This is a genomic window from Amycolatopsis sp. CA-211722 (assembly GCF_056828465.1).
This window is the reverse complement of the sequence record NZ_CP184752.1, coordinates 3,878,136-4,782,102: the sequence shown is the minus strand read 5'-3', so window position 1 is coordinate 4,782,102 and position 903,967 is coordinate 3,878,136. Positions and strand designations below refer to the sequence as shown.

Annotated in this window: 819 protein-coding genes, 8 tRNA genes, 3 rRNA genes, 3 pseudogenes and 2 riboswitches (2 of these 835 only partly in view); of the genes and pseudogenes, 365 read left to right on the top strand and 468 right to left on the bottom strand. The window is 69.4% G+C overall.

The annotated features are described in order from the left end of the window. The 5 genes from ACOCEP_RS23125 to ACOCEP_RS23105 form a co-directional block, all read right to left on the bottom strand. Window positions 1-482: the 5' portion of an MlaE family ABC transporter permease gene (locus ACOCEP_RS23125; protein WP_034322613.1), read on the bottom strand. Its footprint begins 367 nt before the window's first position; only the first 482 of its 849 coding nucleotides appear in the window; the start codon lies at window positions 480-482; its stop codon lies beyond the left edge, outside the window. Window position 483: 1 nt separating this feature from the next. After that, a complete protein-coding gene (locus tag ACOCEP_RS23120) occupies window positions 484-1,269 on the bottom strand; it encodes an MlaE family ABC transporter permease (RefSeq protein WP_125675589.1) in 786 nt (261 codons plus the stop codon). A 90-nt stretch (window positions 1,270-1,359) separates the two neighbouring features. After that, window positions 1,360-2,121 (bottom strand): glucose 1-dehydrogenase, encoded by a 762-nt coding sequence (locus ACOCEP_RS23115; protein WP_482331078.1) that lies wholly within the window; start codon window positions 2,119-2,121, stop codon window positions 1,360-1,362. A 17-nt stretch (window positions 2,122-2,138) separates the two neighbouring features. Further along, window positions 2,139-3,023: a 3-oxoacyl-ACP reductase gene (locus ACOCEP_RS23110; RefSeq protein ID WP_482331077.1), complete on the bottom strand. Its 885-nt coding sequence runs from the start codon at window positions 3,021-3,023 to the stop codon at window positions 2,139-2,141. Between the two features lie 71 nt (window positions 3,024-3,094). Next, window positions 3,095-3,286 (bottom strand): ferredoxin, encoded by a 192-nt coding sequence (locus ACOCEP_RS23105; RefSeq protein WP_482331076.1) that lies wholly within the window; start codon window positions 3,284-3,286, stop codon window positions 3,095-3,097. 103 nt (window positions 3,287-3,389) lie between these two features. Here ACOCEP_RS23105 and ACOCEP_RS23100 point away from each other — a divergent pair, with 103 nt between their 5' ends. The 4 genes from ACOCEP_RS23100 (at window position 3,390) to ACOCEP_RS23085 (ending at window position 8,400) form a co-directional block, all read left to right on the top strand. Beyond that, window positions 3,390-4,571, top strand: a complete 1,182-nt coding sequence (locus ACOCEP_RS23100) for an acyl-CoA dehydrogenase family protein (RefSeq protein WP_482331075.1) — start codon at window positions 3,390-3,392, stop codon at window positions 4,569-4,571. Window positions 4,572-4,580: 9 nt separating this feature from the next. Further along, window positions 4,581-5,654 carry an acyl-CoA dehydrogenase family protein gene (locus ACOCEP_RS23095; protein WP_482331074.1) on the top strand — a complete coding sequence of 358 codons (1,074 nt, stop codon included), beginning with the start codon at window positions 4,581-4,583 and terminating at the stop codon, window positions 5,652-5,654. After that, window positions 5,651-7,162 carry a long-chain-fatty-acid--CoA ligase gene (locus ACOCEP_RS23090; protein WP_482331072.1) on the top strand — a complete coding sequence of 504 codons (1,512 nt, stop codon included), beginning with the start codon at window positions 5,651-5,653 and terminating at the stop codon, window positions 7,160-7,162. Before ACOCEP_RS23095 ends, ACOCEP_RS23090 begins: the two co-directional genes overlap by 4 nt. Window positions 7,163-7,302: 140 nt before the next feature. Then, a complete protein-coding gene (locus ACOCEP_RS23085) occupies window positions 7,303-8,400 on the top strand; it encodes an alpha/beta hydrolase family protein (protein WP_482331071.1) in 1,098 nt (365 codons plus the stop codon). On the opposite strand, the gene ACOCEP_RS23080 is transcribed toward ACOCEP_RS23085, so the two are convergent. After that, window positions 8,352-8,957, bottom strand: coding sequence for a TetR/AcrR family transcriptional regulator (locus ACOCEP_RS23080; protein ID WP_482331070.1), 606 nt, complete (start codon window positions 8,955-8,957; stop codon window positions 8,352-8,354). The genes ACOCEP_RS23085 and ACOCEP_RS23080 overlap by 49 nt on opposite strands. A gap of 64 nt (window positions 8,958-9,021) precedes the next feature. Here ACOCEP_RS23080 and ACOCEP_RS23075 point away from each other — a divergent pair, with 64 nt between their 5' ends. Further along, the gene (locus ACOCEP_RS23075; protein WP_482331069.1) at window positions 9,022-9,456 is read left to right on the top strand and encodes an SgcJ/EcaC family oxidoreductase; all 435 of its coding nucleotides are present in this window, start codon (window positions 9,022-9,024) and stop codon (window positions 9,454-9,456) included. Here the strand turns inward: ACOCEP_RS23075 and ACOCEP_RS23070 are convergent. The 3 genes from ACOCEP_RS23070 to ACOCEP_RS23060 are packed head-to-tail and all read right to left on the bottom strand — an operon-like array spanning window position 9,440 to window position 14,211. Then, on the bottom strand, window positions 9,440-12,133 hold the full coding sequence (locus tag ACOCEP_RS23070; protein ID WP_482331067.1) for a bifunctional acetate--CoA ligase family protein/GNAT family N-acetyltransferase: 2,694 nt from the start codon (window positions 12,131-12,133) through the stop codon (window positions 9,440-9,442). The two genes, ACOCEP_RS23075 and ACOCEP_RS23070, sit on opposite strands and share 17 nt — an antisense overlap. Window position 12,134: 1 nt before the next feature. Further along, window positions 12,135-13,307 (bottom strand): acetoin utilization protein AcuC, encoded by a 1,173-nt coding sequence (locus ACOCEP_RS23065; RefSeq protein ID WP_482331066.1) that lies wholly within the window; start codon window positions 13,305-13,307, stop codon window positions 12,135-12,137. Window positions 13,308-13,362: 55 nt separating this feature from the next. After that, the gene (locus tag ACOCEP_RS23060; RefSeq protein ID WP_482331065.1) at window positions 13,363-14,211 is read right to left on the bottom strand and encodes a sulfurtransferase; all 849 of its coding nucleotides are present in this window, start codon (window positions 14,209-14,211) and stop codon (window positions 13,363-13,365) included. A 108-nt stretch (window positions 14,212-14,319) separates the two neighbouring features. Here ACOCEP_RS23060 and ACOCEP_RS23055 point away from each other — a divergent pair, with 108 nt between their 5' ends. The 3 genes from ACOCEP_RS23055 to galE all read left to right on the top strand — a co-directional run bounded on the left by ACOCEP_RS23055 (window position 14,320) and on the right by galE (window position 17,375). Beyond that, window positions 14,320-15,039, top strand: a complete 720-nt coding sequence (locus ACOCEP_RS23055) for an iron-dependent transcriptional repressor DtxR (RefSeq protein ID WP_016332755.1) — start codon at window positions 14,320-14,322, stop codon at window positions 15,037-15,039. Beyond that, complete coding sequence (galK, locus tag ACOCEP_RS23050) at window positions 15,036-16,217, top strand: galactokinase (protein WP_482331064.1); 1,182 nt, start codon at window positions 15,036-15,038, stop codon at window positions 16,215-16,217. Before ACOCEP_RS23055 ends, galK begins: the two co-directional genes overlap by 4 nt. 204 nt (window positions 16,218-16,421) lie before the next feature. Continuing rightward, window positions 16,422-17,375 (top strand): UDP-glucose 4-epimerase GalE, encoded by a 954-nt coding sequence (galE, locus tag ACOCEP_RS23045; protein ID WP_482339797.1) that lies wholly within the window; start codon window positions 16,422-16,424, stop codon window positions 17,373-17,375. On the opposite strand, the gene ACOCEP_RS23040 is transcribed toward galE, so the two are convergent. The 3 genes from ACOCEP_RS23040 to ACOCEP_RS23030 form a co-directional block, all read right to left on the bottom strand. Continuing rightward, window positions 17,350-18,414 carry a DUF4192 domain-containing protein gene (locus tag ACOCEP_RS23040; RefSeq protein ID WP_482331063.1) on the bottom strand — a complete coding sequence of 355 codons (1,065 nt, stop codon included), beginning with the start codon at window positions 18,412-18,414 and terminating at the stop codon, window positions 17,350-17,352. The two genes, galE and ACOCEP_RS23040, sit on opposite strands and share 26 nt — an antisense overlap. Before the next feature lie 148 nt (window positions 18,415-18,562). Next, window positions 18,563-19,417, bottom strand: a complete 855-nt coding sequence (locus tag ACOCEP_RS23035) for a M23 family metallopeptidase (protein ID WP_482331062.1) — start codon at window positions 19,415-19,417, stop codon at window positions 18,563-18,565. A gap of 304 nt (window positions 19,418-19,721) precedes the next feature. Further along, complete coding sequence (locus ACOCEP_RS23030) at window positions 19,722-21,533, bottom strand: Xaa-Pro dipeptidyl-peptidase (RefSeq protein ID WP_482331061.1); 1,812 nt, start codon at window positions 21,531-21,533, stop codon at window positions 19,722-19,724. 82 nt (window positions 21,534-21,615) lie between these two features. Between ACOCEP_RS23030 and ACOCEP_RS23025 the strand changes: the two genes are divergently transcribed. Continuing rightward, a complete protein-coding gene (locus tag ACOCEP_RS23025; protein WP_482331060.1) occupies window positions 21,616-23,181 on the top strand; it encodes a DUF4139 domain-containing protein in 1,566 nt (521 codons plus the stop codon). Window positions 23,182-23,260: 79 nt separating this feature from the next. Here the strand turns inward: ACOCEP_RS23025 and ACOCEP_RS23020 are convergent, their stop codons facing one another. The 3 genes from ACOCEP_RS23020 to ACOCEP_RS23010 are packed head-to-tail and all read right to left on the bottom strand — an operon-like array spanning window position 23,261 to window position 25,139. Further along, window positions 23,261-23,692, bottom strand: coding sequence for a CBS domain-containing protein (locus ACOCEP_RS23020; protein ID WP_126734901.1), 432 nt, complete (start codon window positions 23,690-23,692; stop codon window positions 23,261-23,263). A gap of 47 nt (window positions 23,693-23,739) precedes the next feature. Continuing rightward, complete coding sequence (locus ACOCEP_RS23015) at window positions 23,740-24,222, bottom strand: hypothetical protein (protein WP_482331059.1); 483 nt, start codon at window positions 24,220-24,222, stop codon at window positions 23,740-23,742. Next, a complete protein-coding gene (locus ACOCEP_RS23010; RefSeq protein ID WP_482331058.1) occupies window positions 24,219-25,139 on the bottom strand; it encodes a neutral zinc metallopeptidase in 921 nt (306 codons plus the stop codon). The genes ACOCEP_RS23015 and ACOCEP_RS23010 overlap by 4 nt, the downstream gene beginning before the upstream one ends. Before the next feature lie 85 nt (window positions 25,140-25,224). On the opposite strand from ACOCEP_RS23010, the gene ACOCEP_RS23005 reads away from it, so the two are divergent. Further along, window positions 25,225-27,231 carry a prolyl oligopeptidase family serine peptidase gene (locus ACOCEP_RS23005; RefSeq protein ID WP_482331057.1) on the top strand — a complete coding sequence of 669 codons (2,007 nt, stop codon included), beginning with the start codon at window positions 25,225-25,227 and terminating at the stop codon, window positions 27,229-27,231. 65 nt (window positions 27,232-27,296) lie between these two features. Here the strand turns inward: ACOCEP_RS23005 and ACOCEP_RS23000 are convergent, their stop codons facing one another. Together ACOCEP_RS23000 and ACOCEP_RS22995 are read right to left on the bottom strand one after the other, a co-directional pair. Then, complete coding sequence (locus tag ACOCEP_RS23000) at window positions 27,297-27,611, bottom strand: DMT family transporter (RefSeq protein WP_482331055.1); 315 nt, start codon at window positions 27,609-27,611, stop codon at window positions 27,297-27,299. Beyond that, window positions 27,611-28,258, bottom strand: a complete 648-nt coding sequence (locus tag ACOCEP_RS22995) for an FMN-dependent NADH-azoreductase (protein ID WP_482331054.1) — start codon at window positions 28,256-28,258, stop codon at window positions 27,611-27,613. Before ACOCEP_RS22995 ends, ACOCEP_RS23000 begins: the two co-directional genes overlap by 1 nt. A 92-nt stretch (window positions 28,259-28,350) precedes the next feature. On the opposite strand from ACOCEP_RS22995, the gene ACOCEP_RS22990 reads away from it, so the two are divergent. Continuing rightward, window positions 28,351-28,938, top strand: coding sequence for a TetR/AcrR family transcriptional regulator (locus ACOCEP_RS22990; RefSeq protein WP_482331053.1), 588 nt, complete (start codon window positions 28,351-28,353; stop codon window positions 28,936-28,938). On the opposite strand, the gene ACOCEP_RS22985 is transcribed toward ACOCEP_RS22990, so the two are convergent. Continuing rightward, on the bottom strand, window positions 28,939-29,337 hold the full coding sequence (locus ACOCEP_RS22985; protein ID WP_482331052.1) for an SRPBCC family protein: 399 nt from the start codon (window positions 29,335-29,337) through the stop codon (window positions 28,939-28,941). 55 nt (window positions 29,338-29,392) lie between these two features. Here ACOCEP_RS22985 and ACOCEP_RS22980 point away from each other — a divergent pair, with 55 nt between their 5' ends. Genes ACOCEP_RS22980 through ACOCEP_RS22970 form a run of 3 tightly spaced genes read left to right on the top strand, consistent with a single transcriptional unit; the run spans window position 29,393 to window position 31,456 of the window. After that, complete coding sequence (locus ACOCEP_RS22980; protein ID WP_482331051.1) at window positions 29,393-29,992, top strand: CGNR zinc finger domain-containing protein; 600 nt, start codon at window positions 29,393-29,395, stop codon at window positions 29,990-29,992. An 18-nt stretch (window positions 29,993-30,010) separates the two neighbouring features. Beyond that, the gene (locus tag ACOCEP_RS22975; protein WP_482331050.1) at window positions 30,011-31,060 is read left to right on the top strand and encodes a DUF2293 domain-containing protein; all 1,050 of its coding nucleotides are present in this window, start codon (window positions 30,011-30,013) and stop codon (window positions 31,058-31,060) included. A 39-nt stretch (window positions 31,061-31,099) separates the two neighbouring features. After that, the gene (locus tag ACOCEP_RS22970) at window positions 31,100-31,456 is read left to right on the top strand and encodes a DoxX family protein (RefSeq protein ID WP_482331049.1); all 357 of its coding nucleotides are present in this window, start codon (window positions 31,100-31,102) and stop codon (window positions 31,454-31,456) included. Here the strand turns inward: ACOCEP_RS22970 and ACOCEP_RS22965 are convergent. From ACOCEP_RS22965 to ACOCEP_RS22950, 4 genes are all read right to left on the bottom strand, one after another. Then, window positions 31,444-32,094: a hypothetical protein gene (locus ACOCEP_RS22965; protein ID WP_482331048.1), complete on the bottom strand. Its 651-nt coding sequence runs from the start codon at window positions 32,092-32,094 to the stop codon at window positions 31,444-31,446. The genes ACOCEP_RS22970 and ACOCEP_RS22965 overlap by 13 nt on opposite strands. Before the next feature lie 80 nt (window positions 32,095-32,174). Next, entirely contained in the window at window positions 32,175-34,991 is a 2,817-nt protein-coding gene (locus ACOCEP_RS22960; RefSeq protein ID WP_482331047.1) for a vitamin B12-dependent ribonucleotide reductase, read from the bottom strand. A gap of 34 nt (window positions 34,992-35,025) precedes the next feature. Continuing rightward, window positions 35,026-35,514: a transcriptional regulator NrdR gene (nrdR, locus tag ACOCEP_RS22955; protein ID WP_482331046.1), complete on the bottom strand. Its 489-nt coding sequence runs from the start codon at window positions 35,512-35,514 to the stop codon at window positions 35,026-35,028. A gap of 298 nt (window positions 35,515-35,812) precedes the next feature. Next, the gene (locus tag ACOCEP_RS22950) at window positions 35,813-36,307 is read right to left on the bottom strand and encodes a LysM peptidoglycan-binding domain-containing protein (RefSeq protein ID WP_482331045.1); all 495 of its coding nucleotides are present in this window, start codon (window positions 36,305-36,307) and stop codon (window positions 35,813-35,815) included. Window positions 36,308-36,624: 317 nt separating this feature from the next. Here ACOCEP_RS22950 and lexA point away from each other — a divergent pair, with 317 nt between their 5' ends. Next, complete coding sequence (lexA, locus tag ACOCEP_RS22945; RefSeq protein WP_037343289.1) at window positions 36,625-37,341, top strand: transcriptional repressor LexA; 717 nt, start codon at window positions 36,625-36,627, stop codon at window positions 37,339-37,341. Window positions 37,342-37,417: 76 nt separating this feature from the next. Here lexA and ACOCEP_RS22940 read toward each other — a convergent pair whose 3' ends face one another. The 3 genes from ACOCEP_RS22940 to ACOCEP_RS22930 all read right to left on the bottom strand — a co-directional run bounded on the left by ACOCEP_RS22940 (window position 37,418) and on the right by ACOCEP_RS22930 (window position 40,618). Continuing rightward, window positions 37,418-38,431 (bottom strand): hypothetical protein, encoded by a 1,014-nt coding sequence (locus ACOCEP_RS22940; RefSeq protein ID WP_482331043.1) that lies wholly within the window; start codon window positions 38,429-38,431, stop codon window positions 37,418-37,420. A 209-nt stretch (window positions 38,432-38,640) separates the two neighbouring features. Beyond that, window positions 38,641-40,077, bottom strand: a complete 1,437-nt coding sequence (gene hflX, locus ACOCEP_RS22935) for a GTPase HflX (RefSeq protein ID WP_482331042.1) — start codon at window positions 40,075-40,077, stop codon at window positions 38,641-38,643. 43 nt (window positions 40,078-40,120) lie between these two features. Next, the gene (locus ACOCEP_RS22930) at window positions 40,121-40,618 is read right to left on the bottom strand and encodes an ArsR/SmtB family transcription factor (RefSeq protein ID WP_482331041.1); all 498 of its coding nucleotides are present in this window, start codon (window positions 40,616-40,618) and stop codon (window positions 40,121-40,123) included. A gap of 61 nt (window positions 40,619-40,679) precedes the next feature. On the opposite strand from ACOCEP_RS22930, the gene ACOCEP_RS22925 reads away from it, so the two are divergent. Then, the gene (locus ACOCEP_RS22925; RefSeq protein ID WP_482331040.1) at window positions 40,680-41,924 is read left to right on the top strand and encodes an MFS transporter; all 1,245 of its coding nucleotides are present in this window, start codon (window positions 40,680-40,682) and stop codon (window positions 41,922-41,924) included. Here the strand turns inward: ACOCEP_RS22925 and dapF are convergent. The 3 genes from dapF to ACOCEP_RS22910 are packed head-to-tail and all read right to left on the bottom strand — an operon-like array spanning window position 41,921 to window position 44,341. After that, window positions 41,921-42,745: a diaminopimelate epimerase gene (gene dapF / locus ACOCEP_RS22920; protein ID WP_482331039.1), complete on the bottom strand. Its 825-nt coding sequence runs from the start codon at window positions 42,743-42,745 to the stop codon at window positions 41,921-41,923. The two genes, ACOCEP_RS22925 and dapF, sit on opposite strands and share 4 nt — an antisense overlap. Window positions 42,746-42,755: 10 nt before the next feature. Continuing rightward, window positions 42,756-43,658: a tRNA (adenosine(37)-N6)-dimethylallyltransferase MiaA gene (gene miaA / locus ACOCEP_RS22915; RefSeq protein WP_482331038.1), complete on the bottom strand. Its 903-nt coding sequence runs from the start codon at window positions 43,656-43,658 to the stop codon at window positions 42,756-42,758. After that, a complete protein-coding gene (locus ACOCEP_RS22910; protein ID WP_482331037.1) occupies window positions 43,655-44,341 on the bottom strand; it encodes a class III extradiol dioxygenase subunit B-like domain-containing protein in 687 nt (228 codons plus the stop codon). The genes miaA and ACOCEP_RS22910 overlap by 4 nt, the downstream gene beginning before the upstream one ends. A 235-nt stretch (window positions 44,342-44,576) precedes the next feature. Between ACOCEP_RS22910 and ACOCEP_RS22905 the strand changes: the two genes are divergently transcribed. Together ACOCEP_RS22905 and ACOCEP_RS22900 are read left to right on the top strand one after the other, a co-directional pair. Next, window positions 44,577-45,890: a DUF349 domain-containing protein gene (locus ACOCEP_RS22905; RefSeq protein ID WP_482331036.1), complete on the top strand. Its 1,314-nt coding sequence runs from the start codon at window positions 44,577-44,579 to the stop codon at window positions 45,888-45,890. 256 nt (window positions 45,891-46,146) lie between these two features. Beyond that, window positions 46,147-46,599, top strand: coding sequence for a hypothetical protein (locus ACOCEP_RS22900; protein ID WP_482331035.1), 453 nt, complete (start codon window positions 46,147-46,149; stop codon window positions 46,597-46,599). Here ACOCEP_RS22900 and ACOCEP_RS22895 read toward each other — a convergent pair. Together ACOCEP_RS22895 and miaB are read right to left on the bottom strand one after the other, a co-directional pair. Next, complete coding sequence (locus ACOCEP_RS22895; protein ID WP_192745566.1) at window positions 46,596-47,057, bottom strand: Rv2732c family membrane protein; 462 nt, start codon at window positions 47,055-47,057, stop codon at window positions 46,596-46,598. The genes ACOCEP_RS22900 and ACOCEP_RS22895 overlap by 4 nt on opposite strands. After that, the gene (gene miaB, locus ACOCEP_RS22890) at window positions 47,054-48,568 is read right to left on the bottom strand and encodes a tRNA (N6-isopentenyl adenosine(37)-C2)-methylthiotransferase MiaB (protein WP_016332724.1); all 1,515 of its coding nucleotides are present in this window, start codon (window positions 48,566-48,568) and stop codon (window positions 47,054-47,056) included. The genes ACOCEP_RS22895 and miaB overlap by 4 nt, the downstream gene beginning before the upstream one ends. A gap of 16 nt (window positions 48,569-48,584) precedes the next feature. Here miaB and ACOCEP_RS22885 point away from each other — a divergent pair, with 16 nt between their 5' ends. Next, the gene (locus ACOCEP_RS22885) at window positions 48,585-49,496 is read left to right on the top strand and encodes a TAXI family TRAP transporter solute-binding subunit (RefSeq protein WP_482331034.1); all 912 of its coding nucleotides are present in this window, start codon (window positions 48,585-48,587) and stop codon (window positions 49,494-49,496) included. Here the strand turns inward: ACOCEP_RS22885 and ACOCEP_RS22880 are convergent. Both ACOCEP_RS22880 and ACOCEP_RS22875 read right to left on the bottom strand, forming a co-directional pair. Continuing rightward, window positions 49,486-50,889: a sensor histidine kinase gene (locus ACOCEP_RS22880; protein WP_482331033.1), complete on the bottom strand. Its 1,404-nt coding sequence runs from the start codon at window positions 50,887-50,889 to the stop codon at window positions 49,486-49,488. The genes ACOCEP_RS22885 and ACOCEP_RS22880 overlap by 11 nt on opposite strands. A 4-nt stretch (window positions 50,890-50,893) precedes the next feature. Continuing rightward, on the bottom strand, window positions 50,894-51,583 hold the full coding sequence (locus ACOCEP_RS22875) for a response regulator transcription factor (RefSeq protein WP_482339796.1): 690 nt from the start codon (window positions 51,581-51,583) through the stop codon (window positions 50,894-50,896). A gap of 396 nt (window positions 51,584-51,979) precedes the next feature. On the opposite strand from ACOCEP_RS22875, the gene ACOCEP_RS22870 reads away from it, so the two are divergent. The 5 genes from ACOCEP_RS22870 to ACOCEP_RS22850 all read left to right on the top strand — a co-directional run bounded on the left by ACOCEP_RS22870 (window position 51,980) and on the right by ACOCEP_RS22850 (window position 55,861). Beyond that, complete coding sequence (locus tag ACOCEP_RS22870; RefSeq protein ID WP_007029281.1) at window positions 51,980-52,708, top strand: amino acid ABC transporter ATP-binding protein; 729 nt, start codon at window positions 51,980-51,982, stop codon at window positions 52,706-52,708. Window positions 52,709-52,764: 56 nt separating this feature from the next. Then, window positions 52,765-53,682, top strand: coding sequence for a glutamate ABC transporter substrate-binding protein (locus tag ACOCEP_RS22865; protein ID WP_482331031.1), 918 nt, complete (start codon window positions 52,765-52,767; stop codon window positions 53,680-53,682). Window positions 53,683-53,766: 84 nt separating this feature from the next. Then, window positions 53,767-54,414, top strand: coding sequence for an amino acid ABC transporter permease (locus ACOCEP_RS22860; RefSeq protein ID WP_072028053.1), 648 nt, complete (start codon window positions 53,767-53,769; stop codon window positions 54,412-54,414). Next, complete coding sequence (locus ACOCEP_RS22855) at window positions 54,411-55,280, top strand: amino acid ABC transporter permease (protein ID WP_482331030.1); 870 nt, start codon at window positions 54,411-54,413, stop codon at window positions 55,278-55,280. The genes ACOCEP_RS22860 and ACOCEP_RS22855 overlap by 4 nt, the downstream gene beginning before the upstream one ends. A 137-nt stretch (window positions 55,281-55,417) precedes the next feature. Next, complete coding sequence (locus ACOCEP_RS22850; RefSeq protein ID WP_482331029.1) at window positions 55,418-55,861, top strand: class I SAM-dependent methyltransferase; 444 nt, start codon at window positions 55,418-55,420, stop codon at window positions 55,859-55,861. 147 nt (window positions 55,862-56,008) lie between these two features. Here ACOCEP_RS22850 and ACOCEP_RS22845 read toward each other — a convergent pair. The 5 genes from ACOCEP_RS22845 to ACOCEP_RS22825 form a co-directional block, all read right to left on the bottom strand. Continuing rightward, a tRNA-Glu gene (locus tag ACOCEP_RS22845) sits at window positions 56,009-56,080 on the bottom strand. A gap of 315 nt (window positions 56,081-56,395) precedes the next feature. After that, a complete protein-coding gene (locus ACOCEP_RS22840) occupies window positions 56,396-57,148 on the bottom strand; it encodes a succinate dehydrogenase/fumarate reductase iron-sulfur subunit (RefSeq protein WP_005164720.1) in 753 nt (250 codons plus the stop codon). Then, entirely contained in the window at window positions 57,145-59,061 is a 1,917-nt protein-coding gene (locus tag ACOCEP_RS22835; RefSeq protein ID WP_482331028.1) for a fumarate reductase/succinate dehydrogenase flavoprotein subunit, read from the bottom strand. Before ACOCEP_RS22835 ends, ACOCEP_RS22840 begins: the two co-directional genes overlap by 4 nt. Before the next feature lie 51 nt (window positions 59,062-59,112). Further along, on the bottom strand, window positions 59,113-59,943 hold the full coding sequence (locus ACOCEP_RS22830) for a hypothetical protein (protein WP_482331027.1): 831 nt from the start codon (window positions 59,941-59,943) through the stop codon (window positions 59,113-59,115). After that, entirely contained in the window at window positions 59,940-60,227 is a 288-nt protein-coding gene (locus ACOCEP_RS22825) for a hypothetical protein (protein WP_016332714.1), read from the bottom strand. The genes ACOCEP_RS22830 and ACOCEP_RS22825 overlap by 4 nt, the downstream gene beginning before the upstream one ends. A gap of 264 nt (window positions 60,228-60,491) precedes the next feature. On the opposite strand from ACOCEP_RS22825, the gene edd reads away from it, so the two are divergent. Continuing rightward, window positions 60,492-62,381: a phosphogluconate dehydratase gene (gene edd, locus ACOCEP_RS22820; protein ID WP_482331025.1), complete on the top strand. Its 1,890-nt coding sequence runs from the start codon at window positions 60,492-60,494 to the stop codon at window positions 62,379-62,381. Further along, on the top strand, window positions 62,378-62,998 hold the full coding sequence (eda, locus tag ACOCEP_RS22815; RefSeq protein ID WP_482331024.1) for a bifunctional 4-hydroxy-2-oxoglutarate aldolase/2-dehydro-3-deoxy-phosphogluconate aldolase: 621 nt from the start codon (window positions 62,378-62,380) through the stop codon (window positions 62,996-62,998). Before edd ends, eda begins: the two co-directional genes overlap by 4 nt. 43 nt (window positions 62,999-63,041) lie before the next feature. Here the strand turns inward: eda and ACOCEP_RS22810 are convergent, their stop codons facing one another. The 4 genes from ACOCEP_RS22810 to ACOCEP_RS22795 all read right to left on the bottom strand — a co-directional run bounded on the left by ACOCEP_RS22810 (window position 63,042) and on the right by ACOCEP_RS22795 (window position 65,517). Beyond that, window positions 63,042-63,479: a GNAT family N-acetyltransferase gene (locus ACOCEP_RS22810; protein ID WP_482331023.1), complete on the bottom strand. Its 438-nt coding sequence runs from the start codon at window positions 63,477-63,479 to the stop codon at window positions 63,042-63,044. An 89-nt stretch (window positions 63,480-63,568) separates the two neighbouring features. Continuing rightward, entirely contained in the window at window positions 63,569-64,009 is a 441-nt protein-coding gene (locus tag ACOCEP_RS22805; RefSeq protein WP_360969880.1) for an iron chaperone, read from the bottom strand. Window positions 64,010-64,059: 50 nt separating this feature from the next. Further along, window positions 64,060-64,683, bottom strand: a complete 624-nt coding sequence (locus ACOCEP_RS22800) for a glyoxalase (protein WP_482331022.1) — start codon at window positions 64,681-64,683, stop codon at window positions 64,060-64,062. 282 nt (window positions 64,684-64,965) lie between these two features. After that, window positions 64,966-65,517: a hypothetical protein gene (locus tag ACOCEP_RS22795; protein ID WP_482331021.1), complete on the bottom strand. Its 552-nt coding sequence runs from the start codon at window positions 65,515-65,517 to the stop codon at window positions 64,966-64,968. Window positions 65,518-65,631: 114 nt separating this feature from the next. On the opposite strand from ACOCEP_RS22795, the gene ACOCEP_RS22790 reads away from it, so the two are divergent. Further along, a complete protein-coding gene (locus ACOCEP_RS22790) occupies window positions 65,632-66,306 on the top strand; it encodes a TetR/AcrR family transcriptional regulator (protein WP_350585182.1) in 675 nt (224 codons plus the stop codon). 598 nt (window positions 66,307-66,904) lie between these two features. Here the strand turns inward: ACOCEP_RS22790 and ACOCEP_RS22785 are convergent. The 4 genes from ACOCEP_RS22785 to ACOCEP_RS22770 all read right to left on the bottom strand — a co-directional run bounded on the left by ACOCEP_RS22785 (window position 66,905) and on the right by ACOCEP_RS22770 (window position 70,961). After that, complete coding sequence (locus ACOCEP_RS22785) at window positions 66,905-67,432, bottom strand: regulatory protein RecX (protein WP_350585188.1); 528 nt, start codon at window positions 67,430-67,432, stop codon at window positions 66,905-66,907. Window positions 67,433-67,511: 79 nt separating this feature from the next. Next, window positions 67,512-68,552, bottom strand: coding sequence for a recombinase RecA (gene recA / locus ACOCEP_RS22780; protein ID WP_016332707.1), 1,041 nt, complete (start codon window positions 68,550-68,552; stop codon window positions 67,512-67,514). 206 nt (window positions 68,553-68,758) lie between these two features. After that, on the bottom strand, window positions 68,759-68,953 hold the full coding sequence (locus ACOCEP_RS22775; RefSeq protein WP_038516362.1) for a DUF3046 domain-containing protein: 195 nt from the start codon (window positions 68,951-68,953) through the stop codon (window positions 68,759-68,761). 97 nt (window positions 68,954-69,050) lie between these two features. Next, window positions 69,051-70,961 (bottom strand): Hsp70 family protein, encoded by a 1,911-nt coding sequence (locus ACOCEP_RS22770; RefSeq protein WP_482331019.1) that lies wholly within the window; start codon window positions 70,959-70,961, stop codon window positions 69,051-69,053. A 172-nt stretch (window positions 70,962-71,133) separates the two neighbouring features. On the opposite strand from ACOCEP_RS22770, the gene ACOCEP_RS22765 reads away from it, so the two are divergent. Next, window positions 71,134-75,756 carry an ATP-dependent helicase gene (locus tag ACOCEP_RS22765; protein ID WP_482339795.1) on the top strand — a complete coding sequence of 1,541 codons (4,623 nt, stop codon included), beginning with the start codon at window positions 71,134-71,136 and terminating at the stop codon, window positions 75,754-75,756. A 37-nt stretch (window positions 75,757-75,793) separates the two neighbouring features. Further along, a complete protein-coding gene (gene def, locus ACOCEP_RS22760; protein WP_482331018.1) occupies window positions 75,794-76,294 on the top strand; it encodes a peptide deformylase in 501 nt (166 codons plus the stop codon). A 64-nt stretch (window positions 76,295-76,358) separates the two neighbouring features. Here the strand turns inward: def and ACOCEP_RS22755 are convergent, their stop codons facing one another. From ACOCEP_RS22755 to ACOCEP_RS22740, 4 genes are all read right to left on the bottom strand, one after another. Continuing rightward, on the bottom strand, window positions 76,359-77,444 hold the full coding sequence (locus ACOCEP_RS22755) for a GNAT family N-acetyltransferase (protein ID WP_482331017.1): 1,086 nt from the start codon (window positions 77,442-77,444) through the stop codon (window positions 76,359-76,361). 94 nt (window positions 77,445-77,538) lie between these two features. After that, the gene (locus ACOCEP_RS22750) at window positions 77,539-78,207 is read right to left on the bottom strand and encodes a VOC family protein (RefSeq protein ID WP_482339794.1); all 669 of its coding nucleotides are present in this window, start codon (window positions 78,205-78,207) and stop codon (window positions 77,539-77,541) included. A gap of 124 nt (window positions 78,208-78,331) precedes the next feature. Next, the gene (locus tag ACOCEP_RS22745; protein ID WP_482331015.1) at window positions 78,332-79,096 is read right to left on the bottom strand and encodes a maleylpyruvate isomerase family mycothiol-dependent enzyme; all 765 of its coding nucleotides are present in this window, start codon (window positions 79,094-79,096) and stop codon (window positions 78,332-78,334) included. 24 nt (window positions 79,097-79,120) lie between these two features. Beyond that, window positions 79,121-79,603, bottom strand: coding sequence for an SAV_6107 family HEPN domain-containing protein (locus ACOCEP_RS22740; protein WP_482331014.1), 483 nt, complete (start codon window positions 79,601-79,603; stop codon window positions 79,121-79,123). Window positions 79,604-79,824: 221 nt separating this feature from the next. Between ACOCEP_RS22740 and ACOCEP_RS22735 the strand changes: the two genes are divergently transcribed. Further along, entirely contained in the window at window positions 79,825-80,346 is a 522-nt protein-coding gene (locus ACOCEP_RS22735; RefSeq protein ID WP_482331013.1) for a YbaK/EbsC family protein, read from the top strand. Then, the gene (locus tag ACOCEP_RS22730) at window positions 80,343-80,906 is read left to right on the top strand and encodes a GNAT family N-acetyltransferase (protein WP_016332697.1); all 564 of its coding nucleotides are present in this window, start codon (window positions 80,343-80,345) and stop codon (window positions 80,904-80,906) included. Before ACOCEP_RS22735 ends, ACOCEP_RS22730 begins: the two co-directional genes overlap by 4 nt. On the opposite strand, the gene ACOCEP_RS22725 is transcribed toward ACOCEP_RS22730, so the two are convergent. The 3 genes from ACOCEP_RS22725 to ACOCEP_RS22715 form a co-directional block, all read right to left on the bottom strand. Further along, window positions 80,903-81,784, bottom strand: coding sequence for a DMT family transporter (locus ACOCEP_RS22725; protein ID WP_482331012.1), 882 nt, complete (start codon window positions 81,782-81,784; stop codon window positions 80,903-80,905). The genes ACOCEP_RS22730 and ACOCEP_RS22725 overlap by 4 nt on opposite strands. Before the next feature lie 298 nt (window positions 81,785-82,082). Further along, a complete protein-coding gene (locus tag ACOCEP_RS22720) occupies window positions 82,083-83,768 on the bottom strand; it encodes a DUF885 domain-containing protein (protein ID WP_482331011.1) in 1,686 nt (561 codons plus the stop codon). A 42-nt stretch (window positions 83,769-83,810) separates the two neighbouring features. Then, window positions 83,811-84,695: a methylenetetrahydrofolate reductase gene (locus ACOCEP_RS22715; protein ID WP_482331009.1), complete on the bottom strand. Its 885-nt coding sequence runs from the start codon at window positions 84,693-84,695 to the stop codon at window positions 83,811-83,813. A gap of 136 nt (window positions 84,696-84,831) precedes the next feature. Between ACOCEP_RS22715 and merB the strand changes: the two genes are divergently transcribed. Then, window positions 84,832-85,509 carry an organomercurial lyase gene (merB, locus tag ACOCEP_RS22710; RefSeq protein WP_482331008.1) on the top strand — a complete coding sequence of 226 codons (678 nt, stop codon included), beginning with the start codon at window positions 84,832-84,834 and terminating at the stop codon, window positions 85,507-85,509. A 137-nt stretch (window positions 85,510-85,646) separates the two neighbouring features. On the opposite strand, the gene ACOCEP_RS22705 is transcribed toward merB, so the two are convergent. Both ACOCEP_RS22705 and ACOCEP_RS22700 read right to left on the bottom strand, forming a co-directional pair. Continuing rightward, a complete protein-coding gene (locus ACOCEP_RS22705) occupies window positions 85,647-85,952 on the bottom strand; it encodes an AzlD domain-containing protein (RefSeq protein ID WP_482331007.1) in 306 nt (101 codons plus the stop codon). Then, complete coding sequence (locus ACOCEP_RS22700; protein ID WP_482331005.1) at window positions 85,949-86,617, bottom strand: AzlC family ABC transporter permease; 669 nt, start codon at window positions 86,615-86,617, stop codon at window positions 85,949-85,951. The genes ACOCEP_RS22705 and ACOCEP_RS22700 overlap by 4 nt, the downstream gene beginning before the upstream one ends. 47 nt (window positions 86,618-86,664) lie before the next feature. Between ACOCEP_RS22700 and ACOCEP_RS22695 the strand changes: the two genes are divergently transcribed. The 5 genes from ACOCEP_RS22695 (at window position 86,665) to ACOCEP_RS22675 (ending at window position 91,613) form a co-directional block, all read left to right on the top strand. Continuing rightward, a complete protein-coding gene (locus tag ACOCEP_RS22695; protein WP_482331004.1) occupies window positions 86,665-87,213 on the top strand; it encodes a CGNR zinc finger domain-containing protein in 549 nt (182 codons plus the stop codon). Between the two features lie 122 nt (window positions 87,214-87,335). Continuing rightward, the gene (locus ACOCEP_RS22690; RefSeq protein WP_482331003.1) at window positions 87,336-88,427 is read left to right on the top strand and encodes a polyprenyl synthetase family protein; all 1,092 of its coding nucleotides are present in this window, start codon (window positions 87,336-87,338) and stop codon (window positions 88,425-88,427) included. After that, complete coding sequence (crtI, locus tag ACOCEP_RS22685) at window positions 88,427-89,902, top strand: phytoene desaturase family protein (RefSeq protein WP_482331002.1); 1,476 nt, start codon at window positions 88,427-88,429, stop codon at window positions 89,900-89,902. Before ACOCEP_RS22690 ends, crtI begins: the two co-directional genes overlap by 1 nt. Next, window positions 89,899-90,828, top strand: coding sequence for a phytoene/squalene synthase family protein (locus tag ACOCEP_RS22680; protein WP_482331001.1), 930 nt, complete (start codon window positions 89,899-89,901; stop codon window positions 90,826-90,828). Before crtI ends, ACOCEP_RS22680 begins: the two co-directional genes overlap by 4 nt. Continuing rightward, entirely contained in the window at window positions 90,825-91,613 is a 789-nt protein-coding gene (locus ACOCEP_RS22675) for an LLM class F420-dependent oxidoreductase (RefSeq protein ID WP_410652679.1), read from the top strand. Before ACOCEP_RS22680 ends, ACOCEP_RS22675 begins: the two co-directional genes overlap by 4 nt. Window positions 91,614-91,664: 51 nt before the next feature. On the opposite strand, the gene ACOCEP_RS22670 is transcribed toward ACOCEP_RS22675, so the two are convergent. Then, window positions 91,665-92,216, bottom strand: a complete 552-nt coding sequence (locus tag ACOCEP_RS22670; RefSeq protein ID WP_482331000.1) for a CGNR zinc finger domain-containing protein — start codon at window positions 92,214-92,216, stop codon at window positions 91,665-91,667. A 22-nt stretch (window positions 92,217-92,238) separates the two neighbouring features. Between ACOCEP_RS22670 and ACOCEP_RS22665 the strand changes: the two genes are divergently transcribed. Beyond that, window positions 92,239-93,405, top strand: coding sequence for an MFS transporter (locus ACOCEP_RS22665; RefSeq protein ID WP_482330999.1), 1,167 nt, complete (start codon window positions 92,239-92,241; stop codon window positions 93,403-93,405). Here the strand turns inward: ACOCEP_RS22665 and ACOCEP_RS22660 are convergent. Beyond that, on the bottom strand, window positions 93,374-93,742 hold the full coding sequence (locus ACOCEP_RS22660) for an Rv2175c family DNA-binding protein (RefSeq protein ID WP_240598024.1): 369 nt from the start codon (window positions 93,740-93,742) through the stop codon (window positions 93,374-93,376). The genes ACOCEP_RS22665 and ACOCEP_RS22660 overlap by 32 nt on opposite strands. Window positions 93,743-93,926: 184 nt before the next feature. On the opposite strand from ACOCEP_RS22660, the gene ACOCEP_RS22655 reads away from it, so the two are divergent. After that, on the top strand, window positions 93,927-95,969 hold the full coding sequence (locus ACOCEP_RS22655) for a PASTA domain-containing protein (protein WP_482330998.1): 2,043 nt from the start codon (window positions 93,927-93,929) through the stop codon (window positions 95,967-95,969). A 123-nt stretch (window positions 95,970-96,092) separates the two neighbouring features. Then, on the top strand, window positions 96,093-96,890 hold the full coding sequence (locus ACOCEP_RS22650; protein WP_482330997.1) for a hypothetical protein: 798 nt from the start codon (window positions 96,093-96,095) through the stop codon (window positions 96,888-96,890). 96 nt (window positions 96,891-96,986) lie between these two features. Here ACOCEP_RS22650 and ACOCEP_RS22645 read toward each other — a convergent pair whose 3' ends face one another. Beyond that, on the bottom strand, window positions 96,987-97,820 hold the full coding sequence (locus tag ACOCEP_RS22645) for an NAD(P)H-binding protein (RefSeq protein WP_482330996.1): 834 nt from the start codon (window positions 97,818-97,820) through the stop codon (window positions 96,987-96,989). A gap of 95 nt (window positions 97,821-97,915) precedes the next feature. Here ACOCEP_RS22645 and ACOCEP_RS22640 point away from each other — a divergent pair, with 95 nt between their 5' ends. After that, window positions 97,916-98,665, top strand: a complete 750-nt coding sequence (locus ACOCEP_RS22640; RefSeq protein ID WP_482330995.1) for a TetR/AcrR family transcriptional regulator — start codon at window positions 97,916-97,918, stop codon at window positions 98,663-98,665. Between the two features lie 71 nt (window positions 98,666-98,736). On the opposite strand, the gene ACOCEP_RS22635 is transcribed toward ACOCEP_RS22640, so the two are convergent. The 20 genes from ACOCEP_RS22635 to ACOCEP_RS22540 all read right to left on the bottom strand — a co-directional run bounded on the left by ACOCEP_RS22635 (window position 98,737) and on the right by ACOCEP_RS22540 (window position 119,246). Continuing rightward, a complete protein-coding gene (locus ACOCEP_RS22635) occupies window positions 98,737-99,573 on the bottom strand; it encodes a cell division protein FtsQ/DivIB (protein WP_482330994.1) in 837 nt (278 codons plus the stop codon). Between the two features lie 25 nt (window positions 99,574-99,598). Next, window positions 99,599-101,008 (bottom strand): UDP-N-acetylmuramate--L-alanine ligase, encoded by a 1,410-nt coding sequence (gene murC / locus ACOCEP_RS22630; RefSeq protein ID WP_482330993.1) that lies wholly within the window; start codon window positions 101,006-101,008, stop codon window positions 99,599-99,601. After that, window positions 101,001-102,128 carry an undecaprenyldiphospho-muramoylpentapeptide beta-N-acetylglucosaminyltransferase gene (gene murG / locus ACOCEP_RS22625; protein ID WP_482330992.1) on the bottom strand — a complete coding sequence of 376 codons (1,128 nt, stop codon included), beginning with the start codon at window positions 102,126-102,128 and terminating at the stop codon, window positions 101,001-101,003. Before murG ends, murC begins: the two co-directional genes overlap by 8 nt. Next, window positions 102,125-103,603: a putative lipid II flippase FtsW gene (gene ftsW / locus ACOCEP_RS22620; RefSeq protein ID WP_482330991.1), complete on the bottom strand. Its 1,479-nt coding sequence runs from the start codon at window positions 103,601-103,603 to the stop codon at window positions 102,125-102,127. The genes murG and ftsW overlap by 4 nt, the downstream gene beginning before the upstream one ends. Continuing rightward, complete coding sequence (murD, locus tag ACOCEP_RS22615; protein WP_482330990.1) at window positions 103,590-104,993, bottom strand: UDP-N-acetylmuramoyl-L-alanine--D-glutamate ligase; 1,404 nt, start codon at window positions 104,991-104,993, stop codon at window positions 103,590-103,592. Before murD ends, ftsW begins: the two co-directional genes overlap by 14 nt. A gap of 3 nt (window positions 104,994-104,996) precedes the next feature. Then, the gene (mraY, locus tag ACOCEP_RS22610) at window positions 104,997-106,082 is read right to left on the bottom strand and encodes a phospho-N-acetylmuramoyl-pentapeptide-transferase (RefSeq protein WP_016332673.1); all 1,086 of its coding nucleotides are present in this window, start codon (window positions 106,080-106,082) and stop codon (window positions 104,997-104,999) included. Next, window positions 106,079-107,611 (bottom strand): UDP-N-acetylmuramoyl-tripeptide--D-alanyl-D-alanine ligase, encoded by a 1,533-nt coding sequence (locus ACOCEP_RS22605; RefSeq protein ID WP_482330989.1) that lies wholly within the window; start codon window positions 107,609-107,611, stop codon window positions 106,079-106,081. The genes mraY and ACOCEP_RS22605 overlap by 4 nt, the downstream gene beginning before the upstream one ends. Continuing rightward, complete coding sequence (locus ACOCEP_RS22600; RefSeq protein WP_482339793.1) at window positions 107,608-109,113, bottom strand: UDP-N-acetylmuramoyl-L-alanyl-D-glutamate--2,6-diaminopimelate ligase; 1,506 nt, start codon at window positions 109,111-109,113, stop codon at window positions 107,608-107,610. Before ACOCEP_RS22600 ends, ACOCEP_RS22605 begins: the two co-directional genes overlap by 4 nt. A gap of 571 nt (window positions 109,114-109,684) precedes the next feature. Then, window positions 109,685-111,613: a peptidoglycan D,D-transpeptidase FtsI family protein gene (locus ACOCEP_RS22595; protein ID WP_482330988.1), complete on the bottom strand. Its 1,929-nt coding sequence runs from the start codon at window positions 111,611-111,613 to the stop codon at window positions 109,685-109,687. Beyond that, window positions 111,613-112,323 carry a cell division protein FtsL gene (gene ftsL, locus ACOCEP_RS22590; protein WP_482330986.1) on the bottom strand — a complete coding sequence of 237 codons (711 nt, stop codon included), beginning with the start codon at window positions 112,321-112,323 and terminating at the stop codon, window positions 111,613-111,615. The genes ACOCEP_RS22595 and ftsL overlap by 1 nt, the downstream gene beginning before the upstream one ends. Beyond that, window positions 112,320-113,279 carry a 16S rRNA (cytosine(1402)-N(4))-methyltransferase RsmH gene (rsmH, locus tag ACOCEP_RS22585; protein WP_034312074.1) on the bottom strand — a complete coding sequence of 320 codons (960 nt, stop codon included), beginning with the start codon at window positions 113,277-113,279 and terminating at the stop codon, window positions 112,320-112,322. The genes ftsL and rsmH overlap by 4 nt, the downstream gene beginning before the upstream one ends. Before the next feature lie 204 nt (window positions 113,280-113,483). Continuing rightward, window positions 113,484-113,915 (bottom strand): division/cell wall cluster transcriptional repressor MraZ, encoded by a 432-nt coding sequence (mraZ, locus tag ACOCEP_RS22580; protein ID WP_005156436.1) that lies wholly within the window; start codon window positions 113,913-113,915, stop codon window positions 113,484-113,486. A gap of 572 nt (window positions 113,916-114,487) precedes the next feature. Next, entirely contained in the window at window positions 114,488-115,012 is a 525-nt protein-coding gene (locus ACOCEP_RS22575; protein WP_482330985.1) for a hypothetical protein, read from the bottom strand. 46 nt (window positions 115,013-115,058) lie between these two features. Then, a complete protein-coding gene (locus ACOCEP_RS22570; protein WP_482330984.1) occupies window positions 115,059-116,117 on the bottom strand; it encodes a WXG100 family type VII secretion target in 1,059 nt (352 codons plus the stop codon). Further along, the gene (locus ACOCEP_RS22565; RefSeq protein ID WP_126734973.1) at window positions 116,114-116,437 is read right to left on the bottom strand and encodes a type VII secretion target; all 324 of its coding nucleotides are present in this window, start codon (window positions 116,435-116,437) and stop codon (window positions 116,114-116,116) included. The genes ACOCEP_RS22570 and ACOCEP_RS22565 overlap by 4 nt, the downstream gene beginning before the upstream one ends. Further along, window positions 116,434-116,961 (bottom strand): YbaB/EbfC family nucleoid-associated protein, encoded by a 528-nt coding sequence (locus tag ACOCEP_RS22560; protein WP_465484620.1) that lies wholly within the window; start codon window positions 116,959-116,961, stop codon window positions 116,434-116,436. Before ACOCEP_RS22560 ends, ACOCEP_RS22565 begins: the two co-directional genes overlap by 4 nt. A gap of 51 nt (window positions 116,962-117,012) precedes the next feature. Further along, entirely contained in the window at window positions 117,013-117,765 is a 753-nt protein-coding gene (locus tag ACOCEP_RS22555) for an ESX secretion-associated protein EspG (protein ID WP_482330982.1), read from the bottom strand. After that, on the bottom strand, window positions 117,762-118,340 hold the full coding sequence (locus ACOCEP_RS22550) for a PPE domain-containing protein (protein WP_482330981.1): 579 nt from the start codon (window positions 118,338-118,340) through the stop codon (window positions 117,762-117,764). The genes ACOCEP_RS22555 and ACOCEP_RS22550 overlap by 4 nt, the downstream gene beginning before the upstream one ends. Before the next feature lie 11 nt (window positions 118,341-118,351). Further along, window positions 118,352-118,933: a DUF3558 domain-containing protein gene (locus ACOCEP_RS22545; RefSeq protein ID WP_482330980.1), complete on the bottom strand. Its 582-nt coding sequence runs from the start codon at window positions 118,931-118,933 to the stop codon at window positions 118,352-118,354. Continuing rightward, window positions 118,893-119,246 carry a hypothetical protein gene (locus tag ACOCEP_RS22540; protein ID WP_482330979.1) on the bottom strand — a complete coding sequence of 118 codons (354 nt, stop codon included), beginning with the start codon at window positions 119,244-119,246 and terminating at the stop codon, window positions 118,893-118,895. Before ACOCEP_RS22540 ends, ACOCEP_RS22545 begins: the two co-directional genes overlap by 41 nt. Before the next feature lie 271 nt (window positions 119,247-119,517). Here ACOCEP_RS22540 and ACOCEP_RS22535 point away from each other — a divergent pair, with 271 nt between their 5' ends. The 3 genes from ACOCEP_RS22535 to ACOCEP_RS22525 are packed head-to-tail and all read left to right on the top strand — an operon-like array spanning window position 119,518 to window position 124,413. Beyond that, window positions 119,518-120,594 carry an AAA family ATPase gene (locus tag ACOCEP_RS22535; RefSeq protein WP_482330978.1) on the top strand — a complete coding sequence of 359 codons (1,077 nt, stop codon included), beginning with the start codon at window positions 119,518-119,520 and terminating at the stop codon, window positions 120,592-120,594. 19 nt (window positions 120,595-120,613) lie between these two features. Next, window positions 120,614-121,888 carry a DUF58 domain-containing protein gene (locus ACOCEP_RS22530; RefSeq protein ID WP_482330977.1) on the top strand — a complete coding sequence of 425 codons (1,275 nt, stop codon included), beginning with the start codon at window positions 120,614-120,616 and terminating at the stop codon, window positions 121,886-121,888. Further along, the gene (locus tag ACOCEP_RS22525) at window positions 121,885-124,413 is read left to right on the top strand and encodes a transglutaminase TgpA family protein (RefSeq protein ID WP_482330975.1); all 2,529 of its coding nucleotides are present in this window, start codon (window positions 121,885-121,887) and stop codon (window positions 124,411-124,413) included. The genes ACOCEP_RS22530 and ACOCEP_RS22525 overlap by 4 nt, the downstream gene beginning before the upstream one ends. Window positions 124,414-124,589: 176 nt before the next feature. Here ACOCEP_RS22525 and ACOCEP_RS22520 read toward each other — a convergent pair whose 3' ends face one another. From ACOCEP_RS22520 to ACOCEP_RS22510, 3 genes are all read right to left on the bottom strand, one after another. Next, window positions 124,590-125,003 (bottom strand): DUF3040 domain-containing protein, encoded by a 414-nt coding sequence (locus tag ACOCEP_RS22520; RefSeq protein ID WP_482330974.1) that lies wholly within the window; start codon window positions 125,001-125,003, stop codon window positions 124,590-124,592. Window positions 125,004-125,200: 197 nt separating this feature from the next. Then, window positions 125,201-126,418: a DNA polymerase IV gene (gene dinB / locus ACOCEP_RS22515; RefSeq protein WP_482339792.1), complete on the bottom strand. Its 1,218-nt coding sequence runs from the start codon at window positions 126,416-126,418 to the stop codon at window positions 125,201-125,203. A gap of 156 nt (window positions 126,419-126,574) precedes the next feature. Continuing rightward, window positions 126,575-127,309: a methyltransferase domain-containing protein gene (locus ACOCEP_RS22510; protein ID WP_482330973.1), complete on the bottom strand. Its 735-nt coding sequence runs from the start codon at window positions 127,307-127,309 to the stop codon at window positions 126,575-126,577. A 109-nt stretch (window positions 127,310-127,418) separates the two neighbouring features. On the opposite strand from ACOCEP_RS22510, the gene ACOCEP_RS22505 reads away from it, so the two are divergent. From ACOCEP_RS22505 to ACOCEP_RS22485, 5 genes are all read left to right on the top strand, one after another. Further along, on the top strand, window positions 127,419-128,276 hold the full coding sequence (locus tag ACOCEP_RS22505; protein ID WP_482330972.1) for a ParA family protein: 858 nt from the start codon (window positions 127,419-127,421) through the stop codon (window positions 128,274-128,276). 6 nt (window positions 128,277-128,282) lie between these two features. Next, complete coding sequence (locus ACOCEP_RS22500; protein ID WP_482330970.1) at window positions 128,283-129,086, top strand: DNA-formamidopyrimidine glycosylase family protein; 804 nt, start codon at window positions 128,283-128,285, stop codon at window positions 129,084-129,086. 126 nt (window positions 129,087-129,212) lie between these two features. Further along, window positions 129,213-130,262, top strand: coding sequence for an adenosine deaminase (gene add, locus ACOCEP_RS22495; protein WP_482330969.1), 1,050 nt, complete (start codon window positions 129,213-129,215; stop codon window positions 130,260-130,262). 356 nt (window positions 130,263-130,618) lie between these two features. Then, entirely contained in the window at window positions 130,619-131,182 is a 564-nt protein-coding gene (locus tag ACOCEP_RS22490) for a GNAT family N-acetyltransferase (RefSeq protein ID WP_482330968.1), read from the top strand. A gap of 200 nt (window positions 131,183-131,382) precedes the next feature. Next, the gene (locus ACOCEP_RS22485) at window positions 131,383-132,432 is read left to right on the top strand and encodes a quinone-dependent dihydroorotate dehydrogenase (protein WP_482330967.1); all 1,050 of its coding nucleotides are present in this window, start codon (window positions 131,383-131,385) and stop codon (window positions 132,430-132,432) included. On the opposite strand, the gene ACOCEP_RS22480 is transcribed toward ACOCEP_RS22485, so the two are convergent. From ACOCEP_RS22480 to ACOCEP_RS22465, 4 genes are all read right to left on the bottom strand, one after another. Then, a complete protein-coding gene (locus tag ACOCEP_RS22480) occupies window positions 132,392-133,990 on the bottom strand; it encodes an amidase family protein (protein WP_482330965.1) in 1,599 nt (532 codons plus the stop codon). The two genes, ACOCEP_RS22485 and ACOCEP_RS22480, sit on opposite strands and share 41 nt — an antisense overlap. Window positions 133,991-134,377: 387 nt before the next feature. Next, window positions 134,378-135,352 (bottom strand): phage shock envelope stress response protein PspM, encoded by a 975-nt coding sequence (gene pspM, locus ACOCEP_RS22475; protein WP_482330964.1) that lies wholly within the window; start codon window positions 135,350-135,352, stop codon window positions 134,378-134,380. 74 nt (window positions 135,353-135,426) lie between these two features. Further along, window positions 135,427-136,272, bottom strand: a complete 846-nt coding sequence (locus ACOCEP_RS22470) for a PspA/IM30 family protein (protein WP_126737591.1) — start codon at window positions 136,270-136,272, stop codon at window positions 135,427-135,429. 194 nt (window positions 136,273-136,466) lie between these two features. Next, window positions 136,467-137,348 carry an RNA polymerase sigma-70 factor gene (locus tag ACOCEP_RS22465; RefSeq protein WP_482330963.1) on the bottom strand — a complete coding sequence of 294 codons (882 nt, stop codon included), beginning with the start codon at window positions 137,346-137,348 and terminating at the stop codon, window positions 136,467-136,469. Between the two features lie 167 nt (window positions 137,349-137,515). On the opposite strand from ACOCEP_RS22465, the gene ACOCEP_RS22460 reads away from it, so the two are divergent. Then, window positions 137,516-137,992 carry a carboxymuconolactone decarboxylase family protein gene (locus tag ACOCEP_RS22460; protein WP_482330961.1) on the top strand — a complete coding sequence of 159 codons (477 nt, stop codon included), beginning with the start codon at window positions 137,516-137,518 and terminating at the stop codon, window positions 137,990-137,992. Between the two features lie 51 nt (window positions 137,993-138,043). Here the strand turns inward: ACOCEP_RS22460 and ACOCEP_RS22455 are convergent, their stop codons facing one another. The 4 genes from ACOCEP_RS22455 to rimO form a co-directional block, all read right to left on the bottom strand. Further along, window positions 138,044-138,493 (bottom strand): helix-turn-helix domain-containing protein, encoded by a 450-nt coding sequence (locus ACOCEP_RS22455; protein ID WP_185927427.1) that lies wholly within the window; start codon window positions 138,491-138,493, stop codon window positions 138,044-138,046. Between the two features lie 101 nt (window positions 138,494-138,594). After that, window positions 138,595-139,056: a CinA family protein gene (locus ACOCEP_RS22450; RefSeq protein ID WP_482330960.1), complete on the bottom strand. Its 462-nt coding sequence runs from the start codon at window positions 139,054-139,056 to the stop codon at window positions 138,595-138,597. Further along, window positions 139,053-139,694, bottom strand: coding sequence for a CDP-diacylglycerol--glycerol-3-phosphate 3-phosphatidyltransferase (pgsA, locus tag ACOCEP_RS22445; RefSeq protein WP_482330958.1), 642 nt, complete (start codon window positions 139,692-139,694; stop codon window positions 139,053-139,055). Before pgsA ends, ACOCEP_RS22450 begins: the two co-directional genes overlap by 4 nt. Next, the gene (gene rimO / locus ACOCEP_RS22440) at window positions 139,691-141,139 is read right to left on the bottom strand and encodes a 30S ribosomal protein S12 methylthiotransferase RimO (protein WP_482330956.1); all 1,449 of its coding nucleotides are present in this window, start codon (window positions 141,137-141,139) and stop codon (window positions 139,691-139,693) included. Before rimO ends, pgsA begins: the two co-directional genes overlap by 4 nt. Window positions 141,140-141,227: 88 nt before the next feature. Here rimO and ACOCEP_RS22435 point away from each other — a divergent pair, with 88 nt between their 5' ends. Then, window positions 141,228-141,755 (top strand): amino-acid N-acetyltransferase, encoded by a 528-nt coding sequence (locus tag ACOCEP_RS22435; RefSeq protein ID WP_482330955.1) that lies wholly within the window; start codon window positions 141,228-141,230, stop codon window positions 141,753-141,755. 175 nt (window positions 141,756-141,930) lie between these two features. Here the strand turns inward: ACOCEP_RS22435 and ACOCEP_RS22430 are convergent, their stop codons facing one another. Further along, the gene (locus ACOCEP_RS22430) at window positions 141,931-142,458 is read right to left on the bottom strand and encodes a CGNR zinc finger domain-containing protein (RefSeq protein ID WP_482330953.1); all 528 of its coding nucleotides are present in this window, start codon (window positions 142,456-142,458) and stop codon (window positions 141,931-141,933) included. 59 nt (window positions 142,459-142,517) lie between these two features. On the opposite strand from ACOCEP_RS22430, the gene ACOCEP_RS22425 reads away from it, so the two are divergent. Beyond that, window positions 142,518-143,363, top strand: coding sequence for an alpha/beta fold hydrolase (locus ACOCEP_RS22425; RefSeq protein ID WP_482330952.1), 846 nt, complete (start codon window positions 142,518-142,520; stop codon window positions 143,361-143,363). Window positions 143,364-143,374: 11 nt separating this feature from the next. Beyond that, window positions 143,375-144,016 (top strand): nitroreductase family protein, encoded by a 642-nt coding sequence (locus tag ACOCEP_RS22420; RefSeq protein WP_482330950.1) that lies wholly within the window; start codon window positions 143,375-143,377, stop codon window positions 144,014-144,016. On the opposite strand, the gene ACOCEP_RS22415 is transcribed toward ACOCEP_RS22420, so the two are convergent. Next, window positions 144,013-144,471, bottom strand: a complete 459-nt coding sequence (locus ACOCEP_RS22415; protein WP_482330948.1) for a hypothetical protein — start codon at window positions 144,469-144,471, stop codon at window positions 144,013-144,015. The two genes, ACOCEP_RS22420 and ACOCEP_RS22415, sit on opposite strands and share 4 nt — an antisense overlap. Window positions 144,472-144,621: 150 nt before the next feature. Beyond that, complete coding sequence (locus ACOCEP_RS22410; protein ID WP_482330947.1) at window positions 144,622-147,120, bottom strand: DNA translocase FtsK; 2,499 nt, start codon at window positions 147,118-147,120, stop codon at window positions 144,622-144,624. Window positions 147,121-147,247: 127 nt separating this feature from the next. Here ACOCEP_RS22410 and ACOCEP_RS22405 point away from each other — a divergent pair, with 127 nt between their 5' ends. The 6 genes from ACOCEP_RS22405 (at window position 147,248) to ACOCEP_RS22380 (ending at window position 152,464) form a co-directional block, all read left to right on the top strand. Beyond that, window positions 147,248-148,057 carry a lysophospholipid acyltransferase family protein gene (locus tag ACOCEP_RS22405; protein WP_482330946.1) on the top strand — a complete coding sequence of 270 codons (810 nt, stop codon included), beginning with the start codon at window positions 147,248-147,250 and terminating at the stop codon, window positions 148,055-148,057. 48 nt (window positions 148,058-148,105) lie between these two features. Then, on the top strand, window positions 148,106-148,720 hold the full coding sequence (wrbA, locus tag ACOCEP_RS22400) for an NAD(P)H:quinone oxidoreductase (RefSeq protein WP_482330945.1): 615 nt from the start codon (window positions 148,106-148,108) through the stop codon (window positions 148,718-148,720). Window positions 148,721-148,790: 70 nt separating this feature from the next. Next, window positions 148,791-149,081, top strand: a complete 291-nt coding sequence (locus ACOCEP_RS22395; protein WP_482330944.1) for a hypothetical protein — start codon at window positions 148,791-148,793, stop codon at window positions 149,079-149,081. Then, a complete protein-coding gene (locus ACOCEP_RS22390; RefSeq protein ID WP_482330943.1) occupies window positions 149,081-150,613 on the top strand; it encodes an alpha/beta hydrolase in 1,533 nt (510 codons plus the stop codon). The genes ACOCEP_RS22395 and ACOCEP_RS22390 overlap by 1 nt, the downstream gene beginning before the upstream one ends. A 65-nt stretch (window positions 150,614-150,678) precedes the next feature. After that, complete coding sequence (locus ACOCEP_RS22385) at window positions 150,679-151,236, top strand: hypothetical protein (protein WP_482330942.1); 558 nt, start codon at window positions 150,679-150,681, stop codon at window positions 151,234-151,236. Window positions 151,237-151,492: 256 nt separating this feature from the next. Then, entirely contained in the window at window positions 151,493-152,464 is a 972-nt protein-coding gene (locus ACOCEP_RS22380) for an EamA family transporter (protein ID WP_482330940.1), read from the top strand. Here ACOCEP_RS22380 and ACOCEP_RS22375 read toward each other — a convergent pair. Then, window positions 152,441-153,031, bottom strand: coding sequence for a DUF305 domain-containing protein (locus ACOCEP_RS22375; RefSeq protein ID WP_482330939.1), 591 nt, complete (start codon window positions 153,029-153,031; stop codon window positions 152,441-152,443). The genes ACOCEP_RS22380 and ACOCEP_RS22375 overlap by 24 nt on opposite strands. A 153-nt stretch (window positions 153,032-153,184) precedes the next feature. Between ACOCEP_RS22375 and ACOCEP_RS22370 the strand changes: the two genes are divergently transcribed. After that, window positions 153,185-154,594 (top strand): amino acid permease, encoded by a 1,410-nt coding sequence (locus ACOCEP_RS22370; protein WP_482330938.1) that lies wholly within the window; start codon window positions 153,185-153,187, stop codon window positions 154,592-154,594. Here ACOCEP_RS22370 and ACOCEP_RS22365 read toward each other — a convergent pair. The 6 genes from ACOCEP_RS22365 to thyX form a co-directional block, all read right to left on the bottom strand. Then, window positions 154,524-156,083, bottom strand: a complete 1,560-nt coding sequence (locus ACOCEP_RS22365; RefSeq protein ID WP_482330937.1) for a VWA domain-containing protein — start codon at window positions 156,081-156,083, stop codon at window positions 154,524-154,526. The two genes, ACOCEP_RS22370 and ACOCEP_RS22365, sit on opposite strands and share 71 nt — an antisense overlap. Window positions 156,084-156,418: 335 nt before the next feature. Next, window positions 156,419-158,116 (bottom strand): ribonuclease J, encoded by a 1,698-nt coding sequence (locus ACOCEP_RS22360; protein WP_482330936.1) that lies wholly within the window; start codon window positions 158,114-158,116, stop codon window positions 156,419-156,421. Further along, entirely contained in the window at window positions 158,113-159,126 is a 1,014-nt protein-coding gene (gene dapA / locus ACOCEP_RS22355) for a 4-hydroxy-tetrahydrodipicolinate synthase (protein ID WP_482330935.1), read from the bottom strand. The genes ACOCEP_RS22360 and dapA overlap by 4 nt, the downstream gene beginning before the upstream one ends. Before the next feature lie 111 nt (window positions 159,127-159,237). Next, window positions 159,238-160,743 (bottom strand): serine/threonine-protein kinase, encoded by a 1,506-nt coding sequence (locus tag ACOCEP_RS22350; protein WP_482330934.1) that lies wholly within the window; start codon window positions 160,741-160,743, stop codon window positions 159,238-159,240. Between the two features lie 82 nt (window positions 160,744-160,825). Further along, window positions 160,826-161,218 (bottom strand): ACT domain-containing protein, encoded by a 393-nt coding sequence (locus tag ACOCEP_RS22345; protein ID WP_482330933.1) that lies wholly within the window; start codon window positions 161,216-161,218, stop codon window positions 160,826-160,828. Further along, on the bottom strand, window positions 161,218-161,970 hold the full coding sequence (gene thyX, locus ACOCEP_RS22340) for an FAD-dependent thymidylate synthase (protein WP_007029376.1): 753 nt from the start codon (window positions 161,968-161,970) through the stop codon (window positions 161,218-161,220). Before thyX ends, ACOCEP_RS22345 begins: the two co-directional genes overlap by 1 nt. A 133-nt stretch (window positions 161,971-162,103) precedes the next feature. On the opposite strand from thyX, the gene ACOCEP_RS22335 reads away from it, so the two are divergent. Next, window positions 162,104-162,622, top strand: a complete 519-nt coding sequence (locus ACOCEP_RS22335) for a toxin-antitoxin system HicB family antitoxin (protein WP_482330932.1) — start codon at window positions 162,104-162,106, stop codon at window positions 162,620-162,622. 11 nt (window positions 162,623-162,633) lie between these two features. Beyond that, window positions 162,634-163,551 (top strand): DUF4097 family beta strand repeat-containing protein, encoded by a 918-nt coding sequence (locus ACOCEP_RS22330; RefSeq protein ID WP_482330931.1) that lies wholly within the window; start codon window positions 162,634-162,636, stop codon window positions 163,549-163,551. Between the two features lie 260 nt (window positions 163,552-163,811). On the opposite strand, the gene ACOCEP_RS22325 is transcribed toward ACOCEP_RS22330, so the two are convergent. Beyond that, window positions 163,812-165,032, bottom strand: coding sequence for a winged helix-turn-helix domain-containing protein (locus ACOCEP_RS22325; RefSeq protein ID WP_482330930.1), 1,221 nt, complete (start codon window positions 165,030-165,032; stop codon window positions 163,812-163,814). A gap of 58 nt (window positions 165,033-165,090) precedes the next feature. On the opposite strand from ACOCEP_RS22325, the gene ACOCEP_RS22320 reads away from it, so the two are divergent. Continuing rightward, complete coding sequence (locus tag ACOCEP_RS22320) at window positions 165,091-165,651, top strand: GNAT family N-acetyltransferase (protein WP_482330928.1); 561 nt, start codon at window positions 165,091-165,093, stop codon at window positions 165,649-165,651. A 66-nt stretch (window positions 165,652-165,717) separates the two neighbouring features. Here the strand turns inward: ACOCEP_RS22320 and ACOCEP_RS22315 are convergent. Continuing rightward, window positions 165,718-166,020 (bottom strand): annotated as a pseudogene (locus ACOCEP_RS22315) (GtrA family protein); the annotation flags it as partial. Between the two features lie 254 nt (window positions 166,021-166,274). On the opposite strand from ACOCEP_RS22315, the gene ACOCEP_RS22310 reads away from it, so the two are divergent. Continuing rightward, the gene (locus ACOCEP_RS22310) at window positions 166,275-166,796 is read left to right on the top strand and encodes a YqaA family protein (protein ID WP_482330927.1); all 522 of its coding nucleotides are present in this window, start codon (window positions 166,275-166,277) and stop codon (window positions 166,794-166,796) included. On the opposite strand, the gene ACOCEP_RS22305 is transcribed toward ACOCEP_RS22310, so the two are convergent. The 16 genes from ACOCEP_RS22305 to ACOCEP_RS22230 all read right to left on the bottom strand — a co-directional run bounded on the left by ACOCEP_RS22305 (window position 166,790) and on the right by ACOCEP_RS22230 (window position 184,896). Next, window positions 166,790-167,659 carry a hypothetical protein gene (locus tag ACOCEP_RS22305; RefSeq protein ID WP_482330926.1) on the bottom strand — a complete coding sequence of 290 codons (870 nt, stop codon included), beginning with the start codon at window positions 167,657-167,659 and terminating at the stop codon, window positions 166,790-166,792. The two genes, ACOCEP_RS22310 and ACOCEP_RS22305, sit on opposite strands and share 7 nt — an antisense overlap. A 475-nt stretch (window positions 167,660-168,134) precedes the next feature. Continuing rightward, entirely contained in the window at window positions 168,135-168,584 is a 450-nt protein-coding gene (locus tag ACOCEP_RS22300; RefSeq protein ID WP_482330925.1) for a tetratricopeptide repeat protein, read from the bottom strand. Further along, window positions 168,581-169,327, bottom strand: coding sequence for a 4-hydroxy-tetrahydrodipicolinate reductase (dapB, locus tag ACOCEP_RS22295; protein WP_125675885.1), 747 nt, complete (start codon window positions 169,325-169,327; stop codon window positions 168,581-168,583). The genes ACOCEP_RS22300 and dapB overlap by 4 nt, the downstream gene beginning before the upstream one ends. Continuing rightward, complete coding sequence (locus ACOCEP_RS22290) at window positions 169,324-170,688, bottom strand: M16 family metallopeptidase (RefSeq protein ID WP_126737738.1); 1,365 nt, start codon at window positions 170,686-170,688, stop codon at window positions 169,324-169,326. Before ACOCEP_RS22290 ends, dapB begins: the two co-directional genes overlap by 4 nt. A 97-nt stretch (window positions 170,689-170,785) precedes the next feature. After that, entirely contained in the window at window positions 170,786-173,044 is a 2,259-nt protein-coding gene (locus ACOCEP_RS22285) for a polyribonucleotide nucleotidyltransferase (RefSeq protein WP_482330924.1), read from the bottom strand. 235 nt (window positions 173,045-173,279) lie between these two features. Further along, a complete protein-coding gene (gene rpsO / locus ACOCEP_RS22280) occupies window positions 173,280-173,549 on the bottom strand; it encodes a 30S ribosomal protein S15 (RefSeq protein ID WP_003084034.1) in 270 nt (89 codons plus the stop codon). Between the two features lie 128 nt (window positions 173,550-173,677). Further along, a complete protein-coding gene (gene thpR / locus ACOCEP_RS22275) occupies window positions 173,678-174,187 on the bottom strand; it encodes an RNA 2',3'-cyclic phosphodiesterase (protein WP_482330923.1) in 510 nt (169 codons plus the stop codon). An 11-nt stretch (window positions 174,188-174,198) separates the two neighbouring features. Next, complete coding sequence (locus tag ACOCEP_RS22270; RefSeq protein WP_465435175.1) at window positions 174,199-174,681, bottom strand: XRE family transcriptional regulator; 483 nt, start codon at window positions 174,679-174,681, stop codon at window positions 174,199-174,201. 115 nt (window positions 174,682-174,796) lie between these two features. Then, a complete protein-coding gene (locus ACOCEP_RS22265) occupies window positions 174,797-175,759 on the bottom strand; it encodes a bifunctional riboflavin kinase/FAD synthetase (RefSeq protein WP_482330921.1) in 963 nt (320 codons plus the stop codon). A gap of 203 nt (window positions 175,760-175,962) precedes the next feature. Continuing rightward, on the bottom strand, window positions 175,963-176,886 hold the full coding sequence (truB, locus tag ACOCEP_RS22260) for a tRNA pseudouridine(55) synthase TruB (RefSeq protein WP_482330920.1): 924 nt from the start codon (window positions 176,884-176,886) through the stop codon (window positions 175,963-175,965). Between the two features lie 121 nt (window positions 176,887-177,007). Then, the gene (locus tag ACOCEP_RS22255) at window positions 177,008-178,318 is read right to left on the bottom strand and encodes an MFS transporter (protein ID WP_482330919.1); all 1,311 of its coding nucleotides are present in this window, start codon (window positions 178,316-178,318) and stop codon (window positions 177,008-177,010) included. A 183-nt stretch (window positions 178,319-178,501) separates the two neighbouring features. After that, a complete protein-coding gene (locus ACOCEP_RS22250; RefSeq protein ID WP_482330918.1) occupies window positions 178,502-179,824 on the bottom strand; it encodes an MATE family efflux transporter in 1,323 nt (440 codons plus the stop codon). Between the two features lie 60 nt (window positions 179,825-179,884). Continuing rightward, window positions 179,885-180,325 carry a GbsR/MarR family transcriptional regulator gene (locus tag ACOCEP_RS22245; protein WP_482330916.1) on the bottom strand — a complete coding sequence of 147 codons (441 nt, stop codon included), beginning with the start codon at window positions 180,323-180,325 and terminating at the stop codon, window positions 179,885-179,887. Continuing rightward, the gene (locus ACOCEP_RS22240) at window positions 180,322-181,128 is read right to left on the bottom strand and encodes an alpha/beta fold hydrolase (protein ID WP_482330915.1); all 807 of its coding nucleotides are present in this window, start codon (window positions 181,126-181,128) and stop codon (window positions 180,322-180,324) included. Before ACOCEP_RS22240 ends, ACOCEP_RS22245 begins: the two co-directional genes overlap by 4 nt. 65 nt (window positions 181,129-181,193) lie before the next feature. Further along, window positions 181,194-181,850, bottom strand: coding sequence for a M15 family metallopeptidase (locus ACOCEP_RS22235; RefSeq protein WP_482330914.1), 657 nt, complete (start codon window positions 181,848-181,850; stop codon window positions 181,194-181,196). Window positions 181,851-181,875: 25 nt separating this feature from the next. Next, window positions 181,876-184,896: an AfsR/SARP family transcriptional regulator gene (locus ACOCEP_RS22230; RefSeq protein WP_482330912.1), complete on the bottom strand. Its 3,021-nt coding sequence runs from the start codon at window positions 184,894-184,896 to the stop codon at window positions 181,876-181,878. A 127-nt stretch (window positions 184,897-185,023) separates the two neighbouring features. Here ACOCEP_RS22230 and ACOCEP_RS22225 point away from each other — a divergent pair, with 127 nt between their 5' ends. Then, entirely contained in the window at window positions 185,024-186,325 is a 1,302-nt protein-coding gene (locus ACOCEP_RS22225) for an FG-GAP repeat domain-containing protein (RefSeq protein ID WP_482330911.1), read from the top strand. 40 nt (window positions 186,326-186,365) lie between these two features. Continuing rightward, window positions 186,366-187,703 carry an FG-GAP repeat domain-containing protein gene (locus ACOCEP_RS22220; RefSeq protein WP_482330910.1) on the top strand — a complete coding sequence of 446 codons (1,338 nt, stop codon included), beginning with the start codon at window positions 186,366-186,368 and terminating at the stop codon, window positions 187,701-187,703. A 44-nt stretch (window positions 187,704-187,747) separates the two neighbouring features. On the opposite strand, the gene ACOCEP_RS22215 is transcribed toward ACOCEP_RS22220, so the two are convergent. Next, complete coding sequence (locus ACOCEP_RS22215) at window positions 187,748-188,911, bottom strand: preprotein translocase subunit SecY (RefSeq protein ID WP_482330908.1); 1,164 nt, start codon at window positions 188,909-188,911, stop codon at window positions 187,748-187,750. 48 nt (window positions 188,912-188,959) lie between these two features. Further along, entirely contained in the window at window positions 188,960-189,955 is a 996-nt protein-coding gene (locus ACOCEP_RS22210) for a DHH family phosphoesterase (RefSeq protein ID WP_482339791.1), read from the bottom strand. A 40-nt stretch (window positions 189,956-189,995) separates the two neighbouring features. Between ACOCEP_RS22210 and ACOCEP_RS22205 the strand changes: the two genes are divergently transcribed. Next, the gene (locus ACOCEP_RS22205; protein WP_482330907.1) at window positions 189,996-191,039 is read left to right on the top strand and encodes a TRM11 family SAM-dependent methyltransferase; all 1,044 of its coding nucleotides are present in this window, start codon (window positions 189,996-189,998) and stop codon (window positions 191,037-191,039) included. A gap of 76 nt (window positions 191,040-191,115) precedes the next feature. On the opposite strand, the gene ACOCEP_RS22200 is transcribed toward ACOCEP_RS22205, so the two are convergent. From ACOCEP_RS22200 to rimP, 7 genes are all read right to left on the bottom strand, one after another. Beyond that, window positions 191,116-191,961: an alpha/beta hydrolase gene (locus ACOCEP_RS22200; protein WP_482330906.1), complete on the bottom strand. Its 846-nt coding sequence runs from the start codon at window positions 191,959-191,961 to the stop codon at window positions 191,116-191,118. Between the two features lies 1 nt (window position 191,962). After that, complete coding sequence (rbfA, locus tag ACOCEP_RS22195; RefSeq protein WP_395862627.1) at window positions 191,963-192,439, bottom strand: 30S ribosome-binding factor RbfA; 477 nt, start codon at window positions 192,437-192,439, stop codon at window positions 191,963-191,965. Window positions 192,440-192,467: 28 nt separating this feature from the next. Beyond that, window positions 192,468-192,761, bottom strand: a complete 294-nt coding sequence (locus ACOCEP_RS22190) for a DUF503 domain-containing protein (RefSeq protein ID WP_016332602.1) — start codon at window positions 192,759-192,761, stop codon at window positions 192,468-192,470. Between the two features lie 72 nt (window positions 192,762-192,833). Beyond that, window positions 192,834-195,833 (bottom strand): translation initiation factor IF-2, encoded by a 3,000-nt coding sequence (gene infB, locus ACOCEP_RS22185; RefSeq protein ID WP_482330904.1) that lies wholly within the window; start codon window positions 195,831-195,833, stop codon window positions 192,834-192,836. Between the two features lie 145 nt (window positions 195,834-195,978). Continuing rightward, a complete protein-coding gene (locus ACOCEP_RS22180) occupies window positions 195,979-196,194 on the bottom strand; it encodes a YlxR family protein (RefSeq protein ID WP_378280144.1) in 216 nt (71 codons plus the stop codon). 110 nt (window positions 196,195-196,304) lie between these two features. Continuing rightward, window positions 196,305-197,345, bottom strand: a complete 1,041-nt coding sequence (gene nusA, locus ACOCEP_RS22175) for a transcription termination factor NusA (RefSeq protein ID WP_126729275.1) — start codon at window positions 197,343-197,345, stop codon at window positions 196,305-196,307. After that, the gene (rimP, locus tag ACOCEP_RS22170) at window positions 197,342-197,881 is read right to left on the bottom strand and encodes a ribosome maturation factor RimP (RefSeq protein WP_482330903.1); all 540 of its coding nucleotides are present in this window, start codon (window positions 197,879-197,881) and stop codon (window positions 197,342-197,344) included. The genes nusA and rimP overlap by 4 nt, the downstream gene beginning before the upstream one ends. Before the next feature lie 135 nt (window positions 197,882-198,016). On the opposite strand from rimP, the gene ACOCEP_RS22165 reads away from it, so the two are divergent. Next, complete coding sequence (locus ACOCEP_RS22165; protein WP_482330902.1) at window positions 198,017-198,946, top strand: ferritin-like domain-containing protein; 930 nt, start codon at window positions 198,017-198,019, stop codon at window positions 198,944-198,946. An 87-nt stretch (window positions 198,947-199,033) separates the two neighbouring features. Here the strand turns inward: ACOCEP_RS22165 and ACOCEP_RS22160 are convergent, their stop codons facing one another. From ACOCEP_RS22160 to ACOCEP_RS22140, 5 genes are all read right to left on the bottom strand, one after another. Beyond that, on the bottom strand, window positions 199,034-199,654 hold the full coding sequence (locus ACOCEP_RS22160) for a hypothetical protein (protein WP_482330901.1): 621 nt from the start codon (window positions 199,652-199,654) through the stop codon (window positions 199,034-199,036). Window positions 199,655-199,742: 88 nt separating this feature from the next. Further along, window positions 199,743-200,762, bottom strand: a complete 1,020-nt coding sequence (locus ACOCEP_RS22155) for an aminotransferase class V-fold PLP-dependent enzyme (protein ID WP_482330899.1) — start codon at window positions 200,760-200,762, stop codon at window positions 199,743-199,745. Window positions 200,763-200,772: 10 nt separating this feature from the next. Then, window positions 200,773-201,534, bottom strand: coding sequence for an isocitrate lyase/PEP mutase family protein (locus ACOCEP_RS22150; RefSeq protein WP_482330898.1), 762 nt, complete (start codon window positions 201,532-201,534; stop codon window positions 200,773-200,775). Window positions 201,535-201,757: 223 nt separating this feature from the next. Beyond that, on the bottom strand, window positions 201,758-203,263 hold the full coding sequence (locus ACOCEP_RS22145; RefSeq protein ID WP_482330897.1) for a PH domain-containing protein: 1,506 nt from the start codon (window positions 203,261-203,263) through the stop codon (window positions 201,758-201,760). Next, the gene (locus ACOCEP_RS22140) at window positions 203,260-203,802 is read right to left on the bottom strand and encodes a PH domain-containing protein (protein ID WP_482330896.1); all 543 of its coding nucleotides are present in this window, start codon (window positions 203,800-203,802) and stop codon (window positions 203,260-203,262) included. Before ACOCEP_RS22140 ends, ACOCEP_RS22145 begins: the two co-directional genes overlap by 4 nt. Window positions 203,803-203,857: 55 nt before the next feature. Between ACOCEP_RS22140 and ACOCEP_RS22135 the strand changes: the two genes are divergently transcribed. Next, window positions 203,858-204,475 carry a TetR/AcrR family transcriptional regulator gene (locus tag ACOCEP_RS22135; protein WP_482330895.1) on the top strand — a complete coding sequence of 206 codons (618 nt, stop codon included), beginning with the start codon at window positions 203,858-203,860 and terminating at the stop codon, window positions 204,473-204,475. Here ACOCEP_RS22135 and ACOCEP_RS22130 read toward each other — a convergent pair. The 4 genes from ACOCEP_RS22130 to ACOCEP_RS22115 are packed head-to-tail and all read right to left on the bottom strand — an operon-like array spanning window position 204,460 to window position 207,747. Then, complete coding sequence (locus tag ACOCEP_RS22130; RefSeq protein WP_016332590.1) at window positions 204,460-204,822, bottom strand: winged helix-turn-helix transcriptional regulator; 363 nt, start codon at window positions 204,820-204,822, stop codon at window positions 204,460-204,462. The genes ACOCEP_RS22135 and ACOCEP_RS22130 overlap by 16 nt on opposite strands. Before the next feature lie 35 nt (window positions 204,823-204,857). Continuing rightward, window positions 204,858-205,439 carry a TetR/AcrR family transcriptional regulator gene (locus tag ACOCEP_RS22125; protein WP_482339790.1) on the bottom strand — a complete coding sequence of 194 codons (582 nt, stop codon included), beginning with the start codon at window positions 205,437-205,439 and terminating at the stop codon, window positions 204,858-204,860. 51 nt (window positions 205,440-205,490) lie between these two features. Next, on the bottom strand, window positions 205,491-205,928 hold the full coding sequence (locus tag ACOCEP_RS22120; protein ID WP_482330893.1) for an SRPBCC family protein: 438 nt from the start codon (window positions 205,926-205,928) through the stop codon (window positions 205,491-205,493). 28 nt (window positions 205,929-205,956) lie between these two features. Further along, entirely contained in the window at window positions 205,957-207,747 is a 1,791-nt protein-coding gene (locus tag ACOCEP_RS22115) for a CocE/NonD family hydrolase (protein ID WP_482330892.1), read from the bottom strand. A 73-nt stretch (window positions 207,748-207,820) separates the two neighbouring features. Here ACOCEP_RS22115 and ACOCEP_RS22110 point away from each other — a divergent pair, with 73 nt between their 5' ends. The 10 genes from ACOCEP_RS22110 (at window position 207,821) to ACOCEP_RS22065 (ending at window position 216,459) form a co-directional block, all read left to right on the top strand. Further along, window positions 207,821-208,189 carry a hypothetical protein gene (locus ACOCEP_RS22110; RefSeq protein WP_482330891.1) on the top strand — a complete coding sequence of 123 codons (369 nt, stop codon included), beginning with the start codon at window positions 207,821-207,823 and terminating at the stop codon, window positions 208,187-208,189. Beyond that, window positions 208,186-208,350 (top strand): hypothetical protein, encoded by a 165-nt coding sequence (locus ACOCEP_RS22105; protein WP_482330890.1) that lies wholly within the window; start codon window positions 208,186-208,188, stop codon window positions 208,348-208,350. The genes ACOCEP_RS22110 and ACOCEP_RS22105 overlap by 4 nt, the downstream gene beginning before the upstream one ends. Before the next feature lie 12 nt (window positions 208,351-208,362). After that, window positions 208,363-209,052 carry a winged helix-turn-helix domain-containing protein gene (locus ACOCEP_RS22100; protein WP_482330889.1) on the top strand — a complete coding sequence of 230 codons (690 nt, stop codon included), beginning with the start codon at window positions 208,363-208,365 and terminating at the stop codon, window positions 209,050-209,052. Continuing rightward, window positions 209,049-210,398 carry a HAMP domain-containing sensor histidine kinase gene (locus tag ACOCEP_RS22095; RefSeq protein WP_482330888.1) on the top strand — a complete coding sequence of 450 codons (1,350 nt, stop codon included), beginning with the start codon at window positions 209,049-209,051 and terminating at the stop codon, window positions 210,396-210,398. The genes ACOCEP_RS22100 and ACOCEP_RS22095 overlap by 4 nt, the downstream gene beginning before the upstream one ends. Before the next feature lie 4 nt (window positions 210,399-210,402). Next, window positions 210,403-211,311 carry a LysR family transcriptional regulator gene (locus tag ACOCEP_RS22090; protein WP_482330887.1) on the top strand — a complete coding sequence of 303 codons (909 nt, stop codon included), beginning with the start codon at window positions 210,403-210,405 and terminating at the stop codon, window positions 211,309-211,311. A gap of 373 nt (window positions 211,312-211,684) precedes the next feature. Next, the gene (locus ACOCEP_RS22085) at window positions 211,685-212,842 is read left to right on the top strand and encodes a CaiB/BaiF CoA transferase family protein (RefSeq protein ID WP_482330885.1); all 1,158 of its coding nucleotides are present in this window, start codon (window positions 211,685-211,687) and stop codon (window positions 212,840-212,842) included. A 10-nt stretch (window positions 212,843-212,852) separates the two neighbouring features. After that, entirely contained in the window at window positions 212,853-213,617 is a 765-nt protein-coding gene (locus ACOCEP_RS22080) for a crotonase/enoyl-CoA hydratase family protein (protein ID WP_482330884.1), read from the top strand. Window position 213,618: 1 nt separating this feature from the next. Next, entirely contained in the window at window positions 213,619-214,365 is a 747-nt protein-coding gene (locus ACOCEP_RS22075) for an acetoacetate decarboxylase (protein ID WP_482330883.1), read from the top strand. Continuing rightward, window positions 214,362-215,288, top strand: a complete 927-nt coding sequence (locus ACOCEP_RS22070) for a 3-hydroxyacyl-CoA dehydrogenase NAD-binding domain-containing protein (RefSeq protein WP_482330882.1) — start codon at window positions 214,362-214,364, stop codon at window positions 215,286-215,288. The genes ACOCEP_RS22075 and ACOCEP_RS22070 overlap by 4 nt, the downstream gene beginning before the upstream one ends. 1 nt (window position 215,289) lies before the next feature. Continuing rightward, the gene (locus tag ACOCEP_RS22065) at window positions 215,290-216,459 is read left to right on the top strand and encodes an acyl-CoA dehydrogenase family protein (protein ID WP_482330880.1); all 1,170 of its coding nucleotides are present in this window, start codon (window positions 215,290-215,292) and stop codon (window positions 216,457-216,459) included. Window positions 216,460-216,515: 56 nt separating this feature from the next. Here the strand turns inward: ACOCEP_RS22065 and ACOCEP_RS22060 are convergent, their stop codons facing one another. Continuing rightward, window positions 216,516-217,814 carry a neutral zinc metallopeptidase gene (locus ACOCEP_RS22060; RefSeq protein WP_482330879.1) on the bottom strand — a complete coding sequence of 433 codons (1,299 nt, stop codon included), beginning with the start codon at window positions 217,812-217,814 and terminating at the stop codon, window positions 216,516-216,518. 334 nt (window positions 217,815-218,148) lie between these two features. Between ACOCEP_RS22060 and ACOCEP_RS22055 the strand changes: the two genes are divergently transcribed. Then, complete coding sequence (locus ACOCEP_RS22055) at window positions 218,149-219,402, top strand: HNH endonuclease signature motif containing protein (protein ID WP_482330878.1); 1,254 nt, start codon at window positions 218,149-218,151, stop codon at window positions 219,400-219,402. Window positions 219,403-219,706: 304 nt separating this feature from the next. Continuing rightward, window positions 219,707-219,895, top strand: coding sequence for a hypothetical protein (locus ACOCEP_RS22050; RefSeq protein ID WP_482330877.1), 189 nt, complete (start codon window positions 219,707-219,709; stop codon window positions 219,893-219,895). A 385-nt stretch (window positions 219,896-220,280) separates the two neighbouring features. Here ACOCEP_RS22050 and ACOCEP_RS22045 read toward each other — a convergent pair whose 3' ends face one another. Together ACOCEP_RS22045 and dprE2 are read right to left on the bottom strand one after the other, a co-directional pair. Continuing rightward, window positions 220,281-221,480, bottom strand: coding sequence for an LCP family protein (locus tag ACOCEP_RS22045; protein ID WP_482330876.1), 1,200 nt, complete (start codon window positions 221,478-221,480; stop codon window positions 220,281-220,283). A gap of 174 nt (window positions 221,481-221,654) precedes the next feature. Continuing rightward, window positions 221,655-222,398, bottom strand: coding sequence for a decaprenylphospho-beta-D-erythro-pentofuranosid-2-ulose 2-reductase (gene dprE2, locus ACOCEP_RS22040; RefSeq protein WP_482330874.1), 744 nt, complete (start codon window positions 222,396-222,398; stop codon window positions 221,655-221,657). 100 nt (window positions 222,399-222,498) lie between these two features. Here dprE2 and ACOCEP_RS22035 point away from each other — a divergent pair, with 100 nt between their 5' ends. Beyond that, window positions 222,499-223,125 carry a TetR/AcrR family transcriptional regulator gene (locus ACOCEP_RS22035; RefSeq protein ID WP_482330873.1) on the top strand — a complete coding sequence of 209 codons (627 nt, stop codon included), beginning with the start codon at window positions 222,499-222,501 and terminating at the stop codon, window positions 223,123-223,125. An 87-nt stretch (window positions 223,126-223,212) separates the two neighbouring features. Continuing rightward, a complete protein-coding gene (locus ACOCEP_RS22030; protein WP_482339789.1) occupies window positions 223,213-224,727 on the top strand; it encodes an MDR family MFS transporter in 1,515 nt (504 codons plus the stop codon). A gap of 95 nt (window positions 224,728-224,822) precedes the next feature. Here the strand turns inward: ACOCEP_RS22030 and ACOCEP_RS22025 are convergent, their stop codons facing one another. Continuing rightward, window positions 224,823-225,074 (bottom strand): WhiB family transcriptional regulator, encoded by a 252-nt coding sequence (locus ACOCEP_RS22025; protein WP_126729318.1) that lies wholly within the window; start codon window positions 225,072-225,074, stop codon window positions 224,823-224,825. A 178-nt stretch (window positions 225,075-225,252) separates the two neighbouring features. On the opposite strand from ACOCEP_RS22025, the gene shbA reads away from it, so the two are divergent. Together shbA and ACOCEP_RS22015 are read left to right on the top strand one after the other, a co-directional pair. Then, window positions 225,253-226,428 carry an RNA polymerase sigma factor ShbA gene (gene shbA, locus ACOCEP_RS22020; RefSeq protein ID WP_482339788.1) on the top strand — a complete coding sequence of 392 codons (1,176 nt, stop codon included), beginning with the start codon at window positions 225,253-225,255 and terminating at the stop codon, window positions 226,426-226,428. A gap of 119 nt (window positions 226,429-226,547) precedes the next feature. Beyond that, window positions 226,548-227,258 carry a DUF4190 domain-containing protein gene (locus tag ACOCEP_RS22015; RefSeq protein WP_482330872.1) on the top strand — a complete coding sequence of 237 codons (711 nt, stop codon included), beginning with the start codon at window positions 226,548-226,550 and terminating at the stop codon, window positions 227,256-227,258. Between the two features lie 5 nt (window positions 227,259-227,263). Here the strand turns inward: ACOCEP_RS22015 and ACOCEP_RS22010 are convergent, their stop codons facing one another. Then, a complete protein-coding gene (locus ACOCEP_RS22010; protein WP_482330871.1) occupies window positions 227,264-228,637 on the bottom strand; it encodes an MFS transporter in 1,374 nt (457 codons plus the stop codon). Window positions 228,638-228,695: 58 nt separating this feature from the next. On the opposite strand from ACOCEP_RS22010, the gene ACOCEP_RS22005 reads away from it, so the two are divergent. Then, on the top strand, window positions 228,696-229,088 hold the full coding sequence (locus ACOCEP_RS22005; protein ID WP_482330870.1) for a MerR family transcriptional regulator: 393 nt from the start codon (window positions 228,696-228,698) through the stop codon (window positions 229,086-229,088). A gap of 7 nt (window positions 229,089-229,095) precedes the next feature. Here ACOCEP_RS22005 and ACOCEP_RS22000 read toward each other — a convergent pair whose 3' ends face one another. Beyond that, complete coding sequence (locus ACOCEP_RS22000; protein ID WP_482330869.1) at window positions 229,096-229,671, bottom strand: hypothetical protein; 576 nt, start codon at window positions 229,669-229,671, stop codon at window positions 229,096-229,098. Window positions 229,672-229,812: 141 nt separating this feature from the next. Here ACOCEP_RS22000 and ACOCEP_RS21995 point away from each other — a divergent pair. From ACOCEP_RS21995 to ACOCEP_RS21985, 3 genes are all read left to right on the top strand, one after another. Next, a tRNA-OTHER gene (locus ACOCEP_RS21995) sits at window positions 229,813-229,875 on the top strand. Window positions 229,876-230,135: 260 nt separating this feature from the next. Next, window positions 230,136-231,755, top strand: coding sequence for a TROVE domain-containing protein (locus tag ACOCEP_RS21990; RefSeq protein ID WP_482330868.1), 1,620 nt, complete (start codon window positions 230,136-230,138; stop codon window positions 231,753-231,755). A 47-nt stretch (window positions 231,756-231,802) separates the two neighbouring features. Next, window positions 231,803-232,132, top strand: a complete 330-nt coding sequence (locus ACOCEP_RS21985) for a hypothetical protein (RefSeq protein WP_482330867.1) — start codon at window positions 231,803-231,805, stop codon at window positions 232,130-232,132. An 83-nt stretch (window positions 232,133-232,215) separates the two neighbouring features. On the opposite strand, the gene ACOCEP_RS21980 is transcribed toward ACOCEP_RS21985, so the two are convergent. Next, window positions 232,216-233,136 (bottom strand): NAD-dependent epimerase/dehydratase family protein, encoded by a 921-nt coding sequence (locus ACOCEP_RS21980; protein ID WP_482330866.1) that lies wholly within the window; start codon window positions 233,134-233,136, stop codon window positions 232,216-232,218. Window positions 233,137-233,378: 242 nt separating this feature from the next. Between ACOCEP_RS21980 and ACOCEP_RS21975 the strand changes: the two genes are divergently transcribed. From ACOCEP_RS21975 to ACOCEP_RS21965, 3 genes are all read left to right on the top strand, one after another. Beyond that, window positions 233,379-233,888 carry a TetR/AcrR family transcriptional regulator gene (locus ACOCEP_RS21975; RefSeq protein WP_482330865.1) on the top strand — a complete coding sequence of 170 codons (510 nt, stop codon included), beginning with the start codon at window positions 233,379-233,381 and terminating at the stop codon, window positions 233,886-233,888. A 102-nt stretch (window positions 233,889-233,990) separates the two neighbouring features. Continuing rightward, the gene (locus ACOCEP_RS21970) at window positions 233,991-234,947 is read left to right on the top strand and encodes an acetoacetate decarboxylase family protein (RefSeq protein ID WP_482339787.1); all 957 of its coding nucleotides are present in this window, start codon (window positions 233,991-233,993) and stop codon (window positions 234,945-234,947) included. Between the two features lie 79 nt (window positions 234,948-235,026). Further along, the gene (locus ACOCEP_RS21965; RefSeq protein WP_482330864.1) at window positions 235,027-235,737 is read left to right on the top strand and encodes a type 1 glutamine amidotransferase domain-containing protein; all 711 of its coding nucleotides are present in this window, start codon (window positions 235,027-235,029) and stop codon (window positions 235,735-235,737) included. A gap of 49 nt (window positions 235,738-235,786) precedes the next feature. Here the strand turns inward: ACOCEP_RS21965 and ACOCEP_RS21960 are convergent, their stop codons facing one another. The 4 genes from ACOCEP_RS21960 to ACOCEP_RS21945 are packed head-to-tail and all read right to left on the bottom strand — an operon-like array spanning window position 235,787 to window position 239,868. Next, window positions 235,787-236,416, bottom strand: coding sequence for a TetR/AcrR family transcriptional regulator (locus ACOCEP_RS21960; RefSeq protein ID WP_482330863.1), 630 nt, complete (start codon window positions 236,414-236,416; stop codon window positions 235,787-235,789). A 31-nt stretch (window positions 236,417-236,447) separates the two neighbouring features. Beyond that, on the bottom strand, window positions 236,448-237,443 hold the full coding sequence (locus ACOCEP_RS21955) for a VOC family protein (protein ID WP_482330862.1): 996 nt from the start codon (window positions 237,441-237,443) through the stop codon (window positions 236,448-236,450). Further along, window positions 237,440-238,282 (bottom strand): alpha/beta fold hydrolase, encoded by an 843-nt coding sequence (locus ACOCEP_RS21950; RefSeq protein WP_482330861.1) that lies wholly within the window; start codon window positions 238,280-238,282, stop codon window positions 237,440-237,442. Before ACOCEP_RS21950 ends, ACOCEP_RS21955 begins: the two co-directional genes overlap by 4 nt. Then, window positions 238,279-239,868, bottom strand: a complete 1,590-nt coding sequence (locus tag ACOCEP_RS21945) for a bifunctional 3-(3-hydroxy-phenyl)propionate/3-hydroxycinnamic acid hydroxylase (RefSeq protein ID WP_482330860.1) — start codon at window positions 239,866-239,868, stop codon at window positions 238,279-238,281. Before ACOCEP_RS21945 ends, ACOCEP_RS21950 begins: the two co-directional genes overlap by 4 nt. A 180-nt stretch (window positions 239,869-240,048) precedes the next feature. Between ACOCEP_RS21945 and ACOCEP_RS21940 the strand changes: the two genes are divergently transcribed. The 4 genes from ACOCEP_RS21940 (at window position 240,049) to ACOCEP_RS21925 (ending at window position 244,699) form a co-directional block, all read left to right on the top strand. Continuing rightward, a complete protein-coding gene (locus ACOCEP_RS21940) occupies window positions 240,049-241,098 on the top strand; it encodes an amidohydrolase family protein (RefSeq protein WP_482330859.1) in 1,050 nt (349 codons plus the stop codon). Between the two features lie 106 nt (window positions 241,099-241,204). Further along, complete coding sequence (locus ACOCEP_RS21935; protein WP_482330858.1) at window positions 241,205-241,918, top strand: hypothetical protein; 714 nt, start codon at window positions 241,205-241,207, stop codon at window positions 241,916-241,918. A gap of 2 nt (window positions 241,919-241,920) precedes the next feature. Beyond that, complete coding sequence (locus ACOCEP_RS21930; RefSeq protein ID WP_482330857.1) at window positions 241,921-242,304, top strand: GntR family transcriptional regulator; 384 nt, start codon at window positions 241,921-241,923, stop codon at window positions 242,302-242,304. Window positions 242,305-242,446: 142 nt separating this feature from the next. After that, window positions 242,447-244,699 carry a P-loop NTPase fold protein gene (locus ACOCEP_RS21925; protein ID WP_482330856.1) on the top strand — a complete coding sequence of 751 codons (2,253 nt, stop codon included), beginning with the start codon at window positions 242,447-242,449 and terminating at the stop codon, window positions 244,697-244,699. A 46-nt stretch (window positions 244,700-244,745) separates the two neighbouring features. On the opposite strand, the gene ACOCEP_RS21920 is transcribed toward ACOCEP_RS21925, so the two are convergent. Beyond that, window positions 244,746-250,802, bottom strand: a complete 6,057-nt coding sequence (locus ACOCEP_RS21920) for an RHS repeat domain-containing protein (RefSeq protein WP_482330855.1) — start codon at window positions 250,800-250,802, stop codon at window positions 244,746-244,748. Between the two features lie 22 nt (window positions 250,803-250,824). Continuing rightward, window positions 250,825-253,911, bottom strand: coding sequence for a LamG-like jellyroll fold domain-containing protein (locus ACOCEP_RS21915; RefSeq protein ID WP_482339786.1), 3,087 nt, complete (start codon window positions 253,909-253,911; stop codon window positions 250,825-250,827). 326 nt (window positions 253,912-254,237) lie between these two features. Here ACOCEP_RS21915 and ACOCEP_RS21910 point away from each other — a divergent pair, with 326 nt between their 5' ends. Beyond that, window positions 254,238-254,570: a hypothetical protein gene (locus ACOCEP_RS21910; RefSeq protein WP_482330853.1), complete on the top strand. Its 333-nt coding sequence runs from the start codon at window positions 254,238-254,240 to the stop codon at window positions 254,568-254,570. 243 nt (window positions 254,571-254,813) lie between these two features. Here ACOCEP_RS21910 and ACOCEP_RS21905 read toward each other — a convergent pair. Next, a tRNA-Ile gene (locus ACOCEP_RS21905) sits at window positions 254,814-254,887 on the bottom strand. Between the two features lie 223 nt (window positions 254,888-255,110). Between ACOCEP_RS21905 and ACOCEP_RS21900 the strand changes: the two genes are divergently transcribed. Next, on the top strand, window positions 255,111-255,260 hold the full coding sequence (locus ACOCEP_RS21900; RefSeq protein ID WP_482330851.1) for a hypothetical protein: 150 nt from the start codon (window positions 255,111-255,113) through the stop codon (window positions 255,258-255,260). A gap of 25 nt (window positions 255,261-255,285) precedes the next feature. Here the strand turns inward: ACOCEP_RS21900 and ACOCEP_RS21895 are convergent, their stop codons facing one another. The 7 genes from ACOCEP_RS21895 to ACOCEP_RS21865 form a co-directional block, all read right to left on the bottom strand. After that, complete coding sequence (locus ACOCEP_RS21895) at window positions 255,286-255,801, bottom strand: hypothetical protein (protein ID WP_482330850.1); 516 nt, start codon at window positions 255,799-255,801, stop codon at window positions 255,286-255,288. Between the two features lie 55 nt (window positions 255,802-255,856). Beyond that, complete coding sequence (locus ACOCEP_RS21890) at window positions 255,857-256,621, bottom strand: polyphosphate polymerase domain-containing protein (RefSeq protein ID WP_482330849.1); 765 nt, start codon at window positions 256,619-256,621, stop codon at window positions 255,857-255,859. Next, window positions 256,618-257,202, bottom strand: a complete 585-nt coding sequence (locus tag ACOCEP_RS21885; protein ID WP_482330848.1) for a DUF4956 domain-containing protein — start codon at window positions 257,200-257,202, stop codon at window positions 256,618-256,620. Before ACOCEP_RS21885 ends, ACOCEP_RS21890 begins: the two co-directional genes overlap by 4 nt. A gap of 60 nt (window positions 257,203-257,262) precedes the next feature. After that, on the bottom strand, window positions 257,263-257,925 hold the full coding sequence (locus ACOCEP_RS21880; RefSeq protein ID WP_257488182.1) for a response regulator transcription factor: 663 nt from the start codon (window positions 257,923-257,925) through the stop codon (window positions 257,263-257,265). Beyond that, a complete protein-coding gene (locus ACOCEP_RS21875) occupies window positions 257,922-259,313 on the bottom strand; it encodes a sensor histidine kinase (protein ID WP_482330846.1) in 1,392 nt (463 codons plus the stop codon). Before ACOCEP_RS21875 ends, ACOCEP_RS21880 begins: the two co-directional genes overlap by 4 nt. Before the next feature lie 9 nt (window positions 259,314-259,322). Next, the gene (locus ACOCEP_RS21870; RefSeq protein ID WP_482330845.1) at window positions 259,323-259,583 is read right to left on the bottom strand and encodes a hypothetical protein; all 261 of its coding nucleotides are present in this window, start codon (window positions 259,581-259,583) and stop codon (window positions 259,323-259,325) included. A 72-nt stretch (window positions 259,584-259,655) separates the two neighbouring features. Further along, a complete protein-coding gene (locus ACOCEP_RS21865; RefSeq protein WP_482330844.1) occupies window positions 259,656-260,474 on the bottom strand; it encodes an NAD(P)H-binding protein in 819 nt (272 codons plus the stop codon). A 139-nt stretch (window positions 260,475-260,613) separates the two neighbouring features. Here ACOCEP_RS21865 and ACOCEP_RS21860 point away from each other — a divergent pair, with 139 nt between their 5' ends. From ACOCEP_RS21860 to ACOCEP_RS21835, 6 genes are all read left to right on the top strand, one after another. After that, window positions 260,614-261,759 (top strand): CaiB/BaiF CoA transferase family protein, encoded by a 1,146-nt coding sequence (locus ACOCEP_RS21860; protein WP_482330843.1) that lies wholly within the window; start codon window positions 260,614-260,616, stop codon window positions 261,757-261,759. Window positions 261,760-261,817: 58 nt separating this feature from the next. Then, the gene (locus tag ACOCEP_RS21855; RefSeq protein WP_482330842.1) at window positions 261,818-262,981 is read left to right on the top strand and encodes an FAD-dependent monooxygenase; all 1,164 of its coding nucleotides are present in this window, start codon (window positions 261,818-261,820) and stop codon (window positions 262,979-262,981) included. Between the two features lie 156 nt (window positions 262,982-263,137). After that, window positions 263,138-263,719 (top strand): RNA polymerase sigma factor, encoded by a 582-nt coding sequence (locus tag ACOCEP_RS21850; RefSeq protein ID WP_482330841.1) that lies wholly within the window; start codon window positions 263,138-263,140, stop codon window positions 263,717-263,719. Then, window positions 263,710-264,276: an Asp23/Gls24 family envelope stress response protein gene (locus tag ACOCEP_RS21845; RefSeq protein ID WP_482330839.1), complete on the top strand. Its 567-nt coding sequence runs from the start codon at window positions 263,710-263,712 to the stop codon at window positions 264,274-264,276. Before ACOCEP_RS21850 ends, ACOCEP_RS21845 begins: the two co-directional genes overlap by 10 nt. Then, on the top strand, window positions 264,266-264,667 hold the full coding sequence (locus ACOCEP_RS21840; RefSeq protein ID WP_482330838.1) for an Asp23/Gls24 family envelope stress response protein: 402 nt from the start codon (window positions 264,266-264,268) through the stop codon (window positions 264,665-264,667). The genes ACOCEP_RS21845 and ACOCEP_RS21840 overlap by 11 nt, the downstream gene beginning before the upstream one ends. Beyond that, complete coding sequence (locus ACOCEP_RS21835) at window positions 264,664-264,969, top strand: hypothetical protein (RefSeq protein WP_482330837.1); 306 nt, start codon at window positions 264,664-264,666, stop codon at window positions 264,967-264,969. Before ACOCEP_RS21840 ends, ACOCEP_RS21835 begins: the two co-directional genes overlap by 4 nt. A gap of 59 nt (window positions 264,970-265,028) precedes the next feature. Here ACOCEP_RS21835 and ACOCEP_RS21830 read toward each other — a convergent pair whose 3' ends face one another. Both ACOCEP_RS21830 and ACOCEP_RS21825 read right to left on the bottom strand, forming a co-directional pair. After that, entirely contained in the window at window positions 265,029-265,706 is a 678-nt protein-coding gene (locus ACOCEP_RS21830; RefSeq protein WP_482330836.1) for a fasciclin domain-containing protein, read from the bottom strand. An 88-nt stretch (window positions 265,707-265,794) separates the two neighbouring features. Further along, the gene (locus ACOCEP_RS21825; protein ID WP_482330834.1) at window positions 265,795-267,351 is read right to left on the bottom strand and encodes a molybdopterin-dependent oxidoreductase; all 1,557 of its coding nucleotides are present in this window, start codon (window positions 267,349-267,351) and stop codon (window positions 265,795-265,797) included. Between the two features lie 426 nt (window positions 267,352-267,777). Here ACOCEP_RS21825 and argG point away from each other — a divergent pair, with 426 nt between their 5' ends. Further along, a complete protein-coding gene (gene argG / locus ACOCEP_RS21820; protein ID WP_192745727.1) occupies window positions 267,778-269,226 on the top strand; it encodes an argininosuccinate synthase in 1,449 nt (482 codons plus the stop codon). A gap of 78 nt (window positions 269,227-269,304) precedes the next feature. Here the strand turns inward: argG and ACOCEP_RS21815 are convergent, their stop codons facing one another. Next, window positions 269,305-270,582 (bottom strand): SON protein, encoded by a 1,278-nt coding sequence (locus ACOCEP_RS21815; protein ID WP_482330833.1) that lies wholly within the window; start codon window positions 270,580-270,582, stop codon window positions 269,305-269,307. Between the two features lie 117 nt (window positions 270,583-270,699). After that, on the bottom strand, window positions 270,700-271,884 hold the full coding sequence (locus tag ACOCEP_RS21810) for a PQQ-dependent sugar dehydrogenase (RefSeq protein ID WP_482330832.1): 1,185 nt from the start codon (window positions 271,882-271,884) through the stop codon (window positions 270,700-270,702). Between the two features lie 326 nt (window positions 271,885-272,210). On the opposite strand from ACOCEP_RS21810, the gene ACOCEP_RS21805 reads away from it, so the two are divergent. Beyond that, window positions 272,211-273,371, top strand: coding sequence for a thioester domain-containing protein (locus ACOCEP_RS21805; RefSeq protein ID WP_482330830.1), 1,161 nt, complete (start codon window positions 272,211-272,213; stop codon window positions 273,369-273,371). A 53-nt stretch (window positions 273,372-273,424) separates the two neighbouring features. On the opposite strand, the gene ACOCEP_RS21800 is transcribed toward ACOCEP_RS21805, so the two are convergent. Next, entirely contained in the window at window positions 273,425-274,168 is a 744-nt protein-coding gene (locus tag ACOCEP_RS21800) for an AraC family transcriptional regulator (RefSeq protein WP_482330829.1), read from the bottom strand. 54 nt (window positions 274,169-274,222) lie between these two features. On the opposite strand from ACOCEP_RS21800, the gene ACOCEP_RS21795 reads away from it, so the two are divergent. From ACOCEP_RS21795 to ACOCEP_RS21785, 3 genes are all read left to right on the top strand, one after another. Continuing rightward, window positions 274,223-275,398 (top strand): MFS transporter, encoded by a 1,176-nt coding sequence (locus ACOCEP_RS21795; protein WP_482330828.1) that lies wholly within the window; start codon window positions 274,223-274,225, stop codon window positions 275,396-275,398. Between the two features lie 87 nt (window positions 275,399-275,485). Continuing rightward, window positions 275,486-276,796 (top strand): lipase family protein, encoded by a 1,311-nt coding sequence (locus tag ACOCEP_RS21790; protein ID WP_482330827.1) that lies wholly within the window; start codon window positions 275,486-275,488, stop codon window positions 276,794-276,796. Between the two features lie 87 nt (window positions 276,797-276,883). Then, entirely contained in the window at window positions 276,884-277,528 is a 645-nt protein-coding gene (locus tag ACOCEP_RS21785) for a TetR/AcrR family transcriptional regulator (RefSeq protein ID WP_482330825.1), read from the top strand. 371 nt (window positions 277,529-277,899) lie between these two features. On the opposite strand, the gene ACOCEP_RS21780 is transcribed toward ACOCEP_RS21785, so the two are convergent. Together ACOCEP_RS21780 and ACOCEP_RS21775 are read right to left on the bottom strand one after the other, a co-directional pair. Further along, window positions 277,900-278,784: an alpha/beta fold hydrolase gene (locus ACOCEP_RS21780; RefSeq protein ID WP_482330824.1), complete on the bottom strand. Its 885-nt coding sequence runs from the start codon at window positions 278,782-278,784 to the stop codon at window positions 277,900-277,902. After that, window positions 278,781-280,274: a flavin-containing monooxygenase gene (locus ACOCEP_RS21775; protein WP_482330823.1), complete on the bottom strand. Its 1,494-nt coding sequence runs from the start codon at window positions 280,272-280,274 to the stop codon at window positions 278,781-278,783. Before ACOCEP_RS21775 ends, ACOCEP_RS21780 begins: the two co-directional genes overlap by 4 nt. Window positions 280,275-280,363: 89 nt before the next feature. Here ACOCEP_RS21775 and ACOCEP_RS21770 point away from each other — a divergent pair, with 89 nt between their 5' ends. Further along, a complete protein-coding gene (locus ACOCEP_RS21770) occupies window positions 280,364-281,608 on the top strand; it encodes a PucR family transcriptional regulator (RefSeq protein ID WP_482330822.1) in 1,245 nt (414 codons plus the stop codon). 3 nt (window positions 281,609-281,611) lie between these two features. On the opposite strand, the gene ACOCEP_RS21765 is transcribed toward ACOCEP_RS21770, so the two are convergent. Further along, window positions 281,612-281,926: an effector-associated constant component EACC1 gene (locus ACOCEP_RS21765; RefSeq protein WP_482330821.1), complete on the bottom strand. Its 315-nt coding sequence runs from the start codon at window positions 281,924-281,926 to the stop codon at window positions 281,612-281,614. A 98-nt stretch (window positions 281,927-282,024) separates the two neighbouring features. On the opposite strand from ACOCEP_RS21765, the gene ACOCEP_RS21760 reads away from it, so the two are divergent. The 4 genes from ACOCEP_RS21760 (at window position 282,025) to ACOCEP_RS21745 (ending at window position 285,945) form a co-directional block, all read left to right on the top strand. Next, window positions 282,025-282,804 (top strand): isocitrate lyase/PEP mutase family protein, encoded by a 780-nt coding sequence (locus ACOCEP_RS21760; RefSeq protein ID WP_482330820.1) that lies wholly within the window; start codon window positions 282,025-282,027, stop codon window positions 282,802-282,804. Between the two features lie 34 nt (window positions 282,805-282,838). Continuing rightward, the gene (locus tag ACOCEP_RS21755; RefSeq protein ID WP_482330819.1) at window positions 282,839-283,453 is read left to right on the top strand and encodes a DUF2238 domain-containing protein; all 615 of its coding nucleotides are present in this window, start codon (window positions 282,839-282,841) and stop codon (window positions 283,451-283,453) included. A 42-nt stretch (window positions 283,454-283,495) separates the two neighbouring features. Then, window positions 283,496-284,917 carry an amino acid permease gene (locus ACOCEP_RS21750; RefSeq protein WP_482330818.1) on the top strand — a complete coding sequence of 474 codons (1,422 nt, stop codon included), beginning with the start codon at window positions 283,496-283,498 and terminating at the stop codon, window positions 284,915-284,917. 293 nt (window positions 284,918-285,210) lie between these two features. Then, window positions 285,211-285,945, top strand: coding sequence for a hypothetical protein (locus tag ACOCEP_RS21745; protein ID WP_482330817.1), 735 nt, complete (start codon window positions 285,211-285,213; stop codon window positions 285,943-285,945). 54 nt (window positions 285,946-285,999) lie between these two features. Here ACOCEP_RS21745 and ACOCEP_RS21740 read toward each other — a convergent pair whose 3' ends face one another. Beyond that, on the bottom strand, window positions 286,000-286,338 hold the full coding sequence (locus tag ACOCEP_RS21740) for a YybH family protein (RefSeq protein ID WP_482339785.1): 339 nt from the start codon (window positions 286,336-286,338) through the stop codon (window positions 286,000-286,002). A gap of 77 nt (window positions 286,339-286,415) precedes the next feature. On the opposite strand from ACOCEP_RS21740, the gene ACOCEP_RS21735 reads away from it, so the two are divergent. Then, on the top strand, window positions 286,416-287,387 hold the full coding sequence (locus ACOCEP_RS21735; RefSeq protein WP_482330815.1) for a helix-turn-helix transcriptional regulator: 972 nt from the start codon (window positions 286,416-286,418) through the stop codon (window positions 287,385-287,387). A 30-nt stretch (window positions 287,388-287,417) separates the two neighbouring features. Then, entirely contained in the window at window positions 287,418-289,805 is a 2,388-nt protein-coding gene (locus tag ACOCEP_RS21730) for an ATP-binding protein (protein WP_482330814.1), read from the top strand. Window positions 289,806-290,060: 255 nt separating this feature from the next. Here ACOCEP_RS21730 and ACOCEP_RS21725 read toward each other — a convergent pair whose 3' ends face one another. The 4 genes from ACOCEP_RS21725 to ACOCEP_RS21710 all read right to left on the bottom strand — a co-directional run bounded on the left by ACOCEP_RS21725 (window position 290,061) and on the right by ACOCEP_RS21710 (window position 294,475). Next, entirely contained in the window at window positions 290,061-291,314 is a 1,254-nt protein-coding gene (locus ACOCEP_RS21725; protein WP_482330813.1) for an HNH endonuclease signature motif containing protein, read from the bottom strand. Between the two features lie 496 nt (window positions 291,315-291,810). Next, complete coding sequence (locus ACOCEP_RS21720) at window positions 291,811-292,248, bottom strand: Dabb family protein (RefSeq protein WP_482330812.1); 438 nt, start codon at window positions 292,246-292,248, stop codon at window positions 291,811-291,813. Continuing rightward, the gene (locus ACOCEP_RS21715) at window positions 292,245-293,084 is read right to left on the bottom strand and encodes an SDR family oxidoreductase (protein ID WP_482330811.1); all 840 of its coding nucleotides are present in this window, start codon (window positions 293,082-293,084) and stop codon (window positions 292,245-292,247) included. The genes ACOCEP_RS21720 and ACOCEP_RS21715 overlap by 4 nt, the downstream gene beginning before the upstream one ends. Window positions 293,085-293,110: 26 nt before the next feature. Further along, window positions 293,111-294,475 (bottom strand): MFS transporter, encoded by a 1,365-nt coding sequence (locus ACOCEP_RS21710; RefSeq protein WP_482330810.1) that lies wholly within the window; start codon window positions 294,473-294,475, stop codon window positions 293,111-293,113. Between the two features lie 76 nt (window positions 294,476-294,551). Here ACOCEP_RS21710 and ACOCEP_RS21705 point away from each other — a divergent pair, with 76 nt between their 5' ends. Genes ACOCEP_RS21705 through ACOCEP_RS21695 form a run of 3 tightly spaced genes read left to right on the top strand, consistent with a single transcriptional unit; the run spans window position 294,552 to window position 298,604 of the window. Further along, entirely contained in the window at window positions 294,552-297,269 is a 2,718-nt protein-coding gene (locus ACOCEP_RS21705) for an AAA family ATPase (RefSeq protein ID WP_482330809.1), read from the top strand. Then, window positions 297,266-297,673: a hypothetical protein gene (locus ACOCEP_RS21700; RefSeq protein ID WP_482330808.1), complete on the top strand. Its 408-nt coding sequence runs from the start codon at window positions 297,266-297,268 to the stop codon at window positions 297,671-297,673. Before ACOCEP_RS21705 ends, ACOCEP_RS21700 begins: the two co-directional genes overlap by 4 nt. A 10-nt stretch (window positions 297,674-297,683) precedes the next feature. Continuing rightward, on the top strand, window positions 297,684-298,604 hold the full coding sequence (locus ACOCEP_RS21695; protein WP_482330806.1) for a phosphotransferase: 921 nt from the start codon (window positions 297,684-297,686) through the stop codon (window positions 298,602-298,604). A gap of 7 nt (window positions 298,605-298,611) precedes the next feature. Here ACOCEP_RS21695 and ACOCEP_RS21690 read toward each other — a convergent pair whose 3' ends face one another. Beyond that, on the bottom strand, window positions 298,612-299,205 hold the full coding sequence (locus ACOCEP_RS21690) for a hypothetical protein (protein WP_482330804.1): 594 nt from the start codon (window positions 299,203-299,205) through the stop codon (window positions 298,612-298,614). A gap of 242 nt (window positions 299,206-299,447) precedes the next feature. Between ACOCEP_RS21690 and ACOCEP_RS21685 the strand changes: the two genes are divergently transcribed. Further along, a complete protein-coding gene (locus ACOCEP_RS21685; protein WP_482330803.1) occupies window positions 299,448-299,876 on the top strand; it encodes a hypothetical protein in 429 nt (142 codons plus the stop codon). Between the two features lie 114 nt (window positions 299,877-299,990). Here the strand turns inward: ACOCEP_RS21685 and ACOCEP_RS21680 are convergent. After that, a tRNA-Asn gene (locus tag ACOCEP_RS21680) sits at window positions 299,991-300,063 on the bottom strand. Between the two features lie 163 nt (window positions 300,064-300,226). Here ACOCEP_RS21680 and ACOCEP_RS21675 point away from each other — a divergent pair. Continuing rightward, window positions 300,227-300,406 (top strand): hypothetical protein, encoded by a 180-nt coding sequence (locus ACOCEP_RS21675; RefSeq protein ID WP_007031230.1) that lies wholly within the window; start codon window positions 300,227-300,229, stop codon window positions 300,404-300,406. A gap of 79 nt (window positions 300,407-300,485) precedes the next feature. Here the strand turns inward: ACOCEP_RS21675 and ACOCEP_RS21670 are convergent, their stop codons facing one another. From ACOCEP_RS21670 to dnaG, 3 genes are read right to left on the bottom strand one after another with little or no spacing between them, the layout of a single operon-like run. Beyond that, the gene (locus ACOCEP_RS21670) at window positions 300,486-301,250 is read right to left on the bottom strand and encodes a trans-aconitate 2-methyltransferase (RefSeq protein WP_482330801.1); all 765 of its coding nucleotides are present in this window, start codon (window positions 301,248-301,250) and stop codon (window positions 300,486-300,488) included. 33 nt (window positions 301,251-301,283) lie between these two features. Further along, window positions 301,284-301,784: a hypothetical protein gene (locus ACOCEP_RS21665; RefSeq protein WP_482330800.1), complete on the bottom strand. Its 501-nt coding sequence runs from the start codon at window positions 301,782-301,784 to the stop codon at window positions 301,284-301,286. 2 nt (window positions 301,785-301,786) lie between these two features. After that, window positions 301,787-303,688, bottom strand: coding sequence for a DNA primase (gene dnaG, locus ACOCEP_RS21660; RefSeq protein ID WP_482330799.1), 1,902 nt, complete (start codon window positions 303,686-303,688; stop codon window positions 301,787-301,789). Window positions 303,689-303,733: 45 nt separating this feature from the next. Here dnaG and ACOCEP_RS21655 point away from each other — a divergent pair, with 45 nt between their 5' ends. Then, window positions 303,734-304,672: a sigma-70 family RNA polymerase sigma factor gene (locus ACOCEP_RS21655; protein WP_482330798.1), complete on the top strand. Its 939-nt coding sequence runs from the start codon at window positions 303,734-303,736 to the stop codon at window positions 304,670-304,672. Window positions 304,673-304,730: 58 nt separating this feature from the next. On the opposite strand, the gene ACOCEP_RS21650 is transcribed toward ACOCEP_RS21655, so the two are convergent. Next, window positions 304,731-305,297, bottom strand: coding sequence for a carboxymuconolactone decarboxylase family protein (locus ACOCEP_RS21650; protein WP_482330797.1), 567 nt, complete (start codon window positions 305,295-305,297; stop codon window positions 304,731-304,733). A 184-nt stretch (window positions 305,298-305,481) separates the two neighbouring features. On the opposite strand from ACOCEP_RS21650, the gene ACOCEP_RS21645 reads away from it, so the two are divergent. Further along, window positions 305,482-306,732, top strand: a complete 1,251-nt coding sequence (locus ACOCEP_RS21645) for an aldehyde dehydrogenase family protein (protein ID WP_482330796.1) — start codon at window positions 305,482-305,484, stop codon at window positions 306,730-306,732. Here ACOCEP_RS21645 and ACOCEP_RS21640 read toward each other — a convergent pair. From ACOCEP_RS21640 to ACOCEP_RS21585, 12 genes are all read right to left on the bottom strand, one after another. Further along, the gene (locus ACOCEP_RS21640; RefSeq protein ID WP_482330795.1) at window positions 306,722-308,524 is read right to left on the bottom strand and encodes a glycosyl transferase; all 1,803 of its coding nucleotides are present in this window, start codon (window positions 308,522-308,524) and stop codon (window positions 306,722-306,724) included. The two genes, ACOCEP_RS21645 and ACOCEP_RS21640, sit on opposite strands and share 11 nt — an antisense overlap. 9 nt (window positions 308,525-308,533) lie before the next feature. Continuing rightward, the gene (locus tag ACOCEP_RS21635) at window positions 308,534-309,610 is read right to left on the bottom strand and encodes a serpin family protein (protein WP_482330793.1); all 1,077 of its coding nucleotides are present in this window, start codon (window positions 309,608-309,610) and stop codon (window positions 308,534-308,536) included. A 168-nt stretch (window positions 309,611-309,778) separates the two neighbouring features. Continuing rightward, on the bottom strand, window positions 309,779-311,047 hold the full coding sequence (locus tag ACOCEP_RS21630; protein ID WP_482330791.1) for a deoxyguanosinetriphosphate triphosphohydrolase: 1,269 nt from the start codon (window positions 311,045-311,047) through the stop codon (window positions 309,779-309,781). Window positions 311,048-311,086: 39 nt separating this feature from the next. Then, on the bottom strand, window positions 311,087-311,740 hold the full coding sequence (locus ACOCEP_RS21625; RefSeq protein WP_482330790.1) for a YdcF family protein: 654 nt from the start codon (window positions 311,738-311,740) through the stop codon (window positions 311,087-311,089). Between the two features lie 32 nt (window positions 311,741-311,772). Next, complete coding sequence (locus tag ACOCEP_RS21620) at window positions 311,773-312,378, bottom strand: response regulator (RefSeq protein ID WP_482330788.1); 606 nt, start codon at window positions 312,376-312,378, stop codon at window positions 311,773-311,775. Continuing rightward, window positions 312,375-313,571 (bottom strand): sensor histidine kinase, encoded by a 1,197-nt coding sequence (locus ACOCEP_RS21615; RefSeq protein ID WP_482339784.1) that lies wholly within the window; start codon window positions 313,569-313,571, stop codon window positions 312,375-312,377. The genes ACOCEP_RS21620 and ACOCEP_RS21615 overlap by 4 nt, the downstream gene beginning before the upstream one ends. Before the next feature lie 13 nt (window positions 313,572-313,584). Further along, entirely contained in the window at window positions 313,585-314,313 is a 729-nt protein-coding gene (locus ACOCEP_RS21610; protein WP_482330787.1) for an ABC transporter permease, read from the bottom strand. After that, complete coding sequence (locus ACOCEP_RS21605) at window positions 314,310-315,227, bottom strand: ABC transporter ATP-binding protein (RefSeq protein ID WP_482330786.1); 918 nt, start codon at window positions 315,225-315,227, stop codon at window positions 314,310-314,312. The genes ACOCEP_RS21610 and ACOCEP_RS21605 overlap by 4 nt, the downstream gene beginning before the upstream one ends. Before the next feature lie 378 nt (window positions 315,228-315,605). Then, window positions 315,606-316,994, bottom strand: coding sequence for a glycine--tRNA ligase (locus ACOCEP_RS21600; protein ID WP_034316415.1), 1,389 nt, complete (start codon window positions 316,992-316,994; stop codon window positions 315,606-315,608). Between the two features lie 91 nt (window positions 316,995-317,085). Beyond that, complete coding sequence (locus ACOCEP_RS21595; protein ID WP_482330785.1) at window positions 317,086-317,748, bottom strand: class F sortase; 663 nt, start codon at window positions 317,746-317,748, stop codon at window positions 317,086-317,088. A 159-nt stretch (window positions 317,749-317,907) separates the two neighbouring features. Then, window positions 317,908-318,540 carry a class F sortase gene (locus tag ACOCEP_RS21590; RefSeq protein ID WP_482330784.1) on the bottom strand — a complete coding sequence of 211 codons (633 nt, stop codon included), beginning with the start codon at window positions 318,538-318,540 and terminating at the stop codon, window positions 317,908-317,910. Between the two features lie 6 nt (window positions 318,541-318,546). Next, on the bottom strand, window positions 318,547-319,617 hold the full coding sequence (locus tag ACOCEP_RS21585; RefSeq protein WP_482330783.1) for a hypothetical protein: 1,071 nt from the start codon (window positions 319,615-319,617) through the stop codon (window positions 318,547-318,549). 262 nt (window positions 319,618-319,879) lie between these two features. Between ACOCEP_RS21585 and ACOCEP_RS21580 the strand changes: the two genes are divergently transcribed. Both ACOCEP_RS21580 and ACOCEP_RS21575 read left to right on the top strand, forming a co-directional pair. Continuing rightward, window positions 319,880-320,263 carry an ArsR/SmtB family transcription factor gene (locus ACOCEP_RS21580; RefSeq protein ID WP_482339783.1) on the top strand — a complete coding sequence of 128 codons (384 nt, stop codon included), beginning with the start codon at window positions 319,880-319,882 and terminating at the stop codon, window positions 320,261-320,263. Between the two features lie 2 nt (window positions 320,264-320,265). Then, window positions 320,266-320,679, top strand: coding sequence for a Fur family transcriptional regulator (locus tag ACOCEP_RS21575; RefSeq protein ID WP_034316411.1), 414 nt, complete (start codon window positions 320,266-320,268; stop codon window positions 320,677-320,679). A gap of 65 nt (window positions 320,680-320,744) precedes the next feature. Here ACOCEP_RS21575 and ACOCEP_RS21570 read toward each other — a convergent pair whose 3' ends face one another. Genes ACOCEP_RS21570 through ACOCEP_RS21535 form a run of 8 tightly spaced genes read right to left on the bottom strand, consistent with a single transcriptional unit; the run spans window position 320,745 to window position 326,352 of the window. Beyond that, window positions 320,745-321,464, bottom strand: coding sequence for a TIGR03943 family putative permease subunit (locus ACOCEP_RS21570; protein WP_482330782.1), 720 nt, complete (start codon window positions 321,462-321,464; stop codon window positions 320,745-320,747). Then, window positions 321,461-322,477 carry a permease gene (locus ACOCEP_RS21565; protein WP_482330781.1) on the bottom strand — a complete coding sequence of 339 codons (1,017 nt, stop codon included), beginning with the start codon at window positions 322,475-322,477 and terminating at the stop codon, window positions 321,461-321,463. Before ACOCEP_RS21565 ends, ACOCEP_RS21570 begins: the two co-directional genes overlap by 4 nt. A gap of 37 nt (window positions 322,478-322,514) precedes the next feature. Further along, window positions 322,515-322,937 carry a hypothetical protein gene (locus ACOCEP_RS21560; RefSeq protein WP_005158775.1) on the bottom strand — a complete coding sequence of 141 codons (423 nt, stop codon included), beginning with the start codon at window positions 322,935-322,937 and terminating at the stop codon, window positions 322,515-322,517. Beyond that, window positions 322,934-323,755 carry an isoprenyl transferase gene (locus ACOCEP_RS21555; RefSeq protein WP_465528314.1) on the bottom strand — a complete coding sequence of 274 codons (822 nt, stop codon included), beginning with the start codon at window positions 323,753-323,755 and terminating at the stop codon, window positions 322,934-322,936. The genes ACOCEP_RS21560 and ACOCEP_RS21555 overlap by 4 nt, the downstream gene beginning before the upstream one ends. A gap of 39 nt (window positions 323,756-323,794) precedes the next feature. Further along, window positions 323,795-324,556: a DNA repair protein RecO gene (gene recO / locus ACOCEP_RS21550; protein WP_063274618.1), complete on the bottom strand. Its 762-nt coding sequence runs from the start codon at window positions 324,554-324,556 to the stop codon at window positions 323,795-323,797. A 55-nt stretch (window positions 324,557-324,611) separates the two neighbouring features. Then, a complete protein-coding gene (locus tag ACOCEP_RS21545) occupies window positions 324,612-325,052 on the bottom strand; it encodes a CD225/dispanin family protein (protein WP_482330780.1) in 441 nt (146 codons plus the stop codon). Between the two features lie 39 nt (window positions 325,053-325,091). Beyond that, the gene (locus ACOCEP_RS21540; protein WP_482330779.1) at window positions 325,092-325,565 is read right to left on the bottom strand and encodes a CD225/dispanin family protein; all 474 of its coding nucleotides are present in this window, start codon (window positions 325,563-325,565) and stop codon (window positions 325,092-325,094) included. 55 nt (window positions 325,566-325,620) lie between these two features. Next, complete coding sequence (locus tag ACOCEP_RS21535; protein WP_482330778.1) at window positions 325,621-326,352, bottom strand: RDD family protein; 732 nt, start codon at window positions 326,350-326,352, stop codon at window positions 325,621-325,623. A 48-nt stretch (window positions 326,353-326,400) separates the two neighbouring features. Here ACOCEP_RS21535 and ACOCEP_RS21530 point away from each other — a divergent pair, with 48 nt between their 5' ends. Continuing rightward, complete coding sequence (locus tag ACOCEP_RS21530; RefSeq protein ID WP_482330777.1) at window positions 326,401-326,856, top strand: hypothetical protein; 456 nt, start codon at window positions 326,401-326,403, stop codon at window positions 326,854-326,856. 192 nt (window positions 326,857-327,048) lie between these two features. Here ACOCEP_RS21530 and ACOCEP_RS21525 read toward each other — a convergent pair whose 3' ends face one another. The 13 genes from ACOCEP_RS21525 to ACOCEP_RS21465 form a co-directional block, all read right to left on the bottom strand. Further along, the gene (locus tag ACOCEP_RS21525; RefSeq protein WP_410648984.1) at window positions 327,049-327,501 is read right to left on the bottom strand and encodes a DUF2752 domain-containing protein; all 453 of its coding nucleotides are present in this window, start codon (window positions 327,499-327,501) and stop codon (window positions 327,049-327,051) included. Next, window positions 327,498-327,848, bottom strand: a complete 351-nt coding sequence (locus ACOCEP_RS21520; RefSeq protein ID WP_482330776.1) for a CD225/dispanin family protein — start codon at window positions 327,846-327,848, stop codon at window positions 327,498-327,500. The genes ACOCEP_RS21525 and ACOCEP_RS21520 overlap by 4 nt, the downstream gene beginning before the upstream one ends. 25 nt (window positions 327,849-327,873) lie before the next feature. Beyond that, entirely contained in the window at window positions 327,874-328,215 is a 342-nt protein-coding gene (locus tag ACOCEP_RS21515; RefSeq protein ID WP_482330775.1) for a CD225/dispanin family protein, read from the bottom strand. Window positions 328,216-328,371: 156 nt separating this feature from the next. Beyond that, a complete protein-coding gene (gene era, locus ACOCEP_RS21510; protein ID WP_016332464.1) occupies window positions 328,372-329,271 on the bottom strand; it encodes a GTPase Era in 900 nt (299 codons plus the stop codon). Beyond that, window positions 329,271-329,597, bottom strand: coding sequence for a cytidine deaminase (locus ACOCEP_RS21505; protein WP_482330774.1), 327 nt, complete (start codon window positions 329,595-329,597; stop codon window positions 329,271-329,273). Before ACOCEP_RS21505 ends, era begins: the two co-directional genes overlap by 1 nt. After that, on the bottom strand, window positions 329,590-330,942 hold the full coding sequence (locus ACOCEP_RS21500) for a hemolysin family protein (protein WP_482330773.1): 1,353 nt from the start codon (window positions 330,940-330,942) through the stop codon (window positions 329,590-329,592). The genes ACOCEP_RS21505 and ACOCEP_RS21500 overlap by 8 nt, the downstream gene beginning before the upstream one ends. A gap of 11 nt (window positions 330,943-330,953) precedes the next feature. Continuing rightward, a complete protein-coding gene (gene ybeY / locus ACOCEP_RS21495; RefSeq protein ID WP_126729494.1) occupies window positions 330,954-331,508 on the bottom strand; it encodes an rRNA maturation RNase YbeY in 555 nt (184 codons plus the stop codon). Further along, on the bottom strand, window positions 331,505-332,590 hold the full coding sequence (locus tag ACOCEP_RS21490) for a PhoH family protein (RefSeq protein WP_482330772.1): 1,086 nt from the start codon (window positions 332,588-332,590) through the stop codon (window positions 331,505-331,507). The genes ybeY and ACOCEP_RS21490 overlap by 4 nt, the downstream gene beginning before the upstream one ends. 114 nt (window positions 332,591-332,704) lie before the next feature. Then, complete coding sequence (locus ACOCEP_RS21485; protein ID WP_192745785.1) at window positions 332,705-333,055, bottom strand: histidine triad nucleotide-binding protein; 351 nt, start codon at window positions 333,053-333,055, stop codon at window positions 332,705-332,707. A gap of 837 nt (window positions 333,056-333,892) precedes the next feature. Beyond that, the gene (locus ACOCEP_RS21480; RefSeq protein ID WP_219153593.1) at window positions 333,893-334,645 is read right to left on the bottom strand and encodes a 16S rRNA (uracil(1498)-N(3))-methyltransferase; all 753 of its coding nucleotides are present in this window, start codon (window positions 334,643-334,645) and stop codon (window positions 333,893-333,895) included. A 3-nt stretch (window positions 334,646-334,648) separates the two neighbouring features. Next, window positions 334,649-335,812 (bottom strand): molecular chaperone DnaJ, encoded by a 1,164-nt coding sequence (dnaJ, locus tag ACOCEP_RS21475; RefSeq protein ID WP_465416264.1) that lies wholly within the window; start codon window positions 335,810-335,812, stop codon window positions 334,649-334,651. A 42-nt stretch (window positions 335,813-335,854) separates the two neighbouring features. Further along, window positions 335,855-336,880, bottom strand: a complete 1,026-nt coding sequence (gene hrcA, locus ACOCEP_RS21470) for a heat-inducible transcriptional repressor HrcA (RefSeq protein ID WP_482330770.1) — start codon at window positions 336,878-336,880, stop codon at window positions 335,855-335,857. 81 nt (window positions 336,881-336,961) lie between these two features. Continuing rightward, window positions 336,962-337,570, bottom strand: a complete 609-nt coding sequence (locus ACOCEP_RS21465) for a DUF1707 SHOCT-like domain-containing protein (protein WP_482330769.1) — start codon at window positions 337,568-337,570, stop codon at window positions 336,962-336,964. Between the two features lie 244 nt (window positions 337,571-337,814). Between ACOCEP_RS21465 and ACOCEP_RS21460 the strand changes: the two genes are divergently transcribed. Further along, window positions 337,815-339,005 carry a lipase family protein gene (locus ACOCEP_RS21460; RefSeq protein WP_482330768.1) on the top strand — a complete coding sequence of 397 codons (1,191 nt, stop codon included), beginning with the start codon at window positions 337,815-337,817 and terminating at the stop codon, window positions 339,003-339,005. A 227-nt stretch (window positions 339,006-339,232) separates the two neighbouring features. Here ACOCEP_RS21460 and ACOCEP_RS21455 read toward each other — a convergent pair whose 3' ends face one another. Continuing rightward, entirely contained in the window at window positions 339,233-340,729 is a 1,497-nt protein-coding gene (locus ACOCEP_RS21455; protein ID WP_482330767.1) for a CoA-acylating methylmalonate-semialdehyde dehydrogenase, read from the bottom strand. A gap of 144 nt (window positions 340,730-340,873) precedes the next feature. On the opposite strand from ACOCEP_RS21455, the gene ACOCEP_RS21450 reads away from it, so the two are divergent. Beyond that, on the top strand, window positions 340,874-342,496 hold the full coding sequence (locus ACOCEP_RS21450; RefSeq protein WP_482330765.1) for a PucR family transcriptional regulator: 1,623 nt from the start codon (window positions 340,874-340,876) through the stop codon (window positions 342,494-342,496). 59 nt (window positions 342,497-342,555) lie between these two features. Beyond that, a complete protein-coding gene (locus tag ACOCEP_RS21445) occupies window positions 342,556-342,921 on the top strand; it encodes an SSI family serine proteinase inhibitor (RefSeq protein ID WP_482330764.1) in 366 nt (121 codons plus the stop codon). A gap of 265 nt (window positions 342,922-343,186) precedes the next feature. Here the strand turns inward: ACOCEP_RS21445 and ACOCEP_RS21440 are convergent, their stop codons facing one another. The 3 genes from ACOCEP_RS21440 to ACOCEP_RS21430 form a co-directional block, all read right to left on the bottom strand. Then, window positions 343,187-344,746, bottom strand: a complete 1,560-nt coding sequence (locus ACOCEP_RS21440; protein WP_482330763.1) for a DUF4153 domain-containing protein — start codon at window positions 344,744-344,746, stop codon at window positions 343,187-343,189. 126 nt (window positions 344,747-344,872) lie between these two features. Then, on the bottom strand, window positions 344,873-345,898 hold the full coding sequence (locus ACOCEP_RS21435) for a HAMP domain-containing sensor histidine kinase (RefSeq protein WP_482330762.1): 1,026 nt from the start codon (window positions 345,896-345,898) through the stop codon (window positions 344,873-344,875). Then, window positions 345,895-346,578 carry a response regulator transcription factor gene (locus ACOCEP_RS21430; protein WP_482339782.1) on the bottom strand — a complete coding sequence of 228 codons (684 nt, stop codon included), beginning with the start codon at window positions 346,576-346,578 and terminating at the stop codon, window positions 345,895-345,897. Before ACOCEP_RS21430 ends, ACOCEP_RS21435 begins: the two co-directional genes overlap by 4 nt. A 241-nt stretch (window positions 346,579-346,819) precedes the next feature. Between ACOCEP_RS21430 and ACOCEP_RS21425 the strand changes: the two genes are divergently transcribed. Genes ACOCEP_RS21425 through ACOCEP_RS21410 form a run of 4 tightly spaced genes read left to right on the top strand, consistent with a single transcriptional unit; the run spans window position 346,820 to window position 351,569 of the window. Continuing rightward, complete coding sequence (locus ACOCEP_RS21425) at window positions 346,820-348,391, top strand: NCS1 family nucleobase:cation symporter-1 (protein WP_482330761.1); 1,572 nt, start codon at window positions 346,820-346,822, stop codon at window positions 348,389-348,391. Further along, the gene (locus tag ACOCEP_RS21420) at window positions 348,342-349,184 is read left to right on the top strand and encodes a nitrilase-related carbon-nitrogen hydrolase (protein ID WP_034316377.1); all 843 of its coding nucleotides are present in this window, start codon (window positions 348,342-348,344) and stop codon (window positions 349,182-349,184) included. Before ACOCEP_RS21425 ends, ACOCEP_RS21420 begins: the two co-directional genes overlap by 50 nt. Then, window positions 349,184-350,569 (top strand): dihydropyrimidinase, encoded by a 1,386-nt coding sequence (gene hydA / locus ACOCEP_RS21415; protein ID WP_482330760.1) that lies wholly within the window; start codon window positions 349,184-349,186, stop codon window positions 350,567-350,569. Before ACOCEP_RS21420 ends, hydA begins: the two co-directional genes overlap by 1 nt. 10 nt (window positions 350,570-350,579) lie before the next feature. Further along, entirely contained in the window at window positions 350,580-351,569 is a 990-nt protein-coding gene (locus ACOCEP_RS21410; RefSeq protein WP_038517097.1) for a TIGR03842 family LLM class F420-dependent oxidoreductase, read from the top strand. 219 nt (window positions 351,570-351,788) lie between these two features. Here the strand turns inward: ACOCEP_RS21410 and ACOCEP_RS21405 are convergent, their stop codons facing one another. After that, window positions 351,789-353,276: an FAD-dependent monooxygenase gene (locus tag ACOCEP_RS21405; protein WP_482330759.1), complete on the bottom strand. Its 1,488-nt coding sequence runs from the start codon at window positions 353,274-353,276 to the stop codon at window positions 351,789-351,791. A gap of 174 nt (window positions 353,277-353,450) precedes the next feature. Here ACOCEP_RS21405 and ACOCEP_RS21400 point away from each other — a divergent pair, with 174 nt between their 5' ends. Then, window positions 353,451-354,914 carry an alpha/beta hydrolase gene (locus ACOCEP_RS21400; RefSeq protein ID WP_482330758.1) on the top strand — a complete coding sequence of 488 codons (1,464 nt, stop codon included), beginning with the start codon at window positions 353,451-353,453 and terminating at the stop codon, window positions 354,912-354,914. Here the strand turns inward: ACOCEP_RS21400 and ACOCEP_RS21395 are convergent. From ACOCEP_RS21395 to ACOCEP_RS21380, 4 genes are all read right to left on the bottom strand, one after another. Next, complete coding sequence (locus tag ACOCEP_RS21395; RefSeq protein ID WP_482330756.1) at window positions 354,890-356,119, bottom strand: styrene monooxygenase/indole monooxygenase family protein; 1,230 nt, start codon at window positions 356,117-356,119, stop codon at window positions 354,890-354,892. The two genes, ACOCEP_RS21400 and ACOCEP_RS21395, sit on opposite strands and share 25 nt — an antisense overlap. Before the next feature lie 10 nt (window positions 356,120-356,129). Beyond that, complete coding sequence (locus tag ACOCEP_RS21390) at window positions 356,130-357,365, bottom strand: serine hydrolase domain-containing protein (protein ID WP_482330755.1); 1,236 nt, start codon at window positions 357,363-357,365, stop codon at window positions 356,130-356,132. Between the two features lie 10 nt (window positions 357,366-357,375). Beyond that, entirely contained in the window at window positions 357,376-358,176 is an 801-nt protein-coding gene (locus ACOCEP_RS21385) for a siderophore-interacting protein (RefSeq protein WP_482330754.1), read from the bottom strand. Window positions 358,177-358,465: 289 nt separating this feature from the next. Next, complete coding sequence (locus ACOCEP_RS21380) at window positions 358,466-358,864, bottom strand: SgcJ/EcaC family oxidoreductase (RefSeq protein WP_482330753.1); 399 nt, start codon at window positions 358,862-358,864, stop codon at window positions 358,466-358,468. Window positions 358,865-358,976: 112 nt separating this feature from the next. Between ACOCEP_RS21380 and ACOCEP_RS21375 the strand changes: the two genes are divergently transcribed. Next, complete coding sequence (locus ACOCEP_RS21375) at window positions 358,977-359,651, top strand: TetR/AcrR family transcriptional regulator (RefSeq protein ID WP_482330752.1); 675 nt, start codon at window positions 358,977-358,979, stop codon at window positions 359,649-359,651. A 236-nt stretch (window positions 359,652-359,887) separates the two neighbouring features. On the opposite strand, the gene ACOCEP_RS21370 is transcribed toward ACOCEP_RS21375, so the two are convergent. Genes ACOCEP_RS21370 through ACOCEP_RS21355 form a run of 4 tightly spaced genes read right to left on the bottom strand, consistent with a single transcriptional unit; the run spans window position 359,888 to window position 363,772 of the window. Continuing rightward, window positions 359,888-360,910, bottom strand: a complete 1,023-nt coding sequence (locus ACOCEP_RS21370) for a GNAT family N-acetyltransferase (protein ID WP_482330751.1) — start codon at window positions 360,908-360,910, stop codon at window positions 359,888-359,890. Continuing rightward, window positions 360,904-361,947 carry a GNAT family N-acetyltransferase gene (locus ACOCEP_RS21365; RefSeq protein WP_482330749.1) on the bottom strand — a complete coding sequence of 348 codons (1,044 nt, stop codon included), beginning with the start codon at window positions 361,945-361,947 and terminating at the stop codon, window positions 360,904-360,906. The genes ACOCEP_RS21370 and ACOCEP_RS21365 overlap by 7 nt, the downstream gene beginning before the upstream one ends. After that, window positions 361,944-363,032 (bottom strand): hypothetical protein, encoded by a 1,089-nt coding sequence (locus ACOCEP_RS21360; RefSeq protein WP_482330748.1) that lies wholly within the window; start codon window positions 363,030-363,032, stop codon window positions 361,944-361,946. Before ACOCEP_RS21360 ends, ACOCEP_RS21365 begins: the two co-directional genes overlap by 4 nt. Before the next feature lie 14 nt (window positions 363,033-363,046). Then, window positions 363,047-363,772 carry a hypothetical protein gene (locus tag ACOCEP_RS21355; protein ID WP_482339781.1) on the bottom strand — a complete coding sequence of 242 codons (726 nt, stop codon included), beginning with the start codon at window positions 363,770-363,772 and terminating at the stop codon, window positions 363,047-363,049. A gap of 320 nt (window positions 363,773-364,092) precedes the next feature. Here ACOCEP_RS21355 and ACOCEP_RS21350 point away from each other — a divergent pair. From ACOCEP_RS21350 to ACOCEP_RS21330, 5 genes and pseudogenes are all read left to right on the top strand, one after another. Beyond that, window positions 364,093-365,046: pseudogene (locus ACOCEP_RS21350) on the top strand (glycosyltransferase family 2 protein); the annotation flags it as partial. Further along, window positions 365,047-366,327, top strand: coding sequence for an ATP-grasp domain-containing protein (locus tag ACOCEP_RS21345; RefSeq protein WP_482339780.1), 1,281 nt, complete (start codon window positions 365,047-365,049; stop codon window positions 366,325-366,327). After that, the gene (locus ACOCEP_RS21340; RefSeq protein WP_482330746.1) at window positions 366,324-367,601 is read left to right on the top strand and encodes a hypothetical protein; all 1,278 of its coding nucleotides are present in this window, start codon (window positions 366,324-366,326) and stop codon (window positions 367,599-367,601) included. The genes ACOCEP_RS21345 and ACOCEP_RS21340 overlap by 4 nt, the downstream gene beginning before the upstream one ends. Window positions 367,602-367,621: 20 nt before the next feature. After that, entirely contained in the window at window positions 367,622-369,424 is a 1,803-nt protein-coding gene (locus ACOCEP_RS21335; RefSeq protein WP_482330744.1) for a carbamoyltransferase family protein, read from the top strand. After that, a complete protein-coding gene (locus ACOCEP_RS21330; RefSeq protein WP_482330743.1) occupies window positions 369,421-370,131 on the top strand; it encodes a hypothetical protein in 711 nt (236 codons plus the stop codon). Before ACOCEP_RS21335 ends, ACOCEP_RS21330 begins: the two co-directional genes overlap by 4 nt. Window positions 370,132-370,222: 91 nt before the next feature. On the opposite strand, the gene ACOCEP_RS21325 is transcribed toward ACOCEP_RS21330, so the two are convergent. From ACOCEP_RS21325 to ACOCEP_RS21310, 4 genes are all read right to left on the bottom strand, one after another. Then, complete coding sequence (locus tag ACOCEP_RS21325; protein WP_482330742.1) at window positions 370,223-371,380, bottom strand: IS30 family transposase; 1,158 nt, start codon at window positions 371,378-371,380, stop codon at window positions 370,223-370,225. A 226-nt stretch (window positions 371,381-371,606) separates the two neighbouring features. Further along, the gene (gene hemW, locus ACOCEP_RS21320) at window positions 371,607-372,821 is read right to left on the bottom strand and encodes a radical SAM family heme chaperone HemW (protein WP_482330740.1); all 1,215 of its coding nucleotides are present in this window, start codon (window positions 372,819-372,821) and stop codon (window positions 371,607-371,609) included. Window positions 372,822-372,886: 65 nt separating this feature from the next. After that, entirely contained in the window at window positions 372,887-373,243 is a 357-nt protein-coding gene (locus ACOCEP_RS21315) for a hypothetical protein (protein WP_482330739.1), read from the bottom strand. A gap of 85 nt (window positions 373,244-373,328) precedes the next feature. Continuing rightward, the gene (locus tag ACOCEP_RS21310) at window positions 373,329-373,742 is read right to left on the bottom strand and encodes a VOC family protein (RefSeq protein ID WP_482330738.1); all 414 of its coding nucleotides are present in this window, start codon (window positions 373,740-373,742) and stop codon (window positions 373,329-373,331) included. Window positions 373,743-373,824: 82 nt separating this feature from the next. Between ACOCEP_RS21310 and ACOCEP_RS21305 the strand changes: the two genes are divergently transcribed. From ACOCEP_RS21305 to ACOCEP_RS21260, 10 genes are all read left to right on the top strand, one after another. Then, window positions 373,825-374,397, top strand: coding sequence for a TetR/AcrR family transcriptional regulator (locus ACOCEP_RS21305; protein WP_192745814.1), 573 nt, complete (start codon window positions 373,825-373,827; stop codon window positions 374,395-374,397). 153 nt (window positions 374,398-374,550) lie between these two features. Further along, the gene (locus ACOCEP_RS21300; RefSeq protein WP_360907593.1) at window positions 374,551-374,637 is read left to right on the top strand and encodes a putative leader peptide; all 87 of its coding nucleotides are present in this window, start codon (window positions 374,551-374,553) and stop codon (window positions 374,635-374,637) included. A gap of 36 nt (window positions 374,638-374,673) precedes the next feature. After that, on the top strand, window positions 374,674-376,368 hold the full coding sequence (locus ACOCEP_RS21295; RefSeq protein ID WP_482330737.1) for a nitrite/sulfite reductase: 1,695 nt from the start codon (window positions 374,674-374,676) through the stop codon (window positions 376,366-376,368). Further along, window positions 376,365-376,517: an eL43 family ribosomal protein gene (locus tag ACOCEP_RS21290; protein ID WP_034316341.1), complete on the top strand. Its 153-nt coding sequence runs from the start codon at window positions 376,365-376,367 to the stop codon at window positions 376,515-376,517. The genes ACOCEP_RS21295 and ACOCEP_RS21290 overlap by 4 nt, the downstream gene beginning before the upstream one ends. Then, window positions 376,514-377,209 carry a phosphoadenylyl-sulfate reductase gene (locus tag ACOCEP_RS21285; protein WP_482330736.1) on the top strand — a complete coding sequence of 232 codons (696 nt, stop codon included), beginning with the start codon at window positions 376,514-376,516 and terminating at the stop codon, window positions 377,207-377,209. Before ACOCEP_RS21290 ends, ACOCEP_RS21285 begins: the two co-directional genes overlap by 4 nt. A gap of 11 nt (window positions 377,210-377,220) precedes the next feature. Further along, window positions 377,221-378,141 carry a sulfate adenylyltransferase subunit CysD gene (gene cysD, locus ACOCEP_RS21280; protein ID WP_400944952.1) on the top strand — a complete coding sequence of 307 codons (921 nt, stop codon included), beginning with the start codon at window positions 377,221-377,223 and terminating at the stop codon, window positions 378,139-378,141. Continuing rightward, window positions 378,141-379,403, top strand: a complete 1,263-nt coding sequence (locus tag ACOCEP_RS21275) for a sulfate adenylyltransferase subunit 1 (RefSeq protein ID WP_482330735.1) — start codon at window positions 378,141-378,143, stop codon at window positions 379,401-379,403. Before cysD ends, ACOCEP_RS21275 begins: the two co-directional genes overlap by 1 nt. Further along, the gene (locus ACOCEP_RS21270) at window positions 379,400-380,137 is read left to right on the top strand and encodes a sirohydrochlorin chelatase (protein ID WP_482330734.1); all 738 of its coding nucleotides are present in this window, start codon (window positions 379,400-379,402) and stop codon (window positions 380,135-380,137) included. Before ACOCEP_RS21275 ends, ACOCEP_RS21270 begins: the two co-directional genes overlap by 4 nt. 194 nt (window positions 380,138-380,331) lie before the next feature. Continuing rightward, entirely contained in the window at window positions 380,332-380,955 is a 624-nt protein-coding gene (locus ACOCEP_RS21265) for a cyclase (RefSeq protein WP_482330733.1), read from the top strand. Window positions 380,956-381,033: 78 nt separating this feature from the next. Continuing rightward, a complete protein-coding gene (locus tag ACOCEP_RS21260; RefSeq protein WP_482330732.1) occupies window positions 381,034-381,807 on the top strand; it encodes an enoyl-CoA hydratase-related protein in 774 nt (257 codons plus the stop codon). Here ACOCEP_RS21260 and ACOCEP_RS21255 read toward each other — a convergent pair. Genes ACOCEP_RS21255 through ACOCEP_RS21245 form a run of 3 tightly spaced genes read right to left on the bottom strand, consistent with a single transcriptional unit; the run spans window position 381,804 to window position 382,851 of the window. Then, on the bottom strand, window positions 381,804-382,160 hold the full coding sequence (locus ACOCEP_RS21255) for a barstar family protein (RefSeq protein WP_482330731.1): 357 nt from the start codon (window positions 382,158-382,160) through the stop codon (window positions 381,804-381,806). The genes ACOCEP_RS21260 and ACOCEP_RS21255 overlap by 4 nt on opposite strands. After that, complete coding sequence (locus tag ACOCEP_RS21250) at window positions 382,157-382,636, bottom strand: guanyl-specific ribonuclease (RefSeq protein WP_482330730.1); 480 nt, start codon at window positions 382,634-382,636, stop codon at window positions 382,157-382,159. Before ACOCEP_RS21250 ends, ACOCEP_RS21255 begins: the two co-directional genes overlap by 4 nt. 11 nt (window positions 382,637-382,647) lie before the next feature. Further along, window positions 382,648-382,851: a CDP-alcohol phosphatidyltransferase family protein gene (locus ACOCEP_RS21245; RefSeq protein ID WP_038517165.1), complete on the bottom strand. Its 204-nt coding sequence runs from the start codon at window positions 382,849-382,851 to the stop codon at window positions 382,648-382,650. Window positions 382,852-382,910: 59 nt separating this feature from the next. Here ACOCEP_RS21245 and ACOCEP_RS21240 point away from each other — a divergent pair, with 59 nt between their 5' ends. From ACOCEP_RS21240 to ACOCEP_RS21230, 3 genes are all read left to right on the top strand, one after another. Continuing rightward, window positions 382,911-383,888 (top strand): zinc-binding dehydrogenase, encoded by a 978-nt coding sequence (locus tag ACOCEP_RS21240; RefSeq protein WP_482330729.1) that lies wholly within the window; start codon window positions 382,911-382,913, stop codon window positions 383,886-383,888. 171 nt (window positions 383,889-384,059) lie between these two features. Further along, the gene (locus ACOCEP_RS21235; protein WP_482330728.1) at window positions 384,060-385,103 is read left to right on the top strand and encodes an alpha/beta hydrolase; all 1,044 of its coding nucleotides are present in this window, start codon (window positions 384,060-384,062) and stop codon (window positions 385,101-385,103) included. A gap of 79 nt (window positions 385,104-385,182) precedes the next feature. After that, window positions 385,183-386,658 carry an amino acid permease gene (locus tag ACOCEP_RS21230; RefSeq protein WP_482330727.1) on the top strand — a complete coding sequence of 492 codons (1,476 nt, stop codon included), beginning with the start codon at window positions 385,183-385,185 and terminating at the stop codon, window positions 386,656-386,658. On the opposite strand, the gene ACOCEP_RS21225 is transcribed toward ACOCEP_RS21230, so the two are convergent. After that, window positions 386,633-387,682 carry a nitronate monooxygenase gene (locus ACOCEP_RS21225; protein WP_482330726.1) on the bottom strand — a complete coding sequence of 350 codons (1,050 nt, stop codon included), beginning with the start codon at window positions 387,680-387,682 and terminating at the stop codon, window positions 386,633-386,635. The two genes, ACOCEP_RS21230 and ACOCEP_RS21225, sit on opposite strands and share 26 nt — an antisense overlap. Before the next feature lie 153 nt (window positions 387,683-387,835). Between ACOCEP_RS21225 and ACOCEP_RS21220 the strand changes: the two genes are divergently transcribed. Together ACOCEP_RS21220 and ACOCEP_RS21215 are read left to right on the top strand one after the other, a co-directional pair. Beyond that, the gene (locus ACOCEP_RS21220; protein WP_482330725.1) at window positions 387,836-389,599 is read left to right on the top strand and encodes a family 20 glycosylhydrolase; all 1,764 of its coding nucleotides are present in this window, start codon (window positions 387,836-387,838) and stop codon (window positions 389,597-389,599) included. A gap of 56 nt (window positions 389,600-389,655) precedes the next feature. Beyond that, the gene (locus tag ACOCEP_RS21215; RefSeq protein WP_482330724.1) at window positions 389,656-390,102 is read left to right on the top strand and encodes a pyridoxamine 5'-phosphate oxidase family protein; all 447 of its coding nucleotides are present in this window, start codon (window positions 389,656-389,658) and stop codon (window positions 390,100-390,102) included. A 52-nt stretch (window positions 390,103-390,154) separates the two neighbouring features. On the opposite strand, the gene lepA is transcribed toward ACOCEP_RS21215, so the two are convergent. Then, the gene (lepA, locus tag ACOCEP_RS21210) at window positions 390,155-391,996 is read right to left on the bottom strand and encodes a translation elongation factor 4 (RefSeq protein ID WP_126729564.1); all 1,842 of its coding nucleotides are present in this window, start codon (window positions 391,994-391,996) and stop codon (window positions 390,155-390,157) included. A gap of 113 nt (window positions 391,997-392,109) precedes the next feature. Here lepA and ACOCEP_RS21205 point away from each other — a divergent pair, with 113 nt between their 5' ends. Then, window positions 392,110-392,697, top strand: coding sequence for a class I SAM-dependent methyltransferase (locus ACOCEP_RS21205; protein WP_482330723.1), 588 nt, complete (start codon window positions 392,110-392,112; stop codon window positions 392,695-392,697). On the opposite strand, the gene ACOCEP_RS21200 is transcribed toward ACOCEP_RS21205, so the two are convergent. After that, a complete protein-coding gene (locus ACOCEP_RS21200) occupies window positions 392,694-393,068 on the bottom strand; it encodes a VOC family protein (RefSeq protein WP_016332406.1) in 375 nt (124 codons plus the stop codon). The two genes, ACOCEP_RS21205 and ACOCEP_RS21200, sit on opposite strands and share 4 nt — an antisense overlap. Window positions 393,069-393,091: 23 nt before the next feature. Further along, entirely contained in the window at window positions 393,092-393,970 is an 879-nt protein-coding gene (locus tag ACOCEP_RS21195; protein ID WP_482330722.1) for an EamA family transporter, read from the bottom strand. Between the two features lie 358 nt (window positions 393,971-394,328). On the opposite strand from ACOCEP_RS21195, the gene rpsT reads away from it, so the two are divergent. Beyond that, window positions 394,329-394,589, top strand: coding sequence for a 30S ribosomal protein S20 (rpsT, locus tag ACOCEP_RS21190; protein WP_005158599.1), 261 nt, complete (start codon window positions 394,329-394,331; stop codon window positions 394,587-394,589). 53 nt (window positions 394,590-394,642) lie between these two features. On the opposite strand, the gene holA is transcribed toward rpsT, so the two are convergent. After that, on the bottom strand, window positions 394,643-395,626 hold the full coding sequence (holA, locus tag ACOCEP_RS21185) for a DNA polymerase III subunit delta (RefSeq protein ID WP_482330721.1): 984 nt from the start codon (window positions 395,624-395,626) through the stop codon (window positions 394,643-394,645). A gap of 135 nt (window positions 395,627-395,761) precedes the next feature. Further along, a riboswitch (SAM riboswitch) is annotated at window positions 395,762-395,894 on the top strand. A gap of 13 nt (window positions 395,895-395,907) precedes the next feature. Here holA and thrC point away from each other — a divergent pair. Further along, complete coding sequence (thrC, locus tag ACOCEP_RS21180; RefSeq protein WP_005158594.1) at window positions 395,908-397,173, top strand: threonine synthase; 1,266 nt, start codon at window positions 395,908-395,910, stop codon at window positions 397,171-397,173. A gap of 18 nt (window positions 397,174-397,191) precedes the next feature. Here the strand turns inward: thrC and ACOCEP_RS21175 are convergent, their stop codons facing one another. The 7 genes from ACOCEP_RS21175 to nadD all read right to left on the bottom strand — a co-directional run bounded on the left by ACOCEP_RS21175 (window position 397,192) and on the right by nadD (window position 403,716). Continuing rightward, window positions 397,192-399,597: a ComEC/Rec2 family competence protein gene (locus ACOCEP_RS21175; RefSeq protein WP_482330720.1), complete on the bottom strand. Its 2,406-nt coding sequence runs from the start codon at window positions 399,595-399,597 to the stop codon at window positions 397,192-397,194. Next, window positions 399,594-400,316 carry a ComEA family DNA-binding protein gene (locus ACOCEP_RS21170; protein WP_482330719.1) on the bottom strand — a complete coding sequence of 241 codons (723 nt, stop codon included), beginning with the start codon at window positions 400,314-400,316 and terminating at the stop codon, window positions 399,594-399,596. Before ACOCEP_RS21170 ends, ACOCEP_RS21175 begins: the two co-directional genes overlap by 4 nt. 144 nt (window positions 400,317-400,460) lie before the next feature. Beyond that, complete coding sequence (locus ACOCEP_RS21165; protein ID WP_482330718.1) at window positions 400,461-401,306, bottom strand: DegV family protein; 846 nt, start codon at window positions 401,304-401,306, stop codon at window positions 400,461-400,463. 10 nt (window positions 401,307-401,316) lie between these two features. Continuing rightward, the gene (octT, locus tag ACOCEP_RS21160) at window positions 401,317-402,042 is read right to left on the bottom strand and encodes a diglucosylglycerate octanoyltransferase (protein ID WP_482330717.1); all 726 of its coding nucleotides are present in this window, start codon (window positions 402,040-402,042) and stop codon (window positions 401,317-401,319) included. 3 nt (window positions 402,043-402,045) lie between these two features. Continuing rightward, entirely contained in the window at window positions 402,046-402,660 is a 615-nt protein-coding gene (locus ACOCEP_RS21155) for a histidine phosphatase family protein (protein WP_482330716.1), read from the bottom strand. Beyond that, window positions 402,657-403,061, bottom strand: a complete 405-nt coding sequence (gene rsfS / locus ACOCEP_RS21150; protein WP_016332398.1) for a ribosome silencing factor — start codon at window positions 403,059-403,061, stop codon at window positions 402,657-402,659. The genes ACOCEP_RS21155 and rsfS overlap by 4 nt, the downstream gene beginning before the upstream one ends. 55 nt (window positions 403,062-403,116) lie before the next feature. Next, complete coding sequence (gene nadD, locus ACOCEP_RS21145; protein WP_465416378.1) at window positions 403,117-403,716, bottom strand: nicotinate-nucleotide adenylyltransferase; 600 nt, start codon at window positions 403,714-403,716, stop codon at window positions 403,117-403,119. A 161-nt stretch (window positions 403,717-403,877) separates the two neighbouring features. Here nadD and ACOCEP_RS21140 point away from each other — a divergent pair, with 161 nt between their 5' ends. From ACOCEP_RS21140 to argS, 3 genes are all read left to right on the top strand, one after another. After that, window positions 403,878-405,983: a RecQ family ATP-dependent DNA helicase gene (locus ACOCEP_RS21140; RefSeq protein WP_482330714.1), complete on the top strand. Its 2,106-nt coding sequence runs from the start codon at window positions 403,878-403,880 to the stop codon at window positions 405,981-405,983. Between the two features lie 91 nt (window positions 405,984-406,074). Continuing rightward, entirely contained in the window at window positions 406,075-407,361 is a 1,287-nt protein-coding gene (locus tag ACOCEP_RS21135) for an MFS transporter (protein WP_482330713.1), read from the top strand. A 71-nt stretch (window positions 407,362-407,432) separates the two neighbouring features. Beyond that, window positions 407,433-409,157 (top strand): arginine--tRNA ligase, encoded by a 1,725-nt coding sequence (argS, locus tag ACOCEP_RS21130; protein ID WP_482339518.1) that lies wholly within the window; start codon window positions 407,433-407,435, stop codon window positions 409,155-409,157. Here argS and ACOCEP_RS21125 read toward each other — a convergent pair. Continuing rightward, window positions 409,152-410,426, bottom strand: coding sequence for an FAD-dependent oxidoreductase (locus ACOCEP_RS21125; protein ID WP_482339516.1), 1,275 nt, complete (start codon window positions 410,424-410,426; stop codon window positions 409,152-409,154). The genes argS and ACOCEP_RS21125 overlap by 6 nt on opposite strands. A gap of 91 nt (window positions 410,427-410,517) precedes the next feature. On the opposite strand from ACOCEP_RS21125, the gene ACOCEP_RS21120 reads away from it, so the two are divergent. From ACOCEP_RS21120 to ACOCEP_RS21110, 3 genes are all read left to right on the top strand, one after another. Continuing rightward, on the top strand, window positions 410,518-411,153 hold the full coding sequence (locus ACOCEP_RS21120) for a TetR/AcrR family transcriptional regulator (RefSeq protein ID WP_482339514.1): 636 nt from the start codon (window positions 410,518-410,520) through the stop codon (window positions 411,151-411,153). A 76-nt stretch (window positions 411,154-411,229) separates the two neighbouring features. Then, window positions 411,230-411,721, top strand: coding sequence for a SigE family RNA polymerase sigma factor (locus ACOCEP_RS21115; protein WP_482339512.1), 492 nt, complete (start codon window positions 411,230-411,232; stop codon window positions 411,719-411,721). A gap of 2 nt (window positions 411,722-411,723) precedes the next feature. Then, a complete protein-coding gene (locus tag ACOCEP_RS21110) occupies window positions 411,724-412,455 on the top strand; it encodes a hypothetical protein (RefSeq protein WP_482339510.1) in 732 nt (243 codons plus the stop codon). Here ACOCEP_RS21110 and proB read toward each other — a convergent pair. The 5 genes from proB to ACOCEP_RS21085 all read right to left on the bottom strand — a co-directional run bounded on the left by proB (window position 412,452) and on the right by ACOCEP_RS21085 (window position 418,985). After that, entirely contained in the window at window positions 412,452-413,561 is a 1,110-nt protein-coding gene (gene proB / locus ACOCEP_RS21105; protein WP_482339508.1) for a glutamate 5-kinase, read from the bottom strand. The two genes, ACOCEP_RS21110 and proB, sit on opposite strands and share 4 nt — an antisense overlap. Further along, on the bottom strand, window positions 413,558-415,021 hold the full coding sequence (gene obgE / locus ACOCEP_RS21100) for a GTPase ObgE (RefSeq protein WP_482339506.1): 1,464 nt from the start codon (window positions 415,019-415,021) through the stop codon (window positions 413,558-413,560). The genes proB and obgE overlap by 4 nt, the downstream gene beginning before the upstream one ends. Window positions 415,022-415,130: 109 nt before the next feature. Then, window positions 415,131-415,388, bottom strand: coding sequence for a 50S ribosomal protein L27 (gene rpmA / locus ACOCEP_RS21095; protein ID WP_007034782.1), 258 nt, complete (start codon window positions 415,386-415,388; stop codon window positions 415,131-415,133). Between the two features lie 38 nt (window positions 415,389-415,426). Then, window positions 415,427-415,741, bottom strand: coding sequence for a 50S ribosomal protein L21 (gene rplU / locus ACOCEP_RS21090; RefSeq protein WP_005158538.1), 315 nt, complete (start codon window positions 415,739-415,741; stop codon window positions 415,427-415,429). 166 nt (window positions 415,742-415,907) lie between these two features. Then, complete coding sequence (locus ACOCEP_RS21085) at window positions 415,908-418,985, bottom strand: translation initiation factor IF-2 N-terminal domain-containing protein (RefSeq protein ID WP_482339503.1); 3,078 nt, start codon at window positions 418,983-418,985, stop codon at window positions 415,908-415,910. A 668-nt stretch (window positions 418,986-419,653) separates the two neighbouring features. On the opposite strand from ACOCEP_RS21085, the gene ACOCEP_RS21080 reads away from it, so the two are divergent. Next, on the top strand, window positions 419,654-421,084 hold the full coding sequence (locus ACOCEP_RS21080) for a S8 family peptidase (protein WP_482339501.1): 1,431 nt from the start codon (window positions 419,654-419,656) through the stop codon (window positions 421,082-421,084). 4 nt (window positions 421,085-421,088) lie between these two features. Here ACOCEP_RS21080 and ACOCEP_RS21075 read toward each other — a convergent pair whose 3' ends face one another. The 3 genes from ACOCEP_RS21075 to ACOCEP_RS21065 are packed head-to-tail and all read right to left on the bottom strand — an operon-like array spanning window position 421,089 to window position 423,647. Continuing rightward, entirely contained in the window at window positions 421,089-421,916 is an 828-nt protein-coding gene (locus tag ACOCEP_RS21075) for an ABC transporter permease (RefSeq protein WP_016332384.1), read from the bottom strand. Between the two features lies 1 nt (window position 421,917). Continuing rightward, a complete protein-coding gene (locus tag ACOCEP_RS21070; protein WP_016332383.1) occupies window positions 421,918-422,733 on the bottom strand; it encodes an ABC transporter permease in 816 nt (271 codons plus the stop codon). Further along, window positions 422,733-423,647, bottom strand: a complete 915-nt coding sequence (locus ACOCEP_RS21065; protein ID WP_046199923.1) for an ABC transporter ATP-binding protein — start codon at window positions 423,645-423,647, stop codon at window positions 422,733-422,735. The genes ACOCEP_RS21070 and ACOCEP_RS21065 overlap by 1 nt, the downstream gene beginning before the upstream one ends. A 118-nt stretch (window positions 423,648-423,765) precedes the next feature. Between ACOCEP_RS21065 and ACOCEP_RS21060 the strand changes: the two genes are divergently transcribed. Then, the gene (locus tag ACOCEP_RS21060) at window positions 423,766-424,776 is read left to right on the top strand and encodes a M14 family zinc carboxypeptidase (RefSeq protein WP_482339499.1); all 1,011 of its coding nucleotides are present in this window, start codon (window positions 423,766-423,768) and stop codon (window positions 424,774-424,776) included. Between the two features lie 59 nt (window positions 424,777-424,835). Here the strand turns inward: ACOCEP_RS21060 and ACOCEP_RS21055 are convergent, their stop codons facing one another. From ACOCEP_RS21055 to ACOCEP_RS21040, 4 genes are all read right to left on the bottom strand, one after another. Next, window positions 424,836-428,180 carry a phosphodiester glycosidase family protein gene (locus ACOCEP_RS21055; RefSeq protein WP_482339779.1) on the bottom strand — a complete coding sequence of 1,115 codons (3,345 nt, stop codon included), beginning with the start codon at window positions 428,178-428,180 and terminating at the stop codon, window positions 424,836-424,838. 127 nt (window positions 428,181-428,307) lie between these two features. Beyond that, window positions 428,308-429,051 carry a maleylpyruvate isomerase family mycothiol-dependent enzyme gene (locus ACOCEP_RS21050; protein WP_482339497.1) on the bottom strand — a complete coding sequence of 248 codons (744 nt, stop codon included), beginning with the start codon at window positions 429,049-429,051 and terminating at the stop codon, window positions 428,308-428,310. 55 nt (window positions 429,052-429,106) lie between these two features. Continuing rightward, a complete protein-coding gene (gene ndk / locus ACOCEP_RS21045; protein WP_005158515.1) occupies window positions 429,107-429,517 on the bottom strand; it encodes a nucleoside-diphosphate kinase in 411 nt (136 codons plus the stop codon). A gap of 64 nt (window positions 429,518-429,581) precedes the next feature. After that, entirely contained in the window at window positions 429,582-429,929 is a 348-nt protein-coding gene (locus ACOCEP_RS21040) for a winged helix-turn-helix transcriptional regulator (RefSeq protein ID WP_482339495.1), read from the bottom strand. A gap of 112 nt (window positions 429,930-430,041) precedes the next feature. Here ACOCEP_RS21040 and ACOCEP_RS21035 point away from each other — a divergent pair, with 112 nt between their 5' ends. Continuing rightward, window positions 430,042-430,935, top strand: coding sequence for an NAD(P)-dependent oxidoreductase (locus ACOCEP_RS21035; protein WP_482339493.1), 894 nt, complete (start codon window positions 430,042-430,044; stop codon window positions 430,933-430,935). On the opposite strand, the gene ACOCEP_RS21030 is transcribed toward ACOCEP_RS21035, so the two are convergent. Next, a complete protein-coding gene (locus ACOCEP_RS21030; protein WP_482339491.1) occupies window positions 430,889-432,439 on the bottom strand; it encodes an alkaline phosphatase D family protein in 1,551 nt (516 codons plus the stop codon). The two genes, ACOCEP_RS21035 and ACOCEP_RS21030, sit on opposite strands and share 47 nt — an antisense overlap. 158 nt (window positions 432,440-432,597) lie before the next feature. On the opposite strand from ACOCEP_RS21030, the gene ACOCEP_RS21025 reads away from it, so the two are divergent. Continuing rightward, entirely contained in the window at window positions 432,598-434,979 is a 2,382-nt protein-coding gene (locus ACOCEP_RS21025; RefSeq protein WP_482339489.1) for a penicillin acylase family protein, read from the top strand. 55 nt (window positions 434,980-435,034) lie between these two features. Here ACOCEP_RS21025 and ACOCEP_RS21020 read toward each other — a convergent pair whose 3' ends face one another. Together ACOCEP_RS21020 and folC are read right to left on the bottom strand one after the other, a co-directional pair. Next, window positions 435,035-435,433, bottom strand: a complete 399-nt coding sequence (locus ACOCEP_RS21020; protein WP_125694671.1) for a DUF4233 domain-containing protein — start codon at window positions 435,431-435,433, stop codon at window positions 435,035-435,037. Next, window positions 435,430-437,106, bottom strand: coding sequence for a bifunctional tetrahydrofolate synthase/dihydrofolate synthase (gene folC / locus ACOCEP_RS21015; protein WP_482339487.1), 1,677 nt, complete (start codon window positions 437,104-437,106; stop codon window positions 435,430-435,432). The genes ACOCEP_RS21020 and folC overlap by 4 nt, the downstream gene beginning before the upstream one ends. Before the next feature lie 70 nt (window positions 437,107-437,176). Here folC and ACOCEP_RS21010 point away from each other — a divergent pair, with 70 nt between their 5' ends. Together ACOCEP_RS21010 and ACOCEP_RS21005 are read left to right on the top strand one after the other, a co-directional pair. Then, entirely contained in the window at window positions 437,177-437,806 is a 630-nt protein-coding gene (locus tag ACOCEP_RS21010; protein WP_482339485.1) for a class I SAM-dependent methyltransferase, read from the top strand. 107 nt (window positions 437,807-437,913) lie between these two features. Further along, window positions 437,914-438,789: an SGNH/GDSL hydrolase family protein gene (locus ACOCEP_RS21005; protein WP_482339483.1), complete on the top strand. Its 876-nt coding sequence runs from the start codon at window positions 437,914-437,916 to the stop codon at window positions 438,787-438,789. 60 nt (window positions 438,790-438,849) lie between these two features. Here ACOCEP_RS21005 and ACOCEP_RS21000 read toward each other — a convergent pair whose 3' ends face one another. Beyond that, window positions 438,850-441,483: a valine--tRNA ligase gene (locus ACOCEP_RS21000; RefSeq protein WP_482339481.1), complete on the bottom strand. Its 2,634-nt coding sequence runs from the start codon at window positions 441,481-441,483 to the stop codon at window positions 438,850-438,852. Between the two features lie 107 nt (window positions 441,484-441,590). On the opposite strand from ACOCEP_RS21000, the gene ACOCEP_RS20995 reads away from it, so the two are divergent. Together ACOCEP_RS20995 and ACOCEP_RS20990 are read left to right on the top strand one after the other, a co-directional pair. Beyond that, the gene (locus tag ACOCEP_RS20995; RefSeq protein WP_482339479.1) at window positions 441,591-442,568 is read left to right on the top strand and encodes a hypothetical protein; all 978 of its coding nucleotides are present in this window, start codon (window positions 441,591-441,593) and stop codon (window positions 442,566-442,568) included. Window positions 442,569-442,598: 30 nt separating this feature from the next. Further along, window positions 442,599-442,916, top strand: a complete 318-nt coding sequence (locus tag ACOCEP_RS20990) for a hypothetical protein (protein WP_482339477.1) — start codon at window positions 442,599-442,601, stop codon at window positions 442,914-442,916. Between the two features lie 25 nt (window positions 442,917-442,941). Here ACOCEP_RS20990 and ACOCEP_RS20985 read toward each other — a convergent pair whose 3' ends face one another. Both ACOCEP_RS20985 and ACOCEP_RS20980 read right to left on the bottom strand, forming a co-directional pair. Continuing rightward, a complete protein-coding gene (locus ACOCEP_RS20985; RefSeq protein WP_482339475.1) occupies window positions 442,942-443,322 on the bottom strand; it encodes a PIN domain-containing protein in 381 nt (126 codons plus the stop codon). Next, a complete protein-coding gene (locus ACOCEP_RS20980; protein WP_378439050.1) occupies window positions 443,319-443,567 on the bottom strand; it encodes a type II toxin-antitoxin system Phd/YefM family antitoxin in 249 nt (82 codons plus the stop codon). Before ACOCEP_RS20980 ends, ACOCEP_RS20985 begins: the two co-directional genes overlap by 4 nt. Window positions 443,568-443,657: 90 nt before the next feature. Between ACOCEP_RS20980 and ACOCEP_RS20975 the strand changes: the two genes are divergently transcribed. Together ACOCEP_RS20975 and ACOCEP_RS20970 are read left to right on the top strand one after the other, a co-directional pair. Beyond that, a complete protein-coding gene (locus ACOCEP_RS20975; protein WP_482339473.1) occupies window positions 443,658-445,970 on the top strand; it encodes an FdhF/YdeP family oxidoreductase in 2,313 nt (770 codons plus the stop codon). A gap of 81 nt (window positions 445,971-446,051) precedes the next feature. Beyond that, window positions 446,052-446,939, top strand: coding sequence for a hypothetical protein (locus ACOCEP_RS20970; RefSeq protein WP_482339471.1), 888 nt, complete (start codon window positions 446,052-446,054; stop codon window positions 446,937-446,939). A gap of 6 nt (window positions 446,940-446,945) precedes the next feature. Here ACOCEP_RS20970 and ACOCEP_RS20965 read toward each other — a convergent pair whose 3' ends face one another. From ACOCEP_RS20965 to ACOCEP_RS20950, 4 genes are read right to left on the bottom strand one after another with little or no spacing between them, the layout of a single operon-like run. Then, window positions 446,946-448,349, bottom strand: a complete 1,404-nt coding sequence (locus ACOCEP_RS20965) for an LCP family protein (protein WP_482339469.1) — start codon at window positions 448,347-448,349, stop codon at window positions 446,946-446,948. A gap of 48 nt (window positions 448,350-448,397) precedes the next feature. Then, entirely contained in the window at window positions 448,398-449,141 is a 744-nt protein-coding gene (locus tag ACOCEP_RS20960) for an SDR family NAD(P)-dependent oxidoreductase (RefSeq protein ID WP_482339467.1), read from the bottom strand. A gap of 13 nt (window positions 449,142-449,154) precedes the next feature. Then, the gene (locus ACOCEP_RS20955; protein ID WP_255355414.1) at window positions 449,155-449,283 is read right to left on the bottom strand and encodes an MFS transporter small subunit; all 129 of its coding nucleotides are present in this window, start codon (window positions 449,281-449,283) and stop codon (window positions 449,155-449,157) included. Continuing rightward, window positions 449,280-450,641 (bottom strand): L-lactate MFS transporter, encoded by a 1,362-nt coding sequence (locus ACOCEP_RS20950; protein ID WP_482339465.1) that lies wholly within the window; start codon window positions 450,639-450,641, stop codon window positions 449,280-449,282. Before ACOCEP_RS20950 ends, ACOCEP_RS20955 begins: the two co-directional genes overlap by 4 nt. 102 nt (window positions 450,642-450,743) lie before the next feature. Here ACOCEP_RS20950 and fdhD point away from each other — a divergent pair, with 102 nt between their 5' ends. Then, window positions 450,744-451,574, top strand: coding sequence for a formate dehydrogenase accessory sulfurtransferase FdhD (gene fdhD / locus ACOCEP_RS20945; RefSeq protein WP_482339463.1), 831 nt, complete (start codon window positions 450,744-450,746; stop codon window positions 451,572-451,574). A gap of 223 nt (window positions 451,575-451,797) precedes the next feature. Here fdhD and ACOCEP_RS20940 read toward each other — a convergent pair whose 3' ends face one another. Then, the gene (locus ACOCEP_RS20940; protein ID WP_482339461.1) at window positions 451,798-453,231 is read right to left on the bottom strand and encodes a carotenoid oxygenase family protein; all 1,434 of its coding nucleotides are present in this window, start codon (window positions 453,229-453,231) and stop codon (window positions 451,798-451,800) included. A gap of 72 nt (window positions 453,232-453,303) precedes the next feature. On the opposite strand from ACOCEP_RS20940, the gene ACOCEP_RS20935 reads away from it, so the two are divergent. Together ACOCEP_RS20935 and ACOCEP_RS20930 are read left to right on the top strand one after the other, a co-directional pair. Beyond that, window positions 453,304-454,002 (top strand): TetR/AcrR family transcriptional regulator, encoded by a 699-nt coding sequence (locus ACOCEP_RS20935; RefSeq protein ID WP_482339459.1) that lies wholly within the window; start codon window positions 453,304-453,306, stop codon window positions 454,000-454,002. A gap of 97 nt (window positions 454,003-454,099) precedes the next feature. Next, window positions 454,100-455,041 (top strand): alpha/beta hydrolase-fold protein, encoded by a 942-nt coding sequence (locus ACOCEP_RS20930; protein WP_482339457.1) that lies wholly within the window; start codon window positions 454,100-454,102, stop codon window positions 455,039-455,041. A 2-nt stretch (window positions 455,042-455,043) separates the two neighbouring features. Here ACOCEP_RS20930 and ACOCEP_RS20925 read toward each other — a convergent pair whose 3' ends face one another. The 6 genes from ACOCEP_RS20925 to tig all read right to left on the bottom strand — a co-directional run bounded on the left by ACOCEP_RS20925 (window position 455,044) and on the right by tig (window position 460,898). After that, complete coding sequence (locus ACOCEP_RS20925) at window positions 455,044-455,964, bottom strand: anti-sigma factor RsbA family regulatory protein (RefSeq protein ID WP_482339455.1); 921 nt, start codon at window positions 455,962-455,964, stop codon at window positions 455,044-455,046. Between the two features lie 75 nt (window positions 455,965-456,039). Beyond that, on the bottom strand, window positions 456,040-456,420 hold the full coding sequence (locus ACOCEP_RS20920) for a hypothetical protein (RefSeq protein ID WP_482339453.1): 381 nt from the start codon (window positions 456,418-456,420) through the stop codon (window positions 456,040-456,042). A 107-nt stretch (window positions 456,421-456,527) separates the two neighbouring features. Next, window positions 456,528-457,823, bottom strand: a complete 1,296-nt coding sequence (gene clpX, locus ACOCEP_RS20915; RefSeq protein WP_034313997.1) for an ATP-dependent Clp protease ATP-binding subunit ClpX — start codon at window positions 457,821-457,823, stop codon at window positions 456,528-456,530. Between the two features lie 218 nt (window positions 457,824-458,041). Further along, a complete protein-coding gene (locus ACOCEP_RS20910) occupies window positions 458,042-458,713 on the bottom strand; it encodes an ATP-dependent Clp protease proteolytic subunit (RefSeq protein ID WP_005158392.1) in 672 nt (223 codons plus the stop codon). A 27-nt stretch (window positions 458,714-458,740) separates the two neighbouring features. Beyond that, window positions 458,741-459,343 carry a ClpP family protease gene (locus ACOCEP_RS20905; RefSeq protein ID WP_007034748.1) on the bottom strand — a complete coding sequence of 201 codons (603 nt, stop codon included), beginning with the start codon at window positions 459,341-459,343 and terminating at the stop codon, window positions 458,741-458,743. 184 nt (window positions 459,344-459,527) lie between these two features. Beyond that, window positions 459,528-460,898 carry a trigger factor gene (gene tig / locus ACOCEP_RS20900; RefSeq protein WP_125676316.1) on the bottom strand — a complete coding sequence of 457 codons (1,371 nt, stop codon included), beginning with the start codon at window positions 460,896-460,898 and terminating at the stop codon, window positions 459,528-459,530. Window positions 460,899-461,512: 614 nt separating this feature from the next. Here tig and ACOCEP_RS20895 point away from each other — a divergent pair. The 7 genes from ACOCEP_RS20895 (at window position 461,513) to ACOCEP_RS20865 (ending at window position 472,158) form a co-directional block, all read left to right on the top strand. Beyond that, a complete protein-coding gene (locus tag ACOCEP_RS20895) occupies window positions 461,513-463,525 on the top strand; it encodes a fatty acid desaturase (protein WP_482339778.1) in 2,013 nt (670 codons plus the stop codon). Between the two features lie 249 nt (window positions 463,526-463,774). Continuing rightward, entirely contained in the window at window positions 463,775-465,307 is a 1,533-nt protein-coding gene (locus tag ACOCEP_RS20890) for a sensor histidine kinase (RefSeq protein ID WP_482339450.1), read from the top strand. 4 nt (window positions 465,308-465,311) lie between these two features. Next, complete coding sequence (locus ACOCEP_RS20885; protein ID WP_482339448.1) at window positions 465,312-467,150, top strand: glycosyltransferase family 39 protein; 1,839 nt, start codon at window positions 465,312-465,314, stop codon at window positions 467,148-467,150. 73 nt (window positions 467,151-467,223) lie between these two features. After that, complete coding sequence (locus ACOCEP_RS20880) at window positions 467,224-468,477, top strand: bifunctional glycosyltransferase family 2/GtrA family protein (protein WP_482339447.1); 1,254 nt, start codon at window positions 467,224-467,226, stop codon at window positions 468,475-468,477. A 5-nt stretch (window positions 468,478-468,482) separates the two neighbouring features. Then, the gene (locus ACOCEP_RS20875; RefSeq protein ID WP_482339445.1) at window positions 468,483-470,330 is read left to right on the top strand and encodes a glycosyltransferase family 39 protein; all 1,848 of its coding nucleotides are present in this window, start codon (window positions 468,483-468,485) and stop codon (window positions 470,328-470,330) included. A gap of 43 nt (window positions 470,331-470,373) precedes the next feature. After that, the gene (locus ACOCEP_RS20870) at window positions 470,374-471,195 is read left to right on the top strand and encodes a hypothetical protein (RefSeq protein ID WP_482339443.1); all 822 of its coding nucleotides are present in this window, start codon (window positions 470,374-470,376) and stop codon (window positions 471,193-471,195) included. 264 nt (window positions 471,196-471,459) lie between these two features. Further along, window positions 471,460-472,158: a PP2C family protein-serine/threonine phosphatase gene (locus tag ACOCEP_RS20865; protein WP_482339441.1), complete on the top strand. Its 699-nt coding sequence runs from the start codon at window positions 471,460-471,462 to the stop codon at window positions 472,156-472,158. 9 nt (window positions 472,159-472,167) lie between these two features. On the opposite strand, the gene ACOCEP_RS20860 is transcribed toward ACOCEP_RS20865, so the two are convergent. The 4 genes from ACOCEP_RS20860 to ACOCEP_RS20845 form a co-directional block, all read right to left on the bottom strand. Then, complete coding sequence (locus tag ACOCEP_RS20860) at window positions 472,168-472,632, bottom strand: DUF2127 domain-containing protein (RefSeq protein ID WP_482339439.1); 465 nt, start codon at window positions 472,630-472,632, stop codon at window positions 472,168-472,170. A 43-nt stretch (window positions 472,633-472,675) separates the two neighbouring features. Continuing rightward, a complete protein-coding gene (locus tag ACOCEP_RS20855; RefSeq protein WP_482339437.1) occupies window positions 472,676-473,080 on the bottom strand; it encodes a hypothetical protein in 405 nt (134 codons plus the stop codon). Between the two features lie 39 nt (window positions 473,081-473,119). Next, on the bottom strand, window positions 473,120-474,577 hold the full coding sequence (locus ACOCEP_RS20850; protein WP_482339435.1) for an amidohydrolase: 1,458 nt from the start codon (window positions 474,575-474,577) through the stop codon (window positions 473,120-473,122). Between the two features lie 137 nt (window positions 474,578-474,714). After that, on the bottom strand, window positions 474,715-475,167 hold the full coding sequence (locus ACOCEP_RS20845; RefSeq protein ID WP_482339433.1) for a MarR family winged helix-turn-helix transcriptional regulator: 453 nt from the start codon (window positions 475,165-475,167) through the stop codon (window positions 474,715-474,717). 143 nt (window positions 475,168-475,310) lie between these two features. Between ACOCEP_RS20845 and ACOCEP_RS20840 the strand changes: the two genes are divergently transcribed. The 3 genes from ACOCEP_RS20840 to ACOCEP_RS20830 all read left to right on the top strand — a co-directional run bounded on the left by ACOCEP_RS20840 (window position 475,311) and on the right by ACOCEP_RS20830 (window position 479,404). Continuing rightward, complete coding sequence (locus ACOCEP_RS20840; protein ID WP_482339431.1) at window positions 475,311-476,492, top strand: MFS transporter; 1,182 nt, start codon at window positions 475,311-475,313, stop codon at window positions 476,490-476,492. A 28-nt stretch (window positions 476,493-476,520) separates the two neighbouring features. After that, window positions 476,521-477,354 carry an aldo/keto reductase gene (locus ACOCEP_RS20835; RefSeq protein ID WP_482339429.1) on the top strand — a complete coding sequence of 278 codons (834 nt, stop codon included), beginning with the start codon at window positions 476,521-476,523 and terminating at the stop codon, window positions 477,352-477,354. Window positions 477,355-477,520: 166 nt separating this feature from the next. Then, window positions 477,521-479,404, top strand: a complete 1,884-nt coding sequence (locus ACOCEP_RS20830; RefSeq protein WP_482339427.1) for a M48 family metalloprotease — start codon at window positions 477,521-477,523, stop codon at window positions 479,402-479,404. A gap of 143 nt (window positions 479,405-479,547) precedes the next feature. Here ACOCEP_RS20830 and ACOCEP_RS20825 read toward each other — a convergent pair whose 3' ends face one another. Further along, a complete protein-coding gene (locus ACOCEP_RS20825) occupies window positions 479,548-480,378 on the bottom strand; it encodes an SAM-dependent methyltransferase (protein ID WP_482339425.1) in 831 nt (276 codons plus the stop codon). Between the two features lie 139 nt (window positions 480,379-480,517). Continuing rightward, window positions 480,518-481,615, bottom strand: a complete 1,098-nt coding sequence (locus tag ACOCEP_RS20820; RefSeq protein ID WP_482339423.1) for a sialidase family protein — start codon at window positions 481,613-481,615, stop codon at window positions 480,518-480,520. Window positions 481,616-481,759: 144 nt separating this feature from the next. On the opposite strand from ACOCEP_RS20820, the gene ACOCEP_RS20815 reads away from it, so the two are divergent. Both ACOCEP_RS20815 and ACOCEP_RS20810 read left to right on the top strand, forming a co-directional pair. Beyond that, a complete protein-coding gene (locus ACOCEP_RS20815) occupies window positions 481,760-483,097 on the top strand; it encodes a protein kinase domain-containing protein (protein ID WP_482339421.1) in 1,338 nt (445 codons plus the stop codon). 49 nt (window positions 483,098-483,146) lie between these two features. Further along, window positions 483,147-483,533, top strand: coding sequence for a hypothetical protein (locus tag ACOCEP_RS20810; protein WP_482339419.1), 387 nt, complete (start codon window positions 483,147-483,149; stop codon window positions 483,531-483,533). Here the strand turns inward: ACOCEP_RS20810 and ACOCEP_RS20805 are convergent. Continuing rightward, window positions 483,526-483,702: a hypothetical protein gene (locus ACOCEP_RS20805; protein ID WP_482339418.1), complete on the bottom strand. Its 177-nt coding sequence runs from the start codon at window positions 483,700-483,702 to the stop codon at window positions 483,526-483,528. The two genes, ACOCEP_RS20810 and ACOCEP_RS20805, sit on opposite strands and share 8 nt — an antisense overlap. A 59-nt stretch (window positions 483,703-483,761) precedes the next feature. Continuing rightward, a complete protein-coding gene (locus ACOCEP_RS20800) occupies window positions 483,762-484,304 on the bottom strand; it encodes a type 1 glutamine amidotransferase domain-containing protein (protein WP_482339416.1) in 543 nt (180 codons plus the stop codon). A gap of 98 nt (window positions 484,305-484,402) precedes the next feature. On the opposite strand from ACOCEP_RS20800, the gene ACOCEP_RS20795 reads away from it, so the two are divergent. Then, on the top strand, window positions 484,403-485,410 hold the full coding sequence (locus ACOCEP_RS20795) for a DNA topoisomerase IB (protein ID WP_482339414.1): 1,008 nt from the start codon (window positions 484,403-484,405) through the stop codon (window positions 485,408-485,410). On the opposite strand, the gene ACOCEP_RS20790 is transcribed toward ACOCEP_RS20795, so the two are convergent. After that, window positions 485,393-486,970, bottom strand: coding sequence for a SpoIIE family protein phosphatase (locus tag ACOCEP_RS20790; RefSeq protein WP_482339412.1), 1,578 nt, complete (start codon window positions 486,968-486,970; stop codon window positions 485,393-485,395). The two genes, ACOCEP_RS20795 and ACOCEP_RS20790, sit on opposite strands and share 18 nt — an antisense overlap. A gap of 184 nt (window positions 486,971-487,154) precedes the next feature. On the opposite strand from ACOCEP_RS20790, the gene ACOCEP_RS20785 reads away from it, so the two are divergent. Next, complete coding sequence (locus ACOCEP_RS20785) at window positions 487,155-491,780, top strand: HAMP domain-containing protein (protein ID WP_482339410.1); 4,626 nt, start codon at window positions 487,155-487,157, stop codon at window positions 491,778-491,780. Window positions 491,781-491,926: 146 nt separating this feature from the next. On the opposite strand, the gene ACOCEP_RS20780 is transcribed toward ACOCEP_RS20785, so the two are convergent. Continuing rightward, a tRNA-Gly gene (locus ACOCEP_RS20780) sits at window positions 491,927-492,000 on the bottom strand. Between the two features lie 84 nt (window positions 492,001-492,084). Between ACOCEP_RS20780 and ACOCEP_RS20775 the strand changes: the two genes are divergently transcribed. The 10 genes from ACOCEP_RS20775 to ACOCEP_RS20730 all read left to right on the top strand — a co-directional run bounded on the left by ACOCEP_RS20775 (window position 492,085) and on the right by ACOCEP_RS20730 (window position 500,648). Further along, a tRNA-Pro gene (locus ACOCEP_RS20775) sits at window positions 492,085-492,158 on the top strand. Between the two features lie 134 nt (window positions 492,159-492,292). Beyond that, window positions 492,293-492,586, top strand: coding sequence for a DUF2695 domain-containing protein (locus tag ACOCEP_RS20770; RefSeq protein WP_482339409.1), 294 nt, complete (start codon window positions 492,293-492,295; stop codon window positions 492,584-492,586). A gap of 235 nt (window positions 492,587-492,821) precedes the next feature. Beyond that, on the top strand, window positions 492,822-493,262 hold the full coding sequence (locus tag ACOCEP_RS20765; RefSeq protein WP_482339407.1) for a GNAT family N-acetyltransferase: 441 nt from the start codon (window positions 492,822-492,824) through the stop codon (window positions 493,260-493,262). A gap of 60 nt (window positions 493,263-493,322) precedes the next feature. Continuing rightward, window positions 493,323-494,489 (top strand): ROK family protein, encoded by a 1,167-nt coding sequence (locus tag ACOCEP_RS20760; RefSeq protein WP_482339405.1) that lies wholly within the window; start codon window positions 493,323-493,325, stop codon window positions 494,487-494,489. A 90-nt stretch (window positions 494,490-494,579) separates the two neighbouring features. After that, a complete protein-coding gene (locus ACOCEP_RS20755) occupies window positions 494,580-495,599 on the top strand; it encodes an ABC transporter substrate-binding protein (RefSeq protein WP_482339403.1) in 1,020 nt (339 codons plus the stop codon). Then, the gene (locus ACOCEP_RS20750) at window positions 495,596-496,357 is read left to right on the top strand and encodes an ABC transporter ATP-binding protein (protein ID WP_482339401.1); all 762 of its coding nucleotides are present in this window, start codon (window positions 495,596-495,598) and stop codon (window positions 496,355-496,357) included. Before ACOCEP_RS20755 ends, ACOCEP_RS20750 begins: the two co-directional genes overlap by 4 nt. Then, window positions 496,354-497,190, top strand: a complete 837-nt coding sequence (locus ACOCEP_RS20745) for an ABC transporter permease (RefSeq protein WP_482339400.1) — start codon at window positions 496,354-496,356, stop codon at window positions 497,188-497,190. Before ACOCEP_RS20750 ends, ACOCEP_RS20745 begins: the two co-directional genes overlap by 4 nt. After that, complete coding sequence (locus ACOCEP_RS20740; RefSeq protein WP_482339398.1) at window positions 497,187-498,509, top strand: LLM class flavin-dependent oxidoreductase; 1,323 nt, start codon at window positions 497,187-497,189, stop codon at window positions 498,507-498,509. Before ACOCEP_RS20745 ends, ACOCEP_RS20740 begins: the two co-directional genes overlap by 4 nt. After that, complete coding sequence (locus ACOCEP_RS20735) at window positions 498,506-499,408, top strand: TauD/TfdA dioxygenase family protein (RefSeq protein ID WP_482339397.1); 903 nt, start codon at window positions 498,506-498,508, stop codon at window positions 499,406-499,408. The genes ACOCEP_RS20740 and ACOCEP_RS20735 overlap by 4 nt, the downstream gene beginning before the upstream one ends. A 25-nt stretch (window positions 499,409-499,433) precedes the next feature. Continuing rightward, window positions 499,434-500,648 (top strand): RNA polymerase sigma factor, encoded by a 1,215-nt coding sequence (locus tag ACOCEP_RS20730; protein WP_482339395.1) that lies wholly within the window; start codon window positions 499,434-499,436, stop codon window positions 500,646-500,648. On the opposite strand, the gene ACOCEP_RS20725 is transcribed toward ACOCEP_RS20730, so the two are convergent. Then, window positions 500,645-501,091, bottom strand: a complete 447-nt coding sequence (locus ACOCEP_RS20725) for a nuclear transport factor 2 family protein (RefSeq protein WP_038517344.1) — start codon at window positions 501,089-501,091, stop codon at window positions 500,645-500,647. The two genes, ACOCEP_RS20730 and ACOCEP_RS20725, sit on opposite strands and share 4 nt — an antisense overlap. 3 nt (window positions 501,092-501,094) lie before the next feature. Beyond that, complete coding sequence (locus ACOCEP_RS20720; protein ID WP_073846419.1) at window positions 501,095-501,970, bottom strand: TIGR03619 family F420-dependent LLM class oxidoreductase; 876 nt, start codon at window positions 501,968-501,970, stop codon at window positions 501,095-501,097. A 111-nt stretch (window positions 501,971-502,081) separates the two neighbouring features. On the opposite strand from ACOCEP_RS20720, the gene ACOCEP_RS20715 reads away from it, so the two are divergent. Further along, on the top strand, window positions 502,082-502,861 hold the full coding sequence (locus ACOCEP_RS20715) for a hypothetical protein (RefSeq protein ID WP_482339392.1): 780 nt from the start codon (window positions 502,082-502,084) through the stop codon (window positions 502,859-502,861). A 207-nt stretch (window positions 502,862-503,068) separates the two neighbouring features. Here ACOCEP_RS20715 and ACOCEP_RS20710 read toward each other — a convergent pair whose 3' ends face one another. Both ACOCEP_RS20710 and ACOCEP_RS20705 read right to left on the bottom strand, forming a co-directional pair. After that, entirely contained in the window at window positions 503,069-503,878 is an 810-nt protein-coding gene (locus tag ACOCEP_RS20710; protein WP_482339390.1) for an Fpg/Nei family DNA glycosylase, read from the bottom strand. Window position 503,879: 1 nt separating this feature from the next. Further along, window positions 503,880-504,353, bottom strand: coding sequence for a ribose-5-phosphate isomerase (locus tag ACOCEP_RS20705; protein ID WP_007034718.1), 474 nt, complete (start codon window positions 504,351-504,353; stop codon window positions 503,880-503,882). 45 nt (window positions 504,354-504,398) lie between these two features. Here ACOCEP_RS20705 and ACOCEP_RS20700 point away from each other — a divergent pair, with 45 nt between their 5' ends. Next, on the top strand, window positions 504,399-505,118 hold the full coding sequence (locus ACOCEP_RS20700) for a 2-phosphosulfolactate phosphatase (RefSeq protein ID WP_482339388.1): 720 nt from the start codon (window positions 504,399-504,401) through the stop codon (window positions 505,116-505,118). Continuing rightward, on the top strand, window positions 505,115-505,918 hold the full coding sequence (locus tag ACOCEP_RS20695) for an MBL fold metallo-hydrolase (protein WP_482339386.1): 804 nt from the start codon (window positions 505,115-505,117) through the stop codon (window positions 505,916-505,918). The genes ACOCEP_RS20700 and ACOCEP_RS20695 overlap by 4 nt, the downstream gene beginning before the upstream one ends. Here the strand turns inward: ACOCEP_RS20695 and ACOCEP_RS20690 are convergent. Continuing rightward, entirely contained in the window at window positions 505,915-506,535 is a 621-nt protein-coding gene (locus ACOCEP_RS20690) for a mycothiol-dependent nitroreductase Rv2466c family protein (protein ID WP_016332313.1), read from the bottom strand. The genes ACOCEP_RS20695 and ACOCEP_RS20690 overlap by 4 nt on opposite strands. 167 nt (window positions 506,536-506,702) lie before the next feature. On the opposite strand from ACOCEP_RS20690, the gene pepN reads away from it, so the two are divergent. After that, a complete protein-coding gene (pepN, locus tag ACOCEP_RS20685; protein ID WP_482339384.1) occupies window positions 506,703-509,276 on the top strand; it encodes an aminopeptidase N in 2,574 nt (857 codons plus the stop codon). A gap of 84 nt (window positions 509,277-509,360) precedes the next feature. Here the strand turns inward: pepN and ACOCEP_RS20680 are convergent, their stop codons facing one another. Together ACOCEP_RS20680 and ctaJ are read right to left on the bottom strand one after the other, a co-directional pair. Beyond that, a complete protein-coding gene (locus ACOCEP_RS20680; RefSeq protein ID WP_482339382.1) occupies window positions 509,361-509,843 on the bottom strand; it encodes a DUF5130 family protein in 483 nt (160 codons plus the stop codon). After that, complete coding sequence (gene ctaJ, locus ACOCEP_RS20675) at window positions 509,830-510,087, bottom strand: aa3-type cytochrome oxidase subunit CtaJ (protein WP_034313897.1); 258 nt, start codon at window positions 510,085-510,087, stop codon at window positions 509,830-509,832. The genes ACOCEP_RS20680 and ctaJ overlap by 14 nt, the downstream gene beginning before the upstream one ends. 278 nt (window positions 510,088-510,365) lie before the next feature. Here ctaJ and ACOCEP_RS20670 point away from each other — a divergent pair, with 278 nt between their 5' ends. Next, window positions 510,366-510,719, top strand: a complete 354-nt coding sequence (locus ACOCEP_RS20670; RefSeq protein WP_016332309.1) for a hypothetical protein — start codon at window positions 510,366-510,368, stop codon at window positions 510,717-510,719. A 117-nt stretch (window positions 510,720-510,836) separates the two neighbouring features. Here ACOCEP_RS20670 and ACOCEP_RS20665 read toward each other — a convergent pair whose 3' ends face one another. Next, window positions 510,837-511,331 (bottom strand): HNH endonuclease, encoded by a 495-nt coding sequence (locus ACOCEP_RS20665; protein WP_007034711.1) that lies wholly within the window; start codon window positions 511,329-511,331, stop codon window positions 510,837-510,839. Window positions 511,332-511,749: 418 nt separating this feature from the next. Between ACOCEP_RS20665 and ACOCEP_RS20660 the strand changes: the two genes are divergently transcribed. Genes ACOCEP_RS20660 through ACOCEP_RS20650 form a run of 3 tightly spaced genes read left to right on the top strand, consistent with a single transcriptional unit; the run spans window position 511,750 to window position 514,699 of the window. Next, window positions 511,750-512,730: a mechanosensitive ion channel family protein gene (locus tag ACOCEP_RS20660; RefSeq protein WP_482339380.1), complete on the top strand. Its 981-nt coding sequence runs from the start codon at window positions 511,750-511,752 to the stop codon at window positions 512,728-512,730. A 20-nt stretch (window positions 512,731-512,750) separates the two neighbouring features. Continuing rightward, window positions 512,751-513,146 carry a globin gene (locus tag ACOCEP_RS20655; protein WP_038517366.1) on the top strand — a complete coding sequence of 132 codons (396 nt, stop codon included), beginning with the start codon at window positions 512,751-512,753 and terminating at the stop codon, window positions 513,144-513,146. Beyond that, window positions 513,146-514,699, top strand: coding sequence for a glycoside hydrolase family 13 protein (locus tag ACOCEP_RS20650; RefSeq protein ID WP_482339378.1), 1,554 nt, complete (start codon window positions 513,146-513,148; stop codon window positions 514,697-514,699). Before ACOCEP_RS20655 ends, ACOCEP_RS20650 begins: the two co-directional genes overlap by 1 nt. Window positions 514,700-514,778: 79 nt before the next feature. Here ACOCEP_RS20650 and ACOCEP_RS20645 read toward each other — a convergent pair whose 3' ends face one another. Continuing rightward, on the bottom strand, window positions 514,779-516,233 hold the full coding sequence (locus tag ACOCEP_RS20645; RefSeq protein ID WP_482339376.1) for an LVIVD repeat-containing protein: 1,455 nt from the start codon (window positions 516,231-516,233) through the stop codon (window positions 514,779-514,781). 87 nt (window positions 516,234-516,320) lie between these two features. On the opposite strand from ACOCEP_RS20645, the gene ACOCEP_RS20640 reads away from it, so the two are divergent. Further along, window positions 516,321-516,962: a DUF305 domain-containing protein gene (locus tag ACOCEP_RS20640; RefSeq protein ID WP_482339374.1), complete on the top strand. Its 642-nt coding sequence runs from the start codon at window positions 516,321-516,323 to the stop codon at window positions 516,960-516,962. Between the two features lie 77 nt (window positions 516,963-517,039). On the opposite strand, the gene ACOCEP_RS20635 is transcribed toward ACOCEP_RS20640, so the two are convergent. The 8 genes from ACOCEP_RS20635 to ACOCEP_RS20600 all read right to left on the bottom strand — a co-directional run bounded on the left by ACOCEP_RS20635 (window position 517,040) and on the right by ACOCEP_RS20600 (window position 530,809). After that, complete coding sequence (locus ACOCEP_RS20635) at window positions 517,040-517,330, bottom strand: hypothetical protein (RefSeq protein WP_482339372.1); 291 nt, start codon at window positions 517,328-517,330, stop codon at window positions 517,040-517,042. 63 nt (window positions 517,331-517,393) lie between these two features. Next, complete coding sequence (locus tag ACOCEP_RS20630; RefSeq protein ID WP_037347649.1) at window positions 517,394-518,029, bottom strand: DUF8010 domain-containing protein; 636 nt, start codon at window positions 518,027-518,029, stop codon at window positions 517,394-517,396. Then, the gene (locus ACOCEP_RS20625; protein WP_038517375.1) at window positions 518,022-518,441 is read right to left on the bottom strand and encodes an acyl-CoA thioesterase; all 420 of its coding nucleotides are present in this window, start codon (window positions 518,439-518,441) and stop codon (window positions 518,022-518,024) included. Before ACOCEP_RS20625 ends, ACOCEP_RS20630 begins: the two co-directional genes overlap by 8 nt. Next, the gene (locus ACOCEP_RS20620; RefSeq protein WP_482339370.1) at window positions 518,441-523,414 is read right to left on the bottom strand and encodes an NAD-glutamate dehydrogenase; all 4,974 of its coding nucleotides are present in this window, start codon (window positions 523,412-523,414) and stop codon (window positions 518,441-518,443) included. Before ACOCEP_RS20620 ends, ACOCEP_RS20625 begins: the two co-directional genes overlap by 1 nt. Window positions 523,415-523,760: 346 nt before the next feature. Beyond that, the gene (locus tag ACOCEP_RS20615) at window positions 523,761-526,343 is read right to left on the bottom strand and encodes a hypothetical protein (RefSeq protein WP_482339369.1); all 2,583 of its coding nucleotides are present in this window, start codon (window positions 526,341-526,343) and stop codon (window positions 523,761-523,763) included. Between the two features lie 16 nt (window positions 526,344-526,359). Next, complete coding sequence (ettA, locus tag ACOCEP_RS20610) at window positions 526,360-528,036, bottom strand: energy-dependent translational throttle protein EttA (protein ID WP_125676410.1); 1,677 nt, start codon at window positions 528,034-528,036, stop codon at window positions 526,360-526,362. A gap of 96 nt (window positions 528,037-528,132) precedes the next feature. Further along, window positions 528,133-528,582 (bottom strand): single-stranded DNA-binding protein, encoded by a 450-nt coding sequence (locus ACOCEP_RS20605; protein WP_482339367.1) that lies wholly within the window; start codon window positions 528,580-528,582, stop codon window positions 528,133-528,135. 199 nt (window positions 528,583-528,781) lie between these two features. Then, the gene (locus ACOCEP_RS20600; RefSeq protein ID WP_482339365.1) at window positions 528,782-530,809 is read right to left on the bottom strand and encodes a bifunctional copper resistance protein CopD/cytochrome c oxidase assembly protein; all 2,028 of its coding nucleotides are present in this window, start codon (window positions 530,807-530,809) and stop codon (window positions 528,782-528,784) included. A 42-nt stretch (window positions 530,810-530,851) separates the two neighbouring features. Between ACOCEP_RS20600 and ACOCEP_RS20595 the strand changes: the two genes are divergently transcribed. After that, a complete protein-coding gene (locus ACOCEP_RS20595; protein WP_482339363.1) occupies window positions 530,852-531,490 on the top strand; it encodes a histidine phosphatase family protein in 639 nt (212 codons plus the stop codon). Here the strand turns inward: ACOCEP_RS20595 and ACOCEP_RS20590 are convergent. Both ACOCEP_RS20590 and ACOCEP_RS20585 read right to left on the bottom strand, forming a co-directional pair. Next, window positions 531,464-532,597 carry a sensor histidine kinase gene (locus ACOCEP_RS20590; RefSeq protein ID WP_482339361.1) on the bottom strand — a complete coding sequence of 378 codons (1,134 nt, stop codon included), beginning with the start codon at window positions 532,595-532,597 and terminating at the stop codon, window positions 531,464-531,466. The genes ACOCEP_RS20595 and ACOCEP_RS20590 overlap by 27 nt on opposite strands. A gap of 62 nt (window positions 532,598-532,659) precedes the next feature. Further along, on the bottom strand, window positions 532,660-533,838 hold the full coding sequence (locus tag ACOCEP_RS20585) for an MFS transporter (RefSeq protein ID WP_482339359.1): 1,179 nt from the start codon (window positions 533,836-533,838) through the stop codon (window positions 532,660-532,662). A gap of 91 nt (window positions 533,839-533,929) precedes the next feature. On the opposite strand from ACOCEP_RS20585, the gene ACOCEP_RS20580 reads away from it, so the two are divergent. From ACOCEP_RS20580 to ACOCEP_RS20565, 4 genes are all read left to right on the top strand, one after another. Then, on the top strand, window positions 533,930-535,009 hold the full coding sequence (locus ACOCEP_RS20580) for a LacI family DNA-binding transcriptional regulator (protein ID WP_482339357.1): 1,080 nt from the start codon (window positions 533,930-533,932) through the stop codon (window positions 535,007-535,009). 187 nt (window positions 535,010-535,196) lie between these two features. Then, window positions 535,197-535,586 (top strand): peptidase inhibitor family I36 protein, encoded by a 390-nt coding sequence (locus tag ACOCEP_RS20575; RefSeq protein WP_482339355.1) that lies wholly within the window; start codon window positions 535,197-535,199, stop codon window positions 535,584-535,586. Window positions 535,587-535,828: 242 nt separating this feature from the next. Next, a tRNA-Arg gene (locus tag ACOCEP_RS20570) sits at window positions 535,829-535,902 on the top strand. Between the two features lie 237 nt (window positions 535,903-536,139). Then, a complete protein-coding gene (locus tag ACOCEP_RS20565; protein ID WP_482339353.1) occupies window positions 536,140-536,760 on the top strand; it encodes an MFS transporter in 621 nt (206 codons plus the stop codon). A gap of 3 nt (window positions 536,761-536,763) precedes the next feature. Here the strand turns inward: ACOCEP_RS20565 and ACOCEP_RS20560 are convergent, their stop codons facing one another. Then, window positions 536,764-537,174 (bottom strand): MarR family transcriptional regulator, encoded by a 411-nt coding sequence (locus ACOCEP_RS20560; RefSeq protein WP_482339351.1) that lies wholly within the window; start codon window positions 537,172-537,174, stop codon window positions 536,764-536,766. A gap of 87 nt (window positions 537,175-537,261) precedes the next feature. Between ACOCEP_RS20560 and ACOCEP_RS20555 the strand changes: the two genes are divergently transcribed. The 4 genes from ACOCEP_RS20555 to ACOCEP_RS20540 all read left to right on the top strand — a co-directional run bounded on the left by ACOCEP_RS20555 (window position 537,262) and on the right by ACOCEP_RS20540 (window position 540,515). Beyond that, entirely contained in the window at window positions 537,262-538,338 is a 1,077-nt protein-coding gene (locus ACOCEP_RS20555; RefSeq protein WP_482339349.1) for a substrate-binding domain-containing protein, read from the top strand. Between the two features lie 84 nt (window positions 538,339-538,422). Further along, entirely contained in the window at window positions 538,423-539,046 is a 624-nt protein-coding gene (locus ACOCEP_RS20550) for an AmiS/UreI family transporter (protein WP_482339347.1), read from the top strand. Further along, window positions 539,033-540,022, top strand: coding sequence for an aliphatic amidase (locus ACOCEP_RS20545; RefSeq protein WP_482339345.1), 990 nt, complete (start codon window positions 539,033-539,035; stop codon window positions 540,020-540,022). The genes ACOCEP_RS20550 and ACOCEP_RS20545 overlap by 14 nt, the downstream gene beginning before the upstream one ends. 28 nt (window positions 540,023-540,050) lie before the next feature. Beyond that, on the top strand, window positions 540,051-540,515 hold the full coding sequence (locus tag ACOCEP_RS20540) for an SRPBCC family protein (RefSeq protein ID WP_482339343.1): 465 nt from the start codon (window positions 540,051-540,053) through the stop codon (window positions 540,513-540,515). Here the strand turns inward: ACOCEP_RS20540 and ACOCEP_RS20535 are convergent. Beyond that, window positions 540,455-541,945: an MFS transporter gene (locus ACOCEP_RS20535; RefSeq protein ID WP_482339341.1), complete on the bottom strand. Its 1,491-nt coding sequence runs from the start codon at window positions 541,943-541,945 to the stop codon at window positions 540,455-540,457. The genes ACOCEP_RS20540 and ACOCEP_RS20535 overlap by 61 nt on opposite strands. A 49-nt stretch (window positions 541,946-541,994) precedes the next feature. Between ACOCEP_RS20535 and ACOCEP_RS20530 the strand changes: the two genes are divergently transcribed. Then, complete coding sequence (locus ACOCEP_RS20530; protein WP_482339340.1) at window positions 541,995-542,423, top strand: winged helix-turn-helix transcriptional regulator; 429 nt, start codon at window positions 541,995-541,997, stop codon at window positions 542,421-542,423. Between the two features lie 8 nt (window positions 542,424-542,431). Further along, the gene (locus tag ACOCEP_RS20525; RefSeq protein ID WP_482339338.1) at window positions 542,432-543,400 is read left to right on the top strand and encodes an ROK family transcriptional regulator; all 969 of its coding nucleotides are present in this window, start codon (window positions 542,432-542,434) and stop codon (window positions 543,398-543,400) included. Here the strand turns inward: ACOCEP_RS20525 and ACOCEP_RS20520 are convergent. From ACOCEP_RS20520 to ligD (ACOCEP_RS20500), 5 genes are all read right to left on the bottom strand, one after another. After that, window positions 543,378-544,766 (bottom strand): amino acid permease, encoded by a 1,389-nt coding sequence (locus ACOCEP_RS20520; RefSeq protein ID WP_482339336.1) that lies wholly within the window; start codon window positions 544,764-544,766, stop codon window positions 543,378-543,380. The genes ACOCEP_RS20525 and ACOCEP_RS20520 overlap by 23 nt on opposite strands. A 32-nt stretch (window positions 544,767-544,798) precedes the next feature. After that, entirely contained in the window at window positions 544,799-546,163 is a 1,365-nt protein-coding gene (locus tag ACOCEP_RS20515) for a pyridoxal phosphate-dependent decarboxylase family protein (protein ID WP_482339334.1), read from the bottom strand. A gap of 79 nt (window positions 546,164-546,242) precedes the next feature. After that, window positions 546,243-546,776 (bottom strand): MarR family winged helix-turn-helix transcriptional regulator, encoded by a 534-nt coding sequence (locus ACOCEP_RS20510; RefSeq protein WP_482339777.1) that lies wholly within the window; start codon window positions 546,774-546,776, stop codon window positions 546,243-546,245. A 105-nt stretch (window positions 546,777-546,881) separates the two neighbouring features. Next, window positions 546,882-547,145 (bottom strand): hypothetical protein, encoded by a 264-nt coding sequence (locus tag ACOCEP_RS20505; RefSeq protein ID WP_482339333.1) that lies wholly within the window; start codon window positions 547,143-547,145, stop codon window positions 546,882-546,884. Window positions 547,146-547,205: 60 nt separating this feature from the next. Continuing rightward, window positions 547,206-548,123 carry a non-homologous end-joining DNA ligase gene (ligD, locus tag ACOCEP_RS20500; protein ID WP_482339331.1) on the bottom strand — a complete coding sequence of 306 codons (918 nt, stop codon included), beginning with the start codon at window positions 548,121-548,123 and terminating at the stop codon, window positions 547,206-547,208. A 46-nt stretch (window positions 548,124-548,169) separates the two neighbouring features. Here ligD (ACOCEP_RS20500) and ligD (ACOCEP_RS20495) point away from each other — a divergent pair, with 46 nt between their 5' ends. The 3 genes from ligD (ACOCEP_RS20495) to ACOCEP_RS20485 all read left to right on the top strand — a co-directional run bounded on the left by ligD (ACOCEP_RS20495) (window position 548,170) and on the right by ACOCEP_RS20485 (window position 552,033). After that, the gene (gene ligD / locus ACOCEP_RS20495; protein ID WP_482339329.1) at window positions 548,170-549,135 is read left to right on the top strand and encodes a non-homologous end-joining DNA ligase; all 966 of its coding nucleotides are present in this window, start codon (window positions 548,170-548,172) and stop codon (window positions 549,133-549,135) included. 506 nt (window positions 549,136-549,641) lie between these two features. After that, window positions 549,642-550,451 carry a DUF4097 family beta strand repeat-containing protein gene (locus ACOCEP_RS20490; protein WP_482339327.1) on the top strand — a complete coding sequence of 270 codons (810 nt, stop codon included), beginning with the start codon at window positions 549,642-549,644 and terminating at the stop codon, window positions 550,449-550,451. A gap of 325 nt (window positions 550,452-550,776) precedes the next feature. Continuing rightward, window positions 550,777-552,033 (top strand): HNH endonuclease signature motif containing protein, encoded by a 1,257-nt coding sequence (locus ACOCEP_RS20485; protein WP_482339325.1) that lies wholly within the window; start codon window positions 550,777-550,779, stop codon window positions 552,031-552,033. A 365-nt stretch (window positions 552,034-552,398) separates the two neighbouring features. Here ACOCEP_RS20485 and pip (ACOCEP_RS20480) read toward each other — a convergent pair whose 3' ends face one another. Beyond that, window positions 552,399-553,334, bottom strand: a complete 936-nt coding sequence (gene pip / locus ACOCEP_RS20480; RefSeq protein ID WP_482339324.1) for a prolyl aminopeptidase — start codon at window positions 553,332-553,334, stop codon at window positions 552,399-552,401. Window positions 553,335-553,434: 100 nt separating this feature from the next. Here pip (ACOCEP_RS20480) and ACOCEP_RS20475 point away from each other — a divergent pair, with 100 nt between their 5' ends. Next, window positions 553,435-554,547: a carboxylate-amine ligase gene (locus tag ACOCEP_RS20475; RefSeq protein ID WP_482339322.1), complete on the top strand. Its 1,113-nt coding sequence runs from the start codon at window positions 553,435-553,437 to the stop codon at window positions 554,545-554,547. 12 nt (window positions 554,548-554,559) lie between these two features. Here the strand turns inward: ACOCEP_RS20475 and ACOCEP_RS20470 are convergent, their stop codons facing one another. After that, a complete protein-coding gene (locus ACOCEP_RS20470) occupies window positions 554,560-555,165 on the bottom strand; it encodes a response regulator transcription factor (protein ID WP_126730009.1) in 606 nt (201 codons plus the stop codon). Window positions 555,166-555,632: 467 nt separating this feature from the next. On the opposite strand from ACOCEP_RS20470, the gene ACOCEP_RS20465 reads away from it, so the two are divergent. Then, window positions 555,633-556,331 (top strand): helix-turn-helix domain-containing protein, encoded by a 699-nt coding sequence (locus ACOCEP_RS20465; protein WP_482339776.1) that lies wholly within the window; start codon window positions 555,633-555,635, stop codon window positions 556,329-556,331. 77 nt (window positions 556,332-556,408) lie between these two features. On the opposite strand, the gene ACOCEP_RS20460 is transcribed toward ACOCEP_RS20465, so the two are convergent. Then, on the bottom strand, window positions 556,409-557,404 hold the full coding sequence (locus ACOCEP_RS20460; protein ID WP_482339321.1) for a DUF1702 family protein: 996 nt from the start codon (window positions 557,402-557,404) through the stop codon (window positions 556,409-556,411). A gap of 436 nt (window positions 557,405-557,840) precedes the next feature. On the opposite strand from ACOCEP_RS20460, the gene ACOCEP_RS20455 reads away from it, so the two are divergent. The 3 genes from ACOCEP_RS20455 to ACOCEP_RS20445 all read left to right on the top strand — a co-directional run bounded on the left by ACOCEP_RS20455 (window position 557,841) and on the right by ACOCEP_RS20445 (window position 560,154). Beyond that, window positions 557,841-558,446: a response regulator transcription factor gene (locus tag ACOCEP_RS20455; protein WP_482339319.1), complete on the top strand. Its 606-nt coding sequence runs from the start codon at window positions 557,841-557,843 to the stop codon at window positions 558,444-558,446. A gap of 164 nt (window positions 558,447-558,610) precedes the next feature. Next, window positions 558,611-559,423, top strand: a complete 813-nt coding sequence (locus ACOCEP_RS20450) for an AfsR/SARP family transcriptional regulator (RefSeq protein ID WP_482339317.1) — start codon at window positions 558,611-558,613, stop codon at window positions 559,421-559,423. 44 nt (window positions 559,424-559,467) lie between these two features. After that, window positions 559,468-560,154 carry a winged helix-turn-helix transcriptional regulator gene (locus ACOCEP_RS20445; RefSeq protein WP_482339315.1) on the top strand — a complete coding sequence of 229 codons (687 nt, stop codon included), beginning with the start codon at window positions 559,468-559,470 and terminating at the stop codon, window positions 560,152-560,154. Between the two features lie 46 nt (window positions 560,155-560,200). On the opposite strand, the gene ACOCEP_RS20440 is transcribed toward ACOCEP_RS20445, so the two are convergent. Continuing rightward, window positions 560,201-560,821: an L-threonylcarbamoyladenylate synthase gene (locus ACOCEP_RS20440; RefSeq protein ID WP_005154159.1), complete on the bottom strand. Its 621-nt coding sequence runs from the start codon at window positions 560,819-560,821 to the stop codon at window positions 560,201-560,203. A 350-nt stretch (window positions 560,822-561,171) separates the two neighbouring features. Here ACOCEP_RS20440 and ACOCEP_RS20435 point away from each other — a divergent pair, with 350 nt between their 5' ends. Beyond that, a complete protein-coding gene (locus tag ACOCEP_RS20435; RefSeq protein WP_482339775.1) occupies window positions 561,172-563,493 on the top strand; it encodes a sensor histidine kinase in 2,322 nt (773 codons plus the stop codon). Window positions 563,494-563,653: 160 nt separating this feature from the next. Here ACOCEP_RS20435 and ACOCEP_RS20430 read toward each other — a convergent pair whose 3' ends face one another. From ACOCEP_RS20430 to ACOCEP_RS20395, 8 genes are all read right to left on the bottom strand, one after another. Further along, on the bottom strand, window positions 563,654-564,259 hold the full coding sequence (locus ACOCEP_RS20430; RefSeq protein ID WP_482339774.1) for a response regulator transcription factor: 606 nt from the start codon (window positions 564,257-564,259) through the stop codon (window positions 563,654-563,656). Between the two features lie 247 nt (window positions 564,260-564,506). Further along, on the bottom strand, window positions 564,507-564,695 hold the full coding sequence (locus ACOCEP_RS20425) for a hypothetical protein (RefSeq protein WP_482339313.1): 189 nt from the start codon (window positions 564,693-564,695) through the stop codon (window positions 564,507-564,509). A 284-nt stretch (window positions 564,696-564,979) separates the two neighbouring features. Beyond that, the gene (locus ACOCEP_RS20420; protein WP_482339311.1) at window positions 564,980-565,525 is read right to left on the bottom strand and encodes a carboxymuconolactone decarboxylase family protein; all 546 of its coding nucleotides are present in this window, start codon (window positions 565,523-565,525) and stop codon (window positions 564,980-564,982) included. After that, window positions 565,497-565,976: a DUF6187 family protein gene (locus tag ACOCEP_RS20415; protein ID WP_482339309.1), complete on the bottom strand. Its 480-nt coding sequence runs from the start codon at window positions 565,974-565,976 to the stop codon at window positions 565,497-565,499. Before ACOCEP_RS20415 ends, ACOCEP_RS20420 begins: the two co-directional genes overlap by 29 nt. Continuing rightward, on the bottom strand, window positions 565,969-567,288 hold the full coding sequence (locus ACOCEP_RS20410) for an FAD-dependent oxidoreductase (RefSeq protein ID WP_482339307.1): 1,320 nt from the start codon (window positions 567,286-567,288) through the stop codon (window positions 565,969-565,971). The genes ACOCEP_RS20415 and ACOCEP_RS20410 overlap by 8 nt, the downstream gene beginning before the upstream one ends. An 8-nt stretch (window positions 567,289-567,296) precedes the next feature. Next, complete coding sequence (locus tag ACOCEP_RS20405; RefSeq protein ID WP_465422195.1) at window positions 567,297-567,782, bottom strand: DUF6423 family protein; 486 nt, start codon at window positions 567,780-567,782, stop codon at window positions 567,297-567,299. A 218-nt stretch (window positions 567,783-568,000) separates the two neighbouring features. Next, complete coding sequence (locus ACOCEP_RS20400) at window positions 568,001-568,309, bottom strand: DUF6235 family protein (protein WP_340687578.1); 309 nt, start codon at window positions 568,307-568,309, stop codon at window positions 568,001-568,003. A gap of 92 nt (window positions 568,310-568,401) precedes the next feature. Further along, entirely contained in the window at window positions 568,402-568,551 is a 150-nt protein-coding gene (locus ACOCEP_RS20395) for a hypothetical protein (RefSeq protein ID WP_482339305.1), read from the bottom strand. A 279-nt stretch (window positions 568,552-568,830) separates the two neighbouring features. Here ACOCEP_RS20395 and ACOCEP_RS20390 point away from each other — a divergent pair, with 279 nt between their 5' ends. After that, the gene (locus ACOCEP_RS20390; RefSeq protein WP_482339303.1) at window positions 568,831-569,007 is read left to right on the top strand and encodes a hypothetical protein; all 177 of its coding nucleotides are present in this window, start codon (window positions 568,831-568,833) and stop codon (window positions 569,005-569,007) included. A gap of 220 nt (window positions 569,008-569,227) precedes the next feature. On the opposite strand, the gene ACOCEP_RS20385 is transcribed toward ACOCEP_RS20390, so the two are convergent. The 16 genes from ACOCEP_RS20385 to ACOCEP_RS20310 all read right to left on the bottom strand — a co-directional run bounded on the left by ACOCEP_RS20385 (window position 569,228) and on the right by ACOCEP_RS20310 (window position 591,977). Next, a complete protein-coding gene (locus ACOCEP_RS20385; protein WP_482339301.1) occupies window positions 569,228-569,422 on the bottom strand; it encodes an acyl-CoA carboxylase subunit epsilon in 195 nt (64 codons plus the stop codon). Between the two features lie 11 nt (window positions 569,423-569,433). Beyond that, complete coding sequence (locus tag ACOCEP_RS20380; RefSeq protein WP_482339299.1) at window positions 569,434-571,137, bottom strand: acyl-CoA carboxylase subunit beta; 1,704 nt, start codon at window positions 571,135-571,137, stop codon at window positions 569,434-569,436. Further along, window positions 571,134-571,301 carry a DUF6222 family protein gene (locus ACOCEP_RS20375; RefSeq protein ID WP_482339298.1) on the bottom strand — a complete coding sequence of 56 codons (168 nt, stop codon included), beginning with the start codon at window positions 571,299-571,301 and terminating at the stop codon, window positions 571,134-571,136. The genes ACOCEP_RS20380 and ACOCEP_RS20375 overlap by 4 nt, the downstream gene beginning before the upstream one ends. A 17-nt stretch (window positions 571,302-571,318) precedes the next feature. After that, on the bottom strand, window positions 571,319-571,891 hold the full coding sequence (locus ACOCEP_RS20370; RefSeq protein ID WP_482339296.1) for a flavin reductase family protein: 573 nt from the start codon (window positions 571,889-571,891) through the stop codon (window positions 571,319-571,321). 1 nt (window position 571,892) lies between these two features. Further along, on the bottom strand, window positions 571,893-572,333 hold the full coding sequence (locus ACOCEP_RS20365) for an acyl-CoA thioesterase (protein WP_126729920.1): 441 nt from the start codon (window positions 572,331-572,333) through the stop codon (window positions 571,893-571,895). 1 nt (window position 572,334) lies between these two features. After that, window positions 572,335-578,163 carry a type I polyketide synthase gene (locus tag ACOCEP_RS20360; RefSeq protein WP_482339294.1) on the bottom strand — a complete coding sequence of 1,943 codons (5,829 nt, stop codon included), beginning with the start codon at window positions 578,161-578,163 and terminating at the stop codon, window positions 572,335-572,337. A 454-nt stretch (window positions 578,164-578,617) separates the two neighbouring features. Continuing rightward, window positions 578,618-579,547 (bottom strand): carboxymuconolactone decarboxylase family protein, encoded by a 930-nt coding sequence (locus tag ACOCEP_RS20355; RefSeq protein ID WP_482339292.1) that lies wholly within the window; start codon window positions 579,545-579,547, stop codon window positions 578,618-578,620. A 2-nt stretch (window positions 579,548-579,549) separates the two neighbouring features. Continuing rightward, window positions 579,550-581,202 (bottom strand): GMC family oxidoreductase N-terminal domain-containing protein, encoded by a 1,653-nt coding sequence (locus tag ACOCEP_RS20350; protein WP_482339290.1) that lies wholly within the window; start codon window positions 581,200-581,202, stop codon window positions 579,550-579,552. Then, a complete protein-coding gene (locus ACOCEP_RS20345; RefSeq protein ID WP_482339289.1) occupies window positions 581,199-581,756 on the bottom strand; it encodes a DUF5987 family protein in 558 nt (185 codons plus the stop codon). The genes ACOCEP_RS20350 and ACOCEP_RS20345 overlap by 4 nt, the downstream gene beginning before the upstream one ends. A 5-nt stretch (window positions 581,757-581,761) precedes the next feature. Next, the gene (locus ACOCEP_RS20340; protein WP_482339287.1) at window positions 581,762-583,114 is read right to left on the bottom strand and encodes a cytochrome P450; all 1,353 of its coding nucleotides are present in this window, start codon (window positions 583,112-583,114) and stop codon (window positions 581,762-581,764) included. Beyond that, complete coding sequence (locus ACOCEP_RS20335) at window positions 583,111-584,106, bottom strand: enediyne biosynthesis protein (RefSeq protein WP_482339285.1); 996 nt, start codon at window positions 584,104-584,106, stop codon at window positions 583,111-583,113. Before ACOCEP_RS20335 ends, ACOCEP_RS20340 begins: the two co-directional genes overlap by 4 nt. Continuing rightward, window positions 584,103-586,067 carry a CRTAC1 family protein gene (locus ACOCEP_RS20330; protein WP_482339283.1) on the bottom strand — a complete coding sequence of 655 codons (1,965 nt, stop codon included), beginning with the start codon at window positions 586,065-586,067 and terminating at the stop codon, window positions 584,103-584,105. The genes ACOCEP_RS20335 and ACOCEP_RS20330 overlap by 4 nt, the downstream gene beginning before the upstream one ends. Further along, entirely contained in the window at window positions 586,064-587,020 is a 957-nt protein-coding gene (locus ACOCEP_RS20325) for a DUF1702 family protein (RefSeq protein ID WP_482339773.1), read from the bottom strand. Before ACOCEP_RS20325 ends, ACOCEP_RS20330 begins: the two co-directional genes overlap by 4 nt. A gap of 160 nt (window positions 587,021-587,180) precedes the next feature. After that, window positions 587,181-588,083, bottom strand: coding sequence for a helix-turn-helix transcriptional regulator (locus tag ACOCEP_RS20320; protein ID WP_482339281.1), 903 nt, complete (start codon window positions 588,081-588,083; stop codon window positions 587,181-587,183). Window positions 588,084-588,214: 131 nt separating this feature from the next. Continuing rightward, complete coding sequence (locus ACOCEP_RS20315; RefSeq protein ID WP_482339772.1) at window positions 588,215-589,660, bottom strand: SagB/ThcOx family dehydrogenase; 1,446 nt, start codon at window positions 589,658-589,660, stop codon at window positions 588,215-588,217. 43 nt (window positions 589,661-589,703) lie between these two features. Continuing rightward, window positions 589,704-591,977, bottom strand: a complete 2,274-nt coding sequence (locus tag ACOCEP_RS20310) for a TOMM precursor leader peptide-binding protein (protein ID WP_482339279.1) — start codon at window positions 591,975-591,977, stop codon at window positions 589,704-589,706. 221 nt (window positions 591,978-592,198) lie between these two features. On the opposite strand from ACOCEP_RS20310, the gene ACOCEP_RS20305 reads away from it, so the two are divergent. The 4 genes from ACOCEP_RS20305 (at window position 592,199) to ACOCEP_RS20290 (ending at window position 595,787) form a co-directional block, all read left to right on the top strand. Beyond that, a complete protein-coding gene (locus ACOCEP_RS20305) occupies window positions 592,199-593,038 on the top strand; it encodes an AfsR/SARP family transcriptional regulator (RefSeq protein WP_482339277.1) in 840 nt (279 codons plus the stop codon). Window positions 593,039-593,078: 40 nt separating this feature from the next. Continuing rightward, entirely contained in the window at window positions 593,079-593,765 is a 687-nt protein-coding gene (locus ACOCEP_RS20300; protein ID WP_465422210.1) for a winged helix-turn-helix transcriptional regulator, read from the top strand. A gap of 115 nt (window positions 593,766-593,880) precedes the next feature. Next, the gene (locus ACOCEP_RS20295) at window positions 593,881-594,456 is read left to right on the top strand and encodes a hypothetical protein (protein WP_482339275.1); all 576 of its coding nucleotides are present in this window, start codon (window positions 593,881-593,883) and stop codon (window positions 594,454-594,456) included. Further along, window positions 594,453-595,787, top strand: a complete 1,335-nt coding sequence (locus tag ACOCEP_RS20290; protein WP_482339273.1) for a copper resistance CopC/CopD family protein — start codon at window positions 594,453-594,455, stop codon at window positions 595,785-595,787. The genes ACOCEP_RS20295 and ACOCEP_RS20290 overlap by 4 nt, the downstream gene beginning before the upstream one ends. Here the strand turns inward: ACOCEP_RS20290 and ACOCEP_RS20285 are convergent, their stop codons facing one another. Further along, entirely contained in the window at window positions 595,788-596,483 is a 696-nt protein-coding gene (locus tag ACOCEP_RS20285) for a maleylpyruvate isomerase family mycothiol-dependent enzyme (RefSeq protein ID WP_482339271.1), read from the bottom strand. Between the two features lie 213 nt (window positions 596,484-596,696). Here ACOCEP_RS20285 and ACOCEP_RS20280 point away from each other — a divergent pair, with 213 nt between their 5' ends. Beyond that, complete coding sequence (locus ACOCEP_RS20280) at window positions 596,697-597,365, top strand: M protein (protein ID WP_482339269.1); 669 nt, start codon at window positions 596,697-596,699, stop codon at window positions 597,363-597,365. On the opposite strand, the gene ACOCEP_RS20275 is transcribed toward ACOCEP_RS20280, so the two are convergent. After that, entirely contained in the window at window positions 597,362-597,724 is a 363-nt protein-coding gene (locus ACOCEP_RS20275) for a YciI family protein (protein WP_482339267.1), read from the bottom strand. The two genes, ACOCEP_RS20280 and ACOCEP_RS20275, sit on opposite strands and share 4 nt — an antisense overlap. A 166-nt stretch (window positions 597,725-597,890) precedes the next feature. On the opposite strand from ACOCEP_RS20275, the gene ACOCEP_RS20270 reads away from it, so the two are divergent. After that, window positions 597,891-598,172, top strand: coding sequence for a metal-sensitive transcriptional regulator (locus ACOCEP_RS20270; RefSeq protein WP_007034631.1), 282 nt, complete (start codon window positions 597,891-597,893; stop codon window positions 598,170-598,172). Here ACOCEP_RS20270 and ACOCEP_RS20265 read toward each other — a convergent pair whose 3' ends face one another. Genes ACOCEP_RS20265 through ACOCEP_RS20255 form a run of 3 tightly spaced genes read right to left on the bottom strand, consistent with a single transcriptional unit; the run spans window position 598,173 to window position 600,729 of the window. Next, window positions 598,173-600,332, bottom strand: a complete 2,160-nt coding sequence (locus tag ACOCEP_RS20265) for a heavy metal translocating P-type ATPase (protein WP_482339771.1) — start codon at window positions 600,330-600,332, stop codon at window positions 598,173-598,175. Between the two features lie 41 nt (window positions 600,333-600,373). After that, entirely contained in the window at window positions 600,374-600,526 is a 153-nt protein-coding gene (locus tag ACOCEP_RS20260; RefSeq protein WP_482339265.1) for a hypothetical protein, read from the bottom strand. After that, window positions 600,523-600,729, bottom strand: a complete 207-nt coding sequence (locus ACOCEP_RS20255; protein WP_482339263.1) for a heavy-metal-associated domain-containing protein — start codon at window positions 600,727-600,729, stop codon at window positions 600,523-600,525. Before ACOCEP_RS20255 ends, ACOCEP_RS20260 begins: the two co-directional genes overlap by 4 nt. A 96-nt stretch (window positions 600,730-600,825) precedes the next feature. Between ACOCEP_RS20255 and cobF the strand changes: the two genes are divergently transcribed. After that, entirely contained in the window at window positions 600,826-601,590 is a 765-nt protein-coding gene (cobF, locus tag ACOCEP_RS20250; protein ID WP_482339261.1) for a precorrin-6A synthase (deacetylating), read from the top strand. 587 nt (window positions 601,591-602,177) lie between these two features. Here the strand turns inward: cobF and rrf are convergent. From rrf to ACOCEP_RS20235, 3 genes are all read right to left on the bottom strand, one after another. Continuing rightward, window positions 602,178-602,294, bottom strand: a 5S ribosomal RNA gene (gene rrf, locus ACOCEP_RS20245). A gap of 80 nt (window positions 602,295-602,374) precedes the next feature. Next, window positions 602,375-605,510 (bottom strand): 23S ribosomal RNA (locus ACOCEP_RS20240). Between the two features lie 321 nt (window positions 605,511-605,831). Continuing rightward, window positions 605,832-607,348 (bottom strand): 16S ribosomal RNA (locus ACOCEP_RS20235). The 16S, 23S and 5S rRNA genes sit together here, the layout of an rRNA operon. A gap of 450 nt (window positions 607,349-607,798) precedes the next feature. On the opposite strand from ACOCEP_RS20235, the gene ACOCEP_RS20230 reads away from it, so the two are divergent. Together ACOCEP_RS20230 and ACOCEP_RS20225 are read left to right on the top strand one after the other, a co-directional pair. Next, a complete protein-coding gene (locus ACOCEP_RS20230) occupies window positions 607,799-608,617 on the top strand; it encodes an alpha/beta fold hydrolase (RefSeq protein ID WP_482339260.1) in 819 nt (272 codons plus the stop codon). Then, entirely contained in the window at window positions 608,617-609,375 is a 759-nt protein-coding gene (locus ACOCEP_RS20225; protein ID WP_482339258.1) for an SDR family oxidoreductase, read from the top strand. Before ACOCEP_RS20230 ends, ACOCEP_RS20225 begins: the two co-directional genes overlap by 1 nt. Here ACOCEP_RS20225 and ACOCEP_RS20220 read toward each other — a convergent pair. Further along, a complete protein-coding gene (locus ACOCEP_RS20220; RefSeq protein ID WP_482339256.1) occupies window positions 609,314-610,912 on the bottom strand; it encodes an IS1634 family transposase in 1,599 nt (532 codons plus the stop codon). The genes ACOCEP_RS20225 and ACOCEP_RS20220 overlap by 62 nt on opposite strands. Before the next feature lie 185 nt (window positions 610,913-611,097). Between ACOCEP_RS20220 and ACOCEP_RS20215 the strand changes: the two genes are divergently transcribed. From ACOCEP_RS20215 to ACOCEP_RS20185, 7 genes are all read left to right on the top strand, one after another. Next, a complete protein-coding gene (locus ACOCEP_RS20215) occupies window positions 611,098-613,653 on the top strand; it encodes a bifunctional FO biosynthesis protein CofGH (RefSeq protein WP_482339770.1) in 2,556 nt (851 codons plus the stop codon). 138 nt (window positions 613,654-613,791) lie between these two features. Continuing rightward, on the top strand, window positions 613,792-614,643 hold the full coding sequence (locus ACOCEP_RS20210) for a HalD/BesD family halogenase (protein ID WP_482339254.1): 852 nt from the start codon (window positions 613,792-613,794) through the stop codon (window positions 614,641-614,643). A 126-nt stretch (window positions 614,644-614,769) separates the two neighbouring features. After that, entirely contained in the window at window positions 614,770-615,600 is an 831-nt protein-coding gene (locus ACOCEP_RS20205; protein ID WP_482339769.1) for a class I SAM-dependent methyltransferase, read from the top strand. Then, window positions 615,597-617,378, top strand: a complete 1,782-nt coding sequence (locus ACOCEP_RS20200) for a choline/carnitine O-acyltransferase (protein ID WP_482339252.1) — start codon at window positions 615,597-615,599, stop codon at window positions 617,376-617,378. Before ACOCEP_RS20205 ends, ACOCEP_RS20200 begins: the two co-directional genes overlap by 4 nt. 221 nt (window positions 617,379-617,599) lie before the next feature. Continuing rightward, complete coding sequence (locus ACOCEP_RS20195) at window positions 617,600-618,142, top strand: DUF4232 domain-containing protein (protein ID WP_482339251.1); 543 nt, start codon at window positions 617,600-617,602, stop codon at window positions 618,140-618,142. 106 nt (window positions 618,143-618,248) lie between these two features. Further along, the gene (locus tag ACOCEP_RS20190; protein ID WP_482339249.1) at window positions 618,249-618,938 is read left to right on the top strand and encodes a response regulator; all 690 of its coding nucleotides are present in this window, start codon (window positions 618,249-618,251) and stop codon (window positions 618,936-618,938) included. After that, window positions 618,935-620,404, top strand: coding sequence for a sensor histidine kinase (locus ACOCEP_RS20185; RefSeq protein WP_482339247.1), 1,470 nt, complete (start codon window positions 618,935-618,937; stop codon window positions 620,402-620,404). The genes ACOCEP_RS20190 and ACOCEP_RS20185 overlap by 4 nt, the downstream gene beginning before the upstream one ends. Here the strand turns inward: ACOCEP_RS20185 and ACOCEP_RS20180 are convergent. The 3 genes from ACOCEP_RS20180 to ACOCEP_RS20170 form a co-directional block, all read right to left on the bottom strand. Then, entirely contained in the window at window positions 620,370-621,443 is a 1,074-nt protein-coding gene (locus ACOCEP_RS20180; RefSeq protein ID WP_482339246.1) for a hypothetical protein, read from the bottom strand. The genes ACOCEP_RS20185 and ACOCEP_RS20180 overlap by 35 nt on opposite strands. A gap of 67 nt (window positions 621,444-621,510) precedes the next feature. Then, window positions 621,511-621,948 (bottom strand): hypothetical protein, encoded by a 438-nt coding sequence (locus tag ACOCEP_RS20175; RefSeq protein WP_482339244.1) that lies wholly within the window; start codon window positions 621,946-621,948, stop codon window positions 621,511-621,513. A 15-nt stretch (window positions 621,949-621,963) separates the two neighbouring features. Then, window positions 621,964-623,301, bottom strand: coding sequence for an LVIVD repeat-containing protein (locus ACOCEP_RS20170; RefSeq protein ID WP_482339768.1), 1,338 nt, complete (start codon window positions 623,299-623,301; stop codon window positions 621,964-621,966). Window positions 623,302-623,401: 100 nt separating this feature from the next. Here ACOCEP_RS20170 and ACOCEP_RS20165 point away from each other — a divergent pair, with 100 nt between their 5' ends. Next, the gene (locus ACOCEP_RS20165) at window positions 623,402-624,844 is read left to right on the top strand and encodes a peptide ABC transporter substrate-binding protein (RefSeq protein WP_482339242.1); all 1,443 of its coding nucleotides are present in this window, start codon (window positions 623,402-623,404) and stop codon (window positions 624,842-624,844) included. Here ACOCEP_RS20165 and ACOCEP_RS20160 read toward each other — a convergent pair. Continuing rightward, the gene (locus tag ACOCEP_RS20160) at window positions 624,824-625,723 is read right to left on the bottom strand and encodes a LysR family transcriptional regulator (RefSeq protein ID WP_482339240.1); all 900 of its coding nucleotides are present in this window, start codon (window positions 625,721-625,723) and stop codon (window positions 624,824-624,826) included. The genes ACOCEP_RS20165 and ACOCEP_RS20160 overlap by 21 nt on opposite strands. Window positions 625,724-625,794: 71 nt before the next feature. Between ACOCEP_RS20160 and ACOCEP_RS20155 the strand changes: the two genes are divergently transcribed. Further along, complete coding sequence (locus tag ACOCEP_RS20155) at window positions 625,795-626,829, top strand: SDR family oxidoreductase (protein ID WP_482339238.1); 1,035 nt, start codon at window positions 625,795-625,797, stop codon at window positions 626,827-626,829. A gap of 238 nt (window positions 626,830-627,067) precedes the next feature. On the opposite strand, the gene ACOCEP_RS20150 is transcribed toward ACOCEP_RS20155, so the two are convergent. After that, entirely contained in the window at window positions 627,068-627,808 is a 741-nt protein-coding gene (locus ACOCEP_RS20150) for an SDR family oxidoreductase (protein ID WP_482339236.1), read from the bottom strand. Window positions 627,809-628,029: 221 nt separating this feature from the next. On the opposite strand from ACOCEP_RS20150, the gene ACOCEP_RS20145 reads away from it, so the two are divergent. Both ACOCEP_RS20145 and ACOCEP_RS20140 read left to right on the top strand, forming a co-directional pair. Then, entirely contained in the window at window positions 628,030-628,437 is a 408-nt protein-coding gene (locus tag ACOCEP_RS20145; protein ID WP_482339234.1) for a YegP family protein, read from the top strand. 156 nt (window positions 628,438-628,593) lie between these two features. Next, window positions 628,594-629,685 carry a substrate-binding domain-containing protein gene (locus ACOCEP_RS20140; protein WP_482339233.1) on the top strand — a complete coding sequence of 364 codons (1,092 nt, stop codon included), beginning with the start codon at window positions 628,594-628,596 and terminating at the stop codon, window positions 629,683-629,685. A 129-nt stretch (window positions 629,686-629,814) separates the two neighbouring features. On the opposite strand, the gene ACOCEP_RS20135 is transcribed toward ACOCEP_RS20140, so the two are convergent. The 3 genes from ACOCEP_RS20135 to ACOCEP_RS20125 all read right to left on the bottom strand — a co-directional run bounded on the left by ACOCEP_RS20135 (window position 629,815) and on the right by ACOCEP_RS20125 (window position 635,153). Next, a complete protein-coding gene (locus ACOCEP_RS20135) occupies window positions 629,815-631,707 on the bottom strand; it encodes a S8 family peptidase (protein WP_482339231.1) in 1,893 nt (630 codons plus the stop codon). A gap of 192 nt (window positions 631,708-631,899) precedes the next feature. Next, window positions 631,900-632,802: a sortase gene (locus ACOCEP_RS20130; RefSeq protein ID WP_482339230.1), complete on the bottom strand. Its 903-nt coding sequence runs from the start codon at window positions 632,800-632,802 to the stop codon at window positions 631,900-631,902. Then, on the bottom strand, window positions 632,799-635,153 hold the full coding sequence (locus tag ACOCEP_RS20125) for a hypothetical protein (RefSeq protein WP_482339228.1): 2,355 nt from the start codon (window positions 635,151-635,153) through the stop codon (window positions 632,799-632,801). Before ACOCEP_RS20125 ends, ACOCEP_RS20130 begins: the two co-directional genes overlap by 4 nt. A 258-nt stretch (window positions 635,154-635,411) precedes the next feature. Here ACOCEP_RS20125 and pstC point away from each other — a divergent pair, with 258 nt between their 5' ends. The 4 genes from pstC to ACOCEP_RS20105 all read left to right on the top strand — a co-directional run bounded on the left by pstC (window position 635,412) and on the right by ACOCEP_RS20105 (window position 639,965). Next, a complete protein-coding gene (gene pstC, locus ACOCEP_RS20120) occupies window positions 635,412-636,401 on the top strand; it encodes a phosphate ABC transporter permease subunit PstC (RefSeq protein WP_482339227.1) in 990 nt (329 codons plus the stop codon). Then, window positions 636,401-637,525, top strand: a complete 1,125-nt coding sequence (gene pstA / locus ACOCEP_RS20115) for a phosphate ABC transporter permease PstA (RefSeq protein WP_482339225.1) — start codon at window positions 636,401-636,403, stop codon at window positions 637,523-637,525. The genes pstC and pstA overlap by 1 nt, the downstream gene beginning before the upstream one ends. Before the next feature lie 101 nt (window positions 637,526-637,626). Further along, entirely contained in the window at window positions 637,627-638,418 is a 792-nt protein-coding gene (locus ACOCEP_RS20110; RefSeq protein WP_200870993.1) for a phosphate ABC transporter ATP-binding protein, read from the top strand. Beyond that, window positions 638,415-639,965: a substrate-binding domain-containing protein gene (locus tag ACOCEP_RS20105; RefSeq protein ID WP_482339224.1), complete on the top strand. Its 1,551-nt coding sequence runs from the start codon at window positions 638,415-638,417 to the stop codon at window positions 639,963-639,965. Before ACOCEP_RS20110 ends, ACOCEP_RS20105 begins: the two co-directional genes overlap by 4 nt. Window positions 639,966-640,023: 58 nt before the next feature. Here ACOCEP_RS20105 and ACOCEP_RS20100 read toward each other — a convergent pair whose 3' ends face one another. Further along, window positions 640,024-640,935 (bottom strand): NADP-dependent oxidoreductase, encoded by a 912-nt coding sequence (locus ACOCEP_RS20100; protein WP_482339222.1) that lies wholly within the window; start codon window positions 640,933-640,935, stop codon window positions 640,024-640,026. A gap of 100 nt (window positions 640,936-641,035) precedes the next feature. Between ACOCEP_RS20100 and ACOCEP_RS20095 the strand changes: the two genes are divergently transcribed. Continuing rightward, entirely contained in the window at window positions 641,036-641,497 is a 462-nt protein-coding gene (locus ACOCEP_RS20095; protein ID WP_482339220.1) for a GNAT family N-acetyltransferase, read from the top strand. Here ACOCEP_RS20095 and ACOCEP_RS20090 read toward each other — a convergent pair. Beyond that, entirely contained in the window at window positions 641,475-642,428 is a 954-nt protein-coding gene (locus tag ACOCEP_RS20090; protein WP_482339218.1) for a helix-turn-helix transcriptional regulator, read from the bottom strand. The two genes, ACOCEP_RS20095 and ACOCEP_RS20090, sit on opposite strands and share 23 nt — an antisense overlap. 62 nt (window positions 642,429-642,490) lie before the next feature. On the opposite strand from ACOCEP_RS20090, the gene ACOCEP_RS20085 reads away from it, so the two are divergent. The 3 genes from ACOCEP_RS20085 (at window position 642,491) to ACOCEP_RS20075 (ending at window position 645,073) form a co-directional block, all read left to right on the top strand. Then, window positions 642,491-643,618, top strand: a complete 1,128-nt coding sequence (locus ACOCEP_RS20085; protein ID WP_482339216.1) for an epoxide hydrolase family protein — start codon at window positions 642,491-642,493, stop codon at window positions 643,616-643,618. 2 nt (window positions 643,619-643,620) lie between these two features. After that, window positions 643,621-644,700 (top strand): winged helix DNA-binding domain-containing protein, encoded by a 1,080-nt coding sequence (locus tag ACOCEP_RS20080; protein WP_482339214.1) that lies wholly within the window; start codon window positions 643,621-643,623, stop codon window positions 644,698-644,700. Between the two features lie 76 nt (window positions 644,701-644,776). Continuing rightward, window positions 644,777-645,073, top strand: a complete 297-nt coding sequence (locus ACOCEP_RS20075; protein WP_016332181.1) for a hypothetical protein — start codon at window positions 644,777-644,779, stop codon at window positions 645,071-645,073. Between the two features lie 17 nt (window positions 645,074-645,090). Here ACOCEP_RS20075 and ACOCEP_RS20070 read toward each other — a convergent pair whose 3' ends face one another. Beyond that, entirely contained in the window at window positions 645,091-645,861 is a 771-nt protein-coding gene (locus tag ACOCEP_RS20070) for an FHA domain-containing protein (protein WP_482339212.1), read from the bottom strand. 98 nt (window positions 645,862-645,959) lie between these two features. On the opposite strand from ACOCEP_RS20070, the gene ACOCEP_RS20065 reads away from it, so the two are divergent. Continuing rightward, window positions 645,960-646,331: a PH domain-containing protein gene (locus ACOCEP_RS20065; protein ID WP_043848634.1), complete on the top strand. Its 372-nt coding sequence runs from the start codon at window positions 645,960-645,962 to the stop codon at window positions 646,329-646,331. 925 nt (window positions 646,332-647,256) lie between these two features. Here the strand turns inward: ACOCEP_RS20065 and ACOCEP_RS20060 are convergent. From ACOCEP_RS20060 to ACOCEP_RS20050, 3 genes are all read right to left on the bottom strand, one after another. Then, on the bottom strand, window positions 647,257-649,155 hold the full coding sequence (locus ACOCEP_RS20060) for a hypothetical protein (RefSeq protein WP_482339210.1): 1,899 nt from the start codon (window positions 649,153-649,155) through the stop codon (window positions 647,257-647,259). A gap of 91 nt (window positions 649,156-649,246) precedes the next feature. Continuing rightward, the gene (locus ACOCEP_RS20055) at window positions 649,247-649,717 is read right to left on the bottom strand and encodes an NUDIX hydrolase (protein WP_482339208.1); all 471 of its coding nucleotides are present in this window, start codon (window positions 649,715-649,717) and stop codon (window positions 649,247-649,249) included. A gap of 10 nt (window positions 649,718-649,727) precedes the next feature. Further along, window positions 649,728-650,471, bottom strand: a complete 744-nt coding sequence (locus ACOCEP_RS20050; RefSeq protein ID WP_482339206.1) for a DUF5919 domain-containing protein — start codon at window positions 650,469-650,471, stop codon at window positions 649,728-649,730. A gap of 115 nt (window positions 650,472-650,586) precedes the next feature. Between ACOCEP_RS20050 and ACOCEP_RS20045 the strand changes: the two genes are divergently transcribed. Continuing rightward, on the top strand, window positions 650,587-650,826 hold the full coding sequence (locus ACOCEP_RS20045) for an AMED_5909 family protein (protein ID WP_482339205.1): 240 nt from the start codon (window positions 650,587-650,589) through the stop codon (window positions 650,824-650,826). Window positions 650,827-650,868: 42 nt separating this feature from the next. Here ACOCEP_RS20045 and lpdA read toward each other — a convergent pair whose 3' ends face one another. From lpdA to pip (ACOCEP_RS20025), 4 genes and pseudogenes are all read right to left on the bottom strand, one after another. Further along, window positions 650,869-652,254, bottom strand: coding sequence for a dihydrolipoyl dehydrogenase (gene lpdA, locus ACOCEP_RS20040; protein ID WP_482339203.1), 1,386 nt, complete (start codon window positions 652,252-652,254; stop codon window positions 650,869-650,871). Between the two features lie 47 nt (window positions 652,255-652,301). Beyond that, on the bottom strand, window positions 652,302-653,072 hold the full coding sequence (locus ACOCEP_RS20035) for a lysophospholipid acyltransferase family protein (protein WP_482339201.1): 771 nt from the start codon (window positions 653,070-653,072) through the stop codon (window positions 652,302-652,304). Between the two features lie 63 nt (window positions 653,073-653,135). Then, window positions 653,136-653,543, bottom strand: coding sequence for a nitroreductase family deazaflavin-dependent oxidoreductase (locus ACOCEP_RS20030; RefSeq protein ID WP_482339767.1), 408 nt, complete (start codon window positions 653,541-653,543; stop codon window positions 653,136-653,138). Between the two features lie 63 nt (window positions 653,544-653,606). Continuing rightward, a pseudogene (gene pip, locus ACOCEP_RS20025) lies at window positions 653,607-654,545 on the bottom strand (prolyl aminopeptidase); the annotation flags it as partial. Between the two features lie 38 nt (window positions 654,546-654,583). On the opposite strand from pip (ACOCEP_RS20025), the gene ACOCEP_RS20020 reads away from it, so the two are divergent. From ACOCEP_RS20020 to ACOCEP_RS20000, 5 genes are all read left to right on the top strand, one after another. Then, window positions 654,584-655,624, top strand: a complete 1,041-nt coding sequence (locus tag ACOCEP_RS20020) for a LacI family DNA-binding transcriptional regulator (RefSeq protein WP_482339199.1) — start codon at window positions 654,584-654,586, stop codon at window positions 655,622-655,624. A gap of 250 nt (window positions 655,625-655,874) precedes the next feature. Continuing rightward, a complete protein-coding gene (locus tag ACOCEP_RS20015; RefSeq protein WP_482339197.1) occupies window positions 655,875-657,026 on the top strand; it encodes a dihydrodipicolinate synthase family protein in 1,152 nt (383 codons plus the stop codon). After that, window positions 657,026-657,832: a sugar phosphate isomerase/epimerase family protein gene (locus ACOCEP_RS20010; RefSeq protein ID WP_482339195.1), complete on the top strand. Its 807-nt coding sequence runs from the start codon at window positions 657,026-657,028 to the stop codon at window positions 657,830-657,832. Before ACOCEP_RS20015 ends, ACOCEP_RS20010 begins: the two co-directional genes overlap by 1 nt. Before the next feature lie 69 nt (window positions 657,833-657,901). Further along, window positions 657,902-659,374: a nitrilase-related carbon-nitrogen hydrolase gene (locus tag ACOCEP_RS20005; RefSeq protein WP_482339193.1), complete on the top strand. Its 1,473-nt coding sequence runs from the start codon at window positions 657,902-657,904 to the stop codon at window positions 659,372-659,374. 76 nt (window positions 659,375-659,450) lie between these two features. Beyond that, window positions 659,451-660,155 carry a response regulator transcription factor gene (locus ACOCEP_RS20000; protein WP_482339192.1) on the top strand — a complete coding sequence of 235 codons (705 nt, stop codon included), beginning with the start codon at window positions 659,451-659,453 and terminating at the stop codon, window positions 660,153-660,155. On the opposite strand, the gene ACOCEP_RS19995 is transcribed toward ACOCEP_RS20000, so the two are convergent. From ACOCEP_RS19995 to ACOCEP_RS19985, 3 genes are read right to left on the bottom strand one after another with little or no spacing between them, the layout of a single operon-like run. After that, window positions 660,149-661,264, bottom strand: a complete 1,116-nt coding sequence (locus ACOCEP_RS19995) for an FtsX-like permease family protein (RefSeq protein ID WP_482339190.1) — start codon at window positions 661,262-661,264, stop codon at window positions 660,149-660,151. The two genes, ACOCEP_RS20000 and ACOCEP_RS19995, sit on opposite strands and share 7 nt — an antisense overlap. After that, the gene (locus tag ACOCEP_RS19990) at window positions 661,261-661,920 is read right to left on the bottom strand and encodes an ATP-binding cassette domain-containing protein (RefSeq protein ID WP_482339188.1); all 660 of its coding nucleotides are present in this window, start codon (window positions 661,918-661,920) and stop codon (window positions 661,261-661,263) included. The genes ACOCEP_RS19995 and ACOCEP_RS19990 overlap by 4 nt, the downstream gene beginning before the upstream one ends. Further along, window positions 661,917-662,429, bottom strand: a complete 513-nt coding sequence (locus ACOCEP_RS19985) for a P-loop NTPase family protein (RefSeq protein ID WP_482339187.1) — start codon at window positions 662,427-662,429, stop codon at window positions 661,917-661,919. Before ACOCEP_RS19985 ends, ACOCEP_RS19990 begins: the two co-directional genes overlap by 4 nt. A gap of 78 nt (window positions 662,430-662,507) precedes the next feature. Between ACOCEP_RS19985 and ACOCEP_RS19980 the strand changes: the two genes are divergently transcribed. Together ACOCEP_RS19980 and ACOCEP_RS19975 are read left to right on the top strand one after the other, a co-directional pair. After that, window positions 662,508-663,872: a sensor histidine kinase gene (locus ACOCEP_RS19980; RefSeq protein WP_482339185.1), complete on the top strand. Its 1,365-nt coding sequence runs from the start codon at window positions 662,508-662,510 to the stop codon at window positions 663,870-663,872. Window positions 663,873-664,073: 201 nt separating this feature from the next. Continuing rightward, window positions 664,074-664,694, top strand: a complete 621-nt coding sequence (locus tag ACOCEP_RS19975; protein ID WP_037346818.1) for a TetR/AcrR family transcriptional regulator — start codon at window positions 664,074-664,076, stop codon at window positions 664,692-664,694. Between the two features lie 328 nt (window positions 664,695-665,022). On the opposite strand, the gene ACOCEP_RS19970 is transcribed toward ACOCEP_RS19975, so the two are convergent. Then, window positions 665,023-665,760 (bottom strand): TetR/AcrR family transcriptional regulator, encoded by a 738-nt coding sequence (locus ACOCEP_RS19970; protein ID WP_482339183.1) that lies wholly within the window; start codon window positions 665,758-665,760, stop codon window positions 665,023-665,025. 60 nt (window positions 665,761-665,820) lie between these two features. Between ACOCEP_RS19970 and ACOCEP_RS19965 the strand changes: the two genes are divergently transcribed. Both ACOCEP_RS19965 and ACOCEP_RS19960 read left to right on the top strand, forming a co-directional pair. Then, window positions 665,821-666,690 (top strand): alpha/beta fold hydrolase, encoded by an 870-nt coding sequence (locus tag ACOCEP_RS19965; protein ID WP_482339181.1) that lies wholly within the window; start codon window positions 665,821-665,823, stop codon window positions 666,688-666,690. 90 nt (window positions 666,691-666,780) lie between these two features. Next, the gene (locus ACOCEP_RS19960) at window positions 666,781-667,260 is read left to right on the top strand and encodes a hypothetical protein (RefSeq protein ID WP_482339179.1); all 480 of its coding nucleotides are present in this window, start codon (window positions 666,781-666,783) and stop codon (window positions 667,258-667,260) included. Here ACOCEP_RS19960 and ACOCEP_RS19955 read toward each other — a convergent pair. Continuing rightward, on the bottom strand, window positions 667,209-668,684 hold the full coding sequence (locus ACOCEP_RS19955; protein ID WP_482339177.1) for a carotenoid oxygenase family protein: 1,476 nt from the start codon (window positions 668,682-668,684) through the stop codon (window positions 667,209-667,211). The two genes, ACOCEP_RS19960 and ACOCEP_RS19955, sit on opposite strands and share 52 nt — an antisense overlap. Window positions 668,685-668,780: 96 nt before the next feature. Here ACOCEP_RS19955 and ACOCEP_RS19950 point away from each other — a divergent pair, with 96 nt between their 5' ends. Together ACOCEP_RS19950 and ACOCEP_RS19945 are read left to right on the top strand one after the other, a co-directional pair. After that, entirely contained in the window at window positions 668,781-669,746 is a 966-nt protein-coding gene (locus ACOCEP_RS19950; RefSeq protein WP_482339176.1) for a winged helix-turn-helix transcriptional regulator, read from the top strand. A 74-nt stretch (window positions 669,747-669,820) separates the two neighbouring features. After that, complete coding sequence (locus ACOCEP_RS19945) at window positions 669,821-670,009, top strand: DUF5302 domain-containing protein (RefSeq protein ID WP_016332157.1); 189 nt, start codon at window positions 669,821-669,823, stop codon at window positions 670,007-670,009. 222 nt (window positions 670,010-670,231) lie between these two features. On the opposite strand, the gene ACOCEP_RS19940 is transcribed toward ACOCEP_RS19945, so the two are convergent. From ACOCEP_RS19940 to ACOCEP_RS19925, 4 genes are all read right to left on the bottom strand, one after another. Beyond that, the gene (locus tag ACOCEP_RS19940) at window positions 670,232-671,302 is read right to left on the bottom strand and encodes a Glu/Leu/Phe/Val family dehydrogenase (protein ID WP_482339175.1); all 1,071 of its coding nucleotides are present in this window, start codon (window positions 671,300-671,302) and stop codon (window positions 670,232-670,234) included. 159 nt (window positions 671,303-671,461) lie between these two features. Beyond that, on the bottom strand, window positions 671,462-672,655 hold the full coding sequence (locus ACOCEP_RS19935) for a kynureninase (RefSeq protein WP_482339174.1): 1,194 nt from the start codon (window positions 672,653-672,655) through the stop codon (window positions 671,462-671,464). Beyond that, the gene (locus tag ACOCEP_RS19930) at window positions 672,652-673,434 is read right to left on the bottom strand and encodes a tryptophan 2,3-dioxygenase (RefSeq protein ID WP_482339173.1); all 783 of its coding nucleotides are present in this window, start codon (window positions 673,432-673,434) and stop codon (window positions 672,652-672,654) included. Before ACOCEP_RS19930 ends, ACOCEP_RS19935 begins: the two co-directional genes overlap by 4 nt. Beyond that, window positions 673,431-674,252 carry a PaaX family transcriptional regulator gene (locus ACOCEP_RS19925; RefSeq protein WP_482339172.1) on the bottom strand — a complete coding sequence of 274 codons (822 nt, stop codon included), beginning with the start codon at window positions 674,250-674,252 and terminating at the stop codon, window positions 673,431-673,433. The genes ACOCEP_RS19930 and ACOCEP_RS19925 overlap by 4 nt, the downstream gene beginning before the upstream one ends. 48 nt (window positions 674,253-674,300) lie before the next feature. On the opposite strand from ACOCEP_RS19925, the gene ACOCEP_RS19920 reads away from it, so the two are divergent. Genes ACOCEP_RS19920 through ACOCEP_RS19905 form a run of 4 tightly spaced genes read left to right on the top strand, consistent with a single transcriptional unit; the run spans window position 674,301 to window position 678,038 of the window. Beyond that, window positions 674,301-675,026, top strand: a complete 726-nt coding sequence (locus ACOCEP_RS19920; protein ID WP_482339171.1) for a creatininase family protein — start codon at window positions 674,301-674,303, stop codon at window positions 675,024-675,026. Next, the gene (locus tag ACOCEP_RS19915) at window positions 675,023-676,525 is read left to right on the top strand and encodes a benzoate-CoA ligase family protein (protein ID WP_482339170.1); all 1,503 of its coding nucleotides are present in this window, start codon (window positions 675,023-675,025) and stop codon (window positions 676,523-676,525) included. Before ACOCEP_RS19920 ends, ACOCEP_RS19915 begins: the two co-directional genes overlap by 4 nt. Beyond that, window positions 676,522-677,214 (top strand): SDR family NAD(P)-dependent oxidoreductase, encoded by a 693-nt coding sequence (locus tag ACOCEP_RS19910; RefSeq protein WP_482339169.1) that lies wholly within the window; start codon window positions 676,522-676,524, stop codon window positions 677,212-677,214. The genes ACOCEP_RS19915 and ACOCEP_RS19910 overlap by 4 nt, the downstream gene beginning before the upstream one ends. Then, a complete protein-coding gene (locus ACOCEP_RS19905) occupies window positions 677,211-678,038 on the top strand; it encodes an enoyl-CoA hydratase family protein (RefSeq protein WP_482339168.1) in 828 nt (275 codons plus the stop codon). The genes ACOCEP_RS19910 and ACOCEP_RS19905 overlap by 4 nt, the downstream gene beginning before the upstream one ends. Window positions 678,039-678,498: 460 nt before the next feature. On the opposite strand, the gene ACOCEP_RS19900 is transcribed toward ACOCEP_RS19905, so the two are convergent. Continuing rightward, entirely contained in the window at window positions 678,499-679,455 is a 957-nt protein-coding gene (locus tag ACOCEP_RS19900; protein WP_482339167.1) for a helix-turn-helix transcriptional regulator, read from the bottom strand. A 62-nt stretch (window positions 679,456-679,517) separates the two neighbouring features. Between ACOCEP_RS19900 and ACOCEP_RS19895 the strand changes: the two genes are divergently transcribed. Continuing rightward, window positions 679,518-679,988, top strand: a complete 471-nt coding sequence (locus tag ACOCEP_RS19895; protein ID WP_482339166.1) for a VOC family protein — start codon at window positions 679,518-679,520, stop codon at window positions 679,986-679,988. Here ACOCEP_RS19895 and ACOCEP_RS19890 read toward each other — a convergent pair. The 5 genes from ACOCEP_RS19890 to ACOCEP_RS19870 form a co-directional block, all read right to left on the bottom strand. Continuing rightward, window positions 679,980-680,897 (bottom strand): SMP-30/gluconolactonase/LRE family protein, encoded by a 918-nt coding sequence (locus ACOCEP_RS19890; RefSeq protein ID WP_038517668.1) that lies wholly within the window; start codon window positions 680,895-680,897, stop codon window positions 679,980-679,982. The genes ACOCEP_RS19895 and ACOCEP_RS19890 overlap by 9 nt on opposite strands. Window positions 680,898-680,907: 10 nt before the next feature. Beyond that, entirely contained in the window at window positions 680,908-681,564 is a 657-nt protein-coding gene (locus tag ACOCEP_RS19885; protein WP_482339165.1) for a histidine phosphatase family protein, read from the bottom strand. Then, window positions 681,564-682,628: a phosphotransferase family protein gene (locus ACOCEP_RS19880; RefSeq protein WP_482339164.1), complete on the bottom strand. Its 1,065-nt coding sequence runs from the start codon at window positions 682,626-682,628 to the stop codon at window positions 681,564-681,566. Before ACOCEP_RS19880 ends, ACOCEP_RS19885 begins: the two co-directional genes overlap by 1 nt. Then, on the bottom strand, window positions 682,625-683,377 hold the full coding sequence (locus ACOCEP_RS19875) for an SDR family oxidoreductase (protein ID WP_482339163.1): 753 nt from the start codon (window positions 683,375-683,377) through the stop codon (window positions 682,625-682,627). Before ACOCEP_RS19875 ends, ACOCEP_RS19880 begins: the two co-directional genes overlap by 4 nt. A gap of 101 nt (window positions 683,378-683,478) precedes the next feature. Then, window positions 683,479-684,729 (bottom strand): S8 family peptidase, encoded by a 1,251-nt coding sequence (locus ACOCEP_RS19870; RefSeq protein WP_482339161.1) that lies wholly within the window; start codon window positions 684,727-684,729, stop codon window positions 683,479-683,481. A 261-nt stretch (window positions 684,730-684,990) separates the two neighbouring features. On the opposite strand from ACOCEP_RS19870, the gene ACOCEP_RS19865 reads away from it, so the two are divergent. Further along, window positions 684,991-685,947: a hypothetical protein gene (locus ACOCEP_RS19865; protein WP_126735509.1), complete on the top strand. Its 957-nt coding sequence runs from the start codon at window positions 684,991-684,993 to the stop codon at window positions 685,945-685,947. 59 nt (window positions 685,948-686,006) lie between these two features. Here the strand turns inward: ACOCEP_RS19865 and ACOCEP_RS19860 are convergent, their stop codons facing one another. After that, on the bottom strand, window positions 686,007-687,641 hold the full coding sequence (locus ACOCEP_RS19860; RefSeq protein WP_482339160.1) for an acyl-CoA synthetase: 1,635 nt from the start codon (window positions 687,639-687,641) through the stop codon (window positions 686,007-686,009). 144 nt (window positions 687,642-687,785) lie between these two features. Between ACOCEP_RS19860 and ACOCEP_RS19855 the strand changes: the two genes are divergently transcribed. After that, on the top strand, window positions 687,786-689,492 hold the full coding sequence (locus tag ACOCEP_RS19855; RefSeq protein ID WP_482339159.1) for a bifunctional 3'-5' exonuclease/DNA polymerase: 1,707 nt from the start codon (window positions 687,786-687,788) through the stop codon (window positions 689,490-689,492). Between the two features lie 283 nt (window positions 689,493-689,775). On the opposite strand, the gene hrpA is transcribed toward ACOCEP_RS19855, so the two are convergent. The 6 genes from hrpA to ACOCEP_RS19825 form a co-directional block, all read right to left on the bottom strand. Next, window positions 689,776-693,657, bottom strand: coding sequence for an ATP-dependent RNA helicase HrpA (hrpA, locus tag ACOCEP_RS19850; protein WP_482339157.1), 3,882 nt, complete (start codon window positions 693,655-693,657; stop codon window positions 689,776-689,778). A gap of 125 nt (window positions 693,658-693,782) precedes the next feature. Beyond that, complete coding sequence (locus ACOCEP_RS19845) at window positions 693,783-694,946, bottom strand: lactate 2-monooxygenase (RefSeq protein ID WP_482339156.1); 1,164 nt, start codon at window positions 694,944-694,946, stop codon at window positions 693,783-693,785. A 13-nt stretch (window positions 694,947-694,959) separates the two neighbouring features. Next, window positions 694,960-696,168: a cation:proton antiporter gene (locus tag ACOCEP_RS19840; protein WP_482339154.1), complete on the bottom strand. Its 1,209-nt coding sequence runs from the start codon at window positions 696,166-696,168 to the stop codon at window positions 694,960-694,962. A 43-nt stretch (window positions 696,169-696,211) separates the two neighbouring features. Next, window positions 696,212-696,523 (bottom strand): hypothetical protein, encoded by a 312-nt coding sequence (locus ACOCEP_RS19835; protein ID WP_482339152.1) that lies wholly within the window; start codon window positions 696,521-696,523, stop codon window positions 696,212-696,214. Between the two features lie 49 nt (window positions 696,524-696,572). Then, window positions 696,573-697,133, bottom strand: coding sequence for a GNAT family N-acetyltransferase (locus ACOCEP_RS19830; RefSeq protein WP_482339150.1), 561 nt, complete (start codon window positions 697,131-697,133; stop codon window positions 696,573-696,575). After that, on the bottom strand, window positions 697,130-698,599 hold the full coding sequence (locus tag ACOCEP_RS19825) for an APC family permease (RefSeq protein WP_482339148.1): 1,470 nt from the start codon (window positions 698,597-698,599) through the stop codon (window positions 697,130-697,132). Before ACOCEP_RS19825 ends, ACOCEP_RS19830 begins: the two co-directional genes overlap by 4 nt. 189 nt (window positions 698,600-698,788) lie before the next feature. Between ACOCEP_RS19825 and ACOCEP_RS19820 the strand changes: the two genes are divergently transcribed. Together ACOCEP_RS19820 and ACOCEP_RS19815 are read left to right on the top strand one after the other, a co-directional pair. Then, window positions 698,789-699,430 carry a GOLPH3/VPS74 family protein gene (locus ACOCEP_RS19820; RefSeq protein ID WP_482339147.1) on the top strand — a complete coding sequence of 214 codons (642 nt, stop codon included), beginning with the start codon at window positions 698,789-698,791 and terminating at the stop codon, window positions 699,428-699,430. A gap of 119 nt (window positions 699,431-699,549) precedes the next feature. Beyond that, window positions 699,550-700,401, top strand: coding sequence for a chitosanase (locus ACOCEP_RS19815; protein ID WP_482339146.1), 852 nt, complete (start codon window positions 699,550-699,552; stop codon window positions 700,399-700,401). A gap of 85 nt (window positions 700,402-700,486) precedes the next feature. Here the strand turns inward: ACOCEP_RS19815 and ACOCEP_RS19810 are convergent, their stop codons facing one another. The 3 genes from ACOCEP_RS19810 to ACOCEP_RS19800 are packed head-to-tail and all read right to left on the bottom strand — an operon-like array spanning window position 700,487 to window position 702,660. Continuing rightward, the gene (locus ACOCEP_RS19810) at window positions 700,487-701,479 is read right to left on the bottom strand and encodes a PHP domain-containing protein (protein WP_482339144.1); all 993 of its coding nucleotides are present in this window, start codon (window positions 701,477-701,479) and stop codon (window positions 700,487-700,489) included. An 18-nt stretch (window positions 701,480-701,497) separates the two neighbouring features. Next, window positions 701,498-702,001 carry a metallophosphoesterase family protein gene (locus ACOCEP_RS19805; RefSeq protein ID WP_482339143.1) on the bottom strand — a complete coding sequence of 168 codons (504 nt, stop codon included), beginning with the start codon at window positions 701,999-702,001 and terminating at the stop codon, window positions 701,498-701,500. Beyond that, window positions 702,001-702,660 (bottom strand): GntR family transcriptional regulator, encoded by a 660-nt coding sequence (locus ACOCEP_RS19800; protein ID WP_482339141.1) that lies wholly within the window; start codon window positions 702,658-702,660, stop codon window positions 702,001-702,003. The genes ACOCEP_RS19805 and ACOCEP_RS19800 overlap by 1 nt, the downstream gene beginning before the upstream one ends. 34 nt (window positions 702,661-702,694) lie before the next feature. Here ACOCEP_RS19800 and araD point away from each other — a divergent pair, with 34 nt between their 5' ends. The 4 genes from araD to ACOCEP_RS19780 all read left to right on the top strand — a co-directional run bounded on the left by araD (window position 702,695) and on the right by ACOCEP_RS19780 (window position 709,092). Next, window positions 702,695-704,413, top strand: coding sequence for an L-arabinonate dehydratase (gene araD, locus ACOCEP_RS19795; protein WP_482339139.1), 1,719 nt, complete (start codon window positions 702,695-702,697; stop codon window positions 704,411-704,413). A gap of 150 nt (window positions 704,414-704,563) precedes the next feature. After that, entirely contained in the window at window positions 704,564-706,366 is a 1,803-nt protein-coding gene (locus ACOCEP_RS19790; protein ID WP_482339138.1) for a VanW family protein, read from the top strand. Between the two features lie 160 nt (window positions 706,367-706,526). Next, window positions 706,527-707,738 (top strand): MFS transporter, encoded by a 1,212-nt coding sequence (locus tag ACOCEP_RS19785; RefSeq protein ID WP_482339136.1) that lies wholly within the window; start codon window positions 706,527-706,529, stop codon window positions 707,736-707,738. 139 nt (window positions 707,739-707,877) lie between these two features. After that, window positions 707,878-709,092 (top strand): GGDEF domain-containing protein, encoded by a 1,215-nt coding sequence (locus ACOCEP_RS19780; protein ID WP_482339135.1) that lies wholly within the window; start codon window positions 707,878-707,880, stop codon window positions 709,090-709,092. Between the two features lie 81 nt (window positions 709,093-709,173). On the opposite strand, the gene ACOCEP_RS19775 is transcribed toward ACOCEP_RS19780, so the two are convergent. Next, window positions 709,174-710,526 carry a TrpB-like pyridoxal phosphate-dependent enzyme gene (locus ACOCEP_RS19775; RefSeq protein WP_482339133.1) on the bottom strand — a complete coding sequence of 451 codons (1,353 nt, stop codon included), beginning with the start codon at window positions 710,524-710,526 and terminating at the stop codon, window positions 709,174-709,176. 76 nt (window positions 710,527-710,602) lie between these two features. Here ACOCEP_RS19775 and ACOCEP_RS19770 point away from each other — a divergent pair, with 76 nt between their 5' ends. Genes ACOCEP_RS19770 through ACOCEP_RS19760 form a run of 3 tightly spaced genes read left to right on the top strand, consistent with a single transcriptional unit; the run spans window position 710,603 to window position 713,016 of the window. Then, window positions 710,603-711,487, top strand: coding sequence for an arginase family protein (locus tag ACOCEP_RS19770; RefSeq protein ID WP_482339132.1), 885 nt, complete (start codon window positions 710,603-710,605; stop codon window positions 711,485-711,487). Further along, a complete protein-coding gene (locus ACOCEP_RS19765; protein ID WP_482339130.1) occupies window positions 711,484-712,173 on the top strand; it encodes a dienelactone hydrolase family protein in 690 nt (229 codons plus the stop codon). Before ACOCEP_RS19770 ends, ACOCEP_RS19765 begins: the two co-directional genes overlap by 4 nt. 48 nt (window positions 712,174-712,221) lie before the next feature. Then, window positions 712,222-713,016 (top strand): PIG-L family deacetylase, encoded by a 795-nt coding sequence (locus ACOCEP_RS19760; protein ID WP_482339128.1) that lies wholly within the window; start codon window positions 712,222-712,224, stop codon window positions 713,014-713,016. A gap of 130 nt (window positions 713,017-713,146) precedes the next feature. Here ACOCEP_RS19760 and ACOCEP_RS19755 read toward each other — a convergent pair whose 3' ends face one another. Continuing rightward, window positions 713,147-713,554: a RidA family protein gene (locus tag ACOCEP_RS19755; RefSeq protein WP_482339766.1), complete on the bottom strand. Its 408-nt coding sequence runs from the start codon at window positions 713,552-713,554 to the stop codon at window positions 713,147-713,149. Window positions 713,555-713,602: 48 nt separating this feature from the next. Between ACOCEP_RS19755 and mtnA the strand changes: the two genes are divergently transcribed. Further along, entirely contained in the window at window positions 713,603-714,568 is a 966-nt protein-coding gene (gene mtnA / locus ACOCEP_RS19750) for an S-methyl-5-thioribose-1-phosphate isomerase (protein WP_482339126.1), read from the top strand. Here mtnA and ACOCEP_RS19745 read toward each other — a convergent pair. From ACOCEP_RS19745 to ACOCEP_RS19730, 4 genes are all read right to left on the bottom strand, one after another. Then, entirely contained in the window at window positions 714,540-715,415 is an 876-nt protein-coding gene (locus ACOCEP_RS19745; RefSeq protein ID WP_482339124.1) for a nuclear transport factor 2 family protein, read from the bottom strand. The two genes, mtnA and ACOCEP_RS19745, sit on opposite strands and share 29 nt — an antisense overlap. An 85-nt stretch (window positions 715,416-715,500) precedes the next feature. Next, complete coding sequence (locus ACOCEP_RS19740) at window positions 715,501-716,721, bottom strand: GNAT family N-acetyltransferase (protein ID WP_482339122.1); 1,221 nt, start codon at window positions 716,719-716,721, stop codon at window positions 715,501-715,503. 53 nt (window positions 716,722-716,774) lie between these two features. Continuing rightward, window positions 716,775-716,990, bottom strand: a complete 216-nt coding sequence (locus ACOCEP_RS19735) for a ferredoxin (protein WP_219145373.1) — start codon at window positions 716,988-716,990, stop codon at window positions 716,775-716,777. A gap of 2 nt (window positions 716,991-716,992) precedes the next feature. After that, window positions 716,993-718,183 (bottom strand): cytochrome P450, encoded by a 1,191-nt coding sequence (locus tag ACOCEP_RS19730; protein WP_482339120.1) that lies wholly within the window; start codon window positions 718,181-718,183, stop codon window positions 716,993-716,995. Between the two features lie 112 nt (window positions 718,184-718,295). Here ACOCEP_RS19730 and ACOCEP_RS19725 point away from each other — a divergent pair, with 112 nt between their 5' ends. Together ACOCEP_RS19725 and ACOCEP_RS19720 are read left to right on the top strand one after the other, a co-directional pair. Next, a complete protein-coding gene (locus ACOCEP_RS19725; RefSeq protein ID WP_482339119.1) occupies window positions 718,296-718,862 on the top strand; it encodes a TetR/AcrR family transcriptional regulator in 567 nt (188 codons plus the stop codon). A 41-nt stretch (window positions 718,863-718,903) separates the two neighbouring features. Then, window positions 718,904-719,806: a phosphotransferase gene (locus ACOCEP_RS19720; RefSeq protein WP_482339118.1), complete on the top strand. Its 903-nt coding sequence runs from the start codon at window positions 718,904-718,906 to the stop codon at window positions 719,804-719,806. Here ACOCEP_RS19720 and ACOCEP_RS19715 read toward each other — a convergent pair. Continuing rightward, window positions 719,787-720,989 carry a cytochrome P450 gene (locus ACOCEP_RS19715; RefSeq protein ID WP_482339117.1) on the bottom strand — a complete coding sequence of 401 codons (1,203 nt, stop codon included), beginning with the start codon at window positions 720,987-720,989 and terminating at the stop codon, window positions 719,787-719,789. The two genes, ACOCEP_RS19720 and ACOCEP_RS19715, sit on opposite strands and share 20 nt — an antisense overlap. Window positions 720,990-721,067: 78 nt before the next feature. Further along, on the bottom strand, window positions 721,068-721,622 hold the full coding sequence (locus ACOCEP_RS19710; RefSeq protein WP_482339115.1) for a TetR/AcrR family transcriptional regulator: 555 nt from the start codon (window positions 721,620-721,622) through the stop codon (window positions 721,068-721,070). Between the two features lie 51 nt (window positions 721,623-721,673). Between ACOCEP_RS19710 and ACOCEP_RS19705 the strand changes: the two genes are divergently transcribed. Further along, the gene (locus tag ACOCEP_RS19705) at window positions 721,674-722,219 is read left to right on the top strand and encodes an SRPBCC family protein (RefSeq protein WP_482339114.1); all 546 of its coding nucleotides are present in this window, start codon (window positions 721,674-721,676) and stop codon (window positions 722,217-722,219) included. A 538-nt stretch (window positions 722,220-722,757) separates the two neighbouring features. Here the strand turns inward: ACOCEP_RS19705 and ACOCEP_RS19700 are convergent. After that, entirely contained in the window at window positions 722,758-725,523 is a 2,766-nt protein-coding gene (locus ACOCEP_RS19700) for an FAD-binding and (Fe-S)-binding domain-containing protein (protein WP_482339112.1), read from the bottom strand. A 94-nt stretch (window positions 725,524-725,617) separates the two neighbouring features. Here ACOCEP_RS19700 and ACOCEP_RS19695 point away from each other — a divergent pair, with 94 nt between their 5' ends. The 7 genes from ACOCEP_RS19695 to ACOCEP_RS19665 all read left to right on the top strand — a co-directional run bounded on the left by ACOCEP_RS19695 (window position 725,618) and on the right by ACOCEP_RS19665 (window position 732,480). After that, window positions 725,618-726,793, top strand: a complete 1,176-nt coding sequence (locus ACOCEP_RS19695; protein ID WP_482339110.1) for a GAF domain-containing sensor histidine kinase — start codon at window positions 725,618-725,620, stop codon at window positions 726,791-726,793. Beyond that, window positions 726,763-727,404: a response regulator gene (locus tag ACOCEP_RS19690; RefSeq protein ID WP_482339109.1), complete on the top strand. Its 642-nt coding sequence runs from the start codon at window positions 726,763-726,765 to the stop codon at window positions 727,402-727,404. The genes ACOCEP_RS19695 and ACOCEP_RS19690 overlap by 31 nt, the downstream gene beginning before the upstream one ends. A 221-nt stretch (window positions 727,405-727,625) precedes the next feature. Beyond that, the gene (locus tag ACOCEP_RS19685; RefSeq protein ID WP_482339107.1) at window positions 727,626-728,435 is read left to right on the top strand and encodes an ABC transporter ATP-binding protein; all 810 of its coding nucleotides are present in this window, start codon (window positions 727,626-727,628) and stop codon (window positions 728,433-728,435) included. Then, window positions 728,432-729,208, top strand: a complete 777-nt coding sequence (locus ACOCEP_RS19680) for an ABC transporter ATP-binding protein (protein ID WP_482339106.1) — start codon at window positions 728,432-728,434, stop codon at window positions 729,206-729,208. Before ACOCEP_RS19685 ends, ACOCEP_RS19680 begins: the two co-directional genes overlap by 4 nt. Further along, window positions 729,205-730,083, top strand: a complete 879-nt coding sequence (locus tag ACOCEP_RS19675) for a branched-chain amino acid ABC transporter permease (RefSeq protein WP_482339104.1) — start codon at window positions 729,205-729,207, stop codon at window positions 730,081-730,083. Before ACOCEP_RS19680 ends, ACOCEP_RS19675 begins: the two co-directional genes overlap by 4 nt. Beyond that, window positions 730,076-731,233 carry a branched-chain amino acid ABC transporter permease gene (locus ACOCEP_RS19670; protein ID WP_482339103.1) on the top strand — a complete coding sequence of 386 codons (1,158 nt, stop codon included), beginning with the start codon at window positions 730,076-730,078 and terminating at the stop codon, window positions 731,231-731,233. Before ACOCEP_RS19675 ends, ACOCEP_RS19670 begins: the two co-directional genes overlap by 8 nt. Then, a complete protein-coding gene (locus ACOCEP_RS19665) occupies window positions 731,230-732,480 on the top strand; it encodes an ABC transporter substrate-binding protein (protein ID WP_192746071.1) in 1,251 nt (416 codons plus the stop codon). Before ACOCEP_RS19670 ends, ACOCEP_RS19665 begins: the two co-directional genes overlap by 4 nt. Here the strand turns inward: ACOCEP_RS19665 and ACOCEP_RS19660 are convergent. Continuing rightward, window positions 732,422-733,480, bottom strand: a complete 1,059-nt coding sequence (locus tag ACOCEP_RS19660) for a Glu/Leu/Phe/Val dehydrogenase dimerization domain-containing protein (protein ID WP_482339100.1) — start codon at window positions 733,478-733,480, stop codon at window positions 732,422-732,424. The genes ACOCEP_RS19665 and ACOCEP_RS19660 overlap by 59 nt on opposite strands. 111 nt (window positions 733,481-733,591) lie before the next feature. Between ACOCEP_RS19660 and ACOCEP_RS19655 the strand changes: the two genes are divergently transcribed. The 3 genes from ACOCEP_RS19655 to ACOCEP_RS19645 all read left to right on the top strand — a co-directional run bounded on the left by ACOCEP_RS19655 (window position 733,592) and on the right by ACOCEP_RS19645 (window position 735,088). Next, complete coding sequence (locus ACOCEP_RS19655) at window positions 733,592-734,071, top strand: Lrp/AsnC family transcriptional regulator (protein WP_410650873.1); 480 nt, start codon at window positions 733,592-733,594, stop codon at window positions 734,069-734,071. A 116-nt stretch (window positions 734,072-734,187) separates the two neighbouring features. Next, entirely contained in the window at window positions 734,188-734,457 is a 270-nt protein-coding gene (locus tag ACOCEP_RS19650; RefSeq protein ID WP_482339098.1) for a hypothetical protein, read from the top strand. A gap of 40 nt (window positions 734,458-734,497) precedes the next feature. Beyond that, on the top strand, window positions 734,498-735,088 hold the full coding sequence (locus ACOCEP_RS19645; RefSeq protein WP_482339096.1) for a GNAT family N-acetyltransferase: 591 nt from the start codon (window positions 734,498-734,500) through the stop codon (window positions 735,086-735,088). An 80-nt stretch (window positions 735,089-735,168) separates the two neighbouring features. Here the strand turns inward: ACOCEP_RS19645 and ACOCEP_RS19640 are convergent, their stop codons facing one another. Then, window positions 735,169-735,798 (bottom strand): YigZ family protein, encoded by a 630-nt coding sequence (locus ACOCEP_RS19640; RefSeq protein WP_457956986.1) that lies wholly within the window; start codon window positions 735,796-735,798, stop codon window positions 735,169-735,171. Between the two features lie 551 nt (window positions 735,799-736,349). Between ACOCEP_RS19640 and gltB the strand changes: the two genes are divergently transcribed. The 4 genes from gltB (at window position 736,350) to ACOCEP_RS19620 (ending at window position 745,161) form a co-directional block, all read left to right on the top strand. After that, window positions 736,350-740,888, top strand: a complete 4,539-nt coding sequence (gltB, locus tag ACOCEP_RS19635; RefSeq protein ID WP_482339094.1) for a glutamate synthase large subunit — start codon at window positions 736,350-736,352, stop codon at window positions 740,886-740,888. 65 nt (window positions 740,889-740,953) lie between these two features. After that, window positions 740,954-742,405 carry a glutamate synthase subunit beta gene (locus tag ACOCEP_RS19630; protein WP_482339093.1) on the top strand — a complete coding sequence of 484 codons (1,452 nt, stop codon included), beginning with the start codon at window positions 740,954-740,956 and terminating at the stop codon, window positions 742,403-742,405. Between the two features lie 303 nt (window positions 742,406-742,708). Further along, window positions 742,709-744,121, top strand: coding sequence for a Dyp-type peroxidase (locus ACOCEP_RS19625; protein ID WP_482339091.1), 1,413 nt, complete (start codon window positions 742,709-742,711; stop codon window positions 744,119-744,121). Between the two features lie 254 nt (window positions 744,122-744,375). Further along, window positions 744,376-745,161, top strand: a complete 786-nt coding sequence (locus ACOCEP_RS19620) for a DeoR/GlpR family DNA-binding transcription regulator (RefSeq protein ID WP_482339089.1) — start codon at window positions 744,376-744,378, stop codon at window positions 745,159-745,161. On the opposite strand, the gene ACOCEP_RS19615 is transcribed toward ACOCEP_RS19620, so the two are convergent. From ACOCEP_RS19615 to ACOCEP_RS19595, 5 genes are all read right to left on the bottom strand, one after another. Further along, window positions 745,151-746,044, bottom strand: a complete 894-nt coding sequence (locus ACOCEP_RS19615) for an ROK family protein (protein WP_482339765.1) — start codon at window positions 746,042-746,044, stop codon at window positions 745,151-745,153. The genes ACOCEP_RS19620 and ACOCEP_RS19615 overlap by 11 nt on opposite strands. Window positions 746,045-746,113: 69 nt before the next feature. Then, a complete protein-coding gene (locus ACOCEP_RS19610; protein WP_482339088.1) occupies window positions 746,114-746,743 on the bottom strand; it encodes a response regulator in 630 nt (209 codons plus the stop codon). Continuing rightward, window positions 746,740-748,023: a sensor histidine kinase gene (locus tag ACOCEP_RS19605; protein ID WP_482339086.1), complete on the bottom strand. Its 1,284-nt coding sequence runs from the start codon at window positions 748,021-748,023 to the stop codon at window positions 746,740-746,742. The genes ACOCEP_RS19610 and ACOCEP_RS19605 overlap by 4 nt, the downstream gene beginning before the upstream one ends. A gap of 3 nt (window positions 748,024-748,026) precedes the next feature. Then, a complete protein-coding gene (locus ACOCEP_RS19600) occupies window positions 748,027-748,767 on the bottom strand; it encodes an ABC transporter permease (RefSeq protein ID WP_482339085.1) in 741 nt (246 codons plus the stop codon). A 10-nt stretch (window positions 748,768-748,777) separates the two neighbouring features. After that, entirely contained in the window at window positions 748,778-749,686 is a 909-nt protein-coding gene (locus ACOCEP_RS19595; protein WP_482339083.1) for an ABC transporter ATP-binding protein, read from the bottom strand. A gap of 314 nt (window positions 749,687-750,000) precedes the next feature. Here ACOCEP_RS19595 and ACOCEP_RS19590 point away from each other — a divergent pair, with 314 nt between their 5' ends. Continuing rightward, window positions 750,001-750,207, top strand: coding sequence for a CbtB domain-containing protein (locus ACOCEP_RS19590; RefSeq protein WP_034312940.1), 207 nt, complete (start codon window positions 750,001-750,003; stop codon window positions 750,205-750,207). Between the two features lie 14 nt (window positions 750,208-750,221). Further along, the gene (locus ACOCEP_RS19585) at window positions 750,222-750,977 is read left to right on the top strand and encodes a CbtA family protein (protein WP_482339080.1); all 756 of its coding nucleotides are present in this window, start codon (window positions 750,222-750,224) and stop codon (window positions 750,975-750,977) included. 63 nt (window positions 750,978-751,040) lie between these two features. Here ACOCEP_RS19585 and ACOCEP_RS19580 read toward each other — a convergent pair whose 3' ends face one another. Further along, the gene (locus tag ACOCEP_RS19580; protein ID WP_482339078.1) at window positions 751,041-752,501 is read right to left on the bottom strand and encodes a cobyric acid synthase; all 1,461 of its coding nucleotides are present in this window, start codon (window positions 752,499-752,501) and stop codon (window positions 751,041-751,043) included. Continuing rightward, window positions 752,498-753,430: a cobalamin biosynthesis protein gene (locus ACOCEP_RS19575; RefSeq protein WP_482339077.1), complete on the bottom strand. Its 933-nt coding sequence runs from the start codon at window positions 753,428-753,430 to the stop codon at window positions 752,498-752,500. The genes ACOCEP_RS19580 and ACOCEP_RS19575 overlap by 4 nt, the downstream gene beginning before the upstream one ends. Before the next feature lie 36 nt (window positions 753,431-753,466). On the opposite strand from ACOCEP_RS19575, the gene ACOCEP_RS19570 reads away from it, so the two are divergent. The 3 genes from ACOCEP_RS19570 to ACOCEP_RS19560 are packed head-to-tail and all read left to right on the top strand — an operon-like array spanning window position 753,467 to window position 755,838. After that, complete coding sequence (locus tag ACOCEP_RS19570) at window positions 753,467-754,072, top strand: bifunctional adenosylcobinamide kinase/adenosylcobinamide-phosphate guanylyltransferase (RefSeq protein ID WP_482339075.1); 606 nt, start codon at window positions 753,467-753,469, stop codon at window positions 754,070-754,072. A 9-nt stretch (window positions 754,073-754,081) separates the two neighbouring features. Further along, window positions 754,082-755,095, top strand: a complete 1,014-nt coding sequence (cobT, locus tag ACOCEP_RS19565; protein ID WP_482339073.1) for a nicotinate-nucleotide--dimethylbenzimidazole phosphoribosyltransferase — start codon at window positions 754,082-754,084, stop codon at window positions 755,093-755,095. Beyond that, window positions 755,092-755,838 carry an adenosylcobinamide-GDP ribazoletransferase gene (locus tag ACOCEP_RS19560; RefSeq protein WP_482339071.1) on the top strand — a complete coding sequence of 249 codons (747 nt, stop codon included), beginning with the start codon at window positions 755,092-755,094 and terminating at the stop codon, window positions 755,836-755,838. Before cobT ends, ACOCEP_RS19560 begins: the two co-directional genes overlap by 4 nt. Here the strand turns inward: ACOCEP_RS19560 and ACOCEP_RS19555 are convergent. Together ACOCEP_RS19555 and ACOCEP_RS19550 are read right to left on the bottom strand one after the other, a co-directional pair. After that, on the bottom strand, window positions 755,751-756,446 hold the full coding sequence (locus ACOCEP_RS19555; protein ID WP_482339069.1) for a hypothetical protein: 696 nt from the start codon (window positions 756,444-756,446) through the stop codon (window positions 755,751-755,753). The two genes, ACOCEP_RS19560 and ACOCEP_RS19555, sit on opposite strands and share 88 nt — an antisense overlap. Window positions 756,447-756,510: 64 nt before the next feature. Next, window positions 756,511-756,903 carry a MerR family transcriptional regulator gene (locus ACOCEP_RS19550; protein ID WP_482339067.1) on the bottom strand — a complete coding sequence of 131 codons (393 nt, stop codon included), beginning with the start codon at window positions 756,901-756,903 and terminating at the stop codon, window positions 756,511-756,513. A gap of 64 nt (window positions 756,904-756,967) precedes the next feature. Between ACOCEP_RS19550 and ACOCEP_RS19545 the strand changes: the two genes are divergently transcribed. Further along, on the top strand, window positions 756,968-757,840 hold the full coding sequence (locus ACOCEP_RS19545; protein WP_482339066.1) for an NAD(P)-dependent oxidoreductase: 873 nt from the start codon (window positions 756,968-756,970) through the stop codon (window positions 757,838-757,840). Here ACOCEP_RS19545 and cobC read toward each other — a convergent pair. The 4 genes from cobC to ACOCEP_RS19525 are packed head-to-tail and all read right to left on the bottom strand — an operon-like array spanning window position 757,810 to window position 762,716. Further along, entirely contained in the window at window positions 757,810-758,826 is a 1,017-nt protein-coding gene (gene cobC / locus ACOCEP_RS19540; RefSeq protein WP_482339064.1) for an Rv2231c family histidinol phosphate aminotransferase CobC, read from the bottom strand. The genes ACOCEP_RS19545 and cobC overlap by 31 nt on opposite strands. Next, window positions 758,819-760,153, bottom strand: a complete 1,335-nt coding sequence (locus tag ACOCEP_RS19535) for a cobyrinic acid a,c-diamide synthase CobB (RefSeq protein WP_482339063.1) — start codon at window positions 760,151-760,153, stop codon at window positions 758,819-758,821. The genes cobC and ACOCEP_RS19535 overlap by 8 nt, the downstream gene beginning before the upstream one ends. Beyond that, window positions 760,147-760,761 carry a cob(I)yrinic acid a,c-diamide adenosyltransferase gene (gene cobO, locus ACOCEP_RS19530; RefSeq protein ID WP_482339061.1) on the bottom strand — a complete coding sequence of 205 codons (615 nt, stop codon included), beginning with the start codon at window positions 760,759-760,761 and terminating at the stop codon, window positions 760,147-760,149. Before cobO ends, ACOCEP_RS19535 begins: the two co-directional genes overlap by 7 nt. Continuing rightward, window positions 760,761-762,716 carry a putative cobaltochelatase gene (locus tag ACOCEP_RS19525; RefSeq protein WP_482339059.1) on the bottom strand — a complete coding sequence of 652 codons (1,956 nt, stop codon included), beginning with the start codon at window positions 762,714-762,716 and terminating at the stop codon, window positions 760,761-760,763. Before ACOCEP_RS19525 ends, cobO begins: the two co-directional genes overlap by 1 nt. 59 nt (window positions 762,717-762,775) lie before the next feature. Between ACOCEP_RS19525 and cbiE the strand changes: the two genes are divergently transcribed. Genes cbiE through ACOCEP_RS19500 form a run of 5 tightly spaced genes read left to right on the top strand, consistent with a single transcriptional unit; the run spans window position 762,776 to window position 769,543 of the window. Then, the gene (gene cbiE / locus ACOCEP_RS19520; protein ID WP_482339057.1) at window positions 762,776-763,915 is read left to right on the top strand and encodes a precorrin-6y C5,15-methyltransferase (decarboxylating) subunit CbiE; all 1,140 of its coding nucleotides are present in this window, start codon (window positions 762,776-762,778) and stop codon (window positions 763,913-763,915) included. Continuing rightward, window positions 763,912-764,673, top strand: coding sequence for a precorrin-4 C(11)-methyltransferase (gene cobM, locus ACOCEP_RS19515; RefSeq protein ID WP_482339056.1), 762 nt, complete (start codon window positions 763,912-763,914; stop codon window positions 764,671-764,673). The genes cbiE and cobM overlap by 4 nt, the downstream gene beginning before the upstream one ends. Next, entirely contained in the window at window positions 764,670-765,665 is a 996-nt protein-coding gene (locus ACOCEP_RS19510; RefSeq protein WP_482339054.1) for a Gfo/Idh/MocA family protein, read from the top strand. Before cobM ends, ACOCEP_RS19510 begins: the two co-directional genes overlap by 4 nt. Further along, window positions 765,662-766,405 carry a cobalt-precorrin-6A reductase gene (locus tag ACOCEP_RS19505; RefSeq protein WP_482339052.1) on the top strand — a complete coding sequence of 248 codons (744 nt, stop codon included), beginning with the start codon at window positions 765,662-765,664 and terminating at the stop codon, window positions 766,403-766,405. The genes ACOCEP_RS19510 and ACOCEP_RS19505 overlap by 4 nt, the downstream gene beginning before the upstream one ends. 33 nt (window positions 766,406-766,438) lie before the next feature. Further along, window positions 766,439-769,543, top strand: coding sequence for an arabinosyltransferase domain-containing protein (locus ACOCEP_RS19500; RefSeq protein WP_482339050.1), 3,105 nt, complete (start codon window positions 766,439-766,441; stop codon window positions 769,541-769,543). A 98-nt stretch (window positions 769,544-769,641) separates the two neighbouring features. Here ACOCEP_RS19500 and helR read toward each other — a convergent pair whose 3' ends face one another. Both helR and ACOCEP_RS19490 read right to left on the bottom strand, forming a co-directional pair. Next, window positions 769,642-771,816 (bottom strand): RNA polymerase recycling motor ATPase HelR, encoded by a 2,175-nt coding sequence (gene helR / locus ACOCEP_RS19495; protein ID WP_482339048.1) that lies wholly within the window; start codon window positions 771,814-771,816, stop codon window positions 769,642-769,644. 267 nt (window positions 771,817-772,083) lie between these two features. After that, on the bottom strand, window positions 772,084-775,743 hold the full coding sequence (locus ACOCEP_RS19490) for an nSTAND1 domain-containing NTPase (protein WP_482339046.1): 3,660 nt from the start codon (window positions 775,741-775,743) through the stop codon (window positions 772,084-772,086). Window positions 775,744-775,837: 94 nt separating this feature from the next. Between ACOCEP_RS19490 and ACOCEP_RS19485 the strand changes: the two genes are divergently transcribed. Further along, on the top strand, window positions 775,838-776,467 hold the full coding sequence (locus ACOCEP_RS19485; RefSeq protein WP_482339044.1) for a response regulator: 630 nt from the start codon (window positions 775,838-775,840) through the stop codon (window positions 776,465-776,467). A 122-nt stretch (window positions 776,468-776,589) separates the two neighbouring features. Here the strand turns inward: ACOCEP_RS19485 and ACOCEP_RS19480 are convergent, their stop codons facing one another. Genes ACOCEP_RS19480 through ACOCEP_RS19470 form a run of 3 tightly spaced genes read right to left on the bottom strand, consistent with a single transcriptional unit; the run spans window position 776,590 to window position 779,800 of the window. Next, entirely contained in the window at window positions 776,590-778,095 is a 1,506-nt protein-coding gene (locus ACOCEP_RS19480; RefSeq protein ID WP_482339043.1) for a precorrin-2 C(20)-methyltransferase, read from the bottom strand. Beyond that, window positions 778,092-778,715 carry a precorrin-8X methylmutase gene (locus ACOCEP_RS19475; RefSeq protein ID WP_478226544.1) on the bottom strand — a complete coding sequence of 208 codons (624 nt, stop codon included), beginning with the start codon at window positions 778,713-778,715 and terminating at the stop codon, window positions 778,092-778,094. The genes ACOCEP_RS19480 and ACOCEP_RS19475 overlap by 4 nt, the downstream gene beginning before the upstream one ends. Beyond that, a complete protein-coding gene (locus tag ACOCEP_RS19470; RefSeq protein WP_482339041.1) occupies window positions 778,712-779,800 on the bottom strand; it encodes a precorrin-3B synthase in 1,089 nt (362 codons plus the stop codon). Before ACOCEP_RS19470 ends, ACOCEP_RS19475 begins: the two co-directional genes overlap by 4 nt. A gap of 98 nt (window positions 779,801-779,898) precedes the next feature. Here ACOCEP_RS19470 and ACOCEP_RS19465 point away from each other — a divergent pair, with 98 nt between their 5' ends. The 12 genes from ACOCEP_RS19465 (at window position 779,899) to cobN (ending at window position 793,358) form a co-directional block, all read left to right on the top strand. Continuing rightward, the gene (locus ACOCEP_RS19465; RefSeq protein WP_482339039.1) at window positions 779,899-780,804 is read left to right on the top strand and encodes an ABC transporter ATP-binding protein; all 906 of its coding nucleotides are present in this window, start codon (window positions 779,899-779,901) and stop codon (window positions 780,802-780,804) included. Then, on the top strand, window positions 780,801-781,652 hold the full coding sequence (locus ACOCEP_RS19460) for an ABC transporter permease (RefSeq protein ID WP_482339037.1): 852 nt from the start codon (window positions 780,801-780,803) through the stop codon (window positions 781,650-781,652). The genes ACOCEP_RS19465 and ACOCEP_RS19460 overlap by 4 nt, the downstream gene beginning before the upstream one ends. A gap of 3 nt (window positions 781,653-781,655) precedes the next feature. Then, the gene (locus ACOCEP_RS19455; protein WP_005162705.1) at window positions 781,656-781,901 is read left to right on the top strand and encodes a helix-turn-helix transcriptional regulator; all 246 of its coding nucleotides are present in this window, start codon (window positions 781,656-781,658) and stop codon (window positions 781,899-781,901) included. Next, entirely contained in the window at window positions 781,898-782,323 is a 426-nt protein-coding gene (locus tag ACOCEP_RS19450; RefSeq protein ID WP_482339035.1) for a hypothetical protein, read from the top strand. The genes ACOCEP_RS19455 and ACOCEP_RS19450 overlap by 4 nt, the downstream gene beginning before the upstream one ends. Next, window positions 782,293-782,535 (top strand): UvrB/UvrC motif-containing protein, encoded by a 243-nt coding sequence (locus tag ACOCEP_RS19445; RefSeq protein WP_482339033.1) that lies wholly within the window; start codon window positions 782,293-782,295, stop codon window positions 782,533-782,535. The genes ACOCEP_RS19450 and ACOCEP_RS19445 overlap by 31 nt, the downstream gene beginning before the upstream one ends. Window positions 782,536-782,700: 165 nt before the next feature. After that, window positions 782,701-783,954: an HNH endonuclease signature motif containing protein gene (locus tag ACOCEP_RS19440; RefSeq protein ID WP_482339764.1), complete on the top strand. Its 1,254-nt coding sequence runs from the start codon at window positions 782,701-782,703 to the stop codon at window positions 783,952-783,954. A gap of 744 nt (window positions 783,955-784,698) precedes the next feature. After that, entirely contained in the window at window positions 784,699-786,030 is a 1,332-nt protein-coding gene (locus ACOCEP_RS19435; protein ID WP_482339031.1) for an SLC13 family permease, read from the top strand. Window positions 786,031-786,047: 17 nt separating this feature from the next. Beyond that, window positions 786,048-787,202, top strand: a complete 1,155-nt coding sequence (locus ACOCEP_RS19430; protein WP_482339029.1) for a glycerate kinase family protein — start codon at window positions 786,048-786,050, stop codon at window positions 787,200-787,202. Window positions 787,203-787,258: 56 nt separating this feature from the next. Continuing rightward, window positions 787,259-787,507 carry a hypothetical protein gene (locus ACOCEP_RS19425; protein WP_482339027.1) on the top strand — a complete coding sequence of 83 codons (249 nt, stop codon included), beginning with the start codon at window positions 787,259-787,261 and terminating at the stop codon, window positions 787,505-787,507. Then, window positions 787,491-788,933 (top strand): sensor histidine kinase, encoded by a 1,443-nt coding sequence (locus tag ACOCEP_RS19420; protein ID WP_482339025.1) that lies wholly within the window; start codon window positions 787,491-787,493, stop codon window positions 788,931-788,933. Before ACOCEP_RS19425 ends, ACOCEP_RS19420 begins: the two co-directional genes overlap by 17 nt. Further along, on the top strand, window positions 788,918-789,595 hold the full coding sequence (locus tag ACOCEP_RS19415) for a response regulator transcription factor (protein ID WP_482339023.1): 678 nt from the start codon (window positions 788,918-788,920) through the stop codon (window positions 789,593-789,595). The genes ACOCEP_RS19420 and ACOCEP_RS19415 overlap by 16 nt, the downstream gene beginning before the upstream one ends. Window positions 789,596-789,627: 32 nt before the next feature. Continuing rightward, a riboswitch (cobalamin riboswitch) is annotated at window positions 789,628-789,741 on the top strand. A 35-nt stretch (window positions 789,742-789,776) separates the two neighbouring features. Continuing rightward, entirely contained in the window at window positions 789,777-793,358 is a 3,582-nt protein-coding gene (gene cobN / locus ACOCEP_RS19410; protein WP_482339021.1) for a cobaltochelatase subunit CobN, read from the top strand. A gap of 378 nt (window positions 793,359-793,736) precedes the next feature. Here cobN and ACOCEP_RS19405 read toward each other — a convergent pair whose 3' ends face one another. After that, window positions 793,737-794,825, bottom strand: coding sequence for a dihydrofolate reductase family protein (locus ACOCEP_RS19405; RefSeq protein WP_482339019.1), 1,089 nt, complete (start codon window positions 794,823-794,825; stop codon window positions 793,737-793,739). 1,060 nt (window positions 794,826-795,885) lie between these two features. On the opposite strand from ACOCEP_RS19405, the gene ACOCEP_RS19400 reads away from it, so the two are divergent. Continuing rightward, entirely contained in the window at window positions 795,886-797,457 is a 1,572-nt protein-coding gene (locus ACOCEP_RS19400; protein WP_482339018.1) for an ABC-F family ATP-binding cassette domain-containing protein, read from the top strand. A 63-nt stretch (window positions 797,458-797,520) separates the two neighbouring features. Here the strand turns inward: ACOCEP_RS19400 and paaE are convergent, their stop codons facing one another. The 6 genes from paaE to paaZ are packed head-to-tail and all read right to left on the bottom strand — an operon-like array spanning window position 797,521 to window position 803,183. Beyond that, entirely contained in the window at window positions 797,521-798,591 is a 1,071-nt protein-coding gene (gene paaE / locus ACOCEP_RS19395; protein ID WP_360122100.1) for a 1,2-phenylacetyl-CoA epoxidase subunit PaaE, read from the bottom strand. A gap of 1 nt (window position 798,592) precedes the next feature. Beyond that, complete coding sequence (gene paaD, locus ACOCEP_RS19390; RefSeq protein WP_482339016.1) at window positions 798,593-799,081, bottom strand: 1,2-phenylacetyl-CoA epoxidase subunit PaaD; 489 nt, start codon at window positions 799,079-799,081, stop codon at window positions 798,593-798,595. Beyond that, complete coding sequence (gene paaC, locus ACOCEP_RS19385) at window positions 799,075-799,932, bottom strand: 1,2-phenylacetyl-CoA epoxidase subunit PaaC (protein ID WP_482339015.1); 858 nt, start codon at window positions 799,930-799,932, stop codon at window positions 799,075-799,077. The genes paaD and paaC overlap by 7 nt, the downstream gene beginning before the upstream one ends. Before the next feature lies 1 nt (window position 799,933). Continuing rightward, the gene (paaB, locus tag ACOCEP_RS19380) at window positions 799,934-800,218 is read right to left on the bottom strand and encodes a 1,2-phenylacetyl-CoA epoxidase subunit PaaB (protein WP_037346994.1); all 285 of its coding nucleotides are present in this window, start codon (window positions 800,216-800,218) and stop codon (window positions 799,934-799,936) included. Next, window positions 800,218-801,156: a 1,2-phenylacetyl-CoA epoxidase subunit PaaA gene (gene paaA / locus ACOCEP_RS19375; RefSeq protein ID WP_482339014.1), complete on the bottom strand. Its 939-nt coding sequence runs from the start codon at window positions 801,154-801,156 to the stop codon at window positions 800,218-800,220. The genes paaB and paaA overlap by 1 nt, the downstream gene beginning before the upstream one ends. Then, window positions 801,153-803,183: a phenylacetic acid degradation bifunctional protein PaaZ gene (gene paaZ / locus ACOCEP_RS19370; RefSeq protein WP_482339012.1), complete on the bottom strand. Its 2,031-nt coding sequence runs from the start codon at window positions 803,181-803,183 to the stop codon at window positions 801,153-801,155. The genes paaA and paaZ overlap by 4 nt, the downstream gene beginning before the upstream one ends. Window positions 803,184-803,388: 205 nt before the next feature. Between paaZ and paaI the strand changes: the two genes are divergently transcribed. Genes paaI through ACOCEP_RS19355 form a run of 3 tightly spaced genes read left to right on the top strand, consistent with a single transcriptional unit; the run spans window position 803,389 to window position 805,648 of the window. Next, entirely contained in the window at window positions 803,389-803,772 is a 384-nt protein-coding gene (paaI, locus tag ACOCEP_RS19365; RefSeq protein WP_038517894.1) for a hydroxyphenylacetyl-CoA thioesterase PaaI, read from the top strand. A 2-nt stretch (window positions 803,773-803,774) separates the two neighbouring features. Then, window positions 803,775-805,058 carry a phenylacetate--CoA ligase PaaK gene (gene paaK / locus ACOCEP_RS19360; protein WP_350594893.1) on the top strand — a complete coding sequence of 428 codons (1,284 nt, stop codon included), beginning with the start codon at window positions 803,775-803,777 and terminating at the stop codon, window positions 805,056-805,058. Then, window positions 805,055-805,648, top strand: coding sequence for a TetR/AcrR family transcriptional regulator (locus ACOCEP_RS19355; RefSeq protein ID WP_126737382.1), 594 nt, complete (start codon window positions 805,055-805,057; stop codon window positions 805,646-805,648). The genes paaK and ACOCEP_RS19355 overlap by 4 nt, the downstream gene beginning before the upstream one ends. A gap of 93 nt (window positions 805,649-805,741) precedes the next feature. On the opposite strand, the gene ACOCEP_RS19350 is transcribed toward ACOCEP_RS19355, so the two are convergent. Beyond that, the gene (locus ACOCEP_RS19350; protein WP_482339010.1) at window positions 805,742-806,008 is read right to left on the bottom strand and encodes a hypothetical protein; all 267 of its coding nucleotides are present in this window, start codon (window positions 806,006-806,008) and stop codon (window positions 805,742-805,744) included. 125 nt (window positions 806,009-806,133) lie between these two features. On the opposite strand from ACOCEP_RS19350, the gene ACOCEP_RS19345 reads away from it, so the two are divergent. Further along, window positions 806,134-806,799 carry a TetR/AcrR family transcriptional regulator gene (locus ACOCEP_RS19345; protein WP_482339008.1) on the top strand — a complete coding sequence of 222 codons (666 nt, stop codon included), beginning with the start codon at window positions 806,134-806,136 and terminating at the stop codon, window positions 806,797-806,799. On the opposite strand, the gene ACOCEP_RS19340 is transcribed toward ACOCEP_RS19345, so the two are convergent. Then, the gene (locus tag ACOCEP_RS19340) at window positions 806,726-807,754 is read right to left on the bottom strand and encodes an AraC family transcriptional regulator (RefSeq protein ID WP_482339006.1); all 1,029 of its coding nucleotides are present in this window, start codon (window positions 807,752-807,754) and stop codon (window positions 806,726-806,728) included. The two genes, ACOCEP_RS19345 and ACOCEP_RS19340, sit on opposite strands and share 74 nt — an antisense overlap. Window positions 807,755-807,832: 78 nt before the next feature. Here ACOCEP_RS19340 and ACOCEP_RS19335 point away from each other — a divergent pair, with 78 nt between their 5' ends. The 3 genes from ACOCEP_RS19335 (at window position 807,833) to ACOCEP_RS19325 (ending at window position 812,189) form a co-directional block, all read left to right on the top strand. Next, window positions 807,833-808,936, top strand: a complete 1,104-nt coding sequence (locus ACOCEP_RS19335; protein ID WP_482339005.1) for a winged helix DNA-binding domain-containing protein — start codon at window positions 807,833-807,835, stop codon at window positions 808,934-808,936. Window positions 808,937-809,067: 131 nt separating this feature from the next. Continuing rightward, window positions 809,068-810,525, top strand: a complete 1,458-nt coding sequence (locus tag ACOCEP_RS19330; RefSeq protein WP_482339003.1) for a flavin-containing monooxygenase — start codon at window positions 809,068-809,070, stop codon at window positions 810,523-810,525. Beyond that, window positions 810,522-812,189 (top strand): GMC oxidoreductase, encoded by a 1,668-nt coding sequence (locus tag ACOCEP_RS19325; RefSeq protein ID WP_482339001.1) that lies wholly within the window; start codon window positions 810,522-810,524, stop codon window positions 812,187-812,189. The genes ACOCEP_RS19330 and ACOCEP_RS19325 overlap by 4 nt, the downstream gene beginning before the upstream one ends. Before the next feature lie 136 nt (window positions 812,190-812,325). Here the strand turns inward: ACOCEP_RS19325 and ACOCEP_RS19320 are convergent, their stop codons facing one another. After that, window positions 812,326-813,816 carry a chitinase gene (locus ACOCEP_RS19320; RefSeq protein ID WP_482338999.1) on the bottom strand — a complete coding sequence of 497 codons (1,491 nt, stop codon included), beginning with the start codon at window positions 813,814-813,816 and terminating at the stop codon, window positions 812,326-812,328. Window positions 813,817-813,977: 161 nt separating this feature from the next. Here ACOCEP_RS19320 and ACOCEP_RS19315 point away from each other — a divergent pair, with 161 nt between their 5' ends. Further along, the gene (locus ACOCEP_RS19315) at window positions 813,978-816,341 is read left to right on the top strand and encodes a Tex family protein (protein ID WP_482338997.1); all 2,364 of its coding nucleotides are present in this window, start codon (window positions 813,978-813,980) and stop codon (window positions 816,339-816,341) included. 83 nt (window positions 816,342-816,424) lie between these two features. Here the strand turns inward: ACOCEP_RS19315 and ACOCEP_RS19310 are convergent, their stop codons facing one another. Together ACOCEP_RS19310 and ACOCEP_RS19305 are read right to left on the bottom strand one after the other, a co-directional pair. After that, window positions 816,425-818,155 carry an acyl-CoA dehydrogenase family protein gene (locus ACOCEP_RS19310; protein WP_482338995.1) on the bottom strand — a complete coding sequence of 577 codons (1,731 nt, stop codon included), beginning with the start codon at window positions 818,153-818,155 and terminating at the stop codon, window positions 816,425-816,427. 26 nt (window positions 818,156-818,181) lie between these two features. Next, window positions 818,182-819,510, bottom strand: coding sequence for a serine hydrolase domain-containing protein (locus ACOCEP_RS19305; RefSeq protein ID WP_482338993.1), 1,329 nt, complete (start codon window positions 819,508-819,510; stop codon window positions 818,182-818,184). Window positions 819,511-819,784: 274 nt separating this feature from the next. Between ACOCEP_RS19305 and ACOCEP_RS19300 the strand changes: the two genes are divergently transcribed. Continuing rightward, complete coding sequence (locus ACOCEP_RS19300) at window positions 819,785-821,554, top strand: DEAD/DEAH box helicase (protein WP_482338991.1); 1,770 nt, start codon at window positions 819,785-819,787, stop codon at window positions 821,552-821,554. A 287-nt stretch (window positions 821,555-821,841) separates the two neighbouring features. Here ACOCEP_RS19300 and ACOCEP_RS19295 read toward each other — a convergent pair whose 3' ends face one another. From ACOCEP_RS19295 to ACOCEP_RS19275, 5 genes are all read right to left on the bottom strand, one after another. Next, complete coding sequence (locus tag ACOCEP_RS19295) at window positions 821,842-822,774, bottom strand: acyl-ACP desaturase (protein WP_192746129.1); 933 nt, start codon at window positions 822,772-822,774, stop codon at window positions 821,842-821,844. 88 nt (window positions 822,775-822,862) lie between these two features. Beyond that, window positions 822,863-823,870, bottom strand: coding sequence for an iron-siderophore ABC transporter substrate-binding protein (locus ACOCEP_RS19290; protein WP_482338989.1), 1,008 nt, complete (start codon window positions 823,868-823,870; stop codon window positions 822,863-822,865). A 27-nt stretch (window positions 823,871-823,897) separates the two neighbouring features. Beyond that, window positions 823,898-824,791, bottom strand: coding sequence for an ABC transporter permease (locus ACOCEP_RS19285; protein WP_482338987.1), 894 nt, complete (start codon window positions 824,789-824,791; stop codon window positions 823,898-823,900). Next, entirely contained in the window at window positions 824,778-825,560 is a 783-nt protein-coding gene (locus ACOCEP_RS19280; RefSeq protein WP_340685061.1) for an ABC transporter ATP-binding protein, read from the bottom strand. Before ACOCEP_RS19280 ends, ACOCEP_RS19285 begins: the two co-directional genes overlap by 14 nt. A 16-nt stretch (window positions 825,561-825,576) precedes the next feature. Continuing rightward, a complete protein-coding gene (locus ACOCEP_RS19275) occupies window positions 825,577-826,638 on the bottom strand; it encodes an ABC transporter substrate-binding protein (protein ID WP_482338985.1) in 1,062 nt (353 codons plus the stop codon). Between the two features lie 216 nt (window positions 826,639-826,854). Here ACOCEP_RS19275 and ACOCEP_RS19270 point away from each other — a divergent pair, with 216 nt between their 5' ends. Continuing rightward, a complete protein-coding gene (locus ACOCEP_RS19270; RefSeq protein WP_482339763.1) occupies window positions 826,855-828,375 on the top strand; it encodes a sensor histidine kinase in 1,521 nt (506 codons plus the stop codon). Between the two features lie 125 nt (window positions 828,376-828,500). Here ACOCEP_RS19270 and folP read toward each other — a convergent pair whose 3' ends face one another. Beyond that, window positions 828,501-829,367 (bottom strand): dihydropteroate synthase, encoded by an 867-nt coding sequence (gene folP / locus ACOCEP_RS19265; RefSeq protein WP_482338983.1) that lies wholly within the window; start codon window positions 829,365-829,367, stop codon window positions 828,501-828,503. Window positions 829,368-829,509: 142 nt separating this feature from the next. On the opposite strand from folP, the gene ACOCEP_RS19260 reads away from it, so the two are divergent. Both ACOCEP_RS19260 and ACOCEP_RS19255 read left to right on the top strand, forming a co-directional pair. Then, complete coding sequence (locus ACOCEP_RS19260) at window positions 829,510-830,670, top strand: glycoside hydrolase family 88/105 protein (protein ID WP_482338982.1); 1,161 nt, start codon at window positions 829,510-829,512, stop codon at window positions 830,668-830,670. Between the two features lie 143 nt (window positions 830,671-830,813). Then, window positions 830,814-831,818, top strand: a complete 1,005-nt coding sequence (locus ACOCEP_RS19255; RefSeq protein ID WP_482338980.1) for a winged helix-turn-helix domain-containing protein — start codon at window positions 830,814-830,816, stop codon at window positions 831,816-831,818. A 98-nt stretch (window positions 831,819-831,916) separates the two neighbouring features. Here the strand turns inward: ACOCEP_RS19255 and ACOCEP_RS19250 are convergent, their stop codons facing one another. Together ACOCEP_RS19250 and ACOCEP_RS19245 are read right to left on the bottom strand one after the other, a co-directional pair. Further along, window positions 831,917-833,488, bottom strand: coding sequence for an alkaline phosphatase D family protein (locus tag ACOCEP_RS19250; protein ID WP_482338978.1), 1,572 nt, complete (start codon window positions 833,486-833,488; stop codon window positions 831,917-831,919). Window positions 833,489-833,531: 43 nt separating this feature from the next. Beyond that, entirely contained in the window at window positions 833,532-834,188 is a 657-nt protein-coding gene (locus ACOCEP_RS19245; protein ID WP_482338976.1) for a hypothetical protein, read from the bottom strand. A gap of 143 nt (window positions 834,189-834,331) precedes the next feature. On the opposite strand from ACOCEP_RS19245, the gene ACOCEP_RS19240 reads away from it, so the two are divergent. The 4 genes from ACOCEP_RS19240 to ACOCEP_RS19225 all read left to right on the top strand — a co-directional run bounded on the left by ACOCEP_RS19240 (window position 834,332) and on the right by ACOCEP_RS19225 (window position 841,471). Then, window positions 834,332-837,283: an AfsR/SARP family transcriptional regulator gene (locus tag ACOCEP_RS19240; protein ID WP_482338974.1), complete on the top strand. Its 2,952-nt coding sequence runs from the start codon at window positions 834,332-834,334 to the stop codon at window positions 837,281-837,283. Window positions 837,284-837,395: 112 nt separating this feature from the next. Further along, window positions 837,396-838,628: a hypothetical protein gene (locus tag ACOCEP_RS19235; RefSeq protein WP_482338972.1), complete on the top strand. Its 1,233-nt coding sequence runs from the start codon at window positions 837,396-837,398 to the stop codon at window positions 838,626-838,628. 142 nt (window positions 838,629-838,770) lie between these two features. Further along, a complete protein-coding gene (locus tag ACOCEP_RS19230) occupies window positions 838,771-840,156 on the top strand; it encodes an FAD-binding oxidoreductase (protein WP_482338971.1) in 1,386 nt (461 codons plus the stop codon). Between the two features lie 94 nt (window positions 840,157-840,250). Continuing rightward, complete coding sequence (locus ACOCEP_RS19225) at window positions 840,251-841,471, top strand: glycoside hydrolase family 88 protein (RefSeq protein ID WP_482339762.1); 1,221 nt, start codon at window positions 840,251-840,253, stop codon at window positions 841,469-841,471. Window positions 841,472-841,759: 288 nt separating this feature from the next. On the opposite strand, the gene ACOCEP_RS19220 is transcribed toward ACOCEP_RS19225, so the two are convergent. Continuing rightward, window positions 841,760-842,257, bottom strand: coding sequence for a DUF4396 domain-containing protein (locus ACOCEP_RS19220; protein WP_482338969.1), 498 nt, complete (start codon window positions 842,255-842,257; stop codon window positions 841,760-841,762). 236 nt (window positions 842,258-842,493) lie between these two features. Here ACOCEP_RS19220 and ACOCEP_RS19215 point away from each other — a divergent pair, with 236 nt between their 5' ends. Beyond that, window positions 842,494-843,510: an autoinducer 2 ABC transporter substrate-binding protein gene (locus ACOCEP_RS19215; protein ID WP_482338967.1), complete on the top strand. Its 1,017-nt coding sequence runs from the start codon at window positions 842,494-842,496 to the stop codon at window positions 843,508-843,510. Between the two features lies 1 nt (window position 843,511). On the opposite strand, the gene ACOCEP_RS19210 is transcribed toward ACOCEP_RS19215, so the two are convergent. Continuing rightward, the gene (locus tag ACOCEP_RS19210; protein WP_482338965.1) at window positions 843,512-844,735 is read right to left on the bottom strand and encodes a DUF6923 family protein; all 1,224 of its coding nucleotides are present in this window, start codon (window positions 844,733-844,735) and stop codon (window positions 843,512-843,514) included. A gap of 4 nt (window positions 844,736-844,739) precedes the next feature. Continuing rightward, window positions 844,740-845,504 carry a bestrophin-like domain gene (locus ACOCEP_RS19205; protein ID WP_482338964.1) on the bottom strand — a complete coding sequence of 255 codons (765 nt, stop codon included), beginning with the start codon at window positions 845,502-845,504 and terminating at the stop codon, window positions 844,740-844,742. A 454-nt stretch (window positions 845,505-845,958) separates the two neighbouring features. On the opposite strand from ACOCEP_RS19205, the gene ACOCEP_RS19200 reads away from it, so the two are divergent. Further along, on the top strand, window positions 845,959-846,984 hold the full coding sequence (locus tag ACOCEP_RS19200; protein WP_482338963.1) for a family 2 encapsulin nanocompartment cargo protein polyprenyl transferase: 1,026 nt from the start codon (window positions 845,959-845,961) through the stop codon (window positions 846,982-846,984). A 57-nt stretch (window positions 846,985-847,041) separates the two neighbouring features. Here ACOCEP_RS19200 and ACOCEP_RS19195 read toward each other — a convergent pair whose 3' ends face one another. Further along, window positions 847,042-848,169, bottom strand: a complete 1,128-nt coding sequence (locus ACOCEP_RS19195; RefSeq protein WP_482338961.1) for a CapA family protein — start codon at window positions 848,167-848,169, stop codon at window positions 847,042-847,044. Between the two features lie 89 nt (window positions 848,170-848,258). Here ACOCEP_RS19195 and ACOCEP_RS19190 point away from each other — a divergent pair, with 89 nt between their 5' ends. Continuing rightward, a complete protein-coding gene (locus tag ACOCEP_RS19190) occupies window positions 848,259-848,678 on the top strand; it encodes a hypothetical protein (RefSeq protein ID WP_482338959.1) in 420 nt (139 codons plus the stop codon). 104 nt (window positions 848,679-848,782) lie between these two features. Here ACOCEP_RS19190 and ACOCEP_RS19185 read toward each other — a convergent pair whose 3' ends face one another. The 6 genes from ACOCEP_RS19185 to ACOCEP_RS19160 all read right to left on the bottom strand — a co-directional run bounded on the left by ACOCEP_RS19185 (window position 848,783) and on the right by ACOCEP_RS19160 (window position 854,385). Beyond that, entirely contained in the window at window positions 848,783-850,099 is a 1,317-nt protein-coding gene (locus ACOCEP_RS19185; RefSeq protein WP_482338957.1) for a DNA polymerase IV, read from the bottom strand. Then, on the bottom strand, window positions 850,086-850,409 hold the full coding sequence (locus ACOCEP_RS19180) for a transcriptional regulator (protein WP_016332004.1): 324 nt from the start codon (window positions 850,407-850,409) through the stop codon (window positions 850,086-850,088). Before ACOCEP_RS19180 ends, ACOCEP_RS19185 begins: the two co-directional genes overlap by 14 nt. Next, on the bottom strand, window positions 850,406-851,035 hold the full coding sequence (locus ACOCEP_RS19175) for a hypothetical protein (protein ID WP_482338955.1): 630 nt from the start codon (window positions 851,033-851,035) through the stop codon (window positions 850,406-850,408). Before ACOCEP_RS19175 ends, ACOCEP_RS19180 begins: the two co-directional genes overlap by 4 nt. Before the next feature lie 20 nt (window positions 851,036-851,055). Next, complete coding sequence (locus tag ACOCEP_RS19170) at window positions 851,056-851,787, bottom strand: ABC transporter permease (protein ID WP_482338953.1); 732 nt, start codon at window positions 851,785-851,787, stop codon at window positions 851,056-851,058. Beyond that, a complete protein-coding gene (locus ACOCEP_RS19165; protein ID WP_482338951.1) occupies window positions 851,784-852,686 on the bottom strand; it encodes an ABC transporter ATP-binding protein in 903 nt (300 codons plus the stop codon). The genes ACOCEP_RS19170 and ACOCEP_RS19165 overlap by 4 nt, the downstream gene beginning before the upstream one ends. A gap of 142 nt (window positions 852,687-852,828) precedes the next feature. Continuing rightward, the gene (locus ACOCEP_RS19160; protein WP_482338949.1) at window positions 852,829-854,385 is read right to left on the bottom strand and encodes an alpha/beta hydrolase; all 1,557 of its coding nucleotides are present in this window, start codon (window positions 854,383-854,385) and stop codon (window positions 852,829-852,831) included. A 290-nt stretch (window positions 854,386-854,675) separates the two neighbouring features. On the opposite strand from ACOCEP_RS19160, the gene ACOCEP_RS19155 reads away from it, so the two are divergent. Beyond that, on the top strand, window positions 854,676-855,848 hold the full coding sequence (locus ACOCEP_RS19155) for a macrolide family glycosyltransferase (protein ID WP_482338948.1): 1,173 nt from the start codon (window positions 854,676-854,678) through the stop codon (window positions 855,846-855,848). A gap of 69 nt (window positions 855,849-855,917) precedes the next feature. Here the strand turns inward: ACOCEP_RS19155 and ACOCEP_RS19150 are convergent, their stop codons facing one another. The 5 genes from ACOCEP_RS19150 to ACOCEP_RS19130 all read right to left on the bottom strand — a co-directional run bounded on the left by ACOCEP_RS19150 (window position 855,918) and on the right by ACOCEP_RS19130 (window position 861,813). Beyond that, window positions 855,918-857,645, bottom strand: coding sequence for an aminotransferase class V-fold PLP-dependent enzyme (locus ACOCEP_RS19150; protein WP_482338946.1), 1,728 nt, complete (start codon window positions 857,643-857,645; stop codon window positions 855,918-855,920). Then, window positions 857,642-858,409 carry an amino acid ABC transporter ATP-binding protein gene (locus ACOCEP_RS19145; protein ID WP_482338944.1) on the bottom strand — a complete coding sequence of 256 codons (768 nt, stop codon included), beginning with the start codon at window positions 858,407-858,409 and terminating at the stop codon, window positions 857,642-857,644. Before ACOCEP_RS19145 ends, ACOCEP_RS19150 begins: the two co-directional genes overlap by 4 nt. Further along, window positions 858,402-859,301: an amino acid ABC transporter permease gene (locus tag ACOCEP_RS19140; RefSeq protein ID WP_482338942.1), complete on the bottom strand. Its 900-nt coding sequence runs from the start codon at window positions 859,299-859,301 to the stop codon at window positions 858,402-858,404. Before ACOCEP_RS19140 ends, ACOCEP_RS19145 begins: the two co-directional genes overlap by 8 nt. Continuing rightward, a complete protein-coding gene (locus ACOCEP_RS19135; RefSeq protein WP_482338940.1) occupies window positions 859,288-860,256 on the bottom strand; it encodes an ABC transporter substrate-binding protein in 969 nt (322 codons plus the stop codon). The genes ACOCEP_RS19140 and ACOCEP_RS19135 overlap by 14 nt, the downstream gene beginning before the upstream one ends. A gap of 339 nt (window positions 860,257-860,595) precedes the next feature. Continuing rightward, window positions 860,596-861,813 (bottom strand): family 8 glycosyl hydrolase, encoded by a 1,218-nt coding sequence (locus ACOCEP_RS19130; protein ID WP_482338938.1) that lies wholly within the window; start codon window positions 861,811-861,813, stop codon window positions 860,596-860,598. A gap of 142 nt (window positions 861,814-861,955) precedes the next feature. Between ACOCEP_RS19130 and ACOCEP_RS19125 the strand changes: the two genes are divergently transcribed. Beyond that, window positions 861,956-862,357 (top strand): PPOX class F420-dependent oxidoreductase, encoded by a 402-nt coding sequence (locus tag ACOCEP_RS19125; RefSeq protein WP_482338937.1) that lies wholly within the window; start codon window positions 861,956-861,958, stop codon window positions 862,355-862,357. Between the two features lie 80 nt (window positions 862,358-862,437). Here the strand turns inward: ACOCEP_RS19125 and ACOCEP_RS19120 are convergent, their stop codons facing one another. The 5 genes from ACOCEP_RS19120 to ACOCEP_RS19100 form a co-directional block, all read right to left on the bottom strand. Next, on the bottom strand, window positions 862,438-862,977 hold the full coding sequence (locus ACOCEP_RS19120) for a TetR/AcrR family transcriptional regulator (protein WP_482338935.1): 540 nt from the start codon (window positions 862,975-862,977) through the stop codon (window positions 862,438-862,440). After that, window positions 862,977-864,542 carry a long-chain-fatty-acid--CoA ligase gene (locus tag ACOCEP_RS19115; RefSeq protein ID WP_482338933.1) on the bottom strand — a complete coding sequence of 522 codons (1,566 nt, stop codon included), beginning with the start codon at window positions 864,540-864,542 and terminating at the stop codon, window positions 862,977-862,979. The genes ACOCEP_RS19120 and ACOCEP_RS19115 overlap by 1 nt, the downstream gene beginning before the upstream one ends. 68 nt (window positions 864,543-864,610) lie before the next feature. Next, a complete protein-coding gene (locus tag ACOCEP_RS19110; protein WP_482338932.1) occupies window positions 864,611-865,813 on the bottom strand; it encodes a GTPase in 1,203 nt (400 codons plus the stop codon). Next, window positions 865,810-867,576 (bottom strand): dynamin family protein, encoded by a 1,767-nt coding sequence (locus ACOCEP_RS19105; protein WP_482338930.1) that lies wholly within the window; start codon window positions 867,574-867,576, stop codon window positions 865,810-865,812. The genes ACOCEP_RS19110 and ACOCEP_RS19105 overlap by 4 nt, the downstream gene beginning before the upstream one ends. Before the next feature lie 121 nt (window positions 867,577-867,697). Continuing rightward, entirely contained in the window at window positions 867,698-868,765 is a 1,068-nt protein-coding gene (locus tag ACOCEP_RS19100; protein ID WP_482338928.1) for an IniB N-terminal domain-containing protein, read from the bottom strand. 294 nt (window positions 868,766-869,059) lie between these two features. On the opposite strand from ACOCEP_RS19100, the gene ACOCEP_RS19095 reads away from it, so the two are divergent. The 3 genes from ACOCEP_RS19095 to ACOCEP_RS19085 are packed head-to-tail and all read left to right on the top strand — an operon-like array spanning window position 869,060 to window position 873,023. Beyond that, window positions 869,060-870,205 (top strand): molecular chaperone DnaK, encoded by a 1,146-nt coding sequence (locus ACOCEP_RS19095; RefSeq protein ID WP_482338926.1) that lies wholly within the window; start codon window positions 869,060-869,062, stop codon window positions 870,203-870,205. Continuing rightward, window positions 870,202-872,562 (top strand): helix-turn-helix transcriptional regulator, encoded by a 2,361-nt coding sequence (locus ACOCEP_RS19090; protein WP_482338924.1) that lies wholly within the window; start codon window positions 870,202-870,204, stop codon window positions 872,560-872,562. Before ACOCEP_RS19095 ends, ACOCEP_RS19090 begins: the two co-directional genes overlap by 4 nt. Continuing rightward, on the top strand, window positions 872,559-873,023 hold the full coding sequence (locus ACOCEP_RS19085; protein ID WP_482338922.1) for a VOC family protein: 465 nt from the start codon (window positions 872,559-872,561) through the stop codon (window positions 873,021-873,023). Before ACOCEP_RS19090 ends, ACOCEP_RS19085 begins: the two co-directional genes overlap by 4 nt. 993 nt (window positions 873,024-874,016) lie before the next feature. On the opposite strand, the gene ACOCEP_RS19080 is transcribed toward ACOCEP_RS19085, so the two are convergent. Further along, the gene (locus tag ACOCEP_RS19080) at window positions 874,017-874,211 is read right to left on the bottom strand and encodes an RNA polymerase sigma factor (RefSeq protein ID WP_482338921.1); all 195 of its coding nucleotides are present in this window, start codon (window positions 874,209-874,211) and stop codon (window positions 874,017-874,019) included. Window positions 874,212-875,003: 792 nt separating this feature from the next. On the opposite strand from ACOCEP_RS19080, the gene ACOCEP_RS19075 reads away from it, so the two are divergent. From ACOCEP_RS19075 to ACOCEP_RS19055, 5 genes are all read left to right on the top strand, one after another. Further along, window positions 875,004-879,887, top strand: coding sequence for a wHTH domain-containing protein (locus ACOCEP_RS19075; RefSeq protein WP_482338919.1), 4,884 nt, complete (start codon window positions 875,004-875,006; stop codon window positions 879,885-879,887). Further along, complete coding sequence (locus ACOCEP_RS19070) at window positions 879,880-880,212, top strand: hypothetical protein (protein ID WP_482338917.1); 333 nt, start codon at window positions 879,880-879,882, stop codon at window positions 880,210-880,212. Before ACOCEP_RS19075 ends, ACOCEP_RS19070 begins: the two co-directional genes overlap by 8 nt. Beyond that, a complete protein-coding gene (locus ACOCEP_RS19065) occupies window positions 880,209-880,802 on the top strand; it encodes a hypothetical protein (RefSeq protein ID WP_482338915.1) in 594 nt (197 codons plus the stop codon). Before ACOCEP_RS19070 ends, ACOCEP_RS19065 begins: the two co-directional genes overlap by 4 nt. Before the next feature lie 65 nt (window positions 880,803-880,867). After that, window positions 880,868-881,506, top strand: a complete 639-nt coding sequence (locus ACOCEP_RS19060; protein WP_482338914.1) for a zinc-binding metallopeptidase family protein — start codon at window positions 880,868-880,870, stop codon at window positions 881,504-881,506. Between the two features lie 7 nt (window positions 881,507-881,513). Then, window positions 881,514-882,107: a maleylpyruvate isomerase mycothiol-dependent enzyme family protein gene (locus tag ACOCEP_RS19055; protein ID WP_482338912.1), complete on the top strand. Its 594-nt coding sequence runs from the start codon at window positions 881,514-881,516 to the stop codon at window positions 882,105-882,107. Here ACOCEP_RS19055 and ACOCEP_RS19050 read toward each other — a convergent pair. Continuing rightward, window positions 882,094-882,798: a class I SAM-dependent methyltransferase gene (locus ACOCEP_RS19050; RefSeq protein WP_482338910.1), complete on the bottom strand. Its 705-nt coding sequence runs from the start codon at window positions 882,796-882,798 to the stop codon at window positions 882,094-882,096. The genes ACOCEP_RS19055 and ACOCEP_RS19050 overlap by 14 nt on opposite strands. A 175-nt stretch (window positions 882,799-882,973) precedes the next feature. Here ACOCEP_RS19050 and ACOCEP_RS19045 point away from each other — a divergent pair, with 175 nt between their 5' ends. After that, entirely contained in the window at window positions 882,974-883,228 is a 255-nt protein-coding gene (locus ACOCEP_RS19045) for a hypothetical protein (RefSeq protein ID WP_482339761.1), read from the top strand. A gap of 45 nt (window positions 883,229-883,273) precedes the next feature. Beyond that, entirely contained in the window at window positions 883,274-884,068 is a 795-nt protein-coding gene (locus ACOCEP_RS19040) for an LmeA family phospholipid-binding protein (RefSeq protein WP_482338908.1), read from the top strand. Window positions 884,069-884,117: 49 nt separating this feature from the next. Here ACOCEP_RS19040 and ACOCEP_RS19035 read toward each other — a convergent pair whose 3' ends face one another. From ACOCEP_RS19035 to ACOCEP_RS19005, 7 genes are all read right to left on the bottom strand, one after another. Beyond that, complete coding sequence (locus tag ACOCEP_RS19035) at window positions 884,118-885,323, bottom strand: peptidase inhibitor family I36 protein (protein WP_482338906.1); 1,206 nt, start codon at window positions 885,321-885,323, stop codon at window positions 884,118-884,120. 130 nt (window positions 885,324-885,453) lie between these two features. Further along, window positions 885,454-886,050, bottom strand: a complete 597-nt coding sequence (locus ACOCEP_RS19030) for a hypothetical protein (protein ID WP_482338905.1) — start codon at window positions 886,048-886,050, stop codon at window positions 885,454-885,456. Next, complete coding sequence (locus tag ACOCEP_RS19025) at window positions 886,047-887,669, bottom strand: substrate-binding domain-containing protein (RefSeq protein ID WP_482338903.1); 1,623 nt, start codon at window positions 887,667-887,669, stop codon at window positions 886,047-886,049. Before ACOCEP_RS19025 ends, ACOCEP_RS19030 begins: the two co-directional genes overlap by 4 nt. Next, window positions 887,666-888,820 carry a toxic anion resistance protein gene (locus ACOCEP_RS19020; protein WP_482338901.1) on the bottom strand — a complete coding sequence of 385 codons (1,155 nt, stop codon included), beginning with the start codon at window positions 888,818-888,820 and terminating at the stop codon, window positions 887,666-887,668. Before ACOCEP_RS19020 ends, ACOCEP_RS19025 begins: the two co-directional genes overlap by 4 nt. After that, window positions 888,820-889,908 (bottom strand): hypothetical protein, encoded by a 1,089-nt coding sequence (locus tag ACOCEP_RS19015; RefSeq protein WP_482338899.1) that lies wholly within the window; start codon window positions 889,906-889,908, stop codon window positions 888,820-888,822. The genes ACOCEP_RS19020 and ACOCEP_RS19015 overlap by 1 nt, the downstream gene beginning before the upstream one ends. A gap of 139 nt (window positions 889,909-890,047) precedes the next feature. Continuing rightward, a complete protein-coding gene (locus ACOCEP_RS19010) occupies window positions 890,048-891,469 on the bottom strand; it encodes an ATP-binding protein (protein WP_482338898.1) in 1,422 nt (473 codons plus the stop codon). Then, window positions 891,466-893,121: an NAD(P)/FAD-dependent oxidoreductase gene (locus ACOCEP_RS19005; RefSeq protein ID WP_482338896.1), complete on the bottom strand. Its 1,656-nt coding sequence runs from the start codon at window positions 893,119-893,121 to the stop codon at window positions 891,466-891,468. The genes ACOCEP_RS19010 and ACOCEP_RS19005 overlap by 4 nt, the downstream gene beginning before the upstream one ends. A gap of 25 nt (window positions 893,122-893,146) precedes the next feature. On the opposite strand from ACOCEP_RS19005, the gene ACOCEP_RS19000 reads away from it, so the two are divergent. Next, a complete protein-coding gene (locus ACOCEP_RS19000) occupies window positions 893,147-893,863 on the top strand; it encodes a hypothetical protein (RefSeq protein ID WP_482338894.1) in 717 nt (238 codons plus the stop codon). On the opposite strand, the gene ACOCEP_RS18995 is transcribed toward ACOCEP_RS19000, so the two are convergent. Together ACOCEP_RS18995 and ACOCEP_RS18990 are read right to left on the bottom strand one after the other, a co-directional pair. After that, window positions 893,850-894,404 carry an HdeD family acid-resistance protein gene (locus ACOCEP_RS18995; protein ID WP_038518076.1) on the bottom strand — a complete coding sequence of 185 codons (555 nt, stop codon included), beginning with the start codon at window positions 894,402-894,404 and terminating at the stop codon, window positions 893,850-893,852. The genes ACOCEP_RS19000 and ACOCEP_RS18995 overlap by 14 nt on opposite strands. Window positions 894,405-894,605: 201 nt before the next feature. After that, window positions 894,606-896,759, bottom strand: coding sequence for an RICIN domain-containing protein (locus tag ACOCEP_RS18990; RefSeq protein WP_482338892.1), 2,154 nt, complete (start codon window positions 896,757-896,759; stop codon window positions 894,606-894,608). 269 nt (window positions 896,760-897,028) lie between these two features. Between ACOCEP_RS18990 and ACOCEP_RS18985 the strand changes: the two genes are divergently transcribed. Then, window positions 897,029-897,101 (top strand) — tRNA-Ala (locus tag ACOCEP_RS18985). Between the two features lie 503 nt (window positions 897,102-897,604). Here the strand turns inward: ACOCEP_RS18985 and ACOCEP_RS18980 are convergent. Beyond that, a complete protein-coding gene (locus ACOCEP_RS18980; RefSeq protein WP_482338890.1) occupies window positions 897,605-899,122 on the bottom strand; it encodes a NaeI family type II restriction endonuclease in 1,518 nt (505 codons plus the stop codon). 132 nt (window positions 899,123-899,254) lie between these two features. On the opposite strand from ACOCEP_RS18980, the gene ACOCEP_RS18975 reads away from it, so the two are divergent. Next, entirely contained in the window at window positions 899,255-899,446 is a 192-nt protein-coding gene (locus ACOCEP_RS18975; protein ID WP_436459078.1) for a hypothetical protein, read from the top strand. A 9-nt stretch (window positions 899,447-899,455) separates the two neighbouring features. Here the strand turns inward: ACOCEP_RS18975 and ACOCEP_RS18970 are convergent, their stop codons facing one another. Then, a complete protein-coding gene (locus tag ACOCEP_RS18970; RefSeq protein WP_482338889.1) occupies window positions 899,456-900,505 on the bottom strand; it encodes a Wadjet anti-phage system protein JetD domain-containing protein in 1,050 nt (349 codons plus the stop codon). Further along, window positions 900,495-903,967: the 3' portion of a coiled-coil domain-containing protein gene (locus ACOCEP_RS18965; protein ID WP_482338887.1), read on the bottom strand. 883 nt of this gene lie beyond the right edge of the window; only the last 3,473 of its 4,356 coding nucleotides appear in the window; its start codon lies beyond the right edge, outside the window — the gene reads right to left on this strand; the stop codon is at window positions 900,495-900,497. The genes ACOCEP_RS18970 and ACOCEP_RS18965 overlap by 11 nt, the downstream gene beginning before the upstream one ends.

Genomic DNA, 903,967 nt, shown 5'->3' with positions numbered 1-903,967 from the left:
GTCGTCACGAGATACGGCAGGCTCGGCACGCCCATCACTTCGAGCGCGTCGATCTCCTCGGAGATCTTCATCGCGCCCAGTTGCGCGGTGAACCCACAGCCGACAGTGGCCGAAAGCGCGAGCCCGGCCGAAAGCGGCGCGACCTCGCGGGTGTTGAAGTAGGCCGAGATGAACCCGGTCAGCGCGGCGGTGCCGAGCTGGTTCAGCGCCGAATAGCCCTGCAGGCCGACGATGAGACCGGTGAACAGCGTCATCCCGATCATCACGCCGAGCGTCCCGCCGATCACCGCGAGCGCGCCGGTGCCGAAGCTGACCTCGGTCAGCAGGCGGAAGATCTCGCGGCCGTAGCGCCGGATCGTGCGCGGGGTCCAAGCCAGCGCGCGGAAGTAGAACGACAGCTGGCCGCCGAAGCCTTCCAGCATCGCGCCGGGACGCGCGATGATTTCGAGCGTCCGGTCGGAGACAGCGGGTTCGCCTGCCATGTCACATCGCCTTCGGCGGGACGATCCGCAGGTAGATCGCGGTCAGCACGACGTTGATCAGGAACAGCAGCAGGAACGTGATGACCACGGCCTGGTTCACCGCGTCGCCGACGCCCTTCGGCCCGCCCGCCGGGTTCAGCCCGCGGAACGCCGCGACCACCCCGGCGACGAAACCGTAGAGAAGCGCCTTGATCTCGCTGATCCACAGATCCGGCACCTGCGCGAGGGCGTTGAAGCTGGCGAGGTACGCGCCCGGTGTGCCGCCCTGCATGACGACGTTGAAGAAGTAGCCGCCGAGCACGCCGACGACGCTGACCAAACCGTTCAGCAGCACCGAAACCACGATCGCGGCGAGCACGCGGGGCACGATCAGGCGCTGGATCGGATTGACCCCGAGGACTTCCATCGCGTCGATCTCTTCGCGGATCTTGCGGGCGCCGATGTCGGCGCAGACCGCGCTGCCGCCCGCGCCCGCCACCAGCAGCGCGGTGATCAGCGGGCTCGCCTGCTGCACGATCGCGAGCGCGCTCGCCGCGCCGGTGAACGACTGCGCGCCGATCTGCTGCGTCAGCGAACCCAGCTGCAAGGCGATGACGGCACCGAACGGGATCGCGACCAGCGCCGTGGGCAGGATGGTGACACTGGCGAAGAACCAGCATTGCTGGATCCATTCGCGGAACTGGAACGGTCGCTTGAAGATCGCGCGCAGGACCTCCCACGACAGCGTCGCGAGCCTGCCGACCTGTGTGAGCGCACCCGTACCGGGGACGGACACCGTCGCTCCCACAGAACCTCCCAGTCGCTGCCCCGAGTCTTACTCCACCTGTCAACGCCCCATTGCGTTAGCGGTGTTCACTTTGCTCTCGGCACCTCCGCCTTAAATCTTGAGGGCGTGCGTCGCGGTCGCGCCGCCGTCGGCGACGAACTCCGCGCCCGTGCAGTACGAACTTTCGTCACTGGCCAGGAACAGCACGAGTTTCGCGATGTCCTCCGGCTGCCCGACCCGGCCCAGGGCGACCTTCTTGCCCACCCACGACATGTCGACTTTCTGCCCGCCCGCGGCGGCCGCGACCATCGGGGTGTCGATCGCACCTGGATGGACCGAGTTGACCCGGATGTTCTTCGCGCCGAGTTCGAGCGCGGCGACCTTGGTCATGCCGCGGATCGCGAACTTGCTCGCGGTGTAGGCGACGAGGAACGGCATCCCGGCGAGCCCTTCGACTGAGGACACGTTGACGATGGAGCCGCCTCCGGCCCCGGTCATCGGTTCAACGACCGAGCGCATCCCGAGAAACCCCCCGATCTGATTGACCCGGACGACGCGCTCGTAGTCGGCGAGCGTGGTCTTGCCCAATTCCGAGAAGTGCAGGATGCCCGCGTTGTTGACCAGCACGGTCGGCGGGCCGAACTCCGCGTGGGTGCGCTCGATCGCCGCGTCCCATTCGGCTTCGTCGCCGACGTCGAGATGCTGGTAGACGGCCGCTTCGCCGAGGTCGGCGGCGAGTTTCTTGCCGTCGAGGTCGTTGATGTCGGCGATCACCACGCGCGCGCCCTCGGCGACGAACAGCCGCGCGGCCGCCTCGCCCTGCCCGCGGGCGCCGCCGGTGATCAGCGCTACCTTGCCGTCGAGCCTGCCCATTCGTCATCTCCTCCGGTTCACGGCAGCGACATGATCTCGGACGCGGAGAACATCCGTTCCGGGTCGCGGTCGGCGAAGTAGCCGCCCACGCTGGTGGTGAGTTCTTCAGCGGTCCAGGTGCCGTTGACGGTGTCGAACCGCTGTTCCACCGACGGCGGCCGCATCAGCGCGACCATCCCGCCGTAGACGAGGAACACCTGGCCGTTGACGCGATCGGCGTCCGGCGAGCAGAGGAAGGACACGAACGGCGCGACATGGTCGACCGACAGCGGGTCGATCCCTTCCGGCGCGTCCGCGCCGAAGACCCCTTCGGTCATCGCCGTGCGGGCGCGCGGGCAGATCGCGTTGGCGCGGACGCCATAGCGGGACAGGCCGCGCGCGGTGGAGACGGTGAGCGCGGCGATGCCCGCCTTGGCCGCGCCGTAGTTCGGCTGGCCGGGGGCGCCGAGCAGGAACGACTCCGACGCGGTGTTGACCACGCGGCCGTACACCGGCGCGCCGTCCACTTTGGACTTGTCACGCCAGTACGCCCCGGCGTTGCGCGAAAGCAGGAAATGACCGCGCAGATGGACGCGGAGCACGGTGTCCCATTCGTCGTCGGTCATCGAGAACAGCATCCGGTCTCGCAGCACGCCCGCGTTGTTGACCAGCACGTGCAGCCCGCCGAAGTGGTCGACGGCGGCGGTGAGCAGCGCGTCCGCCGTCGCGGACTCCGACACGTCGCCGGTGACCGCGATGGCCTTGCCGCCCTCGGCCTCGATCTCGTCGGCCACCGCCTGCGCGGCGACGGACACGTCGTTGACCACCACAGACGCTCCCGCGGCGGCCAGCGCCAGCGCCTCGGCCCGGCCGAGTCCCGCGCCGGCCCCGGTCACGATGGCCGTCTTGCCGTCCAAACTCACTCCGGGCCTCCTTGCCTCTCCGCACACACTAGAATCTGTTCTTGCTCGACGCAAGCAGCAAATAAACGGTGCTAACTACGGATGAGCAGGGCGTTCTTGGGACAGCTCGCCACAGCGTGAGTAACACGTTCTACTTGATTCTGCGGAACTTCCGCCGAGGCGAGGACAAGCTCCTCGTCGTCGTCGAGATCGAAGACCTCGGGCGCGAAGCCGACACAGATCGCGTTCGCCTCGCAGAGCGAGCGATCGACGTCGATCTCCATATTCCCTCCTCGCCGCCACACCTGGTACAACTAGAACAGGTTCTACCTTACCGCCGCGAGCGGCCATGGCACCAGTAACGAGCACCGACGGCAGAGGTGACGGATGCGGATCGACTACACGCCGGAGCAGCGGGCGCTGGCGGCGGAACTCCGGGAGTACTTCGCCGGGCTGATGACCCCCGAACGCCGCGAAGCCCTGGCCGGTGACGGTGGCGAATACGGCGACGGCCTGGTGTACAAGGAAATCGTCCGGGACCTCGGCAGTGCGGGCTGGCTCGCGATCGGCTGGCCCCGCGAGTACGGCGGGCAGGACCGGCCGATGCTCGACCAGCTCGTCTTCACCGACGAGGCGGCCGCGGCGGGGGTGCCCGTCCCGTTCCTCACGGTGAACACCGTCGGGCCGACCATCATGCGCTACGGCACCGAAGAACAGAAGGCGTTCTACCTGCCGAAGATCGCCGCCGGCGAGCTGCATTTCGCGATCGGCTACTCCGAACCGGGCGCGGGCACCGACCTGGCGTCTTTGCGCACCCGCGCGGTCCGCGACGGCGACGACTACGTCATCAACGGCCAGAAGATGTGGACGAGCCTGATCGAGTACGCCGACTACGTCTGGCTGGCCGCCCGCACCGACCCCGACGCCCGCAAGCACAAGGGCCTGAGCATGCTGATCGTGCCGACCTCGGCCCCCGGCTTCTCCTGGACGAAGGTGCACACGGTCGCCGGGCCGGGCACGAGCGCGACCTACTACGACGACGTGCGCGTGCCGGTGACCTCACGCGTCGCCGGGGAGAACGAGGGCTGGCCGCTCATCACGAACCAGCTCAACCACGAACGCGTCGCGCTGACGTCGGCCGCGCCGATCCAGACGTCGCTGCGCGAGGTGCGGAGCTGGGCACAGACCACGAAGCTGCCCGACGGCTCCCGCGTCGTCGACCAGCCGTGGGTGCGGCTGCACCTGGCCCGGATCCACACCCACGCCGAGTACCTCAAACTGCGGAACTGGCGCATCGCCTGGGCGGCCGCGAGCGGCGACCTCGGCCCCGCGGAGGCGTCGGCGACGAAGGTGTTCGGCACGGAGTTCGCGACCGAGGCGTACCGGCTGATGATGGAGATCCTCGGCGCGGGCGCCGTGGTCCGCGAGGGCTCCCCCGGCGCCCGGTTGCGCGGCCGGATCGAACGGCTGCACCGGTCTTCGCTGATCCTCACCTTCGGCGGCGGGACCAACGAGATCCAGCGGGACATGATCGCCGCGACCGCCCTCGGCCTGCCCGTCACGCGCTAGGAGACATCCATGGACTTCACGCTCACCGAAGCGCAGCAGGATCTCGCTTCGCTCACGCGCCGGATCCTGACGGACAAGGTCACCCCCGACGTACTGGGGCCACACGGTTCCGGTGGCTTCGACGCTCCACTGTGGACCGCGCTGGCGCAGGCCGGGGTCCTCGACGCCGCGCTGCCGCAGTCGGTCGGCGGGGGCGGGTTCGGGCTGCTGGAGCAGTGTTCCGTGCTGGCCGAGATCGGCCGCGCGGTCGCGCCCGTGCCCTATCTGACGTCGGTGGTCATGGGCGCGGCCGCGGTGGCCTCCTTCGGGGACGGGCGGCTCGCCGAACGCTGGATCGTCCCGGTGCTGCGCGGCGACCACGTCCTCGCGGTGACCCTGCCGGACTACGGCGTGCCGTGCGGGTTCACCGCCGAGGCCGACGGGAACGGCTGGCGGCTGACGGGTGCGCAGACCGCGGTCGCGTCGGGCGCGTTCGCGCACGGGTTCCTCGTCGAAGCCGCCGTCGACGGCGGTCGTCAGGTGTTCCTGCTCGACCGGGACGCCGTGACGGTCTCGCCGCAGCGGACCGTCGACCACGCCGACGCGGCCTTGGTCGAGCTGTCCGGCGCGAAGACCACGGCCTCGCTCGGCGACGTCGGCGAATGGCTGCGGCTCCGAGGGACGATCGGTGTCTGCGCGCAGCAGCTCGGCGTCGTCGAACGGGCGCTGGAGCTGACCGCGGCGTACGCGCGGGAACGCAAGCAGTTCGGCAACCTCATCGGGAGTTTCCAGGCGGTGCGGCAGCGGCTCGCCGACGCCTACGTCGACGTCGAAGCCGTCCGGCTGACGTTGTGGCAGGCGGCCTGGCGGCTCGGCGAAGGGCTTCCGGCGGCCGAAGAGGTGGCGACGGCCAAGTTCTGGGCGGCCGAGGCCGGGCACCGGGTCGCGCACACCGCCGTGCACGTCCACGGCGGGGTGGGCATCGACGTCGACCACACGCTACACCGTTACTTCGTCGCGGCGAAACGGCTCGAGTTCACCCTGGGCGGGGCGACCGCGCAGCTGCGGGGACTCGGCGACCTGCTGGCCGCGGACCCGGCATGACCCCCACGGTCACGGAACTCCTGCTCGCGCGGGCGGAGGACCGCTCGACCGGCCTGCTGTTCGAAGACCGGCGCTGGACCTGGGCCGAGCACGTCCGGGCCTGCGCCGGGCACGCCGCCGCGCTCGCCGGGATCCTGCGGCCCGGTGGGCACTTCGGGCTGCTGGCGGACAACGTTCCCGAGTTCTCGTTCCTGCTCGGCGGGGCGGCACTCTCGGGCCACGTGCTGGTCGGCCTGAACCCGACGCGCCGGGGCGCGGCGCTGGCCCGCGACATCGCACTGGCCGACTGCGAGCTGGTGCTCGCCGAGGAGAAGTACGTTTCTTTGCTGTCCGATGCCGGTGTGCCGGTGCTGCCGCTGAGCGAACTCGAACCGGCCGGTGAGGACGTCGATCCGGTGGCCGCGAAGCCGGAAGACCTGCTCATGCTCATCTTCACCTCCGGCACCAGCGGTGACCCGAAGGCGGTCCGGTGCACGCACGGCAAGATCGCCTATCCCGGCGAGATGCTGGCCACGCGGTTCGGTCTGTCCACACAGGACACCGTGTACGTGTCGATGCCGATGTTCCACTCCAACGCCATCATGGCGGGCTGGTCGGTCGGGCTCGCCGCGGGCGCGGGGATCGCGTTGCGGCGGCGCTTCTCGGCATCCGGTTTCCTGCCGGACGTCCGGAAGTTCGGGGCGACGTACGCCAATTACGTGGGCAGGCCCTTGTCCTATGTGCTCACCACTCCCGAACGGGACGACGACGCCGACAATCCGCTGAAACTGGTCTACGGCAACGAAGGCGCGGAAGCCGATCTCGCCGCGTTCGGCCGGCGCTTCGGCTGCCACGTGGCCGACGCCTTCGGCTCGACCGAGGGCGGCGTGAACTTCGGCAGGGACGCCACCACCCCGCCCGGATCGCTCGGCCGGCTGCTCGACGACGTCGCCGTCCTCCATCCGGAGACCGGGAATCCTTGTCCGCCTGCCGAATTCGGCGAAGGCGGGGAGCTGCTCAACCCGGCCGTGGCGGTCGGCGAACTGGTCAACACCGGCGGGCCGGGCTTCTTCGCAGGGTACTACGGCGATCCCGAGGCCGAGGCCGAGCGGATGCGCGACGGGATGTACCACACCGGCGATCTGGCGTACCTCGACTCGGACGGGTACTGCTATTTCGCGGGCAGGCTCGGCGATTGGCTGCGGGTCGACGGCGAGAACCTCGGCACCGCCCCGATCGAACGCGCGCTCCTGCGGCATCCCGCCGTCAGCGAGGCCGCCGTGTACGGCGTGCCGGATCCGCGCGTGGGCGACCAGGTGATGGCCGCCCTGGTCTGCCGGTCTCCGATCGACGCCGCCGAGCTCGCCGTTTTCGTTGCCGCGCAAAGCGACCTGGGGCCGAAGCAGTGGCCTCGGTTCGTGCGGATTCTCGACTCCCTACCACGTACGGCCACCCACAAGGTGCTCAAGCGAAACCTGGCCGCGGACGGCACCCGCGACGCCCAAGAGCTCCCCTACCCCCGCGTTTAGTCCTCTAGATGCGGTAGTTCGCGTCGCCAACTACCGCATCTAGAGGACTAAACGCGGGGGTGGACACAGGGGGATCCCAGGGGCGGGACCGGTGATCTTCCCGATGCCGGCGGCCGGGCACCGTCCCTACTTTCGGTGCCATGAAACGAACAACGCGCCGGATCGGCGTACTCGCCACCGCACTCGCCCTCCCCGCCGTCCTCCTCGCACCGTCCGCATCGGCGGCGCCCGTCCGCTTGAGCCTGCCCGCGCCGACAGGTCCGTACGCCGTCGGCAGCACCGACCTCCATCTCGTCGATCACTCGCGGCAGGACCCGTGGGTTCCCGGCACCACAAGGGAACTGATGGTCACCGTGCGGTACCCGGCGTTGCCGAGCGGGCAGCCGAAAGCGCCGTACATGGCGCCAGGTGTCGCGAAGGTGGTGGCCGAGGGCGACGCCGTCAAGCTGGGCATGACGGCGGATCAGCTCGACTACCGCTTCCCCACCCATTCCCGGATCGGTGCGCCCGCGATCGGCGGCAAGCGGCCTGTCGTGCTGTATTCACCCGGCGGTACGTTGTCGCGTTCGCACGGCACCACCCACCAGGAACAGCTCGCGAGTGAGGGCTACGTCGTCGTGGCCATCGACCACACCCACGAAGCGGAAGCGGTGGAGTTCCCCGGCGGCCGCGTCGCGAAGAAGTCCTTGCCACCGTCGAGCATCGAGGTTTCGAAGCGGGTGCTCGACACTCGCGTTCGGGACACGCGCTTCGTCCTCGACTCGCTCGGGCTGACCCAGGCCGGCATGTTCGGCCACTCAGCCGGCGGGTTCACCGCAGGCGAGACGATGGTGAGCGACCGGCGCGTCGTCGCCGGGGCGAATCTGGACGGCAGCATGGCCCATTCGCAGTCGCAGCGGATCTTCGGCCGCGTCGCCGACGAAGGGCTGGACCGGCCGTTCCTGCTGATGAGCGCCGGTGACCACAGTGCCGCGTCGGACGCGTCCTGGCAGGAGTTCCTCCGCAACCAGCGTGGCTGGACGCGCGAAGTGCGGTTGCCGGACGGAGAGCACTTCAGTTTCACCGACTACCAGACGCTGTTGCCGCAAGTGGGCAATGCCCCGGCCGCGTTCGTCGGCACCATCGATCCAGCGCGGAGCGTCGCCACGCAGCGTGCTCGGCTCTCGGAGTTCTTCGGCAAGACATTGCGTCACCGAAGCAGCGACGTGACCAAGGTGTCCTTGAGCCAGGCTTCGTAGTCGTCGTGACTCCACCCGGCCTCGGCGACGAGGCTGGTGTGGACGTCGGCGCTCATCAGCGCCACGGCGATGTCCGTGGCCCTGGGCACCAGGGTGCGGCCGCTCTTCCGGACACGGTCCATCACCATCTCGACGCCGAGCCGGTTGCGCCGCGCGCCCTCCGCCTGGGTCGCGGCGATGTCCGGATCGACGGCGGCACCGGAGCTCAGCATCGCGACGATGTCGCCGCAGCGTTCCCGGACCTGACGGGCGACCGCGGCCAGCAGGCCGAGCAACGCGACCGGGTCCTCGGTCCGGTGCGCCTCGGCGACGAGGTCGGGGATCCCGGCCTCGTCGTCGAGGAGGTCGACGAGCCCACCGAGGACACCGGCCTTCGAACCGAAGTGCGCGTAGATGGTCTGCGGGGACACCCCCGCTTCCTGGGCGATGAGGCGGATCGGTGTCCGCGCGTACCCGCGGTCGGCGAAGAGGCCGCGGGCCGCCGTCAGGATCGTGCGCAGCGTCAACGCCTCACGGCGGTCGCGCAACCGGACGATGCCGGGAAGGTCCGCGGGCATGTATGCTCCTCGAAAGTTGGAACGTTGTTCTAACTTGCGGATCGATGTTCTAGGAAGGATAGCGATGACCACCGAGGAGATCATCACCGCGCTGGAACGCGCCTGGAACGACGGCGACGGCGAGGCGTGGGCCGCGAATTTCGCCGAGGACGCGGATTTCGTCGACGTCGTCGGCCGCATCCAGCGCGGCCGCGCGACGATCGCGCGCGAAAGCCAGAACATCTTCGACACCATCTACCGGGGCAGCACGCTGCGGATCCGCCAGGTGTCGAGCCGTCCGCTCGGTGGCGGATTCGATCTCGTGCACACCGCCACCACGCTGACCATTCCCGCCGGTCCCCTGGCCGGGGAAGCTCAGGCGGTGCAGACGAAACTCGTCCACGACGGGCTGATCGTCTCGTTCCACAACACGATCCGGGGCGATATCGCGGCGTTCACGAGCCACGACGCGGACCTCGCGGCCCGCTCGCCCCAGGAATGGCTCAAGCAGGAGCGTTGATCGGCCTCAGCCGTCGCGGCCCCGTGTCGGGCCGGGACGGTGGCGGGCCCAGCACGATCCGCGCGTTGGCGACGAACGCGCCGTCCGGTGACGCCAGGATCGGGTCGAGCGTCATCGAGCGGACCTCGGGATTGTCCTCGGCGAGCGCCGCGACGCACAGCACGATGTCCTGGAGCGCGGCCAGATCCGCCGGTTCGTCGCCGCGATACCCGGTCAGCAGCGGCGAAGTCCGTGGTTCACGCAGCAGCGTGGCGGCGTCGACGTCGGTGAGCGGGACCGCGCGGTAGGCCCGGTCCCCCAGCAGCGTGCTGACCAAACCGGACAGACCGAACGACACGAGCGTGCCGAACGACGGATCGTCCTGCAGCCCGACCACGCACGAAATGCCCTTGGGCGCCATCCGCTGGACGTAGACCTCGTCGTCACCGGAGATCTCCCGCAGGTCGAGATACGCCCGGCGCACTCCGTCCACAGAGGACAGATCGAGCCGCACACCGGCGAGGTCCGGCCTGCCGCGCAGCCGTTCGTCGACGGCCTTGAGGGTGACCGGGAAGCCCAGGTCCTCGGCCGCCTTCACCGCCTCGTCCGCGGACGTCACGACCCGGAACGGGACGACGTCGATGCCGTAGCAGCCCAGGAGCCGGACCACGTCGTCGTCGGACAGCAACGTCGTCTTGCCGTCCTCGCCCGCCAGCAGTTCGGCGACGATCACCTGTGCCTGCTCGGCGTGCAGGCCCGCGGGGCGCACCAGATTCCCCTGCGGCCGCTGCCGCCAGGCGGCATAACGCACGACCCGCGCCAGCGCGTTCACCGCGCGTTCGGGGCTCGGGTACGACGGCACCGAACCCCGCGTCGGCACGCCGTCCTCGGACAGCACGGCGAGTTCGTCCGGCACCCCCTCGACGGCGAGGAAGGTCGACACGATCGGCTTGTTCTTGTCCATCTCCACGACGGCCTCCCGCAGCGCGCGGGCGTACGCGGCGCCCGGGATCGCGAGCGGCGGCACGAAGACCACGACGAGCGCGTCGGTCTCCGGCGAGTTGAGCGCCTCGCGCACGGCCGCGGCGAATTCCTCCGGGCTCGCCTGCGGCCCGACGTCGACCGGGTCCGAGGTCAGCCGGAGGCCGTGCGCCCGCGCGGTGTCCGCGGCGAGCAGCCCGATGGCGCTGGAATTGCCCACGATGGCGATCCGGGGCCCGGCGGGCAGTGGCTGGTGGGCGAAGACCAGCGCGGTGTCGAAGAGCTGCGCGAGCGTGTCGACGCGGACGACACCCGCCTGCTCGAACAGGGCCTGGACGCTGGACTCGTCGACCTCCGCCGACGTCGCGGCGAGCTGCGGGCGGACCGCGTGTCTGCCGGATTTCACCGCGACCACCGGCTTCGTCCGCGCCAGCCGCCGCGCGAGCCGCGCGAACTTGCGCGGATTGCCGAACGATTCCAGGTAGAGCAGGACGAGGTCGGTCGCCGGATCGGTCTCCCAGTACTGGAGCAGGTCGTTACCGGAGACGTCGGCCCGGTTACCCGCCGAGACGAACGTCGACAGCCCGAGGCCGCGCGCCTCGGCGTCGGCGAGGATCGCGGTGCCCAGCGCGCCGGACTGGCAGAAGAACCCGGTGCGGCCCCGGGCGGGCAGGCGGGGCGCGAGGGTGGCGTTGAGGCGGACCGAGGCGTCGGTGTTGAGCACGCCCAGCGCGTTCGGGCCGACGACCCGCATCCCGTGCGCCCTCGCCTCCCCGACCAGCCTCAGCTCCGCGTGCAGCCCGTGCGGCCCGGCCTCGGCGAATCCGCCCGAGACGATCAGGAGGGTCTTGACCCCCTTGGCCAGCGCACCGTCCAAAACGGACTCGACGGCCTCGGCGGGCACGGCGACCAGTGCGAGGTCGACGTCCTCGGGGATGTCCACGACGGACGGATAGGCGCGGACACCCCGGACGGACTTGTGCTCGGGGTTGACCGGGTAGACGGTGCCGGCGAAGTCCGCGCTGAGCAGGTTCGTCAGGGCGACGTAGCCGATCTTCGTCGGATCGGTGGACGCGCCGATCACCGCGACCGACTTCGGATGCAGCAGATTGTGCACGCTGCGCGCCTCGGCGGCCTGCTCCCTGGACCGGGCGACCGCGAGCGACTCCTCGGTCGGGTCGATGTCGAACTCCAGATGCAGCACGCCTTCCTCGATCTCGCGGCTGACCTGGTAACCCGCGTCGCGGAACACGCGGACCATCGCCGCGTTCTCGGCGAGCACTTCGGCGACGAAGCGGCGAAGCCCGCATTCCGACGCGGCGGCGGCCAGATGTTCCAGGAGGATCGACCCGAGGCCGCGTCCCTGGTGGGCGTCGTCGACGACGAACGCGACCTCGGCCGACGGCCCGTGTTCGAGCCGTTCGTACCGGCCGACGGCGACGATGTCGTCGCCCAGCAGCGCGACGAAGGCGACCCTGTCGTGGTGGTCGACGACGGAGAACCGTTCGAGGTCGCGCTGCGGGATCCGCGGATAGGCGCCGAAGTACCGGAAGTACCGGGTGCGTTCGGACAGCCTGCCGTGGAAGGCGACGAGCCCGTCGGCGTCACTGGGGATCACCGGGCGGAGGTGCACCGTGCCGCCGTCGGAGAGCAGGACGTCTGCTTCCCACTCGCGCGGGAAGTCGTACGGGTCGCGTTTGGTGTCCTCACTGGCCATGTCAGTCCCTCGGATCGTCCGGATCGAGGCCGTGCAGGGGGAAGATCGCGCGGCGGGTGTCACGGATGGCGATGTCGACCGGCTCGTCCGCTCCGTCTCCCCACGGGACGAACGCGGTCTCGCGGCCGTCGGACATGCCGGCCGGGAGCTCGGCTCGCGGAGCCGCCCTGGAGATCGACGCGACCCAGTTCGGCGGGAGCGCCGTCGCCGGGTCGACGTCGCGGCCGAGCACGGTGGCGAGCAGATGGGTCCAGGAGCGTGGCACCACCCGGATCAGCTGGTAGCCACCGCCGCCGACGGCGAGCCAGCGGCCACCGGCGTGCGCTTCGGACAGTTCACGCAGCCGCCGGTAGATGGCGCGATGGCCGTCCACCGACAGCGAGAGATCCGCCAGCGGGTCTTCCTCGTGCGAGTCGACGCCGCATTGGGTGACGAGGATCTGCGGCCGGAACTGTTCCAGCAGTGACGGCACCACCGCCTCGAACGCCCGCAGCCAGCCGCCGTCGCGGGTGCCGGGCGGCAGCGGGAGGTTGACCGCGGTGCCCTCGGCCCCGCCTTTGCCGGTCTCCGCGGAGTAGCCCGTTCCCGGCCACAACGTGAAGGGATGCTGATGCAGGGAAACGGTCAGCACGCGGGGGTCGTCGTAGAACGCCGTCTGCACGCCGTCACCGTGGTGCACGTCGGTGTCGACGTAGGCGACGCGGTCGAAACCGTGGTCGAGCAGCCACGAGATGGCCACCGAACAGTCGTTGTAGACGCAGAAACCCGACGCCTTGCCCGGCATCGCGTGGTGCAGCCCGCCGGCGATGTTCACCGCCCGCGTCGCCTCGCCCTCGGCGATCTTCCGCGCGGCCAGCAGCGTCGAGCCCACCACCAGCGCCGAAGCCTCGTGCATCCCGGTGAACACCGGGTTGTCCTCGGTGCCGAGCCCGTGCGCGAAGTCGGCACCGGTCATCGGCGCCTGCCGCACGGCCTCGATGTACTCGGCGAGGTGCACGCGGCGCAGCTCGTCTTCCCCCGCCGGGCCGGGGACGAGCAGCTCGACCCCGTCGAGCACACCGAGCTCGGTGGCGAGCCGGATGGTCAGTTCGAGCCGCACCGGGTTGAACGGATGTTCGCCGCCGAGGTCGTAACCCAGCAGCGAGGAGTCCCATACGACGGCCGGTGCTCGCATGGTCCGAACTCTAGTGCCCGGACGCGGCCCGTGCGGCGTTCCGGACGCCCGCGGGTCAGCCGGGCAGATCCCCGGTGGCCACCGGGCGCTCCGGATCGCGCGACCAGTGCGACCACGAACCCGCGTACAACGCCGCGGGCTCCGGGTGCCCGGCGACCTCGAGCGCGAGCACGACGGACGAGGCGGTGACGCCCGATCCACAGTAGACACCGACCGGGATCTCCGGGGCCACGCCGAGACCTTCGAACCGCTCGGCCAGTTCCGAGGCGTCGCGCCAGCGGCCGTCCTCCCCGACGTGCCCGGAGAAGGGCGCGTTGACCGCACCGGGGATGTGCCCGGCGCGGGGGTCGATCGGCTCGGTCTCCCCCGCGTACCTCGGCCTGGCCCGCGCGTCGAAGAGCAAGCCGTCCCTGGCGAGCGTGGCCGCCCCGGCCGCGTCCAGCACCGGCATGCCGCCCGGCTTGACGACGATGTCCCCTTCCTCGGGCGAGGGGACCTCACCGGTGACCGGTCGCTCCTCCTCGGCCCAGGCCGCGAACCCGCCGTCCAGCACGGCGACCTCGGCGTGGCCGGCCCAGCGCAGCAGCCACCACGCCCTGGCCGCGACCGAACCGTCGGCGTCGTCGTAGACCACGACCGGGTGACCGGCGCGGACCCCGGCCGCCCGCAGATGCCGCTGCAGCGTCTCCGGATCGGGAAGCGGGTGACGGCCGCCGTCCCCCGGCTCCCCGGCCAGCGCCGTGTCGAGGTCGACGTAGACAGCGCCCGGGAGATGCGCCTCGCGGTAGGAATCGGCGCCGGGCGGGCCGGCGAGCCGCCAGCGGACGTCGAGCACTACGGAGCGTGCCGGTTCCGGCCCGGACAGCCGCGCGGCGAGTTCGCTGGTGGTGATCATGGGGCGCATGGGCCCATCTTCCCGTGCCCCACGCCTCCCTGCCCAGCTTGGGGGACTTTTCCCGCCTCGGTGCTTGTTCTCCCCACGCCTGCGTCGCTGTCAGTGCCAGCGACTACGATGAGCAACGCGGACGAAGGGGACAGCGTGAACGATCTCATCGACACCACAGAGATGTACTTGCGTACCATCTACGAGCTCGAAGAAGAAGGTGTCGTCCCGCTGCGGGCCCGGATCGCGGAGCGGCTGCAGCAGAGCGGCCCGACCGTGAGCCAGACCGTCGCCAGGATGGAGCGCGACGGGCTGGTCGTGGTCGCGGACGACAGGCACCTGCAGCTGACCGAGCACGGTCGCGAACTCGCCATCGCGGTCATGCGCAAGCACCGGCTGGCCGAGCGCCTCCTGGTCGACGTCATCGGCCTGGAGTGGGAGCACGTCCACAACGAGGCCTGCCGCTGGGAACACGTGATGAGCGAGGCCGTCGAGCGCAAGCTGGTCAAGCTGCTCGACCACCCGACCACCTCGCCCTACGGCAACCCGATCCCGGGGCTCGACAAGCTCGGGGACGGCGATCCCGCCCCGCCCGCCGAAGCCGACCTCGTGCGGCTCGACGAGTTCGCCCGCATGGGCGGCGGCGAGGTCGAGATCCGCCGCATCGCCGAGCACGTGCAGCTGGACGAGACGCTGATGACGGAGCTCAAGTCGGTCGGCATCGTGCCCGGCAGCCGGGTCAAGGTCGGCAAGACGGCGCCCGGCGGCACCATCGAGGTGACCGGAGGGAGCAGCACCGCTCAGGTGCCCGTGTCGGCGCTGCACGCCGTGCTGGCGCAGGCCAGGTGAGCGCCGCGTCCGACGCCGCGGAGACCTTCCAGGCCCTCCACGGCCGGGCTCCCGCCGGGGTCTGGTCCGCGCCGGGCCGGGTGAACCTGATCGGTGAGCACACCGACTACAACGACGGTTTCGTGCTGCCGTTCGCCCTCCCGCACCGGCTCGCCGCCGCGGCGACGCCGCGCGAGGACGGTGTGCTGACCGTCGCCACCCTCGGCTCGGACGGCAGGGTCCAGGAATCCGGCCCGCTCACGATCGCCGGCCTGCGGCCCGGCTCGGTCGAGGGGTGGGCCGCGTACCCGGCCGGGGTCGCGTGGGTCCTGCGGGACCAGGGCCTCGGCGGTGGCGCGGACGTGGCGATCGCGGGGAACGTGCCCTCGGGGGCGGGTTTGTCCTCCTCCCACGCGCTCGAATGCGCCGTCGCGCTCGCCCTGCTGGGGCTGGCGGGTACCACTCCGGGCACCGGCGGGGGTTCGCCGAGCCTGCACGAGGTGGCCCGCTGGGTGCAGCGTTCGGAGAACGACTTCGTCGGGGCGCCGACCGGTCTGCTCGACCAGACCGCTTCCCTGTGCTGCACGGAATCGAACGTGCTGTTCCTCGACGTCCGCTCCGGCGAGCTGGAACAGGTGCCGTTCCCGCTGGAGGAATCCGGCGTCCGGATCCTGATCATGGACACCCGCACGAAGCATTCGCACGCCGAGGGCGGCTACGGCGAACGCCGCCGGGGCTGTGAACGCGCCGCGGAACTGCTCGAAGTGAAGGCGCTGAGGGACATCGACGTCGACGGGCTGGACGCCGCGCTCGGCAGGCTGCCGGAGGAACTCGTTCCGCTGGTACGCCACGTGGTGACGGAGAACCAGCGCGTCCTCGACACGGTGGAGCTGCTGCGCGCGGGCCGGATCACCGAGATCGGTCCTCACCTGGACGCCTCGCACGTGAGCATGCGCGACGACTACCGGATCTCCACCCGTGAACTCGACCTCGCCGTCGATTCGGCCCGCGAAGCCGGGGCGCTCGGCGCGCGGATGACCGGCGGCGGCTTCGGCGGTTCGGCGATCGCGCTGGTCCGCGAGTCCGATGTGGACGCCGTCGGGCGGGCGGTGAAGGCCGCGTACGAAGCGGCGGATCTGCGCCACCCCAGGCTGTTCACCGCCGTGCCGTCGCGCGGCGCGGGCCGCGACGAGCTCTAGCCGCCGCACCGGGCCCGGGCGCGCTCCGTGCCGCCTGGGCGTGATTCGCGTGCTGCGGGCCGGGACACGCGTGATCGGGGGCGGAACCCGCGTCCGTACCCCGGAGCGAGTAGGCCGCCCGGGGGCGAGGACACTGGTCCACGACCGCATCCGCAGCAGAAAGGCGCGAACGTGACCGACGAACCGACCAAGACCCTGAAGCTGATGGTGACGGGCGGAGCCGGTTATGTGGGCAGCGTCTGCGCGGCCCGCCTCGTCGAGGCCGGGCACGACGTCACCGTGGTCGACGACCTCTCCACCGGGCACGCCGACGCGGTGCACCCGGACGCCACCTTCGTCGAAGGCGACGCGGCCGACGTCGCCCGGCGGCTGCTCGGCGACGGTTTCGACGGTGTGCTCCACTTCGCCGCCAAGTCGCTGGTCGGCGAGTCGATGACCGATCCGGCGAAGTACTGGGAAGGCAACGTCCTGACCTCGCTCCGCCTGCTCGAAGCGATGCGCGACCACGGCACGAAGCGGCTGGTGTTCTCCTCCACCGCGGCCACCTACGGCGAGCCCGAGTCCTCCCCCATCCCGGAGACGGCGCCGACCCAGCCGACCAACACCTACGGCGCGACGAAGCTGGCCATCGACCACGCGATCACCTCGTTCTCGCGCGCCCACGGCATCGCCGCCGTCAGCCTGCGCTACTTCAACGTCGCCGGCGCCTACGGCTCCATCGGCGAGCGGCACACCACCGAAACCCACCTGATCCCCCTCGTGCTCCAGGTCGCCACCGGGGATCGCGAGCGGATCCAGATCTTCGGTGACGACTACCCGACCGCGGACGGCACCGCCATCCGCGACTACATCCACGTGGTCGACCTCGCCGACGCGCATCTGCTGGCCCTGCGCCACGCGGTCGACGGCGAACACCGCATCTACAACCTCGGCAGCGGCACCGGGTTCTCGGTGCTCGAGGTGATCGAGGCGTGCCGCCGCACCACCGGCCACGAGATCCCCGCCGCGGTCGCGCCGCGCCGGGCGGGCGACCCCTCGGTGCTGGTGGCCTCCAGCGAGCTGGCCGGAAACGAACTCGGCTGGAAGCCCGAGCGCACCGACCTCGACGGCATCGTCGCCGACGCCTGGGCGTTCACCCGCTCCCGCCGGAACGCCTGAGGCGGATCTCGGGCGTTCCTCCGGCTCGCTGCCGCAGGACCTCCCCGGACAGCTCGGACGGCGCCACCATCGCGTGCAGGGCAGCGGTCAGCAGTTTCGCCAGCCCGTGATCGGGGTCGGCTTCGGTGGCCCTGGTCAAGGCGATCCCGGCGGTCGCCAGGTCACCCCGGACGTAGGCGGCGTGCGCCTTCAGGGCGAGCGCCTCGGCCCTCTCGGGTGCCGGGAGCTCCCGGGCCAAGGTGAGCCAGAGGTCCTCCGCGGTGCGGGCGAGCGGCGAGTCCGCCGGCGCGGCGGTGAGCACACAGGCGTCCCGGACCTCCACCAGGGAAAGCGCCCAGGCCAGCCGCACGGCCTGGTCGTCGGTGATCGCCGGGTCGCCGCCGTCCGCCCGGGCGAGTGCGGCGTTCACCTCGGCGACTCCCGCCAGGACGGGATCTCGGCCCCGCCACGGCGGGTCGGCCATCCCGGTGAGGAGATCGGCGCGTCTGGCGAGCGTCTCCGGCGCGACGGGGTCGAAGAGGCGTTCCAGCTCGTCCCGGCTCGCATGGGTGATGTGCCCGGCACCGGTGACGACGGCGGCTGCCACCGAATCGCGTGGGTCCGGCAGGCGACCACCGCAGGTCTTGTCCCGGTAGCAGCCCCAGCGCACGTCGGCGGCGATACGTGGTGCCCACACCGAATGCTTCAGCGAGACCTCGTACTCGGCCAGGGACGCTTCCAGGCGCCGGACGAACCGGCGGCGGGGTGGCCGCCCGGCCTTGTTCGCGGCGCCGCCGCCGATCACCGCGACGGTGGCACCGGTGTGGCCGGTCATGGCGAGCCTGACCGCGAGTTCACGCGCCTGGTCCTGTTCCAGGCCAGGCGGCTGCAGGTCCGCTCGCATGACGATGCCCTGCTGCATGCGTCCCGGGCCACGCAGGCCTAAGACGACGACGGAGTCCTCGGGGTGGAAGCCGAGGAGGTACGGGATCGCGGCGAGCAGGTCCGCCGGATCCGTGAGATCGACCTTGGTCCTGCCGGTCGGTGTGGATGTGGTCATGCCCCCACCTTGCGGCGGGAATGGGGCCGCGGGTGGGGGCACGACACATCTGTGGACAGCCGGGACCGTTGTGGACAACCGCCGCGGGCCGGGCGCGGGGACGCCGGTCCTGTCGGTGGGGTGGTCTACAGTGCCCGGCCCCGCGGGATCAGTCGCAGTGTTCGAACGGGCTCTCGTAGGTGTTCGACCCGACCGAGCCGCCCCACTTGACGCACGTCGAGGCGGCCGTCTTCTTCACCGGCCCGGCGTAGTAGGTGAAGCTGCCGGAGTCGGTCACGCGAGCCGAACCCTGGACTTCGAGGAACGCCGAAACCGGCGAAGCGGTGCCGAGCGAGACAGCCTTCAGCGTGGTGACGCAGTTGGCCTTGGTCGACGCGTTGTAGAGCAGGTACGCGGTACCCGACCCGTTCGCGAGCGCCTGCGAGTCGACGACCGAGAACCCGCTGCCGCACACCTCGGTGGCCGAGTACGGGTTACCGCCGCACGAGTTCTTGCTGGTGAAGTTGGTGTGGCCGTAGTACGGCACCGCCACCCCGTGCAGCACCGCCCGCTGCGCGACCCCGTTGAGCCGCTGTTCGAAGTGCAGGTGGGGGCCGGTCACGCCGCCGGTCGCCCCGGCCGTGCCGATCTGCTTGCCGAGGCTGACCGCCTGGCCGACCGAGACCGACTGGGTCGACAGATGCGCGTACCGGGTACGCCAGCCGCCGCCGTGGTCGATCTCGACCCAGCGCCCGTAGCTCGTGCTGCCCTCGTTGGCGACCCGGGTGACGGTGCCGCCCGCCGACGCCAGCACCGGCATCCCGGTGATACCCGACTTCTGGAAGTCGACCGAGTTGGCCGGGCTGTGCCCGCTGAACGTCGCCGCCGTGACCGTGACGCCGCATTTGAACGGGACCTGGAAGTTCGGGGCCGCCGACGCCTGCGTCGTACCGGCGAGGGTCAGGCCGAGCGCGGGGATGACGGCGGCCGCGGCGAGCACTGCGAAACGGCGCAACCTGGACATGGAGACCTCCATCAGGTGGGGAAGCCGGACGGCCCGAAGCCAAGCCGGAGGAAATACATTTTCCGTACAAGCCCGAGGTCGGGTCGGCGTTTTCCGGCCGACACACCGGTCGCCGCCGCGTGCCCCCGCCGGATGTCGCGAAAGCCACTTTCGAGACATCCGGTGTCCCGAAAGTGGCTTTCGCGACACTCGCGAGGCCGTCGCTCAGGCAGATCCCGCGGCTACGGGTCTCTGTGGTCGGTGACGTGGCGAAGGCCTCCTTCCCTACCCTCAAGGTAAGGAAGGAGGCCTTCACGGACATCACTCAGCCGAAGGCGGCGCGCAGCGCGGGCTTGCCGCCCGCCACCGGCAGCACCAGCGACGTCCGGTTCAGCTCGACCGAGACGCCGGCGCCCGGCTTCGGCCGGAGCGTGTAGTCGTGGTCGCTGGAGGCCACCAGGAACTCGATCTTGTGCCCGGCCGCGAGCAGGTAGTCCTTCGCGACCAGTTCCACCTCGACCTTGTAGTTCTCACCGGGGGTGATCGGGTCGGTGCGGGCGGGGTCGCGCCGGTTCTGCGGGTCGGTCCAGCCGCGGGTGATCACCTTCGCCGTCCCGTCCGGGGCGCGGTCGAGGAGCACCGCGGTCACGTTCGCGGCAGGCTTGCCGAAGGACAGCGACAGGTCGGTCTTCACCGTTCCGGAAAGCCGCACGGGCTGCTTCGCGGCGGTGGTCGAGTACAGCAGCCGGTTGCCCGACGAGGCCGCGGCCGCCAGCTGTTCGATCGTCTTGCTCGCGTCGTCCGCCAGCGTCTCGACGGCGGCCTTCCCCGGAACGGGGTTGCGCGTGTCGAGCTTCCCCTTCGAGGAGCCGCCGGGCCACGGGTAGAGCTTCACGTCCTGGGTGCCGGGCAGCGGCCACTCCGGCTCGTCCACCCACGACTTGTCTTCGCGCTGGATGGTGGCCTTCGGCTCCCGCTCGATGCCGTTGTCCACGTCGTAGAGGTAGTGCGACATCCACTTGTTGAGCGTCGCGAGCCAGACGTCGCGGCGGAGGCTGTACGGATCGGAGTGCCCGGACTGGTGCAGCCAGATCTTGTGCTCGACGCCGCGCGCCTTGAGCATCTCGTACCAGCGGGTGCCCTGGTCGGTCTTCACGTTCCAGTCGCCGAGGCCGTGCACCACGAGCACCGAGGCCCGCACCTTGTGCACGTCGTTGCGGTAGTTGCGCGCGTCCCAGAAGGGGCTGTAGTCACCGGTCACCCGGTCCTGGTCGACGGTGATGGCGTCGATCAGCGGACGGCAGACGGCGCGATCCTGGCGTGTGTGGACGTAGTCCGCGAGCACGTCCGCGTCCTCGCCCTGGAATCCGCCGGCCGCGACGACGGCACCGTCGTTGCGGTAGTAGTCGTACCAGCTGGAGATCGCCGCGATCGGGACGATCGTCTCCAGCCCTTCGACGCCCGTGCTGGCCACCGCGTTGGGCAGTGTCCCGTTGTAGGACACGCCCATCATGCCGGTCTTGCCGGTGCTCCAGTCCGCGACCGCGGCCTTGCCCGCCGCGTCCCGTGCCGTCGCGCGGCCGTTCAGCCAGTCCACAATGGACTTCGCGCCGATGGTCTCGTTGACGTCACCGCTGCTCGGGCAGCCGGTGGACTGGCCGCTGCCGAGCGACTCCCCGTACACCACGGCGAACCCGCGGGCGGTGAAGTAGTCCTGGTAGCGCCAGCTGATCGGCGCCGCGTTCGGGCCGACGGTCCTGGTCGCGATCCGCGGGCCCGCCTGGGGACGCTTCGCGCCGGGCACGTACAGCTCGACGTCGACGTTGTGGTTCGCGACGTCGTTGCCGCCCGCGTAGTACGGGCTGGCCTGGTAGACGACCGGGACCTTCATGCCCTGCTGCGTCGCGCGGGGCCGCACGACCTCGGCGTGCACGAGGTCGTCCTTGCCGTCACGGTCGCTGTCGACCGGCGCGGTGACCCAGACGTTCTCCCGGATGACGTCCGCCGGGTCGAACACCGGCTGGGCTTGGCCGCCGGAGAAGACCGGCGCCGGTGGCGCGTCGGCTTGAGCGGGCAACGCCGTCGCCGGAAGGACCAGGACGGCGGTGAACAGGGCAGCGAGCCTGGCGACTCTCACAGGACCCCCAATGGCGGGCGGGCAAGACCCAGCTGAGGTTTCCGGCCACCTGAACGGGTGTCAAGAGACTAACGTCGGAGGCATGCCGAGCACCCTGGAAGCACCGATCGTCGCCGTCACCGTCTACCCGCACCACGCCCGGATCACCAGGCGGGCTTCGGCCGCCCTCGACGGCGAAACGCGCTTCGCCTTCGCGGGCCTGCCGTGGAACCTGGACACCGACTCGGTCCGTGTCACCGGTTCCGGCCCGGCGGTGATCGCCGGGGTCGACGTCGCCGTCGAGCGCCATCCCGCGCCCGCGGACGCCTCCCTGCGCGCGCTGACCGAACAGCGCAAGGCCGATCAGGCGGTGGTCGACGAGGTCGCGGACGCCGTCGCCGCGGAAACCGCGAAAGTCGATCTGCTGACCGGATTGGCGGCACGCAGCGGCAAAAGTTTCGCGAAGGCGCTCGCGGCGGGTACGGCCGAGCCGCCCCGGGTCGCCGAAGTCACCGACGCGCTCGGCACGCAATTGGCCGAGGCACTCGGAAAGCGGCGTGAACTCGGCATCCGCCTCGGCCGGCTCCGCGACGACCTCAAGGCGCTCGACCGCGAGATCGAGGCGAAACAAGGGACGTCCGAAGTGGACAGCGCGACGGTCACGGTCGAGCTGGAGCCCCAGGAGGACGGCGCGGAGATCGGCCTCGAACTGTCCTATGTGGTCGCGAACGCGAGCTGGGAGCCGGGTTACGACGTGCGCGTTCGCGGTGAGGACGTCTCGCTGACCTGGTACGGGCGGATCACCCAGCACACCGGCGAGGACTGGCCCGAATGCGAGCTGGCCCTCTCCACCGCGCGACCGGCGAACACCGTGGAAGTACCGGAACTCGACCCCTGGTTCCTCGACCGCGTGCGCGAGTACAAGCCGTCGATGACGCGCGCGGCGTACGGCAGCGCGGCGCCCGCGGGCGGCGGGATCCCGGAGTCGGTGGGCATGGCGGCCCCCGCCGCGCCCGCGATGGCGGCGCGGACGGCGTCCGTCGAACAGGGCACCACCGCGGTCACCTACCGGCCCGGCCGTCCGGTGGCGGTCCCCTCGGGGGCGCAGGGTCACCGCACGACGCTCGCGCACCTGGAGCTGACGGCGAAACTGGGCTACGTCACCGCTCCGGCGGTGTCCCCGGAGGCGTTCCTGAGGGCGACCGTGGTCAACACTTCGGAGCACACGCTGCGGCCGGGGAAGGCTTCGGTGTTCCACGAGACGGAGTTCGTCGGCACCACACGGCTGGACGTCTGGGCGCCGGGCGAGGAGCTCGAACTCGCCCTCGGCGTGGACGACCGGATCCGGATCGAGCGCGAGCTCACGCACCGCACGGCGAGCAAGGCGACGCTGTCCGGCGTCCGCAAACGGGAAGCCGCCTACACCACGACGATCGTCAACCACAGCCCCCGCGAAGCGGTGGTGACCGTGCTGGACCAGGCGCCGGTCTCGCGGGACGACGCGATCACCGTCCGGGACGTGCGCACCACGCCGGAGCCGGTGGAGCGGACCGAGCTGGGCGAGTTCACCTGGCGGCTGACGCTCGCTCCGGGCGGGAAGGGTGTCGTGACGCTCGGGTACCGGGTGGACGTCGCGAAGGGTGTCGAGTTGTCGGGGTGGCGGGAGTAGCCGTCCCGGATGTCATGAAAGGGTCGTTCAGGACGTTTTTCGTCCTGAACGACCCTTTCATGACACTTGGGAGCGTGGATCAGCCCTGCGAGATGTACGCCTCCAGCTGTTCCTGGCTTTTCTCCAGTTGCTCCATCCGGGTCTTCACGACGTCGCCGATGCTCACGATCCCGGCGAGCCTGCCGTCCACGACGACCGGGACGTGCCGGATACGGCGTTCGGTCATCAGGACCGACAGCTGATCGACCGAGTCCTCGGGGGTGCAGCTCGCGACCATCTTCGTCATGATCGCGGACACCGATCCGTCGAGCAGCTGGGGCCCGCGCTCGTTGAGCCGGCGCACCACGTCCCGTTCGGAGACGATCCCGACGATCGCGCCATCGGCGTCGACGACCACCAGCGCGCCCACGTTGTGCTCCGCCAGTCTTTCGAGCAGCTCGGTGACGTTCGTCTCCGGCGAGACGGTCGCGACGGCCGCCCCCTTGGTCCGCAACAGATCGGAAATCCGCATACGCGCTCCTCCCGGATGGGTGACCTGAGTCACTCCAGGTTATGGCCTCACCGCCCTGCGCGAAAGTCCGGAGAGTCCGGTTCGAGACCGAGGCGGGTCGCGAGCGCGTCGTACGCCTGGATGATCCCGGTGCCGTACGGGTCGTCGCCGAGCGCGCCGAGGGTGCGCCGCCCGAGCTCCCACTGGGCCTTCGCGGACTCGTGATCACCGAGTTTGCGGTGATCCTCGGCGAGGTTCAGGTGCAGCGACGGGTAGAAGCCGCGCACGGCCAGCGTCGCGTGGTACTCCTTGGCGCGTTCGTCGGTGAGCGAATCGGCCGCGGCGAGCGCGCGGAGGTCCCAGGCGAGTTCGTCGGCCGGATCGTCCTGGACATCGGCCATGTAGTGCGCGAGCGCGCACCGGTGCAGCGGGTCGCCGTCCTCACCGATCCGTTCCCACAACGCCGCGAACTTTGCGCGCGCGCCGGCGCGGTCACCGGAGATGTGCAGCTGGAGGCCGGTGTTGATCTCGGCCATCACTTCGTCGCTCATTTGACGTCCGAAGCCGGGGCCGCCCACGTGTTGCACGCTGACGTCGTCTTCCCGGAATACCCGGCCTTCGCCCATTTCAGCTGGTTACGACGGCTGCCGTGGGTGTCGCTGTCGTCGGCGCGGCCGTAGTCGTCGAGGGCGGCGTTGGCCAGCGCCCTGCTGATCGACCCGCGCCCCGCCGCGGCGGCCAGGGCGAGCGCGCCGAAGCAGTTCGCCTGCAGTTCGATGCGGCGCACGAGTTCCTTGTCGGCCGGGCTGTCCTCGTTCGGCGACGACATCTTCTCGGCGGCGGCCGACAGGATCCCGCTGGACCGCTGGACGTGATGCCCGTACTCGTGGGCCATCGTCGCGAGATGGCGGGACCGTTCGAGGCCCGCGTCGCCCAGCATCCACTGGGTCGGCGCGTAGATCGTGGTGTCGCCACCGCAGTAGTAGGCGACGGCCTCGTTCTCGCCCGGCGCCTTCCCGCAGGCGCTGGTCTCGGGCAGCGTCACCTGCACGGTCACCGGCAGCGCGGGCTCGTTCGCCTGGTCCAGGGCGGGTTTCCAGGCTTCGGCGAGACACGACACGAGCGTCTTGTAGTAGGTCTCCAGTTTCGCGGGCTCGCGGCTGATCGCGGGCAGCCGGCAGGTGACCGCGCCGAGCGCGACCCCCTCCGCCAGCAGCGGGTTCGTCTCGAGCTCCCGCACCTCCTTGGGCGCGGGCTTCGCGTTCCCGGCCGGCGCCTTCGCCCCTTCCGAGGTGGCCGCGCCGGGCACCGGGAGGGCCCGGCCGTCGACCGTCCGCGGTCCCCCCGCCATCGCCATCCCGGTGCCGGTCAGTGCCGCGACGATGAGCAGGCCGACCACGGCGGCCCCCGGGTTCCGGCGAGGTGGTGAAGGCGCGAAAGGTCTGGGTACCTCGTCGGCGCCGGTCATGGTGTCCCCCCAACATGCGAGTCCACAGCATACGGAATCCCACACCTGGTGGCGCCGGGATACAGCGCCCGGCGAGACTGTGGGTATGAGCGACGAGGACCCGTACCTGTGGTTGGAAGACGTGACCGGCGAGAAAGCGCTGGACTGGGTGCGAGCCCGCAACGCCGAGGCTCTGACGGAACTGGCGAGTGGCGACCGGTTCGGCGCGATCCGTGACGAGGTCCGCGAGGTCCTCGACGCCGACGACCGCATCCCCTACATCCGGCGGCGCGGCGAGTACCTGTACAACTTCTGGCAGGACTCGGCCCATCCCCGGGGCCTGTGGCGCCGCACCACCCTCGAGCAGTACCGGCTCGACACGCCGGAGTGGGAACTCCTCCTCGATGTCGACGCGCTCGCCGAGGCCGAGGGCGAGAACTGGGTGTGGCAGGGCGCGGCCGTCCTCCGCCCGGGTTACGACCGGGCGCTGGTCGAACTGTCGCGAGGCGGTGCCGACGCGACGGTCGTCCGCGAGTTCGATCTCGGCGAGCGCCGGTTCGTCGAAGACGGCTTCTTCGTGCCCGAGGCCAAGACCAGGATCGGCTGGATCGACCGCGACCGTGTCTACGTCGGCACCGATTTCGGCCCGGGGACGCTGACCGATTCGGGCTATCCGAGGCTGGCGAAGGAATGGCGGCGCGGCACCCCGCTCGAAGCGGCGACGGTGGTCTTCGAGGGCAAGGCGGACGACGTCTCGGTGTCCGCCCACCACGACCCGACCGAAGGCTGGGAGCGCGACTTCGTCTACCGGTCGGTCGACTTCTACCGCACGGAACGGTACGTCCGGACGGCCGCCGGGCTCGACCGCATCGAGGTCCCCGAAGACGCGCAGACGTCCTCGCACCGCGAGTGGCTGCTGATCCGGCTCCGCTCGGACTGGACCGTCGAAGGCACGACGTATCCCTCCGGCGCTCTGCTCGCCGCCGGGTTCGACGCGTTCATGGCGGGCGAGCGTGCTTTCACGACCCTGTTCACCCCGGACGCGCACACGTCCCTGGAGTACTGGGTGTGGACGCACAACCACCTGCTGCTCTCGACCCTGTCCGACGTCCGGACCGAACTGCGTGTGCTCACGCCGTCCGACGGCTGGACCTCCCGGCCGCTCGCCGGCGCCCCGGAACTGGGCACCGCGCAGATCACCGGCACCGACCCCGACGTCAGCGACGAGTACCTGCTCGACTCCAGCGGCTACACCCAGCCGTCGACGTTGAGCTACGGGCACGTCGGCGGCGACGTAGAGGTCCTCAAGCGCGCTCCGGCGTTCTTCGACAGCGAGGGAATGACGGTCTCGCAGTACTTCGCGACGTCCGAAGACGGCACGAAGATCCCGTACTTCGTCGTACGGCCCTCCGGTGCCGAAGGCGGGCCGACGCTGCTGACCGGCTACGGAGGCTTCGAGGTCTCCTTGACCCCCGGCTACAGCGGCGTCATCGGCCGCGGCTGGCTCTCGCGCGGCGGCACCTACGTCGTGGCGAACATCCGCGGCGGCGGCGAGTACGGGCCGGACTGGCACACCTCGGTGACGAAAGCCAAGCGGTACAAGGTGTACGAGGATTTCTCGGCGGTCGCCGCCGACCTCGTCGAGCGCGGCATCAGCGAACCCTCGCGCCTCGGCATCCAGGGCGGCAGCAACGGCGGGCTGCTGATGGGGGTCATGCTGACGCGCTATCCGCAGCTGTTCGGCGCGATCGTGAGCCAGGTGCCGCTGCTGGACATGAAGCGGTACCACAAGCTCCTCGCGGGCGCGTCGTGGATGGCCGAGTACGGCGACCCCGACGACCCGGCGGAATGGGACTTTATCGGGAAGTACTCGCCGTACCAGAACGTCCGCGGTGACGCCGAGTACCCGCCGGTCCTGTTCGTCACGTCCACGCGGGACGACCGCGTGCATCCCGCCCACGCGCGCAAGATGGTCGCGCGGATGCTGGAGCAGGGCCACGACGTGCGGTACCACGAGAACATCGAGGGCGGGCACGGCGCGGCGGCCGACAACGAGCAGCTGGCGCACAAATGGGCGCTGATGCTCGAATTCCTGTGGGGGAAGCTCGCCTGACGTGTCAGGAAAGGGCCGTTCAGGACATTTTTCGTCCTGAACGGCCCTTTCCCGACATCCGGGGCTCACTCGGTCACCTTGGCGAGCACCACCCCTCCCACGATCAGCGCCATCGCGGCGAACCGGCCGAAGCTGAGCGGATCCTTGTGGATCACGACGCCGAACACGATGGCGCCCACCGCGCCGATGCCGGTGAAGACGGCGTACGCGGTGCCGACCGGGATCGAGTCCATCGCCTTCGACAGCAGGTAGACCGCGGCGACACCGAGCACGAAGCACAGCACGGTCGGCCAGAACCGGGTGAAGTTCTCCGTCGGTTTGATGCTCTGCGACCAGGCGACCTCGACGACTCCCGCCAGCAGCAGGATTCCCCAGCCCATCAGACCTCCCTTCCGGCCTTTTCGGCACCCAGGAGCGCCTGTTCACGCGACGCGATCCGCTCGGGGTCACGCCGGCTCAGCCCCGGGTCGACCAGCGCGTTCGTCAGTTCGGAGTTCAGGAACGTGACGGCCCGTACGTCGTAGTGCCCGGCGAAGAAGTCGCGCAGGTAGCGCTCGTGGTGGTCGACCGGCTCGCGCGGCGTACCGGGCAGGTAGGTCCCGCCACGCGCTCCCGCGACCACGAAAGCCTTGCCCGCCAAGGACATCTTCGGGAACGTCACCTGGTCGATCCACAGCTTGAGCGTCGCGGGAACCGAGAAGTTGTACATCGGCGCGCCGATCAGCACGACGTCGGCGGCCAGCAGCTCGGCCAGCAACGGCTCGATGATCGCCCAGGCCTCGCGCTGCTCCGGCGTCTTCACCACCGAGGCGTACCCGGCCGGATCGGTGATCCTCGCCTGGAGGAGGGCGTCGCAGATCTCCGTCCAGGCCTGACCGATCGGCGGCACCGGATCGGCGGCCACGTCGCGGTAGGTGTAGCCCGCGCCCGGGTTCGCGGCGCGCCAGACCTCGGCGAAGCGAGCGCTCAGCTCGCGGGAGAACGACGCGCTGCGGGCGCTGGAGTCGAGGTGGAGAAGGTGGCTCATCGGGCCTCCCGGACCAGGAAGCGGACACGGCGTCCACTTGCTTCGCCGGGTACAAGTGGACGCCGCGTCCGGATATTCCCTAGGCTGCGAACATGCCGACGGAAGATCTGCTCGCGACCGGCCCGGGACGGGAACGTTCGGACGCCGCCCGTAACCGAGCGAAGATCCTGAAGGCCGCCGAAGAGCTCTTCGCGGCACGCCCGGCCGCGGACGTCACCATGGAGGACATCGCCAAAGCGGCCGGGGTCGGCCGGGCGACGCTGTACCGCCGCTACCCGGACCGCTCGGCGATCGCCGTCGCCCTGCTGGACGAGCACGAGCGCGAACTCCAGGAGCGGCTGCTCACCGGCCCTCCCCCGCTGGGCCCCGGCGCGCCGCCCGCCGAGCGGCTGGCCGCGTTCTACGCGGCGATGATCGAGCTGCTCGCGCGGCACGCGCATCTCGTTCTCGGCACCGAGGTCGGGCATTCGCGCTTCACCAGCGGGCCGTACCGGCTGTGGCGCACCCACGTCCGCCACCTCGCCGAGCAGGCGGAAGCGAAGGATCCGGACGTGCTCACCGACGTCCTGTTGGCGCCGCTGGCCGTCGAGGTGTTCCTGCATCAAACAGGCGAGCTCGGCCTGAGCGTCGAACGGATCACCGACACCCTGGCCGAGCTGGCCCGGCGAACACTCTCCTGATCAGGCGGCGAGCCCGTCGACGACGAGCTTCATCACGCCCTGCCAGTGCTCACGCTGCGCGGCGCGCTCTTCCGGGCCGGTGAGCCGCTCCTGATGGAAGACCACGACCGTCTTGCCCGGCCCGGCCGGACGAAGCCCGACCTGGACCGTGCTCTCGTGATCCCAGCCCTTCGGACGCCAGGTGAGGCGGATCTTCTCCTGTTCGCGATAGCCGCGAACCTCGCCGACGGTGCCCTCGGCCGTCTCGTACGGCGCGCCCTTCTCCGGCTCCAGCCGCACATCACCCAGCCAGGTCGCCAGGCCGGGACCCGAGAGGTACTCCCAAACCCGCTCCAGCGGATACGCCACCGTCTTGGAGACGCCGATCTCCCAGCCCGCGTCCTTCGTCTTGCCGATCATCACGCCTCCGCTGTAACCGTCTTACCTGGTTTCTGAAACCGACTATAGTGGTTACATGACTCCGGGAACAAGACTGCTCGTCAACGCCCAGGGTGAGCGGTACCGGTTCGATCCGGGCAGCCTCAGCCTCGAGCTCATGCTGACCGGCGGCCCGGGCCCGTACGAACGCTACGAAATCGCCCACACGCCGGCCGCCCTCGCCGAGTGGTTCACCGGCTCCCGGCTGGCGATGACCGCTCCCCTGACCGACGTCCGGATCCGGCCCGCCGAACTCGCCGCGCTCAAGGACCTGAGGGACACGCTCTACCGCGTCGCACCCGCCCTCGCCCGCGGCGAAGCGCCGTCGGAGGACGACCTCGCCCTACTGAACAGCGGGACCGCGGAAACCCCGCGGCCGCTCGTCGACCCGGAGACACGGCGGCTGGCCTGGGCGCCACCCGTCACCGGGAAACAACTCCTCGGCGCCGTCGCCCGCGACGCCATCGGTCTCGTCGCGGGTGAGCGGTCCGGCCGCGTCCGCGAATGTTCCGCCGACGACTGCTACTTGCTGTTCTTCGACACCTCCCGCTCGGGCAACCGCCGCTGGTGCTCGATGGAGCGCTGCGGCAACCGCGCCAAGATCCGGGCGTACCGCGCGCGGACCGAGACCCCCTGATCGCTACGATTCCCGGCGATGCAGGGTGAAGCGAAACTGGAGCAACGCGTCGTCGAGACGGCGGAAAAGCTGCTGTCCAAACGGAAATCGGTGACCGCGCTCGACGTGCTGGCCGGCATCGGCTGGCTGCCGGAGAACATGCTCAAGAGCTGGCAGCAGGGCCGGATCCCCGACCTGTCCACCGCGTTGCCGGTGAGCGCGGAGAAACTGGAATTCGCCGTCGGCGCGCTTCACCGGTGGACGCGGGAGAAGGCCCTCGAAAGCTCGGAGATCGAGCATGTCGGCGCGACCCGCGACCGGGCGGCGCTCCGGGTGACCTCGGGCGAACTGGCCGGCCTCGAACCGCTGTTCCGGACACAATGGCTCATGCCGGGCCTGTCCGAAGCCAAGCGCGCGCAAGTCGTCGCCCGGCAACGGAAAGCGCCGGATCTCGTCGTCTCCGTGGCGCTGAAGGACTGGACGTGCGCCGACTGCGGCGGCACCGGCGATCTGCTGTTCATGGAGAACGAAAAGCCGCATTGCCTCGACTGCGCCGACCTCGGTCACCTGGTCTTCCTGCCCGCCGGCGACACCGCCCTGACCCGCCGGGCGAAGAAGGCGAGCCGGCTCTCCGCCGTGGTCGTCCGCTTCAACCGGTCACGGAAGCGCAGCGAGCGGCAAGGACTCCTGGTCGAAGAAGCGGCATTGCGCGTCGCCGAGGAACAATGCCTCGCCGACGAGGACGTCCGGGAACGGCGCCGCGGCCGGGACCGCGAACGCCGCGCCCACGAGGACGTCGAGTTCACCGCCCGGTTCCACACCGCGATCACGGAGGCGTTCCCCGGCTGCCCGCCGGAGCGGGCCCGCGCCATCGCCGAACACGCGGGCCAACGCGGCAGTGGCCGGGTGGGCCGGTCCGCCGCCGGACGGGAACTGGCCGAACGAGCGGTGTTCCTCGCCGTCGTCGCCTCGATCCGGCATCTGGACACCGAGTACGACGACCTCCTCATGGCGGGCGTGGAACGGCAGACCGCCCGCGACCGCATCCGCCCCGCCATCGACGCGGTGCTCGAACGCTGGCGTTCCTGACCGCTGTCACGTTCCGGGCGCGGGCCTCGTCCACGGGGCATGTTCACCGCATACCTCATCGTGGCCATCGTGGCGATCGTCCTCAACGCCGGGGCGGCGATCGCCGATTTCGTCCATGCCCCGTTCGTCTTCGAGAATTCCGCCGCCGTCGACGTACCCCGTTCCTGGATCGTGCCCCTGGGCCTGGTGAAAGCCGCGGGCGCGGCGGGGCTGGTCCTCGGCCTGTTCGGCGTGCCGTACCTCGGGGCCGCGGCGGCCGCGGGGCTCGTGCTGTTCTACATCGGCGCGGTCGTCGCGCATGTCCGCGCCCGCGTTTTCGGCAACATGGTCGTCCCGGGCGGACTCCTAGCGCTGTCCGCGGTCGTCCTGGTCCTGGATCTCGCTCAGGCCAGGTAGGGACCGAAGTGCTCGGCGACGACGTCCGCGATCGCTTCGGCGTCTTTCGAGCCGTCGACCCGCAGCACCCGGATACCGAGCCCGGTCGCGCTCCGCGCAGCGTCCTCGGCGACAAGCCGGTCTCGCGCGATCCGGTTGCGCTGCGCCCGCTCGGGGTCACTGACCCGCTGTGTCACCGCCCCGGCACGGGGCAGGACACGAAGCTGGTGCTCACGGAACTCGTCCGTGGGCACCAGCACGATCATCCGCCGGGGTGAATCCAGGAGTGGCGCGACCAGTTCCGGGCGCAGCCCCCAGCCCTCGGCGAGGATCGGGCGCCCGGAGACCAGCGCGCGCAGGTCGTCCAGCGCCCATCCGAACCGCAGCGGGAAACCGGCGAGCGTGTCGGCGGCCATCCGTTCGGGTGCCGTCTCGACCCAGACGGTCTCGGGGTCGGGATCCTCGACGGGCGAACCGTTCCGGACGCGATGGGCGACGCGGCGATCTTGATGGGCGCGGGCATCGTGGAAGTCGTAGTGGTAGACGGTGATGCCGTGGCGGCGGGCGAGCAGGCGGGAGACGGTCGACTTCCCCGCCCATTGGCCGCCGCAGATCCAGAGCGCCTGCTTGAGGGTGCCGAAGGGATCAACGATGGTCACGCACGCGCCTCCGGTGTCATGAAAGGGTCGTTCAGGACACATATTGTCCTGAACGACCCTTTCATGACATTCGCTGTGCCCTAACTGCAGCCGGAGGTGGCGCCGCACCCTTCACAGGCGTAGCACGAGCCGGCGGGCCGCATCTTGGTGCCGCAGGTCATGCAGAGCGGCGCGTCGGAGGCGGTGCCGAGGTTCAATTCGACCAGTTCCGCCGTCGAGTGCGCGACCTTGGCCGGCTCCGCGGCCGAAGAGTCCACAGTGGACCGGAGGGCGTCGAGGTCGACGTTCTCCGGCTCGGCGGCGGGTGCCGTGCCGTAGTTCGCCTCGACCTGTGCCGAACGTTCGTCGGCGGTGAAGATGCCGAGCTGCGAACGCTTTTCGAACGGCAGGTAGTCCAGCGCCAGCCTGCGGAACAGGTAGTCCATGACGCTGGTGGCGATGCGGATGTCCGGGTCGTCGGTCATCCCGGCGGGCTCGAAGCGCAGGTTCGAGAACTTCGAAACGTAGAACTCCAGCGGGATCCCGTGCTGCAGCCCGACGGAGATCGACATCGAGAACGCGTCCATCACGCCCGAGAGGGTCGACCCCTGCTTGCCGAGCTTCACGAAGATCTCGCCGAGGCCGTCGTCCGGGTACGAACCGGCGTGCAGGTAGCCCTCGGCGCCGCCGACGGTGAACGACACCGTCTGGCTCGGGCGCTTCTTCGGCAGGCGCTTGCGGACCGGCCGGTACTCGACGACCTTTTCGGCCTCGGGCTCGGCCTTCTCCTTCTTGCCGGTGGACAGCGGCTGGCCGACCTTGCAGTTGTCGCGGTAGATCGCGAGCGCCTTGAGGCCGTACTTCCAGCCCTGGAAGTAGATCTCCTCGACCTCTTCGACGGTCGCCGACTCCGGCATGTTGACCGTCTTGGAGATCGCGCCCGACAGGAACGGCTGCACCGCGGCCATCATCCGGACGTGCCCCATCGGGGCGATGGACCGCTCCCCCACCGCGCAGTCGAACACCTCGTAGTGTTCCTGGCGCAGGCCGGGAGCGTCGACGACATGGCCGTGCTGGGCGATGTACTCGACGATCGCCTCGATCTGCTCGCCCTGGTAGCCGAGCGCGGCCAAGGCGCGCGGGACGGTCTGGTTGACGATCTGCATCGAACCGCCGCCGACCAGCTTCTTGAACTTGACCAGCGAGAAGTCCGGCTCGATACCGGTCGTGTCGCAGTCCATCATGAAGCCGATGGTGCCGGTGGGAGCGAGCACCGACGCCTGCGCGTTGCGCCAGCCGCTCTTCTCGCCCAGTTCGATGCCGCGCTTCCATTCCTGGGTCGCGAGCGCGCGGACCGCGGCGTCGTTCGAGTGGTAGGTCCGCACCAGTTCGTTGGCGGCGGCGTGCTTGCGCATGACCCGCTGGTGCGCCTCGGCGTTGCGCGCGTACCCCTCGTACGGCCCGACGACCGCGGCGAGCTCGGCGGAACGCCGGTACGAAACACCGGTCATCAGCGACGTGATCGCGGCGGCGAGCGCGCGGCCGCCGTCGGAGTCGTACGCGTGCCCGAGCGCCATCAGCAAGGCGCCGAGGTTCGCGTAGCCGATGCCCAGCTGACGGAACTTGCGGGTGGTGTCGCCGATCGCCTCGGTCGGGAAGTCGGCGAAGCAGATCGAGATGTCCATCGCGGTGATGACCAGCTCGACGGCCTTCGCGAACAGCGGCGCGTCGAAACCGCCGTCCTCGGTGGCGAACTTGAGCAGGTTGAGCGAGGCGAGGTTGCAGCTGGAGTTGTCCAGGTGCATGTATTCCGAGCACGGGTTGGACGCGGTGATCCGGCCCGACTCGGGGCAGGTGTGCCAGTCGTTGATCGTGCCGTCGTACTGCAGGCCGGGGTCGGCGCATTCCCAGGCGGCCTGCGCGATCGTGCGGAACAGCTTCTTGGCGTCGACCCGGTCGATGACCTCGCCGGTCGTCCGGGACCGCAGGCCGAAGTCGGCCTCGGTCTCGACGGCCTGCATGAACTCGTCGGAGACGCGGACCGAGTTGTTCGCGTTCTGGTACTGGACGGAGGCGATGTCCGAGCCGGAAAGGTCCATGTCGAACCCGGCGTCACGGAGGACCTTGATCTTCTCCTCTTCGCGGGCCTTGGTCTGCACGAACTCCTCGACGTCCGGGTGGTCGACGTCGAGCACGACCATCTTCGCCGCGCGCCGGGTGGCGCCCCCGGACTTGATGGTGCCCGCGGAGGCGTCGGCGCCGCGCATGAAGGAGACCGGACCGGACGCGGTGCCGCCGGAGGACAGCAGCTCGCGCGAGGAACGGATACGGGAGAGGTTCAGGCCGGCACCGGAGCCGCCCTTGAAGATCAGGCCCTCTTCGCGGTACCAGTTGAGGATCGACTCCATGGTGTCGTCGACCGCGAGGATGAAGCACGCGCTGACCTGCTGCTTCGACGTCGTGCCGACGTTGAACCACACCGGCGAGTTGAAGCTGAACACCTGGTGCAGCAGCATCCAGGTCAGCTCGTGCTCGAAGACCTCGGCGTCGGCGGGGCTCGCGAAGTAGCCGTGTTCGCGACCGGCGTTCACGTAGGAGTGGACGACGCGGTCGATCAGCTGCTTCAGGCTCTGCTCGCGCTGCGGTGTGCCGACGGCGCCGCGGAAGTACTTGCTGGTGACGATGTTCGTCGCGTTGACCGACCAGAAGCCGGGGAACTCGACACCTCGTTGCTCGAAGTTGACCGTCCCGTCGCGCCAGTTCGTCATCACGACGTCCCGGTGCTCCCAGGTGACCTGGTCGTACGGGTGGACGCCCTCGGTGGTGAAGACACGCCGGACGGTCAGCCCGCCGGCCTGCTTCTTCTTCCCACTCGTCCGCGTTGTGGCCGGGTTGCCTGTTCCCACGGTCTCGGTCATGGGTCTTTCCCTCACTCCCACGCGGGAGGCGGCATCAGCCGTCTTTCGCGTCTTGATCGCTCTCGTCCGGTGTGGCAGCCATGGCCTCACGAAGGTCCGAGATCTCCTTCTCGAAGTCCTCGACCGAGGAGAAGGAGCGGTAGACACTGGCGAACCGGAGATAGGCGACGCCGTCGAGTTCGCGCAGGGGGCCCAGGATCGCCAGGCCGACCTCGTGACTCGGGATCTCCGCCAGCCCCGCCGACCGGATCGACTCCTCGACCCGCTGCGCGAGCTGCTGCAGCGCGTCGTCGTCGACCGGCCTGCCCTGGCAGGCGCGGCGCACCCCCCGGACCACCTTGTCCCGGTTGAACTGCTCGGTGACCCCGGATCGTTTGACGACGGCGAGCACCATCGTCTCCGAAGTGGTGAAGCGCCGGCCGCAAGCGGCGCACGAGCGCCTCCGCCGGATCGCCTGACCCTCATCCACCTCTCGGGAGTCGACGACCCGAGAGTCCGCATGCCGGCAGAACGGGCACCTCATCCGCCGATCACCTTCCCCTCCGCGCCGGCCGGCCCCGAATGGACGCCCGTTCCGCCGCCACGCAACGACGAAAAGATCGACATGTGGATCGATCTGTGGACATCCGGTGGGTGAACACCGGCCAGCTGTGGACAACTGGTACCGAGTCTACCCCAAGCTATGGACCAACTACAGCCATGTAACTACTACATATAGCGGTGGAGACTAGGGCGAGGTCCGGGCACGCGCAAGCGCAACGACCGGGTCGGTCAGAGACGGATGAGGAGCTCACCCACGAGGGGTGAGATCGGCATCAGGATCACCTCCCACCCTCCGCGATCTCGGCCGCGACCGGCACCGTGAGCGGCAAACCGGGGACGAGAACGGCATCTTCCAGGGAGTTGAGCTCCTTGATCTTGGCGACGACCGCGCCAGTGTCACTTCCTGGCGCGAAACGCGCCGCGAGATCGGACAGGGTGTCCCCCGCGGAAACGGATACCGTCGTGGTCCGTTCGGGCACCGCGGCACCCGGGACACCGGCCAAGAACAGACCCAATCCGGTGACGACTCCGGCGATGAGCAGAGCCATCCCGACGAGCGACGGCCACCTGAGCGGGAGCCGCCGGGGCGCCGGGCAGGCCGGGGAGGCGGTGGCGACACCGGGACGACGGCCCGCCACGACCCGCGCCCTGGTCGGCGGGCGCAAGGGCTCGGCACGGCCGCCCCGCACCACCCGCACGGGCCGTGCCACCCCTGCCGGAACGGACCTGGGGGAACTGGGCCGCACCAGTCCTCGATCGGCCAGAATCGACATCGGAACCTCCTCGCAACTCCTGCTGCGCTCGCGCCGGGCCGGGACCCGGCGATCAAGATCGAACAAGCGTTCTATCGAACGCCCGTGCGAATGTGTACCACCTCCCACCGACAAAAATCGAGCGACACGGCGTGTCCATCGAACAGATGTTTGAAATCGTCGTCCCGGCGGGCTAACGTCGTTGACCAGGGCGTCTGCTGCGCGGACGCCGCCGGTGCCGTGGGCGGGGAAGATCGTCCGCCACCGGCGAAGACAGCGAAGTCGGTCCGGGCGACCGGGCGAACTGGGAGGCGACGCAGAGATGAAGGAGCGATACGGTGGCTAAGGAGAGCAAGGCGGGGAACGCGCCTAGGGGCTCGGGCAAGGTGCGCGCCTTGCCCGAGGTCTACGAGGTGGACGAGACCCTGACCGTGCGGCAGCAGCAGGTGCTCGACGTGATCAAACTGTGGGTGAGCCGGTTCGGCTACCCGCCGAGTGTGCGTGAGATCGGCGAGGCGGTCGGACTGACCTCCACCTCGTCGGTGTCGCACCAGTTGCAGGCCCTGCAGCGCAAGGGTTATCTGCGACGCGACCCGAACCGCCCGCGTGCGGTGGGAGTGCTCGCCACGACGGACGACAACCCGATGGGCATCGACGTCGAGCAGCCGCAGTCGGCCGCGAAGGCCGCGTACGTGCCGCTCGTCGGCCGGATCGCCGCCGGTGGGCCGGTGCTGGCCGAGCAGGCGATCGAAGACGTCTTCCCGCTGCCGAGGGAGATCGTCGGCGAGGGTGAGCTCTTCCTGCTGAGCGTCACCGGTGACTCGATGGTCGACGCCGCCATCACCGATGGCGACTGGGTGGTCGTGCGCCAGCAGCCCACGGCGGATCCGGGCGAGATCGTGGCGGCGATGATCGACGGCGAGGCGACGGTCAAGACGTTCAAGCGCAAGGACGGCCACATCTGGCTGATGCCGCACAACGAGGCGTACGAGCCCATCCCGGGTGACGACGCCACCATCCTCGGCAAGGTCGTCGCCGTTCTTCGCAGGCTGTAGCCCGGAGCCGGAGCACGCCGGGATCCCGGGTCACCCGACCCGGGTCAGGCTCGGCAGCTTCGGCAGGCCCGCTCGGTCAGGCGCGCCGCTTGCGCAGCCTGCCGACCAGGAGAAGGCCGCCGATCACGACGACCGCGGCGATCCCGACCTGCGCGTACGGGAAGTCGGACCCCTGGCCAGAGCCACCGGTCGCGGAGGTCCCACCCGACGTGCTGCCCTCGGCCTTCGCCGCGTCGACAGCGAGCGCGGCCGCGCCCTTCACCGCACGGATCTGCTCCCCGACGCCCTCCCCGCCGGACAGCAGCGTCCCGTCCGGTTCGAAGGCGATCGCCTCGCCCTGCTTCTCGTTCGGCAGGGGCACGCGCACGGGTTCGCGCTGCAGCGCGCTCTTCAGGTCTCCGTCGGTGACGGCGTAGAGGTAGGCGTCGGTGTAGGTACGCAACGCGACCACCGATCCGTCGGCCATCGAGGCCGCGCCGGTCACCGTCATCGAGCCGATCGACCCGACGGGCCCGCCCGGCGTCGAAGTCTCCTTGATCTGCAGCGACCCCACGCTCTCCAGCGGGGTGGGGCCGGGGCTGGCGAGCGGCCCCGTCGGGCGGTACACCTTCGCGTCACCGAAGACGTCCTTCGTGATCAGGTACGGCGTGCCCGAGCGGTCCATGATCAGCGCTTCGACGTCGTGCTGCCCGTCGGGATAGGTGAGCCGGTGCAGCGTGGCCTTGCCCTGGGGGGTCAGCGAGATCAGCGCGACCGTGTCCCGCTTCTTGCGGTTGTCGCCGGTGTCGGAGAGCCAGAAGGTGCCGTCGGCGGTGCGGGCGAGGTCTTCGGGGTCGTACGGGTCCGTCGCGGCCGAGATGACCTTCTGGACCTTGCAGTCGCGGCCCAGGACGAAGACCTGCGTCTTGGTGCCGCCGTCGTTGAGGGCGTACAGGTGCTCGCCGTCGGAGACCAGGCCGGAAAGCTCGCTGAGCCGGGAGTCGCTGTTCTTGCACACCGGCTGCGGAGCCGGGACCTCCTGCGCCGAGGCGGGAGCCGTCCCGCCGACGAACGCCACCAGCACGACCGCGGCCGCGACAATCCCCCGCACATCCACCTCCGTACCGTGGAACCCCTGAAGCCCCACACTACGGAGACGTCCGGGACGGCGCGCCGTTCGGTACGGATGCCGAGATGGGGCGGAATGTCGCGAAGGCCACTTTCAGCGGCGAGCCAGGCCCGAAGTACGTGAAGGCCCCCTTCACTGCGTCTAGCGCAATGAAGGGGGCCTTCACGTACTTGTTCTCTGCAGTCTTGCCTCTACAGTGCAGAACCGTCCGTCTGGAAATCGCTCAGCGCCGCGGCCAGTTCGGGCCTGCCGCGGACGACCAGGCGCGTCCCGGTCTCGACGTGCTCTTCCTCCAGCACCTCGCCGTCGGCGTGGGCGCGGGAGACGAGTTCGCCTCGCGAGTACGGGATCAGCACCTCGACCACGACCTCCGGCCTCGGCAGTCGCTCCGCGATCACCTCGGCCAGCTCCGTGATCCCGGTGCCGGTCCGTGCCGACACCTGCACCGAGCCGGCCATCTGGTGCCGCAACCGGGCCAGCGACACCTCGTCGGCGGCGTCGGCCTTGTTGATCACCAGCAGCTCCGGTGGGAGCGGCTCGGAACGGCGCTTCGTGATCTCGGCGAGCACTTCGCGCACCGCGTTGACCTGCTCTTCCGGCGTCGGGTCGGAACCGTCGACGACGTGCACGAGCAGGTCGGCGCTCGCCGCCTCCTCCAGCGTCGACCGGAACGCGTCCACCAGCTGGTGCGGCAGGTGCCGGACGAAACCGACGGTGTCGGTCAGCGTGTAGGTGCGGCCGTCGGGGGTCTGCGCCCGCCGGGTCGTCGGATCCAGCGTGGCGAACAGCGCGTCCTCGACCAGCACGCCCGCGCCGGTCAGCGCGTTGAGCAGGCTCGACTTTCCGGCGTTGGTGTAGCCGACGATCGCGACGCTCGGCACCTCGTTGGCCACCCGGCGACCACGTTTGGTCTCGCGGATGGTGTCCATCGCGGCGATCTCGCGGCGCAGCTTCGACACGCGTTTGTTGATCCGGCGGCGGTCGGTTTCGAGCTTCGTCTCACCGGGGCCACGCAGACCCACACCACCGTTGGCGCCGCCCGCCCGGCCACCGGCCTGCCGGGACAGCGCCGCACCCCACCCGCGAAGCCGCGGGATCAGGTACTGCAGCTGGGCCAGCTCGACCTGCGCCTTGCCCTCCTTGGAGCGGGCGTGCTGCGCGAAGATGTCGAGGATCAGGGCGGTGCGGTCGATGACCTTCACCTTGACCTTCTCCTCCAGCTGCCGCAGCTGGCCGGGCGAGAGCTCACCGTCGCAGATCACCGTGTCGGCACCGGTGGCCGCCACGATGTCGCGCAGTTCCTTGACCTTGCCCGAGCCGATGTAGGTGGCGGGATCCGGGCGGATCCGCCGCTGCACCAGGCCTTCGAGCACCTCGGAGCCGGCCGTTTCGGCCAGCCGCGCGAGTTCGGCGAGCGAGGCCTCGGACTGGAGGGCGCTGCCCTCGGTCCACACACCGACCAGAACGACGCGCTCCAGGCGCAACTGCCGGTATTCGACCTCGGTGACATCCGCGAGTTCGGTGGACAGGCCCGCTACCCGGCGGAGCGAGGCGCGGTCCTCGAGCTCCAGTTCGCCGGTCGAAGGGTCCATGTCGTCGTTCAGATCGTTGTGTGTCAATTCCGTCATCGTGCCTCCATGGTCCCACGTTTCGGCGGTGGGACCGAATTCATTACCTGCTGGGATACTTCGACAGGTAGATGGCCGTGCGTTTCGCCTCCGGGTCGACCGGCCGTGCCATGAAGTCGTCGACGAGCTCCATCAGCCGGGTTTCGAACTCGGCGATCTGCTCGTCCGGCACCTGGACGACCAGGCGCGTCTGCTGCACCTCGTCGAATCCCACGTCGGCGATCTCGGCCAGGTAGGCCTCGAAGATCGCCTGATCGATCCCCCTGTCGCGGGAATCAAGATGCCAGGACAACCCGGTCGAGCGATACGGAATTTCTTTCGCGCCGCGGGTGCCGCGTCTCGGCGGGAGCGCTTCGAGGAACCCTGTGTCGACGAGTTTGCGCACGTGGTGCAGCGTCGTCGCGGGGTCGCGATCGAGTCGTTCGGCGAGTTCCTTGTTGGTCAGCGCCTCGGAGAAGGTCAACCGGATGATGCGCAGCCTTATTCCGGAGGCCATGGCGGCGATCTCGGCCTCGGTGGCGGCGCGTCGTGGAGTGGGCACCGGGACAGCCTAGAGCGATAAGTGATTGACAGTTTCCAATCACTCGCGCCAAGGTGGCCTCGTGCGCAGAGACTCCCTCTTCTTCCACGCGGACTTCCGCCGGCTCTGGGCGGGTGACACGGCCAGTCAGATGGGCGCCTTCGCCGGTCACACGGTGATTCCCCTGCTCGCGGCCACCGTGCTGGCCGCCACGCCGTTCCAGATGGGGCTGCTGACCGCGGCCGAGACCATCGCGTTCCTGATCATCGGACTGCCCGCCGGGGTGTGGGTCGACCGGATGCGGCGGCGGATGCTGATGCTGCGGGCCGACTTCGTCCGCGCGGCGCTGCTGCTCACCATTCCGCTCGCCTGGTGGGCGGGGGTCCTGTCGCTGGCGCAGCTGATCATCGTCGCGACCCTCGTCGGCGTCGCGACGGTGTTCTTCGACGTCGCCTATCAGTCGTACCTGCCGTCGCTGGTCGGCCGGGAGCACCTCCTCGAAGGCAACGCGAAACTGCAGGCGAGCCAGTCGGTCGCGTTCCTGACCGGGCCGGGTGTCGGCGGCGGGCTCGTGCAGCTGGCGGGCGCGGCCAACGCCGTGCTGATGACCGGCGTGGGCTTCCTGACCTCGGCGCTGTGCCTGCTGCGGATCCGCACCGTCGAAGCGGTTCCCGAGCAGCACGAAGAGGCGAAGCTGCTCCCCCAGATCGCCGAGGGCCTGCGGTTCGTCTTCACCGATGCCGCCCTGCGCTCGATCGTCGCCTGCACCGCGACGGCCAACCTGGCCAACGGCGCCTTCACCACCGTGCAGATCCTGTTCCTGAACCGGGAACTGGGCCTGTCACCGGCGATCGTCGGCGTCGTGCTGGCGACCGGTGGTGTGGGCGGGATCATCGGGGCGATCCTGGCCGGGCGGATCACCCGGCGGATCGGACAGGCGCGGTCGATCTGGTTCGTCCCGCTGCTGACGTGGCCGTTCCAGCTGCTGTTGCCGCTCGCCGCACCGGGCTGGCGGATCGTGCTGTTCCCCGCGGCGCTGGCGATCGCGGGATTCGGGATCATCGTCTACAACGTCGCGCAGGTCTCCTACCGGCAGGCCGTCTGCCCGGACCGGCTGCTCGGCCGCATGAACGCCAGCGTGCGCTTCGTGGTCTGGGGCATGCTGCCGCTGGGCGGCCTGGTCGGCGGCGTACTGGGTGAGGCGATCGGGGTCCGGGGAACGCTGTGGTTCGCCGCGGCCGGCGAGGCGGCCGCGGTGTTGTGGGTGGTCTTCTCGCCGATCCGGAAGCTTCGCGACCTTCCCCAAGAGCCGATCGCGGTCGGCTAACCGAGCCCGGCCCACCAGGTTTCGTCGAGTTCGCCGCGGGCGACGATCTCCGCCGGGCCGGTCAGCGTGGACCCGCCGCGGCGGACCTCGACCACCACGCGGCCGCCGGGGATGTCGACGGTCGCCGCACCGGTGTCGGTGCCCGCGAGGTGCAGCGCGGCGGCGACCGCGGCGACCGTGCCGGTGCCGCAGGACCGCGTCTCGCCGACGCCGCGTTCATGGACGCGCATCTTCAGCGCGTCGTCCCCCAGCAGGTTGATGAACTCGAGGTTCACCCCGTCGGGGAACACGTCGGAGTCGAAATCGGGCTGGTCGCGCAGGTCGAGCACGTCGACGTCGTCCTCGACGACCGACACCAGATGCGGGTTGCCGACGTTCACCGCGACCCCGGAGAACGGCTTCCCGGCGACCACGGTGACCGAGGTACCGGTGATCGTGGCCGGCCCCATCTGCACGGTCACCGATCCGTCCGTGTGCATCCGCACCGGCCGGTCTCCGGCGCGGGTGCCGATGACGAACTCGCGCTCGGTCACGAGCCCGGAATCGACCAGATGGCGGACGAAGACCCGGACACCGTTGCCGCACATCTCCGCGATGGACCCGTCGGCGTTGCGGTAGTCCATGAACCATTCGCCGCCGGACTCGATGCCCAGTGCGGCCGAGCGCACGATCCGGAGCACACCGTCGGCGCCGAGACCACGCTGGCGGTCGCACAGCGCCGCCACGCGCGCTTCGGTCAGCTCGAGGCGGCCGTCGGGGTCGGGAAGCAGCACGAAATCGTTCTGTGTGCCGTGTCCCTTAAGGAATTCGATGCCGCCCATGGCCGCAAGATTACTGGGCCGCCGCTTCGAGGACGCGCTCGGCCAGCCGCTCCGAACCGCCGTCGAACCACTGGACGCGCTTGTCCCGCCGGAACCAGGAACGTTGCCTCCGCACGAACCTCCGGGTGGCCTGCGCGGTGGCCTCGGACGCGGCCTGGAAGTCGCCGTCGCCGTCGATGGCGGCGATCACCTGCTGGTAGCCCAGCGCCCTCGACGCGGTGAGCCCGTCGCGGAGTCCCCGGCCCAGCAACGTCCGGACCTCGTCGACGAGTCCCGCTTCGAACATGAGCTCCACGCGGCGGTCGACGCGGGCATCGAGCTCGGCCGGTTCGCGGTCGACGCCGATCAGGACCGTGCCGTAGCGCGCGGGCCCCGGTTTCGGCAGGTTCGCCGAGAACGGTTCGCCGGTGATCTCGATGACCTCCAGCGCGCGCACGATCCGGCGGCTGTTGGTCGGCAGGATGGCCGTGGCGGCGACGGGGTCGAGTTCCGTGAGCCGGGCGTGCATCGCGGCGACGCCGATCTCGTCGGCTTCGGCGGTCAGCCTGGCGCGCACGTCCGGATCGGTTCCCGGGAACTTGAGGTCGTCGAGGACGGCTTGGACGTAGAGACCCGACCCGCCGGTGAGGATCGGCACACGTCCGGCGTCGAGCAGTTCTTCGACGCGGGCGCGCGCGTCGCGCTGGTACGCGGCGACGGACGCCGTCTCGGTGACGTCGAGAACGTCGAGCAGGTGATGCGGCACGCCGCGCCGCTCCTCGACGGTCGCCTTGGCCGTCCCGATGTCCATCCCGCGGTACAGCTGCAACGCGTCCGCGTTGACCACCTCACCCCCGAGGGTGAGGGCCAGTTCGACCGCCAGCGCGGTCTTCCCGGTCGCCGTGGGCCCGACGACCGCGACCGGCCGGATCACGCGTGGTCCCAGACCGCGACGTGGTAACCGACGCCGAACGGCGCGGCGGAGTAGAGGACCTCGGCGGTCCAGTCCCCGTCGGCCAGACCGGCGAGGACCTGCCAGGGCGCGCGGCCACCGGCCCCGAGTTCGGCCGCCAAGGCCGGGTCGAGCGCGGTCAGCGCGCCGGTGTCGGCCTTGGCCAGCGCGTCGCGGACCCCGGCGTCGAAATCCTCCGCGCGCTCGTCCTCCCCACCCGGGGACCGCGGGCCGTGCCGGCTCGAACCGTCGCCGAGGACGAGCACCGCGGCGGGCTCTCCCAGCCCACGGGCGAACTGTTCGCACTGGTGGGCGGGCGTCGCCGGGTCGACGAGATGGATTCGGACGGACGACGCGCCGCCCTGCTCACGCAGCCAGCCGGCCACGAGCGCGGGCAGCGGCAGCTCGGTCTCGGGCGCCGTCACCCGGCTGAGTGAGACTCCGAGGTCGACGCCGAATCCCCGGAAAGACCCGCTCGCGTGCTCGGGCACCTCGGGCGCGCCTGCGGCCGCGCCGATGACGACCCAATCCGGCGAAGCACTGGTCAGGCGCCTCGCCGCGGCGAGACAGGCTTCGCGCAGCTCGGCGCACTCGTCCGCCGCTCCGGCGGCGAGTTCGGGGATGAGCAGCGGGGGTTGCGGGAGCACGGCGACACGGCGGATCACGGCCGCCGACGTTACCTTCCCAGCCCACGAAGACCGGCAACCGACCGACACCGGGGGTCCACCGGAAGTAGGATCACTGCCCTCTGGTGGTTCATCCGGTTCCACGGTGGACGCTGAGCTGCTTGAATGCCGCAAGGGGCCGACGCCCCCGAAGCAAGACGGCAACGCATTACCCGGCCCCGCCGCTAGGCGGGGCGCCCGCGCCAGCGGGCGTACAGGCGATAAGGAGCCTGCGATGGCCCAGGAGAACACGTCCACCGGTACCCCGGCACCGCACCCGGTACCGCACGCGCTCGGTGGCGGGCACCCCGCACCCCCCGTGCCGCCCGCCGAGCCCAGCCCCTCCGCTTGGGGCAGGGTCGACGACGAAGGAACGGTCTACGTCACCACTCCCGACGGCGAGCGCGCGGTCGGTGTCTGGCAGGCCGGGAGCCCGGACGAGGGTCTGCTCCACTACGCGCGGCGCTTCGACGACCTGCGCACCGAGGTCGAGCTGCTGGAGACGCGGCTGGAGTCCGGCGCGGGCGATCCGAAGCACGCGCTGGCGACGGCCACGCAGCTGCGCGACGGCCTCGCCGAAGCCGCCGTCGTCGGCGACATCGCCGCGCTGAGCGGCCGTATCGAGCAGGTCATCTCCCACGCCGAGAAGGCACTGGCCTCGGCCAAGCAGGAGCGTGAGGAAGCCCGCGCGGCGGCCGTCGTCCGCAAGCAGGCCCTCGCCGACGAGGCCGAGAAGCTCGCCGCCGAGTCGACCCAGTGGAAGGCCGCCGGCGACCGGCTGCGCGCCATCCTGGACGAGTGGAAGACCGTCAAGGGTGTCGACCGCAAGACCGACGACGAGCTGTGGAAGCGGTTCTCCAAGGCCCGTGAGGCGTTCAACCGGCGCCGCGGCTCGCATTTCGCCGAGCTCGACAAGCAGCGCGCGGGCGCCAAGCACCGCAAGGAAGAGCTGATCGCCGAAGCCGAAGCGCTCTCGGAGTCCTCGGACTGGGGCGAGACGGCGGGCCGCTACAAGGACCTGATGACCGAGTGGAAGGCCGCCGGTCGCGCTCCCAAGGACAGCGACGAGGCGCTCTGGCAGCGTTTCCGCGCCGCGCAGGACAAGTTCTTCGCCCGGCGGTCCGCCGTGTTCTCCGAGCGGGACGCCGAATTCGCGACGAACGCGCAGCAGAAGGAAGAGCTGCTCGTCGAGGCCGAGAAGATCGATCCCGCGGCCAACCTCGACGCGGCGAAGCAGCACATGCGGCGCATCCAGGACCAGTGGGACGAGATCGGCAAGGTCCCGCGCGAGCGCATCCGCGAGCTGGACGGGCGGCTGAAGGCCGTGCAGGACGCGATCAAGTCGGCCGAGGACAGCAAGTGGCGCCGGACCGACCCGGAGGCGCAGGCCAGGGCGGCGCAGTTCCGCGAGCGGGTCGAGCAGTTCGAGTCGCAGGCGGCGAAGGCCCGTGCGGCGGGGGACGAGCGGCGCGCGAAGAAGGCGGACGAGCAGGCGGCGCAGTGGCGTGAGTGGCTCGAAGCGGCGGAAGCGGCCATCGCGGACCGGTAGGTCTCAAAGCGCGTGAAGGCCCCCTTCCCTCGGCTGAGCCGAGGGAAGGGGGCCTTCACGCGCTTGCCGAGCAGTCCAGTGGTCGCGGGTGCCGGACTGGTCGGCGGCGTGTTGCGAAAGCCACTTTCGCAACGTTGAAGGTTGCGAAAGTGGCTTTCGCAACACTGGCGCGCGCGTCACTCCACTGTGGAGGGACGCCTGGCACCTTCGTGCGTATTCGAGCGCTCTCCGCGCGCAACCGTGGTCGACTTCGATCATGAACCAGACACTGATTCCCCCAGTACGCCGGGCGTTCGCCGCCGTGGCGATCAGTTGTGCTCTGGTGGCCGGGCTCGCCCCGGCCGCGTCGGCGACGGCCGCCCCGGCGCCGGCCCCGGTCTCCGCCGAAGCGGGTAAGAAGAAGGTCAAACTCGACGCTTCGCTCAGCAAGAAGCAGGTCAAGGTCAACGAAAAGGTCACGCTCAAAGGGACGCTGCAAGCACAAGAAGGCGCCGACGGCACGGACAGCCTCGAAGCGATCATCGTGCAGCAGCTTCAGGGCAGTGTGTGGGTGAACATCGCCGACACGACCTGCCGGCCCAACTCGACGTTCTCCCTGAAGCTGAGCTTCTCCCTCAGCGCGGTGATCACGCTGCGGGCCTACCACCCCGAAACCACGCTCTACGCGAGCGCGTACACGTCCGGCAACCTCACCCTGCGGGTCGGTTAGCTCCGCGAGAACGCGGCTCGCATCCAGTAGATGGCCAGCGCGACGGTGGCGATCCAGGCGACGATCAGCCCGAAGCCCGGACCGCCACCGACCGCGCCGGTCGCGTTGGAGGACTGCTGGGACCAGATCGCGAGCATTCCGTCGACGGAGGCGAACCACCCGCCCGCGGCGCAGACCCAGGCCAGCCACCAGCGCCGGGTCACCAGCGTGACGGCGGAGACGAACACCCCGACCCCGGTGGAGGTCGCGGCGAACAGCTGCGGGATCCCGCCGCCCCTGCCGAGCAGCACCTCCCAGCCGGCGTGCTCGCCGACCCAGGGCAGCAGCTGGGCGACCAGCAGCACGAACACCAGCACGGCGATGGTGAACCCGCGCCTGCCCAGTTCGATCGTCTTGGCCGCGCGTTCGCCGACTTCGTCGATCTCGGCGGCGAGTTCGTCGATCTTCGGTTCGGTCACAGCGCACACCCGCTCACCGGTTCCGGCGTGACTGCCGGGGCACCGAAGCCCGGCAGGCCCAGCGTCACGCCGTTGGTCTTCGGCCGCAGCCCGGCCTCGGAGTTGTCGCCCGCCTTGGTGCGGCGGTGCGAAAGCAGGTCGCCGTCGGCGACGAGATGGTGCGGCGCGCCGTAGGTCACCACGGTCTCGACGACGTCGCCGGGCCGCACCGAACGGTCCACGAGCGGTCCCGTCGGCGTGAAGTGGACGAGCCTGCCGTCCCGCGCGCGTCCGCTCATGCGCTGGGTCTCGGTGTCCTTGCGGCCTTCGCCGGAAGCCACCAGCAGCTCGACCCGCCGCCCGACGATCTTCTTGTTCTCGTCCCAGGAGATGTCGTTCTGCAGCTTCACGAGCCGCTCGTAGCGCTCCTGCACGACCTCCTTCGGCAGCTGCCCGTCCATCTCGGCGGCGGGCGTGCCCGGCCGGATCGAGTACTGGAAGGTGAACGCGCTGGAGAACCGTGCCTGCGCGACGACGTCGAGCGTCGCCTGGAAGTCTTCCTCGGTCTCGCCGGGGAAACCGACGATGATGTCGGTGGTGATCGCGGCGTCGGGCATCGACTCGCGCACGCGGTCGAGGAGCTTGAGGTAGCGCGCCGAACGGTAGGACCGCTTCATCTCGCGCAGCACCCGGTCCGAACCGGACTGCAGCGGCATGTGCAGCTGGTGGCACACGTTCGGCGTCTCGGCCATCGCGTCGATGACGTCCTCGGTGAACGCCGCCGGATGCGGCGAGGTGAACCGGACGCGCTCCAGCCCGTCCACCGAACCGCAGGCGCGCAGCAGCTTCCCGAACGCCAGCCGGTCGCCGAATTCGACGCCGTAGGAGTTCACGTTCTGGCCCAGCAAAGTCACTTCCAGCACGCCTTCGGCGACGAGCGCCTCGACTTCGGCCAGGATCTCGCCGGGCCGGCGGTCGCGTTCCTTGCCGCGCAGCGCCGGGACGATGCAGAAGGTGCAGGTGTTGTTGCAGCCGACCGAAATCGACACCCAGCCCGCGTACGCCGAATCGCGCTTCGCCGGGAGCGTCGAGGGGAAGGTCTCGAGCGATTCGAGGATCTCGACCTCGGCCTCGGCGTTGTGCCGCGCGCGCTCCAGCAGCGTCGGCAGCGAGCCGATGTTGTGCGTGCCGAAGACGACGTCGACCCAGGGCGCGCGCTTGACGATCTCGCCGCGGTCCTTCTGGGCGAGACAGCCGCCGACGGCGATCTGCATGTCCGGCTTCGCCGTCTTCTGCGGCCGCAGATGGCCGAGGGTGCCGTACAGCTTGTTGTCCGCGTTCTCCCGCACCGCGCAGGTGTTGAACACGATCAGGTCGGGTGTGGCCTCGCCGTCACCCGGTACGTAGCCGGCGTCCTCGAGCTGCCCGGCAAGACGTTCGGAGTCATGCACGTTCATCTGGCAGCCGAAGGTGCGGATCTGGTAAGTGCGCGCGCTCATCTCGCCTTCGAGGGTACGCGGGCGGGGTTCCATGGCACGATCGACCCTCATGAGGAGACCAGGGGTGCTCGCGGTGGTGATCGCCGTGGTCTGTGCCCTGGTCACCGGGTGCGGGCCCGATCTCTCCGGGACGAAGGTGCGGATCGCGGCGGGGCTCGACGGCGGCGTGTACGACAAACTGGCCGAGGCGCTGGCCGACGCGTGGGCCGCGCAGCTGGACATCGAGCGGCCCGTGATCCAGGAGACCCAGGGCTCGCCCGACAACGTCGGACGGGTGCGGGCGGGGAAGGCCGACGTCGCGTTCGTGGCGGCCGACGTGGCCGCCGACGACACCGCCGGGCTGGCCGCGCTGGCCCGGGTGCACGACGACTACCTGCACGTCATCGTCCGCGCCGACTCGTCGATCAAGTCGTTCGCGCAGTTACGCGGGCACAAGGTCGCGATCGGCTCGCCGGACTCGGGCGTCGAATTCCTGTCGAAGCAGCTGCTGAAGGCGTCGGGGCTGACCGGCGCGATCGACCGGCGCAATCTCGGCCTCCCCGAGGCGCTGCCCGCGCTGGAGAACCGGCAGATCGACGCCGTCATCTGGTCGGGTGGCCTGCCGACGCCGTCGATCACCGCGAAGGTGCACGCGGTCGGCCTGCGGCTGCTCGACATCACCGACCTCGCCGACGCGCTGCGGGCCACCAGCCCGGTGTACCGGACGGCGACCATCCCGGTGACGGCCTACAACCTGCCGTCGCCGGTGACCACGCTCGTGCTGCCGAACTTCCTGGTGGTGCCCACGTCGATGCGCGACGACGTCGCCGAGGCGCTCGTGCGCGGGCTGTTCGACGCGCGGGGCCAGCTGGTCAAGGCGGCCGGGGCGGCGCTGTCGATCGACATCCATCCCGCCATCGAGACCTCTCCGCTGCCGCTGCACCCTGGCGCGCTGCGCTATTTCCGATCACTCAAGGACTAGCACTGTTTAGAGGCAGGGTCACGGTCACCTGAAGGCCGCCGCCTTCGGGTGAGCCGAGCCGCAGCGAACCGTCCGAGCGGGCCAGGATCTCGGTGACGATCGCCAGGCCGAGGCCGGATCCGGGCACGTTCTGATGCGCGGTGCTGCGCCAGAACCGGTCCGCCGCGCGGTCCAGCTCGTCTTCGCGCAGGCCGGGGCCGTGGTCGCGGACGGCGATGCCGACCTCGCCGTCCGTGCTGGTGACGTCGACTCGCACCTCGGTCCCCGGCTCGGTGAACTTGAGCGCGTTGTCCAGCAGCGCGTCGAGGACCACTTCGAGGCCGCGCGCCGGGGTGAGGACCCGCAGCCCACCGCCCAGCCCGGTCGCCACCAGCGTGATGTCGCGCGCCGCGCCGACCACGGTCCAGTCGGCCACCCGGGCGCCCACCACCTCGTCGAGGCCGACCGGCACCAGTTCGCCGCCCGAGGCCTCGGCGCGGGCCAGCGAGAGGAGTTCGTCGAGGATCTGGTTGAGCCGTCGCGCGTCGACGACGGCGGCTTCGAGGTCGGCCGCGGCGAGGTCGTCGTCGACGTGGCCGTCGAGGTTGCCGAGCCGGATCTTCAACGCGGTCAACGGGTTCCGCAGCTGGTGGGAGGCGTCGGCGACGAACGCGCGCTGCGCCGAGAGCGCCTCGTCGACGCTGGCGGCCATCCGGTCGAAGGACCGTTCGAGCTGCCGCAGTTCCGGCGGCCCGCCGGTCTCCCCCACCCGTTTGACCTCGCGGCCGCTGACCACGGAGGCGACCAGTTCGCCGGTGGCGTCGTCGAGCCGCCGGACCGGCCGCAGGATCCAGCGCACCACCGGCACCGCGACCAGCAGCGCGAGCCCGAACGCCAGCACCGCGCCCGCCGCGATGAGCAGCCACCACCACAGCAGTTCGGTGCGGGCCTTGGCGGTCGAGGAGACGGTGATGACCGCGCCCCGCACCTCGCCGTCGATGAGGATCGGCTCGGCCAGGATCAGCGGCTCGGTGGTCCAGGGCATCAGCAGCGGTCCGGGCTCCGAACGCCGTCCGGCCAGCGCCTCCTGCAGATGGGAGGCGATGACGGGATCCTTGAGCTCGATCCCCACCTCGCCGGGCCCGCGGGCCACGGCCTCGCCGTCCTGGTCGACGATCGCCACCGGCACGTCGTAGACCTCGGTGTAGCGGTGGAGCTCGTCCACGATCAGGTCCGGCCGGTTCTCAACCAGCGGGCGCTGGGCCAGCGACGCGAACCGCGAGGTGTCGGTGAGACGGTCGAGGAAGAGGTCGAGCTGCACACTGGCCGCCACGCTGAGCGCGAGCGGGATGCCGAGGCCGAACACGAGCGCCGCGACCAGCGTCAGCACGATCGCCTGGAGCCGGACGCGCACCGGCTCAGCCCTCTTCCGCCGGACCGTAGGCGCCGCCGAGGCGGTACCCGACGCCGCGGACGGTCTCGATCAGCGCGGGCCTGCCCAGTTTGGTCCGCAGGGTGGCGACGTGGACGTCGAGCGACCGGCTCTCCGCCGGGCCGCGGTGCCCCCAGACCTCGTTCAGCACGTGATCACGGGCGCAGACCGCGCCGCGGGCGGTGACCACCAGTGCGAGCACCTGGAACTCCTTGCGGGACAACGAAACCGGCTGCCCGTCGACCTGCACCTCGTGGCGCCCGATATCGACCGCGACATCACCCGCCCGGATGACGCCCGGCGGTTCGGGCGCGGCGGGCCGTTCCCCGCGGCGACGGCGCACCGCCTCGACGCGGGCGACCAGCTCGTCGACGTCGTAGGGCTTGACCAGGTAGTCGTCGGCGCCGGACCGCAGCCCCTGGATCCGGTCGTCGACCTCGCCCCGAGCCGAAACGACGATCACCGCGACGTCGCTGACCGCGCGGATGCGACGGCACAGGACGATCCCGTCGATGTCGGGGAGCCCCAGGTCGAGCAGCACGACGTCGACCTCGTGCACCAGATCGAGCACGCCGGCCCCGGAGGCCAGGCGTTTGATCGTCAGGCCGCGCCGGGTCAGCGCGGGCGTCAAGGCGCCCGCGACCCGGTCGTCGTCCTCCACCAGCAGTACCCGCACCCGTGTCTTCCCTTTCACGCCGTCCCCGCACCGCGACGACTTGAAGAACGACTCTATGGGGTGAGTCACCTCTCGCGCTGCCCGTACCGGTGGGCCGGATGGCCCTGTGAGGGATCCACTGCACCCCGTAATGGTCACGATGCGTCACAGATCTGCTGTGACCCCGGTTACGGGACACCTCCGGCTTGTCTAGGCTGATCAGGGCCGGACGGAGGTGGACCGGGGCCGTCCGGTGGCTTGAGAACGATACGGACTTGAAACCCTAAGTATTGGTCAAGCCGTCTTTACAAGCGGTCCGACGGGAGTAGGTTTCCGCCATCGCGTGGTGCCTGACCCCGCAGTCCCCTGCAAACGAACGCTCCTGGAGGCCAGATGACCGCGGAGGTGGCGGCGCCGATGATCAAGGCGGCCGCCGTGAACAAGTACTTCGGCGACCTGCACGTGCTCAAGGAGATCAACCTCGAGGTGCCGCGTGGGCAGGTCGTGGTCGTGCTCGGGCCGTCCGGGTCTGGCAAGTCGACGCTGTGCCGGGCGATCAACCGGCTGGAACCCATCAACTCCGGCGAGATCGCGGTGGACGGCGTTCCGCTGCCCGCCGAAGGCAAGGCGCTGGCCGCGCTGCGCGCCGACGTCGGCATGGTGTTCCAGTCGTTCAACCTGTTCGCGCACAAGACGATCGTCGAGAACGTCATGCTCGCGCCGATGAAGGTCCGCAAGGTCAACTCGGCCGAGGCCCGCAAGACCGCGATGGACCTGCTCGAACGTGTCGGCATCGCCAACCAGGCCGACAAGTACCCCGCCCAGCTCTCCGGCGGGCAGCAGCAGCGGGTGGCGATCGCCCGCGCGCTGGCCATGCGCCCCAAGGTGATGCTGTTCGACGAGCCGACCTCGGCGCTGGACCCGGAGATGGTCCAGGAGGTCCTCGACGTGATGACCACGCTCGCCAAGGACGGGATGACGATGCTCGTCGTCACCCACGAGATGGGCTTCGCGCGGCGCGCGGCGAACCGGGTGGTGTTCATGTCCGACGGCGAGATCGTCGAGGACTCCACCCCGGACGACTTCTTCACCAAGCCGAAGACGGATCGCGCCAAGGACTTCCTCGGCAAGATCCTGACCCACTAAGCGTTTCCGCGGCGCGGGCTCGTGCCGCATCGACGGAAGAAACAGGAGAGGTTCACATGAGGATCCGCACCCTTGCGGTGGGTCTGCTCGTCGGCAGTCTCGCACTGACCGCTTGTGGCAAGGAAGGCACGCCCAGCTCGCCGGGCGGCAGCTCCGAAGGCGCGAACGCGGGCGCACAGCTGCCCCAGTACACGGTGGCGTCGAACGTCGACCTCGCGGGCTCCCCGGTCTTCGCCAAGATCAAGGCCGACGGCAAGCTGACCCTGGGCGTCAAGGACGACCAGCCCGGTCTCGGCAAGAAGGACCCGACGAGCGGCAAGTTCACCGGTTTCGACATCGAGATCGCGAAGCTGGTCGCCGCGAGCCTCGGTTTCGGCGAGGACAAGATCACCTTCAAGACGGTCGACTCCGGAGCCCGTGAGCAGGCCATCGTGAACGGTGACGTCAGCTACTACGTCGGCACCTACACCATCACCGACAAGCGCAAGGCCCAGATCTCCTTCGCCGGCCCGTACTTCGAGGCCGGCCAGGACCTGCTGGTGCGCAAGGACGAGTCGACGATCACCGGCCCGGAGACCTTGAAGGGCAAGAAGGTCTGTTCGGTCACCGGTTCGACCCCTATCCAGCGCGTCCGCGACCAGGGCCTGACCGAGCCCGGCAACATCGTCGAGTTCCAGAAGTACTCGCAGTGCGTCGAGAAGCTCAGCACCAAGGAGGTCGACGCGGTCACCACCGACGACGCGATCCTGAAGGGCTTCGCTTCGGAGGACTCCGAGAGCTTCAAGGTCGTCGGCAAGACCTTCTCGAAGGAGCCGTACGGCATCGGCCTGAACAAGGACGACAAGGTCCTTCGCGACAAGATCAACGACACCCTGCAGAAGGCGCTGGACGACGGCACCTGGCAGAAGATCTACGACGCCACCCTCGGCAAGTCGGGTTCGGCGGCGCAGAAGCCCACCCTGCAGAAGTACTGATGTAACCAGCGGCCGGTGGACCCGTGACGGGTTCACCGGCCGCTCCACACCCACCTCCAGTCGACGGCAGCGGGGAAAGGCTCCATGAACGTCCTGCTCGACAACCTGGATCTCTACGGTCCGTTCTTCCTCACCACGATCGAACTGTTCCTCTGGTCGGCGGTCGGCAGCCTGATCCTCGGCACGATCCTGGCGATGCTGCGGGTGAGTCCGGTCCTGGCGTTCCGCGCAGCGGGAACGACCTATGTGACGCTCATCCGCAACACCCCGCTGACGCTGGTGTTCGCGTTCTTCGTGTTCGCGTACCCGTTGCTGGACATCGTCAAGCTCAGCTTCTTCACCGCCGCGGTCGTCGCGCTGATCGTGTACACCTCGGCGTTCATCTGCGAGGTCGTCCGGTCGGGCATCAACACGGTCCCGGTCGGCCAGGCCGAAGCCGGACGCGCGCTCGGACTGACATTCGGTCAGATCCTCGGCCAGATCGTCCTGCCTCAGGCACTGCGCTCCGTGGCGCCGCCGATGATCAGCACCCTGATCGCGTTGCTGAAGAACACCACGATCGCCGCGGGCTTCTCGGTCGCCGAGGCCGGCGCGATCCGGTCCTACCTCTCGGAGCGGGGTGACAACCAGTTGATCGGCCTGCTGTGGGTCGCCCTGGGCTTCATCATCCTCGTCGCCGTACTTTCTCTCATCCAGCGGAGCCTGGAGAAGCGCTGGAGCGTGGCCCGATGAGCAGTGTCCTGTTCGACGTCCCCGGCCCCAAGGCGCGGTTGCGCCACCGCATCTACGCGGTCGTCGGTGTCCTCGCCATCGCCGCGTTCATCGCCTTCGTCGTTTACCGGTTCTACGACACCGGCCAATTCGACGCGCGTAAGTGGGAGTGGCTGCAGTACCAGCAGGTCCAGATCGACCTGTTGAACGCGGTGCTGGAAACGCTCCGCGCGTTCGCGACGGCAGCGGTTCTCGCGTTGATCTTCGGCGCGGTCTTCGCGGCCGGACGACTCTCCGACCACGTTTGGATCCGGCGCATCTCCGGGGCGATCGTGGAGTTCTTCCGCGCGATCCCCGCGCTGATCCTGATGTTCCTGTTCTACTTCGGGCTTCCTGCCGTCGGCGTTCCGATGACACCGTTCCTCGGCGTGGTCTTCGGTCTCACCCTGTACAACGGCTCGGTGCTCGCGGAGGTCTTCCGCGCGGGCATCCAGGCCCTGCCGAAGGGTCAGGCGGAGGCGGCGTACGCCCTGGGCATGCGCAAGACCCAGGTGATGTTCACCGTCCTGTTGCCGCAGGCGATCCGGGCGATGCTGCCGACCATCATCAGTCAGCTGGTGGTGCTCCTGAAGGACACCGCGCTGGGCTTCATCATCACGTTCCAGGAACTGCTGTACTACGCGCGTTACATCGGCACGCAGGGCGAGTTCGGGCGGCCGATCGTGCCCTCGACGCTGGTCGCGACCGGTATCTACATCTGCCTGTGCCTGCTGTTGACCGCACTGGCGACGTATCTGGAGAAGCGCAACCGGCGCAGCAAGAAGCACATCGACCTCGACGAGAAGAAGGCCGAGGAGACCGGGCTCGGAGCCGCGGCCTCCGCCTGATTCCTGTCAGATCTCTGGGTGTACGTAAAGGCCCCCTTTCTTGCGATAGATAGGCGCAAGAAAGGGGGCCTTCATGTATGTCGGGATAGGCCTCTTGGTCCTGTCGGGACAGCGGGCGCTCGGCTAGCGTCGGCCGTATGGCGGACCAGGCCGCGACGCTGCTCGAAGCGCTGCCGGGCCTGGCGGGCAGGGCGGTCCTGGTCGTCGGGTGCGGCGATGGCCGCTATCCGCGCCTGTTCCGGCGAGAGGGCGCGCGCCGCGTGGTCGGTGTCGACGCGGATCAGGCCTCGATCGCGGCCGCGCAACGCGAAGAGGAACGCGACCCCGTCGGGATCTCGTACGAGGTCCACCAGATCGCTCGGCTGCCGGTGATGGGGGCCTTCGACGTCGTCGTCGCCCTCCTGGAGTCGCCGGCCCATCTCGGCCGCGTCGCCGCGAGCCTGGTGACGGGCGGGCTGCTGGTGGTCGTCGCCACGAACGGGCTCAACCTGGAAGAAGGCCTGCGGGACAACGGTTTCCAGGATCTCGTCCTGCGCCGCCACGAGAGCGGCGACGTGCACAGCGCCCGCAAGACGGGCTGAGTCGCGCACCCTGGTGTCGAGCCAGGCTGGCCGGGGCTATGAATCCCGGCCGGTCGCCGGACCGTGCGCGTCTGGCGGTATGGGACACACGGACCCCACACCGCCGCACCGGTACGACGGAACAGGTTTCCCCGCCGTGCCGGGGCGTAGCGCGTGTGGGAGTCGAACCCACGTCACCGGGGTGAAAACCCGGTATCCCTTCCGCTGGACCAACGCGCCTTGGCCTGGAACACAGTCCGGCACGCATGCGCACCGGACTGCTTCGTTCCAGAAATCAGGGTCACCGCAAAGAAAAAGCCGCCCGGTTCGGTTTCCCGAAGGGCGGCTCCGCGTACGCGACGTCCGGCTAGGACGGCGGCGTGAAGCCACGTTTCTCTTCCATGCCAAGGAACATGGCGTAACAACGTCGCGTCATGCGTCCTCCTTGGTCGGTGTGAGGTAAGTGTGCGACAGGGAAGGAAGCGGCGGCAACCGATTAAAGGCTCGTGAGTGGTAAGGACGGTTAGAACCGTCCTTACCACTCACGAGAGGCGACTACTTGTCCCGCCGGAAAAGCTTGTTGCCCAGCCACACGATGGGGTCGTACTTCCGGTCCGCGACGCGTTCCTTCATCGGGATCAGCGCGTTGTCGGTGATGTGGATGCCCTCCGGGCACACGTCCGAGCAGCACTTGGTGATGTTGCAGTACCCGAGCCCGTGCTCCTCCTGCGCCTCGTCACGCCGGTCGGCGACGTCGAGGGGGTGCATTTCGAGTTCGGCGATCCGCATCAGGTACCGGGGCCCGGCGAAGGCTTCCTTGTTCTCCTCGTGGTCGCGCACCACGTGGCAGGTGTTCTGGCACAGGAAGCACTCGATGCACTTGCGGAACTCCTGCGAGCGCTCGACGTCCACCTGCTGCATCCGGTACTCCCCCGGCTTCAGCTCCGGGGGCGGGGTGAACGACGGGATCTCGCGGGCCTTGGTGTAGTTGAACGACACGTCGGTCACCAGGTCGCGGATCACCGGGAACGTCCGCATCGGCGTCACGGTGATGACCTCGTCCTCGGTGAAGGTCGACATCCGCGTCATGCACAGCAACCGCGGCTTGCCGTTGATCTCCGCCGAGCACGAACCGCATTTGCCCGCCTTGCAGTTCCACCGCACCGCCAGATCCGAGGCCTGCGTGGCCTGCAACCGGTGGATGATGTCGAGGACGACCTCGCCTTCGTTGACCTCGACGCTGTAGTCCTGCAGCTCACCGGAATCGGCGTCGCCGCGCCAGACCCGGAAACTCGCCTTGTAGCTCATGCCGGACTCCCGGGGTGCGAAGCCAGTTCTTCGTCGGTGTAGTACTTCCCCAGCTCGGACAGTTCGAACAGCTCCAGCAGATCCTGCCGCAGCGGGGTCTGCGCCTTGACCTCGATGCCGATCTCCGGCACCACCGGGTTGTCGCCCGGCGTGGCCGAGCAGACCAGGAGTTTGTTGCGCCACTGGGAGTCCATACCCGGGTGATCGTCGCGGGTGTGCCCGCCCCGGCTCTCGGTCCGCATCAGCGCGGCCCGTGCCACACATTCACTGACCATCAGCATGTTCCGCAGATCGACGGCGAGATGCCAGCCGGGGTTGAACTGCCGGTGCCCTTCGACGGTGACCCGCTTGATCCGCTCGCGCAGTTCCCCGAGCTTCTCCAGTGCCCGCTCGATCTCCTCCGCCTTGCGGATGATGCCGACCAGGTCGTTCATCGACTGCTGCAGTTCGGTGTGCAGGCTGTACGGGTTCTCCTCGACGCCGTCACCCGGCGGGTCGAACGGCGCGAGCGCCATCGCCGCGGCGGCGTCCACATCGGACTGACTGACCTTCGGGCGATCCTTCAGGTCCGCGACATAGGACGCGGCGCCGAGGCCCGCGCGGCGGCCGAAGACCAGGAGATCCGACAGCGAGTTGCCGCCGAGCCGGTTCGAGCCGTGCATCCCGCCCGAGCACTCACCGGCGGCGAACAGCCCCGGCACGCTCGACGACGCGGTGTCCGGGTCGACCTCGATCCCGCCCATCACGTAGTGACAGGTGGGGCCGACCTCCATCGGTTCCTTCGTGATATCGACGTCGGCGAGTTCCTTGAACTGGTGGTACATCGACGGCAGCCGTTTGCGGATCTCCTCCGCGGGCAGCCTGCTGGCGATATCGAGGAAGACCCCGCCGTGCGGCGATCCCCGGCCCGCCTTGACCTCCGAGTTGATCGCGCGCGCCACCTCGTCACGCGGCAGCAGATCCGGCGTGCGGCGGTTCTTCTCCTGGTCGGTGTACCAGCGGTCGGCTTCCTCTTCGCTGTCCGCGTACTGCCCCTTGAACACGTCGGGGACGTACTCGAACATGAACCGCTTGTCCTCGGTGTTCTTGAGGACCCCGCCGTCACCTCGGACGCCTTCGGTGACCAGGATTCCCTTCACACTCGGCGGCCAGACCATGCCGGTCGGGTGGAACTGGACGAACTCCATGTTGATGAGCGTCGCCCCGGCCCGCAGCGCCAGCGCGTGCCCGTCACCGGTGTACTCCCATGAGTTCGAGGTGACCTTGAACGACTTCCCGATGCCGCCGGTCGCCAGCACCACCGCCGGCGCCTCGAACAGGATGAACCGGCCGCTCTCGCGCCAATACCCGAAGGCGCCGGAGATCCGGCCGTCCTCAGTCAGCAGTTCGGTGATCGTGCACTCGGCGAAGACCTTGATCCTCGCCTCGTAGTCACCGGTCTCCTTGAAGTCCTCTTGTTGCAGCGAAACGATTTTCTGCTGCATCGTGCGGATCAGTTCGAGCCCGGTGCGGTCGCCGACGTGCGCCAGGCGCGGGTACGTGTGCCCGCCGAAGTTGCGCTGGCTGATCCGGCCGTCGGCGGTGCGGTCGAACAGGGCGCCGTAGGTCTCCAGTTCCCAGACCCGGTCCGGCGCCTCCCTGGCGTGGAGTTCGGCCATCCGCCAGTTGTTGAGGAACTTCCCGCCACGCATGGTGTCGCGGAAGTGCACCTGCCAGTTGTCGTTCGAGTTCGCGTTGCCCATCGACGCCGCGCAGCCGCCTTCGGCCATCACGGTATGCGCCTTGCCGAAGAGCGATTTGCACACCACCGCGACGCTGAAGCCGCGTTCACGGGCTTCGATGACCGCGCGGAGACCGGCACCGCCGGCACCGATCACCACCACGTCGTAGTTGAGCCGTTCGACCTCGGTCATGAAAAGAGCCACCTCGAAGCTTGTCGCCGGGGACGGGAGATTCCCGCGCCGCTAGTTGATGAACCGCAGATCCGAAATCGCGCCGCTCGCCACGAGCATCACGTAGAGGTCGGTCAGCACGAGCGTGCCGAGCGTCGTCCACGCCAGCGCCATGTGGCGGGTGTTGAGTTTCGTCACCTGGGTCCAGATCCAGTAGCGGACCGGATGTTTGGAGAAGTGCCTGAGCCTGCCGCCGGTCACGTGACGGCACGAGTGGCACGACAACGTGTACGCCCACAACAGGATCACGTTGCCGAGCAACACGATGTTGCCGAGCCCGAAACCGAATCCGCCGGTCTTGCCGTGGAAGGCGGTGATCGCGTCGTAGGTGTTGACCAGCGAGACGACCACGGCCACGTAGAAGAAGTAGCGGTGGGCGTTCTGGATGATCAGCGGCAGCCGGGTCTCCCCGGTGTACTTCGCGTGCGGTTCGGCGACCGCGCAGGCGGGCGGCGAGAACCAGACGGCCCGGTAGTAGGCCTTGCGGTAGTAGTAGCAGGTCAGCCGGAAGCCCAGCAGGAACGGCAGGACCAGGAAACCGAGCGGGATGAACCCCGGCAGTTCCCCGAACCAGGCGCCGAAATGCCGGGAGCCCTCGACGCAGGATTCCGAGACACAGGGCGAATAGAACGGCGTCAGGTAGTGGTACTCGGGCACCCAGTACGCGGTGCGCACGAAGGACCTGATCGTCGCGTAGATGATGAAGGTGGAAAGGCCGAGGACGGTCAGCAGCGGGGACAGCCACCATCGGTCGGTGCGCAGCGTTCTTTCGGCGATCCGGGCCCGCGACGGCGCGCGGACCCCCGTACCCCGTCCGGCCTCATTGCCGGCGGGGGCGCTCACCGCTGGTCGCGCTTGTAGCCGCCGACGCCTTCGTCATCGGCGCCTTGCCACAGCGCCGGGTCGTAGGGCGTATCCGGAACTTGGACCCGGTCGGCGGCCTTCGCCTGCGCGGGCACCGCGTTCGGGGTCGTGTCGAGGTCCGTCGCGTCGATGTCGAGCCGCTCGACGTCGTTCGCCAGGCGCCGTACCGCCGAGGCGTCGCCGTATCGGGACCGCAGCGCGCCGACGCACTGCCTCAGCTGACCGATGGCTCGCCGAAGCTCGGCGATCTCTGTGGTGGACATCGGTACCTCCCGATGGTCGGTTCGGTTGGCCGCTTGAGCCTTCGAAGGCCGGCGATTCCTCGCCGTCTCGACTCTGCCGCGCGTTGTGCAATGTGACAAGTAGCACAGTGGAACCTAGTGACGTGACGGAGGTCACGCGAGTCGATCTTCTGTATCGATTTTGATTCGGGCTTTCCCCTGGGCTACTGTGGCCACTGTCACGACCCAGCGACGTCAGCGTTGCCGTCCCGCGGACCACCACGACCAGTGATCCGGAGCCGGACAATGAGCACCGCCCCGAACGTCCACCCCATCATCGCCGAAGTCACCGAGCGCATCGCCGCCCGCAGCGCCGAAACCCGCGCCGCGTACCTCGAGCGCGTCGCCGCCGCCCACGAGGAAGGGCCGGTGCGGCGCGGCCTCGACTGCAGCAACCTCGCCCACGGTTTCGCCGCGATGGAAGGTGTCGACAAAGCGGCACTGCGCGCCGCGCGGGCGCCGGGCGTCGCGATCGTCTCGTCCTACAACGACATGCTCTCGGCGCACCAGCCGATGCAGGAGTACCCGGCGATGCTGAAAAGCTCGGTCCGCCAGGCGGGCGGCGTCGCCCAGTTCGCCGGTGGCGTGCCCGCGATGTGCGACGGCGTCACCCAGGGCCGCCCGGGGATGGAACTGTCGCTGTTCAGCCGCGAGGTGATCGCGATGTCGACCGCGATCGCCCTGTCCCACGACATGTTCGACGCGGCGCTGCTGCTCGGCGTCTGCGACAAGATCGTGCCCGGTCTGCTGATCGGGGCGCTGTCCTTCGGGCATCTCCCGTCGATCCTGGTGCCCGCCGGGCCGATGAACTCGGGCCTGCCGAACAAGGAGAAGGCGCGCGTGCGCCAGCTCTACGCCGAGGGCAAGGCGACGCGCGAAGACCTGCTGGACGCCGAAGCGGCTTCGTACCACTCGGCGGGCACGTGCACCTTCTACGGCACCGCCAACTCGAACCAGATGGTCGTCGAGGTGATGGGCCTGCACCTGCCGGGCGCCAGCTTCGTGCAGCCGAACTCGCCGCTGCGGAAGGCGCTCACCGAAGAGGCCGGACGCCGCGTCGTGAAGCTGTCGCGGGGCGAGGAGTACACGCCGATCTCGCGCGTGATCGACGAGAAGGCCGTCGTCAACGGTGTCATCGCGCTGCTCGCCACGGGCGGCTCGACCAACCACACGATGCACCTCGTCGCGATCGCCGCCGCCGCGGGCATCCAGCTGACCTGGGATGACTTCTCCGACCTGTCGTCGGTGATCCCGCTACTGGCCCGCGTGTACCCGAACGGCAGCGCGGACATCAACCACTTCCACGCTGCCGGGGGCATCCAGTTCCTGGTCGGCACGCTGCTCGACGCGGGTCTGCTGCACGAGGACGTCCAGACCGTCGCCGGACCAGGGCTGCACCGCTACCGGCAGGAGCCGATCCTTTCCGAGGGCGAACTGGTCTGGCGCGACGTCCCGACGCGCAGCCTCGACGAGGACGTGCTGCGTCCCGTGTGGCGGCCGTTCGCCGCCGACGGCGGGCTGCGGATGGTCGCGGGCAACCTCGGCCGCGCGGTGATCAAGGTGTCGGCGGTGGCGCCGGAACACCGGATCGTGCAGGCGCCGGCGCGGGTGTTCACCGACCAGAAGTCCTTCAAGGACGCCTTCGAGGCAGGCGAACTGGACCGCGACGTCGTCGTGGTCATCCGGCAGCAGGGTCCCCAGGCCAACGGGATGCCGGAGCTGCACGGGCTCACTCCGGCGCTCGGGGTGCTGATGGACCGCGGGCACCAGGTGGCGTTGCTCACCGACGGCCGGATGTCGGGCGCTTCCGGCAAGATCCCGGCGGCGATCCAGGTGACGCCGGAAGCCGCTGCGGGAGGCCCGATCGCGCGGATCGCCGACGGCGACGTCGTCCGCCTCGACGCCAAGGCCGGGACGCTCGACGTCCTCGTGGGTGACGAAGAACTCGCCCGCCGCGAACTGGTGGACTCCCCGCCTTCGGAGGCATCCTGGACCGGCACCGGCCGGGAGCTGTTCGCGGCGCTGCGCCGCGCGGTCGGCCCCGCCGATCAGGGCGCGAGCGTGTTCGGACCGCTCACGCCGGAACACTTCGGCGCTCCGGCGCACACGTTGACCCCTGTGGAGGTAACCCAGTGACCACCGGCGCCGACCTGCTCGGCCTGTCCCCCGTGATGCCCGTCGTCGTGCTCGACGACGCCGCCGACGCCGTGCCCACCGCGCGGGCCCTGCTCGCGGGCGGGATCGGCGTGATCGAGCTGACCCTGCGCACCCCGGCGGCACTCGCCTCGATCGAGCGGATCGCCGCGGAGGTCCCGGAGATCGTCATCGGCGCCGGGACGGTCACCGCGCCCGAGCACGCCAAGCAGGCCGCCGACGCCGGCGCGAAGTTCCTGGTGACCCCGGGCTGCACCGACGCCGTGCTGGACGCCGCGTTCGACACCGGCCTGCCGTTCCTGCCGGGCGCGAGCACGGTTTCGGAGGCGATGCAGCTCGCCGAACGCGGGCTGACCGCGCTGAAGTTCTTCCCCGCCGAGGCCAGCGGCGGCGTGGCGTACCTGAAGTCGATCGGCGGGCCGCTGCCCGGGCTGAAGTTCTGCCCGACCGGCGGGATCACCGTGAAGACCGCGCCGGACTATCTCGCACTGTCCACTGTGGGCTGCATCGGTGGTTCGTGGCTGACGCCCAAGGATGCCTTGGCGGCCAAGGACTTCGGGAAGATCGAAGCCTTCGCGGCGGAGGCTTCGAAGCTCTGATCTCGGTGAGGGCCACTGGCGTGTCGAGTGGCCCTCACTGGTTTCACAGTGGCAACTGGTACTGGATGAAGCCCCGGTTGACCGCGACCTGGTCGTACAGGCGGCGCGCCGTCGCGTTGGATTCCTTGGTGTGCCAGTAAACCCTGCCGCAGCCGCGGGCGCGTGCCCAGTCCGCGACGGCCTCGATCAGCGACCGCGCGACCCCCTTGCCCCGGGCTTCCGGCGCGGTGAACAGATCTTGCAGGTAACAGACGTCGGTGAGTGCTGAAGTACTGGGATGCAGCAGGAAATGCGTGATCCCGACGAGCTCGCCGCCCACGTGCGCACCGAGCGCGTGCATCCGCTCCCCTGTTCGGAATTCACGCCAGGCTCGGTCGTAGACCTCTTGCGGCGCGACACGTTCGTAGAAGGCGATGTATGCGCGAAACAGGTGTTCCCAGGCTTCGCGGTCTTCGGGCTTCAACGGCTCGATGGTGATCATGTTCGTCCTCCCAGTGATCACCCGAGCCTAGGGTTTCCCCGCCGCCCCGCGTGTGGCCACTCACGCGGTAAAGCGGGTTACCACTCCGGTCAGCTGACCGCTTGCTTCACCAGAGCGGCGACGCGCTTCTTCACCGCAGGGGTGGCGCCGGTCAGCGCGAAGGCGGTCGCCCACATCGCACCGTCGTCCAGCTGAGCGGCCTCGTTGAAGCCGAGCGTCGCGTACCGCGTCTTGAACTTGGCCGCCGCCTGGAAGAAACAGACGATCTTGCCGTCCAGCGCGTAGGCGGGCTGTCCATACCAGAGCTTCGGCGCGAGCATCGGCGCGTTGGTCTTCACGACGTCGTGGACCAGCTCGGCCAGCGCGCGGTCCTCATCGGACATCTCGGCGATCTTCGCGACCACGTCCTGCTCGGCCGCCGCCGCTTTGTCGGCGGCCGAGCCACGACGCGCGGCCTTCTTCATGTCCTGGGCGTGTTCCTTCATCGCGGCCTTCTCTTCGGCCGTGAATCCTTCGTAGGTGGTGCTCATGACGGTTTCTCCTTGGTAGGCGGCGAGCGGGGGCATCCGGAAGTGGCACATCAGGACTGGGCGGCGAGAGCCGAGGTCTCCCAGACGAACCCGTCGAGGTCGGTGAACGGGGCGGCACCGCAGATCGCGATGCGGTGCGAGCCGGTGCCCTCCGGGGACACGCCGGCGTCCTTGGCCAGCGCCTTGCGCTTGTACAACGCCAGCTTCACGGGGCTCGACCCGGCTTCGAACTCGACGTACACGCGGCCGAAGCTCTTCCCCACGCTGAGGCCGTGCTCGACGTAGAACTTCTTGCTCGTGGCCACGTCGGCGACGCCCAGCAGCAACACGATGGCGTCGAACTCGCGGGCGGCCGGCGCGGTGTTCTTCTTCGCCGAGGTGGCGATCTTCCAGATCGCGCCGTCCGGCGCCTGAACGGTTCCGCCGTAACCCCACATCGACTTCGCGGCGGGCTTGATCACGGTCGCCCCCGCGGCGACGGCGGCCTCGATGAGCGCGTCGGCGTTGGCGGGCTGGGAAACGGTGAGGGAGAGGGTGTAGCCGCGGAAGCCGGTGGACGGCTCCTGCGACGCCCGGAAGCGCAGCTCCGAGCCGAGCCCGAAGGCGGTGGTGTAGAAGCGTTCGGCGGCCTCGGTGTCGGCCACTTCGAGGGTGATGGCGTCGATGAAGTTCATGCCGGTAACGCTATTTCCGGGCGGGCTTCCGGCGCTTCTCGATTCCTGATCGGTCGCATCGGCGCTGTTCAGAGGCTTGGCGGAGGGTAGAGGTCTGGCTTGCGCGGTAATCTGGGTTGAAGTTCGACTTCTGTACATGATTTGGACTGTTGGGTCGGCGAGCGGCGCAACGCGTTGCCACGGACTCTGCCACCAGGATTCGAGTCAGGGTCAGCAGCGGCGCGATGCCAGCGCCATCGCTGCGTTAGTCAGCCATTCTGCAGACATCGTCACAAGCTGGCATTAACCGAAGTGGACGTTCGCGGAAGGAATCGCCAGCAAGATGATGACCAGCAGTGAGCCCACTGTTGCCAGCACCAGGCGTAGTGCGATCACGTAGCGGTACCAGGCGGGGACGGTGGTCACCGCGGCGTTGACGAACGCTGCGGCTTCCAGGTTTCGCAGTGTCGGGTCACCGGACTTGGCGAAGGCCGATGTGACGAAGCGCGTAACGAACACTTCGCCCGGCATGATGACGCATCCGAGGATGAGAACGATCGGCTGGAAGATCCACGACAGGAGCTGACCGGCCCCGTTTCCGGCGAGGTTGAGTGAGGCCAGCGTCGCGAGGCCCAGGCCGATCGCGACCGCGACCGCGATGCTGGCGCGGCTGGTCCCGAAGTTGATCCCGCGCTCGGCCAGGAGTGTGGCCGGGAAGCCTTGCCGCACTACCTCGGTCTCGGCGGCCCGCTGGGCGCGGGGACCATGGAAAGCCCCGGCGACCGGGATGAGCACGAAGGTCGCTGCCAGCGCGAGCTGCAGTATCGATGCGACAACGACGACGAACGGCGCCATTGGAGTTCCCTTTCGTTGGACTTGCACACTGTTCGAGTTCAACCGTAGGGAGCACTCGAACAGTGTGCAAGTGTGTTCTCGAACACCGTGCAAGTCGTGGCCTATCCTGAGCGGATGCCGCGCGAAACCTTGACCCGGGAACAGATCGTCCGAGCCGCAGTCGAACTGCTGGACAGCAAGGGAGTCGAAGGTCTGAGCATGCGTCAGCTGGGTAGCCGGCTCGGCTCAGCCGCGACCTCGGTCTACTGGCACGTCCAGAGCAAGGAGAATCTCGTCGTGCTCGCCGCCGACACGGCGTGGGGTGAGCTCGAACTGCCTGACCTGGACGAGGTCGACTGGCGGACGGCGGCCACCGCGATGGCCAACGGCATGTACGCGATGATCCTGCGGCACCCTTGGCTGGTGCCTGCCATGAGCACCCACTTTGTTTACGGCCCAGGCAAAGCGCGCCATGACGACCACCTGCTTGCGATCTACGAAGCCGCCGGGTTCACCGGGCGGGATGTGGAACAGGCGATGAAGGTCGTATTCACCTTCGTGCTGGGCACCGCTCTCGGCGCGGCGTCCGAGATCGCGTGGAAAGCACGGCTGGGCCGCGCCGCCGGTGACGAGGACGACCAGGCCAGGGTCGCACGGATGACCGAGATCGCGATGCGGTTCCCGAGGCTGCGCGCCCTCAGCGAGGGATGGACCGACGACGACCCCGCCACCACCTCCGGCCGGGAACTCGAATTCGGCCTCCAGACGATCCTGGATGGCCTGCAGGCCCGACTCCCTGCCCGGCCATAGACATGCCGCCGAGCGTCAGAGAGGTCGCCACCCCGTGCGGCCGCTCCAATTCAGTCTTACGGAGAGGTTTAGCTTGTCGTTAGCCCTAATCCGGTCGCCCCTGCTGGTCGGGGTCGCTGACCGACTCGGCCCGCCGGACCGCTGAGGGTAGCGGCGGCGCCACGAGCAGGCCGCTGGCCAAGCCGGTTCGTGCGTCGTCGCGCGAGCACTCGGTTCTCGGTTTGGAGCTGGTTGTTCTCTAGTTTGTGTACAGAGTGGGACGGTAGTGCTTCGGGAACATTGGTGACGCGGCGCCGCACTCGCGTGATCGAAGCCGGAACTCGCGTGATCAGAGGCGGAACTCCGAGTGCGGCATCCAGGCGGCACTTTCGCGTGACCGAACGGACGGCGCGTGTGATCAGGTGGACGACACACGTGACTGGACGGACGCCACGCGCGTAGCCGGGATCTGCCCCGCGCCGTCCACCTGGACACGCGTGTCGTCCACCTGGACACGCGTGTCGTCCGTCTGGTCACGCGAAACCGCCCGGGAACGCAAAACACCGGCCGCGTGGGCAAGTGTGCCCGCACGGCCGGTGAGCGGCTGTGGTGCGAAAGCTCAGTCGAGGGTGGCGTCGTCCAGCAGTGCCGACTCGGCGCCGAACTCGCGGAGTTCGTCGCGAATCACGGTGTAGGCCAGCCCTTGGGGATAGCCCTTGCGGGCGAGGAAGCCCAGCAGGCGGCGGATCGCCGTCTGCTCGTCGACGTTGCCCAAGGAGCGCATGCGCTTCCGTACCAGCTCTCGGGCGCGCTGCTCCTCTGCCTCTCGGTCCACCTCTTCGGCGGCCTGGACGGCGATATCCCCATCGATTCCTTTGCGTTTGAGTTCGGCTACGAGGGCGTTCCGTGCCAGGCCCATGTTGGCATGGCGGGAACGCACCCACATCTCGGCGAACTCAGCGTCGTTGATGAGCCCTGCCTGGTCCAGCTTACCGAGCAGGGTCTCCGCCGTCTCCTCGTCGAAGCCCTTGCGTTTGAGGGCCTGACGCAGTTCCTCCGTGGAACGCGGGCGCGCGGCCAGGAGATCGAAGCAGATCTCCTTGGCCTTCTTCCTCCGCTCGTCCGGCGGCAGCTCCGCCGGATCCACTTTGGGCGCACGCATTCAGCTCTCACTCCAGTCGAAACGGTCGATCGGCGACTTCACCCCGTTCGCGGGGCTCCGGAACTCAGAAGTCGACCGGCGCGGGGGCGGCTTCGGCGTCGACGGCGGCACCGATGCCGAGCTTCTCCTTGATGCGCTTCTCGATCTCGTTGGCGATGTCCGGGTTGTCCAGCAGGAACTTGCGGGCGTTCTCCTTGCCCTGGCCCAGCTGGTCGCCCTCGTAGGTGTACCAGGCGCCGGACTTGCGCAGGATGCCCTGGTCGACACCCATGTCGATCAACGAACCCTCGCGGGAGACACCCTTTCCGTAGAGGATGTCGAACTCGGCCTGCTTGAAGGGCGGCGCGACCTTGTTCTTCACGACCTTGACGCGGGTGCGGTTGCCGACGGGCTCGCCGCCGTCCTTCAGCGTCTCGATGCGGCGGACGTCCAGACGGACCGACGCGTAGAACTTCAGCGCCTTACCACCGGTCGTGGTCTCCGGGGAGCCGAACATGACGCCGATCTTCTCGCGCAGCTGGTTGATGAAGATCGCGGTGGTGCCGGAGTTGTTCATCGCACCGGTCATCTTCCGCAGCGCCTGGCTCATCAGCCGGGCCTGCAGACCGACGTGGTTGTCGCCCATCTCGCCCTCGATCTCGGCGCGCGGCACGAGCGCGGCGACCGAGTCGATGACCAGGATGTCGAGCGCGCCGGAGCGGATCAGCATGTCCGCGATCTCGAGCGCCTGCTCACCGGTGTCCGGCTGGGAGACCAGCAGCGCGTCGGTGTCGACGCCGAGCTTCTTGGCGTACTCCGGGTCCAGCGCGTGCTCCGCGTCGATGAACGCGGCGATGCCGCCGTTCTTCTGCGCGTTGGCGACCGCGTGGAGCGCCACGGTGGTCTTACCGGAGGACTCCGGGCCGTAGACCTCGATGACCCGGCCGCGGGGCAGGCCACCGATCCCGAGCGCGACGTCGAGTGCGATGGCGCCGGTGGGGATGACCTCGATCGGCGCGCGGCCCTCTTCGCCGAGGCGCATGACCGAGCCCTTGCCGTACTGCTTGTCGATCTGGGCGAGGGCCAGTTCGAGCGCCTTGTCCTTGTCGGGTGCTGCTGGTGCCATGGAGTCCACCTCGTTGGTTGAGCCGGGTAGGGCTTGTTCAGTTCTGAGCTGTCGGGTCCGACGCTACGGGCGACCACCGACAATTCCAGGCCTCGCGCCCAAGCTGTGGATCGCTGACCCCGTTGTGGACAACACCCTAGACGAACGTGTGTTCGAGGCCGTGACCGACACGCCGTCGCGCTAGGGTTCTTGCCCGTTCTTCGAGGTCAGCGCCGCTCGGGCGGGACCTCGAAGGCGTCGCAGACCGCCCGCCAGACGTCCTTGGCCGAGGTTCCCGCGTCGAGGGCCTGTTCGACGGTCCGGCCCCCGAGTTCGCCGAAGACGTGATCCCTGGAGAGGGTTTCCGCACGTCCGGGACCGAATTCGTCGGCCATCAGCCGCCGGAAGACCGTGATACGCATCGAGCGGAGTCTAGCCCCGCCTCGAGCACGAAACGCGTGAAGGCCCCCTTCCCTCGGCTGAGCCGAGGGAAGGGGGCCTTCACGCGCGAACAGGGGCTTATTCGCCCGGCTGGACGCTCTTTTCGAAGTAGTCGGCCAGTTCGCCCGGCGTCGGGTTCTGGCCTTCGGCCGGGACCTGGTAGATGAAGCCGACCAGCGGCCGGTCGGTCACGGTGAACACCAGCACGGCGGCGTTCCGACCGGCGGCGGAGGAGTACTGGCCTTCCAGCGCGTTGCCCGCCCACTTGGCCTCGGTGCGGTCCCCACCGGCCGATTTGAGCAGTCCGTCGGTGTAGGCCTTGAGCTTGTCCGCGGAGTCGCTCTGCAGGTAGGTCACCTGGGTCCCCGCCCGGCCAGGGGCGGAGCAGGTCGACGTCACGCCGAGATCCTCCACAGGTTTCGCCGGCCCGTTGCCCATGCCGGGTTTGCAGTCGCCGGTGTCGGCGATCTTCCCGGCGAGCTGGCGCAGGCATCCGGTGAGGCCCTTGTCGTCGGCCGCGCCGGGCGCCTTGCACTCTTCGGCCGTGTAGGTGGCCACCGAAGAGGACGTCAGGAAGTACGTGAGCCCGGCGGCGAGCAGCACGACGACGGCCACGATGGCGCCGATGACGAGCGGCTTCTTCTTGCTCGCGGGCGCCTTGTCACCGGAGGCCTGGCCGGCCAGCGAGTACGTCGGGAAGTTCGTCGGCGCGGGCTGCTGCACCTGCTGCGGGCCGCTGTTCGGGTAACCCGACTGGGGGAAACCGCCGGACTGGCCGGGGCTGCCGCCCGAATACCCCGGGATCGACGCGACCTGCTGCGGCGGCGCGTACGGGCCCGAAGCACCGGGGCCGACCTGATGCGCGCCGGTCCCCGCGGCGACCTGCCCTTCGACGCCCTGCGTGCGCGAGCTGATGCCGTCGGAGGCGACGTGCTGGGCGCCGAGCGCGACCGCGGTCTCGGGCTGGTCCAGGCTGCCGGGGACGACGCCGAGCTTCTCCGCGATCAGGCTGCCGACCAGCGGGAGACGGCTCGAACCGCCGACGAGGTAGATACCGGCGAGCCGGTCCGGGGTCATCCCGGCCGAGCGGACCACCCGCGACATCAGCTCGACACTGCGCAGCATCGACGGCCGCACCAGCGCTTCGAGTTCCCCTCGGGTGACGAGGACGTCTTCGAACGGCTCCGGCATCGGGACCTCGGTCTGCGGGTGCCGCGAGAGGGCTTCCTTCGCCGCCTTCACGTCCTCCTGCAGCGCGCGCCGCGTACGGCGGTCCGGAGTGGACTCGGGCCGCAGGACCCGCTGCCAGCGCTGGGGATCCTTGTGCGAGACCTCGCGGCCGACGTGCACCAGCAGCGCCTGGTCGACGTCGAGACCGCCGAGGTCGGGAAGGCCGTCTTCGGCGACGACGGTGAACCCGCCGTTCGGGGTCGCGCCGACGATCGCGACGTCGAAGGTGCCGGCCCCGAGGTCGTACACCGCGAGCGCCTGACCGGGCGCGAGCGTCTTGCCGGGGAACGACGCGAAGTGCGCGGCCGCGGCGACCGGCTCGGGGACGAGCACCAGATTTCCGCCCATCCCGGCGAGCCGGGCGGCGGACAGCAGCACGTTGCGGCGGGTCGGGCCCCACTGCGCGGGATGGGTGAGCCGGACCTCGTCGGGCAGGTCCCCGCCGAGCTGGCGGGTCGTCTCGTCGAGGACGCGGCGCAGGATCGCGGCCAGCACCTCACTGACCGGGATGACGTCGGTGCCCAGCAGGAGCGTCTGCTCGTCGATGCGGCGTTTGGGGTTGGGCTCGAAGCGGGTGGGATCGAGACGGGCGCGGCGTTCGGCGTCGCGGCCGACCATGATCGTGCCGTCCTCGGTGGCGAACACCGCGGACGGCATGTTGGCCGAACCGTCGACTTCGACCACCCGCGGCGGCCTCCCGTGCGCCGAAAGGACGGCCACGGTGTTGGACGTCCCGAGGTCCACCGACAGGATCCGCACAGCTCATACCCCTTCACAGACGAACGGCGACCGCCCCAGCACTGATCCGGTCGCGCTGGCGGTGATGCTCCCATGAGCGAGGTCACCGCACGTGCGGAACCCGCCGAACTCGTCCCCGACCGGGTGCCTCGTCACAGCCCTCGGAGCGAAACTGTCGGTGGTCCGGCGCAGTATGGAGGGCGTGGCACACGTACTCGACCTCTTCTCCCCCGCGACCAGGGACTGGTTCACCGGGGCCTTCGCCGCGCCCACCCGCGCGCAGGAGGGGGCTTGGCGCGCCGCGCACGCGAAGGAACACGCGCTGGTCGTGGCCCCGACAGGCTCCGGCAAGACGCTCTCGGCGTTCCTCTGGGCTCTGGACAGGCTCTCGGTCGAGCCGCCGCCGTCCGAGCCGCGGAAACGCTGCCGCGTCCTCTATGTCTCTCCACTGAAGGCGCTGGCGGTCGACGTCCAGCGCAACCTGCGGGCACCGCTGGCGGGTATCTCGCAGGCGTCGCGGCGGCTCGGGCTGCCGGTGCCGGACATCGGCGTCGGCATGCGCACGGGTGACACCACCGCGGCCGAGCGGCGCTCGTTCGGCAAGACCCCGCCGGACGTGCTGGTCACCACGCCGGAGTCGCTGTTCCTCATCCTCACCTCCTCCGCCCGCGATTCGCTGCGCGGCGTGGAGACGGTGATCATCGACGAGGTCCACGCGGTCGCGGGCGGTAAACGCGGCGCGCATCTGGCCCTGTCGCTGGAGCGGCTCGACGCCTTGCTGGAGAAGCCCGCTCAGCGGATCGGGCTGTCGGCGACGGTCCGGCCGATCGACGAGGTGGCCTCGTTCCTGGCGGGCGGCAGGCCGGTCACCATCGTCCAGCCGAAGCTCGCTAAGACGATCGAGGTCCGCGTCGAGGTCCCGGTCGAGGACATGGCCGATCTCGACGGTCCACAAGGGCCGAAGCAGAACGAAGACCTCGACGCCGGCCTCGCGCGGCTGCCCGGGTCGCTGGAGGACATCGACGGCGCGCCGCGGCGGCCGTCGATCTGGCCCGCGGTGGAAGAACGGGTCCTCGAACTGATCCAGGCGCACCGGTCGACGATCGTGTTCGCCAACTCACGGCGGCTCACCGAGCGGATGACGGCCCGGCTCAACGAACTCGTCGCGGAACAGAGCGAGCTGGAGCCGGATCAGCGGTATCCGGCCGAGGCGATCGGCCAGTCCGGGCTCACCACCGGTGCGGCGCCGGTGATCGCGCGGGCGCACCACGGCTCGATGTCGCGCGAGCAGCGCACCCATGTGGAAGAGGAGCTCAAGTCCGGGCGGCTGGCGTGCGTCGTGGCGACGTCCTCTTTGGAGCTGGGCATCGACATGGGCGCCGTCGATCTCGTCGTGCAGATCGAGGCACCGCCGACGGTCGCTTCGGGGCTGCAGCGGGTCGGCCGGGCCGGGCACCAGGTCGGCGCGGTGTCGAGCGGGGTGATGTTCCCGAAGTTCCGTGGCGACCTCGTCTCCTGCGCGGTGGTCGCGGAACGGATGGCGTCCGGGGCGATCGAGGCGGTGCGGTATCCGCGGAACCCGCTGGACGTGCTCGCGCAGCAGGTCGTGGCGATGGTGGCGCTCGAATCGTGGACGGTCGACGAACTCGCCGCGCTGGCCCGCCGGGCGGCGCCGTTCGCGTCCCTCCCGGACGACGCGTTGCTGGCCGTGCTCGACATGCTCGCCGGCCGGTACCCGAGCGAGGAGTTCGGCGAGCTGCGCGCCCGGATCACCTGGGACAGGGTCACCGGCGAGCTGCACGGCCGTCCGGGATCACAGCGGCTGGCGGTGACCTCCGGCGGCACGATCCCCGACCGCGGCCTGTTCACCGTGATGACGCCGGGCGCCGAGGGCAAACCCGGGTCGCGGGTGGGCGAGCTCGACGAGGAGATGGTCTACGAGTCCCGCGTCGGGGACACGATCCTGCTCGGCACCTCCTCCTGGCGGGTCACCGACATCACCCACGACCGGGTGATCGTGGTCCCCGCGCCGGGTGAGCCCGCCCGGATGCCGTTCTGGAAGGGCGACGCCCCCGGCCGCCCGCTGGAACTGGGGCGGGCGCTGGGCGCCTTCGTCCGCGAACTGTCCACTTCGGAGCCGTCGGCGGCCAGGGAACGCGCCGCCGTCGCCGGGCTGGACGAGTACGCCTGCGACAACCTGCTGGCGTATCTGGCAGAGCAGAAGTCGGCCACGCGGCATGTGCCGAACGACAAAACCGTGCTGCTGGAACGGTTCCGCGACGAGCTGGGCGACTGGCGGGTCATCCTGCACTCGCCGTTCGGCGCGCAGGTCAACGCGCCGTGGGCGCTCGCGATCGCCGCGCGGCTGCGGGAGAACCGCGGGGTCGACGCCCAGGTGGCGCATTCCGACGACGGCATCGTGCTGCGGCTGCCCGAGGCGCTCGACATGGACGGCGCCGAGGTCACCATCGGGGTCGAAGACGTGTTGCTCGATCCGGAAGAGGTCGAGCAGCTGATCGTCGCCGAGGTCGGCGGTTCCGCGCTGTTCGCCGCACGGTTCCGGGAATGCGCGGCCCGTTCGCTGCTGCTCCCCCGCCGGGATCCGCGCCGTCGCACCCCGCTGTGGCAGCAGCGGCAGCGCGCGTCCCAGCTGCTTTCGGTCGCGGCCAAGTACGAGCGGTTCCCCGTGGTGCTGGAAGCGATGCGGGAAGTCCTGCAGGACGTGTACGACGTCGGCGGGCTGCGCGAGCTGATGACCGACGTCCGGTCCCGCAAGGTCAAGCTGGTCGAGGTCGAGACACCGTCGGCGTCGCCGTTCGCGCGCAGCCTGCTCTTCGGCTACGTCGGGATGTTCCTGTACGAGACGGACGCCCCGCTCGCGGAGCGGCGCGCGGCGGCGCTGGCGCTGGATTCGACGCTGCTGGCCGAATTGCTCGGCACCGAGGCCATCCGGGAGCTGCTGGACGCCGAGGTCGTCGCCGAAGTCGAGCGCTCCCTGCAACGCCTCGACCCGGACAGGCACGCCCGCAACGCCGAAGACGCCGCGGATCTGTTGCGGTTCCTCGGGGATCTCTCGATCGAGGAGGCCGCCGCGCGCGGCATCCAACGGGAATGGCTGGAGGAACTGGAAGCCGCGCGGCGGGTGATCCGGGTGCGCATCGGCGGTGGAGAACGCTTCATCGCCATCGAGGACGCGGGCCGGGTGCGGGACGCGCTGGGCACCGCGCTGCCGGTCGGCGTGCCGGAGGCGTTCACCGAGCCGGTCGAGGATCCCGTCGGCGACCTGCTGTCGCGCTATTCGCGCAGCCGCGGGCCGTTCAGCGCCCGGCAGGCCGCCGAGCGGTTCGGCCTCGGAACGGCCGTGGTCACCGGCGTCCTGGACAGGCTGACCGCGCAGGGCAGGCTGGTCCGCGGCGAGCTGAGCCCGGTCGGGCATCCGGAGACCCACGGTGTCGGCATCGAGTTCTGCGACGCGTCGGTGCTGCGCAGGCTCCGGCGGGCGTCGCTGGCCCGGCTGCGGGCCGAGGTCGAGCCGGTCGAACCAGCGGCACTGGGCCGGTTCCTGCCCTCCTGGCACGGTATCGGCGCGCGAGTGCGGTCGGCGCCGACGGCGGACGACGTGCTGTCCGTGGTCGAGCAGCTGGCCGGTGCCCCGCTCCCGGCGAGCGCGGTCGAGTCCCTGATCCTGCCGAGCAGGCTGCCCGGCTACACCCCTTCGCTACTGGACGAGCTCACCACCGCGGGCGAGGTCACCTGGTGCGGCTGCGGTTCCCTGTCCGGCGGGGACGGCTGGCTGGCGCTGGCGCCCACGGACGTCGCCGATCTGCTGCTGCCCGATCTCGACGACGATCTGCCCTCGGGTCCGCTCCATCAGGCCATTCTGTCCACTTTGGAGGGTGGCGCGCAGTTCTTCCGCCAGCTGGTGGACCGGGCGTCGCCGTTGGTCGAAACCCCGCCCAACGACGGCGAAGTCGTGGCGACGTTATGGGATCTCGTATGGGCGGGCCTGGTCACTGGGGACACGCTGGGCCCGCTGCGGGCGCAGGTCTCCGGCTCCGGCGCGGCGCACAAGCCGCGGCGGCAGGCTCCTCGCGGCCGGTACGCGCGGCTTCGCGCCGGGCGTCCGGCGATGCCTTCGCGGACCGGTCCGCCGACGGTGGCCGGGCGCTGGGCTTTGACCCCGGGCCGCGAAGCGGACCCGACCAGGCGCGCGCTGGCGCGGACGGAGGCCTTCCTGGAACGGCACGGCGTCCTCACCCGTGGCGCTCTCGACACCGAGCGCGTGACGGGCGGTTTTTCGGGGATTTACAAGGTTTTGCGTGGCATGGAGGATTCGGGACAGGTCGTCCGGGGCTACGTGGTCGAGGGGCTCGGCGCGGCGCAGTTCGCGGCGAAGGGCGCCGTCGACAGGCTGCGCGCGCAATCCGGGAACCAGCGCACGGCCCCGGAAGGCGCGGTCGTGCTCGCCGCCGCCGATCCGGCCCAGCCCTACGGCGCCGCGCTGCCGTGGCCCGCCGCGACGGGCGACACGAAACACCGTCCGGCAAGGAAAGCGGGTGCGCTGGCGGTGCTCGTGGACGGCGTCCCGGCGATGTACGTCGAACGCGGCGGCCGGTCGCTGCTGAGCTTCACCGAGGATCAGGACAGGCTGCGCTCGGCCGCGCGGGCGCTGTCCACGGCCGTGCGGGAAGGCTGGCTGGGGCAGCTCGCGGTGCAGAAGGCCGACGGCGAGGTGGCGCTCACCTCGGAGCTTTCGGCCGTCCTCCAGGAGGCGGGTTTCCGGGCGACTCCCAAGGGTCTGCGCCTGCGGGCCTAGAATCACCGCTCAGGCCTGCGGAAAAGGACGTTCGAACATGGTGATGCGCGACCTGCGCTATTTCGGGGATCCCGTGCTCAAGACCGTATGCGACCCGGTCACGACATTCGACAAGAAGATCGAGTCGCTGGTGACCGATCTGATGGACGGGGTGAAACCGGCCGGGCGGGCAGGTCTCGCGGCGCCGCAGATCGGGGTCGGGCTGCGGGTGTTCAGCTACGACGTCGGCGGGCTGAGCGGGTACGTGATCAACCCCGAGATCGTCGAACTGTCCGAGGAGACACACGAGATCGGCGAGGGCTGTCTCTCGGTGCCGGAGCTGTGGTTCCCGGTCGTCCGCGCGAAGCACGCCGTGGTGCGCGGTGTCGACCTGCGCAACGAGCCGGTCGAGGTCGAGGGGGTCGACGTGCTCGCCCAGTGCCTGCAGCACGAGACCGACCACCTCGACGGCAAGCTGTACCTGGAGCGCCTCACCCCCGACCGCAAGAAGCGCGCGCTGGGCGAAGCCCGCGGCAAAGACTGGTTCTGGAACCGCTGACCCACTCCCGCGTTTCGTCCTCTAAATGCGGTGGTTGGTAACGCGAACTACCGCATTTAGAGGACTAAATGCGGGGGTCGGGGAGCTGGAAGCGAAGGGTGCCGGGGTCGCTGGGGGCGCGTTCGGGGCGGAGCCCCACGCGGGAGGCGGTGCGATAGAGGGAGTCGTCTCCGGGCAGGCAGACGGCGGTGAGTTCGCGCTCCCCCTTGGCCAGGGCGAGGGTGGCGAGCCTGGCCAGCAGAGCCGTGCCGATGCCCTGGCGCTGCCAGGAATCCTCGACCAGGAGCGAGACTTCGGCCGCGCCACCGTCGGCGGACGGGATCAGCTGGCCGAGACCGATCACGTCACGGCCGCAGACCGCGAGCAGGCTGATCCCGCGCGGCGGCATGAGGAGCCGGTGCAGCCAGCGCCGCGGCACGGCACGCATTCCGGTGTGATAGCGGTGGAAGAGCGTCGTCATCGAGCATCTCTGATGCAGCGCGGACACCGCTTCCGCGTCGCCGGGGACCCCCTTGCGCAGGACGATCGCGGCGCCGTCGGCCCGGTCGAGCACGATCGGACCGGTCACGTTGTCGCGGACCGCGGTGGTCAGCCCGATCAGCGCGACGGCACGGCTCAGTTCCAGCTCGACGAACGGCGACCACCGGCGGCGCGCGACGAACGCCGCACCGTCCCCCGCCGGGAACACCGCCCGGTGCCCGCCTTCCGTGCGGGCCGGGTTCGCCTCGATCGAGGGGACCTTGGTGACGACGTCGGCCGCGAGGACGCCGCGGAGCACGTCCGCGAGGCCGCCGGGCTCATCGACGGCCCGCTTGGCCGCGGTGAGTGTCGCGGTGGCGGGATCGACCAGTTCCGCCAGATCCGCGTCGATGACGGCGGAGCATTCGCATCCTTCGTCGCGGATCGCGTCGACGAGCAGCCGGCGCGGCAGACCGGTGGCCGGCCGGAGGACGATCTCGTCGAGCACGCCGCCGGGGACCGGGAGCACCGACAGCCCGAGGATGTTGCATTCGAGGTCGGCGAGCCGGATCGCGATCCTGGCCAGCGTGCCGGGCCGGTCGTCCACGCGGATCCGGACACGCCAGGCCGAAGCGGCGGACGTCTCTTCGCGGGGCTGGACCAGGGTGGGCCGGGCTCGATAGGTCTCCATGACTCCACGGTCCCGGCCGGTTGTTGCCTGCCCACGGCGCGGGTGTTTCGCTCAGGTCAGCGTTCGACGCCGCCACGCAACTCCGGCGAAACACTCAGCGGGGCGGGAGCACGCTGAATTCGTTGCCCTCCGGATCCACCATGGTTTCGCCACGCTGCCCGGCCGCGCCCAGCTCCCGCAGGCGCCGGACCTCGGCGGCCCGGCTCTTGCCCCGCCGTGGCGCGATCTCGAACCGCAGCCTGTTCCGCTGCCGCTTCTCCTCTCGCGTGGCGAGGAACTCGATCCACGGGCCGCGGCCGTCCGGTGGCCGCAGGCCGACGATCGCTTCTTCCCGGACGCCGATCTCCCAGCCGAGGGCGGCCGCCCAGAACCGCGCGAGCCGCTCCGGATCGAGGGCGTCGGTGACGACCGAAGCGATCGCGCCGGTGCCCTCGTACTGTTCGCGTGGCTCGAGGACGCAGAACTCGTTGCCCTCGGGGTCCGCGAGCACCACCCACGGCACCCGGTTCTCCTCCGGCGGGCCCTGGCCGACGTCGATGTGCCGTGCGCCGAGGGACAGCGCGCGGTCCACCAGCCCGGCCTGGTGCTCGGGCGACCGGCTCGCCAGATCCAGGTGCAGCCGGTTCTTGCCCCGTTTGGGGCCCGCCTCGGAGCGGAACGCCGGTTGGAACGGGGCGTCCCAGCTGAACAGCCCTTCCCAGAAACCCGCCAGATCTCTGGGAAGGGCCGAGTCGAAGACCAGGTTCACCAGCTGTGCCACCACACCGGTGAACCTAGACGGCACCACCGACACTTTCCTTGTCGTAGGTGACCGTGTTCGGTCGCGCTAGAGGCATATCTTCAGCTCCGTCGACACTTTTGACCGGTTTGGCTTCCCCACCGACCGGTCATCGGGTCGCGAGCCGCAGAAGGGCCCAGAGTTGTCCCGCCATGTCCTGGTCTCCGCTGACCGTCACCGCCGTCGGACCCGCCCGGCCCCAGAGCCAGCGGTAGATCTTGTCCGGCTTCCCGGTGATCAGATCGTCCGCGCGCTGGGCTTCGTCGGCCGAGCACCGCCAGGCGACCGTCTCCGTGGGGCCGGCCCTGGCGATCCAGGTGTGGCCCGCGGTGCGCACGCCGACCGAGCCGGTCCTGGTCCCGGACAGCCCCAGCAACGGCAGGCGCTGGCCGAACCAGAGCACCAGCGCTTCGTCGATCCCGTCGAGTGCCACGTCTTCGGGGATCTCCGACACGTCCCGGCCGGCCGCGCTCTCCGCGTCGATCCGGTGGATGGTCGTCTCGTGCGCCATCCGCCGCCGCCAGAACCCGTAGCTGCGGTCCGCCGGCCACCAGGTCGGCGCCAGCTCGTCCGGGTCGTGCGCGGACAGCTCGGCGACGAGCTCGTCCCGGCCCTCGCGGAAGTACTCCTCCAGGGTCTGCCCCGGCCCCGGTTTGCGCTGCCAGTGCTCGGGACGCCGCCCGTCGATGATCCAGCGGCGGGTGACCCGGTACACGCTGCCCACGTGCCTGAGGACCTCCCCGAGCGTCCAGCCCGGGCAGGTCGGGACCGGCGCGTCGGCGGACGCGGTGTGCGCCACCTGGGCCATCAACTCGGTTTCCGCGCCGATCACCTCCAGGAACCTGCCCTGGTCGATCATGGCCTGCCCGGCCATCGGGCACCCCCTCTCCCCGGCCGCTCAGGCCACATACGCCGAGTCACCCATCGGCAGCCCGTGCACCACCCGTCGCACCAGTTCCAGGAAGACCGTCGCGGCCCGCGTCAGCTCGTCCGCCAGCTCGACGGTGACCTTGCCGGTGATCCCCGCCTGAGCGGCGGCCCGAGTCGCCGAATTGGCCGCGAAGAACGCCGCCCATTCCTTCAGCTCGGGCGCGACGGAATCGAGCAGCACCCAGCCGCTCGCCGGCCGGGCACGGCCCCGGTGCGGACGGCCTCGGGCCTCCAGCACCGCCGCGGCGCCCCGCAGCGCGGCCAGATAGGCCCCGATGAACCGCTCCGCGGGATCGCCTTCCCGCTCTGCCTCGGCGAGCCCCCGCCTCGCCTGTGCGTACAAGGAGACCGCCGCGGGTGGTGCCGGCGGGCGCAACGACATGGGCAGGGCGGGCTGTGCGGTGCCCCCCGGCCTCTCGGCTTCGTCGGGGGACACGACCGAAACGGACATGACGACCCTCCTCCTGTACGTGAGCGCCGGCCGGTGCCCGGCGCCGAGGCGCTTCCCCCGCCCCCGCGCCGGGCACCTACCGGTGCGCGCTCACCGAATGTCGAACGTCTGTTCGAACAAGTCCAATGTAACCCCGAAGTGCCCCATTCCTCAACCCCGTACCGGGGTGATCGCCGCATGTGGTGCGGGACACGGCATCGGCCACGTGATCTCATAGGCGTATGAGCACCATCGACCATCCCTCGGTGGCCAAGGTCGCGGCCGCGCTCGCCGAGGCGGGCCAGCAGGCCGCCGCGGACGGGATCCGGATCCTCCCCGCCGAAGTCCGCACGGCAGCCCAGGCCGCCGAAGCGCTCGGTGTCGAGGTCGGCGCGATCGCGAACAGCCTCGTCTTCCGCAGCCGCACGGGCGACACCGAAACGGCCCTGCTCGCCCTGACCTCCGGCGCGCACCGCGCCGACCCGGACCTCCTCGCTTCGCTGACCGGCGCCGACGAGGCCGGCAAGGCGGACGCGGATTTCGTGCGCGCGCACACCGGGCAGCCGATCGGCGGCGTCGCCCCCGTCGGTCACCCGAAGGCGTTGACCACCCTCGTCGACACCGCGTTACGCGCCCACGAAGTCGTCTGGGCGGCCGCCGGGCATCCGAAGTCGGTGTACCCCACGACGTTCGACGGCCTGGTCGCGCTGACCGGGGGCACTCCCGCGGACGTCGCGGGCGACGGGCAGGATGGGCGCCCGTGACCGCGATGTCCTCGGAATGCACCCGCTACGTCCAGCTGTCCGCGGACGAGTTCCGCGCCCGGCTCCCCGAGGCGCTGACCATCTACGTCAACGCCATGCGCTACCCCGAAGGCACGGCCGAGCAACGCGCGCCGATGTGGCTCACGCACGCGCTGCGCGAAGGCTGGCGCTGCATGGCCGCGCTCGACGCGGACGGCGTCCTGCTCGGGCTCGCCTACGGCTACAAGGGCCGCGGCGGCCAGTGGTGGCACGAACAGGTCCGCCACGGCCTGACCCGGCGTGAGGGCCAGGCAGCCGCCGAGCACTGGATGTCCGACTACTTCGAGCTCACCGAGATCCACGTCAGCCCCGAAAGCCAGGGGAAACGGATCGGCGAAGACCTCCTGCGACGGCTGCTCGACGGCGTGCCCAGCGCCCACGTCCTCCTTTCCACGCCGGAAGGCACCAGCCGGGCCTGGAACCTGTACCGGCGCGTCGGATTCGTCGATGTGCTGCGGGACTACCACTTCGCCGGGGATCCGCGGCCCTTCGCGATCCTCGGCCGGACGCTGCCGCTCTAGGGTTTCGAGTAGGCGACCGTGAGCGCGGCGATGAGCACCACCGCGCCGCACCAGCCCACGGCGCCGAGCCGCTCCCCGAGCACGGCCATCGACAGCAGCGCGGCGGTCAACGGTTCGAGCAGAGCGGACAGCGCGGCCAGGACGGGATGCGCGCTTTCGAGGCCTCGGAAGTACGCGGCGTACGCCAGCGCCGTCGGCACGACGCCGAAGTAGACGACGAGCGCGAGCACGTCGGCCTGAAGCGGCACGGCCATCCCGAACCACACCGCGGCGGGAGTGAGCGCGGCGCCGCCGATCAGACAGCCGAAAGCCGTGGTGGGCAAGGGATCGAGACCGTCGACCCGGGTCGCGGTCACCAGGGTCAGCGCGGCGAACCCGGCCGCGGCGAGCAGGGCGAACAGCACTCCGGCGACGTCGACCTCCTGGCCGGGTGTCCACTGCAGCAGCGCGAGCCCGACGAGGGACCCGGCCACCGACACCGCCGTCCACGCGCCGGGCAGGCGGCGGGTCTTGACGGCCGTCGCGACGGCGAGCAGGACGGGCGCGCTGCCGATGGTGGTCATTGTCGCGACGCTCACCGAACTCAGCGAGACCGAGGCGAAATAGCTGGTCTGGAAGAGGGCGAACAAGCCGCCGACCGCCAGGAGGCGACGGCGGACCTGGGGTGTGCGGGGAAAGCCTCGAAGGCCTCCGGTGAGCCAGAGGTAGCCGGTGGCGATCACGCCGCCGATGAGCAGCCGGTACGCGGCGACGCTCAGCGGATGCAGTCCCGCGCGGGACGCGAGCAGGGATCCGGCGAGACCGCCGGTCCCCCAGAGGACCCCGGCGAGGACGAGCGCGGCCGACGATCGGGCGCGCGTGGGTACGGCAACGGACATGGGGAAACGCTCCTGCGTCTGTGTCGGTCGGAAGGGACGTCGACGACGCGGGGTGCTTCAGTGCAGCACGGATCGGCCGGGCGGCTGGAACGCCGCGCGGCCGGAGACACCCCGCTCAGGAGGCGGGGGGTGGGGTGACGAGAAAGATCCGGTGCACGGGAGGGAACGTATCAAGGCCGCGGTACCGGGGGCACGTGAATTGCGGCACGCGGAGGCCCCCTCCGGATGCAATGAACGGTCCTTTCCTTGCAAATTTCGCAAGGAAAGGACCGTTCCTGGCACGGGCGGGGGCGGTGGGTCAGTCGAGAGCGGCCAGCATCTCCCGCAGCGTGTCCAGCCCCATCCCGCCGAGCGCCAGCGCCCGCGTGTGGAACTGCTTGATGTCGAACGCGTCGCCCTGCCGCGCGCGGGCCTCCTCGCGGGCGGTGAGCCAGAGCCGTTCGCCGAGCTTGTAGGACGGCGCCTGCCCGGGCCAGCCCAGGTAGCGGTCGATCTCGTCGTGCACGTGGGCCGGGTCGGTGACGGTCCGGGTGAGCATGAACTCCAGGCCCAGTTCGGGCGTCCACCGCTCGCCTTCGTGGAAGCCGGTGCCCGCCGGGATCTCCAGTTCCAGGTGCATGCCGATGTCGACGATCACGCGCGCGGCGCGGAACAGCTGCTCGGACAGCATGCCGAGCAGTTCGCCGTCGTCGGCGAGGAAGCCGAGGTCCTCCATCAGCCGCTCGGAGTACAGCGCCCAGCCCTCGGCGTGCCCGGAGGTGAACGCCAGCAGCCGCTGGTACTTGTTGAGCGACTCGGACTGGTCGACCGCGGTCGCGATCTGCAGGTGGTGACCCGGCGCGCCCTCGTGATAGACGGTGCTGACCTCGCGCCAGGTGGTGAACTCGTCCCGGCCCTGCGGCAGCGACCACCACATGCGGCCGGGGCGGGAGAAGTCCTCGCTCGGGCCGGTGTAGTACGCGCCGACGGTGCCGCCGGGCGGGGCGATCTTGCACTCCAGCGCCATCACCCGGTCGGAGATGTCGAAGTGCTTGCCGCGCAACGACTTCAGCGCGTTGTCGGACAGGTTCTGCATCCAGGCCTGGAATTCGGCCCGGCCACGCACGGTGTACTTGGGGTCGGCGTCGAGGACGGCGGCCGCCTCGGCGAGGGTGGCACCGGGCTTGATCCGGCCGGCGACCTCGCGCATCTCGGTTTCGAGGCGGGTGAATTCGGCCCAGCCCCAGGCGTAGGCCTCGTCCAAGTCCAAGGTGGCGCCGGTGAACACCCGGGACCACAGCTTGTACACCTCGGCGCCGACGGCGTCCTTGACCGGCGCCAGCGGGGCGAGTTCGGCGCGCAGGAACCCGGCGAACTCCGCGTACGCCTCCTGGGCGGCGTGCGCGGCCTGGTCGAGTTCGGCGCGGAGCTTGTCGTCGACGTTCTTCGCGCCCGCGACGAGGGTCTCGAAGAATCCGGTTTCGTCCTTCAGCCCCGCCCAGGTTTCGGCCTGGGTGGCGACCTTGCCGACCTGCCGCAACGCCGCCACCCGGCCCGCGTCCGCGGCCGCGAGCAGCGAGGTGCGGAGACCGTCGAGCGCTTCCGGCACCCGCGCCATCCGGGCGGCGATCGTCGCCCAGTCCTCCGCGGTGCCGGTGGGCATGTAGTCGAAGACCATGCGCACTTCCTGCACGGGGCTTTCGATCACGTTCAGCACCGCGAGGTCGAGACCCGCCTCGTGGATCTCCAGCTGCAACCCGATCCGCTCGGTGAACACCGCCTTGGCCGCGCGCTCGCCGTCGTCGACGGGTTCGGCCGCTTCGATGTCGGTCAGCGCGCGGGCGGCGATGGCGGCCCGCGCCGCGTGCCCGGCGGGCGAGTAGTCGGTCAGCTGGTCGTCGTATCCGGAGATGCCGAACGTCGTCGCGGCGACGGGGTCGGCCGCCGCGTAGTCGTCGACGTACCGGTCACAGATCTGGTGCACACTTCGCGCGGTTGAAGCCATGACCGGCACGCTACCGGGACGGCGGGCGACTTCGGTACGGAGTTACGCGCGGGCCGGGACCAGCCCGAGCCTGCTGACCACCTCGCGCGTGGCCTTGGACCGGTTGAACGTGTAGAAGTGCAGGTCGGGGACGCCCTCGGCGATGAGCCGCTCGCCCAGTTCGGTCACCGCGTCGATCCCCGCTGCGCGGAAGGCCTTCGGGTCGCCTGCCAGCGGTTCGAGCCGGTCCAGCAGCCGCCGCGGCGCGGGCGCGCCGGACAGCTTGATCGACGTGTGCAGGGTCCGCGGCGTGGTCAGCGGCATGATCCCGGGGATCACCAGCGCCTCGCAGCCCGTGGCCGCCACCCGGTCGCGCAGGCGGAGGAAGTCCTCCGGCTCGAAGAACAGCTGCGCGATCGCGAAATCCGCGCCGGCGCGGAGCTTGCGCACCAGGTACTCGGTGTCGGCTTCGAGGTTCGCCGAACGCGGGTGACCGTACGGGAACGCCGAGACGCCGACGCAGAAGTCGCCGAGCGACCGCACCAGCTCGACGAGTTCCTCCGCGTAGTTGAGCCCCTCCGGATGCGGGACCCAGTCGCCGTACACGTCACCCGGCGGGTCGCCCCGCAGCGCGAGGATGTTCCGCACGCCGACGGCGGCGTACCAGCCGATGACGTTGCGCAGTTCGGCGACCGAGTGGTTCACGGCGGTGAGGTGCGCCATCGGCACCAGGGTGGTTTCGGTGGCGACGCGGGCGATACTGCGGATCGTGCCGTCCCGGCTGGAGCCGCCGGCGCCGTAGGTGATCGACATGTACGCCGGGTCCAGCGGTTCGAGTTCCCGGATCGATTTCCACAGAACGGCCTCGTCGGCCGCGTCGCGGGGAGGGAAGAACTCGATGGAGAACACGGGTCCATCACCCTGCAACCGCTCGACCACCGAAGTCATTCCGTCATTTTAGGGGGGAAAGTTCGCTGGCTGGGAGCCCCCTCTCAGGCTTCGGGCGTGCGACTTCAGCCACGTACGAGCGGTTGCCGAGCGGCGCGGGCCTGGGGAGACTCGAAGGCGAGCACAGGGAGCCGCCATGAGCGCCGAAACCGACACCAGCTGGGACGAGGACGTCCGCGTCGCGGTCTACCGCGCGTTCGCCGAGCACGGGAGGCCACCGACGGCCCCGGAACTGGCCGACGCCGCCCACGGATCACTCGCGGTGGCGAAACAGGCACTGCACCGGCTCGCGGAGCGGCGGCATCTCGTGCTCGACGACTGCGAGCACGTCGTGCTGGCGCATCCGTTCGCGGCGATCCCGCTCGGGTTCTCCGTGATGGGCGAGCGCACGTTGTGGTGGGGTGGCTGCGCGTGGGACGCGTTCGCGATCCCGCATCTGGTCAAGGCCGAACCCGAGGTGCTGGTGTCCACGCGCTGCCGGGGCTGCGGCGAACCCCAGGCGCTGATGGTGAACGACCGGACCCCGCCGAAGAGGGAGCTGGTCGCGCACTTCCTGGTGCCGGTGGCGCGGATGTGGGACGACGTCGTGCGCACCTGCGCCGGCCAGCGCCTGTTCTGCGGCGAGTCCTGTGTGGACGGATGGCTGGCGGAAACGGGGCAGGACAAGGGTTACGTCCTGGATCTGGCGACGCTGTGGCGGCTCGCGGCCGGCTGGTACGAAGGCAGGCTCGAGCACGGGTACACCCGCCGGGATCCGGCCGCCGCGGCCGCGTACTTCGCGCGGGCCGGGCTGAGCGGGCCGTTCTGGAGCTAGCCGAGGACTCGCGGCGGAAGGTGGCTTTCGCTTCGTCGGAGGAGGCAGCGGACGGGCGTCCCCAGGCATGTCGCGAAAGCCACTTTCGGGACGTCGGATGTCCCGAAAGTGGCTTTCGCGACACGTGCGCCCGCTCGCTAGCCGAGGAATCGCAGCACCGCCGTGACGACCACCCCGCAGAGGATCGCGGCGAGCGCGGGCACGCGCAGCGCGTAGGTCACCGCGATCGCCGCGAGCCCGGCGCAGAGCGTCCAGTCGACATCGGACCAGGCCGGACCGGTCACGTCCGTGAGCACGAGACCGGCCAGCAACGCGGGCGCCAGCAACGCGATCACGGCCGCGACCCGCGGCGGCAGTGTCCGGTCGCCGAGCAGGACCGGCCCCGCCGCCTTGAACCCGATGCTGACCAGCGCCACGAGGACGATGGCGAGCCAGAGTGTCATCGCCGCACCCCCAGGCCGACCAGTGCGGCGGCCGCGGCGCCGATCAGGGCGAGCCCGACCGGGACGACCAGCACCAGGATCCCGGCCAGGCAGGCGGCGAGCGCCGCGGTGAGGACGGCCTGGCGCGAACGGCGCAACTCGTCGACGAGCAGGACCAGGAAGAAGCCGGGGAACACGACGTCGAGCCCGAACCGCGAGACGACGTCCGGTGGCGGCGCGGCCAGCACACCGAGCACCGTCCCCAGCACCCACGCGGGCAGCTGGACGAGCGTGCAGCCGATGAGCTTTTCGCGATCGAAACGCCCTTCGCCGAGATGGGCGGCCACCCACGAACCGTCGACGACGGCCTGGCCTTCCCACGCGCGGCGCAGGCGCCCACCGCGGAGATCCGAGGCGACGGCGGCGCCCATCGGCAGGAACCGGGCGTTGATCAGGGCCGCCGCGCCGACCGCGACGGCGAGGTTCCCGCCGCCCGCGAGCGCGGTGGCCATCGCGAACTGGGCGGAGCCGGAGAACACCACGATCGAAGCGACGATCGGGGCCGCGATCCCCCAGCCCAGCGTCTGGCTGTACGCGCCGAAGGTGACGCCGAGGACGAAGGTCGCGACACCCAGTCCGAGCCCGACACGGGCGCCGGCCAGGTAGCTGCGCCGGAGCGTTGTCATGCTTCGACCCTAACAAGCTAAACTCGTTTTGACCATTAGGAGGATTCGTGGACGGCCACTGGGACGGGTACGACAGCATCGGCGGGAGTGTGCCGTTGGACCTGGTCAACACCGTTTCCTGGCGGCGCGATCCGGCCCGGCGGGTTGATCGGCTTTCCACCCCGGAACGGCTGTCCGAGTGGGTGGTCCTGGTCGGCGCGGGCACCGAGCGGCTGGAGATCTCCGAAGCCGTCCTGGATGCGGTCAAGGACTTCCGCGAGACGCTGTATCGCGTGCTCGCGACACAGCCGCAGGACGTCACGCCGCTGCGGAAGCCCTTGCAGGCGGCGTACCGGCACGCCGGACTGGCGCCGACCCTGCCCTTGCGGTGGACCGTTCCGTTGACGGACGGCGCCGTGCTGCCGCACTTCCTCGCCCTCGCGGCCGAAGATCTGCTCAGGTCCGCGGAGTGGGACCGGATCCGCGAATGCGAGGGTCCGGGGTGCGGCTGGATCTTCACCGACCACACGCGCAACCGGTCGCGGCGCTGGTGCAGTTCGTCCGACTGCGGGAACCGGGCACGCGCGAAGCGGCACTACGACAGGACCCGCGTTTAGTCCTCTAGATGCGGTAGTTGCACGCGCAAGGACCGCATCTAGAGGACTGAACGCGGCGAGTTCCGCCACATTCGGAGGCACCCGACTGGGTCACGGGGACGTCCTTCCCGGAAGATGTGCTCATGGACACGTCCGCCTACGACGCCGATCTGCCCGCCCATGTCGAGCGGGCGCTGGCCGGATTCCTCGAGCGCGCCGGTGCCGAGATCCGCCGCACCGAACCGGTCGTCGGGGCCGGGATCGACGCGCTGGCCGGGTTCGTCCTCGGCGGCGGCAAACGCCTGCGTCCGACGTTCGCCTGGTGGGGCTGGCGCGGCGCCGGCGGCGATCCGGCGGGGCCGGACGTCGAAGGCGTGCTGCAGGCGGTGGCGAGCCTGGAGCTGATCCAGGCGTGCGCGCTGATCCACGACGACCTCATCGACTCCTCCGATTCGCGCCGCGGCTCCCCCACGGTGCACATCGCGGGCGCCAAACTGCACGCCGACAGCGGTTGGCTGGGTTCGCCGAGCACGTTCGGGCTCGCGACCGCCGTCCTGGTCGGCGACCTCGCGCTGGCCTGGGCCGACGACATGTTCGGCGAGGCCCCGCTCCCGCCCGCGGCCCTCGCGGCGGCGCGGCCGGCGTGGCGCGCGATGCGCACCGAAGTGCTCGCCGGCCAGTATCTCGACGTCCGCACCCAGGCCACCGGCGACGCCTCCCCCGAGGCGGCGCTGCACATCTGCAAGCTCAAGACGGCCGCGTACACCGTCCAGCGGCCGCTGCACCTCGGTGCCGCGCTCGGCGGCGCCGACGACGCCCTGATCGCGACGCTGCGCGAATTCGGCGACGAGGTCGGCGTGGCGTTCCAGCTGCGGGACGACCTGCTCGGGGTGTTCGGCGACCCGTCCGTCACCGGCAAGCCCGCGGGCGACGACCTGCGTGAGGGCAAGCGGACGCTGCTGGTGGCGCTGGGTCTCCAGCGTGCGGCCGAGCAGGGCAGAACCGCGGCGGCGAAGGTCATTTCCGACGCCATCGGCGACGCCCACCTGTCCGAGGACGCCGTCGAGACCGTGCGCGAGGCGCTGCAGGACGTCGGCGCCGTCGACGCGGTGGAACGCCGCATCGACGAGCTCACCGACTCCGCGATGGCGGCGCTGGACCGCGCCCACCTGGCCGAACCCGCCCCGGCCGCGCTGACCGGACTGGTCGTCAAGGCGACCCAGCGGACGTACTGATGCGCACTGTCACCGGTCCGAGTGACCACGTGGTGGTGATCGGTGGCGGGCTCGCCGGGCTGTCGGCGACGCTGCACCTGCTCGGCGCCGGCCGCCGGGTGACCTTGCTGGAGCAGGACAAGAGCCCGGGAGGCCGGGCCGGACAGGCGTATTTCGGCGGCAACACCGTCGACACCGGCGCCAGTGTGCTGACCATGCCGGAGCTGCTCGACGAAGCCTTTTCCGCGGTCGGCGAGTCCCTGGCGGGCAACCTGACGCTGACCCGGCTCGACCCGGCCTATCGCGCGCGGTTCGCCGACGGCAGCACGATCGCCGTCCACACCGAGGCGGCGGCCATGGAGGCCGAGATCCGCGCGGCCGCGGGCCCGGCCGAGGCCGACGGCTACCGCAGGCTCCGCCGCTGGCTGACCGAGCTGTACGCGGTGCAGAAGGACCACTTCATCGGCGCGAACTTCGATTCCCCGCTCGATCTCGTACGGCCGGAACTGGCGAAATTGGCCGCGCTGGGCGGTTTCGGCCGGCTCGGCCCGAAGATCGGCGGGTTCCTGCGCGACGACCGGGTGCGCCGCCTGTTCTCCTTCCAGGCGCTCTACGCGGGCCTCGATCCGGCGCGCGCGATCGGCGCGTACGGCGTCATCTCCTACATGGACACCGTCGGCGGGGTCTACTACCCGTCGGGCGGGATGGGCGAGATCGCGCGGGCCATGGCGAGCGCGGCCGAACGCGCCGGCGCGGAACTGCGGTTCGGCACCGAAGCCGCTTGGCTGGAAAGGGTTTCCTCGCGGGTGCGCGCGGTGCGGACCCGCACGGGTGAGCGGATCCCTTGCGACACGGTGGTTCTGGCGACCGAACTCGGCACCGCGTACCGGCTGCTCGGCGCGCGCCCCCGGCGGCCGCTGCCGCTGCGGTACTCGCCGTCGGCCGTCGTCCTGCACGGGCACGCGCCGAAATCCTGGCCGGATCTGGGCCACCACACGATTTTCTTCGGTCACGCCTGGGAGAAGACGTTCTCGGAGATCATCCGCGAGGGCAAGCTGATGAGCGACCCTTCGCTGCTGGTGACCCGGCCGACCGCGAGTGAACCGGGCCTCTCCCCCGGCGGTGATCAGGTGATCTCGGTGCTGGCCCCGGCGCCGAACCTGCGCCGCGGCGAGATCGACTGGCACCGGGTCGGGCCCGCCTATCGCGCGGAACTGGTGCGCACACTGGAAAAGCGCGGCCTCGCCGGGTTCACGGACGACTTCTCGGTCGACGAGACGATCAACCCGGCGGGCTGGGCGGAACGCGGGCTCACCGCGGGCACGCCGTTCTCGCTCGCGCACACCTTCACCCAGACCGGTCCGTTCCGGCCGGGCAACCTCATGCGCGCGGCGGAGAACGTCGTACTCGCGGGCTGCGGGACCACGCCGGGCGTCGGCATCCCGCCGGTGGTGATCTCCGGCAGGCTCGCCGCGGGACGGGTCACCGGCCGATGAACGAACTCGACGCCGCGGGGATCACCGAGCCGTCGTTGCGGGCCGCGTACACCGAATGCCGCCGCGTCAACGCGCACTACGGCCGCACGTTCTTCCTGGCGACCAGGCTGCTGCCGGCGCGGACCCGTCCGTTCGCGCACGCGCTGTACGGCTTCGCGCGGATGGCGGACGAAGTGGTCGACAATCCCGCGCCCGGCACCGATCCCGCCGTCGCGCTCGACGAGGTCTCCGTCAAGGTCGCCCAGGTCTTCGACGGCGGCACGCCCGCCGACCCGGTGCTGACCGCGCTCGCCGACACCGTGCGGCGCCACGACCTCGACCGCGAGCTCTTCGACGCGTTCCTGCGGTCCATGGCGATGGACCTCAAGATCACCGAGTACGCGACCTACGCCGAACTCCAGGAGTACATCCACGGTTCGGCCGAGGTGATCGGCCTGCAGATGCTGCCGGTCTTCGGCACCGTCGTCCCGGTCGCCGAAGCCGTGCCGGGCGCCGCCGCGCTGGGCGAGGCGTTCCAGCTGACCAACTTCCTGCGCGACGTCGGCGAAGACCTCGACCGGGGAAGGCTGTACCTGCCGGCCGAGGAGCTGGCCGCGTTCGGCGTCGACCGCGAACTGCTCGAATGGTCCCGTGCCCGCGGCCTGCCCGACCGGCGGGTGCGGCGCGCGCTCGCCGTCGCGGTGGCGCGCAACCGGGCCGTGTACCGCCGCGCCGAAGCGGGCATCCCGTTGCTGCGCGCGGAATCCCGCGACTGTGTGCGGACCGCGCTCGTGCTCTACGAAGGCATTCTCGACGAAATCGCGGCCCTGGGTTACGACGTGCTGAACACCCGGGCGGTCGTCCCGCGCCGTCGGCGACTGGGCGTCGCGCTGCCGAGGATGCTGGCGAGCGCGTGGAGCAACTCCAGGCTTAGGCTGCGAACATGACCACTGCTGCGAACAGGAAGATCCGGATCGGTGTCCAGCTGCAGCCGCAGCACGCCGAATACAAGGCCATCCGCCGGGCGGCTTCGGAGGCCGAAGACCTCGGCGTGGACATCGTCTTCAACTGGGACCATTTCTACCCGCTCTACGGTGAGCCCGAGGGCCTGCACTACGAGTGCTGGACCATGCTGGGCGCCTGGGCGGAGTCCACGTCGCGGGTCGAGATCGGCGCGCTGGTGACGTGCAACAGCTACCGCAACCCCGAGCTGCTGGCCGACATGGCCCGCACGGTCGACAACATCTCCGACGGGCGGCTGATCCTCGGCATCGGCTCCGGCTGGTTCGAGAAGGACTACGACGAGTACGGCTACGAGTTCGGCACCGCGGGCGGGCGGCTCGACAACCTCGCGGAGGCGCTCCCGCGGATCGAGAGCAGGCTGGGCAAGCTGAATCCGCAGCCGGTCCGGGACATCCCGGTGCTGATCGGCGGCGGCGGCGAGAAGAAGACCCTGCGCCTGGTGGCGAAGCACGCCGACATCTGGCACGGCTTCGGCGACCCGGAGGTCGTGGAGCGCAAGGTCAAGATCCTCGACCAGCACTGCGCCGACGTCGGCCGGGACCCGAAGGAGATCGAGCGTTCGGTCGCCGTCGAGGGCGAGCCCGAGGAGCTGGGCCCGAAGCTGCTGGAGCTCGGTGTCTCGCTGTTCACCGTGGCGACCGGCGGACCGGACTACAACCTGGACAAGCTGCGGTCCTGGATCGCTTGGCGGGACAAGCAGGAGTCCTGACCCGCTTCAGGTCTCGTGAGTGGTAAGGACGGTTAGAACCGTCCTTACCACTCACGAGCGGTCGCGACGGTGAGCCGCGACCCGCTCCCGGGTGGCGCACCGCGTCGAGCAGTACCGCCGCGGGCTCCCCCCACCCCAGTGCGCGAACGGCTTCCCGCAGCCCTCGGCCGCGCAGAGCCCGCCCGGCGGCGCCTGGCGGTCCGCCAGCAACACCGCCAGCGCCAGCGCGGACGACGTCACCAGCCACGCGCCCCACGGCCCGTCGTCGTCGGCGTCCACGTGGAGATGCCAGCCGAACCCGTCGGCGTGATCGGTCAGCCGCGGCGGATGCGCGTGACGCGCCAGCAGCCGGTTGAGCACTCCGGCCGCCTCCGCGACATCCTGCGCCGCGAACACCTCCCGCAGCTCGAAGGCCGCTTCACGCAACGAAACCACGTCCGACGGCTTCAGCTCGACAGAGGTCTCGCCGTGCGCTTCGAGCACGGCGCGAACGGACGCGACCGAGGGTTCCGGCGCGAGCAGCACCGTCAGCAGATCCACCGCCCGCTGCGCCGCCGCCCGCGCCGAACGGCCCGGCAGGAAATCCCGCTGCGCTGAAGTCATGCTTCACTGTAACGTCTCGTTCATGAGAGGCCGTTACAGGCTCGCCGCCTACCTGACCGGCGCGACGATCGCCAGGACCGGCGACGAGCTGTCCGGACCGGCGTTGCTCCTCCTCGGCCTGAGCGTCGACGGCTCGGCCGCCACGGGATCCGCGCTGCTCGCGGGCTTGACGATTTCCGCCGCGGCGGGCGGGCCACTGCTCGGCGCCCTGCTCGACCGCAGTCCCCGGCCTGGACGGCTGCTGGCTTGGGCGTTGCTCGCCTACGCGGGCGGGCTCGGCGCGGTGCTGGCGCTGGTCGAAGTCCCCGCGGCGATCGCGGTGGCCGTCGCGGCCGGGCTGCTCAACCCCGCCTTGGCGGGCGGATGGACGGCGCAGCTGCCGAACGTCCGCGGCACGACACCACTGGCGAGGGCGAGCACGCTCGACGCGATGACGTTCACCGCCGCGAGCCTCGCCGGGCCGGGGCTCGCCGGCCTCGTGGCCGCGTACGCCGGGGCCCCGGCGGCGGTGGCGCTCGCGATCACGCTGGTCGTGGCCGCTTTTCCGGCCGCGTGGTCACTTCCGGCCGCCGAAGCGAAGCCCGCGAAACCGATCCGCCGTCAGCTCGCCGACGGGTTCGCGGTCCTCTTCCGCAACCGCGCCCTGCTACGGGCCACCGCGACGTCCACGGTGTCCTTCGTCGGCATCGGGGTCGCCATCGTCTGCTATCCGCTGCTCGGCGCTCAACGCCTGGGGAACCCGGGTTCCGGCGCGTTGCTGCTCACCGTGCTGGCCGCCGCGTCCCTGGTCGCGAACGCTGTGCTGGCCCGCAGGCCACTCCCACCGGATCGCACCGTGCTCGCCAGCACCGTCTTGCTGGGCGCGAGCTTCCTGCTCGCGGCGTCAGGGCACGACATGGCGACCCTGCTGGCCGCCGCCGTGCTCGCCGGATTCGCCGAAGGACCCCAGCTTTCGGCGCTGTTCGCCATCCGGCATCGGGAAGCGCCCGCGGCGGTACGGGCGCAGGTGTTCACGACGGCGGCGAGCGTGAAGATCACCGGGCTCGCGGCGGGTGCCGCGCTCGCGGGACCACTGAGCGCACTCTCCGTAACCGCCGCGCTGAGCGCCGCGGCGGGCTGCCAGCTCCTGGCGGCCGCGACGTATGCGCTGGTCTGCGCTAGAACGCCATCGCCTGCGCGCGCCGCTTGACCTCGGTGCCGTGGCTGGTGCGGAGCGCGTTGACCGGGGTGGTCCCCGGCAGCGTCTCGTCCTCGGCGAAGAGCCAGCGCAGCATCTCCGTCCGGCTGAAACCGGAGTCCGCGAGCACCGTGATGGTGCCCGCCAGGCCCTTGACCACGCCGTCCTTGACCAGGAACGCGACCGGGACGTACAGCTCGCCCTTGCGCCGGACGGCGATCAGGTGGCCGTCGCGCAGCATCTGGCGGACCTTGTTGGCCGAGACGTTCAGCGCGGTCGCGACCTCCGGAAGCGGGAGAACGGCCACATCTGCGTCGAGAACGTCGTCGGCGACGGGAATACCACTCACAGGTGACACTGTGCCACATTCCGTCTCCCGCTCCGTTAGTACGCATGGGTGACGACCAGGGCGTGACGGTACGTGCCCACCCGGTCACGGATACCGCCGATTCGACGAAATGCCGGGAATCGTGATCCCCGGCGTGCCAGGTCCCGTACACCAGAACATGGGTACTTCCGTACGATCCATAGCCGTGACACGCACGGACCCCACGCTGGTGGGCACTCTGCTCGAGGGCCGCTACCGGGTGGACAAGCTGCTCGCACGCGGTGGGATGTCGTCGGTGTACCGCGGCGTCGACACCCGCCTCGACCGCCAGGTCGCCATCAAGATCATGGACCCGCGGTTCGCCGACGACCGGTCGTTCGTCGAGCGGTTCGAACGGGAGGCCAGGTCGGCGGCCCGGCTGCACCATCCCCACGTGGTGGCGGTGCACGACCAGGGTTTCGACACCCCCGGCGGCGAGGAGTCCGGCCGCGCGTTCCTGGTCATGGAACTCGTCGACGGCGGGACCCTGCGCGAACTGCTCGCCGAACGCGGTCAGCTCGACGTCGCCCTCGCGCTGAGCATCACCGAACCCGTCCTCTCCGCGCTGGCCGCGGCGCACGCCGCCGGCCTGGTGCACCGCGACGTCAAACCGGAGAACGTCCTGATCGGCCGCGGCGGCACGGCGCTTTCGGGCGGCGTGGTCAAGGTGGGCGACTTCGGCCTGGTCCGCGCGGTCGCGAGCGCGGGCACCACGAGTTCGAGCGTCATCCTCGGCACCGTCGCCTACGTCTCGCCCGAACAGGTCGCGACCGGCGCGACCACCTCGCGCGGCGACGTCTACTCGGCCGGGATCCTGCTGTACGAAATGCTCACCGGGCGCCCGCCGTACACCGGCGACACCGCGCTCTCGGTGGCGTACCGGCACGTCAACGACGACGTCCCGCGCCCGAGCGAGCTGCGGCCGGGTATCCCGCCGCAGCTGGACGAGCTGATCCTGCGCGCCACGCGCCGCGACCCCGAGCAGCGTCCGGCCGACGCCGCGGCGTTCCTCGCCGAACTGCACCATCTGCGCACCGTCCTGGGTGTCCCGGCCGTCCCGGTGCCCGTGCCGCTGCCCGCGGACGCCGACCGGGAGACCGACGCCGAACGCACCACCCCGGGCATCCCCGCCGTCCCGGTGGCCGCCACGACAGTGCTGCCCCCGGTCGCCGAAGCGACCCTGCCGGTCACCGGACCGCGGGGAACGCAGGCGCTGCACCGCGAGCCGCACATCCCCGCCGCCCAGCCGCCCCGCACCCCTCCCCCGCGGCCCAAACCGGCCGCCGACGACGAGGAGCCGGGTTCGCGCAAGCGGCTCTACGTCATGATCGCCGCCGCGGTGCTGGTTCTCGGCGGCCTGATCGGCGCGTTCGCCTTCATCCTCAACGACACCGGGCCGACGTCGTCGTCCGTGCCGAAGCTGGCGGGGATGAACCAGGCCGCCGCCGGGGACGCGCTCCGCTCGGCGAAGCTGACCCCGGCCTACACCGAGGAGTACAGCGACACCGCCCCCCAGCACACGGTGATCCGGACCGACCCGGCCGAGGGCGCGTCGCTCGCGCCGGGCTCCACGGTCAACGTCGTGCTGTCGAAGGGCCGTCCGATCGTGCCGGACATCCAGGCCGGGACGAGCCCGCAGGACGCGGAGACGGCGATCAAGGCCGCGCAGCTGACACCGGTCCAGGGTGAGCAGGAGTACAGCGACGTCGCCAAGAACAAGGTGGTCCGCGTCGACCCGGGTCCCGGTTCACAGCTGAACATCGGCGGACAGGTCACGATCATCCTGTCGAAGGGTCCCGAACCGCTGCCGCCGGTCCCGGACGTCACCGGGCAGAGCAAGGACGCCGCGTTCCAGATCCTGCAGCAGGCGGGCTTCCAGCCGTTCCAGGCCGGTGAGGAGTTCTCCGACCAGTACGCCGCCGGTCAGGTCGTCCGCACCGACCCGAAGGGCGGCGGCAAGGCGAGCAACCGCCGCATCGGGGTGTTCGTTTCGAACGCCGTCGAAGTACCGAACGTGACGTTCAAGCGGATGGAGGAGGCGTTCCAGATCCTGCGGCAGGCGGGCCTGGAGCCCGACCGTCAGGGACGCGGAAACGGCCACGGCAACGGCGGCGGAAACGGTGGTTTCGACTTCGTCCTGGAGCAGGATCCGCAGCCGGGCACCAAGGTGCCGAAGGGCACGAAAGTGAAGCTCAAGGGCTTCGGGTGACGCGAAAGGTGCGGTGAAACCGTTCAGTACCGGCCTGGTCATCGGCTACCGTGAGCGCATGGTGGTCGTTGACGGCGTGAACGGCAGGTCGGACAGCTTCACCCCGCGTTCCGCCGCGCCGCGATGAGCTTCTTCGCGGACGGTCCGCGCAACCGCCCCCTGTTCCCGGTGCCGGAACAGGAACTCTTCGGCTACAACGGCCGCCCCTGGGTGGAGACTCCGCACGAGTACATCGTCCCGGCGATCCTGCCCTGGTCCATGCCGCTGGGACGCGCCGAGCGGACCATCGTCGCGCTGCGCGGTATCGAGGTGTGGCCGGAGTCCGTGTCGTTCCAGCTGTCGGTGTACTCGCGTGATCTGCTGCTGGACGAACCCGGCGAGGGCCTGATCGACCATCGCCGCGTCCCGGACTACAACGCGCTGCTGGTCGGGGTGCTCTTCCCCGATGGCAGGCGCGCCAGTTCGGAGACCATCTCCGTGCCGTCGGCCACCAAACCGGATCAGCCGGTACTGCGCGCGCAGGGACTGGGCGGTTCGGCGTTCCACGTCGACCACGAGATCTTCCTGTGGCCGCTGCCGCCCGACGGGCCGCTGGAACTCGTCGTCCAGTGGCTCGACCGCGACATCGAGGAGACGCGCACCGCGCTCGACGGCACCGCGATCCGCGACGCCGCCAAGGAGGCCGGCGAGATCTGGCCCGGCCTGCCCGCGCGGGAGGCGCACGGGCTGCCGGTCCGCCGGGTCGGGGCGCAGGCGATGATCACCCCGGCCTGGCCTCGCGAATCGCAGGCCCCGCCGCCCCTGCCTCAGCCGTCGCCCCAGCCGTCCCTGCCCCAGCCGCAGCGATCGTCCCCGCCGCCCACTTCGGACCAGCCGCGGGGCGCTCCCCTGCCGACCCGCCTCCCCCGCCGGGCCCGCTGAGGGCCGGCAACTCGTATCTCGTGTGATTGAAGGCGTAACTCGCGAGTTACGCCTTCAATCACGTGAGTTACGGCTTCAATCACGCGAGTTACGAGTTCAGCGGAAGGCGTCGACGTTCGCCACCGCCCACTCCGCGTAGGTGACCCCGGGCCGTCCGGTGAGCTCCTGGACGACGCCGGTCGGCTTGTCGGGGTTTTCGGTGAAGTACGCGAAGCCGTCGAGGAGCCATTCGGCGATCTCCGCCGGGATCCCGGCGGCGGCCCACTGCTTGTTCGCCTCCTCCCGGGTCAGCTCCTGGAAGGTGACCTCTTCGCCGAGCGCGGCCGAGATGGCGGCGACCTGTTCGCGCTGGCTGACCGCCGTCGGCCCGCTCAGCGTGTGCTTCTTGCCGACGTGCCCCTCGGTCAGGATGACGTGCGCCGCGACGGCGGCGATGTCCGCGAGGTCGATCGGCGTCATCCGCGATTCCGGGTAGGCCTCGCGGACCACACGCTCGGCCTTGATCGTCTCGGCCCAGCCGAGGGTGTTGTTCATGAACGCCCCCGGCCGCAGGAACGTCCAGTCGAACTCCGCCTCCCGGACGGCCTTCTCGATGATCGCGTAGTCGACGCCGCTCGAGTTGTCCGCCGGGTCGTCGGCGTTACTGCCGGACAGCGCCACCACACGGCGCACTCCGGCCTCCTTCGCCAGCTTCACGAAGTCGTCCACCTTGGCCGCGAGCGGTGCCAGGTACACGGTCTCGATGCCTTCGAGGGCTTCTGGCAACGTCTCCGGTTTGCCCAGGTAGCCCTTGGCGACCTCCACCTGCTCGGGCAGCGCCGCCTTCGCCGGGTTGACGGTCAGCGCCCGCACCGGCGCCCCGGCCTCCACCAGTTCGTCGACGAGCAGCCTGCCGACGCTTCCGGTCGCACCGGTCACCAGGATCGTCACGATTCCCCACTCCTTTTCGTACGCCCTACGGGATACGCTTAACCGTACAGCATACGAGAATGTAGAATCCAGCTTCACGGCCGAGTGGAGTGTGGATGGACTTCGAGCGCAGCCTCGAACTGTTGTGGCGTGACCGCGGCGAAGCCCGGCAGCCGACCAGGGGGCGGAAGCCGAAACTGACGCTCGACCAGGTGATCGCCACCGCCGTCGCGCTGGCCGACAGCGCGGGCGAGGCGACGGTGTCGATGAGCCAGATCGCCAAGAAGCTCGGCGCCGGCACGATGACGCTCTACACCTACGTCCCCGGCAAGACGGAACTGCTCGACCTCATGGTCGACTCGGTACTCGCCGAACGGAACCTCCCCGGCCCCGGCGATCCGCGGCCGGACGGCTGGCGCGAACAGGTGCGGCTCTACGCCGACCGCACGCTGGCCGTGTTCCGGGCGCATCCGTGGCTGCGCTCGACGTCGATGGTGCGGCCGGTGCTCGGGCCCGGGCTGATGGCGGGCCAGGAGTACGTGATCGCGGCGGTGTCGGACATCGGGCTGGCGCCGCGCGAGGCGGCCGCGGCCGCGAACAGCATCGAGATCTACGTGCAGGCCAACGCGACGCTGTTCGCCGAGACCGCCCAGGTCGAACAGGAGACCGGGCAGTCGACCGACGCCTGGTGGGGGCAGCGGTCGGTGTTCTGGGAGAAGTACTTCGACGTCCAACGCCATCCGGCGATGACCCGGATCTGGGAAAGCGGCGGCTACGACGCGGACACCTGTGAGGCCGCCGACGAGACCTTCGCGTTCGGCCTGGAACGGCTGCTGGACGGCATCGAAGCCCTCGTCACCCGCTGAGCGCCCCGCGTTTCGTCCTCTAGTTGCGGTAGTTGGCGATACGAACTACCGCAACTAGAGGACGAAACGCGTCAGGAGACGGTCGGCAGATCGGGGGCCGAGACGTCGAAGACCTTGCCCTCGCGGGTGAGCAGCGCGGCCAGGACCTTCGCCTTGCGTTCGGTGTCGGCCGAGGTCCCCCATCGCACGGTCTTCCCGTCGGCCAGCGCGAATTCGACACTTCCGGGGGTCTTCGCCGTCGCGGTGGTGACCTGCGTGAGCAACTGCTGCGGGATCACGCCGAGGACGCCGGTCACCGCGCGGGTCACCGGGTCGTCGGCCGAAACCGACGGCAGCTTCAGCTCGGGCAGCCCGGCGGGCCGCTCCTTGACGGTCTTGAACACCACTCCCCCGCCGTCGACGAGGTGCACGCCGTCGCCGCCGGGCCCGCTGTCGAAGAACGCGATCGCGTTCCGTTCGGTCACGGTGATCTCGAGGGTGCTCGGCCACGACCGGGAGACGTCGACGGTGGCGATGCCGGGCATCTGCGCCACCTTGTCCCGGATCTCGTCGGTGTCCAGGCGCAGCATCGGCTTCTGGTCCGGCACCGCCGCCGCGGCGCGGATCTGGTCCGCGGGCACGGAGCTCGCGCCGACGACGTCCACCTGCCGCACGCCCAGCATCGAGCTGAACCACAGCAGGTAGACGAGCGCGACGGCGGTCAGCAGGGAAAGCAGCGCGACCCAGCGCCGCCGCATCTCCTTGTGCCGGGCTGGCCGGGCGGTGCGGCGGCGGTCGTCCACCGACCGCCTGCCGCGCCGCTGCTTCAGCCGTTGAGTCCGTTCGGCCCGCGGGGTCCGCTTGACCCGTTCGGAGCGCGGACGCCGACCGGGTTCGGCCGGGCGGCGGCGTTCCCCGGTCTGTGTCATGGCTGGCCGCCGGGCGTTGTCATGGCTAACCCGCCCGCCGGTCCAGTTCGGCCAGGATCTCCGGGCCGAGCTGCGTGACGTCGCCGGCGCCCATGGTCACCAGCAGGTCGCCGGGTTCGACCAGATCCGCCGCCAGCTTGGCCGCGACGTCGAACGCGGGCTGATAGTGCACGGGGACACCGGAGATCTGGTCGGCGATCAGCGCGCCGCTGACCCCGGGCTCCGGTTTTTCGCGCGCCCCGAAGACGTCCAGCACGACGACCTCGTCGGCCAGCGACAGCGCGGCCGCGAACTCCTTCGAGAACGTCTTCGTGCGCGAGTACAGATGCGGCTGGAACACCACGAGGACCCGCCCCGAGCCCGCGGCGGTCCGCACCGCGCGCAGCTGCGCGTCGACCTCGGTCGGGTGGTGCGCGTAGTCGTCGTACACCCGGACGTCGCCCGAACGGCCCTTGAACTCGAACCGCCGCCGGACGCCGCCGAACGCGGCGAGCCCTTCGGCCAGTCCTTCGACCGGCGCGCCGAGCTCGATCCCCGCCAGCAGCGCGGCGATCGCGTTCAGCGCCATGTGCTCACCCGGCACCGCGACCCGCAGGACGATTTCCTCGCCCAGCAACGAGATCCGGACGACGCCGCCGTCCGGCGCGGGCGCGAAGTCCAGGATCTTGGCGTCGTCGGCGCCGGTGACCGAGCGCCCGTAGCGACGGACATGGATGCCCTGCTCCGCGGCCCGCGCGCCCAGCTCCGCGGCGCCCTCGTCGTCACCGCAGACGATCAGCAGCCCGCCCGGCACGATCCGGCCGAGGAAGTCGCCGAACACCGAGACGTACGCCTCGGCCGTGCCGTGGTGGTCCAGGTGGTCCGGCTCGACGTTGGTCACGACGGCGACCGACGGCGAGTACGCCAGGAACGACCCGTCGCTCTCGTCGGCCTCGGCGACGAAGATCCCGCCCTCGCCGTGGTGCGCGTTGGCGCCCGACTCGTTGAGGTCGCCGCCGATGGCGAACGACGGGTCGAGACGGCACTGCTGCAGCGCGACGGTCAGCATCGACGTCGTCGACGTCTTGCCGTGCGTCCCGGCGATGCAGGCGACGCGATGCCCCTCCATCAGCCCGGCCAGCGCCTGCGCGCGGTGCAGCACGGTGATCCCGCGTTCCCGCGCGGCCACCAGCTCCGGGTTGTCGTCCTTGATCGCGGTCGACACGATCACCGAGGACGGGCCTTCGGGGAACGCGTCGAGGTTCTCGGCGCGCTGGCCGACGGCGATCTCGGCACCCTGGGCTCGCAGCGAAAGGAACGCGCGCGACTCCTTGGCGTCGGAACCGGACACCTGGGCGCCGCGGGCCAGCAGGATACGGGCGATGCCGCTCATCCCGGCGCCGCCGATGCCGATCAGGTGGGCACGCGTGAGCGTGTCGGGGAGTTGGTCAGGCACCTGCGGCCTCCAGCACGATCTTGGCAAGGGTCTCGTCGGCCTCGCGGTGACCGAGGCCGACCGCGGCCGCGCTCATCTTCGCGACCCGGTCGGCGTCGGACACCAGCGGGATCACCAGCTCCGCGACCTTGGCGGGGGTGAGGTCGGCGTCGTCGACCATCAGCCCGGCACCCGCGTCGACCGCGGGCCGGGCGTTGACCGCCTGTTCGCCGTTGCCGTAGGGCAGCGGGACGAACACCGCGGGCAGGCCGACCGCGGACACCTCGGCGACGGTCATCGCGCCGGAGCGGCACAGCACCGCGTCGGCGGCGGCGTACGCGAGGTCCATGCGTTCCAGGTACGGCACCGGGACGTACGCGGGCCGTCCGGGGAATTCCTGGACGACCAGCGTGTTCTTCGGTCCGTGGGCGTGCAGGACGCCGACACCGGCGTCCGCGAACTCCTTGGCCGCGCCGGAGACGGCGCCGTTGATCGACACCGCGCCCTGCGAACCGCCGAAGACCAGCAACGTCGGGGCGTCGGGGTCGAGCCCGAAGTGCTCGCGGGCTTCGGCGCGCAGCGCGGCCCTGTCGAGCGAAGTGATGGAGCGGCGCAGCGGGATGCCGATGACCTCGGCCTTCGCCAGCGGCGTCCCCGGGACCGCGACGGCGACGCGGACGGCGAACCGAGCGCCGACCTTGTTCGCCAGGCCCGGCTTCTCGTTGGCCTCGTGCACCACGATCGGCGTGCGGCCGCGTGCGGCGAGATACGCCGGAAGCGCGACATAGCCGCCGAAGCCGACGACGACGTCCGCGCCGACCCGGTCCAGGACCTCACGGGTGCGCTTGACCGAGTCGCGGACCTTCAGCGGCATCTTGAGCAGCTCGGGCGTCGGTTTGCGCGGCATCGGCACCGGCGGGATCAGCTCCAGCGGATAGCCCCGCGCCGGGACGAGCTTGTTCTCCAGTCCGCGCTGGGTCCCCAGCGCGACCACCTTCGCGTCGGGACGCAGGCGCATCACCGCGTCGGCGAGGGCGAGGGCCGGTTCGATGTGCCCGGCGGTCCCACCGCCGGCGACCACGACCACCGGCGCTTTGCCGGCGACCTCACCTGAAGCGCCACCTCTGACGGGGTTGTTCACCTATGACCTCTCCGGTTTGCGGTACCCCGTTTCGCGGTACCGCGGTTCGCCGCCGTTCGCGCGGCCGTCCTCCTGCCGGGTTCCCGTACCGATCGGCGCCGCTCCTGTGCGGGCGAAGGCCTCGCCGTCCTCGGCGCCGGCCTCGCCGCCTTGGCGGCGCCTCCCCTGGCCGCGGTGCCCTTGCGCTTGGCGGGCGGGCGGTACGGCTCGGGCGCGGGAAGCCTCAGCAGGCGTCCGAATTTACCCGGCCCCTGCGAACGCAGTGCGGCCACCGCCTCCGGTTCGTGCCGAGCGGCGTTGGCGAGGATCCCCATGATGAGCATGGTGATCACCAGTGACGTCCCGCCGTAGGAGATCAACGGCAGCGTGACCCCGGTGACCGGCAGCAGGCCGACCACGTAGCCGATGTTGATACCGGCCTGCGCGACCAGGAAGACGGTCAGCGTGCCGGACACGATGCGGATCCACGGGTCGAGATTGCGGGTGGCGATCCGCAGGCCGACGACGGCGACCCCGGCGAACAGCCCGAGCACCACCGCGCAGCCGATGAAGCCGAGTTCCTCGCCGATCAGGGCGAAGATGAAGTCGTTCTGCACGTTGGGCAGGTAGCCCCAGTTGGACTGGCCCTGGCCGAGGCCCTTGCCGAACAGCCCGCCGTCGGCGAGCGCGAGTTTCGCCTGGTTGGCCTGGAAGCCGTCGGCGCTGGTGTCCGGGTCGCCCGACACGAACGACATGACCCGCGCCAGCCGGTACGGGGCGATGATCGCCAGCACCAGGACCCCGACGAGACCACCCGCGAGGATGACGCCGAACAGCCGTTTCGGCGCGCCCGCGAACCACAGCAGGGCCATCAGCACCACCGCGAGGGTGATCGTGCCGCCGAGGTCGGGCTGCATCATGACCAGCGCGAACATCAGCAGCGCGATCGGCACGACCGGGACGAGCAGATGACGCCACTGGTTGATGATGTTGTACTTGATCACCAGGATGTGCGCGCCCCAGAAGGCCAGCGCGACCTTGGCCGCCTCGACCGGCTGGAAGGCGAATCCGCCGAGCCGGAACCAGCCCTGCGAGCCGTTGATCTCGGAGCCGAGCGGGGTCAGCACCAGCACGAGCAGCCCGAGGCACACCACCGTCGCCGTCGCCGACAACCGCCGGACGCGTTCCAGCGGGACCCGCAGCCCGACCCAGAACACCACCGCGCCGATCGCGACGAACATGAGGTGCTTGCTGAACTGGGCGTACACGCCGGTGCCGGTCTTGGGGTTGTACGAAGCGACCGACGAGGCGGACAGCACCATCACGATGCCGATCACGGTCAGCACGCCGGTGAGCGCCAGGACCAGGTGGAACGAAGCGAGCGGCCGCGAAAGCCAGGCCGTCAGCGCGGTGCGGAAGGCGACGAACGGGCTTTCCTTGCGCTCACGCCGCTTGCGTGGCGCCGTCTCGCGCTTTCTTTCCTCAACCGCCGTCACTGGTCTCCCCCGCACCGTCGCGCAGGACACGGACCGCGCTCGCGAACGCGTCGCCGCGTGCGCCATAGCTCGAGTACATGTCCAACGACGCCGCGGCGGGGGCCAGCAGCACCACATCTCCAGGGCGCGCCAGGGCGCGGGCCGCCTTCACCGCCGCAGTCATGGTGTCATCGTCACCCGAAGGGAGGCTGTTCACCGGGACATCCGGCGCGTGTCGCGCGACAGCGGCGGCGATCACGGGTGAATCGACGCCGAACAGCACGACTCCGCGCAGCCTTCCGGCGATCGAGCCGACGAGTTCGTCCACGGAAGCGCCCTTGAGCTGGCCACCGGCGATCCAGACGACGTTCAGATGCGCGCGCAGCGAACCGCTCGCCGCGTGCGGGTTGGTCGCCTTGGAATCGTTGATGTAGCGGACGCCGTCGATCTCGCCGATCTCCTCGGCCCGGTGCGGGGCGGGCCGGTATTCGCGCAGGCCCTTCGCGACGTCCTCGCCGGTGACGCCGTACGCCCGGGCCAGCGCCGCCGCGGCGAGCGCGTTGGAGACGTTGTGCGGGCCGGCGGGGCGCACGTCGGCCAGCGTGCCGAGCTCGTCGGCGCTGGTCGCCGGGTCGGCCACGAAGGCGCGGTCGACCAGCAGGTCTTCCACGATCCCGAGCTCGCCGGGGCGCGGGGTGTCCATACCGAAGGCGACACGGCGCGCGTCGGCGGGCGCGTGTTCGTCGGCGAGGCGGATGGACCACTCCTCGTGGAGGTTGTGCACCACGTTCCGGGAGTGGGTGTGGACCCGCCCCTTCGCCGCCGCGTACTCCTCCATCGAGCCGTGCCAGTCGAGGTGGTCCTCGGCCAGGTTCAGCACCACCGAGGCGAGCGGCGCCAGCGTCGACGACCAGTGCAGCTGGAAGCTCGACAGCTCCACGGCCAGCACCTCGTGCCCGGCCCGCACCGCGTCGAGTACCGCGAAACCGACGTTCCCGCAGGCCACGGCGTCGACTCCGGCGGTACGCAGGATCGACTCCAGCATCCCGACCGTGGTGGTCTTGCCGTTGGTGCCGGTGATCGCGAGCCACACCGGCGGCTTGTCGCGCAGCTGTCCGACGCGCCACGCCAGCTCGACGTCGCCGATCACCTCGACACCGGCTTCGGCCGCCGCCACCAGCAACGGCGACGTCGGCTTCCAGCCGGGGCTGGTGACGACCAGCTCGACACCTTCGGGCGGTTCGGTCAGGCCCGGCACCAGGTCGGCGCCGAGCCCTTCGAGCTCCGCCAGCCGTTCGGCGTTGCCGTCGGTGACGGTGATCCGCGCGCCCAGGTCCGCCAGGACGGGGACGATCGACTTGCCGGTGACCCCGGCTCCGGCGACGAGGACGTGACGCCCGGCCAGCTCCACCGCTTAACCCCCGAGACCGAGCTGTTCGCTGTAGAACAGGCCGAGACCGAACATGCAGCAGATGGCCGAAAGCAGCCAGAACCGGATGATGACGGTGGTTTCGGCCCAGCCCGCGAGCTCGAAGTGGTGATGGAACGGCGCCATCCGGAACAGGCGCCGCCTGGTCGTGCGGAACACGGCGATCTGTGCGACCACCGAGATCATCTCGACCATGAACAGACCGCCGATGACGATGGCGAGCAGTTCGGTGCGGGTGGTCATCGACAGGCCGGCGACGAGGCCGCCGAGGGCCAGCGAACCGGTGTCACCCATGAAGATCTTCGCCGGTGCCGCGTTCCACCACAGGAAGCCGACACAGGCGCCGGTGGCCGCGGCGGCCACCACCGCCAGGTCCAGCGGGTCACGAACGTCGTAGCAGGCGGCCTGCGGGGTGACCGCGCACGAGAGGCGGGTCTGCCAGAAGGCGATGACGACGTAGGTCGCCAGCACCATCGCCGCGGTGCCGCCGGCGAGACCGTCGAGGCCGTCGGTGAAGTTCACCGCGTTCGACCAGCCCGAGATGACGATGTAGCAGAAGATCACGAAGAACACCGACGGGAAGGTGATCAGCGCGAGGTCCCGCACGTAGGACAGGCTTTCCGACGCCGGGGTGAGCCCGCGTTCGTCGGCGAACTGCAGCGCCAGGATCGCGAAGGCGATCGTGACCACGAGCTGGCCGACCAGTTTCGCGGTCTTGTTCAGCCCGAGGTTGCGCTGCTTGCGGATCTTGATGAAGTCGTCGAGGAACCCGACCAGCCCGAGGCCGACGGCCAGCAGGAGGACCAGCAGCCCCGAGGCGGACGGGCCGCCGGTGCCGTTGCCGCCACTGAGCGCGCTGATCAGATGCGCCACGAAATACCCGACGACCATCGCGACGATGATCGCGACACCACCCATCGTCGGGGTACCGCGTTTGGATTTGTGTCCCTGCGGTCCTTCCTCCCGGATCTCCTGGCCGAAGCCCTGCCGGGAGAACACCCGGATCAGATAGGGAGTGAGGAGGATGGAGACCAGCAGGCCCGCCGCGGCCGCGATCAGGATGCTGATCACGCGTCACCACCGTTCGAGCGTTCGTGAGAGGGGGAAGGGGCTACTTCAGGGGATTCAGCGTCGGTCACGGGAGCGGCGAGCACGGCGTCGGCGACTCGCCACAGAGCGGCGGCCTTGGACGCCTTCACCAGCACCACGTCTCCCGCGCGGAGCTGATCATGCAGCAGGGCGATGGCGGCGTCGACGTCGGGTACCAGTACCGACTCCTCGCCCCAGGAACCCTCGTGCTGGGCGCCCTGATGGGCGGCCGCGGCGGCCTGGCCGATGACCACGAGCTTGTCGATGTTGAGCCGGACGACGAGCCTGCCGATGCCGTCGTGCGCCTCGACCGAGTTCTCGCCGAGGTCGCCCATCACGCCGAGCACGGCCCAGGAGCGGCGGTTCGCGCTCATCGACGCGAGCGCCTTGAGCGCGGCCCGCATCGATTCGGGGCTGGCGTTGAAGGAGTCGTTGAGGACCGTGACGCCGTCGGCGCGGGTGGTGACCTCCATGCGGCGTTCGGAGCGCCGCTCCAGGCTCGACAGGCGGGCGGCGACCTCCTCGACCGTCGAGCCCATCTCCAGGGCCACGGCGGCCGCGCTGAGCGCGTTCCCGACGTGGTGCTCGCCGTAGAGCGGCAGCTTGACCCGTGCCTCACCGTTCGGAGTGACCAGGCGGAACGACGCGCGCGCTTCGCCGTCGAGGGTGATGTCGACGGCGCGGACGTGCGCGGACTCGCTCTCGCCGACGAACACCACGCGGGCCTTCGTCCGGCTCGCCATGGCCGCGACGTACGGGTCGTCGAGGTTCAGGACCGCGACACCGCCGTCCTCGGCGCTCGGCAGCGCCTCCACGAGCTCGCCCTTGCCCTTGGCGATGCCCTCGCGCGAGCCGAACTCGCCGACGTGCGCGGTGCCGACGTTGAGCACGACCCCGATCCGCGGCGGCGCGATGGCCGCCAGCTCGGCGATGTGGCCGGGCCCGCGGGCGGAGAGCTCCAGCACGAGCTGCCGCGTCGAGTCGTCGGCCCGCAGCGCCGTCCAGGGGTGGCCCAGCTCGTTGTTGAACGAGCCCGGCGGCGCCACCGTCGGGCCGAGCGGCTCCAGCAGCTGGGCGATGATGTCCTTGGTGGAGGTCTTGCCCGCCGAACCGGTGACCCCGACGACGGTCAGGTGGTCTCCCGCGAGCTTCCGGATCACGTGCCGGGCGAGCTTGGCCAGCGCGGCCAGCACCGCGGCGCCCGCCCCGTCCTTGTCCGAGACCAGCGCGAACGCCCGCTCGTGCCCCTCGCCGGCCGCCAGCGGCGGCACGATCACGGCCGGGGCGTCGACCTCGCGGGCCGCGAGCACCGCGACGGCGCCCGACTCGACCGCCCGCGCGGCGAAGTCGTGGCCGTCGACCTTCGCGCCGGGCAGCGCGATGAACAGACCTCCGGGGGTGACCTCACGGGTGTCGAATTCGACGCTTCCGGTGACCTCGGCGGTCCCGTCGGTCCGATGCAGCCGCCCGCCGACGATGGCGGCGATCTCGGCCAGGCTGAGCACGATCACTCTGTCTCCAGACGTCTGCGGATGGCGGAGGCCAGCTCTTCGCGGTCGGAGAACGGGTGCACGACACCCTGGATCTCCTGGCCGGTCTCGTGGCCCTTGCCCGCGATGAGCACGATGTCGCCGGGCTGAGCCAGCTCGACCGCGTGGACGATGGCTTCCCGGCGGTCGGCGATCTCGAGGATCTCGCCGCCCAGGGCCGGGCCGGCGTTGCGGGCCCCGGCCAGCATCGCCGCCCGGATCGCGGCCGGATCCTCCGACCGCGGGTTGTCGTCGGTCACGATCAGCACCTCGCTGCGCCGGACCGCCGCCTCGCCCATCACCGGGCGTTTGGCGGTGTCGCGGTCCCCGCCGCAGCCGAGGACGGTGATGATCCGGCCCTCGGTGCGGGCACGCAGCGCGTCGAGCCCCTGCGCGACCGCGGCGGGCTTGTGCGCGTAGTCGACGACGGCGGTGAACGGCTGGCCGAGGTAGACCCGCTCCATCCGGCCCGGCACCTCGACCGAGGCGAGCCCGGCGACGATGGCGTCGAGCGGGACACCGGCGGTGTTCAGGATCGCGGCCGCGAGCACGGCGTTGGCCACGTTGAACTCACCCGGCAGCGGGATCTTGGCCGCGGCGGTGAGGCCTTCGGGACCGTGGAGGGTGAAGGTCTGCTCCCCCGCCGGGGTGGGGTTGAGGTCGGTGGCGCGCCACAGCGCGTCCGTCCCCGGCTCGGTGGACACGGTCACCGTGTGCGGGGTGAGGAGGGCGTGGCCCCACGCGCTGTCGACGACGACCACCTCGGCGGTGGACCGGCCGTCGAACAGCAGGGACTTGGCGGCGAAGTACTCCTCCATGTCCTTGTGGAAGTCCAGGTGGTCCTGGGACAGGTTGGTGAAGGCGCCGACCGCGAAGCGCGTGCCGTTGACCCGGCCCAGCGACAGCGCGTGGCTGGAGACCTCCATCGGGACGTGCGTGACGCCGCGCTCCACCATCACCGCGAGCAGGGCCTGCAGATCCGGCGCCTCGGGGGTGGTGAACCCGCTGGCGAGGCGCTCCCCCGCGATCCGGGTCTCGACCGTGCCGATCAGCCCGGTGGTGAGCCCGGCCGCCTTGAGCCCGGCGTCGACCAGGTACGACGTCGTGGTCTTGCCGGACGTCCCGGTGATGCCGAGGACGGACAGCTCCAGCGACGGCTCGCCGTAGATCCAGGCGGCGATCTCGCCGAGGGCGGCTCGCGGGTCCGGGTGAACCAGGATCGGCACGCCGGCGTCGCGGAGCACGGGGCGCTCGGCGCCGGCCTCGTCGGTGAGCACGGCGGCCGCGCCGGCCGCGATGGCCTGGTCGCTGAAGTCCGCGCCGTGGGCACGAGCGCCGGGAAGGGCGGCGAAGAGGTCACCGGGGAGGACGTGCTGGGCGCGGAGCGTGCTGCCCGTGACCGTCAGCTCGGCCGCGGCCGGGTAGTCGTCGCCACCCACCACGAGCCGGGCGCCCGCCCTGGCGAGCAGCGTGCCCAGCGGCATCGGCTCGATCCTGGCCGGACGAGGGGGTGCGGCGACGGCCTTGACCGGGCTGTCCGGGACCTGGGCAGCCGTCGCGCCGGACCCGCTTTCGACGGCGGGACCGCTGCGGGGATCTGAAGTAGGCACCGACACAGCCAAGGAGGTTACCGGCGCGGCATTCGGGTGACTGAAGCGGTGCGGGGTGTGAGCGCGTCGATCATGCTCGTGGTATTGGGTTTCGCGGGCTCTCCTTGGCACGCAAGGGCTTCCGACTGTCGCTTGAGGACTTCGGACGCGCCGGGACCGGTGATTCCGGACGGCGCCCGGCGCGGAGGCCCGTTCACGCACAGCGACGATCACGTTCCGACGCGGTGCCCGATGACGCGAAAGCCACTTTCGCAACGTTCAAGGTTGCGAAAGTGGCTTTCGCAACGCGGGTCCTGAGGCCGCTCAGCCGGCGTTCCCAGAGCCGGAACTCACGTGCCCGGAGCCGGATCTCCTGTGTCTGAAGCCGGATCTCGCGTGTCTCGGGACGGATGATCGAGTTCCGCCTTCAAGCACGCGAGTTCCGGCCCCAAACACGCGTGTTACGTCAGGAAAGCACCAACGGCACCTGGGGCGAAGGACCGTCCGACAGCGGGATCTGGAACCGCTGCGCCAGGTACGCGGCCACCGAGTGGAACAGCGGCGCGGCCGAGAGCCCTTGCTGCAGCGTGGCGTCCGGGGCGTCGAGCCGGATGCCGACCACGAAGCGGGGGTTGTCCGCGGGCAGGATCCCGGCGAAGGTGATGTTGTACAGATGGTCGCTGTAGGTCTTCGTCTTCGGGTCGACCTGCTGGCCGGTGCCCGTCTTGCCCGAGATCTGGTAGCCCTCCAGCGCCGCCTTCGGCCCGGTGCCGCTCTGCTGCCCGCGGCCCTTCTGCGTCACGGCGCGCATCATCTCGCGGACGGTCTTCGCCGCCTGCGGGCTGATGACCTGGACGGTCTTCGGCGCCGGTTCGGGGACGACGGTCCCGTCCGGATTGACCTTCGACTTGACCACCCGTGGTTCCACGCGCAGCCCGTCGTTCGCGATGGCCTGGTACATCCCCGCCATCTGCACCACCGTCATCGAAAGGCCCTGCCCGATCGGCAGGTTCCCGAAGGTCGTGGCCGACCACTGATTGCGCGGCGGCACGACACCCGGGCTCTCGCCGGGAAGGCCGAGACCCGTGCGCTGGCCGAGACCGAACTTCTTCAGCAGATCCGCGTACCGGTCCTCGCCGAGCTTCTGCGCCAGCAGCAGGGTGCCGACGTTCGACGACTTCGCGAAGATGCCGGTGGTGGTGAACTGCTGCGTGCCGTGGTGCCAGGCGTCCTTGACGATCTTGTCGGCGACCTGCAGCGAGCCCGGGACCGGCTGCGACGCCTCCGGCGTGGTGATCCCCGCGTCGATCGCGCCCGCGGCGGTGACGATCTTGTTCACCGAACCGGGTTCGAACGGCGTGGTCACCGCTCGGTTGTTCAGGTTCTCCGTCTCGCTGCGCGAAGCCGGGTCGTTGAGGTTGACGGTCTTGTCGTTGGCCAGCGCGTAGACTTCGCCGGTCTTGGAGTCCAGGATGACCGCCTGGCCGCCCTTGGCCTTCGATTTGACGACGTACTCGCTCAGCTGCCGCTGCAGTTCGTACTGCAGGTCGGTGTCGATCGTGAGCTGCAGATCCGAACCGGGGACGGCGTTCTGGATGTCCCGCTCGGTGCCCGGGATGACGAGGTTGTCGTTGCCGTTCCGGGTGTTGACGATCTTGCGGCCCGGCGTTCCGGCGAGGTCGTTGTCCCGCGAGGCTTCGAGGCCGTACCCGCCGTGCAGGTTGTGCTTGGAGACGTCCTTGTCGTCGGTGCGCCAGTTCGCGTAGCCGACGATGTTCGCGCCGACCGAGTCACCGGGGTATTCCCGCTTCGAGCGCTTCTCGACGCTGATCCACGGGTATTCCTTGACGATCGCCTCGGCGACCGAAGGTTCGATGTCGTGGACCAGGTAGGTGAACCCGTCCGGCTTGTGGAACTTGTCCAGCAGTTCCTTCTCGGTGATCACGCCGGGCAGCTTGGCCGCGATGAGCTTCGCCGCGCCCGCCACCTCGGTCTCGAAGTTCTTGCCCTTGGTGGGGTTCTTCGCGGCGAAGTCGTCCATCGTCTTGTGGAGCCAGTTCAGGCTCACCGCGAGTGTCCGCACCTCGACGCTGAACGCGATCTTCGTACCGTTGCGGTCCAGGATGGAGCCGCGCTGCGCGGGACTTTCGATCACCGACGTCCGCTGCCGCTCCGCCGCCTCGGAGAGCGCGCCGGCCTCGAACCACTGCACCTGCACCAGTTTGAGACCGGCGAGCACCATCACGACGATCAGCAGGATCCGGACGCCGGTGAACCGGCTCCGGTTTCCCCCGTTGCCCCGGCGGGCGGTGGCACGGCGGGTCCCGGCGGCGTAGGTCCGCCGCGCGCTCCCCACCGACCGGGCCCTGGCCTGCGCCGGGCGGCCGGGTGACATCACTGACCTCCCTGCGCCGGGGCCGCGTTCTCCTGCGGTACCGCGGGCTGGTCGCCCTCGTACGGCGTGCCCTGCTGCGTTCCCTCGGCGGGCGGCGGCGCCGTCGACTCGGCCGGGGCGGCGGGCGCCTCGGCTTCGGCCTTCTTCGGCTCACCGACCACAGTGGACTTTCCATCCGGGCCGACCACGATATGCGCGGGGTCGCCGCCGGGCACCATGCCCAGTTCCCTGGCCTTGGGCGCCAGCGAAGCGGGCGACTCGGCCTTCGCGACCTCGCGCTGCAGCCGCTCCTTCGCTTCGGCGAGCCCGGCGTTGGTCGTGCGGAGCTGTTCGAGCCGGTACGAATCGGCGATGGCCTGCGTGGTCAGCCACAGCGTGCACGCCACGCCGACGGCCAGCATGCCCATCATCATCAGCACGAACGACGCGCGCGAACGCGGCCAGCGCAGCGTGAGCTTCTTCTTCGGCTCGTCCTTGCCCGCGCCGCCTTCCGCGTCGGGCCGGTTGCGCTGCTGGTCTCGCTGCAACAGGTCCGCGCGCTGCGCGCGGCGGGCGTAGGCGCGTTCCGCCGCCGAAGTGCGGCCGCGGGAGGCGCGAGTGGACTTCGTGGTCTCGGTGGTTTCGGGCGCCTGCTCGACCGTGCTGGTCGCGCGGGAACGCCTTCCGGGCGCCGGTGTCCGGCGGCCGCGGGACTTCGCGGGAGCGGTCATCGTGCTCGGTCTCCGATCCGTTCGGCGGCGCGCAGCCGCACGGAGGCGGCCCGCGTGTTCAGTTCGGTTTCCGCCTCGCCGGCCTTCTCGGCCCCTCTGGTGAGCAGTTTCAGTTCCGGGCCGTGGCCCGGAAGTTCCACCGGAAGCCCTTCCGGCGTCCGGGATTTCGCCAGTTCCGCGAAGGCCTGTTTGACCAGCCTGTCTTCGAGGGACTGATAGGACTCCACGACGATGCGGCCGCCGACGGCGAGCGAGGACAACGCCCGCGGCATCGCCCGCCGCAGCACCTCCAGCTCGCCGTTGACCTCGATCCGCAACGCCTGGAAGGTGCGCTTCGCCGGATGCCCGCCGGTGCGCCTGCTCGCCGCGGGGACCGCGTCGTACAGCAGTTCCACCAGGCGTCCGCTGCGCGTGAAGGGTTCCTTCTCCCGTTCCGCCACAACGGCTTTGACGATCCGCTGGGCGAACCGTTCCTCGCCGTAGTCGCGCAGGATCCGGATCAGCTCGCCGGGGGCGTAGGTGTTGAGCACGTCGGCCGCGGTGAACCCGGTGGTCGGGTCCATGCGCATGTCGAGCGGGGAATCCTTGGAATAGGCGAAACCGCGCTCGGCCCGGTCGAGCTGCATCGAGGAGACCCCGAGGTCGAAGAGGATCCCGTCCACTCTGGACAGTCCGAGTCCCTGCAGCGCGGACGGCATCTCGTCGTAGACGGCGTGCACGAAGTCGACCCGGTCACCGTGCCGCGCGAGCCGTTTCGCGGAGAGTTCCAGCGCGTTGGGGTCACGGTCGAGGGCGACCAGGCGCAGCAGGGGGAACGCGGTGAGCAGCGCGTCGGAATGACCGCCGAGCCCGACGGTCGCGTCGACCAGCACGGCCTCGCGGTCGGAGAAGACCGGCGCGAACAGCTCGACGATGCGATCCAGCAGCACCGGTACGTGCTCGTGTTCGTCTGCCATGTCTTCCCCCCTTTCCTGTAGTGCCGGGGAAGATGCCGGATGCCGTCAGGTCCCTGTCCGCCCGCCTGCTGACCTGGTACCGGGGAAGGTGTACCAGGGCCACTGAGCGGACAGAGGCCTCACGGCATCCGTGTGGACGGCTTCCGATGTGTCCGAAGCGTGAACCCGCGCCCCCCGACGGCGTGGGTGCTTCCTCGGTCACGTCTAGAAGACGCCCGGCAGAACTTCCTCTCGAGCCTTCGCGTAGCTGTCCTCGTGTTCGTCCAGGTAGCCCTGCCACGCTTGGGCGTCCCAGATCTCCAGCCTGGTGATCGCCCCGATCACCACGCACTCCTTGTTCAGCCCGGCATAGCGTCGGAGCTCGGACGCGATCGCGATACGTCCTTGCCCGTCCGGGCGTTGCTCGTCCGTCCCGGCGAAGAGATAACGCTGGTAGGCCCGGACCGCCTCGTTCGTGAACGGGGCGTCGGCGACCTTCCTGGCCATCTGCTCGAACTCGGCCCGGGGAAAGACGAAGAGACAGTGGTCCTGTCCCTTGGTGACCATCAGCCCACCGGCGAGCGCGTCGCGGAACTTCGCGGGCAGCGTGAGCCGCCCTTTGTCGTCCAGTTTCGGGGTGTGGGTGCCGAGGAACACCGGCTCCACCTCCCTACCGATCTTGGCTGCGAACAACCAAGCCCGGCCACGGGGCTCCCTTCTGCCCCACTGCGCACCACCGTACCCCACTTTTCACCACAGTCAACGCGGCAAAAGCCGCGACCACTCCGTCGTGTCAGACGTTTTCGCTGGTCAGCCAGGTGGGGCCAGGTGGGGGCTCGGTGGGGGACGGTGGCCAAGATCCCCCTGGGCGGGTATCGAAGCAACCTCATCCATGCCTGACACGTCCGGATATCGGCCGCCGGAACCCTGCTGTGGGGCGAAGTGGGGGTGAAAGTGGGGAATCCGGTGGGGCGCGGCGGGGACGGCCGAGGACACAGTGGAGGGTGAGGTCGGGTCATCCCATGACCCGGGTCGACAAAGGACTCCCGTTCTCGTGAGTGGCTAGGACGGTTCTAACCGTCCTAGCCACTCACGAGGCTCACCATCGGCGATGTCACGTGATCGACCGGACGACACGCGCGGCCGGGGGTGCGTCGAGAGCCGTCCGCCTGATCACGCGCGTCGTCCATCCGATCACGCGCGTCGTCCGCGCACCGGCAGAACGTACGTCAGCGGCGGCCACGCTTGCGGCGGCGTCCGTTCATCCCCGACGTGGCCCGACGGCGGACACCGCGCCAATCCTTGGGTTTCTCCTTCGGTTCGGGCAGGAGCCGGCCGAGACGGCCACCTACCCAGAACCCCGCGGCCCAGCCGGGGATCACGCTGACGAAGACGAGAAGGATCCACCAGCCGTCGGCCACCGGCCACATCGGCCGGTCGACCGGGACCACGGAAGCCCCGCCTCGCGAGCTGTTCTTCTTCCGGTACTTGTACTCCTCCACCGGCACGCTGCCCGAAAGCGCCGAAACGGAGGTGATCACCGTGGCGGAGACCTGTTCTCCACCCTCGGGAACGTCGTGCCACCGGACTTCCGCCTCGCACGAGTACGTCATCCACAGGTGGATCGCGTTCCGCTCGCATTGCTCGACCTGAGCGGTACCGGCCCGGGTAAGCGTGCCCCACGGCTCGAACCCGGCCACCCACTGCAGGGAGAACATCAGCCACAAGGTGAGGAGCACGCCGACGGCGCCCATCACGCCTGGAGGCCACCACCGAGTCCGGCGGCTAGCCGTCGAGCGATCAGCCATCGTCGTCGAGCGAGCCGCTGATCCGGCCGCTGTTGGGCGGCGTGACCCGGCCGCGTTCAGAAGAGCCGCCGCTGTACTGGTTGTAGTCCGCGGCAGCCGCCTTTCCCGCCTCCTTGGCGGCCTTGAGTCCGGTGTTGTCGGCGATCTTGCCCAAGGTCGTGTTCTCCATGCGGTCTTTCGCGCCACGAAGGTACTTGAGGTTGTCGCCTTGGAGGCCGTCCAGCGTCTTGTCGCTCGCCTTGATCGCCTTGTTCGCCTCCCGCCCCAGTTCGGATGACTTCCGTCCCAGCGCCCGCGCCGCCTCGCGAGCACGCTCACTCGATCCTTCGAACCGCTTCACGAACTTCTGGATCGCGCTGAGCAGTTTGCCGAGCTTCTTCTGGATCTTCGCCATCACCTTCACGGCATCGGCGAAGATGCTCGCGGTGAAAGCCGCCACCGAGCCGCCCAAGGTGAACCACGACGACGCGAGCGCGAGAAGCGCACGAGTGATCACATCGCTGATGAAAGTCGCGATGATGTCGAAGATCAGTGCCCGCGCGGTGGCCACCACCATGCCGCCGGTGGTGATCCATTGCGCCGAGTCCTTCGCTTCGGCCGCGACGTCACGCAAAGACTGCGTGTATTGCAGCGCGACCCTTCGGTAGGCGATGGCCGCGTCGCCATCCCAGCCGGACGTCGTGGACAGTGCCCCTTCGTAGTCCCCTGCCACGGCTTCGAGTTCGGCGGCGATGTTGTTCCAGGTCTGCGCCGCCTGCTGGACCAGATCGGGATCACCGGTCAGGATCTCCAGCGGTTCGCGGATGAAGTCGAGATTCTCCATCAGCCAGCCGACGCCGGCCTTCACCAGCTCACCGAGTGGGTTCAGGACCATCGACAGGACGTCCAGTCCGAAGGAGACGCCGTCCATCGCGACCGCGAACGCGTCGAGGTCTTCGCCCTTCGTCCCTTTGTAGATGTCCCCGACGACACTCGAGCCACTGTCGAAAATGCCTCCACCTTTGAAGGGCTCGGACTTGACCTCCTTCTTCGCGATCAGGTCTTCGCTCACAGCTTCTTCCCCAGGTCCCGGCTGAGCTGCGCCGCGTCGTCGTCGATCTTCGTGTAGTCCGTGGCGGCCTTGTGCAGCGCTTCCGACAACGCGCTCCCGAGGTTCGCCGCGCTGGTCATCAGCTCGTCCGCGTCGCCTTGGGCCAGCTGCAGGACGCCGCCGACGGGCACCGCGCACAACAGGCCATAGCCCTGGAAGCCGCCCATCCCGACCTGGTTCGCCGCCGAGGCCGCGCCGCGGATGCGGTCCGCGAGGTCGGAGACCTGGTCCGCGTGCGCCTTGAGCCGTTCCGGCGAGACGCCGTATCCTGGCCCGCTCACGAGCGGCCGGTCCAGTCGACGTGCTGGAAGTCTTCACCGTCGTCGTCATCCGAAACGGGACGAGACGGCCGTGGCTTCGCGGGAGGAGCGGGAGGTGGCTCGGACGGCACACCGAAGCGCGCGGAGTCGTCCGGTTCCGGCGCGGGCTGCTGCTCCTCGCGCGGCGGCAGGGTGCTCTTGATGAAGTCGACCGCGTCGGAGTCTTCGCCGGTCAGGCCGGCCATGATCTCCAGGGTCCGGTCCGCGGCCCTGGTGGTCGCCTTGCGGTAGGTGCTCATGATCAGCGAGGCGAGCTGAGCGGGCGGCCGTTCCTGCGCTTGCGGGGACAGTGAGAGCGAGGTGAGGCCACCACCGGGGTTGACGGTCACGGTGACCAGCCGATCCGGGCTGCTCAGGGTGACGACGTTGTTCTCCAGATCGGCTTTCGCCTGTTCCGCCTTGGCGAGTAGGGCGGCGCTGCGCCGCTCCTGGTCGCGCATCCACTCCTGCGGATCGCGTACGTGGCCACCGAATGGCACGGTCATTCCGAACCCCCTGTTCCCGAAGGCCCCCTCAGGCTTTCGACTCGTCACAACCTAGCGGTCCTCGTCCAGCAATGAAGCCAGCCGCGCGGCCAGCCGGGGACCGTCCACAGGGGACACGTTCACCCAAGCCTGCCCGCCACGGCCTTCGGTCCGCGCGGCGCAGTACGCGCCGACGTCGGTGTCGAACCAGGTCAACCCGCCGGCCCGGTGCGCCCGGCCGTCGCGGTCGCGGGTCCGCACGGTGAACTGGCCCGCGCTGTAGACGGGCCGTGCCTGGATCGCGAGCACCTCGCGCAGCTGACTGTCCGAAGCCGACGACCGCCCGCCGTCGCCGAACACCGGATCCTCCAGGTCGCCGCCGAACCGCGCCGCGGGGAGGCTTACCCCGTAGCCGGGGCCGGGCCGGAGTTCGGGCAGGACGTCGACGATCGCGGCGAACACTTCGCCGTCGGTGATCCCGGACAGCGCGATGGTCTGTTCCGGCTGGGTGGCCAGCACGCCGTGCCGTCCACGCGCGGCCGCGACCGCCCGGAACGGCGTCTGGGCCGTCATGTCGGCCAGCGCCTCGCATTCGACGTAGACCTCGGCGCGCGCGAGCAGGTCCAGGCGCGCTTCGAGGGCGGCGTCGAGCCGGTCCCCGTCGTAAAGGCCCCGTTCGGCGAGGTTGTCGTAGACCGCGCCGCGGATCTCGGCGCGTTCCGCTTCCGTGACGCCGACACTGCGGACGGACAGCGGCCAAGGCGGGGCCGCGTGCCCCAGATCGGACCAGAGGACGTCGAACGCCGACGCGGAAACGCGGATCAAGACCGCCCCAGCTCGGGCGGCTTCCCGAAGGAGACCTGCGGGGTCAGCGAACGCAGGGAGGCATCCCGGGTGTTCATGACGTCGACGGCCTTGCGTCGCGCCTCCTCGGCCTCGGCGTGCCTGGCCTCCATCTCGTCGGCGAGCGCGGCGAGGAGCGCGAGGTTCCCGCCGGCCGCGGCGCCGCGGATCATCGAGCCGGGGTCGTAGTCCACCGGCGGGGGCATGTCGGCACGGGCCCGCGCGGCCGCTTCGGCCTGCCCGGAGACGGCCTGTCCGAGCGCGGAAGAGATGTCCGCCGACCAGGTCAGCCAGCCGGACGCGGTGGCCAGCACGCCGCGGAGCGCGTCGCCCGCTTCGCCACGCCAGTTCTCTTCGCTGCTGCCGACCAGCCCGGCCAGCTCGGACGTCGCGTCGTGCATGCGCCGCGCGAGCGCGTCCCAGGCGGCGCCGATCCCGCCGGCGGCCTCGGGATCGTTGCCCGCTTCGACCTCGGCGGCCAGCGCTTCGTGGCTGTACGCCTCGTACCGCGTGGCCGCGACCGGCACCTCGCGGCGCGGCGTCTCTCCTTCAGGCACGGCACCTTCTCCTAAGGCAGTTGGGGTTCGGCCAGTCCCGCCACCTTCACCGCGCGCTCGCAGGCGAGCGGGGTGTCGGTGAAGTTCGTGTTGCTCACGTCGATCTGGACGCTCGCCTTCTCCCCCATGCCGAGCAGGATCGCGCAGGTCCCGTCCGCGGCCTTCTTGTCCGCGACCTTGAGCGCGTCCCGGGCGCCGACCTTCGTCTTGGTGGCGGTCTTGCGCGCGACCTCGAGATCGGCCAGGCCGTTCTTCTCGTCGATGGTGATCGTGACGCCGAAGGTCGCGGGCACCGTCCAGTCGCAGGCGCGGGCGCCGTTGATCTCCTTCGCGACGCCGAGCACGGTGATCCCGGCCGACGACCGGTCCTGCGGGCCGAGCAGCGCGCACGGATCCACGCCGCGATCCCGCACGGGCGCCGAAGACGAAGGCGCTGGAGCCGGGCCATCGCCGGCTGCCGGAACCCGCGCCTGACCCGCGGCCCCTTGCCCGCAAGCGGACACCGCCAGCAGGACGAAGACGCCGAGCGCGACCAGGCGTGAGCTCAGGGGTTCAGCCGCCGACACAGTCCACGTCCGCCGCCGCTTGTTCATCCTGTCGGGTGTACTTCGCCAGCGCCTTCTCGATCCGGTTCTTGAGCGCTTCGAGCTCCTTGCCGAACGCGGTGAGCGCCTCGACCGCGGAGCCTTCGGCGCCGATCCCGTACTGCGCCATGAACCTGCCGACCTCGTCCGCGTATCCCCCGCCGAGGGGAACCGTGCGGCCGAGCACCTTCGCTTCGCGGACCATCTGGCCGACCACGTCTTGCAGGGCGGAGATCTTCACGTGGGCGTCGGCGGCCAGCTCCGGCGCGACCGCGAACCCGCTCAGGTCGAACCGGGGCTTGGCGGTGCTCACCTCGCTCATAAGCGATTACGCCTCTCCGTAGTCGAGCGACCTCGCACCGGAGCATACGACAAAACAAGGTGTCAGCGGGAGCACCCGAAAACGCGCTTACCTCACTCGATCGAGGTAAGGTCTCTGGTTGCACAGAGTCATCGACTGGGGTTGGCGGGGTTCCCCCCACGAGTTCGCCCGAGTTTGACACACTTCGTGGGAGGCTGACCGCTGCCCGGGGGACTGAACGGTCCGGCAGAGGACCCAGCGGAAATCCAGCCACGCGGCATCAGGAGGTCGAGTGACGTCGAGAATCCAGTCTGCGACGCCCGGCGAACACCAGGGCGAGCAGGCAACCGGGCAAGCGCCGTACCCCACGGACGCCGGCTCGGTCAGCGGTCGGCAGAACGGCCGTGACGCCCGAGCGTCGCTGGACGAACTGCACGAGACCGCGCGGCGGATCGCCGCCAACGTGGAGCGGGTACTGGTCGGCAAACCCGACGTCATCCGCATCGCGCTCGTGACCCTGCTCGCCGAAGGCCACCTCCTCGTCGAAGACGTCCCCGGGGTCGGCAAGACCTCGCTGGCGAAGGCGCTGGCCCGCTCGATCGACTGCACCGTCAGCCGGATCCAGTTCACCCCCGACCTGCTGCCCAGCGACGTCACCGGGGTGTCCATCTACAACCGGCAGAGCGGCGAGTTCGAGTTCCGGCCCGGCCCGGTGTTCGCGAACATCGTGGTCGGCGACGAGATCAACCGCGCTTCGCCGAAGACGCAGTCGGCCCTGCTCGAATGCATGGAAGAGCACCAGGTCACCGTCGACACCTCGACCTACCACCTCGAAGAGCCGTTTATGGTGATCGCCACCCAGAACCCCATCGAGATGGAGGGCACCTACGCGCTGCCCGAGGCCCAGCGGGACCGGTTCACCGCGCGGGTGTCCATCGGCTACCCCGACCAGCAGGCCGAACTGGCCATGGTCGACGAGCACGCCGGGCACAACCCGCTGGCCGATCTCGAGCCGGTCTCCGACCGTGAGTCGGTCCAGCGGCTGATCGAGACGGTGCGCTCGGTGCACATGTCGCCGGAGATCCGCCGGTACGCCGTCGACCTGGTGGCCGCGACCCGCCAGGTGCCGGAGATCCGTCTCGGCGCCTCGCCGCGGGCGACCCTGCAGCTGGTCCGCGCGGCCCGCGCGCAGGCCGCGCTCTCGGGCCGTGAGTTCGTCGTCCCGGACGACCTGCACACGGTCGCGGTCCCGGTGCTGGCCCACCGCATGGTGCTCACCACCGAGGCGCACGCCGCCCGCCGTTCGGCCACCGACGTGGTCCGCGCGATCCTGCACCGCGTCCCCGTTCCGCAGGGCTCGAACCGCTGAGTAGAAGGAAAACGGAGCCATGCTGCGTGCTCTGTCCGGCCTGACCACACGCGGCCGCTGCCTCCTCGCCGCCGGCGTGGCCGCGGCGGCCTGCTCGTTCGTGCTCAACGAACGGGATCTGCTGCGGGTCGCGGTGTTCGTGATCGCGCTGCCGCTGCTGGTCGCCTTCTTCATCTCGGCGACCCGGCTGCGGCTGGGCGCCGCCCGCTCGCTGCGCCCGGAGCGGGTCGCGGTCGGTTCGCCGGGCGAGGTCCAGCTCGAACTCTGGCGCGACGGCAGGCTCCCGGCGGGCGAGGTGCTGCTCGAAGACGGCGTGCCGTACGCGCTGGGCTCGCGGCCGCGGTTCGTCGTCGAACGCCTTCCCCACGACCGCCGGGTCGCGCTGCGCTACCCGCTGCAGCCGGTGCTGCGCGGGGTTCAGCAGGTCGGCCCGCTGCGGGCGACGATCACCGACCCGTTCGGGCTGTGCGAGTTCGAACGTGAGCTGATCGGGCATTCGCGGCTGGTCGTCGTGCCGAAGGTGGTCGGCCTGTGGGGGCTGCCCAGCGGCGCCGGGATCGGTGCCGGCGACGACGGCAGCATCCGCCTGCACGCCGGGCAGGGTGAATCGGACGTGATCGTCCGGCAGTACCGGCAGGGCGACGACCTGCGGAAGGTCCATTGGCGTTCGACCGCCCGCCGCGACGAGATCATGGTCCGCGTCGAGGAACGTCCGTGGCGCGGCGGCACCACGGTGCTGCTGGACCACCGCGCGGCGGCGCACCACGGCACCGGCCCCGCGGCGAGCCTCGAATGGGCCGTCTCGTTCGCCGCTTCGGTGTCCCTGCACCTGCGCCGTTCCGGGCACCGGGTCCGGCTGATCACCGAACACGGCCAGACCCTGGCCGACACCCCCGGCGAGGGTGGTGAGCACTACGACAACGTCGTGCTCGACGTCCTCGCCGCGCTCCAGCCCGCGCACCAGCGCGACATCACCCTCGGCCACGACCCGGCCGAGGGACAGGAACTCATCGCGGTGCTCGGCACCGTCAGCAACGAATCCGTGCACGAGCTGTCCCGGTACCGCCCGCGCGGGATCCGGAGCCTCGCCGTGCTGCTCGACACCCCCGGCTGGTCGTCCGGCGTCAACCGCCCCGAAAACCGGGCCGCCGCCACCGAGGAATCGGTGGCACTGCTGCGAGCCGCGGGCTGGGGTGTCGTCGTCGCCGGTCCCGGATCGCCCATGCCGCAGGTCTGGGCCGAGCTCTGCCAGACGGCCACCCGCCGGGGCACGCTGATCGGAGGCGGCCTGTGACCGCGACCGCGCCGCCCCGGCCGCACACCCCCCAACCGCGTCCGGCGGCCCCGCCCCCGGTCTGGACGAGCAGTGTGCTCGCGCCGGTCGCCGCCGGGCTCGCCACGCTGTTCGCGTCCACCTCGCTCACCGGTGTCGTCTCCGGCTGGGCGTGGTTCGGCTACCTGCTGGTCGCCGTCGTGCTGATCGCCTCGACCGGGCTCGCCCTGCGCTCGCTGCGCGCGCCGACCATCGTCGTCGGCCTCGCCCAGCTGCTGGTGCTGCTGCTCCTGATCACCGGAGCGTTCACCACCAGCGGGATCCTGAAGATCTTCCCCGGCCCGGACGCGTTCGGGGAGCTGCGCGGGGTCCTCGCCGCGGCGGCCGAGCAGATCCGCGTCGGCCTGCCGCCGGTCGAGGGCACCCCGCCGATCCTCTGCCTGATCACCATCGCGATCGGCCTGGTCGCGGTCCTGGTCGACACGCTGGCCGTGGCCGCCGCCGCGCCCGCCGCGACCGGCCTGGTCCTGCTGTGCGTGTACGCCGTCCCGGCCGCGCTGGCCGAGGACATGCTGCCGTGGTGGACGTTCCTGCTCGGCGCGGCCGCGTTCGCCGCCCTGCTCGCCGTCGACGGCAACCACCGGCATCGCCGCTGGCGCAACCGGGACGCGCCCGGGCTGGGCAACTCGGCGAGCACGTTGTCGGCCCCCGTCGGCGTGGTCGCCGCCGCCATCGCGATGGGGCTGGTGATCGGCACCGCCGTGACCGGGGTCGGCACGGTCGGCAGCCTCCCCGGCGGCACCGGCTCGGGCCGGGGTGGCGCGGGCGGATTCGGCGTCGAGCCGTTCACGCAGCTGCGGGGCCTGCTGGACCAGGGCGAGAACGTCGAACTGTTCAAGGTCTACGGAATGGGTGCGGACAAACGCCTGATGCGCGCCTTCACCCTCGACACGTACACGCCGAACAAGGGCTGGGGGCTCGCCCAGAACGGCCGCGCCCAGCAGGGCGTGCAGGCCAACAAGGGCCTCCCGCCCGCCCCGGGCGACGACGGTTCCGGTCCCGGGCGGGAGATCCGGATCGAGCCGACGAACTGGGTCGACAACTGGCTGCCCGTCTACGGCGCGCCGAGGGCGCTCAGCGGACTGGCCGACAACTGGCTGTACGACCCGGTCGGCGGCGCCGTGTTCACCACGACCAAGCAGAACGCGCCCGCCTACACCGAGACCGCGTCCCTCCAGATCCCGACGAAGGACCAACTCCGGCGTGACGACGCCCGCCTGCCCGAAGTGCCGCCGCAGTTCACCCAGATCGACCGCGTCGATCCCCGCGTGGTCGCGAAGGCCAAGCAGCTGACGGACAACGAGACCAACAACTTCGACAAGGCGCAGGCGCTCTGGTCGTTCTTCACCGCGCAGAACGGCTTCGTCTACGACACCAAGACCGCGGACGCCACCGACTCCGACGCGCTCGCCGACTTCATCCTCAACGGCAAACGCGGGTTCTGCGAGCAGTACGCGTCGGCGATGGCCGTGATGCTGCGAGCGGTCGGCATCCCGTCGCGGGTCGCCATCGGCTTCGCCTCCGGGGTCCCGAAGGGCGACTACGTCTCGATCACCTCCGAGGACGCGCACGCGTGGGTCGAGGTCTACTTCCAGACGCAGGGCTGGGTCACCTTCGACCCGACCCCGCGGCTCGACGGCCGCGCGGTCGTCCCGCCGTACCTGCAGAACGACACCGGCAGCTCCACGGCCAACGACACCCAGGAAGTGCCGAGCGCGCCCGCGTCGAGCGCCCCCGCCACCGGCACGCCCCGCGAACCCGGCGCCGACCTCGGCGCGGACGGCGGCACGGGCCAGCTGGAGGAAGAGCCGCTGTGGCCCGCGATCCTCGCCGGGATCCTCGGTGGGCTGGCGGCCGCGCTGACCGTGGTGACGATCGTGCGGTCGCAGTTGAGATACCGGGCGCTGCTGCGCTCGTCACCCGCCCGGGCTCCCGCCCCGGACGTGCCTGCCCCGACACGGGAGGACGGCGGGTTCCTGGACAACCAGAACGTGACGAACTGGCTGCCGCTGATCGTGATCGGGCTGTGGGTGGCGGCGTTCGCGTTCCTGGCGGCGTGGGTGTCGTGGTGGTTCGCGCTGGCGCTGGTGCTCGTCCTCGGCGGGCTCGGCACGCCGACGGCGATCCGGGAGATCAAGCGGCGGCTGCGGCTGCAGAAGATCGCTTCCCGCTCCCCCGCCGCGGCCGACGCGGCGTGGCGGGAACTGATGGACGAATGCGCGGACCGCGGCCTGCCGCTTTCCGATGGCGACACGGTGCGCGTGGCGGGCCGGAAGGTCGTCGAGAAGCACCGGCTGGACGAGGAGGGCCGCACCGGCCTGCGGACGGTCATCGGTGTGGTGGAGCGGTCCTGGTACTCGGACCAGCCCGCGGACGATCAGACGCTGGGGCCGGCCTTCGACGAGGTTCGCAAGAGCCTGAAGCGCAACGCGCCGATGTCGTGGAAGGGCCGCCTGTTCCCGCGCTCACTGCGGCGGGGCAAGTAGGCGTCGCGGGTCGCGGCGGGGCGTTCGGTCCCGCCGCCCAAGTACGTGAAGGCCCCTTCACTGCGCTAGACGCAGTGAAGGGGGCCTTCACGTACTTACTGCGGGTTCCCCCACGCACGACAACGCGAACATGCCGGCAAGGCGTCGCCCTGCCGGCATGTTCGCGTGTGTGGGAGCTATTGCTCCTCGAAGCGCTGGCGGAAGCGCTCTTCCATGCGCTGGGTGAACGAGCTCCGGCGCGGGGACGCCTTGCCGCCACCTCCGCCGGCCCCCTGGCCGCCGCTGTCCTTGCCGCCTTCCGTTTCGGCTCCTTGCCGAATCGATGTGACGGCCATCATGACTCCGAAGAACATCACGAGGAACCCGAGCACGCTGATCACGGGGATCTCGGCGACCCGGATGTTGACCACCACGCCGAGCACCAACAGTGCGACGCCCACTACGAACAGGGCGATGCCCTGCAAACGCCGTCGGCGGGCGGGGCGGCGCAACCGGGTGCCTCGCACCGTGGATGCGAACTTGGGGTCCTCGGCATAGAGCTCGCGCTCGATCTGATCGAGCAGCCGCTGCTCATGCTCGGAGAGTGGCATCTTTCCTCCTCCGGCACAGCTGTCGCGGGCGCCGGGCCGCGCAACGTCATGGACCCAACAGACAACCCCAGGCGGGGTGTCTCTGTCCAGGATACGAGCCCCGCGCTCGTCCGACTACCCGATCCCGTATCCAGAAGGGATCGAATTGCCCGAAACCACCCGGCTCGGCTCTCTCGAAGACGGCCGAGCGGGCGAAGTCACTGGTCACGAGGGGTCAGCAGTGACGCGGGCCGCACCGCGGCGGCACCGAACTTCGACCTCGCGACGTCGGCGGCGACTTCCGCGTCCCGCCACCGGGGTTCGGGTGACGCGAAAAGCAGCTGCTCCCCGTCACTCTCCGTGTCCAATCCTTCGACTCTTACACCGATCAGGCGGATCGCGCCCGTCGGCGCGTGCTCGGTGAGGAGCTCGACGGCGGTGCGGTGGATGTCGCGGGCCACATCCACCGGAACGGCGGTCGTCCTGGCCCGGGTGATGGTCTTGAAGTCCGCGAACCGGACCTTGATCGACACCGTCCGCCCCCGCACCCCCCGGCGGCGCAGAGTGGCGGCGACACGTTCCGAGAGCCGGAGCAGTTCCAGCCCGAGCGCCGAGCGGTCGTGGAGATCCACGTCGAAGGTCACCTCGGCGCCGATCGACTTGTCGGGCGACTCCGGGATCACCTTGCGGTCGTCGTGCCCGTTCGCGAGCGCGTACAGATGCTCCCCCAGCGCCCGCCCGAGCGACCGCCTCAGCCTGGACAGCGGAGCGGCGGCGACGTCGGCGACGGTGTCGAGCCCCTGCTGCCGCAGCTGCTCCTCGGTGCGCTTGCCGACGCCCCACAGCGCCGACACCGGCAGCGGACGCAGGAACGCGAGCGTCTCGGCCGCGGGGACGACGACCATGCCGTCCGGTTTCGCCATCCCGGACGCCAGCTTCGCGACGAACTTGACCTTCGCGACACCGACCGAGCAGCTGATCCCGAAATCGGCGGCCACCCGCTCCCGGATCCGGGCGCCGAGCCGCGCCGGCGAGGAGCCCAGCCGCTTGAGCGCCCCGCTGACGTCCAGGAACGCCTCGTCCAGGCTCAGCGGCTCCACCAGCGGTGTGAGCTCGCGGAAGATCCCCATGACGCCGTTGGACACCTCGCCGTAGAGCCCCGGTGTCGGCGTGATGCAGATCAGCTGGGGGCAGAGCCGCTTGGCCGTCGAGAACGGCATGGCCGACCGGACGCCGAACTCGCGTGCCGCGTAGCTCGCCGCCGCGACGACGGACCTCGGCCCGCCGCCGGACACGACCACCGGCTTGCCCGCCAGCTCGGGGCGCGTGCGCAGCTCGCAGGACACGAAGAAGGCGTCCATGTCGACGTGCAGCAGGCCGCAGCCGGTGTCGTCGGGCCAGGTGGTGGCGCCGGTCGTCACGCGGTAGCGGGCCATCCCGCCGGGCAGTTCAGCGTTTCGTCCCACGCCCGGACGTTAGCCCGGACCACCGACAGTCTCGCTCCGCGAGTGTCATGAAAGGGTCGTTCAGGACATCTTTCGTCCTGAACGACCCTTTCATGACATCCGCACATCCACGAGGCGCGGCGGTGATCAGGCCGGCCGGTGCGCCAGGACGTGCAGCCTGCTGGCGACGTCCCGCAGCGGCGGAACCGACGCCGCCGCCAGCTCGAACTCCGCCAGATCCTCTTCCCGCACCCCGCCGGGCACGAAGTCCGCCACGACGCCGTCGCCCTGCAGCGAGGTCACTTCGAGCCCCACCTCGACCAGCTGGGCGCGCAGGGCCTCCGCGTCGAAGCGCCGCAGCACGGTCTCGCGGCCGCCGCCCAGGACACCGCTCTCGGCCGCGAGCAGCTCCCGCGCCTCGCCGAGCCGTCCGGCCAGCGCGCGTTGCAGGATCGCGGCGTGCCGGTTCGCGACCAGCACCGACACAGCCCCGCCCGGCCGCACCGCCGCGGCCAGCGCGGTGAGCACGAGCGCCGGATCGTCGACGACCTCGAGCAGCCCGTGCGCGAGCACGAGATCCGCCGAGCCCGCCGCGACGTGGGCGCCGAGCGCGTCGGAGTCGTCGGCGATCACCGTGATGCTGCCGGAGACGCCCTCCTCCTCGGCGCGGCGGCGCAGGGTCGCCAGCGCGTTGGGATTCGGTTCGACCACGGTCACCAGGCAACCGGCCGAAGCCAGCGGCACCGCCCAGCCGCCGCTGCCGCCGCCGACGTCGACGACGTGCGGCTGTTGTGCGCCTCGCGCCCGTGCGGCCCGGAGTTCTGCTTCGAGAACCCGGCGAACCGCCCCCGATCCCCGCGTGGCCACGGTGTCCGTCTTCATAAACGCACAGGGTAATGCCCGCCTTCGCCGGCCCGCCGGGTGTAGTCCGATGCGGTGTTCGACACCTTGCCAAGGAGCCACCCCGCCGACTGCCCGTAGGCTGTATCGAGTGCACACGGTCGCTGTTCTCAGCCTGAAGGGTGGCGTCGGCAAAACGACGGTCGCCCTCGGTGTCGCGTCCGCCGCGCTGCGTAGGGGCGCCCGGACTCTCGTGGCCGACCTCGACCCGCAAGGCAACGCCACCACCTCGCTGGACCCGCCCTTCACCGATCGCACGCTGGCCGACGTCCTGGAGACGCCGGTGCGTTCGGTACTCGAACGCGCGATCGCGCCCAGCGTGTGGAGCGACCAGATCGACGTCCTCGTCGGCGCCGAAGAGCTGGAGATGCTCAACGAACCCGACGCCGACAGCCGCCGCTTGGAGAACCTCTCCCGCGCGCTCGACGAGCTGCACACGAATCCGCTGCGCGAGGAGCCCTACGAACTGGTGATCCTCGACTGCCCGCCGTCGCTCGGCAGGCTGACCCGCTCCGCGCTGGTGGCCGCGGACAGCGCCCTGATCGTCACCGAGCCGACGATGTACGCCGTCTCCGGCGCCCGCCGCGCGCTCGACGCGATCGAGAAGATCCGCGAAGAGCAGAACCCGGGGCTACGGCCGATCGGCGTCGTGGTCAACAAGCTCCGCGTGCGCTCCTACGAGCATCAGTTCCGCGTGGCCGAGCTGCGGGAGAACTTCGGCCCGCTGGTGATGCCGACGGCCATCCCGGACCGGCTCGCCGTGCAGCAGGCCCAGGGCGCGTGCAGCCCGATCCACGAGTGGCACTCCCCCGGCGGGCAGGAGATCGCGCTCACCTTCAACATGGTGCTCGCGAAGGTCCTGCGGTCGAGCCGGGCCGGGCGGCATCGCGTCCGCGGCGAGGAAGAGCCGGAGACCCCCGCCAAGCTGAGCGACACCGGCACGGGCTGACGGCCGATGCCCGAAGGCGACACCGTCTTCCTCGCCGGCAAGGTCCTCGACAAGGCGTTGGCGGGCAAGACCTTGCTGCGAGGCGAGTTCCGGGTCCCCCAGCTGGCGACGACGGATCTCGCCGGACGGGACGTGCTCGGCGTCGGCACGGTCGGCAAGCATTTGCTGACCCGTCTCTCCGGCGATCTCACCCTCCACAGCCATCTGCGGATGGACGGCAAGTGGGACGTCTACCGGGCGGGCGCGCGCTGGCGGCATCCGGCGCATCAGGCGCGGGTCGTCCTGGCCACCGAGGAGCTGCAGGCGATCGGCTTCCGCGTGCACGACCTCGAACTCGTGCCCACGGACGAGGAAGACCGGCTGATCGGCCACCTCGGCCCGGACCTGCTCGATCCACAGTGGACGGACGAGCTGGCGGAGCGGGCGGCGGCCGCGCTGGCCGCGGACCCGGCCCGCGAACTCGGCGACGCCTTGCTGGATCAGCGGATCATGGCCGGGATCGGCAACATGTACAAGGTCGAGATGTGCTTCCTGCTCGGTGTCACACCGTGGACTCCGGTGTCCGAAGTGGACACAGCGAAGGCCGTCGCGCTCGGGCGGAAGCTGCTGAAGAGCAACGCGTGGCGCACCTCGCAGACCACCACCGGCGAGCTGCGGCGCGGCCGCGAGCACTGGGTCTACGAACGGACCAAACAGGGCTGCTTCCGGTGCGGCGGGCGGCTTCGTGTCGCACCGCAGGGCGCCGGGCACCAGGCTCGGCCGACCTGGTTCTGCCCGAAATGCCAGTCCGGGCCCGCCCCGAGCGGCTAAGCTGGCCTCGTGACGCTGTTCAAACTCCCGCTCTACGGGGCCGACACCGAACGCGGCGACCTCGCTCCCTGAGCCGCCCGCTCCCTCCGCACGTCACCTTTCTCTTCTCTCCCAGGGAGCTTTGTCATGCCCGGAATCCTCTCCGGCGCGGCGCTGCGCGCCTTCGTGCACGCCCTGCCCAAGGTCGAACTCCACGTCCACCTCGTCGGTTCGGCGAGCCTGCCCACGGTGCTGGAACTGGCCCGCGGCCGCCCGGCCGCGGGAGTGCCGACCGAGCCCTCGGCGCTCGCCGAGTTCTTCACCTTCCGCGATTTCCCCCATTTCCTCCGCAACTACCTGGCGGTGACGTCGCTCGTGCGCGACGCCCGCGACATCCACACCCTCGTCACCGGGCTGGCGGCCGACCTCGCCGCGCAGAACGCCCGCTACGCCGAAGTGACCGTGACGCCCTACAACCACCTCCTCGACGGCATGCCGGCCGACGATCTCCTCACCGGGCTCGCCACCGGACGGGCCGCGGCGCGGAGCGACCACGGGGTGGAACTGGCCTGGTGCTTCGACATTCCCGGCGAGAAGGGGGTCGTCGCCGGCCGCGAGACGGTCGTGTTCGCGCTCCGCGAACGCCCCGAGGGCCTGGTCTCCTTCGGGCTCGGCGGCCCCGAGGTCGGCGTCGGCCGCGCGCAGTTCGCCCCGTTCTTCACCGCGGCCAGGGAGGCGGGGCTGCACAGCGTCCCGCACGCGGGCGAGACCACCGGGCCGGCCACCGTCTGGTCGGCGGTGCACGATCTCGGCGCCGAGCGGATCGGGCACGGCGTCGGCGCGCACACCGACCCTGCGCTGCTGGAACACCTTGCGGTGCACCGGATCCCGCTGGAGGTCTGCCCGACCTCCAATGTGCGGACCGGGCAGTTCGCGTCGGTCGCGGCGCATCCCGTGCGACGGCTGCTCGATCACGGCGTGCTGGTCACGCTCAACACCGACGACCCGCCGATGTTCGGCGCCACCCTCGACGGCGAGTACGTGGCGGTGGCCGAAACCCTGGGCCTGACCGCGGCCGAAATCGCCCTGTTCGCGCAGAATGCCGTGGACGCCTCATTTCTGCCCTCGGCGGACAAGACGGCCCTGACGGCGGAGATCGAAGAAATCTTGTTGCAGGACCCCGAACTCCTCGCATAGTTTGGCGGTACACGAGAGAGGAGGTGGTCCAAAGTTGTATTCCAACAGGACTCGTGAGGTGGCTGTCCGCTAGCGGACCCCACGCGTAGGACTTCAGAGCAGCGATACAACGCAAGTTGGAGCCACCTTCGGCTCGTCGTCTCTGCTTCGCGTGATGCCTGACAGCGAATACCAGGCAGTCACCGGGCCCCCGAGGTTCCCGAGCACCGGTCCGGCTCGGGCCCGGCCGCCGATTCCGGCGTCCGGGAGCCGCCTCGGGGGTACCCCTGTTTCCGGGGTGTGCCGCCCGCCGCCCCGAAGGACCGTCCGCCGCGATTCCACGCCCAGGAACCTCGCCGACTCGATAGCCTGACGCCATGCTGAGGCCCGATTTCCCGATCATCACCCAGCGCCTGACCCTCCGTGCCTTCACCTCGGCGGATCTCGACGAACTCAACTCCTTCCAGTCCCGCGCCGACGTCGCCCGTTACCTCTACTGGGGCCCGCGCAGCCGGGCCGAATCCGCCGCCGCGCTCGCCAAACGAGTGCACAGCGGCACCCTGCCCAAGGAAGGCCAGTTCCTCGCGGTGGCCGCGGAACTGACCGAGACCGGGCAGCTCATCGGTGACCTGAACCTCGAATACCTCAGCAGTGAGCACCGCCAGGGCGAGATCGGGTTCGTCTTCCATCCCGATCACCACGGGAAGGGGCTCGCCGCGGAGGCCGCCGTCGAAGTCCTGCGGCTCGGGTTCGAAGAGCTCGGCCTGCACCGGATCATCGGCCGCTGTGACGGGCGCAACACCTCGTCGGCCGCCCTGATGGAACGGCTCGGCATGAAGAAGGAAGCACATCTGCGGCAGAACGAGCTCGTGAAGGGCGAGTGGTGTGACGAACTCGTCTTCGCGATGCTCGAAGACGAGTGGAAGACGAGCCGCGCGTGATCGAAGCCGGAACTCGGCCTCCGGCGTGTTACGCCTCCAATCACGTGTGTTACGCCTCCAATCACGCGAGCTCCGCTTCCACGCACGCGTGATACGCCTTCAGGCACCGCGAGACGTCCGTCTCGGCCCGGGAAAGCGTCGCCACGAGCGTAAGGCGAGCGGGATCATTCGGCACGTCGGCCACCAGGCATGATGGGGCCGTGCTCTTCGACAAGATCGTCCGCCCCGCGCTCTACCGGGTCTCCGGCAGCGACCCCGAAACCGTGCACGAACGCACCATCGGCTCGCTCGCCAGGCTGAGCCGGGTCTCCCCCGCGCTCGCCGCGCTCGGCCGCGTCTACCGGACGGACGATCCGGTCACCTTCCTCGGGCTCCGCTTCCCGAACCGGGTCGGCCTCGCCGCCGGGATGGACAAGAACGGCCGCGCCCTGCACGCCTGGCCCGCGCTCGGCTTCGGCTTCGTCGAGGTCGGCACGGTCACCCGGTATCCGCAGCCGGGCAACGACAAACCGCGCCTGTTCACCCTCGCCGAGACCGACGCGGTGATCAACCGGATGGGCTTCAACAACGAAGGCGCGGAAGCGCTCGCCGCCCGTCTCGCCGCGACCGGGAAGCCGCCGGTGCCCCTCGGCGTCAGCATCGGCAAGTCCAAGGTGACCCCGCTCGACGAGGCCGTCGAGGACTACCGGTTCTCGCTGCGGGCCTTGTCCCCGTACGCCGACTACTTCGCGATCAACGTCAGCTCCCCGAACACGCCGGGGCTGCGGGCGCTGCAGGACAAGTCCGCGCTGGCCGAACTGCTCGGCGAGCTGCGGAAGACCTCGGCCGAGCTCGCCGGGGACGCGAAACCGACGCCGGTACTGGTCAAGGTCGCCCCCGACCTCACCGACGAAGCGCTCGCGGAGCTGCTGGAGGTCTGCCTCGACCACGGTGTGGCCGGCCTGATCGCCACCAACACGACGCTGTCGCGCGAAGGGATCGCCCCGCCCGAGGCCGCCGTCGGCGAGCAGGCGGGCGGGTTGTCCGGCCGCCCGCTCACCGCGCGCTCGGTCGAGGTGGTGCGCTTCGTGCACGACGAGACCGGCGGCGAGCTGCCGATCATCGGCGTCGGCGGGATCTTCGACGCCGGCGCCGCCGCCCGGATGCTCGACGCCGGCGCCGGTCTGGTCCAGCTCTACACCGGTTTCGCCCTGCACGGCCCCGGTCTGGTCAAGCGGGTCGCCCGAGGTCTCGCGGCCCGGCCGTACTGACGAACCTCAGGTAGGCACGCCAGCACTGGTATCTCGTCAGCTCCGTCGCCGTCGCGGTGGCGGCCTGGTCGCACAGGACGGCCAACGGCGTTTCCCCGTTCTCCAGCCGGATGCGGCCCAGCACGAACGGCGCGGGCAGCGTGGCCGCGAAGGCACCGAGCGCGGCGGGCGAAAGCCGCCATCGTTCACCGGAAAGCATCGTGTGCTCGCCCGTGGCGCTCACCGGCACCACCCCCGGCTGGGGCGGATCGGTGGGCAGCAACAGCATCCGGTACCCCTCGCCGGTCTGGACCAGGCCGGTGAACCGGGCCCCCGCGGCGACCAGGTTCGCGTTCAACGGCTGGCCGCGCAGATGCGCGCCGAACACCACGAGATCCGCACCCGGTGCGGGATAAGGGAAATCGGCCTGCTCGTCGGTGAGCACGGCGGCCAGGTCGATGGCGACCTGGTCGTCGAACGGCCGCACCACCACCGAAACCCCGTACGGCCCCAGATCCGACGGCGACGAAGGCACCGTGACCGCGGCGAGGTCGAGCAGGTTGACGAACGCCGTGAACCGCTCCAGCCGTTTCGCGACACCGTCCGGATCGGACAGTGCCTCGGCGACCGTCGGGTGGTCCGCGACCGTCGGGAGCACGAGGGCGTCGTACTCGGACAGCATCCGGAGCGCGAGCATCCCGGCCTCGGCGACACGCTCCCTGTCGGCGGTGAAGCCGTCGTCGTGGATCAACCCGCCCACCCTCAGCAACGCCGAGACCTCCACGGTCTCCACCCGGGCGCCGGACGCCCGCAGCGCCGAAACCGCGCCGAGGAAGGCGGCCCGGGACTGCAGCGTGAGGCCGGTGAGCGTGTCGGAGCCCGGGATCGCCACCCTCGGCCGGTCGCCCGCGGAGAGCCGGACGTCCGGGGGCCAGTCACGGGAAAGCCCGTCGATCCCGTCGGGGCCGGTCATCAGTCCCAACGCGCGCTGCCCCAGCGTGAGGCTGCGGGCGAAGACGGCGATGCCGCCGCACGGCGCGGCGCCGGTCTTCGGCACGAGGCCCAGCGTCGGTTTCAAGCCGACGATCCCGTTGAGGGAAGCGGGAATCCGGCCCGCGCCCGCCGTATCCGTGCCGACCGCCAGATCGACGAGACCGAGCGCGACGGCGACGGCCGCGCCGCTGCTCGCGCTGCCGGAGACCCGTTCGGTGTTGAGCGCGGCGCTCACGGCGCCGTACGGGCCGCGGGTGTGGTCGAGGTCGCCGCCGAACCGGTCGGTGTTGGTCTTGCCGATCACGACCGCCCCGGCCGCGGTCAGCCGGGACACGGAGGTGGCGCCGGCGACGTCGATGACGTCGGCGACCGCCACCAGGGTCCCCGCGAGCGGCAGGTCCACGCCCGCGCGAAGACGTTCGTCGACCGACTTCGCGTCCACGAGGGCGTCTTCCACGGGGCGCAAGGTGATCCAGACGTCGGGCCGGTCGACCTCGACGATCCGGTCGTAGGCGGCTATGACGCGCTGATAGGAACTGGGAGGAGGAGCGGGGGTCGGTTCTGGTTCCGGGGGGAGCGTCGTCACTGGGCGTCCTTTCCTCGGTGGGGACGAGAAAGACCACTGCGCGAGATCCACTGTGTCCGGTCCGCCACCCTGGGACGCCCGCTCACGCGGGCTGGGTTCAGGCCCGAGCTGGGAAGAGCACTGCGTGCATGAAGGAAACGTTAGGCATCGCGGGTCGCCGTCACCAGCGGATTCGGGTTACGCGAGCGTTTCGGTACCACACAGTGAGCAGGTCGTTACGCAACGGAGTATTAGCGACGACGAATGAGACGATGGTCCAGGAAAGCGCCTGCTCAGAGCCTACCCGTTTCCGTAACTCGCGTGATCGAACACGTAACTCGCGTGATTAAAGCCGTAACTCGTGAGTTACGGCTCCAAGCACGCGAGTTACGCCTCTGATCACGCGAGTTACGAGAGTTCGCGCAGGGCCATGGCGAGGCCGGCGAGCTTGTCGGTCGCGTCGGAGAGCTGTTCCTTGGACGACGTCATGCCGTCGGAGCTCGCGGCGACGGTGTGCCCGGCGGCCGCGACGAGACCGCCGTAACCGTCGAGACCGTCGTCGAGCTGCTCGCGCAGTTGCTTGACGGCGGCGTCGAGGGCGCCGCGTTCCCGCTCCGGCGCGGCGTCACGTCCGCGTTCGATGGCCTGGATCCGGCCCGCCAGGCCGCGCAGCGCCTGCGCGGCCTCGGCGGCCGTGGTGCGAGCGTCCGCGACGGCGATCTCCGAGACCGGCATGGTGCCGAGCGACGTCGGCTGCGAAAGCTGGCGAAGCAGCTCCGTCAGCGAAGCCTCGCTCTCGGCGAGGCGCTCCATCGGCTCACGCGCGACGGACCGCGCCGGGGGCAGCGGCGGCGGAGCGGCGGGCGCCGCGGGCAGCACGGTGCGCTTGAGCTCCCGCAACCGCAGCCCCGACTTGACCCCGAAGGTGCCGAAGATGACGGCGAACGCGCCACCCGCGATGGCCTGGAGGACGTCGGCCTGACCGTCCTTCAACAGGCCGGTGCCCGCGACGACGGCGAACAGTCCACAAAGGAAGGTGAGCAGGATCCAGAACGTCAGCGCCCGCGAGGTGCGGCGCTTGCGGCGCTCCAGCTTGGCGGCGGGTTCGTTCCAGCGCGCCCATTTGGCCTTCGCGTCGGCGACGACCGGGATCTGGCCCGCGGCCATCGACGTCAGCTGCTGGGAGATCTTCGGCATGGCCGGCACCTGCGGGCGCGGCCGGGGCGGTGCCGGCTGAGCGGGCCGCGAAGACCCCTGCTCGGAGGGCGGGATGTAGCGCTGCAGCTTCTCCTGCGCGCGCTGGGCGTAGTCGGGCAGCTTCTCGATGTGCTTCTCAAGCTTGGCGGTGAACTCCCCGAAGTCCTTGCGCCTGCCCTGGCCCATTGCCCTCTCCCCTGTCTTCTGGTGAGACCGGTCCCGCACCCGCGCGGGGTGCGGGACCGGCTCCCGTTGATGTGTCAGGCGGGGTTCTTGCCCTGTTCGGCCTGAACCCGTGCCTGGATCTCACGCTGGATGTCCGCGGAGCTCGACCCCTTCGCCGGTGCGGCGGCGGTCTTGCCGTCGGTCACCTGAGCGACGGAGTCACCCTTCATGGACGCGCGGATCTGCTCCAGCCGCGAGTGCCCCGCGAGCTGCGTCGTGGAGGCCTGGACCTCCATCATCCGGCCCTGGACGGAGTTCTGTGCGAGTTCGGCCGAGCCCAGCGCGGTGGTGTAGCGCTTCTCGATCTTGTCGCGAACGTCTTCCAGCGACGGGGTGTTGCCCGGCGCGGCCAGCTGGCTCATCTGGTTCAGCGAAGCGGAGACCTGCTCCTGCATCTTCGCCTGCTCCAGCTGCGAGAGCAGCTTGGTGCGCTCGGCCAGCTTCTGCTGCAGCATGGTCGCGTTGCGCTCGACGGCCTTCTTCGCCTGCTCCGCCGCCTGAAGCGACTGGTCGTGCAGGGTCTTGAGGTCCTCGATGCTCTGCTCGGCGGTGACGAGCTGCGCGGCGAAGCTCTCCGCCGCGTTCTCGAACTCGGTCGCCTTCTGCTCGTCGCCCTTGGCGCGCGCCTCGTCGGCGAGCACCAGCGCCTGGCGGGTCGAAGCCTGCAGCTTCTCCACGTCGCCGAGCTGGCGGTTCAGCTTCATCTCCAGCTGACGCTGGTTACCGATCACCGAGGCGGCCTGCTGGGTCAGCGCCTGGTGGTTGCGCTGCGCCTCCTCGATGGCCTGCTGGATCTGTACCTTCGGGTCGGCGTGCTCGTCGATCTTCGACGAGAACGCCGCCATCATGTACTTCCAGAACTTCACGAACGGGTTGGCCATCTCCTCCGCCTGCCTTCTCGCATCCCACGGGCTGTTACCTCGAGGTGGGGCGTCCCCTCTGTGATGTTGCAACGTCCCGACCCCGGCGTTGAGTTCCATCGTGTCAGGTCGGCGTCCCGCGTTCCAGGCGACCCCGACGGAATTCAGGGATCCCCCTGACTGTGACGTCCACGACGTTTCGGGTTCACCCTCCGTCAGCGCCGCAGCGCGGTCTCCTCGCGCAGGCGTGACAACTTCTCGGGATTGCGCACGGCGTAGAGCCCCGTGATGAGCCCGTCCTCCACTCGCAGCGCGACGACGGTGTCGACCTCGGCACCGAGCCGGAGGATCAGCGCGGGATGCCCGTTGACCTGTGCCGTCCGCATCGTCGCCGCGTCATCACGCACCGGGCGGCTCGCGGCCAGCAGCGGCGCGACCGCCGCGGCGCCGACCACGGGCTCCAGCACGGCCTGCACCACTCCGCCTCCGTCGCCGAGGAAGACGACGTCCGGTGACAGGACGTCGAGCAGTCCTCGCAGGTCACCGGTCCGGATCGCGCGGTGGAACGCGTCGAGCACGTCCTTGGCCTCGTCCGGCGACGCGGGGCCACGTGGCCTCCGCGCGGCGACGTGCGTCCGTGCCCGGTGAGCGATCTGGTGGACCGCGGCCGGTGTCTTGCCGACGGCTTCGGCGATCTCCGCGTAGGGCACGTCGAACACCTCACGCAGCACGAACACCGCGCGTTCGGTCGGGGTGAGGGTCTCCAGCACCAGCAGCATGGCCATCGAGACGCTGTCGGCCAGTTCGACGTCGTCGGCCACGTCCGGGCTGGTGAGCAGGGGTTCGGGCAGCCACGGACCGACGTAGGACTCCTTGCGCCGGCCGAGCGTGCGCAGCCTGCCGAGCGCCTGCCGCGTGGTGATGCGGACCAGGTACGCCCTCGGGTTCTCCACGGTGCCGAGATCGACGCGCGACCAACGCAGCCAGGTCTCCTGGAGGACGTCTTCGGCGTCGGCGGCCGAGCCGAGCATCTCGTAGGAGACGGTGAACAGCAGGTTCCGGTGGGCGACGAACGCCTCCGTGGCGGCGTCGGACATGAGAGCTCCTGTTCTCCGCGAGGGTGTCCTCACCAGACGCCGCGTCCCCTCGATTTCTGACACGTCGCCGCCGTGACGCACGTCACGCCCTGGCGCTGTCAGCGGGGTCGTGCCGCCGGCATCTGGTGGTCGTCCGGTTCAGCACACGACCACGAGAGAGCGAGACCATGGATTCCCGTTTCGATCTGAACGGCAACGAACTCGGCGCCAAGCTCGGCAAACGCTTCGCAGGAGTCAGCGTGGCCATCAAGGACTCGACCCTGCCGAAGGTCACCCAGGAGCTGGTCTCCCTGCGGGCCAGTCAGCTCAACGGCTGCGGGTTCTGCGTCGACGCCCACGCCAAGGACCTGGCGGCCGCCGGGGAATCCGCGGTCCGCGTCAACCTGGTCGCCGCCTGGCGCGAGTCGACGGTGTTCACCGAGGCCGAGCAGGCCGCGCTGGCGCTCGCGGAGGAGGGCAGCCGGATCGCCGACGCGCACCAGGGCGTCTCCGACGAGACCTGGGCCCGGGTGCGGAAGCACTACGACGACGACCAGGTCGCCGCGCTGGTCTACCTGATCGCGATGATCAACGCCGCCAACCGGCTGCTCGTGATCACGCACACCAAGGGCGGCTCCTACCAGCCCGGCACGTTCGGCGACTGACGGCAAAGGCCCCAGGCGGTCCGCCTGGGGCCTTTGCCGTTCACAGCGTCGCTAGGCGGCGACCATCTTCGGGGCGGAGATCGTCGTCCGCAGCGCGGGGCTCATCCGCGGCGGCGGCGAGATCCGCAGGTCGGCCAGGTCGTTGCCGATCAGCTCGGACACCAGGCGGCCGCCTTCGAGCTCGCCCGCTTCGGCGCCTTCCCGCTCCGGAGCGCGCCTCTTGCCCGCTTCGACCTTCTCGTCCACCGGGGCGACCTCGACGTTGTCCATCGCCGAGACGTCCGCCGCGACCTTGTGCAGGAGTTCGCCCAGCGGAAGGTCCAGGGCCTCGCAAATGGACGCCAGCAGCTCGCTGGATGCCTCCTTCTGCCCGCGCTCGACCTCGGAAAGGTAGCCGAGGCTCACCCTGGCGGCGCGGGAGATGTCCCGCAGCGTTCGACGCTGGTTCGTGCGGGCGTGTCGGAGCCGGTCGCCGATCGCCTCGCGCAACAGCACGGTCATCACGCGCCTCCCTTCCAGGACTGACTACCCCCTACGTTACCCAGAGCGGTGCCCCGGGCGCAGGTGTTGACACGGCAATACGCCAAGGGCGAACGCGGCGATCATGCGAGATGTTCCCCCAGCAGGGCGAACGCGCCGGAGACGGCGCCGGCCCTGACCGAAGCCCGATCACCGCTCAAGTCCAGTGTGCGGACGGTGAGCACCCCCGGGCCCGCGAGGCCGACGTGGACGGTGCCCGGCGCGACGCCGTCCTGCCCGTCCGGACCCGCGACGCCGGTCAGGCCGAGGCCCCACGTGGCGGCACATCGATCCCGCGCGCCGGCGGCCAACTGCGCCGCGACCTCGGGATGGACGGCGCCGTGCGCGGCGAGGAGGTCTTCGTCGACCCCGGCCAGCTTCGCCTTGAGGTCGGTGGCGTAGACCACCAGCCCACCCCGGACGGCGGCACTCGAACCGGGGACCTCGGTCAGCGTCGCGCAGACGAGCCCGGCGGTCAGCGACTCGGCCGTCGCCACCGTCTCCCGCCGCTCGATCAGGTGAGTGATCAAGGTCTCAGGTTTCATGCGCCCGCGGCACGCCTTCCGGCCGCGCGCAGCCGGACCGCGCGCACGACGTAGTCGAGCCCGGTCACGACGGTCAGCACGACCGCGAGCCCCATCAGCACCCAGCGCACCGGCTCGGCGGCCTCGGGCAGGGGCAGCAGGTACGCGGTGATGGCGGCGATCTGCGCGAGCGTCTTGGCCTTGCCGCCGCGGCTGGCCGGGATCACGCCGTGCCGGATCACCCAGAACCGCAGCAGGGTCACGCCGATCTCGCGGATCGCGATGACGATGGTGACCCACCAGCCCAGCTCGCCGAGCACGCTCAGCCCGATCAGCGCGGCGCCGATCAGCGCCTTGTCGGCGATCGGGTCGGCGATCTTGCCGAAGTCGGTGATCAGCCCGTACTTGCGCGCGACCCAGCCGTCGACCTGGTCGGTGAACGACGCGATCGCGAACAGCGCGGTGGCGATCGCGCGCCAGAAGGTGTCCGCCCCGTCGCCGGTGAACAGCGCCAGCACGAACAGCGGCACCAGCACCAGCCGCGACATCGTGAGCAGGTTCGCCAGGTTCAGGGTCGGGACCGGGGTGGCCTCGGGAACCCGGGCGTGCTCACCGCCCGTCCCCTCACCGGCCCCGGCGTCGCTCGGGGCGGCATTCACCGGTCGGCCTCGGGCGGCGCGGGCCGCACGATCAGGTCGACACCCTCGGAGTCGACGACCTCGCAGCGGACGAAGTCACCCACCGCGAGCTTGGGCAGGTCTTCGGTCTCGATGAGGACGCATTCGCCGTCGACCTCGGGGGCCTGGTGCGCGGCGCGGCCGATCGGGTCCTCGCCGTCCTCGGCCTGCTCGATCAGCACGTCGACGAAGTCACCGATCCGGTCCTCGGCCCGCTGCGAGGTCAGTTCTTCGACCAGCGCGGAGATCCGCGCGACCCGCTCGGCCACCACGGACTCGTCGAGTTTGCCGTCGAAGGTCTCGGCCTCGGTGCCGTCCTCGTCGGAGTAGCCGAAGACACCCACCGCGTCGAGCCGCGCGCCGTTGAGGAAGCGCTCCAGCTCGGCGACGTCCTCTTCGGTCTCGCCGGGGAAACCGACGATGACGTTGGTGCGGATGCCGGCGTTGGGCGAGTGCTCGCGGATCTGGTCGCACAGCGCGAGGAACGAGTCCGTGGAGCCGAAACGGCGCATGCGGCGCAGCACGGTCTCGCTGGAGTGCTGGAAGGAGAGGTCGAAGTAGTCGGCGACGCCCGGCGTCGTCGCGATGGCCTTGACCAGCCCGGGACGGGTCTCGGCGGGCTGCAGGTACGAGACGCGGACGCGTTCGATCCCCGGCACCTCGGCCAGGCGCGGGACCAGCAGCTCCAGCGCGCGGGCACCGTCACGGCCGAAGTCCTTGCCGTACGAGGTCGAGTTCTCCGAGACGAGGAAGACCTCCTTGACGCCGTTCTCCGCGAGCCACATCGCCTCGGCGACGATCTCGTCCGGCTGCCGGGACACGAAGGAACCACGGAACGACGGGATCGCACAGAACGAGCAGCGGCGGTCGCAGCCGGAGGCGATCTTCAGCGCGGCCACCGGGGAGGTGTCCAGCCTGGTCCGCAGCACACGCGGGCCCCAGCCGTGCTGCGCGTGCCCGGGCACCTCGACCGACTCCGCGGCCGTCGGGCGCTGGACCGGGCTGATCGGCAGCAGCTTGCGGCGATCGGACGGGGTGTGGGACTCGACCTTACGGCCGGCCACGACGTCGTCGAGACGCTCGGCGAGGTCGGCGTAGTGGTCGAATCCCAGGACCGCGTCGGCCTCGGGCAGGCTCTCGGCCAGCTCGTTGCCGTAGCGCTCGGCCATGCAGCCGACGGCGACGACCTTCTTGCCGGTGTCGGACGCCGCGAGCAGCGTGTCGACCGAGTCCTTCTTGGCGGACTCGACGAAGCCGCAGGTGTTGACCACCACGACGTCGGAGTCCTCGGGCTCGGCGGCGAGCTCCCAGCCGCCCGCCGCCAGCCGTCCGGCGAGTTCCTCGGAATCGACCTCGTTGCGGGCGCAACCGAGGGTCAACAAGGAAACGCGACGGGTGGCGACAGGATCAGTGGTGGGAGAAGGCACGTGCCTTAGGGTAGCTGGCCTGCCCACGGGGCCGGCGATCGCTCGCTCGGGCGAGCCCTCGACCGGGCCGGGCGGCGAGGATGGCTTAATGGTGGACGTGCCCTCAGACCCTCTCCCGCACCGCCGCCCCACCGTCCGCCGGGCGCGGATCGCGGACGTCCGCAAGATCAAGGCGCTGGTCGATTCCGACGCCGGGACGGTGCTGCTGGAGAAGGAGCTCGTCACCCTCTACGAGAGCGTCCAGGAGTTCTGGGTGGTCGAGGACGGCGACGACGTGCTCGGCTGCGGCGCACTCCACGTGCTGTGGGAGGACATCGCCGAGCTGCGCACCATCGCGGTCGACAAGGACTCCCGGGGCCGTGGCATCGGGCACGCGCTGGTGGGGCAGCTGATCGAATTCGCGCGCGAGATCGGGCTGAAGCGGCTGTTCGTGCTGACCTTCGAGACCCATTTCTTCGCCGGGCACGGGTTCGTCGAGATCGACGGCACCCCGGTGACCCAGGAGGTCTACGAGGAGATGCGGCGCTCGGCGGATCCGGGTGTCGCGGAGTTCCTGGACCTTCCGTACGTGAAGCCGAACACCTTGGGCAACAGCCGGATGCTGCTGGAGCTTTAAGTGATGGGCGACGCTCCGCGGCCACTGCCCCCAATGTGGCATCGGGGACGTTGAGCGTCCCCAATGCCACATTGGGGACACCGGGACCTGCGGCCCAGCCCGACCGCGAACACGCGCCTTCCCCACACAGCCGCCCTGATGATTCCGCCCGCTGAGGGTTCCCAATGCGGGCGCTTCAACCCTTCGCCGCGTGACGCGCGACCCGCACCCGGTTGCCGCACAGCGACGGCGTGCACCACACCCGCCTGCTGTTGGCCGCCACGAACAGCATCGAGCAGTCGTGCGCGCCGCATCGCCGCAGCTGAGCCGCGCGCGGCCCGGACACGAGATCGATCGCCGCGACCGCGACGGCGGCGAGCGCGATCTCCCCGCCGTCTTCGCCGTGCCAGTGCAACTCCGCTCCCCCGTCGGTCAGCCGCGGGCTGGTCGGGACGGCGGCCGCGGCCGCGTTGACCCGCTCCACCGCCCACGCCTCGGGCTCCCGCGCCGCCACTGTCGCCTCCAGCAGTTCACGCACCGCTGACCGCAGGCGCCTCGTCTGCTCGGCCGACGGTGCCCGCGCGCCTTCGGGCAAGGCTTGAGCCGCCCAGAACTTCGCGTGACCGTCGTCGAGCAGGTCGATCGACGGCGAGACGGCCAGCATGACCGTGTCGGCGAGGTTCACCGCGAGATCGTCACCGGGCAGCGAGTCGAGATCGAGCATGACCTTGACACTATCAGGTACTAATGGTTCGAGACAGTTTTAACCATTAGGGAGTGCTCATGACGACCATCCGGCACCGTTCCGTCAAGCTCGGCGACGTCGAGGTCTTCTATCGCGAAGCCGGCGACCCCGAAGCACCCGCTTTGCTTCTGCTGCACGGCTTCCCGTCGTCTTCGCACCAGTTCACGCGGCTGATGCGGCGTCTCGCCGGGCGGTGGCGGCTGATCGCCCCGGATCTGCCGGGCTTCGGGCAGACCGTCACGCCCGAGGGCTTCACGTTCACCTTCGACCGGCTCGCGGAGGTCGTCGGAGACTTCGTGGACGCGCTGGAACTGCGCCGGTACGCGCTCTACGTCTTCGATTTCGGCGCTCCGACCGGCCTGCGGCTGGCCGTCTCACGGCCCACCCAGATCACGGCGCTCATCACGCAGAACGGCAACGCCTACGTCGAGGGGCTCGGCCCGGCCATGCCGGACTTCCCGTCCCTGACCGACGAAACCGAGGCGCGGCGCGGGTTCGAGGCGATCCTCGAACCGGAACAGATCCGCTACCAGTACACCGGCGCCCGCGATCCGGAGACCATCGATCCCGCGAATTACCTGCTGGACCAGTATTTCCTCACCCTGCCCGGCCGGGCGGAGGCGATGCTGGACCTGTTCTGGGACTACCGGAACAACCCGCCCGCGTACCCGAAGTTCCAGGCGTGGCTGCGCGAAGCTCAACCGCCCGTGCTCGCCGTCTGGGGGCGCAACGACCCGTTCTTCGTCCCTGCGGGCGCCGAAGCGTTCCGGAATGATGTTCCCTCGGCGGAGGTTCACCTCTTCGACACCGGGCATTTCGCGCTGGAAGAGGACCTCGAACCGATCAGCGACCTGATCGACCGCTTCCTGGCGGACCATCTGTAGAAGGGCGGCTCATGGACACCTCGGTCACCGATCACCTGCTCAGCACGACGCGAGCGGTTCGCCGCAAGCTCGACCTGGACCGGCCGGTGGAACCCGAAGTGCTCGACGAGTGCCTGCGGCTCGCGCTCCAGGCGCCCACACCGGGCAACCAGCAGGCATGGCGTTGGATCGTGGTGCGGGATCAGGGCGTGAAGGACCGGCTGTCCGAGCTGTTCCGGCAGGTCGGGAAGGCGTATCTGGAGACGAACGCGGCCGCCCTGGGCGAAGCGATCACCGAACCTTCGGTGGCGCGGGCGTTCGCGTCGGGGCAGCACCTGATCGACGTGATCGACCGGGTGCCCGTGTTCGTCGTCCCGTGCCTGACCGGCAGGCCCAGCGGTGACAACGCGGCCGACGCCGCGTTCTACGGCGGCATCTTCCCCGCGGTGTGGAACTTCCAGCTGGCGCTGCGGTCGCGCGGCCTCGGCTCGACGCTCACGACGTACCACCTGACCCACGAGGCGGAGGCGGCCGAAATCCTCGGCATCCCGGCCGATGTCACGCAGGTGGGGCTGCTGCCGGTCGCCTACACGACGGTGCCGGACTTCAAACCCGCGGCGCGCGTGCCGCTGTCGGAAGTCGCGTACCTCGACGGCTGGGGCAATCCCCTTTAGGCCTTGGACACCCGCAGGGTGACCTGGTCGCCCCCCGAACTCACGGCGACCAGGTCCACCCGGCAGGCGGCGAACTCGACGGACTGCCTGCCACCACGTCCGGTGGAGGCGAGGGCCGCCGTCGTCCGCTCACCGCGTCCCGGTTCGGCCAGAGTCAGCTCGACCACGGCCTCCCCTGCCCAGACGCAGACCATTCCCGCGGCGCAGCGGGAATCGGACACCAGGCGAGCGAAGCGGATACTGACGTCCTTCGACGCGACCTCGGTCGTTTCACCGACCTTGAGATCGACGGCCTCCCCCAGCTCGACGGCCCCTTGATCGGGCGGCTGTACCGGCGCGGGCTGGACCGGCGCGGGCTGGACCGGCGCGGGCTGTTCGAGCGCGGCGGAGCTGCCGGCTCCGCAGGCGAGACCGGCCAGGGCGCAGAAGACGACGAGCAGCTTCTTGAGGTCCACGTGTGCTGGACGTAGCGGAGGCTCCGGTCCGTTGCATCGGCACTTCAGAAGCCTCATGCACTCGGGAGGATGTGAAGGTCGAGTTTCCTCGGCTGAGCCGAGGGAAGGGGGCCTTCACGCGCCGCCGTTGGTGGCGATCGTCGAGTCCGGTCAGTCGTCGGAGACGTCGCCGCCGTTCGCGTCCCCGCCGCCGCGGATCATGAACAGCACCGACTCCAGCTCCTCCGGCTTGATCAGCACGTCCCGCGCCTTCGAACCCTCCGAAGGACCGACGACGCCGCGGCTTTCCAGCAGGTCCATCAGGCGTCCGGCCTTGGCGAAGCCGACCCGCAGCTTCCGCTGCAGCATCGACGTCGAGCCGAACTGCGAGGTGACGATCAGCTCGGCGGCCTGCAGCAGGACGTCGAGGTCGTCGCCGATGTCGGAGTCGATTTCCTTCTTCTCGCCGGCCTTCGCCGCCGTGACGCCGTCCTGGTAGTCCGGCTGCGCCTGCTCCTTGGCGAAGTTCACCACCGCGGAGATCTCTTCGTCGCCGACGAAGGCGCCCTGGATACGCACCGGTTTCCCGGCGCCCATCGGCAGGTACAGCGCGTCACCCATACCGATGAGCTTCTCCGCGCCCGGCTGGTCGAGGATGACCCGCGAGTCGGTGAGCGACGAGGTCGCGAACGCCAGCCGCGACGGCACGTTGGTCTTGATCAGGCCGGTCACGACGTCGACCGAAGGGCGCTGGGTCGCCAGCACCAGGTGGATACCGGCGGCACGCGCCTTCTGGGTGATCCGGACGATCGCGTCCTCGACGTCGCGCGGGGCCGTCATCATCAGGTCGGCGAGCTCGTCGACGATCGCCATGATGTACGGGTACGGCTGGTAGACACGCTCGCTGCCCGGCGGCGCGGTGATCTCGCCCGAGCGCACCTTCTTGTTGTAGTCGTCGATGTGCCGGACCTTGTTGACCTGCATGTCCTGATAGCGCTGCTCCATCTCCTCCACCAGCCAGGCCAGCGCGGCGGCGGCCTTCTTCGGCTGGGTGATGATGGGCGTGATCAGGTGCGGGATGCCCTCGTACGGGGTCAGCTCGACCATCTTCGGGTCGATCAGGATCATCCGGCATTCTTCCGGCGTCGACCGCGCGAGCAAGGACACCAGCATCGAGTTCACGAAACTCGACTTACCGGAACCGGTGGACCCCGCCACCAGCAGGTGCGGCATCTTCGTCAGGTTGGCGGTGACGAAATGGCCCTCGATGTCCTTGCCGAGCCCGATGACCATCGGGTGGTTGTCCTTGACCGTCGACGGCGCCCGCAGCACGTCGCCGAGGCGCACCATCTCGCGGTCGGAGTTCGGCACCTCGATACCGACCGCGGATTTGCCGGGGATCGGCGCCAGGAGCCGGACGTTGTCGGTCGCCACCGCGTAGGCGATGTTCTTGGTCAGCGCGGTGATCTTCTCGACCTTCACGCCGGGGCCGAGTTCGACCTCGTACCGGGTGACCGTCGGGCCCCGGGTGAAACCGGTGACCTGCGCGTCGACGTTGAACTGCTCCAGCACGCCGGTGATCGCCTCGATCATGGCGTCGTTGGCCTTGCTGCGGGACTTCGGCGCGTCGCCGAGCTTCAGCAGATCCGGCGGCGGGAGCTTGTAGTCGCCTTCGACGGTCCGGGTGACCGCGAGTGGCGGCTCGGCCTTCTTCGGCTTCTTCTCTTCGACAGGCTTGGGGGCGGGCTTCGGCGCTCGCAGCGGCGTCGGCGCTTCGGCCAGCGCGGCCTCGATGTCGAGTTGCTCGCCCTCGTGGTCGCCCGAGGCCTGACGGCGCCGCGACGGCTTCCGCAGGCGGACCGCCTTCGGGTCGGCTTCGGTGACGGCGTCGCGTTCCTCGTGGATGGCCTTGCGCTCGGCCTCGGCCTCTTCGATCTCTTCGGGGTCGAGACCCCAGTTCCGCAGGCGGTGCGGGATCTCCCGGACCGGGGTCCCGGTGAACACGAGCGTGCCGAACAGCAGCGCCAGCACCAGCAGCGGCACCGCGACCCACGTGGTGACCCCCATGGTCAGCAGGCCGCCGGAGAACGCGCCGATCACCCCGCCGGCGTACATCCGGCCGTCGTTGGTCTCGGGCAGCGCGGTGAAGATGTGCAGCAGGCCGAGCACCGCCAGGACCACCAGCAGGGTGCCGATGACCATCCGCGGCCGGGCCTCCGGCAGCGGTTCCGACCGCATCAGCGCGACGGCGACCACGGTCAGCACCAGCGGGAGCGTCACGGCCCCGGCGCCCAGCAACGAGCGGGCGCCGACCTCGACCCAGCCGCCGATCGGGCCCGCGGCCCGCCACCAGACACCGAACGCGATCACCAGCGCCAGCGCGATGAGGCCCAGCGCGAGACCGTCGCGACGGTGCTCGGGTTCGAGTTCGCGGCCGCGGCCGACCGTCCGCGCCAGCGTGCCGAGACCCTTCGCGAGCAGGTTCCAGGTGCCGCGCACGCCCTTGGCGAAGGTGCCGGACGAGCGCTTCCGCGGCGCCGGACGCCGTGGAGCGGGCTTCCTCGCAGCCGTCGACCTGGGCTTCGCCGGGGTGCGCGGCTTTCGCGCCGGCCCCTTGCTGCCGCCGCTTCGCGCCGTACTCCGCTTCCTGGTCGTCGACCCGCTAGCCATGTCTCCACGGTAACCGCCTCGACCCTCCTGCCCCGGCTGCCACTCGGAGCACATCCGGAACATTCGTCTCAGGTCACAGCTTGAGCGGCCATCCGGGTGAAAAGCGGGTCATGACATGCTCTGCCCCATGTTCGCGCTGCATCAGGATGAGAATTCGGCTCGCCGCGCCCCGGCAATCTGGCGCACGATGCTGAACATCGACCGGGGGCTGGTCAACTTCGTCGGAAAGCTCACCGTGACCGGCGGTGTTTCGGCGGAACTGCGCCGGAAGCCCTTGCTCATGACGGCCAACCACATCGGCGTCTTCGACGCGTTCGTGCTGATGGCGGCCTGCAAACGGATCGGCATCAATCCGCGGTTCATGCTGGCGGGCGGCATCCTCGACGCTCCGGTCATCGGCCCGGCACTGCGGGTCAGCGGCCACCTGAGGGTCGACCGCAAACAGGCGTCGACGGCCATCGGCCAGTTCGCCGAGGCCACCGAAGCCCTGAGGACCACCCGCGACCCGCTGATCGTCTACCCCGAGGGCCGGATCAGCCACGATCCCGGCCTGTGGCCGGAGCGCGGCAAGACCGGCGCGGCGCGGCTCGCACTGGCCGCCGGGGTGCCGGTGATCCCGATCAGCCAGTGGGGCGCGCACGAAGCCGTCTATTGGGGGACGGAGACCGTCAACGGCCCCGCCGACCTGGTGCCGCTCGCGAAGTCCGGGCTGAGCGCGCCCATGCGGCGGCCGCGGTTCAAGGTGCATTTCGGCGAGCCGGTGGACCTGTCGGAGGTCGAGCCGGAGCGGCCGGGCGCCGGAGTCCGCGCGCACGCCAAGATCATGCAGGCCATCACCGACGGTCTCGTCCCGCTGCGCCGCGACGAACTGGACAAGCCGCGCTTCCACGACCCGACGCGGCCGACGGACACCGTCAGCCCCTGGAAGAAGTACTGAGTCCCGGATCCTGAGACGGGTGCTCACGCTCGCCTAGGGTCGGCGGACGTGAGCACCCGCATCCTCGTCGTCTACTACAGCGCGACCGGCAACACCGCGAAACTGGCGTCGGCGCTGGCCGAAGGCGCCCGCGAGGCCGAGGCCGACGTCCGCGTCCGCACGGTCCCCGAAACCGCCCCGCCCGACGCGGTGGCCGGCAATCCGCGTTGGCAGGCGTGGGTGGACGCGGGGCCGCACCACGAGACGGCGACGCTGGAAGACCTGGAGTGGGCCGACGGTTTCGCGGCGGGCAGCCCGACCCGGTTCGGTGGCCCGGCCGCGCAGCTGAAGTCCTTTTTGGACAGCACCGGCGGCCTGTGGGCCAAGGGAAAGCTGGTGAACAAGGTCGCGACCTCGTTCACCACCGCGTCCACCGCGCACGGCGGGCTCGAATCGACCGTGCTGGCGACGAACAACATCTTCTACCACTGGGGCGCCCTCGTCCTGCCGCTCGGCTACACCGACCCTCACCTGCTCGAATCGGGCAATCCGTACGGCGGGTCGTTCGTGTCGCGCAAGTCGGCCGAACCCGACGATCTCGCCCTGGACGCCCTCCGTCTGCAGGGGCGACGGCTCGCCACCGTCTCGCGCTACGTCGCCGACGGGCTTTTCAAGGACGGGTGAAGGGAACCGCGCGTCCGTCTCCCGCGTCGTAGGGTGGTCACACAGCGTCACGCTACGGGGAGGAAGCGGGATGACCGGCGGGTACGAGGTGGCCTTGGCGGCGATCGGCGCGGCGTCCAGCGCGGCGAAACGGGCTTCGGAGGACGTCGGGAAGGTGAACCTCGCGGCCTCGCTCGCCGACGTCGCGGCGGGTTTGCCGGGTGGCGCATCCGGTGAAGCGGCCCGGTTGCTCGCGGATTCCTGGAGCCGCGCGGTGCCGGGCTGGGCCGAGAACACCGCGGACTACTCCGCACGGCTCGGCGCGGCGGCCGGCCGCTACCGCTCGAACGAGCTGGCGGCGTCGCGGGAACTTCCCGTCTGATGCTCACCTGGGGAGACGTGCGCCGCTGGGATCCGGCCGCGATCGGCCGGGTCGCCGACGCGCTCAACGACGGCTGCACCAAGATCATCGCCGCGAACGACGACGTCGAAGCCATGACCCGCTTCACGGGCTGGACCGGCGACGCGGCCACCGCCGCGTCGACGCGGGGCGCGTCACTGACCTCCACCCTGGAACGGCTCGTCGCCGAGGCGTCCGCCGTCCGGCGAGGCGCTCACGAGGTACAGATCGCGCTGGACCGGATCGTCGCGTTCGTGCGGGAGACCGACGAACTGGCCCACCGGAACGGGCTGGCCATCGGTGCCGGTGACGAGATCTCCGTCGGCGTGCCACAGCCGGACCAGGCACGCGTGATGGCGGAGCTGGCCGACAGGGTCGAACAGGGCCTGCGCCGCGCGTCCGACGTCGACGCCGATTTCGCCGAGATCCTGCGGCGGGCGCTTCGCGGCGAGATCACCGAACAAGGTGGCGGCACGCTCGCGCAAGCCGCGGACGCCGGAGCCGCTCAAAGCGGCCTGTCGATCATCGGCCCGCCGGAGAACGGCACCCCTGGCGACAACAAAGCTTGGTGGGCGAGCCTGTCGGATACGGCGAAAGTCGCTCTGCTGCAAGGAAATCCTGGCCTCGTCGGCAATCTCGACGGGATCCCGGCGACCGACCGCGACGCCGCCAACCGCGCCGTCCTCGCCGCCGAGATAGCGCGGCTCCAGGGCGATCCGAAACTCAGGGGACTCGAAGCCATCCAGCAGCGGCTGGACCGGTCGGATCCCCAAGCGTTCCTGCTGGCGCTGGACACCAGCGGTGACGGGAAGGCGATCGTCTCCGCGGGGAATCCCGACACCGCGGCCAACGTGGCGACGTACGTGCCCGGGACGGGGTCGGAGTTGTCGAAAATCGGCGGCGACCTCAACCGGTCCGACAAGATGTGGGCCGCCGCGACCACGTCGGGCTCGCCCTCGACGGCCGTGATCACCTGGCTCGGCTACGACGCGCCGAACGAGATCACCGATGCCGCGAGCGCCAAGTACGCCGACGGAGGCAAGGCTGCGCTCGCGCAATTTCAGGACGGGCTGAGGGAAACGCATCAAGGCGCGCCATCGCACAACACGGTGCTGGGGCACAGTTACGGAACCACCGTCGTCGGGCACGCGGCCGTCGACGGCGGCCTCGCCGCGGACGAACTCGTCTTCGTGGCGAGCCCCGGCGTCGGCGCGCACGACGTGAGCGAACTGCGTCTCGACGGGGTGAATCAGGACGAGATCGGCAAGCACGTGCACTCGACGGTGGCCGAACACGACATGATCAATCTGGCGAACGTCGAGATCGCCGGATACGACCCGATCCTCGGCCAGGACCCGACCGACGCGGACTTCGGCGGGCAGGTGTTCACTTCGGCGCCGGGCACGGACGGGTGGGGCGGGTACAGCACGGAGGCGCACAGCGAATACTGGGAGGACAACAACCCGTCGCTCCGGAACATCGGCTTGATCATCGCGGGAAAGCCCGCCTCGTGAGACTTCCGCTCCTGACCGCACTTCTCGTGCTCTTGTCCGCTTGTTCTTCCGGAAGTGGAGACGCCATGAAACCGACCATCACCGAACACGAGGCGAAAGACAGGGTCGAGCGGTACATCGAGGGTGCGCTCTCCGCGCTGCCAGGCTCGGCGAAACGGAAGCCGTTCACCCAGAACAGGTCGGAGTGCACCGACCCCACCGACGACGGTCCCCAAGGCCGCTTCGAGATCTCCGCGACCTACGAGGTGACCGGCCTTGAGCCCGCACGGTTCGGCGAGTACTTCGACGCGGTCGTCCAGTGGTGGTCGGCTCACGACTTCGCGGTCCTGACGGATTCCCGGCCGAAGGACCAGTACGTGTTCGCCAGGAACAAAGCGGATGCTTTCGACATGTCGGTGCAGGCGAACGACCTCGGCAAGTTCTACGTCGGCGCCACTTCCCCCTGCGTCTGGCCGAACGGCACCCCCGAACCCCAGGCCCTCGAAGCCACTCAAGGCATCGAACCCGAGCAGCCGGTCGCCGCTCCCCCACCACCGGAGCCGGTGCGCAAACCGCGTCGCGCTCCCGTCGACGACGAGGACTTCGCCCAGACGAACTGGACCGACGGCGGCGCCTCCTTCTGACCGCTCGCTTCCCAAGTACGTGAAGGACCCCTTCACTGCGCTAGACGCAGTGAAGGGGTCCTTCACGTACTTGGGGAAGGTGTGAAGGGCGAGTTTCCTCGGCTGAGCCGAGGGAAGGGGGCCTTCACGCGCGCACGCTGTGACTGCTGGTGCACGTGGGACGCACGTGGGACGCACGTGGCTCGCGCAAGTCCGTGAAGACCAGCCGTTGGGAAAACGGGTCGACCCGCGGTCACCCGGCCTCTACCCTCCGGCCGTGACCGCCGAACTCGCCGCCGCCCCCGCACCGCACGTCGCGCGTCGCGGCCGGGGCATCACGCTGATCCTGCTCGCCGCGCTCTTCTTCGGAACCTCGGGTGTGCTGGGCAAACCGGCGATGCAGGCCGGGCTGTCCCCGGAGCAGGTCGCGGCGATCCGCATCGGGCTGTCGGCGATCGTGCTGCTCGCGCTGGTCGCCGTCTTCCGGCCGAAGCTCCTGAAGGTCACGAAGAACGAGTGGCCGCTGCTCCTCGCGTACGGCTCGCTCGGTGTCGCGGGCGTCCAGCTCATGTACTTCCTGGCGGCGGGCCGGATCCCGGTCGGCATCGCGATCCTGCTCGAGTTCACCTCGCCGGTGCTGATCGCGTTGTGGGTGCGGTTCGTGCGCCGGGTGCGGCTGCCGAGGGTGATGTGGGCCGGGATCGCGCTGGCGATGACCGGGCTCATGCTGGTGGCGCAGGTCTGGGAGGGGCTCAGCCTGGACGTTCTCGGGTTGCTCGCCGGGCTGGGCGCGGCCGTCTGTTCGGCGGGTTACTTCCTCCTCGGCGAACGTGGCGTCGCGGACCGCGATCCGCTCGGCATGGTCACCTGGGGGATGACGATCGGCGCGGTCCTGGTGTGCGCGGTCGCCCCGCCGTGGACGATCCCGTGGGGAGTCCTCGACACCCCGGCGACGTTCGGGCCGTGGGAGCCGCCGGTGTGGTCGTTGCTGATCGCGCTGGTGCTGATCGCGACCGTCCTCGCCTACGCCACGGGCATGGCGGCGCTGCGCCATCTCCCGGCGTCGGTAGCGAGCGTCGTCGGGCTGGTGGAGCCGCTGATCGCCGCCGCCGCGGCCTGGCTGCTGCTGGGCGAGGCGCTCAGCTGGATCCAGGCCGCCGGCGCGGTGGTGCTGCTGACCGGCGCGTACATCGTCCAGCTGAATTCGAACGTGGTCCAGACGGACTCAACCCTGCTGGAAGCCCCGTAGGTCGCTGATCTCCTGCTGCTGCGAACGCGAGGTCGTCGCGGCGAGATCGCGGGCGTCGGGGTTGCGGCCGTGCTGGGTTTCGGCGTCGGCGATACGGACGCCCGCTTCGCGCTGACGCAGCAACCGCGCGGCGAACTGGCGGTCGAAGTCCTTTCCGGACAGTCCGGCCAGCGCCGCCATGTCACCGGGGCTGATGTACCCGTCGCGCTGGACGTGTTCGAGGTTCGGGTCGTCCGGCGCGGGCTGACCCCACGCCTCGATGAGCCCGGACAGCCGCGCGATCTCCGGTTCGTGCGTGTCGATGACCCGCTTCGCGAGCGCCTTCAGCTGCTCGTTCGCGGCGCGGGTTTCCGCCAGGGAAGCCAGATCCACGCCCTGCTGGTGGTGCGCGAGGGCTTGCCGCGCGAACGCGACGTCGGCGTCGTTGAACGGGACGGCGGCCTGCTGCGCCGCCGGTGAAGACCCGGGAGACGCCGTCCGCGGCTGGGGCGCCTCGCCCGAGCAGCCGACGAGCGCGACGGCGGCCAGGGCGACGGCGGGCAGGAACCGGAGGACGGCGTGCGGCATCGAAGAGCTCCTCGGAACGCGCGGTGGAGGTGCTTAGGTTGGCAGAGTCCACATCGGCCTGTTCACCTGGGGTTGCGCAAACACTTTTCCTCCCGGCCTCGCGGTGCGACAATCCCGCGATCCGTCGTCACTCCGACAGGAGGTAACCGCGACATGGGTGCGGAATCCAGCTCCGAACGGGCGGGCCTGCGCCCGGACCTGCGGCAACGCCACGTCCGGATGATCGCCCTCGGCGGCATCATCGGCGCGAGCCTGTTCATCGGCAGCGGCGCGGTCATCCACACGGTCGGCCCGGCGGCCGTCCTCTCCTACGCCACCGGCGGCCTGATCGTCGTGCTGGTGATGCGGATGCTCGGCGAGATGGCGACCGCCTCGCCGTCGCAAGGGTCCTTCATGGAGTACGCGCGGACGTCGCTCGGCGGCTGGGCGGGCTTCACCGTCGGCTGGCTGTACTGGTACTTCTGGGTCGGCGTGGTCGCGTTCGAGGCCGTCGCCGGGGCGAAGATCCTGCAGACGTGGATTCCCGTTGTACCGCAATGGATCTTCTCGCTCGTGCTGATGCTGCTGCTGACCGCGACCAACCTCGCCTCGGCCCGTTCGTTCGGGGAGACGGAGTTCTGGCTCGCGTCGGTCAAGATCGCCACGATCGTGGTGTTCCTCGTGGTGGGCGTCCTGTTCGTGCTCGGGGCCTGGCCCGGCGGATCGTTCTCGGTCGGCAACATCGCGCAGGACGGCTTCCTGGCCAACGGCCCGTTCTCGGTGGTGCACGGCGTGGTGATCGTGATCTTCTCCTACTTCGGCGCGGAGATCGTCACCATCGCCGCCGCCGAATCGCGGGAGCCCGAGACGGCCGTGCGCAAGGCGACCTCGTCGATCGTCTGGCGGGTCATCGTGTTCTACGTCGGCTCCGTGACCCTGCTCGTGATGATCACCGGCTGGCGTGACATCCCGACCACGACGAGCCCGTTCGCCGCCGCGTTCGGCCGGTTCGGCATCCCCGCCGCCGAGACCGTGGTCAGCGCGGTGGTGCTGACGGCCGTGTTGTCGGTGCTGAATTCGGGGCTGTACACCGCTTCCCGCATGCTGTTCGCGTTGCGCGGCAACGGCTGGGCGCCGAAATGGATCGCGGACACGAACCGGCGCGGAGTGCCGTGGAAGGCGATCCTGGTGTCCACTTCGGTCGGTTACGTGGCCGTGGTGATGAACTTCGTGTCCCCGGACAAGATCTTCTACTTCATCATCAATTCCGCCGGCGCGGTCGCGTTGTTCGTCTACGCGATCATCGCGGGCTCACAGCTGCGGATGCGGCGCCGCCTGGAGGCCGAAGCACCGGAACGGCTGAAACTGCGCATGTGGGGCTACCCGTGGCTGAGCTGGCTCACGCTCGCCGGGACGCTGGCCGTGGTCGCGTCGATGTTGTTCGTGGACGCCGACACACGGGCCCAGCTGTACCTGAGCCTGATCAGCCTGGCGGTGATCCTCGGCGTCTACTTCATCCAGCGCCGGCGATCCGGCCCAGAGCGCCGTAGAACACCTCTCCGATCTTCGCGGGATCGCGGCTGAGGAAGGCCTGGCCGCCGGCGGGCGCGACGAGCTGACGGAGTTCGGTCTCGTCGGCCTCCGGCCCGATCCCGATGGCGATCACCGGCACCGGACGGTCCCGGTCGCTCAGCTTTCCCAGTTCCGCCACCAGGTTCTCGCGGCTGATGCCGCCGGGATCGGTGTTACGGCCGTCCGTCATCACGATGACGAGGTTCAGCTTCCCCCGCTCCCATTCCGCGTGCGCCAGCCGGTAGATGTCGAGGACGCTGTCGTAGAGCCCGGTCTGCCCGTCCGGCACGGCGCGGACCGCGCGCAACCGGTCGACGTCGGCCAGCTGTTGAGCGACCGGCGCCATCGGCAGGATCTCCCGGTGGTCACGGTCACCGTCCACTTTGGTCGCGAAGGCCAGGAAACGGACCTGTGACGTGGATTTGAACAGATGCAAGGCGTTCTCCGCCGCTTCCAGCGTGATCCGCAGCCGGGACTTGCCGGTTCCCGGGACCGGCGCGCTCATCGAACCGGAAACGTCGATGAGCACCTGGACCCGGGCACTGGCGTTCACCGCGGTCCACTGGCTGAGCGCCTTGGCGACCTCCTCGGCGGCCGGGATCTCGGCGCTGCGCTGACCTTGCGCCTCGACGCGTTGATCGGTTTCGCCGAGCCGCAACGCTTGCCCGCCAGTGGCACGCAGGTCGGACCGCGGGCCGGTGGCGGCACCGTGGAGCAGGGTGCGCTTCAGTTCCGCGACGGCCTCGCCCTGCCGCGCGGTCGCTCCCTCGACCTCGACGAACGGGTAGTCGAGCGCGGGAGCGGCGGGCGAGTACACGGCCACCGAAGCGGTCTCGCCTTCGAGTAGCCCGGAGTTGTGCCGCAGCACCGCGTTCTCCGCCGCGGGGAACACCGTCGCGCCGGAGGTGGTGGCCGCGAACTTCCGCAGCGAAGCCACGTACGCGGCGGCCGGATCCGAGGCGTCCTTCGTGATCTCGCGGAGTGCCAGCAGCGCGGAAATCCCGGCGGGATCGCGTCCCGGATCCGGCAACCCGGCGACGGTTCCGGCGTGGCCGAGCACTTCCGGCCAGGTCAGTGACCTGCTGGGCCAGCCGAGTGCCCGCGCGACCGGCTCCGCGACCGCGAGCACCACCGGCGAACTGGCGATCGACGGCCCGGAGAGGGGAACACCGGCGGCCTTCCTCAGGAACAGCGTCGAGGACGGGATCCAAGCCTGGGGCCGGGCCGCCGTCCCGGACAGCTCGGCCGCGACCTGGTGGGATTCCCTGGCCTGGACATCGAAGGCGACACAGGCGAGGCCGAGGGCGAGGGCGGCTTCGGTGACCGCGGGGGCGATGTCGGGCGACGCGGCGACGGCCACCGGCACGGGCTCGCAGGCGGGTTCGGACCGCGCCATGGCCACGGCGACCCAGGTGGCCGCGCCGAGCACGGCCGCCAGCGCGATCGCCAGCACAGGGAGCAGGATCCGTCTTCGGGTCCGGGTGGTGGCGTGGCGTCCCATGAACTCTCCCGGCAGGGGGCTCGAGGAGCGTCCGAGGGTACGCCGACCGCACCCCTAGGGGAAGGCTGCGACTTTCGGCGGAGAAAGACCCCACCGCGGCGGGAGGTGCCCCGGCGCGGGGCGCGGAACACTTGCCCGGTAAGGAAAGCACTCGAAACCGGGGGAATTCGTGATGAACCGGCCCACTCGTGCGGAACAGCGCAAAGCCCGCAACGCCCTCGTCGGCCAGGCGCTCACGGTCGCCTTCGCGCTGCTGCTCGCGGCCGCCACTCGCGCGTGAAGGCCCCCTTCCCTCGGCTGAGCCGAGTGAAGGGGGCCTTCACGCGCGTTCGGGGTTAGACGGGGATGACCGTCGGCACGATCATCGGGCGGCGCCGGTAGGTGTCGGCGACCCAGCGGCCGACGACGCGGCGCACGGCCTGCGCGATGCGGTGCGTGTCGGTGATGCCCTCGGCCTCGGTCCTGGCGAGTTCCATCTCCACCATCGGGAGCACGGCGTCGAGCGCCTTCGGGTCGTCGGAGAACCCGCGTCCGGACACCGTCGGGCGGGTCACCGCGCGGCCGGTGCTGGTGTCGACGGCGACGGTGATGGCGATGAAACCGCCTTCGCCGAGCACGAGCCTGTCCGACAACGTCGACTCGCCGACGTCGCCGACCGAGAGGCCGTCGACGTACACGTGCCCGACCTCGACCCGGCCGGTCCGCGTGGCCTTGCCGTCGACGAGGTCGACCACGACGCCGTCCTCGGCGATCACCACGTTCTCCGGCGCGACACCGGTGCGCACGGCCAGCTCGCCGTTGGCACGCAGGTGTTTCCACTCGCCGTGCACCGGCATGACGTTGCTGGGGCGCACCGCGTTGTACAGGTACAGCAGCTCGCCCGCCGACGCGTGCCCGGACACGTGCACCTTGGCGTTGCCCTGGTGCACGACGTTCGCGCCGAGCCGCGTGAGGCCGTTGACGACGCCGAAGACCGCGGTCTCGTTGCCCGGGATCATCGAGCTGGCCAGCACGACGGTGTCACCGGCGCGGATGGAGATCTGCCGGTGCTCGCCGCGCGCCATCCGCGACAGCGCCGACAGCGGCTCGCCCTGCGAACCGGTCGACACGAACAGCACCTTGCTCTCGGGCAGGTCGCCCGCCTGGTCGAGGTTGACCAGCAGGCCGTCGGGCACGTTCAGCAGCCCGAGGTCGGCCGCGATGCCCATGTTCCGGACCATCGACCGGCCGACGAAGGCGACCCGGCGGCCGTGCCGGACGGCGGCGTCGAGCACCTGCTGGACGCGGTGCACGTGGCTCGCGAAACAGGCGACGATGACCCGTTGGCCGACCTTGCGGACGACGTCGTCGAGCACCGGGCCGATGTCGCGTTCCGGCATGACGAAACCGGGCACCTCGGCGTTGGTCGAGTCGACGCAGAACAGGTCCACGCCCTCGTCGCCGAGCCGGGAGAACCCGGCGAGGTCGGTCAGCCTGCCGTCGAGCGGGAGCTGGTCGAGCTTGATGTCGCCGGTGTGCAGCACGACCCCCGCGGGCGTGCGGATCGCGACCGCGAGCGCGTCCGGGATCGAGTGGTTGACGGCGAAGAACTCCAGGTCGAACTCGCCGACCTTGCGTCGCTCGCCCTCGCGGACCTCGATCAGGTTCGGCCGCTGGCGGTGCTCCTTGGCCTTCGCCGCGAGCAGCGCGTTCGTGAACCGGGAGCCGTAGATCTTCAGATCCGGCACCAGCCGCAGCAGGAACGGGACGGCGCCGATGTGGTCCTCGTGCCCGTGGGTGAGGACGAGGCCGTCGATGTCCTCGAGGCGGTCTTCGATCGCGCGGAAGTCGGGCAGGATCAGGTCGACGCCGGGCTGGTCGTCTTCGGGGAAGAGGACCCCGCAGTCGACGATCAGCAGACGGCCGTCGAATTCGAAGACGGTCATGTTGCGGCCGACTTCGCCGATCCCGCCGAGCGCGACCACGCGCAAGGCGCCTTCGGGCAGCGCGGGCGGCGGGGTGGTCGGTCCGGGTCCGGTTGGCAATGAACTCACCGAGGCATGGTCCCTACGCTGGTATGTGAGGTCGGCGCCGTGTAGGCCGCCGCTGAATCTGCTTGTGCCACTCGTGCACCATGCCAGTCACTGGCGGCGCTTTCCCCGAGCGGCACGCCACCCTGGGCGAGATCCGCGGAAATCGCCTGGAGCTGCTCGTCGTTCGCGGCCACGATGGGCAGCCGCGGGTCACCGATGTCGAATCCGCGCAGCCGCAGGGCCGCCTTCGAGAACGCGACCCCGCCGACCCGGGACATCGCCCGCAGGACCGGCAGCATGCCGCGGTGGTTGGTGCGCGCGGTGGAGGTGTCGCCGGACTCGTAGGCGTCCATCATGCCGCGGATCCGGCCGGCCACGACGTGCCCGATCACGCTGACCACGCCGGTGCCGCCGACCGAGACCCACGGCAGGTTGAGGCCGTCGTCACCGGAGTAGTAGGCGAGCTGGGTGTTCGCGATGACCTCGGAGCCGGCGATCAGGTCGCCCTTGGCGTCCTTGACCGCGAGGATGCGCGGATGCTCGGCCAGCCGCAGCAGCGTGTCGACCTCGATGGGGACGATCGAGCGCGGCGGGATGTCGTAGAGCATCACCGGCAGCTCGGTGGCGTCGGCGACCGTGGTGAAGTGCGCGTAGAGCCCGGCCTGGCTGGGCCGCGAGTAGTACGGCGTGACGACGAGGACGCCGTGCGCGCCCGCCGCTTCGGCCTGCTTCGCCTGCTCGATGCTGTGCGCGGTGTTGTTCGTGCCCGCCCCGGCGACGATCGTCGCGCGGTCACCGACGGCTTCGACGACGGCACGGACCAGCTCGGCCTTCTCGGCGTCGGTCGTGGTGGGGCTCTCCCCGGTCGTGCCGTTCACGACGAGACCGTCGTTGCCCAGTTCCACGAGGTGTTCGGCCAGCTCCTGCGCCCGCTTCAGGTCCAGCGCGCCGTCGGCGTCGAAGGGGGTGGCCATCGCGGTGAGCACGCGCCCGAACGGTCTTCCCGGCGCTGCGGTGGGTGGAGTGGACATGCTGTGAAGGTACCTCCTGCGAGCGCCGAACCCCTTGCCGACGTGGTCGTTCCCGCCGAATGCGGGAGATTTTCCGCGACGAAGGCGAACTCGGCGCAAACTCTCTGTGAGCTATTTGACCTTGGTGGTGATCTGGGACGGGATCTGGCTGCCGTCGGTCTTGGCGAGAAGGCAGTAGTACCCGCGCGAGTAGTCACGGACGTCCTCGTTGGGCGGGCGCTTCCACTCCGCCTCGGTCGGGACGAGCGCCCGCCAGGTCAGGGTCGCGCGCTGCGCCGCGGGCACGACGTTCGAGTTGAAGGTCGCCGCGCAGGTCGCCTCGGCGATCCTGTTGACCGTCTCCGCGCCCGGATATTCGGCGATCTTCGCGTCGTCGTCGCTGGGGGACTCGACTTCGAGCAGGGCCCGTTTGGAGAAGATCTCCAGCAGGTGGTCCTTGTCGCAGCTGACCCCGTCGTTCAGGTTGATGCCCTCTCTGAGCGGCACGTTGTAGCAGTCCCCGGACGAACCGAGCTTGACCTGGCCGTTGATGCCGTAGGTCAAGGTCGCCTGGGCCTGCGAGTTCCCCGCGGGCGCGGCCATCCAGCGGCCGAGGAAGATCCCGCCGACCAGCGCGCCGATCACGGCGACCGCGGCCAGGCTCAGCCACAGCGGTCGCAGGTTGCGCTTCGCCGCCGGGGCCGGGGCGAGCCGCGTCATCGGCGGACCGTGCTGCGGCATCATCGCCGTTCCGCCCGAGGGCGGCGTCGGCTGGGCCTGCACGCCCTGCGCGGCCGCGAGCAGGCTGCGCACCTGGTCGTACGACATCCGCGCCTCGGGTTTGGTGACCAGCAGGCCGAGGATCGCGGCGGCCAGCGGGCCCTGGACCCTGGTCAGGTAGGGCGCCTCGGTCATGATCGCGTGCAGCGTCGCGGCGGTGGTCGACCGTTCGAACGCGACGATGCCTTCCGCGGCGAAGAACAGCGTCGTGCCCAGCGACCAGAGGTCGGATTCGGGCATCGCGTCGCGGCCCTCGACCCGTTCCGGCGCCATGAACGCGGGCGAGCCCACGATCATGCCGCTGGTGGTCAGGCGCGGGTCGTCGGCGGCGTGCGCGATGCCGAAGTCGGTGAGCTTCACCCGGCCGTCCGGCGCGACCATGATGTTCGCGGGTTTGACGTCGCGGTGCACGATCCCGGCGGCGTGCGCGGCCCGCAGCGCGGACAGCACCCGCTCCCCCACCAGCGCGACCTGCTGGGCGGGCAGCGGCCCGTGGTCGCGCACCAGGTCGGCCAGCGTCGGAGCCTCGACCAGCTCCATCACAATGTAGGTGGCGCCGTTCTCGGTGACGACGTCGTACACCGTCACGACGGCCGGGTCGTTGAGGCGACCGCCCGAGCGGACCTCGCGCAGCATCCGCTCGGACAGCACCGAGGCGTCCTCGGGCGCGTTCGGGAACTTCAGCTCCTTGATCGCGACCTGACGGCCGATCACCTGGTCCTGCGCGCGCCAGACGATGCCCATCCCGCCGCGGCCGAGCTCGCCCAGCAGGGCGTATCGGCCGGCGACGATCCGCGCGCCGGGGGCCTGCTGCGTCTGCTGGGGCGGCCCGTACGGACGGGTCTGTTCGTCGGTCAAGGTTCGGTGCTCCTTCGGTTCGCGCAGGATGCTAACTCGGACCCGTTCGCGCTCCGAAAGGTTCCTTCGCCCGGCTGGTGGATCAGACCGTGACCTCGTGCCCGGCTTCGCGCAGCGCCTTCACCGCGCGCTCCAGCTCCGGCGCCCGGACCAGCACGTGGTCGGTGTCGAACGTGGACATCGAGAACAGCGCCACCCCGGCGGCGGCCAGCTCGCTGGACAGCGCCGCGATGATGCCGGTCAGCGTGAAGGCCAGCGGCCCGCGCACCGACAGCAGCCGCCAGCCGTCCTCGACGGTGGCCCCGGCCGGCGCGAGACCGGCCGGGCAGATCACCGACAGTTCCTCCGGGGTGCGCGTGATCGAGATCAGCACGGGCTCGCCGGGGTCGAGCAGGTTCGCCGGGACCGGCGTGTCCGGGGCGAGGCGGGCGACCGCGTACTCCCCGGGCCGGACGTCGATCGCGAGGCGGCGCATCAGCCCTCGAGGACCTTCGGGCTGGACGCGACCTCGGTGCCGTCGGGCAGCGCGGAGATGGTGAAGTCCGCGAACACGTTGCTCGAAGCCTTCTGCAGCTCGCGCAGGCACTCGATGGCCAGGGCGCGGATCTCGACGTCGGCGTGCTCGGTGGCGCGCATCGCGATGAAGTGCCGCCAGGCGCGGTAGTTGCCGGTGACCACGATGCGGGTCTCGGTCGCGTTCGGCAGCACGGCGCGGGCGGCCTGGCGGGCCTGCTTGCGGCGCAGGGTCGCGCTCGGCACGTCGGCGAACTTCTCCTCCAGCCCGGCGAGCAGCTCCGTGTAGGCGTCGACCGCGGCCTGCGAGGCGGCGAGGAACTTGGCGTGCAGCTCCGGGTCCTGCGCGATGACGTCGGGCTCGACGAACGCGGCGTCGCGCTCCGGCACGTAGCGCTGCGAGAGCTGCGAGTAGGAGAAGTGACGGTGACGGATCAGCTCGTGCGTCAGCGACCGGGAGATGCCGGTGATGTAGAAGCTGACGGAGCCGTGCTCCAGCACCGAAAGGTGGCCGACGTCGATGATGTGCTCGAGGTAGCCGGCGTTGGTGGCCGTCTTCGGGTTCGGCTTCTTCCAGGACTGGTAGCAGGCCCGGCCCGCGAACTCGGCCAGCGCCTCACCACCGTCGGCATCGGTCGACCACGGTACGTCGGACGGCGGGAAGAACTCCGTCTTCGCGATCAGTTGAACCTTGGGTGACACGGTCTCGGCCACGTTCGCACTCCTTTACGACCCCTGCTCCACGACTCCGGGCAGCGTAACCGCCGCCCTCTTTGACGCAGGGGCGACATCACGGTGACGTCAGAGGCTCCTTGACTGACGTCACTCGTGACGTCATAGTGGTGTCATGGATCTGACGCCGTACATCACAAGCCTTCGCGAGGACCTCGCGAACACGGCTTCGGCCGGCGACGAGCAGACGCGGCGCGCTGCCGCGCTGCTGTCGTCGGCGCTGGAGCCGGCCGCCCGGCTGACCATCATGAACGCCCTCGCCGACCTGGCCGCCGAAGTGACTTCGGCGCTGCCGGGGCACGTCGTCGACGTCCGGCTCGACGGCCGCGACGTGCGCGTCGTCGTCACGGGCGAGGGCGCCGAGCAGTCCGCGCCCCGCTCCGAGGCGCCGCGGGAGACCCCGCGCGCGCCCAAGGTGGACACGGGCGACATCACCCGCATCACCTTGCGCCTGTTCGAGCAGGTCAAGGGCCAGGCCGAAGCCGCGGCCGCCTCGCAGGGCGTTTCGCTGAACACGTTCGTCTCGCAGGCCGTCCAGGGCGCGCTGGGCAAGAGCGGGAGCGAGCACTGGCAGCACAAGCAGAAGCCGGGCGGTGGTGCCGGTTCGCACCTGCACGGCTGGGTCCAGGGCTGAGGGGGACGGACATGACCGAGGAGAGCATTCCCGCCGGTGAAGAGACCGTGCGCGTCGAGGACTTCGAGGCCGAGGGCCCGATCGAGGTCGACGTGAGCGTGGCCATCGGCCGGGTCACCATCGAACTGACCGACGAGAACGGGGTCCACACCGAGGTCCGCCGGGACGGCGGCGAACAGCAGCCGTGGGTGGACGGCATGACGAGCCTGCTCAGCTGGGTCGGGGAACGTTTCGGCGACCAGCTCGGCGGTTCACCGGTGGGATCGGCGGGCTCCGTGGGCGACGCCGTGGCGCAGACGCGGATCGAGAAGGTCGGCAACCGGCTGGTCGTCCAGGCGCCGAAGGCCTGGCAGCTGAAGAACGTCCCGCTGGCCGTGACCGTCCGGGCGCCCGCCGGTTCGCATCTGGAGGTGCGGGCCGGGGCGGCCGACGTGACGGTCACCGGCTCCGCCGGACGGGCCGACCTCATGACCGGCGCCGGCAAGATCGCGCTCGAACGAGCCAACGGTTCGGCGATCGTCCGCACCGGCACCGGCGACATCAAGCTCGGGCCGACCCTGTCGGGCCTGCAACTGCGCACCGGCAGCGGCTCGGTCGAGGCGGCATCGGTGAACGGTTCGGCCACGGTCGCGACCGGCACGGGTGACGTCTGGCTCGGCGAAGTCGCGGGCGAGGTCCTGGCGCGCACCGGCAGCGGCTCCCTCTCGGTGGCGGACGCCGCTTCCGGGACGCTGGAGCTGACCACCGGATCGGGTGAGGTCCGGGTCGCGATCCGCGGCGGTGTCCAGGCGGAGATCGACCTTTCGTCGACGACCGGTTCGGTGTCGAGCGAACTGGAGGTCGCGGACAGCGCGCCTTCGGAGGTCTCGCTGAAGGTGCGGGCGCGCACCGGCACGGGCGTCGCGGTGGTGACCAGCGCGGCCGGCTGAGCCGCGGGCCGCAGGGGGATCGAGGGACCTTTGCTCGCACTTTTCCACGGGGGTGGGAGCAAAGGTCCCTTGCTCATTTCAGGTGGATGTCCCGCCCGCCCTGACCGGCCGCCGCCGAGGCGTGACTCGCGGGCGGCGTGTTGCGAAAGCCACTTTCGCAACGTTGAAGGTTGCGAAAGTGGCTTTCGCAACCTCGGCGGAGGGGCGGGCGCTACCTCCGTGGATTCCAGCGGCAGCCAAGCCCCAGACTGCGGTCATCTTCAGTGCACGAGGCGTGTGAGCACCGGAGCGAGATCGCCCCGCTCCCCCACCGCGACCCCGTCCAGCCCCTGCCATTCCGCCATCAGCCGCAGCTCGCCCGCCAGCTCACTGGCGACCCGCGCGACATCCACCCCAGGCTCGGCGAAGGCGCCCTGGACACGAAGCACCCCGGCGGCACGGTCGGCCTTGAGGTCGACCCGGCCGACGAGTTCGCCGTCGAGCAGGAACGGGAACACGTAGTACCCGTAGATCCGCTTCGGCTCGGGCACGTAGATCTCGATGCGGTAGAAGAAGTCGAAGATGCGCTCGGTGCGGGCACGTTCCCAGATCAGCGGGTCGAAGGGCGACAGCAGCGCCCGGCCGGTGACCGACCTCGGCGCCTTCGCCGCGACGTGGCGGTACGCCGGGGCGGGCCAGCCGTCCACGATCACCGGCTCCAGCACCCCCGCGTCGACCAGTTCCGCCACCGCCCGCTTGCTGACGTCCGGGCCCAGCCGGTAGTAGTCCCGCAGATCCGGTTCGGTGCCGATGCCCAGCGCGACGGCCGCGCGGGTGATCAGTTCGCGGGCGCCTTCCTCCGGGCTCACGGTCCGCGACAGGATCTCCGGCGGGACGACGCGTTCGGTCAGGTCGTACAGCCGCTCGAACGACCGGCGCGTGCCGGTGGTCAGCTGCCCCATGCCGAAGAGCCACTCGCAGGCCTTCTTGACCTCCGACCGCTCCCACCACGAGCCCGGCTTGGCCCCACCCGACTCGCCCACCAGTGCGCGCTCGATGCCGCCCGCGCCGATCGGGCCCTGTTCCTTGATCACGGTCAGGATGTCGTCCACCAGCTGAGGCGTCTGCTCCAGCACCCGCGCGTAGTTCGTCCACCAGCCCATCCGCTTCGCCCCGGACCGCAACAGCGGCCAGTCCGCCACCGGCAGCAGACTCGCCTCGTGCGCCCAGGTTTCGACCAGCATCCGGGGTTTGCGCGTGGAATGGGACCAGGCCGCGTCGTCCACCAGCGTGGGCTCGTACGCGCCGAGCCGGGAGAACAACGGCATGTAGTGCGCGCGGACCGCGACGTTCACCGAATCCAGTTGCAGCAGCTGGATCCGCGACAGCACGCGTTGCAGATGCCTCCTCGTCACCGCTCCACCGGGACGCGCGTCGGCGAACCCTTGTGCGGCCAGGGCGATCCGGCGCGCGACCGGCCCGCTGATGGTCGTAGTGCTCATCGCCGCATGGTGCCATCCACCACCGACAGTTTTCGGCGGTGCGGCTAATCTGCGCACCATGGCCGCCGCCGAAGTCCGCCCAGCAGTCGTGTCCGACGCAGCCGAGATCGCCCGCATCCAGCGCGATACCTGGCGAAGCGCCTACACGGAGCTGCTCGGCGAAGCGGCTGTCGCCGGGCTCGACATCGAGGAACTCGAAAAGACCTGGGCCGAGACGATCGAGTACCCGGGCACGCGCGTCTTCCTCGCCACCGAAGGCGAGTTCACCGTCGGTTTCTGCGTCGCCGGCCGCGCTCCGGTGAGCGAGGTCGCCACCGCCGACGGTTCACTGCCCGACGACGCTTCGACGACCGCGCTCATCGCCTCGCTGCTGGTCGAGCCGCGTTGGGGACGGCGCGGGCACGCGGGGCGCCTGCTGGCGAACGCGTCGGCCTGGTTGCGCGGGGACGGCGCCACGCGCGGGATCAGCTGGGTCGCCCAGACCGATCACGCGTCACTGGGCTTCTTCCGCCGCGCGGGCTGGTCCCCCGACGGGACCGTCCGCATCCTCGACACCGGGAGCACGAACGTGCGCGAAGTCCGCCTCACCGGCGGCCTCGACCTCGAGCTCACTCCCTGACTTCGCGAACACGACCCAGCGCATCACCGAGTACATGAAGACGCCTTCACACGCCCCGGCGATGAGCCGGGAGATGCGGTAGTCGACCCCCAGCGCGGCCAGACCCGCGCCGACGCCGAGCAGGAACGCCACGTAGTTGATGACGATCGCGACGACGTACAGCACCGCCTGCCTGCCGACGGGCGCGTGCGAGCGGAAGTTCATGCTGCGGTTCAGCACGAAGCTCAGCCCGAACGCCGTCGCGTAGGCGAGCGTGATCGCCAGCCACACCGGCAGGCCGAGCCAGCCGCGAAGCAGGGTCAGCAGGATCAGGTCGACCCCGAAGGTGAACCCGTTGATGAGCGCGAAACCGAGGAAACTCGGCGCCACCAGCCGGGAAAGCCCGACGGGGAGGCGCCGCACCACGGCCGCGCAGAAGTCGGCGAAGCGATCCGCGAAACCCTTGCCGCGGACCGCGTCGTGCACGTCGGCCACGGCTCCAGCATGGCAGCGGCAGGTGGCCGCGAGCCGACGAACAGGTGATCTTCTGGTGCGGCCCGGAAGCCGGGAACGGGGGCTGGCCCCAGTGCGTCCTGGTTTTCAGCTGATAGCTTGGAGAGAACGAAGATAACGGGGAGGCAACGATGGCGGGCTGGTTGCTCCTGTCGTTCGGCGTCGCCTTCGGTTCCGCGATCCTCCCCGTGGTCAGCATCGAGATGTTCCTCATCGGCCTCTGCGCGAGCCAGCCGACGCTGCCGTGGCTGCTGCTCGGCGCCATCGTCGCGGCCGGTCAGGTGGGCGGCAAGACGCTCTACTACCTCGCCGCGAAGGGCACGATCAAGCTGCCGAAGCCGCTGCACGACCGCCTGCACCGCGAGCGGCCGCCCACCCCGCGCCGGGAACGGTGGCGGGCGCGCACCAAGAAGATGCGCGCCCGGCTCGACGCCCTGCGTGAACGGTGCCATCGGCATCCGCACTGGATGGCGGGCACGTACGGGGTGAGCTCGGTCGTCGGGCTGCCGCCGTACATGGCGACGAGTGTGCTCGCGGGCCTGGTGCGGATGCCGCTGGCGACCTTCCTGGCCACCGGTTTCGTGGGTCGCTGGCTGCGGTTCAGCCTGCTGGCCGCCTCCCCCGCCCTGTTCGCGGGCTGGTTCCACTACTGAGCCGGGAAGTTGGGTGATGGGCGAGCGACCGGCGGTTCGGTGGTACGGCCTGGCTCACTCGCGCCGTCGCGTTCGGTCTGCCGTTCAGCGCTCTCGATCCACTGATCGAACTGCTTCCCCAGCCACTCCTTGGTCTCAGCCGACACGTAGCCGCATGCGTCCTTGACCAAGGGGTCCACGGCATGGTTCCGCACTTCCTCGTGCTTTTCCGGTGCCGGACAGATGAATACCGCAAGCATGCGGAGGTTCCGCAGCAGTTCCTCGCTGGTGAGAAGGCCGAAGAGCGGCACCTGTGCGACCGCTGCGGTCTTGAAGGCTCCCCATGCCTTGTCCACGATCATCCCCACGACGGCTTTGGTGAGTTGTGGCCGCTTCCCCTGTTTGCTGGACCGACAGATCGCCTCGACTATGAGCTCCTTGGCCTTGTCAGGGATCGTGTCGACAGCCTTGCCGAACTTCTCCAAGACCAGCACGAAACCGATGAGCAGGTCACACCAGCCGTGATCAGCCAACTGCAAGCGGATCACTCTGACTTCGTCGGGACTCCCAGGAAGACTTTCGACAATCTCCTTCCAGATGTCTTCTGTCATCGCCTTCGCAATGACGTTCACTTGATCCACGACATCCGGTCGAATGAGGGGATCCCCGAGAGCAGCCGATGCGGCATGAGTTTCGGAATCCGACACGCTCATCACGCCGAAAGTTTCGGCGTTGTCGCTTGTCTCAGCGTCAGGCTTCCGATCTTCAGGGCTGCCCCCTGGTACGAGTTCGGGTCCCTGGCGCTGGGGCGGAAGCGGTGTGTGCGCCGCTCCTGCAGCACTGCGCGCCAGCCAGTCGGCCGCGTCAAGCCGCATCAGATCCATGGTCGCTTCCCGAGCTGGCTGGTTCCTCACCCTCTTGCGCTTGGGAGAGCACCACTCGGCCAACTTCTCGAGAATCGAGCCACGCTTAGCGATCCGCGTTTGCTCCGGTTCCCGAGCGAGTTTGTCCCAACCTCCCCAGCCGTGTTGGGAACCGCCGCAATTGCCACATTTGCAGACGTGCCCTGTCGCGCTCGAACAGTTTTCCGGATGCTTACCGGTTGACACCATCGACGGCCCCTCGTTAGACAACCCACCCGGGTTAGATCTTCCGAGCCGAAAGCAGCGCGACATACCGCCGCGCTGGTTGTCGACGAACTACCGTCCGCAACTGAATTGAACGCAGGAATCCCGTAGACAACTTCAGTCGCAAAGAGTGCCTACTACCATCCGCATCCGGGTGAACGGCCGGCCGACCCGCCGACGTCGTCCGCAATCTGACACCCAGTTGCGTCTGCTAGCGCCCGCGTTCAGAGGGCTAAGCGCGGGAGGCGGCTTCGAGTTCGACGGCGCGACGCATCGTGGCGCGGGCCCGTTTCCGGTCGCCGGCGATCTCGTACGCATACGCCAGCCGGTACCAGACGCGCCAGTTCTCCTGATCCGCCTCGACCTCGGCGCGGCGCTCCTCGAACCAGGCGTCCGCGGCGTCGCGATCCACCCGGCCCGAGGGCCTGCGGGGCAGATCGGAGACGTCGGGCAGGCCGCCCTCTTCGTCCAAACGCCGGGAAAGCCGCTGGATCTGGACGCCGGAACGCCAGGTGGTCACGATGATCCAGATCCCGAGCACCGGCAGCAGCAGTACCCCGACACCGAAGACCACCGGCACCGTCTCGCCGGTGCGCAGCAGCGCGATGCCCCGGCCCGCCAGCAGGACGACGTAGACGGCGAGCGCCGCCGTCATCACCAGCGCGAAATTGCGGGCCCTCACAGGTCGAGGATGTTCTCGAGACCGACCGTGAGGCCGGGCCGCGTGAGCACCGAACGCACGCCGAGCAGCACCCCCGGCATGAACGACGTGCGGTGCAGTGAGTCGTGCCGGATGGTCAGGGTCTCCCCCTCGCCACCGAACAGGATCTCCTCGTGCGCCACCAGCCCGGGCAGCCGGACCGAGTGCACGCGGACGTCGTCGACGAGCGCGCCGCGGGCACCGTCCACTTCGGACGTCGTCGCGTCTTCACCGGGAGCGAGACCGGCTTCCGCGCGGGCTTCGCCGATCAGCCGCGCGGTGTGCGCGGCCGTGCCGGAGGGCGCGTCGGCCTTGCGGTTGTGGTGCAGCTCGATGACCTCGGCCGAGTTGTAGAACCGCGCCGCCTGCTGGGCGAACCGCATCGCGAGCACCGCGCCGAGCGCGAAGTTCGGCGCGATCAGCACGCCGAGCGACGGGTCTGCCGCGAGCCACGAACGCAGCTTCTCCAGCCGCTCCCCGCTGAACCCGGTGGTGCCGACCACCGCGTGGATCCCGTTGCCGGTCAGGAACTCCAGGTTGTCCATCACCGCGTCGGGATGGGTGAAGTCGACGACGACCTGAGCCTGCTTGAGCGCCGAGAAGTCGTCACCGGCGTCGAGCGCGGCGACGAGCTCCATGTCGTCGGCGCCATTGACGGCGTTCACCACTTCCTGGCCCATCCGGCCGCGTGCGCCCAGCACACCGACGCGAATTCCAGCGGTCATGATGCGATCACCTCGTGCAGATCGTCCGGAAGGTCGTCGGCGTGAGCGTACGGCCCGACCACCGCCGCCGCCGAGACGCCACCAGGGCGGGCGAGCAGAGTGCGAGCGAGCGCACAGACCTCTTCGGTGGTGACGGCGTCGATCCGCGCCACCGTGTCGTCGACGCCGAGATAGCGGCCGTAGTTGAGTTCGTTCTTGCCGATCCGCGACATGCGCGAAGAAGTGTCTTCGAGGCCGAGCACGAGCCCGCCCCGCAACTGCCCCTTCGCGCGCGCGACCTCGGCTTCGCTCAGCCCGTCCTTGCCGACGAGTTCGAGCACCTCGCGGATCACCCCGGCGACCTCGCCGAGCTTTTCCGGCTGGCAGCCCGCGTACACGGCCATGTGCCCGGTGTCGGCGTAGCTCGCGACGGACGAGTACACCTGGTACGCCAGCCCGCGCTTCTCCCGGACCTCCTGGAACAGGCGTGAGCTCATCCCGCCGCCGAGCGCGGCGTTGAGCACCGACTGCGCGAACCGCCGGTCGTCGTGCCGCGACAGCGATCGCAGGCCGAGCATCACGTGGGCCTGCTCGGTGTCGTCGGTGTGCAGGGCGAGCTTCGGCGCCATCGCGATCCGCGCCCGCCCGCCGCGCGGCGGCACCGGCGTCGCCGCCCCGGTCAGCCTGGTGCGCAAAGCCTTGCGCACCAAGCGAAGCACCTGGGCGTGCTCGACGTTCCCGGCGACCGCGAGCACCATCCGCGGCAGGGTATAGCGGCGCCGGTAGAACCCGCGCAACGCCGAAGCGGACATCTCGACGATGGACTTCTCGCTGCCGAGCACCGGGCGGCCCAGCGCGTGGCTGCCCAGGATCGCGCCGACGAACGTCTCGTGCAACAGGTCTTCGGGGTCGTCGTCACGCATCGAGATCTCTTCGAGCACGACACTGCGCTCGGTCTCGACGTCCTTGTCCGTGCACAGCGCCTCGAACACGACGTCGGTGACGAGATCCATCGCCAGCGGCAGATCCTCGTCGAGCACCTGCGCGTAGTAGCAGGTGTGCTCCTTCGCGGTGAACGCGTTGAACTCGCCGCCGACCGCGTCGATCTCCTCGGCGATCTGGGTGGCGTCCCGGTTCGTGGTGCCCTTGAACAGCAGGTGTTCGAGATAGTGCGCCGCACCCTCGACCGACGACGGCTCGTCCCGCGACCCGACCCCGACCCACAACCCGACCGTCGCCGAACGGGAGGCGGGAACGTGCTCGGTGATGACCCGGAGGCCACCGGCCAGCACACTGCGCTTGACCACCGCACCGTCCGAAGTGGACTCCAGCGTGCGGGTGCTGCCGACGGGCTGTTCGTGCCCGGGAACCTGACGAGCCAACGGATTCCTTACTCACATGTCAGGAAAGGGTCGTTCAGGACGAAAAATGTCCTGAACGACCCTTTCCTGACGTTTCACATCGGTCCAGCCAGGACTACTACGCGTCGGCCTTCGGGGCCTCGGCCTTGTCACCCTCGGCGGGCTTGGCCTCGGCGTCGGCGGCGTCGTCTTCCTTGACCACGATCAGGCTGATCTTGCCGCGGTTGTCGATGTCGGCGATCTCGACGCGGAGCTTGTCGCCCACGTTGACCACGTCCTCGACCTTGGCGATCCGCTTGCCGTTGCCCAGTTTCGAGATGTGCACCAGGCCGTCCTTGCCCGGCAGCAGCGAGACGAACGCGCCGAACGCGGCCGTCTTCACCACGGTGCCGAGGAAGCGCTCGCCGACCTTGGGCAGCTGCGGGTTGGCGATGGCGTTGATCTTGTCGATCGCCGCCTCCGCCGACGGGCCGTCGGCCGCGCCCACGTAGATCGTGCCGTCGTCCTCGATGGAGATGTCGGCGCCGGTCTCCTCGGTGATCGAGTTGATCATCTTGCCCTTCGGGCCGATGACCTCGCCGATCTTGTCCACCGGGATCTTCACGCTGGTCACGCGCGGGGCGAACGGGCTCATCTCGTCCGGGCCGTCGATCGCCTCGGCGATGACCTCCAGGATGGTGAGACGAGCGTCCTTCGCCTGCTTCAGCGCGGCCGCGAGAACCTCCGACGGGATACCGTCGAGCTTCGTGTCGAGCTGCAGCGCGGTGATGATGTCCTTGGTGCCGGCGACCTTGAAGTCCATGTCGCCCATGGCGTCTTCGGCGCCGAGGATGTCGGTCAGCGCGACGTAGCGGGTCTCGCCGTCGACCTCGTCGGAGATGAGGCCCATGGCGATGCCGGCGACCGGCGCCTTCAGCGGGACACCCGCGTTCAGCAGACCCATGGTCGAGGCGCAGACCGAGCCCATCGAGGTGGAGCCGTTGGAGCCCAGCGCCTCGGAGACCTGGCGGATCGCGTACGGGAACTCGTCCCGCTTCGGCAGGACCGGGACCAGGGCGCGCTCGGCGAGCATGCCGTGGCCGATCTCGCGCCGCTTCGGCGAACCGACGCGGCCGGTCTCGCCGGTGGAGAACGGCGGGAAGTTGTAGTGGTGCAGGTACCGCTTCGTGGTCTCCGGGGAGAGCGAGTCGATCTGCTGCTCCATGCGGAGCATGTTCAGCGTGGTGACGCCCAGGATCTGGGTCTCACCGCGCTCGAACAGCGCGGAACCGTGCGCCCGCGGGATCACGGCGACCTCGGCGGCGAGCGAGCGGATGTCGGTCAGCCCGCGGCCGTCCATGCGGATCTTGTCCGTGAGGACGCGCTTGCGCATGATCTTCTTCGACAGGGCCTTGAACGCCGCGCCGATCTCCTTCTCACGGCCCTGGAAGGCTTCGCCCTCGCCGAGGCCGATCTTCTCCAGCACCGCGGCCTTGACCTGGTCGGTCGCGTTGTCGCGGTCCTGCTTGCCCGCGATGGTCAGGGCGTTCGCGAGGTCGTCGGTCGCGATGGCGGCGACGGCGTCGTACGCGTCCTGCTCGTAGGCGAGGAAGACCGGGAACTCGCCGGTCGGCTTGGCGGCGAGCTCGGCCAGCTGCTGCTGGGCCTCGCACAGCACCTTGATGAACGGCTTCGCGGCCTCGAGGCCCTCGGCGACGGCGATCTCGTCCGGCGCCTTGCCGCCGGCGGCGATCAGGTCGAGCGTCTGCTCGGTGCCCTCGGCCTCGACCATCATGATCGCGACGTCGTCGCCCACGATGCGGCCGGCGACCACCATGTTGAAGGTGGCCTCTTCGAGCTGCTTCCAGGTCGGGAACGCGACCCACTGGCCCTCGATCAGCGCGACGCGGACGCCGCCGACCGGGCCCGAGAACGGCAGGCCGGCGATCTGCGTCGAGGCCGAAGCCGCGTTGATCGCGAGCACGTCGTACGGGTCTTCGGGGTTGAGGCTCTGGACGGTGATGACGACCTGGATCTCGTTGCGGAGACCGTCGGCGAACGACGGGCGCAGCGGCCGGTCGATCAGGCGGCAGGTCAGGATCGCGTCGGTCGACGGGCGGCCCTCGCGGCGGAAGAACGCGCCGGGGATGCGTCCGGCGGCGTACATCCGCTCTTCGACGTCCACGGTCAGCGGGAAGAAGTCGAAGTGGTCCTTCGGGTGCTTCGACGCGGTGGTCGCCGAGAGCAGCATGGTCTCTTCGTCGAGGTACGCGACGACGGCGCCGGCGGCCTGACGGGCCAGGCGGCCGGTCTCGAAGCGGACGGTGCGGGTGCCGAAACGGCCGTTGTCGATCACGGCTTCGGTTTCGTGCACGGTGACTCCGGTGGAGTCGGTCATAAGGTGTATCTCCTCTTTTGATCCTCTGTAACGGCGCGAGTCTCCCACCCTGGGACCTGTTTCGCCTGCGGACGCTCGAGGAGTGAGGCCGGTCTTCGATCGAAGCCCCCGGGCCGTTGCCCGGAAGCCACTACCGAGGACCGGCGGACGGTTCCTCGTGCGCGCTCGCGCCGCGTGTATCGGTACTTGGACCGAGGGGGAGCGACCGCTGTGGTCACTCCCCCTCGGGTTCAAGCTATCGGCGCAGGCCGAGACGCTGGATCAGCGCACGGTAACGCTCGATGTCCACCTTCATCACGTAGTTCAGCAGCCGGCGGCGGCGGCCGACCAGCAGCAGAAGCCCGCGACGGGAGTGGTGGTCGTGCTTGTGAGCCTTGAGGTGCTCGGTGAGGCCGACGATGCGCTTGGTCAGCAGCGCGACCTGGGCCTCCGGGGATCCGGTGTCCGAGTCGTGCACGCCGTACTCGGCAAGGATCGACTTCTTCTCTTCGGTGGACAAAGCCACAGTGGTGCTCCTAGATACTCTGTGCCGTGCGGCCCGGACGATGCTTCACGCCGGGTGAGACGGTCACGGCCGCCACGGACTGCAGCCGGACCCAATCATCGAGGTTACCAGCCTCGTGATCAGCGGCTTCAGTCGCGGGCGTGGTTCAACGCGTACGACCGGATCACCCGGTAGCGCGAGACGCCCCGCTCACGGTCACTGCTCATCAGAACGGCCTCGGTCGCCGTCCAAGTCTCACTGGTGAACCCGGCCAGCCGCTCCTCCCACGCGCTCGCGGCGTGCGGCCGGTCGCGGGGGAAGCGGGCCAGTGTCAGGTGGGCCACGTACGGCCTTCCCTCACTCTCCGCGCCGGCCCGCAGGGCCAGCTCGTGGAGCCCGGTTCCGGACACACTCAACCACAGCACCCCGGGGAATGTCGCGGCCTTTTCCAGCCGGAGGTCGAGCGGGCCCGTGCCGTCCAGCCGCGCGGCGAGCCAGTCGCCTCGGTCCGCCGGGTCGTCCGCGCCGTAGAACCCGAGGGTGACGTGCCAGTCCTCCCGCGGTGACCAGCGGAAATCGCCTTTTCCGGGGGTGCCGAGGGCGGCGGCGACCTGGTCGAGGACGTCTTCCGGCGGGATCACCGCGCTGAAGAGCGTCATGGGCGCGTGCGTCAGGAACCGTTCCGCGCGGCCCGGCGCAGCAGATCCGCCAGGGACGGGAAATCGTCGTCGAGCAGCTTCGCGGCTTCGGTGAGGTCTTCGTCCTCGCCGATGTCCCGCAGCGCCACGAGCACACCCTGGTCGTCGGCGACGGCGCCGACCGGGATGCTGTCCCTGCCTACCGTCGGCCGCGAGTCGCGGACGTCCTCGAGCGCCTCCTGCATGGCCTTGCGGTCCCCCGCGGCGACCGCCGGGACCAGCACCTTGCGCTCCAGCATGATCATCTTGGCGAGGACGACCGGGTTGCCGATCTTCGCGCGGCGCCCGCTCATCACCTGGCTGAGCATGGGCGCGCTGATGCCGAGCACCTCGGCGAGGAAGGCCTGGGAGATGTCGAAGGCGACGACCAGTCTCCGCACGCGATCGCCGAGCGGCTCCCCGTACCACTCCTTCTGCAGCGCGATGTTCCGCTGGACGATCTTGTGGTCCTCCACCTGGTCCGCTCCCCTTAACCCCATCGAACGCCATGCGCGGTCCGTGACATCTTGCCACCGGAACGCACGTGAGCGGGTGTGTTTGCCGATTGTCGTCCGGCCGCGGCCGGAACCGTCAGTCCTGCTCGCCGAGCAGTTCCCTGGTGCGGGCGACGTCCTCGTCGATCTGCGCCACCAGCCCCTCCGAGGTCGGGAACCGGACCTGATCCCGCAGCTTGGTGACGAAATCGAGGGCGACGTGCTGCCCGTAGAAATCCTCGTCGATGTCGAGGACGAAGGCCTCGACGGTACGTTCCCGCCCCGAGAAGGTCGGGTTGGTGCCGACCGACACGGCGGCGCGCAGCCGTCGGCTGGAATCCGACGAACGGGTGAACCAGGCACTGTAGACACCGTCGGCGGGCACGGCGGCGAACCGCGGCGTCGACAGGTTCGCCGTCGGATACCCGAGATCGTGGCCCCGGCCGTCGCCGCGGACGACGATGCCCTCCAGCCGGTGCGGCCTGCCGAGCGCTTCGGACGCGGCGACGACGTCTCCGGCGTCGATGCACGAGCGGACGTAGGTCGAGGAGAAGGTGATGTCGTTGTCCGCCTGCTCCTGGGCGAGCAGCCCCTGCAGCTCCGCCCCCTGCGCCACGAAACCGAACCGCTTTCCCAGCGTGCGGAGGAGTTCGACGTCGCCGGCCGCCTTCGCGCCGAAGGTGAAGTTCTCCCCCACGATCACCGCGGCCGCGTGCAGCTTGTCCACCAGCACCTCGTGCACGAACTCGTGCGCCGTCAGCCGCGACAGCTCCAGCGTGAACGGCAGCACGCAGAAGACGTCCGCGCCCAGGCCCTCGACCAGTTCCGCCTTGCGGCGCAACGTGGTCAGCTGCGCCGGATGACTGCCCGGCCGGATCACCTCCGACGGATGCGGATCGAAGGTCAGCACCACACTCGGCACGCCGCGTTCGGCGGCGGCGCGGACCGTCCTCGAAATCAGCTCCTGATGACCGCGGTGCACGCCGTCGAAGACGCCGATCGTCACCACGCACCGTCCCCAGCTTCCGGGGAGGTCACCCAAACCACGCCAACGCTGCACTTCTAGCCCCGTCTCCTCAGGCCCAGCTCCGACACCACCCTAGGCCGTGTCCTGTGCGGCACGCTCGCGGGCTTCGCGCCCAGGCGGTCCCTGGCGGCACGGGCGGATGCGGCCGAGTACAACCCGGTACGAGGCCGATCCGCCCGCACCGCCAGGAACCACCTGGATCACGAATCCCATCGACCGGCCACACAGGACACGACCTAGGCGGGCAGCAACACGACCACCGACCGGGCCAGCTCGCCTTCGTCCGCGGCGAGCGCGAGCACCCGGCCGTCCGGTCCGAACATCCCGTACGTGCCCTCGATCCCGGCCGCGGGCACCCTCTGTCCATATCGGACCGCCTGCGCCATGCGGACGTCCAGATCGCGGCGCGGGAACGCGGCGGCGACGGCGGCGTCGAGGTCCAGCGACAGCTCCGGCGCTTCCTCGAGCTGGTCGAGGGTGCGGGCCTTGGCGAGGGTGAACGGGCCGACCGTGGTGCGCCGCAACGCGAGCAGATGTCCGCCGGCGCCGAGCCCGGCCCCGAGATCGCGGGCCAGCGCCCGGACGTAGGTCCCCGACGAGCACTCGACGACGGCGTCGAGTTCGATCCGGCCGGCCTCGCGGCGGGTGGCGAGCAGATCGAAACGGTGCACGGTGACCGGGCGGGGCGGGATGACGACCTCTTCGCCGGCGCGAACCCGGGCGTACGCGCGTTTGCCGTCGATCTTGACCGCGCTGACCGCGCTCGGCACCTGCTGGATGTCGCCGGTCAGCGCGGCGATCCCGGCGGCGATCGCCTCGTCGGTGATCTTCTCGACGACCTCCGGGGCGGCTTCGGCGATCGGCTCGCCCTCGGCGTCGTCGGTCGTGGTGGACAGTCCCAAGGAAAGGGTCGCGAGATAGGTCTTGCGGTCCAGCGCCAAGTGGCCCAGGAGTTTCGTCGCGCGTTCGATGCCGAGCACGAGGACGCCGGTGGCCATCGGGTCGAGGGTGCCGGCGTGCCCGACCTTGCGGGTGCCCATGAAGCGCCGCGCCCTGGCGACGACGTCGTGGGAGGTCATCCCGGACGGTTTGTCGACGATGACGAGACCGGGCGGCGGGGCGGGACGTTTCTTGGCAGGAGCCTGATTGGGGCGCGACACGGGCCGAACCCTATCTTTCGGGGCCGAGCGGGGCTGAAGGGGACTTTCCCCGCGTCTCACGCGGTCAAGGACGCTTTCGTCGCATCGCATGCGGGGAAAGCGTCCTTCGGCCGCACGGGCATCAGGACGAGACGGGCAGCGGTGACTCGGCGTCCCAGCGGCGGCGCCGGATCTGCACCGGGATCGCCTCGCCGCGGGCCTCGGCCTCGAACAGCACGGCACGGGTGCGCCGCCACCACACGAGCATCCGGAAGGTGCCGAACGCGAGCACCGCGATCACCGACAGCAGCGCCAGGCGGAACGTGCCACCCGTCCATTCCAGCAGTACGCCGACCGCGAGGGCCGAGATCGTCGTGGCCACGAAGCCACCGACGTTCACCACGCCGGTCGCGGTGCCGACGCGCGAGAGCGGGTTGTAATCCCGCGCCAGCGCGAAACCGATCATCGACGCCGGGCCGCCGAGGGAGAGGAACGCGAACACGGGGACCAGGACCGCGACCGGGATCGTCCCGCCCCAGCCGAGCAGGATCGCCCACATCACCGCGGCGCCGCCGATGTACCCGCCGACGAGCGGCATCCGCAGCGACGGGCGCCGTCCGATCAGCCCGCCGATCAGCGGCCCGCCGAGCATCGAGCCGAACACGAACACGATCAGCAGCGAACTCGCGGTGGCCTTCGGATATCCCTGCCCCTGCACGAGGAACGGGACACCCCAGAGCATGGTCAGCACGTTGGGGGCGAACATCGTGCTGAAGTGGACCCAGAACCCCAGCCGGGTGCCCGGGGTGCGCCACGCGGCGGCGACCTGGCGGCCCAGCAGCTTCGGGTGCACCCGTTCGCGCACGGGCGCCGGCTCGCCGGGCGGGGAGTCCTTGACGCGAAGGGCGACGACGGCGGCGTACAGCGCGGTCATCAGGCCGACGGCGAGGAACGTCGGGGTCCAGCCGGGACCGTCGAGCAGCAGGCCGAGCGGGACCGTCGCGGCGAGGTTGCCGACGTAACCGATGGCCCCGGTCAGCGCGGCGAGCAGGGCGTACTGACGGCCGGGGAAATGCGCGGCGATCAGCCGCATGATGCTCACGAACGTCAGCGCGTCGCCGAAGCCGACGACCGCGCGGGCGGCCAGGCCGAGCGGGTACGAATCCGCGACCGCGAGCAGGATCTGGCCGAGGCCGAGGAAGAACACGGCGGCGGTCAGCACGCGGCGCGGGCCGTAGCGGTCGACGAGGACGCCGGTGGGGATCTGCATCGCGGCGTAGACGCCGACCTGCAGGACGGTGAACGTGCCGAGCGCGGCCGCGCCGACGCCGAAGCGGTCGGCGGCCTGGAGCCCGGCGACGCCGAACGAGGTGCGGTGGAAGACGGCGAGGAGGTAGACGGCGACGGCTGCGAACCAGATGAACCAGGACCGGCGGGTGGCTCGGCCTGTCACAGTGTTTCCTCCTTGAGCACGGTTCGGGCGTGGAGACGCCCGCACTGCCGCCTCATATAGTTGTAGCGCGTAAGCAACGGCGAAACATAGCCGTTACCTGGGTGCTTTTCGCCACACGCCCCCTCCCCCGCGTTTCGTCCTCTAAATGCGGTAGTTGCACACGCAAGTACCGCATCTAGAGGACTAAACGCGGACGGCGCCCTCGACGGCCCACCGCCCCGAGCGCCATCGCACCAGCAGGGTCGCCAGCCGCAGCAGCATGAACAGCGAGAGCCCGGTCCAGATCCCGGCCAGCCCCCAGCCGAACGCGAGCGACAGCCAGATCAGCGGCAGGAACCCGAGCGCCGCGCTCAGCAGGGTCGCGTTGCGCAGGAAGGCGGCGTCGCCGGCGCCGAGCAGGACACCGTCCAGTGCGAACACCACGCCGGCGATGGGTTGCAGCGCGACGAAGAACCACCACGCGTGCGGGATCTGGCCGAGCACGGCCGCGTCGGAAGTGAACACCCGCGGCAGCACCCCGGCCACCGACGCGAAAACGACGCCGAGGAAGCAGCCGAACACCAGCCCGTAGCCGGTGATCTGCCGTGACAACCCGCGAGCGCGTTTGCTCGCCCCGGCGCCGAGGGCGGCCCCCACGAGCGACTGCGCGGCGATCGCGAGCGAGTCCAGCACCAACGCGAGGAAGGTCCACAGCTGCAACACGACCTGGTGCGCGCCGACGGCCTCCGTGGACGTCCGCGCGGCGACCGCGGCGGCGGAGACGAAACACGCCTGGAAGGCGAGGCTGCGCAGCACCAGATCCCGGCCGAGGCCGAGCTGGGCGCGCATCACCTTCGGCTCCGGGCGCAGCGGGACCCGCTCCCGCACCAGGGCCACGACGAACAGCGACGCCGAGATCACCTGCGCGACGACGTTCGCGATCGCCGACCCTTCCAGCCCCCAGTCCGCGCCGTACACCAGCACCGGGCACAGCACGGCGGAGATCCCGTTGCCCGCCAGCACGTAGCGCAGCGGTTTCGCGGAATCCTGGACGCCGCGCATCCAGCCGTTGCCCGCCATCGTGATCAGGATGAACGGCGTCCCGAACAGGGCGATCCGCAGCCAGGAGACGGCGGCGTCGGTGATCGCGGCGTCGCCGGAAAGAACCCGGGCGATCGGCGCGGCCAGCAGCTGCCCGGCGACGATCACGACCAGCCCGACGATCACCGCCAGCCACGTCGCCTGGACACCCTCACGGACCGCGTCGCCCCGGCGGCCCGCGCCGTGCAGCCGCGCCGTCCGCGACGTGGTGCCGTACGAGAGGAACGTCAGCTGGCTCGAAACCTGCGACAGCACGACACCACCGACGGCGAGCCCGGCCAGCGGCAGCGCGCCGAGGTGGCCGACGACGGCCGTGTCCACCAGGACGTACAGCGGTTCGGCGGCGAGGACGCCGAGCGCGGGCACGGCGAGACCGAGCACGCGTTTCGGCGGGACGCGCTCGTCGGGTTCGGAAGCTTCAGGCACCGATGCAGCCTAAAGGCCGCCCGAGGCCGGGAGATCCGGGCACGCCCGCCGCCACCCAGGTCACGGCCGCCGGTGGCGCAGCATCCGGTCTCCGGCGGCCACATAGGACTCGAAGAATTCGGCGACCTCTTCCAGCCTGGCCTCGGCGGGCTCCCCCTCGGCGGATCGTGCTCCGCTCCGCAGCACGCGGATGAAGGCGCGGGTCCGTTCGTGGCTGGCGGCGAGGAGTTGCTCGAACCCGCTCACCGCCTCGACGAGCAGGCGGCGGCTGCCCGGTTGCGGGATGGACCTGGCGAGTCCCCACGAGACCAGCTCACGGACGGCCACGCTCACCGCTCCTTTGCTCAGACGGAGTGCCGCACCGAGCGCGTCCAGTGACACGGGGCCGGAATTCAGCAGGAGCTGCCCGTAGACCCGGCCTGTCGTCCGGGGCAGGTTCCACGACCCGAGGAAATCGCCCATGGCCGCGACGAACTCGGCGCGATCGTCGGCGGCCGTCATGCCGGGGACTCCGTGTCCCAGCCCTCGATGACGGCCCTGATGGCTTTCGTCGTCGCCTCCGGCGCGTCCAGGGTGACCACGTGCCCGGCACCGGGGACGACGTGCTCGGCCACGCCTTCGGCCAGCGCCCAGCGGGGCATCGCGACCGCGATGTTGCCGGTCCGGTCGCGGGCGCCGCGCACGAGACCGAGCGGAACCGGCGAGCGGTGCCCCGGTTCCGGGCCGACGAGTGACGCCGTGGCTCGCCAGACGTCGAGGAAGACACGTTTGGGCATCCTCGCGAACACCGCCTCGCATTCGGCGATCCCCCGCGGTGTCTCGGCCGAGGCGCGGGCCATGACACCCGGCAGCCGCGAGGCGGGAATCAACGCCAGCGCCGGGGCCGCGAGCTTCAGCAGGAGCCTCTCCCCCCGGCCGAGCGGGCCCGCGTTCCAGGTGGACCCCACGACGACGAGGCCGTACGCGCGCCCGGGAAGGCGGCGGACGAGTGCCTGCGCGAGGTTCCCGCCGAGCGAGTGTCCGATGAGGATCGGCTGCTCGAGCCGGAGATGATCGAGCAGGTCGAGCAAGTCGTCGAGCGCGGCCGTCGCGGTGAAGCGGGCACCCGGCGCGAGCTTCGATTCACCGTGTCCGCGTTGATCCCAGCTGATCACCCGGTGACCTGCCTCGTGCAGGGCCTGCGCCTGCGCGTCGAACATCCGGTGGTCCATTCCGGCGCCGTGGGTGAAGACGACAGGACGCCGCTCCCCAGGGAGGTCGCCGTAGCGCAGCTCCCCGCCATCCCGGAGGAGCACCCCGCTCATATTCACCATTTTCCGAATATAGCAAATATCGGCAGCCGCGGACGTGCCGGAGTGAACCGCGATGTTCACCCCGGGAAACCGGCCGGGCCGAAGCGGGCGTGCTTCACGTCGGTGACGTACGCCCAGTACCGGTCGCCGTAGGACCAGTGCCACCACTCGCTCGGGTAGTTCACGAATCCGGTCGCGGTCATCGCGTCGGCGAGTGTTTGCCGGTTGGCGCGCGCTTCGGGGCCGATCAGCGGGGACGCGGTGAAGCATTCCGTCCCGTACTCCGGCGGCGTCGCGTTCACCTCGGTCCCCATCGGCAGTTCGACGCCGTCGACGGTGCACAGCGTGAGGTCGACCGCTCCTCCGGCGACATGCGGCGCGACTTCGGGCGGCGCCACGTAGGTGGCGGCTTCGGCGGCCACCTGATCGGACGGCCAGCCGGGGTTGGCGCGCGCGATCCTGGCCTTGCTGTCCGCGAAGTACCGCTCCTGGACCTCTCGCGGCCGGAACCCTTCGACGACGAGCAGGCGCAGCCCGCGCGGGAGCTGGCACTGCGCCGCGACGAGCCGGTCCGCGACGCTGAGCCGCACGTGCGCGTAGGCGCCCTGGTCATCGGCGAGCCTGGGGTCGGTCCGGATGGCATCGGTTTCCCGCAGGTCCACCAACGGTTCGCCGCATTCCCGGACGGACATGGCTGCGATACGGGGATCCGACAAGGACACGAACGTAGACATGGGCCCCACTGTCCACGGTGGTCCTTCAGGAACGCTGTAACCCCGTTACAGCGGAGAGTTCCTCGTACTCGCGGGCGCCGTAGGTCCGGAAGGTCTCCAAGGCTTCCGCTGTCATCCGCTCCCCCACCGGGCCGTCGCCGAGCGCGTCGTGCACTTCGGCGAGGGTGCGCAACGTCCGTGCCCGGAACAGTTCCGCGCGCAGCCCGGTCCATCGCCGGAGCGAGTCCTCGAGGCAGTCTTTCGCTTGGTACAACCGGCCTTCGGCGAGGTGCACCTCTCCGACGACGCGAAGGGTGCACGCGTGGCCGAAGGCGTCGCCGAGCTCCCGGCAGACCTCCAGCGCGTGGTCCGCCAGGCGCCCCGCCTCGACCGAATCCCCGCGGCGCAGCAACGCCTTGGCCAGTGCGCGTTCGGAATAGGCGATCAGCAGCCGGTCTTCGGATCCCTCGAAGACCGCGAGCGCCTCACGCGCGAACCGCTCGGCTTCGGTCCACTCCCCGCGGGCGCGGTGGTACAAGGACAGGCTGCGCAGTGTCAGGCCCTCTCCGCGCCGCGAACCCGCCGCCGCGAAGGACGTTCGCGCCTCGGTCAACGCGGTCAACGTTCCCGGGTAGTCCCCCATTTCCAGCCGGACCGTGCCCGCCAGCCGCTGGACGTGGCCCATCGCCCCCGGATCGGCCAACCCCGACCACATCCGCCCGGCCCGGTCCAGGAAGTGCACCGCCTCGGGCAGATAGCCCTGCTCACGGCACGCGGCGCCGAGAGCGGCGAGGGTGGCCGCCTCGCCCCGGACGTCACCGGCGGCGCGGAACATCGACAGCGCCTGGCTCAGATGCGTGCGGGACCGGGGGAAGTCGTCGTGCTCGTAGTACAGCTGCCCCAGCCCCGCCAGCAGGGTCGCCTCGCCAAGGGCGTTTTCAGTGCGGCGGGCCGCGGTGAGCGCCGCGTCGTGGGCGCGCCGCCAGGACCCGAGCGAATCGTCGAGGACCCGGTTGTGCCCGCCGAAAGCGGTACCGCACAAGACCGACGCGAGCTCGACCGCGATATCGACCAGGTCCAGTGACGCGGCCAGCTCGACGGCGGTGGTCATCGCCTCCTCCTCGGCGCGGAACCACTCGTACGGCCGGGACTCGACGCGCCGGGCGATCTCCTCGTCGACGGGACGGCCGAGCCGGGAAGTGCCCTGGATCGACGGTACGACCGGTGGCAGCGTCACGTTGATCCGCTCGACCAGCCAGATCCAGGCACCGAGCACCCGCTCGACGGTGGCGGCCCGCTCAGTGGCCGGTTCCTCCTCGACGGCGCGTTCCAGCGCGAACAGGCGGACCAGGTCGTGCAGCCGGTAACGCATGAGCCCCAAGGGATCCACGCCGTCGACTTCGAGCAGCGAGACGTCGACGAGGTCTTCGAGCACCTGCTCCGCGTCGTCGAGTCCGGCCGCCATCGCCGCCGCGGCGACCCAGGCGGGGAAATGCGCCAGGCCGAGCAGCCCGAGCCTGCGCAACGCGCTCCGCGCCGCCTTGGGCAGGAGCGTGTAGCTCAGGTTGATGCTGGCTCGCACCTCCTGGTCGCCGACCACCAGTTCGTCGAGACGGCGCTGCTCGTGCGTCAGACGGTCCGCCAGCCGGGACAACGTCCACTGCCGCCGCGAGACCAGCCGCGCGCCGGCGACGCGGATCGCCAGCGGCAACTGCCCGCACAGCTCGGTGATCTCGGCGGCCGACGCGGGTTCGGTGCTCGCGCGATCCGCCCCGACGATACGGGTGAACAGATCGAGCGCGGCGTCGGCGGGCAGCACGCCGAGTTCGAGGAAGGTCGCGCCCGCCAGTGCGGGAAGGCGGTTGCGCGAGGTGACGATCACCGCGCAGCCCGGGCTCCCGGGCAGCAACGGCCGGACCTGCGCCTCGTTCGCGGCGTCGTCGAGCACTACGAGCGTCCGCGTGCCCGCGAGCAGCGTCCGGTACCGGGCGACCCGCTCTTCGAGCGAGCCGGGCGGCGGCGTCGCGGGATCGAAGTCACGCAGGACGCGGCCGAGCACCTCCTGGGCGGCCGCCGGCGTGCCCGTGGAACCGTGGAGTTCCAGGTGGACCTGGCCGTCGGGAAACCGTTCGGCGACCTCGTGCGCGGCCCGGTGCGCCAGCGTGGACTTGCCCACGCCCCCCGCACCGGTGACGACGGCCACCGGCATCGTGCCGGGCCGCGCCAAGGTCGTCCGCATGGCCGCGAGTTCCGGCGCGCGGCCGGTGAAATCGGGTGGCGGCGACGGCAGCTGCCGCGGAGTCCGGGAGGTGACGGCCGGGAGCAAGGACGCGTCGCGGCGCAGGATCGATTCGTGCACCTGGCGCAGCTCCGGGCCGGGGTCGATGCCCAGTTCGTCGCTCAGCTCCTTCCGGCCGCGTTCGTACACCTCCAGGGCTTCGGCCTGCCGTCCGGACCGGTACAACGCGACCATCAGTCCGCCGCGCAGCCGCTCCCGGGTGGGATGCACGGCGACCAGCTCGGTGAGCTCCGCGAGCAGGCGCGGCCCTTGCCCCGCCGCCAGGTCCGCGTCGACCCGCTCCTCGGTGACGGTCAACCGCAGCTCGTCGAGCCGGTTCGCCTCGGCACGCAGGAACGACTCCCCGATCCCGCCGAGCGCGGGCCCGCGCCAGAGGGCGAGGCCGGTGCGGAAGAGGTCGGCCGCTTCGGTGTGATCGCCGCTCCGCGCGGCCTGCCGCCCCCGATCCACCAGCCGTTCGAACGTCCGCACGTCGAGGGCGTCCTCGGCGACGTCGGCGCGGTAACCGTTCCGATCGGACACGATGACCTGCGGCAACCCCGCCGCGTCGAACGCCCGGCGCAGTGTCGCGACATATGTCTGCACCACCGCGCGGGCGGTCGTGGGCGGCTCTTCGCCCCACACCACGGCGATCAGCCGTTCGGCGGGCACCGTCCGGCCGTATCCCAGCAGCAGCGCGGCGAGCAGCGTGCGCGGCTTCGTCCCCGGAAGCGCGATCGGCCCCGACGGGCCCGCCACCTCCATCGGCCCGAGCAGAGAAAACCTCATCCGACCCTCCCCAGAGCGGATCCCTCACAGCGCGCCGTCTCGCTGTAGCTCGCGTTGAAGCGTGGCTACAGCGCCCTCGTGGAGCGTCTGCGTCGTCCACTTCACATCATGCTCAGGAAAGGTCGTCATGAACAGCTCCGTTTCTCCCAGAACGGTCCGGTTCGCCGCCTCGCTCATGGCCCTCGTGACACTCGTCGCAGGCTTGCTCACGTTCGGCACGCGAAACGAGGCGAGCGCGGCGTCCACAGTGGGCGGCTCGATCACTCGCGCCGAGATCATCGCCCGTGCCAAGTACTGGTACGACCGCGGTGACACCTGGTACAGCCAGAACCAGGCGGACGCGATCTCCGACGGCACCGGCGGCAAGTACCGGCCCGACTGCTCAGGTCTCGTCGCGATGGCCTGGCATCTGCCCAAGAAGTCCGACGGCTGGGACCTGAACACCGGCGACTTCGAGTCCTACTCGCACAAGTCCTGGCTGGGCAGCCTGCACGACCTGCTTCCCGGTGACGCGCTGCTCAAGAACGGTCACATCGAGCTGTTCGAGAAGTGGGTCGACCCCAAGGACCACTCGGCGGGCGCCTGGGTCTACTCGGAGAACACCTACGGCCAGAAGACCAACCACAACACCAACTCCTGGTCGGAGATGACCACCTACCGCGGTATCCGCTACGACAAGATCATCGGGAAGTCGCTCGACGGCGGGGACTTCGACGGGAACGGTGTCGGGGACATCTACGCCACCGGAACCGGCACCCTGACCATCTGGAACGGCAAGGGCAACAACAACTTCGGCACCGCCGACCCCGTCGGTGGCGGCTGGGACGGCTTCACCCGCCCCGCCGCCGGCGACTTCAACAAGGACGGCAAGACCGACCTCGCCGCGGTCAAGGACGGCACCCTCTACGTCTGGAACGGCAAGGGCGGCAACAAATTCGGCGCCGCGGACGCCGTCGGCAGCGGATGGGGCCCCTTCTCCGCACCGGTCGCCGGAGACTTCGACAACGACGGCATCAGCGACCTCTCGGCCGTCAAGGACGGGACCCTCTACATCTGGAACGGCAAGGGCAACAACCACTTCACCCCCGCGGACTCGGTCGGTGGCGGCTGGGAACCCTTCACCGCACCCGTCGCCGGAGACTTCGACAACGACGGCAAGACCGACCTCGCCGCCATCCGCGACGGCAACACCCTCTACATCTGGAACGGCAAGGGCGCCAACAAGTTCGGCGCCGCCGACGCCGTCGGAAACGGCTGGGGCGACTACCAGGCCACGCTGATGTCGCTGGGCGACGTCAACAAGGACGGCCACTCCGACATCGGCGCCATCAACAAGACCAGCGGCACGTTGTACCTGTGGAACGGCAAGGGCGGCAACAAATTCGGCCCCGCCGACGCCCTGGGTGGCGGCTGGCTCCCCCATTTCTGACCGATTCCGTCCCCACCCCACGACCTTGGAGGGTCGACCAGTGTCGAAGAACTTCACCCGCCGGGTGACCACGGCAGCCCTGACCGTCTTCGCGATCACCGCCCTGTCCCCCGTCGCGCACGCCGAAGAAGAACCGGCGGGCTTGGTGACCGCCGCCTACGCGACGGCCCCGTGCGACCGCTCGGGCACCACCAGCGGGGACGCCGCCCTGGCCACGCGACTGAACGGCACCCTGACCGCGAAGATGCGCGGATACCTGACCGCGTACCGGATGTCGTGCGCCCGCATGGTCGTCGAAGCCGTCCGCGATCGCGGGCTGAGCCAGAGAGCCGCGGCCATCGCCATCGCCACGGTGATCGTGGAGACGAGTCTCCAGAACATCAGCGAGGAGGTCGACCACGACAGCCTCGGCCTCTTCCAGCAACGCGCGTCCTGGGGCAGCGCGACGAACCGGCTCAACCCCGTCTGGGCCACCAACGCCTTCCTCGACAAGATGGTGCGGGTGTACCCGAACGGGTCCTGGAGCTCGGCACCGATCGGCGAGGTGTGCCAGGCGGTGCAGGTCTCGGCCTATCCGGACCGCTATCAGACCGAGGCCGGTGACGCGCAGAAGATCGTCAGCGCGCTGTGGCAGCGTTCGACCGCGGACGGCGGGGACTTCGACGGGAACGGTGTGGGCGACATCTACGCCACCGGAACCGGCACCCTGACCATCTGGAACGGCAAGGGCAACAACAACTTCGGCACCGCCGACCCCGTCGGTGGCGGCTGGGACGGTTTCACCCGCCCCGCGGCCGGCGACTTCAACAAGGACGGCAAAACCGACCTCGCCGCCGTCAAGAACGGCACCCTCTACGTCTGGAACGGCAAGGGCGGCAACAAATTCGGCGCCGCCGACGCCGTCGGAAGTGGCTGGGAACCGTTCAGCGCACCGGTCGCCGGAGACTTCGACAACGACGGCATCAGCGACCTGTCCGCGGTCAAGGACGGGACCTTGTACATCTGGAACGGCAAGGGCAACAACCACTTCACCCCCGCGGACTCGGTCGGTGGCGGCTGGGCGCCGTTCACCGCACCCGTCGCCGGAGACTTCGACAACGACGGCAAGACCGACCTCGCCGCCATCCGCGACGGCAACACCCTCTACATCTGGAACGGCAAGGGCGCCAACAAGTTCGGCGCCGCCGACGCCGTCGGAAGCGGCTGGGGCGACTACCAGGCCACCCTCATGTCGCTGGGCGACGTCAACAAGGACGGCCACTCCGACATCGGCGCCATCAACAAGACCAGCGGCACGTTGTACCTGTGGAACGGCAAGGGCGGCAACAAATTCGGCCCCGCCGACGCTCTCGGCGGTGGCTGGCTTCCGCACTTCTGAGGCGGTCACGGTCCGCGCCCGTCCGGCGGGCGCGGACCGTTCGCTCAGCGGAGGAACGGTGCGTGGCGTCGTTGCCGGCGCAGTGATTCGATCTGCCGTGTGGTGTCGAGCGAGACACTGACGAGGAAGACGAGAACCACCTGCAGGGTCACCGCCGTGACGAGCGGCATCGGGCTCGCGTCCAGCAGGGCCAGGCCGGCGGCCGGGATCAGCGCGACCACTCCCGAGCAGAGCGCTCCGAAGGCGAGGATCCGCCGGTTCACGTAGTCCAGGTACTCGGCGGTCGGGTTACCGGGGCGGATCCCGGGGACGAAACCGCCCACCCGCACCAGTTCGCCCGCCACCTTGTCCATGTCCTGCCGCACGGCCGCCCTCGCGAAGGCGAAGAGGCAGACGAGGACGATGTAGACCGCGATCCACCCGGGATCTTCCAGGCCGAAGTAATACCCCGGCACCGACAGCAGCACCGCGGCGACGACGGCCGGGCCGTTCGACTGGGGGAAGCGAAGAGGAACGTAGGCCGGTGTCCCGCCGAAAGCCCGCCTGCCGATCATCCGCTTGGCGTACTGCACCGGGACACGGCGCTGCCCCTGCGCGACGACGATCGTCAGCACCGTGATCGAGAGCGACACCACGGTCGCCACCGCGATCGCGGCCCAGCCCGTCCTTTCGTACAGCCGCGGGAACTCCGCGGACAGCACCGCCGAGACCTGCGCGAGCAGCAGGATCCGGACGCCGTCCCCGAATCCGCGGCTGGTGATCACCTCGGTCAGCCGCAGGACCACCGCGGCGCCCGCGGTGAGGCACGCCACCGACACGGCTCCGTCCAGGACGTCCTGCCCGCCGGACACGACCACGCCGACGGCACCGAACAGACCGAGCAGGACGACGACCCGTCGCCGGACTCGGTTCAGCACCCGGGCGCCGGCCTCACCTTCGGCCCGAAGCGCGGCCAGGCGCGGGATCAGGAGGATCAGCGCTCGCAGGAGTGGCGCGGCGGCCAGGCAGGGCAGGACGCCGAACGCGAACACCGCCATGGTGGCCAGGCCGCCGCCGGTGAGGAGGTCGAGGATCCAGCGCGACGGTTGGCCGATTTCCGGCGCGCGGACGGTCACTGGGGGAATGGGCAGGCTCTGGCCCAGCCGGAACAGCGCGATCACGCCCAGCGTGACCAGAATCCGGCGGCGGAGGGAGGCTCGCTCGTTCATCGTGGCTCACGTTAGGAACCACCGATGAAATTACGATGACACCGTTCGTCAGAGCAGCGGCGCCCTCGACAGCGCCTCCCGCAGCTTGCCGAGCACCTCGTCCGCCGTGCCCTCCGCGGTGCATCCGGCCGCCTGGCGATGTCCGCCGCCGCCCAGCTCCCCGGCGGCCGCCGAGACGTCGACGCCGCCCGCCGAACGAAGCGAGACCGTCCATCGCCGCCGCGGCCCGGTCGGTTCGGCTTCCTTGAGCACCACGGCGACCCCCGCCTCGCGAGTGGACCGGACGACGTCGATGACCGCTTCGACCTCCTCGGCGCGCACGGATCGCGCGGCGTCGAGGGTCACCACGGCGTGCGCGAGGCCGAAACCGCGGGCCTCGTCCGGCTCGAGCCGGGCGCCCGCGAGGACCTCCGAAAGCATCGGCAGCCACGCGAACGGGTGGTCGTCGACGATCTCGCGGACCACCTTGTCCGGGTCGACACCGGCTTCGAGCAGCTTCGCGGCCATCAGATGGGTGGAAGGCCGGGCCCGGCGGAACCCGCTCGTGTCGGTGACCAGCCCCGCGTACAGGCAGCGCGCGATCGGTTCGTCGATCTCGGCGCCGAGCTCTTCCAGCAACGCGAAGACGAGGACGGCGGTGGCTTCGGCGGTCTCGTCGACGACGTGGTGCGTGCCGTAGAAGACGTTGGACGCGTGGTGGTCGATCACCAGCACGTCGCCGCCCGCCGCGCGGACGGCGTCCACCCGCGGCGCGAGTTTCCCGAGCCTGCCCGGCGTGGGTGTGTCGAGCGCGACCAGCAGCGGTTCACTTTCCGGTAGCTCACTCGCCGGGACGAAGAGCCCGCCGGCGTCCAGGCTCCGCAGGGTTTCGGGCATCTCCTCGGGCTCGCCGACGGAGACGCGGACCCTGACTCCGCGCAGCTGGAGCGCCCGGCCCAGCGCCAGCGCGCTGCCGAGCGCGTCGGCGTCCGGGCGGACATGGCCGAGCAGGGTCACGTCGGTGGCGCGCGCCAGGAGTGCGGCGGCTTCCTTCAGGTTCGGCACTGGAGTGGCTGTCACAATCAGTCAAGCTACGCTCTACCGGATGTCCGAGTACGCGATCCTGGTCTACCCGTCCGCCAACCGGGTCTACACCGACTCCACTCCGGCCTTGCTGCGCGCGGAGCTGGCGGTGTTCGGTCTGTCCGCTTTGGAGACCGAGGTCTCCGAGATCGGCGAGACGGAGCTCGGCGGCGTCGGCTACCTCACCTTCACCACGCCCGCCCCGCTGAGCGAACGCGATCTCGCGCTCCTTTCGAACCTTTCGGCGCTGTACGCGCTGTTCGAACTCGGCGACGGCGTCCTGAAGCCGGTGACGATCAGCCCGCTCGCGAACTTCGACTCGGATCTGCTGACCATCCAGAAGTACCCGGGCAAGACGAACGAGCTGTTCACCAAACTCCTCGTCAACGTCACCCTCCTGTCGACGGCGGACCCGGCGGCGATGCTGGACAAGCCGCTGCACCTGCTCGATCCGCTCTGCGGCCGCGGCACCACGCTGAACCAGGCGATGATGTACGGCTTCGACGCCACCGGCCTCGACGTCGACGGCAAGGACTTCGACTCCTACGAGCTGTTCGTCAAGACCTGGCTGAAGCAGAAGCGGATCAAGCACAGCGCCGAATCCGGTCAGGTGCGCCGCAACAAGGTCCGGCTCGGCAGGCGGCTCGACATCGGTTTCGGGATCACCAAGGAGCGGTACAAGGCGGGTGACGTCCGCAAGCTGAGCTACCTCAACTGCGACACGCTCACCACCGACGAACTGCTGCGCCCGAACTCGGTGGACCTCATCGTCACCGACGCCCCGTACGGCGTGCAGCACGGCAGCCACCGCACCCAGGACGCGTCGCTCGCGCGCAGCCCGCGCGACCTGCTCGCGGCCGCCGTTCCCGTGTGGACGCGGGTGCTGCGCCCGGGCGGCGCGCTCGGCATCTCCTGGAACACCAACGTCGCGCCCCGCGAGGAACTCGCCGCGATCCTGGACAAGGCGGGTTTGGTCGTCCGCGAGGACGGGCCGTTCGCGGAGTTCGCGCACCGGGTGGACCAGGCGATCGTGCGGGATCTGATCGTCGCCGCGAAACCCGCCTGACATCTTCCCGCGTTTCGTCCTCTAGTTGCGGTAGTTCGCGATGCCAACTACCGCAACTAGAGGACGAAACGCGGGGTCAGGCGATGCGGTCCCCCACGAATTTCAGCACGTCCGGCATGATCTCGCGCCAGTAGTCGTCGTTGTGCGCGCCCGGCGCCATCTTCGCGACGGCGGGGTTCAGCGCCTTGATGAGTTTGCGGTCGGCGCGGGCGAAGGGATCCGAGTTCCCGCACCACACCCCGGTCGATTCGGCGGAAAGCTCGCCGGTGTGCAGCAGCGGCTCGTGCGACTCCCACTGCGCGCGATCCGCGAAGACCTTGCGGGACTTGGCATCGGGCCAGCTCACGAACAACGCCGCGCTGGCGACGGCGACGGCCCTGAGGTCCTTGTGGTCACGGGCGTAACGCAACGCGCCGAAGCCGCCCATCGAGATCCCGAACATCGCCGACGGCGGCCGGAGCTGGCGCTGGGCGAGCCAGCCGGGCAGTTCGTCGGACAGCATCCGCTGGGGATCGTCCGCCTTGCCGACGTCCACCCAGTAGTTGTCCCCGTCGACGGCGGCCACCGCGAACCCGGGCCGCCCGGCCGCGACGGCCTGGTTCAGCGCGTCCTGCACACCCAGGTTCAGGAACGTCCGCGCGTCGGCGCCGCGTCCGTGCAGGGCGACGCAGACCGGCATCCCGACCCGTGACACCCCGTCCGGCGCGATGATGACGAGGTTGACGTCGCGGTTGCGCGCCGCGGACCGCATCTTCTGCACCGTGACCGCTTCGGCGAGCGGCGTCGGGGTGCTCGGTGGGGCCACCGGCGGCGGCCCCACCAGGGGCGGTTTCTCGGCCCCGCAAGCGGAAACCAGCGCCGAGCCGCCGAGGGCCGCGGCCCCCAGCAGCAGGCCACGCCGGCTCACGGCGTGGTCGGTCATCTCAGCGACGGGTCTCCTCGTCGGCGAACTCATCGTCTTCGGCCTCTTCCCGCGGCGGCTTGTACGGGTCGGCTTCACCGGCGTGCTGCGCCCCGGTCGCCCGGCGGGCGACCTCCGCGTCGGCTTCCCGAGCCTTCGCGAGGAGGTCTTCGATGCGCTTGGCGTCCTCGGGGATGCTGTCGGCCACGAAGGCCAGCGTCGGCGTGTAGCGAACACCCGTGCCCTGACCGACCTTCGTGCGCAGGACACCGCGGGCGGATTCGAGCGCCGCCGCGGCACCGGCGTGGTCGGGCGTGGACTCCAGGTTCTCGCCGAGCACCGTGTAGTAGACCGTGGCGTCGTGCAGATCCGCCGTGATCTTCGTGTCGGTGATCGTCACGTGGTCGAGCCGCGGATCCTTGATGTCGTGCTCGATCGCGTGCGCGACGATCTGTGAGATCCGCTTGGCGAGCTTACGAGCCCGAGCGGGGTCGGCCATGGGGTTTCGTCTCCTCGAAAGATCTTCTTCAGTCATCCGGGCCGAGCAGCCGGCGGTGGCTGGAGAGCAGTTCGAACTCCGGCCTCCCGGCCACGAGGCGCTCACACGAGTCGAGCACGTCACGGACGTGCTCGCCACTCGCCGCCACCACGGCCACACCGATCAGCGCGCGCCGGTGCAGGTCTTGATGGCCCGCTTCGGCGACGGAGACGTCGAAACGCCTGCGCACCTCGGCCAGCACCGGTTTGATCACGGATCGCTTCTGCTTGAGCGAGTGGACGTCGCCCAGCAGGATGTCGAGCTCAAGAGCTCCTACGAACATGGGGGTTCTGGGTTGTTTCGAAGGTGAAGCGGCGCTCCCCCGCCCAGATGCGGAGGAGCGCCGCCTTGTCACTTACGCACGCGGCTTTTCGCGCTGCTCGTAGGTCTCGATGATGTCGCCGACCTTGAGGTCGCTGTACGACCCCAGCGTCAGACCACACTCGTACCCGTCGCGAACCTCGACCACATCGTCCTTGAACCGCCGCAGCGAGCTGATCGGCAGGTTCTCGGCGATGACGGTCGCGTCGCGGAGCAGACGGGCCCGCGCGTTGCGGCGGATCTCGCCCGAGACGACGAGACAACCGGCGATGGTGCCGATCTTCGACGACTTGAAGACGTCGCGGATCTCCGCCTTGCCGAGCTCGACCTCTTCGTACTCCGGCTTGAGCATGCCCTTCAGAGCCTGCTCGATCTCCTCGATCGCCTGGTAGATGACCGTGTAGTACCGGACGTCGACGCCTTCGCGGGTGGCCCGCTCGGTCGCCTTGCCCTGCGCACGGACGTTGAAGCCCAGGACGATCGCGTCGGACGCGGTCGCCAGGTCGATGTCGGACTCGGTGACGCCACCGACACCGCGGTGCACGACGTTGAGTTCGACGTCGTCGCCGACCTCGAGCTGCACCAGCGAGGCTTCGAGCGCCTCGACGGTACCGGAGTTGTCACCCTTGATGATCAGGTTGAGGCTGTTCGTCTCCTTCAAGGCGGAGTCGAGGTCCTCGAGGCTGACCCGCTTGCGGCGCGACGCGTTGAGGGCGTTGCGCGTCCGGGCGGAGCGGCGCTCGGCGATCTGCCGGGCGACGCGGTCCTCGTCGACCACCAGGAAGGTGTCGCCCGCGCCCGGCACCGAGGTGAACCCGATGACCTGGACGGGACGGGACGGGTACGCCTCGGTGACGTCGACGTTGTGCTCGTCGACCATCCGGCGGACGCGGCCGTAGGCGTCACCCGCCACGACCGAGTCACCGACGCGCAGCGTGCCTCGCTGGACCAGCACCGTGGCCACCGGACCGCGGCCGCGGTCGAGGTGGGCCTCGATCGCGACACCCTGGGCCTCCATGTCCGGGTTGGCCCGGAGGTCCAGCGCGGCGTCGGCGGTCAGCAGGATCGCCTCGAGCAGGCCGTCGATGTTGATGTTCTGCCGCGCTGAGATCTCGACGAACATCGTGTCGCCGCCGTACTCCTCGGCGACCAGGCCGTACTCGGTCAGCTGCTGCCGGATCTTGTCCGGGTTCGCGCCTTCCTTGTCGATCTTGTTGATCGCGACCACGATCGGCGCCTTGGCGGCCTGCGCGTGGTTGATCGCCTCGACCGTCTGCGGCATCACACCGTCGTCGGCCGCCACCACGATCACCGCGATGTCGGTCGAGTTGGCACCACGGGCACGCATGGCGGTGAACGCCTCGTGACCCGGGGTGTCGATGAAGGTGATCAGACGCGGGTTGCCCTCGAGCTCGGTCTCGATCTGGTAGGCGCCGATGTGCTGGGTGATGCCACCGGCTTCACCTTCGCGCACCTTCGTCTTGCGGATCGTGTCGAGCAGGCGGGTCTTACCGTGGTCGACGTGACCCATGATGGTCACGACCGGCGGACGGACCTGCAGATCCTCTTCCTCACCCGCGTCTTCGCCGTAGGTGATGTCGAAGGTCTCGAGCAGCTCCCGGTCCTCTTCCTCGGGACTGACGACCTGAACGTTGTAGTTCATTTCGCCGCCGAGCAGTTCCAGGATGTCGTCGGACACCGACTGCGTCGCGGTGACCATCTCGCCGAGGTGGAAGAGCACCTGCACCAGCGAAGCCGGGTTGGCGTCGATCTTCTCGGCGAAGTCGGTCAGCGAGGCACCACGCGGCAGGCGGATCGTCTCGCCCTGCCCCTTGGGCAGACGGACACCACCGACGCTGGGCGCCTGCATGTTGTCCATGTACTCCTGGCGCTTCTGCCGCTTCGACTTGCGGCCCTTGCGCGAGGGACCACCGGGACGCCCGAAGGCACCCGCGGTACCGCCACGGCCACCGGGGCCGCCACGACCGCCGCCGCCACCGCGGAAGCCGCCGCCACCGGCCGGGGCGCCGCCCCCACCGGGACCGCCGCCACCGGGACGGAAACCGCCGCCACCGCCGCCGGGACGGAAACCGCCACCGCCGCCACCACCGGGACCGCCGCGGAAACCTCCGCCGCCGCCACCGGGACCGCCACGGGCGCCGCCGCCGGGGCCACCACGGGCGCCGCCGCCGGGCCCACCGCGGCCGCCACCGGGACCACCGGCCGGACGGGCCGGGCGGCCCGGCATCATGCCGGGGTTCGGGCGCGGGGGCATGTTGCCCGGGCTGGGCCGGTTACCGCCGGGAGCGCCGCCACCGGGACGCGGGGCCGGACGGTCGCCGCCCTGCCCGCCACCGGGACGCGGCGGCCGGTTGTCGCCGCCCTGCTGGTTGCCGCCGCCGGGACGCGGGGCGGACGGACGCGGGGCCGGGGCACCGGAACCCACGCCGAACGGGTTGTTGCCGACACGCGGGGTGCGCGGGCCGGGCTTCGGGCCGCCGGGCTTGGGGCCCTGCGGCTTCGGCGGCACGACCGAACCCTGCGACGGCGTCTGGGACGCGGGCGGGGTGGCCGGGGCCGCCGGGGTCTCCTTCTTCGGCTCGGCCGGGGCGGCCTTCGCCGCCGGAGCGACCTCTTCCTTGGGCGCCGGCGGCCGGGGGCCGGGGCGCGGACCCGGGCGGGCGCCCGGGGTGGCGGGCCGGGACGGCTGCTGGGCCGGGGCCGAGGGTGCCGCCTGAGCGGACGCCGCGGGAGCGGCCTCGGTCTTCGCCGCGGGCGCGGGCTGAGCGGGCTTCGCGGCCGGAGCCGGGGCAGCGGGCTTCGCCGGCGGGCGCGGGCCGGGAGTCGGGACGGGCTTCTTGCTCTGGCCGTCCTTGGACGAATAAGCGTCACGAAGACGCCGGGCCACGGGCGCCTCGACGGTCGACGACGCGGACTTCACGAACTCGCCCTGGTCCTTCAACTTGGCGAGAACTTCCTTGCTGGTGATGCCGAGCTCTTTCGCGAGCTCATGTACTCGGGCCTTGCCTGGCACAGCTCTCCTCATCTGGGGAGGCCGGCGGCAGACCCGCAGACCTCGTCCTATTGTCGCGCGTTCATTGATTCAGCTTCACGGCTGACTCATGACGGGTCGACCTGCTTCCTGATTCCATCCGGCACCGGGGATGTCCCGGCGCCCTTCATTCCTCGGCGAGCCGCTCCAGGCGTTCGTGGACACCCTGGGCGTCGAGCGATCCGGGAACACGAAGTGCCCGGGGGAACGCCCTGCGCCGCTCGGCCTTGGCCAGACAGTCCGGCACGGGATGCAACCAGGCACCCCGGCCCGGCAACCGCCGACGTTCGTCGACGATCAGCCGACCGTCCGCCGCGACCACTCGCAGCAACTCGCCGATCAAGGCCCGCTTACGGCAACCCACACACGTGCGAACCGGGACTTCCCGGTCATGCTGGAGGTCGGTTCCCGGCCGCGGGCTCTGAACCACTCGTAAGTCTAGCGCTTCGACCTTCACTCAGCCGAACCGGTTGCCGCGGCGGGCCGCGCCTGCCCGGCGTGTGCTTCGTCACCCTGCTCAGGGGCCGCGTCGCTGCGGATGTCGATCCGCCAGCCGGTGAGCCGGGCGGCGAGGCGGGCGTTCTGCCCTTCCTTGCCGATCGCGAGCGAAAGCTGGTAGTCCGGGACGACGACGCGAGCGGTCTTGGCCTTCTCGTCGACGACCCGTACGGACACAACCTTCGCGGGCGACAGCGCATTCCCGACGAACTTCGCCGGGTCCTCGGAGAAGTCGATGATGTCGATCTTCTCGCCGGCCAGCTCGCTCATCACGTTGCGCACGCGCGCGCCGACCGGGCCGATGCAGGCGCCCTTGGCGTTGACGCCGGGCACCGTCGAGCGGACGGCGATCTTGGTCCGGTGTCCCGGCTCCCGCGCGACGGCGGCGATCTCGACCGTGCCGTCGGCGATTTCGGGGACCTCGAGGGCGAACAGCTTGTGCACCAGCTTCGGGTGCGAACGGGACAGCGTGATCTGCGGGCCGCGGTTGCCGCGCGAGACGGTCACGACGTAGGCCTTGATCCGGTCGCCGTGCTCGTAGGTCTCGCCGGGCACCTGCTCGATCGCGGGCAGCACGCCTTCGATGTCGCCGACCTGGATGACGACCATGCCGCGGGCGTTGGCGCGGGCGTCGCGCTGCACCACCCCGGCGACGATCTCGTTCTCCTTGGCGGAGAACTCGCCGAAGGTCTTCTCGTGCTCGGCGTCGCGCAGCCGCTGGAGGATGACCTGCCGCGCGGTGGTCGCCGCGATCCGGCCGAAGCCCTCGGGGGTGTCGTCCCACTCCTCGTCGGTCTGGCCGTCCGGGGTGAGGGTGTGCGCGAGGACGCGGACCAGGCCGCTCTTGCGATCGATGTCGATCCGGGCGTGCGGCTGGTGGCCCTCGGTGTGCTTGTACGCGGTGAGGAGCGCGGTTTCGATCGCTTCGATCACCGTCTCGAAGGGGATGTCCTTGTCCCGTTCGATCGCGCGCAGCGCGGCGATGTCGACGTTCACTTCGGCTCCTCCTTCGGCTCCGTGGTGGCGGCGTTCAGGGCCGACGCATCGTTTTCCAACAGTTTCAGGTCCTCGGCAGGTGGTTGCTTGAACTCGATCTCGATGACCGCCTTGGCCACCGAGGCGTAGGTGACGTCCCGGATCTCGCCGTCCACGAGCACTCGCGCGGACTTCTCGCCCGCGTACCCCACACGCCCGATGAACGCCGCGCCCTCGGCCGGCGTGATCTTGACGAGGCGGAACTTCGCGCGCCGCCAGTGCCGCCGCAGGGTCAGCGGCCGGTCGAGACCCGGCGACGTGACTTCGAGCGTGTACGCGCTGGCGAGCACGTGCTCGTTCTCGTCGAGCACGGCGGAGACGGCGCGGCTGACGCTCGCCACCTCGTCCAGCCCGACGCCGTCGTCCCCGTCGACGACGACCTTGACCAGCTGGCGGCGGCCTGCCTGCTGGACCTCGAAGGAATCGAGGTCGAAACCCGCGGCCTTGACGGCTTCGGCCACGATGGGCTCCAGCCTGCTGGCGAGGTCGTTGGGCACGGTGGAGCGCTCCTGTTCGGCTGTGGGCGACCCGGCGGCGTGGATCCGGGTTCGGTAGTGGACCAGCTTATCCGGTCACCCCCGCGTGACGCGCGAGCGGCGGCCCCGCGCGGGGTACTGGCAGGATGGGGCGGCGTGACCGGAAGATCGACAGAGCCGAGCCGTCGCACTTTCCTGCGGATGGGAGCGCTGGCCGCGCTGGCCGTGCCGCTGGCGTCCGCCTGCTCCCCCGGCTTCGACGAAACCCCCGACCCGCTGGGCCCGCTCCTGCGCGCGGCGGAGACCGACGCGGCCGGCGCGAAGGCGCTGGGAGCCGAGGGCGAAGCGGTCGCGACCGCGCGGGCCGCGCACGCGGCGGCGCTCAAGACCGAGGTGGACCGGCTCAACCGGCCGAAGCCGGAGCAGCCGGGCCCGGCGGCGCTGCCGCCGCCGTCGTCGCTGGACGGGCTCAAGGAACGGCTCGCCACGGCGCGGAAACAGGCCGAGGGTCTCGTGCCGTCACTGCCCCGCTATCGCGCCGGGATGGTCGCCTCGGTGGCGGCGGGCTGCGCGGCGCTGCAGCAGAGTTCGGAGAAGCTGGGCCGCGGTGACGAAGCCGGAGCCGTCGAGGTGCCCGCCGGGGTCCAGCTCGGCGGGGAGACGGCCGAGGCCGTCCAGCAGGCGCTGGCCGCCGAACACGCGGCGATCTGGGTGTACGGGCTGGTCAGCGCGTACCTGCCGGCGGCGTTCGGCGGCGCGGTGAACCGGGGTACAGCCGAGCACGTCAAACGGCGTGACGTCTGCGAACGCATGCTTTCCGCGGCGGGCCAGACCCCCACCGGCCCGGAGGCCGCGTACGTGCCGCCGAGGCCGGTGACCGAGGCGAACTCGGCGATGGAGCTGGTGGCGACCGCCGAGGCGGACGCGACCTCGGCCTGGCTCGGCGTGATCGACCGGACGGACGACGCGGCCCTGCGGACGACGGCGCTGAACGCCCTGATCGGGTCGGCGCGGCGGGGCACGGCGTGGCGGGCGGAGTTCGGCGCGAAGCCGGTGGCGATCGCGATGCCGGGCCAGTCGGCCTGAGCTGAAGGGGACTTTCCCCGCATGTGATGCGACGAAAGCGCCCTTCACCGCGTGAGACGCGGTGAAGGACGCTTTCAGCCCACAGGGTCAGCGCCGCAGGTCGCCCGAGAGCCGCAGGGCGTCGGTCGCGATCCGCTCGATCAGCTGCTTGTCGGTCTGCTTGTTGTAGAAACCGGCCAGCACGATGGCGACCTCCGGCCCGGTGACGTGGGAGTCGTAGGCCGCGTCCTGCCCGGAGATCTTCGGGGCGCCCTGGTCCTTGAAGGTCCCGTCACGCACCAGGTCGGACACGTTGCCCGTGCCGTCCTTGTCGGTCAGCGTTTTGAGCTGGGTCGCGGTGACCTCGCCGGGCATGGTGACCAGGACGACGGAGACCAGTGCCTTCTTCCCGCCGGTCTCGGTCGTGTACAGCGCCCGGGAGAGGCGTGTGCACGGCGTGTCGGTGAAGAACTTCTTGGTGTCGCCGTAGGCCTTGCTCGCGCAGTCGGAGGTGACCTGCGGTCCTTCGACCAGCGTGTACTGGAATTGGCCGCTCTTCGACGGCGTGTCCGCGACCGGGGTGGGCTCCGGCTCGTGCCGGATGAGCCACCAGAGCAGGGCCGACACGACCGCGATGGCGACCAGTCCGGCACCCTTCAGCGCCAGGGCCTTGGTGTCCCTCGGCGGATTCGGCGCGGGCGGCGGCCCGCCCGGCCCTGCCGGTCGCACCGGCTGAAGCCGGGCCGTTTCCGTCGGTCCCGGGGTAAATTGCGCACCAACCACGGGAACATACGGTAGTTCACGCCGGTCCGGCGGTTCACCTGAACGTGCTTATCACCCGTTCGACGTCGTCGGCCGTGTTGTAGAGATGGAAGCCGAAGCGCTGCCGTCCGGCCCGGGTACCGGCCACGATGCCCGCTTCCCGCACCCGGTGGGCGTCCGCGTCGAGGGAGACGATCGCGCTCCCCTGACCGGGTGAGCCGAGCGCTTCGAGGAGTGAGTCGGCGAGCCCCACGCAATGCGCGCGGACGGCGGCGAGGTCCAGCGACGCGAGGTAGTCCAGCGACGCCGCCGCGCCGACGAACGCGAGCCAGGCCGGGGACAGGTCGAGCGAGCGGGCGCCCTCGGCGAGCCGCAACGGGAGGCCGTAGACGGTCTGCCAGCGGTCCTCCCCCGCGTACCAGTTCGCGGCGACCGGCACGGCCCGCTCCAGCACCCGCGGATGCGCGGCCAGCCACGCCGCCCCGCGCGGCGCGAGGAGCCATTTGTATCCGGCGGCGACCACCCAGTCGGCCCAGCCGAGGTCCAGTGGTTGCCAGCCGGCGGCCTGGGTGGCGTCGAGCAGGACCGCGGCGCCGGCCGCCTCGGCCGCGGCCCGGAGCGCCTCCAGGTCGGCCTGGGCGCCGTCGGCCGACTGGACGACGCTGACCGCCACGAGGTCATGCCCCTCCACGCGGTCGGCCAGCTCCGCCAGCGGGACTTCGGTGACCTTCACCCCGCGGTGCGCTTGGGCCGCGAACGGGAAGGTGACGCTCGTGAAGTCGTTCGCGGCGGCCAGCACGCTGGCGCCGTCGGGCAGGCCCGCGGCCACGTTCGCGATCAGCTGCGAGACGGACGCCCCGACCGCGACCCGTTCCGCGGGGACTCCGATGAGCGCGCCGAACCCCGCCCTGGTCCGCGCGACGGGCTCGTCGAAGTCCGTCGGGCGGGCTTCACCGCGGCGCCACCGCTCGACCGCCTCCGCCACGGCGTCGGCCACGTGCGACGGCGGGATGCCGATACTGGGCGTGTTCAGATAGCCGGGCGGGGCGGCGAATTCGGCTCCGAAGGTCTGCATGGTCCCGAGATTAATGAGATTCGGGGAGCAGGGCGGCGACGTCGGCGTACGACGGCGGGATCAGTGGGAGCTCGCCGCCGTCGCGAACCGCCTCCACCGAGCGCAGCGTGGCGGCGAGCGCCATCCGGTACGGCAGCGAACCGAGACTGACCCGCGCGACGCCGAGCCCGGCCAGTCCGTCGGCGGTGACCTTGCCGGGCAGGTACAGCAGGTTCACCGGCACCTCGACGGCCTCCACCAGCCGCTCGACGTCCGCGGGCTCGGCGAGCCCCGGTACGAACACCCCGTCGGCGCCCGCGTCCACATAGGACAGACAGCGGCCGATCGCGGTGCCGATGTCGGGCTCCCCCAGCCAATGCGTGTCCGTGCGTGCGTTGACGAAGAGCCCGGGAGCGCGCTCCTTCGCCGCCGCGATCTTGGCCGCGTGCCGCACGGGGTCGCCCAGTGCGTCTTCGAGGTTGATGCCCACGACACCGGCTTCGGCGAGCTCCGCCGCCAGCGCGCCGACCTCGCCCGGGTCTTCGCTGAATCCGTCGGCGAGGTCGACGCTGATCAGCGCGTCCAGCCCGGTGAGGCGCCGCGCCAGCCGGACGGTGGCGTCCTTCGAGGACGGGGCGCCGTCCGGCTCGCCCTCGGCGGCCGATACGCCGAGGCTGGTCGTGCCGAGCGCCGGGAAGCCTTGGGCGGCGAGGAAGGCGGCCGCGCCGAACTCCCAGACGTTCGGCAGGAGCAGAGGGGAACCGGGGACGTGCAGGGCGGCGAAGGCGGTCATGGCACGACGGTAGCCAGTGGACGCTTCGGTGACGGCCGAAGTGTCACCCCGGATGCGCATGTCGCGAAAGCCACTTTCGGGACGCCAGATGTCCCGAAAGTGGCTTTCGCGACATCCGGCACGGCCTGACCGGCCGCGCGCCCCGCGACGTTGCGAAAGCCACTTTCGCAACGTTGAAGGTTGCGAAAGTGGCTTTCGCAACACCACCGCCGGCCCCGAAGCGTCAGGCCCGTTCCAGGAAGGGCGTCAGCAGCTCCGGCACCGACTCCTCCGCGAACAGCAACCCCTGCTCCTCCCCCGCGTCGTACACCGAGTACGCCCCGGCACCGGCGGCCGTGGTCGCCACGACGGTCAGCAATCCCTTGCGGCGCTGGAAGATCGACTGTTTCACCGTCCAGCCGATCACGCCTTCGCGTTCCAGCGCGAACGTGCTCCGCCGCACGGTCCCGTGCCGCCCGACGAGGTACCGGCCGGTGATCCCGTGCCCGAGGTTGCGATAGGCGTCCAGCGCCAGCAGCACCGACACCGGCAGCAGCACGACACCGAGCGCGGCCCCGATCACCAGCAGGACGTCGGTCAGCAGGAAGCCGAGGAGCGCGAAGATCGCCAGCAGCACCACCACCGAACCGATCCACCAGCGCAGCAGCCGTCCCCGCGCGGCGCGCGGATGCCCGGTGAGCCGGACGGCTTCGGTCGGCGAGACCGGTTCGCGCAGGACCGACGCGGCGACCCGGTTGGCCGTCGCGACGGGCGCGGCCGGCAGCAGCGTGTGGTAGTCGGTCTTGTCCTTGTCGGCGCTCTGCCGCATTCCGGTGGCGATCGCGTCGACCCGCGCCGCGCCCGAGATCCGGTTCCCGAGCGGTTCGACGAGGTCGATGCCGCGCATCCGGCGTTCCTCGATCGAGATCGACCGCGTGGTGAACAGGCCCCGGCGCACCCGCAGCGTGCCGCCGGGTTCGCGGTCGAGCCGGTAGTTCCACCACATCTCGACCCACAGGCCCAGCGCGCCGACCAGGCCGACGACCATCGCGATCGCCAGCAGGATCAGGATGGCCACCACCAGCGGGATACCGCGGAACAGCCCGATCACCCAGTCGATCAGGCCCTTCTGCAGGCCCGCCCATTCGGAGACCTGCATCAGGCCGCCACCCGCGGCGAGCCCCAGCGTCGGCGTGACGAACGACATCGGCGCGTACCGGATCCAGCTCCGGTCGAGTCCGGCGAGCGGCGCGTCTTCGTCGGTCTCCGCGATTTCCGCGCGGCGCAACAGATCCGCGCGCAACCGCTCGGCCTCGGCGCGGGACACCGGGTTGAGCTTGATCCGGCCCTGCCCGCCCGATTCCTGCGACCCGGTGCCGATCGTCACCACCGCGACACCGAACAGCCGGTGCAGCGGGTTCGCCGTCAGGTCGACGTTGCGGATCCGGTCCCGCTGAAGGGATTTCCGCGACCGGAAGACCAGGGTGAACGCCGTCTCCAGCCGGTCCGGCGTGACCCGGTACCGCACGCCCTTCCAGTAGAACAGTTCCGCCAGCACGCCGCCGCCGACGAGCACCACCGCGCCGGCGGCGACCCAGGCGAGCGCGACCCAGAAGCTCGCGCCGCCGCCCACGATCGCGAGCGTGGTCGGGATCGCGGCACCGACGGCCGCGCCGGCCATCATCACCGCGGTGACGGCGAGCGTCCGCTTGTCGAGCGTGTTCCAGCCCTCGAACTCGCCCGAGGTCATGTCGCGTCCCCAGGCGTCGCCTGCGTCGTTTCGGTGAGCTGCTCCGCCAGGCTCGCGGCCAGTTCGTGGTCGAGCCCGCGGATCTTGACCGCGCCCCGCGCCGACGCCGTGGTGACCGTGACGGTCGCGAGCTCGAACACCTGCTGCAGCGGGCCGCGCAGGGTGTCCACGGTCTGGATCCGCGACATCGGCGCGACGCGCCACTCCTGCCAGAAGAACCCGGAACGCGCGTAGACCGCCGTCTCCGTGACCTCCCAGCGATGCACCTTGAACCACCACAGCGGCATCGCGATCACCCACACCAGGCCCAGTACCGCGAACACCGCCGCCGGTGTCAGCAGCCAGAACCGCGCGGGCGCGATGAGCAGCCCGAGCACCACCAGTACCAGCACCGGCGCACCCCAGAAGAGCGTTCCCTGCAGCCGCCACCAGCCCACGACCCGCTGATCCAGCGCGTTCCGCGGCGGCCTCAGCCGCACCTTCCCCCGTTCGGCTTCCACCGAAATCACCCCCGACGAATGTTTACAATGCGATCGCATCGTAATAGCGTCGGACAGTAGTGGCAATGCGATCGCATGGCAAACAGCGGGACGGATGGTGAGGGTGCCGAAGCAGGTGGATCACGCGGCGCGGCGCGCGGAGATCGCCGAGGCGCTGACGAGGCTGACGGCCAAGCGGGGCCTCGAAGGAGTCAGCCTCCGGCACGTCGCAGCCGAAGCGGGCATGTCGATGGGCTTGGTGCAGCACTACTTCAAGACCAAGGACGAGATGCTGCTGTTCGCCGTCGAACGCCGCTCACAGGTCTACGAAGAGCGCATCAAGGCCCAGCTGGAGGCCGGCGAACTGCCGTCGACCCCCAGGGCCATCATCCGCGCGATCATGGTCGAGATCCTGCCGCTCGACGAACGCCGCCGCGGCGATTGGCTGATGGGGGTCGCGTTCTTCATCCGCGCGATCTCCGATCCGTCGTTCGCGGCCGCGTTCACCGACGGCGTCCCCCAGTTGTTCGAACTGTTCGCCCTGCTGATCCGCCAGGGACAGGAGGCGGGCGATGTCGACAAGTCGGCCGACCCGATGCACGAATCCGCGATCCTTTGGGCGCTCGCCGATTCCCAGGGCACCAACATCGTGATGAAGCACCGCACACCGGACGAAGCACTGTCCACTGTGGACTACCAGCTCGGCAGGCTGTTCGGTCAGGCGGTGAGCTGACCGTCGTAGTTCTTGCGCGCGTCGAGCACTTCGCCCATGTGGACGCGAGCCCACTTGTCGAGCATCTCGAGCGGTTCGGCGAGGTTGCGGCCGAGCGCGGTCAGCTCGTACTCGACGTGCGGCGGGATCTCCGGGTACGCGGTGCGCGTCAGGATGCCGTCCCGGACGAGGCTGCGCAGCGTCTGGGTGAGGACCTTCTGCGAGATACCGCGCACGCGTTTCCCGATCTCGGTGAACCGGAGCGGGCCGTCGCCGAGCACGCCGACGATCAGCACGGTCCACTGATCGCCGATGCGGTCGAGCAGCGCGCGGGTGGGGCAGTCGGGATCGTACGGGTTTCCGAGCACGTGACCTCCTCACTCTCCTCGGGAGAGTAACACGCCTAGCGAGAGGGGGCGGGCTGCATCAGCGCCTCGAACAGCAGGATCAGATGACGACGGCCGCGTTCCCAGCGCGCCTCCAGTTCGGCCTGGTCACGGGTCGCCCAGCTGGCGATGAGAATGCCGCGGACGACGTCCATCGCCGTGTACACCGCGTGCAGGAACTCCGGATGCGCCGAATGGTCCGGCAGCAGCGCCTTGCCGAAGTCGACCAGGCTGCTCGTCGCGATCGGCTCGACCACGGCCATCTGGGCGCGCAGTTCCGCGTCGGTCCGCGACGCCACCCACAGCTCCACCGTCGCCGAGAAGACCGGCCCCTGGTGCATCTCCCACAACAGCTGCAACGCGTCCCCGACCGGGTCCGCCGACGCCTTGAGCCGGTCGATCTCCGCCATCGCGACCTCGGTGCGCTTGGCCGCGAGATGCCGGATCGCGGAGGTGACGAGGTCGGTCTTGGTCGGGAAATGGTGCACCTGCGCACCCCTGGTCACCCCGGCGCGATCCGCGACGCGGGTGGTCGTGGTGCCCGCGTAGCCGTATTCGACGAGACAGTCGATCGTGGCGTCGAGCAGCCTGACGCGCATCGCGGCGCTGCGTTCCTCCTGGGTGCGTCGTGGGGCTGCCATGCGCCTACTTTATGGTGCGCCGCGCGAGGCGCGCGCCACGAGGCTCTCGACCATGCGCCCGATGAAGTGGCCGAGGAACCGGCGATGGAACCAGCCGGTGCCCGGGATCTCGGCGGTGAACGTGGAATGCCAGTGGATCGCGGTGCCGTTCCGCTCGGGGGTGAGGTCGACGTAGGCGCGGTAGTCGCGCAGTGGGAGCCCCTTCTTCAGGGCGTAGCCGAAGCGCTTGCCGGGTTGGAGCGCGATGACCTCTTCACAGCTGTGGACGCCGTTGGTACTGAAGACGCCGACGGCGCCGAGACCGTTCTCGTCCCCCTTCCGAAGCAGGCGGAACGAGCCCACGGGCGACCAGTCGGGCCAACGCTCGCGGTCCACGAGGAGCGCGTAGACGGCTTCGGGGCTCGCGCTCGTGTGGCCGTGGACGGAAATGCGCTGGATCTTCGCCATAGGTACTCCTTGTCTCGCGTTAAGAGGACTAAACGCGAGCGGTGACCGGCACCGAAAGCGAAGTCCCGCCCAGTTCGAAGGTCACCCGGGAGCCGAGAGCGGGCAGCGCCGGGTCGAACATGTCCCCGTCGGTCCCGCCCAGGACGAGCGCCAGCCGGTGCCCCGCCGGGACGACGTGGTCGAGACTGCTCAGCCGGAACGTCATCGTGTACGCCTTGCCGGGCACGAGCGGTTCGCCCCGCCAGAGCGAGCGGTGATGGCCGAGGTCGGCCCAGCCGGTCGCGACGATCCGTTCGTCCACAGTGGTCAGATCGGCGACGGTGTCGAGGAAGCAGCCGGTGTCCGCGGCGGTGCCCGCGCCCCAGCAGGAGCGGGTCGTCAGGTCCTTGGTGCCGAGCGCCGGCCACTTCGTGTTCCGCACGGTCGCGGGGCCGTAGTCGACCAGCACCGCGCCGATCCGTGCGGCGGGCTTGTCCGAGCGGGCGGTCACCGTGACGGTGGCGGTCCCGGCGACGCGCGTGTCCGTCCGCACGGGTTCATCTGCGAAAACGAGCCGATCCGGGCGCGGCTCCGACGGGTTCTCCACCCACTGCGACGCCCCGCGCGCCGGGTCGTCGGTCACCGTGGCCGTGCCTGGCGACGGGCGATTCCCCAGCCCGTTCTCGGTGGGCCACAGGATTCGTGACCGGGTGGCGGGCGGCCAGCGGCGTTCGTCGGTCCAGCGATCCGGGGTGTGCTCGATCCGGATCGCGGGTTCGGTCTCGACGCCGTTGCGGACGCCGAGCAGCCAGCGGTCGAACCAGCGGTGCAGCGTCCGCACGAACCCCGACCGGTCGAGGTCGAACGGGTCGACGTGCGCCGCCTGGTGCAGCCACGCCTTGCGCGGCACCCCATACGCGTTCAGCGCCTCCCACCACGGCCCGAACTGGATCGGGTTGACGTTGAGGTCGTGGAAGCCCATCGACGCGAAAACGCTCGCCCGCACCTTTCCGGTCTTCGCGACGTAGTCGAGCCCGCGCCAGTAGCCGTTGAAGTTCCCGTCCGTCCCCGCGCGCCGCGCGTTGTCCTCTTCGAACGGACGGCACAGCTTCTCGGCGCGCTCGTTGTAGAACCCGGGGCCGCCCGCCCAGCCGAAGTAGGCGCCGTGGGAGTTGTGGACCTCGTAGTACGAACTGACGCCCGCGATCGGCACGATGGTCTTCAACCCTTCGATCCCGGACGCGGCCATGCCGATCGCCGTCGCCCCGTCCTGCGACTTCCCGATCGCCCCGACCGATCCGTTCGCCCACTCCGCCCGCGCGCGTTCGGGCCCGAAGGGCGTGCGAAAGGCCTGCGCGCGTCCGTTGAGCCAGTTCACGACGCCCGTGCCGGACGCGACGTCGTCGAAGCAGCCGGAAGAGCGATTGGTGCCCCCGACGTCGACCAGCACGACCGCGTACCCGCGCGGGACGAAGTAGTTGTCGTAGAACAGCGGGAACTGCGACGGCGTGCCGTCGGGGAGGTACGTCTTCGGCTGGCGCTCATTGCCCCGGCCGACCTTCTCGAAGTACGGGCTGACGTCCATGATCACCGGAACGCGCTGCCCGCGGGCTGCCGGTTCCGCCGGGCGGATGATGTCGGCGGCGACGCGATCGACCTGCCCGTCGCGGTCGAGGTCCTGGCCTGTCTCCACCCAGGCGGTCTCCCGGATGGCCTTCTCGTAGGAGAACACCGGCTCGCTGACGCCGTCACGCAGGACGAACGCGGGTGACGCGACGGCGGGCGCGGCGGTCAGCAACAGTGTCGCCACGACGGTGGCGGTCAAGGTCTTGAGCCCCATCGTCCGAGTATCGCTTACACAACCCGAACATTTCCCCCACATTCCTCGTATCCGGCCGCGCGACGCTCTTCGCATGCTGAAACACACCATCGCCGCCGGACTCGTCGCGGCCGGTCTCGTCGCGCTCGCCCCCGCCGCCTCGGCCCAGACACCGATCACGCGGAGCCCCGAAGAATCCCAGACGTTGTGCGCCGAATGGCTGCCGAAGCTCACGCAGCGCACCGCGAATCTCACCGAACGCGTCAACGGTGGCCCCGAAGTCCGCGGATCGGTGGCGAATCTCAAGGCCAGGGCCGAGGGCCAGCGCAAGAAGGGCCACAACGAGGCCGCCGACAAGCTGCAGAAGCGCGCCGACAAGCGCAACGCCAGGTTGCCCGAGCTCACCACGGCGAAGCAGAAGCTCGACGCGTTCGCGAACGCGCACTGCAAGGCGGGCAAGTGAAACGGCTCCTGGCTGCCGGTTCGATCGCGTTCGCGCTGTTCGGCACGGCCGCGTGCGGTGACGACGAGCCCGCGTCCAGCCCGGCGCCAGGACAGCTGAGCGACGTCCAGCACACCCTGGACTCGATCGAGCGGGACATGGCCGGCGACCCCGCCCCGTGACAGGATCGGCCGGTGACGACACAACCGGGACGCGGGCTGGTACTGGTCGTCGAGGACGACCCCGCGATCGCCGAACTCGCCTCGCTGTACCTGCGGCGGGACGGGTTCGGCGTGCACGTGGAGGCGGACGGCGGCGCGGCACCGGCCACGATCCGGCGGCTGCGCCCGGTCGCGATCGTGCTCGACATCGGACTGTCCGGAATGGACGGTATCGAGATCTGCCGCACGCTGCGCGCGGACGGCGACTGGACGCCGGTGCTGTTCGTGACCGCGCGCGACGACGAACTGGATCGCTTGCTGGGCCTGGAGATCGGTGCCGACGACTACCTGACGAAACCGTTTAGCCCGCGTGAGCTCTCGGCGCGGGTCCGGACCGTCCTGCGCCGCGCCGCCGGAGCGCCTTCGCCCGCCGAGACCTACACGGCGGGCGGCGTGCGCGTCGACGTCACCCAGCGCCGCGTCTGGGCCGAAGACACCGAGATCGCGCTGACGTCGACCGAGTTCGAGCTGCTCACCCATCTGGTGCGGCGACCCGGCCAGGTGTTCAGCCGCGAGCAGTTGCTCAGCGCCGTCTGGGGTTACGCGGCGTCGGCCGGCACGCGGACCGTCGACGTCCACATCGCCCAGCTGCGCGGGAAACTGGGCGAGCACAGTCCGATCAGGACGGTCCGCGGGATCGGCTACGCGGCGGACGCCGGATGAACCGGACCTCGCTCGCGCTGCGGATCACCGTGGTGTGCCTGGCGATCGCCGCCGTCGCGGTGGTGGTCGCCGGGCTGGTCGCGGCCCGGCTCATCCGCACCGCCGGCACCGACGTGCTCCGGCAGTCGCTTTCGGCGCAGGCCGACGTGGTCGCGAGCCAGCTCGACGAGACCGGCATCGGCAACCGGCTCCGCGTCGGGAAGGCCGCGGAAGTCGTTCGGGGGCAAGGGATCGACGTCGTCGTCCGGCGTCCGAACGGGACGGTCGACGGCGACGGGACGATCGCGGCGATCGCCGCCGCCGAAACGGGGTTCGCGCGCTCGGGCACGGTGGTCGTCGAAGGCGGGCGATATCTGGTCGAAGCTCGCGCGGTGGGCGCGCGAGGTGCCGCGTTCGCGCTGGTCCAGTCGACGGAGATCGGCGAGGCGCGCGGCAGGACACTGGTGCGCAACATCGTGCTCGCGCTCGGCGCCGGGCTGGCGGTCGCCGCGGTCGCCGGGCTGCTGCTGAGCCGGATGCTGTCGCGGCCGCTGCGCCGGGCCGCGTCGGTGGCGGGCGGGATGCGGTCCGGACGTCGTGACCTGCGCGTTCCGGTCGAAGGGCCGTCCGAGGTCGCGGACGTGGCGAAATCGGTCAACGAGCTGGCCGACGCCCTGCAGTACAGCGAGGCGCGGCAGCGCGAGTTCCTGCTTTCGGTGTCGCACGAGCTGCGGACGCCGCTGACCGCCGTCACGGGATTCGCCGAGGCGATCGGGGACGGCGTGGCCGAAGGCGAGGACGCACGCCGCGCCGGACAGACCATCCATCGCGAGGCGGAACGACTGGAACGCCTGGTCAGCGACCTGCTGGAACTGGCCCGGCTCGGCGCCGACGAGTTCCGCCTCGACCCGGTGCGCCTCGATCTCGCGGCGCTGGTCGACGAATGCGCGGACGTCTGGCGGCTGCGCTGCGCGCGGCAGGACGTCACGCTGGTGGTCGAGCGGCCACCCGGCGACGTCGCAGTCGTCGCCGATCCGCGGCGGCTCCGCCAGGTCGTCGACGGGCTGGCCGAAAACGCCCTGCGGGTGACCCCGGCGGGCGCGCCGATGGTGTTCTCGCTGACGGTGGCGGGCGGGCAGGCCCGGCTGGCGGTGCGGGACGGCGGGCCCGGCCTGGCACCGGAGGACTACCCGGTCGCGTTCGAGCGCGGGGTGCTCAACCAGCGGTATCGCGACAGCCGCCCAGTGGGTTCGGGGATCGGGCTGGCGCTGGCGCACGGCCTGGTCACCCGGATGGGCGGGACGCTGACGGCGGGTCCGGCGCCCGAAGGCGGGGCCGCGTTCACGGTGACTCTGCGGTTAGGGTGAGTACGTGGAGATGTTGCACCTGCGGTATTTCGTGGCCGTCGCCGAGGAACTGAACTTCTCCCAGGCGGCCCGCGGACTGCATATGGCCGCCTCCCCGCTGAGCCAGCGCATCAAGGATCTCGAACACGAACTGGGCCACCGGCTGTTCGACCGCAGCACGCACCACGTCACGCTCACGGCGGCGGGCTCGGCGCTGCTGCCGATCGCGCGGGAGATCCTCGACCAGGTCAACTCGATCCCCTGGCGGCTGCAGGAAGCGGTGAAACCCCGGCGGAGCACCGTGTTCATCGGCATCCCCGCCGGTGTGCACCCGGCCCTGCGCGAACGGGTCAAACGCCTCGAAGAACGTTGCCGCGACCGGTTCGAAGTCAAACGCTGGCCGGGCACGACCCCCGATCTGGTCGCCGCGGTGCACCAGGGGAAGCTGGCGTTGTCGCTGGTCCGGATGCCGGTCACCGATCCCGCGCTGGAGATCGTCCCGGTGCAGGTGGAGCGGCTCGGCGCCGTCGTCCCGTCCGCGAGGTTCGCCGGACGGGACACCGTCACCCTCGCCGAATTGAGCGATCTGTCCTATATCCCGTCCGCCTCGGAAAGCATTCCGGCCTATTCGGACGATATGGACCACACTCTGTCGAAAGCGGGTGTCAGGAAAAGGCTCAAAGTCGGCGGAACCGAATATTCGGGCATTTCCGAGCTGGTGGCGAACGGTTCGTCGTTCTCCATCACGATGCTCGATCCGGCCAGCCCGATGCACCTGTTCCTCGTCGACGGCGCCACCATCCTCCCGTTCTCGGATTTCCGGCCGCAGCTGGAGACCGCTTTGGTCTGGCGACGGGACCGGGCCGAGGAGGGCGACCTCGCCGAACTGGCGGCCGGGGTGCGCGAGATCTTCGCCGAACCGCTTTCGACCTGATCGAGACCCCCGCGGCAGCCTGACGGGAAGACGGTGTTGCGAAAGCCACTTTCGCAACGTTGAAGGTTGCGAAAGTGGCTTTCGCAACACCCCCAGCGACACGCGGAGATGGACAGCCCGCACCGCACGGGATCCCCGATGTCGCGAAAGCCACTTTCAGGACATCCAACGTCCCGAAAGTGGCTTTCGCGACACCCGAGACCGGCACGCGGACAGCCAGGACAGAACGAAACGGCGCCCACTCGAGAGCGCAGGCTCCCCAAGAATGGTATGACCACCGCGGTCATACCATTCTTCGTTTCTTGATCATTCCCTTTCCCGTAATTCGCGCCTAATTTCGATGGTAGAGCGAACAACGGCGAAGGGAAAGCAAATGACTCAAACCGCCACCGGCCCGCTGAACGGCGTTCGCGTGATCGACCTCTCGACCGTGGTCATGGGCCCGTACGCCGCGCAGATCCTCGGCGACCTCGGCGCCGACGTGATCAAGATCGAGTCCCCCGCCGACACCGTGCGGGTGGGCAAGTTCCGGACGACACCGGGGATGACCGCGCTCAACCTGAACGTGAACCGCAACAAGCGCAGTGTCGCCCTCGACCTCAAGGACGAAGAGGAACGCGAGAAGGCGCTCAAGCTGATCGACACCGCCGACGTGCTGATCACCAACATGCGCCCCGGCGCACTGGGCAGGCTCGGCATGCATTATGCCGACCTCGCCGCGCGCAACCCCGGCCTGGTCTACGCCCACGCGCAAGGGTTCCGCGGCGACTCCGATCGCGCCGGGCACGCCGCCTACGACGAGACGGTGCAGGCGTCGTCCGGGCTGGTCGACGTCGCGAACCGCGCGCTGGGCAAGCCGGTCTACCTGCCGACGATCATCGGCGACAAGGTCTCCTCCCTGACCATCGCCTACACCGTGCTCGCCGCGCTGGTGCACCGCGACCGGACCGGCGAGGGCCAGCGGGTCGAGATCCCGATGACCGACACGCTGATCGCGTTCAACCTCGTCGAGCACCTCGCCGGGCACGTCTTCGAGCCCGCCGAGGGACCGACCGGCTTCGGCCCGTCGATGAACCCCGGCCACCAGGCGGTGCGCACCAAGGACGGCATGGCCTGCGTGATCCCGTACAACCCGCGGAACTTCCGCGACTTCTTCCACGCCGCCGGGCGGCCGGAACTGGCCGAGGACCCGCGGGTCAACGGTGACGCGATCGACGGCGCCGACCACGAGGCGCTGGCCGCGATGATCGCCGAATGCGCCCCGGCGCTGACCACCGCGGAATGGACCGAGGTCTGCGCGAAGCACAGCATCCCGATGGCGCCCGTCCTCGAACTCGACCACGCGCAGGACGACGAGTACGTCCGCGACGGCCACCTGCTCGACGTCGTCGAGCACCCGAGCGAGGGCTCGATCCGCACCATCGGCATCCCGGTGAAGTTCTCCGCGACCCCCGGTTCCGTCCGGCGCCTGGCTCCCCTGCCGGGTCAGGACACCGAAGAGGTTCTGCGCGAACTCGCCACCACCCGCTGAGGAAGAGACCATGAGCACCGAAGTACGGACAGAGAAGGTCGGCGGCACGCTGCTGATCACGATCGACCGGCCATCGGCCCGCAACGCGGTGAACGCCGCCGTCGCGGCGGGCCTGGCCGAGGCGCTGGACCTGCTGGAATCCGATCCCACGCTGCGGGCCGGAGTCCTGACCGGCGCGGACGGCTCGTTCAGCGCCGGGATGGACCTCAAAGCGGCGCTGAAGGGCGAATCGCCCGAGATCCCCGGCCGCGGGTTCGGCGGGCTGACCGAGGCCGAACCGTCGAAGCCCCTGATCGCGGCCGTCGAAGGCTGGGCGATGGGTGGCGGATTCGAGCTGGCGCTCGGCTGTGACCTGATCGTCGCCGCCGAGGACGCGAAGTTCGGCCTGCCCGAGGTGAAGCGTGGGCTGATCGCCGCCGGCGGCGGGGTGATCCGGCTGCCGAAGCGGATCCCGCACCACCTGGCGATGGAGTTCCTGCTCACCGGCGAACCGATCGGCGCCGAGCGCGCCGGAAGCCTGGGCCTGGTGAACCGGGTCGTGCCGAGCGGCGAGGCCGCCGCGGTCGCGCTGCAACTGGCCGAACAGATCGCCGCCAATGCTCCCCTGGCGCTGGCCCTGGTCAAGAAGATCGTCCGCGCCGCCGACGGCGTCCCCGACGCGCAAGCGTTTGCCACCCAGCGGTCGGAGCTTCCGGCGCTGATGAACTCGGCCGACGTCGGCGAAGGCATGCGAGCCTTCGCCGAGCGCCGCGCTCCACAGTGGACTGGAGAGTGAGATGAAGCAGCACGACGTTCTCCGGCACGTGACCACCCCGCTCACGAACCCGGCCTACGCGCCGGTGGTGCCCCGGTTCACGAACCGCGAGTACCTGAACATCGTCTACCGCACCGACGCCGACGCCCTGCGCGCCGTCGTACCGGAGCCGCTGCGGATCGACGATCCGCTGGTGCGGTTCGAGGTGATGAAGATGGGCGACGTCAGCGGTTACGGGCCCTACACCGAGTCCGGGCAAGCGATCCCGGTGCGCTTCGAGGGCGAACGCGGCGAGTACCTGCACGCGATGTATCTCGACAACTTCCCGGCCACCGCGTCCGGCCGAGAGATCAGCGCCTACCCGAAGACGAGCGGCTCGCCGAAGCTGTTCGCCGAGAACGGCGCGCTCGTCGGCACACTGGACTACGGCAGCCAGCGCGTCGCCACCGCGACCATGGGCTACAAGCACCACCGGCTGGACGTGGCCGAAGCGAAAGCACAGATCACCGTGCCGACGTTCATGCTCAAGACCATCCCGGACTACGACGGTTCGCCCCGGGTGTTCGAACTGGTCCGCACCGAGATCACCGACGTGGTGGTCAAGGAAGCGTGGACCGGGCCGGCGCGGCTGCAGCTGTTCCAGCACGTCCTGGCCCCGCTCGCCGACCTCCCGGTGCTGGAGGTCGTCTCCGCGAGCCACCTTCTCACCGACCTGACACTCGCCCCGGTCAAGCCGGTCTTCGACTACTTGAAGGGAGCACGGTCATGACTTTTCGCACCGCCGCGGTGATCGGCGCGGGCACCATCGGCCTGTCGTGGACGGCGTTGTTCGCCGCGCACGACATGGAGGTCCAGGTCTCGGATCCGCGTCCGGATCTCGCCGACGCCGTCGCGGACGCACTGGAGGCGTTCGCCCCGCATCTCGGCCGGACCGCCGCGGACCTCGCCCCTCGCGTCCACCTGGCCGCGGACGTCTCCGGAGCCGTCCGGAACGCGGACGTCGTGCAGGAGAACGGACCCGAGAACGTCGAGCTCAAAAAGGACCTGTTCGCGACGCTGGTCCGCGAGGCGCCGTCGCACGCGCTGCTGCTCAGCTCTTCTTCGGCGATCCCCTCGACCGCGTTCGCGGCGGAGCTGGACGACGCGTCTCGAGTCCTCATCGGACACCCGTTCAACCCGCCGCATCTGATCCCGCTGGTCGAGGTCGTACCCGGTGAGCGCACGAGTGCCGAGTCGGTCGAGCGGGCCGTGGAGTTCTACCGGTTCGCCGGCCGCACTCCGGTGGTGGAGCGCAAGGAGATCCCCGGCTTCGTCGGCAACCGGCTGCAGAACGCGCTGAGCCGCGAGGCGATCTACCTGGTGGAACAGGGTGTCGTGTCACCGTCCGAACTGGACGCGGTGATGACGAACTCGCTCGGCGTCCGCTGGTCGACGGTCGGGCCGTTCCTCGGCTCGCATCTGGGCGGCGGCCCCGGCGGCTACCGGCACATGGCCGAGCACATCGGCAAGTCGATGAAGAAGATGTGGGCGGGCCTCGGGCAGCCCTCGCAAGACCCCGAACAACAGGAACGGCTCATCGAAGCCGTGGAATCCGCTTACGGCTCCTCCACGTACTCGGAACTCGCCGAGACGCGCGACCGCAAGCAGCTCGCGGTGCTGTCCGCTTTGGACAGTGCCAGGGAGGAGAACTGAGATGACCGCCGACTTCTACGCCTACGAGGACCTGCTGCCCGAGGAGGAGCGCAAGCTGCTGCTCAAGACCCGCGACTTTATGCGCACCGAGGTCAAGCCGCTGGTGAACGAGTACTGGGCCAAGGGCGAGTTCCCGCACGAACTCGTCGGCAAGTTCCGCGAACTCGGCCTCGCCGGGCTGCCCTACGAGGGCTACGGCGAGCACCTTCCCGCCACCAGTCACCTGCTCAGCGGCATGATGGCGATGGAGATGACCCGCACGGACCCGTCCGTGGCGACGTTCTTCGGTGTCCACAACGGACTCGCGATGTACAGCATCTACTCGGGTGGCAGCCAGGAACAGCGTGATCGCTGGCTCCCGTCGATGGCGGCGATGGACAAGATCGGCGCCTTCGCGATGACCGAGCCGCTCGGCGGTTCCGACGTCGCGGGCGGCATGCGGACGACGGCGCGCCGCGAGGGCGACACCTGGATCCTCAACGGCGCCAAGAAGTGGATCGGCAACGCGACCTTCGCGGACCTCGTCATCGTGTGGGCCCGCGACGAGGCGGACGACCACGTCAAGGGTTTCGTGGTCGAGAAGGATTCGCCGGGATTCGTGCCGGTCAAGATCGAGAACAAGTTCGCGTTCCGGATCGTGGAGAACGCCGAGATCACGCTGACCGACGTCCGGGTGCCGGAGGCAAACCGGCTGCAGGGTATCGATTCGTTCCGCGACGTCGCCGAGATCCTGCGCGCGACGCGGGGCGGCGTGGCCTGGCAGGCGCTGGGCGTGATGATCGGCGCCTACGAACTCGCGCTGGACTACGCCAAGGAACGCGAGCAGTTCGGCCGTCCGATCGCACGGTTCCAGCTGGTGCAGGACCTTCTGGTGAAGAGCCTCGGCAACATCACCGCGTCGTGGGGCATGCTGGTGCAGCTGGCCAGGCTGCAGGACGCCGGGATCTTCAAGGACGAGCACTCGTCGCTGGCGAAGGCCTTCGTGACCTCGCGGATGCGGGAGGTGGTCGCCTGGGGCCGCGAGATCTTCGGCGGCAACGGGATCGTGCTGGACAACGACATCATGCGGTTCTTCACCGACGCCGAGGCGATCTACTCGTTCGAAGGCACCCGGGAGATGAACACGCTGATCGTCGGGAAGGCGATCACCGGCCAGAGCGCCTTCGTGTGAGCTCGCTTTGCGCGTGAAGGCCCCCTTCCCTCGGCTGAGCCGAGGGAAGGGGGCCTTCACGCGCGATACTTCTCGCCGCACGTCTCCTGGGTGCCGGAGGAGAAACCGTCGCGGAAGGCGGCGACCCTGGCGAAACCGGCCGGGAGCGTCCGGCCCCGGACGTCCGCCGCGATCAGGCTGTTCCGCGTCAGCATCTCGGCGATCGCCTCGTCGAGGTCACCCGGCGACAGTGTGAGCGCGCCGCCGTCCACGAGGGTCGACGCCCAGAAGCCGGTGAGGCACGCGGTGCGCTGCGCGGCCACCGGACCGTCGAGCCGGAACCCGCCCTCCTGCTGGACCGCGAGCGTGTAGCGCGACGCGACCTCGGCGAACGCGGCGAAATCACCGATGCCGCCCTGCCGTCCCCTGCGCGGCGGGGTGCCGATGCGGACCAGGCCGTCGAGGTCGAGATTGATCTGGTTGGACTCCGAGCAGTACGACGCGAGCGCGTCCTCCACCGTCACGCCGCAGGCGGCTCCGGTGGTGAGCGTCGGCGGGGTGGCCCCGAGCCGGAAAGCCTGCCGCAGACTGGTGGTGAGGTCGGCGAGGGCTTGACGGTCGTCGAGACGGACGTTCTCCGCACCCGAACCGGACCCGGCTTGGGTGCTCCGGCCTTCGATTTCCCGCTCGTCGATCTTGGCGCACCGGGCGGGCCCGTCGGTGAAGCCGAACTGGAACGCGGACACCCGGTCGAACGCGTTGCCGTGCGCGCCCTCGTCGTCGAAAGCCACCCCCGCGGAGTCCCGGATCCGGAACAACGCCGTGAGCACCTCGTTGAGCCCGCGGCCGGTGGACACCTGGAACATCGGCGACCGGCCCTCGGCCACCCAGCGGAAGTACGCGCCGGTGTAGCAATCGGCCTGCTGCTCCTTGACGATCGACGGGCTCGCGGCGGACAGCCCCAGCCGGAACTGGACGGCGTGACCGATCTCGTGGGCGAGCACGGCCATCACCGCCGCCGGGCCGAGGGAATCGTTGAGCGACGGCAGCAACTCCCCGCGATCCCACGCGACGACGTCTTCTCCCGAGCAATAGAAGGCGTTCACCAGTCCAGCGGTCGAGGCTCCGCAGATCTCGCGGCCGCGGCCGCCCGAGTCGTAGGAGACGAGAGTGGCCAAAGGCCGGAACTCGCGCTCGAAGGTCGCGGGCAGATGCTCGCGCCAATACCGCTGGACGTCGGCGACGGCGTTGGCCGCGAGCCGGTCGATCTCGCCGCCGTCACCACCGTCGACCGGGAGCCCGGCGTCCAGGACGCCGGGTTTGAGACCGCTGGGGCCGTCGGTGACCTCGAGCCCCGCGACCCTCGTGGGATCCACCGGTTGTGCCGCTCCCCCTACAGTCGCGGCACAACCGGTGAGACAGAGGAAGAGACTCACCAGAATCGTCCAGCGCTTCATCACACCATCCCGTCTCCGTGGCCACCCCTGACTCCTGGGACACGGATGGCGGCGTGACGTGGTTCAAAAGAATCTTGGGCGCTTCACAGGTGGCCGAGGCACCCGACGCTGCGGGTTTCCGCAATTAGCCGACTAATTGCTTTACGGTAGGCGACGCTTCCCGGCTGTTTCACTCTTCAGTGTTGTTCGCGTGTTTCGCTGGTCGCTTAAAATTACGAACACATGTTCGACATTGTTGCGGTATTATGGGGAGGTGTCCGAGACCTTTCTTCCCGAGTTGCCGCAGGAGTTGTGGCGTGCCGGCAAGCTGGAGCTTGCCCAGGGTGTGCAGCATGCCCTGCAGGTGATCCGGATTGCCAGTGCCGCGTTGGGGCAGTTCCTGGCGGAGATCGAGTCTCGGGGCGTCAAAGACCTGTACGGGCATGGCAGCACAGCCAGCTGGTACGCGGAGCTGGCCGGGTTGTCGCGGGGTGAGGCGGGTGCGGTGGTGAAACGCGCGATCGCGTTGAACCCCACCCGGGCCTTGGACGGCACCGAGGTCCCGCCTGGTGCTCCCACCACTGCGGCGATGGCGGCGGAAGGCTTGGTCGGGGATGAGCGGATCGATCAGATCCTGGAGATCGTGAAAAGACTCCCCGCGGATACTTCTGCCGAGGATCGGGCGGAGGCGGAGAAGATTCTTGGTGAGCTTGCCCCGAACGCGGGTCCCCGTCAGCTTGTCGAGGCTGAGGCGAAACTGCTGGGCTGGCTCGACCCGGACGGCAACGAACCCAAAGACCCCGAACCCAAAGAACCGCGTCGGGAGATCACCCTGGAGCGGCGCAGAGACGGGTTCTGGAAACTCACCGGGCTGCTGGACGACGAGACCGGCGCCCGCACCGCCGCCGCGTTGGAGGCGTATGCCCAGCCCCGGCCCGTCGACGAATTCGGGCAAGCCGACCTGCGGATGAAATGCGAACGCCTCGGCGACGCCTGGGCCGAGCTGCTGGATCTGGCGATCGCCTGCCCGGACCAACCGGGCACCAGCGGCTACCGCACCCTGGTGAACGTCACCATCGGACTCGAGGAACTCAAAACCGGCCTCGGCACCGCCTGTCTGGACTTCGTGGGGACGATGACCGCCCGCGAAGCACGGCTGGCGGCCTGCGACTGCCTCATGCTGCCGGTCGTCATGAGCGCAGCCGGAGAACCGCTGGATGTGGGGCGGCTGCGGCGGTTCGTTACACCAGGGCAGCGACGGGCGCTGAACATCCGCGACGGAGGCTGCGCCTTCCCCGGCTGCCACCGCAAACCCAAGAATTGTCACGCCCATCACATTCAGCACTGGGTGGACGGCGGACCCACCGATCTGCGGAATCTCGTGCTGCTGTGCGGCTTCCACCACCGGTTGATCCACCACGGCGACTGGGAAGTACGGATGGCGGCCGACGGGCTACCCGAGTTCATTCCGCCTCAGTATCGGGATCCGCTCCGACAACCGCGGCGTAACACCCTGCACCACCGCTGAACCCCCGAAGAGCCCGTCGGCCACCCGGCGACGGGCCCTTCGGCATGCCCGCCGTTGATGAGGAATTCGCGCAACTCACGTCCCAGAACCTTCATCAATGACCGAAGCAGCAGCGCGGATGCGCGAGCTGGTCTACAGGCTCAAATCAGCGTCTCGCCCGGCTTAGGTCGTGGACAACGAGCCGACCTCGGCCTCGGAGAACATCACCTAACCTTGTCGTTTGAGGGCTGGCGTCCAGCCTGAACCCGGGAAACCCGGTTGCCGTCGAGTGCGATCCTGGACGGCGGGTACAAGGGGAGGACTGTTGGCGAAGCGGCAGTACGTGGCGAGGGGCGTGCCTGGTGGGTACCGGATCTGGGACAACAAGGCGCGGCGGTGGTGGGGCGACCACTACGAGCTATGCCCCGACGACCTTCTCGCCGAACTGAACGGCGCCGCCGACCCCGCGCGGATCACTGTCCTGCTCAAGCGTTACCGGGCGCTCCGGCGCTGAGTTTGTCTTCCAGGCCTCGGCGTACACCCCTGGTTGATCATGGACACATCCTTCGCTGATCATCTTCTTGCGACAGAAGGGTGTTCGACCCAGGGCTGCGTGATCAGCATGCACGACCTCGGGCGTTCGGGGAGTTGTCCCGGTTTCGACTGGAGTTCCACCGGTGCTTGCCCCCGGCGGGCGGACGGGCTGTTCGAGCTCGCAGGCGCGGGCGTGTGGCCTGTACGACGCGATCAACAACGGCCGCGTCGACGTCGGCCGGACGCGTACAGCGCTGGCCGGTCTTCCACCTCCCCTCCGAGAAGCCCGCTACGCCAGACAGATCACGCTCCCCACGGCGAGCACCACGGCCCCCGGAGGCCCCTATCCCAGCGCGACCGACCGCTCAGTTCACGCAGCCGGCCATCGCGGGCGGCGTGGAAGCAGCGGAAGACGAAGGCGGAGCCGCGATCGAAGAAGTGGCCGCGACCGGTTTGATCCCGATCCCGCCGGTCGGCTCCCCCACCGCGGCGACGCTCGTCGAGTTCAGCGCGGCCTTCACGAACGCCTGCACCTCGGCCGGATCCACCTTCACCGCGTCGCCGTCCGACGGCGTCGGCAGGGAGAGACTCTGGACCGGGATCGTCTGGAACTTCAGCGCCCCGGAACTCATCCCCCGCAACTGCTGCGCGAAGCCGAGCACGTCCCAGCCGCGGTCGAGCACGACCGAACCCTGGACCGCGCCGACCAGCGCGCTCAGCCTGGCAGGATCGGTGAACGTCCCGGCGTCCAGGACGGTCTTGGCCATACTCGAAAGGAACGCCTGCTGCCGGGCGATGCGGTCGAGGTCGCTGGGCAGCCCGTGCCGCTGCCGCACGAAGGCGAGCGCCTGCGGGCCGGAGAGCAGCTGTTTGCCCGCCGGGAACGACGCCCCGGAGAACTTGTCCTGCACCGCTTCGTTGAGGCAGACCTCGACCCCGCCGACGGCTTCGCTCAGCGCGGAGAAGCCGGCGAGGTTGACCGCCGCGTAGTGGTTGATCGACAGCCCGGTGAACCGCTCGATCGTCTGGATCGTGAGTTTGGCGCCCTCCTCGTTGGCCTTGACCTCGATCTGCGGGCCGGAGAGGCCCTGCGCGCGCAGCGAGTTCATCGCGGCGTTCTTGCCGCGGCTGTACGCCGAATTGATCTTGTGCTTGCCGAACCCGCTCGCGATGTCCACATAGGAATCACGCGGGATCGAGATGGCCGTCGCGGCCGCGCCGCCCGCCGGGATGTGAACGATGATCATGGTGTCGGTGGTGTCCCCGCCGTCGTCGCTGTCCCCGGCGTGCAACGCGTCGAGGACGTTCTGCGGCAACGGGTTCCCGTTCGTGTCGGTGCGGGAGTCGATGCCGACGAGCAGGATGTTCTGCGCCACCTTCAGCGGCTCCCCCGCCGGGCCTTCGGGCACCTGGGCGGAGGGCGCGATGACGTCGGCCGTGACGATCGCTTGGTCCAAACGGCTCAGCTGGGTCCACGCGAAACCCGTGACACCCAGGACGGCCGTCGACACCAGGCCCAGTGCGACGCGGCCGCCGATGCGCCGTCCTCGCGACGTGAGCAGCACGACTTCTCCCCGCTTCCGTGAATGATCCCCCGCGTTCGAGGATCACCGCGTTAGCTGGGAATTACCTGAGAAACGTGTCATAACCGGGTCTTAAAGCCCGTTCGGAGCAGCCGGAGTGATCAAGCGGACAACCGGCCGCGACACCGAGTACCGGACCGACCGCGCAGCGCTCTCCTACCGGGGCATCCGGCGCCAGATCGCCCGTGGCACCACGCGCATCACCGAGAACACCAGCCTCAGAAGTCCCGGCACCCACACGGTTCCCCGGCGTTTCCGGAGCGCGGCGACCGTCGCGTCGGCGACCTGGTCCGGAGTGCTGGAGAACGGCGCGGGCGACATTCCTTCGGTCATCCGGCCGATCACGAACCCGGGCCGGACGAGCAGGAGGTGCACGCCGGTGCCGTGCAGGGCGTCGGCCAGGCCGCTCGCGAAACCGTCGAGGCCGGCTTTCGCCGATCCGTAGACGTAGTTCGCCCGCCGCACCCGCACCCCGGCGACCGACGAGAAGACCACCAGGCTTCCGTTTCCTTGCTCACGAAGCACATTCGCCACATGCGTCAGCACACTCACATGAGCCACATAGTCCGTGTGGACGATCGCGACGGCGTGGGCGGCGTCCGCTTCGGCGCGCGCCTGGTCGCCGAGGATCCCGAAAGCGGTGACGACGACGTCGAGCGGCCCGTGTTCCGCGACGACCTTCTCCAGGAACGGGCCGTGCCCGGCGAGGTCGTCGGCGTCGAACTCGACGGCTTCGACGGCTTCGGCCCCCGCGGCCAGCAGCCGCTCGGACTCCGCGCCGAGGTCCGCGCTCCGTCGCGCAGCCAGCACGATCCGGCGCGCCCCGCCCTTGGCGAGCCGTTCCGCGACCGCGAGGCCGATCTCGCTGCGTCCGCCCAGCACCAGCACCGTTCCGCTCACGCGACGCAGTCTGCCAGGCGGCCCGGAGCCGGTCGCCAGTGGCACGTTTCACAGACTGCAATTTTGCAGTATCTGCATCTTCGCGCGTATCGTGGTGCTCATGCCCGAACCCGTCAAAGGTCTCCGCGAGCGCAAACGGCTGGAAACCCACCGCGCGCTGGCGACCACCGCCGTCCGGCTCGTCGCCGAACGCGGCCTGGACCAGGTGACGGTCGAGGACATCAGCGCGGCGGCGGGGGTTTCACCGCGCACCTTCTTCAACTACTTCGCGTCCAAAGAGGACGCTGTCGTCATCGCGCACGCCGACACCGCCGAGCGGACCCAGCGCACCATCGACAAGTTCCTTGCCACACCGAAGGAAGTCAGCGCTCCACGCGCTCTCGTCGACGCGCTGAAGGAAGACTTCGCCCAGGTCGACGAGAACCGCGAAGAGTGGCTCGGCCGGATGAAGGCCATTCAGGAGAACGCCACCCTGCATTCGCGCGCGGTGGCGATGAACCACGACACCATCGCGCCACTGATCGAGGCGATCGCGCGCCGCACCGGCGTGGATCCCCAGGCCGAGCTGTACCCGGCGCTGCTGCTGTCCGCGCTCGGCGGCGCGGTGAACGCCGTGCTCATGCTCTGGTACCAGCACGACGGCCGGGTGTCCGCGCTCGATCTGCTGGACGACGCCGTCGAAACGCTTCTCGCCGGGCTCCCGGAGCCCGGCGGCCGCGCGCGCTGACGCGCCCGGCACCACAGAACACGAAGGGGGACGCCCATGTCCGTATCCACGACCGAACCACGGGAACCGGAGGCCCCGGCGGGCTCGATGGACCGCAGACAGGTCCTCGAAGCGATGTCGGGGCTGATGATGGGCATGTTCGTCGCCATCCTCGCCTCGACGGTGGTCGCGAACGCGTTGCCGCGGATCGTCTCCGAGCTCGGCGGCTCGCAGGCCTCCTACACCTGGGTGGTCACCACCGAGCTGCTCGCGATGACCGCGACGGTTCCGCTCTGGGGCAAGCTTTCCGATCTGTACAACAAGAAACTGCTGATCCAGCTCTCGCTCGGCCTGTTCGTGGTCGGTTCGCTGGTCGCCGGGTTCGCGGGCAACATCGAGCTCCTGATCGGCAGCCGGGTCGCGCAGGGCATCGGCGCCGGCGGGCTCACCGCGCTCGCGCAGGTGATCATGGCCGCCATCGTCTCCCCGCGTGAGCTCGGGAAGTACTCGGGCATCTTCGGTGCCGTGTTCGCCGTCGGGACCATCGCGGGCCCGCTGATCGGCGGCGTCATGGTGGACACCTCGTGGCTCGGCTGGCGCTGGTGCTTCTTCCTCGGTGTCCCGTTCGCGATCGCGGCGATCCTGCTGCTGCAGCGCACCTTGAACCTGCCGACGATCAAACGTGACGTGAAGGTCGACTACCTCGGCGCGTTCCTGATCATGGCCGGTGTCTCGACGCTGCTGGTCTGGTCGTCACTGGCCGGGCACCAGTTCGCCTGGGGCTCCTGGTGGACGGTCGGCCTGGTGGGCGCCGGCGTGATCGTCCTCGCCCTCGCCGTCTACGTCGAGTCGAAGGTGGCCGAGCCGATCCTGCCGCTTGGCCTGTTCCGCAACCACACGGTCGCCCTGACCACCCTCGCGAGCTTCCTCGTGGGTGTCGCGATGTTCGGCGGCACGGTGTTCCTGTCGCAGTACTTCCAGCTTTCGCTCGGCAAGTCGCCGACGGTGGCCGGGCTGCTGAGCCTGCCGATGATCTTCGGCATCCTGGTGTCCTCCACGGTCTCCGGCCAGCTGATCAGCCGGACCGGCAAGTGGAAGAGCCACCTGCTGCTCGGCGCCGCGCTGATGACCGCGGGCCTCGGCCTGCTGGGCACCATCGACGCGAAGACGAACCTCGTCGTCCTCGGCGCGTACATGGTGCTTCTGGGCGTGGGCGTCGGCATGCTGATGCAGAACCTGGTCCTGGTGTCCCAGAACGACGTCGACGCGCACGACCTCGGCACGGCGACCTCCACGCTGTCGTTCTTCCGCAGCCTCGGCGGTTCCATCGGGGTGAGCGCGCTGGGCGCGGTGCTCGCGAACCGGGTCCTCGCGTTGATGAGCGAGCAGCTCGGGCCGCTGCCCGGTGGCGGCGAAGGCGGCGCGGTGCCGAACATCGCCGCGCTGCCCGAACCGGTCGCGAACGTGGTCCGCGAGGCCTACGGGGAGGCGACCAGCGAACTGTTCCTGATCAGCGCTCCGATCGCGTTGCTGGTCGTCGTCGCCGTCGCCTTCCTCAAGCACAAGCCGCTCAAGACCCAGTCGGGCAACGAGCGGCTGGCCGAGGAGTCCGCCGCCGCCTGACCGTCACGGCGGAGGGGCCCGGTTCGGTGAACCGGGCCCCTCTTTTCGCGCGCACGACGAACACGACGGAAATTCGTCAACACGATCGAATGCTTTCAGGCGGCACTGCCGACACGAATCACGTGGCGCCGCTCGCTGCCGGTCAGCCCGCCGAAAACTCCATGGGCCAACCCGTTTTCCACGGCGTAGGCCAGGCAGGCCGAAGTGACCGGGCACCGGGCGCAGACGGCCTTCGCCCTGGCGGCTTGCCGTGCGCCGGGACCGGTTTCGGTGACCGGGAAGAACAGTTCGGGATCCTCACCGCGGCAAGCGGCCTCGCTCAGGTCACCCGCCATCCTCATTTCCATTTTCCTATCACCTCCTTTTTCCCGATTTTCCCTTCCTCGTCAAACGACTTCCGGGTATCCGGGCTCGTACGCCACGCAAACATCACCTTGACCGAATCGTTACACTCAGCGGCCCGCTCACTGCACCTGTCCTGTGAGGGCATTCGCGTCAGGCGGCGGAGAGCGGTGAGTGCGGGTGATGGGCCACGACGGGTTCGACGAGTTCTTCCACGCCGAATATCCGCTGCTCACCGGCTTTCTGTGCAAGGCGGGCTTCGCACTGGACCCGGCACGGGACGCGGCCGCGGAGGCGATGCTGAACGCCTACGAGGGCTGGCCGGGCATCGCGCAGCCGAAGGCCTGGGTCCGCCGAGTCGGGCATCGGCGGGCGAAGGAACAGACGGCGACCAGGGCCGACTGGGCCTTCGACGACGCGGGCCGGGAGGACAAGCTCAGCGCCCTCGCCGACGAGGCTTCGTCCGTCCTGACGATGCTGGGAAGGCTGCCGAAACGGCAGCAGCTCGGCATGGCGTGGGCGCTGGACGGGTACTCGTCGCGGGAGATCTCCGGCGTGCTCGGGATCGCGGACGAGGCGGTCGGCGCGACCCTCCGCCACGCGCGCGGCCGTCTGGCGGAGCACGACCCCGACTACGCCGACCGCCTGGACGACGCCAACAGCGCCTTCATCGACGCCCTGAGATCCGGCCTCGACGTCGAGGACACCCTGTCCCGGATCAAGAACCGCGCGATGATCCGGGAACTCGCACTGGTGGCGCCCGGCGCCCCGGCGCGATCGGAACCCGAACAGGTGACGCCGTCGCGCTGGTACACCCTCGACGAACCCGTCGCTGCCGCCGGACGAGGGGACGGGCGGGCGCTGAACCAGCTGCTGACCGCCATCCGCCCGCTCGTGATCCGGTACTGCCGGGCGCGGATCGGCCGGCAGGAACGGACCTACGCCTCAGCGGACGACGTCGCGCAGGAGGTCTGCGTGGCGATCCTCCGCGCGCTGCCGACCTACCGTGAGCGAGGACGGCCGTTCCTCGCTTTCGTCTACGGCATCGCCCACCACAAGGTCGCCGACGCCCGCCGCGCCGCCGCGCGCAACCGCACCGAACCCGTCGCCGAGGTCCCCGACGGGATCTCGGAATCCGCCGGCCCGGAACAGCACGCGCTGCACAACGAATTGAGCGACCGCATGGGCGAACTGCTGCGGATCCTGCCGGACAAACAGCGGGAGATCGTCGTGTTGCGGATCGTCGTCGGCCTGTCCGCGGAGGAGACCGCCGGGGTGGTCGGCTCGACGGCGGGGGCCGTGCGAGTGGCGCAGCACCGGGCTTTGACACGATTGCGGAAAATCCTCACGGATACCTGATCGTTACGATTTCCTCGTAACATCCGGCCATTCCGATTCGCGCGAAAATCGCGAACGCCGGAACGTAACACGGGAATACGTCACGCCGATCTCCACGCGAAGACAGCGAAAGGATCATCGTGACCACTCCCTCTCCGTACCCTTATCAGGCGGCCCCCGTCGCCACGCCTCCACGTAACGGATTGGGCACCGCGGGGTTCGTCCTCGGCCTCGTCGGGCTGGTGTTCTCGCCGATCCCGTTCATCGGCGTCATCGCCTGGCCGCTCGTCATCGTCGGCCTCATCCTCGCCGGAATCGGTTTCTCCCGCGCGAAAAGCGGCGTCGCGACCAACAAGGGCCTCGCGCTCACCGGCATCATCCTGTCCGCGGTGGGCTTGGTCATCTGCATTCTCTGGACGGTCGTGTTCAGCAAGGCCGTCGTCGACGCGGCGAACTCGCTCCCGACGGCGCCGATTTCCGCTCCTGGCGTCCCGCCGGGCAACGAAGCGGGAACCTCCGCGGCGGAACAGCCCGCCAAACAGCAGGCCACCGAGCACACGGTGGTCTACCGGGTGACCGGGACCGGCGGCGCCAAGGCGGGCAACATCACCTACACGACCGACGGGATGACCACCAGCAACCAGGAAGCCAACGTCAAGCTCCCGTGGGAGAAGACGATCAAGCTGCCCGCCGGTGAGGCTCTGCAGATGGTCAGCATCCTGGCGCAGGGCAGCGGCAAGGGTGCCATCAAGGTCACCATCGAGGTCGACGGCAAGCTCGTCAAGGAAGCCAGCGCCGAGGAGTACGGCATCGCGCACGCGAACGAGAACATCGGCTCGCTCGGCAACTGAGCGGCTCAGGCGTCCGGGCGCCTTCCGGCGAGTACGGCGAGCCCGCACAGCACCACCGCGCCGATCGCCGCGACCACGGCGAGCCCGGTGGTGAAAGCGTGCCCGCGCTGGACGAAGGCGCCGACGCTGCCGAGGACGGCGACCCCGAGTGCCAGCCCGAATTCCACGCTGGTCTCCGACAACGCCGACGCCGCACCGGCCCGGGCCGGTGGTGCCGCGCCGATCACGATCTCCGTGCTCAGCGCCATCACCGGCCCCAGGCCGAGATAGACCAGCACGAGACCGGCGACCAGCGGCGCGATCCCGTCTTCGGCCGGGGTCGAGGCCAGCACGCCGAAGCCGAGCGCCGACACCACCAAGGACGACGCGAACAGGCGGTGGACCGGGATCCGGCGAGCCAGCGCCGGAGCCGCGACCGAGGTGAGGACCATCGCGACCGCGGAAGGCACCAACCACGTCCCGGCCGCGATCGGGGACAGATCCGCTTCCTGCTGGAGATAGAGCGCGGCGAAAAGATAGATCCCGGCGACGCAGGCGAGCGCGCCGAGGAGGACCAGCAGCGCGTTGCGGAACGGCCGCGCCGCGAACAGCCGGAGGTCGATCAGCGGCACGCTCAACCGTCGTTGCCGCCGCAGGAACACGATTCCGGCGGCGCCGCCGAGCAGCAGGGCGATCACTCCCGCCACCGCGGATCCGCCCTCCGCGAGATGCTTGATGCCGTAGACGATCGGCAGCACGGTCGCCAGGGACAGGCCCACGCTCGCCAGGTCCGGCTTGCCGGGCTCGGGGTCGCGGTACTCCGGCAGCAGGAACGGGCCGGCGATCAGCAGCAGGGCCATCACCGGGACGGCGAGCAGGAACACCGAACCCCACCAGAACCACTCGAGCAGCAGCCCGCCCGCCACCGGACCGAGCGCCACGCCGCCGGACAGGCCGGCGGACCACAGTCCGATCGCGACCCCGCGCTGACGAGGATCACCGAACATGTTCCCGATCAGCGCGAGAGTGGACGGCATGAGCGTGGCACCGGCGATGCCGAGCAGCCCGCGGGCGACGATGAGCAGTTCGGCCGACGGCGCGTAGGCCGCCAGCGCCGAAACGACCAGGAAGGCCGCCGCGCCGATCAGCAGCAGCCTTCGCCTGCCGATGCGGTCGCCCAGTGTGCCCATGGTGACGAGGAAACCGGCGACCAGGAAGCCGTAGGCGTCGGAGATCCAGAGCAGCTGGCCCGGGCTCGGGGCCAGTTCGGCGGAGAGGCTGGGCAGCGCCAAGTAGAGCACCGTGGCGTCCATGGACAGCAACGCGGTCGGCAGGACGAGCACGGCGAGGCCGAGCCATTCCCGTGGCCCGGCGGAGATTTCGAGGTGTCGGTCGGACATGCCTCGACGCTAAAGTCTCACATGTATGTGAGAGTCAAGGGCGAGTCGCGGAGGGGCCGTGCGCATCAGCGAACTGGAACGCAGGACCGGTGTCAGCCAGCGTCTTCTGCGCTATTACGAGGAACAAGGGCTGCTGCGGCCGGAGCGTCTCCCGAGCGGCTATCGCGTGTACGCCGAAGCCGACGTCACCACCGTGGAGCACATCCGCAACCTCCTCGCCGCGGGGCTGTCCACCACCACGATCGCCGATCTGCTGCCCTGTATGGGTTCCGACGGCGGCAGGCTCATCGCCGACTGCCCGGAGCTGGTGCTGGACCTGCATCGGGAACGCGCCAGGCTCAGTGCCGCGATCGCCGAACTGACCACCGCCCGCCGCACTCTCGACCAGGTGATCGCCACCGCGCCGCCGTCGGTCGAGCGCGAGGCCGCCCGGCTGGGCGGCCTCGGCTAGGACGGGCTCACGGGCGGCAGCGTTCCGCGGTCGCCGCGGCCGCCTTCAGCTCGGGAGCCCCCAGGATCGCCGCGACCGGGTCGAGCGCGCCGTGCGTGTCCTTTTGGGCAGCCATGAGCCCGTCGACCGCACGGCCTTGCGCGGCGGTGTCGTCCTTCCCCGCCGCGTCCAGATCCGCCTTGGCTTTCACGGTCTTGTCGCGGGCCGAGGTGTACTTCGCGAGGAAGTCCCGCTTCGCCGTGTCTCCGGCGGGGACCGGCGCGGCGGGCAGCGCGGTGAGACCGTCGACCGTCTTGGCCAGGATCCCCGCGTAGTGCCCGAGTTGCGCGCTGGTGCTCTTCTTGATGGCTTCGACGGTTTCCCCGCTCGCCGGCGGCATCGTGTTGTTGCCCTCGACGAATTCCTTGACCGCGCCACAGAAGCCGTTCATCCAGGTCACCGCCGCGGCCGGGTCCACGGCGGACGGCGAGGGCGCCGGCTGCCGGGCGGCCGGCGCGGGATCCGGCGCGCAACCGGCCAGCACGGCCACGGTCAGGACGATTCCCGCGGCGACCGAAGTCTTGTGTGCGGCAAACATTTTCATTCCCCTCTCCCCGGCTGCTGTTCCCGCCGGCGCGAGGACCTTGACATGGCGGACCGAGCGCCGTCTGCGTCATCTGACTCAGAGCGCACCAATTCCGGTGACATGGGCGCGAGGGCTCTGTTAGCTTGAGCGAGCACTCCCGGTGCGCAGGTAACGGTTACTTCCTCTTCCACAGGAGAGACGCGGGTTCGAATCCCGCCGCGGGCTCCGGCCCGCGTCGACCAGCGGCCCAGGTCACTTTCGTCACCGTCACCGATCATTTCTCGGGAGCCCACAACTTCAGATGCGCCCGGTGCGCAGGCGACGGCTACTTCACCGTATTCCAAAGGTTGCGGGTTCGAGCCCCGTCCGGCAGGCATCCTGCCGGTAGCTCAATCGGTAGAGCATTGGACAAGCACCGTCACCGACTTTTTCTCGGGCCACATCCGGAGTCGAAGCTCCCCTCGAACGAAACGAGGGTCGAGGTGTCGAAGTTCAACACCGCGGGCACCCGCCCGGCGGCGAGCTCACCGATCGCCGGTGAGCGGAGCCCCGGCGGCGTCACCCACGAAGGCGGGGACGGCTACCGGCGGGACACCAAGTCCGAACTGTTCCTGCTCGCCGTCACCAACATGGTCGGCGAGAACACCTTCTACGAGACGGGCGACGAACGCGACACGCGTTACGCCGCCCTCGTCCGGAAGGCCGCACTCGCCGATCCCGAGTGGACGGCGCGGTTCCTGTGCTGGCTCCGCTCGGAAGCGAACATGCGTACCGCCGCGATCGTCGGCGCCGCCGAGTACGTCCGCGCCCGGCTCACGGCCGCGACGGACGACCGGTCGTCTGCCGCCATCACCGCGAACCGCGCCGTCGTCGGCTCCGTGCTCCAGCGTGCCGACGAACCCGGCGAGCTGCTCGCGTACTGGACTTCGTTGTACGGCAGGAAGATCCCGAAGCCGGTCAAGCGTGGCGTCGCCGACGCCGCCGTCCGGCTCTTCCACGAGAAGTCGTTCCTCAAGTGGGATTCCGACGCGCGCGCCTTCCGGTTCGCCGACGTCCTCGGCCTGGCCCACCCGGACCCGAAGGACGCGGCGCAGGACGCCCTGTTCCAGCACATCGTCGACGTCCGGTTCAACCCCGGCCGGGAGATCCCCGCCGAATTGCCGGTCCTCGGGGCCCGCGCGGACCTCATGGCATGGGACGAGGAGCAGCGGCGCGACCTGTTCCGCGGCACCGAACTCGACACCGCGCGGTCGGTTCTCCGGCAGGCGGGTATGACCTGGGAGTCGCTGGCCGGCTGGCTTCAGGGCCCCATGGACGCGCGGGCGTGGGAGGCCGTGATCCCCGCCATGGGCTACATGGCGCTTCTGCGGAACCTCCGGAACTTCGACCAGGCGGGCGTGTCCGACGAGGTGGCCGAGCGGGTCGCGGCGCGGCTGGCCGATCCGGAGCAGGTGGCGACGTCACGGCAGTTCCCGATGAGGTTCCTCTCCGCGTATCGGGCGGCGCCGTCGCTTCGCTGGTCGTACGCGCTGGAAAAGGCGATCTCCGAGTCGCTGGCGAACGTGCCCCGCCTGGCCGGGCGGACACTGGTCCTCGTCGACACCTCGGGGTCGATGAACGCCGGTTTCAGCAAGGACGGCACGCTGATGCGCTGGGACGCGGCCGCGGTCTTCGGGATCGCGCTCGGCTCCCGCTGCGAGACGGCGGACGTCGTGTCGTTCTCGAACGGCTATTACGGCGGCACCGGTTCGATGGCCTTCGACCTACGCGGCGGCGAGTCGCTCTTGCGGGCGCTCGACCGATGGCGGAACGGTGGCTACTTCATCGGCGGCGGCACCGACACCGTCGGCGCCGTCCAGCGTCACCTGCGTCCGGAGCACGACCGGCTCGTGATCCTGACCGACGAGCAGCACTCGACAGGTGACGTCGACCAGGCGGTGCCGAAGGACACGGCGCTGTACACCTGGAACCTGGCGGGCTACCAGCACGGTCATTCGAGGTCCGGCCACGGAAACCGGCACACCTTCGGCGGCCTGACCGACCAGGCCTTCCGGATGATCCCGCTCCTCGAAGCGGGCCGGAGCGCCGACTGGCCGTTCTGATCCCACCCGGGCGGAGATCTCGGCACCGTACTGCTTGACTTGCGAGCATGACAACGAAATGGGGGCGCACGGTGGCCGCGGCGGTGGCCGGTGCGACGGCACTACTGCTCTCGTCGTGCTCGATGGCGATGATGAGCGAGGAACAGAAGGTGGTGGAGCTGCGCAGGGCAGGCGAACTCGGAGCCGAGGCGCACGTCACGCTGCTCACCGAACTCACCGTGCCTACGCCTGAGACGTGCTTGAACAACCTCCAGCGGTTCACCGGCGGAGCGCCGTGGGACGAGCCGTACAGCTCCACGGCGGATTGGATCTCACTGCACGGGGACTACTTCGTGGACAGCTGTGTCTCAGGGAAAGCACGGGTTCCGAACAGCTGATCCGACGCCCGACCGAAGTCGCCGAGCAGGTGCCGAGGCCGGTGGGCGGCCCGGAGCGCGTCGCGGCCCATCCGGCAGGGCGGTCAGCCGGCGAGGATCCGCTCCACTCCTTCCCGGTAGGTGGTGACCGGGAAATCGGGGAAGCGGGCCGCGAATTTCGAGCTGTCGAAGATGTTGTCGTCGCGGTAGCGGGCGAGCAGCTCGTACATCTCGTCGAGCGGCTTGACGAAGCGGCGCCCGAGGCGGAAGGCGAGCATCGGCAGCACCGTGTAGCCGATCTTGCGGCCGGTGACCTCGCCGGCCAGCGTGACGAGCTGGGCGTAGGACCGCCGGTTCGGGTCGACCGGCAGATGCCACGTCTGACCGTAGGCGTCCGGGGTGTTGCCGAGTAGCGCCAGCGCCCTGCTCGCGTCGGGAGTCCAGATCAGGGAGCGTTCGGTGTGGGCGTCGACCGGGACGAACGGCCGTTTGCCCGCCCTGATCCGGTCGAACACCAGCGAGTTCGTGTAGCTCGTGGTCCGGCCGGGCCCGTAGAACTCGGGGGCGCGGCCGATGAGGCCCTCGACCCGGCCCGCTCGCATGGCCTCGAGCAGCATGGTGGCGAGCTCGCCGCGGACTCGTCCCTTGCGGCCGCCCGGCGCGAACGCCGTCGACTCGGTCTGGGGCGCCGACGTTCCGGGATACATGTAGGTGTTGTCGAAGAAGACGAGCTTCGTCCCGTGCTCGGCGCAGGCGTCGATGACGTTGCGCATGATGACGGGGAACCGGCGCTCCCACAGCTGCGAGTCCAGGGGCAGGCCGACGGTGAGGTAGGCGATCTCGCTGCCCGCGACGGCCCGGCTGGTGGCCGCGGCATCGGTGAGGTCCGCGGCCACGAGCTCGTCGGTGTCGTTGACCCGCGACGGCTTGCGGCTGACGAGGCGGATGTCTGTGGTGTGGTTGCGGTGGAGCTCGTTCACGAGCTCGTCGGCGATCGGCCCGCCGGCGCCGAGGACGGTCTGCATCCGGTTCTCCTTCGAGGTGTCGGGGCGGTGTCGACGGCGCCTCGATCGCGAGCAGTGTCGCGCCGGCAGAGGACGATGCGGTCGACCACCGTGGCCGGGGTGCGAACCCGGCCCCGCTTCCTCCGGACACGGTATGTTTACAGTGCTCACAACAGCGTAGGAGGGTGAAGTAAGCGGTGTCAACATCAGGGCAGGGTGGCTACCATCACGGCGATCTGCGGGCAGCGCTGCTGTCGTCCGCCATGGAGATGCTCGAGGCCGGCGAGCCCTTCTCGCTTCGCGCCATCGCGCGCAGGGCCGGCGTGTCCCAAACGGCGCCCTATCGTCACTTCAAGGACCGCGACGCACTGGAGTCCGCGTTGGCCGTCGAGGGCTTCCGCGACCTCCTGACAGACCTGGGCGATGGACGAACACCGCCGACCTCAGTGCTGGACCTGGCCGAATTCGCGGTCAGCTATGTCGCCTTCGCGTTGCGGCGCCCAGCTCTCTTCCGGGTGATGTTCGGCAAGCCGTGCGACGACGCGGACGACGAGCGGGTCAAGGCCGCCGACGCCCTGCACGAACTACTGGCCGACGCACTCGACCGGGTCTCCCCCGGGGTGGACAGCTCGGCCCTGGCCTCCGCCGGCTGGGGGCTCGCACATGGCCTGGCCTGCCTGTATCTCGACGGCAAGCTGCAGGCGGCGTCGGACAAGGAGGTCGCCGAGCGGGTGCGCGGAGCCTTCCTCGCGATCACGTCGGTCACCCCCTGACGCCTGCGCGCGGCCACCGCAGGCCTCACTCGCCAGTGTTGACAGTGCTCACATCCCGTGCGACCCTCGGTGTTGACGCCGCTTACATTGAGGAGAGTGCGTATGACACCGCCGGGCAAGCTGACCGACCGGACCGTGGAGGTCGACCTCGGAGGCCGTCTCGTCACCGTCCCCGAAGGCGGCCTCTACGACCGGTTCCGGATGAACACCGACCTCGACGAGGTCGCGCGGGACCCGAGGGTCGGCAGCGTCGACTTCTTCCGCCGGATGCCGAAGACCCGCGTGGACTCCCGCATCGGACCCACGCTGACACCGAACTTCTATTACCGCATCTCCACGACCCGGCTCACGATGCTCGCGCCGACGAAGGCGATCCGAAGCCGCCTGCCGCAGGAGCTGGATCCGCTCGAGATCGCCCCAGGGCTCGGGATCGTCTCGGTGATGACCTTCCGGTACGACGTGTGCGACATCGACTTCTACACCGAGGCCGCCGTCGGCATCGCCGTCAAACCGGCCCGGCACGGCGGCGGGCCGGGCCTGCTCGACCTGGTCACCGGGCTCAAGAACGACTCCCTGCACTCCTACGTGCTCTCGCTCCCGGTCAACACCGAGATCGCGCGGGTCCGCGGCCACGACGGCTACGGCTTCCCCAAGTGGGTCACCCAGCTCGACGTCGGCATCGACACCGAGCGCACCTCCGCCAGGGTCGCCAACGACCAGGGCGGCCTCGACCTCGCCCTCTCGGCGCCCACCCCGAAGCAGACCGCCCGGCCCACCGGCGAGCACGTCTCCACCCTGACCTCCTACACCACCATCGACGGTGCCTGGCACGCCACGACCAGCCAGATCAACATGCTCTCCTCAGGCACCACGCGGTTTCCCCGCGGCCTGGACCTGCGGCTCGGCGAGGGCCGGATGAGCCAGGACCTCCGCTCGCTGAAGCCGATCCGGACGATCCAGCTCGACGTCACCACCGAAGGCCAGCTGGCACTGCACATGCCAGTGCCCACCTCCGTCCGGACGCGGGCCACGCCGACATCCCGCTTCCGGCTTCGCTGACGCAGGGCTTCACCCCGGCGAGCAGCGGGCGCTACACCGGCCCGCCTCGCCATCCGCACCGCAGGAAGGAAGATCAGCCATGACCAAGCGCATCCTCGACGTCGTCACCAACGTCGGCCACTACGACGACCCGTCCCACGCCACCGGGCTGTGGCTCTCCGAGCTCACCCACGCCTGGCACGTGTTCGACGAGGCGGGCTTCGAGCAGACCCTGGTCAGCCCGGCAGGCGGCGCCTCGCCGCTCGAGCCGCGGTCGCTGAAGTTCCCCACCTACGACAAGACCGCCAAGGCCTGGCACGCGGACCCCGCGAAAAGGGAACTCCTCGCGACCACGAAGAGCCCTGAGGAGATCGACTCCGCCGACTTCGACGCCATCTACTTCACCGGCGGCCACGCCGTGATGTACGACTTCCCCGGTTCCGAGGGCCTGCAGCGCATCACCCGCGAGATCTACGAGCGCGGCGGCATCGTCTCCTCGGTCTGCCACGGCTACTGCGGACTGCTCGACACGCGGCTCTCCGACGGGTCCTACCTCATCGCAGGCAAGCACATGACCGGCTTCGCCTGGCAGGAGGAGGTGCTCGCCCGCGTCGACAAACTGGTGCCCTACAACGCCGAGGAACGCGCGAAAGAGCGCGGCGCGCGTTACGAGAAAGCCACGCTGCCCTTCGTCTCCTACACCGTGACCGACGGCAACCTCGTCACCGGCCAGAACCCGGGCTCGGCCAAGGCGACAGCGCGCAAGGTCGTCGAAGCCCTCGCGGGCACCACGCCGGACAGTCGCACCTGAGGGCGTTCGTTGGCCGACCGTCACTCAAGCCGCTCTGAAGCGCTCGGATCTATCCGGCGATCTTCGCGCCGAGCTGTTCGGCGGCGGTCAGCACCGAGGTGGCGTGGAGTTCGAACAACCGGATGAGGTCGACGCTGTCGCCGCCGACCTCCTTGGCGATGAACAAACCGTCCGCCGCGGCGATGGCGTAGGTGGTCAGCAGCTGCACCGAAGCCTCGTCGAGTTCCCCGCCGGACTCCCGGATGATGTCCGCGAAGTAGCGGTGCGCGGTGTCGCGCACCCGCAGGAACATCGTGCGGGCGCTGGGTTCCTGCGGGCGGCGCTCCAGTGCGAGCATGAGCCCGAGCCGCAGGAAGTCGGGGGCTTCGAGCAGTCCTTTCGCGACGGTCACCGCCAGCCCGAGAATCCGCTCCCGGGTGTCGCCGTCCTCGCCGGGCAGCGACACCGCGTCGAGCCAGGTGGCGAAGCTGCGCTCGATCACCGCGGCGATGAGCTCGTCCTTGTCCTTGAAGTGCCAGTAGATGGAACTCGCGGGCAGCCCGCATTTGGCGCTGACGAGGGCGATGCTGGTTCCCTCGTAACCGCGTTCGCCGGCGACCTCGACGGCGGCGTCGAGGATCTTGCGGCGGGATTCCTCGCCGTTGGCGCGACGCTGGCGGGTGGCGCGCGGATCGCTCATGGCCCCAGCCTACTGGAGCGATTGTTCCAGCTCAGTCGTCGGGAATGCCGTCGCCGCTGAGCGCGGGCACGGTGTCCTCCCGCTCCCGCAGCGACCGCGCGGCTCGGCTGAACTGGGCGAGTTTGCCGATCACGGTCTGCCCGACCGGGGTGTGCCCCCAGATGCTGATTCCCTGGTGCGTGCTGGGTTCCCACGTGTTCTCGTCGACGACGACCGGGTTCCAGCCGACTTCCCACTCGAACCCCGATGGGGTCAGCGCGTAGTAGGACAGTTCCTTGTCGTTGGTGTGCTGGCCGACCGACAAGGCCATGCCGAACCCGAGTTCCCGCACCCGCTGGTAGGACCGCGTCAGGTCGTCGAGCCCGGCGACCTGGATGTTGAGGTGCTGCACGCGGGTGCGGATGGGGTTCAGCGGCAGTCCGCGCACGGCGGCCACCGCGATGGAGTGGTGGCGCTGGTTGACCCGCAGGAAGCGGATCTTGAGCTTGACCCCGCTGATCGTCTCGTCGATGTAGTCCGACAGCCGCGCGTCGAACACCGTGTCGTAGTAGCCGCGCAGCTGTGCCGGTTTGGTGGTGGTCAGGGCGACGTGGCCCATGCCCGCCTCGCCGGTGACGAACTCCGTTGTCTGCATCGAAAGCGGCTTCCCGGACCGGACCGGTGCGGTGAAGATCTCCTGGCTGATGCCTTTGGGACCGGGGAAACGCCACAGCCGTTCGACGCCGCGCAGCGCGGCTTCCTCGGCGGTGCCTTCCTGGATGGGGACGCCGCGGTCGGCGACGCGCCGGAGGACGTCGTCGAAGGTGGTGTGGTCGTCGATGTGCCAGCCGAGGGTGGTGACGTCCTCGGCCGGGCCCCACCGCAGCAGGAACCGGCAGTCGTGCTCGTCCATCCGGAAGCGCATCGTGGCGGCGTCGGGCTCGTCGACGTGCAGGCCGATGGCGTCGCGGCCGAACCGGTGCCAGTCGGTGAACTTCCGGGTTTCGATGACGACGTAGCCGAGGTGGACGGCGCCGAAGACGTTCACGCGGTGCCTCCGAGGAACGTGCGCAGGGTGGCGTTGAACAGCTCGGCGCGTTCCCATTGGACCCAGTGGCCGGTGTTGGCGACCAGCAGCAGATCGCAGTTCGGCATGGTGTCCGCGAGCGTGCGGCCGCCGCTGGGGCGGTTGACCTTGTCGTCGGCGCCCCAGAGGGCCAGCGTGGGTGTGCGCAGCCGGCGCAGGCGCCGGTCGCGGGTGAAGTCCATGCGCCACAGGGTTTTCAGCGAGGACGGCCGCCGCAGGGGCGGGTCGGCGACGACCTCGGGGTCGATGCTGGCCCGATAGCGCTGCTCGATGGCCTCGGCCGGGATGGCGGCGCCGTCGAAGACGAGGTAGCGGCGGATGAACTCCTCCAGCTTGCGCCGGCTCGGTCCGGTGCCACGGTAGTAGTCGATCAGCTTTCGCAGGCCCGGTGTCGGCAGGGCGCGGGTGGTGCCGATCCCGCCGGGTCCCATCAGGACCAGCCGCCCGGCGCGATCGGGGGTGTCCAGGGCGAGCCGCAGCGCGGCCGAGGCGCCGAGGGAGTTGCCGACCAGATGGGCCGAGCGGAGGCCGAGTTCGTCCAGCAGGCCGCGGACGGCGTTCGCCAGATCCCCGAAGGGATCGGTCTGGTCGATGCTCTTGGTGGAGCGGCCGTAGCCGGGCAGGTCGGGCACGATGACCCGGTAGTGCTCGGCGAGGGGTTCGATGTTGCGGACGTAGTTGGACACCCCGGAGGCGCCGGGCCCGCCGCCGTGCAGCAGCAGGACCGCGGGGCCGTCGCCGGCTTCGGCGACGAAGACGTCGCGGTCTCCGACGCGGTAGGTCTTCTCGGTCAGGGTCATGGTGCGGTTACCTCCGGGCGTCGCGGACTGGGGGCCTGCGTGGTCGGGCGCAGGCCGGGCGGGGGCGGTGGCAGGGGCCGGCCGGCGGACGCTGCGGCGTAGACGATGCTGTCCGGCCGCAGCACCAGCGCGGCGGCCTTCTTGCCCGCCATCCAGGCGGTGAGCACCCCGGTGGAATCGACGACCGCGTCCTGGCGGGGCGCCGCGCCCGCGGGAAGTACCGCCAGGCGTGGGGTGCCGCGCCATTCCGGCGCGATCGGCGCGGGATCGAGACTCAGGACGACCCAGCGCCCCGCGGTGACGTCGTCGAGAAGCAAGGATGCCCCCTTCGCGTCCAGCACGACGGGCTGCGGGATCTTCCAGCCGTGCGCCGGTTGCCGGCCCGACGGCGCCAGGAATCCCTTGCGGTAGTGGCAATGCGGAACCCAGCCACTGTCGTGGAGGGCCCGGGTGATCGGCGGGATCCGGTCGATCGCCCGGAACACCGTGTCGCGAACCTTGGCGACGGCGGCGCGGCGTTCGGTGATGACGCGCCCGGCCAGCACGGCGCGGCGGGTCACCGCCCGCACGTGCGGCTGCCGTTCGATCTCATAGGAGTCCAAAAGGGACTCCGGCAGGACGCCGTGGACGACGGCGGCGAGTTTCCAGCACAGATTGCCCGCGTCGCGCACGCCGGCGGCCATTCCCTGGCCGATCCACGGGGGCATCACGTGCGCGGCGTCACCGGCGAGGAAGACCCGGCCGACCCGCCAGCGTGAGGCGAACCGGACATGGTGGCTGTAGACGACCGCGCGCAGGATCTCGACCTGGTCGCCGGTGATGCCCTGGCGGTTCAGCAGCCGCCACACCGCCTGCTCGGTCACCAGTTCCTTCTCGTTCTCCCCTGCCAGCACCGGGAACTCCCAGCGATGGTGGTCCAGCGGCGTGGGGCAGTCGACCGCGGGACGGCCGGGATCGCACCAGAACCGCAGCCGATCGTGCCCGGGCCAGGGGGTGCGCATCTTCGTGTCGATGACGACCCAGCGGTCCTCGTAGGTGCGGCCGTCGAAACCGATGCCCAGCTGACCGCGCGTCGGGCTCGACCCGCCATCGGCGGCGATCACGTACGACGCGGTGATCCGCGTGATCTCGTCGGTGCGCAGGTCCACGAGCATCAGCTCGACGTGGTCGTCACGCTGGAACACCCGCACGCATTCGTGTTCCAGCCGCAGCTCCACATTCGGGTACCTCGCCACGCCTTCGCGGAGAACACCTTCCAGCGCGGGCTGGTAGATGAACATCTGCGGCGGGTGCCCATGCCCGCGCGGCGTCGGCTCGGCGCTGATGAACGGCCTGCCGTCCCGGTCCACGAACTCCAGCGGCCGGTCGGCCAGCACGTCCTGTTCGAGCCGCTCGGCCAGCCCGATCCGCTGCCAGACGCGCATGACCTCTTCATCGGTGGAGATCGCCCGGGCCCGGGTGTAGATCGCGGCGTCCCGCTCGACCACCGCGACCGATAGACCTTCCGAACCGAGAAGGTTGGCCGCGGTGACGCCGGTCGGGCCGTAGCCGATCACGGCCACGTCGTAGTGCGGATGCTCGGTCACGACGAGTGCCTCCGAGAACTTGCCGTAGCGATCACTCCAGCAATTACTGGAATGAGTGCTACAGTAAGGTCGCCCGCGAACGCCGTCAAGCTCCCGCCACCCCAGGAGGAAACCCTTGATGGAACGGGAAAATCCCGCGTCGGCGCCACGGCCGCACCGAACCGACCCACCGGAGAAGCGATGACCGCCCGGATCGACGTCCACCAGCACCTCGTCCCGCCGCCCTACCGCGACGCACTCGTGGCGGCGGGCATCACCGAGATCGGCGGCCGCGCCCTCCCGGACTGGACCCCCGAAAGCGCCCTGGCACTGATGGACGAGACCGGAATCGCCACCGGCGTGCTCTCCGTCTCCGCGCCCGGCACCACGTTCCTCCCCGACCCCCGGGCCGCGACCAAGCTCGCCCGCGCAGTCAACGAGTACGGCGCGGAACTGGTCGAGCGAAACCCCGGCCGGTTCGGGCACTTCGCCACCGTCCCGATGCCCGACGTCGACGCCGCCACCACCGAAGCCGTGCACGCCCTCGACACCCTGCACGCCGACGGCGTCGTCCTGCTGGCCAACTCCCGCGGCACCTATCTGGGCGCCGAGGGCCAGGACAAGCTCTTCGCCGCCCTCGACGAACGCAACGCCGTGGCCTTCATCCACCCCGCGGAGCTACCCGGCCCCGCTGTCCCCGGTGTCGTCCCCTTCGCCGCCGACTTCCTGCTCGACACCACCCGCGCCGCCTACCTGCTGGTCCGCAACGGCGTCATCCGCCGCTACCCCGGCATCCGCTTCGTGCTCTCCCACGCCGGCGGCTTCGTGCCCTACGCGGCGCACCGGATGGCCATGGGCATGGCCAACGACGGCCTCAGCATCCGCGACACCCTCACCGACCTGCGCACCTTCTACTTCGACACCGCGCTCTCGGCCAGCCCCACCGCCCTGCCCGCCCTGCTCGCCTTCGCCCAGCCCGAACGGATCCTCTTCGGCAGCGACTGGCCCTTCGCCCCCGACATGGCGGTGCACTACTTCGCCGCAGGCCTGGAAGAACACCTCCGGAACGCACCCTTCGGAGCCACCATCGGCGCCGCCATCGACCACGGCAACGCCGCGGCCCTGTTCCCCCGCCTCGCCCGGGAAACCGTGCCCCCCACACGGATCGGACGCGCGGCCACCCTCCGCGGCACCCTCAAGTCCCGCGTCGTCCGCACGCTGTTCAAAATCGCCGACCCCGCCCGAGGCTAGGCGCCCGCCACCGGGCGTCGGCACGAACTGCCGCAGCTTCGGCATCTTGTCCCATGCCCTTGACACAAGTTGTACCGTGCATGTGACACAAGAGGGAGGGTGTCCGATGGCGTGGGACAACGTGCTGGGCGTCGCGATCGTGATGGGGATCTTCGGGCTGGGGATTCTCGTCGTCCTGTGGCCCGGCGAGAAACACGGTCGGCGGTTGCTGACCCGCTGGGGGATCGATCGTCCGTCCGATGAGGACGTCGCGGAGGCGGTGCGTTACCTGAAACGTCGCCGCGTCGCTTACCCGTGCCTGTTCGTGCTGGTGCCTTTGCTGGGCGACGTGATCGGGCTGACCGAGAACACTCCCTGGACGCTGGTGTGGACGCTGTTGCTCGGCGGGCTCTTCGGCGAGCTGTTCGCGTTGCGGCCGTCGAAAACCGCGCAGCGGCAAGCGATACTGGCGCACCGCAGGGTGCGCGACATCATCCCCGCGTGGGCGCTCGTGCTGCTCGGGCTCACCACGGGCGCCGGCCTGACGTACTACGCCACCGCGGGACGGTGGCAGGCCGTCGCCGTCGTCGCCGGATGCGGGCTCGTCGCCGCCGGAATCGTCGTGCTCGCGGTCCGGCGGCCCGCGGCGGGCGACCCTGTCGTCGATCTCGTGTTACGTGCCCGCAGCGCTCGCGTGGCGACAGGACTGGCGATCGCGGTTCCCGGAGCACTGGTCCACGCCGAGCTGAGCGCGGCCGCCGTCGGCGTGTTCGTGCTCGGCCTCATCGCCCTGCGCGTGGTGGCGGGTCCCCAGCGCGACGTCGCCGCGGCCGCGAGCTGACGATGACGGCCCCGCGCGTCACCATCGACACCACCAGCGGACTCGCGCCGTGGCGGCAGATCTACGACCAGCTCGAGCGGATGATCGCGGGCGGGACCCTGGCCGCGGGCACCCGGCTACCGCCGATCCGCCAGCTCGCGCGGGACCTCGGACTCGCCTCCGGCACGGTCGCGCGGGTCTACCGCGAACTGGAGTCCATGGACCTCGTGACGACGGCCCGCGCGAGGGGAACCGTCGTCACCGAGCCGGCCGAGCGCACACGGCCCGAGGCGTTGCTGAAAGCGGGGGCGACCCGCTTCGCGGCGTTCGCCCACGATCTCGGCGTCGGCGAGGACGCCGCGGTCGACGCCGTCCGTGCGGCCTACGCTCGAGTGGCCGACAGCTAGCCCGAGCGGCCCGGAGCGTCACCGCGGGAGTCCGCGTAACGGTTCCCCATATCGGCTCGACTGATGTGCGAACCCTTGCGGAGGCCAAGTGAGCACGGACGACGAAAGCACCTCGTGGCTCACCGAACTTCGAGTTCGGAGCATGATCGAACAGACGCTGACGAGAGCGGACCTTCGAGGCCTCGATGTCGACGAGATCGAAATCGAAAAGTCGGTCCTCGCTCAGTTACCGCGGCTCAGGGCGGCGGCGCGTCTGGAGCTGGCGGCGCATCGGGACGCGCTGTCGGCGGCGAGGAAGGACGATCTGGCGCTGCTCGGTCTGGAGCAGCGGCTCCGCTGGATATGGCAGGCCGTCAATTCCTTGTTCGGTGTGCTGCTCATACTTCTGCTCCAGTCGGCCATCGAAGTCGATTGGCCGTGGCCACACATCAGGTGGACGCTCTTCCCGACAGCGGCCAGTTCTCCCACAGCTCTGCTGCTCGGCGCCGCCACTGTGATCGCGGCCGTCGTGGCGAACCTGGGGCTCCGCGCGGTGGGGCGAGCGAACGCCCGCAGGTATCGGTATTCGCCGGCGCACCGCGATGTGGGCAACACCGAGGCCAACCTGGCGAGACGGGCCCAGACCGAGACCGAAGCCCTCGTCCGCGAAGCGGTCAACGCGCTCGACGGCCCGGGATCGACCACCGGCACGGTGCTCACCCGGCCGGAAGCTCCCGCGCTGGTCGAACTCGATTCGGCGGACACGGTCCCCGCGACGGGGCTGCGCCAGGTCGAGGAATTCATCGACCTGCACCCGACTTCGGCCATCGGTGTCGCGGGCCCGAGGGGCGTGGGCAAGAGCACCGTACTGCGCAGGGTGTCGACCAATTCGATCGACGATGGACACAGCAAGCGACGCGTGGGCGTCTACGTCCAGTCACCGGTGTACTACCAGGCCGCGGATTTCGTGCGGACAGTGCACGAAGAGATCGCCCGAGCCGTACTTCGCGACGCGCGAGTGCGCTATGCGGACCCCGAACTTCTCGTCAGGCGACGAAGGCGCTACGTCCGCCGTATGGTCGTGTTGGGCCTATTCCTCCTAGGCTACGGGCTGCTCGCCCTCGAACTCCTCGACGCCTCACTTCCCCCGGTGTCCATATCCGGCCTCCTCGGCATCACGCTGGTGGGCACGGCCGTGTGCTACCTGTTCATCGACATGGCGAGATCACGGGCCGACCGGCGCGCGGCCAAACTTCCCGAAGACCAGGCCGACCTCGCCCACCGCGAGATCCGGAAACTCACCTGGAGTGCCACCGTGAGCGAAAAGGACAAGCTCACTTTGAAACTCCTGCCCGGACTCCATACCGACAGCGAACAACAGACCGGCTACGCCGAACGGGAACGCAGTCATCCCGATCGGGTGGCCGACCTCCGGAATTTCCTGGACCGGTTCAACCGGATCTCGGAGATCCCGATCGTCGTCGCCATCGACGAACTCGACAAGATGGCCTCTCCCGAACAGGCCGTCGAGGCGATCAACGGTCTCAAGGATCTCTTCCACCTGCCGAACACCCATTTCGTCGTGTCGGTCTCGGAGGACGCCCTCGCGAGCTTCGCCCTCCGCGGGGTGCCAGTGCGGGACGTGTTCGACTCGTCGTTCGACGACGTGATCAGGATGGTCCCGTTCACCGCGGCGAATTCGATCAACCTGCTGCTCGGTCGCACGGTCAAGTTCCCCCGGGTCGCCTCGCTGTTCTGCCACGCCGTCTCCGGCGGCCTGCCTCGCGACCTGATCCGGGCCGCCAGGCGAACGGTCGAACTTCGCCGCATGGCCGAGGAGGATCTCCCCGTCACCACGGCCATCCTCGCCCTGGTACGCAACGATCTCACCGAAGCCGTCGACGCCGTCGCCGTCAAAACACGAGAGAAAGGCGAAACGGACAAGGAAGTCCACCTGTTCAAGATGAGGACCGTACTGGCGGACACCGCCGACCTCCGTATCGACGCGTTGGCGCATCCGCCCGCTCTGCTGACCTCGGTGCCACCGGACCTCACCGCCTTCGTACTGGCGTTGATCACGATCAGGGAGTACTTCGACACCCTGCTGCAGGACCCTCAGTGGCGCCAGCTGATCAAACAGGACGAGACCATCGCCCTCATCGACGAACTGGCGATCGCGAGAGCACAGGTGGCGATATCGCGCCTGGACTGCGTGCGCAGACTCGTCCATGTCCGCGCCGCGGCCGGCCTGTCCCCCATCCCCGACGCCGTCGCCCGGCACAGCGCACCGACCCTGTCCGTCTACAATGGACACAGTGGGCACTCCCGTTGGCGCGCACAGGCGACGGCGTCGGCGCACGCGGTCAGGCGCGCCACCCTACGACTGACCGCCACCGCGCGGACGAAACTCGGCTAGAGGTTATGGAATGACGTCGAAAGCCGTCCCGGCCGCGGCGCGATCTCTATCTCGGTCCTGGTTGCCGTCCGCCGACGTCTCGGCCGTCTCTGACTCCGCCGAGGCCTGCTGGTGATCCTCCGCCGCCCGCCATCAGCGGCAGGGTCAGTGCGTCGGCGACTGCGTTGGCCGAGACGGTGAACCCCCTGCCGAGGGTTTCGGCTCCTGCCCGGACGACGTTCGCGCCTTGGCGGACGGTTCGGCCGATGGCCTTGCCGGTGATCCGCGCGCCCTGCGCGAAGTGCCAGACAGCAGGAGTGACGCCTTCATTCAGCAACCAACGGGCGCCTTGTGACGGACCATAGGCAGCCCATTCAAGGGGTGTGCGACCAAAAGCCTTCAACGTGCCCATTCCAGTGAAGGAAATGGCGACTCCTGTTGTGATCAAAGGATTGGCCACGAGCATAGCCAACGGGCCACTGATCGCCGTCGCACCCATAGCTTCACGTGTGATGAGCCAGCTGCCGATTATGTCCCCGAATTCACTGTTGAGGGGTTTCATCCGCTCCCGGTACGCCCGGTAGTCGGCTTCATACGCGGTTTTCTGGACAATGGCCCGGACTCTGCGTGCTTCGGCGACGGCGACCTTGGCTTTGGCGCGGGTGTGCACGCGTTTGGCCGCCTGGATGCTCTTGATGCGTTTCACGTGCCGTGCCATCGTGGCGCGCTGGGCGGCGGCGCGGGCGTTGGACTTGGCCACCTTGTTGTAGGCGAATCGGGCCATCGAGAACGCCATTCCCCACAGTTTCCCGGTCGGGTCGCTGAAACTGGCCGGGCTGTTGTTGGCGTAGGCGTAGGCGTTGAGCTGTTGCGGGTTGTCGGCGTCCAGGACGGGGTCGACGGAGGTGAACCGGCCCGTGTCCGGGTCGTACTGGCGGACCCCGACGTTGACCAGCCCGCCTGGTTCGCGTGCGCCCATCTGGAATCCGTGGTCGTTCGGCCACGCCGCGGTCTGGCCGCGTACTTCGCCGAACGGGGTTTGCCTGCGCTGCACCACTTCCTGCGTCTTCTCGGTGACCGCGGTATGCGCGGTGCCCTGGGTGTCGGTGACCAGCCAGGTCACCCCGGCGACGGTGCGCTGGGCGACGACGGCGCCTCCGTGCTCGTAGAACCTGATGCCGTCGACCTTGCCGGTGGCCCGGTCGAACCGCACCTGGGTGTCGGACAGGAACAGCGTGGTACCGGCCGGATCGGCGCGGACGATCCGGTTGCCTTCGGCGTCGTCGACGTAGGTCGTCGTGCCGGCGCGGTCGGCGGTGGAGACGAGGTTTCCTTCGACGTCCCAGGTCATCTTCTGCTCGCCGGGCCTGCTGGTGGTGTTGCCCAGTTCGTCGTAGGCGTAACCGTCGGTGCGCGTCCCCGTGTTGTCGGTCGTGGTGGCCGAGGTCAGCGCGTGCGGTTTCGCCGCCTTCGCCGCCGGATAGGTGTAGGTGGTGGTGACGTCCCCCGTCGGCGTCGCGTGCCGCACTCGGCGGGTGCGGTTGCCGACGGCGTCGTACTCGAAGTTCTGCCAGTAGGGCGCGGGGCCGCCGAGGCCGGCCGTGCTGGGTGCCGCCGCGCAGTCACCGGACTTCGGGGTCCAGGCCCCCGTCATCCGCTGGTTGTGGTCGTAGGTGAAGCACTGGGTGTCGGCGGAGGCCGCCTCGGTGATCCGGGTGACGTTGCCCGCCGGGTCGTAGTCCTGGTGCAGGTCCGACACGACGGGGGTGCCGCTTTCCTTGGTGGTCAACGCCCGCGTGAGACGCCCGGTGGGTTCGTAGGTGTACTGCGTCTCCATCAGTTTGCCGGTGGTGCCCGTGGCGAAACTGTGCACGCCGGTCTGGCCGAGGTTGGTGTACTGGGTGGCCGCGACGTAGGTGGTCACCGGTCCGGTGCCGAGTTTGGACTTGAGCACCGAAGGCTTGCCCAGATCGTCGTAGCCGTACTCGACCACTTCCGTGGGCAGTTCGCCGACCTGCGGATAGGTGCTGGTGACGAGTTGCCCGTTGGCACGATAGGTGTTCTTGAATTCGTAGACGCCGGCGAGCTTGCCCGCCGGGGTGCCCGCGGTCTCCGGGACGGTGATCTTCGTGCCGGTCGGCTGGTAGTGGTTGTCGTAGCCGGTGACCTCGCTGGTGTAGGTCTTGCCGTCCTGGTGGCGGATGCTCGCGTCGAGGTGGCCGTCCTGTTTGCCGTCGTAGGTCCACTCGGCGCGTTTCACGGCGCCTTCGTGCAGGGCGGTGCGCCTGCCGAGCACGTCGTAGGTCGTGGTCAGGACGCGGCCTTTGGCGTCCGTCGTCGTGAGCTCGTCACCCGCGCTGCTGTAGGTGCTCTTCGTGGTCCCCGAGTCCGGGTCGGTCGTGGACGTGCGACGGCCGCGCAAGTCGTAGCCGTAGCTCCACGTGTTGCCCGCGGGGTCGACGACGGTCGCTTCGAGGTTCTTGCGGGTGTAGGTGTATTTGGTGCTGTCGTACGGTCCAGTCGGTGTGCCACCGCGGTACTGGCGGAGCTCCACCTTGCGGTCGCGGCCGTCGGTGATCGTGCTCGTCGCGGTGCCTCCCTTCGGCGGGGTGACGTCCACGCGGTCGCCGCCGTAGGCGGTCGTGGTCGTGGACTGCTCCTTGCCGTAGGACTTGACCACTTGGGACACGGGCCGGTCGGCCGCGTCGAAGGTGGTCAGCACCTGGTTGGGGATGCCGTTGTCCTGCAGGGCGACGAACAGGCCGGTGCCGGGTGCGCCACTGGCCGGGTAGGCGGAGTTGGTCTTGGTGACCCGGCCCGCCGTGTCGTGCACGGTGTCGCTGACGACGCGCCCGGACGATCCGGGCCCCTGTGTCTGACGTTGTCGCAGGAAACCGTCGTAGAGCACCGTGGACGTCACGTAGCGCACGTCGTCGGGATGCAGTTCGGCCGTGGTGACGGCGGTCGGCGCGTCCGAGCGGACCAGATAGGTGTGCTTGACGTGCGGCTCGGCCTTGCCCTGGACGCGTCCTGGTTTCCAGACCGCGGTGAGGTGGCCCAGCGGGTCGTGCGCCTGGCTGGTGACTTTGCCGTTGGGGTCGGTCGTGCTCAGTTCGGCCTCGTCCCAGGCCGGTTCCACGGTGGTGGTCGTGGTGTGCCCGAGGGCGTTGGTCTCGGCGACGGCCGTCACCGGACCGCCGGTCGCCGGGGTGAACACGGTCTTGGTGAGCGCGTCACGGGCGTCCCAGGACTCGACGACGCGGCCGTGCGCGTCGTACCCGGCACGCGAGACGGTCGTGTAGCCGCGCGGACCTCCCGCGAAGGACGAGAGCTCCTCGGTCCGTGTCTCGTCTCCCTTGGTCGGCGCGAGGCCGAAGTCGCGGCCGTCGTAGGACGTCCGGGTGTCGCTGACGATCTCCTCGTCCCGGGTGGGTTGTTCGTCACAGGACAGCGCGTATGTCTGCTCGCGGGACGGGAACTCGATCAGCCAGCGGCCTTCGTCGCGGACGTATTCGGTCCTGGTGCACTGGTCGTCGTCGGCCGTTTTCTCGTCACCCAGGTCGTTCTGTGCGACGGGGAGGCCGTGCTTGTCGAACTCGGTCGTGGTGCGGGTGCGCAGGAATCCTCGTCCGCCGTCGAGCGCGATGCGGTGCCGGGTCGTCCCGTCGGCGGCGAACCGGGCCTGCACCGTGACCCCGCCGCGGACGTCGGTGGCGGTCGGCTCGGACATCCACGGGTCGACGATCTCTCCGGAGACCTCGGAGCCGCCTGGTCCGGAGAACGTGCGCTTCTCCCGCGCCCGCCCCTCCAGGCCGGAGCTGTCGGGCACTTCGACGTTCTCGGAGTCCTTGAGACGCACCGAACGTTTGCCGCCGCCAGGAAGCTGGTCGCCGTCCATGCCCCGGAAGTACTGCGTCTCGCTATGGCGTGTGCCGGCGCCGGTCCCTTCGGTCACGCGGACCTTCTCGTACCCGCGCCAGCCGTTCCAGGTGCGGTACTTGCCGGGCACGGTTTCGTCCTCGGTGTGATGCCACGCCGCTCCGCCGACGTACTCGTAGGCCGTGGTGCTCACCGGGTTGCCCCCGGTGTGGTCCACTTCGGACACTGAGGTCACGACGTACTTGTGGAAGTAGTCGATCTTGGGGTCGGTGTCGCCGGTCCTGGTCCAGTAGGACGGGAAGCAGCGCAGCGTGTTGGTTTCGGGCGCGGCGGGCATTGTGCCGCCCACGGCGCATTCGGGATCGGAATAGCCGACGACGATTTCACCGCCGGTGCCGTTGCGGATGCGTTCGATCCGGCGCCACTTCATCGGCGGCGCGGTGTCGGAGACCGCGCGCACCCGGTTGTCCCGCGCCGTCCCGGTGAAGGTGGTCTCGGGCATGCCGAGGGTTCCGCCGACGTGACCGGTGTGGGTGATGCCGTCCAGCCACAGGCCGGCTCGCGTGTTGTCCCCGGGATCGGGATAGGAATGCCGCAGGGTCCACGAATCGACCGCGCGGCGCTCGGTGCCGCCGGCCACGCTGGTGGTGAGCTTGGCCAGGCGTTTGGCCGTCCAGAAGGTCGGGCTCGCCACGCGGCACGGGCTGCCGGTGCACTCCAGGTCCCAGGGAACGTCCTTCCACGTGGTGGCGTTCTTGGTGTCGCAGCCGGCTTCGCAGCGGTCGGCGGTCTCGACCGCGACCTGCATGGGCACGTGGCCGTACTCGGAGTCAGAGCGGGTGCCGTAGTCGATCCGGGTCAGCCAGCCGCCGCGGACGTAGTCGGTCGCCTTGGTCGCGTCGTTGTTCCGGGCGTACTTGTTGGTTTCCTTGGCGTACCACAGGGACAGGGAGTTGCCGTGGGTGTCCACCACGTGGTCGAGGTTCCATCGCCACGCCTGCGAGCACGAGGGGCCGGTCTGCTCCGCGGTACGGCACGGGTCGGCGCCGTACACGGGGACGGTCCACGTGGAGTCGGTCTGCGGACGGCCCTCGGTCCAGCCGGGCAAGCGGTTCCGGCCGAACCAGAACTCGGTGCCGTGGCGGTCGGTCACCACCCAGTGCTCGCCGTCGTTGTCGCCGTTGGCCGCTCCGGTGCGGCGCTCGACGCGCATCCCGGCGTCGTGCCGGGCACGGAAGGTCCCGCTGACGTCGTCACGCACCAGTTCGGTGGTACGCCCGTCCAGCGACAGCACGGCGTTGTCCGAGGCCCAGCACAGGTCTCCGGTCTTGGCGACACCTCCGCCCACGTCGGAGCAGGAACGGTAGGAACGCTCGATGAAGCCTTGGGAGAACGAGAATCCCTCTCCCGCCCAGCTCGGCTGATTGTTGGTGGTGGCGGTCAACCCGTCGACCGACTGACTGGAGTAGTCCAGCCGCAGCCGCGGTTCGGGCCCTTCCAGAGCGGGCGGCGTGCGCATCGGGTACTGCCAGGAGAAGTCGCCGGACGAGCCGCCGAACTCCCACGAGCCGGAGGCTTTGAGCTCGGTGGCCTTGAAGTCGCCCGTGCTCCCCTCGGGGCCCGCCGCCAGCGCGACCAAGCCGCCTGCCGGGACCCGGCCGGACACCCTGCTGCCATCGTTGACCGAAGGCACGGCGGTCCCGGCGCACTTCGGGTCACCGGGCGTGTCCAGGGCGCAGGAAGGCAGGCTGAGCAGCCGGAGCCGGTTGCCGTAGTCGGCACCGAAAGCCGAGCGGAACGTCGAATAGTCCAGAGAAAGATCGGCGTGGCCGTTCTCCGCGCGGGCGGTGCTCTCCAGGCGCACCACCACCGCCCAGGAACCGCGTTCGGCCGCCTTGCGGTCCAGCACCTCGACGCTCGCCGTGCCGGCGGCCCCCACCGGGGTCACGCTGACCGGCAAGCCACCCACGCGGGCGGTCGTGGCCTGGCGGACGGCGGCCTTGCCCGGCTGCGGCCACACGGGCGCGGGAACGGGTTTGCGGGCCGCTTCGTCGTCGGGATCGGGCGCGTAGGGCACCGAGGACGCGGTTTTCCCTTCCACCACAGGGTGTTGCTGCGCCTTCAGCCGCTCATAAGCCGCGGCGGGTGCCGCCGTGGCGACGGCCAGCCCGGCCGCGAGTATCGGCACCAGCGCCGCCGCGAGTCCTCTGCGCGCCAGGGAAGGCAAGGGTCTCTTCTTGTGCACGTCGGTCATCCCCTCGATGTGGTCACTGCTGGTGGAGCGCGGTGATTTCCAGGTCTGTCGGCACACCGGCCAGTACCCGGACGTCGTCGAGACCGCCGACCCAGGAATCGGAGTCGGCGCCGTTCCATCGGCCTTGGCCGACGATCAGCGGCCCGGTGGAGTCCCAGGACGTCGGGGCCGACACGGTCGAAGCCAGTTGTCCGTCGACGTAGAGCCGGACCTGCCGGGCGCCCGGGTCGTGCACGCCGACCAGATGGGTCCACCGCCCCGGCACCGCCTCGCCCGTCGAATAGGCGCGGTGCTGCACGGGGTCGTCGACGTCGGCGCCGGTGACGGCGAACGCCCATTTCCGGGACGTCGCGGCGTACTGCAGGAAGAACGGGCTGGTGCGCGAACCATGGCCCGCGACCGCCGCCTGCCATCCCGGCGTCAGCTGGTCGATCTTCACCCACGCGGATATCGCGAACCCGGTCGTGGACCGCGTCACCGGTCCCTGCGTCGTCCCTGGCCTGCCACCGGTGTGAATCGAACGCCCCGTACCGCCATGGCCCTCGCGTCTCCCCCAGCCGGGGTGAGTGCCGCCGGGGAAGGTCAAGTGCCTGCCGAAGCCGGCGGTGTCGAACGCGGTGACCCCTGACTCCTCTTCGAACAGCCACTCACCGACCGGAGTGGTCACGTTGGCCAGCTCGGTGACTTCGCTGAGGTAGATCCGGCGCGGCCAGACCTGGACGTCGGCCAGCTCGCCTTGCCAAGGATCGGCGGGCCCGGCGGCGCCGCGGCCTCGTCCCAGCACCAGCGGTCCGGTCGCGGCCCAGCTTTCCGAAGGGGCGACGGCCTCTCCGGCGTGACGTCCGTCGACGTACAAGGTCAGCTTGCGGGTCGCCGAGTCGTAGGTGCCCGCCAGGTGGGTCCACACGCCCTGGCGCACAGGAACGGCCGAGGACGCCGTGTTGCGCGCGGCGGTGTCGCTGTCGCCTTGCGGCATCGAGAACACCCAGCGATCACCGGCACGCCCGAGCGCGAAGCCGCCCACCTGCGCGCCCTCCTGGGTGACGGCCGTACCGGCGGGCGCGGTCGAGCGCACCCACGCGGCCACACTGAAACTCTCGGCGGTGCCGACGACCGGCCCCGTCGTGGCCGCGGTACCACCGGCCAAGGCGGTGGGGCCGCCGAAAAGCCTGCCGGGCGCGCCGAGCGCACCACCGCTCAAGGTCGCCGGCAGCCGCCCTTCCGCCGTGTCGGCGAGGGTCGGCCCGGCCGGCTCGTCCAGCTTCCAGCGGCCGGCCGGGGGCGCGCCCGAACCGACCCGGAAGTGGTACTGGGCGGTGGCGGACTGGTTACCCGCCCTGTCCACCGAGCGGACATACAAAGTGTTGGTACCGCGCCATTCCGGTGTCACTCCGGCGGTCGCCGTGCCGCCCAGGGCGGTGGCGGGTACGAAATGCGCGGGCGGGTCCGCGACGCCGACGAGGTAACCGGCCACGTCGGCGACGCCCGCCGCCGCGAGCGTGAAGTCTCCGCTGACGCCCACACCGCCGTGGATCATGCCGTCGGCGGGATAACGCCCGTCCGCGGTGGCGATCGCGGGCGGCGCGTGCGGGCGGGTCACGTCGACGTGGAACTCGCAGTACGCGGACTTCTCGCCGGGATCGATGCCGTCGTGGGACTGGCTGTGGAAGGCGTAGAGCTTCCCGTCGGCCAGCGGACCCGCCAGGCGGTACTGGGCGACGGCTCCGGCCGGGATACCGGGTACGAACGTCGATTCCCAGGTGACGAACCGGCCCCCGGGCGACTCGCGCTCGCCGTGGGCGAAATAGGTGTCGTGGATCTGGCCGTCGGCGTCCCGGGGGCGGGCGCGCAACGTCGGGCTCGTCGTGCCGACGTAGAGCGGCTGTGCGCCGCACACCTTGCCTTCGACGCTGAGCTGGTCGGGAGCCTGGGGATAGGAGTTGTACTCGACCGACAGTGCCGTGCGGTTCTCGTCGAACTTCTTCCAGCCCGTGTTGATCGTGCCCTCGTCACCGGCGCGCAGACCGAGCGTGACGGTCCCCCAGCCGGTGCCGTCCTGGGCGGCCTTGGTGACCTTGTCGCCACCCCATTCGCTGTAGCGCCCGGCGTCCCGGCAGTCGCTGTTGTTCGCCCCGGCCAGATAGCTCGACCACGGCCACGAACCCGAGTGATTGGCCCAGGTCGTTCCGGCGTTGACCGAGTTGACCAGGTACAGGTCGGTCCAGGTGTCGGCACAGGAGTAGGTGTGCTTGAGATAGGAGCTGAACCAGGCGCGCAACACGTGTTTGCCGCGCAGGTTCTCCATCGGGAAGGTCCAGATCGAGCGGTAGCGTTCCCACCCGTCGCCGCTCTGCTGGACGTAGCCGACTTTCGCGCCTTCGCCGCGGTCGTAGGACCAGTAGGACTGATCCGGATGCCGTTCGTTGATCATCGTCCAGTTCGCGGCGCCCACGGTGATCGCGGGAGCGACGACCGCGGGATAGACGGCGTCGGCCGCGGTCAGCCGGGCCAGATCCGCGTCCGGGTCCGGAGAAAGCGTTTGCAGCGCCGCGGCCAGTTCCGCGGTGCCCGCCGCCTCGCGGGACTTCACGCTCAGCGCGGTGACCACGCCGTCCACATCGAGCGTGGCGGTCAGGTCCACACCCGGCAAGGCCTCCCGGTAGACGGCGGTGTCGCCGTCGAGAGCAGGAACCGGCAGGGCTCGCGGCCAGGTCAGGGTCCGGTCACCGGAAACGAACAGCGGGCCGGTGCCACCTCCGGACAAGGTCGCCCGCAACGGCGACGTCGTCGCGGTGACCCGGCCACCGGCAGCACGTCGCAGAGTCGGGTCGACCGGAGCCCAGGCTCCACCGGCCTGGCGTGCGCGCACCGGCCTCGCGTTCAGGACCGCGGTGAACGTGCCGCCCGGATTGGCGAACACCTGGGAGGTCTCCGACGTCAGACCGGTGACCTCCACCCGCCGGTCGAACCGGGCGGCGGCCGCCGAAGCCGAAGCCTGGTCGGGCAGCCCGGCGGGTGCCGCGACCGCGGTGGCGCCGCCCCCTGGCACGACCCCCGACGCCACCGCGGCCACCATGAACGCCACGATCGTTCTTCGCATCGCCACCCTCGCCCTCCCCGGTCCGAGAGCGACGGAAGCGCGGCCGTGTGCTCCCGCCGGCGTGGGCGGGCCGCGTCGCTCGAACACAGACCGTAGGGCGAGAACCCGATGGCCTCTGTCGTCACACTTGCACGGCGCTGTCACGTGGTCGGCGCTGGTGAACGGCGGGCAGAACACGAAGGAATGGCCGCCGTTTCGCCGATCGCGGCCGCCTTGTACCCGCCGGCAGCAGGCGGGCCGGCCGATCTGTGGTGCGAACGACCGATGTGGCGATCACCAGCGTGGTGTTGGCTGCACGTGGTCCATTCGTACCCGAAGGAGATCACGTGCGTCAGCGCTTGCCCGTCCTGCTCGCTTCCCTGGCCTTGGCCCTCGGCGGCCTCGCCGTCACGGCCGGTCCGGCGTCCGCCGCGACCCACGGCTACATCAACTGGACCAACAACTGCTCCGGCCCCAAGCTCTATTCGATCATCTACGCCAGCGGGTCGAGGGCGGGCCGGCTCGTCGTGCAGCAGCGCAACGTCCCGGCAGGCGCGAAGCGGAGCCAGCAGGTGCCGTCCGGTTACCAGTACCAGGTCACCGCGAACGGCGGCTGGGACACCGTGACCATCCACAACATCTCCGGCCGGGTGCACACCGTGGCCGTGAAGGCCTGCTAGCTTCGCCGCCCTTGTAGTCCAGGATGGCGTTCATCCCAGGCGACCTGTTCGCCATTTTCCGGAGAACGCGATTCGCCGTGGCACACCGGCATCACGGAGTTCGGCCACTCGGGTACCGCCGGGTGATGTGCAAACTGATTCGGCAGCACGCCGGAGCGAACGGAGCCCGGTCGCTTTTACGCCGAGGCGAAATTGCCGCCGGAGGACCACCATTCCCCGCGGGCGGCGGCGATATCGATACGGTGGGCCGGGTCGGGCTCGAACCGACGGCCAAGGGATTATGAGTCCCCTGCTCTAACCAACTGAGCTACCGGCCCCAACGGTGCCCTGACACCTCCGCGGGAGCCGTCCCAGCCCTATCAGCGGGTTTGCGAACGCACAGAAGTCCCAGTTCGCTCCAAGTTATCACAGCGCTCACCTGCCACGATCGCCTAGGCCGATCAGCTGGTTTCCGGTGCCGGGGCATGCCGTCTCGTCTAGGTTTCAAGGACCAACGCCGGGCGGCGCGCCGCCCGGGGCCCAGCGGGCAGGGAGGCGCTCGTGGCGAATCCGGTCGCCATCGGGCTCGGTGTCCTAGCCGTCCTCGGCGCCGTGGTGGCACTGAGGGCGAGTGTCCGGGTACTGCGGCGGGCCGGACTCCGTGTCGACGTGATCCTGGCCGACGAGTTGGACGACCGGCCGCCGCGGTAGCCGATGCCTTGTCCTTTGTGGACGGTCAGCCGCCCAGGCCCGAGCCACCACCCGGTGGAGTGGTGGTCTCAGGAGGCGTTGTGGTCGGCGTTGGTGTCGCGCTGGTCGGCCGCGTCGGTGTGGTTGGCGTTGTCGGCGGCAAGGTCGTCGATGGCGGCTTCGGCGTGGTCGTCACCGGGGCACCGCCGTAGGCGGCGTAGCTGAACCAGATCGCCCCACCGGTCTTCGGCGTGGTCTGGTCGAACATCGCCCGCACCTGGAACGTGGTCGCCGTGTACGAACCCTGCACCGTGTTCAGCATGTACGCGTTGAACTGTCCCGGCGTGTTCGCCGAGACCACCACCACCGCCGGGACCGCGCCCAGCGCGTGCTGCACGGTGCACATCCCGGCTCCGTCGGTCACGCACGACGTCTCCGCGGCCTGCACGCTCGGCGACGGCGACGGGCCGACGGCGCCGGAAGTCCCGGCGAACACAGTGCCCCCGGCCGCGGCGACGGCCAGCCCCGCCACGGCGAGCGCGGCCTTCTCCCTGATCCTCATTCGTTCTCCCTCGTTCTGAACCCGAAGGCAAGGGTCGGCCGCCGTGCCGCGATCGTTACGCCACGCCGAGCCGCCGCAGCGCCGGCCGCCACCGGTTCCCGCCGGTGGCCAGCCCCAGCGCCACCAGGCCCGCGCAGTATTTGCTCACCGACCGCTCCCGGATCCGCAGTTTCGCCAGCGCTTCGGTGACGCTGTTGCGCTCGGAAGCCGACTTCACCTCCAGCAGCACCAGGTCTCCCCCGGCGGCGAGGCTCCGCGAGCCCGAACGCCACACCAGCGACGTGTCGCAGGTGATCCGCGCGTCGGCGGCGACGAAGGTGCTGCGCCGGTAGTCGGTGACCAGCGCGGGAGTCAGCGGCCGGGGCGCCGGGCGGCCGTAGGCGGCGGTGAGGGCGTCGTCGAGGAACGTCAGCGCCGGCCCGGTCAGGCCGTGCGCCGCCTCGGCCGGGTGCGGGCGGCGGACCTTGACCGTCTCGTCGCGTTTCCCGCTGACCTTGAGCTCGCAGTAGGTGTCGGCCGAGTCGGTGTAGGTCCGCGTGCGGATCTTGAACCGGCGCCGCCGGTCCTGCCGGTGCGCCCGGTAGATCGCGAGATCCGGCGTGTCGAAATACGTCGACGAGTAGCCGAACACGCGTTGCCCGTCGATCTCCAGGCAGCGCAGCGACAGCACCCCGGTGACTGCCAGGAAGTCGTTGAGCGGCAAGACGTACTTGCGGTCCGTGCGGCTCATCAGCCCGCTCGTGGCGACGACTTCCGCCAGCGGCAGCGAAGGGAGCCCTTTCGCCACCGCCGCGACGGTGGCCGTTCCCCGGCCGCTCACCGGTGCCCCGCCGGGGCGCCGTGGACGACCGCGGCGGTGTCCGGGCGGAACCGGACGTCGACGACGGTCACCTCGCGGACATAGTCCACTTCGGACACGTTGTGCCGCACCACCGTTCCGCCGAGCCGTGCCCGCAGTTCCCTCAGCATCGTCCGCTCGTCGGGGTACACGGTGTCGAGCACGACCGTGCGCCGCTGCGGGCCGCGTGTGCGCGACGGATGGTCCGCGACGTACATGACGCCGAGCAGCAGGACGTTGAAGACGGCGACGATCCGCCAGTCGGCTGACGGCAGCCCGTTCACCAGCCCCAGCACGAGCGCGACGAAGTAGTACGCGACCTCCTGCTGGCTGATCGAATCGGACCGCAGCCGGATGATCGACAGCACCCCGAAGAGCCCCAGCCCGAGCGCGCTCGCGGTCGACACGGAAAGCAGTACCGCGACCGAAACGCAGACGCCGACGTTCAGCGCCAGATAGGCGCAGGCGAGGTCACCGCGGTGGTGGCGACGGGCGTAGATACCGTAGGCGAGGATCACGGCGGCGACGAGATCGACGGCGAGATGAAGCAGTGTCGTGGTCATGGAAACCACTGTGACGGGCCAGGAAGAGACCGCGGTGAGAGCCGGATGAGAACCGTCTCATCAGGACTCACCGAGCCGATAACCCATACCCCGCACCGTTTCGATCCGCTCTGCCCCGATCTTCCCGCGCAGGTAACGGATGTAGACGTCCACCACGTTGGATCCCGGGTCGAAGTCGAAACCCCAGACCCCGCCGAGCAGCTGTTCCCGCGACAGTACCTGGCCGCGGTTGCGCAGCAATGTCTCCAGCAGCGCGAACTCGCGGGCGGTGAGGTCCTTCTCCTCCCCGGCCACCGAGACCTTCCGCGTGCGCAGGTCGAGCGAGAGCTCCCCGGCGCGCAGCACCGCCGGCTCGGCTTCGGGATTCCCCCGCAGCCGCAGGCGGATCCGGGCCAGCAGTTCTTCGAACGCGAACGGTTTGGCCAGATAGTCGTCGGCGCCGCCGGACAGCCCGGCGACGCGGTCGACGACGCTGTCCCGCGCGGTCAGGATGATCACCGGCACCGTCCGGCCCGCCGCCCGCAGGGCCCGCAGCAGATCCGAGCCGTCGAGGTCCGGCAGCCCCAGATCGAGGACCACCAGATCGTGCGCGCCGGTCAGCGCCTCGGTCAGCCCTTCGGAACCGGTCTTGACCCAGCGGGTCGCGAAACCCTGCGCCCGCAGGCCCTTCTCCACGAACGCGCCGATCCGGGCGGAATCCTCCACCACCAGCACACTGGTCACCGGTCCGCACCTTCCGCGACGGGGATCTCCATGGTGAACCGCGCGCCTTCGCCGGGCACGGTGTCGAGCAGGACACGGCCACCGTGCGCCTCGGCGATCGCGGCGACGATCGCCAGGCCGAGCCCGGCGCCGTCGTCGCCGCTCGAGTTGCTGCCGCGTTTGAACCGTTCGAAGATCCGGCTTCTCGAATCGGGCGGGACCCCTTCCCCGGTGTCACGGACCCAGAGCCGCGCCGTCGTCGCGGTCACCTCGGAGCCGAGGGCGATCTCCTGTCCGGGAACGGTGTGCCGGACGGCGTTGGAAACCAGTTGCAGCAACGCCTGCGTGAGCCGCTGGCCGTCCGCGCGGACCTTCACCTCGGCGACCGCGTCGAGCCGCCAGACGCGGTCGGCCAGCGGCCGGGATTTGGCGAGGGTCTCGACGGTGAGATCGGCGAGGTCGGTCTCACCGGGGGCGAGGAAGTCCGGGCCGCCGGATTTCGCGAGGACCAGCAGGTCGTCCACGATCCGTTGCATCCGCCCGAGTTCGTCGAGGACCAGATGCCGGGTGGCGGCGTTCTCGCCGGGGTCGTCGCCCATCAGCTCGATATGGCCGCGGACGATGGTGATCGGCGTGCGCAGTTCGTGCCCGGCGTCGTCGATGAACTCGCGTTGCCCGGCGAAGGCGCTTTCGAGCCGGTCCAGCATCGTGTTGAAGGTGCGCCCGAGCGCGGCGACGTCGTCGGAGCCGCGGACCTCGATGCGGCGGGAAAGATCGGTCTCGCCGATCTGCTCGGCGGCCAGGCGGACCTCCCGCACCGGGGCGAGGATGCGTCCGGCGACCAGCCAGCCGATCAGCCCGGCCAGCACCAGCGCGGCCCCGGACATCGCGGCCATCACGCCGACGACGTCGTTGATCTCGCCGGCGGCGTGGTCGACGAACTCGACGATCACCAGCGCGCCGCGGCCCGGCGAGCCCTCGATGGTCACCGGGACGACGCCGTAGCGCGCGGACCCGACCGCGGTGGTGACCGTGCCGTACGCCGGGGTCGTCGCCCGCGACAGCTCGGCGACGAACTTCGGGTCGGTGTCGAGCCGCACCGGCGGTTCGATCGCGCTCCGCCTCGACGCGGCACCGTCGCCGATCGAGAAGAACGTCTCGTACTTCTCGGGCAGGTTCCGTTCCAGGTGACGGCCGAGGACCGCCTCGACGGTGGCGGGCCGCCCGGCCGGGCGGGCGTCGGACGACGCCAGGAAGGCCCTGAGCTTGCCGGTCTCGTGCGCGATCTCGTTGTCGAGACGCTGGTCGAGCTGGTTGTGCAGGACGGTGCGGGTGGCCAGCAGCGATCCGGCGAGCGCGAGCAGCACGACCAGCAGGACCCACGCGAGAATCCGGGCGCGGGCGCTCACCTGGCTCGCTCAGTCGTCGAGGTCGAAGTGGTCATCGGCGTCATCAGGGTCATCATCGACGTCGTCGTCGTGCCCGGCCAGCCGGGGCGGGACGACGGCGGGCGGGGCCCCCGCTTCACCCGGCCCGGTGACGGCCCGCCCGGCCGGGGCGACGACCGCCGGGCCGAGGTCGGGTGGCGAGGCCGCGGTGGCCGCGATGACGGCGAACGTGCCGGTGGCCGCCACCACGACGGCGGCGACCCCGGCCAGGACGATGATTCGGACTCGCATGACACCAGGCTGCCCGGCACCGGTGAGCCGCCGATGAGGCCTCGATGAGAACTTTCTCATCGAGGCTCCCCGTCACTTGAACGCCGCCGCGTTCCGTGCCGCCCATTCGGCGAAAGTGCGCCCCGGTCGTCCGAGCACCTTCTCGACGTCGGGGCTCACCCGCGCTTCGTCCTCGGTCGGCCTGCCGAGGATCGCAAGCGTGGCCTCCACGACCACCGGCGGCATGAACTCCGACATCGCGGCGCGGGCCTCGTCTTCGCTCAGTTCGGCGAACCGCAGCGGTTCGCCGAGCGCGTCGCCGAGTGCGGCCGCCTGCTGCCGGGGCGAGATGGGCTCGGGCCCGGTGAGCACGTAGGTCCGGCCGTGGTGGCCGGGTTCGGTCAGCACGGCCGCCGCGACGTCGGCGATGTCCGCCGGGTCGATGACGGGCAGCGCGACGTCGCCGAACGGCGCGGCGACGACCCGATCGGCCTGGATCGCCGGCGCCCACTGGAAGGCGTTCGACGCGAAGCCGCCCGGCCGCAGCACTGTCCACTTCGGACTCGCCGCCTCGACCGCCTCCTCGAACGCGGGCGCGTGCCGCCCGGTCCCGACACCCTGGGACGACAGAAGCACGATCCCGGCGTCACCGGCGGCCGCGACGACCTCCGTGACATCGCCGCCCGCCGCCATGAATTCTCCCGACGTCAGAAGGAAAACCCGGTCCGCTCCGGCGAAGACCTCCTTCAGCCCTTCGGTCTGGGCGAGATCGGCCCGCACGGTCCGCACACCCTCCGGCACGTCCGACGGCGAGATCCGCCGCGACACCGCCGTCACTTCTTCTCCAGCGGCGGCAAGGCTTTCCACCAGCAGCCGTCCCACGTTCCCGGTCGCTCCGGTCACCACGATCATGGTCACTCCTCGGTTCGCGTTCTCGTTCGACGCGGCCGAAGCTACCTTCCTGGAGATAGTAGGTACCTAGAGGAAAGTAACGGGTTCGTGAGCGCGATCACAACTTCGCGGGCGGGACCGTCCGCTTAGGGTCGGGCCCATGCCCGAAACCGCACTCGGCCCGCTGCGCGTCCTCGACTTCTCGCGGGTGCTCGCCGGCCCGTTCGCCACGATGCTGCTGGCCGACCTCGGCGCCACGGTGATCAAGGTCGAGCGGCCGGGCACCGGCGACGACACCCGCAGCTGGGGCCCGCCCTACGACGCCGCAGGTCAGGCGACGTACTTCCAGTCGGTGAACCGGAACAAGACGAGTGTGGCGCTGGACCTCGGCGATCCCGGCGACCTCGCCCAGGCCCGCGCGCTCGCGCTGGAGGCCGACGTCGTGGTCGAGAACTTCCGGCCCGGCGTGATGGAGCGCCTCGGGCTCGGCCCGGAGGTCCTGCTGGCGGCGAACCCCGGCCTCGTCCTTTGCTCCGTGACGGGTTTCGGCTCCGGCGGTGGCGCCGCGCTGCCCGGTTACGACCTGCTCATCCAGGCCGTCGGCGGGCTGATGAGCATCACCGGCGACCCGGCAGGCGAGCCGCAGAAGGTCGGCGTCGCGCTCGTCGACGTCCTGGCCGGGCTGTTCGCGAGCGTCGGCATCCTCGCCGCCCTGCGCCATCGCGACCGGACCGGGCAGGGCCAGCGGGTCGAGATCGACCTGCTGTCCAGCCTGCTCGCGGCGCTGGTCAACCAGGGCAGCGCCTACACCTCCGGCGGGACGGTCCCGGCGCGGATGGGCAACCGGCATCCCAGTATCGCGCCCTACGAACTCGTCCCCTGCGCCGATCACGAACTCGCGCTCGCCGTCGGCAACGACCGGCAGTTCGCGGCGTTGTGCGAGGTCATCGGGCTGCCGGAGCTCGCGGACGAGGCCAGGTTCGCGACCAATCCGGCGCGCGTCGAGCACCGGGCCGAGCTCCGCGCGTTGCTGGAAGACCACTTCGGCAAACGTCCGGCGGCCGCGTGGTCGGCGGAGCTGAGCGCGGCCGGGGTGCCGGCCGGGGAGGTCAACGACGTCGCGGGCGCGTTCGCGCTGGCCGAACGGCTCGGTCTGAGCCCGACGGTGGATCTCCCGCAGCCCGACGGCACCTCGGTACGGCTCACCCGCAACCCGATCGGGTTGTCGGCGACGCCGCCGCGCTACGAGACCGCGCCACCGGACACCCCCGGGCAACTCACCCTTCCCTTTCCGGGCTGGAGCTGACGGACAGCCGTCAGCGGGCTGTCAGCGCTTCGTCAACACGGGCCGCGAAGCTCCGGCCATGACGAACAGGACAGCCCTCATCTCCGGCGCCAGCATCGCCGGTCCCGCCCTCGCCTTCTGGCTCTCCCGCCAGGGTTACTCGGTCACCGTCGTCGAGCGGTCGCCGGAACTCCGCGACGGCGGCCAGGCCGTCGACTTCAAGGGCGCCACGCACCGCTTCGTGCTGGAACGGATGGGCGTCCTCGACGAGATCCGCCGTCACCAGACCGGCGGGCTCGACCAGACCATCGTCGACGCCGAGGGACGGCCGCTCGCCGTCCTTCCCGGCGAGTTCACCGGCGGCGACGTCGAGATCCGGCGCGGCGACCTGGCACGGATCCTCTACGGACGGACCGAGCGGGACTGCGAGTACGTCTTCGGCGACTCCCTCGCTTCGCTGACCGAGACGGCCGACGGCGTCGACGTCACCTTCGAACGCGGCGCCCCGAGGCGCTTCGACCTCGTCTTCGGCGCGGACGGCATCCACTCCACCGTGCGACGGCTGGCGTTCGGCCCAGAAACCGGCTACGTGAAGCACCTCGGCCACTACTACGCCCTGGTCGAGACCGACGAGACCGACGGCGGACCGGCGGTGATGTACAACGAGCCCGGCCGGATGGCGGCCACCGGCGGGCCCAAGGCGAACGCGTTCTTCGTGTTCGCCTCCCCCGAGCTCGGCTACGACCGGTACGACATCGGGCAGCAGAAGGAGATCCTGACCACCGCCTTCGACGGCGGCGGCTGGCGGCTGCCCGAACTGATGGAGATGGTGAAGCGTTCGGACGACGTGTACCTCGACTCGATCGCCCGGGTCACGATGGACGGCTACTCCACCGGACGTGTCGCTCTCCTCGGCGACGCGGCGTACGGCAACACCCTGGCCGGCTTCGGCAGCGGGCTCGCCGTCGTGGCGGCGTACGTCATCGCGGGCGAGCTCGCCGCGGCGGACGGCGACCACGAACTCGCCTTCCGCCGGTACGACGAGAAGTTCCTCCGCTACGCCAAGGTGACCCGCAACGCCAACGCCGGCCCGTTCCTCGCGCCGCCGACGAAACTGAGGATGAAACTGCGCGACCAGATGTTCCGGCGGCGGCTTCTGCTGCGCTCGATGCTGTGGGTGACCGACAAACTCGCCACCGACATCACCCTCGACGAGTATCCCGCGCTCGCCCGGCTGGGCTGACCACACGGTCTCGGCGTGCGCGATCCGCGGCGCCGTGGTCGGCTGGGGAAAGTTTCCCGCGTGACGTTTCCGGGGAAGCCGTGTCTTGAAGGGTGACCACCTGCCCGGGTGGGGCGAAGGGAGCTTCGGCATGACGGCGCTGCACAGGTGCGCTCGATGACGACTTCGGCGAGAACCGAACCGCTCGCGGCCGGCGAAACCGTGCTGGACGACGCGACGCTGGTGGCGCGCGCCCGCGACGGCGAGATCCGCGCGTACGAGCAGCTCGTCCTGCGGTTCCAAGGGCCGATGTACCGGCTGGCGCTGCGGATGCTCGGGAACAAAGGAGACGCCGAGGACGTCGTCCAGGAGGTGTTCCTCGTCGCCTGGCGGCGGCTCGGCCAGCTGCAGGAGGACGCGGCGTTCGTCGGCTGGCTCTACCGGATGACGACCAACCGGTGCCTGAACGTGATCCGCGCCAGGAAACCGGTGGCCGACGTCGAGCTGGACCAGCAGGAGTCCGCCGGTTCGGCGGGCCGTCCGGACCGCGCGGCCGAGACGAGCGCGCAGATGACGGCGCTGACCGGGGCACTGGACCAGCTGACCGCCGAGCAACGGGCCTGCTGGCTGTTGCGCGAGGTCCACGGGCGCTCCTACGAGGAGATCGCGAAGGCGATCGGGGCGACCACCACCGCGGTGCGCGGACGCATCGCGCGAGCACGAGCACAGTTGGCGGAGGTGATGGCGCCATGGCGATGAACCACGCGACCCAGGACTACCTGCTGCCGTGCGGCCGTGATGTGGAACAGATCTGGGACCGGCTCGACGAGGTCGACGCCGGCCGGGCCGACGAGCACGAACTCGACTGCCCGCACTGCCGGGCGACCCGCGAAAGCCTCCGGGTGCTGCGCGGGCTCACCAGGGAACTGGCCGAGGACGACGCCGAGCCCTCGCCGGATCTCACCGGCCGGATCATGTCCGCGATCCGTGCCGAGGTGCGGCGCCGGGACCTGGTGCCGCTGGCCAGCCCGGAGCCCGGCGAAGTGCAGGTGAGCGATCAAGCGGTGGCGGCGGTGCTGCGGTTCGCCGCGGACTCCGTGAACGGTGTCCGCGCCCGGCGGTGCCGGGTCCTGCCCGCGCCGGACATCGCCGATCCGCTGGCCGTGAACGTGGAACTGCACCTGGCGATCGCCCATGATTTCCACGGCGACTCGCTGGACGTGGTCCGCGAACGGGTCACGGCCGCGGCCGGGGCCAGGGTGGGTCTCCGGCTGGCCCGGCTGGATCTGACGGTGGAGGACATCTATGACGCGTGAGCAGGCCCCGGCGAGGTCACTGGTCGAAACGGTGATCTCCCCTCCGGTGATCGCGGCCGTCGCCGCGCACGCCGCGGCCCGGGTCCCCGGCGTGGTCCGCCTGGAACCCGGGCTGCGCGGGCTGGCCGGATCGCTGACCCGGATCGCGCGGCAGCGGATCAAGGGCCTCGAACCGGCGCCGACCGAAGGGGTCCGCGCCTTCGTCGAGCACGATCCGCCGGACGTCCGGGTGGAGATCGACCTCTCCCTTTCCGGGCTGGACCAGGCCGCGGCGACGGCGCAGGCGGTGCAACGTGCCGTCGGCAAGGCGGTCACCGAGGCGACCGGGCTCACCCCCTCGGCCGTCTCGGTGTCCATTTTGGACATCGAAATCCGTGGAGGACTGTTGTGACCGCACGTTCCGAACTGACCGCGTCGCTGCTGAGCACACTCCGCGAGGTGCCGGGGCTGCGCGCGGCCACGCCGTCCACCACCACCGCCGCGTCCGCGGTGCCGTGGGACCTCGACGTGATGGCCGTCGACATCTCCGAGAACGTCGTCGAGATCCGCGTCGTCGCGCTGGAGGTGCCGATCCCGCCGCTCACGGAGGCCGCCGGGGCGGCCCTGCGCGCGGTGCTCACCGGAACGCCCTGGGAGAACGCGAGCCTGCGGATCGTCGTGACCGACGTCGACGCGGCCGCGTTGGTTCCCTGACACGAAGATCGCGGTGGCCACGCCCGTGAGCGTGGTCACCGCGATCATGGTGTGGGGACCTAGTTCTTGTTGGTGCCCGGGGTCAGCACCTTGTCGATGACGAAGACGGTGGCGTTCTTGGTGGGGATGTTGCCGCACAGGATCTTCGCGCCGTTGACGGTCATGTTCTCGCCCGAACCCTCGATCTTGACCGGGCCGCCCGCGGTGTTCAGGCTCTCCACGGATTTGGCGGACTCCAGGCCCTTGGCGTCGTACCGCTTGCCGACGACGTGGTACTGCAGGATCGGGGCCAGCTGGTCCGGCTTGCCCGCCAGCTCGGTGAACTTCGCCTCACCCAAGGCCTCGAACGCCGGGTCCGCCGGGGCGAACACGGTGATGGCCTGCTGGCTGTTGAGCGTGTCGACCAGGTTGGTGGCCTTCACCGCGGCGACCAGCTTGGTCAGCAGCGGGTTGGTCGAGGCCGCGCTGGCGACCGGCTGCGGGCCCATCGAGTCCAGCGAACCCGGCGCACTGCCCTGCGGCAGCTGCGAACAGGCCGGGCCGAACACGTCGGCGTTGGTGGTGACGCCGTCACCGGAGGCGGCGCTGGACATCGGGGCCGACATCGACGAGGACGGGGCGGGCGCGGGGGCGCTGCTGGAGCTGCCGGACGAAGCGCTGTCGTTGCTGCTGCAGGCGGCCAAGGCCAGCGCGGTGGCCGCGGTGAAACCGATTCCTGCGACGCGAAGCTTGCTCACGGAAAATCACTCCATTTGTTTTTCGGACTCTTGCCGGGTATTCGGACCCACCGCGAAACCGGATTGCCACTCTTTCGAGTGACGCCGATCACCGTGCGGTGAAACTGATGACATGCCAGCCCGTCGCGCCGTCCGGAACGGTTCCGGCGCGGGCGTCGGTCTGGGTGTAGCCGGATTTGTCGACAGCCCGGACGGTGACCTGGTGACTGCCGGGCGGGACGTCGAACTCGGTCCACCACATCCGCCAGGTGTCGACGTTCACCTCGCGCGAAAGCGTTGCGGGCAGCCAGTTCCCGTTCGCGCCGAGCCGGACTTCGACCCGCTCGACACCGGTGTGCTGTGCCCACGCCACGCCCGATATCCGGACCTTCCCCGCGGGCACCGTTTCGAAACCTTTCGGACTGTCGATCCTGGACTGCGTTTTGATCGGGGCCTGTTCACCCCAGCCGCGGTCGAGCCAATACGCGCGGCGCGCTTTCCAGGTGGTGATCTCCAGATCCTTGACCCATTTCGTCGCCGAAACGTAGCCATAGAGCCCGGGGATCACCATTCGCGCGGGAAAACCGTGTTCGACCGGGAGCGGTTCTCCGTTCATCCCGATCGCCAGCATCGCACCGCGTTCCGGGTCGAGGGCGGCGACGACCGGGCTGCCCGCCGTCCAGCCGTCGATGCTGGTCGAGAAGATCTGCTCGGCACCGGGCAGGACCCCGGCCTCCCGCAACAGCTCCCCGAGGTCGACGCCGATGAAGTTCGCCGTCGACACGTAGGTGCCGCCGACCTCGTTGGACACGCAGGTCATGGTGATGGTGCGTTCGATCAGCGGACGATCGCGGATGTCGTCGTAGGTGTACCGCTTTTCCTCGCGCACCATGCCGTGCAGGCGCAGGCTCCAGTCCTCGGCCCGGACCTGCGGCACCGACAGCGCGGTGTCGACGCGGTAGAAGTCGCGGTTCGAGGTGAGGAACGTCGGCGTGCCGAGTTTGGCGAAATCCGCGTCGGCCGGGATCGGCGGCGCCGGCTCGGCGGGAACGAGCCGTCCGACGGCCGCGCGGGAAGACTCCGCGTCTCGCGTGCCGGAGAGGAGCTGCCCGCCTGCCCCCGCCGCCCCCGCGGCGACGACGGCACCGGCTCCCGCCAGCAGCACCGACCTGCGTGACGGCGCGGTGCCCGCGGCTTCGGCCTGGGGTTTGGCCGAGGCCAGGCGATGCAACCAGAGGAATACGCCGACCCCGGCGATCAGGCTGGCCAGCGGGGCGAGCAGTGCGACGGCCGAGAGGTCGGGGCGCTGCGACACGGCGAGCCCGCCCAGCAGACCGAAGGCGGCGATCAGCACGACCCCGGGAACCGGTGACCGGCGCGAGACGACGCCCGCCACGGCGGCGGCGAGCACCATCACGACGGCCATCCCGCCGAGCAGCACGAGCTTGTCGTAGACCCCGAACGTCCGGACGGCGAAGTCCTTCAGCTCCACCGGCGTCAGATCGATCGCCCCGTTGCCGACCGCGAGGTACGGCGACGCGTTCGAACCGATGAACCCGGCCACGAGATGACCGGCCGCCAGCGCCGCGGCGAGGGCCACGACGCCGATCAGCGCCGCCCCGAAGAGCGGGAGGCGTGATTCCCGGTCGGTCCGCGAAGTCTTCATGCCAGGTATTCGCAGCCGCGGGGCGTTCGGACTGGTTTCCTTTTGCGGCAAGGGAAATCGGCGCTTTTCCGCAGAGGTGTCACCAAGCATTCGTGGCGGAGGGCTTCGCGGACGGGTCACGAATCGGACACGGGCGAGCGCCGCGTCGACCGAGATCGCCACTCACGAATGCTGCCCGCCTGAGTACATGAAGGACCCCTTCCTTGCGCCTGGGTACAGGAAGGGGTCCTTCATGAACCTCGACAAGGTGTGAAGGTCGAGTTTCTTCGGCTGAGCCGAGGGAAGGGGCCTTCACGCGCCACTGGTGTGACGGCTGGTGCCGGCGAGGCGAACGCCGCTCACGACCACCCCGGGCCACCACCCACCCGAGTTGCCCTGCTCACCCCGGCTTGCATGGTCATACACACCTATGCATATACTTCCATCATGTCCAAGGTACTCACCTCTCTGCCTGTCGGCGAACGCGTCGGGATCGCCTTCTCCGGCGGCCTCGACACCTCGGTAGCGGTCGCGTGGATGCGCGAGAAGGGTGCAGTGCCGTGCACCTACACCGCTGACATCGGCCAGTACGACGAACCCGACATCGCGTCGGTCCCGGGCCGGGCGAAGGCCTACGGCGCCGAGATCGCGCGCGCCGTCGACTGCAAGGCCGCGCTGGTCGAGGAAGGTCTCGCGGCGCTGTCCTGCGGCGCCTTCCACATCCGCAACGGCGGCCGCACCTACTTCAACACCACCCCGCTCGGCCGCGCGGTCACCGGCACCCTGCTGGTGCGCGCGATGCTCGAGGACGACGTCCAGATCTGGGGCGACGGGTCCACCTTCAAGGGCAACGACATCGAGCGGTTCTACCGCTACGGCCTGCTCGCGAACCCGTCCCTGCGGATCTACAAGCCGTGGCTGGACGCCGCGTTCGTCAGCGAGCTCGGCGGCCGCAAGGAGATGTCCGAGTGGCTGCAGGCCCACGACCTGCCGTACCGGGACAGCACCGAGAAGGCCTACTCCACCGACGCGAACATCTGGGGCGCGACGCACGAGGCCAAATCGCTGGAGCACCTCGACACCGGCATCGAGATTGTGAACCCGATCATGGGCGTCCGGTTCTGGGACCCCGAGGTCGAGATCGCGCCCGAGGACGTCACGATCGGCTTCGAGCAGGGCCGTCCGGTGACGATCAACGGCAAGGAGTTCGCCACCGCGGTCGACCTGGTCCTGGAGGCCAACGCGATCGGCGGGCGGCACGGGCTCGGCATGTCCGACCAGATCGAGAACCGGATCATCGAGGCCAAGAGCCGCGGTATCTACGAAGCGCCGGGGATGGCGCTGCTGCACGCGGCGTACGAGCGGCTCGTCAACGCGATCCACAACGAGGACACCCTCGCCAGCTACCACAACGAAGGCCGCCGTCTCGGCAGGCTCATGTACGAAGGCCGCTGGCTGGACCCGCAGGCGATGATGCTGCGCGAATCCCTGCAGCGGTGGGTCGGCGCGGCCGTCACCGGCGAGGTCACCCTGCGGCTGCGGCGCGGCGAGGACTACTCGATCCTCGACACCACCGGCCCGTTCTTCAGCTACCACCCGGACAAGCTGTCCATGGAGCGCACCGAGGACTCGGCGTTCGGCCCGGTGGACCGGATCGGCCAGCTCACCATGCGGAACCTCGACATCGCGGACTCGCGCGCCAAACTCGAGCAGTACGCCGGGCTGGGCATGGTCGGCGGCGGGCACCCGACGCTGATCGGCGCCGCGCAGGCCGCGTCGACCGGCCTCATCGGGGCCATGGACGCGGGCGGCGCGCAGGCGATCGCCTCGCGCGGCAAGGCCTCGGCCGAAGACGAACTGCTGGACCACGCCGCGATCGAATCCGGCACGGACTGACCCGAAGACACCGGGACGCGAAAGCGCCGGGCGCGCGGCATCGAAGCCGTTCGCCCGGCGCTGTTCTTCCTCCGGGTGTCACTTGCCGCCGAACTTCGAACGCCGGTCCGCCAGCTCGCCGACCAGCCTGCTGACCTCGACCTCCCCGACCGCCTTGGCCAGCACGGCGACCTGCGCGATGCTCTCGATCCGGTACTGGACCGGCACCCCGCCGGAGGCACGCGAGCGCGCTTCGGCGTCCGCCTTCTTCTCCGCTTCGACGGACGAGAAGACGCTCCCGGCCCCGCCGTTGACACAGGTGATGGAAGCCGAGCCGTTCAACGGCAGGCTGGCCGTTTCCCGGCAGCTCCCCGCCGAACGCCCACCGATCGTCACGTTCGCGGTCATCGTGGCGTCGACCTTGCCGCTCACCTTGCCACCACCGTTCGCCGAGGCGGAGTTGGACACGTTCGCCGTCACCGTGCAGCCCGACGAGCTGCACGCGACGGTGGCCGCGCCGTCCATCTCGAACCGCACACTGGTGTCGACGGCACCGGACAGCTTCTGCGCGTTCACCATCAAGGTGTCGTAGACGGCGCCGGTCTCTTGCGGCGACAGGGCGTCCACATCGGACTCGCCGAGGCCGGCGCCGGTCGGTATCGGCGGCTGCGATTCCGCGCCGGGCAGGGACGGTGTCCCCCCTGGCATCTTCACCGAATAGCGGAGAAGGCGGTGTGGCGCTTCCTTCGAGACGTACAGGTCCCCCGCGGGCGTGCTCGCCTTGAGCGCCGGAACGTCCCGGACGGTCTCGTTCTGGTCCTCGGCGATCTCGTCCGCCTGGTCCAGCGCCGCGCGCAGCCGGGCGGCGAGTTTCTCCGGGGATTCGAACTGCTGCAGCGCCGGGCCGAACAGCGCGTCCTCGCCGGTCATCCACCGATCCTTGAGCTCGTCGGTCCCGCCCGCGTCCGCCATCGCCCCGGGCAGCATGCCGTCCGGCGCCTTGAAGTAGACCTTGCCGCCGACGACCAGGATGTCGATCTTCTTGCCCCGCAGCGACATCGTGCCGGACGTCTCGCCGGTCGCGGTGGTCTTGACGTCCGTTTTGATCATCCCGCCGACCGCGGAGGTGCTGTTCCGGACGGCGGGCGCCGAGGAAAGCCCGGCGAGCGCCTGCTCGAAGGGTTCGCGGTTCGCCTTCGACGGCCACAGCAGCCAGGTCGTCAGACCCGCGAGGAGCACCAGCACCAGTCCGGCGATCCCGCCGAAGAGCGGCCACCGGGGTTTCCGAGTGGGCGGCGCCGGTACCGGTACCGGTTGCGGGACCCAGCCCTGCGGCGGCGACCACTGCGCGCCTCCGGGTGGGAATGTCTGCTCCACGTCGCCCTCCATCACTGTTTTCACCGGACGGCCTCACGCTAGGCAGCGATGATGAAAACTTGATGAAACGCGACGGGGTGCCCCGGCCGCGCCGGGCGGACGCGGCCGGGGCGGGCTCTATCCCTTGCGCGCGAACGAGATCCGGTGCAGTCCGCCGGGGGTTTCGTCGGCGAGGTACAGTTCGCCGTTCTGATCGGTGCCGAACGTGGTGGCGTCGAGCGGGAACTCGCCGATCCGGGCGCTTTCGTAGGTGCCGTCGGTCTTCTTGCGGACGGCCCAGGCCGTTCCCTGGCAGAAGTCGGTGGCGAGGTAGGTCCCGCCGGCCAGTGCCGCGTACTTCCTGCCGCGGTAGACGTGCCCGCCGATCACCGCGCAGCCCTCCGTGCCGGAGACGTAGTGGAAGACCGGATCGGTGTAGGTCACGCCGTCCTCGCAGCGTGTCTCGTCGAAGACGACCGGGCCCTCCTTGCAGGACCAGCCGAAGTTCGCGCCGCCCTTGCCCCGGGCGAGGTGGTCGACCTCCTCGAACCGGCCCTGGCCGACGTCACCGATCCACAGCGAACCGTCGGCCGGGTCGAAGGAGAACCGCCACGGATTGCGCAACCCGTACGACCAGATCTCCGCACGCGCGCCCGCCACGCCGGCGAACGGATTGCCCGCCGGGACGCAGTACTTGAGCGGAGGGCACGCGCGGCCGACGTCGATCCGCAGGATCTTGCCCAGCAACGTGTCCAGCCGCTGCCCGGTGGCCAGCGGATCGCCCCCGCCGCCCCCGTCGCCGATCCCCCAGTACAGGTATCCGTCCGGGCCGAACGCGAGCTGGCCGCCGTTGTGATTGGGGAACTCCGAATGCGGCTGGGTGATCAGCTCGGTGAGCTCGCCGGTGTCCAGCCGGACGCGGGACAGCGTCACCGCGCTGTCGGCCTTGCGGGTGTACGCGACGTAGACCCGCCTGTCCTTGGCGATCGCCAGCCCGAGCAACCCGCGCTCGACGTCCGCGCCGTTCACCTTGGCGCTGATGTCGAGCACCGGCTTCGCGGCGAGGCCGGTCCGAGGATGGTAGGCCCGGACGACGCCGCGTTTCTCCACGATGAGGATCCGGCCGCTGCCGTCGTTCATCGCCGTGATCGCGGTCGGGTTGACCAGCCCGGACGCGACCTTGGTCGCCGTGGCGGTCAGCTCGCCGAGCGGAACTCCCCGCGTATCCAGGGGTTCCGCGCTGCTCGCGGCCGGGAGCAGCGCTCCCGCCAAGGCGAGCCCGGCCACCAGGGACAACCCCCGGCGGAGGTGCCGTCGCGTCATGAGGACTCCAATCGCCAGTGAATGGTCTGGTCCAATTCAACAGCGACCGGAGGAGTGACGGTACCTCCATCCGCGAGCTTTCCGTCGGTTTCTTTCCGGCGAAGAGCCGGGCTCTACCCGGCCAAGATCGTTTTCCCGCCGTTCACCCAACGTTCGGGGCAATTCGGACATGAGCCATACCCCTGAGTAGCCGTATGTATGACCTCTGTATGCTCCGCTCTCGCTCGATGGGATTACTTATCCCCTGTTCGGGCGAGCCGTTGCGGTCGGGGCCTGTGGTCGCACACGGCACTGGCATTCGTGGTCCGTATCCGGATGGGAGACACATGCACGGCAGGTCAGTTCTGGTTCGCGGCGGGATCGCGGTGGCCTCCGCGGCCGTCGCGCTGACGATGGCCGCTCCGGCCGCCCTCGCCGACGACGGCGCGGCGCGCGGCCGGGTCATCGAAAAGGAAGGCGAACGCGGGTTCGGCATCAACTTCGAGAGCGGGAACCCCGCCGGAGCGGTGCTGTTCACGCTGAAGCTGTCGGACGGCAGCAAGCTCAAGATGTACTGCGTGCAGGTCGAGGTCGGCATGCGTACCGACCAGGACATGATCGAGCGTCCGTGGAACAAGTACCCGGACACCAAGTCGCCGTTCAACAAGAACAGCGCGAAGCTCAACTGGGTGCTGCACCACGGCTACCCGGCAGCGTCGGTGAAGGCGCTCGAAGGCACGCTCGGCAAGGGCGACGTCAAGTTCAACGGTGGCCTGTCGGTCAAGGAGGCCATCACCGCGACGCAGGCCGCGGTGTGGCACTTCAGTGACGGCAAGGACCTGAAGCGCGCCAACCCGGTTTCGGGCGAGGGCGCCGGGGAGTCCGCCGCCGACGTGCTGGCGGTCTACGACTACCTCGTCGGCAAGGACAACGTCGGCATCGGCCAGCAGCCGAAGCCGACCCTGGACATCGGCCCGGCCAAGGCCGCGGGCGCCACCGGTACCCGGATCGGCCCGTTCAGCATCGCCACCAGCGGTGACATCACCGAGCTGACGAGCAAGCTCCCCGAGGGCGTCAAGGTCACCGACGCCGACGGCAAGGCGATCAAGGCCGCCGACATCAAGGACGGCACCAAGGTCTACGTCGACGTCCCCAAGGACGCCAAGGACGGCTCCGGCACGTTCTCGCTGAAGGTCAGCGGCCACCTCGACACCGGCCGCCTGTTCGTGGGCGAGAACTACGACAAGGTGCCCGCCCAGTCGCTGATCGTCGCGCAGTCCGAGAAGACCTCGGTCGCCGCGAACGCCACCGCGAGCTGGAAGCAGGGCGGCGCGCCCGTCACCGAAACCCCGGCCCCCACCACCCCCGGTGGCGCCGAATCGGGTGGCGGCGACGAACTCGCCAACACCGGTGCCTCCGCCACCATGCCGCTGATCATCGGTGGCGCGCTTCTCGGCGCGGGTGTGCTGATGGTGCTGCTCGTGCGCCGTCGCCGTAGCGAGGCGTAGGAAACGGACGAAGAGCGGGGCCGGTCCTTTGTGGACCGGCCCCGTTTTCGCGTTCACCGGTCGTAGTACCTGCCCGGCGTATGCCCGAAGGCACGGCGGAACACGTCGATGAACGCGCTGGTGGACGACCAGCCGCAGGCATGCGCCACCGCGGTCACCGGGGTGTCCTCGGCCAGGAGGACCAACGCGCGGTAGAGCCGCAATTGGGTGCGCCACTGCGGGAAGGTCATCCCGAGGTCGGCCTTGAAGAGCCGCGCCAGGGTGCGATCACTCGCTCCGACCCGCGCGCCGAGAGCGGCCAGCGTCCGGTTGTCGGCCGGATCGGCGCTGAGGATCTCGCACAGCGCGCGCAACCGCGGATCGGCCGGCGTCGGCAGGTGCAGGGGTTGCCGCGGCGAGACACGAAGCCGATCGAGCAGTACCGCGCGCAGCCGTCGTCGTTCCGGCGAGTCGTCGTGCGGCGGATCGGTGTAGGCGCGGATGAGCTCGCGCAGGAGCGGTTCGACGGCCAGCACGCCCGGTTCGTTCAGCCGCACCGGGTTCACCGTGGCGGGCAGGCCGACGAGCCGGAGTTCGAGGTCGCCGTGCGCCTGGTGGGCGTGCACGGTCCCGGCGGGTACCCAGATGGCCCTCGTGGCGGGCGCGACCCAGGAGCCCCTGTCGGTGGTGATGGCCAGTACGCCACGAGCGGCGTAGGCGACCTGGTGGTCGTCGTGGCGATGCGCCTCGATCGTCATGCCGGAGGCCAGGGACCGGACCTGTGTCGGCGCCGCGGGCATGTGGCGGATTTCCGTCATCGTTTGTCACTTTATCGGAAGCGCGACACCGTGCGCCGCCACGAGCATGGCGAGGTGCGGAAGAACAGAGCGATCATCCTGTTGTCGGCCGGGCACGCGTGCGTGGACGTGTACCAGGGTTCGGTCGCCGCGCTGGTGCCGTTCTTCGCGGCCGAACGCGCCTACGGATACGCGGCGGTGTCGGGCATCGTGCTCGCCGCGTCGCTGCTGTCGTCGGTGGCGCAGCCGTTGTTCGGCGCGTTGACCGACCGCTGGGCGATGCCGTGGCTGCTGCCGTCGGCCACCCTCCTCGGCGGCCTCGGGATCGGCCTCGGCGGGCTCGTCGACTCGTACGCGCTGACGCTGGCTTTCGTCGCCGTGTCGGGAATCGGCGTGGCCGCCTACCACCCCGAGGCCGCACGGGTCGCGAGGATCGCCGGTGGCGGCGGGCATACGGCCATGGGCTGGTTCTCCCTGGGCGGGAACATCGGATTCGCCGCCGCACCCGTACTCGTCACCGCCGTCATGGCGCTCGGCGGGCTGCGGATGTCACCACTGCTCGTCGTTCCGGCGCTGGCCGGTTCCGTGCTCTGCCTGCCTGTGCTGCACGCGCTCGCCGGGAGCGCCCGTACCGGCGGCTCGCCGTCGAACGTCGCCGGTGCCGACGACCGGCGATCGTTCGCGAAGCTGTCGGCGGCGGTCGTCCTCCGCTCCATCGTGTTCGTCGGCCTGAGCACGTTCGTCTCGCTCTACGCGCGGCAACGGGTCGGAGGCGGCGCGGCGACGGGCAGCGCCGCGCTGTTCCTGCTCTATCTCGGCGGCGCCGCGGGCACGGTGCTCGGCAGCAGGCTGGCCGGGCGCCGGGACCGCGTCCTCGTGGTGCGCCGGTCCTATCTGGCCACCGTCGTCGCGGTCGCGGGAGTCGTTTTCGTGCCGGGGCCGGCGTTCTTCCCCTTCGTCCTGCTGGCCGCGGTGAGCCTGTACGTGCCGTTCTCCCTGCAGATCACGCTCGCGCAGGACTACCTCCCCACGCGCGTCGGCACCGCCAGCGGCGTCACGCTCGGCCTGACGGTCAGCATCGGCGGGCTCGCGAGCCCCCTCATCGGGACGGTCGCCGACCACACCTCCTTGCGGACGGCCCTGATCCCGTTGATCGCACTGCCGTTTTTGTGCTGGATCACAACCCGAACCCTTTCCGAGCCGTGCTCTGTCCCAACGCGGGTAAAAGAACCGTCGAAATCGCGCGATTAATGATGTACGGGGCTGTACACCATCAGTTACCGGCTGGTAGGTTCCGGGCATCCAAACGTGATCCACTTCATGATTCAAAGGGGAGTCATGACCCGAAAGCCCGCTCGTCTGCTGGCCGTCGCGATCGCCCTCGTCGTCGGTTTCGCCGCCGCGCCCGCCGCCTCCGCCGCCCCCGCGACCGATCCGTTCTACAGTTACGACGGCAGCGAACCGCTGTCGTCGTACAGCCCCGGGACCGTGTTGAAGACCCGGACGCTCAATTACCACGTCATCGGTATTCCCACGCCGCTCAAGGTGACCCAGCTGCTGTACCGGTCCACCGACGCGCAGGGGAAGCCGTCCGCCAACGTCACTTCGGTGCTGCGGAGTCTCACCGGTGACAGCACCAAAGCCGTTTCGTACCAATCGTTCTACGATTCACTGAACCCGGAGCACGGCCCGTCGAGGGCGATCGCCGGTGACGTCTCGCTCGGCGGCCTGATCGCCAACGCCGAGTCGCTGTTCATCGCGCCCGCCCTGCTGCTGGGCTACAACGTCGTCATTCCCGACACCGAGGGCCAGAAGGCGAACTTCGCCGCCGGGCCGGAATACGGGACGAACACCCTGGATTCCATCCGTGCCGCGACGCGGTCTCCCGGAACGGGAATGAACGACAAGACCCGGTTCGGTCTCATCGGGTATTCGGGCGGCGCCATCGCGACGGGCTGGGCAGCCGCGCTCGCGCCGGATTACGCGCCCGAGGTCAACAAGAACCTCGTCGGTTTCACCGAGGGCGGAGTGCTCGTCAAGCCGTCGCACAATCTCAAGTACGTCAACGGCAGCGTCGCGTGGACCGGCGTCATCCCGATGGCGCTCATCGGAGTCTCGCGTTCCTTCGGCATCGATCTCAAGCCGTATGCGAATTCGTACGGCCTTCAGGTGCTCAAGGACATGGAAAAGGCGTCGATCGTCGACGCGCTCGGCCGGTATCCCGGGCTGACGTGGGAGAAACTCGTCAAGCCCGAGTACGTCAACCCGAACAAGGTGCTGCCGTACGTCGAGGCCGTCAACAAGATCAACCTCGGCTCCGCGCCGACTCCGACCGTTCCCGGCTACATTGCGCAGGGCAACAACGGTGTCGTGGAAGGCACCTTCGGCAACCCGCCGGGAATCGGGACCGGTGACGGCGTGATGGTCGCCGGCGACGTGCGCTCGCTCGCGCGGCAGTACTGCGACACCGGCAACAAGTCGATCAAGTACGACCAGTACGCCACGCTGAGCCATGTCGGGGCGGCCGTCGCCTGGGCACCGCAGGCCATCGGCTGGCTCAACGACCGGTTCGCGGGCAAGACCGCGCCGACCAGCTGCGGGAAGATCGCGCCCGGCAACTCCCTTGCCCCGGAGGTGCCGGTCGGCTGACCGCTCGGTCCGTGAAGGCCTCCTTGAGGGACTCTGGGTCCCTTGAGGGGGCCTTCACGGATTTCGGCGACCGGTACGGTGCCGCAGGTGACCGAGCATCGCAAGCTGCCGAAGGGGCCGCACAACCTCAGCCGTGACGAGGTCGCCGAAACCCAGCGCGCCCGGTTGATCGACGCGGTACTGGAGAACACCGGCGAACGCGGCTACGTCGCCACCACCGTCGGCCACATCACCGCGACGGCGGGCGTGTCCCGGACCTCGTTCTACGAGCAGTTCACCGGCAAACAGGACGCGTTCCTCGCCGCCTACCGCGAGATCACCACGGAGTTCATCACCCAGGGCGTCGCCGTGGGCGCGGAGGCGCCGACCCCGCTGGACGCCGTCACCGCCTGCTGCGAATTCCTCGTCGACTACGTGCACCGGCGCCCCACGGCCGTCCGCGCGGCGTTACTGGAGATCTACGCGCTCGGCGACGCGGGGCTCGAAGCCCGCGAGGAGACCTTGCGCACTGGCGAAGCCGTCTTCGATCGGACGGCGGAATGGCTGCGGGCCACCGATCCCGCGCTGCCGTCACCGCCGCCGTTCACCGCGCGCACGGTCGTCGCCGCCACCATCGAATTGATCACGCAGGCCATCTGGATCGGCACGGAAGACGCGTACGGCCAGGCACGCGAAGCCGTCCGGTACACGTGGCTGCTCGGCTTGCTGGGGCACCGGAGCGTCGACGCCTAGGGCGTGCTTCATAGTGAGGGGTAAGCCAAAGGAGGGTGTCGCGAAAGCCACTTTCGGGACGTCTGGTGTCCCGAAAGTGGGTTTCGCGACATGAGCACCGGCGCGCCGGCTTCGTGCGGAAAGCGCCCTAGCGGGCGAGACGCCGCCGTTCGAAGCCGACGATCAGCTTCGGATACCGCCGCGGAAGCAACCGGACGAGCCGGTCGACCAGTTTCGCGTCGTTCCCGACGAGCACCCGCGGTTTCCCCGCCTCGACCCCGTCGACGATGACGCGGGCGGCCGGGCCCCGCGCCGAGCGAGTTCGAGGGCGAGCTGACGGCCGATGCCGGAACCGGCACCGGTGACGACGGCGACCTTGCCGCGAACGCCGCTCATCGGATGTCTCCCGCCGGGGCGGTGAGCTCGACGAGCCGCTCCACCAGGTCCGGGGCGATGTGGTGCCCCATGCCGGGGATTTCGACGTAGCGGGCGCCGCTGATGGCCTTCGCGGTCGCCCGGCCACCGCTGTGGTGGACCATCCGGTCGGTGTCGCCGTGGACCACGACCGTCGGGCAGGTGATGCGGGCGAGCTCGGCGGTGCGGTCGCCGCTGGCCTGGATCGCGCCGATCTGGCGGGCGATACCGCTTCGGGCGCGCCGTCCCCCGGCGCGTTCCCACAGTTCCTCGGCCCAGGCCGTTTCGACGTCCTTGTCCAGCGGGAACCTGGCCGAGCCGAGGTGGCCCATCAGCGACAGGTGCCCGGCCACGGACTCCTCGACCGTCTGAGCGGGCCTCCTCGCCATGCGCACCAAAGTCGACTTCGCCGGCTGCCCGACGCGGCGATGCCCGGTCGTGGAGAAGATCGACGTCAGTGACAGGACCCGGCCGGGGTTCCGGGCGGCGACGGTCTGCGCGATCATCCCGCCCATCGACATGCCGACCAGGTGCGCCTTCTCGACGCCCAGGTGGTCCAGCAAGCCGACGGTGTCCGCCGCCATGTCGCCGAGATCGTAGGCGTCCGGCAGCGGCCGGGCCAGCAGTTGCCGGAGTTTGCCGGGATTCGGCGCCTTGATGCGATCCGAGCAGCCCGCGTCCCGGTTGTCGAACCGGATGACGCGGAAGCCGCGGCCGGTGAGCCCCTCGATCATCGGCCGCGGCCACGAGGTGAGATCGAGACCGAGCCCGGCGATCAGCACCAGCGGCACCCCGCCGTCCGGGCCGTCCTCGCGGTAGCAGATCCGGAGGCCGCCGGGCAGGCCGGCGAAGCCGTCGGTCACGAGTTCACCGCTTCCCGGACCTCGGCGCGCGAGAAGTGCAGCTCCGGATCGGTGATGTCGTCCGCGCGCAGCAGCTTGATGTCCGAGTGGTAGCTCATCGACGTCAGCCACGGCATGCGATCGCCCTGACGCGGAAGCTGGTCGAGGGCGCGCTGGACGTATCCGGCGGCGAAGTCCAGGAACGGCTTCGTCGGCATGTCCGGGTCGGCGAGCACGGGACGGCAGACGTCGTAGCCGTGGGTGTCCATATGCGCCAGCAGACGGCAGAAGTGCTCGCACAGCAGGCCGATCTTGAGTGTCCACGACGAGTTCGTGTAGCCGATCGCGAACGCGGCGTTCGGCACGCCGGAAAGCATCATTCCCTTGTAAGCGACGGTTTCCGGCATGATCACCGGCTTCCCGTCGACACTGAACTTCGCCCCGCCGAACACCTGGAGGTTCAGGCCGGTGGCGGTGACGATGATGTCCGCCTCCAGCTCCCGCCCGGATTCGAGCAGGATCCCCTTTTCGGTGAATGTCGCGATCTTGTCGGTGACGACGTCGGCCTTGCCCTTGCGGATGGCGGCGAACAGGTCACCGCCGGGCACGGCGCACAGCCGCTGGTCCCACGGGTCGTACGGCGGGTTGAAGTGCTCGTCGACCGGATAGCCCTTCGGAAGCTGCTTCTTGTTGACGTAGCGGATGAGCCCGCGGGCGGTCTTCGGGAACTTCTGGCAGAACTGCCAGACCGCCAGCCCCTTGCGGATGTTCTTGCGGCGGGTGAGCGCGTACGCCCGCTCTTCGCCGAGGATCTTGCGCAGGCCGTTGGCGATCTTGTCCTCGCGCGGCACCGGCATGACGTAGGTCGGGGTGCGCTGCAGCATCGTCACGTGCGCCGCGGTGCCCGCCATCGCCGGGATCAGGGTGACCGCGGTGGCGCCGCTGCCGATCACGACGACGCGCTTGCCGGCGTAATCGAGGTCCTCGGGCCAGTGCTGCGGGTGCACGATCGTGCCGGCGAACCGGTCCCGGCCCTCGAATCGCGGGGTGAAGCCCTCGTCGTAGCGGTAGTAGCCGCCGGCGTTGAACAGCCAGCCCGCGCTGAGGCTGGTGCGCTCGCCGGTGTCGGTCCGCTCGATCTCCAGCAGCCAGCGCGCCTCGTCACTCGACCAAGCGGCCGACAGCAGCTTGTGGTGATAGCGGATGCTGGGTTCGATGCCGTTCTCCGTGATCGTCTCGCGCAGGTACGACAGGATCCGGGGCGCGTCGGCGATCGACTGCTTGTCCCGCCACGGCTTGAACTCGTAGCCGAAGGTGTGGAGGTCGGAGTCCGACCGGATGCCCGGGTAGCGGAACAGGTCCCAGGTGCCGCCGGACGTGCCGCGCGCCTCCAGGATGGCGAACGTCTTGCCCGGGTTCTCGGTCTTCAGGTAGCGCGCGGCCCCGATCCCGGAAATCCCGGCACCGATGATGACCACGTCGAGGTGCTCGACGGGGGTGCTCGTCGTCATGCGGTACTCCAGCCTCGTCTCGGTTGCCTCCACGATGCGGGGCGAGCGGGGAATTGCGCTAGCGCTATCTGCACCATCATGATGCACGCATGGTGCAAAGTGCCGCATCGCCCTGGCCGACGCTGTCCCCCGAGGCCCGTGACCTCTTCCGGCAAGGCGCGGAAATCGTGCTGCATCCGCGCGCCGAATGGATCGAGGAGCTGCACGAAGCCTCCCTCGGCGGGGACAGCATGCGCGCGGTCGCCGAGGACCCCGTGCTCACCGAGGGCACCAAACGCGCCAACCTGGCGAATCTGCTGCACTGGGCGGCCGCCAACGTGCAGCGCCCCGGTGAACGGGTCGCCGCCAACCTCAATCGGGAAGTGCTCGACGGAGCTCGCGACATGGTGCGCCGCGGTTTCGACTCCGGCGGCCTCGACGCCTACCGGCGGGCGCAGGGGGTGGCCTGGCGCCGGTGGATCGAGATCTGTTTCGACCTCACGTCGGATCCGGTGCTGCTCCGCGAACTGCTCGACGTGTCGTCGCTGTCGATCACCACGTTCATCGAGGACACCGTCGCCGCCGTGTCCGAACGGATGGCCGCCGAACGCACGGAACTGACCCGCGGCGCCCACGCCGAACGGCGGGCCACGGTCACCCTGCTGCTGGAAGGCGCGCCCATCAGCCGCTCGCGCGCCGAAGCCCAGCTCGGCTACCCGCTCGCCGGACCGCATACGGCCGCGATCGTCTGGAGCGGCTCGGTGACACCGTCGTCCCAGCAGCTCGAAACCGCCGCGGAGACGCTCATGCGGGCGAGTGGCGCTTCGCACCGGCTGACCGTCGTCGCCAGCGCCGCCGCCCTGTGGGTCTGGCTGCCCGGCCGGGCCCAGCCGCGCGCGGACCGGCTCGCCGAAGACCTCGCGCCGCATCCCGACGCCCGGGTCGCGCTCGGACGGCCCGGCAGCGGGATCGACGGATTCCGCCGCAGCCATCTGGACGCCGCCGCCACCCAGCGGATGCTCGCCCGGCTCACCTCGCCCCAGCAGATCGCGCGGTATCAGGACATCCAGCTGCTCGCGCTGCTCACCGGCGATCCGGCGCAGGCGGGCGAATTCGTCGCCGACACCCTCGGCGAACTCCGGCACGCCGACGCCGAGACCCGGGAGACCGTGCGGGCCTACGTGCACGAACTGGGCAGCACGACACGGACCGCGGAACGGCTCTACACCCATCGGAACACCGTCGTCCGGCGGCTGGCGCGGGCCGACGAACTGCTCCCCCGGCCGCTGGCGGAGAACGCCGTGGACGTGGCCGTCGCGCTGGAAACGCTGCGGTGGCTGGGAAGCGGCGCGTGACGTTCACGAGAGCGGAAGGTCGAGGTTTCGGAGCATGGCGCGCTGTTCGGCGGTCAACTCGCCCTCGACCGTGATGGTGAACGGGGGTGTCTCCTCGCGGGAGCGGAGGAAGTCGCTCCAGGCGATCCCCAGGTTCGCCAACCCGGTCAGGGAGCCGATGGACAGGCAGATGACCTCGAAGGCGCCCATCTCCCCCGTGCTCCGCGACCCGGCGAGGCTGATCGTGGCGGACCGGGTCATCTCGGCGTCGGCGCGGAGCCGGCTGTAGAACTCGGTCAGCGCTTGTTCGTCGCCTGCCGCGTTGATCGTCAGTTCCACGGGGACCTCCCTCGAAGTGCTGTCCCTACCAGTCGCCACCCCGGCCCGGGGCGTAACAGGAATCGGCTCCTCGGCGCGAAAACCTCTAGATTGACGGCATGGTTTCCATCGCCGAGAAGGCCACCCGGCTGCAGGAGCTGCACGCCGCCCCCGAACTGCTGCTCGTCGTCAACGTGTGGGACGCGATCACCGCGAAGGTCGTCGCCGAAACCCCTGGTACGCAGGCGCTCGCCACCCCGAGCCACGGTATCGCCGCCGCCCGCGGCTACCCCGACGGTGAGGTGATCCCCCGCGACGAGATGATCGCCGAGGTCGCCCTGATCGTCCGGGTCGCGGGCGATCTGCCGGTCACCGCGGACCTGGAAGCGGGGTACGGCGATCCGGGCGGCACCGTCGCCCGCGCGATCGAGGCGGGCGCGGTCGGCTGCAACCTCGAAGACCAGATGAAACCGCTGGCCGAATCCGTCAAGGCCGTCGAGGCCGCGGTCGCCGCCGCCCAGTCCGCCGGTGTCGACTTCGTGCTCAACGCCCGCACCGACGCCTTCCTCCGGGCGGGCGACCGTGACCCCGAGGAGGTGCTGGCCGAGGCGATCACCCGTGGCCGCGCGTACCTGGACGCGGGCGCGTCGAACTTCTTCGTGCCCGGCAAGCTCGACGAGACGCAGGTCGGCAGGCTGGTCGAGGCGCTGGGCGAGCGCAAGGTGAACCTGATCGGCGTGCCGGGCTCGATCCCGCTGGCCACCGCGCAGAAGCTCGGTGTCTCCCGGGTCTCGTACGGGCCGTTCAGCCAGAACGTCGCGCTCACCGCGCTGGCGAAGCTGGCCGAGGACGTCTACGCCGGCGGCGGCCTGCCCGCCGACATGCGCAAGCTGAACTGAGCGAGCCGGGACCCGTCGCAGTAGGGTCCCACGCATGGTGCGCGGAGTCGGCCGGACGGAAGGGATCCTGCTGGCCGGCTCCGTGGTCGCCGTGCTCGTGGTGACCGGCGTCCTGGCCAGGTCCCCCGGCACCTGGCTGCTGGAAGTCGTCTGGGTGCTGGCCGGGCTGCCGCTGGTGGTGGCCCTGCGCAACCGCTTTCCCCTGACCCGGTTGCTGTGCTGGCTGCTGGTGCTGCACGCGCTCGTGCTGTGCTACGGCGGGCAGTACACCTACGCGGAGACCCCGGCCGGGGAGTGGTTCCAGGCCTGGATGGGCACCCAGCGGAACAACTACGACCGGTTCGCCCACTTCGTCCAGGGTTTCGTCCCGGCGATCGCCGTGCGCGAGGTGCTGCTGCGCCGGACGCCACTGCGCCCCGGCGCCTGGGTGGCGTTCCTGACCGTCTGTGTCTGCGTGACCATCGCCGCCGGTTTCGAGTTCGTGGAATGGTTCAGCGCGCTGGTCGCCGGCGCGGGCGCGGACGATTTCCTCGGCACCCAGGGAGACATCTGGGACACGCAGTGGGACATGATCCTCTGCCTGTGCGGCGCGGTGGTGTCCTTGCTGGTCTGGCGCAGGGTGCACGACCGGCAGCTCGACGGGCGATAGCCGGGCCCGGGGGCTTCCGAGGCGGCAGATACGGTCCTCGGCATGACTCTGCGAGCCGCGGCGGTGCGGCGGAAACCGGTCGCCGACCTGATCGCCGACAGTGATCACGGCACGCTGAAGCGCTCCCTCGGCCTCGGGCAGCTGACCATGCTCAGCATCGGCGCGACGCTGGGCAGCGGGATCTTCGTCGTGCTCGGCGAAGCGGTTCCCGTGGCGGGCCCCGCGGTCGTGCTGTCGTTCGTGCTCGCCGGGGTCACCGCGCTGTTCTCGGCGCTCTCCTACGCCGAACTCGCCGGAATGATCCCGGTGTCCGGTTCGTCCTACTCCTACGCCTACGCCACGCTCGGCGAGCTGGTCGCCTGGGTCTGCGGCTGGTGCCTGGTGCTCGAATACGGCGTCTCGGTGGCGTCGGTGGCCGTCGGCTGGGGGCAGTACCTCAACGAACTGCTGCGGCTGACGTTCGGTTTCGCCATCCCCGACGCGTTCAGCCAGCCACCGGGCTCGGGCGGGTTCGTCAACGTCCCGGCCATCGTCGTCGTGCTGCTGGCCATGTTCCTGTTGCTGTCCGGGGCGAAGGAGAGCGCGCGGGCCAACGCGATCATGGTCGTGATCAAGGTCGGCACGCTGGTGCTGTTCTGCGCGATCGCGTTCTCGGCGGTGCGGGCGGCGAACTTCGCGCCGTTCCTGCCGCTCGGACTGGCCGGGCTGAGCGCCGGTGCCGCGAAACTCTTCTTCTCCTACATCGGTTTCGACGCGGCCTCCACCGCGGGCGAGGAGGCGAAGAACCCGCAACGGGACCTGCCGAGGGCGATCCTGCTCTCGCTCGCCATCGTCACCGTGCTGTACTGCCTCGTCGCCGTGGCCGCGGTCGGCGCCCTGCCGTGGCAGGACTTCGACGGCCAGGAGGCCGCGCTCGCGCACGTGCTCGGCGCCGTGTCCGACAACCCGCTGTGGGCCGGATTGCTGGCCGTCGGCGCCATCGTGGCGATCTCCAGTGTCGTGCTGACCGTCCTCTACGGACAGACTCGCATCCTGTTCTCGATGTCCCGTGACGGGCTGGTGCCCGCCTCGCTGTCCAAAGTGGACCCCAAAACCGGGACACCCCGGATCAACACCCTGGTGGTCTCCGGCTTCGTCGCGACGCTGGCCGCGTTCGTCCCGCTCGGGAAGCTGGCCGACGCCACCAGCATCGGCACCCTGTTCGCCTTCGGGCTGGTGAACATCGCGGTCCTGCTGCTGCGCAAGCGGCAACCGGAGGCACCGCGCTCGTTCCGGGTGCCCTTCTCCCCCGTCACGCCGATCCTCGGGGTGCTGTGCTGCGGCTACATGATGCTCAGCCTCGACGGCGAGACCTGGGTCGTCTTCGCCGGCTGGATGGCGCTCGGCCTGGGCATCTACTTCGGTTACAGCATGCGCCGATCCCGGCTGGCCGCGGATTCGCCCGTTCGCCGCCATAATTCCTAGCCTGTCCAGCCCTAGTACGAGCCGGATCATTGAAGAGACGGTGATCGGTAGGGGACACTTCCGTCCGCCCCCACGGAAAACCCCTACCGTGAACCGAGGTCCCCATGCGCCGATTTGGCATTACCGTGCTGACCGCGTGCCTCGCCCTGTCCCTGGCCGCATTTCCCGTCTCCGCTACCGCGCAAGAGACAGCGGCCCCCTTCTGTTACGAAGAACCCGTACAACCGAAAGCCGATGTCAGTGACATAAAGGCCGGTTTCCACTCCACGAAGTGGTTGCAGACGATCCAAGCCGTGTACAAGCGGCGCTGGCCCAGCGGCGAAGCCCTCGCGATCGCCCAGGCCAAGGACAAGTACTTCAGCCAGTTCGTGAACAAGACCAGCTTCAACGCGCTCGCCGAGTCCCTGATGGTCGCGATCCACGAAGAGACCCACATGTGGGATCTGGATCCTTCGAGAACGTCGTGGGACGTGTACGTCTCGGCGTGGATCGACGCGTCGCGCAAGGCGATGAAGGTCCCGATCCACGGCGGATTCCCCCGCCGTGAGATCCTCCCGCTGATCACGGACGATCTCACGCGGTCGATGGACGACATCTACCTGCGGGATCAGCAGCAGGGCTCGTACCGGATGCAGGGGATCATCGCGGAACTCAACGCCGGCCTCATGGGACTGCCCGCGGCGAGCGTCGTCGCCGAATACATCCAGGGCGTGGGCGCGAGCAATTCGCGGGACATCGCGGCCACGAACCTGCGTTACCTTCAGCTCTACCTGCGTGTCGCCAAGACCAAGCACCCCGATTACTGGGCCAAGATCAAGGCACAGCCCGAATTGCGGCAATTCGTGCTCGTCGAATTCCTCCGCACCGCCTATTGGCTGGATCAGTCCGCGCCCCACGCCGCCAAACTCGGCAGCGCGGACGTGGCCAAGATCGTCGCCAAGAACTACGCCCCGGAGAACGTCGCGATCATCGAGGAGTTCACCGGCGCCAAGGTGAACACGGGTTCGGCCAGGAACTGCACACTCTGACGCCAGGCGGCTCACCGGCGGCGGACCGTGGCCGCCACCGGTGAGCCGTCCTGGTCACGGCACGAACACCGGCTGGTCCAGCGCCCAGAGCCAGGAGCCGTCCGGCTGACGGCGGGCGACCTCGATGGTCGTCTCACCGGTGGTCAGCGTGGACGCGGTGAGCGCCAGGTCGCCGCCCACCAGCGCCGGATGCTGCCTGCCCGGCAGGAGTTCCGGCGCGGCCGCGACGAACTCCTCGTACACCTTGCGGATCTCCGCGTGCCCTTTCGCGATGGTGCCCGGCGGGAACGCCAGTACGGCGTCCGGTTCGTACAACGCCACCAGTCCGTCGACATCGCCCGCGTTGCCTCGCTCGATGAAGAATCTGCCCAGATCGTTCGGCTCGGTGGCCACAGTCCTGCTTGTCATGGGGATGAGCCTCGCAGCGAATCACGACATCCTGTGTCGTGTATTCCGCTAGAGTTCCGGGCATGCGCGCCGACCGGCTGGTCTCCCTGGTGCTGCTGTTGCGCCACCGCGGCCGCCTGTCCGCGACCACGCTCGCGCGCGAGCTGGAAGTCTCCACCCGCACGGTGTTGCGCGACATCGAGGCGCTGTCGGCGGCGGGTGTCCCGGTGTACGCCGAACGCGGCAGGAACGGCGGTTTCGGGCTCCTGCCCGGTTTCCGGACCGAACTCACCGGGCTGACCCACGACGAGGCACTCGCCTTGCTGATCGCCGGATCACGGCGCGGCGCGCAGGCCTTCGGGCTCGGCTCGGCGCTCGCGTCGGCCATGCTCAAGGTGGTCGACGCGCTGCCGGAAGGTCAGCGGGACACCGCGGCGGGCGCGGCCCGGCGCCTGCTCATCGACCCGGAGACCGATCTGCTCTCGCGCCGGGTGGCCGCCGAGGAGGTGCCGGACACCGTCGTCTCCGAGGTGCGGCGCGCGGTGTTCGCGGGACACAAGCTGCGCATCCACTACGCGGCCGAGGGCCGGGCACCGCGGTGGCGCACGGTGGATCCGATCGGCCTGGTCACCGTCCGGGACCGGGGTTACCTGCTGGCCACGAGGTCCGGCGAGGACCGCACCTACCGGCTGTCCCGGCTGCGGGCCGCCGAGGAACTCGCCGAACCCGCGCAACGCCCGGACCGGGTGGACCTGGACCGGACCTGGCAGGAACGCGGCACGCGGTTCCGGAGCGGCGGGGACCAGGTCGCCGTGCCGGTGCTGGTGGACCCGGCCCGCCGGGGCGAACTGGTGGGCACCGCGCTGGCCGTTCTCGCGGAGGAAACGGCCGAGGACGGCAGGCTGCGCATGGAGGTGACCTTCCAGGACGCGCGGCACGCCGAGTGGGCGTTGTGGCAGCTCGCCACGGACGCGGAGGCCCTTGGCCCGCCGTGGTTACGCGCGTCCCTGCGGGGCCGGGCCGCCGCGATCAGCGGCCGCTATGGCGAAGGGTGAGGCGAACGTGGCGGGCGGGATAATCCGGCCATGACGAACGCCGCCCTGGGGAGGGCAGCCCCGACTTTCAAGGTGCTGCTGAAGGGTTACCGCGTCCGAGCCGGCCTCACCCAGGAGGAACTCGCCGAAGGATCCGGGGTGAGCGTCCGCGCCATCAGCGACATGGAACGCGGGATCGCCAGGAGCCCGCAACGCCGGACGGTCGAAGCGCTCGCCGCGCCGCTGGCATTGACCGACGAAGAGCTGACCGGCCTGCAAAAGGTCGCGCGGCAGGGCCGCTCCCCCGCGCCCGCGAGCCAAGGCGCGCACCTGATCGGCATCCTGCCGGCGGACGTCGACGATCTCACCGGCCGCGAAAGCGATCTCGACGCGTTGCGCGCCCTTTCCGCGGATCCGGTCGCCGGCCGCCGCAGATCCGGGCGGGTCGCGGTCCTGAGCGGGCCTCCGGGGACCGGCAAGACCACCCTCGCGGTCCGCGTGGCGCACAACCTCGCCGAGGAGTTCCCCGACGGCAGGCTTTTCCTGAAACTGCGCGGGATGTCGGCCGAGCAGGCGAACCCGGCGGACGTGCTGCATCTGATCCTGCGCTCGCTGGGTGTCGAAGCCGTCCGCATCCCGGCCGATCCGGAGGACCGGGCGAGCCTGTGCCGCTCCCTCCTGCAGGACCGGGCCACCCTGATCGTCCTGGACGACGCGGCCGACGAAGCCCAGGTCCGTCCGCTGCTGGTCGGCGGGCCGCGGTGTCTCACCCTGATCACCGGCCGTCAGATGCTGGTGGGGCTGGAAGGCGCGAGCAGGCACGCCCTCGACGTGTTCGGCGAGGACGACGCGGTCGCCTTGCTGTCGGCCATCGTCGGGGCGGAGCGGGTCGCGCGGGAGCGGCGGGAGGCGCTCGAACTGGTCGAACTGTGCGGACGGCTGCCGCTGGCGCTGCGGATCGCGGGCAACCGGCTGGCGAGCCGCCCGACCTGGCCGCTGTCGCGGCTGGTGGATCAGCTGCGGGACCGCGGCCGGCGGCTGACCACGCTGACCGCCGGCGATCTCGACGTGCGGAGCGTGTTCGAACTGTCGTACCGGCAGCTCAGCCCGAACGCCGCCGTCGTGTTCCGGCGGCTGTCGCTCGTCCCGGCGGCGGACTTCTCGGCGGGGGCCGCGCGGACGCTCCTCGATGCGGCCGACGAGGACGACGCCGCCGTCTTCCTGGAGGAACTGACCGACGCGAGCCTGCTGCAGACATCGCAGGAGAACGGGCGATACCAGTTCCACGACCTCCTTCGGGTCTTCGCCACCGAACGGCTGGCCCACGAGGAGCCCCCCGACGTCGTCGAAGCGGCGGGAACGCGGCTGGCCGGTTGGCTGGTGAGCACCGCGACGGCGGCGGGCCGCTACTTCCATCCGACCGACGGCGTCAGCCCGCTCCCGGTCGCGACGCCGTCGTTCGGCGACCACTCCGGGGCGGGCAGATGGCTCGAGGTCGAGCTGAAGAACTGGCACGCCGCGGTCAAGAGCGTCGCCGCGCGCGGCGACCACCGTCCGGTGCTCGACCTGGCCGAGTCCATGCACTGGTATTCGGAGATCGGTGGGACCGCGAGCACCTGGTACGACGTGTTCGAACTCGCCGTGAACGCGGCCATCGCGCTCGGCAGCGACCGGGAAGAGGCGGTCCACCGGAACTACCTGTCCTGGGTGCAGGCTTCGCTCCGCGATCAGGCGGACGACGCCGTCCGGATGGCCCAGCTGGCTTGGGACGCCGCGGTGAAGGCGGGCGACCGGCGCGAACAGGGCTGGGCGCGGGTGTACCTGACGAGTGCCCGTGGCCGCGAAACGTCGCCCGAGCTCTTCGACGAGGCGGTGCGCCTGTTCGAGGAGGCGGACTATCCGCTCGGAGTCCATGTGGCACGGACGATGCGGGCCTCGTACCGATACCGGGAGGGCCGGTACGGCGAGGCCGCCGAAGAGTTCGACGCCTGCGTCCGCTACTTCGCGCCGGAGCACGGCTGCTCGCGCACTCCGGTCGATGACACCAACTACGCGTACGTCCTGCTGCGTTCGGCCCGGAATCTGGCCGCGCTCGACTCGGCCGATCGGGCACTCACCCAGTGCGAGACGGCGCTCGGCCTGTTCCGTCGTCACGGTGCGACCATGGGCCAGGCCCGCGCGCTCCAGGAGACCGGACGGTTCATGGGGCGCCAAGGCGATCACGCGAACGCGCGCCGCCGGCTGTCCGAGGCCGAGGAACTCTACGAACGCATCGGGATGACGCAGGCGCGGATCGACACGCTCGGCGAACGGGCGGCGCTGTCCGAAGAGATGGGCGACCCGGCGTCGGCCCGTGCGGACCGGGAACGGGCGATGGGTCTTCGTGACCGGCTCGGTCGGCCTGCGGGGGCGGGACCGACGTACGGTTCCGGTTCTTAGGGTGATGCTCCTTTGAGCCCGAGCCGGCTCGGGGTGGGTCTCGTTCTCCAAGTTTCCGCCATTTGCGTCTTTCGCTCTCGTAAGCCGCTTGCCTCGTGGCTGGACGGTGGTGGAGGAGGCCCGCCATGTCTGCCTCGGTCGTCGATGAAGGATCCAGGACGTTGAGGGTCCCGAATCCTTCATCAACGGCGGACCTCACCCGGCGGGCATACCGAGGGGCCCGTCGCCGGGTGTGGCTGGCGGGCTCCTCGGTGTTCAGCGGTGGTGGAGGGTGTTGCGGCGGGGTTGTCGGAGCGGGTCTCGGTATTGGGGTGGGATGAATTCCGGTAACCCGTCGGCGGCCATGCGTACTTCCCAGTCACCGTGGTGGATCAGCCGGTGGTGAAAACCGCAGAGCAGCACCAGGTTCCGGAGATCCGTCGGGCCACCGTCCGCCCAGTGAACGATGTGATGGGCGTGGCAGTTCTTGGGTTTCCGATGGCAGCCCGGGAAGGCGCAACCCCCGTCGCGGATGTTCAACGCCCGTCTCTGCCCGGGAGTGACGAACCGCCTGAGTCGTCCCACATCCAAGGGTTCTCCGGCCGCGCTCATCACGACCGGCAGCATCAGACAGTCGCAGGCCGCCAGCCGGGCTTCCCGCGCGGTCATCGTCCCCACAAAGTCCAGGCACGCGGTCCCGAGACCCGACTTCAACTCCTCAAGCCCGATGGTGACATTCACCAACGTGCGGTAGCCGCTGGTTCCGGGCTGGTCGGGGCAGGCGATCGCCAGATCGAGGAGGTCGGCCCAGGCGTCGCCCATGCGTTCACATTTCATCCGCAGGTCGGCTTGGCCAAATTCGTCCACCGGCCGCGGCTGCGCATACGCCTCCAACGCGGCCGCCGTGCGGGCCCCGGTCTCGTCATCCAGCAGACCGGTCAGCTTCCAGAACCCATCCCTGCGCCGCTCCAGCGTGATCTCCCGGCGCGGCTCCTTCGGCTCGGGATCCTTCGGTTCATTGCCGTCCGGGTCCAGCCAGCCCAACAGCTTCGCCTCAGCCTCGACAAGCTGGCGAGGACCCGCGTTCGGGGCAAGCTCACCAAGAATCTTCTCCGCCTCCGCTCGATCCTCGACAGAAGTATCGACGGGGAGCCTTTTCAAGATGTCCAGGATCTGATCGATCCGTTCGTCCCCGACCAAGCCTTCGGCGGCGACCGCGGCGGTGGCGGGAGCAACGGCAGGGACCTCGGTGCCGTCCAAGGCCCGGGTGGAGTTCAACGCGATGGCCCGTTTCACCACCGCACTCGCCTCGCCGCGCGAGAGCCCGGCCAGCTCCGCGAACCAGCTGGCCGTGCTGCCATGCCCGTATAAGTCTTTCGCGCCCCGATTCTCGATCTCCGCCAGGAACTGCCCCAACGCGGCAGTGGCTATCCGGATCACCTGCAGGGCATGCTGCACGCCATGGGCAAGCTCCAGCTTGCCGGCACGCCACAACTCCTGCGGCAACTCGGGGAGAAAGGTCTCGGACACCTCTCCATAATACCGCAAAAAATCGAACATGTGTTCGTAATTTTACGCGACCAGCGAAACGCGCGAACAACACTGAAGAGTGAAACAGCCAAACGCCGAATCACCCAGGGCGACCCCTCCGCATTTAGCCGACTAAACGCGAAGAAGAACCCCGATCGCGGCCAGGCGCAGCACTGCCCCCGTACCCCCCGAGACCGAAGAGCGAAACAACCACAAACACCGAACCACCCAGAGCCACCCCTCCACATCTAGCCGACTAAACGCGAAGAAGAACCCCGATCGCGGCCAGGCGCAGCACTGCCCCCGTACCCCCCGAGACCGAAGAGCGAAACAACCACAAACACCGAACCACCCAGAGCCACCCCTCCACATCTAGCCGACTAAACGCGAAGAAGAACCCCGATCGCGGCCAGGCGCAGCACTGCCCCCGTACCCCCCGAGACCGAAGAGCGAAACAACCACAAACGCCAAATCCCCCAGGGCGACCCCTCCGCATTTAGTCGACTAAACGCGAAGAAGAGCCCCGATCACGGGCGGGCGCGGCACTGCCGCTGTACTCCCTGAGACCGGCGACCAACCTGGCCACATCGGGCACGTTCTCGTACCGCCGCCGGTGCACGTCGGCGATCTTCGCACCGATCTCCGGATCCGGCTCGTCGGTGACGTCGTAGGACACGAACCTGTCGATCAGCGGCAAGCCGACGCGATCCATTTCGAGATGCGCCGGGTGATTCATGTACTCCTCGTATGCCTCGATGTCTTCGAGCACGGTGACGGCGCCGTAATCGAATTCGCCACCGAAGTCGGGGCCGACGACACGAGCCTTGATGACGGGAATGGCGTTGATGTGATCACCCATCCGCGCCAGCCCCGCCGCTTTGTCCTCTTCGGACACGCCAACCTTGAGCGTGAACCGAATGCAGTGGTAGATCACTGCACGGAAAAGTGGTCGCGGGCGAAGTCGGAAACGTCGCGTGCGGGTTTTCCGGTCAGATCTGCGACGGCTGTGTGCACTTCGGCCGCTTCGCCCCTCGCGTAGTGCGCGTAGTCCTCGATGAGACCTTCGATCTGCCACGGCGGGAGCAAACCCGCCAGTGCCGCGGCGAACTGCTCGGCGGAGGTGTCGTGGAAGACGACGTCCCTCCCCATGGCGGCCGAGAGCGCCTGGGCGATCTGGGCGTGGGTCACCGCACGCGGTCCGGTCAGCGTGTAGGTCCGGCCGGAGTGTCCCGCGCCGGTCAGCACGGCCGCGGCGGCGTCCGCGATGTCCCTGACGTCGATGGCGCTGACGGCCGCGTCGCCGATCGGTGCGGCGAAGAAACCCTGCGCGATGGTGCCGGCGAAGGCGAGCAGTGCCTGCAAGTAGAGGTTGGGGCGCAACACGGTGTGCTCGATCCCGAGCGATCGGACGTGCGCCTCGACTTCGGCGTGCCAGCGCAGGAACCGCACCGGCGAGTCGGCGCGTGCCGCGTACTGCGAGAGCAGCACGAGCCGGTTCACGCCGGCTTCGCGGGCGAGGTCGGCGAACTGGATCTGAAGCGAGGCGGCGTCGGGAGCGGAAGGGCTGTTGAGGAAGACCGCGTCGACGCCTTTCAGCGCCGCGCCGACCGCTTCGGCGTCACGCAGGTCGGCGACCACGGTCTCGGCTCCGGGGACGATACGTCCGGGGTCCCGGGTCATCGCGCGGACGGTGGCCCCGCGGGCCAGCAGGCCGGGAATCAGGGCGGAGCCGACGGTTCCGGTCGCACCGGTCACCAGAATTGTGTCCATTGTGGAGTGTCCTTTCTCGACAGAGATCAACGACGGGTGGAGAAGAGCGACACCGCGAGGGCGATGACGACGAGGACGGCTTCGCCGAGGAACGCGGTCGTGAACGAGATGGCCCCGTGCGTCCCCGCGGCGCCGATGGCGATTCCGGCGAGCGCGGCCAGCCCGACCGCGCCGCCCAGTTGCTGCGCGGCGTTCACCAGCCCGCTGAGCAGACCCGATTCACCGTCCGCGCTGTCGCGTACCGCCATCGCGGTGGCGTTGACGGCGCCCAGCCCGAGCCCGGTGCCGATCAGCAGGAACGCGCCCAGCAGGCTGACCGAGAAGCCGCTGGTCGTGGGATCCCAGGCCAGCCAGAGGAATCCCGCGAGCAGGACGGCGAGGGCGGACGGCAGCGCGCGAGCGAGCCCGATCCGTTTCGCCAGGACGGGCGCGAGCACACTGCCCACGATGATCATGACGGCGAGCGGCAGCTGAGCCATCCCGGTCTCCAGCGGGCTCATCCCGAGGACGTCCTGCTGGTACTGCGGCAGGAAGAAGAACAGGCTGGTCAGGGTTCCGCCGATCAGCACCATCACCACGTTCGCGGTGACCACCGGCTTCCGGCGGAACACGCCCAGCGGGACCAGCGGACGCGAAGAACGCCGCTCGACGACCACGAACGCCACCAGCGAAACGAGTCCGGCCGCGAGGCCGGCGATCGTGCCGGGCGCGGTCCACCCGGCGTCGGAGGCGGAGACCATGCCCAGCGCGAGCCCGGAGATCCCGACGGTGATCGTGACGGCGCCCAGCGCGTCGAACCGGCCCGGCCTGCCGGGCACCGGCGGCACGGCACGCCACACGACGATCGCCCCGACGGCACCGAACGGCACCGGGGTCACGAACACCGCCTGCCAGCCGAGCAGTTCGGTCAGCGTTCCGCCGAGGAAGACACCGACGAGGCTGCCCGCCCCGGCGACCGCGCCCCAGATCCCCATCGCGCGGGTACGTTCCGCCGGCGACGGGTAGAGGCCGAGCACGAGCGAGAGCGCGGCGGGCATCAGGAGCGCCGCCCCGATCCCCTGCCCGATCCGCCCGGCGATCAGCAGCTCGCCGCCGTCGGCCAGCGCGCAGAAGGCCGACGCCGCGAGGTAGACGGCCATACCGCTGAGGAACACCTTCCTCGCCCCGAGCACGTCGGCGAGACGGCCGCCGAGCAGCAGCAGGCCCGCGAACGTGACCAGATAGCTGTCCACCACCACCGTGAGCTCGGCGGCGGTGAGCCCCAGGCCCTGCCGGATCGTGGACCCGGCGAGGTTCACCATCGCGGCGTCGAGGATGACCAGGAACATGGCACTCGCGAGGCCGAGCATCGCCACCTCGCGCGGGATCCGTTTCGTCGCTCGTACTGTCATGCCGCCACGATCGCGCGGACCCCCGTCCGCTCGCGTCGGTGACAATCACCTACTTCGTCTCGCTAGGGTTCAGACCATGCCCACGACGTCTCCCCGTTCGCTCGTCGGCAGGCGAGACGAGATCGATCGCCTCCTCGCCCTGATCCACGCGGCGGGCCGGGGCGAGGGCGGGGTGCTCGTGCTCCGCGGCGAGCCGGGTATCGGCAAGAGCGCGCTGCTGGACCACGTCGCGCGAGCGACGGCGGCGGAGTTCCAGCTCATCCGCGCGTCCGGGTCGGAATTCGAGGGTGAGCTGCCGTTCGCGGCGCTGCACCAGCTGTGCGTTCCGGCGCTGGCCCATCTCGACACGCTGTCGGCCCCCTACCGCGATTCCCTCCTCGTCGCCTTCGGGCTGGCCGACGGCGCGCCGGACCCGTTCCGGGTCGGTCTGGCCGCGCTCGAACTGTTGGCGACCGCCGCGGGGACGCGTCCGATGCTGTGTGTGATCGACGACGCGCACTGGCTGGACACGGCATCGGCGCGGGCGTTGACGTTCCTGGCGAGGCGGATCGCGGCCGAACCGATCGCGATGGTGTTCGCCGCCCGTGACCAGGATCCGGTGCGGGGGCTGGACGAATTGCCGGGGCTGAAGGTCGGTGGCCTGAGCGATCCGCACGCGCGTGCCTTGCTGGCCGGGGAAAAGACCGTGACGCTGGACGAACGCGTGCGCGATCGCCTGCTCGCCGAGGCCCGCGGCAACCCGCTCGCGCTCATCGAACTGCCGAAGGCGGGTGGTTTCGCACCGCCGGCGCCGTCACCGATCGCGAGCCGGATCGAGCGTAGTTTCGGGGCCAGGATGGTGGAATTGCCGCTGGACGCGCGGCGGCTGCTGACCGTCGCGAGCGCCGATCCCACCGGGGATCCCGCGCTGTTGTGGGCGGCGGCGCGGCGGCTGGACGTCGACGTGCCCGCCGCGAGCGCCGCGGCCGAGGCGTCCGGGCTGATCCGGTTCGGCACGCGGGCGCGGTTCTGCCATCCGCTGGCGCGCTCAGCGGCGTATCGCGCGGCCGAACCGGAGGAGCGCCACACGGCCCATCGGGCGCTGGCCGAAGTCACCGACGCGGAAACCGCCGGAGACCGGCGGGCCTGGCATCGGGCCCAGGCCACCACCGGTCCGGACGAACAGGTCGCGGCGGAGCTCGAACTGTCGGCGTCACGGGCGCAGGCACGCGGCGGGGTGGCGGCCGCGGCCGCGTTCCTCGAACGTGCGGCGGCGCTTTCCCTCGACCCCGCCAAGCAGACCGAGCGCACCCTCGCGGCCGCGCGGACCACGCTGGAGGCGGGCGCGACGGACGCGGCGGCGGATCTGCTGGCCAGCGTCGACACCGCCGCCCTGGACGTCCCTCAGCACGCCTCGGTCGATCTGCTGCGCGGGCGGATCGCCTTCGTCCAAGGCGCGGAAGGGGCCGTCCGCGGTCCCGAACTCATCCTGCGGGCGGCGGAGCGGCTCGCCGCCGCCGATCCGGAGCGGTCCCGCGAGTTCTTCGTCGCGGCGCTGGAAATGGGGCTCGTGGTCGGGCGGGCCGCGGGAGTACTGGACCGGGTTCTCGACGCGGCCCGCTCGGCACCTCCGGTGTCAGGACCGCCGGATCTCCTCGACGCGCTGGTGCTGTTGACCACCGAAGGTCACCACGCCGGTGTGCCGGCGCTTCGCCGGGTCCTCACCGGCGACGACGCCGGCTGGACCAGGACACCGGCCCTGGCCACCGTGCTCGCGGGGGAACTGTGGGACATCGATCTGCACGCGACGATCGTCGACTGGCTGGTGCGGACCGGGCGGGACACCGGATCGCCGATGACCATCCGGCTCGGGCTGTCCCAGGTGGCCCTGCACGCGGTGCTCACCGGGCACCTCGGGCGGGCGATGGCCGCGATCGCCGAAGAGGAGGCGATCGCGGACGCCGTCGGCGATCCGCCGCAGCTGTACCCGCGCGTGCATCTGGCCGCGATGCGCGGACGGCGCCGGGAAGTGCTCGATCTGTTCGACGAAGCGACGACCCGCGGCAGCGGGCAGCTGACCGCGAACGCGTACTGGGCGACGGCCGTGCTGTACAACGGGCTCGCCGAGTACCCGGCCGCGCTGGACGCGGCGACCCGGGCGGTGGCGAGCGGCGACCTCTTCCTCGCCGGTATCGCGCTGCCCGAGCTCGTGGAAGCCGCGGTGCGCTGCGGCAAGGATTCCGTTGCCCGGTCCGCGCTGGACTCCCTGACCGCCCGCACGGAACCCGCGGGCACCACCTTCGCCCGCGGAATCGCGGCGAGCGCGCGGGCCATGGTCAGCGACGCGGAGCCCGACCACCTGGAAGCGCTCCGGTACCTGGCGGACGGCCCGCTCCCGGTGCATCTCGGGCGGGCGCGGCTGCGCTACGGCGAGTGGCTGCGCCGCGAGGGACGCCGTCGCGAGGCGCGTGAACACCTGCGCACCGCGCACGAACAGCTGTCGGGGATCGGGCTGGAGGCGTTCACCCGGCGGGCCGCCGACGAACTGCGGGCGACCGGGGAGGTCGCCCGGAGCCGCTCCGGACGTTCCTACGACCACCTGACCATGCAGGAGACGCATATCGCGCGCCAGGTCGCGGCCGGCGCGACGTCGAAGGAGGTCGCCACCCGCCTGTTCCTCAGCCCCCGCACGGTGGACGCCCACCTCCGCAACATCTTCCGCAAGCTCGGCATCTCCTCGCGCAGGCAGCTGAGGGACATGCCCGATCTCCGCGACGCGGAGCTCGGTGACCTCGCGCTACGGTCACTCTCGTGAACCCGGCCGACGCCCGCGAAGCCCTCTTGTTCCACTCCGGCGCGCATCCGGATGTGGACGACGATCGGTGGCGAACGGGGTTTCTGGGTTCTCTGCGCCCCTTCAGTGGCTTGCGCGAGGAGAACTTCCACGAGGTGATGGCCGCCTTGCGGGTTCTCACCGAACAGCTGCAGGCCGACTCGGTGCCCCGGGAAGTCGTTTCCTCCGTGGTCGGGATCTGTCACTTCGCACGGGCCTGGGGCGTCGCGCCCGATGGCATGCTCCGCGGAAACGGCCTGATCGACGACGAGGACGCGGCGCGCCTGGAGGAGTGGATCTGGACGATTTCCTATGCGCTGTCGATGATCTTGGACGGCGACGCGGCGGAGGCCTTCGCCGCGTACGACGACGAACGTCGCCGGTAGGAACGGACAAGTGGCGGGGAGCGATCTCCCGGGCTGGTTGCCCGGGTGGTGTGCGGATCACCTGGGAGCCGAGCCCGTCGCCGTGCTGTTCGAGGCACGGTCGATGTCGGCGGTGTTCGGGCTGCGGCTGGCCACCGGGCGGGACGTCGTGGTGAAGGTCCGGGAAGACGACGGCCGCGCCGCGCCGTGTGTCGACGCGCAAGCCCGGCTGTCCGATCGGGGGTTCCCCTGTGCGCGGCCGCTCACGCCCGCGACACGCGTCGGGACGCTGGCCGTGCACGCCGAGGAATCCAGGCCCGGCGGTCGACTGCTGCCCGGCGACTCACCGGACATCGCCGCGCGCTACGCGGCGGTGTTCGCCAGGCTGATGGCCGGGCTGGCCGGCGTCACCGTCTCGCCACCACTGCCGAATCCCCGCTGGATACGCTGGGACCACACGGATCCCGGGTTGTGGCCGAGCATCGAAGACCTCGATCGGCGGGACCAGGACGCCGTGCCCGTGTACGTCGTCGAGGCGGCTGGGCGGATCCGCGAACGGCTGCTCGCCGCCGACCTTCCCCGTGTACTCGGCCACGCCGACTTCGAAGCGCAGAACCTCCGCTGGCGTGACGGCCACATCTGGGCCGTGCACGACTGGGACAGTCTGGCGTGGCAGCCGGAGGCGGCGCTGGCGGGAGCGGCGAGCGCGGTCTTTCCCAAGACCGGGCCCGCCCTGCTGCCGCCGATCGAAAGCTCCGAGGCGTTCTTGGCGGCCTATCAAGACATCCGGGGCCGCCGTTTCACCACGGAGGAGCAGGAGGTCGCGTGGGCCGCGAGCCTGTGGCCCGCGGCGCACGACGTCCGCTGGGAAACGCTGCACGGCGCTCCCCCGGGTTCGCACGATCTCATCCGCGCGCAGGTGGCCGAACGCCTGCGCCGGGCGCACGCCTGAGAGGAGGTCAGCAGGCCTTGACGACGACCGAGTGCACCTTGCCCGGGAAGTCGAGGACCCGCACGTTCCGGTTACCGGCGGGCACGCGGACCTGGTAGGCGCCGGGGTAGACCGGGTAGCCGAAGTAGCTGCCCGCCGGGGCCGCGCCGGTGCCCGCGATCATCGAGCCGTCGGTGCGGTGGATCGTGGTGGAGACCGCGCTGCCGCAGGTGTTGTAGATGTAGATCTTGCCCTTGGTCGCGGCGGCGGCGGAGCCCGCGCCGAGGACCGAGGCGACCAGGGTCGCGGTGGCCAGAACGGCGAGAACGCGCCGGGTGGTCGTCATGGTGCTCCTCAGGATGTGCCGGGGTATCGGCCACAAGATATCCGCGGAAGCCCCCGCGCACTGCCGGTCGAACGGACCACACGCGCAGGTCCAGACCACCGCGACGGCGACCACCACGGCCGTGGCCCCGAACCCGGCGGGCGAGCTTCTGAGCAGACCGATCGCCGCGAGGGGCGGCAAGGTCGCGATCCGCACGGCGACGGCGTACCGGTGCCCGAAACCGGTCAGCAGCCGCCCGGCCTCCCCCGCTACCTCGCCAACCGTCGAACCAGGCACACCTCGTGCGGGTGACCCTACCGGCCGCCGAGGTCAGGTGGTGCCGATTCCGGACATACGGGACTCGGTGCACCGGCGGCCGTGGCCATGCCCCCTCCTCGGTGAACCTTCACCGCCACCCCGGCACGGAGCCACCGATCGCGGCGCGAGGTGGATACGGTCCAGATCACTTTCGGTAGGCGCCGAGTCGAAGGCGCGTCACCGGGGTACCAGTACCTGACAGATGATCCGAGGAGGAGATCATGGCCGAAACGACCATCGAGCCCAGCCCCGAACTGCGGGCGCTCGACCGGCTGGTGGGCACCTGGAGGGTGACCGGCGGGGCCGAAGGCACCGTGCGGTACGAATGGATGTCAGGCGGATTCTTCCTGCTGCAGCACGTCGATCTCGCCCAGTCCGGCGAGACGATCACCGGTATGGAGGTCATCGGCAACCTGCGCCCCTTCGGTGAGCCCCCGGGCAAGGACGTGGTCTCCCGGTTCTACGACTCGGCCGGGAACACCCTGGACTACGCCTACGAACTCGCCGGCGAAACCCTGACCATCTGGGCGGGTGAGAAAGGCAGCCCCGCCTACTTCCAGGGCACCTTCGACGCCGACGGCACCGCCATGACCGGGGATTGGGTCTACCCCGGTGGCGGCGGCTACACCTCCACCATGACGCGGATCTGACCGTCACGCCGTCCGGCCGGGTGCGGCGCCCCCGCGGCGCCGTGCCCGGCGGAGTACCCCGAACGCGAAGAAGCCCAGACCGCTCGGCCTGGGCTCTCCTGAAGGAACTCTGTGCTCCCCCGCTTGGACTCGAACCAAGAACCCTCCGGTTAACAGCCGAATGCTCTGCCAGTTGAGCTACAGGGGATTGTGCTCCGTACCGGCCGGATCGCTCCGACCGATGAGAGAACTTTAGCCCATGCCCTCCGGCGGTCGCGCACCCACCCCCCACTTTGGAGATCACCTCGTCAAGCTCGCGTTTTGAGGGACAATGACAGCTGGAGCAAGATCGAACGGAGGCGTGGACTCGGATGAAGATGTTCCTGCTGGGCGCGGCCGCGGGCTACGTGCTGGGCGCGAAGGCCGGCCGGGGGCGGTACGAGCAGATCGTGCGGACCTACCGCAAGATCGCTGACCACCCCATGGTGCAGGGCGCCGCCGGGGTCGCTCGCGCCAAGGTCGGTGAGCGGTTCGGGCGGCCTCAGCGCTGACCCGTGCCGAAAGGGCCCTTCACCGCATGCGACGCGGTGAAGGGCCCTTTCACTACATCTGACGCGGGGAAAGTCCCCTTCAGCCCACGACGGCGACCACGAAAACGCGCCGGAACTCGAACCAGGTGGTCCCGTCGGGACGCGGCGGGTAGGCCTCGTCCAGCTTCCGGGCGATCTGGGCGCGGAAGTGGTCCCAGTCCTCCCCCGGCAGCGCTTCCTTGACCGGCCGCAGCGAGGTGCCGGTGATCCATTCGAGCACGGCGTCCTCGCCGGTCAGCCTTTGCAGGTAGGTCGTCTCCCAGGCGTCGACGGCGCATCCCGCGTCGGCCAGCAGGTTCCCGTAGCCGAGCGGGCTGTCGACGGCCTCGTTCTCCCGCAGGACGACGCCGGCGAGGCGCGGAGCCCATTCCCCGGTGCGCGCGAGGGCGCGGACCAGGGCGTGCGACGGGGCGTCGAAGTTACCGGGGACCTGGAACGCGAGCGTCGCCCCGGACGGCAGCAGATCCACCCAGCGGCGGAGCAGGCGGCGGTGGTCCGGCACCCATTGGAGCACCGCGTTCGAGATGACCACGTCGGTGTCCGGCGCGGGTACCCAGTCGTGGACGTCGAGCACTCGCGCGTCGACGCCCCGGGAGCGGGCGGCTTCGACCATTTCGGGTGAGCTGTCGCTCGCCTCGATGATCGCGCCGGGCCAGCGTTCCGCCAGGCCGGCGGTCAGGTTTCCGGGCCCGCAGCCGAGGTCGGCGACGCGACGGGGATTGTCGGCCGGTATCCGCGCCACGAGGTCGTGGAACGGCCTGGCCCGCAGGTCGGCGTAGTCGAGGTACTTGACCGGATCCCACATGGCGCCTCCCAGCGATACAGTACGAGTGTACTGCTAGGCCAGCTTCCTTGCCGCTTCCTCGGCGATCGCCTTGACGATGTCGGCGTCGGTGCCCGGATCGGGCCGCACCTGCAGCACCGTGCCGTCCTGGCCGGGGACCTTGCGCTCGACGAACCACGCTCCGCCGGTTTCGAGGTCCTTGCGGTGCCGTCCCCGGACCGAGCCGTCGACCCGCTGCCGCACCAGGATCGGGACCTTGCCGGGTTTGGGCAGCCGGAACCGGACCGGGGTCTTGTCGGCGAGCAGCACGGCGTTCCCCGCCGTCCCGGTCTCCTCGGACTCGGTCAGCGTCAGCACCCCGTCGGACCACGCGGCCTTGCCGACCAGATGCCAGCCGACCCGGCGCGCCCCCGGGATCCACAGTCCCAGCGCCGTGACCAGCAGATATCCGCCGCCCTCGACCGCCGCGCTCCCGACGACGTGCTCGCCGTCGTCCAGCGAGCCGTCGAAATCCGCCGGGACACGGTCACCCAGCAGGTGACGCAGCCAGCCCATGCTCAGTCCAATCCGCCGATGGCCTGTTCCTTCAGCGCCTTCCGGTACTGCTCGAGCGCGACGAGATCGCCGAACAGGGCGCGGTAGTCGTCCGGCGCCTCGACCGGGGAAAGCCGCTGGAGCTTCGACTTGATCTCGTTGATCTGGCGGCCGACGAGGCTCTCCTGCACGGCCGCGAGCTGCGCGGAGATGTAGCGCGAGTCGACCTCGCCCTTGGCGCGCAACGGTTCCACCGAAAGTTCGCTGAGCACGCGCCGCACCGTTCCCTGCGGGCAGTGCGGGGCGGCGGCGTCGAGCAGGGCGGGCCCGGTCAGCCCGGAACCCGCTCCCCCGGCGGACAGCAACGCCTTGTGGATGGCGACGTAAACCGGATGGGTGAACGCGTCCTCGGGGAGCGCGTCGTATTCGGCCCCGGCGAGCATCGGCTGCTGCAGCGCCGCCTTGAGCGCCTCGCGCTGCGCGATGAACCGCGGGTCGCCGGGCGCGGGCCTGGGCAGGTCCTCCTCGGTGGCCGCGGCCGCAGGAGCGGGCCGCCGGACCTCGACCGTGGCGGAGCGTTTCGCCGCCGCCCCCGCGCTGCCGCGCACCCGGTTCACCACCTGAGCCGCGTCCTGCCAGCCGACCCACCACGCGAGCTTCGAGGCGTAGCCGTCGCGGCTGGCGCGGTCCTTGATCCCCGCGACCATCGGGACGGTCTTCTGCAGCGCCGCCACCTGACCGTCGACGGAATCGAGGTCGAACGCCTTGAGCATGCTCTTGATCGCGAACTCGAACAGCGGGATCCGCCGCGCGACCAGGTCGCGTACCGCGGCGTCGCCCTTGGCGAGCCGCAGTTCGCACGGGTCCATGCCGTCCGGGGCCACCGCGATGTAGGTCTGACCCGCGAAGGTCTGATCGCCCTCGAACGCCTTCAGCGCGGCCTTCTGGCCCGCTTCGTCACCGTCGAAGGTGAAGATCACCTCGCCGCGGAAGGCGTCGTCGTCCATCATCAGCCGCCGGAGGACCTTCATGTGGTCCTCGCCGAACGCCGTCCCCGACGACGCGACGGCCGTCGGGACACCGGCGGCGTGCATCGCCATCACGTCGGTGTAGCCCTCGACGACGACGACCTGGTGCCGTTTCGCGATCTCGCGTTTGGCCAGATCGAGGCCGAACATCACCTGCGACTTCTTGTAGATCGGCGATTCCGCCGTGTTCAGGTACTTCGCCGAGACACGGTCGTCGTCGTACAGGCGCCGCGCGCCGAACCCGACCACCTCGTTGCCGACGTCGCGGATGGGCCAGAGCAGCCGCCGGTTGAACCGGTCCATCGGCCCGCGCTGCCCCTCCTTGGCCAGCCCGGCCGTGAGCAGTTCCTTGACCTCGAACCCGCGGTTGAGCAGATGCTTCGTCAGCTTGTCCCAGCCCGCCGGCGCGTACCCGCAGCCGAACGTCTGCGCGGCGGCCGCGTCGAATCCCCGCTCGGACAGGAAGTCCCGCGCCGCCCGCGCGTCCGGGGTGAGCAGCTGCTCGGCGTAGAACTCCTGCGCCGCGCGGTGCGCCTCGATCAGCCGGGCGCGGGTGCCGCGATCACGCTGGACGCTTCCGCCGCCGCCTTCGTAGGTCAGCCGGAACCCCACGCGGTCCGCGAGGCGCTCGACGGCTTCCACGAACGAGATCAGGTCCATCTTCTGGATGAACTTGATCACGTCACCGCCTTCGCCGCAGCCGAAGCAGTGGAAGGTGCCGTGGGTGGGGCGCACATTGAACGACGGGGTCTTCTCGTTGTGGAACGGGCAAAGCCCTTTCAGGCTGCCGCCGCCGGCGTTGCGGAGGGCCACGTAGTCACCGATGACCTCGTCGATCCGGTTGCGCTCGCGCACCTCCGCGATGTCGCTTTCCCGAATCCGTCCTGCCACGCTCATCACTCTAGGCCGTCCTCTTCGAGCACCGTGCGGCACACTCGGGGAATGAGCACCGCCCTGGACGAACTCGCCGGGAACTTCGCCGCGCTGCGCCCCCATCTGGTCTCGGTCGCCTACCGGCTGACCGGCGCGCTGTCCGACGCCGAGGACGCGGTCCAAGAGTCCTGGCTGCGCCTGAGCGGCCTGGACGAACGGCGCCGCTCGGCCATCGAAGACCACAAGGGCTGGCTGACCACCGTCGTCAGCCGCATCTGTCTCGACCGGCTGCGGTCCGCGGTGGTGCGCCGCGAGCGGTACGTCGGCGAATGGCTGCCCGAACCGGTCCTCGGCCCGCTGGGCACGCCGTCGTCGGAGGATCCGCTGGCCGTCGCCGTCCGCGACGACGGGATGCGCATGGCGGCGATGGTGGTCCTCGACCGGCTGACTCCGGAACAACGTGTCGCGTTCGTCCTGCACGACGCGTTTTCGGTGCCGTTCGGGGAGATCGCCGAAATCCTGGGCTGCACGCCGGAAACGGCGCGCCAGCACGGTTCCCGCGGTCGCCGCGCGGTCGCGGACGCCGATCCGCCGCCCCGGACGGCGCTCGCCGAGCAGCAGCAGATCATTGAGAAGTTCATGACCGCGATGCTCACCGGCGACATCCAGGCGGTGGCCGAGGTGCTGCATCCCGACGTCGTCCTCGTCGGCGACGGCGGCGGCAAGGCGCGCACGGCGGTCCACACGGTCGCCGGGTTCGACAAGGTCACCCGGCTGTTCCAGGGCCTCATGCGGTTGTACGACCCGGCCGGCATCGAACAGGCGAGGCCCGCGCTGGTCAACGGCGACCTCGGGCTCTACATCCCGCCGCAGGTGGCTTCCGAGGGGTACCGGGCGCTCGACGAGCACGTCAACGCGTTCGTCATCTCCGACGGGAAGATCGTCGCGATCTACGACATGGCGAACCCGGACAAGCTCACCACCGCGCGGACCCGCGTCGGCCCCTGACCGCGTTTAGTCCTCTAGTTGCGCCCTGGGCGCAACTAGAGGACTAAACGCGGGGGTTTCAGGGAAGCGGGATCTTGCAGGCGTCGCCCGAGGTGAAGCCCTGCGCGGTGATGTCGAGCGCGCTGTTCATCCGGGCACGCATGTTCTCCAGGCCGATCTGGTAGGTCAGCTCGATGACGCCCTTGCGGCCGAACTCGCGTTCCAGCTCGGCGACCTGCTCGTCGGTGGCGGTCACCGGGCTCGCGGTCATCGCGTCGGCGTACGCGAGCGCGAGCCGTTCCTGGCGCGTGAAGGCAGGCGACTTCGCGTAGTCGTCGATGTTCTTCAGCCGTTCGATGTCGAGTCCCTCGTGCAGCTGCAGCATGGTCCCGAAGTCGATGCACCACGAGCAGCCGAGCTGCGTCGCGACGCGGTACACGGCCAGCTCGCGCACGTTCGACGGCAACGACTTGCTGGCCTTCTCCGCCATCATCTCGTGCATGCCGTTCGCCCGGAGCAGGGCCGGGTGGTGCGCGTAGACGGCCATCGGCTCGGGCACGGCGCCGAAACGCTTGCCGGCGAACTTGTAGAACAGCTTCAGCAGGAAGCCGGCTTCGGCGGTCTTCACGGCGGGAATACGCGGCATGGTGTCCTCCTCGTGCGGGTGCGATCACCGAAGGGACGAGACGGCCCGCGCGGACGTGACAGCGGCTCCGGTGACGTGCGCCACGCGGCAGGAGGAGCCGTCTTTCGCCTTTTCGCCGGAACCGCCAGTGGATCATCGGAGGTAGGCTGGCAAGTCGGCCCTTTGCCCTCCCCGAGGAGGAACGATGCTCGCCGTCGAGGACCCCGCCACCGGACAACGGATCACGGCCGTCCCCGATTGCGGGCCCGCCGAGGTCGACAAAGCGGTCCGCGCCGCCGCCGGGGCCTGGCCCGCGTGGCACGCCTCGGACCGGCACGCGGCATTGACGTCGTGCGCGGTCGTCGTCGAGGAGGCCGCGCCCGTGCTGGCCCCCGTGCTCTCCGAAGAGCAAGGGAAACCGCTCCACGAGGCCGAAGCCGAGTTCGCCGTGGCGGCGTCGCGGTTCCGGAACTTCGCCGGGTCGAGGCCGGAGCCGCATGCCGACAGCGGCGGACCGGTCGCCGCGATCACGCCGTGGAACTTCCCCGTGCAGTCGGCCGCCGCGAAACTCGCGCCGGCGTTCGCGGCCGGGAACACGGTGGTGCTCAAGCCTTCGCCGCGCACCCCGCTCACCACGCTGCACCTCGGCCGGATGCTGGCGCAGGTGCTGCCGCCGGGGGTGCTGACCGTGCTCACCGGACGGGATCCCCTCGGCGAGTACCTGGTCGCGCATCCGGGGATCCGGCGGGTCGACTTCACCGGCTCGGCCGTCACCGGGAAGCGGATGGCGGCCGCGCCGGAATGGCGACGGCTGACGCTGGAACTGGGCGGCAACGACCCCGCGATCGTCCTCCCCGGCACGGATCCGGCCGCGATCGCGGAACGGCTCTTCTGGAGCGCGTTCGCCAACTGCGGGCAGACCGGCGTGGCGGTCGAGCGGGTCTACGCCGTCGGGCCCGTCCACGACGCCGTCGTCGAGGCGCTGGCCGCCGTGGCGGCGCGGGTGGTGGTCGGCGACGGACGGACCGCCGGGACACAGCTCGGCCCGGTGAACAACCGGCCGCGGTACGACCGTGTCACCGGTCTGACCGAAGAGGCTCGGGCCGACGGCGCGCGGCTCGTGACCGGCGGGCCGCTCGACGGGCCCGGCTACTTCTTCGCCCCGGCGATCCTCGCCGGGGCGCACGACGGCATGCGAGTCGTGACCGAGGAACAGTTCGGCCCGGTGCTGCCGGTCGTCCGATGCTCCACAGTGGACGAAGCGGTCGGGCTGGCGAACGCCACCGCGCCCGGCTCGTGCGGTTCGGTGTGGGGCACGGACGAGGAGTACGCCGCCGGAATCGCGGCGCGGCTCGGCGGCCCGACGGTCCGGGTGAACGCGCATCCGGCGATGTCCGTGGACGGACCGTTCGCGGGCTCGCGGTGGTCGGCGAGCCGCGTCGTCCTCAGGGCGTGATCGTCCGGACGTCCCATACCCAGACGCCGTCGACGAACTCGGCGGGTTTCCGCAGCAGCAGGTCCACTGTGGTCCGGAAGGCGTCCTGGTGTTCGCGCGGGATCAGCACGAGCACGTCGGCGTTCCAGTACCGCAGATCCTCCAGCGCCTGCACCCGCTCCGCTTCGGTGATCGTCGCCGGTACGCCGGTCTGCTTGATCTGGTCGAAGATGACCGACGTCGGCCGCTGGACGGCGCCGTAGCGGCCGCGTTTGTCGTCCGGGCCGCTCGGCCCGACGAAGTAGCCCTCCGGCATCGCATAACCGAGTCCGGCGTCGATCTGCCAGTGCAGCGGTTCGGATTCGCCGGAACTCGGCAACGGCACGGGTACCACGGTCCCGCCGGGCGCGACGTAGCTCCGCCAGGTGCCGTCGGCGAGGAACCTCGGCGTCGGCGGCCGTTCCTTCACGATCAGCTGGGTCGGCGCGATCGGCAGCAGGACCGCGATGACGACGCCGATCCACAGCAGCCGCAACGGGAATCGCCGCTCCCCCGGCACTTCCGGGAGTTTCGACGCGACCGCGTAGACGCGTTCCGTCGCCAGCGCCAGCAGCGCGCCGATCAGCGGGATGCAGCCCATCGCCAGCCGCGATTCCAGCAGCGACTCGAACAGCGGCAGCTCCGAGAAGAGCTTCCACGGCCCCGGGATCCCGGTTTCCTCGTGCACCACGATGATCTGCACACCGAGTGAGAGCCAGGCCATCACGAACATGGAGATCGCCAGCGCCCGCGCGAACACCTCGCGCCACAGCCAGACGGTGACGACCACCATCAGCACGATCAACGGCCAGCCGAAGAAGGCGTTCTCCTCGGTGCGGTTCATCGACACGTCCGCGGCGGCCTGCGGCTGCCCGGCGACCGACTGCGTCGCGAACCGGGTGAACGCGGCCGTGTCGTTCCCGACCGGGCCGTGCTCGATCGCCTGATAACTCTGCGGGCCGAAGAACTGCCACCACAGCGGGAAAGCGCACAGCACGAGCGCCACGAGGACCCCGATGCCGACGCCGATCCCCAGTGGTTTCGCCATCGGCGGGAACTCGCGGTGGTTCGTCGCGAAGTAGGCGATGGCGAAGATCGCGAACGCCATCGCGAAGATCAGCAGTGGTTCCTCACCGAGGAAGATCTGGTACGCCGCCAGCAGGCCGAGGAAGATCCCGTTGCGGACGGGGCGTTCGCCACGCGCGATCTTGAAGACCAGCAGCGCGATGAACGGCAGGACGAACCACGCGACGAAGTTCGGATGCGCGTTGCCGTGCGAGATCATCGGCGGGGCGAAGCCGACGAACGCGCCGCCGATGGCCGCGCCGACCCGGTGGGTGACCAGATGCCGCGAGAACACCCAGTACCAGGCGGCCGCGGTGCCGGCGAGACCGCCGGTGAGCGCGATGGCCCAGGTGACCGTCGGGCCGAAGGTGAGGGTGACCGGCGAAAGCGGGATGCCGATGCCGAGCATGGCCGTGTTGGCCATCAGGTTCACGCCGAGCGGATGGTTCTGGAAATGCGTGCTGAGCGGATTCCTCAGGTGCAGCACGTTGTCCGCGGTGACGGAGAAGAACCACTCCCACAGGTTCTGATCCGACGCGCTGTTCCAGAGATAGCCCTCCTTGAGGTCGAGCCAGAGCCCGTTGTAGAGCAGGAAGGCGAACAGCAGGAAGCCGCCCATGATGGCGGCGTCGACGGCGGCGAACCGGCGGGGTCTCGTGGGAGTCTTTTCGCTCTCCATCGCCTCAGCCTCAGCCTGGAAAAGACTCACTGACCGTCCTCACGGCTCGACTACGCGGGCGAGAAAGTAGAGCACACCCGTCGAGGCGTGCCTGACGAGCAGAAGGAACGGCCGATCGACGGTGACTTCGAGCGGTTCGTCGACGATGAGCGACGTCAGCCGCATCAGCACCGCGGTCGCGGCGGCGCCTTCGAGGCCTTCTTCGTCGATGCGGAGCACGGACTGGTGGACGACCTCGGACACTTCGAGCCGGTCGTCGTCGGCGAGCCCGGTGAGGTCGGCGTCGGCGGTGAACATCGTCCGCACACCGAGGTCCTGGAGTTTCGCCGTCAGCGGGCTGTCGACGTCGAGGTCGAGTTTCGGCAGCGACAGGGCGATGGTCTTGGACCGCGTGTTCTCCAGCAGCCGCGCCAGCTTGCCCGCGTCGAGTTCGGCGTCGTCGAGATCGCCGTCCGGCAGCAGGACGATCGCCTCAACCCCGCCCTCGGCACCGAGGCGGACGACCTGCCAGCCGTCCTCGTGGGTGTGGTCGAGCTGCTTTTCGAGCCACATCGTCGGCACCGTACGGGTGCCGGACGGCGCGTGGAAGTCCGCGGGCGCGGTGTTGTCACGCGAGAACGGGTTGGTCCAGGCGGTTTTGAGATACAGGGCGTTGACGATCGCGGCGACGGTGTCCGGCGCGACTGTCCCCGGCTTCAGCAGTTCGGGGATCAGTTCGCGGGTGGCCTCGGCGACGTCGGCGTTGATCAGCCGCCGCGCGGCCTCCGGATCGTCCCCGAACGGGGCGCTCTCGACCTTCCCGCCCGGCCAGGTGGCGAGTTCCGCGCGGAAGGAGTCCTCCAGCGGGAGCCCGTCCCAGGCCCAGAGCGTGTTCGCGACCGCGAGTTCGGGACCGTCGTCGAGCAGCGACGAGGCCTTGCCCAGCAGGTCGGCCAGCTCGGCCGGGTCGCCGAGCAGCGCGATCAGCTCTTCTCTGGTCTTCCCCTTGGCGGCCTGGGTCACCAGGCCGAGCGCGCTCGCGATCGAGTACGGCGAGAAGCACGCGTTCTCCGCGCGGCTCGCCAGCACCCGATAGAGGTCCAGACCAAACCGGAGGTGGCTTTCGACAGCTGCCATGCCGCAGACCGTACCGTGGACGGGCCCGCCCGTCTCCTGTCCGAAAGTTCCGCCTTGTCCGGGGGACGGCACCGAGGTGGCCTGTCGCGAAAGCCACTTTCGGGACATCAGACGTCGCGAAAGTGGCTTTCGCGACATGCTCGGCGGTCCGGGAGCCGGGAAGCAGGCTCAGCCGTGGCGGCCGGTGTGCCACGCGTGCCACGCGTAGGCCTGCGCGTCCGTGAGCGACGCCACCTGGTCCACCACCACGCGCAGCCGGGCCGCGTCGTCCGAGGCGGCCTCCCACGCGGGCAGGAACAGGCCATCCAGCGAATCGGGCGCGCGGCGGCACAGCGCGACGACCAGCTCGGCGAGTATCTGGCGCTGACCGTCCTGCATCGCGAGACGCCGTTTGTCACTCATCACGTACCGCAGCGCGAGCGCCTTGAGCAACGCGACCTCCGCCGCGACCTGCTCCGGAATCACCAGACGCGCGGTGTACCGGCTCAGCGGCCCTTCGCCGTACACCTCCCGTGTCGCGCCCACGACCGCCGTCGCGAACCGGCCGACCAGCTCGCTCGTCAGCCGCTTCAACGCGACCTGCGCCTTGAGCGACCCGTCCAGCCCAGGTTCGCTGAGCTCGGCGACCACCGGCAGGTCGAGCAGTTCCTTCGCCGCACCCTCCAAAGTGGACTGTGACCGGTGCGAAAACCTCCGCGCCGCCTCGGCCACGGCGGCGCGTTCCTCCGCGTCGGCCAGCACCCGCAGCGAGATCCGCCCGGCCAGCACCCCGTCTTCGACGTCGTGCACGGAATAGGCGACGTCGTCGGACCAGTCCATGATCTGCGCTTCCAGGCAGGTGCGGCGCTCGGGCGCGCCTTCCCGGACCCACGCGAACACCTCGGCGTCGTCGGCGTAGACGCCGTACTTCGCCTTGCCTTCTTCACGTCGCCACGGGTACTTCGTCGAGGCGTCGAGACAGGCACGGGTGAGATTCAGCCCGCCCACCAGCCCGCCTTCGAGCAGGACCTTGGGCTCCAGCCTGGTCAGGATCCGCAACGTCTGCGCGTTGCCCTCGAAACCACCGCACGGCTGGGCGACCTCGTTCAGCGCGCGCTCACCGTTGTGCCCGAACGGCGGATGCCCGATGTCGTGCGCGAGACCGGCGGTGTCCACCAGATCGGGATCCGCGCCCAGCTCGTCCGCGATACCCCGGCCGATCTGGGCGACCTCCAGCGAATGCGTCAGCCGCGTGCGGGGCACGCCGCTGACCTCGGCCCCTTCACCCGGGCCGACGACCTGGGTCTTGCCCGCCAGCCGGCGCAGCGCGGCCGAGTGCAGCACTCGGGCGCGATCACGGGCGAAGTCGCTCCGCCCGTCCGCGGCGCCTTCCAACGCCGCGCCCTTGGGCCGCTCGGGCAGCAGGCGCGCCCTGTCGGCCTCGGTGTAGGTGTCCACCCGACCAGACTAAACGTGCTCACCGACACTTATCGGGCGTCAGACCTCGCCGGTACCGAACAGACTGTCCGCTGGCGACTTCGTCAGGCGGTAGTACAGCAGCGCGCCGGTCTCACGGACGATGTACCGCGCCTGCGTCTCGCGGGTCTGCACGATCGGGCCGCGATGGGTCGGCGAAGTCCAGGTCTCGAGCCCGAGGTCGTCCGCCATCACCCGCGCGCGGAAGGAGTGCCACGGGTCGCTGACCAGCACGGCCGTCTTCCAGCCTCGCTTCTGCACCTGCGCGGCGACCGCGCGCAGGCTCCGCAGCGTGTCGCTGCCCTCGCCCACCGGCAGCGTCGCCGACGTGGGAACGCCGCGTTTGCGCAGCCACTGCGCGCCCGCGTGCGCCTCGGTGTAGTTGTCGTCGGCCTTCTTGCCGCCCGCGGTGACGATCACCTTCGCCACGCCCTGGTCGTACAGCGTCTTCGCCTTGGCGAGCCGGGCCTGGAAGATCTCCGACGGCCTGCCGTTGTACTGGGCGGCGCCGAGCACCACGATGACGTCGGCCCGGTCGCGCACGTCCTCGCGCGCGACCTCCCAGACCCGGAACGCCGTTCCGCCGATCACCGCGACGACGACCAGCAGGAATCCCGCCACTATCCGGCGCACCCAGTTCGCGCGAGTCGGTTTCGTCCGTTCGGCGGTACTCACGCGGGTGATTCTCGCAGAGCGCGGAGCCGATCTCAGAGCCAGCCGTGCTCTTCCGCGAGCCGCACCGCCTCGGCCCTGGTCCTCGCCCCGGTCTTGCCCATCGCGGCCGAAAGATGGTTGCGCACGGTGCCTTCGGAGAGGTGCAGGGCACGGGCGATGTCGGCCACCGTGCTGCCGTCCTTGGCGACCAGGAGGACATCGTGTTCGCGCCCGGTGAGCGGGCTCGCACCGGTGGCGAGCGATTCCGCGGCGAGCGCGGGATCGACCACCCGGAGCCCGCCGTGGACCCGGCGGACGGCGTCCACGAGCTGCTCCGGCGGAGCGTCCTTGACGACGAACCCCGCCGCGCCCGCGGCCATCGCCCGCGAGAGATAACCGGGCCTGCCGAAGGTGGTGCAGATGATGATCCGGCACAGCGGAAGCGCGCCGTGCAGCTCGGCGGCGGCTTCGAGGCCGTCCTTGCCCGGCATCTGGACGTCGAGCAGCGCGACGTCCGGGGCGGTCTCCTTCGCCCGCTGGAGCACTTCGTCGCCCGAGCCGACCTGGGCGACCACCTCGATGTCGGCTTCGAGGCCGAGCACGGTGGCCAACGCCCCGCGCACCATCGCCTGGTCGTCGGCGAGCAGGACCCGGATCACGCGCAGCCTCCAGTGGGTTCGGAGAGTGGCGCGGGCGCGCCGCTCCGCAAGGCGGATTCGGGTACCTCCGCCCGGACGAGCCATCCTCCCCCAGGCAGCGTGGTGGCGGTCAAGGTCCCGCCGACCGCGTCCAGCCGTTCGGTGAGCCCTCGCAGGCCGTTCCCCACCGGGGCGTCACCGGAGTCACCGTCGTCCTCGACTTCCAGCCAGGTCTTGCCGAACCGGACCTTCACCCGCTTTCCCCCGGAATGCCGGATCACGTTGGTGACCGCTTCCCGCAGCACGTAACCGAAAGTGCGTTGCAGGGCGGGATCGACGTTGTCCACCGCGTGCGGCAGATCGGCGTCGATCTCGGCCGCCCGCAACGCCGCCCGCGCCCCGGCGACCTCCGCCGACAGGGAAACCTCGCGATACTCCGACACCGTGGCCCGGATGTCCGAGAGCGCGCTGCGGGTCAGGCCCTCGACCTCGCGGATCTCCTGCAGCGCGCGGGCGTCGTCCTTGCCGCTCTCCAGTATCCGGCGGGCGAGCCCGGCCTTGACCGTGATGGTGGTGAGACTGTGGCCGAGGATGTCGTGGAGATCCCGGGCCAGGCGCTCGCGTTCGCCCGCCACCGCGAGCGTCGCGATCTCCTGGTTCGCCGCCTCCAGTTTCCGCACCGCGCGGACCAGGTTCGCCATGAAGAACATCGCCGCGGTGATCGAGGCGACCGCCACCAGGTCGCCGAAGTCGTCTTTCCCGATGATCAGGTGGACGGCCAGCACCAGCAGCAGGGCACCGCCGTCGAGGATCAGCGACCACGCCGGCGGCAGCGTGAAGGCCAGCACCGCCGTCGCGTAGATCAGCACGTACGGGTTGTTGCCGTGCAGGAACACCAGCGCGAGACCGACGAGCAGCATCAGCACCGAGAAGACGTAGGTCGTCTTCCGCCGGGAAGGGCGCAGGCTCAGCGGGAACAGCACGTAGCAGGCGCCGTAGAAGAGCAGGAGAACGGCGATCACCAGCTCTTTCGCGGTCGCCCCGTCGGTGGCCAGATCGACCGCCGCGGGGACGAAGCCGGGCACGATGAAGGCGAGGGCGAAGAACACCCAACGCCTCGGCCGGGGACCCCGGCCGAGGCGCGGCGGCATGTCCGCCCACCAGTTCGCCCGGCTGTTCAAGCCCGTCTCGACCCTGCCCGGGTACCCGTTCACCGCTTCACCCTTCTCAGACCCGCGCACTGTCCTTACGGTAACGCCTGATCACGAGCGCCCCGAGGACCGCGGTCCACGCCGCCAGCACACCGAGCGCGGCCGGGAGGCTCACCGTGAGATGGTCGGTGACGACCGGGCGGACCAGCTGGATCAGCCAGTACGTCGGCGTCACCTGGGCGATGTCGGCCATCCACGACGGCATCCCGTCGATCGGGATCCACAGGCCGCCGAGGAAACCCATGCCCATCATGACGATCATGTTCAGCGGCTGCATCGACTCCGGCGTGCCGAACTGGCCGAGCAGGAGGCCGAGCAGCACCAACGGGATGGTGCCGAGCCAGACACCCGCGACGAGCCGCAGCCAGCCGGCGGCGTCGAGGTGGACGCCTTCGAGGAGGACCCCGACCAGCGGGACGACCAGCAGTGACGGGAGCGCCACGAGCATCGCCGAGAGCGCCTTGCCGCCGAGGTAACCGGCGCCGGTCAACGGGGTCAGCCGCAGCTGACGCTGCCAGCCGGTGGACCGCTCGATGGCGAGTTTCGCGCCGCTCGTCATCGCGGCGGAGAAGGCCCCGAAGGCCATCATGTTGACCATGATCACGCCCGCGATGTTCCCTTCGCCCGCGGCGAAAACGTTGGCCTGCAACAAGAACATCAGCACCGGAAAGGCGACGGCGAAGAGCACGAACCTGGTCGAGCGGAAGGTGCGGACGATCTCGGTCTTGAGATAGGTCGGGTTCATCGGACGGCTTCCTCGCTGGTGGTCAGGGAAAGGAACGCGCCTTCGAGGCCGACGGCGCTGATCTCGATGTCGTGCGCTTCGGGAACCTGGCTCAGCAGCGCCCGCAGCGTCGCGTCGGAATCGGAGCTGGAGATCGCCACGCGGCCGGCGCGGAGTTCGAAGCCGGTGACCGCGGGCAGCGCCGCGATCACCGGCTCCGCCGCCGCGGGCACCACCGCGCGGATCGTGCGTCCCCCGGCCAGCGCACGGACCTGCGCGACCGAACCGTCCGCGACGATCCGGCCCGACCGCATCAGCACGACACGGTCGGCGAACTCTTCGGCCTCTTCGAGGTAATGGGTCGCGAACAGGACCGTGCGGCCGGAGTTCGTGTACTCGTACATGGACTTCCAGAACTCGCGGCGCGTGCCGACGTCCATCGCGGCGGTCGGCTCGTCGAGGATGAGCAGATCGGGATCGCTCACGAGCGCGACGGCGAACCGCACACGCTGCTTCTGCCCACCGGAAAGCCTGGTCGAGCGCCGGTTCGCGAGGTCCTCGATCCCGGCGCGGCGCAACGCCTCGCGCACGGGCATCGGACGGCGGTGCAGTGCCGCGACCATGCCGACGGTCTCCGCGACCGTGAGATCCTCGACGAGCGCGCCGCCCTGCAGCATCGCGCCGATCATCCCGTCGCCGACCGCGTCACCCGGCTCCCGGCCGAAGACGGTCACGATGCCGCTGTCGGGCACGCTCAGGCCCAGGATCATGTCGACCGTGGTGGATTTGCCCGCGCCGTTGGGGCCGAGGAGGGCGACCACCTCGCCCGGCGCGATCGTCAGGTCCACGCCGTCGACGGCGTGGACGTCGCCGTAATGCTTACGCAGACCGGAAAGCCGGACCGCCGCCCCCGCGGTGATGTCTTGTTCTCGCATGCCTCAAGCCTGTCCCGCGGGGGCGCCTCGACCTTGGGCCGCGCGTCACGACCTGGGGGTGACAGTTGTCAGGGGTGAGCCGCTCCCGAAGGCCATGAACGGGCCGTTCCTGGCAAATTTGGCAAGGAACGGCCCGTTCATGGCATTGGCTCGGTGGGGCGCGCGCGGGCTGAAGGGGCCCATCACCGCATCCGATGCGGGGAAAGCTCCCTTCGCGCCCGCTCCAAGTGTCATGAAAGGGTCGTTCAGGACAAGAAACGCCCTGAACGACCCTTTCATGGCACTGGCCCGGCGGCGGAGCGGCGTAAGTACGTGAAGGCCCCCTTCACCGCGTCTAGCGCAATGAAGGGGGCCTTCACGTACTTACGAAAGCGGAACTCAGGCGCCGATCAGCCGCCCCGCCAGATAGGACTCCAGCTTGTCGATCGCGACCCGCTCCTGAGCCATGGTGTCGCGCTCCCGCACGGTCACCGCGTGGTCGTTGAGCGAGTCGAAGTCGACGGTGACGCAGTACGGCGTCCCGATCTCGTCCTGACGCCGGTAGCGGCGGCCGATCGCGCCGGCGTCGTCGAAGTCGACGTTCCAGTGCTTGCGCAGCGCCGCGGCGACGTCGCGCGCCTTCGGCGTGAGGTCGGCGTTGCGCGACAACGGGAGGACGGCGACCTTGAACGGCGCGAGCCGGTAGTCCAGCTTGAGCACCGCGCGGGTGTCGGTGCTGCCCTTGGCGTTCGGCACCTCTTCCTCGTGGTAGGCGTCGACGAGGAACGCCATCATCGACCGGCCGACACCGGCCGCGGGCTCGATGACGAACGGGCGGAACCGCTGCTTCGTGGCCTGGTCGAAGAACGACAGGTCGACACCGGAGTGGTTCGAGTGCGTCGTGAGGTCGAAGTCGGTGCGGTTCGCGATGCCTTCGAGCTCGCCCCATTCCTGGCCCGCGTTGAACGCGAAGCGGTACTCGATGTCGACGGTGCGCTTCGAGTAGTGGGAGAGCTTTTCCTTCGGGTGCTCGTAAAGCCGGAGGTTGTCCGCCTTGATCCCGAGGTCCTTGTACCACTCGGTGCGCGCGTCGATCCAGTACTGGTGCCAGGTCTCGTCCTCGCCCGGCTCGACGAAGAACTCCATCTCCATCTGCTCGAACTCGCGCGTGCGGAAGATGAAGTTGCCCGGCGTGATCTCGTTCCGGAACGACTTGCCGATCTGGCCGATGCCGAACGGCGGCTTCTTGCGCGCCGCGGTCTGCACGTTGAGGAAGTTGATGAAGATGCCCTGCGCGGTCTCCGGACGGAGGTAGTGCACGCCCTCCTCGGACTCGACCGGGCCGAGGTAGGTCTTGAGCATCATGTTGAAGTCACGCGGCGCGGTGTACTGCCCGCGGGTGCCGCAGTTCGGGCACGGCACCTCGGACAGGTCGTCCTCGGACACCTCCTTGCCCGAGCGGGCGGAGAAGTCCTCGGCCAGCTGGTCGGCGCGGAAACGCTTGTGGCAGGACAGGCATTCGATCAGCGGGTCGGTGAAGACGTCGAGGTGACCCGACGCGACCCACACCTGGCGGGGCAGGATCACCGAGGAGTCGAGGCCGACGACGTCGTCGCGGCTCTGCACGACGGTCTTCCACCACTGGCGCTTGATGTTGTCCTTGAGTTCGACACCGAGGGGCCCGTAGTCCCACGCCGACTTGGTACCGCCGTAGATCTCTCCACACGGGAAAACGAAGCCTCGACGCTTGCACAGGCTGACGACGGTCTCAATGGTGTTGGCGGGCACTCCACGCTCCGAAGCATGCGGGGACGGGTATGGGCTAGAAGGACAAGACTAACCGCCCGTCCCCGCACGACCTCCGGCGAGGTCGGACCGCTCAGGGCCTGCTGACCAACGAGGCGGTGACGACGCGGTTGTCCTCGTAACCGTCGGTTCCGCCGACGTACTCGCCACCGCAGGTGACCAGCACCAGCCGATGCGGCCCGTCCGGTCCGAACAGCTTCTCCGACTGCTCGGCGAGCTTCGTCTTGTGCACGGTGACGACCTCGCCGATCTGGTAGACCCACTTGCCGCCGTCGGTGTCGACGACGTCGACCCGCTGGCCGGTCTTGAGCCGCCACAATTCGTCGAACGGGCCCTTCTCCCCCTTCCAGTTCACATGCCCGGAAAGCAGGGAAGCGCCCTGGTCGGCGCCCAGTTTCGCGCCCCACCAGGTGGCTTCGTCGAGACCTTCGGGGATGGGGAGGGTCCCGTCCGCGGTCAGTTCCTTGCGGATCAGTTTCGCCGTGCCGCCACCGGGGAGCCTGACCGTGCCGGGCGCCTGTCCCGTGTCGGCCGGAGCTTGCGCGGTCTGTCCGGCGGACGTGCCCGCCTGGTCCTGGCCTGCCGCGACCACCGGATCACTCTTTCCGGTGAAAACCAGCACCGCGACCACGGCCGCCACCACGAAGATCGCGGCGCCGATGAGGATCAACCCCAGGCTGGAGCGCTTTTTCGGCTGCCCCACGCTCGCCGTGCTGTCGTCGAACCGTCCCACCATCGGGTATTACTCCTTGCTCGCGTCTGGCCGCCGGAGCGGCCGGTGTGGCTAGACACGCGACGCGAACCGCGAGAGGTTGCACCGACTTCCCCGCGTTTCGTCCTCTAGTTGCGGTAGTGGCACACGCAAGGACCGCAACTAGAGGACGAAACGCGGGGATCAGGCGGGCGGGCCGGAAACGGGGGTCGCGACGACGATCCGGTTGTCCCGGTAGCCGTCCGTTCCCCCGGAGTAGTCACCACCGCAGGTGACCAGCACCAGCCGGTGCGGCCCGCTCTGCGCGAACAGCTTCGCCGCCTGCGCGGGCAGGTCGTTCTTGTGCACGGTGACGACTTCACGCACGCGATAGACCCAGATGCCGCCCGCCGCGTCGCTGACGGCCACTTCCTGGCCTTGGCGCATCCGCCACAGCTCGTCGAACGGCCCTTTGACGCCACCCCAGTTGACGTGCCCGGAGATCAGCGATGTCCCCGCTTCGGCGCCCGGGCGCGCACCCCACCAGGCCGCGTCGCCGAGGCCGCGCGGGATCGGGAGGACTCCCTGGGAGGTGACCTCGGAGCGGACGAGTCTCGCCGACCCGCCATCGGGCAGGCGGATCGTGCCGGGCCGTTGCCCCCGTTTCGAGCTGTCTGCGGGCAGCGCCAAGGGAGCGCCGTCCTCGCCGGGCATGACCGCGGGTTCCGCGAGCGAGACCGCCGCAGGTTCCGGCGGGATCCAGGTCAGCACGACCACGCCCGCCGAGATGGCGATCGCGGTGACGACGGCGGACAGTGCCGCCAGCCAGGGCCGCACGGGCGGCTACTTCTCCCGCAGCGGCGCGGGCTTGCGACGGCGGAGCAGCAGCATGGCCGCGGCGCCGATCAGGATGCCGCCGCCCAGCAGTCCGAGCCCGACCACGGTCCGCGTCGAGTCGTCGGCCTGCGGCGGGATACCGCCCGCGGGCACGGTCCCCGGCACCGCGGGCTGCTCGGGCGCCGCGCCCGCTCCCGTACCGCCGGCGGGCTTCGCCACGAAGTTCTTCGGGATCGCGCAGCTCACGCCGCCGAGCACGACCGTCGTGCGGGCCTCGCGCAGATCCTTGCCCGTCGCGTCACGTACGTGCGTGACGATGTCCACCTTCCACCCCGCGACCGCGGTCACGTCACCGGCGCGCCAGCCGTCCTGCCGGATGAGCTGGTCGAAGGCGGTCACCCGGGTCACGGTCAGGTCGGAGGTGGTCTTCTCCTTGCTGAGGTTCTCGTTCTTGATCATCGACGGCGGGCCGAGCTGGAGTCCCTTGACGTCGACACCCGAGGCGCCGGACGGTTTGAGGTCGCCGTTCTCGCCCCGCACCCAGATCTTGCCCACGCTGGTCGACGACGACGCCTTGCCCGGCGCGGCGCAGTCGACGGAGCTCTTCGCGCCTTCGAGCACCAGCACGGTGTTGTCGACGGGCTTCGCTCCGCCGCGTCCGTTGTCGATCAGGGCGTAGTTGGTCTCCGCGACCGCCGTCGGGACGGTGGTCTGCTGCAGCGCGGCGACCACGTTGTGATCCCGGGCGGCGATCCCGGCCGGGAACGGGCTCTGCGCGCCGAACCGGCCCAGGTTGATGGCCCATTTGTCCCCGAGCGTGCTCTGCTCGCCGGCGTCACGCGGGACGACGGTGCGGTCCGGGGAGAGTTTCGACTGGCCGGGGGTCAACGGCGAACGCTGGGTCTCGGTGATCAGCGATCCCGGGTTCCCGATGCGCACCGACGCCACGTTCGCGAACGACACGGGGCCGGTCTTCTCATCGACGGCCTGCGTCGTCTGCGCCGAGGCGAGCCCCGGAACCGACGCCAAAGCGATGGCCGCCGTCGCGGCGGCCAGCTTCGTCACGAAACGAGTCATGTCTCCCCACTGCCTTCTCCGGGCGCTCAGAGCGCGGTCGTCAGCGAGAAGCGACGAAACGCTCCGCGACAACCTTGCACCGTTGGCGACGACATGCGAAGCGGAATGGTCATTTCTTCGCGAAGTCACCCGAACGGAGCAGTAACGCCGCCGCCAAGTGGTCCCCCGGTCGGCGAACAGACCACCCGGGGCGGGAACACTAAGATGGACCGGACTGTTACTGGCAATGACTTCGGAAATCATGATGGACATGGAGGCGGCGATGGCTACGGTGACCCCGGACTCTGCCGCCGCGGGCCTCACGGAAGACCCCGGACCGCATTCGTCGGCCCGTCCCCCCGCCGAACCCGCCACCTCGGCCTCGCCCGCCGTCCTCGCGGACGCGGGTGACCTGCTCCGGGCCCTCGCCGCGCCGGTGCGCATCGCCATCGTCATGCAGCTGCGTAACGCGGACAGGTGCGTCCACGAACTGGTGGACACGCTCGATGTCGCGCAGCCGCTGATCAGCCAGCACCTGCGCGTGCTGAAGACCGCGGGTGTCGTACAGGGTGAGCGACGCGGCCGAGAGGTGGTGTACCGGCTGGTCGACGATCACCTTGCGCATATCGTGGTGGACGCCGTAGCCCACGTTCAGGAGGGGAAGTGAGCATGAGTCCGACGACGGCCAACAGTTCCGCGCCGGTGCCGGGACGCCGGTCGACGAAACAGCGGGCCGCCGTGGTCGAGCTGCTCAAGGAGATCGACGACTTCCGTTCCGCCCAGGAACTGCACGACGAGCTGCGCAAACGCGGCGACGGTATCGGTCTCACCACGGTGTACCGGACGCTGCAGTCGCTCTCGGAGGCGGGCGAGATCGACGTCCTGCGCACCGATACCGGCGAGGCCATCTACCGGCGGTGCTCGTCGCACCACCACCATCACCTGGTGTGCCGGATCTGCGGCAGCACCGTCGAGGTCGAAGGACCCGCGGTGGAGCGGTGGGCCGAGAAGATCGCCTCGGAGCACGGGTTCTCCGACATCAGCCACACGGTGGAGATCGTCGGGACCTGCTCGAACCACTGACGAGCGCTATGAACGGTCCGTTCCTTGCAAAATTTGCAAGGAACGGACCGTTCATAGCATCCGGGTCAGTACTCGTACGGGTCCTTCGGCGCCGGCACCTGCCGCACCGACGTGAGCGTCAAATCCGGCATGTAGCTGTTCTCCCGTACCGCGGTCCCCGGCACGACCGTCCCGGTGACCTCCAGCCAGGTGTCGTTCCCGAAGCCCGACACGCCCTCGCCCACCATCCGCACGGTGATCGGGTACGCGTCGGCGGCGCAGCAGCCGATGACCATCCGCGCCAGCATCGTGTTGCCCTCGTTGTGCACGACGAACCCGGACAGCCGCACCGTCCGCCCGTTCAGCGAGCCACTGGAATCCCAGCCCGCCCGGCTGACGAACTCGTTGACCTCCAGCGGGACCACGTCCCCGGCGGGCAGCGGCGGGAAGGCGGCCGCGTTGCTCGCCGAAGCGCTTTGCGGCGCCCTGGCTTCCGTGCGGGTCACCGAGTCGGCGCCGAGCGCGGGCGGCGCGACCAGGAACACGGCCAGTACCGGCACCATCAGCAGCCACGCCGAACGCGTGTTGTGCTCGTGGATCTCGCCGGGAACCGCGGCGGCGGCCCGCGCGGCCAGCAGGTCGCGGACGATCGCGACCGCGCCCAGCGCGACCATCACGGCGCCGCCGGCGATGATCCACGGCTGCTGCGCGGGCTTGACGTACCGCAGGTAGTCACCGTTGATCGTGATCTTGAGCAGTGCCCCGCCGAGCAGGATCAGCAGGATGTTCTGGGTCTCGCGTTTCACGCGCCACCTCCGAGGATCAGCACACCCGAGACCACCGCGCACGACAGCGCGACCACGAACGTCACGGGCGCGAACCGCACCGCGAACGACTTGCCGAAGGTGCCGGTCTGCAACGCGAACAGCTTCACGTCGATCGCGGGCCCGACCACCAGGAACACCAGTTTCGGCAGCAGCGGCATCGCGGTCAGCGACGCGGCGACGAAGGCGTCGGCCTCACTGCACAGCGCCAGCACGACGGCGAGCACCGCCATCACCAGCACGCCGAGCACGATCTGCTCCCCCAGCACCCCGAACCACTTGGCGGGCACCAGGACGTTCATCGCGGCGGCGATCATCGCGCCGAGCACGAGGAAACCGCCCGCTTCGACCAGATCCGCCCGCGCGGTCTCGGCGAAGGTCTTCCAGCGCGAGCCGTGCTGGACCTCGGGAAGACGCCGCAGCGCGCGCTCCGCGATCCAGTCGAGCTTGCCCCACTTCGCCCACAGCCAGCCCATCACCATCGCCGTGCCGAGCGAACCGGCGAACCGGGCGAACACCATCTCCGGATTCCCGGGGAACGCCACGGCGGTGGCGACCAGCACCACCGGGTTCACCGCGGGCGCCGCGAGCAGGAAGGTCAGCGCGGCCGCGGGCGCGACACCCTGGCCGATCAGCCGCCGCGCGACGGGCACCGACGCGCATTCACACCCCGGCAGGGCGACCCCGGCCAGCCCCGCGACACCGACCGCCGCACCGGCCCGGCGAGGAAGCACCTTCTCCAGCACCCGCGCGGGCACGAACGCCGCGATCGCGCCGCTGATCAGCACCCCGAGCACCAGGAACGGCAACGCCTGCACGCAGACGGCGACGAACACGGTCGAGCCGGTCCGCAGCGCGGGCACGTCGAACACCTGCTGGAGCCAGCTCTGCCCGAGGATCGCGATCAGCAGGATCGCGCAGAGCACCTCGATCGAGGTGATCTTGAACCGCCGGGCCGGCTTCTTCTCCGGGGCGCTTCTGGAAATGGTTTCCATGCGCGCGATGATGCCAGGTGACCCAGCGTTCCGGCGGTCACTCCCCGGGAGCGGTCCCCAGCAGGTCCGAACGCAGCTGCGACGCGGTCGAGACGACCAGCATGAGCAGCGTTCCGAGCGGCGAGGGATCCATGCCCTCGGCCGGGAACGCGTACCTCAGTGTGATGTCGATGCCCTTCTCCGACCGCACGACCCCGAGCGTCCCGAACAGGCCCTGTCCGGCGCGTTCCGCCGCCGAGGCCGCGATCGCCGGGTCGTCCGGCAGATCCCAGGCGACGACGCAGGTCAGGCTCAGCACGGTCAGCCCTTCGGCCAGCCGGGTCGCCTGGATGACGCACGGGACGTCCGCGTGCGAGAAGGTCAGCGCGCCGTCGTCGTCGACGTGGACTTCGAGATAGCGTTCGAGCGCTTCCCGTGCCGACGTCAGCAACGCCGCCGTGTCGGCTGCTTCGGTAGTCATGCCTTCCCTTCGGAAGCCTTGTCGATGGCCCCGCCGAAGCGGCGGTCCCGTTTCGCGAATTCGAGGCAGGCCCGCCACAGGTGGGTGCGGTCGAAGTCGGGGAAGAGCGTGTCCTGGTAGACCATCTCGGCGTAGGCCGACTGCCAGAGCAGGAAGTTCGACGTGCGCTGCTCCCCCGACGGCCGCAGGAACAGGTCCACGTCCGGCATGTCGGGCTGGTACAGGTACTTCCCGATGGTCTTCTCGGTGACCTTGTCCGGGTTCAGCTTCCCGTCGGCGACGTCCTGCGCGATCCGGCGCATGGCGTCGCCCAGCTCGGCGCGGCCGCCGTAGTTGACGCACATCGTCATGTTCAGCGCCGTGTTGTGCTTGGTCTTCTCCTCGGCGACCTGCAGTTCCTTGATGACGCTCGCCCACAGCTTGGGACGGCGGCCCGCCCAGCGGATGCGGACGCCGATCGAGCCGAGGTAGTCGACCTGGCGGCGGATGGTGTCGCGGTTGAAGCCCATCAGGAAGCGGACCTCCTCCGGGCTCCGCTTCCAGTTCTCGGTGGAGAACGCGTACACCGAGAGCCATTTGACGCCGAGTTCCACGGCACCGCTGGCGACGTCGATCATCACCGCTTCACCGCGTTTGTGGCCCTCGATCCGCGGCAGTCCCCGCTGGTTGGCCCAGCGGCCATTGCCGTCCATCACCAGCGCCACATGCTTCGGGAGGAGTTCCTTGGGGATCTCCGGCGGCCGGGCACCGGACGGATGCGGCTCCGGCGCGCGAAGTTCGAATTGTGACGCCTTGTTCTCGCGTCCCCTGCGCAGCACCTTCGAGCCTCCTGATCGAGTGATTCTGTGCCTGCGACACTACTGCGCCTGCGTGCTGGTCTCCCGCGCACGCCTCTCCACCAGGGGCAGCGACCGCAGCTGGCGTTCCAGATGCCACTGCAGATGGGCCGCGACCAGGCCGGACGCGTCCCGCCGCGGTACCGGCAGCGACGCCTCGGCCACCGGCCACTCGCCGTGCAGGAGCGCCGCGAGCAGCGTCAGCACCTCTTGCGAGGGGTGGACACAGCCGGGAACCCGGCAATCCGGGCACATCGAACCGCCGGCGGACACGCTGAACGCCTTGTGCGGGCCGGGCAGGCCACAGCGGGCGCATTCGGTGATCGCGGGCGCCCAGCCGGCGTAGGCCATGGCCCGCAGGAAGAAGGCGTCGAGGATGAGGGAACTGTCCCGTTCGCCGCCCGCCAGCGCCCGCAGCGCTCCGACGACGAGCATGTAGAGCTTGAGCACCGGCTCGCCTTCTTCGGCGGACAGCCGGTCCGCGGTCTCGGCGATGGCGCTCGCGGCGGTGTAGCGCTGGTAGTCGGCCACCAGCGGCAGCGCGAAGGCGTCGACCGTCTCGACCTGGGTGATCACGTCGAGCGAGCGGCCGGTGTAGAACTGGACGTCGACGTGCCCGAACGGCTCCAGACGCGCCCCGAAGCGCGATGACGTCCGACGCACGCCCTTCGCGACCGCACGGACCTTGCCGTGCCGCCGCGTGAGCAGGGTGACGATCCGGTCGGCCTCACCCAGCTTGTGCGTCCGCAACACCACTCCGGTGTCGCGATAGAGGTTCACCACCCCGACATCGTCCCACCTGGGACCGACATCGGGGTGGTGCGCCCCGGAATCGAAATCAGCAGTAGCTGCCGTAGCAGCTGTAGGTCGACGCGCTCGTCGCCAGGATGACGGCGAAGATGATCCACACGATCGAAAGCAGGCAGCCGATGCCACCGATGATGGTGGCGATCAGGCACAGCGTCTTCGTCGACTTCGACGCGTCCGCGGCCGCGGCGTAGTTGCCCTGCATCTTGTAGGTGTTGACCTCGTTGGACTTCATGATCGCGAAGATCGCGATGATCCAGAAGAGGAAGATGCAGCCGATCGCCCAGCCCTTGTAGTCCTTGATGGCGTTGATGTCGCCACCGCCGCCCGGCATACCGCCCGGAGCGCCGTAGGGGGAAGGCTGGCCGTACGGAGCGGGCTGCCCGTAGGGAGCGGGCATGCCGCCGGAGGGCGGCCCGTAGCCAGGCTGCGGCTGTCCATAGGGCTGCTGCTGGCCGTAGGGGTTGGTCATGAAAACGGTCCTCGTCGTTCTTTCGGCTTCGGGTCGGGCTCAGATGCTCGCGGCGACCAGGACGATCCAGAGAATGGAGAACAGGCAGCCGACCCCGCCGATGATCGAGGCGATCATGCACATGGTCTTCGTCGACTTCGACGCGTCCATGGCGGCGGCGTAGTTGCCCTGCATCTTGTAGGTGTTGACCTCGTTGGACTTCATGATCGCGAAGATCGCGATGATCCAGCAGAGGAAGATGCAGCCGATCGCCCAGCCCTTGTAGTCCGGGATCGAGTTGATGTCACCGCCGCCACCGGGCATGCCGCCCGGCGCGCCGTAGGGCGCGGGCTGACCGTACGGCGCGGGCTGGCCATACGGCGCCGGCTGGCCGTACGGCATCGGGTTCGCGCCGGAAGGCTGGCCGTACGGCGCGGGCGTGGCGCCGGACGGGGGTCCGTATCCGGGCTGAGGCTGCTGGCCATAGGGCTGCTGCTGGCCGGGGCCGGGCTGCTGGCCGTACGGGTTCGTCATCGGGGTTCCCCACTTTTGTCGCATTTGCCGACGGGTGGATCCCGCCGGTTTTTCCTTACTGTTGCGGTGTTCCGGGCCCGTTCGGCCCATCCGCTCCGGGCAGCTGCTGCCTCAGCTGCTCCGGGGTGATCTTCTGCGTCGGCTCGGCTTCGTCGAACCCTGACGGTGCCTGCTGAGGCTGCTGTCCCGGGCGGAGGACCTGCGTGGGCTCGGCCTCGCCCAGGGCCGGTCCAGGCTCGGACTCCGCGGACGGCGCCGTGGTTCCCTGCGGCTGCTGCCCGAACGGCTGGGACGGCTGCTGGGGCGCGCCGAACGGCTGCTGCTGCGGTTGCGGCTGCTGGCCGAACGGCGAGGGCGGCGCGGGGAACGGCGACGAGGCCGGTTGCGGCGGCGCGGGGAATCCCGGTGACTGGCCGAACGGCGCCGACGCGGGCGCGGCGTCGGCCTCGCCCGGCACGACGACGGTGCTGAGGATCTTGTCCGCGAACGTCTGCTTCTTCTCGTCCCACAGCGGCCAGAGGTAGCCGAGACCGCAGACCCAGCCGTCCAGGTTGTGGCACAGGTCCCGGACGAAGGCCATCAGCGGTCCGATCGGCTGCCCGTCGCTCTCGCGGACGAGCTTGATCTTCAGGATCTTCTTGCCGAGCGATTGGCCGGTGGTGCCCATCTTGATCCACCGGTTGTAGACGGTCCAGCCGATCCCAGCGAGGTAGCCGACAGCGGAGATGATGCCGCCGATGAGCGAGTTCGCGTTCGTGGCGATTATGGCGCCGATGATCGGGAGCACGAAGATCGGCGCGAAGTCGATCAGCGACCCGGCCGCGCGCAGGCCCCAGTGGGCATAGTCGGTCTGCGGGCCGAACTGGGCGGCCTGGCCGAACGGCGAGGGCTGGCCCTGCTGCTGGCCGAACGGCGACTGCGGCTGCGCGCCGAACGGCTGGCCCGGCTGCTGGCCGAACGGGGACTGCTGCTGTTGCCCGAAGGGCGAAGGCTGGTCACTCTGCTGCGGCTGCTGCCCGAACGGCGAGGCCTGGCCACCCTGCTGCCCGAACGGCGAAGACTGCTCACTCTGCTGCGGCTGCTGCCCGAAAGGCGAGGCCTGCTCGCCAGGTGCCTGCTGCCCGAACGGCGACGGCTGGTCGCTCTGCTGCGGCTGCTGCCCGAAAGGCGAGGCCTGGCCACCCTGCTGCCCGAACGGCGAAGACTGGCCACCCTGCTGAGGCTGCTGCCCGAACGGCGAAGGCTGTTCTCCCGACGGCGGCTGCCCGAACGGCTGCTGCGGCAGCGGTGACTGCTGCTGCCCATCCCCGGATCCGGGCGGCGGCTGCTGTCCCGGCGGCTGCTGGCCGTAGGGAGTGGTCATCGAAATCCCCTCGCTGGTTGCGGCGACCCGGGCTGAATGTACGGCATGGGTACACACCGAGCAGACCGGTGCGCGGGAGCGTACTCGGTACCACCGACGATCCGGGCCTCGGCCCGGCACTCACACGTAGAGCGAGGTGAACGGGGCGAAAGGCAGGTTACGGATGACGAACCAGACGACGAACACGACACCGAACGCGAGCGGCGTCCAGCGCCAGTGCAGCCAGCTGTTCACCGCACGGCCACGGAGCCTGCCGACCGCCCAGGCGACGGTGCTCCAGACGAGCAGCAGAACGACCACAAAGGACACCGCGTTGTAGTGCAGCGCGGCGGGGATGTCCCCGTGCAGCGCGCTGTAGACCATGCGCATGCCGCCACAGCCCGGACAGGCGATGCCCAGCAGGGTCTTGGTGGGACAGACCGGAAGCGGTCCGCCCGGAGTGGTGGGATCACCCAGCCAGAGGACGACGCAGCCGAGCCCCGCGCCGGCGGCGATGGCCAGGGGTGGCCCCAGCGCGCGGGCCTTCGCCTTGAACCCGCGCGCCGGGAATCCCGTGTAGACGGACGTCGTCACGGCGTGAAGCTTCCCGCCGACGCGCCGATGATGATCATCACCACGATGAAGATGATGTACAGCAGGAAGAGCACACCGGTGGAGATCGCTCCCCACATGGACCACTTCTTCGCGTCGTCGGCGGCCTTCTGGGCTTCGGCGTGGAAGCCCTGCGACCACAACGTCTGCACCTGGCTCGACTTCACGATCGCCACGATACCCAGCGGCAAGCAGCACAACACCGTGCAGAGAATGGCCCACACCAGGTTGTTGTCCGGCGGCGGACCGTAGTTCGGCACGCCGCCGTAGTACGGCTGCTGCGGCGGTGGCCCGCCCGGAGGCGGGTAGTTCGGGTACTGGTCGGTCATGAGGTCTCCCCCTCGATCGCCTCGATCAGCGGTAGGTGTTCACGTCGACCGAGGTCGCGAAGACACCGAGCACGACGACGAGGATGACGTACAGGATGCCGATCACGGCACCGACGATGGCCGCGATGATCGACCACTTCTTGGCCGCGTCGGCCGCTTCCTGCGCCGCGGCGGGCTGCCCCTGCGCCCAGAGGGTGTTCACCTGGTTCGCCTTGACGATGGCGACGATGCCGAAGGGCAGGCAGCACAGGATCGTGGTGAGGATCGCCCACACCAGGTTGTTGTTGGGCGGCGGGCCGGGGTTGTTGAAGCCTCCACCGCCCTGAGGGTCGCCGGAGTAGTTGGGCAGGCCCTGGTTGTCGGTCATTTACCGCTTTCCCTTCACGAATGAGATGTGGAACTACGACCCGGGCGCGCCGCCCGATCAGCGATCACCGGAGTCAAGGGTTGAGACTCTAAGGTCACCCGTCCGGTTCCACACCATCAACCGGTCTCCGCGACCGAATCGAGACATTCCGTTCAGTCAGAAGCCCAGCCGTCGCAACTGACGGGGGTCGCGCTGCCACTCTTTGGCGACCTTGATGTGCAGGTCGAGGTAGACCTTCGAGCCGAGAAGCCCCTCGATCTGCTGCCGGGCGCGGGCGCCGACGTCCTTGAGGCGCTCACCCTTGTGCCCGAGGATGATGCCCTTCTGGCTCGGTCGTTCCACATAGAGGAACGCGTGCACGTCGATCATGTCGTCCCTGCCCTCGTGGGGCAGCATCTCCTCGACGGTGACGGCGATCGAGTGCGGGAGTTCGTCCCGGACACCCTCCAGCGCGGCCTCGCGGATCAGTTCGGCGACGAGGGTCTGCTCGGGTTCGTCGGTGAGTTCGCCGCCCGGATAGAGCTGCGGCCCCTCGGGAAGGTGCCGCACCAACAGATCCGAGAGCGCGCCGACCTGGAAACCGTCCACAGCGGACACCGGGATGAGCTCCGCGAACTCCATGACCTCCTGCAGGGCGAGCAACTGCTCGGCGACCTGCTCGGGCTTCACGAGATCCGTTTTGGTGACCACCCCGATGACGGGCGTCCGCTTGGCGATCTTCTTGAGTTCGGCGGCGATGAACCGGTCACCCGGGCCGACCTTTTCGTTGGCGGGCACGCAAAGCCCGACAACGTCCACTTCGGACCAGGTCGAGTGGACGATGTCGTTGAGCCGCTCGCCGAGCAGGGTTCTCGGCCGGTGCAGCCCCGGTGTGTCGATGATCACCAGCTGGGCGTCGTCGCGGTGGACGATGCCGCGGATGGCGTGGCGGGTGGTCTGCGGTTTGCTGGAGGTGATCGCCACCTTGCTGCCGACGAGCGCGTTGGTCAGCGTCGACTTGCCGGCGTTGGGCCGTCCGACGAAGCAGGCGAATCCGGAACGGTGCGGCTCGGCCATCAGTTCAGCACCTTGCCGCTGGGGTCGGCCAAATAGATCGGGGCCTTTTCGGCGATGTCCCGGACCGCGTGCACGGACGCTTCTTTGAGCAGTCCTTCGGCGCTGACCACGACGGCGGCCTCGATTCCTTCGGCACCGCTCGAAACGGCGGCGGCGACGGCGGCCTGCAGCGCGGTGAGTTTGAACGACGGCTGGTCGACCGTGCTCGCCGCGTAGGTGCGGCCGTCGGTGTCGCGGAGCGCGGCGCCTTCGGCGGCCTGGGTGCGGGCTCGCGCGGACCTGGCCAGGGTCACCAGCTTCTGGTCCTCGGCGTCCAGCTCAGGCATGTTCGACACTCCTGTCACTTTCATCGGGCTGCGGGACCCGGGTCCGGCGCCTGCCCTGGGCAGGGTCGGTCACCGCGTCCGCGTCGGCGGGGTGGACGACCACCGTGGTGATCCGCATCCGCCCGCGCCGGTCCTTACCGCCTTCGGCGAACAGCCGAAGCCCGGCGACCTCGGCTTCGGCCCCCGGCAGCGGGACCCTACCCAGTCGCTCGGCGAGCAGCCCGCCCACGGTCTCCACGTCGTGGTCTTCGAGGTCGATGCCGAACAGTTCGCCCAGGTCGTCGATCGAGAGCCGGGACGACACGCGGACCGCGCCGTTTTCGAGTTCTTCGACCTCGGGGCGTTCGTCGGTGTCGGATTCGTCGGTGATCTCGCCGACGATCTCTTCGAGGATGTCCTCGATGGTGAGCAGGCCCGCGGTGCCGCCGTACTCGTCGACGGCGATCGCCATGTGGTTGTGCGAGACCTGCATCTCCTTGAGCAGGTCGTCGAGCCGTTTGGAGTCCGGCACGAAACTCGCCGGGTTCATCAGCTCCTGGACCTGCCGCTGCGAGCCACCCTCGGCCATGTACGCGGGCATGAGGTCCTTGATGTTGACCACGCCCACCACGTCGTCGACGGAGTCGCCGATCACCGGCAGCCGGGTGAACCCGGTGCGCAGGGCCAGCGCGAGTGCCTGGCGCACGGTCTTGTCGTGCTCGATCCAGACGATCTCCGTGCGCGGCACCATGACCTCTCGCGCGACGGTGTCCCCGAGCTCGAACACCGAGTGGATCATCTCGCGCTCGGATTCCTCGACGACGCCGCGTTCCTGGGCGAGGTCGACCAGCTCCCGCAGCTCGACCTCGGAGGTGAACGGGCCTTCGCGGAAGCCGCGGCCGGGGGTGATGGCGTTACCGAGGACGATCAGCAGCCTGCTGAGCGGGCCGAGGATCGACCCGAGGACGCGGACGGGGCCCGCGACGACCAGGCCGATCCGGTACGGGTGCTGGCGGCCGAGGGTGCGGGGGCCGACGCCGATGATCACGTAGCTCACCACGACCATCACGCCGGCGGCGACGGCGACGGCGAGCCCCAGCGGCTCGATCCAGCTCAGGATGTCGACGGTGACCAGCACGGTGGCGGTCAGCTCGCAGGTCATCCGCAGCAGCAGGATCAGGTTGATGTGACGGCGGCGTTCGGCGATGACCAGCGAAAGCTGACGCGCGCCGGGGCGCCCGAGCCGGACGAGTCCGTCCGCGCGGGCCTTCGAGACCGTGCTCACCGCCGCGTCGGCGGCCGCGAACACCCCGGCGAGCAGGATCAGCGCGATGGCGATGATCAGCAGGGCCGTGGGACTACCCATTCCGGCGCCGCCTAGGCCGGGGGTTCGTCGGCGGGCACGGCGTCGAGGCCGGCGGTGCCGAGGAGCCTGTCGTCCGCGGACCGCTGCGCGTCACGCTTGTTGAGCGCGGCCACGGCCGCCTGGAACTCGCCGAGGATCCGCTTCTGCAGGCCGAACATCTCGCGTTCCTCGGCCGGCTCGGCGTGGTCGTAGCCGAGCAGGTGCAGCACGCCGTGCGTGGTGAGCAGGTGCAGCTCGTCCATCAGCGAGTGCCCGGCCGTCTTGGCCTGGTCCTTGGCGAACGCCGGGCACAGCACGATGTCGCCGAGCAGCGCGGGCGAGGCGTCCGGCGCGTCGGGGCGGCGGGACGAGTCGAGCTCGTCCATCGGGAAGGCCATCACGTCGGTGGGCCCGGGCAGGTCCATCCACCGCTCGTGCAGATCCTCCATCACCTCGAGGGTGACGAGCAGGATGGACAGCTCGGCGAGCGGGCTGACCTCCATCTTGTCGAGCGCGAACCGGGCGGCCGACACGATGGAGGTCTCGTCGACGTTCACGCCCGATTCATTGGCGATCTCGATGCTCATGAACGGCGTTGCCCTTTCCAGCCGCTGCCCTGGTCCTTGCTGTCCTGCAGCGCCTGCCACTTCTCGTACGCGTCGACGATGTCGCCGACGAGCTTGTGCCGCACCACGTCCTGGCTGGTGAGCTGGGCGAAGTGCAGGTCCTCGACGCCTTCGAGGATGTCGCGGACCACCCGCAGGCCGCTCTTCTGGCCGTTGGGGAGGTCGACCTGCGTCACGTCACCGGTGACGACGATCTTGGCGCCGAACCCGAGCCGCGTCAGGAACATCTTCATCTGTTCCGGCGTGGTGTTCTGCGCTTCGTCGAGGATGATGAAGGCGTCGTTGAGGGTGCGGCCGCGCATGTAGGCCAGCGGCGCGATCTCGATGGTGCCCGCCTGCATCAGCCGCGGGATCGACTCGGGCTCGACCATGTCGTGCAGCGCGTCGTAGAGCGGGCGCAGGTACGGGTCGATCTTCTCGTTGAGCGTGCCCGGCAGGTAGCCGAGGCGCTCACCGGCTTCGACCGCCGGGCGGGTCAGGACGATGCGGGTGACCTGCTTCGCCTGCAGCGCCTGGACGGCCTTCGCCATGGCGAGGTACGTCTTGCCGGTACCGGCGGGGCCGATGCCGAAGACGATCGTGTGCTTGTCGATGGCGTCGACGTAGCGCTTCTGGTTGAGCGTCTTGGGCCGGATCGTCTTCCCGCGCCGGGAGATGATGTTCATGCTCAGCACTTCGGCCGGTGACTCGTGGTCACCGGTGGAGAGCATGCCGACGGTGCGGCGGACGGTGGCCGGGTCGACCTGCTGGCCGCGGCCGGCGAGCGTCACGAGTTCGGCGAAGACACGCTCCGCGAAGGCGACGTCGGCGGGGGCGCCGGTCAGGGTGACCTCGTTGCCCCGGACGTGGACGTCGGCGGCGAGGAGCTCCTCGGCGACGCGGAGGTTTTCGTCCCTGGAGCCGAGCAGGCTGAGCGCGGCGGCGTCGGGGATGGGGAATCGGGACTGGGCCGCCTCGGTGATCGCGGCCTCGTCGGTCTTCGTCGGGATGACGTCCGCGGGAACGTCGGGTCGGGCGGCTTCACCCGGTACGGTTCCGGCCACGTGGCCTCGGGCCTACTTCCTGCGCTTACGCTGCGATTTTCAACGACACTGACAAGCTCGATGTTACTGGTCGCGGGTGCCGGCACGCAGTCCGGTTTCCGCGGGGCGCGCGCTTCAGCGGCCGAAATGCCCCAGCTGCTCGCCGCCGAGCACGTGGGCGTGCACGTGGAAGACGGTCTGCCCGGCGTCGCCGTCGGTGTTGAACACCACCCGGTAGCCGGACTCGGCGATCCCCTCGATCTCCGCCACCTTGCGGGCCGTCGAGGCCACGTCGGCGAGGAGCCGCGGGTCGCCCGCGGCCAGCTCGGCCAGGTTCCGGTACCGCTTCTTCGGCACCACGAGCACATGCACCCGAGCCTGCGGCGCTATGTCCCGGAACGCATACGTCGTCTCGTCCTCGTACACCTTCTCGGACGGGATCTCGCCCGCGATGATTCGCTCGAACAACGTCTCCGCGTCACTCATCCCCCCACCCTATCGCCCACGAGAGCCCCACGCGGACGGGGCGAAGGGAGCTTTCGTCGCGTCGCATGCGAGGAAAGTCCCCTTCGCGTCGACGCATCTCGGCCGGGGTGGTCGTTCTGGCTGGGGCTGAACGCAAGCCCGGTCCGTGAAGGCCTCCTTGCCTACCCTGAAGGTAGTGAAGGAGGCCTTCACGAACCTCGTGATCACCACTTTCACCCCAGACGCACCAGCAGCCACAACGGCTGTGCGTGAAGGCCCCCTTCCCTCGGCTCAGCCGAGGGAAGGGGGCCTTCACACCTTCCCCGGTACTTGAAGCAGGCAGGCCGCCGGCGACCGTTCGGTCGGGGTACCGATCAGCCGCACTCACGTGATCGAAGCCGGAACTCGCGTGATCCGCGGCGGAACACCCCGAGTGCGGCCTCCAATCACGCCTTCACTCACGCCGCCTGTGTTCTCCCAAGTCCGTGATCAGCCGCAGCCAAAATCCAGTAGGTACTGAAGACACCCTTCGCCCTGACCCGAAACGCCACTCACGACCACCCCCGCCGCCGACCTCACCGTGGGGCTCGGCCCCACGGGTCAACACGCGGATCCGGGGCGGGGCCTGCGAAGGCCCTCGAAATGAAGATGCCGCGGCGCGGTGGACCCTGGGGGTCGGCCCACCGCCGCCGCGGCTCCGCCGGACCGAGGGGGGAGGTGCCCGGCGGGGATTCACGCGCGCGACCGGGTCTCATCCCCAGTGGCGCGCCGAAACCGTGTGTTGCGCGTCAGTTAACGAGAGTAACGGCTGTTTGCGTGATCGCGCCATAACTCGCCGCAAATTGGTGGGGGGTTTTTTCACTTCCAGCGTTCTGTGAGAACCCCTAGCGCCCCGAGGGCCACGGCGGCCGCGGTGGAAGTGCGCAAAACGGTGGGGCCCAACCGAATGGCGGTCGCGCCGGCGTCGGTGAGGGTGCTCAGTTCTTCGTCGGTGATGCCGCCTTCGGGGCCGACGACGAGGAGGATGTCGCCCTGTGCCGGGAGTTCGATCTCGGTGAGGCGGGTGGTGATGCCGGATTCGAGGACCAGTGCGCGGGAAACGGTCTGGGCGAGTTCGGCGAGTTCCCGGGTGGTGACGGGTTCGGCGACTTCGGGGACGTGGGCGCGGCGGGCTTGTTTGGCGGCCGCGCGGGCGGTGGTGCGCCAGCGGGTGAGGGCTTTGTCGCCGCGGGTTCCTTCTTCCCAGCGGGCGACGCTGCGTGCGGCGCGCCAGGGGACGATGGCGTCGGCTCCGGCCTCGGTGGCGAGTTCGACGGCGAGTTCGCCGCGGTCGCCTTTCGCGAGCGCCTGGGCGACGATGACGCGCAGTGCGGGCGGTTCCTCGGTCCAGTGTTCTTCGATGGCGAGGGTGAGCGCCGCGTCGCGGCCCGCCTGGACGGCTTCGACGACGCAGCGCGCCATACCGCCTTCGCCGTCGGAAAGCACGAGACGTTCGCCGACGCGCAGGCGCCGGACGGTGGCGGCGTGCCGGGCTTCCTCACCGTCGAGCGTGGTGCGCCCGGAGCCGGGCAGCGCGGCGGTGAGGAAGACCGGCAGTGTCGTCTCGGGCACGGGTTACCGGTGGTTCTTGGTGCGCAGCTTCGAGAACAGCCCGCCGGGCTTGGAGCCGTTCGAAGCGAGCGATGGGACGTCTTCACCGCGCTGCTGGGCGAGTTCGACGAGGAGGTCGCGCTGGGCGTCGTCGAGTTTGGTCGGGACGACGACGTCGATGTGGACGTGCAGGTCGCCGCGGCCGTCGACGCGGCCGGAGGACCGCAGCCGGGGCATGCCCTTGGCGGTGAGCACGAGTTCGGTGGCGGGCTGGGTGCCCGGCTCGATGTCGAGTTCGTAGTCGCCGTCGACGAGCGTCTCGATGGGCACCGTGGCGCCGAGGGCGGCGGTGGTCATCGGGATGCGGAAGTTGCAGTGCAGGTCGTTGCCCTGCCGGACGAACACCTCGTGCGGTGCCTCGTCGATCTCGACGTACAGGTCTCCGGCGGGGCCGCCGCCGGGGCCGACCTCGCCCTGGCCGGAGAGGCGGATGCGCATGCCGTCGCCGACGCCCGGCGGGATCTTGGCGGTGACGTTGCGGCGGGCACGCACCCGGCCGTCGCCGCCGCACTGGCGGCACGGGTCGGGGATGACCTCGCCGAAGCCGCGGCAGACCGGGCAGGGGCGGGCCGTGACGACCTGGCCGAGGAAGGACCGCTGCACGGACTGGACCTCGCCCGCGCCGCCACAGGTGTCACAGGTCTTGGTGCCGGTGCCTTCGGCCGCGCCGGCGCCGCGGCACAGGTCGCAGACGATGGCGGTGTCGACGGTGATCTCGCGGTCGACGCCGGTGGCGCATTCCTCGAGGGTGAGGCCGAGGCGGATGAGCGCGTCGGAGCCGGGCTGCACGCGGCTGCGCGGGCCACGGCCGCGGCCGCCACCACCGCCGGCGGCGCCGAAGAAGGCGTCCATGATGTCGCCGAGGCCGCCGAAGCCGGAGAACGGGTCTCCGCCGCCGCCGCGGGCGCCGCCGTCCATCGGGTCGCCGCCGAGGTCGACGACCTTGCGCTTCTGCGGGTCGGACAGCACCTCGTACGCGGTGGTCACCTCACCGAAGCGGTGCTGAGCGTCTTCCGACGGGTTGACGTCGGGGTGCAGTTCACGGGCCAGCTTGCGGTACGCGCGCTTGATCTCCTGATCCGTCGCGTTCTTCGCAACCCCGAGAATGCCGTAATAGTCCCTCGCCACCGTCTTCGCCTTCTCCTTCTGACTTCGACCTCAACGCCGCGTTCAGCGGCCGGAGAGGATCTGCCCCACGTAGTTCGCCACCGCGCGCACCGCGGCGATGGTGTTCGGGTAGTCCATCCTGGTCGGCCCGACGACGCCCATGCCGCCCAGCAGCATGTCGTCCATCCCGTAGCCGATGGACACCACCGAGGTGCTGCGCATCTGCTCGTCCTCATTTTCCTCACCGATGCGCACGCTGATCGCACCGGGGTTGCGGGCGGCCGCCAGCAGCTTGAGCACGATGACCTGCTCCTCAAGCGCCTCCAGCACCTGCCGCAGCGATCCGGGGAAGTCCGAGACGTTGCGGGTGAGGTTGGCCGTGCCGCCGAGCACCAGCCGCTCCTCGGGGTGCTCGACCAGCGATTCCACCAGCACGGTACAGACGCGGGTGAGGCTGTCGCGCAGGTCGCCCGGCGACTTCTCGGGCAGTTCGGCGACCGACGCCGCGGCGTCGGCGAGCCGACGGCCCGCCAGTGCCCCGTTGAGCACCGTGCGCAGCCTGCCGACGTTCTCTTCGGTGATGACGTCCCCGAGGTCGACGGTGCGCTGGTCGACGCGGCCGGAATCGGTGATCAGCACCAGCATCAGCCGCGCGGGGGTGAGCGGCACCACTTCGAGGTGGCGGACGGCGGAGTTGGTCATCATCGGGTACTGGATGACCGCGACCTGCCTGGTCAGCTGCGCGAGCAGCCGGACCGACCGGCGCAGGACGTCGTCGACGTCGGTGCCGCTGTCGAGGAAGGCCGTGATGGCCCGGCGTTCGGCCGCGCTGAGCGGTTTGACCTCGGCGATCCGGTCGACGAACAGGCGGTAGCCCTTGTCGGTGGGGATCCGGCCCGCGCTGGTGTGGGGCTGTGTGATGTAGCCCTCTTCCTCCAGCGCCGCCATGTCGTTGCGCACCGTGGCGCTGGACACCCCGAGGTTGTGTCTGTCGACGATCGCCTTGGACCCGACGGGCTCCTGGTTGGAGACGTAATCGGCGACGATCGCGCGCAGCACTTCGAATCGGCGTTCTTCCGCGTTGGCCACCCGCACCTCCCTCGGCTCGTCCTCACAACGAGTTTACGGAAGGTGGAGTGCCCGGCGAGCCACCGGACTTCTTTGCGGCCGTCAGCCGCGCCCGCGCGAGGAGCGGCGCAGCGCCTCCGCGGGCTTCCGGATCACTTTCACCGACCCCCACCAGGCGAAACCCGTGACGCGCAGCACCGGCGCGCCTGGCGCCGGGCGCCGTCGCCCCGTCCCGCGGCCGGTGCCGAATCCGCCCATCAGGCCGGCTCCCCGGACGTCGAGGGCGAAGTCCTCCGGCACGACGATCGTGACGCCGCCCATGACCGCCACCGCCCTGATCGCGCAGGATCCGCCGGCGATCCGGGCGTGCCGCAGATCGAGGCGCACGCTGCCCCAGAACGCGCGCGTGACGTGGCGCGGCGGCAGCGGCCCGTCGAACCGCCGCGTGGTGGCGGACATGACGGCGAACGAACGCCGTCCACCTTGCTCGCCGTCTCCGGGGTGGGACAGGGCGAGCGCGCCCCCGGAAGCGAGATCGGCGACCACGGGCTCGAATTCCGCGAAGGTCTTGGCCGCGTAGACGGCGTCCAGCCTCGTTTCCAGTTCACCGGCGGTGATCCGTCCGGCCCCCATGGCTTCGTACAACACTCGCGCGACGTTTTCGCGATCGGAATCGGCCACCCGCATCGCCGACCGCTTCGGTTCCGACATGACGGCGATGCTAACCGGAATGGGCGCTCGCTCCGGCGATTCCCGGCGATCGGATGGAAAGCCATGACCGGCATGAGCGAATTCTGTTCCGCCGCCCTTCCGGCCGTGACAAAACAATTTTTCACGATTGACCACGCGAGCACGAAAACGCTTCCATCGAGGCATTGATCCACCGGCCGCACAATCCGACTCAGCGTGGAGCGCAGTGATGACTTCTTTCCTCCGCCATGCTTTCATCGCCGTCATGACCGCGACCCTGGTCGCCTCGGGAACGGCGGTCGCGGGCGCGGACACGAATTCGGTGTACACCTCCTCGTCACCACTTCCCGCCGGCGAAAACGGTGACGTGGTCAAGTCGCAGCCCTCGACCTACAACGGCGCCAAGGCGACCCGGATCCAATATCTGTCCCGGGACAACAAGAACAAGCAGGTCGCGGTGAGCGGCACCGTCCTGGTGCCGGACAAGCCGTGGACCGGTCCCGGCGAACGGCCGATCGTGGCCTACGCGCCTTTCACCTTCGGCATGGGTCCGGACTGCGCTCCCTCGAAAACCCTCGCGGGAGAGGGCTCCTCGGACCTGATCTCCGGTTTCCAGGGCGGATTCGTCAACGCGTTGCTGGGCGCCGGGTTCGCCGTGGCGCAGACCGACTACATCGGACCGTGGGTGGAGGGCAGTGGTGACCACCCGTACGTCGTCCGGCTGTCCGAGGCGCACACCGTGCTCGACGTCGTCCGCGCCGCGCAGCGGCTGCCGGGAACGGGACTGCCCACCGGAGGCCCGGTCGGGATCGCCGGCTACTCCGAGGGCGGCAGTGCCGCCGCGGCCGCCGCCGAGCTGGCCCCCACCTACGCGCCCGAACTGGACATCAAGGGCGTCTACTCCGGCGCGCCGCCCGCGGACAAGGCCGTGCTGTCGAAGTCGCTCGACGGCGGGATGTACGCCGGGTTCCTCGGCTACGCGCTGATCGGCATCAACCAGGCCTACCCCGAGGCCAGGCTGATGGACCTGGCCAACCCGGCCGGGGCCGATCTGTTCCTGAAGGCCCGGCAGACCTGCACCCTGAACGCGGTCTTCCAGTTCATGTACAAGCAGACCAGCTCGCTGACGAAGGAGGGCAAGCCGGTCTCCGCCTACCTTTCCCAGCCGCCGTTCGACGCGATCGTGGCGGAGAACCGGATCGGCACGATCAAGCCCACGATGCCGGTCATGGTCGAACACAGCCCGCTGGACGACGTCATCCCGGCCGCCGTCGGCAAGCAGATGGCGAAGGACTGGTGCGGCAAGGGCGCCAACGTGCAGTGGAAGGAGCTGCCGACCTTCACGCCGTTCCTGTCCCACGCGCTGGGTATGCCGACCGCGTCCACCGATGCCACCGAGTGGCTGAAGGCCGCGTTCAACGGGCAGGCCGGCAGCGGCAACTGCGGCCGGTTCTGACCCGCCCTTCAGCGGTAAGGACGGTTCTGGACCGAGGCTACTTTAGGTACCTGCTGACTGCGAGTCACAGCAAAAGTACGTGAAGGCCCCCTTCACTGCGTCTAGCGCAATGAAGGGGGCCTTCACGTACTGCGGATCCGAGCAAGGGCAGCGATGGCAAGGAGGGGCGCGTCTCGTGAGTGGCTAGGACGGTTCTAACCGTCCTAGCCACTCACGAGGCGTTGTCGTCAGCTGTTGCGCGGGAACCCGAGGTTCACCCCGCCCTGCGAGGGATCCGGCCACCGCGACGTGACGACCTTCGTCCGCGTGAAGAAGTGGAACCCTTCCGGCCCGTACGCGTGGCTGTCCCCGAACAGCGAGTCCTTCCACCCGCCGAACGAGTAGTAGCCGACCGGCACCGGGATCGGCACGTTCACGCCGACCATCCCGACCTCGACCTCGTTCTGGAATCGCCGCGCGGCCCGCCCGTCGTTGGTGAAGATCGCGGTGCCGTTGCCGTAGGGGTTGCCGTTGATCAGCTCCAGCGCCGCGTCGTACCCCTCGGCCCGCGCGACCGCGAGCACCGGCCCGAAGATCTCGTCGGTGTAGATCGACATCTCCGGCGTGACGTGGTCGAACAGCGTCGGGCCGAGCCAGAACCCGCCGTCCTCGCCGTCGACCTCGACGCCGCGGCCGTCGACGACGAGCCGGGCGCCCGCCTCGACCCCGGCGCCGACATAGGACTCGACGCGTTCGTGATGGGCGGCGGTGACGAGCGGCCCCATCTCCGAGGTGGGCCGCATGCCGTCGCCGACGCGCAGCCGCGTGATCCGCTCGGCGATCTTCGCGACCAGTTCGTCGCCGACCGGGTCGACCGCGACCACGACCGACACCGCCATGCACCGCTCCCCCGCCGAGCCGAAGCCCGCCGAGACGGCCGCGTCGGCGGCGAGGTCGAGGTCGGCGTCCGGGAGGACGACCATGTGGTTCTTCGCGCCGCCGAGCGCCTGCACGCGTTTCCCGTGCCTGGTCCCGGTTTCGTAGACGTACTTCGCGATCGGCGTCGAGCCGACGAACGAGATCGCCTTGACGTCGCGGTGTTCCAGCAACCCGTCGACGGCCACCTTGTCGCCGTGCAGGACGTTGAGGACGCCGTCGGGCAGGCCCGCTTCGGCGAACAGTTCGGCGATGAACACGGCCGCGGACGGGTCCTTCTCGCTCGGCTTGAGCACCACGGTGTTGCCGCAGGCGAGCGCGTTCGGCACGAACCACAGCGGGACCATCGCCGGGAAGTTGAACGGCGAGATCACCCCGACCACGCCCAACGGCTGCGAGATCGAGTACACGTCGACGCCGGTCGAGGCGTTCTCGCTGAACCCGCCCTTGAGCATCTGCGCGGCACCGCAGGCGTACTCGACGTTCTCGATCGCGCGCGCGACTTCGCCCGCCGCGTCGGATTCGACCTTGCCGTGCTCGCTCGTGACGATCTTCGCCAGCTCGTGACGCCGCGCCGAAAGCAGCTCACGGAAGGCGAACAGCACCCGCGTCCGCCCGGCCAGCGACGTCCCGCGCCAGCCCGGCAGCGCCCGGGACGCGGCCGCGACGGCGGCGTCGACGTCGTCCTGCGCGGCGAAGGCGACCTTCGCCCTCACCTGGCCGGTGGCCGGATCGAACACGTCCCCGGATCGTTCGCTCACGCCCTCGCACGGTTTGCCGTCTATCCAATGGGTGATGCGGTCGGTCACGGGTTCCGCCCTCCTGATCGCCGGTGCCTGCTCCCGGTCGAGTCTGGGCGCGCGCGCCACACCGACGCCATCGGCAACGTGTACGGACTCCCGGTCCCGGCCGTACAGTCTGTCTCCAGCGTTGCCGAACCGGGTGGGAGGCCGATGTACCCGACCGTCGCCGAGGTGCTCGCGCTGCCGGTGCTGCGCCAGGGCAGACCCCACGTGGTGGCGGGGGCGGCGGGGCTGGACGCGCCGGTCCGCTGGGCGCACGTCGCCGAGGTCGCGGACATCGCCCCGTTGCTGCGGGGCGGGGAACTCGTGCTCACCACCGGGGTCGCGCTGCCCGACGACGGCGCCGCGCTGGCCCGCTACGTCGCGGACCTGGCGGGCGTCGGGGTCGCCGGGATCGTGGTCGAACTGGTCCGCCATTGGAGCGAGAAGCTGCCGCCGGCGCTGGTCGACGCCGCGGACCGGCACGGTGTCCCGCTGATCACCCTTTCGCGCGAGACGCGTTTCGTGTCGGTCACCGAGGCGGTGAACGGGCTGATCGTCGATGCCCAGGTCGACGAACTCCGCGCGGCGGAGCGGGTCCACGAGACCTTCACCGCGCTGACCGTCGCCGGCGCCGAGCCGGGGGACATCCTGCGCGAGGTCGCCCGGCTCACCGAGCATCCGGTCGTGCTGGAGACGCTGTCGCACGAGGTCCTCGCCTACGACACGGCGGGAGCCGACCCCGGCGAACTGCTGCCCGGCTGGCCGTCCCGGTCGCGGCCGGTGCAGGTCGGCGAGCGGACCGGTTACCACCCGGGCGCGGGCTGGCTGATCACCGTGGTCGGCGCGCGCGGGCACGACTGGGGACGGCTGGTCGTCGTCTGCGGGGAACCGCCGCCGCACCGGCACGTCGTGGTCGCCGAACGCGCCGCGTCCGCGCTCGCGGTGCACCGGCTGGTCGCCAAGGACACCGACTCCCTCGAACGGCAGGCGCACCGCGCGATCCTGACCGCATTGCTGGCGAACCCGGTGCCGCCCGCCGAACTGACCGCGCGGGCCTCCGCGCTGGGTGTCCCGCTGACGGGACGGCTGCTCGTCGGGGTCGCCGTGCGGCCCCGGATCACCGTGACCGCCAAGACCGCGCAATCCACTCCGGTGCTGCTGCGGGAACTCGCCGAAGCGACCGTGCTCGCCGCGCGGCACGCCAAGGTGTCCGCGCTGGTGGCCACCGACGACACCCAGGTGCGCGCGCTGATCGCGCTCTCGCCCGAGGCCGGGGTCGACGCGGTCCTGCGGCGGCTGGCGAACGACGTCCACGAAGCCCGCGCCGGCGCTCCGGCCGTGGTCGCGGTCGGGACCACGGGCGGCGGGCCCGCCGACGCGCGCCGGACGCTCGTCGAAGCCGCGCAGGTGGCCGCCGCGGCGCTCGCCGAGAACGTCGAACGGGTGGTCCACCGGCTCGACGACGTCCGGTTGCGCGGACTGCTGCAGCTGCTGGCGGGTGACGAGCGGATCACCGCGTTCGCCGCACGGGAGCTCGGCCCGCTGCTGAGCCGGGACGCCGCACAGGGCAGCAGACTCGTCCAGGCGTTGAGGCATTACTGCGAGCACGGTGGCAACAAGTCCGCGGCGGCCGCCGCCGCGCACACTTCCCGCACCGCCTACTACCAGCAGCTGGCCAGGATCGAGCAGGTCCTCGGGGTACGGCTCGAAGATCCGGAGTCGATGCTCTCGCTTTATGTCGCTTTGCTCGCGCACGACATTCGAAAAGCGGACGACCACACGTCCGAGTGAGCAAATCTCACCCGAGCGTGGAACACAGTGACCGGGTCACGTCAGCCGATAGGGTTGATATGGCTTTCTTCGAACCGATCGGCGCCTGCGTGCTCGCGCTGGCCTGCATGGCCCCCGCGCAACCCGCCGAATCCACGTTTCAGCTGACCAGCCACGACACCAGAGGCCGGGTCGGCACCGTCTCGCTCACCTGCGGGCCCACCGGGGGTTCCCACCCCGCGCGCGGGAACGCCTGCGCCAAACTGTCCGAAGTGGACGGAGAGTTCGACAGGCTCCGTCCGGAACCGCGGGCCTGCACCCTGGAGTACTCGCCGGTGGACGTCTCCGCGGTCGGCAAGTGGCGCGGCGAGCCGGTCACCTACCGGACCTCGTACGCCAACCGCTGCGTCGCCGACGCCGAGTCGGCCGGCGTCTTCACCTTCTGACCGGAAGCCCCGGCGGGAGTCGCGAAAGCCACTTTCAGGACGTCAGATGTCCCGAAAGTGGCTTTCGCGACATCCCCGGGCCGGGGAACGGACACCAGCGCTCGTCTGCCACAAATCCTTGCCACGAAGGACTTCCGCCCCGAGAGGCCGTCGTGGCCCCGACGTACCCCACCGGGTCTCCCCCTCGATGACCCGGCGGAACCGATCACCTCGGCCTTGATCGCCCTCACCCCCACGAGGGCGATCAAGGCCGTGGCGTCACGACTCAAGGACGGACCGGGTACCGGCACCCGGTCCCGCCCTCCGCGGCGACAGGGGTCTGACGCGCGAGGGACCGGCTCAGGTTCCAATCGCGCCAATCATCTTCCGAAATTCCCCGCACGACCGGTCCGACCACGCAGGACCGCAGCGGCTCCGGAAGCCGGTCCGCCGACGGCACGACGTCGGTGGAAAACCGGGACAGATAGTGGATGTCGAGCATCTTCCCGTGCGCCAGCCGGTCGATGTTGCGGTCGGCGATGAACCGTTCCGGATCGAGGACGGCCAGCCCGAGCAGCGCCGCGACGGCGGCGCCGACGGCCGCGCGTGGCAGCCAGGCCGGCCGCAACGGGATCAGGGAGACGAGCACCAGCACGAAGATCAGGCCGATCCAGAGTTCGCAGACCTCGACCAGCAGCCGCAGCACGGTGAACCCGTACGCCTGCTGGTATGTCCACATGCGACTCAACGCCGAGGCGACGAGCACCAGGCTGAGCCCGCTCAACGCGCCGAGCAGCGCTCGCTGCCAGACGCGGTCGGCCATCGTGGACTTCGGTGCCCAGCGCAACGCGGCGGCGACGAGCAGCAGGGTCAGCACGGTGATCGCGGACAACTGCCAGAACCCGCTCCTGGCGTATTCGGCGGCGGTCAGCCCGCTCGTGGCCAGCAGGTATTCGGTGCCGCCGAACAACACGACCAGGCGGACCACGACGAAACTCGTGAACAGCAGTACCAGCACGCCCAGCGGCAACGTCCATTCGAGCCGGTGCGCGAGCCGTTTGCGCGGTGCGTCGTCGGCGGCGGGCAGCGGGGGCGCCGCCAGCAGGTAGCACGCCCCGGTGACGGCGAACGCGGCCACCACGAACAGGAAACCCCAGCGCACGAACGTTCCCGGGTTCAGTTCGGGGATCACCGCGTCGACGACGCTCGCGAACGCGGCGTCCGCGCCACGCAGCAGCGGGACGAACACCACCAGCAGCATGGCGCTCGCCAGCACGGGCACGAGGAACCTCGGCCGTGTCCGGCCTTCCTGTTTCTTGCCGAGCTTCGTGAGCCCGCGCCCGACCCACGGGATCGAAAGCAGCGCTTCGATGGGGACCGCGAAGACGTCGTAGACGATCGTGTTCACGGTGCGTTTCCCGACCACAGCGAGGGATCCCGCGACGAGGGCCGCCAGCACGCACAGCACGTTCAGCCACACCGACGCACGGAACATGCCGACCGCGAGCAAGCCGAGCGCGGCCGCCGCCCACAGCGCGTTGACCAGGCGGAAGTGTGGTTCGGCGTCGCCGCGGGCGCGCCTGTCGGCGAAGTAGACGGCCGCCGCGAAGGCGAGCCCGGCCACGAACCACCCGGCTCCGGGCCGGTCCGGCATGGCGAAGGCGGCGATCAGCCCGGCCGCCGCCGCCGCCGGCAGGACGGAGCCGGGCAGCGGGACGATCGCCGATTTGGGCGGCACGCGGGGCCGCATCAGTACCGGCACCGGCACCGGCGGCGCGGGCGGCAGGGTGGTCGTCGCCGAAGGCGGCGACGCGTGCGCCTGCTTCTCCTCTTGCTCTTCGCTCATCGAATCCTCCAGTTTGCGAAAGCACATATCGTGAGTCGAAGGAGGGCTGAAAGGCCCCCTCGCCTCATGTCATGCGGTGAAGGACGCTTTCGCCCCATCGCATGCGGGGAAAGTCCCCTTCAGCCCCTACGGAACGGGAATCACGACGCGGATGACACAGCCCGGCCGTCCTTCGGGGGTGACGACGGCGATGCTGCCGTCGTGCAGGTCCACCACCCACCGCGCGATCGCGAGCCCGAGACCGGTGCCCCCGCCACCGGCCCGCTCACCGCGGGTGAACCGCTCGAACACGCTGTCCCGCTCCCCCGGCGGGATCCCGGGGCCTTCGTCCTCGACCTCGATGACGACGTCGGCCTCGCGGGCCTCCGCCCGCACCCGGACCTCTCCCCCGGCGGGTCCGTGCCGGACGGCGTTGTCGAGCAGGTTGACCACGACCTGGTAGAGCCGCCCGCGGTCGGCGACGGCGGTCGCTCCGGGCGGCTGGACGTCGACGGAGAAGCGCGCGCCGCGACCGGTGACGCCCGCTTCGGTGGCGACCTCCTCCAGCAGCAGTTCGAGATCGAACTCCTCCAGCTGCAAGGGGAACGCACCCGCGTCGATCCGCGAGAGATCGAGCAGTTCCGAGACGAGCCTGCCGAGCCGCTCGGTCTGCTGCAGCGCGGTCTTCAGCGTCGCCGGATCGGGTTCGGCGACGCCGTCGACGAGGTTCTCCAGCACCCCGTTCAGCGCGGTGATCGGCGTGCGGAGCTCGTGGGAGACGTTCGCGATCAGCTCGCGGCGTCGCTGGTCCGAGGCGTCCAGGTCGGCGGCCATCTGGTTGAAGGCGTGCGACAGCTCCCCGACCTCGTCGCGGGCGGTGGCCCGGACCCGCCGGGTGTAGTCGCCCTTGGCCATCGCGCGGGCGGCGGCGGTCATCTCACGCAGCGGCCTGGTCATCCCGTGCGCCAGGATCTGCGAGGTCACCACGGCGAGCACCATCGCGGCGATCGTGGTCCGCGGCGGCAGCCAGCCGATCTGCCAGTTGAAGAAGGCGAACGCGATCCCGCCCGAGGAGACCAGCAGGATCGCGAGCTTGAGCTTGATGGAGCGGACCGGGTCGAGCGGTCTCGGGAGCGCGTCGACCACGCGGCCGAGCAGCGGGCGGAGCTTCACGATCCCACCTCCAGGGCGTAGCCGACGCCGTGCACGGTGCGGATGAGGTCGGCGCCCAGTTTGCGGCGCAGCGCCTTGATGTGGCTGTCGACCGCGCGGGTGCCCGACCCGGTGCCCGCGACGTCCCAGTCCCAGACCTCGCTGAGCAGCCGTTCCCTCGGCTGCACCGCCCTCGGGCGTTTCGCGAAGTGGACGAGGAGGTCGAACTCGATCGGCGTCAGCTGGGCCTGGGTTCCCGCGCGCGTCACCCGCCGCTGGTCGACGTCGATTTCGAGGTCACCGAGGACGATCTTCGTGCCGGCGTCGCTCACGTCGGTCCTGGCCGAGCGTTCGACCCGGCGCAGCAGCGCGTGCACCCGTGCCGACAGCACCCGCATGGAGAACGGTTTGGTGAGGTAGTCGTCCGCGCCGACGCCGAGGCCGATCAGCATGTCCGTCTCGTCCGACCGGGCGGTCAGCATCAGCACCGGGACCGGGCGGCGGGCCTGGATCCGGCGGCAGACCTCCAGCCCGTCGAACCCCGGCAGCATCACGTCGAGCACCACCAGGTCCGGCTCGCGCTCGGCGTCGGTCTCGACGCCGGACGGCCCGTCGTGCGCCAGGTCGACGGTGAATCCCTCGGCCCGCAGCCGCGCGGCGATGCTCTCCGCGATGGTCACGTCGTCCTCGACGACCAGCACCCGGCGTCCACCCAGTTCCATGGGGATGACTGTAAGCACCGGCCGTGGAGACCATCCGGGTGAGCTGTGGAGATCCTGTGGAGATGTTTCGGCCGGTTTGCCGGGTTACTACGACCGTGTGTGTGACGCAGGTCATGCACCAGGAGCCGGCGAATGCAATCGACAGTCTGCGCTCCGACGCCATCAACAGTGAACAGTCTGCCAGTCCCACCCGCGCGGCGCGGGCGAGCACGATTCCGCAATGGAGCCGACGGCACGCGGTACGCAGCACGTGCATCCTGATGGCCGGGTGGAACTCGGCGAGGTCGAGTCCTTGAAGGACAGCCGCTTCTACAACGAAGAACTCGCCCCGGTCCCGGTCGAAAAACGGACCTGGACCACGTACACCTACTTCGCGCTGTGGATGGGCATGGCGCACAACATCCCGTCCTACGCGCTCGCGGCCTCGCTGATCGCGCTCGGCATGGACTGGGTGCAGGCGCTGCTCACCATCACCATCGGCAACCTGATCGTGCTGATCCCGATGTTGCTCAACAGCCACGCCGGGACGAAGTACGGCATCCCGTTCCCGGTGTTCGCCCGCGCCTTCTTCGGGATGCGCGGCGCGAACCTCGCGGCGTTGCTGCGGGCGTTCATCGCGTGCGGCTGGTTCGGCATCCAGACCTGGGTCGGCGGCGAGGCGATCTACATCATCGTCGGACGGCTCGCCGGTTCCGGCTGGAAGGACTCCGCCGTCGTCCTCGGCCAGCACTGGACACTGTGGCTTTCGTTCGGCCTCTTCTGGCTGTTCCAGATGCTCATCATCTGGCGCGGCATGGAGGCGGTCCGCCGGTTCGAGAACTGGACGGCCCCGCTGGTCTCGGTCGGCTTCCTGATCCTGCTGGGCTACGTGCTGGTCAAGGCGGGCGGGCTCGGGCCGATCCTGTCCGAACCCGGGAAACTCGGCTGGGGGCCGGACTTCTGGAAGGTCTTCGCCCCGGCGCTGATGGCGATGATCGCGTTCTGGTCGACGCTCTCGCTGAACATGCCGGACTTCACCCGCTTCGGCGGCAGCCAGGGCAAGCAGGTCCGCGGTCAGATCCTCGGGCTGCCGACCACGATGACGTTCATCGCGATCGTCGCCATCCTGACCACCTCGGGCGGCAGCGTCCTCTACGGCGAGCAGATCTGGGACCCGGCGAAACTGGCCGACCGGTTCGATTCCCCGGTCGTCGTGGTGGTCGCGCTGGTCGCGCTGGTACTGGCGACCGTGTCGGCGAACCTCGCGGCCAACGTGGTCAGCCCGTCCTACGACTTCTCCAACGCCTTCCCGAAGAAGATCACCTTCGCGGTCGGCGGGCTGATCACCGGCATCATCGGCATCGTCATCCAGCCGTGGCGGCTCTACTCCGACCCGAACATCTACATCTTCGCGTGGCTCGGCTTCTACGGCGGCCTGCTCGGCGCCGTCGCCGGGGTGATGGTCGCCGGCTACTGGGTCGTCTACCGCACCAAGCTGCGCCTGCGGGATCTGTACACCGAACGCGGCGTCTACTGGTTCAACGGCGGCTGGAACTGGCGCGCGCTCGTCGCGACGCTGGTCGGCGCCGTGCTCGCGGTCGGCGGCGCGTACGGCGGGCCGTTCCCCGCCGACGGGCTGATCCCGTTCCTGAAACCCCTCTACGACTACAACTGGGTCGTCGGCCTGGCGGGCGCCTTCGTCGTCTACCTGCTGCTGTCCCTGCCCGAACGCAAGCGCACCACCGATATCGAGGAGGATGCAAGTGAGCGACGTGGTCCGAGCCGGATTGATCCAGCAGCGGTGGACGGGTGACAAGGAGTCCATGATCGCGAACGCGGTCGAAGCCATCGGCAAGGCCGCTTCGCAGGGCGCGCAGGTGGTCTGCCTGCAGGAGTTGTTCTACGGCCCGTACTTCTGCCAGGTGCAGGACACCGACTACTACTCCTACACCGAAGGCATCCCCGACGGGCCGACGACGAAGCTCATGCAGGAGGTCGCCGAACGCCACGGCGTCGTGCTGGTCGTCCCGATGTACGAGGTCGAGCAGCCCGGCGTGTACTACAACACGGCCGCGGTGATCGACGCGGACGGCACCTACCTCGGCAAGCACCGCAAGAACCACATCCCGCAGGTGAAGGGTTTCTGGGAGAAGTTCTACTTCCGGCCCGGAAACATGGGCTACCCGGTGTTCGACACCGCCGTCGGCCGCATCGGCGTCTACATCTGTTACGAGCGGCATTTCCCGGAGGGCTGGCGCGCGCTGGGCCTGGCCGGGGCGAAGATCGTGTTCAACCCGTCGGCGACCAGCCGGGGCCTTTCGGAGTACCTGTGGCGGCTGGAGCAGCCCGCGGCCGCCGTCGCGAACGAGTACTACGTCGGCACGATCAACCGTGTCGGCGTGGAACCCTTGGGCGACAACGACTTCTACGGCCAGTCGTATTTCGCCGACCCGCGCGGCCAGCTCGTCGGCGAAGCGGCGTCCGACACCGAGGAGGAGATCGTCGTCCGCGATCTCGACATGGCCAAGCTCGCCGAGGTACGGGATCTGTGGGCCTTCTACCGGGACCGGCGCCCCGACAGCTACGGACCCCTCGCGGAGGCGTGATGACCACCCTCATCAGCGGCGGGCAGGTGCTGTCCACGATGGGCGCTTCGGCGGCGGACGTCCTCGTCGACGGCGAGACGATCTCGGCGGTCGGCGCACCCGGAACGCTCGGGCTCGCCGACTCGGTGATCGACGCCACCGGGAAGTACGTGCTGCCCGGCGGGATCGACGCGCACACCCATATGGAGATGCCGTTCGGCGGAACGCATTCCGTCGACACCTTCGGCACCGGAACGACGGCGGCGGCGTGGGGCGGGACGACCACGATCATCGACTTCGCCGTCCAGGCCAAGGGCACCTCCCTGCTGTCCACCATGGACAAATGGCACGAGAAGGCCGACGGCAACTGCGCCATCGACTACGGCTTCCACATGATCGTCTCCGACGTCAACGACTCGTCGTTGAAGGAGATGCAGGCCTGTGTCGACGGCGGCGTCGGCAGCTTCAAGATGTTCATGGCCTATCCGGGGGTCTTCTACTCCACGGACGGCGAGATCCTGCTGGCCATGCAGAAGGCGCGCGAGATCGGCGCCACGATCATGATGCACGCGGAGAACGGCATCGCGATCGACCAACTGGCCGCGCAGGCGTTCGCCGCCGGGAAGATCGATCCGGTACAGCACGGTCTCACCCGGCCGCCGGAGCTGGAGGGCGAGGCGACCTCGCGCGCGATCCAGCTCGCCAAGGTGACCGGGGCGCCGCTGTACATCGTGCATCTCTCGGCGTCGCAGGCGCTGGCGGCGGTCGCGGAAGCGCGAAACGACGGACAGAACGTCTTCGCGGAGACGTGTCCCCAGTATCTCTATCTGTCCATCGAGGACTTGGCGAAGCCCGATTTCGAAGGCTCGAAGTACGTCGCCTCTCCCCCGCTGCGCGAGAAGTCGCATCAGGCGGATCTGTGGCGGGGTCTGCGGACCAACGATCTCTCGGTGGTGTCGACGGATCACTGTCCCTTCTGTTTCAAGGACCAGAAGGAACTCGGCCGCGGCGACTTCCGTGCGATCCCCAACGGGATCCCCGGCGTCGAGCACCGGATGGACCTGCTGCACCAAGGGGTCGTGGCGGGCGAGCTCACGCTCGGACGCTGGGTCGAGACCTGCTCGACCACCCCGGCGCGCATGTTCGGGCTGTACCCGCGCAAGGGGGTGATCGCGGCGGGTTCGGACGCGGACATCGTCGTCTACGACCCGGCCGCGAAGCAGACCTTGTCGGTCGAGACGCACCACATGAACGTGGACTACTCGGCCTACGAGGGCATGGAGATCACCGGCAAGGTCGACACGGTGCTCTCGCGCGGGCGTGTGGTGGTGTCACCGTCCGGTTTCTCGGGCAGTACGACGCACGGGAAATTCCTCTCGCGCGACCTGAACCAGTACCTGAACTGAGGCGGTGGCCATGGATTTCGGAATAGTTCTCCAGACCGATCCGCCCGCGCGCGACCTGGTGCGGCTGATGAAGGCCGCCGAGGACCAGGGGTTCCGTTACGGCTGGACGTTCGATTCGTGCGTGCTGTGGCAAGAACCGTTCGTCATCTACTCGCAGATCCTCGCGGCGACGTCGTCGATGATCGTGGGCCCGATGGTGACCAGCCCGGCCACCCGGGACTGGTCGGTGATGGCGTCGACCTTCGCCACGCTCAACGACATGTACGGCAACCGGACGGTCTGCGGGATCGGCCGCGGCGACTCGGCGCACCGGGTGGTCGGCATGCCACCGTCCACTTTGGCCACCGTGCGCGAGTGCATGCACGTGGTCAAGGAGCTGGCCGAAGGACGCGAAGTCCTGTTGCGGGACAAGCCGGTGCAGATCCCGTGGATCCGCAACGGCAGGCTTGAGATGTGGATGGCGGGATACGGGCCGAAGGCGCTGAAGACCGTCGGCGAACACGCCGACGGCTTCATCCTTCAATGCGCGGATCCCGCGATCGCCCGGTGGACCATCGGTTCCGTCCGCGAGGCGGCTCGCGCTGCGGGGCGGGACCCGGCCGGGATCACGATCTGCCTCGCGGCCCCGGCGTACGTCGGCGACGATCTGGCGCATCAGCGGGAGCAGTTGCGCTGGTTCGGCGGGATGGTCGGCAACCACGTCGCGGATCTCGTGGCGCGGTACGGCGATTCCGGGCCGGTGCCGCACGAGCTGACCGACTACATCCGTGAGCGGCAGGGCTACGACTACTCGCACCACGGGCGGGCGGGGAATCCGTCGACCGACTTCGTCCCGGACGAGATCGTGGACCGGTTCTGCCTGCTCGGGCCGTCGTCGGCGCACGTCGAGCGGCTGGAGGAGCTGGCTTCGCTCGGTGTCGACCAGTTCTCGCTGTACCTGATGCACGACCAGCGCGAGGAGACCCTGAAGCGCTACGGCTCGGAGGTCATCAACCGCTGACGACCTCGTGAGTGGTAAGGGACATCCACGGCCGGGGCGGTTTCGCGTGACCGGTGGGACGGCACCCGTGCCTGGATGGTGTCGTCCAGCTGATCGCAACCTTTCAACGTTGCGAAAGCCACTTTCGCAACGTTGAAGGTTGCGAACGTGGCTTTCGCAACGACGGCCGCGGCCGGGCCCGAACCTTCAGGCCAGAGCCGTCTCACCACTCACGAGACGTCACGCGAACCAGGCGGCGAGGGCCTCACGCAGGCCGTCGGCGTCGTCGCCCGCCCAGGCGACGTAGCCGTCCGGGCGGATCAGGAGGACGTCGGCGGGCCTGTCCTCGGCCTTCGCGGTGTGGACGTCGGCGCGTCCTCGCGCGAGCTCACGCAGGTCGGGCCTGCCCGCGAGGTCGAGCAGCACCGGCCGCGCCGTCCGCAGCAGTTCGGCGACGCTGGTCGCGCCCTCGTCGGTTTCCAGCGCGAAATCCGGGACGAACATGCCGGTGAGCGCGTGCGAGGAGCCCGGCATCGGGTAGCGCGTGTCGGTCCCGGCCACGTGGGCGGACAGCCGTCGCGCGGCCGACTCGTCGTCCAGTAGTTCCTGGAAGACGGTGCGGAGCGCTTCTGCGGCTTCGTCGTGCCCGCGCCGCAACGCGACCTGCGCCCGGGACTGCAGGAGCGCACGCGCACCGGCGGCGTGCCGTTCCGCGTGATAGGTGTCCAGCAGCCCTTCCGGCGCCCTGCCCTGGATCTCGGCGGCCAGCTTCCAAGCGAGGTTGACCGAGTCGGACATGCCGACGTTGATCGCCGTGCCGGTGGAGGGCAGCAGGTGGGCCGCGTCGCCCGCCAGCAGGATCCGGCCTTCGCGGTAGCGCTCGGCCTGGCGGGCGGAGAACTGGTAGCGCGAGAGCCGGACCGGTTCGCCCAGCGGGACATCGCCGCCGAGCACGCGGCGGATACTGTCCCCGAGTTCGGTCAGGGTCATCGGCACGTCGTCGTCGACCTCGCCGGGATCGTCCTCCGTGGTCTGGATGAACACGATCCCCGGCGTCAGCGATCCGAGCGCGAACACACCGGAGTCGGTGCGCGTGAAGCCCGCCTTGATCCGGCCCAGCTCCGGCGTCTCGATGTCGCCGTTGTCGTGCATGGTCAGTCCCTCGGGGACCTTGACCTGCCCGATCCGGTTCACCTCGGGATAGGTGGTGCCGGGGAAGCCGATCCCCGCCATCGACCGGACGGGGCTGCGCCCGCCGTCGCAACCCACCAGGTACGGGGCGGTGACCTCGTACGTCCCCTCAGGACCGCGTACCTCGGCGGTCACCGACTCGTCGTCCTGGCGCAGCCCGGCGACTTCGTGCCCGCGACGCACTTCCGCGCCGAGTTCCGTGGCGTGCTCCTCCAGCAGCCGCTCCAGCGACTGCTGCCGCACCGACAGCGCCTTCAGCGGCGGCTCCTCGAACCGGGTGAGGTCCACGTGCACCCCACCGAACGGAAAACGATGCGGCGGCACGGGATCGGTGACGAGTCCCCGCACCTTCTCCAGCAGGCCGCGATAACGCAGCAGGTCCAGGATCTGCCCGCTGAGGCCATGGGCCTTCGGAGTCTTCCCCTGTTCCGGCCGCCGTTCCAGGACCAGCGGGCGCGCACCGGCCAGCCGCAGCTCGGCGGCCAGCATCAGACCGGTCGGGCCGGCACCCACGATGATCACGTCGACGTCCGTCAAATCTTCACTCCTGTTCGGCCTGTTCTTGCTACGGCCGAGGATTCTGCGGTACCACCGGGGTCTTGCCGCAAGCCCCCCGGTGCGCTATATGTTGACCATGGAGGGGCTCACCCCACCATGTTTCCGGGTACACACCCCAGGGATCGCGCACCCGCGAGGCGGGACGCTGGCCGGGTGACCAGAATCCGCATCGCTACCGCGCTCACTCTGACCGCACTCGCCGCCGTCACGATCACGCCCGCGGTTTCGGCCGCGCCGAGAGGTCTCGACTGGGGCGCCTGTCCGTCCGGATCGCCACCGGGCTACGACTGCGCCGAGATCGAGGTCCCGTTGTCCTATCAGGACCCTGGCGGCCCGCGGATCACCATCGCGCTCGGCCGTCTCCCGGCGACGGACCAGAAGCACAAACGCGGCACCCTCTTCACCAACCCCGGCGGCCCCGGGAACCAGGGCCGCTTCAGCAGGTTCCAGACGCCGTCCCTGCACCGGCAGTTCGACATCGTCGGCTTCGACCCGCGCGGTGTCGGCGCCAGCACGCCGGTGCGCTGCTTCACGTCCGACGCCGAAACCGAGCCGCTCAAACGGATCCTGGGCACCTTCCCGATCACCGCCGAGCAGGAGACCCGGCATTTCGCCGACGCCCGCGAGGTCACCGCCTCCTGCGGACGCAACGCCGGGCCGCTGCTGAACCACCTGTCGACCGCGAACGTCGCCAGGGACCTGGACAGGCTGCGCCAAGCCGTCGGCGAGCCCCGCCTGCGCTACTACGGGCTTTCCTACGGCACCTACGTCGGCGAGGTGTACGCCAACCTGTTCCCGCATCGGGTCGGCACCTTGGCGCTGGACGCCGTCGACGATCCGATCGCCTGGTCCACCGGACACCGTCCGGAGGACGCGAACGTCCCCTTCAGCACCAGGCTCGGCGGTTTCCGGGACGCCGACCGCGCGCTGCGGGCCTTTCTCGACACGTGCGCGGCCGACGTCCGGTGCGCGTTCCGCGAGCCGGGGACGGATCTGCGGGCCAAGTACGACGCGCTTCTCGACCGGCTGGCGGCCTCACCGGGGCCGGTCACCTATCAGGAGGTCGTCCGGCGTACCCACCACGCGCTGACCGACGAGGCACACTCGCCCGCATTGGCGGAATTCCTTCAGTCCGTGGCGAATCCTGTCGCGGCGAAGGCCATCGCGACACCGTTCGATTCCGCGATGGGTGGCGGCGGGACGATCTGCGCGGACACCGCGAATCCGCGTGACCCGGCCGCCTGGCCCCGCGCCGCCCGCGCGGCCGACCGGGAAGGCCGCGGTTTCGGTTCGTACGACACGTATCTTTCCCTGCCGTGCGCCTTCTGGCCCGCCACCGACACCGCGCGGTACACGGGACCGTGGAACCGGCCGACCGCGCCGATCCTGTTGCTGGCCAACGGCAAGGGTGACCCGGAGACGCCGTACGCCGGGGCGAAGCGCACCGAACGCATCCTCGGCAACGCCCGGCTCCTGACGCTGGACGCCTGGGGGCACGGCGCGTTGAACCGCAGCGCCTGTGTCGACGCGGCCGTCGACGCCTACCTGACCCACGGACGCCTTCCGGCACGCGGCACCGTCTGCGCCCCGGATCACGCGCCGTTCGACGCCAGGTAGGCCAGGGCGGTGTCCTCGTCGGTGAGCCAGCCGGCGTAGTCGACGGGATCGGCGAAGATGTTCGCGAACCGGCGCGCCACCTCGGGCGCCGTCTGCGCGGCTTCCAGGGTGGCCAGAACGTGATCCGGCGGTGGAGCGAGCAGATCGTTGCTCAGCCGGGTCGCGTGCTGGGCCTTTTCCCAGTATTCGGCGAAAGTCCCGCGCAGGAACGCTTCGTCGAACGGGCGGTCGCCGTGGTCGAGGACGCGCCGTTCGTAGACCGCGGCCGCGTGCGCCGCCATGTTCGCGCCCTGCCCGGCGATCGGGTCGTTCGTCACCGCGGCGTCGCCCATCGCGAGGACCTTCGCTCCCGACGGCAGCGTCCCGACCGGGTCACGCACGATCGGCAGGACCCGGCCGCGCAGGACGTCCGGCGGCCCGCTGGGGCGGGCATCGGCCAGCGACTCCTCGACCCACGGGAACTGCTTGCGCAGCAACGTCATCGCGAGCGCGAAATGCTCGTCGACGCCGGTGACGCCGTCCCAGACGTCCATCGGGCCGCCGGGGACGCCGAAGAACCCGAGGCCGAAGACGGGTCCGCGCACGGACTGGATCGGCAGCCCGAACAGCTCACCGGCCTGGGAGAGCCCGAACGTCAGCCCCGGATACACCGGCAGCGGTTCGTCCCGGCCGGAGACGAGGTACAGGATCCCGATGGTGCGCTGCGGCTCACGATGCGGGGAACGCGCGTCGTCACGCGGGAAGAGGGCGTCGAACTGTGGTCCCCGTCCGGCCGCGACGAGCACGAGTTCGAATTCGCGGGCGTACTCCTCCAGCCCTTCCGGGGTCACCTTGCCGATCCGCACCTCGCCGCCGCGGCCGGCGAAGGCGGTCAGCCAGGCGGACACCTTGACCCGTTGATCGACCGATTGCGCGGGCTGGTCGAACCGGGCCCGCCACGAGACGGCGGGCTCCGGGGAATCCCCGGCGAGCCCGAACGACGCGCCGAGGACCTCCGGGGCCTGTCCGTCCCAGAAGTTGATGCCGAGCGCGCGTTCCCTGGTCAGCGCGGGATGGAACACGCACTGGTTCGAGATGAGCCTGCCGTCCCGGATCGTTTCGGCGTCACGATCGGTGACCACGGTGACCGCGTATCCGTGCCGCTGCAGGCCCAAGGCCAGGACCAGCCCGGCTTGACCGGCCCCGACCACCACGATCCGGCGCATGGCTCCCCCCTTACTCGACCAAGGCTTGGTACACCAGGTTCCTCAATTCGACGCGGATCGGGTAGGTGGAAGAGGGCAGCAATTGGGTGAAGAACAGGACCGTGACGTCCTCGTCCGGATCGACCCAGAACGCGGTGCTCGCCGCGCCACCCCAGGCGAATTCCCCGGCGCTGGCCAGGGTCTTGGCCTTCACCGGGTCGTCGAGCACGGAAAAGCCCAGCCCGAAGCCGAAACCGTCGTACGGCGCCTCGGAGAACCCGGTCCGCCCGCAGGTCTCCAGGTCCACGCCGCCGGGCAGGTGGTTGGTCGCCATGAGCCGCACCGTGCGCGGGCCGAGCAACCGGACGCCGTCGAGTTCGCCGCCGCGCACCAGCATCTGCGCGAACCGGTGGAAGTCGCCCGCCGTGGAGACCAGCCCTCCACCGCCGGAGAAGCACGAGGGCCTCACGCGGCCGAGGGCGCCCAGCTCGTCGTGCCGGAACGGCTCCTTGGTGGCGGGATGCGGCACGTAGAGCGCGGCCAGCCGATCGAGATCGCCGGCGGCGACCTGGAATCCCGTCTCGTGCATGCCGAGCGGGGTGAAGATCCGCTCGGCGAAGAAGGTGTCGAGCGGCTGACCTGAGACGACCTCGACAAGCCTGCCGAGGATGTCCGTCGCGACCGAATAGTTCCATTCCGAACCGGGCTCGAACAGCAACGGCAGCCGCGCGATCGCTTCGGACACGCCCGCCAGATCGAGCCCCGGCGCGGTGCCGAAGTCGAACCCCGCCTCGCGGTAGACCGCGTCGACCGGATGCGTGCGATGGAACCCGTAGGTGAGCCCCGCGGTGTGGGTGAGCAGATGCCAGAGCCGGATCGGTTCGGCCGCCGGCACGGTCGCCTGCTTCAGCGACGAGCCCCCGGCGAAGACCCGCGGTTCCGCGAACTCCGGCAGCCAGCGGGAGATCGGGTCCTTGAGGTCGATGAGGCCGTCTTCGACGAGCATCATCGCCGCCACGGAGGTGACCGGCTTGGTCATCGAGTAGACGCGCCAGATCGTGTCGGTCTCGACCGGCAGCCCGGCCTCGATGTCGCGCAGCCCGTTCGACGCGACATGCGCGACCTTCCCGTTCCTGGCCACCACGGCCAGATACCCGGGGAGCCGGTTTCGCTCCAGGTACCCGTCGAAATGCTTGTCGATCCGGCGCAGCCGCTCCGCGTCGAAACCCACCTCGGCCGGGTCGACGTCCACCTTCAGCTCGATCATGCGACCGAGGCTACGCGTTCCGCTCGGCCTGTTTCTCCAGTCGCCACGCCTCGTCGGTCTTCCCGATCCGCCAGTATCCGGAGATCGACAGCAGGTCACGCCGCATGCCCCGGTCGTCCAGCAGATGACGCCGGAGGTCACGGACGAACCCGGCCTCGCCGTGGACGAACGCCTGCACGACACCTTCGCGCCAGTCGAGCGCGCGGACGGCGGCGGCGAGGTCTTCGCCCCGGCTCCGGTGCAGCCAGGTGATCCGCGCGTCGCCCTTGGTGGTCAGCGACTGCTCTTCGGCCGCGTCCTCCACGAGGATGAACGCGTGCACGGGAACCCCCGCCGGCATGGCTTCCAGTGACGCGGCGATCGCGGGAAGGGCGCTCTCGTCACCGGCGAGGAGATGCCAGTCGGCCTCCTCGCCCGGCGCGTACGCCCCGCCAGGTCCGGAAACGAGCAGTTCGTCGCCGGGTTTCGCGGCGGCGGCCCACGGCCCGGCGACGCCCTCGTCACCGTGATGGACGAAGTCGAGCACCAGCTCGCCGAGGTTCGCGTCGAAGGCCCGGACGGTGTACGAGCGCATCCGCGGCCACTGCTCGCGCGGCAGCTCTTCGCGGACGCGGGCCAGGTCGAACGGTTCGGGGTAGGTGACGCCCGGCACCCGGAAGTGCACCTTGACGTAGGCGTCGGTGAAGTCGTTGGGCCGGAACGAAGAGATCTCTTCGCCCCCGGCGACGATCCGGACCATGTGCGGGGTGATCCGCTCGGTGCGCAGCACCCGCAGCCGGGTCGCCGACACCGCTTTCCGCGCCTCGGCCATGCACACTTCCTTTCCGTGGTTAGGTGAACCTAACCGAGCGTACGCCTCTCGCCGTCGGGCCGGGCCAGGTCTCCCATCATCCGATCAAAGCTCTCGCCGACCCGCCCGGCGAATCCGACGCGGTGTATTCGCCGCGATACCACCAGCCACCCTGCTGGGCGAGGAAACGGCGCTCGGCGTCCCTCTCGAAACCGGGGTTGTACGGCCGGGCCCGCAGCGTCTCCGCAAGCCGTGCGAAGACTTCCGCCGCCGGCGCGGGGGGCCACGCCGGACACCTCGACCAGGAGCTTCACGAAGGATCGCTCACCCGGGTGTTCTGGAACGATGCGACGCGCCAGCCGCCGGGCTCCTCCACGAGCACGTACGTCAGCGTCGATTCCCGGCCCGGCTCGGGCTTGCCGCCCGACAGCGAGGATCCGCCGCCGGACACGACGATCGCGACGTCCGGCCGGACGAACCGCACCTTGGCCTCGCCGCCCGCCACCAGCTTCGATCCCTTGAGCGGCCCCTCGAACAGCGACCGGTGCGCGCTTTCGATCATCGCCCGCCCAGGCATGTTCATCCCGAAAAAGGTCACGTAGTCGGCGTCGTCGGTGAAGTGCGACGCGTACGCGGCCGCGTCGCCGTCGTTCCACGCGTCGGCGAGCTTGCCCAGCACGGCCAGGACTTCGGCCTGACGGTCGGTCATGGTTTCCTCCAGTTTGACGAACACTGTTCGTTTGACGAACACCGTTCTACAAGCGAACGGCGTTCGCGTCAAGTAGAGTTCCCGGCGAACCCAGGATCAGGAGGCGTACGAAGTGAGCAGGCCCCGGCGTCGCGCCGAGAAACCCGTGCTGTCCCAGGAGCTCGTGGTGAAGACGGCACTGGATCTCCTCGCCGCCGAGGGGCTGGACGCGGTGAGCATGCGGCGCGTGGCCCAGGCGCTGGAGACCGGTCCGGCGTCGCTCTACGCCCACGTCGCGAACAAGGAAGAGCTCCATGAGCTGATGGTCGACCACGTCCTCGCCTTCGGCCCGTTCCCGGAGCCCGATCCGGAGCGCTGGGTCGAGCAGGCGAAAGACCTGCTGCGCGACAACGTTCGCGCGCTGACGTCGGTCCCCGGGATCGCCAAGATCGCGTGGGCCATCCCCGTCCCGGTCGGCGCGAACGCCTTGCAGCAGGCCGAAGCGATGCTCTCGGTACTGCGCGCAGGCGGCCTCGACCTCAAGCGGGCCCTGTTCGCCGCCGACGCGTTATGGCTCTACGCCAAGGCTTTCGCGTACGAGGGCGCGGGCTGGCAGCACGGCGACATCGACCTGGCCGAACAGGAGGAACGCGGCGAGCGGATGGTCGAGTACATGACGTCGTTCCCGCCCGGCACCTTCCCGAACCTGCTGGCTTCGGGTGAGTACTTCACCGCGGAGACCGCGCAGGAACGTTTCGAGTTCGCGATCGATCTCTTCTTGCGAGGCTTGACCACCACCGCCTCGTGATCCGACCTGGCGACGTGTTGCGAAAGCCACTTTCGCAACGTTGAAGGTTGCGAAAGTGGCTTTCGCAACATCTCTCGGGGCGCATGGCCGGGGCGAGCGTCGGACGGGCCCGGCCGTGACCAGACGGACGACACAGGGCAGAACCAGGCCGCGCGCGTGTCGTCCATCCGATCACGCGTGTCGTCCATCCAGTCACGCGTGTCGTCCGTCTGATCACGCGTGTCGTCCGGCCGAGCTCAGAGCAGCGCCACCGCGGCCGCGTACTGCGGCACCAGATGAGCCCCCAGTGAGGCCTTCATCTCCGACATCTTCTTCCCGAACACCACCCGTGGCCGCCCGGTTTCCACCGCCCAGCGCACGGTTTCGCCGTAGAAGTGGAAGTACAGATCGGGCCGCCCGCCGAGTTCCGGTGGCAGAGCCGCCCAATGGCGCGCGATCGGCAGTGCCGGGTGGTCGAGAAGGGTCGCGATGGCGATCGCCCGGCCCGTGGCCGTCTCGCGGTACTCGATGACGTGCACGTCCGGTTGCCGCAGCAGGGCACCCACGTAACCCACGAACGCCGGAAGCGGCACGATCGGCACATCGTGGTGTTTGGTCTCGTTGTACCGCAACAATTCCGCGATCTCGACCGGATCGGCCTCGGCCCCCGGCCGCACGCGCACACCGACCGACGCGTCGGCGTCGATGGTCCGGAAGATCTTGCGCAGGTTCTGCTTGCGCTTCCTGGCCAGCGAGTGCATCCAGTCGTCCCGGCTCGAGAACGGCGTGACGTCGAGGACGGCGACGTCCTCGGTCCGGCGCACCATCTTCAACCGACCTCGGACACTGTCCACTCCGGACTCGCCGACCTGCCGTACCAGCAGTGCGCGCAGGCCGAAGCCGAGTTCCGCGCGCATGGCCGGAACGAACGAGTCCAGCAGCATGCCGACGCCGCCGTCCTCGTCGGCGCCGTCGAACCACCACCCCGGCATCGCTCCCGAGCCGGGCGAGCGGACGTCGAGACCACCGAACCGTCCGCGTCCCGCCGGGCGGGCGAACCGGTGCCGCCGGGTGAGTCCGGTGACCCAGGCGGAGCTGACCACTCCCCGCGGCTCCCCCTGTTCGAGCAGGACCGTGACCGGCTGCTCGGTGCGCGCCGCCCACGCCTGAGTGGTGAGCACCTCCCAGCTCCAGTCCGCGCGCAGCCCGGCCTTGGCCCGCAACGTCTTCCAGTACGCGGGCTCCGGATCGCGCCGGGGGTCCAGCACTTCGATCACCATCGTGTCACCGGTCTCGGCACGATGACCCCGAGCAGCGGGACCGGCTGGAAACCGAGTGTCGCCTTGAGCTCGGTCAGCCCTCGTCCCATCGACAGCGACTTCCGGTTGCCTTCGATCATGTAGCGCACGTTCCGGACGACGGCCTCGAAATACAGGTGCTTCGGCCGTCCCTCCTCCGGGGCCAGCGCGGCCCAATGCTGGTGCAGCGGCGCGACGGGATGGTCGAGCACGTTGGTGAACGCGAGCAGCCTGCCCTCGCCGTCGTGGTAGGTCGAGGTGATCACGTCCGGCCTGCGCACGAGCTCGCCGAGGTATTCGGCGGTGACCGGGCCGCGCCGGTCGAACTTCACCGGTCCCATCCGCTCACGATGCTCCCGCAGCATGGTGGCCAGTTCCAGCGCGTCGAGGTCGGTGCGGCCCGCCTCGGTGCGGACGATCACGGCCGGATCGGCGGCGATCTTCTTCGACTGACCGCGCAGGCTCAGCCGCCTGCTCCGGCGCAGCGACGCCAGCCATCCGTCGACGTCGACGAATCGGTTCTCCAGCACCGAGGTCGGCATCGTGTCGCGCACGGGCCTGCCCCGCCCGGTCAGCATGTCGAGCGACTCCGGCTCGACGGTCCGGTAGAGGACGCCCAGGCACCCCGGGCCGGTGAAGCGGCACACGGCGCGCTCGAACCGGCGCATGATCTCCCGCCGGTCGGCGGCGTCGACACCGTCGGCGAACAGCCACGGCGGATATCCGGACAGCCACGCGTGCTGCACCTCGACCCAGCGCGGACCGAGCCGCGCCACGCCGCGCACGGCACCGGGGCGGTCCGGCGAGACCGGGGCGCACAGCATCGCCAGTACCGCGGCGACGATCTCGCCTCCGTCACTGATCACGGTGAGCGCGTTCGGGCTGCGCGAAAAACGCGACTCCATCCGCAGCAGCCCGTAGTCCCACGGAACCGGTGCCTGCTGTGCGGCGAGGAATCCCGCCCAGCCCTCGGGTTCCGGATCGGTCCGCGGGTCGAGCACCCGCACTTCCCAGCTCATCGGCCCAGCACCGGTCTCGGCACGGCGACCGACACCAGGGACCGGGTGCCGAAGCCGAGCGCGGTCTTGTTCTCCAGCATCGCCCGGCCGGCGGTCAGCTCGGGGCGCCGGTGCGTGATCATGTGCTCCACTCCCCTGGCGTAGAAGTCGACATAGAGTCCTTTCCGTCCCCCGCCCGCGCTCGGCAGCGCGGCCCACTGGTGCAGCGCGCAGCCGTCGTCGGAGTCGAACAGCGTGCCGAATCCCAGCAGCCGCCCGGATCCGTCACGGTACGTACGGGTGACGACGTCCGGACGGCGGACGAGCGCGTCCAGATAGGACGGTGCGATCGGGCTGCGGGTGTCCATGTGCAGCCCGCCGAACCGCGACCGCTGACCGCCTGCCCAGGCGCGGTCGTCCTGCCTGGACCGGTGTGCGTTCAGCAGCACGGCGAGTTCGTGGCAGTCCAGGTCCCGGCGGGCCGGCGCCGCCTCGGTGCGCAGATCCCAGTCTTCACGCAGTTCGTGCAGCGTCTTCCGGGTCTCGTCGCCGAGCGCTCGCTCCCATTCGTCCACAGTGGAGTAGTCGTTGGCCAGCACGGCGGCCGGGTCGATCTCGCGGGACATCCGGCCTCGGCCGTCCAGCGCCGGGAGGAGTTCCGGATTCATCGCGCGGTAGATCAGGCCCAGCAGTCCCGGGCCCAGATGGGCGCACAGTGCCCGCTCGAACCGGCGGACCAGTTCCCGCCGCTCGGTCTCGTCCAGCCGTTCGTCGAGCACCCCGGCGGGATACCCGCTGAGCTGCCAGAGGTAGGCCTCCGCCCAGCGCGGACGGAACCGTCCACCCAGGACGGACAGCGGCGCGAAGTCGCCCGCCCGCCAGCTCCGGCACACCATCACGGTGAACGCGCCGACGATCGTCCCGTTCCGGCGGAGCACCGCGAGCACCGCCGGGTTCTTCGCCATCCAGGCTTCCCGGCGCAGGACGTCGTACTCCCACACCGGCCACAATCGCGCCCGCCGCAGGAACCCTCTCCAGCCTTCGGGTTCGGCCGCGCTTCTCGGATCGAGGACCTCGACCTCGAACGTGGTGCTCCGTGCCGCCACCTTCGTCGTCCCCGTCACGTGAGCACGACCGGTGTCCCGTGTCGCGGGCACGGCGCGATCCCACCCCGGACGCCGCCCGCCGGGAGCACGTCCACGAACCGCGGGGACTCCTGACGCAGCAACGTGAACGCGAGACCCCCGGTCGTCGGGCGGGCGTAGACGCGGGGCCAGTCGAGATGCCACCGGCCGCATTCCTCGATCGCGCCCAGGTAACCCAGCGCGGGATCGTGGAGCACCCCGTACGGTCCCGAGTCCATTGTGTCCAGTTCTCGTCGCGGTACGGATTCGACCCGGTACGCACGGTCCTCGGGCAGTGCCGCCGCGAAGACGGCGAGCTGCTTGTCGTCACCGATCGCGAGCACGCGGCGTCCGCGGCGGAGCTCGGCCGACAGTTCCGCCAGGACACCCGGCGCCGGTACGTCGGGATCCACCACACAGCAGCGAACTCCACGCGGCAGGTCCACCGGCGCCCGCACCTCGTCCCCGCCGAGCACGACCACCAGCGCGTCCCCGGTCACCGAACGTGCCTTGCGCAGCACGGGACCCAGCCCTCGGCTCGGCTCGATCCGTTGTGTGCCACCGGCGAGCGGGACGAGGTCGACGATCTTGCGCACGGCCTCGGCCAGCGGCGCCGCTCCGGAGTCCGTCCCGGTGCGACCGGGCACCAGCACGGGATCCGTCCGGCCGTCGAGCGCCCAGCGCTCCCGGTAGAACGGCACCGTCGCGAAGGCCGACCGCACGGACCGCCGGTAGGCGGCACGCCAGGCAGCGTTCACCCCCACTGTCCACATGGCGCGCAAGCTTGCGTCATCGGCGCCGGTTTGGGAATACCCCGCGCCTGGTTCATCCGGTTTTCGGCCGACTTCCCATCTTTTCGACTGAGCTGAAAGGACGAACTTTCGGTATGTGCTGGCGAGAACAAAGCAAGTCTGCCTATAACACGGGAACTTTCGAGCCGGTACGACCTGCCGGCGCCTGGGGCAAGGGGACTCATGAATCGTGAAATCACGACGAGTGACGCTACGAACACGATAGCGCACTCACCGCGGGGATTCGACAGATGAGCTGGTCGATACCCGGACCCACGCGGAGCGGACTCACCGTGGTCGTCCCGTGCTTCAACGAAGTCGACAACGTCGAGCCGTCCTACCAGGAGATCGTCTCCGAGTTGGGAAATCTCCCACTCGAACTGCTCTATGTGGACGATGGGAGCACCGACGGGACGCTGGACGTCATCCGGGCGCTCGCGCACACCGATCCTCGGGTGCGGTACGTGTCCTTCACCAGGAACTTCGGCTTCGAAGCCGCTTTTTCCGCCGGTTATCGGTACGCGGGGAAACCGTGGCTCCTGCACATCGACGCGGATCAGCAGTTCCCGGCCTCCGAAGCGGGGAAATTGATCATCGCGGCCGAGGCGGGCAACGACGCCGTTTTCGGTGTTCGCACCAATAGACAAGATCCCTTACTGAGACGCTGGGGTACCGCTGCCTTCCATTTCCTCGGCCGCCGTGTGCTGCGCATCGAGATCCCGCCCGGCGCGACGGCGTTCCGCCTGGTGCGCACCGAACTCGCGCGCAAGATCGTCGATCTCCGCCTGGGCACCCCGTACTTCCTCGCCACCGTGCCGAGGCTGACCAGCCGCTACACCACGGTCCAGGTGGCACACCGGGCCCGTGAACGCGGCGAGTCCAAAGTGGGCTTCGGTTTCCTGTCCTCGCACGCGATCGAGTTGTTCGTCGGCTTCACCCGGCGGCTGACGACGGTGGCTTCGACCACCGCGATGCTGACCGCCGGGATCGCGGTACTCGCCGGGATCGCGGCCGCCACCGGTCTGCTCGGCTTGACCGCCGCGTCGTCGCTGACGTTCGTCCTGTTCTCCGTGCTGCTCGCGGTGCTCGCGCTGACCGTCCGCTACCTGGTCGTGGTCGGCGCGGGACAGCCGCGGCCACGGCAGTTCTACATCAGGGAAGCCAACTTCCCGGTCGACGAGGACGACCGGCTCTACGCCTCGGCCATGGCCGAGGTCCATCCTGGGGAAAGGCAAGCGGGAGTGAAGAAAACCGAAGACACGGCGGCGGCACGGAGCCTGGTGATCCTGGGCGGCGCCGACGGTTCGGTCAGCACGTACCACCGGGCGCGGGAACTCGGGTTCCGCACCATCTGCGTCGACGTCCGCGCGAGCGCGCCCGCCGTGGCGCTGGCCGACGAGTTCGTCCAGGTCAGCGTCCGCGCGCCGGAGCAGATCGCGGCGGCGCTCGACGGACGGGATGACATCGCCGGGGTGCTCTGTCCCGCCAGCGACGTCGGGTTGCCCACGCTCGCCTGGCTCACCCGGCATTGGGGCCTGCCGGATCCGCTGCCCGAGGCCGCCGTCGCCGCTTCCGTCGACAAGTCGGTCTTCCGGGAACTCTGTGACCGGTTGCGCTTGCCGACCTACCGCAGTGTCGGCGGTAAGCCGGGCCCGGATCTCGTGCTCGCCGCGCAGCAGCTGCGGTTCCCCGCATTGGTGAAGCCGGTCGACTCCTCCGGGAGCCGCGGCGTGGTCTCCTGCGCGAGCCCCGGCGGCCTGACCACGGCCTTTTCCGACTCGCTCGCGTTCTCACCGTCCGGCAGGCTCGTCGTCGAAGAACACCTCGATGGCTCGCACTACACGATCGAAGCGCTCGTGGTCGACGGCCGGATCGTGTTCCACGCGGTCACCCTCCGGACGTTGACCCCGCCGCCGTTCTTCGTGACGGCGTCGCATCTGCTGCCCGCCGGGCTGCCGCCGGTGGTCGACCGCGCGCTGCCGGTGATGCTGGCCGCGCTGTGCGGGGAGCTCGGCTACCGCACCGGGCCGCTCACCCTCGACGCGGTCCTCGGCCGTGACGGGAAGTTCTACCTGATCGAGATGGGCGCCCGGATGGGCGGGAACGGCCTGGCCGAGGCGATCGAGCACAGCACCGGCGTCGACCTGATCGCCGCGGGGATCGCCGCCGCGACCGGCGACGAGGTCGTGCTCTCGCCGCGCGATCCGCGGCCGACGCTCATCCACATCCTCGCCTCCGACCGCGGCGGCCGGATCGTGCGCATCGAAGGCGTCGACGAGGTCCGCGCCATGCCCGCGGTCCACAACCTGGAACTGTTCGCGGAGCAGGACTCCTACGTCAAACCGTACGAGCAGGCCGGCCACAAGATGGGCTACGCGGTGCTTTCGGCGCCGACGGTGCCCGAGGTGCTCGCGGCCGAAGACGAGTTGCGCGGCACGCTGAAGTTCCTGCTCGACGAGCAGGGGATGGCGGTACCGCTCCCTTGACCGGAACCTCGCTCACCGGTGCCGGCACCGCGTCGATCGCGGCGCCGAAGCCGTCGATGGTGCTCCGGCTGCTCGCCGGGCGCGGCGTGTTCCGGCTGGCGATCCAGGCGATGGGCCTGGTGCTGATCACCGCGTGGGGCGCGCACGACTACGGCCGGTTCGCCACCGCGCTCGGGCTGATGACCTGGCTCAACTTCGTGCCGTCGGCGGCGGAGAAATCGGCGCTGAAATGCCTGCCCAGGCTGCGGAGGACGCGGGACGCGGTCGCGGCGCTGGCCGTCCGCGCCGCCGTCGTCCCGGTGCTGGTGGTCCTGGCGGCGATGGCGGTCGCGCTGATCGTCGCGCCGGGCTCGGACGCCGCGCTGTACCTGACGGCGGCGGGCTGGTCGATCTCCGGCGGGCTCCTGATGACGGTCTCCGGCCTGCACCGCTTCACCGGCAAGTCCACTTTGGACGCGCTGGCGTTCACCGCGGGCGCGCTGGTGGTCGGCGCCGTGACGGTGGGCACCTGGTTCGTCCGCTGGTCGCCGTTGACCCACCTCGGCCTGCTGCTGGGCGGGATCCTGCTGATCCTCGGCTTCTCCGCGGCACTGCTGCCGAGGAAGTGGCTGCACGTCCAGCGGATCGAGGGACATCGGCTCCTGCCCGCGTTCGGCCGGACCACCGTGCTGCTCGGGACGACCGAGGTGCTGGACGTCCTCGCGACGTCGACGGTGTTCGGGGTGCTGGCGCTGGCGGGACGGACCGTCGACAGTGGACCGTTCTACGTCGCCTTGCTGGCGAGCAGCGCGTTCTGCTCGTTGCTGTTCTACCAGCTCCGGGTGCACCAGCCGTCGGTTTCGGCACGGCTGCGCGGAAGCGGGGCGGCGGCGGGGCGGGCCCGCGCGGTCGAACTGCTGAAGCTGGTCGAACGGGGCTCGCTCGCGTTCCTCGTCGTGGTGGGCGTCGCCCTCGTGATCCCGGCGGCCCGCACGATGCTGACCGCTGAAGACACCGTCGGCGCGTACCTGGTCCTCGGCGTCTTCGTCCTGGTCGAAACGGTGTTGTTCGCCGTCCAGCTCTACGCGGGCTTCCTGATCGAGAACACCAACAGCAAGGTCCTCACGCTCACCGCGTCGGCGTCGATCGCCGGTCTGGTCGCCACTCCGGCGGCCGCCGCCGCGCTCGTCCCGGCGATGGGACCGGTCGGCGGGTTCGCCGCCCTCGTCTTCGCGATCGGCGCGCGGGCGCTCGTCCTCCGGCGGCTGCTGCGCCGCCACCACCCCGAACTCTGAACGTCGCACTGGAGAAGGAAATGTACGTACTGGGAATCAGCAGGGTCCACGACTCGGCGGCCGCGCTCGTGCGCGACGGCGAGATCATCGCGTTCGCCGAAGAAGAACGCTTCACCCGGAAGAAGCACGACGGGGACTTCCCCGCGGAGGCGATCAAGTTCTGCCTGGAGCGCGGCGGGATCACCCTCGCCGACGTCGACCATGTCGCCTACTACTGGCAGCGCTGGCGCGAAGGCATCCACGCGGCGAAGGTGTTCGCCAAGTACTTCCCGGCGACACTGGAGGTCTTCCGCAACCAGAACGGCGACGAGGGCGGCTCCTCGGCGGGAATGGTCGAGACGTTCAAGACCGGTGGCGGCAAAGGGGTCGACGACTATCACGTCGGCGGCGCGGTGCTCGCGCACATCAAGCGGTCGTTCACGCTCGAACGCGACGTGAAGGAGGCCGTGGGCTGGACCGGCCCGACGAAGTTCAAGACGCATCTGGTCGACCACCACAAGGCGCACGCCGCCAGCGGGTACTTCATCTCGCCGTGGGAAGAGTCGGCGGTGCTCACCTTCGACGGGATCGGCAGCGACGGCACCGCGACCTATCTGGGCCACGGCAAGGGAAACCGGATCACCGACATCCGGCGGATCAAGTTCCCGCACTCGCTCGGCGCGATGTACGCCGGCGTCACCGGCTATCTCGGCTTCTACCCCACCCGTGACGAAGGCAAGATCATGGGGCTGGCGCCGCTGGGCAACGACACCTACGTCGACGCGTTCAAGCAGCTGATCCACCTTGACGACGACGGTGGCTACGAGCTCGACCTGAGCTTCTTCGGCCACCACCGCACCGGCAAGCACGTGATGTCGAAGAAGTTCACCGACCTGTTCGGTCCCGCGCGGCCCAAGACCCGGGTCACCGCGGAGAACCCCGTGCCGCAGCACTACTGCGACGTCGCCTACGCGTTGCAGGTCACCCTGGAGGAAGCCGGGCTGCACCTCGCGCGCTGGCTGCACCGGGAAACCGGGTCGCGGCGGCTGTGCGTCGCGGGCGGTGTCGCGCTGAACAGCGTGATGAACGGGCGGATCCTGCTGGAAACGCCGTTCGAGGACTTCTTCGCCCAGCCCGCCGCCGCCGACGACGGCTGCGCGCTCGGCTCGGCACTGGAGGTGTCGGTCGGCAAGTACGGCAAGCCGCGGCCCCGCGACGGCTACACCTACACCGGCCCGGACTACACCGAGGCGGAGATGGAACTCGCGCTGCAGGACGCCGGGGTCCGCTACACCAAGGTCGACGACATCGCCGCTCACACGGCGAAGAAGATCTCCGAGGGCAAGATCATCGGCTGGGTGCAGGGCCGGATGGAATGCGGGCCGCGCGCGCTCGGCAACCGTTCGCTGGTGGCCGACCCGCGCGACCCCGACTCGAAGACGCGGATGAACGAGAAGGTCAAGCACCGCGAGGCGTTCCGGCCGTTCGCTCCGTCGTGCCTGGCGGAACGCGCGGGCGACTGGTTCGTCAGCGACTACCCGTCGCCGGTCATGCTGCTGGTGTTCGACGTCCTGCCGGACAAACGCGACGAGGTCCCGGCCATCACGCACGTCGACGGCACGGCCCGCGTGCAGACGGTGACCGAAACGGACAACCCGTTGTACTACCGGATGATCAGCGAGTTCGAGAAGATCACCGGCGTGCCGATGGTGGTCAACACCTCGTTCAACGACAACAACGAACCGATCGTCGCCAGCCCGGCCGACGCGGTGGCCTGCTACCTGAAGACCGATGTCGACGCCCTCGCCCTCGGGCCGTTCTGGGCAGAGAAGGACGACCTGTGACCGCGACACTGCCCGACACCGACGGCTGGGTTCCCGCGCTCTACCGGCGGCGGAAATGGCTGTGGCTGGTGCCCGCCATCCCGGCCGTGGTGACCACCCTGCTGATCATGGTGATCCTGCCGCCGGACCAGACGCTGGACAACGTCGTCGACTGGGCCTTCAAGCTGTGCCCGTTCGTGTTCGCGGTCGCCACGGTGGCGCTCTTCCCCCGGACGAAATGGGGCCCGGCGCTGATCGTGCTCGCGGTGTTCGTCTACATGTCCTATTTGGACACCGAGCTGATCATGCGGATCCAGGCGTTCGCCAGGAACGCCGCCACCGACGAGAACGCCTTCCAGCCGGTGTACCAGTTCGAGCTGTTCATCGTGACGTTCATCGTCCTGTTCGGGCTGATGGCGTACCGGCTGGGCGGCGGCCGGACGGCGAACGTGCTCAAGACCGGGATCGCGGCGATCCTCGTGGTGATCTCGGGCGCGAACGACCTCACGTTCTGGGCGCTCAACGACGTCTGGGCGGCGGGGACGAAACCGACCGAGCTGAAGTGGGCTTCACACATGATCGTGTTCCTCGGCGGGCCGCCGAGCGTCCCGGTCGCGGTGGTGTTCATGCTGGTGCACCTGGTGCTGGCGGCGGTCGTGGTCGCGCTGCCGGTGGGCCGGTGGGTGGACCGAGCACTCGGTCTCGCTTCGACCTCGCGCGAGGCATAGGTCGGCCGGCACGTGTCGCGAAAGCCACTTTCAGGACGTTGGATGTCTCGAAAGTGGGGCGGATTCATGCGGTGGTCGCAACGTGCTCTGTTTAGGACAGTAGCGTGGTGAGTTTTTCGAGTGGGGTGTGCCAGTCCAGTGTTTTGCGGGGGCGGCTGTTGAGTCGTGCGGCGACTGCGGTGAGGTGTTCTGCGGTGTGCTGGTGCAGGTTGGTCCCTTTGGGGAAGTACTGGCGAACCAGGCCGTTGGTGTTCTCGTTCGTCCCGCGTTGCCATGGGGAGTGCGGGTCGCAGAAGTAGATGGCCAGGTCGGTGGCGAGGGTGATGTCGGCGTGACGGGCCATCTCGTTGCCCCGGTCCCAGGTCAGTGACCGCCGCAACTGGTGCGGGAGGGTCTGGATCGCGTCGATCATCGCGTCCCGGACCTGGATCGCATCGTGGCCGTGGGGCAGGTGCAGCAGTATGACGAACCGAGTGGAGCGTTCCACGAGGGTGCCGATCGCGGACTTGTTACCGGCACCGGTGATCAGGTCGCCTTCCCAATGCCCCGGGACTGCCCGGTCCTCGGCTTCGGCCGGCCGTTCGCTGATCTCGACGAGGTCAGGGATCCGTGACCGTCGTGCCTGTGCTTGCTTGCGCGGGCGGCGCAGCGCCCGTCCTGTCCGCAAACACGCGGTGAGCTCGCGGCGCAGCGCTCCCCGGCTCTGCACATACAAGGACTGGTAGATCGTCTCGTGTGACACTCGCATCTCCGGCCGGTCGGGGAACTCCATCGCCAGCCTGGCTGTGATCTGCCCCGGAGACCACTCCTGCAGCAACCGCGCCTGCACATGATCCCGCAACTCGCGATTACCGGCCTCGGCCAGCTTCGCGGTCTTCGGCCGCCGGGCCCGATCCCGCGCCGCCGACTCCGCCCGATGCGCTCGATACCCGCCCCGGCCACCGTTGTTCGTCACCTCCCGGCTGATCGTCGACGGGGCCCTGCCCAGCTGCCGAGCGATCTCCCGATACGAGAGACCCCCGGACAGACCACGAGAGATCTCCTCCCGCTCAGCCAAACTCAGATAGCGCTCACCCAACGAGCCAGGTGCGTTCCCGATCACCCCACCAGCCTGCGCGAACCACCGCCGCCCGGTCTCGTGCGACACATCCACCAAACGGGCGGCACGCTTAGGCAGACACCCCGCCCGCACCGCATCCCAGAACCGCACCCGCACCACACGCGGCAACACCAACCCACCAGCCACCACAACTCCCAGCTCACGAAGGATGTTGCAACGACCCCATGAATCCGCCTGGCTTTCGCGACACGCCTGTCATCGCCACGCTGGCCATCCCTCGCCGGGACTTGCCCAGCGAAGACGGTGTTTCGAAAGGGAAACGGTGCTGCGAAAGCCACTTTCGCAACCTTCAACGTTGCGAAAGTGGCTTTCGCAACGCACTCTCTCACTCTCCAGGCCGACCGGGCCCTGGGGCTCAGGTGAGCCGGCGCACCAGACCGTCGGCCAGCAACCGCCCGCGATCGGTCAGCACCGCCCGGCCCTGACCGTCCAAAGCGGACTGATCCAGCAGTCCTTCGGCGGCGGCGGCGCGGGCTTCGGCCCGGCCGTCGTCGTCGAGGGCGTCGAGCGGAAGCCCTTCGGAGAGCCGGAGTTCCAGCATCACGCGTTCCAGATGCCGGTCCTCACCGGTCAGCAGTTCTCGGCCCGCGGCGGGCGACTCACCGGCCGCGAGGGACGCGGCGTAGCGGGCCGGATGCTTGACGTTCCACCACCGCACGCCGCCGACGTGGCTGTGCGCGCCAGGACCGGCGCCCCACCAGTCACCGCCGCGCCAGTAGCCGATGTTGTGCCGGCAGCGGGCCTCCTCCGAGGTCGCCCAGTTGGACACCTCGTACCAGCGGAGCCCCGCCGAGGCGAGGACCCGGTCGATCATCTCGTAGTCGGCGGCCAGCACGTCGTCGTCCGGCGAGGGCAGTTCGCCGCGGCGGATGCGGCGGGCGAGCGCGGTGCCTTCTTCGACGATCAGCGCGTACGCCGAGACGTGGTCGACACCGGCGGCCAGCACGGCGTCCAGCGAAGCCTGGAGATCTTCGGTCCGCTCCCCCGGCGTGCCGTAGATGACGTCGAGGTTGACGTGCTCGAACCCCGCGGCGCGGGCCTCCTCGGCGGCCGCGACCGGACGGCCGGGGGTGTGCACCCGGTCGAGGATCTTCAGCACGTGCCGCGCGGCCGACTGCATCCCGAGCGAGATCCGGTTGTATCCGGCGTCCCGGATACCGGCGAAGAACTCGGGCGAGGTGGACTCCGGATTGGACTCGGTCGTCACCTCGGCGTCCCGCGCCAGCCCGAAGGTGTCACGGACGGCGTCGAGAACGCTTCGGAGCCCGTCCGCGCCGAGCAGGGACGGGGTGCCCCCGCCGACGAAGACGGTGTCGACCGCGGGCGGTGCCTTCAGCACGCGCGCGGCCAGGTCGAACTCGCGTTTGAGGCCTTCGAGCCAGGACTGCGGCGACGAACCGCTGTCCAGTTCGCCGACGGTGTAGGTGTTGAAGTCGCAGTAGCCGCAGCGGGTCGCGCAGAAGGGGACGTGCACGTAGACACCGAACGGTCGCGTGCCGAGCCCTTCCAGCGCACTCTCGGGGAGCGCGGACTCGACGGGCGTGGTGGTTTCGGGCAGCAACGCGGGCACACCCCAGTGTCCCCCACGCCGTGAAGGCCTCCTTCCCCGGGGAAAGAGGCCTTCACTCCGACGCGCTATCGGTCGGCGATGCGTACCTTGACCGACGTTGAGCGGGTGCCGTCCTCGAACCGCACCCAGACGAGGGTCTCCATGCTCAGCGAGTAGTCGTTGACCACGTGATCGACCGACCAGTCGCCGTGGCGGTCCGTGACGGCGTCGCGGCTCAGGGCGACCTCGACCAGCACCGTATGGGCCACGTGCCCCCGGACGCCCGGCGAGCAGCCGACCGCCTCGAACCGGTACGAATCGCCCTTGTGCAGCACAGCCCCCTCGTCGGGCGAGATCAGCCTGCAGCCCTGCTGTGCCCCGGATGCGGTACCCGGGATCAGCAGGGACGCCAGCACCATCGCGGCGACCACCCATCGGCGCATGCGCAACTCCTCCGTCCTCTGTGGATCGAAGATCGAAGCTAGCGGCGACGGCGGCCCCGCGCGGCCCCACTCACCCGAAGCGGTATCAGGCCAACCCGTTCGCGGCCAGCCATTCCGGCGACGGCGGGATCACCTCGATGATGTCGATCAGGAAGCCGTTCAGATCCTCGATGTAGAAGTGCCGCTGGCCGAACTCCTCGTCCACGAGTTCGGTCACGATCTTGACCCCTTCTCCGCGCAGCCGCTCGTACTCGGCAGCCGCGTCGGCGACCATCAGGCCGACCATCGACCCGGCGGGTTCCTGCGCCCGCCACGGCTCCGGCGTGGCCTTGTGACCACGCTTGGCGAAGCTCATCTCATAGCCGGGCACTCCGACGTTGAGGCTGGAGAACCAGTCGAGCTCGATCGTCACCGTCAACTGCAGGTGCCGCTTCCACCAGGCGGTGGTCTCGGCGATGTCGTCGACGAGCACACAGGCACCGAAACCATTGAGTTGCATCTGGTGTTCCTCCCAGCTGTAAACCACTTGATGCGTAGTACTATAGACATAGTGGTTTGACCGAGGCAAGGAGAATGTCCCGATGCGACAGAACCCGGAGCGACGGACCGCGCTCACCGACGCCGCCATCACCGTCCTCGCCCGCGAGGGCGCCCGCGGGCTCACCTACCGCGCCGTGGACGTCGAAGCGGACGTCCCGCCGGGAACGACGTCGAACTACTTCCGCAACCGGGATCAGTTACTCGGCGAGGTGGGCGTCCGCGTCCAGGAGCGGCTGTCGGCACCGGCCGACGTGATGGCGAACCCGCAGGCGGAGTCGCCGTCCCACGACCGGGTCGGCGTCCTGCTTGGCGAGCTCATGGGCCGCCTGACCGCCCACCGCGAGCCCTATCTCGCCCTGCTCGAACTCCGCCTCGAAGCCACCCGGCGCCCGGATCTCTCGGCCGCCCTGACCAAGACGGTCCGCGAGGGCATCGACATGAGCGTCGACTGGCACGTCGCGGCGGGGATGCCGGGCGGGCGCGCCGAAGTGCTCCTGATGTACCTCGCGCTGACCGGGCTCACCGTCGAACGGCTCACCCTGCCGGAGGTGCTCGCGGACGTCACCGACGAGGACGTCATCCGGATCATCGTGGACCGGGTCCTGCCGTCGTGAGGAGCGCGCGTTTTGCGTCACAATGCCCGGCGGCGAACCCGGACTTGACCTTCAAACCAGGCCTCTGACCAGCCAAAACAACAGAATCCGGACGGTGTTCCCAACATTCGGACCGGCCTGGACCACATAGTGGGCGCGTGGCACGCTGAATCAATGACCCGCGCCGGAATCACCCTCGTGGCACGCCGCCACGTGGACCTCCGTCGCGTGGCGAGCGCGCTCTGTGCGACGAACCGCTGACTCCCCGCCACCACCACGATCTGCCGGAGGACTCCCATGTCGTCGCCCACGCGCGAGACCCCTGCCCGCACGCCCCGGGTGAAACAGAAACGGGGCGAGGGACAGTGGGCACTGGGGTATCGCGAACCCCTGAACCCCAACGAGCGGTCCAAGAAGGACGACAACCCGCTCAACGTCCGCGCGCGGATCGAGAACATCTACGCCCGCGGCGGTTTCGACTCGATCGACCCGGGTGACCTCCGCGGCCGGTTCCGCTGGTTCGGTCTCTACACCCAGCGCAAGCCGGGGATCGACGGCGGCCGCACCGCGACGCTGGAACCCGAAGAGCTCGACGACCGCTACTTCATGCTGCGGGTGCGGCTCGACGGCGGCGCGCTGACCACCGAGCAGCTCGCCGTGCTCGCCGAGATCTCGCAGACCCACGCGCGCGACACCGCCGACATCACCGACCGGCAGAACATCCAGTACCACTGGATCCAGATCGAGGACGTCCCGACGATCTGGGACAAGCTCGAAAAGGCCGGGATGACCACGCTGGAGGCGTGCGGCGACAGCCCGCGCGTCATCCTCGGCTCGCCCGTCGCGGGGATCGCCGCCGACGAGATCATCGACGGCACTCCCGCGATCGACGAGATCAAGCGCCGCTACATCGGCGATCCGCGCTACTCGAACCTGCCGCGCAAGTTCAAGACCGCGGTCTCCGGGCAGCAGGACGTCGCGCACGAGATCAACGACGTCGCGTTCGTCGGCGTGAACCACCCCGAACACGGTCCCGGCTTCGACGTCTGGGTCGGCGGCGGGCTGTCCACCAACCCGATGATCGGGCAGCGGCTGGGCGCCTGGGTCTCCCTCGACGAGGTCCCCGACGTGTGGGAAGGCGTCATCAGCGTCTTCCGCGACTACGGCTACCGGCGGCTCCGTGCCCGCGCCCGGATCAAGTTCCTGGTGAAGGACTGGGGCGCCGCGAAGTTCCGCCAGGTGCTGGAAGACGAATACCTCAAGCGCAAGCTGGCCGACGGCCCGGCGCCCGAGGTGCCCGCGGCCCAGATCGACCACGTGGGCGTGCACCCGCAGATCGACGGGAAGTTCTACGTGGGCGCCGCGCCGGTCGCGGGCCGCGTCTCCGGCGCCACCCTGCTGGCGGTCGCCAAGGCCGCCGAGCGGGCCGGGTCGAACCGGGTCCGCCTGACCCCGCACCAGAAGCTCGTGGTCCTCGACGTTCCCGAGACCGAGGTGAACGGGCTGAAGACCGAGCTGTCCGAGCTCGGCCTGGAGACCGAGCCGTCGCCGTGGCGCCGCGGGATCATGGCCTGCACCGGCCTGGAATTCTGCAAGCTCGCCATCGTCGAGACCAAGGCCCGCGCGATCGAGCTGGTCACCGAGCTGGAAAAACGTCTCGCCGACATCCAGGCCGAGATCGAGAACCCGGTGACCGTGCACCTCAACGGCTGCCCCAACTCGTGTGCCCGCGTCCAGACCGCCGACATCGGGCTCAAGGGCCAGATCGTCACCGACGAGGACGGAAAGCAGGTCGAGGGCTTCCAGGTGCACCTCGGCGGCGGGCTCGGCCTGGACGCCGGGTTCGGCCGGAAACTGCGCGGGCACAAGGTGACCGCGTCCGACCTGACCGCCTACGTCGAGCGGGTCGTGCGGGCCTACATCGCCGGCCGCGAACCCGGCGAGCGGTTCGCCCAGTGGGTCCTGCGGGCCGACGAGGGCGTCTTGCAATGACCGAACGCGCGACCCCGTACTACTGCCCTTTCTGCGGCGATGAAGACCTCCGGCCCGAGGAGGGCGGCTCGTGGCTGTGCTCGGGCTGCCGCCGGGTCTTCACCGTGAAGTTCCTCGGACTGTCCTTCCCGGAGGTGTCGCAAGGATGACCGCCACTGCCGACTACAAGACCCTCGCCGAACGGGCCTCGAAGGAGCTCGCGGAGGCGACCGCGACCGAGGCCCTGCGCTGGACCACGGAGACCTTCGGCGACGACTTCATCGTCGCGTCGAACATGCAGGACGCCGTCCTCATCGATCTGGCCACCCAGGTCAAACCCGACGTCGACGTGCTGTTCCTGCAGACCGGCTACCACTTCCCGGAGACCATCGGCACCCGTGACGCGGTGCAGGCGGTGTACCCCGGTGTGCGGATCGTCAACGCCGAAGCCGAGCAGACCGTCGCCGAACAGGACGCCGAGTACGGGCCGAAGCTGCACGACCGCGACCCGAACCAGTGCTGTCACCTCCGCAAGGTCGTGCCACTGCGGAACACGCTCGCGAAGTACTCGGCGTGGGTGACCGGTGTCCGCCGCGTCGACGCGCCGACCCGCGCGAACACCCCCATCGTCACCTGGGACGACCGCAACGGGCTGGTGAAGGTCAATCCGATCGCGCCGTGGTCCGACGACGAGTTCAGGGACTACATCGACGAGCACGGGATCCTCGAGAACCCGTTGGTGTCCATCGGTTATCTGTCGATCGGCTGCGCGCCGTGCACCGCGAAGGTCGCTCCGGGCCAGGACCCGCGCAGCGGCCGCTGGGCCGGGCAGGGCAAGACCGAATGCGGCCTCCACGGGTGAGAAGGGACGAAATGACCACGCTCGAACCGGCCACCGATGCCGCCCAGGACAACCTGGCAGCGCTGGAATCCGAGGCCATCCACATCTTCCGCGAGGTGGCGGGCGAGTTCGACCGGCCGGTGATCCTGTTCTCCGGCGGCAAGGACTCGACGCTCCTGCTGCACCTGGCGATCAAGGCCTTCTGGCCCGCCCCGGTGCCGTTCCCGCTGCTGCACGTGGACACCGGGCACAACTTCGACGAGGTCATCGACTTCCGCGACCGCGTGGTCGAGCAGCACGGGCTGCGGCTGGTCGTGGCGAAGGTCCAGGACTGGATCGACGACGGCAGGCTCGAAGAGCGCGCCGACGGGATGCGCAACCCGCTGCAGACCACGCCGCTGCTCGACACGATCGCCGAGAACAAGTTCGACGCGGTCTTCGGCGGCGGGCGCCGCGACGAGGAACGTGCCCGCGCCAAGGAGCGGATCTTCAGCCTGCGCAACGCTTTCGGCCAGTGGGAGCCGCGGCGGCAGCGCCCCGAGCTGTGGAACCTCTACAACGGGCGGCACCGCCCCGGCGAGCAGGTCCGCGTCTTCCCGCTGTCCAACTGGACCGAGGCGGACGTCTGGAACTACATCGCGCGGGAGAAGGTCGAGCTGCCGTCGATCTACTACGCGCACCGGCGCGAGGTCTACCAGCGCGACGGCATGTGGCTGGCCGAAGGCCCGTGGGGCGGGCCGCGGCCGGACGAGGTTGTCAAGGAACTGACCGTGCGCTACCGGACCGTCGGCGACGGTTCGTGCACGGGCGCCATCGAATCGACCGCCGCCACGGTGGACGAGGTCATCGCCGAGGTCTCGGCTTCCCGGCTCACCGAACGCGGCGCCACCCGCGCCGACGACCGGATGTCGGAGGCGGCGATGGAAGACCGCAAGCGGGAAGGGTACTTCTGATGTCCAGCCTCCTCAGGCTCGCGACCGCGGGCAGTGTGGACGACGGGAAGTCGACCCTCGTCGGGCGCCTTCTCTACGACACCAAGTCCGTGCTCGCCGACCAGCTGGACGCGGTCACCCGCGCCAGTGTCGACAAAGGACTGTCCACTCCGGACCTGTCACTGCTCGTGGACGGCCTGCGCTCGGAACGCGAGCAGGGCATCACGATCGACGTGGCGTACCGGTATTTCGCGACCCCGAAGCGCAGTTTCGTGCTCGCGGACACGCCGGGTCACGTGCAGTACACGCGGAACACGGTCACCGGGGCGTCCACCGCGCAGCTGGCCGTGCTGCTGGTCGACGCGCGCAAGGGCGTCATCGAGCAGACCCGCCGCCACGCCGCGGTGCTCGCCCTGCTGGGCGTCCCGAACCTGGTGCTCGCGGTGAACAAGATCGACCTCGTCGGCTACGACGAAGCGACGTTCACCGTGATCGCCGAGGAGTTCGCCGAGCACGCCGCGTCCCTGGGCTACGAACGGGGTTCCGTGCTCGCGGTGCCGGTTTCGGCGCTGGTGGGCGACAACGTGGCCGAGAAGTCGGACAAGACCCCGTGGTACTCCGGCCCGACACTGCTGGAGCACCTGGAAACCGTGCCGGTGGCGCCGGATCCGCACGATTCGGCGTTCCGGTTCCCGGTGCAGTACGTGATCCGGCCGCGCACGGCCGACCACCCCGACTACCGCGGGTACGCGGGGCAGATCGCGGCGGGCACCGTGCGGCCGGGCGACGAGATCGTCGTGCTCCCGCAAGGGATCCGCAGCCGGGTCGAGGCCATCGACACCGCCGACGGGCCGCTCGCCGAAGCCGGCGCCGGCACCTCCGTGACCCTGTTGCTCACCGACGACGTCGACATCTCGCGGGGTGACCTGATCGCCGCCGCGGACCGGCAGCCGACGGTGACCGACGAGATCACCGCGACCCTGTGCTGGCTCTCGGCCAAGGCACTCAAACCGGGCGCGCGGGTGCTGGTGAAGCACGGCACGCGGACCGTGCAGGCCCTCGTCGGCGAGCTCCACGCGCGGTTCGACGAGCAGACTTTGTCCAGTGTGGACGATCCGGCGGCCTTGGAGCTCAACGACATCGGCCGGGTGACGTTGCGCCTGGCCGAGGAGATCGGCGTCGACGACTACGGCGTCAGCCCGCGGACGGGCGCTTTCCTGGTCATCGACCCGAAGGACGGCGACACCCTCGCCGCCGGACTCGTCGGCGAAAGGTTCGCATGACGCCACCCCTTCTCGCCGTCGCCCACGGCAGCCGCGATCCGCGGTCCGCCGCGACCATCCGCGCCCTGCTCGACGTCTCCCGCGGGCTGGCGCCGGAACTCGACATCCGCGAGTCCTTTTTGGATCTCTCGGAGCCGCTGCTGACCGACGCCCTTCGTGGCCTGTTCGCCGAGGGGCACCGCGAGGTCGTCGTGGTGCCCCTGCTGCTCGGCGTCGCGTACCACGCCAGGGTCGACCTGCCCGCGCTCGTCGCCGAGGCGACCGCGGACTGCCCGGGCCTCGACGTGCGGGTTTCCGGGGTGCTGGGCATCGACCCGCTCATCGAGACGGTCGCGCTGGATAGGCTCACCGACGCGGGCGCCGATCTGGAGGACCCTGGCCTCGGTGTCCTGCTGGCCGGTGTCGGCTCGTCGAACGTGGCGGCGAACGACGCCGTCGCCGGGATCACCACCCGCTGGCACCTGCGGCGCGGCCTGCTCGCGACACCCGCCTTCGCCAGCGCCGCGCAGCCGGACGTGCCCGCCGCCATCGCGCGGCTGCGGCTCAGCGGCGCACAGCGGCTCGCGGTCGCGGGCTGGTTCCTCGCGCCGGGGCTGCTGCCGGACCGGATCGCGCGCCTGGCCCGCGAAGCGGACCCTTCGGTGATCGTCGCCGGGCCGCTGGGGCCGGATCCGCGGATCGCCGGACTCGTCCTGGACCGCTACGACGTGGCCGCCGCCCGGCTCGCCGCCTGATCGTTCATCGGCTCAGTAGCACGACCCGTCCCGTACGGGCGCTTGATACCGATTTTCGGTGGGTTCCGTTCCCAGTTCCGTGACACCCCGCGTATGGGAACGGAGATTTCTTGACGAGTTACTTAACTTGCCGGTAACTCTCTAATCGCTGCGCAGCTCCCTCTCTCCCCATCGAACCCCCAGGTAGGTGGAACATGAAGGCTGCCATCCGTGCCTTGGTCTGTGCCTCGGCCGTGCTCGTCCCGTTCGCCGGTCTCGCCGCACCGGCTTCCGCGGCGACCACCGTCGTCTTCGACTGCGAGGCGAAGCCGCCGCTCGTCGGCAACAAGTACCTCAAGCTGAACCAGGACGCGGACGTCACCGCCCCGGCCACGGTCGCCCCCGGTGCCGCGCTCGACATCGTCATCGACCCGGCGCCGAACACCGTCCCGGCCGAGGTCAGCGGCTACCAGGTCAAGAACATCAAGGACTTCTCCCTGAAGATCCCGATCCCGGCGAACTCGACCTGGGTGGGCGCCGACCTCGCCGGCGGCTCCGGGATCGGCTCGACCCCGCCGAAGATCACCGTCTCCGGCAGCGTCGCGACACTGAGCTTCCCCGGCCCGATCGCGGGCGGCTCGACGTTCGAACTGCCGACCGTGACCGCGCATCTCACCGCGGGCTCGGCCGGCACCATCGAGACGAAACTGGGCGGCTCCAGCTACAGCGACCCGGGCCTGACGTTCACCGCCGTCGTCAGCGCCGGTTTCGACGTCTCCGCCCCGACCGCCTGTTTCCCGAACCCGAGCCCGACGTTCACCACGACGACGATCGGCTGACCCGTGCCTGCGCCACCATCGTGGAGATGGTGGCGCAGGCCACTGCCCGGCCCGACTTCGCCCGTGCGAAGGTGGGGCATGGCTGACGAACTGGTGCACTACGACGTGGTGGGCGGCACCGCCACGATCACCTTGGACTCCCCGCACAACCGCAACGCGCTCTCCGCCCAGCTGCGGCGTGAACTGAGCGATTCGCTGGACAAGGCACGAGTGGACGACGCGGTGCGGGTCATCGTGCTCACCCACACCGGTCCGGTGTTCTGCGCGGGCATGGATCTCAAGGAGGCCCGCGGCGCCGGTGCGGGCGCCCAGGGCGTCAACGAGTTCCCGAGGATCCTCGAGCAGCTGTGGACCAGTCCCAAACCCGTCGTGGCGAAGCTGGCGGGACCCGCGCGGGCGGGCGGTATCGGCATGGTGGCCGCGACCGACATCGCCGTGGCCGTCCACGAAGCGACCTTCGCCTTCTCCGAGGTGCGGATCGGCGTCGTGCCCGCCGTCATCTCGCTCACCGTGCTGCCGCGGCTCAATGCCCGCGCCGCGCACGAGCTCTTCCTGACCGGTGACACCTTCGACGCGAAGCGCGCCGTCGAGATCGGCCTGCTGAACTCCGCCGTTCCCGCCGACGAACTCGACGGCGAGGTCGCCCGCTACGTCAAGGCGCTCGCCCTCGGCGGGCCGAAGGCGCTCGCGGCGACGAAGGAACTGCTCAGCAAGCCTCGCCCGGCGACACCGTCCGAGGGCTTCGAGGCCATGAACAAGCTGTCCGCCGGATTCTTCGCGAGCGAAGAAGGCCAGGAGGGCATCACGGCGTTCGCGCAGAAGCGCAAGCCGAACTGGGTCCCGGAGGCCTAGTCCGGCAAGACGACAGTGAGGCGCCGGGAGTCCTTCCGGTCACCGGAGGGCCCCAGCGCCCGCTGCGCGTCGGAAAGCACGCTGCGGACGGCCAGGTACGCCTTGGGATCGTGCTCCCTGAGGCCCGCGGAACCGGACCAGATCAGCACATGCTCGCCGGCCGGGAGCCACGAAAGGTCGGTGAGGCAGTCGTACAGCGCGTCGAGGTTCTTCCCGAAGTAGTCGGGGAACGACAGCGCCTCCGCGATCGCGTCGAGCGTCGTGTCCTTGTCGACCGTCCGCGCGCCGTCGATCAGATGCGGATACGCGCCGCGGGCGAACGCCTTGTCCGCCGCTTCCTGGCCCGCGCTCATCGGCTGGGGTCCACTACGACGAAGGACTTGTAGTGGTCCTCGGTGTAGTACAGCTCCTTGCCGCCACCGGTCACCAGCCGCCGGGCCCCGCGATCAGGGCTGCCCGGCGTCTTGACCGTGTACTCCCGGTAGTAGCCGGAACCCTTGGCGGGCAGGACCTTCTCCCGGTTCTGGAAGGTGACGTCGTCGTTGCGGGGATACGGGTACGGCCCGCCCGCTTGGATGAGCTTCCAGGTGTCGGACGCCTGCGAAGGAAGCTTCGTCAGCGGCTTGACCGGGAGACCGGAATCCTCGCCCGCGACCTTGCCCTTCGCCCCGCTCGCCGCGGCGTCGCCCGACGGCGCGGCCGAAGCGGAAGAACTCGCCGGAGCGCTCTTCGTGTCGTCACCGCTGATGCCGTCCTTGACGAACCAGCCTGCGAGCACCAGCACGATCAGGCCGATCAGGGCGGCGGTGATCCGCCTACGGTTGAACATGGTGTGCCAGCTTAGGACGGCCGGTCGGAGTCGTTCGCATCGCGGGCGGTGCCGAAGCGCCGGGCGACCTTTCCGAAGACCGTGTCGAGCACCCAGGCCGCGACCAGGCACAGTGGCACCACGACAGCCATGACCAGCACGAACTGCACGGGGAACGGGGCCTGCGCGAGCCACAGTTCGACGCCGTCCCACCAGTCCGCAAGCCCGTTGAACACACTGTGAGCCTACGCTCGCATCCAGTGCCGCCACCGGTCAGGCCATGTAGGTTGCTGGCATGTTCGCCGTTTACGCTTCCGAACCCAACGCCGAAAAGCCGCTGGACTCGCTGGTGATCGGCGAGCGGCCCGAACCCGAGGTCCCCGAAGGCTGGGTGCGGGTCGGCGTCAAGGCCGCCAGCCTCAACATGCACGACCTGTGGACGTTGCGCGGCGTCGGCATCAAACCCGAGCAGTTCCCGATGATCCTGGGCTGCGACGGCGCGGGCACCCTCGACGACGGCACCGAGGTCGTCGTCCACTCGGTGATCAACGCCCCGGGCTGGCAGGGCGACGACACCCTCGACCCGAAGCGCACCCTGCTCACCGAGAAGTACCAAGGCACCTTCGCCGAGCAGGTCGTGGTTCCCGCGCGCAACGTCGTACCGAAGCCGTCGAGCCTGACCTTCGCCGAAGCCGCGACCATGGGCACGGCGTGGCTGACCGCGTACCGGATGCTGTTCGTGAAGTCCGGGCTGCGGCCGGGACAGACGATGCTCGTGCAGGGCGCCTCCGGCGGCGTCTCGACCGCCCTCGTCCAGCTCGGGAGTGCGGCCGGGTTCCGGGTCTGGGTGACCGGGCGTAGCGAGGAAAAGCGTGCGCTGGCCGAGAATCTGGGCGCACATCAGACCTTTGAGTCCGGCGCACGGCTGCCGGAGCGGGTCGACGCCGTCTTCGAAACCGTCGGGAAGGCGACCTGGTCGCACTCGGTGAAGTCACTCAAACCGGGCGGGATCATCGTCGTTTCGGGCTCGACCAGCGGCCCGGATGCTCACGCGGAGTTGCAGCGCGTGTTCTTTCTGCAACTACGCATCGCGGGCTCGACCATGGGGACCAGGGACGAATTGAACGATCTCCTCGCCTACCTGGAGCTCACCGGGGTCCGTCCGAGGATCGGCGCCGAGCTGCCGTTCTCCGAAGCCGAGACCGGGTTTAAGAACATGCTCGACGGGGAAACCTCCGGCAAGGTGGTCTTCACGCATTCATCGGAGGGGTGAGCGCTTCCCCGCACCGCGATGAAGCGCGCACACAGGCGCACATCCGCGCGTTCCGCGCAGGTCAAACAGTCATTTCGCGGTCTTGTCAAGTGTCAAGAACGTTATGACTCAGGGAGCTTTTCACGACCAAAGTTCGACCAAAATCCGACCTCTCGCGGTTAGCCTGGAGAGATGACCGCATCGCAGCGGCCCGAACCGGCGGACCCGGGGGGCCGGACCACCACCGACACCGACCCGATCCGCGTCTCGTTCCGGCGCTACGCCGGTGTCCGCACCAGAGTGCTCGAAGTCGGGCCGCAGCCGGTGGAATCCACCGATCGCGCACCCCGGCGGGTGCTCGGCAAGCGGGCCACCGCGCGCGGACAGGTCAAACCGGCGGCGCCGAGGCTGGTGCTGCTGCACGGCTATTGCGACAGCGCCGACACCTGGCGCCCGGTCCTGGAGCTGCTCGCGGCCGCCGGAGTCCCGGCGGTCGCGGTCGATCTGCCCGGATTCGGTGACGCTCAGCCACTGCGTCCGGGTCCGATGCTCCCGCAGCTGGACGCGTTCACCGCGGCCGTGGTCAAGGAGCAGGCCGTGCTCGGCACGGTGGTGCTCGCCGGCAACTCGCTCGGCGGCACGATGAGCCTCCGAGCCGCCGAGAACCACCGGCTCCCGGTCGCGGGCGTGGTGTCGATCGCCGCACCCGGATTCGTGGACAGCTGGCTCATCCGCACCGTGGCCCGGTATCCGTTGCCGCTCCGGATGTACTCGGCCCTGCCGCTGCCGATCCCGGGTTTCCTGGTGCGCGCCGTCGCCGAGCAGGTCGTCCCCCGGTTGCTGTACGCCGACTCCTCCGCCGCGGACGCCGCCCAGGTCCGCCGGTTCACCTCGCTTTTCCCGGACTACCGGTCCACCACCACCAGGCTCGAACAGGCGAGGCAGCTCGTCGAAGAGCTGGCGAACGCGTACCGGCTCGACGAGGTCCGCATCCCGCTCCTGGTGGTCGTCTGCGGCAAGGACAAGCTGGTCAGCGCCGCCTCCGGGCGTCAGCTGCACGCGCTGGTCCCGCACAGCAGGCTGATGGTGCGCGAGGACTGGGGTCACTGCCCGCAGCTCGACGACCCCGTCGAGATCTCGGAACTGCTGACCTACTTCTCCGCCGGCGCCTCCAGGCCGTCGAAGATCGCCGCTCGCGTGGCCGCCGAAGTGAGCGAGGACACCGTCGCCGGATAGGTGCGAAGTCCGGACTCCCGCTACGGTGCCCTTCGGACTGTGACCCAGTCCGAAGGGCACAACCTGTTGGGAGACGACGATGTCCGCACCGCGCAGCCTGGGCTCGGGATCCGGGATTTTCCGCCGTAAACCGATCGATCAAATCCAAGAACTCAGTGGGGGCGGAGGGCTCCAACGCACGCTCGGCCTGCGGCAGCTGACCGCGATCGGCGTCGGGGGCATCATCGGTGCGGGGATCTTCTCCCTGGCCGGCGCGGTCGCGAACAAGACGGCCGGACCCGCCGTGCTCATCTCGTTCCTCATCGCGGGTATCGCCAGCGCCGCGGCCGCGTTCTCCTACGCCGAGTTCGCCGGGCTGATCCCCCGCGCCGGTTCGGCCTACACCTACGGCTACACCGTGCTGGGCGAGATCGTCGGCTGGTTCATCGGCTGGGACCTGCTGCTGGAGTACACCGCGATCGTGGCGGTGGTCGCCATCGGCATCTCCGGCTACTTCAACGAACTGCTGGGCTATCTCGACATCAAGCTCCCGACGTGGATGCTGGGCGCTCCGGGCACCGAAACGGGCGATGTCGCACCAGGGTCCTACAAGATCAACCTGTTCGCCGTGCTGCTGTGCCTGCTGATCGCCTTCATCCTCAACCAGGGCATGAAGAACGCGGCCCGGTTCGAAACGCTGCTGGTCTATCTGAAGGTCGGCCTGGTCCTTCTGGTCATCGTAGTCGGCGTCTTCCACATCAACACCGACAACTACTCGAACTTCTTCCCGTTCGGCCTCAGCGGCGCGTTCACCGGCGCGGCGACGGTGTTCTTCGCGGTCTTCGGTTACGACGCCATGTCCACCGCGGCCGAGGAGTCGACCGACTCCCAGAAGCACATGCCGAAGGCGATCATCTACTCGCTCGCCATCTCGATGGTGCTCTACGTGCTGGCCTGCCTGGTCCTGACCGGGATGGTCAACTACAAGGACATCGACAGCGAGGCCGCCTTCTCCAGCGCCTTCGCCGGACTCGGCATGAAATGGCTCGGCCTGATCATCGCCGTCGGCGCGATCATCGGTATCACCACGGTCCTGTTCACCTTCCTCATGGGCGCGAGCCGGGTCGGCTACTCGATGAGCCGCGACGGCCTGCTGCCCAAGTGGTTCAGCAAGACCCACCCGGTCCGCAAGGTGCCGAGCCGGATGACCTGGGTGCTCGGTATCGCGTCGGCAGTCATCGCCGGGCTGCTGCCCATCGGTGAGGCCGCGGAACTGACGAACATCGGCATCCTGCTCGCGTTCGTCGTCGTCTGCGTCGCGGTGATCGTGCTGCGCTACAAGCAGCCGGACCTGCCCCGGTCCTTCAAGACCCCCGGCATGCCGATCGTGCCGATCATCGGGATCGTCTTCTCGATCTGGCTGATCACGTTCCTGAACCCGGAGACCTGGCTGCGGTTCGCGGCCTGGTTCGGTGTCGGCCTGATCATCTACTTCGCCTACAGCCGCCGTCACTCCGCGATGAACGCGAGCAACGGCGACCCGAAGCAGGTCAGCGGAGACGACTCAAACGCGTAGCGGCCTCGCGGGCTTCGGCCTGGAGGCGTTCGACGATCGACGCCGCCGGGCCGGAGCCCGCGAGTTCGTAGGTCTGCCCCGCGTAGAGAGACATGATCTCGGGGTCACCCGCCTTGCCCGCCGCCGCGCGGATCGGTTTCGTCAGGTTGTTGACCTCCGGATACGCCGATGGCGCCGTGGCCGAAAAGTCCGCGACCGCCCGGTTGACCAGCGACCGGGCGGGACGTCCGCTGAACGCCCTGGTGAACGCCGTCGGCCTTCCGCCGTCCGCGAGCGCCTGCCGGTGCGCCGGCTGCGTCCCGGCCTCGTCGGCCCGCAGGAAAGCGGTGCCCAGCTGTGCCGCGACAGCCCCCGCCGCCAGCACCGCCGCGATATCGGCACCATGCACCAGCCCACCGGTGGCGACGAGCGGCAAATCCGTCCGCGCCGCCACCAGCCGGAGCAGACTCAAGACGCCGTACTGCGCGCCCCCGCCTTCGGCATCAGGCTTGTCAGAGAACAGCCCTCGATGCGCTCCGGCCTCGAATCCCTGGACCACGAGGGCGTCCGCGCCGACGGCCACGGCGTGATCGGCCTCCGCCGGGCTGGTGACGGTGACGGCCACCTTGCTCCCGTTGGCGTGCAGTCGTTCGACATCCTCCGGCGAAGGCGCACCGAACGTGAACGAAACGACCGGCACCCTCAGCTCGAGGACGACCCCGAGCTTCGCGGCGTAGGCGTCGTCGTCCCAGCGCGGCTCGCCGGGCTCGACACCATGGCGTTCGGCCTCCACGCGCCAGCGCTCGACATGCGTGCTGAGATCCGCCTCGGCGGCGTCGCCCGGGACGAAGAGGTTCACACCGAACGGCTCGCCGGTCAGCCCGGCCGTCTTCGCGATCCGGTCCGAGAGAACGTCGGCGCTCAAATAGCCCCCGGCGAGGAAGCCGAATCCCCCCGCCGCGGTCACCGCGGCCACGAGCTCGGGAGTGGTCGGCCCACCGGCCATCGGGGCCGCGATCACGGGAAACCTCAGATCTTCGAACACGGTTCCGACGATAGCCCTCTCGCGGCGACACCGAATGTGACCTTCGAGCCACTCCGAGATTCCACTGTGGTGGTCTAGACCTTTGACGCTGAAGGTGCGACCATCGACCGATGCGTGACGCGCGTCACGCACCTCGTCCCCTGGAGGCACCCGGTGAAGACCTGGAAAGCGCGGCTGAGCCGCGCCTTCGTCGGGGTGGCGCTGCTCGCCGGCGCCACCACCGCAGCCGCCCCCGTCGCCGACGCGGCCACTCCGGCACTGCAGGCGATCGTCCCGGTCCCGGTATCGGTCCGCGCGGTCACCGGCTCCGACCACACCCTGACCGCGAACACCAAGATCTACACGCAGACCGGTTCGGCGCAGGCCAAGGCCGTCGGCGACTACCTCGCCGGGATCTTCCGCGCGTCCACCGGCTTCCCCCTGCCCGTCGCCGACGCGCCCTCGGGCACCCCGGCCGACGGAATCTCGCTCTTGCTGTCCGGGGCCGACTCCCGAGTCGGCGACCAGGGCTACCAGCTCAACTCGACGATCGCTTCGGTCGTCCTGCGCGCCACGACCGCGCAGGGTCTCTTCGGCGGTGTGCAGACGCTGCGGCAGCTGCTGCCGGGCAAGATCGAAAGCTCCACGGTCCAGCAGGGACCCTGGACGATCCCGGGCGCCGACATCCTGGACTACCCGCGATTCGGCTACCGAGGCGCGATGCTCGACGTCGCCCGGCACTTCCACCCAGTCGCCACCGTGAAGCGGTACATCGACCAGCTGGCGCAGTACAAGATCAACAACCTGCACCTCCACCTCGCCGACGACCAGGGCTGGCGCATCCAGATCGACAGCTGGCCGCGGCTGACCACCTACGGCGGCAGCACCCAGGTCGGCGGAGGCGCCGGCGGCTACTACACGAAGGCGCAGTACACGGAGATCGTGAACTATGCGGCGTCACGCTTCATCACGGTCATCCCGGAGATCGACATGCCTGGGCACACCAACGCTGCCCTGGCCTCGTACGCCGAGCTGAACTGCGACAACACCGCTCCCCCGCTGCGCACCGACACCGCCGTCGGCTACAGCTCACTCTGCATCTCGAAGGAGATCACCTACACCTTCGTCAACGACGTCATCCGCGAGGTCGCCGCGCTGACGCCCGGACCGTACTTCCACCTCGGCGGCGACGAGGCCCAGGCCACCAGCGACACGGACTACCGCACGTTCATGAACCGGGTCCTGCCGATGGTGGCCGCCGCGGGCAAGCAGGTCGTCGGCTGGCACGAGATCGGCAAGGCCACCCTGCCCGCCACGGCGACACCGCAGTTCTGGGGCACGACGACCTCCAGCACAGAGGTCTCGAACGCCGTCGCCCGCGGCAGCAAGGTGATCCTGTCGCCGGCGAACAAGGCCTATCTGGACATGAAGTACAACTCCAGTACCCCGATCGGGCTCTCGTGGGCCGGCTACATCGAGGTCCAGGACGCCTACAACTGGAATCCGGGCGCCTATCTCTCCGGCGTACCCGAATCCGCCGTCCGCGGTGTCGAATCCCCGCTGTGGACCGAAACCGTGGTCACCCCGGCGAACATCGACTACCTGGCGTTCCCCCGGCTCCCCGCGCACGCCGAGCTCGGCTGGTCTCCGTGGGCGACCCACGATTGGAACACCTTCCGAGTACGCCTCGGCGCTCAAGCCCCACGGTGGCAGGCCCAGGGACTCGACTACTACAGGTCGAGCCAGGTGCCTTGGGAAACCGGATCCGGCAACCCGGGCACCTGCTCGCTCCCCGCGTGGGATCGCGCCTCGGTCTACACCGGCGGAGCGACCGTCTCCCACAACGGGCACAAGTGGGCGGCCCAGTGGTGGACGCAAGGCGAAGAGCCCGGGACGACCGGCCAATGGGGTGTCTGGCGAGACAACGGCACCTGCTGACCCCTCCCCCGCCCGCTCGGCCCTCCTCCCGGGGCCGGGCGGGCTACGGTGGTCCCATGGCCGCAGACCTCGAACTCGTCCGCACACTTTCCTTGCGCGAAAACGGACTCGCGACCGTCTCGACGGTCCGCTCGGACGGCACCGTCCACTCCTCGGTGGTCAACGCCGGCGTCTTCGAAGACCCGGTCACCAAGGCGCCAGGAGTCGCCTTCGTGGCGATGGGCGGGGTGAAGAAGCTCGACCTCTTCCGCCGGGCGGGCCACGCCACGATCACTTTCCGGCGCGGCTGGGAGTGGGCGGCGGTCCAGGGAAGCACGCACCTGATCGGACCGGACGACCCGGACCCGGACTTCGACCCGGCCGGCCTTCCCCGGTTGCTGCGCGAGGTCTTCATGGCGGCGACGGGTACCCACGACGACTGGGACGAGTACGACCGCGTGATGGCCGCCGAACGCAGGGTCGCCGTCTTCGTCACGGCGAACCGGGTCAGCGGGAATCGCTGACGTGGAAAGGCCGCCCGGATCGTGACCCGGGCGGCCTTTCCACGAGTGTCGGTTACTTCTTCTTGCTCCCGGCGTCCTCAGTGGACAGTGCGGCGACGAAGGCCTCCTGCGGGACCTCGACCCGGCCGACGGTCTTCATCCGCTTCTTGCCTTCCTTCTGCTTTTCCAGCAGCTTGCGCTTACGCGAGATGTCACCGCCGTAACACTTCGCGAGCACGTCCTTGCGGATCGCGCGGATGGTCTCGCGGGCGATGATCCGCGACCCGACGGCCGCCTGGATCGGGACCTCGAACTGCTGCCGCGGGATCAGCTCGCGAAGCCGCGTCGCCATCCGGTTGCCGTAGCCGTAAGCGGCGTCCTTGTGCACGATCGCCGAGAACGCGTCGACGGTCTCGCCCTGAAGCAGGATGTCGACCTTGACCAGGTCGGCGACCTGATCGCCACCCTCTTCGTAGTCGAGTGACGCGTAACCGCGCGTACGCGACTTCAACGTGTCGAAGAAGTCGAAGATGATCTCCGCGAGCGGGATGTTGTAGCGCAGTTCGACGCGGTCCTCGGAGAGGTAGTCCATCCCCAGCAGCGTGCCGCGCTTGGCTTGGCACAGTTCCATGATCGTGCCGACGAACTCCGACGGCGCCAGGATGCTCACCTTGGAGACCGGCTCGTGGACCTCGGAGATCTTCATCCCGGACGGCCAGTCCGAGGGGTTCGTCACCACGACTTCGCTCTTGTCCTCGAGCACGACGTTGTAGATGACGTTCGGCGCGGTGGAGATCAGGTCGAGGCCGAATTCGCGCTCGAGCCGGTCCCGCGTGATCTCCAGGTGCAGCAGACCGAGGAAACCGCAGCGGAACCCGAACCCGAGCGCCACCGAGGTTTCCGGCTCGTAGGCGAGCGCGGCGTCGTTGAGCTGGAGCTTGTCCAGCGCTTCACGCAGCTCGGGGTAATCCGAGCCGTCGACCGGGTACAGGCCCGAGTAGACCATCGGCTTCGGCTCGCGGTAACCCGCGAGCGGCTCCTCCGCGCCCTTGCGCTCGGAGGTGACGGTGTCACCGACCTTGGACTGCCGGACGTCCTTCACCCCGGTGATGAGGTACCCCACCTCGCCGACTCCGAGGCCCTTGCTGGCCTTGGGCTCGGGGGAGATGATCCCGACCTCGAGGAGCTCGTGGGTGGCGCCGGTGGACATCATCTTGATCCGCTCGCGCGGGGTGATCTTCCCGTCGACGACCCTGATGTAGGTCACGACGCCCCGGTAGGTGTCGTAGACCGAGTCGAAGATCATCGCGCGGGCCGGGGCGTCCGCGTCGCCGACCGGCGGCGGAACCTGCTTCACGCACTCGTCGAGCAGTTCGGTCACGCCCATGCCGGTCTTCGCCGACACGCGGAGCACGTCCGAGGGCTCGCAGCCGATGATGTGCGCCAGTTCGGCCGCGTACTTGTCCGGATCGGCCGACGGCAGGTCGATCTTGTTCAGCACCGGGATGATGTGCAGGTTCTTCTCGAGCGCCAGGTAGAGGTTCGCCAGCGTCTGCGCCTCGATCCCCTGCGCGGCGTCGACCAGCAGAATCGCCCCTTCACAGGCCTCCAGCGCCCGGGAAACCTCGTAGGTGAAGTCCACGTGGCCGGGAGTGTCGATCAGGTGCAGGACATGGTCCTGGCCGTCGACCTTCCAGGGCAGGCGCACGTTCTGCGCCTTGATGGTGATCCCGCGTTCCCGTTCGATGTCCATGCGGTCGAGGTACTGAGCGCGCATGGCCCGCTCCTCGACCACGCCGGTGAGCTGCAACATCCGGTCGGCCAGGGTCGACTTGCCGTGGTCGATGTGCGCGATGATGCAGAAGTTCCGGATGAGCTCCGGGGGCGTGAAGGTCGTGTCGGCGAACGTCGTCAACGGGTTTCCTCGCGAAGGTCGGGGTGTGCCACCTCTATGGTCCCATGCCGCTCCGGGTGCGAGTGGGGGTCATCCCCGATGCGGCCCGTGATGAGCTGTGGTGCCCTCGAAGTATGAGCACTTCACTGTCCCAGATACTCGACCGAACGTTCGGCCGTCCACGGGGATTGCTCGGCCGGTTCGGTGGCCGGGCGATGGCGCACGGCAACGCCGCCACCGAACTTCGCGTCGTCGAGCTGGCGTCGATCGGGTCCGGCGAAACCGCCCTGGTCGTGGGCCCGGGACCGGGCGTCGGCCTGGAAGCCACGGCCGAACGCGCGGGCCGCGCGATCGGCGTCGACCCCTCCCCCGAGATGCTCGCCCGCTCGCGCCGCCGCTGCGGCGACGAGGTGGAGCTACGGCACGGCACCGCGGACTCCACAGGCCAGCCGGACGAGAGCGTCGACGTGGTCTTGAGCGTCAACAACGTGCAGCTGTGGGAGGACCGCGCGGCCGGGTTCGCCGAGCTGTTCCGCGTGTTGCGGCCCGGCGGGCGGCTGCTGCTGTCGTCGCACGAGAAGTGGCTGCCCGTGTCCCGGCATGAACTGGCCGCCGAAGTGGCCGCCGCCGGCTTCACCGACCTGCAGACCTGGACCTGGGAGCCGCCGGGTTTCGGCGCCTCGCTCGCCGCCCAGCTGCGCGCGATCAAGCCGCCGGTCTAACGCGGGTCAGTGCGCAACGGGTGCTCACGCGGCACCTCGACCAGCACGATCCTGGTGCCGTCCGGGTCGGCGATCCACGCCTCGTCCAGCCCCCAGGGCTCACGCCGCGCCCCGCGAACCGGCTCCAAGCCTTTCCCCGCGAGCTCCTCGAGCGCCGCGGGCAGGTCCCGGACCTGGAGCCACAAGGCGACGTCAGGGGTCGGACCGGTCTCTCCGGTACCGACGATCTCGATCGACCCGTTCCCGGCGAAGAACACCGTCCCGCCGGGGAACTCCTTGTCGATGGCCAGGCCCAGGGTGTCCCGATAGAACGCCGTCGACACGTCGAGGTCCTTCGGGTGGATCAGCACCCTGCTGCTCAGCACGTCCATGGCTCAATCCCTACCGGATGGGTTCAGGCCATCGCAATCGCGGTGATCCCCGCCAGTACCACCACCGACCCGGCCAGCCTGCGGACGGCGTTCGCCTCCCCCAGGACCAGCCAGGCGGCGATACCGCCCAGGACGATGCTCAGCTCCCTGGCCGGTGCGACGAGGCTCACCGGAGCGATCTGGAGCGCGTAGAGCACCAGCAGGTAGGCGACCGGCGAGAGCACGCCGACGACGAGCACCTCACGCTTGTGTTCGCGCCAGAGCCACGAGACCTCGTCGCGGTCCTTCAGCGCGTACGGCGTCATGAGGAGGCTCTGCACGATCGCGCCGGTTCCGAAGTAGACGATCGGCGGGACTCCGAGGCCGGTGACCGAATGCGCGTCCCACAGGGTGTAGGCGGCGATCGTGAGACCGGTCAGCAGTCCGTAGAGCAGGCCCTTGCGGCGGGCGGCACGATCGGCGGAGTTGGCGTGCGCCGGCGCCCGCCCGGATCCGATCACCAGCACCCCGGCGACGACGAGGAACGCTCCCACCAAGCCGAGCACGCCCGGCCGCTCGCCGAGCAACACGACGGCCGCGAGCACCGAGATCAGCGGCCCGGTACCGCGGGCGACGGGGTAGACGACGGAAAGATCGCCGACGGCGTAGCCGCGCTGGAGGACGACCCCGTAGGTGACGTGGAACACCGCCGTGACCACCGCGGCGACCAACCAGGTCCACTGTGGACGTTGCGGCTCCACGACCAGCGAGACGGCCATGACTGGGACGAGCAGGACAGCGGAGAGGCTGTAGTAGGCCCAGACGAACCGGGCTCCGCCACGACGGATCCGCTTGGCCGCGAGATTCCAGCCCGCGTGGATGACGGCGGCGATGACGACGAAGGACAGGGCGGTGGCGTTCACGACGGACCTTTCACGTTTTCCGCGCGCGCGGAAAACACCGGTCCTCCAGGCTTTTGTCCCGTCAGATGAACGGCGGCGCTTCCGGCCCCGCCGATGGTGCCGCTCGGACCTGTCCCGTCTGCCCTGATTGTGTGTTTTCCCGGGCGGGCAGGCGGCGGAACCCTAGGCACTACGCTCCGCACCGTACCTCAAGCGCCCGTCCCGAGGTGGCCGTGAGCCATCCCCGGACGGCTGTTAAGCTTGCCTTTCACCGTCGTGTGGCATTCCGTCATGGAGGAAACCCGCGCGCTCCCCGAGCACGCAGGGCCGGTCACAGCGCGGCGGTGAAACCACCGAGAGATTCAAGAGGAGCGCCCCCGTGGCCAACATCAAGTCGCAGATCAAGCGCATCACCACCAACGAGAAGGCGCGTCAGCGCAACCAGGCGATCCGGTCCTCGGTGAAGACCGCGATCCGCAAGTTCCGCGAAGCCGCCGACGCCGGCGACAAGGCCAAGGCCCTGGAGCTGCAGAAGGACGCGGCCAAGAAGCTGGACAAGGCCGTGACCAAGGGCGTTATCCACGCCAACCAGGCCGCCAACAAGAAGTCCGCGCTGGCGAAGCGCGCGAACTCTCTCTGATCGGCTTTCGAAGGGGCCCCGGCGACGCGAGTCGCCGGGGCCCTTCGCCGTGTTCAGCGGCTTGTGCCGTGGGCGGCGACGACCTCAAGGACGGCACGCTCCAACGCGTACTCCGGGTCGGCCGCGACCCCCTTGACCTCGGCGTTGAGCCGGGCGACCACCCGCATCGCGGTAGCGAGCCCGTCCTGGCCCCAGCCGCGGGCCTGTCCCTGCGCCTTGCGCACCTTCCACGGTGGCATGCCCAGCTCACCCGCCATCTGGTTCGGGTTGCCGCGACCGGCACCGGACACCCGCGCGATCGTCCGGACGGCGTCGGCGAGGGCGTCCGCGACCAGCACGTGCGGTACGCCCAGCTGCATCGCCCAGCGCAACGACTCCAGTGCCGCCGCCTTGTCCCCGGCGACGGCCTTCTCCGCGACGGCGAACCCGTTCACGTCCGCACGGCCCCGGTGATAGCGCCGGACCGCCTGCTCGTCGACCGCGCCGCCGGCGTCCGCGACCAGCTGGGTCGCAGCCGACGACAGTTCACGCAGATCCGAGCCGACCGCGTCGATCAGCGCGAGCACGGCCGCACCGTCGATCTTCCCGCCGACCCGGCGGACCTCGTTGCGGACAAAGGATTCCCGCTCAGCGGGCTTGGTCAGTTTCGGGCACTCGACAATTTCCGCACCGGCCTTCTTCAAGGCGGCGGGGAGCCCTTTCGCGGCTTTGCTGCGGCCGCCTCCGCTGTGCACGACGACGAGCACGATGCCGTCGGCGGGGGCTTTGACGTAGGCCATCACCCCGTCGGCGAGCTCCTGCGAGATGTCGTGCGCGGACTCGAGGACGATCACCCTCCCCTCGGCGAACAGGGAGGGGCTGACCATCTCCGCGAGTGCCGGGACTGTGAGGTCCGACACCCGGATCCGGGTGAGATCCGCCGTCGGATCGGCCGCTTTGGCCGCGTCCGAGGCGCTGCGGACCGCGCGTTCGATCAGCAGCTCTTCCTCACCGAGAACCAGGACCAGCGGCGATGGGGCGGAAGCTTGCGTCGTCACGGTGACGATCCTGCCACTCCTCCTCTCGTGTGCTTTGTCCGGTGATGTGTTGCGGGCACGGTGGCCCCACCTGAGCCTCATGTCGTACGGTGTTGGCGAGGCGACGCGATCACACGCGTGCCGACAATCGAATACCGCTCATCCAGAGGGGCAGAGGGAACGGCCCGACGAAGCCCCGGCAACCGGCGTCAGCCTGTCATTCCGCGATCGCGGGATAGCTGACGAACACGGTGCCAATTCCGGCCCGCCACGGCGGGGCAGATGAGGAAAGGAACCTCGCGATGACCGCAACCCTCGGCACGACCTCCACCACCAAGACCCCGGATCTCGGACCGGCCGTCGAACTGGTGTCGAAGGAAGAGGGCCACCGGCAGCCGCTCGCTCCCGAATTCGTTTCCGCCGAGGACTTCTCGCCGCTCGAAGTCGCCTACGACTTCGGCCGCGTGCGCCGCGAGGACATCGAAGCCGGACCGAAGAACATCTGGCGCTACAAGAAACTCCTTCCCGTTCCCTCGAACGTCGAAGAGATCCCCAACACCGAACCCGGCGCCACCCGGCTCATCCAGGCCGACAGGCTCGCGAAAGCCTTGGGCGTCAAGAAGGTCTGGGTCAAGGACGACACCGGTAACCCCACGCACTCGTTCAAGGACCGCGTGGTCGCCGTCGCTCTGGCGGCCGCGCGCGAATTCGGGTTCGACGTGCTCGCCTGTCCCTCGACCGGCAACCTGGCCAACGCCGTCGCCGCCGCGGCGGCCCGCGCCGGCTGGCGGTCGGTCGTGCTGATCCCGAAGACCCTGGAACGCGCCAAGATCCTCACCACCGCCGTGTACGACGGTGACCTGATCGCGGTCGACGGCAACTACGACGACGTGAACCGGCTCGCCACCCAGCTCGCCGCCGAGCAGGAGAGCTGGGCGTTCGTCAACGTGAACGTCCGGCCCTACTACTCGGAAGGCTCCAAGACGCTGGCCTTCGAGGTCGCCGAACAGCTCGGCTGGCGGCTTCCCTCCCAGATCGTGGTGCCGATCGCCTCCGGTTCCCAGCTCACCAAGGTGGACAAGGGTTTCCGCGAGTTCGGACAGCTCGGACTCGTCGACGAGACGCCGTACAAGGTGTTCGGCGCGCAGGCCACCGGCTGCTCCCCCGTCTCGGCGGCCTTCCGCGCCGGGCACGACGTCGTCCAGCCGGTCAAGCCGGACACGATCGCCCGCTCGCTGGCGATCGGGAACCCGGCCGACGGCCCCTACGTCCTCGACGTGGTCAACCGCACCGGTGGCGCGATCGAAGACGTCACCGACGAGGAGGTCGTCGAGGGCATCCGGCTGCTCGCCCGCACCGAAGGCATCTTCACCGAGACCGCCGGCGGCGTCACCGTCGCGACGGCCAAGAAGCTCATCGAGACGGGCAAGCTCAACCCGGACGAGGAGATCGTCCTGCTGATCACCGGCGACGGCCTCAAGACCCTCGACGCCGTCGAGGACAAGATCGGCCCGAAGGCCACCGTCAGCGCCTCGGCCGACGCGGTCCGCGAGGCTCTGGGCATCTGAGTTACCCGCCGGCCCGCCTCAAGAACGAGGCGGGCCGCGGGGCTCACCCCGGCGTACCAGGGCGAGACCCCGCGCGTCGGCGATGACGGCGGTGTCGCCGTCGGTGTCCGTCCTGGCGACCGCCGCGCCGACGGCCACCAGATTGTCCAAAGTGGACTTGTTCGGATGTCCGTAGTTGTTTCCGGCGCCGACGCTCACCAACGCCGCCCGCGGCGCGACGGCGTTGAGGAAGTCCGGTGCCGTGTAACGGCTTCCGTGGTGCGGGACCTTCAGAATCTCGGCACGCAGTTCGGCGCCCTCGGCCATCAGGTCGGTCTGCGCCGCAAGCTCGATGTCTCCCGTCAGCAGCACCCGGCCCGCCGGGGTCCCGGCACGCAGGACGACGGAACCGTTGTTGATCACCGTGCCGTCCTGTTCACGGACCAACCGGCTGGTGGCATACCGCGGCCCCAGTACGTCCAGTGACAGCCCCGGCCAGTCCAGCCGTTGGCCGATCTCCAGCTCCAGCAAGGGAATCCCGCGGCGCGCGGTCTCGTCCGCGACCTGCTGCCACGCCCAAGCGGGAGCCCGTCCGGGCCCGACGGCGACCGCCCCGACCGACCTGCCCTCGAAGACGGATTCGAGACCGCCGATGTGGTCGGCGTGCAGATGGCTCAGCACGATCAACGGCACCCGGTCGACGCCGAGCCTGCTCAGGCATTCGTCGACCGGCCCCGGTTCCGGCCCGGTGTCGACCAGGATCGCCCGCCCTCGCTCGCCTGTGGCGAGGGCGACGGCATCACCCTGCCCGACGTCGCAGGCGACGGCGCTCCACGACGCCGGCGGCCATGCCGGAGCGAGCACTCGCACCGGCACGAACACGAGCAGCCCGGCCGCCAACGCGACCGCCAGGAGGATCCTGGCGTGCCGCAGCCGGATGGCGACGAGCAGGACGACGAGCGATCCGGCCGCCAGAAGCCCGCCCCACCAGCCATCCGGCCAGTCCAGGACCGCTCCCGGCGCGCGGGCGCCGTGGCGGGCCACGGTGATGAGCCAGCTCGCCTCGGGTTCGGTCAGGCGGACCAGCAGTGTTCCGGCCGACGGCCACCACGGGCCGATCACGGTGGCGAGCACGCCGAACACGGTGGCCGGGGCGACCACCGGCGCGGCGAGCACGTTGGTCACCACCGAGACGAGGCTGACCGATCCCGCCATGCCCGCGATGACCGGCGTCGTCACCACGAACGCGGCCAGCGGGATGGTCAGCCCCTCGGCGTAGCCGGCCGGAACACCGCGTCCGACCAGCCATTCCGCCCACCTCGGCGCCAGCAGTACCAGACCGGCCGTGGCCAGCACCGAGAGCGCGAACCCGAAGTCGGCGGCCATCGCCGGGTCGGCCACGACGAGCCCGGCCACCGCGAACGCCAGCGCGGGCAGCGCCGAACCCCGGCGCCCCAGTGCCAGCGCCAGCAGCCCGACCGCCCCCATCACTCCGGCGCGGAGCACGCTGGGCGCGGGCCCGGCGAGGACCACGAACCCGGCGAGCCCCGCGGCGGCCGCGGCGGCGGAGGTCCGCGGCCCGACCCGGAGCAGCCTCAACAGGAGAAGGATCGAGCCGCAGACGATCGCCACGTTCCCACCGCTCACGGCCATCAGGTGGGACATGCCGGAGTCCGTGAACTCGCGTTCGACCCTCGGGGAAAGTGTGCTCGTATCCCCCACGACCAGTCCGGGCACGAGACCGGCCTGCTCTTCCGGGAGTACGGCGCACAGCGTTCGGAGCCCGGTGCGCAGCGATTCCGCGGCTCGTTGCCACCAAGGCGCCGGCCCGAGGGCCGACGGCGGGCCTCGCACCGAGAGGACCGCGACCGTCAACTCGGCCCCTTTCGACGGCGCGAGCCGCCCCGAGGTGGTGACCTGCTGCCCGGGCAGCAGGCCGGTCCACCCCTCGGCGGGAGCGAGCAGGAGGATCCGGCCGGCTGAATCCACCGCTCGCTCATCCGCCACCGCGGTGTCCACCGTCGCGGCGATGACCACCAGGCGGGTGCCCGCCCGGCGATCGGCGTATCCGGCACCGCGGACCGGACGTGGCCGCTCGGTGATCACCACCCTCGCGGTGGCGTCACTCCCCCGTGCGGCGGCGGCACGGAGGTCGTCGTGTTCGGCGGCCCGGATCCGCAGTGCCACCGGACCGGCGGTGAGCACGCCGAGGACCGCCAGGGCTCCCAGGCCCGCCACCCACCGGGACGCCGTCCGGCGGGCGCGGACACCGGCGGCGATCGCGAGCCCCACGGCGGCCGCACCGCAGAGCATCGTGATCCACCAGCCGCCCAACAGCCCGGAAAGTGTGCCGAGCCAGGCAGTCGCCGCGGCCGGTATCAGCCGCAGGTCCTGCCCTCGCCACGACGCGGTGTCCACTTCGGACGGATCGGCGGACGGGTTCATCCGACGGACACCACTTCCCGGAGTTTTCGATACTTACTTTCGCCGATCCCTTCTACGTCACGGAGTTGCTCGACGGTGGTGAACCCGCCGTGCCCGGACCGCCAGTCGACGATGCGTTTCGCCATCACTTCGCCGACCCCGGGCAGGGTGTCGAGTTGCTCGGCCGTGGCCGAGTTCAGGTCGAGCTTCCCCTGCGGTGCCGCCGTTCCCGCCGCGGCGGGAACGGCGACGCCCACGGCCACCTGCTCACCATCGGTGAGCTTCCGGGCCAGATTCACTCCGGTCAGATCCGTTCCGGGCTGTGCCCCACCGGCCGCCGTGAGGGCATCGGCGACCCGTGCGCCCGGAGGAACCGTGACCAGGCCGGGTTTGAGGACCCGGCCGACGACGCTGATCACCAGAGGCGCCTTTCCCGCCGCGGCGGGGACGTCTCCGGCGGCCTTCGCCGACGGCAGGGGCGGCGGGGTCTCCGCCTCCGGCCGGTGTCCGAACAAGGCGATCGCGCCGATCACGATCACGGCCACCGCGATCAGCACGGCCGCCACGGCGAACCACCGCCGGTTCACCGGGATCCCGTCCGCCGTGAACCGGGCGGGCACCCAGCGGCGGGCGAGCCTGCCCGCGGGCGGGCCCTGGGTTGGCGACGACAGCTGCGCTGCCAGCCACGCCAGCCTGGCGTTGACGGAGGGTCCCGATGGACGGGCGGTTTGGTCGAACACGTGAACGACGCTACGGAGCGGGAGCGGTGAGCGGCAGTGGTGAATCCCGAGGCTGTGGACAAGTGGGGTGTTGTGGACAACCCGGCCGCGAGCGAGGCCTGCGCGCCGGTTTCCGTCGGGGCCGTGTGGGAGGCTTACCGGTTTCTAACCGGCTCGCTGGATCACGACGCCGAGCACACCGGGGCCGGTGTGGGCGCCGATGACGGCGCCGATCTCCGAGACCACGCACCCGTCCGGGCAGTCGATGGATTCCTCGAGCCGGTTGGCCAGTTCGACGGCGCGCTCCGGGGATGCCAGATGGTGCACGGCGACGTCGGCGAGCCCGCCTTCGGCCGCTTTCACCGCGAGTTCGACCAGCCGCGCCACCGCGCGATTCATCGTCCGCACCTTTTCCAACGGCTGGATCCGGCCTTCGGACATGTGGAGCACCGGTTTCACCGCGAGCGCCGTGCCGAGCAGGGCGGCCGCCGGGCCGATCCGCCCGCCGCGGCGCAGGTATTCGAGGGTTTCGACGGCGAACAGAGTCTCCGAGCGGCTCACGGCGTCGACCGCGGCGGCCTCCACCTCGGCGGGCTCCGCCCCGTCCGCGGCGGCACTCGCCGCGCGCAGGGCGGCGAAGCCGAGTCCCATCGCGGTGCTGCGCGAATCGACCACGCGTACCTTGTCCGGCCCGACCTCCTGCGCCGCGAGCACCGCGGCCTCCCAGGTGCCGGACAACTCCCGGGACAGATGCACCGACACCACGGCGTCCGCGCCCTCGGCCAGCGCGGCCCGGAACTCCTTGACGAATTCGGCGGGTGTCGGCCGGGACGTCGTCACCAGGCTGCGTTTGCCGAGCGCCTCGGCCAGGGCGGCGGGACCCATTTCCAGTCCGTCGAGGAAAACGACGCCGTCCACGAGGACGTGCAGCGGGACCACCCGGATCCCGTTCCGTTCGGCGAAGCCTTCCGGCAGGTGGGCGGTGGAATCCGTGACTACGGCGACCGACACGGCAGTCAGCCTACGTTGCCGCGGGGCGGAGCACCGGGGCCATCAGGCCGGCCATTTCCGCGCCGACGGCGGCATGTCCCTCCCACCCCCAGTGCATTCCGTCCGGATTGCCGCGCCCGCTCAGCACGTGGTCGCCGACGACGGCTTCGAGATCCAGCAACGGGACGTCCGCGCGACGGCCCCAGTCGGCGAGGGCGGCGGCGGCACCGGCACGGGCGGTGTGGACGCGCCCGTACGAGTCGGATCGATGCACGGACGGCAGCATGCCGAAGATCGGCAGCTCCGGTCGCAGCGTGCGCAGGGCTCCGACCGCGGTGTCGAGGTACTGAACGGTGAGCTTCGACGGCAAGACCACCGGACGTCCCCGGAGGGCGATCGCGAGCCGCGGCTGGGCGGCCAGATACGCCTTGCGCACCACGCGTCGCAACGGGTCGGGCCGCAGATAGCGGAGACCGGTGCGCAAGTAGGTGGGCAGCGGCGAGGGCAGGGTGTCCATGCTCCCGATGGCCAGCACGACGGCATCGACGTGATGGAGATCGGCCCAGACCCGCGGATCACCGATCAACGACCACCAGGCGTCACGGGCGGTCCAGCCGAACCCGGCGACGAGGTCCGCGGTGCCGCCGAGCGCTTCGGCGGCGACGTTGGGCCACAGCCGCGCGTCGTCGGCGGCGTGCGGGCCGTCCGGGCCGTGGAAGCTGAGGGAATCGCCGAACACCAGCAGGCGCGGGGCCATGGCTCAGCCGGTGATGCCCGCGTTGTAGGCGGCCAGCCGCCAGTTGTCGTCACGCCGGGTCAGTTCGACCCAGTGACAGTTCGCGATCCCGCCCAGCGAAGGCCAGGACGGGACCGGCAGGCCGAGCAGTTTCGCGGTCAGCGCGATGATCAGGCCGCCGTGCGTGGCCAGCAGTACCGCGTCGCCGGCGTCGGAATTGGGCCGGTCCAGGTCCGCGACGACCTCCATCGCGCGTTCGGCGACGTCGACCCGCGACTCGCCGCCGGGCGGCGCCCAGGTCGCGTCGATCCGCCAGCGGGCCCGTTCCCCCGGGTACGCCTCGTCGACCTGCTGGCCGGTGAAGCCCTGCCATTCACCCAGGTGGGTTTCCCGGAGGCGCTTGTCGATCCGCAGCGGGACGCCGATGGCCTCAGTGAGCACGGTGGCCGTGTCGGTGGCGCGGCGCAGATCCGAGGCGATCACCAGATCCGGCGAGAACCGGGCGAGCGCGGGGACGGCGAACCTGGCCTGGTTCCAGCCGACCGGTGTCAACGCGGAGTCCAGATGCCCCTGCATCCGGCCCGCCGCGTTGTAGTCGGTCTCGCCGTGGCGCCAGAGCACCAGCCGCCGCGGGCTCACGAGGCGCCTTGCGCGTCGGCGGGGTCCTCCTCGGCGGGTGTCTCCAGACCGGCGACCTCGATCCGCGGGCAGTCCTTCCAGAGCCGCTCGAGACCGTAGAAGGAGCGTTCCTCCTGGTGCTGGACGTGGATGACGACGTCGACGTAGTCCAGCAGGACCCAGCGGCCCTCGCGGGCGCCTTCACGGCGGACGGGCTTGTGCCCGCCGAGCCGGAGCTGCTCCTCGACGTTGTCGACGATGGCGCCGACCTGGCGTTCGTTGGGCGCGGACGCGATGACGAAGGCGTCGGTGATGACCAGCTGGTCGGACACGTCCAGCACGACCACGTCGCTCGCCTTCTTGTCCGCCGCCGCATGGGCGGCCGCTACGGCCAGCTCTCGTGCCTCGGACGTGGCTGTCACAGTTCTCCTCAAACAGATGGCTTTACTCGCGGGTGCGCCCGACGAGGGTACCCGGTCACGAACCCCGGTCTTTCCGATAGAGGTCCTTTTTGGCGATGTAGCGCACCACACCGTCGGGAACGAGGTACCAGACGGGCTCCCCGCCCTCGACGCGCTCGCGGCACGCGGTGGACGAGATCGCCATCGCGGTCACCTCGACCAAGCTCACCTTCCCGCTCGGCAGATGCTGCGAATTGAGGCGGTAGCCGGGCCTGGTGACGCCGATGAAATGGGCCAGGTCGAACAGTTCGTCGGCGTTGCGCCAGGTGAGGATCTGTTCGAGCGCGTCCGCGCCGGTGATGAAGAACAGCTGGTCGTCGGGGTACTCGGCACGCAGGTCGCGCAGGGTGTCCACGGTGTAGGTCTGCCCGACGCGGTCGATGTCGACGCGGCTGACCGAGAACACGGGGTTGGACGCCGTCGCGATGACCGTCATCAGATAGCGGTCCTCGGCACGGGTGACCACCCTGTCGGATTTCTGCCACGGCTGACCGGTGGGCACGAAGATGACCTCGTCGAGCGCGAACCGCGACTGAACCTCACTGGCCGCGACGAGGTGCCCGTGGTGAATGGGGTCGAACGTGCCGCCCATGACCCCGATCCTGCGTGGTGACATGGGTCGTGAGCCTATACAGCGCACGAGGCTCCATGCGCGGGTCGCCGGACCCACCGACAGGTGGTGATCTGGATCACATTACAGTCGGTTCCATGGATGAACGGTCCGTTCACGACTTCCCGGTCGCGACTTCGTCGGTGCCATGGGGTAGAGGTGGGGACGTGGACACATCGACTCTCCGGGATCGCGCCGAGACCCTCCTCCAGTCGTTGGCGGGCGAGGGCGCCCGCCTGCGTGACGACCAGTGGACGGCCATCGAGGCGCTGGTCGCGCACCGCCGTCGCGCGCTCGTCGTGCAACGCACCGGCTGGGGGAAGTCCGCGGTGTACTTCCTGGCCACCGCGTTGCTGCGGGAGCGCGGCAACGGCCCGACGGTGATCATCTCGCCGCTGCTCGCGCTGATGCGCAACCAGATCTCCGCGGCGGCGAGGGCGGGTATCCACGCGGCGACGATGAACTCCGCGAACCCGCAGGAGTGGGATCAGGTCCAGGCCGCGATCGCGGCGGGCGAGGTCGATGTCCTCCTGGTCAGCCCGGAACGGCTCAACAACCCGGACTTCCGCGACACCGTCCTGCCGAAGCTGACCGCGAGCGCCGGCCTGCTCGTGGTCGACGAGGCGCATTGCATCTCGGACTGGGGGCACGACTTCCGGCCGGACTACCGGCGGTTGCGGACGCTGCTGAAGGACCTGCCCGACGGCGTCCCGGTGCTCGCCACCACCGCGACCGCGAACGACCGCGTGGCGACCGACGTCGCCGAGCAGCTCGGCATCGGCAACGGGGGCGACACCCTCGTCCTGCGCGGCAGCCTGGACCGCGAAAGCCTGCACCTCTCGGTGGCCAAGCTGCCCACGTCACAGGCCAGGCTCGCCTGGCTGGCCGAACACCTGGCGGAGTTGCCGGGCTCCGGGATCATCTACACGCTCACCGTCGCCGCCGCGCACGACGTCGCGGGTCTGCTGACCGAACGCGGCTATCCGGTCGCCGCCTACACCGGGAAGACCGACCCGGCGGACCGGCAGGCGGCCGAAGACGACCTGCTGAACAACAACGTCAAGGCGCTGGTGGCCACTTCGGCGCTGGGCATGGGCTTCGACAAGCCGGATCTGGGCTTCGTCGTCCATCTCGGGGCTCCGTCCTCCCCCATCGCGTACTACCAGCAGGTCGGCCGCGCCGGACGTGGCGTCGATCGCGCCGAAGTGATCTTGTTGCCGGGCCACGAGGACAAGGACATCTGGGCGTACTTCGGTTCGCTCGCCTTCCCGGACGAACTGCGGGTGACCCAGGTGCTCAACGCGCTGGCGTACGCCGACCGTCCACTGTCGACACCGGCGCTCGAACCGTTCGTCGAGCTCTCCCGTTCGCGGCTGGAGATGGTCCTGAAGGTGCTGGACGTCGACGGCGCCGTCCGCCGGGTGAAGGGCGGTTGGGAGGGCACCGGCGAAGAGTGGCTCTACGACAAGGAACGCTACGCGCGCGTGAGCGCGGCGCGGACCAACGAACAGAACGCCATGCTGGCGTACCTGGAGACCACCGGCTGCCGGATGGAGTTCCTCCGGAAGCAGCTCGACGATCCCGAAGCCACCCCGTGCGGACGGTGTGACAACTGCACTGGAAAACACTGGGACACCACGATTTCCGACGACGTGGTCGACGCCACCCGGCAACGGCTGCGCCGTCCGGGGGTCGAGGTCGCGCCGCGGAAGATGTGGCCGACCGGGATGGCCGGGCTGGAGGTCCCGCTCTCCGGACGGTTGCCGGCGGGCGAGCAGGCCGAAACCGGTCAGGTCGTCGGGCGGGTGACCGACGTCGGCTGGGGCACGCGGCTGCGCGAGCTCGTCGGTCCGTCCGCGGCGGACACCGAACTCCCCGATCCGGTCTTCCAAGCCTGCATCGAGGTGCTCAAGGGCTGGCAGTGGGCGGAGCGTCCGGTCGCGGTCGTGGAGGTGCCGTCCGCCACCCGCCCGCGTCTGGTCCACAGTCTGGCGACGAAGCTGGCGTCCATCGGACGGCTGGACTACCTGGGCGCCATGACTTCGACGGGGCCGCCCCCGCGTCAGGCGAACAGCGCGCAGCGGCTGGCCGACCTGTGGAATCGCCTCAGCCTTTCCGGGGGGCTCGCCGCCGAAGTCGCCTCGGCAGCGGGCCCGATCCTGTTGGTCGACGACCTGATCGACACAGGATGGACGATGACCCTGTCCGCGCGCTTGCTCCGCCAGGCCGGGGCTCGCGCCGTACTGCCGTTCGCTCTCGCGAGCACCTCGTAACCGGGGATCCCGATCCCGACATTCGACAGGTTCTTTCCCGCGCGGGAACTTTCTGGCAAGGTTCCGTCCACGCGCGAGTACGGAGGTGCCGATGGCGGACGCAACGACGGAGCGGCTGGGGCATCGGCTCCCGGTGAAGAAGTTGTTCGCCGCCAGTGTCGGGAATGCGCTGGAATGGTTCGACTGGACCATCTACGCGACCTTCAGCATCTACTTCGCCAGTGAGTTCTTCCCGAAGGGCAACGAAGCCCTGGCGTTGATCAACACCTTCGCGACGTACGCGCTGGCGTTCTTCTTCCGGCCGCTCGGCGGGATGCTGCTCGGACGCTTCGCCGACATCAAGGGCCGTAAGCCCGCGATGATCCTGACCATCGTGCTGATGGCGGGCGGTTCGGTGGCCATCGGCCTCCTGCCGACATTCGACCAGGTCGGCTGGCTGGCCCCGATCCTGTTGCTGCTGGCGAGGGTGGCGCAAGGACTGTCGCTCGGCGGCGAGGTCTCCAACGCTTCGGCGTACCTCGGCGAGATCGCGCCGCCCGCCCGCCGCGGGCGGTACTCCGCCTTCTTCTACATCTCGACCGGTTCCGCCGTCCTGCTCGCCTCGATCCTCGGATTCGTGCTCGCGCGGACGATGTCCAAGGCGGATCTGACCGCGTACGGCTGGCGTATCCCGTTCCTGCTGGGCGGTGTCCTCGGCATCGTCGGCCTGTGGCTGCGGCGCAGCCTCGCCGAGACCGAGATCTTCGAGGAGAAGAAGTCGACCGCGCGCCGGGTCGAGCGTCCGCTGCGCACCACCCTCCGCGAGCACCCGCGAGCGGTCGTACAGCTCGTGGGTTTCTCGATGCTGTCGACCCTTTGCTATTACACGTTCTTCAGCGCGCTGACCTCGTTCGCGGTCAAGACCCGCAAGGCCGACGACGTCGACGTGTTCCTCGCGTTGTCGATCGCGACGGCGTTGTTCGTCGCGCTTCAGTATCCGATGGGCGTCCTGTCGGATCGCTTCGGCCGCAAGCCACAGCTGCTCGTCTGGGCGGCGGCGACCGCGATCCTCATCGTCCCGCTGTCCACTTTGGTCCGTCCGGGGCTGCCTGGTCTGCTGGTCGTGTTCTGCGTCGGGCTCTGCCTGTACACGGCGATGACGTCGATCGCGCCCGCGATCATGAGCGAGCTGTTCCCCACGGAACTGCGCGGCCTGGGCATCGGCGCCTGGTACAACCTGACCGTCGCGTTGTTCGGCGGGACGGCTCCGCTGGTGCTCACGGCGCTGTCCGACGCCGGGTTGTCGACGCTGTTCTTCTGGTACGTGGCCGCCGGCGCGGTGATCGCGTTCTTCGTCATCCGCACCTTGCCGGAGACCAAGGGCAGCGACCTGCGCTGAAACTCCGTCGCCGACGACGTGGGTAGGTGGCTACTCTCGCGCTCCTACGACGAGCGCGAAGGAGGGACACCGTGTTGTTCGGCGATGTAAGCGAGGAATTGGCGCGACGCGTGGTGAAGGCTCTTCGCCACGTCACCGACTTCGAACCTCCGTCCGCCCTGGTGCGGGTTTCCGCGCAGAGCGGCGTCGACTATCAGTGCGATCTCGCGATGAGCTTGGGCAAACGGCTCGGCAAGCCGCCGAGGCAGATCGCCGCCGACATCGCGGCCCGGCTCGACGTCGCCGATATCGCCGAACCGCCGGAGGTCGCGGGGCCAGGCTTCCTCAACTTCACCCTGCGCTCGTCCTGGCTCGCGGAGCGGACGACCGCACTCAACGGTGACCCGCGGCTGGGTGTCGCGGCCGCGCCTCAGCCTCGGCGGATCGCCGTCGACTACAGCAGTCCGAACGTAGCGAAGGAAATGCACGTCGGGCACTTGCGGTCGACCGTCATCGGCGACGCGATCGTCCGACTCTCACGGTTCGCCGGGCACGAGGTCGTCCCGCACAACCATCTCGGTGATTGGGGGACTCCGTTCGGCATGCTGATCGAGCATCTGCTCGACGAACGCCCGTCCGGCCCATACGCGATCGGGGACCTCAACGGCTTCTATCGGGCCGCCCGGTCGAAGTTCGACACCGACGAAGGCTTCGCGACCCGCTCGCGCGAGCGGGTGGTGCTCCTGCAAAGCGGCGACGAAGAGACACTGTCGCTGTGGCGGCGTCTAGTCGACGAGTCGACACGGCATTTCATCCAGGTCTACGCACTGCTCGGGATCGGCCTGGCGAGCGAGGACGTCTACGGCGAGAGCTTCTACAACCCGTTTCTCGCGGCGGTCGTGGACGACCTGGGCACCGCCGGACTGACCGAGATCAGCGACGGCGCCGTCTGTGTCTTTCCCGACGGTTTCCGCAACCGGGACGGCGATCCGTTGCCGCTCATCGTGCGGAAGCGGGACGGCGGCTACGGCTACGCGGCCACCGATCTCGCGACCCTGCGATACTGGACGGAACAACGCGGCGTCACCGATCTGCTCTACGTCGTCGGCACGCCGCAAGCGCAGCATTTCGCGATGGTGTTCGCCGTGTGCCGGGCGGCCGGCTGGCTCCGTGAGGAGCATCGGGCCGAGCACATCGGGTTCGGCTCGGTGCTCGGCGAGGACGGCCGCGCCATGAAAACCAGGGCGGGTGAGTCGGTCCGGCTCTCCGACCTGCTCACCGAGGCGATCTCACACGCCGCCGAAGTGATCGACGACCGGGCCGACCTCTCCCCCGAAATCAGGGAAGAGGTCGCCAAGGCGATCGGGATCGGTGCGATCAAGTACGCCGACCTTTCCGGCGATCGCGAACGTGACTACGTCTTCTCCTGGGACCGGATGCTCGCCAAGAGCGGGAACACGTCGGTCTATCTGCAGTACGCCAACGCGCGGATCCGTTCCGTGCTGGCGAGAGCGGATCAGGACCTCACGGGCGCGCGGGTCCTGCTCGGCCACCCCGCGGAGCGCGCGTTGGCGCTCGCGCTGGCTCGCTTCCCCGAGGCGATCGGCGCGGCGACCGCCGGACATCTCCCCCACAAGCTGTGCACCTATCTGTACGAGACCGCGGTCGTCTTCTCGCGGTTCTACGAACAGTGCCCGGTGCTGGAAGCGGAAGGCCCCGGCGTCCGCGACTCGCGACTGCTGCTGGCCGAACTCACGTCGAAGACACTGACGCTGGGCCTGTCCCTGCTGGGCATCTCCACTCCCGCCCGGCTATGAGTCGCCGTGGTCGCTGAAGACCTTGCGCTTCAGCGGAGGGACCGCCTGGATGAAGCGGAACATCCCCCGTGCCATCGTGCGGCCCGCCCGGTTCTCCGACACGAACTGGCGGGCACTGCGTTCCGAGTCGCGCACCGCCGCGAAGCCGTAGTCACGCATCCGGTGCTCGTAGTCGGCGACCGCGGAGCGCACCGCGCCGGTCTTCCGTGCTTCGACGAGGTTGCGGCACAACAGTCGCGCGTCCCGGAGCGCGGTGTTCGCACCGATGCCACGAAACGGGGTCATGCTGTGGATCGCGTCGCCGATCAACGTGACATTGCTCGTCGGCCATGGCTCCACGGGCTTCGAGGTGAAGATCGGCAGCCGGGACACCGCCTCCCCGGGCGAACCGGCGACCAACTCCTTGAAGGCGGGATCCCAGCCGTCGATCAGGTCCAGCACCAGGGCCCGCAGCTCGACACCGTCCAATAAGGACAGATTGTCCGGGTAGCGCCGGTCGTCCGCCGCGTACGCCCACATGACGTAACTCGAGGTGTTGTCGAACAGGACGGGGTCGTAGTCCACGGTCTCGTCGTTCACCGAAGGGACGCCGGCCAACTCGTGCGGCGCGGTGAACAAGCCCGCCCCGGTACGCGGCATCACCATGCTCGGACCGTCGGTGAGCCGGGCGGGCAACCGCTTGCGGGTCTCTTCGGTCAGCGGATGCTTGCCCGCGATCGCGATGATCCCCGTGTCCACCCGTTCGGCGTCGGGAAGAAACTGTTTGCGCACGCGGGAATTGGCCCCGTCGGCGCCGATGACCAGGTCGGCTTCGACGGTGCTGCCGTCGGCGAACTCGCAAACGACCACCTCGCCTTCACGGCGGTAGCCGACGAACTCCTTGCCGTGGTGCAGAACTCCTTCGAGCCCGTCGGACAGCACCTGGTGCAGGCTGATCCGGCTGACCGAATGATGGTCCGACGCGGGATCAGGGCTCGACGTGAGCTCGGTGTCGATCACCATCAGGTCCCGCAGCCGCTCGGTCACGAAGGAGAACGGGCCGTTCGTGGTGCCGGTGGTGTCCAGGAACCGCTGCCAGAGCTCGGCGGGCAGGCATTCGTGCAGGGCGGCGGAGCCGTGCGGGTTGATGTGCACGCGATAGCCCTGCAGGCGTTCGGTCCGGGTGCGGCTGCGTTCGTGAACGGATACGTCGATTCCCGCCTTGCGCAGCCCTTGCGCCAAGCAGAGACCGCCCGTTCCGCCGCCGATGATCGCGATTCTCGTGGTCATGGGGTTCTCCTCTCTCCGCCGACAACTATCAACCATGTGGATGATAGTGTCAACCATACGTTTGAAAGAGTCAGCGGTTAAGCTGAACCGCATGTCCGAAGCCGCCCCGCGCAGCCCTCGCCGTGCCCCCGTCGAACGCCAGCGCGATCCCGAGCGCACGAAGGCTCAGCTCCTGGAGGCGGCGAAGGCGGAGTTCGGCGCGAAGGGCTACGCCGCGGCACGCGTCAGCGAGATCGCCGCGAAGGCGGGCGTGAACAAGCAGCTGATCTCGTACTACTTCGGCGGCAAGGAAGGGCTGTACAACGCGTTGACCGCGACGATGTACGACGACTACGCCGCGGTCGCCGACCACGAGAAGCCGTTCGCGGAGGTCGTCCGGTTCTTCGCGCGGTCGGGAGTCCGCGACCACGACCTCGCCAAACTGTTCCTCTGGGAGAACCTGACCGATGGCGCCCCCGACGCGATCGGTGTCGAGGGGCAGCGCGAATTCCTCCAGCGGCAGGTGGAGTACGTGCGGGCCCGTCAGGCCGCGGGCGATTTCCCCGCCGACCTCGACCCGGCGTTCCTGCTGGTGATCTTCATGGCCGCGTCCAGTGCCGCGCTGGCGCTGCCTCGGATCGTCCGGGCCGTCTCGGGCCAGGACCCCCAATCGGCCGAGTTCGCGGAGGCCTACGGCGAACAACTGGCACGCCTGGTCGGCCACCTCGCCGATCCGGGGAAGCGGTAGCAAAGGTCCCCTGCTGTCGCTTGAACCTTTCGGGCCTCCTCCGGACTAGAGAGGGCATACGAAGAGGGGGTGGCCGATGGGACAAGCGAGAGACAACGACTTCAGCGAGTACTTCGCGGCCCGTGTACACCGGTTCCGGCGACTGGCGTTCGGTATGTGCGGCGACTGGCACGGCGCCGAGGACCTGGTGCAGGCCACGTTCGTCCAGTTGTACCGGCGCTGGCGGCGCGTCCGGCCGGACACCGTCGACGCCTACGCGCGCCGGATCCTGCTCAACCTCTTCCTCAGCGGGAAACGCAAACACCGCGGGGAGCTGGTGACCTCGGCGCCGCCGGACCGGGCCGCACCGGCGGGCCACGACAGCCACGACCGGATCGATCTCGAGCGGGTGCTCAGCGACCTGACGCAGCGTCAACGCGCGATGGTCGTACTTCGCTTCCTCGAAGACCTCTCGGTCGCCGAAGTCGCTTCGCTGCTCGGCGTCGCCGAAGGCACCGTCAAAAGCCAGACCGCCCGCGGGGTCGAGGCACTGCGCGCCGTACTGGCCGCCCCGACGAGCAAGGAGTAGTCATGGAAGAACAGGATGTCCGCTCCGCGCTGAAGGAGTACGTGGCCGAGACGGAGCCGCCGATCGGGCTCACCGAGGAGGGCGTGCTCGGTGCCGGTCGCCGCTCACGGCGCCGTCGTCTGACGACAATGGTCACGGCCATCGCGCTGGCCGCGGCGGGATTCCCGGTGGGAACCGCTCTCATCGTGCTTCCGGACCGGAACGAACCGGCCGCGACCTCACCGTGCGGTGAGAAGTCGCCCGGCGAAAGCCGTGAAGCGGTGACGGCGCGGTTGGATTGCTTGCTTGAACGAGCGATCCGCACGTACGTCACCCCGGCAGCCCCGCTCGACCTGGAGACCTATCCGGGGCCGGATAAAACGCTCTACCTCATGTCGGCCGCCGTGGGCGCCCGGACGGGATCGGTCTTCGTCGAACTGATGACCAACGACGGCACGCTGCTTTCGGCGGGGACCGCCTGCAAAGTGCAGGTCCCGGCTCCGACCACCTGCTCGGCGAGCCTGGTTCGCGGCGGAACCCTCGTGGAGACCACGATCAAAAAGCCCGACAGCCCGGGTTTCGTCGCCTACCAAGCCGCCTACCGGACCGAGCAGGCCATCGTCGTCATCACTTCCACCAACAGCACCGAAGCGGGCACTGACGCACGGCCGTACCCACCGGCTCAGCGTGAACTGCCTCCTCTGACCGAGGCCCAGGTCCGGGAAATCGCTCTGACCCCCGGGCTGGTGCCTTAGCGGTGCAAGGGAACGAGATCGTCCGCGTGGACGACCTCACGCCGCTGTTCCGCGGGAAGGTCGTGGCTGGAGCGGCCGATGAGGTCGGGCAGTTCGCCCGCGTCGAAGGCCACGACGCCGCGCGCCACGGTCCGCTGCCGGGCATCGACCAGGTCTACGACGTCGCCCGCTTGGAAGTCACCGTCGACGCCGGTGATCCCGGCGGCCAGCAACGAGCGGCGACGGCGGACGACGGCCGTGACCGCGCCGTCGTCGAGGTGCAGTTTCCCGGACGCGCCCGCGGCGTAGCCCAGCCAGAACCGGCGGGCCGACAACCGGGAGTCCGCGGCGGCGAAAGCCGTGCCGACCTCGGCGGTGGTCAGGGCCCGCGCGGCCTCGGAAGCCGCAGCGAGCAGGACCGGGATCCCGGCGCCGGCGGCGGTGCGGGCGGCGGCGAGCTTCGAGACCATGCCGCCGGTGCCGAGCCCGGAGCTCGACATGCCGACGGTGATGCCGTCCACATCGGACTCCCCGGTGACCTCCGCGATCTTGCGGGTGGCGCCGTCACGGGGGTCCCCGTCGTACAGACCGTCCACATCGGACAGAAGGACGAGCGCGTCGGCGCCGATCAGGTGAGCCACCAGCGCAGCCAGCCGGTCGTTGTCGCCGAAGCGGATCTCTTCGGTGGCCACGGTGTCGTTCTCGTTGACCACCGGAACCGCGCCGAGGGCCAGCAGCCGGGTGAACGTGTTCTGCGCGTTGCGGTAGTGCGCGCGGCGCACGACGTCGTCCGACGTCAGCAGAACCTGGCCCACCGTCAGGGAATACCGGCCGAACGACTCGGCGTAGGCGTGCGCCAGCGCGAGCTGGCCGACACTGGCCGCGGCCTGCTGGGTGGCGAGGTCACGCGGCCGTTTGCCGAGCGAGAGCGGCGCGAGTCCCGCGCCGATCGCGCCAGAGGACACCAGCACGATTTGCGTGCCGCGGGAGACCCGGTCGGCGATCGCGTCGACCAAGGCGTCCAGCCTGGTCACGTCGAGACCGTCGCCGGCGGTGGTCAGCGCGGAGGAACCGACCTTGACGACCACGCGCTTCGCGTCGGCGATCGCCACCCGGGTTGAGCTCACTCGTCGTCCATCTCGTCTTCGTCTTCGATGCCGTCCGGGCCGTCACGACGGATACGGCGGGCTTCCTTGCGCTCGGCGGCACCGACGCGGCTGGTGTTCTCCAGCCGTACGTCCGTGCCCCGGCCCGACAGGTGCACCGCGACCCCGGCCGGGGTCGACGGCTCCCACTCGAACTGGACGTCGCCGATGGTGACGGGGCTGCCGGGTACGGCGCCCTTGCGTGCCAATACTTCCTCGACACCCAGCCGGTTGAGCCGGTCCGCGAGGTAACCCACGGCTTCGTCGTTGCCGAAGTTGGTCTGCCGGATCCACCGTTCCGGGCGGGAGCCGCGGATGATGAACGCGCCTTCCTCCTCCGGGTCGAGCTCGACGGTGAAACCGGCGTCGTCGACGGCCATCGGCCGGAGCACGACCTTGGCCGGCTCGGGGGCGGGCTGGTCGGCGCGGTACTTCTCGACGACGGCGGCGAGCGCGTAGGTCAGTTCCTTCAGCCCCTGCCGTGACGCCGTGGAGATCTCGAACACGCTGAGCCCGCGGGCTTCCAGTTCCGGGCGCACGAATTCGGCGAGCTCGGCGGCGTCCGGGATGTCGATCTTGTTGAGCACCACCACGCGCGGCCGGTCGGCGAGGTCGCCGCCGAGGCTCGGCGTGTAGCGGGCCAGCTCCTCTTCGAGGGCGTCGATGTCGGACAGCGGGTCACGACCGGGCTCGAAGGTGGCGCAGTCGACGACGTGCACCAGCACGGCGCAGCGTTCGATATGACGCAGGAAGTCCAGGCCGAGGCCCTTGCCCTCGCTCGCGCCGGGGATCAGTCCCGGCACGTCGGCCATGGTGAACACGGTCGATCCGGCGGTGATCACGCCCAGGTTCGGCACCAGGGTGGTGAACGGGTAGTCGGCGATCTTCGGCTTGGCCGCGGACAGCACCGAGATCAGCGACGACTTGCCCGCGGACGGGAAGCCCAGCAGCCCGACATCGGCGACCGAACGCAGCTCCAGGACGAGGTCGCGGGTCTCCCCCGGCTCGCCCAGCAGCGCGAAGCCAGGCGCCCGGCGAGCCTTGGAGGCCAGCGCCGCGTTGCCGAGGCCGCCACGGCCGCCCTGGGCGGCGACGAAGGTGGTGCCCGGCCCGACCAGGTCGGCCAGGATCTCGCCGTCCTCGGTCATCACGACGGTGCCGGACGGGACGCGCATCTCCAGCGTCTCCCCCGCCGCTCCGGCGCGGTTGCCGCCCTGGCCCAGCTTGCCGTTGCCGGCGCGGGCGTGCGGGCGGAAGTGGAAGTCGAGCAGCGTGTGGACGTTCGGATCGACGACCAGCAGCACATCGCCGCCGTTGCCGCCGTTGCCGCCGTCCGGGCCGCCGAGGGGCTTGAACTTCTCGCGGTGCACCGAGGCGCAGCCGTTCCCACCGTCGCCGGCGGCCAGATGGATCACCGCTCGGTCCACGAACCGGGACGCCATGACTTGCCTCTATTCACTCGCGAAAAAGGGGATACACAAAACAAACGAGGGGTGGGCCCGGATATTCCGGCCCCACCCCTCGTCAGAGGTTCTAACTCGAAGCCGAAACTCAGGCTTCGGTCGGCACGATGTTGACCGTCTTGCGGCCACGCTTCTCGCCGAACTGGACCGCACCGGCGGCCAGCGCGAACAGCGTGTCGTCGCCGCCACGGCCGACGTTCACGCCGGGGTGGAACTTGGTGCCACGCTGGCGGATCAGGATCTCGCCCGCGTTGACTTCCTGGCCGCCGTAGCGCTTGACGCCCAGCCGCTGCGCGTTCGAATCGCGACCGTTGCGGGAGCTGGACGCACCCTTCTTGTGAGCCATGGCTCAATCCTCTTTCTGACGAAGATCCGGAGAAAGTCCTACTTGGAGATGCCGGTGACCTCGACGCGGGTCAGCTTCTGCCGGTGACCCTGGCGCTTGTGGTAGCCGGTCTTGTTCTTGAACTTGTGGATCCGGATCTTCGGACCCTTGGTCTGCTCGACGACCTTGCCGGTGACCGAGACCTTCGCCAGCGCGTCGGCGTCCGTGGTGACGTCGCCACCGTCCACAAAAAGGACTGCGGGGAAGGTGTGCTCGGTACCCGGCTCGCCTTCGAGCTTCTCGACCTCGACGACGTCGCCGACGGCCACCTTGTACTGCTTGCCGCCAGTCTTGACGATCGCGTACGCCGACACGGAAGTCTCCTGCTTACTCGACAACGGGTGGGGGCTTGCGTGATCGGCCCACCCAAGTTTCGGTGGTCCGGATGCTGCGCAAGGTGCCCGCTCTAGGTGGCGGGCCGTTCTACAGGTTACGTGGGGCTCCCCGGTGCGATCACACCGGGGTGCCCCTAGGTGTTCACTAGCTCTTTTCCGACGCCTTGACCGGCGGACCGGCCGGCCGCGAGGCCGCCCGCCGCGGACGGCGGCGGGTGGTGGAGCGCACGGCCGGGGCCGGGACGTCCACCTCGGGCTCGGTCTCCTCCTGAACCGGAGGAGCCTCGGAAACCTCGGTCACAGCGGCCTCAGGGGCCTCAGTGGCCTTAAAGGCCTCGGGAGTCACCGGCACCTCGGGCGCCTCGGGCTCCGGGCCCGATTCCGCGACGACGGCGATCTCTTCCTCGCGCACGGCCGGAGCCTCGTCGTCCGGGGTCGTCACCGGTTCACCGGCGAGTTCCGTCGCGGGCGCTTCGGCGACCGGCTCGGAGACCGGCTCAGCGGCCGCCTCGGCGGCCTGTTCGACGGTCGCTTCGGCAACGGGCTCCGAAGCGGGCTCAGCGGGCTGCTCAGCCACCTGAGGGGCGTGGCCGTTGAGCGCGGCGCCCTCGGCGTTCTCGGGCGCCTCGTGCGAGTGCTCACCCTTGGCCGCCTTGGTGGCGTTGGCCACGGCCTGGACGGCCGAAACCACCGACTCGCGCTGAGCGGGCGCCGGGGGCGCCTCGGTCTTGGCCGCGGCGGGCTCGTTCTGGCCCTGGTCCTCGCCCTTGCCCCGGCCGCGGGACCGGCGGGAGCCCTGCTCCTTGCCGCCACCACCGCCACCGTGGTTGTGACCGTTGCCGCCGCCACCGGTGCGCTGCGGCTCGGTCGTGACGACCACGCCGCGGCCCTTGCAGTGCTCACACGGCGTCGAGAACGCCTCGAGCAGCCCGGTGCCGATCTTCTTGCGGGTCATCTGCACCAGACCGAGCGAGGTGACCTCGGCGACCTGGTGCCGCGTGCGGTCGCGGCCGAGGCATTCGGTCAGCCGGCGCAGCACGAGCTCGCGGTTGGATTCGAGCACCATGTCGATGAAGTCGATGACGATGATGCCGCCGATGTCCCGGAGCCGGAGCTGGCGGACGATCTCCTCCGCCGACTCCAGGTTGTTCCTGGTCACCGTCTCTTCGAGGTTGCCACCCGATCCGGTGAACTTGCCGGTGTTGACGTCGATGACCGTCATCGCTTCGGTGCGGTCGATGACGAGGTAACCACCCGAGGGCAGCCAGACCTTGCGGTCCAGCGCCTTGGTGATCTGCTCGTCGATCCGGTGGTCGGCGAAGGCCGAACCGGTGCCCGTGTACCGCTTGACGCGATCCGCCAGGTCCGGCGCCACGTGCTGCACGTAGTCGTAGATGGTGTCCCAGGCCTTGTCGCCCTGGATCTCCAGCTTGGCGAAGTCCTCGGTGAACAGGTCGCGCACGACCTTGACCAGCAGGTCCGGCTCTTCGTAGAGCATGACCGGGGCGCTGTTCTTCTTGCCGCCGTTGCCGGCTTCGGCCTTCTCCTTGATGACGTCCCACTGCGCCTTGAGGCGGCGGACGTCGCGGTCCAGCTCCTCCTCGCTGATGCCCTCGGACGCGGTGCGGATGATCACACCGGCGTCCTCGGGGACGATGCGCTTGAGGATGTCCTTCAGCCGGCGGCGCTCGTTCTCCGGGAGCTTCCGTGAGATGCCGGTGGCGCCTCCCGCGGGCACGTAGACCAGGAAACGGCCCGGCAGCGAGATCTGCGTGGTCAGCCGGGCGCCCTTGTGCCCGACCGGGTCCTTGGTGACCTGGACCAGCACGGAGTCGCCGGTGGAGAGCGCCTGCTCGATCTTGCGGGCCTTGCCCTCGAGACCGGCGGCGTCCCAGTCGACCTCACCGGCGTAGAGCACGGCGTTGCGGCCGCGGCCGATGTCGATGAAGGCGGCCTCCATCGACGGCAGCACGTTCTGCACGCGGCCGAGGTACACGTTGCCGACGATCGAGCCGGTGCCCGACGAGGTCACGAAGTGCTCGCACAGGACGCCGTCCTCGAGCACGCCGATCTGCGTGGACTCGCCCTTCTCGGCGACGACCATGGTGCGCTCGACCGACTCGCGGCGGGCGAGGAACTCGGCCTCGGACAGGATCGGCGCACGACGACGGCCCGCCTCGCGGCCGTCCCGGCGGCGCTGGCGCTTGGCTTCGAGCCGGGTCGAGCCGCGCACGCTGCGGACCTCGTCCCGCGCGGGGCGCTCGGTCTCGGCGGCCTTGGCCTGGCGCACGTGGACGACCGTGTTGGGCGGGTCGTCGCTGGTGGCCTCGGCGTTGTCGTCGTCCCCGCCCTTGCGGCGACGACGGCGGCGGCGACGCTTGCTGCCGCCGTCCGAATCGCCTTCGTTGTCCGATTCGGCCTCGGCCGACGCCTCGTCGGTGGTCTCGGCCGCGGCCTCTTCGGCCTCGGTGTCCTTGTCCTTCGCGCGCTGCTGACGACCGCGCGGGGTCTCGGAAGGCTGCTCGTCCTCGTTCTCGGCCTCGGCCGAGCTCTCGTCGCCGCCCTTGCCCCGGCCGCGACCACGACGTCCGCGACGACGACGGCGACGGCCGTTGGCGTCGTCACCGTCCTCGTCGGTGCCGTGACCTTCGGCCTGGTCGGTCTGCGTCTCGTCCTCGTCGGAGGCGGCTTCCTCGGTCGGGGTGAAGGCCGGCTCCGGCTTGCGGGCGGGCTTCGCCGCGACAGGCTCCGGCGGCAGGAACACCGGCGACGGCGCGGCGAACACCGGGACGTGCACGGAGGCCTTCGCGGGCCTGGTCGTCGCCTGCGGCGGCTCCGGCGTCACCGGGGCGGCGAGCGCGGGCGGGACACGCCGCGACGGGGCCTCCGCCTGCGGAGCGGGCTCCGGCGCGGCCTCGGGCTTCGGCTCGGGAGCAGCCGGGGTCTCGGCGACGGGAGCTTCGGCGGCAGGAGCGGCTTCGGGCTCGTCGCCGCCGGCGAGGGCTTCGGCGAGCTTGTGCGCGACCTCACGGGTGACGCTGGACTGCGCGCTCCGGACGGTTTCGCCGAGCTCACCGAGCTTGGCCATCAGTTCACGGCTGTTGGATCCCAGCAGCTTCGCCAGCGCGTGCACCCGGATCCGGGGAGGCAGTTCGCCCAGCTGGCTTGCGATGGGTGTGGCGGTATTCCCGCCGGTGACGGCGGGTGTGTCCGCGTTCGACATATATCTCCTCCGCCCCCGGGCGCGTCGGCTGGCTCACACCGGCTCGACGCGGCCGCGCAGGGGCCCCTTTCTGTTCGTTCCGCCGTGGTGGTCACCAGCAGCGGGAATCCTTGCCCGGCACCGCGACGGCGCCGGGGTTGTCCGGGCGCCGCGTACGGCTGAAGGTCTGCTCGGCGGAGCGCTGGCCACGTTCGCGACATCGGGCCGCCCGCCACGTCGTCGAGCCGCATGCAGCGGCGACGCGTGTGGAGGATGTGCAGCACACCACCGGGCCACGAGACCGCGAGCGCCACCTCTCACGTGGGCCCGTCGGCCAGCGGCCACCGCGAGTATCCCACACCCCGGCGCCACTCCGGTGTACTCGGTGCCACAGGGCCTGTTGGCGGAGCGGGACCTCGACCCCGAAAAGCGACCGAACGTGTGAACCCGCCACCGCCGGAGGGCCGCTAGCGCGGTGGCAGGGCGCGACGCCCTGCCGACGTCCATCGCGGACGCGGGTTCACCTCCGACCTACAGACCTGGCTCCCGGGCGCGCCGCGGCCACCGGCCGAGCGAACTTCGCGGAAGAGCTTGTCGACCCGGCCGAGGGTGGCTAGCGTGCCGCTCGGGGGTACTGAAGCGTAGGCCTTGGTGCCCTCGTTGCCCGATGTTCTCCGGTGGGAGGTCCGGTGTCCCTGCTGGGGCGGTCCCTGCGAGCGGCCGTATGCGCCTTGGTGGCGCTCTGCGGATCGGTCGCCGCTGTCGCGACGGCCGAGGCCGAGCCCTCGTGTCATCCCCAGGGACGGGCCCTCCGTTACGTCGTCGCCTTCGACAAGGGCACCTCCGAGGCCGAGGCCAGGGCGGCCGTCACCGGCGGCTGCGGCAGCACGACCGTCTACTACCCGCAGATCGACGTGGCCGTGGCGACCTCGGCCGACCCCGCCTTCGCCGAACTGGTCCGGCCGGCCGCCGCGTTCAGCGCGCAGGCGGAACGGCTGGCGGTGCAGCGGGCCAACGGCGCGTCACCGGCCAGGTCCGCGCCCGCTCGCGCCGAGCTCCAGCCGACGGATCCGGCGAAGGTCCCCTCCGCCGACCGCACCGGCGAGCAGTGGGACATGCGCGCGATCGGTGCCGACAAGGCCCGCGTGATCGAGCCGGGTGACCGGGACGTCGTCGTCGGCGTCCTCGACTCCGGCGTCGACCCCGCCCATCCCGAACTGGCGAGCGCCCTCGACCCCGCGAAATCCGCGGGCTGCCTGACCGGCGTGCCCGACCGCGACTGGGCCGCGACGACCTCGGTGCACGGCACCCACGTCGCGGGGATCATCGCCGCCGCCGACGACGGCAAAGGTGTCACCGGGGTGGCGCCCGGCGTCCGGATCGCTTCGGTGAAGGTGATCGACGACCGCGGGTACGCCGACCCCGAAGCCGCCGTCTGCGGGCTGATGTGGGCCGCCTCACAGGGCATGACGGTGACGAACAGCAGCTACTTCGTCGATCCGTGGTCGCTCTCGTGCGTCCACAACGACGACCGGGGCGTGGTCAACGAGGTCATTGCCCGCGCCGTCGAGTACGCGACTTCCGCGGGCACCCTCACCATCGCGGCGGCGACCAACGAGGCCGCCGAGCTGGTGCCGTCGCCGCGTTCGGGCGCCCGGTCCGGCTCCGAAGGCTGCCAGGCGCTGCCCGCGGGCCTGCGTGACGTCGTCGCGGTGTCGTCCGTGAGCGAAGAGCGGGTCAAGGCCGGCTACAGCTCGTACGGGCTGGGCGTGATCGACGTGACCGCTCCCGGCGGCGAAGCCGGGAAATGCGTGCTTTCGACCGTTCCCGGCGGATACGCGCCGCTGTGCGGGACGTCGATGGCCGCGCCGCACGTCGCCGGTGTCGCGGCGTTGCTCGCTTCGAAGCACCCCGGCTACAGCGCCCGCCAGCTGAGGCGGACGCTGGACGCCCAGGCCACCCCGATCGCGTGTCCCGCCGACTACGACCTGACCGGTGACGGCTCGCAGGACGCGTACTGCACCGGGTACGCGGGGTTCAACGGCTTCTACGGGCACGGGCTGGTCGACGCGCTGGCCGCGGTGGCGCCCCGGCGGACGGGCCCGAATCCGGCCCGCTGACCGGTCAGCGCAGAAGCAGCTTGCCGAACCGCTTCGAGGACGCGTAGATCCCGACCGCCGCCAGCGCCACCAGATAGGCCACGTTGCCGGCCATGCCCCACGACAGGACGCCCGCCGAGAGCCCGCGCATCAGCTCGATGCCGTGGTACAGCGGGAAGATCTGCACGATCCACTGGATCCCGGCCGGGTACACCGAAAGCGGGTAGAACGTCGTGGAGAACAGGAACAGCGGCATCAGCACGAGGTTGATGTAGTCGAACTGCGACACCGACCGCAGGAAGGTCACCAGCACGATGCCGATGGCCGAGAACGCCATCGCGATCAGCAGCGCCGCCGGGATCATCAGCAGGGCCCACCACGAGCCGGGCAGCCCCATCACGGTCATCACGCCGAGGAAGGTCGCCGAGTAGATCCCGCCGCGCAGCACCGACCAGCCGACCTCGCCGAGCGCGATGTCCAACGGCCCGATCGGGGTGGCGAGCATGGCGTCGTACAGCTTGGCGTACTTCAGCTTGAAGAACAGGTTGTACGTCGAGTCGAGGATCGCGCCGTTCATCGCCGACGCCGCGAGCAGGCCGGGCGCGACGAACGCGACGTAACTCATCGCCTGACCGCCGGGACCGACGACCTCGCCGACGAGCTTGCCGAAGCCGAGCTGGAAGGCCATCAGGTAGAACAGCGGCTCGAAGACGCCGGACACGAACAGCATCCAGGCGTGCGAGTACGTCAGGAAGGTCCGCTCCAGCACCGCCGTCGACCGGCCGCTGTACAGCGCGGACGGCAGGATCCGCAGCAGCACCCCACGCCGCGGGGCTTCGGTGAGCACCGCCATTTCAGACCACCAGCCGTCGGTAGAAGTACTTGTGCGCCAGCGCCCAGCCCACCCCGGCCAGGACGACCAGGAAGGCGAGGTGGCCCAGCGTGGCGAGCGGGCCGACGGTGCCGAGGCTGACCGCCCTGGCGGCCTCGTTGCCGTGCCACAGCGGGGAGATCCAGGCGATCCACATCAGCGGGGCCGGCAGCTCGGAGATGGGGAAGAACGTGCCGGAGAACAACGTCATCGGGATCAGGATGAACCGGAACACCAGGCCGAACCGGGTGCCCTCGTCGTAGGTGGTCGCGGCCAGCGCCATCACCGGGGTGCCGCAGGCGATGCCGGTGAGCGTGCCGATCAGGATGACGGCGAGCACGCCGAAACTCGTCCACGAACCGAAGAGCGCGGCGATGACGGCGTAGATCGTGCCCGCCAGGGTCAGCCGCAGGCTCACCCACATGATCTGGCTGCCGAGCACCTGCCCCGGCGTGATCGGGGTGGCGGTGACGGCGATGTAGTCCTGCTGCCACTTGAACCCCGACAGCACCGGGTAGCTCGACTCCCCCACCGCCAGCTGCGCGGCGCCGGCCACGAGCAGCGCCGGGGCGACGTACTCCAGGTACGAGAAGCCGCCCGTCGCGGCGCCCGCCTGCACCTGCGAGCCGAACCCGAGCCCCATCGCGGCCAGGAAGAGCACCGGCTGCAGGCCCGTCGAGTACAAAGTGGACACCCAGTACCGGCGGTACCACATCCAATGGCCCTCGACCCGCAGCCAGGCTCCCGCCCAGCGCGAGACCACGCGGCCCGTCGACGCCTTCGTCTGCGCTGTGGTCATCAGTCCACCAGCGTCCGGCCGGTGAGGCGGAGGAAGACGTCCTCCAGCGAACTGCGGCGGACCAGGCTCGACAGCGGACGCAGCCCGCGCGCGTGCGCCTGCTCGAGGGTGGCCTCGCCGGTCATCGTGTAGAGCAGGACGCGGTCCGGCAGGACCTCGACGCGTTCGGCGAGACCTTCGATCCGCTTCGCGGCCGCCTCCTGCTCGCCGTTCGGGAAGCGCAGCTCCACGACCTCGCGGGTGGAATACCGGCTGATCAGGTCCGCGGGCGAGCCTTCGGCGGCGATCCGGCCGTTGTCCATCACGACCAGCCTGTCGCAGAGCTGCTCCGCCTCGTCCATGTAGTGCGTGGTGATGATCAGCGTGGTCCCGCCGGCCTTGAGCCGGAAGAGCCTGTCCCACAACAGGTGCCGGGCCTGCGGATCCAGCCCCGTGGTCGGCTCGTCGAGCAGGAGCAGCTCCGGGTCGTTGACCAGGGACCGCGCGATGGTCAGCCGCCGCTTCATCCCGCCGGAAAGCGAATCGACCTCCGCGTTCGCCCGGTCGGTGAGCTGGGCGAACTCCATCAGCTCCTCGGCCTTGCTCCGCACGTGCGACCGGGAAAGCCCGAAATAGCGGCCGTAGATCTGCAGGTTCTGCCGGACGGTGAGCTCGGTGTCGAGGTTGTCCTGCTGCGGCACCACGCCGAGCCGGGCGCGGATCTTCGGCCCCTCGACGTCCGGATCCATCCCGAGGACCCGCAGGTCACCGTCGGTGCGTGGGGAGACGCTCGCGATCATCCGCATGGTGGAGGACTTGCCCGCGCCGTTGGGCCCGAGGAAGCCGAAGGCCTCACCCGGGCGGACCTCGACGTCGATCCCGCGTACGGCCTCGAAATCGCCGAACCGCTTGACCAACGCCTTCGCCTGCACCATCGCCGGTTCGTGCTCTGAGTCACCCACGGTAGGCACCCTAGGACCTGCCACCGACAAAATTCGACCGGTTTATCCGGCCTCTTGTCGGCCGTTGCCCGCTCGTCGATACTCACCGACCATGAGTCTCAAGCCCAGAATCGCCCTGTTGTCCGTTTTCGTCAGCGCCGGGCTCCTGGTGGCGCCCGCCGCGCAGGCGGCCGAGACCCGTGCGGCCACTGTGGACCCGCGGCCGTCCACCGCGAAGCTGGCCTTCGAACTGCACAAGCTGGCGGCGCTCAGCCACGGCAAGATCCGTGTCGACAAGATCGGCCGCAGCAACGAGGGCCGTCCCGTGTGGGCGGCCAGGGTCGGCCACGGCAAGACCCGGATCCAGTACGTCACCCAGCAGCACGGCGACGAGCCGCTCGGCACCCCCGCCGCGCTCGAATTCCTCCGGAAGGTCGGGACCGGGCACAGCCCGTGGGCGCGGAAGCTGCTCGCGAAGGTGACCGTCGACATCGTCGTGCGCGCCAACCCCGACGGCCACGAGCGCGACTGGCGCTACAACTACGACCCGGACGCCACTCCCGAATACGGTGAGAAGGGCAAGGGGTACGACATCAACCGCTACCACGACCCCGCCGTGGCGCCGAAGGACAACCCCGCCACCGAAGCGGGCCTGATCCAGCGGCGGAACGCGGCGTTCAAGCCGGACATCATGGTCGACTACCACATGCAGGGCCGGTACCGGGACGGAGGAGGCAGGGAGATCACCGCTTCCACGCTGTGGCCGACGAATCCGGGCGTCAAACCGTCCGATGTGGACTTCGCGAAGCAGATCGCGGTCGTGGTGCAGCGGTCGATCGACGCCAACGGCGGCTATGTTTCGCAGTATCCGGGCGGTGACTACCAGGGCATCGCGCGCAACGGGTACGGGCTGCTCGGCAACGGCAGCGTGCTGATCGAGCTGAGCCTCATCCCGGAGCGGGAGCAGCAGCAGATCCAGGACGCGCTGGCCTCGATGCTCGCGATCGCGCAGTCCGCGGCCGACGGTTCGGTGCGGAAGGTGGACCCGGCCGACGCCGAGGCGATCCCGCCGCGGGGTCCGGCGCTGCCGGGGACGGTCGAAGAGGCGCACGAAGCCGCCTGACGCGTGCTAGGAACGGGCCGTTCCTTGCGAAATTTGCAAGGAACGGCCCGTTCATAGCGCTAGCGGACGGTGACCGAGAGGCTCTTCGTGACCCCGTTGACGGTCACCGAGAGGTTCGCCGTGCCCGGTCGCAGCGCGGTCAGCACCCCGGTCGCCGGATCGAACGACGCGACGTCCCACGGCATCGCGGGCAGGAAACCGCCGGCGACATGCGTTCCCCAGCCGCCCGTCCAGTCCGCGCTGACCGGATACGAAACCGGCACCTGACGCGCTCCCTGCGTCACCACGGCCCGGACGTCCGCCTTCTCCCCTCGCGCCAGCGACGAGGGCCCGGACACGGTCAGGGTGTCGACGTTCGGCCGCGTCTCGAACCGGACCGGCTGCGCCTTGTCCCCCGGTTCGAACCGGACCATCGTCCAGCCGACGAACCCGCCGTCCCCCGGAGCCGCCGCGGGCGACTTCCCGGAGTTGCCGTTCACCAGGTACGGCACGCCGTCGACCCTCGACAGGTTGAAAACGCCCGCGTGCGAGGCGATCGCTGCCGCCTGCTTGCCCGACTCGCGTTCGAAGGCGGTCAGCCAGCCGGTCAGCATGGCGGCTTCCTTGCGGTCGGCCAGCTGCGAATTACCGGCCGGGCTGGGGTCCTTCACCGGATGGTGCATGGCGACGACCACGCCGCGGATCCGCTTGTCCGCCTTCGCGCCGTCCAGCGCCTCGCGCAGCATCCGGATCTGGTCGAACCCGCCCGCGCGCAGCGATCCGCGCGAGGAATCCATCAGCACCAGCCGGATCCCGGCGACGTCGGCGACGCGATGGGTCTCCCCGAACGCCGCCTGGAACTCCGCGAGCCCGTGCCCGCCGTCGGCCTCGTGGTTACCCGGCACGTAGTACCAGGGCGCTTTGCCGACGAGTTCCTCATCGATGATCGAGCGAGCCAGCACGAAATCGGCCGCCGTGCCCCGGTCGACGAAGTCACCGTTGATCAGCACGAGATCCGGTTTCGCCGCCACCGCCTCGCGCAACGCGCGCCGGGCCTGGGCGACCAGCGGCCCGTCCGGCTGATCCGCGGTGAACTGCGCGTCGCTGACCACGGCGATCCGCAGGCCGCCGGTCGCCGCGCCGTCGGTGATCAGCGCCGGATCACGCGGCGCCGGGTCGGCGGGGACGGCGGCCGCGGGCGCGACCTCGAAGGTGAGGTCGTCGAAGACCAGCCGTCCTTCGTACTGCTGGGCCGGGACGTTCTCGACGGCGTAGAACTTCGTCAGCCGCTGCCCGTCGGGGAGCCCGGCGGGGATGGCCGCGCGCACGTAACGCCAGCCCGTCCAGTCGACGCTCAGCGACAGATCCACGACGGACGGGACGTTGGCGGCGTCACGGAGTTCCGCGCGCAGCCAAGCGCCCTTCGCGTCGCCGTTGACCCACAGGCCGACACGCTGGGTGCCGGGCGGCAACGCGAGCGGCGACGCCGAGTTGACGTAGGCCGCGCGCGTGGCGTTGGTCCCGTTCAGCCGGTAGTCCAGCGCGAGCCCGCGGCCGCCGTCACGGCCGGGCGCCTCCGAAAGCGCGGCGCCGACGACGGCCGGGAAGACGCTGGCGTTCCAGCCCGCCGGGCCGTCCAGCGGCGCCGCGACCCGGGATTCCGTGCCGACCGACGCCGCCAGGTGCGTCACCTTCCCGCCCGCGGTGGCGGTGATCGCCGAAGCACCGGACGCCTTCAGCGCCGTGACCGAGAACCCGTCACCGGACGGCTCGATCTTCACCACAGCGGGGTCGTAGTCGAGTTTGACGTCGTCGGGCTCGATCCACGTGCCGTAACCGTCGGCGTCGTAGCCGAAGACCTTGAACGTGCTCTTCGCGCCTTCGCCGGACAGCGCGACCTGCTCGGTGCTCGTGCCCAGCCGGACCGGTGAGCCGAGGACGTTCAGGGTGGTCTTGCCGATGACCCCGCCGCGTTTCGCCAGGACGTCGACGTTCGCGGGCGCGTCGGGCCGGAGCCGGTCCGCGTGCGCGGTGAACACGCCACCGGTCACGGTGCCACGGAAGGGATTCGTACTGAGCCACTGGACGCGCGCGTCGACGGCGGCGCCGGTCTCGTCGTGAGCACCGGCGACGAGCTTCCGCGTGAGCCCGGAGAGCACGCGGGTCGCGTCGGCGGTGTCTTGCGCGGGAGCCGGCGCGAATCCGGTCAGCCGCCCGCTTCCGGGCACGGTGGCGACGCCGATCCCGTTGGGCACCAGACGTTCCCCACCGTCCGACGGCGAATTGCGCACCAGCGGCGCCTTCTCGCCCTCCTCACGGGCGAGCATGGTCGACGAGCCGCCGCCGTCGAGGTTGAGGGCGTCGTCCGCGCCGAGCGACTTCATGTGCCGGGCGAGTTCGAGTTCGGTCATGCCGCGGCTGTCCGCCTGACGGCCGTCGACCGTGGCCAGCCACATCTTCGTGCCGTCGGCGGAGAACCCGACCGCGGTCCGGGGGTGCATGGCGACGTTGTCGACCGGCTGGACCGCGCCGTCACGCACCAGGACCTTGTTACCGCCGATCGAGACGGACAGCTTGCCCGCGTCACTCTTCGGCGCGTACGCGACGCCCACCTTGTCGCCGGTCTTCAAGCCGGACAGCGTGTCCACGCCACCGTCACGGGCGAGGAGGACCGTGGCACCGGCCGCGATCGGGCCGTCCGCGGGCTGTGGCCGCACCTGCGTGACGACGCCGTCGGAGACCTCGATCTCGACGACGCGCTGGGCGCCCGCGACCGAGGTCCGCCGCGAGGACGCGCCCCACAGCGGCGTGTAGACGCCGATCGCGTCACCGCTCAGCACGGGGCTGTTGAAGTTCGACGCGGGCACGACCTTGCCATCGGGCAGGGTGACCGACGCGTCGAGGAACACCTCCGCGAGCCGCGCCTTGCCTTCGTCGGTGATCGACGCGGTCAGGTTGTGTCCGCGCGCGGGCGCCGTCTGGAGCTTCCCGGCGTCGACGCCGACGCCGATCGGTGCTCCGCTGGCGTTGATGTCGAAGAAGTCCCCGTTGACCCCGGCGACCGCGCCGGCCCTGGACACCTGCTGCGAAAGCGGCGTGCGCGCGGAAACCGTGCCGGGGCTGAGGTATGTCGGTTTGAGGGTCTTGCTGGTGAGATCGACGGCGAGGGTGTCGCCGCGGATCCAGCCCGCCGGGTCGTACCGGTCGAATTCGGTGAGGCTCAGCCCCGGCGCCACGCGGGAAGTCGCGCTGGTGGTGACGAGACCGTCGTCGGGCGCGGCCACGGCGTACGCGGACGGCCCCTCCTTCGCCGAGGACGCCGCGGGAGCGGCTTCGACGGGCGCCGGGCCGAGCGGAGCGGCCAGGGGATCGGCGTGCGCCGGTGCGGCGACGAACAATCCGGGTAGCAGGGCAGCGAGCAGCAACAGGCGTGAATTTCTCACGAATTACCCCACGATCGAGTGATAGGCAGCATCGCTCAGCACAGCGGACGCGAGCCGCCAGGAGAAGACCCCGAGGTGAACGTGAACCGAACGGCGTAGGGCGCGAAGGTCAGGGCGTCAAAGGCCCGGCGAGGAAGGTCTTCGCCGCCGTGGCGTCACCGGTGATTTCGATACCCGCCCCGTCGAGCTCGATCCGCTGCCACAGCAGCAAATCCAGCCCCTCCGCGGGCCCTTCGACGACGGCGCTCGCCGCTTCGGCGGGGTCCGCCTGCCGCGAGCCGGGAACGTCGGTTTCGCCCGGCGGTGTGATCAACCAGGCGTGTCCGGTGTCGGAGGTCTTCAGCAGCAACGGAACGGTGACCGCCGGCGGGGTGTGCCAGCGTTTCACCTTCGGCAGCATGGCGAGCAGGACCTCGTCCACGCCGTCGGCGGCGAGGGAAGGATCCAGGGTGTATTCGGACCCGGCCGCGCGATGCGCGTCGAGCAGGTGCACCGCGGTCTCGTGGACCTGGCGGCGGAACCAGAAGGCCTTGGTCTTGGCGGCGGCGGTGAAGTTCCAGGCGCCGTCTCCGGGAGACGCCTCGCGCAGTGCCTCGATGAGGGCTTCGGCGCTTTCGCGGTACCAGGCGGCGAGATCCCCGCCCGGTTCGGCTTCGAGATCCTGCGGGGCGGGCCCGCCGGTGCGCACGATCGCGGCCGCCCAGCGGTGGACGTTGCCGAGGTGGACGACCAGGTCACGCAGGCGCCAGTCGCCGCAGCACGGCACGGGCGCGGCGTGGTCCCCGGTGCTCGCGACCCGCGCGAAACCGGTGGTGAGTTCCCGCAGGCGCTCCAGGTACCCGTCCGGTGTCATCGAAGCTCCCCCGATCCGTGGACGGCACGGCGGCACCGCGCCGTCCACGAGTGTGTCAGACCTCGGGGAACCAGAGCTTGAGCTCGCGCTCGGCCGACTCCGGGGAGTCCGAACCGTGCACCAGGTTGTACTGGGTCTCCAGCGCGAAGTCGCCGCGCAGGGTGCCGGGGGTGGCCTTCTCGACCGGGTCGGTGCCGCCGGCGAGCTGACGGAAGGCGGCGATGGCGCGCGGGCCCTCGACGGCGATCGCGACCAGCGGGCCCGAGGTGATGAACTCGAGGAGGTCGCCGAAGAACGGGCGCTCCTTGTGCTCGGCGTAGTGCTCCTCGGCGACCGAGCGCTCGACGGTGCGCAGTTCGAGGGCGGCGAGCTTCAGGCCCTTGCGCTCGATGCGAGCGATGACCTCGCCGACGAGGCCGCGCGCGACGCCATCGGGCTTGACGAGGACCAGCGTGCGTTCAGTCACGGCGGTATTTCTCCTTGGGTGGGATTCGTGCTATTCGCCCGGAGCCTACTGGGTGCTTCTCCGCTCACTTCACGTCGGACCAGGGAATGGCCTCGATGCGCTCGAGGTGCTCCTCCCCCCACTCCCCGAGCGCGGCCATCGCGGTGTTGAGGGAATCCCCGAACTCCGTCAGCGAATACTCGACCTTCGGCGGAACCTGGTGGTACACCTCGCGATGCAGCAGCCCGGTGGTCTCCATCTCGCGCAGTTGCAGGATCAGCACCCGCTCGCTGACGCCGGGCACCGCTCGCCGCAACTCCCCGAAACGCAGTGGCCCGTCCTGGAGCGCGAACAGGATGAGCCCTTTCCATTTGCCGCCCATGACGGCGATCGCGGCGTCGAGGCCGCAGGTGAACGTCCGGTTCTTGGTCATCGCTTCACATACCTTTTTGTCAGTACCTGGCGAAATAGTAGGTACTTGATCGAATGTACGCGACCGCCCAGCATGGAGTCATCCCGAAGATTTCCTTGGACTGGAGCGAAAAATGCCGAAGACACCGGTGACCGTCGTGGGCCTCGGCTCGATGGGCTCGGCCCTGGCGGACGCCTTCCTGACGGCCGGGCATCCGACCACCGTCTGGAACAGGACGGCCTCGAAGGCCGATTCCCTCGTCGCACGGGGAGCGATCCTGGCCGCGACGGCCGGGGACGCGGTGCGGGCGAGCCCGTTGACCATCACGTGCCTGACCACCTACGAAGACACACGCGCGGCTTTGGAGCCGGCTTCGCTGGCCGGACGCGCTTTGGTCACCTTGAACAGCGGCTCGCCGGTGGAAGCACGCCGGATGGCCGAATGGGCGACGGGTCGCGGCGCGCGCTACCTCGACGGGGCGATCAAGAACGTGCCGTCGGCCGTGGGCGCGCCGGACACGCTGCTGTACTACGGCGGCGACAAGACCGTCTTCGACGAGCACCTGGAGACGTTGCGGGTACTCGGCGGCGACACCGTCCACCTCGGCGAGGAAACGGATCTGGCGGCGCTGTACGAAACGGCCGTCGGCGGCACCCTGCTGCCCGCGCTGGTCGGGTTCTTCCAGGGTGCCGCCGCGCTGCGGTCGCGCGGGCTCGCAGCCGAGACGCTCTTGCCCTACGCCACCAAGTGGTTCGAGATGATCATCTCGGTGCTTCCGGTGTTCACCAAGGAGATCGACAGCGGTGACTACTCGGATCCCGCGTCCTCGGTGGACATCTTCCACGCCGGCGCCGCCGCCGACCTCGGACTGGCCGAGGAAGGCGTCGACGTCGCGTGGCAGCAGCCGATGCACGACCTCGTCCGGCGGGCCGCCGAGGCCGGGTACGGCGATCGCAGCATCTCGGTCCTGACCGAACTGCTCAGCGTTGGGGCTGCAGGGTCTTCGACCACAGCGAAGCGCCCGTAGCGTCCCTCAGGTCGACCGTGAGCGCGCCGCTCCGTCCGTCGATGTTCACCTCGCCGAAGTGCTGGAAGCCGTCGGCGGGCGAGGTGTTCGCGGCGGGCGGGGCGTGCACGAACACCGCTTCCGGCCCGAAGGTCGGGTCGAGCTTGTTCGGGCCGAAGGCGCCGGCGTTGAGCGGGCCGGAGACGAACTCCCAGAACGGGTCGAACTCGGTGAAGGAAGCGCGATCCGGCGAGTAGTGGTGCGCCGCGGTGTAGTGCACGTCGGCGGTCAGCCAGACGACGTTGCGCACCCGGCGCCGCGAGATCTCCCGCAGCACCCAGGCGAGTTCGGTCTCACGGCCGCCGGGCGCGCCGGGCAGGCCGTTGGCGACGCCCTCGATGGCCTTGCCGTCCGGGACGGTGAGCCCGATCGGGAGGTCGGCCTGGACGATCTTCCAGGTGGCGGTGCTGCGGTCGAGCGCGTCGACGAGCCAGCGAGCCTGACGGTCGCCGAGGATGCGGCCCGGCTTGGTCTGGTCCGAGGTGTTGGCGTCCTTGTAGGTCCGCATGTCCAGCACGAAGATCTCGGCGCGGGAACCGTGCCGGAAGTTGCGGTACACGCGGCCGTCGACGGCCTGGCGGCGGTCGATCGGGTGCCATTCGTGGAACGCCTGGAACGCGCGGGCGGCGAGCACGTCGACCCGCTTTTCGGTGTATTCGGGGCGGTCGTCGAGGATCTCACCCGGGTACCAGTTGTTCACGACTTCGTGGTCGTCCCACTGAACGTAGGCGGGAACGTTCGCGGTGAAGCGCTTGAGGTTCTCGTCGAGGAGGTTGTAGGCGAACTGGCCGCGGTACTCGTCGAGCGTTTCGGCGACCTTCGCCTTCTCCGGGGTAACGATGTTGCGCCACACGCGCCCGCCGGGGAGCGCGACGGTCTCGGTGAGCGGCCCGTCGGCGTAGACCGTGTCTCCACAGTGGAGGAACAGATCGGGACGGCGCTCGGCCATCGCGCGATAGATGGTCATGCCGCCGTGTTCGGGGTTGATGCCCCAGTTCTGGCCTGCGACGTCACCGGACCACAGCAGCCGGACGTCCGAGCGGCCGACCGGGGCGGTGGAGAAGCGGCCGGTGACGGCTTCGCTGCGAGTACGGCCGTCGAGGTCTTCGGCGGTGACGCGATAGTGGACCTCGGTCCCCGGCAGGAGCCCGGCGACGCGGACCTTGCCCGTACCACCGGTCTCCGGGCTCATCACCGGGCCGCGCACGCGGCGCGCGTGCCGGAACGACGGGTCCCGGGAGACCTCCACGATCAGCCGCGACGGCCGGTCGGCGCGCGACCAGACGATGCCGGAACCGGTGGTGACGTCGCCGGACTGGACACCGTGGGTGAGCACCGGGCGGTCGCGGCGGAGGAGCGGGACGGCGTTCGCGGCCCCTGGCAAGAGCAAGCCGCCCGCGACGGCTCCGGCGCCGGTGAGACCGGCTTTGAGCAGCGTGCGGCGGTTGTGGTGGGTTGCGGTCATGGCGCGGTTCTATCCCGTGGTCACGGCCGGTGGGCCAACGGCGGTTGACCTGGTGATGAACGAACGGGCGGTAGCCGGCTCAACCGTTCGGTCGATGCCTCCCCGTGTCGGCGCCGGTACTTTCGATCACGGGGATGGTCGATCCGGATGGGGGAACGATGCGAAGATTCCAGCGCGGTCTCGTGCTGCTCACAGCGGCCTTGGTGGTGTCGAGCGTGACGACAGGGGTCTCGTCGGCGGACGAGCTCGGCCGGTCGCGGGCGGTGATCCGCTATACCGAGTACGGCATCCCGCATATCGCGGCGAAGGACTTCGACGGGCTCGGCTACGGCTACGGGTTCGCCGCGGCGAAGGACAACATCTGCGAACTCGCGAACACGTATCTGACGGTGTCCGCGCGGCGCTCCGCGTACCTCGGCCCGGGCGGCCAGGGCAACCCGGCGATGAGCGAGGCGGAGAACAACCTCGACAGCGATCTGCACTTCCAGCGCATCAACGACTCGGGCGTGGTCGAACGGCTTCTCGCGCGGCCCGCGCCGCACGGCCCGCGGACAGAGGTGCGGGAGCTGGCGGCCGGCTACGTCGCGGGATACAACGCGTACCTGAAGGAGACCGGCGTCCGGAACCTCACCGATCCGGTGTGCCGCGGCGCGGACTGGGTCCGCCCGATCACCGAACTGGACTTCTACCGGCACTTCTACGCCGTCACGTCGGTCGCCGGGCAGGGTTTGCTCGCCGCCGATCTCGTCCGCACCCAGCCTCCGTCCGCAAAGGACGCATCGGCCGCCGGGCCGGAGTCGGCGCCGCGAATCGCCGACGGGCTCCGCAAGACCATGAAGACCGGCGAGCTCGGCAGCAACGGTATCGCCGTCGGCGGTGACGGGACGAAATCCGGCGGTGGCCTGCTGCTCGGGAACCCGCACTACCCGTGGCAGGGCGGGCGCCGGTTCTGGCAGTCGCAACTGACCATTCCCGGCCGGTTCGACGTCGCGGGCGGAAGCCTGCTGGGGCTCCCGTTGCCGCAGATCGGCCACAACGCCGACGTCGCCTGGACGCATACGGTGTCGACGGCGATCACGTTCGGGCTCTTCGAAGTACCGCTGGCACCCGGCGACCCGACGACGTATCTGGTCGACGGGAAACCGGAGAAGATGACCGCGCGGGAGGTGAAGGTCGAGGTCCGCGAGCCGAGCGGCGAGCGGCGGCAGGTCGCCCGCACCTTCTACGGGACCCGGTACGGCCAGGTCCTCGGTTCGGCGTTCGGCGTGCCCACGCCGTGGACGACGAAATCCGCGCACGCGCTACGAGACGGGAACGCCGGCAACCTGCGCGGCCTCAACACCTGGTTCGAACTGGCCGGAGCACGCGGCACCACTGAGGTCGCCAACGCGCTCGCGCGCACCCAAGGCGTCCCGTGGGTCAACACCATCGCCACGGACAGAGCCGGAAACGCGCTGTACAGCGACATCCAGGTCGTCCCGCACGTCACCGACGAGCGGGCGGCGGACTGCGGGACCCCGCTGGGCCGGGCGCTCTTCCCCGGCACCGGTCTCTCCATTTTGGACGGTTCGAAGTCTTCGTGCGGCTGGGGTTCCGACCCCGGATCCCTGGAACCTGGCCTGTTCGCGCCGTCCCGGCTGCCGCTGCAGCAGCGCCGCGACTACGAACTCAACGCCAACGACAGCGCCTGGCTCTCCAACGCCCGCGCGCCGATCGCACCGCTCCCCCGGATCGTCGGCACGACCGGCACCCAGCGGTCGGACCGGACGCGGGAAGCGCTGATCGCCACCGAGGAAGGTTTGGCGGGCAAGGGATTCACGCCGTCGTCGATGAAGGACATGCTGTACCGCGACCGGAGCCGCACAGCCGAGCTCGCGGCCGCCGACACGGCGAAGATGTGCGCGGCCTTCCCCGGCGGACAGGCTCCGTCCTCGTCGGGGCCGGTGCCCGTCGGCAACGCCTGCGCGACACTGGCCTCCTGGGACCGCACGTTCCAGCTAGACAGCCGCGGCGCGCTCTTCTTCGAGCGGTTCGTGGATCGGATCGGCGGGCTGCGGGGCATCTGGCAGGTCCCGTTCGACCCGAACCGGCCGGTCACCACGCCGAACACCCTCGCGACCGGGAACCCCGACGTGCGGAAGGCCTTCGGTGACACGCTCGCGGAATTCCGCGCCAACGGCATCCCGGTCGACGGCAGGCTCGCCGACCACCAGACGGTCACCCGGGCCGGGAAGCGGATCCCGATCCACGGTGGGCCGGGCGACCTCGGCGTGCTCAACGTGATCACGGCGCAGTGGGATCCGGCGCGGGGCAACCACGAAGTCGGTCACGGATCCAGCTACGTGCAGGTGGTCGGATTCAGCGGCAAAGCCTGCCCGGACGTCTCGACGATCATGACCTACTCGCAGTCGACCGACGTCACGTCACCGCATTTCGCCGACCAAACGCGGTTGTACTCGCGGGGCGGCTGGGTACGGGGACGCTTCTGCGCCGCGGACATCGCGCGGTCGCCCGAGCTACGGGTGGTGAGGCTGCGCTGACAAAAAGCTCGTGAGTGGTAAGGACGGTTAGAACCGTCCTTACCACTCACGAGGCCTACTGAGGTTGCTGTTGCTGGCTCGGGAGCGTGCCGGCCGCCATCCGCCGCGCCACATCGCGGCGGAGCCACAGCAGCCACAGCCAGATCCCGAGGAAGATCACCCCGAGGATCGCCACGGCGGGCAGCGCGACGAAGAAGGCGATCAGCGCGACCTGCAGCACGAGCACCGCGGGCACCGCCCAAGGCTTCTTCAGGAAACCGCACAGCACGATCAGCGCGACCGCGATGACGATCACCGACCAGCCGGTGAACGAGCCGACCCCGCCGCCGAGTTTCGCCACCACCGGCAGCGCGAGCGCGACGGTGATGCCCTCCATGATCAGGGAACCGGCCATCACACCGCGGAAGGACTTCATCGGGTCCTTGGCGGGCGGCTTCGGGGTTTCGTCGGTCACGCCGGCTCCTTACCGAACAGGGTCCTGGCCTCGCCCGCGGTGACGACCGAGCCGGTGACCAGCACACCGCCGCCCGCCAGCGGCTCCTCCGGGTCGTCGCTCTGCTCGACGAGGCCGATGGCGGTCTCGATCGCCGCGTCCAGGCTGGGCTCGGCCACGACGCGGTCTTCACCGAAGATCGAGATGGCGATGTCGTTGAGTTCGTCGAGCGGCATCGCGCGGGGAGACGAGTTCTTGGTGACGACGATCTCGGACACCACCGGTTCGAGAGCGTCCAGGATGCCGCGGGCGTCCTTCTCCGCCATCACGCCGACCACGGCGGCGAGACGGCGGAAGGCGAACTCCTCGGCGACGGTGGTCGCGAGAGCCTTGGCGCCGTGCGGGTTGTGGGCGGCGTCGAGCAGCACGGTCGGTGCGGCGCGGACGCGCTCCAGCCTGCCGGGCGTCTCGACCTCGGCGAAGGCTTCGCGGACGGCCTCGATGACCAGTTGCTTGTCCTTGCCCGCACCGAAGAACGCTTCGACGGCGGCCAGCGCGAGCGCGGCGTTGGCGGCCTGGTGCGCGCCGTGCAGCGGCAGGAAGATCTCGTCGTAGACCCCACCGAGGCCCTGCAGTTTGAGCATCTGCCCGCCGACGGCGACCTCCCGCTCCAGCACGCCGAACTCGCTGCCCGCCCGGGCGACGCTCGCGTCGACCTCGACGGCGCGTTCCAGCAGGACTTTCTGCACTTCGGGGTCCTGCTCGGCGATGACCGCGACGCTGCCGGGCTTGATGATCCCGGCCTTCTCCACCGCGGCCTTGACCGGGGAACCGCCGAAGTACTCGACGTGGTCGACGCCGATCGGGGTGATGACGGCGACGTCGCCGTCCACGACGTTGGTGGCGTCCCAGGAACCGCCGAGCCCGGTCTCGATGACCGCGGCTTCGACGGGAGCGTCGGCGAAGGCCGCGAACGCCATGCCGGTGAGCACCTCGAACTTGCTCATCGGCACCGCGTCGGGCCCGCCCGCGTTGTCCACCATGGTCACGTACGGCGCGACGTCGCGATACAGATCGACGTACGCGGCGGCGGAGATGGGGGCGCCGTCGAGCGCGATCCGCTCGGTGACCAGCTGCAGGTGCGGGCTCGTGTACCGGCCGACGCGCAGCCCCATCCGGGTCAGCAGGGCGTCGATCATCCGGGTGGTCGAACCCTTGCCGTTGGTCCCGGCGACGTGCAGCACCGGGTAACCACGGTGCGGTTCACCCATGAGGTTGACCAGGGCCGCGATCCGGGCGAGCGACGGCTCGATCTTGGTCTCGGGCCAGCGCTGGTTCAGCTCGGCCTCGACGGCGAGCAGTTCGCGGCGCGCCTGCTGCCCGTCGGGGTCGGCCGGAGCGAACTCGTCACCCTGGTCGTCCAGTTCGTGCAGCTCGACGTCCTCGGGGGCGACGAGGTCCGGCACGGGGCCGAGCGCGAGGTTGTCCCCCAGCTGCCCGATCCCGCCGATACCGCCCCGCGCGCCGCCGCCCGCCTGGTACGCGGCGTCGGGTGCGTCCAGATCCGGGTCGGTGTCGTCGGACGGATCGTGGGCGCGGGCCCCCAATTCGTCGACACCGGCGAAACTGTCCAGATCTGCCAGGTCCGGGGATTCCCTGAAATCTTCGGAATCCCGGCCGTCACCTCGCGGCACGAACTCTCCTCTTAGCCTTGCTACCGGTCACGCCGAGTCTACGTGCGGCTTTTCCTGGCACTCTCGACGCATGGGGTTCAACCACAACGACCACTATCACCCGCTGCTGCTCGATCAGCTGCCTCCCGGCCCCGGCGTGGCACTGGACGTGGGCTGCGGCGGTGGACGGTTCGCGCGACGGCTCGCGGCGACCGGGATGCACGTCGAGGCCATCGACCGGTCCGGTCCGATGATCGAGCTCGCCCGCGCCGCCGGTTCGCCGGGGCCGGGCACGATCTCGTACCGGCAGGCCGACGTGGTCGCCGAAAAGCTGCCGGAGGCGGCGTACGACTTCATCTCCTGCCTCGCGTCGCTCCACCACGTGCCGTTCGACACGGTCACGAAGCTGCGTGAAGCGCTGGTCCCGGGCGGTGTGCTGGCCGTGCTCGGTCTCGGCAGGCCCAGCACGTTCGCCGACTACGCGCGAGCGGTCGTGGCGTCGCCGGTCAACGCCGTGGCCAGGCTGATCGTGTACGCGGGCGACCGGCTCAACGGCGGGGTCGATCCGCTGCCGTCGGCGCCGATCGCGGAGACGTACCCGCCGATGAACCGGATCCGGCGCGACGCGGAGCGCCTGCTGCCCGGGAGCAAGGTCCGGAACCTGCTCTTCTTCCGCTATCTCCTCGTCTACCGGCGACCGGAAGACGATCACCCGATGTGACGCCCCAAGCGGGTGAAACCGGCGCCCGACCACCCGATCGGCGGCGCCGACGGAGGCCGATCCGGTTCATTTTTGAGAGGCCATCCAGTCCGGAGATCGGGGTCCTCATGCGCTACAGACGCGTCCTGTTCGCGGCCGTCTCGACCGTCGTCCTGCTGATCGCCTCCGCCACGGCGGCCACCGCCACCACGCGGTCCTACCGGAATTACGTCGCGCTGGGTGATTCCTACACCTCCGGGCCGCTCATCCCGCTCCCCCGCCTCGACCCGCTCTTCTGCGGCAAGTCGACGCAGAACTACCCGTCGATGCTCGCCTCCGCCCTGCGGGTCCGTTCCTTCACCGACATCAGCTGCGGCGGCGCCGACACGACCAACATGACGCAACGGCAAAGCGTCACCCTCGGCAGCAACCCGCCCCAGTTCAGCGCTCTGCGCGCGAACACCGATCTGGTCACGGTCGGGATCGGCGGCAACGACTACGGCGTCTTCGGCACGCTCGTCGGCACCTGCCCGTCACTGCGCGCGAGCGATCCCACCGGAAACCCGTGCCAGGACAGGTTCACCGTCGGCGGGGTCGACACCATCAAGGCCAAGATCGCCGATACCGGCAAGAACGTCGAGAAGGTGCTGGCCGGAATCCACGCCCGCTCGCCGCGGGCCGACGTGCTCGTCATCGGCTACCCGCGGATCGCGCCGGAACGCGGCTACTGCCCGAAGATCCTGCCCTTCGCCGAAGGCGACTACGCCTGGCTCAACGACGTCGAGAAGGCGCTGAACTCGGCGATCGAGAAAGCCGTCGCCGCCGACGGCAAGGCGACCTTCGTGGACACCTTCGGACCGTCCGCCGGGCACGACGCCTGCGCGAAGAACGGGGCCGCCTGGATCAACGGGCAGCACACGAAGCTGCTCGCCGCGGCGGCTTATCACCCGTACCGCACGGGGATGGCGGGCGTGACCGGAGTGATCCTCCGTCACCTTCGCTGAAGGTCATGAAAGGGTCGTTCAAGACATATTTTGTCCTGAACGACCCTTTCATGACATTGGTCAGGAGGCGGGAAGGGCGGCCAGCCGGGCGTTGATGCGCTCGATGTCCGCGACCGCGGTCTCCTTACGGGCCCGGATCTTGCCGATCACCGGCTCCGGCGCCTTGTCGATGAAGGCCTGGTTGCCGAGCTTGGCCTCGGCCTGCGCCAGCTCCTTCTCCGCCGCGCCGAGATCCTTCTGCAGGCGCTTGCGCTCCGCGGCGACGTCGATCGTGCCGGACAGGTCCAGCTCGACGGTCACCACACCGGCCGACAGCCCGACCTCGAGCGACGCGCTCGGCGCGAAGCCCTCTTCGGGCTGGGTGAGCCGGACCAGCGAACGGATCGGCTCGTCGTGCCCGGTCAGCTCGGCGAACCCGTCGCCGGACAGCCGCGCGGCCACCTTCTGGCTGGGCTTGAGGCCCTGGTCCGCACGGAACCGGCGCACCTCGGTGACCAGTTTCTGCACGTCCGCGATCCGCTTGTCCGCCACGGCGTCGGCGTACGAGGCGTCGGCCACCGGCCACGGCGCGATCACCAGCGACTCGCGGCCGGTCAGCGCCGTCCACAGCTTCTCGGTGATGAACGGGATGAACGGGTGCAGCAGCTTCAGCACGGTGTCGAACACGTGCCCCAGCACCGCGCGCGTCGCCGTCACGCGGGCCTCGTCACCCTGGAAGACCTGGACCTTCGACAGCTCCAGGTACCAGTCGCACAGCTCGGTCCAGGTGAACTGGTAGAGCGTGTCGGTGGCCTTCGCGAACTGGTAGTCCGCCAGGTAGCCGGTGACCTCGTCGACGACGTTGCCGAGCCTGCCGAGGATCCAGCGGTCGGCCTCGGTGAGCTCGGCGGCCGGCGGCAGCGGGGCGTTGGCGTCCGCGCCGTTCATCATCGCGAACTTGGTGGCGTTCCAGAGCTTCGTGGTGAAGTTCCGGGAGCCCGCGACCCACTCCTCGCCGATCGGCACGTCGGTGCCCGGGTTCGCGCCCCGTGTGAGGGTGAAGCGCAGCGCGTCGGTGCCGTACTTGTCCATCCATTCGATGGGGTCGACGCCGTTGCCCGCGGTCTTCGACATCTTCTTGCCGAACTGGTCGCGCACCATGCCGTGCAGCGCGATGGTCTTGAACGGCGCCTCGCCGGTGGCGTAGAGGCCGAACATCATCATCCGCACGACCCAGAAGAACAGGATGTCGTAGCCGGTGACCAGCACCGACGTCGGATAGAACTTGTTCAGGTCGGGAGTCTTCTCCGGCCAGCCGAGGGTGGAGAACGGCCACAGGCCCGACGAGAACCAGGTGTCGAGGACGTCCGGGTCCTGGGTCCAGCCCTCACCCGAAGGCGGCTCCTCGTCCGGTCCGACGCAGACGACCTCGTCGTTCGGGCCGTACCAGACCGGGATGCGGTGGCCCCACCACAGCTGACGCGAGATGCACCAGTCGTGCAGGTTGTCGACCCAGTCGAAGTAGCGCTTCTCCATCTCCGCCGGGTGGACGTTCACGCGGCCGTCGCGCACCGCGTCACCGGCGGCCTTCGCGAGCGGGCCGACCTTGACGAACCACTGCAGCGAGAGCCGCGGCTCGATCGGCTCCTTCGAGCGCTCGGAGTGCCCGACGCTGTGCAGGTACGGGCGCTTCTCCGCGACGATGCGGCCCTGCTCGCGCAGCTTCTCCCGCACCGCGACGCGGGCCTCGAACCGGTCCATGCCGTCGAACTCGGTGCCGGTGCCGTCGATCCGGCCCTGCTCGTCCATGATCGTGATCATCGGCAGGTCGTGCCGCTGGCCGATCTCGAAGTCGTTCGGGTCGTGCGCGGGGGTCACCTTGACCGCGCCGGTACCGAACTCCGGGTCGACGTGCTTGTCCGCGACGATCGGGATCTTGCGCCCGGTCAGCGGCAGCTCGACCTCGGTGCCGATGAGGTGGGTGTAGCGCTCGTCGTCCGGGTGGACCGCGACGGCGGTGTCGCCGAGCATCGTCTCCATCCGGGTGGTGGCCACGACGATCGCGTTCTCGCCGTCGCCGTAGCGCATCGAGACGAGTTCGCCCTCGACCTCTTCGTGCTTCACCTCGGCGTCGGACAGCACCGACCGCAGCTCCGGCGACCAGTTGACCAGCCGCTCGGCGCGGTAGATCAGGCCGTCGTCGAAGAGCTTCTTGAAGATCGTGTTGACGGCCTTGGACAGGCCGTCGTCCATGGTGAACCGCTCACGGGTCCAGTCCACGCCCTCGCCGAGACGCTTCATCTGGGCGAGGATCTTGCCGCCGTGCTCGTTCTTCCACTGCCAGACGCGCTCCACGAAGGCCTCGCGGCCGAGCTCGCGGCGGCTGGTGCCCTCGGCGCGGAGCTGTTTCTCGACCAGGGCGTGGACCGCGATGCTCGCGTGGTCCATGCCCGGCAGGTACAGCGTCTCGTCACCGAGCATGCGGTGGTAGCGGGTGATGGCGTCGATCAGCGTGTGCTCGAACGCGTGCCCGATGTGCAGCGAACCGGTCACGTTCGGGGGCGGGATGACTACCGTGAACGGCGGCTTGTCCGACGTGGGGTCGGCCGTGAAGTAGCCGGCGTCTACCCAACGCTGGTAGAGCGAGGCTTCTTCGTCGGCCGGGTTCCAGGTACCCGGAAGGTCGGTCTGCTGCGGCTGGGCGTTCTCGGTCACAGTTGACAAGTCTACGAACCCTCTCCATCGAGTTCCTCACCGGCCGTAACGCCCGGCGTTCCCAGCCGATGAGGGGGTGTCGTGACGCACTGGGGAGGGGCGGGCTCTTGGAAGACCGGCGGTTGGAGCCGCATCCGGATCTGATGGATCCGGATTGGCGCGAGCACGCGGAAGTGGACGCCTGGCTCGGCGCGAAGAAAGACCTCAAGAGGCGGCGGAAGCAGGCGTCGCGCCGCGGTTTCCGGGTGTCCGGCGGTCCCGTCCTCGTCCTGGCGCTGATCGCGCTCGTGGTCGCGGCGGTCGTCGTGCACCGGGTACAGGGACGCGGCGTCAACGACGTCCCCGGCTTCGGGCAGCCACCGAAGGCCGCCCCGGTGTCCGGCGGGGTCGACCTGAACCGGCCCTACGACCGCACCCCCGCCGCGCTCTGGCGCGAAGGCATCGCGGGGATCGTCGTGCCGCCGGGGAATGCCGTCGGCGGCTTCACCGCCGAGGAGGTCGACGCGGCGTATCGGGCCGTGACGGAGGCCATCGCTGCGGCCAGGCTGGGTTCCCGGGCACTGCAGCACGCGGACGGCTCGGAACTGCTTCGCCTGCTCACGCCGAACGAACGCGTCCGGCTCGAACCGGCCCTCACCAGCCCGCTCACCGTCGAAAAAGGCAAGTACCTGACCCTCATCGGCCCGCACCGCCTGCTCCAGGTGAGCCCGCGCATGACCGGCTTCCTGACATCGAAAGCCGGCGAAAAGGGCGAACTTGTCGTTCACGCGAGTTACACGACCGCCTACGCCTTCGACGCGCATCCTGGCGAGGCCCGGTCGCCGTCGGACATCGTCCCGTTCGTCCGCGACGAGCAGGACTACGTGATCCGCAAGGCGCCACCGTTCGCCAAGGCCGACGCCGGGCTCAGCTTCGGCGAAGGCGCGGGTTATCACTCGAACATGGCGTGCGACGCGTTCAAGGCCGGCATCCTCGCACCCCAGTACGCTGACAAGAGCAAACCCATCGACGGTGCGCCCGCGGTCGACGAAGTGGACACCTACGACCCGACGAAACCCCTGCCATCGACGGGCAACTGCGGTTAGCCGACCGAAATCCTGGGGAAGAGGACCGAGATGGACGAAGAGGACCGGCGGATCGAGACCCATCCGGATCTGATGAACCCGGACTGGCAGAAACACGCCGAACGCGACGCCTGGCTGGGTGCGAAGAAGGAACTCAAGAAGAAGCGTCGTAAGCAGCAGAAGGCCGCCGCGAGCGGCTACTCCGCGCCAGGGACGAGCCGGTGGCCGGGCATCGCGGCGCTCGTCGGCCTGATCGTGCTGGTCGTGGCCGCGGTGACGGTGAACGCGGTGCAGGAACGCGGCGTCAACGAGACACCTTGGTTCCCGCTGGACGAATCGCAGATCACCCGGCTCGTCACCGACGCCTGACGCACCTCGTCGGGGCTGTGAGGAGTCAGACCGGGACTACTTCCACCAGATCCTCGATCCCGACGAGATCCTTGGCGTTGCGGGTGTACAGCCGGGCGTCGTGGGCGTGCGCGGTCGCGGCGATCAGGAGATCCATGGTCCGCGCACGCGGCTGACGTCCCACTTCGTCCACGGACACCGCGAGCAGCCCATAACTGGCGGCCACGGCGTCGTCGATCGGCAACGCATCGAAATCACGCTGAAGCGCGGTCAGCCGTCGCAATCGCTGGGCGCGCCGGACCGGATTCGCCGCCACCAGGACACCGAAATGCAACTCAGCGATGGTGGCGGAACTGATGGCCAGCTCCCCTTCGAGCGGTGGCAGATCGGTGGCGATGACGACGCTGGTGTCCAGGACGGCCCTCATGCGGTGGTCCAGGGATCACGGAAGGTCTGATCGATCAGGTCCCGATCGGCGTCCCAGTCCGGATCGGCGGGCCCGCGGAATATTTCAGCCACTTCGTCGTAGGACCGCCAGGCACGCCTGGACACCGGCACCAGCCGAGCACTGGGACGACCGGAGACGGTGATCGTCACCTCTTCCCCGGCTTCGGCCCGCCGCACCAGCTCTGAAGCCTGCTGTCGCAATTCTCGCAATCCGACAGAACCCATGAATCGATGGTAGCACATGTGCTACCATCGATGTCGCCGAACCGGCACCCCTCGGTCGCGCGCGGAAGCGTCAAGGCGCACGATGGGGTCATGACCCGCGAAGCACCCGCGAACGACGTTGACGAGACACAGCTCGAAGTCGGGAAACCGAAGAGCTGGGCGGCCGGGATCCCCGGGGTCGCCGTCTCCCTGATACGCGGCATGGAGCAGATGGGCGCCGCGCGCACGGTGAAGACGCTGCGCCTGCTGAACCAGCGCGACGGTTTCGACTGCCCCGGATGCGCCTGGCCGGAGCCGCGCGAGATCGACGGTGAGCACCGCAAGCTCGCGGAGTTCTGCGAAAACGGCGCGAAGGCCGTCGCCGAGGAGGCGACGAAGCGCCGCGTCGGCCGCGAGTTCTTCGCCGCGCACTCCATCCACGAGCTGGCGGACAAGACGGACTACTGGCTCGGCCAGCAGGGCCGCATCACCGAGCCGTTCGTGCTGCGCGAAGGGGCTTCGCACTACGAGCCGATCTCCTGGGACGACGCGTTCACGCTGGTCGCGGACGAGCTGCGGGCACTGAGCGACCCGAACGAGGCGATCTTCTACACCTCCGGCCGGACCAGCAACGAGGCCGCGTTCCTCTACCAGTTGCTCGTGCGTTCCTACGGCACCAACAACCTGCCCGACTGCTCGAACATGTGTCACGAGTCCTCCGGCGCGGCGCTCGCCGCCACGACCGGGATCGGCAAGGGGTCGGTGTCGCTCGCCGACATCCACAAGGCGGACCTGATCGTGGTGGTCGGCCAGAACCCGGGCACCAACCATCCGCGCATGCTGTCCGCGCTGGAGGAGGCCAAGGGCAACGGCGCGAAGATCATGGCGATCAACCCGCTGCCCGAAGCCGGCCTGATGCGGTTCAAGAACCCGCAGAACGTCCGCGGCGTGGTCGGCAAGGGCACCCCGCTGGCCGACGAGTTCGCGCAGATCCGGCTCGGCGGCGACCTCGCGCTGTTCCAGGCGATCGGCCATCTCCTGCTGCGGTGGGAGCAGGAGACCCCCGGCACGATCGTCGACCGCGCGTTCGTCGAGTCGGCCACCGAGGGGTTCGAGGATTACGCGAAGCATCTGCGCGAGATCGACTGGACCGAGGTCGGCGCCGCGACCGGGTTGCCGCGCGAGCAGATCGAGCGGCTGGCCCGGATGATCGCGACCTCGAAGCGGACCATCTACTGCTGGGCGATGGGCCTGACCCAGCACAAGCACGCGGTGCAGACGATCTCCGAGGTCGCGAACCTGGCGCTGGTACGCGGCATGATCGGCGAGCCGGGCGCGGGCCTGTGCCCGGTGCGCGGGCACTCCAACGTCCAGGGCGACCGGACGATGGGCATCTGGGAGAAGATGCCGGAGTCCTTCATGGACGGTCTCGACGCCGAGTTCGGCATCAAGGTGCCGCGCGACCACGGTTACGACACCGTCGCCGCGATCCGCGCGATGCGGGACGGAAAGGGCAAGGTCTTCTTCGCCGTCGGCGGCAATTTCGCTTCCGCGACACCGGACACGGAGCTGACCGAGAAGGCGCTCAAGTCGTGCTCGCTGACCGCGCACGTGTCCACGAAGCTCAACCGGTCGCACGTCGTCCCCGGCAAGACCGCGCTGATCCTGCCGACCCTCGGCCGCACCGAGCGCGACGTCCAGGCAGGCGGCGAGCAGTTCGTCACCGTCGAGGACTCGATGTCGCAGGTCCACACCTCACGCGGCAGGCTGGCCCCGGCCAGCGAGCATCTGCTGTCCGAGGTCGCGATCATCTGTCATCTCGCGGAGGCCCTGCTCGGTGCCGGGCACGCGGTGCCGTGGCGGGATTTCCACGCCGACTACGACCTCATCCGCGACCGGATCGCCCGCGTCGTCCCCGGCTGCCACGACTACAACGCCCGGGTCCGCGAGCCCGACGGCTTCGTCCTGCCGAACGCGCCGCGCGATTCGCGGCAGTTCAACGGGACCGCCAACGGCAAGGCGAACTTCACCGTCTCCGAACTCGAGTATCCGCAGGTACCCGAAGGCAGGCTGCTGTTGCAGACGATGCGCAGCCACGACCAGTACAACACCACGATCTACGGGCTTTCCGACCGTTACCGCGGCATCGAGGACGCTCGGCGCGTGGTGCTGGTGAACCCCGAGGACCTGGTTTCGCTCGGGCTCGCCGACGGCGCGATGGTCGACCTGGTCTCGGAATGGCGGGACGGCGACCGCCGGGCCCCGCGGTTCCGGGTGGTCTCCTATCCGACGGCGAAGGGCTGCGCGGCGGCGTACTTCCCTGAGGCGAACGCCTTGGTGCCGCTGGACGCGGTGGCGGACAAGTCGAACACCCCGGTGTCGAAGGCGGTCGTGGTGCGCTTGGAGCCGGCGACCGCACCTTAGGCTGCCCGGTCGGCGGTGTCGGGCGGGCTCGGCCGGGGTCCACCGTGAAGTGACCGACCCACTTCGCGGAAAGGCCTTGCCATGTCACGAAGATCGACTCTGCGTTGCTTCGCCGCCCTGGCCTCGCTCTTGCTCGTCGCGGTGCTGCCCGGCGCGGCCACCGCCGCTCCGGGCGCACCGCCGCCGCTGCCGTTCGTCTCCCAGCTCGACCTGTCCTGCTACCGGACCGAAGGCTACAAACCACCGCCGGTGGAGCTCACCCTCAAGCACCTCAACCCCGTGCTCGGCAATTTGCCGGTGGAGACGGTCAAGCTCGGTGAACGCCGGCAGCTCTGTGTGCCGGTCGCGAAGAACGGCGTGATCCCGCCGCCGGGCATCCTCGACTTCGTCCGCTGGGTGGATCTGTCGTGTTACCGGATCGAGGGCCGCGCGGTGGACTTCCCGCTGACGCTGAGCCATCTGAACCCCGTCGTGCAGAAGCTCGGCATCCAGGATTCGCACGTGACCATGTTGTCTCCGGAGCAGTTGTGCGTCCCGGTCGCGAAGAACGGGAAGCTGCCGCCGCCGGAGATCCTGTCGTTCGTGCGGCATATCGACCTCGAGTGCTACGCCCTGCGCGTCCTCGGCATTCCGACCATCCCGTTCCCGCTGACGCTGGGCCATCTCAACCCGGTGCTGGCCGACCGGCCGAAGGTGGACGTGAAGGCCGGCAACGCCCGGCAAGTGTGCGTCCCGGTGGCGAAACGCGGTGACGAGATCCCGCCGGAGGTGCTCGGCACCGTCCAGTGGCTGGATCTGGCGAAGGCGGACGTCAGCACTTCGCCGAGCGTCGTCGGTCCGGTCACGCTGAAGCTGACCCACCTGAACCCGGTGCTGGCCCACCTTCCCAGCGAGACGGCCGTCATCACCGAGCCGGTTCAGCTCGGCCTCCCGGTCGCCAAGAACGGCAAGATCCCGCCACGGGAGTGACGCGGGTCAGTCGATGCAGTCGGCGCCTTCGGCCGTGATCGGCGGTTCCGCGAGCGCGGCGGCCGCGCCCCCGCCCGCGGAGACGCCCGGTCCTTTGTAGACCTGGCCGAGCACGACCTCGACCTGGCCCGCCGCGATCGACTCGGCCTTCTGGAGATCCAGTCCGCCGAGCAGTTTCGCGATCTCCGCGGCGGGCCCGGCCGCGTCGCTGTACCGGACGACCGACGTCCGCCGCCCGGTCTCGGCCTTCGTGTCGCCTTTGCCGTATCCCTTCTCCGCCAAGAGATCCGAGACGCGGGCGGCGAGACCGTCCTTGCCGCTCGCGTTGACGACGTCGACCTTGGGCCCGGCGGGCGCCTGCGGGGTCGTGGGCTGGACCCCGATCAGGGAGGCGGCGAACGCGCGCACCTGGGCGGGATCCACCTGCACGGCGGTCCAGGTCGGATGCCGGGGGTCGTAGCGGTAGTCGGGGTTCACCACCGGGATCGTCTCGAACGCGATCCCGCCGCCGGACACCCCGCGCATCTGCCGCACGAAGTCGAGCAGGTCCCACGAACCGTCGAGCACCACCGAACGCTTCACCGCGTCGATCAGGTCGGACACGCGCGCCGGGTTGGCGAGGGTGCCGCCGGAGAGCACCTGCTTCGCCAGCCCCGCGAGGAACACCTGCTGGCGGCGGACGCGATCGAGGTCGCTGCGGGGAAGGTTCTTGCGCTGACGGACGAAAGCGAGCGCGTCGGCGCCCGCGATCGTCTGGCGCCCGGCGGGGAAGTCCGCGCCGGAATCGCGGTCCTTGGTGGCCTTCTTCAGGCAGACCTCGACGCCGCCGACGGCCTTACTGATCTCGTAGAAGCTCAGCAGGTTGACCTCGGCGAAGTGGTCGATCTTGACGCCGCTGAGCTCCTCGACGGCCTTCAAGGTCGCCTTGCGCGCCGCGGTGATCGCCTGTTTGTTGATCTCGGCCTTGTCGGTCTTGCCCGCCGCGCGCTGCTCGCTCGCCGAGGCGAACTTGGTCCGGCCGAAGATCTCGTTGATCTTGCTCTTGTCCTTCGTGCCTGGCTGCGCGACCCACGAGTCACGCGGGATCGAGAACGCCTTCACCGACTGCTGCCCGTTGGGGATGCGGAGCACGATGAGCGTGTCGGTCAGGTCGTCGCCGTTCGCCCCGGCCCGCAGCTCGCGCAGGATCTCGGGCGGGAGCGGCCGGTCCTGGTTGTCGGTCCGCGCGTCGCGCCCGACCAGCAGGATGTCCAGCGAACCGTCGGCGGGCTGCTCTCCCGGATCCGGCGCGTCGATCACGTCCTCGCGGGTGATGCCGTCGAGCGACTCCAGCGTCGTGTATCCGTACGCGGTCCCGCCGAACACCGCCACCGCGAGCGCGGCGACCAGGACCTTCCCCAGCTTGTGCACGTTCCATAGACGCGCGGAAAGCCGTCAGCGCTGCATCAGTGATCCAGTTCACATCCGCAGATGCGACGCGCCGTTCAGGTCGAGGATCGCCCCGGACGCCCACGCGGCCTCGCCGGAAGCCAGGTAGAGCACCGCGGCCGCGACCTCCTCCGGCGTGCCGACCCGGCCGAACGGACTCTCGCCGCTCGCGCCTTCGACCTTCGCCGCGACCCGGTCGGTGGCGGTGAAGCCGGGCGCGACCGAGGTCACCGCGATCCCGTGCGGGGCGAGGGCGACGGCGAGCGACTGCCCCAGCGAGTGCACCGCGGCCTTGCTCGCGCCGTACGCCGGGAACTCGGGCTCGCCCTTGAAGGCTCCCCGCGAACCGATGTTGACCACGCGGCCGGGCGCGCCGCGCTCGATCATGTGCCGCGCCACGCAGTAGGTCACGTTCGCGGTGCCGAGCACGTTGACGTCGAGCATCCGCCGCCAGACCCGCTGCCAGTCCTCATAGGACACTTCGGCGACGGGATGGGCCGCACCCGCGGAGGGCGCGAAGGCGGCGTTGTTCACGAGGACGTCCACACCGCCCACCAGTGCCTCGGCCTCGTCGGCGACCCGTTGGGCCACTTCGGGTTCCGAAAGGTCACCTTGGATCAGGCCGTGCCCGGAACCGGGCAGCTCGCCGAGGGTCCGCTCGGCTTCCTCCCGCTTCGAGGCGTAGTGGACGGCGACACGGTCGCCCTTTCCCGCGAAGGCGCGGGCGATCGCGCGGCCGATGCCGCGCGACGCCCCGGTGACCAGAACTCCCACGAGCCGACCTTACTCAGCCACCGAAGAGCTGGACCACCTTGCGGAACAGTTCGTACACGCCGTAGGCGAACGGGAGCGCGACCCACAGCCACGCGAAGACCATCAGCCCGGTACGACGGCGCTCGGGAGCCTGTTCGGTCATCGGGCTTCACTCCTCGCGGGCTCGCCGGACGACGCCGGCTCGTGGTACTTCGGGTTGACGGGGCGCACCAGTTCGTTGGCGACGAAACCGACCACCAGCAGGCCGATCATGATGAACAGCGACGTCGAGTAGAGGTCGGGGCCGACCTTGCCCGCCGCCTTCTGGCTGTCGGCGATGGCGTTGACGATGAGCGGCCCGAGCACACCGGCCATCGACCACGCGGTCAGCAGCCTGCCGTGGATGGCGCCCACCTGATAGGTGCCGAAGAGGTCCTTCAGGTACGCGGGAACGGTCGCGAAGCCGCCGCCGTAGAACGACAGGATCAGCATCGCGCACAGGACGAACACGAGCTTCGAGGCGTTGGTGGTCAGCGCGATCACCAGGTACAGCAGGGCGCCGACGCCGAGGTAGAGCCGGTAGATGTTCTTGCGCCCCACCAGGTCCGAAGTGGACGACCAGACGAACCGGCCGAGCATGTTGGTCAGCGAGAGCAACGCGACGAACCCGGCCGCGGCGGCGGTGCCGACCGGTGTGGAGGTCTCGCGGAAGAAGTCCGCGATCATCGGCGAGGCCTTCTCCAGGATGCCGATCCCCGCGGTCACGTTGAAGCACAGGACCACCCAGAGGAGCCAGAACTGCGGCGTCCTGATGGCGTTGCGCGCCGACACGTTCGCGGTGGTGATCATCGCGTTGCCGTGATCGGTCTTCGGTTCCCAGCCCTTCGGCTTCCAGTCGTCGGCGGGCACCCGCACCAGCAGGATGCCGAGGGTCATGAAGACCGCGTAGACCAGGCCGTGCACGAGGAAGGCCGTCGCGACGGTCCCGATCGACCACGGCGCCGCGCCCAGCATCTGGGAAGACCACGGGGAGGCGATCAGCGCGCCGCCGCCGAAGCCCATGATCGCGATGCCGGTGGCCATCCCCGGCCGGTCCGGGAACCATTTGATCAGCGTCGACACCGGCGAGATGTAGCCGATGCCGAGCCCGATGCCGCCGATCCCGCCCCAGCCGAGGACGACGAGCCAGTACTGCGACGTCGCCACGCCCAGCGCGGAGAGCAGGAAGCCCGAGCTGAAACAGACCATCGAGACGAACATCGCCCAGCGCGGGCCGTTGCGCTCGACCAGTGTCCCGCCGAACGCCGCCGACAGCCCGAGCATCACGATGCCGAGCTGGAACGGCAGCGCGCTCTCCGTGCCGCTGAGCCCGAGGGTCTTCTCCAGCGGCGGTTTGAAGACGCTCCACGCGTACGCCTGCCCGATCGACAGGTGGACGGCCAGCGCGGCGGGAGGCACCAGCCAGCGGCTCCAGCCCGGTGATGCGACGATGCGGGAACGGTCCAGGAAGCCGACAGCCATCCGGCGCCTCCGTACTCTGGGGATGTGCACTGGGAATGTATTACTTAATTCCCGACGTTGCAGTATCCGAGTGTCGAACAAACCGGTCAGAAGGGTGGACAAGTGGGCAGGGTGACGGTGCGACGTCCGGTGCGGAAGATCTCCGCGACCAAGGACGTGCGGCGGCCCGACGCGCTCGCGGCCGAAGAACCGCTGGAGATCCGCGTCGGCGGCAAGGCACTCGCGGTCACCATGCGGACACCCGGCAACGACGTCGAGCTCGCACACGGGTTCCTGTTGTCCGAAGGCGTGCTCGCCTCGCGTGAGGACGTCGCGGTCGCGCGGTACTGCGACGGCGTCGACGACCAGGGCCGCAACACCTACAACGTCCTGGACATCGCACTGGCTGAAGGGGTCGCCCCGCCGGAGACCGGTGTCGAGCGGAACTTCTACACCACGTCTTCGTGCGGCGTCTGCGGCAAGGCCGCGCTCGACGCGGTGAAGCTGAAAAGCCGGTTTTCGCCGGAGAAGTCCGAGTTCACGGTGAGCACCGACGTGCTGGCGAAGCTCCCGGACACGCTTCGCGCGCACCAGAAGGTGTTCTCCAGCACCGGTGGCCTGCACGCGGCCGCCCTGTTCGACGGCGATGGGAACCTCGCCGTCGTCCGCGAGGACGTCGGCAGGCACAACGCCGTCGACAAGGTGCTCGGCTGGGCGCTTCAGGAGGGCCGGATCCCCGCGGCGGACGCCGGGCTGCTGGTGTCCGGGCGTGCCTCGTTCGAACTGGTGCAGAAGGCCGCCATGGCCGGGATCGGCCTGCTGGCGGCGGTTTCCGCGCCGTCGTCGCTGGCCGCGGAACTGGCCGACGAGAACGGTATGACCCTCATCGGTTTCCTGCGCGGCGACAGCATGAACCTCTACAGCGGGGACCAGCGGGTGCTCGGCCTCGGCTGAGCGTGGCATGGTGCGAAAGCCACTTTCGCAACGTTGAAGGTTGCGAAAGTGGCTTTCGCAACGCCGTCAGAGGCAGCGACCGATCGGACTCGCGTCGCCAGTGGCGATTCGGGCAGATCTCCTCGGCCAGAAACGCCGCCATGTCGCGAAAGCCACTTTCGGGACATCGGATGTCCTGAAAGTGGCTTTCGCGACATGGCGGCGGCGAGCGTCCGGTGACGACCTACTCCGTGCCCACCCAGTTGCCGTGGAAGCCGTTCGGCACCCGGTCCGGCAGGTGCACGGCGCCCACGGTCTCCAGGGTCCCCGCGTCCAAAATGGTCAGGTCGCTCTTCTGCGTCGCGGCGTCGTAGACGAAACCCATCAGCACGCCCTCGTCCTCGCCAGCGTCCACAGAGGACGGCACGAAGACGAACTCCCCCACCTGGCTGCCCGCGCCGAATTCCCGCGAAGCGACCGAACGGTTCCACAGGTCGTGCTTGAGCAGCGACCCCGAGGACGCCGAGCCATCCTTTGTGGACACCGAATAGCCGAAGCGGTGCCGCCGCCCCACAAGCCGCTCGTCGACACGCGGGAACTCCTGCCCTTGGTCGTCGAGGCGTTCCTCGACGACCTTGCCGGCACTCAGGTCGATGGTCCAGCGGTCCAGGGTCGGCGGCCCCTCGGCGGGCCCGAGCAGTTCGGTGTCGAACATCTTCGGGTGCCGGACGACGTCGAGCACGATGTCGTCGCCGTCGTCGTAGGCGTTCATGGGGTGGAAGACGTAGCACGGCTCGATCTCGAACCAGCGGACGTCGCCGTTGCCGCCTTCCCGCGGCATGACCCCGATCCGCGCCGGGTACTTCGGGTTCCAGCGGTACGGCAGGCCGGCGTTGCCCGAGATCCGCTGACGCAGCTTCGCCCCGAAGGGATCCGGCACCTTCACCTTGCCCACCAGCGCCGACATCACCAGCCGCGCGGGCGTGCGCAGGATCGACGGCACGGACGCGGCGACCGCCTGGTCGTTGTCGAAGGCGACCGGCAGGTCGTAGAACACGACGTGCTTCTCGGTCAGGGAGAAGTCGTGCATCATCGGCGAGCCGGTGACCTCGACGTCGACCGTGCGGCGCGCCCGGCCCCGCGCGTCGATCACCGAGTACTGGACCTTGTTGCCCGAGCCGAAGAAGTACGACACGGCGTGCAGCTCACCGGTCTCCGGATCGCGTTTCGGATGGGCGGTGTAGCCGCCCGGAAGCGTGCCGTCGAAGTCGCAGGCGCCGACGGTGTCGAGCTCGTCGGTCAGTTCGAAGCTGGTGGCGCCGCCCTCGATCAGCGCGAGGGTCTTGCCCGCGTGGCCGATCACGTTCGTGTTGGCCCCCAGGGACGCGGCCGCCCCGCCGCTCCAGCTCTCGCCGAGCTCCCCGGCCAGCCGCGGGTTGCGCACCCAGCGGTTGCGGTACCACTCGGCCCGGCCGTCCCGCAGCCGGACGCCGTGCACCATGCCGTCGCCCATGAACCAGTGGTAGGTCGCCGGATCCACTTCGGACAGCGGATTCGGCCCGTTCCGCAGATAACGCCCGTCCAGGTACTCCGGGACGTGCCCGGTGACGCTCAGTTCGGTGATCGTGTGCTCACGGCTGACCGGGGCGAAGTTGCCCTCGAGGAACTTGTTGCCCATCACTGGCCCCCTACCGCTGGAATAACGATGTTATGCAGTCATTTATAACAGGGTTATGGGATACTGGCAAGCATGGCATCGAAACCCTCCGCCGCCGAGGTCAAGGCCAAGCTGATCGAAGCGGCGATCCGGTTGCTCTCGGACGGCGGCCCGGAAGCGCTCCAGGCCCGCAAGCTCGCGGCCGAGATCGGTGCGTCGACCATGGCCGTGTACACCCACTTCGGCGGGATGGGCGCCTTGGTGAACGAGGTCGCCCGCGAAGGTTTCCGGCGGCTGTCGGCGAATCTGGGCGAAGTCGAGGAGACCGATGACCCGGTGGCCGACATCCTCACCCTGGCGCTGGCGTACCGGCGGACCGTGGTGGACAACCCGCAGCTCTACGCGGTGACCTTCGGCCAGAGCCAGCCCAGCGGGCAAAAGGCGGCGCTGGGCGACATGACCAAGGAGGAGACCCGCCAGAACGCCAGCGAAGAGGGCATCGAGGCCTTCGGCTACCTCGTCCGCGCCGCGAAGCGGGTGATCGACGCCGGCCGGTTCCGGCCCACGCCGGAATTCGAGGTCGCCGCCCAGCTCTGGAGCGCCGTGCACGGCTACATCACCCTGGAGGTCGCCGGGCACTTCGGCGACGGCGAGAATGGTGTGGACCACATCCTGATTCCCCTGGCCACCGCCCTCGGCGTCGGTCTCGGCGACACTTACGAGGCGGCGACACGGTCCGCGCGGATCTCGATCGAGGCCTGGCGCGCGAAAGAGGGAAACATCGGCACCTGATCCGGCGATACCCCGGTCACAGGTCGGTGAATCGTGCAACCTTCGAGCGGAAACGCGCGTCTGACCTGGTGGAAGCTCTACGCGGAAACGGGGATCGGTGAACGAGGACGACCAGGGGCACACGACGCTGCCGGGGGTGGACGGCGCACGCCGGTGGCTGAGCCGTCGTTCCGTGCTGATCGCCGGCGCCTCCGGTCTCGGAGTCGCCGGGCTCGCCGCCGGAACGGCCACCGGGGCCCTCCCGTTCAGCGACGCGCTCCAGCGGGCTCTCGGCGTCGCTTCGCCGACGCCGGCCACTCAGCTGGGCAAGCCCCGCGTCGAACGCGTCTGGTCCGAAGCCCGCGGGCGCGAGGTCGATCTGGTGCTCATGCTGCCGACCAAGGCCCCGCCCAAGGGCCTGCCGATGTCGCTGATGCTGCACGGTCTCCACGGCACCGCGCGTCACGCGGCCCCGACCGGGCTGCTCAAGCAGCTCGGCAGCGACGTCGCCCGCAAGGCGGTGCCCCCGTTCGGGTTCGTCGCCGTCGACGGCGGCGACCACTACTGGCACGAGAACCAGCCCGGCGACAACCCGATGGCGATGCTGCTCGAAGAGGTCCCCCGCTGGCTGGCCGCACGCGGCCTCGGCGGCCGGGACGGGCAGCCGTTCGCCGCCACCGGGCTTTCGATGGGCGGCTTCGGCGCGCTGCTGTACACCCGGCGCCGCCTGGAACGGCGCCGTCCGCCCGCCGCGGTCGCGGCGCTCGCGCCCGCGCTGATCACGTCGTGGGCCGAGATGAGCAAGCGGCGCGCGTTCCGCGACGCCGCCGACTGGGGCTCGCTGGATCCGTTGCGCCATATCGGTGTCACCAAGAGCGTGCCGACCGGGATCTGGTGCGGGACCGAAGACCCGTTCATCGGCGGGGTCCGGAAGTTCATCTCCGAAGCGCGGCCCACGGTCGCGCACACCGCGCGCGGCAAGCACGGCGACAGCTTCAACCGCACGGTCGTGCCGAGCCTGATCGCGTTCCTCGGCAAGCACGTCCCGAAGCACGCCTGAATTCAGACGCGGAAGTAGATCCTGGTCACGGTCGAACCCGGTCTGCGGTACTGGCGGACCAGGTCGGCGACCTGGTTCACCAGCACCAGGCCCCGGCCGCCGAGCTGCCCCGGCGAAGCGGGACGGCGGCCGGCCAGCGGATCGCTCAAGGTGCCTTCGTCGACGACCTCGCACAGCACGTGGCCCTCGTCCCGCCAGACCCGCACGACACCGTGCCCCGATCCGTGCAGCACGCTGTTGGCGGACAGTTCCGCCACGGCGAGCACGAGATCCTCCACCCGTTCCCGGGCGAGGCCGCTCTCCTCGGCCCGGGCCTGCGCGAACCGGCGCACCGCGGCGAGCCTGCCGAGGTCGAAGCGGAACGCGTCGGCCGACCGCGGCTCGGGCAACGGCAGGTTGTACTTCTCGACGACGGCGTCGGGCGCGTAGCCCTGGCTCGGGCGAGCCCCGTCGGCACCCGAAAGGGTCGGATGGGTCCGCTCCGCGTCGGCGAGGACGTCGTCGTCGAGCCTGGTCCGGTCGTACGGGCACAGGATGCCGAGGTCGCGATCGCCGAACGCGAAGTTGATCAGCGCCTCGTGCTGCGCGCACGCCGGGTACTCGACGGCCGTCCGGCCCGCCCAGATCGGCTCTCCGATGATCCGGACCGGCCCCGGCCGGTTGTCCGCGAACGCGAGCAGCACACCCGGGAGGATGCGGCCCGGATTCCGGCCCGCTTCGCTCATGTCGATGAGCTCGACATCGGCGGCGGACTCTCCCAAGGCCGCTTCGATCAGGGCCAGGTTCCGGCTCGGCACGGCCACCGCCACCGGCTCGTCGTGCTTCAACCCCTCCAGGATGTACGGAATCGTACCGTCCAGGTACTCCGCGTCACCGGAGTAGAGCAGGCCCACATGCGAGAAGGGACCCGCGGTGACTGTCACGGACTCGTCTTACCCCGTCCAGGAGATTCTGAAACCCTGCTAACGGAGGGAAATCGGAAAAGTGTGCCGGGCCGATCAGCCGAGCCAGCGGCCCGCCATCGAGATCAACCAGAATCCGGCGAGCGTCGCACCGGTGAACAGCCCGGTCCAGACGACGAGCGCCTGGTTCGCCTCCGCGTTTCGCGCCACCTTGACGCGGATGAGCGCGTACGCCGAACCGGCGAAGAACGGCAGCGGGATCAGCGGCAGCGGCGACAACCGGACGACCCCGGCCACCAGGCAGGTCGCCACCAGCACGCCCAGCGCGATCGTCAGCGCGCGCGGGATCCACGGATGCCCGCGGTAGGCCCCGACGACGATGCGTTCGGTGAGTTCGACGAGTCCCCTGACCTCGCGTGGACTCGCGGCTGCCAGCTCGGGAGCCTCGTTCTCGTCCTTCGTGGGAGTCAGCGGCACCCTCGCATCCTATCCCGGTCCGGTCACCGGCCGGACCGGGCCGGAGAAAACCGACGCCCCGGCCGGAAAGGATCCGGCCGGGGCGTCGGCTGCGAAAGTGTGTTTCTCTAGGCGGACTTCTCGCCGCGCTCGCTGCTGCGACGACGCGACGGCTGACGTGCCACGATCGTCGGGTTCACGTTCTCGCGGACGGTCTGCTCGGTGATGACGACCTTCGCGACGTCGTCGCGGCTGGGGATGTCGTACATGACCGGCTGCAGGACCTCTTCCATGATCGCGCGCAGGCCACGGGCGCCGGTGCCGCGGAGCACGGCCTGGTCGGCGATGGCCTCGAGCGCGGTCTTGGTGAACTCCAGCTCGACGTTGTCCATCTCGAAGAGCTTCTTGTACTGCTTCACCAGCGCGTTGCGCGGCGTGGTCAGGATGCTGACCAGCGAGTCCTTGTCGAGATGGGTCACCGTCGCGACGACCGGGAGGCGGCCGATGAACTCCGGGATCAACCCGAACTTGATCAGGTCCTCCGGCATGGTGTCGGAGAAGATGTCGCTCTCGTCGATCTCGGCCTTGGTGCGGATCTCCGCGCCGAAACCGAGGCCGCGCTTGCCGACCCGCTCGTTGATGATCTTCTCCAGCCCGGCGAACGCGCCGGCCACGATGAACAGCACGTTCGTCGTGTCGATCTGGATGAACTCCTGGTGCGGGTGCTTGCGGCCGCCCTGCGGCGGCACCGAGGCGGTGGTGCCCTCGAGGATCTTCAGCAGCGCCTGCTGCACGCCCTCGCCGGACACGTCGCGGGTGATCGACGGGTTCTCCGACTTGCGGGCGATCTTGTCGACCTCGTCGATGTAGATGATGCCCGTCTCGGCGCGCTTGACGTCGTAGTCCGCCGCCTGGATCAGCTTGAGCAGGATGTTCTCGACATCCTCGCCGACATACCCGGCTTCGGTGAGCGCCGTGGCGTCCGCGATCGCGAACGGGACGTTCAGCATCTTCGCCAGGGTCTGGGCGAGGTAGGTCTTGCCGCAGCCCGTCGGCCCGAGCATCAGGATGTTGGACTTCGCCAGCTCGACGGTCTCGTCCTTGGAATCCTTCGGCCCGGACTTGTCGTCGGACTGCACACGCTTGTAGTGGTTGTACACCGCCACGGCCAGCGATCGCTTCGCGTCGTCCTGGCCGATGATGTACTGCTCGAGGAACTCGTGGATCTCGGCGGGTTTGGGCAGCTCGTCGAGCTTGACCTCACCGGCCTCGGCCAGTTCCTCTTCGATGATCTCGTTGCAGAGATCGATGCACTCATCGCAGATGTAGACCCCGGGGCCGGCAATGAGCTTCTTCACCTGCTTCTGGCTCTTGCCGCAGAAAGAACATTTCAGCAGGTCGCCGCCGTCACCGATCCGTGCCATGGCCGTTGACCTCGTCCCCTCCGGCGCGATACGCGCCTGACTGTCTTGCCGCCCCGGTCACGGATGACCTCTCGGAGCCTCACACACTGCCACTGACGGTACCCGCCCGATGCCGTCGGCGGGAGAACCAACGTCACATCTGAGCACGCCAGAAGCTGACCATAGACCAGGGATCCGGTGCGTGTCGTCTCCCGACACGCACCGGTCCCCTCCCACGATCAGCTGCTCGAAGCCTTGCGGTACTCGAGCACCTCGTCGACGATCCCGTACGCCTTGGCCTCGTCGGCCGTCAGGATCTTGTCGCGCTCGATGTCCTTCTTGACCTCGTCGGCGTCCTTGTTCGTGTGCTTCGCCAGGATGACCTCCATCTGGCGCCGCACCCGCTGGATCTCGTTGGCCTGGATCTCCAGGTCCGAGACCTGCCCGTAGGTGCCCTCGGTGGCGGGCTGGTGGATCAGCACGCGCGAGTTCGGCAGGGTGAACCGCTTGCCGGGGGTACCGGCGGCCAGCAGCACCGCGGCGGCCGAAGCGGCCTGGCCGATGCACATCGTGACAATGTCGGGGCGGACGTACTGCATCGTGTCGTAGATCGCCATCAGCGCGGTGAACGAACCACCGGGCGAGTTGATCAGGATCATGATGTCGCGGTCCGGGTCCTCGTGCTCGAGGTGGAGCAGCTGGACCATGACGTCGTTCGCCGACGCGTCGTCGATCTGCACGCCGAGCATGATCTGGCGCTCTTCGTACAGCTTGTTGTACGGGTTCGATTCCTTGATGCCGTAGCTCGTGCGCTCGACGTACGAGGGCAGGACGTACCGCGACTGCGGCAGCTGGAGCCGCGACTGCATCCCGGGCGCCTGCGACCCGTTCGGAAGCTGGAAGTTGCTCATTGAATTCTCCTGTGTGCCGGGCGCGGATCAGCTGTTGGGAAGCGGGTTCTCACGAGTGAGGACCTGGTCCACGAAGCCGTAGTCCTTCGCCTCCTGCGCGGTGAACCAGCGGTCGCGGTCGCCGTCCTTGACGATCTGCTCGACCGTCTGGCCGGTCTGCTCGGCGGTGATCCGGGCCAGCTCCTGCTTCCACTTGCCGAACACCTCGGCCTGGATGGCGATGTCGGAGGCCGTGCCGCCGACCCCCGCCGAGGGCTGGTGCATGAGGATGCGCGCGTGCTGCAGCGCGTACCGCTTGCCGGGCGTGCCGGAGGAGAGCAGGAACTGCCCCATCGACGCGGCCAGGCCCATCGCGTAGGTCGCGACGTCCGGGCGGATCAGCTGCATGGTGTCGTAGATGGCGAAACCCGCGGTGACCGAGCCACCGGGCGAGTTGATGTAGAAGCGGATGTCCGACTCGGAGTCGTCTGCGTCGAGCAGCAACAACTGGGCGGTGATCCGGTTCGCGACCTCGTCGTTGACCTCGGAGCCGAGGACGACGATGCGCTCCTGGAGCAACCGCTCGAAGACCGAGTCGGTGAGGTTGAGCCCCGCGGTTCCGGTCCGCGCCTCGGGCATGTGCTGCGTCACGTCTGCCTGCCTTTTCGCCGACGGCGGCCAGCCGTGCCTCGGCCGCCGCTGTATGTCCAGATGCTGTGTCCAGGTGCTGAGGATCTTGCAACCGACCCTAACGAACTTGGGCGGTGCAGAATGCCTGACACCGCCCAAGTTCGCTTACAGCTTTACGGTCCGTTTCGAGAAGGACCGGTATTCCCTACTCGGCCGCAGTCTTCGCGGGTTCCTCGGTGACCTGCGTCTCCTCGGCTGCGGGGCCGAAGAGCTCTTCGAGGTCGACCGTGGCACCGGAGGCGTCGGTCACGGTGGTCTTGCGGACCACCGAGGCCAGCGCCTTGCCGCGACGGACGTCGGCGTAGATCGCGGTCAGCTGACCGGACTGCTGCGCCCGCTGGACGTACTCGTCCGGGCTGACGCCGAAGCGCTGCGCCTGGTAGATGATCCGTTCGGTGAGCTCGCCGTCGTTGACCGACGTCTGCTCGGCGTCGGCGATGCTGTCCAGCAGCAGCTGCGTGCGGACCGCCTTCTCCGACTCCTCGCGGACCTCGGTGTCGAACTCCTCGATCGTGCGGCCTTCGGCCTCCAGCGCCTTCGCGAACTGCGCCTCGTCGTGGTCGAAGGGGTGGATCGCGTCGTGCTTGCGGTTCTCGATCTCGGCTTCGAGGACCTTCTCCGGGATCGCGACCTCGGTGCGCTCGAGGAGCTCCTCGAGGACCTTGTCACGAGCCTGGACGCCCTGCTGCATCTTCTTGACGCGGCCGAGGCGCTCGCGAAGGTCGGCCTTCAGCTCGTCGATCGTGTCGAACTCGCTCGCCATCTGGGCGAACTCGTCGTCCGCCTCGGGCAGCTCGCGCTGCTTGATGGTCTGCACGGTGACGGTGACGTCGGCGTCCTTGCCGGTGTGCTCGCCGGCGACCAGCTTCGTGGTGAAGGTCTTGGTCTCGCCCGCGTTCGCGCCGATGATCGCCTCGTCGATACCGTCGACGAGCTGGCCGGAGCCGATCTCGTAGGACAGGCCGGTGGTCGAGGCCTCCTCGACCTCCTGGCCGTCGACGGTGGCCGCGAGGTCGATCGAGACGAAGTCGCCGTTCTCGGCCGGGCGGTCGACGCCGGTGAGCGTGCCGAACCGGGCGCGCAGCTCGTCGAGCTGCTCGTCGACCTCGGCGTCGGTCAGCTCGACGTCGTCGACGCTGACCGAGAAGCCTTCGAGGTCGGGCAGCGAGATCTCCGGGCGGATGTCGACTTCGGCGGTGAACTCGAGGACCTCGCGGTCCTCCAGCTTGGTCACCTCGAACTCGGGCTGGCCCAGCGTGCGGACCTCGCCCGCGCGCACGGCTTCCATGTACTTGGCCGGAATGACCTCGTTGACGACCTCGTCGAGCACCGGGGCCCGCCCGATCCGGCTTTCCAGCACGCGAGCCGGCGCCTTGCCCGGACGGAAGCCGGGGATGCGCACCTGCTGGGCGATCTTGCGGTAGGCGCGGTCGAAGTTCGGCTTGAGCTCGTCGAACGGCACCTCGACATTGATCTTGACTCGCGTCGGGCTGAGCTGCTCGACGGTGCTCTTCAACGTATTCTCCTCGAGCGGTAAACGATGTGTTTGAGCATCCGCATGTCGTCGACGGCGGATGTGCCCAGGTCACCTTGCAGACCGGGCCGTCCGAGTCTAGGCCGTGTCCTGTGGGTCTGTTCGACGGGGTTCGTGATCCAGGTGGTTCCTGGCGGCGCGGGCGGATCGGCCTCGTACCGGGTCGTACTCGGCCGCATCCGCCCGTGCCGCCAGGGACCGCCTGGGCGCGAAGACCGCGAACAGCCCCGCAGGGCGCGGCCTGGGCCGTGTCCCTTCCCGGCCCGGCCCCGGGGGCATCAGCCCGCCTCGCCCGCCGGTCACAGGTTTCGAACCACGTCGGACCATCAGGCCCCCGACCACCCGATCGGACCAGTTTTCGGTTCTTCTCTGTTACGAACCGGCCCATTCCTGGACACGGATGCATGCCACGCTTCACCATCGGGCGCTACCGCGAGCCGCTTCGGCGAGCGGATGAAGTTTACAAACCAATACTAATTGTCTACGGTGTGACAGCTTGTCCCGGTAGCATCGACCGAGGGGAACGATCGATGACCGTCGCCGTAACCCGGTCCGAGGACACGGGGGAATCACCCGAGAGAAGACCGAGACGCGGCGTGTCCAACCCGCGGCTCCCGCTGCCGGTGGTCTCGGTGCCGACGGTGTTGTTGTTCGTCGGCGGCGCCATGGTCTGGACGGGCGCCACCTGGCTGGTCGTCACCGACGCCGCGCCGCTCTGGGTGACCATTCCCCTGCACGCGCTCGTCACCTTCACCATGTTCACCGTGCTGCACGAGTCGACGCACCACGCGGCCGGGCAGCTCACCTGGGTCAACGAACTGCTCGGCAGGCTCGCGATGCCGTTCGTGGCGGTCTACGGCTCCTTTCCCCTGGTGCGCTACATCCACCTGGAGCACCATCGCAACACCAACGAGGACGCCCACACCGATCCCGACGCCTGGACCGCGCACGGCCCCTGGTGGCAGCTGCCGCTGCGCTGGCTGACCATCGACTTCTGGTACGCCCGTTTCTACGTGGCCCGGCAGCGCACGCGGCCGCCGTCGGAGCGGGTCGAGACCGCGGCCGCTGTCACGCTGAGCCTCGCCGCGTTCGCCTGGCTGACCGTGAGCGGCCACGGCTGGGAACTGCTGATGGTCTATCTGATCCCGCAGCGCGTCGGGCTGGCCGTGCTGGCCTGGTGGTTCGATTGGCTGCCGCATCACGACCTCGGCGCGCAGCGGCAGAACCGGTTCGGCGCCACGCGCGTCCGCGTCGGGCTCGAATGGCTGATGACGCCGATCATGCTCTGCCAGAACTACCACCTGGTGCACCATCTCCACCCCGCGATCCCGTTCTACCGGTACCTGCGCACGTGGCGGGACAACCGCGACGCGTACCTCGCCAGGGACGTCCCGATCGCGACCCCGTGGGGACGCGAGCTGACGTCGTCGGAGTACCGCGAATGGCGTCAGCTCACCGATTCGTTCGACGAGGAACCGCCGGCGCCCCAGCCCCGGCCGCCCAGCCGGTTCCACTCGCTGCGGGTCGCCGAGGTCCGGCCGCTGTGCGAGGGCGCCGTCACCGTGACGTTCGACGTCCCGGAACGGCTGCGGGAGACCTTCCGGTTCACCCCCGGACAGCACTTGGTCATCCGTGCGGAGGTCGACGGGGAAGAGGTGCGGCGCGCCTACTCGATCTGCTCGACGCCGGATTCCGGCGAGCTGCGGATCGCGATCAAACATCAGCTCGGCGGCGCGTTCTCGACGTTCGCCACCACGGAACTCGAAGCGGGCGACGCACTGGACGTCCTGCCCCCGGCCGGGGAGTTCACGCTGACCCCGGCGCGGAGCCGCGCCGGCCGGTACGTCGCGCTCGCCGCGGGCAGCGGGATCACGCCGATCCTGTCGATCCTGACCGCGACCCTGCGGGACGAACCGAACAGCAAGGCGACCCTGCTCTACATCAACACCTCCGGTGCCAGCACGATGTTCGCCGGCGAACTCGGCGCCCTCGCCGCGCGGCTGGGCGGGCGGCTGCACGTGGTGCACTACCGCACCGACGAACGCGACCCGGATCTGCGCACGCACCGGCTCGAGAGGCCGTTCGACATCGTCGGCGAGGCGCTCGCCATCTCGCACGAGCGCTATCAGCGCGGCCGTCTGGACGGCACCCGTCTCCGCGCGCTGCTGCAGTCGCGGCTGCACCCGGCGAAGGTGGACGAGTGGTTCCTGTGCGGCCCGCGCGACCTCGTCGACATGGCCCGCCGGACCCTCGCGGACCGGGACGTCCCCGAGGAGAACGTCCACTTCGAACTGTTCCAGGGCGCGCTGCCGGTCCGCCCCTCGCGGCGGCCGGGCCCGGCCCTGACGGTGACCGCGGGCGGGAAGACCGCCGAGATCCCCGCGACGGTGGGCGAAACCGTGCTCAGCGCCGCGCTCCGGCACGGTGTCGACGCGCCGTACGCGTGCGTCGGCGGGGCGTGCGGCACCTGCCGGGCGACGGTGGTGCGGGGCAGCGCGCGGATGGACGTGCACTACGCGCTCGGGGACGAGGAGGTCGCGGCGGGTCGGATCCTGACCTGCCGGGCGGTGGCCACCTCCCCCGAACTGGCCGTGGACTACGACCGCTGACCCCGGCCGCCATCGCGTAACTCACGTGCTTGGAGACGTAACTCGCGTGCTTGAACCCGTAACTCGCGTGCTTGAACCCGTAACTCGATGATCGGCCTCTGATCACGCGAGATACGTCTCCAAGCACGCGAGATACGTCTCTGATCACGCGAGATACGGCTCTGAGCACGCGAGTGCGGCATAGCGGCACACAGCGGGCTCACAGGCGGGACACAACGCGCGCATACGACCGCGGCGCACGCTCGGGTCATGGCACCCGGTCCGGTCCCGACCACCGGCCCGCGCCGGTGGACCCGGCCCGGGCGGCTTTCCCTGCGCGCCAAGCTGACCGCCTCGATGGTGCTGCTGCTCACCTTCGTCTGCCTGGTGATCGGTGTCGCCAGTGAGATCGCGTTGCGCTCGTTCCTCACCCGCCAGATCGACGACCAGCTCTCCGCCGCGTCGGCCCGCGCCCACGACTTCGCGAGCCGGCCGCCGGAGGACGGTCCAGGCCCCAATCCGCTCAACGCGCCCGGCCAGGCCTCCGGGACACTCAGCGTGCGCGTGTCCGGCGACCGCGTGCTCTACGCCGGAGTCCTCACCGTGCAAGGACTTCCCCAAGGATTGTCGGCCGAGCAGGAGGCCGGGCTGTTCTCGATCCCGGCGGACCGGCCGCCGATGACGCTGATGATCGGCGGGCTGGGCGACTACCGCGTGCAAGCCGTCTCGATCCCGGGCGGCGTGGTCGTCACCGGGCTTCCGCTCGGGCCGATGCAGGACACCCTGACCACCGTCCGGTGGATCCTGTCCGGAGTCGCGGCGGCGGGCGTCACCGGCGCCGGGTTCCTCGGCGCGTTCGCGGTCCGGCGCACGCTGCGGCCGCTCGACCGGGTCGCGGCGACAGCGGGCCGGGTGTCGGCCATGCGGCTCGACCGCGGCCAGGTCGCGCTTTCCGTGCGGGTGCCCGAGATCGACACCGATCCGCGGACCGAGGTCGGCCAGGTCGGTTCGGCACTGAACCTCATGCTCGGGCATATCGCGCGAGCGCTGGAAGCCCGGCAAGCCAGCGAGACCCGGGTCCGCCGGTTCGTCGCCGACGCGAGCCACGAGCTTCGCACCCCGCTCGCGGCGATCCGCGGTTACGCCGAACTCGCGGGCCGCGGCAGCGCGCTGGCGCCGCCGGAGGTCGCCCGCTCGATGGCCCGGATCCAGTCCGAGGCCGCGCGGATGACGACCCTGGTCGAGGATCTCTTGCTCCTGGCGAGACTCGACGCGGGACGCCCGCTCGAAGCGAGTGAGGTCGACCTGGCCCGGCTGGCGGCGGACGCGGTCGGCGACGCGCACGTCGCGGGCCCGGAGCACCGCTGGGAACTGCGGCTGCCGCCGGTTCCCGTGCTCGTCCGCGGTGACGTCCAGCGCCTGCACCAGGTCCTGGCGAACCTGCTGTCCAACGCTCGCACGCACACCCCGCCGGGGACCACGGTGGTCACCGCGCTGACCCGTTCGCACAGCGGCGCCGCGGTGCTCACCGTCACCGACGACGGTCCCGGTATCGCTCCCGAACTCCTGCCGAGCGTGTTCGAACGGTTCGCCCGCGGCGACTCCTCCCGGTCCCGGACGGCGGGCGGGACCGGGCTCGGGATGGCGATCGCGTCGGCCATCGTCGTGGCCCACCACGGCTCGATCGAGGTGCACAGCCGTCCTGGGCACACCGAGTTCGCCGTCCATCTCCCGGTGATCGGATCCTCACAGCGGGTGCACAGCTTCGGCACAACCACACCCCAGGTCCGCCCCCGACGCTGAGCCCATGACCCTCCTCGCCTCCCGCGACGAAGCCGATCGAACCGCCCGGGAAGAACCGGCCGATCCACGCTGGGTCCGGCCGTCGGTGGCCGCGCTGCTGCTCGCGACCGCCGCCCTGTATCTCTGGAACCTCGGGGAATCCGGCTGGGCCAACGCTTTCTACTCAGCGGCCGCGCAGGCCGGGTCGCTGAGCTGGAAGGCGTTGTTCTTCGGTTCCAGCGACGCCGCGAACGCGATCACGGTCGACAAGACACCGGCCGCGTTGTGGGTGATGAGCCTTTCCGCTCGCTTGTTCGGCGTCGATTCCTGGAGTGTGCTGGTCCCGCAGGCGTTGATGGGCGTCGGATCGGTGGCGTTCCTGTTCGCCGCGGTGCGGCGGACTTCCGGTCCGGCCGCGGGTCTTCTCGCCGGCACCGTCCTCGCGCTCACCCCGGCCGCCGCGCTGATGTTCCGCTTCAACAATCCCGACGCGCTGCTCGTCCTGCTCCTGACCGCGGGCGCCTACTGCGTCGTCCGCGCACTGGAGAACGCGAGCCCACGCTGGCTGGCCTTGGCCGGGGCGGCCGTGGGATTCGGCTTCCTCGCCAAGATGCTGCAGGCGTTCCTGGTGCTGCCCGCGTTCGGGCTCGCCTACCTGATCGCCGCGCCGACGTCGATGGGCCGCCGTCTGCTGCACCTGCTCGGCGCCTTGACCGCGACGCTCCTCTCGGCCGGTTGGTATCTCGCCGTCGTCGCGCTGTGGCCCGCCGCCGACCGGCCGTACATCGGCGGATCGCAGGAGAACAGCTTGTGGGAACTGGCTTTCGGCTACAACGGCCTCGGTCGCATCACCGGCGACGAGGTCGGCAGTGTCGGCGGCAGCCCCAACGGCGGCTGGGGCGGCACGGGCTGGGACCGGTTGTTCGGCAACGAGATGGCGGGCGGGATCGCGTGGCTGCTTCCGGCCGCCGTCGTCGCGCTGGCCGCCGGGCTGTGGTTCACCCGCCGTGCCCCGCGCACCGATCGCGAACGCGCGGCGCTGATCGTCTGGGGCGGTTGGTTCCTGGTGACCGCCGTGGTGTTCAGCTACATGGGCGGGATCATCCACGCCTACTACACGATCGCGCTCGCCCCGGCCATCGCCGCGCTCATCGGGATCGCAGGCGTCCGGTTGTGGCGCGCCCGAGGGAATCCGGCCGCCGCGGGCACCTTGGGCGCGGCGGTCGGCTTGACCGCGTTGACGGCGTATCTCCTGCTGTCGCGGCGATCCGGCTGGCTTCCCGGTCTGTCGATCACGATCCTCGTGGCCGGTCTCCTGTGCGCGTTCCTGGTGTTCTTCGCCTCACGACTACCCGACGGGGCGAGGCGTCTGCTCGCGGCCGGCACGCTGGTCACCGTTCTCGCGGGCACCGGCGCGTACACCGTCGCGACGGCCGCCACCCCGCATTCCGGCGCGCTTCCCTCCGCCGGGCCGGATACGGGCCGGGGTACGCGGATGGGCGGCGGCGGGCTGCTCGGGACGAGCCTGCCGGGAGACGAGCTCGCCGCCCTGATCCGGCGGGACAGCGCGAACCACACTTGGGCGGCGGCGACCGTGGGCTCCAACAACGCGGCGGGCTATCAGCTCGGCAGCGGGGCCCCGGTGATGGCCGTCGGCGGTTTCAACGGCACGGACCCGGCTCCCACCCTGGAGCAGTTCCAGGAGTACGTCCGAAATGGACGGATCCACTACTTCCTCGGCGAAGGCATGATGATGCGCGGCGAGACCGGCAGCGACGCCGCCGAACGGATCGCCGCCTGGGTGGCGGACACCTACCCACCGACCACTGTGGACGGTGTCACCGTCTACGACCTGAGCCGGTGAATCCGTGACAGGACACAGCGACAGCACAGCTCGGGCACAAGGCGACCTCAGCGCGACGACCGAGATTGACACCATGACAACCGCGATCCTCTCCGGCGCCGACTCCGGGCGCCGCCCCGCAATCGCCCCGGACGACTCCCCCGTGCTCGACGTCGTCATCCCCGTCTACAACGAGGAAACCGACCTCGAACCGTGCGTCCGACGGCTGCGCGCGCACCTCGTGGAGCAGTTCCCGTACCCGTTCCGGATCACCGTCGCCGACAACGCCAGCACCGACGGCACCCTGCGGGTCGCCGAACGGCTGAGCCGCGAATTCGACGACGTCGAAGTCCGCCACCTCGACGAAAAGGGCCGCGGCCGCGCACTGCGCTCGGTCTGGTCCACTTCGGACGCTCCAGTGCTCGCGTACATGGACGTCGACCTCTCGACCGATCTGGCCGCGCTCGGACCGCTCGTCGCGCCGCTGCTGTCCGGTCACTCCGACCTCGCCATCGGCAGCAGGCTCGCCCGCGGCGCGCGGGTGGTGCGCGGACCGAAGCGGGAGTTCATTTCCCGCTGCTACAACCTGATCCTGCGCGGCACGCTGGCGGCGAAGTTCAGCGACGCGCAATGCGGCTTCAAGGCCATCCGCGCCGACGTCGCCGAGCGGCTGCTCCCCCACATCCAGGACACCGGCTGGTTCTTCGACACCGAACTGCTCGTCCTGGCACAGAAGGCCGGGCTGCGGATCCACGAGGTCCCGGTCGACTGGGTGGACGACCCGGATTCGTCGGTGAACATCATCGCCACCGCGACCGCCGATCTCAAAGGGATCGCGCGGCTCGCCAAGGCGACGCTGACCGGTCGGATCCCGATCAGCGGCTTGCGCGAACAACTCGGCCGCGCGCCGATCCGAGTACAGGCACCAGGAGTGGCGCCGAGCCTGGTGCGGCAGCTGGTGCGGTTCGCCGCCGTCGGCGTCGCCAGCACCGTCGCCTACCTCGTGCTGTTCCTGCTGCTGCGGACGTTCACCGGCGCGCAGGCGGCGAACCTCGTCGCGCTGCTGGTGACCGCGATCGGCAACACCGCGCTCAACCGGCGCCTGACCTTCGGCATCCGCGGCCGGGAAGGCGCCGGGCTGCACCAGTTCCAGGGGCTGATCGTGTTCGGCCTCGGGCTCGCGCTCACCAGTGGCGCGCTGGCGCTGCTGCACACGATGACGGCACCTGGCCTGCCGCTCGAGATCACCGCGCTCGTGCTCGCGAACCTCGCCGCCACCGTCCTGCGCTTCCTGCTGCTGCGCGGCTGGGTGTTCCGCCGCCGCCCCGCCACCGAGATGGAGAGCTGACCCCTATGACCACCGCACTCGCTTCCCGGGTCGACTCCGGCCGCGCCGGGGAAAACGCGACCAAACCACCCGGCCGGTGGGTCCGGCCCGCCGTCTTCGGGCTGCTCGCCGCCACCGCGCTGCTGTATTTCTGGAACCTGACCGCCTCCGGCTACGGCAACTCGTTCTACGCCGCGGCGGTGCAGTCCGGTACGCAGGACTGGAAGGCGTGGCTGTTCGGCTCGCTCGACGCCGGAAACGTGCTCACCGTCGACAAACCGCCGGCGGCGCTCTGGGTGACGACGGCGTTCGCCCGGCTCTTCGGCTTCTCCAGTTTCACCGTGCTGGCCCCGCAGGCGCTGATGGGAGTCGCCTCGGTCGGCTTGCTGTACCTGACGGTGAAGCGGACCTCCGGCCCCGTCGCCGGCCTGTTCGCCGGGGCGGCGTTCGCCGTCACGCCGGTCGCCGCGCTCATGTTCAGGTTCAACAACCCCGACGCGTTCCTGACGCTGCTGCTGATCGCCGGCGGGTACTGCACGATCCGCGCGATCGAAAAGGCGAGCCCGCGCTGGCTGGCGCTGGCCGGGGTCGCCATCGGGTTCGGCTTCCTGACCAAGATGCTGCAGGCGTTCCTGGTGCTGCCCGCGTTCGGCCTCGCGTACCTGGTCGCGGCACCGACGTCGCTGGGCAAACGGCTGCTCCACTTGCTGGGAGCTTTGAGCGCGACCGTTCTGTCGGCGGGCTGGTTCGTCGCGCTGGTCGATCTGTGGCCGACCGATTCGCGGCCGTACATCGGCGGCTCGGACGGCGACAGCCTCCTCGAACTGGCCTTGGGCTACAACGGGCTCGGCCGGATCTTCGGCAGGGGCGGCGGCGTGATGGCCGGCCCCGGCGGCTCTGTCGGTTCGGGCGGCGGGAATGTCGGCTTCGGCGGAGAGAGCGGCCTGACCCGGATGTTCGGCGCGAGCTTCGGCGGCGAGGTGTCGTGGCTGCTGCCCGCGGCGCTGATCGGGCTGGTCGCCGGGTTGTGGTTCACGCGCCGGGCGGCCGGGACCGACCGGACGAGGGCCGCGCTGATCGTGTGGGGCGCCTGGATGCTCGTCACCGCGCTGGTGTTCAGCTTCATGAGCGGCATCGTCCACCCGTACTACGCCGTCGCGCTGGCGCCGTCGATCGCCGCCGTGGTGGCGATCTCCGGCACCTCGTTGTGGCGCGGCCGGGCGCATCTCACGCCGCGGGTGTTCCTGTCACTGATGATCGCGGCCAGCGCCGTCTGGGCGTACATCCTCTTGGACCGCGACGCGGACTGGCTGCCCGCGTTGCGCTGGATCATCGCCGGCCTCGGCCTGGTGACCGCGACCGTCGTGCTGGTGGGTGTCCCGCCGACGCGCAAACTCGTCGCCGTGGTCGCGACGGCCGCCGTCCTGACCGCCGGGCTGGGCACCACCGCGTACGGCGTCGCGACCGCTTCGCAGGCGCACTCCGGTTCCATCCCGATCTCCGGCCCGTCGACCGGCGGCGAACGGGGAACGGGCATGGGAATGGAGGAAGGTTCGTCCGCGGAGATCGGGGCGGTGCTCGCGGCGACCACGACGAAATGGGCCGCCGCGACGACGAGTTCGCAAGCGGCGGCGAACCTGGAACTCGCGAGCGGGAAGCCGGTGATCGGCATCGGCGGCTGGAGCGGCGGGGATCCCGCCCCGACACTGGCGGAATTCCAGCGGTACGTGGCGAACGGCGAAATCACCTACTACGTCGAAGGCGGCCGCGGCGGCGGCCCCGGCGGCGGCTCGAACGAGATCTCCGAATGGGTCGCCGAAAACTTCGGCGCCACCACTGTCGGCGAGCAGACGGTGTACAACCTCCTCTCCTGAAAACCCGTCGACAAGTGCGGGGCGCACGGGAATCCTGGACGGCGTGAATCGGCCGTACCGCTGGGATCTCGTGCGCCCCGACCAGCTCGGGACGCTACTGGAACGCGCCGGAAAACCGACGCTGTGGTTTCTGGAAGAGCTGATCGAATGCGCCGCGAAGGTGATCGCCCGCGCCGGTGACGCGGATCTGTATTTCGTCGGGCGCTCCGCGGACAGCGTGTACGACCTGCTGAGCGGAACCCCTTGGCGGGAACGGATCCATCAGCTTCCGCTGTCGTTCGCAGGGATCCACGCCGGGCTGTCGGAGTCCGATGTGGACACTCTTCGCGGCTATCTCGCTTCGGCAGGGCTGAGCCCGCGCGAACTGGCCCGCGGACGGCCGAAGGTGTTCGTCGACCTCGTCTACACAGGACAGACGTTCACCGAGCTCTACGGATTCCTGCGGCGCTGGATCGACGACGAACGCGAGGCCTGGAGCATCATCCGAGGACGGCTCCGGTTCCTCGGGATCACCATCCGCGAGGACACAAGCCCGTCGGCCTTTCGCTGGCAGCAGCAGTTCGGCTGGCCGGTCGAACTGCCCGCGAACGGCGTCCGGAACATCTCGCTCGCCGAGCCGGTCTGGCTCTATTTCGGCAACACTCAGGCCAAGCTCACGGCGTCGTTCCCGCGCCCGCGCTGGTCGGACGAGAACGGCCGCGCGCCGGAGCATTCCGAACCGCGGTTGCGGGGGCTGGCCGAGGCGGTGGAAATCGTCGAGGCGGGTCGCTCGAAGGCGGGGCGGGACCTGCTCGTGCGGCATCTGCGGAAGGAACCGGCGATGGCGGAGAGCTGGCTGCGGACGCTGATCACCCGCCTGCGCTGACCCCTCCCCGTGACTCGCGTGCTCGAAGGCGTAACTCGCGTGATCGAAGGCGTAACTCGCGTGCTCGAAGGCGTAACTCGCGTGATCGGAGGCGTAACTCGGGTGTTGCGCCTCCGATCACGCGAGTTACGCCTTTAATCACGCGAGTTACGCCTCCGGTCACGAGAGCGAACCGACAGGCGCATGACACCGAACCCTCAGGTCGCCCACAGGATCAAGGCGCACCCTGGAAGCAGGGAATCACCCAGGGGTGAGGAGAAGACCATGAGGGAGCTTCCGCACTGGCACACGGCGAGCGCGCAGGGGCCGCGCGAGCACAACGCGGACGCCGTCGCGGCGTACGCGGCCCCGGGCGGCCGGGGGATCGCGTTCGCGCTGGCCGATGGAGTCGGAGATCACCCGAACGCGGCACACGCGGCGCGGACGGCGGCCTCGGCGGCGGCCAGGACCCCGGTCGATCAGGGCGCGATCGGCGCCGTTCTCGCTGCTCAGCGGGCCGTGCTCGCGCTCGGCGACGCCGGTGACTGCGTCCTCGTCGTCGCCGTGCGGACCGACGAGGGGTATGGCATCGCGTGGGTCGGGGACGCACGGGCGTACGCTTGGGACGGTTACACCGTGCGGCAGGTGACGAAGGACCATACGCTCGCGCAGTACTTCCGCGACCACGGACAACCCGTGACACCGCGGATGGAACACGTCGTCACCACCAGCGTCCGCACGGCCGGTGCGCACGAGATCGGCACGGCCACCGTCACGACCGGCGGGCTCGTGCTCACCAGCGACGGTGTGCACAAGACGCTCAGCGGGCCGACCATGCTCGACATCCTCGGGATGCCGGACAGGGCGGCCACCGAGCTGGTGCGGACGGCGATTTCGCTCGGTGGCTCCGACAACGCCACCGTGCTCGTGGTGGATCCGCCCGGCGCGGACGTCACCACGGAGAAGTTTCGCGTCGCGGCCTGAACCGGGCGGTCAGGCCGCGACGCGATCCCGTTTGAGCTGCCGGTACTCGCGCAGGACCAGCACGACGATCACCACGTCGAGGGCGGCGAAGAACGGAAGCGCGAGTGACTGCGTGTGGATCGCGCGGAAGATCTCGTAGACCACGAACGCCGAGAGCACCACGGCGGCGACGGGGTACGCCCGTATCACCTTCTTCGCCAGCGCCCAGACCAGGCCGAGTTTGATAAGCCCGTGCGCCAGGAGGTACACGACGGCGAACGTCCGGCCCTCGGCGAAGTGGCCGGCGGCCAGTTCGAGGTGCCTGGCGAGCGTCCCTTCGTGGTCGCCGAGCAGGTCGCGGGTGACCACGGTGTGCGCGAAACCGGAGACGACCGTCGCCGGCACGATCATCAGGACGAGCCCGCCCACCAGCTGCAACGCGCCGTCGAGCCCCTTCAGGGTGATGGCGATCCGGAAGAGCTTCTCGGTGCTCATGTCACCTGACCCTGCCGCACCTCGCCGCCGCGCGCAGCCGCCGTCACCGGAACAGGCGGTCCCGGCAGGTCGGGCACCGCTCGTGCCGCGCCGTCCGGCCGGAGCGGTCCCTGCCGTAGAAGGGGAAGCACGGCGCGCCGCAGACGGCGAGGTAGATCCGCCCGCAGCGCAGCGGCCGCTCGCCGACGTGGTGGGCCACGAGCAGCGCCCGGTGGCGCTCGCCCGCCTCGGGCAGCCAGCCGTCGTCCGGCAGCTTCGCGAGTACGTCGGCGTCGACGTCATCCGAACGGGCGAGCAGTGCCGTGCCGAGGTCGGTGAGCCGTTCCCCGAGATCACGGAGGACGTCGGCACGTGGCACGTCGTCCTCGACCATCCGGGTGACGACGCCGATGTCGGTGCTCAAGGAGCCATGGAGGTCGCGGAGCCGGTCGAGCAGACGGTGATCCATGCCCTTCCATTGAGGTCGTGCGCCACCGCAAGTAAAGACTCAGGACGTGTAGGTGACCCGGCCGTCCATCACCGTCGCGGTGATCGGGATGTCGCGCAGGCCCGCCGGCGACAGCCTCGCCGGATCCACCGCGGTGACGACCAGATCCGCGACGTCCCCGACGGCCACCGACGTCCGGCCACCGGACGACGCGGCGAGCGCGGCCTCCAGCGGCATGGCCTGCTCGGGATGCCACGGCGGGCGGTCGTCGTCGGTGCGGCTGACCGCCGACGCGATCGCGTCCCACGGGTCCAGCGGCGCGACCGGCGCGTCCGAACCGAACTCCAGCGCCACCCCGGAGCGGTACAAGGCGCCGTACGGGAAGGCCCGGTCGGTCCAGCCGTGCCAGTGCCGGTCGGCGACGTCGCGGTCGTCCGGCTGGTGGGCGGGCTGCACACTCGCCACGACACCCAGCTCGGCGAACCGCGCGACGTCCTCGGCGCACAGCAGTTGCGCGTGCTCGATACGGCCCGCGCAGCCGACGTTCGCGAAGGCGTCCAGCGCGATCTTGTTGGCGTGGTCGCCGATCGCGTGCACCGCCGGCGCAAGGCCGTGTTCGGCCGCCTTGCGCATCAACGGTTCCAGCTCCTCGGGCGGCAGTTCGAGCAGCCCGTGGGTCTCGGTTCCGGCGTAGTGGCCCACGCAGTACGCGGTGCGCGTGTTCAGCGAGCCGTCGACGAACAGCTTGAACGGGCCGACCGTGAGCAGCCCGCCGCTGTCCGCCAGGACGTCCCCGGAACGGTGGCCGCGTTCGATGGCGGTGTCGAGCAGATACTTCGCGATCACGCAGGAAACCCGGACCGGCAGGGGTTTCCGCGCCTGCCGCCGCCGCCAGTCGGTGACCGTGTCGGCGTATTCGTAGTCGGCGATCCGGGTGACGCCGCGGGCGGCCGCCGCGTCGAGGGCGTCGGCGACCCAGCCGTCGATGACGTCGTCGGGGGCGATCGGGAGTTCGGCCGTCGCGCTCATGCAGTCGTTCTCCAGCAGCACCCCGGTCGGATGCTCGCGGCCGACGAGCTTCAGCGCGGCGGGGCTGAGCCACAACGTGTGGAGGTCGGCGCTGAACAGCGCGACCGGGTGCCCGGGCAGCGCCTTCTGCAACAGATCCTTGTGCGGCGCGTCGGGCCAGAGTCCGTCGCGGAACCCGGCGCCGAGCACGAGTTCGCCGGGCGGCGCCGGATGAGCCAGCAGATGGGCGAGCACGAGCTCGACCGTGTGGGCGGCGGAAGTCGCCTCCCCCAACGGGATCCGGCGGCGCGCGGCCGACCACTGGGCGGTGTGCACGTGCGCGTCGACCAGGCCGGGCAGCAAGGTGCCGCCGTGCCCGTCGAGGATCTCCGACGCCTCACCCGCCTGCCCCGGGCCCGCGATGGCCGCTATCCGGCCGCCCTCGATCCGCACGTCCGACAGGGAACCCGCCAGGCCGACCCGGACCCGGCGCAACAGAAGATCGTCCACGCCCTCACCTTGCCAGCCGACCCGCGTTTCGTCCTCTGAATGCGGTCCTTGCACACGCCCCCGACCGCGTTTCGTCCTCTAGTTGCGGTGGTTCGCGATGCCAACTACCGCAACTAGAGGACGAAACGCGGGGGTGGTCAGGAGCGGGCGAAGGTGAGCTTTCCGAGCGCGGCGACCAAAGGCGCGAGTTCGGGGAGCTCTTCGGCGGCGGCCAGGGCGTCGGTGAGGACGGCGTCGTGCGTCGGCCGGGCGGCCGCGAGCAGCTCCTGCCCCGACGGCGTGACCTCCGTGTAGATCCCCCGCCGGTCGTCCGGGCACAAGTACCGCTGCAACAGCCCCCGGTCTTCCAGCCGCGACACCAGCCGGGTCGTCGCCGACTGGCTGAGCACGACGGCGTTCGACAGCTGGTTCATCCGCAGGTGGAAACCGTCCTGCCGGGCGAGCACGTCCAGCACGGTGTACTCGCTGACGGACAGCGAGTGCTGCTGCGCCAGCGCGCGCTCCAGCGCGTCCTCGATTCGCGCGTGCAGTGCGGCCAGGGTCCGCCAGCCCTGCGCGCGTGCCTCCACGGCGTCGTCGGCCAGTGACACGGTTCACCTCTTCCCCGGTTGCCCGAGCTTCGTTGCGTCATGCATCATCAAGCGTGTGCAATATACGGCGCGTGCAACTATTTCAGACGCCCGTAGTTGCTTACGCCAGCCAACACCACTCTACGGGAAGAAGTGAGCCTCCAATGCCTGCCGCTCTGCTCGCACTGGCGATCAGTGCCTTCGGTATCGGCACCACCGAGTTCGTGATCATGGGCCTGCTGCCCGAGGTCGCGGGCGACTTCGGCGTCTCGATCCCCTCCGCCGGACTGCTGATCTCCGGCTACGCGCTGGGCGTCGTGGTCGGCGCCCCGTTGCTGACCGCGCTCGCGTCGCGAGTGCCGCGCAAGACGGTCCTGGTCGGCCTGATGGTCCTGTTCATCGCCGGCAACGTCGTTTCGGCGCTGGCCCCCACCTACGGCCTGCTGATGACCGGCCGCGTGGTCGCCGCGCTGTCGCACGGCGCGTTCTTCGGTGTCGGCGCGGTCGTCGCCGCCTCGCTGGTCGCGCCGAACAAGCAGGCGGGCGCCATCGCGATGATGTTCACCGGCCTGACCGTCGCCAACGTCCTCGGTGTCCCCGCCGGGACGGCGCTCGGCCAGGCGCTGGGCTGGCGTTCGACGTTCTGGGCGGTCAGCGTGCTCGGCCTGATCGGCCTGATCGGGATTCTCGCGCTGGTCCCCGTGCAGGCGACGACGCGGAGCGCCGGGCTGCGCAGTGAACTGGCCGTGTTCCGGCGTCCGCAGGTGTGGCTCGCGCTGGCGATGACCGCGCTCGGCTTCGCCGGCGTGTTCGCGTCCTTCACCTACATCGCCCCGATGATGACCGAGGTCGCCGGCTTCTCCCCCGGCGCGGTGACCTGGCTGCTGGTGCTGTTCGGCGGTGGCCTGTTCGTCGGCAACCTGCTCGGCGGCAAGGCGGCCGACCGGTCGCTGATGCCCAGCCTGTACGTCATCCTCGCCGTGCTCGCGGCCGTCCTGGTCGTGTTCGTCTTCACCGCGCACGCCCAGCTCCCCGCCGCGATCACCATCGCGGTCTTCGGCGCCGCCGGTTTCGCGACCGTCGCACCGCTGCAGGCCCGCGTGATGAACAAGGCCGAAGGCGCGCCCGCGCTGGCTTCGGCGGCCAACATCGCCGCGTTCAACCTCGGCAACGCCGGGGGCGCGTGGCTCGGCGGCAAGGCCATCGACGCGGGCCTCGGCTACACCGCGCCCAACTGGATCGGCGCCGCGCTCGCGCTCGCCGGACTGCTGGTCGCGGTCATCTCAGGCATGCTCGATCACGGGCGGCGAAAGGCTCGTCGCGCCGAACTGGCCCCCGCCGCCTGAACCGGAAACACCCATGAAAGGAACGCAAGTGACCGACATTCCCACCGTCAAGCTCAACAACGGGGTGGAGATGCCGCAGCTCGGGTTCGGCGTCTTCCAGGTGCCGGACGAGGACACCACCGCCGCGGTGAAGGCCGCGCTGGACGCGGGCTACCGCAGTATCGACACCGCCGCCGTCTACGGCAACGAAGCGGGCGTCGGCAAGGCGCTCGCCGAGTCCGGGATCCCGCGCGACGAGCTGTTCATCACCACCAAACTGTGGAACAGCGAGCAGGGCTACGACGCCACGCTGAAGGCGTTCGACGTCAGCCTGGCCAAGCTCGGCCTCGAGAAGCTGGACCTCTACCTCATCCACTGGCCGACGCCCGAGCGCGATCTCTACCGCGACACGTGGAAGGCCTTCGAGAAGCTTTACGCCGACGGCCGGGTGCGCGCGATCGGCGTGTCCAACTTCCAGCCCGCGCACCTCGAACGGCTGGCCGAGGCCGGTTCCGTGACCCCGGCGGTCAACCAGGTCGAGGTGCACCCGTACCTGCAGCAGGCCGAGGTGCGCGAATACGACGCGAAGCACGGCATCGCGACCGAGGCGTGGAGCCCGCTGGCCAAGGGCGGCGACCTGCTCGGCGAGTCCGCGATCACCGCGCTGGCCACCAAGCACGGCCGCACGCCGGCGCAGATCGTCCTGCGGTGGCACCTGCAGCTCGGCAACGTCGTGATCCCGAAGTCCGTGACCCCGTCGCGGATCAAGGAGAACCTCGACGTCTTCGGGTTCACGCTGTCGGAGGAGGACATCGCTTCGCTGTCCGTGCTGGACCGGGGTGAGCGGACCGGGCCGGACCCCGACACCTTCAACGTCGCGTAGCCCAAGTCCGTGAAGGACTCCTTGAGGGACTCTGGGTCCCTCAAGGAGTCCTTCACGGACTTTCGCAGGTAGCGGGCGTAGCGCTTCGTTTTCGCCCGAGCCCGCTGCGTAGCCGGTTACTATTCGGCCGCACAGACGGCACTGGTGCGAAAAGAGGTAACCGACGATGCAGGCCCGAGGACGCGCCGTCCTCGCGACACTTCTGCTCGTGGCGTTCCCGGTGGTGGTCGTCGCGGTGGGTGCCGCCAGTGTGCTGGCGGGCCTGCGGATCCAGGGCAAGATCGGCACCTACGTCATGCTCGGCGGGCTCGCGATCATGATCGCGCTCGGCTTCGGGCTGGTGAGCGCGCTGCGGGCGCGACGTCCCCCGATCGAGGGGCCGCGGCTGGACCGCGACGCGCATCCCGCGCTGTGGCGGATGATCGACGACCTCGCCGCCCAGGTGAAGACGCGGCCGCCGGACGAGATCGTGCTGATCGGCGAGATCAACGCCGCGGTCAGCGAGGACGCCCGGTTCCTCGGCCTGCGGCCGGGCCGCCGCACGATGCTGATCGGGCTGCCGCTGCTGGCCGCGCTGAGCGTGAGCGAACTGCGCGCGGTGCTCGCGCATGAGCTCGGCCACTACAGCGGCGGCCACACCCGGCTGCTCGCGCTGACCTACCGCGGCACCCAGACGCTCGCCTTCACCGTCGACAGGCTGGACGGCGGGCCCGCCAGAGCCTTGCTCACCGCGTACTCGAAGCTGTACCTCCTGATCGCGCGGTCCGCGAACCGGCGGCAGGAGCTGCAGGCCGACGAGGCGTCCGTGCTCGCGGCGGGCAGCCGGACGGCGGCCGCGGCGCTGCGGAAGGTCGCGACGCTGAGCCCGCTGTGGAAGGACTACTCCGAGCGCTATCTGTCGCTCGGCGCGGCGGCGCGGCGCACTCCCGCCGTCCTCCTGGGGTTCCGGTCGTACCTCAACCACCCCGTCCAGCGGGACTGGGTGACCGAGTACGCCGACGACATCATCGACGGCGAGGAGCTGTCGAAGTACGACAGTCATCCGCCCACGAAGCGGCGGATCGCCGCGCTGGCGGGCGTGCCGGACAACCCGGTGAAGCCGGACGCGCGGCCGGGCTGGTCGCTCCTGGGCGCGCCGAAGATCGACGTGCCCGAGGCGGAGCTGAACGTGCTGGTCCGCGACGTCGGACCGCGCGCCGACTGGGACGAGGTGGTCAAACGCGCGGGCCGCGCGTCGGTGGCGGAGGGCGCGAGGCTGCTGACCTCGGCCGGGATCGAGAGCAGGCTGGCGCCGCGCGGCACGATCGGCGAAGTCGTGCGGGTGCTGCGCGACGGGGACGCCGACGCGCTCGCCAAGCCGCTGCGGGCGCCGTCCCGCGAGGAGGGCCTCGACCTGCTCACCGAACTGTTCGCCGACACCGTCACCGCCGCGATGATCGACAACGGTGTCGCCGCGCACCGCCTGAACTGGGGCGGCGGATGGGAACTGTGCCTCGGCGACGGCGAGCCGTTCGACGTCACCGAACTGGTCGGCCCCGCGGTGCGAAGCCCCCGCGCGGTCGACGAACTGGTCCACAACCTCCAGCTCCTGAGCGTGCCGGCCGGGTACTTCTGCAAGCAGGAACCCCAGCCGGAGCCGGATCCCGCCGAAGCACGGATGCTCGGGATGTTCACCGCGCTCAAGGCCAAGCGGAAGCTCTACGACCTCATCGTCTGCGACACCGAAGTGGTGCTGCTGCCGATGGCGCGTTCGGTGCTGATCCGCCGCGGCCTCGCCGGGCTGGTCGGGGCACGCGGTGTGTCGGACCGCAAGCGGATCCGGAAGCTGCGCGAGCGCGGCCTCGACGATCTGCGCGCCGAACCGGGCGCCCGGCGGATCCCGTTCCAGGACATCGTCGCGGGCGGTTTCCCCCGCCGGAAGCTCACCGCGTACCTGACGCTGGAGCTGTCCGACGGTGAGACGCTGGAACTGGCCATCACCGGCAACACCGAGGACTTCGGGACCGCGCACGACGAACTGACGGCGTTGTTCGGGTCCCTGAGGGCTTGAGGCGGCCGCTCGCCGGTGCGCCGGGGCCGTTCCCGCCGTCGCCCGAGGACGGCCCCCTCCGCGCATGTCGCGAAAGCCACTTTCGAGACGCCTGACGTCGCGAAAGTGGCTTTCGCGACATGCCGCTCCGGCAGACCCGCCCCTTAAGGCTTGACCCCGACCCCGCCGAGGCTCAGGTGGTTCAGCTCGGTCAGCGGCGCGAGCCGCGGCCCCTCGGGCCACCATTCGTGCAGGTGGACGACGCCGGGCTCCAGGATCTCCAGCCCGTCGAACAGCGACTCGATCTCGTCGCGGCCGCGGTGCACGGTGCGGTGCCCGGTGCTCGCCATCAGGTCGTCGAGCTTCCGGGCGAGCGCGCCACGGGCACCCTCCCCCGGCGTGAAGTCGTGGGTGATCAGCACGTAGGAGCCGGGCGCGATCGCGTCGACGTACGCGCGGACGACGGCCCGCGCCTCGCCGAGGTCTTCGATGTGGTGCAGCACCGAGTTCAGGATCACCGCGACCGGGCGGTCGAGCTCGATGTGTTCGGCGACCACCGGATCGGCGAGGGTCCGCGCCGGATCGGTCAGATCGGCGCCGCTGACGTGGACGAGGAGATCCTCCAGCAGCGCCAGCCCGTGCGCCTGGACGACCGGGTCGTGGTCGACGTACACGACCAGCGCGTCCGGGTTGTACCGCTGCGCCGCCTGGTGGGTGTTCTCCGCGGTCGGCAGGCCGGAGCCCAGGTCGAGGAACTGGTCGATACCGCGGGAACCGGCGAGGAACCGGACCACCCGGTTCGCCCAGGAGCGGAATTCCTTGGCCATCGCCGCGGAGTCGGGGGCGAGGGCGAGCAGGTCTTCCACCGCCCGCCTGTCGACCTCGTAGTGGTCGTGCCCGCCGAGCAGAACGTCCTTCATCCGGGCGAGGTTGGGCTTGCTGTAGTCGAGGGGAAGCGGGCGCCTCGGCACAGACCGGACCTCGTCCGAAGTCATGGACACGTTCCACCCTTCAGCCGCGCACGGGCCGCGCGAACGCGCCCACGGCTCCCTCGACATCGACGGACCGTACACAGATTACGACATGGCGTGTGGTCCCGTGAACCTCCCCAAGGGCCTTGCCCACCTGCGGCGATCACCCGAAGCCGAGCTCGTGCCAGGTGATTCCGCCGTCAGTGGTGCGGTACACGGCGGACCCGCCCTCGGCGTCGGGCAGGCCGTCCACGACCACGCCGACCCGCTCGTCCGGGAAGTCCAGATCGTTGAGACAGACGCCGCGGCCGCTGAGCACGGTCGTCGTCCAGGTCGATCCGCCGTCGGCGGTGCTGTGCAGGAATCCGGTGCCGCCGCCTTCCGCCGCGACGGTCGCCGCCGTGGGCGAAGCCGCGCTGAAACTCTGGTCGATCCCCAGGGCGGGCGCCTGCGCCGTCGCGGTGAACCGCCCGCCGAGCTTCGGCGCGCGCCAGAGCCGCCGGACGGTCGCCCCCGGCTGGGGCGTCCCCGGTCCCCCGCTGCACAGCGCCAGCACCTGCCCTCGCCGGACGCCGCTCAGCGAAGCCGAGCTGTCCGCCGGACAAGGCGGTGGCGCGGCCGCGAAGGTCAGGCCGTCCGAAGACGTCCAGTACTTCTGGACGCGGTGGTCCGCCCCCATCGAAACCTGGATCCCGCCGCTGGTGGCGATATCGCCGTAGGTCGAGGAGCCGGTGACAGTGAACCCCGGAACCGGCAGGAGCAGCCGCGTGCCGGAGATCCCGGCGTACAGCGTCGTCGTCGACGGGGTGCCGAATCCGGTGACCATCGCGAACACCCGTGGCCCCGATTCGGTGATCTTCGATAGATAGAAGGGTTCCCGGACCCCGGCGAGGCGGACCTCGGACCACTTGACGCCACCGTCGTGACTGGCGAGCAGCCGGGAGCCGTCGGAGAGAAACGCGTCGCGCCCGTCGATCACCGTGAGTTTGACCTGATTGTGGTTGTCCGGCAAGGAGATCGGCGGTTCACCGACGCGGCGCCACCGCTTCCCGCCGTCGGTGGTCGCCAGCAGCGAAGCGCACCATCCGGGTTTCCCGCACGGCGAGAACCCGAGGACGTATCCGTGGCGCGGCCCGGTCCAGCTCGTCGACGCGGGGGCGAAACCCTCGGGCACCGGCGCGCCGGCGGCGGCGGGCGGGGTGAAGACGGCCAGGGCGGTCAGTGCGGCGGCGGCGAGCGCGGCCCACCGGTTCGGCTTCATGACCACGGGACGTCCGGCCCCCGCCCCGGTTGCCCGCCGTTCGGGGTGAACCCCCTGTTCATCTCCGGTACGCTCGCAAACCTTGTTTCGCCCGGGGCCGGACCGGGTATACGGCGTTCGGCCGGTGAGACGGAGGTAGCACCGATGGGCGACGCGGGTGCGCGTGCTGGTGGTGATGAGGAAGAAGACCCCGGGACCACGCAACGCCGGTTCAGCCTGAACGTCCACGACCCGGACCATCTGCCGCGCAGGCTCGCCGGCCGGTACGAAGTCGGGGAGCTGCTCGGCCGCGGCGCGACCGCGCGCGTGTTCCGCGCCTGGGACCTGCGCGAAGGGCGCGAAGTCGCGCTGAAACTGTTCCACGCGGACACGATGGCCAGGGACGAGCGCCGCCGGGAGCAGGAGATCCAGACCCTCAGCGCGGTCCGCCACCCCGGGCTCGTCCCGCTGTACGACGCGGGCTCCGACGACGGCTACACCTATCTCACGATGCGTCTGGTCGAGGGCCCGAACCTGGCCCAGCGCCTGCGGTCCGGCCCGCTCCCCCAGGACGAGGTCGTCGAACTCGCCACCCGGCTGACCGACGCGCTCGCGCACGTCCACGCGCACGGCATCACCCACCGTGACCTGAAACCGGCGAACATCCTGCTCGACGGCGACGGCCCGCTGATCGGCGACTTCGGGGTGGCGCACGCCTTCGACGCGACCAGGGTGACCGAGACCGGCGGAGTCGTCGGCACGGCGGCGTACATGGCGCCCGAACAGGTCCGCGGCGAGAACGTGGGCCCGCCCGCGGACATCTATTCGCTCGGCCTGGTCCTGCTCGAATGCCTGTCCGGCGAGCGGGAGTACACCGGGACACCGGTCGAGGCCGCGGTCGGGCGGCTGCACCGGCCGCCGCGGATTCCCGGCGGGCTGTCGGTGACCATGACGACGCTGTTGCGCGGGATGACCGCGAGGAAGCCGGCACAGCGCCCGACGGCCGCGGCCATTTCCCGGATCCTGCTGGAGGATTCCACCGGGACGAAGGTGGTCCGTCTCGCGCCCGCGACCCGCAGGCGGGCGGCGGTCGTCGCCGCCGTCAGCGCGCCCGCCGCCGCCATCACCCTCGGCGTCATGCTGGCCTTCAACCAGACGGGAACGCCCGCCCCGATCCAGCCGGAGGGGATGCTTCCCCCGGCGATCACCGGCTCGTCCGTCCCGGTGGTGGGACAGGGGTCGCAGGCGGCGCAGTCAGCGCAGTATTCGGAGGCCGTCCAAGTGCCGACCAACGGCCCGAAGGCGAGCAACGGCACCGTCGTGGTGACCGAAGCGGTCCCGGCTTCCGGCGCGGATCCGACAGGCGCCCGAAGCACCGAGGCCACCTCGGTGCTTCGGGACACGACCGCCGCGAGCGACCGGCCGAGCACCTCGGGCAAGCCGAGCAAGACCAAGCCCGGCCCGCCGACGACGAAGAGCAGCAAGCCCGGCCCACCCGGCTGAGCGACCGCACGGTACGGGTGTCCACTGTGGACGATGATGGGAGACGGCGATGACCTACATCAACGACCCGCGAGAGCCGCAGGAAGAAATCGTCGAACGGACACCCGCCAGGATCCGCGTCGTGCGCGTCGTCAACGCCGTCGTCCACGCGGTCTGCTGGATCTCCGCGCTGGTGCTGCTCGTGCACATCCTGCTGGTGTTCGGCGAAGCCAACCCGGGGAACGGATTCGCGCGGCTGATCGACCAGTGGTCGCGCGCCGTCTCGCTCGGGCTGCGGAACCTGTTCACCCCGGAGGGCCTCAAACTCCGCACCCTGTTCAACGACGGTCTCGCCGCGTTGCTGTGGCTGATCATCGGCGGCGTGGTGACCGACCTGGTCTCGCGGATCGGCCTCCCCGGCCCGAAACGGGTCTGGTACCGGCGTCCGCTCAGGTGAGCGAGCCCGGTTTCCCTTCCGGGGCGTCACCCGCCTGGGCCTGCTCGGCCTGGGCGTCGGTGACCTCCGGGGCGGCCGTGGTCTCCGCGGGCGGCGTCCGGTCCGGCTCGTGCTCGGTCTCGAAATGCTCACGGCACCAACGGCCGTAGCGTCTGGCATGCACGGTCATCGCGGCACCTCCTTTTCCGCCACCAACGATCCCCCACTTCTGTGACGCGCGCCACTCGTTTATCCGGCGAATCGGGCGACGATCTCGGCGCAGAACGCGGGCAGGTCGTCCGGATCGCGGCTCGACGTCAGGTTCCCGTCGGTGACGACCTCCTGGTCGACGACGGTTCCGCCGGCGTTGCGGATGTCGGTGCGCACGCTGGGATACGACGTGAGCGTGCGGCCGCGGACGACGTCGGCCTCGACCAGCGTCCACGGCCCGTGACAGATCACGCCGACGGGTTTGCCGCTGTTCACGAAGTCGCGCACGAAGCGGACCGCGTCCTCGTCCGCGCGCAGATTGTCCGGATTCATCGTGCCGCCGGGCAGCACGAGCGCGTCGAAGTCGGCGGCCGTGACGTCCTTGACGACCCGGTCCACGGTGAACTTGTCCGCCTTGTCGATGTCGCCGTTCATGGCCTGGATCTCGCCGGGCTCCAGCGAAACGACTTCGGCCGTCGCTCCGGCGTCGGTGACCGCCTTGCGCGGCTCGACCAGCTCGATCTGTTCCACGCCGTCCGCGGCGAGGATGGCCACGCGGCGTCCGTTCAGCGAATTCGCCATCGGGTTCCCTCCTGAGGTCGTTGTCGCTTCCGGACTACCCCGGACCACGACCCCCGAACCATGGGCATGAACTCCCGTCGCGGCGGGTATCAGTCCCCATGCGACTTCGGCGAGCGGACCTGGGGTCCCCCGGTATCCGGAGGCGGCGCCGAGGTCGTGGCTTCGGCTACCTGACGCCGGACGGCGAGCCGCTGAAGGACGGGGAAACGATCGAGCGGATCGACGCGCTGGCGATTCCACCCGCGTGGCGGCGCGTGTGGATCGCCCCGCACGAGAACACCCACATCCAGGCGGTGGGTGTCGACGACGCCGGGCGGAAGCAGTACCTCTATCACCCCGAATGGCGACGGGCCCGGGACGAGGAGAAACACGAACGCGTCCTCGCCCTGGCACGCAAGCTGCCCAAACTGCGCGAAGCGGTCCAGGAGGATCTCGGCTCTCGCGGGCTGAAGCGGGAACGCGTGCTCGCCGGCGCCCTCCGCATGATCGACCTCGGGGTCTTCCGCACCGGCGGCGAGAGCTACGCCGACGAGCACGGCACCCACGGGGTGGCGACGTTGTTGTGCGAGCACGTCCAACTCCGCGGTGAATGCCTGGTGTGCGACTACCCCGCGAAGCACGGCATCCAGCGGAAGGTCCGGCTGCGGGACGAGGCGCTGGTACGGCTGGTCCGCTCACTCCGGCGGGTACGGGGCGGTGGCATGCGCCTGCTCGCCTATCGCGCCGGTGACGGCTGGCACGAGGTGCAGGCCGACGACATCAACGACCGGCTCCGGGAAATCGTCGGCGACGGTTTCACCGCCAAGGACCTGCGCACCTGGAACGCCACCGTCCTGGCCGCTTCGGCCTTCGCGGGCCTGGACAAACCGGCCAGCCGGCGCGGTTTGAAACGCGCGGAGAAAACGGTGATGACCGAGGTCGCCGAGGGGCTCGGCAACACGCCCGCCGTCGCGCGGCGGTCCTATGTGGACCCTCGCGTGGTCACCGCCTACCACGAGGACCGGACCATCGCGCGCGCGGCGCGGAAAGCGGAGAAGACGGCCGATCCGAACGCGGCCCGCGACATCGTGGAGCGGGCGGTGGTGCGGCTACTGAACGGGTCGTGAGGCTTCGATGGCGAGGACGGCGATGTCGTCGTGCGTCCCGCTACCGAGCCATTCCCGCACCGCGGAGCGCACCCGGGCGACCACCTCGCGGCCGGACATCCCCTGGCAGCCGGCCAGGAGTTCACGCAGCCGCTCGTCCCCGAACAGGTCCGACGGCCGTTCGTGGTGGCGCGCTTCGGTGATCCCGTCGGTGTAGAGCAGGCAGACGTCGCCCTCGGCCAGCCGGATGGCCGTCTCGGCGAACCGGGCCTGCGGGGAGATCCCGACCAGGGTGCCGGGCAGGGTGATCTCGTCGACCCCGCCGCGACGGCGCACCACCAGCGGCGCGGGGTGCCCGCCGGAGGCCAAGGTGACGCCGAGACCGTCTTCGCCCGCCAGCACCGAACCGAGCACCAGCGTGGCGAACCGGCCGCTGCCGCCGGTGATGAGCAGGGAGTTCAGCAGGCTCAGCAACGTCGTGTTGTCGTGCTCGACGAGGTCGAGCGCGGCGAGGGTCTGGCGGACCCGGCCGGTGAGCGCCGCGGCCTCGGCCCCCTTGCCGCAGACGTCGCCGAGGACGAACATCGCGCCGCCGCCTTCCCGAGGCAGGACGTCGTAGAAGTCGCCGCCGACGTCGAGCAGGCCACCCGAGGGCTCGTACCAGACGTCGAATCTGGCGCCGTGGACGTCCGGGGGCGGCGTCGGGCGCAGCGTGGTCTCCAGGCCGCGAGTGGCCTCCTCCTGGCGGGCGTAGCGGTGCGCGTTCGCCAGCGCCGTCCCGGCGGCGCGGGCGAACTCGGTCACCGCCCGGGAGTGGTCCTCGCCGAAAGCGGGCGCGCCGCGCCTGCCCAGCACCACCGCGCCGGTGACCCCGGATCCGCCGTCGAAGCCCAGTGAGACGACCGTCACCGACGAATGGACGGCGAGCCGTTCCGCGACGATCGCGGGCAGCGTCGCGATCTCCTCCTCCGGGACCGCCTTGGCTTCGAGTTCGTCCGTGGAGGCGAAGGTGCCGGCGAGCACCGGCGCCAGCTGGGCGGGAACCCGCCTGATCCGGCCGTGGCCGTGGGTGGTGCGGTGATCGCAGCTCCACCACTCCCACCGGCCGCGAGTGGTCGGCAGCAGCACGAAGACACAGTCGGCGAGCTCGGCCGCGGCGAGCTCGGCGATCGCCTTCGCCGTCCCGTGCCGTCCCCGCGCGGAAGCGAGCCTGGGCGCCGAAGCGGCGAGGAAACCGTCCACGCGCGGGCCGTCGGCCGCGACCGCGGAGGTCACCGTCCACGCGTGCCAGCCGCCGGGCAACGTCCGGATCCGGGCCGGGAACCGGCGGCCGGTGTGCTCGACATGCCCGACGTCGGGGCCTTCGGCGGTCAGTATCGGGCGGCCGCCGCCGAACAGCTCGCGGGCGGCGGGATTCGACCACCGCAGCGCGCCGCCGACGTCCTGCACGAGCACCGCGTCACGGACGTCTTCCAGCAGCTCGCGCCAGAACCGCCCGGATTCGGGCAGGGCTCCCTCACTCGTCGGGGGCGACGACTCCGAGGGGAGCGACGTCGAGGCCGGGGCGGGCCGTGACACCATTCCCGGACCTCCTCCTGCCTTGCGGGTAGCGCAGTGTGAGCGGGCGGACTGGCTCGAAGTGTAGGTCGAATCATGGCACGCTGATGCGACGACCATGGCTTGGCATGCGTGGTGGAGAGGGTCGACACAGATGACACAGCACTCCCAAAGGGACCGGATCCCCGTGGAAGGTGGTGGCGGCCAGGTGGACGAAGCCACCCTGGAACGCCTGCTCACGGCGGCTCGTGACCTCGGGGACGGCAACTTCCGGCGGCGGCTCGTGGCGCACGGCGACGGGCTCGCGGCCCAGCTCGCGGGCGCCTTCAACGACATCGCCGAACGGAACCAGCGACTGGTGACCGAGCTCCTGCGCGTCCGCGAGGCGGTCGGCAAGGAAGGCAGGCTGACCGAACGGGTGGCGGCCGAGATCGGCCCCGGCGGCTGGGCCACCGCGGTCGACGTCGTCAACGGCCTGATCGAGGACGTGAGCAGGCCCACGGCCGAGCTCAACCGGGTCCTCGGCGCGGTCGCCGAGGGCGATCTGTCCGAGCCGATGCCACTGGAGGTCGGCGGGCGGCCGTTGCAGGGTCAGTTCGCCGAGGTCGCGAAGACGGTCAACGGCCTGATCAAGCAGCTGTCGCGGTTCGCGACCGAGGTCACCAGAGTGGCCCGGGAGATCGCCACCGAAGGACGGCTCGGCGGCCAGGCCGAGGTCCCCGGCGTGGCGGGCACCTGGCGTGATCTCACCGACAACGTCAACGTCATGGCCAGCAACCTGACCGACCAGGTGCGCAACATCGCCCAGGTCACCACGGCGGTGGCGCGGGGCGATCTGACCCAGAAGATCAACGTCGACGCGCGCGGCGAGATCCTGGAGCTCAAGAACACCGTCAACATCATGGTCGACCAGCTCTCGTCGTTCGCCGACGAGGTGACCCGGGTTTCCCGCGAGGTGGGTAGCGAAGGCCGGCTCGGCGGCCAGGCGCAGGTCCCCGGCGCCGCGGGCACGTGGCGCGACCTCACCGACTCGGTGAACCTGATGGCGGACAACCTGACCGACCAGGTCCGCAACATCGCCCAGGTGGCCACCGCGGTCGCGCAGGGCGACCTGTCGCAGAAGATCAACGTCGACGCCAAGGGCGAGATCCTCGAACTCAAGAACACCCTGAACACCATGGTCGACCAGCTGTCCTCGTTCGCGGACGAGGTCACGCGGGTGGCGCGGGAGGTCGGCAGCGAAGGCCGGCTCGGCGGCCAGGCGACCGTGCCGGGCGTGGCGGGCACCTGGCGCGGGCTCACCGACTCGGTGAACCAGATGGCGGACAACCTCACCGACCAGGTCCGCAACATCGCCCAGGTCACCACCGCGGTGGCGAAGGGCGACCTGACGCAGAAGATCACGGTCGACGCGCGCGGCGAGATCCTGGAGCTCAAGACGACCGTCAACACGATGGTCGACCAGCTCTCGTCGTTCGCCGACGAAGTCACGCGAGTCGCGCGTGAGGTCGGCACGGAAGGTCAGCTCGGCGGCCAGGCGCAGGTGCCGGGGGTCGCCGGGACGTGGCGCGACCTCACCGGGTCGGTCAACTTCATGGCGAACAACCTCACCGCGCAGGTGCGCAACATCGCCCAGGTGGCGACCGCGGTGGCGAAGGGCGACCTGTCGCAGAAGATCGCCGTCGACGCCAAGGGCGAGATCCTCGAACTCAAGAACACGCTGAACACGATGGTGGATCAGCTTTCCGCCTTCGCGGACGAGGTCACCCGGGTCGCCCGCGAGGTCGGCAGCGACGGGCGGCTCGGCGGCCAGGCGCAGGTGCCCGGCGTGGCCGGGACGTGGAAGGACCTCACCGACAACGTCAACTTCATGGCGAAGAACCTGACCGACCAGGTCCGGAACATCGCCCAGGTGACCACCGCCGTCGCGAAGGGCGACCTGACGCAGAAGATCATCGTCGACGCACGCGGCGAGATCCTGGAGCTCAAGAACACCGTCAACATCATGGTCGACCAGCTGTCGGCGTTCGCCGACGAAGTCACCCGGGTGTCGCGCGAGGTCGGCACCGAGGGCAAGCTCGGCGGGCAGGCGCAGGTGCGCGGCGTCGCCGGCACCTGGAAGGACCTCACCGACAACGTCAACGTCATGGCCACCAACCTCACCGACCAGGTGCGGAGCATCGCGACGGTGACGACGGCGGTGGCGAACGGCGACCTGTCGAAGAAGATCTCGATCGACGCGCAGGGCGAGGTCGCGGTCCTCGCCGAGACGATCAACAGCATGGTCGAGACGCTGCGCGCGTTCGCCGACGAGGTCACCCGCGTCGCCCGCGAGGTCGGTACGGAAGGCATCCTCGGCGGCCAGGCCCGCGTGCCGAACGTGGCGGGCACGTGGAAGGCGTTGACGGACAACGTGAACGTCATGGCCGACAACCTGACCGGCCAGGTGCGGAGTATCGCGACGGTGACCACCGCGGTGGCGCAGGGCGATCTGTCGAAGAAGATCGACATCGACGCGCGCGGCGAGATCCTCGAACTCAAGACCACCATCAACACGATGGTCGACCAGCTCTCGGCCTTCGCGTCCGAAGTCACGCGTGTCGCCCGGGAGGTCGGCACCGACGGCACCCTCGGCGGTCAGGCGGAGGTCCCCGGCGTCGCGGGCACGTGGTCGCGGCTGACCGAAAGCGTGAACCAGCTGGCCGGCAACCTGACCACCCAGGTGCGGGCGATCGCGCAGGTGGCCACCGCGGTGACCGCGGGCGATCTGACCCGGCACATCACCGTCGACGCGTCCGGGGAGGTGGCCGAGCTCAAGGACAACATCAACCAGATGATCGCGAACCTGAAGGAGACCACCCGGGCGAACCGCGAGCAGGACTGGCTCAAGACCAACCTGGCCAGGCTGTCCGCGCTGATGCAGGGGCACCGGGACCTCGCGTCGGTGGCGTCGCTGATCCTGTCCGAGCTGACCCCGCTCGTGTCCGCGCAGCAGGGCGCGTTCTTCCTCGCCCGCGAAGACGAGCAGGAAGAGGTGGTCCTGGAGAGCATCGCGACCTACGGGCTGGCGAAATCCCAGACCGGGCTGCGGTTCTCCCCCGGCGAATCGCTCATCGGGCAGGCCGCCGTCGACCGGCGCACGATACTGGTCCACGAAGCCCCGCCGGAGTACGCGCTCATCTCGTCCGGGCTGGGTTCGGCCGCCCCGGTGAACGTGATCGTGCTGCCGGTGCTGTTCCAGGGCGAGGTGCTCGGCGTGCTGGAACTGGCGACCATCAACGCCTTCAGCACCGTCCACATCGACCTGCTGGAGCAGCTGAAGGAGACCATCGCGGTCAACGTCAGCACCATCCAGTCGAACTCGCGCACCGAGGCGCTGCTGACCGAATCCCAGCGTCTGGCACAGGAACTGCGCGCGCGGTCCGAGCAGTTGCAGGCACAGCAACGGGAACTGCGCCGGTCCAACACGGATCTGGCGGAGAAGGCGGCACTGCTCGCGCAGCAGAACCGCGACATCGAGGTCAAGAACAGCGAGATCGAACAGGCGCGGCAGGAGCTCGAAGAGCGGGCCGGGCAGCTGACCATGGCGTCGCAGTACAAGTCCGAGTTCATGGCGAACATGTCGCACGAACTGCGGACTCCGCTCAACAGCGCGCTGATCCTCGCGAAACTGCTCTCGGAGAACCCGGACGGGAACCTGTCGGAGAAGCAGATCCAGTTCGCGCGGACGATCTACTCGGCGGGCAGCGACCTGCAGCAGCTGATCAACGACATCCTCGACATGGCCAAGGTCGAAGCCGGTCACCTGGACCTGCAGATGTCCGACGTCACGCTGCCCGAACTGGTCGAGTACGTCGAATCGATCTGCCGTCCGCTCACTTCGGACAAGGGCCTGGAGTTCGCCGTCCTGATCGACCCGCCGGTGCCGTCGTCGATCCACACCGACGAACACCGCGTGCAGCAGGTGCTGCGGAACCTGCTGTCCAACGCGGCGAAGTTCACCGACGAGGGCGGCGTGCGCCTGCACATCCGGATGGCCGACCCGGGCGAGGTCGAAGCCGACTCGCTCCGCAACGCCCCCGGCGTCCTCGCGTTCGCCGTCGAGGACACCGGGATCGGGATCGCGCCGGACAAACTCGCGATCATCTTCGACGCGTTCCGCCAGGCGGACGGCACCACCAGCCGCAAGTACGGCGGCACCGGGCTGGGCCTGTCGATCAGCCAGCAGCTGACCGAACTGCTCGGCGGCGAACTGCGCGTCCGCAGCGAGCCCGGCAAGGGCAGCACCTTCACCCTGTACCTGCCGGTGAGCGCGTCGAACCTGGTGGTGCCGACCACCGCCGCGGCGAGCGGTGTCCCGCTGATCATGGCCGTCCCGCAGGTGATCCCGGTGACCCCGGCGCAGCGGTTCCACGGGGAGAAGATCCTGATCGTCGACGACGACCTGCGCAACGTCTTCGCGCTGGCCGCCGTGCTGGAGCGCAACGGCCTGGAGGTCATCTACGCCGAGACCGGCGTCGCCGGCATCCGGGCGCTGGAGCGGCACGAGGACACCGCGCTCGTCCTGATGGACGTGATGATGCCCGAACTGGACGGCAACGCCACGATCACCGCCATCCGTGCCGAGGCCGCGCACGAAGACCTGCCCGTGATCGCCGTCACCGCGAAGGCGACCGCGGAGGACAAGGCGCGGACGCTCGCTTCGGGAGCCGACGACTACGTGACCAAGCCGGTCGACACGGACAAGCTGCTGGACCTGATCGCGGCGCATCTGGAGGCGGATGCCGCTTCCAGCGGGCTCTCGCAAGCCGTGGCACCCGCCGAGTCGGACTGAGGCGTTGGTCCCTGCTGGCGCTTGTCCTGAAGGCCCCCTTTGAGACGTTGGATGTCTCAAAGGGGGCCTTCAGGACGTGCGGACTCTCGCCCCAGGAACGAAAGAACCCGCAGGCCAGAAGGCCTACGGGTTCGGATGTGGAGCTGTGGAGCGGGTGACGGGAATCGAACCCGCGTAGCTAGTTTGGAAGACTAGGGCTCTACCATTGAGCTACACCCGCGTGCCCCCGGAGTACCGGGTGCGAAAACAGCTTAGCGTGACCCGCTAGGCTGTGCGCACACCCCCCGGGAGATCGGGGAAGTCACGGGCTGTGGCGCAGTTTGGTAGCGCATCCGCTTTGGGAGCGGAGGGTCGCAGGTTCAAATCCTGTCAGCCCGACTCAAGGTCTTGGACCTGCATGAACACCTCGTTCGGAGCGGCGGAGCGAGGATTTCACCTGCCGCCTCGCCTCCGAGCAGCACGCGGCCCAAGGCCTGTTCCAACGTTGATCAGGTGTGTTGCACACTGGGTTCGTGGACTCGGGTGAGGCGGCGCGGCGCAAGGCGTTGCGCAACGCGTACAAGGAGCAGCAGCGTGCCGCCGCCTGGAATGCGCTGGGGCTTGATCGTGCCGAGCTGGACGCGTTGTACGACTGGCTGGATGAGCGACTTGGCGCTGAAGGCTGTGACCACAGCCTCCGGCTGACCGAGGTGTGGGCGTCGGAGCGGGGTATGGACTGGCCGACGCTCCGGGAGGCTCTCGGGGACGCCGGCGGGTATTGCGACTGCGAGGTCTTGGCCAACACGGCCCCGGACCAGACGGCGTAGGGACCTAGCGCTTCGGCGAGTTCGTCGCACCTCGGGTAAAGCACGGCCTCCGCGCACGGCGCACCGGCGACATCGACCGTGTGGATTTTGGTGCGTTGGATGACCCGAAATCCACACGGTCCCGGCGTGACCGGACCGATCACGACGGGTGTGTGGAAATAGGGACACTCAGCGTCCCTGTTTCCACACACCCCACTCCGAGTCAGCGGCCGCAAGTCCGGGCAGGATGGCGATCATGGAGATCCGCCACGCCACCGCCGCCGACGCCCCTGCCGTGACCACCCTCCTCGCCGAGCTCGGCTACCCCGACAACACAGAGACCGACGTGCGCGGCCGGCTCGAACGCTGGGCCCGCCATCCCGAAGGTGCCGCGTTCGTCGCCGAGTCCGGCGGAACCGTGGTCGGGGTCATCGCGGTGGTCGCGATCCCGCTGCTCGAGCGGGAAGGCGCCGTGGGACGGATCGTGGCCCTGGTGGTGGACGAAACCCAGCGCGGTACCGGGGTCGGCCGCGCACTGATCACCGCCGCCGAAGAGCAGGCGCTGCGGTGGGGCTGCGGCGCCATGGAGGTCAGCAGCTCCCGCCGCAGGACCGGCGCGCACGCCTTCTACCGGGCGCGCGGGTACGAGGACCGCTGCGAACGCAGCGCCAAGTTCTTCCGCGAACTGACCACCTGACCGGCTCCCGGATCGTGAGAGCCCTAGGCCCGCCGCCACCCGCTTGCGAACATCGGCACCGTGACCGGCAGGCGGAGCGCCAGTGCCAGCGCGGTGCTCCGCGTGGTGCTGGACGAAGGGGCGATAGCGCGCAGCACCATCGCGCGCCGCACCGGGCTGAGTGCCGCGGCCGTCACAGGCCATGTGGCGGAGCTGATGCGCCGCGGATTCCTCATCGAGCTGCCCGAGGTCGCCGGCGCGGTCGGCAGGCCGTTCGTGCCGGTGGACCTCGACACGGAACGGTTCGTGGTGTGCGGGGCGCATGTCGCGGTCGAGCAGCTCACCGTCGGGCTGCTCGATCTGCGCGGGAAAGTGCTGGCGCAGCACGAAATCCCGCATCACGGCGCCGAGCCCGCGGTGCAGGTCGCGCAGATCGCGGAGCTGCTCGACGACCTCCTCGTCGGCCACGCGCCGGAGCGGACGCCGCTGGGGTTGGGGGTGGCGACCGGCGGCTGGGTCGACGAGTCTTCGGGGACGGTGGTGGAGCACGGTCTGCTCGGCTGGCACGGGGTCCCGTTGCGCGATCTGCTCACCGAGGTCACCGGTCTCGACGTCCGGGTCGACGGGCATTCGCGGGCGCTCATCCACGCCGAACGCCTGCTGGGGCAACCGAGAGCGCGTCACAGTGTGGTGCAGTTGTTCACCGGCAACGTGGTCGACGCCGCCTTCGCGACCGGGGACACCGTCCATCATGGACCGAGATCGGCGGCGGGCGCCGTCGCGCATTTACGGGTCGACGACAGCGAGGAACCGTGCCGTTGCGGGCGATCCGGCTGTCTCGAAGCCACTGTTTCCGAGCGCACGGTCGCCCGCAAGGCCGTCGAAGCACATATCATCGAAAAACCGATCTTCGCCGATGTGCTCCATTTGGCGGCGTCGGGAAACAAGAGCGCCGTCGCCCTTTTCCAGGAACGCGCGAGAATCATCGGACAGGCCGCCGCCTTGCTCTTCGACGTGCTGAATCCGGAAATCCTCATCGTGCTCGACCAGAGTGTACGCGACGTCGACGGCTGCCTTTCCACGATCCGGGACGAGGTCTCCCAGCGATCCTGGGTCTGCCAGGACGCCACGAAAAACGTTGTGGCATCGAGCTTTCCGGGTACAGAGCTGGCGACGGCGGGCGGCGCGGTCATGCTGAACGCCCTCTACGAAGATCCGCTTTTCACGAAGCTCGCCAACGCATCCTGAGTTACTTCACTAAATCGCAAAATTGACGCTCGCCGCCGGGCCTGCGAAGAATCTTCTTCAACGACGCATACCCGAACGAAAGAGCCCACCGTGAAGAAACCAGTGCCCTTGATCGCCGCGCTCCTCGCCGGATTGGCGCTGTCGGGCTGCGGCGCCTCCGCGACCCCGGCGGGCGTGGCCGGGCAGCCGGAGAAACTCGAACTCCGCTACCAGGGGTCGGCGAACAACGTCACCTTCCCCGAACTCGCCGAGGACCTCGGGTATTTCGGCCCGGTCAAACTGAAATGGGTCGGCAACACGATCAGCGGCCCGCAGGACATCCAGTCCGCCGCGACCGACCAGACCGACTTCGGCGGCGCCTTCACCGGCGCGGTCGCCAAACTCGTCGACGCCGGCGCCCCGATCAAGGCCGTCGTCAACTACTACGGCTCCGACGAGAAGACCTTCTTGGGTTTCTACGTCAAGGAAGACAGCCCCATCCGTACGGCGCGCGACCTCATCGGCAAGAAGGTCGGCGTCAACACCGTCGGCGCGAACCTGGAGGCCGCCCTCGACACCTGGCTCAAGCGCAACGGCCTCACCGACGCCGAAATCGACCAGGTGCAACTCGTCGTCCTGCCGCCGATCAACACCGAACAGGCCCTGCGCAACGGCCAGATCGACGTCGCCGCGCTCAACGGCGTCCTCCAGGACCGCGCCGTCGCGGGCGGCGGCGTGCGACCCATCGTGAAGGACGTCGAGGCGTTCGGCCCCTACAACGGCGGGCCGTACGTGCTGCGGACCGATTTCATCAAGAAGTACCCGGAGACCACGAAGACCTTCGTCACCGGCGTGGCCAAGGCGATCGAATGGGCCCGCACCACACCACGCGAGGAGGTCATCGCGCGATTCACCAAGATCATCCAGAACCGCGGCCGCAACGAGAACACCGAAACGCTCAAGTACTGGAAGAGCACCGGCGTCACCAAGGGCGGGCTGATCTCCGACAACGACTACACCCTCTGGACGGACTGGCTCAAGCAGTCCGGGTTCATCAAGAACGACCAGGTCGACCTGAAGAAGATCTATACCAACGAATTCAACCCGTACCGTGAAGGCGGTGGCGCGTGACCACCAAGATCAGCCTCCGCTCGGTCACCAAGGTCTTCGACACGCTGACCGCGCTGGACGACATCTCTCTCGACATCGAGGACGGCACGTTCCTCTCCCTGGTCGGACCGAGCGGTTCCGGCAAGTCCACGCTGCTCGATCTGCTCGGCGGGCTCGCGAAACCCACTTCCGGCGAGGTCCTGATCGACGGGAAACCCGTCACCGGGCCGGGACTGGACCGCGGGGTGGTGTTCCAGCAGTACGCGCTGTTCCCGTGGCGTACCGCACGCGCCAACGTCGAGTTCGGCCTCGAGGGCGGCACGCTGACCAAGCGGCAGCGCGCGGACAGGGCCAGGGAATTCCTCGACCTGGTCGGGCTTTCCGGCTTCGAAGACCACCTCCCCCATCAGCTTTCCGGTGGCATGAAACAACGTGTCGCGATCGCGAGGAGCCTCGCGTACGACCCGGACGTGCTGCTGATGGACGAGCCGTACGCCGCGCTGGACTCCCAGACCCGCGAACTCCTGCAAGAGGAGCTGCGCCGGATCTGGAAACGCACCGGCAAGACCATCGTCTTCATCACCCACAGCATCGAGGAAGCCGTCTATTTAGGACAGAAGGTCGCGGTGCTCACGTCCCGGCCGGGCAGGCTCAAGGACGTCGTCGACATCGACCTCGGCGACCGCTCGAACGACGACCTGCGCTCGGCACCCGCGTTCGTGGCCCATCGCCATCGGCTGTGGGAACTGCTGCACGACGAGATCCGGAGGGCCGCATGACCGCGACACTCGAAGCGCCGAAAGTCCACACTGGACCGAAGGCCGCCGAGAAGCCCCGTAGGAAGAACCCGCTGCGCAAGGCTTTCCGCAGTTCGGCGGCGATCCTGCTCTTCCTCGCCGTATGGGAGCTCGCTCCCCGGTACCTGCTCGACGAAGGCACGAGGACCTTCCTGCCGCCGCTGTCGGAAGACCTCGCCGCGCTCTGGGAGCTGATCCTCAACGGGCAGCTGGCCGACCATCTGCTGGCAAGCCTCGGCCGGTCCGCCGCCGGATTCGTCATCGCGGTGGCCGTCTCGGTGCCGCTCGGGCTGCTGATCGCCTGGTACCGGCCGCTCGCCGAGTTCCTGAACCCGTTGCTGGAACTGGCCCGCAACACCGCCGCGCTCGCCCTGCTGCCGGTGTTCACGCTGCTGCTCGGCATCGGCGAAGTGTCCAAGATCGCGCTGATCGTCTACGCCTGCGTCTGGCCGGTGCTGCTCAACACGATCGCCGGGGTGAACACCGTGGATCCCTTGCTGGTCAAGGCGGCGCGCTCGCTCGGGCTGTCGAGCCCGAGCCTGTTCCGCAAGGTGATCCTGCCGTCGGCGGTGCCGACCATCTTCACCGGCATCCGGATGGCGGCGGCGTACTCGATCCTCATCCTGATCGCCGCCGAAATGGTCGGCGCCAAGGCCGGGCTCGGCTATCTGATCAACAACTCGCAGGTCAACTTCCAGATCCAGCAGATGTACGCCGCGATCATCACGGTTTCGGTGCTGGGCCTGGCCATCAACGCGGGCTTCGTCGCACTGGAGCGGCGGTTCTCCACCTGGCGTGTCAAGGAGAAGGCGTGAAGCACTTACACCTCAACGCGTTCGTGATGCCGAACGGTCATCACGAGGCGGCGTGGCGGCATCCGAGCACGGATCCGCACCGCGCCGCGACGCTGAAGCACTACGTCGACATCGCGCGCACGGCGGAGCGCGGCAAGCTGGATTCGCTGTTCCTCGCCGACGGTGTCGCCTTGTGGGGCAACGTCCGCTACAACTCCCACACCCTGTTCGAGCCGCTGACGTTGCTTTCCGCGCTGGCCGGGGCGACCGAGCACATCGGGCTGATCGCCACCGCGTCGACCACCTACAACGAGCCGTACCACCTGGCACGGAAATTCGCGTCGCTCGACCACCTCAGCGGCGGGCGCGCGGGCTGGAACATCGTGACGTCGGCGGGCGAGGACGAGGCCCGCAACTTCAACCGCGACGCCCGCCCGGCACACGCGCTGCGCTACGAACGCGCCACCGAGTTCGTCGAAGTCGCCAAGAAGCTCTGGGACAGCTGGGACGACGACGCGGCGGTGATCGACAAGGCGAGCGGCGTCTACGCCGACACCGACCGTATCCAGCCGATCGACCACGACGGCCCGCATTTCCAGGTGCGCGGCCCGCTGAACATCCCGCGTCCGGTGCAGGGTCATCCGTTGCTCGTCCAGGCCGGTTCGTCGAAGACGGGCAAGGAGTACGCGGCCCGGTTCGCCGAGGCGGTGTTCACCGCGCAGCAGACCTTCGCCGAGGGCAAGGCTTTCTACGACGACGTCAAGGGACGGCTCGCGAAGTACGGCCGCTCGCCGGAGGAGATCAAGATCCTGCCGGGGATCAGCCCGATCCTGGGGCGCACCGAGGCCGAAGCGAAGGAACGCGAGGCCGAACTCAACGCCCTCATCACGCCCGCGTACGGCGTGCGGCAGCTGTCGAACATGCTCGACCACGACCTGACGCCGTACCCGCTCGACGGTCCGCTGCCCGACGTCGGCACGTTCACCGAGGGCGCCCAGAGCCGGTTCGAGCTGGTCACGGGCCTGGCGCGGCGCGAGAACCTCACCATCCGTCAGCTGATCGAGCGACTGGCGGGCGGCCGGGGACACCGCGTCTTCGCCGGAACCGCCACGCAAGTAGCCGACCAATTGGAGCACTGGTTCACCGAAGGCGCCGCGGACGGTTTCAACGTCATGCCGCCCACGCTGCCGGGCGGCCTTGAGGACTTCGTCGACCTCGTCGTCCCGGAACTCCAGCGACGCGGCCTGTTCCGCACCGAGTACACCGCCACGACCCTGCGGGGCCACTACGGCCTCGCCCGCCCTGTCACCCGCACCCGAGTAAAGGAGCACGCCGCATGACCGCCCTCAACACCCAGGTCGAGGTCCGCAAGATCACCGGCAGGATCGGCGCGCAGGTCGTCGGGGTCGACCCGGCCAAGGAACTCGACGCCGCGACCGTCGCGTTCGTCACCGAGGCCCTGCACGAGCACAAGGCGCTCGTCTTCCGTGATGTCGACCTCGACGACGCGGGCCAGCAGCGGTTCGCCGAGCACTTCGGCGAGCTGACCAAGGCGCATCCGACCGTCCCCTCGGTGGACGGCGAGCCCGCCATCCTGCCGGTCGACAGCGAGCAGGGCCGCGCGAACCAGTGGCACACCGACGTCACCTTCGTGCTCAACCCGCCGAAGGCCAGCACGCTGCGCAGCCTGGTCGTCCCTCCGTACGGCGGTGAGACGCTGATCGCCAACTCGGCCGCCGCGTACCGGGATCTGCCGGAGCCGCTCCGGGCGTTCGCGGACACGCTGCGCGCCGAGCACACCAACGACTACGACTACGCGAAAGCGCCGGAAACCCTCGACGAAGCGGAGCAGGAACGCCGGAAGGTGTTCGTCTCGCAAAAGTTCCGCACGGTTCACCCGGTGGTGCGAGTGCATCCGGTGACAGGGGAACGCGGGCTGTACATCGGCGGGTTCGCTCAGCGGATCATCGGGCTGTCCAAGGGCGAGTCGCGGGACATCCTGCGGCTGCTGCAGTCCTACGTGACCCGGCCGGAGAACGTCGTCCGGGTGAGCTGGGAGCCGAATCAGCTGGTGCTGTTCGACAACCGCATCACCCAGCACTACGCCGTCGACAACTACGACGACCTGCCCCGCCGCCTGAACCGGGTGACCGTGGCGGGCGACGTCCCGGTGGGGATCGACGGGGTGCACAGCGAATCCCTCGAAGGCGACGCTTCGCACTACTCCCCCGTCGCCTGACGACCGAAGTGGTAAGACTGGCGGCGTGAAGACCGATCGTCAGGTGGAAGCGCTCCTGAGGGAGCTGGCCCCGCAGGTCATCGGGTTGCTGGTGCGCAAGCACGGGCAGTTCGACGCCTGTGAGGACGCCGTCCAGGAAGCCCTGCTCTCGGCCGCGCAGCAATGGCCGGAGCAGGGCGTCCCGGACAGCCCGAAGTCCTGGCTCGCGACGGTCGCGTCACGGCGGCTGGTCGACGAGTGGCGCAGCGAAAGCGCACGGCGACGGCGCGAAGAGAACGACGCGCTGATGGACCCGACTCCGGCCACTGTGTCCGATTCGGACGACACGCTCACCGTCCTTTTCCTATGCTGTCACCCGTCTTTGTCCGCGCCGTCGCAACTCGCGCTCACCCTGCGCGCCGTCGGCGGGCTGACCACGGGCGAGATCGCGAACGCGTTCCTCGTCCCGGAATCGACCCTCGCCCAGCGGATCAGCCGCGCGAAACAGACCATCAAGAAGGCGGGCGCCGAGTTCGTCCTGCCGCCGTCCGCGGAACTCGGCGAACGGCTCCGCGTCGTCCTCCAGGTGCTGTACCTGATCTTCAACGAGGGCTACACGACCAGCGGCGGCCCCGACCTGCACCGCGCCGACCTGACCGCAGAGGCGATCCGGCTGACCCGGCTCCTCCGGCGGCTCATGCCCGACGAGGACGAGGTCACCGGGCTGCTCGCGCTCATGCTGCTGACCGACGCCCGCCGGGCCGCCCGCGCCGGCGACGACGGCTCGCTCGTCCCGCTCGCCGAACAGGACCGCACGCGCTGGAACGCGGAAACGATCGCCGAAGGGGTTTCGCTGGTGAGCGAGGCGCTGGAGGCGGGCCCGGTCGGGCCGTACCAGGTGCAGGCCGCGATCGCCGCCGTGCACTCCGAGGCGGCCACGGCGGCCGACACGGACTGGCCCCAGATCCTCGCGCTCTACGACGTCCTCGAAAAGGTCTCGCCCGGGCCCGTCGTCACGCTCAACCGCGCCGTCGCGGTCGCCGAGGTCAACGGGCCCGAAGCGGGCCTGGAACTGCTGGCCACGCTCGACGACGACAGCCGGATGAGCCAGACGCACCGGCTCGATTCCGTCCGCGGGCACCTGCTGGAACTGGCCGGGGACACCGGCGCCGCGCGCGATGCCTACCTTCGGGCCGCTGGCAGGACCGCGAGCGAACCGGAGAAGCAGTATCTGACGCGGCGCGCGGAGCGGCTCGGCTAGTCCTCGGCCTTGCGGGCGGTGGCCATGGCGCGCTCGGTCTCCCAGAACGCGCGCATCGACACGATCAGCCCGTCCTCGCGCACCCGGTAGACGAACACGCCGTCGGTGTCGACGCGGTAGCCGCCGGGCAGATACGTCGTGATCGTGCCGACGTTCGCGACCTCGTCGCCGGCCGCGTGGGAATCGCGGATGGTGAACTGGAAGCGCTCGACGTTCGCGATCGTCTTGTCCCAGAAGGCGCTGATCCCGTCCTGGCCGTGATGGCCCTTGCCCTCCTCGTCGAACATCGACGGGCCGACGGGGTCTTCGACGACGGCGTCCCCGGCGAACAGGGCGAGCCAGGCGGCCTTGTCCCCGGCGGTGGCGGCGGTCATCGAGCGGAACGCGGCCTGCCGCGCGGGCGGCTGCTCGGTGGCCGGATCCCAGCAGACGTCGACACCCATGGTTCAGTCTCCGATCTTCGCGATGATCTCGTCGCCGAACTTCTTGATGGAATCGAGCTTCGGGCCGACCTCGGCGTCGAAACCGAGGCCGTCGAACACCCACGGCATGGTGATGATGTCGGTGACGCCGATGTCGCCCTGCTCGCGATAGCCGTCCAGACCGAACTTGTCGATGCAGACGGCCTGGTACTCGAAGGGATCTTCGGCGCGGCCCTGGTCGGCCAGCAGCCCGCGCAGCTTGGCGATCGTGTCACGGAGGTCGTCGAATTTCATCATCGCCGAAGACCAGCCGTCGGCGACGCGGGCGGCCCGGCGCAGCGCGACGTCGGTGTGGCCGCCGATGTAGAACGGCACCCGCGACGGCGGTGTCGGGCTCATGCGGAGCTTGTCGAAGTCGAAGAACTCGCCGTGGAACTCGACCATCCCGCCGTCGAGGATCAGGCGCAGCACCTCGATGGCCTCGTCGACGCGCTTGCCACGCTTCTCGTACGGCGCGCCGCACCAGCGGAACTCCTCCGGTGACCAGCCGACGCCGAGCCCGAGCCCGAAACGGCCGCCGGTCAGCGCCGCGACCGAGTTGACCTGGCGGGCGAGCAGGACCGGGTTGCGGGAGCCGAGTTTGAGCACGGAGGTGTAGAAGGTGAGCCGTTCGGTGACCGCGCCCATCGAGGCGGCCGCGACCAGCGGATCGGCCCAGGGCGTCTCCTCGGTCCAGAAGCGGCTGCCGTCGGGCGTGTACGGATAGTCGGCCGAGACCGTTTCGGAATAGAACAGGGAATCCGGGAGCGCGATCGAGGAGAAACCCGCCTCTTCGGCGGCCCGGGCGAGCTCGCCCAGCTGATCGAGCGGATTCATCGCGATCGACAGGGTGAACTTCATGGAGCCGAACTATAACGTGTTCTAGTTTCACCCGCCAGTGCGCGCGGGGAACCCCCGGCGGGTTCGCCGCGTTGATCGGTCAAAGGCCGAACGATTCCTGGAGTTGAACCCATGGGCACCGCGATCTTCCTGATCGTGCTCCTCGCCGTCGTGGTCGGCGGCGGCATCTACTTCGCGAAATCCCAGGCGGCGGCCAAGAAGCGCCAGCTGGACGACGCGAAGGCGGACGCACGGCGCCTCGTCGAACGACTGGGCGGTCAGGTCATGAACCTCACCGGCACGGACACCGCCTCCCAGCAGGCGATGGCGGACGCGTCCGAACGTTTCACCGCCGCGGGCTCCCAGATGGAGCAGGCGCAGACCGTCGAGCAGGCCCGTCTCGTGCGCGAGACCGCCATCGAGGGTCTCTATTACGTCCGCGCGGCGCGGCTCGCGATGGGCATGGATCCCGGTCCGGAACTGCCCGGCAGCGAAGAGCGCGATCGGGCGGGCAAGGTCACCGAGTACCGCTCGGTCGACGTCGAGGGCGAGCACTACGAGGCTTCGCCGGACCCGAGCCAGCGCACGCCGCACTACTACCCCGGTGGCCGTGTGGCGGGCCGTCCGGTGCCGCAGGGCTGGTACAGCGAGCCGTGGTGGAAGCCCGCGCTCGTCGCCGGCGCCTGGGGTCTCGGTTCGATGCTGCTGTTCAGCGCGATGTTCTCCGGGATGGCGGGCATCGCGAGCGCGTCGGCCTGGGAGTCGGGCTACGACGCGGGCCAGGAGGACGCCGGTGCCGGTGCCGGTGACGCCGGCGGCGACGCGGGCGGAGACATGGGCGGGGACGCCGGTGGGTTCGACGGCGGCGGCTTCGATGGTGGCGGCTTCGATGGCGGGGGTTTCGACTTCTAAGGCTGGGACTTCTCAAGCGGGGACTTCTCAAGCGGGGACTTCTCAAGCGGGCTGAAGGGGCCCTTCACCGCATGCGATGCGGTGAAGGGCCCCTTCGCTGCGTCGGTCGCGGGTCTGTGGGCGGTTCTGCTGCGGGGCGCCACGCGGCACGTTGCGAACGCCACTTTCGCAACGTTGAAGGTTGCGAAAGTGGCGTTCGCAACACCTTCAGGCGGGCTGGCAGGTCGGGCACCAGAAGAGGTTCCGCGCCGCCAGATCGCTCCGCAGCACCGCCGTCCCGCACACGAGACACGGCATCCCCTCGCGGCGGTAGACGTAGACCTCGCCGCCGTGCCGGTCCTGCCGCGGCGCGCGGCCGGTGACCTCGGGCAGATGTTCCGGCGCGACCGTGTCGATCCGGCCCACCCGGACACCGTGCCGCATGAGCGTCACGAGATCCGCCCACAGGTCGTCCCACAGCCCGCGATCGAGCGCGCGGCCCGGCACGAGCGGGGCGACACCGTGCCGGAACAGCACCTCGGCGCGATACACGTTGCCGACGCCCGCGAGCACCGACTGGTCCATCAGCAAGGCCGCGATCGACGTCTTCGACCGCGAGATCCGCTCCCACGCCTTGTCCGGCTTGGCGTCACGCCGCAGCGGATCCGGGCCCAATCGTGCCTTGATCGCGTCGACCTGCGGCGTGTCCAGGAGTTCACACCGCGTCGGGCCGCGCAGGTCGGCGAAATGCGTCGGGCCGACCAGCCGCATCCGCACCTGCCCGACGGGCTCGGGAACGGGCAGCGGCTCGTCGGAGAAGGTGCCGTAGAGGCCGAGATGGACGTGCACCGTCCCGTGTGGACCGTAGTCGTGGAACAGGTGTTTCCCGTACGCCTCGGCCTTCACCAGCACCCGGCCGTCCAAACGGGACGCTTCGGCGGCGAACCGCCCTTGCGGGCTGCTCACCTCGACCGGGTGACCGGCGAAACGGCGTTTGTGCAGACGTGCCAAGCGATGGAGCGTGTGCCCCTCGGGCATGTCAGTGCTCGGGAAGCGGCGGCGGCCAGCCGGTGTTCTCGTAGTCCAGGATCTGCTGGACGCGGCGGCCGTGGCGCTCGTCCGGGCTCGGCGGGGTCGCGAGGAACGCCTCGACGATCTCCGTGGCCTCTTCGGTGGTGTGCATCCGCGCGCCGACGCCGATCAGCTGGGCGTGGTTGTGCTCGCGGGTGAGCTTCGCGGTCTCGACGCTCCACGCGAGGCCGGCGCGAGCGCCCTTCACCTTGTTGGCCGCGATCTGCTCGCCGTTGCCGGAGCCGCCGACGACGATGCCGAGGCTGCCCTCGTCCGCGACGACGCGGCGGGCCGCCTCGATGCAGAACGCCGGGTAGTCGTCGGCCGCGTCGTAGACGAAGGGGCCGACGTCCTCGACGTCGTGGCCCTGCTCCTTGAGGTGGGCCACGAGGTGGTTCTTCAGTTCGAAACCGGCATGGTCGGAGCCAAGGTAAACACGCACAGCGCGGAGTCTGCCATCACGTTCCGCCACGGGCATGCTGTGGGGGTGGACATCAGGCTCGAATGGGGACCCGAGGGTGTCGCCGCCTTGGGCGCGGACTGCGCCGTGCTCGTCGTCGTCGACGTGCTTTCCTTCTGCACCACAACGGATCTCGTGCTGGGCAGCGGCGGCCGCGTGCTGCCCGTCCGCTGGCGCGATCGTCGCGGCGAAGAGGCCGCGAAAGCGCGCGGCGCCATCCTCGCGGGTGAAAGCGACTGGACTTTGCGACCTTCGTCTGTGACGGAAATCCCTTCCGGAACGCTTTTGGCGCTCCCTTCACCCAATGGCGCCACGCTCTGCGACACCGCCGCCACGACCGGTGCCCATGTGCTGGCGGGCTGTCTGCGCAACGCGTCCGCCGTCGCCGCCCGCGCAGCAGAACTCGCGGACGGACGGCCGATCGGTGTCATCCCGGCCGGGGAACGCTGGGGCATCGACATGCGCACCGAGGCCAAGACTTTCGGGCCACTCAGGCCCTGCGTCGAGGACCAGCTCGGCGCCGGGGCGATCGTCGCGGCGCTGGACGGCTACGGCCGCCTGTCCGCCGAGGCCCGTCTCGCCGCCGCCGCGGCAAAAGCGATCGACATCGCCGAAGCACTGACAGAGTGTTCTTCAGGACGTGAACTCGCCGCCGCCGGGCACGCGAACGACGTGAAACTCGCGGCCATGCGAGACACCAGCGGCACGGTTCCCGTGCTGCGCAACGGAATTCTGGAGGATTCGTGACTTGGCTCGAACTCGCGGACGGCGTGTACGCCCGCCGTTACGAGGAGCTGGACCTGACCGTCGGCCTCGTCGTGGGCGATGAGCGCTGCCTGGTCGTCGACGTCCGCGGTGACGTCGACCAAGGTGCCGAGCTGGCCGCGGCGGTTCGCGAGATCACGCCGCTGCCGTGGTCGGTCGTCTACACCCACGCGCATTTCGATCACGCCTTCGGCACCACGGCGTTCCTGCCGTGCGACGTCTGGGCGCACGAAGCGTGCCTCGCCGAGCTGACCACCTACGGCGACGGCGCACGGCTCAAGTGGATCCAGCACTACCTCGGCGAGAAGCGCCCGGAGATGGCGGAGGCGCTGGAGCGCACCGAAATCACCCTGCCGGACAAACCCGTCGTCGACACCGCCGAGATCGACCTCGGTGGCCGTACCGTCGTGCTGCGCTTCCTCGGCCGGGCCCACACGGATCACGACCTGTTCGTGCACGTGCCCGACGCGGGCGTGATCTACGCGGGCGACGCCGTCGAGAACGCCGAAGCCGGCTTCAGCGCGTTCTCCTTCAACGACGGCAGCTTCCTGGCCGAATGGCCGGACGTGATGGACGCGATCCTCGCGCTGGAGCCGAAGATCATCGTCGCCGGGCACGGAGACCCCGTCGACACCGCGTTCATCGAGAAGCACCGCGACGGACTGCGCGAACTCGTCGCGCTCAAGACCGGGATCGCGGCGGGGGACCTCACGACGGACGAAGCCGTCGCGAGGTCCCCCTACCCCGCTGATGTCACCAAGGCGGCCTTGGAGACCCCCTAGTCGAAGTTCAGCTCACCGGACCGAGTGCGCTTCAGCTCGAAGAAGTCCGGGTAGCTCGCCAGCGCGCGGGCGCCGTCGAAGACCTTGACGGCGTCCTCGCCCCGCGGGATCGAGCTGAGCACCGGGCCGAAGAAGGCGACGCCATCGATGTGGATGGTCGGGGTGCCGACGTCCATTCCGACCGGATTCATACCTTCGTAGTGACTCTTTTTGAGCGCTTCGTCGTACTCGGTCGACTCTGCGGCCTCGGCGAGCTCCGCCGGCGCGCCGATGGCCTCAAGGGTCTCCTTGATGACCTTGGGGATGTCCTTGTCGCCCTGGTTGTGGTGGCGAGTGCCGAACTCCGTGTAGAAGTCGCGCAGGGCCTCTTCGCCGTTCTTCTGCGCCAGCGCGGTGGCGACGCGGACGGGCCCCCAACCGCTCGCCAACAGCTCCTTGTACTGCTCAGGCAGGTCCTCACGGCCGCTGTTGAGCTCGGACAGGCTCATGATCCGGAACCTCAGGTCGAGGTCGCGGTGCTTCTCCACCTCGAGGATCCAGCGCGAGCTGATCCAGGCGAAGGGGCAGATCGGGTCGAAGTAGAAGTCGACCTTGGTCTTCTCGGACGGGGCGGTCATCAGGTTCTCCCAGTGCCATCGTCTTGGGGTGGTCCGGTACACACACAGTGCTACACAGCGGCCAACATCGCCGCCGTCGGCGTTGTTCCCGTCGTCAGCACGGGCTCCGACATGATTGGATGCCTGTAGTTGGAAACCAAAACCGATACCGATGACCAGAGGTGCCAGTGCCCGCCCCCAACCTGACCCGAGACCAAGCCAAGCTGCGCGCGGAACTGCTCGACGTCGAGTCCTACGACATCGAGCTGGATCTGACCGACGGCCGTGGCGGTCCCGGTGAGAAGACCTTCACGTCGAAGACGACGATCAAGTTCGCGAGCGCCAGAAGCGGCGAAGCGTCGTGGGTCGACATCGTCGCCGAGGGGATCGAGTCGGCCGTCCTCAACGGGACGGACCTCGACGTCAGCGGGTACGTCGAGGACAAGGGCGTCGAGCTGCCCGGCCTCGCCGAGTCGAACGAGCTCGTCGTGGACGCGGTCTGCCGGTACATGAACACCGGCGAGGGCCTGCACCGGTTCGTCGACCCGGTCGACGACGGCGTCTACCTCTACACGCAGTTCGAGACCGCGGACGCGAAGCGTATGTTCGCCTGCTTCGACCAGCCCGACCTCAAGTCGGTCTACCGGCTCACCGTGATCGCGCCGAAGGACTGGAAGGTCATTTCGAACGCGCTGGTCGAGTCGGCCGAGGAGACCCCGGAAGGGGCCGTCCGCACCGTGTTCAAGGTGTCCGAGCGGATCTCGACCTACCTGGTCGCGCTGATCGCGGGCCCGTACAGCGAGTGGCGCGACGAATTCTCCGACGAACACCGCACGATCCCGCTGGGCATCTACTGCCGCGCCTCGCTCGCCGAGCACATGGACGCGGACAAGCTGTTCACCGAGACCAAACAGGGTTTCGCCTTCTACCACGAGAAGTTCGCCACCCCGTACCCGTTCTCCAAGTACGACCAGCTGTTCGTGCCGGAGTTCAACGCGGGCGCGATGGAGAACGCCGGCGCGGTCACCTTCCTGGAGGACTACGTCTTCCGCAGCCGCGTCACCCGCTACGCCTACGAGCGCCGCGCCGAGACGCTGCTGCACGAGATGGCGCACATGTGGTTCGGCGACCTGGTCACCATGCGCTGGTGGGACGACCTGTGGCTGAACGAGTCGTTCGCGACCTTCGCGAGCGTGCTGGCCCAGGCCGAGGCCACCGAGTACAAGAACGCGTGGACCAGTTTCGCGAACATCGAGAAGTCGTGGGCGTATCGGCAGGACCAGCTGCCCTCGACGCACCCGATCGCCGCGGACATCGTCGACCTGCACGCGGTCGAGGTGAACTTCGACGGCATCACCTACGCCAAGGGCGCGAGCGTGCTCAAGCAGCTCGTCGCCTATGTCGGGCTGGAGCACTTCCTCGAAGGCCTCAAGGTCTACTTCGGCAAGCACGCGTGGGGCAACGCGACCCTGGCGGACCTGCTGGGCGCGCTGGAGGAGGCCTCGGGCCGCGACCTGTCGTGGTGGAGCGCGCAGTGGCTGGAGACCACCGGTCTCAACTCGCTGAGCCCGCGCTACGAGATCGGCGCCGACGGCACGTACACCGCGTTCGCCGTCACCCAGACCGGCGCCAAGCCGGGTGCCGGTGAGCTGCGCACGCACCGCGTCGCGGTCGGCGTCTACGACGAGGACGAGAACGGCAAGATCGTCCGCAAGCACCGCGTCGAGCTCGACGTCGACGGTGAGCGCACCGAGGTGCCGGCGCTGGTCGGTCTCCCGGCGGGCAAGCTCGTGCTGGTCAACGACGACGACCTGACCTACTGCACGATGCGGCTCGACCCGGCGTCGCTGACCACGCTGATCGACCGCATCGCCGACATCACCGAACCGCTGCCCCGCACGCTGTGCTGGTCGGCGGCGTGGGAGATGACGCGTGAAGCCGAGCTCAAGGCCCGCGACTTCGTCACGCTGGTGCAGCGCGGCGTGCACACCGAGACCGAGGTCGGCGTGGTGCAGCGGCTGCTGCTGCAGGCGCAGACGGCGCTGAACTCGTACGCGAAACCGGAGTGGGCGGCGGACAAGGGCTGGCCGGAGTTCTCCGCGCGGCTGCTGGAGCTGGCGCAGGGCGCCGAGGCCGGTTCGGACCACCAGCTCGCGTTCGTGAACTCACTCGCCGGTTGCGTGCTCGACGACAAGACGCTGGCGATCATCGCGGGCTGGCTGGACGGCAGCGCGCCTCTGGAGGGCCTGACCGTCGACACCGACCTGCGCTGGCGCCTGCTGCACGCGCTCGTCGCGCACGGCAAGGCGGAGAACCCGGAGATCGACGCGGAACTCGGCAAGGACGACACCGCGGCCGGACGGCGTCAGGCGGAGCGTTCGCGGGCACTGCGGCCGACCGAGGACGCGAAGGCCGACGCGTGGCAGCGGGCGGTGTACGACGACGAGCTGCCCAACGCGGTCAGCGACTCGCTCATCACCGGCTTCTCCCACCCGGGCCAGAAGCACCTGCTCGGCGGCTACGTGACGCGCTACTTCGAGGTCATCGACGAGGTGTGGCAGCGGCGCTCCAGCGAGCGGGCGCAGCCGACCGTGGTCGGGCTGTACCCGTCGTGGGCCGTCGAGCCGTCGACGGTGGAGGCGTCGGACGCGTGGCTGGCAGGGGAGCACCCGGCGGCGCTGCGCCGTCTCGTGTCGGAAGGCCGGGCCGGGATCGTGCGGGCGCTGGCCGCCCGTGAGTTCGACTCGCAGGCCGGGGTCTAGTCCCGTAACGCTATGAACGGGCCGTTCCTTGCAAATTTTGCAAGGAACGGCCCGTTCATAGCATTCAGGGACCTGTGAAGAGCGTCAGTGCTGCGGAGCGCCCGCCTGGTCGCTCAGCATGCGGAGGGCGTTCACGAGCCCGCCGATGAGGTCGCCTTCCTTGAAGGAAGCGACCATGCTGGCCACGGCGAGCTTCGCGCCGCGGTCGGGCAGGCGGTGCCGGGCCTGCGAGCCCGTCACGACCTCGATCGCCCGCTGGCCGGGCGACACGGCGATGACGACACCGTCGGCCGCGTTGTCCGTCGAGGCCAGCAGGCCTTCGGCGGTGACGCGGGTGTCCTCGCCGAGGTCGCCGAGGTACACGCTGAAGTCCAGGCCGGTCTCGCGGCTGGCCAGCGTCAGCGCCTCGTCCAGCCGGGCAAGCTGCTGGGTGGTGAATGGGCTGATCGGACCAGCCGGTTCGTACATCTTGGCGGCGGAAATCCGGCCGCTGGAGGTAACGGCGGCGCCGTAACCGGGCTCTTCGTCAACAGCGGTGGACGAATGGGTCAGTTCACCAGTTGCCACGAGCGCCTCCCGTCACCGAAGCTCCGTCCGCCGCACCGACGGCGGTCGCGCCGCCCGCGTGCGAATGCCTGGCGCCGACACCGTCGGGGTTGGCGCTCCACCACATGGCCGGGTACTCCCACGGCTGCCCCGGCCGGTACCGGGCGACGCCCGCGCCCTTCGACCGCAGCGTGGCCACCCCGCACAGCGCGTAGATGACCAAGGGGATCACCGCGAAGACCAGGATCGTCTCGACAAGGTTCACGCGCGTGAGCGTATCCGATGACGTACGGCCGCACCCGCTCGCAGGGCACCTACCGCTCGTCGTCCGGAGGGGGCCGTCCGCCGCTTGCCACGAAAGCGCTCCCACGTTGGGGCGAAGCCCGCAAGGCCGAAAGGTTGCAACTCAACGTACGGGCGGCCGCACCCGGCGCTGTCGTCTTGTCGAGGCCTTGAAATCCTCGTAGCTTTTTCACCTGTACGGGCCTTGCGCCCAGCTCCCCCACCCCAGCAGGTAACGCACCGGTCGCAGGAGGACATGTCATGCAGAGCACCCAGACACCCGGCCAGGCGATCATCGACGACATTTCGTCACTCTTCGAAATTGGATTCGTCCCCGGTACGCGTGTGACGGCGGGCACACGGGTTACGCGCGGTACTCGTGTCACTCGCGGTACGCGGGTCACCGCCGGCACCCGGGTCACCCGCGGAACGCGCGTCACGCGTGGCACCCGCGTCACCGCCGGCACCCGCGTCACCCGCGGAACGCGCGTCACCCGTGGCACCCGCGTGACGGCCGGAACCCGCGTCACCTGCGGCACGCGTGTCACTCGCGGCACCCGGGTCACCCGTGGCACCCGCGTCACCTGCCAGAGCGACTTCTCCCTCGCCGCCTGAGCCCGAGCACGACCGGTTCGTAGGGGACGGCGTACTCGTAGCGAGCTTCACCACGGCGTCATCGGCCCGCCCCGGCCGCCGAAAGGCAGCCGGGGCGCCGACGTGTTCGCGGTCAGGTCAGGCCGCGGTGCCCAGGTAGGGCCGCCACAACGGGTCGGCCTCCTTCGAATGCGCGAGCAAGCGCCAGTGCGGCCCGTGCGGGGCCCTCGGCACGACGCGCAGGCGCCAGCCGATCTCGGAAAGCAGCTTGTCCGCCTTCCGGTGGTTGCACTTGGCGCAACAGGCCACGCAGTTCGTCCAGCTGTGGGGTCCGCCACGACTTCGCGGGACGACGTGGTCGATCGTCTCGGCCCGCCCTCCGCAGTAGGCGCAGCGGTACCGGTCGCGGTGCATCAGCCCGGCCCGGGTCAGCGGCACCTGCGCGCGGTAGGGCACGCGCACGTAGGTGCTCAGCCGGATCACCGAAGGCACGGGCAGCGAGACCGTGGCGGCGTGCAGTTCGAGCCCCGCCGGGTCTCCGTGCACCACCTCGGCCTTGCCGCACATCACGAGGACCACCGCGCGCCGCAACGGCAGCGCCGTGAGCGGCTCGAACGTGGCGTTCAACAGCAATACCCGCCTGCGGCCCCAGGACGACGCTGCTGTCGTAGTGGGTACCGCCGTAGTCGACGGATCCCGCCCTCTACGCTGTCCGGGCGGGCGGGCAACACCCCCTGGCCGCGTTCCCGGCCCGCCCGGTGGAGCCCCGTGCGAGGGGGCACCTCCCGGATGGGCGCGCAACACGACCTCCGGCGCCTGTCCGGCCACGGCTTGGCTCGGGACGCCGAGGGGGATGGGTTGTCGGTCTGGCACTCGACCACCTCCACCGGTGCAGGCATAGTCGACCACAGATCAGCCCCAAAGTGCACGTGTGTTACTGGACGTGTCACATGCGCGCGACCCGGCGGCCACATGAAGTTGGGTGTTTCGCATCCGCCGGGGCGTGCGGCGTGACCGATCCCCGCCGAGTACGAAAGGACATTTCCTCTCCGTGAACCTGCTGCCCACCGAACCCCCGGCCTGCACGCGCGAAGTCGGCAGCCTGTGCCATCAGGTGTTCCAGGTCACAAACAACGAGTGGCTCTCCGCGTCCGCGGGCTGGCTGCTGACGAAACCGCTCCGGATCCTGATGATCGTCGCCGTGGCGTTCCTGCTGCGGTACCTGGTGCGACGCCTGATCAACCGCGTGACGCGGATGCCCGGCGGCGGCTCCTCGAAGCTGCCCGCCCTGTTGAGACCGCTGCGGGAGAGGGCTCCCGAGGTGCTCGGGTCGGCGGTGATGGAACGACGCCGTCAGCGCGCCGCCACCATCGGCTCGGTCCTCAAGTCGATGGCGACGTTCCTGATCTACGGCCTCGCGTTCATCCTGGTGCTGGGCGAACTGGGGATCGACCTCGCGCCGATCATCGCTTCGGCGGGCATCGTCGGTGTCGCGCTCGGTTTCGGCGCGCAGAACCTGGTCAAGGACTTCCTGTCCGGCATGTTCATGATGATCGAGGACCAGTACGGCGTCGGTGACGTCGTCGACGTCGGCGAAGCGTCCGGCACCGTCGAGGCCGTGGGCCTCCGGATCACCACCTTGCGTGACATCAACGGCACCGTCTGGTACGTCCGCAACGGTGAGGTGCTGCGGGTCGGCAACTCGAGCCAGGGCTTCGCGGTGGCCGTCGTCGACGTCCCGCTCAGCTACTCGGCCGACGTCGAGAAGGCCACCGAACTGATGGCCGAGAAAGCGAAGACGCTCCTGGAGAGCGAAGGGCTCGCACCGAACGTGCTGGAGCCGCCGGAGATGCTCGGCGTCGAGACCGTCACCCCCGAGAGCATCAAGCTCCGCCTGACGGTGAAGGTGCGGCCGGGCAAGCAGTGGGCCGTGCAGCGCGCGCTGCGGGCGCATCTGCTCGCCGCGCTCGACGAAGCCGGCTTCGAGCCGCCTCTGGGGCGCTTTATGTCGTCCGGCCCCGCGGCCCAGTAGGGCAAGGGCAGAATGGAGCTGTGTCCGTGACCGAACCTGACCCCACCACCCTGTACGAAGCGATCGGCGGTGAACCGGTCTTCACCCGGATCGTCGCGCGGTTCTACGCCGAAGTGGCGGTCGACGAGGTGCTCCGCCCGCTGTACCCCGAGGAGGACCTCGGCCCGGCCGAGGAGCGTTTCCGGCTTTTCCTCATGCAGTACTGGGGTGGCCCGCACACCTACTCGGACCAGCGCGGCCACCCGCGGCTGCGGATGCGGCACGCGCCGTTCAAGATCGGCCCGATCGAACGCGACGCCTGGCTGCGCTGCATCAAGATCGCGGTCGACGAGGAGAACATCGAGGAGCCCTACCGCGGGCAACTGTGGGCGTACCTGGAAATGGCTGCCAACAGCATGATGAACAGCTTCGTGTGATGGAACGCGACGTGGCCTGGTGGGCCCAGGCGGTCTTCTACCAGGTCTACGTACGCTCGTTCGCCGATTCGGACGGGGACGGCGTCGGTGACCTCGAAGGCATCCGCGGCAAGCTCGGGTACCTGGAGCTGCTCGGGGTCGACGCGCTGTGGCTGACGCCGTTCTACCGCTCCCCCATGGCCGATCACGGCTACGACATCGCCGACCCGCGCGACGTCGACCCGATGTTCGGCACCCTCGGCGACTTCGACGTGCTGCTGACCGAGGCGCACAAACGCGGCATCAAGGTCACCGTCGACGTCGTTCCCAACCACACCAGCAACACCCACGCCTGGTTCAAATCGGCGATGGCGGCGCCGCCGGGCAGCCCGGAGCGGGATCGCTACATCTTCCGTGACGGGCTCGGCCCGCGCGGCGACCAGCCGCCGAACAACTGGGTCAGCGCGTTCGGTGGCCCGGCGTGGACACGGGTGCCGGACGGCCAGTGGTACCTGCACCTGTTCTCACCCCAGCAGCCGGATCTGAACTGGACCAACCACGAGGTAGCGGCCGATCTGGAGCGGACCCTGCGGTTCTGGCTGGACCACGGCGTGGACGGTTTCCGCGTCGACGTCGCGCACGGCATGGCGAAACCGCCGGGCCTGCCGGACATGGACCCGCGGGTGAACCCGCTCGGGCCGAGCGAGTTCTACGATCCGCGCTTCGACAACGACCGCGTCCACGAGATCCACCAGATGATCCGCAAGGTGCTCGACGAATATCCGGGCACCATGGCCGTCGGCGAGATCTGGGTGACCGACGAGGACCGGCTCGCGCGCTACCTGCGGCCGGACGAACTGCATCTGGCGTTCAACTTCCGGCTCGTGCTCACGCATTTCGACGCGGACGCGCTGCGGACGGCCATCGAGCGGTCGCTGGCGGTGCCGAAATCCGCCGGGGCGCCCGCCACCTGGACGCTGAGCAACCACGACGTCTGGCGCCAGGTCAGCCGGTACGGCGACGGTGCACGCGGCATCCGGCGCGCGCGGGCGATGGCGCTCGTCGAACTCGCGCTTCCCGGGGCGGTCTATCTGTACAACGGCGAAGAACTCGGGCTCGGCAACGTCGACATCCCGCCCGACGCGGTCGCGGACCCGCGGGCCAAGACCTCCGGTGCCGAGTTCGGCCGGGACGCGTCACGGGTGCCGCTGCCGTGGGAAGGCGACCTGCCGCCGTTCGGGTTCTCGCGCAATCCGCGCACGTGGCTGCCGATGCCCGCTTCCTGGGCTTCGCTGACCGTGGAGGCGCAGCTGGAAGATCCGGCGTCGACGTTGTCCCTGTACCGGCGGGCGATCGAGATCCGCAAGTCGCACCAGGCGTTCCGCGGCGAAGACCTCGAATGGTACGGCGCGCCCGCGGGGTGTTTCGCGTTCCGGCGGCGCGGTGGCGGGCTGGTGTGCGCGCTGAACACGTCGGCGAGCCCGATCGCGTTGCCTCCCGGCGAGGTGCTGCTGTCGAGCGTTCCGCTGGTGGACGGGAAGCTGCCGCCGGACGCGGCCGCCTGGCTGGTCTGAGCCCCTCCCCCGCGTGCGATGAACGGTCCGTTCCTTGCAAATTCTGCAAGGAACGGACCGTTCATGGCGCGTTACCGGGTCAGTTGTTGTTGAAGCCCGGGTGGAGCTTGTACTGCGTCTGGGCGTTGAACTGGTTCTGCCGGACCAGCTTCGCCGGGAAGGTCCGCCAGTCGTTGAGGTCCAGGACGTCCAGGCCCTTCACGATGTCGGACGAGTAGATGTGGCCGTTGTACCAGTACGCCGACCACGTCCCACCGCCGACGAGCTTCTCGTTCGAGAGCGGGCCACGCTCCCAGAACGCGATCTCCTTCGGGTTCTTCGCGTCGGTGAAGTCCCACACCGAGACGCCGCCCTGGTACCAGGACTGGACCATGATGTCCTTGCCCGGCACCGGGATCAGCGAGCCGTTGTGCGCCACACAGTTCTCGGTCTCGGACTGCAGACGCGGGATCTTGTAGTAGCTGACGAACTCCAGCTTGCGGTCGTCGCCGCGGCCGGTGATCTGGTAGATGCCGTTGGCGCCGCGGGTGGAGCCGAACTTCTCCAGGCAGGTGGCCATCCCGCCGCCGCCGAGCTCGTCGGTGAAGACGATCTTGGTGGCGTCGTTGTTGAAGGTGGCGCTGTGCCAGAACGCGAAGTTCACGTTGTCCTGCACGCGGTTGAGAACCCTCGGCTTGAGCCGGTCGGAGATGTCGAGCAGGACGCCGTCACCCATGCAGGCACCGGCCATCAGGTCCTTCTCCGGCAGCGCCGTCAGGTCGTGGCAGCCGGTGGTCGGCGACCGGCGGGTGCCATCGGGGTTGGTGCCGCCTTCGTTGCCGCCGTCCGGGAACAGCACCGGCGTCGCGACCAGCGCGGCCTTCGCCGGGTCCTTCACCGGGACCTTGATGATCGACAGCTTGTCGTGCGGCGGCTGGCAGTCGGGCAGGTTGGCCGCCGGCGCGTACGACGAGACGTAGATGTAGACGTCCTTGCCGCGCTTGTCCGGCACCAGGGTGTTGGTGTGCGAACCGCAGTCCGTCTCGATCGCCGCGACGTACTTCGGCGCCGCGAGGTTCGAGATGTCGAAGACCTTGATGCCCTCCCACGACGTCTTGTCCGAGGCGGGCTTCGAGACGCTGTTGCACGAGTTGTCGCTGCGCGACGCGTCGGTCGACAGGAAGAGCAGGTCGCCGGAGATCGACACGTCGTTCTGCCCGCCGGGGCACAGGACCTGGCTGACGATCTTCGGGCGGTACGGGTTGCGGACGTCGTAGACGTTGAACCCGTCGTAGGTGCCGACGATCGCGTGGCCCTTGGTGAACGCGATGTCGGTGCCGGTCGAGTCCTTGGTGAACGGTCCCTGCTGCGGGACGTTCGCGATCGACCGGAGGTTGGGGCTGTGGACGATCTCGTCCACGCCCGGAATCGCGGCCGCCGACGGTTCGGCGGTGACGGCCGGCGCGGCGAGCGCGCTGGAGGCCCCGAGGGCGGCGACTGCGGCCGCCGACACGAAGACCCTGGTCAAGCGGCGTTTCAGCCCAGGCTGCAGCACGATATGGCTCTCCTTCCACCCAGCTTTACGCGCACCTTATTCCTTATTTAGGCTCAACAGATACCGACCAACGGAGGAACTCCCGGGATGAGAAAAAGTTTGACATCGGCCCTGGTCGCCGCTGCTTTCGTAGTCTCGGGCTGCACCGGCGACGAAACCCCGGCGCAACCGGCCCAAAGCGCTCCGGTGATCGTGCCCGGGAAGCCCGGAGAGCAAGCGGGCACCGGCTCCCCTTCCCCGGTGAACCGCGATCAGCCCAACGAAGCCGACGTCGAGTACATGACGATGATGATCCCCCACCACCAGCAGGCGAAGGTGATGACCGACCTGGTGCCGGGCAAGACGGCGAACGAGCAGATCCGGGCGATCGCCGGGCGGATCTCGGTCGCGCAGGACGGCGAGGTCACGATGATGAAGACGTGGCTGGCCGACCGCGGCAAGCCGGTGCCGGGCGACGGGCACGCCGGCCACGGCGGCGGGCACGATCACGCGCTCATGCCGGGAATGGCGACCGAGGCCCAGCTGGCGGATCTGCGCGCGGCAAACGGGGTGGCGTTCGAGAAACTGTTCCTCGACCTGATGATCGCGCACCACCAGGGTGCGCTGACCATGGCCGAAGCCCAGCTCGGCAAGGGCGTGGAGATCAAGGCGCAGGAGATGGCGCAGGAGGTCATCACCGGCCAGTCCGCCGAGATCGAGCGGATGAAGACCATGCGCTCGAAGCTCTGACCCCCCCTCGCGTTTCGTCCTCTAGTTGCGGTAGTTCGTAACGCCAACTACCGCAACTAGAGGACGAAACGCGGAAGTCAGGCGTCGCCGGAGGAGCCCATGTCGCCGAACCCGGAGTCGCCAGAGTCGCCGGAGTCGTCGTCGAGGGTGCCCGAGACGATCCAGGTCGCCAGCGCGGCGGCCTGGACGTACGGTGCCGCCTTCGCAGCGGCCCGTCCGGCGCTCTTGGCGCGGCCCCACTTCTCCGGGCGTTCGGCGCGTTCCGGCGCCTCCTCGCCCGGCGGGCGCTCGGTCCGCCACGGGGTCTCTTCCGGCCGGACCTCGGCGAGGAAATCCGCCGTCGGGTCTTCCCCGTCCTTGTCGCTCATGGAGACAGCCTGACACCGCGGGCGGCCTTAAGCCACCCGCGGTGCCCGGCGGTAAGAAACCCGTCAGAACAGCAGCGGCAGGAGCGCGTGCCGACGCTTGAGGACAGCGCCGTACCGCGCGTCGATGCGCATCCACGAATCCGTCGCGGTGACGCGGACGACGTCGCCGTCGATCGACGAGTCCACGAAACCCATCCCCGACAGTGCGAACAGGCACCGCATCTGGACCTTGATCTCCAGCTCGTTGCCCGAAACGGTGAGCACCGCCTGATCCATCAGCGACGCCGGCGGCGTGCCGTGCGGGCCGACGTTGTCGCGGGCCAGGGTGACCCCGCGGTCGGCCAGCTCCGAGATCACCGTCGCCGGCAGCTCGTCCACCAGCTGCCAACGGCCGGGGGCGGGCAGCTCGGAGTGCCACATCAGGTCGCGGGCCGGGCCCGGATCCATGCGCTCGCCGCCCGCGACGGTCAGCGCGGCGAGCAGCTCGTTCCCGGACACGGTGATGTCCGACGGCGTGATGTCACCGGCCACGGCCCTGGTCGCGAGAACCTCGAACGGCGTCGCGCACCACGCCTCGACGACGCCGTCCCCACGCTGGCGCAACCGCACCAGCGTGTTCTGGTCGAGCCGGACGGCCCTGGCCACGAACGCGCCGAGCGTTTCGCGGTCACCCGCGTCCGGGATGACGAGCTCAGGCATCCGCGAACCCCTTCTCCAGGAAGGCACGTTCGTCCTCGGTCAGCCGGCGGGGCCGCTCGGACGCGGTGTCGAACGGCGCGAGCACCGTCTCCGCGGTGACCGCGACCTTGTCGGCCTCGGCCGGCCCGGAATGCACCCGGTAGCCGAGGGTGAAGCTGGCGTGCTTCAAGTCCTTCAACGAGATCTCCACCCGGATGTCCTGATCGGACACCACGATCGGCGAACGGTAATGGACGGCCAGCTTCACCACCACGATGCCCTTCGGCAGTTCGGTGAGCCCGGCACGGACAGCGTCCCCGAACAACAGCGGGATCCGTGCCTCTTCGAGCAGCGTCACCATGTTCGCGTGGTTGACGTGCCCGTAGACGTCCATATCCGACCAGCGCGGCCGGATCAGGGAAATGTAGCTCACTACCTCACCGTGCTCCGGATCTGCCTCGCCGCCACCGACAGCGTCGCCAGGTCGAGCTTGCCGGACTGGCTGATCTCGTCCAGCGCGACGCGGGCCCGCTGCAACCGTGAAGCGTTCGTCTTCTCCCAGTGGACGATCTTCTCGTCCGGGTCGGTGTCCGAATCGCTGTGCCGCAACGCGTCCAGCGTGATCGCCCGCAGGGAACCGTAGACGTCGTCCCGCAGTGCCAGCCGCGCGAGCGCGTGCCAGCGGTTGCCGCGTTCGAGACCGCTGATCGACGTCAGCATCTTGTCGATACCGAGGTGATCGGACAGCGCGTAGTACAGGCCGGCGGTGTCCGCAGGGGTGTGCACCGCGTCGATCCCCACCTGCTGCTCGGCCAGCTCCGCGACGTCGGTGACGTCGAGCAGGCCGAAGGTGTGCAGCAGGAGCGCCACACGCTCCGCCAGTTCCGCCGGCACGCCCTTCCCGATCAGCCGCTCGGTGTTCGCGTCCACCGAAGCGCACTCGACCCCGCGAAGCAGCTCGTGTGCCCGCGGTGCCAGCTCGCCGACGACCCGGCCGAACCGGTTGATCTCGGCCAGCGGGGCCAGCGGCTGCGGCCGGTTGGTGAGGAACCAGCGCGCGGCCCGGTCGAGCAGCCTGCGGGTCTCCAGCATCATCTCGTCCGCGACCTCGGTCGGCACGACGTTGTCCAGCGCGTCGATCTGGGCCCACAGCGAGGGCAGGTCGTACACGTGGGTGACCACGGCGTACGCGCGGACGGCGTCGGTCGCGGTCGCGTTCATCTCCTCCATCAGGCGGAAGACGTAGGAGATCCCGGCGCCGTCGACGACCTCGTTGGCCACCATCGTCGTGATGATCTCGCGCTTCAGCGGGTGCTGGAAGATCGCGTCGCCGAAGCGCTCCCGAAGCGGCTTCGGGAAATACTCGGGCAGACGACGCGAGAACACCTCGGAGTCCGGCAGCTCGCTCGCCAGGAGCTCGTCCTTCAGGTCGAGCTTGACGTGTGCGAGCAGCGTCGCCAGCTCCGGCGAGGTGAGGCCTTCGCCCGCCTTCTCCAGCGCGCGGAACTCCGCCGAACTCGGCAGCGCTTCGAGCTTGCGGTCGAAGGCGCCCTTCGCGACCAGGGCCGCGACGAGCCGCTGGTGCACCGAGACCATCGGGCCGGCGTGCGCCCGGCTGACCCCGAGCACGGCGTTCTGCCGGTAGTTGTCGGCCAGCACCAGCTCGCCGACCTCGTCGGTCATCTGCTCCAGCAGTTCGTTGCGCTGCTCGGCGTCCAGTGATCCGGTCGAGACCAGGTGGTCCAGCAGGATCTTGATGTTGACCTCGTGGTCCGAGCAGTCGACACCCGCCGAGTTGTCGAGCGCGTCGGTGTTGATCTTGCCGCCCGCGCGGGCGAACTCGATCCGGCCGAGCTGGGTCAGGCCCAGGTTCCCGCCTTCGCCGACGACCTTGACGCGGAGCTGGTTGCCGTTGACGCGCAGGGCGTCGTTGGCCTTGTCGCCCGCGTCCGCGTGGGACTCGTTCTCGGCCTTGACATAGGTGCCGATACCGCCGTTCCACAGCAGCTCGACCGGCGCCAGCAGGATCGCCTGCATCAGATCGTTGGGCGCCAGCTTCGTGACGTCCTCGCCGAGGCCGAGCGCCTCCCGGACCTGCGGGCTGACCGGGATCGTCTTCGCCGACCGCGAGTAGATCCCACCGCCCTCGCTGATCAGCGAGCGGTCGTAGTCCTCCCACGACGAGCGCGGCAGGTCGAACAGCCTGCGCCGTTCGGCGAACGAGGTCGCCGAATCGGGGTTCGGGTCGAGGAAGATGTGCATGTGGTTGAACGCGGCCACGAGCCGGATGTGCTCCGAGAGCAGCATGCCGTTGCCGAAGACGTCACCCATCATGTCGCCGATGCCGACGACGGTGAAGTCCTCGGTCTGGGTGTCCTTGCCCAGCTCGCGGAAGTTGCGCTTGACGCTCTCCCAAGCACCCTTCGCGGTGATGCCCATGGCCTTGTGGTCGTAGCCGACCGAGCCACCGGACGCGAAGGCGTCGCCGAGCCAGAAGCCATAGTTCGCCGAGACCTCGTTCGCGATGTCGGAGAACTTCGCGGTGCCCTTGTCCGCCGCGACCACGAGGTAGCTGTCGTCGCCGTCATGGCGGACCACCCGCGGCGCCGGGACGGTCTTGCCCTCGACGCGGTTGTCGGTCACGTCCAGCAGGCCGGAGATGAACATCCGGTAGCAGGCGATGCCCTCGTTCAGCTGGGCGTCACGGTCCAGGCCCGGGTCACCGGTCGCCGTCGGCGGGCGCTTCACGACGAAGCCGCCCTTCGCGCCGACAGGCACGATGACCGCGTTCTTGACCGCCTGCGCCTTGACCAGGCCGAGGATCTCGGTGCGGAAGTCCTCCCGGCGGTCGGACCACCGCAGACCACCGCGCGCGACGTCGCCGAAGCGCAGGTGCACGCCCTCGATCCGGGGCGAGTACACGAAGATCTCGTACTTCGGGCGCGGCTCGGGCAGCTCGGGCACCGCGCTCGGGTCGAGCTTGAGCGCGAGGTACTGGCGGGAGTTCCCGTCCTCGTCGGTGACGTGGTAGTTCGTGCGCAGCGTGGCGAGGATGACCGACATCAGCCGTCGCAGGATCCGGTCCTCGTCGAGGCTCGTCACCTCGTCGACCAGCCTGTCGATCTCGGTGGTGAGCTGCTCGGCCTGCGCCGCGCGGGCCTCGTCGCCGAGCGCGAGGTCGAAGCGCGTCTCGAACAGCCGCACCAGCGCGGTGGCGATGTCGGTGTGCGCGAGGACGGTGTTCTCGATGTACTCCTGCGAGAACGGGATCTTCGTCTGGCGCAGGTACCGCGAATAGGCCCGCAGGATGGCCGCCTGGCGCCAGGTGAGCCCGGCGCGCAGGACGAGGCCGTTGAAGCCGTCGACCTCGCAGTCGCCGCGCCAGGCCGCGTGGAAGGCGTCCTGGAAGCGGGTGCGGAGGTCGTGGTCGGCGTGGTCGAGGACGGCCGGGTCGATCAGCAGGCCGAAATCGTAGATCCACGACCGGCCGCCGTCCTCGCGGCGCAGTTCGTACGGCCGTTCGTCGACGACCTCGACGCCCATCCGCTGCAGGACCGGGAGCACCTGCGAGAGGGTGACGCCCTCACCGCGCAGGTACAGCTTGAAGCGCCGCTCCCCCGCCTCCGCGTCGGCGGGCAGGTAGAACGACATCGACAGGTCGCCCTCGTCGGTCAGCGACTCCAGGGCCCGGAGGTCCGCGAGCGCTTCGAGCGCGGTGAAGTCCTCCTTGTAGCCCTCGGGGAACACCGCGGCGAACCGCTGCCCCTGCTCACCGGCGGACTCTTCACCCATCAGGCCGATCGCGACGCCGCCGTCCCCGGCGCGCTCGCGGCGTTCGGCGAGGATCGCCTCGACCATCCGGTCGTCCCAGCTGCGCACGGCTTCGTTGAGCCGTTCCTGAATGCGCAGGGTGTCCGGTTCGGACCGCTGCGACGGATCGGTGTGCACGATGAAGTGCACCTGCGCGAGCACGGTCTCGCCGATCCGCGCGCTGTACTCCAGTTGCGTGCCTTCGAGTTCTTCGAGCAGGACCTCCTGCATCGCGAGCCGCGAACGGGTCGTGTAGCGGTCACGCGGGAGGTACACGAGGCACGAGTAGAAACGGCCGTACGGGTCACGGCGCAGGAACAGGCGCAGCCGTCTGCGATCCGAAAGCGTGATCGCGCCCGTCGTCGTCGAGTACAGCGAGTCGGTGTCGGCCGAGAACAGGTCCGCGCGCGGCCAGTTCTGCAGCACTTCGAGCATCCGCTGGCCGGAGAACGACTCCATCGGGAAGCCCGCGCGGTGGATGACCTCGCGGACCCGGTTGCAGACCACCGGGATGTCGAGCACGTTCTCGTGCAGCGCGGTGGTGGTGAACATGCCGAGGAACCGGTGCTCCCCGGTGACGTTCCCGTTGCCGTCGAACGTTTTCACGCCGACGTAGTACGGATACACCGGGCGGTGCACGGTGGAGGGCGCGCTCGCCTGGGTCAGCACCAGCAGTGTCGGCGCGAGCGCGGACGCCGCCGTGTCCGGACCGGCGGTGAGGCTGCGCGCGGCCAGGCTGTCCTGGCGCAGCACGCCCAGCCCGGTGGCGAGCACCGCGCGCAGGGCGGGCTCCTCGTTGTCCGGGTGCGGGTTGTCGACCAGCTCGTATCGGCGGTACCCGAGGAAGGTGAAGTGACCGTCGGCGAGCCAGCGCAGCAGCCGGGCGCCCTCCGCGACCTCGTGTCCGGGCAGCCGCGGCGGGTTCCCGTCCAGTTCGTCGGCGAGACGGCGCGCGGTCTCCGCCATCTTGTCGGTGTCCTCGACGACCTCGCGGACGTCACCCAGCACCGACGACAGCCGGTTGTCCAGCTCGCGGGCCCGGTTCGGATCCGTCACCAGGTCGATCTCGATGTACATCCACGACTCGGCCGCCGAATTCGCCGGCGGCTCGGCCGGGTCGGCGTCCGGGTGGACCTCCAGCAGCTCACCGGTCAGATCCCGGCTGACCACGACGATCGGGTGCACGATGCGCTGCACCTGCACTCCGTCCCGCGCGAACTCGGCCGCGACGGAATCCACCAGATACGGCATGTCGTCCGTGACGACCTGCACGACGGTGGCCTCACGCGTCCAGCCGTCTTCGGGCCCCGTCGGGTTCAGCAACCGCACCGCGGGACGGCCGGGCATCCGGTCCTTCGCGAGCTGCAGATGCGAGCGGACGGCGCCGACGAGGTCGACCGGGTCGTCACCGAGAATCTCTTCGGCCGGGATGTGCCGGTAGTACAGGCGGATCAGGTCGCCGATCTCCGGGGCGTACGCCGCGGCGGCGTCGATCAGGTCGTCCCGGATCTGCTCCGGGTTCGCCGACCGGCGCCGAGCGCCATCCTCGGTGCCGACATCTTTTCCGGGCGGGGACGAGACTCCCGTCGAGCTCATTTGAGGCAACTCTCCACTGTAGCGAGATTGACACCGCGACCGGCACGACTCTGTACCGGACCAGACCCCAACCTACAGCTCCGGACAGTCGGCTCCACAAGGCCGGGTCCTTCCCGGCCGTCGAAGATTTCCCTGCTCAGATACCGGAATCGCCGTGATCGGTTCAGCTACTCGCGGGTCACATCGGCGGTCTGTCCGGGCCGCGCCGCGCCCCGCCGCAGCGGGGTGACCAGCACCCATTCCCGCGCGGAGCCACTTCGGGCGATCTCACCCGGCCAGCTGAATCGTTCAAGCCGAGCGCGGGCTCCACCGAGGTGGGAGCAAGGGACCTTTGCTACCGCGCGGGTCAGTCGCTGCCGTTGGCGCGGTGCCGGTCGTGGCCGTTGACGGGACGTTTTCCCGAGTCCTGGGAGCCGAGCTGCTTCACGAGCGCGGCGGCACTGGCCGTGCCCGCCTGGTGCTCCGCGAGCGCGCGGGCGAGCAGGTCGGCGAGACCGGCGTCCGGCGGGGGCTCGTCCTCGGCGATCGCACGGGCGTAGCTCTCCGGGAACGGCGTGATCGGACGCCAGGAGCCGGTGTCGGTCAGCGGGTCCAGTGCCGGCGGCATCCGCAACCGCGGCAGCCACGGATCCGCGACCTCTTCCTTGGCGGCCGGGCGAGGGCTTTCACCCGTCCCGATTCCCTGCGACGGCGCCGGGTCTTCCCGAGGCGGCGGCGCGAGCGGGACGGCGGGTTCGCTGTACTCGACCGGCGGCTGCTCCCGGTAGGCGCGGCCGGCGTCGGCGCGTTCGTCGACGGCAGGGTCGGGCCGCACGGGATCCGCGGCGCCGTCCGCGCGACGGCGGCCACCGCCCTGCCCGCCCGTGCTCGAGATCCCGAGCCGGTCCAGCACCGATTTCGCCGCCACGGAACCGTGTTCGGCGTCGTGCCTGGTCTTGCGCGAGACCGGCGCCGAAGACCGGCGCGCCCGCTCTTCGGCCGCCCACTCGTCGCTCTCCCACAACGGCGCGGCGGTGCCCGGCGGGCGTGGCGGCTGGGACTCCGACTCCGACGCCGCCACTCGTGGCCGTGGTTCGGCGGCGGGTTCGGGAGCGAGAAGCAGTTCCGGCAGGACGGTTTCCGACGCCGCGACGGGCACCGGCTCCTCAGCCCTGCGCCGCGTGACCGGAGCCGGCGTTTCGGGCCGGGCGATCGCCGGCTCGGGCGCGACGGTCTCGCGCGCCACAGGCTCCTCTTGACGGCGACGTCGCACGGGCTCCGACTGCGGTTCCGGGCGCGACACCGGTTCGGGACGCGGCTCGGGCTCCGGACGCGGCTCGGGCTCCTGTCGCGGCTTGGGCTCCGGCTCCGGCGGCGGCATCAATTTCGGTGCGACGGGTTCGGCCTTGGCCTCGAACCTGGCCACCGGCTTGGTCTTCTTGGGCACCCGGCGACGCCAGTCGCTGTCGGACGCCGCCGCTTCCCGGGCGGGCTCGGGGCGGGACGGCGGCTTCAGCACCGGCGCTTCGCGCTTTTCCACGACCGGTGTCGCGGGAGGCTCCACTGGGCTCGGCGGCGTGGCGACGCGCGGAGGCTCGGCCGGCGCGTGCCGCGTGGGCGCGGATTCCGCGTGCCTGCTCTGCCGCGCGGGCTGCGGCGGCTCACGGCGAACCGGCGGCTCGGCCGCGGCCCGCTTCGGAGGCACGACGTCGATCCGCGGGATCGGCGGAATCACCGCGGTCACCTCGGCCGGTTCCGGCGCGGGAACGGGCGACGCGGCGGCGGCCGGCCGCGCGGCGACCGCACGCAACACGTCGTCGAGGTCGACGGCGGCGTTCTCCGCCGCACCGAATTCGCCGACCAGGACGTTGCACGCCTGCCTGCGCGCGCGAGCGTGCAGATGTTCGGCGGCCCGCGAACGGTGCAGGCAGCCGATGGCCTCCTCGGCGCGACCGAGCCGTTCCTCGATCTGCGCGAGTTCCAGCCACAGCCGTGCCGTGACGGCGTGCAGGTTGTGATCCTCGGCTCCGGCGACCGCCTCACGGACGAGCATTCCCGCGGCCTCGCCCGATCCCGCGGGCAGGAGGACACGGGTGGCCACCGCCAGCCGCAGCCACGCGGCGGGCGCTATCCCGGCGGCACGGACGGGCGCATCGAGGACCGGCTGCGCGACCTCCAGCGCCATCGCCGTGTCACCCCGGTCCAGCAACGTGCAGACGAGTTGCAGGATCAGCCTGATCCGGACGAGACCACCGTCGTCGGCGGGGTTTCCGAGCTTTTCGAGCATTCCCAGCCCGGTCCGCGCGGCGTCGGCGGCCGACGTCAGGTCACCGTGCCGGCGGCGGTGCGCCGACACCCCGACCCGCAACAGCGCGCGGATCAGCAAGTGGGAATCCGCCGTCATCGAGCCGTCGCCGAGGACGAGCTTGTCCGCCTCGGCGAGCACCCTGTCCAGTTCCGCCTTGCGGCCGAACTGCGCCAAGCAGCCCACGAGATGGCACAACGCCTCGGCCCGGTGCGACGGCGACACCGCCGGATCCGCCAGCAACGGACGCAGCGCGGCCAGGCCTGTCAGCGGGATGCCCACACTGCGCGCGCAGACCGCCAGGTCGATCCTCAGCCGGGCGGCGATGTCGCCGTAGCCCGCGTGTTCCGCGGCGCGCAGGGCGGCCACGGCCCGGCCGACCGTCCGGGGACGGCCACCGAGCCGCACCCGGGCGCTCACCACCAGGCTCTCCGCGCGGATCCACTGCTCGTCGGCACCGGCGGCCTCGGCGAGCGCGGCCGCGCGCTCCCCGAGGACCAGTGCGAGCTCGGGCGCCCTCAGGTGCAGGGCGTCCGCGCGTTCGATCAACCTGCCGACAGCGGACAGGGTTCCCCCGGTGGCAGCCGTCCGCCCACCCACCATGGTGGTGGGCGAGCCCGGCCGTTGGCGCTTGCTGGCTTCCACGGGGAACCCCCGGCCCTCAGTCGCGGGTCAGCTTGCGATGGGTGACGCGGTGCGGACGAGCCGCCTCGGCACCGAGACGTTCGACCTTGTTCTTCTCGTAGCCTTCGAAGTTACCTTCGAACCAGAACCATTGCGAGGGGTTCTCGTCCGTGCCTTCCCAGGCGAGGATGTGCGTCGCGACCCGGTCGAGGAACCACCGGTCGTGCGAGATGACCACGGCGCAGCCGGGGAACTGCTCGAGAGCGTTCTCCAGCGAGCCCAGGGTCTCGACGTCCAGGTCGTTCGTCGGCTCGTCGAGCAGGATCAGGTTCCCGCCCTGCTTGAGGGTCAGTGCCAGGTTCAGCCGGTTGCGCTCACCACCGGAGAGCACGCCCGCCGGCTTCTGCTGGTCCGGCCCCTTGAAACCGAACGCGCTGACGTAGGCACGCGAGGGCATTTCGGTCTGCCCGACGTGGATGTAGTCCAGCTTGTCCGAAACCACCTCCCATACCGTCTTCTTCGGGTCGATCCCGCCGCGGTTCTGGTCCACATAGGACAGTTTGACCGTCTCGCCGATCTTGACCCGGCCGTCGTCCGGCTCCTCGAGCCCGACGATCGTCTTGAACAGGGTCGTCTTGCCGACACCGTTCGGCCCGATCACGCCGACGATGCCGTTGCGCGGCAGGTCGAACGACAGCCCGTCGATCAGTACGCGGTCGTCGAAACCCTTGCGCAGCTTCTCGACCTCGACGACCACGCTGCCCAGCCGGGGCCCCGGCGGGATCTGGATCTCCTCGAAGTCGAGCTTGCGGTGCTTGTCCGCCTCCGCGGCCATCTCCTCGTAGCGGTCGAGCCGGGACCGCGACTTGGTCTGACGCGCCTTGGCGTTGGACCGGACCCACTCGAGTTCGGACTTCAGCCGCTTGGCGAGCTTGGCGTCCTTCTTGCCCTGGACCTCCAGGCGCTCGCGCTTCTTCTCCAGGTACGTCGAGTAGTTGCCCTCGTAGCCGACGACGCGGCCGCGGTCGAGCTCCATGATCCACTCGGCGACGTTGTCCAGGAAGTACCGGTCGTGGGTGACGGCCAGGACGGCGCCGGCGTAGTTCGCGAGGAACTGTTCCAGCCACAGCACGCTTTCGGCGTCCAGATGGTTGGTGGGCTCGTCGAGGAGCAGCAGGTCGGGCGCGGACAGGAGCAGCTTGCACAGCGCGACCCGGCGGCGCTCACCACCCGAGAGGTGGGTGACCGGCTCGTCCGGCGGCGGGCACCGAAGCGCGTCCATGGCCTGCTCGACCGTGGAGTCGATCTCCCACGCGTCGGCGTGGTCGAGCTCCTCCTGGAGCTTGCCCATCTCCTCCATCAGCTCGTCGCTGTAGTCGGTCGCCATGAGCTCGGCGACCTCGTTGAAGCGGTTGAGCTTGACCTTGATGTCGCCAAGGCCCTCTTCGACGTTTTCGCGGACGGTCTTTTCCTCGTTGAGCTCCGGCTCCTGCATGAGGATGCCGACGCTGGCGCCAGGCTGGAGGAAGGCTTCGCCGTTACTGGCCTGCTCGATCCCCGCCATGATCTTCAGAACGGTGGACTTACCCGCGCCGTTCGGCCCCACCACGCCGATCTTGGCGCCGGGGTAGAACGCGGTGCTGACGTCGTCGAGGATGACCTTGTCCCCGACGGTCTTGCGCACCTTCTTCATGGTGTAGATGAACTCGGCCATGCAAACGATCGTAGAGCGAGGCGATCGCGGCCTTGACGGCGGTCACCACCGAGCTACCGACAGTCAGCCCGATATCACTGAGCGAGCATCGGATCGTCATCCCACGGGCGCCTCCTCCAGCGCGGTGACCATGGGATTCCCGGCGGTCGGCGGCAGCGCCGGGATCGCCCGGGGCCGGTCCCGCCCGATCCGGTGGATCTCGGCCGAACAGCGCGCCAGGTTGGGCCCGATGGAGAAGGCCTCAAGCTCAGGTAGACCCAGAGGTGCCGGGATCTCCTCCGCGGTCTCGGCGCCGCGCAGCCGCCCGGCCACGATCACCGGATCGCCTTTGCTCAGGCAGGAGAACGCCGCCATCGCCAGCTTGCGCCAGCACGTGACCTTGACCGCGAGCTGCCGCCCCTCACCCCACTCCCCTCTTTCCTTGTCGTATCGGCGTTCGACACTCCGCAAGCCGAACGACACGACGTCGTGCCCGTGCACCCGTTCCGGATGGTGGATCGGTTCGCTGGTCAGATTGCCGATCATGGTCACCCACGTTTCGCCCATCGCCATCACACTCGCCCTTCTCCTCGTGCCGGGACCTTCCCGGCGTTTCCCTTGATCACAGGTTGCCTCGGTTTCAAGGGCGGAAAGGGGCGAAAAGCAGATCTGTGGACAACTCCGGGCGTTGTGGGCTTCCTGTGGACAACTCGGGGTGGACAGGCGCCGGCTGTCGGCGGGCTGTGGTAAAGGCGGCAGCCGACGCCTACGAGCCCTGCCCAGGCCCCCGGCCCTGATCGGCGAGTTTCTTCAGCATCGCGTTGTAGGCGTTCAGATCCGCGTCGCCGGAGGCCTCCTCGCGGCGGTCCCGGCGCCGCGCCTCCCGCTCGTCCTGCCGCGCCCACTGCACCAGCAGTGCGACGAGCACCAGCAGCACCGGCAGCTCACCGGACGCCCACGCGATCCCGCCGCCGAGCCGCTGGTCGGTCAGCAGGTCGGTGACCCACGGCAGTTTCAGCCCGCGGTAGAAGTCCTGTCCGAGCACGGTCTGCATGCTCATCAGCGCGATCCCGAAGAACGCGTGGAACGGCATGGCGGCGAACATCATCCCCAGCCGTCCCAGCGGCGGGAGACGTCGTGGCGCCGGGTCGACCCCGATCACCGGCCAGTAGAAGACGTACCCGGCGAGCAGGAAGTGCGCGTTCATCGCCAGATGCGCCCAGTGGTAGTTCAGCGCGGCGTCGAACAGGCCCGAGAAGTACAGGCCGTAGAAGGAGCCGACGAACAGCAGCAGCGCGACGATCGGATGCGTCAGGAACCGCGAAAGCGGCGAGTGCACGAAGGCGAGCAGCCATTCACGCGGTCCGGGCGGGGCGTCCTTGCCCGCCGTGGGCAACGCGCGCAGCGCGAGGGTCACGGGCCCGCCGAGCACGAACAGCACCGGCGCCACCATGGACAGCAACATGTGGTTGCCCATGTGCACGCTGAACATCGCGGGCGCGTACCGGCCGATCCCGGACGACGTCGCGATCAGCAGCACGAAACAGCCCGCGAGCCACGCGACCGTCCGGCCGGTGGCCCAGGTGTCGCCACGGCGCCGCAGCCGCCGGACCCCGGCGAGGTACAGCCCGGCGAGAACGAGCGCGAGGGTGCCGTAGACGAGGTCGAACCGCCAATCCGTGAGCAGCCGGAAGACGGTCGGCGGACCGTAGAGGTCGTACCCGATCAGCAGTTCCGTCGTCGATGGCTGGGTCAGCGATTCCTGCGGCGGCGGGGTCTTCGCGAGCCCGGTGGCGATGCCGATCGTGACGAACATGATCAGCACCTCGACCGCGGCGAGCCGCAGCAGCTGGCCGCCGCCCGCTCCGTTCACCAGGCCGGCGACCCCCTTCTGCCGTTGCTGGTGACCGAAGACACCGAGCAGCAGCAACGCGACGACCTTCGCGACCACCAGCAGGCCGTAGTCGGTGGTGAACAGGTCGGCGATCCTGATCCGCACCAGCGCGTTCACGATGCCGGAGACCGCCATCACGATCCAGCAGACCAGCGCGAGCTTGGAAAACCGCGTGGCGGCGAGCTTGAGGTTCTCGCCGCGGCGCCAGCCGAGCGCCAGCAGCGCGACCAGCCCGCCGACCCACAACGCGGCGGCGACCAGGTGGTACAGCAGGCTGTTGGTCGCCATGTCGTGCGAGCCGCCGCTCGCGGAGTGCCCGGTGACCGCGACCGGGACCAGGCCGCCGACGGACAGGAAGAAGACCACCGTCGTCCAGCCCCAGGTCAGCGCGAGACGGCAGCCGAGTGCGACGAGCAGCGCGATCAACGCGGTGAACAGCCAGGCCTTCGGCTGCTCGATGGCGTCGACGAGGTCGACCAGCACCTGCGGCGAGAGCACCTCGGTGAACGGGCGGCCCGCGCCGTCGGCCGCGGAGAAGAAGATCGACGCGGCGGCCGCGAAGAACCACACCCACGCCGCGACGCCGGCGACGCGGATGGCCGCGTAACCGTCGGCCGCGAGCGTGCCGGACTTCTGCGGCGGGACGAGGAACGCGGCGAGCAGCAGCGAACCCACGCACAGCACCGAAGCCGCCTCGGCCAGCACCCGGACGACGGTGATGCCGTACCGGGTCACCAGGCCCGGGTCCGGGAGCCCGGCGATGACGTAACCGGCGCCACCGGTCAGCGCGACCAGGCCGACGGCCACCACCGCGGCGAGGAGCGCCCCGATCGACACCAGCGGCAGGACACCGGCCTTCCGTGCGGGTGGGGCCGGTTTCGTCTCGGGGTCTGAAGGCACGTCACGAGGGTATGCCGAGCGCGCAACCGGCAAGATGGCGGAGTGCGGATCATTCTGCTGAGGCACGCCGAGTCGCTCGGCAACGTCGACGAGCTCGCCTACACCCGGATCCCCGACCACGCCCTGCCGCTGACCGACGCCGGTCGTGAGCAGGCGAAGCTGGCGGGCCCGGAGCTCAAGGAGGTCCTCGGCGGACGACGGACGGCGGTCTACGTCAGCCCCTATCTCCGGACGCGGGAAACGTTGCGGCTGCTGGACATCCGGGACACCTGCGAGCGGATCGTGCCGGAGCCGAGGCTGCGGGAACAGGACTGGGGCAACCTCCAGGACCCGCTGGAGCAGGAGGTCCAGAAACAACGTCGCCACGAGTTCGGGCACTTCTTCTACCGGCTCCCGTTCGGCGAGTCCGGGGCGGACGTCGACGACCGGGTCGCGGCGTTCCTCAGCGAACTGGCGGCCTGCGGCAAAGATCACCCCGAAACCGTGCTCGTCGTCTCACACGGGCTCACCATCCGCTTGCTGTGCCGACGGCTCTTCGGCTGGAGCATCGAGCTGTTCGAGTCGCTGTCCAACCCCAAGACCTGCGAGTACCGCGTCGTGGAGCGGGTGGGCGACAAGTGGACGCTGGACCGCCCGTTCCAGCAGTGGCGGGACTCACCCGACGGGGAGACTCAAGACTGAGGGAGCGAGGAGCACCACCCTCGTTCCCAGCCCCGGGCTGGATTCGATCCGGGCGAATCCGCCGATCTCCGCCATCCGCGCGATGATCGAGTTCTCGAGACCGAAGCCGCGCCGCCGATCCCCGACGTCGAAACCGGCGCCGTGATCGCGCACCGTCAACGAAACGCCGCCACCGATCTCCTCGACGCTCACCACGGCCCGTCTGGTCCCGGAGTGCTTCAACGTGTTGCGCAGGGCTTCCCTGGCGGAGTCGTGCAGCGCCATGGCCACCTCCTCCGAGAGCGCCGGCGCGGCGTCGTCCTGCACGACGACTTCGGCACGCAGCCCCTCCGCGGCCATTTCGGCCGCGAGCAGCCGCAGCCGCTGGTGGAGCCCGATCCGTTCGGTGGATTCGTGTTCGAGGCTGATCCGGATGCGCATCGCCTGGGCGCGCGCGGTCCGGCGGACGCGGTCGAGGCTCGCCGCCGGGTCCAGTTCGTCTGCGGGCGCGGGGATCGCGAACGACTCCATCACCTGCAGGACGGTGTCGTGGACGTCGCGGCGGTGCCGTTCGCGTTCCGCGGCCCGGCCCTGCTGCTCCCCGAACCCGACCGCGAACCGCATCGACGCGCCGACCAGCCCGGCGACCGCGAGTGACACGACCAGCGCGGTCGCGAGCGTGAGCAGGAGACCGAGTGAGGAGGCCGGATCCAGCAAGGTGTACGGGACCACCGCGGCGCCGATGGCCAGCGCCCCCGCCGCCGCGCCGCGCAGCAAGGCCCAGATCATCACCGTGCCCATCAGGTGGGTCCAGGTGATCGACGTGATCGCGGTGTCCTGCGCGAACACCGCGGCCCCGAGGACGAAGAGCGCGGCGAACACGCTGTCCACCAACGGAAGCAGCCTCGTCCCGGCCGCGGACCAGCGGAAGATCCAGACGGCCGCGACGACGTTGGGCACCACGTGCAACGCCACGAACGTCCACAGCACCGACGACCCCAGGCCCGCCACCCACAGCGCTTGCACCAGCATTGCCAGCCGGAACGCCACCGGGACCCCGGCGAGCCAGGGCACCGTGGTCCGCACCAGTCGTGCCGGGATACCTCCGCCGCCCCTGAGCATCAGCATCCTCCCGGATCAGCCCCACTGAAACAGCAACCGTAGCGCATTCATTTCAGTTTACCGGGGTGTCAACGGGTGACGGGTTCGACCATCTCCTCCCGTTTCCGTGCCCGCGCCGCGGCCACCGCGGACGGCACGATCAGCGCGGCGGTCAGCCCGACGAACAGGAACGACACCGAAAGCGATGTCACCTGCGCGATGCCGCCGATCAGCGGTGGCCCGGCGAGGAAACCGGTGTAGGCGATCGCCGTGACGAAGGCCAGTTCTCGCTCGCCTCCCGTCCCGTCGGCGCGTTTGCCCGACGCGCCCGCGAGGCTCAACGCGATGGGGAAGGCCGCGGCGAGCCCGGCACCCGCCAGCGCGAAGCCGACGAACCCGAACACCGGAACGCGGGTCAGCGCGGCGAGCACGAGACCTGCCGCGGCTATCCCGGCGCCCACCGCCAGCGCACGCGTCGCGCCGAAGCGGTTCTGAAGCCAGGCGCCCGCGAGCCTGGCGAGCGCCATGGCCAGGGCGAACCCCGAGTACGCGAAGGCGGCGGCGCCCTCGCCGACCCCGTGCGTGGACGTCATCAGCAGGGCGGACCAGTCCGAGCTCGCTCCCTCCGCGATCGCCGAGAACAGCGCGATGGCGGCGAGCAGCCAGAGGACGGGACGTTTGATCGGCGCCACCCGGGGCTTCTCGACCGGTTCGGTGTGTTCGGGCCGGGCGCCGGGCACGGCGGCGATGACGAACGCGAGCACCAGCAAAGCGGCCAGTGCGGCGACCGTGAGATGCCTCCCGGGCGACCACTGATGCGAAGCGGCGAAGCCCGCGGCGATGGAGCCCGCCAACGCCCCGAAGCTGAACCCGGCGTGCAGTGTCGGCATGATCGCGCGTCCGGACCGGCGCTCCACCTCGACCCCGGCGACGTTCATCGCCACGTCGAGCGCGCCGACGCTCGCCCCGAGGACGAACAACGCCCCGGCGAGCAGGACGACCGAAGTCGCGAAGCCGATCATCGGCAACGCCGCGCAGGCGATGATCGTGCTGCCCGCGACCACCGCGCGGGCGCCGTACCGCTCGATCAGCCGCCCCGAAACCGACGCCGCGATCAGCATGCCGACGCTGGCGCCCAGCAGGGCGAGCCCGAAGACGCCCGGAGAGGCGTCCACTCTTTCCGACAACGCCGGAGTCCGCGGCGCCCAGGAGCCGAGCGCGGCCCCGTTGAGCGCGAACACGACGAAAACGGCCGTACGGTCACGCATAGACCCCAGTCTCCTTTCGATTCCTCTTCCCCCAGAATGACTTAAGCGCTTCAGAAAGTCCACCGGATCCCGCCGGGACTAGACTGCGGCGATGACGAGCACGCGACGGCGAAGGCCGACGTTGGACGACGTCGCCGACGCCGTCGGGGTGTCGCGCGCGACCGTCTCCAACGCCTACAACCGGCCCGATCAGCTGTCCGCCCAGCTGCGGGAAGAGGTGCTTCGCGCGGCCAAGAAGATCGGGTACGCGGGGCCGAACCCGACCGCCCGCAGCCTCGCCACCAGCCGCACCGGCGCGATCGCCGTCCTGCTCGACACGAATCTTTCGACGGCGTTCTCTGATCCCGCGTTGTCGGTCACCCTCGACGCGCTCTCGACCGTCGTCGACCCCGAGGGCCACGCCCTCCTGCTGCTGCCCGGCGACGGCGAGAGCGGTGGCCCGCGCGCGGAGCGGGTCCTGACCGCGCAGGCCGACATCGCGGTGGCGTACTCGCTGGCCGACGGCGCTCCGGCGCTGACCGCGGTGCGGGACCGGGGCCTGCCACTGGTGGTGATCGACCAGCCGCATATCCGCGGTTCGGCGAGGATCGGCGTCGCGGACCGGGCGGGGGCGGCCGCGGCGGCCCGGCACCTGGTGGAACTCGGGCACCGGCGGATCGGGATCTTCTCGGCACAGTGCCTCTCGGCACCGCGCGGCGGCGAACTGAGCGCGGCCGAGGCCGGGAACAGCCGGTTCCACGACAACCGTGAACGGATGGCCGGCTACCTGGAGACCTTGGCCGAGGCGGGGATCCCGGCGGCGGACGTGCCGATCTGGGAGGCGTCCGGGCTCTCGGTCGAAGGAGCCCTCCCGAGCGCTTTCGGCCTGCTGGACCGGCGACCTCGGCCGACCGCGCTGCTGTGCATGTCGGATCTCCTGGCCCTGGCGGCGATTTCGGCCGCCAGGCAGCTCGGCCTGTCGGTCCCGCGGGACCTTTCGGTCGTGGGTTACGACGACGTCCCGCCCGCCCGGTGGTCCGAACCACCGCTGACGACGGTCCGGCAGGACCTCGCCGCCAAGGGACGGGCGGCCGGCGAACTGGTGCTGAGCCTGCTGCGCGGGGAGAAGGTCCCCGCGCCCGCCGAGGTACCCGCGGAACTGGTCGTCCGGGACTCCACCGCGCCCGCGTAGCAGCCGATTCCGGCACGCGCAAGGCACCCCGGCGATATGTGGACAACTCGCCCCGATCGAGCGCCGCACAACTACTTATCCACAGAAGTAGAAATGCGGGCAGACAAACCTTTCCCCGCGCGCCATCGTGGAATCACACATTCACCGACGGCGATCGAGCCGCCGATTCACGGGGGAGAACCCAGCCATGCAACGACGTTTGACGAACCTGCGCGCCCGCCTCCCGCACGTCCTCCTGATGGCCATGCTCGGCCTGCTGACCAGCGCCGGAGTCGCGAGCGCCACCAGCGCGCCGCCGGAACCCGCCTGCCAGAAGGGCGAGTTCTGCGTCTGGGGCGAAGAATCGTACGGCGGCGCGGTGCACAAATTCGACCTGCGCACCGCCAATCCCGACGAATGCATTCCCTTACCCGAAGGCTTCGACGGGCATTCGTTCGTCAACCGGCTGAGCCGGGACGTGACGATCTACCAGAGCGAGGAGTGCACGACCGAAGGAGATTTCATCACCTATCCGGGTGGCGGCACCTACGTACCCCAGGGCCCGTTCGTGATCCGCGCCCTCAAGATCTGGGACTGACCACCCCGGCGGTTCGTGCCGGTCGCTCGCGAAAGAGTCGACTCGCGACCTGCGCGAACCCAGGGGCCGCTCCCCCGAAGCGGCCCCGGCCCGTGAGCGCGTCACCCCGCGTCGTGACGCGCTCACGGGCGTTCCAAAAAAGGGTGGGCTCGACCTGAAACGATCTGGCGGTGTCGAACGATCGACAGGTTGGCGACGGCTAAGCTGCCGATGCTGGGCGACACCCAACGTCGCCGACGTCGGCCCTCGTAGCTCAGCTGGATAGAGCAAGAGCCTTCTAATCTCTAGGTCGCAGGTTCAAGTCCTGCCGGGGGCACGTCGCGCCTGGTCAAGAGGCATCTCTTGACCAGGCAACCCGGACGCGGAAGTGTCCGGGGGGCCGAGAACGGATCACATCGATCCGGGCTCGGTCCGAGCAGAGCCGATGCTGGGGCATCACGTGATGTCCCAGCGGCGGCCTGTGACATCGTGCCCCTGTTGTTGGTCACTGTCACACCGGCAAGTCTCCGTGAATCCGGTCCATCCACCTCGCCTGGCGCTATAGGTTGTGCGCATGTACGCGCCGACGCAGAACGATCCGCGACCGACCACCGGCCCTCCCTGGTGGCTCGCCATCGGTCCCGGGTTCGCCGCGCTCATCGGACTGTTCCTGGTCACCGTGGTCTACCGCTTCGACGGTGGGCCGGCCCTGCAGATCGACTTGGGCATGTCCAGCCAGTCGTTCCTGCTGAACGTCGTCGTCGCGTACGTCGTCGCGGCCGCGCTCGCCTTCCCGGCGGGCCTGCTGCTCGGCGCGCGCTTCCCGACGTCGGTGACCGTGCCGGCGATCGTCTTGATGCTGATGGGCGTTCTCCTGGTCGCCTTCGGGCCCAGCAGCGGCCTGCTCCTGGCCGGGCGGGTGCTCAACGGACTCGGCGCGGGTGCCGTCCTCGGTGTGACCGTCGCGCTGATCCGGCGTCTCGGGACCGGTCGCGGCGCCGCGGCCGGTGTGGCGGCGGGGCTCGGTGTCCTCGCCATGGTGATCGCACCGGTTCTCGGCGGGCTGCTCTCGGACGTCACCAGCTTCCGCGTGGTGTTCGTGGTGGCGGCGCTGTTCCTGTTCGTCGCGCTCGTCGTCGCCGGGATCATCGGCATCGTCGGGCTCGCCAAGCCGAAGCCCGTGCCGTACGCCTGACGTTCAGTCGCCGAGTGTCCGCAACACGGCGAGCACTTCGTCCGGCACGCCCAGGAGGGCTTCCACCTCCGACACCTTGGCGGCCACGCGCCGGTGCGTCGTCCGGCCACGGGCGCTGAGGTGGACGAGCACACGGCGCCTGTCGGTGGCGTCGACCTCTCGGTAGGCCTGGGCGGTGGTCACGAGTTTGTCGACCACCCTGGTCAACGTCGGGGCGGTGGCGAGCGTCCGGTCGGCGAGGTCGGCCATGGCGAGGCCGCCCTTGCCACTCAGCGTGTCCAGCACCAGCCATTGGTCCAGGGTGAGAGCTTCCTTGGCGAGCACCTGCTCCACCCTGGCGGCGACGGCACGGGCGGCGCGGGTGAGCGAGCCGGTGAGCGACGTTCCGGCGGTCGTGACGCCGCGTGTCCCCATATCCCGTCCCCTTGCCAAAACCGGACACCCTCGCAATACTTCCAGGTGAAAGCACTTTGACCTTACCGGGCCACCGCACGGAGCGCCATGCCCCCACGCCTCGCCACCCGGCCCCGCGACGACACCTGGCGTGTGGCCATGGTGGTCCCGTTGCAGGGACCGGCCGGGCTGTTCGGCCCGTCGTGCGAGGCGATCACCGAGCTGGCCGTCCACGAGCTCAACGAATCCGGCGGCATCCTCGGCAGGCAGGTCGAGGCCGAGGTGGTCGACGGCGGCGGCACTCCCGCGCGAGTAGCGGGCGAATTGCGGCGTCTGGTCGACAGCGGGCGGGTCGACGCGGTGAGCGGATGGCACATCTCGTCGATCCGGCACGCGCTCGCGCCGGTCGTGGCCGACAGGGTGCCGTACGTGTACACCTCGCTCTACGAAGGCGGCGAGCGCCGTTCGGGCATCTTCTGCACGGGCGAGACACCGCGCTGCCAGATCGAGCCGGCCCTGCGCTGGCTGCGTGATCATCTCGGCGCCCGGCGCTGGTTCGTCGTCGGCGACGACTACGTCTGGCCGCACCGGTCGACCCGCGCGATCCGTCAGTACGCGAAGGATCTCGATCTGCGTCTCACCGGAGAGGCGTTCGTCGGGCTCGGCGCGGGTGACATGTCCACAGTGGTCCGCGAGGTCGAACAGTCCACAAGCGACGGTGTACTCATGTTGCTCGTCGGGCAGGACGCGGTGCGCTTCAACCGCGCATTCGCCGCGCACGGGCTCAGCGACCGGCTGCTCCGGTTCAGCCCGCTGATGGAGGAGAACATGCTTCTCGCCAGTGGCGCGAACGCCACCGGCAACCTCTACGTCTCGGCCGCCTACTTCCGGTCGATGGTCACCGCCGACGCGATGGACCTCCTCGGCCGTTACGTCGGCCGCCACGGCCCCGGCGCGCCGGCCCTGAACAACGCCGCCGAATCCTGTTACGAGGGGCTGCACACGCTGGCCGAACTCGTCAGCAGGGCGGGGACGTCGGAGCTTCCCGCGCTCAACGCGGCGATCGACGGCGTCGCGTACCACGGCCCGCGCGGCACCGTCGAGTTCCGCGGGCGGCAGGCCGACCAGCACGTCCATCTCGCGGTCGCCGACGGGTACGACTTCGAAGTCCTCACCAGGCTCTGAAATCCGCCCTCTTGACTCGCTCCGGTACACCACATACTTTCATTTGAAATTATTCCATGTGACGCACGTTATGCGGAGGTGAGCATGGGCAACGTGGGCCTGCTCTACGTCGGCGCCGCCTTGATGATCAACGGCCTGATGTTGCTCGGCCGGATACCGCCGCGTTCGGCGGCGGTGCTGAACCTGTTCGTCGGCGCGCTGCAGTGCCTCACCCCGACCGTGCTGATCGTCCAGGCGAACGGGAATCCGGACGCGATCCTCGCCGCGTCCGGCCTCTACCTGTTCGGTTTCACCTACCTGTACGTCGGCATCGCGAACCTCGCCGGCCTGGAGCCCGAGGGCATCGGCTGGTTTTCGCTCTTCGTGGCCGGCGCCGCCGTGGTGTACGCCGGGATCGCCTTCTGGCACGGCGACGACCCGGTTTTCGGGGTCATCTGGCTGTCCTGGGCGTTGCTGTGGACGTTGTTCTTCCTGGTACTCGGCCTCGGAAAAGAACACCTGACGCGATTCACCGGCTGGACCGTCCTGCTGCTCAGCCAGCCGACGTGCACGGTGCCCGCCTTCCTCGGTCTCACCGGCGCCTACCGCAGCGACGGCGGTACGGCGCTGCTGGCGGCTGCGATCGCGGTGGCGCTGATCGCGGCCGCCGGATCCCTCGACGTCCTGAAAAACCGTTCGGAGAAAAGGAGTCTTCATGCGACACGGTGATATTTCCGCCAGCCCGGACACGGTCGGTGTCGCGGTGGTCAACTACAAGATGCCGCGCCTGCACACGAAGGCCGAGGTCCTCGACAACGCCCGGAAGATCGCCGAAATGGTGGTGGGCATGAAGTCCGGGCTTCCCGGCATGGATCTCGTGGTGTTCCCCGAGTACTCGACGCAGGGCATCATGTACGACCCGAAGGAGATGTACGAGACCGCGGCGACCATTCCCGGCGAGGAGACCGAGATCTTCGCCGCGGCGTGCCGGGAAGCCCAGACCTGGGGCGTCTTCTCGATCACCGGCGAGCGGCACGAGGACCACCCGGACAAGCCGCCGTACAACACGCTCGTGCTCATCAACGACCGCGGCGAGATCGTCCAGAAGTACCGGAAGATCCTGCCGTGGTGCCCGATCGAAGGCTGGTACCCGGGCGAAGACACCTACGTCAGCGACGGCCCGAAGGGAATGAAGATCTCGCTGATCATCTGCGACGACGGGAACTATCCGGAGATCTGGCGCGACTGCGCGATGAAGGGCGCCGAACTGATCGTGCGCTGCCAGGGCTACATGTACCCCGCCAAGGAACAGCAGATCCTGATGGCCAAGGCGATGGCATGGGCCAACAACTGTTACGTGGCCGTGGCGAACGCCGCCGGTTTCGACGGCGTGTACTCGTACTTCGGCCATTCCGCGATCATCGGTTTCGACGGCCGCACGCTCGGCGAGACGGGCGAGGAGGAATACGGGATCCAGTACGCGCAGCTGTCGGTCTCGGCGATCCGCGACGCGCGCACCTACGACCAGTCGCAGAACCACATCTTCAAACTGCTGCACCGCGGCTACACCGGCGTTCAGGACGCGGACGAAGGCGACAAGGGCGTGGCCGACTGCCCGTTCGACTTCTACAAGCTCTGGGTCACCGACGCCAAGAAGGCGCAGGAGAAGGTCGAGTCGATCACCCGCGACACCATCAACCCCTGACAAGGACAGTGCGCCCTAGACTCGGCGCATGGCCAGGATCGACAGTGGCGGCCGGACGATCGCCGCCCCGCCCGAGACCGTCTACCAGGCACTCCTGGACCGGGAGTCCCTCGAAGCCTGGCTGCCGCCCGAGGGGATGCGCGGCCGGATCGAGCAGTGGGATCCACGGCCCGGCGGCGGTTTCCGCATGATCCTCACCTACCTCGACGCGTCCGCCGCGCCCGGCAAGTCGTCGGACGCGACGGACGTCGTCGAGGTCGCGTTCGCCGAGCTGGTGCCCGCCGAACGGGTGGTGCAGCGGGCCGTCTTCGAGTCCGAAGATCCGGCGTTCGCGGGCACCATGACGATGACGTGGAGCCTGGCCGCCGCGGACGACGGCACCGAGGTGACCGTCACCGCGACGGACGTGCCGTCCGGCATCGCCCAGGCCGATCACGAGGCCGGTATCGCCTCCTCACTGGCCAACCTGGTCTCCTTCGCCGAAGCCCGCTGACGTCCGGACGCGATGACGATCGCGGCGAGGACGGCCATCACCAGCGGCACGACCAGCGCCGCCCGGAAACCGCCGAGCGCGGCCTCGCGCGAACCGTCCCCGAGCGCGGCGACGTTGACGGCGGTCACCGCGGACAGTCCCAGCGCCGCACCGAACTGGAAAGCCGTGTACAGCAGCCCGCCCGCGAGCCCTTGTTCGTGCTCGGCGATCCCGTCGGTGGCGACGATCGTCAGCGGACCGTAGGCGAGCGCGAACCCGAGACCCAGGATGATCATCGACGGGAACATCGCCGCGTACGTCCAGTCCAGGTCCAGCGGCAGGAAGAGCGCGTACGCCACGGCGGCCAGCACTAGCCCGCCGAAGATCAGCCGGGTGTTGCCGAACCTCGCGACCAATCGCGGGGTCAGTGTCGGCGCGAGGATCGCGTCGATTCCGACGGCCAGCAGCGCCAGGCTCGTCTCCAGCGTCGACCAGCCCCGCAGTTCCTGCAGGTACAGCGTGACGAGGAACTGGAACCCGAAGAACGACCCCGCGAACAGCAGGGCGCTGACGTTGGCCCGCACCAGCGGACCGGACTTCAGGATGCCGAGGCGCACCAGCGGCGCGGGCGAGCGGCGTTCGACGGCCACGAAGGCCGTCAGCGCCGCCACTCCCCCGGCGAACGACGCGAGGGTCCAGCCCCAGCCCTGTCCGGGGTGTTCCAGCCGGACCACCGCGTAGGCGATCAGCAGCATCGACATGGTCACGGTGAGCGCTCCGGGGAGGTCCAGGCGACGCGGCACGCGTTCTACGCCCGCCGGCTCCTTGATGAGCCACAGCGCGGCGAGCAGGATGACCGCGGACAGGATCACCGGCGTGAAGAACACCCACCGCCAGTCGATCCTGGTCAGCAACCCGCCGATGACCAGGCCCAGCGAGAAACCGCCCGCCCCGGTGCCGGCGTAGAACAGCAGCGCCTTGTTGCGTTTCGGGCCTTCCTCGAAGCTCGTCGTGATGATGGACAGCCCGGCCGGGGTCATGAAGGCCGCGGCGACGCCGGTGACGAACCGGGCGAGCAGCAGCATCCAGCCTTCGGTGGCGAACCCGCCCAGCCCGGAGAAGACGAGGAACACCACCATCCAGGCGAGGAACATCCGGCGGCGGCCGTAGAGGTCGGCCGCGCGCCCGCCCAGCAGCATGAACCCGCCGTAGCCGAGCACGTAGGCGCTCACGACGCCGCTCAGGGTCGCCGTCGACAGCCCGAGTTCGGCCCGGATGGACGGCAGCGCCACGTTCAGCATCGCGACGTCGATGCCCTCCAGGAAGATGGCGCCGCACAGCACGACGAGCACGCCCCAGGCCCGCCCGCCCATCCGGTCGGCGCGCGGAAGCGTTTGCGAGTTGCTCAAGATCGGATCTCCCTCAGTGAACGGGAACCGACGGTTACCCATCGGCCGGTCGGTTCCCTCTTGTAACCAAGGGGATCTTCCGTCACCATCGATGACCATGGAAGAAGGCACTTTGAACTCACCTAGTCGTTGTGAACTCACCGAGGAGGACTACGAGGCCTTCCAGTGGGACACGCGCGAGGACTGCGAGGTCCGCCAGATCCTCGACCGGGTGGCCGACAAGTGGTCGCTGCTGGTGATCGCGCTGCTCGACCGGAACACGCTGCGGTTCACCGAGCTCAAGTACAAGATCGACGGCATCAGCCAGCGCATGCTCACCACCACGCTGCGTCATCTGGAGCGAGACGGGCTGGTGAGCCGGACCGTCTACCCGGTCGTGCCGCCGCGGGTCGAGTACGCGCTGACGCCGCTGGGCATGACGCTGCACAAGACGATCCAGTCGCTGGTCACCTGGACCGAGGACCACCAGGGCGAGATCGCCCTCGCGCGCGCCCAGTACGACAAACGCGTCACCGTCTAGGGAGCCGCATGGCCAGGCTGTCCGGAGGGGATCCATCACTGCTGCGGCGGCTCAACGCCATCGCCGTCCTGCGGGCGCTGTACGCGGCCGAGGAGCTCACCCTCGCGGAGCTGGTCAAGGCGAGCGAGGTCTCCCGCCCGACGGTCGAGGAGATCGCCGCCGACCTCGGCGCCCAGGGGCTGGTCGAGGAGGTCCCGCTTCCTCCCGGCTCGCCGCGGCCGGTGGGGCGGCCCGCCAAGCGGTACCGCTTCCGCCACGAGTCCGGGCACGTCGCCGGTCTCGAGATCGGCCCGCATCAGGCGTTGTGCCTGGTCGCCGACCTGCGGGGCGAGGTCGTCGGACGGGCGAAGGCCGGGCTCACCCCCGAGACGGACGCGGCCGACCGGCTCGGCACCGCGCGCCGGGTGCTCGCCACCGCCGTCGAGGGCCACACCGGCGTCCGGGTGCTCGGCATCGGCACGACCGGCGTGGTGTCCGGCGGCAAGGTCGTCCACAACTACCGGCTTCCCGGCTGGACCGGTGTCGACCTGCCCGCGGAGTTCGGCGGCTGCCCCGTGCTGGCCGGGAACGACACCGAACTCGCCACGCTGGCCGAACACTGGCGCGGTGCCGCGCGCGGCGTCGACGACGTCGTCTACGTGCGCGCCGGGCACACCGTCTCGCTGGGCCTGCTGCTCGGTGGGAAGCCGCACGCGGGCCACCACGGCGCGGCTGGCCAGATCGGCGCGCTGCGCCGGGACGTCGGATTCGCCGAGCTCGTCGCCGCCACCGTTCTCGCCGTCGACCCGCAGCTGGTGGTCTTCGACGGCCCCGGGGAGCTGACGACGGAACTGCGCGCCGAGCTGGCTCGGCTGTGCCTGTTCCCGGTGCACGTCGAGACCTCGGCCCTCGGTGAGGACTCGGTGGCGCTCGGGGCGGTCCGGCTGGCGCTGAGCCGCGTGGAGCGCGACCTGTTCAGTGTCGAGGACGTCGCCTGAGCAGGCTGATCACCACGATCAGCACGGCCACCGCGCCGCTGGTGAACAGCTGCGTCCGCGCGTCGGCGTCCGTCCACATGAGAACGAGGACGCCCGCCATCGCGAGCAGCGCGACCCAGCTGAGCCAAGGGAAACCCCACATCCGCACCGGCAGGTCCGCGGCCGTGCCGTCCCGTTCCGCCGCCTTCCGCAGCCGCAGCTGCGAGATCGCGACGAAGATCCAGACGAGCAGGATGTTCGCCCCGATGGCGTTCAGCAGGAACGGCAGGACGTGTTCGGGGGCGAGGAAGTTCAGCAGTACGGCCACGAAACCGAAGGCCACCGACGCGAGCACCGCCGTCCGCGGGACGCCCGCGCCGGACAGCTTCAGCATCGCGCGCGGTGCTTCGCCGCGTTCGGCCAGCGAGAACACCATCCGCGAGGCGCCGTACAGGTTGGCGTTCAAGGCCGAGAGCAGCGAGGTCAGCACGACGAAACTCATCAACAGCGCCGCGGAAGGCACCCCGATCCGCTCCAGGATGGTCACGAACGGGCTGGTGTTGGCCGAAGCGGTCTCCCACGGCAGCAACAGCACCATCAGTGCCACGGAGCCGACGTAGAACAGCAGCAGCCGCACGATGACCGTGCGCGTGGTGCGACGGATCGAATCCGCCGGGTCCTCCGATTCCGCCGCGGCGATGGTGACCAGTTCCATGCCACCGAAGGAGAATGCGACCGCGAGCAGGCCGGTCAGCACACCTTGCAGGCCGTTGGGCAGGAAACCGCCGTGCCCGGTGAGGTTGTCCAGGCCGACCGGCGTCGTGCCGGGCAGGATCCCGAACACCGCCAGCGTGCCGAGGACGAGGAAGGCGACCACGGCGGTCACCTTGATCGCGCCGAACCAGAACTCGAACTCCCCGAACGAGCGCACCGCGAACAGGTTCACCACCGTCAGCACGGCCATGAACAGCAGCACCCAGGTCCACTGTGGAATCCCCGGCAGGAGCCCGTTCGCGATCCCCGCCGCCGCGGTGGCCTCGGCCGCGACCACGACCACCAGCAGCGACCAGTACAGCCAGCCGACGGTGAACCCGGCCCAGCGCCCGAGCGCCTTCTCCGCGTACACCGAGAACGAACCGCTGCTCGGCTCGGCGGCGGCCATCTCGCCCAGCATGCGCATCACGAGCACCATGAGCAGGCCCGCGACCACATAGGACAGCAGGATGCCGGGTCCGGCCGTCTTGATTCCCGCGCCGGTGCCGACGAACAATCCGGCGCCGATCGCCCCGCTGATGGCCAGCATGGTGACGTGCCGCCGCCGGAAGCCGGTACCGAGCGACCGGGTCTCGGACGCGGTCACGGGTTCGGCGGGACCTGGTGCGGGCATGGCGGATCCATTCGTCTGCGGTACTGGCGAGCTCAACCGCGGGACAACTCTTCCAGCCGTTCGTGCAGGCGGTCGACGTGGTCCTCGCTTTCGGGCTTCATCAGCACGCTACGCAGGATCCTCGCGCCGTCCGCATCCGCGTCGGCCCCGGTGTGACGCAGACCGAACTGCGGCTCGCTCACCCGCAGCGTGCTGAGGAACACCGGTTCCCTCGCCGCGGCCATGCCGTTGCGCAGGATCCTCGCGCTCGCCTGGTCGATGTTCGACAGCGACAGCGGTTCCGTGCGGGGGAAGTAGGTGACGATGTCGAGTTCCGGTGGCTGGTACAGGTCGAACCGCTCGGAGTCCTCCAGCAGCTTCGCCCACCGCAACGCCGCGCGGCGCCCGGCCGCGAGCACCCGGCCCAGCCCGTCGGGGGTGGGCGGCAGCAGCCGGAAGGTGAGCCACAACGCGGCGGCGGCCGCGCCCGCCCGGGAGCATTCGAGGCTGATCTCGCCGAGATGCAGGTCTTCGGAGGTGAAGTAGGTGTACGGCGAATCGTGCAGGTAGAACCGGCCCGCCGCCGGGTCCTTGAACAGCACCGCCCCGCAACCGTAGGGCTGGAGGCCGTGTTTGTGCGGGTCGATGACGATCGAATCGGCCTCGGCGATGGCGAGCCACGGGGCTTCGGGCAGGCCTTCCGGACCGTCCAAACCGGACAGAAGCCGGAAGAACCCACCGTAGGCCGCGTCGACGTGCACGCGGACGCCGTAGCGTTCGCGCAGAGCCAGCGCCTCGTGGATCGGCTCCACCGTGCCGAGCGCGGTCGTCCCCGCGGTGAGGACGACGGTGCCGATCTTCCCGGTACGCAGCAGGTCTTCGAGCGCGTCGAGGTCCATCGCGCCGCGCGCGTCGACAGGCACCGTATGCCCCTCGACGCCGAGCACCCCGCACATCCTTCCGTGCGTGTAGTGCGCCTCGGCGCTGTACGCGATCCCCTTGCCCGGATGCGTTTCCCGGGCGACGAACAGCGCCTCGAGGTTCGCCATCGTGCCGCTGGTGGTCAGATGCCCCAGATGTTCCGTGTAGCCGAACATCGTGGCGAGCTGACGGACGACCTCGCGTTCCATCTCGGCCGTCGCGGGGCCGCCGTCGAGCGCGTGGTTGTTGGGGTTGACCAGCATCGCGGTCAGGTAGCCGACGACCGCGGCCGGATGCGGCGGTTTGAGCATCTGGCCGGCGTAGGAGGGGTGGAAGAACGGGTAGTTGTCCTTCAGCCGCTCTGTGAGCTCTTCGAACGCGGCCTCGAACCGGCCGTCGGAGATCTCCAGTGCCGGATGCGGCCGGAACGAGGAGAACGTCTCCGCCCACGCTTCGTTCGACGTCAACGCCTGACCGAGCCAGTACCGGAAGTCCATCGAGCGCGCCCTTCGCTTCGTTCGGCTCCAAAAAACGTAGGAGCCTCCTGAGGTCCCGCGCAACCGTCTTCGGTAGGGGTCAGATCTTCCGGGTACGGCGCTCCTCGCCCTTCTCCTCCAGCTGCCTGACGATCTCGCGCAGCGAAGCGGCCAGCTCGGTGCACTTCCCGGGGCTGAGCCGTTCGGTGACGAACGCTTCTTCCTGGTTGAACTCCGGGAAGAGTTCCCGCATCAGCCGCTCCCCTTCCGGGGTCAGCGAGAGCAGCACCAAACGTCCGTCGACCGGATGTTTGCGGCGGGTGACCAGGCCGTGCGCCTCCAGCGTCTTCATGACGCCGGTGAGCGTTCCCTTGGTGATGCCGGACTCGGCGGCGACGTGCCGGGTCTCCTTCTCACCGAAGATCCACACCACCCACAGCACCACGAACGCGGTCCAGGTGAGACCGGCGGTGCGCAGGACCGAATTCTCGAAATGCAGCCGGACGGCCGTCGCGGCGCGGTGGAGATTGGCCACCGCCTCCATCCGCTCCCACAGCAGCGGGATACCGCCCAGTTTGGCCCGCACGGCGGTCTCGGTCTCGGCCAGCGTGTGATACCCGGTCAACAGCCACATCCTCACCGGCCCCGGAGGTACCAGCCCGGTGGGCGCGCACCCCCGCGCACCCGCTCCGCAGATCGTATGCGGAACGGGCGTGAGTCCACAGTGGCCTTTCGGCGGCTAAGCGGCGGGCGCCAGCGGCTCCACGAGTTCTTGTCCTGTTTCGGACAATTCCGCCGGTACCCGGCTACCGGGAACGCCGCCGGCGGGCAACCGGAGCAACCCGGCGTGGGCGAGGCGATGGGCCGCGCTCTGATCGCTGCACGGCAGGCCGTCGACATAGAGGTCGGGCTCCAGGCTGACGGTGATTTCCGCCCGGCCCTGAGCCACGGCTCGCAGCATGGCCAGGGCCCGGTACGACAGGTCTTCGGTTCTTGCGTTCATTCGGGGTCACTCCTCTGACCTGGGAGTTTCCCGTCAGCCCTGGTTCAAACATGACCACGGTCACCGGTGGGGTACGGCCGCGCGATGCTCGGCGATGTCGCCGAACAGGTCACCCATCTCCTCGACGCGCTCGAGCACCTGCCCGGCGGTGAACAGCAGGTCCTCGGCCTTGCGGCAAGCTTCGACCTCCTCCCAGGTCACCGGGGTGGAGACGGTGGGGATGGCGCGGCCGCGCAGCGAATACGGCGCGATGGTGGTCTTGGCGGTGTTGTTCTGGCTCCAGTCGATGAACACGCGCCCAGGGCGGATGGCCTTCGTCATCCTGGCCACCACGGTCTCCGGTGACCGGCGCGCGAGCTCTTCCGCGACGGCCTTGGCGTACTCGGAGGTGCGTTCGTCCGACCGTGTGCGCACCGGGCAGTACAACTGCATTCCCTTGTTGCCACTCGTCTTCGCGTACACCGTGAGACCGTCCCCGGTCAGCAGGTCGCTGAGGGTCTCGGCCACCCGGCAGCAGTCGACGACGTCCGCGGGTGGTCCGGGATCGAGATCGAACACCAGCAGATCGGGTGATTTCCGCGCGCCGCGCGGGCCGACGGTCCACTGTGGAACATGCAGTTCCAGTGCGGCGAGATTGGCCGCCCACATCAGCGTCGGCAGGTCGCCGACCACCGGGTAGTCGAGCGTCTCGTCCCCGCCCCGGCGGCCACGGTTGGTCAGCCGCGCCGTGCGCACCCACTCGGGGGCGTGCCGGGAAACGTTCTTCTCGTAGAACGGTTCGCCGTCGACGCCGTCGGGGAACCGCCGGAACGTGGCGGCGCGGTCACGCAGATGGGGGAGCAGGGCGGGGGCTATCCGGCGGTAGTAGTCGAGGACCTCGCGTTTGGTGAAACCGTGCGCGGGGTAGAGCACCTTGTCCAGATTGGACAGGCCCAAGCGCCGCCCCTCGACCTCGACCGTTATCCGCTCCTCAGGCACCCTTCGACGATAGATCACCGGCGGGGTTTCCGGGGTACCGTGAGGCATGAGCACCGTGCCGGACGCGATCGCCCCGATGCTGGCGACCGACGGTGACCTGCCCACCGGCGGGTGGGGCTATGAATACAAATGGGACGGCTATCGGTGCTGCCTGCGGGTCGCGCGGGACGGCGAGACACGCCTGACGAGCCGCCGCGGCCTCGACATCACGGCGACGTACCCGGACGTGACCGCCGAAGCGCTCAGCGGGCACGAAGCCGTCCTCGACGGCGAGATCGTCGTCCTCGACGAGCAGGGGCGGCCCAGCTTCCCGCTGTTGCAAACACGGCATCTGCGCACTCCGGACGAGTCGCTGCTGGAACGCAGCCCGGTCCACTTCTTCGCTTTCGACGTGCTGTTCCTCGATGGTGACGCCCTGCTCGACGAGCCGTACGAGGCCCGGCGCGAGGTGCTGACGTCCCTGGGCGCGGGTGGCCGCATCGCCATCCCTCCGGGGTACACCGACGACGACATCTCCCCCGACCAGCTGCTCGACGTCGTCCGGCAGCACGGGCTCGAAGGATTGATCGCGAAGAAGCTCGACAGCCGCTACTACCCGGGTAAGCGAACCCGCCAATGGATCAAACGGGCGCTGTGGCACACCCAGGAGGTCGTGATCGGCGGCTGGCGCCCCGGTGACGGGCGGCGCTCGGGGACCCTCGGCGCGTTGCTGCTGGGCGCGCACGACGAAGCCGGAGACCTTCGATACATCGGCGACGTCGGGACCGGGTTCAGCGACAAGGTCCTCGAAGACCTGCACGCCCGGCTGACGCCGCTGGAGCGGAAGAAGCCACCGTTCGCTTCGGAGGTCCCCCGCGACCGGGCACGACGGGTGCACTGGGTGGAGCCTGAACTCGTCGGGGAGGTCGTGCACCGGAACTGGACGCCGGACGGCCGTCTGCGGCACACGACCTGGCGAGGACTGCGGGCGGACAAGACACCCGAGGACGTCAAGATGCCCTCCGCTGGATGAAGCGCGGCAGGTTGCCGGAGGGGTCGAGAATGGCGGCACCTTCGCGGACCTGGACGGCTACATCTGGAGCATCGGCTACAGCGCGAACGGCACCGGATCAGCCGTACGCGGAGTGAACACCGCGTGAGCCGCCGGATGGCACCTGCCTGCTCGAGTCTGTCGCGGCGATCGAGGATGGCCTTGGTGACGGCCTCCGGGGTCAACGCGCCCGGACCGTACTCGTGCGCGAGATCGGCCCGCTCGGCTTCGACGGTCCGCCCGGAACCTGCCCCATTCGCGGTCCATGGCGCCGCCGATCGCGACGAGTTGCTCCCCGATCCGGTTCACCGTGGTGATGTCCATGTCGACCGATATCGGCCCCTCCCTTCCCCGCGAGCGATTCTCCGGCCGCTTCGACGAGGGCCAGACCGTGTCCCCGGCGTGTCAGCGCCGTGGCGGTCCGGTGTCAGGACGGTCGGCGATCGTTGCTTTCACCACGAGAGATCACCACCACCGAGGAGTTCGAGATGTCTGTTTTCCCCACGCCGCAGCCGATCACCGCCACCCTGACCATCGCCGGCGCCCGGGTGCGCGTCGCCGCGAGCGAGCGCCCGGACACGGTGGTGCTGGTCGAGCCGATCGACGCCGCGAGCAAGTCGGACGTGAAGGTCGCCGCGAACACCAAGGTCGCCTTCGAGGATGGGAAACTGTCGATCGAGACGAAGAAGGCGGGCGGCAAGAACGGCTCGGTCGCGATCACCGTCGAGGTGCCCACCGGCTCGCGCCTGGTCCTGAACACGGCCTGGTCGGCGGTGAACGCCGAAGGGCGGTTCGGCGACTGCACGCTGGAAATGTCGTCGGGCCAGGTCCGGCTCGACCGCGTCACGGCGGTGCGAGGCGACCTTTCGGCCGGTGAGGTCGAGATCGGGCACGTCGCCGGTACCGCGGACCTCGAAGGCGGTTCGGCCGGGGTGCGGATCGGCGAGGCCGGCGGCGTCGTCAAGTACTCGGGTTCGACCGGGAAGGTCTGGATCGGGCACGCCCGGTCCGACGTCGACCTCTCCGGTTCGAGCGGGAGTTTCGACATCGACCGCGCCGACGGCGACGTCGTCGCCCAGGCCGCCGACTGCCCGATCCGCGTCGGACGGCTGTCGGGCGGTTCGGCCGAGCTGGCGAACGCGTCCGGCGGCATCGAGGTCGGCGTCGACGGGACCGCCGCGTCGGTGGATGCCAAGAGCACCAAGGGATCCGTGCGCAACTCCGTCGCCGACGGCGGGAACGTCAAGGTCCACGCGCGCACGCGGCTCGACGACATCGTCATCCACCGCGCCGCGTGACGCCGGTGGTCGAGGTGGTCGCAATCAGTCGGCTGATTGCGACCACCTCCCTTCGTTTGGTGATGGCCGGAGCAGGCTGGCGCTGGATTCGGGACGTCGAGGGGCGGCTGCTTCGTGCGCTTAGGGTTCTTCGCTTACTTAGGACGCTTCGCGGACTTAAGGCTCTTCGCTTACTTTGAAGACGCTTCGCGCGCTTAAGACAATTGGCTTACTTAGGACGCTTCGCGCGCTTAAGGCTCCCTTCGCTGTTGCCATTTTTCGGCAATTTCTCGTATTGGGCCGTTTGGGCTAGCGCAGGTGTTCGATACGGAGTAGCTTCGGTGTCGTGGCCAGCAACAACGCACCCCCAGAGACGACCGCCGAGTGGTGGCGCGTCGACACCGCGACGCTGCATGCCCGCAAACAGGAACTCGAAATCTTGAAACGCCGGGCAGATGCGGAACAGAACGCGATCCTCGCGGAAATCAATGCCCGCGGCATCCGCGGGTGTTCAGGACATTCGACGTTGTCGGCGTTGATCTTCGAGGACTTCCTGGTCACCGACAAGGAAGCCGAGGCCCGCGCCGACCGCGTCCTCGCCCTGCATCCCGGCCCCGCAATCGGCGGCGACCCCGAACCGCCCCTGGCGCCGTTGACCGCTGTAGCGGCCGCCGAAGGCGCGATCGGGGGCGCGCAGATCGACGCGATCATCCGCACCCTGGCCCGTATCCCGTCTTCTGTTCCTGAGGAGGACGTGCGGACCGGAGAGAAGATCCTGGTGGAGCTGGCTCGCCGGGCGGGGCCGCGGCAGATCGCCCGTGCCGGGCGCCGCCTGCTGGACACACTCGACCCCGACGGCAAAGAACCTCGCAGCGAAGACCCGAAAGACACCCGCCCGGAGCTACGGTTCGTCAAACACCGCGACGGCACCCTCGGCTTGAAGGCCCGGCTTGATCTGGAAACCTACGCCCGCCTGAAATCCGACCTGGATCCGATGGCAAAGCCTCATAAAGCGGTGGACGGGGTGCGGGACTCCCGCAGCCAGGACGAACGCTACGGGGATGCTTTCACCGACTACGTCCGACTCAAGACCACCAGCCGCAACCTCCCCGGCCAAGCCGGCGAAGCCACCCACATCCTGGTCACCATGTCGTATGAAGACCTGATCAACGACCTCGGTGAAGCACATCTGGACCTGGTCGGACCGATCAGCGCCACCGACGCCCGCATCCTCGCCTGCGACGCCCGCATCCGACCCGGCGTCCTCGGCACCGCAGGCGAACCACTGGACATCGGCCGGTCGAAACGGACCGTCTCCCTCGCCCAAAAGTACGCGTTGACGATCCGGGACGGTGGCTGCGCCTTCCCCGGCTGCGACATGCCCGTCCCCCGCTGCACCGCCCACCACATTGTTTTCTGGCGCCACCACGGCGAAACGAAAATCGACAACCTGGTGCTGCTGTGCACGAAGCATCATCGGTTGATCCACCGCAGCGAATGGAAAGTCCAGATCGCCCAAGACGGCCTGCCGGAGTTCACCCCACCCACCTACCTCGACCCCACCGGAACCCCGAGACGGAACACCATGCACCTCAGAACATAGGCCGAACCCGCGACAAATCCACCCTGGAGGGCTTGATGAAACTGCATTGGGATCGCTGCCTCGACGGCCACGCCGGAGGCGGAGACCCTTCGGCCGATGGCCGACGGGTCCGTTGCGGCGCGCTTTTCCGATCAGGCAGCCACTACCGGTTGACCACCGGTGGAATCGCCGTGGTCCGCGGTGCGGGGATCAGTGTCGGAGCCCAGCCCGTTCGCCGGCGATCCCGTGTACCGCAACACTCCCCGATCGCCGGACACCAGTGCGCCGACCGCTCCGGTCGCAGAGGATACGCACCCACGGATAAATTCAGCGTCACGGAACCGACCGCATTCCTCCTGCGAACCAATATAAATGCGCCCCACACCTCAGACCGCGAACCGCTCCAACGCCGCCAGCTTCCACGCTCGTTTCACGTCGCTCGAGTGATGGCCCGAGTCGTCGTCGATCAGCAACTCCGCCCCCGGCCAGGCTCGGGCGAGTTCCCAGGCCGTGTCCACCGGACAGCTCAGGTCACGACGCCCGTGGATCAGCACGCCCGGAATGTCGCGCAACAGACCGGCGTCACGGATCAGCGCGCCGGGCTCCAGCCAGCCCGCGTGGGAGTAGTAGTGCGTGACGATGCGTGCGAACGCGAGTTCCCACTCACCGATCGGGCCATTGTGGACGGTCGCACCCGGCTCCCATGACAGCACGGTGTCCTCCCAGACGAGCCAGGAGCGAGCGGCCTCGGTCCGCACCTGGGGATCGGGATCTTCCATGAGCCGTGCGTAAGCGGCGACGAGGTCGCCGGTGAGATCACCGCGGAAGCGGGCCCATTCTTCGGGAAAGAACCGGCCGACGCCGTGATACAGCCAGTCGATCTCGGACGGCCGCGTGGTGCTGATGGCGCTGACGACGATCTCGGTGACCCGCTCCGGGAACCGTTCGGCGTAGGCGAGCGCGAGCGTCGTGCCCCACGAACCCCCAGTGACGAGCCAGCGTTCGATACCCAGATGCTTCCGCAGGCGTTCCATGTCGGCGACGAGATGATCCGTCGTGTTGTGCCGGAGGCCGGTCGCCGGGTCGCTCGCGTGCGGAGTGCTGCGACCGCAGCCGCGCTGATCGAACAGCACCGCACGGTAGCGGGCGGGGTCGAACATCCGCCGCATGCCCGGCGTACAGCCCTGGCCGGGGCCGCCGTGCAGCATGACCGCGGGCTTCCCGGCCGGGTTCCCGCAGGTCTCCCAGTAGACGAGGTTGCCGTCACCTACATCGAGCAGCCCGCTGTCGTACGGCTCGGCCGGCGGATGAAGATCGATCATGAACCAAGGCTAGACCCTCAGTGAGGCCACGAAACACTTTCGCCGCAACGAAGTTCAGCACACCGGCCCTTTCCTCGCCGGGCCCGAAGGAGCAGATTCAGTGGCACCGGCGAAAACCACGGAACGGGGAACCATGTTCACCCTTGGTGTGGAAGAAGAGTTCGTCCTGCTCGACCCGGTGGACGGCTCGGTCGCGTTACGAGCCCCGGAGCTGCTCGAAAGCCTCCCTCCCGGGCCGGACGTCACCGGTGAGCTGATGCGGTTCCAGATCGAGACCGCGACCGGCGTCTGCGGTGGCCTGGACGAGGTGCGTTCGGAACTGACGCGGCTGCGGCAGCTCGTCGCGGCGGCGGCGCGGGCCGACGGTTGCCTGATGGCGGCGACGGGGATCCCGCCCGGCGGCCTGCGAGGAGACACGCTCACACCCGAGCCGCGCTACCGGCGGATGGCACAGGCGTTCCCGGACCTGATCGGCGAGGCGGGGACGTGCGCCTGCCATGTGCACGTCGGGCTGCCGTCGCGGGATCTGGGCGCACGGGTGCTCGCCAGGCTGCGGCCGTGGCTCGCGCCGCTCCTGGCGCTCAGTGTCAACTCCCCGGTCGAGAACGGCGCGGACTCCGGGTGGTCGAGCAGGCGCTTCCCGCTCTGGGACCGGTGGCCGACGGCCCGGCCACCCGACGAATGGTCCGGCGCGGCCGCGTACGACCGGAGCATCGGGGATGCCGTGCGCCACGGCGCCGCCCTCGACGCGGCGGGGGTGTACTTCTACGCCCGCCTTTCCCCGCGGTACCCCACGGTCGAGGTGCGGATCGCCGACGTCTGCCTGTCCGTCGACGACGCGGTTCTGCTCGCCGCGCTGGTGCGCGGACTGGTCGTGACCTGCGCGGCGACGACGAGGCCTCCGCGCGCTCGCGGGACCAGGATCGACGCGGCCTTGACGGCGGCCGCCCGCCGTGGGCTGGACGGGCCGGGCGTCGACGTCTTCACCGGCGGGGAGGCCGATCAACGCGAAATTCTCGGCGAGCTCGTCGAGTTCATCCGGCCGGCGCTCATCGCGACGGGCGACGCGGACGACGTCGAACGAGGATTGGACGCGCTGTTCGACCACGGTACCGGCGCTGCCCGGCAACGCAGGCTGCTCGCCGAAGCGGCTTCACCCGGCGAGTTCGCCGCGGAGCTCGCCCACGCCACGATGACCGTCCCGGCCAGGTGAGGCGCCTCCGCGTCACAGCCAGCCGGACTCCCTGGCGATCCGCACCGCGTCGACCCGGTTGCGGGCGCTGAGCTTCGAAACGATCGTCGTCAGGTAGTTCCGCACGGTACCCGCGGACAGGAACAGCTCGGCGGCGATCTCGGTCGGGTCGGAGCCGACCGACGCCAGCCGGAGCACCTCGATCTCGCGGGTGGTGAGTGGGCAATCCTCGCTGTCCCAGGCGGCGAGCGCCAGATCGCCGTCGACGACGCGCCGTCCGGCGGCGACCCCGCGGACCGCGTTGGCGAGCCGGTCGGCGGGCGCGTCCTTGCGCAGGAAGCCGTTGACCTTCGCGGCGAGCGCCCGCCGCAGGGTTCCGGGGCTGCCGAGCGAGGTGAGGATCAGCGTGCGGACGCCGGGAAGCCGCTCGTGCAGCTCGGCGGCCGCGGTGAGCCCGTCCTTGCCCGGCAGGTCGATGTCGATGAGCGCGACGTCGGGGCGCGTGGATTGCGCGAGCGGGAGGATCTCGTCGCCGCTCGCGCATTCGGCGACGACCTCGATGTCGGCTTCCAAGCCGAGCAGCGCGACCAGTGCCCCCCGGACAATGTGCATGTCCTCGGCCACCAGGACCTTGATCATCGACCCCATCTGCCTTTCCGCCCGCGTCGCTCCCCCGAGCCGACGATACTATCCTCACACACCCGTTCCGCGAAATGGAAACCGGCCCTTGACCACCGAGGGGTGCGCGGTCAAGAGCCGGTTCTGTGTTGTCGCGGGAATACGTTCTTCGCACCACGCCAACACGGCCGGGGTGGTTCCGGCGTGAATGCGCTACCAGGAATTCTGCGCCCGTCCGCCACCGGGATCCAGTGCGCGCACCATTGCCGGACCATGGTTTTCGCATGGTCGGCAGTGCCCGGAGGCCACCGTGAAATTTTCATGCCGCCCCGCACAGCAATTCATATCGGGCGATGAATCAAGCACTTCAGGAGTAGCGGTGGCGAACAGTAGTGTCGGAAACCGCAAACATCCCAGAAATCCTCGAGCGAAAGGACGGCACAATGGATGAGACTGTCCGGCGAGCCGTGGAGCGAGCCATTGGGGCCATGCACGAGAAACTGGGCGAAGAGCTCACTATCGACGACATCGCCCGCGCCGCGACCTTCAGCAAATTCCATTTCAGCAGGGTGTTCCAGCAGGCCACCGGCGTCTCTCCCGGCCGGTTCCTGTCCGCGCTGCGGCTCGACGAGGCCAAACGCCTGCTGCTGACCACCTCGATCTCGGTCGCCGACATCAGCCACCGCGTGGGCTACAACGGCGTCGGCACCTTCAGCACCCGGTTCAGCAACCGCGTGGGCCTCTCTCCCTCCGTGTACCGCCGCCAGGGCGGGTTCCAGCACCGCCTGGCGGGCGAACCCCTTCCCGGCGCGAAGCCGGCGATCGTCCGCGGTTTCGTGTCCGCGCCGCCGGAGATCTCACCCGGTCTCGTGTTCGTCGGCCTGTTCCCGACCCGTATCCCCGAGGGCGCGCCCGTGCGGCACACGGTCATCGACGTCCCCGGCCCCTATCAGCTGACCGACGTCCCGGAAGGCACCTGGCACCTCGTCGCGCACTGCGTGACCGGGCCGCTCACGCGCCGTGGCACCGGGCTCACCGGGCACCACGGGCCGATCACCGTCGAGCCGGGCGTCACCGCGCGGCTGGCGGACCTGCGGGTGCGCCCGAAGCGCCTGTTCGACCCGCCGGTCCTGCTCGCGCTCCCCGATCTGCGGCACCGGCCGGAGCCGGCCAGGCGGGCGGCCTGAGCCTCACCCGCGTGTCAGGAAAGGGTCGTTCAAGACGCGAAACGTCCTGAACGACCCTTTCCTGACATCCCCGTGACTCAGGCGGCCAGGCGGCCGGCCGAAGGGACGAGACCGTCCCGGATGTTCTGCCTCCACAGCTCATAGGCCGGGGTCCCGTCCGGAGCGTCCTCGGTGACCTCGGTCGAGTCGGCCAGGACGACGGCCTCCTCGATGCTCAGCCCGGCGAGCGTCCGCACGGCGAGCCGGGTGTGCGGCGGGACGAACGACGAGAACGTCCTCGCCTTCACCGCGAACACGACGCCGAGGCCGAGTTCGTCCTGATGCTCACCCGCCGCCTCGCGCAGCTTCTCCAGCCCGGCCTGATCGCAGCCGCCCGCGAAGGTCGAGGCCAGCCCGACACCGCTCCACAGGTCCGGGCGGCGTCCGGCGGGGAAGCGGTCCACCGCCTCGGCGACCTTCACCGGGTCGCCGCCGTTGATGAACCACAACGCCCGCCCGATGCCCTGGTCACAGGCGCGAGGGAAGTACGCCGGCGCGCCCGCCCACGGGTACGGCTTGGGCACGAACTGCTCGCCGACCCACTTGTCCGTGTCGAAGTAGGCACGGTCGAAGGCGTAGCCGTCGACGGCGAGCCAGCTCATCGTCGGGTGGAAGGGGACGCCGTCGAGCTCCGGCAGCACCTTCTTCCACAGCGGCCGGGGCAGGCGGGCCATCGCGAACCCGATGCCGATGTAGGTCAGGAACACGTGCGGCAGCCCGGGGCCGCTCATCAGTTCGGCCGTGCGGTCCTTCCGGCCGCCGGGCATCACGTCGAGGATGGTGAACGCCATCGCCGCGCCCTCGTAGGCGAACCCCCGCATCTCGGGCTCGACCATGTCCAGCCGCCGTTCGGCCTCCCACAGCGCCGGCGCGTCGATCCCCCATTCGAACCCGCAGACCACCGACTGCGGGATCGACTCCAGGCGGGCGGTCGCCGGCGTCGGCGGCACTCCGAATCCGCGCCCCTCGAAGCCGACCGAAGCCAGCGAAGGCGCGAACAACACCTTACGCAGAGCACCCAGCAATGAGCTCATCAGATACGTCCTTTGTGGATAGTGGCGATTCGCGCGTGAAACCGGCTCGTGCCGAGGACACCACGCCGCGGTCTTCTCACGCTCGACGCCCGATCAAGGACGGCGCCGGTACCGCCGAACAGGCCATCCCTGATCCCCGAAAAAGACGGATTCACCCGTTCGCCGGGTGGATTCACCGGTATGCAAAGTACTCAACAGGAAATGAAAAGCACTCCGGACACCATTTTTGCCAACTTCTTACCTGACGGTGAGTAATCGATCGCTCGCAGTTTCACCACCTTCGAAGCCACGTCATCGTCGCAGCTCACCGGAGAATCGATCATGCGAAGCGGCCGCCAGAAAATGCGCAACCTTGTATCGTGCGAATCAGATTCACTCTTACGGGTTTGCTGGGTACACTGAGAGTTACCGTCTTTCTGGGGAAGAGGAGGTCGGAGTGATCCGAGTCCTGTTGGCCGAGGACATGCACCTGGTCCGAGGCGCCTTGGTAGCCCTGCTGAACCTCGAACGAGACATCGAAGTCGTCGCGGAGGTGGGTTCCGGCGACAAGATCCTTCCGATGGCGGCGGAGTACCTGCCGGACGTCGCGATCATCGACATAGACCTGCCCGCCAAGGACGGTCTCACCGCCGCATCCGAACTCTGCCAGCAGCTGCCGGACGTCCGCACCCTGATCCTCACGTCGCTCGGCCGCCCGGGCACCGTGCGCCGCGCGCTCGACGCGAAGGTCAACGGCTTCCTGCTCAAGGACGCGCCGGCCGACAAACTCGCCAACGCCGTCCGATCGGTCGCCACCGGCCGCCGGGTCATCGACAGCGAGCTCGCCTTGTCCGCGTGGGAAACCGAGGACTGCCCGCTGACCCCGCGGGAGGTCGAGATCCTCCGTCTCGCCGCGAACGGGCGCACGGTCGCCGACATCGCGGCGCACCTGTTCCTGTCACCGGGAACGGTCCGGAACTACCTCGCCACCGTGGTGACGAAACTCAACGCCCGCAACCGGGTGGACGCCATCCGCATCGCCCGCGAATCGGACTGGCTCTGACCGGCTTCGCGTCTTCTCTTTTGCCACAACCGGTTCAGCGCCCCAGGTCGTGACGATCGCATACGGGGCAAAGAAAAAATCACGGTCCGCCGTGTGTTTCCGGCACTGTTCCGAAGGTTCCGCCTCTGTCACCGTCATTGAGGGGGAGTCCGGAGGGGCAGGGGATGCACGCGATGACGATCGAACCGGGTGACACGGTCGCCTCGGCCGGTGCGCCGCACGACGTGCGCGCGCGGCTCCTCGGCCCGCTCGAACTGCACGTCGGTGCCGCCGATCGCGCGCCCAGCACGCCGAAACTCCTGCAACTGCTGGCGATGCTGCTCGTCCGCCCCGGCAGGACGGTCCACGTCGACTCCCTCGTGCACGAGCTGTGGAACGAAGCCCCGCCCCGAAGCGCCCGCCGCGCCCTGCACACCTACGTCCATCACCTCCGCCGTCACCTCGACCCCGGCGGTACCGGCGATCTGCTGGTCACCAGCCCGCCCGGCTACCGGCTCGAGATCGACGCGGGAGTGGTCGACGTGGCGGAGTTCCAGCGGCTCCACCGGTCCGGCCGTGAACTGCTCGAAGAAGGCGGCAACGCGGCGGCCGCGCACGCCTTCCGTACCGCACTGGACCTGTGGTCCGGTCCCCCGCTGGCGAACATCCACTGTGGACCGACCCTCGCCGCCTACACCGTCTATCTGCTGGAGCAGCGGCGCGATGCCCGTGACCTGTGGATCGAGGCCGAGATCCGCGCCGGCAGGCACCGGGAGATGCTCGGCGTCCTGCGGTCGCTGACCACCGCGGACCCGTACGACGAAACCCTGCACGCCCACCTGATCCGCGCGCTGGGGCTCAGCGGACGACGCAGCGACGCCCTGGCGTCCTACGAGTGGCTGCGCTCCAGGCTCGAAGACGAACTGGGGGTGAAACCCAGCGCCGAACTGCGAGAGCTGCACCGCGAACTGCTTTCCGAGGGACACCCGGTCCGCTGACCGAGCACCACCACCACCAGAACCAGGAATATGAGGAGTCAAGCATGACCGCTCGCACCTATGGCCAGTTCTGCGGCCTCGCCCGCGCCCTCGAGATCATCGGGGAGCGCTGGTCCCTGCTCGTGATCCGTGACCTGGTGCTCGGCCCGAAACGGTTCGACGAGTTACAACAGGGCCTGCCGAAGATCCCGATGAGCATCCTGTCGACCCGGCTCAACGAGCTGGAACGGCACGGTGTCGTCCAGCGCCGGGTGCTCTCGCAGCTCGACGCCGGGGTGGTCTACGAACTGACCGAGTACGGCAACGACCTCGACCAGATCGTGCTGCAGCTGGGCCTGTGGGGCGCCCGTTCGCTAGGCGACCCGACGGCGGACGACCTGTTCACCCTCGACTCGGCCGTCCTGTCGCTGTACACCACGTTCCAGCCGGACGCGGCCCGCGGCGTCCACTGCGCGTTCGAAATGCACTACGGCGGCGAGATGGTCATCCACGCGGTGGTCGAGGACGGCGCGCTGACCGCGGGCGAGGGCCCGCACCCGGACCCGGACCTCGTCATCGAGCCGCGCGGCCCGGTCATGCTGAAGCTGCTGAACGGCGAGCTGGACGCCGCGAGCGCGCTCACCAGCGGCGCCGTGGCCGTCAAGGGCGACCCGGACAAGCTGGCGCTGTTCACCCGGATGTTCCACATCCCCTCGGCCCCGGTGAAGTCCGAAGGGCTCGTCACGCACTGACGACGTTCTTCGCGGCGGGACCGGGAACACCGGTCCCGCCGTTTTCTCATTCGAACCGTGAGGTGTCGCCGGCGCCCCGCCGCACGATCTCCGGTTCCCCGGACGAGAAGTCGATGACCGTGGTGGGTTCGACCCCGCAGTCACCGGAGTCGATCACCGCGTCCACCACGTGCTCCAGATGTTCCTTGATGTCCCACCCCTGCGTCATCGGCTCCTCCTGGTCGGGCAGCAGCAGCGTGCTCGACAGCAGCGGTTCGCCGAGTTCGCCCAGCAGCGCCTGGGTGACCACGTGGTCCGGGATGCGCACGCCGACGGTCTTCTTCTTGGCGTGCAGCAGCCGGCGCGGAACCTCCTTGGTGGCCGGGAGGATGAACGTGTAGCTGCCGGGGGTGGACGCCTTGACCGCGCGGAAGACCGCGTTGTCCACGTGCACGAACTGGCCCAGCTGAGCGAAATCCTGGCACACCAGGGTGAAATGGTGGCGGTCGTCGAGCTTGCGGATGCTCCGGATGCGATCGATGCCCTGCTTGTTCCCCAGCTGGCAGCCGAGGGCGAAGCAGGAGTCCGTCGGGTACGCGATGAGCCCGTCTTCGCGCAGGATGTCGACGACCTGTCCGATCGCGCGCCGTTGCGGATTTTCCGGATGTACGTCGAAATACCTGGCCATGCGCAGAGCTTAGGGCCACCGGTTCCCTTCCGCCCGCGAGGGCGCCGCGTACACAGTGGATCTCTCCGGACCCTTCTTCGGCTCCGGCGTCTTCCATCGTGGCATGTTCCGCGACGAACGCGGTGGTGCGAACAGCCCACACCCGTGCGGGTGACCGGCCGAATTTCCCGTTCCCAGCAGGGAAAGCGTCTCCCTGTTCGCCGTTCTCCCGGTGCCCGGAGGGACCGGCCCGGGTAACGAACATGGGTTATGATCCGAATCATAGCGACGGAAGCCGTAAGGCGGCCGGGGCCGTCGCGAGGGGGGAACGCGACCGGATCGAGCCGTCTTCTGTCATCACTGGGGTGCCTGTGCCGGACCAGCTCGCTGTGACCGCCGAACCTCTGGGAACCGCCGGGATCGACCGGCGGCCCAGCCGGGCGCTGTTCCTCGCCGGGCTGGTCATCACCGTCGTCTTCGTCAACGCCTGCCTCTTCGGTCTGCTCGGCGTCCTGCTTCAGCCTGGGATGGATCTCCAGCACGGCTTGCTGGCCGTGCTGTACGTCGGGCCCGTGCTGGCGATCCAGCTGCTGTACTTCAGCCGCCCGGCGATCCGCCTGGACACCCGGCGGGCGAAAGTGGTCCTGGCGGTCCAGACCGGTCTCGCCTATCTGCCGGTACTGCACTTCGACGAGGCGCTGACCTCGCTGACCACCATCGCGGCGGGCAGTTCGCTGCTGGTCCTCCGCCCACGCGTCGGCTGGCCGGTGTTCACCACCCTCATCGCGGTCACGTCGTGGATCCTGTGGTTCCACGCCGACTCCGCGCTCGCGGCGACGATCGACACCGTCAGCGCGGTGGTCTACGGGCTGGTCACCTATCTGCTGACCTGGCTCGCGAGGCTGGTGAACGAACTGCACCGGGCCCGCACCGAACTGGCGAGGCGGGCCGTGGCCGAGCAGAGGCTGGCCTTCGCCAAGGATCTGCACGACCTGCTCGGGCTCGGTCTTTCCGCGATCTCGCTCAAGGGCGAACTGGTGCACCGGCTCCTGCGCAAGTCACCGGGGCGGGCGCGGGAGGAACTGGCCGAGATCACCGGGATCGCGCAGCGCACGCTGTCCGACGTGCGGTCGGTGGCCAGGGGATACCGTGAGCTGTCGCTGGACAAGGAATCGCGCACCGCGGTGTCGTTGCTGTCGGCGTCGAACGTCGCGGTGCGGGTCGATCTCGAAAAGGTCGAGCTGCCGGTGAAGCTGCGCACCTTGCTGGCGAAGGTGCTGCGGGAGGGCGTCACGAACGTGCTCCGCTACACCGGTGTCCAGCACTGCGAGATCACCGTGCGCACCAACGAGGGCCGGGTCGCGCTGGAGATCGTCCACGACGGCACCGCGCACGAGGACGTCCCGGAGGAGACGGCCGGGAGCCTCCGCGCGGTGACGGACGAGGTCGACGGGCACGGCGGGACGCTCAGCGCGGGTCCCGACGCGACCGGGCGATGGCGCCTCCATGCCGAACTGCCGGTGCCCGAGCAGGCCGACCCCGCCGAAGCCGCGCTGGCGCGAGGCCCCAGTCACTGGTCCCGGATCGACGCCAGGAACGTCCAATGGTTGCTGACGGCGGTCTTCATCGCCTTCGGTCTCTCCGCGATGTCCCGGGTGTTCAACCTGACCGGGGACGGCTGGCGCATCGCGCTCGTCGCCGGCCCCCTCACCGCGCTCGTCACCCTGCAACTGGCCTACTTCGCCCGGCCGAACGTCCGGCTGCGCTCCCGGCAGAGCTACGCGCTGCTGTTCATCCAGGCCTGTCTGGTATTTCTGCCGCTGATCCCGCTCGGGCACGACTGGGTGAGCCTTCCCAGCCTGTTCGCCGGCACCGCCCTGCTGGTGCTGCCACCGCTCGCGGGCTGGGTCGCGTTCGCCGCGACGGTCGCCGGGCCCGTGCTGATCCGGATCGACTCCGGCGCCGGCTTCCTCGACGCGTTCAACACCTTCGCGTCCCAGGTGAACACCGGCCTGATGGTCTTCGGTCTCATCTGGCTGATCCGGCTGGTGACCGAACTGGGCGAGACCAGGAAACGGCTTGCCGAGGTCGCGGTCGCCGAGGAGCGGCTGCGTTTCGCCAGGGACCTGCACGACCTGCTCGGCATGAGCCTCTCGGCGATCGCGCTGAAGAGCGAGCTGACCAGCCGGATCATGGACATCGACACCACACGGGCCTCCGACGAACTGCTGGAGATCCTCGGCCTGACCCGGCAGGCGCTGACCGACGTCCGCTCGGTGGCGAGCGGCTACCGGGAACTGTCGCTGGACCAGGAGTCGCGGTCCGCGCAGGCGGTACTGGTGGCCGCCGACGTCCAGGTGCGGCTGGAGATGGAGCACGGTGACCTGCCCGCCCCGGTGCGTACGGTGCTGGCCGTCGTGCTGCGCGAGAGCGTGACGAACGTGTTGCGGCACAGCAAGGTCGAACGGTGCGAGATCGCGGTCCGGCGGGTCGGCAACGGGGTCGCGCTGGACATCGTCAACGACGGCGTCGAGAACGGGCGGCCGCCGGCTCCGGGCAAGCCGGTGCGGATCGAGGCCGCGGGCAGTGGCATCACGAACATGTCGGATCGCGTCGCCGGGCTGGGCGGCGAGTTGACCGCCGGGGTCGAGGCCGACGGACGGTTCCGGTTGCGTGCCGTGGTGCCGGTCTAGGGCGTGTTTCACAAGTCTGTTCGATGGGATTCGTGATCCAGGTGGTTTCTGGCGGTGCGGGCGGATCGGCCTCGTACCGGGTCGTACTCGGCCGCATCCGCCCGTGCCGTCAGGGACCACCTGGGCGCGAAGACCGCGAACGTGACCTGTGAAACACGCCCTAGATCCAGCCGGATTCCTTCGCGATCCGGATCGCGTCGACCCGGTTGCGCGCGTTGAGCTTCGCCACGATCGTGGTCAGGTAGTTGCGCACCGTTCCGGTGGAGAGGAACGCCTTCGCCGCGACCTCCAGGGTGTCGCGGCCCTCCGCGGTCAACCGTAGGACGTCGATCTCGCGCGGGGTCAGCGGGCAGTCCACAGTGTCCCAGGCGGCCAGCGCCAGCTCGCCGTCGACCATCCGTCGTCCGGCGGCCACCCCGCGCACCGCGTTGGCGAGCTTCTCCGCGGGGGCGTCCTTCAACAGGAAACCGTTGACCTTGGCCGCCAGTGCCCGGCGAAGGGTGCCTGGCCTGCCGAGGCTGGTCAGGATCAGTGTCCTGACCTCGGGCAGCTGCTCGTGCAGCTCGGTGGCGGCGGTGAGGCCGTCCTTGCCGGGCAGGTCGATGTCGATGATCGCGACCTGGGTGGCCGAACTCCGCGCGGCGGCGAGGATCTGGTCACCGGACGCCACTTCGGACACCACTTCGATATCCGGCTCCAGCCGCAGGAGCGCCACCAGCGCTCCTCTGACGATATGCATGTCCTCGGCTATGAGAACTCTGATCACCATCGCGCCGCCCCCTCCGCGCACGCTGCCCCCTCACCCAACCTAAACACGGCCGACCGGAATGCGTTCCACCGTTCGAGTGATGAGCCGACTCCGCCAAGAGGTGCCGGCTTGGTGGACTACGGAGCGAACGAGTTACGTGAATACGGGTTCCGCACTCGTTTGGCGACTTTCCGTGATTTCACGACCACGGCCGCCTCTCGCGTTCGCTACGCGAGAGGCGGCCGAGGGGAGTAAGTGGCTGGTTTCAGCTCGCCTCGGCCAGGGGCGGAGGGATTTCACAGGTGGTGAAGCAGCCGAAGACCTGGCCACCCTGGCGGTTGGACCAGTTGTCGAACCGGTCGATCACCAGCTCGACCTGGTGCCCGGCCGAAGCGGTGTCGATGCCCCGGACGGCGAAGAGCGAACGGACGTTGTCGGTCACAGCGTTCTGCATCGAAATGACTCCCAGGCTGGTCGGGGTTTTCCTTCAATGAGGAAATCGTGCCCTCATGTCCGTTTTCCAACCAGTGCCGTGCATCATCGCGGGAATGTGCTTTTTGCCTACTCCAGAAGGTTCTCGCGATTACTCCATTCCCGCGATCTTCACCATCGAATGGGGTAGCACGAAGCTACGCCGGTGACGGAACGCGGCGGAACGACCTCGGATAGGAACGATCACCGGACGTGACGCCTCGGCCATCGCTTTCGACACGAACAGCGCAATCGGGAGGGGGCTGCTCAGGAGCCGAGCAGGGTCGCCAATCCGGCGTATCCGCCCTCTTTCAGCCGCACGCCGGACGTCTTCGCGTACGCGGCATCGGCGCGGATCCCGAGTCCCTCGACCATCCGGTTCATGAAGTTGAACAGGGCGCACACGAGTACCGCGTCGTGCAGCGCGGCCTCGTCCCAGCCCGCCGCGAAGACGGCCTCAGCGTCCTCTTCGGTCACTCTGGACGGCGTCCGCGTCAGCTTGCCCACATAGGCCAGCACGGGCTTCATGCGCTCGTCCACGGGCGCGGAGGCGAGATCGTCCAGTGCGGCGGCCAGAAGTCCTTCCGGCACACCGAAAGCCTCCGCGGTGACGGTGTGGACCCCGTGGCAGTACCCGCAGTCGTTGACGCCGGAGACGTACGCCGCGATCAGCTCCCGCTCCCCCGCGTCGAACGCCGACGGCGCCCGCATGATGAGCTCGTGCAAGTCCAGCAGCTTCGACGCCGGGGCGGGAAACCGCTGGAACACCTGCAACAGAGTGGCGTCAGTCGGCAAAGACCCGAGATAGGACATCTTGTGCGCTCCCCTGTTCCGGCGACCGCCTGTCCGATGCGGGCCGGACCGTGTCGATGTCGTCGCGCCGCAGCCAGCAGGCCGCGAGGCAGGACACCGACGCCGGTCCCACCCCGGTCACCGTGGCGGTGACCCGCGCGGTCGCGTGTTCCCATTCTCGGCGCAGGGAGCCCGCCGACGCCATCTCCGGGCCTGCTTCGATCAACGGGCGGACCTCGCGCCAGCGGCGGATCCCGGCCTCGACGAGCGCTTCGGTGCCGAGGTCGAGCGCGCCGTGCCGGGCCTGGTCCACGGCGAGGGCGACCAGCGCGGGCTCGTCGGCGATCCGGGCCAGCCCGACGCCGGCGAGCAGACGTTCGGCGTCCAGTCCCATCAGGATCACCCCCGCCTCGGTCGAGGGAGCGTCGTCGACCGACGGCAGGGTGAAGCGGGAGTCGTAAGGCTCAGACACGGGCGACGTCCTTCGTGGCCGTCCGCAGCGGGAGGTCGCGGCGCAGGTTCTCGGCGACGGTGGCCGCGACCCGCGCGGTGGCGACCCGGTGACCGTCGATGTTGCGGGCGGCGGGTCCCAGCGCCATCCCCGCGGCCGCGCCGACGGCGAAGACCCGGGGCGCGCCGAGGTAGGCGAAGGTACGTTCGTCCAGGCGCGGCCAGCCGCCGCGATCGAGGACGGCCTCGTCGGGCATCAGGCCGTCCCCGATGGACGGCGTGGTGCCGAGCGCCAGTACGGCGTGGTCGACCGGCACCCGCGAACCGTCTTCGAGATGGAGGCCCACACCGGGCGTCACCTTCGTGATCGCCCGGCCGCGATGCACGATCAGCCGTCCTTCGGCTTCGGCCGCTTCGAGCATCGGGCGGAACTCGAACATGATCGACGCGCGCCGGAACCGGCCCATCAGTTCGAGCCGCTCGGACCAGCTCACGCCGTCGAAACGAGCGCGGCCTTCGGGCCGGAAGAACGACGAATTGACGTCGGCGCACTGATAACGTTCGCCCGCTTCGCGGACCACCCAGTGCACCTCGCGGCCCTGGGCGAGACCGTTGGAGATCAGGTGCGCGGCGGTGAGGCCGGCACCGACGACGGCGAGCCGTTTCCCGGCCTCGGGCACGGGCTCGTCCCAGTAGCTCACCCCGCGCGGCGGGTGGCCGCCACCCCACCAGGTGTCCGGGGCGGACCGGCGCTCCTCGCCGAGACAGAGGACGACGTGGCGTGCGGTGACGGAGAACCGATCGGCGCGCACGGTGACGGCGTCGGCGGTCGGCAGCACCTCGCGGACCGAACCGCGCCAGGTCCGCTCGGTGACGTGATGACTCGCCGCGAGATGACGGCAGTAGGCCTCGAAGACGTCGACGGGGACGACGGAGCGGTGCCCGGCCTGCGCCATGCGGATCTCCCGGCGTTCCACCGGGGTGAGCACCGACCAGTGCAGCCGGGCGAAGTCCAGGAGTTCACAGTCCCGGTACCCCTCGACGCCGGGATGGTGCTCGTACGGCGACCGCAGCACACGCTGGCCGAGCAGGTCGATACGGTCGAAGAACCGGCCGCAGGGACGGCCGTCGCGGTCGACCAGGACGATGCCGGTCACGCCGTGGTGCCACAACGCGGAGGCGACCGCGAGACCGGCCGGGCCCGCCCCGACGACGACCACGTCGGCGGCGGGCGGCGGTTCGGCGGTGACCGCCGCGCGGGCGCCGGGGAGCACCGGCCACTCGCGACCGCGCGGCGATTCGAGGAGATGGGGTTCCGGAACGAAGGTGATCACCGGCGTGCTCAGCCGATCACGGTCACCGGGACGATCAGCTCGATCACGGGCCGCTGCTTCATCCCGTTGCTGATCATTTCGTCCAGGGTCTGCTGTGACTGCTCGGCGGTGTCGGTCGCGATCGGGCTGTAGCGGGAGTAGGAGTAGGTCGGCTTCCGGCCGCCCGCGTCGAGCGAGTACACCTTGAGCACCGCTTCGCCGGGCCGGACTTCACCGTCGTAGAAGGTGAGGCGGCGCTGATCCGGCGTCATGAAGGACTTCGAGAACTGGCGGGACAGGACGAGCGTGTCGGCGTCGTTGACGAACGTCGAGTCCTCGTCGGTGACCACCTGCATCGCGACCCAGGTCTTGTCGGTCAGGTTGGTCTCGGACTTGATGACCTGCCAGCGGCCGGGCTCCGGGAGATTGACACTCACCGAGATGTCGTGCTCGGTGGTGTCGATCGCCCCGGAGATCATCAGCACCCGCCGCCGGACGTCGGCGACGCCGGCCATCTGAATGTCACGTGCGCGTACCCGAGTGGAAACGTCCAATCCCGGGAATTCAGGTGATGACATCTTTCACGCTCCCAGACCTCGATATCGCAATTCGAATCCGGCATGATCCCCCCAGCCGCAAACACCGGAAGAATTTCACGCTGAACTGGACGATGTCAAGATGAGGATCACATGATCCACTCCCCGCCGGGACTGGGCCGTTCGGCGGTACCGGGTCAGGATTCGTCGGACTCTTCGGCCCAGGCCGCCGCGGGTGTGCCCTGCTCCAGCGCACCGATGTAGACGATCTCGAACGAGGAGTCGGCGCGGTCGATACCGATGCGAAGGACGAGATCGTGTTTCACCAGAAAAAGAAACTGATGCGGTTCCCTGCTGTCGCCGAAAATGTCGTAGATGAGGAAGGCGGAACCGTCCGCCACCGCGAAAAGTGCCTCGTAGACGACATTGCGGTCGGCCTGCGGAGCATTGATCGCCCATTCTTCCAACACCTGCAAACCCGACGTGAGCTGGAGGCGCATAGCCATCCGGAGGCCTCCTCGTGGTCTGGTCGGTTCGCGGGCGATCTTCATCGTCGCGCGCGCGATACCTGGCGGTCTTCTTCGTCCGTGCGCCGTGTCTAGTTGTAACCGAGGACGATGTGCTCGGCCGGGAAATCGTTTTCAGGGGCCTGCCTCGGCTCCGGGACGACCGCCGCCGCGCCGGCCTCCGCGGCCCCGCGCGGGTCGAAATCATCGGTCACGACCCAAATTCGCACCTGTGCCGCCATGACGTTCCTCCCGGCCTTCGATGAACGACTCACTTGACAACCAAGGATGGACCTCTCCGATCGTGACCCGCTCGAGGACGGTCGGAGGGGTCGGTGCGCAAGGAAAAAGTCGCCGCAGCGGGGCGGCCGGTAGTGCCCTTGAGGTACCTCGAAACCCAGGGAGCGCACCATGACCGAACGCCTCGACCCGTACGAGATCTACGCCGACGACGAGGTCGACGTCGATTTGCTTGGCCTGTCGTGGCCCGACCCGGCGGTCCCCGAGCAGCGGGATCGGCAATGAGCGCCGCCGCCCGGCAGCGGACCTGTGCGGCCTGCGGGGGCCCGTTCGAGCCTGGGGAGCGAACGGATCTGGAGGCCGTGCTCGACGGAGGGATCCTCTACGTCGCGGTGCACGCCCGCCACAGTACGTACCCGCCGCGGCGGGAGACCGAGGCCGCGCGACGGCTCGCGTAAGTCCGTGAAGGCCTCCTTGAGGGACGCGGGGCCCCTCAAGAGGCCTGGACGCGCGTGCTCGAAGACCGCACACGCGTGACGGAACGCGTAACTCGCGTGATTGACGGCGTAACTCGCTTATACGCCCGGAAACACGCGAGATACGGCTCCAATCACGCGTGTTACGGCTCCAATCACGCGTGTTACGGCTCTGGACACGCGAGTGACGGCCACGCGCGCGTCAGGCCTGGCGCAAGGTCGAGGTACGCCAGGTCGGCGCGGTGAGTGGCGACCAGGCGGAGCGCGCCGCCGCGGGCGGGGGCGCGACGGAGGCGAACGCGGTGAAGACGGCCACGAGGGCCGCCAGTTCGGCGTCTTCCGGGTCCCCGCGCAGGACACGGAACGCGGGCGCACTGTCCAATTCGGACGGTGACATGGTTCCCCCGTTCAGATCGGGTGGTTGCCGTGCTTGCGCTGAGGCGCCGCCTTTCGCTTGTCCTGCAGCATGTCCAGCGCCCTGGCGACGGCGGACCGGGTGTCCGCGGGGTCGATGATGTCGTCGACCAGCCCGCGTTCGGCGGAGTACTGCGGGTTCATGAACTCCTCGGTGTACTCGGCGACCAGGTGCGCGCGCAACGCGTCCGGATCGGGCGCGGCGGCGAGATCCTTGCGGAACAGCACGTTGACCGCGCCCTCGGCGCCCATCACGGCGATCTGGTTGGTGGGCCACGCCAGCGAGAGATCGGTCCCGATGGACCGCGAGTCCATCACGATGTACGCGCCGCCGTACGCCTTGCGCAGGATGACCTGGACGCGCGGCACGGTCGCCTCGCAGTAGGCGTGCAGCAGCTGGGCCCCGTGCCGGATGATCCCCGAGTGCTCCTGCTCCACACCCGGCAGGAAACCCGGGACGTCCACGAGTGTCACCAGCGGGATGCTGAAGGCGTCACAGAACCGCACGAACCGCGCCGCCTTCTGCGACGCCGGGCCGTCGAGCACGCCGGCGAACACCATCGGCTGGTTGCCGACCAGGCCGACCACCCGCCCGTCGATCCGCGCGAGCGCGCACAGCACGTTGCCCGCCCATCGCTCGTGCAGTTCGAAGAATTCGCCGTCGTCGGCCAGTTCCGCGAACACGTCGCGCATGTCGTACGGCTTGTTCGGCTCCACCGGGACGAGTTCGGCGAAGCGGGGCCGCCGGTCCCTGCCCGCGTCCCGCGACGGCTCGCGGGGCGCCGGCTCCAGGTAGTTCGACGGCAGCAGCGACACCAGGTAGCGGACGTCGGCGAGGCAGCTCTCCTCGTCGTCGTGCACCACCGTCGCCACGCCGGACGACGCGCCGTGCACGTCCGCGCCCCCCAGTTCGTCGTGGCTGACCCGTTCCCCGGTCACGGTTTCGACGACGTCCGGCCCGGTCAGGTACATCCGGGCGGTGTCGCGCACCATGAAGACGAAATCCGCGAGCGCGGGCGAATAGGCCGCCCCGCCCGCGCACGGCCCCAGGACCACGCTGATCTGCGGGATGACGCCGGACGCCTCGACCTGGCGGCGGAAGATGCCGCCGTAGCCGTCGAGCGCCATGACCCCTTCCTGGATCCGCGCTCCCCCGCTGTCATTGAGCCCGATCAGCGGCGAGCCGGTGGCGATCGCCAGATCCAGCACCTTGTGGATCTTCGCCGCGTGTGCCTCGCCGAGCGAACCGCCGAAGAGGGTGAAGTCCTGCGCGTAGACGAACACCCGCCGTCCCTCGATCGTGCCCGAGCCGGCGACGACGCCGTCGGTGTACGGCCGGTTCTCCGCCAGCCCGAGCCCGTTCGCCTGATGCCGCCGGTACAGCTCGATCTCGGTGAAGGAATCGGGGTCCAGCAACAGCTCCAGCCGTTCCCGCGCGGTGTGCTTGCCGAGCGAGTGCTGCCGGCGGACGCCGTCGAGCCGCCCGTCGACGATGTGCTCACGCAGCTCGTCGCGCTGGGCGCGCAGCAACGGCATCGTCGGCTGCGGTGGGTGCACCGGTTCGGCGCCGCGGGCGAGGGGGATCACCCGCCCGTCGGTCGCCCTCGGGACCCGGGCGCGCCGCAGCCGGTCCTCCGGCAGCGGCACCACCTCGGAGTCTCCCGTGCGCTGAGCACCCGGATCACCTTGCAGGGTCACGCCGCGTCCCGTAGCCGGGCATCGCGTTCGAGTTCGTCGAGCTCGATCTCGCGCACGATGTCGCGCCAGCACACCCCCCGTCCGAGCCGGGGCATCGTGGTCACCACCGGTGGCCGCTCGGCCGTGGGCGCCGGGGCGGACTGGGTGGATTCGTCGATGGTCATGACATTCCTTTCTCTGGTCAGGCCGATGCCCGTATCCGGCCGTCGATCTGGTGATAGCCGCCGCTGTAGAAGACCAGCGAGTCCTGCGCGGTGCCGCGGCTGGAGGCGACCACCTTGCCGAGGAAGATCGAGTGGTCACCGCCTTCGTAGACCTCGGCCAGCTCGCATTCCAGCCACGCCAGCGCACCGTCGAGCAGCGGGGCGCCGGTCTGCGGGCCGGCCGTCCAGTCCACCGAGTCGAACTGCGCGATGCCTGCCGGGCGGCGCCAGTCGGCGAAGTACTTCGCCAGGTCCTTCTGATCCGACGCCAGCACCGTGACCGCGTACGAACCCGCCGACACGATCGCCTCGTGCATCCGGGCCGCGCGGGAAACGCAGCACAGCACCATCGGCGGCTCCAGCGACACGGACGTGACGGCGTTGGCGGTCATCCCGTGGGCCCGTTCGCCGCCGGCGGTCAGCACGGTGACCCCGGTGGCGAACTGGCCCATCACCTCCCGCAACCCGGCCTGCGCGGACAACCGGCGGCGGGAGACGGGCGACGGCAGGCGTTTCAGCACGGGCCGCGAAGGCTCGTCCGGTGTGCCCACGTCATTCCCCCTTGCCGTCGACCGCGTACGGGGCCAGCGCCTCGCGCAGCTGCTCGGGCACCCGGCTGGGCACCGTGGCCGTGTTCGGGCCGCGCATGCACGCGATCCGCTGGCGCCCGCGGGCCACCAGCCGCTCGCCCTCCGCGGTGAGGTGGACGTAGTCGAAGGTGAACTGGACCTGGGTCTGGGTCAGCTCTTCCAGCCGCAGCCGGATGGACAGCTCGTCGAACGCGGTGATCTCCGCGTAGAACTCGCAATCCACCTTGAGCGTGAAGAGCTTGAGGTCGTCACGGACCTCTTCGAGCACCGCGGGCGCCTTCTCCTTCAGGAACATCTCACGGCACCGGCCCTGCCAGCGCACGTAGTTCACGTAGTAGACGTTGCCCACCAGGTTGGTCTCTTCGAACCCGACGGTATGCAGGATCTCGTAGTAGTCGGCCATGTCAGTTCTCCTCTCCCTGGAGCACCGCGAAGACGACGGGATCGGGCCGGTCGTTGACGGTCGTCACCCAGGTGGCGATGCGGGCACCGCCGTGGGAAAGCACCGCCCAGCCGTCCGGGTCGACCCGGTGCACGGTGAGCGCCTGTGTCATGTCCCCGGTCTTACGCACGCATTCCAGCGCGCTCCAGACCCTGGTGTGCGCGACCGAAAGCGGCTCGCGGGCGTCCGCGGCGAGCAGTTCGCCCACCGACAGCAGATCCTCGCCGAGCAGCCCCGCCCAGTCTTCGGGCGTCCGCTCGATCGCGGTTTCGACGTCGCACGCGACCCGGCCGCCGCCCGCGATCGCCAGGGTGAGATCGGCGCTGTGCGACGCGCTCACCTCGACCCCGTCGGCCTCCGGTTTCCCGTCCGGGCGGTAGCGGATCTCGAGCGGGGCGTCGACGGCGCGGCCGGCGGCCAGCGCGGTCTGCGCCCGCCGTTCCGGCGTGGTCTCCACGGAGACACCCACCGGGTCCGGTTCGACGACGATCGCGCGGGACGAGCCGAGCAGCCGTTCGACGGAACGCTCCAAATAGGACCCGAGCATCGACGGCACCCAAGGCCCTTCGCCGTCCCGCTTGCGCACCGCGCGCAGCTTCAGCCCTTCCCAGCGCTCGACCAGCTTCCCGTCGGGGTTGCGGACGTCGAGGTCGTAGAGGTAGCTGTCGCCGTCCTGCGAACGCTCGCGGGCGTCGAGGAGCACGTACTCCGGGTCCTGCTCACCGGGTTCGGCGAGGTACAGCCGCTCGATCCCTTGCGGCAGCAGGGTCGCGTCCGGGACACAGCACTGGATCGCGTGCATCATCGCGTCGCGGGTGCCCGGGTCGGCCAGCAGCTTCTCCTGCGGGAGGAACGGCGCGAACCAGTCGACCTCGGCGCCGGTCGCGATCTCCGCGACCGCGTGCCGCGCGCTGGCCCGCCGGTATCCGGTGACCCGCTGGAACCGCTTGCCCTGGAACAGGACCGTGCCGTACAGCTCGGTCGTCGGGTCGACCGGGACCGGCGGCAGCGCGACGTCGCGGACGACGGTCTCGCCGAGCGGATCCGGCCGGGAGAACCGCAGCCGGGCCCGGAAGTGGTCGGCGCTGAACCCGGTCTCCCCGCTGCGCAGCACCACGTCCACCGTTTCGGCGTCCCTGGCCAGCGCCGCGAGCCGGATCGTGGTCGACCCGCCCGGCGAGACGATGATCGGGCGCAGGAACTCGACGTCGGAGAGCACCGGCGCGGGCAGCGTTTCCGCGCCGAGGGCGGCCTTCGCGACCTGCGTCATCGCCTCCATGCCGATCACCGCCGGGAACAGCAGCTGCCCGTCGAGCAGGTGGTCGGCCAGGTACGGGTCGCTGCCCGCGGACAGGTCGGCCTCGGTGATCAGCTCGACGCCCGGGTAGTGCACGACGGCCCGGTCGACGAAGCGGGTCAGCGGCAGTTCGCGCTTCTCCACCGGCAGGGTGGCCAGTCCCCCGGTCCGGCCGCAGACGACCAGCACCGACGGGGCGGTCGGATCGCCGACGACCTGGCGGAGGATCTCGATGCCCTCCTCGGTCGGGATCGGGGTGATGCCGTCGCGCATCAGCGCGCTGACGACACCGAGCTTCTCGCCCATGCCCGTCCCCGACCAGACCGACCATTCGAGGGCGATCGCCCTGGCCTGGGGGTGTTCCTGCCCGAACCGCACGGTCAGTTCGGTCATCCAGTCGTTGGCCGTGGCGTAGTGCGCCTCACCGCGCAGGCCCGCCCGGCCGATGATGCTGCCGAAGGTCACCAGCAGCTTGATCTTGTCCTGGTCGACGGCGTCGAGGACGGCGTTGAGACCGCCGATCTTCGGCGCCAGCGTCTTGCGGAAGCTCTCCTCGGTCAAGGAGAACAGCGCGGCGGGCTCGTTGCGGCCCGCGCCGTGCAGCACCGCGGTGACCGGGCCGAAGTCGTCCTGCACGCGGCCGATCGCGTCGGCGACCTGACGGGCGTCGGTGACGTCGGCGCGTTCGTAGCGGTAGGTGATGCCCGCCGCCGCCATCCGGCCGAGGTTCTCCGACAGTTCGGCGTCGTCGGCCGGGTCGCTCCGGCCGAGCAGCGCCAGTTTCGCGCCGGAGTCCTTGGCCAGCGCCAACGCGCTCTCGGCGGTGATGCCCTTGCCGCCACCGGTGACGAGCAGGACGTCCTCGGTCCCCAGCGGGGTCCCCTCGGCCTCGGCCGGGGTCAGGGCCGCGAGCTTCGGCACCGTGCGGATCCCGGCGGCGTCGTAGCGGACCTCGCTGAAGTCGGTGGTCGCCGCCACTTCGGCGACCACTGTGGACACCGCGGCGCTGACGGCCTCGGGGTCGACCGGGCCGACGTCGGCGAGATCGACGATCGTGGTGCGGGCCGACGGGTCCTCCAGCCGCAGCGTCTTCGCCAGACCGGAGGCGCCGAGACCGTGCTGCACCACGACGAAGCGCGTGCCGTTGGGCGCGGCCAGCACGGCACGGCCCGCGTCGAGGAACAGGCCGACGTCGCCGGAACCGCTGTCGGAGTTCAGGCAGAGCAGGACACCGTCGCCGACACCCGCGGTGGCCAGCGCCGCGCGCAGCGGCTCCGCCAGCGGATGGCCGTCCGGCGCGAACGCCGTCCACTCCGCGGTGGAGAGGCCCGGTGTGAGATCGGGCGACGGCTTCGGCGCGACGACGTACTCGACCCCGAACGGCCGGACCCACGGTCCGACGCCGGCGACCTCGGCCTGGTTGCTGTCGGCGGGTTTGGCGGTCTGGGCGAGTTCGTCGATCATCTCGGCGAGTTCGCCGAGACAGACGGTCGCGAAGTTCGGCATGCCCTCCAGCGCGGGGCGGCCGAGTGCCCGGGTCACGTCGTTGACGAGCTGGCCGACCGTGATCGACGAGAGGTGCAGGTCGTCGAGCGGATGCGTGTCGGCGGTGACCGCTTCGAGCGGCAGTTCGACCCGCTCGGAGGCGAGCTTGCGCAGCAGGTCGAGGGTGCTGCTGCCGCCGCTCTCCGAAGCCGTTCCGGCCGGGGCCTCGGCGGGCGAGGCGGGGTCGGCGACCCGGTCGCGGGCCAGGTCGGCGCCGATGGACGGCGCGGCCTCACACGGGCTGGAGAGGAACGAGAACTCCCCGTCCACCGGCAGCGTCCGCACGATCCGGCCGTCGAACAGCGCGGAGGTGTCCAGCTGGGCGCCGAACGCGAACGCGGCACCCGCGACCTTCAGCAGTGCGGCCAGTTTCGGGCTGTCGGTGTCGATCGCGAGCACCGGCGTGCCGGGTGCGATCTCGCCGAACAGGCCGGTGAGCACGTGACCCGGCCCGACCTCGATCACCAGGTCGCTGCGCTCGGCGACCTTCGCGGCCGCCTCGCGGAAGCGGACCGGCAGGACCACCTGGTCCCGGAGCAGGTCACGCAGGTCCTCGGCGGCGTGCAGGACGTCACCGGTCACCGTCGAGACGACGGGCCGGTCGAGCCTGGCGAAGTCGAACGCGGCCAGTTCCTCGGTCATCGCCTCGGCGGCCGGGACGACCGCCGGCGAATGGAACGCGTGCGAGACGTTGATGCGGGTGGCGGTGACCCCCTCCGCACGGGCGCGGGCGACCACCCGGTCGATCGCCTCCGACGGTCCGGAAAGGACGGTCTGCTCGGGCGCGTTGTAGCCAGCGATGACGACGTCCTCGCCCTCGGCGAACCGCTCGGCGACCCCCGGCCCGGCGGCGATCCCCGCCATGGCACCGTTTCCGTCGCTCGCGGTCGCCATCACCTTGCCGCGGATCTTGGCCAGCTTGAGGACTTCGCGTTCGGTGAGCGCGCCGCCCCAGTGCAGGGCGGTGAGCTCGCCGAGGCTGTGGCCGGCGACGGTTCGCGCTTCGATGCCGAGGCTCTTCAGGACGCGGAGCCCGGCGAGCGAACCGGTGACGATACGCGGCTGCGCGACCTCGGTGGCGACCTGGTCGGCGCCGGTCGAAAGGCCCGCCGCGCGGTAGATGTCGTCGGCGTGGGCGAAGCGTTTGCGCAGCGCGCCGACGGTGCCGCGTCCGGAACCCTGGCCGGGGAACAGGAAGCCGATCTTCGGATCCTTGGCGCGCGAGCCCGCGAAGATGCCGTCGCCGGTGGAGAAGACTTCCGGCTCCCCCTCGCCGAGGACGTCGAGCAGCTTGGCCAGCTTGCGCTCCGCGTCCTCGGGATTGGTCGCGACGATCGCGGCGCGGACCGGTTTCCCGGACAGTTCCGCGGAAAGCGTGGCCGCGAGGTCCCCGAGCTCCGCCAGCGAGAGCTTCGGCACGACCTCCAGCAGGCCGGTCAGCCTGCCGCGCAGCGACGCGGCGTCGTCGGCGTCGAGGAGCAGCAGTTCGCTGTCCTGCCGTCCGGCGACCAGCGCGCGGGTCCGCTCGTCGAGTTCCTTGCGCCGGGCCGCGCCCGGTGCCTCGGTGACGGTGACGTGCGAGTTGATGCCGCCGAAGCCCATCGCGGAGACACCCGCGCGGACGGGGTGGTCCGCGGGCCACAGCCCGGCCTCGGACGGGACGTACATCCGCGCCGAGTCGCCGACCAGCGACTCGTGCGGCTCGTAGTGGCCGGTCGCGGGCGGGATGACCTGGTGGTACACCGCCAGCGTGGCCTTGATCAGCCCGGCGACCCCGGCCGCGGCCTTGGTGTGGCCGATGTTGCCCTTGATCGTGCTCAGCGCGGCGCGGTCGGCGAGCGGGTCGGCGTCGCGGCGGGCGGTGGAGAGCGCCTCGATCTCGGTGGCGTCGCCCAGCGCGGTCCCGGTGCCGTGGCCCTCGAAGTAGGACACGGTCTCGACGCCGTAGCCCGCCTTCTCGTACGCCCGCTGAAGCGCGAGACGGTGTCCCGAGGCCTCCGGGCGGGTGATGCCGCCCTTGCCGTCGGACGAGACACCCCAGCCGCCGATGCTGGCGTAGATCCGCTTGCCCTGCGCGATCGCGTCGTCCTCGCGCATCAGCACGAGCATGCCGGAACCCTCACCGGGCCAGAAGCCGTTGGAATCGGCGTCGTAGACCTTCATCTCCCGCTTGGCGAGCGCGCCGGTCTTGGCGAAACCGATCACCTCGAACGGGTCGATCGACAAGTCGACACCACCCGCGATGGCGACGTCGAGGTCGCCCTCGGAAAGCGCGTTCGCGGCCGTGACCACGGAAAGCAGCGAAGACGAGCAGGCGCCGTCCACGGTGAACCCGCCGCCGCCGAAGTCGAAGAAGTTGCAGACGCGGCCGGCGATCGTGTTCGCCAGCCCGCCCGCGAGCGTGTCCTCGTCGATCTCGGGGAACGGAGCCTTGTACTGCGCCTCGAGATCGTGAAGGAACTCGGCGGTGTCGCCCTCGGCCCAGCCGCGCTCGGCGAGCGCCGCCGCGACCGTGCGGCGCACGTACGGCCAGCGCAGCCGCATGATGTTGGCGCGCGAGAACTCGCCGGTGAGGCTGTTGCCGATCACCACGCCGGTGGCGGATCGCGGCAGGCCCTCGCCTTCGGGGAACCCCGCGTCCGCCAGCGCCTGCGCGGCGACGTCGAGCGCCAGCCAGTGCGTGGTGTCGGTCGAGCGGAAGGTGCTGCCCGCGACCTTGTACTTGATCCGGTCGAATTCCCAGTCGCGGAGGACCGCGGCCTTCTGGGCGTAGAAACGGTCCGGGGCCTTGGGGTCGGCCGAGTAGTAGTCCTCGCGGTTCATCCGCTCGTCGGGCAGTCTCCGGAACGCCCTGCGGCCGGCGAGGACGTTCTCCCACAGTTCTTCCGGGGAACCGGCGTCCGGGTATCGGAGACCGATACCGACAATCGAAATCCGCTCAACGCTCATGCCACCGCACTCCCCTAGCTCTCAACACTCAAGTCACGGAATCCGGTCCCGGCGCCGGGCTCTGTCCCCAGAAACACGGCCGCCGTCCGTTCGCGCAGTCCGGTCAAGCATGAACCGGCGGCGGGCGCGAAGTCTTCTCTCTGGTTGTTGAAGGTGGCCCGCTGTCTGGGCCAGGCACGTTCGGATGGCGGCATCCGGCGCGTCCTCGACTGTCCACACGGGACAGATATCGTGGTCCAGGCGCCCGCTTCGAGCGCTTCTCGACCGGGTCACGAGTGGTGAAGAGCGTTCCATCGTGGGGTGTGTGGATTTCGGGTCATCCAACGCACCGAAATCCACACAGTGAGGACTCGGCCCGGCGCCCGAACCGAAGCCCACGACGTCGCGAAAGCCACTTTCGGGACATCTGACGGCCCGAAAGTGGCTTTCGCGACACGACACCGACCGCGCGGCCTCACCGACCACGCAGCGAAGCGACCGAAACGGCACGAGCGGCGGCCGTGAAGCTCGCCCACCCCACCAGCTCGACCAGCTCCCGATCACCCAGTCCCGCGGCCGCGACCAGACCGTCGTCCACCTGATAAGGCGCCTTCGCGGCCACCAAGGCCAAGCGCACCGCCGGATCGTCGAAGGCGTCCACCCAAGACCGGCTCAGCCCAGGCGGCACGCCGTCCCAAGTGGACAGTTCTCGCTCGACGACCTCCCGGACGGCCGGAGGTACCGCCAACCCGGCGAACACCGACGAAGCACGGGAGAGCGCGTCCACGATCAGCGGAGTGCCCGCCGCCCAGGCGAAGTCCCCAGAGCCCGGAGGCAGCAGGTCCAGCGACTCCCCCGGCGGAGCTCCTTCCACCGGACGAAGGAACCGCCCCAGCACCGCTTTCGCCTTCGGGCGTGCCGAATCCGGCACGGACGAAGGCAGCGGCGACGGCCCCAGGAACACGTTCACCACCCGGTTCAGGTAGTGGAACGCGAACGCGACCGCGGTCAGTTCCGCGCGAGCGCCCGGCGACAGAGATCCAGCACGAGGATCCGCCGACGCCTCCGAAGAACGCCCCAGCGAGTCCAGAGCCATCCCGTGGACCTCGACGCAGTACGGACACGAGTTCTCTCGCGACACCAGGGTCGCGACGATCTCCCGGTCCGCCCGGCTCGTCTCTCCGGCCGCCACCAACGACTCTCGCAGCAGCACCCAGCTCGCCGCGAGCACCGGCGGTGATGGCGAATGCAGCGCCACCGGCGGGGCCAGCATGCCGAAATCCCGTTCCAGCCGGCCGTAGACATCGCGCACCAGCCCGGTCGCCCGGCCGAAAGGCACCGGCCGGACGTACCGGACTTCGCGCAACGCCCGCCGCAGCGCGAGTTTCACCAGCGCGGGTGCCATGCTCAGCTCCCGGCTACCAGTGTCAGCTTGCCGACCGCGCGCCGCCCGGTGATGGAGCCGTCCGGAGCGGGAGCGCCGTAGGTGACGTCGACGCCGCGAGCCTGGAGCGCCCGCACGATGCCCGGCACCGAACGCTCGGCGAGCGCCGCGATCGTCATCGCCGGGTTCACCGTCAGCGCGCCCGGCACGGAAGCGCTGTCGGTCACGAAGATCCCGGGGTGGTCGCGGAGTTCGTGGTTCGGGTGCAGCGCCGAGGTCGCCGGGTCGTCACCGATCCGGCACGACGCCAGCGGGTGCACGGTGTACGCGCCGACGACGTCGTTGGTCCACGGCGCCACCTTCGCCAGGCCGTCCTTTTCGAGGATCTCCTTGCACTCCGCGTCGGCCAGCGCCCAGCCGTGCCGGGTGTTCGGCGTCGGGTCGTACTTCAGCGGACCACGGCCGAGCATCTGCTGCGAGATGCGGTACGCGTTGCCGGTGGGCGGCGGCGTGCCGAAGACACCCTCGTTGTCGTCCTCGGTCATCAGGAAGATGGTCAGCCAGGAGGCCCACTTCTTGAGGATCTCCTTCTTCTGCGCCCCGAACCACCGCGGTTCGTCACCGTCCGGCACCTGCGCGAGAATGGTCCCGAGCCCCGGCGGGAAGTACAGCTGTTCCAGCGAGTACCGCTCGTACTCCGGCAGCGAACCGTCGAGCTTGTCCCAGTTCGCCACGGTCGGGCCCTTGCCGATGTGGTTGGCCTCGTAGACCTTCCCGTCCTCACGGGAAAGCCCGAGTACCTCGCGGACCCGCTCCTCGTTGATGATCGCGGTGTTGAGCCGCTCACCGTTGCCGGAGAAGTACCGGCCGACCCCGTGCGGCATGGTGCCCAGCGCCGCCTCCGAACGCTGCAGGATCACCGGGGTCGCGCCGGCGCCCGCGGCGATGATGACGATCTTCGCGTCGATCGTCCCGCTGCCGGACTGGAGCCGGTAGTCCTCGTCGTCCACGACGTTGAAGTGCACGCGGTAGTCGCCGTCGTCGATCCGCTCGATCCGCTGGACCTCGTGCAGCGGCCGGATCTTCGCGCCGTGCGCGAGCGCGGCGGGCAGGTAGTTGGTCAGCAGCGAGCGTTTCGCGTCGAACCGGCAGCCGGCCATCATGAAGTTGCAGTTCACGCACCGGTCGTTGTCCACCGCGACCGGCGCGGGGTTCGCGGTCCGGCCGGAGTGGTCGCAGAAGGCCGCCCACAACCCGCCGGCGTACGAGACGTCGTTCCAGTCCTGTTTGGACACCGGAAGCGACTCCGAAACACGGTCGTACCAAGGTTCCAGGGTGTCCCTGGTGATCGCCGAAGGCCACATGCGACGACCGATGCTGCCGTGGCGCTCGAACACGAACTTCGGGGCACGCGGCATCGCGGCGAAGTACACCACGCTGCCGCCGCCGACGCAGTTCCCGCCGAGCACGCTCATCCCGTCGCCGACGACGAAATCGAAGGCCCGGGTGTAGGACGAGCCGAGCAGATAGTCGTGCTCGAAGTCCTTCGTCTCCAGCCACGGCCCGCGTTCCAGCACGGTGACCTTCGCCCCGCCCGCGGCCAAGTGGTAGGCGGGGATGGAGCCACCGAACCCGCTGCCGACGATGACGACGTCGGTCTTGTCGTAGGCGGTCATGCGGGGCTCCCGGAAGGTGTCGTGTCAGGGTGGAGCCGCGCCAGCTCGCGGCGGTAGGAGAACTTCGGGAACCGCCACAGCCCGTCTTCGTCCGGCGCGGTGTACCCCATCGCCAGCAAGCCGGGGTGGCCCTCGGCGATGGCTTCGGCGGTGTGCTTGTGCGCGGCGCTGTCGAAGGACATGTTGCAGAACAAGGCGAGGCTCACCCAGCCGTCCTTCTCCGGATGCCCCGGCGCGGTCAGCGACCGCACGAGCGCGGTCCGGTCGGCGAAGGACAGCGCGACGAACGGCGGCAGCGACTCGTCGAGGGTGAGGTCGTGCTCCTTGGCGTAGCCCTTCGCGTGTTCGTTGAGGGACTGCGCCAGATAGGGCAGCCCGACGGTCACCCCGGTCGCGTCGGTGTGCAGCAGTTCGAGCGCGCCCGCCACGACCGCGCCCGGCCCCTCCGACGCGCCGGCGATCGCGTGGTCGCCGGGGAACCGCTTCTCCCCCGGCACGATCGTGTCCGCGTAGGCCTCCAAAGTGGACACCTTGACCTGTTCGTCCGAATCCACGGAACCTACCTCCTGTTCCTGGTGTGCACGGTCATCGGAAGCCCGCCCCGCACCCGAAGCGACAGCATCGCCTCGGGCACCACGTCGTAGCCGGGGAGCTTCCTGAGTTCGAGGTCGCGCAGGACCATGGTCAGCACGAAGACGGCCTCCATCACGCCGAGGCTGTTGCCGATGCAGAACCGAGGCCCGGCGCCGAACGGGATGTAGGCGTAGCGGGGCCGCCCGCTCGGCCGGTCCGGATCGAACCGGTCCGGGTCGAACTTCTCCGGCTCCGGCCAGAACTCCGGATGCCGGTGCAGCGTGTAGGGCACGACGACGACGTCGGAGCCGGCGGGGATGTGATAGCCGCCGATCTCGTCGTCGGCCTGCGCCACCCGCGGCAGCAGCCACACCGGCGGATACAGCCGCATGACCTCTTCCACGACCCTCGCCGTGTACGGCAACCGGTGCAGGTCGTCGTGGGTCGGCAGCTGGTCGCCCAGCACCGCGTCGGCCTCGGCACGCAGTTTCGCCAGGACGTCGGGATGCTCGTCGAGCAGGTGGAACGCCCAGCCCAGCGTGCTCGCCGTCGTCTCGTGCCCGGCCAGCAGCAGGGTGATCAGCTCGTCCCGCATCTGCTCGCGGGTTCCGTCGGTCGCGATGAGGCGGGACAGCACGTCCTCGCCGTTCTCGACCGGGTTGGCCAGCCGCTGCTCGACGAGTTCGTCGGCGATGCGGCGGAGGTCGTCCCGCGATTCCCGGAACCGCAACTGCTTCTTCAGCGGGGCCCACTGCGGGACCATGCTCAGCGTCACGGCTTCGAACATCGCCTGGTCCTGCACGGCTTCGAACGAATGCCCCAGCGAGGTGAAGCCGCCGAGGTCCGCGTCGAGCAGTGTCTTGCCGAGCACGCCGAGCGTCAGCCCGGTCATCTCGTGCAGGATCTCCACCGGTCCTTCGGTGTCCCGCAAGCGTTTCACGAGGCCTTCGACCTCGTTCGCGACGACCGAGGCCTGCCGCGCGATCCGCTTGGGCTGGAACACCGGCTGGATGGTCCGGCGCTGCTTCTTCCAGACGTCGCCGTCACTGGTGAGCAGCCCGTCGCCGAGCGCCCGCCTGGCCTCCTGGAGGCCGATTCCCTTGTGGTAGTTGGCCGCGTTGTCCGCGAGCACGTGTTTCGCCAGATCGGGGTGGTTCACCAGGTACATCGTCTTGGGACCGATCGCGATCCGGACGACGTCCCCGTGCACCTGGGCCGAATCCGACATGAGCGCCAGCCGGTCGGTGAAGAGCTTCTTCAGCAGACCGAAGGTCGCCCGGCGCGGCGGGCCGGGCGGCGCGAGACGCGCCGCCCGGCTGGTTTCCGCACCGGAGGTCATGCCGCCACGGCCCCGGTTTCCGTCTCCGGCTTCTCGGCCGGCTTGGGCAGGGAGGTGACTTCGGCCGACTTCGCCTGCTCGGCCTCCCACTTCTCGGTGGCCTTCTTGGAGAAGTGCAGGCCCCACAGGAACGCGCCGCGGATGAGGCAGACCAGCGCGGTGGCGAGGAACAGCCCGTAGGACACGTGCACGACCATGAAGAACCCGTACGCCAGCGCCACACCCGAACCGAACAAGACCTGCGAAGCGGGCTTCGACGGGGTCGTGCCCGGGTCGGTGACCATGTAGTTCGTGTAGAGCACGAACGCCACGCCGGTCATCATCCCGAGCGCGCCGGGGATCGCGGTGTCGAACACCAGACCACGGATGATCGCCTGGAGCGCGAAGGTGATGAGCCAGGCGCCGATCAGCCACATCCGCTGCGTCAGCATCGCGTTGAGGACGGTGCCCGAGACGATGATGATGCCGACGATCAGCCAGCCGACCCACGAGTCGACCTGCTCGGTGAAGTGATACGGCGGCGCGATGCTCGCCCAGGGGAACACCAGCAGGATGATCGTGATGCCGAAGTTCGACGGGTTCATGTAGTGCCGCAACCGGCCGCGCACCGGGGCCTGCAGGACCCACTTGGCGCCGACGGCGACGACGACCCCGAACATCATGACCAGCACCTGGTCGTTGACGTAGGTGAGCATGTTCAGCGCGAGACCGGTGATGTGCGCCGGGAACAGGAACTCCACGAGTCCCTTGAACCCGTTCCCGCGGAAGCGGACGCCCCGGCCCTGTGTCCGGGCGCCGATGATCTCCAGCAGGATTTCGGTGGCGTAGGCCGTGGCCAGCGCGATGAACGGATAGGTGTAGGGCTGCTCGAAACCGAGCACGGTGTAGCCAATGATGTTGAAGATCGTGATCGAGATCGCGAACCGGCGAAGGGCCGTGATCGTCTTGTTGCTCTTCGGTGCGGTGAGTGTCTGCTCAGCCATGACGGTCATTTCTCCTTAGCCTGAGCGCCGAGCTGGAAGGTGTGGCTGCCCGGGGTCAGCTGGACTTCCTGCGTGCGGATCTGCCCGGTCAGGTCGCGCCACTGCAGGCAGACCTTCACCGGCCCGGTGACCTTGCCGAGTCCGATCTGGATCTCGTGGCTGCGCTTGCCGGAGTGGCCGCTGCCGCCGTCGACCCGGTCCATGTACTTCTTGCCGTCGGGGGTGATGACGGTGACCTGCGCGCCGACCGCCGCGGTGCCGGCCGCCTTGAGCGGACCGTCGGCCGAAGCCTTGTCGTGCACCAGCTTCAGGTTCAGGTACGACCCGGAGTCGGGGCTGACATTGCGGTAGAAGATCGGCTGCTCCCACTGGCGGGCCACGGCGAAGTCGAGCTTGCCGTCGCCGTCCGCGTCGCCGGTGGCGATACCGCGGGTGGGCACCGGGACCGCGAGCCCGAGGCGCGGGGCCAGGTCGGTGTAGCGGCCGTCGGCGCTCTTGGCCCAGAAGTGCAGGGTGTGGTCGCCACCGACGTCGTCACCGGCCACCATGTTCGGCCAGAAGGACGGGTGCTTCAGCAGTTCGTCGTTGGAGGTCGCCAGTTCCTGCAGCTGCGGCCAGCGGTTGACGTCGCCCTTGACGAAGCCGGTCGCCTGGGTGATCACCGATTCGCCGCTGTTGTTGTAGTCGGCGATCTTGACGTCCCAGCCCCAGCCGGACCACGCGGTGCCGGCCTGTGCGCTGCGGTCGACCCATGGCGCCTCGCCGCCCTGCAGACGACCGCGCAGATCCGCGGTGTCCTTGGCGGTGTTCATGAACTGGAAGTGGCTTTCCTCGATGCCCCAGGACGTCGTGATGTTGCTGACGTACAGGTCGTAGAGACCGTCGTGGTCGAGGTCGGCGAAGTCGACGCCCATGCCCTTGAAGGAGTCGTTGCCGAGCACCTTGGACTTCGGCTCGTTGGCCCCGCGAACCCCCTTGACCTCGGCGAACTCGACGTGGCCGGGACGGGACTTGTTGTACAGCAGGCGGTCGTGGCCGAAGTCGTTACCGATGTAGAGCTCCGGCAGGTTGTCCCCGTCGACGTCGGTCGCGCTGGCCGCCAGCGACCAGCCACCCTGCGCGTCGGCCGGGATGGCCTTGTCGTCACAGACGAACGTGGCGGTCGGCTTGGCTCCCTGGGTGGCCCCGGTGAACCGGAAGATGTACTTGCCGCCCGCGTTGTCGGCGTGCGACATCGACTTGTTCATCTCGACCCCGCCCTGGACACGGTCGTCCAGCACCGCGCTGTCGGGGAAGTAGTTGCCGATGAAGATGTCCTGGTGGCCGTCGCCGTCGAAGTCACCGACCGAGGCGGCGTTGGTGTTCCACAGTGGACCGGCGTACTCGCCGTTCTTGGAGTTGTTGCCCGGCACCAGTTCCACCGGCTCGTAGGCCTTCGGCTCCAGTTTCGTGGCGTCCGGCTTCGAGAGGAACAGGATCGGGGTGCGGCCCCAGTAGTAGGCCAGCAGGTCGACCCGGCCGTCCTCGTTGTAGTCCGCGGGGACGCAGCCCATGGGCGCGATGTACTTGCCCATCGGCAGCGGTGCCGCGTCGAGCGCGAACGGCGCGTAGCGGTCGCCGCCCTTGCCCGGGGTCGGGGTGATGACGACCTGGTCACTGCGCGGGTCGACGAAGCACAGATCGTTCGCGAGCTGGTCGCCGTCGAGGTCGTTGACCGCGATCGCGGCACCGACCGACGAGATCCAGGCGCGGATGTGCTCGTAGTCCTTGTTCACCGTCCGGATCGACTGGCTCTTGGCCGCTTCCGGCAAGGCGATCGTCAGTGGTTCGAACGCGTACTTCGAGGCCATCGTGTCGGCCTCGGCGGTCGAGACGGTGGGCAGCTGCGCCACCACGAACAGACCCGCCATCAGCACCAACGCCACGATGCCCGCCAGCTGCTTGCGGAGCCAGCCCAAGGTCGCGGTCATTTCCCTGCACCTCCAGATTTGAGAACCTCAGCGGCGATGCGCTGTCGCCAGGTTTCGAAAGCCGGGAGTTCGCCGTCGACCACGGTGGCGGGGCGCACCTCCTGGGTGATGGCCGCGGCCCGCTCGGCGGGCAGGCCACAGATCGCCTGCGTGGCGACCTCGGTCTCGGGGATCAGCAGCCCGGCGCGGACGCGGGCTTCGGCGGCGAAAGCACTGCCCTGGGCGAGGTTCCCGCGGTGCTCGCCGGCGAATTCGGCCAGTTTCAGCAGTTCGTCGGAGGTGACACCGCACGCGTAGGTCGAGGCGAGCCCGACTCCGGCGTAGAGGTCTCCGTGGCGCCGCTCGGGGAAACGCGCGATCGCGTCGGCGACCAGATCGACGTCGGTACCGCAGATGAACCACAGTGCCCGCCCGATGCCCTGGTCGATCGCGCGCAGCGCGTACCCGCCGTTGCCGGGCGGCCAGGAGAAACCGGGGTCCTGGAACTGACCGTCGATGTATTTCGCGGTCTTGAAGTACGCCTGGTGGAAGCCGTAACCGTCGAGCACCAGCCAGCGCAGCAACGGGTCGAAGTCCTCGGCCGAGGGCCAGCGGAAGCGCGGCAGCCGCGCCATCGCCCAGCCGACGCCGACGTAGATGATGTAGTCGTGCTTCTCGCCGGGCCCGGCGAGGAACTCCTCGATGTGACGGCGTCCGCCGCCCGGCAGCCCGTCCAGCATCCCGTAACCCATTCCCGCGCCTTCGTAGGCGAAGCCGCGGTATTTCACCGGAATACGTTCGAGCCATTCTTCCGCCTGCCCGACGGATCGCGCCTCGACCGCGTGCGCGTAACCGAGCAGGAATTTCTCACCGACGGTCTCCAGCAATTCTTGAGCGGCCGGGCTCTTCTTGTGGAAACCGCGCTTGTCCAGTGACGTCTCGGAGACGTCCGGCGTGATCATGCGGCGTCTGATCGTGCGCCAACCATTGCCCAACGCACTCTCCCCCTATCGGGTGGATTCGAATTCTGGGATCGCTTAAAGCGTCACATGCGTGGTGAGGGCCCAGCTACTCCACGGTTGCGTCCGCGTTCTCCCGGTTTGCGAGACCGGGAGAACGCGGGAACACCTTCGATCAGGCCACCGCGCGCAGGTATCCGGGCGCCGGCGCGACCATCCGGTTCCCGGCGGACGACGGGCCACCGGCGAGGGTGATCGCCATCGGCGCGTCGGTCGGCGACGGGGCGCGCATCGGCATCCGGAGGTGGACCATTCCGTACCGGGTGATGTCGACGCGCCCGGGCAGGGTGCCCATGGAGAACGAGGACGCCGCGGTCCCGGCGGCGTGCTCGGCCACCCCGATCACGGTCCACCGGCCTTCGGGGACGTTCTGGATCTCGATGTCCGCGGACAGGACGTTCGCCCTGCCACCGAAGGCGACCGGGCCGCACTGCGGGATCGACTCGGCGAACAGTCCGATGAGGACGGTCGCCGGACCGGCCCCGCGCGGGGTCTCGACCCGAACACTGATCGTGCCGGTACCGGTACGCATCGTGGGGCTGCCCATTCCCGCGCTGTGCAACGATTCCAGCGTCGGCAGGCGCTGGAAGTGCGGAGCCATCGCGACGAGCAGCTCGCCGACCTCGGGGTCACGGTACTGGGTCGGGGTCATCCCGACCGCACGGGTGAAGCGGCTCGTGAACGTGCCGACACTGCTGTAGCCGACGCTGCACACGATGTCCGACACCGTCAGCGACGTCGTCAGCAGCAGTCGTTTCGCTTCGAAGAGCCGGATCGCGGTGAGGTACCGGCCGGGCGTGACACCGGTCGCCTTCGCGAAGATCCGCGAGAAATGGAACGGGCTGACGAAGACTTCCTGTGCCAGGTCGCTCAAGGTGATCGGGTCGAAATACCTCGCGTGCATCGCGGAGATGGCTTGCAGCACCGCGGGTTGCAAGGGGGACGCCGGCTCAGGGTGCCGACCGGGTTCGGTGACGCCTTTCTCGTTCGCCGCCATGGCGACTGTTCGTAGCTGCATCAGACCAACCTCGGATTCGCTGTCGCTTTTCTCTGTACGCCAGCTAACGCGTCGGCGATTTCAGCGGGCTCGACGAGCGATCGAGATGGGTCCTGCGGTCTTGTCCGGACGTGCGCTATCGGTGGACGGTCTCAAGCCGGGAGATCGAGCACGCATTCACCGACGCCGACTTCGGCGGGCCAGTCGAGTTTGAGGGCGCGGTCGACGCGGTCGCCGGCGTCCACCGGGACGGCGTGCGCGGCCAGCCCCATGGCGCGGGCGACGAGGTAGAGCGTCTGCTGCAGCGCGCCGACATGCGCCAGCGTCGTGGCGTACGCGCCGCCTCCGAGCACGGAGGCCATCCGCGGCATCCGCGCGGTGACGGTGATCAGCGCCGAGGGCCGCCGGTGGTTGCCACCGCCGATCATCGCGATGTCGAGCATCTCGTCGAGATCGGCGACGTCGTCGTTGACCAGGGTGAGCCGATGGTCGAGCGGATCGTAGTGGTAGATCCCGCGATCCAGCCCCGAACAACGGTTCACCGACACGTACAACTCGAGTTCGTACAGGCAGGCGACGCTGAAGTACGGGCGCTGCGAGGCACTGTGCGCGGGCCCGTTCGGCAGATGCGCGGGCCCGATCGACCGGATGCGCGCGCCACGGAACAGGAATTCGCCGATCTGCTCGGCCGACAGCACGCTGTCGGTGAACTCCGGGCAGCTGTGGTCGTTCTCCAGCAACGCCGTCAACGACGGATCGGTTTCGGCGCGCGCGGCCAGATCCGGCCGGAACAGCGAGTAGCTCGGGCCTTCCCCGGTGGGAGCCTTCACCACCGGCGGCGTCCCGAGCCCGGCGAGGTCGGCCGGACCGCCCGGCCGCCAGGTGCGGCTCGTGGTGTGGAACGAAAGCTCGTCCGGGGACCACACACCCAGCTCGGGATCGTCGTCTTCGGCGAACCTGCCGTTCTCCCCGGCGGCCTGGACGACGCCCGCGGCGACCAGATAGGACACGATCGCGCCCACCACGCCGCGATCGATCCCGGTCGTGGCCACGATCTCCCCGACCGACTTCGCCGTCGCGAGGGTCGCCGCGACGTGCACCGCCCACGGCTGGGTCAGCACCACGCGATACCGCGCGGACGGCGACTCCAGCCCCATCCCGTCGGCGTCGGAACGCAGGGAACTGAAGCGGGACAACCGGATCGGGCGGGTGGCGGGGATCGGCACCGGCGCGAACACCGGCGCGAGCACGACCGGGATCACCGACAGCAGCGGCCCGCGGCCGTCGGCGAGACCGAGCGAACGCACCACGGAACCGCCGAGTTCCTTGAGCGCCTGGCGCAGCGCGTCGGTGCCCTCGGCCGTCCAGCTCAGTTCGCCTTCGAGATCGGGTTCCCGTTCGACGGGCTCCCATGACGACGTCACGTTCGCCAGCGACACCGGCCCCAAGGCCATCCGCCGCAACGATTCCACCACCAGCGGTTCCGCGTGCGGGAATTCGTGCTCACCCCAGCGCGTGACGACCACCAGTGAGCCGTCCTCACTGATTTCGACGAGGCTGTCGTCGGTGAGCGACCACAGGGGGATCGTTTCGGCCACACCGCCGGGGTGATCTGTCGTCAACTTGTTGCTCCAGCTTGGTCTACAAGAACATGGGGAAGGGATTCAACCGCTCGTAGGGAGTCGGCTCGGCGAGCCTGCCCAGGCGCACCGGCACGTCGAACAATCGTCCGGGGGCGAAGCGGCTCCAGAACGGACGCAGCCCCGGCACGACCACCCGGACCACCGGGAGATCGATGTCGGGCCTCGTCTGGTCCAGCACCAACGTCTCCATTCCCAGCACGGAAAGCCGCCGTACCAAGCACTCCACGTCGTCACGGACGTCGGGACGACGGACGAACTTGAAGTCCGCGGCCCGTTTCGCCGACCGGCCGGGCGCCGGCAGCAGATACGGCTGGTTCGCGACCGTCGCGTACCGGAGCCACCGTGCCGCGTCCGGATCGTCGAGTTCGACGTCGTTCGCGAGCACCGCCGGGATCAGCTGGTTGAGCTCGCTGACCGCCCGCCGCAGCGCCGTCCTGGGATCCAGGTGGGCACCGAACCCCATCATGACGTTTTCGCGCGGCCCGACGATACTCCTGGAAAGCGCGACCATCACCGGGATACCGAGATCCGCGGTCAGGTCGAGGACCCACAGTTCCCGGCCCGCCCGCGCGTACTGGCCGACCATCTCCTCGGCCCACGGGTCGTCGAACGAGGCGATGTCCACGCCGGGGACGGGGAGCCGGTTGTACCACCACAGCGCGACGGCGTCGCGTTCGACGAGTTCGAGCAGTCCCTGCAGGATCGCGTCCTCGATGCTGCTTCCGGCCGCGCAACCGTTGGAGTCCGCGCGCATCCCGGTGAGCCCGCATTCCCACGGCACCCCGTAATAGAGGTACGCGGTCGGCATCAGCTTCCGGCGCTGCCGGGTGAGCGACCACAGCGGCGTCCAGTCGATGGGGGCCTCGGTGTCGAACCGTTCCGGGACGTACTGGAACGTGGCGTGCGCGGCGTTCCACTCGGCACGGCTGTCGTATTGGCGCTCGTCGAAGAGCATGCACGAGTTCGGGTGGACGGCGTCCTCGCCGAGCGCGCGGAAGGTGTCGCGGATCCGCAGTTCGTCGCCCTGGTAGTTCGCCGAGAACCGCTCGATCGCCTCGCACAGCGCGCCGACCTCGGCGTCGATCGGGCTCGCGCCCTTGCCGCCGTTCTCCCCGCGGAGCCCGGCCTGCAGACCCGCCTCACCGCGCACGCGGCGCGCGACGTTCCCCCCGGAGTGGTACGCGTTCACGAACGCCGGCGCCCGCGGGTCGCGGGAGATCTCCTTGACGATCCCGGTGACGGGGCTGACCAGGTGCCCGTAGCGGTCGAGCACCTCGACCGGGGTGAGGGTCCGATGCCCGCCACCGCCCGACGTCGCCTTCTTGGCCTCCCGCAGCACCACGGGCTCGGCCGTCCGCGCGGCGACGATCCCCTCGTCACCGCATTCGGGACACTGGGGACGGCGCCGCAGTTCGTGCAGGCGCCCCTGGAGGTCGAGGGTGTCCAGGATCCATACGGCCTGCTGCCCCGGATAGCGGTGTCCCGCCAGCCATTTGGACGCTTCGAGGGAGATCAGATGCGAAGCGGCCGCGGTCAGCGGCGGCACGGCGGGCATCGGGAACGCCGCGGGGCCGTCGTGCCCGAGGACCTCCTGCACACAGGCCTCGGCGTGCCGGTGCCCCCACAACCGGTTCGTCAGGCAGTGCCAGCAGCCGGACCGGCCGGGCTGCATGATCGGGCCGATCCACACCTGAGAACCCGACGGCCTGGCCAGCAGCCACGGCCGTCCGGTACGCCGGTGCTCGGCGTCGATCTCCGCCAGCCGCGGGTCGAGATAGTCGTCGCACAGCACGATGGCCAGTTCGGACGCCGTCCCGACCACTTCGATCCCGCTCGCGGCCAGCCCGCTCGCCACCTGCGAGGTGTCGACACCCCTGCCGACCGCGGTCAGGCTCGCCGTCGCCGGCTTCTGGCGGCTGGCGACCGCGGAGGCGTCGAGCCCGCAGGCGTCCCAGTACGCGAGCGCGCGTTCGTCCCCGCTGACCTCGTCCGGGACGTGGAGGGTGACCAGGCCCGCCTCGACCAGCCTGGCCAGCACGCCGGTGACCTGTTCGGCGCTCATCCCGTCCGGGCGGGCGGACAGGAGCCCGTCGAGGTCACGGGTGCCGTCGAGCAGGGCCGCCACCGACGCGACCTGCGCGCCGCGGATCGCGATGACCCCTTGTTCGGAGAACAGATACGCACCGTTCCCTTCGCGGATCTCCGCGCGCAGATGCCGTTTGAACCCCAGGCCACCGCTGATCGAGCCGGACGTGGACGATGCCTCGCGCATGATGACCCCCAGTAGGTCGGTTCGATTCTCGAATCCTGCTCGGCGGGCTTGGTCCCGGCCAGTGCGCGATTCATACGTCGGATATGAAAAACCCACGTTCTTCCGGGACACACGCACGCGACAGCTGGTGGACGGCTCACTGGCCCGCGCCGGGCCGCTCTGCCACTGTCGAAGTACTGGGAATCAGGTCTCGACGCGTATCGAGCTGGAGGGCGCTTGCTATGTACACCGGATCACGAGTAGCGGACACGCACCACGGCTCGGCACCCAACCCGATTCCGGTCCTGCCCGCAAGCCCCGTCCGTTTCACCCTCCTCGGCCCGCTCGAACTCGTGCGGGACGGGATCGACTACGCGCCGACGACACCGAAGCTGCTCCAGGTGCTCGCCATGCTGGTGATGAGCCCGGGGAAGATCGTCCCCATCGACACGATCGTGCGGGAACTGTGGGCCGACGACCCGCCCCGCAGCGTCCGCACCACCATGCACACCTACGTCTACCAGCTGCGCAAGTGCATCGAGGAGAACGAGCTCGCCCCGTACGGGGAGACGATGCTGGCGACGAAACCGCCGGGGTACGTGTTCCGGATCGCGCCCGAGCAGGTGGACGTCTTCGAGTTCCAGGAGCTGCAGCAGCGGGGCCGGGAGCTGCAACTGCGGGGCGAGCACGTCGAAGCGGCGAAGGCCTTCCGCTCCGCGCTCGCCCTGTGGTCCGGGCCGCCGCTCGCGAACGTCCACTGTGGACCGGTGTTGTCGGCGTACTCGGTCGACCTCGTCGAACAGCGGCGCAGCACCCTGCACCTGCGGATCGAGGCGGACATCGCGGCCGGGATGCGGCACGAGCTGATCGGCGAACTGCGTTCCCTGGTCGCCGCGAACCCGCTCGACGAGGCCCTGCACGGCCAGCTGATCCGCGTGCTCGGCCGCAGCGGGCGGCGCTCCGACGCGCTCGCCACGTACCGTCAGGTGCGCACCCGGCTCAACTACGAACTGGGCGTCGAACCCTGTGACGAACTGCAGGTCCTGCACCACGATCTGCTTTCCGAGGGGGAACCCGCGTGATCACCACCACCCGCACGGAACCGAAAGTGAGGATCGACGGATGAGCATTCGTACCTATGGACAGTTCTGCGGTCTGGCCAGGGCGCTGGAGATCATCGGCGAACGCTGGTCGCTGCTGATCGTCCGCGACCTCGTCCTCGGCCCGAAGCGGTTCACCGAGCTGCAGGCCGGCCTGCCCAAGATCCCGCCGAGCACGCTGTCCGCGCGGCTCAACGAACTCGAGCAGTCCGGCGTACTCCGCCGCCGCCTGCTCCCCCAGCTCGACGCCGCGGTGGTCTACGAACTCACCGAGTACGGCAGCGAACTCGACCAGATCGTGCTGGACCTCGGTCTCTGGGGCGCCCGGTCGCTCGGGCAGCCGTCCCCCGAGGACGTCTTCACGATGGACTCGGCGATCCTCTCGCTGTACACGACCTTCCGGAGCGAGAAGGCCAAGGGCGTCCAGGTCACCTACGAACTGCGCTACCCGGGAGAGATGCTCCTGCACGCGATCGTCGAGGACGGCGCGCTCAAGGTCGCGGAGGGCGCGCACCCCGGCGCCGACGCGGTCATCGAACCGCTGGGCCCGTTCATCAAGGACCTGCTGACCGGAGACCTCACCGCCGCCGACGCGACCCGGACCGGCAAGATCCGCCTCGAAGGCGCCTTCGAATACCTCGAACTGTTCGCCGAACTGTTCCACATTCCCGCGGCACCCAAAGTAACCGAAGGAATCGTCGTCCGTTGAGCCATCCGGCGTAATACCGCAGGTCGGATCAGCAATCCGGAGTAACGGGAAACTCCGGATCGCGAGCTATCGTCGAGATCCGTCACCGGTCGGTCCATCGTCATAGGAGCCCTTCATGGCCACACTCGATTCGCGTCCGGGTCTACTCGCCGCGCTCAACGGGAAATACCACCGCGCGGCGCTCCTCTCCTTCGCGGTGGTGGTCGTGGCCCACTGGGCGGAACATCTGGTGCAGGCGTTCCAGATCTACGCCCTGGGCTGGAAGACCCCGGACGCGCGCGGCGTACTCGGGATCCCCTTCCCGAAGCTGATCAGCTCCGAATGGCTGCACTACGGCTACGCCATCGTCATGCTGGTCTTCCTGTTCGCCCTGCGCAAAGGTTTCGCCGGCCGTTCGCGGCAGTGGTGGAACCTGGCGCTCGGGCTGCAGTTCTGGCACCACATCGAACACCTGCTCCTGCTGATCCAGGCGCAGACCGGCTGGCGTCTCGGCGGCGGCACCGCGCCGAGCAGCATCATCCAGCTGTTCATCCCGCGCGTGGAACTGCACCTGTTCTACAACACGATCGTCACCATCCCGATGATCATCGCGATGCTCGTGCACCGGAAGGCCCCCGCCGCCGAGCGGGAGCTGACCGGATGCACGTGCTCGCCCGTGAGCCGGCGTGAGCTGGCGACCGCGGCGTCGTGACCAGGAGGCTCTTCGCGCTGCTGGCGTTGCTGGCGGCGTGTTTCGGGGTCGCGGTGCTCACCGCGGCCCCGGCCTCGGCCCACGTAGAGCTCATCGCCTCGAACCCCGCCGACGGCGCGCGCCTCACCTCGGCGCCGCCCCGGGTCTCGCTCACCCTGTCCGAGAACATCGGCATCCAGCCGAACTCGATCAAGGTCGTCGACCAGCAGGGCACCGACGTGGTGTCCGGTCCGGTGTTCCAGCCGGGTGAGGTCGCCGAAGAGGTCGCCGTCGGACTCGAACCCGACCTTCCGGACGGCAGCTATCTCGTCGAGTACGCCTTCGTCTCGACCGATTCGCACCCCGTGCGCGGCACGATCGCCTTCGTGATCGGGACCGGTCCCCTGATCACGTCGGCCGGCGCCGTGTCCGCCTCCACCGGGACCGATCCGGTGACCGATGTCCTGTTCACCGTCTTCCGCTGGGGCTCCTTCGGCGGTGTCGCGCTGCTGGGCGGGCTGGTGTTCCTGCTGGTCTGCCGTCCTGAGGGCCGCACCGACCCGTCGGCGCGGAAGCTGATCACCGCGGGCCTGTGGCTGTCGGGGGTCACGGCCGTGGCCGGGTTCCTGCTGCAAGGTCCGTACGTCGCGGGCCGCGGGGTGGGCGCGATCTTCGACGGCGCGCTGATCGAGGCGACCCTGCGGGTGGCGTACGGGAAGCTCCTGCTCCTGCGGCTGGCCGCGATCGTGGCGCTCGCCGTGATCGTGCGACGGCTGCTCGCGGGCGCCCAGCCGGATCGGCTGCGCTCGCGCTACGAGAACCTCGGCATCGCGGCCGGGTTCATCGTGATGCTGAGCTTCTCCGCGACCGGGCACGCCGTGGCCGACAAGATCATGTTCCTCTCGGTCAGCGCCGATCTGGCACATTTCGGCGCGATGGCCGTCTGGGTGGGCGGGCTGATCCAGCTGGCCGTGCTCCTGCGCGGCAGGTATTCCGCGGCGGAGGCCGAACCGGCGCTGGCGCGGTTCCATCCGATCGCCACCCGGTCGATCGTGATCATGGTGGTCAGCGGCGCCTACCTCGGCTTCCGGCTCGTGCCGTCGGTGGAGGCGCTCTGGACGTCGGCCTACGGCATCCTCTTCCTGGCGAAGCTGGCCGGTTTCACCGCGTTGCTGCTGGTGGCGAACGTGAGCCGCAACGCCGTGCGGCGGGGGGTCTCCGGGCGCGGCGGCACCGGTGTGCTGACCGCCGACCTGCGGAAACTGCGGATCAGCGTCGGAGTCGAGGTGCTGATCGTGGCCGTGGTGCTCGCGCTGGCCGCGGCGCTGTCCTCGATGTCCCCGGCCGGCTGATCACCGCTCGATCGCTTCGGCGGGCGGGGCGAACGGCCCCCACGTGAAGGCCCGGAGCCACGGCTCGGGATCGCCCAGCCAGTCCATGGCGGCGATCTGGGCCGGGCTCCGGCGCCCGGCGAGCGACCGGTACAGGTCCACCGGCGCGCCCGAAAGCACCGCGGCGACCGGCTCGGTGCCGGCGATCCAGGTCGCGCCCTCGGTCTCGATCCGCATCCCGGGCAGTCCGTGCCTGCCCAGCGAGTCACCGAGACCGCGGACGAGCACTTCGAATCCGCGCAGCCAGGCGGCGTGTGCCCCTGGCGGAGGAACGCCCAACGCGTACCGGAGATCGAGTTCGTGGGTGAAGGCGTCCATCACCATGATGTCGCCGCGGCCCTTCCCGTCGCCGTCGGCGGCGAGGAGGGTGTCGGCCTCGGGACCGCGTTCGAGCCAGAGCTTCAGCACCTCGGCGGCCGACGCCGTCTCCGGCACCGGGCAGGCCTCGCCACCGAACCGGGTGATCACCCGATCGCAGATCTCGGCCAGATGCGCGACCAGCTCGCGCACGGTCCACTGTGGACACGCCGGGACGACCCGCCCGGCGGCGCCCGCGTGATCGGCGAGCAAGATCGAGAAGTTCTCTCTGACCTGCCGATACCCTTCGGCCGCGGTCGCCGTATTCCAGCCAGGGACCCGAATTCGGCTGCTCGTCACGCGGCCACCTCCAGTAGCGGTAAGCGATGGTCGTCCATTCTCCCACCGGTTCACCGGCTTCACTCTTCTTCCCGCTTGCGCGGACCGTTCGGCGCAAAGACCACCCACCCGTGGCGCGTGTCGTCGCGGCTTCAGGCACACTGGTCGGTGAAAGCCCCGTGTGGCAAGAGAAAGCGCCCAATGGCGACACATCGACCACTGTGGAGGTGACCAATGGAGATGCCCGGCTTCGATCTGGCGTGGCGTGGTTTCGATCGCGCGCAGGTCCGGGAATTCGTTCGCGAGGTGGAAGCCGAACTACGCCGCGTGGAAGCCGAACGAGACGAGGCCCTCCGCCGCGAAGAGAAGCTGGCCGCCGAACTCACCGGCGCGCGAGAGGACATTCGCGAATTGAAGGCCACGGTCGACCGGATCAGCCGTGTCCCGATCGCGCCGGACGCGTTGCAGGAGCGCTCGCGCCGCATGCTCGAACTCACCCGCGAAGAAGCCGAGGACATCACCGCGCGCGCCGCCGAGGAGGCCGCCAAGGCCGAGGCGGAACGGAAGCGGATCGCCGAAGACTTCGAGCTCGCCATGTCGCTGCGCCGCGCGGAGGCGATGCGCGCGCTCGCCGCACGGGACGAAGCCGCGCAGGCCCGGGCGAGGCGATTGCTCGAAGACGCCACCGCGGAGAGCGAGCGCCTGGTCGCCGAAGCGCGGCAGAAGGCCGACGTGGCCATCCGCCTGCGCGACGACGTGCTGAAACAGCTGGTCGGCTGTCGCGAACTGCTCACCGAGGCCGGTTCGGTGCTGGCCGTATCCCCCTCACCTAAACCCGAAGTGCCCGTTCAGCGCCGGAGCAGGCCCGAAGCCCGCACCGGCACCGAAGCGGCCGCCACCTAGGCGGGATCCCCCGACGAGAACACGACCGGCCGGATCTCCATCGCGTTGACGTGCGCGTCCGGGATCTGGCCCGCGATCTCGATCGCGCGCTCCTTGCTGTCGCATTCGACCAGGTAGAAGCCGGCCAGGTACTCCTTCGACTCCGCGAACGGGCCGTCGGTGACCACCGGGACGCCGTCACGCACCCGGACCACCGTGCTTTCCTTCGGCTCCCCCAGCGCCTGCGTCCCCAGCAGTTCGCCGCTCTCGGTGAGCTTCTTCATGAAAGGGTCGATGCGGGCGACCACCTCGTCGCGTTCCTTCTCGGGGAGAGCATCCCAGGCGGTGGGGTTCATGGTGATCATGATCATGTACTTCATCGGTGTTCCTCCTGGTCGTCCGGCCGGTGCCCGGCCACTCACGCAGGAGTCGGAGCCGCCGGATCGTCCTCGACATCCTGGCAGCCTGGAATTCGGCGGCCCCACCCACATACGTGGGGAGGGTATAGTGGGCAGGAACCGGGAACGACGAGAGAACGGGTGCGGAATGACGGGCTACGGCACCGAGCGGGAGGCCTATCTCAAGCGCCTGCGCCGGATCGAAGGGCAGATCCGCGGCTTGCAGCGGATGGTGGAAGAGGACAAGTACTGCATCGACATCCTCACTCAGGTGTCCGCGGCCACGAAGGCGCTGCAGTCGTTCTCGCTCGAACTGCTGGACGAGCACCTCGCCACCTGTGTGGTCCACGCCGCCGCCGCGGGCGGTGAAGAGGCCGACCTCAAGGTCCGGGAGGCGTCCGACGCCATCGCCCGGCTGGTCCGGTCCTGATCAGGCGTTCCCGCGGAACCGTCGTAGCCGCAGGCTGTTGGTGACGACGAACACCGAGGAGAACGCCATCGCGGCCCCGGCGATCATGGGGTTGAGCAGGCCGAGCGCGGCCAGCGGCAGCACGGCGACGTTGTAGGCGAACGCCCAGAACAGGTTGCCCTTGATCGTGGCGAGCGTGCGGCGCGAAAGCCGGATGGCGTCCACGGCGGCGCGCAGGTCGCCGCGCACCAGGGTCAGGTCACCGGCCTCGATCGCGGCGTCCGTCCCGGTCCCCATCGAGAGACCGAGATCGGCCTGCGCGAGCGCGGCCGCGTCGTTGACGCCGTCGCCGACCATGGCGACCACGCGACCCTCGGTCTGGAGCCGCTTGACGACGTCGACCTTGCCGGCGGGCAGCACCTCCGCGATCACCTCGTCGATCCCCACTTCGGCGGCGACGGCCTTCGCGGAACCGGTGTTGTCGCCGGTCAGCAGGACCGGGCGGAGCCCCAGGGCTTTCAGTTCCGCCACGGCCTTGGCCGAAGTCGGCTTGACCTTGTCGGCGACGACGACCACGCCGCGCGTCTCGCCGTCCCAAGCGACGACGACCGCGGTGGCACCACGCTCCTCGGCGGCCGTCTTGACCTGGGCATACTCGTCGCCGACCGCGATGCCGTGCTGGTCGAGGAGCGACGGCCGCCCGGCCAGGACGGTCTTGCCTTCGACCTCGCCGACGACGCCCAGGCCCTCGACGTTACGGAACCCGCCGACCGGCGGCAGCTCGCCCAGCCGCTCCTCGGCGGCCGCGACGATCGCGCGGGCGATCGGATGCTCGGAACCGTGCTCGACCGCCGCGGCCAGGCGCAGGACTTCGGTCTCGTCGTCGCCATAGAGGTCGGTGAGGCTCATCGTCCCGGCGGTCACCGTGCCGGTCTTGTCCAGGACGACGGTGTCGACCGCGCGCGTGGACTCGAGCACCTCCGGACCTTTGATGAGGATGCCCAGCTGCGCGCCACGACCGGTGCCGACCAGCAGCGCCGTCGGCGTGGCGAGGCCGAGCGCGCACGGACAGGCGATGATCAGGACCGCGACGGCGGCGGTGAAGGCGGCGTCGGCGCCGCTGCCCGCGCCGAGCCAGAAGCCGAGGGTGCCGACCGCGAGCGCGATCACCACTGGGACGAACACGGCCGACACCCGGTCGGCGAGCCGCTGGACCCGCGCCTTGCCGTTCTGCGCGTCCTCGACCAGCCGCGCCATCTGCGCGAGCCGTGTGTCGGCGCCGATCCGGGTGGCGCGGACGACGAGCCGTCCGCTCGCGTTGACCGTCCCACCGACGACGGCGTCGCCGACGCCCACCTCGACCGGGACGGCTTCACCCGTCAGCATGCTCAGGTCGACGGCCGATCCGCCGTCGGTCACGACACCGTCGGTGGCGATCTTCTCCCCCGGCCGCACGACGAACTCGTCGCCCGTCTTCAGCGCGCCGATCGGGACCCGGCTCTCGGTGCCGTCCTTGAGGAGCGCGACGTCCTTCGCCCCGAGTTCGAGCAGCGCCCGCAGCGCGGCGCCGGAGCGGCGCTTGGACCGGGCCTCGAAGTAGCGGCCCGCGAGGAGGAACGTCGTCACCCCGGCGGCGACCTCGAGGTAGAGGTTGGCCGCACCGGACCCGCGCTGCATCGTGAGCTCGAAGCCGTGTCGCATACCGGGCGCCCCGGCGCCGCCGAACAGCAGCGCGTACAGCGACCAGAGCGTGGCGGCGACGACGCCGAGCGAGATCAAGGTGTCCATGGTGGCGGCGCCATGGCGGAGGTTCGTCCAGGCCGGTCGGTGGAACGGCCACGCGCCCCAGGTCACGACGGGGGCGGCCAGTACCAGCGAGACCCACTGCCAGTAGGTGAACTGCCAGGCCGGGACCATCGCCAGCACGATCACCGGCACGGCGAGCGCGGCGGAGACGACGAGACGGGTTCTCAGGGAGCCGGTCTGGTCCTCGTCTTCGTCTGGCTGGGGCGGCTGGGCCGTGTAGCCGGCGGACTCGACGACACCGACCAGGTCCTCGACCGAGAGGGCGGCGGGAAAGTCGACCTGCGCCTTCTCGGTGGCGTAATTGACCGAGGCGGAGACGCCGTCGACCTTGTTCAGCTTGCGTTCGACCCGCGCGGCGCAGGAGGCGCAGGTCATCCCGCCGATGGCCAGTTCGACCCGCTGGGACGTCGCGGCGCTCACTGCGTACCTCCCGGGTGGTGCCCGTGATGCTCGCTGGTCGGCGCGGGCGGCTCGTCCAGCGGCCCGACGGCGGAACCGATCGCCCAGGCGACGGCGAACACCGCGACCAGAGCCGCGGCGAACGCCGACACCTTGACGATGGTGCTCACGAGACGAGCTGGTAACCGGCCTCGGTGACGGCCGCGTCGACGGCCTGGACGTCCAGGGGCGCGTCGCTGGTGACGGTGACCTTGCCGCTGGCGACGTCCACGTTCACGGCGCTGACGCCCGCGATCCCGCCGACCTCCTCGGTGACGGAGGAGGCGCAGTGCCCGCAGGACATGCCCTTGACGGTGTAGGTGGTTTCGGCCATCGGTACGAACTCCTCTACAGGACAGGTGGAGCGATCATTTCCTTTATACCCCGTGGGGGTAGGGGTTTGCACAGAGGGTGCGGGCACACTGCGGAAATGAGGAAGATCTCCGCCATCGGCATCGGCGCCGGCGACCCGGAACACCTGACCGTCCAGGCCATCCGGCGGCTGAACGAGACCGATGTGTTCTTCGTTCTCGACAAGGGCTCGGAGAAGCAGGACCTGACGGCTCTGCGCCAGGAGATCCTCGACCGGTTCGTCGAACGGCCCGGCTACCGCGTCGTGCGGGCACCGGATCCCGAACGCGACCGTACTCCGGACGACTATCGGAAGGCCGTCGCCGACTGGCACCGGCTCCGGACCGACGTCTACGAGACCATGATCGCTTCCCTGGGCCCCGACGAGCGGGGCGCGTTCCTCGTGTGGGGCGATCCCGCGCTCTACGACTCGACCCTGACGTTGCTGGACGCAGTGCTGGCCAGGGGAAACGTCGAGTTCGAGTACGACGTCGTCCCCGGCGTGAGCAGTGTGGCCGCACTGACGTCCCGGCACCGGACGACGATGAACCAGATCGGCCGCCCGGTCTTGGTCACGACCGGCCGCCGCCTCGAAGCCGGCTGGCCCGCCGACGTCGACGACGTCTTCGTGATGCTGGACGCCCAGTGCACCTTCTCGCGGTTCGCCGACATGGGTCTGGAGATCTACTGGGGCGCGTACCTCGGGACGCCCGACGAGCTCCTGCTCTCCGGTCCCCTGTCCGCCGATATCGCCGCGGAGATCCGCTCCGTCCGCGCCTCCGCGCGCTCCCGCAAGGGCTGGATCATGGACATCTACCACCTACGCCGCCCAACCCGCCCCTGACTCCCTACCCCGCCACGCCCTACCCCGCCCTCCCTACCCCACCACTCCCGGCCACTCCCGGTCTGGCCACTCCGGTCTGGCCATTCCCGGTCTGGCCATTCCCGGCCCGGCCACTCCCGGCCCGGCCACTCCCGGCCCGGCCACTCCCGGCCCGGCCACTCCCGGCCCGGCCACTCCCGACTCCGCCCGGCCTCCGCGCCCCCGTCACTCCCGTGACCCAACCCGCCACTCGCGTGCTCCAACCCGAATCTCGCGTGCTTGGAGCCGTAACTCGCGTGTCCGAGCCCGTAACTCGCGTGATTGGGGCCGTAACTCGCGTGTTCAGGTGCGTAACTCGTGTGTCTCGGGGCGTGGCTCGTGTGATCAGGTGGCCGGCACGGCACTGTGGCTGTCTTGACGCGTGTGTTGTCCGTTCAGTCACGTGAGTGACGCGCTGAATCACGCGAATGACGCGCTGAATCACGTGAGTGTCGGGTTCAGACACGTGAGTAGCGGGTGTAGCGGGGTGTGGGTATGAGAAAAGGGCCCAGGTCGGGAGAACTCGTGGTTCTCGACCGATCTGGGCCCTGATCTTTTTTCTAATGTTAGTCCGGCGGTGTCCTACTCTCCCACAACCCTTCGGTTGCAGTACCATCGGCGCTGTCAGGCTTAGCTTCCGGGTTCGGAATGGGACCGGGCGTTTCCCTGACGCTATAACCACCGAAACACTATGAAACACTCCCCACCACCATCGGTGATGGTTGTGTGGTGTTTCAGAGCTGTAGAGTGGATGCGTAACATCTTTGTGGGCAAGTCCTCGGCCTATTAGTACCAGTCAACTCGACAACACATTACTGTGCTTCCATTTCTGGCCTATCAACCCAATGGTCTGTTGGGGGCCTTAACCCACAAGGGGTGGGATACCTCATCTTGGAACAGGCTTCCCGCTTAGATGCCTTCAGCGGTTATCCCTTCCGAACGTGGCCAACCAGCCATGCCACTGGCGTGACAACTGGCATACCAGAGGTTCGTCCGTCCCGGTCCTCTCGTACTAGGGACAGCCTTCCTCAAGTATCCTACGCGCGCGGCGGATAGGGACCGAACTGTCTCACGACGTTCTAAACCCAGCTCGCGTGCCGCTTTAATGGGCGAACAGCCCAACCCTTGGGACCTACTCCGGCCCCAGGATGCGACGAGCCGACATCGAGGTGCCAAACCATGCCGTCGATATGGACTCTTGGGCAAGATCAGCCTGTTATCCCCGGGGTACCTTTTATCCGTTGAGCGACACCCCTTCCACCAGGTGGTGCCGGATCACTAGTCCCGACTTTCGTCCCTGCTCGACATGTCTGTCTCACAGTCAAGCTCCCTTGTGCACTTGCACTCAACACCTGATTGCCAACCAGGCTGAGGGAACCTTTGGGCGCCTCCGTTACTCTTTAGGAGGCAACCGCCCCAGTTAAACTACCCATCAGGCACTGTCCCTGAACCAGATCATGGTCCGAGGTTCAGATTCCCAATCCGACCAGAGTGGTATTTCAACAACGACTCCACCAACACTAGCGTGCCAGCTTCACAGTCTCCCACCTATCCTACACAAGCCGAACCGAAAACCAATACCAAACTATAGTAAAGGTCCCGGGGTCTTTCCGTCCTGCCGCGCGTAACGAGCATCTTTACTCGTAGTGCAATTTCGCCGGGCCTGTGGTTGAGACAGCCGGAAAGTCGTTACGCCATTCGTGCAGGTCGGAACTTACCCGACAAGGAATTTCGCTACCTTAGGATGGTTATAGTTACCACCGCCGTTTACTGGCGCTTAAATTCTCAGCTTCACCCCGAAGGGTTAACCGGTCCTCTTAACGTTCCAGCACCGGGCAGGCGTCAGTCCATATACATCGTCTTGCGACTTCGCATGGACCTGTGTTTTTAGTAAACAGTCGCTTTCCGCTGGTCTCTGCGGCCACCCACCCCTAGTCCGCAAGGGACTTCAGAGTGTTTGGCCCCCCTTCTCCCGAAGTTACGGGGGCATTTTGCCGAGTTCCTTAACCACAGTTCACCCGATCGCCTTAGTATTCTCTACCTGACCACCTGTGTTGGTTTGGGGTACGGGCCGTGCACGCACTCGCTAGAGGCTTTTCTCGGCAGCATAGGATCACTCTACTTCACCTCAATCGGCTACGCATCACGTCTCAACCTATATGGAGTGCGGATTTGCCTACACTCCGGTCTACACGCTTACACCAGTACTACCACTCACTGGCGGAGCTACCTTCCTGCGTCACCCCATCACTCGACTACTACGGAATCAGATCCCACGCTCCACACAGAAACCTCCATCCGAAGACTTCGGTAACTGGCTTTGGGTGGTTAGTATCAACCGCCTCATCCTGGGCGCACGTGCTCGGGTACGGGAATATCAACCCGTTATCCATCGACTACGCCTGTCGGCCTCGCCTTAGGTCCCGACTTACCCTGGGCGGATTAGCCTGGCCCAGGAACCCTTGGTCATCCGGCGGCAGAGTTTCTCACTCTGCATTCGCTACTCATGCCTGCATTCTCACTCCCACACCCTCCACGACTGGCTTCCGCCGCCGCTTCCCTGGATGCAGGACGCTCCCCTACCCATCCACACGACTAGACGTCCCTGCAAGAGAGACGCCGATCTATATGTGTGAATGACACAGCTTCGGCGGTGTGCTTAAGCCCCGCTACATTGTCGGCGCAGGACCACTTGACCAGTGAGCTATTACGCACTCTTTCAAGGGTGGCTGCTTCTAAGCCAACCTCCTGGTTGTCTGGGCAATCCCACATCCTTTCCCACTGAGCACACACTTAGGGGCCTTAGCTGGTGTTCTGGGCTGTTTCCCTCTCGACGACGAAGCTTATCCCCCGCCGTCTCACTGCCACACTCTCACACCACGGTATTCGGAGTTTGGTTGATTTCGGTAACCCGGTAAGGCCCCTAGACCATCCAGTAGCTCTACCCCCGTGGAGAAACATGTGACGCTGCACCTAAATGCATTTCGGGGAGAACCAGCTATCACGGAGTTTGATTGGCCTTTCACCCCTACCCACAGCTCATCCCCTCAGTTTTCAACCTAAGTGGGTTCGGCCCTCCACGTCGTCTTACCGACGCTTCAGCCTGGCCATGGGTAGATCACTCCGCTTCGGGTCTAGACCACGCGACTCAATCGCCCTATTCAGACTCGCTTTCGCTACGGCTACCCCACACGGGTTAACCTCGCCACGCAGCACTAACTCGCAGGCTCATTCTTCAAAAGGCACGCCATCACCTCAACATCACAAAGATGTGCTCGGGCTCTGACGGCTTGTAGGCACACGGTTTCAGGTACTCTTTCACTCCCCTCCCGGGGTACTTTTCATCTTTCCCTCACGGTACTAGTCCGCTATCGGTCTTCAGGAAGTATTTAGGCTTACCGGGTGGTCCCGGCAGATTCACAGCAAATTCCACGAGCTCGCTGCTACTCGGGAACACCAAACAAACAATCCACAACGTGTTTTCGCGTACGGGACTCTCACCCACTCCGGTCGCCCATCCCAAGGCGTTCCACTAACACGCGTAATCGTTCCGAGGACTGTCAGATCCTCGACGCTGGGTCCCACAACACCACACACACAACGCCTGACAGCTTGACATGTGCAAGGTTTAGCCTCTTCCGCTTTCGCTCGCCACTACTCACGGAATCACGGTTGTTTTCTCTTCCTACGGGTACTGAGATGTTTCACTTCCCCGCGTTCCCTCCACACACCCTATATATTCAGATGCGGGTAACACCACATAACTGGTGCTGGGTTTCCCCATTCGGAAATCCTCGGATCACAGCTCGGTTGACAGCTCCCCGAGGCATATCGCAGCCTCCCACGTCCTTCATCGGCTCCTGAAGCCAAGACATCCACCATGTGCCCTTAACAACTTGACCACAAAGATGCTCGCATCCACTCTACAGTTCTCAAACACCACACCAGAAACAAACGTCCCTAGAGGCATAAGCCCCTCGGCGTGTTGCCTCAGGACCCAACAGCGTGCTTGTGAACAATTCTCGACCAGACCCAGCGCAACACTTTCCACGCTCCTTGCGGAGCAGTACTCGCCCTCGCCGGCAACCCGGTCGCGAACCCTAACCAGTAGTTCCACAATTCCTTGAGCAACCAGCGCCACCACACATTCGGTGGTGAAACCCTGGCCACTCCACAGCGCTGGTCTCGGGTATCCCGAGGACTGTGGATGTGTTGCTCCTTAGAAAGGAGGTGATCCAGCCGCACCTTCCGGTACGGCTACCTTGTTACGACTTCGTCCCAATCGCCAGTCCCACCTTCGACCACTCCCCCCCTTGCGGGTTGGGCCATGGGCTTCGGGTGTTACCGACTTTCATGACGTGACGGGCGGTGTGTACAAGGCCCGGGAACGTATTCACCGCAGCGTTGCTGATCTGCGATTACTAGCGACTCCGACTTCACGCAGTCGAGTTGCAGACTGCGATCCGAACTGAGACCGGCTTTAAGGGATTCGCTCCACCTCGCGGTATCGCAGCCCTCTGTACCAGCCATTGTAGCATGTGTGAAGCCCTGGACATAAGGGGCATGATGACTTGACGTCATCCCCACCTTCCTCCGAGTTGACCCCGGCAGTCTCCCACGAGTCCCCGCCATAACGCGCTGGCAACGTAGGATAAGGGTTGCGCTCGTTGCGGGACTTAACCCAACATCTCACGACACGAGCTGACGACAGCCATGCACCACCTGTACACCAACCACAAGGGAAGCCCTATCTCTAGGGATGTCTGGCGCATGTCAAGCCCAGGTAAGGTTCTTCGCGTTGCATCGAATTAATCCACATGCTCCGCCGCTTGTGCGGGCCCCCGTCAATTCCTTTGAGTTTTAGCCTTGCGGCCGTACTCCCCAGGCGGGGCGCTTAATGCGTTAGCTACGGCACGGACAACGTGGATGTCGCCCACACCTAGCGCCCAACGTTTACAGCGTGGACTACCAGGGTATCTAATCCTGTTCGCTCCCCACGCTTTCGCTCCTCAGCGTCAGTATCGGCCCAGAGACCCGCCTTCGCCACCGGTGTTCCTCCTGATATCTGCGCATTTCACCGCTACACCAGGAATTCCAGTCTCCCCTACCGAACTCAAGTCTGCCCGTATCGCCCGCACGCTCCACGTTAAGCGTGGAGTTTTCACGAACGACGCGACAAACCGCCTACGAGCTCTTTACGCCCAATAATTCCGGACAACGCTCGCACCCTACGTATTACCGCGGCTGCTGGCACGTAGTTAGCCGGTGCTTCTTATCCAGGTACCGTCACTTACGCTTCGTCCCTGGCGAAAGAGGTTTACAACCCGAAGGCCGTCATCCCTCACGCGGCGTCGCTGCATCAGGCTTGCGCCCATTGTGCAATATTCCCCACTGCTGCCTCCCGTAGGAGTCTGGGCCGTGTCTCAGTCCCAGTGTGGCCGGTCACCCTCTCAGGCCGGCTACCCGTCGTCGCCTTGGTAGGCCATTACCCCACCAACAAGCTGATAGGCCGCGGGCTCATCCCGTACCGCCGGAGCTTTCCACAAGTTCCCATGCGAGAACCTGTCATATCCGGTATTAGACCCAGTTTCCCAGGCTTATCCCAAAGTACAGGGCAGATTGCCCACGTGTTACTCACCCGTTCGCCACTAATCCACCCCGAAAGGCTTCATCGTTCGACTTGCATGTGTTAAGCACGCCGCCAGCGTTCGTCCTGAGCCAGGATCAAACTCTCCAACAATGTCAAATTTGATCGAGGCAAATTTTCTTGCTCTCAAAGGAACCTCAAACGAGGTTCAAATATAAGCTCTACTGGCTTAGTTCACTAGCACACTGTTGAGTTCTCAAGCAACACACCCCAGATCGCACCGCCATCACAGCGGCCTTATCCGAAGCAGTCATTCCTAGCAGTTTTTGGTGGGACACCCACTCAATCGCACTGAGCGAGAGCTTGGTTCGTGTCCCGGTCGGCCGCTCGGTTTCCCTGGCGACGAAGAGAACTTTACATGGCCGGAAACCCCCGAAAACAGGGGGGTACCTTAACGCCATTCGCGCAGGTCAGGGTGCGTAAACGAGCCCCAGGCCGATGATCGGCCCCAGGCGGCCGCGGGTGGACTCCCGGACAAGAACATTGCTCCGAGTACATTGCACCGTATTGATCCTGACGATTGCTCCGATTAGCGTCGGGCTCATGAGTACTGCGGAACTCGACGGCATCACCGTCGCTTATGACGACCTCGGCACCGGGTTGCCCGTCGTCCTCGTCCACGGCCACCCCTTCAACCGTTCGATGTGGCGGCCCCAGGCCGAACGTTTCAGCCAGGAGGGCTACCGGGTCATCACCGCGGACCTTCGCGGGTACGGCGAGACGACCCTGCCGCCGGAGAGCACGAGGACGGGGCTCGACGTCTTCGCGGCCGACATCGTCCGGCTCGCCGATCACCTCGGACTGGAGCGCTTCGTGCTGGGCGGCCTCTCCATGGGCGGGCAGATCGTCATGGAGTTCCACCGCACCTACCCCGAGCGCGTCGCCGGCCTTCTGCTCGCCGACACCTCTCCCCAACAAGAGACAGAGGAGGGCAAGCGCGTCCGCAACGAGATGGCGGACCGCGTCCTCGCGGAGGGGATGAACCCGTACGCGGAGGAAGTGCTGACGAAGATGGTCTCCCCGGAGAACGTCCGCACGATGCCGGACGTGGCGGCGCACGTCCTCGGGATGATGCGCACGACGCCCAAGGAAGGAGCGGCGGCCGCGCTCAGGGGCCGCGCCGAGCGGCCGGACTACCGGGAGAGCCTCACCCGCGTGGAAGTACCGGCGCTGGTCGTGGTCGGGACCGAGGACGAGTTCACGCCGGTCGCGGACGCCGAGCTCATGCACGACCTCATCCCCGGCTCCACCCTGGCGGTGATCGAAGGCGCCGCGCACATGCCTAACCTGGAGCGCGAGGCCGAGTTCAACGACGTGTTCGCACGATTCTTGGCAGTGTTCAAACAAAGGATGACTACCTGATGCCCGAGAAGACCGTTTTCGTGACCGGTGCCAGCGCCGGGTTCGGCGTCGAGATCGTCCGCCGGTTCGCCGCCGACGGCGCCAAGGTCGTCGCGGCCGCGCGCAGCAAGGACCGGCTCGACAAGCTGGCCGGCGAGCTGGGCGAGAACGTCCTCCCCTTCGAACTCGACGTCCGGGACGCCGACGCGGTGGCCGCGCTCCCCGGCACGCTGCCCGCCGAGTTCACCGAAGTCGACCTGCTGGTGAACAACGCCGGCCTCGCGAAGGGGCTCGAGCCCGCCCACCGGGCGAAGCTCGACGACTGGGACCAGATGATCGACACCAACATCAAGGGGCTCGCGCACCTCACCCGCGCCCTGCTGCCCGGCATGGTCGAGCGTGGCCGCGGGCACGTGATCAACATCGGCTCGGTCGCGGGCAGCTACCCCTACCCCGGCGGCAACGCGTACGGCGCGACCAAGGCGTTCGTGCACCAGTTCAGTCTGAACCTGCGCGCGGACCTGCAGGGCACCGGCGTCCGGGTGACCAACGTCGAGCCGGGCCTGGTCGGCGGCACGGAGTTCTCCGTCGTCCGGTTCGAGGGTGATCAGAGCAAGGCCGACAACGTCTACAAGGGCACGACGCCGCTGACGGCCGCCGACGTGGCCGAGTCCGCCTTCTGGGCGGCTTCGCAGCCGGAGCACGTGAACATCAACGTCATCGAGCTGATGCCGGTGGTGCAGAGCTTCTCGGCGCTCCATATTCACCGAGAGGGCTGAGGCCGAAGAGGTCGAAGAGCGCCTGCTGTTCCGGGTTCCGCTCGGTCAGCAGGCGCCGCGTCCGCGGTCGGCCGCCGGTGGACGGGTACCGGAGCACCGTCTCCCCTATCCCCGCGAGGCTGTCCATCAGCTCGCGGACCGACAGGTTCATCCCCGCGCGGTCGGCCTCGCGCCGCATGAGGTGAGTGGCCGTGGACGCGAGCACCGTGACCAGGGTGTGCACGGCGATCCGGTGCGGCGTCCAGTCCCAGCGCGGGGCCGGGCCGGTGACGGCGGGGCCGGTCAGCCAGCGGAACGTCGAGTCGAGGTGCGTCCGGGCCCGGTACGCGGTGACGACCTCGGCCACCGGCCAGTCGTGATCGGTGACCAGCACCTGCTTGCCGAAGAACTCGTCGTGCAGCCGCGACACCGCGGCGTCGTCGACCTTCCAGGTCAGCCGGATCTCCCCCGGCTTCGTCCCGGTCAGTGAAGGTGAGAGCACCCGTTCGACGCGGCGGCCGCGGGTGATCCGGGCGATTTCGGCGTTCACCTGGCCGCGGTCACCCCGGTAGACGCCCGACGCCAGTGCGGCGTCGAGGCCGGCCAGTTCCCGCGTCGCGGTGCTCAGTTCCTCCCCGAACGCGCGGGCCTGCGCGTTGTGCAGGGTCTCCGAATGGGTCAGGATCACGCGCCGTCGCATCCCGGCGACCACGGCCCTGGTGTCGAGGGCGGTCAGCCCGGCGAAACGCTCCGGGTCGACGGGTTTGCGGGCGGACGGCGGTTTCGCCAGCAGTTCCGGGTGCTCCGACAGCGGGAGCGCGCCGACGAAATGCCGTCCGAGATCCAGCTGCGCGGCCTGACCGGCGGTGAAAACCAGCGTGACGGGATACCGCGAGCGGAGTTCCTCGGCGAGCGCGGCGAACGGCGGCGCCCCTTCCCGCGGGTACACGTGCGACGCCAGCGGGATCGCGCCGTCCTTGGTCACCACCAGGCCGAGTCCGGCGAGTTCGCATCGGCAGGGGTCGCCCGTGGTGAAGGTGGCGAACTGCGGGACGTCGACGGCGAGCGCGGCGTCGCCCGTCCCCAGCCAGGAGAGCACCGCGTCGGCGACGGTGGTCTCGATCCGCGCGATCCGTTCGGGCCTGAGGCGTTGCAACGCCCGCCGGTGATTCGGAAGGTCGGCCTGGATGAATTCCCGGGCGACGGAGTCACGCCACCAGTCGGCTAAGTGCGTGCCGGGCGCTGTCGCCCGGTGCAGGACGGCGAGGGCGAGATGAGTCCCCAGGGTGGTCGACGCGCGCTGGGCTCCGACGGCTTCGTCGACTCGGCGCACGAAGTCGAGCCGTCGCAGCGTGGCCCACACCGCCGCGACGTCACCGAAGGTCCGGTGACGCGCTTCGCCAGGGGCGGAGACGTCGCCGTCCATCGCGCGCCCGATCTCCTCGGCCGTACCGAGATAACGCTGCGAGACCACCCTCGGCTCGCCGTCGACCCGCGCGGAGGTGACGAGGTAGTAGTACGTCCGCCCGCCGGCCTTCTTGCCGATCACCGAAGCCACACTTTAGGTAATACACTCGCACCCCCTGATCGGCAACCAAAATCAGGCTCTGACCAGCAGAAACAGTGACCACACCCACGTGGGTGACGCGGTGGCGGGATGCACACTGGCAGGTGGAGCGAGTCCGGCCATAGCGTGCGGGAATGGCATCCCCTGCTGACGCGAACGCCCCCACCACCTCGGCGATGCGCCGGGCGCTCGCCAGGGCGCGCGACGGGAAGACCCTCGACATCACCGAGGCCTCGATCCTGCTCCAGGCGCGCGGCGACGACCTCAAGACGCTGTCCGAGCACGCCTCCCGGGTCCGCGACGCCGGGCTCGTCGCGGCCGGCCGTCCCGGCGTGGTCACCTACAGCCGTTCGGTGTTCATCCCGCTGACCCGGCTGTGCCGGGATCGCTGCGGCTACTGCACCTTCGCGACCGTCCCCGGGCGGGTCGAATCGCCGTTCCTCTCCCCCGACGAGGTGCTCGACATCGCCCGCAAGGGTGCCGAGATGGGGGTCAAGGAAGCGCTGTTCACCCTCGGCGACCGTCCGGAGGACCGCTGGAAGGCGGCGAAGGACTGGCTCGACGCGCACGGCTACGACGACACGCTGTCCTACGTCCGGGCGATGGCGATCCGGGTGCTCGAAGAGACCGGCGTCCTCCCCCACCTCAACCCGGGCGTGCTGAGCTGGCAGGACTTCCAACGGCTCAAGCCGGTCTCGGCGTCGATGGGCATGATGCTGGAAACGACGGCGAAGCGGCTGTACACCGAGAAGGGCGGCCCGCATTACGGCTCGCCGGACAAGGACCCGGACGTCCGTCTGCGGGTGCTGGAGGACGCCGGGCGCAGTTCGGTGCCGTTCACCACCGGCATCCTGATCGGCATCGGCGAGAACTTCGAGGAACGCGCCGACTCCCTGTTCGCCATCCGCAAGGTCGCGAAGACCTACGGCGGCATCCAGGAGGTCATCGTCCAGAACTTCCGCGCGAAGCCGGACACCAAGATGCGCGCGACCCCGGACGCCGACCTCGAAGAACTCGCCGCGACCATCGCCGTCGCGCGGCTGGTGCTCGGGCCGCGGATGCGGATCCAGGCGCCGCCGAACCTGATCGGCCAGCAGTACGAGCTGATGCTGAACGCGGGTATCGACGACTGGGGCGGCGTCTCGCCGCTGACCCCCGACCACGTGAACCCCGAACGCGCGTGGCCGCAGATCGACGAGCTCAAACGCCGCACCGAGGCGCTCGGGTTCACCGTGCGCGAGCGGCTGCCGATCTACCCGGAGTACGTCAAGGCCGGCGAGCCGTGGCTGGACCCGCGGATGAACGCGCACCTCGCCCCGCTGACCGACACCGAGACCGGGCTCGCGATCGAAGAGGCGATCCCGGTGGGCATCCCGTGGCAGGAGCCGGACGGTGGCTGGAAGGAGGCCGGGCGCACCGATCTCCACGTCGAGGTCGACACCGTCGGGCGCACCGAGGACCGCCGCAGCGACTTCGACTCGGTCTACGGCGACTGGGCCGAGATCAAGGGCAACATCAAGACCGCGCCGCAGCGGTTCGACACCGACATCCGGGATGCCTTGCGCAGCGCGGAAAAGAACCCCGCCGGGCTCTCGGACGACGAGGCCCTGGCCTTGCTGCACGCCGATGGGCCGGAACTCGACGCCTTCACCAAGATCGCCGACGACCTGCGTCGCGAGGTGAACGGCGACGACGTCACCTTCGTCGTCACGCGGAACATCAACTTCACCAACGTCTGTTACACCGGTTGCCGGTTCTGCGCGTTCGCCCAGCGGCGCACCGACGCCGACGCGTACACGCTCTCGCTGGAGCAGGTCGGCGACCGCGTCGACGAGGCGTGGGCCGCGGGCGCGACCGAGATCTGCATGCAGGGCGGCATCCACCCGGATCTGCCGGGTACCGCGTACTTCGATCTCGCGGCGGAGGTGAAACGCCGTCAGCCGGACATCCACCTGCATTCGTACTCGCCGATGGAGGTCGTCAACGGCGCTTCGCGGACGAACCTCTCGATCGAGGACTGGCTGGCGCGGGCGAAGGAAGCCGGCGTCGACTCGCTGCCGGGCACGGCCGCGGAAATCCTCGACGACGACGTCCGCTGGGTGCTGACGAAGGGCAAGCTGCCGACGTCCGAATGGATCAACGTCGTCACCACCGCGCACAAACTCGGCATCACGACGACGTCGACGATGATGTACGGCCACGTCGACACCCCGGCGCACTGGGTCGGGCATCTGAAGCTGCTGGCGAAACTGCAGCGGGAAGGCCTGGAGCGCAACGGGCGGCGTGGGTTCAGCGAGTTCGTGCTGCTGCCGTTCATCCATCAGAGTTCCCCGATCTACCTCGCCGGGCTGGCGAGGGCGGGCACGACGCTGCGCGAGAACCGCGCGGTGCACGCGCTGGCCCGGCTGCTGCTGCACGGGATGATCGACAACATCCAGAGTTCGTGGGTGAAACTCGGTGAAGAGGGCAGCCGCGCGGTGCTGCAGGGCGGGGTCAACGACATCGGCGGGACGCTGATGGAGGAGACGATCAGCCGGATGGCCGGCGCGGCGAACGGGTCGTACAAGACGATCAGCGACATGCGCGCGATGGTCGAACCGCTGGGCCGTCCGCTGCGGCAGCGGACCACGGAGTACGGCACGCCGACGGCCGAGCGGATCGCCGCGGCGCAGGCGTCCGACGGCGTCGCGACCGCCGTGCGCCGTCCGCTGCTGCCGCTTGTCACCAGCTGACGAAGAGTCCCTGACGGCCTCCTGACCCGAGTCAGGAGGCCGTCACGTTGCGTGTGGCACCGCTCACAAGGCGCGGGGGTCGAGGGCGTTTTCTGTGCTAAACCCGAGAATCACTTCCGGGCAGCCGAGAGGACGTCGATGACCGCGAGCGCAGTCCAGGTGGCCGATACCGCCCGCTATCCGTTGTCCGAACCGGGAAGCCCCGCGTGGCGCGAAATCGTTTCCCGGACCCGCGCCGAACTGCGGGAAACGGGCTGCAGTGTGCTGGCCGACTTCATCCGTCCGGAGTTGCGTGACGCCCTTCGCGACGAAGGGGCGAAAATCGCACCGGAGGCGTACGCGAAGGTCGAACGCGTCAACGCCTACAACATCGCCATCGACACTCCGCTGCCGGAGGATCATCCCGGCCGCACGATCATGGAACGCGGCAACGCTTTCGTGGCGCGAGACCGGATCCCGGTGACCGCGGTGATCCAGCAGCTGTACTCGAGCCGGGAGTTCCAGCGGTTCGTGGCCGACTGCTTCGAACTCCCCGAGCTGCACGAACTCGCCGATCCGCTGTCCGGCCTGGTGCTCAACGTGATCGAACCGGGCCGCGCGCATCCGTGGCATTTCGACACCAACGAGTACACGGTCAGCATGCTCACGCAGGAAGCGGCCGACGGCGGTGTCTTCGAATACTGTCCGAACATCCGGTCCGAAACGGCGGAGAACTTCGACGACGTCCGTGCCGTTCTGGCCGGCGAAGGCGATCACCTGATCAGGCGGCTCACTCTGCGTCCTGGCGATCTTCAGCTGTTTCGCGGACGCTTCGCGCTGCATCGGGTGAGTAGTGTTCAAGGGGCAGTCGCCCGCCATTCCGCGATCTTCGCGTACAGCGAGCGTCCTGGGGTCATCGGCAGTCCGGAGCGGACGAGACAGCTGTTCGGCCGGGTCCTGCCGGAACACGTCGCTTCGGCGGCGGTCCGGGGCGATCAGCTGCTCGACTAGCGCCTGTTGGCGGAGCTGAAGGAGTACCTGAAAGGTGACCACAGGTGTGAACCCGCTCTTCGTTATGGGGCCTTCGGCCGGTGCGGGTTCACCTACAGACACTCAGTCAGGAGCTTGGCCGTGCCTTTGGATTCGACCGGCAAGATCAATTTCGACGACATCTACACCGAGCCCGATCCTCGCGCGTTCTTCGGCACCTTGCGAAGACTGGACTACGCCATCCCGCAGCAGGCGAAGGCCTACTTCGCGAAACTGATCGACGAGTACCGTGCGGAGACCGGCGTCGAGGTCCCGACGGTGCTCGACCTCGGCTGTTCCTACGGCGTCAACGCGGCGCTGCACCGATGCGGCACTTCGATGGAGCGGCTGTACGACCACTACCGGGACGGCGAGTCGCTCAGCCGGGACGAGCTGATCGCCCGCGATCGCCGGATGGTCGAGAATGACGCAGTCCGCTTCATCGGCCTCGACGCCTCCGCGCCCGCTTTGGACTACGCGCTCGCCGCGGGCTTCATCGACGAAGCGATCCACGCGGATCTGGAGAGCGAAGACCCGTCCGAGGAGCAGCGCGCGCTGCTGGCCGGCGTCGACATCGTCATCTCGACCGGCTGCGTCGGCTACGTCACCGAGAAGACCCTCGTGCGGATCGCCCGGGAGAACCGGCCGTGGATGGCGCATTTCGTCCTCCGGATGTTCTCCTATGGCCCGGTCGCCGACAGCCTCGGCGAACTGGGCTACGAGACGACCGGGATCGACGGCGTCTTCCGGCAGCGGCGATTCGCTTCGGCTGAGGAACAGTCGCAGATCTTGGACAATCTGTCCGTCGCGGGCGTCGACCCGCGTGGGCTGGAGGACGGCGGCCGCCTGTACGCGCGGCTGTACGTTTCCCGGCCGAACGACGCGGCGGGCGGGCTCGCCTCCGCGCTGAACGCCCTTCCCCTTCGAGATCAAGGATGATCGTGAGCAGTACGGAACCGTCCACCCGCACGTTCGGCAACGAGGGCAACCTGCCGCGGGTCCCCGTCCCCAGCCTGGAGGACACCTGCCGCCGGTTCCTCGAGTGGTGCTCGCCGCTGCTCACCCCCGGCGAACTCGCCGAGACCGAAGGCGCCGTCACCGAGTTCCTCGCGGAAGGAAGCCCGGCGCACGAACTGCAGAGCGCGCTCCAGGCCTACGACCAGCGGGAAGGCGTCCGCAGCTGGCTCGACACCTTCTGGCCGTATCGGTACCTCGGCCGTCGCGACCGGATCGCGCTCAACGCGAACTTCTTCTTCCTGTTCACCGAATCCCCGCTGGGACAGCTGGAGCGCGCGGCCGAGCTGGCGGCGTCGGCGGTGGACTACAAGCTGAAACTCGACGAGGAACTGGTGCCGCCGATCGTGCTGCGCGGGCAGCCGCAGTCGATGGTGCAGCACAAGTTCCTGTTCTCGGCGACGCGGATCCCCGGCGCCGTGCAGGACACCGCGCGCACGCCGTACCGCGAGGAGTGGCCGGGGCCGTCGAGGGCGCGGCATATCGTGGTCTTCCACCGCGACACCCCGTTCCGGATGGACGTCATCGCGCCGGACGGCCGCCCGTATTCCCCCGATCAACTGGTCGCGGGCCTGCAGACGATCGTCAAGTCGGGGAACTTCGTCGAGGACCCGCGGACCGCCGCCGGGCATTTCACCACCAAGGCGAGGGCGGAGTGGGCGGCGACGCGGGAAGCGCTGCTGGCGGCGGGTAACGCGGCCGCGCTCGACGACATCGAGACGGCGTTGTTCTGCCTGTGCCTGGAGGATTTCACGCCGGCGAACACGCAGGAGGCGTGCGATCACCTGTTGCACGGCGACAGCGGGAACCGCTGGTTCGACAAGGCCGTTTCGCTCATCGTGTTCGAGGACGGCACGGCGGGGATCAACGTCGAGCACTGCGAACTGGACGGGACCACGATCCTCGGGTTCACCGACGCGCTGCTGAGCGGAACGCGGCTGGAGCGCCCGCCCGCCGACGGCGTCCCGGCGTCGGAGGTCATCGAGTTCGTCCTGGGCGAGGCGCTGCGCGAAGATGCCCGCGCCGCTGCCGCGTCGTTCGCCGAGTACGCCGACGCGACCGCTACGAAGACGGTGTCCTTCACCGACTTCGGCGCGAAGCGGGCGAAGGAGCTGGGCATGTCCCCGGACGCCTTCGCGCAGATGGCGTACCAGCTCGCGCACAAGCGGGCGAAGGGGATCACCGGCGCGACATACGAGTCGATCGCGACGCGGCAGTACCAGAACGGGCGCACCGAAGCGATGCGCGTGGTGACGCCCGAAGTGCAGTGGTTCGTCCGGGTGATGGACGACCCACAGGCCGACCGGCAGACGCGTCAGGCCGCCTTCCGCGCGGCGGCCGCGAAGCACGTCACGCGGGCGAAGGAGTGTCAGGCTGGTGACGCGCCGGAGCAGCACCTGTGGGAGTTGCAGCTGATCCAGAAGCGGCGCGGCGTCGAGGACTCCCCAGCGCTGTACTCGTCGCCCGGCTGGCTGAAGATGCGCGACGACTACCTGAGCACCAGCTCGGCGCCGTCGGTGAACATCCGGTACTTCGGTTTCGGGTCGACCAGCCCGCAGTGCATCGGTGTCGCGTACGTGCTGCTGCCGGAGTCGCTGAATCTGTACCTGTGCACGCCGAAGCACGTGGCGCACGAGATGGAGCTGTTCGCGACGGAGCTGACCGCGGCCGTGGCGGAACTGCAGGAGTTGCTGGCGTCTTGAGCGGGGCCTGAGTTGGGGCGAAGGCGTCCTTCGCCGCGTCGGATGCGGTGAAGGACGCTTTCGGCCCAGGTACAGCCGTGGAGCGATCGGCCCAACACGTTGCGAAAGCCACTTTCGCAACGTTGAGGGTTGCGAAAGTGGCTTTCGCACCACGCCGCGTTCGCCTTCCCCCTCACCAAGTACGTGAAGGGGGCCTTCACGTACTTGGATAAGGTTCCGGCGTGCTGGGGAAACTGGGGTCGCTGGGTGGATTGCTGCTAGTCGTGGCGGGGTGCGGCGAGCCTCCGCCGCCACCGCCGGTCCCGCCCACCGTCCACACGCCGGATCCGGGCCCGGTGGTCCCGGCAGGCTGTCTCGACACCGGCGTGACGGTGAAGTCCGGGCCGGTCGAGGCCGCGCTGGGGCACCGCGCGGTCGTGCTCACCCTCACCAACTGCGGCACGAGCCCGCGCACGCTCACCGGCTATCCCGAAATCCGCTTGCTGGACAAGGAAAAGCGGCCGATGAACGTCGCTGTGGAGCACGGCACGTCGTATATGGCGATCGATCCCGGCGTCAGCGCGCAGAAGGTCCAGCCCGGCGGGACGCTGCTCTCGGTCGTCTCGTGGTCGAACACGGTCACCGTGGGTTCGCCGGAGGCCGGCGCCTACGTGACGGTCGCGGCCGCGAAGGGCGATCCGGAGCAGCGGATCACGGTCGACACCGACCTCGGGACCACGGGCAAACTGACGCTGACGGCTTGGAACGCCAAACTCAAGAACTAGGGTTTTGTGACGAGACCGCACGGCTCCGCGACGGTTCCGCCCCGAATCCGGTGCCGTGCGACAGAGCGCCCTTACGATCGGTGAGCCTTTCGATCTTGGGGGAACCATGCCGCGCATCCTGCTCGTCGAGGACGACGTCGCACTCGCCGAAGCGCTCACGCTCGCGCTGAAGGCCCTCGGCCATGACGTCGTCGTCGCGCCGACCGGGGAGCGGGCGCTGGAGGCGCTGTTCACCGACCGGCGCGAACTCGATTTCGTCCTGCTCGACGTCATGTTGCCCGGGATGGACGGGTTCGAGGTATGCCGCCGGATCCGCGCGCGCAGCCGGTTGCCGCTGGTCCTGCTGACCGCCCGCGGCGACCCGATCGACATCGTCGCCGGGCTGGAGTGCGGAGCCGACGACTACGTGGTCAAACCCGTCGAACCGCGGGTGATCGACGCGCGGATCAAGGCGATCGGGCGGCGTGCCGTCACCGCTCCCGGGCCGTCGGCCGGTCAGTTGCGGGTCGGACGGCTGGAGATCGACGCGGCCGCGATGAGCGTGATGCGCGACGGCGTCGAACTGGCGCTCACCGCGACCGAGATCCGGTTGCTGGTCGAGTTCGCCGAGCATCCCAACCAGGTACTGAGCAGGCGGACGTTGCTGAAACGGGTCTGGGACTACGGCTATGTCGGCGATTCGCGGATCGTGGACGCGGCGGTCGCGCGGTTGCGGGCGAAGATCGAGGACGATCCGGCGAATCCCGTGGTGCTGAAGACCGTGCGCGGACTCGGCTACCGGTTGGTGGGCGAATGAGATTCGGACTGCGTGCCCGGGTGACCGCGGCGGTCGTGGTGGTGACCACGACGGCGACGGTGATCATGGCCTTCAGCGCGGCCAAGATCCAGGAGGACGACGCGCTCGACCGGTTCACCGCCGCGGCGAAGACGTCGTTCGGAGCGATGTTCGGCCAGGCATGGCCTCATCTCGAACAGTCCATGGCGGGCTCCACCCGGGCCTTGGAGATGTTCTCCCAAGGAATGGACAAGGCCGCGGCGGACTGGATGCTCGTCACGAGCCATCCCCAGCTGACCAACGACGACTTCAAAGCCCCCGAAGGACCTCTCACGGTCGTCAAGGCCTCTTCGCAAAGCCACGACTGGGCGACGGGTGCCAAGAACGCGGCCCCTCCAGACCGGCGAGCCGCGCTGGAAAGCGTGCGGAACCTGGTCATCCAGCGGACCCAGGGGCCGGCGAAGCTGTTGTCGGCGACCACGACCGATCCGGCGACCGGGCGCAGGATCCTCGTGCTGAGCGGGAACTTCGTCGCGTACTGGGTGGTGCAGTTCTTCGACCTCACCGGCTTCGAGCAGGATCTGGCCGCCCAGCGCTGGAAACTGGTGTGGATCGCACTCGGTGTCACCGTCTTCGGCGTGGCGGCGGCCGTCTTCGCGGCGGGCCGGATCCGGCGGCCGGTGCTGCGAGTCGCCTCCGCCGCGCGTGACCTGGGCGACGGCGCCTTCGACGTCCGCGTCCCGGTGAAGGGCCGCGACGAACTCGCCGATCTCGCCGCGTCGTTCAACACGATGGCCGATCGGGTCGGCGCGGCGATCGGGGAACTGCGCGCCAAGGATCGCCAGCAGCAACGGTTCGTCGCCGACGTCGCCCACGACCTGCGGACCCCGCTCGCGTCGATGGTCGCCACGGTCGACACCCTCGACGACGCCGGGCCCGAGGTCAGGACCCGCGCGGCCGAGTTGCTCGGGACGCAGACCCGGCGCCTGGCGCGGCTCGTCGAGGATCTGCTGGAGATCTCGCGGTTCGACGCGGGTTCGGCGGACCTGCGGCCCGAACTCGTCGACCTGCCCGCGCTCGTCGAGGACGCGATCGGGGTCAGCGTGCCGGAGACGCCCGTCCAGGTGACGAGTACCGGCGACACGACCGTCTCCGCCGACCCGCGCCGCGTCCACACCATCGTGGGCAACCTGCTGGTCAACGCCGAGCGGTACGGCCGGACGCCGATCACCGTGACGGTGGAAGGCCTTTCCGACGCGGTGCTGATCCGGGTTTCCGACGCCGGACCTGGCGTGCCCGAGGAGTTACGACCGATCCTGTTCGACCGGTTCGTACGCGGCGATCACGCGCGCCAGGCGACCGAGGGCAGTGGGCTGGGGTTGTCGATCGCCAGGGAGAACGCGCTGATCCACGGCGGGGACGTCACCGTGGACAACGATCGCGGCGCCGTTTTCACCGTGCGGCTTCCACGGGAGTCACCAGAGTGAGCCACCGTGGCGCGTAACCGTCGAAATACGGCATCGGGACGTGCGTGAGGACCAGCACGAGCGCGGTCAACACACCGATCTGGGACAGTTTCAGCTCGCGGTGGCCGAGCCAGAGCCACACCACCACGAAGAAGCCGGTGACCAGCAGGAAGCCCCATCGGGCGTCGTCCCAGCCGCCGAAGGCGAGCAGCACCGGCGCCGCGATCGCGGCGGCGGGCACCACGGCGGAGAGCGTCGGACGGTGCAGGTAAAGGAAACCCCCGAGCACCACGGCCACGATCGGCAGCAGGTAGAGCAGGACACCGGTGATCGAGTACAGCCGCCAGCTTTCGGCCTGGGTGCGCCCGAACAGGTGCAGCGCGTCGGCGCGGTAGCGGAAGTCCGCTGTGGACAGTAAGCGCCCGAGAGCGTCGACGGTGCCGGGAGCGGCGGGCGGCAGCGCGAGAATCCCGAGGCCGAGGATCGCGGACGGACTGAGCAGCGCGCACGCGCGCCGGAGCGGAACCTTCCGCAGCAAGGCGAATCCGAAGATCGGCAGCACGGTGAGCAACGCGATCTCGTGCACCGTCACCGAAAGCGCCATCAGCGCGCTCGCCGGCACAAGCTTGTTCCGGTGGGTCGCCCACAGTGCGCCGAACAGCAGGAGATACAGCACCTGGTCGAAGTAGCCGACCTCGTGGAACAGGTAGCCGCCGGTCGGCAACAGAAGCCAGACGACGATCAACCACCGCCGGCTTTCGCTGCGACTGCGGAAGAAGGCGAGCGTCAAGACCGCCAGTACCGCGCCGAGGACGGCGAAACTCGCGACCGCGAAGACCGCGTAGTCGTGCCCGAAGGGTTTCAGGAGCGTGCCGACGAGGAAACGGCGGTGGAATCCGTCCGTCAGGGACACGGCCTGCAGGGTGGCCGCCCACTCCCCCGGCATCCGGAACCCGGTGTATCCGGCGACGAGGAGGGCGATCGCGAACAGTGCCGTGACGCTTCGCCGCGGAGTCTTCCCGGCGACGGGGACCGGGGCCCGCTCGAGCAAGGTGGTCATGACGCCAAGCTAGGAACGGATCGTCCCGCTGCCGTGATGGTCCCGCGACAGTTCCGCCACGGAACCGTTACATGGTTGTCGAAGAGAGGAAGGCCTGTTCGGACCCGTCGGCGACGAACGCCGTCCGCGCCTTGCCGTTCATGGGAAGCTCGCAGGAAAGCCACTTCATCCCGGACGGGAAGAGTCCCTTCAAGGACTCGGGCACCGCGGGTGAAGCCGCCTGGCACTTGTAGCCGGACAGCACCTTCGCGACGGCCTCGCGACGCAGCTTCACCACCGCGGACAGCCGGAAGTCGGACGGCCCCGGCGCCGCGTCCCGCCCTTCGGAGGTGCCCATCCGCTCCTCGACCCAGGACGCCTGGACGATCTCGCCGACCTCCGGGAACGTCTCGGCGACCGGCGCCGGATCGGTGTGGACGGCCACTTCCTTCGGCGGGACCGGATCACAGGCCGCGAGCAGGACGATCGCGGCCGTGATCCCCAGGATCTTCCCCATGGTGCGCATGGGGAAGATCCTGCCTCAGGCGGTGAGCTTCAGGATGTCGATTCCGCGAGTGTTGTCGGCGACATAGACGTAACCCTTGTGCCAGTAGGGCGCCCACGCGCTGGCGTCCGCCGGGCGGAAGTAGGCGATCTGCTTCGGGTCGGTCGGGTCGCTGACGTCGAGGAACCGCGTGCCCTGCGCGTAGAACGACTGCACGAGGACCTTGCCGCGGATGTCGAAGTAGTGCGCGGAGCAGTCACCCGACGCCGGGTCGCTGCCCTCCTGCCCGGCGACGCTCCAGGTGCCGACGGACTTGAGGCGGAACGGCTTCTCCGGCGTCGAACGCCAGCCTTCGCCGTTGTAGGAGTTCTGCAGCGACGAGATCGTCAGCACGCCGTCACCGGCACAGCCGTCGAGGAACGACTCTTCGGTGGCGTAGATCAGGTCGCGGCCGCGCCAGCGGTTCGAGTCGGCGCCGTCGGCGGAGCGGTGTCCCGCCGGGTGGAAGCTGTTGTGCATGAACTTCGAGGGCGCCGCCGTCTCCTCGATCCCACCGCCCGCGTAGGGCACCGGGTCGAACGGCGTCGCACGGCGGACCTTCCCCTGCACGGGATCGCGGTGGTAGCCGTTGGTCCAGTAGCCGCGGACGCCGCCCCGCCCGGAAACCCACGCCACGCCCTCGGCGTCGACCTGGACGTCGTGCACGTAGTCGGTCTTGCCGTCGTTGCGGGCGAGTTCGATCGGGTTCGGGAACGTCTTGGGGTTGCGCGGGTCGCGGATGTCGGTCACCCAGATCGGGCGGCCACCCCACTCCGCGGGCTGGTTCGCGGCCTTGGACGGGCCACCGGTCCACAGGTACCGGCAGTCGTCGACGCAGCTGGTCGTATGACCGGCGGGCACCTTGGTGTAGCTCAGGAGGACCGGTTTGTCCGGGTTCTTCAGGTCGATGATGTAGATACCGGACTCGCCGGTCTGCGTGGTTCCGCCGTAGGCACGCGGGTCCCGCGCGAGGAAGACGAGCTTGCGCTTGACGTCGACCTCGGTGTCCTCGGTCTCCCACAGGCCGGGAAGGCTGACCTCGCCGATCAGCTTCGGGGCGGTGGGGTTCTTCGTCAGGTCGTAGACCTTCAGGCCGAACTCGCCGGAAACCGCCATGACGTCACGCTTGCCGTACTGCAGGAACCCCATGGCGATGGCGCCCTGCGCGTCGGGCACGTTGCCGACGGCCTTCACGTTCTTCACCGCGCCGGGCGCGCCGGCGACCCGGACCTTTTCGGCGGCCGGTTTGTCCTCGTCGCCGCACGCCGCGGCGGGCAGGCCGGTGGCGATCAGGGTCGCGGTGACCGTGGTGAGCGCCAAACACGAACGGAGCAACCAGTTTCCTCGCACAGAAACCTCCCAGGCTGGTCACTGCACTCTATGATCGCCACTTTGCCCGCACAACCACCAATGGTCGGTGTGGGACTGCTATGACATGACCATGCGCTTGCGTCTTCTGGCCCCGCTCCTCGCCGCCGTCCTGGTCGCGGCGGGCTGCACCGAATCCGGCGAACCGCCCGCACCGGACGTTCTTCGCGTGGGCCTGGCCGCCCCGGCGACCCTGCTGCCCGCCGACGTCCGCGACCAGTCCGGACGGATGGTCACCGGCGCGCTGTGGACGCCGCTGGCCGACTACGACCCGGTGACGGGGAAGACGGCGCCGCGCGCGGCCGAAGCGTTCACCAGCGCCGATCGGATCACGTGGACGGTGAAGCTCAAGGACGGCGGGAAGTTCCACGACGGCACGCCGGTGACCGCGCAGTCCTATGTGGACACCTGGAAGGCGATCGGCGCGGAGCAGTGGCAGGCGTCGCGGGTGCTCAAGGATCTCCTGCGCACCAAGGAGATCACCGCGCCGGATCCGCTGACCATCCGGCTCGTGCTCGACCGGCCGTCGGGTCAGGTTCCGGCGCTGCTGTCGTCGCCCGCGCTGGTCCCCCTGCCCGCGTCGGCGCTGGCTTCCCGTGACTGGGCCGGTTTCGCGCAGCGGCCCGTCGGCAACGGGCCGTTCCGGCTGGAGGGCACGTGGCAGCCGTCGGGCGGCAAACTGGTCCGGGTGGCGGACGCGGCGGGCAAGGCGCGCGTGATCGAACTCGAGACCGGCGACGCGGCGGCGCAGTACGACGAGGTCAAGGCCGGAAAGCTCGATCTCGCCACGTTCGTCCCCGGCGATCGCCACGAGGCCATGCACGCCGACTTCGCGCAACGGCACGTGATGTGGGCCCTGCCCACCGTCGCCTACCTCGGGTTTCCCTTGACCGCACCGCATTTCTCCGACGCGACCGTCCGGCACGGCTTCGCGCTCGGGATCGATCGCGCGGCACTGGAGGCCGGCGCCCTCGGCAAGCAGGTGGATCCGGCGAAATCGCTGCTGCCGCCCGCCGTCGCGCCGGGTGAGCGCAGCAGCACCTGCCGCCCCTGCACGTTCGACGCCGAAGCCGGGAAATCCCTGCTGACCCAAGCGGAGTTCCCGGCCACACCTGTCCACTTCGGACAGTCGCAGGCGAGCTGGCAGCGACCGCTCGCGGAGCAGGTCGGCAAGACGGTCGGTGTCCCGCTCGCCGCCGAGCCCGGACAAGGACCGTTCGCGATCGACGTCGCCCTGACGACGCCGAGCCCGCAGGAAGTGCTGGCCGAGATCGTGAAGGCGACCGGCTACCAGAGCGACGGATTCGCCGACCTGCTGAAATCCGCCGAGGAGATCGAAGCGGGCGAGAGCGGCGAGGTCTACCGGCTGGTGGAGAACCAGCTGCTCCGGGATCTCCCGGTCGTGCCGCTGTGGTCCGGGCACGGGCACGCCGTCTGGGCGGACCGGGTGGGCGACGTCAAGGCGACGCCGTTCGGCGGGGTGGACCTGTCAGGCGCCTCCGTGCGGTGATCCGAGCGTGCACTCCCCCGCGACGACGTCGATGAAGGCCGCGGTCAGCGGGTCGGGCGTGCTGCGGCAATAGGCGGCGAGCGTGCGCCGGATCGCCGGTTCGGGCCGGAGGACGCGGCCAGGGAAACCTTCGGGCAGGACGTTGGCCGGGACCAGCGCGGGACCGAGACCCGCCGCCGCGAGCACCGGCGCCGCCGCGCTCTGTTCGGTCCGGACCGCCGCCCTGGGCTGGAACCCCGCCGCGGCGCACGCCTGGTCGACGAGGTCGGCGAGGCCGTTGCCCGGCGCGTAGTGCACCCACGCGCAGTCCGCGAGGGTCGCCAGATCGACGACGCCGGTGCCGTCGTCCTCGCGCGGCCCGTCGATCGGCAGGACCACGACGAACTCCTCGGCACCGATCTCGCGGACCGGCCCGTCCCAACCCGGCGGGACCGGACCGACCGCGACGTCGGCCTCCCCCGCCGCCATGGCCTCGCGGAGCTCGTCCGCGTGCCGGAACTCCACCAGCCGGACGTCGACCTCCGGCCGCTCCCGGCGCCAGACCCGCAACGCCGCGGGCAGGACTCCGATGCCGACCGAGTAGACCGTCGCGATCTGGAGCTCCCCGGCCTCCAGCCCGGACGCCTGCCGGGCCGCGCACCGCGCGCGTTCGGCGTCGGCGAGGGTGGCGCGGGCGTGCGGCAGCATGGCGCGCCCCATCGGGGTGAGCCGGACGTTGCGCGGCAGCCGTTCGAGCAGCGGGCCGCCGACGCCCTTCTCCAGCGCGCGCACCTGATGCGACAGCGCGGGCTGCGTCACATGCAGCATTTCGGCGGCCTTGGTGAACGAGCCGGTGTCGACGACGGTCACCAGGTACTCGAGTTGCCGCAAGCTAGTCATGAAGAGAGTTTATCGGACCGGTGAGATCTATGCCTTGGACTTATCTGCGGGCTGGGTCCAGGCTCGAGGACATGAACGAAGAACGCAAGGTCGCCCTGGTCGCCGGGGCCAACGGGGTCATCGGCAAGAACCTGATCGAACACCTGGAAACCCTGCCCGGCTGGCGCGTCATCGGCCTGTCGCGGCGCGGCGGCCCCGGCCAGATCGCGGTCGACCTGCTCGACGCGGAGGACACCCGCGCGAAACTCGGCGGCCTGGACGACGTCACGCACGTGTTCTACGCGGCCTATGTCGACAAGCCGACCTGGGCCGAGCTGGTCCCGCCGAACCTGGCGATGCTGACCAACCTCGTCGACGCGATCGAACCCGCGGCACCCGGCCTGCGTCACGTCAGCCTCATGCAGGGCTACAAGGTGTACGGCGCCCACCTCGGCCCGTTCAAGACCCCGGCGCGCGAGGACGACGCCGGGCACATGCCGCCCGAGTTCAACGTCGATCAGCAGTCCTTTTTGGAGCACCGCCAAGCGGGGAAGACCTGGACGTGGTCGGCGATCCGGCCGTCGGTGGTCGGCGGGACCGCGCTGGGCAACCCGATGAACCTCGCGCTGGCCATCGCGGTCTACGCGTCGATCTCGAAGGAACTCGGGCTGCCGCTGCGGTTCCCCGGCAAACCCGGCGCGTACGACAGCCTCCTGGAAATGACCGACGCCGGTCTGCTCGCGAAGGCCACCGTGTGGGCGGCCGGAGCGGAGAACGAGGCGTACAACATCGCGAACGGAGACCTGTTCCGATGGAGCGACCTCTGGCCGCGGATCGCGCGGTACTTCGACCTGGAGGTGGCGCCGCCGCTGCCGATGTCGCTGGACGTCGTCATGGCGGACAAGGAGGAGCTCTGGACTTCGATCGCCGCGAAGTACGGCCTCGAAGTGCCGTACAGCGCCGTTTCGTCGTCGTGGGCGTTCGCGGACTTCGTGTTCGGCTGGGACTACGACATGTTCGCGGACGGCTCGAAGGCGCGGCGCGCGGGATTCCACGAGTACACGGAGACGTCGGCGATGTTCTTCCGGCTGTTCGACGAGTTCCGGAAGGCGAAGGTGATCCCGTGATCTCTCGTGAGCGGTAAGGCAAAGGGGTCCTGCCGGGTGGCGAGTCCGGGGGTGCTCGGCGAGGTGAAGGGAGCTTTCCTCTCATCGCACGCGAGGAAAGTCCCCTTCGCCACAGGGGTCCTTACGGGCGACGGAAGGCTCGGACACGTCGCGAAAGCCACTTTCGCGACGTGTGATGTCCCGAAAGTGGCTTTCGCGACACCGAAGCCCGCATCCAGCAAGCGCCCGAACACGATCGCTAGCCGCGCCCGATGTACGGCATCGCGGTCGCCGTGACGGTCAGGAACTGGACGTTCGCGTCCAGCGGCAGCCCGGCCATGTACAGCACGGCGTCCGCGACGTGCCGGGCGTCGAAGGTCGGCTCGGCCTTGACGCTGCCGTCGGCCTGCGGGATCCCATCGGCCATCCGCAGGGTCATCTCGGTGGCGGCGTTGCCGATGTCGATCTGTCCACAAGCGACGTTCCAGGCGCGGCCGTCGAGGGAGATCGACTTCGTCAACCCGGTGACCGCGTGTTTCGTCGCGGTGTAGGCGACGGACGCGGGACGCGGGGCGTGCGCGGAGATCGAACCGTTGTTGACGATCCGGCCGCCGCGCGGGTCCTGCGCCTTCATCAGCCGCACGGCCTGCCGCGCGCACAGGAACATCCCGGTCAGGTTCGTGTCGACGGCACGCTTCCAGTCCGCGAAGGACAGTTCGTCGACGGTCCCGCCCACCGACACACCCGCGTTGTTCACCAGGAGATCCAGCCGCCCCCACTCCGCACGCACCGTCTCGAACAAGGCGGCGACGGAATCCGGATCGGTGACGTCGGTGGGCACGGCGAGCGCGTTCGCGGCGTCGTCCGCGGTCTCGGCCAGCGCTTCGGCGCGGCGGCCGGCGAGGGCGACCCGGTAGCCGGCGCCGAGTAACGCGCGAGAGATCTCCCTGCCGAGCCCGGAGCCCGCCCCGGTGACGACCGCGGTCCTGCCGTTGCCCATCGATCCTCCTCGCAGACCGTGCCGGACCGATCCGGCTCGGTGATTGTTTTCCGATTACCCGCGTCCGTTCAGGCTAGCGCGCCGCCGCCGGGGGAAAACGTTCACCCGTCGGCCGTCGCGCCTTCACGAAAACTGGTAACCCCTTCACCACATCGCGGCGATTCACCGGATGTGATCAGGGGGAATTCACACCGTTCACCTCGCCGTCAGGACGGTGAACGGTGAAGAAGAATCCACGCTTTCAGCTCGTCCAGACCGGCGAGCAGACCATTCGATGGCGGCTGCTCGGCGGCAACAACGTGTCGCTGGGTTCGGCGCCCGACGACTATCCGCGAGCCGAGGAATGCCTCGCCGCGATCGCCTGGCTCAGTACCCACATTTCCGAGCTGACCAGCGATTTCAGTCATCTCAGCGGTGGGCGGTGGCGCTGGCGCCTGCACCGGGAAGACCGGATCGTCGCGATCGCCAGCCACGCCTACGGGCGGCGTATCGAGGCGCAGCGCGGCCTCGACCGATTCCGCTCGGCCACCACCGAGGCGTCCATCGGCGAAGGAATCGAGACGATAGCCGATTGGCGCCGGAAATACCGGCGCGATTCCGGCGGTATTTCACCGAATCGTTCTCCGTGACGGCCGCTCACGGAAAGTGCGTTCCCCGGAGATTAACCACCAGGACGTCGGGCGGGAACGCGAAGCACCGCCGCCGGACAGTGTTGCGGAGCGAGGATTGGGCCAAGTCACGGAATCCCGTGACGACTTGGGGACTAGAGAAAGAGTGCAAACAAGATGCGTGCTCGTACCACTCGGTTTCTCGGCGCCACCGCCATCGCCGCGTGTGCCTGCCTCACCCTGACCGGCACCGCCTCGGCGGTCGCCCCGGCCAACGGCCTCGAAGACGTCCTGGCCGCGGCGGGTTCGGACACCACCGTCGACATCACCGGCGCGATCCTGGCCAACGCCAACGGCGCCGCCTGGAACAGCGACCCCGACAACCACGTCAACATCCCGCCGCTGCTGGCCCCGGGCGGCACCTTCACCGTGCCCGGTGACCTGTACGCCGACGAGGTCGTCTACAACACCTCGACCACCCTCCCGCCGAACGGCTCGTCCCAGGGCAAGGCCGCGCTCAAGGCCTCCGGTGACGCGGGCGACGGCAAGATCGACATCGCGCGGTCGTCCTCGCCCCGCGGCTCGTCCGACCCCGCGTCGTTCGAGTACTACTCGTTCGCCACCGACGGTGTCACCTGGTCGTCCTCGGCGACCGGCTCGGGCGCGGGCCTGTCGCTCACGCTGGCGCAGCTGCGCGGCATCTACGACGGCTCCATCACCAACTGGAACCAGGTCGGTGGCGCCAACGCCGCCATCGTCGTCTACCTGCCCCAGACCGGCTCCGGCACGCTGAGCTTCTTCACCACCACCGTCCTCGGCTTCGACCCCACCACCAAGCCGGTCACCATCAAGCGGTTCCAGGAGCACGACGGCAACTCCATCGCCGCCGCCGACCGTGCCAACGCGATCGCCCCGTTCTCCATCGCGCAGTGGATCGCCCAGGGCAACGCGGTGACCGCGGACAAGCGCGCGGGCTTCACCGTGAACCCGCTGACCGGCGCCGGCTTCGACGGCTCCCCGGTCGCCGGTTCGGCCGGCAACTACACCCCGGCCTTCACCACGGCGTTCCTGGGCTCGCGCAGCGTCTACCACGTGCTCGACACCCGCACGCCGAGCTACGACCAGGCCCAGCGCGCCGTCGGCTTCGCCGCCGGTGACACCGCCGCGACCGCCAGCCCGCTGTGCGGTGGCCAGCTCGCCACCACCATCAAGCGGTACGGCTTCCTGACCGTCTCCGGCCCGAACGGTCTTTCCTGCGTCAAGTCCTGACCACCTCCTAGCGCGTGAAGGCCCCCTTCCCTCGTCCATCCATGCCCCCGCCACCGCCCTCAACGGACGCGCTGGCGCGCGGCATACCTGGACTCCACCGAGGGAAGGGGGCCTTCACGCGCTACGCGGCTACTTCGGGGCGACGCCCAGTGCGTCGAGCGCCGGGCCGGTCATGATCACGCCCGCGCCGGTGACCGGGTCGAAGCCCGGGGCACCGAGGTCGATCGCGGTCGACACCAGCGCGTTCCGGATCTCCGCCTGGGTCGCGGCCGGCTTGCCCTGCTTCAGCAGCGCGGCGATGGCGGCGGCGCTCGGCGCGGCGGCCGAGGTCCCGAAGAACGGCTGGAAGCCGGTCACCGAGGTCGCGACGCCGTCGGCCGCGGTGATGTCCGGCTTGTTCCGCGTCGCACCACCGGTCGAGGACACGTTGCCCGGGGTGATCACCGAGCCGTCCGGGTTGTAGAACTGGTGACGGCGACCGTCCGAAGTGAACCGCTCCCATTTGCTGGCGGCGGTGAACAGGCCCGGGTACGGTCCGGCCGGGTTCGCCGGGTCACCGGCTTCGAGCGCGCGGCCGAAGGCACCGGCGGCCGGGGCGGCCGCGACGCTGAAGGCGTTGACGGCCGCCGAGTGGCCGGAGGTGACACCGTTGGTGCTGAAGGCTTTCAGGTCACCCGAAGCGACGAAGCGGCCGCGGATCACGTTGAGCGCGATGAACCGGTCGGAGCCGCTGTACTTGACCACGGCGACCTTGAAGCCCGAGCCGCTGGCGGGGACCTGGGCGATCTCGTACGGGTTCTGGGTGCCGTTCTGCGCGCCCTCGCTGGAGGCGACGACCGCGCCGGACGAGTTCAGGACGAACAGGTCGTAGTCGCTGGTGGCCTTGCCCCACGGGTCGGACCAGAACAGGGTGACGTAGCGGCCGACCGAGTTCGGCGACAGCGCGTTGTACAGCTGGGTCGTCGCGCTCGGGTCGAAGTCGTGCGGTGTGCCGGTGATCCCGGAGATCTTGCTGCCGGAGCCGCGGAAGTCACCTTCGTAGTAGCCGCTGGTGCCGTCGGTCAGATTGCCCGAGTTCCCCGCGGAGGAGAAGTAGAGCGCGCCGTTCGCGGTCACGTCGTTGACGGCCTGCGCGACCGGGCCGTCCTGGAACGGCGACTCGTCGAAGTAGGAGACGTCGTCGACGATGATCGTGCACTTGCCGGTGGTGCGCAGGGCGCGGATGTTGTCGGCGAAGCTCTGCTCGCTGGTGAAGGCGGTCGCGAAACCGAGCGCGGCGCCGGGCGCCATGTCGTGGATGATCTCCAGCATCGCGGTGCCTTCGTCACCGCTGCCGGCCTGGCCGGGGAGGACGTCGACGGCGGGGAGTTCGCCGGCGGTCTGCGACGCCTGGAGCGACTTGATGCCGTCCGAAAGCACGCAGACCTTCTGGCCCGCGCCGGTGACGCCGTACTTGGTGCGGGCGGTGTCGTTGCCGTGCGCCTTGTCGCCCTCGGCGACCTGCAGCGCGGCGGCGGTCTTCTTGGCCGCGGCCTGGCGCCGGTCCTGCGGGGCGGATTCGTTCCAGGTCATGGCCTGGGAGGCGGCCTTGACCTCGGCGACGTCACCGCGTCCGGCGATCGCGTCGACGGCGGTCAGGGGGAGGTCGGCGCGGATCGCACCGGCGGGTGAGGCGTAGCGGACGGTGCCACCCGCCGCCTTGACGGCGTCCACCAGGGCCTGTCCGGCGCCCTTGATGTCCACCGCGACGGTGCCGGCGTCGCTGACGCCCAGCCCGGTCCGGTACTCGGGGAGCTTGCCCGCCAGGCCCTTGTCGGCGCGGAGGCGCTTCTCGACGACGAGCTGGCTCGACTGCTTGCGCTCGGCCGGGGTGAGGCTCTTCTTGATGCTCTGCAGGGCGCTGATCCCGGCCTGGGTGCGCACCTCCTCCGACGGCTGGGCACCGGAAACCGCGGTCGACAGCAGCAAAGCACCGACCGCGACCGGAACCGAGCATGTGACCACCCGGCTGAATCTGCTCATTGAATTCTCCCTGTTCCCACACGGCACAGCCCGTGACAGGAATTCCTTCGGCTACCCGAATGAATTACCCCTGACCGGGTGTAATGGGGAGAATCTAAAGAGCGATCAGTGAGGAGTCCACCGACCAAAGTCGGTATCGGGGGAAGATCCACATCGTGGGAGTGATTTCGGTCCGAAAAGACCGAAATCGCGCTAAGCCCATGCGGGGAAAAGCCGCCAAAGCGCCAAAGCCGCCAGTGACGCCAGGGTGAGCAGCACCGGACCGGTGATGACGTAGGTGGAGACCGGCCGCCACCGGCGGTAGAGGAACGTCGCCCCGGCCGCCGCCACCACGAACCCGCCGAAGGCCAGCACGAGCCCGGCCCACGCGTCGCCGTCGCCGGTCCGGCCGTCCTGCGCGTCCGCCTTGCCGTTCTGCGGGGTGGGCCGGAAGGGCCTGCCCTCCAGGACGGCGGTCACCACGGTCGCCTCCTCCGCCGCCAGCGGCCACCAGGACGCCGAGGTCACCAAGGTCAGCCGATCGTTCTGGGTCTTGCCGTAGTCCACCCCCTCGTCGAGCGGGCGGGTGGCCTTCTCGGTCACCCGGTAGACGGACTTGCCCTGAGTCGTCGCGACGACGATCTCGTCACCGGGTTCCAGCGCGTCCAGGGAACCGAACGGGCCACCGTAACCCGCGTTGCGCGCCGCGATCGCGGCGTTGCCCGGCTGCCCCGGACCGGCGGTGCCGGGCACGTGGCCAGGGCCGGACGCGGTCTCCCCGCTCGACGCGCCTTCGACGACGACCTGCTGCAGCTTCAGCGCGGGAATCTCCAGCACGGCGACCGGCTTCCCGAACTCGACCGGTTCGGTGGGCGGAGGGGCACCGAAGAGGCTCTGGCTGGCCCCCAGCGCCAGGCCGATCTCACCGCGGATCTCGGTCAGTGCCTTCCGCTGGTCGCTCGCCTGGAGCATCGGCCCCAGCGCGTAGACGACCAGGGCCAGCGCCACCAAGGTGGTGACCAGCCAGGCGGCGACGACGGTGCCGATCCATCCCGGACCGAAACTCAGGAACCGGGTGTCCGGTTCGCCCTGTCTCTCTTCGACGGAGGTGCTCATGCCGCTCCTCCGGCCGATTTCCGCCGCAGGAGCCCGAAGAGCATGGCGAACGCGGCCCCGATCTCGGCCAGCGCGACGACCAGCCACCTCGGCACCGGGCGCCCGGCGGCGACGTACGCCGTCGCGGACGGGAGCGTCGCCAGGATCACCAGCGCCACCAAGGGAATGAGCGCGCCCAGCACCCCGGCCCCGGCGAACTTCGGGATGTCGATCGACTCGGCGAGGTTCTTGGCCGCCAGCACGCTTTCCGGGGTCGGGGCGGCCGCGGGCGCGGGTCCGGTGGCGGCCGCCCCCGCCGACGTCCCGGCCGGTGAACCCGTTCCCCCGGAGGGACCGGACAACGAGGAATTGGCGGCCGTCGTGACACCAGTGCCACCCGCCGGCGGCGGATTCTTCGCTTCTTCCCTTTCCTGACAGGCTTCTTGGACCGTCCCGGTACCGATCTTGGCCACTCGCGCGGGAACGGTGGCCGCCAGGCCAGGGCTCAGCGGGGTCATCCCCGGCGGAAGCAGCGACTGGCCGTAGCCGCTCGCCAGTTCGGCGACCGCCTTCAGCTGCGCCTGCTTCTCGGTCATCGGCTTGCAGGTCGCGTCGATCAGCGGATTGACCGGCGCGGCCAGGTATTCGACGAAGGTCAGCGGATACGCGCCGCCCTTGGTCGCGGTGCCCGGCTGCACGGTCCCGTCCGCGCCGACCTGCATCGAATCGGCCGCCAGCTGCAGGCTCTCCTTGGTCGGCGCGACGAAATTCCCCTTGCCGTCCGGAAGCGCGACCGGCGCCCAGCCGTAGGCCCGCGCCGTCGCGAGATCGGTGACGACCCAGCTCATACAGCCGCCGGTGCAGACGAATCCCGTTCCGACGACACCGTTCTGCACCGTCTTGCGCACGGCGAGCTGACCGGTTTTCGCGTCGACGTTGTGCAGCGAAAAGGCACCGGGGTCGAGCGCGTTCAGATCGGAGATCACCCCTGGCGACTTCCCGTCCAGCTCACCGAAGTATTCCTTTCCCTTCTTCGGGAACACCCAGGCCGACGGCGCGGCCTCCGCGAGCACCTTGCTCAACGCGAGCGGGACGGTGCCCGGTCCGGATTCCCCGGTCACCCCGAAGAAGTCCAGGCTCTCGGCGCCAGCCCTCGCCCTGGCCGCGTTCGCCTCGTTCTCTCTCGTGACGGAGACGAGCCCAGGATTGCGGTTCACGAGCGGGGAGCCGTTCCGGAAGATGCCGCCCCGGCCGTCCAGATCGGGTTCCTGCCCGCCCTTGGTGATCATGTTCGCGAGTTCGTCGTGGGTGAACCGCAGGGTGCCGGTGAACTTCGCGTTGAGCGAGCTCCCGTTGTCGTCGGTGTCGGTCGGCGACCAGCCGACCGCGGCCACGACCGCCGCGTTGATCCCGACCGGGATGTACTGCCGGTCCCGGACGGTCTGGGTGGCGAGCGCGTTCCCGCTGCCGGTGACGACGAGATCCGAGGTGCCCTTGTCGAACGCGGTCAGGCCGGCGTTCTCCGTCTCGTTCACGATGTTGACCGGTTGCTCTGCCTGGGTGGGCGCGCAGAGAGCCTGGTTCCAGGCGACCGCGGCCCGGCCCAGCCGCTCCGGCATGCTGGCGCCGAGCGTGTGCTGACCGGCGCCCTTGCACCCTTTGACACCGAGTTCCTGCTGCGACGGGGTGAATCGGATCGAGCTGTCGATCCAGGTCACGAACGCGCCGTCCGCGTTCTTCGCGGTGATCGTGACCGCGACCGAACAGGGATTGTTCTCGTCACAGCGGAAGGAATACTTGTTGCGGGTCTTCGCACCGGTCGCCGGATCGACGACGTCGGGATTGGCCGCCCAGGAAACCGTGGGCGGCTTGTCGGCCTGACCTTCGGCGTTCTGGTTGAAGGTGGTGTACAGCGGGTCCCAGATGATCGGTTTCGGGGTGGTGGAGCCGAGCGGGATCTGGGTGTCGATGACGATGTCGCCGGTCCTGCTGCTGCGGCGGCCGGTGGCACTGTCCATATGCGCCGCGTTCGCGATGAACTCGTCCTTCAACCCTCCGCAGTAGGCATTGACCCGCGCGCTGACGGAGGTTTCCCGGTTCCACGGCGGTTTTCCGGCGACCTTGATCAGATTGTCCGGCAGGACCGCGGGGCAGACCTTCAGGGACGCCTGGGCACCGCTCGCCAATCCCGACACCGTGATCCGCACCGGCTCGCCGTTCCGGGCCGCCGACAGATCGGCGGGCTCGGTCTTGAGGGTGTACGGCGGGTTCGACGGCGCTTGCGCCTGTGCCGCGGGGACGGACACACCCGTGACCATCAGCACCCCGCAGATCAGCAAGATCCCGACTTGTCTCGCACGGACGAAGAACACGGACGACTCCCAAGGTGCGCGGGCATACGGCGGAGAGCGGGACTCGATCACGAGCCGCACCGAAACCCAACGTCCCCGAGTCACCCGTTCGGGGTCAACCGTCCCCGGACCCGCCCCGGCACACATTCACATTCGCCCCGTCGGGCGTTCTCCGCGTGGACACCTTTCGCGGGATCGGGCACCACATACTGGCCGCATCGAGGGGCGAAGTGGTGTGCCCTGAACACCTTTACTTACCGATACGAAGGAAGGCCGCTCGTGACCGTCGCGCCACCCCGGCCCGACCCGTCCCCACCGGGAGCACCGGTGCGGCGGGCGATCACCGAAGTCCTTTCCCGGGCCGACCGGGCGTTCCGCCGGGTCACCACCGGCGCCGGGCTGGCCATGCTGGGCATCCTCCTGGTCATCGGCTTCTTCCTGGTCTATCGGTCCGGGCCCGCCTTCGACAACAGCGGCTTCGGTTTCTTCACCACCATCCGGTTCGACCCCGCCTCCGGCGTCCTCGGCGTGCTGGGCCTCCTGTACGGCACGATCGTGGTCGCGCTCATCGCGGTCGGAGTCGCCGTGCCGCTGAGCATCCTCGCTGCGCTGTTCATCACCGAGTACTCCAGCGGCCGGATCCGCGGGTTTCTCACCGGCCTCGTCGACCTGCTCGCCGCCATCCCGAGCCTGTTGTACGGCTTGTGGGGATTCAGTTTCCTCGGCCCGCAGATCGTCCCGGTTTCGACGTGGCTGACCGAGAACCTCGGCTGGTTCCCGCTGTTCGCGTCCAAGGAGAACACGCTCTACATCCAGTCCATGTTCATCGCCGGCCTGGTGGTCTCGCTGATGGTCCTGCCGATCACGACCTCGGTGATCCGTGAAGTGTTCGCGCAGACCCCGCCCGGGGAAAAGGAAGCGGCGCTCGCGCTGGGCAGTACGCGGTGGGGGATGGTGAAAACGGTCGTGCTGCCCTTCGGCCGTGGCGGCATCATCGGCGGCTCGATGCTCGGGCTCGGCCGCGCGCTCGGCGAGACGATCGCCGTTTCCCTGCTGCTGCCCCAGGTTCCGGAGATCACGAAGCACATCCTCCAGTTCGGCGGCGCGACCATCTCCGGGTTCATCGCCAACAACTCCGGCGCCTCCGGCCTCTCGCTGTCCGGACTGATGGCGGCGGGCCTGGTGTTGTTCGTCTTCACCTTGGCCACGAACTTCACCGCTTCGGTGATCATCTCCAAGAGCCGGTCCGGCGCGGGGGTGGATGCCTGATGACCGCGACAGTCACTCCCCCGGTCTCGTCCGGCCCGCGCAAACTCGTCAAACGCCGCCCGTCGGAGACCACGCGGCAGGACCGGCTGGCGGCACTCGGCTGCGCGGTTTCGGCCACGCTGCTCACCTGGTTCGTCATGCACCTGCTGCTGGAATCCCCTGGCTGGCTGGCGGATCTGATCGTCGCGTACCTGCTGTATCTGGCGATGCTCTACCTCGTCACCCGCGACCGTTTGGGCAAACTGGCCGCGTCGGACCGGATCGTGTCGACGGTCGTGGTCTCCGGGGCGCTCACTCTCCTCGTCCCGTTGCTGTTCCTGTTGACCTACATCGTGATCGAGGGCGCGCCGTACCTGCGGCTGGACTTCTTCACCCATGACATGTCCGCGGTCGCGCCGACCGATCCGGTCACCGCGACCGGTGGTCTGCACGCCGTCGTCGGCACCCTTCAGCAGACCGCGCTGACCCTGGTGTTCGTCGTTCCGCTGGGCGTGCTCACCGCGATCTTCCTGAACGAGACGCGGTCGCGGTTCCGCCGTCCGGTGCGGATCATGGTCGACGCGATGAGCGGTCTGCCGTCGATCGTGGCCGGCCTGTTCATCTACGCGGCACTGATCATCCCCGGTATCCAGGCTGGCGTGGGACTGTTCAGCTACAACGGTTTGATGGCCACCCTGGCGCTGACGATGGTCATGCTGCCGACGGTGACGCGGACCGTGGACGTGGTGCTCCGGCTGGTCCCGGACGGCCTGCGCGAGGCGTCGCTGGCCCTCGGGGCGAGCCGGGCGAGGACGGTGTGGTCGGTGGTGCTGCCCACCGCGCGCACCGGCGTCACCACCGCCGTGATCCTCGGCATCGCCCGGGTGGCGGGCGAAACGGCACCGCTGCTGTTCACCTCGTTCGGCTCGCTCGCGATGAACGCCAACCCGTTCTCCGCGCCACAGGAGAGCATCCCGCTGTTCATCTTCCGCTTCATCAAGCAGCCGCTGGAAAACGTCCAGCAGCGCGGTTACGTCGGCGCGCTCGTGCTGATCCTGCTCATCTTCGGCCTGTTCGCGATCGCCAGGATCGTCGGGCGTGACCGGTCGAAGCGCAAGGCGAAAAGAACGAAGGAGAACCGGTGACCGACACCACCGAATTGTCCACTGTGGACGATAGCGGGGAAAACCCGTACTCCACCGGCTATCTCACTCCCCGCGACGCCGACGGCAGGCCGCAGGTCACCCTGACCGGCGGTCCCCCGCCCGGTGCGGCGGAACTCGAGTCGCGCGAGATCGGCGCCTGGTTCGGTGACCGGCTGGTCCTCGAAGGCGTGTCGTTGCGGATGCCCGCCAAAGAGGTGACCGCGCTGATCGGCCCGTCGGGCTGTGGCAAGTCGACCTTCCTGCGCATCCTCAACCGGATGCACGAGCTCGTCCCGTCGGCGTCGCTGACCGGCGAGGTTCTGTTGGACGGCCAGGACATCTACGCCGACGGGACCCGGCCGCAGCAGGTCCGGCTGCGTATCGGCATGGTGTTCCAGAAGCCGAACCCGTTCCCAGCGATGTCCATCAGGGACAACGTGCTCGCGGGGCTGAAACTCGCCGGCGTCAAATGCGACGACAAGAACGCGCTGGTGGAACAGAGCCTCGAACGCGCCGGGCTGTGGCGTGAGGTCCGTGACCGGCTGGGCTCTCCGGGCGGCGCCCTCTCCGGTGGGCAGCAGCAGCGGCTCTGCATCGCCCGTTCGCTCGCGGTGCAGCCCAATGTGCTCCTGATGGACGAGCCCTGCTCTGCCCTCGACCCCACGTCGACCCGGCGGATCGAGCAGACGATCGCCGAGATCGGGCACGAGGTCACCGTCGTGATCGTCACGCACAACATGCAGCAGGCACAACGGGTTTCGGACCATTGCGCGTTCTTCCTCGCGGCCGAGAACGAACCCGGCCGGGTGATCGAACACGGTCCGACGGACACGATCTTCAACGCGCCGTCGGACGAACGCACCTACGACTACGTGAACGGGCGATTCGGATGACGACCTTGCGCAGAGTGGGCGCTTTGGGCGGGATCTCGGCGCTGCTGCTCTCGATTTCCGTGGCGGGCGCGCCCGGCGCGGCGGCGCTCAGCAGGGTCACGGGCTCGGGGTCCAGCTATGTCGGGGTGGCGATGACCGACTGGCAGAACGGTGCGACGTCGCGGGGTATCCCGATCAACTACTCGGCGACCAACTCGCCCGCCGGGGTCAACCAGTACGGCGACCGGACGGTCGACTTCGGCGGGACCGAGGCCGAGGTGTCCTCGCTGCTCGCGGCCGGCGGTGGCGGCGTGACCGCGCAGACCCGCGGCTACCAGTACGTACCGGACGTCGCCGGCGCGGTCGCCGTCATGTACAACGTCACCGACCAGGCGGGCAAACGGGTCGACTACCTGCACCTCACCCGCGAAGTGATCGGCCGGATCTTCAGCCGGGACATCACGCGCTGGAGCGATCCGGCGATCACCGCGACCAACGGCGCGAAGTCGCTGCCGGACCAGCCCATCACGCTGGTCGGGCGGACCGGGCAATCCGGGACGACGGCGCTGTTCTACGACTTCATCGCGCATGCGGCCCCCGACGCCTACCAGCGCTTCGTCGCCCGCAACGTCGGCAACGGGATGGGCAGCCTGCCCGCCGGGGTGCGCCCGATCCAGCTGCCCGAGCGTGGGCCGGACGCCGACTGGTACCGGCTGCTGGCGGACTCGGACCAGATCGCGCAGGCCATCGGCAAAGCGACCATCCCGTTCTCCATCGCCTACGACGAATTCGCCTACGCGCAGCGCCACAACGTGCCGTCGGCCTGGGTGCAGAACGGCGCGGGGCAGTACACGCAGCCCTACGCGGAGAACATCGCCTCCGCGCTGAAGTTCGCGGAACTCCGCCCGGACCTCAGCCAGAAACTCGACAAGGTCTACTCGAACGCCGACCCGAAGACGTACCCGATTTCGGCGTACTCCTACATCATGATGCCGTGCACGAGCGGCCGGGACACCTGCCGCGGCGGCTATGGCGACCAGGGCAAGACCGACACGATGACCGCGTTCCTCGAACACGTCGCGTGCGACGGCCAGATCAACATGGCCCGCATCGGCTATTCGCCGCTGCCGCCGAACCTATCGCAGGAGATCATGAACTCCAACGCGCGGCTCACCGGGCAGCCGCCGAAACAGCTGAACGCGGGCAACTGCGCCAACCCGACCTTCCACGGCAGCCTCGGCGCGGGTGCCTCCAGCCCGCCCGACCCGCTGGTGACCGCCGGGATCATCGCCCCGAACGGCAAACCGGCGGCCGGGAAGGGGGCCGCCGGACCGAACGCGTCGACCGGCCCGAGCACGGGTCCGGCCGCCGGCGACAAGACCGCCACCGCGACGGCGGGCCCCGACGAGGAGTCGGCCGGTGGCGGCTCGAAGAACTGGCGGGAAGCCGCGCCGGCGTCCTACGACGAGGGTGGATTCGGCGGCTTCGGGGGCTGGGCGGCGCTGGTGCTTTTCGTGGCGATCGTGACGCCGTTGGTGGTGCGCGGGGTGATCCGGAAGCTGCGGTAAGCGTGGGGCTCGTGAGTGGTAAGGACGGTTCTAACCGTCCTTACCACTCACGAGGTCGCTACGGGAAGGTCAGCACGATCTTCCCCCGCCCGTGCCCGGTCTCGATCTCCCGGTGCGCCGCCGCGGCCTCGCTGAACGGATACGTCCGCCGCACGAGGAAACGCAACTCCCCCTTGACGTACAACGACGCCAGCATCCCCAGCCGGTCGGCCGACCGCGTCCCGGTGACCACCCGCGCCCCCACCTCGGGCGCACGGCCGTGCTCGACCAGCGTGAGCACGCGGTCCGGATCCCCGACCAGCTCCAGCGAAAGGTCGAAGGCGGCCCCGCCCGCGCCGTCGAGCGCCGCGTCGATGCCCGACGGCGCCAGGGCGCGCACCCGAGCGGCCAAGCCGTCGCCGTAGACCACCGGTTCGGCGCCGAGCGAACGGACGTACTCCTGGTTCGCCTCGCTCGCCGTCCCGATCACCCTCGCCCCGCGCAGCGCCGCGAGCTGGACGGCGGCCGTGCCCACCGCGCCCGCCGCCCCGTGGATCAGCAGCGTTTCGCCACGGGCGACCCGCAGCGCGTCCAAGGCCAGGTACGCCGTCTGCGTCCCCGCCGTGAACCCGCCCGCGACCTCCCACGGCATCTCCGCCGGCTTCGGCGTGACGTTCTCCGCGGGCACCACGATGTACTCGGCATACGCCTGCACGGCGGTGAAGCCCAGCACTTCGGCCCCCGCGACGAGGCCGGTAACCCCGGAACCGACCTCGTCGACGACCCCGGCGAACTCGTTCCCCGGGACACGCGGCCAACGCAGCTCGAGCCCCGCGGGTTCCCACCCCGCCCGCACGGCCGCGTCGTACGGCTGCACCCCCGCAGCCTTCACCCGCACCCGGACCTCCCCCGCCCCGGCGTGCGGCTCCTCCAGCTCCAGCACCTGGAGCACTTCCGGGCCACCGGCTTCCGTGAACGCGGCCGCTTTCATCTCGTTCCTCCAGTTCGTTCCCCAGCTGTCGGAACCCAGCCTGATACCTCCAGATAGCTGGAGGTCAAGAAGTGTCGGTGTGACGTTCTAAGCTGCGCTCGTGACGAGCTACCGCATCTCCAGGGCAACCGCTTCCGACGCCGGCAGGCTGACGGCGCTGATGCACGAATCGGCCGCCTACCAAGGGGAATACGCCTCGATCCTCGACGGCTACCAGGTCACCGAGGACTACCTCGCCACCCATCCCGTGTACGTCGCGCACGCGCAGCGGGACGTGGTCGGTTTCTACAGCCTGATCGAGTACCCGGCCGAGCTCGACCTGCTGTTCGTCGCCGATTCCGCCCAGGGCACGGGCATCGGCGCGTGGCTGGTCGAGCACATGCTCGGGCAGGCCGCGGAGCTCGGCATGACCGAGGTGCGCGTCGTCTCCCATCCCCCGGCCGCCGGGTTCTACGAGCGGATGGGTGCCCGCCGCGTCGGCGTCGTACCGCCCAACCCGCCGAAGATCGCCTGGGAACGCCCGGAGCTGGTCTTCGACGTCAAGCGTCCACCGCACGGCTGAACCGGCCGATCAGTTTGCGCAGGTGCCCGGCGAATTCCGGCGAGTCGACCACCTCGAAATCGGTGTCGAGCAGGCCGAGGTAGAGCGCCAGGTACTCCAGCGTGTCCGCACCGGCCTTGAGCAGGCATGTCCGCTCGTCGACGGCTTCTACGACGACGGCGGGCGGCACCTTGGCCGCGGCTTCGGCGGCCGGGGCGTGCAGCCGGATCGTGGCCTGGTGCCGCCATAACGCCGCGCCGACACCCCGTTGGAGGTAGGCGACCACGCCGCCTTCGGGTGGTTCGCGCTCCTCGAAACGGCGCCCGTTCGGCGTGCGCGGCCGCACCCGGTCCGCGCGGAACGTACGCCAGTCCTGTTTGTCGACGTCCCAGCCGACGAGGTACCACCGGCGGCTCATATGCACGACGCGATGCGGCTCGACCTGTCTCCGCGTCTCGGATCCGTTGTGTCCCACGTAATCGAAGCGCAGGGTCTCGCGATCACGGCAGGCGGCGGCGATCGCCGCGAGCACCTCGGCGTCGACCGTGGGCCCGCCGCCCTGCACCGCGAGCGTCGCGGAGTTCAGCGCCGCGACTCGGTGCCGCAGCCGCGACGGCAGCACCTGTTCCAGTTTCGCCAGCGCGCGCACCGAGGTCTCTTCGATCCCCGCGATCGTGCCGCCCGCGGCCGTGCGCAGGCCCATCGCCACCGCGACCGCCTCTTCGTCGTCGAGCAATAGTGGAGGCATCGCCGCGCCGGCGCCCAGGCTGTAGCCACCGGAGACACCTGGCGTGGCGTCGACGGGATAGCCCAGGCCGCGAAGCCGCTCGACGTCGTTCCGGATCGTCCTGGTCGTGACGTCGAGCCGATCGGCCAGTTCCGGGCCTGTCCAAGTGCGCCTGGCCTGCAGCAACGACAGGAGCCGCAGCAGTCTCGCCGAAGTTTCCGCCATGAATTCCACCTTGTCCGCAATCGCGGAACGAACCTTTCCGCAATCGTTCCTAATCTAGCCCCATGACCGAGATCAAGCCCTTCCGCATCGCCATCGACCAGGCCGAACTCGACGACCTGAAGGACCGACTGCACCGCACCCGCTGGCCCCGCGAGGTCACCGGCGACTGGAGCCGAGGTGTCCCGGTCGCCTACCTCAAGGAGCTGGCCGAGTACTGGGCCGACGGGTTCGACTGGCGCGCCCAGGAAGCCGAGCTGAACGAGTTCCCGCAGTTCACCACCGAGATCGACGGCCAGACCATCCACTTCCTGCACATCCGCTCGACCGACCCGGACGCGCTGCCGGTGGTTCTCACGCACGGCTGGCCGAGCTCGCCGTTCGAATTCCGGCGAGTCGTCGAAGAGCTGAGCGACGAGTTCCACCTGGTCATCCCGTCCCTGCCCGGCTACGGGTTCTCGAACCCGGTGAGCGGCCCCGGCTGGGGCAACCTGTTCCGCGTCGCCCAGGCATGGACCACGCTGATGGACCGCCTCGGCTACGAGCGCTTCGGCGTCCACGGCACCGACGCCGGCGCCGGAGTCGCGGGCATCCTGTCGATGATCGCCCCGCACCGCGTGGTCGGCGTGCACCTCACCGGGACCAGCGCGGGGATGCCGTTCGGCCCGGCTCTCGACCTGGACGGCCTCGACGACAAGGACCGTGAGCGCGCCGAACGCTTCAACCGGTTCCAGTCCGACGGCCTCGGCTACCTGCATCTGCAGGCGACCCGGCCGCAGACGCTGGCCTATTCGCTGAACGACTCCCCCACCGGCCAGCTCGCCTGGATCGTGGAGAAGTTCGCCGAGTGGACCGATCCGGCCAAGGCGCTGCCGGACGACGCCGTCGACCGCGACCACCTGCTGACCGCGGTCAGCCTGTACTGGTTCACCGGCGCGGGCGCCTCCTCCGCGCACGCCGTGTACGAAGGCATGGAGGTCTACCGGCAGATGTCCCAAGGCGGCTGGGACGAGGCGCCTGCCGGTCCGCCACAGGCGATCGCCGTCTTCGCCGGGGACACCACGATCCGGAGCCTCCAGGACGCCGCGGTGGAACACTGGTCCGAGTACGACACCGGCGGCCATTTCCCGGCGATGGAGGTCCCCGGCCTGTTCGCCGAAGACCTCCGTTCCTTCCTGCGAAAGTGCGTCTGACGATGGAGCGACTGAGCCCCCGGGCCCTCAACCGCGCGACGCTGGCCAGACAGCTCCTGCTCGACCGCGCCGAGCTGCCCGCCATCACCGCGATCGAACGGCTCGCCGGCCTGCAGGCGCAGGCTCCCGACTCGTCGTACGTCGGCCTGTGGTCGCGGCTTCGGGACTTCCAGGTGGATGAGCTGGCGAAGCCGCTGGCCGCCCGCGAGGTCGTCCGGACGACGTTGATGCGCGGCACGGTGCACCTGGTGACGGCAGACGACGCCCTCGCGCTGTGGCCGACCGTCGAATCGGTGGTCGAGCGCGGTTTCCTCGGCCACTACTCGCGGGAGATCGCCGGACTCGATCTCGCCGCGATCGCCGAAGCGGGCCGGGCCCTGCTGGCCGAACGGCCCCGCACTCGCGCAGAGATCCGGACCGCGCTGGCGCCCCGGTGGCCCGACGCGGACCTGCCGACGCTCGGCTACGCGGTCAACAGTCTTCTCCCGCTCGCGCACGTGACCCCGCGTGGTCTGTGGGGCCAGACCGGACCGGCCGCGTTCGCCCTGCTGGAAGACTGGGTCGGCGCACCGATGACGGCGGGGATCTCCCTCGAAGACCTGGTGTTGCGCTATCTCGCGGCGTTCGGCCCGGCGACCGTGCGCGACGCGCAGCTCTGGTCTGGGCTCACCCGGTTGAAGGAGGTCTTCGAGCGGCTACGGCCCGAGCTGGTCACCTTCCGCGACGTCGAGGGAAAAGAACTGTTCGACGTTCCCGACGCGCCGCGGCCGGACCCGGAAACCCCAGCGCCGCCTCGGTTCCTGCCCGAGTACGACAACGTCCTGCTCTCGCACGCCGACCGCGCGCGGGTGATCCCCGACGGCCGCCGCGTTCCGTTGCCTCCGGGCAACGGCGGCCGCCGGGGCACCCTGCTCGTCGACGGTGAATTCCTGGCCATCTGGGCGATCAAAGGGGTGACACTGACGATCGAATCGCGGAAGCCGTTGCGGGATCGGGATTCGATCGCCGAGGAGGGCGCACGGCTCCTGGAATTCGTAGTGCCGGGCTCGGCGCATGACGTCCGTTTCGGTATCGGTGGATAACGGTCCGGCCTTTTGCCGTAACGATGGGCACCGTTCGGGCGAAGCATGGGCGCAAAGAGCCTGAAGGGAGCGGGCCATGAGCAGGAACTACGGTTTCATGACGGTGCTGGCGGGCCTCAGCGCGCTCGCGGTGATCGCGGTCGCGGCGGTCTGGCGGTACCCGAACACCTCCGACGTCACGGCGGTGATCACCGCGGCGGGAACGGTGATCGGCACCGTGGTGGGTGCCTTCTTCGGCGTGAACGCGGCCTCGGCGGGACGCGTGAAAGCCGAAGAGAGCCGGGATCAGGCCACGGCGGCGCTGGTGAAGGTGGCCACCAAGGCGGACGAGGACAGCGACGTCGCGAAGGCGGCGATGGAAGGCGTGCGCTGACAGTCCTCTATGGACAGTCAGTCGAGCGCTTCGAGCAGGGCGAGGTCCGGCGGGACGAGCGTCGTGGACAGCACGAGCTCTCGCAACAGGTTGTCGTTCAACGCGTTGCCGACCGGCTCGCCGACCTCCTCACGCCGCAGGCCGAAAACACCGCCGGCGGACAACCTCCCCCGTACGTCGATGACGACGTGCTCGACCCGGCGCGCGGTCCACGTCTCACCAGGGCGAAGTTCGGCGAGGACCTCGGCCGTCTGCTGGCGGGACAACGGCTGCGGATTGAGGTCGTGCAGCAGATAGCGCTGCCCGAAGACGACCAGGACCAGGCGTTCTTCCGCGCTGAGGCGCCAGCGGCGGGGTGGCACGGTGACGTCGTCGTGGCGGGTGACGGGCTGCCCACCCTCGGGGCCCGCGACGTACAACTCGAGCAGGTGCTCCCGCCTGCCCGAACCGCGGACGAACAGCGGCGTGTAACCGTCCGACAGCGGGATCGGCTCCTCGCCGCGGGACAACCAGCGGGAATTCGGCAAGCGGATGGGCAACTGGCCGGTGTTGCTGACCCACCATTGCCCGTCGGCGAAGTTCAGCAGCCCGTGCTTGCGGCTGACCTGCAGGTCGTTCTCGCCCACACAGACGTCGACCTGCGGCCGGTTACGCCCGAACGAGATCTCGCCGCCTTCGCCGGGGTCGACGGACACGCCACCCGCGAGCGTGAGCGCGAACACCGCGCCGGGAGCCGACGGCGGCACGCCGAGCGCCAGGCTCTCGTGCGTCGTCGTGAGCCGCTTCATCGTGCCTCCTCCTGTTCCACGGCAGTATGCGGGACGCCGCCGGGGACGGGTCCCGGTGTCGCGCTCGTCCGCACGTTTTCGTCCGTATGTTGGAGTACATGATTGACTTCTCCAAGGACACCGTCTTCAAGCTCACGCCGTGCAAGCCGAAGGACATCGCGCCCACGGTGCAGCCGATCATCATCCCCGGCGAGGAGATCATCTCGTCGTTCAAGGCGGTTCGCGACTTCGTGGTGTTCACGAACAAGCGGCTGATCGCGGTGAACGTCCAGGGCATGACGGGCAAGAAGAAGGACTTCACCTCACTGCCGTACAACAGGATCCAGGCCTTCTCGATCGAAACCGCGGGCACCTTCGACCTCGACGCGGAGCTGGACCTCTGGTTCAGCGGCCTGGGGAACGTACGGCTCGAGTTCCGGGGGTCGAACATCCGGGCCATCGGGCAGCTGATCGCCATGCACACGCTTTAGCGCCCCCTCCCGCAATTAGTCGACTACTTGCGCGGGTCAGGCGCTGGGTCCGGCGGCTCTCATCTCGTCTCTGCGCGTTGCGAAAGCCACTTTCGCAACCTTCAGCGTTGCGAAAGTGGCTTTCGCAACGCTGGTCACCTGCAGCTCGCGTGCGCAGGTGGCCGTCTCGCGTGATTGGACGGACGACACACGTGATTGGCGGGACGACTCGCGTCGCGCGCGAGTTGTCCATGCAGTCACGCGTGTCGTCCATCTGATCACACGCGTCGTCCGCCGGATCACGCGAAACCGCTGCCGCGGTCCCGCTTCTCGTGAGTGGTAAGGACGGTTAGAACCGTCCTTACCACTCACGAGCTTTACATGTTGATCTTTTAATGCCGGGGTTTCGCTGACCTCGACATGATCGCTGCTCTTGGCCGCTGACCTGCGCGAACAGGGCTGGACACTTCTCGCGTGTTCTCGCCCCTACCCGACGTCTGACGGCCTGGAGACGGCCTGGCCACTCCTCCCCCATCTCCCCGATACGAAGCCATCCACGCGGCCGTCACGTCGGGTCAAGGCACGCTTTCCCGCCTTGACGCGGCGTGACGGCCGTTGTGACGATCTGGCATCGGGGCGCTGGCTCCGCGTAACAGCCGTTGGTCCGTCTGCGACATCGGTGGCACGAATGTCTCAGCGAGGAGGCCGACGTGCTCTTTGGCGTACCTGCGCGCCGCTGGCGGCGGCTGCACCTGTCCACGGCGGCAGCGGGTTCACCGCCCGGCCGGTGGGCGGAGCGGAGCGGCAGCCCGCCATGTCGGGCAAGGTGCACCCGCAGGCGAGACGCGGACGCAAGGTGACCAGCGCGCCGCCGACGGCGGCGCGCCTTGATCCCATAGAGCCAAATTCGGCAAAGTCATCGTGCTCGGTTCCACTACGCGCATGATCACATCTGCGTCTGGTCTAAGTCATCCTGCGTGAACAAGCGAGCAGTCAGCTCCTCGGATCCCGTGTTCCATAACGCCTCAACACGCTGCGAACGCCCCGGCCTCAACTTTTTTTCAACAAGCAGGTAATCGCGAAGACTGCACCTCCACAGACTTGCATTCTTCTTACCCGCCAGCAGATCCACCAACTGTGGCCCACCGTTTTCCTGAAGAGACTCCACCATCTCTAGTTCAACTAGATCTACGACTTCGAGCGGCTCGACATCATCATCAAGAAGAAGTCCTCGCTCATTAACATGCTCCCGAATAAGTGTCAGAGAGACAGGGTTGACAGGAAATCCCTCGGTGGTAACAAGAAGTGGATGAAACTTTTTATTGGGCCGCGATGAAACGCCCGTCAGCCTTGATTCATTGTCGCGAATTGACCTAATAGTTGAATCTATTTGCTCAACTTCTCCAACCAGCTTTATCAAGTCGTCAACGATAGCCTGGTCGGAGACCCCATAAACAGATTCGCGCTTAAGTTGACTACTCGTCACCTCGATAACAATCCACGAATCGACGCAGTCAATCGCCGCATCGGCGATCTTCACTCCATGCTTCTCATAAGCCTCCTTCAACTGTTCGTCATGATATACACGCCTCGCTCCACTCGTACTCTTTGCCAGATTATCCAGAACTTCAGCAGTATATTTTTCCACAAGGCGCCGGAGGCTTTGCTCCAACCTGCCAGCCTTCTTTTTAGAAGCAGTACCCTTACTGGCCGCATAGTACTTAATGTCAAAGATTGGAAGCCAGCCGAATATCCTGCGCACGAGCAGCGGGCCATCCAATACGACCAGTCGCCCATCCCAAAGCCGGATAACCGGAAAACGACTAAACGCTCCAAATGCCCAGCTAGTGGTCGACGTCGAGAATTCTTCTCGCACTTCTGCGCGAAATTCTTGAATGTCAATACAGAAGACCGACAACACCTTTTCAAGCCGTTGCTTCGCCCATGGAATGCCATCCAAATAGGCAGGATCCACTACTGGCCGAAGGTTTACCGTGACAGACCAGAGCAAAATGCCCACCGAGAGCACATCACGCAGAGGAACACCTACAAGCTCTTCGTACCCAGCTTCAAGGTCTTCAATCTCCGGCGCACCCGCCAACTCCTTAGACAACATGAGCCAAATGCGATAGAACCTTGCAAAGTAGTTAACTTCATCGACACCAGAGTTGAAAATCTGATTCGAGATAACCTCTCGCCCAAGTGCCCCTGGCACCTTGGTGAGAATTTCATCTGACGGAACCTCTAACTCAGATCCAGCCTGATCTGCAACAATCATCAACGCGAGCACTAGATTTCCTTGACGAACACCAGGAATAAGGACGTCGCCACTAAATCGCATTGAATACTGAATCAACGCCAGAAGCGCCTGCGGAACAACTAGGCCACGATTTGGCTGACGCAAGGTATTCAACACTCGTGTCCGCACTGGCTCTGGGAACCACATTCTCGCGAACTCGGCATCAACATCAGACCTAGAGGCACCCGGATGCCGAAGTTTAGCAAGAACCAACGCAGCCTCAACGAGCACGGTCTCGGCAGGAATTCTAATTAGTTCGTCATATATAAGATCAGCAGGTGGAGTAACACCATAGATCTCTTCAGTCGATAGATATACCAGCATCTGATCTATCGGCGCCGGGGAAACCGCGAGGTAAGCGGGGATAATTAGCCCATTTTGCCCGTGCTTCCATTGCGGCCCTAAGGCCTGCACAGCTGTTCCACGGAAGTACATCGTTCCAGCAGATAGAACAGCCAACGGCCTTGGCGGCAAGTCGGCGGGTTCTTCGCCGCTAAAAATTCCCGCTAGCGACGGCAGCGGAGGGTTTTGACTGCTCGAAGACATTCTTCCTCCTGCGTTCCGCCCAGTGGCGCCCTTACCAACAACAGACGCGATACAACCAAGTCGGCCGTGACATCGCCACCGTTACAGTCACTTAGGTGAAGAAGACCGACGAAGGTGGACGCAGCGCGTGCTCTAAGCGAAGTTGGGTTGATGGGTGAATGTTGAGGCGGCGTAGATCCTGACCTGAAACCCATAGAACGTCTGAGCTTTCCGAGCTTTCACGCAGCACGCCTCCCGAGTTAGCAGCACGGAAGCAGATGGAGAACTCTTGCCGCACTTCGCCGTCGTCGTAAGCGATGACGTGGTTCGGGTTCGAGTACAGCCCAATAACCCCGGTCACCTCGCACTCGATGCCGGTCTCTTCGCGCACCTCCCGCACGGCCGCCTGAGCCAGGGTCTCGCCAAGTTCGAGCTGTCCGCCAGGGATCGCGTACAGGTCGTTGTCGGTGCGGCGGATCATGAGGATGCGGCCTTCGTCGTCCTGGATGAACGCGGACACGGCGACCGCAATGCTGTTGGCCTTGGGTGCGTTCGGGTCGTTGTAATAGTCGACGCGTGCCATGTGTGGCCTCCTAGAAGGTGGCGGGCTTGGCGAGGTTCCAGACAGCTTCGAAGCTCTCCGAGTAGGTCTCGAAGAGGTCCCCAGCGGATAGCCGGCGGAGATGCAGGGAGGGGGCGTGGGCTCCCTGGAAGCCGTAGACGTGCGTGTTGATGATCATTTCGTCGTCGAAGCGGAAGATCGAGTTGTAGAGCGTGGTGTCGTGGAAGCGCATCTCCACCCCGTCTACCCCGATCAGCGGCCGGTAGAACGCCAGCGCGTTGCGGATGCGTGCCGCAAGCGTCCCGTCGCCCAGCTGCTCCTCGTCGCCGCGCAGAGCGACGCTCTCACCGGAGGGATCACCGAAAAGCAGACGGATGCGAGCTCCCGCATTGGCTTTGACGGCCAGGTCCTTGATGAACCGCGGGCGCTCCACCAGGAACAGCGCAGCGTGGACCAGGACTTCGACAGTGTCCGACGCTTCCTTGATCAGCCGGTCCCACAGTTCGACGGGGATCGCGTTTCGGTGCGGGAACACGCGCACGACCTCGGCGGCGGCCGTCTCCGCCTTGCGCTCTGGGGCCACCGAGTCCGGCCAGAGGTAGGTCTCGGACTCGCGCGCCATCGCGGCGATCTTGTGGCGGTGCTTCGGGTAGGGCGTCCGCCCTTTGGTGATCCACCGTTCCACGGTCTTCTGATCGACCCCGGTGGCGTCGGCGACCTGCTTCGGCGTGAGGCCGTTGCGCAGCAGGGCGTCCCGCAGGCGTTCGTTCGGCATCCGCCCTCCCCTCGAGACTGGCAGAGACCGTACCAAGGACGTCCCAAGATGTCCCGCCAGACGGTGATCACGTCCTCCGATCCCGCGCAGAATAGCGACGTTAGGGAGGGGATCAATGAAGACCGAACCGCAGACCCTGCGCGACGCACACGCCGACGCGGCTGCCCGCCGACCGCGGCCCGAAGCGGACATGTCGGAATGGCTGACGTTTCATCGGGCGAACGCGCGGATGTATCGCGAGGTGTCCGAGGTGGACCGGTGGCACCACCACGAACTCAAGTACTGGGTGGGTTTCGAGGAGCGTAAGGCCGAGGAGCTAGCGGCACGAATCGCTACAGCCAGAACCAGCTCGTGAGTGGTAAGGACGGTTCTAACCGTCCTTACCACTCACGAGGTTCTACATGTTGATCATGTGCCCAGCAAGGCCGTGTACGGCTTCCTTGAGCGCTTCCCCCAGCGTCGGGTGAGCGTGCACGTTCCGCGAGATCTCGTGCACCGTAAGGTCCCACTGCTGCGCCAAAGTCAGCTCCGGCAGCAGTTCGGTCACCTCCGGGCCGATCAGGTGCGCACCCAGCAGCTCGCCATGCGTGGCGTCGCTAAGGATCTTCACGAAGCCGACCGCCTCGCCGAGGCCATGCGCCTTTCCGTTGGCGGTGAAGGGGAACTTCGCCACCTGGACGTCGAAGCCCTTTTCGCGGGCCTGTTCTTCGGTCCAGCCGAAGCTGGCGATCTGCGGCTGGCAGTAGGTCGCGCGCGGGATCATCACGAAGTCGAGTTCCATGGTCTCGGCGCCCGCGATGGTTTCGGCGGCGACGACGCCCATCGACTCCGACGCGTGCGCGAGCATCAGTTTCGCGGTGACGTCGCCGATCGCGAAGATGTGCGGGACGTTGGTGCGGCCCCGCGCGTCGACGGCGATGGCGCCGCGGTCGGTCAGTTCCACGCCGGTCTTGTCCAGGCCGTATCCTTCGACCCGCGGCTGGAAACCGATGGCCTGCAACACCTTGTCCGCTTCCAGGACACGCTGCTCGCCGTTCTTCGACACGGTCACGCGCACGCTGGAGCCGGTGTCGTCGATCGACTCGACCTTGGTCGAGGTCAGCACCTCGATGCCGAGCTTCCGATAGCGGCGCGCGAGCTCCGCGGAGACCTCGGCGTCCTCGAGCGGGACCATCCGGTCGAGGTATTCGACGATGGTGACCTTCACGCCGTAGTTGTGCAGCACGTAGGCGAATTCGACGCCGATCGCGCCCGCGCCGGCGATGACGATGCTCTCCGGCAGTTCGTTTTCCATGATCTGCTGTTCGTAGGTGACCACGCGGTCGCTGCGCGTGGTACCCGGCAGCAGGCGCGCGGTGGCGCCGGTGGCGATCACGCAGTGGTCGAAGGTGACCCGCTCGCCGTTGACCTCGATGGTGTTGGCGTCGAGGAACGTGCCGTGCCCGTCGTATTCGGTGATCTTGTTCTTCTTCATCAGGAAGTGCACGCCCTTGACGCGCCCGTCCGCGACCTTGCGGCTGCGGTCGAAGGCGGCCTGGTAGTCGAAGCTGACCTTGCCCTCGACCTGGATCCCGAACGACTTCGCCTCTTTGGTCACGATGTGCGCGAGTTCGGCGTTGCGCAGCAGCGCCTTCGACGGGATGCAGCCGACGTTGAGGCAGACACCGCCCCAGTACTTCTCCTCCACGACCGCCGCGCTCAGCCCCAGCTGCGACGCCCGGATCGCCGCCACGTAACCGCCGACTCCGGCCCCCAGGACAACGACGTCATAGTGTGCACTCATACCCCGAAACCTACCCCTCACCGGGACGGTCCGAAGGGTGAGACTGCCTACTCGGGACGCGAGCCGCGGATCTCGATCAGCAGCTCGGTCACCGCGGTCATGATCCGCTTCGTGGCCTCCTCCAGCACCTCACGGGACGGCGAGGGCGTCATGAGATCCGAGAGGTCCACCGGCGGACCGGCGACCAGGTTCACCGTCTTGCGCGGGAAGGCGCGCGGAAGCACGGCGTCGGACGGCAGCAGGTGGTGCGTGCCCCAGTTCGCCAGCGGGATCACCGGGACGCCGGTTTCCAGCGCGATCCGGGCGATGCCGGTCTTGCCCCGCATGGGCCACCCGTCCGGGTGATCCGTGAAGGTCGCCTCCGGGAAGATGACGACGCATTCACCCTTACGGACGGCGCTGACGGCGTCGCGATACGCGTCCGACGCCGTGGCAGCGCCGCGATAGACGGGGATGTGCTTGCCGGAGCGCATCACCGAGCCGATGACGGGCGCCTGCCACAGGCTCGCCTTCGCCAGATAGCGCGGCACGCGGCCGTGCGCCAGGCAGTACGCCGTCACCGTCGTCGGGTCGGCGAACGAGAGGTGGTTCGACGCCACCAGGAAGCCGCCGGACGACGGCAAGTGCTCCCCCCCGCGTGCCCGGAACCGGGTGGACAGCACCAGGAACGGCCACACGACGTTGATCGCGAAGGCGAACCAGGCGCCCCGGCCGGCGCGGGCGAAGCGCCGGCCGAAGGCGATCATCTGGCGGAACGTCAGCAGGTCCCCCGAAGCGGGGCTCAGCGCGGTCCAGCGTTCACGGGGTCTCAGCACCATGGACGTAATTCGTAGCCGAACCCGCCCGGGTTCGGCTGAAACCACGCGTGAACGCGGCGCGGATCACACGCGCTCGAGCACCACCACGGGGATCTCGCGGTCGGTCTTCTTCGCGTACTCGTTGTAGTCCGGCCAGACCGCGGCGAGCTTCTCCCACAGCTTCGCGCGCTCCTCGCCTTCGAGGGTCCGGGCCCGCGCGGTGAACTTGTCCGCCTTGACCTGGGCCTTGACCTCGGGGTTGGCCTGCAGGTTCTTGTACCAGCCCGGGTCCTCCGGGGCGCCACCCTTGGACGCCACGATCACCGGGTTGTTCTGCTCGTCGAACTGGTAGATCAGCGCGAACTTGCGGTCCTCACCGGTCTTGCGGCCCTTGGTGGTGAGGACGAGGCAAGGGGCACCCTTCTCCCAGTCGTGGCCCACCTCGCCATCGGTCTCTTCGTAGCGACGGACGTGCTCGTCACCGAAAAGCATGTCTGCGTTCCTCTCGTCCTGTCGGGTACCGGTGTCCTGCCAGTCTGACGCGAACCGGTCGGTCGCGCTGATCAACTCGTGCAGGATGCCGGGTTCGTCGAACGCGTGACCGGCGTCGCCGACCATCAGCAATTCCGCGCTGGGCAGCACCTGGCTGAGCTCCCACGCGGTGATGGCCGGGGTGACCACGTCGTAGCGTCCCTGGACCAGAACGCACGGAATGTCCCGGAGCTTCCCGGCGTCGCGCAGCAGCTGATCTTCGGCCAGCCAGCCGCCGTGCCGGAAGTAGTGGTTCTCGATCCGCGCGATCGCGAGGGCGAACGAAGGATCGCTGAACGCGTCGATCACTTCGTCCCGCGGGCGCAGTTTGACCGTCTCCCCCTCCCAGCGGCTCCACGCGATCGCTGCGGGGCCGTGCACGGCGGGATCCGGATGGCTCAGCAGTTCGTGATAGACCTCGATCAGGTTCTCCTGCCGTCGCGAAAACGGCACCGGGGCCAGGAAACGCGACCACGCCTCCGGGAAGAGGTACGCCGCGCCCCCGCCGTAGAGCCATTGGAGTTCCTTCGCCCGCAGGGTGGCGACGCCGCGGAGAACGAGTTCCGTGACCCGTCCGGGGTGGGTTTCCGCGTAGGTCAGCCCCAGCACACTCCCCCACGAGCCGCCGAAGACCATCCAGTGTTCGATGTCCAGATGCTCGCGCAAGCGCTCGATGTCGGCGACCAGATGCCACGTCGTGTTGACCGAAAGATCGGCCTCCGGGGTGGCGCAGTTCGGCGTGCTGCGCCCGCAGCCGCGTTGATCGAAAAGGATTACCCGGTATCGCTCGGGGTCGAACAGTCTGCGATGTCTCGGGCTCGAACCGCCACCGGGGCCGCCGTGGAGGAAGATTACCGGTTTGCCCTCGGGATCACCGCACTCCTCCCAATAGATCTCGTTGCCGTCACCGACAGGCAACATCCCTTGGACGTAAGGTTCGATTTCCGGGTAAAGGCCGAGCATGTCCGCCACTATGCCCCAAACGCCCGCTTGGAGGATCGATGAAGGCTCGCCCCCACGTGACGCTGGAGGACGTGGCGCGCACCGCGGACGTGTCGCTCGCGACCGCGTCCCGCGTACTCAACGGCACCGCCACCGTCCGGGGAGATCTCCGCGAACGAGTGATCGCCGCGGCCTCCGAGCTGTCCTATACCCCCAATGCTCACGCTCAGGCATTGGCCGGTGGCTCACAGCCGACCGTCGGAGTGATCTGCCACGACGTCGGCGACCCGTATTTCGCCGCGATCGCCGGCGGGATCATGCGCGCGGCGAGTGAAAACGATCTTCTGGTGATGCTCGCGAGCACTTTCCGTGATCCGGCCAAGGAAGTCGCCTACGTTTCGACACTGCGGGCCCAGCGCGCGTCGGCCATTCTGCTGATCGGTTCCGCGTTCGAGGACAAGACGTGGGAAAAGGCGATGGCCGCCGAACTCGAACCGTACCGGCGCGGCGGCGGGCACGTCGCCGCGGTCAGCCGTCATCGCGGGCTCAAAGTGGACACCGTCCAGCCCGACAACCGCGGCGGCGGCGCGGAACTGGCGAGGGCCCTGCTGGACCTCGGCCACCGGCGGTTCGCGGTGCTCGCCGGGCCGAAGAGTCTGACCACCGTCGTCGACCGCCTCGACGGCTTCGCCGCGGAACTGCTGGAGCACGGCGTCGAGCTGGCCGAGGACGACGTGGTCGAGGCGGCGTTCACCCGCGACGGTGGGTACGAGGCGATGGAGAAGGTCCTCGCCCGGCCGCGGAAGCGGTGGCCGACGTGCGTGTTCGCGGTGACCGACGTGATGGCCATCGGCGCGATGTCGGCGCTGCGCGACGCCGGCGTCTCCATACCCGGCGAGATGTCGATCGCCGGTTTCGACGACATCCCGGTAGTGCGCGATCTCACGCCCGCGCTGACCACGGTCGCGCTGCCGCTGGAAAAGCTGGGCGAACGGGCCATGGACCTGGCACTCAAGGCCTCCCCCGGCACCCGGCCGCGGATGGTGCGGATGTCCGGCGAGGTCGTCCTGCGCCGCAGCACCGCCGCTCCCGCTCGCTGAGCCTGTTGGCGGAGCTGGAGACAGACCGGCAAAGGCTGCCGAGCGTGAACCCGCCCCGGCCGAAGGCCCCGCTATCGCGGTGGCAGGGCGCCTTGTCCACATCCGTGACGTGGACGACCAAACAGCGCCCTGCCGACGTCGATCGCGGACGCGGGTTCATCAATAGACGCTGAACCTCTTGTGTGCGGCCCGCGGGGTGACTTAACGTGGTCCGAGAAAGCGCTTTCTCACACCGCGCCACGGAGACCCGATGACCTTGATCGCCCTGCCCACCGCCGACGGCGGACTGGCGGAGTGGACGCCCCGAGGGGCGGAAACGCCCGCGAAACCGGCGACTCCGCCGACCTCCCGGATCGCCTACGCCGCCGCGCACGTGGTCGCCGACCCGCTCGCCCCCGCCGACCCCGAAGAAGGCGCGGTGCTGGACTGGGACACCACCCTCGCCTTCCGCGAGCACCTGTGGTCCTGCGGGCTGGGCGTCGCCGAAGCGATGGACACCGCGCAGCGCGGGATGGGCCTCGACTGGGCCACCACCAAGGACCTCATCCGGCGCACCGGGGCCCTCGCCGCCGGACGGCCGTGGGTGGCGGGTGTCGGCACGGATCAGCTTCCCGACGGCGAAGCCACCGCCGGGTCCATTGTGGACGCCTGGCGTGAGCAGCTGGACTTGGTCGGCGAGGCGGGCGCGATCCCGGTCGTGATGGCCAGCCGTGCGCTCGCCGCGTCGGCTTCCGGGCCCGCGGATTACCAAGCAGCGTACGGGAAACTGCTCTCCGGCGCGGACCGCCCGGTCCTGCTGCACTGGCTGGGCGAGCAGTTCGACCCGGCGCTGGCGGGCTACTGGGGCCATGGCGACGTCCGCAAGGCGGCCGGGGAACTGGGCAGGCTCTGCGCCGAGCACGCCGACGTGATCGCCGGGGTCAAGGTTTCGGTGCTCGACGCTTCGATCGAGACGGAGTTCCGCCGCGCGCTCCCCGAGGGCGTCAAGTGCTACACCGGTGACGACTTCAACTACCCGGAGCTCATCGCCGGGGACGACCAGGGCCACAGCGAAGCGCTTCTGGGCATCTTCGACGCCGTCGCGCAGGTCGCCGGTGCCGCGCTCGCCCGGCTCGACGAAGGCGACAAGGCCGGTTTCCACGGTCTGCTCGATCCGACGGTGGCACTGAGCCGCGCCATTTTCCGGGCGCCCACGAGGAACTACAAGACCGGCGTCGTCTTCCTCGCCTATCTCAACGGGCACCAGGATCACTTCCGCATGGTCGCCGGCCGTGAGTCGGCTCGCTCCATCACGCATCTGGCGGAGCTGCTGCGCCTGGCGGACGCCGCGGGCGCGCTCGCCGACCCGGAGCTCGCCGTCGCGCGGATGCGGCCGCTGCTGGCCACGGCGGGGGTGGCCTGATGGACCGGTTGAGCCTGAACCAGATCACCACCAAGGCGTGGTCGCTGCCGGAGGCCGTCGCGGGCTGCGCCGAGGCGGGTGTCCGCTGGATCGGCCTGTGGCGGGACAAGGTCGCCGAGACCGGCGTCGAGGAGACCGTGCGGCTGCTCAAGGAGTACGACGTCGGCGTGTCGTCGTTGTGCCGTGGCGGTTTCTTCACCGGGGTCACCCCGGAGGGAACCGCGGTGGACGGTGTCGCGCAGACCCGGGAGGCGATCGACGAAGCCGCCGCGCTGGGCGCCGACGTCCTCGTCCTGGTGGTCGGCGGGGTGAACGGCAGCCTGAAGTCGTCTCGGCAGCGGGTCGCGGACGCGGTCGGCGAGCTGGCACCGTACGCCGGCGAGCGCGGGGTCCGGCTCGGCCTGGAACCGTTGCATCCCATGCAGTGCGCCGAGCGTTCGGTCCTGTCCACTGTGGACGAGGCACTGGCGATCGCGCTGGCGCATCCGGCCGATCAGGTCGGTGTGATCGTCGACGAATTCCACGTCTGGTGGGACCCGCGGATCGAGGAGTCGATCGCCGCGGCGGCGGGCCGGATCGCCGGATTCCACGTGTGCGACCAGAAGGTTCCCCTGACCGACACCCTGCTCGGCCGCGCGCTGCCCGGCGACGGCCCGATCGACCACCGGCAGCTGAAGGCCTGTGTCGAGGCCGCCGGGTACACCGGTCCGATCGAGGTCGAGGTGTTCGACGCCGACCTCTGGCGCCGCCCCGGTGGCGAGGTGCTCGCGGAAACCGTCCAGGCGTACCGGGACCACGTTTCCTGACGAAAGTAGGGGTCCCTCGCTGCCCAAGGTCCGCTGTCCGGGCGGCCGTGGTTTTCTAGCGTTCGCGGTATGAAACCACGGCTGCTCTGGTGGCTGGGCACAGCGCTGCTCCTGCTCGCCGTCCACACCGACTGGAACGTCCCGCTCGCGGCGTGGGTGTTCCCGGTGTTCCTTCTCCACTACGCCCGCCTTGTCCCGCTACGGCGCGCGATCCTGATGGTGGGCCTGTCCCTGCTGATCGGGCAGCTGTTCTGGCTCGGCGTGACCGGTCTGCTGTTCGTGCTCTCCGGCCTGCTCGCCTTCACCTCGCTCGCGGTGCTGCAGACGACGGCGTTCCTGGCCGACCGGCTGCTCGCCGACCGCGCCGGGCCGCTGAGGACGCTGGTGTTCCCGGTGACGCTCGTCGCGGGCGAGTACCTCTTCACGCTGATCACCGGTTTCGGGGACTTCGGCGCGCTCGGCAGCACCCAGGCCACGAACCTGCCGTTGCTCCAGACCGCGTCCGTGACCGGCGTGTACGGCCTCACCTTCGCCCTCGCGTGGTTCGCCTCGGTGGCGAACACCGTGTGGGCGGAAGGATGGCGGCCGGTCAAGCGCACGGTCGTCGTCCACGTTTGCCTGCTCGGCGTGGTGTTCGCGGCCGGTGGCCTGCGGTTGGTGTTCGACGCCCCCACGACGGAGACGGTGCGGATCGCGGGGATCAGCCCGTCGGCCGAGGCGGACCGGTCGAGTTCCGACGCGCTGGAGCGCATCGGGGTGAAGTACTGGCGCGCCGAGGAAGTCGCCGCGGCCGACCCGGTCGCGGTCGGTACGGCGTTCGCGCCGGTCACCGACGATCTCGTGACCAGGACCGGGCTGCAGGCGTCGGCGTGGGCGAAGATCGTGCTCTGGCCGGAAACCCACGCCCGTGTCCTGGAACGGGATCAGGCGGCGCTGCTGAAGCGGGTCGGCGACCAGGCGCGACAAGCCGGTATCCACGTCGGGGTCGCGTACGCGCTCTACACGTCGCAGGCTCCGTACATCCGTAACGTGGTCGTGCTCGTCGCGCCGTCCGGTGAGGCGCTGTGGACCTACGACAAGACGCATCCGACGCCGATGGAGCCGATGACCCCCGGTCCGGGCGTCGTCCCCACCGCGGATTCGCCGCACGGACGGCTCGCGGCGGTGATCTGTTACGACGCGGACTTCCCCGGCCTGATGCGCCAGGCGGCCGGCAAGGGGACCTCGCTGATGCTCGTCCCCGCCAACGACTGGCCGGGTTTCGGCTCGCTGCACGCGGAGAAGGCGGGTTTCCGCGCGGTGGAAAGCGGTTACTCCCTTTTCCGGCACTCCACCCACGGACTGTCCACAGCCGTGGACAGCCAGGGCCGCGTGCTCGGCCACGCGGACTACCACCGCACGGATCAGCAGACGCTCGTCGCAAATCTGCCGGTCCAGCCGAGAACACAGACCGTGTACGCCCGTGTCGGTGACGTGTTCGCCTGGCTGTGCCTCGCCGCCGCCGCGCTCTGTCCTTTATGGACATACCGAAGGAAACGTTAGCGCCCCGTTACGGAAGGCGTGGTGTTCCTAACGTCTCAGCCGAAAAGAACAGTGTTCAACGGTTAAGCTCCCCCGCATGCCGAAACTGCTGGTGGTGGAAGACGACGACGCGATCGGCGGTGTCCTCGAATCGACCCTCCGCCTGCACGGTTACGAGGTTTCGTGGCAGCGCGACGGCCGCACCGCGCTCGCGGCCGCGGCGGACGGCGACATCGACTTCGTCCTGCTCGATCTCGGCCTGCCGGATCTGGACGGCGTCGAGGTCTGCCGCCGGCTGCGGGCGGAGCTCCCCGGCGCCGTCCTGGTGATCCTGACCGCGCGGCAGGAGGAGATGGACGTCGTCGTGGGCCTGGAGGCCGGCGCCGACGACTACCTCACCAAACCCATCCGGCTCGGCGAACTGCTCGCCAGGGTCCGGGCGCATCTGCGGCGCGGGACGGCTCCGCCGGAGAGCAGGCCGGCGATCGCCGTCGGCCAGCTGCGGGTGGACACCGCCGGACGACGGGTCAGCGTCGGCGGACGGGAGATCTCGTTGCGGGCCAAGGAGTTCGACCTGCTCGCCCGGCTGGCCGAGCAGCCGGGCGTCGCGGTCAGCCGGGACACGCTGATGTCGGAGGTGTGGGACGCGCACTGGTACGGCTCGACGAAGACCCTCGACGTCCACATCGCCGCGCTTCGCCGGAAGCTGACCGAGTCGGCGCCCACGCCCGAGCAGGCGCCGAGGATTTCGACGCTTCGCGGCCACGGCTATCGCCTCGAACAGCCCTTCGAGAATCAGTAGTTCCGCAGGTCGGAGACCTCGTCCCGGGCGGCGAGCCGCGCGATCCACGCCGACGCCGCCACGCACGACGCGATCACCACCGCCGCCAGCAGCCCGAAGTGCCCGTGCGGCGAAGGCACTCGCTCCAGGCCCGCGAGGAAGACGAACAGCACCCCCAGCAGGTGCCCGCCGATCAGGCCCCCGCCCCCGACGACCAGCGCGTCGCCCGCGATGAACGCGGCCACCTGGCGGCGCTTCCCGCCGAGCGTGCTCACGATCAGCAGATCGCGACGGCGTTCGTTGAGCGCCGCGCCGAACGACGGCCCCGCCGCGGCGGCCGCGAGGATCAGCGACGCGATCAGGTCCACCTTGGCCTCGCCGCAGCCGTCCCTGGTGAAAGCGGTCGAGATGGCGAAGGCCACCGCCAGCGCGACCAGCACCACGGACCGCGCCAGAAGCGCGCTCCGCCACGAAATGGACAACGCGAGCACACCCGCCAGCCCCGAGACGAGCGGCCGGAGCAGACCGCCGATGACCCGCTTTCCCTTGCGCAGCCCCAGCTCCACCAACCGCCACAGCAGCATCGTGCCGCCCGCCCAGCCGAACAGGGGCCAGACGAAGGCGAGCGCGAGCAGGATGAGGTCCAGGCCGTAAGGCGACCACCAGGGCGGACCTCCGTCGGCCGGGACGAAATACCACTCACGCAGCACCGGGGGCAGGATGGCGAGTACCGCCACCAGCGTCCCGGCGACCAGCAAGAGAACGATTTCCCGGACGAGCGCCACCCCGGAGCCGGACGAAAAGCCGCAGGCCAGCGACAGGACGACCCCGGCGACGCCGCCGGCGAGCCCCGCCACCACGGCTTCGGCGGCCGCCAGGCCGAGCACCTGCCCACCGGTGGCGCCGCGGGCACGCAGCAGGTCCTGATCCGCCCGCAACGTCCGCGCCGAGGGGGTGGTCAGCAGCACCACGAGCACTGTCGCGGGCAACCATCGCGGTGCCTGGTTCCCGGTCCAGTCGTGCACCGCGAGCAGCGTGGTCGCGATCGCGACCCCGGCCGCGGGGACACCGAGCCTGGCGGGGCGCACGCGCGCGATCCCGCCGACCCACAACGCCATCGCCGCGATCACCGGTCTCGCACCAGCTTCCCGTCGACCATCGCCCAGTGCTCGCCGAACACCCCGCCAGGGGCCTCTTCGGCCGTGGCCACCAGCAGCCCGGCGCCCAGCTGATCCGCGGCCAGCAGGAGCCTGCCGAGGAGCCGCTCCCCCTCACGCTGGTCGAGCCAGCCCGCCGGGTCGTCGGCGAGGATCAGTTTCGGCGAGGGCGCGAGCGCCCTGGCCAGGACGGCGAGCCGGATCTGCTCACCGGTCAGGTCTCGGGGCGCCTTCTTGGCGAAACCCGCCAAACCCACCAGCTCCAGCGCGCCGTCGACGGCGTCACGGACCGCCGTGCCGGTCCGGCCGGCGAGCACGAGCGGCAGGGCGACGTTGAGCCGGACGTCGAGATCACGCAGCAGGCCGCCGTCCTGCAGCATCAGCCCGATCAGGTCGGGGCCCGGCGGCGACGGCTCGAAGGCGGGCCAGTCGACGGTGCCCGCCGTCGGTTTCTTCATCCCGGCGAGCAGATGCAGCAGCGTGGTCTTCCCCGCGCCCGCCCTGCCGGTCACCACCGCGCGGGTGTCCGCGCAGATCTCGCAGGTGACGCCGTGCACGGCGACCACGGCGGTCAGCCCGGAACCGTAGGTGTGCGCCAGCTCGTCGGTGCGGACCAGTGGTGCCGTCACGCCACTCTCACGATCCGGTGCGCGGCGGCCGCGATCTCGGGGTCGCGGGTCGCCACGACGACGGCCGTCCCGCGTGCCGCGACGGCGCACAGCAGATCCATGAGTTCGAGCGCGGCGAGCCGGTCGAGTTCGCCGGCCGGTTCGTCGGCGAGGACCGTCTCGGGGGCTCCGGCCAGCACGACGGCGACTCCGGCACGCGCGCTTTCCAGCGCCGACAGGGTGCCCGGATAGTCGTCGCCCCGTCCGGTCAGCCCGACCAGTGCGAGCAGGTCGTCCGCGGCACGGAGGGAACGGCCCGCCAGCCGTCCCGCCAGCACGATGTTCCGCGCGACGGTGAGGTGATCGAAGAGGTTTCCGCGCCTGAGCAGCACACCGACACCGGGAGCACCGCCGGGGGCGTCGCCGCTTCCGGCGGGCAGCACGGCCACACACTCGCCCGGGACGGCGAACCGGACGAGGGGGACGGATCCGGGCCCCGGGCCTGCCATGACGGCGGCACGTCGGCGCATGGCCCCCAAGGTAAGGCGAACGGGGTCAACGTCGCCTTGATCTCAGGTCAACGGACGGCAAAATATCGCGTCGAGTGGGTGATCCTGACGTTCGTCGGCCACACTCTGTCCGTGCGCCGCCGGATCGTCACCCTCACCGTGCTGGCCGCGGTGCTGGCGATCACCCTGTTCGGGGCGCCACTGGCCGTCGCGGTCGCCAGGTTCCACGAGGGCAACTCGAGTCACGACCTCGAACGGGTCGCCGACGCGGTCGTGCTCGACGTGACCGGTGATCTCACCAACGGCCGGATCCCCCAGCTCCGGCCGATCAAACCGGACAAGGACCGTATCCGCGGGATCAGGGTCGCGGTCTACACCCCGACCGGCCGGCTTCTGGCCGGCAACGGCCCTGCCAGCGAAGATCGCTTCGTCCGCGAAGCGCACTACACCGACATGGCGACCGGGACCCGCGAAGACGAGGTCGTCCTGGCCGTCCCGGTGCTCAGCGGGCAGTCGCTGGTCGGGGTGGTCCGCGCCGCCCATCCCCGGTCCGAACTCGACGCCGAGATCCGGCTCACCTGGCTCAAGATGATCGTGCTCGCCGGGCTCGCGATCGGAGCCAGCTGGCTCATCGGGCGCCGGATCGCCACCCGGCTCGCGGGCCCGCTGGAGGATCTGGCCGCCACCGCCGAACGCCTCGGTGAGGGCGACTTCACCGTCCGCGCCCGCCGGACGGGGGTCCCCGAGATCGATCAGGTCGCCGAAGCCCTCGACGTCACGTCCGAACGGATCGGCGAGACGCTGGAACGCGAACGGACCTTCTCCGCCGACGCCTCCCACCAGCTGCGGACGCCGCTGACCGGGCTGCGCCTGCAGCTCGAGGCGGCGCTGGAAAGCCCCGATCGCGACCCCTACGCCACGATCCGCGACGGCATCGCGTCGGCCGACCGCCTGGAACGCACCATCGACGACCTGCTGGCGCTGGCCAAGCAGAGCAGGGCCCCGCGTGCGCGGCTGGACCTGGGCAAACTCTTCGAAGAGGTCCGGCAGACCTGGCACGGACTGCTCGCCGCGCGGGGGCGGGCGCTGCGGATCAGCGGACGCGAGGCCCTCCCGGCGCGGGCGGCGGACGCGGCCGTCCGGCAGGTGCTCGCCGTACTGCTGGACAACGCGGCGACGCACGGTCGCGGCACGGTTTCCGTCTTCGCTCGCGACGCCGGGGACGCGCTGGCCATCGATGTGAGCGACGAGGGCACCGTTCCGGACGGGCACGATCCGTTCGCGACCGCCGAGCGGACCGAGGAACACGAAGGCAACGGGATCGGGCTGCGGCTGGCGCGGAGCCTGGCCGAGGCGGAGGGCGGGCGGCTGCGGCTGACCAGCCCGTCGCCGACGACGTTCACGCTGCTGCTGCCGGCCGAACCTCCCCCACCGCCGGAAGAAGGCCCGGGCCTGGCGAGCTAGGGGGGGTTACTCGCCAGGCCGGGCCGGTAGGAGGCAAACGCGCCCCGACAGCGCGCACGGCATGCCACCTGAGTGAAGACGGTAAAGACCAGCGGGCCAACAGACGGTACACGCCGGATTAACTGACACTTTGCTTTTCGATGTCACAGAAAGAGTGCCGTTGTCCGGCCGGGCTGAATCGATCGTGGGAAGATTGTCCGCATGACCACCGAGCCGGCGCCGAGATGGCGGAGACTGGAACCGGACGAGCGCAAGGAGCAGATCTTCGCCTGCGCGGCCCGCCTTTTCTCCGACCGACCGTACTCGGAAGTGTCCACTTCGGACATCGCGGCCGAGGCCGGGGTCGCCAGGGGGCTGATCAACCACTATTTCGGCACCAAACGCGAGCTCTACCTGGAGATCATCCGGCGCGCGCTGACCGTGCCGCGGCTCGCGGTCGAGATCCTGCCGGAAGGGCCGCTCGAACTGCGTGCCGACGTCGCCATCGACTGGTTCCTCGACATGGTCACCAGCCAGGAGAAGATGTGGCTGGCGGCGATCGCGCCGGAGGGCATCGGCCGCGACCTCGAAGTCGAACGGATCCTGGAGGAGGCCGATCGCGAATCGGCGGACCGGGTCCTCGAAGCGGTCGGGCTCTCCCGCGAGAGCGAACACGGGCCTGAGCTGAACGCGCTGGTCCGCGCGTTCGGCGGGATGGTCAAGGCGGCGGGCCGCGAATGGCTCGTGCGCGGCTCGCTCGATCGCGCGCAGGTACACACGCTGCTCAGCAAGTCACTGGTCACGCTGGTCGGTGAGGTCTTTCCGGAGATCCAGCGCGGCTGAGGCGGTACCGAGTACCGAAGTCCGTGAACGCTGAGTGCGCGGCGTGCGTCAAGGCGTAACTCGCGTGATCAGGCACGTAACTCGCGTGTCTGGAAGCGACACTCGTGAGTTACGCCGCTGATCACGCGAGTTACGCCGCTGATCACGCGAGTTACGCCGTCGAGCACGCGAGTGCGGCGCCGTTGCTCGGCTCGTGAGTCCCGATCGACACGCGACCGGGCCGTCATTCAGGGGAGAAGCCCCCGGCACCTCGAGGGGGAGGTTGGTGCCAGGGGCTTCGGGACCGGTGACGAGCACCGGTATTCCTCCACACTACGCCGATTCGCTGTCACGGCTCTGTCAAACTTCCGAGTCCGTTCAACTGGGTGAGCCTGAGCTCCAGTCCGTCGAGGCAGCGCTGCACCGCGTAATCGTAGAGACGCTCGTAGTAACCGGCCGCGAGGTCGGGGTCCGCGACCAGCGCCGCGACCGACTCGCCCAGCGCCGCCATCCCCGGCAGGTCCTCCCGCGTGCGATACGACGCGTAACCCTCGCAGCGGTCGAGCTGCAGCGCCATCGCGCTCTCACGGTCGTCCTCCATCGCGACGAACTGGCAGGCGGTGGCGAGCAGCAGGTTGTACGCGAACGGCGACTCGGCGCCGAAGCCGGCCGCGAGCAGACGGCCGATACCGGTGTTCATGGTCGGCACCGCGGCGGCGACCGACGGCCCGAACAGGGCCAGCCGCCGCGCCGCACCGGGATAGCGGCGCAGCACCTTCCGCACGGTCGGCAGGAACTCGTCGAACCACGCACGCCACGGCAGGGTTTCGTCGGGCAGGGTCAGTTCGCCGACCACCCGGTCGAGCACCGCGACGACGACGGTGTCCCGGTCGCCGACGTGGTGGTAGACGACCGCGGGGTAGGCGTCGACGGCGGCGGCGAGCTGCCGCAGCGTCCAGTTCTCCAGGCCCGATTCGGCCGACAGCTCCAGCGCGGCGTCGACGATCCGATCACTGGTGACGGCCGGCCGTCCGGAAGCCGCGCGGGACCTGGGGCGGGGACCCGCGTCTTCGGGGAAAGTCGGCATGCGGGCTACCGTATCCGCATTCGGCTGGTCGCCCACGGGGGCGTCCGGCAGGATCGTGCCATGCCCCGCGCGCGTGTGAACGGCCTCGAACTCGAGTACGACACCTTCGGCTCCCCCGCGGATCCGCCCCTCGTCCTGGTGATGGGCCTCGGCGCCCAGATGGTGACGTGGGAGGTCGGTTTCTGCGAACTGCTCGCCGCCGGCGGGTTCCACGTCGTCCGGTTCGACAACCGCGACGTCGGCCTTTCGTCCTATCTGGACGATCTCCCCACGCCGGATCTGGCCGCGCTCGCCGCGGGCGACCCCGCCACCGCGCCTTACCTGCTGTCCGATCTCGCCGCCGACGTCACCGGCTTGTTCGACGCGCTCGGGTTCGGCCGCGCGCACGTCGTCGGCGCGTCGATGGGCGGGATGATCGTGCAACAGCTCGCGATCGACTCACCGGGACGGCTGCTCAGCCTCACGTCGATCATGTCGACCACCGGGGATCCCTCCGTCGGGCATCCCGAGCCCGCCGCGCTCGCCGGGCTGACGCGGCCCCCGGCCGCCACCCGGGAGCAGGCGATCGAAGACGGTGTCGAGTGGTTCAAGCTCGTCGGTTCGCCCGGTCACCCGTCCGACGAGGAATTCCTGCGGATGAAGGCCACCCGGAACTACGACCGGGCGAATCACCCCGCGGGGGCGTTGCGGCAGGCCGCCGCCATCGTCGCTTCGGGCGACCGCACGGCGAAACTGCGCGAGGTCCGCGTGCCGACGCTCGTCATCCACGGCGAGAGCGATCCGCTGATCAACGTCAGCGGCGGGAAGGCGACCGCGGAGGCGATCCCGGACGCCGAGCTGCTGCTGTTCCCCGGGATGGGCCACGAACTGCCGCGGCAGCTGTGGCCCGCGATCGCCGACGCGATCATCGCGCACGCGCGCCGGGCCTGAGGGTCAGCATCCCGTCAAGAATCCCGGCGGTGGCGTAGGAAAGCCGTTCACGCCGGCGGTCTGCCCGATGACGTGGTGTTCCCTGGACGGATGAGGAAACCCGAGTGTTTCGGCTTCCCGTTCGGTTGTGTCTCCGTCGTCGTCGCGGCGTCGGCGGCCGGGCTTCTCGGCGCGGCGCGGCATCACGTCATTTCCTTGCTGGCCTTGGGTTTGGTCGTACTGGCCACCGGTGTCGCGACGAGCGCGACCGCCACCGCCGGGACGGCGCTGATCGCCTGGGGTGTCCATTCGGGATTCGCCGTCGGCTCGGTGGGCGAGCTGCGGTTCACCGCCGAAACCGGGGTGGCCGCGGTGGTTTTCGCCGCCGCGACCGTGGCCGGCTCACTGGCGGGAGCGGTACGGCGTTCGGTGGCGGCGACCGGGCCCGAGTCGCCCCACCCCCTGGAAGGGGCGACTCGGGACCGGCTTTCCGGCCCTGCGCCTGCCCACACCCCTCCGGTGGGCGGGCACGAAGGGGATCATCGGCTACGGGAAGGTTCCAGCTGGTCCGCCCGGACCCAGGTCGCGTGAAAACCGAGCGGGACACGCTGGGGCAACAGGACCCTGGCCACGGGTCCGGCAGCGAGATCGGCGGCGTCGAAGACGTCCAGCTCCGAGCGCCCCTCACGCTCGTCCTGGACGAAGGTCACCAGATAGCCGTCGTCGGAACCGGCGGCCGCGCCGTCGCGGGGTGCGAACGGCGCCTCACTGCCCCACCGGCCCGGACCGAAACGGTGTTCGGTCTTGGCGCCGGCACGATTGTCGTAACACACCAGGCCGTCGAACTTGAGCGTCGAATCCGGCGAGATGTGCACCGCGTAGGAGAAGCGATTCCGGCCGCCGACCACCCTCGAGTCGACGGACGGAAATTCGGTGTTGTCGTCGTCGAGCTGGTTCTCCAGGCACTGCCCGGTCCGCAGGTTGAACCGGTAGCGGTGCAGCGAAGCGTCCAGCCGCAGGTACGACAGCATCTTGGCGAGCGGGGTGTGCGCGTCAGCACGCGGTCGCGGCCGTTGCACGCGACAGACGTCGAGGACGATCTCCTCGCCCTGCTCCCAAGAATTGACGACGTGGTAGATGTAGCAGGGACTGGCTTCGAACCAGCGGATCTGGCTACCGTCACCGTAGCGTGGCAACACCCCGAACCGGCTCGGCAGTGAACGGTCGAACAGCAGCTTGTGCCGTCCGTTGCGGGCCGCCTCCATATCCTGGACCAGTGGCAGATCCATCAGGATCGCGTAGTTCTCGGTGATCGCCATGTCGTGCGGCAGGCGCGGGCCGGGAAGCTCGATCTCGGTCGTGCTCGCGACCTTGCCGTCCGCGCTGATCACGCCGTAACGCAGGTACGGCGGCCGCGGCCCGTAGTCGAACCAGAACATCTCGCCGGTGCGTTCGTCGACCTTCGGATGGGCCATCATGTCGCCGACCAGTGTGCCGAGGAAGTCCTCGGCGCCCAGTGTCTCCAGCGACAGCGGGTCGACCGCGTACGGCGTGCCGCACAGGTACCAGGTGGAGAGCACCTTGCCACGATGGAAGATCAGGTCGGTGTTGGCGCTGTCCTTGACGTTCAGGCCGTGCGTGTTGCCGAACGGGTTGCCCTTGGGCGACTCCATGACGCCCTTCCAGAGCGCCTTGCCCGCTTCGGATTCGGCCTCGAAGGCCTTGGTCCGCACCCAGCGGTTGCGGTAGCGGGCCTTGCCGTTCTCCAGGTGGACGGCGTGGATCATGCCGTCGCCGTCGAACCAGTGATAGCGCCCTTGCGGCTCGAACCGGGGATTGGGCCCGTTGCGCAGGTACACGCCGTTCAGGTCCGCCGGGATCTCGCCGACGACCTCGAGATCGCTCGCGTCGATTTCCGTCTCGACCGGGGCGTAGACGCCCAGCAGATACGGGTTGACCTCGGATTCGCCGGTGGGGGCTGCCACCAGCACCGGTTGCTCAGAGGTGCTCGCCATGGCCGAGACACTACGATTGCTGTAGTCAGGTGTCAATAGGCTTCTACTGCTGTAGTCAGGGGTACGCTGACCGCGACACTCCTCGGAAGGAACCACGTGACAGAGGCGACGGCGCACCGCGTCAGGCCGGCGGGCGATCCACTGCGCCACGCGCTCGAACTGCTCGGCGATCAGTGGACGTTGCTGATCCTGCAGAGCCTTTTCCTGCGCTTCCGCCGGTACGAAGAACTCCGGCTACGGCTCGGGATCTCCCCCACCGCGTTGTCCGGGCGGCTGCGCGCGATGGTCGACGCGGACGTGCTCGTCCGCACGCCGTACCGGGACGCGCGCCGCACCCGGCACGAGTACCGGCTCACCGAACGCGGCCTCGAACTATGGCCGCTGCTGATCTCGATCTGGGCGTGGGAACGGGAATGGGTCGAGGGACGGCGCGCCGTGCTGCCGACGCTGATCCACCTCGACTGCGAGCTGGCCACCTCGGCACCACTGGGCTGCGCCTCCTGCGAACGGCGGGTCGACGCCCGCGACGTCCGCGCGCGACGGCTCGACGACACCGGCGTCGTCGAGGCGACCGCGTCGAAACGCTTTCGCCGCAAGGACGCCGACTCCCTCGCGGGCGACCCGCTGATGTTCTTCCCGGACACCATGGAGCTCCTCGGTGACCGGTGGTCGACCGGGCTCGTGGTGAGCGCGCTGCTCGGGGCACGGCATTTCTCGGAGTTCGAACGCGAACTCGGCATCGGGCCGAGCGTGCTTTCGGGGCGCCTGTCGAAGCTCGTGGACGTCGGCGTGCTGCGGACCGGGACCGCGAAGACCCGCACCGACGCCCACGACTACCGGCTGACGGCGAAAGGGCTCGCGTTCTTCCCCGCGCTGGCCTTCATCGCCGAGTGGTCACGGGGTTTCGAGGTCCCTGGCCAGGAGCCGGACATCACGCTCGACCACGTGGACTGCGGCAACCGGCTGAAGCCGATCCTGCTGTGCGACCACTGCTGGCGGCCGCTGCTACGGAACCGGGTCCGGTTCGGCGGCCCGGTCCGGCTGCCCACGCCGCCCAGGTGACGTAAATCGACTCGCCAAGCCGATCGGTTCCTGACAGGGTGAGATGGTCACACGTCGTCACCTCGGAGGTAGCAATGACTGAACCGGCACCGTCCCCAGCGGATGGCGAAGAGGACGACACGAAGCGCAAGTTCCGCGAGGCCCTGGAGCGCAAGCAGGCCCAGGCCCGCTCGGGCTCCTCGCACGAGAACGGCGGCGGGAAGAACCTGCACGCGCACGGTCCGGCCGCGAACAAGCGCACCTTCCGTCGCAAGAGCGGCTGAGGCCGCACGCTTCCGGCGCCCGCCGGACGAGCATGACGCGAAAGCCACTTTCGGGACATCTGGTGTCCTGAAAGTGGCTTTCGCGTCATGGAGGCCGGTGGCGGTACGGGGCAGGCTCGCGGGCCGACGCCGTATCGCGGACCGGCATCGAACCACGTGCCATGAACGGTCCGTTCCTTGCGAATTTCGCAAGGAACGGACCGTTCATGGCGCTCAGGCGAGCTACACCGTCAGAATCGACCGCAGTCCGCCGACCTCGGCCATCCGGCGCTCGGCCAGCCGGTCGGCCGCCGTCGCCGGCGGCACCCCGTCGGCCTTGGCCAGCGCGAAAACCGCCTTGGTGGTGTCGAAGATGGCCGTCGTCTTGCGCTTGGCGCGCGCGAAGTCGAAACCGTGCCGCTCGTCGTCCACCTGGATCACGCCACCGGCGTTGACCAGGTAGTCCGGCGCGAAGAGGATGTCGCGGTCGTCGAGCTGCTTGCCGACGCCCGGATGCGCGAGCTGGTTGTTGGCCGCGCCGCAGACGATCTTGGACCGGAGCAGCCCGACGGTCTCGTCGGTCAGCACCCCGCCCAGCGCGCACGGCGCGAAGACGTCGAGCTCGGTGCGGATCAGCGTGTCGAGGTCTTCGACGACCTCGACGGCGGGGTACGCCGCGCGGGTGCGTTCGATCGCCGCGGGCGAGACGTCGGTGATGACCACCTGCGCGCCGGCCTCGATCAGGTGCCCGACCAGGATGTGCCCGACCTTGCCGACCCCGGCGACGCCGACCTTGCGGCCCGCGAGGTCCGGGACGCCCCAGACGGCGTCCGCGGAGGCACGCATGCCCTGATAGGTACCGAAAGCGGTGAGCACCGAGGAATCGCCCGCGCCGCCGTTCTCCGGCGAGCGGCCCGTGACGAACTCCGATTCCCGGGCGACGATGTCCATGTCCTGCACGTAGGTGCCCACGTCGCAGGCGGTGATGTAGCGGCCGCCCAGCGTCTGGACGAACCGGCCGAAGACGCGAAGGAGCGCTTCGGTCTTGTGCTTCTGGGGGTCGCCGATGATGACGGCCTTGCCGCCGCCGAGGTCGAGCCCGGCGAGCGCGTTCTTGTAGGCCATCCCCTTCGACAGCGCGAGGACGTCCGCGAGGGCCGCGTCCTCGGATTCGTAGGGGTAGAACCGGGTCCCGCCCAGCGACGGCCCGAGCGCCGTCGAATAGATCCCGATGATGGCCTTCAGGCCGGTGGCCTGGTCCTGGCAGAAGACGACCTGTTCATGGCCGGTTCCCTGGCCGAACACTTCGGTCACTGTGGTGACTCCTTGTCCTGGAGTGCACGCTGCTCGTGGCTCACGTGCGAAGTTCCTGCAACAAGGCACAGTCCCCGACGAAGGTCGTCCGGCGGCGACGGTGCCACATCGCAAACCTAGATCGCCCCGGTCCGTTCGCCAAGCCGGGGGCGGGCCGTCTCAGCCGTCGACGACCTCTTTGAGGATGTGGAGCGCGGAGTCGAGCTGCCGGTCGGACAGATACGGCGCCGGCCCGAACCTGAGGTACGCGCCGCGGCTGTCGGTCCGGACGCCGCGTTCGTCGAGGGCGGCCTGCAACGCTCCGGCGTCGGCGCACTTCAGCGAAAGGAACCCGCCGATCCGGTCCAGCGGAGTCTCCCGGTCCCGGGTGACGACGTCCTCGGGCAAGCCGAGCTTGTCGAAGCCTTCGGCGAGGTGGCCCACCTGGTGCCTCGACACTTCCCGCAGGAACTCGGGCGTGAGCCCGTGCTCGGCGAAGAACCGGAAGACGCGGGCGCCACGGTAGTGGCTCGTCGGGTCGTAAGTCGCTCCGGCGAACCGGTCCGATCCCGACGCGTAGGCGGTCTGGCCGGGACGGCGCTCGTCCGCGAGCGCGCCGAACTCGGCGTACCAGCCGGTGACGACCGGCCGCAGTTCCTGCGCGTGCGCGGGCATCCGCAGGAAGCAGTTGCCCTCGCCGAGCTGGAGGTACTTGTAGCCGCCGCCGAGCACCCAGGCGTTGGTGAGCCCGAGGTCGTGCAGCGAGAACGGGACGACGCCGAGCGCGTGGTAGGCGTCGACGACGAGGTTCACCGACTTCGCGAGGCAGACGTCGGCGAGATGCGCGAGGCCCGGCACGAGGCGGGAGGTCTCGAACAGGACCGCCGAGACGAGCACGGCGGCGGTGTCTTCGGTGACCTCGGCCGCGACGCGTTCGGCCAGCGTGCCGACCGGCGCCGAGGGGACGCGGACCACCTCGACTCCCTCTTCGGCCAGCCTGCCCAGCTGACGGCGGAGCGTGTGGAACTCGCCGTCGGTGGTGACCAGCCGCGGACGGCGCGGCAGGTCCATCGCCGAGAGGAACCGGATCACCAAATCGTGGGTGCTGGCGCCGAGCGCGATGTCGCCGCGCGGGTCACCGAGCAGCGTCCGGAACCCTGCCCGCATCTCGTCCGCCTTGGCGAAGGCCCGCGCCCACTTGGTGTCGACCTCTTCGGCGGCGTCGGCGAACGCTTCGAGGAGGCCTTCGCGCGCGACGTCCGGCCAGGCCTGGTGCGAGTGCCCGGTCAGCAGCATCCGGTCCGCCACACCGAATTCCGTGTAGTGCGCCGCGAGCGCGTTGGGGTCGCGGCGGAGTTCGTCGAGGTTCGTCAAAGCCTGCTCCGCACAGCCCAGAGATCCGGGAACATCGGGGAGAAAAGCGTCGTACGCAGATAGTGCGCTCCCGACGAACCCCCCGTCCCGGTCTTGTCTCCGATGGTCCGCTCGACCATCTTCACGTGCCGATACCGCCACTCCTGCATCCCTTCGTCCAGGTCGACCAGGTGCTCCGCCACGACGGACGGCCCGGTGTCGTCGCGGTAGACCCGCAACAGAATTTCTTGGAGCGCCGGAGAGGGTTCGAGTGGCTTGGTGACATCGCGCCCGGTCGGGACGTCGTACCCCTTCACCGCGAGGTAGGTGACGAAGGAGTCGAAGAGCGACGGCCGTGCCATCGCGTCCGCGATCTGGGCACGCTGGTCACCGCCTTCGGGGTAATGCGCGAACACCCGCTCGTCCCGGCGGCCGAGGACGGCCTCCAGAACACGGAACTGGGCCGACTGGAACCCGCTCGAAGCGTCGAGTCGCGCACGGAAACTGGTGAACTGGCTCGGAGTCATCGTCTCGAGCACATCGATCTGCGCGACCACCACCTTGAAGATAGTCAGGATTCGCCTCAAAGTGCGGACGGCGTGAGCGGTGTTACCCGCTTCGAGTTGCTCCTGCAGGTAAAGCGCCTCGTGGAGAACTTGTTTGAACCAAAGTTCATACACTTGGTGGATCACGATGAAGAGCAATTCGTCGTGCTCGTCGGATCGCGGATGCTGAGCGTCCAGCAATTCGTCCAGCGAAAGGTAGGATGTGTAACTCAATGCGGCCTGAGTGTCGTTCATTTTTCTGTCACCTCGTCGAAATGGCGTTGCGCCGCCGGGGCGAGCGCGTGATAGAGATCGTGGAACAGGTCCACCGCGGCGGCCCGGCTCGGCGGAGCGGGCACCAGCCCGACCGGGAGCTCCGGATCGAGTGACGGGAAGGCGCGGAACGTGTGCGTCAGCCAGGTCCGGACCCGGAACGCCTCGGCGTCGGGCAGATCACCCGGATACCCGCCGAAATCCCGGACGAACGCGGCGTAGCGCGCGGCGAGCCCGTCGAGGTTCCACGCCCGCGCGGCGAAACGCCGGACGTCGAGCCCCGCCGACGGCTTCCCGAGCATCAGCCCGGCGTGTTCGGAGACGTCCAGCTCGGCCAGCAGGGCGAGCACCTCGGCCTCCCGGTCGTGCGGGGCGATCCACGTGCCGTCCTGAACGGGACCGAAACCGAGGAAGCGCAGGCGCCGCACCAGCCGTTCTCTGGCCTGGCGACGGCTCTCCGGGATGCTCTGCCACAGCACTGTCCACTCCCCGACCTCGCGTTCGCGCCTGCCGAGCGAGAAGATCCGCCGGTCGCCGTCCTCCAGGAGCGCGATCGTGCGGCGGGTCAGCGAGTAGTGGACGAGCCTGCCCGCCTTGTGCCGCGCGAGCAGGTCTCGGCGGGCGAGCCTGGCCAGCGCGATCCGCGCGGCGCCGTCGGAGAAGCCGAGCCCGGCGAGCACGCCGACCAGGCCGCCGGACCAGATACGGCGGCTCTCGCGCGGCGACACGTAGGTGCCGAGCAGCGTCATCACCAGTTCCTGGGGACCTGGGTCGCCGTGGGGCGCGGCCGGTTCGGGCATACGAGCAACTCTATACACCTCAGGCCGCTGCGGTGTAGCTTGACTCGGGTGACGTACTTCGCGGAGTTGAGCTCACATCAGGTCGCCGCGCTCGCGTCCGACGCGCGCGTTCCCGTGCTGCTGTTGCCGGTGGGCGCCGTCGAGCCGCATGGACCGCACGCGCCGCTGGGCACCGATCCCCTGATCTCACGCGGGATGTGCGAACGCGCCGCCGCGCGGCTGGCGGGTGATCCCGGGGTCCGGGTGCTGATCCTGCCCGAGGTGCCGTACGGGGTGACGCGGCTCGCCGCCGGGTTCGCGGGGGGCGTCTCGATCGGCGAGGAGACCCTGTACGCGCTGCTGACCGAGATCTGCGGCGCGCTCATCGAGCAAGGACTCACCCGGATCCTGCTGGTCAACAACCACTTCGAACCGGCACATCTGACGGTGCTGCGGCGCGTGGCCGAGTCGGCGGGCGTCGGCTTCGTCGACCTGGTCCGCCGCCGGTACGCCGAACGGCTCACCGACGAGTTCCGGTCCGGCGAATGTCATGCCGGGCAGTACGAGACGTCACTGGTGCTCGCCGACCGGCCGGACCTCGTCGACGCCGCCGTCCAGCGTGACCTTCCCCCGGTCCACGTCGACCTGGCGCGCACCACCATCACGGACTTCGGCTCGGCCGGGATGACGGAGGCCTACTGCGGAAGCCCCGCCCGGGCGACCGCCGAAGAAGGCGAGAAGACCTTCTCGGTGCTCACCGACATCCTGGTCGAAGCGATCCGAGAACTGGTATGAGCTTCAACCTGGCGACCCATTTCGTCGACCGCCTCCCCGGCGAGCGGACGGCGTTGCTGTGCGGCGACGAAGAGGTCACCTACGCGGATCTGGCGGCACGGGTGAACCGCGCGGGGAACGTGTTGCGCCAGCTGGGTGTCCGAAGTGGACAGCGGGTCCTGCTGGCGCTCAACGACGGCATCGAGTTCGTGGCCGTCTGGTACGCGGCGCAGAAGATCGGCGCGGTCACCGCCGAGGTCTATTCCTTCCTCCAGCCGAAGGATTACGCGTACTACCTGGATTACACGGAGGCCGTCGTCGTCATCGCGGACGGCTCGACGGTGCCCGCGCTACGGGAAGCCGGTGCGCGGAACCTGCTGGTCGTCGGCGACGTCGAGCCACTGCCCGGCGAGCACTCGTTCTCCACGCTGATCGCCGCGGCATCGGACGAACTGGAAGCCGCGCCGACCACCCTGGACGACGTCGCGATCTGGAAGTTCACCACCGGGAGCACCGGTTCACCCAAGGCGTGCGTGCACCCGGCACGCAGCGTGCTCGAGAGCTTCGACCGGTACGCGCTCGGAGTGCTCGGCCTCCGCGAGGACGACCGCGTGCTGGCCGTGCCGAAGCTGTTCTTCGGCTACGCGCGTGATCTGACCGCCTTGTTCCCGTTCGGCGTCGGCGCGTCCGGGATCGTCTTCCCGGAGCGCAGCACCGCTGACCTGCTGTTCTCGCTGATCGAGCGCTACCGGCCGACGATCCTGGTCAACGTGCCGACCATGATGAGCGCGATGATCGCCCATCCGGCGGCGTCTACTGTGGACATGAGCTCGCTGCGGCTCGCGACGTCGGCGGGCGAGGCTTTGCCGTCGGAGCTGCATCGCAAGTGGGACCACACGTTCGGGGTCCCGGTGATCGACGGGATCGGTTCGTCGGAGGCGTACCACATCTATCTGTCGAATGTGCCCGGCGCGCAGCGGGTCGGCAGCCTCGGCCGCGAAGTCCCCGGCTACACCGCGCGCGTGCTGGACGAGAGCGGTGATCCCTTACCGGATGGGGAGATCGGCACCCTGGAGGTCACCGGCCCGACCATCGCGCGCGAGTACCACGGCGACGCGGAAAAGACGGCGCGGACGTTCCACGGCGACACTCTGCGCACCGGCGACCTGTTCAGCCGCGACGGCGACGGATACTTCCATCACCACGGCCGCGCCGACGACCTGCTGAAGGTGTCGGGTGTGTTCGTCGCACCGAGCGAGATCGAAGACTGCCTCATCGGTCATCCCGCCGTCGTCGACTGCGCGGTGCTGGGCGTGACGGTCGACGGCCTGGTCGTCCCGCGGGCGTGCGTCGTCCTGGCCGAGGGCGCTTCCGCGACGGCCGAGGAACTGAAAGACCACGCGCGCGCCCACCTGGCGAAGCACAAATACCCGCGCGAGGTGGTGTTCGTGACCGAACTCCCCCGCACCGCCAACGGAAAACTCGATCGGCGCGCGCTGCGCCGGGTGGAGGCAGAGTGAGCAGGATCGTCGTCGTCACCGGCGGGACCCGCGGGATCGGCGCGGCCATCGCCGCGCGGTTCCGGGCCGCCGGGGACAAGGTGCACGCGCCCGGCCGGGCCGACTGCGACGTCACCGACGAAGCCGCCGTCGCGCGGTATTTCGACGAACTCGGCCCGGTGGACGTGCTGGTGAACAACGCCGGGATCTCAGCGAGCGCGCCGCTGGCGAAGACGTCGCTGGAGCAGTGGCGCACGCAGATCGAGGTCAACGCGACCGGCGCTTTCCTCTGCACACGGGCGGTTCTGCCCGGGATGCGGTCGCGCGACACCGGCCGGATCGTCACCGTCGCCTCGACGGCGTCGCATATCGGCTACCGCTATACGGCCGGGTACACCGCGTCGAAGCACGCCGCCGTCGGCCTGATGCGGGCCACCGCCGCGGAACTGGCGGGCACCGGCGTCACCGCGAACGCCGTCTGCCCGGCCTTCGTGCGCACGGACATGACGGCCGCCTCCGTCGCCCGGATCCAGGAACGGACCGGCCGCGACGAGGCCGGCGCGGAAGCCGCCCTCGCCGCCGCGTCGCCGCTCGGCCGCCTGCTCGAACCCGACGAGGTCGCCCACGCGGTGACCTTCTTCGCGGCGCCCGAAGCCGCCGCGATCAACGGACAGACACTCGTCCTCGATGGAGGTGGGATCCAGTCATGAGCCCGTTCCGCGCCACGCCGCCGATCACGACGGACTGGGAGCACTTCGAGTTCACTGTGGACGATGGCGTCGCCACGGTCACCCTGAACCGCCCCGAAAAACTGAACGCGCTCACCTTCGACAGCTACGCCGACCTGCGCGACCTGCTGGCCGAGCTGCCGCACCGCGGCGACGTCAGGGTGCTGGTCATCACCGGTCAGGGACGTGGTTTCTGCTCCGGCGGCGACGTCGAAGAGATCATCGGCGAACTGCAGAAAATGGACTCCGCGGAGCTGCTGGAGTTCACGCGGATGACCGGCGCGGTGGTGAAGGCGCTGCGGGAGTGCCCCATCCCGGTGATCGCCGCGGTGAACGGTGTCGCGGCGGGCGCGGGTTCGGTGATCGCGCTGGCGAGCGACTTCCGCCTGCTCGCGTCGTCGGCGAAGTTCGCCTTCCTGTTCACGAAGGTCGGCCTGGCCGGCGCGGATATGGGCTCGGCGTACCTGCTGCCGCGGCTGGTGGGCCTGGGCCGGGCGACCGAACTGCTCATGCTGGGCGACAAGATCGACGCCGCCCGGGCCGAGGCCATCGGGCTGGCTTCCCAGGTCGTTCCCGACGCCGACTTGGCTTCCACCGCTTCCGCTTTGGCTCGGCGCTTGGCCGATGGACCGGCTCTGGCGTACAGCACGACGAAGGTGCTGCTGACGCGTGAGCTCGACATGGATCTGGGGAGTTCCATCGAGCTGGAGGCGATCACGCAGGCTTTGCTGATGACGGCGAAGGATCACGGGGAGTTCTATGCGGCCTGGACGGCTGGGCGTTCGCCCCAGTGGACCGGCCGGTGATCTCTTCACGCCCTCTCCCGCATTTAGTCGACTAAGGACCTTCAAGCACCTAGAGCCCTCGCAACTAGTCGACTAAATGCGAGGCCCACGGCCACGACCGGACCAGTGAGGCCCGACTGTGTGGATTTTGGGGCGTTAGATGACCCGAAATCCACACAGCCACGCACAAACAGCCCAGTCACGCACCCCCTCCCGCAACCAGCCGACTAAATGCGAGGCGCCCGGTCACGACCGGACCGGAGAGCTTCAAGCACCCAGAACCCTCGCAACTAGTCGACTAAATGCGGGGCCCACGGCCACGACCGGACCAGTGAAGCGCGACCGTGTGGATTTTGGGGCGTTAGATGACCCGAAATCCACACGGTCACGCACAAACAGCCCAGTCACGCACCCCCTCCCGCAACTAGCCGACTAAATGCGGGGACCTCCGTGACCGGTCCAGTCACGCAAAGCCCCGCAATTAGTCGACTAAATGCGAGACGGGGCCAGCAGCGCCCAGCAACCGATCGGCCAGCACCCGGCACCGCTCCCCCAGCTCCGCCGGTTCGATTACCTCGAAAGCGTGCCCCAGCACCACCACGTGCATCAGCAGGAAGTCGAGATCCCCGGCCCCGCTCAACACCTCGCACCGCGAACGCCCCCGTTCCCGCACCACGGCGGCCGACGCCGGGATCTGCGAACGCACGACCGGAGCGGGCGCGTGCACCAAAAACCGCGCCTGGTGCCGGTAGACCCGGCTGGCGATGTTCTCCTGCACGTACGCCGCCGCATCGGGTGCCGGGCGCGGGCGGAAACGCCACGACCGGGCGGAAACCTCGGCCATCCGGTCGACACGGAAGGTGCGCCAGTCGTCGCGGTCGAGGTCGTAGGCGAGCAGATACCAGCGCCGCCCCGAGGCCACCAAACGGTACGGCTCGACCCGCCGCACCGTGGAACCCGAAGACGGATACTCGAACGCCGCTTCGACCTCGTCGCGGCAAGCGCGGGCCAGAGTCATGAGTACGTCCGGGTCGATCGGCGCGCGGCTTCCGTCGAAGGCCACCACCGAGCCGGACAACGCGCTCACCTCGCGCCGCAGTCTGGTCGGCAGCACCCGGTCGAGTTTGGTCAGAGCTCTCAGCGCGGCTTCCCCGCTGCCCGCGCCGGCGAGCAGCGAGACCGCGGTGGCGATCGCCTCTTCGTCGTCGAGCAGCAGCGGCGGCATGTCGTGGCCGGGCCCGAGTTGGTAACCGCCGCCGACGCCGTTGCTGGCCTGCACCGGATACCCGAGCGCGCGCAGCCGTTCGACGTCGCGCCGGATCGTGCGCGGGGTGACACCGAGCCGTTCGCCGAGTTCCGGGCCGGTCCACACCGCGCGCTGCTGCAACAGCCCGAGCAGGGTGAGCACCCGTTCGGTCGTTCCGCGCTCGTCCTCCATGTCACCCACTCTGCCAGAGATAGCGGACCGATCCTGTCCGCTAGGCATGTCAGACTTCTCCCATGAACCGCAAGAGCCGCGAATTCCAGGTCAGCTTCGACGCCCTCGACCCGAAAGCCCTGTCGACCTTCTGGCGCGACGCCCTGGGCTACGTCCACCCCGGTCCTCCCGGGGTCGAGGTGCCCGAGGGCACCGACCCGCTGGACGCATGGGACGAGTTCCTCGAGCGTGTCGGCGTGCCCGAGGATCAGCGCAACACCCGCTCCGCCCTCGAAGACCCGGACGGCGAAGGGCCCAGGATCTTCTTCCAGCAGGTCCCGGAGGACAAGATCGCCAAGAACCGCGTTCACCTCGACATCCGCGCCGCTCCCGGGTTGCAAGGTGACGAGCGCATGGCGGCGCTCGAAGCCGAATGCGACCGTCTCGTCGCCCTGGGCGCGACGCGAGTGAAGCGTTTCGAGCCCGAGCAGCCGTTGAGCCTCGGCTTCATCGTGATGAACGACCCCGAAGGCAACGAGTTCTGCCTAGACTGACGTCACCGCGATCGCGTTGTCCTCCAGCGAGCCGAAATAGAGGGTCCCGGCCCGCTCGCGGACGCCGACGAGCACGTGGAATCCGTCGATTTCCCCGCGCAGTTCGTGGACGAGCTTCCCGTCCGGAGTCACGCCCCGCACCCCGCATTCCCGCGCGGGTGCGGGCTGCAGCGCCGTCGGCAGCGCCCGGACCCCGGCCCGCAGCGGCGCGGGGAGCTTCTGCACCAACGAAAGCGCGGGCACCTTCGGGCTCGCCACGGTGATCCAGATCAGCCCGTCGCTGCCGGTCGAGATGTTGTCGGGATAGCCCCACAGATCATCGACGAGGTAGTCCCGCGTGCCCGCTTTGTCGCCCGTGAGCCACACGCGCGCGACCCGGTAGGCGCCGGTCTCGGCGACGGCCACATAGGACTCGTCGGGCGGCAGCGCGACCCCGTTGGCGAACTGGAAACCGTCCGCGAGCTGCTCGATCTTCCCGTCCGGCGTCCGTCGCAGGAGCCGCCCGCCGCCGGTCTGCTCGATCAGGTCGTCGCGCCATTTCTCGATGCCGAAGCGGCGCGACGAGTCGGTGAAGTACACCGTGCCGTCGGACGCGACGGCGGCGTTGTTGCAGAACACGAAGTCGAGCCCCACCGCCGACGTCGCCAGCGTGGTGACCGGACCACCCGCGAGCGGCATGGTGAGCAGGCCTGCCTTGGCGTCGCAGATCAGGAGGTCTTCGCCGTAGAACTCCAGGCCCAGCGGACGGCCACCGGTGTCACCGAGGACGTCGATCCGCTTGCCGTCCGGCGTGACGCGCAGGATCCGCCCGTCGTCGACGCCGGTGTAGATCCGCCCCTGGTCGTCGACCACGACGTCCTCGGGACCGTGCCCGTTGACCGGGATGACCGTGACCTCGCCGAACGCCATCGCGTGTCTCCTACCGATAAGTGAGCAGTTGTGCGGCTTCCGCCTCGAAATGCGGATGTTCGTTGAACGACAACAGGGTCACTCCGCCGCGGCCGGACACGAGTTTGGTGATGCCCGCGTTCACGGTGACCCGGTTCAGTTTCAGCAGCCCCGCTTCCGGCGTGCCCATGAGCGCGCCGCAGACCGTCGCGATCACCCCGCCGGAGCTGAAGACGACGGCGTGCTCGCCCTTGCCCAGCGACGCCACGACGTCGGCCAGCGCGCCCTTGACCCGATCCAGGAACCGGGGCCAGGTCTCGGCACACGGGCTCGACTCTCCCGCCGACACCCACGCGTTCAGCGCACCGTCCAAAGCGGCCTGGTACGCCCGGGAATCGGTCTGCTGGACACCGGCGGCGTGATACTTCGCGATGTCGACGTGGTCGTACTCGTTCCAGCGCTCGTCCTCGACGACGGCGATCCCGGAGCCGAGCACCTTCAACGCCGTCGCGGCCGTATCCCGTTGGCGCGCCAGGGAACCCGCTCGCGCCTGGGTGAACTCGACACCTCGCCTGAGCAGCTCCTCACCGACCACAGTGGACTGTTCGAAACCGCGCGGCGAGAGCTGGTCGTAGTTCTCCGCGCCGAACGACGCCTGCCCGTGCCGGACCAGGTAGATCGCGCCCATCACGCGTGCCCTTTCGCGATGATCCGGCGGCAGCGGCCGTCCAGGTAGCCGACGAACTGCCAGAGATCCTTCAGCGCCGGATTGGTCGTCTGCCCCGCGTGGTAGCGGTAGTAGATCTGCTGGATCACCACCGCGAGCCGGAAGAGGCCGTACACCTCGTAAAACGTCCAGTCGCCGATTTCGAGGCCGGACCGCTCCGCGTACCGTCGCACGAATTCCTCACGCGTGTACATCCCCGGCACGTGCGTCGGCTGACGGCGGCTGAGCTTCATGACGTCGTCATCGTCGTCCTGCACCCAGTACGCCAGGGTGCTGCCCAGTTCCATCAGCGGATCGCCGAGGGTGGCCATCTCCCAGTCGAGCACGCCGACGATGCCGAGATCGTCGTCGAGCACCAGGTTGTCGAGTCGGTAGTCGTTGTGGATCAAGCAGATCTTGACCTCGGACGGCTGGTTCTCCTTCAGCCACGCCATCACCTCGGCGCAGTCGGGCACGTTCTCCGTGCGTGCCTTGAGAAACCGCTCCGACCAGCCGCGCACCTGGCGCTCGACGTATCCGGCGCCCTTGCCGAGATCGGCCAGGCCGGCAGCCGCGACGTCGACGGCGTGCAGTTCGACCAGCCTGTCGACGACCTTGCCGCACAGCTCCCGCGCACCGTCGGGAGAGAGGTCGAGACCGGCGGGCAGATCTCCGCGCAGGATCAGGCCTTCGAGCCGTTCCATCACGTAGAAGTCGCCACCGAGCACGGTTTCGTCGTCGCACAAGGCGAGAACTTCGGGCACGTACGGGAAGACGGGCCGCAATCCCTGCTGGACCCGGAACTCGCGGCGCATGTCGTGCGCGGAGGCGGCCTTGTGCCCCAGCGGCGGGCGCCGCAGGATCAGCTCGCGATCCGGATAGGTCAGCAGGTACGTGAGATTCGAGGCGCCACCGGGGAACTGACGGACCTCGGGCGGCGCATCGCCGAGCCCGGGCACCCGCGCGGCCAGCCAGGCGTGCACCGCGGCCGGGTCGAACGAGTCCTCGCCGCGGACCTCGACGGTCTTGTCCGGGGCCACCGTCATCCGAACTTCTTCAGCAACGGCGCCGGAACGAAGGGGAAGAGCTTCGAAAGCACGCTCCACGGCCACGTCGGCACGAACGCCTTCGCCGTCTCGGACTCGATCGCCTTCACCAGCGCCTGCGCGCCCGGCTCCGCCCTGACGGCACCCGGAAGCTTCGAGATGTCTTCGTTCATCTCCGATTCGATGAACCCGGGATGCAGCGTGGTGACCTTGATCGGCGTCTTCAGCAGCTCGATCCGGGTGCCCTCGGCGAACGAGGAGATTCCCGCTTTCGAAGCAGCGTACGCGGTGGCGTTGCCGGGCACACCACGCAGCGCGAGGAAGGAGGACACGACCACCAGGTGGCCGTTCTTCTGCTTGCGGAAGATGCCGACGGCGGCCTCGATCTGGGCGGCCGCGGCGAGGAAGTTCGTCTGGAGGGTCTCGCGGTTGGCATCGAAGCGGCCGGAGCCGATGCGCTGCCCCTTGCCGAGCCCCGCGTTCACGATCACGCGATCGAGGGAGCCGAGTTCCTCGCGGAACTCCTCGAAGACGGCGAAGACCTGGTCGTGGTCGTTCACGTCCAGCTTCCGGGTGACCACGGTGATGCCGGGATACGCCTTCTTGAGCTCCGCGGCGAGGGTTTCGAGCCGGTCGACACGGCGGGCGGCCAGCGCCAGGTTGCGGCCTCTCGCGGCGTACTGCCTGGCCATTCCTTCGCCGAGTCCGGAGCTCGCCCCGGTGATCAGGATGTTCTTCCGCAGGACCATGACGTGGAGCTTACCCGTTGGTAACAAGTCTGGAAGCCCCTCGGACATGGGGCTGCCCCCGGCGCCTGGAGTTCGCCGGGGGCAGCTGGTCCACGAGGGACTTACTTGACCTGAAGCAGCTTGTTCGCCGTTCCACCGGTCGGGTTGCTGATCTTGCCGTCCGCGGCGGCGCCGACCAGACCTTCGGCGACCTGGGCCGGGGTGGCTTCCGGGTTCGCCGAGAGGTACAGCGCGGCGGCACCGGCGACGTGCGGCGCGGCCATCGAGGTACCGCTGATGGTGTTGGTGGCGTCGTCACCGGTCGCCCACGACGACGTGATGTCGACACCCGGGGCGTACAGGTCGACGACCGAACCGTAGTTCGAGAAGCTGGCCTGCTTGTCGGTCTTGTCACTGGCGGCCACCGTGATGGCCTCCTTCACCCGGGCGGGCGAAGTGGTGCCGGCGTCGGAGGACTCGTTGCCGGCCGCGAGCGCGAAGGTCACGCCCTTGTCGATGGCACCCTTGACCGCCGCGTCCAGGGCGTCGTCCGCGCCGCCGCCCAGGCTCATGTTGGCGACCGACGGGCCCTTGGCGTTCGCCGCGACCCAGTCGACACCGGCGACGACACCCTCGGTGGTGCCGCTGCCGTTGGCGTCCAGCACGCGGACGCCGACGATCTTCACGCCCTTGGCCAGGCCGTGGTCCGTGCCGCCGATGGTGCCGGCGACGTGCGTGCCGTGACCGTGCTCGTCGTTGGGGGTGTCGTCGTTGTCGACGAAGTCCTTGCCGCCGGTCGCGCGGTCACCGAAGTCCTTGTGCGAGCCGCGGACACCGGTGTCGATGACGTAGGCGGTGACGTTGTCGGCCTTCGTCGGGTAGGTGTACTTGTTGTCGAGCGGCAGGTCGGCCTGGTCGACGCGGTCCAAGCCCCACGACGGCGGGTTGTCCTGGGTCTCGCTGATCTTGAACGTCTTGTTCTGGACGACGTACGCGACCTGCGGGTCGGCGGCGAGACGCTTCGCGGCGGCCTCGTCGGCCTTGATCGAGAAGCCGTTCAGCGCCGAGCCGAACGTGCGGGACAGCGTGGTGCCGTACTGGCCGGTGAGGCCCTGCGCCTTGGCGGCCACGTTCGCGGTGATCTCGTGCGCCGCGGCGATGCCCTGGCCGACCGCGGTGGGCTTGAGCACGACGATGTAGCTGCCGCCGACCGCGTTGGCCGCGCCCGCGCCGCGGATCTCGCCCTGCTGCTCGGCGTTGGCCGCGCCCGCGCCGAAGGTGGCGACCGCCGCGGTCACACCGGCGAGGGCGACTCCCGCCACGAGGCCGCTACGGGTCTTTCGGGACTTCAGGTTCTTCCGGGACTTGCTCACTGGTTCCCTTCCTGCCGCGCCGTGCGGATCACCCGGGAGGATGATCGTTGTTGAGAGCCATGCAAGCCGGTGCCCAGGTGGGCGGGCAATGATTCACAGTTACCAGTACTAGGCCATTCGGACTAACGACGCTCGTCCGGAAAGTCGTTTTCGCCTGGCAGAAGGCGCCCCTGAAGCGTTACCTCAGACTGTTAAAGTTATTCGTGTTGTTATCAACCGGGCGGTGTCAGGGAACGGCAGACGGGGGCGGTCGGGCAGCATATGGTGGCGGGGAGCGCGGCGGACCGAGTGACCACGGACGATGAAGATCAACCGCGTACCGCGTTCGCCACCGCGTTGCGATCGGCCATCGCCACCAGCGGCCTGAGTCTCGACCGTATCCAAGCCCGGCTGCTCGCGCGCGGCGCGTCGGTGAGCGTGACCGCGCTGAGCTACTGGCAATCGGGCAAACGTCAGCCGGAACGGCAGAGTTCGCTGTCCGCGGTCCGGGTCCTCGAAGAGGTACTGGCGATCCCCGCCGGTTCACTGCTCAGCCTGTTGCCGCCGCCGCGGCCGCGTGGGGCGTCGTCCCGCCGCAGCCGGGCGACCACGGAGCAGCCGCTGACCTTCCCGCTCGAAGCGCTCCAGGCGCTGCTGGAGAAGGTCGGCGCGCCCAACGCGCTCGAACAACACCATCAGCTGAAACTCGTCGGCCTGCACGACCTGTGCGAGATCGCCGAGGACGGCGGGCAACGCGCGGTGACCGCGCGGGCGGTGTTCCAGGCGGGCGCGGACGGGCAGGACCGCTGGCTGCTGGTCTACGCCCAGGGTGATCCGGAGGCCGGGCCGCCGGTGCTGAACACGCTGCGCAACTGTCACGTCGGCCGCGCCGAGGTCGACGACGAGCACGGGCTCACCGTGGCCGAACTGCTCTTCGACCGGCCCATCGACCGCGGCGAGACCCACCTGATCGAGTACTCGCTGACCAACCCCGGGCCGCCGTACCCGGAATGCCGGAACACGCACTACCGCGAGTTCCGGCGTCCTGTCCGCGAGTACCTGCTGGAGGTCCGGTTCGATCCGGGCACCGTGCCGGCGAAATGCTGGCAGTACAGCGCCCACGGCGCCTCGGCGGGACCGAGGGACCGGAAGGAGCTCAAACCGGATCAGGGCAACGGCGTCCACGCCGTGGCGCTCGACTTCGGCCCCGGCGTGTTCGGCATCGACTGGGAGTACTGAACGCCTCGTGAGTGGTAAGGACGGTTAGAACCGTCCTTACCACTCACGAGGCCGTCACATCAGTGGAGCTTGTTGCGCAGCACCTTCCCGGTCGCGTTGCGCGGTAGCTCGTCGAGGAACTCCACCTCGCGCGGCACCTTGTACCGGGCGAGGTTGGCCTTGACGTACTCGCGCACGCCGTCGACGTCCAGCTCCGACTTCTCGGCCCGCACCACGAAGGCCTTCAGCCGCTGCCCGAATTCGGGATCGTCGACCCCGACCACGGCCGCTTCGAGCACGTCCTCGCGTTCGACCAAGAGGTTCTCGACCTCGATCGGGAAGACGTTCTCACCACCGGAGACGATCATCTCGTCGTCGCGGCCGTCGATGAACAGCAGGCCGTCCTCGTCGAAATGGCCGACGTCGCCGCTGGAGAGCAGCCCGTCGATGATCTCCTTGTTGCGCCCGTCGGTGTAGCCCTGGAAGCTCAGCCCGCTGCCGACGAACACCCGGCCGGTGACGTGCGGCTCGGTGATCCGGCCGCCCTTTTCGTCGTACAGCGCGACCTTGCAGCCCACCGGCGCGCGGCCGACCGTGCCCGGTGCCTTGCGCCAGTCTTCGGGGGTCGCGACCGTCGCGACCGCCACCTCGGTGGAGCCGTAGAGGTTGTGCACGACGTCGCCGAACGCGGCGGTCGCCCGGTTCCCCAGATCCGGGGACAGCGCGGAACCGGCGACGAAGATGATCCGCAGGGACGACGTGTCGTACTTGGCGCGGACCTCCTCGGGCAGGTCGACGATCCGCTGCAGCATCGTCGGCACGAGGACCAGCGTGGTGCAGCGGTTCTCCGCGACGCCGCGCAACGTCTCCTCCGGCACGAACTTGCGCCGCATGACGACCTTCGAACCGAGCGCGAACGACAGGATGAACTGCGACAAACCGGTGCCGTGGAACAGCGGCGCGCCCATGTAGGTCGCCTCGCCGGTTCGCAGCGGGATGCGGTCGAGGAACTGGGCGGAAGCGAGCGCGGAGGTGTGCGGCCGCGGCGCGCCCTTCGGCGTCCCGGTGGTCCCGCTGGTCAGCAGGATGAAGCCGCCGGGTTTGGCGGGCGCGGGCCACGCGCGGTCGTCGGTGCTGGCGACCAGCTCGGCGACGACCGGGACGCCGTCCGGGCGGGCGGTGTCCGAATCGACCCACGCGAGGTAATGGTCGACGTCGCCCTCGACGGCGTCCAGCAGGGCGGTGAACTCCTGGTCGTACACGAGCGCTGTGACACCTTCACGCTTCGCGACGTCCGCGAGCTGCGGTTTGGCGAACCCGGTGTTCATCAGCAGCAGCTTGGCGCCGAGCTTGCCCGAGGCGAGCATCGTCAGCACGAGACCGCGGTGGTCACGGCACAGCGCGGCGATCACCGAACCCGGTCCGAGGCCGCGTTCGGACCACGCCCTGGCCAGCGCGTTCGACTGGGTGTCGAGCTGCTTGAAGGTCAGCGGCCCGAGCTCGTCGATGATGCCGGTCGCGGTCGGGTCCCGGCGGGCGGCGATCATGTTCGCGCCGGCGAACGGGCCCCATTTGCGCACCATGACCAGCGAACGCAGGCCTTCGTCGACGCGCGGGATGGGGAGCAGGCCCGCTTGGCGCATCACGTCGATGCTGCGCACGGTCTCGGTCACCTTGCCCGCCACCAGGGTGGCGAGGCCGGTGGGGTTTCTCATCCGGGCACCTCCGTTGCTGCTGCGGCGAGACACCATGCCACCGGCACGTACCGGCGGTATGGGTTGCTACTCGACAGTAGCCGACCGATAGCGCAGGCGCACTAACCGTCTGGTGACAGAAATGTCGGTGGGAACCACCACAATGTGAGTGTGCAGGCGATCGCAGGTCAAGAGGAGGATGGCGACTTCGCGATCGCTTTTTCCGGGCAGCCGCCGCGGCGCGGACTGAAGCTCACGGAGTTCGTCGGCGAAGTACGCGACCTGGAGGCGGAACACTCACCCCGTTGGGTGTTCCCGTCGGTCGAAGGGGCGTATCCGGCGCTGATCAAGGCGGGCGTCCGGGTGCGCCGCTGTCACGACCTGGCGTTGACCGAGGGATTGCTCCTGGCCCACGAAGGCCGCCCGCAGGAGTCGCGGAGTCTGCGTGCCGCGCTGGCCAGGGCGGACGGGCAGGAGGCGCCCGCCGATGAGCCGCCGCTCTGGGCCGAGGACGACCAGCCGACGCTGTTCGAGACCCGGGGGCCGCGTCTCCCCTCCGGTGTCACGGTGATCGACGCGGCGCGCCGGGTGCTGGCGGAGCAGGAGAAGCGGGTCGCGCTGACCGATCATCCGGAGCGGCTCCGGTTGCTTTTCGCCGCGGAGTCGGCGAGCGCGCTGGCGGCCGCGGAGATGTCGGCCGACGGGCTGCCATGGCGGGCGGATCTGCATTTGGCGCTGCTCGCCGAGCAGCTCGGCCCCCGCGTCCCGGCCGGGCACCGGCCGAAGCGGCTGGTCGAGCTGGCGGCGAAGATCAGCGCCGCGTTCGGCGGGCGGCCGGTCAACCCGGACGCCCCGGCCAGCGTCGTGCGGGCGCTCGGCCGGGAGGGCATCGAGGTCTCGTCGGCCAGGAAGTACCTGCTGCGCGACATCGACCACCCCGCCGTCCCGCCGCTGCTGGAGTACAAGGAGCTCGCGCGGCTGCATTCGGCCAACGGCTGGACGTGGCTCGACGAGTGGGTGCACGACGGCCGGTTCCGCCCGCATTACGTGGTCGGCGGGGTCGTTTCGGGCCGCTGGGCGAGCCGGGGCGGGGGCGCGCTGCAGATCCCGAAGATCCTGCGGACCTGTGTCCGGGCCGATCCGGGCTGGAAGCTGGTGGTCGCCGACGCCGCCCAGCTGGAGCCGCGGGTGCTGACGGCGTTGTCCGGAGACCGGAAGCTCGCCGAGGTCGCCGCGGCCACGGATCTGTACGCGAGCCTCGCCGAGGCGATGTTCTCCGGCGTGCGCCGGGTGCCGGTGCCCGCGTGGGACGACAGGGACGACCGGGACCGCGCGAAGATCGCGATGCTGTCGGCGATGTACGGCGGCACGTCCGGGGAGGCCGGGCCACTGCTGGCGTTGCTGCGCACCAGGTTCCCCGACGCGGTGTCCTATGTGGAGCGTGCCGCGCAGGCCGGGGAACGCGGGGAACGCGTCCGCTCCCGGCTGGGCCGGACGTCGCCCGCGCCGTCGGAGGCCTGGCGCGCGCTGACCGGCGGCGTCGCGGAGGACGAGGCCGGCGAGCTGAAGGCACGCCAGGCGTCCCGCAACTGGGGACGCTTCACCCGGAACTTCGTCGTGCAGGCGAGCGCGGCGGACATGACCGCGGTCCTGCTGGCGACCCTGCGGAGCAGGCTCCCCTCGCCCGCGCACCTGGTGTTCTTCCAGCACGACGAGGTCCTGGTGCACACCCCCGCCGAGTTCGCCGACGAGGTCTCTCAGTCCATTGTGGACAGCATGGCCGAGGCGGCGCGGATGCTCTTCGGTCCCGCTTGCCCGGTCCGGTTCCCGCTGCACATCGCCGCCGTGGACACCTACGCCGACGCTAAGTGAGTTACGCCCTCAATCACGCGAGTTACGCCTCCAGTCACGCGAGTTGCGCCCTCAATCACGCAAGTTCCGGCCTCGATCACACGAGTCCCGTTTCCAGGCGACGGGACACACGTGACCAGATGGCGAACTCGCGTGTGCAGATGGACGACACGCGTGATTGAACGGACGACACGCGTGATCAGGCGGCGAACTCGCGTGATTGGGGGCGTAACTCGCGTGATTGGGGGCGTAACTCGCGTGATTGGGGGCGTAACTCGCGTGATGGAGGGCGTAACTCGCGGGGTCAGGCGGCGGCGTCGTCCAGGGCCTTGATGACGCGCTTGAGCGAGACGGGGTGGGCGGTACCGAGCGTCTGGGCGAAGAAGCTCACCCGAAGTTCCTCGATCATCCACCGGATCTCCCGCAGCGCGGGCGAGGAAGTGCCCGGCGGCAGCGCGTCCAGCGCCGCCTGGTACTCGTTGCGGAGCCACGCGATGTCGCCGGTGCGCTGGATGTCGCGCGTCGGCTCGGTCGGGAGCTTCTCCAGCCGCCGCTCGATTCCTCGCAGGTACCGGACGACGTGCTTCAGCCTGTCCTGCCCGGTTTCGGTGACGAAACCCTTGTGCACCAAGCCGTCCAGCTGCGTGCGGACGTCCGCGAGCGAGTCCTTCGGGCCGCGTGTGTCGGCCAGCCGCGTTTCGACGTCGTTCGCGGCGCGCAGGATCTTCTCGACGTTGGTCAGCACGTCGAGCACTCCGGCGTTGAGCCCGGCACGCACCTTCTCCAGCAGGACCGCGAAGCCGGCCTCGTCCCAGCGCGGTCCGCCGTTGTCGGCGACGAGCTTGTCGACCGCGCAGTCCACACAGTCTTCGAGCAGTGCCGCCACGGAGCCGTGCGGATTCCGGTTCAGCACGAGTTTCGACGAGTTGCCGAGGTTGCGGGTGATGAACTTCATCGGCGACGGGATGTTCAGCCGCAGCATCCGCCGCGTGCCCGCCCACATCGACTGTTCCTGCTGGCCCGGCGTGTCCAGCAGCCGCACCGCCACGGATCCGCCTTCGTCGACCAGCGCCGGATACGCCTTGACGTCGTGCCCGCGCTGCTTGCTCGCGAACACCTTCGGCAGCTCGCCGAACGCGGGCGCCGTCAACCCCTCGCGCTCGATGCTGTCGGCGGCCTTGGAGATCGTCGCGCGCACCTGGCCGCTCAGGTCCCGTTTGAGCGCCTCGATGTCCTTGCCCTCGGACACCTTCTTGCCGCGGACGTCGACGACGCGGAACGTCACCTTCAGATGTTCGGGGACCGCCGACAGCTGCCAGGCGTCGTCGGGGATCACCACCCCGCGCAACGCTTCCAGCTCGTCGGCGACGACGTGCAGCAGCGGCCCGTCGGCCGGACCGACCCGCGACAACACCAGCTTCGCGTGATCGGGCGCCGGCACGAAGTTGCGCCGGATCGCCTTGGGCAGCGACTTGATCAGCTGCGTCACCAGCTCTTCGCGCAGGCCGGGGACCTGCCAGTCGAAACCGTCCGGAGTGACCTGGTTCAGCACCGGCAGCGGGATGTGCACGGTGACACCGTCGGCGTCGGCACCCGGCTCGAACTGGTACGTGAGCTTGAAGGTCTGGCCGCCCTGCGTCCAGAAATCAGGGTAATCGGCCTCGCGCACGCCGCCCGCGGTCTCGTTGATGAGCATCGTCTTCTCGAAGCTCAGCAGGTCGGGCTGGGTGTGGCGCGCCTTCTTCCACCAGCTGTCGAAATGCCTCGCGGAGACGACGTCGGCCGGGACGCGCTGGTCGTAGAACTCGAACAGCGTCTCGTCGTCGACCAGGATGTCGCGGCGGCGGGCCCGGTTCTCCAGGTCCTCGACCTCGTCGAGCAGCGCGCGGTTCTCGCGGAAGAAGTGGTGCCGGGTCTCCCAGTCGCCCTCGACCAGCGCATGCCGGATGAACAGCTCGCGGCTGACCTCGGGATCGACGCGGCCGTAGTTCACCCGGCGATCGGCGACGAGCGGGACGCCGTACAGCGTCACCTTCTCCTTCGCCATCACCGCGCCTTGCTTGCGTTCCCAATGCGGCTCGGAGTAGTTCCGCTTCACGACGTGCCCGGCGAGCGGCTCGACCCATTCCGGCTCGATCCGCGCGTTGACCCGGCCCCACAGCCGCGACGTCTCGACCAGTTCGGCCGACATGACGAACCGCGGCTGCTTCTTGAACAGCGCCGAACCCGGGAACACGGAGAACCGCGCCCCGCGCGCGCCGAGATAGTCGCCCTTGGCCGGATCCTTGAGACCCACGTGCGACAGCAGCCCGGCGATCAGCGACGTGTGCACACGTTGCGGGTCCGCCGGGCCGGAGGTGTCGAGGGTGATACCGAGCGGTTTGGCCAGCTGACGCAGCTGGCTGAAGATGTCCTGCCATTCGCGGATGCGCAGGTAGTTCAGGTACTCGTTGCGGCACATCCGGCGGAACTGGCCGGTGGACAACGCCTTCTGCTGCTCGGTGACGTACTCCCACAGGTTCAGGTACGCGAGGAAGTCGGACGTCTTGTCCACGAACCGCGCGTGCTGCTCGTCCGCAGCCTGCTGCTTCTCCGCCGGGCGCTCGCGCGGGTCCTGAATGGACAGTGCGGCGGCGATGATCATCACTTCGCGGACGCAGCCGTTGCGAGAGGCCTCCAGCACCATCCGCGCCATCCGCGGGTCGACCGGGAGCTGCGCGAGCTTGCGGCCGGTCTCGGTGAGCTTCTTGCCGTCCGACATCTCGAACGCGCCGAGTTCCTGCAGCAGCTGGACACCGTCGGTCACCTGACGGCGATCCGGCGGCTCCACGAACGGGAACGCCGCGATGTCGCCGAGGCCGAGCGAGGTCATCTGCAGGATGACCGACGCGAGGTTCGTCCGGAGGATCTCCGGATCGGTGAACTCGGGCCGGGCGTCGAAGTCGTCCTCGGAGTACAGCCGGATGCAGATACCGTCGGACGTCCGCCCGCAGCGGCCCTTGCGCTGGTTCGCCGACGCCTGGGAGACCGGCTCGATCGGCAGCCGCTGCACCTTGGTGCGGTGGCTGTAGCGCGAGATCCGGGCGGTGCCGGGGTCGACGACGTACTTGATGCCCGGCACGGTCAGCGAGGTCTCGGCGACGTTCGTCGCGAGCACGACTCGGCGCCCGGTGTGCCGCTGGAACACCCGGTGCTGGTCCGACGAAGAGAGCCGCGCGTACAGCGGCAGGATCTCGGTGTTCCTGAGGTCCTGTTTGGACAGGGCGTCCGCGGCGTCGCGGATCTCCCGCTCGCCGGAGAGGAACACCAGGATGTCACCGGGGCCCTCGTGCTGGAGTTCGTCGACCGCGTCGCAGATGGCCTGCGTCTGGTCCCGGTCTTGATCCGCGTCCGGGTCGTCCGGGTCGATGATCGGCCGGTAGCGGACCTCGACCGGATACGTCCGCCCGGAGACCTCCACGATCGGCGCGTCGTCGAAGTGCTTGGAGAACCGCTCCGGGTCGATCGTCGCCGAGGTGATGATCACCTTGAGGTCGGGCCGGCGTGGCAGGAGCTGTTTGACGTAACCGAGGATGAAGTCGATGTTGAGGCTGCGCTCGTGCGCCTCGTCGATGATCAGCGTGTCGTACTGGCGCAGCATCCGGTCGGTCTGGATCTCGGCGAGCAGGATGCCGTCGGTCATCAGCTTGACCAGCGTGTCCTGGCCGGAGTGGTCGGTGAACCGGACCTTGTAGCCGACGGCCTCGCCGAGCTCGGTGTTCAGCTCCGAGGCGATGCGATCGGCGACCGTGCGCGCGGCCAGCCGCCGCGGCTGTGTGTGCCCGATCTGGCCCCGGACACCACGGCCGAGTTCGAGACAGATCTTCGGCAGCTGGGTCGTCTTCCCGGACCCGGTCTCGCCCGCGACGATCACCACCTGGTGGTCGCGGATGGCCTCGGCGATCTCGTCCTTCCGCTGGCTGACCGGCAGCTCTTCGGGGAACGAGATCTTCGGGACGGCGTCGCGCCTGCGGGTGACCCGCAGCTCGGCGGCCTCGATGTCGGCCTCGATCTGGGCGGCGATCGACTCGGTGTTCCGCGCTTTCCGGGCACCGTCGAGCCGGCGCCGGAGGCGGTGCTCGTCGCGCGACATGAGTTCGGGCAGGCGAGCGCGCAGGGCGCCGAGCGGGGAAGGTTGAGAAGCCATGACCGGCACCAGGATAGCCGTGCGTGACGATCCGGGCCTCCGAATATCCCCCACGTCACCACCACCCCTCGCGTTTAGTCCTCTAGTTGCGGTAGTTGGCAGCGCGAACTACCGCAACTAGAGGACTAAACGCGGGTGAGCGAGGCCGGCGTGAGGTCGGCCAGGGTCCGGTGCCCGGACAGGCCCATGGTCAGGTCGAGGTCGGCGAGCAGGCTCCGCAGCACGTGCCGGACGCCGTCCTCCCCCGCGTGCGCCAGGCCGTACACCCATGGCCGCCCCACCAGCACGGCCTTGGCCCCGAGCGCGAGCGCCTTGGCGATGTCGGCGCCGGTGCGGATGCCGGAGTCGAACAGGATCTCCAGCCGGTCGCCGACCGCGGCCACGATCTCCGGGAGCGCGTCGAGCGACGCGACCGCGCCGTCGACCTGGCGGCCGCCGTGGTTGGACACGACGATCCCGTCCATCCCGGCCTCGACGGCGCGGCGCGCGTCGTCGGGGTGCTGGATGCCCTTGAGCACGATCGGCCCATCCCAGTGCTCGCGCAGGAACGGCAGCCGGTCCCAGGTGAGATCGCTGCCGGTGATCATCGAGATCCACCGCAGGATCGCGGTGGGCGGATCCTCTTCCGGCGTCTTCTCCAGCAGGCCGCGGAACACCGGGTCGCTCAGCGGGACGCCGAGCCCCTCGCCCTTGATGAACGGCAGGTACGCGTGGTCGAGGTCGTTCGGGCGCCACGCGAGGGTCCAGGTGTCGAGCGTGACCACGAGCGTGGTGAAGCCCGCGGCCTTCGCCCGCGCCAGGATGCTCGCGCAGACGTCGTTGTCGGTCGGCCAGTACAGCTGGAACCAGCGCGACCCCTCGCCACTGGCCGCGGCGACGTCCTCGATGCTCGTGGACGACGCCGTCGACATGACGTACGGCAGGCCGACCGACGCCGCGGCGCGCGCGGCCGCCGGTTCGGCTCCCTCGTGCACGATCGACTGGACGCCGACCGGCGCCAGCAGCACCGGCGCCGGAACGGGCGTGCCCAGGACGGTCGTGGACAGGTCGCGTTCGGTGGCGCCGGTGAGCATCCGGGGCACGAGGCGCCAGCGGTCGAACGCCTCCCGGTTGGCGCGGGCCGTGGCGCCGGAACCGGCCGAGCCCGCGACGTACCAGAACGGCCCTGGCTCGAGGATCTCCCTCGCCGACTCCTCCAGCTTCGTGGCGTCGGTGGAGCACGGCGGGAAGGTCCCGCCGAGCCCCTGCAGGTAGATCTCGTTCTGGTAGCCGCCGAACCGTTCGGTCACCCAGGCCTCCTCGTCACGTCGCCCTCACCGGCTCGTCGCGGCGGGTCGAGCCTCGGACAATACTCGCCGGTAGCAACCAGGTGAGTTTCTCCGAGCGGATGACCGCGACTGGACCGATCACGGCCAGCAGGAGGACGTAGCCCGCGACGAACGGCGCGACCCGCGAGTCCAGCCCGGCCGCGGTCGCCATCGCCGCGAGCACGAGCGAGAACTCGCCGCGAGTGAGCACGGTGAGCCCGATGTTGACCCCGGCCTGACGATCGAAGCCGTTCACCCGCGCGGCCAGCGCGCCCGCGCCCAGGTTCAGCGCGATCGTCAGCGCCACCGCGATCAGCACCGGCACGACCACCGAGCCGACCGCGTTCGGGTCGATGCTGAGCCCGAAGATGAAGAAGAACAGCGCGCCGAACGCGTCCCGCAGCGGGAGCACCAGCTTGTGGATCCGCGGCGCGACCTTCGAGCCGCCGAGCATCATGCCGACCATGAACGCTCCGATGGCGTCGGACACCCCGACCTCTTCGGCGACGGCGGCGCCCATCACCGCGACCCCGACGAAGCAGACCGTGAGCAGCTCGTCGTCGGCCGAACCGAACAGCTTCGACACCACCCGGCCACCCCAGCGGGCGAGCGCGGCCATCACGATCAGGAACGCGAAGGCCTTGCCGAAGTCGGCGAGCGCCGAACCGAAGCTCCCGGCGCCGGACAGCACCGGCTGCAGCAACGCCAGGTACAGCGCGAGGAACAGGTCCTCGATCACGATGATGCCCATGATCAGCCGGGATTCGGGGTTGTTCATCCGGCGGGATTCGAGCAGGAGCTTGGTGACGATCGCCGACGACGAGATACCGATGGCGCCGGCGATGACCAGCGCCTCCCTGGTCCCCCAGCCCAGCAGGAAGCCGAAGGCGAGCCCGCCGCCGATGTTCAGGATCAGGTAGATCAGCCCGGACCAGACGAGTTTGCGCCCGCCCTTGGCCAGGTCGTCGAGGGAGAATTCGAGGCCGAGATAGAACAGGAGGAAGACGAGGCCGAGCCCGGCGAGCACACCGAGTTCGGCCGGATCGTCCACAAGGGACAGTCCGGGGGTGTGGGGGCCGAAGACGAAACCGGCCAGCATGAACAGGGGGATGGTCGGCAGCCCGATACGGGCGCCCGCTCTGGCGATCACGCCGGCGGCGAGGAACGCCCCGCCGACGGCCAGCAGGGCATGACCGGAACTCATGGAGACCTCCGATGGTGGCTGATGCGGCGATGTGGGAACCGGATCAGCGCGGAGGCGCCCGCGCGGGCGCCTGGGGCACCGCACGGGTGATGACGACGGGTTCGCCCTGCTCAGGGACGTGACCGGCGTCGGGAAGGTCGACGGGCTCCGCTTCGACGGGAGCGTCGGCGAGGGGAACGGCTTGCCCGCCGTGGAAGGCGGGCAGCGGATGCGTCGCGAAAACGGCGACGGGATCTTCCTTCGCGGTCCGGCCGTGCCCGTGGGGAACGGTCGGCGTGACGAAGGCGAAGACGAGCAAGATCAGCAGGAAGAAGACGGAACGGTGCCGTGTGGCGGGGGCACGGTTCGTCGTCATCTGCCCGCCACTTTACCAGTCCTTTATAGACATATCGACGAGAGTTCTGTCACGGCTCCCGCCACATGGGCAGCATCGGCGGCCCGCCCTCGACCGCGAAAGCCGGCCCGTGGTCGCGGAAACCCAGTCGCCGGTACAGTTTCGCGCTCTCCGCGCTGCTCGCCTCCAGGTACGCGGGCACCGCGCCGTACCGGTCGAACCCGTACCGCAGCAACCGTGCGCCGATCCCTTGCCGCTGCGCGTTCCTGCGGACGCCGATGAACTGCGCGTGGTGGTACTCGCCGCCGGGGGCGTGCTCCGTCATCACCTCGAACAACGCCGCGAGCCTGCCGATTTCTTCCCCGGTGAGCCCGGTGAACGCGTCGTCGTCCATGTCCTCCTCCCCGGACGGCGTCCAGAGGACGGCGCCGGACAGGTCGCCGGTGACGTCGACGTGACCACCCGCGGCGAGCGTTGCCCGCAGGATCGCCCGGTGGAAGATCGGCTGTGCCACCGCGCGACGCTCGTCTCCGGGGAAGACCCACGCGCTGACCGGATCGTCGTGGAACGCCTCGGCCAGCACGTCGACCACAGTGTCCATTTCGGACGGTTCGGCGGGTCGGACGATCACCGCCCCGCCCCCAGCGCCACGGGTTCGTCGTCCTCGAGCGGGCCGCCGATGGCGGCGTAGGTCTCGGGATCCTTGGTCCGCAACATCTCCGCGCGCAGGAAGCCGGCCAAGGCCGCGACGAGCACGAGACCGGGCAGCCCCCAGCGCAACAGGAACGTCCCGGCCGGGCCGAGCAGCAGATCGAAGTTGAGCAGGATCAGCGCGAGCACGGCCGACAGCGCGAGCATCGCCGTGCCCGGCGCGATCCAGCGACGCCAGGCGTTTTCGGCGGCACGGCGCCGTTTGAAAAAGCCGATCACCGAAAGCGAGACGGCGATCATGATCACCACGACCCCGGTGGACGCCGTCGTGCCGAGCCAGGTGAACAGTTCGGTCACCGGATCGCGGCCCGCGACCGCGAACAGCGCCACGACCACCAGCGCGAGCGCGGTCTGCGTGAGGGAACCGGCCACCGGCGCACCGGTGCGTTTGCTGGTCTTGGCCAGCGAGCGCGGCAGCAACCCTTCCCTGCCCAGCGCGAAGAAGTACCGCGCGACGGCGTTGTGGAAGCTCAGCAGCGCCGCGCACTGCCCGGTCACGAACAACGTGTACGCCACAGTGGAGAAGGTCTCGCCGAGGTGCTCGCCCGCCAGGGTGAACAGCAGGTCCGGGCCCTGGGCGGCCGCGGTGGTGACGATGACGTCCGGCCCGGTCCCCACGGCCAGCGCGAGCGACGAGGCGACGTAGAGCACCGCCGTGAGCCCGATCGCCGCGAACGTCGCGCGGCCGACCGTGCGGCTGGGTTCCCGCGTCTCCTCCCCGTAGGTCGCCGCGCCCTCGAAACCGATGAACGCGGCGGCGGAGAACGCGAACACCGCGCCCACACCGGTGGTGAACAGGCTCGACGGTTCGAGCGGAACCCAGGAAACGCCGCCACCGGCGGGATTCGTGAACAACGCGATGTCGACGATCACGACGACGGCGACTTCGAGGCACAGCGCCACCCCGAGCACCTTGGCGTTCAAATCGACCCGCAGGACGCCGAGCGCGCCGATGATCAGCACCATCACCAGCGCGCACAGCCACCACGGTGGCGGGGATCCGGTGAGCGTGCCGAGCCAGGTCGACACCGACCAGCCGAACAGACCGTAGATGCTGATCTGGATGGCGTTGTAGGAGATCAGCGTGACGAACGCGATCCCGGCGCCGGTGGATTTGCCGATCCCGTTGGCGACGTAGGGGTAGAACGCGCCCGCGTTGGTGATGTAGCGGCTCATCGCGGCGTATCCGACCGCGAACAGCCCCAGGATCGGCGCCAGCAGGAGGAACGACAGCGGCACCCCGACGCTGCCGGTGACCGCGTAGTTGGTCGGGACACCGCCCGCGATGGCGAAGAGCGGACCGGCCGCGGCCACCACGAAGAACACGATCTGGGCGGCTCCGAGCCGTCGATGACCGAGACCGCGCCGCGGTCTTTGCGTACCCATGAACCCGTCCCCCCGGACGTCGGTTTGGCGCTGAAGGTTCTTGATCTTGCGAAAGCCATCCCACCCTAGGGCCGCCCTCCTCGGTGAGGTACGTCCGTTCAGGCTAAAAACGGACCTCGGGTCGCAGTGGTCCGCGCGCTACCGCTACTTTGGCCGTCCCGCACTACGACGCCGGGGGGCGTGCCATTCATGCGTCGGCTGACCTTGGTCGATTCCCTGTTCTTCCTCGCCCACGACGAGTTCACCGGAAAACCCGCGCTGCGCCGCACGGGACTCGGCATCGGAATGGCCGGTTCCGCGCTCTGCGATCTCCTCCTCGCCGAGCGGATCACCGTGGAACGCAAACGAATCCGGCCGTTGTCGCGGCGCGGCCTCGCCCATCCCCCGCTGGATCGGGTGTTCTCGGAAATCCTCCGCGAACCCGAACGCCACACCGTCCGGGAATGGGTCACGCATCTGCGGCACGACCTCGGGGAAACGGTCGCGGGCAATCTGCTCGCCGCGGGAGTGATCGACCGCGAAACCGACCGGATGCTCCTGCGGAAGAATCCTCGGTATCCGCCACGGGATCTGCTGATGTCGACGGCCGCGCGCAGCAAGGTGCGGACGGCCGTCCTCGGCACCGAACAGCCGGATCCGCATTCGGTCTGTCTCGCCCTGCTGGCCTGGACCATCGGTCTCGACGACTTCTGCGAACCGGAACTCGACCGCGCCGGACTGCGGACCTGGGCCGGGTCCACCCATCGCGAACTTCCGAAGGCGCTCGCCGAACTGATCTCGGGGGTGGACGCGGTGTGCGCCGCCGTCGTCTACACCGGCGACCGGCGGTAACGAAAATCTTCGACCGGCTCTCCCCCTTGCCGGAAACTGTCACCCGTGGTTATCGTGTGCCCACGCCGCAGCAACACCTTGACAGAAATGACAATTCTCTGTGGAAAGGGACACCTTTCATGAGTGATATTCTGCGGCCCGCGATGCGTCGTGCTCTCGGCGCGGTCTCCGTTCTCGCTCTCGCCGTTTCCGGCCCCGTCGCGATCTCCTCGCTCGGGTCCGCGGCGCCCGTCTCGGCGTCGGCGTCGATCTTCGCTTCCGGTGGCGACCTCGCCTCGCCGGAGAAGAAGGAGATCGCGATGCAGATCGTCTCCAGCGCGGAAAACTCTTCCCTGGACTGGAAAGCGCAGTACTCCTACATCGAGGACATCAACGACGGGCGCGGGTACACCGCCGGCATCATCGGGTTCTGCTCCGGCACCGGGGACATGCTGGAACTCGTCGAGCGCTACACGAACTCGGTCCCGGACAACCCGCTCGCGGAATACCTCCCGGCGCTGCGCAAGGTCGACGGCACCGATTCACACGAAGGGCTCGGCAGCGGTTTCGAAAACGCGTGGCGGGAGGCCGCCGGCCGCGAGGACTTCAAGGCGGCGCAGAACGGTGAACGCGACCGCGTCTATTTCGATCCGGCGGTGAATCAGGCGAAATCGGACGGCCTGGGCGCACTGGGACAATTCATCTACTACGACGCCATCGTGATGCACGGCCCGGGCACCAGCCAGGACAGCTTCGGCGGTATCCGCTCGGCCGCGCTCCAGCAGGCCGAACCGCCCGCGCAGGGTGGCGACGAGACGGCGTACCTCAAGGCGTTCCTCGACGCGCGGCGCGTGGTCATGAAGCAGGAAGAGGCGCACGCGGACACCTCGCGGATCGACACCGCCCAGCTGGTGTGGCTCAACGACGGCAACCTCGACCTGCACACCCCGCTGAAGTGGGCGGTCTACGGGGACCCGTACGAGATCGGCTAGCGCGTCGCGACGCATGTCATGAAAGGGTCGTTCAGGACATCTTTTGTCCTGAACGACCCTTTCATGACATGCGAGGGGGGGTGAGCTAGCCCGCCAGCAGGTCCTCAGCGGTCCGCGTGTTGATCACCCGGTCCGGCTCGATCCCCAGCTCATTGGCGCGCTCGCAGCCGAAGACCAGCCATTCGAGCTGGCCCGGCGCGTGCGCGTCGCTGTCGATCGCGAAGTCGCAGCCCAGTTCCACGGCCAGGTTCAGCAGGCGCGTCGGCGGATCGCGGCGTTCGGGACGCGAGTTGATCTCGACGGCGACCCCGTTCTCCCGGCACGCGGTGAACACCGCCTCGGCGTCGAACTCCGACTCCGGCCGTTTCCCCCGCGCTCCCATCACCAGCCGTCCGGTGCAGTGGCCGAGCACACGGACCCGCGGATGCCGCACCGCGGCGATCATCCTCGGCGTCATCTCCTTCGCCGGCATCCGCAGTTTCGAGTGCACGCTCGCGACGACGAAGTCCAGCCGCTCCAGCAGTTCTTCCTCCTGATCCAGCGTGCCGTCGAGGTGGATGTCGACCTCGATGCCGTGCAGGATCCGGAACGGCGCCATCGTCTCGTTCAGTTCCGCGACGACGTCCATCTGCCGCCTCAGCCGTTCCGGCGACAGACCGTTGGCGACGGTGAGCCGCGGTGAATGATCCGTCAGCACCATCCATTCGTGACCGAGCGCGCGGGCGGCTTCCGCCATCTCCTCGATCGGGCTTCCCCCGTCGGACCAGTCCGAATGGGTGTGGCAGTCGCCGCGCAACGCCGCCCGCATCGGGCCGCCGTCGGGCAGCTTCGGCTCGCCGAGCTTCTCGAAGTACGCGGGACGACGCCCGGCGAGGACGTCTTCGACGACGGCCGCGGTCGCCTTGCCGATATTCGGCAACGCGGTCAGCGTGCCCGCCTCGGCGCGTTGGCGCAGTTCGTCGGGCTTGACCTTGGCGACCACCGAAGCCGCCTGCCGGAACGCCCGCACCCGATAGGTCGGCTCACCCGCGCGCTCCAGCCAGAACGCGATCTCCCTCAACGCCTGCGCCGGTTCCATGGCTCCCTGTCTACCCGGTCAGCGGCGAAGCGGCAGCTCATGAAGAGCTACGTCGCGCAACTCGCCGCCACGGATCTCGGCGGTCTGGTACGTGCAGAACGGCTGGCTTCGCCGGTCGGTCGGCGAGCCGGGGTTCAGCAGCCGCAGCCCCTTCGGCGTGACCGTGTCCCAGGGAATGTGGCTGTGCCCGAACACGAGAACGTCGGTGTCCGGGAACTGTGCGTCGCAGCGGCGCTCGCGCCCTTGCTTACCGCCGGTTTCGTGGATGACCGCCAGGCGGACGCCGTCGAGGTCCGCCCGCGCGATCTCAGGCAGCCGCGCCCGCAGGTCCGCGCCGTCGTTGTTGCCGTAGACCCCGATGAGCCGTTCACTCCGGGACTCGAGCTCGTCGAGCAGGGCCGCCTCGACCCAGTCACCGGCGTGGACGACGACGTCGGCCGCCTCGACCTCGCGCCAGACCTGGGCCGGCAACCTCCTCGCGCGCTGCGGCAGATGCGTGTCGGCGATGAGCAGCAGGCGCATCAATCGTCTCCGATGGTCTCGAGGATCCGGTCCAGGAAGTCGCCGATATGCCCGCGCAGCAGGACGGCCGCGCCCTCGGCGTCCCCCTTCTTCGCCGCCGCCAGCACCGCCTTGTGTTCGGCCCATTCCCTGCGCCAGCTGGGATTCGCCGCCCAGCCGACGACGCTGATCAGCGCCGCGCGGTCCCGGAGGTCGTCCAGTATGGAGACCATCAGCGGGTTGCCGCAACCGCTGTAGAGCGCTCGGTGGAAACGACGGTTGAGCAGGCTGAGCGCCGCCTGATCCTTGTCCGCGATCGCCGCCGACGCCTCCTTCAACGCCTCCGCGGCGTCTTCCAAGAGGTCCGGCGAACCACGTTCGACCGACCGGCGCACGGCTTCGGGCTCCAGCACCAGGCGAACGTCGTAAACGGACTTCGCCAGCTCCGCGTCCACCACGCACACCGAGGCGCCCTTGTACGGGCTGAAGGTCACGAGCCCGGTGTTCGACAGCACCTTGAGCGCCTCGCGCACCGGCGTCTTCGACACCCCGAGCCGGGCCGCGAGCTCGGCTTCGACCAGCGGCCGGCCGGGCTTCAGCTCCCTGGTGAGGATGCCGCGGCGGATCTCTTCCAGCACCACTTCGGTCCGTGAAGCGGGCAGGCTGAAGGGCGAAGACATGGGCCGATCATATATGAGATGCCATACTCGGCTCATGAGGAACCCTGAGGAACTCCGCAGTCATCGCTGGTTCGGCGGCGGCGAACTCCGCGGTTTCAGCCACCGGGCCCGGAGCAGGCAGCTCGGCTACAACCCGGAGGAACACCTCGGGAAACCCGTCATCGCGATCCTCAACACCTGGAGCGACATCAACCCCTGCCACATGCATCTGCGGGAGCGGGCCGAACAGGTCAAACGCGGGGTGTGGCAGGCCGGTGGATTCCCGCTGGAATTCCCGGTCGCGACGCTGTCGGAGACCTTCCAGAAACCGACACCCATGCTGTACCGCAACCTGCTTTCGATGGAGACCGAAGAGATCCTGCGGTCCTACCCCGTCGACGGAGCGGTCCTCATGGGCGGCTGCGACAAGACCACACCGGCGCTGCTGATGGGCGCGGCGAGCGCGGGGCTGCCCGCGATCTTCGTCCCCGCCGGCCCGATGCTGCGCGGGCACTGGCGGAACGAGGTGCTCGGCAGCGGCACCGACATGTGGAAGTACTGGGACGACAAGCGGGCGGGGCTGATCGGCGACGCGGAACTGTCCGAATTGGAGCGTGGGCTGGCCCGTTCTCCCGGAACCTGTATGACGATGGGCACCGCGTCCACGATGATGTCGGTCGCCGAAGTCCTCGGGCTGACGTTGCCCGGCGCGGCGTCGATCCCGGCCGTCGATTCGGCGCACCACCGGATGGCCTCGGCGAGCGGAGCGCGTGCCGTCGAGATGGTGTGGGAGGACCTCACGATCACGAAGATCCTCGACGAACGCGCGTACGCCGACGCGATCACCACGGTGCTGGCACTGGGCGGCTCCACCAACGCCGTCATCCATCTGATCGCGATGGCCGGTCGCGGGCGGATCCCGTTGTCCGTGGACGATTTCGACGCGATCGCGCGCCGGGTCCCCGTACTGGCGAACATCCGGCCCGGCGGCGACTGGCTGATGGAGGACTTCTACTACGCCGGCGGCCTCCCCGGTCTGCTCTCCCGGCTGACCGGCCTGCTGCACACCGATCGGGTCACCGTCACCGGCCGGACACTCGGCGACAACCTGAAAACCGCACGGGTGCACGATGACGACGTCATCCGGACGCGCGAAAACCCGGTCGCCCCCGAGGGTGGAGTCGCGGTGCTGCGCGGGAATCTCGCGCCGTCGGGCGCGGTGATCAAGCACATCGCCGCCGAGCCCCGGCTACTCGTCCACACTGGACCCGCGGTGGTCTTCGACGACTACCAGGACTTGAAGAAGCGCATCAACGACCCCTCACTCGGCATCACCGAGGACTCGGTCCTCGTCCTGCGCGGATCCGGCCCCCTCGGCGGCCCGGGAATGCCCGAATACGGGATGCTGCCGCTGCCGGATCACCTGCTGGCCAAGGGCGTCCGGGACATGGTCCGCGTTTCCGACGCCAGGATGAGCGGCACCAGCTACGGCGCGTGCGTACTGCACGTCGCGCCGGAATCCCATGTGGGCGGGCCGCTCGCGCTGGTCCGCGACGGTGATCCGATCACTTTGGACGTCCCTTCGCGACGGCTGAGCCTCGACGTCGATGATGCGGAATTGCAACGTCGCCGGGCGGAGTGGACCACGCCCGCCCCGCGGTACGAACGGGGTTACGGCGCGTTGTACGCCGAACACATCACGCAAGCCGACGAGGGTTGCGACTTCGGCTTTCTCGCCAGAGTGGGCGAAAACCCGGAACCTGACGCCCAGTGACCACCCGACGGAGTGACCCGCTCACCCAACCGGGCGAGTTGCACGACCACAAAACGCGCCCCGTATCTTGAACCTACGTCCGGAACGTAGGGAAGGCCCGGATGTTCGATCACGACGCCCGGCCCCGGCCGGACCGTGGAGGGTGGAGAGTTGCCGCAGGAACCGCGCTGGCCCGAGTCCCACGCTGAGCAGACGGACATTCTCCCGGTCGTCACGCCCGGGTTCGCGGAGTCTGCCACGCCGGAGGCCCCCACGCCACCGAAGCGCCGTCGCAGCTACCGCAAGGCCGCCTTCATCGGCGGCGGCGTGTTCGGCCTGCTGGTCGTCGCGTACGCCCTCGACGTGCTGGTCTCCCAGGGCAGCGTCCCCCGCGGCGTCACCGTCGCCGGGGTCGACGTCGGCGGGATGGACCGCACGGCGGCCGAGAAGGAGCTCCGCGGCGGTATCGAGCCGCGGCTGACCCGGCCGGTGAAGGTCCTCGCGGGCGACGCCGAGGAGTCGCTGGCGCCGACCAACGCGGGGCTGCGCCTCGACTGGCCCGCCACCCTCGACCAGGCCGGTGACCAGCCGCTGAACCCGTTCACCCGGATCGCGTCGTTCTTCTCGACCACCGAGGTCGGCGTCGTCACGCAGACCGACGACGCCAAGCTCACCGCCGCGCTGGAGAACCTGCGCGACAAGGTCGACCGCGACCCGATCGAGGGCACCGTGCGCTTCGAGGAGGCCAAGCCGGTCGCCGTCGAGCCGAAGACCGGGCAGAAACTCGACCTCGACGCCGCCAAGAAGACCATCCTGGAGCGCTGGGCCGGCGGCGAGGCGCTGACGCTCGCGGTCACCCAGACCCCGGTCAAGGTCTCGGCGGAGGCCGTCCACGCCGCTCTCGAGCAGATCGCGAAGCCCGCAGTGGCGTCGCCGATGGTCGTCAAGGGCGAGGGCAAGGACGCCGTCGTCAAACCCGAGCAGATCGCGGCCGCGCTGACCTTCGAGCCCGTCGACGGCGGTGTGCTGAACCCGAAGGTGGACAACAACAAGATCATCGAGGCCGCGGGCCCGCAGCTGAAGTCCACCGAGAAGGAGGGCAAGGACGCGCAGATCGTCTTCGAAGGCGGCAAGCCGACCGTGCAGCCCTCCGAGGACGCCAACGTCGTCGACTGGGAGCCCAGCCTCAAGCCGGTGCTCGACGTGCTCAAGCGCGCCGCGCCCCGCGAACTGCCCGTGACCTACAAGAAGACCCCGGCCAAGGTGACCACCGAGCAGGCGAACCAGCTCGGCATCAAGGAGGTCGTCAGCGAGTTCAAGACCGGCGGGTTCGCGCCGGACTCGGGGACGAACATCCGGGTCGTGGCGCAGAAGGTCAACGGCGCCATCGTGAAACCGGGTGAGACGTTCAGCCTCAACGGGTTCACCGGGCCGCGCGGCGCGGCGCAGGGTTACGTCGAGGCCGGTGTCATCAAGGACGGCGCGCCCGGCCGCGAGGTCGGCGGCGGGATCTCGCAGTTCGCGACCACGCTGTACAACGCCTCGTACTTCGCCGGCATGAAGGACACCGAGCACAAGGAACACAGCTACTACATCAGCCGCTACCCCGCCGCCCGCGAGGCGACCGTGTTCCAGAACCACAGCGGCGGCAGCGTGATCGACCTGAAGTTCACCAACGACACGGACACCGGGGTGGCGATCCAGACCATCTGGACGCCGTCGGACATCACGATCCGGCTGTGGGGCACCAAGAAGTACACCGTCGAGTCGATCCCGGGCGGCCGCAGCAACCCGTCCGAGCCGCCGACGAAGCCCGGCCCCGCCGAGAACTGCAAGCCCAGCAACGGCGCGCCCGGCTTCACCACGTCGGACACCCGGGTCATCAAGGACGCCTCGACCGGCCGCGAGATCCGGCGGCACACCCGGAACGTGCACTACAACCCGCAGCCGAGGATCACCTGCGGCACGGAGTGACCTCCACCGGGGGCTGAAGGGAACCTTCCCCTCATCTCACGCTACGAAGGGCGCTTTCCCCGCATCGCATGCGGGGAAAGCGCCCTTCAGCGTCTTTTACCGCGCGCGGCCACGGCGGTACGCTGAGTGACTCACCCGATGGAGCGGGGGTGGTCACCTCGTGGAGCCCAAGGCGACCTTCCGGCAGATCCTCGCGGTCGGCGAACTACGGGCGATCTGGTTCGCGGAACTCCAGTCGATCCTCGGTGACCAGGTGGCCAGGGTCGCCCTGTCGGTGCTGGTGTTCCAACGGACCGGTTCGGCGACCTGGCCGGCGCTGACGTACGCGCTCACCTACCTGCCCGATCTGATCGGCGGACCGCTGCTCGGCGGCCTGGCCGACCGGTTCCCCCGACGCGCGGTGATGGTCTGCTCCGACGTCGTCCGCGCGCTCCTGGTCGCGGTGCTCGCCGTCCCCGGCCTCCCTTTGCCCGTGCTCGCCGCCGTGCTGGTGGTGGTGCAGCTGGCCAACGCGCCGTTCACCGCCGCGCAGGCCGCGGTCCTTCCGTCGGTGCTCAGCGGGGATTCCTACGTTCTCGGCCAGTCCCTCATGAAGATCACCAACCAGATCGGCCAGCTCGCCGGATTCGCCTTGGGCGGCGTGGTGATCGCCGCGATCGGTCCGGGGCGCGGGCTGGCGATCGACGCGGTGACGTTCGCCGTCTCGGCGGTCGTCCTGCGGCTGGGTGTCCGCGCCCGGCCCGCGTCGGGCGCCGGCGGAGCGGCGACGTCGACACTGCGGCGGCTTCGCGCGGGCGCCGGCACGATCTGGCGCGACCGCAGGCTGCGCGCGTTGGTCGGCCTGGCGTGGCTGGCAGGTTTCGTGATCGTGCCGGAGGGGCTCGCCGTGCCCTACGCCGCGGAGATCGGCGGCGGTGCGGCGACGGCGGGACTGCTGCTCGCGGCGCATCCCGCGGGGATCGTGCTCGGAGTGTTCGTGCTAGGCCGCCTGGTGCGGCCCGAGGTCCGGTTGCGCCTGGTCGGCGCGCTGGCGCTCGGCGCGATCGTGCCGCTCGCGGCGTTCTGGTTCCGGCCGTCGCTCCCCTACGCCGCCGGACTGCTCGTGCTGTCCGGGATGTGCGCGGCCTACCAGGTCACCGCGAGCACCACGTTCATGCGGCTGGTCCCCGACACCGAACGAGGCCAGGCCTTCGGCCTCGCCGGGTCGGGACTCATCGCCGTGCAGGGAATCGGGCTGATCGCCGGCGGCCTGCTCGTCGGCGTGCTCGGTTCACCCGCGACGACGGTCTCGGTCATCGCACTCGCCGGTCTCGTAGTGGCTGTTCCGGCCACCCGGGCTTGGCGCCACGTGGCCCCGCTTCACCCCCTTTGACCGGAACCGGGTATTCACCAGTTCTGCCCGCGCATGGAGCTCACCCCCTCCACTTCCCCGATCCGGTCACGCGTGGTGCACCCACGCCTACCCATACAGCGTAGTGACACCTAGTATCCAACCGATTACGTTCGTCTCCGTGGCGCTAACGAATTGGGCGCTGTGGCGGCTACCCCACCGCGGTTTGATCGGCTTCGTCCTCCTGGTGGACGTCGCGGCGATCGCCGGATCCGCCTGGTCTTTTCTCCGGATACCGTTCAGCCAGGGCGACGCCGTCCCGTTCGCGATCCTGATCGTCAGCGCCGTCTTGTACACGGAGTTGTCACGCCCGGTCGAGCGGGTGCGGGAACGGTTCGCGGGGACACCGCACATCTCGCTCGACAGCGTCTGGACCTTCGCCGCCGTGCTGCTGGTGCACCCCGCGCTCGCCGCGCTGGTCATCGCCGTGTCGTTCTTCTACCGCTGGTTCCGCGGGCAGCCGAGCCCCTTGTTCCGGCGGGTGTTCTCCACCTCGGCGACCGTGCTCTCGGGATTCGCGGCCGCCGCCTTCCTCGCCCGGTACGCGGCCCCGTTCGACGTACTCCCCCGCGACGTCGCCTCGTTCGGGTCGATCGTCGCGGCGGGCGGGGTCTTCCTGCTGGTCAACACCGTGCTCATGACCATCGCGGTGTACTTCGGCACCCCGCACGAGCGGCTGCGCGACGCGGTGGCGAAGCCGTTCGAGTACGCGCTCGAAGCGGCGACGATCGCCCTCGGCGTCATCGTCGCGTGGGCGTTGCGGGACTGGCCGGTGGTGCTGCTGCTGGTCGTCGGGATCACGCTGGTGCTGCATCGCGGCGTCCTGCTGCGGCAACTGAAACGGCAGGCGCGCAGCGACGCCAAGACCGGGCTGCTCAACGCCAAGGCGTGGCGCGAAGCGGCCTCCGACGAACTCGACCGCGCGCGGCGCGCGGGGCGGCACACCAGCCTGCTGATGGTCGACGTCGACCGGTTCAAGCTGATCAACGACCGGCACGGGCATCTGGTCGGTGACCGGTATCTGGCGGCGATCGCGGAAACGCTGCGCACCGAGGTGCGCGGCACGGATCTGGTCGGGCGGTTCGGCGGTGAGGAGTTCGTCGTCCTGCTGCCCGGCACGCCCGCCGTCCACGCCCACGCGATCGCGGAACGGATCCGGTCGAGCGTGGCCACGCGGGCGGGTGACCTGCCCGAACACGTCACCGTGTCGATCGGCCTCGCCGACCGGCCGGGCGTCGCCGATCTGGACGCCGTGCTCGCCGTCGCGGACCGGGCGCTCTACCAGGCGAAGAACACCGGGCGGAACCGGACTTCGGGCTACCAGGTGACCGGCTGACCCCCGCTCTCGAATGTCATGAAAGGGTCGTTCAGGACATTTTTCGTCCTGAACGACCCTTTCATGACATCCGCGCGAGGGTTACGGAAGGCCGGCGAGGGACTTTTCGAGGGCCTCGTCCGGCAGCGCGTGATCGGAGATGTTCCCCGCCAGGTACGCGCCGTACGCCGGGAGGTCGAGGTGCGCGTGCCCGCACAGCGCGGTCAGTATCACCTTCTCCTCCCCGGTTTCCTTGCAGCGCAACGCTTCCTGGATGCACGCGGCGAGCGCGTGGGTCGGCTCGGGCGCGGGGATGATGCCCTCCGCACGGGCGAACCGAACGCCGGCGGCGAAGCAGTCCTCCTGCCCGATGGCGACCGCGTCGATCAGCCCGAGTTCGTAGATGTGCGAGATCAAGGGCGACATCCCGTGATAGCGCAGGCCACCCGCGTGGATGGGGTCGGGGATGAAGTCGTGACCGAGCGTGTGCATCTTCAGCAACGGCGTCAGCCCCGCGGTGTCCCCGAAGTCGTACGCGTACTTCCCTCGGGTGAGCGTCGGGCACGCGGCAGGCTCGACCGCGCGGATCACCGGATCCATCCGGCCGGCGAGTTTCTCCCGCAGGAACGGGAAGGCGAGCCCGCCGAAGTTGGATCCGCCGCCGGTGCAGCCGACGAGAACGTCCGGGGTGTCCCCGGCCAGCTCGAACTGCTTGAGCGCTTCTTCGCCGATGATCGTCTGGTGCAGCAGCACGTGATTGAGCACGCTGCCGAGCGCGTACCGCGTGTTCTCCGCCTGCGCCGCCTGCTCGACCGCCTCGCTGATCGCGATGCCGAGGCTGCCGGTCGACCCCGGGTCCGCGGCCAGGATCGCGCGGCCGGATTCGGTCAGCTCGGACGGGCTGGGATGCACTGTCGCGCCGAAGGTCTCCATCATCAGCTTGCGATACGGCTTCTGGTCGAACGAAGCGCGGACCTGCCACACCTCGCATTCGAGCCCGAAGGTGGCGCACGCGAACGCGAGCGCGCTCCCCCACTGCCCGGCGCCGGTTTCCGTGGTCAGCCTGGTGACCCCCTCGGCCGCGTTGTAGAACGCCTGCGGGACGGCGGTGTTGGGCTTGTGCGAGCCGACCGGGCTGACGCCCTCGTACTTGTAGTAGATACGCGCGGGAGTGCCGAGCGCCTTCTCCAGCCGCCTCGCGCGGAACAGCGGTGACGGCCGCCAGAGCCGGTAGACGTCGAGGACCTCTTCCGGGATGTCGATGTACCGTTCGGTGCTGACCTCCTGGGCGATGAGCGCCTGCGGGAACAGCGGCGCGAGATCGTCCGGGCCGACCGGCTCGCGGGTGCCGGGATGCAAGGGCGGCGGTGGCGGCTCCGGCAGATCCGGGACGACGTTGTACCACCTGGACGGCATGTCCGCTTCGTCGAGGATGTATTTGGTCCGCTCCGCCATTGAGCCTCCTCTGTCCGTCCCTTCAACCTAAAGGGACGGACGGCGTGACACCAGGCGTCACTACTACGGTGGGGGCATGGGGAATTTCGTACTGCTCGACGCACCGTCCAACCTCGGACTGCGCCCACCCGCCGATGGTGTGGTCCCCGGCTGTCACAAGGCGCCGGGCGCGCTGCGCGACCACGGCCTGCTCACCCGTTTGGGCGCCAGGGACGGCGGCGTCGTCACCCCGCCGCGGTATCTGCCCGCTTGGTCGCCCGGTGGCGGTGTGCGCAACGCGGCCGGGATAGCGACCTACACCGCGGCCCTCGCCGGGCGGCTGACGAAGATCCGCGCGGACGGCGGCTTCCCGGTGGTGCTCGGCGGCGACTGCTCGATCGCGCTCGCCGCGATGCTGACGCTGCGTCGCGAAGGACGTTTCGGCATCGTCTACTTCGACGGGCACGACGACTTCCGGCATCTCGGCAATTCCGAGTCCGTCGCCAACGTGGGCGGCGAGGCCCTCGCCGTCGTCACCGGCCGTGGCCAACCGGAACTGGCCGATGTGGACGGTCTGGGCCCGTACGTCCGCGACGAAGACGTCCTCGTGCTCGGTGTTCGCGCGGAGGAGTCCGCCGAGGCGCGGGACGCAGGACTGCGCGTCGTGACCAGCCAGGAGATCATGGCGTCCGGCACCGAAGGCGCGCTCGCCGCCGCCCGCGAGATCTTCGCGCCGCTGGACGGTTTCTGGATCCACGTCGACATCGACACGCTCGACCCGGAATTCGTGTCCGCTGTGGACAGTCCCGATCCCGGCGGGCTCAGTCCGGACAAGCTCGTCGAACTGCTCCGCGGCCTGCTCGCCGTCCCCGGCGCCGCCGGGCTGGAGCTGACCATCTTCGATCCCGACCTCGACCCCGAAGGTACGCAGGCCGCCCTGGTGGCGGACTGCCTCGTGCGCGCGCTGGAAGGAACCCGATGACCAAGGTGACCGTCGCCGACGGCTCGTTCGACGCCCCGCTCTGGCTGCCGGAATCCGGCTCCGGCCCGGGGCTGGTGCTGATCCAGGAGATCTTCGGTCTCGACGACTACCTCAAGTCCGTCGCCGCCGACCTGGCCGCCCTCGGCTACGTCGTCGCCGTGCCCGAACTGTTCTGGCGGATCTCCCCCGGCTGGTCGGCCACGCACGACGAAGCCGGGCTCTCGGCCTCGATGGCCGTCGCCGGCCAACTGGATCCGGTACGCGCCGTCACCGACGTGCTCGCCACGCTGGCGGCACTGCGCGAACTGCCCGAAACCGGCGGCCGCGCGGGCCTCTTCGGTTTCTGTCTCGGCGGCTCGATGGCCTACGCGGCCGCCGCCGAGGGCGACCCGGATGTCGCGGTCTCCTACTACGGCTCGCGCGTTCCGGAGCAACTTCCGTTGCTGGACAAGATCACCTGCCCGATCCAGTTCCAGTTCGGCGGCGAGGATCCCTACATTCCCATCGAGGGTGTGCGTCGCCTGGCGGACGCGGTGGCCTCCCACGACGGGGCGGAGATCCACATCCACGAGGGCGCGGGGCACGCGTTCCACAACCACGTGTCGCCGATGTTCCACCAGCCGGAGCCCGCCGCGGCGGCTTGGGCGCTGACGCTGGAGTTCCTGGGGCGGACCTTCCCCGCGTGAGTGGGCGAAGCCCGGAATATGTCGGTGCCTCCCGGTAGTTTCCCCAGCATGGCCACATTGGTGAGTTTTCACGCCCACCCCGACGACGAGTGCATCGTCGCGGGCGGTGTCATGCGCAAGGCCTTCGAGGAAGGTCACCGTGTCGTGCTCGTCGTCGCGACCAGGGGGGAGGTCGGCGAGGTGCCGGACGGTTTCCTCGACGACGGAGAGGAGCTGTGGCAGCGCCGTGTGCAGGAGACGCACGCCTCCGCCGAGGTCCTGGGGGCCAAGCGGGTGGAGTTCCTGGGGTACACCGATTCCGGCATGATGGGCGAGCCGCGCAACGACGAACCCGGCACGTTCTGGCAGGCCGACGTCGAGGAGGCCGCGCAGCGCCTGGCCGCGATCCTGCGCGAGGAGCAGGCCGACGTCCTGACCGTCTACGACGACAACGGCGGCTACGGCCATCCGGATCACATCCAGGTGCATCGCGTCGGGATGCGCGCGGCCGAGCTGGCGGGCACGCCGCGGGTCTACGAGGCGACGAGCAACAGTGACGAGATGCGCCGCGGTATGGAGGAGGCGGTGCGGACGGGGCAGCTGAAGGCGGAGGATCTTCCCGATTTCGAAGACGGTTCCGAGTTCGGCAAGCCGGAAGCGATCCTGACGGCGAGGGTCGACGTCACCGCGTACCTGCCGGCCAAACGTGCCGCGATGCGCGCGCACGCCAGCCAGATCAGTGAGGATTCCTTCTTCCTCGCGATGCCCGACGAGGCTTTCGCGCAGGCGTTCGGCGTCGAGTGGTTCATCCGCGCCGGGCAGGGGCCGGGCATCACCGAGACAGATCTGATGGCAGGTCTCTGACGACCGAGCCGGAGCCGGGCCGATATGCGAACTCGCGTGATCAGACGGCGATCACGTGAGTTCGGTGTCTGATCACGCGAGATACGCCTTCGGCCTGGCTACGGAATCCGGCGGAGGCAGCCGAGCGCGGTCAGGCCGTGGCGGCGGTGACGTCGAGTTCGACGAGCTGCCCGGGATATCCGAGCTGCGCGACGCCGAGCAGGGTGCTCGCCGTGGTGAAGGCCTCCCCGATCTCCGACTCCACGAACCGGTCCCACACGGCCGAGAGCACGTCGGCGTCCGGGGTCACCACGTAGATCACCGTGCGCACCACGTCGGCCGGAGTCGCCTTGGCGAAGGCGAGCGCGGCGGCGGTGTTCGCGACGACCTGGTCGACCTGGGCGAGCACGTCGCCTTCGACGACCTTGCCGTCTTCGGCGAGCGGGCACTGGCCGGCGAGGTGGACGTCCCGACGGCCTTCGACGATGGTCACGTGGTGGTAGGTGGGCGTGGGGTGCAGACCGGGCGGATGGTGGCGTTGAATGGTCACGGGCCGCATCCTCACCGAGGCGGCCGTGACGGGACAACCGGATTTCACGGGGGAGCCATGCGCAGGACGATCGACTGGACCGGTGACGCGGTCACCATCATCGACCAGACCGTCCTTCCCGCCGAGTATCGCGTGCTCGAACTGCGCACGGTCGGCGAACTCGTCGACGCCATCCAGCGGCTGGCCGTGCGCGGGGCCCCGGCGCTCGGCGCGGCGGGCGCGCTCGGCGTCGTGCTCGCGGCCCGCGCGGGAGGCGACGTCGAGGCCGAAGCGCACCGCGTCGCCCAGGCCCGGCCGACGGCGGTCAACCTGAGCTGGGGTGTCTCCCGCGCGCTCGCGAAGCTCCCGGAGGGGCCGGAAGCCGTCCTCGCCGAGGCGCTGGCGATCCTGGACGAGGACGAGCGCATCAACCACGAGGCCTCCCGTCTGGCGGCCGGAGTCGTGCTCGAACACTGTGCGCGGCGGCCGTTGCGGCTGCTCAGTCACTGCAACGCGGGCCACCTCGCCACGGTCGCCTGGGGCAGCGCGCTCGGTGTCGTCTGGCACCTTCAGGCGCGCGGCCTGGTCGAGTCCGTGCTGGTCGACGAGACCAGGCCGCTGTTGCAGGGCGCCCGCCTGACCGCGTGGGAACTGGCCGAAGCCGGTGTCCCGTACCGGATCCAGCCCGACGGAGCGGCCGCCGCCGCGATGAGCCGCGGCCTGGTCGACTGCGTGCTCGTCGGCGCCGACCGCATCGCCGCCAACGGCGACGTCGCCAACAAGATCGGCACCTACGGCCTGGCGATCGCGGCGAAACACCACGGAGTCCCGTTCGTGGTCGTCGCCCCATCATCCACTGTGGACAGTGAGATGCCGGACGGCGCCGGTATCGTGATCGAGGAGCGCGATCCCGGCGAGGTCCTGGCTTTCGGTGGCACGAAGGTCGCTCCCGAAGGCGCGGAGGTGTTCAACCCGGCCTTCGACGTGACGCCGTTCGAGCTGGTCACCGCGGTCGTCACCGAGCAGGGGGTGCTGCGCCCGTGATCAGCTTGGTGAACAGCGCGGCCATTTCGGTGTCGTCGTAGCTCAGCGGGAGCGTGTCGAAGTAGTAGCGGAGCACGCCGGAGCCGGTGCCCACGACCATCCCGAAGTCGATCGTCCGCCCTTTCGCCCGCACGGTCCCGCGATACTCCCGGAACTCCGCCGCGGCCTGATCGGGGGCCAGCCGGACGTCGGTCATCGCGCCCGAAAGCCTGCCGAGGTAAGCGAGATGGCACACCGGGTCCGTCACCGGCGCGATCAGCCCCGGGCCGGTGAAGGCCGGACCCGGCCGAGGGCAGCCGTCGCCGATACCGGCGAACAGTTCGCGCAGGCCGTCGTTTTCCAGGGGCCGGAACCATTCCGTCCGGTCGTGGTAGCGGCGGCCCTGGGTGACCTCGCCGTTCTCGAGCACCACCCGGTAGACGGCCGGGTACCGCACCGTCCTCCCGTGGATCACCGCTTCGTTGGCCGCCTCGTAGAAGACGGTATCGCCGTTCACCGAGATCCTCACCGGCGTGAACCGGAACGTCGGGAACGCGCCCAGCAAGGTGCGCAGATTGTTCTCGATGTTCGCCCTGCCTTGGATCGGCGCGGCGCTGCCCGATTCCGCGAGCGTCCCGTCCGCGGCGAAAATGCCGCCGTACGACCGGACGCGGGCTTCCCGTTCTTCGGGTGTGTCCGAGCGCATGGCCCCGAAATCGGTCTGCTTCGTGATGAAGGCGCAGGCGGAAGGCGACACCGCGCCTTCGACCAAGTCTCCGAGCTGCTTCGGAAGTGCGCAGCCTTCGGTCGTCCCAGCCACCGCCGTCCCGCTTCCCATCATCGTCGCACCGAGCAGAACCGCCGCCACACCAACGAGTCTCTTGATTCTTCGCACCTGATCACCTTGGCAAGGGCGACCACGCGAAGTCGATTACCCGGCAGGTAATACCGGGCTAGAAGGATTCGAGACAGGACGGCTCGCGGTCGGTGGCGAACGCCGCGGTCGCCCGCGAAACCGCGCCCGCGGTGCGTTCTTCGACGCGGCCCGCCGCGGCGAGGGTGCTCGGCCTGGTGCCGCCCAGGAAGATCGCGCCGAGGTCGGCGACGTCCAGTTCGAGATCCGGCGCGTCCGCCACGCGCGTCACCTCGGCGTTCCCGCCGTCGTCGGCGACGAGCCGCCAGTTCCCCGTGTTCCAGGGACAGAAGGCGTCGCGGACGCCGAACACCAGGTCCACCGGAGCGCCATAGCGCCGGGTGACAAGCCCGCGGTCGACGTCGACGAGGCGGAACCAGAGGGAGTCACCGGCCGACCTGGTCATCCTGCGGGGGTCGGCGAGCAGGTGGATGAGCGGTTCGTCGAGCGCCGCGTTCAGCTCTATCGTGCCGATCAGGTCGTAGTCGAGCAGGAAGCGGTACAAGCTCGCGTACGCCCGCGGGGTGGTCGCGACGAGTTCCTGCAGGGCCAGCGTCCCGCGCGGGCCTTCCTCGTCCCAGTCGCTCTTCACCCGGTAGATCGCGTAACCGTCCGGCAGGACGGCGAACTTCATCCCCGACATGCCCTTGTGCCGGACCTCCCGGTCGTCGAGGTTAAACTCCCACGCCGACGCGGGCCGGTCGAGCGCGCCGACCCGAAGCGGCGCCTCCTTCTCGTAGATCGCTTTGATCAGCGGGATCGCCTCCGCGCGCCCGGCTTCCCGAACCCGCTCGGGTCCGAGCTCGACGCCGGGCCGGAAGGCGGATTTCGCGTGCACCTTCGCGCGGTAGAACTGCGCCGCGAGCCCGTAGCCGAAGCGGGGGTAGATGGTCGCTTCGGAGGCCCACAGCGCGGCGATCGGCTCGCCGCCGTCCTCGTGGAGGCCGTGCAGCTGCGCGCGCATGACACGCGTGAGCGCGCCGCGCCTGCGATGTCCGGGCGCCACCCCGATCGAGGTCACCGCCGCGACCGGGGTCTGCCCGGCGCCGGGCACGGTGATCCGGCGGGTGAGCAGTTCACCCGTTCCGATGAGTTCGTCGCCGTCGAAGACGCCGTGGGAACGCTCGGGTTCGAACACCAGCGCTTCACGGAACCGCACGCCTTCCGTGTCGTCGGTGAGGAACGCCCGCGCGAGCATCGCGGCGAACGCGGGCAGGTCGTCGGTGGTCAGAGTGCGGAGGGTCAAACCGTCGTCGCTCACCCTGCCGTCCTACGCCTGTCCACCGGCGACCGCCACGTATCAAAGAGCGGTCATCAGGGCCGCGGCCCGATCACCTCGCCCTTCTCCGTCACCTCGATGGCCATCGCGGGGCACGAATCCGCCGCGTCGAGCACCGTCTCGTCCGGCTCCACCTCGCCGGTAACCACCGTCGCGGTGGCACCGTCGAGCGCGAAGACCTCCGGCTTCAGCGCGGCGCACATCCCCGAGCCGATGCACGTGTCGCCATCGACGTCGACTTTCCAGCTCATGCTCACCATCCGATCGGCATGGAACGGGGCCCCCGCACCAGCATCTGCGTCTTCCACACGATATCGCCGTCGAGGCGCAGCCCGGGGAGATCGCGCAGCAACGCCCGCAACGCCTCCTGCAGTTCCAGCCTCGCCAGCGGGGCGCCGAGACAGTGGTGCACGCCGTGCCCGAAACCGAGGTGAGGATTGGACTCCCGGCCGAATTCGAGGGTTTCCGCGGCGGTGAACTGGAGCGCGTCCCGGTTCGCGGCGCCGATCGCGACCATCACCGGCTCGCCCTCCTTCACGAGCACGTCACCCACCTGGACGTCTTCGGTGGCGTACCGGGCGAACCCGGCTCCGGCACCCAGCGGGATGAACCGCAGCAGTTCCTCGACCGCCGCCGGGATCAGGTCCAGGTCCGCGCGGAGACGGGCGAGCTGGTCCGGCTGTTCGAGCAGGGCGTAGACGAAGTTGGGGATCTGGCTGGCGGTGGTCTCGTGCCCGGCGATCAGGATGCCGATGCACATGTCGACCAGTTCCAGCTCGCTGAGCCTGTCGCGCACGTCGCGTGCCTCGATCAGCGCGGTCATCAGGTCGTCCTGAGGCTCGGCGCGATGCTGCTCGACGAGCACGTGCATGTACGCCCGCAGCTCGTCCTGGTTGGCCATCATCTCTTCGGTGGTCAGCGGGCTGGTCGACAGCGCGGCGTCACTCCACACGCGGAACTTCGGCCGGTCCTCGACCGGGACACCGAGCAGCTCGCAGATCACCGCGACCGGGATCGGCAGCGCGTAGTCCTCGACCAGGTCGGCGGGCTGTCCCTTGGCCTTCATGTCCTGGATCAGGCCCGCCGCCAGCTCGGCGACGCGCGGGCGCAGCAGTTCGACCCGGCGCATGGTGAACGCCTTCGCGACCAGCGTGCGCAACCGGGTGTGATCCGGCGGGTCCATGCTCAGGATCCCGCCCGGCCGCCTGCCCGGCGCCATCCGTGGCTCGTCCCGGTCCGCCGCCATCGCACGGGAGAAGCGCCGGTCGCCCAGTACCAAACGCGCGTCGGCGTACCTGGTGGCGAGCCACGCCGGCTCACCGTGCGGGAGACGGACCCGCAGCATGCCCTTGGTGGCGCGGGCCGCCGCGTACGCCTCGTTGAGCTCGAGACCGGCGTCCTCGTTGAAGGGATAGGCGACGAATTCGGTGTCAGTGGTGGTCATTTGTCCGGAAACCCCCCGGCTCGGCGGTTTGTAAGCAACTGCTTACAACGCTAACCATGATCACGGTGAGCGTCAATGCGCCTACCGTGCGACGTCCGGCTAGCCTTTGGCGATGACGGAAGAACCGCAGGTCCGCAGGCGCGACGCGGCCGCGACCAGGGCGGCCCTGCTCGACGCGGCGGCGGCGCTCTTCGCCGAACGCGGTTTCGACCGGACGACCGTGCGCGACATCGCGAAACTCGCCGGAGCCAATCAGGCCTTGCTGTTCCGCTACTTCGGGTCGAAGGACGCGCTGTTCGAGGAGGTCCTGGCGCGCGGCGGACGCGAGCAGATCGCGACCACCCCACCGGACGAACTGCTCGGGACGGCGTTGCGCAGCATGCTGGAGTCCGACGCCGGCCGCGACCGCACCCTCGACGCGTACCTGCGCTCGACGGGGCACGACAGCGCCGCCGCCGCGGTCCGGCGGCAGCTCGGCGAGGAGTACGCGAAGGTGCTCGCCACGCTGACCGACGCCGAAGACGCGGAACTGCGGGCCGACCTCGTCCTCGCGTGGCTGCTCGGGATCGGCCTGGTCCGCGACATCACCGGCAAGGAACCGCTGGCCAGCGCGGATCCCGGCGACGTCTGCCGTCTGGTGCTCGGTGCGGCGCGGACGCTGCTGGAGCGCAGCGGGTAATTCCGTCGCCGCCCCTGGACGCGCTGCTCTACGGTCGTGCGGTGATCCCGTTCCCGCCCGCCGGCACCGAAGCCGAGTTCGACGCGCTGACCAGGCAAGACCTGCTCCCTGCCGTGATGTCGCTCGGCTTCGGCGAAGCCGTCCCGTTCACCGATGGCTCGCTGCCGGTGTACGCCGTCGGCGAAGACCTGGTGCTCAAGCTGTTCCCGCCGGTGCATCTCGACGAACTCCCGACCGAGCGGACGATGCTCGAAGTCCTGCACGGGAAACTGCCGATCCCGACCCCCGCCGTGCACGACGCCGGCGAGCGGGACGGCTGGGGCTACGTGCTCATGGAGCGCCTGCGCGGCGAAACGCTGAAGGACGCTTGGCCGAAACTGTCCACAGAGGACAAATACCGGCTCGCCCCCGAACTCGGCGAGGCGCTGGCCGCGCTGCATTCGCTGCGCGACCCCCGCCTCGACGTCCTCGGCCCGCCGGACTGGGCCACGTTCGTCGCCGAGCAGCGCGCGAAGGTCGTCGAGCACCACCGGCGGACCGGGCTCGACGAAAGCTGGATCGCGCAGATCCCCGCGTTCCTCGACTCCGTCGACCTGGGCAGCCCGCCTGCCGTCCCGCTGCACACCGAATTCATGCGCGACCACCTCATGGTCGTCCACGACGGCGGACGCCCGGAACTGACCGGGCTCTTCGATTTCGAACCGGCGATGCGGGGTGCGGCCGAGTACGACTTCGTCGCCGTCGGCCTGTTCGTTTCGGGCGGGGACAAGGACTTCCTGCGACGGTTGCTGGCCGGATACGGGCTCGAGCCGGACGAAGGATTGTCCCGTCGTTGCCTGGCCTACGCGCTTTTGCACGTCTACAGCGACTTCACCTGGTACTTCAAGGTTCTTCCGGCACCGGAGGAACCGACGCTGGAGAGCCTCAGCCGCGCTTGGTGGTAGCCCACGTCACCGGCACGGCTTCCGGACCGCGGATCGAGAGCGGCGGACGCCAGGCGATGGCCGAAGCGGGAACGGCGAGATCGAGGCCGGGGAGCCCGTCGAGCAGGGTCCGGAACGCGATCTCCCCTTCCAGCCGGGCGAGCGCCGCGCCGAGGCAGAAGTGGAGGCCGTGCCCGAAACCGAGCTGCGGCGCGTTCCGGCGCCGGATGTCGAACCGCGAAGCGCCGGGGAAGGCGGCTTCGTCGCGGTTCGCCGCGCCGGTGTGCGCCAGCACCGCCTCACCGCGCCGGACCACACCCGCGCTCAGCTCGACATCCTCCAGCGCGAGCCGGAGCAGCGAGGCGTCGGCGGGCCCGTCGAACCGCATGATCTCTTCGACGGCCCCTTCGGTCAGGCCGGGATCCGAACGCAGCGCGGCGAGCTGATCCGGATTCCCCGCCAGCAACACGATCCCGGTCGCGATGAGACTGACCGTGGTCTCGTGCCCGGCGAGCAGGAGCTGGGTGGCCAGATCGATCAGCTCGGCCTCGGTGAGCCGATCGCCGTCCTCGTCACGCGCGTGCACGAGGACACTCAGCAGGTCCTCCCCCGGCGTCGCCCGCTTGACGGCGACGAGTGCCGCCATGTCGTCCGCCCCGTCCCGCCGGGCCTGCGCCACTTCCGCCGGGCTGTACGCCATCGGCGTGACGATCACGCGTGACCATTGGCGAAACCGTTCCCTGCCTTCGAAAGGGACACCGAGGATCTCGCACATGACCGCGGTGGGGAGCGGGAAGGCGAACATCTCCACCAGATCCACGGGCGGGCCGTGCTCGATCATCGCCCGCAGCAGCGTGCCCGCGATCTCCTGGATCCGCGGCCGCAGCCCGGCGATCCGGCGGACGGTGAAGGCCTGCGCCGTCAGCTTCCGCAACCGTGTGTGATCCGGCGGGTCCATGTTGAGGATGCTGTGCTCGCCGGTGGAGAAGTCGCCGGGTTCGATGAGGCACGGCGCGCCCGGCGCGAGCAGGTTCCGGGAGAACCGCGTGTCCGAGAAGATCAGGCGGACGTCTTCGTACCGGGTCACCAGCCAGCCTTCGCAGCCGCTGGGGAAGACGACCCGGGACATCGGCGGATATTCGGCGTAGATCGCGCCCATCGGGGTCGCGGGGTCGTCCTTCGCCGCGGGATACGTGGCTGTCATGGAGCATGATGATGAGCGGCGGCCGTCGCGGCCGGAAGCGTCCGGCCGGTCACCCGCCCGATGAGCCGAAGATCCTTATCACCCGGTGATAATCCCGCGCAGGAACTCCAGGTAACCCGGCCGCTCCGCAGCGGGCAGGAGTGTGCCGCCGCCGGCCCGTTGCGCCTGGATCAAACCGATGAAGGCCGTGTACGCCAGCAGGCCGCGATGCCGGGCTTCGGTCTCCGGGAGGCCCATTTCCCGGAAGCACCGGACGATGAAGCCGACGCGCCGCGCGGTGACCTCGGCGAGCAGCGGCCCGATCATCGGGTCGTCGGCGTGGGCGAGCAGCGCCAGCTCGGCCCGCTCGTCGTCCTTGCCCCCGAAGACGAGGGTGAAGAGTTCGCGCAGCCTTCGTTCCGGATCCGAGATCCCGTCCAGCAACGTGATCAACGCCTCGGTGTCCTGCTCGGCCCACCGGCGTACGGCCGCGTCCACCAGCGCGCCCCGATTCGCGAAATGCCAGTAGAAGCTGCCTTTCGTCGTCCCGAGTTTCGCCGCGATGGGCTCGACGGCGATCGCGGCGACCCCGCCCTCGCACAGCGCTTCGAGCGCCGCGTCGGCCCAATCTTCCGGTGCGAGCTTCCGTTTCACGCCACGTACGCTACCGTATGGAAAAACATACGGCACCGTACGGAGGCTGCCATGCCCTTCGGATCACCCGCGAACTGGGGCGCGACCCCGGAAGAACGCCGCCGCGCGCAGCCGGCGGACACCCTGCTCGACGGCCCTGTCGCCCGCTTCGACCGCGCGGTCACCGTGCACGCGCCCGCCGCGCTCGCCTACCGCTGGCTCTGCCAGATCTCGGTCGCGCCCTACAGCTACGACCTGCTCGACAACCTGGGCCGCCGCAGCCCGGACGCCCTCACCCCGGGCGCCGACGAACTCGCTCCCGGCGACACGTTGATCGTGTTCGAGCTGACCGAGGTCGACCGCGGGCACAGCCTCACCGGACGGACCTTCGCCAAATCCGAGAACCTGTTCGGCCCGGTGGCCGCGACCTACTCGGTCGAACCGATCGACGAGAGGTCGTGCCGCATGCTGTGCCGCATCGTCGTGACCTCTCAGGGATTCCGGGGGCGCGTCAAGGAGTTCCTGCTCGGCTGGGGTGACCTGGTCATGATGCGGAAACAGCTGCTGACGTTGAAGAAGTACGCGGAACGGGACGCGCGGCTCGGGCACGTCTCGTGAGCGGTGAGGGGTGTCGGCCAGGTGCCGAAGGGTGTCGCGAAAGCCACTTTCGGGACGTCTGATGTCCCGAAAGTGGCTTTCGCGGCATGCTCGCCGGGTTTCCGGGCCAGCCGCCGAGTCCTGGCCTCCGCCGACGTTGCGAAAGCCACTTTCGCAACGTTGAAGGTTGCGAAAGTGGCTCTCGCGACATGCTCGCCGGGTTCCCGGGCCCGACCGCCAAGTCCCCGGCCTCCGCCGACGTTGCGAAAGCCACTTTCGCAACGTTGAAGGTTGCGAAAGTGGCTCTCGCGACATGCTCGCCGGGTTCCCGGGCCCGACCGCCAAGTCCTGGCCTCCGCCAACGTTGCGAAAGCCACTTTCGCAACGTTGAAGGTTGCGAAAGTGGCTCTCGCGACATGCTCGCCGGGTTCCCGGGCCCAACCGCCGAGTCCTGGCCTCCACCGACGTTGCGAAAGCCACTTTCGCAACGTTGAAGGTTGCGAAAGTGGCTCTCGCAACGCTTCCGGTGCCGCCGCCGGGCAGGCGAACATCGCGGCGCTCAAGGCAGAGCGCGCCGCAGCAGCTCCGCCAGGTGCACGGCCCGCCGCCCGTCGAGCTGCTCGATCTGCGTCCGGCAGCTGAAGCCGTCCGCGACCACTTCGGTGCCTTCGTCCGCGGCGCGGATCGCGGGCAACATGCGGTCTTCGGCGCAGGCGACCGAAACGTCGTAGTGCCCGCGTTCGAAGCCGAAGTTGCCCGCCAGTCCACAACAGCCGGAGTCCATTGTGGAATTGTGGACACCCGCGGCGCGCATCGCGGCCTCGTCGGCGTCGAAGCCGAGCACTGCGTGCTGGTGACAGTGCACCTGGCTGAGCGCTTCCACGTCCAGGGGCCGGAATTCCAGCGGAGAGTCCTCGACCAGTTCGGCGAAGGTCCTGGTCCGTTCGGCGAGCAGCTCCGCGACCGGGTCGCCGGGCAGCAGCGCCGGGAGATCGCCGCGGAACAGCGCCGTGCAGCTCGGCTCCAGCCCGGCCACCAGATATCCCGACCGCAGGTACGGTTCGAGCACGGAAAGCGTGCGGCGCAAGACGTTCTTCGCCACATCCAGCTGTCCGGTGGACACCCACGTCAGCCCGCAGCAGACGCCGCGATCGGGCAGGACGACGTCGTAGCCGGCGGCGGTGAGCACCTCGGCCGCGGCGTCGAGGACGTCCGGCGTGAGGTAGTTGTTGAAGGAATCCGGCCACAGCACCACGGGCCGGGAACCGGTCGCCCAGCGCTTGAGGTCGGCGCGGCGCCGCGTGAACGGCGCCTTCGCGAACGTCGGCAGGTCCCGTTCCGGCGCGATCCCGCCGAACTTCTTCAGCAGCCCGGAGAACCGGCGCGACATCGTGTTCGCCAGCCGGGGCGCCAGCGACGCCGCGCGCAGCCACACCGGCAGCCAGCCCATCGAGTAGTGCGACGCCGGGCGGATCCGTCCCTTGTGGTGCTGGTGCAGGAACTCCGCCTTGTACGTCGCCATGTCGACATCGACCGGGCAATCGGACAGGCAGCCCTTGCACGACAGACAGAGATCCAGCGCCTCGGCGACCTCTTCCGAACGCCAGCCGTCGGTGATCAGTTCGCCGTTCACCATTTCGGCGAGCAGATGCGCGCGCCCCCGTGTGGAGTGCTTTTCCTCCCGTGTGGCGCGGTAGCTCGGGCACATCACGCCCGCTCCGGTGGTGTTGCGACATTTCCCGACGCCGACGCAGCGCCGCATCGCCTGCCCGAAACCGCCCCGATCCTCCGGGTACGCGAGCGCGGTGACGTCTTCGAGGTCCAGCGGCGCGCGCCGGACGCGGAGATCGGCGTCGACCGGCCTGGGGTTCACCAGGATGCCGGGGTTCATCATGCCCGCCGGATCGAAGATCCCTTTGAACCGCGCGAAGAGCGCGAGGATTTCCCGGCTGTACATGCGGGACAGCAGCTCCGAACGGGCCTGCCCGTCGCCGTGTTCCCCGGACAGCGAACCGCCGTGCGCGGCGACCAGGTCCGCCGCCTCCTCCAGAAACGACCGGAATCCGGCGATTCCTCGCGGTGACAGCAGATCGAAGTCCAGCCGCAGGTGAAGGCAGCCCTCGCCGTAGTGGCCGTAGACGACGCTCTTGCGCCCGTGCGCGCGCATGAGCTGCTTGAACTCCCGCAGGTAGGCGCCCAAGCGCTCCGGCGGGACGGCCGCGTCCTCCCAGCCTGGCCAGGCCTCCTCGCCCCCGGCGAGCCGGGTCGCGAGACCGGCGCCCTCCTCCCGGATCCGCCACAACCGCTTCTGCGCGGCCGCGTCGTCCAGCAGCGCGGATCCGGTCAGCGCGCCGCGGAGCCCGTCGATCAGCCCGCGCGCCTTCTCCGGATCGGCCATCTCGACGAACAGCCACGCGCCGCCCGGCGGAAGCCCGTCGGCGCGACCGGGTTCGAGCAGGGCGACGAGGTCCGCGTCGACACCTTCGACGGTCAGCGGCGACCACGGCAGGATCGCCGGGACCGCGTCGGCCGCGGCGATGTCGGACTCGAAGCCGAGCACCGCGAGGACCTTGCGCCGCGGCACCTCGGCGAGGGAAACCGTCGCCTCCAGCACGGTGACGCAGGTGCCCTCGCTGCCGACCAGCGCCTTGGCGACGTCGAAACCGTTCTCCGGCAACAGATGCTCCAGCCCGTAGCCGGACACCCGCCTGCTGAACGAGGACAGCTCGGTCCGCAGCAACGCCAGGTTGTCGTGGACGAGCGCGCGCAACTGCGAGAAGACCCTGCCCTCCGTGCCGGGCTCGGCCGCCCGCGCGTCCACTTCGGACGGTGAGGTCGGCCCGACGGTCAGCCGTGTGCCGTCGTAGAGCAGCACGTCCAGCTCCCGGACGACGTCGACCGTGCGGCCCCAGGCGACCGAATGCGAGCCGCAGGCGTTGTTGCCGATCATCCCGCCGATCGTGCACCGCGAATGCGTCGACGGGTCGGGGCCGAACCGCAGCCCGTGCGGCGCGGCGAGCCGTTGGAGGTCGTCGAGGACGGTTCCCGGGGCGACTCGCGCCGTGCGCGCCGCCGGGTCGAGGCCGAGGACGCCACCGAGGTGGCGTGACGTGTCGATCACGACGCCCGGACCGCACGAGTTGCCCGCGACGCTGGTTCCGCCGCCGCGGGCGATCACCGGCAACCCGGCCGCACGGCAGGCGGCGACGGCCGCGATCACCTCGTCGACGCTCCGCGGCAGCACCACACCCTTCGGCACGTGCCGGTAGTTGGAGGCGTCGGTCGTGTACAGCGCCAGTGTCGCGGCGTCGGCCAGGATCTCCACGGGTCCATTCAAGACAACCGCGGGCGAGAACGCATCGGCGAACCTCTCCGGACGGGTGTGTCGGAAACCACGTCCGATATGCGATCGTGAGCGCGTGACGGCGAGACGGCACGCCGCTGAAGACCTCGCCGCCGAGCACAGCGCGGTGCTCGGCGGGCTTCTTCGCGAGCGCGAGGAGCTGCTGGCCACCCTCGACCGGGTCGCGGCGCTCAACGGCACCGCGCGCCTGATCCGCGAGTCGATCGGCACGCATTCCGGCTTCGTCGCCGAGCTGACCGGGCCCGAACAGGCCGTGATCCGCTGGATGTCGGGCACGCGCACCGACGCCCTGCAGGATCTCGCCGTGCCCATCGGCCAGGGCATCGGCGGGCGGGTGCTCGCGCTCGGCAGGCCCGTGCGGGTCAACGACTACGTCAGCTCGCCGAGCATCACCCACCAGTTCGACGCGCAGGTCCGCGGCGAGGGGCTCGCCGCGATGATCGCGGTTCCGATCGTCAGCGGGACGGAGACGGTCGCCATCGCGTACGCCGCCATGCGCGAGCGGCGCGACTTCGGCGACGACGCGGTCCAGTCCCTCGAAGACATCGCCACCGAGGCCGGCCGGGCGCTGAAACTGGCATCGGTCGCCGAGTCCGACCGCGAGACCGCGCTGTCCGCCGAGCGGCTCCGGATGCAGAGCGCGCTGCACGATTCGGTCGGCGCGCTGCTGTTCTCCATCGGTGTGCAGGTCCGGAACCTGCATGAGGACATCAGCGACAACCCGGCGCTCGAATCGCGGCTGCGGCGGCTGGAGGGCGACGTGTCGGCCGCGTCGAGGGCGCTGCGCGAGTCGTTGCTGGCGTTGTCGGAGTCGAGCCCGGAACGCGCGCTGCCGGTGGAGCTGGCCGAACACTGCCGTTCGTTCCAGGCCCGCTGCGGCGTCCCGGCGCGTTTCGTCCAGCTCGCCCCGGTGCCGCGGCTCGACGCCGAACGCACCGGCCTGCTGGTGGCGGCCGTGCGGGAAGGCCTGCTCAACGTGGAGAAACACGCGGACGCGCTGTCCGTCGTGGTCAGCCTGCTGCCCAGCGAAGACGGCGTGCAGGTGGTCGTCGCCGACGACGGGACCGGGCACCGCTCCGGGGCCGAAGAGCCCGAGCCGGGCACCGGGATGGGGCTGCGCGCGCTGGCCGAACGCGCCGCGCGGCTCGGCGGCCGGGTCAGCCTGGTCCGCGACGAGGACGACGGGTGCACGCTGCGCGCATGGGTGCCGGAACCGTGCCGTCGCCGGTGACGGTGCTCGTCGTGGACGACCATCCGGTGGTCCGCGACGGGGTGAGCCTGCTGCTGCGCTACGACCCCGCGATGACCGTGGTCGGCTCGGCCGAGACCGGCCGGGCCGCGATCCGGCGGGCTGGTGAGCTGAAACCGGCGCTGATCCTGCTGGATCTGCGCCTGCCGGACATGCTCGCACCCGAGGTCATCGCCGAACTCCGGCACGTGCACCCGGCCGGGCGGATCGTGGTGTTCACCGCGCACGGCGATCATCAGGGTGTGCGGGCCGCGCTGGACTCCGGGGCCCACGGCTGTCTGCTCAAGGACGTCGCCGGGACGGATCTCGTGGCGGCGCTGCGGCAGGTGCTCAAGGGTGAGCGCGTCGTCGATCCGCGCATCTTCCCCGACGACGGCCAGCGGTCCGACGCGCTGGCCCGCAGCGGCCTGACGCGGCGCGAGTACGAGGTCCTCCGGCTGGCGGCGCAGGGGCAGACGAATCCGGAGATCGCGGAATCGACCGGCCTGGCGCGGAACACGGTGAAGACCTATCTGCAGTCCGCGCTGCACAAACTCGGCGCCCGGAACCGCGTCGAGGCCATCGGCAAGGCCTCCGAAGCCGGCCTCCTCTGACGCGTTTCGTCCTCTAAACGCGGTAGTTCGACGTCGAACTACCGCATCCAGAGGACGAAACGCGGTAGTTGCGCGTGCAAGTACCGCGTTTAGAGGACGAAACGCGCTGTGTCCGTTTTGTAGCCGGGTGGGTCTCCAGGTGGGGGTAACGCGGCGGAGGGTGCCCACGCAGGATGACCGCCACCGATCGTGACTCGCGTCACACGGATGGAGGAGGCGGCTTGCTGAGTGTCCGTGATCTTCAAGTGCGGTACGGCCGATCGGTGGCCGCGCTGCACGGGGTCGACCTCGACGTTTCACCTGATGGAGTGCTGGCCGTCCTCGGCAGCAACGGTGCCGGGAAGTCGACGCTGCTCCGCACCGTGTCGGGCACGCTCCGTATGCACCGCGGCTCGGTTTCCGCCGGCGAGGTGCGCTACGACGGCAAACCGCTGACCAAACTGGACCCCGCCCGCATCGTCGGTCTCGGCGTGGTCGGCGTCCCCGAAGGCCGCCAGGTCTTCGCGCGGATGACGGTCGAGGAGAACCTGCGCGCGGGCGGGATCGGCGCCCGCTCCCCCCGGCAACGCGCCGCCGCCCGCAAACGCGTCGACGAGCTCTTCCCGGTTCTGGCCGAGCGGGCCAAACAGCGCGCGGGCCTGCTTTCCGGCGGCGAGCAGCAGATGCTCGCGATCGGCCGCGCGCTGATGTCCGGCCCGCGGCTTTTGCTGCTCGACGAACCCTCGCTCGGGCTCGCGCCGAAGATCGTCGAGCGGATCGGCGACATCATCCGCGAGATCCACGAGCAGGGCACCGCCGTGGTGCTGGTCGAGCAGAACGCCGTGATGGCGTTGCGCGTCGCCGATCACGCGATCGTCCTGGAGGTGGGCCGGGTCGCGCTCGCCGGGACGACGGCCGAACTCGCGGCGAGCGAGGAGGTCCAGCGGCTCTACCTCGGCGGCCACGCCGAATCGCAGGCCACCGCCGAGGCCGAGGCCGCCGACGCCCGCAAGCAGCTCGCGGGCCGGAGCCTGTCGAGGTGGGCCGGATGACGCCGCCCGAGCTGCACGTCGAGAACGTGACCCTGCGCTTCGGCGGGATCAGGGCGCTCGACGACGTCTCCTTCACCGTCGGCTCCGGTTCGCTGCACGCGCTCATCGGGCCGAACGGCGCCGGGAAGTCCAGCTGTTTCAACGTGATCAGCGGCCTGTACCGGGCGAATACCGGCCGCGTCCGGCTCGGCGACGCCGTCCTTTCCGGACTCCCGCCGCATCGGCTGGCGGGCCTCGGCGTCGGCCGCTCGTTCCAGAACGCCGCCCTCTCCCCCGGCTCGACCGTGCTCGACAACGTCATGCTCGGACGGCACGCGCTGACCAAGGGCGGCTTCCTCGCCTGCGGGCTCCGGCTGCCGTGGACGGTCCGCGCCGAACGACGGCATTCCGCGCGGGTGCGGGAGATCTGCGACTTCCTCGGCATCGGGGCACTGGTGGAGCTCCCGGTCGGCGCGCTGCCCTACGGCGCGGTGAAACGGGTCGACCTCGCCCGCGCGCTCGCCGTCGAACCGGTCCTGCTGCTGCTCGACGAACCCGCGGCGGGCATGAACGCGACCGAGACCGCCGAACTCGCCGGGACGATCCGCGACGTCCGCGACGAACTCGGCATCTCGATCCTGCTGGTGGAACACGACATGGGGCTGGTGATGGGCATCGCGGACCGGGTCACCGTCCTCGACTTCGGCAGGCGGATCGCCGACGGCACCCCGGCCGAGGTCCAGTCGGATCCGGACGTGATCAAGGCATATCTCGGCACGGAGGCCACGGCGTGAACACTTTTCTGCAACTCGTGGTCAACGGACTCGGCAAGGGCGCGGTGTTCGCGTTGCTGGCGCTGGGTTTCGTGATCATCTTCAAGGCCACCGAAGTGGTCAACTTCGCGCACGGTTCGCTCGTGCTCTTCGGCGGCTATCTGGTCGTCGTGACGCGCGAATCGCTCGGCTGGGCCGGCGCCTCACTGGTCGGCATCGTCTCGGCCGGTCTGCTCGCGCTCCTGCTGGAACGGTTCCTGCTGTCCCGCTCGCGCCACGCGGACGCGAACAGCCTGGCGTTGCTGACGATCGGCGTCGACGTGATCGTCACCGAGGAGATCGTGCGGCGCCTCGGTGTCACGCTGCCGTTCCTCGGCGACGCCTGGGACGCACAGCCGTTCCAGCTCGGCGGGATCACGCTCTTCCGCACGCATCTGGTGGCGCTGGTCGTCGCCGCCGTGCTGATCACCGCGTTCACGCTGGCGTTCAAGTACTCGAACTGGGGTGTCGCGATGCGGGCCCAGGCCGAGAACCGCGAGGCCGCCGCGCTGATGGGCATCCGTAGTTCCCGGGTGACGGCGACGGCCTGGGTGGTGGCCGGCGTGCTCGCCGGGGTCGCGGTGCTCTTCATCGCCACGCAGGACTTCTCCGGCGCGGGGCTGTCCCGCGGCACGCACTCCATCGCGCTCGCGGCGTTCCCCGCGGCCATCCTCGGCGGGCTGGACTCGACGGCGGGCGCGGTGGTGGGCGGCCTGGTCGTCGGCCTGGTCGAGGCGCTTTCGGCGCAGTACGTGTCCTTCGACTTCTCCAAGAGCGCGGTCTTCCTGGTGATGCTCGTGGTCCTGGTGGTGCGGCCGTCGGGGTTGTTCGGGACGAGGGAGAGCACACGTGTCTGACACCGCCGTGAAAGCCCCTCCCGCCGCCCCGCCGACACCGCCCGCGAAACGCGACCGGGGACGGCTGCTCAAGGCGCTCGCCTGGATCGCGCTGCTCGTCGTCCTGCTCGCGATCCCGTTGTATCTCGACGCCGCCTGGCTGAAGGCCGGGCAGTACATGATGATCGGCGGCGTCGGTGCGATCGGGCTGACGATGCTGGTCGGGCAGGCCGGGCAGTTGTCCCTGGCGCACGCGTTCTTCCTGCTGGCGGGCGCGACGGGATACACCGTCCTTTCCGGACCGGTCGACGACGAGCGCGTGTTCGGGCTCGGCCTCGATCCCGGTCTTTCGCTGGTCGGCGCGGTCGTCATCGCCGCGCTGCTGGGGCTGGCGTTCGCGCCGGTCTCCGGACGGCTGCGCGGGATCTACCTCGGTGTCGCGTCGCTTTCGCTGGTGTTCCTCGGGCTCTACTTCGGACAGTCGGCCGAGACGCTGACCGGCGGCACGTCGACCGGGCGCAGCCCCGAACCGTTCTCGCTGTTCGGCTTCCCGTTCACCAACGACGGCCCCGAAATCGAGCTGATGGGCGTGCCGATCCGGCAGGCGGAACGGCTCTGGTACCTGTTCCTGCTGCTGACCGTGCTCGCGTTCGTGATCGCCAAGGCCGCGGTGCGCAGCCGGGTCGGCCGCTCGTGGCGCGCGGTGCGGGACAACGAGGCCGCCGCGTCCGTGATGGGCGTCAGCGTCACGCGCGCCAAGGCCGGCGCCTTCGCGGTCTCCTCGGCGTACGCGGGGCTCGCGGGCGCGATGACCGTGCTGTGGTTCGACATCCTCAAACCCGACGAAAGTGAATTCGGCACGTACGGCATCAACATCTCCATCGCCTTCCTGGCCATGGTGATCATCGGGGGACTCGGCTCGGTGCCCGGCGCGCTGGTGGGCGCGCTGATCGTCAACGGGCTGCCGCAGGTGCTTTCGCTGTACTCCGCCGATCTCGGCTGGTTCTCCGGAACCGGCGACGGCGCACTGACCCCGATCCTGGTCAGCTCGTTCGTCTACGGCGCCGCGATCATCCTCGTGGTGCTCTTCGAACCGGGCGGGCTCGCCGCGATCGGCCGCCGCATCACGTCAGCAAGGAAACCTCACCTCCCGGAGGAGCAAGACAAATGAAGCGCACATATCCGGCCGTCGCGCTGGCGGCGGTCCTCGCCCTCTCGGCGTGCAGCACGAAGGCGGGCGACTCGGGGTCCTCGGGGGCGGACGGTTCGGGCGTCAAGACCGACAAAGGGGTGACCGCGTCGGAGATCACCCTCGGTGTGATGACCGACAAGACCGGGGTGTTCAAGAACCTCGGGCTCGGTATCACCCAGGGGAACGAGTTGTGGGCCAAGGACTTCAACGCCGCGGGCGGGGCCTGCGGCCGCCAGGTCAAACTGGAGACCGTCGACCACGGCTACAAGGCGGACACGGCCAAGACGCTGTATCCGCAGATCGAGCCGAAGGTCCTCGGCTTCGTGCAATTGCTCGGCTCGCCCGTGGTGGCGGCGCTGAAGCAGAACATCGCGTCGGACAAGACCGTCGCCGCGCCCGCGTCGTGGTCTTCGGAACTGCTCGACAACCAGTACGTGATGATCGTCGGGACGACGTACGACCTGGAGATCATCGACGGGCTGTCGTACTTCCAGGAACAGGGCCTGGTGAAGGACGGCGACACGATCGGGCACGTCTACATCGACGGTGAGTACGGCAAGAACGGCCTGCGCGGCTCGCAGTTCTACGCGAAGAAGCACAATCTGACGGTCAAAGAGGTCAAGGTGACCTCCACGGACAACGACCTCACCAACATCGTCACCGGGCTCAAGGGCGACGGCGTCAAGGCCATCGTCCTGACCACCACTCCGGCGCAGACCGGTTCGGCCCTCGCGGCGAACAAGGCGCTCGGGCTGAACGTTCCGGTGCTCGGCAACAACCCGGTGTTCGACCCGGTGCTGCTGAAGAGCCCGGCGGCGAACGCGCTGGACAAGCTGACGATCGTCGCCAGCAGCGTGCCGTTCTCCGCCGACATCCCCAAGGCCAAGGACGTCGCGACGAAGTACAAGGCGGCGTACAAGGAGACCCCGAACGGTGGGATCCCCTACGGCTACGCGGTCGGCGAGGTGTGGGGCACGGTGCTCAAGAAGGCCTGTGAGAACAAGGACCTCACCCGGGACGGCATCGCCGCGGCGCTGAAGCAGACGACGTCGGCGAGCACGGGTGACCTGGTGGCGGCGCTGGACTTCTCGAAGGCGGGCACCCCGGCGACACGCCAGGTGTACGCGGCGACGCCGGACGCGTCGGCCGAGGGCGGGGTCCGCTACGTCAAGCCGCTGTTCGAGGCTCCCGAGGCGAAGGAGTACGTGGCTCCGCACCAGAAGTGAGTCTCGCTTCGGCGAGCGCGTCCGCTTCGGCCAACGGCGTGGTGCCGTTGGCCGAAGCGGCGTCGAGGATCCTTCGCGTGGTGTCCTCCAGGGTTTCGACGCGGTTCAACGCCTGGTCGTGGGTGAGGCTTCGGGCTTCCCGGCCGAGCGTGTAGACCACTCCCCCGGCGCTCGCGACGAAATCGGGGATCCACAGGACTCCCTTGGCGGCGAGGTTCGCCGCCACTGTGTCGTCGGTGAGCTGGTTGTTCGCCGGGCCGACGATGAGCGGCGCGTTGACCTCGGTGCCCGGGCCGAACACGCCGCCGACCGCCGCCGGGATCAGGACGTCGGCCTCGACGCCGAGCACCTCGTCCGGTTGGACCAGGGTCAGGCCCTGTTCGCGGGCCGCGGCGAGGCGTCGTTCGTCCACATCGGACACGACGACCTCGGCACCCTGCCCGGCCAGTGCCGCGGCGAGGTGGGCGCCGACCGAGCCGTATCCGCTGACGACCGCTTTGCGGCCGTGCATCTGGCTGTCACCGAAGACGGCACGCGCGCCCGCTCGCAGGGCGGCGAGCACCCCGACGGCGGTCGGACCGCTCGACGAACCGGTCCCACCGTGTTCCTCGGGCAGACAGAAGACGTGCGGGGTCCGCTCGCGCAGCACGAGCATGTCGTCCGGACCGGTTCCGACGTCCGGACCGGCCAGGTACGCGCCGTCGAGTGACGCGATGAGGTCCGCGTGGTCGAGCAGGATCTCGCGCCGCCGCTCGGCGGTCGGTACGGCGTCGAGCGCGACGACACTCTTGCCGCCGCCGAAGTCCAGGCCCGCGACCGCGCATTTGCGGGTCATCGCCGCGGAAAGCCGCAGGACGTCGTCGATCGCGTCGCGGACCCGCGGATAGATCTTGAACCGGCAGCCGCCGACGGCCGGGCCGAGCGTGCTCGAATGCACGGCCACCATGGTGGTCACCCCGGACCGGCGCCCTCTCCGGACGACCAACTCCTGTACGGACATCTCGCTTCCTCCCATGCATTTAGTCGACGAATTGCGCTGAAGTTAGGCTGATGCGCAGGGTCGTAGACGGTCTGCCGAACGATATTCGGCTAGTAGGGCGAAGGAGCGGGCGTGGACGAACTTGATTCGGCGATCATCCGGGAACTCCAGGCGGATGCGCGGCAGTCGAACCGCGACATCGCCCGCAAGGTCGGCGTCGCGCCGTCGACCTGCCTGGAGCGGACCCGGCTGTTGCGGGAGCGCGGCGTCATCCGCGGATATCACGCCGACATCGACCTGCGCAGCCTCAACCGCGGCGTCCAGGCGATGGTCTCGGCGCAGGTGCGCCCCTTGAGCCGGGAGGTGATCGATTCGTTCCAGCGTTCGGTCGCGGAATTGCCGGAAGTCCTTTCGGTCTTCGTCACCGCCGGCAGCGACGATTTCCTGATCCACGTCGCCGCACAGGACGTCGATCAGCTCCACGCATTCCTCGTGGATCGATTGGCGAAGCGCAAGGAGATCATCGGCTTCCGCAGTTCGATCATTTTCCGGCATCTGCGCAAGACCGAACTGGAACCGCTTCCGCCACGAATACCGGGTGAGACCCCTTAGTGGACGACTCGCCGCCCTTCGGTCCGCCCGAAATCCCGGACTTCGCATCCAAGGAGACGGAAACTGTCGGTGGTCTGGGTTTGACTGTTCAGTGCGGGACGGAAAGGAGGCACGCCATGGACCTTCGGACGGACCTGAACCATCGTGAGCGGGCCACCCTGAGAGCCGTGGCCGAGGGCCACGCCGAGATCAGCTGCAGCCGCGAGCCGGACCTCTTCGTCGATGGCCTCGCCTGCTGCGACCAGCACACCGCGCATCGCCTCGCCCATCTCGGCCTGGTGGCGCCCGCCAGGGACGGCCGGTGGGGCGAGCGCGTTCCCGCCCTGCTCACCGAGGCCGGGGCGGCGGCGCTGAACGACCTCGCGGGCCCCGGAGCGGCCGCGTAATTCGGTTGCCAGGCTGTCTCGCCGGCGCCACGCTTTGCCGATGCGTGTCTTTCTGGAGACCGAGCGGCTCGTGCTGCGCCAGTTCACCGGCGCCGACGTCGACCATCTGTTCGCGCTCTACGACGACCCCGAAGTCATGCGCTACCTCAATGGGGGCGAACCCGCCGACCGGGCGGAGATCGAAGAACACGACCTTCCCTCGTTTCTCGGCTACTACGAGCGTTTCCCCGGTTACGGATTCTGGGCGGCGATCGAGAAATCGAGCGGGGATTTCCTGGGCTGGTTCCATTTCCGCCCGTTGCGCGATCACCATACCGGCGACCCCGAACTCGGCTACCGGCTCAACCGGTCGTCCTGGGGCAAGGGGTACGCGACCGAGGGTTCGCTGGCGATCCTGGAGAAGGGGTTCACCGAATTCGGGGCCCGGCGGATCTGGGCGGCGACCATGGCGGTGAACCTGGGGTCCCGGCGGGTCATGGAGAAGATCGGGATGCGGCACGTCCGGACCTATCACGAGCACTTCGATCACCCGATCCCCGGCACGGAGGAGGGCGAGGTCGAGTACGCCATCACCCTGGAGGAGTGGCGAACCCGTAACTCACGTGATCAGAGGCGTAACTCGCGTGATTGAAGGCGCAACTCACGTGATCAGGCGAGTTACGCCTTCAATCACGCGAGTGACGCCTCCAAACACGTGAGTAACGCGTCTGATCACGAGGTGGGCAGCCAGGTTTCGCCGATTTCCTCGGCCAGGGCCTCCCCGCCGGTGAGATCGGCGAGCCAGGCGTGGAACGCGGGGCCCTGGTCCGGCGCGAGCCCGACGTCGAAGTGCGCGACGTCCTCGAAGCGCGTCGCGTGGAGCAGGTACGGCGACGAGCGGATGTCGTTCTCCAGCCGTCCGGCCCGGTCGTAGTCGACGACGACCTCCACCAGCCGCAGCCGCCGGTACTCCCGGACGCCGAGGACGTCGACGGCCTCCGAAACGGCCTGTCCGTACGCACGGATCAGGCCGCCGGCCCCGAGCAGGACCCCGCCGAAGTAGCGGGTCACCACCGCGACCGTGTCGGTCAGCTCGCGGCGGCGGAGTACTTCGAGCATCGGGGTGCCCGCCGTGCCCGCGGGCTCGCCGTCGTCACTCGAACGTTGAGTCCTGCCGTCGGCGCCCAGCACGAACGCGTGACAGTGGTGCCGGGCCGCCGGATCGGCCTTCTTCCTGGCGGCGATCACCTCGCGGGCGGCCTCTTCCGAGGTGACCGGCGCGAGCGCGCAGAGGAAGCGCGACCGCCGGATTTCGATCTCGTGGACCCCGGTACCCGCCACGGTGAGATAACGATCCGCCATCGGCCAAGCCTCTCAAACCAGGCGGTTCGCTCTGCCGTTCGGGCGATTCGGCGGTCACCCCGGGTCACCGCAACACCGGTGAAACCCACTCTCCCGCGCGACCCAGGTCACACTTTCGGAGGAGTCGGCCGGTGATAAACGCAGGTCAGCGCGCTGGTGCTCCACTCAGTGGACACGTCATTCCAGCCAGTGGGCAGATGATGTTTGAAGTCAACGCCCGCGTGGCATTTCCCACCCCGACCAAGTGACGTATGTCGATAACAGCGATTTCACACTATCGTCATAAGACCGGCGAACCCGGGAGTAACACGTGTACCCGCCAGCCGCCCACCACAGTGGCCAGACGGCACCCACGTGCACAGCAGTACCGATATGCGCATCGGCCGCCCAGTGCAGTGCGGCTCTACGAGGCCTGCCCCCGTTTCCGCGGGCGGGATCGTTCCCTCTCGACTGACCATCGCGGTCCCGGACCACTCCGTTAACTGGTTCATGTCCGAACCACCCGAACGGAGTGGTACCGGTCGCGCCGACGCCTTGGGAGGCGGCCAGCCGTGACCCACCATGCCAGCTACAAGGGCAGCAAGGCCCCCGAAGGCCTGTACGACCCGGAGTTCGAGCACGACGCCTGCGGTGTCGCGTTCGTCGCCGATCTCTCCGGTAAACGCGATCACGGCATCGTCGCCAAAGCGCTGATCGCGCTGCGGAACCTGGAACATCGCGGGGCCCGCGGCGCCGACCCGGAGACCGGCGACGGCGCCGGGATCCTCATCCAGGTCCCCGACGAGTTCTATCGCGAGGTCGTCGGCTTCGACCTTCCCGAGCCCGGCGCGTACGCCGTCGGCACGGCTTTCCTTCCGCAGGACGAAAACGCCCGCGGCCAGGCGATGACGACCATCGAACGGATCGCCGCCGAAGAGGGCATGCGCGTGCTCGGCTGGCGTGACCTCCCGGTCCACACCGAACACGTCGGCACCGGCGCGGCCGAGACCATGCCGTATTTCAGCCAGCTGTTCCTGGCGGGGAACGACCCGCTGGAGGGTCTTGCCCTGGAGCGCGCCGCCTTCGTGGTGCGCAAGCGTGCCGAGCACGCGCTCGTCGAAGACGACGTGTACTTCCCCAGCCTCTCCTCGCGCACGATCGTCTACAAAGGAATGCTCACCGAGCCGCAGGTCGAGAGGTTCTTCGCCGACCTCACCGACGAGCGCGTCACCAGCGCCATCGGCCTGGTGCACTCCCGGTTCTCCACCAACACCTTCCCGTCGTGGCCGCTGGCGCACCCGTACCGGTACGTCGCCCACAACGGCGAGATCAACACCCTGCGCGGCAACCGGAACTGGATGGACGCGCGGGAGGCGCTGCTCGAATCCGACCTGATCCCGGGTGACCTCAAGCGGATCTACCCGATCATCACCCGCGGCGCGAGCGACTCGGCGTCCTTCGACGAGGTGCTGGAGCTGCTCCACCTCGGCGGGCGGCCGCTGCCGCACGCCGTGCTGATGATGATCCCGGAGGCCTGGGAGAACCATCAGGAGATGGACCCCGCGCGCCGCGCGTTCTACGAGTTCCACTCGACCTTGATGGAGCCGTGGGACGGCCCCGCGCTGGTCTCCTTCACCGACGGCACCCAGATCGGCGCGGTGCTCGACCGCAACGGCCTGCGCCCCGCCCGGTACTGGGTCACCGAAGACGGCCTCGTCGTCCTCGCCAGCGAGGTCGGCGTGCTGGAGCTGGAGCAGTCCACCATCGTCCGGAAAGGACGGTTGGAGCCCGGCCGCATGTTCCTCGTGGACACGGCCGCCGGCCGGATCGTCGAGGACGAGGAGATCAAGGACCGCCTCGCCACCGAGCACCCGTACGACGAATGGGTCGAGGACGGCCTCCTCCCGCTCGACGGGCTTCCCGAGCGGGAGCGCGAGATCCCGCCGCACGCCGCGCTCGTGCGCCGCCAGCAGGCTTTCGGCTACACCGAAGAGGAACTCGACGTCCTGCTCCAGCCGATGGCCCGCACCGGCGCGGAACCGATCGGCTCGATGGGCAACGACTCCCCCATCGCGTCGCTGTCCAGCCGTCCTCGGCTGATCTTCGACTACTTCATCCAGCTCTTCGCCCAGGTGACCAACCCGCCGCTCGACGCGATCCGCGAGGAACTGGTCACCTCGCTGGGCACCCAGCTGGGTGCGGAGCCGAACCTCCTGCAGGCCGACGCGAAGTCGTGCCGCCGGATCGTGCTGCCGTTCCCGGTGCTGGACAACGACGAGTTCGCGAAGCTGGTGCACGTCAACGACGACGGCGACCTGCCCGAGTTCCAGGCGGTCACCGTGCACGGCACCTACGACGTCCACGGTGGCGGCGAGGCGCTCGTGCGACGGCTCGACGAGATCCGGGCCGAGGTGTCCACGGCCATCGCCGAGGGCGCGCGGCTGATCGTGCTCTCCGACCGCGGGATCGACGAAGACCACGCGGGGATCCCGTCGCTGCTGCTCACCGGCGCGGTGCACCACCATCTGGTGCGCGAGAAGACCCGCACGCAGGTCGGCCTCATCGTCGAGGCGGGCGACGCGCGCGAGGTCCACCACATCGCCCTGCTGATCGGCTACGGCGTCGCGGCGGTGAACCCGTATCTGGCGATGGCGACCGTCGAAGAGATGGCCGATCAGGGCCTGATCCCCGGCCTCACCGCGAAGCAGGCGACCGCGAACCTGATCAGGGCGCTGGGCAAGGGCGTCCGCAAGACGATGTCGAAAATGGGAGTGTCCACAGTGGCCTCCTACACCGGCGCGCAGATCTTCGAGGCGGTCGGGCTGGGCGACGAGGTCATCCAGAACTGTTTCACCGGCACCACTTCCCGGCTCGGCGGCGTCGGCTTCGACACGCTCGCGCTGGAAGTCGCCGAACGGCACCGCCGGGCGTTCCCGCGCGACGGGTTCCGCGCGAACCACCGCGAGCTGGAGACCGGTTCGGACTACCAGTGGCGCCGCGAGGGCGAGCCGCACCTGTTCAACCCGCAGACGGTGTTCAAGCTGCAGCACTCCACCCGTGCCGGGAAGTACGAGGTCTTCAAGGAGTACACGAAGGCCGTCGACGACCAGGCGCAGAAGCTGTACACGCTGCGCGGGCTGTTCGACTTCAAGATCGGCCAGCGGCCGGCCGTGCCGATCGAGGAGGTCGAGCCGGTTTCCGAGATCGTCAAGCGGTTCGCCACCGGTGCGATCTCCTACGGCTCGATTTCGGCCGAGATGCACGAAACCCTGGCCATCGCGATGAACCGGCTCGGCGGCAAGTCGAACACCGGTGAGGGCGGCGAGGATCCGGAACGGCTCTACGACCCCGAGCGCCGCAGCGCGGTCAAGCAGGTCGCGAGCGGCCGGTTCGGCGTCACGAGCGAGTACCTGGTCAACGCCGACGACATCCAGATCAAGATGGCGCAGGGCGCGAAGCCCGGTGAGGGCGGGCAGCTGCCCGGCGCGAAGGTGTACCCGTGGATCGCGAAGACGCGGCACTCCACGGCGGGTGTCGGGCTGATCTCCCCGCCGCCGCACCACGACATCTACTCGATCGAGGATCTGGCCCAGCTGATCCACGACCTGAAGAACGCCAACCCGGCCGCGCGTATCCACGTGAAGCTCGTGTCCGAGGTCGGCGTCGGCACGGTCGCGGCCGGTGTCTCCAAGGCGCACGCGGACGTCGTGCTCATCTCCGGGCACGACGGCGGCACGGGCGCTTCGCCGCTGTCGTCGATCAAGCACGCGGGCGGCCCGTGGGAACTCGGGCTCGCCGAGACCCAGCAGACGCTGCTGGCCAACCGGCTGCGCGACCGGATCGTCGTGCAGACCGACGGCCAGCTCAAGACCGGCCGCGACGTCGTCATCGCCGCGCTGCTCGGCGCCGAGGAGTTCGGTTTCGCGACCGCGCCGCTGGTGGTGTCCGGCTGCGTCATGATGCGGGTGTGTCACCTCGACACCTGCCCGGTCGGCGTCGCGACGCAGAACCCCAAGCTGCGTGAGAAGTTCAGCGGCAAGGCGGAGTACGTGGTGAACTTCTTCGAGTTCATCGCCCAGGAGGTCCGGGAGTACCTGGCGGAGCTGGGTTTCCGGTCCATCGCCGAGGCCGTCGGCCACGCGGAGATGCTCGACAAGCGCAAGGCGATCGACCACTGGAAGGCCGCCGGGCTCGACCTGTCGCCGATCTTCCACGTGCCCGACTCGGCTCCCGCCGGACTGCGGCACCAGCAGACGGTGCAGGACCACGGGCTGGAGAAGGCGCTCGACAACACGCTGATCCAGCTCGCCGAGGGCGCGCTGTCGTCCGGCGACAAGGTGCGGCTGGAGCTGCCGGTCCGCAACGTGAACCGGACCGTGGGCACCATGCTCGGCCACGAGCTCACCAAGCGGTGGGGTGGCGAGGGCTTGCCGGACAACACGATCGACGTGACCTTCACCGGGACCGCCGGTCAGTCGTTCGGTGCGTTCGTCCCCAAGGGCATCACGCTGCGGCTCTACGGCGACGGCAACGACTACGTCGGCAAGGGCCTGTCCGGCGGACGGCTCGTCGTGCGGCCGCCGAAGGTGGCGCGGTACAACGCCGAAGAGCACATCATCGCGGGCAACGTGATCGGCTACGGCGCGACCAGCGGCGAGATCTTCATCCGCGGCAAGGTCGGCGAGCGGTTCTGTGTGCGCAACTCGGGCGCGCTGGCCGTCGTCGAAGGCGTCGGCGACCATGGCTGCGAGTACATGACCGGTGGCCGTGTCGTCGTCCTCGGCGGCGTGGGCCGCAACTTCGCGGCCGGTATGTCGGGCGGCACCGCCTACGTGCTGGACCTGCCGGCGCACCGGATCAACCCGGAGATGGTCGACGTCGACCCGCTGGATTCGTCCGATGTGGACTTCCTGCGCGAGGCGCTCGAAAAGCATTACGACGAAACGGAATCCGCGGTCGCGCGGGCGCTGCTCGCCGATTGGGACACCGCCGTCGACCGGTTCGGCAAGGTCATGCCGAAGGACTACAAGCGCGTGCTCGCGGCTCAGGCTGAGGCCGAGCGGGACGGGCGTGACGTGAACGAGGCGATCATGGAGGCGGCTCATGGCTGATAATCGCGAAGCCGGCTATGAGTGCCGACTGGGTGCGGGTATCCCGCAGGACACGGAGGCGGCTCATGGCTGATCCCAAGGGCTTTCTGACCACCACTCGCGAGACGCCCAAGAGCCGTCCCGTCGACCTGCGCCTGATGGACTGGCGCGAGGTGTACGAGGACTTCGCGACGTCGAAGCTGCAGAAGCAGGCCGGGCGCTGCATGGACTGCGGCATCCCGTTCTGTCACCAGGGCTGCCCGCTCGGGAACCTCATCCCGGAGTGGAACACGCTGACCTGGCGTGACGATTGGCGCGACGCGGCCGAGCGGCTGCATGCGACCAACAATTTCCCGGAGTTCACCGGGACCCTCTGCCCGGCGCCGTGCGAAACGGCGTGTGTGCTCGGGATCAACGACGATCCCGTCACCATCAAGCGGGTCGAGATCTCGATCATCGACCGGGCCTTCGAGGAAGGCTGGGTCACGCCGGAACCGCCGGTCGTCAAGACCGGCAAGAAGGTGGCGGTGGTCGGATCCGGCCCGTCGGGACTCGCCGCGGCGCAGCAGCTCACGCGCGCGGGCCACACCGTCGTGGTCTTCGAGCGGGCCGACAAGATCGGCGGGCTGCTGCGCTACGGCATCCCCGAATTCAAGATGGAGAAGCACCGGCTCGACCGGCGTCTCGACCAGATGCGCGCCGAGGGCACGGAGTTCCGGACCTCGGTGAACGTCGGCGTCGACCTCACCGTCGAGGAACTGAAGTCTTCCTACGACGCGGTGGTCCTCGCCGGCGGCGCGACCGCGTGGCGCGATCTGCCGATCCCCGGCCGCGAGCACGCCGGTATCCACCAGGCGATGGAGTTCCTGCCGCACGCCAACCGCGTCGCCGCCGGTGAGCTGGACGTCTCGCCCATCAGTGCCGAGGGCCTCGACGTCGTGGTCATCGGTGGCGGTGACACCGGCGCGGACTGTGTCGGGACCTCGCACCGCCAGGGCGCGAAGTCGGTGACGCAGCTGGAGATCATGCCGAAGCCGCCGCTTTCGCGGTCGGACGCGCATCCGTGGCCGACGTACCCGATGATCTACCGCGTCTCGTCCGCGCACGAAGAGGGCGGCGAGCGGCTGTACTCGGTCAACACCCAGGAGTTCGCCGCGGACGCCGACGGACGGGTGCGCGCACTGAAGCTGGTCGAGGTGCGCAACGAGGGCGGCAAGTTCGTCCCGGTTCCCGGCACGGAGCGCGAACTCCCCGCGCAGCTGGTGCTGCTCGCGATGGGCTTCGTCGGCCCGGAGCGGGAAGGGCTGCTGGAGTCGCTCGACGTCGAACTGGACCAGCGCGGCAACGTCGCCCGCGACAAGGCGTTCAAGACCAGCGTCGACAACGTGTTCGTGGCGGGCGACATGGGCCGCGGCCAGTCGCTCATCGTGTGGGCGATCGCCGAAGGGCGCTCGGCGGCGGCCGGGGTGGACGCGTACCTCACCGGGCGGGACGTGCTGCCCGCACCGATCGCGCCGACCGACCGGCCGCTCACCTAGGCCGTTTAGCGCGTGAAGGCCCCCTTCCCTCGGCTGAGCCGAGGGAAGGGGGCCTTCACGCGCATCACCCCCGGTCGCGTTTAGTCCTCTGCTTGCGGTAGTTGCGCGCGCAACCACCGCAAGCAGAGGACTAAACGCGGGGTGTGACCGGGGCACTGGTCCTTTCGAGTGAAAGAACCGCCGGAAGAGTGTACTTACGGGTGATGACGGCGAGCTTTCGGTATCGGTTGTATCAAGGAGTAAGACCTGTGCGGCGGCGGGGACCGTCGCCGCACAGGGTTCCCAAGGAGGGGGTTCCTTGATATGTCCGTCGATCTGACCATGCCCTTGGAATGGAAGACCGCGACCGGCGACGCCGCGAAGATGCTCGAAGAACTACAGCCGAACATCCTCAAAGCGCACGCTCGCGACCATTTTTCTGCGCTGTTCCTCCGTTTTTCGGAGGCGCCGGGCGCCATGAGGTTCCTCGCGTCGCTCGTCCCGCTGATGAAGTCCGCGAAGACCCACCTCACCGAGGTCGAGCGCTTCAAAACCGAAGGGGTGAAGGGGTCGCCCTACGTCGGTACGGGGCTCACCGCCGCGGGCTACCGGTTCCTGAAAATCGAGACGCCGCAAGACGAATCGTTCCGTCTCGGCATGCGCGCGCAGGAGACCCGCGAGAAGCTGAACGACCCGCCGCGCTCCACGTTCGACAACGGATACCACGACGAGATCCACGCGGTCGTCATCGTCGGCGACGCCGAGGACGCTCCGATGACCGCGCGCCGGAACGAGGTTCTGGCGCTGATTCCGTCGACGATTTCCGTCGTCGCCGAGGAAACCGGATTCGGCCGGGTGAACGCCAACGGTGACGGAATCGAGCATTTCGGTTACGTCGACGGCCGGAGCCAGCCGCTCTTCCTGGTCGAGGACGTCCAAGTGGAAAAGGCGGAATCGGACGGCGTCAGCGTCTGGGATCCGACCGCTACGCTGAACCAGGTACTCGTCCCGGATCACGCCGCCCCCGACCCCGGGGTGCATTTCGGCAGCTACTTCGTTTTCCGCAAACTGGAACAGAACGTCCGGCGATTCAAGCAGTCGGAGGAGGCGCTGGCGGATCAATTGGGACTAGTCGGCGAAGACCGGGAACGGGCGGGCGCGATGATCGTCGGCCGTTTCGAAGACGGCACCCCGCTGACCGCGCAACGAGAAGAGGGTGCGGAAAGTCCGGTACCGAACAACTTCGACTACGGAAGTGACGCCGCCGGCGCCAAATGCCCCTTCCAGGCGCATATCCGGAAGACGAACCCACGCGGCAGCGGAGGCGCGGAACCGCCGCCACAGGAACGTCTGCACCTGATGGCGCGACGGGGCGTGCCCTACGGCGAACGAGCCGACGACCCGAACGCCGATCTGCCGCCGTCGGCCCGGCCCAGCGGTGGCGTCGGACTGCTGTTCATGGCGTTCAATTCGGTGCTGGGCAACCAGTTCGAGTTCACCCAGGCCACCTGGTCGAACAACCCGGGATTCCCGTTCCCGCCCGTCGGGGTCAAGCCGCCGGGCCTCGACCCGGTCATCGGCCAGGGCCCGCGGCCGGAATCGGTCTACACCACGGAATGGGCCGGCTCGCAGACGGTGACCGCGGATCCGATCCCGCAGGCGGTGACGCTGAAGGGCGGTGACTACTTCTTCATGCCGTCGCTCGCCTTCCTGCGCGGGCTCGGCGGAAAGGGCTGAGCCGGCGGCGAATATCCGTTGAACGTCACCGGAACGGGCGTAAATCCGATATCGATCCGGAGGCGGCGGGGATAGCCTGCGAAACGGGCCGGTCCTGGGCGTGCCGGCCACCGGGCGGACGCCGGTCACACTGGGGGTGGCCGGCGCCCGCCCATTTCCCTTTCTCCCCGGCGTCCCGAACCCGCCCCTTTCGCGACGCGTAGTACTTTGTCCGGTGCGGTAAGCGACATCGGGCTTCGGGGAGGGAGCTGGGGATGAATCGGCATGAGCGGCTCACGGCTTTATTGGACATGGTGGGAGAGCGGGAAAAAGTCGACGTCGAGGTTTCGGCGGGCGAACTCGGTGTCTCCCCGGCGACGATCCGCCGGGACCTCGATCACCTGGCGGGCCGCAATCTCGTGGTCCGCACCCGCGGCGGCGCCGTCGCGAGCAACGTCGCCTACGACCTTCCGTTGCGGCACAAGGCCGCGCGCAACGCGCCCGAACAGCAACGGATTTCCGCCGCCGCGGCCAGAATGGTCGATCCCGGCATGGTGGTCGGCCTCAACGGCGGCACCACGAGCACCGAGGTGGGCCGCGCGCTCGCGACCCGGCCGGACATGGGCGAACCGACCGGCGGGCCGTCGCTCACCGTGGTGACGAACGCGCTCAACATCGCCCACGAACTCGCCGTGCGGCCCAATGTCAAGATCGTGGTGACCGGCGGGGTCGCGCGGCAGCAGTCGTTCGACCTGTCCGGGCCGTTGTCCCAGCTGTTCCTCGACCAGATCTCGCTCGATCTGGTGTTCCTCGGGGTGGACGCCTTCGACCCGGTGCACGGCGCGCAGGCGCATCACGAGGGCGACGCGAGCACCAACCGGCTGATGGCGGCCCGCGCCCGGCAGGTCGTCGTGCTCGCCGACAGCGGGAAACTCGGCGGTCACGCCTTCGCGAAGATCTGCGCGACCACCGATGTCGACGTGCTCGTCACCGATGGCCGCGCGGATCCGGAGCGGGTGCACGCCTTCGAAGAGGAAGGCGTGCGGGTGGTCACGGCTTGAGCTTGTCCAACGCCAGCAGCGCGGCGCCGAGCCTGCCCGCCTCGTCGCCGAGCCGCGCGATCCGCAGTTCGGGCATCCGCTGGAATTGCAGATTCGCCGCCAGCCACGCCCGCACGGGTTCGAGGACGTAGTCGCCCGCGGTGAACAGGCCGCCGCCGAGGACGACGACCTCGGGCGCCAGCAGCGTGACCAGGGTCTTGATGCCGTGGCCGAGCCCTTCGAGCGCGTCGTCGACCACGGAGATGGCGGCCTCGTCGCCGTGCCGGGCGGCGTCGACCACCTGCTCGGCGCCGTCCGCGGGCCGTCCGGTGTGCTCGCTGTAGCGGCGGGCGATGGCCGACGCGGAGGAGATCGCCTCCAGGCAGCCCGTCGCGCCGCAACCACACGGCAGCCGATGGCCGACGTCGATATGCCCGATTTCGCCGCCCTGGCCACCCGCGGCGTACAGCTTCCCGTCGAGCTGGAGCGCGGCCGCGATCCCGGTGCCGACCGGGATGAAGGCGGCGTCGGTGCAGCCCTTGCCCGCGCCGACGCGGAACTCCGCGAGCCCGCCGGCGCGGACGTCGTGCCCGAACGCGAACGGCAACCCCAGCCTGCGGTCGAGCAGCTCGCCGAACGCGACGTTCCGGAAGTCGAGGTTCGCCGAGAATCGGGCCACCCGCGTGACTTCGTCGACGATGCCCGGGATGACCACGCCGACGGCGTCCGGCTTCCCGGTCCCCGCCTGCTTGCCCAGCGTTTCCACGATCCGCGCGACCTGGTCCGCGAGCGCCTCGCCGTCCGCCCCGCGCGCCGTCGGCTCGCGCAGGCTCGCGAGGTCTTTCAGATCCGCGTCGTACAGGGCCGCCTTGATGGACGTGCCGCCGACGTCGAGTGCCGCCACCGCAGGTGTCATAGCTGGATTTTGGCATGCGGACCGACGTGGACGGCAGGGATCCGCCAGCGTCGCCGGTCAGTCACGGGATGTCAGGTATCCCTGGGAGAACGCGGTCGCCACGGCCGCGGCCCGGTCGTTGACGCCGAGCTTCGCGTACACGTGCAGCAAATGTGTCTTCACCGTCGCTTCGCTGATGAACAGCCTCTTCGCCGCCTCGCGGTTCGTCGCCCCCTGGGCGATCAGCCGCAGGACTTCCAGTTCACGCTGGGAGAGCGGCCCCGGGGCCGGTCGGCGCATCTGCCCCATCAACCGGGCCGCGACGGAAGGCGCCAGCATCGCCTTCCCTTGCGCGGCCGCCTCCACCGCGCGGAACAGTTCGTCCCTCGGAGCGTCCTTGAGCAGGTATCCGGTGGCACCCGCCTGGATGGCGGGCAGCACGTCGCTGTCCGTGTCGTACGTGGTGAGCACCAGAATCCGCGAAGCCACCCCGCGTTTCGCCAGCTCCTCGATGGCCTTGACGCCGTCGAGGCGGGGCATCCGCAAATCCATGAGGATCACGTCGGGCCGGAGCTTCACCCCGGCGGTGACGGCTTCCTCGCCGTCCCCGGCCTCACCGAGGACGTCGAACCGCGAATCGGCGCTGAACATGCCCCGCAGTCCGTCCCGGACGACGGGATGGTCGTCGACGATCAGCAGCGAGATCATCGCTCGGCCCCGGCCGGAATCGCCGGCACCGAGGCCGAGATCGCCGTACCCCCACCCGGCTCCGACTCGATCTCGAGGCGGCCGGCGAGACGACGCACGCGCTGGCGCATACCGGCCAGCCCGAACCCGCTTTCGGCGGAACCGTTGGCACGCGCGGCAGCGGGTTCGAAGCCCACTCCGTCGTCGCGCACGTCGAGCGTCACCAGATCCTCCATGTACGACAGTGTCAGGCCCACCCTGGCCGCCTTCGCGTGCTTGGCCACGTTGGCCAGTGCTTCTTGCGCGGCGCGGAGCAGTGTCACCTCGACGTCGGCGTGCATCGGCCGCGGGTCGCCGGTGGTGGTCAGTACCGCCTCGACGTGGTTCACCTCGGACCAGCGTCTGGCCACCTCGCCGATCGCGTCCTGGAGCCTGCCCTCGGCGAGCGGTTCCGGCTGCACCGCGTGCACCGTCCGGCGCGCCTCGGTCAGGCTTTCCCTCGCGAGGTTCATCGCGTTCGTCACGTGCCGGTGCGGCACCGGACGCTCGTCCAAGGTCTGCTCCGCGGCCTGAAGCTGAGTGAGGATGCCTGCGAGGCCTTGGGCCAAGGTGTCGTGGATGTCCCTGGCGATCCGTTGCCGCTCGTCGAGCACCCCGGCCTCCCGGGCCTGGACCAGCAGCTGGGCGTGCAGGCCGGCGTTCTCCTCCAGGGCCGCTTCCAGCCTGGCGTTCGCCTCGTTCAACTCGGCGAGCGCCTGCTTCTGCTTGAGGTTGCGCTGGTCGGATTTCTCGGCGATCCGGGAGAAGGCCCCGGCCAGCACGGTGATGATCACGCTGAGCGCCGCGAACGCCGGCCACAGGTGCTCGTCCTGGATGTTGCTCAGCCCGCCCAGGTACGCCACCGCCGAGATCACGGAGGTGGCCGCGACCCCCGCGTATCGCCAGTGGCCTTTCAGGTAGTGGAAGGCCTGGGGGTAGCCGATGAAGGCGAACAGGCCGAACCACGGCGCCACCGCGACCAGACAGGCCGTCAGCACCATCAGCCCCGTGTAGTACAGGCCCATCAACGGGCCGTTCCCGTGCCACTCCGGGTGGAGTGTGTGGAACCAGACGGACCAGGCCAGGATCCCGGCGGAAAGGGCCAGCACGGTCGGCAGGTGCACCGGCACCCGCCAGATCGCCAGCAGCACCGAGACGAGGACATCGACGGCCAGCAGCACGTACGGAAGGACCTTGAAGACCGCGGTCTCGACGCGCTCCCAACGGTCGAACTCCGCGCGCAACTCCGCTTCGACGCCCACGACTCACTCCCAGCGGAAGTACCGGGCGGCCAGCCCGCCCGCCACGATCGTCCACCCCAGCAGGACGGCCACCTGCAGTGGTTGCGCCCAGTGACCGGCGGCGGCGTCCTGCAATGATTGCACGCCGGCGCCCAGCGGGGTGAAGTCGCTGATCTTCCGCAGGACGTCGTTCATCTGGGCGCGGGGCACCCAAAGACCGGCGAAGAACACGATCGGGAAGAACAGCAGGGTCCCGATCGCGCCCGCGCTCTTGCCGGTCGGCGCGACGGAGGCGACGAGCAGGCCGATCGCGAACATCGCGAGCGCGGTCAGCAGATAGGCGATCAGGTAGGCGAACGGCTGTCCGGGCAGGCCCACGTCGAACATCACCCTGCCGATGGCCAGCACGACCAGCATCGTCGCCACGGACAGGAGCGTGGACATCGTCAGCTGCGCGCCGAGCATGAGGTGCGGTTTCACCGGGGTGGTCCGCATCCGCCGCAGCACGCCTTTCTCCCGGTACGTGGCGAGCAGCTGGGACACGCTGTTGAGCGCGAACATGGCGAGGCCCATCGCGACGATGATCGGCAGGTACAGGGTGATCGCCCTGGCGCCGCCGAGGTCTTCGCTGGGTTCCCGTATACCGGGGAACGCGCCGAGGACGACGAGCAGGAGCGGAGGGAACGCGAGCACGAAGAACACGAGCATCGGCTCGCGGAAGAACAGTTTGGTCTCGGCGACGGTGAGCCGGGCGAGGGCGGACATGGTGCTCTCCTCAGGAGTCGATGGTACGGCCGGTGAGCGCGACGAACGCGTCGTCCAGCGACGCCTGCTCGACCCGCAGGCTCGCCGCGGTGACCTGGTTGCGGGCGAGCACGGTGGTGACGGCGAGCAGGACGTTCCCCGTGCCGGTCACGACGAGCTGATCCCCCGAGCGTTCGACCGAGGTGACCTCGGGCAGTGCGGTCAGCACGGAGTGGTCCAGCGGGGCGGACGGACGGAATCGGATGCGTTGCCGGTCGTCGACGCGGGCGACCAGCCCGGCCGGCGTGTCGAGCGCGACGACGCGGCCGGAGTCGATCACCGCGAGCCGGTCGCACAGCCGTTCCGCTTCCTCCATGAAGTGGGTGACCAGCAGGATCGTGACGCCGCGGTCGCGAACACGCTCGATCAGGTCCCACGCGTCGCGGCGGGCCTGCGGGTCCAGGCCGGTGGTGAGCTCGTCGAGCACCGCCACCCTCGGGTTGCCGATCAGCGCGAGCGCGATCGACAGCCGTTGCTTCTGCCCGCCGGACAACCTGCGGTACTGGGTGTCGATCTTGTCGGTCAGATCGAGGGTGGTGAGCAGTTCCCGCCAGTCGGCCGGGTCGCGGTAGAACGAGGCGTACAGCTCCAACGCCTCGCGGACCTTGAGCTTGTCCGGCAGCTCGCTTTCCTGCAGCTGCGCGCCGAGCGACTGCCGCAGCTCACCGGATTCGCGTCGCGGGTCGAGCCCGCACACCCGGATGGTCCCGCCGTCCGGGACGCGGAGCCCCTCGACGCATTCGACCGTCGTCGTCTTGCCTGCCCCGTTGGGGCCCAGGATGCCGAAGATCTCGCCCTGCTCGACGGCGAAACCGACCCCGTCCACCGCGGTGTGGTCGCCGTAGCGCTTGACGAGGTCTTCCACCTCGATGATTGCCATACGAAGACGATGCCTCGCGGCGGCGGTCCGCCGAATCAACCGCGTGGCCAAGATCCCCGAGGGCCGCGGTGGAGCCGCCATCAACCGATCGGTGGATGCCCGCCGCCGTAACGAGCCTGCGCCGATCGGGGTCCGTCACATTGACCGGACGCTTCGTGGCGACCTACGCTCGACCGGCCAGACGACGGCACCCGGAACGCGGTGAGAATCCGCGCGGTCGCGCCACTGTGACCCCGAGCCATCGGGGAAGCCAGACCCGGAGCCGTCGTGACAACCCCTGAAGAGGCCGCGCTAGCCCGAGGAGGTCCACCGCCATGTCCGAAGCGGTAGCCGCAGTACCCGTCCCCGTCCGGATCCCCGTCCGCGAGATCCTGCCCTGGGCGGTGCTCGTCATCCTCCTTTCGCTGATCACGCTGTACTTCGTCAGCGCGGAGCAGGGTGCGGTGTCGGTGTTCGCGAACTCGTACGTCCACGAGTTCGTCCACGACGGCCGGCACCTGCTGGCCTTCCCCTGCCACTAGGCGGCACGCGCCCCATGATGAGGACCTTGCTGGTCCGCGGCATGCTCGCGGGCCTGGTCGCCGGTGTCCTGGCGACCCTTTTCGCGTATTTCTTCGGTGAGCCTTCGGTCGATGCCGCCATCGGTCTCGAAGGCTCCGCGGCTCATTCGCACAGCGCTCCGGGTGCCCATGAACACGCTCCTCCGGAAGCGGAGGAAGAGCTCGTCACGCGCGGCGTGCAGAGCACCGTCGGCCTGCTGACCGGCGTCGGCCTGTACGGCGTCGCCGTCGGCGGGCTGTTCTCGCTCGCGTTCGCCTTCGTCTACGGGCGCCTCGGCACCCTGCGGCCGCGGGTGACCGCGGCTCTGCTCGCCGGCGGCGCCTTCGTGGTCGTGTTCCTGGTGCCGTTCCTGAAGTACCCGGGGAATCCGCCCGCGGTCGGCCAGGCGGGCACGATCGGGAGCCGGACTTCGCTGTACTTCGGGTTCGTCGCGCTTTCGCTGCTGGTCGGCGTCCTCGCGGCGGCGTTCGGCCGGAAGCTGGCCGACAGGCTCGGCGCTTGGCGCGGCGGCCTGATCGCCGCGGGCGGGTATGTCGTGCTGATCGGGGTGGCGGCGGCTCTGCTGCCGTCGATCGACGAGGTCCCCGACGGGTTCCCGGGTTCCACGCTGTGGACCTTCCGGCTCGCTTCGGTCGGGACGCAGGTGGTGCTCTGGACCGCGCTCGGGCTGGCCTTCGGGGCCTTGGCCGAGAAGGCGCTGAAGCACAAGGAAGCCGTGCGGGTCAGCTAGGCGTTTCGTCCTCTGAATGCGGTAGTTGCATGCGCAAGGACCGCATTTAGAGGACGAAACGCGTCAAGGGACGCCCGGCGGCACGAAGGGCAGGCCGCCGGGGGCGCCGTCTTCGATCAGGCGCAGCAAGGACCCGGTGTCGACGTGCTCTTCGACGGCGTCGGCGAGCCGGTCCAGCATGGACTCCCGCAGCGCGCCGAACCCCGGCGCCCCGGCGGCGGGTGACCAGTCCGCCACCTCGCCCAGCCAGGCACGGCGGAAACCGTCGTTCTCGAAGGCCCCGTGCCACATCGTGCCCCACACCGCGCCCCGCCGGTATCCGTCCAAAAAGGACTCGGCGGGACCGGTGGCGGCCACGGTGCCGTGGTGGATTTCGTACGCCTCCACGGATTGCCCGCGCCACGATCCCCTCGGCCGGGCCAGCACTTTGTCGGCACTGAACGAGACGCGGGTCGGCAGCAGGCCGAGACCGGGGACCGTTCCGGCGCCGGATTCGACGTCGTCTTCGATCTCCGCGGCCAGCATCTGATAGCCGCCGCAGATCCCCAGCACCGGACGTCCCGCCTCGGCCCGTGCGCGCACGGCGTCCGCCAGGCCGCGCGCACGCAGCCACGCCAGGTCGTCCACGGTCGCCCGGGAACCCGGCAGGATCACCACGTCGGCGGAACGGACCGTGTCGGGATCGGCGGTCAGCGCGACAGAGACCCCGGGTTCGGCGGCGAGCGCGTCGACGTCGGTCGCGTTGGAGGCCCGCGGGAACCGCACGACGGCGACCCGCAGAGACCCGCCGGAGGCGCCCCAGCCCGCGGCCGCGAGCGCGTCCTCCGAGTCGATCCACACCTGGTCGAGCCAGGGGAGCACGCCGAAGACCTCGCGGCCGGTGAGCTTTTCCAGCGTCTCCAGCCCCGGCCGCAGCAGGCCGACGTCACCGCGGAACTTGTTGACCAGCCAGCCCGAAACCAGCGCCTGGTCTTCGGCGGACAGCAGGGCGAGAGTGCCGAACATCGCGGCCATGACGCCGCCGCGGTCGATGTCACCGACGACGACCACGGGCAGGCCGAAGCGCCGTGCCAGCCCCATGTTGACGTAGTCGCCTTCGCGCAGGTTGATCTCGGCCGGGCTTCCCGCGCCCTCGCACAGCACGACGTCGAAACGCTTTCGCAGCGACGAGAACGTGTCGAAGGCGATCTCCGCGAGCCCGGCCCGGCCCGTGGCGTACTCCCCCGCTTCCAGCGTGCCGAAGGGTTTCCCGAGCGCGACAACGTGGCTGCGGCGGTCGCTCCCGGGTTTCAGCAGTACCGGGTTCATCGCGGCTTCGGGTTCGACGCGGGCCGCCCGCGCCTGGAGCCACTGCGCGCGGCCGATCTCGGCGCCGTCCGCGCACACCATCGAGTTGTTCGACATGTTCTGGGACTTGAACGGCGCGACCCGCACGCCCCGGCGCGCGAGCCAGCGGCACAACGCGGCGGTGACGAGGCTCTTGCCCGCGTCCGACGTCGTCCCCGCCACGAGCAGGCCGCTCACCGCGTGACCGCCACCGCGACGGCGAGCGCGGCGAGACCGACCGCCCTCGACAGCCGGACCGCGCGGCGCACGTCCACCGGTTCCGGCTCACGGCCGTCACCGAGGACGCCGCGGCGTTCGGTGCGTCCGCCGTAGCTGTTCGTCCCGCCCAGCTTGATCCCGAGCGCGCCGGCGAAGGCGGCCTCGACCTGGCCCGCGTTGGGACTCGGATGGTGCTTCCCGTCGCGGCGCCAGATCCGGAACGCAGGTTTGGCGAAACCGCCGGCCAGCGGCGCCGACGCCACCGTGAGTGCCGCGCCGACCCGGGACGGCACCAGGTTCGCCAGGTCGTCCGCCCGCGCCGATGCCCAGCCGAAGTTGGCGTACTTCGGCGATCGGTAGCCCACCATCGCGTCGAGCGTGTTGAGCGCGCGGTAACCGAGCAGGCCGGGGATCCCCGCGACCGCGCCCCACAGCAGCGGCGCGACGACCGCGTCGGAGGTGTTCTCGGCGATGGACTCGGTGGTCGCCCGCGCGAGCTGTTCGGTGTCGAGCCCGGTGGCGTCGCGGGCGCACAGATGCGAAAGCCGTCGCCGCGCGCCGGGCAGGTCGCCGTCGTCGAGCAGATGAGCCATGCGCGTGCCCTCGGCCGCGAGCCCCTTGCCGCCCAGAACCACCCAGGTGGACGCCGCGGTGAGCGCGAACCTCGCGAAGGGACGCTTCCGCGTCAAGAACTGGGCCGCGACCCCCAATCCGGTGACCGTGCCCGCGCAGACCGCGGTGTACGCCGCGCCCCGCACCTTCGAATCGGCGTGAACCCGCTGTTCGAGGGCGTGCGCGGCCCGGCCGAAGCCCGCGACCGGATGCCACTTCCGTGGATCTCCGAACACGGCGTCGGCGACGTAACCGGTCACGAGTCCGGCTGCGGTGGCGGCTTGTCGGAGTGGCACGTGGCGAACGGTAGCGCGTGCACGAGAATGCGGGGTATGACCAAGCTGACGCATCGCCTCGCGAAGGTCCTGGAGACCCTCGCGCGGGCACTTCGCCGCTATTCGCGCGACGACGGCAAGGTGCTGATACTGGGCGGCGTCCGCTCTGGGAAGTCACACCACGCCGAGCGGCTCGCGTCCCGCCACCCGCACCTGACCTACGTCGCGCCCGGGCTGCCGCCGAGCGCCGAAGATCCCGAATGGGCCGCCAGGGTGGCCGCGCACCGCGCGCGGCGGCCGAGCCACTGGAAGACGGTCGAGACCACCGACCTGGCCACGGTGCTGCGCACGGCGACGCATCCGCTGCTCATCGACTGTCTCGGCACGTGGATCAGCCGGGTGCTCGACGAGGTCGGCGCCTGGGAGCAGCGTAAAGGCTGGGAGCGGCGGCTCGACGACCGGCTGGAGGACTTCCTGGCGGCGTGGGAGCAGGCCGGCGTGCCGGTGATCGCGGTCAGCAACGAGGTCGGCAGCGGTGTGGTGCCCGCGACGGTGTCCGGACGCGTTTTCCGTGATGTGCTGGGCGCGCTGAACAATCGGGTCTCCGCGGTGTCCGACCGGACCGTGCTGGTCGTCGCCGGACGGATGCTCGACCTGCCTTAGGGAGTGCCCATGCGTATCGCCACCCCGGACGCCGCCGCCGAAGCCGCCGCGCGCGCCAGACTGGACGGCCTGGTCAAGCCGCTGGGTTCGCTCGGACGGCTCGAAGACCTGGCCGCGTGGCTCAGCGCGGCGCACGGCGTCGTCCCGCCGCGGCCGCTCGACGACGTCCGTGTGGTCGTCTTCGCCGGTGACCACGGGGTTTCCGGGATGTCGGCGTATCCGCGCGAGGTCACCGCGGCGATGGTGCGGGTGTTCCTGGCCGGGAAGAGCGGCGTCAGCGTGCTGGCCGGGCTGGCCGGGGCGAAGGTGCGGGTGCTGGACATCGCCGTGGACTGGGACGGCGCGGACGTGCCCGCCGAGGTCACCGCGCACAAGGTCCGGCGGGGCTCCGGTTCGATCGACGTCGAGGACGCGCTCGCCGAGGGCGAGGCGCGGACGGCGTTCGAGCACGGGCTGGCGATCGCGGACGAGGAGATCGACGACGGCGCGGATCTGCTCATCCCCGGCGACATGGGAATCGGCAACACGACGATCTGCGCGGCCGTGGTCGCCTCGATGCTCGGCCTTCTCCCGGAAGACGTCGTCGGGACGGGCACCGGGATCGACGCGGACGGGCGGGCGCGGAAGCTCGCGGTCGTCGAGGCCGCGTTGATCCGGGCCGGTGCGGTGAAGGACCCCTTCACGTCGCTGACCGCTCTCGGCAGCGCTTGTCTCGCCGCGACGGCGGGCTTTCTCGTGCAGGCGGCGGTCCGCGGGGTTCCGGTACTGCTCGACGGCGTCTTCTCCGGGGCCGCCGCGCTCGTCGCGCGTGACATCGCGCCGGGCGCCGAACAGTGGTGGCTGGCCGGGCATCGGTCGACCGAGCCGTCGCAGGCGTTCGCGTTGAAGGCGCTCGGGCTGGAGCCGATCCTCGACCTCGGGCTGAGGCTCGGCGAGGGCAGCGGCGCCGTGCAGGCGGTGCCGACGCTGCGGGCGGCGCGGGCGATCCTCGCGGACATGGGCCTGCTGGCGGATCTGGCTTGATCGCCGACGCGCTGAAGATGGCCGTCGGCACCCTGACCACGGTCCGGGTGCCGGCGCCGGGGCGGATCGACCGGCGGGTGGCTGGCGGCGCGATGGTGCTCGCCCCGCTCGCCGTCCTGCCGCTCGCGGCCGTCGCCTCGGTGATCGTCTTCTTGGGCGAGCTGATCGGCCTGCCCGCGGTCGCGTCGGCGGCGCTCGCGCTGGGCGCGGTGGCACTGGGCAGCCGCGGCCTTCACCTGGACGGGCTCGCCGACACCGCGGACGGGCTCGGCGCTTCGTACGACCGCGCACGAGCGCTGGAGGTCATGCGGCGCGGGGATTCCGGGCCGACCGGGATCGCGACACTGGTGCTGACGTTGCTCGTGCAGACCGGCGCGCTGGCCGGGGCGATCGCGGCCGGGCACGGGATCGCGGCGGTCGCGGTGGCGGTCGTCGCCGGACGCGGGGTGCTCTCGCTGTGCTGTGCGCGCGGTGTCCCCTCGGCACGGCCGGAAGGACTGGGCGCGACCGTCGCCGGTTCGGTACCGGTGTGGGCGGCGGCGGTGGTGTTCGTCGTGCTCGCGGGCACGGCGGCACTGGTACTCCCGTGGTGGCAAGGGCTCGCCGCGGTGGCGCTGGGCTATCTGGCCGCGGCGGCGCTGCTGGCACGGTGCGTTCAGCGGCTGGGCGGGATCACCGGGGACGTGCTCGGCGGCTGCGTCGAGGTCGCCGTCGCGGGGGTCCTGCTGGCTTCGTCCTTCTGAGGAACCGCCAGTTTCTCGTCGATCTCCGGCAGCCAGAACGCCAGCTCGAAGGTCTTCATCCCGGCCCAGAGCCCGAATTTCCGGCCCTGCGAAACCAGCGTGAGCGACGCGAACAGCAGCAACGCCGCGATCACGGCGGCGATGAACGGATGCTTGCCGGCGAAGATGTCGACGATCCCGGCGACCGCCCCGGCCAGCAACGGCGGCGCGCAGTTGCGCACCATGAGCCCGGACGCGCGCAGCCGCGTGACGTCGGCCGCGACCTCCTTGTCGTGCAGTTGCAGCGCGCACAGCAGGAGATGCGGGTTCTCCTTCAGGAACGCTCGGTCCTCGGCCGCGGGCATCCGGCGGACGAACTCCGCGGCGGCGTCCCGGTTCCGCCTGCGCGGCACGATCCGCTCCAGCGCTTCGCCGAGCGGATAGGCCAGGTAGCCCAACAGGAAGCTGAGGACCACGATCACGACGACCAGGAGCACGGTCGGCACCCCGCCGACGCTCGCCGCCGTCAGGAGGTGGAGTTTCGTCCCGAGGTAGCCGAAGAACGCGACGTACAGCGCGCCGGGGATGGTGTAGGCGAAGAGGTCGAAGACGCCGATCGCGAAGTTCACCGGCTCATCCAACCACTTCGAGGGCCTGCTCGGTCGTGAGTGGCAATGACGGTTCTAACCGTCCTTACCGCTCACGAGCCAGCGCCGCGGCCACCTCGTCGGCGTGCGGCACGGTCGCGGCGATGATGCCGTCCAGCACCTTCCGCGTCGCCGTCATCTCGTCGATCGCGCTGGTGATCCGGTCCCGCTCCCGGTACAGCTCGGGCAGCAGATCGACGCAGGCCGGCGCCAGGCCGTCCCCCAGATCGATCATGCACGGCAGCACCCCGGCGATGGTCGCGGTGCCCAGCCCCGCGGACAGCAGGGTGCGGATGTTGCGCACCCGCGCGACATCCGCTTCCGAATACTCGCGGTACCCGCTCGGCCTCCGCACCGGATGCAGAAGCCCTTGTTCCTCGTAGTAGCGGAGCAACCGCTCCCGCACGCCCGTCCGCCGCACCAGCTCACCGATCCGCATGAGAACAACCATTACACGATCGGGAGTTGACTCTCACATCGATGAGAGACTTTAGCCTTGCCCCATGACCGATCAGAACCTCCCGGTGACCGTCGTCGGACTCGGCCCGATGGGCGCCGCGCTCGCCACCGCCCTGCTCGACCGAGGTCACGACGTGACGGTGTGGAACCGTTCCCCCGGCAAGGACGGCCCGCTGGTGGCGAAAGGCGCCAGGCGGGCGGACGACATCGTCGACGCGGTGTCCGCGAGCCGTCTGCTCGTGGTCTGCCTCGCCGACTACGACGCGCTGTACTCGGCGCTCGGCCCCGCGAAGGAAGCCTTGCGCGGCCGCGTACTGGTGAACCTCAATTCCGGCACCCCCCAGGAAGCGAACGAGGCCCTCCGATGGGCCGAGCAGCACGGGACGGGCTATCTCGACGGCGCCATCATGGTTCCCCCCGCGATGGTCGGCCACCCCGGCTCGGTGTTCCTCTACAGCGGTGCCGCCGAGGTTTTCGAGGAATACAAGGAAACCTTGGCCGATCTGGGCGATCCGGTCCATCTCGGCGCGGAACCCGGCCTCGCCGTCCTGTACAACACCGCGTTGCTGAGCATGATGTACTCCTCGCTGAACGGTTTCCTGCACGCCGCCGCGCTCGTCGGCAGCGCCGGTGTCCCGGCGGCCGGATTCACGAAGCTCGCCGTGGACTGGTTCCTGCCCTCGGTGATCGGAGAGATCATCAAGGCCGAGGCGCCCACCATCGACGAACGTGTGTACCCCGGTGAAGCCGGTCCCCTGGAAATGAACGTCACGACACTGAAGCACATCATCGGGACCAGCCGGGAGCAAGGCGTCGACACCGAGATCCCGGTCCGGAACAAGGAACTTCTCGACCGGGCCGTCGCCGCCGGATTCGGCAAGAGCGGCTACTTCTCGGTGACCGAACTGTGGAGGTGAGCCAGGAAAGCGTCCACCGTCTCCCGGTCCCGCACCGCGATCCGCAGGTACCGCGCGTCCAGCCCCGGGAAGGTGTCCCCGCGGCGGACGGCGAAACCTCGCTCCCGCAACCGTTCCCGGACGGCGTCGGCACCGGGGAGCCGCACGAGCACGAACGGTCCCCGAGGCTCGCCGAGCACCTCGACACCGAGCGCGGTCAGGCCCGAAACCAGGTACTCCCGATCTGATTCCGCCGCCACGGCCAGCTTTTCGGCTTCCTCCAGTGCGGCCGGACGGCAGCACGCCTCCACCGCGACGGCGGCGAGCGACGACACCGACCACGGCGGCTGGACCGCGCGCAGGCGGTCCACAATGGACTCTTCTGCCAGGACGTACCCCGCGCGCAGCCCGGCGATCCCCCAGGTCTTCGTCAGGCTGCGGAGGACGGCGAAACCCGGTCGTCCCGCAACGCTTTCGGTCTCGCCGGGGACGGCGTCGAGGAAGGCCTCGTCGACGACCACCAGCCGGCCGGGGCGGCCGAGCGCGAGCAGGTCCGCGGCCGGATGCAGGACGGAAGTCGGGTTCGTGGGGTTCCCGACGAAGACCAGATCGGCTTCCTTCGGAACGTCGCCCAGCCGGAAGCCGTCTTCGGGCGACAGCACCACCCGGTGCACGGCGTGGCCTGCCGCGCGCAGGGCGGCTTCGGGTTCGGTGAACTGCGGGTGCACGACCACCGCGTACGACGGCCGCGACGCCGTGGCCAGCAACGTGAAGGCCTCGGCCGCGCCGGAGGTCACCAGCACTTGGGACTCCGGCAAACCGTGCCGCCGTGCCACCGCGGCCGTGGCGGCGGTGACGTCCGGATAGGCCGCCAGATCGTCCAGTGCCGCCGCCAGTTCGGCGCGCAACCACGCGGGCGGCGCAGGCAGGCGGACGTTGACCGCCAGATCGACGAGACCTTCGCCGACCTCGCGATCGCCGTGGTGCCAGAGGTCGTAGTCAGCCATGAGCGCGCACCGCGGCGGCGAACCGTTCGGCGAGTTCGGGATACCCCGCCCAGTGGACGTGCAGGTACGACGCGTGCAGGGACGCCGAAGCGAAACCGTCAGGGGTGCGATCCCAGCCCCACGCCGGTGTCGGACCGCTGCCGGGTTCGATGATCGTGCGATGGAATTCGTGCCCGGTGACGCGTTGGCCCGCGACGGCGAGCACGCTGTCGGCGGGCGCGAAAGCCTTGCGGTAGCCGAGTTTCCCGCGTTTCGTCATGGTGGCCGAGGCGTCGAGGACGCCGGTCATCGGTGTGCCGTCGATGTCCTGGCACAGGTACAGCAGCCCGGCGCACTCCGCCACGACGGGCATTCCGTCGCCGACGGCCCGTGCGACCGCGGTCCGCAGTGGGACGTTCGCCGACAGCTCCTCGGCGTGCACTTCGGGGAAGCCACCGCCGAAGTACAGCCCGGCGCAGCCTTCAGGAAGTTCTTTGTCCTGCAACGGATCCACATCGACGACGTCGACACCCGCGGCGGCGAGCAACTCGACGGCCTCGGTGTAGCGGAAGGTGAACGCGGGGCCCGCCGCGGCGGCGACCACCGTACGGCGTCCGTCATACGAGAACGGGGGCCGCCAGGGCTCCCCCGAAAGCCGGGAAGCCGACCGCGCCACCTGCACGATCGCGCCGAGGTCCACGCCCTCGCTGATCCACGCGGCCAACTCCGGCAGCAGCCGTTCCGACTCGGTCGCCCGTTCCGTCGCCGGGACCAGACCGAGGTGACGGCTGGGCGCGTGGATCTCTTCGTTGCGGTACAACGTTCCCAGCAGCGGGACACCGGTCGCCTCCAGCGCGGTGACGATCTCGTCCGCGTGCCGCTGCGAACCCAGCTTGTTGAGGATGACACCGGCAAGCCGCACGCGGGTGTCGTACTGCGCGAACCCCAGCACGGTGGCGGCGACACTGCGCGACGCCGCCGAAGCGTCCACGACCAGCACCACCGGCGCGTCCAGCAACCGGGCGACATGCGCGGTCGAGGCGTACCCCTCGGTGCCGAGCGCCCCGTCGAACAGGCCCATCACGCCTTCGATGACCGCGATGTCGGCACCGGCGGAACCGTGCCGCAGCAACGGGATCAGCCGGTCCTCGCCCTGGAGGAACGGGTCGAGGTTGCGCGGCGGCGCTCCGGTGGCGAGCGCGTGGTAGCTCGGGTCGATGAAGTCGGGCCCGACCTTGTGCCCGGACACCTTCAGCCCTCGCGCGCGCAGCGCCGCCATCAGGCCCGCGGCGATCGTGGTCTTGCCGTGCCCGGAACCGGGGGCGGCGATGACCACGCGGTTCACCATTCGATGCCCCGCTGGCCCTTTTGCCCGGCGTCCATCGGATGCTTCACCTTCGTCATCTCGGTGACCAGGTCGGCCGCCTCGATCAGTTCCGGGGGCGCGTACCGGCCGGTGATCACCACGTGCTGGTGTCCGGGGCGCGCGGTCAGCGTCGAGACGACGTCGTCCACTTCGAGCCAGCCCCATTTGAGCAGGTAGCTGAACTCGTCGAGGACGTAGAAGTCGTGGGTTTCGGCGGCGAGACGGCGTTTGATCTCGGCCCAGCCCTCACGCGCGTTCTCGGCGTGATCCTCCTCGGAACCGGACTTTCGTGCCCAGCTCCAGCCTTCGCCCATCTTGTGCCACTCGACCGCGCCGCCCTGCCCGGTGTCCTCGTGCAGCTTGCCCAGCGCACGGAACGCGGCTTCCTCGCCGACACGCCATTTCGCCGACTTGACGAACTGGAACACGCCGATCGACCAGCCCTGGTTCCACGCGCGCAGCGCCATCCCGAACGCGGCCGTGGACTTGCCCTTCATCTCGCCGGTGTGCACGGCGAGCAGCGGGCGATTACGGCGCTGCCGGGTGGTGAGGCCGTCGTTCGGCACCGTCTCCGGTTTGCCCTGTGGCACTACGCCGCCCTTCCCGAGATCCGCGTGCGGACAGCGCCCGCGAGGGTGTCGGCGGCGACCTCGGCGACCGGAACGTGCTCCGCGCCAAGGTGTTCCGCCAGTTCCGCGGCGAGCCCTAGCCGCATTTTCCCGCTCTCGCAGTCCATCACGACCGAGGTCACGTTCCCGGCCAGCAGCCCGGCCGCCTGCCGCGCGCGCTGGACGGCGTCGGCGCCGCTGGTCGCGCGGCCGTCGGTGACGACGACGAGCAGCGGGCGCCGCACCGGATCACGGACCGCCTCGATCCGCAGAACCCTTGCCGCTTCGAGAAGTCCCTCTGCCAGCGGCGTCCGGCCGCCGGTCGCGAGACCGTCCAAACGGGACGCCGCGGCGTCGACACTGATCGTCGGCGGAAGGGCCAGCTCGGCGCCGGAAGCGCGGAAGGTCACCAGGCCCACCTTGTCGCGGCGCTGGTACGCGTCCAGCAGCAGCGACAGCACGGCGGTCTTGACCTCGCGCATCCGCTGCCGCGCGCCCATCGAACCGGACGCGTCGACGCAGAACAGCACCAGGTTGCCCTCGCGCCCCTCCCGCCGCGCGAATCGGAGATCCTGGGGCCGCACCACGAGCCCGGCACCGTTGCGTCCACGGGACCGCTGATGCGGCGCGGCCGCGCGTACGGTCGCGAGCAGATGCGGATGCCCGTCCTTGGTCCCGGCCGGCTGGACGCCGATGGTCCGCCCGTTGTCGGTGATCGCCCGCGACCGCCGCCCGGCGGCACCCTCGCCGGTGCCCTTCACCTCGAAACGCCTGGCGCGGAAGGCTTCCCCGGCCCCGACCGGCTTCTGGTCGCCACCGCTCCCGCCGCTTGACGGCTCCTGGCCACCTTGCGAGGGCGGCGGGGCCTCACCGCCCTCGGGCGGGGCACCGGAACCGGGACCGTCGTCGTCGGGACCGGGCCCTTCCGGTTCGGCGTCCTGCAACGCCTGCTCCAGTTGCTCCTCGGAGATCCCGGGCGCGTCGAAGGGATTGCGGCGACGGCGGTGCGGCAGCGCGAGCCGGGCCGCGACCCGCACGTCGTCGGTGGTCACCTCGGTGCGCCCGGCCCATGCGGCGTGCGCGACCGCGGTCCGCGCGGTGACGATGTCCGCGCGCATCCCGTCGACCTCGAACGACGCGCAGACCTCCGCGATCTGCCGCAGCGCGTCGTCCGGAAGTTTGACCGACGGCAGAAGCCGTTGTGCCGCCTCGATGTCCGCGGCGAGTTCGGCGTCGGCCGCGGCGTACTGGCCGGCGAAACCGTCGGGGTCCGCCTCGTAGGCGAGCCGCCGCCGGACGACCTCGACCCGCAGTTCGGGATCCCGGCTGGACGCGACCTCGACGGTGAGCCCGAAGCGGTCCAGCAGCTGCGGCCGCAGCTCGCCTTCCTCGGGGTTCATGGTGCCGATCAGGACGAACCGGGCCGCGTGCGACACCGAGACACCCTCGCGTTCGACGGTCGCGCGCCCCATGGCGGCGGCGTCGAGCAGCGTGTCGACCAGGTGGTCGTGCAGGAGGTTGACCTCGTCCACATACAGCAGCCCGCGATGCGCGGCCGCGAGCAGACCGGGCTGGAAATCGGTGACGCCGTCGGTGAGCGCGCGTTCCAGGTTCAGCGAACCGATCACGCGGTCTTCGGCCGCGCCGACCGGCAGCTCCACCAACCGCGCGGGACGACGGTGGGCGGGCGAGCCCTCCGCGTGCGGGCCGTCGGGGCAGGCCGGATCGGGCTCGACGGGATCGCAGGAGAACCGGCACGCGTCCACGACGTCGACGCCGGGCAGGAGCCCCGCCAGCGCGCGCACCATGGTGGACTTCGCCGTGCCCTTCTCCCCGCGCACCAGCACCCCGCCGACGGCGGGCGAGATCGAGGAAAGCACCAGCGCCAGGCGCAGATCCGGCATCCCCACAACGGCGGTGAACGGGTACGGCTTCACAGCTCTCCTGTCGTCGACGACCTCCGGCCGATCATCGCACAGGAAATCCGTCATCTACCGTGACGAACGTGCGCGAAAAATCACCCCTGACGGTCGTCGGGATCGGGGCCGACGGCTGGCCCGGCCTGTCCTCGCAGGCCAGGGAAGCGGTGCTGAACGCCGACGTGGTCGTGGGCTCGCCGCGGCAGCTCGCGTACCTGCCCGCCGGGATGAAATCCGAGCCCTGGCCCAGCCCGCTCCTTCCCGGGCTGGACACCTTCCTCGCCGAGCGGGAAGGCCGCGTCTGTGTGCTGGCCAGCGGCGATCCCCTGCTGTCCGGCATCGGCACGACGCTCATCCAGCGCGGCTACGACGTCGAGGTCCTGCCCGCGCTCTCCTCGGTGACGCTCGCCCGCGCGCGGCTCGGCTGGGCGGCGGAGGAGACCGAGGTGGTGACCGTCGTCGGCCGCGCGATCGCCCGGGTGAGCCGCGCGCTCGCGCCCGGCCGGAGGATCCTCGTCCTCGGTGCGAACGCCGAAGACCTGCTCGACCTGCTCAAAGCCCGCGGTTACGGCAAGAGCCGTGTCACCGCGCTGTCCGACCTCGGCGGCCCCGACGAGCGCGTCGGCCCCGGCTCGCTGACCGTGTTCGCCATCGAGGCCGACGGCCCCGCGCTGCCGCTGACCGGGCTGCCGGACGACGCCTTCGAGCACGACGGCCAGCTCACCAAACGCGACCTGCGCGCGTCCGCGCTGGCCAGGCTCGCGCCGACGCCCGGCGAGCTGCTGTGGGACGTCGGCGGGGGCGCCGGCAGCGTCGGGATCGAGTGGTCCCGCGTGCATCCCCTGAACCGGGCGATCGCGATCGAGCGGTCGCCCGAGCGAGCCGCCAGGATCACCCGGAACGCGCACGCGCTCGGCGTACCGGAACTCGATGTGGTGACTGGCGCGGCACCGGAAGCCCTCGAAGGGCTGACCACTCCGCAAGCCATCTTCATCGGTGGCGGAGTGACCGTGCCCGGTGTCCTGGACGCCTGCCTGGCGACCGGCGCGCGGATCGTGGCGCACGGCGTGACCCTCGAATCCGAACAGGCCTTGGCACGCGCGTACGGCGAACACGGCGGGGAGCTGATCCGCGTCGCCGTCGAGCAGGCCGCGCCGCTGGGCGGATTCACCGGCTGGACCCCGGCGCGAGCCGTCACACAGTGGAGCAAACCTTGACAGTGCACTTCATCGGCGCCGGTCCGGGTGCGGCCGACCTCATCACCGTACGAGGCCGTGACCTGCTCGGCCGCTGCGAGACCTGCCTGTACCCCGGGAGCATGACGCCGACAGCGCTCTTGGAGTACTGCCCTCCGGAGGCGGTGCTCATCGACACCGCGAATCTCGACCTGCCCGCGATCGTCGAGCGCATGGTCGAAGCGCACGGGAAAGGCCACGAGATCGCGCGGCTCTGCTCGGGCGATCCGTCGATCTACAGCGCCGTCGCCGAGCAGATGCGCCGCCTCGACGCCGCCGGCGTGCCTTACGACGTCACGCCGGGCGTGCCCGCGTTCGCCGCCGCGGCCGCGCTGCTCAACCGCGAACTGACCGTGCCCGAGGTCGGGCAGAGCCTGGTCATCACGCGTGCGCAAGCCCGGTCCACGGCCATGCCACCGGGGGAAACGCTGGCGAACTTCGCGCGCACCGGCACCACCCTCGCGCTGCATCTGGCGATCAACCGCATCGAGCAAGTAGTCGACGAATTGCGGCCCTTTTATCGAGAGAACTGCCCGGCGGCGGTGGTGGCGCTGGCGAGCCAGCCGGGTGAGCAGGTGCTGCGCGGCACGCTCGGCACCATCGCGGCGCGGTCCCGCGAGGCCGGGATCACCCGCGCGGCGATGATCTTCGTCGGGGAAGTCCTTGCCGCGGAAGGGTTTCCCGACAGTTTCCTGTATTCGGCCACCCGTGATCGCGCCAACCAACCGGAGTCGTTGTGAAGAGTCTTCGCTGGGGCCTGCTGGCCGCCGGGACCATCGCCGCCGAGTTCGCGGCGGGCGTCGAAGAGAGCAAGCACGGCGTGCTCGAAGCGGTCGCCGCGCGATCCGGCGATCGGGCGGCCGAGTTCGCGAGCCGCTTCGAGATCCCGAAATGCTACGGCGCCTACGAAGATCTGCTCGCCGATCCGGACGTCGACGCGATCTACATCTCGACGCCGCATCCGCTGCACGGCGAATGGGCGATCCGCGCGGCCGAGGCGGGCAAGCACATCTTGTGCGAGAAGCCGCTGACCGTGTCCGTCACCGAAGCCGAGAAGGTCATCGAAGCCGCCCGCGCGAACGACGTCTTCCTCATGGAGGCGTTCATGTACCGGCTGCATCCGCAGATCCGGCGGCTGGCCGAGCTGATCTCCTGCGGCGCCATCGGTGAGGTCCGCGCCGTGGACGTCACCTTCAGCTACAACTTCGCCGTGCCCCGGCTCACCGATCCCGCGCTGGGCGGCGGCGGGATCTTCGACGTCGGCTGCTACTGCACGTCACTCGCGCGGCTGATCTCGCAGGCGGCGACCGGGCAGGACGTCGTCGAGCCGGAAGAGGTGCTCGGGATGGCGAGGCTCGACGAGAACGGCGTCGACGAAGTCGCGTTCGGGCTGCTGCGGCTGCCCGGCGGGATCCTCGCGCAGCTGGCCTGCGGTTTCCAACTCACGCAGGACGACCACATCCGCGTGTACGGCTCGGAAGGGCAGCTGTACGTGCCGAAACCGGCGTGGATCCACGAAATGCGCAAGCCCAAGACGTCACAGATCGTGCTCACGCCGGAAGACGGCGAGCCCGAGGTGATCGAGGTCGAAGCGACTCAAGGCCTCTTCGCTCGCGAGGCCGACCATGTCGCCACGCACCTCGCGGACCGGCAGGCGCCCGAACTCACCTGGGCGGAGACGCTCGCGAACCTGCGCACGCTGGAGCGGTGGCGCGAGGCTGTGGCCCGATGAAGCTGCTGATCCTGGGCGGCACCGGCGAAGCACGCGACCTCGCGAAGGAACTGGTGGCGCGCGGCGAGCACGTCGTGTCGTCGCTCGCGGGCCGCGTCGCGCGTCCGAAGCTGCCTCACGGCGAGACCCGCGTCGGCGGCTTCGGCGGCCCGGCGGGCCTGGCGCGCTGGCTGACCGAGAACGACATCGACGCGGTGATCGACGCCACGCATCCCTTCGCCGAACGCATCGGCGCCAACGCGGCCGTCGCGGTACGGGAAACGGGCACCCCGCTGCTCAGGCTCGCCAGGCCCGGCTGGACCGAACGGCCCGGCGACACCTGGCACTGGGCCGACGACCTCGGCCACGCCGCGCGGCTGCTCCCGGCGCTCGGCGAACGCGTGTTCCTCACCAGCGGACGGCAAGGCCTCGCCGCCTTCGCCGGGCTGGATCTCTGGTTCCTGATCCGCTGCGTCGACCCGCCCGAGGTGCCGCTTCCCCACCGTCACGAAATCCTGCTGGACCGCGGTCCGTACACGGTGGAGAAGGAACGCGCGCTCATGGAACGGCACGGCGTCGAGGTCCTCGTCACCAAGGACAGCGGCGGCGGGATGACCGCGGCGAAGCTCACCGTGGCCCGGGAGCGGGGGCTTCCGGTGGTCGTCGTCCGGCGGCCGTCACGACCGGAAACGGCCAGCGTGACGACAGTCCAGGACGCCATAACCTGGTTGAGCGGCACGGCGAAGGGCAGCCCTGCGTAAGCCGTTCGGAGCAGACCCGTTAGCGTTGCGCCGATGCGTCTGATCGCTGTCACGCTGGGGTTGCTGTCCGCCTTGTGCGCGTTGGCTTTCCCCTTCCTGCCGGTGGTGCAGGACACAGCGGAGGTCGTCTGGCCAACGGGCGGCGACACCCGCTCCGTCAACGCGCCCTTGACCGGGTACTGGGCGCAGGACCTGCGCGTCGACCTGCCGTGCACGACCGTCCGGTCGTTGGACGCGCGTTCGCAGGGCCAGGCACTGTTGTTCTCCACCGTGCCCGACGGCCGCACCGACCCGCGCGCGGGCAAGGGCGTCGGCCTGCAGCTGCGGATCGACAACGGCGTGCTGCTCGCCTCCAGCCAGGGGCAGCAGATCGTGCAGCAGCCGCTTCCGGAGAACAACTGCGACGTCAAGCTCCGTGCGGACGCGAACCAGATGACGGTGACCGTCGCCGAGACCGTGGTGTTCCACGCCGAGGGCGACGTCCGGCCGCGCCTGGTCGGGATCTACTCGTCGATCAACGGGGGCAAGGACCCGATCGCCGGACTGCACGTCTCGGTCGTCCCCGACACCCGCTACCAGACCTCGCCGACCGTGTGGAAGTGGATCGTCGGCGTCATCGCGGCGCTGTCGTTCATCGGCTGCCTGATCGCGGTGTGGCGGATGGACTCCGGATTCGCCCGCCGCGCGCCGCGCTGGGCGCCGGTCGGCTGGTGGCGGCTGACCGCCCGCGACGCGACGGTGATCATCGCGCTCGGCGCGTGGGTGTTCATCGGCCCGGTCACCTCGGACGACGGCTACATCCTCACGATGTCGAGAGTGGCCGAAGAGACCGGCTACCTCACGAACTACCACCGGTGGTTCGGCGTCGCCGAGGCGCCGTTCGGCTGGTTCTACCACGTGTATCAGCTGATGGCGCACGTCAGCACGGTGCCGCCGTGGATCCGGCTCCCGTCGTTCGTCCTCGGCGTGCTGAGCTGGCTGCTGATCAGCCGCGAGGTCATGCCGCGCCTGGGCACCCAGGTCCGCACGAGCCGCGCCGCCGGCTGGGCCGCCGCCGCGGTCTTCCTGGTCTGGTGGATGCCGTTCAACAACGGGGTCCGGCCGGAACCGGTCGCCGCGCTGGGCTCGCTGCTGGCGATCTGCGCCGTCGAGCGCGCGCTGGTGACCCGCCGTCTGCTGCCGTTGTGCCTCGGGCTCACCGCGGCCGGCTTCACCCTGGCCGCGACGCCGACCGGGCTGATCGCGGTCGCGCCGTTCCTGGTCGCCGCGCGCCCGCTGTACAAACTGGTCCGCCAGCGCGCCGAGAACGGCTGGCTGCCGGTGCTCGCGCCGGTGCTGGCCGCCGGGCTGCTGGTGCTGGTCGTGGTGTTCGCCGACCAGACCTTCGCCACCGTGCAGGAGGCGACCCGGATCCGCACCCTGGTCGGCCCCAACCTGTCGTGGTTCCAGGAACTCGCGCGGTACCAACTGCTGTTCGAAAGCCTGCCGGACGGCTCCGTGCCACGCCGGTTCCCCGTGCTGCTGGTGCTGCTGTGCACCGGGACCTGCCTGGTCGTGCTGCTGCGCCGCGGCCGGATCCCCGGCGCCGCGCTCGGCCCCAGCCGCCGCCTGATCGGCACGGTCGCACTGTTCTTCCTGCTGCTGGCGCTGACCCCGACCAAGTGGACGCACCACTTCGGCGCGTTCGCGGCGGTCGGCGCGGCGATGGCGGCCTTGACCGCGCTGGCGACCAGTTCGACGGTGCTGAGGTCCAGGCGCAACCGTGCCGCGTTCCTCGCCGGGCTGCTCGTGGTCGGCGCGCTGGCCGCGACCGGGCCCAACTCGTACTGGTTCGTCTCGAAACTCGGCGTGCAGTGGACGGCGGTGGCGCCGTCGATCGGCGGGATCCAGCTGTCGACGATCCTGCTGGTCGCGGCCGCGATCTCCGGGGTGTACGCGTTCGTGGAGAACGTCCGCGCGCACCGGCCCGGTCTCCAGGCAGGACCACAGGAAGGACGGAGCCGGTCGCTGCGGCTCGGTTCGCTCTCGCTGGTGGTCGTCTGCGGTCTGATGGCCACGGGCGAGTTCGTCAGCATGGCGTGGGCGATCCACAACCAGTCGGGGTCCTACAGTCTCGGCGCCGCGAACTTCGGGCATCTGTTCGGCAAGAGCTGCAACCTCTCCGACCACGTGATGGTGGAACGCGACGCCGCGACCAGCATCCTGCGCGCCCAGTCCGAACAGCGGACGGTGCCGGTGAAGAAGGAAGAGCCGCCCGCCGGGCAGACCCCGCCGCCGCTGCCCGATCCCGAGCAGGACAACGGCCGTGTGCAGACCGGCTTCCACACCCGCGCGATCGACGACAAGGATCCGCTGGCCGAGCCGCCGCACGGGTTCAAACCCGACGAAGTCCCGATGTGGAGCAGCTTCCTCGACCCCGAGACGCGGGCCGGACGGCTGCGCAGCGACTGGTACGCCCTCTCCGAGAAGCCCGCCGACGGCCAGATCGTGGTCGCCACCGCGGGCGCGGCCCGGCGGCCGACGTCGGTCAGCCTCGACTACGGCGTCAACACCACCGAAGGCGTGAAGGTCGTCCGCAGCCAGTTCGTGCTGCCGCCGGGCGCCGGGACCAACGGCTGGAACGACACCCGGATCAACCTGCGCGACCTTCCCCCCGAAACGACGTCCGTGCGGATCAACATCGTCGACAACGACCTCACCGAGGACGGCTGGATCGCCGCGTCCGCGCCGCGCGTGCCGACGTTCACCACGCTGACCGAGAAGATCGCGGGCAAGCAGGTGTACGTCGACTGGCCGGCGTCGTTCGTCTACCCGTGCGTGCAGCCGGTGACCTCGCACGACGGCATCTCGAAGATGCCCGACTACCGGATCACCCCGGGCACCGTCGCCGACGAGGCGAACTGGGCGTCCAGCACCAACGGCGGCCCGATCGGCTGGCTCGAAGAGGTCGCGGCCGAACCCGAGGTGCCCAGCTACCTGATCGGCCAGCCGAGCCAGTCGTGGGGCCAGCTGCTGCAGGTGGAACCGTTCACCGAGGGGATCGCGCCGACGATCGTCCACGGCGAGAAGGTCGTCCCCGGCTGGTGGTCGCCGGGTCCGGGACCGCGGCAGCCGAACGGCAAGGACCCGACGCGCTAGGCGTCACTCGCGTGCTTGAACGCGTAACTCACGTGATTGGAGGCGTAACTCGTGAGTTACGCCTCCAATCACGCGAGTGCGGCCTCTGATCACGCGAGTTACGCGTTCAGGCCCGCCAATGCGGGCGGCAGCGGAGCCTCGTGCAGGACGCCGAGCCGCTGCGTAGCGCGCGTGAGCGCGACGTAGAGCTCCGCGGCACCCCGCGGGCCGTCGGCCAGGATCCGTTCCGGGTCCACGACGAGGACGGCGTCGAACTCGAGACCCTTCGTCTCCGACGCGGGCACTGTGCCCGGCACCCCGGGCGGGCCGATCACGACGCTGGTGCCTTCACGCCCGGCCTCGTCCTTCACGAACTCCTCGATGGCGCCGGCCAGCGAATCCGCGCCGACCCGCCGCGCCCACGGCCGGACCCCGTTGGACCGGACCGACTCCGGCGCCCGGACCTCGGGCGCGAACTCGGCGAGCACCGACGCGGCGACGGCCATGATCTCCGCCGGGGTGCGGTAGTTCACCGTCAGCGACCGGTAGACCCACCGGCCCGGCACGTACGGCTTCAGCATCGCGTCCCACGACCGCGCCCCGGCCTCGGACCGGCGCTGCGCCAGATCCCCGACCACGGTGAACGAGCGGTTGGGGCAACGCCGCATCAGCACCCGCCAGTCCATTTCGGACAGTTCCTGGGCCTCGTCGACCACGACGTGCCGGTACGTCCAGTCCCGGTCGGCGGAGGCCCGTTCGACGAGACTGCGCGTGTCGTGCTCCACGAACCGGTCGGCGAGTTCGTCGGCGAAGAGCAGGTTCTCCGCCGAGAGCATGACGTCCTCGTCCATCTCCTCGCGGTCGAGCTTCATCGTGTCGAGCACACCTTCGGCGTACTCGGCCTCGGCCTTCTTCTCCCGCGCGAGCGCCATCTCGGCGGCCTTGTCCTCCGCCTTGTCGCGGCCGAGCAGGTCGACGAGTTCGTCGAGCAGCGGCATGTCCGACACCGTCCAGGCCTCCCCCTCGGCGCGCAGCAACGCCTGGCCGGCGCCCGCCGCGCGAAGCCGCTCCGGGGACGAAAGCAGTGAGCCCAGAAGGCTTTCGGGCGTCAGGATCGGCCAGAGCGCGTCGAGCGCGGCGGTGAAGGTCTCGCTCTCCGCCAGCTCCTTCAGCAGGTCCTTCCGCAGCCGCTCCCATTCGTCGCGGTCGTCGCGGCTGAGCCAGCCGCGCCCGATCCGCGCGATCGCCCGCTCGGTCAGGACGTAGGTGACGATGTCGGTGAACGTCCCGCGCGCCTCGTTGTGCGGCAGGCCGCTCTTGCGCGCCTCGTCCCTGGCCCATTCCGCGGTCTCGGCGTCGATCCGCACGGTGACGTCGGCGAGGTCGATCAGCACCGGCTCCTCCGGCAGCCGCTGGCGATCGGCGACGGCGGCCTTGAGGACGTCCAGCATCTTCAGCGAACCCTTGAGCCGCGTGGCCTCCGGGCCGTCCTCGGCGGTGACGTGCTTGCCGGGGACGAAATCGCCGGTGGTCATGAACACCACGTCGGTCTCGCCCAGTGACGGCAGGACGCGGCCGATGTGGTGCAGGAACGCCGGATTCGGGCCGACCACGAGCACGCCGTGGCGTTCCATCCGCTCCCGCTGCGTGTAGAGCAGGTACGCGACGCGGTGCAGCGCCACGACCGTCTTCCCGGTGCCCGGCCCGCCTTCGATCACCAGCACCCCGGGGTGTTCGTGCCGGATGATCTCGTCCTGTTCGGACTGGATCGTCGCGACGATGTCCCGCATCCCCTCGCCACGCGGCGCGTTGACGGCCGCGAGCAGCGCCGCGTCACCCTCCGCGTCGCCGCCCGGACGGCCGAACACCTCGTCGGTGAAGCCGAGCAGCTCACGCCCATGCGTGTGGAACTGACGGCGGCGGCGCATCTTCTCCGGCGTCGCGGCGGTCGCGGTGTAGAACGGGCGCGCCGCCGGCGCCCGCCAGTCGAGCAGCACCGGTTCGTAGTCGTTCTCCTCGTCGAAGAGCCCGATGCGGCCGATGTACGAGCTCTCCCCCGCGAGACTGTCCAGCCTGCCGAAGCACAGACCGTTGTCGACGACGTCCAGCCGCCGCGATTCCCTGGCCAGCGCGCGCACCTCGACGTCGCGTTCCATGGCCGTCCCGCCGGTCCCGCCCAGCGCCGCCTGGAACTCCCCCTTCACCCGCGCGCGTTCGGCGTCCAGGCGCGTGTAGAGCCCGGCGACGTATTCGCGTTCGGACCGCAGCTCTTCTTCATGACCCTGAGTTGACACAGACTCCCATTTCGCCAGGTTTCGGCTACGGCGAGTGAGTCTGAGGCATCACCGGGGTCTTGTGGCAAGTCCCCCCATGCGCTATATGTTTATTACGGAGGGAGTTACTCCGTCTCTTTTTCCGGCCAGTCGGGCCATCGTCCACGTAAGTCGGCGGCGTTCCTTTGCCGAGACTCGGGACCCATCGCGCGTGTCGCGAAAGCCACTTTCGAGACACCAGACGTCCCGAAAGTGGCTTTCGCGACACGCGACGACCGGGCAGCCCCCTCATCCGCACGGCGGCGCGTACTCGAGCCCCGGGAAGTACCGCTCCCACTCCTCCCGCGTGATCCTCGGTGTCGCCAGCGCGCAGATCTCCTCGCTCACGCGGTCCGTGTTCGTCTGCCACAGCTGGACGCCGCTGCTCCCGATCGCGAGCGTATGCCCGTCGTCCCGGTACACCAGCGAGTTGACCGTCGCCGCGAACCCGCTGAGCTGCGCCTTCTCGACCGGTTTCCGCGGATCGGCGACGTCCCAGACGCGCACCGTCCGGAACGCCGAAGCCGCCAGTTCCCGGCCGGACGGCCCGAACGCGAGATGCCCGACACCCTCGGGATTGCCGCCCAGTTTCGCCAGCCGTACGGGGCGCGCGCGATCCGCGATGTCCCACAGGTAGACGTTCCGGTCGCTGCTGCCCGCGGCCACCGTGCGGCCGTCCGGGCTGACGGCCGCCTTGAACACGGCCCCGGCGTCGGGCCGCAGGGTCGACGCCAGTCCCGGGCGCCGGGGATCGGTGACGTCCCACAGGGTCACCGAGGACGAATCCGGCCCCTGCGCCGCCACGAGCGTCCGACCGTCCGGAGTGAACGCGAGCGACCACACGGTGCCGTCCCCGACCGGGAGCACCCGCGGCTCGGCGAACCGCCCGGGATCGCCGACGTCCCAGAGCTGGACCGGCCCGTCGTCGTGGCCGGAGGCGAAGGTCTTCCCGTCGGGGCTGAACGCGAGCGAGTACGTGGGTTTCACCTCGGTCGACGCCAGCAGCCGCGGCGCCGCCGGATCGGCGATGTCCCAGCGCTGGAGCAGGAACCTCCCGGCCACCCCGGCACCGTCGTGCGTCGCGAGCGCGAGGCTTCGCCGGTCCGGGCTGAGCGCGACGGCGGTGACGGTGGCCGGGCCGGGCAGTTTCGAGAGCTGTCTCGGCGCACGGAGATCGTCCATCGCCCACAGCCGCGCGTCGTCCCCCGCGGTGACGAGGATCCGCCCCTGATCGGTGAACGTGCCGGCGTTCCACCCCACGCTCGACGCCAGCGCCAGTTCGCCGACGTCCTGCAGGCGCACGGTGCGATCGGCACTGGCGGAGACGATGGTCTTGCCGTCCGGGGAGAACGCGGTCCACCAGATGGCGTTCGTATGCCCCGAAAGGGGTGGCAGTTCCTTCGCCGGACCCGTGACGTCCCAGAGCCGCACGGACTGGTCGTCCCCCGCGGTCACCACCAGCCTGCCGCTCGGGCTGAACCCGGCCGCCCAGACCACGGCCGGGGTGGTCAGCGTCGACAGCGGCCGCGGCGCCGCCGGATCGGCGACGTCCCAGAGCTTCGCGGTGCGGTCCCAGCTGGTGGTGAGCAGCCGGCGCCCGTCCGGGCTCCACGCCGGGGTGAGCTGGAGGTCCTTGTGTCCGGAAAGGACGGAGCGCCGCCGTGGCGCGGACGGCGTGGTGACGTCCCAGAGCTCCGCCGTCCAGTTCGTGCTCGTGACCGCGAGCATCGTGCCGTCGGGATTGAACACGGCGCGTTCGAGTTCGGGGGCCGGGATACCGCCGAGTGGTTTCGGCGCGCCGAGGTCGCCGACGTCGGTGAGCAGGACGGTGCGGTCGACCGAACCCGTGGCGAGCCGGCGGCCGTCCGGGCTGAAATCGAGGGAGAGCAACGTGTTCCGGTGCCCGGTGACGTCCGCCTTCCGCACCGGGTTCCGCGGATCGGTCAGCTCCCACAGCCGGACCCGGTGATCCCGGGTGGCGGTCGCCAGCGCCCGCCCGTCGCGGCTGAACGCCAGCGGCCCGCGGATCTCCTCCGAACCGGGTAGCGTCGCCAGGAGCGCCGGACGCCGCGTGTCGGCGATCGACCACACCTGCGTCGCCCGGTAGTTGTCGGAGGTGATCATGAGCTGCCCGCTCAGCGCGACGGTGACTTCGCCGGGGTCGAAGACCATCCGGGTCGGGAACGGCGCCGCCATGGCCGCGAGCAGGCCGTCATGGGTCTCCTGGATCGGCGCGAGCCGGTACGCGGCGAGGCTGAGCTGCGTCGACAGCGCCGGGTTCGAGTCCCGTAACGCCTTCGCGTCGACGACGGCCTTGCGCGCGAGTGCCACGTTCCGCTGATCGGTGGCGGTCCGCCCGGCATCGACGGCGTATCCGACGGCGACCCCCGCGAGGAGCAGCAAGACGCCGAGGAGCGCGACGAGCCTTCGCAGCCTCCGCGTCCGTTTGCGGCCGACAGCGGTTTCCTCGGCTTCGGCGTCCAACCCGGCCTGGAGGAACTGCCGCTCGCGTGCGCTCAATGCGGCGGGCTCCCGTTCCGCCCATTCGGCCGCGCGCCCCAGGCGCGTTCCCCGGTACAGGCTGCCTTTGTCGCGATCCAGCGACTCCCACAGCTCGGTCGCTTCGGCGAGCTGTCGATGCAGACGGTGCCCTTCGCGGTCCTCCGCGAGCCAGTCGCGCAGCCGCGGCCAGCCGCGGATCAACGCCTCGTGGGCGATCTCGACACCGTCACGGTCGAGGACGAGCAGGCGCGCGTCCGCCAGGCGTTCCAGGACCTCCGTGGTCGCCGGGTCGTCGTCGAGTTCACGGCGGTTGAGACGACGCTTCGTGTCTTCGGTGCCTTCGCCGAGCGCGGTCAGCCGGAGGAAGATCTGCCGTACGAGGCGCTGTCTGTCCGGCTCCAGATCCGTGTAGACGGCTTCGGCGGTTTGCGCGATCGCGTTGAGGATTCCGCCCGCCGCCTCGTAGGCCGCGCTGGTCAGCGTGATCCCCTGGCGCCGCCGCCAGGTCTCCAGCAACGCGTGCGAGACCAGCGGGAGCATCGCCGGCTGGCCGGTGGCGTCGGCGACGAGGGTCGTGACCAGCGCCGCTTCGACCCGGCAGCCCGCGCGGACGGCGGGCTCGACGATCGCGGTCCGGAGCTCGTCGGCGGTCATCGGGCCGACCATCACCTGCGCGTCGGTGAGCGCGTCGACCAGGCCGGCGTGACGGCAGAGGTGACCGTAGAAATCCGCGCGGACACCGAGGACGACCCGCGTCCCGTGCTCGTCGCGGGCCAGCGCGAGCAGCGCGTCGACGAACCTCCCGCGTTCGGCCTGGTCTCGGCAGAGCGTGTAGACCTCCTCGAACTGGTCGACGATCAGCAGCCGCCCCGCGGCGTCGAGGTCCTCTTCGAGCGGATGCGCGCCCGGTGTGCGGAGGACGACCGGACGTTCGTTCGACGCCGCCAGCCCGGCCCTCAGGACCGACGACTTCCCCGAGCCCGAAGCGCCGAAGACGCCGACGAGCCGTCGTTCCGCGAGCTTGCCGGTCAGCTCGGCGACCAGCCGCTCGCGGCCGAAGAACCGGGCGGCGTCGGACGTCTGGAACGCGGCCAGCCCGAGGTACGGCAGTTCGGTCTCGTCGCGTTCGCCCGCGGCCGCGGCGAGCCCGGCGGCGACCGTGCGCCAGCGCTCCTCCCACACCGGGACATCGCCGCCGCACGCGGAGACGTACGCGGTCGTCACCGCGAGCCCTGGCAGTTTCCGTCCGCCGGCGGCTTCGGAGAGCGCGGCGGCCGAGTAACCCGCACGGGTCGAAAGCTCGCGGTACGTGGGCCCTCCGGCCTTCTCGCGAAGCAGCCGAAGGTCCGCCGCGAAGCTCACGACGACTTCGTCGCCAGGCCCCAGCGGGCGCTCGCGTCTCGGCACCAGGCCCCCCTGATCGTCGAAGCGTTATCGAAGGGACATTGTTCACCGGAAACGGCCCGACACTGTACAAAAGTTCTGCGCTACAACCGATGGCGTGCCGATTCGAACCCATGCGGTGACCGTGGTCTTCGCGGGCGTCCCCGAACCGCCCGTGTCCCCAGAGGTGGAGGTGGTCGCCCACACCCCCGACGAACGCGAAGCGGTCTGGCACGCCACGGCCCTTCGTCCGGACGTCCTCGTCCTGCCGGTTCACCCGCCCGCGCTCGACGGGCTCGCCGTGACGCGCGAAGTGACTTCCCGCGTGCCGGGAACCGCCGTCCTCGTCCTGACCCCACCGGGTGACGGCGAGCTCGTGGTCGCCGCGATGCTCGCGGGCGCGCGCGGCGTCCTGTCCCGGAGCGCGGGGCACGACGACCTGGTGCGGTTCATCCGTGGGGTGGCGGCGGGGGCGGTGGTGTTCGGCGAGCGCGCCGCGGACCGGCTTTACGGCCTGCTGGCCGCTTCTCAGCCGATGCGGGCGTTCCCGCGGCTGACCTCACGCGAGCACGAGGTGCTCGGCCTCCTGGCGGACGGGCTGGAGATCCCGGCCGTCGCGCGGCGGCTCGGGCTCGTGCCCAAGACGGTGCGCAACGTCGTCTCGGCGATCCACGCCAAGGCCGGCACGGACGACCGGGAGGTGCTGCTCGCCCAAGCCCGCAACGCGGGGCTCGGAAGTCACTCGTAGGTGCGCGGCGTCCGCCCAGGGACGCGACTGTGTGGATTTTGGAGCGTTGGATGACCAGGAATCCACACAGTGCCCGCGTGACCGGTCCGGTCACGCGGGCCAGGCCACCCCGAGACGCAAGATCACTCGTAGGTGCGCGGCGTCCAGACCACGCCGTTCTCGGCTCGCGTCTTCGACGAGCCGACGATCAGCAGGCAGCGCATGTCGACACTGGCCGGATCGAGGGTGCCGAGGGTGACCACGCGGACGTCCTCTTCGGGTCCGCCGACGTCGCGGGCGACGACCACCGGGGTCTCCGGCGCGCGGTGCCGGAGCAGGACGTCGCGGGCCTGCGCGAGCTGCGTGGTCCGCGTGCGGGAAGCCGGGTTGTACAGCGCGAGCACGAGATCCGCCGCGCCCGCCGCGTCCAGCCGTCGTTCGATGATGTCCCAGGGCTTGAGCCGGTCGGACAGCGAAAGCACGCAATAGTCGTGGCCCAGCGGGGCGCCGACCCGGGACGCGGCCGCCTGCGCGGCGGTCACGCCCGGCACGATCCGCACCCGGCTGCCCGCGCCGTGCCCGGCGGCGACCTGCTCCAGCACCGCCGACGCCATCGCGAACACGCCGGGATCACCCGACGAGACGACGGCGACCTTGGCCCCATTGGCGGCCAGCTCCAGCGCTTCGACGGCGCGTTCGGCCTCGACGCGGTTGCCCGACGCGTGCCGCTGCTGGCCCGCGCGCTGCGGCACCCGCGCGACGTACGGGCCGTAGCCGACGACGTGCTCCGCCGCCGCCAGTTCCGCGGTCGCTTCCGGGGTCAGCCAGTCCGGACCCGCCGGGCCCAGGCCGACGACCACGACTTCGCCGCCGGTGTGCGTTTCCCGCTTCTGGGTGACCTCGGGTTCGTCGGCGAGCCGGGAGGCGTAGGCCGGGCTGGGCAGCAGCGCCAGCGAGAAGTACGGCACCGACTCCGGATCGACCTCGGCGAACGGCTCGACGCGCTGCGCCTGCCAGGTCGCCCGTTCGACGTAGAAAGCGTCGTCCAGCTTCCCGGCTTCGGCCAGCGCCTCGCGGACGTTGCCGAACGTGCGCCCGAGTTTGAGCACCGCCGCCGCCTGCGTGTCGGCGAGGCGCCGCGCGAGCTCCGGAGCGGGCAGCGTGCCGGGCAGGATGGTGAGGACCTCGTCGCGCTGCACCAGCGGGCGGCCGAGCACCGACGACGCCGCGCTGACCGACGTCACGCCCGGCACCACGGTCGCCTCGTAGCGGTCGGCGAGCCGTTCGTGCATGTACATGTAGGAGCCATAGAAGAACGGGTCGCCTTCGCAGAGCACGACCACGTCGCGTCCGGCGTCGAGGTGTTCGGCGAGCCGTTTCGCGCTCAGCTCGTAGAAATCGGCGATGGCGCCTTCGTAGCCGCCGGGGTGGTCGGTGGTCTCGGTGGTGACCGGGTAGACCAGCTTCTCCTCGATCTGGCCGTCCCGCAGGTACGGCTCGGCGACCGATCGCGCGATGCTCCGGCCGTGCCGCGCGCTGTGGTAGGCGATGACGTCGGCCTCGCCGATGAGGCGGGCCGCCTTGACCGTCATCAGCTCCGGGTCGCCGGGTCCGAGCCCGACACCCCAGAGTTTCCCGAGCCCGCTCATTCGACCTCACTCGCCATCGCGTTGATCGCGGCGACGGCCATCGCGCTGCCGCCGCGTCGTCCGTGCACCACCAGGTACGGGGCGGGGGCCCGCTTCGCGAGCTCCACTTTGGACTCGGCGGCACCGATGAAGCCCACCGGGACCCCGATGATCGCCGCCGGTGCGCCGACGCCCTCTTCCAACAGTTCCAGCAGGCGGAACAGCGCGGTGGGCGCGTTGCCGACGGCCACCACGGAACCGGGCAGCTTGTCGCGCCACAGCTCCAGCGCGGCCGCGGACCGGGTGGTGCCCATCCGCTCGGCCAGCCCGGGCACCTTCGGATCGGACAGCGTGCACAGCACCTCGTTGGCGGCAGGCAAACGTTTGCGGGTCACCCCGGAGGCGATCATGTTCGCGTCGCACAGGATCGGCGCGCCCGCTTCGAGCGCGGCGCGGCCGGATTCCACCACGTCCAGGCTGTAGCGGAGATCGTCGACCAGGTCGACCATCCCGCAGGCGTGGATCATCCGCACGGCCAGCACCGCGACGTCGTCGGGGAGGATCGCGAGATCCGCCTCCTCACGGATGGTGGCGAACGAATGCCGGTAGATCTCGGCCCCGTCCCGGATGTAGTCGATCACTGTGTCCCTTTCTCCGCCAACGTTGCCAACGTCTCCGCCAGCTCGCCGACCGGGACGAACGCCCCGTCGACCAGATAACCGTCCTCCGTCGCGAGCACGTCGACGTGCTCGCGCGCGGGTTTGCCGCAGCGCCGTTCACAACCGGCGAAATGGGCTCTCGGCGTCCGCCCGACTCTCGCCGCGTCGGCCCGCACGTCGGCCAGCGACTTGGCACAGCCCGGATGCCCGATGCAGGCGCTGACCCCGAGCGAAGGCGCGTCCGGATCGGTGATCAGCCCCGTGTCCGGCGCCAGCGGGCCGAGCACCAGGATCGATCGCCACGGCGTGACCACGGCGTGGCCGGCCTTCGCGATCGCGCGCGCCTGAGCCGAGGTGAGCCTGCCGAAAACCGGGGCGACCCCGATCGCGTCACCGATCGGCCCGATCGGGAGGCCCGGGTTCACCTCGAACTTCCGCGGCTCCGTCATTTCGCCCGGGATCCCCCTGAGCAGCGGCTCGATGTCGGCGAGTTCGCTGATCCGCCAGGCACTTCCCCTCGTTCGCAGGAACGCGCGCGCAACCGAAAGCAGCGTCTCGACGGCCTGCCCGGCGGGGACGCGCAGGCCGGTGTCCTCGCCGGCGAGCAGCACGGCGCCGTCGCGCCAGCAGACGTCGGCGCCCTCACCGGCGACGTCGCCCTGACCGCCGTCGAAAGCGAAGAGGAAGCGACCCGGGAGTTCGGCCAGCTCGGGGACGGCACACAAGGCCTCGTCGAGTTCCTGAGCGAGCTTCTGGGCGGTATCACTGAGCGGCGAAGCGAGGATGTTGCGGACCCGTTCGTGCGACGGCGAAGGCAGGAGCCCGGCCACGGCGAGCCTGCCCGCGAGACCCGGCCGGGTGACGCCGCGCAACTGGACGTTGCCGCGGGAGGTCAGGTGGAGGGCGCCGTCCCCGAGGTCGTCGGCGGCGTCGGCGAGCGCCCCGAGCCGGGTCGCCGAGATGGCACCGCCGGGCAGCCGGATCCGGGCGAGCGGACCGTCGGCGGCGTCGTGCGTGGCGAAAACTCCAGGGCACGCATCTGCTCGGACACGGGCGCTCGTGGACATGCGCCCACTGTAGATGGCCCGCTCGGGCGAGAGTATGTCTCAGATCATATGTAGTAGGTGTGCTACATTCGATCGCAGCACTGAGATGGGGGTGACCAATGAGAGATCCACACGACGTGATGATCTCCGTCCAAGATCTCCGGATGCGGTACGGCACGAACGACGTCCTCCACGGCGTCGACTTCACCGCGCATCGCGGCGAGGTGATCTGCCTGCTCGGCCCGAACGGCGCGGGCAAGACCACCACGATCGAGATCCTCGAAGGCTTCCGGATGCGCTCGGAGGGCGAGGTCAGCGTGCTGGGCGTCGACCCGGCGCACGCGGACGAGAACTGGAGGGCGCGGCTGGGGGTCGTCCTCCAGGCCTGGCGCGACCACGCGAAATGGCGGGTGCGCGAGCTGCTGGAACACCTGGGCGGCTACTACGCGCCGTACTCCACGGATCGCATCGAGCGGCCGTGGGATCCGGACGAGCTGATCGCCGCGGTCGGCCTGACCGAGCACGCGGACAAGAGGGTCCGGATGCTCTCGGGTGGGCAGCGGCGCCGCCTCGACGTCGCGATCGGCATCGTCGGCCGCCCGGAACTGCTGTTCCTCGACGAGCCGACCGCCGGGCTGGATCCGGAGGCGCGGCGCGAGTTCCACGAGCTCGTGCACCGGCTGACCGACCACGACGACACGACGATCCTGCTGACCACGCACGACCTCGACGAGGCCGAGAAACTGGCCGACCGGATCCTGATCCTGAACCACGGCCGCATCGTCGCCGACGGTTCGGCCGACGCGCTGAGCAGACAGATCGCCGGCGAGGCCGAGGTGCGCTGGACGCTGGACGGTCAGCGGTTCGTGCACTCGACCACGGAATCGACGAAGTACGTGCACGAACTGTTCAAACAGCACGGGGACGCCATCGGCGACCTCGAGGTCCGGCGGGCGTCGCTCGAAGACACGTACATGACCCTCGTCCGCAAGGCCGAGTCCCTGGAGGCGGTGGGCGCGCGATGAACACGATCCAGCACAGTGCCCGGCTGGGCGTCCGGCGTGGCTGGCTCGAAGCCCGCCAGATGATGACCAACCGGGAAGACCTCTTCAACACCTTCCTCTACCCGGCGATCTTCGTGATCGTCATGTTCTTCATGCGCGGCGCGAAACTGCCGGGCACGGAGTTCTCGCTCGGCGCCGCCACCGTGCCGAGCGTGCTGGGCGCGTCGATCGTGTTCAGCGGCATGCTCGGGATGGCGGGAGTCCTCGCCGTCGAACGTGAAGACGGCACGCTCCTGCGTGCCAAGGCCACGCCGAACGGCATGATCGGCTACCTCGTCGGCAAGGTCGTCACGGTGTCGATGAGCACCGTCCTCGGAATGCTGCTGGTCCTGATCCCCAGCCTGATCCTGTTCGACGGCATCGCGCCCGGCGGGCTGACGTCGTGGCTGGGCCTGCTGTGGGTGCTGGTGCTCGGCCTGCTCGCCACCATGCCGATCGGCGCGATCTTCGGCTCGCTGACCTCGAACGCGCGCAGCATCGGGCTGATCATGCTGCCGACACTCGGAATCGGCGCGATCTCGGGGATCTTCTACCCGATCACCGCGCTGCCGGAATGGCTGCAGGTCCTCGGGCAGGTGTTCCCGATGTACTGGCTCGGCCTCGGCATGCGGTCGGCGCTGCTGCCGGACTCGACGGTGATCATCGAGATCGGCCAGTCCTGGCGGCCTTGGGAGACCCTCGGCGTGCTGTCGGTGTGGGCCGTGATCGGATTGACGCTGGCCCCGGTCGTCCTGCGGCGTATGGCGCGGCGCGAGTCCGGGTCCTCGGTGGCGGCACGACGGGAAAAGGCGATGCAGCGAATTGGCTAGCTCATGAGCGAGGTCGTTTACAACCGGATCGCGATGTTGCGAGCGGAACGGGGCATCTCCCGCCGCGAACTCGCCGACGCGCTGGGCGTGCATTACCAGACCATCGGCTACCTCGAACGCGGCGAGTACAGCCCGAGCCTCTACCTCGCCCTGCGGATCGCGGAGTTCTTCGAGGTGGCGGTGGAGATCATCTTCTCCACCGCCCCTTTCCCGCGGATCGGGGACTCTTCGTCGGAGCGGTCGGCGTGAGCCTGCTGGAGCGGGCACACGCGCACGCCGTCCGGCTGGGGCACGATCGCATCGGGGGCGAGGAACTTCTGCTCGCGGTTCTCGACGACGGCGTCGGGCACGCACTCCCCCGCGCTTGGGGAATCTCTCGCGATGTCCTGGTGTGGCAACTGGAGAAAGCGGCTTCGTCGCCTGCGGCCGGGACCATCGACGGATATCCGGTCACGGCCGAAGTCCTTGCCGTGCCCCGATCCTCGGGTTTGGTGGAACTGGTCGTCGGCCTGCTGGCCGCCGGCGGCGGAGCGGCTCGCGTCCTGGGCGAACACGGGGTGACCGAGGAGCAGGTGCGGGAGGCCTGGGCTCCCTTTGGGATGAGAACGCCGCCTGGGAAGGTTCCGTCGCACGCCGACCTGTGGACCCGCCTGCCGAGATCAACTCACTGACTCCCCAGATCGCCGAATATCGGCGACGCAAGGAAGCCGCCGTCGATGCGCAGGAGTACACGCAGGCGGGTCTCCTCCGCGACGAAGAGATAGAGGTCGTCCGACGGCGGTCCGAGCTCATCCGCGAATGGGCCGCGACCGTCGATCCCGTGGATCTGGCGGAGGCCGTCGTCGCGCTGCGGGCGGAGATCGCCGCCCTTCGCCGCATTTAGCCGACTAATTGCGGCGGGCTCTTCGCATTTAGTCGACTAAATGCGAGGGTTGCTTAGGGTGATTCGGCGCTGGCGACCGTTTCACCCTTCAGTGTTGTTCGTGCGCTTTCGCTGGTTGCTTAAAATTACGAACACGTGTTCGATTCATTGGTGTATTCTGGAGTCGTGTCCGAGACCTTCCTCCCCGAGCTGCCGCAAGAACTGTGGCGCGCCGGCAAGCTGGAGCTTGCCCATGGCGTGCAGCAGTCGTTGCAGGTGATCCGGATGGCGACCGCCTGCCTGGGGCGGTTCCTGGCGGAGATCGAGTCTCGTGGCGCCAAGGACTTGTACGGGTACGGGAGCACGGCGAGCTGGCTCGCGGATCTGGCGGGACTATCACGCGGCGAAGCGGGCGCGGTGGTGAAGCGGGCGATCGCCTTGAACCCGACGCGCGCTTTGGACGGCACGGAGGTTCCACCTCTCGCACCGGCGACTGCCGCGGTGGCGGCTCAGGGGTTGGTCGGGAATGAGCGGATCGATCAGATCCTGGAGATCTTGAAGAAACTCCCTGCCGACATTTCGGCTGAGGATCGGGCGGGTGCGGAGCAGATCCTCGGCGATCTTGCCCCGAACGCCGGTCCCCGCCAGCTCTCGGAAGCCGAGGCGAACTTGCTGGGCTTGCTGGATCCGGATGGCAAGGAACCCAAGGAGCCTGAGCCGAAGGAACCCCGCCGCGAGATCACCCTGGAACGCCGCAAAGACGGGTTCTGGAAACTCACCGGCCTGCTCGATGACGAGACCGGTGCCCGCACGGCGGCGGCGTTGGAGGCGCACGCCCAGCCGCGGCCGGTGGACGAGTTCGGCCAAGCGGACCTGCGGATGAAATGCGAACGCATGGGAGACGCGTGGGCCGAACTGCTCGACTTGGCGATCGCCTGCCCGGACCAGCCCGGCACCAGTGGTTACCGCACCCTCGTCCACGTCACTATCGGACTCGAGAAACTCAAATCGGGTCTCGGGACCGCCTGCCTCGACTTCGTCGGGACGATGACCGCGCGAGAAGCCCGGCTCGCGGCCTGCGACTGCCTGATGGTGCCGGTCGTGATGGGCGCGTCGGGTGAACCCTTGGATATGGGACGGCTGAGACGCTTCGTCACCCCAGGCCAGCGACGTGCGTTGAACCTCCGCGACGGGGGCTGCGCCTTCCCGGGCTGTCATCGGAAGCCCAAGAATTGCCACGCCCATCACATTCATCACTGGGCAGACGGCGGGCCGACGGATCTTCGGAATCTCGTGTTGCTCTGCGGCTTCCATCATCGGTTGATTCACCACGGTGACTGGGAAGTCCGGATGGCGGCCGATGGCCTACCGGAGTTCATCCCGCCTCAATACCGGGATCCGCTCCGACAACCCCGCCGCAACACCCTGCACCACCGCTGAACCCCGAAGAGCCCGTCGGCCACGCCGGCGACGGGCCCTTCGTCATGCCCGCCAGGCTCCACCGATATCCGGCCGCTCCTGATCGGACCGATCACGCACGACTGTGTGGATTTCTGGTCATCCAACGCACCAAAATCCACACAGTCCATCACCACCGGACCAGTCACGACCGAAACACCGGCACCAGGACACCCTGAGCCTCCCCACCGGCCACACCCGATCCGCCGCCCAGTCCCTAACGGAAAACTCAGGAGCCCGTCACAAGCTGATCACCATGACTGGACCAGCCAAGCACGACTGTGCGGATTTGGGACATCTGACGTCCCAAAACCCACACAGCGCATCACCACCAGACCAGTCACCACCGAAGCACCGGCACTTCCCCACCGGCCACACCCGCGAGGCCGCCACCAAACCCGATCCGCCACCCAGTCCCAAACGGACACTCAACAGCCCACCACAACCTGATCACCACGACTGGACCAGCCAAGCACGACTGTGAGGATTTCGGGACAACCAACGCACCAAAACCCACACAGCGCATCACCACCGAAGATCACGCTGACCACCAAGCCAACATGAAGACCTCCTCATCCGTCCTTAACGGACCATTCAGGAGCGCGCCACAGGCTGGTCACCGTGACCGCCTACACCTACACGACCAGCCCGCCGAGAAAGCCCAGCCACCCCGAAAAACCCAAGCACACCAAGGCATAGCTGATCCCCACAGCAGCCATTCCACCCTTGGGCACCGCGCTCGTGCCCGGCGGACCGGGCTGGCAAGGCGCACTGGTGCTGGCCGTCTTCGCCATGGCTGTGGGCGCATGGGTTCTGACCAGCCTGGACGACACGTGGATAGCGCTGGCGGCGGTGGCCGTCCTGGCCGTCACCGGGGTCCTCGCCCCCGCCGACCTGTTCGCCACGCTCGGCGCGGATCTGGTGTGGCTGTTGATCGCGGCGTTCGTGCTGGCGGCCGGGCTGACCGGATCGGGGCTGGTCGACCGGTTCGTGGCCATGGTCCCGGCACGGGCGCGATCGGTGCGCGGGCTGGCGCATCTGTCGACGGTCGCGGTGGTGGTCTCGTCGCTGGTCGTCCCCTCGACGTCGGGGCGGGCGGCGCTGGCCGTGCCGGTGTTCACCGCCTTGGCGGGCGCCCTCCCGCGGACGGCCAAGGCGCTGTCGGTGCTGTTCCCGACGGTGGTGTTGCTGTCCGCAGTCTCGACGCTCATCGGCGCGGGCGCGCATCTGGTGGCCGACCAGCTCCTGCGTGAAGCGACCGGTGACGGCATCGGCTTCCTGCGCTGGCTGGTGCTGGGCCTGCCGCTGGCGCTGGTCTCGTCCCATCTCGCGGCCGAGGTCGTCCTGCGGTTGTTCACCACGCGCGAAGACCGTCGTGAGCGGTTCGATCTGCGCTCCAGGTTCCCGTCGCGGGGGCCGTGGACTCGAAGAGAACAATTCGCGGCGGTCACCATCGGAGCCGTGCTGGTGCTGTGGTGCACCGAATCGTGGCACGGACTGCCGCCCGCGCTGGTCGGGCTCGTCGGCGCGCTGGCGATGTGCGTGCCACCGCATCGGGTCACCACGGGTACGGCGCTGAAAACCGTGCCGTGGTCGCTGCTGCTGTTCACCGCCGCGACGGCCGCGCTGGGCGGCGCGCTGGTGGCGTCGGGCGCGGCGGCGTGGGTGGCGGACGTGGCCTTGAGTCCCGTCCGGGGCGCGCCGGCGTGGGTCGTGCTGGCGGCGGTGATCGTGGTGAGCACGGCCGCGCATCTGGCCGTGCAGTCCCGGTCGGCGCGGTCTTCGGTGCTGGTGCCGGTGGTGATCCCGCTCGCGGCGGCCACCGGGCTGGCCCCGGCCGCGGTGGTGTTCGCCTCCACCGCGGCCGCGGGGTTCTGCCACACCCTCACCTCGTCCGCCAAACCCGTCGCGCTCTTCTCCGACATCGACGGCGTGCCGACCTATTCGCCCCGCGACCTGCTTCGCCTCTCGAAAGTGCTCGCGCCACTGCACGTGGTCGTCGTCGCCGTCTTCGCCTTGCTCGTCTGGCCGTACCTCGGCCTCTCGCTCATCCCGTGAACCATCAGGAGGAAGTCATGCGGATCGTCGTCGCCCCCAGTGGGTTCAAGGAAAGCCTCGGTGCCGAAGCCGCTGCCGACGCCATCGCCGAGGGGGTGCTGCGGGTCGTCCCGTTCGCGGAGATCGACCGCGTCCCGCTCGTGGACGGCGGCGAGGGGTCGGCCGCGGCTCTGTCCGGGAGCACCGGCGGGAAGATCGTGGACACCGTCGTCACCGGGCCGGTCGGGCTGCCGGTGCGCTCCCATTTCGCGATTCTCGGCGACGGCTCGACTGCGGTGGTCGAGATGGCGGCGGCCGCGGGGCTCCGCCTGGTGCCCGCCGATCGGCGCGATCCCGGGCGCACCACCAGCCGGGGCGTCGGCGAGCTGATGATCGCCGCGCTCGACTCGGGTTGTTCGTCGGTGCTCGTCGGCTGCGGAGACTCCGGCGTGTCCGACGGCGGCGCCGGAGCTCTCCAGGCCTTGGGCGCCCGGGTGCTCGACCGCGCCGGTCAGGAGGTGGGTCCCGGCGGGGCGGAGCTGGCGCGGGCCCGGCACATCGACGTGTCCGGGCTCGATCCGAGACTCGCGGGCACCGAACTCCGGCTGGCGGTCAACCCGCACAACGTCCTGTGCGGCCCACGCGGTGTGGCCAGGGTGTTCGGCCCGCAGAAGGGCGCCACCCCCGAGCAGGTGGAAAGACTCGCCGCCGCGCTGGACAACTGGGCCGACGTCCTGCGCCGCGACCTGGGCGCCGACGTCGCTCTCGTCCCCGGATCGGGTGCTTCCGGCGGTCTCGGCGCCGGACTGTGCGCGGTACTTGGCGCCCGGCTACTGCCGAGGTTCGAGGTCCTGCTGGACCACGTCGACCTCGACGCCCGGCTGGCCGCGGCCGATCTCGTGGTCACCGCCGAGGGCACGATCGACGCCCAGACCCCGCACGGGAAGGTGCCCGCCGAGGTGGCCCGCCGGGCCAAGGCGCACGGGAAGCCGGTGGTCGCCCTCGCCGGCCGGATCGGCATGGACGCCGACACCACCTACGCCGTCGGTATCGACGCCTTCCAGGCCATCCAGCCGGGTCCGGTGGACCTGGACGAGGCGATCCTGCGCGGCGCTGAATTCCTCACCGACGCCGCCGAGCGGATGCTGCGGATCGTGCTGGTCGGCACCCGCCTGTCCACGCCCGCTATGTGAAGATTCCTTCATCTTGTCCTCATTTTCGCCACATCGACGGCCGGGAAGGTGGAGCCATGGCCCGTACGCCGCGTATCGCCCTCCTCGTCGCCGCCGTGGCGCTCCCGCTCGGTGCCGCGGTGGTCACCTGGGCCTGGCCGGAGCCGCCCGCGCCGCGGGCGCCGGTCGAGGTGAAGCTGAAGGAACACCCCACGTCGACCACCCAGTCCCCTCCGCCGAGTAGTTCCACGCCGGTGGTCGTGCCACCGCCCCCGGTGGTCCCGCCCGGCGACGACCAGGACGACGACGGTGCCGACGACGACTGAACCCAGGATGCGGGCGGTCCCCGCGCGAATCCGGATCATGGGCTGGCTCCTGCTGCTCGTCGCCGTGGTGACGGTGGCGACGACGCTGGTCACGTACAACCTCTTGCTGCGCGAGGTCGACAGCGACGTCAACGCCGCGCTCGAACAGGAAGCCGCCGAACTCGGCCAGGTGCTGGAAGAGGGCGTGGACCGCGCCACCGGGCAGCCGTTCCCGGACGTGCGGTCCGCGCTGTCGGCGCATCTGCGGCGCCAGTACGTCGACGACGACGAGGTGGTGCTGGCCTGGACGCCGTCGTCCGGGCCGATCCTGCAGGACCGCGAGGAACCGTTCCGTCTTGGCGAAAGCCCGGGGCTGCTGAACCCGATCCTCGCCGACCCGGCGCGCAGCGGCAGCGTCGAGACCCCCGCCGGAGAGATGCGCTGGATCCGTGTCGACGCGTCTGGCACCCGAGAGGGAGACCGGGGCTCGTTCGTCGTCGGCTACTTCGTGGACCGCGACCGCGCCGAGATCGCCACCACCGTGCGGACCCTGCTGTTCGTCGGCTTGCTCGGGCTGGTCCTGGCCGGGGCCGCGGCGTGGCTGGTCGCCGGACAGATCCTCGCCCCAGTGCGGCTGGTGCGCCGCGCCGCCGCGGAGATCACCGAACACGACCTGACCCGCCGTATCCGGGTGGACGGCCGTGACGACGTCGCCGCGCTCGCCGAGCAGTTCAACGCCATGCTCGACCGGCTCGACCTCGCGTTCGCCACCCAGCGGCGGTTCCTCGACGACGCCGGCCACGAACTGCGGACACCCATCACGATCGTGCTCGGCCATCTCGAACTGCTCGACGACGACCCGGTCGCCCGGGCCGAGGCGATCCGGCTGTGCGTCGACGAACTGGACCGGATGAACCGCATCGTCGGCGATCTCCTGCTGCTGGCGAAGGCCGAACAGCCCGACTTCGTCACCCTCGCCCCCACCGACGTCACCGAGCTGACCAGCGATCTTTACGCCAAGGTCCGCACCATCGGCGATCGTCGCTGGCGGCTGGAGGCGCTCGGCGAAGGCCAGGTGCCGCTCGACGAGCAGCGCACGACCCAGGCCGTGGTGCAGCTGGCCCAGAACGCCGTCCAGCACACCGGAGACGGCGACGAGATCCTGATCGGCTCGGCCGTGACCGAGGACACCGTGTCGTTCTGGGTGGCCGATCGCGGCCCCGGTGTGCCGCGGGAGGACGCCGAGAGGATCTTCCAGCGGTTCAACCGGGGGCCGTCCGGCGGCCACCGGAGCGGGGCCGGGCTCGGACTGGCGATCGTGCGTGCGATCGCCGAGGCTCAGCACGGCCTGGTGCGCTTGGAGTCGGCGCCGGGCCTCGGCGCCCGGTTCACCATCGAAATCCCTGTTCACGCCGTCGAAGGAGGCACGCCGTGGCCCGCATCCTGATCGCCGAGGACGAGGAGCGCATCGCCTCGTTCGTCCGCAAGGGGCTCATCGCCAACGGCTTCACCACCACCGTGGTCGCCGACGGTGAACAGGCTCTCCAATACGCCCTCGGTGACGGCTACGACCTGCTGGTCCTCGACCTCGGCCTGCCCTCCCGCGACGGCCTGTCCGTGCTGCGGACGCTGCGCGAACACCACAACACCACCCCGGTGGTGATCCTCACCGCGCACGATTCGCCGCAGACCACCCTGGCCGGGCTGGAGGGCGGCGCCGACGACTACATGGCCAAACCGTTCCGCTTCGACGAGCTGCTGGCCAGGATCCGGCTCCGGCTGCGCCGCACCGAACTCGTCGCCGAGACCACCGTCCTGCACGCGGGCCCGCTGTCGCTGGATCTGCGCACGCGGCGCGCGGACGTCGACGGCACCGGCGTCGACCTGACCTCGCGCGAGTTCGCCCTGCTGGAGCTGTTCATCCGCCACCAGGGGCAGGTGCTGACCCGTGAGCAGATCCTCTCCCACGTGTGGGGGTACGACTTCGACCCCGGCTCCAACATCGTCGACGTGTACGTCCGCACCCTGCGCCGCAAGATCGGGCCAGGCCACATCCGCACCGCGCGCGGCATGGGGTACGCGTTCGACCCCGGCCGCACATCACCTTGACTCCCGCCGGACCGCACCGGAGAGTGAACCGGAGAAACCACGCGTCGGCAGGTGGAGGAACCCGGTGAGAGTCCGGGGCGGTCCCGCCACTGTCACCCCTCCCGGTGAAGAGGGGAAGCCAGGAACTCCGGCCGGCGCGACCGTACGACCCGGGGCGCGGACACCCCGAGTGAGGAACGCTGTGATCCTGCTTCTGTCCACTTCGGACACCGACCTGCTCAGCGCCCGTTCCAGCGAGGCCGGCTACCGGCTGGCGAACCCGGCCCGGCTCGACCTGGCCGAGCTGCCCGCCCTGCTCGACGGCGCCCCGATCGTCGTCGTCCGGATCCTCGGCTCCGAACGCAGCTGGCAGGAGGGACTCGACACGGTCCGCGCGAGCGGCGCGCACGTGGTCGTCCTCGGCGGAGAGCAGACGCCGGACGCGCAGCTCATGAAGCTCTCCACGGTCCCGGCGGGCACCGCGGCGGAGGCGCACGCGTACCTCGCGCAGGGTGGGCCGGAGAACCTCACCCAGCTGCACCGCTTCCTGAGCGACACGCTCCTTCTGACGGGTGACGGCTTCGAGCCGCCCGCCGTGCAGCCGCTCTGGGGTGTCCTGGAGCGCGAGCCGAAGAGCACCGAGGGCCCGGTCGTCGCGATCCTCTACTACCGGGCGCATCATCTGTCCGGGAACACCGAGTTCGTCCACGCCCTCGCCGACGCCATCGAGGACGCCGGGGGCCGCGCGCTCCCGATCCACTGTGCCTCCCTGCGCACCCGCGAGCCGGAGATGATGGCCGAGCTGGCCAAGGCCGACGCGCTCCTGGTCACCGTGCTGGCGGCCGGCGGCACCCGGCCGTCGGAGGTCGGTGCGGGCGGCGACGACGAGGCATGGGACGTCGCCGAGATGGCCGCGCTCGACATCCCGATCCTGCAGGCGCTCTGCCTCACCAGCGACCGCGAGACCTGGTCGGCCAACGACGACGGCCTCTCGCCGCTCGACGCGGGCAACCAGATGGCCGTCCCCGAGTTCGACGGCCGGCTCATCACCGTCCCGTTCTCGTTCAAGGAGATCGACGACGACGGCCTCCCCAAGTACGTGCCGGACGCCGAGCGCGCTTCGCGGGTCGCCAAGATCGCGCTCGCGCACGCCCGCCTGCGCCACACTCCCCCGCCGGAACGACGGATCGCGCTGATGCTCTCCGCGTACCCGACGAAGCACTCCCGCGTCGGCAACGCCGTCGGTCTCGACACACCCGCGTCCGCGATCGAGCTGTTGCGCCGCATGCGCGACCAGGGTTACGACCTCGGTGACGATCCGTTCCCCGGCGTCGAGCCCACCGGCACCGACCAGCCCGACGGCGACGCGCTGATCCACGCGCTCATCGCCGCGGGCGGCCAGGATCCGGAGTGGCTCACCGAGGAACAGCTGTCCGGCAACCCGATCCGCGTGCCCGCGGACAAGTATCGCCAGTGGTTCGCCGAGCTGCCCGCGGAACTGCGCGAGGGCATGGAGGAGCACTGGGGCCCGGCGCCCGGCGAGCTCTATGTGGACGACGGGGACATCGTGCTGGCGTCGCTGCAGTCCGGCAACGTCATCCTGATGATCCAGCCGCCGCGCGGTTTCGGCGAGAACCCGGTCGCGATCTACCACAACCCGGACCTCCCGCCGAGCCACCACTACCTGGCCGCGTACCGGTGGCTTGAGGAGGAATTCGGCGCGCACGCCGTCGTCCACCTCGGCAAACACGGTTCGCTGGAATGGCTTCCCGGCAAGACCGCGGGTCTCTCGGACTCGTGCGCGCCGGACGCCGTCCTGGGCAATCTGCCGCTGATCTACCCGTTCCTGATCAACGACCCCGGCGAGGGCGCGCAGGCGAAACGGCGCGCGCACGCCACGATCGTCGACCACCTGATCCCGCCGATGGCCCGCGCCGAGAGCTACGGCGACATGGCCCGCCTGGAGCAGCTCCTCGACGAGCACGCCAACATCGCCGCGATGGACCCGGCGAAACTGCCCGCCGTCCGCGCGCAGATCTGGACGCTGATCCAGGCCGCGAAACTGGACCACGACCTCGGTGTCGAAGAACGCCCGCACGACGCGGAGTTCGACGACTTCCTGCTGCACATCGACGGCTGGCTGTGCGAGGTCAAGGACGCCCAGATCCGCGACGGCCTGCACATCCTCGGTGCCGCGCCGGTGGGCGAGGCGCGGATCAACCTCGTGCTCGCCATGCTGCGCGCTCAGCAGATGTGGGGCGGTAAACAGGGCGCCGTCCCCGGCCTTCGTTCCGCCTTGGGGCTCAAAGAGAACAGCGACGCCCCACTGTCCGAAGTGGACGCCATCGAGCAGACGGCACGATCCCTCGTCGAGGCGATGGAAGCCCGCGACTGGTCCCCCGCCGCCGTCGCCGAGGTCGTCGCCGAAGTGCCGGAACACCAGGAGGTCGCCCGCGTGCTGACCTTCGCCGCCACCGAGATCGTGCCGCGGCTGGCGGGCACCGGCGCCGAGATCGACGCCGTGCTCCACGCGCTCGACGGCGGCTACATCCCGGCGGGGCCCAGTGGTTCTCCCCTGCGGGGCCTGATCAACGTGCTGCCGACGGGCCGCAACTTCTACACCGTCGACCCGAAAGCCATCCCGAGCCGTCTCGCGTGGGAAACCGGACAGGCTCTCGCGGACTCGCTTCTCCGCCGCTACAAGGAGGACACCGGCGACTGGCCGCGTTCGGTCGGTCTCTCGGTCTGGGGCACGTCGGCGATGCGCACGTCGGGTGACGACGCGGCGGAAGTCCTTGCCCTGCTGGGAGTCCAGCCGATCTGGGACGAGGCTTCGCGGCGCGTCACCGGGATCGAAGCGATCCCGCTCGCCGAACTCGGCCGTCCGCGGATCGACGTCACCGTGCGGATCAGCGGGTTCTTCCGCGACGCCTTCCCGCATGTGATCACCCTGCTGGACGACGCCGTGCGCCTGGTGGCGAACCTCGACGAGCCGGACGAGCAGAACTTCGTGCGGGCCCACACTCGCGCGGATCTGGCCGCGCACGGCGACGAACGCCGGGCCACCACGAGGATCTTCGGCTCCAAGCCGGGCGCGTACGGCGCGGGCCTGCTGCCACTGATGGATTCCGGGAACTGGCGCGACGACAAGGATCTCGCCGAGGTCTACGCGGTCTGGGGCGGCTTCGCCTACGGCCGCGACCTCGACGGCCGGCCGGCGCGCGAGGACATGGAGAACTCGTACAAGCGAATCGTGGTGGCGGCGAAGAACACCGACACCCGCGAGCACGACATCGCCGACTCCGACGACTACTTCCAGTACCACGGCGGGATGATCGCGACGGTCCGCGCGCTGACCGGGACCGCGCCCGCGTCCTACGTCGGCGACAGCACCACTCCGGACGCCGTCCGCACCCGCACGCTCGGCGAGGAGACCGCCCGCGTCTTCCGGGCCCGCGTGGTCAACCCGCGCTGGCTGGCGGCGATGCGCAAGCACGGTTACAAGGGCGCTTTCGAGCTGGCGGCGACGGTCGACTACCTGTTCGGTTTCGACGCCACCGCGGGCGTCGTCGGCGACTGGATGTACGAGAAGCTCACCGAGTCCTACGTGCTCGACGAGGTCAACCAGGAGTTCTTGCGCCAGGCCAACCCGTGGGCGCTGCGCGGCATCATCGAGCGGCTGAACGAGGCGGCCGATCGGGGGCTGTGGGCGGAGCCGGACGCCGATCTTTTGGCTCAGCTGCGCGAGGTCTACCTATCGCTGGAGGGGGATCTCGAATCCTGACTTGCCTGTTGGCGGAGCTGAGCAGTGGCCGCGAAAGGTGTCCATACGCGTGAACCCGCCACGGCCGAAGGCCCCGCTATCGCGGTGGCAGGGCGCCCTATCCGCATCCGTGACAGGGAAGGCTAAGCCGCGTCCTGCCGACGTCGATCGCGGTCGCGGGTTCACCAGAGACATTGCTGTCACCCGCTGGAGCAGTGCCGTAGCACTCCCGGCGGTACCACTGTCATATGCGCAGAACTTAGCGTGACAAGGGCGGTGGGACGTCAACGATCGGGAGGACAGCGATGATCAAGCGTCTGTTGAAGGTCGTGCTTCGCCACGGTTGCTGCTCGGCGTGCACCGGTCAGGGCTGCGGCTGCTGCGACGCCTGCAAGTAGTTCAGAGGTGGACACCCGGGATATGGGTGTTCGCGCGGCGGACGTCGGCGGCGAGGGCGGGTACCTCGATCACCCGGCGTCCGGCCGCCTCCAGCGTTTCGGCGCCGACGCAGTCGACGAACACCGACGGCTCGCGCCAGGCGAAAACGACGCGCGGGATGCCGGCGTCGAGGATGAGCTGGGTGCAGCTTCGCGGATGTGACGTCCGCGAGCTGCACGGCTCCAGTGACGTGTACATCGTCGCCTCCGCCAGCCTCGGATCCCCTGGTTCGAGTTTGGCGAGGGCGGCTTCTTCGGCATGGTTGGCGGGATCGCCGTCGCCCGAGAAACCGGTGGAGATCACTTCGCCGTCGGCGGCGGTGATCACCGCTCCGACGCGGAACGTGCGCGGCGGGCAGTTCTCGGCCAGCGCGATGGCCTCACGCAGGTGTTGAATGTCCACATCGGACGGTTCCGGCGTCGCGTGGTACTCCAGGACGGCGATGTCGCCCAGCCGCGTGGTTCCGGTCAGCGTCAGCCCGCGCGGGAACGCGCCCGGCCCGACGAACCGCGGCGCGCGTGTGTCGCCGACGAAGAACGGCGCGACAGCGAGATGCAGTTCGTCGACCAGGCCTTCGGTGAGGAACTGGGTGTGGATCGCGCCGCCGCCTTCGACCATCAGCCGCCGGACGCCGCGCGCGTGGAGATCGGCCAGGATTTCATTCAGGCCGGACAGTTCGACGACGGTCGCCTTCACTCCCGTGACGACGCCGGGCGGCGCGTAGACCAGCTTCTCGGTGTCGCCGACAGTGAAGAACTGCGCCGCCGGATCGAGTGACCCGCTCCGCGTGAGGGTGACCTTGACCGGCTGCTCCGGACGTCCTTCCGCGACCCTTTTCGCGACGAGCTCCGGCGAGCGGACCAGCAACCGCGGATTGTCCGCGCGCACCGTGTTCGCGCCGACGAGGATCGCGTCCGACGCGGCACGCAGCCCGTCCACTCTGGCCCAGTCCTCCTCGTTGGACAGCACCAGCCGGGTGTCGCTCGCGTCGTCGAGGTAGCCGTCGAGCGAGACCGCGGCGGAGAGGAGGACATGAGGGCGTTCGATCACGACCGCCAGTATGCCCCTCGCGGGTCTTTGGGACAGACCGTGACTCAGGGCTCTGTGGCGGGTTGTTCGTTACCGGGATTCGGCGACGGCCTGAGCCGGGGTCGGGTGTCGCGTCGGGGCGACGCCCTGGTGCCGTTGCCGGGATTCGGCGACGGTTGCCAATGGGAACTGGGACCGCCCCGATGCCACGTGACCGAGGCCGACACCCTCGGCCTTGCCGGAAATCGGCGACAGCGCCTGCACCTGCGGGAACCGGGGACCGGCACGATGGCGTGTCAGGGTCGACGCACCTGGCGGCCGTTGCCGCAAATCGGCGACGGTTGCCTCCGGGAACCGGGACCGCCCGACGTCACGTGACCGAGGCCGACACCCTCGGCCTTGCCGGAAATCGGCGACAGCGCCTGCCGGAACCCGGGGACTGGCCCGATGCCACATCAGGGCCGACCGCACCGGCGGTCGTCACCGCAAATCGGCAACGGTTGCCTCCGGGAACCGAGACCGCCCTGACGTCACGTGACCAAAGACGACACCGTCGGCGTTACCGAAATTCGGCGACGGTTGCCTCCGGGGACCGGGACCGCCCCGACGTCACGTGACCGAGACCGACACCCCTGACGTTGCCGGAAATCGGCGACAACGCCTGCCGACACCAGGGACCACTCCGCACCGAATCAGGGCCGACCTCACCGGCGACCATTGCCGAAATTCGGCAACGACCGCCCACGCAAGCCGCGGAACACCACCGCACCGCCGCCGAAATCCGCCGACCCTTCGCGAGCGGACCCGACATGGTGCCGCGTCGGATCATCATCGGCCCAGCCCCGGAGCCGGTCCCACGAACGCCGGACCAGGCGTGCCCGCTCAGGCCCGCGATCTCGACCGCTCCAAGGCACAAACCCGCCTCATCGGCTCAAGGACGAACCCGAGTACCGGATCGCCACGAAACGGCTACCGGGCCCCACGAAAATCGATCGCCACCCGACCTCCCAAGCGCTAACCTGCCACAGTGATCTTCTGAGACGAACCTGCGCCCTCATCCACCTCCTTCGCAGGGAGTCTCATGTCTTCTTCCTTGACGCTTTCCGACGTCACCTTCACCTGGCCCGACGGCGCCCCGGCGTTCGACCGCCTTTCGCTCACCCTCGGTTCCGGACGCACCGGGCTGGTCGGCACCAACGGATCCGGTAAGTCCACGCTGCTCAGGCTGCTCGCCGGCGAGCTGCGGCCCACGACGGGTTCCATCACCACACCGGGTGAACTCGGCTATCTGCCGCAGAACCTCGTCCTCGACACCGGCCGCCGCGTCGACGACGTGCTCGGTGTCACCGCGATCCGCGCGGCGATCCGGGCCGTCGAGGACGGTTCCGCCGCCGAAGAGCACTTCGCCACCATCGGCGACAACTGGGACGTCGAGGAACGCATCCACGCGATCCTCGACCGGCTCGGTCTGGCAGCCGTCCGCCTGGACCGGCGGGCGGGCGAATTGTCCGGCGGCGAACTCACGTTGCTCGGGCTGGCCGCCCTGTTGCTGCGCCGCCCCGCCGCATTGCTGCTCGACGAGCCCACGAACAACCTCGACCTGCGGGCCCGTGAACTCGTGCACCGCGAGGTCGCGGGCTGGGGCGGGATCCTCGTCGTGGTCTCGCACGATCGCGAACTGCTGCGGCTGGTGGACCGGATCGCCGAGGTCCGCGACCACGAGGTCACCTTGTACGGCGGCAACCTCGCGGACTACGAACACGCCGTCGAGGTCGCGCAGGAGGCCGCCCGACGGCATGTGCGCGCGGCGGAGTCGGACGTCAAACGGCAGAAGCGGGAGCTGGTCGAGGCCGGGATCAAACTCGCCCGGCGGGCCCGCTACGGCCAGCAGATGTGGGACCGGAAACGCGAACCCAAGGTGCGGATGCGCAAACGCCAGGAGGACGCGCAGATCGCCGCGGGCAAGTACCGGAACCTGCACACCGACCGGCTGGAAGGCGCCGTCGAGGCACTGAAGGCCGCGGAGGAACTGGTGCGGGAGGACGCCGAGATCCGCGTCGAGCTGCCGGAGACGACCGTCGCCCGCGGCACGGACGTGCTCCGGATCGACGCCGTGCCCCGGTTCGGCCCGGCGGCGGACCTGCACGTCATGGGCCCCGAGCGGATCGCGCTCACCGGCCCGAACGGTTCAGGGAAGACCACCCTGCTGCGGACGATCGCCGGCGAGCTGCCGCCGAAGTCGGGCGAGGTGGGGCTCTTCGTCCCCGCGAGGCTGCTCCCCCAGCGGATCGACGTGCTGGACGACACGCTGTCCATTGTGGACAACGTGCGACTGGTCGCGCCGTCGCTCACGGACAACGAGATCCGCGCGAGGCTGGCCCGGTTCCTGTTCCGGGGCAAGGCGGCCGACCGCGAGGTGGCGTCGTTGTCCGGCGGGGAACGGTTCCGGGCGGCGCTGGCGACGTTGCTGCTGACCGAGCCCACGCCGCGACTCCTGCTGCTCGACGAGCCGACGAACAACCTCGACCTGGCCAGCGTGCGGCGGCTCACCGAGGCACTGCTCGCCTACCGGGGCACGCTCATCGTGGCGAGCCACGACCGGCCGTTCCTGGCCGACATCGGCATCACCCGCTGGCTCCCCCTCCGCAATTAGTCCTCTGGATGCGGTAGTTGCACACGCAAGTACCGCATCCAGAGGACGAAACGCGGGGGTGGGTCAGGCGTCGAAGTCCACGGTGACGGCATCGGAGACGGGCACCGACTGGCAGGTGAGGACGAAACCGGCGTCGACTTCGGCCTTCTCCAGCGCGAAGTTGCGCCGCATGTCCACCTTGCCGTCGCAGATCTTCGCCCGGCAGGTGCCGCACACGCCGCCCTTGCAGGCGAACGGCAGATCCGGGCGGAACTTCTGCGCGCCGTCGAGCACCGAAGTCCCGCGCGGCAGCGTCATCGTCGTCGACCGGCCGTCGAGCACCAGCGTGACCTCGCTGGACGCACCCACGACGGCCGGGTCGACGTGATGCACCGGCTCCGGCGGAGTGTCCACATAGAACAGTTCCTGATGCACGCGTTCGTCCGCGACGTCCAGCGAGCGCAGGAGTTCCTGCGCGCCGGTCACCATCTCGAACGGCCCGCACAGCCACCAGTGCGCGACGTCCTCGACCGGGATCAGCACGCCGCACAGGCGCCGCAGCTTCTCCACGTCGAGCCGCCCGGTGAACAGTTCGGCCTCGCGCGGTTCACGGGACAGCACGTGGACGAGTTCGAGCCGCGCGGGGTAGCGGTCCTTCAGATCCGCGAGGTCGTCGGCGAACATGACGGTGTCCGTGCGGCGGTTGCCGTAGAGCACGGTCACGGTCGCGTCGGAGTCGCTGAGCAGCGAAGACGCGATCGACAACACCGGCGTGATCCCGGATCCGGCCGCGATCAGCACGTGATGCCCGGCGGCCTCCAGATCGGGGCTGAAGTTGCCGGTCGGCGGCGCGACCTCGATCTCGTCGCCGGGTTTCACGTCGCGCACGAGCCACGACGAGAACAGCCCGCCCGGCACCTCACGGACGCCGACCCGCGGCGCCGCGCCGGCGGGCGCGCAGATCGAGTACGACCGGCGCTCGTCGCGGCCGTCGATCTCGCGGCGCAGGGTCAGCGACTGCCCCGCCTTGAAGCGGAAGGTGTCCGCGAGGTCTTCGGGCACGTCGAAGGTCACCGCGACGGCGTCGTCGCACAGGCGCTGGACGTCCGCCACCTTCAGGGCGTGGAATCCCGTGCGGCGCAGGGTTGCGGTCACGCTAGATCTCCTTGACGTGTTCGAACGGTTCGAGGCAGAACCGGCAGCGGCGCAAGGCTTTGCACGCGGTCGCGCTGAACCGGGACTGCTCTTCGGTGTCCGCGGAACCACAGTTCGGGCAGCGGACCGACGACACCGCCGGGCTCAGCGTGAGGGGGATCGGCCCGGCCCGCCGCGGCGCGGCGCCCGGCGGCGCGATCCCGGCCTCGGCCAGTTTCCGTTTGCCGTCTTCGGTGATCCAGTCGGTGGACCAGGCGGGCTGCAGCACCGTGCGGACCTCGACCTCGCCGTAACCCGCGCCGGTCAACGCGTGCACGAGGTCGTCGCGCATGGTGTCCATCGCCGGGCAGCCGGTGTAGGTCGGGGTGATCGCGACGACCACCCGACCGTCCTCTTCGGACACATCACGCAGCACGCCGAGGTCGGCGAGGGTGAGCATCGGCAGTTCCGGGTCGGTGACCGTGGCCGCCACGGCGTACGCGGTCACCATGTCGCGTCCGGATGTTCCCTGGCGACACTCTGCAGCGTCGCCAGCAGGAAGCCCATCCGCTCGGTGTGCACGCCGTCGCGGCCCATCCGGCCGGAAACCCCGGCGATGGCACCGATTTCGGGACGCTTCAGCGTCGCGACGGCCAGCACCTGGTCCAGGATCGCGTCGAACTCCGGCCGCAGCGACGGCGAATCGACGAACTCGACCTCGTGCGCCGCGAAAAGCTCGTCCACGTACGGCCAGACCGCGTCGAGGCCCTCCAGCATCCGCGCGTGGGACAGCTCGGTGCCGTCGCCGAGACGCACGGCCCACTGGGCGGCGTAGTCGCGGTGGTACGCGACTTCCTTGACACCCTTGTCCGCGATGGCCGCGAGCACGGGGTCCACAGAGGACTGAAGCTGCTGCAGCAAAGCGAGCCGCCAGATCGAGAACACCAGCAGCCGCGCGATCAGATGCCCGAAGTGCCCGCCTTCGAGCTCGGCCAAGCGGACGTTGCGGTACTCCTGCTCGCTCCGGAAGAAGGCGTACGAATCCTCCGAACGCTCACTGCCATCGGCCTTGCCCGCGCGGGCCAGCAGCAGCCGCGCCTGCCCCAGCAGGTCGAGCGCGATGTTCGCGATCGCGACCTCGTCCTCGAGCTCGGGCGCGTTCGTGCACCACTCCTGCAGCCGGTGCGAGAAGATCAGCGCGTCGTCGCCGAGCATCAGGCAGTAGGCCGCCAGCCTGTCACCGTCCACACCGGACGGGACCGTGGTGTCCACACCGGACAGCGGATCCTCGAACCCGGTGCCGAAGGCCCAGCGGGAGTCGTTCTCCTCGGTGATCGCCTCATAGGCGTTGTCGAAGCTCATGTCAGATGTGGGGGACGTTGTCGGGGATTTCGTAGAACGTCGGGTGCCGGTACACCTTGTCGCCGCTGGGCGCGAAGAACGGGTCCTTCTCGTCCGGCGACGACGCGGTGATGTCCGACGCGCGCACGACCCAGATCGACACGCCCTCGTTGCGGCGGGTGTACAGGTCCCGCGCGTGGTGCAACGCCATGTCGTCGTCCGCCGCGTGCAGCGAACCCACGTGCACGTGGTTCAGCCCGCGCTTGCCCCGGACGAACACCTCGTACAACGGCCAGTCGTGTTTCATCACGAACCCTTCTTCGCTGCGTGCGCCGCTGCGGCTTCCCGCACCCACGCGCCATCCTCCTGGGCCCGCCGCCGGTGCGCGACGCGCTGGGCGTTGCAGGGGCCGTTGCCCTTCAACACGTTCTTGAACTCGTCCCAATCGACGGGGCCGAAGTCGTAGTGCCCTCGTTCGGCGTTCCACTTCAGGTCCGGATCCGGGAAGGTGACGCCCAGTGCCTCGGCCTGCGGGATGGACATGTCGACAAAGCGCTGGCGCAGCTCGTCGTTGGTGTGCCGCTTGACCTTCCACGCCATCGACTGCGCGGTGTTCGGCGAATCCGCGTCCGGCGGGCCGAACATCATCAGCGACGGCCACCACCAGCGGTTCACCGCCTCCTGCACCATCTCGCGCTGCTTCTCGGTGCCGCGCATCATGGTCATCAGCAGTTCGAAACCCTGCCGCTGATGGAAGGACTCCTCCTTGCAGATGCGGATCATGGCGCGCGCGTACGGCCCGTACGAGCTGCGGCACAAGGGAACCTGGTTGCAGATCGCCGCGCCGTCCACCAGCCAGCCGATCACGCCGACGTCGGCGAAGGTCAGCGTCGGATAGTTGAAGATCGACGAGTACTTCTGCTTGCCGTTGATCAGCTTGTCGGTCAGATCCGCGCGATCGGCGCCGAGCGTGGCGGCCGCGGAGTACAGGTACAGCCCGTGTCCGGCCTCGTCCTGCACCTTCGCGAGCAAGATCGCCTTACGCCGCAAGGAAGGCGCGCGGGTGATCCAGTTGCCCTCCGGCTGCATGCCGATGATCTCCGAATGCGCGTGCTGCGCGATCTGCCGGATCATCGTCTTGCGGTAACCCTCGGGCACCCAGTCACGCGGTTCGATGCGCTGATCGCGCTCGATCGTCGCCTCGAAATGCCGTTCGAGGTCTTCTTCCGGCAACGTCGCGGTCATGACTGCTCCTTCGCCACCAGGGTGAGCACGTCGTACTTGGCGACCGAGTCGCCGTCGGCGTTGGTGACGTCCGCGTCCCAGCGGACCTCGCCGTACTCCTGGTCGATGCGCGGGGTGATCTGCTTGGCGGTCAAGGTCACGGTCAGCGAGTCGCCGACCTTGACCGGGGTGAGGAACCGCAGGTTCTCCAAGCCGTAGTTCGCCAGCACCGGGCCGGGCTCCGGCGAGACGAACAGGCCGGCGGCGAACGAGACCACCAGGTACCCGTGCGCCACGATCCCGCCGAACAGCGGGTTCTCCGCGGCGGCCTCGGGGTCGGTGTGGGCGTAGAAGGTGTCGCCGGTGAACTCGGCGAAGTGGTCGACGTCCTCCTGGGTGACGGTGCGCGGGCCGGCGACCACGGAGTCGCCGATCTTGAGCTCCGCCAAGGACTTCCGGAACGGGTGGACGTCGCCTTCGGTACGCGGCGCACCCGCGACCCAGCGGCCGGTGACCGTGCTCAGGACGGCGGGCGAACCCTGGACCGCCGTGCGCTGCATGTGGTGCAGCACGCCGCGGACGCCGCCCATCTCCTCGCCGCCACCGGCGCGGCCGGGACCGCCGTGCACCAGCTGCGGCATCGGGGAACCGTGGCCGGTGGATTCCTTGGCGTCTTCGGCGTCCAGCACCAGCAGGCGGCCGTGGTACGGCGCGACGCCGAGGACGACCTCGCGCACGAACTCCTTGTCGGCGGAAACGACGGAACCGACGAGGCTGCCGCCACCGCGTGCGGCGAGCTCGATGACCTGCTCGGTGGAGGTGTAGGGCAGCAGCGTCGACACCGGGCCGAACGCCTCGACCTCGTGCGGCTCGGAGCGCTCCGGGTCGGCCTTCAGCAGGACGGGTGAGATGAACGCGCCGCGTTCGGCGTCCGCGCCGACGACCTCGACCTGCTCCGGGTCGCCGAAGACGACCGTGCCGACGTCCAGCAGCGCCTTGAGCGACCGCCGGACCTCCTCGCGCTGCTCCAGGCTGGCGAGGGCACCCATCCGGACGCCCTCGGCGGCCGGGTTTCCGACGGTGGTCTTCGCCAGGCGTGCGCTCGCGGCTTCGGCGACGTCGTCGAGCAGGTCGGCGGGGACGAAGGCGCGGCGGATGGCGGTGCACTTCTGGCCCGCCTTGACCGTCATCTCGGTGGTCAGCTGCTTGACGAAGAGATCGAACTCGGTGGTGCCGGGTTTGGCGTCCGGGCCGAGGATCGACAGGTTGAGCGAGTCGGCCTCGGCGTTGAACCGGACGGAGTTGCGCACGATCGCGGGGTGCGCGCGCAGCTTCTGCGCGGTGGACGCGGAGCCGGTGAACGAGACGAGGTCCTGCGCGGTGACGTGGTCGAGCAGGTCGCCGACGCTGCCCGCGACGAACTGCAGCGTGCCCTCGGGCAGGATGCCGGATTCGATGATGATCTCGACCAGGCGTGCGGTGAGATACGCGGTCTGGCTCGCGGGCTTGATCAGGCTCGGCACGCCGGCGAGGAACGCGGGCGCGAACTTCTCCAGCGGACCCCAGACGGGGAAGTTGAAGGCGTTGATCTGGACGGCGACGCCGCGCAGCGGCACGGCGATGTGCTGGGCGACGAAGGTGCCGCCCTTGCTCAGCGGCTCGACGTTGCCGTCGACGTAGACGGTGTCGTTCGGCAGTTCGCGCTTGCCCTTGCTGGAGTAGCCGAACAGCACGCCGATGCCGCCGTCGATGTCGACCATCGAGTCGCCCTTGGTCGCGCCCGTGCGCGCGGAGAGCGCGTACAGCTCCTCGCGGTGTTCGCGCAGGTGGGAGGCCAGCGCCTTCAGCAGCGCGGCACGCTGGTGGAAGGTCAGCTCGCGCAGCGCGGGGCCCCCGACGCGGCGGCCGTACTCCAGCGCGGCGGCGAAGTCGATGCCGTCGGACGAGACCCGGGCGACCTCCTCGCCGGTGGAGGCGTCGTGCAGCGGTACTCCGTCACTTTCCGCCGTGTGCCACCCGCCGGAGACGTAGCTGCGCAGCAATGCCATGGGGCCGACCCTTCGATGGTGGGATTAACAGACCGTCCGTTCAGTAATTCACTGTAGCTCGTGACCGGGGTCTTGCAAACCCCCCGATGGCGGTGGACCCTTGACATCTGCCCGAAAGCGCGCCTTTACTTGCGACACCCTTTAACAACCGTCCATTCGGTCAGTAACCAGGTGGTCAGGCTTGACTAGCAACGCCGCGCACACGATGTTCGCCGACGACCAGGCGTCGAAGGCGCTGGGCATCGAGCTGATCGAGGCCGCCGAAGGCCACGCCGTCGCCACCATGCGGATCACCGAGACGATGGTCAACGGCCACGACATCGCCCACGGCGGCTACGTCTTCCTGCTGGCCGACACGACCTTCGCCTGCGCCTGCAACAGCCACGGCCCGGTGACCGTCGCGGCCGGCGCGGAGATCTCCTTCGTCGCGGCGGGCAAACTCGGCGACCACCTCATCGCCACCGCCACCGAACGGACGCGTTACGGCCGCAACGGCATCTACGACGTCACCGTGCACCGGGAGACCCCCGACGGGCCGGAGGTAGTCGCCGAATTCCGCGGCCGCAGCCGCACCATCCAGAAGGCGTGACGATGACTTTCAGCGACGAAGCCGAGAACCTCACCATCGACGAACTCCAGGCGCTGCAACTGAAACGCCTCCAGTGGACGCTGCGGCACGCGTACGACAACGTGCCCTTCTACACGCGGAAGTTCGACGAGGCGGGCGTTCACCCGGACGACTGCAAGGCGCTGGAAGATCTGGCGAAGTTCCCGTTCACCACCAAACAGGATCTGCGCGACAACTACCCGTTCGGCATGTTCGCCGTGCCGGAGGCGCAGGTGAGCCGGATCCACGCGTCCAGCGGTACCACCGGGAAACCGACCGTCGTCGGCTACACGTCCGAAGACATCGACACCTGGGCGACGGTGATGGCGCGCTCGATCCGCGCCGCGGGCGGGCGGCCGGGCGACAAGGTCCACGTGGCCTACGGATACGGCCTGTTCACCGGCGGGCTCGGCGCGCATTACGGCGCCGAAAAGCTCGGCTGCACGGTGATCCCGGCGTCGGGCGGCATGACCGCGCGGCAGGTGCAGATCATCACCGATTTCAAACCCGAGATCATCATGGTCACCCCGTCGTACATGCTGACGCTGCTCGACGAGTTCGAGCGCCAGGGCATCGACCCGCAGACGAGTTCGCTCAAGGTCGGCATCTTCGGCGCGGAGCCGTGGACCGAGCAGATGCGCACGGAGATCGAGGAACGCGTCGGCATCGACGCCGTCGACATCTACGGCCTGTCCGAGGTGATGGGCCCCGGCGTCGCGCAGGAATGCGTCGAGACCAAGGACGGGCTGCACATCTGGGAGGACCACTTCTTCCCCGAGGTGATCGACCCGTTCACCGAGAAACCGACCGACGCCGAGGGTGAGCTGCTGTTCACCTCGCTCACCAAACAGGCGTTGCCGATCATCCGGTACCGCACGCGCGACCTGACCAGGCTGCTGCCGGGCACCGCGCGGCCGGCGTACCGGCGGATGGAGAAGGTGACCGGGCGTAGCGATGACATGATCATCCTGCGTGGCGTCAACGTCTTCCCCACGCAGATCGAGGAAGTCGTGCTGGTGACCCCCGCGCTCGCGCCGCATTTCCAGCTGATCCGGTCGACGAAGGGCCGGATGGACCACCTGACCGTCCGCGTCGAAGCGCGTCCGGACGCGACCGCCGAGCAGCGCGCCGAGGCCGCCGCCCGGCTGATCGCCGGGGTGAAGGACGGGGTCGGCGTGAGCGTCGGCGTCGAGGTCGTCGACCCGGACACGCTGGAACGCTCGCTGGGCAAGATGCGCCGCGTCCTCGACGAACGGGACCGCGCTTGAGCACCCCCGCCCGCCGGGGGCGTCCCGGTTACGACCTCGAGTCGCTGCTGCAGGTCGCGGTGAAGCTGTTCAACGAGCGCGGCTACGACGGCACCAGCATGGAGGACCTCTCCCGCAAGCTCGGTATCACGAAATCCGCGATCTACCACCACGTGCCGAGCAAGGAGGAGCTGCTGCGGCTCGCCGTCGACCGCGCGCTGAACGGCCTGTTCGCCGTCGCCGCCGAGACGGAATCCTTCGAGGGCAAGGCGATCGAAAAGCTGGAGCATCTGGTGCGGGGCAGTGTCCTGGTGCTGGTCGAGCAGCTGCCGTTCGTGACCCTGCTGCTGCGGGTGCGCGGCAACACCAAGATCGAACGGGCGGCGCTCGCGCGGCGGCGCGAATTCGACCGGCTCGTCACGGAACTGGTGAAACAGGCCGAAACCGAGGGCGACGTGCGCCCCGACATCGATCCCGCGGTCACCGCGCGGCTGCTGTACGGCATGGTGAACTCGCTGATCGAGTGGTACCGGCCGCGTCGTGGTTCGGCCGGGACGGAGCTGGCGGACGCGGTGTGCAAGATCGCTTTCGACGGCCTGCGGACCCAATAGCCGTAACTCGCGTGCTTGAAGGCGTAACTCGCGTGATTGAAGCCGGATCGGCTTCAATCACGCGAGTTACGCCTCTGATCACGCGAGTTACGCCTACTCCCCCGCGGCCTTCGGCGGCCGCCGCGCCTGCCAGATCAGGGCGTCACGCAGCTGCTGGATGAGCTGTTCGTCGTCGGCCTCCGACGGATCGACCCCGAGCGGGATCCAGCGTTCGCCGACCTCGGCCCCGTTCTCGTAGCTCGTGATCACGATCCCCGCGTACGAGACGCATTCGTCCTGGACGCGGACGTCACGATGCTGCAGCCGCACACTGACCCACCGTCCGGTACGGCGAACCGGCTCGCGTTCGGCACTGGCCATTCGTCCCTACTCATGACGCCCGGTCCCCCCGCCCCCAACGTCGCCGCGAAGGCCCCCGGGGTTACCGGCGGGTCGTTCCGAATGAGTAACGGCAGGCGGTCACGTGAAACGGTTACGCTCGGCCCATGAGCACCGATCCGGAGACCCGGCGGCGCCGCCTCGAACCGGCCGCCCGGCGCGCCGAGATCCTGACCGCGGCCCGGCGGCTGTTCGGCGAGGGCACGTACGCCTCGGTTTCGACCTCGGACATCGCGAAGGCCGCCGGCGTGGCCAGGCCGCTGATCAACCACTACTTCGGCGGCAAACGCGAGCTGTACCTGGAAGTCGTCCGGCAGATGATGATCGTCCCGGCGCCGGTGATCGAGAACCTGCCCGACACGAGCGCCGAAGAGCGGCTCGCGATCAGCGTCCGGCACTGGATCGAGGTCGTCGAGCGCAACGAGCAGGCGTGGCTGACCGCGATCGGTTCGGAGGCGGTCGGCCGCGACCCGGAGATCGAGCGGATCATGCTGGAGGCGGACGAGATCGCCGCCGATCGCGTGCTCGCGGCCGCGTTGATGAGCGACGTCACCGAGGGGCGCGAAGAACTTCGCGCGATGATCCGGTCGTACGGCGGGATGCTGCGCGCGGCGTCACGCGAATGGCTGATCCGCGGCACGCTCGGCCGGGACGAGCTGCGGGTCTTCCTCACCGACTCGATCCTGCACCTGCTGCGGGTCACCTACCCGGCCGTGCTCGCAACGCGTTCCGCCGGGCGTAAGCCGCCGGCGTCATCCCCTTCCAGCGTTTGAAGGCGTAGATGAAGCTCGACGCTTCGGCGTACCCCAGCCGCAGCGCGACGTCTTCCACGCTGAGCGCGCCGGTGTCGAGCATCTCCTCCGCCAGGGCCTGCCGGACCTCGTCGAGCAGCGTGCGGTAGCCGGTCCCGGCCTCGAACAGCCGCCGCCGCAGCGTGCGCGGGCTGAGCGCGAGCTGCCGCGCGACCTCGTCCATCCCGGCGTCGACGCCACCGAACCGCACCAGCCGTTCCCGGACCTGCTGGGCGATCCCGGAGCGTTCCCGTTTCCGTGACACCAGCAGATCGCAGTGCGCGGCGCAGACCGCGACCGTCTGATCGTTGGCCTGTGGCAGGGGTTTGTCCAGGAAGAGCGGATCCAGGGTGGCGAGATGCGACGGGGCGGAGAACGACGGCGCCAAGCCGAACGTCCGCTTGTACTCGTCCACAGTGGAGGGTTCGTCGTGCCGGAAGGCCAAGGAGCGCAAGGAGATGTCCGGCAGGATGTCACGCATGACGGTGTGGATGGCGCCGAGGTCGCGCAGCACCAGGAAGCGGGCGACGTCACCTGGCACGCGGCTGTCGTCCATGGCCAGCGCGAGCCGCCCGGCCTCGACGGTCACGTGCGGGATGCAGAAGGTGAAACTCAGGTCGAGGTAGCGCAGGGCGAAGCGCATCGCGTCCCCCAGCGTCGGGCTGCTGATGCACGCGAAGCCGAAGATGCCGAACGCGCTGACCCGGTAGCGCCTGCTCAGCCGCAGCGCGACGTCGTCTCCGCCGCCGAGCCCGCGGACCAGCGTCCGGACCACCGCGAGCTCTTGGCGCGCGTCGACCTGACCGTCCACAGGGGCGTGCTCGTAGGACTCCAACCCCGTGACGCCGTTCTCGGCGGCGAAGCGGGCCATCAGCACGATGCTCGCCGTGCCGCGGGGGTAGTCCCAGTCCCGGATCACCGGCGGCGGTAGTTCCATGGCCGGGATTATGGATCCCGGCAACGTCCGGCGCATCGAGGACCGTAACTGTCCTTGATCCCGATTAGGGTGAGCGGCATGTCCGACACGTTGAGCAGGCGCGCGCTGAACCGCGCCATGCTGGACCGGCAGTTGCTGCTCCGGCGTTCGAAGATGACCGCGCTCGAAGCGGTAGAGCATCTCGCCGGATTACAGGCGCAGGCCCCGAACCCGCCGTACTTCGCGCTGTGGACGCGGCTGCACGGGTTCCGCCAGGAAGACCTGGCGAGCCTCCTGCTGGACAAGAGCGTCGTGCGGATCGCGCTCATGCGCGGCACGGTGCACCTGGTCACGCCGTCGGACGCGCTCGCGTGGCGCCCCATCGTGCAGCCGCTCTACGACCGCTCGGTGCTCGGCAACACCCAGCACGGCCCCGACATCAAGGGCCTCGACCACCAGGAGATCGCTCGCACCGCCCGCAAGCTGCTGGGTGAGCGGCCGCTTTCGTCGGCAGGCCTCGGCGCGGAACTCGCGAAGCACTGGGAGGGTGTCGCGCCATCGTCGCTGGTACACGTCGCGCGGGCGCTGCTGCCGCTGGTGCAGATCCCGCCGCGCGGCGTCTGGGGCAAATCCGGGCAGCCGACGTACCAGACCACCGAGGACTGGCTGGGCGCCGAACCGGACACCGCGCCGTCGCCGGAAGCGATGTTCCGGCGCTATCTGGCCGCGTTCGGGCCGGCCAGTGTGCAGGACGCGCAGGCGTGGGCCGGGATCACGAAGCTCGGCGAGGTCGCCGAGCGGCTGCGGCCGGAGCTGCGGACGTTCCGTGACGAGAACGGCCGCGAGCTCTTCGACCTGCCCGAGGCCTCCCGTCCGGATCCGGACACGCCCGCGCCCGCGCGGTTGTTGGGACCGTTCGACCAGACCGTCCTGTCCTACGCCGACCGCACGCGCGTGATCAGCGACGAGCACCGCAAGGTCGTCATCACGCAGAACGGCCTGGTCAAGGGCACCATCCTGGTCGGCGGCATGGTGAAGGGCTTCTGGGAGATCGAGACCGTGAAGAAGGCGGCTTCGGTGGTGATCACGCCGTTCGAACGCGTCCCGAAGCGCGACCTGGACACGCTGGAGAGCTCCGCCCACCGCCTCCTGACCTGGGCGCACCCGAAGGCGGAGACCCACTCGGTGCGTTTCGTCCTCTAGTTGCGGTAGTTGGCAGCGCGAACTACCGCAACTAGAGGACGAAACGCGGGCAGGGGCGTGGCCGGAAATCTCGATCGGGTGGCCACTCGTGTACTTCCACCAGGGGTGACCGCTGGGTAACTTCGATCGGCATGGGCGATACGAGCGTGCTGATCGTAGGGACGGGCTTCGGCGGGGTCGGGACGGCGATCGAGCTCAAGCGCGCCGGCTTCGAGAACTTCACCATCCTGGAGAGCGCCGGCGAACCCGGCGGCGTCTGGCGGGAGAACACGTACCCCGGCGCGGGCTGCGACATCCCGTCGCCGCTGTACTCGTTCTCCTACGAGCCCAACCCCGACTGGCCGAAGCGGTTCTCTCTGCAACCGGACATCCACGAGTACCTCAAACGCGTGGTGCGCCGCTACGGGCTCGAACCGCACATCCGGTTCGGCGTCCGCGTCACCTCCGCGGCCTTCGACGAGGAACGTGGGCTCTGGCGGGTGGAGACCGCGGGCGGCGAGACGTACGAGGCGAACGTCTTCGTCCCCGCCGTCGGCCAGCTCTCGCGGCCGGTCCAGCCGGACATCCCCGGCCAGGAGACCTTCGAGGGCACCAGCTTCCACTCCGCACACTGGGATCACGACGTCGACCTGCGCGGCAAGAAGGTCGCGGTGATCGGCACCGGCGCGAGCGCGATCCAGTTCGTACCCGAACTCCAGCGCCAGGCGGGCGAACTGACCGTCTTCCAGCGCACCGCGCCGTACATCATGGCCAAACGGGACACCAGCTACCGGCGCTGGCAGCAGCGGCTGTTCCGGCGTTTCCCGGCCACACAACTCCTCGGCAGGCTCCGGGTCTTCGCCCTCACCGAATACGCGACCTACGCGATGACCAAGAGCCCCGCACTGCTCAGGCTCCTCGAACTGAGGGCGGCCCAGCTTCGCCGCAAGTACCTCAAGGATCCGGCGCTGCGCCGGAAACTCACCCCCGACTACTCCCTCGGCTGCAAGCGGGTCCTGTTCACCAACGAGTACTTGCCCGCGCTGGCGCAGCACAACGTCGCCGTGGAGACGCGGCGCATCAGCGCGATCACGCCGTCCGGCGTGCTCACCGAAGACGGCGTCGAACACGAGGCGGACGTCATCGTCTACGGAACCGGGTTCGCGGCGACCGACTTCCTCGGCGAGGTCGAGGTGAAAGGTCTCGCCGGCAAGGCTCTGTCCGACGTGTGGAAGGACGGCGCGCGGGCGTATCTCGGCATGACCGTGCCGGGTTTCCCGAACCTGTTCTGCGTCTATGGGCCCAACACGAACATCGGCGCGGGGTCTGTCATCTACATGATCGAACGGCAGGCCCGCTACATCCGGCAGGCCGTCGAGCACCTGTCCCGGCCGGGTGTGTCCTATATGGACGTCGTCCCGGAGGTCGAGCGGACTTACGACGAGGAGATCCAGCGGCGGCTGGGCAAGACCGTGTGGACGACCTGTGCCAGCTGGTACCGCCAGGAGAACGGCCGGGTGAGCGCGAACTGGCCGGGATTGCTGTCCGAATACCACCGGCGGACGAAGAAGCTCGACCTCGGCGACTACCGGACGGCGGGAGCACGATGAACTACGACGTGCTGGTGATCGGCTCCGGTTTCGGCGGCAGCGTGACCGCCCTGCGGCTCACCGAGAAGGGGTACCGCGTCGGCGTGCTGGAGACCGGCCGCCGGTTCGCCGACGACGAGTTCGCGAAGACGTCGTGGCGGCTGCGAAAGTACCTATGGGCGCCGAAACTGGGCTGCTACGGCATCCAGCGGCTCACGCTGCTGAAGAACACGTTCGTCCTGAGCGGCGCGGGTGTCGGCGGCGGCTCGCTCGTCTACGCGAACACGCTCTACGAGCCCCCGGACACCTTCTACCGGGATCCGCAGTGGGCGCACATCACCGACTGGAAGGCCGAACTAGCCCCGCATTACGACCAGGCGAAACGGATGCTGGGCGTGGTCGAGAACCCGCTGGTCACCCCGGCCGACCGGGTGCTGCGCGAGGTCGCCGAGGACATGGGCATCGCGGACACCTACCGGCCGACCCCGGTCGGCGTCCACTTCGGCGCGCGCGACGTCGACCCGTTCTTCGGCGGCGAAGGCCCGCTGCGGAAGCCGTGCACGCACTGCGGCGAGTGCATGACCGGCTGCCGGGTCGGTGCGAAGAACACGACCGTCAAGAACTACCTGTACCTGGCGGAGAAGGCGGGCGCGGAGGTCCATCCGCTGACCACCGCGGTGTCGGTCCGGCCGATCGACGGCGGCTACGCGGTCGACACCGTCCGGACAGGACGGTGGGCGCGCAAGGAAAAGCGGACGTTCACCGCCGAGCAGGTCGTGTTCGCCGCCGCTTCCCTGGGCACGCAACGGCTTCTGCACTCGCTCAAGGATTCGGGCACCCTGCCCGAGCTGTCGCCGCGGCTGGGCCTGCTCGCCAGGACGAACTCCGAGGCCGTGCTCGCCGCGCGCTCGCTGCGCGACGACACGGACTTCACCCGCGGCGTCGCGATCACGTCGTCGATCCATCCCGACGCCGTCACGCACGTCGAACCGGTGCGTTACGGCAAGGGCAGCAACGCCATGGGACTGCTCGCGACGGTGCTCGTCGACGCCGAGCCGGGCAAACGCCGCTGGGTGCTGGGCGTCCGCGAGCTGTGGCGGCACCGGCGGAACCTGGTGCGGCTGCACAACCCCCGGCGCTGGTCGGAACGGATGGTCGGGCTGCTGGTGATGCAGACGCTGAACAATTCCGTGACCACGTACACGAAACGCGGGCTGTTCGGCCGCCGGATGACCACGAAACAGGGCATCGGCGACCCGAACCCCGAGTGGATCCCCGCCGGGCACGAGGTCACGCGGCGGGTGGCGGACAAGATCGGCGGGCTGGCGCAGGGCGCGTGGACGGATCTGGCGAACATCCCGGTCACCGGGCATTTCATCGGCGGCTGCGCGATCGGCGACAGCGCCGAGACCGGCGTCGTCGACCCGTACCAGCGGGTGCACGGGTACCCGGGGCTGCACATCGCCGACGGCTCGGCGATCTCGGCGAACCTCGGCGTGAACCCGTCGCTGACCATCACCGCACAGGCGGAACGCGCGATGTCGTTGTGGCCCAACAAAGGTGAGGACGATCCCCGGCCGCCGCTCGGCTCCGCCTACCGGCGCCTGTCCCCCGTCGCGCCGCTGAAGCCCGTCGTCCCTCCGGAGGCCCCGGCGGCCCTGCGCCTGCCCCTCACGCCCCTCTGACTCCCGCGTTTCGTCCTCTGGATGCGGTAGTTCGCCCTGCCAACTACCGCATCCAGAGGACGAAACGCGAGACATGGAAGAGGCGGGGCACCGTCGCCCGCGCGACGGCGGTGCCCCGCCCCGGTCTAGTGGTGCGTCACGGGAGGCCGGCCAGGCCCGCGCTCACCGTGTTCGACCACGCGTAGCCCTGCGAGGCGTCCCAGTTGATCGACCAGGTCATCGCGCCCCGGATCGCCGGGTACGTCGTCGAAGGCTTGAACGAACCGCAGTTCGTGCCCTTCGCCAGGCAGTTCAGCGCGTTGACCGTGTTGCCGGGCGCCTGGTAGCCACCACCGGCCGCCGAACCCGACGCGGGCAGGCCGAGCCCGACCTGGTCGGCGCGCAGCCCGCTCTGCAGCTGGATGCAGGCCAGTGCGGTGAGGAAGTCCACCGTGCCCTGCGAGTAGACCTTCTGGTCGCAGCCGAGCATCGTGCCGCTGTTGTAGTACTGCATGTTGACGATGGTCAGGATGTCCTTGACGTTCAGCGCCAGCTTGAAGTACTCCGCCGCCGGGCTCTGCATGTCGATCGTCTGCGGCGCCATGGTGATGATCGAGCCGCCGGCCGCGTGGATGCTGCGCAGCGCCTGCGCCATGTAGGTCGCGTTGACGCCGTTCTCCAGGTCGATGTCGACGCCGTCGAAGCCGTAGGTCGCGATGAGCGACTTCATGCTGTTGGAGAAGTTCGTCGCCGCGGCCGAGGAGTCGACGCGGATCGTGCCCTTCTCACCGCCGACGGACAGGATGACCTTCTGCCCGCGCGCCTGCGCCGTCTTGATGTCGGCCTTGAACTGCGCGTCGGTGTAGCCGCCGAGCTGGCTCGACAGACCCGAGTCGAGGGTGAAGCTGACCGCGCCCGGCGTGGCCGTCGCGTCGGCGAAGGACACCGCGATGATGTTGTACTTCGTCGGGACGTCGGCGAGCTTGAGCGCCTTCGCGCCGTTGTAGAAGTTCTGCCAGTAGCCGGTGATCACGTGCTTCGGCAGGTTCCCGGTCGGCGGGGTGCTCGTCGTGGTCGTCGGCGGGTTCGACGTGGTGGTCGTCGGGCTCGTGGACGTCGTCGGCGTGGTCGGCGTCGTGGTGGGCGAGCCGCCGGGACCGTCGAGGTTCACGTCGTCGGCGAAGTACGCGGGCTGGCCGTACCAGCCGTGCAGGTAGATCTCGACGCTCGTGGTGGACGCGCCGGTGGTGAAGCTCAGCGAGAGCTGCGACCAGCTGCCGCCACCCGGGGTCCAGGTGTTCTTGTCACCCGTCCCGGTGCCGGTGACACCGAGGTAGGTGTAGCTGCCCTGCACCCACGCCGAAAGCGTGTACGCGGTGTTGGCCTTCACGGCCACGCTCTGCGAGCAGCGGGCGTTGTCCTGCCCCGCCGGGGTGGCGCTGAGCGCGCGGGTGCCCGAGTGGACCGGCGTCGTGACCACCGCGTTCGTGCCGGTGCAGGTCCAGCCGCTCGTGGTCCCGAGTTCGAAGCCGGGGTTGGTCAGGATGTTGGCGGCCGAGGCGCTGCCCGAGACCGCGAAAGTCACCCCCAGGCACACGGCCAGTGACGACAGCAGGGCGAGGAACGCGTGTTTGGGCTTCACTTTCACGACTGGCCTCCACGAACGGGTGATGTCGGCCACATCAAAATGGTACAGACCAATACAACTGTCAAGGGTTCGGTTAGGGGAGGCCATACGAAAGTCGGCTCGGCGCGAGCGGCAGAATGCAGGGTCCGAGAGCACCCGAGGGCGGATTCAGGAGCGTGGGAGTGAGCGTGCAGGGCCTGCAGACAGTCGAGCAGAAGATCGCCGAAGAACTCGGCGTGCGCGAGGGGCAGGTCAAGGCGGCCGTCGACCTGCTGGACGGCGGATCGACCGTGCCGTTCATCGCCCGGTACCGCAAAGAGGTCACCGGGATGCTGGACGACACCCAGCTCCGCACCCTCGAAGAGCGCCTCCGCTACCTGCGGGAACTCGGCGAGCGCAAGGTCGCGGTGCTGGAGTCGATCCGCAGCCAGGGCAAGCTGGACGAGGCGCTCGAAGCGTCGATCATGGCGGCCGACACCAAGTCCCGTCTCGAGGACATCTACCTGCCGTACAAGCCCAAGCGGCGGACGAAGGCGATGATCGCCCGCGAGGCCGGTCTGGAGCCGCTCGCCGACGGGCTGCTGAGCGACCCGAACACCGACCCGCAGGCCGCCGCCGCGGTGTTCGTCGACGCCGACAAGGGCGTCGCGGACGCGCAGGCCGCGCTGGACGGCGCCCGCGCGATCCTCGTCGAGCGCTTCGCCGAAGACGCCGATCTGATCGGCGAGCTGCGAGAGAAGATGTGGGCGGAAGGCCGGCTCGCTTCCAAGGTCCGCGACGGCAAGGCCGAAGAGGGCGCGAAGTTCTCCGACTACTTCGAGTTCTCCGAGCCCTACACCAAGCTCCCCTCGCACCGGATCCTCGCGATGTTCCGCGGCGAGAAGGAAGAGATCCTCGACCTGTCGATGGAGTCGGAGGAGCCCTCCGAAGAACCGCGCACCGGGCCGACCGAGTACGAGAACCGCATCGCCCACAAGTTCGGCATCTCGAACGAAGGCCGCCCGGCCGACAAGTGGCTCGGGGACACCGTCCGCTGGGCGTGGCGGACGAAGATCCTGCTGCACCTGGGGATCGACCTGCGGATGCGGCTGCGCCAGTCGGCCGAGGACGACGCCGTCCGCGTGTTCGCCGCGAACCTGCGCGACCTGCTGCTCGCCGCCCCGGCCGGCACGCGCGCCACGATGGGCCTCGATCCGGGCTTCCGTACCGGTGTCAAGGTCGCCGTCGTCGACGCGACCGGCAAGGTCGTCGCCACTCACGTGATCTACCCGCACCAGCCCGCCAACAAATGGGACCAGTCCATCGCCGAACTCGCCGCGCTGTGCGCCCGGCACAAGGTGGACCTGATCTCGATCGGCAACGGCACCGCGTCGCGCGAGACCGACAAGCTCGCCGGCGAACTGATCAAGAAGCACCCGGAACTGAAGCTGACCAAGGCCGTCGTCTCGGAGGCCGGCGCGTCGGTCTATTCGGCGTCGGCGTTCGCTTCGCAGGAGCTGCCGGGCATGGACGTCTCGCTGCGCGGCGCGGTCTCCATCGCGCGCCGGCTGCAGGACCCGCTGGCGGAACTGGTGAAGATCGACCCGAAGTCGATCGGCGTCGGGCAGTACCAGCACGACCTGTCGGAGATCTCGCTGTCGCGCTCACTCGACGCGGTGGTCGAGGACTGTGTGAACGCCGTCGGCGTGGACGTCAACACCGCGTCGGCGCCGCTGCTGACCCGCGTTTCGGGGATCACGACGACGCTGGCCGAGAACATCGTCGCGCACCGCGACGAGAACGGGCCGTTCAAGACCCGCAGCGGGCTCAAGGAGGTCGCGCGGCTGGGCCCGAAGGCCTTCGAGCAGTGCGCGGGCTTTCTCCGGATCCCGGACGGCGACGACCCGCTCGACTCGTCCTCGGTGCACCCGGAGGCGTACCCGGTGGTGCGGCGGATCCTTTCGTCCACCGGTACCGACATCCGTTCGCTGATCGGCAACACGCGGACGCTACAGGCGCTGAAGCCCACGGAGTTCGTCGACGACACCTTCGGTCTCCCGACGGTGACCGACATCCTCGCCGAGCTCGACAAGCCGGGCCGCGACCCGCGTCCGGCGTTCAAGACCGCGACCTTCGCCGACGGCGTCGAGAAGATCGGCGACCTCAAGCCGGGTATGCGCCTGGAAGGCGTCGTGACGAACGTGGCCGCGTTCGGCGCGTTCATCGACGTCGGTGTGCACCAGGACGGGCTCGCGCACGTGTCCGCGCTGTCGAAGAACTTCGTCAAGGACCCGCGTGAGGTCGTGAAACCGGGCGACATCGTCAAGGTGAAGGTGCTGGAGGTCGACGTGCCGCGCAAGCGGATCTCGCTGACCCTGCGCCTGGACGACGAGCCCGGCAAGCCCGCTCGCGAGCAGGGCGGCGGCGGTCGTGACCGCGGCCAGCGTCAGGGCGGCGGTCAGCGTGGCGGTCAGGGCGGCCGTGGGGGCGGCCGGGACCGCGGCGGGAACTCCGGTGGCGGCGGCGCCATGGCGGACGCGCTCCGGAAGGCCGGTTTCGGCAAGTAGAGCTGCTGAAGGGCGCTTTCCCCGCATGCGATGTGGGGAAAGCGCCCTTCACTGTGTCAGATGCGGGGAAAGCGTCCTTCAGCTCACGGATTCATCGCGTAGGCGCCGGAAAGATCGCGGACCAGGGACCACACGTGGTCGAAGCGGGCCGCGTCCACGACCGGCTTCCGGATCGACGCGAGCGCGAGCGCCTGCTGCGCGTCCGTCGAGGACGACTTCCCGTGCAGGTCGATCGCGGTGAGGCTGAAGTCCTGCACCAGGATGGCGAAGATCTGGTCGACGACCTCGGTCTCGATCCCGGTGATCTCCGCCTGCTCCAGCACCAGCTGCCCGTAGACGACCAGCGTGAACAGCTCGGTCAGCGCGAGACCGAAGTCGATGTCCTGCTGCTGCGCCTCGTCCGGGGCCGCGTCGGTGAACAGCTTCACCAGCGCCTCGGCCTGTTCGGTGAACCGCGCGACGTTCGGGATCGCGGACGCCTTGGCGTACGCCTCGCGCCAGTCGTGGAACCGCACCTTCGAGAGCCCGCGCGCGGGGCCCTGGCGGAACAGGAACTCGTCGTCGGCCGCGTCGGAGCGGGTCGGCACCGGCTCGTAAGCCTGCGGCGCGAACAGGTAGGCGGGCACGAACTTCGCGATCAGCGCGAGGTTCACCGCCACCGTGCCTTCGAGCTTCGGCAGGCCGTCGATGTCGTTCTTGGACATCGCGAGATAGGTGTCGGCCTCGAACCCCTTGGCGGCCACCACATCCGCGACCAGGCCGATGACCTTCTGCGCCTCGGTGGTCACCTTCATCTTGGTGATCGGGTTGAACAGCAGGTACCGGCGGTCGTCCGCGTTCGCGCTGCGGAAGTAGTCCACGGCGCGGTCGGAGAACAGCTTCATCGCGACGAGCCGCGCGTACGCCTCGACGAATTCCCTGCGCACATGCGGGAAATCGGTGACCTTCTTGCCGTAGAGCACCCGGTTGTGCGCGTGCGTGATCGCCTCGTACAGCGAGTGCGTCGACATGCCGATGCCGCCGAAGCACAGGTTGAACTTGCCGATGTTGACCGTGTTCAGCGCCGCGGAGAACGCGTCGGCGCCCACGTGCAGAATGTCCTCTTCGGACACCGGGTAGTCGTTCAGCTCGAACTCGGCGACGTACATCTGCGACGGCACGACGTTCTTCACCACGCGGTAGTTCGGGTGTTCCGAGTCCGCGTAGAAGAACACGTACTGGTCCGGCCCTTCGACGCCGTCGATGCGGCCGAACACCGACACGGTCCGCGCGCAGTTGCCGTTGCCGATGTAGTACTTCGACCCGTTCGCGCGGTAGCCGCCCGCGCCGTCCGGGGTGAGCACGAGGTCCGACGAGTAGATGTCGGCCCCGTGCTCCTTTTCGGACAGTCCGAACGCGGCGACGCCGCCGGCCGCGAGCGAGTCCGCCGCGCGTTTGCGGGCGGCCTCGTTCGCGCTCTGCCACACCGGGCCCAGGCCGAGGATGGTGACCTGCCACGGGTACCAGTAATTGAGCCCATAGAAGCCGAGGATTTCCGACAGGGCCGCGACCCGCGCGGTGTCCCAGCGCTTGTCGGGGTTCCCTTCGGCGTTGGCGCCGGGAGTGAGGAACGTCGAGAACAGGCCTTCCTTGCCCGCGAACTCGATGAAGTCCGCGTAGAAGGTCCGGTCGTGGTAGTCCTCGACGAGCTTGCGCTTGCCACGCTGTTCGAACCACTCGATGGTGGCACGGAGCAGGCGACGCGTCTCCGGGTCGAACTGCTGGGGGTCGTACCCACCCGGGTTCAGCAACAACGCGGTCGCCTTTTCGCTCATGGTGCACTCCTGGTCAGCCGAAGTTACTACCCGGTAACCGTAGCGCCTCGCTGGGCCGTCCGGCCACCGAACTCGATCGAAGTCACCCGTCCACGCTCGTCGCGCAGGAACCGCGCGGTGGGTTTGCGGGTGTCGGCGGCGGGGGCGATCGCGTCGTCGTCCACGAAGACCGCCTCGAACGGCGGCGGCGAGGGGAAGCCCTCGACGTCGGCGACGAGCTGGGCCCAGAGGACACCGTCCCGGTCGCTGATCACGAACGCCAGGTCACCGGTCTGGTAGCGGCCCAGGTACTCGGCGATCTTCGGCTGGGGCGCCGGCGGCGGGGTCGCGAGCGGCGGCAGCCCGACCAGATGCTCCAGGCACCAGTCGACGATCTTGGCGCCCAGCGCCGATCCGCCCGCGCTGTTGGTCAGCACCGTGACGGCGAAGTCGTGTTCCGGCAGAGTGACGAACTCCGACAGCTGCAGATTGCTCACGTTGCCACCGTGCCGGACCAGCCGGGCCGCGCCGTGGGTCGTGTGCAGCCAGCTCAGCCCGACCTCCTCGAACCGCAGCGCGGCCTTGCGTTGCGGCGCTCGCATGAGGTCGCGGGTCGCTTCGCTGAGCGGCGGCTCGCCCTCGGCCTCGCCGCTCAGGAAGAACCGGGCCCACTTCAGCTGATCTCCCGCCGTCGACCACAGTCCGCCGCTCGCGCTGTCCGCGCGGGTGAGGCCCACGGTGTGCTCGACCGCAGGTTCGCCATCGCGCAGCACGTGCCCGACGGCGTGACGGCGCGTGAGCACCTCCCACGGCAGGTAATACGACTCGGTCATGCCGAGCGGTTCGAGCAGCCGGGCACGGACGACGTCCTCGAAAGGCTCGCCCGCGGCCACCTCGACGACCCGTCCGGCCAGCTGGAATCCGGCGTTGCAGTACGAGAACACCTCGCCGGGCGCGAAATTCTGCGGCAGGTCACCGAACTTCGCGATCGCGAGGGCCAGCGCGTCGTCACCCCACCCGGTGGCGAAGTCGACGTCGCCGAGGAATCCGGCGGAATGCGTGAGCAGATGGCGCAGGGTCACCGTCTCGCGCGCCGCCAGCGGGACGTCGGGAAGGTAGTCGACGACCGGCCTGTCGAGGTCCAGCACACCGTCTTCGACCAGGGCCAGCACGGCGGCCGCGGCGAACGTCTTGCTGGTGGAGCCGATCATGAACAACGTGCCGGAATCGACCGGGAGCCCAGTGTCCACACTGGACACTCCGGTGACGGACACCGACTCCACGCCCCGGTGCGTCACCCCCACCACGGCTCCGGGGACGTTCGCGCGGCGCACCTCCTCGTCGAGCACCCCTTGCAGCTCCTGAACGTTCGACACCCGTGTCCCCTTTCGTCCGGTCAGGCCAGCGTTTCACCGCGACGCCGCGCGCGGCTCGTCCGAACCGACGAACATCACCGGGCCGGTGCGGGCGATATCACGTAGCCCGGGAGATCACGACCCAGTACACTGGACGACGCGGTCCGCTCAGTTCTGCCTCGGGCCGCGTTTCGTTGTCGAAGACCACGCGCCGCGGCCCCCGAGGTCTGCGCCGGGCAGGACAACCGTTTCTATCCTTACGGAGATACCAGGGCGCCCGTGCGCCCACACGCTTATGAGCACACCTACTTTCACCGAACTCGGCCTGCCCAAGACGATCGTCGACACGCTCGCCGAACAGGGCGTCACCAGCCCGTTCCCGATCCAGGCCGCCACGCTGCCGCATTCGCTGGCCGGCCGGGACGTCCTCGGCCGCGGCCGCACCGGCTCCGGCAAGACGTACGGCTTCGTGCTGCCCGTCCTCGCCCGGCTCGCCGAAGGCCCGACCCGCCGCCGCCCCGGCCGCCCGCGGGCGCTGGTCCTGGCTCCGACGCGCGAACTGGCGACCCAGATCGAGGCGTCGTTCCTGCCGCTGGCCAAACCGCTCGGCCTCAAGGTCACCACGATCTTCGGCGGCGTCAGCCCCAACCCGCAGATCACCCGGCTGCGTGACGGCGTGGACATCGTCGTCGCCTGCCCCGGCCGCCTCGCGGACCACATGCGCTCGGGCGAGGCGAAGCTCGACCACGTCGAGATCACCGTGCTGGACGAGGCCGACCACATGGCCGACCTCGGCTTCCTGCCCGACGTGCGGCGCATCATGGCCGAGACCCCGGAGCGCGGGCAGCGGCTGCTGTTCTCCGCGACCCTCGACGCGGGTGTCGACGTGCTGGTCAAGCGCTTCATGCACGACCCGGTGACGCACAGCGTCGACTCGGCCCAGTCGCCGGTCTCGACCATGCAGCACCACGTTCTGCACCTGGAGGAGACGCACCGGTTGCCGGTGCTGATCGACCTCACCGCCGCCCCGGGCCGCACGCTGGTGTTCACCCGCACGAAGCACCGCGCCAAGCAGTTGACGCGCAAGCTCATGGCCTCCGGCGTGCCGGCGGTCGAGCTGCACGGCAACCTCGGCCAGACCGCGCGGACCCGCAACCTGGAAGCGTTTGCCTCCGGCGCGGCGAAGACGCTGGTCGCGACCGACATCGCCGCCCGCGGGATCCACGTCGACGACGTCACCCTGGTCATCCACGCCGACCCGCCGGTCGAACACAAGGCGTACCTGCACCGCTCCGGCCGGACCGCCCGGGCGGGCGCGTCCGGCACCGTCGTCACGCTGATGACCGACGCGCAGGTCGGCGACGTCCGCGACCTCGCTCGCAAGGCCGGCATCAAGCCGACCACGACCCAGCTCGGCCCCGGCCACCCGCTGCTGTCGGAGCTGGCGCCCGGTGAGCGTTCGTTCACCGCGTCGCCGCGGCGGCCGATCGTGGACACGCGGCCGAAGCGGGTCAGCGCCAGCGGCGAAGCGATCCCGGGCAAGGGCGACGACGAAGACCGTCCCACCGGCGGTGGGCGCGGCTCCCGCGGTGGACGTGGCCGAGGCCCCTCCGCCGGTGGCCGCGGCGCTTCCGGCGGCGGTCGTGGTTCTTCCAGCGGTGGCCGTTCCGGTGCCGGCCGCGGCGCTTCCGCTGGTGGCCGCTCGGCTAGCGGCCGCGGTGCTTCCGCTGGTGGCGCTCGTCAAGGCGGTGCTTCCGCTGGTGGCGCCCGTCGCGGCGCGGACGCTTCCGATGGCCGCTCGCGTCAGCCTCGCGCCGAGGGCGACCGTCGCGGTGCTTCCGCCGGCCAAGGCCGTCGCGCGGCCGAGTCCGGCGGGCGGCGCGAAGGCGGGCCCAAGGGCGGCGGCCAGGGCCGTCGCGCCGGCGCGGACTCCCAGCCGCGCCGCGGTTCCGGTTCCGCCAAGTCGCAGACCTCGCGGAACCAGTCCGGCGGCGCTCCGGCCCGTCGCGGCGGTGCCGCCGCGTTCTCCTCGGGGACCCGCGCCGGCTCGCGCCGCTCGCGCTAGCGCCCCCCGCCTACCTTCACGCGAGTTACGCCTTGAATCACTCGAGTTACGCCTCCCGTCACGCGAGTTACGCCTTGAATCACGCGAGTTGCGCCTTCCGTCACGCGTGATCGGATGGCCGACACATGGGTTGGCCGTCTGATCACGCGAGTCGGCCACCTGATCACGCGTGACGGCCGCCGAATCACGTGACGGAAGGCGTAACTCGCGTGGCTAAAGGCGTAACTCGCGTGACTAGAGGCGCGACTCGCGTGATTGAAGACGTAACTCGCGTGATTGAAGGCGTATCACGCCTGGCGGGCGGCGGCGCGGGCTTCGGCGGCCGCCCGACGCTCCTCGAAGCGAGAAGCCTGCGTGTCGAGGGCCTTCAGGAACTGGTCGAGTTCGTCCCGCGCCTTCTCGCCCACCTCGCCGAGCCCTTCGAGCTCGAAGATCTTCCACTGCCGCAGCAACGGCCAGATCACCTCGTCGTGGTGGATCCGCAGGTCGTAGATGCCCGCCTTCGCGATCAGCGCGGCCTTCCGCACGAAGCTCGGGATCACCGCGCCCGGCATCTGGAACTGGACGACCTCGTCGGTGATGGCGCGCATCATCGCGTCGGGTGACAGCTCCAGCGACGCCTGCACCAGGTTCCGGTAGAAGAGCATGTGCAGGTTTTCGTCCATCGCGACCCGCGCGAGCAGCTTCTCGCACAACGGATCCTGCGTGTACTTCCCGGTGTTGCGGTGCGAGATGCGCGTCGCCAGCTCCTGGAAGGACACGTACGCGAAGACGTTCAGCAGCTCCTTGTCGCCGCTGTCGTACCCGGCCTGCATGGTCTCCATCCGCATGCGCTCCAGCTCGACCGGGTCCACCGCGCGCGTCACCAGCAGGTAGTCACGGATGCAGATCCCGTGGCGGCCCTCTTCGGCGGTCCAGCGATGCACCCACGTTCCCCACGCGCCGTCGCGGCCGAAGGCACGCTCGATCTCGCGGTGGTAGCTCGGCAGGTTGTCCTCGGTGAGGAGGTTGACCTCCAACGACGTCCGCGCGATCGGCGACACCCGCGACTGCTCGGGATCCCACGCCTCACCACCGAGATCGGCGAAGTTCCGGCCCTCGTCCCAGGGCACGTACTCGTGCGGCATCCATTCCTTGGCGACCGTGAGATGCCGGTTGAGGTTCTCTTCCACCGTCCCCTCGAGCTCGAGCATCAGCCGGGTGGTTTCGGGGACCGCCATGCGTTTCGTCCTTCCAGGGTAGGGAAACGCTACCTACGACACCGTAACTTACGGTGTCGTAGGTTTGCCACCTCCGGAAGATGAACGCTCAGGAGCCCGCCAGCTTCGGCACCAGCTGTTCGATCGCGTACGGGATGCTCAGCACGGTGTTGAACGAGATCGCGGCCCCGACCGGCGGGTTCTCGTAGGTGATGAACAGATCCCGCTTCTCCGCCGAGACCTTCAGCCGCTGGTACACCGGATCGGCCCGCACCCTCGTCTCCGCGCCGACGTCGGAGTTCAGCCACACCAGCCGATCCGCGTCGAACAGATCGAACCGTTCCGAGGAGACCTCGACGACGTTGTTCTCCGGTTCGCTCAACGCCTTCACCGGTTCGAACGGCCGGAAGCCCAGCTCGGTCATGAAGATCATCTTCGGGTCCGTCGTGGTGAACGCGGAGAACTTGCCCGCCTCGAAGGTGTCGGCGACGACCATCGTCAGTTTCGCGAACTCCGGGTGTTCCGCCCGCGCCCGCGCGAAACGGCCGTCGATCCCGCCGATCAGGTCCTCGGCCTTCTGCGGGAGCCCCAGCGCGCGGCCCACCATCCGGGTCGTCTCCCGCCACGGCGCCGCGTAGTCCTCGTACTTCGGCGGTTGCGCGACGACCGGAGCGAGCTGCGAGAGCTTGTCGTACTGCTCCTTCTTCATCCCGCTGTACTGGGCGAGGATCAGGTCCGGCTTCAGCGCCGCGATCTTCTCGAAGTTGTAGTCGTCCCGTTCGCCGACGACCTCCGGCTGCTTGTCACCCCAGCGAGCCTGGGTCCACGGCCACTTCCCGTACGGCCGCTCCTTGAACCAGTCGACGGCGCCGACCGGCCGGATCCCGAGCGCCAGCACGGCGTCGTGGTCGGACAGGCCGAGCGTGACGATCCTCGAAGGCTGCTTCTCGACCGTCGTCGACCCGTATTTGTGCTCGACGGTCACCGGGAAGGTGCCCCGGGCCTCCGGCGGCACCAGGGTCTCGTCGACCGAGTGCGAAGAACCGCAACCGGCCACCAGCAACGACATCATCAGCGCGGTCAGGGTCGCCTTGACCCGCACCCCAGTAACGGACATGCGGGTAAGGCTAGCCTGGCCAAAGTCCTAAAGGGACGCGGTGAGACCACGGGCACGCAGGACCGACCGTTCCAGCGGCCGGAACACCACCAGCTCGATACCGACCCCGACCAGCAGGATCAGGAAGATGGCCGACATCACGGCCTCCATGCTGTTGAACGACGAGCCTTCGTGCAGGTACGCGCCGAGTCCCTTGCCGAGCGCCGGGGACAGCGCGATCAGCTCGGCGGCCATCAGCGAACGCCACGAGAACGCCCAGCCCTGCTTGAGCCCGGCGAGGAATCCGGGCAGCGCGGCGGGCAGCAGGATGTGCCGCGCCGACGACAGCCTGCTCGCGCCCATCACCTGGCCCACCCGCGGCAGTATCGGCGGGATCTGGTCGATTCCGGCGACCAGACCGTTGGCGATCGAAGGAACCGAACCCAGCAGGACCACGAAGTAGATCGACGCGTCGTTCAGCCCGAACCACAGGATCGCCGCGGGCACCCAGGCCACCGACGGAAGGCTCTGCAGCCCGGTCAGGAACGGCCCGACCGCGGCCCGGACGACCCGGACCTTCGCCACGAGCAGCCCGAGCGGGGTGCCGATGAGCACGCCGATCAGGAAGCCCAGCGCGGCCCGGTGCACCGACGTCCACACGAACTCGAAGATCTCGCCGTCGACGGTGATGCCGACGAGTTCGTCCCATACCGCGAGCGGCGAGGGCAGCATCGCCTCCGGCCAGAACGCGGCGGCCCAGAGTGCCTGCCACAGCGCGACCAGCAGCGCCAGGAAGACCACCGGCGGCACGAAGCCGCGCAGGAACCGCTTGCCCCGGCTTTCCCGGCGTTCGCCGGTCGGGGTGTCGAGCGAGTCGAGCCCCGCGCCGACGGCCTCGTCGGCGTCCTCCACCGCGGTTTCGGGGCGGTCAAGCCGCGGCATGGGTACTGATCACCTCCCGGAGGTGACCGGTGATCTCCAGCGTCAGCTCCTCGGCGTCGGAGGCCTGGACGTCGCGCCATTCCCGCACGACCCGGCCCGGCCGCGACGACAGCAGCACGACGCGCTGGCCGAGCCGGACGGCCTCGCGGACGTCGTGGGTCACGAACAGCACCGACGTGCCGGTGCTGCGGTAGACGCGCAGCAGTTCACCCTGCAGGACGTCGCGGGTGATGGCGTCGAGCGCGGCAAACGGCTCGTCCATCAGCAGCAGCGACTGCTCCGGGTCACCGCCGACGCGCAGGGTGGCGGCCAGCGCCCTGGCGAGCGCGACGCGCTGCCGCATCCCGCCGGACAGCTCGTGCGGACGCTTGTCACCAGCGCCGCCGAGGCGGACGAGTTCGAGCAGTTCGGCCGCCTTCTCGCGGCGCTCGGCCCGGCCGAAACCGGCGAGGCGCAGCGGCAGTTCCACGTTGCGGGCCGCGGTCAGCCACGGCATCAGCGCGGCCTCCTGGAACATGACCGCGGGCCGGGAGGTTTCGAGCGTGATCGAGCCCGACGTCGGCCGGTCGAGGCCGGCGACCAGGTTCAGCAGGGTGCTCTTGCCGCACCCGGAGGCGCCGAGGAGGCAGACGAACTCGCCGGGGGCGACCGTCAGGTCCATCCCGTCGAGGGCCACGACGGCGCGGCCGGTCGGCCCGAAAGCCTTCCGGACCCCGTCGAGGCGCACGGCGACACCGGTGGACAGGCCGGGCTCCAAGGTGGTCGTCATCGCTGATCCCCTCCGGTCACTTCGTCAGCCCGGGCGCGTCCACGCCGGGCTTGCCCTGCTCTTTGAGCACGGCGTTGAGCGGGCCGAAATCGGCGAACCCCTTGAGGTCCACCGCGGACTTCACCACGCCCGCGGTCACCGAGTCCTGTGCGAGCTGGGTGAAGGTCGACGCCACCGGGTCGATGCCGAGTTCGATACCGGAGAACGCTCGATCGAGGACGGCCTCGCTCAGTGTGCTGCCCGCGAGGGCCTTGAGCTCGCCGTTGACGACCTTCTTCGCCTCGGCGGGGTTGGTCTTCGCCCACTCGATGGCGGCGAGTTCACCCTTGAGGATGGCGGTGACGGTCTCCGGGTGCTGCTGCAGGAACTCACTGCGGACGATCACTACCGTGGTCGGGAACTTGCCTTCCGGCCACAGGTTCTTCTCGTCCACCAGCACCTTCGCGCCCGCGTCCAGCACGAGCCGCGAGGACCACGGCTCGGGCAGCCAGCCGCCGTCGAGCTCACCCTTCTTGAAGGCGTCGAACGTCTTCGGGTTGTCGAGGTTCGTGACCTTGACGTCCGGCAGCTTCTTCTCGGCGACGAACTTCTTGAGCGCGACGTCCTGGGTGTTCGCCAGCGACGGCGTCGCGATGTTCTTGCCGGTGAGCTGCTCGGGCGTGGCGATCTCGGGCTTCACCACCAGCTGCGCGCCGCCGGTGACCGCGCCGGAGACCAGCTGGATGGCGCCCTTGGACTTGGTGAAGGCGTTGATGGCGGGGCCGGAGCCGATGAACGCGATGTCGAGCGAGTTGCCGAGCAGCGCGTTGACCTCTTCGGGCCCGGCGTTGAACGTCTGGGTGGTGAGCTTCGTCGAGCCGAGTTCCTTGGCGAAGAAGCCGTTCTTGGTCCCGATCAGCGCGGGCGCGTGCGTCACGTTCGGGAAGTACCCGACGCGCACCTCGGCCGCGGCACCCTGGCTCTTCTGGCCGGCCGGGGCGGCACCGCTGTCCGCGCGTGAACACCCCGCGATCCCGCCGGCCAGTGTCAGGGCGGCGAAGGCCGCGGCCAGCAAGCGGGTTCTGTGGTGGGTGCGCACGGCAGGTCGCCTTTCGGAGGGTACGACTCGGCTCGGGTGATGGCGCGAGAGTCGCATGTCCACCCACATGACTGCATCGCCATCCGAATGACGGGAAAGATGCTGAGAAAGCTTGACACCAGGCGGAACTGTTGTTCCACATTTCAGGACCGGTGTAACGGATCGGGCCGAACGGGCGAATCACGCTTAGTGGTGACGCACCCTCGTACCGTCGCGATGGCGGGCGTGCTGACCGCCGGGATCGGGATGGGCGTCGTCGCGTCGACGCTCAAGATCGCCGACGGCACGCACACCGTGCTCGACACCACCCTGTCCACGACGACGGGGTTCCTCTTCCTCCTCGCCGGCGCCGTCGCGCACGTACGCCGCGCCTCGAATCCCATCGGTCTGCTCATCGCACTGGCCGGGCTCGCGTTGTTCACCGAGGACCTGCAGTTCGCCGACGAACCGCTGGTGCACACGGCGGGGCTCGCGTTGTCCGCCGCGTCCAGCCCGGTGATCGCGCATCTCGTCCTCGCCTTCCCGCACGGGAAACTCCGGTCCCGCGGGGAACGGGTGCTCGCCCTCTCCGCGTACGCCGTGGTGTTCGGGGCGGCCGTCCTCGGCCTGCTGGTCGACGACGATCCGCGGAACCTCGCCGCCGTCGCCGCCTCGCCGGAGGCCGAACAGCTGGTCAAACGGCTGCTCGAACTGGTCGGCGCGCTGATCGGCGGCGGGGTCGTGGTGGTCCTGCTCTATCGCTGGCTCGCCGGGCGGATCCCGCAGCGGAGGCTGCTCTCCCCCGTTCTCGCGATCGCCGTGGTCGGCGCGGTGAGCACCACGGTCGGCAGCGCGCTCGGCTCCGGGCATCCGCTCGCCGAACCGCTGCTGGACGTCTACCGGATCTCGTTCTGCCTGTGGCCGCTGACGTTCCTGATCGGGGTGCTGCGGGCGCGGGTCGGCAACGCGGAGATGATCCGGCTCCTGCTGGAACGCGACGGCACCGGGCTGGCCGCGCTCGTGCAGGACGACGAGGTGTGGAAGGACAGCCGGTCGATCGACGCGCTCAACGCGGCCGCCGGGCTGGTACTGGACAACCAGCGGCTCGCCGCGGAACTGGAGGAGCGCCTCGTCGAGGTCCAGGCCTCCCGTGCCCGCATCGTGGCCGCCGCCGACGACGAGCGGCGGCGGGTCGAGCGGGATCTGCACGACGGCGCGCAGCAACGCCTGGTCAGCGTCGTCCTGCTGGTGCGGATGGCGGAACGCCGGCTCGGGAGCGAACTCACCCCCGCCGTCGCGACACTGCTGCGGAGCACCATCGACGAACTGCAGGCCACGGTCACCGAACTGCGTGAACTCGCGCGCGGGCTGCGCCCCGCGATCCTCACCGAGGCCGGGCTGATCCCCGCCGTCCGCTCGCTGCTGGACCGCGTCCCGCTCACCGTCGACCTCGCGGGCGCGGACGTGCCACGGCTCAGCGGCGCCGTCGAGGCGACGGCGTATTTCGTCGTCTCCGAGGCCGTCACCAATGCCCTGAAGCACGCACAGGCGGATGAGGTCCGCGTAGGCATCCGCGTCGAGGACGACGTGCTACGGGTGGACGTCCACGACGACGGCACCGGCACGGCCGACATCGGCGGCGGCTCCGGGCTGCACGGCCTCCGTGACCGGGTCCGCGCGCTCGGCGGCGAACTGACCGTCGTGAGCGAACCCGCCTCGGGCACCACGGTTTCGGCGGTCATCCCGCTGGGCGGCTAGGCACCTGCCGCGGTGCGTGTCTGCGGGGACGGCACTGGTGACCAGATGGACGACACGCGAAATGCCCGATCGCAGGTGTTCGGGACACGGCTCCAGACCGAATCGCGCTGACGACCGACGGACGGCTAGGCCAGCCCGCGGATGGCGCGCGCGGGCGGCCGTACTCCCTGGATCGACGCGATCATCTCCAGCACCTGGCGCGTACGCCGCACCTCGTGCACCCGGAACACCTTGGCCCCCTCGGCCACCGCCCAGGCCGTGGCGGCGAGCGTGCCGTCGACCCGCTCCGCGAGCTCCACGCCGAGCGTCTCGCCGACGAAGTCCTTATTGGACAGTGCCATCAGCACCGGCCACCCGGTGTCGGCCAGTTCCCGCGCGTGCCGCAGCAGCGCCAGGCTGTGCCACGTGTTCTTGCCGAAGTCGTGCGTCGGATCGATCAGCACCCCTTCACGGGGGACACCGAGCGCGACGACGGCTTCGGCGTGCGCCGTGGTCTCCGCGACGACGTCCGCGACGATGTCCGGGTAGCGCACCCGGAACGGACGGGTCCTCGGGACGGCGTTCCCGGTGTGCGAGCAGACGTAGCCGGTGCCGAACTCGGCGGCGACCTCGGCCAGTTTCGGATCGGCGCCGGCCCAGGTGTCGTTGATCAGGTCCGCGCCCGCCTCGGCCGCGCGCCTGCCCACCTCGTGGCGCCAGGTGTCGACGCTGATCACCAGGCCGGGGTGCAGTTCGCGGATCCGCTCGACGAACGGGACCACCCGTCGGATCTCTTCCTCGACGTCGACCTCCGCGCCGGGGCCCGCCTTGACCCCGCCGATGTCCACGATGTCCGCGCCGTCGGCCACCGCCCGGTCGACGGCGGCGAGCGCGTCCGGATCCGAGAAGGTCGCCCCCTTGTCGTAGAAGGAGTCGGGGGTGCGGTTGACGATCGCCATGACCAGGGCGCGGTCCCGGGCGACGCGGCGCCCGCGGAAGGTCAGCTCGTTCACGCACCGATCGTAGGCGAGCCGGCGGCTTCACCGGAGGGTGCCGCCCAGCGGGAAGAGATCGGATCTCTCTTGACTCGCCGTCGAAAACGCGAGTAGACGTTGTCCCGCAAGGAAGTTCAGCCCGGCGCAGGAAGGGCCTCGAATGTCCCCAGATCCTCTTCGTGCGGCACGGCTTTCCCGGCGCACCGTGCTGGCGGGAACCGCGGGCGCCGTCGGTGCGCTCGCCCTGCCCGGCGTGGCGTCCGCGGCTCCGGTGGAGTGGTCGCGCGCCGTCGTCGACTCGACGATGAAGCGGCACACCCCGGCCACTCTCGGCGGCTGGGGCTACACCCGCGGGCTGTACCTCTACGGCCAGTACCTGGTGTACCAGCGCACCGGCGAGCGGTCCTACCTCGACTACATCCTCGCCTGGTACGACCGGTTCGTCACCGAAAGCGGGATCTCGAACAACTTCACCAACCTGGACGCGATGCGCTCCGGGCAGATGTTCCCCTTGCTGTACACCGAAACCGGGCAGGCGAAGTACCGGACCGCGGCGGACCAGCTGCGTGCGAGGTTCCCGTCCTATCCCCGGACGTCCGACGGCGGGATGTTCCACGCCACGAGCCGGGTCGGGCAGCTGTGGGCGGACGGCGTGTACATGGCGCAGCCGTTCCTCGCCCTGTACGGCAAGACCTTCGGGGACGCCGAGTACTGCTACGAGGAAGCCGCGAAGAACGTCAGCGTCTACTTCGACCGGCTCAAGGAGCCCGCGAAGGGCCTGCTCTACCACGCCTACGACGAAGACGGCTCGGAACCGTGGGCCTCGGGCCCCGGACGGCATTCGAAATTCCACTGGGGACGCGCGATCGGCTGGCTCGGGATGACGGCGATCGACCTCCTCGAAATCCTCCCCCGCGACCATCCGCGCCGCCGTCGTCTCGTCGACGTCGTGAAATTCCTCGCCGCGGGATACACCCGCTGGCAGGACCGGGCCTCGGGCCGCTGGTTCCAGGTCGTCGACCGGGGCGGCGACAAGGACAACTGGCTGGAGACCTCGGCTTCGGCGATGTACACCTTCCTGCTTTCGCGCGCGGTGGAACGCGGCTACGTCGGCACCGAGTACCGGCACGTGGCCGCGAAGGGATATCGCGGGGTTTTGTCCCAGGTTTCGACCGGAGCCGACGGAACGACCGACATCTCGAACATCTCCGAAGGGACGAACGTCGGAGACACGGCGTATTACTACGCGCGTAAACGCAACACCAACGATTTCCACGGTCTCGGCGCGTTCCTCATCATGAATGAGCAACTCGCCCGCTGAGTCGCCGCACCGGCCGAAGGGCGCTTTCCCCGCTTCCGACCTGGGGAAAGCGCCCTTCGACCGATTTACGGCCGGATTCCGGGTATTGACCGGAGGCGCTAACATCGCGTGCTGCGACGCCCACTCCCAGGAGGGACGACCGGATGCGCGAGACGCCGCCCCCGGCTTCTTTTACCCGGCTCGAACTCGGTGACACCAGCACGATCCCGGTCGGTGTGACGGTTTCCCCGCACATCTCCCTGGTCTCGATGCTCGTCGAGGTCGTCGGCGGGTACGACCGCGGCCTCCCCGCCGCCTGGCGTCGTCAGGTGGGTTCGGCGATCCCCGAGCAGGGCTATCGCGCGGCGAGCTCACTCGCCCGCCGCGGCACCTCGGTGCAACCGGACTTCATCGTCCCGATCAGTCCCGGTGAGGACTGCTCCGCCGCGACTCAGGCGGAAATGCTGCGTGAGCTGACGGAATCCGACGTCCAGAAAGGCCTGGAAGAGGTCTTCGGCGATCAGGTGCCCGCGCAGTGGCGGCAGGCCGCCGACCATCCGAGACGCTGGGCCGCCTCGCTCGCGGACGCCTTCACCGCGACCAGGCTGGCGACCGAAACCCTCTGGGCCAAGGCCCGGCCCCTGCTCGACCGCGAAATCGAACGGATCGGCGTCGCCTCCGTCCGCGGTGGGACCGACGCGGTGCTCGGCCTGCTGCGGCCCCATTTCCGGTTCAGCAACGGCTGTCTCCTGCTGCCCGACGCCGAGCCGGCGAAGTACGCCGTCCGGGGCCGCAAACTGATCCTCGTCCCGATGCTCGCGGGCAGCCGCTCGGTGGTGTCCAACTTCGACGAAGAGGACGCCATCTGGATCGGCTACCCGCTGCCGGGGCTCGACGGGCTTCTCGACACCGGGAAGGCCGAGCCCGCCCCCGGTGTCGACGGGCTCGACCTGGTGGTCGGCGCCCACCGCGCGAAACTGTTGCGGCATCTGGGAAAACCCGCCCGGATGGGCGAGATCGCCACTCTGCTGTCCTGCGCCGCGAGCACCGCGACCTACCACTGCGAACAGCTCGTCTCGGCGGGGTTGATCCAGCGGCACCGCGAGGGTCAGGTGGTCCTGGTGGTCCGGACACCCCGCGGTGACGCGCTGGTGGATCTGCTGTCCTGACTCGAGGTCCGTGGGCTGAAAGCGTCCTTCACCGCATCGGATGCGACGAAAGCGCCCTTCACCGCGTGAGACGAGGCGAAGGACGCTTTCAGCCCGTTCTAGACCCGCTGCAACCCCGGCTTCCCCGCTTCGACGACGTACGAACGGTCCGCGGCCAGGACCACCTTCGAGAAGTCGTACTCGCTGGTGTCCGAAACCGTCATGAAGTCCGCCCGCATCTGCGTTTGCGACGCCGTCACCCGGACGTAGCCGCGCTTTCCCCGGCAGTACTTGATATGCGGGTTGTGCGACAGCCACGTCGACGACGGATCGGTCGCGGTGTCGCTGTTGCTCGTGACCGAGGTCGTCACCAGTTCCGAACCGAACACCGGGTCGCTGTGGTTGAAGTAGTCCCGGCGCAGGTCGGCCGCCCAGTGCCGGTGGACGTCGCCGGTCAGCACGATCGGGTTCGGCACCTTGCGGTCCACGATGCCCTTCGCGATCCGGTCGCGGGAAGCTTCGTATCCCTGCCAGGAATCGGGGCTCTCACAGGTCGCCTTGTTGCCGTCGCCGTCACGGGTGGCGAAGAAGACCTGCTGGCCCAGGAAATCCCACTTCGCCGGATGCGTCTCCAGCGCCTTCAGCAGCCAAGCCTCCTGTGTCGTGCCCAGGATGCTGCGCGACGTCGACCGCATGTCGGTGCACGAGGGACCCGCCGAACCGGACGGGTCGGTCACCTGCGCGTTGCGGTACTGGCGCGTGTCGAGCATGTGGAACCGGGCGAGGTTGCCCCAGCCGAACTGCCGGTACAGGCGGATCGACGCGCCGCTCGGCTTCGCGGTGGACCGGATCGGCATGTTCTCGTAGAACGCCTGGAAACCGGCGGCCTTGCGGTCGGCGGTGGCCGGGCTGGTGGTGCCGTTCCAGTTGTTCATCACCTCGTGGTCGTCGAAGACCACGACCCACGGCGCCATCGCGTGCGCGTTCTGGAGGTCGGCGTCGGTCTTGTGCTGGGCGTGCCGCGCGCGGTACTGGGCGAGCGTCGTCACGTCCTCGGTGAAGGCCAGCCGGCGCGGGTTCCGGTCGGCGGCGGCGCGGCCGGACTTCCGCTCGTACATGTAGTCGCCCAGGAACAGCACCAGATCCGGGTTGTCGGCGAGCATGCCCTTGTACGAGTGGTACCAGCCTTCCTCCCAGTGCTGACACGAGGAGAAGCAGTACTTCAGCTGGTTCACCGCGGCACCGGCGGCGGGCGCGGTGCGGGTCCGGCCGACCGGCGAAAGGTAGCCGCTGGTCTTGAACCGGTAGAAGTATTCACGTCCCGGCTCGAGCCCGGCCGGTTCGATGTGCACGCTGTGCCCGGAAGCGCGAGCCGCGGTCACCGTGCCCCGCTGCACGATCGAGGAGAACGCCTGGTCGTTGGCGAGTTCCCAGTCCACTGTGTACGAAGCGTCCGGCATACCGCCGAAACCGTCGGGGTTCAGCGGGGCGGGCGCGAGCCGCGTCCACAGCACGACACTGTCCGGCAACGGATCACCCGAGGCGACCCCGAGCTGGAACGGATCGTGGATGGCGGGCGCCGCCGCCAGCGTTCTCGCGTTCGCCCACGAAGGCACCGTCGACGACAACGCCGCCGCCGAAACCGCCGCGGCACCGCCGAGGAGTACCGCCCGCCGATTCACCTGGCCCATGAAAATTCAACCTTTCGAAGTGGGGAAAGAACGGGGAGGGATTTCACGCGGCGTAATCGGTGATGCCGCCACTACAGGCTTCGAGCGTCGGATTGGCGGCGGCGTTGGCGACGCAGACCTTGTAGTAGACCCACGATCCCTTCGCGACCGGCACGGCCTTGTCGACGTGGGTGCCGTTGCCGCCGGAGGCCCAGACGTAGAACGGGCCGGCGCCGCCCTTGAGCCAGTAGGCGACCACGGCGGACTTGCCGTCGGCGTTCTTGTCGTAGACGAGGAAATGCGCGTCCGACGAACGGAACTGCCCCTCACCCGCGCAGACGCCGGTGGAGCATTCGGCGCTGCCGGAGCCGACCCCGCAGTCGGGCGCGATCCGCTGGTCGGAGCCGGTGTAGACGTAACCGTCCGAGATGTACCCGCCGAGCGCGGGGACGTAGTCCCACAACGTCGTGGTGCCCAGCGGACCGGTGACCGAGGTCCCGGTCGTCTGGCAGTCGATGGTCGCCGTGGCGCCGTTGGCCACCGTGCGCACCGCGGTCGAGGAGGTGCTCGGGGCGCGGCGGACGTTCAGCGGATCACCCGCCGTCTTCACGGTCCCGGTGGCCGCGGCCAGTGCGGGAGTGGCTCCGGCGAGGCCCAAGGCGCCCGCCGTCACCAGCACGAGAAAGAAACCGGCGAGCCGCCGGACACTTGAACGCTTCATGACCGCAGCGTCGACCGGCGTCGTACACATCGCGTACAAACGCCGGCGGCTGTCTGCACATGCATGCGAATGGATCTAGCCAACCATGGCGGGACGGCAATATTATCGGCGGATATGGGGCTCCTGCCGTATTGGCGGTTTAGGTGACTATTCTCGGGTTTCGCGTTCTCGGTCCGCTCGAAGTGGCGGTGGACGGGCAGGTGGTGCCGCTCGGCGGGCCCAAACCCCGGCTGCTGCTGGCCGCTCTCCTGCTCCAGCCCAACGTCGTCGTCTCCACCGAACTGCTGATCGAGGTCCTGTGGCCTTCGTCGGCTCCGCGGTCGGCGGCGGCGAACATCCGCACCTACGTCCATTCACTCCGCAAACGCCTCGCCGACCTCGACCCCGAACTCGGGGAGCGCATCGGCAGCCGGGCATCCGGCTACATCCTCAAGGCCACCGCCGACGAGATCGATCACATCCGCTTCGGCGAATTGGCCGCCCGCGCGCAGGACGCGCTCGGCCACGGGGAAGCCGAATCCGCCCTCGACCTGCTGGATCAAGCGGAAGCGCTGTGGCGCGGAGAGGTTCTCGAAGGCCTCCCCCACGACCACGGCTGGGGCGCGACCGTCGCCCGGCTGACGGAACTGCGGCTCGCGGTCCAGGAACAGCGGCTGCGGGCGAGGATCGAACTCGGCCGGACCGCCGAGGCCGTCGCCGAGCTGCGCGGCCTGGTCACCGAACACCCCCTGCGCGAAGAACTCTGGCAGCAGCTGATCGTCGCGCTACGGGCCGACGGCCGCACGGCCGACGCGATCGAGGCCTACGAAACGGCCGAGAAGGTGCTGGCCGACGAGCTCGGCACCGAACCCGGCCCGCGGCTGCGGGAGCTGCGGGCCTCGCTGGTCCTCACGCCGTCCGCGACCCAGGACGCGGTGGCCGCCGTCCTCACCGTGCCGATGACCCCGGTCTGCCAGCTGCCGCTGGACCTGCCGGACTTCACCGGCCGCGAAGAGGTGGTCGGCGCGCTCGTCGGCCTCTTCCACGAGCGTCGCGCACAGGGAAAGCCCGCGATCGCGGTGCTCTCGGGGGCGCCGGGGATCGGCAAGTCCTCCGTCGCGATCCGGGTGGCGCACGCGGTCCGTGACGACTTCCCGGACGGTCAGCTGCACGTCGACCTCGCCGGGACGTCGTCCTCGCCCCGCCCGCCGATGACCGTGCTCGCCGAGTTGCTCCGCGCGCTGGGCGTTCCCGACGCGGGGCTGCCGCGTGATCTTCCCGAGCGCGCGGCGTTGCTGCGGTCCCGGCTCGCCAACCTGCGGATGTGCGTCGTCCTCGACGACGCCGGCAGCGCGGCGCAGGTCCGCCCGCTGCTGCCCGGCGCGGGTTCCTGCGCGATGCTGATCACCAGCCGGGTCCGGATGCCGGACCTGGCCGGGGCCACCCCGGTCGACGTCGATCTGCTGCCCGAGGCCGAGGCCGCGAAGCTGCTCGAAGGCATCGTCGGCACCGAGAGGGTCGCGGCGGAGCCGGAGTGCGCGACCGCGATCCTGCGCCACTGCGGGTATCTGCCGTTGGCGATCCGGGTCGCCGGTGCGAAGCTGACCCACCGGCCGGGCTGGACGTTGCGCGTGCTGGCGGACCGGTTGCGGGACGAGAGACGAAGATTGGACGAACTCCGCGTCGGCGATCTCGCCGTGCGGGCGAGTGTCACCCTCAGCTACGACCTGCTGCCCATGTCGGCGGCGACCGCCTTCCGCGGCCTCGGCGGGCTCGGCTCGGTCCAGTTCCCCGGCTGGGTGGTCGCGGCCCTGCTCGGCCGCACGCACGGTGAAGACGTCCTCGACGTACTGGTGGACGCTCATCTGGTCGAACTCAGCGGCTCGGACGCCACCGGAGAGCCCCGCTACCGTCTGCACGACCTGTTGCGGTGTTACGCCCTCGAACTCCGGGCGCAGGACGTCCCGCTGAAGGCGCGCGACGCCACGAAACGAGTACTGGAGGGCTATCTCGCGCTCGCGGTCGAAGCCGCGGACCGGATGCCGATCCATTTCTTCGGGCTCTACCGGGACGACACGGCCGTCCAGCCCGCGCTGCCGCCGGGCACCGCGCGTCTGATCGAGGATCCGGCCGCGTGGTTCGCCGCCGAGCGGCACACCTGTGTCGCCGCCGTCCCGCTCGCCGCCGACCTGGGTTTCGACTCGCTGGCCTGGCGGCTCGCCGCCGCGCTGGCGCCGTACTTCGACCAGCGCGGTCACCAGGACGACTGGATGCACACGCACGCCGTCGCGCTCGCCGCCGCCCGCCGGTCGGGCGAGGTCCGGGGCGAGGCGATCATCCAGCGCAACCTCGGGCAGATCCAGCTGTATCAGGACAGCTACGCCGAGGCCCTGGTCGCGTTCGAGCAGTCGCAACTGCTGTTCGACAAGATCGGCGACACGCGGGGCGCGGCGATCGCGCTGGCCGGGCTCGGCACCGTGCTGCGGATCAAGGGCGAGGACACCGTCGCGCTGGAGCACTGTCACGCGGCGCTCGACCAGTTCTCGGCGGCCGGTGACCCGCACGGCGAGGCCGTCGCGCGGATCGCGATCGGCGCGGTGTGGCTGGCGCGGCGCCGGTTCGCCGACGCGGAACGCTGGTTCACCGAGGCGCTCGAGCAGTCCGCCCGGATCGGCGATCGGCACCGCGAGGCGCACGCGTTGAAACGGCTCGCCATGCTGCGCCAGCATCAGGGCAACCTCTCGGGCGCCCGGGAGCAGGTCGACCGGGCCATCGCGATCTTCAACGAACTCGGCGACGACCATTGCGTCGGCTACGCGAACCAGAACCTCGGCGAGCTGTATCTGCACAGCGGCGATCTGGCGCACGCGCAACTGCTGCTGGTCAATTCGCTGAGCGTGCACCGGCGCAACGGGGACCGCCGGTCCGAGGCCGAGGTGTCGCAGTTGCTCGGCGAGCTGCACGAGGCGCTGAGCCAGCCCGAACGGTCGCGGACGTATTCGGAACGCGCGCTGGCGTTGTGGCGGGAACTCTCCGCGCGCCCGCAGGAATCCGCGCTCGCCTCGCGCCTGCAGGAGGCGGCCGAAGCGTCGTACGACGGCTCGGCGAGCGCCTGATCGCGAGGTTCACCCACCGCGATCAGGTGCCGATTCGCGTTTGTATCGATCGTGTACACGCCCCGGCGAAGCTCCCTTCGTAGCAACCGAGAGTGCTCGAAGGGAGACCGGAATGGTCCGGACCGTGAAGGCCCGCCGGGTGATGGCGGCCGTGCTGGCGGTGCTGGCTTCGGGGGCGGTCACCGCGCTCGCCGCCAGCCCCGCGCAAGCGGCACCCGAAGGAAGCTGGCGTGCCGACCTGTCCACTGTGGACGGCGACGACGTCAACGTCCGTAGCGACGGCGGCGTGCTCAGCCTGGAAAACGCCGCCTGGCACAGAAAGCCCGACTCCGTCGGCAGCCAGGGTTACCTGCTGCTCGCCGAGCAGAAGCTCGGGAAGCCGGTCAACCGCGTCACCGCCCAGGTGACCGCCGACGCGCCGAAGGGCACCGAGGTCGAGGTCGACGTCCGGGGCAAGCTCAACTCCCAGGACTGGACAGAGTGGACGCCCACCGAGGGCGGCGCCGCCCAGCTGTCCGCTTCGGTCTCCACGGTCCAGGTCCGCATCGGACTGCGCACGGTGACCGACGGTGTGACCGCGAAGGTCAGCGACGTCACCCTCCAGGGTGAGCTCGGCCCGCAGACCAACGCGATCGGCGCGGCCGCCGCCGCGCTGACGTACAAGGTCTACGGCACCCGCGAGGGCCTCGTCGGCGGCACCACCGCCAACGGCCACGTGATCAAGTCCCGCGACCACTTCGTCGCCCTCCCCTCGGGCCGCGGCCTCGCGCCGAAGAACACCGGCAACTACACCGTCCGCGTCTGCCGCACCGACAACAGCCGCTGCGAGTACGCGCCGGTGTGGGACGTCGGCCCGTGGAACACCAAGGACGACTACTGGAACCCGTCGGCCACCCGCCAGATGTGGAAGAACCTGCCGCAGGGCAAGCCCGAGGCGCAGGCCGCGTACCAGGACGGCTACAACGGCGGCAAGGACGAGTTCGGCCGCAGGGTGGCCAACCCGGCGGGCATCGACCTCGCGGACGGCACCTTCTGGGACGGCCTGAAGATGACGGACAACGGCTGGGTCAACGTCTCCTACCTGTGGACCGGCTCCGGCCCGACCGGCGTCGTCAGCACCGCGGGCGACCCGATGAACGTCCGGGCCTCCGCGAGCACCAGCGCGGCGATCAAGGGCCTCGCGGCGAACTACGCGAAGGTCACCATCGAATGCTACGTCGAGGGCGAGACCGTCACCGGCAAGTTCGGCACCAGCAAGATCTGGAACCGGATCGGCCCGGGGCACTACATCTCCGACACCTACGTGCAGACCGGCTCGGACCTGCCGGTGGCACCCAAGTGCTGACGCACTCCTGATCGCGAAGGCCCGGCGTACCCCATAACGCCGGGCCTTCGCCCTTTCGTCCGCCCTTTTCTCCGCGCGGACGGACCTTGGGCCAGGGCGTCCGCCATCGAGACTTGCGGTAGCCACGACCTGAGGGGGTCCCATGAACACGCCCGAAACGACCACGCTGCGCGAAAAACTCTCCGGCACGGTGGTCACCGCCGCCGATCCGGGTTACGACGCCGCCCGCGCCGTGTGGAACGGCGACATCGACCGGCGCCCGGCGGTGGTCGCCGAATGCGCCACCCGCGAAGACGTCGTCACCGCACTGGCCTTCGGCCGGGACAAGGGACTCGAAATCACCGTGCGCGGAGGCGGGCACAGCTTCAGCGGTTCCGCCGTGGCCGACGACGGTCTGGTGATCGACCTCGGCGGGCTGCGGCGGATCACCGTCGACCCCGGCACCCGCACCGCACTGGTCGGCGGCGGCGCGCTCTGGGCCGACGTCGACGAGGCGACACAGCGGCACGGGCTCGCGACGGTCGGCGGCACGGTGAGCGACACCGGCGTCGGCGGCCTCACCCTCGGCGGTGGTTTCGGCTGGCTGACCGCGAAACACGGGCTCACGATCGACAATCTGCTCTCGGCGGAGGTCGTGACGGCCGACGGCCGGATCCTGCGGGCTTCCGAGGCGGAACACCCGGATCTCTTCTGGGCGCTGCGCGGCGGGGGCGGGAACTTCGGCGTGGTCACGGAATTCGAGTTCCGGCTGCACCCCGTCGGCCTCGCCGAGGTCGGGCTGTTCTTCTGGACGCTCGCCGACGCGACCGAGGCGATGCGTTTCGCGAAGGACGTGATCGCGACCCTGCCGTCGGGCACCGGTTCCATGCTCGTCGGGCTCAACGCGCCACCCGCGCCGTTCGTCCCGCCGGAGCTTCACCTCGCGCCGGGTCTCGCGCTGGTCGTCGCCGGCTTCGACGGTCCCGAACGGCACGCCCGGCTGGTCGAGCGGATCCGGGACGGGCTGCCCGCGGCGTTCGAACTCGTCACGCCGATGCCGTACGCGGATCTGCAGAAACTCCTCGATCCGACCGCGCCACGGGGAATCCTCGCCTACGAGAAGTCGCTGTACGTCGCCTCACTGTCCGAAAAGGTCATCGACCTGATCGCCGCGCGCCTGCCCGACAAGGCTTCGCCGACGACCGTGCTGCCGATCGTGCCGTTGCAGGACACGTTCTCGACGGTGCCCGACGACGCGACCGCGTTCGGCGGACCGAGGACGCCCGGGTTCGTCGTCGGGCTGGCGGCCACCGCCCCGACACCGGAACTCCTGGCCGCCGACCGGGCTTGGGTGCGGTCGTCGTGGGAGGAACTCCTGCCGCATTCCAACAACTACGGCGGCTACCTGAACTTCATGAACGAATACGACGAAGACCGGGTGCGCACGGCGTTCGGCGCGGAGAAGTACACGCGGCTGGCCGCCATCAAGGCGGTGTACGACCCGGACAACGTGTTCCGGCACAACGCGAACATCCGTCCCGCTGAGTGAGCCTTATATTCACAACCATGAACGGACTTCACAAGTTCGTAATCGTCGTGCGAAACTCCCGTGACGCATTTCCCACTGACGAATGGCGGGCATTGTGAGCGTTTCCCGGCGAACCCTGTTGACGACCGCTGCCGGTGCCGCCGTCGCGGCGACGACGATCACCCCGGCAGCGGGCGCGGCCGAAGAAACCACCGACAGCTTAAGGACTTTCCGCCGAACGGCCGAGTACGCGGTCGCCAAGCTGCGGGCCGTCGCGCCCGGCGTGACGGCCTTTCCGGAGATCACCCGGTTCGAGAAATGGACCTATTCGCAGAACGGCGGCTGGATCGGCGGATTCTGGCCGGGCACTTTGTGGCTCGCCGCCATCTACAGCGGTGATCCGCAATTCCGCACCCTCGCCATGGCGTCGGCGGAAAAGCTCGCGCCGCGGCAACACGAGACGCGGGACCACGACCTCGGATTCCTGTTCTATCCGTCGTGGGTGACCGGCTGGCGGCTCACCGGCGACGAGAAGTGGCGCACCGGCGCGCTCACCGCCGCCGCGTCCCTCATCCAGCGCTACAACGAAAAGGGAAGGTTCATCCGGGCATGGGGCGCGCTCGGCACGCCCGGCAACGCCGGCCGGGTCATCATCGACACGATGATGAACCTGGACCTGCTGACCTTCGCGAGCGAGCAGACCGGTGACCGGAAGTACCTCGACATCGCCGTCTCCCACGCGAAGACCACCGAACGGGTCTTTCTGCGCCCGGACGGCTCGACGCCGCACGTGTTCGACTTCGATCCCGGAACGGGCGCCGAGATCGGGCCGAACACCGTGCAGGGTTACAGCCCGACGTCCTGCTGGTCACGCGGGCAGGCCTGGGGGATCTACGGGTTCACCACGATGTACCGGCGTTCCGGCGACCCGCTGTTCCTGCGAGCCGCGCAACGCCTGGCGGATTTCGCGCTGCGCGCCCTCACCCCCGACAACGTGCCGGTGTGGGATTACCTCGCCCCGCAGGCGCCTCACGACGTCAAGGATTCCTCCGCCGGCGCGGTGATGGCGTGCGGCCTGCTCGATCTGGCGAAGGTCGCGAACCGGCCGCACTACCGCGAGGCGGCGATCCGGATCCTCACCGCGTTGTGCGAGACCTGCCTGACCACGAAGTCCACCCGCGCCGAGGCGATCGTGGCGCGCGGGACGCGCAACCGCCGGGCCGAGGACGGCGTCGAGGTTTCGTTGCCCTACGCCGATTACTACCTGCTGGAGGGTCTTCTGCGGGTGCTGATGCCAAAGGAGATCGACCAGGCGATCGACCTGTCGAGCGTCTGATCCTGCAAGGTGAGTCACTTTGCCGTGGCGATTGCCGAGTCCGTGAAGGCCTCCTTCACTACCCTGAGAGTCAATGCCAGGAACTCAAGGTCGGCGGGACGGCCGGGTTTCTGGCGTATTTCCCCTGGTCAGGTCGCACTTCAGAGAAGGCGGGATGACTCTGGCTGTGGCATCCGCGGGAAGCGGTCGTGGTCTCGCGTCGTTCGGTTGGTCGGAGGTACGTGAAGGCCCCCTTCATTGCGCTAGGCGCAATGAAGGGGGCCTTCACGTACCTCCGAGGCCGCGCGCTCAGTGCGCGTGGTGCCCCTCGTGACCACTGTGGTCACCATGCCCGCCGTGGTAGGCGTGGACCTTCGCGTGCCCCAGCCCGCGGCCGATCATCCACTTGTTCACCGGCACCGTCAGCACGAACGCGACGGCCAGCGCGAACGCGAGCGCGCCCCAGAACAGCAGGCTCCCCAGCCCCGCCTCCATCGCGCCGGGCACCACCAGCATGATCCCGTTGTCGACGATCTCCATGACCGCGATCGACACGGTGTCCGCGGCCAGCGCCACCTTGAGCGCGGTGCCGAACGGCAGGCCCGACTTCAGCACGCCGCGCATGGTCAGCGCGTAACCGAAGACGAAGGCGAGCGCCACCGCGAGGATGATCGTCGCCACATTGCCGAGGCCGAGCGCCGTGCCGATCACCATGCCGAGGACCTCACCGATCGCACAGCCGGTGAGGCAGTGCAGGGTCGCCGACGCCGCCATCGACCAGCTTGCTCCATGCCGTGTCTCGTTCATGCGGGACACCATACCCCCCACCCGTATAAACGGCGCAGTGATCCCCGTCTCGCGATCGCTCACCGTCACCCCCGTAGGCCGAACTGGTAATCGTCCCAGGTCGATGAACTCACTTCCGTAACCCTTTGCGCTCATCCGGTTGACCGGGGTAACCGGGAGCCCTAGTTTCGCCGGAGGTCTCCACCGCGCGTAGACCGATCGGCTGGTTCAGGTAGTTCCGTGACTATGGGGTGGAGATGCGAGGGCCGACGAAGACGCTCGTCGTTGCCACTGTGCTCGTTTTGGGCATGGTGTTCGGGCTGGCCGGCTGCGGCGGCGAGGAACCGCCGGAGACGGCGGCGAAGCCGATCCGGATCGCGTTCGTACCGAAGGTCGCGGGCATCCCGTACTTCGAGGCGATGAACACCGGCGGGCTGGCCGCGGCCAAGCAGCTCGGGGTCGAATGGAGCTCGACCGGCCCGGTCACGGTGGACCCCGCGGCGCAGATCTCCATCGTGCGCGGCCTCGTCGACCAGCGGGTGGACGTCATCGCGATCGCGCCGAACGATCCGAGGGCGATCGCCCCCGCGATCACCGAGGCGCGGACCAAGGGCGTCCATGTGATCACTTCGGACACCGACGCGCCGGGCACCGACCGCGAGCTCTTCGTCAATCAGGCGACCCCGGAGGGCATCGGCAAGGCGCTCACCGACGCCCTGATGAAGAAGATGGGGAACGCGGGCAAGTACGCGATCGTCTCCTGTGGCAAGACCGCCGAGAACCTCAACGCGTGGATCGCCGTCCAGCGTGCGTATACCGCTACGGAGTACCCCCATGCTCAGCTCGTCGAGACGGTCTACGCCGGCGAGGACAAGGACAACGCCACCGCGCTGGCCAAGGAGCTGATGGCCAAGTACCCGGACCTCACCGGCCTGGTCGGCGAGTGCACGACGTCCGCGCCCGGGGTCGCCGAGGCGGTGCGGTCGCAGCAGAAGATCGGCCGCGTCTTCACCGTCGGCGTCGGGACGCCGCAGGCGATCAAGCCGTATCTCCTGGACGGTTCCGCGTCGCTGTCGGTGCTGTGGAACGTCGAATCGCTCGGTTACCTCACCGCGTGGGCAGGCAAGCAGATCGCCGAGGGCAAACGGCTCGGCCCGTCGAACAAGGTCAACCTCGAACTCCCCGCGATCAAGTACGAGGAGGGCACGAAGACCGTGCTCCTCGGTGACCCGCTGCTCATCACGCGCGAGAACGTGGACCAGTTCAAGTACTGACTCACCGGGCCCGCCGGACGGCACCCGCCGCCGCGCCACCGCCCAGGATCAGCACCAGCGCGGTCAATCCCCACCGCCGCTTCTCTTTGGTGCGGGCAAGGGAATCGGTCTCCGCCGCCTCCTTCCGCTCCCTGGGCGCGGCCGAACGAGACGGCTTCGGCACGGGAGCGGGCGGCGGGATCACCTGAGGCGCGGGAGCAGGCGCCGGGCTCGACGACGGCGTCGGGGTCGGCGTCGGCGTCGGCGTCGGCGTCGGCGTCGGCGAGGAACTGGGGCTCGGCGAAGGAGACGGACTGGGCGAGGGCGTGGAAGACGGGGTCCTGGTGGGCGTGGGTGTCGGCGTGGGTGTCGGCGTGGGTGTCGGAGTCGGTTTGGGCGGTTCCGGTTTCGGCGGCTCCGGCGCGGTGAGACAACCCGCGGCGTCCGAACCCGCCAGCGGCGGGCCCGAACGCACCACGGTCACCTGCCCGCTCCGGTCGTGGCGGTAGAGCACGCTACGGCCGCCGATCCGGTTCGCCATCGCGTACAGGGCGCCGTCGCGGCCGAGCACGACGGAGCCGTAGACGTCGGCGGGCGGGAAACGCGCGTCCTCGGCTTCACGGACCTTGCCGGACGCCGGATCGATGGTGATCACGGCGCCCTTCCCGCGCCAGGTGGTGGACACGCCGTAGAGCAATCCGTTGTGGTACGCGAAATCGTTGACGTCGTGCGCGAGCGTGATCGGCCGCAGGAACACCGTCCTGACGATCCGCAGATACCGGTCCCCCGGCGACAAGTCCACTGTGTACAGTGTGCCGTTCCTGAGCAGGTACCAGGAATTCCCGCCGATCGCGCCGGCGGTCACCCCGGCGACGGGGCTCCACAACGGCAGCCGGTTGCCCGCGCGGGTGATCGGCCCGAGGTCCCGGGTCTTCCCGTCACGGTCGATCGTCACCGCGTGCGCGCCCCGGCCGAGTCCTTCCGCGACGCCGTAGACGAGGTTCCGCGTCGCGGAGTAACCGAGCGCGTTGAGCCGATAGCCCGGCTCGGTCACCCGCGAAGTGGCCCCCGATCCCACGTCGAGCCAGCGCAGCTTCGACTTCCCGTGCGACCCGGTCTCCGCCTGCACCACCAGGCACGACTCGGCGGCGCGCGCGGCCATCGGAGCCAGCAGTGCCGACGCCCCCACCAGACCGGCGACGGCCACCGTCGCCGCCGTCCGCGTCAGCCGGTCCACTGTGCTCACCGGCTCAGGAAATCCTCGCCAGCGCGGAGGTGAACGCGTCCGGCGGGATCCGCACCCCACCACCGAACGGGTTCTGCAGCTGGTAGATCGCGAACAGCAGCAACGTGACCGTACCGGCCAGCGTGGACACGATCACGAGATGCGCGGCCAGCCGGGTACCGCCGAACAGGTTGGGCAGCAGCGCCGAGACGAGGCTGCCGAGGATGAGCGCGAACCAGACGACACCGCCGACCCGGCCGCCGACGACCGCGTTGAGCCGGTCCTGCCGGGCCTCGTAGACCTGCCAGAGCTGGGTGGTCGCCTCGGTCTTGCGTTCACGGAACCAGTCGTCGTCCGACGGGGCCTTGTCCACCGCCTTGCGCAACCTGTCGAGCTGTGACCAGCCGAGATCGGGAAGGCTCGTCTGACCACTCGCCATCAGCGGCCATTCCTTCTTTTCGACCGTGGTGATGTACTCCGCGCTCAGCTTCCGCACCTCGTCCTTGACCTCGGTCCCCAGCGAGTCGGCGGCCCAGACGGCGGCGACCAGGCTGTCCGCCTCGTGGTACGAGCCCTCGCGCGCCGCGGTCGCGGAGTCGAAGAGCGAGATCAGGATGAACGCGACCAGGACGGCGTGCAGCCCGCCGACGATGGTGAACACCTGGCCGGCGGCGTCGTTGTTGTCGGGCCGTCCCTCGTCCCAGCCGAACCTGCGGACGAGATAGCCGACGAAACCCGCGAGGGCCGCCGCGCCGACAACCCAGGCGATACCGGTCAGGTAAATACCCATTCGAGTCCTTCCAGGCGGAGACTGCTGAAACTAGTTCACGCTTCCACGAGCGGAAAAGACCGGTTGAATCAATTCATACCAGCGGCGGACGAAGCTCGGCGGAGCATCACCGGCTCGGCCCAATTTCTCAGCACTCGAAACAATTTTCGACACACGCCGGAAAGGGGCGTCACCGGTCGGAGAGCGCGGCTTCACGACCGAGTGAGCGGCCACCACGAGAAGTCACCAGCCTCGCCGCTGACCGGCATTCCCCGTGGCCGCGGCACCCGAACGGCCGCTCACGGCCACGCGTCCGGGGCGGTCCGGCAAACAGGTGAACCTCTCCGTAGACCCGATCGAGTTGTTCGTCCGGGCATTACCCCTTGCTATGTTGACTTTGCGCCCGCCCCGCTCGAATGGGTATCCACGAATTGCGGAAAACAGCGGTTCACCGGGTCGACCGAAAGGGAGTCCGTTGACGACAACCGAGATCCAATCCGGAGCCCGGCCCGCCGGCGAAGTGCTGACCTGGAGCCGGAATCTGCTCGACCCGGCACTACGCGAAGCGGTCGACGGCCTGCCCGAATCGATGCGGCTCATCGCCGGCTATCACTTCGGCTGGTGGGACGAACACGGCCATCCGTCCACTTCGGACAGTGGGAAGGCCTTGCGGCCGGCGCTCGCGCTGTTGTCGGCACGGGCGGTCGGCGGGCGCGCCGAGATCGCCGTCCCGGTGGGTGTCGCGGTGGAACTGGTGCACAACTTCTCCCTGCTGCACGACGACGTGATGGACTCGGACACCACTCGGCGGCACCGGCCGACGGCCTGGACCGTTTTCGGCACCGGCGCGGCGATCCTCGCCGGCGACGCCCTGCTGTGCCGGGCTTTCGAGGTGCTCGCCCCGTTCGGGCAGACCGCGCTGCGGGTGCTCAGCACCGCCGTGATCGATCTACTGGAGGGCCAGAGCGCCGATCTGAAGTTCGAGGAACGCGGCGACGTCGACACCGCCGAATGCGTGCGCATGGCCGAAGGGAAGACCGGCGCGTTGCTCGGGGCGTCGTGCACGCTCGGGGCGCTGGCCGGGGAAGGGAGGCAGGATCAGGTCGACCGGCTGACCGAGTACGGGAGGGCACTCGGGCTGGCGTTCCAGCACATCGACGATCTCCTCGGGATCTGGGGCGATCCGGCGGTGACCGGGAAACCGGTCCACTCGGATCTGTCCAACCGGAAGAAGTCCCTGCCGGTGGTGGCCGCGCTCCACTCGGGGACGGACGCCGGTCGAGAACTGGATGCCTTGTACCGCAAGGAAAACCTCGACACCGCGGAATTGCCCCACGCGGCGTCGCTGGTGGAACGCGCGGGCGGCCGGGCGTGGAGTCAGGAGCAGGCCGACGCGCTCCTGACCGGCGCGCTGCACCATCTCGCCGTCTCGAACCCGGTGCCCCGCCCAGGCGCCGAGCTCGCGGCCCTCGCGAAACTGGTGGTGCGGCGACGGTATTGAAGGCGGGCGCGGTAAGGCAGGGGTGGGCGGGGAAGAGCCCACCCCTGTCCCCTCAGGTCAGCGACCGGGGCGGGTCAAGCCCTTGTCCGCGGCACCACGGCTGAGGACGACTTCGTCGGTGGCCTTGAGCGCTTCGGCGCCGGCGTTCCCGGCCTGGCCCGCGGTCAGGTCGAGCAGGCGGATCGGCGGGCCGAGCTGGACCAGCGTCGGGACGTATTCGGCCCTGTCGACCTTCCAGCGTTCGCCGTCCCGCACGAACCGGAACCGCGCGGCCGCGCCCTGTTCGGTCGAGCCCTTCGGCTCCGAATGGCGGGCGACGCTGTTGCCGAGACCGTAGGCGACCCATTTGCCGCCGATCTGTTCGAAGGGCTGCACGACGTGCGCGTGATGGCCGATGATCAGGTCGATCGAGTCGTCACCGAGGAGTTTCTTCGCCAGCGTGCGCTGTTCGGCGGTCGGATCGTGCTGGTATTCGGTGCCCCAGTGCAGGCTCGCGAGGACGACCTGCGCGCCCGCCTTCCGCGCGGCCTTGGCCTCGGCGATCACGTCTTCGGCGTCGATCTGGTTGACCAGCCAGGGTTTGCCCGCGGGCACCTTGATCCCGTTGAAACCGTAGGAGAAGGAGATCTGGGCGACCTTGACGCCGTTGACGTCGACGATCAGCGGTTTCTTCGCCTCTTCGGCCGAACGGGCCGAACCGGTGTGCTTGATCCCGGCCTCGTCGAGTTTGTCCAGCGTCCTGGTCGCGCCGTCGACCCCCTGGTCGATCGTGTGGTTGGACGCGGTCGAACAGGTGTCGTACCCGGTGTCCTTGAGCGCGTCGACGATCTCGGGCGGGGCGCTGAACGACGGGTAGCCGCTGTACGGCCCGCCCTTCGGCGCGAGCGGGGTCTCGAGATGACAGATGCCGAGGTCGGCCCCGGAGATGAGCGGTTTGATCCCGGCCAGCAGGGGCCGGTAGTCGATCTTGCCGCTGCCGTCCTCCATCGCCTGGTCGGTCAGCGCGGGGTGGATCAGCACGTCACCGGTCGCGACCACGGTGAACGACCCGTCCGGCGCCTGGCTCGACGCCGGCGCATCGGACGTCGCGGGCGGTGGCTGCTGCTCGGAAGCGCTGCTACACGCCGCGAGCAGGAGGGCGGCGCCGAGGACGGCGGTGGTCTGACGGGCACGGGAGCTGAACATCGGTTCCCTCGATCGGGTGAAGGTCTCTCCATCCTGCCTTACGGCCGGTCACTGGACAGCGTCACGCCTGATCGCGGAGTATCCCCGCCATGACCGCGCGCTCCCGGTTCGGCCTGATCGTTTTCGTCGTCGCCGCGTTCTGGCTGACCGCGGCCTGTGGATCGTCGGCCGACAGAACCACGGCGGAAGGCACCGCGGGCGCGATCGCCGACGCGATGACCGACGGCGACAATCCCGCGCTGCTGGCCATGACCTGCCCGCGCACGCCGGACAAGCCGGCCGCGCCGGACGAGCTGGTCTCCGGCGAAACGCCGGTCACCGTCGGCAGTGTGGACCAGAAGGGACAGGCCGCGATGGCTGTCCTGAACGACCAGCGGAACGAGAAACGCGCGTACGGCGCGCTGCTGGTCGAAGGCGACGACGGGAACTGGTGCGTCTTCGGCTTCCGCACCTGCCCGCGCGACGTGAAGGTGACCAGCGCGAACTTCGTGACGGTCTGCCGCTTCTGACCCGGAGCGACCTCACGTGATCAGAGGCCGCACACCGTGATCGCCCTCCAATCACGCGAGATACGTCTCCAATCACGCGAGTTACGCGTTCGAGCACACGCCCCTCAGGCCAGGCAGTCGCCGGGCTCGCCCCGGCGCAGCGCCGGATCCTCCTGCGGAAAGGTCCGCGCCACCCCCGGCCCGCTGGTGCGCGTCTCGAACCGGACGGTCACCCGCCCGTGCCCGGCGCCCTGCACCCACCCGGTTCCGTGCACCTCGTGCACGACGTCGTCCCCGGGCCGCCAGCTCGACGACACCACGGCCACCGGCGCGGGGGCCCGTTCGACCAAGGGTGTCTCGGCGGCCGGAACGGACAGGGTGAACAGCGGATCCTGATGCGGCACCGAAAGCCCGGAGAACGCGACCCCGGCCAGCCGCACCCCGCCGAACTCCGTCGGATCGATCAGCAGGCGTTCCGCCATCGCGGCGAGCTGGTCGAATTCGTCGGTGGGCGAAGCCATCGTCTCCGAACGCGTCACGGTACTGAAATCGGTGTGCCGCAGCTTCACCACCACCGTCCGCGCGACCCGTTCGGCGTTGACGAGACGCCGGTGCGCGTGCACGGCGAGGTCGCGGACCTCACGCCGCAGGCTCGCCAGGTCGATCAGGTCCCGGTCGAACGTCGTTTCGGCGCTGACCTGCTTGAGTTCCGCGCGGTCGGACACCGGCCGGTCGTCGACGCCGGTGGCCAGCCGCCGCAGGTCCCGCCCGACCACACTGCCCAAAGTGGACACCGCGTCGGCGTCGGAGAGCGCGGTCAGCTGGCCGAGCGTCCGGACGCCGATCGCCCGCAGTTTCCCTTCCGCCACCGGGCCGATCCCCCACAGCACCCTGGTCGGCAGCGGCGCGAGGAAATCGCGTTCGGTGCCCTGGTCGACGACGAGCAGCCCGTCCGGTTTCGCCAGATCCGACGCGACCTTCGCGACCTGCTTTCCCGACGCCGCCCCGATCGACGCCACCAGGCCGATTTCCGACCGGATGTGCTCCCGCAGACGCGCGCCGAACTCCCGCACTTCGTCGGAGGAGGCACCGGCGAGGGAAGGCGGTTCCGCGAAGGCCTCGTCCAAGGAGATCCGTTCCAGCACGGGCGCATATGTGGCGACGAGGTCGAAAACCTGGGTGCTCAGCAGTTCGTACAGTTTGAACCGCGGCGGCAGGATCACCCCGTTGGGCGGCAGCAGCCGCCGGGCCTGCGACATCGGCATCGCCGACTTGATCCCGTGTTCGCGCGCCTGGTAGCTCGCCCCGGCGACCACGCCGCGCGGCCCCGCGCCGCCGACCAGCACCGGACGCCGCGCCAGGGTCGGCCGGGTCAGCTGTTCACAGGAGGCGTAGAACGCGTCCATGTCCAGGTGGATGACCCACCGGTCATGCCCGCCCATCGCCCGGCACCTCGAGAAGACGATGCAGGGCCTTCGTGTACTCCTCGAACGCGGCCCGCCCACGGGTGGTCAGCTCGACGAGCGTCACCGGCGTCCGGTGCTCGAACGCCTTCGTGATCCCGACGTAGCCGGCGTCCTCGAGTTTGCGCAGATGGGTCGACAGGTTGCCCGGCGTCATGTCCAGCAATTGCTGCAGCCGCGGGAAAGTGATGCTGTCCCCCGGCCCCAGGCTCGACAGCGCCACGGTGACCCGCAATCGCGCCTGCGCGTGGATCACCGGGTCGAGCTGGGGCAACCCGTCTTCGCTCATCGCGCCCGCACCAGGAACACCAGCGACGCCACCAGGAAGCCACCGCCACCCGCGAGGCTCAGCACGAGGAAGTTGTACGGTCCCCCGGCCAGCACGCTCGCCGCGCCGCAGGCGATGATCCACACGCCGAGGCCGTACTGCAATCGGCTCTGCCACAGCATTCCGCCGGCGAGGTACATCAGACCGGTCAGCATGAGCGCGGTGCCGGACCACAGCAACGGGATCAGCTCGGTGTCGAGGCCGAGGCGGATCAGCGCGGTGTTCACCACCGTCAGCCCGCCGAACGCGATCATCCAGCTCCAGCCGTACATCGCCCCGACGAGCCGGGACGGGCCGTGTACACCGCGGCCCGCGCGGATGCCGTAGATCGCCGAATACACCATGGCCCCGGCGAAGCCGACGACGGTGATCACGGCGGCGACCCACAGCGGCATCAGCGCGGTCGGCGGGGCGGAGACGTAGATCAGCCCGAAACCGAACAGCCACACCAGTCCCCAGACGGCCAGCAGCACCGCCGGATTCGGCCCGATCTCGCGCCGGGTCTTCTCCGACTGCGTGGCGATGAGCGCCAGCGACTCCTCGGGCGTCATCGGCCGCTCGTCGCCGTCCCGGTCATCCTCCACCACCTCGGAAAACTAACACGCGTTCACAGTCTCGCCGTGTCGAGCCGGAACCTCGCCATCACCACGAGCGCGGGAATCACCAGCCACGCCGCGAGTACTCCCACGGCGGTCGGCGTACCCCCGCCGCCGAGCACCGGAGCACGGCCGATCTCGCCGAGCCAGTACGTCGGCATGAGCTGCCCGGCCGTGTTCATCCAGCCGGGCAGGACCTGCAGCGGGATCCACAGGCCGCCGAACATGCCCAGCGGCAGCATCAGCGCACCGGTCACGGCCTGGACGGTGTCACCCTTGCCGAACAGGCCGATCATCAGGCCCAGCACCGCGAAGGGCAGCGTCCCGAGCCAGAGGGTGCCGAAGATCGTCAGCCACTGGCCGGTTTCGAGCCGGATACCGCGGATCATCCCGGCCGCGAAGATCACCAGCAGCACGGGCAACGCGACGAACAACCCCGCCGACACCTTGACCATCAGATAGCCCGGTGCCCGCATCGGTGTCAGCCGCAGGGTGCGCTGCCAGCCGTCGGTGCGCTCGGTGGCGACGCGGGTCCCGGTGAACAGCGCGGCGGTCATGGCGCCGTACGCGGCCATGTTCACCATGGTCACCGTCGCGGTCGAGATACCGGGAGCGATGTCGCGGGCGCCGAAGATCCCGCCGAACAACAGGAACATCGCCAGCGGCATACCGATGGTGAACAACGCGAACTGCGGGCTCCGGACGATGCGCTTGATCTCCAGCGCCAGGTAGTTCAGGTTCATCTCACGGCTCCTTCGGCCTCGTCGGCGGTCAGCGCGATGAAGGCTTCTTCAAGTCCCACGGCGGTGATTTCGATGTTCGCGGCGAGCGGGAACTCGCGCAGCAGCCCGCGGATGGCGGCGTCGGAGTCGGCACAGCTCAGTTCCGCGTGGCCGGCGCGCAGCACGGCTCGCGACACTCCGGGCAGTGCGGCGAGCGTGGCTTCGGTGGCGTCCGGGACGACGGCACGCAGTACGCGTCCGGCGACCGCGGCCCGGACCTCGCCGACCGGACCGTCCGCGACGACGCGGCCGTGCCGCATCAGCACGACACGGTCCGCGTAGTCCTCGGCCTCGGCGAGGTAATGCGTCGCGAAGAGGACCGTGCGGCCGGTCTCGGTGTACTCGCGCATCGACGCCCAGAAGCGACGGCGCCCGTCGACGTCCATGGCCGCGGTCGGCTCGTCGAGCACCAGCAGGTCCGGATCGCCGACCAGCGCGAGCGCGAACCGCACCCGCTGCTGCTCGCCGCCGGAAAGCTTGCCGCAGCGGCGGTTCGCGTATTCGGTGACGCCCGCCCGCTTGAGCACCTCGCGGACCGGCAGCGGCTTCCGGTGCAGGGAGGCGAACAGGCCGACGAGTTCGGCGACCGTGGCGTCCCGCAGCAGCGTCCCGTTCTGCGCCATCGCGCCGACCATCCCCCGGTCCATCGCCTCGGCCGCGGTGAGCCCGGCGACCCGGACCTGGCCGGCGTCCGGCCTGCTCAGGCCCAGCAGCATGTCGATGGTGGTCGATTTGCCCGCGCCGTTCGGCCCGAGCAGCGCCACCACCTCCCCCGGTGCGGCCCGCACGCCGACGTCGTCGACGGCCAGGACGTCGCCGAAGCGCTTGACCAGCCCTTCGAGGCTGAACGCGTCCGCCATGACTTTCCCCCTTCGAGCACTCTGAACTACAAAGCTCACTCGCACTTTGTAACACAAAGTCCCCTGCTGCGGAAACCCCAGAAGTACGTGAAGGCCCCCTTCATTGCGTCTAGCGCAGTGAAGGGGGCCTTCACGTACTTGCTTAGGCAGGCACCCGGGAGAGTGCCGCGTCGGGGGCCGAAGCGGGTGCCGGGGGCGGCACCGGGAGCGGCAGCGGCGCGCATTCGACGTCGGCCGTGCGCCCCGGCTTGCGGTCGGGCAGAGCCCCGGTCGCCAGGTAGTCGGCGATCCGGTTGTCGACGCAAGCGTTTCCGCGCGGGGTGATGGCGTGGCTCGTGCCGCCCGGCTCGCCGATCAAGCGGGCACCCGGGAACCGGCTACGCACTTCGAGGCTGCCCTCGTACGGCGTCGCCGCGTCGAGCGTCTCACCGATCATCAGCACGCTCGGCACCTTCGAGCCGTCGACCTTCACCGGCTTGGCAGGTTTCGCGGGCCAGTACAGGCACGGCGCGTTGAACCAGGCGTTCTGCCAGGTGAAGTACGGCGCCTTCTGGTACGTGCGCCAGTTGTCGCGCTTCCACTGCTGCCAGCTCGGCGGCCACTTCACGTCCGTACACTGGACGGCGAGGTAGACGGCGTACCCGTTGTCGTCGCCGCGGCCTCCGAAGGCCTCGAACAGACCCTTCATCGTCTGCCAGTCACCCTGGTTGACGAACTTCGCGAGCGCGTCACCGAGCAGCGTCCACCGCAGCTGGTAGTACGACGCCTGCTGGAAGACGTCGAGGAACTCGTCCGGCCCGATGTAGCCGCCCGCCGGCACCGCCGCCAGCTTCTTCAGCTGCTCGTCGAAGACCTGCTTCACCGCGGCCTGCGTCTTGCCGAGGTGATAGACGGCGTCGTGCTGCGCGACCCAGCCGAACCAGATGTTCAGGTTGACGTCGAAGGCCACGTCCTGGTTCAGGTTCGCCTGGTACCAGACGTTACGAGGGTCCACAGTGGAATCGAGGACCATCCGCCGGACGTGCTGCGGGAACAGCGTCCCGTACACCTGGCCGAGGTAGGTGCCGTAGGAGTACCCGTAGAAGTTCAGCTGCTCCACGCGGAGCGCCTTGCGGATACTCTCCATGTCCTTGACCGTGTCGGTCGTCTTGATGTTCTCCAGCAGCGCGCGGCTGTTCTTCGCCGCGCACGCGTCGGCGTAGGACTTCGAGCGCTGCAGCCAGGTCTTCTCCAGCTGCCTCGTCGTCGGCACGTAGTTCGGCCGGTTGTAGTCCATGTAGTCCGGGATGCAGGAAAGCGCGGGCTTGCTGGAGCCGACGCCGCGCGGGTCGAAGCCGACCCAGTCGTAGGCGTCGCCCGCGCGGTTCGGCACGCGGGTGCCGCGGGTGGCGAGCAGCAGCCCGGAACCGCCGGGGCCGCCGGGGTTGGTGAGCATGACGCCCTGGTATTGCGCCTCGGGTGTCTTGTGCTTGACGCGGCTGAGCGCGAGCTGGATCTTCTCGCCGCGGGGCCTCGAATAGTCCAGTGGAACGGGCAGGTAACCGCATTCGGCGCCCGCGTTGATCAACGTCTGGTCGGTACAGGCGCCCCAGGTGATCGTCTCGGCGGGTTGCGTCTCTTCCGCGGCGACGGCGGGCGCGGTCACCGCGACCGACGCGAGCGTGGCGACGGCCAGCGCGGTGATGAGCACACGTCTCAAGGTTTCTCCCTTTCCCTCCAAAGGTGAAAGCCCCGAAACCCTATCCACGTCCATGACCTGCGGAAGCCTTCCGGCGAAGGTCCCTACCAACGGCGGGTCCCGATCGCGGCAAACCGGGCAACCCGTTAATCGGTTGGGCGGCCTCGCGGGGATCGCTAGGCTGCCGATCATGATCTACTTCATCCGCATGCGCACCGCCTGAGACGGCGTGACCGCCGGGCCTCCCGCGATCGGGAGGCCCCCTTTCTGCGCGCCGTCTGACGTTCCCTCACGAATTCAGACAGGACATCATGCAGAACCAGCACATCGCCATGATCGGCTCCACCGCGCCGAGCCACATCTATCCCTCGCTGGCGATCATCCGTGAGCTGGTCGCTCGCGGGCACCGGGTCAGCTACGCCGTGGGCGAGCCGCTCACCGGGTTGATCGAGCCGACCGGGGCCGAGGTCGTCGCGCACCCGTCGATCCTCCCGCTCGGCGATCAGGCGGCGTGGCCGGAGGATCCGGCGTCGCAGATGCGGGTCTTCCTCGACGAGGGCATCCAGGCGATGCCGGTGCTCACCGATTTCTACGACGACAACCGCCCGGACCTGCTGCTCTACGACATCGGCGGGCTTCCGGCACCGCTGCTGGCCAGGCGCTACGGCGTTCCGGCGGTGCAGCTTTCCCCGACGTATGTCGCCTGGGAGGGCTATGAAGAGGACATGGGCGAGATACTGACCGCGATCCGGACCTCACCGTCCGGAAAGGACTATTTCGCCACGTTCACCGGCTGGCTGAACGAGAACGGCATCGAGGCCGACGCCTGGGACTGGATCTCCCATCCGGAGCAGGTGCTCGCGCTGCTGCCGAAGGCGATGCAGCCGAACGTCGAACGCGTGCCGTCGTCGGTCCGGTTCGTCGGCCCGGCGCTGGACCCGGAACGCCTCGCCGACCGGAGCTGGACCCCGCCGTCGAGCGGCCGGAAGGTCCTCCTGATGTCGCTGGGCACGGCGTTCACCGACCAGATCGAGCTGTTCCGCGCCTGCGTGGACGGGTTCCGCGACTCGGACTGGCACGTGGTCATCTCCATCGGCCAGACCGATCCGGCCGCGCTCGGGCCGCTGCCCGAGCACATCGAGGTCCATCGGTTCGTGCCGCAACTCGCGGTGCTGGAGGCCGCGTCGGCGTTCATCACGCACGCCGGTATGGGCGGCAGCACGGAATCGCTGTGGTACGGCGTGCCGACCGTCGCGATCCCGCTGGCCACCGACGGCTTCGGCAACGCCGCGAAACTGGCGGAACTCGGTGTCGGTGAGCAGCTTCCGGCCGACGAGGTGACGGCTTCGACGCTGCGGGCCGCCGTCGAGCGGGTCGCCGGGTCGCCCGAGGTGGCCGCGCGGCTGGCCGAGGTGCGGGCCGAGACGCGCGGGAACGGGGGGATCGAGCGGGCCGCCGACGCCGTGGAGTCCTTCCTCCCGTAGCCCCCCACTGCTATGAACGGTCCGTTCCTTGCAAATTTTGCAAGGAACGGACCGTTCATAGCACGCGCGTCAGGTGCCCCGGATCTCGTTCAGGTAGTTGTAGATCGTGTAGCGCGTGACGTCGAGTTCCCCGGCGAGGTGGTCCACCGAGTCCTTGATGAGGAAGAACCCCGCCTCGTCCAGTTCCCGGACCACGGCCGCCTTGTGCCGCTTCTTCATCAGGTCCACCGGGATCCCGGCCTTCGCCACCGCGCGCCCGACCAGGAACCGCTGCAGGCTGTCGACGTCGGGCGGGAACGTCTCGGGTTCGTGCCCGTTGGCCTGCGGCGCGCCGTCGGACAGCCGGTTGACGCACAGGCAGCCGATCGCGACGCCGTCGGCGTCCCGCAGGAACAGCGTCGAAGACCGGATCGCGCGCCCGTCGGGGCCGTGGGTCTCGTAGTTCGTCAGGTCCTGCGTGGTGCCACGGCGGACCAGGCCCAGGAGCAGATCCGTCATCGGCCCGCCGACCGTCCGGCCGGTGAGGTCGCCCGCGATGGCGACGATCGAGTCCGGCAGCCTGCTCAAGTCGTGCAGCAGGACTTCGTTGCCCGGCCCCAGCATCGCCGCGAGCGCGTGCACCGCCGGGACGAGCGCGGTGAGCAGGTCACTCGACGCCACCCCCACCGCGGGAACACCGGAGACCACCGTGACCGGCTTCTTCAGCCGCGCCAACACCGAACGCACCTGTTCCGCCGCGCTCGCCGGAGTCGACGCGTGCGGCGACAGCCGGACGTGTTCCGGCCGCACGGTCGCGGCGATCCCGGCGTTCGCCAGGGCGGAACCCACCTGTTCGGCCGCGTGCCCCGGCAGGCTGAAGGCGAGGATCCCCGCCCGCCGGTCGACGGCCGAAACCACCTCCCCGCCAACGGATTTCACGGCCTCTTCGAGTTCGCCGACCCGGTCGGCGATCCGTCCGGCGATGGCCCCGACGCCCGCTTCCTCGACCAGCTCCAGCGCGACCGCGAACGCGCCCGACGTGATCGGGCTCAGATTCGAGATCGACCACGAGGCCGCGGTCTCGTCGGCCGGATGGATCTCGTCGTCGAACAGGCCGGGATCGCGGGCGCCGGTCCAGCCGGACAGGATCGGTTCCATCCGCTCCAGCGCACGGTCGGACAGCACGGCGAAACCGGTGCCCCAGCCCGCCCGCAGCCATTTCTGGCCGCCGACGACGAGCACGTCCGCGACCTCCCACGGCGCCTCGGTCACCCCGAAGCCCTGGATCCCGTCGACCACGAGCAGCCGGTCCCCCACCACCTCGCGGATCGCGGCGAGGTCCGCCCGGTACCCGGTACGGAAGTCGACCGCGCTCACGCTGACCAGCGAAGTCTCCGGCGTCAGCGCCGCCTTGACCGCGTCCGCCGTGACGTTCCCGAGCGGCAGCCGCCGCACGGTCAGCCGTCCGGCCTGTTCGGCGCGCGCCCACGGGTAGGTGTTGGCCGGGAACTCCGCCGCCGACACCAGCGCCTCGCCACCCGGCGCGTTGAACGCCGCCTGGAACAACCCGAGACTGGTGTGCGGCAACAGCACCGTATGGTCGGTGTCGCTGCCCGAAAGCCGCGCCGCGGCGGCCTTGGCCCTGGTCTCCTGCCGCATCAGGTCGTCCACAGTGGACGGACCGGCCTTGGTCGAGGCGTCGAGCAGGCTCGCCGTCGTGTCGAGCACGACGTGCGACGGCGGACCGAACCGCGCGAAGTCGAGGTAGCCGGCCGGTTCGTCGAACTGCAGCAGGTACCGCGGGGAGATCCGCGTCATGCGAGGACCCTGGCCAGGAACTGCTTGGTCCGCTCGTGCTTCGGGGCGCTCAGGATCTCCCCCGGCGGCCCGGTCTCGACGACCATGCCGTCGGCCATGAACACTACCTCGTCCGCGGCCTCGGCCGCGAACCCCATCTCGTGCGTCACCACGACCATCGTCATCCCCTCCGCGGCCAACGTACCCATCACCGCCAGCACCTCGCCCACGAGTTCCGGGTCGAGCGCCGACGTCGGCTCGTCGAACAGCATCAGCTTCGGTTTCATCGCCAGCGACCGGGCGATCGCCACCCGCTGCTGCTGCCCGCCCGACAGCTGCGCCGGGTAGGCGTCGGCGCGGTGCGCGAGGCCGACCCTGTCGAGCAGGTCGAGTGCCTGCTGGCGGGCCTCTTCCATGGGGACACCGAGCACCCGCACCGGCCCCTCTACGACGTTCTGCAGCGCCGTCCGGTGGCCGAACAGGTTGAACCGCTGGAACACCATGCCGATGTCGCGCCGCTGCCGGGCGACTTCGCGTTCCTTCAGTTCGTACAGTTTGCCGTTGCGGAGCCGGAAACCGATCGGCTCGCCGTCCACCCAGACCTGTCCGGCGTCGATCGTCTCCAGATGGTTGACACAGCGCAGAAAGGTGCTCTTCCCCGCGCCCGACGGGCCGAGCAGGCAGACCACCTGTCCTTTGTGGACTTCGAGGTCGATCCCGCCCAGCACCTCGGTGTGGCCGTAGCTCTTGCGGACGCCGACGGCCTTGAGTAGTGGCTCAGACACGTTCACTCCTCACCAGTGGCGCGGTGCGCAGGGCCTTGGCCGCACGGGAGAACGGGCTCTTCGACCGGTCCTCCGCGTCGAAGGCGCGCTCCAGATAGTGCTGCCCGACCCCGGCGACGGTCACCACGACCATGTACCAGACCGCGGCCGCCAGCAGGGTCTCCATCACCAGCAGGTTGTTGGACGAGATGTTGTTGGCGGCATGGATCAGTTCGGTCACGCCGATCACCGATGCCATCGACGTCCCCTTGAGCATGTTGATGAAGTCGTTGCCCGTCGGCGGGATGATCACCCGCATCGCCTGTGGCAGCACCACGCGGCGCAGCGTCGCGCCCGGCGACATCCCGATCGACTTCGCCGCCTCGGTCTGTCCACTGTCGACACTGTTCAGCCCGGCGCGGACGATCTCCGCCATGTACGCGCTTTCGTTCAGCGCCAGGCCGAGCAACGCGGCGGTGAACGCGGTGATCAGCACGTTGGTCTGCTCGTGCAGCAGGTGGCCGCCGAAGGGGAGCGGGATCGAGATGAACTCGAAGACCAGCGCCAGGTTGTACCAGATCAGGATCTGCAGCAGCACCGGAAGCCCGCGGAACAGCCAGATGTAGCCCGCCGCGAACCAGCGCGCCACCGGATTCGCCGAGCGGCGCATCAGGGCGATCACGATCCCGATGACGATCGCCGAACCCTGCGCGATCACCGCGAGCAGCACGGTGTTGAGCAGGCCGACCGCCATCACCCGGTACCACAGGAACTCCGGGACCGAATCCCATTGGATCTGCGCGTTCGCGAGCGCGATCCCGAGCAGCACCAGCAGCGCGAGGATGACGACGGCACTGACCCAGCGGCCCCAGTGCTTCAGCCGGACGATCGGCAGCGCTTCAGCTCCCGCCATTGAGCTTCGCCTCCTTGACCGCGCCCTGCTCGACGCCCCAGGCCTGGAGGATCTTGCCGTAGCCACCGTCGGCGATCAGCGACCGCAGCGCCTTCTGGATCGACTCCGCGAGCGGCTTGTTGTCCTTGTTGACCCCGATCCCGTACGGCCCGCCGTTGATCGGCTCGCCGGGGACGACCTCGAAGAACTTGCCCTCGCCCGCGGTCCGCGAGATGTACACCGCGCTGGGCAGGTCGTTGAGGATGGCGGCGACCCGGCCGGTGCGGAGCTGGTTCTGGTTCTGGGTGTCGGAATCGGTCGCGGTCACGGTCAGGGCGGGCTGGCCGGCCTGCGCGCATTTGCCGTTCTGTTCTTCGGCGAACTTCTGGTGGCTCGTCCCCTGGACCACCGCGACGTTCTTGCCGCACAACGTGTCCGGGCCGGAGATCTGGTCGGGATTGCCCTTGCGGACCATGATCGTGATGCCGGACGAGAAGTAGTCGACGAAATCGATCTGCGCCTGGCGGGTCTTGGTGTCGTTCATCGCGGCCATCGTGAGATCGACGCGGCCGGACTGGAGGCTGGTGATCAGCGAACCGAACGCCATGTCCTGGTGGTGCACGGTGACGCCCAGCTTCTTGCCGATGGCCTTGGCGAGGTCGACCTCGTAGCCGATCGGGGTCTTGCCGTCGGCGGCGTAGAAGTTGTTGGGCGCGGACTGCAGGTTCGAGGCCAGATGCAGCATCCCGGCCTGCGCGTACTTCGCGGGCAGGGTGCCGGCGACGGCTGCGTCCTTCTGGACGGACTCGATCAGCGCGGCCGTGTCCGGGATCGCGGCGGGAGCGCCCGGGGCCGCGGGTTCCTGGCCGCCGGCTCCGTCGGGCCCGCCGCCGCAGGCCGCGGTGACGAGCGCGGCCAGGCCGGTGAGCACGGCCAGGCGCCAGGTTCGGGTCAGGGTGAGCGGCGTCGACGGCATGACGGACCTCCACGGGGGCTTCAGGTGGTCGCCGACGCTACAACTGGGTGTTGAAGGGGTCAACTCGCAGTTGAAATCCTGTCCGATGGATGTCCGTTTCGCGCGGCTTCCACGACCACCCGCACCTTGCCCACCTGAAGTACATGAGGGGGCCTTCATGTACTTCGGGAAGGTGTGAAGGTCGAGTTTCCTCGGCTGAGCCGAGGGAAGGGGTCCTTCACGCGCAGCCGTTGTGACTGCTGATGCAGGCGGGGCGCATGTGGCGATCAGCAAGGTTCGCGCGTGAAGGCCCCCTTCACGCGGCTGAGCCGAGGGAAGGGGGCCTTCACGCGAGTTACGTCAGACCGCGACGTAGTTCCCCGACAGGATGAGCAGGACCTGCACGGTGATGCCGGTGCCGTAATAGTCCTTGGCGTTCGGCGTCCAGGTCGTGATCGAGGTCCACAGCTTGTCCAGCCAGGCCTGGCTGCCCGGGTCGTTCATCGCCGCGATGGCGAACGACGCGGTGAAGCACGGGTGCTGACCCGTCTCACCGGGGAGCTTGGCCCCGGACAACGTGTAACCGGTGGTGATCTTGGCCGGGTTGCCGCCGGTGTTCTGCTGGATCCAGGTGTTCATCTTCCGCACCTGCCCCTGCGCCGGGCTGCCCGAGACGGTGATCCCGTCGACGCCGAGCCGCCACGGGTCGCGGCAGGCGTTGTAGGCGTAGTGCGGGTCGTTGTCCTCGAGGAAGCCGTCGGGAGCGGGTTTCGGCGTGGCGTTGGTGTTGACGACGAAGTCCGGGATCAGGCCGGTCTTCGGCGAGTACTTCTCCTGCAGCTGCGTGACCGCCTTCTCCTGACGGGCCCGGACCTGCCCCCAGAAGGAGTCCCCGGTGACCTTCTCGAACGCGCGAAGGTGCCCCGGCATCCAGTCCGAGGAACGCGAGCTGTTGATGTACTTGCCGCTGTCGGCCCAGTCCGCCAGCCGCATGAACTTGGTGTCCGGGTTGACCTCGCTGCGCTTGATCGCCTTGATGATCCGCAGCGCCTCGGCCTTGTAGTTCACCGAACCGCCGCTCCCCCAAGCCTTGTCGGCGAGGAGCAGGCCGTAGGCGATTTCGAGGTCGCCGTCGGTGGCCGCGTCACTGCCGTTGACGCTCTTGCAGCTCTCGTCCTGCTCGGCGGCGTGCAGGTCCTTGTCGATCACGGACGGGTGCGCCTTGACGAACTTCAGGATGCCGTCGAAGACCGTGCGCGCCTGCGAGTCCTTGCCCGCCATCATGGCCGCGATGGTCATGCCGTAACCCTGGCCTTCGGCCACGAAGGCGTGGTCGGCGTCCGGCGCCTTGACCGCGTACGTACCCGCCCCGCACTTGGTGGTCAGGAAGTTCTTCTTCCAGTAGTCGTAGTACTTGGCGAGCGCCGCGTCCTGCGCCGACTGGGACACGGACGGGCGCAGAACGCCCGGCAGGTACGGGGTCCCCTGAGTGGTCACCGCGGTGGCGGGGGCGGTCGTGGCGACCAGCCCGGCGGTCAGCGCGGCCGCGGCCAGCACTGTCCGAACGGTCTTTCTCATCGGCTCCTCCGGAAACGTCGTTGATGGCGGCGGCGCGTTTCGAGAGTGACACCAGGGTCGGCCAAAAACAAGAGAGTTAAGAAAGTTTCCTTACTATTACCTCAAAAGTCGCCTGTGTGAACAGTGGCCTAGCGTAGGCCGCATGACGATCGACCTGAGCGCGCGCGGTGAGTCCTTCCGGGACTTCTGGACCGAACGACACCTCGCCACCCTGACCACGGTCCGCCCCGACGGGACCCCGCACGTCGTCGCGGTGGGGGTCACGGTGGACTTCGAGGCCGGGATCGCCAGGGTGATCACGTTCCGCTCGTCCAAGAAGGCCCGCCTGATCAAGGAAGCGGGCGAACAGGGCATTCCGGTCGCCGCCTGCCAGATCGACGGCCCCCGGTGGTCCACTTTGGAGGGACGCGCCGTGCTGCGCGAAGACCCGGAGTCGGTGCTCGACGCCGAAAACCGCTACGCCGCGCGCTACCGGCAGCCCAAGCCGAACCCGGAACGCGTGGTCGTCGAGATCACCGTGACCCGGGTGCTGGGCAACGCCTGACGGGGGGCTGAAAGGGCCCTTCGCCTCGTCTCACGCGGTGAAGGTCGCTTTCACCACGTCGCACGCGGGGAAAGTCCCCTTCAGCCCCCGAGCACCAGCCGGGTGTATTCGTCCAGGATGTCGCCGAGGTCGGTGAAACCGCCCGCCGAGGCCACCTGCTGGTACCCGACCAGCATCGCCAGCCCGAGCGAGGTCACGACCTCGGCGCGGCGCCGGTCGGGGATCAGCTCGGCGACCACCCGCCCGACCGTCTTGACCCGGGCGTCGTCGACGCGTTTCTGCGCCACGCGAACGGTTTCGTCGTTCGCCGCCCAGGCACGGATGGCGGCCTCCGCGCGGTGCCGGAGGCCGCGCGTCAAGCTCATCAGCGCGGCGAAATCCGCCTCGGGGCCGCCGGAACCGAAGTCCAGCTCCCGCAGGATCCGGACCTGCCGCTGCGCCCAGAACTCGAGCAACGCGCCGACGAAACCAGGCCAGCCGCCGAAATGATGGTAGAAGGATCCGCTGGTGACGCCGAGGCGTTTGCCGAGCGTGCCGACGTTGAGCCCGGCGAACCCGGACTCGGCGAGCAGGTCCAGCGCCGCGTCGAAGTACTGCTCGCGGCTGACGATCGACGGCATCAGACGGCGCGCTCCCGCCCCTCCCAATACGGGCGCCGCAGGGTGCGTTTGAGGATCTTGCCGGTCGCGTTGCGCGGCAACGCCTCCACGATCTCGACCGTGCGCGGGCATTTGTAGTGCGCCAGGCGTTCCCGGCAGTACTCGACGAGTTCGGCGGCGTCGACCTCCTGCCCGGGCGCGGGCGCGACGACCGCCTTGATCTGTTCTCCCCAGCGCTCGTCGGGGATGCCGATCACGGCGACCTCGCCGACCGCGGGATGTTCGGCGATGACCCGTTCCACCTCGGGCGAGTAGACGTTCTCGCCGCCGGTGATGATCATGTCCTTGACGCGGTCCTCGATGAAGACGAAACCACCGTCGTCGACCCTGCCGACGTCGCCGCTGCGTACCCAGCCGTCGACGATCGTTTCGGCGGTCGCCTCGGGTTTGCCCAGGTAGCCCGCCATCGCCTGATCGGTGCGGAACCACAGCTCGCCCGGCGTCCCCGGTTCGGCGTCTTCGAGGGTCGCCGGATCGACGACGCGCATCTCCACGCCCGGCAGCACCGTGCCCGCCGACGCCAGCCGCTCCGGCCGGGCGGCGTCGCGATGTGCTTCCGGATCGAGCGCCGTCACCACCCCCGACAGTTCGGTCATGCCGTAGACCTGCACGAACCTGGTGTCCGGCCAGGCCGCGAGCGACTTCCGCAGCAACGGGAGCGGCATCGGCGAAGCGCCGTAACCGAGGTACTTCAACCGCGAGAACGCGGCGACGGCCTGCTCCCCGGCCTGCATGATCCCGGCGACCACGGCGGGCACCAGGAACGCGTGCGTGACCCCTTCGGCCAGCGCGCCCAGCAGCGACTTGCCGTCGGGTTCGCGGGTCATCGTCGTCGGCTGCCCGTAGTGGAAACCGATGATCGCGTAACAACTCCCGCCGACGTGGAACAGCGGCATCGCGACCAGGTTGCGGTCGCCGTCGCCCATCGGGAACTGCGCTCCGGCGTTCTGGCTGTGCGCCAGCAGGTTCCGGTGCGTGAGCACGGCGCCCTTGGGGAAGCCGGTGGTACCGCTGGTGTAGATGATCAGCGCGCCGTCGTGTTCGTCGACCTCCGGTGACACTCCGGCGGAGGTCGCGCCGGCGAGGAAATCCTCGTACTGGTCGTCTTCTCCCCCGACAACGAGCACATGCTCGACCGACGGCAGCCGATCGCGCAGTGCCTCAACGGCGGCAACCGACTCCGGGCCGGCGAAAACGATCCGCGCGCCGCTGTCGCCGAGGACGTACGCCAGTTCCTCCGGGGCGAGGCGCCAGTTGACGACCGCGTTCGCCGCCCCGAGCGAGGACGCGCCGAAGGTCACCTCCAGGCAGGCCGGCGTGTTCTTGTCGACGAAGGCGACCCTGTCACCCCTGCCGACCCCGGCGGCCGCGAGCGCGCCGGTGACCCGCCTCGCCCGCTCGTCGAGCTGGGCCCAGGTGAGCCTCCGCCCCTGGAACGAGAGGGCTTCCCGCTCGGGGATCGTCTTCGCCCACCGCGCGAAAAGTTCACCGAGAAGCCGCACATCCGGACGCGCGTCGTCGAGCATGCCGGACCCCTTTCGCCTGGTCAGAGCCACCATAGAGAGGTCTATGGTGACCCGGTGCCCGGCAGGCGTCAAGCCACGAACAGGCTGAGCAGTCCTTCGACCGAACGCACGATCACCCGGGCGGCCGCGCGTTCCGCGTGCGCGGCGTCGGCCCGTTCCGCCTCGTGCCGCCACCGGACGAGCGCGCTTTCGGCGCTTGCGTGGATCTCGGCCGGATCGGCGTCGGGCGCGAGGCCGAGCCGCTCGGTGGGCGCCAGTCCCTGCGCGCCGAGCAACCGGACGGCCTCCTCGGCGATCTCTCCGGACAACGCCGTGCGGCCGCCACGGATACCGGCGATGAGCCGCAGCTCCCGGAAGTCGTGCGCCGCCGCGGCGAAACGCTCCACGCGCGCGGCGAGCCGGTCACCGTGCGGAAGGGGTTCCGCGGCGAGGAGGCCTTCCAGCCGCACCACCGCCGTGCGCGCCTTCAGCGCCTCGGCACGCGCGACGAAGGACGCCGCGAGCGTATCCCTCAGATCGCCGAGACCGCTGCGGTGCACGAGTTCGGCCGAGAGTTTCATCCTGCTCTCGCACCCGGTCCGGATCAGGGTGATCGCCAGCCGCACGCCGTAGAGCCCGAACCGCGACACCAGATGCTTCCTCGATTCCGGCGGGACACCCACCGGAAACGGATCGTCCACAAAGGAATCGACGGACAGGAGGTGCCGCTCCAGCTCCGGCCGGGACACCGACGCCAGTGCGCGCAGCACCTCGAATTCGTCGTCTCGCAGCGCTCGCCCCGCGTAACCGAGCTGCCCGGCGACCGCGATGACCCCTTGGAATCCCGCGCAGTCCGGATTCTCGCGCCAGGCCCGCCGCGCCAGCTGTTTCGCGGTGAGCAAGGCGTCGATCCGGCCCGCGCCGACCTCGTCCGCGTGGGCGAGCACCAGCACGGAGTTCACCGCCGTCTGCCGGGCGAACGCCGAACCGCCGACCTGCCGGGTGCCCGCGAGCTCGTCGGGTTCGAGATAGCGCACCAGGCGCACCGTCGCGTCGACGTGTTCGGCGGGTGCCGGGGTGTCGAACAGCTCGATCTCGCGCAGGGCCCGCGTCGGCCATTCCGCGAGCGCCGAGACCAAAGTGGACTTTCCGGTTCCCGGTGTGCCGGTGAAGCCGACGCGCAGTGGTTCTTCCAGCCGCTCCAGGCATTCCCGCAGCATCGACACCGCGTGCGGGCGATCCCGGTAGTGTGCCGCGGCCTCGTTCAGGAGTTCCCGTACGTCGGAGGTCACGCCGAAAGCTCCCGGCGCGGCGCGGCGCCCGTGCCGAGCGCCCCCGCCTTCCGGTGCAGGGCGGCCAGCCGGTCGATCTCCTTCTTGACCCGCTGGGTGCGCCGGTCCCGTTCGGCGGAGCCGGCGATGATCAGTTCCCGTTGCCGCGTCAGCTCTTCCGACAGCTGGTCGGAGACCGCGGCGAAATGGTCGCGCAGGCGGCGCTGCACCTGACGGACCTCGTCCTTGATCTCCTTGCTGAACCGGATGAACACGTCGTCGACGTGGCGCTGCGCGGCGGCCTTCGCCAGCGCCTGACGCCGCTGCAACCGCGTCCCGCCCTCGTCGCGCACGCTCTTGGTCGCGAACGCGACACCGGCGCCGAGCGACACCGGGTTGATCAGCGGCAAGCCGGCGAGACTGGTGACCAGGCCGAACATCAGCACACCACCGTAGGAACCGCGCAATCCGGTGAAGAGTTTCTGCCCGATCTTGAACCGCTCGATCTTGGGCGTGCCGACCTCGGGGATGGAGTCCACGCCGGATCCGGTGAGCGGCAGGTCGGGCGCGTGGCCGTAGTGCGGTCCGAAGGTCGAGGCGACGGCTTGCGCGATCCACTCCGACCGGTCGGACACCCAGTTGTAGTTCGTCTCGACGGCCTCGGCGAGATTTTCTTCCAGCCAGGTCTGGAAATCCGGCCAGATCTGCACGGGGTCGCCCTCGTCGAAGGTGCGGTCGATGTGCCGCACGATCATCCGCGTCCGCTCGCGCAGGTCGTACTCGGCGTCGGCGATCAGGTCGGTGATCTCGTCCGACAACATGTTCTGCCACCGGACGTTCTGCCGACGCAGTTCCTCGGCGCGCCGTTGTGCCTGGTGCAGCAGCGTGACCTGGTCGACCCCGGTGTCCCGCGAGACCGCGTCGAGCCGCGTCTGGAGTGTCTCGACCAGCTCGACCGCCGCCGCGCGCACGCTCACCGCGGCGGCGAGCGCGCGGGTGCGCTCGATCGGGCGCGCGGCCTGTTCTCCCACCCAGTTCAGCAGTTCCGGATAACCGGACTGTCCATTGAGGACGGCGTCACCGGCCTTCGCGGCGGCCTGGCGCACCGTCGCGGACACCGGGAAGACGTCGGCGACGACACCGGTCTCCGACAGCGCCGCGCGATCGCGGGCGGCGAGTTCCCGCCAGTCCGGGCTCACGTCGATCTTGGTCAGCGCCAGCACCAGCGCCGGGCACCAGGTGCGGATATGCCTCGCCAGCGCGAGTTCCGCGGGCTGGAGTTCCTGTGTCGCGTCGGAGACGAGGATCACCGCGTGCGCGTCGGCGAGGACGTCGAGGGCGGCCGCCGTCCGAGGGGACCGGGGATCCCCGATCGCCGGGGTGTCCACCAGCACCAGCCCCGTGCCGAGCAGTTCGCGCGGCAGGCCGACTTCGACGCGGCGCAGGGAACCGGGCGGCCGGACCTCGAGTTCCTTGGCCAGGTCGCCGACCGGCACGCTCTCCCTGGCGTGCCCGACCAGGGTGGCGGCGGGATCGGCGGCGTAGCCGATCTCCGTGGGAACGGCGGGCGTGCTCGCGTCCCCGACCGCGCAGACCGGCGCGTTCAGCAGCGCGTTGAGCAGGTAACCCTTGCCCTGCTTGGGAAAACCGACCACTGCGATCCGGGTGCCCGGTGCTCGCTCGTCTCGTCTGCGCCGGAGGCGTTCGGCCAGGTCGGCACGGCCGTGGGCGGCACAGGCGTCCAAGGTCTCGTTGAGCACGTCGAGCCAGGCGGGGGCTGTCACGGGGATGCAGTGTTCCCTTAACCAAGCGCGGAATCAATGTGGCATGGGCCAACCATGCCGTGCGGGCCCCGCGACCTGGAGCGGTCGCGGGGCCCTGGCACAAAGCTGAAAGTTGTTCGTATCAGCCGATGTGGATGTCGTTGTTCGACGCGATGTCGCCGGTGCCGATGGTGACGTCACCGATGGTGCCGATGGTGCCGGTGACGTCGGAAACGGTGTCGTGGACCTCGGAGACGCCCGCGTGGTTCGCGACGTTGGCGACCTCGTTGGCCACGTTGCCCGAGACCGCGCCGGTCACGTCGCCGTGGTTGTTGGCGACGTCACCGTAGTTGTTCGCGATGTCGTGCACCTTGGTGGTGACGTCGGCGACGTCGACGTGACCGATGGTGCTGGTCAGGTCGCCCACCTCGGACAGGAAGTCCGGGGCGTCGCCCGCGACACCGTCGGTGCGCGGCAGGTCACCGGCGAGGTCGCCCACGGCCGGGACCGAGTCGACGGCCGGAACCTGGACGGCGTCCACGGCCGGGACCTCGGGGGCCAGGCCGGTCGCGGTGTCGACGGCGGCGTTGGCGAGGTCGCCGGCCTGGCCGACGGGCGCGGCGTCGAGGCCACGCGAAAGGTCGTCGGTCAGGCCGAAGCTGCCGACGGTGTTCTGCGCGAGGGCGGTCACGCCGGCGGCGGCGTTCGACACGTCGGTCACGTCGGAGACGGCCGGGACGGCGGGCAGACCCGGGACGTCGACCGGCAGGTCGCCGACGGCGGGCACGGCCGGGAGACCCAGCTCCGGCAGGCCCGGCACGGCCGGGACACCCGGGAGACCGGTCTCGGGCAGGGCCGGGAGGGCGTCGGCACCGGGGACGGCGACCGGGAGGCCGGCGGTCAGCGCGGTGAGCTGGTCGATCGCGCCCTGGACACCGTCGGCGCACTCGCCGTCGGTGGCGTTCGCGACGCCGCCGAAGCCCGCCAGGTTGTCGGCGGTGGCCGCGGTGTTCCCGGTGAGGTCGGTGACGGTGCCGACCGGGACGAAGTCGAGCACCAGCGGGACGACCTCGTGCACGTCGGCGGCGTTGATGTCACCGAGGCCGGCGTCGGCCAGCACCTGCTGCGGGTCGTTGGCGAACGCCGCGCGGGCCGCGGTGTCGTTCAGCAGGTTCAGCGTGAAGTCGTGCAGGGTCTGGACGGAACCCATGAAAGGACTCTCCTGGAGGTCTAGTCGGTGGGGAAGGCACAGCGGCCGGAGGGCACGGCTGAGCGCAGGTCACCGAAGCTAGTGAGCCGGTGCCTCCAAGCACATCGGGGATCACTCCTGGTCGTCGCTCACTCAGCCAATAGGGGATCGGTATGACATCGTTAGGGCGTTAGGGGCTTAACCGAGACGCACTCGGTTGGGTTTAATGCCAACCCTCACCCGGATGGGTCAAGCCGTTCAGGTGAGTGGCCCTATTTGGTCCTTAGGGGCTGGTCAAGCGAAGGAGGATGCTCGTTGCCCTACGTCCTCGGCATCGATATCGCCTCGACCCGCACCACCGCCGCCACCTGCGTGGACTCCGGCGACGGCTGGGGTGCGCCCGAGCCGTCGTGGCTCGGCGCGCGCGGCCCGGCGGCGGCGTCCGCGGTGTTCCTCGACGACGACGGCTACCTGCTCACCGGCGACGCCGCGGTCGAGGCGGGCCGGTCCGCGCCCGCCCGCCTGCTCACCGGATTCCACGAACGGGTCGGCGACGACGTGCCCGTGATCGTCGGCGGTGAGCGGTTCCCGCCCGAATCCCTCAGCGCGGTCCTCGTGGACGCCGCGGTGGATCAGGCGGCCGAACGCTTCGGCGAGAAACCTCGCCACATCGTGCTCACCCATCCGGTCGGCTGGGGATCGTTCCGCCGGGACCTGCTTCGCCGGGCACTGGCCGAAGCCGGATTCCCCCGTGCCGCGCTGGTCGCGGCGCCGATCGCCGCCCTGCACGCGTACCTGGCCCCGCACGGCGACGTCACCGCCGGGGTCTGCGAATTCGGCCCGGACGGCGCGGTGGTCACGCTCGCCGCCGCCGGGGTCAACGGCTGGCAGCCGGTCAAAACGGTGGAAGGCGTCGAGCCGGGTGAAGCCGTCGGCAAGGTCTTCGAGCTCGCGCACGGCGCCGGAATCCCGCCACAATCCCTGGCGGGCATCGTGCTCTGCGGCGAGGCCCCGCCGGTCCCCGGCCGGACGCCGTGTCCCCTCTTCGCGTCGAGCGACCCGGTGCTGACGGTGGCGACCGGGGCGGCGAACATCGCCGCGCGACGTGACCTTCCTCAACCCGGCGGGGCGGGCCCGGCCGCCGTCGCGACCGTTGAGACCACCCTGCTCCCCCGGGTCGACGTGCCGGAAGAGCTCACCGAGCGGCCCGAACGGCCGCCGGTCGACATCACCCCCTTCCCCTTGCCAGAACGCACCGGGGCGGCGAAACTGCTCAGCCGGCGCAAGCCCCTCGTCGCCGGAGCCGCGGTCGTGGTGCTGGCCGCGACCACCCTGCTGCTCACCCTGACCACCCGAGAAGCCACCGCGGACAAGGGTCCCGAAGCCACTCCCACCACTTCGAGCTCGTGCGCGCCGGCCACCCCCGGCGCCACGCCGTCCACCCCCGAAGGTCGCTGTTGAACGCACTGCTCGACAAGCCCGGCATCATCCATCCGGGTGCCCGGAGCCTGCTCGACGAGGTGACCACCGCCCCGGAACTCCCGGTGCGGGTCACCGTCGTCGCCCCCGGTGGGCACGGCAAGACCCATCTGCTCGACCGGCTCGGACGTCACTACGCGGCGGCGGGGGTCGAAGCGCTGCTGGTCGACGACGCCGACCAGCTCGACGACGACGAGATCGCGAAGATCAAGGCACAGGCCGAAGAAACCACCGCGCCCGTGGTGCTGGCGTTCCGGCCGGCGGCGCGGACGACGACCCTGCGCGTACTCGCCGACTCCTTCGGCCGGTCGGTGACCTTGGGCGCGTTCGGCGTCGACGACGTCCGGCGGCTCGTCGAGCACGCCGGCGGTGACGCGGCCACGGCGGAAGACGTCCACGCCAGGACCGGCGGTGTGCCGGGATTCGTGGTCCGCGCGGTGACCGGCAGTCTCGCGGACTTCCGCGGTGAGCTGGAGCAACTGGACGAAGACGTGCACCGCTACCTGATCGCGGCGGAGGCGGGCGCGGGCCGGAATCTCGATCTGCTGGCCGCGCTGCTGAACCGCGATCGCGAAGGGCTGCCCGAGATCTTCGACAGCGCCAGGGCGACCGGGCTGCTCGGCGAGGACGACGCGTTGCTGCCGATCGCCGCCGAAGCCATCCGTACCTGGGGTTCGCCGGGGCGGCGGCTGACGGTGTTGCAACGGCTGGTGGAGCTCCAGCTGCGGGACGGGCTTCCGGTGCTGGAACTCGCCCGTTCCCTGCTGGGCACGGGAAGTTCGGGCGCGAGCGCGGCGGCGGCCTTCGAGGCGGCCGCCCGTGAGGCGATGTCCGACGACACGAAACTCGCGGCGCGGTTCTACGAAGCCGCGTCCGAGGCCGGTGGGCGCGGCGCGGCGCTCACCGTCGGCTGGGCGCACGCCGCCGCACTGGCCGGGGACCTCGACACCGCGCTCCGGCTCGGCGACGGCATGCTCGGCAGCACGTCGGACACGGACGCCCGGGCCGCGGGCGCCGAAGTGGCGGCGACCGTGCTGGCACATCGCGGCGAACTGGCGCACAGCGCGGAGCTGTATCAATGGTCCGGCCGGGCGGGCTCGAAAGCGTTCGCCGCGATCGCGTTGCTGGGCACCGGAAAACTCGAAGCCGCCCGAGGCGTGCTGGAGACTCCCGAAGTCCCGACCCTGTTCGCCGGTGCCGCGTCCCGGATGGCGCGGGCGATCACCGATTCGGTGTCCGGCTGCGGCGCGGAGACCCTGTCGGCCCTGCTGGGCGCGGCCTCGATGCTGGAATCGGCGGGCGCGCCCGCTCCGCTCCCGGACAGCCCGGCGGCCCTCGCGGCGCTGGTGGGCCTGCATTCCGGCGAGCTCGCACTGGCCGAGTCGGTGCTGAGACGGGCGGTGGACGGCCGGATCGGCGGCGACCTGCTCGCGAAACGGCATCGGCTGCTGCTCGGCTGGGTCGCGATGACCGCGGGCGACCTCAAGACGGCCGCCGAGGCCTTGATGCCACCGGACGGCCTCGAAGCGCGCGATGAACTCTTCGCCGCCACCCTTCAGCTGGGCCTGGCGCGGCGGTCGAGCGATCTGCCCGGCCTGCAACGCTCCTGGGACCGGGCGTACCAGGCGTCGATGCGGCAGCAACCGGACCTGTATTCGTTGCTGCCCTTGGGAGAACTCGCGATCGCGGCCGCACGGGGCGGCGCGAGCGCCAAACTGGCGGGCCGGCTGGAGCGGGCGCACTCCGTGCTCGACGCGCTCGGCAATCCTCCACTGTGGACAGCCACGCTCCGCTGGCACGAACTGCACGCCGCCATCACCGTCGAAGATCACGCGTTGGCGGGCGAACATCTGGCCGCGCTCGACGACTTCGCCTCCTGCGGTCGTTATCCGGCCGCACTCGCCGCCGCCGCGACCGGCTGGCTCGCCGTCTTGACCGGCTCCTTCGACCCCGAAGAGATCACCGCGTCCGCCTCGGAACTGCACGAACTTGGGCTTTGCTGGGATGCCTCGCGGCTCGCCGGGCAAGCGGCGATCCGGACCTCGGATCGCAAGGCGATGGTCCAGCTGCTCGAAGCGGCCCGCCAGTTCCAAGGGCGGGCACCGGAACCCACCGCGGCCACCGGGCTGAGCGCGCTGAGCGAACGGGAACTGGAGGTCGCCCGGCTGGTCGTCGACGGGCTGACCTACAAACAGGCCGGGAGCAAGCTGTTCATCTCGGGGAAGACCGTGGAGCACCACATGGCGCGGATCCGGGGGAAACTCGGCGCCGGGGACCGGCGGGAGCTGCTGGCCATGCTGCGGGAGCTGCTCCCGGCCGGCGAGGCCGACGCGGGATGAACGCCTTCTACCACCTGTGCTTCGTCGTTCGAGACATCGGGCAGGCGACCGAGGACCTCACACGCACTCTCGGCGTGACCTGGAGCCCGGTCCGCGCGGGCACTCTCGGGGACTGGGACTACGAGATCGTCTTCTCGACCGGAGGGCCGCCGTTCTTCGAGGTGATCCAAGGACCCGCCGGCAGCCCGTGGGATGCCACCGACGGGTCCCGTTTCGACCACATCGGCTACTGGTCGAAGGACGTCGCGACCGACAAACAGCGCCTGGCGGAGCGGGGCGCGCCGATCGAGTTCGACTCCTGCCCCTACGGCCGTTCCTTCACCTACCACCGGCTCGACAGCATCGGGGCCAGGATCGAGCTCGTCGATCTCGCGGTCCAGCCGGGGTTTCGCGACACCTGGGCCCCGGGCACAGGGGCGATGCCGCCGCTCGAGCTCGACGACCCTGCCGCCGGGCCGTAACGGACTCGCCGGATCGGGTGAACCTCAGGTGCACTTCAGCGAAGAACATGCAGCCGGTAAGCCAGGTATCGAGACAAAAGTCCGCTGTAGGAGAAGAGAAGCCGAACGGCCCCCTTATTCGGAGGTGAGAGTGCGGGCCCGGAAGTGGCCGGGCGCGAGACCCGCTCCCGGCCACCGCCGCTATGCCGGCAGGGTGTCGGTCCACTCTGCGTCGATCCTGACCCCTGCGGGGTTGGACACCTTGTACACCGCCCGTCCATAGTGACGAAGAACGACGTCCGGTTCACGCTTCCGCTCGCCGGATCGACAACGAGCCGTTCGCCCGTCGGCAGCCTCAAGCCTTGCCCGCCCGGCACCACGCCGAGGTTTTGACACCTGGATAGTCGGCTATCACGCGCAGGTCCGTGGCCCGGACCTCCGGCGTGGCCGGGTGGACACCAGTGAGATCAACGACTGGAAGCCAGCTTATTCCCGGTCTCTCGGGATGAGCTCACCACGCTCGTCCTGGCGTCGCTGCGCTTGAGCGCCTCGGCGATCCAGGCCTTCAACGCGCCCGGGCCCGCCGGCAGAGCACACAGCTGCAAGAGGGTCAGATCGACGGCGACCAGTGAGAACGGGGTGGTCGAAAGCGCCTTCGCCGGCGTGACCTTTGCCTCCCGTCTCCGCTCCCCGCATCCACGACTGACCGTCCGGCTTGACCCAGTACTCATACCCACTCGAAGCAGCGGAGCCGTCTGCCTCGGTCACCTACATGTGCCAATGGGCGCCGGCCCCTCAGGAGGACGCTCCGCGGCGGTGGCAGTCGCGAGCAGGACCTCCTGCCCATGGCCGTTGGCACCGGCGGACCGTCGACCGGTGCGGCCAGCAGGACCGCGATCGCCACGGCGGCGGCCGCTGTCGCGAGTCCGGCGCCTGTGATCATCCACCCGGTCCGCCGCCGCGGGGCCCGGCCGGCGCGTATCTGGTTCTGGAGCCGATGCCGGCTGCGGTCGATCACATCCTGGGACGGCAGTCCGGGATCAGCGCGGCGAGCGTCTGCAGATCATTCATCGAGTGCCTCCGGGTGAGAATGAAGTTGAGCTTCTTGCGTGCACGGTTGAGCCGGGAGCCGACCGTGCCGGAGGAGATACCGAGCACCGCGGCCACTTCCTCGTACCCGAGCTGGCCAAGCGCCACGAGCAGCAGCACGTCCCGTTTCCGGCCGACCGCCGCGACAACGCGTTGGCGAGCTGAGGTTGCAGCCGCCGGGCGGCCACCGACGCGACCACTCTGCTCTCGTGCCCTCGACCACAGATGCGGCGCTCACCCGTGCCAGCGCCCGATAGTGGCGGGCCTCCCTGCGGCGGTGCCTGGCCACTAGGTTCGTGGCGATGCCTAACAGCCAGACCCGCACGTCACCGCGGCCTGCGCGTCCAGCCGTCCGACCACATACCGATAGATAGCCGCGAAGTAGCGATCGTGCACTTCAGTAACAGCTCCGGGTCCCGCGGCAACCGGGCTGCCGCCTCTGCCATGTGGATCCTTCCCGTCGACGGTCAGCTTTCACCATCACTTCGTCGCCGGCCGGTTTCTTCTTCCCGCCCCAGCCGTGACTTGCCGCCCGCGGCCATTAGGCAGAGCTCCTCTAAGGCTGCTATCCGCTGCTGCTGGCAGAACTCTGAGATTGCCGCCAGCGGGCGACACTCACAATGAGAGTGTCGCCCATACGCCGCGTTCGTATGCGTAACAACACGGTGGTCTGGAGCGACAACCTACTCCGTTGACCTCGAAGCACGGGCTAACGGTGTCGAGTGATCTCAGGGCGGGTGACATCGGTGTGTGATGAGTCGCCGGTGCCGATCCGAGCTGCCTCCCGCGGTCGTCTCCGTATTGCCAGCCCCGCATCCCAGACCTGCGAAGGCGTCGCGCACTGTAACGACCCATTCGCTGCCTCCGACGTACGCATGTTCGTATAGACGACTTAAGCCAGGGGAGACAGCCTTGACGGATCGGCTCGCGTTGCTGATCGGTGTACCTTCCTGTGATCACGATCTTTTCGAAGCGCTGCATGAAGTCGTGGCTGCCGACATCAGGCGCATGGCGGACGTTTTGGCCCAGTCCAACTACGAGGTGCAGCATTGCGGAGTCGGTGACAAATTGGGCCGAGAACCCACCGGTAACCGAATCCGTTCGGCAACGATGAGAGCGTTACAGGACATCTCTCCTGGCGGCACCTTGCTGCTGTACTTCTCGGGACACGGTGTCACGATCGACGGCAAGGGCTACCTAGTTCCTCAAGATGCCTACGCCAACCTCGAAGGGCCCGATCCGGAAAGCCTGGTCTCGCTGATCCCCGGCCGCCTCGGCGAGTGCAGGGCAGGCCTGATCATCTTCGTCGTGGACGCTTGCCGGGACGATCGATCCGGTTCACTGGCTCGATTGCCCGGTGGCGGAGAGCTGCCGTACCCATCGGACGGCGCTTTCGTGCTGTTCAACAGCTGCAAACCCGGGGAACGCAGTCAGCACGGCGATGACGGCAGCTATTTCACCCAAGCGCTCGCGGAGGTGCTGGACCGGCGCAATTCCGCCCGCACCCTCACCGAGGTACACGCAGAGGTCATGCGTCGGATGACGCGTAAAGCGGCTAGGACCGAAGGGATGGAACAGACACCGGAACTGGCGATCGCGCACCGTTCCGATGGCACCACGAAGCCCGGGGATTCCGTCATCTGCGCGGGTGATCAGGTAGGCGAGGCTTGGCGGCGGGCCATCGAGAACACGCCGCTATGGGAGCGCTGTGCTCAAGAAGCATCCAGTGCTCGACAAGCCAGGGAGGCGGTTCTTCGTGTCGTCGACCAATGTGCCAAACAATGGCTGGAGGCGCAGGAGTTCCTCACCACCCGCGCACAGATCGTCGATCCCTGGACGGCTCAGGACTATCCGGTCCGAGTACTGGCCGCCGTCGACGAATGCCTCCCGCAGGAGGCTCTGTTGACCGCGATCGAGCTGGCGGCGCTAATCTCGGCGCCGTTCCTCCGCGAGGCTGCGCTCAGTGCCGGCATCCGGATCGCCGCGACCATCGCGCCCACTGACTTCACCCGTACCTTCCACGACGGCGCCAGAAGCGATCTCGAGACCACCCACGCCATCTACGAGCACGTGTGCCGCCGTGCGGAGGGGCTGGCCCGCCGCAAACGGACCGAACCCAGAGACGCGTTGGGAATGTGGCTGGTGCACCAATGGCTCGCAGCCCGGCCTGCATTGTGGGCCGAGCCGAGTGTTGAGCAACTGTGCGGGCAGTTGGCCCGGGCAGCGGCCGGGTGGGGAACCGTCTCCTTGACCGAGAATGAGCTCTGCTCGACAATCCACACTCTTATCGAGTGCGTGGACGCCTCGTCGGACGATCAGCGCCTGGTGGACCTGGTGCGGCAGCGGCTGTTCGACCAACGCATGCGCGCGCTGGCTGCCGCATTGTGGCTGGGCGGCGTGATGGCTGCCGATCCCCGACGCGTGTCGACCGTCGTCGTGGACCACCTGGGTATCGGCGCCGAGGTCCAGCTGTCCGCACTGCACGCGGCAACCGTCAACGCACGCTGGGAGCACAACGGCACGGATCTCGAACTGCACGCGGTCTCTGATCATCCCGCCTTGCACGCGGCGTTCACCGACCTCGCACATCGCGCCGATGTAGTACTCAAGACCGTCCCGGCCTTCGATCCTGCCGCGGAGTTGATCAGTCGGCTCCCCTCCGGAGCGAATTGCATGGGGCTTCGGCCGGAGAACCAAGACGGCCTGCCGGTGTTCGACACCCCACTGCTCCGCTTTCGACTCTCCGACGACAAGGTGCGCGAACTGCTGATGGGACGCCAACTCTACGGCGAACCTGACTTGGCGATCCGCGAGCTGTACCAGAACGCGCTGGACGCGTGTCGGTACCGCGATGTCCGCCGACGTTATCTGACGAGACGGGAACGTTCCATCGTGGACTGGTCGGGACGAATCTCGTTTCAACAGGGGACCGATGCCGAGGGGCGTGAGTTCATCGAGTGTATCGACAATGGAGTGGGGATGAGCAAGGACACGATGATGAGCACGTTCGCCAATGCCGGCGAACGGTTCGTATACCGGTCGGGATTCCGCTCGGAACAGATGCGGTGGCAGGAACTCGACCCTCCGCTGCGACTTATCCCCAACAGCCAGTTCGGCGTGGGAGTATTCAGCTATTTCATGATCGCCGAGGAAATCCACATCACGACCCGCCCGGTCAACGAAGACGACGTCGTCGGTTCTCAGGCGTTCAGTGTGCGCATCGCCAGCAGTGGCAGCCTGTTCCAGATTACCCAATCTAACGAAATGCCGGCCGGTGGGACTCGGATTCGACTGTACTTGACCGGCGAAGACTCACTGTCCGTGCTGCGTACCCTGCGCCGCTTGCTCTGGATCGCCGAGTACACGGTCGATGTGGCCGAGGCCAATGGATCACGCGAGACCTGGGAACCCGAGTTGCTGCGGTTCCCTGATGCCATCGTGGAACCGCTCAAACACGGCGATGACCTGTGGTGGGTCCCGGGAGAGGGCGGTTTCGCCGCGGACGGTGTCCGGACGAACGAAGAAGGCCACGGCCTCATCGTCAACCTCCGCGGGCCACGCCGGCCGCAGTTCACCGTTGACCGAAACCGACTGCGGAAATGGGACAAGGAGTGGATCCGACAGCAGATTCTCGACTCGCTGCCAGCCCTGAGGCAGTGGGCCGGATTAACCCTGCCTTGGCTGTGGGACGTGTCCGACAAGACGCCGGCGATCGCCGAGGACATCTTCACCTACCTGCTCACCCAAGAACATGACGTGTCCATACAAGGTGCCTGGGGGCGCACCAGCGCGCCCTTGAGTCAAGTCGGTTGTCTGCCGATCGACCGTGAACTGTTCACCGGTGAGATGATCCCGTGGAGTGGTGCGACGAGGAACTGGTGGATATCCGCCTGGCGAGTGGGCGCCTGGAAAGGCGGCCCTGCCTTCGCCGGCTCGGAGCACGTGGCCGAACCGGCTACGATCGTCGGCTTCCCTGTTGTGAGCCCTATGGATTCCAACGTGCTCGGAACGATCTACTCGTCCGGCCGCTACTACCGGAACACGGGTCAGTTCGGACGCCCATCGCTTGCCGAGATCCTCGATGCCGCGGCAGACAGAGACGAATCACCCGCTCAGCGAATCAAGCGACTCCGTCGCTATGCGATCACCGGGATCGATCTCTCCGCCGCGCGCAACATCCCTTCGATCGAATACCGGTTCATGAACAAGGATGAGGTCCTGCCAGAATCCACGGAGGAGGAGGCGCTGCTCGATGCCGTCGCTGCTCTCGTGCCGGCGGAAGAGGGCGGACCTGCTTTGTGTTGCAGTCTGGCGAAGGCGTCAGCCGACCTTCGCGTCCCGCTTGGAGAGGTGATTCGGCGAATAGCCGCCTTTATCCCGTCTGATCGAACCTACCTCCTGCCCGACCGCCTCAGCGAGTTGGGCGACCACGTCTTCACGCGCGGCGAGGTGGAGTTGTTCACCGAGGACTTTTTCGTCTGGTCTCCCTGGGTGAAATCCACCATTCCTCCTGCTCACGTCCTCCGGGCGAGCTCGAAACTCGGACAGCCGGTGGAGTACGTGCTCAAGCTGCTCGATCGCTTCACCGCACTCGGCTACCAGGTCGGCGGCAGACAATCTTACCCGCAAAACCTAACCCCATTTGAGCAAGAAGCGCTGAGGTTCGCCGAGACGCTCGGTTTCGAGCTCTCTTGGCTACATCTCCTTCAGATCGCCAGCAAGACCGGGGAAAGCGCACAGGAGGTCTTCACGGGCTTGCAACGTCTCGCCGACATTGGAATGATTCGCCTACCCACCGCCGGCTCGGCACCCGAATCACTGACTGAAGACGAGCTTACTATTATCAACGACGAGCTGCATGAATTCGACTGGTATGCGTACCGCCGCGTGTTATCGCCGGATTGGCTTGCCGTACTCGGGCTGATCCGCGGCGTCGGAGCTCGCGAATTCCACGACTACGAGGGAAGATTGCGACATCGTCGGCGCCTGCTCGATATCGTCGACCTGCGACGGCCGGTCACAGTGCCGGAGATCCTTCAGCTAGCTTGGTTTCTCGACTACGACATCGCGAGATCCATCGAATATTTCAAGACCCTCTATCCTGACACGGCCGATCTGACAGCCCTGCCGCAGGCTGCCTTTGACGCAGCGGGCCTGGCACCTCGACGCGAGGAATGCATCGCACTACTAGGTGCCAGCCATTGGACCTACCTTGACAGGGAAGGTAACTTCGAGGCGAACTGGTCGCTGCAACCCGGCGCCATAGTTCACGCAGCGGCAAGTGGACGACAGCCGGTCTCGGCCCTACTCGAACGACTGGAACCCTACCGCCCCCTCGGCGCTCCTCTTCCCAAGATCGATGCCGCCGCCCGAAAGTCACTGCCTGGAAGACCCGCGGACCGCTATGACCTCGCGATGCTGTCCTCGGTGGACGACATTGGGAGAATCTCTTATGTCGACACTGTGACGCCACTAAGGCTCGTGCAGACCGCAGGGCGACTGGGCTGGACACTGACCGAGGCGCACATGCGTTTTGCGGCGTTTGAGTCGATCGGGGTGTCGTGGACCTACGACCCCACTACGTGTTTCACAGATATCGTTTCCTGGCAGGATCTTCTGATTCTCACGGAGCATCTCGACGGCCAGGAACCCGCGATCTCCGGGACGATCACCGACGAGCACATCGCTGCGAGCGCCCGCGAAATCGATGAGTCCGAAGGAATGGTCCGCGATCGCCTGCGTCGCTACTCACTACTGTTCGGATACGAACTCTGCACGGAGGACTCCGTTGACTGATACCACTCCGATCGAGCACCACCGAGCGATCTCCTATCAGGTCAAGGACTACGAGCTGCAATCCGGATTCAGTATCAACTCCTTAGCCGACGGGCTAGGAATCAACGTCACCGGAATTTGCCCCGGCTGCGGCGGGCGGACAACGACAAACTGGTACTACGGCACAGGAAACGGGTATAAGGCTTTTCGGCGCAAAAAGGCACCGATTGCTGAACCTGTCGACGTCCGGACAGCGTGCTGCGACTGCGGCCATGGCCACGGTGACCGTCCGGCCGACGAGCCATTCCAGGGCTGCGGGGCCTACTGGCGGGTGAAAACCTCATGAGCGCAGAGCGATTGCTGTGGGCGCGCCGCGCTCAGGAAGTTCGGTTTCACCAGCTGGAGGCAGTGCGCAAGCAAGCAGAATCCTGGCGGACCGGCCTGGCCGGTCTGACCGGGCTATTCGGCGCCGTCCTGGTGATCAAGGGACGCGACAATCTAACCAGCCTCTCCGCTCCTTTCGTTCAGCTGGTGGCAGTCCTGTTCGCTCTGGCTCTCCTCATGTTCGTAGTCGCCACGCTGTCGGCGGTCCGGGCGGCGTCGGGAGTACCCGGCGACACGTGCCTGCTCGCCGGCGAGGATCTGGAGGCTTGGACCCGCAAGGAAACGACCGAGGTGGGTCGAAAGATCATAATCGCCCGTCGAACCTCCCTGTTCGGACTGTTCCTGGCCGCAGCGGCGATCGGGCTGGCCTGGTTCGCGCCGGTCCGGAACCTTACGGAGCCTGTCGTCACCGTCGAGTCGACGAATGCGCGATACTGCGGAGGATTGGCCGGAGTATCCGGCGGCTCGGTCGTCATCCACTTACGCGAGTCCTACCAGGTCGTCCCCCTTGACGACGTCGTCAACATCCGCCCCGGAAAGTCCTGTCTCTGACGCTGGCGAGCCGGGCGGACGACGGGACGAGGAATCCGCGCACGATCAGGTTGTTCGCCGAAGGGGTGCCGACGTCGGAAACCCCGGCGCAGGCCGACATCCGGCGCACGGTCGGCGGCGAGAACGATTCACCGTCCCGCCAGCTGGCCCGGTTCGTGCGGTCGGTCGCGGAGAACGACGCGACCGGGATGGCCGTCCGGGTGATTCACCGGCGCGACCGCTACCTCCGGGGTGGCGACCACATCCCGTTCCTCGAACAGGGCTATCCGGCGGCGCGGTTCACCGAACCGCACGAGGACTACGCGCACCAGCATCAGGACGTCCGGGTGGAGAACGGCAAGCAGTTCGGTGATCTGCCCGAGTTCTGCGACTTCCCGTTCATCGCCAGGGTCGCGCGGGTCAACGCCGCCACGGTCTGGTCACTGGCGACCGCGCCCGGCACCCCCGAGGACGTCCGGATCCGGACAAACCAGCTGACGAACGACACGGATCTGGTGTGGCGGCGCGGGACGGATCCGGATCTCGCCGGCTACGAGGTCGTGTGGCGGGAGACGACGGCGGACGACTGGACGCACGCGATCGAGGTCGGCGACCGGACCGAGGCTAAAGTGGATCTGTCGAAGGACAACGTGTTCTTCGGTGTGCGCGCGGTCGGGAAGAACGGCCGCCGTGGTCCGGTCACGTTCCCGACGCCCTTGAGTTGAGGCCACGATGACAGTCACCCCCGACGACCTCGACGCGGCGATCACGAGCGTGACGGACCGCCTGCGCGAGGCGTCGGGCCGTGACTGGCACGCGACACCCGGCACGGGCGAGCTGAACGCCTGGCGCACCGCCGAACATCTCGGCGACTGCCTCATCTCCTACGCCGGATTGCTGATAGCGAGGCCGCCGACACCGCGGTTCGTCTGTTTCGAAGCCGTCGCCGACCGCGCCGCGACCCCGCCGGAGATGCTGGAGTTCGTCTCGGTGGGCGGCGGCATCCTGAGCGCCACCCTCCGCACGGTGTCCCCGGACGTCCGCGCGTATCACCCGAGTGGCCGCGCCGACCTCGAAGGATTCGCCGGAATGGGTTGTGTCGAGGTCTTGGTCCACGGCGAGGACATGGCCCGCGGCCTCGGCGTCACCCTCGATCCGCCGCGTGACGTCTGTTCGCGGGTTCTCGCGCGGATGTTCCCGGAGGTGGACGTCACCGGCGTCGATCCCTGGACGGCGTTGCTGTGGGCGACGGACCGGGCGGGGTTACCGGGCCGTCCGTCGCGGGCCGGGTGGCAATGGCGGGGCGCACCGCTCAGCGAGGCCTGAAAGCCACCACCGCCGCTTGGACACCGTCCCGCCAAACCACAGCGGGCTCCTCGGCCGGGCCGGCCCCCAGCACACGGACATGCCACGCGGCAGGCGGATGCCATTCGGCCGACGGCGCGTCGCCGAACAACCGCGCCCGTTCCGCCATCGCGGGGCCGAGCACCGGATCCGCCGCGGCCCGCTCCCACCAAGCACTCCAGGGAGTCTCGCCGTCGTCACTCGCGGACACCTCCGCGGCCTCGTCCGGCATGTCGTCCACGTTGGCCACGAATCCGCCCGCGCGCACGAGCCCGGCGAGTTCGGCGTACAGCTCGGTCAGCCGTCCGGGCGGCAGGTAGTGCAGCGCCATAACCGCCAGGACGGCGTCGTAGCCGCCATCCGGCAGCCGCGTGATCCACTCCGCGTCACGCAAATCGGCCCGGACCACCGCCACCGAGGGCGGCAGGGACGCGCGGGCGATCGTCAGCATCACGGGGTCCAGATCGACCAAGGTGACCTCCGCCCCGGGAAGGCGATCGAGCAGCCGGGAACCGAGCGTGCCCGTGCCGCCACCCACGTCCAGCACCCGCGGCGCCGCACCGTCACAGCGCGACACGACCAGGTCGATCATCCGCTCGATCGCCCGCTCCCGTCCTGGCTGGTACTTCGCCATGAGGCGCTCCCAGCGATCGTTCCAGTCCCCCAGCGTCATAGTGGGAATGATAATCGATATCGACAAGGCGCCGCTCTGTCACCGGCTGCCTCCAAGCAGTGGGCGAGGTACGGCCGATCGGCGCAACTTGGCCGCTGAAGCGTTTGCCGGACCGGATCCCGGGAACTTTTCCGGTATGTCCAGATGGCGAACCACCAGCAGGAGCAACACGGCCGTGCGGGTCATCACCGGCATCGGCGCGCTGTTCGCATTCATCGAGTTGCTGTACATGGTGATGGTGCTCGCGGGAGCCAACGCGGGCAACGGATTCTTCATCTTCATCCAGGCGCTGGCCAAACCGCTGGCGTTGTTCTGGCCGGGGCTCTTCCCGGTGAGTGACCCGAATCTCGCGGTCATCCTCGACTACGGTCTGGCCGCGGCGTTCTGGGTGATCCTGGCGGGTGTGATCGCCCGTATCGCGGCCCGCTGACCCCCTGCGGCGGCGATCGGCGTCCCGTTCGGCGACACTGGACGGATGAGCGACGGCAGATGGTTCGACCTGAACCCGCTTCCCGAGCTGTTCGGCCTGGCCGCCGCCGGGCGGGCGCTGCTGCCCAGCGTGCCCGTGACCCCGGCCGCGATCCTGAAGACCGTCACCGAACAGCTGGTCGGGCGCCGGCTGACGGCGAAGGTGGACGGGCACGACGTCGGGCTCACCCTGACGGGGCTCGACTACCAGGCCGACAGCCTCAGCCTGGCGGCGACCGGCAAGGTCGGCGACGTCCGCATCGTCGTCGAGGACGTCGACTGGCCGGAGACGCCGCTCGAACGCATCACCGTACTGGCGTCAAACGTCCGGCTCCGCTCACTTCCGTCCCCGGCCGCCATCCCCGAGCAGGTGAAGATGGCGATCCGGGTGGCACCGGAAGTCCTCCAGGCACGGGTCGCCGAAGTCCGGCCGGGCATCATCGTGACCCCCGGCGACGACGGGCATTTCCACGTCCGCTGGGAAAAGCGGCCTCGCTGGGGACATCTCGCCCTTGAGTCCACTGTGGAGGACGACGCGGTCGTCCTCCGGCCGATGGCCGTCCACATCGGACGCCGCCGGTTCGGCCCGCCGTCCCGCCTCAAGCCGATCGTCCTGCCGCTTCCCGAGCTCCCGCAAGGGATCCGGCTCACCGCGGTCGAGGCGCACGACGGTCACCTCGTCCTGCACACGGTGGCGGAGGAATGGCCGGAGAAGCTGTCCACCATCCCGCTCGGTGACCTGGTGAGCTGGGTGACGACGGCGGTGACCACGCTGACCCTGCCGGGACTCGGCGGCCGGTGACCCGGTGATGACCCCCGCCGCCGCGGGGGCCATCACCGGGGTCGGTGGATCAGCTGTGCAGCCGCCCTTGCGCGACGGGCAACGCGGGCGCGGCCGGCGTCGCCGCTGAAGTCGCTGAAGTCGTGGCAGTCGCGGCAGTCGCTGAAGTTTCTGCCTGCGTCCGCACGAGCCCGGTCGAGTTCCCGCACGCCTTCTTCGTCTCGGCCGAGGTCATCTTCTTGCCGACGGTCCTGGTCTGGCCGACGACACCGGGCGCCGGGCCTTCACCGCTGAAGTTCCAGACGTACCACTGGTGGTGTCCCCACTTGCGCTTGTCGTACCACATGTCGTAGGAGCCGCTGGACACCTTCATCACCGGCGAGCGGTCCAGGCCCGCCCAGTAACCCGGGTTGACCTCGATCCGGGTCTCGACGTTCTCGCTGGTCTCCCAGCCCCATTCCTGGCCCCACGTGCGCTTGTAGGCGACGGTCCACTGGACGAGGAACTCGAAGCCCGCGCTCACGCTGAGCTCGTTCGACACCGTGTTCTTCCCGCTGCGCGTGTCCCGCTTGCCGACCACCTGGGTGATCTTGTTGGCGCTGCAGTTGAACACCGTGTCCACGCGTCGCCAGTCGCCGTAGAAGTCCTGGCCGCGCTGGTCGACGTGCGCGTTGCAGGTCTTGGTGGCGCGGCCGCAGTCCCGGAGCAGTTCCGCGCGGGAGGGTCCTCGTTTGTACAGCACCGAGCTGCCGCGGTCGTTCATGTTCGACCCGTAGTTGGCGCTGTCGTTGGCGTACCAATCCTGGATGTCGCCCTGCCGGTAGGCGTCGGCGTACATCGTGATGTGGCAGTTGTTGAAGGTCTGGAAGGAGGAGATCTTGTCGTTCCAGTCGTTGCCGAGGTAGTCGAGGTACTGGACGGTCCCCTCGACGCACGGCGACCCGTGGATGGCGAGGCTCGCGCCCCCGAAGTTGCCGTGTTCGTAGAGCACGCTGATCACCGTGGCGGCCGCGCCGACCTTGCCGGTCTCTTCGATCCGCGCGGCCATCCGGCCGTTCTCGGCGGTGCCGGGGATCGCCGCCGCCTCCGGCACACCGGTCACCTTGCCGTCCGACGCCGCGGCGATGGACTCGCCGAAGCTGTCGTAGCACCGGATCGCACCACCGGCCGCGTCGGCGACGCAGTGCTCGCGTTTCTCGGCGCTCGCCGGGGTACCACCGGCGAGGCACACCATCACAGCGGCCAGGACGGCCGCCCCGAGTCTGTACTTGTGCACGTCTGAACTCCCTGGGGAAAACGGAAACCGACCACGACCGGATCGGCTTCACGAGTCCACCACGGGAAATCCGCTCAGCCCATGCAGAACGACCGGCAGACCTGTTCTCGCTTGCCGATGATCGGGACCCTCAAGCCGATTCGCCGCGCTCGCGCAGATATCGCGTGTGGTCGGCCTGCTGATGGACGTCCCCGGCGTAGAACCGCTCCGCGATTCGGTGCGCTTCGGTCTCCAGCAGCTCCAGTTGGGTGAGGAGTTCCTCGGACGCGCTCGGCTCGCCGCCGGCGCGGCGTTTGGCGGCGAACCACCACGGCAGATTCAAGTACGTCTCCACCGACAGCGGCAGATCGGTGCGCGCCAGCCGGGTGACGGCGTGCTGGACATCCGGGTTGGCCGCCCACCGCTCCGGCCTCGAAAGCAGATCTTCGAGCACCTCGGCGATCCGCCGCACACCGTCCACAGAGGACTCCGGCATCCGCTGCGCCCGCGCGGTCACCTTGCCCACCAGCGAATCGAGATCGGCGCGCAGCTGCCCGGCCTCGGCGATGGTGTCCACCGAGACCAGCCGGACCCGCTCGGGCGGCGCGAGCAGGGCGAACACCGCGTACAGCCCCGCGACGACGAGCGGCCACAATCCGCCGACGACACCGGTCAGGTACAGCGCGAGCCCGATCAGCCCGCCGACGCAGCCGGCGAGATTCTTCGTGGAGCCGAGGTACCGGATCACTGGTACCCGCGGATTTCCTGGAACACCTTGGGCAGCACGTCGCCTCGCGCGTCGAACACGTTGCCGCCGGTGCGTTTCGCGACCTCGCCGAGTTCGGCGGAGTCGCCTTCGCCGAAGATCACGGTGAACACCGGGATCTGCCGCATCGCCTCCGGCAACGACGGGAACCTCAGCTGGAAATCGGAGAACTTCGAGCCGTTCGCGTTCTGCCCGTCGGTCATCAGCACGATCGAGGTGAACCGATCCGGGTCGCGCGCGACCAAAGGTCCCATGATGTCGTACGCGCGTTGGAGGCTGTCGTAGATCGCCGTGCCGCCGTTCGCGTCGAGGCCCTCGGCGAACCGCTTGATCTTGTCCAACGCGGGTTGTGGATCGCCTTCCGGGACGGTGAACGTCTCCGGACTGCCGGGCACGGTGTCGAACGGCAGCATCGTGACCTCTTCCCGGCTGCGGAACCGGCGGTACCGGCCGGTCAGCGAACCGTCGGCGCCGGTCAGCCCGATCAGCGCGGTGCGCAGCGACTCGATCCGGTCGCCCGCCATGGAACCGGAGGTGTCGAGCACGTAGAGCGTCCGCGACGGCCGCCGGATCTTGTCGAAGTAGGCGCCCAGCAACGCGTCGACCGCCTGCTGCGTCGCGGGGAACGGCAGTTCGACGAGATCCTTTTGCGCGAACTGCTGTCCCAGCCGCACACCCGGGACGGCGGGGCGACGCTGCGTGGTCTCCATGATCTTGCGCTGGGTGTCCGGCGTCCGCAGCCGCTCGGCGAGCTTGCGGTGCGCGTCCCGCGCGTCGGAATTCGCGCTCTGTACCAAAGTCAGCGGATAGTCCGCGGTCACGACACCGTCGGAGGGATACACCAGCGTCAGCGGCTCGGGGAGTTTCCCGCTCGCGTTCATCGACAGCAGGACGGATTCGTAGTTGATCAGGCCGTCGACCTTCTTGCCGGGATCCTCGCCGGTCGCGCGTCGTTGGTAGGCCTCGGAAAGCCAGCCCGACGACCCCGCCGACATCGCCTGCGCGCTGAAGAACTCGGTCAGTTTCGGGGTGACGGAAGCGATCTGCTGCGCGTCGACCGCGTTGCCCGCCCCCGCGAGCGCCGACGCCACCCCGACCAGTGCCGAGAATCCGGAGTTCGACGCCGACGGATCGGTCATTCCGTAGGTGAACGCCTTCTTCCCGGCCTGCTCGGCGATCTCGCCCCAGCCCACCGGCCTGCCGGTCCAGCCGAGCCGCTGCGCCGACGACGCGGACAGCCCGAGCACCACCGGCGAGCTCATGATCTTCACCTGCTCGCCGAGCCGTTTCGCGGCCTCGGGAACGGCCGCCGGATAGCGGTTCGACGAGAACCAGACGGCGTCGTACTGGCCGTCCGCCTTGCCGTTCGCCAGCGACTCGGTGCCTTCCAGCGTGCCGGTGAACTGGAACTTGACCTTGACGCCCGTCGCCGCCGCCTCCTGCTCCAGCAGCGGCCGCAGGTCGGCCAGTTCGCTGCCCGCGAGCACCCGCAAGGTGCCGGCTTCGGCCTCCCCCAGCCCCGTCCCGCCTTCGCTCGAATCGCAGGAAACCAGTGACAGCGCGCAGATCGCCGCCACCGTGAGCCCAGCCCAGCGTTTCACGATGCCCCCTCGGCCGCCGCCGTCTCGTGAGACCGGCGCAGATGGTCTTCGGCCCGCCGGATCTCCCCGGACAGCGCCTCCACGGTCGCCGCCATCGTCGAGACGGCCCCCGCCTTGAACTCGTCGATCGCGTCGATGCTCCGGTAGATCCGCTCGAACGACTCGCGGATCGTCGCCACCGCCACCGCCGGATCGCTGCCCGCGCGCTGGATCTCGGCGCTGCGCAGTTCCAGCATTTCCGCGTTGGACCTGATCAGCCCGTCGGTGGTCGCATGCACGGCCTGGATCTCGTCGAGGACGTCGCGCTGCCCGGCGAGCGCCCCGCTCACCAGCAGCGCGACCCGCAACGCCGCGACCGTGGTCGACACCGCCCGTTCGATCCCGCGGATCAGCTCGTCGTTGTTGCGCCGCACCAGATCCAGTGCCAGGTAGCCCTGGGCGCTCACCGCGAGCTGGGTCAGCAAGTCCTGGTGCCGTTGCCGGATCGGATGCAGCGCGTCGGCCCGCAGCGACTTGGCCCGCGCGGGGTCGGTGAAGTCGAAGATCCCGGCCTGGCGTTCGACGGCCGTGTCGACGGCTTCGGCGAACGCGGCCGCTTCCGAGAGCTTGCCGAGCGTCGCCCACAACCGTTCTCGTTCGCCCTTGAGCGCGGCGTTGTCCCGCCGCAGGACGTCCTGCCGTGCCCGCAGCTCCAGTACCAGCGCGTTGACCGGCTCGTTGGCCGCGCGGTAGCGGTCCAGCGCCTTCTTCGCGCTGCCCGCGACCGGGATCAGCCCCATCAGTTTGCGGCCGGTGATCGGCAGTTTCGCCGGGTCGATCTCCGCGACGGTCCGGCGGAGCCCGGCCAGGCTGACCGTCGCCTGCTGTTGCGGTGACCCGATTTCCGCCAAGGCCCGCGCCGACCGATCCAGGAGCGCGCCCGCGACGGTCGCCGCCGCCCGCATGTCGGACTCGCCGACCGCGAGCAGTTCGTCCAGGACGCGGGTGAACTCCGGGGACCGGACGTCGAACGCTTCGAGGCGCCGGGCGAAATCCTCCGCGCGTTTCGCGACCTCGGCGTGGACCTCCGGCGCGAGGGTGACCAGGCCGGCGGCCCGCTCGGCCGGGATCGCCTCCACCGGCTCGGGTGGAGTGAGCGTGAAATCGTCCATCAGTACTGCTTCTTCACTGCGTCGAGCAGCCGCTCCAGCGTTTCGTACGACGGCGGCTCGACGGCGTCCACCAGATCCGCGGGCACCGGCGCCTTGGCCGCGGCGACGACGTCGGCGAACAGCCGCGGGTCCCCGGTGCGGAAGCCGAAGGTGGCGGCGAGTTTCCCCAGTTCCGGGTCGGTCGCCAGCAGCCTGCCCACCTGGTCGCCGTTCGGTTTCAGCGGGACCAGCGTGTGCTTCGAGTACACCGTCGGCGCCGTGTAGAGCAGGCGCATGTCCGGCCGGATCGAACCGTCGGCGCGCACCAGCCTGTCGACGAACTGCGACTCGTAGATCAACGCCATCGGCGTCTTGCCCATACCCGCGGCGAGGTAGTCCTCGAAGGGGCCTTCGGTGCTGTTCTGCGTGTAGCCCTGGTCGATGAACAGCTTCGACACCGGGGGCAGCACCTTCGCCTCGGCCTCCGGCGTGCTGACGACGTTGTTGCCGTTGGCGACGAAGGAGACGATCGACAGGTACATCGCCGCCGAGTTCGATTCACGCGGGTCCGTGGTCGTGACCAGCACGTTCTTGCGGGCCGGGAACGCGGTGTTGCCGGGAAGCTGGTCCCAGCGCGTTCCCTTCTGCGCGAGTTCGAGGTACTTCGCGATGTCGAGCACCTGGTAGTCACCGGCGCCCTTGCGCACGATCCCGTTGGCGCTCAGGAGGTTCACGATCGGTTCGAAGGTCGCGACCGCCATCGGCGACTGGAACGGCGTGTGCACGCCGGTCACCTGGTGATCGCGCTGGATCCGCTGCGCGGCGGGCGACGAGGACGGGAACGCGAACTCGTACTTCCCGAGGTCCATACTCGCGATCTGCCGCGAACCGGCGGTGTCGGCCTCGATCTTCAGCCCGTGCTTGGCGAACGCGTCCGCCACCCGCTTGTCGGAGAAGAACGCCAGCTTCTCCGATCCGATGACGCCACGCACCGTGGTGAGATCCGCACCCTGCGCGGTGTTCTCGTCATCGCCGCGGCCCCAGACGATCACGGCGACCACGGCCAGCAGCAGCACCACTGCCAGGCCGATCGACAGACGGCGTTTCACCGGCCCACCCCCTCGTTCACGGGCTCGATCTTTCAGCCCGTTCGACTCTTTTGACGCGCGGGCGAGCCATTTCGAAGTGAACGATCGATGAACGGAAGAAGTCGTTGGTTTCTGGCGAAACGTTGGGGCAGAAGGAAAATCAGATCACGGACTGCTCCGAGACCGGAAGGTGCACGGTGAAGCGGGTGTCACCGGGCGCCGAATCGACCCGCAGATCGCCCTGATGCCGTTCGACGACGATGCGCCAGGAGATGTCCAGGCCGAGCCCGGTCCCCTGCCCCACCGGTTTCGTGGTGAAGAACGGCTCGAAGATCCGCTGCCGCACCTCCGCCGGAATACCGGGCCCGGTGTCGCCGATCTCGACGTGCACGTGATCGTCCACTCTGGACGTTCGCAGGGTCAGTGTGCCCTCGGCCCCCATGGCGCCGAGGGCGTTGTCGATGATGTTCGTCCACACCTGGTTCAGCTCACCCGCGTACGCCGGGATCCTCGGCACGGCGTGGTCGTACTCCTTCACGATCCGGATTCCCGGCCCGATCTTCCCGGCGAGCATGACGAGGGTGGAGTCGAGTCCTTCGTGGACGTCGATCCACTGGTGCGGCGCGCGGTCCATCTGGGAGTACTGCTTGGCCTTGCCGACCAGCACCGAGATCCGGGTGGTCGAATCCTCGATCTCGCCCATCAGCATCTCGGTCTCGAGCGCGTACGCCAGCCAGCGGACGGCGCCGTCGAGGAAGGTCTCGCCGACCGAGTCGAGCAGCCGGTCCAGATCCGGCACCGTCAGGCCCGCGCGGACGTAGATGTCGGCGAGGTCCCAGCCCTGGTCGATCCCGTGGCCGTCGAACCAGTCACCGATCTCGTCCTCGCGGTCGGCCTGCTGCATCGCGGTCAGCTTCGGGGCCGAGGCGACCTGTTTGACCAGCTGCTCCTGGATGTCGAGCAACTGCTCCAGCAGTGCCGGGTCGACGTTCTTCTTCGCCAGCATCGCGAGCTTGTGCCGCATCCCGGCGACCCGCTCCCGCAACGACGCCGTCGCGCGGACGGCGGCGGCCGCCGGATTGTTGAGCTCATGGGTCAGCCCGGCGGACAGCTCGCCGAGCGCCAGCAGCCGGCGCCGCGAACCGATCACGGTGTCGCTGTTGCGCCAGCCGAGGTACATGCCCTCCAGCAGATGCGTCGCCATCGGGAACCAGCGGCGGAACTCGGTGGCGAACTCGGCCGCGGGCAGGGTCAGGAAGGTGAGGTCGCTGACCGCGTGCACCGACGCGCCGTAGGTGTGTTCGGTCTCCTGGTGCACGAAGAACTGCGTCGCACCGCAGTAGGCGCCGCGCTGATCGGACCGGATCGTCTCGACCTCGGTGCCGCCGACGAGCCGCGTCATCCGCAGCGCGCCCGACAGCAGGAGGTAGAAGCAGGTGGCCGGTTCACCCTCGCGCATGACGGTGGTGCCGCCGGTGTAGTGCTCCAGCACGGCGTGCTCGTCGATCCAGTCGAGCTGTTCCTCGCTGAGGTGCTCGAAGAGGAAGAGCCCGCGCAGTTCTTCCCTGGGCAGAACGCTCATTGCTCCTCCAAATAGCGGTGAACCAGGGTGACCGCCATGGCGCCTTCGCCGACGGCCGACGCGACACGCTTCACCGACGCCGCCCGGACGTCACCCGCGACGAACACGCCCGGGATGGACGACTCCAGGTAGTGCGGGTCGCGATCCAGCGGCCAGCCCGGCGGCGGGCCGCCGTCGGTGAGCAGATCCGGCCCGGTGCGCACGAAACCGTGGTCGTCCCGCTGGATCTCCGTGCCGAGCCAGTCGGTGCGCGGGGCGGCGCCGATGAAGATGAACAGGTGCCCGGTGGGCACGGTCTCGGTCGCGCCGCCGTTCTCGCACAGGGTCAGCCGTTCGAGGTGATCGTCGCCGTGCGCCTCGACCACGGTGGTCCGGGTGCGGACGTGGATGTTCGGTATCCCGGCGATCTGCTCGATCAGGTAGTGCGACATCGACGCTTCGAGCGACTGACCGCGGACGAGGATGGTGACGTCGGCGGCGTGCTTGGAGAAGAACACGGCCGCCTGCCCGGCCGAGTTCGCGCCCCCGACGATGTAGACGTGCTCGCCCTTGCACTCGGGCGCCTCGGTCGCGGCCGAACCGTAGTACACGCCTCGGCCGGCGAGCTCGGCGACGCCGGGGGCCTCCAGCGCCCGGTAGGTGACGCCGCTGGCCAGCACCACGGAATGCGCGGAGATCTCGGTCCCGTCGCCGAACAGGACCACCCGCGCGGAACCGCGAGCCTCCAGGCCGACGACGTCGCGGGCGGTGAGCACCTCGGCGCCGAACTTGAGCGCCTGCCGTCGCGCGCGGTCGGTGAGCTGCGCGCCGGAAACGCCGTCCGGGAAGCCAAGGTAGTTCTCGATGCGGGAGCTTGTGCCCGCCTGCCCGCCGGTCGCCTTGCGCTCGACGATGACGGTGCGCAGGCCCTCCGAAGCGCCGTACACGGCCGCCCCGAGCCCGGCGGGCCCGCCGCCGATCACGATCAGGTCGTAGAAGTCCTGCGCCGGACGCGTGGACAGGCCGACGGCGTCGGCGAGCTCCGGCCCGGACGGCTGGCGCAGCACCGTGCCGTCCGGGGTGACCAGCACCGGGATGTCCTGCGGCGCCGCGTCGGCGGCCTCCAGGATCCGGCGGCCCTCGTCGTCGTCGACGGAGTACCAGCGGTACGGCACGGCGTTGCGCGCCAGGAAGTCGCGCAGGTGGAACGACGGCGAGGAGTACCGGTGGCCGATGAGCTTGAGCTCGTCGACCGGCCGCTCCCCCACCGCGCGCCACGTCTCCACCAGCGCGTCGACGACCGGATAGAGCTTCTCCTCCGGCGGGTCCCACGGCTTGAGGAGGTAGTGGTCGACGTCGACGACGTTGATCGCCTGGATCGCGGCGTCGGTGTCGGCGTAGGCGGTCAGGAGCGCGCGACGCGCGTTCGGGAACAGGTCCATCGCCTTCTCGAGGAAGACGATGCCGTCCATCTGCGGCATCCGGTAGTCGGCGAGGATCGCGGCCACGGCGTCGCCGCGCAGCTTGATCTCGCGCAACGCGTCGAGGGCGTCGGCACCGGAATCGGCCCGGATGATCCGGTAGTCCTTTCCGTACCGTCTGCGCAGGTCGCGGGCGACCGAACGGGATACGGCGGGATCGTCGTCGACGGTCAACAGGATCGGCTGGCTCACCGGATCAGCCTATTACGTTGGGAGCGTGCTGACCGAAGCCGAAGAAGTGATCCACGCCCGTGCCGCTCTGGCGTGCGAGGCGGCCACGGCGGCGGGGCTGCCCGGCCGTTTCGAAGCCTGGCGCGAGGACGGTCTGCTCGTCGTCCTGGCCACTGCGCCGGAGCTGCGGTTCCTGCGCACGATCACCGGCGCCGACCTGCCCGGCGCCATCCGGCTGGCGAAAGCGTCGTGCTGGGACGGCGACCCGCCGACGCTGGTGATGCCGCCGGGCTTGATCCCCCACGGCATCGGTCTCGTGCCCGCCGGTGTGCGTCCGATCGCGACTCTCCCGCTCGCCTTCGCGGCGTCGGACGCGGACATCGACGACTCACCCGACCTCGATGTCTTCCTCCGCGTCCTGCTCGATGGATACGAAAGCGACGACGTCGTGACGGCGTTCATGGCCGCCGAACACGCCGACCCGCGAATCAGGCGGTCGCTGCTGATCGAGAACGGGGCGCCGATCTCCGCCGCCGCCCTGAGCGCGCACGGACCCGGCGTCGTTCTCGGCGGGTCCGCCACGCCACGGGAGCATCGCGGCAAAGGTGCGCAGGCGCGGCTGCTCCTGCACGGCCTGGGCGCGGCCACCCGAGAAGGCCGCCGCTTCGCCGTCGCGACCGCGGTGGAGGGTTCGCCGAGCCTGTCGAACCTGCGCCGTGCCGGAGCACGGGTCCATCTCCGGCAAGCTTTCAGGCTTGGGTGAGCTTCCGCAGCCGGAAGGCCAGCACGAGCAGCATCACGCCGTACAGCAAGGCGTAGATCCCGACCAGGAGGGCGATCCCGTACGCGCCGGCGATCGGGTTGAACACGATCACGATGCCCGCGATCAGGGAAAGCGCGCCCGCCGCGATGAGGAACGCCTCGCCCTCGATCTGCTTGCGCAGCCGGATCGCCGCGACGATCTCGACGATGCCGGTGAAGATCGCCCAGAAGCCGACCAGCAGCGCCAGCACGAGCACCGTGATCCCCGGCCAGATCAGGACCAGGACACCGGCGATGATCCCGAACGCGCCAAGCACTCCGTACGCGGCGCGATGGGCGGCGTCGCCCGGCCGGAAGGCCTGCATGATGCCGCCGATGCCGTCGAAAATGGCGTAGATACCGTAGAGGATCGCGAGCGCGAGGACGGTCGTTCCCGGCCAGATCAGCGCGAGAATGCCGAACAGGATGGCGAAAACCCCGCGTACGGCGGCGAGCGGCCAGGCCAGGCGGGGTTCGACGACGGTGAGACCGACGAGAGGCATGTGCCGAGTATCGGAGCGCCCGCGCGGGAGCGCGCGGCACGCCACCCGTTGGGGTGAGGCCGGTGCGCGCCCTTCCGGCAGGTGTCGCGAAAGCCACTTTCGGGACATCGGACGTCCTGAAAGTGGCTTTCGCGACACCTGCCGCTCCGCGGGTGGGGCCGGTGCGCGCCGCGACCGCCATCGCGGCGCGCACCGGGGTCATCAGGGATAGGCGACCAGGTTGGCCACGGTCGATCCCGAGTTCGCCGGTCCGCCGCGGTCGTTGATCACCCGGGCGATGGTCCCGTTCCCGCCGAGGGAGACGGCGACCATGCTGCGGAACCGGACGTTCGGATTGCTCGGGACTTCGATCGCACGATCGGCCACCACGCTCGGATTCACGTTGAAGTAGCAGTAACTTCCGAGCCCGTAGGCCTCGTGGTTCGTCACCGAGTTCGCCACCTTGTAGGCCGCGTAACCCCGCGTCGAACCGTTCATCCAGGCGGCCTGATTCGGTGGGTCGTAAGGCATTTCGTTCTGATAGAAGTACGTCCGGCCACGCTCGCCGTTCCAGATCGTCTGGTATTTCTGGTAATGCTCGACGAACAGGCCGTACATCGTGATGTCGTCACCGTTGACGATCAGGCCGGTGTCGGCGGTGTTGGTGTTCCACCCGACCCCACTGCCGTGGTCGGCGCGCCAGATCCAGAGGTGGTCGCCGATGACGTCGTCGCTGTTGACCACCAGGCTGTTCGTGGCCTTGCCGACGCCCGCCCCGCCCACGCGGAAGAACACGTCGTGCAGCGAAGTCGGGTTGGCCGCGTGGTCCTGCGCCGAGTTCGCCGGGCCGACCTCCATGAGCGTGGTCGAATTCGTGGTGCCCGCGTCGATCAGCACACCGGCGATCTTGACGCCGTCGACGTCGGCCACCGTCATCGCGGTGATGCCGTTGTCCGGGATCAGCGTCGCCAGGCCGAGGCCGAGCACGACCGTGTCGGGCCGGGTGACGCGCAACGTCTCGTTGAGGTGGTAGACGCCCGGCGTGATCAGGAGGTCCTTGCCTTCGGCGAGGGCCGCGTTGATCTGCGACGCCGTCGTGCCGGGCTTCGCGACGAAGAACCGGCTGATCGGCAGCGAGGACCCCGGCTGGCTTGCGCCCCACGTGACGCCGGAGGCGTTGGTGCGCTTGGCAGGCACGAAGACCTGGTACGCGCCCGCGGCGTCGACGTAGAGGAACGGCTTCTCCCGCACGACCGGCGTCGTGTTCACCGTGGTGTACGGCGGATTCGGGAAACTGGTCGCCGGCGCGCCGCCGACGCCCGCGAACACCATGTTCCAGTTGGAGCCGCTCCAGCTCCCGAACTGCGAGTTACGCGAGATCCACTGCTGCTGCGAACCGGACCGGACCTGGCCGTCGACCTTCACGTCGGACATCCAGCCGCCGCTGGACCAGCCGCCGTCGTCGAGCTGCAGGTTGCCGCGGACATGCATGCGGCGATACGGCGCGGCCTGCGAAACGGCCCACCGATCGGTGCCACCGGCCGGGTTGACGGACAGATTTTCCGCGCCCCGCCAGAAGTTCTGCGTCGCGTTGCCCTGGAACCAATCGGCCTCCGCGTGCACCGCGCCGTTGATCGTCACGTTGTCGGGCGAAAGGCCGAGCCCGAGCACCTGTGTGTAGAACCCGACGTTCACGTCGACGTTGTACGAACCGGGCTTGAACAGCAACGCCTTCCGGTTCGAGCCGAACTGGCTGGTCTCCTGCTGCGAGAACACGCTGTTCACCTGGGACTGGATCGCGGCCTGCGCCATTCCAGGGTCGAAGACGAGCACGTTCGGCCCGAGATCGGGGTTCGCGGCGCCGGACACCGGGGTGAGCCGGAAGGACTGGGCGCCGGTGCCGTTGCAGGCGTACTGCTGGAGCTGGGTGCTGTCCTGGGTCGACAGACCGGGGATGTCCAGGCACTTGCCACTGTTGCGGCTCACGAAGTGATACGCCCCACCCGATTCCTCGACCGGCTGCCACTGCTGGTTGGTCCCGCCGCCGTAGGCCCACAGGTGGATCAGCCCACCGTCGGCCGTCGACACGTCGGCGACGTCCCACACCTGAGTGGGGTTGTTGCGCGTGTTGACCCGGTAGTAGCCGCCCGACGTGGGCTGGAACTGCCACTGCTGGGAAAAGGTCTGGTTGCAGGCGTACTGCTGGACGACCGTGCCGTTCGCCGTCCCGGCGGCACGCGCGTCCACACACTTCCCGCTGCTGGTCGACACCGTGTACCAGGTATCGGGGACGATGGCCGCCTGCGCCGCCGGAGCCACCACCAACAGGGCTCCGACCAGGGAAAACAGGGCTATCAGGGCTGCTCTGGCCCTCATCAGGATCTCCTCCGCGTCATTCGGGCAGGGCGAGCTGAGGCGGAGCCCAGTGGAGACGCGGCGTAGCGGGCGGGGACCTCGGCGTCACGATGCTCGAAAACGTAACCGCGGTCACACGCGGAGTCAATACACGTCTAAAAATAAGGTGCAAAGATGCTGGTCAGCGCGATTTGCGGCCGTCAGGGGTGCATAGAGTGACCCCCGCGAGAACGGCACTGGAGGGCGGTGTAATGTATGGACACACGAGATGCGGAGAACAAATCCGCTCCGGGGCTATGGCGCAGCTGGTAGCGCACCTCACTGGCAGTGAGGGGGTCAGGGGTTCGAGTCCCCTTAGCTCCACAGTACGAAAACCCTCCCGATTCAGCGGAACTTCCGCAGGTCAGGGAGGGTTTTCTCGTTTGCCGGCGGATCTTCGGTGATCACGTGAAGATCCTCGGCGGATCGATTCAGGAACCCCTGCTGGAGGATTTCTGGAGGATCGATCTTGCTGCTCTGCCTGCTCGATGATCAGCAGCAGGCGCCAGGCCGAGGGCACGTGGGGCTCGCGGTGAAGCGAGGCAGGGGAACGTCTCAGCTACTCCGATTTTCACCGCTGCTTTCCCACCACCGTGGCGCGGTGGGGGTCAATGAGCGTTCGGGCAGATCTGGCCGGCTGTGGCGCATTCGGTCGGCCAACAGCCATGCGTGCTTTGCGCCAACGGCGCTCGAGATTCGAACCGCGCAACATAGTACGACTGACGTCGGACAGAGAATAGTCGCAGTTCAAGCAACACACTCCGCGAAGGCATGATCAGGCCGCAGCAGACTCCGCTCAGGATCGTGGCCGCCCGTGAGTTGTCGACCTACAAGACCGGCCCGGCTGTGACCGGGTCGTGAGGATCCGCCAGCCTCCAGCGACGTCCATCCGCCTCGAAGAACGCACGGTCGTCATCCTGTTCGAAAGGCACGACGCGTGCGCTCACCCATTGCCCTTTGACTTCCGGGACGGGAAGCCCGAGAGCCCCCGCGACCGCCTGATTTCGTGGAGAGCCGTTGAGCACGACGATCCCTTCGTCCACCAAGCGTCGTTTGGCGTCGCGGAGGCGCTTCACGCTGTCCCGTTGGAGAGCGACGGTGTCGACCACGGTGTGACTGATCCGTTTGCCCTGTACCCGCCGCAGGAGTTCATCGATTCTCGCTTGCCCCGAAACCGGGGCGAAGATCGCCACGACATCCGATTGCGGCAACCGGGCGAGCACGTTCTCCGGCAGGGCGGCATCCCGCTGCAGCCAGCGGACTTCCTCCAGGCCGCCTTTGCTGAGCGGCGCCTTCCTGTCTCTCTGCACGTTTCCGAGCAACATGTTCTGCCTGGGCCGCACGAGGCCGGCACTCCAGACGGATGTCCGATCATCCGCGGTGATGAGAAGGCAGATCCCGTCGACCGCTTCCTGGGGAATGAGCCAGCCGCTCGGCCGCACCGAGTAGCGTACGGCGAACTCGACGCCGTCGAGTTCGAATTCGGCGACGTCGCCGGATCCCAGCCCGAACTCCTTGCCGACGCTCAAGGCGACGAGTGTTCCTGTGGCTCCTTTCTCGGCCTTCGACAGCTGCGTCCATTGAAAACGGCCCGTGTGACCGCCATCGAGCTGCTGGTCGAGGACCCGGCGCAGGCAGGCGGCCATTCTGCGTCCGTCGGGATCCATCGTCCGGAACTTCGCTTCCAGGGCGTCGAGCGCGGGATCAGAAAGCGAGCCATCAGAGTTCGTTGGTTGGGCCGGTCGTGGAGGGCCGGCTTCGTCGCGTTGCGCGGTGACCTGTGGGATCTCCCGGTCAAGCACCTTCGTGTCGGTCGAACCGGCCGGAGGCGGCGGCGCCGTGTCGAGAAGGCCCAATACCGAAGTCAAGCTGGCGAAAGCCCGGAACGCGCTCTTCTCCGCCTCAACCCGGAGCTTACGTTCCTCGATCAGTTCCTGCTGGACGTTGAGCAGCCGCAATCGGACCCTGCCGAGCTCGGCGGCGACGATTGCGAGCCGGTCCGACGGCTCCTCGGGCCGGACCGGCGTCGGATCCGCGGCCGCCTTCCGCATCAGCCGCGACGCCGTGGTCCGGATCGCTTCCTGATCGTTCGCCGGCGTGCAGAGCTCGATGACCGCCTCGATCAGTGCGCGCTGGTTGCCCAGGCCCTCACCGTTGAGCCTTCGCTGGACCGTGGCGTGTGCGGGTGCGCCGGCCGGGAAATGCCTCTCCTCGAAGGCCGCGCAGAGTCCGCGGACTGACATTCCGGCCCGCCGGAGCTGCTCCTGCAGCAGCTGCGCCAGTGTGTTGATCTCCTGGGAATCGCCACGGCACCGGCCCCGCGGCCGTCCCTGACGTGCGGCCATCGCCTCGTTTGTCTCGCAACAAGTTGAGTTGTCTCAGAGAGAAGTTTACCCAGCAGGCCGGTCGCGGGCAGAGTCGGCGTCATACGGCGAGTCCGCCGAACCCGTCCTCACCTCATCCAGGAGCACCCCGACATGCCCTCCCGTCCTCATCTCTACGACCTGCTCGCCCTGCTCACGGTGGTTGTCGCCGGAGTTTCGCTCTTCATCGCCGGGGCTCGCGCCGCCGACCTCAGCACCGCTGCGCTGGCGATGTCGAACCTCTACGCCCGGTGGAATATGCGTGGACATAACCGGCTCGACTCGCCGCGTCGCGAGGTGCGGTGACCGGCAGGGTCACTCGCCGTCGAACCAGTCCTCGAGCGTCGTCGTGGCCAGGAGCTCCGCTCCCACGTTCTCCTGGACGACCCGCTTGCCTGAGCGAGCGATGATCAGGCAGGACGCGCCGAGTTCCGCCCCAAGCCACGAGCGAACCCACTCGACGGTCGTCTCGCTCATCCGGGGCGGAGTACGGGTCCGCCGCCTCTCGCCCTGGCTGAGCGCCAGGCGGTACAGGCCGCGAGCCGGTCGCAAGTCCTCGAAGCCCAGCTCGGCGGCGCACTCCCAAGCCGACCTCGCGACACGGAACCCGCCTGCGTCGATGTCACCGAAGTACCAGCACGCGACCGGTCTTTCCCCACCGGCGGCCAGTGCCCTCAACCTCGTCCGGACCTGATTCCCACCGCCCCAGACGATCTGCCCTGTGAAGCCCAGCCGCTCCGCCCGACGCGCCAAGGAGACGTATGTCGTGTAATTCTCGATCACCAGACACGGACCTTCGCCGAAGACACGGCGCTCCACCGGCGGCCAGCAGGGTTCACAGCGCAGGAGGTCCAGTGTCAGCCGCCCTGGACTGAACAGCGGGCCGAACAGCCGGGACTCCAGCTCTTTGTCGTCGCCGGTAATGTCCAGCGACCGCTCCCGGAGCGGGACGATCATGCGACGGCGGAGGGGCAGCCAGGCGTTCACGAGCGCGAGGAACGCGCGTTCCGAGGTGCTCCACTCTCCAACCTCGTCGCCGATCGCCACCCATTCGAGATCGGCGTGCCAGATGATCGCCTCCCGCGTCTCGCCCCGCCACGGCCGGACCTCACATCTGGTCACATAGGCTGGCAAAGGCGGATCGGCGCTGCGGTCGAACCTCGTGCGTGGAGCGGTGATCACGCCGTCGCCGACGAGCGATGTGATCGCGGAGAGCACCCGTCGGCGCCATCCCACGGCGACCGCGGCCGTGCGATCCACGGTCGCCGCGGCGGCGAGAACCGTCTCCAGTGGTACCCGGCGAGGACCGTGCTCGCGGATCACTTCCGCGATCGCCTCGGCCAGTTGAGGTTCCTCAGGGCTCATGACGCACCGACGAGACGACATCGACCAGCTGGCCTCCGCCGGTGGACGAGTTGTCCAGGTCGTTCGACACGTAAGCGCGTCCGGGCCGGGTCACCGACGGCCGTTTGTGCATCGCGGCGATCCGCGGGAACGCGGTGACCGCGCCAAGGTCGCCGATGCCGGTCAGGAACACCAGTTGGATGCCGTTCGCCTTGGCGACCCGCCGCTGCAGGTCGAGGAACGGCAGGTAGTTGGCTTTCCCGAGCGGGTTGTCCAGGGGCACCAGGCCGCCCGCCGAACCCGTGCGGTGGCCGGTCCGCAGTTCGGTGCGCAGCCTGGCCAGGACGCAGAACAGCACCAGGGAGGCGGTGAGGTTCTCCCCACCGGACCATTTCCGCATGTCTTCGACGGGGGTCCGCCCGGTCGGCTGCTCCGGGGCCGGTTTGAGCACCGACGCGCGGAAGCCCGCGCTGACCGAAGCCTCGGTCGCTCGCCAGAGCAGTTCGGTTGGATCCAGCTCGATCTTGACCTTGCTCGCGGACACCATCCGGTCCACCAGCTCGCCGACGCGCAGCGAGACCTGCTCGCGCGTCGGGTTCTGCTTGGCGTCGACGGAAAGGAAGCGGTATCCGGCCCAAGGCCCGATACCCTCCGGAAGTTCCGACAGTGCCGACGCCCGGCCGAGCAATCGCAGCGCGTCTTCCACGAGGTCGCCCAGCCGGGACACCACGTTCTGCTTGTGTTCCTCGACCTGCGCGAGCTGCCTCGTGATGGCCTGCTGACGGGTCTCGAGGTCGTCGGCGAGTTCGGTGGCGCGGTCGGCTACCCGGTCGTAGAGCCCTTCACCGCGGAACAGCTCCCGGAGACGCCGCACCGCCTGACCGTTTTCGTCTTCCGCCACCGCGGCGAACCGGTCGTCCGCCGCCCAGTCCCGAAGCCGCTCGGCCTGCTGGGACCGGTTCGTGACGAACCCGGAGTATTCGCTTTCCCTCGTGTCGAATTCGGCCACCAGCCCGTTGACCTTGGCGCGGATCCCGGCATCGTCGTCCGGCACGAGCCCCGCGGCCACCTCGGCGGGGTCGACGTCGCGGAAAAGGTTGGCCTGGTCGCGAAGCATCCCGACCGAGCGCGCCGCTTCGTCTGCGGCACGTCCAGCGTCGTCACGTTCTCTCTCCAACTGGCCGGCGGCCATCTGAAGGACGGTGGCCTGTTCGTTCACCTCGGCCGCTCGCCGTAGCGAGTCTTCGCGGTCCTCTGGCTCGCCGACCTGCTCGGTGTGGCGAGCCCTGCCGCGCGGTGTCGCGTTTCGGAGTTCAGCGCTTGCTTCGCGTTCTTCGGTTTCGGCAGAGCCGAGCTTCCGTTCGGTCACACTCTGTTCGGCCCGAACCCGGTCCAGTGCCTCTCGGCGAAGCTCCCGCTCACCGGCCAAGCCCGACTCCGCAATTTCAGACGCACGAGACCGTACCGCGACGACGTGCCGTTCCCAGCGTTCGGCGACAGCGCGGACCGCCCGCTCGGCCTCCGCTTCCGCTCGCCGGAGTTCCGCTTCCGGGAATCGCCGCCGTACCAATTCGTCGACTTCGAGTGCAGCGGCTTCGGCAGCCTCCACACTCTTCGTCGTCGAGGTCGCCTGTGCGGACAACGTCGCCCGGGTCGCGGCCCACCCGCGCCGGCTCCCTTCGAGGCCGCGGATCTCACCGCGCAGGTGCTCGATCCGTTCCTCGGCAACCGTGAATGCCTCGTCCGCCGTCGCCTCCGCCTCCCGCTCGACCTCCTGCAGGCTCGGAATGGCTTCCAGCCTCGCGCTCGCGGGATTGACGAACGTCCGCTCCTCGTTCGTAAGCTCTTCGATCCTGCGCAAGGCGGCCTTGAGCTCGGGGAGACGGACTCGCTGCGCGGTGAGCTCATCGATCACGTCGGCTCGTTGTGCTGTCAGGTCTCCCAAGTGCTCCTCAGCCGCGCTCGCTTCTGCCTCCGCGTTTCGAAGCGCGGACTCCGCCGTCCGCACCTCCCGCCGGAGACCGGCGACTCCGTCCTCGGGAAACTCCCGGACAAGTGCCTGGATCCCGGCGATCTTGGTGGCTTCGTCACCACGCTTCCGGTCGAGGTCCCGAAGCCGGCCACGACCGTTCTCCAGCCGTGCCGCGCGACGGCCGAGTTCGGTAGCCGCGGCATCCACGTCGTACCGTGCTCTGGCCGGGCCGAGGACGACGTACGGCGCCCGAGAGGTCTGAAATGCTTTCACGGAAGCGATGACGACGACGTCGTCCACTTCTGCTTCGATCGACGCGGCGGCCGCGGCCGGATCACCGTAGACGACGACTCCGTCGACCACCTCGGGAATCTCGGCGATCTTCGCCGGTTGATCCGCCGCAGTGACGTGCTCCGCGAGGTAGCGCCATCCGGAGAAGGCCGTGATCCCCGCCTGGTCGAGTTTCGAAAGGACGGTCGTGACGGCGGGACGAGGAGGCAGCAGCCTCTGCACGTTCAAGCCGTGAACCGCGTGCTCGTCCTGCGCCACCGCGGTGCGCACGTCCAAGATCTCGGCATCCGTACTCGCCACCGATTCGGCGAGGAGGGCGATAGCGTCGGCCGCCGACTCGGTCAGATCGACCGAGTCCGTTTGGAGGAGCTGCCGGAGTGTGGGATCGTCGCCCAGTTCCGCCGAGCGTGTCTCAAGTCCGGTGAGCCGGGTACGAAGCGCATCGAACAGTTTGCCGGCGTTCTCCCTGGCACGCTTCAGTTCGTCGTAACCGGACGCCGCGACGGACAGGGCGTTGTCGAGCGCCAGCCGCTCCCCCGCCAACCGTTCACAAGCCCGTTCGCATTCGCTCTGCCGCCGTCGGAGCCGATCGACCGCGGTCTCCAGCCGTTCGTTCGGTTCGAGGGCCCCGTCTTCGACGGCTGAGGCGATGGCCGCCTGGTGGCGGCCGATCCGCTCGGCGAGTTCGCGATATTCTCGACCCAAGTCGACATATCGGTCATGGGCGGTTCTGCTCGCACGCCCGGCGACCGCCTTCTCCTCCTGTGTGGTCCGCACCGCCCCGTTGAGTTCGGTGAGCTGGCGCCGGGCTCTCTCGACGGCGTGCTCGAGAGCTCCCGCCCATTCCGCCTGGGCCGCTTCGAAAATCTCGAGCAAGGGGCGCGCGTCCTCGGCCGCCGCGGCCAGGGCCTGTCTGCGAACCAGCAGAGTCGCGCTCGCGTCGTCCAGAGCGGCCTTGTCCTCGACGGCTTGCCACGCGGCCGCGTCGAGAGCGAGCTTCCCGGCCAACTCGGTGGCCTCGCGAACACCGGCTCGCGCGGTCCCCAGCCTGAACACCGCGGCGAGCCTCAGGTACTCGTCTCGCTGCCTGCGTGCCATGTCCGCTTCGGAGCGTTTCTCACGGAAGCGCTCATCGAGGACCGCTTGGCGTTCTCGCTCAAGGTGTTCCAGCCCCGCCGCGGTGTCAGCGGCGTCCAGCAACGCCTTCTTGAAGCCGGCGA

What these genes read in the sequence shown, in the direction of transcription:
- ACOCEP_RS22385 (WP_482330942.1), top strand. Translation starts at nt 150,679, where the DNA reads ATGAAACCGACCATCACCGAACACGAGGCGAAAGACAGGGTCGAGCGG.
- ACOCEP_RS20085 (WP_482339216.1), top strand. Translation starts at nt 642,491, where the DNA reads ATGACCGAGATCAAGCCCTTCCGCATCGCCATCGACCAGGCCGAACTC.
- ACOCEP_RS20865 (WP_482339441.1), top strand. Translation starts at nt 471,460, where the DNA reads ATGAGGGAGCTTCCGCACTGGCACACGGCGAGCGCGCAGGGGCCGCGC.
- ACOCEP_RS19345 (WP_482339008.1), top strand. Translation starts at nt 806,134, where the DNA reads ATGAGCACCGATCCGGAGACCCGGCGGCGCCGCCTCGAACCGGCCGCC.
- ACOCEP_RS21425 (WP_482330761.1), top strand. Translation starts at nt 346,820, where the DNA reads ATGGAGCCGACGGCACGCGGTACGCAGCACGTGCATCCTGATGGCCGG.
- ACOCEP_RS20335 (WP_482339285.1), bottom strand. Translation starts at nt 584,106, where the DNA reads ATGACCGTCATGGCTGAGCAGACACTCACCGCACCGAAGAGCAACAAG.
- ACOCEP_RS21300 (WP_360907593.1), top strand. Translation starts at nt 374,551, where the DNA reads ATGACCCGCGCCGGAATCACCCTCGTGGCACGCCGCCACGTGGACCTC.
- def (WP_482331018.1), top strand. Translation starts at nt 75,794, where the DNA reads ATGGTGATGCGCGACCTGCGCTATTTCGGGGATCCCGTGCTCAAGACC.
- ACOCEP_RS20545 (WP_482339345.1), top strand. Translation starts at nt 539,033, where the DNA reads ATGCGACACGGTGATATTTCCGCCAGCCCGGACACGGTCGGTGTCGCG.
- ACOCEP_RS19270 (WP_482339763.1), top strand. Translation starts at nt 826,855, where the DNA reads ATGGCGGGCGTGCTGACCGCCGGGATCGGGATGGGCGTCGTCGCGTCG.
- ACOCEP_RS22855 (WP_482331030.1), top strand. Translation starts at nt 54,411, where the DNA reads ATGAGCAGTGTCCTGTTCGACGTCCCCGGCCCCAAGGCGCGGTTGCGC.
- ACOCEP_RS22080 (WP_482330884.1), top strand. Translation starts at nt 212,853, where the DNA reads ATGAGCACCGAAGTACGGACAGAGAAGGTCGGCGGCACGCTGCTGATC.
- ACOCEP_RS19770 (WP_482339132.1), top strand. Translation starts at nt 710,603, where the DNA reads ATGGGGAATTTCGTACTGCTCGACGCACCGTCCAACCTCGGACTGCGC.
- ACOCEP_RS20690 (WP_016332313.1), bottom strand. Translation starts at nt 506,535, where the DNA reads ATGACCGCCCCGTCCGAGAAGACCAAGGTCGACTTCTACTTCGACCCG.
- ACOCEP_RS20875 (WP_482339445.1), top strand. Translation starts at nt 468,483, where the DNA reads ATGACCACCGCACTCGCTTCCCGGGTCGACTCCGGCCGCGCCGGGGAA.
- ACOCEP_RS19630 (WP_482339093.1), top strand. Translation starts at nt 740,954, where the DNA reads ATGGCTGATCCCAAGGGCTTTCTGACCACCACTCGCGAGACGCCCAAG.
- ACOCEP_RS20745 (WP_482339400.1), top strand. Translation starts at nt 496,354, where the DNA reads ATGACCGCGACACTCGAAGCGCCGAAAGTCCACACTGGACCGAAGGCC.
- ACOCEP_RS21025 (WP_482339489.1), top strand. Translation starts at nt 432,598, where the DNA reads ATGCGAAGATTCCAGCGCGGTCTCGTGCTGCTCACAGCGGCCTTGGTG.
- ACOCEP_RS19050 (WP_482338910.1), bottom strand. Translation starts at nt 882,798, where the DNA reads ATGACGCTGGGGGACTGGAACGATCGCTGGGAGCGCCTCATGGCGAAG.
- ACOCEP_RS22125 (WP_482339790.1), bottom strand. Translation starts at nt 205,439, where the DNA reads ATGCGCGTCAGGCTGCTCGACGCCACGATCGACTGTCTCGTCGAATAC.
- ACOCEP_RS22065 (WP_482330880.1), top strand. Translation starts at nt 215,290, where the DNA reads ATGACCGCCGACTTCTACGCCTACGAGGACCTGCTGCCCGAGGAGGAG.
- ACOCEP_RS20640 (WP_482339374.1), top strand. Translation starts at nt 516,321, where the DNA reads ATGAGAAAAAGTTTGACATCGGCCCTGGTCGCCGCTGCTTTCGTAGTC.
- ACOCEP_RS21860 (WP_482330843.1), top strand. Translation starts at nt 260,614, where the DNA reads ATGCCCGAAACCGCACTCGGCCCGCTGCGCGTCCTCGACTTCTCGCGG.
- ACOCEP_RS22805 (WP_360969880.1), bottom strand. Translation starts at nt 64,009, where the DNA reads ATGAGCACCACCTACGAAGGATTCACGGCCGAAGAGAAGGCCGCGATG.
- ACOCEP_RS22735 (WP_482331013.1), top strand. Translation starts at nt 79,825, where the DNA reads ATGAGCACCATCGACCATCCCTCGGTGGCCAAGGTCGCGGCCGCGCTC.
- ACOCEP_RS21215 (WP_482330724.1), top strand. Translation starts at nt 389,656, where the DNA reads ATGGCCGCAGACCTCGAACTCGTCCGCACACTTTCCTTGCGCGAAAAC.
- ACOCEP_RS20520 (WP_482339336.1), bottom strand. Translation starts at nt 544,766, where the DNA reads ATGCCCGCACCAGGTCCCGCCGAACCCGTGACCGCGTCCGAGACCCGG.
- ACOCEP_RS21580 (WP_482339783.1), top strand. Translation starts at nt 319,880, where the DNA reads ATGGCTACGGTGACCCCGGACTCTGCCGCCGCGGGCCTCACGGAAGAC.
- ACOCEP_RS21070 (WP_016332383.1), bottom strand. Translation starts at nt 422,733, where the DNA reads ATGACCACAGCGCAGACGAAGGCGTCGACGGGCCGCGTGGTCTCGCGC.
- ACOCEP_RS19665 (WP_192746071.1), top strand. Translation starts at nt 731,230, where the DNA reads ATGAAGCGCACATATCCGGCCGTCGCGCTGGCGGCGGTCCTCGCCCTC.
- ACOCEP_RS19595 (WP_482339083.1), bottom strand. Translation starts at nt 749,686, where the DNA reads ATGGCAATCATCGAGGTGGAAGACCTCGTCAAGCGCTACGGCGACCAC.
- ACOCEP_RS21565 (WP_482330781.1), bottom strand. Translation starts at nt 322,477, where the DNA reads ATGGAAACCATTTCCAGAAGCGCCCCGGAGAAGAAGCCGGCCCGGCGG.
- ACOCEP_RS19130 (WP_482338938.1), bottom strand. Translation starts at nt 861,813, where the DNA reads ATGAGAAAGACCGTTCGGACAGTGCTGGCCGCGGCCGCGCTGACCGCC.
- ACOCEP_RS21800 (WP_482330829.1), bottom strand. Translation starts at nt 274,168, where the DNA reads ATGACGGAAATCCGCCACATGCCCGCGGCGCCGACACAGGTCCGGTCC.
- ACOCEP_RS21840 (WP_482330838.1), top strand. Translation starts at nt 264,266, where the DNA reads ATGACGCGTGAGCAGGCCCCGGCGAGGTCACTGGTCGAAACGGTGATC.
- paaB (WP_037346994.1), bottom strand. Translation starts at nt 800,218, where the DNA reads ATGAAACACGACTGGCCGTTGTACGAGGTGTTCGTCCGGGGCAAGCGC.
- ACOCEP_RS21575 (WP_034316411.1), top strand. Translation starts at nt 320,266, where the DNA reads ATGAGTCCGACGACGGCCAACAGTTCCGCGCCGGTGCCGGGACGCCGG.
- ACOCEP_RS19765 (WP_482339130.1), top strand. Translation starts at nt 711,484, where the DNA reads ATGACCAAGGTGACCGTCGCCGACGGCTCGTTCGACGCCCCGCTCTGG.
- ACOCEP_RS19600 (WP_482339085.1), bottom strand. Translation starts at nt 748,767, where the DNA reads ATGTCCGCCCTCGCCCGGCTCACCGTCGCCGAGACCAAACTGTTCTTC.
- ACOCEP_RS20605 (WP_482339367.1), bottom strand. Translation starts at nt 528,582, where the DNA reads ATGGGCGAAACGTGGGTGACCATGATCGGCAATCTGACCAGCGAACCG.
- ACOCEP_RS19170 (WP_482338953.1), bottom strand. Translation starts at nt 851,787, where the DNA reads ATGAACCTGAACTACCTGGCGCTGGAGATCAAGCGCATCGTCCGGAGC.
- ACOCEP_RS22035 (WP_482330873.1), top strand. Translation starts at nt 222,499, where the DNA reads ATGCCCGAACCCGTCAAAGGTCTCCGCGAGCGCAAACGGCTGGAAACC.
- ACOCEP_RS19480 (WP_482339043.1), bottom strand. Translation starts at nt 778,095, where the DNA reads ATGAGCGGGCTCGGGAAACTCTGGGGTGTCGGGCTCGGACCCGGCGAC.
- ACOCEP_RS22010 (WP_482330871.1), bottom strand. Translation starts at nt 228,637, where the DNA reads ATGTCCGACCGACACCTCGAAATCTCCGCCGGGCCACGGGAATGGCTC.
- ACOCEP_RS21385 (WP_482330754.1), bottom strand. Translation starts at nt 358,176, where the DNA reads ATGGCCGAGGCGCGGAAAGCGGTGTCGGCGACCCGGCTGCGGGTGCTG.
- ACOCEP_RS21120 (WP_482339514.1), top strand. Translation starts at nt 410,518, where the DNA reads ATGTCCGAAGCCGCCCCGCGCAGCCCTCGCCGTGCCCCCGTCGAACGC.
- cobF (WP_482339261.1), top strand. Translation starts at nt 600,826, where the DNA reads ATGAGGAAGATCTCCGCCATCGGCATCGGCGCCGGCGACCCGGAACAC.
- ACOCEP_RS19985 (WP_482339187.1), bottom strand. Translation starts at nt 662,429, where the DNA reads ATGCGCCGACGTGCCGCCGTCATGGCAGGCCCGGGGCCCGGATCCGTC.
- paaC (WP_482339015.1), bottom strand. Translation starts at nt 799,932, where the DNA reads ATGAGCTTCGACAACGCCTATGAGGCGATCACCGAGGAGAACGACTCC.
- ACOCEP_RS22450 (WP_482330960.1), bottom strand. Translation starts at nt 139,056, where the DNA reads ATGAAACCTGAGACCTTGATCACTCACCTGATCGAGCGGCGGGAGACG.
- ACOCEP_RS22025 (WP_126729318.1), bottom strand. Translation starts at nt 225,074, where the DNA reads ATGGAAATGAGGATGGCGGGTGACCTGAGCGAGGCCGCTTGCCGCGGT.
- ACOCEP_RS20840 (WP_482339431.1), top strand. Translation starts at nt 475,311, where the DNA reads ATGCCTGCCGCTCTGCTCGCACTGGCGATCAGTGCCTTCGGTATCGGC.
- ACOCEP_RS19775 (WP_482339133.1), bottom strand. Translation starts at nt 710,526, where the DNA reads ATGGCGGAGCGGACCAAATACATCCTCGACGAAGCGGACATGCCGTCC.
- ACOCEP_RS19085 (WP_482338922.1), top strand. Translation starts at nt 872,559, where the DNA reads ATGAACGCCTTCTACCACCTGTGCTTCGTCGTTCGAGACATCGGGCAG.
- ACOCEP_RS19180 (WP_016332004.1), bottom strand. Translation starts at nt 850,409, where the DNA reads ATGAGCGAAGACGGGTTGCCCCAGCTCGACCCGGTGATCCACGCGCAG.
- ACOCEP_RS20805 (WP_482339418.1), bottom strand. Translation starts at nt 483,702, where the DNA reads ATGACCGTGCATGCCAGACGCTACGGCCGTTGGTGCCGTGAGCATTTC.
- ACOCEP_RS19020 (WP_482338901.1), bottom strand. Translation starts at nt 888,820, where the DNA reads ATGGACGATTTCACGCTCACTCCACCCGAGCCGGTGGAGGCGATCCCG.
- ACOCEP_RS22365 (WP_482330937.1), bottom strand. Translation starts at nt 156,083, where the DNA reads ATGGGACGCCACGCCACCACCCGGACCCGAAGACGGATCCTGCTCCCT.
- recA (WP_016332707.1), bottom strand. Translation starts at nt 68,552, where the DNA reads ATGGCACCAGCAGCACCCGACAAGGACAAGGCGCTCGAACTGGCCCTC.
- ACOCEP_RS21940 (WP_482330859.1), top strand. Translation starts at nt 240,049, where the DNA reads ATGACCGCCCGGATCGACGTCCACCAGCACCTCGTCCCGCCGCCCTAC.
- ACOCEP_RS21870 (WP_482330845.1), bottom strand. Translation starts at nt 259,583, where the DNA reads ATGCGAGTCCGAATCATCGTCCTGGCCGGGGTCGCCGCCGTCGTGGTG.
- ACOCEP_RS21175 (WP_482330720.1), bottom strand. Translation starts at nt 399,597, where the DNA reads ATGAACCCGTCCGCCGATCCGTCCGAAGTGGACACCGCGTCGTGGCGA.
- ACOCEP_RS21465 (WP_482330769.1), bottom strand. Translation starts at nt 337,570, where the DNA reads ATGTCGGAACCGAAGCGGTCGGCGATGCGGGTGGCCGATTCCGATCGC.
- miaB (WP_016332724.1), bottom strand. Translation starts at nt 48,568, where the DNA reads ATGGAACCCCGCCCGCGTACCCTCGAAGGCGAGATGAGCGCGCGCACT.
- ACOCEP_RS22000 (WP_482330869.1), bottom strand. Translation starts at nt 229,671, where the DNA reads ATGAAAATGTTTGCCGCACACAAGACTTCGGTCGCCGCGGGAATCGTC.
- ACOCEP_RS21855 (WP_482330842.1), top strand. Translation starts at nt 261,818, where the DNA reads ATGACGAACAGGACAGCCCTCATCTCCGGCGCCAGCATCGCCGGTCCC.
- ACOCEP_RS19835 (WP_482339152.1), bottom strand. Translation starts at nt 696,523, where the DNA reads ATGACGACGAACCGTGCCCCCGCCACACGGCACCGTTCCGTCTTCTTC.
- ACOCEP_RS20035 (WP_482339201.1), bottom strand. Translation starts at nt 653,072, where the DNA reads ATGGTGCTGAGACCCCGTGAACGCTGGACCGCGCTGAGCCCCGCTTCG.
- ACOCEP_RS21770 (WP_482330822.1), top strand. Translation starts at nt 280,364, where the DNA reads ATGGTGCAAAGTGCCGCATCGCCCTGGCCGACGCTGTCCCCCGAGGCC.
- ACOCEP_RS22975 (WP_482331050.1), top strand. Translation starts at nt 30,011, where the DNA reads ATGCAGGGTGAAGCGAAACTGGAGCAACGCGTCGTCGAGACGGCGGAA.
- ACOCEP_RS21755 (WP_482330819.1), top strand. Translation starts at nt 282,839, where the DNA reads ATGGTGCGCGGAGTCGGCCGGACGGAAGGGATCCTGCTGGCCGGCTCC.
- ACOCEP_RS23020 (WP_126734901.1), bottom strand. Translation starts at nt 23,692, where the DNA reads ATGCGGATTTCCGATCTGTTGCGGACCAAGGGGGCGGCCGTCGCGACC.
- ACOCEP_RS21825 (WP_482330834.1), bottom strand. Translation starts at nt 267,351, where the DNA reads ATGAAGACTTCGCGGACCGACCGGGAATCACGCCTCCCGCTCTTCGGG.
- ACOCEP_RS18975 (WP_436459078.1), top strand. Translation starts at nt 899,255, where the DNA reads ATGCCCTCCCGTCCTCATCTCTACGACCTGCTCGCCCTGCTCACGGTG.
- ACOCEP_RS19335 (WP_482339005.1), top strand. Translation starts at nt 807,833, where the DNA reads ATGTCCGACACGTTGAGCAGGCGCGCGCTGAACCGCGCCATGCTGGAC.
- ACOCEP_RS20560 (WP_482339351.1), bottom strand. Translation starts at nt 537,174, where the DNA reads ATGGGGACACGCGGCGTCACGACCGCCGGAACGTCGCTCACCGGCTCG.
- ACOCEP_RS22985 (WP_482331052.1), bottom strand. Translation starts at nt 29,337, where the DNA reads ATGATCGGCAAGACGAAGGACGCGGGCTGGGAGATCGGCGTCTCCAAG.
- ACOCEP_RS19505 (WP_482339052.1), top strand. Translation starts at nt 765,662, where the DNA reads ATGAAGCTGCTGATCCTGGGCGGCACCGGCGAAGCACGCGACCTCGCG.
- ACOCEP_RS20000 (WP_482339192.1), top strand. Translation starts at nt 659,451, where the DNA reads ATGCCGAAACTGCTGGTGGTGGAAGACGACGACGCGATCGGCGGTGTC.
- ACOCEP_RS19925 (WP_482339172.1), bottom strand. Translation starts at nt 674,252, where the DNA reads ATGCCCGAACCGGCCGCGCCCCACGGCGACCCAGGTCCCCAGGAACTG.
- ACOCEP_RS20975 (WP_482339473.1), top strand. Translation starts at nt 443,658, where the DNA reads ATGACCCGCGAAGCACCCGCGAACGACGTTGACGAGACACAGCTCGAA.
- ACOCEP_RS22715 (WP_482331009.1), bottom strand. Translation starts at nt 84,695, where the DNA reads ATGACTTCGGTGGTCGAGCGGTTGCAGGGTGATGGACCCGTGTTCTCC.
- ACOCEP_RS20355 (WP_482339292.1), bottom strand. Translation starts at nt 579,547, where the DNA reads ATGGCACCCGCGCTGGTGAAACTCGCGCTGCGGCGGGCGTTGCGCGAA.
- ACOCEP_RS21505 (WP_482330774.1), bottom strand. Translation starts at nt 329,597, where the DNA reads ATGCCTGAGCTGGACGCCGAGGACCAGAAGCTGGTGACCCTGGCCAGG.
- paaA (WP_482339014.1), bottom strand. Translation starts at nt 801,156, where the DNA reads ATGACCGCGACGTTGCCGGAAGAAGACCTCGAACGGCATTTCGAGGCG.
- ACOCEP_RS21650 (WP_482330797.1), bottom strand. Translation starts at nt 305,297, where the DNA reads ATGCCGCGTATTCCCGCCGTGAAGACCGCCGAAGCCGGCTTCCTGCTG.
- ACOCEP_RS20440 (WP_005154159.1), bottom strand. Translation starts at nt 560,821, where the DNA reads ATGGCCAGGTATTTCGACGTACATCCGGAAAATCCGCAACGGCGCGCG.
- ACOCEP_RS19340 (WP_482339006.1), bottom strand. Translation starts at nt 807,754, where the DNA reads ATGGAACTACCGCCGCCGGTGATCCGGGACTGGGACTACCCCCGCGGC.
- ftsL (WP_482330986.1), bottom strand. Translation starts at nt 112,323, where the DNA reads ATGACCGCTCCCGCGAAGTCCCGCGGCCGCCGGACACCGGCGCCCGGA.
- ACOCEP_RS19545 (WP_482339066.1), top strand. Translation starts at nt 756,968, where the DNA reads ATGACCGATCAGAACCTCCCGGTGACCGTCGTCGGACTCGGCCCGATG.
- ACOCEP_RS20910 (WP_005158392.1), bottom strand. Translation starts at nt 458,713, where the DNA reads ATGAGCAACTTCCAGCTTCCGAACGGGTCGCAGGCGCCCGGGATGCAG.
- ACOCEP_RS20310 (WP_482339279.1), bottom strand. Translation starts at nt 591,977, where the DNA reads ATGCGCGAGGCATCGTCCACGTCCGGCTCGATCAGCGGTGGCCTGGGG.
- ACOCEP_RS22370 (WP_482330938.1), top strand. Translation starts at nt 153,185, where the DNA reads ATGGGTGCGGAATCCAGCTCCGAACGGGCGGGCCTGCGCCCGGACCTG.
- ACOCEP_RS19255 (WP_482338980.1), top strand. Translation starts at nt 830,814, where the DNA reads ATGCGCGAGACGCCGCCCCCGGCTTCTTTTACCCGGCTCGAACTCGGT.
- ACOCEP_RS18990 (WP_482338892.1), bottom strand. Translation starts at nt 896,759, where the DNA reads ATGAGGGCCAGAGCAGCCCTGATAGCCCTGTTTTCCCTGGTCGGAGCC.
- ACOCEP_RS22070 (WP_482330882.1), top strand. Translation starts at nt 214,362, where the DNA reads ATGACTTTTCGCACCGCCGCGGTGATCGGCGCGGGCACCATCGGCCTG.
- ACOCEP_RS21285 (WP_482330736.1), top strand. Translation starts at nt 376,514, where the DNA reads ATGACCGCCACTGCCGACTACAAGACCCTCGCCGAACGGGCCTCGAAG.
- ACOCEP_RS19865 (WP_126735509.1), top strand. Translation starts at nt 684,991, where the DNA reads ATGGTGGCGGGGAGCGCGGCGGACCGAGTGACCACGGACGATGAAGAT.
- ACOCEP_RS21005 (WP_482339483.1), top strand. Translation starts at nt 437,914, where the DNA reads ATGCGCTACAGACGCGTCCTGTTCGCGGCCGTCTCGACCGTCGTCCTG.
- ACOCEP_RS21295 (WP_482330737.1), top strand. Translation starts at nt 374,674, where the DNA reads ATGTCGTCGCCCACGCGCGAGACCCCTGCCCGCACGCCCCGGGTGAAA.
- ACOCEP_RS22970 (WP_482331049.1), top strand. Translation starts at nt 31,100, where the DNA reads ATGTTCACCGCATACCTCATCGTGGCCATCGTGGCGATCGTCCTCAAC.
- ACOCEP_RS21255 (WP_482330731.1), bottom strand. Translation starts at nt 382,160, where the DNA reads ATGAGCGCGGGCCAGGAAGCGGCGGACAAGGCGTTCGCCCGCGGCGCG.
- ACOCEP_RS19220 (WP_482338969.1), bottom strand. Translation starts at nt 842,257, where the DNA reads ATGAACGAGACACGGCATGGAGCAAGCTGGTCGATGGCGGCGTCGGCG.
- ACOCEP_RS22990 (WP_482331053.1), top strand. Translation starts at nt 28,351, where the DNA reads ATGCCGACGGAAGATCTGCTCGCGACCGGCCCGGGACGGGAACGTTCG.
- ACOCEP_RS23095 (WP_482331074.1), top strand. Translation starts at nt 4,581, where the DNA reads ATGGACTTCACGCTCACCGAAGCGCAGCAGGATCTCGCTTCGCTCACG.
- ACOCEP_RS19880 (WP_482339164.1), bottom strand. Translation starts at nt 682,628, where the DNA reads ATGACGGTGGCCCCGGACAAGACCGTCGAGGTCCGCGGCGAGGACTCG.
- ACOCEP_RS20015 (WP_482339197.1), top strand. Translation starts at nt 655,875, where the DNA reads ATGACCTTGATCGCCCTGCCCACCGCCGACGGCGGACTGGCGGAGTGG.
- rpmA (WP_007034782.1), bottom strand. Translation starts at nt 415,388, where the DNA reads ATGGCTCACAAGAAGGGTGCGTCCAGCTCCCGCAACGGTCGCGATTCG.
- ACOCEP_RS19860 (WP_482339160.1), bottom strand. Translation starts at nt 687,641, where the DNA reads ATGAGAAACCCCACCGGCCTCGCCACCCTGGTGGCGGGCAAGGTGACC.
- ACOCEP_RS21265 (WP_482330733.1), top strand. Translation starts at nt 380,332, where the DNA reads ATGAAGGCTGCCATCCGTGCCTTGGTCTGTGCCTCGGCCGTGCTCGTC.
- ACOCEP_RS22850 (WP_482331029.1), top strand. Translation starts at nt 55,418, where the DNA reads ATGGCGGACCAGGCCGCGACGCTGCTCGAAGCGCTGCCGGGCCTGGCG.
- ACOCEP_RS22200 (WP_482330906.1), bottom strand. Translation starts at nt 191,961, where the DNA reads ATGACCGACCACGCCGTGAGCCGGCGTGGCCTGCTGCTGGGGGCCGCG.
- argG (WP_192745727.1), top strand. Translation starts at nt 267,778, where the DNA reads ATGTCCAAGGTACTCACCTCTCTGCCTGTCGGCGAACGCGTCGGGATC.
- ACOCEP_RS19295 (WP_192746129.1), bottom strand. Translation starts at nt 822,774, where the DNA reads ATGGCGGTCCCCGAAACCACCCGGCTGATGCTCGAGCTCGAGGGGACG.
- ACOCEP_RS19890 (WP_038517668.1), bottom strand. Translation starts at nt 680,897, where the DNA reads ATGGCGTTCGGCGAGGTCACGGTCATCCCGGTCAACGGGCACGGTCCC.
- ACOCEP_RS20190 (WP_482339249.1), top strand. Translation starts at nt 618,249, where the DNA reads ATGCCGCGCATCCTGCTCGTCGAGGACGACGTCGCACTCGCCGAAGCG.
- ACOCEP_RS20590 (WP_482339361.1), bottom strand. Translation starts at nt 532,597, where the DNA reads ATGCTGATGCTCAGGGGCGGCGGAGGTATCCCGGCACGACTGGTGCGG.
- paaK (WP_350594893.1), top strand. Translation starts at nt 803,775, where the DNA reads ATGACTTTCAGCGACGAAGCCGAGAACCTCACCATCGACGAACTCCAG.
- ACOCEP_RS22690 (WP_482331003.1), top strand. Translation starts at nt 87,336, where the DNA reads ATGGACACGTCCGCCTACGACGCCGATCTGCCCGCCCATGTCGAGCGG.
- ACOCEP_RS22345 (WP_482330933.1), bottom strand. Translation starts at nt 161,218, where the DNA reads ATGCGCCGCCTCGCGATCGACGTCCGGCCCGGGGAGTACGCGGTCGCC.
- ACOCEP_RS21925 (WP_482330856.1), top strand. Translation starts at nt 242,447, where the DNA reads ATGATCGAACAGACGCTGACGAGAGCGGACCTTCGAGGCCTCGATGTC.
- ACOCEP_RS20720 (WP_073846419.1), bottom strand. Translation starts at nt 501,970, where the DNA reads ATGAAGTTCACCCTGTCGATCGCGATGAATCCGCTCGATCAGCTGGGC.
- crtI (WP_482331002.1), top strand. Translation starts at nt 88,427, where the DNA reads ATGCGCACTGTCACCGGTCCGAGTGACCACGTGGTGGTGATCGGTGGC.
- ACOCEP_RS21040 (WP_482339495.1), bottom strand. Translation starts at nt 429,929, where the DNA reads ATGACCAAGAACCGGACGTTCACCTGCGGCCTCGACGCCGCGATCGCC.
- ACOCEP_RS22720 (WP_482331011.1), bottom strand. Translation starts at nt 83,768, where the DNA reads ATGGCTTCAACCGCGCGAAGTGTGCACCAGATCTGTGACCGGTACGTC.
- ACOCEP_RS20215 (WP_482339770.1), top strand. Translation starts at nt 611,098, where the DNA reads ATGCGCCGGGCGCTCGCCAGGGCGCGCGACGGGAAGACCCTCGACATC.
- ACOCEP_RS21035 (WP_482339493.1), top strand. Translation starts at nt 430,042, where the DNA reads ATGCCGAAGACACCGGTGACCGTCGTGGGCCTCGGCTCGATGGGCTCG.
- ACOCEP_RS19245 (WP_482338976.1), bottom strand. Translation starts at nt 834,188, where the DNA reads ATGAAGCGTTCAAGTGTCCGGCGGCTCGCCGGTTTCTTTCTCGTGCTG.
- ACOCEP_RS21250 (WP_482330730.1), bottom strand. Translation starts at nt 382,636, where the DNA reads ATGTTCAACCGTAGGCGGATCACCGCCGCCCTGATCGGCCTGATCGTG.
- ACOCEP_RS19620 (WP_482339089.1), top strand. Translation starts at nt 744,376, where the DNA reads ATGAATCGGCATGAGCGGCTCACGGCTTTATTGGACATGGTGGGAGAG.
- ACOCEP_RS20580 (WP_482339357.1), top strand. Translation starts at nt 533,930, where the DNA reads ATGACGAGCACGCGACGGCGAAGGCCGACGTTGGACGACGTCGCCGAC.
- ACOCEP_RS19570 (WP_482339075.1), top strand. Translation starts at nt 753,467, where the DNA reads ATGACCAAGCTGACGCATCGCCTCGCGAAGGTCCTGGAGACCCTCGCG.
- ACOCEP_RS19590 (WP_034312940.1), top strand. Translation starts at nt 750,001, where the DNA reads ATGTCCGAAGCGGTAGCCGCAGTACCCGTCCCCGTCCGGATCCCCGTC.
- dnaG (WP_482330799.1), bottom strand. Translation starts at nt 303,688, where the DNA reads ATGAGCGTGGCAGGACGGATTCGGGAAAGCGACATCGCGGAGGTGCGC.
- ACOCEP_RS21675 (WP_007031230.1), top strand. Translation starts at nt 300,227, where the DNA reads ATGAAGATGTTCCTGCTGGGCGCGGCCGCGGGCTACGTGCTGGGCGCG.
- ACOCEP_RS22320 (WP_482330928.1), top strand. Translation starts at nt 165,091, where the DNA reads ATGGCCGCCGCCGAAGTCCGCCCAGCAGTCGTGTCCGACGCAGCCGAG.
- ACOCEP_RS19040 (WP_482338908.1), top strand. Translation starts at nt 883,274, where the DNA reads ATGAGCGACGGCAGATGGTTCGACCTGAACCCGCTTCCCGAGCTGTTC.
- ACOCEP_RS19285 (WP_482338987.1), bottom strand. Translation starts at nt 824,791, where the DNA reads ATGCCGCGGCTTGACCGCCCCGAAACCGCGGTGGAGGACGCCGACGAG.
- ACOCEP_RS21730 (WP_482330814.1), top strand. Translation starts at nt 287,418, where the DNA reads ATGACGAACGCCGCCCTGGGGAGGGCAGCCCCGACTTTCAAGGTGCTG.
- ACOCEP_RS20160 (WP_482339240.1), bottom strand. Translation starts at nt 625,723, where the DNA reads ATGACTAGCTTGCGGCAACTCGAGTACCTGGTGACCGTCGTCGACACC.
- ACOCEP_RS19960 (WP_482339179.1), top strand. Translation starts at nt 666,781, where the DNA reads ATGAGGAAACCCGAGTGTTTCGGCTTCCCGTTCGGTTGTGTCTCCGTC.
- ACOCEP_RS20550 (WP_482339347.1), top strand. Translation starts at nt 538,423, where the DNA reads ATGGGCAACGTGGGCCTGCTCTACGTCGGCGCCGCCTTGATGATCAAC.
- ACOCEP_RS22650 (WP_482330997.1), top strand. Translation starts at nt 96,093, where the DNA reads ATGAGCTTCTTCGCGGACGGTCCGCGCAACCGCCCCCTGTTCCCGGTG.
- ACOCEP_RS20635 (WP_482339372.1), bottom strand. Translation starts at nt 517,330, where the DNA reads ATGAGCGACAAGGACGGGGAAGACCCGACGGCGGATTTCCTCGCCGAG.
- ACOCEP_RS20400 (WP_340687578.1), bottom strand. Translation starts at nt 568,309, where the DNA reads ATGGCTATGCGCCTCCAGCTCACGTCGGGTTTGCAGGTGTTGGAAGAA.
- ACOCEP_RS19310 (WP_482338995.1), bottom strand. Translation starts at nt 818,155, where the DNA reads ATGAGCGAAAAGGCGACCGCGTTGTTGCTGAACCCGGGTGGGTACGAC.
- ACOCEP_RS23060 (WP_482331065.1), bottom strand. Translation starts at nt 14,211, where the DNA reads ATGCGCCCCATGATCACCACCAGCGAACTCGCCGCGCGGCTGTCCGGG.
- ACOCEP_RS20105 (WP_482339224.1), top strand. Translation starts at nt 638,415, where the DNA reads ATGACGACCTTGCGCAGAGTGGGCGCTTTGGGCGGGATCTCGGCGCTG.
- ACOCEP_RS19430 (WP_482339029.1), top strand. Translation starts at nt 786,048, where the DNA reads ATGCGGATCGTCGTCGCCCCCAGTGGGTTCAAGGAAAGCCTCGGTGCC.
- ACOCEP_RS22245 (WP_482330916.1), bottom strand. Translation starts at nt 180,325, where the DNA reads ATGACGGCCGCCGACGATCGCGCCGAGTTCGTCGCGGCCATGGGCGAT.
- ACOCEP_RS20825 (WP_482339425.1), bottom strand. Translation starts at nt 480,378, where the DNA reads ATGACTTCGGACGAGGTCCGGTCTGTGCCGAGGCGCCCGCTTCCCCTC.
- ACOCEP_RS19970 (WP_482339183.1), bottom strand. Translation starts at nt 665,760, where the DNA reads ATGCCGACTTTCCCCGAAGACGCGGGTCCCCGCCCCAGGTCCCGCGCG.
- ACOCEP_RS21110 (WP_482339510.1), top strand. Translation starts at nt 411,724, where the DNA reads ATGGAAGAACAGGATGTCCGCTCCGCGCTGAAGGAGTACGTGGCCGAG.
- ACOCEP_RS19825 (WP_482339148.1), bottom strand. Translation starts at nt 698,599, where the DNA reads ATGGGTACGCAAAGACCGCGGCGCGGTCTCGGTCATCGACGGCTCGGA.
- ACOCEP_RS20180 (WP_482339246.1), bottom strand. Translation starts at nt 621,443, where the DNA reads ATGACCACCTTGCTCGAGCGGGCCCCGGTCCCCGTCGCCGGGAAGACT.
- ACOCEP_RS19895 (WP_482339166.1), top strand. Translation starts at nt 679,518, where the DNA reads ATGAACCGCAAGAGCCGCGAATTCCAGGTCAGCTTCGACGCCCTCGAC.
- ACOCEP_RS19460 (WP_482339037.1), top strand. Translation starts at nt 780,801, where the DNA reads ATGAACACGATCCAGCACAGTGCCCGGCTGGGCGTCCGGCGTGGCTGG.
- ACOCEP_RS21715 (WP_482330811.1), bottom strand. Translation starts at nt 293,084, where the DNA reads ATGGACACAATTCTGGTGACCGGTGCGACCGGAACCGTCGGCTCCGCC.
- ACOCEP_RS19610 (WP_482339088.1), bottom strand. Translation starts at nt 746,743, where the DNA reads ATGATCTCGCTGCTGATCGTCGACGACCATCCCGTCGTCCGGGACGGA.
- ACOCEP_RS20820 (WP_482339423.1), bottom strand. Translation starts at nt 481,615, where the DNA reads ATGAAGCCGAACCGGTGGGCCGCGCTCGCCGCCGCCGCACTGACCGCC.
- ACOCEP_RS22205 (WP_482330907.1), top strand. Translation starts at nt 189,996, where the DNA reads ATGTCCGAGTACGCGATCCTGGTCTACCCGTCCGCCAACCGGGTCTAC.
- ACOCEP_RS20940 (WP_482339461.1), bottom strand. Translation starts at nt 453,231, where the DNA reads ATGGGCAACAAGTTCCTCGAGGGCAACTTCGCCCCGGTCAGCCGTGAG.
- ACOCEP_RS19905 (WP_482339168.1), top strand. Translation starts at nt 677,211, where the DNA reads ATGAGCCCGTTCCGCGCCACGCCGCCGATCACGACGGACTGGGAGCAC.
- ACOCEP_RS19185 (WP_482338957.1), bottom strand. Translation starts at nt 850,099, where the DNA reads ATGGGCGGGCATGACCGGTGGGTCATCCACCTGGACATGGACGCGTTC.
- ACOCEP_RS21290 (WP_034316341.1), top strand. Translation starts at nt 376,365, where the DNA reads ATGACCGAACGCGCGACCCCGTACTACTGCCCTTTCTGCGGCGATGAA.
- ACOCEP_RS21935 (WP_482330858.1), top strand. Translation starts at nt 241,205, where the DNA reads ATGGCGTGGGACAACGTGCTGGGCGTCGCGATCGTGATGGGGATCTTC.
- ACOCEP_RS22670 (WP_482331000.1), bottom strand. Translation starts at nt 92,216, where the DNA reads ATGACTTCAGCGCAGCGGGATTTCCTGCCGGGCCGTTCGGCGCGGGCG.
- ACOCEP_RS19815 (WP_482339146.1), top strand. Translation starts at nt 699,550, where the DNA reads ATGAGTGATATTCTGCGGCCCGCGATGCGTCGTGCTCTCGGCGCGGTC.
- ACOCEP_RS19195 (WP_482338961.1), bottom strand. Translation starts at nt 848,169, where the DNA reads ATGTTCAGCTCCCGTGCCCGTCAGACCACCGCCGTCCTCGGCGCCGCC.
- thpR (WP_482330923.1), bottom strand. Translation starts at nt 174,187, where the DNA reads ATGACGCTCTTCAGCGCGGTGATCCCGCCGGAAGACGTCCTCGACCAG.
- ACOCEP_RS23055 (WP_016332755.1), top strand. Translation starts at nt 14,320, where the DNA reads ATGAGCAACGCGGACGAAGGGGACAGCGTGAACGATCTCATCGACACC.
- ACOCEP_RS22680 (WP_482331001.1), top strand. Translation starts at nt 89,899, where the DNA reads ATGAACGAACTCGACGCCGCGGGGATCACCGAGCCGTCGTTGCGGGCC.
- thrC (WP_005158594.1), top strand. Translation starts at nt 395,908, where the DNA reads ATGACCGCAACCCTCGGCACGACCTCCACCACCAAGACCCCGGATCTC.
- ACOCEP_RS20080 (WP_482339214.1), top strand. Translation starts at nt 643,621, where the DNA reads ATGGAGCGACTGAGCCCCCGGGCCCTCAACCGCGCGACGCTGGCCAGA.
- ACOCEP_RS22540 (WP_482330979.1), bottom strand. Translation starts at nt 119,246, where the DNA reads ATGAGCGAGGTGAGCACCGCCAAGCCCCGGTTCGACCTGAGCGGGTTC.
- ACOCEP_RS20405 (WP_465422195.1), bottom strand. Translation starts at nt 567,782, where the DNA reads ATGGCCGGCGTCGCCGACGTCCGGCGGCGGGTGCTGATGATCTCCGGG.
- ACOCEP_RS19820 (WP_482339147.1), top strand. Translation starts at nt 698,789, where the DNA reads ATGCGTCGGCTGACCTTGGTCGATTCCCTGTTCTTCCTCGCCCACGAC.
- ACOCEP_RS20470 (WP_126730009.1), bottom strand. Translation starts at nt 555,165, where the DNA reads ATGATCAAGGTCCTGGTGGCCGAGGACATGCACATTGTCCGGGGGGCA.
- ACOCEP_RS21370 (WP_482330751.1), bottom strand. Translation starts at nt 360,910, where the DNA reads ATGGTGATCGAAGTGCTGGACCCCCGGCGCGATCCGGAGCCCGCGTAC.
- ACOCEP_RS19055 (WP_482338912.1), top strand. Translation starts at nt 881,514, where the DNA reads ATGACAGTCACCCCCGACGACCTCGACGCGGCGATCACGAGCGTGACG.
- ACOCEP_RS22085 (WP_482330885.1), top strand. Translation starts at nt 211,685, where the DNA reads ATGACTCAAACCGCCACCGGCCCGCTGAACGGCGTTCGCGTGATCGAC.
- ACOCEP_RS20155 (WP_482339238.1), top strand. Translation starts at nt 625,795, where the DNA reads ATGAACGAAGAACGCAAGGTCGCCCTGGTCGCCGGGGCCAACGGGGTC.
- paaZ (WP_482339012.1), bottom strand. Translation starts at nt 803,183, where the DNA reads ATGGCATTGCTGCGCAGCTACGTCTCCGGCGGGTGGCACACGGCGGAA.
- ACOCEP_RS20725 (WP_038517344.1), bottom strand. Translation starts at nt 501,091, where the DNA reads ATGGGTGTCGACGTCTGCTGGGATCCGGCCACCGAGCAGCCGCCCGCG.
- ACOCEP_RS20950 (WP_482339465.1), bottom strand. Translation starts at nt 450,641, where the DNA reads ATGGCTGTCGGCTTCCTGGACCGTTCCCGCATCGTCGCATCACCGGGC.
- ACOCEP_RS22470 (WP_126737591.1), bottom strand. Translation starts at nt 136,272, where the DNA reads ATGGCCAACCCGTTCGTGAAGTTCTGGAAGTACATGATGGCGGCGTTC.
- ACOCEP_RS21345 (WP_482339780.1), top strand. Translation starts at nt 365,047, where the DNA reads ATGGCCGAGGTCCATCCTGGGGAAAGGCAAGCGGGAGTGAAGAAAACC.
- nrdR (WP_482331046.1), bottom strand. Translation starts at nt 35,514, where the DNA reads ATGAGGTGCCCGTTCTGCCGGCATGCGGACTCTCGGGTCGTCGACTCC.
- ACOCEP_RS20815 (WP_482339421.1), top strand. Translation starts at nt 481,760, where the DNA reads ATGGGCGACGCGGGTGCGCGTGCTGGTGGTGATGAGGAAGAAGACCCC.
- ACOCEP_RS18980 (WP_482338890.1), bottom strand. Translation starts at nt 899,122, where the DNA reads ATGGCCGCACGTCAGGGACGGCCGCGGGGCCGGTGCCGTGGCGATTCC.
- ACOCEP_RS20530 (WP_482339340.1), top strand. Translation starts at nt 541,995, where the DNA reads ATGACCATGGAAGAAGGCACTTTGAACTCACCTAGTCGTTGTGAACTC.
- ACOCEP_RS21645 (WP_482330796.1), top strand. Translation starts at nt 305,482, where the DNA reads ATGCTCGCCGTCGAGGACCCCGCCACCGGACAACGGATCACGGCCGTC.
- ACOCEP_RS21260 (WP_482330732.1), top strand. Translation starts at nt 381,034, where the DNA reads ATGGCTGACGAACTGGTGCACTACGACGTGGTGGGCGGCACCGCCACG.
- ACOCEP_RS21520 (WP_482330776.1), bottom strand. Translation starts at nt 327,848, where the DNA reads ATGACCGACCAGTACCCGAACTACCCGCCTCCGGGCGGGCCACCGCCG.
- ACOCEP_RS21205 (WP_482330723.1), top strand. Translation starts at nt 392,110, where the DNA reads ATGAGCACTTCACTGTCCCAGATACTCGACCGAACGTTCGGCCGTCCA.
- ACOCEP_RS22980 (WP_482331051.1), top strand. Translation starts at nt 29,393, where the DNA reads ATGACTCCGGGAACAAGACTGCTCGTCAACGCCCAGGGTGAGCGGTAC.
- ACOCEP_RS20320 (WP_482339281.1), bottom strand. Translation starts at nt 588,083, where the DNA reads ATGCAGCTACGAACAGTCGCCATGGCGGCGAACGAGAAAGGCGTCACC.
- ACOCEP_RS22860 (WP_072028053.1), top strand. Translation starts at nt 53,767, where the DNA reads ATGAACGTCCTGCTCGACAACCTGGATCTCTACGGTCCGTTCTTCCTC.
- ACOCEP_RS19215 (WP_482338967.1), top strand. Translation starts at nt 842,494, where the DNA reads ATGCGAGGGCCGACGAAGACGCTCGTCGTTGCCACTGTGCTCGTTTTG.
- ACOCEP_RS22140 (WP_482330896.1), bottom strand. Translation starts at nt 203,802, where the DNA reads ATGCGATCGCATTGTAAACATTCGTCGGGGGTGATTTCGGTGGAAGCC.
- ACOCEP_RS22405 (WP_482330946.1), top strand. Translation starts at nt 147,248, where the DNA reads ATGTTCGCGCTGCATCAGGATGAGAATTCGGCTCGCCGCGCCCCGGCA.
- ACOCEP_RS19125 (WP_482338937.1), top strand. Translation starts at nt 861,956, where the DNA reads ATGACGATCGACCTGAGCGCGCGCGGTGAGTCCTTCCGGGACTTCTGG.
- ACOCEP_RS22285 (WP_482330924.1), bottom strand. Translation starts at nt 173,044, where the DNA reads ATGACCGACTCCACCGGAGTCACCGTGCACGAAACCGAAGCCGTGATC.
- ACOCEP_RS19150 (WP_482338946.1), bottom strand. Translation starts at nt 857,645, where the DNA reads ATGACGCGGATCTCCCCGCGGTACCTGCTGCAGTTCGACGAACCGGCC.
- ACOCEP_RS21235 (WP_482330728.1), top strand. Translation starts at nt 384,060, where the DNA reads ATGACCGCATCGCAGCGGCCCGAACCGGCGGACCCGGGGGGCCGGACC.
- ACOCEP_RS20795 (WP_482339414.1), top strand. Translation starts at nt 484,403, where the DNA reads ATGCGACTTCGGCGAGCGGACCTGGGGTCCCCCGGTATCCGGAGGCGG.
- ACOCEP_RS22095 (WP_482330888.1), top strand. Translation starts at nt 209,049, where the DNA reads ATGAACCGGACCTCGCTCGCGCTGCGGATCACCGTGGTGTGCCTGGCG.
- ACOCEP_RS21540 (WP_482330779.1), bottom strand. Translation starts at nt 325,565, where the DNA reads ATGACGAACCCGTACGGCCAGCAGCCCGGCCCCGGCCAGCAGCAGCCC.
- ACOCEP_RS22305 (WP_482330926.1), bottom strand. Translation starts at nt 167,659, where the DNA reads ATGGATCTGATGCGGCTTGACGCGGCCGACTGGCTGGCGCGCAGTGCT.
- ACOCEP_RS19945 (WP_016332157.1), top strand. Translation starts at nt 669,821, where the DNA reads ATGACTGAACCGGCACCGTCCCCAGCGGATGGCGAAGAGGACGACACG.
- ACOCEP_RS20010 (WP_482339195.1), top strand. Translation starts at nt 657,026, where the DNA reads ATGGACCGGTTGAGCCTGAACCAGATCACCACCAAGGCGTGGTCGCTG.
- ACOCEP_RS22110 (WP_482330891.1), top strand. Translation starts at nt 207,821, where the DNA reads ATGCTGAAACACACCATCGCCGCCGGACTCGTCGCGGCCGGTCTCGTC.
- ACOCEP_RS23005 (WP_482331057.1), top strand. Translation starts at nt 25,225, where the DNA reads ATGAGCGACGAGGACCCGTACCTGTGGTTGGAAGACGTGACCGGCGAG.
- ACOCEP_RS19300 (WP_482338991.1), top strand. Translation starts at nt 819,785, where the DNA reads ATGAGCACACCTACTTTCACCGAACTCGGCCTGCCCAAGACGATCGTC.
- ACOCEP_RS20935 (WP_482339459.1), top strand. Translation starts at nt 453,304, where the DNA reads ATGGCATCGAAACCCTCCGCCGCCGAGGTCAAGGCCAAGCTGATCGAA.
- ACOCEP_RS20185 (WP_482339247.1), top strand. Translation starts at nt 618,935, where the DNA reads ATGAGATTCGGACTGCGTGCCCGGGTGACCGCGGCGGTCGTGGTGGTG.
- ACOCEP_RS21065 (WP_046199923.1), bottom strand. Translation starts at nt 423,647, where the DNA reads ATGGTGCAGGCGAAGGCGTTGGTCAAGCGGTTCGGCGATTTCGAGGCC.
- ACOCEP_RS20090 (WP_482339218.1), bottom strand. Translation starts at nt 642,428, where the DNA reads ATGGCGGAAACTTCGGCGAGACTGCTGCGGCTCCTGTCGTTGCTGCAG.
- ACOCEP_RS21200 (WP_016332406.1), bottom strand. Translation starts at nt 393,068, where the DNA reads ATGGACGTGCTGAGCAGCAGGGTGCTGATCCACCCGAAGGACCTCGAC.
- ACOCEP_RS22310 (WP_482330927.1), top strand. Translation starts at nt 166,275, where the DNA reads ATGGCGGGCTGGTTGCTCCTGTCGTTCGGCGTCGCCTTCGGTTCCGCG.
- ACOCEP_RS19190 (WP_482338959.1), top strand. Translation starts at nt 848,259, where the DNA reads ATGACCGCGCGCTCCCGGTTCGGCCTGATCGTTTTCGTCGTCGCCGCG.
- ACOCEP_RS19260 (WP_482338982.1), top strand. Translation starts at nt 829,510, where the DNA reads ATGTCCCCAGATCCTCTTCGTGCGGCACGGCTTTCCCGGCGCACCGTG.
- ACOCEP_RS20385 (WP_482339301.1), bottom strand. Translation starts at nt 569,422, where the DNA reads ATGTCACCGTCCGAATTGGACAGTGCGCCCGCGTTCCGTGTCCTGCGC.
- ACOCEP_RS19250 (WP_482338978.1), bottom strand. Translation starts at nt 833,488, where the DNA reads ATGGGCCAGGTGAATCGGCGGGCGGTACTCCTCGGCGGTGCCGCGGCG.
- ACOCEP_RS21850 (WP_482330841.1), top strand. Translation starts at nt 263,138, where the DNA reads ATGACGACTTCGGCGAGAACCGAACCGCTCGCGGCCGGCGAAACCGTG.
- ACOCEP_RS20150 (WP_482339236.1), bottom strand. Translation starts at nt 627,808, where the DNA reads ATGGGCAACGGCAGGACCGCGGTCGTCACCGGGGCGGGCTCCGGGCTC.
- ACOCEP_RS19730 (WP_482339120.1), bottom strand. Translation starts at nt 718,183, where the DNA reads ATGACCACCACTGACACCGAATTCGTCGCCTATCCCTTCAACGAGGAC.
- ACOCEP_RS20360 (WP_482339294.1), bottom strand. Translation starts at nt 578,163, where the DNA reads ATGAGCGTTGAGCGGATTTCGATTGTCGGTATCGGTCTCCGATACCCG.
- ACOCEP_RS20020 (WP_482339199.1), top strand. Translation starts at nt 654,584, where the DNA reads ATGAAGGCTCGCCCCCACGTGACGCTGGAGGACGTGGCGCGCACCGCG.
- ACOCEP_RS19230 (WP_482338971.1), top strand. Translation starts at nt 838,771, where the DNA reads ATGAACACGCCCGAAACGACCACGCTGCGCGAAAAACTCTCCGGCACG.
- ACOCEP_RS21705 (WP_482330809.1), top strand. Translation starts at nt 294,552, where the DNA reads ATGCCCACGACGTCTCCCCGTTCGCTCGTCGGCAGGCGAGACGAGATC.
- ACOCEP_RS20885 (WP_482339448.1), top strand. Translation starts at nt 465,312, where the DNA reads ATGACCCTCCTCGCCTCCCGCGACGAAGCCGATCGAACCGCCCGGGAA.
- ACOCEP_RS20210 (WP_482339254.1), top strand. Translation starts at nt 613,792, where the DNA reads ATGACCGCGAGCGCAGTCCAGGTGGCCGATACCGCCCGCTATCCGTTG.
- ACOCEP_RS21230 (WP_482330727.1), top strand. Translation starts at nt 385,183, where the DNA reads ATGTCCGCACCGCGCAGCCTGGGCTCGGGATCCGGGATTTTCCGCCGT.
- ACOCEP_RS22740 (WP_482331014.1), bottom strand. Translation starts at nt 79,603, where the DNA reads ATGTCCGTTTCGGTCGTGTCCCCCGACGAAGCCGAGAGGCCGGGGGGC.
- ACOCEP_RS19650 (WP_482339098.1), top strand. Translation starts at nt 734,188, where the DNA reads ATGGACCTTCGGACGGACCTGAACCATCGTGAGCGGGCCACCCTGAGA.
- ACOCEP_RS21895 (WP_482330850.1), bottom strand. Translation starts at nt 255,801, where the DNA reads ATGAGGATCAGGGAGAAGGCCGCGCTCGCCGTGGCGGGGCTGGCCGTC.
- ACOCEP_RS21305 (WP_192745814.1), top strand. Translation starts at nt 373,825, where the DNA reads ATGCGACAGAACCCGGAGCGACGGACCGCGCTCACCGACGCCGCCATC.
- rbfA (WP_395862627.1), bottom strand. Translation starts at nt 192,439, where the DNA reads ATGGCCGACCCCGCTCGGGCTCGTAAGCTCGCCAAGCGGATCTCACAG.
- ACOCEP_RS20585 (WP_482339359.1), bottom strand. Translation starts at nt 533,838, where the DNA reads ATGCGTGACCGTACGGCCGTTTTCGTCGTGTTCGCGCTCAACGGGGCC.
- ACOCEP_RS21960 (WP_482330863.1), bottom strand. Translation starts at nt 236,416, where the DNA reads ATGAGCGATCCGCGCGCCACCCGCCAGCGTCGCGCCAACGGCGAGGAA.
- ACOCEP_RS20515 (WP_482339334.1), bottom strand. Translation starts at nt 546,163, where the DNA reads ATGGACTTCCGGTACTGGCTCGGTCAGGCGTTGACGTCGAACGAAGCG.
- ACOCEP_RS20135 (WP_482339231.1), bottom strand. Translation starts at nt 631,707, where the DNA reads ATGAGCAGATTCAGCCGGGTGGTCACATGCTCGGTTCCGGTCGCGGTC.
- ACOCEP_RS19115 (WP_482338933.1), bottom strand. Translation starts at nt 864,542, where the DNA reads ATGCTCGACGACGCGCGTCCGGATGTGCGGCTTCTCGGTGAACTTTTC.
- ACOCEP_RS22145 (WP_482330897.1), bottom strand. Translation starts at nt 203,263, where the DNA reads ATGACCTCGGGCGAGTTCGAGGGCTGGAACACGCTCGACAAGCGGACG.
- ACOCEP_RS19760 (WP_482339128.1), top strand. Translation starts at nt 712,222, where the DNA reads ATGGCCACATTGGTGAGTTTTCACGCCCACCCCGACGACGAGTGCATC.
- ACOCEP_RS20165 (WP_482339242.1), top strand. Translation starts at nt 623,402, where the DNA reads ATGACCATGCGCTTGCGTCTTCTGGCCCCGCTCCTCGCCGCCGTCCTG.
- ACOCEP_RS21685 (WP_482330803.1), top strand. Translation starts at nt 299,448, where the DNA reads ATGGCCGAAACGACCATCGAGCCCAGCCCCGAACTGCGGGCGCTCGAC.
- ACOCEP_RS19140 (WP_482338942.1), bottom strand. Translation starts at nt 859,301, where the DNA reads ATGGCGGGAGCTGAAGCGCTGCCGATCGTCCGGCTGAAGCACTGGGGC.
- ACOCEP_RS20295 (WP_482339275.1), top strand. Translation starts at nt 593,881, where the DNA reads ATGGCCACACTCGATTCGCGTCCGGGTCTACTCGCCGCGCTCAACGGG.
- ACOCEP_RS19155 (WP_482338948.1), top strand. Translation starts at nt 854,676, where the DNA reads ATGCAGAACCAGCACATCGCCATGATCGGCTCCACCGCGCCGAGCCAC.
- ACOCEP_RS20375 (WP_482339298.1), bottom strand. Translation starts at nt 571,301, where the DNA reads ATGACCATCGACGAATCCACCCAGTCCGCCCCGGCGCCCACGGCCGAG.
- ACOCEP_RS22865 (WP_482331031.1), top strand. Translation starts at nt 52,765, where the DNA reads ATGAGGATCCGCACCCTTGCGGTGGGTCTGCTCGTCGGCAGTCTCGCA.
- octT (WP_482330717.1), bottom strand. Translation starts at nt 402,042, where the DNA reads ATGGCCCCGCGCCTGCTGGTGTTCGGCGATTCCCTCAGCTTCCACGGC.
- ACOCEP_RS21915 (WP_482339786.1), bottom strand. Translation starts at nt 253,911, where the DNA reads ATGCGAAGAACGATCGTGGCGTTCATGGTGGCCGCGGTGGCGTCGGGG.
- ACOCEP_RS21655 (WP_482330798.1), top strand. Translation starts at nt 303,734, where the DNA reads ATGAGCACCGCCCTGGACGAACTCGCCGGGAACTTCGCCGCGCTGCGC.
- ACOCEP_RS21115 (WP_482339512.1), top strand. Translation starts at nt 411,230, where the DNA reads ATGGGACAAGCGAGAGACAACGACTTCAGCGAGTACTTCGCGGCCCGT.
- ACOCEP_RS20765 (WP_482339407.1), top strand. Translation starts at nt 492,822, where the DNA reads ATGGAGATCCGCCACGCCACCGCCGCCGACGCCCCTGCCGTGACCACC.
- ACOCEP_RS22490 (WP_482330968.1), top strand. Translation starts at nt 130,619, where the DNA reads ATGCTGAGGCCCGATTTCCCGATCATCACCCAGCGCCTGACCCTCCGT.
- ACOCEP_RS23065 (WP_482331066.1), bottom strand. Translation starts at nt 13,307, where the DNA reads ATGCGAGCACCGGCCGTCGTATGGGACTCCTCGCTGCTGGGTTACGAC.
- ACOCEP_RS19100 (WP_482338928.1), bottom strand. Translation starts at nt 868,765, where the DNA reads ATGGGTTCCGTCCAGACCCTGCACGACTTCACGCTGAACCTGCTGAAC.
- ACOCEP_RS19715 (WP_482339117.1), bottom strand. Translation starts at nt 720,989, where the DNA reads ATGACAGCCACGTATCCCGCGGCGAAGGACGACCCCGCGACCCCGATG.
- hflX (WP_482331042.1), bottom strand. Translation starts at nt 40,077, where the DNA reads ATGACGGAATTGACACACAACGATCTGAACGACGACATGGACCCTTCG.
- ACOCEP_RS23090 (WP_482331072.1), top strand. Translation starts at nt 5,651, where the DNA reads ATGACCCCCACGGTCACGGAACTCCTGCTCGCGCGGGCGGAGGACCGC.
- ACOCEP_RS20030 (WP_482339767.1), bottom strand. Translation starts at nt 653,543, where the DNA reads ATGCTTTTCGGTGACGAGCACGTCCGTCGCTACGAAGAGACCGATGGC.
- ACOCEP_RS22870 (WP_007029281.1), top strand. Translation starts at nt 51,980, where the DNA reads ATGATCAAGGCGGCCGCCGTGAACAAGTACTTCGGCGACCTGCACGTG.
- ACOCEP_RS20045 (WP_482339205.1), top strand. Translation starts at nt 650,587, where the DNA reads ATGAAGACCGAACCGCAGACCCTGCGCGACGCACACGCCGACGCGGCT.
- ACOCEP_RS22530 (WP_482330977.1), top strand. Translation starts at nt 120,614, where the DNA reads ATGCTGCGTGCTCTGTCCGGCCTGACCACACGCGGCCGCTGCCTCCTC.
- ACOCEP_RS22225 (WP_482330911.1), top strand. Translation starts at nt 185,024, where the DNA reads ATGAACAGCTCCGTTTCTCCCAGAACGGTCCGGTTCGCCGCCTCGCTC.
- ACOCEP_RS19065 (WP_482338915.1), top strand. Translation starts at nt 880,209, where the DNA reads ATGAGCGCAGAGCGATTGCTGTGGGCGCGCCGCGCTCAGGAAGTTCGG.
- ACOCEP_RS20650 (WP_482339378.1), top strand. Translation starts at nt 513,146, where the DNA reads ATGGAACGCGACGTGGCCTGGTGGGCCCAGGCGGTCTTCTACCAGGTC.
- ACOCEP_RS21380 (WP_482330753.1), bottom strand. Translation starts at nt 358,864, where the DNA reads ATGACCGACCGTCAGGCCGAAGTCCTGGCCGTGCTGGGCAAGCTCGCC.
- pstA (WP_482339225.1), top strand. Translation starts at nt 636,401, where the DNA reads ATGACCGCGACAGTCACTCCCCCGGTCTCGTCCGGCCCGCGCAAACTC.
- ACOCEP_RS22395 (WP_482330944.1), top strand. Translation starts at nt 148,791, where the DNA reads ATGACCGGCGGGTACGAGGTGGCCTTGGCGGCGATCGGCGCGGCGTCC.
- ACOCEP_RS21950 (WP_482330861.1), bottom strand. Translation starts at nt 238,282, where the DNA reads ATGACCCTGACCGAGAAGACCTACCGCGTCGGAGACCGCGACGTCTTC.
- ACOCEP_RS19755 (WP_482339766.1), bottom strand. Translation starts at nt 713,554, where the DNA reads ATGCGGCCCGTGACCATTCAACGCCACCATCCGCCCGGTCTGCACCCC.
- ACOCEP_RS19800 (WP_482339141.1), bottom strand. Translation starts at nt 702,660, where the DNA reads ATGTCTTCGCCCTTCAGCCTGCCCGCTTCACGGACCGAAGTGGTGCTG.
- ACOCEP_RS20710 (WP_482339390.1), bottom strand. Translation starts at nt 503,878, where the DNA reads ATGCCCGAGGGGCACACGCTCCATCGCTTGGCACGTCTGCACAAACGC.
- ACOCEP_RS21775 (WP_482330823.1), bottom strand. Translation starts at nt 280,274, where the DNA reads ATGACGACGAGCACCCCCGTCGAGCACCTCGACGTGGTCATCATCGGT.
- ACOCEP_RS19135 (WP_482338940.1), bottom strand. Translation starts at nt 860,256, where the DNA reads ATGCCGTCGACGCCGCTCACCCTGACCCGAACCTGGCGCCTGGCCGTG.
- ACOCEP_RS21845 (WP_482330839.1), top strand. Translation starts at nt 263,710, where the DNA reads ATGGCGATGAACCACGCGACCCAGGACTACCTGCTGCCGTGCGGCCGT.
- ACOCEP_RS19550 (WP_482339067.1), bottom strand. Translation starts at nt 756,903, where the DNA reads ATGCGGATCGGTGAGCTGGTGCGGCGGACGGGCGTGCGGGAGCGGTTG.
- ACOCEP_RS20465 (WP_482339776.1), top strand. Translation starts at nt 555,633, where the DNA reads ATGCACGAGAAACTGGGCGAAGAGCTCACTATCGACGACATCGCCCGC.
- ACOCEP_RS22950 (WP_482331045.1), bottom strand. Translation starts at nt 36,307, where the DNA reads ATGTCGATTCTGGCCGATCGAGGACTGGTGCGGCCCAGTTCCCCCAGG.
- ACOCEP_RS21750 (WP_482330818.1), top strand. Translation starts at nt 283,496, where the DNA reads ATGACTCTGCGAGCCGCGGCGGTGCGGCGGAAACCGGTCGCCGACCTG.
- ACOCEP_RS21975 (WP_482330865.1), top strand. Translation starts at nt 233,379, where the DNA reads ATGGAGATGCTCGAGGCCGGCGAGCCCTTCTCGCTTCGCGCCATCGCG.
- ligD (WP_482339329.1), top strand. Translation starts at nt 548,170, where the DNA reads ATGAGCACCGTGCCGGACGCGATCGCCCCGATGCTGGCGACCGACGGT.
- ACOCEP_RS19625 (WP_482339091.1), top strand. Translation starts at nt 742,709, where the DNA reads ATGTCCGTCGATCTGACCATGCCCTTGGAATGGAAGACCGCGACCGGC.
- ACOCEP_RS19725 (WP_482339119.1), top strand. Translation starts at nt 718,296, where the DNA reads ATGACGGAAGAACCGCAGGTCCGCAGGCGCGACGCGGCCGCGACCAGG.
- ACOCEP_RS20715 (WP_482339392.1), top strand. Translation starts at nt 502,082, where the DNA reads ATGGGCACCGCGATCTTCCTGATCGTGCTCCTCGCCGTCGTGGTCGGC.
- nadD (WP_465416378.1), bottom strand. Translation starts at nt 403,716, where the DNA reads ATGTCACCACGCAGGATCGGGGTCATGGGCGGCACGTTCGACCCCATT.
- ACOCEP_RS21885 (WP_482330848.1), bottom strand. Translation starts at nt 257,202, where the DNA reads ATGACCACGACACTGCTTCATCTCGCCGTCGATCTCGTCGCCGCCGTG.
- ACOCEP_RS20830 (WP_482339427.1), top strand. Translation starts at nt 477,521, where the DNA reads ATGCAGGCCCGAGGACGCGCCGTCCTCGCGACACTTCTGCTCGTGGCG.
- rsmH (WP_034312074.1), bottom strand. Translation starts at nt 113,279, where the DNA reads ATGGCAGACGAACACGAGCACGTACCGGTGCTGCTGGATCGCATCGTC.
- ACOCEP_RS20255 (WP_482339263.1), bottom strand. Translation starts at nt 600,729, where the DNA reads ATGGCCGAAACCACCTACACCGTCAAGGGCATGTCCTGCGGGCACTGC.
- ACOCEP_RS19585 (WP_482339080.1), top strand. Translation starts at nt 750,222, where the DNA reads ATGATGAGGACCTTGCTGGTCCGCGGCATGCTCGCGGGCCTGGTCGCC.
- ACOCEP_RS19660 (WP_482339100.1), bottom strand. Translation starts at nt 733,480, where the DNA reads ATGTCCGTACAGGAGTTGGTCGTCCGGAGAGGGCGCCGGTCCGGGGTG.
- ACOCEP_RS19930 (WP_482339173.1), bottom strand. Translation starts at nt 673,434, where the DNA reads ATGAACGACACTCAGGCCGCATTGAGTTACACATCCTACCTTTCGCTG.
- ACOCEP_RS20955 (WP_255355414.1), bottom strand. Translation starts at nt 449,283, where the DNA reads ATGACCGAACAGGCTCCCGAGCGCCGTCGTACCGGGCTGATGGTCTTC.
- ACOCEP_RS20265 (WP_482339771.1), bottom strand. Translation starts at nt 600,332, where the DNA reads ATGACCTGCGCCTCCTGCGCCGCGCGGGTCGAACGCAAGCTGAACAAG.
- ACOCEP_RS21395 (WP_482330756.1), bottom strand. Translation starts at nt 356,119, where the DNA reads ATGCGCCGGATCGTGGTGGTCGGGGCCGGTCAAGCCGGGCTGGTCCTG.
- ACOCEP_RS22215 (WP_482330908.1), bottom strand. Translation starts at nt 188,911, where the DNA reads ATGAACGAGCGAGCCTCCCTCCGCCGCCGGATTCTGGTCACGCTGGGC.
- ACOCEP_RS21010 (WP_482339485.1), top strand. Translation starts at nt 437,177, where the DNA reads ATGGGGTTCAACCACAACGACCACTATCACCCGCTGCTGCTCGATCAG.
- ACOCEP_RS22765 (WP_482339795.1), top strand. Translation starts at nt 71,134, where the DNA reads ATGGAGGGCGTGGCACACGTACTCGACCTCTTCTCCCCCGCGACCAGG.
- ACOCEP_RS22500 (WP_482330970.1), top strand. Translation starts at nt 128,283, where the DNA reads ATGCCCGAAGGCGACACCGTCTTCCTCGCCGGCAAGGTCCTCGACAAG.
- ACOCEP_RS22330 (WP_482330931.1), top strand. Translation starts at nt 162,634, where the DNA reads ATGACCGAGGAGAGCATTCCCGCCGGTGAAGAGACCGTGCGCGTCGAG.
- ACOCEP_RS19975 (WP_037346818.1), top strand. Translation starts at nt 664,074, where the DNA reads ATGACCACCGAGCCGGCGCCGAGATGGCGGAGACTGGAACCGGACGAG.
- ACOCEP_RS22900 (WP_482331035.1), top strand. Translation starts at nt 46,147, where the DNA reads ATGAACCAGACACTGATTCCCCCAGTACGCCGGGCGTTCGCCGCCGTG.
- ACOCEP_RS19280 (WP_340685061.1), bottom strand. Translation starts at nt 825,560, where the DNA reads ATGACGACCACCTTGGAGCCCGGCCTGTCCACCGGTGTCGCCGTGCGC.
- ACOCEP_RS23080 (WP_482331070.1), bottom strand. Translation starts at nt 8,957, where the DNA reads ATGCCCGCGGACCTTCCCGGCATCGTCCGGTTGCGCGACCGCCGTGAG.
- ACOCEP_RS22790 (WP_350585182.1), top strand. Translation starts at nt 65,632, where the DNA reads ATGCCGCGCGAAACCTTGACCCGGGAACAGATCGTCCGAGCCGCAGTC.
- ACOCEP_RS20350 (WP_482339290.1), bottom strand. Translation starts at nt 581,202, where the DNA reads ATGACCGCCTACGACAAGACCGACGTCGTCATCGTCGGCAGCGGGTTC.
- clpX (WP_034313997.1), bottom strand. Translation starts at nt 457,823, where the DNA reads ATGGCACGGATCGGTGACGGCGGCGACCTGCTGAAATGTTCTTTCTGC.
- ACOCEP_RS21585 (WP_482330783.1), bottom strand. Translation starts at nt 319,617, where the DNA reads ATGACTCGTTTCGTGACGAAGCTGGCCGCCGCGACGGCGGCCATCGCT.
- ACOCEP_RS22460 (WP_482330961.1), top strand. Translation starts at nt 137,516, where the DNA reads ATGGATTCCCGTTTCGATCTGAACGGCAACGAACTCGGCGCCAAGCTC.
- ACOCEP_RS19875 (WP_482339163.1), bottom strand. Translation starts at nt 683,377, where the DNA reads ATGGTCCTGCGGAAGAACATCCTGATCACCGGGGCGAGCTCCGGACTC.
- ACOCEP_RS22995 (WP_482331054.1), bottom strand. Translation starts at nt 28,258, where the DNA reads ATGAGCCACCTTCTCCACCTCGACTCCAGCGCCCGCAGCGCGTCGTTC.
- ACOCEP_RS23040 (WP_482331063.1), bottom strand. Translation starts at nt 18,414, where the DNA reads ATGACCACATCCACACCGACCGGCAGGACCAAGGTCGATCTCACGGAT.
- ybeY (WP_126729494.1), bottom strand. Translation starts at nt 331,508, where the DNA reads ATGAGCATCGAGATCGCCAATGAATCGGGCGTGAACGTCGACGAGACC.
- ACOCEP_RS22595 (WP_482330988.1), bottom strand. Translation starts at nt 111,613, where the DNA reads ATGTCACCCGGCCGCCCGGCGCAGGCCAGGGCCCGGTCGGTGGGGAGC.
- ACOCEP_RS19885 (WP_482339165.1), bottom strand. Translation starts at nt 681,564, where the DNA reads ATGGGCGCGATCTACCTGGTCCGGCACGGGCAGGCGTCGTTCGGCGCG.
- era (WP_016332464.1), bottom strand. Translation starts at nt 329,271, where the DNA reads ATGGCCGAGCCGCACCGTTCCGGATTCGCCTGCTTCGTCGGACGGCCC.
- ACOCEP_RS19120 (WP_482338935.1), bottom strand. Translation starts at nt 862,977, where the DNA reads ATGCCGTCGATCGTCAGCCGCGAGCAGTACTTCGACGCGGCGCTGGAC.
- ACOCEP_RS21410 (WP_038517097.1), top strand. Translation starts at nt 350,580, where the DNA reads ATGGATTTCGGAATAGTTCTCCAGACCGATCCGCCCGCGCGCGACCTG.
- ACOCEP_RS21670 (WP_482330801.1), bottom strand. Translation starts at nt 301,250, where the DNA reads ATGTGGGATCCGGTCAAGTACCTCGACTACGCCGACCTGCGGGCCAGG.
- ACOCEP_RS21805 (WP_482330830.1), top strand. Translation starts at nt 272,211, where the DNA reads ATGCACGGCAGGTCAGTTCTGGTTCGCGGCGGGATCGCGGTGGCCTCC.
- ACOCEP_RS22575 (WP_482330985.1), bottom strand. Translation starts at nt 115,012, where the DNA reads ATGGGCGCCGTCGGCGTGCTCCTCACCTTGTGGCTGATGTTCTCCCTG.
- ACOCEP_RS20365 (WP_126729920.1), bottom strand. Translation starts at nt 572,333, where the DNA reads ATGGCCGACTACTACGAGATCCTGCATACCGTCGGGTTCGAAGAGACC.
- ACOCEP_RS20175 (WP_482339244.1), bottom strand. Translation starts at nt 621,948, where the DNA reads ATGCGCACCATGGGGAAGATCCTGGGGATCACGGCCGCGATCGTCCTG.
- ACOCEP_RS20790 (WP_482339412.1), bottom strand. Translation starts at nt 486,970, where the DNA reads ATGGTGTCACGGCCCGCCCCGGCCTCGACGTCGCTCCCCTCGGAGTCG.
- ACOCEP_RS20005 (WP_482339193.1), top strand. Translation starts at nt 657,902, where the DNA reads ATGAAACCACGGCTGCTCTGGTGGCTGGGCACAGCGCTGCTCCTGCTC.
- ACOCEP_RS19690 (WP_482339109.1), top strand. Translation starts at nt 726,763, where the DNA reads ATGGGTGCCGGAACCGTGCCGTCGCCGGTGACGGTGCTCGTCGTGGAC.
- cobC (WP_482339064.1), bottom strand. Translation starts at nt 758,826, where the DNA reads ATGGCTGACTACGACCTCTGGCACCACGGCGATCGCGAGGTCGGCGAA.
- ACOCEP_RS19840 (WP_482339154.1), bottom strand. Translation starts at nt 696,168, where the DNA reads ATGAGTTCCGGTCATGCCCTGCTGGCCGTCGGCGGGGCGTTCCTCGCC.
- ACOCEP_RS21315 (WP_482330739.1), bottom strand. Translation starts at nt 373,243, where the DNA reads ATGCGCCGATGGGTGGTCGCCGCGATGGTGCTGGCGTCCCTGCTGATC.
- ACOCEP_RS22155 (WP_482330899.1), bottom strand. Translation starts at nt 200,762, where the DNA reads ATGCAGACCTTCGGAGCCGAATTCGCCGCCCCGCCCGGCTATCTGAAC.
- ACOCEP_RS20980 (WP_378439050.1), bottom strand. Translation starts at nt 443,567, where the DNA reads ATGGGTTCTGTCGGATTGCGAGAATTGCGACAGCAGGCTTCAGAGCTG.
- ACOCEP_RS20065 (WP_043848634.1), top strand. Translation starts at nt 645,960, where the DNA reads ATGATTGACTTCTCCAAGGACACCGTCTTCAAGCTCACGCCGTGCAAG.
- ACOCEP_RS23025 (WP_482331060.1), top strand. Translation starts at nt 21,616, where the DNA reads ATGCCGAGCACCCTGGAAGCACCGATCGTCGCCGTCACCGTCTACCCG.
- ACOCEP_RS20670 (WP_016332309.1), top strand. Translation starts at nt 510,366, where the DNA reads ATGCAGAGCACCCAGACACCCGGCCAGGCGATCATCGACGACATTTCG.
- ACOCEP_RS21485 (WP_192745785.1), bottom strand. Translation starts at nt 333,055, where the DNA reads ATGAGTGACGCGGAGACGTTGTTCGAGCGAATCATCGCGGGCGAGATC.
- ACOCEP_RS22705 (WP_482331007.1), bottom strand. Translation starts at nt 85,952, where the DNA reads ATGACACTCTGGCTCGCCATCGTCCTCGTGGCGCTGGTCAGCATCGGG.
- ACOCEP_RS20225 (WP_482339258.1), top strand. Translation starts at nt 608,617, where the DNA reads ATGCCCGAGAAGACCGTTTTCGTGACCGGTGCCAGCGCCGGGTTCGGC.
- merB (WP_482331008.1), top strand. Translation starts at nt 84,832, where the DNA reads ATGAGCGCCGAAACCGACACCAGCTGGGACGAGGACGTCCGCGTCGCG.
- ACOCEP_RS20890 (WP_482339450.1), top strand. Translation starts at nt 463,775, where the DNA reads ATGGCACCCGGTCCGGTCCCGACCACCGGCCCGCGCCGGTGGACCCGG.
- ACOCEP_RS22115 (WP_482330892.1), bottom strand. Translation starts at nt 207,747, where the DNA reads ATGGGGCTCAAGACCTTGACCGCCACCGTCGTGGCGACACTGTTGCTG.
- ACOCEP_RS20620 (WP_482339370.1), bottom strand. Translation starts at nt 523,414, where the DNA reads ATGAGCTCGACGGGAGTCTCGTCCCCGCCCGGAAAAGATGTCGGCACC.
- ACOCEP_RS21965 (WP_482330864.1), top strand. Translation starts at nt 235,027, where the DNA reads ATGACCAAGCGCATCCTCGACGTCGTCACCAACGTCGGCCACTACGAC.
- ACOCEP_RS20630 (WP_037347649.1), bottom strand. Translation starts at nt 518,029, where the DNA reads ATGCCTGAGCTCGTCATCCCGGACGCGGGTGACCGCGAAACGCTCGGC.
- ACOCEP_RS20100 (WP_482339222.1), bottom strand. Translation starts at nt 640,935, where the DNA reads ATGAAAGCGGCCGCGTTCACGGAAGCCGGTGGCCCGGAAGTGCTCCAG.
- ACOCEP_RS20140 (WP_482339233.1), top strand. Translation starts at nt 628,594, where the DNA reads ATGCGTGCTCGTACCACTCGGTTTCTCGGCGCCACCGCCATCGCCGCG.
- paaI (WP_038517894.1), top strand. Translation starts at nt 803,389, where the DNA reads ATGTTCGCCGACGACCAGGCGTCGAAGGCGCTGGGCATCGAGCTGATC.
- ACOCEP_RS22190 (WP_016332602.1), bottom strand. Translation starts at nt 192,761, where the DNA reads ATGTTCGTAGGAGCTCTTGAGCTCGACATCCTGCTGGGCGACGTCCAC.
- ACOCEP_RS21460 (WP_482330768.1), top strand. Translation starts at nt 337,815, where the DNA reads ATGACCGCGACCCTGGTCGCCTCGGGAACGGCGGTCGCGGGCGCGGAC.
- ACOCEP_RS22420 (WP_482330950.1), top strand. Translation starts at nt 143,375, where the DNA reads ATGGACACCTCGGTCACCGATCACCTGCTCAGCACGACGCGAGCGGTT.
- ACOCEP_RS20200 (WP_482339252.1), top strand. Translation starts at nt 615,597, where the DNA reads ATGATCGTGAGCAGTACGGAACCGTCCACCCGCACGTTCGGCAACGAG.
- ACOCEP_RS21515 (WP_482330775.1), bottom strand. Translation starts at nt 328,215, where the DNA reads ATGACCGACAACCAGGGCCTGCCCAACTACTCCGGCGACCCTCAGGGC.
- ACOCEP_RS22325 (WP_482330930.1), bottom strand. Translation starts at nt 165,032, where the DNA reads ATGAGCACTACGACCATCAGCGGGCCGGTCGCGCGCCGGATCGCCCTG.
- ACOCEP_RS20130 (WP_482339230.1), bottom strand. Translation starts at nt 632,802, where the DNA reads ATGAGCACCTCCGTCGAAGAGAGACAGGGCGAACCGGACACCCGGTTC.
- ACOCEP_RS20540 (WP_482339343.1), top strand. Translation starts at nt 540,051, where the DNA reads ATGGCCAGGATCGACAGTGGCGGCCGGACGATCGCCGCCCCGCCCGAG.
- ACOCEP_RS22745 (WP_482331015.1), bottom strand. Translation starts at nt 79,096, where the DNA reads ATGGCCGGGCAGGCCATGATCGACCAGGGCAGGTTCCTGGAGGTGATC.
- ACOCEP_RS20280 (WP_482339269.1), top strand. Translation starts at nt 596,697, where the DNA reads ATGGAGATGCCCGGCTTCGATCTGGCGTGGCGTGGTTTCGATCGCGCG.
- ACOCEP_RS23010 (WP_482331058.1), bottom strand. Translation starts at nt 25,139, where the DNA reads ATGACCGGCGCCGACGAGGTACCCAGACCTTTCGCGCCTTCACCACCT.
- ACOCEP_RS22840 (WP_005164720.1), bottom strand. Translation starts at nt 57,148, where the DNA reads ATGAGCTACAAGGCGAGTTTCCGGGTCTGGCGCGGCGACGCCGATTCC.
- ACOCEP_RS20330 (WP_482339283.1), bottom strand. Translation starts at nt 586,067, where the DNA reads ATGACCGCGACCTTGGGCTGGCTCCGCAAGCAGCTGGCGGGCATCGTG.
- ACOCEP_RS19425 (WP_482339027.1), top strand. Translation starts at nt 787,259, where the DNA reads ATGGCCCGTACGCCGCGTATCGCCCTCCTCGTCGCCGCCGTGGCGCTC.
- ACOCEP_RS21545 (WP_482330780.1), bottom strand. Translation starts at nt 325,052, where the DNA reads ATGACCAACCCCTACGGCCAGCAGCAGCCCTATGGACAGCCGCAGCCT.
- ACOCEP_RS22665 (WP_482330999.1), top strand. Translation starts at nt 92,239, where the DNA reads ATGAGAGGCCGTTACAGGCTCGCCGCCTACCTGACCGGCGCGACGATC.
- ACOCEP_RS21060 (WP_482339499.1), top strand. Translation starts at nt 423,766, where the DNA reads ATGAGTCTCAAGCCCAGAATCGCCCTGTTGTCCGTTTTCGTCAGCGCC.
- ACOCEP_RS21240 (WP_482330729.1), top strand. Translation starts at nt 382,911, where the DNA reads ATGTTCGCCGTTTACGCTTCCGAACCCAACGCCGAAAAGCCGCTGGAC.
- ACOCEP_RS19290 (WP_482338989.1), bottom strand. Translation starts at nt 823,870, where the DNA reads ATGTCCGTTACTGGGGTGCGGGTCAAGGCGACCCTGACCGCGCTGATG.
- ACOCEP_RS22810 (WP_482331023.1), bottom strand. Translation starts at nt 63,479, where the DNA reads ATGATCACCATCGAGCCGTTGAAGCCCGAAGACCGCGAAGCCTGGGAA.
- ACOCEP_RS21810 (WP_482330832.1), bottom strand. Translation starts at nt 271,884, where the DNA reads ATGACGCGACGGCACCTCCGCCGGGGGTTGTCCCTGGTGGCCGGGCTC.
- ACOCEP_RS19465 (WP_482339039.1), top strand. Translation starts at nt 779,899, where the DNA reads ATGAGAGATCCACACGACGTGATGATCTCCGTCCAAGATCTCCGGATG.
- dapF (WP_482331039.1), bottom strand. Translation starts at nt 42,745, where the DNA reads ATGGGCGGCATCGAATTCCTTAAGGGACACGGCACACAGAACGATTTC.
- ACOCEP_RS20565 (WP_482339353.1), top strand. Translation starts at nt 536,140, where the DNA reads ATGTACGCGCCGACGCAGAACGATCCGCGACCGACCACCGGCCCTCCC.
- ACOCEP_RS19325 (WP_482339001.1), top strand. Translation starts at nt 810,522, where the DNA reads ATGAACTACGACGTGCTGGTGATCGGCTCCGGTTTCGGCGGCAGCGTG.
- ACOCEP_RS22135 (WP_482330895.1), top strand. Translation starts at nt 203,858, where the DNA reads ATGGTGAGGGTGCCGAAGCAGGTGGATCACGCGGCGCGGCGCGCGGAG.
- ACOCEP_RS19205 (WP_482338964.1), bottom strand. Translation starts at nt 845,504, where the DNA reads ATGGGTATTTACCTGACCGGTATCGCCTGGGTTGTCGGCGCGGCGGCC.
- ACOCEP_RS21790 (WP_482330827.1), top strand. Translation starts at nt 275,486, where the DNA reads ATGACCCGAAAGCCCGCTCGTCTGCTGGCCGTCGCGATCGCCCTCGTC.
- ACOCEP_RS21125 (WP_482339516.1), bottom strand. Translation starts at nt 410,426, where the DNA reads ATGACCACGAGAATCGCGATCATCGGCGGCGGAACGGGCGGTCTCTGC.
- ACOCEP_RS21365 (WP_482330749.1), bottom strand. Translation starts at nt 361,947, where the DNA reads ATGAGCTGGGAAGTGCGGGTGCTCGACCCGCGGACCGATCCGGAACCC.
- ACOCEP_RS20970 (WP_482339471.1), top strand. Translation starts at nt 446,052, where the DNA reads ATGTCACGAAGATCGACTCTGCGTTGCTTCGCCGCCCTGGCCTCGCTC.
- ACOCEP_RS20860 (WP_482339439.1), bottom strand. Translation starts at nt 472,632, where the DNA reads ATGAGCACCGAGAAGCTCTTCCGGATCGCCATCACCCTGAAGGGGCTC.
- ACOCEP_RS20390 (WP_482339303.1), top strand. Translation starts at nt 568,831, where the DNA reads ATGAGCGCCGCCGCCCGGCAGCGGACCTGTGCGGCCTGCGGGGGCCCG.
- ACOCEP_RS20305 (WP_482339277.1), top strand. Translation starts at nt 592,199, where the DNA reads ATGTACACCGGATCACGAGTAGCGGACACGCACCACGGCTCGGCACCC.
- ACOCEP_RS23085 (WP_482331071.1), top strand. Translation starts at nt 7,303, where the DNA reads ATGAAACGAACAACGCGCCGGATCGGCGTACTCGCCACCGCACTCGCC.
- ACOCEP_RS20340 (WP_482339287.1), bottom strand. Translation starts at nt 583,114, where the DNA reads ATGACCTCCGGTGCGGAAACCAGCCGGGCGGCGCGTCTCGCGCCGCCC.
- ACOCEP_RS20525 (WP_482339338.1), top strand. Translation starts at nt 542,432, where the DNA reads ATGGCCAGGCTGTCCGGAGGGGATCCATCACTGCTGCGGCGGCTCAAC.
- ACOCEP_RS23000 (WP_482331055.1), bottom strand. Translation starts at nt 27,611, where the DNA reads ATGGGCTGGGGAATCCTGCTGCTGGCGGGAGTCGTCGAGGTCGCCTGG.
- edd (WP_482331025.1), top strand. Translation starts at nt 60,492, where the DNA reads ATGAGCACCGCCCCGAACGTCCACCCCATCATCGCCGAAGTCACCGAG.
- ACOCEP_RS20070 (WP_482339212.1), bottom strand. Translation starts at nt 645,861, where the DNA reads ATGAAGCGGCTCACGACGACGCACGAGAGCCTGGCGCTCGGCGTGCCG.
- ACOCEP_RS22960 (WP_482331047.1), bottom strand. Translation starts at nt 34,991, where the DNA reads ATGACCGAGACCGTGGGAACAGGCAACCCGGCCACAACGCGGACGAGT.
- mtnA (WP_482339126.1), top strand. Translation starts at nt 713,603, where the DNA reads ATGCGCAGGACGATCGACTGGACCGGTGACGCGGTCACCATCATCGAC.
- ACOCEP_RS21610 (WP_482330787.1), bottom strand. Translation starts at nt 314,313, where the DNA reads ATGAACCCGACCTATCTCAAGACCGAGATCGTCCGCACCTTCCGCTCG.
- ACOCEP_RS21985 (WP_482330867.1), top strand. Translation starts at nt 231,803, where the DNA reads ATGACAACGAAATGGGGGCGCACGGTGGCCGCGGCGGTGGCCGGTGCG.
- ACOCEP_RS22455 (WP_185927427.1), bottom strand. Translation starts at nt 138,493, where the DNA reads ATGACCGTGCTGTTGCGCGAGGCGATCGGCGACCGGCTCCGACACGCC.
- ACOCEP_RS21605 (WP_482330786.1), bottom strand. Translation starts at nt 315,227, where the DNA reads ATGCGAGAACAAGACATCACCGCGGGGGCGGCGGTCCGGCTTTCCGGT.
- ACOCEP_RS23070 (WP_482331067.1), bottom strand. Translation starts at nt 12,133, where the DNA reads ATGGCCAGTGAGGACACCAAACGCGACCCGTACGACTTCCCGCGCGAG.
- ACOCEP_RS22700 (WP_482331005.1), bottom strand. Translation starts at nt 86,617, where the DNA reads ATGACAACGCTCCGGCGCAGCTACCTGGCCGGCGCCCGTGTCGGGCTC.
- obgE (WP_482339506.1), bottom strand. Translation starts at nt 415,021, where the DNA reads ATGGCGTCCCGGTTCGTGGACCGAGCGGTGATCCATCTGGCCGCCGGC.
- ACOCEP_RS19705 (WP_482339114.1), top strand. Translation starts at nt 721,674, where the DNA reads ATGCCCTTCGGATCACCCGCGAACTGGGGCGCGACCCCGGAAGAACGC.
- ACOCEP_RS21275 (WP_482330735.1), top strand. Translation starts at nt 378,141, where the DNA reads ATGTCCAGCCTCCTCAGGCTCGCGACCGCGGGCAGTGTGGACGACGGG.
- ACOCEP_RS22150 (WP_482330898.1), bottom strand. Translation starts at nt 201,534, where the DNA reads ATGACCGCCTTCGCCGCCCTGCACGTCCCCGGTTCCCCTCTGCTCCTG.
- ACOCEP_RS19165 (WP_482338951.1), bottom strand. Translation starts at nt 852,686, where the DNA reads ATGGCGGACGCGTTCAGCCTCGAAGGGCTGGTCAAGCGCTTCGGCGAC.
- dapB (WP_125675885.1), bottom strand. Translation starts at nt 169,327, where the DNA reads ATGACCGCTGGAATTCGCGTCGGTGTGCTGGGCGCACGCGGCCGGATG.
- ACOCEP_RS19915 (WP_482339170.1), top strand. Translation starts at nt 675,023, where the DNA reads ATGAGCTTCAACCTGGCGACCCATTTCGTCGACCGCCTCCCCGGCGAG.
- ACOCEP_RS20555 (WP_482339349.1), top strand. Translation starts at nt 537,262, where the DNA reads ATGCCCCCACGCCTCGCCACCCGGCCCCGCGACGACACCTGGCGTGTG.
- ACOCEP_RS19900 (WP_482339167.1), bottom strand. Translation starts at nt 679,455, where the DNA reads ATGGAGGACGAGCGCGGAACGACCGAACGGGTGCTCACCCTGCTCGGG.
- ACOCEP_RS22230 (WP_482330912.1), bottom strand. Translation starts at nt 184,896, where the DNA reads ATGAGGTTTTCTCTGCTCGGGCCGATGGAGGTGGCGGGCCCGTCGGGG.
- dapA (WP_482330935.1), bottom strand. Translation starts at nt 159,126, where the DNA reads ATGTCCACTCCACCCACCGCAGCGCCGGGAAGACCGTTCGGGCGCGTG.
- ACOCEP_RS22600 (WP_482339793.1), bottom strand. Translation starts at nt 109,113, where the DNA reads ATGCCGCTGGGCACGCTGCTCGCCAGGGCGGGCGCCCGGCTCGTGGTG.
- ACOCEP_RS20460 (WP_482339321.1), bottom strand. Translation starts at nt 557,404, where the DNA reads ATGAGCTCATTGCTGGGTGCTCTGCGTAAGGTGTTGTTCGCGCCTTCG.
- ACOCEP_RS19735 (WP_219145373.1), bottom strand. Translation starts at nt 716,990, where the DNA reads ATGAGCTGGAAAGTCGACGTCGATGGCGACACGTGCATCGGCTCGGGG.
- ACOCEP_RS22905 (WP_482331036.1), top strand. Translation starts at nt 44,577, where the DNA reads ATGGCCCAGGAGAACACGTCCACCGGTACCCCGGCACCGCACCCGGTA.
- cobT (WP_482339073.1), top strand. Translation starts at nt 754,082, where the DNA reads ATGCGTATCGCCACCCCGGACGCCGCCGCCGAAGCCGCCGCGCGCGCC.
- ACOCEP_RS23100 (WP_482331075.1), top strand. Translation starts at nt 3,390, where the DNA reads ATGCGGATCGACTACACGCCGGAGCAGCGGGCGCTGGCGGCGGAACTC.
- ACOCEP_RS22410 (WP_482330947.1), bottom strand. Translation starts at nt 147,120, where the DNA reads ATGGCTAGCGGGTCGACGACCAGGAAGCGGAGTACGGCGCGAAGCGGC.
- ACOCEP_RS20075 (WP_016332181.1), top strand. Translation starts at nt 644,777, where the DNA reads ATGAGCAGGAACTACGGTTTCATGACGGTGCTGGCGGGCCTCAGCGCG.
- ACOCEP_RS20420 (WP_482339311.1), bottom strand. Translation starts at nt 565,525, where the DNA reads ATGTCCTATCTCGGGTCTTTGCCGACTGACGCCACTCTGTTGCAGGTG.
- ACOCEP_RS21310 (WP_482330738.1), bottom strand. Translation starts at nt 373,742, where the DNA reads ATGCAACTCAATGGTTTCGGTGCCTGTGTGCTCGTCGACGACATCGCC.
- ACOCEP_RS21500 (WP_482330773.1), bottom strand. Translation starts at nt 330,942, where the DNA reads ATGGGTAGTCCCACGGCCCTGCTGATCATCGCCATCGCGCTGATCCTG.
- ACOCEP_RS22675 (WP_410652679.1), top strand. Translation starts at nt 90,825, where the DNA reads ATGACCACTGCTGCGAACAGGAAGATCCGGATCGGTGTCCAGCTGCAG.
- ACOCEP_RS20050 (WP_482339206.1), bottom strand. Translation starts at nt 650,471, where the DNA reads ATGCCGAACGAACGCCTGCGGGACGCCCTGCTGCGCAACGGCCTCACG.
- ACOCEP_RS20445 (WP_482339315.1), top strand. Translation starts at nt 559,468, where the DNA reads ATGACCGCTCGCACCTATGGCCAGTTCTGCGGCCTCGCCCGCGCCCTC.
- ACOCEP_RS23105 (WP_482331076.1), bottom strand. Translation starts at nt 3,286, where the DNA reads ATGGAGATCGACGTCGATCGCTCGCTCTGCGAGGCGAACGCGATCTGT.
- ettA (WP_125676410.1), bottom strand. Translation starts at nt 528,036, where the DNA reads ATGGCCGAGTTCATCTACACCATGAAGAAGGTGCGCAAGACCGTCGGG.
- ACOCEP_RS21865 (WP_482330844.1), bottom strand. Translation starts at nt 260,474, where the DNA reads ATGATCGTGGTGACCGGAGCGACCGGGAACGTGGGACGGCTGCTGGTG.
- ACOCEP_RS20985 (WP_482339475.1), bottom strand. Translation starts at nt 443,322, where the DNA reads ATGAGGGCCGTCCTGGACACCAGCGTCGTCATCGCCACCGATCTGCCA.
- ACOCEP_RS22465 (WP_482330963.1), bottom strand. Translation starts at nt 137,348, where the DNA reads ATGTCCGACGCCGCCACGGAGGCGTTCGTCGCCCACCGGAACCTGCTG.
- ACOCEP_RS20990 (WP_482339477.1), top strand. Translation starts at nt 442,599, where the DNA reads ATGGACGAAGAGGACCGGCGGATCGAGACCCATCCGGATCTGATGAAC.
- ACOCEP_RS20395 (WP_482339305.1), bottom strand. Translation starts at nt 568,551, where the DNA reads ATGGCGGCACAGGTGCGAATTTGGGTCGTGACCGATGATTTCGACCCG.
- ACOCEP_RS19455 (WP_005162705.1), top strand. Translation starts at nt 781,656, where the DNA reads ATGAGCGAGGTCGTTTACAACCGGATCGCGATGTTGCGAGCGGAACGG.
- ACOCEP_RS22030 (WP_482339789.1), top strand. Translation starts at nt 223,213, where the DNA reads ATGGACCGCAGACAGGTCCTCGAAGCGATGTCGGGGCTGATGATGGGC.
- ACOCEP_RS20275 (WP_482339267.1), bottom strand. Translation starts at nt 597,724, where the DNA reads ATGAAGTACATGATCATGATCACCATGAACCCCACCGCCTGGGATGCT.
- ACOCEP_RS21075 (WP_016332384.1), bottom strand. Translation starts at nt 421,916, where the DNA reads ATGGCGGTGCTCACCGAAGCCCCGCGGCGTGGGGTGCTGCTGCGGATC.
- ACOCEP_RS21445 (WP_482330764.1), top strand. Translation starts at nt 342,556, where the DNA reads ATGGCTTTCTTCGAACCGATCGGCGCCTGCGTGCTCGCGCTGGCCTGC.
- ACOCEP_RS19235 (WP_482338972.1), top strand. Translation starts at nt 837,396, where the DNA reads ATGGTCCGGACCGTGAAGGCCCGCCGGGTGATGGCGGCCGTGCTGGCG.
- pspM (WP_482330964.1), bottom strand. Translation starts at nt 135,352, where the DNA reads ATGGGCCAGGGCAGGCGCAAGGACTTCGGGGAGTTCACCGCCAAGCTT.
- ACOCEP_RS19640 (WP_457956986.1), bottom strand. Translation starts at nt 735,798, where the DNA reads ATGGCGGATCGTTATCTCACCGTGGCGGGTACCGGGGTCCACGAGATC.
- ACOCEP_RS20425 (WP_482339313.1), bottom strand. Translation starts at nt 564,695, where the DNA reads ATGCAGAACGCTGTGACCGACAACGTCCGTTCGCTCTTCGCCGTCCGG.
- ACOCEP_RS22560 (WP_465484620.1), bottom strand. Translation starts at nt 116,961, where the DNA reads ATGACCGTGCCATTCGGTGGCCACGTACGCGATCCGCAGGAGTGGATG.
- ACOCEP_RS22335 (WP_482330932.1), top strand. Translation starts at nt 162,104, where the DNA reads ATGGATCTGACGCCGTACATCACAAGCCTTCGCGAGGACCTCGCGAAC.
- galE (WP_482339797.1), top strand. Translation starts at nt 16,422, where the DNA reads ATGGTGACGGGCGGAGCCGGTTATGTGGGCAGCGTCTGCGCGGCCCGC.
- ACOCEP_RS19400 (WP_482339018.1), top strand. Translation starts at nt 795,886, where the DNA reads ATGTCTTCTTCCTTGACGCTTTCCGACGTCACCTTCACCTGGCCCGAC.
- ACOCEP_RS18970 (WP_482338889.1), bottom strand. Translation starts at nt 900,505, where the DNA reads ATGAGCCCTGAGGAACCTCAACTGGCCGAGGCGATCGCGGAAGTGATC.
- ACOCEP_RS22755 (WP_482331017.1), bottom strand. Translation starts at nt 77,444, where the DNA reads ATGGAGACCTATCGAGCCCGGCCCACCCTGGTCCAGCCCCGCGAAGAG.
- ACOCEP_RS22510 (WP_482330973.1), bottom strand. Translation starts at nt 127,309, where the DNA reads ATGAAGACGGACACCGTGGCCACGCGGGGATCGGGGGCGGTTCGCCGG.
- ACOCEP_RS19645 (WP_482339096.1), top strand. Translation starts at nt 734,498, where the DNA reads ATGCGTGTCTTTCTGGAGACCGAGCGGCTCGTGCTGCGCCAGTTCACC.
- ACOCEP_RS21735 (WP_482330815.1), top strand. Translation starts at nt 286,416, where the DNA reads ATGCGCGCCGACCGGCTGGTCTCCCTGGTGCTGCTGTTGCGCCACCGC.
- ACOCEP_RS20490 (WP_482339327.1), top strand. Translation starts at nt 549,642, where the DNA reads ATGTCTGTTTTCCCCACGCCGCAGCCGATCACCGCCACCCTGACCATC.
- cysD (WP_400944952.1), top strand. Translation starts at nt 377,221, where the DNA reads ATGACCACGCTCGAACCGGCCACCGATGCCGCCCAGGACAACCTGGCA.
- ACOCEP_RS22635 (WP_482330994.1), bottom strand. Translation starts at nt 99,573, where the DNA reads ATGACACAGACCGGGGAACGCCGCCGCCCGGCCGAACCCGGTCGGCGT.
- ACOCEP_RS19010 (WP_482338898.1), bottom strand. Translation starts at nt 891,469, where the DNA reads ATGAGCGTTCTGCCCAGGGAAGAACTGCGCGGGCTCTTCCTCTTCGAG.
- ACOCEP_RS22425 (WP_482330952.1), top strand. Translation starts at nt 142,518, where the DNA reads ATGACGACCATCCGGCACCGTTCCGTCAAGCTCGGCGACGTCGAGGTC.
- shbA (WP_482339788.1), top strand. Translation starts at nt 225,253, where the DNA reads ATGGGCCACGACGGGTTCGACGAGTTCTTCCACGCCGAATATCCGCTG.
- hydA (WP_482330760.1), top strand. Translation starts at nt 349,184, where the DNA reads ATGACCACCCTCATCAGCGGCGGGCAGGTGCTGTCCACGATGGGCGCT.
- ACOCEP_RS19470 (WP_482339041.1), bottom strand. Translation starts at nt 779,800, where the DNA reads ATGTCCACGAGCGCCCGTGTCCGAGCAGATGCGTGCCCTGGAGTTTTC.
- ACOCEP_RS20880 (WP_482339447.1), top strand. Translation starts at nt 467,224, where the DNA reads ATGACAACCGCGATCCTCTCCGGCGCCGACTCCGGGCGCCGCCCCGCA.
- ACOCEP_RS19500 (WP_482339050.1), top strand. Translation starts at nt 766,439, where the DNA reads ATGCGTCTGATCGCTGTCACGCTGGGGTTGCTGTCCGCCTTGTGCGCG.
- ACOCEP_RS20810 (WP_482339419.1), top strand. Translation starts at nt 483,147, where the DNA reads ATGACCTACATCAACGACCCGCGAGAGCCGCAGGAAGAAATCGTCGAA.
- ACOCEP_RS19810 (WP_482339144.1), bottom strand. Translation starts at nt 701,479, where the DNA reads ATGGAACCGGCGCAGGCGTTGAGGGAGATCGCGTTCTGGCTGGAGCGC.
- ACOCEP_RS22725 (WP_482331012.1), bottom strand. Translation starts at nt 81,784, where the DNA reads ATGTCCGTTGCCGTACCCACGCGCGCCCGATCGTCGGCCGCGCTCGTC.
- ACOCEP_RS19330 (WP_482339003.1), top strand. Translation starts at nt 809,068, where the DNA reads ATGGGCGATACGAGCGTGCTGATCGTAGGGACGGGCTTCGGCGGGGTC.
- ACOCEP_RS18995 (WP_038518076.1), bottom strand. Translation starts at nt 894,404, where the DNA reads ATGCCTCTCGTCGGTCTCACCGTCGTCGAACCCCGCCTGGCCTGGCCG.
- ACOCEP_RS21085 (WP_482339503.1), bottom strand. Translation starts at nt 418,985, where the DNA reads ATGTCGAACGCGGACACACCCGCCGTCACCGGCGGGAATACCGCCACA.
- ACOCEP_RS20450 (WP_482339317.1), top strand. Translation starts at nt 558,611, where the DNA reads ATGCACGCGATGACGATCGAACCGGGTGACACGGTCGCCTCGGCCGGT.
- ACOCEP_RS20230 (WP_482339260.1), top strand. Translation starts at nt 607,799, where the DNA reads ATGAGTACTGCGGAACTCGACGGCATCACCGTCGCTTATGACGACCTC.
- ACOCEP_RS21030 (WP_482339491.1), bottom strand. Translation starts at nt 432,439, where the DNA reads ATGACCGCAACCCACCACAACCGCCGCACGCTGCTCAAAGCCGGTCTC.
- ACOCEP_RS19805 (WP_482339143.1), bottom strand. Translation starts at nt 702,001, where the DNA reads ATGCGCCTGCTGCTCATCGCCGACACGCATCTGCCGCAGCGCGCGAGG.
- ACOCEP_RS22390 (WP_482330943.1), top strand. Translation starts at nt 149,081, where the DNA reads ATGCTCACCTGGGGAGACGTGCGCCGCTGGGATCCGGCCGCGATCGGC.
- ACOCEP_RS21450 (WP_482330765.1), top strand. Translation starts at nt 340,874, where the DNA reads ATGTACCCGACCGTCGCCGAGGTGCTCGCGCTGCCGGTGCTGCGCCAG.
- ACOCEP_RS20060 (WP_482339210.1), bottom strand. Translation starts at nt 649,155, where the DNA reads ATGTCTTCGAGCAGTCAAAACCCTCCGCTGCCGTCGCTAGCGGGAATT.
- ACOCEP_RS19955 (WP_482339177.1), bottom strand. Translation starts at nt 668,684, where the DNA reads ATGGCGAGCACCTCTGAGCAACCGGTGCTGGTGGCAGCCCCCACCGGC.
- ACOCEP_RS21560 (WP_005158775.1), bottom strand. Translation starts at nt 322,937, where the DNA reads ATGACTACCGAAGCAGCCGACACGGCGGCGTTGCTGACGTCGGCACGG.
- araD (WP_482339139.1), top strand. Translation starts at nt 702,695, where the DNA reads ATGAGGAACCCTGAGGAACTCCGCAGTCATCGCTGGTTCGGCGGCGGC.
- ACOCEP_RS21980 (WP_482330866.1), bottom strand. Translation starts at nt 233,136, where the DNA reads ATGCAGACCGTCCTCGGCGCCGGCGGGCCGATCGCCGACGAGCTCGTG.
- ACOCEP_RS21270 (WP_482330734.1), top strand. Translation starts at nt 379,400, where the DNA reads ATGACGCCACCCCTTCTCGCCGTCGCCCACGGCAGCCGCGATCCGCGG.
- ACOCEP_RS20055 (WP_482339208.1), bottom strand. Translation starts at nt 649,717, where the DNA reads ATGGCACGCGTCGACTATTACAACGACCCGAACGCACCCAAGGCCAAC.
- ACOCEP_RS20505 (WP_482339333.1), bottom strand. Translation starts at nt 547,145, where the DNA reads ATGAACGCAAGAACCGAAGACCTGTCGTACCGGGCCCTGGCCATGCTG.
- ACOCEP_RS23035 (WP_482331062.1), bottom strand. Translation starts at nt 19,417, where the DNA reads ATGTCCAGGTTGCGCCGTTTCGCAGTGCTCGCCGCGGCCGCCGTCATC.
- lpdA (WP_482339203.1), bottom strand. Translation starts at nt 652,254, where the DNA reads ATGAGTGCACACTATGACGTCGTTGTCCTGGGGGCCGGAGTCGGCGGT.
- ACOCEP_RS21390 (WP_482330755.1), bottom strand. Translation starts at nt 357,365, where the DNA reads ATGATCGAGCTGAAGGTGGACGTCGACCCGGCCGAGGTGGGTTTCGAC.
- ACOCEP_RS21135 (WP_482330713.1), top strand. Translation starts at nt 406,075, where the DNA reads ATGGCGGACGCAACGACGGAGCGGCTGGGGCATCGGCTCCCGGTGAAG.
- ACOCEP_RS21665 (WP_482330800.1), bottom strand. Translation starts at nt 301,784, where the DNA reads ATGGGCTGGCTGCGTCACCTGCTGGGTGACCGTGTCCCGGCGGATTTC.
- ACOCEP_RS22075 (WP_482330883.1), top strand. Translation starts at nt 213,619, where the DNA reads ATGAAGCAGCACGACGTTCTCCGGCACGTGACCACCCCGCTCACGAAC.
- hrpA (WP_482339157.1), bottom strand. Translation starts at nt 693,657, where the DNA reads ATGGCTTCTCAACCTTCCCCGCTCGGCGCCCTGCGCGCTCGCCTGCCC.
- ACOCEP_RS22775 (WP_038516362.1), bottom strand. Translation starts at nt 68,953, where the DNA reads ATGCGTATCACGGTCTTCCGGCGGCTGATGGCCGACGAATTCGGTCCC.
- ACOCEP_RS21930 (WP_482330857.1), top strand. Translation starts at nt 241,921, where the DNA reads ATGACGGCCCCGCGCGTCACCATCGACACCACCAGCGGACTCGCGCCG.
- ACOCEP_RS20735 (WP_482339397.1), top strand. Translation starts at nt 498,506, where the DNA reads ATGACCGCCCTCAACACCCAGGTCGAGGTCCGCAAGATCACCGGCAGG.
- ACOCEP_RS22435 (WP_482330955.1), top strand. Translation starts at nt 141,228, where the DNA reads ATGGTGGACGTGCCCTCAGACCCTCTCCCGCACCGCCGCCCCACCGTC.
- ACOCEP_RS19535 (WP_482339063.1), bottom strand. Translation starts at nt 760,153, where the DNA reads ATGGTGAACCGCGTGGTCATCGCCGCCCCCGGTTCCGGGCACGGCAAG.
- ACOCEP_RS21335 (WP_482330744.1), top strand. Translation starts at nt 367,622, where the DNA reads ATGTACGTACTGGGAATCAGCAGGGTCCACGACTCGGCGGCCGCGCTC.
- ACOCEP_RS19350 (WP_482339010.1), bottom strand. Translation starts at nt 806,008, where the DNA reads ATGGCCAGTGCCGAACGCGAGCCGGTTCGCCGTACCGGACGGTGGGTC.
- ACOCEP_RS19680 (WP_482339106.1), top strand. Translation starts at nt 728,432, where the DNA reads ATGACGCCGCCCGAGCTGCACGTCGAGAACGTGACCCTGCGCTTCGGC.
- ACOCEP_RS22835 (WP_482331028.1), bottom strand. Translation starts at nt 59,061, where the DNA reads ATGACCGAGGTCGAACGGCTCAACTACGACGTGGTGGTGATCGGTGCC.
- ACOCEP_RS23015 (WP_482331059.1), bottom strand. Translation starts at nt 24,222, where the DNA reads ATGAGCGACGAAGTGATGGCCGAGATCAACACCGGCCTCCAGCTGCAC.
- ACOCEP_RS22240 (WP_482330915.1), bottom strand. Translation starts at nt 181,128, where the DNA reads ATGAGCGGGGTGCTCCTCCGGGATGGCGGGGAGCTGCGCTACGGCGAC.
- ACOCEP_RS20575 (WP_482339355.1), top strand. Translation starts at nt 535,197, where the DNA reads ATGCAACGACGTTTGACGAACCTGCGCGCCCGCCTCCCGCACGTCCTC.
- pip (WP_482339324.1), bottom strand. Translation starts at nt 553,334, where the DNA reads ATGATCGATCTTCATCCGCCGGCCGAGCCGTACGACAGCGGGCTGCTC.
- ACOCEP_RS21440 (WP_482330763.1), bottom strand. Translation starts at nt 344,746, where the DNA reads ATGAGCGAAGAGCAAGAGGAGAAGCAGGCGCACGCGTCGCCGCCTTCG.
- ACOCEP_RS21970 (WP_482339787.1), top strand. Translation starts at nt 233,991, where the DNA reads ATGACACCGCCGGGCAAGCTGACCGACCGGACCGTGGAGGTCGACCTC.
- dinB (WP_482339792.1), bottom strand. Translation starts at nt 126,418, where the DNA reads ATGGCCCGCTACCGCGTGACGACCGGCGCCACCACCTGGCCCGACGAC.
- ACOCEP_RS22825 (WP_016332714.1), bottom strand. Translation starts at nt 60,227, where the DNA reads ATGTCCACCACAGAGATCGCCGAGCTTCGGCGAGCCATCGGTCAGCTG.
- ACOCEP_RS20535 (WP_482339341.1), bottom strand. Translation starts at nt 541,945, where the DNA reads ATGGGTAACCGTCGGTTCCCGTTCACTGAGGGAGATCCGATCTTGAGC.
- ACOCEP_RS22430 (WP_482330953.1), bottom strand. Translation starts at nt 142,458, where the DNA reads ATGCTCGATCTCGACTCGCTGCCCGGTGACGATCTCGCGGTGAACCTC.
- ACOCEP_RS22800 (WP_482331022.1), bottom strand. Translation starts at nt 64,683, where the DNA reads ATGAACTTCATCGACGCCATCACCCTCGAAGTGGCCGACACCGAGGCC.
- ACOCEP_RS22375 (WP_482330939.1), bottom strand. Translation starts at nt 153,031, where the DNA reads ATGCCGCACGCCGTCCTCCGGTTCCTGCCCGCCGTCGCCCTGGCCGCC.
- ACOCEP_RS21050 (WP_482339497.1), bottom strand. Translation starts at nt 429,051, where the DNA reads ATGACACCGGACGGGTACCTGGAGCGCCTGCGGGAACTCACCACCGGT.
- ACOCEP_RS23115 (WP_482331078.1), bottom strand. Translation starts at nt 2,121, where the DNA reads ATGGGCAGGCTCGACGGCAAGGTAGCGCTGATCACCGGCGGCGCCCGC.
- ACOCEP_RS20270 (WP_007034631.1), top strand. Translation starts at nt 597,891, where the DNA reads ATGACGGGCTACGGCACCGAGCGGGAGGCCTATCTCAAGCGCCTGCGC.
- paaD (WP_482339016.1), bottom strand. Translation starts at nt 799,081, where the DNA reads ATGGTGACCGCGTACGCCGTGGCGGCCACGGTCACCGACCCGGAACTG.
- ACOCEP_RS20855 (WP_482339437.1), bottom strand. Translation starts at nt 473,080, where the DNA reads ATGGATCACCGTCTGCTCGACCGGCTCCGCGACCTCCATGGCTCCTTG.
- ACOCEP_RS20300 (WP_465422210.1), top strand. Translation starts at nt 593,079, where the DNA reads ATGAGCATTCGTACCTATGGACAGTTCTGCGGTCTGGCCAGGGCGCTG.
- ACOCEP_RS21635 (WP_482330793.1), bottom strand. Translation starts at nt 309,610, where the DNA reads ATGGCAGCTGTCGAAAGCCACCTCCGGTTTGGTCTGGACCTCTATCGG.
- ACOCEP_RS20510 (WP_482339777.1), bottom strand. Translation starts at nt 546,776, where the DNA reads ATGTGGCTGTTGACCGGGTATCACACGCTGGCCGAGACCGAGACCGCC.
- ACOCEP_RS23075 (WP_482331069.1), top strand. Translation starts at nt 9,022, where the DNA reads ATGACCACCGAGGAGATCATCACCGCGCTGGAACGCGCCTGGAACGAC.
- ACOCEP_RS22640 (WP_482330995.1), top strand. Translation starts at nt 97,916, where the DNA reads ATGGACTTCGAGCGCAGCCTCGAACTGTTGTGGCGTGACCGCGGCGAA.
- ACOCEP_RS22545 (WP_482330980.1), bottom strand. Translation starts at nt 118,933, where the DNA reads ATGAACAAGCGGCGGCGGACGTGGACTGTGTCGGCGGCTGAACCCCTG.
- ACOCEP_RS22120 (WP_482330893.1), bottom strand. Translation starts at nt 205,928, where the DNA reads ATGGCGAAGATCCAGCGCATTTCCGTCCACGGCCACACGAGCGCGAGC.
- ACOCEP_RS22885 (WP_482331034.1), top strand. Translation starts at nt 48,585, where the DNA reads ATGAGGAGACCAGGGGTGCTCGCGGTGGTGATCGCCGTGGTCTGTGCC.
- ACOCEP_RS21760 (WP_482330820.1), top strand. Translation starts at nt 282,025, where the DNA reads ATGGTTTCCATCGCCGAGAAGGCCACCCGGCTGCAGGAGCTGCACGCC.
- ACOCEP_RS22520 (WP_482330974.1), bottom strand. Translation starts at nt 125,003, where the DNA reads ATGCCACTCTCCGAGCATGAGCAGCGGCTGCTCGATCAGATCGAGCGC.
- ACOCEP_RS21710 (WP_482330810.1), bottom strand. Translation starts at nt 294,475, where the DNA reads ATGACAGTACGAGCGACGAAACGGATCCCGCGCGAGGTGGCGATGCTC.
- ACOCEP_RS21595 (WP_482330785.1), bottom strand. Translation starts at nt 317,748, where the DNA reads ATGGTGGGACGGTTCGACGACAGCACGGCGAGCGTGGGGCAGCCGAAA.
- add (WP_482330969.1), top strand. Translation starts at nt 129,213, where the DNA reads ATGCCCGGAATCCTCTCCGGCGCGGCGCTGCGCGCCTTCGTGCACGCC.
- ACOCEP_RS22795 (WP_482331021.1), bottom strand. Translation starts at nt 65,517, where the DNA reads ATGGCGCCGTTCGTCGTCGTTGTCGCATCGATACTGCAGCTCGCGCTG.
- ACOCEP_RS22235 (WP_482330914.1), bottom strand. Translation starts at nt 181,850, where the DNA reads ATGTCTACGTTCGTGTCCTTGTCGGATCCCCGTATCGCAGCCATGTCC.
- ACOCEP_RS19965 (WP_482339181.1), top strand. Translation starts at nt 665,821, where the DNA reads ATGCCCCGCGCGCGTGTGAACGGCCTCGAACTCGAGTACGACACCTTC.
- ACOCEP_RS20800 (WP_482339416.1), bottom strand. Translation starts at nt 484,304, where the DNA reads ATGGCGAATTCGCTGAACGGACGCCGCGTGGCCATCCTCGCCGCGGAC.